The sequence below is a fragment of the Rhodobacteraceae bacterium LMO-JJ12 genome (assembly GCA_021555075.1).
Taxonomy (GTDB): Bacteria; Pseudomonadota; Alphaproteobacteria; order Rhodobacterales; family Rhodobacteraceae; genus JAKGBX01.
The window spans coordinates 283356-1206101 of the sequence record JAKGBX010000001.1; the positions used below are offsets into that span (position 1 = coordinate 283356).

The 922746-nt window shown below is 58.7% G+C and carries 853 protein-coding genes, 8 tRNA genes, 1 other RNA gene, 15 pseudogenes and 1 riboswitch (1 of these 878 cut by a window edge); of the genes and pseudogenes, 494 read left to right on the plus strand and 383 right to left on the minus strand.

Features of this window, described 5'->3' with window-relative positions:
* Nucleotides 1–156 precede the first annotated feature (156 nt).
* The 4 genes from dnaA to mutM all read right to left on the minus strand — a co-directional run bounded on the left by dnaA (nt 157) and on the right by mutM (nt 4694).
* Nucleotides 157–1536: a chromosomal replication initiator protein DnaA gene (gene dnaA / locus LZG00_01410; protein MCF3592653.1), complete on the minus strand. Its 1380-nt coding sequence runs from the start codon at nt 1534–1536 to the stop codon at nt 157–159.
* 526 nt (nt 1537–2062) lie between these two features.
* Nucleotides 2063–2326: a 30S ribosomal protein S20 gene (gene rpsT, locus LZG00_01415; protein ID MCF3592654.1), complete on the minus strand. Its 264-nt coding sequence runs from the start codon at nt 2324–2326 to the stop codon at nt 2063–2065.
* A gap of 676 nt (nt 2327–3002) precedes the next feature.
* On the minus strand, nt 3003–3779 hold the full coding sequence (locus LZG00_01420; protein ID MCF3592655.1) for an enoyl-CoA hydratase: 777 nt from the start codon (nt 3777–3779) through the stop codon (nt 3003–3005).
* A 63-nt stretch (nt 3780–3842) separates the two neighbouring features.
* Nucleotides 3843–4694, minus strand: a complete 852-nt coding sequence (gene mutM / locus LZG00_01425; GenBank protein MCF3592656.1) for a bifunctional DNA-formamidopyrimidine glycosylase/DNA-(apurinic or apyrimidinic site) lyase — start codon at nt 4692–4694, stop codon at nt 3843–3845.
* 82 nt (nt 4695–4776) lie between these two features.
* Here mutM and ubiE point away from each other — a divergent pair, with 82 nt between their 5' ends.
* The 4 genes from ubiE to LZG00_01445 all read left to right on the plus strand — a co-directional run bounded on the left by ubiE (nt 4777) and on the right by LZG00_01445 (nt 10061).
* Nucleotides 4777–5520: a bifunctional demethylmenaquinone methyltransferase/2-methoxy-6-polyprenyl-1,4-benzoquinol methylase UbiE gene (ubiE, locus tag LZG00_01430; protein MCF3592657.1), complete on the plus strand. Its 744-nt coding sequence runs from the start codon at nt 4777–4779 to the stop codon at nt 5518–5520.
* Nucleotides 5517–7052, plus strand: coding sequence for a 2-polyprenylphenol 6-hydroxylase (gene ubiB / locus LZG00_01435; GenBank protein MCF3592658.1), 1536 nt, complete (start codon nt 5517–5519; stop codon nt 7050–7052). The genes ubiE and ubiB overlap by 4 nt, the downstream gene beginning before the upstream one ends.
* Nucleotides 7053–7242: 190 nt before the next feature.
* Complete coding sequence (locus LZG00_01440; GenBank protein ID MCF3592659.1) at nt 7243–9393, plus strand: YjbH domain-containing protein; 2151 nt, start codon at nt 7243–7245, stop codon at nt 9391–9393.
* Between the two features lie 2 nt (nt 9394–9395).
* Nucleotides 9396–10061: a YjbF family lipoprotein gene (locus LZG00_01445; GenBank protein MCF3592660.1), complete on the plus strand. Its 666-nt coding sequence runs from the start codon at nt 9396–9398 to the stop codon at nt 10059–10061.
* A gap of 86 nt (nt 10062–10147) precedes the next feature.
* On the opposite strand, the gene LZG00_01450 is transcribed toward LZG00_01445, so the two are convergent.
* From LZG00_01450 to LZG00_01465, 4 genes are all read right to left on the minus strand, one after another.
* On the minus strand, nt 10148–10345 hold the full coding sequence (locus LZG00_01450) for a hypothetical protein (GenBank protein MCF3592661.1): 198 nt from the start codon (nt 10343–10345) through the stop codon (nt 10148–10150).
* A gap of 343 nt (nt 10346–10688) precedes the next feature.
* Nucleotides 10689–11573: a phosphotransferase gene (locus LZG00_01455; GenBank protein MCF3592662.1), complete on the minus strand. Its 885-nt coding sequence runs from the start codon at nt 11571–11573 to the stop codon at nt 10689–10691.
* Between the two features lie 121 nt (nt 11574–11694).
* Nucleotides 11695–12288 carry a flagellar hook assembly protein FlgD gene (flgD, locus tag LZG00_01460; GenBank protein MCF3592663.1) on the minus strand — a complete coding sequence of 198 codons (594 nt, stop codon included), beginning with the start codon at nt 12286–12288 and terminating at the stop codon, nt 11695–11697.
* A gap of 90 nt (nt 12289–12378) precedes the next feature.
* On the minus strand, nt 12379–13761 hold the full coding sequence (locus LZG00_01465; protein ID MCF3592664.1) for a flagellar hook-length control protein FliK: 1383 nt from the start codon (nt 13759–13761) through the stop codon (nt 12379–12381).
* Nucleotides 13762–13942: 181 nt separating this feature from the next.
* On the opposite strand from LZG00_01465, the gene LZG00_01470 reads away from it, so the two are divergent.
* The 3 genes and pseudogenes from LZG00_01470 to LZG00_01480 all read left to right on the plus strand — a co-directional run bounded on the left by LZG00_01470 (nt 13943) and on the right by LZG00_01480 (nt 14959).
* A complete protein-coding gene (locus LZG00_01470; GenBank protein MCF3592665.1) occupies nt 13943–14215 on the plus strand; it encodes a rod-binding protein in 273 nt (90 codons plus the stop codon).
* Complete coding sequence (locus LZG00_01475) at nt 14184–14543, plus strand: hypothetical protein (GenBank protein MCF3592666.1); 360 nt, start codon at nt 14184–14186, stop codon at nt 14541–14543. Before LZG00_01470 ends, LZG00_01475 begins: the two co-directional genes overlap by 32 nt.
* Nucleotides 14544–14788: 245 nt before the next feature.
* A pseudogene (locus LZG00_01480) lies at nt 14789–14959 on the plus strand (flagellar biosynthetic protein FliP).
* Nucleotides 14960–14981: 22 nt separating this feature from the next.
* On the opposite strand, the gene LZG00_01485 reads toward LZG00_01480, so the two are convergent.
* The 4 genes from LZG00_01485 to LZG00_01500 are packed head-to-tail and all read right to left on the minus strand — an operon-like array spanning nt 14982 to nt 21656.
* Entirely contained in the window at nt 14982–17033 is a 2052-nt protein-coding gene (locus LZG00_01485) for a hypothetical protein (protein ID MCF3592667.1), read from the minus strand.
* Nucleotides 17030–19774 (minus strand): DUF4159 domain-containing protein, encoded by a 2745-nt coding sequence (locus tag LZG00_01490; protein ID MCF3592668.1) that lies wholly within the window; start codon nt 19772–19774, stop codon nt 17030–17032. The genes LZG00_01485 and LZG00_01490 overlap by 4 nt, the downstream gene beginning before the upstream one ends.
* A complete protein-coding gene (locus tag LZG00_01495) occupies nt 19774–20652 on the minus strand; it encodes a DUF58 domain-containing protein (protein MCF3592669.1) in 879 nt (292 codons plus the stop codon). Before LZG00_01495 ends, LZG00_01490 begins: the two co-directional genes overlap by 1 nt.
* On the minus strand, nt 20649–21656 hold the full coding sequence (locus tag LZG00_01500; GenBank protein ID MCF3592670.1) for a MoxR family ATPase: 1008 nt from the start codon (nt 21654–21656) through the stop codon (nt 20649–20651). The genes LZG00_01495 and LZG00_01500 overlap by 4 nt, the downstream gene beginning before the upstream one ends.
* A gap of 68 nt (nt 21657–21724) precedes the next feature.
* Here LZG00_01500 and LZG00_01505 point away from each other — a divergent pair, with 68 nt between their 5' ends.
* Nucleotides 21725–22315 (plus strand): DUF1285 domain-containing protein, encoded by a 591-nt coding sequence (locus LZG00_01505; protein ID MCF3592671.1) that lies wholly within the window; start codon nt 21725–21727, stop codon nt 22313–22315.
* 14 nt (nt 22316–22329) lie between these two features.
* Here the strand turns inward: LZG00_01505 and LZG00_01510 are convergent, their stop codons facing one another.
* From LZG00_01510 to LZG00_01535, 6 genes are all read right to left on the minus strand, one after another.
* On the minus strand, nt 22330–23436 hold the full coding sequence (locus tag LZG00_01510; protein MCF3592672.1) for a flagellar basal body P-ring protein FlgI: 1107 nt from the start codon (nt 23434–23436) through the stop codon (nt 22330–22332).
* Nucleotides 23436–24443, minus strand: a complete 1008-nt coding sequence (locus tag LZG00_01515; GenBank protein ID MCF3592673.1) for a hypothetical protein — start codon at nt 24441–24443, stop codon at nt 23436–23438. The genes LZG00_01510 and LZG00_01515 overlap by 1 nt, the downstream gene beginning before the upstream one ends.
* Nucleotides 24444–24446: 3 nt before the next feature.
* A complete protein-coding gene (flgK, locus tag LZG00_01520; GenBank protein MCF3592674.1) occupies nt 24447–25901 on the minus strand; it encodes a flagellar hook-associated protein FlgK in 1455 nt (484 codons plus the stop codon).
* Nucleotides 25902–25943: 42 nt separating this feature from the next.
* Nucleotides 25944–27245 (minus strand): flagellar hook protein FlgE, encoded by a 1302-nt coding sequence (locus LZG00_01525; protein MCF3592675.1) that lies wholly within the window; start codon nt 27243–27245, stop codon nt 25944–25946.
* A 95-nt stretch (nt 27246–27340) separates the two neighbouring features.
* Nucleotides 27341–28201, minus strand: coding sequence for an OmpA family protein (locus tag LZG00_01530; GenBank protein MCF3592676.1), 861 nt, complete (start codon nt 28199–28201; stop codon nt 27341–27343).
* A 100-nt stretch (nt 28202–28301) separates the two neighbouring features.
* Nucleotides 28302–29330 (minus strand): LacI family DNA-binding transcriptional regulator, encoded by a 1029-nt coding sequence (locus LZG00_01535; protein ID MCF3592677.1) that lies wholly within the window; start codon nt 29328–29330, stop codon nt 28302–28304.
* 249 nt (nt 29331–29579) lie between these two features.
* Between LZG00_01535 and LZG00_01540 the strand changes: the two genes are divergently transcribed.
* Nucleotides 29580–29656, plus strand: a tRNA-Arg gene (locus tag LZG00_01540).
* 224 nt (nt 29657–29880) lie between these two features.
* Here LZG00_01540 and LZG00_01545 read toward each other — a convergent pair.
* From LZG00_01545 to LZG00_01560, 4 genes are all read right to left on the minus strand, one after another.
* Complete coding sequence (locus LZG00_01545) at nt 29881–31047, minus strand: surface lipoprotein assembly modifier (GenBank protein MCF3592678.1); 1167 nt, start codon at nt 31045–31047, stop codon at nt 29881–29883.
* Nucleotides 31048–31135: 88 nt separating this feature from the next.
* Entirely contained in the window at nt 31136–31789 is a 654-nt protein-coding gene (locus tag LZG00_01550; GenBank protein ID MCF3592679.1) for a hypothetical protein, read from the minus strand.
* A 148-nt stretch (nt 31790–31937) separates the two neighbouring features.
* Nucleotides 31938–32612 carry a response regulator transcription factor gene (locus LZG00_01555; protein MCF3592680.1) on the minus strand — a complete coding sequence of 225 codons (675 nt, stop codon included), beginning with the start codon at nt 32610–32612 and terminating at the stop codon, nt 31938–31940.
* Nucleotides 32609–34759: a hypothetical protein gene (locus LZG00_01560; GenBank protein MCF3592681.1), complete on the minus strand. Its 2151-nt coding sequence runs from the start codon at nt 34757–34759 to the stop codon at nt 32609–32611. Before LZG00_01560 ends, LZG00_01555 begins: the two co-directional genes overlap by 4 nt.
* Before the next feature lie 16 nt (nt 34760–34775).
* Here LZG00_01560 and LZG00_01565 point away from each other — a divergent pair, with 16 nt between their 5' ends.
* From LZG00_01565 to LZG00_01575, 3 genes and pseudogenes are all read left to right on the plus strand, one after another.
* On the plus strand, nt 34776–35093 hold the full coding sequence (locus tag LZG00_01565) for a hypothetical protein (protein MCF3592682.1): 318 nt from the start codon (nt 34776–34778) through the stop codon (nt 35091–35093).
* 572 nt (nt 35094–35665) lie between these two features.
* A pseudogene (locus tag LZG00_01570) lies at nt 35666–37209 on the plus strand (calcium-binding protein).
* A gap of 22 nt (nt 37210–37231) precedes the next feature.
* Nucleotides 37232–37369 (plus strand): annotated as a pseudogene (locus tag LZG00_01575) (hypothetical protein).
* A 523-nt stretch (nt 37370–37892) separates the two neighbouring features.
* Here the strand turns inward: LZG00_01575 and LZG00_01580 are convergent.
* Nucleotides 37893–38585, minus strand: coding sequence for a Crp/Fnr family transcriptional regulator (locus LZG00_01580; GenBank protein MCF3592683.1), 693 nt, complete (start codon nt 38583–38585; stop codon nt 37893–37895).
* 237 nt (nt 38586–38822) lie between these two features.
* Between LZG00_01580 and LZG00_01585 the strand changes: the two genes are divergently transcribed.
* Both LZG00_01585 and LZG00_01590 read left to right on the plus strand, forming a co-directional pair.
* Nucleotides 38823–40244 (plus strand): cytochrome P450, encoded by a 1422-nt coding sequence (locus tag LZG00_01585; GenBank protein ID MCF3592684.1) that lies wholly within the window; start codon nt 38823–38825, stop codon nt 40242–40244.
* Nucleotides 40244–41380 carry an alkane 1-monooxygenase gene (locus LZG00_01590; protein MCF3592685.1) on the plus strand — a complete coding sequence of 379 codons (1137 nt, stop codon included), beginning with the start codon at nt 40244–40246 and terminating at the stop codon, nt 41378–41380. The genes LZG00_01585 and LZG00_01590 overlap by 1 nt, the downstream gene beginning before the upstream one ends.
* Before the next feature lie 66 nt (nt 41381–41446).
* Here the strand turns inward: LZG00_01590 and LZG00_01595 are convergent, their stop codons facing one another.
* The 4 genes from LZG00_01595 to LZG00_01610 are packed head-to-tail and all read right to left on the minus strand — an operon-like array spanning nt 41447 to nt 44416.
* Nucleotides 41447–41962, minus strand: coding sequence for a DUF2478 domain-containing protein (locus tag LZG00_01595; GenBank protein MCF3592686.1), 516 nt, complete (start codon nt 41960–41962; stop codon nt 41447–41449).
* 24 nt (nt 41963–41986) lie between these two features.
* Nucleotides 41987–42892 carry a U32 family peptidase gene (locus tag LZG00_01600; GenBank protein MCF3592687.1) on the minus strand — a complete coding sequence of 302 codons (906 nt, stop codon included), beginning with the start codon at nt 42890–42892 and terminating at the stop codon, nt 41987–41989.
* 4 nt (nt 42893–42896) lie between these two features.
* Complete coding sequence (locus LZG00_01605) at nt 42897–43874, minus strand: U32 family peptidase (GenBank protein MCF3592688.1); 978 nt, start codon at nt 43872–43874, stop codon at nt 42897–42899.
* Nucleotides 43874–44416, minus strand: coding sequence for an SCP2 sterol-binding domain-containing protein (locus tag LZG00_01610; protein ID MCF3592689.1), 543 nt, complete (start codon nt 44414–44416; stop codon nt 43874–43876). The genes LZG00_01605 and LZG00_01610 overlap by 1 nt, the downstream gene beginning before the upstream one ends.
* Nucleotides 44417–44581: 165 nt before the next feature.
* Here LZG00_01610 and LZG00_01615 point away from each other — a divergent pair, with 165 nt between their 5' ends.
* Together LZG00_01615 and LZG00_01620 are read left to right on the plus strand one after the other, a co-directional pair.
* Nucleotides 44582–46078 carry a UbiD family decarboxylase gene (locus LZG00_01615; protein ID MCF3592690.1) on the plus strand — a complete coding sequence of 499 codons (1497 nt, stop codon included), beginning with the start codon at nt 44582–44584 and terminating at the stop codon, nt 46076–46078.
* On the plus strand, nt 46075–46635 hold the full coding sequence (locus LZG00_01620) for a UbiX family flavin prenyltransferase (protein MCF3592691.1): 561 nt from the start codon (nt 46075–46077) through the stop codon (nt 46633–46635). Before LZG00_01615 ends, LZG00_01620 begins: the two co-directional genes overlap by 4 nt.
* Before the next feature lie 15 nt (nt 46636–46650).
* On the opposite strand, the gene LZG00_01625 is transcribed toward LZG00_01620, so the two are convergent.
* Complete coding sequence (locus LZG00_01625; protein ID MCF3592692.1) at nt 46651–47067, minus strand: Rrf2 family transcriptional regulator; 417 nt, start codon at nt 47065–47067, stop codon at nt 46651–46653.
* Between the two features lie 89 nt (nt 47068–47156).
* Between LZG00_01625 and LZG00_01630 the strand changes: the two genes are divergently transcribed.
* The 5 genes from LZG00_01630 to LZG00_01650 are packed head-to-tail and all read left to right on the plus strand — an operon-like array spanning nt 47157 to nt 51093.
* A complete protein-coding gene (locus LZG00_01630; GenBank protein MCF3592693.1) occupies nt 47157–47585 on the plus strand; it encodes a group III truncated hemoglobin in 429 nt (142 codons plus the stop codon).
* Between the two features lie 36 nt (nt 47586–47621).
* Complete coding sequence (locus tag LZG00_01635) at nt 47622–48128, plus strand: hemerythrin domain-containing protein (GenBank protein ID MCF3592694.1); 507 nt, start codon at nt 47622–47624, stop codon at nt 48126–48128.
* Nucleotides 48129–48158: 30 nt separating this feature from the next.
* On the plus strand, nt 48159–49196 hold the full coding sequence (locus LZG00_01640) for a nitronate monooxygenase (GenBank protein MCF3592695.1): 1038 nt from the start codon (nt 48159–48161) through the stop codon (nt 49194–49196).
* 2 nt (nt 49197–49198) lie between these two features.
* Nucleotides 49199–49897 carry a 5-formyltetrahydrofolate cyclo-ligase gene (locus tag LZG00_01645; GenBank protein ID MCF3592696.1) on the plus strand — a complete coding sequence of 233 codons (699 nt, stop codon included), beginning with the start codon at nt 49199–49201 and terminating at the stop codon, nt 49895–49897.
* Nucleotides 49894–51093, plus strand: a complete 1200-nt coding sequence (locus tag LZG00_01650; GenBank protein ID MCF3592697.1) for an NnrS family protein — start codon at nt 49894–49896, stop codon at nt 51091–51093. The genes LZG00_01645 and LZG00_01650 overlap by 4 nt, the downstream gene beginning before the upstream one ends.
* Before the next feature lie 50 nt (nt 51094–51143).
* On the opposite strand, the gene LZG00_01655 is transcribed toward LZG00_01650, so the two are convergent.
* On the minus strand, nt 51144–53471 hold the full coding sequence (locus LZG00_01655) for a penicillin acylase family protein (protein ID MCF3592698.1): 2328 nt from the start codon (nt 53469–53471) through the stop codon (nt 51144–51146).
* Between the two features lie 316 nt (nt 53472–53787).
* Here LZG00_01655 and LZG00_01660 point away from each other — a divergent pair, with 316 nt between their 5' ends.
* Entirely contained in the window at nt 53788–54951 is a 1164-nt protein-coding gene (locus LZG00_01660) for a M20 family metallopeptidase (GenBank protein MCF3592699.1), read from the plus strand.
* An 88-nt stretch (nt 54952–55039) separates the two neighbouring features.
* Here LZG00_01660 and LZG00_01665 read toward each other — a convergent pair whose 3' ends face one another.
* The 3 genes from LZG00_01665 to LZG00_01675 all read right to left on the minus strand — a co-directional run bounded on the left by LZG00_01665 (nt 55040) and on the right by LZG00_01675 (nt 57245).
* A complete protein-coding gene (locus tag LZG00_01665; GenBank protein ID MCF3592700.1) occupies nt 55040–55654 on the minus strand; it encodes a hypothetical protein in 615 nt (204 codons plus the stop codon).
* Nucleotides 55655–55758: 104 nt separating this feature from the next.
* A complete protein-coding gene (locus LZG00_01670; GenBank protein MCF3592701.1) occupies nt 55759–56379 on the minus strand; it encodes a sugar transferase in 621 nt (206 codons plus the stop codon).
* Nucleotides 56376–57245 (minus strand): NAD-dependent epimerase/dehydratase family protein, encoded by an 870-nt coding sequence (locus LZG00_01675; protein MCF3592702.1) that lies wholly within the window; start codon nt 57243–57245, stop codon nt 56376–56378. The genes LZG00_01670 and LZG00_01675 overlap by 4 nt, the downstream gene beginning before the upstream one ends.
* A 113-nt stretch (nt 57246–57358) precedes the next feature.
* On the opposite strand from LZG00_01675, the gene LZG00_01680 reads away from it, so the two are divergent.
* The 3 genes from LZG00_01680 (at nt 57359) to LZG00_01690 (ending at nt 61074) form a co-directional block, all read left to right on the plus strand.
* Nucleotides 57359–58462: a polysaccharide export protein gene (locus LZG00_01680; GenBank protein ID MCF3592703.1), complete on the plus strand. Its 1104-nt coding sequence runs from the start codon at nt 57359–57361 to the stop codon at nt 58460–58462.
* Nucleotides 58463–58585: 123 nt separating this feature from the next.
* Complete coding sequence (locus LZG00_01685; protein ID MCF3592704.1) at nt 58586–59461, plus strand: serine/threonine protein phosphatase; 876 nt, start codon at nt 58586–58588, stop codon at nt 59459–59461.
* Nucleotides 59462–59898: 437 nt separating this feature from the next.
* The gene (locus LZG00_01690) at nt 59899–61074 is read left to right on the plus strand and encodes an acetyl-CoA C-acyltransferase family protein (GenBank protein ID MCF3592705.1); all 1176 of its coding nucleotides are present in this window, start codon (nt 59899–59901) and stop codon (nt 61072–61074) included.
* On the opposite strand, the gene pbpC is transcribed toward LZG00_01690, so the two are convergent.
* Nucleotides 61071–63116, minus strand: coding sequence for a penicillin-binding protein 1C (gene pbpC, locus LZG00_01695; GenBank protein ID MCF3592706.1), 2046 nt, complete (start codon nt 63114–63116; stop codon nt 61071–61073). The genes LZG00_01690 and pbpC overlap by 4 nt on opposite strands.
* Entirely contained in the window at nt 63113–68545 is a 5433-nt protein-coding gene (locus tag LZG00_01700) for an alpha-2-macroglobulin family protein (GenBank protein MCF3592707.1), read from the minus strand. The genes pbpC and LZG00_01700 overlap by 4 nt, the downstream gene beginning before the upstream one ends.
* A gap of 164 nt (nt 68546–68709) precedes the next feature.
* On the opposite strand from LZG00_01700, the gene LZG00_01705 reads away from it, so the two are divergent.
* Nucleotides 68710–70938 carry a response regulator gene (locus LZG00_01705; protein MCF3592708.1) on the plus strand — a complete coding sequence of 743 codons (2229 nt, stop codon included), beginning with the start codon at nt 68710–68712 and terminating at the stop codon, nt 70936–70938.
* A 12-nt stretch (nt 70939–70950) separates the two neighbouring features.
* Here the strand turns inward: LZG00_01705 and yaaA are convergent, their stop codons facing one another.
* The 3 genes from yaaA to LZG00_01720 all read right to left on the minus strand — a co-directional run bounded on the left by yaaA (nt 70951) and on the right by LZG00_01720 (nt 74160).
* The gene (yaaA, locus tag LZG00_01710; GenBank protein ID MCF3592709.1) at nt 70951–71718 is read right to left on the minus strand and encodes a peroxide stress protein YaaA; all 768 of its coding nucleotides are present in this window, start codon (nt 71716–71718) and stop codon (nt 70951–70953) included.
* Between the two features lie 45 nt (nt 71719–71763).
* Nucleotides 71764–73803, minus strand: coding sequence for a DNA helicase RecQ (gene recQ, locus LZG00_01715; GenBank protein ID MCF3592710.1), 2040 nt, complete (start codon nt 73801–73803; stop codon nt 71764–71766).
* 72 nt (nt 73804–73875) lie between these two features.
* Nucleotides 73876–74160 (minus strand): YggT family protein, encoded by a 285-nt coding sequence (locus tag LZG00_01720; protein MCF3592711.1) that lies wholly within the window; start codon nt 74158–74160, stop codon nt 73876–73878.
* A gap of 153 nt (nt 74161–74313) precedes the next feature.
* On the opposite strand from LZG00_01720, the gene LZG00_01725 reads away from it, so the two are divergent.
* The 5 genes from LZG00_01725 (at nt 74314) to arfB (ending at nt 78897) form a co-directional block, all read left to right on the plus strand.
* A complete protein-coding gene (locus tag LZG00_01725) occupies nt 74314–75696 on the plus strand; it encodes an MFS transporter (GenBank protein ID MCF3592712.1) in 1383 nt (460 codons plus the stop codon).
* Complete coding sequence (gene mepA / locus LZG00_01730) at nt 75681–76541, plus strand: penicillin-insensitive murein endopeptidase (protein MCF3592713.1); 861 nt, start codon at nt 75681–75683, stop codon at nt 76539–76541. The genes LZG00_01725 and mepA overlap by 16 nt, the downstream gene beginning before the upstream one ends.
* Nucleotides 76514–77425 (plus strand): esterase-like activity of phytase family protein, encoded by a 912-nt coding sequence (locus LZG00_01735; protein ID MCF3592714.1) that lies wholly within the window; start codon nt 76514–76516, stop codon nt 77423–77425. The genes mepA and LZG00_01735 overlap by 28 nt, the downstream gene beginning before the upstream one ends.
* Before the next feature lie 71 nt (nt 77426–77496).
* Nucleotides 77497–78141 (plus strand): queuosine precursor transporter, encoded by a 645-nt coding sequence (locus LZG00_01740; GenBank protein ID MCF3592715.1) that lies wholly within the window; start codon nt 77497–77499, stop codon nt 78139–78141.
* Nucleotides 78142–78483: 342 nt separating this feature from the next.
* Nucleotides 78484–78897, plus strand: coding sequence for an aminoacyl-tRNA hydrolase (arfB, locus tag LZG00_01745; GenBank protein MCF3592716.1), 414 nt, complete (start codon nt 78484–78486; stop codon nt 78895–78897).
* Nucleotides 78898–79099: 202 nt separating this feature from the next.
* On the opposite strand, the gene LZG00_01750 is transcribed toward arfB, so the two are convergent.
* The 4 genes from LZG00_01750 to pncA all read right to left on the minus strand — a co-directional run bounded on the left by LZG00_01750 (nt 79100) and on the right by pncA (nt 84091).
* Nucleotides 79100–79660: a hypothetical protein gene (locus LZG00_01750; protein MCF3592717.1), complete on the minus strand. Its 561-nt coding sequence runs from the start codon at nt 79658–79660 to the stop codon at nt 79100–79102.
* Nucleotides 79661–79739: 79 nt separating this feature from the next.
* Nucleotides 79740–81029 (minus strand): nicotinate phosphoribosyltransferase, encoded by a 1290-nt coding sequence (pncB, locus tag LZG00_01755; GenBank protein MCF3592718.1) that lies wholly within the window; start codon nt 81027–81029, stop codon nt 79740–79742.
* A 69-nt stretch (nt 81030–81098) separates the two neighbouring features.
* Nucleotides 81099–83369: an ATP-binding protein gene (locus LZG00_01760; protein MCF3592719.1), complete on the minus strand. Its 2271-nt coding sequence runs from the start codon at nt 83367–83369 to the stop codon at nt 81099–81101.
* A gap of 125 nt (nt 83370–83494) precedes the next feature.
* Nucleotides 83495–84091, minus strand: a complete 597-nt coding sequence (gene pncA / locus LZG00_01765; GenBank protein MCF3592720.1) for a bifunctional nicotinamidase/pyrazinamidase — start codon at nt 84089–84091, stop codon at nt 83495–83497.
* 111 nt (nt 84092–84202) lie between these two features.
* Here pncA and LZG00_01770 point away from each other — a divergent pair, with 111 nt between their 5' ends.
* The 4 genes from LZG00_01770 to LZG00_01785 all read left to right on the plus strand — a co-directional run bounded on the left by LZG00_01770 (nt 84203) and on the right by LZG00_01785 (nt 87866).
* Nucleotides 84203–85108 (plus strand): rhodanese-related sulfurtransferase, encoded by a 906-nt coding sequence (locus LZG00_01770; protein ID MCF3592721.1) that lies wholly within the window; start codon nt 84203–84205, stop codon nt 85106–85108.
* A 115-nt stretch (nt 85109–85223) separates the two neighbouring features.
* Nucleotides 85224–86240 (plus strand): ABC transporter substrate-binding protein, encoded by a 1017-nt coding sequence (locus LZG00_01775; protein ID MCF3592722.1) that lies wholly within the window; start codon nt 85224–85226, stop codon nt 86238–86240.
* Between the two features lie 59 nt (nt 86241–86299).
* Nucleotides 86300–87067: an ABC transporter ATP-binding protein gene (locus LZG00_01780; GenBank protein MCF3592723.1), complete on the plus strand. Its 768-nt coding sequence runs from the start codon at nt 86300–86302 to the stop codon at nt 87065–87067.
* Complete coding sequence (locus LZG00_01785) at nt 87060–87866, plus strand: ABC transporter permease (protein MCF3592724.1); 807 nt, start codon at nt 87060–87062, stop codon at nt 87864–87866. The genes LZG00_01780 and LZG00_01785 overlap by 8 nt, the downstream gene beginning before the upstream one ends.
* A gap of 46 nt (nt 87867–87912) precedes the next feature.
* Here the strand turns inward: LZG00_01785 and serA are convergent, their stop codons facing one another.
* On the minus strand, nt 87913–89508 hold the full coding sequence (gene serA / locus LZG00_01790; protein MCF3592725.1) for a phosphoglycerate dehydrogenase: 1596 nt from the start codon (nt 89506–89508) through the stop codon (nt 87913–87915).
* Between the two features lie 76 nt (nt 89509–89584).
* Nucleotides 89585–90730, minus strand: coding sequence for a phosphoserine transaminase (locus LZG00_01795; protein MCF3592726.1), 1146 nt, complete (start codon nt 90728–90730; stop codon nt 89585–89587).
* 265 nt (nt 90731–90995) lie between these two features.
* Here LZG00_01795 and LZG00_01800 point away from each other — a divergent pair, with 265 nt between their 5' ends.
* The 5 genes from LZG00_01800 to LZG00_01820 are packed head-to-tail and all read left to right on the plus strand — an operon-like array spanning nt 90996 to nt 94612.
* Nucleotides 90996–91877, plus strand: coding sequence for a helix-turn-helix domain-containing protein (locus LZG00_01800; GenBank protein MCF3592727.1), 882 nt, complete (start codon nt 90996–90998; stop codon nt 91875–91877).
* Nucleotides 91874–92344 carry a MobC family plasmid mobilization relaxosome protein gene (locus LZG00_01805; GenBank protein ID MCF3592728.1) on the plus strand — a complete coding sequence of 157 codons (471 nt, stop codon included), beginning with the start codon at nt 91874–91876 and terminating at the stop codon, nt 92342–92344. Before LZG00_01800 ends, LZG00_01805 begins: the two co-directional genes overlap by 4 nt.
* Complete coding sequence (locus tag LZG00_01810) at nt 92341–93900, plus strand: relaxase/mobilization nuclease domain-containing protein (GenBank protein ID MCF3592729.1); 1560 nt, start codon at nt 92341–92343, stop codon at nt 93898–93900. Before LZG00_01805 ends, LZG00_01810 begins: the two co-directional genes overlap by 4 nt.
* Before the next feature lie 42 nt (nt 93901–93942).
* Nucleotides 93943–94281 carry a type II toxin-antitoxin system RelE/ParE family toxin gene (locus LZG00_01815; protein MCF3592730.1) on the plus strand — a complete coding sequence of 113 codons (339 nt, stop codon included), beginning with the start codon at nt 93943–93945 and terminating at the stop codon, nt 94279–94281.
* Between the two features lies 1 nt (nt 94282).
* Nucleotides 94283–94612, plus strand: a complete 330-nt coding sequence (locus LZG00_01820) for a transcriptional regulator (GenBank protein ID MCF3592731.1) — start codon at nt 94283–94285, stop codon at nt 94610–94612.
* A 173-nt stretch (nt 94613–94785) separates the two neighbouring features.
* Here LZG00_01820 and LZG00_01825 read toward each other — a convergent pair whose 3' ends face one another.
* Nucleotides 94786–95352: an isoprenylcysteine carboxylmethyltransferase family protein gene (locus LZG00_01825; GenBank protein ID MCF3592732.1), complete on the minus strand. Its 567-nt coding sequence runs from the start codon at nt 95350–95352 to the stop codon at nt 94786–94788.
* Entirely contained in the window at nt 95336–96040 is a 705-nt protein-coding gene (locus tag LZG00_01830) for a cation transporter (GenBank protein ID MCF3592733.1), read from the minus strand. The genes LZG00_01825 and LZG00_01830 overlap by 17 nt, the downstream gene beginning before the upstream one ends.
* A 72-nt stretch (nt 96041–96112) precedes the next feature.
* Here LZG00_01830 and LZG00_01835 point away from each other — a divergent pair, with 72 nt between their 5' ends.
* A complete protein-coding gene (locus tag LZG00_01835; protein ID MCF3592734.1) occupies nt 96113–96523 on the plus strand; it encodes a helix-turn-helix domain-containing protein in 411 nt (136 codons plus the stop codon).
* A gap of 81 nt (nt 96524–96604) precedes the next feature.
* Here LZG00_01835 and LZG00_01840 read toward each other — a convergent pair whose 3' ends face one another.
* Genes LZG00_01840 through LZG00_01850 form a run of 3 tightly spaced genes read right to left on the minus strand, consistent with a single transcriptional unit; the run spans nt 96605 to nt 97897 of the window.
* Nucleotides 96605–97219: a class I SAM-dependent methyltransferase gene (locus LZG00_01840; protein ID MCF3592735.1), complete on the minus strand. Its 615-nt coding sequence runs from the start codon at nt 97217–97219 to the stop codon at nt 96605–96607.
* Nucleotides 97219–97443 carry a hypothetical protein gene (locus tag LZG00_01845; protein ID MCF3592736.1) on the minus strand — a complete coding sequence of 75 codons (225 nt, stop codon included), beginning with the start codon at nt 97441–97443 and terminating at the stop codon, nt 97219–97221. Before LZG00_01845 ends, LZG00_01840 begins: the two co-directional genes overlap by 1 nt.
* Nucleotide 97444: 1 nt before the next feature.
* A complete protein-coding gene (locus tag LZG00_01850) occupies nt 97445–97897 on the minus strand; it encodes a MarR family winged helix-turn-helix transcriptional regulator (protein ID MCF3592737.1) in 453 nt (150 codons plus the stop codon).
* Between the two features lie 84 nt (nt 97898–97981).
* Here LZG00_01850 and LZG00_01855 point away from each other — a divergent pair, with 84 nt between their 5' ends.
* Nucleotides 97982–98632, plus strand: a complete 651-nt coding sequence (locus tag LZG00_01855; protein ID MCF3592738.1) for a hypothetical protein — start codon at nt 97982–97984, stop codon at nt 98630–98632.
* A gap of 45 nt (nt 98633–98677) precedes the next feature.
* Nucleotides 98678–99358 carry a DUF2306 domain-containing protein gene (locus LZG00_01860; protein ID MCF3592739.1) on the plus strand — a complete coding sequence of 227 codons (681 nt, stop codon included), beginning with the start codon at nt 98678–98680 and terminating at the stop codon, nt 99356–99358.
* A gap of 215 nt (nt 99359–99573) precedes the next feature.
* Here LZG00_01860 and LZG00_01865 read toward each other — a convergent pair whose 3' ends face one another.
* Entirely contained in the window at nt 99574–99993 is a 420-nt protein-coding gene (locus LZG00_01865) for a helix-turn-helix domain-containing protein (GenBank protein ID MCF3592740.1), read from the minus strand.
* Nucleotides 99994–100067: 74 nt separating this feature from the next.
* Between LZG00_01865 and LZG00_01870 the strand changes: the two genes are divergently transcribed.
* From LZG00_01870 to merA, 4 genes are all read left to right on the plus strand, one after another.
* Nucleotides 100068–100472, plus strand: a complete 405-nt coding sequence (locus LZG00_01870; GenBank protein MCF3592741.1) for a mercury transporter MerT — start codon at nt 100068–100070, stop codon at nt 100470–100472.
* Nucleotides 100473–100483: 11 nt separating this feature from the next.
* On the plus strand, nt 100484–100780 hold the full coding sequence (locus tag LZG00_01875) for a cation transporter (protein MCF3592742.1): 297 nt from the start codon (nt 100484–100486) through the stop codon (nt 100778–100780).
* A 251-nt stretch (nt 100781–101031) separates the two neighbouring features.
* Nucleotides 101032–101235 carry a mercury resistance system transport protein MerF gene (merF, locus tag LZG00_01880; GenBank protein ID MCF3592743.1) on the plus strand — a complete coding sequence of 68 codons (204 nt, stop codon included), beginning with the start codon at nt 101032–101034 and terminating at the stop codon, nt 101233–101235.
* 18 nt (nt 101236–101253) lie between these two features.
* The gene (gene merA / locus LZG00_01885) at nt 101254–102687 is read left to right on the plus strand and encodes a mercury(II) reductase (GenBank protein MCF3592744.1); all 1434 of its coding nucleotides are present in this window, start codon (nt 101254–101256) and stop codon (nt 102685–102687) included.
* Nucleotides 102688–102699: 12 nt separating this feature from the next.
* Here the strand turns inward: merA and LZG00_01890 are convergent, their stop codons facing one another.
* From LZG00_01890 to LZG00_01900, 3 genes are all read right to left on the minus strand, one after another.
* Nucleotides 102700–103101, minus strand: a complete 402-nt coding sequence (locus LZG00_01890) for a hypothetical protein (protein ID MCF3592745.1) — start codon at nt 103099–103101, stop codon at nt 102700–102702.
* 177 nt (nt 103102–103278) lie between these two features.
* Complete coding sequence (locus LZG00_01895) at nt 103279–103548, minus strand: hypothetical protein (protein MCF3592746.1); 270 nt, start codon at nt 103546–103548, stop codon at nt 103279–103281.
* Nucleotides 103549–103561: 13 nt separating this feature from the next.
* On the minus strand, nt 103562–103927 hold the full coding sequence (locus LZG00_01900; GenBank protein MCF3592747.1) for a helix-turn-helix transcriptional regulator: 366 nt from the start codon (nt 103925–103927) through the stop codon (nt 103562–103564).
* 426 nt (nt 103928–104353) lie between these two features.
* Between LZG00_01900 and LZG00_01905 the strand changes: the two genes are divergently transcribed.
* From LZG00_01905 to LZG00_01915, 3 genes are all read left to right on the plus strand, one after another.
* A complete protein-coding gene (locus LZG00_01905) occupies nt 104354–105391 on the plus strand; it encodes a site-specific integrase (GenBank protein ID MCF3592748.1) in 1038 nt (345 codons plus the stop codon).
* 200 nt (nt 105392–105591) lie between these two features.
* Nucleotides 105592–106467 (plus strand): phosphoserine phosphatase SerB, encoded by an 876-nt coding sequence (gene serB / locus LZG00_01910; GenBank protein MCF3592749.1) that lies wholly within the window; start codon nt 105592–105594, stop codon nt 106465–106467.
* A gap of 188 nt (nt 106468–106655) precedes the next feature.
* On the plus strand, nt 106656–107489 hold the full coding sequence (locus tag LZG00_01915) for a 3-keto-5-aminohexanoate cleavage protein (GenBank protein ID MCF3592750.1): 834 nt from the start codon (nt 106656–106658) through the stop codon (nt 107487–107489).
* A gap of 24 nt (nt 107490–107513) precedes the next feature.
* Here LZG00_01915 and LZG00_01920 read toward each other — a convergent pair whose 3' ends face one another.
* On the minus strand, nt 107514–107747 hold the full coding sequence (locus LZG00_01920; GenBank protein MCF3592751.1) for a hypothetical protein: 234 nt from the start codon (nt 107745–107747) through the stop codon (nt 107514–107516).
* Nucleotides 107748–108087: 340 nt separating this feature from the next.
* Nucleotides 108088–109275, minus strand: a complete 1188-nt coding sequence (gene rlmN, locus LZG00_01925) for a 23S rRNA (adenine(2503)-C(2))-methyltransferase RlmN (GenBank protein MCF3592752.1) — start codon at nt 109273–109275, stop codon at nt 108088–108090.
* A 203-nt stretch (nt 109276–109478) separates the two neighbouring features.
* Here rlmN and LZG00_01930 point away from each other — a divergent pair, with 203 nt between their 5' ends.
* Genes LZG00_01930 through LZG00_01940 form a run of 3 tightly spaced genes read left to right on the plus strand, consistent with a single transcriptional unit; the run spans nt 109479 to nt 111145 of the window.
* Nucleotides 109479–109904 carry a hypothetical protein gene (locus LZG00_01930; protein ID MCF3592753.1) on the plus strand — a complete coding sequence of 142 codons (426 nt, stop codon included), beginning with the start codon at nt 109479–109481 and terminating at the stop codon, nt 109902–109904.
* A 1-nt stretch (nt 109905) separates the two neighbouring features.
* Nucleotides 109906–110436, plus strand: a complete 531-nt coding sequence (locus LZG00_01935) for a plastocyanin/azurin family copper-binding protein (protein MCF3592754.1) — start codon at nt 109906–109908, stop codon at nt 110434–110436.
* A gap of 1 nt (nt 110437) precedes the next feature.
* Entirely contained in the window at nt 110438–111145 is a 708-nt protein-coding gene (locus LZG00_01940; GenBank protein ID MCF3592755.1) for an RNA polymerase sigma factor, read from the plus strand.
* Nucleotides 111146–111175: 30 nt separating this feature from the next.
* On the opposite strand, the gene LZG00_01945 is transcribed toward LZG00_01940, so the two are convergent.
* Nucleotides 111176–111703, minus strand: a complete 528-nt coding sequence (locus tag LZG00_01945; GenBank protein MCF3592756.1) for an invasion associated locus B family protein — start codon at nt 111701–111703, stop codon at nt 111176–111178.
* 179 nt (nt 111704–111882) lie between these two features.
* Here LZG00_01945 and LZG00_01950 point away from each other — a divergent pair, with 179 nt between their 5' ends.
* Nucleotides 111883–112875, plus strand: a complete 993-nt coding sequence (locus LZG00_01950) for an asparaginase (GenBank protein ID MCF3592757.1) — start codon at nt 111883–111885, stop codon at nt 112873–112875.
* Between the two features lie 19 nt (nt 112876–112894).
* Here the strand turns inward: LZG00_01950 and LZG00_01955 are convergent, their stop codons facing one another.
* Together LZG00_01955 and LZG00_01960 are read right to left on the minus strand one after the other, a co-directional pair.
* Nucleotides 112895–113209: a hypothetical protein gene (locus tag LZG00_01955; protein ID MCF3592758.1), complete on the minus strand. Its 315-nt coding sequence runs from the start codon at nt 113207–113209 to the stop codon at nt 112895–112897.
* A 266-nt stretch (nt 113210–113475) separates the two neighbouring features.
* A complete protein-coding gene (locus tag LZG00_01960; GenBank protein MCF3592759.1) occupies nt 113476–114318 on the minus strand; it encodes a TIGR00730 family Rossman fold protein in 843 nt (280 codons plus the stop codon).
* A 76-nt stretch (nt 114319–114394) separates the two neighbouring features.
* Between LZG00_01960 and LZG00_01965 the strand changes: the two genes are divergently transcribed.
* Complete coding sequence (locus tag LZG00_01965; GenBank protein MCF3592760.1) at nt 114395–115315, plus strand: threonine/serine dehydratase; 921 nt, start codon at nt 114395–114397, stop codon at nt 115313–115315.
* 56 nt (nt 115316–115371) lie between these two features.
* On the opposite strand, the gene LZG00_01970 is transcribed toward LZG00_01965, so the two are convergent.
* The gene (locus LZG00_01970; protein MCF3592761.1) at nt 115372–116040 is read right to left on the minus strand and encodes a DUF1045 domain-containing protein; all 669 of its coding nucleotides are present in this window, start codon (nt 116038–116040) and stop codon (nt 115372–115374) included.
* 318 nt (nt 116041–116358) lie between these two features.
* Here LZG00_01970 and dapD point away from each other — a divergent pair, with 318 nt between their 5' ends.
* Nucleotides 116359–117186 (plus strand): 2,3,4,5-tetrahydropyridine-2,6-dicarboxylate N-succinyltransferase, encoded by an 828-nt coding sequence (dapD, locus tag LZG00_01975; protein MCF3592762.1) that lies wholly within the window; start codon nt 116359–116361, stop codon nt 117184–117186.
* A 116-nt stretch (nt 117187–117302) separates the two neighbouring features.
* Entirely contained in the window at nt 117303–117458 is a 156-nt protein-coding gene (locus LZG00_01980; GenBank protein MCF3592763.1) for a hypothetical protein, read from the plus strand.
* Here LZG00_01980 and LZG00_01985 read toward each other — a convergent pair.
* Together LZG00_01985 and LZG00_01990 are read right to left on the minus strand one after the other, a co-directional pair.
* On the minus strand, nt 117416–118135 hold the full coding sequence (locus LZG00_01985; GenBank protein ID MCF3592764.1) for a transporter substrate-binding domain-containing protein: 720 nt from the start codon (nt 118133–118135) through the stop codon (nt 117416–117418). The two genes, LZG00_01980 and LZG00_01985, sit on opposite strands and share 43 nt — an antisense overlap.
* Entirely contained in the window at nt 118069–118485 is a 417-nt protein-coding gene (locus LZG00_01990; protein ID MCF3592765.1) for a transporter substrate-binding domain-containing protein, read from the minus strand. The genes LZG00_01985 and LZG00_01990 overlap by 67 nt, the downstream gene beginning before the upstream one ends.
* A gap of 127 nt (nt 118486–118612) precedes the next feature.
* Here LZG00_01990 and LZG00_01995 point away from each other — a divergent pair, with 127 nt between their 5' ends.
* The 13 genes and pseudogenes from LZG00_01995 to purU all read left to right on the plus strand — a co-directional run bounded on the left by LZG00_01995 (nt 118613) and on the right by purU (nt 137164).
* Nucleotides 118613–118999 (plus strand): hypothetical protein, encoded by a 387-nt coding sequence (locus LZG00_01995; protein MCF3592766.1) that lies wholly within the window; start codon nt 118613–118615, stop codon nt 118997–118999.
* A 163-nt stretch (nt 119000–119162) separates the two neighbouring features.
* Nucleotides 119163–120164: an aldehyde dehydrogenase gene (locus LZG00_02000; protein MCF3592767.1), complete on the plus strand. Its 1002-nt coding sequence runs from the start codon at nt 119163–119165 to the stop codon at nt 120162–120164.
* 67 nt (nt 120165–120231) lie between these two features.
* Nucleotides 120232–120648, plus strand: coding sequence for a hypothetical protein (locus LZG00_02005; GenBank protein ID MCF3592768.1), 417 nt, complete (start codon nt 120232–120234; stop codon nt 120646–120648).
* Between the two features lie 302 nt (nt 120649–120950).
* Nucleotides 120951–123224: a M10 family metallopeptidase C-terminal domain-containing protein gene (locus LZG00_02010; GenBank protein ID MCF3592769.1), complete on the plus strand. Its 2274-nt coding sequence runs from the start codon at nt 120951–120953 to the stop codon at nt 123222–123224.
* A 290-nt stretch (nt 123225–123514) separates the two neighbouring features.
* Nucleotides 123515–123970 (plus strand): hypothetical protein, encoded by a 456-nt coding sequence (locus LZG00_02015; GenBank protein MCF3592770.1) that lies wholly within the window; start codon nt 123515–123517, stop codon nt 123968–123970.
* Nucleotides 123971–124035: 65 nt separating this feature from the next.
* A complete protein-coding gene (locus LZG00_02020) occupies nt 124036–126705 on the plus strand; it encodes a choice-of-anchor L domain-containing protein (GenBank protein ID MCF3592771.1) in 2670 nt (889 codons plus the stop codon).
* A gap of 717 nt (nt 126706–127422) precedes the next feature.
* Nucleotides 127423–129038: pseudogene (locus LZG00_02025) on the plus strand (calcium-binding protein).
* Between the two features lie 22 nt (nt 129039–129060).
* Nucleotides 129061–129198, plus strand: a pseudogene (locus LZG00_02030) (hypothetical protein).
* Between the two features lie 674 nt (nt 129199–129872).
* Nucleotides 129873–130280 carry a hypothetical protein gene (locus LZG00_02035; GenBank protein MCF3592772.1) on the plus strand — a complete coding sequence of 136 codons (408 nt, stop codon included), beginning with the start codon at nt 129873–129875 and terminating at the stop codon, nt 130278–130280.
* A gap of 12 nt (nt 130281–130292) precedes the next feature.
* Complete coding sequence (locus tag LZG00_02040) at nt 130293–133034, plus strand: molybdopterin-dependent oxidoreductase (protein MCF3592773.1); 2742 nt, start codon at nt 130293–130295, stop codon at nt 133032–133034.
* A complete protein-coding gene (locus tag LZG00_02045; protein ID MCF3592774.1) occupies nt 133031–134644 on the plus strand; it encodes a dimethyl sulfoxide reductase anchor subunit in 1614 nt (537 codons plus the stop codon). The genes LZG00_02040 and LZG00_02045 overlap by 4 nt, the downstream gene beginning before the upstream one ends.
* Nucleotides 134645–134688: 44 nt before the next feature.
* Entirely contained in the window at nt 134689–136017 is a 1329-nt protein-coding gene (locus LZG00_02050; GenBank protein ID MCF3592775.1) for a phenylacetate--CoA ligase, read from the plus strand.
* A gap of 262 nt (nt 136018–136279) precedes the next feature.
* Nucleotides 136280–137164: a formyltetrahydrofolate deformylase gene (purU, locus tag LZG00_02055; GenBank protein MCF3592776.1), complete on the plus strand. Its 885-nt coding sequence runs from the start codon at nt 136280–136282 to the stop codon at nt 137162–137164.
* A gap of 105 nt (nt 137165–137269) precedes the next feature.
* On the opposite strand, the pseudogene LZG00_02060 reads toward purU, so the two are convergent.
* The 3 genes and pseudogenes from LZG00_02060 to LZG00_02070 form a co-directional block, all read right to left on the minus strand.
* Nucleotides 137270–138781 (minus strand): annotated as a pseudogene (locus tag LZG00_02060) (nitrite reductase).
* Between the two features lie 521 nt (nt 138782–139302).
* Nucleotides 139303–140130: a 2-oxoacid:ferredoxin oxidoreductase subunit beta gene (locus tag LZG00_02065; GenBank protein ID MCF3592777.1), complete on the minus strand. Its 828-nt coding sequence runs from the start codon at nt 140128–140130 to the stop codon at nt 139303–139305.
* Nucleotides 140127–141869, minus strand: a complete 1743-nt coding sequence (locus tag LZG00_02070) for a 2-oxoacid:acceptor oxidoreductase subunit alpha (GenBank protein MCF3592778.1) — start codon at nt 141867–141869, stop codon at nt 140127–140129. The genes LZG00_02065 and LZG00_02070 overlap by 4 nt, the downstream gene beginning before the upstream one ends.
* Before the next feature lie 158 nt (nt 141870–142027).
* On the opposite strand from LZG00_02070, the gene had reads away from it, so the two are divergent.
* From had to LZG00_02110, 8 genes are read left to right on the plus strand one after another with little or no spacing between them, the layout of a single operon-like run.
* The gene (gene had, locus LZG00_02075; GenBank protein ID MCF3592779.1) at nt 142028–143092 is read left to right on the plus strand and encodes a 6-hydroxycyclohex-1-ene-1-carbonyl-CoA dehydrogenase; all 1065 of its coding nucleotides are present in this window, start codon (nt 142028–142030) and stop codon (nt 143090–143092) included.
* Nucleotides 143093–143103: 11 nt separating this feature from the next.
* Nucleotides 143104–144225: a 6-oxocyclohex-1-ene-1-carbonyl-CoA hydratase gene (gene oah, locus LZG00_02080; protein MCF3592780.1), complete on the plus strand. Its 1122-nt coding sequence runs from the start codon at nt 143104–143106 to the stop codon at nt 144223–144225.
* On the plus strand, nt 144222–144989 hold the full coding sequence (locus tag LZG00_02085; protein ID MCF3592781.1) for a cyclohexa-1,5-dienecarbonyl-CoA hydratase: 768 nt from the start codon (nt 144222–144224) through the stop codon (nt 144987–144989). Before oah ends, LZG00_02085 begins: the two co-directional genes overlap by 4 nt.
* Nucleotides 144986–146164, plus strand: a complete 1179-nt coding sequence (bcrC, locus tag LZG00_02090; GenBank protein MCF3592782.1) for a benzoyl-CoA reductase subunit C — start codon at nt 144986–144988, stop codon at nt 146162–146164. Before LZG00_02085 ends, bcrC begins: the two co-directional genes overlap by 4 nt.
* Nucleotides 146161–147468, plus strand: a complete 1308-nt coding sequence (bcrB, locus tag LZG00_02095) for a benzoyl-CoA reductase subunit B (protein ID MCF3592783.1) — start codon at nt 146161–146163, stop codon at nt 147466–147468. The genes bcrC and bcrB overlap by 4 nt, the downstream gene beginning before the upstream one ends.
* Complete coding sequence (bcrA, locus tag LZG00_02100) at nt 147465–148790, plus strand: benzoyl-CoA reductase subunit A (protein MCF3592784.1); 1326 nt, start codon at nt 147465–147467, stop codon at nt 148788–148790. Before bcrB ends, bcrA begins: the two co-directional genes overlap by 4 nt.
* Nucleotides 148787–149635 carry a benzoyl-CoA reductase subunit D gene (gene bcrD, locus LZG00_02105; GenBank protein ID MCF3592785.1) on the plus strand — a complete coding sequence of 283 codons (849 nt, stop codon included), beginning with the start codon at nt 148787–148789 and terminating at the stop codon, nt 149633–149635. The genes bcrA and bcrD overlap by 4 nt, the downstream gene beginning before the upstream one ends.
* A gap of 22 nt (nt 149636–149657) precedes the next feature.
* Nucleotides 149658–149900 carry a YfhL family 4Fe-4S dicluster ferredoxin gene (locus LZG00_02110; protein MCF3592786.1) on the plus strand — a complete coding sequence of 81 codons (243 nt, stop codon included), beginning with the start codon at nt 149658–149660 and terminating at the stop codon, nt 149898–149900.
* A 405-nt stretch (nt 149901–150305) separates the two neighbouring features.
* Here LZG00_02110 and LZG00_02115 read toward each other — a convergent pair whose 3' ends face one another.
* The 7 genes from LZG00_02115 to LZG00_02145 all read right to left on the minus strand — a co-directional run bounded on the left by LZG00_02115 (nt 150306) and on the right by LZG00_02145 (nt 157226).
* Nucleotides 150306–151292, minus strand: coding sequence for a GNAT family N-acetyltransferase (locus tag LZG00_02115; GenBank protein ID MCF3592787.1), 987 nt, complete (start codon nt 151290–151292; stop codon nt 150306–150308).
* Nucleotides 151293–151309: 17 nt separating this feature from the next.
* Nucleotides 151310–151810: a hemerythrin domain-containing protein gene (locus LZG00_02120; protein ID MCF3592788.1), complete on the minus strand. Its 501-nt coding sequence runs from the start codon at nt 151808–151810 to the stop codon at nt 151310–151312.
* Between the two features lie 122 nt (nt 151811–151932).
* Nucleotides 151933–153210 (minus strand): hypothetical protein, encoded by a 1278-nt coding sequence (locus tag LZG00_02125; protein MCF3592789.1) that lies wholly within the window; start codon nt 153208–153210, stop codon nt 151933–151935.
* The gene (locus tag LZG00_02130; protein MCF3592790.1) at nt 153207–153467 is read right to left on the minus strand and encodes a DUF2249 domain-containing protein; all 261 of its coding nucleotides are present in this window, start codon (nt 153465–153467) and stop codon (nt 153207–153209) included. Before LZG00_02130 ends, LZG00_02125 begins: the two co-directional genes overlap by 4 nt.
* Nucleotides 153464–154432: an FAD binding domain-containing protein gene (locus LZG00_02135; protein ID MCF3592791.1), complete on the minus strand. Its 969-nt coding sequence runs from the start codon at nt 154430–154432 to the stop codon at nt 153464–153466. The genes LZG00_02130 and LZG00_02135 overlap by 4 nt, the downstream gene beginning before the upstream one ends.
* Nucleotides 154429–156759 (minus strand): 4-hydroxybenzoyl-CoA reductase subunit alpha, encoded by a 2331-nt coding sequence (gene hcrA / locus LZG00_02140; protein MCF3592792.1) that lies wholly within the window; start codon nt 156757–156759, stop codon nt 154429–154431. Before hcrA ends, LZG00_02135 begins: the two co-directional genes overlap by 4 nt.
* Nucleotides 156756–157226, minus strand: a complete 471-nt coding sequence (locus LZG00_02145; GenBank protein ID MCF3592793.1) for a 2Fe-2S iron-sulfur cluster-binding protein — start codon at nt 157224–157226, stop codon at nt 156756–156758. The genes hcrA and LZG00_02145 overlap by 4 nt, the downstream gene beginning before the upstream one ends.
* Nucleotides 157227–157443: 217 nt before the next feature.
* Between LZG00_02145 and LZG00_02150 the strand changes: the two genes are divergently transcribed.
* Nucleotides 157444–157935 carry a GNAT family N-acetyltransferase gene (locus LZG00_02150; GenBank protein ID MCF3592794.1) on the plus strand — a complete coding sequence of 164 codons (492 nt, stop codon included), beginning with the start codon at nt 157444–157446 and terminating at the stop codon, nt 157933–157935.
* A gap of 39 nt (nt 157936–157974) precedes the next feature.
* Nucleotides 157975–158433, plus strand: coding sequence for an Rrf2 family transcriptional regulator (locus LZG00_02155; protein ID MCF3592795.1), 459 nt, complete (start codon nt 157975–157977; stop codon nt 158431–158433).
* Between the two features lie 47 nt (nt 158434–158480).
* On the opposite strand, the gene LZG00_02160 is transcribed toward LZG00_02155, so the two are convergent.
* The 4 genes from LZG00_02160 to LZG00_02175 are packed head-to-tail and all read right to left on the minus strand — an operon-like array spanning nt 158481 to nt 164309.
* A complete protein-coding gene (locus LZG00_02160) occupies nt 158481–159359 on the minus strand; it encodes a thiamine pyrophosphate-dependent enzyme (protein MCF3592796.1) in 879 nt (292 codons plus the stop codon).
* Nucleotides 159360–159363: 4 nt separating this feature from the next.
* Nucleotides 159364–160530 carry a hypothetical protein gene (locus LZG00_02165; GenBank protein MCF3592797.1) on the minus strand — a complete coding sequence of 389 codons (1167 nt, stop codon included), beginning with the start codon at nt 160528–160530 and terminating at the stop codon, nt 159364–159366.
* Nucleotides 160527–162176: an FAD-dependent oxidoreductase gene (locus LZG00_02170; protein ID MCF3592798.1), complete on the minus strand. Its 1650-nt coding sequence runs from the start codon at nt 162174–162176 to the stop codon at nt 160527–160529. Before LZG00_02170 ends, LZG00_02165 begins: the two co-directional genes overlap by 4 nt.
* A 3-nt stretch (nt 162177–162179) precedes the next feature.
* Entirely contained in the window at nt 162180–164309 is a 2130-nt protein-coding gene (locus tag LZG00_02175; protein ID MCF3592799.1) for a benzoate-CoA ligase family protein, read from the minus strand.
* A gap of 237 nt (nt 164310–164546) precedes the next feature.
* On the opposite strand from LZG00_02175, the gene LZG00_02180 reads away from it, so the two are divergent.
* The 3 genes from LZG00_02180 (at nt 164547) to LZG00_02190 (ending at nt 167542) form a co-directional block, all read left to right on the plus strand.
* Nucleotides 164547–165578 (plus strand): TRAP transporter substrate-binding protein, encoded by a 1032-nt coding sequence (locus tag LZG00_02180; protein ID MCF3592800.1) that lies wholly within the window; start codon nt 164547–164549, stop codon nt 165576–165578.
* 69 nt (nt 165579–165647) lie between these two features.
* Nucleotides 165648–166229 carry a TRAP transporter small permease gene (locus LZG00_02185; protein MCF3592801.1) on the plus strand — a complete coding sequence of 194 codons (582 nt, stop codon included), beginning with the start codon at nt 165648–165650 and terminating at the stop codon, nt 166227–166229.
* The gene (locus LZG00_02190; GenBank protein MCF3592802.1) at nt 166226–167542 is read left to right on the plus strand and encodes a TRAP transporter large permease; all 1317 of its coding nucleotides are present in this window, start codon (nt 166226–166228) and stop codon (nt 167540–167542) included. The genes LZG00_02185 and LZG00_02190 overlap by 4 nt, the downstream gene beginning before the upstream one ends.
* Before the next feature lie 233 nt (nt 167543–167775).
* On the opposite strand, the gene modC is transcribed toward LZG00_02190, so the two are convergent.
* From modC to modA, 3 genes are read right to left on the minus strand one after another with little or no spacing between them, the layout of a single operon-like run.
* Nucleotides 167776–168879 carry a molybdenum ABC transporter ATP-binding protein gene (gene modC, locus LZG00_02195; GenBank protein ID MCF3592803.1) on the minus strand — a complete coding sequence of 368 codons (1104 nt, stop codon included), beginning with the start codon at nt 168877–168879 and terminating at the stop codon, nt 167776–167778.
* On the minus strand, nt 168876–169568 hold the full coding sequence (gene modB / locus LZG00_02200) for a molybdate ABC transporter permease subunit (protein MCF3592804.1): 693 nt from the start codon (nt 169566–169568) through the stop codon (nt 168876–168878). Before modB ends, modC begins: the two co-directional genes overlap by 4 nt.
* 4 nt (nt 169569–169572) lie before the next feature.
* Nucleotides 169573–170331, minus strand: coding sequence for a molybdate ABC transporter substrate-binding protein (gene modA, locus LZG00_02205; protein MCF3592805.1), 759 nt, complete (start codon nt 170329–170331; stop codon nt 169573–169575).
* 219 nt (nt 170332–170550) lie between these two features.
* Between modA and LZG00_02210 the strand changes: the two genes are divergently transcribed.
* The 7 genes from LZG00_02210 to LZG00_02240 all read left to right on the plus strand — a co-directional run bounded on the left by LZG00_02210 (nt 170551) and on the right by LZG00_02240 (nt 177779).
* A complete protein-coding gene (locus LZG00_02210; GenBank protein ID MCF3592806.1) occupies nt 170551–172176 on the plus strand; it encodes an acyl-CoA carboxylase subunit beta in 1626 nt (541 codons plus the stop codon).
* Between the two features lie 120 nt (nt 172177–172296).
* Nucleotides 172297–174282, plus strand: a complete 1986-nt coding sequence (locus tag LZG00_02215) for an ATP-grasp domain-containing protein (protein ID MCF3592807.1) — start codon at nt 172297–172299, stop codon at nt 174280–174282.
* The gene (locus LZG00_02220; GenBank protein ID MCF3592808.1) at nt 174279–175073 is read left to right on the plus strand and encodes a TIGR03084 family metal-binding protein; all 795 of its coding nucleotides are present in this window, start codon (nt 174279–174281) and stop codon (nt 175071–175073) included. The genes LZG00_02215 and LZG00_02220 overlap by 4 nt, the downstream gene beginning before the upstream one ends.
* Complete coding sequence (locus tag LZG00_02225; protein ID MCF3592809.1) at nt 175070–175942, plus strand: 3-keto-5-aminohexanoate cleavage protein; 873 nt, start codon at nt 175070–175072, stop codon at nt 175940–175942. Before LZG00_02220 ends, LZG00_02225 begins: the two co-directional genes overlap by 4 nt.
* Before the next feature lies 1 nt (nt 175943).
* Nucleotides 175944–176627 (plus strand): NnrU family protein, encoded by a 684-nt coding sequence (locus LZG00_02230; GenBank protein ID MCF3592810.1) that lies wholly within the window; start codon nt 175944–175946, stop codon nt 176625–176627.
* Nucleotides 176628–176701: 74 nt separating this feature from the next.
* Nucleotides 176702–177076 carry a VOC family protein gene (locus LZG00_02235; protein ID MCF3592811.1) on the plus strand — a complete coding sequence of 125 codons (375 nt, stop codon included), beginning with the start codon at nt 176702–176704 and terminating at the stop codon, nt 177074–177076.
* Nucleotides 177077–177080: 4 nt separating this feature from the next.
* The gene (locus LZG00_02240; GenBank protein MCF3592812.1) at nt 177081–177779 is read left to right on the plus strand and encodes a YafY family transcriptional regulator; all 699 of its coding nucleotides are present in this window, start codon (nt 177081–177083) and stop codon (nt 177777–177779) included.
* A gap of 250 nt (nt 177780–178029) precedes the next feature.
* On the opposite strand, the gene LZG00_02245 is transcribed toward LZG00_02240, so the two are convergent.
* The 6 genes from LZG00_02245 to LZG00_02270 form a co-directional block, all read right to left on the minus strand.
* Nucleotides 178030–178917, minus strand: coding sequence for an acyl-CoA thioesterase II (locus LZG00_02245; protein MCF3592813.1), 888 nt, complete (start codon nt 178915–178917; stop codon nt 178030–178032).
* Nucleotides 178918–178987: 70 nt separating this feature from the next.
* Nucleotides 178988–179899, minus strand: a complete 912-nt coding sequence (locus tag LZG00_02250; GenBank protein MCF3592814.1) for a cation diffusion facilitator family transporter — start codon at nt 179897–179899, stop codon at nt 178988–178990.
* 42 nt (nt 179900–179941) lie between these two features.
* Nucleotides 179942–180634 (minus strand): SGNH/GDSL hydrolase family protein, encoded by a 693-nt coding sequence (locus LZG00_02255; GenBank protein ID MCF3592815.1) that lies wholly within the window; start codon nt 180632–180634, stop codon nt 179942–179944.
* 47 nt (nt 180635–180681) lie between these two features.
* The gene (polA, locus tag LZG00_02260; protein ID MCF3592816.1) at nt 180682–183483 is read right to left on the minus strand and encodes a DNA polymerase I; all 2802 of its coding nucleotides are present in this window, start codon (nt 183481–183483) and stop codon (nt 180682–180684) included.
* A gap of 160 nt (nt 183484–183643) precedes the next feature.
* Complete coding sequence (locus tag LZG00_02265; protein MCF3592817.1) at nt 183644–183826, minus strand: zinc-finger domain-containing protein; 183 nt, start codon at nt 183824–183826, stop codon at nt 183644–183646.
* An 83-nt stretch (nt 183827–183909) separates the two neighbouring features.
* Complete coding sequence (locus LZG00_02270; protein ID MCF3592818.1) at nt 183910–185487, minus strand: beta-1,6-N-acetylglucosaminyltransferase; 1578 nt, start codon at nt 185485–185487, stop codon at nt 183910–183912.
* Nucleotides 185488–185730: 243 nt separating this feature from the next.
* Here LZG00_02270 and LZG00_02275 point away from each other — a divergent pair, with 243 nt between their 5' ends.
* Nucleotides 185731–186549: a sulfotransferase family protein gene (locus LZG00_02275; protein MCF3592819.1), complete on the plus strand. Its 819-nt coding sequence runs from the start codon at nt 185731–185733 to the stop codon at nt 186547–186549.
* Nucleotides 186550–186592: 43 nt separating this feature from the next.
* Here LZG00_02275 and LZG00_02280 read toward each other — a convergent pair whose 3' ends face one another.
* Both LZG00_02280 and LZG00_02285 read right to left on the minus strand, forming a co-directional pair.
* A complete protein-coding gene (locus LZG00_02280) occupies nt 186593–187315 on the minus strand; it encodes a DUF4339 domain-containing protein (protein ID MCF3592820.1) in 723 nt (240 codons plus the stop codon).
* A 254-nt stretch (nt 187316–187569) separates the two neighbouring features.
* Entirely contained in the window at nt 187570–188415 is an 846-nt protein-coding gene (locus tag LZG00_02285) for a DUF4339 domain-containing protein (GenBank protein ID MCF3592821.1), read from the minus strand.
* Between the two features lie 493 nt (nt 188416–188908).
* Here LZG00_02285 and smc point away from each other — a divergent pair, with 493 nt between their 5' ends.
* Entirely contained in the window at nt 188909–192364 is a 3456-nt protein-coding gene (gene smc, locus LZG00_02290) for a chromosome segregation protein SMC (GenBank protein MCF3592822.1), read from the plus strand.
* Between the two features lie 183 nt (nt 192365–192547).
* Nucleotides 192548–193453, plus strand: coding sequence for a LysR family transcriptional regulator (locus LZG00_02295; GenBank protein MCF3592823.1), 906 nt, complete (start codon nt 192548–192550; stop codon nt 193451–193453).
* Between the two features lie 126 nt (nt 193454–193579).
* On the opposite strand, the gene LZG00_02300 is transcribed toward LZG00_02295, so the two are convergent.
* The 4 genes from LZG00_02300 to LZG00_02315 are packed head-to-tail and all read right to left on the minus strand — an operon-like array spanning nt 193580 to nt 196619.
* Nucleotides 193580–194629 (minus strand): OmpA family protein, encoded by a 1050-nt coding sequence (locus LZG00_02300; protein ID MCF3592824.1) that lies wholly within the window; start codon nt 194627–194629, stop codon nt 193580–193582.
* The gene (locus tag LZG00_02305) at nt 194601–195170 is read right to left on the minus strand and encodes a peroxidase-related enzyme (GenBank protein MCF3592825.1); all 570 of its coding nucleotides are present in this window, start codon (nt 195168–195170) and stop codon (nt 194601–194603) included. Before LZG00_02305 ends, LZG00_02300 begins: the two co-directional genes overlap by 29 nt.
* Entirely contained in the window at nt 195167–195901 is a 735-nt protein-coding gene (locus LZG00_02310) for a GNAT family N-acetyltransferase (protein MCF3592826.1), read from the minus strand. The genes LZG00_02305 and LZG00_02310 overlap by 4 nt, the downstream gene beginning before the upstream one ends.
* Nucleotides 195888–196619, minus strand: a complete 732-nt coding sequence (locus tag LZG00_02315) for a molybdopterin-binding protein (protein MCF3592827.1) — start codon at nt 196617–196619, stop codon at nt 195888–195890. Before LZG00_02315 ends, LZG00_02310 begins: the two co-directional genes overlap by 14 nt.
* A gap of 50 nt (nt 196620–196669) precedes the next feature.
* On the opposite strand from LZG00_02315, the gene sfsA reads away from it, so the two are divergent.
* On the plus strand, nt 196670–197371 hold the full coding sequence (gene sfsA / locus LZG00_02320) for a DNA/RNA nuclease SfsA (GenBank protein ID MCF3592828.1): 702 nt from the start codon (nt 196670–196672) through the stop codon (nt 197369–197371).
* A 116-nt stretch (nt 197372–197487) separates the two neighbouring features.
* Here sfsA and LZG00_02325 read toward each other — a convergent pair whose 3' ends face one another.
* The 3 genes from LZG00_02325 to LZG00_02335 form a co-directional block, all read right to left on the minus strand.
* Nucleotides 197488–199005, minus strand: a complete 1518-nt coding sequence (locus LZG00_02325; GenBank protein MCF3592829.1) for a malonyl-CoA synthase — start codon at nt 199003–199005, stop codon at nt 197488–197490.
* Complete coding sequence (locus LZG00_02330; protein MCF3592830.1) at nt 199002–200288, minus strand: malonyl-CoA decarboxylase; 1287 nt, start codon at nt 200286–200288, stop codon at nt 199002–199004. Before LZG00_02330 ends, LZG00_02325 begins: the two co-directional genes overlap by 4 nt.
* Before the next feature lie 282 nt (nt 200289–200570).
* A complete protein-coding gene (locus tag LZG00_02335; GenBank protein ID MCF3592831.1) occupies nt 200571–201224 on the minus strand; it encodes a GntR family transcriptional regulator in 654 nt (217 codons plus the stop codon).
* A 652-nt stretch (nt 201225–201876) separates the two neighbouring features.
* Between LZG00_02335 and LZG00_02340 the strand changes: the two genes are divergently transcribed.
* From LZG00_02340 to LZG00_02350, 3 genes are all read left to right on the plus strand, one after another.
* Nucleotides 201877–203007, plus strand: a complete 1131-nt coding sequence (locus LZG00_02340; GenBank protein MCF3592832.1) for a TAXI family TRAP transporter solute-binding subunit — start codon at nt 201877–201879, stop codon at nt 203005–203007.
* Nucleotides 203008–203179: 172 nt separating this feature from the next.
* Nucleotides 203180–205012, plus strand: a complete 1833-nt coding sequence (locus LZG00_02345) for a TRAP transporter fused permease subunit (protein MCF3592833.1) — start codon at nt 203180–203182, stop codon at nt 205010–205012.
* A 155-nt stretch (nt 205013–205167) separates the two neighbouring features.
* Nucleotides 205168–205575: a RidA family protein gene (locus LZG00_02350; GenBank protein MCF3592834.1), complete on the plus strand. Its 408-nt coding sequence runs from the start codon at nt 205168–205170 to the stop codon at nt 205573–205575.
* Nucleotides 205576–205921: 346 nt separating this feature from the next.
* On the opposite strand, the gene LZG00_02355 is transcribed toward LZG00_02350, so the two are convergent.
* On the minus strand, nt 205922–206308 hold the full coding sequence (locus LZG00_02355; GenBank protein MCF3592835.1) for a YciI family protein: 387 nt from the start codon (nt 206306–206308) through the stop codon (nt 205922–205924).
* A 91-nt stretch (nt 206309–206399) separates the two neighbouring features.
* On the opposite strand from LZG00_02355, the gene LZG00_02360 reads away from it, so the two are divergent.
* From LZG00_02360 to LZG00_02385, 6 genes are all read left to right on the plus strand, one after another.
* On the plus strand, nt 206400–207284 hold the full coding sequence (locus LZG00_02360; protein ID MCF3592836.1) for a fumarylacetoacetate hydrolase family protein: 885 nt from the start codon (nt 206400–206402) through the stop codon (nt 207282–207284).
* Nucleotides 207281–207958, plus strand: coding sequence for a malonic semialdehyde reductase (locus LZG00_02365; GenBank protein MCF3592837.1), 678 nt, complete (start codon nt 207281–207283; stop codon nt 207956–207958). Before LZG00_02360 ends, LZG00_02365 begins: the two co-directional genes overlap by 4 nt.
* A 142-nt stretch (nt 207959–208100) precedes the next feature.
* Nucleotides 208101–209174, plus strand: coding sequence for a C4-dicarboxylate TRAP transporter substrate-binding protein (locus LZG00_02370; protein MCF3592838.1), 1074 nt, complete (start codon nt 208101–208103; stop codon nt 209172–209174).
* A gap of 30 nt (nt 209175–209204) precedes the next feature.
* Nucleotides 209205–209786 carry a TRAP transporter small permease gene (locus LZG00_02375; GenBank protein MCF3592839.1) on the plus strand — a complete coding sequence of 194 codons (582 nt, stop codon included), beginning with the start codon at nt 209205–209207 and terminating at the stop codon, nt 209784–209786.
* A complete protein-coding gene (locus LZG00_02380; GenBank protein MCF3592840.1) occupies nt 209783–211087 on the plus strand; it encodes a TRAP transporter large permease in 1305 nt (434 codons plus the stop codon). Before LZG00_02375 ends, LZG00_02380 begins: the two co-directional genes overlap by 4 nt.
* An 11-nt stretch (nt 211088–211098) precedes the next feature.
* A complete protein-coding gene (locus tag LZG00_02385; GenBank protein ID MCF3592841.1) occupies nt 211099–211965 on the plus strand; it encodes a hydroxyquinol 1,2-dioxygenase in 867 nt (288 codons plus the stop codon).
* 165 nt (nt 211966–212130) lie between these two features.
* Here LZG00_02385 and LZG00_02390 read toward each other — a convergent pair whose 3' ends face one another.
* The 3 genes from LZG00_02390 to LZG00_02400 all read right to left on the minus strand — a co-directional run bounded on the left by LZG00_02390 (nt 212131) and on the right by LZG00_02400 (nt 216487).
* Complete coding sequence (locus LZG00_02390) at nt 212131–214380, minus strand: caspase family protein (GenBank protein ID MCF3592842.1); 2250 nt, start codon at nt 214378–214380, stop codon at nt 212131–212133.
* A gap of 13 nt (nt 214381–214393) precedes the next feature.
* Nucleotides 214394–214657 carry a hypothetical protein gene (locus LZG00_02395; GenBank protein ID MCF3592843.1) on the minus strand — a complete coding sequence of 88 codons (264 nt, stop codon included), beginning with the start codon at nt 214655–214657 and terminating at the stop codon, nt 214394–214396.
* A gap of 336 nt (nt 214658–214993) precedes the next feature.
* Entirely contained in the window at nt 214994–216487 is a 1494-nt protein-coding gene (locus LZG00_02400) for a caspase family protein (GenBank protein MCF3592844.1), read from the minus strand.
* A 190-nt stretch (nt 216488–216677) separates the two neighbouring features.
* Between LZG00_02400 and LZG00_02405 the strand changes: the two genes are divergently transcribed.
* Nucleotides 216678–217439 (plus strand): hypothetical protein, encoded by a 762-nt coding sequence (locus tag LZG00_02405; protein MCF3592845.1) that lies wholly within the window; start codon nt 216678–216680, stop codon nt 217437–217439.
* 1 nt (nt 217440) lies between these two features.
* Nucleotides 217441–218139 (plus strand): hypothetical protein, encoded by a 699-nt coding sequence (locus tag LZG00_02410; GenBank protein MCF3592846.1) that lies wholly within the window; start codon nt 217441–217443, stop codon nt 218137–218139.
* Between the two features lie 7 nt (nt 218140–218146).
* Here the strand turns inward: LZG00_02410 and LZG00_02415 are convergent, their stop codons facing one another.
* Nucleotides 218147–220246: a serine/threonine protein kinase gene (locus tag LZG00_02415; GenBank protein MCF3592847.1), complete on the minus strand. Its 2100-nt coding sequence runs from the start codon at nt 220244–220246 to the stop codon at nt 218147–218149.
* A gap of 139 nt (nt 220247–220385) precedes the next feature.
* Here LZG00_02415 and tssH point away from each other — a divergent pair, with 139 nt between their 5' ends.
* The 5 genes from tssH to LZG00_02440 are packed head-to-tail and all read left to right on the plus strand — an operon-like array spanning nt 220386 to nt 227294.
* Complete coding sequence (gene tssH, locus LZG00_02420; protein MCF3592848.1) at nt 220386–223139, plus strand: type VI secretion system ATPase TssH; 2754 nt, start codon at nt 220386–220388, stop codon at nt 223137–223139.
* 18 nt (nt 223140–223157) lie between these two features.
* Nucleotides 223158–224258 carry a DUF2169 domain-containing protein gene (locus LZG00_02425; protein ID MCF3592849.1) on the plus strand — a complete coding sequence of 367 codons (1101 nt, stop codon included), beginning with the start codon at nt 223158–223160 and terminating at the stop codon, nt 224256–224258.
* Nucleotides 224255–225301, plus strand: coding sequence for a 3-oxoacyl-ACP synthase (locus LZG00_02430; GenBank protein MCF3592850.1), 1047 nt, complete (start codon nt 224255–224257; stop codon nt 225299–225301). The genes LZG00_02425 and LZG00_02430 overlap by 4 nt, the downstream gene beginning before the upstream one ends.
* Complete coding sequence (locus LZG00_02435) at nt 225301–226356, plus strand: DUF4150 domain-containing protein (protein ID MCF3592851.1); 1056 nt, start codon at nt 225301–225303, stop codon at nt 226354–226356. The genes LZG00_02430 and LZG00_02435 overlap by 1 nt, the downstream gene beginning before the upstream one ends.
* Nucleotides 226357–226367: 11 nt before the next feature.
* Nucleotides 226368–227294, plus strand: a complete 927-nt coding sequence (locus LZG00_02440; GenBank protein MCF3592852.1) for a hypothetical protein — start codon at nt 226368–226370, stop codon at nt 227292–227294.
* Here the strand turns inward: LZG00_02440 and LZG00_02445 are convergent.
* Nucleotides 227291–227665 (minus strand): hypothetical protein, encoded by a 375-nt coding sequence (locus tag LZG00_02445; GenBank protein MCF3592853.1) that lies wholly within the window; start codon nt 227663–227665, stop codon nt 227291–227293. The genes LZG00_02440 and LZG00_02445 overlap by 4 nt on opposite strands.
* Nucleotides 227665–228096, minus strand: coding sequence for a DUF6484 domain-containing protein (locus LZG00_02450; protein ID MCF3592854.1), 432 nt, complete (start codon nt 228094–228096; stop codon nt 227665–227667). The genes LZG00_02445 and LZG00_02450 overlap by 1 nt, the downstream gene beginning before the upstream one ends.
* A gap of 260 nt (nt 228097–228356) precedes the next feature.
* Here LZG00_02450 and tssA point away from each other — a divergent pair, with 260 nt between their 5' ends.
* Genes tssA through LZG00_02515 form a run of 13 tightly spaced genes read left to right on the plus strand, consistent with a single transcriptional unit; the run spans nt 228357 to nt 244349 of the window.
* Nucleotides 228357–229490 (plus strand): type VI secretion system protein TssA, encoded by a 1134-nt coding sequence (gene tssA / locus LZG00_02455; protein ID MCF3592855.1) that lies wholly within the window; start codon nt 228357–228359, stop codon nt 229488–229490.
* A 24-nt stretch (nt 229491–229514) separates the two neighbouring features.
* Nucleotides 229515–230051 carry a type VI secretion system contractile sheath small subunit gene (gene tssB, locus LZG00_02460; protein ID MCF3592856.1) on the plus strand — a complete coding sequence of 179 codons (537 nt, stop codon included), beginning with the start codon at nt 229515–229517 and terminating at the stop codon, nt 230049–230051.
* 2 nt (nt 230052–230053) lie between these two features.
* Nucleotides 230054–231562 (plus strand): type VI secretion system contractile sheath large subunit, encoded by a 1509-nt coding sequence (gene tssC, locus LZG00_02465; protein MCF3592857.1) that lies wholly within the window; start codon nt 230054–230056, stop codon nt 231560–231562.
* A gap of 32 nt (nt 231563–231594) precedes the next feature.
* Entirely contained in the window at nt 231595–232080 is a 486-nt protein-coding gene (locus tag LZG00_02470) for a type VI secretion system tube protein Hcp (protein MCF3592858.1), read from the plus strand.
* 21 nt (nt 232081–232101) lie between these two features.
* The gene (tssE, locus tag LZG00_02475) at nt 232102–232821 is read left to right on the plus strand and encodes a type VI secretion system baseplate subunit TssE (protein MCF3592859.1); all 720 of its coding nucleotides are present in this window, start codon (nt 232102–232104) and stop codon (nt 232819–232821) included.
* Nucleotides 232821–234707, plus strand: coding sequence for a type VI secretion system baseplate subunit TssF (tssF, locus tag LZG00_02480; GenBank protein ID MCF3592860.1), 1887 nt, complete (start codon nt 232821–232823; stop codon nt 234705–234707). The genes tssE and tssF overlap by 1 nt, the downstream gene beginning before the upstream one ends.
* Nucleotides 234671–235732 (plus strand): type VI secretion system baseplate subunit TssG, encoded by a 1062-nt coding sequence (gene tssG, locus LZG00_02485; protein ID MCF3592861.1) that lies wholly within the window; start codon nt 234671–234673, stop codon nt 235730–235732. Before tssF ends, tssG begins: the two co-directional genes overlap by 37 nt.
* A complete protein-coding gene (gene tagH, locus LZG00_02490) occupies nt 235729–237120 on the plus strand; it encodes a type VI secretion system-associated FHA domain protein TagH (GenBank protein ID MCF3592862.1) in 1392 nt (463 codons plus the stop codon). The genes tssG and tagH overlap by 4 nt, the downstream gene beginning before the upstream one ends.
* A gap of 1 nt (nt 237121) precedes the next feature.
* On the plus strand, nt 237122–237574 hold the full coding sequence (gene tssJ, locus LZG00_02495) for a type VI secretion system lipoprotein TssJ (protein MCF3592863.1): 453 nt from the start codon (nt 237122–237124) through the stop codon (nt 237572–237574).
* Nucleotides 237575–237593: 19 nt separating this feature from the next.
* Complete coding sequence (tssK, locus tag LZG00_02500) at nt 237594–238928, plus strand: type VI secretion system baseplate subunit TssK (protein MCF3592864.1); 1335 nt, start codon at nt 237594–237596, stop codon at nt 238926–238928.
* 2 nt (nt 238929–238930) lie between these two features.
* Nucleotides 238931–240316 carry a type IVB secretion system protein IcmH/DotU gene (gene icmH / locus LZG00_02505; GenBank protein ID MCF3592865.1) on the plus strand — a complete coding sequence of 462 codons (1386 nt, stop codon included), beginning with the start codon at nt 238931–238933 and terminating at the stop codon, nt 240314–240316.
* Nucleotides 240317–240319: 3 nt separating this feature from the next.
* Nucleotides 240320–243856, plus strand: a complete 3537-nt coding sequence (tssM, locus tag LZG00_02510; GenBank protein ID MCF3592866.1) for a type VI secretion system membrane subunit TssM — start codon at nt 240320–240322, stop codon at nt 243854–243856.
* A 1-nt stretch (nt 243857) separates the two neighbouring features.
* Entirely contained in the window at nt 243858–244349 is a 492-nt protein-coding gene (locus LZG00_02515) for a type VI secretion system-associated protein TagF (protein ID MCF3592867.1), read from the plus strand.
* On the opposite strand, the gene vgrG is transcribed toward LZG00_02515, so the two are convergent.
* From vgrG to LZG00_02535, 4 genes are all read right to left on the minus strand, one after another.
* Entirely contained in the window at nt 244336–246654 is a 2319-nt protein-coding gene (gene vgrG / locus LZG00_02520) for a type VI secretion system tip protein VgrG (GenBank protein ID MCF3592868.1), read from the minus strand. The two genes, LZG00_02515 and vgrG, sit on opposite strands and share 14 nt — an antisense overlap.
* 93 nt (nt 246655–246747) lie before the next feature.
* The gene (locus tag LZG00_02525; GenBank protein MCF3592869.1) at nt 246748–249195 is read right to left on the minus strand and encodes a DotU family type IV/VI secretion system protein; all 2448 of its coding nucleotides are present in this window, start codon (nt 249193–249195) and stop codon (nt 246748–246750) included.
* 3 nt (nt 249196–249198) lie between these two features.
* Nucleotides 249199–250065 (minus strand): M15 family metallopeptidase, encoded by an 867-nt coding sequence (locus LZG00_02530; GenBank protein MCF3592870.1) that lies wholly within the window; start codon nt 250063–250065, stop codon nt 249199–249201.
* Entirely contained in the window at nt 250065–250754 is a 690-nt protein-coding gene (locus tag LZG00_02535; GenBank protein MCF3592871.1) for a protein phosphatase 2C domain-containing protein, read from the minus strand. Before LZG00_02535 ends, LZG00_02530 begins: the two co-directional genes overlap by 1 nt.
* 217 nt (nt 250755–250971) lie before the next feature.
* Here LZG00_02535 and LZG00_02540 point away from each other — a divergent pair, with 217 nt between their 5' ends.
* From LZG00_02540 to LZG00_02550, 3 genes are all read left to right on the plus strand, one after another.
* On the plus strand, nt 250972–251853 hold the full coding sequence (locus LZG00_02540; GenBank protein ID MCF3592872.1) for an OmpA family protein: 882 nt from the start codon (nt 250972–250974) through the stop codon (nt 251851–251853).
* A 151-nt stretch (nt 251854–252004) separates the two neighbouring features.
* Nucleotides 252005–252078 (plus strand) — tRNA-Gly (locus tag LZG00_02545).
* Nucleotides 252079–252277: 199 nt separating this feature from the next.
* Nucleotides 252278–254074, plus strand: a complete 1797-nt coding sequence (locus tag LZG00_02550; GenBank protein MCF3592873.1) for an ATP-binding cassette domain-containing protein — start codon at nt 252278–252280, stop codon at nt 254072–254074.
* A 324-nt stretch (nt 254075–254398) separates the two neighbouring features.
* Here LZG00_02550 and LZG00_02555 read toward each other — a convergent pair whose 3' ends face one another.
* The 6 genes from LZG00_02555 to LZG00_02580 form a co-directional block, all read right to left on the minus strand.
* The gene (locus LZG00_02555) at nt 254399–254857 is read right to left on the minus strand and encodes a low molecular weight phosphatase family protein (GenBank protein MCF3592874.1); all 459 of its coding nucleotides are present in this window, start codon (nt 254855–254857) and stop codon (nt 254399–254401) included.
* 7 nt (nt 254858–254864) lie between these two features.
* Complete coding sequence (locus LZG00_02560) at nt 254865–255344, minus strand: UPF0262 family protein (GenBank protein ID MCF3592875.1); 480 nt, start codon at nt 255342–255344, stop codon at nt 254865–254867.
* A gap of 109 nt (nt 255345–255453) precedes the next feature.
* Nucleotides 255454–256758, minus strand: a complete 1305-nt coding sequence (gene hisD, locus LZG00_02565) for a histidinol dehydrogenase (GenBank protein MCF3592876.1) — start codon at nt 256756–256758, stop codon at nt 255454–255456.
* Between the two features lie 281 nt (nt 256759–257039).
* Nucleotides 257040–257513, minus strand: a complete 474-nt coding sequence (locus LZG00_02570; GenBank protein MCF3592877.1) for a DUF2948 family protein — start codon at nt 257511–257513, stop codon at nt 257040–257042.
* Nucleotides 257510–258778, minus strand: a complete 1269-nt coding sequence (gene murA / locus LZG00_02575; protein MCF3592878.1) for a UDP-N-acetylglucosamine 1-carboxyvinyltransferase — start codon at nt 258776–258778, stop codon at nt 257510–257512. The genes LZG00_02570 and murA overlap by 4 nt, the downstream gene beginning before the upstream one ends.
* A gap of 3 nt (nt 258779–258781) precedes the next feature.
* On the minus strand, nt 258782–258928 hold the full coding sequence (locus LZG00_02580; GenBank protein MCF3592879.1) for a hypothetical protein: 147 nt from the start codon (nt 258926–258928) through the stop codon (nt 258782–258784).
* A 380-nt stretch (nt 258929–259308) separates the two neighbouring features.
* Between LZG00_02580 and LZG00_02585 the strand changes: the two genes are divergently transcribed.
* Nucleotides 259309–259383 (plus strand) — tRNA-Thr (locus tag LZG00_02585).
* A gap of 78 nt (nt 259384–259461) precedes the next feature.
* On the opposite strand, the gene LZG00_02590 is transcribed toward LZG00_02585, so the two are convergent.
* The 4 genes from LZG00_02590 to LZG00_02605 all read right to left on the minus strand — a co-directional run bounded on the left by LZG00_02590 (nt 259462) and on the right by LZG00_02605 (nt 261338).
* On the minus strand, nt 259462–259866 hold the full coding sequence (locus tag LZG00_02590) for a hypothetical protein (GenBank protein ID MCF3592880.1): 405 nt from the start codon (nt 259864–259866) through the stop codon (nt 259462–259464).
* Nucleotides 259867–259926: 60 nt separating this feature from the next.
* Complete coding sequence (locus LZG00_02595; protein MCF3592881.1) at nt 259927–260088, minus strand: hypothetical protein; 162 nt, start codon at nt 260086–260088, stop codon at nt 259927–259929.
* Between the two features lie 336 nt (nt 260089–260424).
* Complete coding sequence (locus LZG00_02600; protein ID MCF3592882.1) at nt 260425–260970, minus strand: ImmA/IrrE family metallo-endopeptidase; 546 nt, start codon at nt 260968–260970, stop codon at nt 260425–260427.
* Entirely contained in the window at nt 260970–261338 is a 369-nt protein-coding gene (locus tag LZG00_02605) for a helix-turn-helix domain-containing protein (protein MCF3592883.1), read from the minus strand. Before LZG00_02605 ends, LZG00_02600 begins: the two co-directional genes overlap by 1 nt.
* 214 nt (nt 261339–261552) lie before the next feature.
* Here LZG00_02605 and LZG00_02610 point away from each other — a divergent pair, with 214 nt between their 5' ends.
* Together LZG00_02610 and LZG00_02615 are read left to right on the plus strand one after the other, a co-directional pair.
* Entirely contained in the window at nt 261553–261831 is a 279-nt protein-coding gene (locus LZG00_02610; GenBank protein ID MCF3592884.1) for a hypothetical protein, read from the plus strand.
* A 61-nt stretch (nt 261832–261892) separates the two neighbouring features.
* Complete coding sequence (locus LZG00_02615) at nt 261893–262306, plus strand: hypothetical protein (GenBank protein ID MCF3592885.1); 414 nt, start codon at nt 261893–261895, stop codon at nt 262304–262306.
* Nucleotides 262307–262410: 104 nt separating this feature from the next.
* Here LZG00_02615 and LZG00_02620 read toward each other — a convergent pair whose 3' ends face one another.
* Together LZG00_02620 and LZG00_02625 are read right to left on the minus strand one after the other, a co-directional pair.
* Nucleotides 262411–262791 (minus strand): hypothetical protein, encoded by a 381-nt coding sequence (locus LZG00_02620; GenBank protein ID MCF3592886.1) that lies wholly within the window; start codon nt 262789–262791, stop codon nt 262411–262413.
* On the minus strand, nt 262791–263543 hold the full coding sequence (locus tag LZG00_02625) for a hypothetical protein (protein ID MCF3592887.1): 753 nt from the start codon (nt 263541–263543) through the stop codon (nt 262791–262793). The genes LZG00_02620 and LZG00_02625 overlap by 1 nt, the downstream gene beginning before the upstream one ends.
* Nucleotides 263544–263725: 182 nt before the next feature.
* On the opposite strand from LZG00_02625, the gene LZG00_02630 reads away from it, so the two are divergent.
* Entirely contained in the window at nt 263726–264523 is a 798-nt protein-coding gene (locus tag LZG00_02630) for a hypothetical protein (protein MCF3592888.1), read from the plus strand.
* 51 nt (nt 264524–264574) lie between these two features.
* Here LZG00_02630 and LZG00_02635 read toward each other — a convergent pair whose 3' ends face one another.
* From LZG00_02635 to LZG00_02700, 14 genes are all read right to left on the minus strand, one after another.
* A complete protein-coding gene (locus tag LZG00_02635; GenBank protein ID MCF3592889.1) occupies nt 264575–265114 on the minus strand; it encodes a hypothetical protein in 540 nt (179 codons plus the stop codon).
* Nucleotides 265107–265724, minus strand: a complete 618-nt coding sequence (locus LZG00_02640) for a recombinase family protein (GenBank protein ID MCF3592890.1) — start codon at nt 265722–265724, stop codon at nt 265107–265109. Before LZG00_02640 ends, LZG00_02635 begins: the two co-directional genes overlap by 8 nt.
* A 604-nt stretch (nt 265725–266328) precedes the next feature.
* Nucleotides 266329–268833, minus strand: a complete 2505-nt coding sequence (locus LZG00_02645) for a DUF5906 domain-containing protein (protein ID MCF3592891.1) — start codon at nt 268831–268833, stop codon at nt 266329–266331.
* Nucleotides 268830–269027: an AlpA family phage regulatory protein gene (locus LZG00_02650; GenBank protein MCF3592892.1), complete on the minus strand. Its 198-nt coding sequence runs from the start codon at nt 269025–269027 to the stop codon at nt 268830–268832. The genes LZG00_02645 and LZG00_02650 overlap by 4 nt, the downstream gene beginning before the upstream one ends.
* A gap of 95 nt (nt 269028–269122) precedes the next feature.
* Nucleotides 269123–269740 (minus strand): hypothetical protein, encoded by a 618-nt coding sequence (locus LZG00_02655; protein MCF3592893.1) that lies wholly within the window; start codon nt 269738–269740, stop codon nt 269123–269125.
* Nucleotides 269731–270906 carry an integrase arm-type DNA-binding domain-containing protein gene (locus tag LZG00_02660; protein MCF3592894.1) on the minus strand — a complete coding sequence of 392 codons (1176 nt, stop codon included), beginning with the start codon at nt 270904–270906 and terminating at the stop codon, nt 269731–269733. Before LZG00_02660 ends, LZG00_02655 begins: the two co-directional genes overlap by 10 nt.
* Nucleotides 270907–272487: 1581 nt before the next feature.
* The gene (locus tag LZG00_02665) at nt 272488–272772 is read right to left on the minus strand and encodes a hypothetical protein (GenBank protein ID MCF3592895.1); all 285 of its coding nucleotides are present in this window, start codon (nt 272770–272772) and stop codon (nt 272488–272490) included.
* A gap of 113 nt (nt 272773–272885) precedes the next feature.
* On the minus strand, nt 272886–273053 hold the full coding sequence (locus LZG00_02670; GenBank protein MCF3592896.1) for an AlpA family phage regulatory protein: 168 nt from the start codon (nt 273051–273053) through the stop codon (nt 272886–272888).
* A 767-nt stretch (nt 273054–273820) separates the two neighbouring features.
* Nucleotides 273821–275014, minus strand: coding sequence for an integrase arm-type DNA-binding domain-containing protein (locus tag LZG00_02675; GenBank protein ID MCF3592897.1), 1194 nt, complete (start codon nt 275012–275014; stop codon nt 273821–273823).
* A 146-nt stretch (nt 275015–275160) separates the two neighbouring features.
* Nucleotides 275161–276714, minus strand: a complete 1554-nt coding sequence (locus LZG00_02680) for a recombinase family protein (protein MCF3592898.1) — start codon at nt 276712–276714, stop codon at nt 275161–275163.
* A 17-nt stretch (nt 276715–276731) separates the two neighbouring features.
* The gene (locus LZG00_02685; protein ID MCF3592899.1) at nt 276732–277058 is read right to left on the minus strand and encodes a hypothetical protein; all 327 of its coding nucleotides are present in this window, start codon (nt 277056–277058) and stop codon (nt 276732–276734) included.
* A 92-nt stretch (nt 277059–277150) separates the two neighbouring features.
* The gene (locus tag LZG00_02690; protein ID MCF3592900.1) at nt 277151–277429 is read right to left on the minus strand and encodes a hypothetical protein; all 279 of its coding nucleotides are present in this window, start codon (nt 277427–277429) and stop codon (nt 277151–277153) included.
* Nucleotides 277426–277785: a hypothetical protein gene (locus LZG00_02695; protein MCF3592901.1), complete on the minus strand. Its 360-nt coding sequence runs from the start codon at nt 277783–277785 to the stop codon at nt 277426–277428. The genes LZG00_02690 and LZG00_02695 overlap by 4 nt, the downstream gene beginning before the upstream one ends.
* Nucleotides 277782–279464 carry a type IV secretory system conjugative DNA transfer family protein gene (locus LZG00_02700; GenBank protein MCF3592902.1) on the minus strand — a complete coding sequence of 561 codons (1683 nt, stop codon included), beginning with the start codon at nt 279462–279464 and terminating at the stop codon, nt 277782–277784. The genes LZG00_02695 and LZG00_02700 overlap by 4 nt, the downstream gene beginning before the upstream one ends.
* 276 nt (nt 279465–279740) lie before the next feature.
* Here LZG00_02700 and LZG00_02705 point away from each other — a divergent pair, with 276 nt between their 5' ends.
* The gene (locus LZG00_02705; protein ID MCF3592903.1) at nt 279741–280574 is read left to right on the plus strand and encodes a hypothetical protein; all 834 of its coding nucleotides are present in this window, start codon (nt 279741–279743) and stop codon (nt 280572–280574) included.
* A gap of 45 nt (nt 280575–280619) precedes the next feature.
* Complete coding sequence (locus LZG00_02710) at nt 280620–280958, plus strand: hypothetical protein (GenBank protein MCF3592904.1); 339 nt, start codon at nt 280620–280622, stop codon at nt 280956–280958.
* A gap of 460 nt (nt 280959–281418) precedes the next feature.
* Here the strand turns inward: LZG00_02710 and LZG00_02715 are convergent, their stop codons facing one another.
* Nucleotides 281419–287850, minus strand: a complete 6432-nt coding sequence (locus LZG00_02715) for a hypothetical protein (GenBank protein MCF3592905.1) — start codon at nt 287848–287850, stop codon at nt 281419–281421.
* Between the two features lie 423 nt (nt 287851–288273).
* Between LZG00_02715 and LZG00_02720 the strand changes: the two genes are divergently transcribed.
* Nucleotides 288274–289428: a hypothetical protein gene (locus LZG00_02720; GenBank protein MCF3592906.1), complete on the plus strand. Its 1155-nt coding sequence runs from the start codon at nt 288274–288276 to the stop codon at nt 289426–289428.
* On the opposite strand, the gene LZG00_02725 is transcribed toward LZG00_02720, so the two are convergent.
* A complete protein-coding gene (locus LZG00_02725; protein MCF3592907.1) occupies nt 289425–290036 on the minus strand; it encodes a gamma-glutamylcyclotransferase in 612 nt (203 codons plus the stop codon). The two genes, LZG00_02720 and LZG00_02725, sit on opposite strands and share 4 nt — an antisense overlap.
* 397 nt (nt 290037–290433) lie before the next feature.
* Between LZG00_02725 and LZG00_02730 the strand changes: the two genes are divergently transcribed.
* Nucleotides 290434–291336, plus strand: a complete 903-nt coding sequence (locus LZG00_02730; protein ID MCF3592908.1) for an ssDNA-binding domain-containing protein — start codon at nt 290434–290436, stop codon at nt 291334–291336.
* A gap of 102 nt (nt 291337–291438) precedes the next feature.
* Nucleotides 291439–292638 (plus strand): ATP-binding protein, encoded by a 1200-nt coding sequence (locus LZG00_02735; protein MCF3592909.1) that lies wholly within the window; start codon nt 291439–291441, stop codon nt 292636–292638.
* A gap of 46 nt (nt 292639–292684) precedes the next feature.
* Here the strand turns inward: LZG00_02735 and LZG00_02740 are convergent, their stop codons facing one another.
* Nucleotides 292685–292864, minus strand: a complete 180-nt coding sequence (locus LZG00_02740) for a hypothetical protein (GenBank protein MCF3592910.1) — start codon at nt 292862–292864, stop codon at nt 292685–292687.
* A gap of 313 nt (nt 292865–293177) precedes the next feature.
* Between LZG00_02740 and LZG00_02745 the strand changes: the two genes are divergently transcribed.
* The 3 genes from LZG00_02745 to LZG00_02755 all read left to right on the plus strand — a co-directional run bounded on the left by LZG00_02745 (nt 293178) and on the right by LZG00_02755 (nt 294457).
* Nucleotides 293178–293342 (plus strand): hypothetical protein, encoded by a 165-nt coding sequence (locus LZG00_02745; GenBank protein ID MCF3592911.1) that lies wholly within the window; start codon nt 293178–293180, stop codon nt 293340–293342.
* 68 nt (nt 293343–293410) lie between these two features.
* A complete protein-coding gene (locus tag LZG00_02750) occupies nt 293411–293641 on the plus strand; it encodes a hypothetical protein (GenBank protein MCF3592912.1) in 231 nt (76 codons plus the stop codon).
* 186 nt (nt 293642–293827) lie between these two features.
* Entirely contained in the window at nt 293828–294457 is a 630-nt protein-coding gene (locus LZG00_02755; GenBank protein ID MCF3592913.1) for a hypothetical protein, read from the plus strand.
* 18 nt (nt 294458–294475) lie between these two features.
* On the opposite strand, the gene LZG00_02760 is transcribed toward LZG00_02755, so the two are convergent.
* Complete coding sequence (locus tag LZG00_02760) at nt 294476–295798, minus strand: relaxase/mobilization nuclease domain-containing protein (GenBank protein MCF3592914.1); 1323 nt, start codon at nt 295796–295798, stop codon at nt 294476–294478.
* The gene (locus LZG00_02765) at nt 295795–296217 is read right to left on the minus strand and encodes a hypothetical protein (GenBank protein ID MCF3592915.1); all 423 of its coding nucleotides are present in this window, start codon (nt 296215–296217) and stop codon (nt 295795–295797) included. The genes LZG00_02760 and LZG00_02765 overlap by 4 nt, the downstream gene beginning before the upstream one ends.
* 483 nt (nt 296218–296700) lie before the next feature.
* Between LZG00_02765 and LZG00_02770 the strand changes: the two genes are divergently transcribed.
* The 3 genes from LZG00_02770 to LZG00_02780 are packed head-to-tail and all read left to right on the plus strand — an operon-like array spanning nt 296701 to nt 301045.
* Nucleotides 296701–299475, plus strand: a complete 2775-nt coding sequence (locus LZG00_02770) for a molybdopterin-dependent oxidoreductase (GenBank protein ID MCF3592916.1) — start codon at nt 296701–296703, stop codon at nt 299473–299475.
* Nucleotides 299472–300131 carry a 4Fe-4S dicluster domain-containing protein gene (locus LZG00_02775; protein MCF3592917.1) on the plus strand — a complete coding sequence of 220 codons (660 nt, stop codon included), beginning with the start codon at nt 299472–299474 and terminating at the stop codon, nt 300129–300131. The genes LZG00_02770 and LZG00_02775 overlap by 4 nt, the downstream gene beginning before the upstream one ends.
* Nucleotides 300128–301045 (plus strand): dimethyl sulfoxide reductase anchor subunit, encoded by a 918-nt coding sequence (locus LZG00_02780; GenBank protein MCF3592918.1) that lies wholly within the window; start codon nt 300128–300130, stop codon nt 301043–301045. Before LZG00_02775 ends, LZG00_02780 begins: the two co-directional genes overlap by 4 nt.
* A 217-nt stretch (nt 301046–301262) precedes the next feature.
* On the opposite strand, the gene arsB is transcribed toward LZG00_02780, so the two are convergent.
* From arsB to LZG00_02805, 5 genes are all read right to left on the minus strand, one after another.
* Nucleotides 301263–302282, minus strand: a complete 1020-nt coding sequence (gene arsB, locus LZG00_02785) for an ACR3 family arsenite efflux transporter (GenBank protein ID MCF3592919.1) — start codon at nt 302280–302282, stop codon at nt 301263–301265.
* Nucleotides 302279–302602 (minus strand): metalloregulator ArsR/SmtB family transcription factor, encoded by a 324-nt coding sequence (locus tag LZG00_02790; protein ID MCF3592920.1) that lies wholly within the window; start codon nt 302600–302602, stop codon nt 302279–302281. Before LZG00_02790 ends, arsB begins: the two co-directional genes overlap by 4 nt.
* Before the next feature lie 348 nt (nt 302603–302950).
* Nucleotides 302951–305362 (minus strand): FAD-dependent oxidoreductase, encoded by a 2412-nt coding sequence (locus LZG00_02795; GenBank protein ID MCF3592921.1) that lies wholly within the window; start codon nt 305360–305362, stop codon nt 302951–302953.
* Nucleotides 305363–305382: 20 nt separating this feature from the next.
* Nucleotides 305383–306870: a trimethylamine methyltransferase family protein gene (locus tag LZG00_02800; GenBank protein ID MCF3592922.1), complete on the minus strand. Its 1488-nt coding sequence runs from the start codon at nt 306868–306870 to the stop codon at nt 305383–305385.
* Nucleotides 306871–307038: 168 nt separating this feature from the next.
* Entirely contained in the window at nt 307039–307947 is a 909-nt protein-coding gene (locus LZG00_02805) for a LysR substrate-binding domain-containing protein (GenBank protein MCF3592923.1), read from the minus strand.
* A 390-nt stretch (nt 307948–308337) separates the two neighbouring features.
* Here LZG00_02805 and pnp point away from each other — a divergent pair, with 390 nt between their 5' ends.
* Nucleotides 308338–310473, plus strand: a complete 2136-nt coding sequence (gene pnp / locus LZG00_02810; protein MCF3592924.1) for a polyribonucleotide nucleotidyltransferase — start codon at nt 308338–308340, stop codon at nt 310471–310473.
* A 315-nt stretch (nt 310474–310788) separates the two neighbouring features.
* Here pnp and LZG00_02815 read toward each other — a convergent pair whose 3' ends face one another.
* The gene (locus tag LZG00_02815) at nt 310789–311442 is read right to left on the minus strand and encodes a peroxiredoxin (GenBank protein MCF3592925.1); all 654 of its coding nucleotides are present in this window, start codon (nt 311440–311442) and stop codon (nt 310789–310791) included.
* Between the two features lie 167 nt (nt 311443–311609).
* Between LZG00_02815 and LZG00_02820 the strand changes: the two genes are divergently transcribed.
* The 3 genes from LZG00_02820 to trxC all read left to right on the plus strand — a co-directional run bounded on the left by LZG00_02820 (nt 311610) and on the right by trxC (nt 314665).
* Nucleotides 311610–313055: an aldehyde dehydrogenase family protein gene (locus tag LZG00_02820; protein ID MCF3592926.1), complete on the plus strand. Its 1446-nt coding sequence runs from the start codon at nt 311610–311612 to the stop codon at nt 313053–313055.
* Nucleotides 313056–313122: 67 nt separating this feature from the next.
* Entirely contained in the window at nt 313123–314160 is a 1038-nt protein-coding gene (locus tag LZG00_02825) for a serine/threonine protein kinase (GenBank protein MCF3592927.1), read from the plus strand.
* 70 nt (nt 314161–314230) lie between these two features.
* Nucleotides 314231–314665: a thioredoxin TrxC gene (gene trxC, locus LZG00_02830; GenBank protein MCF3592928.1), complete on the plus strand. Its 435-nt coding sequence runs from the start codon at nt 314231–314233 to the stop codon at nt 314663–314665.
* A gap of 124 nt (nt 314666–314789) precedes the next feature.
* Here trxC and LZG00_02835 read toward each other — a convergent pair whose 3' ends face one another.
* Nucleotides 314790–315011, minus strand: coding sequence for a hypothetical protein (locus LZG00_02835; protein ID MCF3592929.1), 222 nt, complete (start codon nt 315009–315011; stop codon nt 314790–314792).
* A gap of 278 nt (nt 315012–315289) precedes the next feature.
* On the opposite strand from LZG00_02835, the gene LZG00_02840 reads away from it, so the two are divergent.
* The gene (locus LZG00_02840; GenBank protein ID MCF3592930.1) at nt 315290–315676 is read left to right on the plus strand and encodes an acyl-CoA thioesterase; all 387 of its coding nucleotides are present in this window, start codon (nt 315290–315292) and stop codon (nt 315674–315676) included.
* 27 nt (nt 315677–315703) lie between these two features.
* Here the strand turns inward: LZG00_02840 and LZG00_02845 are convergent, their stop codons facing one another.
* The 4 genes from LZG00_02845 to ettA form a co-directional block, all read right to left on the minus strand.
* Entirely contained in the window at nt 315704–316090 is a 387-nt protein-coding gene (locus tag LZG00_02845) for a DUF302 domain-containing protein (protein MCF3592931.1), read from the minus strand.
* Nucleotides 316091–316110: 20 nt separating this feature from the next.
* Nucleotides 316111–316665 carry a L,D-transpeptidase gene (locus tag LZG00_02850; protein MCF3592932.1) on the minus strand — a complete coding sequence of 185 codons (555 nt, stop codon included), beginning with the start codon at nt 316663–316665 and terminating at the stop codon, nt 316111–316113.
* Between the two features lie 292 nt (nt 316666–316957).
* Nucleotides 316958–317164 (minus strand): cold-shock protein, encoded by a 207-nt coding sequence (locus LZG00_02855; GenBank protein ID MCF3592933.1) that lies wholly within the window; start codon nt 317162–317164, stop codon nt 316958–316960.
* Nucleotides 317165–317779: 615 nt separating this feature from the next.
* On the minus strand, nt 317780–319435 hold the full coding sequence (gene ettA / locus LZG00_02860) for an energy-dependent translational throttle protein EttA (protein MCF3592934.1): 1656 nt from the start codon (nt 319433–319435) through the stop codon (nt 317780–317782).
* A 201-nt stretch (nt 319436–319636) separates the two neighbouring features.
* Here ettA and LZG00_02865 point away from each other — a divergent pair, with 201 nt between their 5' ends.
* The 3 genes from LZG00_02865 (at nt 319637) to LZG00_02875 (ending at nt 322623) form a co-directional block, all read left to right on the plus strand.
* Nucleotides 319637–320245, plus strand: coding sequence for a nicotinate-nucleotide adenylyltransferase (locus LZG00_02865; protein ID MCF3592935.1), 609 nt, complete (start codon nt 319637–319639; stop codon nt 320243–320245).
* Between the two features lie 63 nt (nt 320246–320308).
* Complete coding sequence (gene dacB, locus LZG00_02870) at nt 320309–321823, plus strand: D-alanyl-D-alanine carboxypeptidase/D-alanyl-D-alanine-endopeptidase (protein ID MCF3592936.1); 1515 nt, start codon at nt 320309–320311, stop codon at nt 321821–321823.
* Nucleotides 321824–321978: 155 nt separating this feature from the next.
* Nucleotides 321979–322623 carry a hypothetical protein gene (locus tag LZG00_02875; protein MCF3592937.1) on the plus strand — a complete coding sequence of 215 codons (645 nt, stop codon included), beginning with the start codon at nt 321979–321981 and terminating at the stop codon, nt 322621–322623.
* Nucleotides 322624–322686: 63 nt separating this feature from the next.
* Here the strand turns inward: LZG00_02875 and LZG00_02880 are convergent, their stop codons facing one another.
* Both LZG00_02880 and LZG00_02885 read right to left on the minus strand, forming a co-directional pair.
* Nucleotides 322687–323100: a L,D-transpeptidase gene (locus LZG00_02880; GenBank protein ID MCF3592938.1), complete on the minus strand. Its 414-nt coding sequence runs from the start codon at nt 323098–323100 to the stop codon at nt 322687–322689.
* Nucleotides 323101–323526 carry a tellurite resistance TerB family protein gene (locus LZG00_02885; protein ID MCF3592939.1) on the minus strand — a complete coding sequence of 142 codons (426 nt, stop codon included), beginning with the start codon at nt 323524–323526 and terminating at the stop codon, nt 323101–323103. It abuts the gene before it with no gap.
* A gap of 232 nt (nt 323527–323758) precedes the next feature.
* Between LZG00_02885 and LZG00_02890 the strand changes: the two genes are divergently transcribed.
* The 3 genes from LZG00_02890 (at nt 323759) to LZG00_02900 (ending at nt 326661) form a co-directional block, all read left to right on the plus strand.
* Nucleotides 323759–325402, plus strand: coding sequence for a lysine--tRNA ligase (locus LZG00_02890; protein MCF3592940.1), 1644 nt, complete (start codon nt 323759–323761; stop codon nt 325400–325402).
* A gap of 44 nt (nt 325403–325446) precedes the next feature.
* A complete protein-coding gene (locus LZG00_02895) occupies nt 325447–326175 on the plus strand; it encodes a DUF4336 domain-containing protein (protein ID MCF3592941.1) in 729 nt (242 codons plus the stop codon).
* A 90-nt stretch (nt 326176–326265) separates the two neighbouring features.
* Complete coding sequence (locus tag LZG00_02900) at nt 326266–326661, plus strand: DUF4864 domain-containing protein (GenBank protein ID MCF3592942.1); 396 nt, start codon at nt 326266–326268, stop codon at nt 326659–326661.
* A 13-nt stretch (nt 326662–326674) separates the two neighbouring features.
* Here the strand turns inward: LZG00_02900 and LZG00_02905 are convergent, their stop codons facing one another.
* The 5 genes from LZG00_02905 to lipB all read right to left on the minus strand — a co-directional run bounded on the left by LZG00_02905 (nt 326675) and on the right by lipB (nt 331289).
* Entirely contained in the window at nt 326675–327169 is a 495-nt protein-coding gene (locus tag LZG00_02905; protein MCF3592943.1) for a DUF2244 domain-containing protein, read from the minus strand.
* Nucleotides 327170–327172: 3 nt separating this feature from the next.
* Entirely contained in the window at nt 327173–327916 is a 744-nt protein-coding gene (locus LZG00_02910) for a Stf0 sulfotransferase family protein (protein MCF3592944.1), read from the minus strand.
* 102 nt (nt 327917–328018) lie between these two features.
* Complete coding sequence (locus LZG00_02915) at nt 328019–329689, minus strand: cytochrome c oxidase subunit 1 (GenBank protein MCF3592945.1); 1671 nt, start codon at nt 329687–329689, stop codon at nt 328019–328021.
* Nucleotides 329690–329976: 287 nt separating this feature from the next.
* Nucleotides 329977–330408, minus strand: coding sequence for a cytochrome C (locus LZG00_02920; GenBank protein MCF3592946.1), 432 nt, complete (start codon nt 330406–330408; stop codon nt 329977–329979).
* A gap of 230 nt (nt 330409–330638) precedes the next feature.
* Nucleotides 330639–331289, minus strand: coding sequence for a lipoyl(octanoyl) transferase LipB (gene lipB / locus LZG00_02925; protein ID MCF3592947.1), 651 nt, complete (start codon nt 331287–331289; stop codon nt 330639–330641).
* Nucleotides 331290–331606: 317 nt separating this feature from the next.
* On the opposite strand from lipB, the gene LZG00_02930 reads away from it, so the two are divergent.
* The 3 genes from LZG00_02930 (at nt 331607) to LZG00_02940 (ending at nt 335168) form a co-directional block, all read left to right on the plus strand.
* Nucleotides 331607–333343, plus strand: a complete 1737-nt coding sequence (locus tag LZG00_02930; GenBank protein MCF3592948.1) for a peptidoglycan-binding protein — start codon at nt 331607–331609, stop codon at nt 333341–333343.
* Nucleotides 333344–333509: 166 nt separating this feature from the next.
* Nucleotides 333510–333596 (plus strand) — tRNA-Leu (locus tag LZG00_02935).
* A 336-nt stretch (nt 333597–333932) separates the two neighbouring features.
* Complete coding sequence (locus tag LZG00_02940; GenBank protein MCF3592949.1) at nt 333933–335168, plus strand: acyl-CoA dehydrogenase family protein; 1236 nt, start codon at nt 333933–333935, stop codon at nt 335166–335168.
* Nucleotides 335169–335275: 107 nt separating this feature from the next.
* On the opposite strand, the gene LZG00_02945 is transcribed toward LZG00_02940, so the two are convergent.
* The gene (locus LZG00_02945) at nt 335276–337540 is read right to left on the minus strand and encodes a hypothetical protein (GenBank protein MCF3592950.1); all 2265 of its coding nucleotides are present in this window, start codon (nt 337538–337540) and stop codon (nt 335276–335278) included.
* A gap of 142 nt (nt 337541–337682) precedes the next feature.
* Between LZG00_02945 and LZG00_02950 the strand changes: the two genes are divergently transcribed.
* Nucleotides 337683–338378, plus strand: coding sequence for a thiamine diphosphokinase (locus tag LZG00_02950; GenBank protein ID MCF3592951.1), 696 nt, complete (start codon nt 337683–337685; stop codon nt 338376–338378).
* On the opposite strand, the gene LZG00_02955 is transcribed toward LZG00_02950, so the two are convergent.
* The 3 genes from LZG00_02955 to LZG00_02965 all read right to left on the minus strand — a co-directional run bounded on the left by LZG00_02955 (nt 338290) and on the right by LZG00_02965 (nt 341471).
* Nucleotides 338290–339234, minus strand: a complete 945-nt coding sequence (locus LZG00_02955) for a DMT family transporter (protein MCF3592952.1) — start codon at nt 339232–339234, stop codon at nt 338290–338292. The two genes, LZG00_02950 and LZG00_02955, sit on opposite strands and share 89 nt — an antisense overlap.
* A 158-nt stretch (nt 339235–339392) precedes the next feature.
* A complete protein-coding gene (locus tag LZG00_02960) occupies nt 339393–340766 on the minus strand; it encodes an L-serine ammonia-lyase (GenBank protein ID MCF3592953.1) in 1374 nt (457 codons plus the stop codon).
* Nucleotides 340767–341471: a glutathione S-transferase family protein gene (locus LZG00_02965; protein MCF3592954.1), complete on the minus strand. Its 705-nt coding sequence runs from the start codon at nt 341469–341471 to the stop codon at nt 340767–340769.
* Nucleotides 341472–341796: 325 nt separating this feature from the next.
* On the opposite strand from LZG00_02965, the gene rpiA reads away from it, so the two are divergent.
* The 6 genes from rpiA (at nt 341797) to LZG00_02995 (ending at nt 348060) form a co-directional block, all read left to right on the plus strand.
* A complete protein-coding gene (gene rpiA / locus LZG00_02970) occupies nt 341797–342585 on the plus strand; it encodes a ribose-5-phosphate isomerase RpiA (protein ID MCF3592955.1) in 789 nt (262 codons plus the stop codon).
* A 121-nt stretch (nt 342586–342706) separates the two neighbouring features.
* Complete coding sequence (gene gor / locus LZG00_02975; protein MCF3592956.1) at nt 342707–344068, plus strand: glutathione-disulfide reductase; 1362 nt, start codon at nt 342707–342709, stop codon at nt 344066–344068.
* A gap of 71 nt (nt 344069–344139) precedes the next feature.
* Complete coding sequence (gene hflK, locus LZG00_02980) at nt 344140–345306, plus strand: FtsH protease activity modulator HflK (GenBank protein MCF3592957.1); 1167 nt, start codon at nt 344140–344142, stop codon at nt 345304–345306.
* A complete protein-coding gene (locus LZG00_02985) occupies nt 345306–346184 on the plus strand; it encodes a protease modulator HflC (protein MCF3592958.1) in 879 nt (292 codons plus the stop codon). The genes hflK and LZG00_02985 overlap by 1 nt, the downstream gene beginning before the upstream one ends.
* On the plus strand, nt 346184–346381 hold the full coding sequence (locus tag LZG00_02990) for a DUF2065 family protein (GenBank protein MCF3592959.1): 198 nt from the start codon (nt 346184–346186) through the stop codon (nt 346379–346381). The genes LZG00_02985 and LZG00_02990 overlap by 1 nt, the downstream gene beginning before the upstream one ends.
* A gap of 272 nt (nt 346382–346653) precedes the next feature.
* On the plus strand, nt 346654–348060 hold the full coding sequence (locus tag LZG00_02995; GenBank protein ID MCF3592960.1) for a Do family serine endopeptidase: 1407 nt from the start codon (nt 346654–346656) through the stop codon (nt 348058–348060).
* 121 nt (nt 348061–348181) lie between these two features.
* On the opposite strand, the gene LZG00_03000 is transcribed toward LZG00_02995, so the two are convergent.
* On the minus strand, nt 348182–348715 hold the full coding sequence (locus tag LZG00_03000; protein ID MCF3592961.1) for a peptidoglycan-binding protein: 534 nt from the start codon (nt 348713–348715) through the stop codon (nt 348182–348184).
* 263 nt (nt 348716–348978) lie between these two features.
* On the opposite strand from LZG00_03000, the gene LZG00_03005 reads away from it, so the two are divergent.
* The 4 genes from LZG00_03005 (at nt 348979) to LZG00_03020 (ending at nt 351529) form a co-directional block, all read left to right on the plus strand.
* Nucleotides 348979–349302: a 2Fe-2S iron-sulfur cluster-binding protein gene (locus LZG00_03005; protein MCF3592962.1), complete on the plus strand. Its 324-nt coding sequence runs from the start codon at nt 348979–348981 to the stop codon at nt 349300–349302.
* Nucleotides 349302–350081 (plus strand): VCBS repeat-containing protein, encoded by a 780-nt coding sequence (locus tag LZG00_03010; protein MCF3592963.1) that lies wholly within the window; start codon nt 349302–349304, stop codon nt 350079–350081. Before LZG00_03005 ends, LZG00_03010 begins: the two co-directional genes overlap by 1 nt.
* A gap of 38 nt (nt 350082–350119) precedes the next feature.
* Nucleotides 350120–351187 carry an alpha/beta fold hydrolase gene (locus LZG00_03015; protein ID MCF3592964.1) on the plus strand — a complete coding sequence of 356 codons (1068 nt, stop codon included), beginning with the start codon at nt 350120–350122 and terminating at the stop codon, nt 351185–351187.
* A gap of 72 nt (nt 351188–351259) precedes the next feature.
* Entirely contained in the window at nt 351260–351529 is a 270-nt protein-coding gene (locus LZG00_03020) for a DksA/TraR family C4-type zinc finger protein (protein MCF3592965.1), read from the plus strand.
* Between the two features lie 55 nt (nt 351530–351584).
* On the opposite strand, the gene LZG00_03025 is transcribed toward LZG00_03020, so the two are convergent.
* The 4 genes from LZG00_03025 to LZG00_03040 form a co-directional block, all read right to left on the minus strand.
* Nucleotides 351585–352376: a class I SAM-dependent methyltransferase gene (locus LZG00_03025; protein ID MCF3592966.1), complete on the minus strand. Its 792-nt coding sequence runs from the start codon at nt 352374–352376 to the stop codon at nt 351585–351587.
* A gap of 174 nt (nt 352377–352550) precedes the next feature.
* A complete protein-coding gene (locus tag LZG00_03030) occupies nt 352551–354371 on the minus strand; it encodes a M3 family oligoendopeptidase (GenBank protein ID MCF3592967.1) in 1821 nt (606 codons plus the stop codon).
* Between the two features lie 76 nt (nt 354372–354447).
* The gene (locus LZG00_03035; protein ID MCF3592968.1) at nt 354448–355416 is read right to left on the minus strand and encodes an alpha/beta hydrolase; all 969 of its coding nucleotides are present in this window, start codon (nt 355414–355416) and stop codon (nt 354448–354450) included.
* Complete coding sequence (locus LZG00_03040) at nt 355417–355707, minus strand: SCP2 sterol-binding domain-containing protein (GenBank protein ID MCF3592969.1); 291 nt, start codon at nt 355705–355707, stop codon at nt 355417–355419.
* A gap of 70 nt (nt 355708–355777) precedes the next feature.
* Here LZG00_03040 and LZG00_03045 point away from each other — a divergent pair, with 70 nt between their 5' ends.
* The 5 genes from LZG00_03045 to LZG00_03065 all read left to right on the plus strand — a co-directional run bounded on the left by LZG00_03045 (nt 355778) and on the right by LZG00_03065 (nt 360870).
* Nucleotides 355778–356347 carry a tetratricopeptide repeat protein gene (locus tag LZG00_03045; protein ID MCF3592970.1) on the plus strand — a complete coding sequence of 190 codons (570 nt, stop codon included), beginning with the start codon at nt 355778–355780 and terminating at the stop codon, nt 356345–356347.
* A 30-nt stretch (nt 356348–356377) separates the two neighbouring features.
* On the plus strand, nt 356378–359242 hold the full coding sequence (locus tag LZG00_03050) for a disulfide oxidoreductase (GenBank protein MCF3592971.1): 2865 nt from the start codon (nt 356378–356380) through the stop codon (nt 359240–359242).
* Between the two features lie 2 nt (nt 359243–359244).
* Nucleotides 359245–359619 carry an RNA-binding S4 domain-containing protein gene (locus tag LZG00_03055; GenBank protein ID MCF3592972.1) on the plus strand — a complete coding sequence of 125 codons (375 nt, stop codon included), beginning with the start codon at nt 359245–359247 and terminating at the stop codon, nt 359617–359619.
* A gap of 104 nt (nt 359620–359723) precedes the next feature.
* Nucleotides 359724–360062 (plus strand): ferredoxin family protein, encoded by a 339-nt coding sequence (locus LZG00_03060; protein MCF3592973.1) that lies wholly within the window; start codon nt 359724–359726, stop codon nt 360060–360062.
* A 298-nt stretch (nt 360063–360360) separates the two neighbouring features.
* Entirely contained in the window at nt 360361–360870 is a 510-nt protein-coding gene (locus LZG00_03065; GenBank protein ID MCF3592974.1) for a CarD family transcriptional regulator, read from the plus strand.
* Nucleotides 360871–361030: 160 nt separating this feature from the next.
* Here the strand turns inward: LZG00_03065 and cobS are convergent, their stop codons facing one another.
* Nucleotides 361031–361786 (minus strand): adenosylcobinamide-GDP ribazoletransferase, encoded by a 756-nt coding sequence (gene cobS / locus LZG00_03070; GenBank protein MCF3592975.1) that lies wholly within the window; start codon nt 361784–361786, stop codon nt 361031–361033.
* A 78-nt stretch (nt 361787–361864) separates the two neighbouring features.
* On the opposite strand from cobS, the gene cobT reads away from it, so the two are divergent.
* The 9 genes from cobT to LZG00_03115 all read left to right on the plus strand — a co-directional run bounded on the left by cobT (nt 361865) and on the right by LZG00_03115 (nt 373264).
* Nucleotides 361865–362878 carry a nicotinate-nucleotide--dimethylbenzimidazole phosphoribosyltransferase gene (gene cobT / locus LZG00_03075; GenBank protein MCF3592976.1) on the plus strand — a complete coding sequence of 338 codons (1014 nt, stop codon included), beginning with the start codon at nt 361865–361867 and terminating at the stop codon, nt 362876–362878.
* 332 nt (nt 362879–363210) lie between these two features.
* On the plus strand, nt 363211–363675 hold the full coding sequence (gene hpaR / locus LZG00_03080) for a homoprotocatechuate degradation operon regulator HpaR (GenBank protein ID MCF3592977.1): 465 nt from the start codon (nt 363211–363213) through the stop codon (nt 363673–363675).
* Nucleotides 363676–363921: 246 nt separating this feature from the next.
* Complete coding sequence (locus LZG00_03085) at nt 363922–364143, plus strand: hypothetical protein (GenBank protein ID MCF3592978.1); 222 nt, start codon at nt 363922–363924, stop codon at nt 364141–364143.
* Nucleotides 364144–364285: 142 nt separating this feature from the next.
* Nucleotides 364286–365869, plus strand: a complete 1584-nt coding sequence (locus LZG00_03090; protein MCF3592979.1) for an ABC transporter substrate-binding protein — start codon at nt 364286–364288, stop codon at nt 365867–365869.
* 1 nt (nt 365870) lies between these two features.
* Complete coding sequence (locus LZG00_03095) at nt 365871–366827, plus strand: ABC transporter permease (GenBank protein MCF3592980.1); 957 nt, start codon at nt 365871–365873, stop codon at nt 366825–366827.
* Nucleotides 366827–367642, plus strand: a complete 816-nt coding sequence (locus tag LZG00_03100; GenBank protein MCF3592981.1) for an ABC transporter permease — start codon at nt 366827–366829, stop codon at nt 367640–367642. Before LZG00_03095 ends, LZG00_03100 begins: the two co-directional genes overlap by 1 nt.
* Nucleotides 367639–369276, plus strand: a complete 1638-nt coding sequence (locus LZG00_03105) for an ABC transporter ATP-binding protein (GenBank protein ID MCF3592982.1) — start codon at nt 367639–367641, stop codon at nt 369274–369276. Before LZG00_03100 ends, LZG00_03105 begins: the two co-directional genes overlap by 4 nt.
* 331 nt (nt 369277–369607) lie before the next feature.
* Entirely contained in the window at nt 369608–372292 is a 2685-nt protein-coding gene (locus LZG00_03110) for a bifunctional acetate--CoA ligase family protein/GNAT family N-acetyltransferase (protein MCF3592983.1), read from the plus strand.
* Nucleotides 372293–372346: 54 nt separating this feature from the next.
* Nucleotides 372347–373264, plus strand: a complete 918-nt coding sequence (locus LZG00_03115; protein MCF3592984.1) for a histone deacetylase family protein — start codon at nt 372347–372349, stop codon at nt 373262–373264.
* 262 nt (nt 373265–373526) lie between these two features.
* Here LZG00_03115 and LZG00_03120 read toward each other — a convergent pair whose 3' ends face one another.
* Nucleotides 373527–374222: a DUF1236 domain-containing protein gene (locus LZG00_03120; GenBank protein ID MCF3592985.1), complete on the minus strand. Its 696-nt coding sequence runs from the start codon at nt 374220–374222 to the stop codon at nt 373527–373529.
* 337 nt (nt 374223–374559) lie between these two features.
* Nucleotides 374560–375969 carry a 2-isopropylmalate synthase gene (locus LZG00_03125; GenBank protein MCF3592986.1) on the minus strand — a complete coding sequence of 470 codons (1410 nt, stop codon included), beginning with the start codon at nt 375967–375969 and terminating at the stop codon, nt 374560–374562.
* 156 nt (nt 375970–376125) lie between these two features.
* On the opposite strand from LZG00_03125, the gene LZG00_03130 reads away from it, so the two are divergent.
* Both LZG00_03130 and LZG00_03135 read left to right on the plus strand, forming a co-directional pair.
* Nucleotides 376126–377787 carry an NAD+ synthase gene (locus LZG00_03130; protein MCF3592987.1) on the plus strand — a complete coding sequence of 554 codons (1662 nt, stop codon included), beginning with the start codon at nt 376126–376128 and terminating at the stop codon, nt 377785–377787.
* Between the two features lie 23 nt (nt 377788–377810).
* Complete coding sequence (locus tag LZG00_03135) at nt 377811–378647, plus strand: alkaline phosphatase family protein (protein ID MCF3592988.1); 837 nt, start codon at nt 377811–377813, stop codon at nt 378645–378647.
* Nucleotides 378648–378655: 8 nt separating this feature from the next.
* Here LZG00_03135 and LZG00_03140 read toward each other — a convergent pair.
* A pseudogene (locus tag LZG00_03140) lies at nt 378656–379696 on the minus strand (proline racemase family protein).
* Nucleotides 379697–379972: 276 nt separating this feature from the next.
* Here LZG00_03140 and LZG00_03145 point away from each other — a divergent pair.
* The 5 genes from LZG00_03145 (at nt 379973) to LZG00_03165 (ending at nt 389145) form a co-directional block, all read left to right on the plus strand.
* A complete protein-coding gene (locus tag LZG00_03145) occupies nt 379973–383731 on the plus strand; it encodes an Ig-like domain-containing protein (protein MCF3592989.1) in 3759 nt (1252 codons plus the stop codon).
* A 92-nt stretch (nt 383732–383823) separates the two neighbouring features.
* Entirely contained in the window at nt 383824–385146 is a 1323-nt protein-coding gene (locus LZG00_03150) for a TolC family protein (GenBank protein MCF3592990.1), read from the plus strand.
* Nucleotides 385143–387362, plus strand: coding sequence for an ATP-binding cassette domain-containing protein (locus LZG00_03155; GenBank protein MCF3592991.1), 2220 nt, complete (start codon nt 385143–385145; stop codon nt 387360–387362). The genes LZG00_03150 and LZG00_03155 overlap by 4 nt, the downstream gene beginning before the upstream one ends.
* Nucleotides 387359–388549 carry an HlyD family efflux transporter periplasmic adaptor subunit gene (locus LZG00_03160; protein ID MCF3592992.1) on the plus strand — a complete coding sequence of 397 codons (1191 nt, stop codon included), beginning with the start codon at nt 387359–387361 and terminating at the stop codon, nt 388547–388549. The genes LZG00_03155 and LZG00_03160 overlap by 4 nt, the downstream gene beginning before the upstream one ends.
* A 95-nt stretch (nt 388550–388644) precedes the next feature.
* Nucleotides 388645–389145, plus strand: coding sequence for an alkylphosphonate utilization protein (locus tag LZG00_03165; GenBank protein ID MCF3592993.1), 501 nt, complete (start codon nt 388645–388647; stop codon nt 389143–389145).
* Between the two features lie 183 nt (nt 389146–389328).
* Here the strand turns inward: LZG00_03165 and dtd are convergent, their stop codons facing one another.
* Nucleotides 389329–389766, minus strand: a complete 438-nt coding sequence (gene dtd, locus LZG00_03170; protein ID MCF3592994.1) for a D-aminoacyl-tRNA deacylase — start codon at nt 389764–389766, stop codon at nt 389329–389331.
* 117 nt (nt 389767–389883) lie between these two features.
* Between dtd and LZG00_03175 the strand changes: the two genes are divergently transcribed.
* Nucleotides 389884–390300 carry an Hsp20/alpha crystallin family protein gene (locus LZG00_03175; GenBank protein ID MCF3592995.1) on the plus strand — a complete coding sequence of 139 codons (417 nt, stop codon included), beginning with the start codon at nt 389884–389886 and terminating at the stop codon, nt 390298–390300.
* A 114-nt stretch (nt 390301–390414) separates the two neighbouring features.
* Nucleotides 390415–391167: a GNAT family N-acetyltransferase gene (locus tag LZG00_03180; protein MCF3592996.1), complete on the plus strand. Its 753-nt coding sequence runs from the start codon at nt 390415–390417 to the stop codon at nt 391165–391167.
* A gap of 90 nt (nt 391168–391257) precedes the next feature.
* Here LZG00_03180 and LZG00_03185 read toward each other — a convergent pair whose 3' ends face one another.
* The 7 genes from LZG00_03185 to LZG00_03215 all read right to left on the minus strand — a co-directional run bounded on the left by LZG00_03185 (nt 391258) and on the right by LZG00_03215 (nt 398657).
* Entirely contained in the window at nt 391258–391929 is a 672-nt protein-coding gene (locus LZG00_03185) for a nitroreductase (protein ID MCF3592997.1), read from the minus strand.
* Entirely contained in the window at nt 391926–393056 is a 1131-nt protein-coding gene (locus LZG00_03190) for a TFIIB-type zinc finger domain-containing protein (protein ID MCF3592998.1), read from the minus strand. Before LZG00_03190 ends, LZG00_03185 begins: the two co-directional genes overlap by 4 nt.
* A gap of 84 nt (nt 393057–393140) precedes the next feature.
* Nucleotides 393141–394283, minus strand: coding sequence for an SPFH domain-containing protein (locus LZG00_03195; protein MCF3592999.1), 1143 nt, complete (start codon nt 394281–394283; stop codon nt 393141–393143).
* Nucleotides 394284–394417: 134 nt separating this feature from the next.
* Nucleotides 394418–395383, minus strand: a complete 966-nt coding sequence (locus tag LZG00_03200; protein ID MCF3593000.1) for a DUF2927 domain-containing protein — start codon at nt 395381–395383, stop codon at nt 394418–394420.
* An 8-nt stretch (nt 395384–395391) separates the two neighbouring features.
* A complete protein-coding gene (locus tag LZG00_03205; protein MCF3593001.1) occupies nt 395392–396594 on the minus strand; it encodes a toxic anion resistance protein in 1203 nt (400 codons plus the stop codon).
* A gap of 19 nt (nt 396595–396613) precedes the next feature.
* The gene (locus LZG00_03210; protein ID MCF3593002.1) at nt 396614–397492 is read right to left on the minus strand and encodes a 5-bromo-4-chloroindolyl phosphate hydrolysis family protein; all 879 of its coding nucleotides are present in this window, start codon (nt 397490–397492) and stop codon (nt 396614–396616) included.
* Nucleotides 397493–397844: 352 nt separating this feature from the next.
* Nucleotides 397845–398657: an rRNA pseudouridine synthase gene (locus LZG00_03215; GenBank protein MCF3593003.1), complete on the minus strand. Its 813-nt coding sequence runs from the start codon at nt 398655–398657 to the stop codon at nt 397845–397847.
* A 53-nt stretch (nt 398658–398710) separates the two neighbouring features.
* Between LZG00_03215 and LZG00_03220 the strand changes: the two genes are divergently transcribed.
* Entirely contained in the window at nt 398711–399160 is a 450-nt protein-coding gene (locus tag LZG00_03220) for a nucleoside deaminase (protein MCF3593004.1), read from the plus strand.
* A gap of 69 nt (nt 399161–399229) precedes the next feature.
* Here LZG00_03220 and LZG00_03225 read toward each other — a convergent pair whose 3' ends face one another.
* The gene (locus LZG00_03225) at nt 399230–399922 is read right to left on the minus strand and encodes a metal-dependent hydrolase (GenBank protein ID MCF3593005.1); all 693 of its coding nucleotides are present in this window, start codon (nt 399920–399922) and stop codon (nt 399230–399232) included.
* Nucleotides 399923–400164: 242 nt separating this feature from the next.
* Here LZG00_03225 and gatC point away from each other — a divergent pair, with 242 nt between their 5' ends.
* The 6 genes from gatC (at nt 400165) to rpmG (ending at nt 404222) form a co-directional block, all read left to right on the plus strand.
* Entirely contained in the window at nt 400165–400452 is a 288-nt protein-coding gene (gene gatC, locus LZG00_03230; protein MCF3593006.1) for an Asp-tRNA(Asn)/Glu-tRNA(Gln) amidotransferase subunit GatC, read from the plus strand.
* Complete coding sequence (gatA, locus tag LZG00_03235) at nt 400452–401939, plus strand: Asp-tRNA(Asn)/Glu-tRNA(Gln) amidotransferase subunit GatA (GenBank protein MCF3593007.1); 1488 nt, start codon at nt 400452–400454, stop codon at nt 401937–401939. Before gatC ends, gatA begins: the two co-directional genes overlap by 1 nt.
* Before the next feature lie 37 nt (nt 401940–401976).
* Nucleotides 401977–402717: a hypothetical protein gene (locus tag LZG00_03240; GenBank protein MCF3593008.1), complete on the plus strand. Its 741-nt coding sequence runs from the start codon at nt 401977–401979 to the stop codon at nt 402715–402717.
* 82 nt (nt 402718–402799) lie between these two features.
* Nucleotides 402800–403468, plus strand: coding sequence for an N-acetylmuramoyl-L-alanine amidase (locus tag LZG00_03245; GenBank protein MCF3593009.1), 669 nt, complete (start codon nt 402800–402802; stop codon nt 403466–403468).
* 8 nt (nt 403469–403476) lie between these two features.
* Nucleotides 403477–403889, plus strand: an RNA gene (gene rnpB, locus LZG00_03250) — RNase P RNA component class A.
* A gap of 165 nt (nt 403890–404054) precedes the next feature.
* The gene (gene rpmG, locus LZG00_03255) at nt 404055–404222 is read left to right on the plus strand and encodes a 50S ribosomal protein L33 (protein ID MCF3593010.1); all 168 of its coding nucleotides are present in this window, start codon (nt 404055–404057) and stop codon (nt 404220–404222) included.
* Between the two features lie 166 nt (nt 404223–404388).
* On the opposite strand, the gene LZG00_03260 is transcribed toward rpmG, so the two are convergent.
* From LZG00_03260 to LZG00_03270, 3 genes are all read right to left on the minus strand, one after another.
* On the minus strand, nt 404389–405162 hold the full coding sequence (locus LZG00_03260; GenBank protein MCF3593011.1) for a 1-acyl-sn-glycerol-3-phosphate acyltransferase: 774 nt from the start codon (nt 405160–405162) through the stop codon (nt 404389–404391).
* A 363-nt stretch (nt 405163–405525) separates the two neighbouring features.
* The gene (locus tag LZG00_03265; GenBank protein ID MCF3593012.1) at nt 405526–406299 is read right to left on the minus strand and encodes a Bax inhibitor-1/YccA family protein; all 774 of its coding nucleotides are present in this window, start codon (nt 406297–406299) and stop codon (nt 405526–405528) included.
* A 141-nt stretch (nt 406300–406440) separates the two neighbouring features.
* Nucleotides 406441–406659: a DUF1127 domain-containing protein gene (locus tag LZG00_03270; protein MCF3593013.1), complete on the minus strand. Its 219-nt coding sequence runs from the start codon at nt 406657–406659 to the stop codon at nt 406441–406443.
* A 141-nt stretch (nt 406660–406800) separates the two neighbouring features.
* On the opposite strand from LZG00_03270, the gene LZG00_03275 reads away from it, so the two are divergent.
* Nucleotides 406801–407676 carry a LysR family transcriptional regulator gene (locus LZG00_03275; GenBank protein ID MCF3593014.1) on the plus strand — a complete coding sequence of 292 codons (876 nt, stop codon included), beginning with the start codon at nt 406801–406803 and terminating at the stop codon, nt 407674–407676.
* Here LZG00_03275 and LZG00_03280 read toward each other — a convergent pair.
* On the minus strand, nt 407663–408625 hold the full coding sequence (locus LZG00_03280; GenBank protein MCF3593015.1) for an NADPH:quinone oxidoreductase family protein: 963 nt from the start codon (nt 408623–408625) through the stop codon (nt 407663–407665). The two genes, LZG00_03275 and LZG00_03280, sit on opposite strands and share 14 nt — an antisense overlap.
* Before the next feature lie 311 nt (nt 408626–408936).
* Between LZG00_03280 and LZG00_03285 the strand changes: the two genes are divergently transcribed.
* The 17 genes from LZG00_03285 to msrA all read left to right on the plus strand — a co-directional run bounded on the left by LZG00_03285 (nt 408937) and on the right by msrA (nt 427665).
* Nucleotides 408937–409305: a helix-turn-helix domain-containing protein gene (locus LZG00_03285; protein ID MCF3593016.1), complete on the plus strand. Its 369-nt coding sequence runs from the start codon at nt 408937–408939 to the stop codon at nt 409303–409305.
* A 58-nt stretch (nt 409306–409363) separates the two neighbouring features.
* Nucleotides 409364–410191 (plus strand): histidinol-phosphatase, encoded by an 828-nt coding sequence (gene hisN, locus LZG00_03290; GenBank protein ID MCF3593017.1) that lies wholly within the window; start codon nt 409364–409366, stop codon nt 410189–410191.
* A gap of 163 nt (nt 410192–410354) precedes the next feature.
* Entirely contained in the window at nt 410355–411695 is a 1341-nt protein-coding gene (locus LZG00_03295) for an 8-oxoguanine deaminase (protein ID MCF3593018.1), read from the plus strand.
* Nucleotides 411696–411872: 177 nt separating this feature from the next.
* Entirely contained in the window at nt 411873–413264 is a 1392-nt protein-coding gene (gene mgtE, locus LZG00_03300) for a magnesium transporter (protein MCF3593019.1), read from the plus strand.
* A complete protein-coding gene (locus LZG00_03305; GenBank protein MCF3593020.1) occupies nt 413261–413818 on the plus strand; it encodes a 5-formyltetrahydrofolate cyclo-ligase in 558 nt (185 codons plus the stop codon). The genes mgtE and LZG00_03305 overlap by 4 nt, the downstream gene beginning before the upstream one ends.
* A 115-nt stretch (nt 413819–413933) precedes the next feature.
* Entirely contained in the window at nt 413934–414404 is a 471-nt protein-coding gene (locus LZG00_03310) for an OsmC family protein (protein MCF3593021.1), read from the plus strand.
* A 39-nt stretch (nt 414405–414443) separates the two neighbouring features.
* A complete protein-coding gene (locus LZG00_03315) occupies nt 414444–415262 on the plus strand; it encodes a TIGR00282 family metallophosphoesterase (protein MCF3593022.1) in 819 nt (272 codons plus the stop codon).
* A gap of 397 nt (nt 415263–415659) precedes the next feature.
* Nucleotides 415660–417474 carry an SLC13 family permease gene (locus tag LZG00_03320; GenBank protein MCF3593023.1) on the plus strand — a complete coding sequence of 605 codons (1815 nt, stop codon included), beginning with the start codon at nt 415660–415662 and terminating at the stop codon, nt 417472–417474.
* Nucleotides 417475–417647: 173 nt separating this feature from the next.
* Nucleotides 417648–418637: a BMP family protein gene (locus LZG00_03325; GenBank protein ID MCF3593024.1), complete on the plus strand. Its 990-nt coding sequence runs from the start codon at nt 417648–417650 to the stop codon at nt 418635–418637.
* A 45-nt stretch (nt 418638–418682) separates the two neighbouring features.
* Complete coding sequence (locus LZG00_03330; GenBank protein MCF3593025.1) at nt 418683–420212, plus strand: ABC transporter ATP-binding protein; 1530 nt, start codon at nt 418683–418685, stop codon at nt 420210–420212.
* Nucleotides 420209–421276 (plus strand): ABC transporter permease, encoded by a 1068-nt coding sequence (locus LZG00_03335; protein MCF3593026.1) that lies wholly within the window; start codon nt 420209–420211, stop codon nt 421274–421276. Before LZG00_03330 ends, LZG00_03335 begins: the two co-directional genes overlap by 4 nt.
* The gene (locus LZG00_03340; protein MCF3593027.1) at nt 421276–422217 is read left to right on the plus strand and encodes an ABC transporter permease; all 942 of its coding nucleotides are present in this window, start codon (nt 421276–421278) and stop codon (nt 422215–422217) included. The genes LZG00_03335 and LZG00_03340 overlap by 1 nt, the downstream gene beginning before the upstream one ends.
* A complete protein-coding gene (locus LZG00_03345) occupies nt 422217–423488 on the plus strand; it encodes an amidohydrolase family protein (GenBank protein MCF3593028.1) in 1272 nt (423 codons plus the stop codon). The genes LZG00_03340 and LZG00_03345 overlap by 1 nt, the downstream gene beginning before the upstream one ends.
* 144 nt (nt 423489–423632) lie before the next feature.
* On the plus strand, nt 423633–424673 hold the full coding sequence (locus LZG00_03350) for a fatty acid desaturase (GenBank protein MCF3593029.1): 1041 nt from the start codon (nt 423633–423635) through the stop codon (nt 424671–424673).
* A gap of 108 nt (nt 424674–424781) precedes the next feature.
* Nucleotides 424782–426614, plus strand: coding sequence for a dihydroxy-acid dehydratase (gene ilvD, locus LZG00_03355; GenBank protein ID MCF3593030.1), 1833 nt, complete (start codon nt 424782–424784; stop codon nt 426612–426614).
* 89 nt (nt 426615–426703) lie between these two features.
* A complete protein-coding gene (gene msrB / locus LZG00_03360) occupies nt 426704–427150 on the plus strand; it encodes a peptide-methionine (R)-S-oxide reductase MsrB (GenBank protein MCF3593031.1) in 447 nt (148 codons plus the stop codon).
* A complete protein-coding gene (gene msrA, locus LZG00_03365; protein MCF3593032.1) occupies nt 427147–427665 on the plus strand; it encodes a peptide-methionine (S)-S-oxide reductase MsrA in 519 nt (172 codons plus the stop codon). Before msrB ends, msrA begins: the two co-directional genes overlap by 4 nt.
* A 50-nt stretch (nt 427666–427715) precedes the next feature.
* Here the strand turns inward: msrA and kdsA are convergent, their stop codons facing one another.
* Nucleotides 427716–428543: a 3-deoxy-8-phosphooctulonate synthase gene (gene kdsA, locus LZG00_03370; GenBank protein ID MCF3593033.1), complete on the minus strand. Its 828-nt coding sequence runs from the start codon at nt 428541–428543 to the stop codon at nt 427716–427718.
* Nucleotides 428544–428822: 279 nt separating this feature from the next.
* Here kdsA and LZG00_03375 point away from each other — a divergent pair, with 279 nt between their 5' ends.
* From LZG00_03375 to LZG00_03385, 3 genes are read left to right on the plus strand one after another with little or no spacing between them, the layout of a single operon-like run.
* The gene (locus tag LZG00_03375) at nt 428823–429431 is read left to right on the plus strand and encodes a TetR/AcrR family transcriptional regulator (protein ID MCF3593034.1); all 609 of its coding nucleotides are present in this window, start codon (nt 428823–428825) and stop codon (nt 429429–429431) included.
* Entirely contained in the window at nt 429428–430810 is a 1383-nt protein-coding gene (locus tag LZG00_03380) for a hypothetical protein (GenBank protein ID MCF3593035.1), read from the plus strand. Before LZG00_03375 ends, LZG00_03380 begins: the two co-directional genes overlap by 4 nt.
* Nucleotides 430807–433896, plus strand: coding sequence for an efflux RND transporter permease subunit (locus tag LZG00_03385; GenBank protein MCF3593036.1), 3090 nt, complete (start codon nt 430807–430809; stop codon nt 433894–433896). Before LZG00_03380 ends, LZG00_03385 begins: the two co-directional genes overlap by 4 nt.
* 217 nt (nt 433897–434113) lie before the next feature.
* Here the strand turns inward: LZG00_03385 and LZG00_03390 are convergent, their stop codons facing one another.
* The 3 genes from LZG00_03390 to LZG00_03400 form a co-directional block, all read right to left on the minus strand.
* The gene (locus tag LZG00_03390; GenBank protein MCF3593037.1) at nt 434114–436105 is read right to left on the minus strand and encodes a choice-of-anchor L domain-containing protein; all 1992 of its coding nucleotides are present in this window, start codon (nt 436103–436105) and stop codon (nt 434114–434116) included.
* A gap of 191 nt (nt 436106–436296) precedes the next feature.
* Nucleotides 436297–438876, minus strand: coding sequence for a VWD domain-containing protein (locus LZG00_03395; GenBank protein ID MCF3593038.1), 2580 nt, complete (start codon nt 438874–438876; stop codon nt 436297–436299).
* 885 nt (nt 438877–439761) lie between these two features.
* On the minus strand, nt 439762–441069 hold the full coding sequence (locus LZG00_03400; protein MCF3593039.1) for a hypothetical protein: 1308 nt from the start codon (nt 441067–441069) through the stop codon (nt 439762–439764).
* Nucleotides 441070–441281: 212 nt separating this feature from the next.
* Between LZG00_03400 and LZG00_03405 the strand changes: the two genes are divergently transcribed.
* Both LZG00_03405 and LZG00_03410 read left to right on the plus strand, forming a co-directional pair.
* Nucleotides 441282–444497, plus strand: coding sequence for a hypothetical protein (locus LZG00_03405; GenBank protein MCF3593040.1), 3216 nt, complete (start codon nt 441282–441284; stop codon nt 444495–444497).
* Entirely contained in the window at nt 444494–446125 is a 1632-nt protein-coding gene (locus LZG00_03410; GenBank protein ID MCF3593041.1) for a hypothetical protein, read from the plus strand. Before LZG00_03405 ends, LZG00_03410 begins: the two co-directional genes overlap by 4 nt.
* A gap of 240 nt (nt 446126–446365) precedes the next feature.
* On the opposite strand, the gene LZG00_03415 is transcribed toward LZG00_03410, so the two are convergent.
* From LZG00_03415 to LZG00_03425, 3 genes are read right to left on the minus strand one after another with little or no spacing between them, the layout of a single operon-like run.
* Complete coding sequence (locus LZG00_03415) at nt 446366–447400, minus strand: ACP S-malonyltransferase (GenBank protein MCF3593042.1); 1035 nt, start codon at nt 447398–447400, stop codon at nt 446366–446368.
* On the minus strand, nt 447397–449577 hold the full coding sequence (locus LZG00_03420) for a thiamine pyrophosphate-dependent enzyme (protein MCF3593043.1): 2181 nt from the start codon (nt 449575–449577) through the stop codon (nt 447397–447399). Before LZG00_03420 ends, LZG00_03415 begins: the two co-directional genes overlap by 4 nt.
* A 17-nt stretch (nt 449578–449594) precedes the next feature.
* The gene (locus tag LZG00_03425; protein MCF3593044.1) at nt 449595–450797 is read right to left on the minus strand and encodes a pyridoxal phosphate-dependent aminotransferase; all 1203 of its coding nucleotides are present in this window, start codon (nt 450795–450797) and stop codon (nt 449595–449597) included.
* 143 nt (nt 450798–450940) lie between these two features.
* Here LZG00_03425 and LZG00_03430 point away from each other — a divergent pair, with 143 nt between their 5' ends.
* From LZG00_03430 to LZG00_03440, 3 genes are all read left to right on the plus strand, one after another.
* The gene (locus tag LZG00_03430; protein ID MCF3593045.1) at nt 450941–451858 is read left to right on the plus strand and encodes a LysR substrate-binding domain-containing protein; all 918 of its coding nucleotides are present in this window, start codon (nt 450941–450943) and stop codon (nt 451856–451858) included.
* A 127-nt stretch (nt 451859–451985) separates the two neighbouring features.
* Nucleotides 451986–453497, plus strand: coding sequence for an aldehyde dehydrogenase family protein (locus tag LZG00_03435; GenBank protein MCF3593046.1), 1512 nt, complete (start codon nt 451986–451988; stop codon nt 453495–453497).
* The gene (locus tag LZG00_03440; protein MCF3593047.1) at nt 453487–454761 is read left to right on the plus strand and encodes an FAD-binding oxidoreductase; all 1275 of its coding nucleotides are present in this window, start codon (nt 453487–453489) and stop codon (nt 454759–454761) included. Before LZG00_03435 ends, LZG00_03440 begins: the two co-directional genes overlap by 11 nt.
* A gap of 143 nt (nt 454762–454904) precedes the next feature.
* Here the strand turns inward: LZG00_03440 and LZG00_03445 are convergent, their stop codons facing one another.
* Nucleotides 454905–456068 carry a hypothetical protein gene (locus LZG00_03445; protein ID MCF3593048.1) on the minus strand — a complete coding sequence of 388 codons (1164 nt, stop codon included), beginning with the start codon at nt 456066–456068 and terminating at the stop codon, nt 454905–454907.
* Between the two features lie 625 nt (nt 456069–456693).
* On the opposite strand from LZG00_03445, the gene LZG00_03450 reads away from it, so the two are divergent.
* From LZG00_03450 to LZG00_03480, 7 genes are all read left to right on the plus strand, one after another.
* Nucleotides 456694–457491: an enoyl-CoA hydratase/isomerase family protein gene (locus tag LZG00_03450; GenBank protein ID MCF3593049.1), complete on the plus strand. Its 798-nt coding sequence runs from the start codon at nt 456694–456696 to the stop codon at nt 457489–457491.
* Nucleotides 457488–459101, plus strand: coding sequence for an AMP-binding protein (locus tag LZG00_03455; protein ID MCF3593050.1), 1614 nt, complete (start codon nt 457488–457490; stop codon nt 459099–459101). The genes LZG00_03450 and LZG00_03455 overlap by 4 nt, the downstream gene beginning before the upstream one ends.
* A gap of 48 nt (nt 459102–459149) precedes the next feature.
* On the plus strand, nt 459150–460217 hold the full coding sequence (locus LZG00_03460; protein MCF3593051.1) for an ABC transporter ATP-binding protein: 1068 nt from the start codon (nt 459150–459152) through the stop codon (nt 460215–460217).
* A 16-nt stretch (nt 460218–460233) separates the two neighbouring features.
* Nucleotides 460234–461292, plus strand: a complete 1059-nt coding sequence (locus LZG00_03465) for an ABC transporter substrate-binding protein (GenBank protein MCF3593052.1) — start codon at nt 460234–460236, stop codon at nt 461290–461292.
* A gap of 28 nt (nt 461293–461320) precedes the next feature.
* Complete coding sequence (locus LZG00_03470; protein MCF3593053.1) at nt 461321–462172, plus strand: ABC transporter permease; 852 nt, start codon at nt 461321–461323, stop codon at nt 462170–462172.
* The gene (locus LZG00_03475) at nt 462169–462987 is read left to right on the plus strand and encodes an ABC transporter permease (protein MCF3593054.1); all 819 of its coding nucleotides are present in this window, start codon (nt 462169–462171) and stop codon (nt 462985–462987) included. Before LZG00_03470 ends, LZG00_03475 begins: the two co-directional genes overlap by 4 nt.
* 112 nt (nt 462988–463099) lie before the next feature.
* On the plus strand, nt 463100–463894 hold the full coding sequence (locus LZG00_03480) for an enoyl-CoA hydratase/isomerase family protein (protein ID MCF3593055.1): 795 nt from the start codon (nt 463100–463102) through the stop codon (nt 463892–463894).
* 134 nt (nt 463895–464028) lie between these two features.
* On the opposite strand, the gene LZG00_03485 is transcribed toward LZG00_03480, so the two are convergent.
* Nucleotides 464029–464757 carry an XRE family transcriptional regulator gene (locus LZG00_03485; GenBank protein MCF3593056.1) on the minus strand — a complete coding sequence of 243 codons (729 nt, stop codon included), beginning with the start codon at nt 464755–464757 and terminating at the stop codon, nt 464029–464031.
* Between the two features lie 166 nt (nt 464758–464923).
* Between LZG00_03485 and LZG00_03490 the strand changes: the two genes are divergently transcribed.
* From LZG00_03490 to LZG00_03530, 9 genes and pseudogenes are all read left to right on the plus strand, one after another.
* On the plus strand, nt 464924–466012 hold the full coding sequence (locus LZG00_03490) for an ABC transporter substrate-binding protein (protein ID MCF3593057.1): 1089 nt from the start codon (nt 464924–464926) through the stop codon (nt 466010–466012).
* A 108-nt stretch (nt 466013–466120) separates the two neighbouring features.
* Nucleotides 466121–466927 (plus strand): ABC transporter permease, encoded by an 807-nt coding sequence (locus LZG00_03495; GenBank protein MCF3593058.1) that lies wholly within the window; start codon nt 466121–466123, stop codon nt 466925–466927.
* A gap of 125 nt (nt 466928–467052) precedes the next feature.
* On the plus strand, nt 467053–467718 hold the full coding sequence (locus LZG00_03500) for an ABC transporter permease (GenBank protein ID MCF3593059.1): 666 nt from the start codon (nt 467053–467055) through the stop codon (nt 467716–467718).
* A 51-nt stretch (nt 467719–467769) separates the two neighbouring features.
* Entirely contained in the window at nt 467770–468834 is a 1065-nt protein-coding gene (locus LZG00_03505) for an ABC transporter ATP-binding protein (protein MCF3593060.1), read from the plus strand.
* 44 nt (nt 468835–468878) lie between these two features.
* Complete coding sequence (locus LZG00_03510) at nt 468879–469307, plus strand: nuclear transport factor 2 family protein (protein MCF3593061.1); 429 nt, start codon at nt 468879–468881, stop codon at nt 469305–469307.
* A gap of 86 nt (nt 469308–469393) precedes the next feature.
* A complete protein-coding gene (locus tag LZG00_03515) occupies nt 469394–470572 on the plus strand; it encodes a CoA transferase (protein MCF3593062.1) in 1179 nt (392 codons plus the stop codon).
* Between the two features lie 449 nt (nt 470573–471021).
* A complete protein-coding gene (locus LZG00_03520; GenBank protein MCF3593063.1) occupies nt 471022–471969 on the plus strand; it encodes an ornithine cyclodeaminase family protein in 948 nt (315 codons plus the stop codon).
* 151 nt (nt 471970–472120) lie between these two features.
* Nucleotides 472121–472258: pseudogene (locus tag LZG00_03525) on the plus strand (transposase).
* 276 nt (nt 472259–472534) lie between these two features.
* A complete protein-coding gene (locus tag LZG00_03530) occupies nt 472535–474118 on the plus strand; it encodes an MFS transporter (protein MCF3593064.1) in 1584 nt (527 codons plus the stop codon).
* Nucleotides 474119–474305: 187 nt separating this feature from the next.
* Here the strand turns inward: LZG00_03530 and LZG00_03535 are convergent, their stop codons facing one another.
* The 7 genes from LZG00_03535 to LZG00_03565 form a co-directional block, all read right to left on the minus strand.
* Nucleotides 474306–475418 carry a branched-chain amino acid ABC transporter permease gene (locus tag LZG00_03535; protein ID MCF3593065.1) on the minus strand — a complete coding sequence of 371 codons (1113 nt, stop codon included), beginning with the start codon at nt 475416–475418 and terminating at the stop codon, nt 474306–474308.
* Nucleotides 475322–476173 carry a branched-chain amino acid ABC transporter permease gene (locus LZG00_03540; GenBank protein ID MCF3593066.1) on the minus strand — a complete coding sequence of 284 codons (852 nt, stop codon included), beginning with the start codon at nt 476171–476173 and terminating at the stop codon, nt 475322–475324. Before LZG00_03540 ends, LZG00_03535 begins: the two co-directional genes overlap by 97 nt.
* Before the next feature lie 10 nt (nt 476174–476183).
* The gene (locus tag LZG00_03545) at nt 476184–476870 is read right to left on the minus strand and encodes an ABC transporter ATP-binding protein (protein MCF3593067.1); all 687 of its coding nucleotides are present in this window, start codon (nt 476868–476870) and stop codon (nt 476184–476186) included.
* Between the two features lie 11 nt (nt 476871–476881).
* A complete protein-coding gene (locus LZG00_03550) occupies nt 476882–477646 on the minus strand; it encodes an ABC transporter ATP-binding protein (protein MCF3593068.1) in 765 nt (254 codons plus the stop codon).
* Between the two features lie 14 nt (nt 477647–477660).
* The gene (locus LZG00_03555) at nt 477661–478767 is read right to left on the minus strand and encodes a substrate-binding protein (GenBank protein ID MCF3593069.1); all 1107 of its coding nucleotides are present in this window, start codon (nt 478765–478767) and stop codon (nt 477661–477663) included.
* A 110-nt stretch (nt 478768–478877) separates the two neighbouring features.
* Nucleotides 478878–479645 carry an SDR family oxidoreductase gene (locus tag LZG00_03560; protein ID MCF3593070.1) on the minus strand — a complete coding sequence of 256 codons (768 nt, stop codon included), beginning with the start codon at nt 479643–479645 and terminating at the stop codon, nt 478878–478880.
* Nucleotides 479642–480238, minus strand: a complete 597-nt coding sequence (locus tag LZG00_03565; protein MCF3593071.1) for a cysteine hydrolase — start codon at nt 480236–480238, stop codon at nt 479642–479644. The genes LZG00_03560 and LZG00_03565 overlap by 4 nt, the downstream gene beginning before the upstream one ends.
* A gap of 217 nt (nt 480239–480455) precedes the next feature.
* On the opposite strand from LZG00_03565, the gene LZG00_03570 reads away from it, so the two are divergent.
* Nucleotides 480456–480950 carry a MarR family transcriptional regulator gene (locus LZG00_03570; protein ID MCF3593072.1) on the plus strand — a complete coding sequence of 165 codons (495 nt, stop codon included), beginning with the start codon at nt 480456–480458 and terminating at the stop codon, nt 480948–480950.
* A gap of 107 nt (nt 480951–481057) precedes the next feature.
* Nucleotides 481058–481462: pseudogene (locus tag LZG00_03575) on the plus strand (IS3 family transposase).
* A gap of 260 nt (nt 481463–481722) precedes the next feature.
* On the opposite strand, the pseudogene LZG00_03580 reads toward LZG00_03575, so the two are convergent.
* Together LZG00_03580 and LZG00_03585 are read right to left on the minus strand one after the other, a co-directional pair.
* Nucleotides 481723–481938, minus strand: a pseudogene (locus tag LZG00_03580) (IS256 family transposase).
* Nucleotides 481939–481987: 49 nt separating this feature from the next.
* Nucleotides 481988–482575, minus strand: a complete 588-nt coding sequence (locus LZG00_03585; protein ID MCF3593073.1) for a TetR/AcrR family transcriptional regulator — start codon at nt 482573–482575, stop codon at nt 481988–481990.
* 112 nt (nt 482576–482687) lie between these two features.
* Between LZG00_03585 and LZG00_03590 the strand changes: the two genes are divergently transcribed.
* The 7 genes from LZG00_03590 to LZG00_03620 all read left to right on the plus strand — a co-directional run bounded on the left by LZG00_03590 (nt 482688) and on the right by LZG00_03620 (nt 490039).
* A complete protein-coding gene (locus tag LZG00_03590) occupies nt 482688–483248 on the plus strand; it encodes a hypothetical protein (protein MCF3593074.1) in 561 nt (186 codons plus the stop codon).
* 13 nt (nt 483249–483261) lie between these two features.
* Complete coding sequence (locus tag LZG00_03595; protein ID MCF3593075.1) at nt 483262–483756, plus strand: hypothetical protein; 495 nt, start codon at nt 483262–483264, stop codon at nt 483754–483756.
* Nucleotides 483757–483900: 144 nt separating this feature from the next.
* Nucleotides 483901–485442, plus strand: a complete 1542-nt coding sequence (locus tag LZG00_03600) for an AMP-binding protein (GenBank protein ID MCF3593076.1) — start codon at nt 483901–483903, stop codon at nt 485440–485442.
* A gap of 36 nt (nt 485443–485478) precedes the next feature.
* The gene (locus LZG00_03605; GenBank protein MCF3593077.1) at nt 485479–486660 is read left to right on the plus strand and encodes an ABC transporter substrate-binding protein; all 1182 of its coding nucleotides are present in this window, start codon (nt 485479–485481) and stop codon (nt 486658–486660) included.
* A 20-nt stretch (nt 486661–486680) separates the two neighbouring features.
* Nucleotides 486681–487568 (plus strand): branched-chain amino acid ABC transporter permease, encoded by an 888-nt coding sequence (locus LZG00_03610; GenBank protein ID MCF3593078.1) that lies wholly within the window; start codon nt 486681–486683, stop codon nt 487566–487568.
* 38 nt (nt 487569–487606) lie between these two features.
* A complete protein-coding gene (locus LZG00_03615) occupies nt 487607–489313 on the plus strand; it encodes a branched-chain amino acid ABC transporter ATP-binding protein/permease (GenBank protein MCF3593079.1) in 1707 nt (568 codons plus the stop codon).
* A gap of 3 nt (nt 489314–489316) precedes the next feature.
* Nucleotides 489317–490039 (plus strand): ABC transporter ATP-binding protein, encoded by a 723-nt coding sequence (locus LZG00_03620; protein MCF3593080.1) that lies wholly within the window; start codon nt 489317–489319, stop codon nt 490037–490039.
* Between the two features lie 86 nt (nt 490040–490125).
* On the opposite strand, the pseudogene LZG00_03625 reads toward LZG00_03620, so the two are convergent.
* Nucleotides 490126–490265: pseudogene (locus LZG00_03625) on the minus strand (IS3 family transposase).
* Between the two features lie 289 nt (nt 490266–490554).
* Between LZG00_03625 and LZG00_03630 the strand changes: the two are divergent.
* Nucleotides 490555–490677, plus strand: a pseudogene (locus LZG00_03630) (IS3 family transposase).
* A gap of 880 nt (nt 490678–491557) precedes the next feature.
* Here the strand turns inward: LZG00_03630 and LZG00_03635 are convergent.
* A tRNA-Ser gene (locus tag LZG00_03635) sits at nt 491558–491647 on the minus strand.
* 158 nt (nt 491648–491805) lie between these two features.
* Here LZG00_03635 and LZG00_03640 point away from each other — a divergent pair.
* The 10 genes from LZG00_03640 (at nt 491806) to LZG00_03685 (ending at nt 500474) form a co-directional block, all read left to right on the plus strand.
* Nucleotides 491806–492861 carry a TRAP transporter substrate-binding protein gene (locus LZG00_03640; GenBank protein ID MCF3593081.1) on the plus strand — a complete coding sequence of 352 codons (1056 nt, stop codon included), beginning with the start codon at nt 491806–491808 and terminating at the stop codon, nt 492859–492861.
* An 80-nt stretch (nt 492862–492941) separates the two neighbouring features.
* Nucleotides 492942–493397 carry a DUF309 domain-containing protein gene (locus LZG00_03645; protein ID MCF3593082.1) on the plus strand — a complete coding sequence of 152 codons (456 nt, stop codon included), beginning with the start codon at nt 492942–492944 and terminating at the stop codon, nt 493395–493397.
* Nucleotides 493398–493434: 37 nt separating this feature from the next.
* A complete protein-coding gene (locus tag LZG00_03650) occupies nt 493435–493875 on the plus strand; it encodes an acyl-CoA thioesterase (GenBank protein ID MCF3593083.1) in 441 nt (146 codons plus the stop codon).
* Between the two features lie 172 nt (nt 493876–494047).
* Complete coding sequence (locus tag LZG00_03655; GenBank protein ID MCF3593084.1) at nt 494048–494938, plus strand: SPOR domain-containing protein; 891 nt, start codon at nt 494048–494050, stop codon at nt 494936–494938.
* A gap of 14 nt (nt 494939–494952) precedes the next feature.
* Complete coding sequence (locus LZG00_03660; protein ID MCF3593085.1) at nt 494953–496122, plus strand: D-alanyl-D-alanine carboxypeptidase; 1170 nt, start codon at nt 494953–494955, stop codon at nt 496120–496122.
* On the plus strand, nt 496119–496745 hold the full coding sequence (gene tmk / locus LZG00_03665) for a dTMP kinase (GenBank protein MCF3593086.1): 627 nt from the start codon (nt 496119–496121) through the stop codon (nt 496743–496745). The genes LZG00_03660 and tmk overlap by 4 nt, the downstream gene beginning before the upstream one ends.
* On the plus strand, nt 496742–497914 hold the full coding sequence (locus LZG00_03670; GenBank protein ID MCF3593087.1) for a DNA polymerase III subunit delta': 1173 nt from the start codon (nt 496742–496744) through the stop codon (nt 497912–497914). Before tmk ends, LZG00_03670 begins: the two co-directional genes overlap by 4 nt.
* 11 nt (nt 497915–497925) lie before the next feature.
* Nucleotides 497926–498732: a TatD family hydrolase gene (locus LZG00_03675; protein ID MCF3593088.1), complete on the plus strand. Its 807-nt coding sequence runs from the start codon at nt 497926–497928 to the stop codon at nt 498730–498732.
* Entirely contained in the window at nt 498729–499529 is an 801-nt protein-coding gene (locus LZG00_03680) for an MBL fold metallo-hydrolase (GenBank protein MCF3593089.1), read from the plus strand. The genes LZG00_03675 and LZG00_03680 overlap by 4 nt, the downstream gene beginning before the upstream one ends.
* A 15-nt stretch (nt 499530–499544) precedes the next feature.
* Nucleotides 499545–500474: an AEC family transporter gene (locus tag LZG00_03685; protein ID MCF3593090.1), complete on the plus strand. Its 930-nt coding sequence runs from the start codon at nt 499545–499547 to the stop codon at nt 500472–500474.
* On the opposite strand, the gene LZG00_03690 is transcribed toward LZG00_03685, so the two are convergent.
* From LZG00_03690 to lgt, 5 genes are all read right to left on the minus strand, one after another.
* A complete protein-coding gene (locus LZG00_03690) occupies nt 500475–501251 on the minus strand; it encodes a Hint domain-containing protein (GenBank protein MCF3593091.1) in 777 nt (258 codons plus the stop codon).
* Nucleotides 501252–501568: 317 nt separating this feature from the next.
* A complete protein-coding gene (locus LZG00_03695) occupies nt 501569–501718 on the minus strand; it encodes a hypothetical protein (protein ID MCF3593092.1) in 150 nt (49 codons plus the stop codon).
* A gap of 273 nt (nt 501719–501991) precedes the next feature.
* Nucleotides 501992–502747: a peptidoglycan editing factor PgeF gene (gene pgeF / locus LZG00_03700; protein ID MCF3593093.1), complete on the minus strand. Its 756-nt coding sequence runs from the start codon at nt 502745–502747 to the stop codon at nt 501992–501994.
* Nucleotides 502744–503808 carry an SAM-dependent methyltransferase gene (locus LZG00_03705; GenBank protein MCF3593094.1) on the minus strand — a complete coding sequence of 355 codons (1065 nt, stop codon included), beginning with the start codon at nt 503806–503808 and terminating at the stop codon, nt 502744–502746. Before LZG00_03705 ends, pgeF begins: the two co-directional genes overlap by 4 nt.
* Nucleotides 503805–504695, minus strand: coding sequence for a prolipoprotein diacylglyceryl transferase (gene lgt / locus LZG00_03710; GenBank protein MCF3593095.1), 891 nt, complete (start codon nt 504693–504695; stop codon nt 503805–503807). The genes LZG00_03705 and lgt overlap by 4 nt, the downstream gene beginning before the upstream one ends.
* Nucleotides 504696–504802: 107 nt before the next feature.
* Here lgt and LZG00_03715 point away from each other — a divergent pair, with 107 nt between their 5' ends.
* A complete protein-coding gene (locus LZG00_03715; GenBank protein MCF3593096.1) occupies nt 504803–505051 on the plus strand; it encodes an accessory factor UbiK family protein in 249 nt (82 codons plus the stop codon).
* A 241-nt stretch (nt 505052–505292) separates the two neighbouring features.
* Nucleotides 505293–507164 (plus strand): hypothetical protein, encoded by a 1872-nt coding sequence (locus LZG00_03720; protein ID MCF3593097.1) that lies wholly within the window; start codon nt 505293–505295, stop codon nt 507162–507164.
* A gap of 177 nt (nt 507165–507341) precedes the next feature.
* Here the strand turns inward: LZG00_03720 and LZG00_03725 are convergent, their stop codons facing one another.
* Nucleotides 507342–507629, minus strand: a complete 288-nt coding sequence (locus tag LZG00_03725) for a DUF1467 family protein (GenBank protein ID MCF3593098.1) — start codon at nt 507627–507629, stop codon at nt 507342–507344.
* Nucleotides 507629–508033, minus strand: coding sequence for a methylmalonyl-CoA epimerase (gene mce, locus LZG00_03730; GenBank protein ID MCF3593099.1), 405 nt, complete (start codon nt 508031–508033; stop codon nt 507629–507631). Before mce ends, LZG00_03725 begins: the two co-directional genes overlap by 1 nt.
* Before the next feature lie 175 nt (nt 508034–508208).
* Between mce and LZG00_03735 the strand changes: the two genes are divergently transcribed.
* Nucleotides 508209–508925: a response regulator gene (locus tag LZG00_03735; GenBank protein ID MCF3593100.1), complete on the plus strand. Its 717-nt coding sequence runs from the start codon at nt 508209–508211 to the stop codon at nt 508923–508925.
* Between the two features lie 69 nt (nt 508926–508994).
* On the plus strand, nt 508995–509471 hold the full coding sequence (locus LZG00_03740; GenBank protein MCF3593101.1) for a hemerythrin domain-containing protein: 477 nt from the start codon (nt 508995–508997) through the stop codon (nt 509469–509471).
* Between the two features lie 94 nt (nt 509472–509565).
* On the opposite strand, the gene aspS is transcribed toward LZG00_03740, so the two are convergent.
* Nucleotides 509566–511416 (minus strand): aspartate--tRNA ligase, encoded by a 1851-nt coding sequence (gene aspS / locus LZG00_03745; protein ID MCF3593102.1) that lies wholly within the window; start codon nt 511414–511416, stop codon nt 509566–509568.
* Nucleotides 511417–511640: 224 nt separating this feature from the next.
* On the opposite strand from aspS, the gene carB reads away from it, so the two are divergent.
* Complete coding sequence (gene carB / locus LZG00_03750; GenBank protein MCF3593103.1) at nt 511641–514985, plus strand: carbamoyl-phosphate synthase large subunit; 3345 nt, start codon at nt 511641–511643, stop codon at nt 514983–514985.
* Nucleotides 514986–515050: 65 nt separating this feature from the next.
* Here carB and LZG00_03755 read toward each other — a convergent pair whose 3' ends face one another.
* From LZG00_03755 to LZG00_03765, 3 genes are all read right to left on the minus strand, one after another.
* Nucleotides 515051–515752, minus strand: a complete 702-nt coding sequence (locus LZG00_03755) for an EI24 domain-containing protein (GenBank protein ID MCF3593104.1) — start codon at nt 515750–515752, stop codon at nt 515051–515053.
* The gene (locus tag LZG00_03760) at nt 515737–516315 is read right to left on the minus strand and encodes a nitroreductase family protein (protein MCF3593105.1); all 579 of its coding nucleotides are present in this window, start codon (nt 516313–516315) and stop codon (nt 515737–515739) included. Before LZG00_03760 ends, LZG00_03755 begins: the two co-directional genes overlap by 16 nt.
* Nucleotides 516316–516442: 127 nt before the next feature.
* Entirely contained in the window at nt 516443–517549 is a 1107-nt protein-coding gene (locus tag LZG00_03765) for a class II histone deacetylase (protein MCF3593106.1), read from the minus strand.
* An 85-nt stretch (nt 517550–517634) separates the two neighbouring features.
* On the opposite strand from LZG00_03765, the gene LZG00_03770 reads away from it, so the two are divergent.
* A complete protein-coding gene (locus LZG00_03770; protein MCF3593107.1) occupies nt 517635–517892 on the plus strand; it encodes a DUF167 domain-containing protein in 258 nt (85 codons plus the stop codon).
* 6 nt (nt 517893–517898) lie between these two features.
* On the opposite strand, the gene LZG00_03775 is transcribed toward LZG00_03770, so the two are convergent.
* Nucleotides 517899–518165 carry a hypothetical protein gene (locus LZG00_03775; protein MCF3593108.1) on the minus strand — a complete coding sequence of 89 codons (267 nt, stop codon included), beginning with the start codon at nt 518163–518165 and terminating at the stop codon, nt 517899–517901.
* A 125-nt stretch (nt 518166–518290) separates the two neighbouring features.
* On the opposite strand from LZG00_03775, the gene LZG00_03780 reads away from it, so the two are divergent.
* Nucleotides 518291–518995, plus strand: a complete 705-nt coding sequence (locus LZG00_03780) for a M48 family metallopeptidase (GenBank protein MCF3593109.1) — start codon at nt 518291–518293, stop codon at nt 518993–518995.
* Here LZG00_03780 and LZG00_03785 read toward each other — a convergent pair.
* Nucleotides 518946–519284, minus strand: a complete 339-nt coding sequence (locus LZG00_03785) for a hypothetical protein (protein ID MCF3593110.1) — start codon at nt 519282–519284, stop codon at nt 518946–518948. The two genes, LZG00_03780 and LZG00_03785, sit on opposite strands and share 50 nt — an antisense overlap.
* 97 nt (nt 519285–519381) lie before the next feature.
* On the opposite strand from LZG00_03785, the gene LZG00_03790 reads away from it, so the two are divergent.
* The 4 genes from LZG00_03790 to LZG00_03805 all read left to right on the plus strand — a co-directional run bounded on the left by LZG00_03790 (nt 519382) and on the right by LZG00_03805 (nt 521150).
* A complete protein-coding gene (locus LZG00_03790; protein ID MCF3593111.1) occupies nt 519382–519747 on the plus strand; it encodes a YigZ family protein in 366 nt (121 codons plus the stop codon).
* A 173-nt stretch (nt 519748–519920) separates the two neighbouring features.
* A complete protein-coding gene (locus LZG00_03795; protein MCF3593112.1) occupies nt 519921–520181 on the plus strand; it encodes a DUF6455 family protein in 261 nt (86 codons plus the stop codon).
* A gap of 157 nt (nt 520182–520338) precedes the next feature.
* The gene (locus LZG00_03800; GenBank protein MCF3593113.1) at nt 520339–520701 is read left to right on the plus strand and encodes a diacylglycerol kinase; all 363 of its coding nucleotides are present in this window, start codon (nt 520339–520341) and stop codon (nt 520699–520701) included.
* Between the two features lie 101 nt (nt 520702–520802).
* A complete protein-coding gene (locus tag LZG00_03805; GenBank protein ID MCF3593114.1) occupies nt 520803–521150 on the plus strand; it encodes a hypothetical protein in 348 nt (115 codons plus the stop codon).
* A gap of 134 nt (nt 521151–521284) precedes the next feature.
* Here the strand turns inward: LZG00_03805 and rimO are convergent, their stop codons facing one another.
* Entirely contained in the window at nt 521285–522667 is a 1383-nt protein-coding gene (rimO, locus tag LZG00_03810; GenBank protein MCF3593115.1) for a 30S ribosomal protein S12 methylthiotransferase RimO, read from the minus strand.
* Between the two features lie 131 nt (nt 522668–522798).
* Here rimO and LZG00_03815 point away from each other — a divergent pair, with 131 nt between their 5' ends.
* On the plus strand, nt 522799–524700 hold the full coding sequence (locus LZG00_03815; GenBank protein MCF3593116.1) for an AsmA family protein: 1902 nt from the start codon (nt 522799–522801) through the stop codon (nt 524698–524700).
* A 244-nt stretch (nt 524701–524944) separates the two neighbouring features.
* Here LZG00_03815 and LZG00_03820 read toward each other — a convergent pair whose 3' ends face one another.
* From LZG00_03820 to LZG00_03830, 3 genes are all read right to left on the minus strand, one after another.
* Nucleotides 524945–525526: a GcrA cell cycle regulator gene (locus tag LZG00_03820; GenBank protein MCF3593117.1), complete on the minus strand. Its 582-nt coding sequence runs from the start codon at nt 525524–525526 to the stop codon at nt 524945–524947.
* 112 nt (nt 525527–525638) lie between these two features.
* Complete coding sequence (locus tag LZG00_03825) at nt 525639–526535, minus strand: DMT family transporter (GenBank protein MCF3593118.1); 897 nt, start codon at nt 526533–526535, stop codon at nt 525639–525641.
* A gap of 87 nt (nt 526536–526622) precedes the next feature.
* Nucleotides 526623–527036, minus strand: a complete 414-nt coding sequence (locus tag LZG00_03830; protein ID MCF3593119.1) for a hypothetical protein — start codon at nt 527034–527036, stop codon at nt 526623–526625.
* Nucleotides 527037–527394: 358 nt separating this feature from the next.
* Between LZG00_03830 and LZG00_03835 the strand changes: the two genes are divergently transcribed.
* The 3 genes from LZG00_03835 (at nt 527395) to LZG00_03845 (ending at nt 530762) form a co-directional block, all read left to right on the plus strand.
* Nucleotides 527395–528582: an aspartate aminotransferase family protein gene (locus tag LZG00_03835; protein ID MCF3593120.1), complete on the plus strand. Its 1188-nt coding sequence runs from the start codon at nt 527395–527397 to the stop codon at nt 528580–528582.
* Between the two features lie 64 nt (nt 528583–528646).
* A complete protein-coding gene (gene argF / locus LZG00_03840; protein ID MCF3593121.1) occupies nt 528647–529573 on the plus strand; it encodes an ornithine carbamoyltransferase in 927 nt (308 codons plus the stop codon).
* 193 nt (nt 529574–529766) lie between these two features.
* Entirely contained in the window at nt 529767–530762 is a 996-nt protein-coding gene (locus LZG00_03845; protein MCF3593122.1) for a 2-dehydropantoate 2-reductase, read from the plus strand.
* Between the two features lie 32 nt (nt 530763–530794).
* On the opposite strand, the gene LZG00_03850 is transcribed toward LZG00_03845, so the two are convergent.
* The 3 genes from LZG00_03850 to hrpB all read right to left on the minus strand — a co-directional run bounded on the left by LZG00_03850 (nt 530795) and on the right by hrpB (nt 535433).
* Nucleotides 530795–532279: an inorganic phosphate transporter gene (locus LZG00_03850; protein MCF3593123.1), complete on the minus strand. Its 1485-nt coding sequence runs from the start codon at nt 532277–532279 to the stop codon at nt 530795–530797.
* Between the two features lie 103 nt (nt 532280–532382).
* Complete coding sequence (locus LZG00_03855; protein ID MCF3593124.1) at nt 532383–532841, minus strand: NUDIX hydrolase; 459 nt, start codon at nt 532839–532841, stop codon at nt 532383–532385.
* Between the two features lie 135 nt (nt 532842–532976).
* The gene (gene hrpB / locus LZG00_03860; GenBank protein ID MCF3593125.1) at nt 532977–535433 is read right to left on the minus strand and encodes an ATP-dependent helicase HrpB; all 2457 of its coding nucleotides are present in this window, start codon (nt 535431–535433) and stop codon (nt 532977–532979) included.
* Nucleotides 535434–535554: 121 nt separating this feature from the next.
* On the opposite strand from hrpB, the gene meaB reads away from it, so the two are divergent.
* On the plus strand, nt 535555–536529 hold the full coding sequence (gene meaB, locus LZG00_03865; GenBank protein ID MCF3593126.1) for a methylmalonyl Co-A mutase-associated GTPase MeaB: 975 nt from the start codon (nt 535555–535557) through the stop codon (nt 536527–536529).
* Between the two features lie 201 nt (nt 536530–536730).
* Here the strand turns inward: meaB and rpmB are convergent, their stop codons facing one another.
* The 3 genes from rpmB to LZG00_03880 all read right to left on the minus strand — a co-directional run bounded on the left by rpmB (nt 536731) and on the right by LZG00_03880 (nt 540893).
* Nucleotides 536731–537018, minus strand: coding sequence for a 50S ribosomal protein L28 (gene rpmB, locus LZG00_03870; GenBank protein ID MCF3593127.1), 288 nt, complete (start codon nt 537016–537018; stop codon nt 536731–536733).
* 147 nt (nt 537019–537165) lie between these two features.
* Nucleotides 537166–539016 carry an ABC transporter ATP-binding protein/permease gene (locus LZG00_03875; GenBank protein MCF3593128.1) on the minus strand — a complete coding sequence of 617 codons (1851 nt, stop codon included), beginning with the start codon at nt 539014–539016 and terminating at the stop codon, nt 537166–537168.
* Nucleotides 539013–540893, minus strand: a complete 1881-nt coding sequence (locus LZG00_03880) for an ABC transporter ATP-binding protein/permease (protein ID MCF3593129.1) — start codon at nt 540891–540893, stop codon at nt 539013–539015. Before LZG00_03880 ends, LZG00_03875 begins: the two co-directional genes overlap by 4 nt.
* 368 nt (nt 540894–541261) lie before the next feature.
* Between LZG00_03880 and LZG00_03885 the strand changes: the two genes are divergently transcribed.
* The 3 genes from LZG00_03885 to LZG00_03895 all read left to right on the plus strand — a co-directional run bounded on the left by LZG00_03885 (nt 541262) and on the right by LZG00_03895 (nt 543306).
* Nucleotides 541262–542035 carry a hypothetical protein gene (locus LZG00_03885; protein MCF3593130.1) on the plus strand — a complete coding sequence of 258 codons (774 nt, stop codon included), beginning with the start codon at nt 541262–541264 and terminating at the stop codon, nt 542033–542035.
* A gap of 366 nt (nt 542036–542401) precedes the next feature.
* Nucleotides 542402–542752, plus strand: a complete 351-nt coding sequence (locus tag LZG00_03890; protein MCF3593131.1) for a hypothetical protein — start codon at nt 542402–542404, stop codon at nt 542750–542752.
* A gap of 74 nt (nt 542753–542826) precedes the next feature.
* On the plus strand, nt 542827–543306 hold the full coding sequence (locus LZG00_03895) for a copper chaperone PCu(A)C (GenBank protein ID MCF3593132.1): 480 nt from the start codon (nt 542827–542829) through the stop codon (nt 543304–543306).
* Between the two features lie 100 nt (nt 543307–543406).
* Here LZG00_03895 and LZG00_03900 read toward each other — a convergent pair whose 3' ends face one another.
* Together LZG00_03900 and LZG00_03905 are read right to left on the minus strand one after the other, a co-directional pair.
* Nucleotides 543407–544102, minus strand: a complete 696-nt coding sequence (locus LZG00_03900; GenBank protein MCF3593133.1) for an NAD-dependent deacylase — start codon at nt 544100–544102, stop codon at nt 543407–543409.
* The gene (locus LZG00_03905; GenBank protein ID MCF3593134.1) at nt 544099–544590 is read right to left on the minus strand and encodes a hypothetical protein; all 492 of its coding nucleotides are present in this window, start codon (nt 544588–544590) and stop codon (nt 544099–544101) included. Before LZG00_03905 ends, LZG00_03900 begins: the two co-directional genes overlap by 4 nt.
* A gap of 166 nt (nt 544591–544756) precedes the next feature.
* Here LZG00_03905 and LZG00_03910 point away from each other — a divergent pair, with 166 nt between their 5' ends.
* On the plus strand, nt 544757–545437 hold the full coding sequence (locus LZG00_03910) for a site-2 protease family protein (GenBank protein MCF3593135.1): 681 nt from the start codon (nt 544757–544759) through the stop codon (nt 545435–545437).
* A 108-nt stretch (nt 545438–545545) separates the two neighbouring features.
* Here the strand turns inward: LZG00_03910 and LZG00_03915 are convergent, their stop codons facing one another.
* The gene (locus LZG00_03915; protein MCF3593136.1) at nt 545546–545941 is read right to left on the minus strand and encodes an arginine transporter; all 396 of its coding nucleotides are present in this window, start codon (nt 545939–545941) and stop codon (nt 545546–545548) included.
* A 272-nt stretch (nt 545942–546213) separates the two neighbouring features.
* Between LZG00_03915 and LZG00_03920 the strand changes: the two genes are divergently transcribed.
* The 6 genes from LZG00_03920 (at nt 546214) to LZG00_03945 (ending at nt 551755) form a co-directional block, all read left to right on the plus strand.
* Entirely contained in the window at nt 546214–546900 is a 687-nt protein-coding gene (locus LZG00_03920) for a TetR family transcriptional regulator (GenBank protein ID MCF3593137.1), read from the plus strand.
* Between the two features lie 22 nt (nt 546901–546922).
* On the plus strand, nt 546923–547996 hold the full coding sequence (locus LZG00_03925; GenBank protein ID MCF3593138.1) for a C4-dicarboxylate TRAP transporter substrate-binding protein: 1074 nt from the start codon (nt 546923–546925) through the stop codon (nt 547994–547996).
* A 59-nt stretch (nt 547997–548055) separates the two neighbouring features.
* Nucleotides 548056–548610, plus strand: a complete 555-nt coding sequence (locus tag LZG00_03930) for a TRAP transporter small permease subunit (protein ID MCF3593139.1) — start codon at nt 548056–548058, stop codon at nt 548608–548610.
* Nucleotides 548607–549914: a TRAP transporter large permease gene (locus LZG00_03935; GenBank protein ID MCF3593140.1), complete on the plus strand. Its 1308-nt coding sequence runs from the start codon at nt 548607–548609 to the stop codon at nt 549912–549914. Before LZG00_03930 ends, LZG00_03935 begins: the two co-directional genes overlap by 4 nt.
* A 135-nt stretch (nt 549915–550049) precedes the next feature.
* Entirely contained in the window at nt 550050–550826 is a 777-nt protein-coding gene (locus tag LZG00_03940) for a cyclase family protein (GenBank protein MCF3593141.1), read from the plus strand.
* A 5-nt stretch (nt 550827–550831) separates the two neighbouring features.
* Entirely contained in the window at nt 550832–551755 is a 924-nt protein-coding gene (locus tag LZG00_03945; GenBank protein MCF3593142.1) for a fumarylacetoacetate hydrolase family protein, read from the plus strand.
* A gap of 147 nt (nt 551756–551902) precedes the next feature.
* On the opposite strand, the gene truA is transcribed toward LZG00_03945, so the two are convergent.
* The gene (gene truA / locus LZG00_03950; GenBank protein ID MCF3593143.1) at nt 551903–552676 is read right to left on the minus strand and encodes a tRNA pseudouridine(38-40) synthase TruA; all 774 of its coding nucleotides are present in this window, start codon (nt 552674–552676) and stop codon (nt 551903–551905) included.
* Between the two features lie 214 nt (nt 552677–552890).
* Here truA and LZG00_03955 point away from each other — a divergent pair, with 214 nt between their 5' ends.
* The 7 genes from LZG00_03955 to LZG00_03985 all read left to right on the plus strand — a co-directional run bounded on the left by LZG00_03955 (nt 552891) and on the right by LZG00_03985 (nt 561821).
* Nucleotides 552891–554306: a YcjX family protein gene (locus tag LZG00_03955; GenBank protein MCF3593144.1), complete on the plus strand. Its 1416-nt coding sequence runs from the start codon at nt 552891–552893 to the stop codon at nt 554304–554306.
* Nucleotides 554303–554743, plus strand: a complete 441-nt coding sequence (locus tag LZG00_03960) for a GNAT family N-acetyltransferase (GenBank protein ID MCF3593145.1) — start codon at nt 554303–554305, stop codon at nt 554741–554743. Before LZG00_03955 ends, LZG00_03960 begins: the two co-directional genes overlap by 4 nt.
* Complete coding sequence (locus tag LZG00_03965; protein MCF3593146.1) at nt 554740–555732, plus strand: YcjF family protein; 993 nt, start codon at nt 554740–554742, stop codon at nt 555730–555732. Before LZG00_03960 ends, LZG00_03965 begins: the two co-directional genes overlap by 4 nt.
* Entirely contained in the window at nt 555729–557027 is a 1299-nt protein-coding gene (locus tag LZG00_03970) for an SDR family oxidoreductase (protein MCF3593147.1), read from the plus strand. The genes LZG00_03965 and LZG00_03970 overlap by 4 nt, the downstream gene beginning before the upstream one ends.
* Nucleotides 557027–557509, plus strand: coding sequence for a DUF2269 domain-containing protein (locus tag LZG00_03975; protein ID MCF3593148.1), 483 nt, complete (start codon nt 557027–557029; stop codon nt 557507–557509). The genes LZG00_03970 and LZG00_03975 overlap by 1 nt, the downstream gene beginning before the upstream one ends.
* A 73-nt stretch (nt 557510–557582) precedes the next feature.
* Entirely contained in the window at nt 557583–560492 is a 2910-nt protein-coding gene (locus tag LZG00_03980) for a DUF2339 domain-containing protein (GenBank protein MCF3593149.1), read from the plus strand.
* Between the two features lie 195 nt (nt 560493–560687).
* The gene (locus LZG00_03985; protein MCF3593150.1) at nt 560688–561821 is read left to right on the plus strand and encodes a Hint domain-containing protein; all 1134 of its coding nucleotides are present in this window, start codon (nt 560688–560690) and stop codon (nt 561819–561821) included.
* Nucleotides 561822–561931: 110 nt separating this feature from the next.
* Here LZG00_03985 and LZG00_03990 read toward each other — a convergent pair whose 3' ends face one another.
* Nucleotides 561932–562339 carry a group III truncated hemoglobin gene (locus LZG00_03990; GenBank protein ID MCF3593151.1) on the minus strand — a complete coding sequence of 136 codons (408 nt, stop codon included), beginning with the start codon at nt 562337–562339 and terminating at the stop codon, nt 561932–561934.
* A 257-nt stretch (nt 562340–562596) separates the two neighbouring features.
* On the opposite strand from LZG00_03990, the gene ileS reads away from it, so the two are divergent.
* The 4 genes from ileS (at nt 562597) to LZG00_04010 (ending at nt 566848) form a co-directional block, all read left to right on the plus strand.
* Nucleotides 562597–565497, plus strand: coding sequence for an isoleucine--tRNA ligase (ileS, locus tag LZG00_03995; GenBank protein MCF3593152.1), 2901 nt, complete (start codon nt 562597–562599; stop codon nt 565495–565497).
* Between the two features lie 79 nt (nt 565498–565576).
* Entirely contained in the window at nt 565577–565963 is a 387-nt protein-coding gene (locus LZG00_04000) for an ankyrin repeat domain-containing protein (GenBank protein MCF3593153.1), read from the plus strand.
* 57 nt (nt 565964–566020) lie between these two features.
* Nucleotides 566021–566386: a bleomycin resistance protein gene (locus LZG00_04005; GenBank protein MCF3593154.1), complete on the plus strand. Its 366-nt coding sequence runs from the start codon at nt 566021–566023 to the stop codon at nt 566384–566386.
* 6 nt (nt 566387–566392) lie between these two features.
* The gene (locus tag LZG00_04010) at nt 566393–566848 is read left to right on the plus strand and encodes a methylated-DNA--[protein]-cysteine S-methyltransferase (GenBank protein MCF3593155.1); all 456 of its coding nucleotides are present in this window, start codon (nt 566393–566395) and stop codon (nt 566846–566848) included.
* Nucleotides 566849–566971: 123 nt separating this feature from the next.
* Here the strand turns inward: LZG00_04010 and LZG00_04015 are convergent, their stop codons facing one another.
* Genes LZG00_04015 through fsa form a run of 4 tightly spaced genes read right to left on the minus strand, consistent with a single transcriptional unit; the run spans nt 566972 to nt 570016 of the window.
* Nucleotides 566972–567676 (minus strand): CDP-alcohol phosphatidyltransferase family protein, encoded by a 705-nt coding sequence (locus LZG00_04015; protein ID MCF3593156.1) that lies wholly within the window; start codon nt 567674–567676, stop codon nt 566972–566974.
* Nucleotides 567677–567695: 19 nt separating this feature from the next.
* On the minus strand, nt 567696–568619 hold the full coding sequence (locus LZG00_04020; GenBank protein ID MCF3593157.1) for a tyrosine recombinase XerC: 924 nt from the start codon (nt 568617–568619) through the stop codon (nt 567696–567698).
* Nucleotides 568616–569323, minus strand: coding sequence for a DUF484 family protein (locus LZG00_04025; GenBank protein ID MCF3593158.1), 708 nt, complete (start codon nt 569321–569323; stop codon nt 568616–568618). Before LZG00_04025 ends, LZG00_04020 begins: the two co-directional genes overlap by 4 nt.
* Nucleotides 569324–569362: 39 nt before the next feature.
* A complete protein-coding gene (gene fsa / locus LZG00_04030) occupies nt 569363–570016 on the minus strand; it encodes a fructose-6-phosphate aldolase (protein MCF3593159.1) in 654 nt (217 codons plus the stop codon).
* Nucleotides 570017–570105: 89 nt separating this feature from the next.
* On the opposite strand from fsa, the gene LZG00_04035 reads away from it, so the two are divergent.
* On the plus strand, nt 570106–572295 hold the full coding sequence (locus tag LZG00_04035) for a primosomal protein N' (protein MCF3593160.1): 2190 nt from the start codon (nt 570106–570108) through the stop codon (nt 572293–572295).
* Between the two features lie 4 nt (nt 572296–572299).
* Here LZG00_04035 and LZG00_04040 read toward each other — a convergent pair whose 3' ends face one another.
* Entirely contained in the window at nt 572300–573361 is a 1062-nt protein-coding gene (locus LZG00_04040) for a YeeE/YedE family protein (protein ID MCF3593161.1), read from the minus strand.
* A 110-nt stretch (nt 573362–573471) separates the two neighbouring features.
* Here LZG00_04040 and LZG00_04045 point away from each other — a divergent pair, with 110 nt between their 5' ends.
* From LZG00_04045 to LZG00_04055, 3 genes are all read left to right on the plus strand, one after another.
* A complete protein-coding gene (locus LZG00_04045) occupies nt 573472–574707 on the plus strand; it encodes an MFS transporter (GenBank protein MCF3593162.1) in 1236 nt (411 codons plus the stop codon).
* Between the two features lie 69 nt (nt 574708–574776).
* Complete coding sequence (locus tag LZG00_04050; protein ID MCF3593163.1) at nt 574777–575646, plus strand: 50S ribosomal protein L11 methyltransferase; 870 nt, start codon at nt 574777–574779, stop codon at nt 575644–575646.
* Between the two features lie 105 nt (nt 575647–575751).
* Nucleotides 575752–576096, plus strand: a complete 345-nt coding sequence (locus tag LZG00_04055; protein MCF3593164.1) for a hypothetical protein — start codon at nt 575752–575754, stop codon at nt 576094–576096.
* Nucleotides 576097–576196: 100 nt separating this feature from the next.
* Here LZG00_04055 and LZG00_04060 read toward each other — a convergent pair whose 3' ends face one another.
* A complete protein-coding gene (locus LZG00_04060; protein ID MCF3593165.1) occupies nt 576197–576403 on the minus strand; it encodes a DUF1127 domain-containing protein in 207 nt (68 codons plus the stop codon).
* Nucleotides 576404–576722: 319 nt separating this feature from the next.
* Here LZG00_04060 and ruvC point away from each other — a divergent pair, with 319 nt between their 5' ends.
* From ruvC to LZG00_04095, 7 genes are all read left to right on the plus strand, one after another.
* Nucleotides 576723–577229: a crossover junction endodeoxyribonuclease RuvC gene (gene ruvC / locus LZG00_04065; protein ID MCF3593166.1), complete on the plus strand. Its 507-nt coding sequence runs from the start codon at nt 576723–576725 to the stop codon at nt 577227–577229.
* Nucleotides 577226–577900: a Holliday junction branch migration protein RuvA gene (ruvA, locus tag LZG00_04070; GenBank protein MCF3593167.1), complete on the plus strand. Its 675-nt coding sequence runs from the start codon at nt 577226–577228 to the stop codon at nt 577898–577900. Before ruvC ends, ruvA begins: the two co-directional genes overlap by 4 nt.
* 3 nt (nt 577901–577903) lie before the next feature.
* Nucleotides 577904–578935 carry a Holliday junction branch migration DNA helicase RuvB gene (ruvB, locus tag LZG00_04075; protein ID MCF3593168.1) on the plus strand — a complete coding sequence of 344 codons (1032 nt, stop codon included), beginning with the start codon at nt 577904–577906 and terminating at the stop codon, nt 578933–578935.
* Between the two features lie 214 nt (nt 578936–579149).
* Nucleotides 579150–579968 (plus strand): hypothetical protein, encoded by an 819-nt coding sequence (locus LZG00_04080; GenBank protein ID MCF3593169.1) that lies wholly within the window; start codon nt 579150–579152, stop codon nt 579966–579968.
* A gap of 13 nt (nt 579969–579981) precedes the next feature.
* On the plus strand, nt 579982–580608 hold the full coding sequence (locus LZG00_04085) for a hypothetical protein (GenBank protein MCF3593170.1): 627 nt from the start codon (nt 579982–579984) through the stop codon (nt 580606–580608).
* A gap of 83 nt (nt 580609–580691) precedes the next feature.
* Nucleotides 580692–581249, plus strand: coding sequence for an RNA 2',3'-cyclic phosphodiesterase (gene thpR / locus LZG00_04090; GenBank protein ID MCF3593171.1), 558 nt, complete (start codon nt 580692–580694; stop codon nt 581247–581249).
* A gap of 202 nt (nt 581250–581451) precedes the next feature.
* Nucleotides 581452–582642 carry a LysR substrate-binding domain-containing protein gene (locus LZG00_04095; protein ID MCF3593172.1) on the plus strand — a complete coding sequence of 397 codons (1191 nt, stop codon included), beginning with the start codon at nt 581452–581454 and terminating at the stop codon, nt 582640–582642.
* A gap of 125 nt (nt 582643–582767) precedes the next feature.
* Here LZG00_04095 and LZG00_04100 read toward each other — a convergent pair whose 3' ends face one another.
* Nucleotides 582768–583226, minus strand: coding sequence for a hypothetical protein (locus tag LZG00_04100; GenBank protein MCF3593173.1), 459 nt, complete (start codon nt 583224–583226; stop codon nt 582768–582770).
* Nucleotides 583227–583516: 290 nt separating this feature from the next.
* On the opposite strand from LZG00_04100, the gene LZG00_04105 reads away from it, so the two are divergent.
* Both LZG00_04105 and LZG00_04110 read left to right on the plus strand, forming a co-directional pair.
* Nucleotides 583517–584110 carry a thymidine kinase gene (locus tag LZG00_04105; protein ID MCF3593174.1) on the plus strand — a complete coding sequence of 198 codons (594 nt, stop codon included), beginning with the start codon at nt 583517–583519 and terminating at the stop codon, nt 584108–584110.
* Complete coding sequence (locus tag LZG00_04110; GenBank protein ID MCF3593175.1) at nt 584107–584883, plus strand: hypothetical protein; 777 nt, start codon at nt 584107–584109, stop codon at nt 584881–584883. Before LZG00_04105 ends, LZG00_04110 begins: the two co-directional genes overlap by 4 nt.
* Before the next feature lie 107 nt (nt 584884–584990).
* Here LZG00_04110 and LZG00_04115 read toward each other — a convergent pair whose 3' ends face one another.
* The 6 genes from LZG00_04115 to LZG00_04140 form a co-directional block, all read right to left on the minus strand.
* Entirely contained in the window at nt 584991–586112 is a 1122-nt protein-coding gene (locus tag LZG00_04115) for a beta-ketoacyl-ACP synthase III (protein MCF3593176.1), read from the minus strand.
* Nucleotides 586113–586193: 81 nt separating this feature from the next.
* Nucleotides 586194–587144, minus strand: coding sequence for a D-glycerate dehydrogenase (locus LZG00_04120; protein MCF3593177.1), 951 nt, complete (start codon nt 587142–587144; stop codon nt 586194–586196).
* Nucleotides 587141–587482 (minus strand): tRNA-binding protein, encoded by a 342-nt coding sequence (locus LZG00_04125; GenBank protein ID MCF3593178.1) that lies wholly within the window; start codon nt 587480–587482, stop codon nt 587141–587143. Before LZG00_04125 ends, LZG00_04120 begins: the two co-directional genes overlap by 4 nt.
* Complete coding sequence (gene proC, locus LZG00_04130) at nt 587475–588290, minus strand: pyrroline-5-carboxylate reductase (protein ID MCF3593179.1); 816 nt, start codon at nt 588288–588290, stop codon at nt 587475–587477. Before proC ends, LZG00_04125 begins: the two co-directional genes overlap by 8 nt.
* A gap of 148 nt (nt 588291–588438) precedes the next feature.
* On the minus strand, nt 588439–588651 hold the full coding sequence (locus tag LZG00_04135; protein MCF3593180.1) for a hypothetical protein: 213 nt from the start codon (nt 588649–588651) through the stop codon (nt 588439–588441).
* A 15-nt stretch (nt 588652–588666) separates the two neighbouring features.
* The gene (locus LZG00_04140; GenBank protein ID MCF3593181.1) at nt 588667–589167 is read right to left on the minus strand and encodes a YbjN domain-containing protein; all 501 of its coding nucleotides are present in this window, start codon (nt 589165–589167) and stop codon (nt 588667–588669) included.
* A gap of 613 nt (nt 589168–589780) precedes the next feature.
* On the opposite strand from LZG00_04140, the gene LZG00_04145 reads away from it, so the two are divergent.
* From LZG00_04145 to LZG00_04170, 6 genes are all read left to right on the plus strand, one after another.
* Nucleotides 589781–591022 carry a branched-chain amino acid ABC transporter substrate-binding protein gene (locus LZG00_04145; GenBank protein MCF3593182.1) on the plus strand — a complete coding sequence of 414 codons (1242 nt, stop codon included), beginning with the start codon at nt 589781–589783 and terminating at the stop codon, nt 591020–591022.
* A gap of 104 nt (nt 591023–591126) precedes the next feature.
* On the plus strand, nt 591127–592083 hold the full coding sequence (locus LZG00_04150) for a branched-chain amino acid ABC transporter permease (GenBank protein MCF3593183.1): 957 nt from the start codon (nt 591127–591129) through the stop codon (nt 592081–592083).
* Nucleotides 592080–593369: a branched-chain amino acid ABC transporter permease gene (locus tag LZG00_04155; GenBank protein ID MCF3593184.1), complete on the plus strand. Its 1290-nt coding sequence runs from the start codon at nt 592080–592082 to the stop codon at nt 593367–593369. Before LZG00_04150 ends, LZG00_04155 begins: the two co-directional genes overlap by 4 nt.
* Nucleotides 593366–594127, plus strand: coding sequence for an ABC transporter ATP-binding protein (locus LZG00_04160; protein MCF3593185.1), 762 nt, complete (start codon nt 593366–593368; stop codon nt 594125–594127). The genes LZG00_04155 and LZG00_04160 overlap by 4 nt, the downstream gene beginning before the upstream one ends.
* Entirely contained in the window at nt 594124–594834 is a 711-nt protein-coding gene (locus tag LZG00_04165; protein ID MCF3593186.1) for an ABC transporter ATP-binding protein, read from the plus strand. Before LZG00_04160 ends, LZG00_04165 begins: the two co-directional genes overlap by 4 nt.
* Complete coding sequence (locus tag LZG00_04170; GenBank protein MCF3593187.1) at nt 594831–596030, plus strand: beta-lactamase family protein; 1200 nt, start codon at nt 594831–594833, stop codon at nt 596028–596030. Before LZG00_04165 ends, LZG00_04170 begins: the two co-directional genes overlap by 4 nt.
* Before the next feature lie 142 nt (nt 596031–596172).
* Here LZG00_04170 and LZG00_04175 read toward each other — a convergent pair whose 3' ends face one another.
* Both LZG00_04175 and metF read right to left on the minus strand, forming a co-directional pair.
* Nucleotides 596173–596664, minus strand: a complete 492-nt coding sequence (locus LZG00_04175; GenBank protein MCF3593188.1) for a PaaI family thioesterase — start codon at nt 596662–596664, stop codon at nt 596173–596175.
* 71 nt (nt 596665–596735) lie between these two features.
* Complete coding sequence (gene metF / locus LZG00_04180) at nt 596736–597599, minus strand: methylenetetrahydrofolate reductase [NAD(P)H] (GenBank protein MCF3593189.1); 864 nt, start codon at nt 597597–597599, stop codon at nt 596736–596738.
* Between the two features lie 118 nt (nt 597600–597717).
* On the opposite strand from metF, the gene LZG00_04185 reads away from it, so the two are divergent.
* The 3 genes from LZG00_04185 (at nt 597718) to LZG00_04195 (ending at nt 600113) form a co-directional block, all read left to right on the plus strand.
* On the plus strand, nt 597718–598623 hold the full coding sequence (locus LZG00_04185) for a LysR family transcriptional regulator (GenBank protein MCF3593190.1): 906 nt from the start codon (nt 597718–597720) through the stop codon (nt 598621–598623).
* Between the two features lie 122 nt (nt 598624–598745).
* The gene (locus LZG00_04190; protein ID MCF3593191.1) at nt 598746–599537 is read left to right on the plus strand and encodes an inositol monophosphatase; all 792 of its coding nucleotides are present in this window, start codon (nt 598746–598748) and stop codon (nt 599535–599537) included.
* 189 nt (nt 599538–599726) lie between these two features.
* On the plus strand, nt 599727–600113 hold the full coding sequence (locus tag LZG00_04195; protein ID MCF3593192.1) for a cytochrome c: 387 nt from the start codon (nt 599727–599729) through the stop codon (nt 600111–600113).
* An 87-nt stretch (nt 600114–600200) separates the two neighbouring features.
* Here LZG00_04195 and hpaH read toward each other — a convergent pair whose 3' ends face one another.
* The 9 genes from hpaH to LZG00_04240 all read right to left on the minus strand — a co-directional run bounded on the left by hpaH (nt 600201) and on the right by LZG00_04240 (nt 609406).
* Entirely contained in the window at nt 600201–600998 is a 798-nt protein-coding gene (hpaH, locus tag LZG00_04200; GenBank protein MCF3593193.1) for a 2-oxo-hepta-3-ene-1,7-dioic acid hydratase, read from the minus strand.
* Nucleotides 600995–601852 (minus strand): fumarylacetoacetate hydrolase family protein, encoded by an 858-nt coding sequence (locus tag LZG00_04205; protein MCF3593194.1) that lies wholly within the window; start codon nt 601850–601852, stop codon nt 600995–600997. The genes hpaH and LZG00_04205 overlap by 4 nt, the downstream gene beginning before the upstream one ends.
* Nucleotides 601853–601855: 3 nt before the next feature.
* On the minus strand, nt 601856–602170 hold the full coding sequence (locus LZG00_04210; GenBank protein MCF3593195.1) for a cupin domain-containing protein: 315 nt from the start codon (nt 602168–602170) through the stop codon (nt 601856–601858).
* Between the two features lie 58 nt (nt 602171–602228).
* Nucleotides 602229–603209, minus strand: coding sequence for a 3,4-dihydroxyphenylacetate 2,3-dioxygenase (hpaD, locus tag LZG00_04215; GenBank protein ID MCF3593196.1), 981 nt, complete (start codon nt 603207–603209; stop codon nt 602229–602231).
* A gap of 87 nt (nt 603210–603296) precedes the next feature.
* Nucleotides 603297–604151 (minus strand): 3,4-dihydroxyphenylacetate 2,3-dioxygenase, encoded by an 855-nt coding sequence (hpaD, locus tag LZG00_04220; GenBank protein MCF3593197.1) that lies wholly within the window; start codon nt 604149–604151, stop codon nt 603297–603299.
* 27 nt (nt 604152–604178) lie between these two features.
* Nucleotides 604179–605687, minus strand: coding sequence for a 5-carboxymethyl-2-hydroxymuconate semialdehyde dehydrogenase (hpaE, locus tag LZG00_04225; protein MCF3593198.1), 1509 nt, complete (start codon nt 605685–605687; stop codon nt 604179–604181).
* A gap of 14 nt (nt 605688–605701) precedes the next feature.
* On the minus strand, nt 605702–606088 hold the full coding sequence (locus tag LZG00_04230) for a 5-carboxymethyl-2-hydroxymuconate Delta-isomerase (protein MCF3593199.1): 387 nt from the start codon (nt 606086–606088) through the stop codon (nt 605702–605704).
* A 197-nt stretch (nt 606089–606285) separates the two neighbouring features.
* Entirely contained in the window at nt 606286–607998 is a 1713-nt protein-coding gene (gene metG, locus LZG00_04235) for a methionine--tRNA ligase (GenBank protein MCF3593200.1), read from the minus strand.
* A gap of 187 nt (nt 607999–608185) precedes the next feature.
* Complete coding sequence (locus tag LZG00_04240; GenBank protein ID MCF3593201.1) at nt 608186–609406, minus strand: MFS transporter; 1221 nt, start codon at nt 609404–609406, stop codon at nt 608186–608188.
* Nucleotides 609407–609698: 292 nt separating this feature from the next.
* Here LZG00_04240 and LZG00_04245 point away from each other — a divergent pair, with 292 nt between their 5' ends.
* On the plus strand, nt 609699–610742 hold the full coding sequence (locus LZG00_04245; GenBank protein MCF3593202.1) for an aldo/keto reductase: 1044 nt from the start codon (nt 609699–609701) through the stop codon (nt 610740–610742).
* Between the two features lie 179 nt (nt 610743–610921).
* Here LZG00_04245 and LZG00_04250 read toward each other — a convergent pair whose 3' ends face one another.
* Nucleotides 610922–612520, minus strand: coding sequence for a phosphoenolpyruvate carboxykinase (locus LZG00_04250; GenBank protein ID MCF3593203.1), 1599 nt, complete (start codon nt 612518–612520; stop codon nt 610922–610924).
* Between the two features lie 369 nt (nt 612521–612889).
* Here LZG00_04250 and LZG00_04255 point away from each other — a divergent pair, with 369 nt between their 5' ends.
* The 11 genes from LZG00_04255 (at nt 612890) to LZG00_04305 (ending at nt 622003) form a co-directional block, all read left to right on the plus strand.
* Nucleotides 612890–613591: a response regulator transcription factor gene (locus LZG00_04255; GenBank protein ID MCF3593204.1), complete on the plus strand. Its 702-nt coding sequence runs from the start codon at nt 612890–612892 to the stop codon at nt 613589–613591.
* A gap of 45 nt (nt 613592–613636) precedes the next feature.
* The gene (locus tag LZG00_04260) at nt 613637–615322 is read left to right on the plus strand and encodes a sensor histidine kinase (protein ID MCF3593205.1); all 1686 of its coding nucleotides are present in this window, start codon (nt 613637–613639) and stop codon (nt 615320–615322) included.
* Between the two features lie 41 nt (nt 615323–615363).
* Nucleotides 615364–615786, plus strand: a complete 423-nt coding sequence (locus LZG00_04265) for an HPr kinase/phosphatase C-terminal domain-containing protein (GenBank protein MCF3593206.1) — start codon at nt 615364–615366, stop codon at nt 615784–615786.
* A 58-nt stretch (nt 615787–615844) separates the two neighbouring features.
* The gene (rapZ, locus tag LZG00_04270; GenBank protein ID MCF3593207.1) at nt 615845–616783 is read left to right on the plus strand and encodes an RNase adapter RapZ; all 939 of its coding nucleotides are present in this window, start codon (nt 615845–615847) and stop codon (nt 616781–616783) included.
* A gap of 10 nt (nt 616784–616793) precedes the next feature.
* The gene (locus LZG00_04275; GenBank protein MCF3593208.1) at nt 616794–617189 is read left to right on the plus strand and encodes a PTS fructose transporter subunit IIA; all 396 of its coding nucleotides are present in this window, start codon (nt 616794–616796) and stop codon (nt 617187–617189) included.
* 6 nt (nt 617190–617195) lie between these two features.
* Nucleotides 617196–617474 (plus strand): HPr family phosphocarrier protein, encoded by a 279-nt coding sequence (locus tag LZG00_04280; protein ID MCF3593209.1) that lies wholly within the window; start codon nt 617196–617198, stop codon nt 617472–617474.
* Between the two features lie 101 nt (nt 617475–617575).
* Nucleotides 617576–618412 (plus strand): lysophospholipid acyltransferase family protein, encoded by an 837-nt coding sequence (locus LZG00_04285; GenBank protein MCF3593210.1) that lies wholly within the window; start codon nt 617576–617578, stop codon nt 618410–618412.
* 166 nt (nt 618413–618578) lie between these two features.
* Nucleotides 618579–619496 carry a 3-keto-5-aminohexanoate cleavage protein gene (locus LZG00_04290; GenBank protein MCF3593211.1) on the plus strand — a complete coding sequence of 306 codons (918 nt, stop codon included), beginning with the start codon at nt 618579–618581 and terminating at the stop codon, nt 619494–619496.
* Between the two features lie 34 nt (nt 619497–619530).
* Nucleotides 619531–619950, plus strand: a complete 420-nt coding sequence (locus LZG00_04295) for a hypothetical protein (protein ID MCF3593212.1) — start codon at nt 619531–619533, stop codon at nt 619948–619950.
* On the plus strand, nt 619947–620531 hold the full coding sequence (locus LZG00_04300; GenBank protein ID MCF3593213.1) for a lipocalin family protein: 585 nt from the start codon (nt 619947–619949) through the stop codon (nt 620529–620531). The genes LZG00_04295 and LZG00_04300 overlap by 4 nt, the downstream gene beginning before the upstream one ends.
* Nucleotides 620528–622003, plus strand: coding sequence for a carnitine 3-dehydrogenase (locus tag LZG00_04305; protein MCF3593214.1), 1476 nt, complete (start codon nt 620528–620530; stop codon nt 622001–622003). Before LZG00_04300 ends, LZG00_04305 begins: the two co-directional genes overlap by 4 nt.
* Before the next feature lie 15 nt (nt 622004–622018).
* On the opposite strand, the gene LZG00_04310 is transcribed toward LZG00_04305, so the two are convergent.
* Nucleotides 622019–622882, minus strand: coding sequence for a helix-turn-helix domain-containing protein (locus LZG00_04310; protein MCF3593215.1), 864 nt, complete (start codon nt 622880–622882; stop codon nt 622019–622021).
* Between the two features lie 106 nt (nt 622883–622988).
* On the opposite strand from LZG00_04310, the gene LZG00_04315 reads away from it, so the two are divergent.
* The 3 genes from LZG00_04315 to LZG00_04325 are packed head-to-tail and all read left to right on the plus strand — an operon-like array spanning nt 622989 to nt 625000.
* A complete protein-coding gene (locus LZG00_04315; GenBank protein ID MCF3593216.1) occupies nt 622989–623192 on the plus strand; it encodes a DUF2061 domain-containing protein in 204 nt (67 codons plus the stop codon).
* Nucleotides 623185–624081 (plus strand): fatty acid desaturase, encoded by an 897-nt coding sequence (locus LZG00_04320; protein MCF3593217.1) that lies wholly within the window; start codon nt 623185–623187, stop codon nt 624079–624081. Before LZG00_04315 ends, LZG00_04320 begins: the two co-directional genes overlap by 8 nt.
* Before the next feature lie 19 nt (nt 624082–624100).
* Nucleotides 624101–625000 (plus strand): DMT family transporter, encoded by a 900-nt coding sequence (locus LZG00_04325; protein MCF3593218.1) that lies wholly within the window; start codon nt 624101–624103, stop codon nt 624998–625000.
* Between the two features lie 34 nt (nt 625001–625034).
* Here LZG00_04325 and LZG00_04330 read toward each other — a convergent pair whose 3' ends face one another.
* Both LZG00_04330 and LZG00_04335 read right to left on the minus strand, forming a co-directional pair.
* Nucleotides 625035–625769: an NUDIX hydrolase gene (locus LZG00_04330; GenBank protein MCF3593219.1), complete on the minus strand. Its 735-nt coding sequence runs from the start codon at nt 625767–625769 to the stop codon at nt 625035–625037.
* 33 nt (nt 625770–625802) lie between these two features.
* Nucleotides 625803–626240 (minus strand): DUF983 domain-containing protein, encoded by a 438-nt coding sequence (locus tag LZG00_04335; protein ID MCF3593220.1) that lies wholly within the window; start codon nt 626238–626240, stop codon nt 625803–625805.
* A 229-nt stretch (nt 626241–626469) separates the two neighbouring features.
* On the opposite strand from LZG00_04335, the gene LZG00_04340 reads away from it, so the two are divergent.
* The 4 genes from LZG00_04340 to LZG00_04355 all read left to right on the plus strand — a co-directional run bounded on the left by LZG00_04340 (nt 626470) and on the right by LZG00_04355 (nt 628572).
* Entirely contained in the window at nt 626470–626979 is a 510-nt protein-coding gene (locus tag LZG00_04340; GenBank protein ID MCF3593221.1) for an EF-hand domain-containing protein, read from the plus strand.
* Nucleotides 626980–627084: 105 nt separating this feature from the next.
* Entirely contained in the window at nt 627085–627675 is a 591-nt protein-coding gene (locus LZG00_04345; GenBank protein ID MCF3593222.1) for an RNA polymerase sigma factor, read from the plus strand.
* Nucleotides 627668–628042 (plus strand): hypothetical protein, encoded by a 375-nt coding sequence (locus LZG00_04350; GenBank protein ID MCF3593223.1) that lies wholly within the window; start codon nt 627668–627670, stop codon nt 628040–628042. The genes LZG00_04345 and LZG00_04350 overlap by 8 nt, the downstream gene beginning before the upstream one ends.
* Nucleotides 628039–628572: a periplasmic heavy metal sensor gene (locus LZG00_04355; GenBank protein ID MCF3593224.1), complete on the plus strand. Its 534-nt coding sequence runs from the start codon at nt 628039–628041 to the stop codon at nt 628570–628572. Before LZG00_04350 ends, LZG00_04355 begins: the two co-directional genes overlap by 4 nt.
* 51 nt (nt 628573–628623) lie before the next feature.
* Here LZG00_04355 and LZG00_04360 read toward each other — a convergent pair whose 3' ends face one another.
* Nucleotides 628624–630036, minus strand: coding sequence for a diguanylate cyclase (locus LZG00_04360; GenBank protein ID MCF3593225.1), 1413 nt, complete (start codon nt 630034–630036; stop codon nt 628624–628626).
* Nucleotides 630037–630124: 88 nt separating this feature from the next.
* Here LZG00_04360 and LZG00_04365 point away from each other — a divergent pair, with 88 nt between their 5' ends.
* A complete protein-coding gene (locus LZG00_04365; protein ID MCF3593226.1) occupies nt 630125–630409 on the plus strand; it encodes a DUF3572 domain-containing protein in 285 nt (94 codons plus the stop codon).
* A gap of 53 nt (nt 630410–630462) precedes the next feature.
* Nucleotides 630463–631158 carry an HAD family hydrolase gene (locus LZG00_04370; GenBank protein MCF3593227.1) on the plus strand — a complete coding sequence of 232 codons (696 nt, stop codon included), beginning with the start codon at nt 630463–630465 and terminating at the stop codon, nt 631156–631158.
* 298 nt (nt 631159–631456) lie between these two features.
* Here LZG00_04370 and LZG00_04375 read toward each other — a convergent pair whose 3' ends face one another.
* Nucleotides 631457–632035, minus strand: coding sequence for a hypothetical protein (locus LZG00_04375; protein ID MCF3593228.1), 579 nt, complete (start codon nt 632033–632035; stop codon nt 631457–631459).
* Nucleotides 632036–632741: 706 nt separating this feature from the next.
* On the opposite strand from LZG00_04375, the gene LZG00_04380 reads away from it, so the two are divergent.
* The 4 genes from LZG00_04380 (at nt 632742) to phoB (ending at nt 637046) form a co-directional block, all read left to right on the plus strand.
* Complete coding sequence (locus LZG00_04380; protein MCF3593229.1) at nt 632742–634301, plus strand: trimethylamine methyltransferase family protein; 1560 nt, start codon at nt 632742–632744, stop codon at nt 634299–634301.
* Between the two features lie 142 nt (nt 634302–634443).
* Nucleotides 634444–635508 (plus strand): ATP-binding protein, encoded by a 1065-nt coding sequence (locus LZG00_04385; GenBank protein ID MCF3593230.1) that lies wholly within the window; start codon nt 634444–634446, stop codon nt 635506–635508.
* A gap of 137 nt (nt 635509–635645) precedes the next feature.
* The gene (gene phoU, locus LZG00_04390) at nt 635646–636353 is read left to right on the plus strand and encodes a phosphate signaling complex protein PhoU (protein MCF3593231.1); all 708 of its coding nucleotides are present in this window, start codon (nt 635646–635648) and stop codon (nt 636351–636353) included.
* Nucleotides 636354–636356: 3 nt separating this feature from the next.
* Nucleotides 636357–637046, plus strand: a complete 690-nt coding sequence (phoB, locus tag LZG00_04395; protein ID MCF3593232.1) for a phosphate regulon transcriptional regulator PhoB — start codon at nt 636357–636359, stop codon at nt 637044–637046.
* 21 nt (nt 637047–637067) lie between these two features.
* On the opposite strand, the gene LZG00_04400 is transcribed toward phoB, so the two are convergent.
* From LZG00_04400 to LZG00_04410, 3 genes are read right to left on the minus strand one after another with little or no spacing between them, the layout of a single operon-like run.
* Nucleotides 637068–638279, minus strand: a complete 1212-nt coding sequence (locus LZG00_04400) for an ABC transporter permease (protein MCF3593233.1) — start codon at nt 638277–638279, stop codon at nt 637068–637070.
* Entirely contained in the window at nt 638269–638970 is a 702-nt protein-coding gene (locus tag LZG00_04405) for an ABC transporter ATP-binding protein (protein ID MCF3593234.1), read from the minus strand. The genes LZG00_04400 and LZG00_04405 overlap by 11 nt, the downstream gene beginning before the upstream one ends.
* A 17-nt stretch (nt 638971–638987) precedes the next feature.
* A complete protein-coding gene (locus tag LZG00_04410) occupies nt 638988–640241 on the minus strand; it encodes an efflux RND transporter periplasmic adaptor subunit (GenBank protein ID MCF3593235.1) in 1254 nt (417 codons plus the stop codon).
* Nucleotides 640242–640597: 356 nt separating this feature from the next.
* Between LZG00_04410 and LZG00_04415 the strand changes: the two genes are divergently transcribed.
* Both LZG00_04415 and LZG00_04420 read left to right on the plus strand, forming a co-directional pair.
* Nucleotides 640598–641632, plus strand: a complete 1035-nt coding sequence (locus LZG00_04415; protein MCF3593236.1) for a GSCFA domain-containing protein — start codon at nt 640598–640600, stop codon at nt 641630–641632.
* Nucleotides 641632–642396, plus strand: a complete 765-nt coding sequence (locus LZG00_04420) for a hypothetical protein (GenBank protein MCF3593237.1) — start codon at nt 641632–641634, stop codon at nt 642394–642396. Before LZG00_04415 ends, LZG00_04420 begins: the two co-directional genes overlap by 1 nt.
* Before the next feature lie 19 nt (nt 642397–642415).
* Here LZG00_04420 and LZG00_04425 read toward each other — a convergent pair whose 3' ends face one another.
* The 8 genes from LZG00_04425 to kynA form a co-directional block, all read right to left on the minus strand.
* Entirely contained in the window at nt 642416–643162 is a 747-nt protein-coding gene (locus LZG00_04425) for a tyrosine-protein phosphatase (protein ID MCF3593238.1), read from the minus strand.
* Entirely contained in the window at nt 643162–643968 is an 807-nt protein-coding gene (locus LZG00_04430; GenBank protein MCF3593239.1) for a metallophosphoesterase, read from the minus strand. The genes LZG00_04425 and LZG00_04430 overlap by 1 nt, the downstream gene beginning before the upstream one ends.
* A complete protein-coding gene (locus tag LZG00_04435; GenBank protein ID MCF3593240.1) occupies nt 643965–644750 on the minus strand; it encodes an ATP-binding cassette domain-containing protein in 786 nt (261 codons plus the stop codon). The genes LZG00_04430 and LZG00_04435 overlap by 4 nt, the downstream gene beginning before the upstream one ends.
* The gene (locus tag LZG00_04440; protein MCF3593241.1) at nt 644747–645724 is read right to left on the minus strand and encodes an ABC transporter ATP-binding protein; all 978 of its coding nucleotides are present in this window, start codon (nt 645722–645724) and stop codon (nt 644747–644749) included. The genes LZG00_04435 and LZG00_04440 overlap by 4 nt, the downstream gene beginning before the upstream one ends.
* A 2-nt stretch (nt 645725–645726) precedes the next feature.
* The gene (locus tag LZG00_04445; protein MCF3593242.1) at nt 645727–646545 is read right to left on the minus strand and encodes an ABC transporter permease; all 819 of its coding nucleotides are present in this window, start codon (nt 646543–646545) and stop codon (nt 645727–645729) included.
* Nucleotides 646542–647486, minus strand: coding sequence for an ABC transporter permease (locus LZG00_04450; protein ID MCF3593243.1), 945 nt, complete (start codon nt 647484–647486; stop codon nt 646542–646544). Before LZG00_04450 ends, LZG00_04445 begins: the two co-directional genes overlap by 4 nt.
* A 50-nt stretch (nt 647487–647536) precedes the next feature.
* On the minus strand, nt 647537–649021 hold the full coding sequence (locus tag LZG00_04455) for an ABC transporter substrate-binding protein (protein ID MCF3593244.1): 1485 nt from the start codon (nt 649019–649021) through the stop codon (nt 647537–647539).
* Between the two features lie 167 nt (nt 649022–649188).
* Nucleotides 649189–650022: a tryptophan 2,3-dioxygenase gene (gene kynA, locus LZG00_04460; protein ID MCF3593245.1), complete on the minus strand. Its 834-nt coding sequence runs from the start codon at nt 650020–650022 to the stop codon at nt 649189–649191.
* 162 nt (nt 650023–650184) lie between these two features.
* Here kynA and LZG00_04465 point away from each other — a divergent pair, with 162 nt between their 5' ends.
* The 8 genes from LZG00_04465 (at nt 650185) to LZG00_04500 (ending at nt 659031) form a co-directional block, all read left to right on the plus strand.
* On the plus strand, nt 650185–652479 hold the full coding sequence (locus LZG00_04465) for a bifunctional salicylyl-CoA 5-hydroxylase/oxidoreductase (GenBank protein MCF3593246.1): 2295 nt from the start codon (nt 650185–650187) through the stop codon (nt 652477–652479).
* Nucleotides 652476–652958, plus strand: coding sequence for a MarR family transcriptional regulator (locus LZG00_04470; protein MCF3593247.1), 483 nt, complete (start codon nt 652476–652478; stop codon nt 652956–652958). Before LZG00_04465 ends, LZG00_04470 begins: the two co-directional genes overlap by 4 nt.
* A complete protein-coding gene (locus tag LZG00_04475; protein ID MCF3593248.1) occupies nt 652958–653758 on the plus strand; it encodes an enoyl-CoA hydratase family protein in 801 nt (266 codons plus the stop codon). The genes LZG00_04470 and LZG00_04475 overlap by 1 nt, the downstream gene beginning before the upstream one ends.
* A 66-nt stretch (nt 653759–653824) precedes the next feature.
* Entirely contained in the window at nt 653825–654985 is a 1161-nt protein-coding gene (locus tag LZG00_04480; protein MCF3593249.1) for an acyl-CoA dehydrogenase family protein, read from the plus strand.
* Entirely contained in the window at nt 654985–656601 is a 1617-nt protein-coding gene (locus LZG00_04485; protein ID MCF3593250.1) for an AMP-binding protein, read from the plus strand. Before LZG00_04480 ends, LZG00_04485 begins: the two co-directional genes overlap by 1 nt.
* Nucleotides 656602–656611: 10 nt before the next feature.
* On the plus strand, nt 656612–657025 hold the full coding sequence (locus LZG00_04490; GenBank protein MCF3593251.1) for an acyl-CoA thioesterase: 414 nt from the start codon (nt 656612–656614) through the stop codon (nt 657023–657025).
* Nucleotides 657026–657097: 72 nt separating this feature from the next.
* Nucleotides 657098–657496 carry a RidA family protein gene (locus LZG00_04495; GenBank protein MCF3593252.1) on the plus strand — a complete coding sequence of 133 codons (399 nt, stop codon included), beginning with the start codon at nt 657098–657100 and terminating at the stop codon, nt 657494–657496.
* Between the two features lie 164 nt (nt 657497–657660).
* Nucleotides 657661–659031: a tryptophanase gene (locus LZG00_04500; GenBank protein ID MCF3593253.1), complete on the plus strand. Its 1371-nt coding sequence runs from the start codon at nt 657661–657663 to the stop codon at nt 659029–659031.
* Between the two features lie 54 nt (nt 659032–659085).
* Here the strand turns inward: LZG00_04500 and LZG00_04505 are convergent, their stop codons facing one another.
* Both LZG00_04505 and LZG00_04510 read right to left on the minus strand, forming a co-directional pair.
* Entirely contained in the window at nt 659086–659403 is a 318-nt protein-coding gene (locus LZG00_04505) for a metalloregulator ArsR/SmtB family transcription factor (GenBank protein ID MCF3593254.1), read from the minus strand.
* Nucleotides 659404–659542: 139 nt separating this feature from the next.
* Nucleotides 659543–660775: a mandelate racemase/muconate lactonizing enzyme family protein gene (locus LZG00_04510; GenBank protein MCF3593255.1), complete on the minus strand. Its 1233-nt coding sequence runs from the start codon at nt 660773–660775 to the stop codon at nt 659543–659545.
* Nucleotides 660776–660802: 27 nt separating this feature from the next.
* Between LZG00_04510 and LZG00_04515 the strand changes: the two genes are divergently transcribed.
* A complete protein-coding gene (locus tag LZG00_04515; protein ID MCF3593256.1) occupies nt 660803–661231 on the plus strand; it encodes a GNAT family N-acetyltransferase in 429 nt (142 codons plus the stop codon).
* Nucleotides 661232–661238: 7 nt separating this feature from the next.
* On the opposite strand, the gene LZG00_04520 is transcribed toward LZG00_04515, so the two are convergent.
* The 7 genes from LZG00_04520 to LZG00_04550 all read right to left on the minus strand — a co-directional run bounded on the left by LZG00_04520 (nt 661239) and on the right by LZG00_04550 (nt 668053).
* Nucleotides 661239–662321 (minus strand): alcohol dehydrogenase catalytic domain-containing protein, encoded by a 1083-nt coding sequence (locus LZG00_04520; GenBank protein ID MCF3593257.1) that lies wholly within the window; start codon nt 662319–662321, stop codon nt 661239–661241.
* An 81-nt stretch (nt 662322–662402) separates the two neighbouring features.
* On the minus strand, nt 662403–663611 hold the full coding sequence (locus LZG00_04525; protein ID MCF3593258.1) for a TCR/Tet family MFS transporter: 1209 nt from the start codon (nt 663609–663611) through the stop codon (nt 662403–662405).
* A gap of 110 nt (nt 663612–663721) precedes the next feature.
* On the minus strand, nt 663722–664429 hold the full coding sequence (locus tag LZG00_04530; protein ID MCF3593259.1) for an alpha/beta fold hydrolase: 708 nt from the start codon (nt 664427–664429) through the stop codon (nt 663722–663724).
* A gap of 112 nt (nt 664430–664541) precedes the next feature.
* A complete protein-coding gene (pcaD, locus tag LZG00_04535; GenBank protein ID MCF3593260.1) occupies nt 664542–665330 on the minus strand; it encodes a 3-oxoadipate enol-lactonase in 789 nt (262 codons plus the stop codon).
* A 242-nt stretch (nt 665331–665572) separates the two neighbouring features.
* A complete protein-coding gene (locus LZG00_04540; protein ID MCF3593261.1) occupies nt 665573–666565 on the minus strand; it encodes a threonine/serine dehydratase in 993 nt (330 codons plus the stop codon).
* A complete protein-coding gene (locus LZG00_04545; protein ID MCF3593262.1) occupies nt 666547–667365 on the minus strand; it encodes an alpha/beta hydrolase in 819 nt (272 codons plus the stop codon). The genes LZG00_04540 and LZG00_04545 overlap by 19 nt, the downstream gene beginning before the upstream one ends.
* A 1-nt stretch (nt 667366) precedes the next feature.
* Nucleotides 667367–668053 (minus strand): haloacid dehalogenase type II, encoded by a 687-nt coding sequence (locus tag LZG00_04550; GenBank protein ID MCF3593263.1) that lies wholly within the window; start codon nt 668051–668053, stop codon nt 667367–667369.
* A gap of 188 nt (nt 668054–668241) precedes the next feature.
* On the opposite strand from LZG00_04550, the gene LZG00_04555 reads away from it, so the two are divergent.
* Entirely contained in the window at nt 668242–668670 is a 429-nt protein-coding gene (locus tag LZG00_04555) for a peptidylprolyl isomerase (protein MCF3593264.1), read from the plus strand.
* Nucleotides 668671–668741: 71 nt separating this feature from the next.
* Nucleotides 668742–669326 (plus strand): hypothetical protein, encoded by a 585-nt coding sequence (locus tag LZG00_04560; GenBank protein ID MCF3593265.1) that lies wholly within the window; start codon nt 668742–668744, stop codon nt 669324–669326.
* 181 nt (nt 669327–669507) lie between these two features.
* On the opposite strand, the gene LZG00_04565 is transcribed toward LZG00_04560, so the two are convergent.
* Both LZG00_04565 and LZG00_04570 read right to left on the minus strand, forming a co-directional pair.
* Nucleotides 669508–670500, minus strand: coding sequence for an NADPH:quinone reductase (locus tag LZG00_04565; protein ID MCF3593266.1), 993 nt, complete (start codon nt 670498–670500; stop codon nt 669508–669510).
* A 149-nt stretch (nt 670501–670649) separates the two neighbouring features.
* On the minus strand, nt 670650–671093 hold the full coding sequence (locus LZG00_04570; protein ID MCF3593267.1) for a transcriptional repressor: 444 nt from the start codon (nt 671091–671093) through the stop codon (nt 670650–670652).
* Between the two features lie 196 nt (nt 671094–671289).
* Between LZG00_04570 and fabA the strand changes: the two genes are divergently transcribed.
* The gene (fabA, locus tag LZG00_04575; GenBank protein ID MCF3593268.1) at nt 671290–671799 is read left to right on the plus strand and encodes a bifunctional 3-hydroxydecanoyl-ACP dehydratase/trans-2-decenoyl-ACP isomerase; all 510 of its coding nucleotides are present in this window, start codon (nt 671290–671292) and stop codon (nt 671797–671799) included.
* A gap of 211 nt (nt 671800–672010) precedes the next feature.
* On the opposite strand, the gene LZG00_04580 is transcribed toward fabA, so the two are convergent.
* Nucleotides 672011–674383 (minus strand): cbb3-type cytochrome c oxidase subunit I, encoded by a 2373-nt coding sequence (locus LZG00_04580; GenBank protein MCF3593269.1) that lies wholly within the window; start codon nt 674381–674383, stop codon nt 672011–672013.
* A 388-nt stretch (nt 674384–674771) separates the two neighbouring features.
* Between LZG00_04580 and LZG00_04585 the strand changes: the two genes are divergently transcribed.
* Both LZG00_04585 and LZG00_04590 read left to right on the plus strand, forming a co-directional pair.
* A complete protein-coding gene (locus LZG00_04585; GenBank protein MCF3593270.1) occupies nt 674772–676001 on the plus strand; it encodes a beta-ketoacyl-ACP synthase II in 1230 nt (409 codons plus the stop codon).
* Nucleotides 676002–676008: 7 nt separating this feature from the next.
* On the plus strand, nt 676009–676797 hold the full coding sequence (locus tag LZG00_04590; protein MCF3593271.1) for an enoyl-ACP reductase: 789 nt from the start codon (nt 676009–676011) through the stop codon (nt 676795–676797).
* A 408-nt stretch (nt 676798–677205) separates the two neighbouring features.
* Here LZG00_04590 and LZG00_04595 read toward each other — a convergent pair whose 3' ends face one another.
* The 8 genes from LZG00_04595 to ybeY all read right to left on the minus strand — a co-directional run bounded on the left by LZG00_04595 (nt 677206) and on the right by ybeY (nt 684574).
* Complete coding sequence (locus tag LZG00_04595; protein MCF3593272.1) at nt 677206–677919, minus strand: tRNA (guanine(46)-N(7))-methyltransferase TrmB; 714 nt, start codon at nt 677917–677919, stop codon at nt 677206–677208.
* A gap of 43 nt (nt 677920–677962) precedes the next feature.
* A complete protein-coding gene (locus LZG00_04600; GenBank protein MCF3593273.1) occupies nt 677963–678592 on the minus strand; it encodes a glutathione S-transferase in 630 nt (209 codons plus the stop codon).
* 14 nt (nt 678593–678606) lie between these two features.
* Nucleotides 678607–679467: a bile acid:sodium symporter family protein gene (locus LZG00_04605; GenBank protein ID MCF3593274.1), complete on the minus strand. Its 861-nt coding sequence runs from the start codon at nt 679465–679467 to the stop codon at nt 678607–678609.
* A 90-nt stretch (nt 679468–679557) separates the two neighbouring features.
* Nucleotides 679558–680172 carry a glutathione S-transferase gene (locus tag LZG00_04610; protein ID MCF3593275.1) on the minus strand — a complete coding sequence of 205 codons (615 nt, stop codon included), beginning with the start codon at nt 680170–680172 and terminating at the stop codon, nt 679558–679560.
* Nucleotides 680173–680301: 129 nt separating this feature from the next.
* Nucleotides 680302–681468, minus strand: a complete 1167-nt coding sequence (metK, locus tag LZG00_04615) for a methionine adenosyltransferase (protein ID MCF3593276.1) — start codon at nt 681466–681468, stop codon at nt 680302–680304.
* 5 nt (nt 681469–681473) lie between these two features.
* Nucleotides 681474–681524, minus strand: a riboswitch (SAM riboswitch).
* Nucleotides 681525–681591: 67 nt separating this feature from the next.
* Complete coding sequence (gene lnt / locus LZG00_04620) at nt 681592–683139, minus strand: apolipoprotein N-acyltransferase (GenBank protein MCF3593277.1); 1548 nt, start codon at nt 683137–683139, stop codon at nt 681592–681594.
* Entirely contained in the window at nt 683132–684058 is a 927-nt protein-coding gene (locus LZG00_04625; GenBank protein ID MCF3593278.1) for a hemolysin family protein, read from the minus strand. The genes lnt and LZG00_04625 overlap by 8 nt, the downstream gene beginning before the upstream one ends.
* Before the next feature lie 18 nt (nt 684059–684076).
* Entirely contained in the window at nt 684077–684574 is a 498-nt protein-coding gene (gene ybeY, locus LZG00_04630) for an rRNA maturation RNase YbeY (protein MCF3593279.1), read from the minus strand.
* A gap of 261 nt (nt 684575–684835) precedes the next feature.
* On the opposite strand from ybeY, the gene LZG00_04635 reads away from it, so the two are divergent.
* Both LZG00_04635 and LZG00_04640 read left to right on the plus strand, forming a co-directional pair.
* On the plus strand, nt 684836–685639 hold the full coding sequence (locus tag LZG00_04635) for a hypothetical protein (GenBank protein ID MCF3593280.1): 804 nt from the start codon (nt 684836–684838) through the stop codon (nt 685637–685639).
* Between the two features lie 17 nt (nt 685640–685656).
* Nucleotides 685657–686310: a Fe2+-dependent dioxygenase gene (locus LZG00_04640; protein MCF3593281.1), complete on the plus strand. Its 654-nt coding sequence runs from the start codon at nt 685657–685659 to the stop codon at nt 686308–686310.
* 49 nt (nt 686311–686359) lie between these two features.
* On the opposite strand, the gene LZG00_04645 is transcribed toward LZG00_04640, so the two are convergent.
* The 4 genes from LZG00_04645 to miaB form a co-directional block, all read right to left on the minus strand.
* Entirely contained in the window at nt 686360–687328 is a 969-nt protein-coding gene (locus tag LZG00_04645) for a PhoH family protein (GenBank protein MCF3593282.1), read from the minus strand.
* A gap of 200 nt (nt 687329–687528) precedes the next feature.
* Nucleotides 687529–687855 (minus strand): hypothetical protein, encoded by a 327-nt coding sequence (locus tag LZG00_04650; GenBank protein ID MCF3593283.1) that lies wholly within the window; start codon nt 687853–687855, stop codon nt 687529–687531.
* A gap of 18 nt (nt 687856–687873) precedes the next feature.
* Entirely contained in the window at nt 687874–688413 is a 540-nt protein-coding gene (locus tag LZG00_04655; GenBank protein ID MCF3593284.1) for an OmpA family protein, read from the minus strand.
* Between the two features lie 276 nt (nt 688414–688689).
* Nucleotides 688690–690009 carry a tRNA (N6-isopentenyl adenosine(37)-C2)-methylthiotransferase MiaB gene (miaB, locus tag LZG00_04660; GenBank protein MCF3593285.1) on the minus strand — a complete coding sequence of 440 codons (1320 nt, stop codon included), beginning with the start codon at nt 690007–690009 and terminating at the stop codon, nt 688690–688692.
* Between the two features lie 158 nt (nt 690010–690167).
* Here miaB and LZG00_04665 point away from each other — a divergent pair, with 158 nt between their 5' ends.
* From LZG00_04665 to cmk, 4 genes are all read left to right on the plus strand, one after another.
* Nucleotides 690168–691037 (plus strand): hypothetical protein, encoded by an 870-nt coding sequence (locus LZG00_04665; GenBank protein MCF3593286.1) that lies wholly within the window; start codon nt 690168–690170, stop codon nt 691035–691037.
* A gap of 176 nt (nt 691038–691213) precedes the next feature.
* Nucleotides 691214–692560, plus strand: coding sequence for a 3-phosphoshikimate 1-carboxyvinyltransferase (aroA, locus tag LZG00_04670; protein ID MCF3593287.1), 1347 nt, complete (start codon nt 691214–691216; stop codon nt 692558–692560).
* A gap of 94 nt (nt 692561–692654) precedes the next feature.
* Nucleotides 692655–693149, plus strand: a complete 495-nt coding sequence (locus LZG00_04675; GenBank protein MCF3593288.1) for a hypothetical protein — start codon at nt 692655–692657, stop codon at nt 693147–693149.
* 119 nt (nt 693150–693268) lie between these two features.
* Entirely contained in the window at nt 693269–693886 is a 618-nt protein-coding gene (cmk, locus tag LZG00_04680) for a (d)CMP kinase (GenBank protein MCF3593289.1), read from the plus strand.
* 28 nt (nt 693887–693914) lie between these two features.
* On the opposite strand, the gene LZG00_04685 is transcribed toward cmk, so the two are convergent.
* Entirely contained in the window at nt 693915–695477 is a 1563-nt protein-coding gene (locus tag LZG00_04685) for an AMP-binding protein (GenBank protein MCF3593290.1), read from the minus strand.
* A 172-nt stretch (nt 695478–695649) separates the two neighbouring features.
* The gene (locus tag LZG00_04690; GenBank protein ID MCF3593291.1) at nt 695650–697206 is read right to left on the minus strand and encodes an AMP-binding protein; all 1557 of its coding nucleotides are present in this window, start codon (nt 697204–697206) and stop codon (nt 695650–695652) included.
* A 535-nt stretch (nt 697207–697741) separates the two neighbouring features.
* Here LZG00_04690 and rpsA point away from each other — a divergent pair.
* The 6 genes from rpsA to trpB all read left to right on the plus strand — a co-directional run bounded on the left by rpsA (nt 697742) and on the right by trpB (nt 702977).
* Complete coding sequence (gene rpsA / locus LZG00_04695; protein ID MCF3593292.1) at nt 697742–699418, plus strand: 30S ribosomal protein S1; 1677 nt, start codon at nt 697742–697744, stop codon at nt 699416–699418.
* A gap of 451 nt (nt 699419–699869) precedes the next feature.
* A complete protein-coding gene (gene ihfB, locus LZG00_04700; protein MCF3593293.1) occupies nt 699870–700154 on the plus strand; it encodes an integration host factor subunit beta in 285 nt (94 codons plus the stop codon).
* A gap of 1 nt (nt 700155) precedes the next feature.
* Nucleotides 700156–700509: a LapA family protein gene (locus LZG00_04705; GenBank protein ID MCF3593294.1), complete on the plus strand. Its 354-nt coding sequence runs from the start codon at nt 700156–700158 to the stop codon at nt 700507–700509.
* A 109-nt stretch (nt 700510–700618) separates the two neighbouring features.
* Nucleotides 700619–701260 (plus strand): phosphoribosylanthranilate isomerase, encoded by a 642-nt coding sequence (locus LZG00_04710; GenBank protein MCF3593295.1) that lies wholly within the window; start codon nt 700619–700621, stop codon nt 701258–701260.
* A complete protein-coding gene (locus LZG00_04715) occupies nt 701251–701706 on the plus strand; it encodes a GNAT family N-acetyltransferase (GenBank protein MCF3593296.1) in 456 nt (151 codons plus the stop codon). Before LZG00_04710 ends, LZG00_04715 begins: the two co-directional genes overlap by 10 nt.
* 17 nt (nt 701707–701723) lie before the next feature.
* A complete protein-coding gene (trpB, locus tag LZG00_04720; protein ID MCF3593297.1) occupies nt 701724–702977 on the plus strand; it encodes a tryptophan synthase subunit beta in 1254 nt (417 codons plus the stop codon).
* Between the two features lie 25 nt (nt 702978–703002).
* Here the strand turns inward: trpB and LZG00_04725 are convergent, their stop codons facing one another.
* The 7 genes from LZG00_04725 to LZG00_04755 all read right to left on the minus strand — a co-directional run bounded on the left by LZG00_04725 (nt 703003) and on the right by LZG00_04755 (nt 708783).
* Nucleotides 703003–703569 (minus strand): helix-turn-helix transcriptional regulator, encoded by a 567-nt coding sequence (locus LZG00_04725; protein MCF3593298.1) that lies wholly within the window; start codon nt 703567–703569, stop codon nt 703003–703005.
* Between the two features lie 217 nt (nt 703570–703786).
* Nucleotides 703787–704233 carry a hypothetical protein gene (locus LZG00_04730; protein MCF3593299.1) on the minus strand — a complete coding sequence of 149 codons (447 nt, stop codon included), beginning with the start codon at nt 704231–704233 and terminating at the stop codon, nt 703787–703789.
* 85 nt (nt 704234–704318) lie between these two features.
* Nucleotides 704319–704702 carry a DUF2237 domain-containing protein gene (locus LZG00_04735; GenBank protein ID MCF3593300.1) on the minus strand — a complete coding sequence of 128 codons (384 nt, stop codon included), beginning with the start codon at nt 704700–704702 and terminating at the stop codon, nt 704319–704321.
* Entirely contained in the window at nt 704699–705865 is a 1167-nt protein-coding gene (locus LZG00_04740) for a beta-lactamase family protein (GenBank protein MCF3593301.1), read from the minus strand. The genes LZG00_04735 and LZG00_04740 overlap by 4 nt, the downstream gene beginning before the upstream one ends.
* Before the next feature lie 93 nt (nt 705866–705958).
* A complete protein-coding gene (gene pth, locus LZG00_04745; protein MCF3593302.1) occupies nt 705959–706687 on the minus strand; it encodes an aminoacyl-tRNA hydrolase in 729 nt (242 codons plus the stop codon).
* Nucleotides 706688–706824: 137 nt separating this feature from the next.
* Nucleotides 706825–707481 carry a 50S ribosomal protein L25/general stress protein Ctc gene (locus LZG00_04750; GenBank protein ID MCF3593303.1) on the minus strand — a complete coding sequence of 219 codons (657 nt, stop codon included), beginning with the start codon at nt 707479–707481 and terminating at the stop codon, nt 706825–706827.
* Between the two features lie 135 nt (nt 707482–707616).
* On the minus strand, nt 707617–708783 hold the full coding sequence (locus tag LZG00_04755) for an alpha-hydroxy-acid oxidizing protein (protein ID MCF3593304.1): 1167 nt from the start codon (nt 708781–708783) through the stop codon (nt 707617–707619).
* A 146-nt stretch (nt 708784–708929) separates the two neighbouring features.
* Between LZG00_04755 and LZG00_04760 the strand changes: the two genes are divergently transcribed.
* Complete coding sequence (locus LZG00_04760; GenBank protein ID MCF3593305.1) at nt 708930–709367, plus strand: MaoC family dehydratase; 438 nt, start codon at nt 708930–708932, stop codon at nt 709365–709367.
* Nucleotides 709368–709371: 4 nt separating this feature from the next.
* Here LZG00_04760 and LZG00_04765 read toward each other — a convergent pair whose 3' ends face one another.
* The 4 genes from LZG00_04765 to hutI all read right to left on the minus strand — a co-directional run bounded on the left by LZG00_04765 (nt 709372) and on the right by hutI (nt 714201).
* On the minus strand, nt 709372–710166 hold the full coding sequence (locus LZG00_04765) for a phytanoyl-CoA dioxygenase family protein (protein ID MCF3593306.1): 795 nt from the start codon (nt 710164–710166) through the stop codon (nt 709372–709374).
* A 521-nt stretch (nt 710167–710687) separates the two neighbouring features.
* Nucleotides 710688–711479: an N-formylglutamate deformylase gene (gene hutG, locus LZG00_04770; protein MCF3593307.1), complete on the minus strand. Its 792-nt coding sequence runs from the start codon at nt 711477–711479 to the stop codon at nt 710688–710690.
* Nucleotides 711476–713005 carry a histidine ammonia-lyase gene (gene hutH, locus LZG00_04775; GenBank protein MCF3593308.1) on the minus strand — a complete coding sequence of 510 codons (1530 nt, stop codon included), beginning with the start codon at nt 713003–713005 and terminating at the stop codon, nt 711476–711478. Before hutH ends, hutG begins: the two co-directional genes overlap by 4 nt.
* Nucleotides 713002–714201: an imidazolonepropionase gene (gene hutI / locus LZG00_04780; protein MCF3593309.1), complete on the minus strand. Its 1200-nt coding sequence runs from the start codon at nt 714199–714201 to the stop codon at nt 713002–713004. Before hutI ends, hutH begins: the two co-directional genes overlap by 4 nt.
* Before the next feature lie 186 nt (nt 714202–714387).
* Here hutI and LZG00_04785 point away from each other — a divergent pair, with 186 nt between their 5' ends.
* A complete protein-coding gene (locus LZG00_04785; GenBank protein MCF3593310.1) occupies nt 714388–715119 on the plus strand; it encodes a GntR family transcriptional regulator in 732 nt (243 codons plus the stop codon).
* Nucleotides 715120–715211: 92 nt separating this feature from the next.
* Here the strand turns inward: LZG00_04785 and LZG00_04790 are convergent.
* The 5 genes from LZG00_04790 to LZG00_04810 form a co-directional block, all read right to left on the minus strand.
* A tRNA-Glu gene (locus tag LZG00_04790) sits at nt 715212–715286 on the minus strand.
* A 98-nt stretch (nt 715287–715384) separates the two neighbouring features.
* Nucleotides 715385–717133 carry a single-stranded-DNA-specific exonuclease RecJ gene (gene recJ, locus LZG00_04795; protein ID MCF3593311.1) on the minus strand — a complete coding sequence of 583 codons (1749 nt, stop codon included), beginning with the start codon at nt 717131–717133 and terminating at the stop codon, nt 715385–715387.
* Between the two features lie 277 nt (nt 717134–717410).
* Nucleotides 717411–718697, minus strand: coding sequence for a homoserine dehydrogenase (locus LZG00_04800; GenBank protein ID MCF3593312.1), 1287 nt, complete (start codon nt 718695–718697; stop codon nt 717411–717413).
* A gap of 159 nt (nt 718698–718856) precedes the next feature.
* Entirely contained in the window at nt 718857–719303 is a 447-nt protein-coding gene (locus LZG00_04805; GenBank protein MCF3593313.1) for a DMT family transporter, read from the minus strand.
* Between the two features lie 88 nt (nt 719304–719391).
* Nucleotides 719392–719694, minus strand: a complete 303-nt coding sequence (locus LZG00_04810; protein ID MCF3593314.1) for a hypothetical protein — start codon at nt 719692–719694, stop codon at nt 719392–719394.
* 136 nt (nt 719695–719830) lie between these two features.
* Here LZG00_04810 and LZG00_04815 point away from each other — a divergent pair, with 136 nt between their 5' ends.
* Together LZG00_04815 and LZG00_04820 are read left to right on the plus strand one after the other, a co-directional pair.
* The gene (locus LZG00_04815; GenBank protein ID MCF3593315.1) at nt 719831–720421 is read left to right on the plus strand and encodes a TetR/AcrR family transcriptional regulator; all 591 of its coding nucleotides are present in this window, start codon (nt 719831–719833) and stop codon (nt 720419–720421) included.
* A gap of 234 nt (nt 720422–720655) precedes the next feature.
* Nucleotides 720656–721807 (plus strand): FAD-binding oxidoreductase, encoded by a 1152-nt coding sequence (locus tag LZG00_04820; protein ID MCF3593316.1) that lies wholly within the window; start codon nt 720656–720658, stop codon nt 721805–721807.
* A gap of 102 nt (nt 721808–721909) precedes the next feature.
* On the opposite strand, the gene LZG00_04825 is transcribed toward LZG00_04820, so the two are convergent.
* From LZG00_04825 to LZG00_04835, 3 genes are all read right to left on the minus strand, one after another.
* Nucleotides 721910–722629: an NAD(P)H-dependent oxidoreductase gene (locus LZG00_04825; GenBank protein MCF3593317.1), complete on the minus strand. Its 720-nt coding sequence runs from the start codon at nt 722627–722629 to the stop codon at nt 721910–721912.
* 215 nt (nt 722630–722844) lie between these two features.
* The gene (locus LZG00_04830; GenBank protein MCF3593318.1) at nt 722845–723756 is read right to left on the minus strand and encodes a pirin family protein; all 912 of its coding nucleotides are present in this window, start codon (nt 723754–723756) and stop codon (nt 722845–722847) included.
* A gap of 100 nt (nt 723757–723856) precedes the next feature.
* Nucleotides 723857–724312: a hypothetical protein gene (locus LZG00_04835; protein MCF3593319.1), complete on the minus strand. Its 456-nt coding sequence runs from the start codon at nt 724310–724312 to the stop codon at nt 723857–723859.
* 296 nt (nt 724313–724608) lie between these two features.
* On the opposite strand from LZG00_04835, the gene LZG00_04840 reads away from it, so the two are divergent.
* A complete protein-coding gene (locus LZG00_04840; protein ID MCF3593320.1) occupies nt 724609–725553 on the plus strand; it encodes an NAD(P)-dependent oxidoreductase in 945 nt (314 codons plus the stop codon).
* An 88-nt stretch (nt 725554–725641) separates the two neighbouring features.
* Nucleotides 725642–726907 carry a SulP family inorganic anion transporter gene (locus tag LZG00_04845; protein MCF3593321.1) on the plus strand — a complete coding sequence of 422 codons (1266 nt, stop codon included), beginning with the start codon at nt 725642–725644 and terminating at the stop codon, nt 726905–726907.
* 189 nt (nt 726908–727096) lie between these two features.
* Here the strand turns inward: LZG00_04845 and LZG00_04850 are convergent, their stop codons facing one another.
* The 6 genes from LZG00_04850 to LZG00_04875 form a co-directional block, all read right to left on the minus strand.
* Entirely contained in the window at nt 727097–727645 is a 549-nt protein-coding gene (locus tag LZG00_04850) for a pilus assembly protein (protein ID MCF3593322.1), read from the minus strand.
* A gap of 1 nt (nt 727646) precedes the next feature.
* Complete coding sequence (locus LZG00_04855; GenBank protein ID MCF3593323.1) at nt 727647–728213, minus strand: pilus assembly protein; 567 nt, start codon at nt 728211–728213, stop codon at nt 727647–727649.
* Entirely contained in the window at nt 728210–729910 is a 1701-nt protein-coding gene (locus LZG00_04860) for a pilus assembly protein (protein ID MCF3593324.1), read from the minus strand. The genes LZG00_04855 and LZG00_04860 overlap by 4 nt, the downstream gene beginning before the upstream one ends.
* A 304-nt stretch (nt 729911–730214) precedes the next feature.
* Nucleotides 730215–730808, minus strand: a complete 594-nt coding sequence (locus LZG00_04865; protein ID MCF3593325.1) for a hypothetical protein — start codon at nt 730806–730808, stop codon at nt 730215–730217.
* Nucleotides 730805–731359, minus strand: a complete 555-nt coding sequence (locus tag LZG00_04870) for a pilus assembly protein (GenBank protein MCF3593326.1) — start codon at nt 731357–731359, stop codon at nt 730805–730807. The genes LZG00_04865 and LZG00_04870 overlap by 4 nt, the downstream gene beginning before the upstream one ends.
* A complete protein-coding gene (locus LZG00_04875; GenBank protein ID MCF3593327.1) occupies nt 731356–733074 on the minus strand; it encodes a pilus assembly protein in 1719 nt (572 codons plus the stop codon). The genes LZG00_04870 and LZG00_04875 overlap by 4 nt, the downstream gene beginning before the upstream one ends.
* Before the next feature lie 388 nt (nt 733075–733462).
* Here LZG00_04875 and LZG00_04880 point away from each other — a divergent pair, with 388 nt between their 5' ends.
* The 15 genes from LZG00_04880 (at nt 733463) to ribD (ending at nt 750715) form a co-directional block, all read left to right on the plus strand.
* Nucleotides 733463–734893 (plus strand): Glu/Leu/Phe/Val dehydrogenase, encoded by a 1431-nt coding sequence (locus LZG00_04880; protein MCF3593328.1) that lies wholly within the window; start codon nt 733463–733465, stop codon nt 734891–734893.
* Nucleotides 734894–735254: 361 nt separating this feature from the next.
* The gene (locus LZG00_04885; GenBank protein MCF3593329.1) at nt 735255–736760 is read left to right on the plus strand and encodes an RNA-directed DNA polymerase; all 1506 of its coding nucleotides are present in this window, start codon (nt 735255–735257) and stop codon (nt 736758–736760) included.
* Nucleotides 736761–737091: 331 nt separating this feature from the next.
* On the plus strand, nt 737092–738345 hold the full coding sequence (locus LZG00_04890; GenBank protein MCF3593330.1) for a sarcosine oxidase subunit beta family protein: 1254 nt from the start codon (nt 737092–737094) through the stop codon (nt 738343–738345).
* Nucleotides 738346–738423: 78 nt separating this feature from the next.
* Nucleotides 738424–738696 carry a sarcosine oxidase subunit delta gene (locus LZG00_04895; protein MCF3593331.1) on the plus strand — a complete coding sequence of 91 codons (273 nt, stop codon included), beginning with the start codon at nt 738424–738426 and terminating at the stop codon, nt 738694–738696.
* Nucleotides 738693–741620, plus strand: a complete 2928-nt coding sequence (locus tag LZG00_04900) for a sarcosine oxidase subunit alpha family protein (GenBank protein MCF3593332.1) — start codon at nt 738693–738695, stop codon at nt 741618–741620. The genes LZG00_04895 and LZG00_04900 overlap by 4 nt, the downstream gene beginning before the upstream one ends.
* Nucleotides 741613–742158 carry a sarcosine oxidase subunit gamma gene (locus LZG00_04905; GenBank protein ID MCF3593333.1) on the plus strand — a complete coding sequence of 182 codons (546 nt, stop codon included), beginning with the start codon at nt 741613–741615 and terminating at the stop codon, nt 742156–742158. Before LZG00_04900 ends, LZG00_04905 begins: the two co-directional genes overlap by 8 nt.
* A gap of 255 nt (nt 742159–742413) precedes the next feature.
* Nucleotides 742414–742716 (plus strand): hypothetical protein, encoded by a 303-nt coding sequence (locus LZG00_04910; protein MCF3593334.1) that lies wholly within the window; start codon nt 742414–742416, stop codon nt 742714–742716.
* Nucleotides 742717–742785: 69 nt separating this feature from the next.
* Nucleotides 742786–744786 (plus strand): DNA primase, encoded by a 2001-nt coding sequence (gene dnaG / locus LZG00_04915; GenBank protein ID MCF3593335.1) that lies wholly within the window; start codon nt 742786–742788, stop codon nt 744784–744786.
* A gap of 149 nt (nt 744787–744935) precedes the next feature.
* Nucleotides 744936–746918, plus strand: coding sequence for an RNA polymerase sigma factor RpoD (gene rpoD, locus LZG00_04920; GenBank protein MCF3593336.1), 1983 nt, complete (start codon nt 744936–744938; stop codon nt 746916–746918).
* Nucleotides 746919–746951: 33 nt separating this feature from the next.
* Entirely contained in the window at nt 746952–747419 is a 468-nt protein-coding gene (locus LZG00_04925) for a DCC1-like thiol-disulfide oxidoreductase family protein (protein MCF3593337.1), read from the plus strand.
* A 7-nt stretch (nt 747420–747426) separates the two neighbouring features.
* Nucleotides 747427–747963, plus strand: coding sequence for a DUF4166 domain-containing protein (locus LZG00_04930; GenBank protein MCF3593338.1), 537 nt, complete (start codon nt 747427–747429; stop codon nt 747961–747963).
* Nucleotides 747964–748058: 95 nt separating this feature from the next.
* Nucleotides 748059–748493: a hypothetical protein gene (locus LZG00_04935; protein MCF3593339.1), complete on the plus strand. Its 435-nt coding sequence runs from the start codon at nt 748059–748061 to the stop codon at nt 748491–748493.
* Nucleotides 748494–748532: 39 nt separating this feature from the next.
* Nucleotides 748533–748946 (plus strand): secondary thiamine-phosphate synthase enzyme YjbQ, encoded by a 414-nt coding sequence (locus LZG00_04940; protein ID MCF3593340.1) that lies wholly within the window; start codon nt 748533–748535, stop codon nt 748944–748946.
* A gap of 210 nt (nt 748947–749156) precedes the next feature.
* Complete coding sequence (gene nrdR, locus LZG00_04945) at nt 749157–749624, plus strand: transcriptional regulator NrdR (GenBank protein ID MCF3593341.1); 468 nt, start codon at nt 749157–749159, stop codon at nt 749622–749624.
* A gap of 20 nt (nt 749625–749644) precedes the next feature.
* Nucleotides 749645–750715 carry a bifunctional diaminohydroxyphosphoribosylaminopyrimidine deaminase/5-amino-6-(5-phosphoribosylamino)uracil reductase RibD gene (ribD, locus tag LZG00_04950; GenBank protein MCF3593342.1) on the plus strand — a complete coding sequence of 357 codons (1071 nt, stop codon included), beginning with the start codon at nt 749645–749647 and terminating at the stop codon, nt 750713–750715.
* A gap of 23 nt (nt 750716–750738) precedes the next feature.
* Here ribD and LZG00_04955 read toward each other — a convergent pair whose 3' ends face one another.
* The 3 genes from LZG00_04955 to LZG00_04965 form a co-directional block, all read right to left on the minus strand.
* Nucleotides 750739–752763, minus strand: coding sequence for a capsular polysaccharide biosynthesis protein (locus LZG00_04955; protein MCF3593343.1), 2025 nt, complete (start codon nt 752761–752763; stop codon nt 750739–750741).
* Nucleotides 752764–752772: 9 nt separating this feature from the next.
* On the minus strand, nt 752773–753918 hold the full coding sequence (locus tag LZG00_04960) for a polysaccharide biosynthesis/export family protein (protein ID MCF3593344.1): 1146 nt from the start codon (nt 753916–753918) through the stop codon (nt 752773–752775).
* A 125-nt stretch (nt 753919–754043) separates the two neighbouring features.
* Nucleotides 754044–755336, minus strand: a complete 1293-nt coding sequence (locus LZG00_04965; protein MCF3593345.1) for a capsular biosynthesis protein — start codon at nt 755334–755336, stop codon at nt 754044–754046.
* A gap of 145 nt (nt 755337–755481) precedes the next feature.
* Between LZG00_04965 and LZG00_04970 the strand changes: the two genes are divergently transcribed.
* On the plus strand, nt 755482–756069 hold the full coding sequence (locus LZG00_04970; protein ID MCF3593346.1) for a riboflavin synthase: 588 nt from the start codon (nt 755482–755484) through the stop codon (nt 756067–756069).
* Between the two features lie 219 nt (nt 756070–756288).
* Nucleotides 756289–756810: a MarR family winged helix-turn-helix transcriptional regulator gene (locus tag LZG00_04975; GenBank protein MCF3593347.1), complete on the plus strand. Its 522-nt coding sequence runs from the start codon at nt 756289–756291 to the stop codon at nt 756808–756810.
* Between the two features lie 31 nt (nt 756811–756841).
* Here the strand turns inward: LZG00_04975 and LZG00_04980 are convergent, their stop codons facing one another.
* From LZG00_04980 to LZG00_05000, 5 genes are all read right to left on the minus strand, one after another.
* Nucleotides 756842–758161, minus strand: coding sequence for a TRAP transporter large permease subunit (locus tag LZG00_04980; protein ID MCF3593348.1), 1320 nt, complete (start codon nt 758159–758161; stop codon nt 756842–756844).
* A 2-nt stretch (nt 758162–758163) separates the two neighbouring features.
* The gene (locus tag LZG00_04985) at nt 758164–758685 is read right to left on the minus strand and encodes a TRAP transporter small permease (GenBank protein MCF3593349.1); all 522 of its coding nucleotides are present in this window, start codon (nt 758683–758685) and stop codon (nt 758164–758166) included.
* Nucleotides 758686–758753: 68 nt separating this feature from the next.
* Nucleotides 758754–759731 (minus strand): TRAP transporter substrate-binding protein DctP, encoded by a 978-nt coding sequence (dctP, locus tag LZG00_04990; GenBank protein MCF3593350.1) that lies wholly within the window; start codon nt 759729–759731, stop codon nt 758754–758756.
* Between the two features lie 150 nt (nt 759732–759881).
* Nucleotides 759882–761471, minus strand: coding sequence for an indolepyruvate oxidoreductase subunit beta family protein (locus tag LZG00_04995; protein MCF3593351.1), 1590 nt, complete (start codon nt 761469–761471; stop codon nt 759882–759884).
* Nucleotides 761468–763615, minus strand: a complete 2148-nt coding sequence (locus LZG00_05000) for an indolepyruvate ferredoxin oxidoreductase subunit alpha (GenBank protein ID MCF3593352.1) — start codon at nt 763613–763615, stop codon at nt 761468–761470. Before LZG00_05000 ends, LZG00_04995 begins: the two co-directional genes overlap by 4 nt.
* A 557-nt stretch (nt 763616–764172) precedes the next feature.
* Here LZG00_05000 and LZG00_05005 point away from each other — a divergent pair.
* From LZG00_05005 to nusB, 4 genes are all read left to right on the plus strand, one after another.
* Nucleotides 764173–765144: an MBL fold metallo-hydrolase gene (locus LZG00_05005; GenBank protein ID MCF3593353.1), complete on the plus strand. Its 972-nt coding sequence runs from the start codon at nt 764173–764175 to the stop codon at nt 765142–765144.
* 78 nt (nt 765145–765222) lie between these two features.
* Entirely contained in the window at nt 765223–766353 is a 1131-nt protein-coding gene (gene ribB, locus LZG00_05010) for a 3,4-dihydroxy-2-butanone-4-phosphate synthase (protein MCF3593354.1), read from the plus strand.
* Nucleotides 766354–766356: 3 nt separating this feature from the next.
* A complete protein-coding gene (locus LZG00_05015) occupies nt 766357–766902 on the plus strand; it encodes a 6,7-dimethyl-8-ribityllumazine synthase (GenBank protein ID MCF3593355.1) in 546 nt (181 codons plus the stop codon).
* Nucleotides 766899–767366: a transcription antitermination factor NusB gene (gene nusB, locus LZG00_05020; protein ID MCF3593356.1), complete on the plus strand. Its 468-nt coding sequence runs from the start codon at nt 766899–766901 to the stop codon at nt 767364–767366. Before LZG00_05015 ends, nusB begins: the two co-directional genes overlap by 4 nt.
* A gap of 57 nt (nt 767367–767423) precedes the next feature.
* On the opposite strand, the gene LZG00_05025 is transcribed toward nusB, so the two are convergent.
* Nucleotides 767424–768425 (minus strand): polyprenyl synthetase family protein, encoded by a 1002-nt coding sequence (locus tag LZG00_05025; protein ID MCF3593357.1) that lies wholly within the window; start codon nt 768423–768425, stop codon nt 767424–767426.
* 56 nt (nt 768426–768481) lie between these two features.
* Here LZG00_05025 and LZG00_05030 point away from each other — a divergent pair, with 56 nt between their 5' ends.
* From LZG00_05030 to LZG00_05040, 3 genes are all read left to right on the plus strand, one after another.
* Nucleotides 768482–768697: a DUF2007 domain-containing protein gene (locus tag LZG00_05030; GenBank protein ID MCF3593358.1), complete on the plus strand. Its 216-nt coding sequence runs from the start codon at nt 768482–768484 to the stop codon at nt 768695–768697.
* Nucleotides 768675–769448, plus strand: coding sequence for a methyltransferase (locus LZG00_05035; GenBank protein ID MCF3593359.1), 774 nt, complete (start codon nt 768675–768677; stop codon nt 769446–769448). The genes LZG00_05030 and LZG00_05035 overlap by 23 nt, the downstream gene beginning before the upstream one ends.
* A 181-nt stretch (nt 769449–769629) precedes the next feature.
* The gene (locus LZG00_05040) at nt 769630–769803 is read left to right on the plus strand and encodes a YdcH family protein (GenBank protein MCF3593360.1); all 174 of its coding nucleotides are present in this window, start codon (nt 769630–769632) and stop codon (nt 769801–769803) included.
* A gap of 225 nt (nt 769804–770028) precedes the next feature.
* Here LZG00_05040 and phbB read toward each other — a convergent pair whose 3' ends face one another.
* From phbB to LZG00_05060, 4 genes are all read right to left on the minus strand, one after another.
* Entirely contained in the window at nt 770029–770754 is a 726-nt protein-coding gene (phbB, locus tag LZG00_05045; protein MCF3593361.1) for an acetoacetyl-CoA reductase, read from the minus strand.
* Nucleotides 770755–770952: 198 nt separating this feature from the next.
* On the minus strand, nt 770953–772128 hold the full coding sequence (locus tag LZG00_05050; GenBank protein ID MCF3593362.1) for an acetyl-CoA C-acetyltransferase: 1176 nt from the start codon (nt 772126–772128) through the stop codon (nt 770953–770955).
* Nucleotides 772129–772296: 168 nt separating this feature from the next.
* Nucleotides 772297–773133 (minus strand): EAL domain-containing protein, encoded by an 837-nt coding sequence (locus LZG00_05055; GenBank protein MCF3593363.1) that lies wholly within the window; start codon nt 773131–773133, stop codon nt 772297–772299.
* 156 nt (nt 773134–773289) lie between these two features.
* Nucleotides 773290–773895 (minus strand): flavin reductase family protein, encoded by a 606-nt coding sequence (locus tag LZG00_05060; GenBank protein MCF3593364.1) that lies wholly within the window; start codon nt 773893–773895, stop codon nt 773290–773292.
* An 85-nt stretch (nt 773896–773980) separates the two neighbouring features.
* Here LZG00_05060 and LZG00_05065 point away from each other — a divergent pair, with 85 nt between their 5' ends.
* Entirely contained in the window at nt 773981–774481 is a 501-nt protein-coding gene (locus tag LZG00_05065; protein MCF3593365.1) for an N-acetyltransferase, read from the plus strand.
* A gap of 143 nt (nt 774482–774624) precedes the next feature.
* The gene (locus LZG00_05070) at nt 774625–775398 is read left to right on the plus strand and encodes an EcsC family protein (protein MCF3593366.1); all 774 of its coding nucleotides are present in this window, start codon (nt 774625–774627) and stop codon (nt 775396–775398) included.
* Nucleotides 775399–775533: 135 nt separating this feature from the next.
* Here the strand turns inward: LZG00_05070 and ptsP are convergent, their stop codons facing one another.
* From ptsP to trpA, 6 genes are all read right to left on the minus strand, one after another.
* On the minus strand, nt 775534–777795 hold the full coding sequence (gene ptsP / locus LZG00_05075) for a phosphoenolpyruvate--protein phosphotransferase (protein ID MCF3593367.1): 2262 nt from the start codon (nt 777793–777795) through the stop codon (nt 775534–775536).
* Nucleotides 777796–778048: 253 nt separating this feature from the next.
* Complete coding sequence (locus LZG00_05080; GenBank protein ID MCF3593368.1) at nt 778049–779287, minus strand: aspartate kinase; 1239 nt, start codon at nt 779285–779287, stop codon at nt 778049–778051.
* Between the two features lie 102 nt (nt 779288–779389).
* A complete protein-coding gene (locus tag LZG00_05085; protein ID MCF3593369.1) occupies nt 779390–780043 on the minus strand; it encodes an SDR family NAD(P)-dependent oxidoreductase in 654 nt (217 codons plus the stop codon).
* 69 nt (nt 780044–780112) lie between these two features.
* Complete coding sequence (locus tag LZG00_05090) at nt 780113–780544, minus strand: DUF1178 family protein (GenBank protein MCF3593370.1); 432 nt, start codon at nt 780542–780544, stop codon at nt 780113–780115.
* Between the two features lie 88 nt (nt 780545–780632).
* A complete protein-coding gene (locus LZG00_05095) occupies nt 780633–781109 on the minus strand; it encodes an NUDIX hydrolase (protein MCF3593371.1) in 477 nt (158 codons plus the stop codon).
* 189 nt (nt 781110–781298) lie between these two features.
* Complete coding sequence (gene trpA, locus LZG00_05100) at nt 781299–782090, minus strand: tryptophan synthase subunit alpha (protein MCF3593372.1); 792 nt, start codon at nt 782088–782090, stop codon at nt 781299–781301.
* Nucleotides 782091–782368: 278 nt separating this feature from the next.
* On the opposite strand from trpA, the gene ychF reads away from it, so the two are divergent.
* Both ychF and LZG00_05110 read left to right on the plus strand, forming a co-directional pair.
* Nucleotides 782369–783466 carry a redox-regulated ATPase YchF gene (ychF, locus tag LZG00_05105; protein ID MCF3593373.1) on the plus strand — a complete coding sequence of 366 codons (1098 nt, stop codon included), beginning with the start codon at nt 782369–782371 and terminating at the stop codon, nt 783464–783466.
* A gap of 248 nt (nt 783467–783714) precedes the next feature.
* On the plus strand, nt 783715–783984 hold the full coding sequence (locus tag LZG00_05110) for a hypothetical protein (protein MCF3593374.1): 270 nt from the start codon (nt 783715–783717) through the stop codon (nt 783982–783984).
* Nucleotides 783985–784130: 146 nt separating this feature from the next.
* On the opposite strand, the gene LZG00_05115 is transcribed toward LZG00_05110, so the two are convergent.
* The 3 genes from LZG00_05115 to LZG00_05125 all read right to left on the minus strand — a co-directional run bounded on the left by LZG00_05115 (nt 784131) and on the right by LZG00_05125 (nt 786994).
* Nucleotides 784131–785432: a TRAP transporter large permease subunit gene (locus tag LZG00_05115; GenBank protein MCF3593375.1), complete on the minus strand. Its 1302-nt coding sequence runs from the start codon at nt 785430–785432 to the stop codon at nt 784131–784133.
* A 2-nt stretch (nt 785433–785434) separates the two neighbouring features.
* On the minus strand, nt 785435–785959 hold the full coding sequence (locus tag LZG00_05120) for a TRAP transporter small permease (protein MCF3593376.1): 525 nt from the start codon (nt 785957–785959) through the stop codon (nt 785435–785437).
* 72 nt (nt 785960–786031) lie between these two features.
* Nucleotides 786032–786994, minus strand: a complete 963-nt coding sequence (locus tag LZG00_05125; GenBank protein ID MCF3593377.1) for a TRAP transporter substrate-binding protein — start codon at nt 786992–786994, stop codon at nt 786032–786034.
* A gap of 322 nt (nt 786995–787316) precedes the next feature.
* Here LZG00_05125 and LZG00_05130 point away from each other — a divergent pair, with 322 nt between their 5' ends.
* The 9 genes from LZG00_05130 to LZG00_05170 all read left to right on the plus strand — a co-directional run bounded on the left by LZG00_05130 (nt 787317) and on the right by LZG00_05170 (nt 796951).
* A complete protein-coding gene (locus tag LZG00_05130; protein ID MCF3593378.1) occupies nt 787317–788903 on the plus strand; it encodes an ABC transporter substrate-binding protein in 1587 nt (528 codons plus the stop codon).
* Between the two features lie 71 nt (nt 788904–788974).
* Nucleotides 788975–790084, plus strand: coding sequence for a Xaa-Pro peptidase family protein (locus tag LZG00_05135; GenBank protein MCF3593379.1), 1110 nt, complete (start codon nt 788975–788977; stop codon nt 790082–790084).
* Nucleotides 790078–791085, plus strand: a complete 1008-nt coding sequence (locus LZG00_05140; GenBank protein MCF3593380.1) for an ABC transporter permease subunit — start codon at nt 790078–790080, stop codon at nt 791083–791085. Before LZG00_05135 ends, LZG00_05140 begins: the two co-directional genes overlap by 7 nt.
* 1 nt (nt 791086) lies before the next feature.
* Nucleotides 791087–791992 (plus strand): ABC transporter permease subunit, encoded by a 906-nt coding sequence (locus LZG00_05145; protein ID MCF3593381.1) that lies wholly within the window; start codon nt 791087–791089, stop codon nt 791990–791992.
* Nucleotides 791993–791996: 4 nt separating this feature from the next.
* A complete protein-coding gene (locus tag LZG00_05150; protein MCF3593382.1) occupies nt 791997–792974 on the plus strand; it encodes an ABC transporter ATP-binding protein in 978 nt (325 codons plus the stop codon).
* On the plus strand, nt 792971–793936 hold the full coding sequence (locus tag LZG00_05155) for a dipeptide ABC transporter ATP-binding protein (protein ID MCF3593383.1): 966 nt from the start codon (nt 792971–792973) through the stop codon (nt 793934–793936). Before LZG00_05150 ends, LZG00_05155 begins: the two co-directional genes overlap by 4 nt.
* Before the next feature lie 161 nt (nt 793937–794097).
* Nucleotides 794098–795084, plus strand: coding sequence for a TRAP transporter substrate-binding protein (locus LZG00_05160; GenBank protein MCF3593384.1), 987 nt, complete (start codon nt 794098–794100; stop codon nt 795082–795084).
* Nucleotides 795085–795156: 72 nt separating this feature from the next.
* Nucleotides 795157–795675 (plus strand): TRAP transporter small permease, encoded by a 519-nt coding sequence (locus tag LZG00_05165; GenBank protein ID MCF3593385.1) that lies wholly within the window; start codon nt 795157–795159, stop codon nt 795673–795675.
* A complete protein-coding gene (locus tag LZG00_05170) occupies nt 795668–796951 on the plus strand; it encodes a TRAP transporter large permease (protein ID MCF3593386.1) in 1284 nt (427 codons plus the stop codon). The genes LZG00_05165 and LZG00_05170 overlap by 8 nt, the downstream gene beginning before the upstream one ends.
* 100 nt (nt 796952–797051) lie before the next feature.
* On the opposite strand, the gene LZG00_05175 is transcribed toward LZG00_05170, so the two are convergent.
* The gene (locus tag LZG00_05175) at nt 797052–799073 is read right to left on the minus strand and encodes a DEAD/DEAH box helicase (protein MCF3593387.1); all 2022 of its coding nucleotides are present in this window, start codon (nt 799071–799073) and stop codon (nt 797052–797054) included.
* A 376-nt stretch (nt 799074–799449) separates the two neighbouring features.
* On the opposite strand from LZG00_05175, the gene LZG00_05180 reads away from it, so the two are divergent.
* From LZG00_05180 to LZG00_05255, 16 genes are all read left to right on the plus strand, one after another.
* Nucleotides 799450–800520 carry an extracellular solute-binding protein gene (locus LZG00_05180; GenBank protein MCF3593388.1) on the plus strand — a complete coding sequence of 357 codons (1071 nt, stop codon included), beginning with the start codon at nt 799450–799452 and terminating at the stop codon, nt 800518–800520.
* A 68-nt stretch (nt 800521–800588) separates the two neighbouring features.
* Complete coding sequence (locus tag LZG00_05185; GenBank protein MCF3593389.1) at nt 800589–801689, plus strand: ABC transporter ATP-binding protein; 1101 nt, start codon at nt 800589–800591, stop codon at nt 801687–801689.
* Entirely contained in the window at nt 801689–802546 is an 858-nt protein-coding gene (locus LZG00_05190) for an ABC transporter permease (GenBank protein ID MCF3593390.1), read from the plus strand. Before LZG00_05185 ends, LZG00_05190 begins: the two co-directional genes overlap by 1 nt.
* Before the next feature lie 13 nt (nt 802547–802559).
* Entirely contained in the window at nt 802560–803411 is an 852-nt protein-coding gene (locus LZG00_05195; protein MCF3593391.1) for an ABC transporter permease, read from the plus strand.
* A gap of 690 nt (nt 803412–804101) precedes the next feature.
* Nucleotides 804102–804281: a hypothetical protein gene (locus LZG00_05200; GenBank protein MCF3593392.1), complete on the plus strand. Its 180-nt coding sequence runs from the start codon at nt 804102–804104 to the stop codon at nt 804279–804281.
* A 27-nt stretch (nt 804282–804308) separates the two neighbouring features.
* Nucleotides 804309–804863 (plus strand): hypothetical protein, encoded by a 555-nt coding sequence (locus LZG00_05205; protein ID MCF3593393.1) that lies wholly within the window; start codon nt 804309–804311, stop codon nt 804861–804863.
* A gap of 16 nt (nt 804864–804879) precedes the next feature.
* Nucleotides 804880–806610 (plus strand): cbb3-type cytochrome c oxidase subunit I, encoded by a 1731-nt coding sequence (locus LZG00_05210; protein MCF3593394.1) that lies wholly within the window; start codon nt 804880–804882, stop codon nt 806608–806610.
* Nucleotides 806611–806628: 18 nt separating this feature from the next.
* Nucleotides 806629–807510, plus strand: coding sequence for a heme o synthase (gene cyoE, locus LZG00_05215; GenBank protein MCF3593395.1), 882 nt, complete (start codon nt 806629–806631; stop codon nt 807508–807510).
* Nucleotides 807498–808397, plus strand: a complete 900-nt coding sequence (locus LZG00_05220; protein ID MCF3593396.1) for an SCO family protein — start codon at nt 807498–807500, stop codon at nt 808395–808397. The genes cyoE and LZG00_05220 overlap by 13 nt, the downstream gene beginning before the upstream one ends.
* On the plus strand, nt 808394–809980 hold the full coding sequence (locus tag LZG00_05225) for a cytochrome b N-terminal domain-containing protein (GenBank protein ID MCF3593397.1): 1587 nt from the start codon (nt 808394–808396) through the stop codon (nt 809978–809980). Before LZG00_05220 ends, LZG00_05225 begins: the two co-directional genes overlap by 4 nt.
* Nucleotides 809977–810480 (plus strand): hypothetical protein, encoded by a 504-nt coding sequence (locus LZG00_05230; GenBank protein ID MCF3593398.1) that lies wholly within the window; start codon nt 809977–809979, stop codon nt 810478–810480. The genes LZG00_05225 and LZG00_05230 overlap by 4 nt, the downstream gene beginning before the upstream one ends.
* Before the next feature lie 17 nt (nt 810481–810497).
* Nucleotides 810498–810905, plus strand: coding sequence for a hemerythrin family protein (locus tag LZG00_05235; protein MCF3593399.1), 408 nt, complete (start codon nt 810498–810500; stop codon nt 810903–810905).
* Between the two features lie 136 nt (nt 810906–811041).
* The gene (gene kynU / locus LZG00_05240; protein MCF3593400.1) at nt 811042–812292 is read left to right on the plus strand and encodes a kynureninase; all 1251 of its coding nucleotides are present in this window, start codon (nt 811042–811044) and stop codon (nt 812290–812292) included.
* A 54-nt stretch (nt 812293–812346) separates the two neighbouring features.
* Complete coding sequence (locus LZG00_05245; GenBank protein ID MCF3593401.1) at nt 812347–812940, plus strand: hypothetical protein; 594 nt, start codon at nt 812347–812349, stop codon at nt 812938–812940.
* On the plus strand, nt 812867–814348 hold the full coding sequence (locus tag LZG00_05250; protein ID MCF3593402.1) for a DNA polymerase Y family protein: 1482 nt from the start codon (nt 812867–812869) through the stop codon (nt 814346–814348). The genes LZG00_05245 and LZG00_05250 overlap by 74 nt, the downstream gene beginning before the upstream one ends.
* Nucleotides 814345–817737: an error-prone DNA polymerase gene (locus LZG00_05255; GenBank protein MCF3593403.1), complete on the plus strand. Its 3393-nt coding sequence runs from the start codon at nt 814345–814347 to the stop codon at nt 817735–817737. The genes LZG00_05250 and LZG00_05255 overlap by 4 nt, the downstream gene beginning before the upstream one ends.
* A gap of 157 nt (nt 817738–817894) precedes the next feature.
* Here the strand turns inward: LZG00_05255 and LZG00_05260 are convergent.
* Nucleotides 817895–818191, minus strand: a pseudogene (locus LZG00_05260) (integrase core domain-containing protein).
* Nucleotides 818192–818318: 127 nt separating this feature from the next.
* On the opposite strand from LZG00_05260, the gene LZG00_05265 reads away from it, so the two are divergent.
* Complete coding sequence (locus LZG00_05265; protein MCF3593404.1) at nt 818319–819677, plus strand: MATE family efflux transporter; 1359 nt, start codon at nt 818319–818321, stop codon at nt 819675–819677.
* Between the two features lie 159 nt (nt 819678–819836).
* Here LZG00_05265 and LZG00_05270 read toward each other — a convergent pair whose 3' ends face one another.
* From LZG00_05270 to LZG00_05280, 3 genes are read right to left on the minus strand one after another with little or no spacing between them, the layout of a single operon-like run.
* Nucleotides 819837–820238 carry a hypothetical protein gene (locus LZG00_05270; protein ID MCF3593405.1) on the minus strand — a complete coding sequence of 134 codons (402 nt, stop codon included), beginning with the start codon at nt 820236–820238 and terminating at the stop codon, nt 819837–819839.
* On the minus strand, nt 820235–820423 hold the full coding sequence (locus LZG00_05275) for a hypothetical protein (protein ID MCF3593406.1): 189 nt from the start codon (nt 820421–820423) through the stop codon (nt 820235–820237). Before LZG00_05275 ends, LZG00_05270 begins: the two co-directional genes overlap by 4 nt.
* Nucleotides 820420–821622 (minus strand): pyridoxal phosphate-dependent aminotransferase, encoded by a 1203-nt coding sequence (locus tag LZG00_05280; protein ID MCF3593407.1) that lies wholly within the window; start codon nt 821620–821622, stop codon nt 820420–820422. Before LZG00_05280 ends, LZG00_05275 begins: the two co-directional genes overlap by 4 nt.
* A gap of 100 nt (nt 821623–821722) precedes the next feature.
* On the opposite strand from LZG00_05280, the gene LZG00_05285 reads away from it, so the two are divergent.
* The 4 genes and pseudogenes from LZG00_05285 to LZG00_05300 all read left to right on the plus strand — a co-directional run bounded on the left by LZG00_05285 (nt 821723) and on the right by LZG00_05300 (nt 823505).
* Complete coding sequence (locus LZG00_05285) at nt 821723–822127, plus strand: helix-turn-helix domain-containing protein (GenBank protein ID MCF3593408.1); 405 nt, start codon at nt 821723–821725, stop codon at nt 822125–822127.
* Nucleotide 822128: 1 nt separating this feature from the next.
* Nucleotides 822129–822398 carry a succinate dehydrogenase assembly factor 2 gene (locus tag LZG00_05290; GenBank protein MCF3593409.1) on the plus strand — a complete coding sequence of 90 codons (270 nt, stop codon included), beginning with the start codon at nt 822129–822131 and terminating at the stop codon, nt 822396–822398.
* A 220-nt stretch (nt 822399–822618) separates the two neighbouring features.
* Entirely contained in the window at nt 822619–823134 is a 516-nt protein-coding gene (locus LZG00_05295; protein MCF3593410.1) for a winged helix DNA-binding protein, read from the plus strand.
* Between the two features lie 37 nt (nt 823135–823171).
* Nucleotides 823172–823505, plus strand: a pseudogene (locus LZG00_05300) (transposase).
* A gap of 151 nt (nt 823506–823656) precedes the next feature.
* Here LZG00_05300 and LZG00_05305 read toward each other — a convergent pair.
* From LZG00_05305 to LZG00_05315, 3 genes are all read right to left on the minus strand, one after another.
* Nucleotides 823657–824085, minus strand: a complete 429-nt coding sequence (locus LZG00_05305; GenBank protein ID MCF3593411.1) for a VOC family protein — start codon at nt 824083–824085, stop codon at nt 823657–823659.
* 86 nt (nt 824086–824171) lie between these two features.
* Nucleotides 824172–825533 (minus strand): surface lipoprotein assembly modifier, encoded by a 1362-nt coding sequence (locus LZG00_05310; GenBank protein MCF3593412.1) that lies wholly within the window; start codon nt 825531–825533, stop codon nt 824172–824174.
* Between the two features lie 18 nt (nt 825534–825551).
* Nucleotides 825552–826622, minus strand: coding sequence for a hypothetical protein (locus LZG00_05315; GenBank protein MCF3593413.1), 1071 nt, complete (start codon nt 826620–826622; stop codon nt 825552–825554).
* 239 nt (nt 826623–826861) lie between these two features.
* Here LZG00_05315 and thyX point away from each other — a divergent pair, with 239 nt between their 5' ends.
* Together thyX and LZG00_05325 are read left to right on the plus strand one after the other, a co-directional pair.
* A complete protein-coding gene (gene thyX, locus LZG00_05320; GenBank protein ID MCF3593414.1) occupies nt 826862–827770 on the plus strand; it encodes an FAD-dependent thymidylate synthase in 909 nt (302 codons plus the stop codon).
* 162 nt (nt 827771–827932) lie between these two features.
* Nucleotides 827933–828214: a hypothetical protein gene (locus tag LZG00_05325; protein ID MCF3593415.1), complete on the plus strand. Its 282-nt coding sequence runs from the start codon at nt 827933–827935 to the stop codon at nt 828212–828214.
* Nucleotides 828215–828318: 104 nt separating this feature from the next.
* Here the strand turns inward: LZG00_05325 and LZG00_05330 are convergent.
* A pseudogene (locus LZG00_05330) lies at nt 828319–828457 on the minus strand (cold shock domain-containing protein).
* A 267-nt stretch (nt 828458–828724) separates the two neighbouring features.
* Here LZG00_05330 and LZG00_05335 point away from each other — a divergent pair.
* From LZG00_05335 to LZG00_05385, 11 genes are all read left to right on the plus strand, one after another.
* Nucleotides 828725–829057, plus strand: coding sequence for an arsenate reductase (locus LZG00_05335; GenBank protein MCF3593416.1), 333 nt, complete (start codon nt 828725–828727; stop codon nt 829055–829057).
* Nucleotides 829058–829091: 34 nt separating this feature from the next.
* Complete coding sequence (locus LZG00_05340; protein ID MCF3593417.1) at nt 829092–829460, plus strand: hypothetical protein; 369 nt, start codon at nt 829092–829094, stop codon at nt 829458–829460.
* Between the two features lie 140 nt (nt 829461–829600).
* Nucleotides 829601–830764, plus strand: a complete 1164-nt coding sequence (locus tag LZG00_05345) for an isovaleryl-CoA dehydrogenase (GenBank protein ID MCF3593418.1) — start codon at nt 829601–829603, stop codon at nt 830762–830764.
* 159 nt (nt 830765–830923) lie between these two features.
* Nucleotides 830924–832528 (plus strand): methylcrotonoyl-CoA carboxylase, encoded by a 1605-nt coding sequence (locus LZG00_05350; protein ID MCF3593419.1) that lies wholly within the window; start codon nt 830924–830926, stop codon nt 832526–832528.
* A 4-nt stretch (nt 832529–832532) separates the two neighbouring features.
* Nucleotides 832533–832991 carry a hypothetical protein gene (locus tag LZG00_05355; GenBank protein MCF3593420.1) on the plus strand — a complete coding sequence of 153 codons (459 nt, stop codon included), beginning with the start codon at nt 832533–832535 and terminating at the stop codon, nt 832989–832991.
* Between the two features lie 83 nt (nt 832992–833074).
* A complete protein-coding gene (locus LZG00_05360) occupies nt 833075–835021 on the plus strand; it encodes an ATP-grasp domain-containing protein (GenBank protein ID MCF3593421.1) in 1947 nt (648 codons plus the stop codon).
* A 99-nt stretch (nt 835022–835120) separates the two neighbouring features.
* On the plus strand, nt 835121–835792 hold the full coding sequence (locus LZG00_05365) for a glutathione S-transferase family protein (protein ID MCF3593422.1): 672 nt from the start codon (nt 835121–835123) through the stop codon (nt 835790–835792).
* A gap of 69 nt (nt 835793–835861) precedes the next feature.
* Nucleotides 835862–836728: a hydroxymethylglutaryl-CoA lyase gene (locus LZG00_05370; protein MCF3593423.1), complete on the plus strand. Its 867-nt coding sequence runs from the start codon at nt 835862–835864 to the stop codon at nt 836726–836728.
* Entirely contained in the window at nt 836721–837503 is a 783-nt protein-coding gene (locus LZG00_05375) for a crotonase/enoyl-CoA hydratase family protein (protein ID MCF3593424.1), read from the plus strand. The genes LZG00_05370 and LZG00_05375 overlap by 8 nt, the downstream gene beginning before the upstream one ends.
* Before the next feature lie 603 nt (nt 837504–838106).
* Nucleotides 838107–838706: a heme NO-binding domain-containing protein gene (locus LZG00_05380; protein MCF3593425.1), complete on the plus strand. Its 600-nt coding sequence runs from the start codon at nt 838107–838109 to the stop codon at nt 838704–838706.
* 141 nt (nt 838707–838847) lie between these two features.
* Nucleotides 838848–839882 (plus strand): GGDEF domain-containing protein, encoded by a 1035-nt coding sequence (locus LZG00_05385; protein ID MCF3593426.1) that lies wholly within the window; start codon nt 838848–838850, stop codon nt 839880–839882.
* A gap of 114 nt (nt 839883–839996) precedes the next feature.
* Here LZG00_05385 and LZG00_05390 read toward each other — a convergent pair whose 3' ends face one another.
* The gene (locus LZG00_05390) at nt 839997–840461 is read right to left on the minus strand and encodes an Lrp/AsnC ligand binding domain-containing protein (GenBank protein ID MCF3593427.1); all 465 of its coding nucleotides are present in this window, start codon (nt 840459–840461) and stop codon (nt 839997–839999) included.
* A 110-nt stretch (nt 840462–840571) separates the two neighbouring features.
* On the opposite strand from LZG00_05390, the gene putA reads away from it, so the two are divergent.
* From putA to LZG00_05450, 12 genes are all read left to right on the plus strand, one after another.
* The gene (gene putA / locus LZG00_05395; protein MCF3593428.1) at nt 840572–843979 is read left to right on the plus strand and encodes a bifunctional proline dehydrogenase/L-glutamate gamma-semialdehyde dehydrogenase PutA; all 3408 of its coding nucleotides are present in this window, start codon (nt 840572–840574) and stop codon (nt 843977–843979) included.
* A gap of 137 nt (nt 843980–844116) precedes the next feature.
* Nucleotides 844117–845046, plus strand: a complete 930-nt coding sequence (gene rocF / locus LZG00_05400) for an arginase (protein ID MCF3593429.1) — start codon at nt 844117–844119, stop codon at nt 845044–845046.
* Nucleotides 845047–845060: 14 nt separating this feature from the next.
* On the plus strand, nt 845061–846107 hold the full coding sequence (locus LZG00_05405; protein MCF3593430.1) for an ornithine cyclodeaminase: 1047 nt from the start codon (nt 845061–845063) through the stop codon (nt 846105–846107).
* 292 nt (nt 846108–846399) lie between these two features.
* On the plus strand, nt 846400–847464 hold the full coding sequence (locus LZG00_05410; GenBank protein MCF3593431.1) for a Hint domain-containing protein: 1065 nt from the start codon (nt 846400–846402) through the stop codon (nt 847462–847464).
* Between the two features lie 384 nt (nt 847465–847848).
* Nucleotides 847849–848469 carry a 30S ribosomal protein S4 gene (rpsD, locus tag LZG00_05415; protein MCF3593432.1) on the plus strand — a complete coding sequence of 207 codons (621 nt, stop codon included), beginning with the start codon at nt 847849–847851 and terminating at the stop codon, nt 848467–848469.
* 101 nt (nt 848470–848570) lie between these two features.
* On the plus strand, nt 848571–849656 hold the full coding sequence (hisC, locus tag LZG00_05420) for a histidinol-phosphate transaminase (GenBank protein MCF3593433.1): 1086 nt from the start codon (nt 848571–848573) through the stop codon (nt 849654–849656).
* A complete protein-coding gene (locus LZG00_05425; GenBank protein ID MCF3593434.1) occupies nt 849653–850570 on the plus strand; it encodes a prephenate/arogenate dehydrogenase family protein in 918 nt (305 codons plus the stop codon). The genes hisC and LZG00_05425 overlap by 4 nt, the downstream gene beginning before the upstream one ends.
* Entirely contained in the window at nt 850570–851382 is an 813-nt protein-coding gene (locus LZG00_05430; GenBank protein ID MCF3593435.1) for an extensin family protein, read from the plus strand. The genes LZG00_05425 and LZG00_05430 overlap by 1 nt, the downstream gene beginning before the upstream one ends.
* A 120-nt stretch (nt 851383–851502) precedes the next feature.
* Nucleotides 851503–852435: a dihydroneopterin aldolase gene (locus tag LZG00_05435; protein MCF3593436.1), complete on the plus strand. Its 933-nt coding sequence runs from the start codon at nt 851503–851505 to the stop codon at nt 852433–852435.
* Between the two features lie 38 nt (nt 852436–852473).
* Complete coding sequence (gene folP, locus LZG00_05440) at nt 852474–853487, plus strand: dihydropteroate synthase (GenBank protein ID MCF3593437.1); 1014 nt, start codon at nt 852474–852476, stop codon at nt 853485–853487.
* Entirely contained in the window at nt 853487–854827 is a 1341-nt protein-coding gene (glmM, locus tag LZG00_05445; protein ID MCF3593438.1) for a phosphoglucosamine mutase, read from the plus strand. Before folP ends, glmM begins: the two co-directional genes overlap by 1 nt.
* Before the next feature lie 291 nt (nt 854828–855118).
* Complete coding sequence (locus tag LZG00_05450; GenBank protein MCF3593439.1) at nt 855119–855613, plus strand: hypothetical protein; 495 nt, start codon at nt 855119–855121, stop codon at nt 855611–855613.
* Nucleotides 855614–855814: 201 nt separating this feature from the next.
* Here LZG00_05450 and ilvC read toward each other — a convergent pair whose 3' ends face one another.
* Nucleotides 855815–856837: a ketol-acid reductoisomerase gene (gene ilvC, locus LZG00_05455; protein ID MCF3593440.1), complete on the minus strand. Its 1023-nt coding sequence runs from the start codon at nt 856835–856837 to the stop codon at nt 855815–855817.
* Between the two features lie 139 nt (nt 856838–856976).
* On the opposite strand from ilvC, the gene LZG00_05460 reads away from it, so the two are divergent.
* From LZG00_05460 to LZG00_05470, 3 genes are all read left to right on the plus strand, one after another.
* Complete coding sequence (locus LZG00_05460; GenBank protein MCF3593441.1) at nt 856977–857432, plus strand: Lrp/AsnC family transcriptional regulator; 456 nt, start codon at nt 856977–856979, stop codon at nt 857430–857432.
* An 8-nt stretch (nt 857433–857440) separates the two neighbouring features.
* Nucleotides 857441–857902 carry an Lrp/AsnC family transcriptional regulator gene (locus LZG00_05465; protein MCF3593442.1) on the plus strand — a complete coding sequence of 154 codons (462 nt, stop codon included), beginning with the start codon at nt 857441–857443 and terminating at the stop codon, nt 857900–857902.
* 66 nt (nt 857903–857968) lie between these two features.
* Nucleotides 857969–859096 (plus strand): aminotransferase class V-fold PLP-dependent enzyme, encoded by a 1128-nt coding sequence (locus LZG00_05470; protein MCF3593443.1) that lies wholly within the window; start codon nt 857969–857971, stop codon nt 859094–859096.
* A 6-nt stretch (nt 859097–859102) separates the two neighbouring features.
* Here the strand turns inward: LZG00_05470 and LZG00_05475 are convergent, their stop codons facing one another.
* The 3 genes from LZG00_05475 to LZG00_05485 form a co-directional block, all read right to left on the minus strand.
* Nucleotides 859103–860305: a UbiH/UbiF family hydroxylase gene (locus LZG00_05475; protein ID MCF3593444.1), complete on the minus strand. Its 1203-nt coding sequence runs from the start codon at nt 860303–860305 to the stop codon at nt 859103–859105.
* 84 nt (nt 860306–860389) lie between these two features.
* The gene (locus tag LZG00_05480; GenBank protein ID MCF3593445.1) at nt 860390–860605 is read right to left on the minus strand and encodes a hypothetical protein; all 216 of its coding nucleotides are present in this window, start codon (nt 860603–860605) and stop codon (nt 860390–860392) included.
* 120 nt (nt 860606–860725) lie between these two features.
* The gene (locus LZG00_05485; protein MCF3593446.1) at nt 860726–861373 is read right to left on the minus strand and encodes a pyrimidine 5'-nucleotidase; all 648 of its coding nucleotides are present in this window, start codon (nt 861371–861373) and stop codon (nt 860726–860728) included.
* A 114-nt stretch (nt 861374–861487) separates the two neighbouring features.
* Here LZG00_05485 and LZG00_05490 point away from each other — a divergent pair, with 114 nt between their 5' ends.
* Nucleotides 861488–862135, plus strand: a complete 648-nt coding sequence (locus LZG00_05490) for a GntR family transcriptional regulator (GenBank protein ID MCF3593447.1) — start codon at nt 861488–861490, stop codon at nt 862133–862135.
* Here the strand turns inward: LZG00_05490 and LZG00_05495 are convergent.
* Together LZG00_05495 and carA are read right to left on the minus strand one after the other, a co-directional pair.
* Entirely contained in the window at nt 862082–863995 is a 1914-nt protein-coding gene (locus LZG00_05495) for a glycosyltransferase (protein MCF3593448.1), read from the minus strand. The genes LZG00_05490 and LZG00_05495 overlap by 54 nt on opposite strands.
* 168 nt (nt 863996–864163) lie before the next feature.
* Nucleotides 864164–865324, minus strand: a complete 1161-nt coding sequence (gene carA, locus LZG00_05500; GenBank protein ID MCF3593449.1) for a glutamine-hydrolyzing carbamoyl-phosphate synthase small subunit — start codon at nt 865322–865324, stop codon at nt 864164–864166.
* A gap of 257 nt (nt 865325–865581) precedes the next feature.
* Between carA and LZG00_05505 the strand changes: the two genes are divergently transcribed.
* Nucleotides 865582–866043 carry a GatB/YqeY domain-containing protein gene (locus LZG00_05505; GenBank protein MCF3593450.1) on the plus strand — a complete coding sequence of 154 codons (462 nt, stop codon included), beginning with the start codon at nt 865582–865584 and terminating at the stop codon, nt 866041–866043.
* Between the two features lie 388 nt (nt 866044–866431).
* Nucleotides 866432–868714, plus strand: a complete 2283-nt coding sequence (locus tag LZG00_05510; protein MCF3593451.1) for a right-handed parallel beta-helix repeat-containing protein — start codon at nt 866432–866434, stop codon at nt 868712–868714.
* Nucleotides 868715–868815: 101 nt separating this feature from the next.
* Here LZG00_05510 and LZG00_05515 read toward each other — a convergent pair whose 3' ends face one another.
* Complete coding sequence (locus LZG00_05515; protein ID MCF3593452.1) at nt 868816–869214, minus strand: helix-turn-helix transcriptional regulator; 399 nt, start codon at nt 869212–869214, stop codon at nt 868816–868818.
* A gap of 121 nt (nt 869215–869335) precedes the next feature.
* Here LZG00_05515 and LZG00_05520 point away from each other — a divergent pair, with 121 nt between their 5' ends.
* Nucleotides 869336–869728, plus strand: coding sequence for a nuclear transport factor 2 family protein (locus tag LZG00_05520; GenBank protein MCF3593453.1), 393 nt, complete (start codon nt 869336–869338; stop codon nt 869726–869728).
* 23 nt (nt 869729–869751) lie between these two features.
* Nucleotides 869752–870615, plus strand: coding sequence for an oxidoreductase (locus tag LZG00_05525; protein MCF3593454.1), 864 nt, complete (start codon nt 869752–869754; stop codon nt 870613–870615).
* 19 nt (nt 870616–870634) lie between these two features.
* On the opposite strand, the gene LZG00_05530 is transcribed toward LZG00_05525, so the two are convergent.
* Entirely contained in the window at nt 870635–871333 is a 699-nt protein-coding gene (locus LZG00_05530; GenBank protein ID MCF3593455.1) for a hypothetical protein, read from the minus strand.
* Nucleotides 871334–871636: 303 nt separating this feature from the next.
* Here LZG00_05530 and LZG00_05535 point away from each other — a divergent pair, with 303 nt between their 5' ends.
* Nucleotides 871637–871957, plus strand: coding sequence for an antibiotic biosynthesis monooxygenase (locus tag LZG00_05535; GenBank protein ID MCF3593456.1), 321 nt, complete (start codon nt 871637–871639; stop codon nt 871955–871957).
* Between the two features lie 10 nt (nt 871958–871967).
* Here the strand turns inward: LZG00_05535 and LZG00_05540 are convergent, their stop codons facing one another.
* A complete protein-coding gene (locus tag LZG00_05540; protein MCF3593457.1) occupies nt 871968–873518 on the minus strand; it encodes a phospholipase D family protein in 1551 nt (516 codons plus the stop codon).
* A gap of 194 nt (nt 873519–873712) precedes the next feature.
* On the opposite strand from LZG00_05540, the gene LZG00_05545 reads away from it, so the two are divergent.
* The 4 genes from LZG00_05545 (at nt 873713) to LZG00_05560 (ending at nt 876081) form a co-directional block, all read left to right on the plus strand.
* Nucleotides 873713–874120: a universal stress protein gene (locus LZG00_05545; protein MCF3593458.1), complete on the plus strand. Its 408-nt coding sequence runs from the start codon at nt 873713–873715 to the stop codon at nt 874118–874120.
* A 175-nt stretch (nt 874121–874295) separates the two neighbouring features.
* A complete protein-coding gene (locus tag LZG00_05550; protein MCF3593459.1) occupies nt 874296–874703 on the plus strand; it encodes a universal stress protein in 408 nt (135 codons plus the stop codon).
* A 107-nt stretch (nt 874704–874810) separates the two neighbouring features.
* A complete protein-coding gene (locus LZG00_05555) occupies nt 874811–875161 on the plus strand; it encodes a zf-TFIIB domain-containing protein (protein ID MCF3593460.1) in 351 nt (116 codons plus the stop codon).
* A 104-nt stretch (nt 875162–875265) separates the two neighbouring features.
* Nucleotides 875266–876081, plus strand: coding sequence for a sugar phosphate isomerase/epimerase (locus LZG00_05560; protein MCF3593461.1), 816 nt, complete (start codon nt 875266–875268; stop codon nt 876079–876081).
* A 141-nt stretch (nt 876082–876222) separates the two neighbouring features.
* On the opposite strand, the gene LZG00_05565 is transcribed toward LZG00_05560, so the two are convergent.
* A complete protein-coding gene (locus LZG00_05565) occupies nt 876223–876900 on the minus strand; it encodes a hypothetical protein (GenBank protein ID MCF3593462.1) in 678 nt (225 codons plus the stop codon).
* Between the two features lies 1 nt (nt 876901).
* Nucleotides 876902–879064: an excinuclease ABC subunit UvrB gene (uvrB, locus tag LZG00_05570; GenBank protein ID MCF3593463.1), complete on the minus strand. Its 2163-nt coding sequence runs from the start codon at nt 879062–879064 to the stop codon at nt 876902–876904.
* Nucleotides 879065–879623: 559 nt separating this feature from the next.
* Between uvrB and LZG00_05575 the strand changes: the two genes are divergently transcribed.
* Both LZG00_05575 and LZG00_05580 read left to right on the plus strand, forming a co-directional pair.
* On the plus strand, nt 879624–879935 hold the full coding sequence (locus LZG00_05575) for an ETC complex I subunit (protein ID MCF3593464.1): 312 nt from the start codon (nt 879624–879626) through the stop codon (nt 879933–879935).
* Between the two features lie 108 nt (nt 879936–880043).
* A tRNA-Arg gene (locus tag LZG00_05580) sits at nt 880044–880120 on the plus strand.
* Between the two features lie 283 nt (nt 880121–880403).
* Here the strand turns inward: LZG00_05580 and LZG00_05585 are convergent.
* From LZG00_05585 to LZG00_05600, 4 genes are all read right to left on the minus strand, one after another.
* Nucleotides 880404–880480: transfer RNA gene (locus LZG00_05585), tRNA-Arg, on the minus strand.
* A 47-nt stretch (nt 880481–880527) separates the two neighbouring features.
* The gene (locus LZG00_05590; protein MCF3593465.1) at nt 880528–881952 is read right to left on the minus strand and encodes a HAMP domain-containing histidine kinase; all 1425 of its coding nucleotides are present in this window, start codon (nt 881950–881952) and stop codon (nt 880528–880530) included.
* 100 nt (nt 881953–882052) lie between these two features.
* Nucleotides 882053–883471 carry an FAD-dependent oxidoreductase gene (locus LZG00_05595; GenBank protein MCF3593466.1) on the minus strand — a complete coding sequence of 473 codons (1419 nt, stop codon included), beginning with the start codon at nt 883469–883471 and terminating at the stop codon, nt 882053–882055.
* A gap of 56 nt (nt 883472–883527) precedes the next feature.
* Nucleotides 883528–884262: a TVP38/TMEM64 family protein gene (locus tag LZG00_05600; GenBank protein MCF3593467.1), complete on the minus strand. Its 735-nt coding sequence runs from the start codon at nt 884260–884262 to the stop codon at nt 883528–883530.
* A 293-nt stretch (nt 884263–884555) separates the two neighbouring features.
* Between LZG00_05600 and rpmH the strand changes: the two genes are divergently transcribed.
* From rpmH to yidD, 3 genes are all read left to right on the plus strand, one after another.
* Nucleotides 884556–884690 (plus strand): 50S ribosomal protein L34, encoded by a 135-nt coding sequence (gene rpmH, locus LZG00_05605; GenBank protein ID MCF3593468.1) that lies wholly within the window; start codon nt 884556–884558, stop codon nt 884688–884690.
* 151 nt (nt 884691–884841) lie between these two features.
* A complete protein-coding gene (gene rnpA, locus LZG00_05610; GenBank protein MCF3593469.1) occupies nt 884842–885192 on the plus strand; it encodes a ribonuclease P protein component in 351 nt (116 codons plus the stop codon).
* Nucleotides 885189–885443: a membrane protein insertion efficiency factor YidD gene (yidD, locus tag LZG00_05615; GenBank protein ID MCF3593470.1), complete on the plus strand. Its 255-nt coding sequence runs from the start codon at nt 885189–885191 to the stop codon at nt 885441–885443. Before rnpA ends, yidD begins: the two co-directional genes overlap by 4 nt.
* Nucleotides 885444–885513: 70 nt before the next feature.
* Here the strand turns inward: yidD and LZG00_05620 are convergent, their stop codons facing one another.
* Nucleotides 885514–886512 (minus strand): zinc-ribbon domain-containing protein, encoded by a 999-nt coding sequence (locus LZG00_05620; protein ID MCF3593471.1) that lies wholly within the window; start codon nt 886510–886512, stop codon nt 885514–885516.
* A 169-nt stretch (nt 886513–886681) separates the two neighbouring features.
* Here LZG00_05620 and LZG00_05625 point away from each other — a divergent pair, with 169 nt between their 5' ends.
* The 4 genes from LZG00_05625 to LZG00_05640 are packed head-to-tail and all read left to right on the plus strand — an operon-like array spanning nt 886682 to nt 889587.
* Nucleotides 886682–887359 carry an ATP-binding cassette domain-containing protein gene (locus LZG00_05625; protein MCF3593472.1) on the plus strand — a complete coding sequence of 226 codons (678 nt, stop codon included), beginning with the start codon at nt 886682–886684 and terminating at the stop codon, nt 887357–887359.
* Nucleotides 887356–888261, plus strand: a complete 906-nt coding sequence (locus tag LZG00_05630; protein ID MCF3593473.1) for a cell division protein FtsX — start codon at nt 887356–887358, stop codon at nt 888259–888261. The genes LZG00_05625 and LZG00_05630 overlap by 4 nt, the downstream gene beginning before the upstream one ends.
* Entirely contained in the window at nt 888261–889004 is a 744-nt protein-coding gene (locus LZG00_05635) for a 1-acyl-sn-glycerol-3-phosphate acyltransferase (protein MCF3593474.1), read from the plus strand. The genes LZG00_05630 and LZG00_05635 overlap by 1 nt, the downstream gene beginning before the upstream one ends.
* Nucleotides 888982–889587 carry a pyridoxamine 5'-phosphate oxidase family protein gene (locus LZG00_05640; protein MCF3593475.1) on the plus strand — a complete coding sequence of 202 codons (606 nt, stop codon included), beginning with the start codon at nt 888982–888984 and terminating at the stop codon, nt 889585–889587. Before LZG00_05635 ends, LZG00_05640 begins: the two co-directional genes overlap by 23 nt.
* A 77-nt stretch (nt 889588–889664) precedes the next feature.
* On the opposite strand, the gene lpdA is transcribed toward LZG00_05640, so the two are convergent.
* The 12 genes from lpdA to LZG00_05700 all read right to left on the minus strand — a co-directional run bounded on the left by lpdA (nt 889665) and on the right by LZG00_05700 (nt 904274).
* Nucleotides 889665–891053, minus strand: a complete 1389-nt coding sequence (lpdA, locus tag LZG00_05645) for a dihydrolipoyl dehydrogenase (GenBank protein MCF3593476.1) — start codon at nt 891051–891053, stop codon at nt 889665–889667.
* Nucleotides 891054–891057: 4 nt separating this feature from the next.
* Nucleotides 891058–891324 (minus strand): hypothetical protein, encoded by a 267-nt coding sequence (locus LZG00_05650; GenBank protein MCF3593477.1) that lies wholly within the window; start codon nt 891322–891324, stop codon nt 891058–891060.
* Nucleotides 891325–891343: 19 nt separating this feature from the next.
* A complete protein-coding gene (locus tag LZG00_05655) occupies nt 891344–891754 on the minus strand; it encodes an MAPEG family protein (protein ID MCF3593478.1) in 411 nt (136 codons plus the stop codon).
* 39 nt (nt 891755–891793) lie between these two features.
* A complete protein-coding gene (locus tag LZG00_05660; GenBank protein MCF3593479.1) occupies nt 891794–892501 on the minus strand; it encodes a hypothetical protein in 708 nt (235 codons plus the stop codon).
* 1 nt (nt 892502) lies between these two features.
* Entirely contained in the window at nt 892503–894020 is a 1518-nt protein-coding gene (gene odhB / locus LZG00_05665) for a 2-oxoglutarate dehydrogenase complex dihydrolipoyllysine-residue succinyltransferase (protein ID MCF3593480.1), read from the minus strand.
* Between the two features lie 12 nt (nt 894021–894032).
* Entirely contained in the window at nt 894033–896996 is a 2964-nt protein-coding gene (locus LZG00_05670) for a 2-oxoglutarate dehydrogenase E1 component (GenBank protein MCF3593481.1), read from the minus strand.
* 76 nt (nt 896997–897072) lie between these two features.
* On the minus strand, nt 897073–897954 hold the full coding sequence (gene sucD / locus LZG00_05675) for a succinate--CoA ligase subunit alpha (protein ID MCF3593482.1): 882 nt from the start codon (nt 897952–897954) through the stop codon (nt 897073–897075).
* A gap of 70 nt (nt 897955–898024) precedes the next feature.
* Complete coding sequence (locus LZG00_05680) at nt 898025–898555, minus strand: hypothetical protein (GenBank protein MCF3593483.1); 531 nt, start codon at nt 898553–898555, stop codon at nt 898025–898027.
* 494 nt (nt 898556–899049) lie between these two features.
* Nucleotides 899050–900243 carry an ADP-forming succinate--CoA ligase subunit beta gene (gene sucC / locus LZG00_05685; GenBank protein ID MCF3593484.1) on the minus strand — a complete coding sequence of 398 codons (1194 nt, stop codon included), beginning with the start codon at nt 900241–900243 and terminating at the stop codon, nt 899050–899052.
* Between the two features lie 233 nt (nt 900244–900476).
* A complete protein-coding gene (locus LZG00_05690) occupies nt 900477–902003 on the minus strand; it encodes a hypothetical protein (protein ID MCF3593485.1) in 1527 nt (508 codons plus the stop codon).
* Nucleotides 902004–902180: 177 nt separating this feature from the next.
* Entirely contained in the window at nt 902181–903143 is a 963-nt protein-coding gene (gene mdh, locus LZG00_05695) for a malate dehydrogenase (GenBank protein ID MCF3593486.1), read from the minus strand.
* 234 nt (nt 903144–903377) lie between these two features.
* Nucleotides 903378–904274 carry a PRC-barrel domain-containing protein gene (locus LZG00_05700; GenBank protein MCF3593487.1) on the minus strand — a complete coding sequence of 299 codons (897 nt, stop codon included), beginning with the start codon at nt 904272–904274 and terminating at the stop codon, nt 903378–903380.
* Nucleotides 904275–904771: 497 nt separating this feature from the next.
* Here LZG00_05700 and LZG00_05705 point away from each other — a divergent pair, with 497 nt between their 5' ends.
* The 12 genes from LZG00_05705 (at nt 904772) to LZG00_05760 (ending at nt 915372) form a co-directional block, all read left to right on the plus strand.
* Nucleotides 904772–905611 (plus strand): CoA ester lyase, encoded by an 840-nt coding sequence (locus LZG00_05705; protein ID MCF3593488.1) that lies wholly within the window; start codon nt 904772–904774, stop codon nt 905609–905611.
* Nucleotides 905612–905704: 93 nt separating this feature from the next.
* The gene (locus tag LZG00_05710) at nt 905705–906574 is read left to right on the plus strand and encodes a branched-chain amino acid aminotransferase (GenBank protein ID MCF3593489.1); all 870 of its coding nucleotides are present in this window, start codon (nt 905705–905707) and stop codon (nt 906572–906574) included.
* Nucleotides 906575–906655: 81 nt separating this feature from the next.
* A complete protein-coding gene (locus LZG00_05715; protein ID MCF3593490.1) occupies nt 906656–907111 on the plus strand; it encodes a universal stress protein in 456 nt (151 codons plus the stop codon).
* Between the two features lie 103 nt (nt 907112–907214).
* Complete coding sequence (locus tag LZG00_05720) at nt 907215–907778, plus strand: NifU family protein (protein ID MCF3593491.1); 564 nt, start codon at nt 907215–907217, stop codon at nt 907776–907778.
* A 5-nt stretch (nt 907779–907783) separates the two neighbouring features.
* The gene (tsaB, locus tag LZG00_05725) at nt 907784–908362 is read left to right on the plus strand and encodes a tRNA (adenosine(37)-N6)-threonylcarbamoyltransferase complex dimerization subunit type 1 TsaB (GenBank protein MCF3593492.1); all 579 of its coding nucleotides are present in this window, start codon (nt 907784–907786) and stop codon (nt 908360–908362) included.
* Nucleotides 908352–908768 carry a GNAT family N-acetyltransferase gene (locus tag LZG00_05730; GenBank protein ID MCF3593493.1) on the plus strand — a complete coding sequence of 139 codons (417 nt, stop codon included), beginning with the start codon at nt 908352–908354 and terminating at the stop codon, nt 908766–908768. Before tsaB ends, LZG00_05730 begins: the two co-directional genes overlap by 11 nt.
* A gap of 127 nt (nt 908769–908895) precedes the next feature.
* On the plus strand, nt 908896–909900 hold the full coding sequence (locus tag LZG00_05735) for a BMP family ABC transporter substrate-binding protein (protein ID MCF3593494.1): 1005 nt from the start codon (nt 908896–908898) through the stop codon (nt 909898–909900).
* A 74-nt stretch (nt 909901–909974) separates the two neighbouring features.
* Nucleotides 909975–911510: an ABC transporter ATP-binding protein gene (locus tag LZG00_05740; GenBank protein MCF3593495.1), complete on the plus strand. Its 1536-nt coding sequence runs from the start codon at nt 909975–909977 to the stop codon at nt 911508–911510.
* Nucleotides 911510–912607: an ABC transporter permease gene (locus LZG00_05745; protein MCF3593496.1), complete on the plus strand. Its 1098-nt coding sequence runs from the start codon at nt 911510–911512 to the stop codon at nt 912605–912607. The genes LZG00_05740 and LZG00_05745 overlap by 1 nt, the downstream gene beginning before the upstream one ends.
* Entirely contained in the window at nt 912607–913572 is a 966-nt protein-coding gene (locus LZG00_05750; protein ID MCF3593497.1) for an ABC transporter permease, read from the plus strand. Before LZG00_05745 ends, LZG00_05750 begins: the two co-directional genes overlap by 1 nt.
* 106 nt (nt 913573–913678) lie before the next feature.
* Entirely contained in the window at nt 913679–914602 is a 924-nt protein-coding gene (locus LZG00_05755) for a sulfite exporter TauE/SafE family protein (GenBank protein MCF3593498.1), read from the plus strand.
* On the plus strand, nt 914602–915372 hold the full coding sequence (locus LZG00_05760) for a TIGR02186 family protein (GenBank protein MCF3593499.1): 771 nt from the start codon (nt 914602–914604) through the stop codon (nt 915370–915372). Before LZG00_05755 ends, LZG00_05760 begins: the two co-directional genes overlap by 1 nt.
* A gap of 5 nt (nt 915373–915377) precedes the next feature.
* On the opposite strand, the gene LZG00_05765 is transcribed toward LZG00_05760, so the two are convergent.
* The 5 genes from LZG00_05765 to LZG00_05785 form a co-directional block, all read right to left on the minus strand.
* Complete coding sequence (locus LZG00_05765) at nt 915378–916904, minus strand: AAA family ATPase (GenBank protein ID MCF3593500.1); 1527 nt, start codon at nt 916902–916904, stop codon at nt 915378–915380.
* A 65-nt stretch (nt 916905–916969) separates the two neighbouring features.
* Nucleotides 916970–917662: a LuxR family transcriptional regulator gene (locus LZG00_05770; protein ID MCF3593501.1), complete on the minus strand. Its 693-nt coding sequence runs from the start codon at nt 917660–917662 to the stop codon at nt 916970–916972.
* The gene (locus tag LZG00_05775; protein MCF3593502.1) at nt 917634–917843 is read right to left on the minus strand and encodes a hypothetical protein; all 210 of its coding nucleotides are present in this window, start codon (nt 917841–917843) and stop codon (nt 917634–917636) included. Before LZG00_05775 ends, LZG00_05770 begins: the two co-directional genes overlap by 29 nt.
* A 211-nt stretch (nt 917844–918054) precedes the next feature.
* A complete protein-coding gene (ccrA, locus tag LZG00_05780) occupies nt 918055–919347 on the minus strand; it encodes a crotonyl-CoA carboxylase/reductase (protein MCF3593503.1) in 1293 nt (430 codons plus the stop codon).
* Nucleotides 919348–919480: 133 nt separating this feature from the next.
* Complete coding sequence (locus LZG00_05785) at nt 919481–920866, minus strand: 1-acyl-sn-glycerol-3-phosphate acyltransferase (protein MCF3593504.1); 1386 nt, start codon at nt 920864–920866, stop codon at nt 919481–919483.
* A 149-nt stretch (nt 920867–921015) separates the two neighbouring features.
* On the opposite strand from LZG00_05785, the gene LZG00_05790 reads away from it, so the two are divergent.
* Nucleotides 921016–922746, plus strand: partial view of a protein meaA gene (locus tag LZG00_05790; GenBank protein MCF3593505.1) — the 5' portion only. It continues 249 nt past the right edge of the window; only the first 1731 of its 1980 coding nucleotides appear in the window; it begins with the start codon at nt 921016–921018; its stop codon lies off the right edge, out of view.

Genomic DNA, 922746 nt, shown 5'->3' on the forward strand with positions numbered 1-922746 from the left:
GGATGGGCACCCTAGCGGGTTCCACCTTTGGCACAAGTGCTTTTTGAGTGTTTTCGGGCGGAACGTGCGGGACGTCAAGGGGGCTCGTCTGCCTTTACGGGCGCGTTCGGGCCGTCTTGCGACCGGGATGCCGGGCGCGTCCCGCCGCGATTGGTGTCAGGCTTCGAGTTGGCGGCGCAGAAGTTCGAGATCTTCTTCGATCTGGGCATCCTGAGCGCGCAGTTCTTCGATGCGGCGCACACCGTGCATTACGGTGGTGTGATCACGCCCGCCAAAGTGACGCCCGATTTCGGGGAGTGAGCGCGACGTAAGCTGTTTACACAGATACATTGCAACCTGTCGGGGGCGGGCGAAATTGCGCACCCGTTTGGGGCCGACCATTTCGGCCAACCGGATATTATAGTGCCGGGCAACCTGTTTCTGGATCTCTTCGATGCTGATCTTGCGTTCGGAGGCGCGCAGGATGTCGGCGAGGCAATCCTGGGCAAGTTCCAACGTGATCTCGCGACCGACAAGCGACGCGAAGGCGAAGAGCCGGGTCAGCGCGCCTTCGAGCACGCGGACGTTGGTACTGATCCGATGGGCAAGAAATTCGAGCACGCCATCGGCCAGGGCGAGTGTGGGATATTGCTCGCGCTGGGTGACGACCTTGGATTGCAGGATGCCGAGGCGCAATTCGTAGTCAGTGGGATGCAGATCTACCACGAGACCACATTGCAGGCGGCTCTTGATGCGGTTTTCGAGATCCTTGATTTCGCCCGGCGCGCGATCGCCGGAAATGACGATCTGGCGGTTCTGATCTACCAACGCGTTGAATGTATGGAAGAATTCTTCCTGGGTGCTGTCTTTGCCCGCGATGAATTGCACATCATCAACCATCAGGACATCGACCGAGCGGAAGAGTTCCTTGAAATCCATCATCCGGCGTTCGCGCAGGGCCTGCACGAAGCGGTACATGAATTGTTCGGCGGATAGATAAAGCACGTTGAGATCAGGGCGGCGGGTTGTCAGCTCATGTGCGATGGCGTGCATCAGGTGGGTCTTGCCCAGGCCGACGCCGCCGTAAAGGAAGAGCGGATTGAACGTGGTCGGGCCGCCTTCGGCGACGCGTTTGGCTGCGGCGTGTGCCAGCTCGTTGGGTTTGCCGACCACGAAGCTTTCGAAAGTAAAGCGCGGATCGAGCGGAGCGGCGGGCAGAAGATCATCGCGGGCTGTTGTGGTGGCCTGAACAGGCGCCGCAGCGGATGCGGTGCGCGTGGCGGGTTTGGCGGCAGGTTTGGGTGAGGCGGCGGAGGAGGCGGGCACATCGAACCGGACGCGACGCACATCGACGCCGGCATTGGACAGTTGGTAGAGGATCACCTCGCCGAAGTTCTGGCGGACATAGTTGCCAACAAAGCTGGTCGGGACATGGAACGTGGCGACGCCATCGCTGAGGGTGTCAAATTCGAGAGGTTCAATCCAGGTCTTGAAGTTGTTCGTGCCGATGGTTTCCAAAAGAGCTTGTTGAACCTGCCCCCATTGATCCTGCGTCATTTTATCCCCGATCCGCATTCATTGCTTCAAACACTACGTCACTCACACTCAACCGGCTGCAATCCCGGCTGGAACCCTCGTTTCCGGATCAAGAACAACACTTCATGGCACTGCCAAGGCGGCAATGCGCAGAATTGTCCGATCAGGACCGGCTTACACGACCTCTGCAATCTCGTTTGTCGCGACCGATTTCCACCCCTGGGATCGGCTGCGCGGTCTTGCAGAACCGCAAACATTCTATTTGGACAAGGCAGCGCCGGAGTTCCGGCATGCGACTACTAATTCATCCCGAATGGATCGAGATTGGCAGTGGTCAGTTCAGGTCTTGTCCCCCCAAGTCAAAGCGACTCGCAGGGACGAAATTAGCAACAGCCAGCGGCCCTGGGCAACGAAACTTCGCGCTTGACTCGGATATTTCATACAAAGAATCTCGGAACCCCTTATGGGTCAACGAAATAAGGGGTAAGCGCAAAAAGGGGCGCTCTTGCAGGAGCGCCCCTTTTTAGGAATTTATCCGAGAATCGGTTTAGGCGAGGGCTTTGACGCGGGCCGAGAGGCGCGACATTTTGCGCGCTGCCGTGTTCTTGTGGAAGATGCCTTTGCTGACGCCGCGCATCAATTCGGGCTGAGCGTCGCGCAGGGCGCTTTGGGCTGCGCTCTTGTCGCCCGAGGCGATGGCTTCTTCAACCTTGCGGATAAAGGTACGAATGCGCGAACGGCGCGCTTTGTTGATGGCGAAACGTTGCTCGTTCTGGCGAGCGCGTTTTTTGGCTTGGGGCGAATTTGCCATGGGTGGCCCTTTCTAGTTCGGTTCAAACGGTTTCGCACGTAGATACCCGAACGGGCCAACCCCGATAGATCGGGGGCTGATTCTTGCCAAAGCGGGCATCACGCGCATGTCTGGACGCTTGATACCGATCTGGCCGGGAATTGCAATTGAGAATGTGAAGCGGTGGGCGGAATGGTGTCGCAGGGTGACGCCCCGGAAATGAAAGGCAGGAACCCTCGCACTTTCCACGTGTGTGTATTCTCTCATCAGTTGAATTGACTCGTGCCTCCATCCCGGCAAACGTGATCTCGTGCCACATTCAAATACCTGCGCTTGAGATTGGCATGTGTGCCTTTTCTTCTTTGTAAACAGATTGTGACGGGTGAGTGATGGGTGGAAATGGTGATAATCACGGTGAGATAGCGCGCCGGGTGCAGGGCATTCTTGAAGAGCTGGATCCCGAGCGGCGGCTGGCATTGTCACGCCAACTCCGCTCTGAAATGTGGGATTTGGTGAGCGCAGAAGACCGCGCGCGCCTTCTCGAGGGGAAGATTGAGATTTCCCCGGACGGGCTCAGGCTGAGACAAGTGAAGTAACGCAGGATTTCGGCGGCCAGGGGCATTATAGGAAAAGCGCCCGGTCTCGGGAGAGACGTCGGGCGCTTTTGTATCGTTCAAAGCTGCGCGGGTGGCAGGTTTTAGCGATCGCGGAATTGGGCTTCGCGTTTTTCCATGAAGGCGGACATGCCTTCCTTCTGGTCCTCGGTAGCGAAGAGCGAATGGAACACACGACGCTCAAAGAGCAGTCCTTCGCGCAGCGTGGTTTCGTAGGATCGGTTTACCGATTCTTTGACAGCCATGACCGTGATCATGCTTTTCTCGGCAATCTTGGCCGCGGCGCCCATAGCTTCTTCCATCAGCTTCTTGGCAGGCACCACGCGCGATACCAGCCCGGCGCGTTCGGCCTCTTCCGCATCCATGAAGCGCCCGGTGAGGTTCATGTCCATTGCCTTGGACTTGCCGATGAGACGAGTCAGGCGCTGGGTGCCGCCAAGGCCCGCCATGACGCCGAGATTGATCTCGGGCTGGCCGAATTTGGCGGTGTCTGCGGCGATCAGGAAATCGCAAAGCATTGCCAATTCGCATCCGCCGCCAAGGGCATAGCCCGCTACGGCGCCGATGATCGGCTTGCGCACGCGTTGGATTGCGTCGGTTTCGGGTGTGAAGAGATCATCCAGGAAGACGTCGGTGAAGCTTTTCTCGCTCATCATCTTGATGTCGGCGCCGGCGGCGAAGGCCTTGTCCGAACCGGTGAGAACGATGCAGCGCACCTTGTCGTTTTTCTGGGCCTCGGTCATCGCCTGTGCCAGCTCGGTGAGGAGTTGGTCATTGAGCGCGTTGAGCGCATCAGGGCGATTGAGTTTGATGAGGCAGATGTGGTCTTCTATGTCGACGATGATCGTCTCAAAGGCCATTGTGCTAGCTTTCGGCTGTTTCGCTGAAGCCGATTTCTTACCATTGTGGGCGTGTGGATCAAGCTATCTTTGGCATTGCGGACAGTGAAAACTTGATCTTCCAGATTGTACCGTGCGCCGAATCGTTTCGTTGCAGCCGGGAGAACGGCAGGGTGCGCCCTCGCGTCCGTAGACATCGAAACTGTGCTGGAAATAGCCCAATTCGCCGCTGGCCTGGCGGAAATCCTTGAGGCTGGAGCCTCCGGCGGCGATGGCCTCGTTCAGCACCGTGCGGATGATGGGAACAAGGCTGGCCACGCGCGCAGTGCTGATACGGGCGGCCTTGCGGGTTGGCGCAATATGGGCGCGAAAGAGGGCTTCGCAGACATAGATATTGCCCAAGCCTGCAACGGTCCTCTGATCCAGAAGCGCGGATTTTACGGGCGTATTCTTGCCGCTGAGCGCCGCGACCAGATAGGGCTCGTCAAAGCTGTTTCCCAACGGCTCGGGGCCGAGTTTGGCAAGCAACGGGTGGGCATCGGCGCTGGCGGTTGGCAAGAGATCCATTGCGCCGAAGCGGCGGGGATCGTTGAAGGTAATCCGCGCACCGTTGTCCATATCAAGCACGACGTGATCGTGCTTTTCGGCGGTGGGGTGATTGTCGACAAATTGCCCTAGAGGATCGCCCGAAACCGTCATGCGGCCCGACATGCCAAGATGAATGAGCAGGGATTCGCCGCCATCAAGATCGGCAAGGATGTATTTTGAACGCCGGCGCAGGCGTTCAACGCTGCGCCCGGTGAGTCGATTGGCGAAATCAACAGGGAAGGGCCAGCGCAGATCGGGGCGGTTGACCTGTGCGCGCATGATACGCGCGCCTTCCATTGACGGGGCAAGGCCACGGCGGACGGTTTCAACCTCGGGCAGTTCTGGCATCGTGGCTTCCGGTCATTGCAGCGCATTGTGTGCATGTAGCACCCGATATAGAGAGGACGTTGGAACCGGTAAGGCAAGACACATGAGCGAAAAAACCACGCATTTCGGATTTCAGGACATCCCCGAGGCTGAAAAGGCCGGGCGGGTGCAGGGCGTTTTCGGCTCGGTCGCGTCGAAATATGATGTAATGAACGACGCGATGAGCCTTGGAATTCATCGGATCTGGAAAGATGCGATGATGGATTGGCTGGCACCGCGTCCGGGGCAAAAGCTTTTGGATGTGGCGGGGGGGACCGGCGATATCTCGTTTCGGTTTCTTGATCGCGCGGGCCATGGGCATGCCACGGTGCTGGATCTGACCGAACCGATGCTGATCGAAGGGCGCAAACGGGCCGAGGCGGATCAGAAGGCCGAAAGCCTTGATTGGGTGGTGGGCGACGCCATGGCGTTGCCGTTTGCCGATAACAGCTTTGATGTTTACACGATCAGTTTTGGCATTCGCAATGTGACGCGGCCACAGGATGCGCTGAACGAGGCGTTTCGCGTGTTGCGCCCCGGTGGGCGGCTGATGGTGCTGGAGTTCAGCCAGATCCCTAACGATCTGATGCAGAAGGTCTATGATCTCTATAGTTTCAACGTCATTCCCAAGCTTGGGAAGATGATTGCGAATGACCATGACAGCTATCAATATCTTGTTGAATCCATTCGCAAGTTTCCCGATCAGGAGACGTTTTTGGGCATGGTGAAAGAGGCGGGTTTTGAGCAGGCGAAATACCGCAACCTGAGCATGGGCATTGCCTGTCTGCATTCGGGCTGGAAGCTGTGAGAGGACCGCATAATATCATCCGTTTGATCCGCACCGGTGCGACGTTGGAGCGGACCGGGGCAATGAAGGTTGTGCTTGATGCGTTTGACGCGCCCAAGCTGATGCGGGTGGTGCTGCGCGGGCTGGTCTGGCCGTTTCAATGGTTGGGTGAAAAGGGCGACCCTGCGATGGCGCCCGCGACGCGCGCGCTTAACGCGTTGGGGCCAGCCTATATCAAATTCGGCCAGATCCTGAGCACGCGCCCCGACGTGGTGGGCCATGATCTGGCGGTCCAGCTTCGCGTGTTGCAAGACAAGCTGCCGCCGTTCTCGACCGCGTTGGCCAAGGCCGAAGTGCGCGGCGCAAGTGGTCAGGAAGTTGACGAGATTTTCGATGAATTTTCAGACGCGGTTGCGGCGGCGTCGATTGCGCAGGTGCATCGCGCCCGGTTGCGCGAAACGGGTGAGGAAGTTGCCGTCAAGGTGCTGCGCCCCGGTATCGAGCGGGCGTTTCAGCGCGATATTGATGCATTTTATTTTGCCGCCGATGTGATCGAATTTCTTAGCCCGGCCTCGCGGCGGTTGAGGCCGCGCGATGTGATCACCCATTTTGAGGGCGTGGTGAAGGGCGAGCTTGATCTGCGGCTGGAGGCGTCATCAGCCAGCGAATTTGCCGCCAATACGGCGGGTGACGCAGGTTTTCGCCTGCCGGAAATCAAATGGGCCCATTCCAACCGTCGGGTCATGACGATGAGTTGGGCCGAGGGGCTGCCGTTGGGCGACAATGAGGCGCTTGAGGCGGCTGGCCATGATTTGCATGCTTTGGGCGAGCGCGTCTTGCAGCTGTTTTTGAACCATGCGCTGCGGGATGGGTTTTTCCATGCCGATATGCATCAGGGAAACCTGAAAGTGGCGGCCAATGGGGATATCCTTGCTTATGATTTCGGGATCATGGGCTATATTGATGAATACACCCGTCGGGTTTACGCCGAGATCCTTTTTGGATTTATCCAGCGTGACTATAAGCGCGTGGCAGAGGTACACTTCGAGGCCGGTTATGTGCCCGCCGATCGCGATGTCGAGGAGTTTGCCCGTGCGCTGCGCGCCGTGGGAGAGCCGATTTTCGGGATGAATGCCAGCCAGCTTTCGATGGGGAAGCTTTTGAGCTATCTATTTGAAGTTACCGAACGTTTCGGAATGGAAACCCGCACCGAGCTGATCCTGTTGCAGCGCACGATGGTGGTGGTCGAGGGGGTGGCGCGATCGCTCTCACCACAGCTCAATATCTGGGATGTGGCCAAGCCGATTGTCGCGGATTACATCAAGGGTTCGCTGGGGCCGCGGGCGGTGTTGCGCGACCTGACCAAAGCCGCGCAGGTATTGGCGCGGTTTGGTCCGCGGTTGCCGGGCCTTATCGAGGCGATGCTGATCCGGCAAAGCGGGCTTGAGGCGCCAAAGAAACGCAGCGCGCGGCGCTGGCGGGGCGTGGCGCTCTGGGTGGTCTCGGGGGGTGCCGTGGGGGCCGCCATAACGGCCATTTTAATGACGATCTGACGGAGTTACAGCACAGTTGCCGGATGATATCTTGACCGATCCGTCGCGCCCAAAGATAGCGGGCGCAGCGCGGGCAGGCAATATTGAGACAGTGAGGCTAACAATTTGATCGCGCCAAACGAGACAACTGTTCATTTGTGTGCGATTTCCGTAAACTCAAGAAAACCTATAACGCGGCAGGACATTTGATATGCGGGTGCGGATTTCTATTGGGGTAATCACGGCGGTTTGTCTGGTGCCGGGTCTGGCATTTGGCGAGACCCTCCTGACATACTCGAAGAACATGTATGGTGCACCGGGCGGCCTTATCGATATGCCATCGGCGGAAATGGCGCGGGACGGCGAGTTGGCGGGCACTATTTCGCATTTTGGTGGCACGACAAAAACCACGCTGACTTTTCAGATCCTGCCACGTCTGACGGGGACTTTCCGCTATGCTGCTCTGGCTGATTACCGGCCTGGTCGGGGCGGGGCCAACGCCTATCCCAACGCAACGTATTATGACCGGTCGTTTGATTTGCGCTATCAACTGTTGACCGAGGGTACTTATCGCCCTGCCGTAGCCGTCGGGATGCGTGATTTCATCGGCACGGGGCTTTATTCGTCGGAATACCTGGTGGCGACCAAATCGATCGGGTCGCGGTTACGGCTGACCGGCGGTCTGGGGTGGGGCCGCTTGGGGAGCTATGACAGCTTCACCACCACCGGCACGCGCCCGCCAGAGGGTGCCATCGGGTCGGGCGGCAACCTGCGCACCGACCGATGGTTTCGCGGACCGGTTTCGGCCTTTGGCGGCGTCAGCTTTCAGGCTACGGACCAGCTGAAATTCACGGCTGAATATTCGACCGATGCCTACCCGCAGGAACGCGGCGCGGGGCAAGACCCCGGTGCCAACCTGTTCCAGCGCAAGAGCCCGTGGAATTTTGGTGTCGATTACAATGTTAGCCGGGCGCTGAGCGTCGGGGCCTATTACATGTATGGCTCGGAGATAGGCGTAAAAGTGTCGGTGGCGCTTGATGCCAAGGGATCCCCCGTTCCGGGCGGCGGTGAGACGGCGCCTCTGCCGGTGGCCGTGCGTCCGAAGTTTTCGGTCGGCGATTTGGGCTGGACCGTCGAGCCGGGCCGGGCCGAAGGCGTGCAGGCCAATGTGGCCAAGGGTCTGGCGACCGAAGGCATGGTGCTGGAAGGCATCAAGCTGAATGGCAACAGCGTGCGCGTGTTGGTCCGCAACCCGCGCTTTGACGTCGAGGCGCAGGCCATTGGCCGCACCGCCCGGGTTCTGAGCCGGACCCTACCGAATTCCGTGGAAGAATTCACCATTGTACAGACCCATAACGGTATGCCTACGGGTGCCGTGACAATGAAACGTTCGGACGTTGAGCGGCTTGAGAATGCGCCGGCGGCCAACATTCTGCGAGAGGTTACCTTTGGCGGCGCGGCGGATGCGTGGGACGGGGTCAGCCCTTTGCCGGGCACCTATCCGCGGCTGAACTGGAGCTTTGGGCCATACACCAAGATGAGCGTGTTTGATCCGGACAATCCCGTGCGTGTGGATGTCGGCGTAAAGCTGGATGCCGATTATTATGTCGCGCCGGGCTGGCTTGTGTCCGGGGCGGTGACGGTGAAAGCGGGAGGCAATGTCGGTGATCAGGTGCCGGGGCGCAACAACACCGGGGCGGGGCCGGGCACATTGCCGCCGGTGCGCTCGGATGCTGCCCTATATTCACGCGGCAACGATCCGAGAATTCAGCATCTGACCATCGCGAAATATGGCCGCTTGGGCAACGATCTCTATGGCCGGGCTACTGTGGGTTATCTTGAGTCGATGTACGCCGGGGTTTCAGGAGAGGTTCTCTGGAAGCCTGCGACCAGCCGTTTGGCGTTTGGGATCGAGCTGAACTATGTCGCCAAGCGGGATTTCGACCAGCTTTTTGGCGTGCAGAGTTACAACGTCGCGACCGGGCATGTCTCGGCTTATTACGATTTCGGCAACGGTTTCCATGGTCAACTGGATATGGGGCGTTATCTCGCTGAGGATTGGGGGGCGACTGTTTCGATTGACCGCGAATTCGACAACGGCTGGAAAGTGGGCGCGTATGTTACCAAAACCAACGTGTCCGCAGCCGCCTTTGGTGAAGGGTCGTTTGACAAGGGTATCCGTATCACGGCGCCGATGAGCTGGGCTATCGGTAGCCCGACGAAACGCAAGAACGACATCGTTATCCAATCGCTTTCACGTAATGGTGGTGCGCGGTTGAATGTAGGCGGGCGGCTCTATGATAGTGTGCGCGGCACGCATGGACCGGATATGGCCAAGACTTGGGGAAGGTTCTGGAGATGAGAATGTTTCGTGCCGCTACTCTGATCGCTGTCATGCTTGGGCTTGCAGGATGCGGAAATCAGACCGATCAGGGCGTGTTCCTGAAAGCTGCGCGCTCGGGCGCATTGAAGAAATCGGGCCAAGGCTCGGTTGTTGGACCGGCCGAAGTTGCGGCGGCGGTCCAGGCATCGCTTGCCAATACCGATGCGCCGATCGCTCTGGTCGTGCTGGAGGGGCGCAATGCGACGGCCATTCTCACGCAGATCGAACAGAATGGTGCCTATGTTACCTGGGCGACGCCGGATCGGCGCTCGATCACGACGCGAGGCGGCGTTGTCACCGCCACGCGGGGTTTGGGCAACGATTTGATGTCGTCGAGTCTGGGAGAAAGTCTTGCGCTGATTTCGGGGCGTAAATCAGGCTCGGCCCAGCGTGTGATGCGCAATCTTGATGGTGAAAATCACACCGTCGAATTGGTTCTGAGTTGTGACTATGCCAAGGGCGGCGGTAAGCGGCTGTCGGCGGGCGAGTTGAAGAATGTGGCGACAACACAAATGACGGAAACCTGTTCGTCGGGAGAGACGCAGTTCACCAACAGTTATCTTGTTGATGGGCGCGGTCGGATTGTTCAATCGCGGCAATGGCTGAACCCGACCAATGGGCATATGACGATTCAGCTACTGCGCTGACTTCTGGATGTGAGACAAAAGAAAATGGCGGCCCGTTAAGGCCGCCATTTTACGTTTTTCATCGCGTCCGGATATCCGGTGCGAAATTAGCTGTCGTCCGACGCGACAACGGCGATAGCAACGGCCACAGCTGCGACAGCAGCCATACCTGCGCCACCGGCACCAAGGCCAAGGCCGCCTTGAGTCGATACGAACGGATCTTGAGTTTTGGTCTCAGCAGCAACCGGTGCGGCGGTTGCTACGGCCAGAGCAGCAGCAGCTGCAATGATCGAAAGCTTTTTCATAATGTTCTCCAAACCATAGTTAAGCCGACCGAAATCGGCACGACCGTCGTCAATATTACATAGATTCAGCGCTGTTGAAATAGGAATTGGGAAATTAGCGGTGAATCGCCTTCGTCTGCTGTAACATCAAGCAACTCGTCTATAAGCTATTGTTTTTTAACAATTTAACTTTGGGTATCGCCTTGATTCACCAATATTGATTCCATTGTTGGCGGAGATTGTTGCCTTGCTGCAACATGCTGTGTTCCCGATGTGTCGGCAGCGGCAGCAAGAGGACGCCGAGGCAAAAATACGCCTGCACGAATCGCGTGATGGAAATCGCATGAAGCGGATTAATACGAAATCAGCCCGTGAGCCGCTCAAGCTCCATAGCCATGGGGAGCTGATAATCTGCGTCCCCGCGGATTGTGCGCCAAAGGCAATAGGCCGCCATGCGCCAATGAAACCAGGGGGCAAGCGCGTGGTATCGCGCGGCCGCGAGTTTGTCGCCATAGGCGAACAGAAAGCTGTCTTCTTCGTCTGGGGATAGCGGTGCACCGCGATAGATATGTTGCATTGCAGGCGAAAGGAAAATCGCGAGATCATGAACCGGATCGCCCGAACAGGGACATTGCCAATCAATGAATGTAATGCCGGTGCCGGTATCGATCAGGTTTCCGGGGACGGCATCACCATGCAGAAGTGCGATGATGCCAGAGGGCGGAGCCAATCCGGCGGGCCGATATGCAGTGATTGGTCTTGCCGCGTCTTCCGGGCATAGCGACAGGATGGCAAGGGTCTGGTCGACGAGCGCCTGGCTTCCGTCCGGGGCGGCAGGAAGGCCGTGGGGGATGGTTGAATTGTGCAGACGTGCAAGTTCACGCGCGACCGGCGCCACATTTTGCTGCCATGGTCGGCCATGAACCAGCGCATAGACCACGACCGGCCCGAGAGATGTGTCGAGTGCGCCATGCAGTTTGGGTGCCAAACCGGTGTCTTTGAGGTGGTGCAGGATCAGGGCTTCGGCGGTGGGATCGTTGGAAAAGAGCGGATTGTCATCGCATGGGGTATAGGCTTTGATAACGATCTCGCCCCCATGACCGGACGCACGCCAGAGGCGGTTGGTGCGTCCGCCTGTCATGGGGTGGGACACGCAATCGGCGGGCAGATGGCCAGTCCTGACAAGCGTTTGGTGCAAGGCGGCGGGCATATCACCCGGCACTGGGCCTGTGGCGGAATGAAAACGCATTTCAGAGGCTCCGGTCGCGTATTGGCCGGGCCATGGACGGTTCGGCTTTGATCGCTACAACCCGGTGTTACGTTGGGGGTCTACGCGAGGCGCCCGGGGCGATCAAGGCTGTGGATCGGCCTCACGTTGGGCGGCGCAGCGCCAGAACATCGGAAGAGAGAACCTGAACCCCACCCTCTAGAACCAGCACCAAGGTGCCGTCAAAATTCTGTGCTTCGACCACGTTGGCATAGTTTTCCACCGGTGTCGTGCCGAGCAGCGATCCTTCTGCATGGTTTTCGATTTCGAAGGAATAGAGCCCATCGACGAAGGGCGCGCCCGTGTCGTCGACACCGGCCCAAGTGACGTCACCTGCCGTGAGGCTGATTTGCTCGCGCGCCACCTCATCTCCGGTTTCATTGCGCACCACCAGCCAAGCCTGATCCGCACGGGTGGCAATTAGCGGTGACAGGGTGATGGGGCTGCCTTGGAAATATGCGGGCGCGGAGGTGCGCGCCTCCATCCCGATCCACCCGGCCAGTTGGCCAATGCCGGTGCCTGTTGTCTGGGCGATCAGGTTGTTCAGCAGATCATTGGTCAAGACCTGTTGCTCAACAGAGGAAAAAGTCGCGAGTTGTACTGCGTAATCAGAACTGTCGACTGGGTTCAGAGGATCCTGATTGTTCATTTGCGCAGTTAGCATCTGCAAAAAAGTCTGAAAATCGGAGCTTATCATTCGATTATCAGTCGCAGTGGAGGACTGAGCGGGGGTTGCGGCGGAGGCCGAGGACACGGAGTTAATCATGAGGCTATCTTTCTTGGCTGTTCAAAAACGCAGATCGAGCCCACCAGAATCGTGCGGCGCCGATGGCGCCTGCGCAATTGAAGTGGGAGAGTCATCCGGGTGAATGAGGGGCGGGGAATTGTCATCTGGCGAGGTGGGGGATGACCCGTTGCCACCGCGTTGAGGGTTTTTGAAGTCGAACTGAGGGTCGTCGTAGCCGAGGGCCTGGAACTCCTCGGCCAGCAGGTTGATGTGCCGACGCATCAGGTCGAGGGTTTCGCCGCGTTCTGCGACGATAGAGACCAGCATTGTGCCTTCCCCCGGGGTCATGGTCAGGCGGACGTGCCCTAGTTCTTCCGGGTTGAGGCGGAGCACGACCTGACCGCCGGATTGCGCCGATGCGGCAGAGGAAATCTGTAGGGCAACATGACGGGCCAAGTCCGTGCGGCCAAAGGTTTGTGACGCAGAAAGCGTGCCGGTATGCCCCCCTGGCTCGCGAATTGAATGCGACGTCGAAAGCGTAAATTCCTCAGTCACTTCAATGGCGGAATCGAGTGCTGCGCGCGGGCTGGGCTGGGAAAGTGGCGGGGGTATTGCAGCGCCGGAAGAGGACTGTGGCGCAACCGGCGCGGGCGGCTGTCTTTCGGTGCCGCTGGCAAGTTTGGGAGCGGGCGCGTCGGCCTGACTCTGCCGCGCACGTGCCTTGTCCGTATTTGACGCACCGAACCGCGAGAACTGCGATGGCACCATTGGTTCGGCCCGGAGTTGGGATGTCTGCGCCGTGGTTTGTGACTCGGGCGGTGTGACGATCTGCGGGGTTTGGCGAATCGCGGATGGCTCATTCGATTGAATGGGTGTCGATGGGGTAAGTGCGGAACGATTTTCGGACGCTGGATTGTGACCTGTGGTTCGTATCTGCGCGGTCTGTGAAGCAGCGAACGCAGAGGTTTGCACGGCCTGTTCCCGGTTGCCCGGGGTGGTGGGCGCAGCAGCAGGTTGTGGCGTGCCGGAAATGTTGCCGGATTCGAGCACGATGCGCTGGGCCGGAACGGCGACGGGTTTGGCGTTCAGCGCTGCTTCTGTGCCTTTTGGGGAGGCCACGGGGACGAGTGGCGGCGCCGCGATTTCGCCAAGGTGTTGCGTGGTGTCTGTTGCGTCAGTGTACTGCTCTGACTCGGAACCCGACTCTTTTGCAATGCAGGAGGCCGAGGGTTCATCCTCGGCGGTCTCTTGCGTGATTGGCAATGCTTCGTCGTTTCTGATGTCCAGATCGGGTTGTTGCGCAAGGTTGCTCTGGCGCAGGCCGAGAAAAACATCCGCAAATGGCTGCGCGCGCTGACTATCGCCAGCGGCGTTTGTTGCTGGTTTGCCCGGCGTGCCATCCGCGCCGGGGTGGCGAAAGGCGTAGGTTGAAATGTCTGACATGGTTGCCTCGGGATTTCTTCCACAATGCGCTCACTATCCACGAGTTTGGTTACTGGTTCTTTACCGGTATCTGCGCAAATAGCGAAAAGTCCCCCAAATTGGAGGTATTCCTGTGACTGATCTTTCTCCATTGGCTGCGCCGCCAACGGCATCGCCCGTATCGCGCCCGGTCGCCCGATCGATGGATCAAAACAATGGTCGGGATCAGGCGCTGATGGACGCGGCCCAAAAACTGGAAGCCACCTTTTTATCGGAGATGTTGAAAGTTGCGGGCATGGGCAAGACGCGCGACGCCTTTGGCGGTGGGGCAGGGGAAGACCAGTTCGCCTCGTTTCTGCGCCAGGCACAGGCAGAGGAAATGGTGAAAGCCGGGGGCATCGGTCTGGCCGAGTCGCTCTATCAGGCATTGAAGGAGAAAGCCGATGAATTCCACGACAACACAACACACGATTGAAGCCCTCGATGCGCTGTTAGAGCGCGAACGCACGGCCCTGATGGAAGGGGATCTGAATTTTCTGGCTGGGCAATATGACGAGAAGAAAACCCTGATTGACAGATTGAACGATAACGGCGCGGCGGGTGCGGCAAAGCTGGAGCAATTGCAGGCCAAGGCGCTGCGCAATCAGGCACTTCTCAACAGGGCGCTGCAAGGGATTCGCAGCGTTGCCAACCGGATGAGCACGCTACAACGGATTCGCCAAACGCTTGATACTTATGATGAAACTGGCAAGCGCCGAGCAATCGAAGGCCAGACAGACCTTAAAATGGAAAAGCGCGCCTAGGCGGGCTCCGTGCGGGACTGTGCAATTCGAATCAAATGCAGGCAATTTCGCATCACCGGTTTTAGGGTTTCATTAGGAGGAAATGGGCCAGGATGAGCCTGCATTCGGATGATCTTTCGAATGGCGCTGCAAGGGCGTTGACCTTGCTGCACTTGTCAGAACGACTTTGGACCCGTCCGGCAAGTGGATGGGATGTGTAACGGGCGCAAAGCGCACAATGACCAAAGGATTAAACCAAGATCTTGATCTTCTTGCCTTTTCTGATCATCGACTTGGTTGTTGCAGCGATCTTGATGTCGATGGGTATGATGATGGTGCCGCCTGCGATTGTCTCGTTGCCGTTCAAGCTGTCATTCTTCGTCATTGCGGATGGCTGGAGCCTGATTGCCGAAAGCCTGGTGCGCAGCTATTTCTGAGATGGTGCCGACGTGGTCGGGTCTAGCGCCGCCCCTCACGAAGCCACGCCAAAAGGATGAAGCCCGCCACCAGCGCAAGGACGAGCCATTCCGGCAACAATCGGACCTGCGCAACGCCGACAGTGCGATAAGCGTTGCGCGGGGTCAGCCCAAGCCAACCGTTGCCAGCGGCCGGGCGGCCCGGGCGGACATGGCGCAGGTTTGGAATGCCATCGCTCAACACCTGCACACCGCCGCGCTTGGTTGCGATAAGCGGTGTGAGGATTGCCGCGTCGGCCACCGTTTCGATAAACTCGCGTGGCGCACTTGGGCCGAGCCCCACGACTGCCGACAAATCGCCGTTGGTGAGCCGGTAAAGGCCGACTTCCTCGCCGTCGAACCCAACTTCGAAACGGCCGGGTTCTGTCTCGGCAAGGGGAAGATCGGTTTGTTCGCCGGATGGCGGGGTGACGGTGACGGTGCCCGCGTTTTCTGACAGAGTGCGGCGGATGATGCGCATCGACTGGCCATTGGGTTCGGCCCACAATGCTTCTTCCTCCAGATCGGGCTCCTTCATCATCCAGTGCGCCAGGCGGCGGAGCAATTCGAGTTGAGGCCCGCCGCCCTCGAATCCGCGGCTCCAGAGCCAGGCGTGATCTGATGCCAGAAGCGCCACGCGCCCTTCGCCGACACGGTCGAGTATCAGCAACGGATTGCCTTCGATCCCGGACATGACCACATCGCCGGCTTCGGCCACAACTTCGATCTGGCGCATCCAACGGCCCCAATTTTCCAGGCCGTCCGCGGGTGTCAGGTCGGCGGTGACGGGATGGCGTTGACCAAGCTCGGTGACTTCGGGACGGTAACCCTGATCGATCACCCGAGCCGTTGGACTGGCGGGTACGATCTGGGCAAGAGGTGAGCGATAGATGCTGTCGGCACTGGCAAAATCGGGCCCGGCGGCGATTAGAACCGCACCACCTTTTTCTGCATAGGAGCGCACGTTTTCCAGATAGACCGACGGAAGGATGCCGCGCCGCTTGTAACGGTCAAAAATGATCAGATCGAAATCCTCGATCTTTTCCAGAAACAACTCGCGTGTGGGAAAAGCGATGAGCGACAGCTCTCCTACGGGTACGCCATCCTGCTTTTCGGGCGGGCGCAGGATTGTAAAATGCACCAGATCAACCGAACTGTCGGATTTCAGAAGATTGCGCCAAGTGCGCCCGCCCGGGTGTGGTTCGCCCGAGACCAGAAGCACCCGCAACCGGTCACGCACGCCATTGATCTGCACGAGCGACGTATTGTTGCGCCCGGTCAGTTCCCCGTCCTCCGTCGGGACGGTGAATTGCAGAACGTTGCGCCCGCCATGAGGCAGCGAAACAGGCAACTCGATTGATTGACCAACAGGCACCTGAAACACCATCGGTTCACCACCATCGACCGCGATTTCAAGTGCAGTAAAGCCCATGTCATTTGGCACCTGGCCCTGATCTTCGATACGCAGAGTCAGCGTGATTTCCTCGCCCAGAATCGCGTAAGCAGGGGCATTTTCGACTACAATGCGACGATCCCAGTCATCGGGATCGCCTGTAAGAAGAAGGTGTAGCGGCGCGGGCAGTTCGGGTGCGTTGTCGATGTCGTGGATCCGGCCATCACTGATCAGAAACAGGCCGGAAATGCGTGCATGGGGTTGTTCCGCCAGCACATTTGAGAGCGCGGCCATCGCCAATGTGCCTGTGTCCTCGGGCCCGTCGGTGATGTTGATGCGATGCAGTCTGGTATTGGGCATGGCGTTGATCCGCGCGGCAATTTGTGCGGCGGCTTCTTCGGTGCGAACTGTGCGATCCGACAGCTTTTGGCTGATGGATTGATCGACCACCATGATGGCGATGTCGGGTAGAGCGTCGCGTTCTTCCTGCTGCCATACCGGGCCGGTCAGCGCACACAGCACGAGCAACGCTGCGAGAGCGCGCAGCGCCCAGCCCGAAAGCCCGCGCCAAAGTGCAAATCCGGTTGCCGCCAGCGCAAGCACCAAAAGCGCACCAATCACCGGCCAGGGCAAAAGTGGATCAAAAAGGAGGGTGGCCGTCATTGCCCCAATCTCTCCAGAAGCGCCGGTACATGCACCTGATCGGATTTGTAATTTCCGGTCAGCACATGCATGACGAGGTTGACGCCGAAGCGATAGGCCATTTCGCGCTGGCGTTCCCCGGCAAGCCCCCGCCCGACCGGAAAGAGGTTGTTGCCGCGTTCATCCATCGCCCAGGCCGCGGCCCAGTCGTTGCCGCCAATAATGATCGGGGTAACATTATCATTGAGGTTTCGGAACGGCATGCCATCAACCTGTTCGGCATCCGCCGGAGCAGCTTCGACCCAGACATCGCGGCCGTTGTAGCGCCCCGGAAACTCCTGAAGGAGGTAGAAGGCGCGGGTCAGAACATGATCAGACGGCACGGGTTCAATCGCCGGAATGTCCAACGGGGCGGCCAGTTGTTGCAGTTTGCGACCGTTCGGGCTTGCCGTGCCGAACCCGGCGATGTCGGCGTCGCGCGTATCAAAGAGGATCATACCACCCGAGCGCATAAAGCGGTTGAGTTTGTCATAGGCCGCCGCCGAAGGGCGTGGCTGATCCGGGGTGACAGGCCAGTAAAGCAAAGGAAAGAACGACAGTTCATCCGTCTCGAGATTGACCCCCATCGGCGTTGCGGGTTCAATTGAACTGCGAAAAAACAAGGTTTCCGAAAGCCCCAGAAGGCCGGCATAGGCAGTTTCATCGATTTGTCGATTTCCGGTGATCACATGCGCCAGAACCACTTCCGAGGTGGCTTCAATGGCTCTGATGTCATCTGCGTGGGCGTCCCAGGGCAAGGTGAACAACGCGCAGGTGATCACGGCAACGCGCGCGGCAATGAGGCGCCCGGACAAGGCCAGCGAGGCAAAAACATCCAGAGACAGAAGCCCAAGTGCCAGGGCAAGCAACCAACCGCCTAGCGGGATTTCCTTGGCGGTTGTGAAGCCGTTGATGGTTGTCCCTGCGGGCCATAGCGCGGGTTTCAGGGTTTCGCCCTGTTGCAATACATTGCGGGCTATCTGTCGATTGATCCCCGCATAAACGCCGGGTTGCAACGTGGGCCCGATCGGTGCATCGGCCAATGCCTCACCGGGAACGCCCGGCAAAGCGGCGCCGTCCTTGAGCGCGCCAAAGCCGTCCAGCACTTTGAGCGGGTTCCAGATCGTGCCAGCCAGTTCGTCAGCCGTCGGGGCGGCGGAAGTTGTTGAAACCGAAAGCCGTTCGAGCATTTCCACGAAGAGGCCGGATAGCGGAAGAGAGGACCATTCAGCGTTGGCGGTTACATGAAACAGCACCACCTGCCCTGCGCCGAGTTTCTTGCGCGTGACCAGTGGCGTGCCATCGCTGAGTGTTGCGATTACGCGATCGGCGAGTGCGGGGTCGGGTTGCGCAAGAACTTGTGCCGTGATGCGCACGTCCTCGGGCACGTTCAAGCCGAAAAATGGTGAATCCTTGTCGAATGGCGCCAGAGTTTTCGGCGCGCCCCAGCTCATCGCGCCACCTACGGTGCGCCCGCCAGCGCGCAAACGCACCGGCATCAAGGGGTGTTCGTCACTGCGGCTGATTTCGCTTGCAGCCATCCGCGGACCGGCAAACCGCAAAAGCAGGCCGCCCTGTTCCACCCATTCGAGCAGCGCAGTTTGCTCTGCATCGGAAATCCTGGCGATATCGGCCAGAACAACTACGTCGGGGTTGGCCGGCAGGGTGTCGGGAATTGCACCCTCGATCAGATCAGCGGAGGGCGAAAGCGCCTGCCGCAGATAGTGCAGCGGTGACAGCAATTCGAGACCTTCGCGGTTTTCGCGCCCCGCAATCAGAGCAATCTCGCGGCGTCGCAGGCTGTCATCGGTAAGCACAATCGTTCCAGCGCCTTGCGCGCCCTTGATCTGAAACCGCGAGATCCGGCTACGCAATTCGGCAGGCAGAGCCATCTCGCCTTCAACAGTGGCCGCTCCGGCGGGTAGGGTGAGGGGCAATTCAGACAGCACCCGTTCGGCGCCTGCGGGGTCTTTTCCGACAGCCTGCACCACAAGCGACTGTTCGCTTGCCGTCAGTTCGCGCCGGGCCGTGATCTGCACGGCGCCTTCTGAAAACCGTGCGGGTTCAAGCGCAAGCGTAGGGTTGCCGGATTGAAAGATGGAAACCGGGCCGAGTGCGTTCAGCCGGGTCAGCAACTCTGTTCGCCCCTCGCGTTCAAGCCCGTCGGAGAACCAGATCGTTTCGATCGGGCCGCTATCGGCCAGCGCAACGGTCAGGTCTTGCATGGCGTCTTTCGTCGGTGCCCAGGCGTTTGGGGCGATCCCTGCCAGCCGGGCTTCCCACGTCGCGGCGGCCTGGAATATTGGTGCTTCCGGTTGGCCCAGAACCGTTATGGCGACGGTTCGTCCATCGCGCCCTGCATTGGCCAGCGTGCGCTCGATCATGGTGATCCTCTCGGGCCAGTTGCGTGCGCTGGCCCAACTGGCATCCATAACGATCAACACCGGATCGTTCGAGCGCGCGCCGGTGTCAGTTGGGTTCAGCACAGGTCCGGCTAAACCGAGAATGACAGCGGCCACGGCCAGCATCCGCAATAGCAGCAACCACCAAGGTGTGCGATCCGACACGCTGTCGTCGTCTTGCAGTCCAAGCAGCAGCACGACGCCGGGAAAGCGGCGGCGGATCGGCGCGGGCGGGATGGCGCGCAGAAGGATCCACAAGATCGGGAGCGCCACAAGTGCCAGCAGTAGCCATGGGCTGGTAAATGCAATGGGGCCGAGCATTATGCAGTGCCCCCTTCGAGCGCGCGAAACAGCCAGAGCAGCGTGGCAGAGGCGCTGGTGTTGGTGTGGTGACATTGATAGCGCCAGCCGGCGGCGGCGCAAAGAGCAGTCAATTCGGCTTTGCGCTTGGCTAACCGTTCAAGATACCGCTCTCTAAGGTCATCCGCTTTGAGCGTTTCATGTGCAATTGATCCGCCAACGCTCTGAAAGATCGTGCGGCCCCGATAGGGAAAAGATTCTTCACTGGGGTCGAGTATCTGAAGAAGCACGCCACGCACGCCCGCGTCCGAGGCCGTGGTCAGAGCCGCAGTGATGTCAGTGGTGTTTGTCAAGAAGTCCGAGATGAAGACTGCGCGGGCATGGGGCGGCATACCGCGTGCCTTTGGGGTGGCATATTCGGCTGTTTCGTCTTGGGAGAGGAGATCAGCCAGCCGCAGTATTTGTGGCTCCCCACTGCGCGGCACAAGAGCACCGTCAACCATCCCGACGCGTTCGCCCGCGCGGATCAAAAGTATCGAAACGGCCAGCGCCAGAACCCGGGCGCGATCGGCTTTTTGTGGAAGGTCGGATGCGCTGGCAAACCGCATCGAACTGGTCTGATCGACCCAAAGGAGGACGCTTTGGGCGATCAACCATTCCTTTTCACGCACAAATTGGACATCGGATTTGGCAGACCGACGCCAATCAATCATGCGGCGGGAATCGCCCGGTTGCATCGGACGGTACTGCCAGAAATCGTCACCCATTCCGGCCCGCCGACGGCTGTGTTCTCCCAACAGAACTGTCGAAGCCAGATGTTGCGCCCGCGCCAACAAGGGCGGAAAGCGTGCGGCCTCCTCCTCGGCGCGTTCGCGCAAATGACGCGGTGTTTGGCTCACGCTGCCGCCTCTCGCATCAGGATTGCGCGGGTCGTAGCGTCAATTAGCTCGGCCAAGCTTTCGCCGCGGGCGCGGGCGGCAAAGTTGAGCGCCATCCGGTGGATCAGAACCGGGCGCGCCATGGCGATGATGTCATCTGTGTCCGGTGCCAGTCGGCCTTGGATCAATGCCCGCGCCCGGACGGTCAGCATCAGGGCTTGTGCCGCGCGCGGACCGGGGCCCCAAGCGACCGATTGGCGCACAGTCTCGCTCGAAGTCGGGTCTTGCGGGCGGAAGGCGCGCACCAGATCGAGGATCTGTTCGGCCACCGCGTCTCCCACGGGCATCCGGCGAAGAAGGGATTGCGAAGCCACCAGCTCTTCTGCGGTGAATACGCTGTGTGCCTCATCCTCTTCCAGGCCGGTGGTCGCGATGAGAATTTCTTTCTCGGTAGCACGATCCGGGTAGGTCACGTCGATCTGGACAAGAAACCGGTCAAGCTGGGCCTCGGGCAAGGGATATGTGCCCTCCTGTTCGATCGGGTTCTGCGTGGCAAGAACATGAAACGGGGCGTCTAGCGCACGGTCTTTGCCTGCTACAGTGACTTGGCGCTCCTGCATGGCCTGAAGCAGTGCCGATTGCGTGCGGGGGCTGGCGCGGTTGATTTCATCTGCCATCAGGATCTGACAGAAGATCGGACCGGGGATAAATTTGAACGCCCGGCTGCCATCGGCGCCAGTTTCAAGCACTTCGGACCCAAGAATGTCGGCAGGCATCAGATCGGGCGTAAACTGGATTCGGTTGCCATCAAGCCCCATGACCGTGCCGAGAGTTTCGACAAGACGGGTTTTTCCCAGCCCCGGCAGGCCGACAAGCAGAGCGTGACCACCGCAAAGCAGGGCCGAAACCGCCAGGTCAACGACCTGTTCCTGTCCGATGAAACGACGGGTGATCGAGGCTTTGGCCTGCGCCAGCTTGCCTTCCAACGCTTTGATCCCGGTCACCAGATCCGAATCTTCGGTCATGGCAAAACTCCTTTTTTTGCGATAGGCTTGTGGCGAGTGTAGCGCGGCTGATGGGAATGGCAAAAGCTATGAGCGGACAAATGAACGTGAAGCCATCGGCTGAAGGCATCGCTGCTTCGGTCAAAGCCGCGACCAAAGGCAAGGGTCTGCCGCCGGTTCATCTGTGGAATCCACCCTTTTGTGGTGATTTGGACATGCGAATCGCGCGGGATGGCACCTGGTTCTATCTTGGAACGCCGATTGGACGGGCTCCACTCGTGCGATTGTTTTCCACTATCTTGCGCCGGGATGGGGATGACTATTTTTTGGTCACACCGGTGGAAAAGGTGGGCATCACCGTTGATGATGCGCCTTTCGTGGCCGTGGACTTTGAGCGCCATGGCGAAGATGAAGCACAGGTTTTGGTCTTTGAGACCAATGTTGGCGACAAGGTTGCGGCGGGGCCGCAAGCGCCAATTCGCGTGGAACGCGACCCAGAAACCGGCGAACCATCGCCCTATGTTCTGGTCCGGGCCAATCTTGAGGCGTTGATTGACCGCAAGAGTTTCTACCGGCTGGTCGAAATTGGCGGCCATGAAGAGGTAGATGGCGAGCGCTGGTTTGGAATCCGCTCCGGCGGCGCATTCTTCCCCGTTATCCCTTCAAGTGAGTTGTCCTAGACGCGGCTTCGCATTCAATACACCACGAACTCGGCGTGAAGCGCACCTGCGGCCTTGATGCTTTTGAGAATGTCGATCATGTCGCGCGGCGATACACCGAGCGAATTCAACCCCGCGATCACTTCCGAGAGCGACGTGCCGGGAGGCACTTCGGCAAGTTTGATCCCGGGATCTTCGTCAAGCTCGGCCTGGGTGCGCGGCACCACCACGGTTTCACCTTCGGAGAACGGATTGGGCTGAACCACCAGAGGGGTTTCCTGTATGCGAAGCGTCAAATTTCCCTGCGATACGGCCACGCGCGAAATCCTGACGTCTTCCCCCATTACGATGGTTCCAGAGCGCTGATCGACAACGACCCGTGCCTTGCGTTCAGGCTCAACCAGAATGTTTTCGATCCTGCCCAAGGCATGCGCAGGTGATTTTGCCCGCGCCTTCAGCAGGTCGAGATGAACAGTTCCCGAATCCAGCATAAGCGCCACTTCTCGATCAAAATCGCGGTTGATTTGCCGCTCGATTCGCGCCGCTGTTGTGAAGTCTGGCTGCCGCAGGGCGAGGCGCAATGTTTCCAGCGACGACAGTTCAAACGCGATCTCGCGTTCAACCCGTGCGCCTGAAGGGATGGCCCCTGCCGTTGGAACGCCTTGAACGACGCCCCCGGCGTTGCCCTCGGCAGAGGCCCCGCCAGCAATCACCGAGCCTTGCGCAACAGCATAGATTTGACCATCGGCTGCATTGAGCGGCGTCATGATCAGGGTTCCACCCAACAGGCTTTTGGCATCGCCGATTGCCGAAACCGTCACATCGATCTGTGAACCAACGCGCGAAAAGGCCGGCAAACTGGCGGTAACAAAGACAGCGGCCACATTCTTGGGGCGAAATTGCTCGCCGGTCACATTCACCCCGAGCCGCTCAAGGATATTGGACATGATTTCTTCGGTAAACGGCGCGTTGCGTATTCCATCACCTGTGCCATTGAGCCCGACGACAAGGCCATAGCCGATCAGATCGTTGCTGCGCACACCATCGAATTCAACCAGATCCTTGATACGAACGGCATCTGCCAGTCCGAGCGCCGGGAAGAACGTGAGCCAGGCGAAACAGAACAACAACAGGCGATGCATCAGAGATACCTCACGAGCGAGAGCTGTGACAGGCGCGCCGTCACGGTGTAGAGGCTTTCGAGCTGAAACTGCACGGCTTCGAGCCGGGTCGCGGTTTCATATGGATCAACGCCCAAGAGTTCGTTGCGCGACATCTCGAAACTGGCCCGTTCGGCGGACACCCGGACTTTGCTTTCGTCAAGTCGGCTTTCAGCATAGCCCAGATCGGCACGCACAGCAGTAAGTGCGCCCTGTGACGTCAACAGATCTTCGCCCGAGGCCATTAGCATTGCACGTTGCAGCATTGACGAAAGGCCCAGATCGGGATCGCTGGCCAATGCGGCGATTGCAGTATTCTTCAGGACATCGCGGATTGCGGTATTGTCACCGCGCAGCGACAATTCGACGGTCTCTCCTTCACCCACCAGAAAAGGTGACAAGTCTGTCGATGCGCCGCGATAGCCGACTGTCTCAAACCCACCACCAGGAGTATCGAACCAGATGTCTACGGCATCAAGAATGCCATCAAGGGTGACTTCTCCTGCCACCGCAAGCTTGAGTTGGGCAAGTATTTCTTCGGAAGTGGCGAAAGGGGCCGTATCGGTGGCCATGCCGGAAAAAAGAGAGCGACCAGCAACATTGATATTGAGCGCCGAAAGCTGGGCACTCAACGCACCCTTGGCATTCCCCGAAGCCGTCTGCACGGCTTGGGGCAGGTTGGCGCTTCCGGCTATGATCAGATCAGCGGAAAGCGCAGTGGAGGTCTGCTGTACCTTTTCGAGTGCCGCCTGCATCGCACCAGTAAAGACCGAGGCTTCCTTCGCCGCAGAGTCATAGCCTTCGAGCACCCGAAGGTTGCGTTCGATATCGCCGAGATAGGAATAGTTGCCTTTCAAGTGCCGCGCGATATCCGCGGTTTGACCGCTGACGATTTCCTGAGACAACTGTGTCAGAGCGGTGTTCATTCGGACGTTTTGCCTGCGCAACGCGAAATGCGAAGCCATGTCACCAAGAGAGTAGAATGTCATGAATCAGATCCTCATCAGGGCTTCCATCATTTCGTCGATCACTTCCATCATTCGTGCATTCGCGGCGTAGGTTTGTTCAATCAGAATGAGGCGTTGCATCTCCTGATCGGAATCAACTCCGTTTTCCAGAAGCTGTGAATTGGCCGAGTCATAGCGGGCCGCCGAAAAGCTGACTTCCTGATCGTTATTTTCACGCGCAGCACCGATTTCAGCGAGAAAGCTGGCTTGCAGGTTTGCGGCAGTTTGCGCGGCGGGGCCAAAGCTGCCCGAAACGGGCGCGCGCAATGTGGTCAATACACCCTGCATGTTCTGCAGGAGTATGGAATTGCCAACCGCACCGGGAGCGATGGCGCCCAGCCCGTCACGCAGGCGCCACGTCGCGCCGCCGGCGTTTGGATCGACGGCCGCATTGATCGCAAGCCGACTTGACAAGCCGACCTCGTCTGCGACGGCGAAGGCGGCGCCGCCATCGGTGAAGAGACCCGCGGCGCCAGGTGCCCGCGTGGCGTCGAGCCCTGCATCCTGGAACCGCTCGACAAGGTCACGCGCAATGGTATCAAGCTGGCTTTGCGCCTCAACTGCATAGTTGTCTCGAATTTCAAACAAGGCCGAGAGCCTGCCCCCTCGCAGAGGTCCGGAATCCGGGTTGGTTGAAATTTCAACGCCATTGATATCGATCCCGGACAAGAGGCCACCGGAGTTGGACATGCCTGGCACGATCATGTTGGTCGCCGTGAAGGTCAATTCGACAGCGTTGCCATCGAGGAGAATCGCGCCGCCGGACGTATAAAGGGCCACCGCGCCGAGATCGCGAGGAACCTCATTCACCGGGACTATCTCGGCGATGGTGTCGATCAACAGTTGGCGCTGATCTTGCAAGGCAGAGGTATCGTTGCCCAGAATGGTTGCTTCGGAGATCCTGGTGTTGAGGGTACGGACCTGGGAGAGGGCGGTGTTGAGTTGCTCAACCGTTGTTGCAATTTCGCGATCTGCTTCGCTCCGCATCGTCTGGATGCCGTCAGAAATATTTTCAAAGGTTTTGGTCAACGCCTGCGCGTCTGAAAAAACATGGTTCAACCGACCGGCGAGATCGGGGCGACTCGCGGCAGAGACCAGGCTTGTTTCGAAATTCGCAAGACGGGCAGAGAGCGAGCTTCCGTCTGCCGGGGTGCCAACCAGCGTCTCGAGCCGGTTGAAATAGGCGGCCAGGCTAGAGTTTCCGGCCTGCTGCGAAGCGGCCGTGCGTCGTTCGGCGATCAGGCCCGGATTGGCATGCCGGGTGATGCCTGCGACACGGACCCCGCCGTAGCTGCCCAATGCGCGGGCACCAAGTTCGAGTTCGCGCCGCGCATAGCCTTCGGTCATGATGTTGGCGAGGTTCGATGCGGTGACTTGAGCATTTTGTGATGCCGCAGTTAGCCCCGAGAGGGCATTTGATAGAGCGCCGGAAAGACTCATTTCTGGTCCTTTCTCTGGGATTTAACTGGTTATCTGGTTGCCTTACCGCTTGATGTTGGTGGTTTCCTGCAACATCTCGTCGACAGTCTGGATGACCTTTGCGTTAGAAGAATACGCCCGCTGGGTTTTGATCATATCTGTCAATTCGCCCGCAACATCGGTTGTGGATTCTTCGCGAGCGAAAGAAACGATATCGCCGGTTGGGCCATCGCCGGCATCCCACAAGAAGAACGACCCGCTGTCCGGGGACGGCAGGTAGGTCTGCGAATCAAGTGTGACCAACCCGTTGGGGTTCGGCAGGTCAACCAACGGGATCTGGTAGATCGTGCGCGTAATGCCGGTGTCAAAGAAGGCGTGCACGAAGCCGTTTGGGTCGACCTCGACCGACGTCATGTTTCCGACCGGATACCCATCCTTCGAAATCGAAACCGGTGCAAAGCTGTCTGAAAGCTGCGTCATACCGTTGGAGGCGCCCAAGAGTCCGATATCAATTTCCATAGGTCCGCCCGCGACATTGACGATGAGCGCGCCGGTGGCCGGGTCATAAGCGCCACCGCTGGTTGTTGCGACCGAAAGCAAGGTGCCGCCAGCAGCCTGGCTGTCATCAAATGTAAGAATATACTCACCAATCACCGTGCCGGGCGTGGCCGTATCGGTGATGGTCATTGTCCATTCGTTTGATGATCCGGTCCCGGGAACCGTTGGGGCAAACTCGATCGCTATGTTTTCCGAAGTGCCCAGATTGTCGAAATATTCGATAGACAATTCTGAGTTAATGCCGTCTGCACCGGCTTCGGTTTCGGTCGCCGGCAGGTTTACGCCGAGATTGATGTGCGTTGTCGGTTCACCCGAGAATTGGTTAACGTTGATTTTCACCGGTTCCAGACCGTCAGAGGTGTCTCTTGGAAATGTCGGCACACTGCCGTCAGGAAGCGCTGGCCAGCCCATCAGGACAAGACCTGATTCGGTTACGAGATATCCTTCGTCGTCCGTGCGGAATGATCCGGTTGTCGAGAGATACATCTGAGGCGAACCGTTGTTCGCGTGGATCTCGGACGCCCGGGCAACGGGCAGCATACCCCGTCCACGCACCGCCAGGTCAGTGGGGTTCGATGTCGCAACCAGCGCGCCGCGCTGATCAATCAGACGTTGGGTTGTCGTGCGCACCCCGCCTGCCGAATAGGTGCCGCGTGTCGAGGAAATGACCATCGAATGAAAATCTGTCTCTGACCGCTTGTAGCCAAAGGTGGCAGAGTTCGCGATATTGTCCGAAATTGTCGCCAACCGGGTAGCGTTGGCGGAGAGACCCGCAACCCCGGCATTCAGCGAAGATGAAATTGTCATGGGATACGCCTTTCTGCTGCATCGACTATCAATTGGACCACATGCATAGCGTGCCCCGCTTAACAGCGTGCTAACGTCTAAAATGTATCAGACTTTCAATGATGGCTTCGGAGCAATGTTATTTCCAGACGGTTGTTCCTTACTGCCATCGGATTGCGCACGGCCGGACTTTTGTCGGCGTGGCCGGTGACCCGTTGAACACGCCTGCCATCCAGACCCGTCGTTTGCAGCAAACGACGCATGGCGTGGGCGCGTGCCGTCGAAAGATCCCAAACCGGATTATTGGCCAAAACAATCGGTTTTGCGCGCGTATGGCCACCAATCGCCAGATTGTTTTCCACCAATGGCAGGATACGGACCAGCATGTCGGCAAGATCCTTGAGCGCCCGTGTCGGCGTGTCCGTTTCGGGGTCGAACATTGCGACCTCGTCGAGATCGAAAATCTCGATGATCATCCCTTCATCGGTCACGCGCGTGATGATGTGCCTCAGGCGGGATTTCGCCGCATTGCTTTCGCCGCTGAAGCTTCGCAGCGCTACTTCGAGAGCCTCGAACGCCGCGGTCTCCGCCTGGCGGTTGTGGCTCTGCCCATCAGCATCGTCTTTTGATACTCCGTTTTCGCCGCGCGCCTGCTGTGCTTCGGTCGGACGCAGGTTGCTGGCGCCCATACCGTTTTGCGGTAGGGTCAATTCGGAAAAAACACTTTCGCCACCAAACGCTCCGTCGCCGCCACCCGAGACCCGGTTGATCGGTATGGTCGGGCTGAAATAATCGGCCACGCCTTTTCGTTGTTTTTCTGTCGTCGCGCTCAGCAGCCACATCAGCAGAAAGAAGGCCATCATGGCCGTCACAAAATCAGCATATGCGACTTTCCACGCACCCCCATGGTGCCCGCCGCCAGCGATGACTTTCTTTCGTTTGATGATGACTGGTGCCGCATTGCTATGCGCACTCATCTCCACCACCTTTTACTCACCCAACATGAGAATTAGCAGGGAAGAATTACCCGGATATTAACAGCCTGATTATCAGAGTTTGGAATGGCCGAATCGCGCATCAATTGCGCAGAAGAGTATTCCCCGGCTCAATTTTTGGCGATAATTCGATCTTGTTATCGGGAATATCTGTTGAGGTACTTCGGCTGCGCTCAAGGATGATTTCGGCCGCTTTCTGGCCAATTTCAAACCGGCATGCATCCATGGTGGCCAATTGTTTGGGCAGCCCTTGAAGCAATTCGACTCCGTTAAAGCCAGCCAGCCCGATCTGCCCCGGAACATCAATTCCCTTTTCCAGCAGATACAACAGACCACCCGCACCAATCATATCATTCGAATAGTAGATAAAATCGAGATCCGGGGTGCGCGACAGCACCGTTTCGGTCATTTCGCGCCCCTTGGCCAACGCGGAACCGCCGGAGTAGAACTCCTGATCGGCAATTTCGACCCCGGCCTTGGCAAGCGCCTGGGTGAAGCCCTCAAACCGTTTTCGCGCCCTATGATCGAGCGGCATCTTGGTCCCGAGAAACGCAATCTTGCGATAACCTTGGGCCACGATAGCCTCGCCCATCTTGCGCCCGGCGACACGATGGGAAATACCAACCATGGTATCGATCGGCATGCCATCCACATCCATGATTTCAACAACCGGAATGCCGCTTGTGCGCAGCATTGCCCGCGACGCCTCGGAATGTTCCAACCCTGCGATGATTACACCAGAGGGGCGCCACGACAGCATTTCGTAAAGCACCCGTTCTTCCTTTTCGGGAAGGTAGTCGGTGATGCCCACAACCGGCTGAAGGTCAGTGTCTTCCAGAGTGCGGCTGATCCCTGTCATGACCTCGGGGAAAACCATGTTCGACATCGAGGGAATAATCACCCCGACGAGGTTTACCCTCTGGCTGGCCAGGGCGCCGGCAATTTTATTGGGCACATACCCCAATCGTTTGGCGGTCCGTAGAACCTTTTCACGCGTGGCGTCGGAAACGTCTCCCCGGTTGCGCAAGACGCGGCTGACGGTCATTTCCGATACCCCGCAAGCTTCGGAAACATCTCGCAGGGTCAGGGGGCGTTTGTCGTCAATTGTCACGGGGACTCAACCGATTGGAAGCAATGGGCGAATGCTACATCAAAGCCCCGCAAATACGCAAGGCGCAGCGGCTTTGCTTGATACACAAGGCGTCGGTCTGGGCACCCGACCCAGTGCGGGTAATATTTGGCAAGACATTGATGGTGCGGATATGGTTTTGGTTGATCAGGGTAGTGCTTTGAAGGTTCCAGCAATTTTGCGCCCTGTTTCGGGCTGACAGCCGCAATTTGTCGCGGTAAGGAGAGGCAAGGCCCCGTGGCTCAACTGGATAGAGCAGCCCCCTCCTAAGGGGCAGGTTGCAGGTTCGAATCCTGCCGGGGTCACCAAGAGTATCCGAGAAATACCGCCCATTCACAGGGCTGTGTGAGGAGTTTGCGCCTGTGTGCCTGTCTATGTTGGCAGCTATGGCGGCAATCTCGTATATTGCCTCAAGCAAGTCCGCACGTCTTTGCGCAGCTTGAGGCGCCGCAATAGGCTAGCGCGTTGCAGTTGCACATGAATGCGTCGAGCAGCGGTTCGCAAACCCGACACGCCCAACTAATCAGGTCACCTAATAGGTCGTCCTGATGCCAAGCGTTATTGCGGTGTTGCTGTAAGAATTCAGCGCGATGTTCGACCGGTTGCGTTCGTGCTTTACCTTGATCACCGGCAGGAAACGCCCGACCTTCAGGGTCGAATTGTAGAACTCCGCCTCGATCGACAGCGAGCGGTCCTCGCGTCGGGCGCCTGCGATTATGCTGAAACCGTCGCGCCGGTCGATTCCGGCCGTTATATCCAGTCCGGCGACCAGCCCGCCCTTGAACGCATAGGACGCACCCAGTGACAGAGCGCCCTTGACCCCTGCCTGCAAGGGGGCGGCTGCATCGGTGTGCAGCACGAAGGCCTTCGCGCGCAAGACCGTCTGCGGGTTCAGCGCAAAAGACAGGTTTCCGCTCAACAAGGTGCGAGGCCCGTCAGCCAGCGTGAAGCTGTCGTGCGCAACGCGATAATGTTCGAAACCGACGCGGGCAAAAGCACGCCGCCCCAAAGGTGTATGCGCCGCGGCATAAACGCCGTAGCGATGGCTGTAGGGTGACCCGGCGGCGTATTCCTTGCCCGCAACAAGTCCTCCCTCGACCCAGGTGTTCGCCCTGATATCGCGGCGCAGCCCGGCACGACCTAGCACAAGCGTCTCACGCAAGCGTTGGTTTTCGTAGTATCGCACGACACCATCCAGCGACAGGTTGGCGCTCAGGGTTTCGTTAAATCGGGGCCGGACGCTAAACCCGGCGGACAGAATTGCGCCAGTCGCTTGTTGCGTGCGCAGCGTGTCGGGTATGGTCAGAACCAGACCGTCAATTGCAATTGTGCTGGCCACCGTGCCTTTTCCGGCGTTGGTGGCGGGCTCGATGCTGAAACCCAGCCTGACCGACCAGACCTTGCGCCGCGCGATCTGGTTCAGGATACCATCGGCCGCATTGCGTTCCGGCCCGGTCAACTTTCCGCCGCGTGCGCGTTCGATGTGATAGCGCGCACGCCCGTCGTTCTTCAGTTGATACAGCGCATAGCCCAGTTCAAGCCGGAAAACGGCATTTTCGGGATATTGCCGCACCAGCTTTTCCAGATACGGCAGAGCCGCCTGCGCGCGCTTGGCACGCATTAATTCTACCGCACGGGCCCAATCGGGCGGCACGTTGTCCTGCGCGCGCGCCATGGGCGCCGCCACAAGCAAAACCATCAGCAACAGTGCCAAAAGAAATTGGCCCCCCGCGAGGGGGGCCAGAGTTGTCGCTCTGAATAAGACTCGCTTCAATTTGGTGCCCGTCTTAATTCTTTTCGAGATAGAATTGGCCTCCACCCGCGATGGCGAAACCTACGCTGTCGCTGTCACCGACCAACATTGTGGCGGCACCTTGCGCACCTTCGGCATTGGCGCCGGTAAAGCTGCCGATCATGCCCAGCTCAACATCCGAGGATTCGTTGTTGATGCTTTCCGTCAATGTGCCGCGCAGGTTCGCGATCAGATTACCGGTGGTGATGGTGCCGCCGACCGGCAGGGCGATCGTCTGTTGCACAACAGTATTGGGGCTGCTCGAAGCTGCAGTGGTCAGCGTACCATCCAGAGTCACAGGATTACCGTCGTATTCGCCCTGGAAATTCGTGGCACTGCCACTGACGGTTTCGGCGTCCCAATTGGCGGTCAAATCGACATCGCCGATAATGTATCCGTTCTTGACACCACTCGCGTTGTCGACGGTTTCAACCTTGGCTTGGCCTGAATAATCCGATGTGCCTATCTGCTTTTCGGTCTGCGGACCAAGGTGCTGCACATTGCTCAGCGCGGCGTCGAAGGCGGCTGTTCCTCCACCACCGCCGCCACCGCCGCCACCGGCAACGGGGGTGCTGCCGTTTGAGCAGCCGACCAGCGCGGCACAAGCCATGATTGCGAAACCACCGCGAAGAAGAATATTTCTGTTCATGTTTTTCCCTTATTGGCCACAGGTTACGCGCCCTCGCTTTCGGGGTGCGATTTCAATTCCTTGACGAGTCTAAGACTCCTCGCGGATACCTGAGCCAATAATGGCGTTGTTGTGCGCTTAAGCACTCCCCCGTTCGGGGGAAATCGGGTTATTCGGTTTCGAAATCGTCGGTTAGCAGGCCCAGACGGCTTGCATGGATCGCAGCCTCGGCGCGATTTGAGATTTCGAGCTTGCGGTAAACCGATTTGATGTGGGTGATCACCGTGCTTTCGGCCAAGCCGAAATCCTGTGCCACCTCGGACACCCGCAGACCCCGCGCAATCTGACGCAGAACTTCGGTTTCGCGTTTGGTCAGCTTGACACCCGGCTCGAAATTGGGGCCGGTCAATTGGAAATGATGCATGATCCGCCGCGCAATCTGGGGGGACAGGGGGGGAATACCTGTCAGCAGCAGGCGCAGATGATGCTCCAGCATTTCCTGCGGATCGCTTTTCAGCAGATAGCCTTGCGCCCCCGCCGCCAACGCCGACACGATGGCGGAATCTGCAGCCATGACTGTGGTCACCACACACATGCAATCGGGTTGCTCGGCCTGCAACCTGCGCAACAGGGTCGTGCCTTCGCCGTCCGGCAGGCTGAGATCGACCAGCGCCAGATCAAACCGGTCACGCTGGCAGGCGTGCTCGGCGCCGCGCACGGTGGCTTCCTTGACGATATGGGGTGCCTCGAAGATGCGTGCGACGATTCCAGCCAGCCATTCGCGCGATTGCCGCACGTCCTCCAGGATCAGGATGTTCTTGATTTTACCGCTACCTGTCGTCATTGCGCCACGTGTCGCATGCGCGCCTTGTCCGGGGATAGCGGCAGCATGACGGTGATCAGCGTGCCTTTGCCCGCTGCTGCGTGCCCGACGACGCTGTGTCCCGCCAGAGCCACAGCGCGTTCGAGGATATTGGGAATGCCGTTACCGCCTCTGCCCAGCGTGGTCGCGTCTACTCCTTTGCCATCGTCCGCGACCGTCAGGGTGATCGTGGAATCGTCCACATCGATACTCACTTCGGCTGTAATGGCCTGTGAATGGCGCAGGATGTTTGACACCGCTTCGCGCAGGATCGAGCGCAGGCCGTTGACCAGAACAAACGGGATGACCGGACCCTCCGGCCCGATCATCGGCAGCGCCCCGTTGCAACCACCCGCCGCGAAATCCGGGCTATGCCATTTCAACGTCACGCCATGCGCCTCCAGCCGTCCAGCGGTTTCAGTGCGCAGATCGGCCAACAGTGGTGCCAGGGTGAATTCGGCCTGAAAGCCATCGTTGATGATAGCACGCAGGTCGCTCAGGCTGTCACGCAGCAGATCATCCTTGCGGCTTACCTCCGGGCTGTGCAGCGCGCTGAGAAGTTGCGCGCCGATGTTATCATGCACATCGCGGCTGATCCGGTCGCGTTCCAGAGTGGCACCGCGTTCATAGGCGCGACGGCTTTCGGCGGCCAGATCGTGGGTTTGGACGGCATTGGCTGCTATCTCAATATCTTCGGGTGAAAACAGCCGCCTGCCTTTTTGCGCATAGCGAAGTCGGCGCGCGCTGATCCCGTCAACCGACGGGATCAGCAACGCCAATCCGTTTTCATCAATGCGCGGTGCGCTTATCTTCATGTCCAGCTTCTCGACCGGAGATAGGGGCTGAAACACCTTCTCCAACAGTTTATCCCACCGCTCCGCTTGTTCGCGTGGCGTCGGCGACAAAGCCGTGCCGATAATGTCGGCCATCCGCCCCGACAGGCTGGCCTTGTGGCGTAGTAGCAAAAACTTCAGAAGTATCTGGCGCAACGGGAAATAGAGGAACCCGGCAAGCAAAAGTGCAAGGCCCATCGACACCCACGGTTGCGTCTGTAAAAGCCGGATCACCGCAAGGTCCAGCACCACGATCAAGATCATCCCGCTGAGCCACAGCCATATGTAATAGGACCACCGGTCAAGGTTGAACACCTTGTAGCGCATGACACCCAAGGCAAGCCCGATATGCATTATATTGAAAAACCCAAAGGCATAGCCCTGGCTGATCAGCCCCTCGTCGGCAAGTCCCAGAGTTACTGGCGCGGAACTGAGCATGACAAACAACGCACAGCCGATCAGAGACACCAATATAAACCAACGCAACCCGGCCCGGTTCAGCGGTTCGCGGCGGCTTTTCACCCATTGAAGCACGCCCAGAATGGTCGCAATCAGCATTTCGGTCAGGATCACCAAACCGATCATGTTGTCAGGGCCGACCTGTGCGATGTTACAGGCAATTCCAGCCCCGAACACCACCGTCGGAATCACAAGCCAGACAGGGCGGAACAGCGGCTTGGGATATTGCGCAAACAGCCCGACCAGCGCGATGCCAAACGCCATGGAGCCAAAGGCATTGATACTTGAAAGTGTGCGAAACAGATCCCCGTCCAGCGCGATCTGCCGGGTTGAATAGATTGCTGCGGAATTGGTGGAGAACGGCAGGAACAAGGTCGTGAGCGCAAACATCCTCGCGCCCCAGTCCTCTCGCCGCAGGCCCAGAACCCATCCGCCAATCAGGATCGAGATCAGCCCCACAGCGATTTGAAACCAAAACACAACCGGCAGATCGCTCAACGTGCGGGTGCGTATCGGAAAGGTGCCTGACGCACGGCTAGCGTCGGGCAGGGCATAGCTCGCCTCGACCGTATCGGCGTCCAATTGCGCCCGCAGCAGCGACTGGCGCGCGTTAAAACCCTGAATCGCTTTATAACTGCCAAGATGGTCAGGTTCTTCCATCAGGTCGGTCGGGAGCAACTCTACGTTTCCCAGTCGCAGAACAACTGCGTGTTTCGGCAGGTCGATTTGCGGCTGTGCCAGTGCCACAAGAATGGCGGCCAGCGCCATCGCCAGCCCCAGAGCTGCGGCCGCCAGGCCCACGAATGCGGGTGAAATTCGGTAGTAAGAGGCGTTCATTTTACCGAAATATCCGATGTTGCGTTCCGAACAATCCCCCGAACAGAGGGGGTCCGCGACGAATTTGCGCTGTGCAACCCCGACCCAGCAAGAGCTTTTTATTGCGCTTGTGATTCAACTGCGACAGGTGACGTTGTGGGTGAAAAACGGCAGTTCTGCGGTCAATATGGTTTGCGCCAAAAAAAGGCGACAGATCCCTAGGCAAACAAGGCGTGAAACTTTAGCGGTTATTTTGACCGCAGAGCCATTTGCGCAAGCAATTCGTGTTTTGGCGCATTTGAAATATAAGTTATTTTCTCCCTCCCTATTGAAACCGCTGCATGTTTTTGCATGATGCCGTGAGGGCCCATTTATTTTGCCGGCCATTTTTTGAAAAATCCGAGGATATCGACAATGACGACATATACCCTGAACGGCTTTGTGATGCAGGAAAACGGCGACTCAATCCAGAGCTTCACCGATAGCGAACTTCAGATCGTGGTCTCTGAAAGCACCAGCACCTTCCAAGCTGTCAGGGTAGGAACCTTCGACGATGGTACCGGGGAATACGAACTGGAGTTTGACGATTACTACATCGCACTCGACGGAGCAAATGCGCAAGACTCAAGCACGAATCCGCTGGAGGTCGGCGTCAGCAATTTCACCAACGGCAGCATCAGTTTTCAGGCCTTGGTGCTTTTTGATGATATTGCTGACCAGACCTATGTCTTCCAGTTGAGCGGTGACGACCTGCCGTCTTCCATTTTCAACAATACCGCCTCACTTCAGACATTCGTCGAGAGCCTTAACGAGACGAACGTGCCAAGCGGGACGGTCTACAGCTTTGCGGATATCCCCGACGTCACGGTCAGCGAAGACGATTTTGTTGGCCCTGATGATGAGCATGCTGATGTGATCATGGGCGGTATGGGCAACGATACATTGTACGGCGGTGACGAAAACGATACCCTGAATGGCGGCGCGGGCGATGATGTCATTGATGGTGGCAACGGAAATGACCTGATCACGCCGGGCCACAACGACTACGCCGACTACATCGCCGGTAGCCATGGCAATGACACCATTGTTTTTACCGGCGCAGTGGGTGCCGACTATTACACAGTTGATTACTACAGCTTCGGACCAGTTACGGTTGAAATCGACGGGGGCGCGAACACCGGCAGCGTTGTCAAGCAGTCCGGCGTCGACACTCTGATCGATGTCACAGATCCGATGAATACCTCGGACGGTGGATTGTCTATTCAGACGGGGTCGGGTGACGATACCTTCAATGTGTCCCTTGATGGTGGATACGTGCAGCTGTTGGGCAGTGCAGGCGATGACCAGTTCAACCTGACGCTCGGGGGCTCCATTCGGCTGGGCTACCATAGTTCTACCAGTGGCATCGTCGCCGATCTGAGCCAAGGCACCATAGCTGACGGTCTGGGCGGGACCGACACCATCAACATATTGGGCGGCAGCTACGCGATGCAACTGCGCGGCAGCGACTACGCCGACTCCATCATCGGCAGCGATCGCGACGAGACATTCATCCTGCGCCGCGGCAACGACACGCTGGATGGTGGCGCGGGCGAAGACACGCTGCGCTATGATCGCAGCGGGGTTGAAGCGGTAACAGTCAATCTGATGACGGGTATAGCCACCGGTACATGGAGCGGCGAAAGCTTCACCGATACGTTCAGCAATATTGAACATCTGCGCGGGTCGCGCGATGGGAATGATGTGCTGATCGGCAATGCTGACGCAAATTATCTGCGCGGCATGGGCGGAGATGACACCCTGACGGGCGGAGCTGGCAACGACACGCTGCGAGGCGAAGCGGGCTTTGACACGGCTGTGTTGAACGTGGCGCGGGCCGATGCCACAGTCACCACCACAAGCTCAGGTTATCAGATCGTCTCGGCCGAAGGCACCGATCAACTGGTTGGAATGGAAGCAGTTCAGTTCTCGGATGGCAGCTACGCAGTGGGCGATCTGCTCGCAAGCAACCCCACGGTACCTGGCGACACGGTCGTTGGAACCGAAGGTGACGATACGCTGGTCGGAACGGGGGGTGACGATGTCATCGCCGGTGGCGGCGGCAGCGACAGCCTTTCGGGTGGCGATGGCAATGACAACATCTCTGGCTCTGACGGCGACGACAGCATCGACGGCGGCACAGGCAACGACAACGTCGGCGGCGGACTGGGTAACGATATCCTGACCGGCAGCAGCGGCAATGACACGATCGGCGGCGGTATGGGCGACGATCTCGTGCTGGGCAATGAAGGCGACGACGTTCTGGCCGGGGGCGCCGGGAACGACACATTGTTCGGCGGCGATGGCGATGACACCATCGGTGCCAGCTATGGCAATGATGCTGTTGATGGCGACGATGGCAATGACAGTCTTGGCGGCGGCACCGGACGCGACACGCTTGACGGAGGCGCCGGCAATGACAGCATCGGCGGTGGCGAAGGCGACGACGTCGTAATCGGCGGTGAAGGCGATGATTTCCTCGCAGGTGGTGGTCGCCACGACGAGATCGACGGCGGCGCCGGTGACGATGTGATCAATGGCGGCAACGGGGACGACACGATGACCGGCGGCTCGGGTGCTGATCAATTCGTCTTCAACGGCTTCAACGACGGTGATGCCGATGTGATCACCGACTGGACCAATGGCGAAGACACCTTCCGCATGTCGGGTATCGACAATGCGCCAGGGTCAGGGCTTCAGGGCTACGTGGACGCGCTGAACATCGTGAACACCGCCCAGGGCGCGCAGATGTCCTATGAGGGGCATACGATCCTGCTGGAAGGCGTCAATGCCGCTGAACTTGGGCTGGAAGATTTCACCTTCATTTAAATCGCCTTTGCAAGTCTTCCCTGCCCGGCAGCGGGCAGGGATACCTACACCTCTACGCGGGAAGCTGAAACTGCGCTCAGGTAATTTGTCAGATCATTTCTTGCGCGCGTGTCAGCGCAAGCACCAGCCAGTAATACATCGCGACAATGCATGGTTTAGAACTTCTTGCGAGTTATTGATTGGATCATGCGCAAAAGGTCTGAGCTTTTTTGATTTTCTCAGGTGTTTTTCAATTACTCGGTGGCTCACGCCGAATACAAAACCTGTTTGAACTTTCAGAGGCGTGTCAACTCGCTTCGCGGTGTTTCAGACTTGGCATTTCGACCCAACGGCCCGATGACTGGAGCAGCCCTTCGTCTTGCAACCGGCGCAAGAGACGCGACAGAGTTTCTGGCTGAACCCCCAGAATATCAGCAAGATCCTGGCGCGAGATCGGCAGACGCATACGCCAAACATCGCCTTCCTCCTTGCCATGAGCGGCCATGAGGTCTTCCAGAAGCTGCGCCAAACGTTGCTTGTTGGGAATGCGGGCGGCGTCCTGTATGCGTTCATGGCATTGATCCAGCTCATTCGCACAGCGTTCCGCCAGACGGACAAGAACCGCCGGGCAGGCCTGTATGACTTGCTTGGCATCGCGATGCGCAACTACACAGACCCTTGAAGGCAACAGGGCCTGGGCTTCGGAGCGATGCTCGCGTCCGGTCAGAAATGCGCGATACCCGATCAACTCTCCGGGGTAGGCAAGCCGCAGCAGGCTCGATGACCCGTCAGGGCAGAAACTGCGCAGGGCGATCAGACCGCGTGATACGCAATAAACCCCCTCGCTGGCCGCGCCCTGATGATAAAGAACACTGTCGCTATCCAGTTCGCGCCGCGTAAAACTTCGGGTGAGAGTGGAGATATCGCTGCCCGCAACTGGCTGCCATAGGCTTTGCTCGTAGAAACGGCAGTTGCCACAGGGGTGTTCCTTTTTCGTCATTGCGTTCTCCAAACACACCGGGCGCCGCATTTGGAACTGGCCAAGCGACATATCCGAGAAATAAGAAATCAATTACCACAATCGCGTCTTGACCGAGATCAAACACGCAACGGAAACAATCTATTTCAAAGCAAAGCGGCAGAATTTTGACGCCCGTCAAAGACGCTCGGCGTCGCAATGCCCAGTGTTGCCGAAATGTTCGGCCCCGTTGGGGCGACATGCAGAAAGGGCATCCGCTTGTTTGATACCAATGAACCCCTGCCTGGTCCCTTGCCGCCCAAACCGGCATCGCGGGCTGGAAAAGTCTCGCTCTGGACCTATTTCAAGCTGTTCAAGAAGGACATTCTCTCGGCGCAGCCCGCGCGTCTCTATCGCGCCTGGATGGCCGAACTGCGCACGCCGTTCTTTCGCTCATACATGTGCAACGATCCCGATCTCGTCAATCTCGTGCTGCGTGAACGGCCGATGGATTTCCCCAAGTCCGAACGTATTCGTGTCGGGTTGAAGCCGCTTCTGGGCGAGTCGATCTTCATTTCCAACGGTCCGCTCTGGGAACATCAGCGCCGCATCATCGATCCGGCCTTTGAGGGCGGTCGCTTGCGCACCGTGTTCCCGTCGATGTGGGACAGTGGCGTTGCGGTGGTTGAACGCTTGCGCCCGCTGGCCGATGGCAAGCCGGTCGAAATCGAAAGCCATACCAGCCATGTCGCGATGGACGTCATCTTTCGTACCCTGTTTTCCGTCCCGGTCGAGAATGAAATTGCCAGCGCAGCCTTCGCCACTTTTCGCGAACATCAAGAGGAGCAACCGGTCGCAAACCTGTTTTCTCTGCTGCCCTTGCCAAAATGGTTCCCGCGTTATCATTCGCGCCGCACGCGTCGCACTGCGGCCACGATCCGCGGCCTGATCGCCCAATTGACCGAGGCGCGGGCGCGTGAAATCGCTGCCGGTAAAGCGCCTGACGATCTTGCCACCAAGATCATGACGACACCCGACCCCGAAACCGGCAAATGTTTCGAAACCGAGGAAATGATTGATCAGGTCGCCATTTTCTTCCTCGCCGGGCACGAAACCTCCGCCGCCGCTCTGGCTTGGTCGCTCTATCTGCTGGCCACCAATCCCGACTGGCAAGAGCGCGTGGCCGAGGAGGCTCAGACCTCGTTTGACCCTGAAAAGATCTATTTTTCGACCGTCAACAAACTGCGTAATTCGCGCGCCGTGTTTCGCGAGGCAATGCGCCTTTATCCCCCCGTGCCGATGTATGTGCGCGAGGCAAAATGTCCTGAGCGGTTCCGCGAACGTGATATCAAACCTGGCTCGCAGGTGATCCTCAGCCCGTGGCACCTGCACCGCCATGAACGCCTGTGGGAGCGGCCAGATGAATTTGATCCCGGCCGCTTTGAAACGCCCAACGGCAAGGAATGCCTGCGCAAGGCCTATATCCCGTTTTCCGCCGGTGCGCGGGTCTGCCCCGGTTCGGCCTTTGCCATGGCCGAAGGCACACTTTTGCTGTCGATGCTGGTGCGCGCCTATCGCTTTGAAGCCATCGAGGGCCGCGCGCCCGTCCCCGAGGCCCACCTGACCGTGCGCGCACGCGACGGTATCTATCTGCGCCTGATTCCGCGCGACACAGACGCCCTCAAAAACAAGGCCGAGTAATGACAAAAAGACCCGCTGCCGCCCTTCGGGCATGGCCCTACTGGTTGACCCTGACGTTCGTTCCTCTGGTAATTCTGGCCGTCACCCAAGGCGGCTGGACCATCCTGTTGATCCCCGCCTATGGCTGGGTGCTGATGCCGTTGCTCGACACCCTTTTGGGCAAGAACCTGACCAACCCCGACCCCGACACCCCCGACAGCGAACTGTTCTGGTTCCGTCTGCTGACCTGGATCTGGTTCCCGATTGAATTCTGTCTGGTGTTCGGCGCGATCTGGGCGCTCACACATCTTGATGGCTATTCCACGCTTGAAACCTTCGGGATCATGTTCGGCATTGGCGTAACCACCGGCACCGTCGGCATCGTCTATGCGCATGAATTGTTTCACAAACCCGCAAGGTTTGAACGCACCTTTGGTGATCTTCTTATGGCGATGGTCCTCTATGGTCATTTCCGCACCGAACATCTTCTGGTGCATCACCCCCATGTCGGCACCCCGCGCGACACGGTGACCGCACGCTATAACGAAAGCTTCCTGCGGTTCTTTCCCCGCGTGCTGCGCCAGGGTCTCGGGTCTGCCTGGCGCGCTGAAAAGGCCATGCTGGCCCGACGTGACCGTGGCCCCTGGCATCCTTCCAATCCGATGTTCAAATACGCCGCTTTGCAACTTGCGTTCCTTGCGCTTGCCTTTGTCATCGGTGGCTGGATGGGTGTCGGCCTCTTCGTTTTGCAAGCCTTCCTTGCCGTTTGGCAGCTTGAGTTGACCAACTATGTCGAACACTACGGTCTGACGCGCGAGTACAAGGGCGACGGAAAATATGAACCCGTGCGCGCGCATCACTCGTGGGATTCGGCGCACCGCGTTTCGGGGTTGCTCTTGATCAACCTACAGCGCCACGCCGATCATCACCTGCACCCGATGCGCCGCTTTCCGTTGTTGCAGATTTTCGATGAAAACGAAGCACCGCACCTGCCCACGGGCTATCCGCCGATGACCTCAATGGCGATGTTTCCACCGCTCTGGCGTCGCCGCTTCAATCCGCGCGTGCGTGCGTGGCGCAAGAAATTCTATCCCGAGATCGAGGATTGGACGCCCTACAAGGAAATGTCATTCCCGCCCCCGCGCGGCGCGGGCTGAGGGCTACCCATCAATAGTGTGGGCGTTTTGCATCAAATCCGTGACCCGGATTAAATGCAAAGCGCTTTAACCCGCCGACGCAATCGCGGTCAGGCACCACGAGCTGATCGCTTCGGTATCGGCGGGCAGAGGTTCGGCCAAGCCATCGGTAAAGTCGTCAAATTCTTCGCGACTACCGCTGCCCACGCCAACCAGAACGGGAATGCCAAGCTCCAGCGCGCGCCCGATCACATTGCGAAAGCCACGCCCCTCGGCCTCTTCCGGCCCGAATTTGTTCAGGATAAACACCTGCGCCAGCGACAGATCGCCGTTTTCGACCTGCGCCACCGCGTCGGCAATCGCCGCCGGATCAAGCCGACACGCGTCCGAGCCGTCGCCCAGATCCTGCGTGATCTTGATCACCGGGCCGTTCGGCAAAACCCGCACCTTCATGTCACAGCCGTTTTCAAACGCGCTCTCATAGGACAACTCCTTGACGATCCCGGCAACGCTGATCTGCTGGCCTGCAAGCAACGCGGCCGCCTCGGCCAAAAGCCGATCGGTTTCGCCACGTTCCGGAGTGCTGACAAAAGCTATCTCCATGACATTCTCCCTTTTGGTTCTGTTTCAGGCTTTGACCATCGCGCCCGACCATTCGGCGCCGCTGGCACCCGTCAAAAATCCGTCGCTCAACCGGATACCCGGTTGCATGACCTCCAGAGCCTCGGCCACCGCGCCGCGCGCAATCTTGCCGTCGATGCGGTCGCGGTAAAGCCCACAGACCGCCGCGAAATCTCCGGTATGGGGCGACAAACGCAAGCGGGCGATGCCAAGTTCCTTGAGCAATTCGATCTGATGATCGGCGCAGGCGAAACTGTCCGACAGTGTCTGCACGCCATTCATGGCGAGGAAATCCTGTCCCTCAAGTGTCGAAACATCCAGCCCATCCGGGTCATCCTCACAGGCGAACTGGCAATTGTCCTTGGTGCGGCCATGCAGGCGCGCATGATAACAACGACCCGAAATCGCCAGCGGCAACCGTCCATGCCCCCAAACCTCTATCGCAACGCCCAGTTCGCGACCCAGTTGGGCCAACATGCGCACCGGATCAAGCGGCAACTCCGGCGGCAGGCAAATGCTGGTCGCGCCACGCTCGGCCAACCATTTCAGAGTGCCCTCGTTATAGACATTGACCAGCGGCCCAACCGAAAAAGGCACCCCCACGGGCAGATAAGCCAACATCGACAGATCATTGACTTCAACCTCGACCCCGGCCTCGATCAATTCGGCGCTCAGTTTGCGTTCGCGTTTCAGAGTGATCAGCGCCAGCGAGGTCACGGCCACATCTTTCCCCGCGTTCAGCAGCGTCTCGATCGCCGCCGGGATGCGGTCTTGATAGAAGGGCAGGCGTTTGGAGCAGACCAATTCGCCCAAAACGACCCGGTCGACCGGCGCGGCCGCCAAGGCGTTATAAGACACGCTCCACTCCTCGGGTTTCCAGAAAAACTGGTTCGCACCAACACTCAGTTCCATGGCGTTACCTCCAGGTTTTCTTATACGCCCCGGCGGTGGCGGCCTGCCCCTCGGTGAGGCTGGCCAGCATCCCTTCGGGCATCGGCAAGCCGGCGGCCTGCGCATCAACAGCGGCGCGGAAATTACGCACCACCTGCGCCACATACGAGCGCGACCGCTGCCGCCCCTCAATCTTGAGCGCGCTGACACCGGCCTTGGCCAGTTGCGGGATCAGCTTCTCGGCATTCAGGCTCACCGGGTCTTCAAACAGATGGCCGGTTTTTTCTTCCGCCTGAAAACAACCCTTGCAGAGTGTCGGATAGGGCGCGGGCTCATCTTTGCCAACCTGGTGGATCGTATAGCCACCCAGCTTGGCCGAAAGCGCGCCCGCATCGTCGTGATATTCCACATGGCTTGCGGGCGAACAGACCCCGTGCATGTTGGGCGACTTCCCGGTGGCATAAGACGACAGCGAACACCGCCCCTCGGCCATCACGCACAGACCGCCAAACACGAACACTTCGGTTTCGACCTCGGTCTCGGCATTGATCGCGGTGATCTCCTGCACCGACAAAACGCGCGGTAGAACCACGCGCTTGACGCCAAAGGTGCTTGCATAGAAATTGATCATGTCGGCATTGGCCGCAGCTGCCTGCACCGACAGATGGCGGCGCAATCCGGGGTGATGCTTGGCGGCATGTGCCAACAGCCCCAGATCGGCAAGGATCACCGCATCGGCGCCCGCGCTCTCGGCGTCGGCGATGGCACGGTGCCATAATGGCTCTGATCCGGCGCGCGGAAAGGTGTTGATCGCCACGAGCACCTTGGCGCCGTGGCTATGCGCAAACGCGACGCCTTCGCGCATTTCCGTGCGATCAAAGTTCAGTCCGGGAAAATTGCGCGCATTGGTCTCATCGGCAAAACCACAATAGACCGTATGCGCCCCGGCCTTCACAGCGGCGCGCAGCGAGGCGGGCGTGCCAGCGGGGCAGACGATTTCCATTACCATCCGTCTTCCTCCTCATAGCGCGACAAGGCCACGCCAGTGCGCGCTTCGGCCATCGCGATCAGCCGTTTGACCTGGCTCGCAAATGGCCCCGACATTGCCTGCGCCTCGGCAGACAAATCCAGTTCGGCATCATCAATCGCATTGCGCAGCGCCAGAACGGCGGCGGTATCGCCCTCGATCACAAGATCACGTGAAAAGAACAGCGCGTCACCGTCATATGCGCCGTGCACCATCCCCAAAAGCCCGGCCAGCGGACCTGCAATTCGCGCATCGCCATGTAGCTTGCGGCGCGACAGATGCACGCGGGGTCGTCCACCGCGCGGTTCCAGCAACATCGACACCGGCAAATCGGTCGGGTCAAGCACGAATCGCGCGCGACCATATTCGCCGAGGCGGCGAAACATCGACGGGTGCCGCGTCGCCAACCGTCTTGCAAACCCCGAAAGCGCCAATGACGCAGGCGTCAGCGGCGCCAGGCGCAGTGCCGCTGCGGGCAGGCGCGGGAACAGCGGCAGGTGAACCGAATGGTCGGACATAAGGATTGCAGAGCTCCATTTTCGAGCATTCATTTGATGCAAACGTGCTGCACCAAATCCAGTACTAGCCGCTTTGCGCGCGCCATTACTTGATCAATGTCAAACTTTGCCCGCCCTCCGGGTGCTAAGGCAGCCAATAGCCGCTAGCCAAAAAGGATTTTTCCCATTCGCACGCTGCCCCCGTTCCCGACCCTGCGCGCATTTCTCGATTGGAACGCTGCCCATGGCCAGTTGACCACCGTGAGCGACCCTGTCTCGGTGCGCCATCAGATGACGGCAGTGCATCGCGCAGTGCTCGAACGCGCCGGACCGGTCTTGCGGTTCGACCATCCCGTGCTGGAAAACGGCACGCGCGCACATGCGCCGGTCGTGGTGAATATCTTTGGCACCACTGAACGCGTCGCGGCCGGGCTTGGCATTGCCCCCGAGGGGCTGGATGATCTCGGCGCCTTCCTCGCCGCCCTGCGCGCGCCAACCCCGCCTGAAGGAATGCGCGATGCGTTGTCGCGCTGGCCGATGCTGAAGGCGGCCTTGGCGACCCGCCCTAAACTGACGAAGAATGCGCCGGTGCAGCAGAACGTCATCGAAGATGTCGATCTCGCCACCTTGCCGATTCAGACACATTGGCCGGGCGATGGCGGGCCGCTGATTACATGGCCAGTGGTTCTGACCCGCCCGCATGGGTCCAAGCCTGACGACGTCAGTCACTATAACGCCGGGGTTTACCGCGCACAGGTCATCGGGCGTGACCGCATCATCATGCGTTGGCTGGCCCATCGCGGTGGGGCCGCGCATCATCGTAGCTGGCAAAAGGCGGGCGCACCGATGCCGGTCGCCATCGTCCTTGGAGCCAACCCGGCGACGCTGCTCTCTGCCGCTCTGCCGTTGCCTGAAACCGTATCCGAGCTCAGCTTTGCAGGCGTCCTTTCGGGCGCGCGTCCACGCCTCGTGCCGGCCAAGACGGTGCCTCTCATGGTGCCTGCCGATGCGGAAATGGTGATCGAAGGCTGGGTCCACCCGAGTGAGACCGCGCCAGAAGGCCCGTTTGGCGACCATACAGGATACTATAACGCGCCCGAGCCTTTTCCCGTGATGAATGTCAGCGCGCTGACCACGCGCAACGACCCGCTCTATCTCTCCACCTATACGGGCCGCCCACCCGATGAACCCGCCATCATTGGCGAGGTGTTCAACCGTCTCGCGTTGCCCGTCATCCGCGGACAGATCCCCGAAATTCGCGATCTCTGGCTGCCGCCTGCGGCTTGTTCCTATCGCATGGCGGTGATTTCGATCGACAAACGCTATCCCGGTCAGGCGCGCCGCGTGATGATGGCATTATGGGGGATGCTACCTCAATTCAGCTATACCAAGATTATCGTTGTGGTTGATGAGGACATTGACCCACGCAACTGGGATGATATCTCTTGGGCTTTAGCGACCCGGATGGATCCGGGGCGCGATGTCATGATTTTGGAAAAAACACCTATGGACTATCTCGATTTTGCCTCGCCCGAAGCCGGACTTGCTGGAAAGATCGGCATTGACGCCACCAACAAGATCGGCACCGAAACCACCCGCGATTGGGGCGAGGTCATGCAGACCGCCCCCGAAGATGCCGCCTTTGCGGCCGACCTACTGTCACGCATGGAGGGCATGGCGTGACCCGCGTCGTTCTGGGTGTATCGGGCGCGTCTGGCGCCGCAATTGCGTTGGCCACGGCGCACCATCTCGTCAAACTCGGCGCGGCTGTTGATTTGGTGGTGTCGCCCGCCGCCAAGCGGACCCTGCTTGCGGAATGTGGTGAAAACGCGCTTGCTGATCTCAGCGATCTTGCGGATCAGATGCACAAGTCCGACAATGTCGGTGCACCGATTGCATCGGGCTCGGCGCCAGTTGCCGGAATGATCGTGGCACCCTGTTCGATGCGCAGCCTTGCAGCAATTGCGAACGGGCTGGACGACAACTTGCTGACCCGCGCTGCTGGTGTGCAACTCAAAGAGCGTCGCCCGCTGATCCTGCTGACCCGCGAAGCCCCGCTGACCCTCGCGCATTTGCGTAACATGGTGGCCGTGACGGAAATGGGCGCGGTTGTCCTGCCGCCGGTGCCAGCATTTTATCTCAAACCCGCCAGTCTCGAAGAGGTGGTCGATCAGATTGCCGCGCGCGCCGTCGATCTGTTGCGTATCGCGCCGCCAATCGCGCTGGGCTGGGCCGGATAGAGCAGGGGGCGTGGCTTAAAGCACGCCATCAGGCTTGAGTGCAATATCCGCCAGCGTCGAGCGATTGAGATCAGCCAGAAACGCCGCCTCGGCCGAATGCAGGCGCGCTTTGAGCCCGCAACGTCCATGAATACTGCACGCGCCGCCGTCGACACCAAAACATTCGACCAGCGACTGACCATCCTCAAGCAGGGCGATCACTGTGCCAAGCTGAATCTCCTCGGCAGGCCGGGCAAGAACTGCCCCGCCGCCGCTTCCGCGCCGCGTTTCGATCAATCCGACGTGCCCGAGGCGCTGCATGATCTTGGCAAGATGGTTGCGTGACAGGCCGAATTCTTCTGCCATTTCTGCCGTGGAAAACGCACGATCCGGCGCACTTGCCATACGCATGAGCATTCGCAAGCCATAATCTGTGAAGGAAGTAAGACGCATTTGATTGACCTGTTTATCGAATGGGTATTTACAATACCTATTAACAAGGGTTAGATCAGTTTGCAAACACCAATCCAGCGGAGGCTCAGATGGTACAGTTACAACCCGTACCGCCGCAAATCAATTCCGCCCGCCCGGAAATGACACGTGCGGTCATGCGCGCAACCGGGCTGGATGAGGCGCAGTTAACCGCCTTGGTGCACAATTTTTATGCCAAAGTGCGCCGCGATCCGCTTCTGGGGCCGATCTTTGAGACACGTATCACCGATTGGACGGCTCATCTGGAAAGGATGGTTGCCTTCTGGTCCTCTGTCGCCCTGATGACCGGGCGTTATAGCGGCGCACCGGTTCCCGCCCACATCGGCCTGCCGGTCGCTTGGGATCATTTCGAACGCTGGCTCGCGCTGTTTGAAGAAACTGCAAGAGAGGTCTGCACACCCGAAGGTGCCGACCGTGTCATCACCCATGCAAATCACATCGCACTCTCCCTGGATAACGCCATTCAGAATGCCTCGTAGCCGTCACCCAACTCGCGTTGAAGAAAGGACTCACGCATGACCCAAGCCGCCCTGACCCCTGATGTCGCCCCGATTGATGATGCCGCAGCGCTGACGCTCTATATCGAAAAACGCTATCACCAGCGCCACCGCGAACAGCTGCCCCAATTGGCCGAACAGGCCGAGCGGATCGAGATGGTCCATGCTGGCGCAGAGAACCTTCCTGCCGGGCTTTCCGCGATCCTGCGCCGCCTGATCGGCGAGATGGAAGTGCACATGAAAAAAGAAGAGCTGATCCTGTTTCCCGCGATACGCAAGGGTGGCATACCCGGCCTCGAAAACCCGATTGCCGTCATGCGCGCCGATCACGAAGGCCATGACCGCGATATCACCGAGATACGTCGTCTGACAGGTGGCCCCACCCTGCCGGAACACGCCTGCGGCACATGGACTTCGCTTTATGCCGGGCTTGATGAATTCCTCGCCGATCTGACGGAACACATGCATCTGGAAAATGATATCCTGTTCCCGCAATTCGAACCCGGTGCGACGGTTCAGGGTTAATCAACTTACGCCTATTGTGATGATTGCCAAATGACACGGGAAGGGGCCAAAGCCCTGCACACGCCGCTTTGCGACACATTGGGATGTGATGTTCCGATCCTTCTGGCGGGCATGGGCGGCGTGTCGCATTGGGAATTGGCCGCCGCCGTGGCCAATTCGGGCGGATACCCCACGCTCGGCATGGTGCGCGAAGCGCCCGACCTGATCGAACGCGAGGTTACAGCGTTGCGCGCCGCAACCAATCGCCCGTTTGCCGTCAACCTGATACCGGCAGCCACCGATCCGGCATTGCTTGATGCCCAGATCACCCGCTGCCTCGATCTCGGTGTCGGGGCGTTCTCGTTTTTCTGGGACGTGCTTCCAAGGGCAATCGAACGCGTCAAAGCCGCAGGCTGCCTTGTTCTGCATCAGGTCGGCACGCTGGAGGCCGCGCGCGCCGCTCAAACCGCCGGTTCCGATGTCATAATCGCGCAAGGGATTGAGGCGGGCGGCCATGTTCACGGGCGCAGCGGCGCTTTCGCGCTGGCTGCCGATATCCTGAGCAGCACAGATTTGCTGGTGGTCGTCTCGGGCGGTATTGCTGATGGCGCAGGCCTTGCTGCGGCGCTCGCCATGGGCGCACAAGGCGTGCATGTCGGCACGGCCTTTCTTGCCACCGATGAATCCTTTGCCCACCCCTATCACAAGGCCCGCATCGCTAAAGCCGATGGCGCCGAGACACTGCTGACAGACGCTTTCGTGCTTAACTGGCCCAAAGGTGCGGCGGTGCGCGTGCTCGCCAACAGCGTGACAGATGCGCTGGGCACAGACCTGATGAACCACGACCCGGAAAACCTGCCGCGCGACGTCATCGCATGGGACGATGACGCGCCGCGCCTGCGTTTCAGTACCGATTCACCGCTGCGCACGACCACCGGAGATCTCGAAGCGATGGCGCTTTATGCCGGGCAGGGCGTAGGGCTGATCCATGATATACTCCCGGCGGGCGACGTTTTGCGACGGATGGTATCTGACGGCGCACAGCTGCTTGCGCGCGTCCAAACGCACACGCAGCCAAAAGGAGGCTGACCATGACCACAGATGACGAACCCCAAGGCCGCTATGCCTCCTCTCCCTGCATGGCGAGCGAAATCGCACCCGACTATTTCGACCCGCTTGGCGTCGATCCAGAGCAGGCCCGCGATGTCGCCCGCTGGCGTCGTGGCGAACGCACCCGCCTGCGTGCCGCCCGTCAGGCCCTTAGCGTCGATGCGCGCGCCGCCGTCGGTCAGGCCATCATCGACCATTTGCGTGACCTGCTCCAAACCCGATTCAACGGTGCCAAGGGGCAAATCTTCTCCGCTTATTGGCCGATCAAGGGGGAACCTGATTTGCGCCCCTTGATGCACGAGTTGCACGCTGCAGGTGTGACCATCGCCTTACCGATCGTCGAAACCAAGGCCGCGCCGCTGGTCTTTCGCCGCTGGACGCCGGACACCAAGATGGTGCGCGGCGATTGGAACATCCCCGTTCCCCCGCCCGAGGCCGACGCGCTTGTCCCCGACATCACGCTTGCGCCGCTGATGGGCTGGGATGATCTGGGCTATCGGCTTGGCTATGGCGGTGGCTATTTTGATCGCACCCTCGCCGCCCTGTCCCCGCGCCCCGCAACCATCGGCATCGGCCTTCAGACGGCGCAACTGGCCACGATCTATCCCCAGCCGCACGATATCGCGCTCGATATCATTCTCACTGACGCGGGTGTTCAGACAGAAAGGACCTCTCCATGAGTACCACCGCCGAACAAATGCGCGCCTGGAACGGGCCGACATTGCTGACCTACGGCTTCCGCCCGTTCTTCTTTGGCGCAGGTGTCTGGGCCGCTCTGGCAATGGTGCTGTGGATTCCCATGCTCTCGGGCCATATCGAATTGCCGACGCGGTTTGATCCGGTCACATGGCACTCGCATGAATTCCTCTATGGCTATCTTTCGGCCGTGGTTGCGGGGTTTCTGCTCACCTCGGTGCCAAACTGGACCGGGCGATTGCCGATTGTCGGCTGGCCCTTGGGCGGACTCTTCGCGCTCTGGATCATTGGGCGGCTGGCGGTGTCATTCTCATCAGGCTTGCCGGTCTGGCTGGTGGCGGTGGCGGACCTCTCCATGCTTGTCACGCTTGCCGCCGTTCTGACGCGCGAAATCGTGGCGGGCAAGAATTGGCGCAACCTCCTGGTGCTTTTCATGCTTGGCGCCCTGATCCTCGGCAATGGCGTGTTCCACCTTGAGGCAGCGCGCGGCGATTTCGCCGCCCAAGGCTACGGGCTGCGCATCGGTCTCGGTGCGGCGCTGATGCTGATCGGGGTGATCGGCGGGCGTATCGTGCCCTCGTTCACCCGCAACTGGCTGGTGCGGCGCGGCGCAGGTAAGCTTCCGGTGCCGCCGATGAAGACCTTTGACAAATATAGCCTCGTGACCCTGCTGATCGCGCTTCTCCTCTGGGTCGTCATGCCTGACCATATGGCAACCGGTGTCGCGCTCCTGCTTGCAGGCGTGCTGCATCTGATCCGCCTGTCGCGCTGGGCGGGCGAGCGTTCGTTCAGCGAACCGCTCCTTTGGGTGCTGCACCTCGGCTATGCACTGCTGCCGATTGGCGCACTTCTCGTCGCGCTTGAGATCTTGCGCCCCGGCGTGCTCGGTTTTGCCGCCGCGCAACATATCTGGATGGCGGGAACAATCGGGCTGATGACAGTGGCCGTAATGACCCGCGCAACACTGGGCCATACCGGGCAGGCGCTCACGGCGGGCCGTGGCACCACCGCGCTTTATGTTTGTGTGCTTGCGGCCATGCTCCTGCGACTTTTGGCGGGCGTCTGGCCAATGCAGGCAAACATCCTCTATGCGCTTGCAGGGCTTGCCTGGATAGGCGCCTACGGCGGCTTTGCAGTGCTTTATGGCCCGCTCTTGCTGCGCCCCCTGAAAACCGGCTGACATAAAGGCGAGAGGGGGGGTGACAGGATCACCACAGCACTTGCGCGCGCCTAAAGCGGGCGCAGTTCCAGCCGTTCTTGTGTCGCGCCGTCCACCGCCGCCGCGCTATAGAGCATTGGCACATATTCGCCTCTGGCCCATATCGGGGCCAGATCGGCGTAATGCGGATCACCGGGAATGCCCGACTGTCCGGGCGCATTGATCCAGACACTGTTGTCCCATGCGCCCACATCGACCACCATGCGCACCGACGCCCCGACCCGCACGCGGTAATCGCTGGCCTCGTAATGCGCCAGCATCACGGTCGTGCTGCTGCCACCCTTGTCAAACGGCCCCACGTCATAGCCCGGCCGTACCGGGCTCAGCGCGTGATCGAACCAACCCTTGTGAAGATCGCCCCACCGCCAGCGCGCAGGGTCAGTTCCAAACCGCTTACAGGTATCGTCCCACGCGCGGCCAAGCGTTTCACTTAGAAACGCCGCGCGCTCGGCGCTGTCGCCAAGCCCCGCCCGCGCGGCAAGCTCTGGGTGCGCGCCCTCCAACAGACGGACTACCGTTGCGATATTGCCGGGAACAAGAAGACTGCGCAGCGCACCGTCACCCGCGACCCGGCTCAACAAAGCGGGGCGCAGATGGCTCGATAACCAGACCTCATACAAAAGCGCGCCCGCCGATCCTGCTTCTGCCCGCCCATCCCATTCACGCAGCAAATCGCGCGCCGGTGTCGGCGCGTCATCCGGCACCAAAGCCACCAGCCGCGCGCCAAGCGCCGAATAGCTGTCAGTCTGCAACGCGCAACTGCCCGCGACATCCGTTGTCTCCCCGGCAGAAATTACCTCGGCGATGCGATCCGCCCGCCCGTCCTGATACCATTCAAAACCGATCGGCATCCCGTCATGGTCCCATCCGTCCGGCACGTTCATTTCGTTCGCGGAATGCACGAAACCGCTCTCCGGATTAACAATCGCGGGCAAGTCAGCGGCACAGAGATGCCCTTGCCATTCAAACCGACCATCCCCGCTCACCGGCGTCAAACCACGCCAGCCGGTCCTGCGCGGCACATAGGCGGCGGGCTGCCAGCAGATATCTCCGGTCACATCGCCGTAGACCAGACTGGCAGATGGCGCGCCCCAGGTTTCCAACGCTTTGCGAAACGCAGGCATCGTCTGGGCGCGCATGGATTTGAGCGAACACATATATGGCGCCGTTCCCGGATCGGTAAACACCGTGCGCACCGCCAGCGCCACCTGCGCGGCCGCATCGCGATAGACAACCGGCCCGTGCCGCGTGAACAACAACTCCAATCGTTGATCGTCATGGTCCTTGACCGAAAACACCTCTTCGATCCGCTCCATTGCCTCGAAACCGCTTCCATAGCGATACAAGTTCGGATCGTCCGGCGCGATTGCGTAAACCATGACATCTTCCTGATCGGCGCAGAAAATCGTCATGCCAAAGGCGGCCTGCCCATTGTGCCCCGCCATGATCCCCGGCGACGATGGTTCGCCCGCGCCAATAAGATCCATGCCCGGCGCGCTCAGATGCACCATATAGCGCAGCGACGGCGCACCATGGGCGCGGTGCGGATCGCTCGCCATGATCGCACGCCCCGTCGTGGTCATCGTCGGCGCGATGCACCAGTTGTTCGATCCCTCCATCGTCGGCGGCGCAACGCGTTGCACGGTCTTGCGCGCATCCACGCCCGACCACAGCTCGGCGTCTTCCAGTGTCGCAGCCAACCGTTCGGCCTCAAAGGTGACGGGCGCGGTGGCCAATTCATAAACCGCCAGCGCATCATCCGGCAGGTCAACCGCGCTGGACAATTCCCACTCATCCTCGGGCACTGAAGGCGACAGCGGCACCCGCAACAGATCAACCTCAGGATCAGCCAGCCGATGCACCTTGGCACGCGCCATTTCCGACGTCGCATTGCGCGACAGGCAATGCGTGCGGATACGCACCACATCCTCGGGTTGCCAATGCGCCGGGCGGGTGCCCAACTCGGTAAATTCCGGGGGCAACGGCAAGACCCCAGCCATCACCTGATCAATCCCGGCATTGATTCCGGCGACGAAGGCGGTGCAGATCATCTCGGAATCCGGGCCATAGGCGGCCCATTCCGCCGCCATATCGCCACGATAGAGAAACAGCCGCGCCGCGCGATCCTGCATCAGGTATCCCGGGCCAAAGTCAGCCGCCAAAAGGCCCAGGCCCCGCTTGCGCCAGAGATCAATCTGCCAAAGCCGGTCGCGCACCGCATTGAACCCCTGCACAAAGAACGCATCTTGTTGGTTTTCGGCCCGGATATGGGCCATCCCCCAAGTGTCGATCGAGATGCTGGCAGGGGCCTTCAGACCGGGCAGGGCAAGCGGATCCATTTTGTGTTGTCCTCAGTTTGGGCAGATTGCGCGGGCCAGTTTCGACCCGGCGACATCCTGCGCCGCACGGTTGCACAATTCCTTGCAGGCACTACACAATGCAAATGCCCCTTGGTGCAATACACCCGCCCTGACTTTCGCGGTTTCCCGAATACGATATTTGCGAACCACGGCGCATGGGCTTGCCGGTTTGCGACTGGGCAATCGTCATGCAATATGAACGCAGGTCTTGGGCGCGCATCCACCGGACGATTGCCAAGACGCACATTTTTCGCCGCCCGCCCTGACAATAGGGGCAATTCAAGGACACAACACCATGGCCATTCTCCCCATCATCGCCGCAAGCACGGACGAGTTGACAGCGATCTTCAAAGATCTGCACGCCCATCCTGAAATTGGCTTTCAGGAAAAGCGCACTGCCGCCATCGTGGCGGATAAACTCAAGGAATATGGCGTTGACGAGGTCCACACCGGCATCGCGGAAACCGGCGTTGTCGCGCTGATCAAGGGCAAGCACGACGGCACCCGCCGCATTGGCCTGCGCGCCGACATGGATGCGCTGCCGATTCACGAGGAAACCAATCTGCCCTATGCCTCGACCAATCCGGGCGTGATGCACGCCTGCGGCCATGACAGCCACACAACCATGCTGCTGGGGGCTGCCAAACATCTCGCCGAAACCCGCGATTTTGCGGGCACCGCCGTGCTGATCTTTCAGCCCGCCGAAGAGGGGCTGGGCGGCGCGCGCGGCATGATCGCCGACGGTTTGTTTGAGCGTTTCCCTTGTGACGAAGTCTATGGCATGCACAATTCACCCAACGGTGAACCCGGTAAGGTGGGCATCTGCAAAGGCACGGCCATGGCCGGTGCGTCATTCTTTGACATTACCATCCAGGGCAAGGGCAGCCACGCCGCCATGCCCCAGCAATCGCGCGATCCGCTGGTCATCGCCTCGGCCCTGGTCAGCAGCCTGCAAACCATCTTGTCACGCAATATTGCCCCGCTCGATTCCTGCGTTCTGTCGGTGACACAACTGCATTCCGGCTCTGCCTATAACATCGTGCCCGATACCGCGACGCTGGCCGGAACAATCCGCTATTTCAAGGATGAGGTCTGCGAAATTGCTGAAACCCGCTTGCGCGAACTCTGTGATGGCTTCGCCAAGGCCTATGGCGTCGAGATCCGCATCGACCTGCGCAATATTTTCGACGTGCTGATCAACGATGCCGAGCTGTCAGACGCTTATCTTGAGGCCGCCGCCGACATCGTCGGCAAGGAAAACACCTCCGACACCGACCAACCCGCCACAGGCTCCGAAGACTTCGCCGATATGCTCAAGGCGATCCCCGGTGCCTACTGCCGCGTCGGCCATTCCGGCACCACCGGGTTGCACAATCCCAGCTTTTTTCTCGACCCCGAATTGCTGCCGGTCGGCGCCTCAATCATGGCCCGCATCGCCGAACGCCGCATGTCGCGTTAGAAAATGCCCCGCTCAACCGCGGCGCTAAACAACAAAACCGCCCCCATCGGGAGCGGTTTTGTCATCACTCACGTATCGCGTTGCCGTCTTAGAAAACCGTGAACCCGGTAAAGCCAAACATTCCCTGCCCGATCGCCATGACCCCAAGTTTTGGGGAAAACCCATCGGGACCGTCGATGGTGTACATCGTCTCTCCATTCAGTTCAAAGCGCACCTTGTTGTTGTCGCTGACATGCGCACGGATTATGTCAGAGCCATCGTTGCGGGCCGTTGCCTTCTCGGCGCGATGGGTCTTGAAACCATCGGGCGTGCGAATAAAAAGATAACCGCCACCATCGGTGCCAATCGTCACGCCCATATAGCGATCGTTGGCCCGATAGTTAAAAATCAACCCCGCAAAAGACGGCTTCTCATTGCCATCGCTCTGCGCCACCACGTTAAGCGACACACCATAGTCAGGCCCTTGCGAGTCAGGCACCCCCATCCAGTAATATTTGATCGCGCCGGGATCACTGGCATTGGTCATCGTGAACCAGCCGCCTTTGTCCTCCAGCGTCCACGCGCCATCCTGACCAAGCTCGACAAGCTCATTGAGCGGACCAATATGGGCTTGCATGTCGGCGTGTAGGGGCAGGGGGCTCAGCGTCAGAAAAACGCTGGCCGTCACGGCTGTCATGACTGATTTGAAACCGGTATTCATCATAAATTTCTCCATGGAATGAATGCAAATAGCATAGAGTCATGCTGCACGAGCCTTGCCATTCTGGCAAGTAGACGCTTGTCACAGCCCGGGCACCCGCCCGCGTCTCAGCGGCGGCGATGCAGCGACACCCGGCGAAACACTGTCGCCACCATCAGCTTGAGATCAAAGCAAAGGTTGCGATTATGCGCATAGATCAGATCAAGCCGCGCCTTGGCTGGCACACAGCGGCGCGTATAAACGGCTTCGGTCTCCTCGGCTGTAGAGCACGCCGCCAAAAGCCGCTCTTCAGTGCGGTGAAACGCCAGCGTCGCCAGCCCGGTCACCCCCGGTCGCGTTTTCAATACTTCGGCGTATAGTTCGGGGAATTGCTCGACATACCGGCGCAGCGGCGGGCGCGGGCCGACAAAACTGATATCGCCGCGCAGGATATTCCAAAGCTGCGGTACCTCGTCCAGCCGCGTGCGGCGCATGAAACGGCCGGTGTCGGTGATCCGGTCGGCTTTGTCGCCACCCGAAACGCCACTGTTTTGTGCCGCGCTACGCATGGTGCGGAATTTCCAAAGGTTGAACGGCTGCCCCGGTGCTTTCATCCGCTCGGCCACATAAAAAATCGGCCGCCCCTCGCGTATCAGGATCAACAGCGCCGCACAGACAATCAAGGGCGACAGCAGAACGCTCAGCACAAGCGCCAGCACGATATCCATCAGACGTTTATCAAAGCTCACGGCGTCGCCTCTCTCAGCCTGTGCCACCCTGCGATCATGTCCTCGGCAGTTTCGCTCGGCAGCCTCACCAGCCGCGACAGACGCGCCGTATTCAGCGCCACCATCGGTGCCGCCCCCTCTGGCGCCTCACGCCAGTCGACGTCACGGCCCGCCGCCCGCGCCAGCGCCTCCATCGCCACAGGCGTGGGCGCGGCGACATTTACGATCTGCGGAAATTCCGCCGCGCCACACCCCAGCAGGGCCTCGATCGACCGCGCCAGTGCTGCCACCGAAACATAGCTGCGCCACGGCCCTTCGCCATTGGCAAACCGGTCCAGCGTAATTGCCCCGTCGCCCCGCGCCATGGCGCCAAACAGGCTGTCCGCCCCCACCACGTTGGCGATCCGCATGGCGCAGCTTGCCGGCCCATCCGGATGCGCGCGCGTCCATCGCGCCAGCGCCGCTTCCATCTCCAACTTGGCCGCACCATAGGCGTTGATGGCGCCCCCCGCCTGGGTTTCGTCCAAAGAATCAGGTCCGGGTGAATAGACTGCCGCCGATGAGCAGTGCAGAACCCGACCAGCGCCAAGCGTCTCTGCCAACGCCATCGCTTCCAGCGCGAGTGAGCGGTTTTTGGCCAGATCCGCCCCCTGCCCGGGTGTCACCCCCCAAAGCGCCACAATCGCATCGACTTGCGGCAACACCCCTTGCGTCGGCTCGCCCGGAGACCAGCGCCAACCGCCTTCAGTCGGGTTTTCCCTGTATTGCCAATTCACTGTCACGCCTTTGGGAGCTGCGATCCGCCAATGACGCCTCAGCATTTTCCCCAGCTTCCCGCTGGCGCCGAGAATGAGAACCGTGCCGGTCTTGCACATTGGCAACGTCAATAGAAAATCCTTCACTGTTGTTGACGTTTGAGGCTATGTATCACCGCATATAGCCTGTAATACAATTCGCAATACCTGATATTGGTGACCGGGGGGGTCCAGTGCGATATTCGATGAAACACCTTTGTGTGTTCGCAGCTCTGCTTTTCCTCGCTGCCTGCTCGCTGCCGCGCGGTGCAGGAATGGTCAATGAGATCCTCAAGGAAAAAGACTCCGAAACGCCCTCCTTTCAGGTCGTGCAAGTAACCCGCGACAATGTCGCAGCCTTGCACAAATGGCCGGCCACCGGTTGGCGCGGCAGCTACCAATGGCCCGGCGGCGGCCGTGGTCCCGCGGGCAATATCATTCGCACCGGTGATCATATCGACCTGATAATCTGGGACAGTCAGGAAAACTCGCTGCTGACAAGCCCGCAACAGAGAACGGTGCGGATGGATGGGCTTGTGGTTTCGCCCACTGGCAAGATTTTTGTGCCCTATGCCGAGAACATCGAAGTGCGCGGTATGTCTCCCGATGCCGCTCGCGCCAAGATCGAAGAGACGCTGGAACCGATCTCCCCGGATGTGCAGGTGCAAGTGATTCACCGCTCGGGTCAGAGTAATTCGGCCGATCTGGTTAGCGGCGTGGCCAAACCCGGCACCTATCCGCTGGAAGGGCGCGATGTCACCATTCTAAGCCTGATTGCCCAAGGGGGCGGAATCTCGTCTTCTTTGCGCAATCCGCTGGTGCGCCTGATCCGCGATGGCAAGACCTACGAGGTGCGCGCCGACGATCTGTTTGCCAACGCCTCGAAAAACGTTGTGGTGCGCGGCAATGACAAGGTGCTCGTGCAGGAGGACGACCGTTATTTCACAGCCTTCGGTGCCACCGGCAAGGAAGAGCTGATCTATTTTGAAAAAGAACAAATCAGCGCGCTTGAAGCGATGTCGATCATCGGCGGGCTTTCCGATAGCCGGGCCAACCCCAAGGGTGTTCTGGTGCTTCGCGACTATACGACGCGACAACTGCGCTCCGATGGCAAGGGACCAGAGATGCAACAGGTGGTCTTTACCTTCGATCTCACCGGCGCCGATGGCCTCTTTGCCGCCCGCAAGTTCGAGATCAATCCACGCGATACGGTGCTGGCAACCGAAAGCCCGATCACCGCTGCGCGCACGATCATGGGGCTCGTGGGAACCGTGATAGGACTGGGGACGACGATCAACAACCTGGATTGATGCCAGGCTCCAGGCTCGCACTCGCGGCGGGTAGATCGCCCACCGTTCGTTTGCATCCTGTCGCCGTCGCCCATCTGGCAGGCTGATCTCGGCCGATGTCCTTCGTTGGTGAAAATCAAGGCATTGCGCACGCTCATAGTCGGGCGCATTCATGCCGAAGTGCTTTCATCCGCTCTGCGAAATGGCACTTGTCGACCCGACCAGGATCGTCTGGTATGGCTTGGCCTTCCGGGGCGGTTTTCACTGCCCGTCAATCTGGACCGAACTGAAACAATGTCTGACACGATCTACGCCATTGGCGATATCCACGGGCAGCACGAAATGCTGCTTGATGCCCTCACCCGAATCGAAGCGGATGGCGGTGCTTCGGCCCGCGTCGTGGTGCTGGGCGATCTGGTCGATCGCGGACCAGACAGCGCCGCGGTGATCGACACGTTGATGAACGGCATTGAACAGGGGCGCGACTGGATCGTGCTGCGCGGCAATCATGATCAAATGATGCTCGACTTCCTCGAAAATGGTCAGCTGATGAACCCGCTCGTGCGCTCCGGGCGCAGTTGGTTGCACGAGGCGATGGGCGGCCCGGCCACACTGCTGTCCTACGGGGTTGACCCGATGCGCCTGCACGGCCACGCCTTGCTGAAAGCCGCCCGTTCCGCCATCCCCCAAGCCCATGTCGATTTCCTGTCCGCGCGTCCGCTCTATCACGTCGAGGGGAACATGCTCTTCGTCCACGCGGGCATTCTTCCCGACAAACCACTCGACCAACAGACCGAGGAAGAACTGATCTGGATCCGCGAACCCTTCCTGTCGCATTCCGAGCCGTTCGATTGGCTGGTGGTTCATGGCCACACCGCCGTCGAACTGCCGCGACACTATGGCAATCGCATCAATCTCGACAGCGGCGCGGGCTGGGGACGCCCGCTCACCGCCGCCGCCATAACCTGCCCGCGCGCCTGGGTGCTGAGCGACAATGGCCGCCTGCCGCTTGACCCCTGATAACGCCCTGCGCCCCCGCTTCCTCTGACCGGAAATATCCCGGGGTCCGGGGCAGCGCCCCGGTCCTGCCCTCCCGGCGCGCCCCCAAACCCATCAGAATGAACATATCCTTTGCGCGGCGCGCCTTGTGTCAACGCCCCGGACCCGCACAAATCCGCCTTTTCACACGGCAGCCGGAAAACAGCCAAGTCGGCAGCTAAGAGTCACCCCCCGAGCAAACCAGCCGAACCGCAAAAGTTAACCGATCCGCACGTCTTTGGCAGAAGCCGCCACCAGCGTCGTCTCCGCCTCGTTGAGCGGGTGACACGCCTTCAATCGCATGCCACATTGCCAGGGCGTTCAATGCCGCAGAACAATGCCCGCTATGCCTCTTTTCTCCGCAGCGCACGCAGCATAAGATCGGTTAAGTAAAAATTCATCAAGATGGGGCAAGCTGCATGACAGATATTGTAATTCTCGACGGTGCGCGCACCGCAATTGGCACATTCGGCGGCGCGCTTGCTGGCACACCGCCTTCACAACTGGGCGCGATCGCTGCGAAAGAGGCGATGGCGCGTTCCGGCGTCGAAGGTGGACAGATTGGCCATGTGGTTTTCGGCCATGTGATCAATACGGAGCCGCGCGACATGTATATTTCTCGCGTCGCGGCGATGGACGCAGGTATTCCCGATACGACGCCCGCGATGAACGTGAACCGGCTTTGTGGCTCCGGCGCGCAGGCTATCGTTTCGGTGGTGCAGTCGCTGATGCTGGGTGACGCCGACTTCGGCCTGGCTGGCGGCGCCGAAAACATGAGCCGTTCACCCTACATCGTTCCGGCTCAGCGCTGGGGTCAGAAGATGGGCGATATCAAGACGTTGGACATGATGCTCGGCGCGTTAAACTGTCCTTTCGGCACCGGGCATATGGGCGTCACTGCCGAGAATGTTGCGGCCGAACATGGCGTCACCCGCGCCGCGCAGGATGCCTTCGCGCTGGAAAGCCAGACCCGTGCCGCGCGGGCAATTTCGGAAGGCCGTTTCAAGGATCAGATCGTGCCTGTCGAGGTCAAGGTCAAGCGCGATATGGTGGCCTTTGACACCGATGAACACCCCAAGGCAACCACTGCCGAGGCGCTGGCCGGTCTGCGCGCGGTGTTCCAGAAGGATGGCACTGTCACAGCGGGCAATGCCTCCGGTATCAACGATGGCGCCGCAGCGCTGGTTCTTGCGCGGGCGGATGCGGCTGAAAAAGCCGGGTTGAAGCCACGCGCCCGCGTCCTGGGCTACGCTCATGCCGGTGTGCGCCCCGAAGTGATGGGTATCGGTCCAGTGCCTGCGGTCCAGAAACTGCTTGAGCGTACGGGCTTGAAAGCAGAAGATTTTGACGTGATCGAGTCCAATGAGGCTTTCGCCGCGCAAGCGCTTGCCGTCAACATGGGGCTTGGCCTCGACCCGGCCGTGGTGAACCCCAATGGCGGAGCCATCGCGCTGGGCCATCCGGTGGGCGCGACCGGCGCACTCATCACGATCAAGGCGCTTTACGAGCTTGAGCGTATCGGCGGGAAGAAAGCCCTGATCACCATGTGTATCGGCGGCGGTCAGGGCATCGCTTTGGCGATTGAGGCGCTCTAATCCACCTGGATTTCGGCGCGCGCGGCCCGTCCGCGCGCGTCGATCACCGCAAGCTTGACAAAGCCCTTGCCGCTCCACGGCAGGACGATCTCGCGTCCATGTGCGCCCGTGATCAAAGGTGCGCCATCGGCCAGAATCGAAAACGGCGGCACCCCGTCGCGGATTTTCACAACCAGCGGCATATCCGCCTCCAAAGGCAGGCGCGCACCATCGGGTGGAAAGGCCAGAACGGGTGCGTCCGTTGCAGCTTTGAAGACTGCACTTCGCCCACGAAACCGCTGCAAGGGTTGTGGCAACTGGGCGTTTGCGACCAAAAGGGTCTCTGGCGGCGGCGTCGCCAAAGGTTCGAGCTCGGGTCTTACCCGTTGGAAAACTTCGGTCAAAATCGGTGCAGCCAGATCGCCGCCAAACGCGCCAGGCACCGGCGTTCCATCGGCCCGCCCGATCCAGACGGCGGCCACATGACCACCATCAAACCCCACCGCCCAAGCATCGCGATGGCCATAAGACGTGCCGGTCTTGAAGGCCAGCTTGCCTTCGCTCTTGCCCCCCGGCGGGGTCAGCCCGGCGAGGATATGCCCCACCTGCCACGCCGCAGCCCGGCTTACGATGTGCTGGCCTTCGGTTTGCTCGCTGTCAGATTTCCACCTCAGATCAATCGCTTGCCCACCGCGTGCCAGCCCTGCATAGAGCTGAACCAGATCCTGCATTGTGAGTCCCACGCCGCCCAATGCCACCGCCAACCCCGGCTTGCCCCCGGGAAGGGCGGGGCGCGCGCCTGCGCGACGTAGACTTGCCATGAACCGGGCCGGGCCGATCTCGTCCATCAGCATCACCACGGGAATATTCAGCGACAATTGCAGTGCCTCGCGCACCCTGAGTTCACCGCGAAAGCCGCCATCGAAATTTTGTGGTGCATAGCTGCCAAAGGCCACTGGCCTGTCGTCTATTACGGTTTCCGGATGCGCTAACCCCTGATCGAACGCCATGGCATAGATAAGCGGTTTCAGCGTTGACCCTGGTGAGCGCAAGGCCCGCGTCATGTCGATAAATCCGCGTCGCGCGTCGCGGCTGCCATAGCTGGCCGATCCGACCGAGGCCAAGACCTCCCCGCTTCGGTGATCCACAACCATCATCGCGATCGAAACCTGTCCGGGCAGGTCGCGCAGGCTTTCGCGCGCCAATTCTTCGAGCGAATCTTGCAAGCCGGTATCGAGCGTGAGGTCGTGGCGTGTGGCCAAAGGCGCTTCGGCGCGGGCGCGGTCGGTCAAATGCGGCGCCAATGATGGAAAGGGCAGGCGCGCCATCGGCACCGGCTCGTGCGTTGCCGTTTCATAGGCTTCCGCACCGATCACCCCGGCCTTGGCCATTCGTTCAAGAACGCGATTGCGCGCGTTCTGCGCTGCTTTCCAGTCTCGGTCGGGGCGTCGTGCCTCGGGCGATTGCGGCAATGCCACCAACAAGGCGGCCTGCGCCGGGGTCAATCGCGTGGGTTCCTTGCCAAACCACGATAACGTTGCTGCGCGCACCCCTTCAAGGTTTCCGCCAAAGGGCGCATGCGTCAGATATAAAGCGAGGATTTCATCCTTGGAAAGTTTGCGTTCCAGCGCCATGGCCAGCCGCATTTGCCGCAGCTTGCCTCTCATCCGCCCGGTGCCGCTATCCTCCAAGAGTCGTGCCACTTGCATGGTGAGGGTCGAGCCACCCGAGACAACCTTGCCGTTCCACAGCGCCTGCGCCACCGCGCGGCTCATCGCCCAGCCATCGACTCCACCATGTTGGCGAAACCGCTTGTCTTCATACGCAATCAGCATATCGAGATAGCGCCGGTCGACCTGTGCCACGTTTGCTCCCAGGCGCCAGCGTCCGTCGCGCAGCGTGTAGACACGCAGCAGATCGCCATTCCGCCCGCGCATCTCGACCGAGGTTTCAGAAAGGAGCGGCGGCAATTCGGCCGCCGCGACCCAATGGTCCAAACCATCCCGCGCGGCTGCCCCGGCAAACAGCAGGACAGCCACAGCTATGAACGGCCAGGCCTTCATTCAGCGACGCTCAGCCGCCCCGTGCCTGTCTGTGCGCGGTATTGTGGGCGATACATGTCTTCAACCTGTGCCGCCGGATGATGGTATTCGCCCGGCGAAACTGCCCTCACGATATAGGCAAGCTGAAACGGCTTGTCCTGACGCCAGTCGAGAGCCGCAATAAACCGATCCGAGCGGAATTCGGCATGGTTTGCTTCTACCGGCTTTAGCCAGTCGAGCGCGCGAATATCACCTGAACGCAACAGGTTCGGATTGTCGATCTCAAACCCGGCGGGTAGCGGATCATCCACGATCAGCCGGGCTTCCCCCTTCTCAAACGGTGTCACCCGCAAAACGGCGACATACCGCTCACCAACCTTGGGTGCCAGCACGTCAACCTGCTCGCCGTTCATCGTGTAGTAGAAGCGATCAATCCGATAGCCATAGCCATCTGCGGGTGGTGCCACTTCGGGAACGCCGAAGGTCGTCAGCGTCACATCGGTCTGGTGTCCGCTCTCGTTACGAATGGCCATGCCCGCGCCCATAGTATCTTCCTCCAGTAGCTTGACCAGAGGCCCAGTCACAGGCGCGCCGTTCAGGGTCAGCCCGGCAATTGACGGATCTTGCACCAGCGCGCGTGCCGCCAAAAGTGTCCAGACGCTTTCCTGGGTTGATCGCCGACCCTGCGCAGCACCGACACGAGAGGCCAGTGCTTCGCGGTCGACCGCATTGCTGCCCGCTTCCACCGCAAGGGTCAGAACTCCCGCCGCATCGCGCAGATGGGTGCCGTAATCGGCGCGCCAGACCTGATCTTCCTTCGGAGATTGCGCCGCGATCATCCGTCCCGCCCGGGCAAACATCCGGTCGGCGCGGGTCTGATCGCCATACATCGCCAATGCTGCGGCCACTTGCGCGACTCCAAGAGGGGTGCTGAACGCTTCGGCTTTTTCATCGGCGTAATAGCGCAGATCCGCCATTGCCGCCGCGCCTTCACGTGCGAGAACCAACAAGGCATAGGCCAATTCGCCGCCTCCCTCATCGAAATCGGGCGCGTAATTCACCTTGTTGCGCAGGTTGTCCATCGCCAGCCGGAATGCCAGTTGCGGTACGTCATAGCCCTCAGCCCGCGCCCGGCTCAGGAAGTCCGAGACATAGGCATCGAGCCACAGATCGCCGCTTTCGGGATACCACAGGCCAAAAGAGCCGTTGCTGGACTGCCGGGCAAGCACGCGCTCGATGGCTTGATCGATACGTTCCTGCACCTTGTCATGTGCGCCGAGCCCCAGCGCCTTGGCAACAGGCCCGAAATACAACAGAGGCATCGCCACCGAGGTCACCTGTTCTGTGCAGCCATAGGGGTAGCGATCCAGCGCGCTCAGAAGACCGGGCGCGTCAAGTTTGGCCAACGGTCCGGCAGAAACAACGGCTGAACCGGTGCCTTGCCGCATACCGGCAAAGACGTTTTGATCGAGCGTGAAGGTGTCACCCGCAGCCAGTTCAAACCGCCGGGTGATTGCGACTTCCGGGTCGTTCAGCCGCACAGGCATGATGAGCGTCTTGGTCAGTTGCTTCCCATCCGGCGTGGTCAATGCAATGCGGATCGTGTGATCTCCCACATCGCCTGCCACTAGAGGAATTCTGAAGTTGGCTTTTTCCTTGTCTCCAAGGGTCACGCCCGAGGGCACATTGCCCGCCAGCATCACGCCAATGGCGCTCACATCCAGCCCCATCCGGCCCGAGGGGCCATCGGCATGCACGATTTCAAGCAACAAGCGCGAGGTATCGCCAGGCGCGAGGTAACGCGGCAGGCTTGCGGTGACCACCACGGGATCGCGCACCAGAACATCCGCCTCGGCCTGTCCGACCGCGCCTTTGCTCCAGGCCACGGCCATAAGCCGCACGGTGCCGTTGAACTCGGGAATATCAAACGCCACTTCGGCGCGCCCATCCGGGCCGACCATGACCGGCCCGCTAAAGAACGCCACCAATTCCTCGGTGGGCGGTGGTGACTGGGTGCCTGCGTCAGCGGCGGAATCCCCGCCCGAACGCACGGCACCCATGGCGCCGTTCATTCCGTCGATCAACCGACCATAGACATCGCGGATATCCATACCCAGCCGCCGTTGGCCAAAGTAATGTGCGGACGGGTCGGGGCTTTCAAACCCTGTGAGATTGAGAATACCCACATCCACGGCCGCAACGGTGACATAGGCTGTCTGGCCTTCGCCAATGCCATCAACCTTCACCGCCGCCTGCAAAAGACCACGCGGCGCTGATTTCTCGGGTGCCTCCATTGTCACCTTGAGCTGTTTTGCGCCCGGATCGATCTTGGCATAGCTGAGGCCCATCGAACGCGCCGGGTTTTGCCCCGCTGCCACGTCCATTGGCCGGATGACCGACGCAGTGACATAGGCACCCGCCCCCCATTCATCAGTAACATCGAGCGGGATCAGGTTTTCGCCCTTGGTGACTTCCACGGCTTTCATCGTGATCAGCCGGTTTGACATCACAGTAACAAGCGCAGTGCCCGCATAGCGTGGCACGAGCCGTAACTTCGCGGTATCGCCGCTGATATAGCCCGGCTTGTCGAGTGACAGTTCAAGCATGTCCGGTGTGCTAGCCGTATCGGCAGGCACATACCATCCGGCATAGAAGTCGGTCGAGCTTGAGACGTATTCGCCATCCTGCCGCTCGACCACCAACTCGTAAGAGCCCCAGTCCACCGCGCCAGATACCTCGATAGGGTCGTCGCCAAGCATGGCCGTGCCGTCAGAAACCTTCTTGCGGGTGGTGATGACTTCCCAATTCCAGTCGCCGTATTCCTGATACCATTGATAGCGGCGATAGACCCGATTAAGCGTCCATTTCACCTGCATCTTCGCAGGCTTCAGGTCGGCCCCGAGCGCGATCAGTTGAAAGCGCGCATCGCCGCCTTCCTCGACCACGTCCTCGAACAATGGCTTGATCCCGATCACGGCACCCGCGGGGGATATATCACGGGTGAGCCGCCGCTCGACCGGGCGGCCCGATCCTTCGGAAACACGGGTTATTACGTCGAGTTCAAGCGGGCGATCCGAAACAGGTGCCACCGGCAGGGTGACGGCGATGGTGGCTTGGCCATCAGTGCCGGTGCGTTCACCCTGGAAGTAGCCGCGGCGCGGCGTTGCACTGCTGTCGTGACGCCCAAAGAGATAGCCAGGCCATGCGTCAAGGCTGCGCTTTGCGCGCAGGATGGAATCACCCTCGACCGGTAGATCACCCCCCGGCGCGCCAAAAAGGTAGTTCGCCTGAACGGTCAATGAGGTGTCTTGGCCCGGATAGATCGGGCCTTCGGGCAAGGCGAGTTCGAAATCAATTCGCTCGGGCAGGAAATCCTCGACTAAAACGGTCATGCTGGCCAGCGCGGGCGCGTCGACATCGGCTTTGATATCCAGTCGCCATGCTCCGCGCGGCACTGTCGATCCCACCGGCATCGAGAACACGTGGCCCCCGGCCGCGCCCTTGTCAGAGAAATGGCGCGCGTACTCCACGCCATCGGGCCGTGTCAGGATCGCAGTAAGAGGTAAATCATCAATCGCCTCAGCGACGCCATCACGTGCCAGAACGGTTGCGTTGATCACCTCGCCTGCCCGATAGGCTCCGCGATCAGTGGTCAGAAATACGTCAATCGGCCCGGCTGGTGCGCGCCCTTCCACGCCTCTGTCCGACAGGTCAAACGCCGGATCGGTGAGCGACAGAAACGCCATGTCAGACGCGCCCTGTTCGACCATGATAAGCGCGGGTTCAGCACCGTTTGAGCCGCGCATTAGCCCGCCTTCGAACCGCGCATACCCCTGTGCATCGGTCATCGCCGTTCCGAGCACACGGTTGGAGCGCGACAGCAGCGTTGCCTTGACGCCGTCGCGCGCTTCGGCCGAGGCAAGTGAACGGACAAACACATGCAGCCCGTCGGCGCCGCTCATCGTGGTCAGGCCCAGATCGGTCAGGATGAACCATTGCGTTGCACCCGCATCGTCATATTCGTCTTCGCCCGGGATAGAGGCGGACAGCGCATAGACCCCCGGTGCGAGATCCTTGATCAGATCGCCCATTGGCAGGCGTGTGGTCATATCACGGTTGAGCGTGCTCTTGAGCTCACCCTTGCCCCGCCAGACCTCTTCACCTACGTCGCCGTTGAACTCGCGTTCAGCGTAATAGGACATCCGCTTTCCGAAATACTGCTCCTGGATCGAACGCACGATATTGCGGTCAGACACCCGGCGCAGCTTGAGATCCACTTCGGTCAGGTTGACCGATTGCACCGGGATAGCGGCGTCGGCGGCCTTGGGCAGCACATAGGCGCGGCCCGCGAAATTCACACTGGGCGACCGGTCGCGGACGTAAAAGCGAAGCTCGGTGTCCTTGGTCAGCTTCTCACCGTTCTGCGCCGGGAGCCCTTCGCGGAAAGTGATGACATAGCGTTGCCCGTGTTCGGCCCCGCCGATGCAGATGCGATTGCCTTCCACCTCGACAGACATGCGTTGATCCGGCAATTGGGTATACGGCGCGTAATCCACGCCGGTTTTGACCAGTTGCTCGGAAAATTCTGCGCAAACCCGCGGGTCGGCCTTGTCGCTTTCCACTTCATGTTCAGTGATCCGAAAGCCATATTTCGCAATCGCCTTGTCGAGTCTTGCGGTCAGTTCTTCGCGCGGCTGGATACGTTCGGCCAGACGCAGAGCCGGAATCATGTTGCGCCCGCGTTTCTGACGTTCCAATGCATCCGCCATCACCGAAAGCGCATTTACCCGCTGTGGATCACTCAGCGCGCGTAAATACCCGTTTACCGCAGCCTCCATTGCGCGGCTGGCATACTTGCGTTTTTCGCTTGATTTGTTGGTTTCAATTGCCAGTGACAGGCGGGCATATTCAACCCATAGATCGCTGCGATCACTGGCCGCCACAGCCGCCCCTGTCCAACGCATCGCGTTGAGGAAATCGTTGACGTTACGGCGATCCTGGGCCGCATTGAGGAGGGTGTCGAGCGTATATTGACCACCCGGATGCAACGGCCCGATTTGCTGCGCCTGTCTGAGAGCGTTTGTCAGGTCGCGATTGGGCAGAAAGGCATCAAGCTCGGCCGCGCGTGCGCTGGCGATCTGGGCAATCGCCGGATCAAGCAAAAGAACCTCAGCAGAACTTGCGCCTTCATAGGGCTGCTTCTCGGTTACGCCGGATTTCGGGAAACAGGCTTTTGAGCGTTCGTTGAACGTATATGCCCGGCAATTGGAATCGCTGAGGCAGGCGTTTTGACACGAACGCAGATCGGTATCGAACAGCGCTTGCAGATCTGAACCGTAAAAATCGACGTCCTTGGACACTACCAAGCGACGATCAGGCAAATAGTCTTGAGAAAATGCAGGCAAAGCCAATCCGAAAACGAGGGTGAGAGCGGCAAAAATACGGCGCATGGAATCCTCCTTGATCAATGTGAAGATGGTGGCATGGCCGTGCCGACATGGCAACACACACGCGCGTCTGAAAAACCTGACTGACACCTATGAGTTTTTAAGCGAATGTTCACCACAATCCCTCAAGGTTGCGGGCGTTGCCAGCGGGTCGTTGGAGGGCGTGCATGAACCTTGCCACCAAACTTTCGGAAGAGCGTAGGATGCGGCTGGCCGCGGAACGTCTGCTTGAACAGAAGCAGGCCGAACTTTTTGCCGCCAACCGCAAACTTGGACATCACGCGCGCAAGCTGTCGGACGAAATTGTCGAAACCCGCGCACAGGTTCAGACAGTGCGTGATGAGAACGAGAAGGTTAAATCCGATCTTACCGTTGCGCATCAAAAGATTGAAGTGGCGCACCAGAAGATCGAGGTGGCCGAGCGTCGTTTGTGGCTTTCGATTCAGGCGATTCAGGACGGTTTTGCTTTTTTTGACCCTGACAGCCGCCTGATCGCGGCAAATATGGCGTATCTCGCGGTTTTTGAGGGTCTGGAAGAGGTGAGGCCCGGCGTCACCTATACGCGCATTCTTCAATTGATCACCGAAGAGGGTATATTCGATATCGGCGAGATGTCACCGGTGCAGTGGCGCGAAATGATGCTTGAACGCTGGCATAATCCGGCCCCTGACACCACGGTTCAGCGGCTTTGGAACGGCGAATACATCAAGCTGATCGATCAGCGCGGCCATGGTGGAGATGTTGTCTCATTGGCGCATAATATCTCGGATACGATGCGCTATGAGGCCGAACTGAGAAAGGCCCGCGAAAAGGCCGAAGCGGCGAGCCGCGCCAAATCCTCGTTCCTTGCCAATATGAGCCACGAGATCCGCACGCCGATGAACGGTGTGGTCGGGATGGCCGAGTTGATGCAGGACACCGCCCTTGACGACGAACAGAAGCTCTATGTCGAAACGATCAAGAATTCGGGCGAGGCGCTTCTCGTCATCATTAACGATATTCTGGATTACTCCAAGATCGAGGCCGAAAAGTTGGAGTTGCGTGCCGAACCTTTCGATCTGGAACGCACGATACATGAGATCATCATGCTGCTTCAAACAACTGCACGCGAAAAGGGAATTGATCTGCTGATTGATTTCGATCTGTTCTTGCCCACCGTTTTTGTCGGCGATCGGGGGCGCATCCGTCAAATTCTGACCAATCTGATCGGCAACGCTGTGAAGTTTACGCTGAAAGGGCATATTCTGGTGCGAATTGTCGGTTTTCAGAAGGAAAATTCGGCGCAAACCCAGCTGCATATCGCGGTCGAGGATACAGGCATCGGCATCTCTGAGGAAAAGGTCGGTCTTATTTTCGGGGAGTTCAATCAAGTTGAAGATGAACGCAACCGGCAGTTCGAAGGTACCGGGCTTGGGCTTGCTATCAGCGAAAAGCTGATCAAGTTGATGGGAGGGGAAATCTGGGTCGATAGCGAAGCTGGGGTTGGATCGAGCTTTGGTTTCAAGATTGCGCTGGACGCCGCCGAGGTCGACACACCAAAGGCGCCAATGCTTCCCGCGACGATGCGCCGGGTTCTGGTGGTCGATGACCTTGAAACAAACCGCACGATCCTGGGCAGGCAGCTTGAAGCGCTTGGTCTGATACCCCTGTGCGTGACCAGCGGCGCTGAAGCTTTGCGGCATCTTGGGGATGGGTTTGACCTGATCGTGACGGATCACAACATGCCAAGGATGGATGGGTTGGAACTGGCCACGAAACTGCGCGCGCTAGGATGCGAAGCCCCGATCCTGATGCTTTCTTCCAACCCGGCGGCAGCGGAAAAGAATGCGGCTATCAAACATGTTCAGGCGGTGCTGCAAAAACCCACGCCTCGGCGTGAGCTTTTCGCCCGGCTAGAGGAGCTGGCTGCGCGGCCTTCCATCGACAGAGGCGAACAAGATCAAAGCGAAACCCAACAGGGTGCCTCGCTTATGCGTGCGATGCGCGTGCTTGCCGCCGAAGACAATAAAACCAATCGGTTGGTTTTCCAAAAAATGGTCAAGACGCTCGATATCGACCTGCAATTCGCAGCAAATGGATTGGAAGCTGTCGCGCTTTTCCAATCCTATCAACCCGACCTGATTTTCATGGATATCTCGATGCCCAAGATGGACGGCAAGGAAGCTACGGGTGAAATCCGCGCGCTGGAAGCGCAGCTTGGGACACATGTGCCTATTGTGGCGTTGACTGCACATGCGATGGACAGTGACAAAGACGGCATTCTTGCCGCCGGGCTGGATCAGTACCTGACAAAGCCACTGCGCAAGGCCGAGATTTTCGCGGCGATCGGCGAGCATTGCCCCAAAGAGGCGCGCCCAATTGCCAAGGATGATGGGCCGACCACGGCTGTGCGATGAGTGCGGCGCGTTTTAACCCGCTGCCTCCTCATCTCTGAGAAATACCCAGCGGTCGCCCTCGCTCAAGTCTGGGCGGAAACCGTATCCGCCAGTGTCGAAAGTTTTGATCTGCTGCGGGTCCATCAATCGGTTCTGGATGATGAACCGTGCCATCGCGCCGCGCGCTTTCTTGGCAAAGAAGCTTACGATTTTGGGCGTTCCACCGCGCATTTCCTGAAAAACCGGGGTGATCACCCTCAGCTTCAGGGCGTCGCGATCCACAGCATTGAAATACTCTTCGCTGGCGCAATTGATCAACGTATCTGCACCTGTCTCGACACCCTGATCGTTTAACGCCTGCGCAATCCGGTCGCCCCAGAACGCGTAGAGGTTCTTGCCCCTTCGGTTCTTCAGCCTGCTGCCCATTTCCATCCGGTGGGGCTCAATCGCATCGGTCGGACGCAGCAGGCCATACATCCCCGACAGGATGCGCAGGTGTTCTGCCGCCCATGCCATTTCGGCTTCGTCCAGCGACTTGGCCTCAAGACCCGCATAGGTGTCGCCGTCAAACATCAGCGCCGCTGCGCCGCGTTCCATGGTGCCAAAATCGCGATACCTATGATAATTCAGCTTGGAAAGTGCGGTGCTGATCCCCATCAACTTGCCGATCTCGGCCTGCGAAAGCCCGCGCGCCGTGGCGGCAAGTTTTTGTGCTTCGTGTTGAAACATTGGCTCGGTCAGAGCGAATTTCGCCTCTGGGTTTTCGTTCAGCCGTTTGGCCGGTGACACAACAATCAGCATTTTAATCCACCTCGCAGAGCGCGCATTCGGCGCATCGTTCTGTCGCTATCCTACGTCTCGCAAGACTTCCAGAAATGCCTCGCCAAATCGTTCTGCGCGGCGTTCGCCCAGAAGTCGCGTTATCGCACCGCTGTCCTTGGGGCGCATTTCGGCGACCTTGGCCAGCAGGGACGCGGAACAACTCATCGGCTTTTGTGTGCCCGCTTCGCCGCGTGCAAGATCAGCCTGCACCTTCAACAATCGGTCAAACACATCGCCCGCGTCACGCCCGGCCAGCTTGCGGCGGCTGGGATGAACCGGCAAGACCTCGCCCGCGATCACCTCGAGAAAGGCAGCGCCATAGCGTTCGAGCTTCTTCGCGCCCACGCCCGAGATATGGGCCATTTCGTCGAGCGTCGTGGGCCGCCGCTCGGCCATTTCGATCAGCGTGCGGTCATTGAAAATGATATAGGCGGGAACAGATTGTGTCTCGGCCAGCGCGCGGCGTTTGGCTTTGAGCGCCGACAGAAGCGGCGCATCTTCGTCTGACACCAAGGCCTTGACCGCAACGCGCCCGGGTGGGGATTTCACTGCGTCCTTGCGCAGTATAATGCTTTCGTCACCCCTCAGGATCGGGTGTGCGGCCTCGGTCATCTTCAAGGCGCCGTGGCGCTCGGGATCAGGACGGCAAAGGTCGTGGCCCATGATCTGGAGGAAGATTGCCTGCCATTGTGCGCGCGAATACTCCTTGCCGACACCGAAAGTCGGTAGGTCATCATGGCCGCGGGCGCGCACCTTGTCGGTTGTATTGCCGGTCAGAATATCAATCAAATGCCCGGCACCAAACCATTCGCCGGTGCGCAGGATCGCCGAGAGCGCCTTGCGCACAGCTTGGGTGCCGTCAAACACTTCCACCGGATTGTCGCAAACATCGCAGTTACCGCAATTTTCGGTGGGTTCCCCGAAATAGCCAAGCAGCGCCTTGCGTCGACAATCCTGAGCTTCGGCCAGCCCCAAAAGCGCGTTCAGCCGCCCATGGTCCGCCACCCGCCGCTCGGGCGGGGCAAGGCCTTCGTCGATCTGGCTGCGGCGCAGGCGAATATCGTCGGGGCCATAGAGCGTGAGGGTTTCGGCGGGCGCCCCGTCGCGGCCTGAACGGCCGATCTCTTGGTAATAGGCTTCGATGCTTTTGGGCAGATCGGCATGGGCGACCCAGCGGATGTCGGGTTTGTCGACGCCCATGCCAAAAGCCACTGTGGCAACGACGATCAACTCGTCTTCGGTATTGAAGCGATGCTCAACCTGGCGCCGGTCATCGGCCTCCATCCCGCCATGATAGTGGCAAGCATTGTGCCCCGCCTCGCGCAACGCTTGGGCCAGACCTTCGGTCTTGGCACGGGTGCCGCAATAAACGATGCCGGATTGGCCCTTGCGCGCGGCGGCGAACTCGAGAATTTGCTTGCGTGGACTGTTCTTGGCGGCAAATGCAAGATGGATGTTGGGCCGGTCGAAGCCGTGCAAAAACACCTCGGGCGGATGGCCACCAAACAGCCGCGCGACAATCTCGTCTCGGGTTTCGGCATCGGCGGTTGCAGTGAAGGCGGCCAACGGCACATCCAAAGCACGACGCAATTCGCCGATACGCAGATAATCGGGACGAAAATCGTGGCCCCACTGGCTGACGCAATGGGCTTCGTCGACCGCGATCAGCCCAACGCCGATGCGCCGCAACATGCCCATGGCTGACCCCGCCGCCAGCCGCTCGGGCGCGATGTAGAGCAGTTTGAGCCGCCCTTCCTCCAGCGCCTGCCAGACGGCATCCGTCTCTTCAGGAGTGTTGCCCGAGGTAAGCGCGCCGGCCTCGACCCCGGCTTCGCGAAGGAAGCGCACCTGATCGCGCATCAGTGCAATCAGTGGTGAAATCACCACGGTAACGCCATCGCGCAGCAAGGCCGGCAATTGGAAACACAGGGATTTTCCGCCGCCCGTAGGCATGATCGCGAGCACGTTGCGGCCCGTGGCCACGGCCTCGACAATATCTTCCTGGCCGGGACGAAAGGCATCGAATCCGAATATGTCGCTCAGCAGCGTGGCAGCGCTTTGCATGGTTGTCCTGTGATTGGCTTTTCTGCTCTTGGAGGCACAATCACATTTTAACAAAACGCGAACAAGGTCCGATCAGCCGAATAGGATGGCAGGCAGGATGAAATCTCTCAGGGAGATGATGATGATGAACACCACAAGAGGTGCCAGATCGAGCGGGCGCGTATCCGGCAGGATATTGCGGATCGGCTGGTAGATCGGTTCAAGAAGCTTGTTCAGCCCATACCAGAGCTGTGCCACGAAGGGCTGATTCAGGTTCAAGACCTGAAAATTGATCAGCCAGCTCATGATGATATGGGCCAGAAGGATATAGAAGGCGACCGTGAGAATGAGCGCCAAGGGCCCGTAGAGTGCCATCATGTTTCGCTTCCCTTGCTTGGTATTGTTGTGCGCCCAACACGTAAGCGCGGGGCCGCGAAAGGGCAAGGGTGCCGCCTTGAACCCGGTGAATCTAATCCTTGCCAGCAAATCCTTAAGTCTGTCTAACTGAGCCTTGCAAATGGGGAGTGGGAAATGCGGATGGTTTCCGCGCGAAAGCGCATTTGGGGCTGGTGGTTTTTTGATTGGGCGAGCCAGCCCTACAACACTTTGGTACTCACCTTTATTTTCGGCCCCTATTTCGCCGAGACGGTTCGCGAAACCCTGGTCGCTCAGGGCATGGAGCTTTCCTTGGCCAAGGCGCAGGCTCAAGCGTATTGGGGATATGGGCTGACTGTTTCGGGCATACTGATTGCCGTCATGGCGCCGATCCTGGGGGCCTTTGCCGACAGCACGGGACGCAAGATGCCATGGGTGTGGCTGTTCTCGGCACTCTATGTGCTGGGCTCGGGCGCGCTTTGGTATACCGCGCCCGAGCAATTCAGCGTGGTTCGCACGCTGATTCTGTTTGGTGTCGGTCTGATCGGGATGGAGTTTGCCACCATTTTCACCAATGCGATGCTGCCGACGCTGGGCAACAAGCAGGAGATCGGCAAGATTTCAGGCTCTGGCTGGGCCTTTGGCTATATTGGCGGTGTGGTGGCATTGGCCATTATGCTGTTGCTGTTTCAGGCGGGCGGAGACGGGCGCACCATGCTGGGGATCGAACCCGTTCTTGGTCTTGATCCGGCCACGGGTGCCGATACCCGCGCTGTGGGGCCGCTGACGGCGGTCTGGTACGTTGTGTTTATGATCCCGTTCTTCCTCTGGGTGCGGGACGTAAAAGATCCGCTGCATGAGCGTTACAAGTTCGGCAAGGCGATGAAAGACCTTGGCGGAACACTCAGGGCGTTGCCGCGTCATCCCAGCCTGCTGACCTATCTTGGATCATCAATGCTCTATCGCGATGCGCTCAACGGGGTTTACACGTTCGGCGGCATTTACGCTTCGGGTGTGCTCAACTGGCCGATCATGAAAATCGGTATTTTCGGCATCATTGGCGCGCTTGCCGGGGCGCTTTTTGCCTGGATCGGTGGCAAGGCTGATCGTGCCTTTGGCCCCAAGCCGGTGATTATCACCTGTATTCTTGTGTTGGTCGCCACGTCGATCGCTATCATCCTCATCTCGCGCGAGAGTGTCTTTGGCATGGCGGTTGGGCCCGAATCACAATTGCCCGATATTGCCTTTTTCGTCTGTGGCGGGTTGATCGGGGCGGCGGGAGGCGCGCTGCAATCGGCCAGCCGCACCATGGTCGTGTGGCAATCGAACCCCAAACGTATGACCGAGGCATTCGGCCTATATGCGTTGTCGGGCAAGGCCACCACCTTCCTCGCGCCTGCTCTGATCGCCGTGGTTTCGGACATAAGCGGAAGCCAGCGAATCGGGATTATGCCGATTGCAGGGCTGTTTCTTGTCGGGCTGATCCTGCTAATATGGGTCAAACCCGAGGGAGAGCACGCCAAATGGTCCGTTACCTAACCGCCATACTTCTGAGCCTTACCATCGCGTTTCCGGCCATCGCGGCGGAAAAGCAGGCCAAACAGCTTTTCGGAGCCAAACGCTTGGGCTCTGCGCAAAAATCTGCGCCGCATGGCAGCTATGCCAAAGGCTGTATCGCCGGGGCCGTTCGTTTGCCCGAAACCGGCCCGACCTGGCAGGCAATGCGGCTTTCGCGCAACCGCAACTGGGGCCACCCGGAAACCATTGACTACATTCGCACCCTGTCCGCTTTTGCTGCGCGGCAACCGGGCTGGAAGGGGCTCTATATTGGTGATATCTCGCAACCTCGGGGCGGGCCGATGTTGACCGGGCATCGTAGCCATCAGATCGGGCTGGACGTCGACATCTGGATGCTGCCGCCCAAACGGCTTGATCTGTCGAGTGGCGAGCGTGAGAAGCTTTCATCGATCTCGATGCGCCGGTCCAAAGGCGCCTATACCAACGGGGATTGGAGCAACCAGCACCGCGAGATTCTCAAGGCGGCCGCTTCGGACCCCCGGGTGGCGCGGATTTTTGTCTTTCCGGGGGCCAAGGTTGATATGTGCAAATGGGCCAAGGGCAATCGCAAATGGCTGAGCAAGATCCGGCCATGGTGGGGGCATCATTACCATTTCCATGTTCGTCTGAAATGCCCCAGGGGGATGCGCGGCTGTGTCAATCAGGCCGATCCGCCGGCAGGGGATGGCTGTAATGAGGCACAGGAATGGGTGAACAACATTCTCAACCCGCCGCCGCCCGACCCAAATTACAAGCCCAAGAAGCGCCGTGAACTGGTGCTTTCTGATCTGCCCAGCCAATGCGTCGACGTCTTGCGCTCGCGCTAGGCGCGGTGCTCGCTCTGGGGGTTGGCCTTGCTGGGCAGGCCCGGCAGGAACGTGCAGACGCGGCCTATCTGGGGTCTTTCACATGGCGGCTGAACGACCCGGCATTCGGCGGGTTCTCGGGGCTTGAGCTTTCACGGGATGGCACCCGGTTCACGGCGATTTCCGACCGCGGTTTTCGTGTCGACGGGCGATTGCAACGCCGTGCAGGGGTGATCACAGCGGTCCGCGCCGGAGCGATTCACCCGCTGCTCGACCCGGATGGGAAACGCCTGACCGGGGCGCGGAATGATCCCGAAGGGCTGGCCATTCGCGACGACGGGCGCAGCTTCGTCTCGTTTGAGGGGGTGCATCGGGTCTGGGCATATCCCAACCCGGACGGACGCGCCAGACGGCTGCCCCGCCATCCGGATTTCAAGCACATGCAAGGCAACTCCTCTCTTGAAGCCCTCGCCATCGACAGGCGCGGCTGGCTCTATACGCTGCCCGAACGCTCGGGCAAGATGACGCGACCATTCCCGCTATACCGTTTTCGCAACGGCACCTGGGACAAGAAACTTGTCATCCCGCGGCGGGGGCATTTTCTTCCCGTAGGTGCCGATTTCGGGCCTGACGGGCGGTTGTATTTGCTCGAACGTGATTTTGCCGGTGTTGGTTTCCGTAGTCGCGTGCGCAGTTTTGCGATCTCGGAGGCGAGTGTATACGATGAACGTGAACATCTGGTTACCGGCACGGCACGGCACGATAACCTCGAAGGTATCGCGGCCTGGCGTGACGGGCAGGGGCGCATTCGTCTCACGATGATTTCGGATGACAATTATCGCTTCTTCCAACGCACCGAGTTTGTGGAATACGCGCTTCCCGCGCCTCTTGCCAAGACGGACTGAGCAGGGTAGATGCGGCGCGTTCCCAAGAGGGAGCCATGTCGCCGCAACCATGTTAAAAACGGGCTATATTCATGACTATGAAACACCTTCCCGGCATTCTTGCCATGGCCGCCATCGTGGTGGTTTCGAATATTCTTGTTCAATTTCTGCTGCTTGATGGGCTGCTGACCTGGGGGGCGTTTACCTATCCGTTGGCCTTCCTGGTGACGGATGTGATGAACCGCGTCTATGGCCCCGGACCGGCGCGGCGGGTGGTGGTGGCGGGGTTTGTCACCGGTGTGATCTGTTCGCTGATCGGATCGCAGATCATGTTGCAGGGCGACGGGTATGAATATGCCGCTGTGCCGCTGCGGGTAGCCGTCGCTTCGGGCATCGCGTTTCTGGCGGCGCAACTGACTGATATTGCGGTGTTTCATCGGTTCCGTGGGGGCGCATGGTGGCGCGCGCCGCTGGTGTCGACGTTCATCGGCTCGGCGCTGGATACGGCGTTGTTTTTCAGCATTGCATTTTCCGCTTCGGTGACGCTTTTCGGCGCGAACGCAGATGCGGCGATCAATTGGGCTTGGGGGCCTGCCCCGTTCCTATTGGTGGGACCAGAGGCGCCGCTTTGGGTCAGTCTTGCGGTGGCCGACTGGATGGTCAAACTTGCCATTTCTTTAATCGCACTTGTGCCGTTCCGCATCATCGTGGGGACTCTTGGGGCACGGACCACATGATTTTGTTTGACATCTGCTCTCCTCATGCCAAGCTGAGGGTAGGCGAAACAAATGAAAGGAGGTGCTCTTGTGTCTAAAGAGATCATGGAGAAACGCGTCGGAACAGTTTGGGAGACGCAGACCTGAGGCAGACCTCGGGTCTTGAGAGACCCCAAATTGGTGAGACCTAACCGTAGCACCTCCTTAATTCTCGAAGGGCCGTTTCCTCGCCGAAACGGCCCTTTTCGTTGTTTGGTGGAGATGGGGCGCACGGTGGGGTAATGTTTGGCCCTGGGGCGCAAAATGTGGGGGTGACTCCCGGCTGACATGCGTCTGACTCGCGGCTGCCGTTGGAAATGAGAAATGTCGTTAAGAATTACTGATGAAATCCTAATCGAAGACTGGGAGTTAACGGAAAGTTTCACCCGCTCATCCGGTCCGGGCGGTCAGAACGTTAACAAAGTGTCAACGGCGGTCGAGCTGCGGTTTGAGGCCGACCGCTCGCCCAATCTGCCCGGCCCGGTGAAGGCGCGGCTGCGTCGGCTGGCGGGGCGACGCTGGACCAAAGAGGGTGCGATTGTGATTTTCGCCGAGGAGACCCGGAGTCAGGCGCGCAATAGAGAGATCGCGCGGGAGCGTCTGGTCGAGTTGATCCGCGCGGCGCTGGTCAAGCCCAAACGGCGGGTGCCGACGAAACCAACGCGGGGGTCGAAGGAGCGGCGTTTGAAGGCGAAGAAGGTGCGGGGAGAGGTGAAGAAGTTGCGGGGGAGGTTGTAGGATGGGCCGTTCGCCCATCAATCTACAGTTTTAGGTGCGCAGAATGCCCGCCTAACGCTCGTTTATTTATTTTGAATTGCAGCGAAGTTTCTGTCAAAGTTGGTTTAGTGGGCTGCTGGGTATCTGGGTTTGGACCCCAGTCCCAGCAGCGCCGCGGTTCCCGAGCCATGCTCGGAGGCAAACTCCTTGTGGAGGGGAGCGCCTATTCCTCAATCATTGTCATCGCATTGATGACGTTTGCTATTTTTTGGGCCTCGCCAGCCTTCAGGTCGTGGGGCAAACCAACTATACGAACAATCACGTCTGGGCGTATTGGGATCGGTAGTTCTAAGACGTCAATCCCGTTTGAATTATTGATTTGACCAGCGTCAACAGTGTTATTTTTCCCAAAAATGGGCTTGGGTTGAACAGGCACTGCGGTATCACTTGCAGCAGTCTTTTTAGTGGTTCGCTGACTAGTTATCTTAAAACCTGTTGGGTCTTCTTTATAGCGAAGAAAATCTGCGACTGCAGTCGACACTCTGGATTTGTAGGTGCGAAGGCTATCAGGGGTAAATTTTGCGCCTTCCAAGTTAGCAAACCGCTGCATGATGTTGTCGAGGTCAATTTTCCGAACATCTGAAAAATCTTCCTCGCCTATGGCTTCCATGACTCGGCCCACGGCAATTCTGCGGGCACGCATTGTTCCAACCTTTCCCAATCCCTTGTCGGCCAAGTAGTCGAGAAATGCTTGTACGTCATTGCCTGAATAACCCGCGCTCATGATGATTCTCCTTTCAAGAACCATCTATAGACGCGTCCAACGTCAACGTCAACATCCGCAGCGCGTCAATGGACGCATCTTAAACCACAACCTCCATCCGCTCCTGTTCCCCCACCCCGAACACCCGCTTGTAGCGCTCGATTTCATCCGCCGGGCCCATCGCCTTGTTGGGGTTGTCGGAGAGTTTGACCGTGGGGTTGCCGTTGGCCGAGACGGCTTTGCAGACCAGCGAGAAGGGGGCCAGTGCGTCATCCGGCGTCAATCCGCGGAAGTCGTTGGTGAGCAGCGTGCCCCAGCCGAAGGAGATTTTGACGCGGCCCAAGAATTGCTGATGCAGGGTGGCGATTTTTTCGACATCCAGCCCATCGGAAAAGATGATCAGCTTTTCGCGGGGGTCTTCGCCGCGTGATTTCCACCAGTTGATTGCAACTTCGGCGGCGGTGGCGGGATCGCCGGAGTCGATGCGGATCCCGGTCCATTGGGTGAGCCAGTCGGGGGCGCGGTCAAGGAAGCCTTGGGTGCCGTAGGTGTCGGGCAGGATGATGCGCAGGTTGCCCTCGTGTTCCTTGTGCCAATCGGCCAGCACGTCATAGGGGGCCTTGGCCAGCGCGGCGTCATCCTCGGCCAGCGCGGAATAGACCATGGGGAGTTCGTGGGCGTTGGTGCCGATCGCCTCGATATCGCGCTTCATGGCGATGTGGCAGTTGGAGGTGCCGACGAATTTTTCGCCCAAGCCTTCGATCATCGCTTGCACGCAGCGGTCCTGCCAGAGGTAGGAATGACGCCGACGGGTGCCGAAATCGGCGATGCGGAGTTTTTCGAGCGGGCGCAGGCGTTCGACTTTTTCCCAGAGTTTGGTCATGGCGCGGGCGTAGAGCACTTGCAGCTCGAACCGGCGCATACCGTCGAGGACGGTGCGGCCGCGCAGCTCCATCAGGACGGCGAGGGCGGGGATTTCCCAGAGCATGACCTCGTGCCATTTGCCCTCAAAGGTGAGTTCATATTGGCCATCGCGCTTTTCAAGGTGGTAGTCGGGAAGGCGGAGTTGTTCGAACCACTCCATGAAATCCGGGCGGAACATCTGGCGTTTGCCATAGAAGGTGTTGCCGCGCAGGAAGGTGGATTCGCCGCGTGAGAGCGAGAGCGAGCGGATGTGGTCAAGCTGCTCGCGCAACTCGCCTTCGTCGATGATTTCGGCAAGTCGGATGGATTTGGTGCGGTTGATCAGCGAGAAGGTGACCTGGGTGTCGGGCTTGTTGTGAAACACCGATTGGCACATCAGGAGTTTGTAGAAATCATTGTCGATGAGCGACCGCACGATGGGGTCGATCTTCCATTTGTGGTTCCAGACGCGGGTCGCAATATCCAATGGTCAAAGCCCTTCTTGGCGGTTGTTGGGCCTGTTTTACGACAGATCGCAAGGACGCTCCATTGCTAATCACAAAGGTGGTGTCGTCGCAGTCGAAGGTGGAGGCGGATTGCGCTGCGAAAATGCGCCTGCGGCGCGGGCGCGCGCGGCCAGCACATGCAGGAGCACGGGCTTGCGCAGGGGCTTGGAGAGGAAACCGTCCATGCCGGCGTCGAGGCAGGCGGCCTTGTCGCTGGCAAAGGCATTGGCGGTGAGCGCAACGATCTGCGGCTGTGGGCCGGGGGTGGCGCGGATCTGGCGGGTGGCGGTAAGGCCGTCCATCTCGGGCATGGACATATCCATCAGCACGATATCAGGGGTGTGGGTGCGCACCATCTCGACCGCTTCGACGCCATTGCGGGCAAAAAGCAAGGTGATCTGCTGATCCTTGAGGTATTTGCGCAGGAGCAGGCGGTTGGTCTGATTGTCCTCGGCCACCAGCACCACCTTGCCAGCAAGTGCGTGGCTGTCGTTGGGCGTGTCGGCGCAATCGGGGGCGATTGTGGCAAGGGTGACCTTGATGGTGAAGGTCGAGCCTTTGCCCGGGGTGGACTGAGCCGTGATATCGCCCCCCATCTCGCGCGCCAGCAGGCGCGAGATCGGCAGGCCAAGCCCGGTGCCGCCAAACTGTCGGGTGGTGGCGCTGTCGGACTGGGCGAATTCATCGAACACCTGGTCGAGCCTGTCTGCGGGGATGCCAATGCCGCTGTCGCGCACGGTGATGGTCAGACCGAGGGCGTGGGCGTCACTTCCCGTCTCGCATGACAGGGTGACCGAGATGCCGCCGGTCTCGGTAAACTTGATGGCATTGCCAATGATATTGACGAGGATCTGACGCAGGCGGCCATCATCCCCCAGCACCTTTTTGGGCAGATCGCCCTGGGTTGTCACATCAACGGTGAGCTGTTTCTTGCGGGCCTCTTGCGACAGAAGCGTGATTGCATCGTCAAGAAGCCCCTTTGCGTCGAAGGCCACCGAATGCAGCGTGGGCGTGCCCGATTGCAATTTCGAGAAATCGAGAACGTCGTTGATGATCGTCAGCAAGGCTTCGCCCGAGCGCCGGATAGTGTTCACATATTGCCGATTCTCGGGGCTTAGCCCGGCATCAGCCAGAAGATCGGCCATGCCGATGATGCCATTCATCGGGGTGCGGATTTCATGGCTCATCGTGGCTAGAAAACGCGCCTTGGCTTCTGCTGCGGCTTCGCTGGCGGCCATGGCGCGGGCCAGTTCGGCCTCGTGTTTCTTGATGTCGGTGATGTCGCGTTCGATCGCGATTACCACATCGACATTGCCCGCGTCGTCCAGAAGCGGCACGATATTGGTGCCAACCCAGAAGTGTCGCCCGTCCTTGGCTTGATTGAGGATCTGGGTGCGGAGCGGGCGGCCTTCACTGATTGCGCTGGCGATTTCCTGCGACGCTTTTGCAGAAGTTTCCGGAGTGTTGGTGAAATCAGAGGGATCGTGCCCCCGGATCTCGTCCAGCGTGTATCCTGAGAGGCGGGTAAAAGCATCGTTGACCCAGAGAATGCGTCTCTGGGCATCCGTAATGATGACGCTGTCATTGGCATGTTTGGCCACCAGAGAGAGGCGCCGCGCCTCTTTCTGGCGGGCTTCGAGGTCGCGATTGGCCTGTGCCAAATCCCGGCTATAGACGAGAAGTTCGTGGTTTTTGCGTTGGCGGGTGTGAAGCGTTTGCACGATGTGATGGATGAAAAGGTAACTTGGATACGCCATGACTGTCATCGCGGCCAAATCAGCGGCGGCCTTGGGGTGAAGGCCGGGTTGCAACAAGATCGCGTCAAGGATCAGGGCAATCCCCGTCAGGCCGTAGACGCCAAACCGCGCGATGGTGGCGGGCCGGTTGTAGGGCAGCACCATACCAGCGTTGATCACCGCTGCCATCAAAAAGGCCATTGCAAATCCTGATGCGACTTGGTCGGGCGACATATGCCAGGCCAAAACGACTCCGAACGCAATTGAGGCGGCTTGGAGCGTGGCGGTTACGGTCGAGAAAAGGACGAGGCGGCGCAGCGGCGTGCCTCTTGCGAGCAAGGCCTCTATGCTCAAGAGGAAGAGGCAATCAATCGCTTCGCCAGTGAGCACCAGAAGGGCGGCGGCGAAGCCAGCCAAGGGCGAAACCAGGTTGATCAGCAGTGCCGTGACCACCACCATGAGGACTTGGCGGACCAGGAAATGCTTCAGCCGCCCGCGCGCATAGCTTCGCAGCAGCCCAGGTGGGCTGTTGCGGCGTTCAAACTCCGCAAGACGGCGATCTGATTCCAGTATTCCGACAAGCATCTAGGCGTGCTCTCCTCCGGTGGGGGAAATCACACTGTTCTAGCGATGCAGAAGTTAAAATATTGGCAATTTATTTGCGGAAAAATGCGAGAAACAATCGCTTTGCCAAAAGCTTTGGGAGGCCCTCAGCGTAAGGTTATGCCCGCGTTTCGCATGGCCGTTTCGGCGGCGTTGAGCGAGCCGTCAAGATCGATGGCGCGGCACAGGCTGGTTTCGACCACAACTTCAAAGCCCAGTTTTCGGGCGTCGAGGGCCGAATATTGCACGCAGAAATCGGTGGCGAGACCGGCGAGTGTGAGGTGGGTAATACCACGGGTTCTGAGCCAGCCTTCAAGCCCTGTTGGGGTTTGGTGGTCATTTTCAAAAAATGCCGAGTAGCTGTCAATTTCGGGGGTCATGCCCTTGCGCAGGATCAGCGCCGCCGGATCGGTTTTCAGGTTTGGGTGAAACTGGGCACCCTTTGAACCTTGGACGCAATGATCGGGCCAGAGCACCTGCGGCCCATAGGGCATTTCGACAAGATCATAGGGAGATTTTCCGGCGTGTGTGGATGCGAATGAGGCGTGCCCGGCCGGGTGCCAATCCTGCGTCAGCACGACGGTTCCGGCGTCGGCCATGCGTTGATTGATGCCGGAAATGATCTGATCGCCATCGCGCACGGCCAGCGCGCCGCCGGGGCAGAAATCATTTTGCACGTCGATCACAATCAGGGCGTCGCTCATGGTGTTCTCCTCTCACGCATTCAACTGAGACTGGCCGTAAGGTTGGGCGAGGTCAACCGGTCGCGAGTGTGGCTCTTGTCAGGTTGGGGGTTTGGGCGTAAATCGCGCCGTATGTTTACTTGTCGCGCTCTTTATCATTTCGCTCGTATTGATGATCCCGCTGCTGTGCAAGGGCCGCTTCAAGAGCTGTGTAACGCCAATGGCATTACCGGATCTCTGCTTTTGGCGCGCGAGGGGATCAATGGCACGATTGCGGGGACCAAGCCGGGGCTTGATGCGGTTCTGACGCATATTCAGACCTTGCCGGGTTTTGGCGATATCGTCTGGAAGGACAGCCCGGCGGCAGAGCAGCCGTTTCGGCGCATGAAGGTGCGGCTCAAGAAAGAGATCGTGACGATGGGGCAGCCCGACGTCGATCCAAAGGCTGCGGTCGGGCATTATGTTGAGCCTGAGGATTGGAACGATCTGATCCTCAGCCCGGATGTTGCGGTGATTGACACGCGCAACGATTATGAGGTGGCGATTGGCACGTTTCAGGGGGCCGTGGACCCTGAGACCGACACATTTCGCGACTTTCCTGCTTGGTGGGAGAAGAACAAGGACCGTTTTCACAACAAGCGGATCGCGATGTTCTGCACTGGCGGAATCCGCTGTGAGAAATCGACCAACTGGCTTTTGCAGCAGGGCGTGGAGGATGTGTATCACCTTAAAGGCGGTATTCTGAAATACCTTGAGGAGGTGCCGGCGCAGAAGAGCACCTGGGAGGGGGAATGCTTTGTCTTTGATGGGCGCGTGTCGGTGGGGCATGGGCTGGTGGAAGGGCCACATCTGCTGTGTCATGCTTGCCGTCGGCCAATTCTGCCGGATGACCGCCAACGCGCGGAGTATGAAGATGGCGTGAGCTGTCATCATTGTATTGATGAGACCTCGGAGGATGACAAGGGGCGGTTTCGCGAACGTCAAAAGCAAATTCGGCTGGCCGAGGAGCGTGGCACAACGCATATACGACGCGCCTGATCGCAGCGTCCGGGCCGTTTTCAAAATCACATTGAAGAGGCCTTAGTCCTTCCGCAATCGCCGCATTAATGATTAACTCCGCAACGGAGAACATTTGATCAAAGGGGAGAATTTCATGACATATCTTAACCGCCGCCACGCGCTGGGCTTGATGGGGGCTGCTGCGGCTTCGGCGCTGGCTACGCCTTCGCTTGCCAGTAACCGCAAGATCACCGTCGGCGCGCTTCGTTTCACCAGCCATTCAGCCAGTTTCGTCGCTGTTGTGCGGGGCTATTTCAAAGAGGCCGGGCTGGACGTTGAGCTGAAGTTCTTTCAGGCGGCGCAGCCGATGGCCGTGGCGATTGCCAGTGGCGATGTGGACTATGCGATTACGGCGATTTCGGGCGGGCTGATCTCGCTTGCCGATAAGGGTGCGATCAAGGTGATCGGGGGCAGTTTGAGCGAAGAACCGGGAATTGACGGGCAGTTGATCTTGGCGAGCGACGCGGCGTTTCAGGCCGGGTTGACCACGCCGAAGATGCTGGACGGCAAGTCTTTCGGCATGACGCAGGCGGGTTCGTCGTTCCATTATATGGGCAGCAAGGTGGCTGCGGCGGAGGGGGCCAATATGACCTTCAAGCCGCTGCAAAAGGTTGGTGCCGTGATTGGTGCGCTGAAATCCGGGCAGATTGATGCGTGGTCGATCGTGCCGCATATTGCCAAGCCGCTGGCCGGATCGGGCGCGGTGCATATTATCGGCAATATATCGGATTACCTGCCGAATTATCAGGTCACGACCGTCTTCACCTCGGCCAAGAATGCCAGCGATGAGGCGGAGATGACCAAAAGCTTCTTGGCCGGATATTCCAAAGGTGTTGATGATTACAACGCCGCCATGATCGAAAAGACCGGTGGTGAAGAGGGCGTGAATGAGATGGTCGCGCTGATTCACAACTATGTCTACAACGACCGACCGATTGAAAAGGCAGCACCGTCGATCATCAACGGCACGATGCGGCTTAATCCCGGTGCGGCGCTGAACATGGCATCTGTGTCGGATCAGCTGGAATGGTTCAAGGCCGAAGGGCTGGTGGATGGCGGCGTGACGATGGAGACGCTGGTCGATGCATCATATGTCGAGACGATTGGCTAAATAGGCTAAAGGGTGAGGCCGGCCTGTAATGGTCGGGCCTGTCCGAAGCGGGGCTGTTCATGGAACTCCAACTTAGCAATGTCAGCCACGCTTATGGCGGCACCGAGGTGCTGCGCGACATCACACTTGCCGTTCCCGAAGGCAAGATCGTGTGCATTGTCGGGCCGTCGGGCTGTGGCAAATCCACCTTGTTGCGCATGATGGGCGGGTTGGAGCGGCCAGACCGGGGCGAGGTTGCGCAATTGGGCGAGGTGCCCGAGGGGTGTCTCAACCCGCTGACTTATGTTTTTCAGGATTTTGCGCTGCTGCCTTGGCGCACCGTCGAGGGCAATGTTGCGCTGGCGCTGGAAGATCATCGGCTGGGCGCTGGGCGGGTGAGCGAGATTGTCGGCGATGTTCTGGCGCGCACCAATCTGACGGATTTCGCCCGTGCGCTGCCGCGGCAATTGTCGGGGGGTATGAAACAAAGGGTCGCCATTGCGCGGGCGCTGGCGGTGAATCCGGCGGTGATGCTGCTTGATGAACCTTTGTCGGCGCTGGATGCGCAGACGCGTGAATTGCTGATGGATGATCTGGTTGGGTTGTGGTCGCGCACGCCATTTACAGCCGTGTACGTCACGCACAATTTGGCCGAGGCGGTACGGCTGGGGCATTTGATTGTTGTCTTGTCGCGTCGCCCCGGCGCGATCCACGAGATTGTTGAAATTGATACACCGCTTGATGAGAGAGACTCGGCTGATCCTGCGCTTGAGGCCAAACGCCAGCATCTTTGGCAGTTGATGCGCGATGAGGCGCGGGCGGCGGATGCGGAGCTGGCGCATGTCTGATTTGGAAATGGCGGATGCAAAGCCGGTTCCGTTTCGCGGCGGTGGCTTTGCGCCGCGCCCGAAACGCTGGGTCGGATTCGTGGTGTTCGTGTTGTTGATCGCCGTTGCCGAGATTGGCACACGGCAAGGATGGATTTCCGCGTTGACCTTGCCGAAACCTTCCGATGTGCTGATTACGTTCAAGGAGCTTTGGCAGTCTGGATTGCTGTTCAAACATCTTGTGCCGTCGCTGACGCGGCTATTGGTGGGTGCGACGCTGGGCGTGATGGTGGGCGTTTCGGTGGGGGTTCTGATCGGGCTTTTCTCTTACGTCCGCTCGGGGTTGGTGCCGGTTGTCGCGGCCTTGTTTCCAATTCCGAAAATCGCGCTTTTGCCGCTGTTCGTGATCTGGTTTGGCATTGATGAGGCTTCAAAATACGCGCTGATCGCGTTTGGCACGTTCACGCCGACGGTGGTGGCGACCTATGGCGCGGTCGACAATGTGGACCGGGGATTGATCCGCATGGGGCAGAGCTTTGGCCTGTCGTGGTGGTCAATCGTGCGCAAGATCGTGCTTCCGGGGGCGATGCCGGGGATACTTTCAGGGCTACGGATTTCGCTGGCGATTGCCATTATTCTGCTGGTCGCGGCCGAGATGCTGGGAGCGGAATATGGCATTGGTGCCTATATTCTGGAGGCCGGATCGCTTTATGACCTTGAGCGGCTGTTTGCCGGAGTTGTCATACTGTCGCTTTTGGGGGTGGTTGTTTCGACCGTGATTTCACAGATCGAGAAACGGCTGCTGCGCTGGCGCAGTTAGGGGCGCTGCCCCGGTGCCAAGGACCGGGGCAGGCTTTTGCTCAAGTTCAGACGACGTCGAATTCTAGCGGTTTGATCTGCTGGAAAAGTCCTGTGGCGCGGAGTTTTTCGAGCACGTCGTCGGGCACTCGCGCATCGACATAGAGAAGCGCAATGGCGTCGCCGCCGGCATGGTTACGGCCCAAGGTGAAGTTGGCGATGTTGACACCGTTTTCGCCCATCGTCGTGCCCAGTGTGCCGATGATGTTGGGCTCGTCCTTGTTGGTGGTGTAGAGCATGTGTTGGCCGACTTCGGCGTCGATATTGATGCCTTTGATCTGGATGAAGCGCGGTTTGCCATCCGAGAACACGGTGCCACCGATGGAGCGTTCGCGCTTGTCGGTCACGACCGTCACCTTGATGTAACCCTCAAACGCGCCGGATTTGTCTTGGCTGGTGGTCGAGATCTTGATGCCGCGTTCCTTGGCGATGACCGGGGCCGAAACCATGTTCACATCCGGGTTGACGGCTTTCATGATGCCCGCCACCCCGGCGCAGTTGAGCGCATCAAGGTTCATAGTAGCGGCCACACCGTCATAAAGGATGTTGATTGCCTTGATCGGTTCATCCGTCAGCTGGCCGATGAAGCTGCCCAAATGGCCGGCCAGCTTGATCCAGGGGCCCATGTGCTTGGCCTCTTCCGCCGTGACGGAAGGCATGTTGAGCGCGTTTTCCACGGCACCGGTGAGCAGGTAGTTTGACATCTGTTCGGCCACCTGCAGGGCGACGTTTTCCTGAGCTTCAGAGGTGGCGGCGCCGAGGTGGGGCGTGCAGACCACGTTCGGGAGACCGAAAAGCGGGTTTTCGGTAGCGGGTTCGACGGAAAACACGTCAAAAGCGGCCCCGGCGACATGGCCGGATTTCAGCAGTTCAGCGAGGGCTTCTTCATCAACCAGACCGCCACGGGCACAGTTGATGATGCGCACGCCCTTCTTGGTCTTGGCGAGGTTTTCACGGCTGAGGATGTTCTTGGTCTGCTCGGTGAAGGGCACATGCAGCGTGATGAAATCGGCGCGTGCGAGAAGCTCGTCCAGCTCGACCTTTTCGACGCCCATTTTCGCGGCTTTTGCTTCCGACAAGAACGGATCATAGGCGACGACCTTCATGTGCAGACCGAGAGCGCGGTCACAGACGATGCCACCGATGTTGCCCGCACCGATCACACCGAGGGTCTTGTTGGTCAGCTCAACCCCCATGAATTTCGATTTTTCCCATTTTCCGGCTTGGGTCGAAACGCTGGCTTCGGGGATTTGGCGTGCAACGGCGAACATCATTGCGATGGCGTGTTCGGCGGTGGTGATCATGTTGCCGAACGGCGTGTTCATTACGATCACGCCTTTTTTGGAAGCCGCGTCCTTGTCGATGTTATCGGTTCCGATCCCGGCGCGCGCGATAACCTTGAGGTTGGTGGCCGCGGCGAGGATTTTCTCGGTTACTTTGGTGGCCGAGCGAATAGCGAGGCCATCGTATTTGCCGATGACTTCGGCCAGCTTGTCTTTGTCTTTGCCAAGGGTGGGTTCGAAATCAACTTCGATGCCACGGTCGCGAAAAATCTGAACGGCGGTTTCGCTGAGTTTGTCGGAGACGAGTACTTTGGGAGCCATTGGTGTGGTCCTTTTGAAAATGGGGAAAGGTTCGGGGGCGCGCTGTGGCGACCCCGGAAACTTGGTGAGATAGCGATCAGGACTGGGCCGAGATTTCCGACTCAAACGCCCATTCGAGCCAAGGCATCAACGCCGCTACGTCAGCGGTTTCAACCGTGCCGCCGCACCAGATGCGCAGGCCCGCAGGGGCATCGCGATAGGCCCCGATGTCGAGCGCGACACCTTCGTTTTCAAGGCGTTTTGCAACGGCTTTGGCGAAAGCGGCGCCGTCTTTGATACGCGCGTCGGTGAATTTGAGGCACACAGAGGTGTTCGACATGGTCGCCGGATCAAGCGCTAGAAAGTCGATCCAATCATGCATTTCAACGAAATCGGCAATCGCTTTGGTGTTGGCGTTGGCGCGACCAATCAGGCCTTTGAGGCCACCGACCGAGCGGGCCCAATCGAGCGCGACGAGGTAATCTTCGACCGCGAGCATCGAGGGGGTGTTGATGGTGGCGCCGGTGAAGATGCCATCAATCAGCTTGCCACCTTTGGTAAGGCGGAAAATCTTGGGCAGGGGCCAAGGCGGGGTGTAGCTTTCCAGCCGTTCAACCGCGCGCGGGCTGAGGATCAGCATGCCGTGGGCCGCTTCGCCGCCCAGCACTTTTTGCCAAGAGAAGGTGGTCACATCGAGCTTGTCCCAAGGCAGATCCTGCGCGAAGGCCGCCGAGGTGGCGTCGCAGATGGTCAGCCCTTCGCGATCCGCCGCGATCCAGTCGCCATTCGGGACGCGCACGCCAGAGGTGGTGCCGTTCCACGTAAAGACGACATCATTGGCAAAATCGACCGAAGCGAGATCAGGCAGTTCGCCGTAGTCGGCGGTTTTGATTACGGCGTCGAGTTTGAGTTGTTTGGCAACATCGGTGACCCAGCCAGAACCGAAGCTTTCCCACGCCAGCATTTCAACGCCACGCGCGCCAAGCATCGACCACATGGCCATTTCTACGGCGCCGGTATCAGAGGCGGGCACGATGCCGATTTTGTAGTCGGCGGGGATGCCGAGCACCTCACGCGTGCCTTCGATCGCGTCCTTGAGCTTGGCCTTGCCGATGGCGGCACGGTGCGAACGGCCAAGGGCGGCGTCCGAAAGCTTATCAAGCGTGAATGTGGGGATTTTGGCGCAGGGGCCAGAGGAAAAACGCGGGTTTGCCGGCCGCGTTGCCGGTTGATGTATAGCCATTTGTGCTATCCTTCCAGATAAGCGCCCTTCGTTGGGGAAGGGTGTCCCACCGCCGGACATACGGAACCCCAGTAAAAACAGCAATAGGCAAAGGTGTTTGCCTTGAAGTTAAATGTAGCCTTTTGCAGAACGATGCAGGAACGCATGTTTCCTATTGGCACAAATTTGACACAAGGAAATCCGGTTTTGTTCCACAACACCCAGCCGCAGAATCGTGTGGAATGCTTAATGCAATCAGCCCTTTTCTGGCGGGTCAGGTGGCGTCATGAGTGGCATGGCGTTGATCTGGGCCGCGAATGTCAAAGGCCTGAAGCCCGCCGCCAAGATCGTGCTGATTCAGCTGGCGGACTTCCACAACAAGGAAACCGGCCAGTGCAACCCAAGCGCACAGCGGTTGGCGGACGAATGCGAGATGGGCCGCGCAACGCTGTTCCGTCACATGACCACTTTGGAAGATTGCGGTCTTATCACCCGCCATGCTCGCGGTGACGGCGATGGCGGGCGTGGGTCTAATCAGTATGAGCTACACCTGGACATTACCCTCGGTCCAAGCGCACGCCTGAAGGGTGGGGGCAGCGGCCCCACTGGGGTTGTGTCTCAAAATGAGACGGGGGGAAACGTCTCAAAAACTCGGGGGAAAAGTCTCAACGGTGAGACGGGGGTAGTCTCAAATCGGGACACGAACCTTACCATTGAACCTGTGAAAGAACCACCTACGCGCAAGCGCGAGGCGGCGGAGGGTGATGAAGCTCAGAAGATTTTGGCAGCATATCCGCCTGACCGATTGCGCGGCAGAGCGACCTGCCTTGCCCAGATCGAAGAGGCCATGAAGGAAGGGATCACACCGAAGGACCTTTTGCAGGCCGTCCAAGCCTACGCCACTGACAGCGCAGGTTTCACCCGCTCCAAGGTCTGCTTTTCCGACAACTGGTTTCAGTCGCGGCGCTGGCTGGCCTATGTTGAGAAGCAGGCGGAAGACCGAGAAAAGTCGGTAGCGTTGCAGGCCGATCACCATGCGCGGTTAGCTTGTTGGGTCAGTGAACGCAGCCCGATGTGCAAACACATCACGGCCCCGCAAGTGACAGCTTTGCTTGCCTCAAAGCTGGTGACACAGGCGCAAATCCAAGCCGCTGGCCTCAGAATATGACCACAACCGATCCGACCACAGAGCAAACAGCAAGGTTACCCACCGATTACATCGGCGGGACTTGTGAGGGGCGGCCTGCCTCCCCTTCAAACCCCAACCAGACGCGCGATGAGCGCGTCAAAGAGGGCCTTTCCGAGGCTGTGATCTTTCGATGCACTGTTGCGGAGAAGGCCGCGCTTGTCGCCAAGGCAGACGCGGCTGGACTGCCCAACGCCACGCTGATGCGCGAGGCCTTGGGGCTGGTCCAAGCGCGGCGGCGCAAGCCCGTGCCGCGTGTTGACCCTTCGCTGACGGTTGCCGTTGCCCGCGTCGGCGGCAACCTCAACCAATTGGCGCGCTGGATCAACGGGGCCGTCAAATCTGGCCGCGCAAGCCAGATCGACGCCCTGAAGGTCAGCGCGCGGCTTGTCGCGATTGAGCGCCAGTTGGCCCAGATCATCGACCAGCACAGCGAGCGCCTGCGATGATCATCTCGTTCTTTTCGTCTGGCACAGGCGGCGGTGCAGCCCCTGTTGACTACCTGACCGCACGCGAAGTTTTGGCCTACGACCAAAACCGCAACCTGATCTGCGATGAATACGGCCAGCCGCAAACCAAAATCCGTCACCCGCTGCCCGAAGTGCTGCACGGCAACTCTGACTGGACGCGGGATTTGATCGACGCCAGCGCGAACAAGTGGAGCTACACCGCAGGCGTGATCAGCTTTGCGGACAGCGATCAGCCCAGCGAGGACGCTCAGCAAGAGGTCATTGAGCAATTTGAGGCTCTGGCCTTTGCAGGGCTTGAGGCGGATCAATACGACTGCCTGTGGGTGCGCCATGTCCACGAAGACAATGTCGAGCTGCACTTTTGCACGCCCCGTTTAGAGTTGGCGACGGGCAGGGCTTTGAACATCGCACCACCCGGCCATGAGGCGGCGTTCAGCACATTGCGCGACGTGTTGAACAAGACCCACGGTTGGGTTGACCCGATGGAACCTGACCTCGCCCGTGACTTCAAACTTGTCCGTGAGAGCGCCGAGCGTGCAGAGGCGCGGCAGGTCATCATCGGGGCGCTCTACGATCAGATTGACGCGGGCCTGATCACCGACCGCGCAACTATGGTCGCCTTCTTTGAAGACACGGGCTTCGAGGTCACGCGCCAAGCCGCAAAATCAATCAGTGTCCGCGATCCTGAATTTACGAAACCGTTCAAACTGGAAGGCATCCTCACTCATGAAAACTGGTCCACAACCCGACATGCAGAAATCGCGGCTGAGTATGAAGCTGACGCAGATGCAAACCGAACAAGAAGACTTGATGGCATCACACATGACGGCCTTCGTGCAGACCTCGCAGACCATGTTGAACGACGCGCAGAATACAATGAAGAACGATACAGCGCACTTTCTGTTTCACAACAGGAACTTGTTCGAGGAACGGATCGAACTGATCAAGAATTGGATGACGTTCTCACCTTGGATCATCACGGGGATCATCGTGACGGGGATCGCCTTGATGATGGTCGCGAGTTGGCTTTGGACGGTCCAACTGACGCGCTCAGAACTGACGGAACTGGGCCTGACGCGGATCGGCAGGGAGGACGGGACGTGGCTGGTGCTGGACCCGACCAAGACACGCCTGAGGACCTGCACACTGGGCGGCAGGTCAGTGACCTGCATCAAGATCGAGGAGAATTAGATGACGACACCCCTGACAGCTTTGGAACGCGACTTGCTCGCCTGCGTCGAGCGGTTGGTGACGGCCTGCGAGGTCTCAGCAAAGGAATTGAGCGGGTTAGAGGAACGCTCGACGAGCAGGATACAGAACCAGATGGATGGATTGGCCGCCTGCGTGTCAGTGCTCATTCAATCGCAAACAGCGTCCGTGGCTGCGTTGCACGGCTTGTTGAGCGAGGGCTCGAACTACGGGAGGCTGCGCACGCAACTAGAGACGAGCTTGAATTTAGTGAAAGCCGCCGAAGAGAGGCTGAGACAGAGCTAGAAGAGCGCGAGGTCGAGATGGACCGGGGGCTGACGCATTGAGGGGGCAAAACTAATTGACAAATGGTAACGTATGTGTCACCAATGGATCCAATGATTAAGCTTGTTGTCTATGTCACAGAGGCAGGGAAAACGCCGTTTGAAGATTGGTTCAATGGTCTTGATACGACGGCGGCGTTGAAGGTGCGAACGGCGCTTGCACGGATCGAGACGGGTAATCTGGGCGATGTGAAGCCAGTTGGGCAAGGCGTGTCCGAGCGGCGCATCACCTTCGGCCCCGGCTACCGCGTCTATTTCGGCCAAGACGGGGATACCCTCGTGATCCTGCTGTGTGGCGGCACCAAGAAGCGCCAGTCGAAGGACATCGAGCAGGCCAAAGAATATTGGGACGACTACAAGGCCCGCAAAGAGAAAGGCGAATAACATGCCCCTGACGAAAGACTTCAAAGATACGATCAAAGCGCGCGCTGAGCGCGATCCTGAGTTTCGGGCGGGGTTGTTCCGCGAAGCTATCGAGGCGATGCTCAGCGATGATCTGGAGACCGGAAAGGTGCTGCTGCGTGACTACGTCAACGCCACTGTGGGGTTCGAAGCCTTGGCCCAAGATATGGACAAGGATCCCAAGAGCCTGATGCGGATGCTTAGCGCCAAAGGCAACCCGCGAGCTGATAATCTGCTGGCGATGGTGTCACGGTTGAAGCAGCGCGAAGGCGTATCTTTGTCTTTGACCCAAGGCAATCAGCTACACGCGTAATTTTTCATTCTGCCTATCTGTGCAATATCTAGCCCCAAAATCTGCTTCGAAAGTTGAAGCCTTCTTGTGAACGGGCAAGACCGGATATTCGCTGCGCTCTTCCTGAACTGACACAACGCGGGACTTTGCTGCCATTTGAGTTCCAAAAAGGAACGGCAGCTCTCAGTCGTAGTTCACAGGTATCGGCGCACCCGTTCCTTATAGTACCGATACTGATTACCGTAGTTTGCTTCCAACCATGGTTCTTCGGCAATCGGCGCGACGGCCAAAACAATGTCACCGATGCCCGCAATGACAGAGGTCCACCCGGATGCCGAAAGCACCGCCCAACCCAGCAAGATCGCCATGTCTGCAACATACTGTGGGTTGCGGGAATACCCATAAAGCCCATCCGTCTTCAGTTCTGCGACTTCGCCACTTGTCGCACCAAAGCCGATTTCTCTAACACCTATCCAGACAATCGCATTTCCAGCAAGGATAAGCGGAACGCCCACACCCCATCTGATCGAAACAGGCCAGCCGAAGCTGTTCCAGTTCACAATCCCCAGCAGGAAGGTCGCACCAAAGATCGCGATGGTTGCCACCCACACCCGCATCTTGATGCCTGTGGTCGCCTCTTTTGGCGGCCATACACGACGATCCGGAAAGGCGATGGACCACGCAAATGCGCCCAAGAGGTAAAGGCCCGCAATTCCACCAGTCACGACCGCACCAGTTTCGATGTCAGTGAGCATGGTCATGCCCGTGGCTTTCCAGTGCGCCCAAGTCTTCGCCAGAACGAAACTCTTGCCATGCCTGCATGAGAATGAGTTGCGCAGAGCGGAGAAACAGACCAGCCATGATCATTGCTACAATCAGGTCAGGCCACGCTGAGCCGGTCAGGAACACGGCGAAACTGGCGACCATGACGGCAACATTGCCAATGGCATCATTGCGCGAACACAGCCAGACTGACCGCACGTTCGCATCTCCGTCCTTGTAGCGCATCAACAGCAGAACACTTGCGAGGTTCGCTGCGAGGGCAAGCAGGCCGATCAGACCCATAATTTCAGCCCTTGGGACCCCCAAGACAAGAATCTGGTAAAGGGTCGAGCCAAAAACCCACAACCCCATCAAAAGCAGGCTCAAACCTTTGAGTAGAGCAGCGGTCGAACGAACTTTTGGGCTCATTCCGATGACAGCAAGGCTCAGACCATAGGTCAGCGCATCGCCCAGAAAATCGAGCGCATCCGCCTGCAACGCCTGCGATCCAGCGAGCTTACCTGCCGACATTTCCACGATGAACATGGCAGCGTTGATGAAGATGACGATCCACAACACGCGCTTGTAACCGGGATCAAGGCCATCAAAACGAGGATTGCCCGAGCATCCGCAGGCGGCACCTTCGGGTTCTGGTGTAACGGGGTGTGGGGCTGTTTCGGTGGTCATATCGCTATCCTTGATCTCTACAAGGAAAATATATAATCCCTCTAGTAGCTATAGCTTCAAGAGGTAACTTTCATGTTCTCAATCGGACAGCTTTCAAAGCGTACCGGGGTAAAAATCCCCACGATCCGCTACTATGAACAGATGGGTTTGATTGATTCGCCGGAACGCTCGGAAGGGAATCAGCGCCGATACACCAAAGAAGGCTTGAGCCGCCTGTCGTTCATCCGCCATTCCCGCGACTTAGGCTTCTCGGTTGAAAACATTCGAGGACTCTTAGAGTTGAGCCAGCATCCTGACAAACCGTGCGATGACGCACACGGCATTGCTGTTCAGCATCTGAAAGACGTTCAGGACAGGATTGCAAAACTGCAGCGGCTGGAACGCGAACTAAAGCGGATCAGCAAATGTGACGCTGGCAACATAGCTGATTGCGCCGTCATCGAAACGCTTGCAGATCACGGGCTTTGCGAGACGGAACACTAGCGGTCACTTGCCAGTTGTCGCGTCGGGAAGGGCTTTTTGTGCGCGGTTCCAGGCAAGGATTATCAAATTTTTGCCCTCACGTTATCCCTTGTTGCCCCTGACACAGATTGCCGGAGTGGGTCCGCTGATGATTTTAGTGGTGCCCATCCCCGCGAAACCGGACGCGCCCAATGCCTCAATGATCGCATCAATCATATCGCGAGACGATGAGGTGCCATCTGCATCCAGTCTGGGCTGATAGGTGGTCAGACAAGATCCACCCGGAGCCAGCGCCCTGGCCACGGCACGAAAAAAGCCGGTCTTGTCTTGTTGAAACTGGATGACGTTCAGCGAGAATACAAAGTCAAATGTTTCTGGCCAGTCCGAAAGCCGGTCCATCCCCCCAGCGACCAATTCAACCTTTTCGCCCGATCCCAGCTTGCGCAGCCGATTGCGGGCCTGCCGGATCATCACGTCAGAATGATCCAGTCCAACCATCCGCCCTGTTGTGATGATCCCGGCGCACTTTGACAAGGCCAGCCCCGGACCACACCCGATTTCCAGCACGCGGCTGTCTGGCTGAAGCTGCATGAGATCGACGGTCTTTTCATTGCGCAGTTTGTTCGATGGTCGGGCTGCCATAATCCGGCCCGCCAATGCGCCAAGACCACCCGAAGGCTGTCGAAATTGGGCGACAATGCCGGATTTGAGGGACATCAGGCCTGTCCCTTGCGGGCAATCCACCAAGGCAAGGTGAGTAGACCGCCAACCGATAGAACAAGCAGGCAGAGGGCCAATGCATGCCGGAAGGCCATCTCTGGAAAACCCAAAAGGTCCACCGCAAATGTGTTCCACGACCAAAGGGCAGCCACGCCCCAGAGAAGCAGGGCCAAGAAAGTGAGACCAATAGATTTGCCGTGCCGGTTTGTTTGTAGCGTCATGTCATTCTCCAGTGATTGTTATGCTTTCGATCATTTCGTTCATCTGCGCCAAAAGTTGCGTGGCGGCGATGATTTCGCGCTCAGGCAGGGCATCTGCTAGCTTGGACATTGGTTCCAATTCCCGTGCCTGGATTTCAGAAAACAGGCCCGCACCCCTTGGGGTCGGGTGATAGAAATCCGATCTCTTATGATCCGGGTTATCCTCGGTGCGCACCAGTCCGTTCTCCAGCAAGACATTCATGACCTTCTGAACGTGCTGGCGGGAAACTCCCCTTTCCTTTGCAATCTCTGGAACCGTTTGCGGAGCCTTCGATACCAGTGCCTGAAGGACCGCCCGCATCGACGGGTTGACCTCCAGATCAGCGTGCAGCGCTTCTGCAATAGTCTTGAGTCTGTTGAACGCCGTTCTGATCTCACGGATCAACGCGGTCATTTCTTGCTGCTTTTGCGTCATAGGCATTCCTTGGGATTACAAGATTGACAACTTGGTTGCCAATATGTCATTACGACAACCAAGTTGTCAATAAGGATTCTTGAAATGTTCACGCAAACCCACCTTCTGCTTGGGGCCGCCGTCTATGCCAGACCGGGAAACTGTGCAGTCGCCATTGCGGGTTTGGTGGGGGCATTGGTGCCAGACACCGACGTCTGGTTGATGTTCATCATCGAGCGGCTGAATGGGTCCAGTGGCTGCGAGGTTTTCCACTATCGCTATTGGGAGCCGCCTTGGACCACGCTTCAGATGGCGCTGAATTCAATCCCGGCCTATCTGGCGCTCATCGCTACGGGCTTGGCCTGCATTGTCTTTCCCGGCAGCAAGCTGCGTGCCTTTGCAATTGTGCTGCTTGCCTTCGCAAGCTCTGCGCTCCTGCACGTCTGCATCGACTTTCTGTTGCACCATGACGATGCCCGCGCCCAATGGATGCCATTCTCCGGGTGGGTATTTCGTTCGCCGGTGTCTTACTGGGATCCGGCCTATTATGGCTCGGTTTTTGTGCCCTTTGAGATTGGGCTCGGGCTTGCACTTGTCGCGCTTGTCGGTCGGCGATTTGGGGACAAGCGGATGTGGGTCATTCTTGCGATCCTTCCCCTTGGCTACGTCGGTTCAATCGCGGCTGGCCAGATGTCTGGTGCTGATCACCTGCGCGGTCCCGGCTCGTGCGAGATACTTGCTGACCGCGAAGTTTGACCGGAAATCGCATGAGCAAGCAGATAATTTAATAGGGAGATAGCTATGTCTTGTTTTCGTTTCGGTCGCTGGCGCATCGGAATGTGGAGCGTATGGAGCCTGTTGGCAATCATATGCCTAGCCTATGGAGCTTTCGCGATCTCTGCCGGTTTCTCACTTACCGAGACTGAAAAGATCCGTGCGCTTCCGATTGCCTTCCAATTTCACGCCCTGGCGGGCGGCGTTGTCCTGATCTTCGGTATTTTTCAATTCAACCCATCCATCAAGACCCGCTGGGTGTGGCTGCATCGCTGGGGTGGTCAAATATACGTAGTCAGCGCCCTCGTGGCGAGCATCGCAGCATTGATCAACGCAGCGTTCTTCGACGTAAACTGGACGGCGCGCCTGTCGTTTACTCTCCTTGGGATCACGTGGTTTTTGGCAACAGCCAACGCCTACCGATTGATCCGAAAACGAAAATTTGCGCTTCACCGGGAATGGATGCTGCGAAGCTTCTCACTGTCGCTGTTCTTTGTAACGTTTAGCATTTGGGTTCCTGCGTTGGCAGTAAGTGGGCTTGAACAAAATGCGGCATATGTGATCGCAGTGACGCTAAGTTGGGTCTTCAACCTCTTGGGCGCAGAGACCTGGATAAGACTGACGCGGAAAAGGTTTCGCTTGAAGCCGCTACAAAATCTCGTGCCACAGACCCTGGGCAAAACCCCCAATGAATTGGAGCGCTTTTGACCAGACCACGAGAAGCCGACATTCGTTCAGGTTGCAGCATCAGGTAGTATGGGGCTCTCCTGACACCTTCGACGGTTGATCCGTCAACGACCAGTCTAGGACGGTCTGCCTTTCGCTGCACCACGCATCAACTGGCAAGACGCGGACAAACCGACCATTGCCCTGATTTTTCCAATGCCTGCTAAGCTTCGCTAAGCTGTAATGTAACACCAAATTTAACGCGCCTCGAACAATGTCTCTAGGATTGGACAGTCTGGCACATCGCCCTGGCTGCACTCTGCCGCCATGCCGACAAGGGCCTTTTCCAACTTTCGTAGTCCTTTGATCTTGTCACGCACAGAAGCCAAGTGCCCGATGGTCAATCCATGTACCTCGCCACAGGTAAAGTCTTGCCGGTCAACCATTTCCAGCAATTCGCGAATTTCATCAATGCTGAACCCAAGCTCTCGCGATGTCTTGATGAAGGAAAGCCGTTTGAGTTGATCATGATTGTACTGTCGGTTGCCGCCCGACGTGCGATCCGGTTGTGGCATCAGTTTGATACGCTCATAGTAGCGGATCGTTTCAATGTTCACACCTGTGCGTCTTGACATCTCGCCGATAGCATAGCCTCGCGTTTTTGTGATCTCAGGCATAAAAGAACCTCCTTGCATCTGTAGCCCCTACAGATCGCATGTTACACTCAGAAACCGAAATTGCGAGCACTTGAATGACTGACACAACAAACACTGACCTGAACAAACACGACCCTGAAAGCCGCAAGGCTCGCATGATTGCGGCGGGTGGCATTCTTGGAGCCCTTGCGGCTTCAACCTGCTGCATTGTTCCGTTGATCTTGTTCAGCCTTGGCGTATCGGGCGCATGGATTGGCAATTTGACGGCGCTTGAACCCTATAAACCGATCTTCATCGCAATCACGCTTGGGTTTCTCGGCTACGGCTACTGGATGGTCTACCGCAAACCCAAAGCCTGTGCGGATGGAGAGACTTGTGCAAGACCACTTCCCAATCGGCTGGTCAAATCCGCACTTTGGGCATCAACCATTCTCATCCTGATCGCGTTATTCTGGAATTGGATTGCGCCGGTTGTTGCCCCCATTCTTCTCGGTCTGTGAAAGGAACCACAATGAAACTCTACACACCCCTATTGGCCGTAATTGGCTTCATGGCCGTCACTCCTGTCTTCGCGGCTGAGCAGACAGTAACATTCTCGGTCCCAGGTATGACCTGTGCCAGCTGCCCATTCATTGTTGAATCGGCGATGAGTGGCGTCGAAGGTGTTATACAAGTGAGTGCCGATTCAGACTCTCGAACGGCCATTGTGGTCTTTGACGATGCTATCGCGACCGCAGAAACTATCGCGTCTGCGTCAAAGGCAGCCGGCTACGAAGCCGAGCTTGTGTCCAACGACAGCAATTCCTGAGCTTTAAATGAGAGATAGCTCAACAGGAGGTTTGCTGGCCTTCATCGTGACTGCCCCGGTTGTCGTCATCTGCTGTGGCGGAAAGGCAGCTCTGGTTGGAACTGCGCTTTTCGGAACCGCTGGTTTTCTATCTGGCGCCAATGTGCTGACCGCATCCCTCCTGGCAACACTTGGCGGAATCGCGTTTCTAGCAACACGATCCTTCATGCGGTTGCGCAGGCAAGATCGAGATTTCAGAGAGGGCGACCGAGGTGAACGACAGACTTCTTAAACTCGGCATCTTTGGCACGGTGATAGCCGCGCTGTGTTGCTTCACGCCAATTCTCGCTGTGCTTTTCGGGATTGTGGGGCTGTCGGCCGTAGTTGGCTATCTCGATTATGTCCTATTGCCCGCTCTCGCTGTGTTCGCGCTGATCACGATTTATGCTTTCATCCGCCGTGCGCGGAAAACCTGATACCGAAAGACCAAAAATATGTCCGACTGTTGTTCTTCGAATTCGGCAGATGCCGATACATTTGACCTCGCTGTTATTGGCGCTGGATCTGCTGGATTTTCAGCCGCGATCACGGCAGCCGAAGACGGTGCCCGCGTTGCGCTAGTTGGATATGGAACCATCGGCGGCACTTGTGTCAACGTCGGTTGCGTCCCGTCCAAGGCGATGATCCGCGCAGTGGAAACACTGCATTCAGCCAAAACCGCTGACCGGTTTGATGGTGTGGAAGCCACCGCAAAAGTGACCGATTGGGTGGCCCTGGTCGCCCAAAAGCAAGCCTTGGTGGATGATCTGCGGGCAGCAAAATACGTTGATGTTTTGCCAAACTATGAAAGTGTCAACTACATCGAAGGCCAGGCGCGTTTCGCAAGCGATGGCTCTCTAGAGGTCGGAGATCGCACCATTCGTGCACCAAAAATTATCATCGCAACGGGGTCTTCGCCACATGTGCCAGATATCCCCGGAGTGGATAAGGTCGATTGGCTGGACAGCACCTCAGCACTTGAACAGTCAGAGCTTCCCAAGTCACTCATGGTGATGGGTGGCGGCTACATCGGCGTTGAGATTGCTCAGATATTTGCCCGCGCAGGTGTTGACGTAACCATCGTGACACGTCGTGGTTTGTTGCCGGAGGCTGAACCCGAAGTCAGCGAAGCACTGACCCAAGCCTTTTCCGATGAAGGCATCAAAGTGCTGGATGGCCTTTCCTATGACCGGTTCGAGGCGTCATGTGGAAGCGTCACCCTTCACGCGGCACATAACGGCGTTGCCGTCACGATCGAGGCTGAAAAGCTCTTGCTGGCGACGGGTCGTGTGCCGAACACTAGCTCTTTGGCGCTCGATATTGCAGGAATAGACACGAATACACGTGGCGGTATCGTGGTCGATCCGCAAATGCGCAGCACACGCGACGGGGTGTATGCCACTGGCGATGTGACCGGTACCGACCAGTTCGTCTACATGGCGGCCTATGGCGCGAAACTGGCGGCGAAAAATGCTATGAACGGAAACACCCTGACCTATGATAATAGCGTAATGCCCGCTGTGGTTTTCTCTGATCCGCAAGTGGCCAGCGTTGGACTTACTGAGGCGCAAGCTACGTCTGCCGGACATGACGTGGTCACGTCCGTTTTGGGTTTGGAGCATGTACCGCGTGCCTTGGCAGCGCGAGATACGCGCGGCCTAATTAAGCTGGTCGCGGATAAGCACAGCAAGAAGCTATTGGGCGCGCACATCATCGCCCCGGAAGGCGCGGACAGCATTCAGACAGCAGCAATGGCGCTCAAGATGGGAATGACCTATGACGATCTAGGCGCGATGATCTTTCCCTACCTGACGACTGTCGAGGGGCTGAAACTGGCCGCGCAGACGTTCGAGAAGGATGTTGCCAAACTATCCTGCTGTGCGGGATAGGCAGCACTGGTCCTATTCTGTTAGGTTTTCCGTCCTCTCACCAAAGACAATTTCTCGACCGTCGGGAGCGACGGCTACGATTTCTCGACATCCGTAATCCTTGTTGGCAATTTGACCTTTGAGTATCGTACCGCGACTTTTGAAGTCGCTCAACAAACTTCCAATATCAACAACCCAAAAATATGCGGCCCATCCGCGTTTGCGAAATCCAAGTGATCGGCTGCAAGCAAGCATGATTGTTTGACCATCTCTATCCAACGTCACAAAGCTGGGGCCATTGCCAACTTCAGTACCGATTTCAAAACCAAGCTGATCAATAAAAAAATCCCGCATTGATCTTATCGTCCGGCTGTTCACCTGAAGCACGGCAGCCGTTCGCTGGATGCGCGCGGAGAATGTTTTTTTGCTCTTCATGTGTTGATCATAATGACACCAATCTCCCAAAACCAGTCTTTCGCTGCGACACAGAAAACAGGCAAGGTGGGCTCCTTTGAGACCTTCGCCGCACATTGCACGAAGGTCAGCTATGAAGGCGAAGGCCTAGCTGCAGGGCGGCGAGTTTGGGGTTGCGTCACCAGCTAGGTCCGCAAGTCATTCTTCATCATAAAAATAGAATTTACGGCGTGAAACATCGCTATTCGTGATGAGGATTTTCCAGAGTGTTTCGCCAACAAATGCAAGGATGGCTCCTGCGACAGCAAGGTGCAGCAAGAAGAGCGTATAGATGTCCCAGAAATTGCCTGTCTCTGAGCGATACGAGATGAAGCCTATGCTGCTAGCAACCAGAAGCAGGATGCCCATCAAGCGCAAGGAGTTGGCGAATTTATTGATCGGCGTGTTTGGGTCTTTCAGGTGCTTCATCGAGTTGTTCGCCTTATCCAATGGCTGAAAAGAACAGCTTTGCCTCGCTTCGCGGCGATGTGCCCTTTGAGAGGGATTGCTCAAAAATGTATCGGGTGAACTTTTGGATTTCTGCGCTGGAAAAGGACTTGTTGTTCGCATCAGCGTGTTCAAAAACTGCTTGTGCGGTTTCCCCGGCCAAGCGAGCTGATTGCTCGCTGTCGTGGACAGAATTTCCATAGACCAACCATATGAGGTTCTTGTCGAACTCTGCGCAGAATTTTACTGCGATCGAGAGCGGTAACTCCCGTTTTTCAAGTTCATAATTTTTGTAGGACTTGTCGGCGATCCCGAGTATCGCCGCGACCTTGCTTTGAGGATAGCCCAATTGGCTGCGCACGCTGAGCATCCTTTGGCCTATCCCGATCAACACAGTTGACATGCGGACAAATGTTCCCATATTTGGACTAACGTTACCCAATGCGACGTATTTTACCTATTCATACCACTATCTGGTAAAGAGGAAAGAACTATGGACGATTGTTCCCTGCTTACCCCAAGAGAACTGGCCGCTCAGACTGGTTGGCCTGAGAAGCGGATCAGGAAATTGATCTCGACGAGAAGTATTAGGTTCTTAAGAAATGGGGCTAATTTTCTCCTGCCTCAGAACGCCATTCATGACTACATCGCTCGAAATATGGTCGAACCATGCCAAGCGGAGGCAGAAGATGAGTGACATTTTGCCATCATACACGACGCCGCGTGCTCTCGCGAAGCGTCTTACTGCTTCTCCAAGATTCGTATCGGACACTGTTCGTGAACTCGGATGCTTTTGCAAAATTGGTCAGAAAGTCATTATGCTGGATCATCACGTGGTCACGTTTATGGAGGCGATGGAATGCCGCTCAAAGTCTTCAAACGGAACAAGCTCTATAGCTACAGGGGCACAGTTGCCGGTAGGCGACTACGAGGCCCTACGGGAACAGCGGACAAAAGGGTCGCCGAGAGGATCGCAGCCGAAGTCGAAGCAAAGGCGTGGCAAAGTCATCTTGATGGACCGGGCGCAACGCTGACATTTGCCCAAGCCGCAATCGCCTATAGGCAGGCAGCGCGTGATGACCGGTTTCTTGATCGCGTTGAGGACTATTGGAAGGACACGCTTGTCCCAAAGATCACAGGCGAGGCTATCCGCCAAATGGCCCGTAAATTGTATCCTGGCGCGGCCAATGCCACTTTGAACCGTCAAGGCATAGTACCGGCGCAAGCGATCATCAACTATGCAGCGGATTTGGAATGGTGCGCACGGATCAGGGTCAAACGGTTCAAGGTCAATGCCAAGAGAAAGATCCCTGCAACACGAGGATGGGTAGATGCTTTCGCACAGCAAGCAGTACAAGATGAGCTACACCACTTGGCTGCGTTGTGCCTGTTTATGTTTGGCACGGGAGCGCGACGTGGCGAGGCCTGTGCAATGACTTGGGGCGACGTCGAGCTGTTTCAGAAGAAGGCCGTGATAAATCAAACCAAAATTGATGACCAACGCGTCGCGCACCTGTCTCCGCCAGTCATCGCGGCATTGGCGAACATTCCTTCGAACCGCAAACCTGACAGTCTGGTGTTTCAGTATGCCTCTGGCGAAAGCGTGGGGCAGGTCTGGAACAACGTCATTGAGAGAGCGGGCATCGAAAAGCTTTCGCCCCACTGTTGCCGCCACGGATTTGCAACTTCGATGCTGCAGGCAGGGATAGACCCAAAGACTGTTGCGGTACGCGGCGGCTGGAAAGACGTTGGAACAGTTATGAAATTCTATGCCCACGCGATGGACGATCCGACCGTGACGGATGTGCTTTTTGGCACAAAATAGACACAAGCCGAAAGCGCAAAGCGATCAACTAACTGAAAATAAAAGGAAATATAACAATGACTTGGACCCTTCGTTGGGGAAGGGTGTCCCACTGCGGCACTTACGGACGCGCGAGGACTTTCGCAAGTGCAGAAATGTCGGTAGAGAGCGCTGATCGGCCGGTATCTGGCGGAAAATGTCTACAATCGGAAACTTTGCATATGTTTATCGTGACGCTTTTATCCTCTCCTGCCGCGCCATCATTGGACCCGGCGCTTGTTGCCAATCTGCGCAATGCCTGGGGTGGGGGGGATGCCAACTGGCTTTCGGTGGATGAGGCGGCGGAGTTTGGCTTGGCTGAGCGGCCTGGAAACTTCTGGGATGTGTGGGACGACGTGCAGGCCTTGGGGGTGGATATGGTGATTCAGCCCGCAGCGGGACGGAAAAAGAAAATGCTGCTGGCCGATATGGACAGCACAATGATCGAGCAGGAATGTATCGACGAGTTGGCCGATGCTGCGGGAGTGGGCGAGCGCGTGAAAGAGATCACGGCGCGGGCGATGAATGGCGAGCTGGATTTTGAGGGCGCGCTGATTGAGCGGGTGGGGCTGCTTAAAGGGTTGGACGCCGGGATCATCGGTGAAGTTCTGGCAAGCCGGATTACGTTGATGCCGGGGGCGCGCGAGTTGGTGGCAACGATGCGCGGCAACGGGGCTTATGCGGCGCTGGTGTCGGGCGGGTTTACCGCGTTTACCGCGAAGATTGCAGGTGAGTTGGGGTTTGATGAGAACCGGGCCAATACGCTGTTGATCGAGGGGGGCAAGCTTGTTGGCGATGTGGCGCGCCCGATCCTTGGGCGGGAGGCGAAAGTGCGCGCGCTGGAAGAGATCACGGCGAGGCTGGGAATTGGCGAGGCGGATGTCATGGCTGTGGGGGATGGCGCCAATGATCTCGGTATGCTCGGGCGGGCCGGTGCGGGGGTGGCGCTGCATGCCAAGCCGAGCGTGGCGGCCGAGTGCGATATCCGGGTGAATTTCGGCGATCTGAGTGCGCTATTGTTCTTGCAGGGATATGCGCGGGCGGATTTCCTGAGCTGAGCCGGGGAGATGGGCAAGGAGGCCCGCCGTATGGGTTCGTGTGGCGGGCGGTGGTTTTATCTTTTCAGCGTTGGGTTTAGTCTTGAAGGCAGGAGCGGGGACCAGCCCCCACACCCAGCACCAAGTGGGGGCCAGCCCCCACACCCCCGGGATATTTCGGGCAAGATGAAGAATTGGGAGAATTCGTGATGGGCAAGCCTTGTATCATCTGTGTGGCGATCACCGGCAGCGTGCCGACCAAGGCGGACAATCCGGCGGTGCCGATTACCGTGGACGAGCAGGTTGAGAGCACGCAGGCTTCGTTTGAGGCGGGTGCGAGCATTGCGCATTGCCACGTGCGCAATGATGACGGCACGGTGACGTCTGACCCCGAGCGGTTTGCGCGGCTCAAGGAGGGGTTGGAGAAGCATTGCCCCGGTATGATCATTCAGTTCTCGACCGGGGGCCGGTCGGGCGCGGGGGCGGCACGGGGGGCGATGTTGCCGCTTGGGCCGGATATGGCGAGCCTGTCTGTCGGGTCGAATAATTTTCCGACGCGGGTTTATGAGAATCCGCCCGATCTGGTCGCGTGGCTGGCCGAGGAAATGCGCACATACAATGTGAAACCGGAGATCGAGGCGTTCGATCTGAGCCATATTCATCAGGCTGTGCGGCTCAACCGTGAAGGGGTGATCGCGGGCAAGCTCTATGTGCAGTTCGTGATGGGGGTGAAGAATGCGATGCCCGCGGACCGCGATGTGTTTGATTATTACGTGCGCACGATGGAACGGCTGGCCCCCGAGGCGCAATGGTGTGCGGCCGGGATCGGGCGGCATCAGGTCGAGGTGAACGAGTGGGCGATTGCCGCCGGGGGGCATACGCGCACCGGTCTTGAGGATAACATCCGGCTGGATCGCAACCATCTGGCGCCGTCGAACGCGGCGCTGGTGGCGCGGGCGGTCGAGATTTGCGCGCGGTATGATCGCCCTGTGGCGACGGCAGCTCAGGCGCGTGAAATCCTGGAGCTGCGGCCGATCGGCTAGGCGGGCGTCAAAGGCTGCGTGATTTTACGCAGTGTAGAGACGGTCGACGTCCTGTTGTTGCTTTTCGGGCAAGGAGCAGATGTCATTGCCTTTGAGAAGCGACGTAATCATGCGGCCCGCATTGGTGTCTCGGATGGCAAAACCATAGCCGCGCAGGCGGAATTTCCATTCGCGTTCGCTCAGCGACATGGTGCGCTCGCGCAGGACAATATCGCAGACCTTGGCGGTCATTTCGGGGTTGATCGCTTCATGTTTCATCTTTGCTGCCTCACTGGAAACCTACTGTTGATGAATTGAGGATGATGTGGGCGGAAGGCGAGGGTTTGTCGCGATTTGGGAATAATTGCGAAGCTCGGCAGGGGGGCGGCCCGGATTATGCCGTATTTTGTCAGGCGGATGATCGCAGCAAAGTAGCCCGGCCTCTTGAGGCGGATGCCGGGCCGTTTGGCGGTGCGCATGAGAGTGAGGCACGGCACCTGGGCGACACCGTCGGCGTGTATTTTGCGAAGGCAAGCCGGAGCGCCGGACGCCAAACAACCTTGCGCGCGAGGGGTGCTGAACTGGCACCCGCCGGGGCCGGATTGCGCGTTGTGAGGTGTTAGAGCCCGGTTTCGGCGGCGATCTGGGCGCGGGATTTGCGCTCACGCTCGGTGGCTGATTTCAACTGGCCACAAGCGGCCATGATGTCTTCGCCGCGCGGCTTGCGGACCGGCGAGGCATAGCCGGCGTTGTAGATGATATCGGAGAAGGCGCGGATCCGGTTGTTGGACGAGCGTTTATAGGGCGCGCCGGGCCATTCATTGAACGGGATCAGATTGATCTTGGCCGGGATGCCTTCGATCAGTTTGACGAGGCGGCGGGCGTCTTCATCGGAATCGTTCACGCCATCGAGCATGACATATTCAAAGGTGATGCGCTCGGAATTGCTGACCTTGGGATAGTTGCGCAGCGCGTCGAGCAGAACGACCAGCGGCCAGCGTTTGTTGATCGGAACCAGCTTGTCGCGCACATCGTCGGTGGTGGCGTGGAAGGAAATGGCAAGCTGGCAGCCGATTTCTTCGGCCGTGCGCGCGATTTCGGGGACGACGCCCGAGGTTGACAGGGTAATGCGGCGGCGCGAGAGCGAAATGCCCTCCGGGTCCATCGCGATCTTCATGGCGTCACGGACGTTCTCGAAGTTGTAGAGTGGCTCGCCCATGCCCATCAAAACGATGTTGGAGAGCAGGCGCGGGCGGGAATCAGAGCCTTCGCCGGGTTCGGGCCACTCATCGAGATCGTCGCGCGCGACCATGACCTGGCCGATGATTTCACCCGCCGTCAGGTTGCGCACCAGCTTTTGCGTGCCAGTGTGGCAGAAGGTGCAGGTGAGCGTGCAGCCGACCTGTGAGGAAATGCAAAGCGTGCCGCGATCCTCTTCGGGGATATAGACCACCTCGACCTCGTGACCGCCCGCGATACGGACGAGGTATTTGCGCGTGCCATCTTCGGAGACCTGTTTGGTGACCACTTCGGGGCGCTCGACCACGAAATGTTCGGCCAGATCGGTGCGATAGGGTTTGGCAAGGTTGGTCATCACGCTGAAGTCAGCTTCGCCCTTTTGATAGATCCACTGCCAAAGCTGACTTGCGCGCATCCTGGCCTGTTTTTCGGGTGTGCCTTTTTCGATCAGAACATCGCGCAATTGATCGCGCGTCAGGCCGACAAGGTTGATCCGGCCATCGGCACGGACAGGCCGCAGGCGCGGCAGGGTTTTCACATCGGGTGTGACGGGGGTTTGATCAGACATTGCGCGGTTCCTGAGGTCTAATGCGCCTATATAGGAGATTCGCGAGGTTTTGCAAAAAGTCCCTTTGCAGAATTGGCGTGGCCGTGCCGAGCGGGAAACACAAAAACTTTGATGATTTCGGGAACCTTTCCGCGCGCGCAGCATCCAATGGGTCAGACATGCAGAGAAAAGCGTGTCGTGAACCTGTTGAAAAGGAACATCTGATGACTCGATTTTTTGCCACCATCGCTGCGCTGGGCTGCTTTGGCGCGACGGAAGTTTATGCCCACGGGCCTGTCGATGCCGTTGCGGTCAATCCGCCCGAGGCGCCATATCAGAGGGTGGGCGATCTGGTTCCGTTGCCCGCGTTTATCCCGGGATTGGGCGAGCTTTTTGTTGATCCTGCCACTCTGCCCGCCGGGCCGTTCGTGGCCTATGATCACGATGGCAAGGTGGTCAGCACGATTTACATGATCCCGATTGCCGATATGAACCCGGACAAGAGCTTTGACAATCTCGCGGTGCCGGGTGGCACGGTGGATCATGTCGATATCTATTACAACGCAGGTCATCCCGGTGTGGATGTGCCGCATGCGCATATCGTGCTTTGGCATGTTTCGCCCGGCGATGAAGCACGCGTGGCCGAGTGACATGCGACGCCGGAAATTTCTGATGGGGAGCGGTGGCTTGGCCACCGCCTTCTCGCTCGCACCCGGGCTGGCCTTTGGCGGTGCGGATGTCGAGATCACGATGTCGGGGCGCAAGGACGGCTCTAAGGTCTGGTTCGATCCCGTTGGCATTTTGGTTGAACCGGGGCAGACGATCCGCTGGACCAATAAGGACAAGGGCAATGCACATACCGCGACGGCCTATCACCCCGATAATTTTGACCGGCCACGTCGAATTCCCGCGGGCGGCGCAGCGTTTGACAGCGACTTCCTGATGCCGGGTGAAAGCTATGAAGTGACGCTGACCCAAGCGGGGGTCTATGACTATTATTGTTTGCCGCACGAGATGGCGGGCATGGTCGGGCGCATCGTTGTCGCTGCGCCGGGTCAGACCGGGTTTCTGGCCGGATTTCAGGGATATGACGCCGGAGATCTGCCGCGGGCCGCGCGAGACGCATTTCCGAACATTGCGGGGATTCTTGCGCATGGTAAGCTGCGATATGAGGAGGGCTGAGATGAAAGCGAAGCTGTCTGTGGTTCCGGTTTCCTATGAGGAGATGGCGGAAAAGGAGTTGATCGCGCATGCGCGTGCCAGGGAGGAAGGGGCCGTTCGCGAGTTGATCGCGCGCTGTAACCAGCAGCTGTTTCGCGTGGCGCGCGGTATTCTCGGCAATGACACCGATGCGGAAGATGCCGTGCAAGCGGCTTATGTCGCCGGGTTTACGCGGATCGATAGTTTTCGCGGCGAGTCCGGATTTGTCACATGGATGACCCGCATCACGATGAACGAAGCTTTTGCCAGCCTGCGTCAAAAGCGACGTGTCGTGAGCCTTGCCGAGTATCGTGATGGCAATGAGCACGTCGCAGAAGGAGAGCCGACAGTTATGATGACGCCACCTCCGAGCAGCCCCGAGGCCGAATTGGGACGAAGCGAAGTGCGTGACTTTCTCGAACGCGCCGTGGATTCATTACCCGAGCCATTCCGGCTCGCTTATGTGTTGCGCGACGTGCAGGAGATGAGCACGGGCGAGGTTGCGGATATTCTTGGCATCAATCCGATTACCGTCAAGACGCGGCTGTTTCGCGCGCGGCGCCTGCTGCGGGCAGAATTCGCGCGAAGTTTTTCACAGGAGTTCTCGGGGATCTTTCCGTTTGACGGTGCGCGATGTGTCGGGATGGCAGATCGCGTGGTCAGTGTCTTGCGCGAACGGCGCCCGCGCTGAGCGGGCTACCGTGGGGTTCAGGCTGCGAGGTTACTTGCAGCGTTTCTCGGCGTCTTCCACCGCGGCGGTGAAGCCCGACAGTGAGAAGGTGTCCTTGGTGGTGGTGCCACGCCCCGAACGCCCGGTCAGAACTGCTTCTGCGCCGCGTTTCATCGCGGTGAGGATCTTGGTGTCGTCAGAGGGCGAGGCGGGCCAGGCCCATTCGCCTTCGGTGAACAGCTCAAAACTGTTACCATCAACCGTGATGTTCACTGTTGATCCGGATGCAAAGGGATAGCCACCAGTAAAGGTGATCTGACCCGCAACACCGGCATCAGGGCGAAAGAACGCCATCAGCAGAATATCCGAACGTTTCACGGCAACGACGCGACCGCCCTTGGTGTTGACCGTTTCCTTGGGTGAGGACACAGCCCAGCATTCGCGGGGGCTTTTGTCTTCGAATACTGACCAGTCGGTCTTGGCGGCGACCTGATTGGTGCTTGTTTCTTGTGCAGATATAGGAAACGCAGCCAGCGCCGCGAGGGCCCCAGCCAATACGAGCGCGTGACGTGATACCATTCTACAGCCTCCAGCTGTCATCTTGCCTCAATCCTTGACCCGACTCCGCGGGCTTTCGCCACCCTTATGTATAGGTGGGGTCGAAATTACCATCTAACATTGCAACAATAGCCCGAACAGCGCCATTGGCGAAAGAGCAATTGGCGGATTTTCGCGGAAACTTGAAGAGGACGGATGGGATGGCAGGACCGGTAGAGATGGCGCAGGTGTGGCGCGGTGATTTTCTGGAGTGTGTTCATATGGGACATGCGGTGGTGTGCGACGCGTCCGGGGCGGTGGTGAAGGCCTGGGGCGATCCCGATCTGGTGGTGCTGCCGCGCTCGTCCTCAAAGATGATTCAGGCGTTGCCGCTGGTGGAAAGCGGGGCGGCGGATGCGGCGGATCTGGGCTCTGAACACCTGGCGCTGGCCTGTGCATCGCACAACGGGGCGACGATTCATGTCGAGCGGGTCAAGGCGTGGCTGGCTGCGCGCGGGCTGGGTGATGATGACTTGCGCTGTGGCGGGCATATTCCGAATGACCCCGAACAGGCCAAATGCATCATCTGCGGCACAGGCAAGCCGGATCAGGTGCACAACAACTGTTCGGGCAAACATGCGGGTTTCCTGACGCTGGGGCAGCATCTTGGCGCCGGTCCTGACTATGTGGCGCCGGATCATCCGGTGCAAAAGGCGGTGCTGGACGCGTTCGAATCTGTCACCGGCGAAACCAGCCCCGGCTTTGGCATCGACGGGTGCTCGGCGCCGAATTTCGCCTGCTCGCTGGCCGGTATGGCGCGGGCGATGGCGTGGTTTGCGCGCGCAGGCGAAGGCAACCTGCGCGAGCGCGCAGCACAGCGCTTGCGTCAGGCCATGATGGCCCACCCGGCGCTGGTCGCGGGTGAGGGGCGGGCCTGCACCGAATTGATGCGCGCCACCGAAGGGCGCGTGGCGCTCAAGACCGGGGCCGAGGGCTACTTCATCGCGATCCTGCCGGAACAGGGATTGGGTGTTGCGCTTAAAATGATGGATGGCCAGACGCGCGGCGCCGAAAGCGCGATTGCCTCGATCCTGATCGAACTTGGCGCGCTCGACCCGGTGCATCCCATGGCGCAGAGGTTCCGCAATGCGGTGATATCCAACTGTCGTGGCATCGCGGCGGCCGAGGTGCGTCCGGGGGGTGCCTTTGCCTGAGACGGCGCAACCGCAACCGCTACATCTCTATCGCTTCGGCCACTTCCACAGTTCCGCCGCCGCCTTCAAGTATCGGACAACCCTTGGCGATCTTGCAGGCTGCGTCGATATCGGCGGCCCTGACTAGGGTGTAACCTGAGACCGGGTTTGCCCCTCCGTTGTCTTCTACACCGTTGGCGGTCACGGTTTTGGACATGCCTGCCGGGGCGCCGCCATCGATCAGGTCATCGCCGATTCCCTGCATCCAGGCGGTCCAGGCCGCCATGGCCTTTTCGCCTTCTTCCGGTGTCTCGGGGCGCCCGCCGCCGTGAAATATGAACATGAAATTAGGCATTCAATTACTCCCTTTGTGAAATCTATCGATCGAGTAGGCCGTGCCGGAGCTTGGCGCGAATTCGTTGACCCTGCCGACAGGCGATCTGCCCTGCCGCATCAGTATTGGCACCAGAAGTCAGGCGCGAAGCCGTAGCCCAGGAGGCAAACGGCTTGTGCCGCACGGGCACAGGCCATCGTCGCGCATTTCAACGTCTAATGCACATGAAAAATATACGTTAAGGCGAAACGCCGCCCACAAGATCAATGTCGCCAGCCAGAACGCCCCTACCGGCCCGGGATATCGTCGCGCGGTGGGGCGGGATCGAAATGTTCGATGATATCCATCGCCTCTTCAGCGGTCTCTACAAAGCGGAAGAGGTCGAGATCTTCGGCCGAGATCGTGCCGGCATCGGCCAGCGCTTCCCAATTGATGATCTTTTCCCAGAATTCCCGTCCGAACAGCAAGAACGGCACGCGTTTCATCCGACCGGTCTGAATCAGCGTCAGTGATTCAAATGTCTCATCAAGCGTGCCAAAGCCGCCGGGAAACACACAGATCGCCCGCGCCCGCATCAGGAAATGCATCTTGCGGATGGCGAAATAGTGGAAGTTGAAGCACAGATCCGGCGTGACATATTCGTTGGGTGCCTGTTCGTGGGGCAACACGATGTTGAGCCCGATCGAGGCACCGCCCGCCTCCATGGCGCCGCGGTTCCCGGCCTCCATCACGCCCGGTCCGCCGCCGGTGCAGATCACGAATTCGCGGCCATAGGTCTCAAGCGACTTTTGCGTCATCGCCTTGGCGAATTCGCGTGCGACATCATAAAACGCCGATAGCTCGGCCAAGGTCTTGGTGCGCGCGGTGTCTTTTCTGGCCGGTTCCGGTATGCGGGCGCCACCAAACAGCACGATGGTCGATTCAATCCCGCGCTCGTCAAGAATCATCTGCGGTTTCAGCAATTCGAGCTGCAACCGCACCGGGCGCAACTCGTCGCGCAACAGGAACTCGTCATCGGCAAAGGCAAGCCGATAGGCTGGCGCGCGGGTCTGCGGCGTGTCGGGCACTTCTTTGGCGGTGCTGCGATCGGTGCCGGCATCACGGAAAGGGCTGAGGCGGTCGTCGTTCATATGGGTTTCCCTGCTTGCGCGTTTTTTTCACGCCTATAGGGTTCGGGATCACATTTCCAGAGACGGGGGCATCACGATGGAATGGAAAACGGCGATAGCGGCAGCGCGGGCACGGATTGCGCCGCATGTGGTCAAAACGCCGGTGCTTCGGGTGGCGGGCTTCTCGCTGAGCTATCCGCTGGAAATGAAGCTTGAACAGATGCAGCATACCGGCAGCTTCAAAGCGCGCGGCGCGTTCAACACATTGCTCAGCGGGCCGGTGCCGCAGGCGGGTCTCGTGGCGGCGTCGGGCGGCAACCACGGCGCGGCGGTGGCCTATGCGGCGCGCGCACTGGGGCATACGGCGCATATCTTCGTGCCGGAAATGGCAGGGCCTGCGAAAATCGCGCTGATCGAAGATTGCGGTGCGCAGTTGACGGTTGTGAAGGGGGAATATGCCAATGCGCTGGCCGAGGCGCAGGACTATGAAGAGGCCAGCGGTGCGATGCAGATCCATGCCTATGACGCCCCCGCCACGGTGGCGGGGCAGGGCAGTTGCATGGCGGAATGGGAGGCGCAGGGGCTGGAGGCCGACACGGTGTTGATCGCGGTGGGTGGTGGCGGGCTGATTGCGGGCGCGCTGGGCTGGCTTCAGGGGGCGCGCAAGGTTGTGGCGGTTGAGCCCGAGACCTCCTGCGCGCTCAACGCGGCGCTAAAGGCGGGCGCGCCCGTGGATGTAGAGGTGTCGGGCGTTGCCGCCAATGCGCTGGGCGCGCGGCGGATCGGTGATATCTGCTTTGGTTTGGCGCAGGCGCATCTGGGGCAATCGGTTCTGGTCACGGATGACGCCATACTGGCCGCGCGAACCGCGCTTTGGCGCGAGCGGCGCCAGTTGGTGGAACCCGCCGGAGCCACCGCTCTCGCCGCGTTGATGAGCGGCGCATACCAGCCTGAACCGGGCGAGCGGGTGGCGGTTCTGATCTGCGGCGCGAATGTTGCGCCGGATCCGCTGGCGTGAAGTGACGGTCGCGGGCGCATCTATGCCCGGACGATTGCCAAGGCTCTCGCCACGCTTCAGCCGGTAAGGCGATAGCGGCGGATCAATTCAAACCGCCCATCCTGACGCTCTCCCGCCAGGGCGATTTCGTCTATCACGAAGGGCGTCGGCAAGGGCGGCAAATATGCCTTCAGCGTTTCGCACCAACGTTCGCGCGCCTTGGGGGCAAGCCTGCCTGTCAGCGTCAGATGGAAATCGAATTCGTCCAACACATAAGGATACCCCCAACGGGTCAGCAGAGCATCTTGACGCTCGGATAGCCTGACGCGGCGGCGGGCAAGGTCAGCCGCGCTCGCTTCGGCGCGAAACGGGTCGATATCGACCACGCACTGGGCCGCGATGCGGGCGATCCCTGCGACCTCACCCACCGGCGTCAGCGCAAGGAAGCTGCCCAAACGACCGATCTGCAACCCCTCACAACGCGCGGGCGCACAGCTCGTGGCCATCTGCGCCACAGCCTCGGCCAGATCGCCCGCGCTGTGTGGGTCTTTCAGCCGGAAGGGCGGTTTCAGAGTGGCATGGAAGCCATATTTGCGCGCTGTGGCCGTGACGTCATCAAGTTCCGGCACGCTGAACTGATCTGTCGGCTGGCCCAATGCCACGTTCCAGCCAAGCCAGGCCGCTCCGAACGCCGCCAAATCGCCCTCGGGCGGCAGATAGTAAAGCGCGAAACGCGTGTAGGACATGAACTTCCCCTTCCTGCCGACCACTTTACCAGACCCACAGGCACGTTCCATGTCAGATGACGCCCGCCGCGCCAATGCCCGGCCGGCTTTGGTGGTCCGCTTTCTGATCGGTTGCGCGCGTCGAAAGCGAAACCAGCGGCGCGATACCCCAGCCTTTCATCTTGCCGAAAATATCCCGGGGTTTGGGGCAGCGCCCCAATCCTGCATGACCTGTGCACCGTGAGGTGCGCATTCGCATCACGGGCTGCATTGATCGGAGCGGGGCTTGTCGGTATAGGCGGCTGCAACGCATCTGAATTCAGGACAGGGACAGCCATCATGTCGAACGCAAGCTTGGAAACCGCCATCGAAGCCGCCTGGGAGGCGCGCGATACGATCACGCCCGCCACCACCGGCGAGACCCGCGAGGCGATCGACGACACGCTGGCAGCACTCGACAGCGGCAAGCTGCGCGTGGCCGAGCCGCAGAGCGATGGCAAATGGCATGTCAACCAGTGGGCCAAGAAGGCTGTCCTGCTGGGTTTCCGGTTGAAAGACATGGAACAGCAGGACGGCGGGCCGCAAGGCAGTGGCTGGTGGGACAAGGTTGACAGCAAGTTCAAGGGATGGGGCGCAAACCAGTGGAAGGCCGCGGGCTTTCGCGCCGTTCCCAACTGCGTGGTGCGCAAAAGTGCCTATATTGCGCCGGGCGTAGTGTTGATGCCCAGTTTCGTCAATCTTGGCGCCTATGTCGACGAGGGCACCATGGTCGACACCTGGGCCACCGTGGGCAGCTGTGCGCAGATCGGCAAGAATGTGCATTTGTCAGGAGGTGTGGGCATCGGTGGCGTGCTTGAGCCGATGCAGGCCGGGCCGACCATCATCGAGGACAATTGCTTTATCGGGGCGCGCTCGGAAGTGGTGGAAGGCTGTATCATACGCGAGGGTTCGGTACTGGGCATGGGCGTGTTCATCGGGCAATCGACCAAGATCGTCGATCGTGAAACCGGCGAAGTTATGTATGGCGAAGTGCCGAGCGGGTCGGTTGTCGTTTCCGGGTCGATGCCATCGAAGAACGGGGTCAACCTCTATTGCGCCGTCATCGTGAAGCGCGTCGATGCGCAGACGCGTTCGAAAACCTCGATCAACGACCTGTTGCGAGACTGATCGTTTCAGGGCGCTGCGCAGGTCTGTGCGGCGCCCCGTTGTTTACGCAACAGTTTACGCGACGGAAGTGAAGCCGAGGCGCGTATAATCGAAACCAAACCGGGATGGAGGTTTCGATGATGCGTATACTGGTCCTTACGGTCTTGATCGCGCTTGGGCTTGTGGTTCAGCAGGCCAAGGCCGACGAATTTGTCGCTGGCCTGCACTGCCAAACGATCAGCCAGCAGGTTCAGGGCCCGGCGCCGAACCACTTGCTGCGCAACACGTCATAACGACCGGATTCACGCAACGAGAGCAGGGCGAGGTTGATATCTTCGGTCAGCTCGCTTCCGGATGGCAGGGCAATGCCATAGTTTTCTGGCTGAAAGACGCGCGGCAACAGGCGTCCGCGCTTGGGTGCGCCGCGCAGGTAATAGGCAAGGATCGGGCCATCAAAGACAATGGCGTCAACGTCACCGCTCTCGAATTTTGCAAGCAAGTTGGTCAGGTCGGCTTCGCGGCTGTGGGCGATGTCACGCGCATCAAGAAAGACCGAAGCGGTGGAGCCTGCCATGGAGGCAACGTGGCGATTGTCGAGATCGGACAGGGTTTCGATGTTTGAGGTGATCGCCTCGACCGTCATGGCGGCGGTGATGCGCCCGACAAAGACCGATACGATGAACAGCGAGGATATCACCAGCAGCACCGAGAACACCCGGCCCGGTCGCGATTGCGGAACGCGTTCTTCAAAGCCGCCATTGACCACGAGGTTGAGCGCCCACCAGAAAGACGGGAACAGCGCCTCGCGTGCGGAGCGGTCGAAATAGGGTTGGCGCCGACGTTCGAACAGCCACATCACCATGCCGCCGACACCGAGCAGCGCTCCGGCTGCGATGAGTGCGATCAGGATGTCGAGTGAGAAAAGCGCCCCAAGGATGCTGCCGCCGCTGCCGGTGTCGGGCGGAACCATGATCTGAAGCCTGACGCGAATATCGGTTGAGAGAAATCCAGAATCCTTTCCCGTTCGGCGGTGATCGAGATATTGGCGATAGCGCCATCGACTTCGCCTGCCGCGATGGCTGCGAACATGTCAGCAAAACGATCATATCGCACAAAGGTGACGGGGCGGCCGATTTCGGCGCCGATGGCTTGCATGAGATCAATCGAAAAGCCGCGAAAGCGTTCGGGGGTCTGTTCGGCAAATGGCGGGCGGTCGACTGTGGCGAATGTCAGGGTTTGGGCCGTGGTGCGCGCCGATGTAAGCAACAGACAAAACGCAAGCACCAGAAAGCTCGCGATCAGGCGCGGTATGAACGGCATGTAATTGACCTTCCCCATTATCGTGGCCGGGAAATAGCATGCGCATGGTGCAACTGACCAGAGGTGTGCGACGCTGGACCTTTGGTACGGATTTGGGCATTGCTGTGCGCAGCTAGGGGAGATCGCAATGGCGCAGAACGATAAGGGCACGGACAAAGACCAGGCCAAGGCCAAGGCGAAAGCCAAGGCCAAGGCCAAGCCCAGCCGCCAGCAGGTTTACACACTTGTCGTCCAGATCGGGCGCAAGGCGGGTGATGGGCTGCCCAAGGGGGCCAAGGGGGCGGCGCTGATGGTGTTTGCCAGCGGCGTTGACGAAGCCGAAGCGGTACGCGAGACGGTGGCCATTCTGAAACAGGCCGATACCGCGCCGCTGGATGTCACCGGCTATGGCACGCTGGCCGAGCGCGAGGCAGAGGGCCACGAGATTTCCGACGAAGAACGCGGGTTGATGCAACGCGCGCTCGACGAGAACGCGGTGATCGTGGCGCAGATGACGCCGTTTTTCGATGATTGAGGCAGATGATTGAGGCCGACGCGCGGATGGTTTGCGACCATCGGCGGGCCACCGTCTGGCCCGCGCATTACGGGCGGCGCCGACGGTTGGGAAATACCCGCTGGAAATGGGCAGAATTCGGGTTTAGCGTCAGAGGCTCTGACCTTTATGAGGAGTGTGGGGCATGTCGCAAGCGCCGGTGAGGATCGCGATCAACGGGTTCGGGCGGATTGGGCGTTCGATCCTGAGAATGCTGATGACCACGCGGGCGGACGAGCCGTTTGAGCTGGTGGCGATCAACGATATCGCGCCGCTGGAAAGCTGTGCCTATCTCTTTGCTTATGACAGCGTGTTTGGCCCCTTTCCGGGGGATGTGCACCACGAGGCGGGCGCGCTGGTGGTGAATGGTGCGCGCATTCCGTTTCATGGCGTGTCCGACATCCGCGAGGTGGATCTGACGGGGGTAGATGTGCTGCTTGAATGCACCGGCGCCGCAGGTAATCGCGCGGATGTTGAGCGTGAGCTGGAAGCCGGGGCGCGCTCGGTTCTGATCTCGGGGCCGTCGGACGTCGCGGATGTGACCATTGTGCTTGGCGCGAATGAGGACGATCTGGGCGATCACCGGATCGTTTCGAATGCCAGTTGCACCACCAACGCGCTGGCGCCGCTGCTCAAGCTTCTGGACACCCATTGGGGCGTCGAGAGTGGCCATATGACCACGGTGCATTGCTATACCGGAAGCCAGCCGACGATTGACAAGCCGCGTGGTGATCTGGTGCGCAGCCGCGCCGCCGCGCTCTCGATGGTGCCGACAACGACCAGTGCGGCGCGGTTGATCGGTGAGGTTCTGCCCGGGCTTGAGGGCCGGATCGAGGCGCGCGCGGTGCGGGTGCCGACGGCAAGCGTTTCGGCCATCGACCTGACGGTGCAGACGGCCAGACCGGTGACGGTGGAAGCCGTGAATGCGGCTCTGGAGAAGGCAGCGCAGGACAGCGATGTTTTTGGCTGGATCACACTGCCGCTTGTGTCAACCGACCTGCGAAAGCGGCCGGAATCGATCGTGATGAGCGGACGTGAAACCAGCGTTTCGGTGGGGGGGTTGCTGCGTGTGTTCGGCTGGTATGACAACGAATGGGGCTTTTCCAGCCGGATGCTGGACATGGCGGCGCGGATGGCCGCGCGATAGCAGTTTTTTTGCTCCGAGCCGGGTCAGCGTTAACCGCTTCTTAACCTTGATGCAGTGTTCTGGGGCGATGATACGATGGATTGCCTTGCTTCTTTTCACCTTTGTGATGGGCTGTGACACGCCCAGCCCGGCGTTTCGCGGGGTCGCGCCGACGCGGATCACCGTCGGCAAGAGTACGTTTGATGTTCGGGTGAACGGCAATCAGGCCGAGGCGATCCGGCTCAACAGCGAATGGGCGCCGCGTATGGCTGCGGTGGCGCCAAGGGCCGTGGCGGCGATTGAGAAAGTGTCGGGCTGTGAGGTGCGCAAGCTGGGCGGGGATCAGGCGCTTATTCTGGCAAAGCTAAAGTGCGGCAAGGGGGCAGAACCGAGCCCGCCGTTGCCTGAGAAGGTCGAATATGACTGCGAAATCGACGATACCTACGTCAATCGCGGGCTGGGCCAGCAGGTCACCGAGATGACCTGTCAGGCGCGTCTCTATTGATTGCCAAGAAGGTTTGGATGGTGACCTGACGATTCATCGCGCCACCCGGCGCGTGTCGATGAGTGAGGCTGTCTGGCCGACGTCATGGTCATCCGGCGGCCAGCGGAAGATTTTCTGTTCTCCAAGCGAACCTTGCAGGAAACCGGATAGTCTATTACCCATTTGTAAGCGCAGGTCGTACCCAATGCCGGAACATTTTTAGAAGGATTTTTGACATAGCTGTTCAAACTGAATTCGAAGATGCCGCGAACGATACCGGCACATCTTACACGCTGCTGATCGGGGATCAGCTGAATGGGGTATTGGACGGAGCAGCGGATGAAGACTGGTTTCGTGTCTCGCTGCAAGCCGGGCAGAGCTATGTTTTCTCTGTCTGGGGCAGGGATGGAAACCTTGGGGTTTCCGATACGATCCTGACATTGCGCGATTCATCGGGGCTGAGCATCGAGGACAATGATGACATCTCTTTCAGTCAGGGAAATTACTTTTCCGCCATAAAATTCACCGCCACGACCGCCGGAACCTATTATCTGGTGGTGGACGGTTACGAGACTGATGCGGGCAGCTATACCGTGCAGGCGGCGACGAGCACTTACACGCTGGACCAGATCGCCGATTACATGACCAGGATGGACTGGGGCGTTAGCACACCTCTGGCCTTTTCCGACACCTCCCTCACCGTCAATCTGAGCGGGTTGACGGACGACGGGCGCCGATTGGCGCAGTGGGCTCTGGAATCCTGGTCGATCACCACCGGGCTCAGCTTTACTATGAGCGACGACCCCTTGGCGCAGATCGTAATTGATGACGAAGAGAGCGGTGCGTTCGCCGGACCCGAAGAGTATTTCCCGAATACCGGCGAAATTACCCGCTCCGCTGTCAATATCAGCAGCGAGTGGTTGGAGAACTACGGCACCACGATCGACAGCTATTCTTTCCTGACCTATCTGCATGAAATCGGCCACGCGCTGGGCCTGGGTCATTCCGGACCCTATAACGGGTCGGTCTCGGATTTTGATGAATCTGCGCTCTACAATAATGACAGCTCGCAACTGACGGTGATGTCTTACTTCACGGCGTTCGATAATCCGTATGTCGAGGGCGATGACGTCGCCACAATCAGCCCGATGGCCGCCGATATCGTGGCGATGCAGAACCTGTACGGGGGTGCCCAAGTCTATCATGGCGATACCGTCTGGGGCGAGAATTCCAATATCGGGGGATGGATGGGGGATCTGTCTGCCATTCTGTTTGATGGCATGACCGGCAATGCAAACCTTTATGGCGGAACGGCCAATGTCGGCTTTACGATCCACGACACCGGCGGCACGGATCTGATCGATCTGTCTTCCTCTATCGCGGCACAGAATATCGACCTGCGGGGCGAAGCTGTCTCTGACGTCAATGGTGTGCGGGGCAATATCGTGATCTCGCGCGGAACGGTGATCGAAAACCTGAAAACCGGTGGCGGCAATGACTCGATCACCGGCAATGCCGCCGACAATCGCATCGCGGCGGGGGCAGGCAACGACACGGTGAACGGGGGCGCAGGCACCGATACGGCGGTTTTCTCGGTCGCGCGGACAACCGCAACCGTGACCCAGGAGGGGGAGACCCTGCAGGTCGTATCATCGGAAGGCAGCGATCTTTTCACCGACATGGAAAATTTCGAGTTCACTGACGGCACCTTCACCGTTGATGAACTTCTGAGTGGCGAAGACACTCCGGGTGGCCCGATTGTCGGCACCGATGGCAACGACATCCTGATCGGCACCGATGTTGACGACGGTATTTACGGTGGCTTGGGCGACGACGATCTGACGGGCGGTGCAGGCAATGATACGCTGGCCGGATCGGGCGGAGCAGACACGATTGATGGTGGTGACGGCGATGACAATATCGGCGGCGGCACCGAGGATGATGTCATCAGCGGCGGTCTTGGCAACGATACAATCGGCGCGGGGCAGGGCAATGATGTGGCCCATGGCAATGCGGGAAATGACGGCGTTTACGGTGGCGCGGGCAATGATGCGCTCTTTGGTGATGCGGGCGATGACGACATCGGAGGCTCGTTTGGCAACGACACGATTGATGGTGGCGATGGTAATGACAACATCGGCGGTGGCACCGGTCGCGACGAGATCAGCGGCGGGGCGGGCAATGACTCGGTCGGGGGTGGCGAAGGGAACGACACCATCTTCGGCGGCGACGGCGATGATTTTCTGGCCGGTGGCGGGCGCGATGATCTGATCTATGGCGACGCCGGAAATGACACCATCAATGGCGGTGCCGGTGACGATGTCATGTATGGTGGAGCGGATGCCGACCTGTTTGTGTTCAACAACCTGAATGCCGGGGAAAATGACACGATTTCCGACTTCGAGGATGGCCAGGACAGGCTGCGCCTGAGCGGGGTTGAAGGCGTTGGTCTGGCGGGCCGACTGAGCGCGCTGAACATAACGGACAGCACCCAGGGAGACGAAGAAGCGGCGTTGATCAACTACAACGGCCACTCGATTTTGGTGCTCAACGTCGCCGTTGCTGATCTGGGGCTTGAGGATTTCATCTTCGTCTAAGGCCCGGTGTCATCGGGTTTCAAGGCGCCCCGGCAGGGCATGGTTTTCCATATATGACGCAGATCAGTCAGCCGTTTTTCTCGTCTGAAAACACGCGGTTGGGCTTGTTTTCATTCCATGCATTGCGCCCCGACACAGGGCACCCGTTATCGATGAGTCATGGTGCAAAGCCTGCCGATGCACGCCACCCCTTGCCGCAAATGTGTCACAAATAAGGCGGAAAACTTGTGATTTAGGCGATTTTGCGCTAGTATCGCGCAATATTCTAAAATGATTTTTTGCGAGAAGTGATGTTCTCATGGGGGAAGATACTAGGCCTCACGGTGATTGTTGCGGTGGGCCTGACGCTGAAAGGTTGCGGGGTAGAAAGCCGTCAACCGGTGGTCGGTACCATGTCCATAGCAGCGCCTGAGGTTGTCGAATTCACCGTGCTGAAGGCCCCGTTGCGGGCTCGCTTTTCATTGCGCAACCCGGCAGCGCGCGCTGCATTTACGGGCGCATTTTACACTCTTGATTGCACTGATACCGCCGGGAAACCCGCTTCGCCGGGGGTTCTGATCGTGACCGGCGCAGACCGCGAGGCAGCGCTTGGGCGGCTGTCGGGTTATGACATCATGCATGTGATCGAGCTGAGCACGACCTCCTGGGCGCCGCGCCAGATGGTACAAGGAGAAATCCCCCTGAACCAAGGCAAGGACGCCGATATTGCGCGATGTGTCGGCATGGTCCTGAAGGGTGCTTGGTAAGTTATTTCTAACGCGCTGAATAGTAAGACTTGTTTAATTTTCAACATGTTTTGGAAGGAAAGACGATGTCACTAACTTCTGTAAATTTAACAACACTCGCAGACGAACTTCTCCTGCCGGACGGCACCAGTTTTTCTCTGACGGGCGATCCCACCATGGCGGCGTTATCAAACAGTTCGCTTGCGGGTTTTTCATCCACGGCGGCGAATTCCTTTTTGATCCTGTCCAGCGGTATTGCGGGGAATACCACCGACGCCAATAGCGCCGGCAATCAGGGCACTGATATGGGCGACAGTGGCGTGGATGGGGATTCCATTACCCTGGCCTTTACCGTCACGGCGCCGGAAAACGCAGACAGCTTTTCGTTTTCGTTTTCTTTTCTGTCCGAGGAATATCCCGAATATGTCGGTTCGTCTTATAACGATTTCTTCTCGGCCACGGTAAACGGCACCGAAGTCGCGCTGGATTTGAACGCCAACCCGATTTCGGTAAACAACGATTTCTTCTCTGATACACTGTCGCCGGTGGGCACGTTCTATGACGGGCAGACGCCGCCGCTGGTGGTGGCCACTGATGTGAATGGCGGGGACACCATCACTGTCCAGTTTCAGGTCGCGGATGCCGGTGATGGCATCTATGACAGCGCGGCCTTTATCGGCGATTTCTCGTTCAATCAGGACCAGGTCGTGTTTGTTGATTTCAACTACGGCGCGGTGAAATGGCCGGCGATGTATGATATTCTGCTCGGCCTGTTTACGGTGGAAACCGAGGTTGAATTCAACCTGCCGGGCTCGGGTGTGACGGCTACGGATCAGGCCGGAATCATAGCCTCGCTGAACACGATCTACGATGATTACAACGTCGAATTTACCTCGACCATGCCGACCTCGGGCGATTATTCGACGGTACACGTGGGTGGCGAGGTTGCCGATGTACCCGCCTGGCTTAATGTGCCTGCGAACCTTTACGGATTGGCAACCAGCATTGATTACGGCAACCAGGACCAGAACGATGATGCATTCGTGCTCTCGGATGAGATCCGCGAAGGTCTGACCTGGGACGCCGACGAGCTGGCCCTGTTGACCCAGGTGATCGCGCATGAATCCGGGCATATTTTCGGCCTGCGTCATGTCAACGAGAATACGGCGCTGATGTATCCTTTTGCCGGGGCAGGAACCGCGATCAGCGATGGTGCGCCGTTTGGTGAGATCAATCAGGATACGCATATTGTCGAAAACATTGGCGGCGACCAGAACTCGCAGCAAGAGTTGGCGCGCAACCTTGGGCTGGATGGGGCACAGATCCTGGTCAGCCAGGAAAGCGTATTCGATCAGTTCCTGAACTTCTTCAATTTCTCCATGGCGTCTACCAGCGGTGGCGGCGGTGCTGCGACCGTGTACAACGCGCTGGCGGTGATCTTTACCGATAGCGGCGAAGAAGAGGGGCTGACGATCCTGTCCTTGGTCGATCTGGGCACGATCTCGGATGGCGGGGATGCCAGCTTTGTGCTGCCCGCGCTGAGCGACGATCAGGTGGTGATCCTGGGCAGTTCGACCGAAGACGGCGCTCTGGATGTGGTGTTGTCTGATGGTGGTCTCACCAATATCGATTTCGACAGCCTGGGCCTGATGGGGACATTGGCGGCGCTTGGTGTCGCGGTGGAAGCTCTTGACAGCACAAGCCTTTCCTTCAGCGAAGTGGACGATGACGGCGGCTTGACCCAGTTCGCATCGGTCGCGGCAGCCGTGCTGGATGTATCCGACACGCCCGCCACGGAAGGCGCGGATTCGATCACCGGAGATGCTAGCGACGACACGATTGTCGGGCTGGGCGGCGATGACACCCTTTCCGGCGAAGAAGGCAATGACAACCTGCTGGGCGGCACGGGCGATGACGTGCTGCAAGGCGCGGACGGTGACGATGCGCTGAACGGCGGTGATGGCGATGATTTCCTGGGGGGTGGTGCCGGCAACGATGTGCTCCTGGGCGGCACCGGTGCCGACAATATCGCGGCCTCGACCGGTAATGACAGCGTAGATGGCGGCAGCGGTAACGACAGCATCGGTGGCGGCGAAGGCAATGATACCCTTTCTGGCGGCAGCGGCAACGATGTGATTGGTTCGGGCGTTGGCAATGACATTGCCAATGGTGGCGTTGGCAATGATGGCGTCTTTGGCGGCGCCGGGGACGATACCCTGTCTGGCGGGGCCGGCGACGACAACATGGGCGGCTCTTTCGGGGCCGATAATCTGGACGGTGGCACCGGCAATGACGACATGGGCGGCGGCACCGGTACCGACACCATTTTGGGCGGTGATGGCAACGATACGGTCGGCGGCGGTGAAGGCGACGATGTGATCGACGGCGGCACCGGCGATGACTTCCTGGCCGGTGGGGGCCGCCATGATATGATTGACGGCGGCAGTGGTGATGACAGGATCAACGCGGGCAACGGCGATGACACCATCACCGGCGGCGACGGTGCGGATGTATTCATCTTCAACGGCTTCAATGCAGGCGATGCCGATGTGATCACTGACTGGACCAATGGCGAAGATACCTTCCGTATGAGCGGGATCACGGGCGCGCCGGGCAGTGGTCTTGCAGGCAAGCTTGCCGCGCTCAATGCCACGAACGTGGCGGACGGTGTGCAATTGTCCTACGAGGGCCATACGATCTTGCTGGAAGGCGCCAGCGCGGCCGATCTGGGGCTGGAAGATTTCACCTTCGTCTAGCAGTCATACCTCTCGGATATGCTGGACAGTCCGGCCTGAACCAAAATTGCAAGACGCGGTTTGTACATAAGCAAATCGCGTTTTGCATGACTCCCGAAGGTGGCTTGGGGAGACGCGCCAGATCACAAGGTTAAATGGGTGGTTTCTCGAAGCTCGCATCCCGCGATGCGTCGCCCCATACGTTATTGGCAAAAAAGCTTTCCCATACGTCAATTGTCTGCTTCAATCGATAGTATCGAAATTGAAAATACGATTTTTTGAATATCGCCCCCCAATTTGGCGGATTTGGTTAATCGGCAAATATTATGGGGAAATTTAATGCAAATCATCTTCACTGGCACCAACTCCAATTTTCTTGAGGACGCTTTCTTTGGCTATGACGGGCTGGACGTTACCGGTTCGAACATGGCGGCGACCCAATATGTGCTCACTCAGCCTGAGACCGGGGCGATCACCACGGTTCATGGCACGGGGTTCACTTATAGCGGTACCGAGTTGATCGCAGGCACGATCACCAGCATGGATTTCAGCAATTCCAGCAATGTGCTTCAGGCACAGACATCTGGTTTTAGCTGGACCGTGGCCGAGTTGATCGCTGCCTTGCAGGCCGCAGATGCCGACAATCTTAACCCGCTGGGCGATCTGTTCGGGGCCAGCTATACTCTTGATGCGTCCGGCGCGGCTTCGTTCGACATGTCCGACTGGTCTGAGCTGATGATGGCCGTTAGCGGCAATGGCAACATTGTCGGCACCAGCGGTAGCGACAACCTCTACAGTGGTCCCGGCAATGATGTGATCAATCCCGGAGCAAGCCAGGGTGACGATCAGCTGCATGGCAGCACGGGCAACGATAGCTATAATTTTGGCGGCGCGACCGGCAGTGTGACAATCGAATACAGCGCAGTGGCCGGGCCGATCACGGTTAACGCAGATTCTGCCAACGACACCCTGTCGGTCGTGGGCAGTGGCTGGACCGACAGCTTTGCGAATGTCGCCACCGCCTATGAATATGCGATTACCATTTACGGCACGACTGGCAATGACACGTTCAACGTGAACATGAACAACTGGACTTCCTTTGCGTTGGTTGGTGGCGGGGAAGGTGCCGACACCTACAATGTCAACACTTCCCTCGACGGCGGTTTTACGCGGATCTATCTGGGCTCGTCTGGCACGCAAGCGGCCACCCAAGGGGCTGTCATCGATATGTCCACCGGTACCATCCAGAATGATGGTTTTGGCTACACCGATCAGATCAATGTCACCGGCGATGGCCAGAGTGTTCAGATCGAAGTATCGGGAACCCATTTTGGCGATAGTTTCACTGGGGGCGATGATAATGATCGTTTTCGTGCGGCTGGCGGGAATGACACCATCGACGGTGGCGAGGGTATTGACCGGGTACGTTTTGACGAATCCGGCTTTAGCACGGTAACGGTGGATCTGGCGGCTGGCACAGCCACCGGGATCCATAATGGCACCACATTCAACAGTTCGTTGACCAGCGTGGAATATCTGCGCGGATCAGAAGGCGACGACACATTCTTGGGCTCAGGCGAAAGCGAGCGCTTTGAGGGTAAAGATGGCGACGACTCGATCCGCGCGCACGGTGGCGATGATTCGCTCATGGGTGAAAATGGCAACGACACGCTGAATGCGGGCGCGGGCGATGACACTGTTGATGGCGGCGCTGGCAATGACACGGCGGTGCTGGGCGTAACGCGCGGCAGTGCCACGGTGACAGAGCAGTTCGATGGCTCTATTCTGATCGAGAGCGCAGAGGGCACCGACATTTACATTGATGTCGAGCAGTTCCAGTTTGACGATGGCACGGTCAGCCTTGACGTGCTGCTGGGCGGTGGCGGCGGCGGCGGAGGCACTCAGGGTGACACGGTCGTGGGGACCGAAGGTGACGATACGCTGATCGGAACGGGGGGTGACGATGTCATCGCCGGTGGCGGCGGCAGCGACAGCCTTTCGGGTGGCGATGGCAATGACAACATCTCTGGCTCTGACGGCGACGACAGCATCGACGGCGGCACAGGCAACGACAACGTCGGCGGCGGACTGGGTAACGATATCCTGACCGGCAGCAGCGGCAATGACACGATCGGCGGCGGTATGGGCGACGATCTCGTGCTGGGCAATGAAGGCGACGACGTTCTGGCCGGGGGCGCCGGGAACGACACATTGTTCGGCGGCGCTGGCGATGACACCATCGGTGCCAGCTATGGCAATGATGCTGTTGATGGCGACGATGGCAATGACAGTCTTGGCGGCGGCACCGGACGCGACACGCTTGACGGCGGCGCCGGCAACGACAGCATCGGCGGTGGCGAAGGCGACGACGTCGTAATCGGCGGTGAAGGCGATGATTTCCTCGCAGGTGGTGGTCGCCACGACGAGATCGACGGCGGCGCCGGTGACGATGTGATCAATGGCGGCAACGGCGACGACACGATGACCGGCGGCTCGGGTGCTGATCAATTCGTCTTCAACGGCTTCAACGACGGTGATGCCGATGTGATCACCGACTGGACCAATGGCGAAGATACCTTCCGCATGTCGGGTATCGACAATGCGCCAGGGTCAGGGCTTCAGGGCTACGTGGACGCGCTGAACATTGTGAACACCGCCCAGGGCGCGCAGATGTCTTATGAGGGGCATACGATCCTGCTGGAAGGCGTCAATGCCGCTGAACTTGGGCTGGAAGACTTCACCTTCCTCTAAGGCCGCTCGACCAATCGACCAGAGACAATGCCCCCGCCAATGGCGGGGGTTTTTGTGTCAACGACTGGCCTGATGCCGCCATCAGTATGACGGGCGGTGGTTTGCGCCTGGTCGGGGCATGTTCTCGCGTGTCTCTCCCTGTGAATCGGGATGAGCGGGAACCCCACGCATGTTCAAATCCTCAAACCCGTGCTGCGGGGGTTGGCGGCGAGCAAGGTCGGTCTTGGATAGCCAATCGAACGCACGTCGCGGATTCGGGGTTCAGAAGTTAATATGTTACATAATTCTAGAAAAAATTCCTTAATGTAACATGTTAGATCGGAGATATTTCAATAAAAACAGTATGTTGAAGATTTGAAATTTTCTTTCTAGTCAGAATCAGATTAAAAGTGCATAGTAGTACCGAATTACCCCTATTACATGGATGAGCGCTTCAAATGAATGATAACCTGACGGTCGGAACATCGGAAACCCGCACAATCACAGTCGATGAAGAACGAACCATTGACTTCATGGGCGAGGATTGCCGCGTCTATGCCACGCCGTCGCTGGTGCGTGATATTGAACATACCTGCCGCGATCTTATTGTCGCGCGCGTGCCCGAGGGTCAGGATTCAGTCGGCACGATCGTATCAATCGCCCATACCGCCCCCACGCTCTTGGGTATGGAGGTCACAGTGACCGCCACAGTGACCGAAATCGAAGGCCGCAAGGTGGTCTTTGAAGTGGTTGCCAAGGACGCACTCGATAAGATCTGCAAGGGCCGCCACGAGCGTTTCATTGTTGATGTCGACAAAACCCAGGAAAGACTGCGTGCCAAGGCTGCCAAGCTGGCGGAGTCGTGAAAGGCTAATGCCATGAAGTCGTCAAATCAGCCCGTCAACAAGACGAGCGTTGCGTCCTATTGCTATCAATGTGTGTCCGGTCCTGACCTGATGAAGGTCGATGTCATGGACGGGGTGCCTTACCAGATCCGGCCAAACGGGTCGGCGGCCGAAATCCATCCGGCGCATGGCAAGGTATGCGTCAAGGCGTTCGGTCTGATTCAGAAGACCAACAACCCGCACCGCATTCAAACGCCGATGATCCGCACCAACCCCAAGAAGGGGCGGGGCGAAGACCCCGGATTCCGCGAGGCCACGTGGGAAGAGGCGCTGGAGCTGATCTGTAGCAAGATGAACGATGTTCGCGCCAAGGGTTTGAACGACGAAAGTGGCTTTCCCCGCGTCGCAGCCAGCTTTGGCGGGGGCGGCACCTCGACCGTCTATATGGGTACGTTCCCGGCTTTCCTGAAGGCCTGGGGCTCGGTCGATATGAGCTTTGGCAGCGGGCAAGGGGTGAAATGCTATCACTCCGAGCACCTTTACGGTGAATTCTGGCATCGCGCCTTTACCGTGTCGCCCGACACGCCGCTGGCCGAGATGATCATCTCGTTTGGTGCCAACGTCGAAGCCTCGGGCGGGGTTTGTGGTGTGCGTCGCCACGCCGATGCCCGCGACCGCGGCGTGAAGAAGGTGCAGGTCGAGCCGCATCTTTCCGTCACGGGTGCGTGTTCTGCCGAATGGGTGCCGATCAAGCCGAAAACTGACCCGGCCTTCATGTTCGCCATGCTGCACGTGCTTTTGCATGAGGCCGAGCGCGAGCGGCTGGATGTGCCGTTCCTCAAAGTGCGCAGCTCCTCGCCTTACCTGATTGCACCGAACGGTTTCTATCTGCGCGACCCCGAGACCAAGAAGCCGCTGATCTGGGATCTGAAGACCGGGAAGGCCGTGCCGCATGACACGCCAGACACCGATGAAGCGATCGAGGGTGATTTCACCGTCTCAGGCGTTGAAATCGGCCCGGACGACAAGGAATGGCACCACGCCGGTATCACCTGCCAGCCAGCATTTGCGCATCTGGTTGAGCATGTTCGTCCCTATAGCCCGGAATGGGCGTCAGAGATTTGCGACGTGCCCGCCGAGGTGATCCGCAAGACAGCACTGGACTATCTGCATCATGCCCATGTCGGTGAGACGATTGAAATCGAAGGCGTGACCTTGCCATTCCGGCCGGTCGCGATTTCGTTGGGCAAGACGGTCAGCAACGGCTGGGGCGGGTACGAATGTGCCTGGGCCCGGACGTTGATGGCTGTTCTAATTGGTGGGCTGGAAGTGCCCGGTGGCACGCTTGGCACCACCGTGCGGCTGAACCGCCCTGCCGACAACCGCTGGTCCAGCGTCGTGCCGGGGGCGGATGGTTTCATGAACTATCCGATGAACCCGACCCGCAAAGGCGAATTCGAGGAATTTTCCAGCGCGCGTCACGCGCACCAGACTCTGGTGCCTTTGGCGGCAAACTCGCCCTGGTCTCAGGCGTTGGGGCCGACCCATCTGGCATGGATGGCGCAGAAGGACGGGTTTGACCACCTGCCCAAGCCGACAGCGCCGGATGTCTGGTTCGTCTATCGCACCAACCCGGCGATTTCGTTCTGGGATACCAAAGCGGTGAGCGAGGCGATGGACAAGTTCCCCTTCACCGTCTGCTTTGCCTATACCCACGACGAAACCAATCACACGGCCGATGTTCTGCTGCCCGAATGCACCGATCTGGAAGGCTTGCAGCTTATCCGCATTGGCGGGTCGAAATATGTCGAACAGTTCTGGGAGCATCAAGGCTTTGCCCTGCGTGATCCGGCGTCCAAGCCAATGGGCGAAGCGCGCGATTTCACCTGGATCGCGACTCAGATCGCCAAGGGCACAGGTTTGCTCGAAGAATATAACGTCGCGATCAACAAGGGCGCGGCGGGGGTTCGCCTGTTCGGGGAAAAATACGACCATTCACTGCAACCCGACAAGGAACATTCGGTCGAGGAGATCTGGGACCATTCGTGCCGCGCGGCCAGTGCCGAACTGACCGAAGGCGCCGAAAATCAGGGCCTGGACTATTTCCGCGAACATGGTTTCCGCACCGTGCCGTTCCCCAAGCTGCGCTGGTATCTCTATCCCGCGATGGTCGAGAAGGGCCTGCGGTTCGAGCTACCCTATCAGGAACGCTTGCTCAGGATCGGACAGGAGTTGGGCGACCGTTTGCACGAGATGGGCATCACCTGGTGGGATCGTCAGCTTCGCGAATACGAGGCGATGCCGCATTACCAAGACCTTCAGGGTCTCTGGGCCAAGGCGCAGGAAGACATGTATGACGTCAAGATCGGCGACTATCCGTTCTGGCTGCTGACTGCGCGCTCGATGCAATATTCATGGGGCGGCAATGTCGGCATTCAGATGATTCAAGAGGTGGCTTCCAATATCGCGGGCCATGGCGGCGTTATGATGAACCCGGCGGCAGCGGCCAAGCTGGGCCTGAAAGAAGGCGAGCGGGTCGAGGTCTATTCGCCCACCGGCACCACCGAGGGCGCGGTGATCCTGCGCAATGGCATCCGCCCGGATACCTTGCTGATGATCGGCCAGTTTGACCATTGGAAAACGCCCTTCGCCAAGGATCTGAAAACCCCCAGCATGAACGGTCTGACACCGATGTCGCTTGAGTTGACCGATGCGACAGGGTCCGGGGCCGATCTGGTCCGGGTGGCCATTCGGAAAGTGGAGGGCAAGCGATGACCACTTATGGGATTGTCGCGGATCTGAACCGCTGCGTTGGCTGTCAGACCTGCACATCGGCGTGCAAACATGCCAACAACACCGCGCCTAACATCCAGTGGCGCAAGGTGCTCGACTTTGAAACCGGCGAATTTCCGACCGTAAATCGGGCTTTCGTGCCAGTCGGGTGCATGCATTGCGACACGCCGTCCTGCCTTGATATCTGCCCCTCGACCGCAACGCGCAAGCGCGAAGATGGCATCGTCACGATTGATCAGGACATCTGCATCGGCTGCGCCTATTGCGCTGTATCGTGCCCTTACGAGGCGCGCTACAAGGTCGACAAACCGTCTTCGGCCTATGACGGCAAGGTGATGCGCCACGAGACGCTGCGTGAAGATCCCGGTCGGTTGGGCGTGTCCCAAAAATGCACGATGTGCGTTGATCGGATCGACGAAGGGCGCGCCATGGGGCTTACTCCGGGTGTGGATATGGCCGCGACGCCTGCTTGCGTCGCATCGTGCATTTCGGGCGCGCTGCAAATGGGCGATCTCGATGATCCCAACAGCAATGTGTCGATGCTACTCAAGGAAAAGCGCCACTTCCGCATGCATGAAGAATTGGGCAATGGCCCGAATATCTTCTACCTCTACGATGGCGAGATTGACGATGTGGCCCCCTCCGAGTCAGTGCCGATGGTGGCCGAGCCTGTAGGGCTGGCGGCGGTATCGCCCAAGCTTCAAAGAAACTGGGACTGGCGGGCAGCGGCAAACTTTGTATTCGGTGGGACCGGCACGGGATTGCTTGCCATGACCATGCTGGCCGGGTTTGCCGGAGCCATGCTTTGGTCAGCGGCCTTCATCGCGCTGGCCTTTGTTTCGCTGGGCCTGTTTTGCGTCTGGCTTGAAATCGGACGCCCTTGGCGGTTCTTCAACGTTTTTCGCAATGCGCGCACCAGTTGGATGTCGCGCGAAGCCTTCGCGGCACTGCCCTTCTTCGGGTTTGGTGGATTGGCCTGGCTGACCGGTGTTTTCGGCGGGCCGGATTGGCAGACGGGATCACTGACGCTTGGCGCGCTGGCCGCGCTCAGCGGTTTATTCTTTCTCTATTGCCAGTCGCGGATTTTGCGGGCGGCCAAGGGGATTCCTGCCTGGCGTCAACCGGGCATCGTGCCGTTGATCTTTACCACCGGCCTGACCGAGGGCGCGGGTGTTCTGGCGCTGCTTTCGGTGCTGACCGGGGCAAGCGGCGCAATCGGGCGTAGCCTTGCCGTTGTGTTGCTGGTCCTGTTGGCCGCGCGTTGGGTCTTCTGGAGAAACTACCGTGTCAGCTTCAGGCAGACCGGCGGGCCAACCGGGCTTGCGCCCGTGTTGGATGCGCCGAAAACGGGAATGATCGCTCCGGTTCACGGCGCCTTGATCGTCTTGGCCGGGCTGGCAGCGATATTGCCCTTTGGTCAGGAAGCAGTGCTTGGGCTGGCTGGTCTGGGCGCTGCGGCGGCGGGCTGGATGTTCAAATTCACACTGATCACCAAGGCTTCATTCACCCAAGGCTATGCGCTGAACAAGATGCCCGCACGCGGGGCCAGCTTGTCCAAACCGGGGATTCAGCCGGGATGGAGCAAAGCCTGAGCCATTCAACCTAAGAGAATGATATTCAGGGAGGAATATCAACGATGCTCGACACCAAATCACGAGAACCAGATTTCAAGTATGACCGGCAGGCCGAGACAATGTCTCGGCCTGAGATTGCCGAGTTGCAGGCCGAGCGCCTGCGATGGTCGCTGCGCCACGCCTATGAGAATGTCGCGCACTTCCGCGCGGCGTTTGACAAGGCCGGGGTGACACCGGACGATCTGAAAACTGCGGCAGACATCCGGCATTTTCCCTTCACCGTGAAAACCGATCTGCGCGACAATTATCCGTTCAATATGTTCTCCATGCCGCTTGAGAAAATGTCGCGTGTTCACGCGTCTTCTGGCACCACCGGCAAGCCGACAGTTGTCGGTTACTCAAAAAAAGATCTGGAGCTTTGGAGTTCGCTGATGGCGCGCTCGATGGGTGCGGCCGGGTTCAGGCCCGGCGATCTGGTTCACAATGCCTATGGCTATGGCCTCTTTACCGGCGGCCTCGGGGCACATTACGGCGCCGAAAAACTGGGCTGTATTGTCGTGCCGATCTCTGGCGGCGGAACCGAGCGTCAGGTGACGCTGCTCAAGGATTTCGGCCCGGTCAATCTGTGCGCGACACCATCTTATGCGCTTAACATTGCCGAAGTCGCTGAAGGTATGGGCGTGGACATTGCCACATTGCCGGTGCGCCGTGGGCTGTTCGGGGCTGAACCCTGGTCGAACGAACTGCGTAAGGAACTGGACAAGCGTCTCGGGATCAAGTCGGTCGACGTTTATGGTCTGTCCGAGATCATGGGGCCGGGCGTGGCCTGCGAATGCGACGCCGAGCGCGATGGCTTGCATGGTTGGGAGGATCATTTCCTGTTTGAAATCATCGACCCCGAAACGCTTGAGCCGCTTCCGATGGGTGAAACCGGTGAGCTGGTCATCACCACCCTGACCAAGGAAGCGATGCCGATGATCCGCTATCGCACGCGTGATATCACCCGGTTGAGCGATGAACCCTGTAGCTGTGGACGCACCCATGTGCGCATTTGCCGGGTTGATGGGCGTGACGATGACATGATGATCATCCGCGGCGTAAACGTCTATCCGTCACAGGTGGAAAGCGTTCTGGTTGGGCTTGAAGGCCTCGCACCGCATTATCAGATCCGACTATACAAGGAAGGGGCACTTGATGCGATGGCGGTGGATGTCGAAGTGTTGCCATCAGTTGGCGATTCGATCCAAGCTCTGACCGCCAAGGCTGGCGAAGTGCGCCACCATATCAAGTCGATCATCGGCGTGACCTGCATGGTAACGGCCAAGACGCCAGGACAGATTCCGCGCTCGGAAGGCAAGGCCGTCAGGGTCATCGACCAACGCAAGGATTGATTGGCGCCTAAACGGAAAAGTCCCCGGTTTTGCGATGCAGGCCGGGGTCTTTCTGATTCTTAGGCGCGTCACCAACAGGCCGTCTGATCCCGCCCAAAAGCTCGCCTGAATATTAGGCATGTAGCAGCCTGCGCTTGCCGGGTGGTGCCAAGCGATACACGAACAGATCAAAATTCCCGTGTCATAGCCGCAAAGCATTGACGCGCCGCATTCCATCGTGCACCGCAGAAAAACAATCTGATCGCCTCGAAGGACACCCAAAGTGACTAAAATCTGTCTGACCGTTACCTGCAAATCCACGCGCGGGGTCGTTGCCGCGATCACCAACTATCTTGCTCAAAATGGCTGTAACCTGATCGACAGCTCGCAATTTGACGATCAGGAAACCGGCCAGTTTTTTATGCGGGTCGGTTTCATTTCCGAGACAGGGGCCGATGCGGCGTCACTGACGGCTGGCATGGGCGAAGTTGCGGCACCGTTCGACATGGAGTTTGCCTTTTACGAGGAAGAGCCCAAACTCAAGACGGTGATCATGGTGTCGCGTTTTGGTCATTGCCTTAACGATCTGCTCTATCGCTGGCGTATTGGCGCGTTGCCGATTGATATCGTTGCGGTGATTTCAAATCATACGGATTATCAAAAAGTTGTCGTCAATCACGACATTCCCTTTCACCACATCAAGGTGACAAAAGACAACAAACCGCAGGCCGAAGCCCGGATCATGGAAGTGGTAGGGGATTCAGGTGCCGAGTTGATCGTTCTGGCCCGCTATATGCAGATCCTGTCGGATGAAATGTGCCAAAAAATGTCGGGCCGGATCATTAATATTCATCACTCGTTCCTCCCCTCTTTCAAGGGTGCAAACCCTTATAAACAGGCTCATGAACGGGGTGTGAAACTGATCGGGGCAACGTCACACTACGTGACGGCCGACCTCGATGAAGGCCCCATCATCGAACAGGATATTGTTCGCGTGACGCACGCACAATCCGCCTCTGACTATGTGTCTCTGGGCCGTGATGTCGAAGCACAGGTTCTGTCACGCGCGATTCTGGCCCATGCGCAGCGCCGGACGTTCCTGAACGGAAACAAGACCGTCGTGTTCCCCGCATCCCCCGGTGACTACACAAGTGAGCGTATGGGCTGATTGGTTCGCTGATGTAGAAGGGGTAAGCTGTTCCTCGGACTGAGCTTACCAAAGAAAAACCGGGCGCCACCTCGCGGCAGCGCCCGGCGTGTTGTTTTCCAGCCTTCAGTAAACGTCGTGCTGGGTGTTGTTGATGTTGAACTTGCCGGTCGGTGTGATCAGACGTGGATCCTTGATCACTTTTTTCAGTTTCCGAGTCTTGTCATCAACTACGACAATCGCCGAATCCTTGTCCTTGGTGTTCCACACCGAAATCCAGACCTCGTCACCGGCCTGATTGTATTCTGCCTGCACGACCCGGCGTGGCCCGTCTTTGATGCCCGACCACTCCACGATCGGCAAAACTTCATAGGGCGCGTCGAGGTTGTTGATGTCGAACACCGCGACCGACTGGTGAGTTTCCTCGTCCGGGTTGAGCGGCGTGTCGACCCAGAGGTTGGTCGACTTCGGGTGCGTCTTGATGAAGAGCGATCCACCCCCCTGACCTTCCAGCGTGGCCACGACCTTCCACGCCTGATCGGGGTGCCCTTCGGGGTCGGTGCCGATCAAAGCCACGGATTCGTCGCCCAGATGGCTTGTTGCCCAGACTGGCCCGAATTCGGGATGCACGAAATTGGCACCACGACCCGGATGCGGGGTCGGCCCGGTTTCGACCAGCCCGGCAAGCTTGCCCTCCTTGGTGTCGATAGCCGCGACCATGTTCGAGGCGTTTGCTGCAACCATGAAATACCGGCCAGTGGAATCGAACCCGCCATCATGCAGGTACTGCGCGGCGTCGATCGTGGTGATCTTGAGGTTTTCGAGGTCGGAATAGTCGACCATCATCACCTTGCCGGTCTCTTTCACATTGACCACGAATTCGGGTTTGTAGTGCGACGACACGATGGCGGCGACGCGCGGTTCAGGGTGATATTCCTGCGTTCCGACGACCATACCGCGGGTGCCGACAATCTTGAGCGGTTCAAGCGAATGACCGTCCATGATGACAAATTGCGGCGGCCAATAGGTGCCCGAGATGGCATATTTGTCTTCCCAGCCCTTGAATTTTGAGCCTTCGACCGAGCGTGCCTCGATCCCCGTGTCGATCTCGGCCACGGTGGTGGGCGGGTTCATCCACAGGTCGATCAGGTTGATCTTGGCGTCGCGTCCGGTGGTGTAAAGATACCGCCCAGAGGCCGATACCCGGCTGATATGCACCGCATAGCCGGACTTGATGAACAGCTTGATCTCATAGGTCTTGCCGTCGATCAGGGCAATTTCACCCGAATCGCGTAGCGTGACCGAAAAGAGGTTGGCCAGATCCCAGTCGTTCTGCGGGCTGGTCGGGCGATCCTCGACGGGAACATGCACCTTCCAGGTGGCCAGCATTTCCTTCATGCCGAATTCCGGCGGGGTGGGTGGGTCCTGCATGACATAGCGCGCCATCAGGTTGACGTCCGCTTCGCTCAGTTCACCAGAAGTGCCCCAGTTGGGCATACCGCCGGGCGAGCCATAGGTGATGAAACTCTCCAGGTATTCAACACCCAGATCGCGCGTGATGTCGGGTGTCAGCGGCTTGCCAGTGGCGCCCTTGCGCAGCACCCCGTGACAGCCGGCGCAACGCTGGAAATAGATCTCGGTGCCGCGCTTGAATTCGACATCCGATATCACCGGCACGCCGGGTTTAACTCCTGGCGGTTCGATTTCGATCTGTTCGCCGGGACCGAAAGGCAAGCTCGGTTTGCCCTCGGTATGCTTGCCTTCGCTCCATCCGGCACCGGCCGTCAGACCCAGGCCAAGCACGGCCGCGATGGCTGCGGTGGTGGCTCTCATTTTCACTATGGTTATCCTCCAGTTTTACCAGGAGTTCACAATCGCGCCCGTGCCCCAGATGTTTTCGCGCTTCGAAAACGCTGCAATTCCTTGATAAGGCTTGAAAATGGCATTGCGGTACTGGTTTGCGAAAAATGTCTCCTCGGGGCGGAATTTACCATTTTACGTCAGCGTGTTGTCAAATCGTAAGTCTGCGTCCTATCGTCTCTCATCCTTAATAAGACAACGAAAAATTTCGATCCCCAGGAATAAATCAGCCGGGCGCGATGCGGCCCGGCTGACGTCTTGGAGGCAACGAAAGGTGGCCCGTTTGAGGCTTGCGCGCCCTAGATTTCGAACGCTTTTTCGAGCGGGCGAAGATCTCTTTCCACGCCGTCCTTGACCGAGGCGAAATAGGGTTTGCGATGGCCGCGATAGAGGATGCCGGTGTTCATCCCGTCATCGGTCATGATGCGGCGCGCGGCACGTGCCGGATCATCGGTTTCCGGCACGCTGGCCTCATGCACCTGATTCTTCCACTCTTTCTCATCGGGGCGGAAGGTGACGCAGGGGCTGAGGATCTGCACAAAGGAAAAGCCCGGATGCTCGATCGCCTGCTTGATGGTTTCCGTGCAGGCCTTGATGTTGCCGGAAAACTCGCGGGCGACGAAATTCGCCCCCGAAGCCAGCGCGATTACCAGCGGATGGAACGGCGAAAGTCCGGTGCCGCCCGGCGACAGGGCCGTGTCCCAATCTGGCTCGGTTGTGGGCGAAGGCTGGCCCTTGGTCATGCCGTAAATCCGGTTGTCCATCACCACATAGGTCATGTCGACATTGCGCCGACAGGCATGCAGGAAATGGTTGCCGCCGATGGAAAACCCGTCGCCGTCACCACTCATCGCCATCACGGTCAGATCAGGACGCGCCACCTTGAGACCCGCAGCCACCGCCAACGAGCGCCCATGAACGCCATGAAACCCATAACAGTTGGTATAGGCGGGAATGCGCGAGGAGCAGCCAATGCCGGAAATGACGGCAATCTCCTCGGGCGGTCTGCCCAAGTTTGCAAGCGCCTTGGTGATCGACATCAGAACATGGAAATCGCCACACCCCGGGCACCAGATCGGTGTGATATCGGACGTGAACTGGCTGGCTTTCATTTTGGTAACTGTCATTGGACTTTCCAATCAGTGATCTGGGAGGCAATTTCATCGGGTCCGATTTCATACGGTCCCTCGCGGTTGAGTTGCTTGAGGTCGTAAGGCAAATCGATGTTCGAGCGCACATGGCGATAGAACTGACCCGAGAAGCTCTGTTCCACGACCAACACCCGCTTTGCGCCCTTCAACGCCGCCTGCAACGCATCGGTGGGGAAGGGGGATATCTGACGCAAAGAAACCAGACGCGCCGAGATGCCCTGATCCGACAGAAGGTCCAACGCTTCGCGTGCCGCCCCGGTCATCGACCCCCAGGTCAGGATCACGGTATCGCTGGCCGCATCGCCTTCACTCACACCCCAATAATCGCCAAATTCGAACTTTTCGATCTTGTTGGCGCGCTTGATCATCTGTTCGTGCTGATCAACCCTGGCGCTTGAGGGAGAGCCGCGCTCTGTATGGGTCAACCCATCGGCGGTATATTGGCCGCCCGGCTGCCCCGGAAGCGCCATGGGCGAGACGCCATCGGCAGTCAAACCATAACGCAGATAGCTTTCGTCAGAGGCGACATAGGGTTTGCGCTTGGTCAGGAAGGTGACGTCGGCGGGGATGTCGATCAGCACGTTGGCCTGGCCAATCGATTGATCCGACAACACGACAACCGGCGTTTGCAGCGTTTCGGCGATATGCACCGCCCATTGCGCGGTAAACACACAGTCAGACACGCTCAGCGGGGCGACGACCACATGATCGGCATCACCGTGAAGCCCGTAAACCGCGATGTTCAGGTCGGATTGTTCGGATTTGGTGGCGATACCTGTGGATGGACCGACACGCATCACATCGACAATGACAATCGGCGTCTCCGAGGCGGCGGCAAGCCCGAGGCTCTCCATCATCAGCGCGAGGCCGGGGCCGGATGTGGCCGTGATCGAGGCGCGACCACCAAAAGACGCCCCGATAATCATGTTGATCGAGGCCAGCTCGTCTTCGGCCTGTACCAATGCGCCACCAATCGAGGCAAGCGCGGGCGCGAGGTATTCAAGCACTTCGGTGGCTGGCGTGATCGGATAGGCGGCGGCGAAGGTGATGCCACCACGCAGCGCGCCAAGGCCAACGGCTTCGTTACCGGTAATCAGCCAGCGCTTGGCGTCCTGATCCTTGGCCGGGGCCAGGGTCTTGGTCTGCGGAAAGGCCTGCGCCGCCTGCATGCCCGATTCGATGCAAAGGCGCCCGGTTTCGATGGCCTTCTCGCCCTTGCTTTGCAGTTTGGAGGAAACAGTGTTCATCACGGTTTCAAGCGGCAGCCCGATCAGTTCGATGATAAGACCGACCGAGATCATGTTTTCGCGCCCACCCGGAACGGCCTTGGCCAGCTCGCCAATCGGGCATTGCACGATGGTGCAATCCGCGTCGAGCACAGCTTTGGGCGGATCGCCCGCGGCAGGATCGCAAATCACCAGACCGCCAGCCGCGACCGGCATGTTGCCGATGAACCGGTTGGCGTTCTTCCAGTCGATTGCGACGAGGATATCAAACTCTTTTGACATGCAGGCTGCCGGTTCGGTGGACAAACGAACCAGCGCCGCGGCCTCACCGCCGCGAATCTGTGGCCCGACCGAGCGAGTCAGCAGACCATACCAACCGGACTTTCCTGCGGATTCGAGCAGAATGGATCCTGCTGTGATCGCACCAGCACCGCCGGTGCCGACGATGGCAAACGATACGGTTTTGGCTTGATGACTTAGGGCGTTCATGGCGGCTCCCATCTTTGTTTTTTGGGGATTTCAGGCCATTCCTGGCCCCTGGTGGTTTTCTTTGTTGACCTTAAATAGGTATTAGCGTACCAATTTACGGTAATAGGGATTGGGAACGCTGTCAATAAGGCTTCCCGCCCAGACTCAGGAGGAAGAAGATGCCAACACGCTGGATGATGGTCTCAGGTGAAAAGCCACTCGAAAGGGTGCAGTTCGACATCGACAAGCCGGGTGCCGGCGAGGTTGTCGTGGAGGTTGCCGGTTGCGGCGTCTGCCACACGGACCTTGGTTATTACTATGACGGCGTGCGCACGAATCATGCGCTGCCGCTGGCCTTGGGCCACGAAATCAGCGGTACTGTCACCCAGGCGGGTGAGGGCGCAGAAGACTGGATCGGCAAGACCGTTATCGTGCCTGCGGTGATGCCATGTGGCGAATGCGACGCCTGCCAACGCGGCAAGGGCACGATCTGCAAGGCGCAGAAGATGCCGGGCAATGACATTCAAGGCGGATTTGCCAGCCATATCACCGTCCCCTCCCGCGGGCTGTGCCCGGTCGATACCGATAAACTTGCCGCTGTCGGGCTGACTCTGGCGGATGTCTCGGTCGTTGCCGACGCGTTGACCACGCCTTATCAGGCTGCGGTGCAGGCCGGTGTGGGCGAGGGCGATCTGGTGATCGTCAATGGCACCGGCGGCGTCGGTGGCTACGCGGTGCAGGTTGCTGCCGCAATGGGCGCGACCGTGGTGGCGATTGATGTTGTCCCCGAAAAGCTTGAGGCGGTTCGCAAGAACGGTGCGGCTCTGACCCTGAACGCCCGCGACTTTGATGTTCGCGGTCTGAAGAAAGAGATCGGCGCCTTTGCCAAGGCCAACGGCCTTCGGCCTTCGGAATGGATCATCATGGAGTGCTCGGGCACAGCTGCGGGGCAAACCACGGCGTTTGGCCTGCTCAACCACGGCGCCACCATGTGCGTGGTCGGCTTCACCATGGACAAACTCGAAGTACGCTTGTCGAACCTGATGGCCTTCCATGCGCGCCTTCTGGGCAACTGGGGCTGCCCGCCCGAGCTTTACCCCGGTGCGCTCGAACTCGTGACAAGCGGCAAGGTCAAGCTTGCGCCGTTTGTCGAACAAAAGCCGCTCGATGACATCAACGAAATCTTCCAGGCCGTGCATGACGGTGAATTGGTCCGCCGGCAAATCCTCGTGCCCGGTGAGTAAAGGAACACACTATGAATAATACCAGCTTTAACTTTGTTTCCCATGATCTGGTGGAAGACGACACGCGCGAAGGTATCTCCGACAAGGTGATCTTTGAGAAGCGTCCCGCCAAACTGCCCGACGGCACGGTTGCCGAAGGTCTCTACAATGTGTGGATCATCCTGAACAATCCGTCGCAATTCAACTCTTACACCACCGACATGGTGAAATCGGTGATCCTGGCTTTCCGCGCCGCATCCAACATGCGCGACGTGAACGCCGTGGTGTTCACCGCTGCTGGCGACAAGGCGTTCTGCACCGGCGGCAACACCAAGGAATATGCCGAATATTACGCCGGGCGGCCGCATGAATACCGCCAGTATATGCGCCTGTTCAACGATATGGTTTCCGCCATCCTTGGCTGTGACAAACCGGTGATCTGCCGCGTCAACGGCATGCGGATCGGCGGCGGTCAGGAAATCGGCATGGCCTGCGACTTCTCGGTCGCTCAGGACATGGCCCGCTTTGGTCAGGCCGGCCCGAAACACGGCTCTGCCGCGGTTGGCGGATCGACAGATTTCCTGCCGGTGATGATCGGCTGCGAACTGGCAATGAACTCGGGCGTGCTCTGCGAGAGCTTTACCGCCCAGAAGGCGCTGCGCGTCGGCATTCTGACCGACATCGTGCCGGGCCTCAAAGTTGATGGTGAATATGTCGCCAACCCGCTGGTCGAAACCAATTACGTCACCGACGCATGGGGTCGCCTGATGCATGGCGAGATGAAAACCGGCGATGCGTTGGCCGAGGGCAAGGCGCTGATGAAGTCAGGTGAAATGGACCTCACTGCATTGGATGAAAAGGTCGAGGAACTCTGTGGCAAACTGCTGCTGACCTTCCCTGATTGCACCACCAAATCGGTTGAAGAGTTGCGTAAACCCAAGCTGGAAGCTTGGAACCGCAACAAGGAAAACTCGCGCGCCTGGCTCGGTGGCAACATGATGACCGAAGCCAACATGGGCTTCCGCGCCTTCAACGAGGGCAACCGCGAAGTTGGTCGCGAGGTCGATTTCGCCCTGCTGCGCAAAGAACTGGCCGAGGGTGCCAAATGGACCCCCGAGTTTATCGACAGCATGATGCCGGGCGTGCGTAAATGAGCGAAGTGCTTGGCATAACCCTGGCGCTTGACGGTGCTTTGCTGCGGCTTCGGTTGAACCGGCCCAAGGCGAACATCGTCGACGCCGAGATGATTGCAGCACTGCAAGACGCTTTTGCTGCGCATCTCGACAACCGCGATCTCAAGGCGGTTCTGGTCGAAGCAGAAGGCAAACATTTCAGCTTTGGTGCTTCGGTCGAGGAGCATTTGCCCAACAGCTGTGCCGAGATGCTGAAATCTCTGCACGCTCTGGTCAAGCAGATGCTGGAGTTTCCTGTTCCGGTACTGGTCGCGGTGCGCGGTCAGTGCCTCGGGGGCGGGCTTGAAGTGGCTATGGCGGGGCATACGATTTTTGCCGCGCCGGATGCCAATCTTGGCCAACCCGAAATGATGCTGGGCGTGTTCGCGCCAGCGGCATCCTGTCTGTTGCCGGGCCGCGTCGGCCAGGCCCAGGCCGAAGACCTGCTTTATTCGGGCCGCTCGATCAGCGGTGAAGCGGCACATCAGATCGGACTGGTCGATGTGCTCAGCGATGATCCCGAAGCTGCAGCGATCACCTATGTCGAAACCCATCTGAAAGCCAAAAGCGCGAGTTCCTTGCGTATGGCGGTTCGGGCTGCGCGGGCGGGCTATTGCCGCGATGTGTCGGCTCGGCTCGATGAGGTTGAGGCACTCTATTTGAACGACCTTATGTCAACCCGTGACGCGGTGGAGGGGCTTGAGGCCTTTCTTGCGAAACGTCCAGCAAAGTGGGAAAACAGATGACGGAAAAGACCGTATCCGAAATCGTCGAGCGCTGTCAGGCGCTGTATGACGACCTCAATTTTACCTCCGCTCGTGAGTGGAAAGCAGCCGTGCCGGGCCGCAAGGTCATCAGTTATATGCCGGTCTATGTGCCGCGCGAGCTGATCCATGCCGCAGGTATGCTGCCGCTGGGCATCATGGGTGGTGGCGACAACCTCGAAGTCATCCACGGGGACGCTTACTATCAAAGTTATATCTGCCGCATCCCAAGGTCGACCATCGAACTTGGCGTGTCAGGCCGCGTCGACTTTGTCGATGGTATGTTGTTCCCGTCGATCTGCGACGTGATCCGCAATCTTTCCGGCATGTGGAAGATGCTCTTCCCGGATGTCTATTCGAAGTATTTCGATGTGCCGCAGACCTACAAAGACGAAGTCGGTGGCGTGTTCTACACCGGTGAGATGCGCGAGTTCCTCGAAGATCTCGAACGCATCGGCGGGCGCAAGATCACTGACGATGACATCAACGCGTCGATCGCGGTCTATAACGAAAACCGCAAGGTGATGAACGAGCTTTATGCCCTGCGCGCTGCAGAGCCTTGGAAAGCTCCGGCATCAGAGGCCTATCTGGTTATGCGTGCCGGACTTGTGCTGCCGGTCGAAGAGCACACCCAGCTTGTGCGCGACTATATCGCCGCAGCCTCCGCTGCAACGGATCGTCCGATGAAAGACAACAGCCGCGTTGTTCTGACTGGCATGTTCTGCGAGCAACCGCCGCTGAACCTGATCAAGTCGCTGGAACTCTCGGGTTGCTACATCGTCGAGGATGACTTTGTCTTGGTCAGCCGTTGGTTGATTGGCGACGTGCCGACAACGGGCGACCCGGTGCATAACCTGAGCCAGGCATTCCTGCACAGCTCAATGTCGACTGCGGCCAAATATGAGCCCAATCAAGAAGAAAAAGGTCAGTTCCTGGTGCGCGCGGTGCGTGACACAGGGGCCGAGGGCGTCATCTTTGCCTCGACCAGTTTCTGCGACCCTGCGCTGCTTGACCGGCCCATTCTGCAGAACGTGCTGAAACGCGCAGACATTCCCTTCATCGCGTTCAAATACGCCGAGAACTCCGGCCAGATGCAGCCCATCCGCGAACAGGCCGGAACGTTCGTTGATTCAATCAAACTGTGGAGTGCAGCATGAGACCTTCAGTTGTAACCGCCAAAGCCGAGGATGTTCTCAAGGACGCCTCGATGATCAAGCAAAAAGAGATGATGGCCAAGCACTATGAGCGGCTGTCCAGCGCACCAGAGACCGGTGCCAAGGTGGCATCGACCTTTGTGCCCGGAAATCTCAACGAACTGATCATGTGTTTCGATCTCGTCAACAACCTGCCCGAGGTCAACGCGATCCAGTCAGGCCTGCGCAAGCAATCGGGCTCCTATATCATGGAAGCCGAACGTGCCGGGCATTCCGAAGACGTGTGCACCTATGTGAAGTCCGACATCGGAATGATGATGAAGGGCAATATCGGGCCCAACGGCAAGAAGCTGCCTGACCCTGATGTGCTGCTCTTGTCCTACACCGGCTGTTTCACCTTCCTCAAATGGTTCGAGCTGCTGCGCGAGCAGTATAAATGCCCGACCATCTTCCTCCAGACGCCTTACATGGCCGACGGCAAGGTCACGCCGAACATGGTCCAATACATGGTCAAACAGTTCAAAGAGACCGTGATTCCGACGCTTGAAGAAGTCTCCGGGGTCAAGTTCGACATCGACCGGCTGCGGGAATATCTCAAGAAATCGGCTCAGGCCGAGGACGATTTGGTCTACATCCTGGAAACCGGCAAGAACAAACCGTCGCCGATTGATGCCTATTTCGGCGGTATCTACTACATCGGCCCGATCTTCGGCGCCTTCCGGGGCACCGATGACGCGATCGACTATTACAAGTTCCTGCGCGAAGAGGTCGACCAGCGCCTGCTCAAGGGTCTTGGTCCGGTAACACCCGATGGCCCGATGGCCGAGGAAAAATACCGCCTCGTGGTCGAAGGTCCGCCAAACTACACCTCGTTCCGCCAATTCTGGAAAATGTTCTACGAAGAAGGCGCAACCGTGGTGGCCTCGTCCTACACCAAGGTGGGTGGCACCTATGATTATGGCTTCCGCCATGATCCTGACCGCCCGCTCGAGTCGCTGGCTGAGTATTGCCTTGGTGTCTACACCAACCGCAGCCTGCCGATGCGCATCGACATGCTTAGCGATTACATCAACGAATACGAAGCCGACGGTCTGCTGATCAACTCGATCAAGAGCTGCAACAGCTTCTCTGCTGGCCAGCTTCTGATCATGCGCGAAGTCGAAAAACGCACCGGCAAACCGGCGGCGTTCATCGAAACCGATCTGGTCGATCCGCGCTACTTCTCGGCGGCCAACGTCAAGAACCGCCTGGAGAGCTATTTCCAGATGGTCGAGCAGAAACGCAGCGGGAAAGGAGCGGCAGCATGAAAACCTTCGTAGGAATCGATCTCGGCTCCACCACCACCAAGGCGGTGATGATGGACGAGGACGAGCGTATCCTGGGACGTGGTATCACGAACTCGCGCTCGAATTATGAAACCGCCTGTTCGGTTGCCACCGAAGAGGCCAAGATCGACGCACGGTTTACACTGTTTCGTCGCGAATTCGGCGCAGCCGGAGCCCTTGACGATCAGGTCGAGGAGTTTCTGGGCGCGCTTGAGCGCTCCTTCCGGCTTGAGCAGTTCCTTGAGCAGTTGGGCGATCTGGAAGAAACCTGCGTCAAACTGGTGCGCGGCGAGCGGTTCGAAAAGATCGGTGATGGCGTCAAGGCGGCGCTGGCCGAAGTGTTCAGCCGCTTGCGCAGCGAAGCACCCGCGATGTATGCGCCTGACGCTGATCGCAAATCTGACTTCTTCCGCGATATCGCCGGTTCGCGTTATCTGGCCGTGGCCGAAGAGGTTGGCCGGGAAGCCGGGGTTTCATACGATGTTCTGCTGAACGTCTATGACAAGTCGATCATCGCGGTCGAAAACCGCCCCCCCTCGGGCAAGCTGAACGAGAAGTTCAAGGCCGCGATGCAACGGGTCTCGCAAGAGAACACCGGCGCCGCAACCATTCTGGGCGAGAAAGCCGAGCATGCTCTGGGGATCGAACTGGAAGAGACCTATCTGGTCGGGACCGGTTATGGCCGCGTGACGCTGCCGTTTTCCAAAGAGCACATCCGTTCGGAAATCCTGTGCCACGGGTTGGGGGCGCATATGATGTATCCCAAGACCCGCACCGTGCTGGACATCGGCGGACAAGATACCAAGGGTATTCAGGTCAATCCCGATGGCATCGTCGAAAACTTCCAGATGAACGACCGCTGTGCCGCCGGCACGGGCCGCTATCTGGGCTATATCGCCGATGAGATGAACATGGGTCTGCACGAACTCGGACCGATGGCGCTCAAATCGAAAAAGCCGGCGCGCATCAACTCGACTTGCACTGTGTTCGCGGGTGCTGAGTTGCGCGACCGTCTGGCTCTGGGCGAAGCACGCGAGGATATCCTGGCCGGTTTGCACCGGGCGATCATCCTGCGCTCGATGTCGATCCTGTCGCGTTCGGGCGGGGTGGCAGATGAGTTCACCTTTACCGGCGGCGTTGCCAAGAACGAGGCGGCGGTGCGCGAGCTGAAGAAGCTGGTGTTCGAAAACTACGGCGAAGTGAAAATCAACATTGGTGCGGAATCGATCTACACCGGCGCATTGGGTGCCTCCGAGTTTGCCCGTCGCGCCGCTCATGGACGCATTGAAGGAGTGGAAGCATGACACTGACAGCAGGAATTGATGTCGGCACGGGGGTCGTCAAGGCGGTGATCTTCCGGGTCGAGGGCGACAAAGAGGAATGGTTGTCAAAATGCAGCCTCCGCATCCGTTCGCGTGACCCGATGCAGCTCGCTCGCGAGGCGTTCGATCAGGCGTTGGAAGATGCCGGGATCAAGGAAGAGGATCTCGATTATGTCGCCACAACCGGCGAAGGTGAATCGATCCCGTTCCACACCGGTCACTTCTATTCGATGACCAGCCACGCGCGCGGCGCGCGGTTCCTCAACCCCGCCACCGGCGCGATCCTCGACAGTGGTGCGCTGCACGGCCGGGCCATGATCACCGACGACAAGGGCAAGGTCACCAACTACAAAATGACCAGCCAATGCGCCTCGGGTTCGGGCCAGTTTCTTGAAAACATCGCCCGCTATCTTGGCATTGCCCAAGACGAGATCGGCGGTTTGTCGATCAAGGGTGACGACCCGGAAGAAGTTTCGTCGATCTGTGCCGTTCTGGCCGAGACCGATGTGATCAACATGGTGTCGCGCGGAATCTCCGCGCCCAACATCCTCAAGGGTATTCACCTGTCGATGGCCAGCCGTCTGGCACGTCTGCTGAAATCAATCGGCGTCAAGGACGACGTGATCATGATGACGGGTGGCATGGGGCTTGATGAAGGTCTCTGCGAGGCGCTGCGTGAAAGCCTGGCCAAGATGAAGGGCATGGATGGCGCCACAGTCGTCAACCACCCCGACTCGATCTTTGCCGGGGCGATCGGTGCCGCACTTTGGGGCTCGTTCCGTTTCGACAAGCTCGCAACCAGCGGGCAAATGCTCAAAGCATCGTAACTTTCTATTAGGAGGACTGAAAATGGCATTGATGATTGTTGACCCCTGCACCGCATGCGACGCTTGCGAGCCGGTCTGTCCAAATGAGGCGATATCGGTGGGCGATCCGCATTACACGATCGACCCGATGAAATGCACCGAATGCGTTGGGGAAGAAGACGAACCCCAATGCAAGCTGGTCTGCCCGGAAGCTTGCATCATCCCGAATCCTGATTGGGAAGAATCCGAAGAAGAGTTGCAGGCGAAATACGAAGCGTTGCAATAAGCGGTTCAATCTCCCCGCCGCCTGGCCGCAACGCCAGACTGGGCCGGAACTCGTGATCGGGTTCCGGTCTTTTCTTTTGCTCGACCGGGATGTTTCGCACGAGGTAAGACACGCGCGTCTGCCGGGCATGCGCCAAGTTGGTCGACGATGCAAAGGCACACTACCGACGCTTCCTAGGCGCGCGTGGTTCAGGCTCCGAGTGGCTGCGTGATCGCGTTTCTGGAAGACGTGAAGCGCGGCTAGCAGCTGCGTCCATCGGGCGGTGCGTTAAGCTTTGGCGTTAATGATTTGGAAAGTTTTGCCCGGCAGCCATAGGGCAGCCGGGCAGCAGACGGGAGTCACCCCCCTTATTTGGCAGCGTGCGGTGGCGTTAACCAAACCTGCCCGCTGGTTGATCCCGAGGGATCAGATAGGTTTTGTCAGCGTGATCCGCTGCGCGGGTTTAAAGCCGACGGCGCTGAAATAGTCGATCAGCGCGGTATCGTCCCAGTCAACTTCGGTGCGCACGGTTTCGGTCTGAAGAACGTTGAGATTGACCATGAGCTTGGCCATCAAGGCATGACCAATGCCTTGTTTTTGAAAGCCAGGATCGACACCAATGGTATCCATGACCGCCTCCGAACTGGCACGGCCGAACTCGCCGAAATCGACGCGGGCCATGATGAAACCCACCGGGAAACCGTCTTGTTCGGCGACCAGAGAAACCCGGACACCGCTCTGGTGAAGGTTTTCGTCCTGCATGCGGGTGAAATACCCGGTGCGGTCGGATCCTGAATTGTCCGCGTCGATCGAGATGATCTTGGCCAAATCCCCTTCTTTCATTGACCTGACCGGCACCCGATCATGAGACAACGCGTTCCCTGCATCACCATCGGGCGAGCTGTAATCGATCTCAGGGTTGCTATCGGCCGGATCGTCTTCAAGCTCATGGGGCATGACGCTGGTCGGGCGCGTCAGAACAATGCTCGGAGCCATTTCGAATCCGGAATGAGCAAGAAAGCTCAGTATTGGCCATTGATCCCAATTGATCTGACTGGTCAGAGTGGTCACGCCCTTGTGGCGCAGCACGTTTTCGATCTCACCGAGCAATTTCTGCCCGAGCCCTTTAAGCCCGCGGCTTGGGTCTACCCCAAGCGCGTCGAGCGAGGCGCTGGCCCCGGACTTGCCGAATGCGCCTTTGACCAGCTTGGCAAATGCAAAGCCCACAAGGACCTCTTTGTCAAACACACCCACAAAAACATAGTCGCGCGGGTTTTCAGTGGCCGCAGTCAGCCGTTTTTCAAAATAGCCCCGCCGAGATGATCCGGATGCGGCTTCGTCAATCGCGATGACGGCATCAAGATCTGCGGAAGAGAGAGGTTTTACTGTTGTTTCCATCAATGTATCGGACATTTTGAGCCTCGTTTTCGTCAGTGGTTTTCGGCATAGGCAGTCGAGAGTTCCATATCTGTTTCCGCATCAAGCAGATCGTCCAACGTCGGCAAAAGCGCCATCTCTTCCTTCTGAATATGAGCGAACATCCGTTCGATCAGTTCGGCCGCGACGGTGCGAAACTTTGTCCAGGTCTCGTCGGTGAAGCCGTTTTCCAATGCCGCGCGGGCCATTTCGGCAACCGACTTGCCCAAGGGCAGCAGAGCGCGGTGTTCTTCGCGCAGGTGAACGCCGATCGCCACATCACCCATCTCCTCCAGGCGTGGGAACAGCTCGTTTTCTTCAAACGCAAAGTGTACGCTGACCTCTTCCTCGATGGCGCTACCGGCGGCTTGCAGGGTTTTCAATACGCTCGGATCGCTGGTGTCAGGAACCTTCTTGCGGGCTTTTGCAAGCAGCTGGTCAAGCGATTCGATGACGACGACAGTCGCTTGATGATCTTCATGTAAAAGCTGGGCGGTACGGCGGCTGAAGCTCATTTCGGTCCATTCCTTTCACTGGCGAGGTATAATTATCTATTTAAGTACTACAATACTTATTTAAGGCTGGCAAGTGCCTTCCTTGGGCCACATGTCCCGCTTTAGAGCCATCTCTGCAAAGGTCAGGCGGTCTTGTCCGTTCGCTTGAGTTTACGTGTAACCATTGCCGCAAAGACGAGAAAGGCCGTTGCCCCGACCAAACCCAGCGCCGCCCCCCCCTGGATCAAGAGCGTTTCATCCCAGACAATTCCGGCACCGCAAACTGCGATTGCGGAAAAATGACATACCGCGTGGACCTTTAGCGGGCCCTCGGGCGTCAGATCTGACAAGAGCGGTGGCAAGCCGGATTTGCCAGCGGCATGCATTGAGGCAAGGAAGGGCATGATCCGTTGCAGGATGCCGAACAGAAACGTGAGCAGCCAGCCGAAAAGAAGGATAAACCCGGTCAAAGCCGGTGTGTTCGGGATGCCTGCATCAGCGATCCAGGCAGCGCCGAGCGCCAGAGTGAGGATCAGAAACGCCCAGGACGTGCGGACCAGAACGAACGAAAGCCCCAGCCGTTTGCGCATCCGCGATTCGAGGGCCGTGCGCATCAACCACAGATAACACCCCGCGGCGCTGAGCCCAGCCACCAGTGAACACCAGAGCAAGATTACGTTGTCATACAAGAGTGCACCGGCAACTTCCGCAAGCGCCAACGTGGTCAAGCCTGCTTGTACCCATCCCAAGGGCTGAGGTAGGCTGCGAGACAAAGCAAACATCGGGATCAGCACCAAACTTAGGCCGAGAACCAGTAACCCCATGAATCCGAAGCTCCCAAGGAGCATGTGAATCATGGCGAGGGCGGTGTGATTGTCGAGAAACCCGAGCTCAAAATCCAGGATCAAAAGAAAGCCCAACATTGCCACCCCGATCATTGCGGCGAGTGCCAGCCAGCCATGGGCCGAGACGACGGGGATACTGCTGGCGCGGCGGAGGTTGTCTGCGGTGAGAACCAGAAAGATCAAGAGCCCTAAGCAAACGAGTCCTGCACCCGCCTGCATAAGCAACGGTCCGGCCAGAGCCATGCCCAACGTCAGCGTAAAGACGCCGGGCGCCATCAACCAAAAGCACAGACGCGTTGGCCAGTCACGTGCCAAAGGGCGGCGCGTGACAACGGGTAGAAGCTGAAAGCTTGCTCCAATAGCTGTCATGGCGAGAACACCCAGTGTAACGAGATGGATTGCCGCCAAAGTTAGCCCGGTCCCGCCGCGAAACAGTGCGACGTCTTCGGCACCGAGCAGAAGAACAGCCCAAGCCAGTACATGGAATACCGCAGCCGTCAGGAAGAACCGGAACGGGATTGACGCAGGAAGAAGCCTATCCTGTGCGCCGCCAAGAAAGCTGTTGGCCATGCTCATGTCTGGATCCTCAATGTCAGTCGTACCGTATCGGTATCGCGCTGAAGATAGCTGTAGGTCCAGCCGCGCTCGGCCAATTCAGCGAAGAGATGAACCGGGTCGCGATCAAAATAAGCGGTGATCGGGCCGCGCTGATTCGGCTGTTCGATATGCCAAAGGATTGCCACCATCGGATCGGGCGGTGCCAATCCGCGGGTGTCGATATGCAGGCCGTCGCTTGCCTGCCACGATTTGCCAGGTGCGCCGCGGACCTTCATAGCAGCGATTTGGCGAGCCGGACGGTGAGGGCGGCGACCGAAAGTCGCCGGTAATGCGGTGCGATGGTTGTCGTGCGCTGGGGCGAGACTGATTTCTGGACCTGCTTTTCGAGGGCGGCAAAGAAGCTTTCGGTGTCGTCGTTTGGCGCCAGGGTCTGGTCGAAGTCTACCATCAGTGGCATGGAATTCGTGCCGGTAATGGCGATGGTGAATCGAGCGGTTCCGTCGGACTGTTTTGCGCAGGACACTGCGACGCCGGCGAGCGGAAAATCGACCGAACCGCGCACTGCGATCTTTTCATAGTCCGAGTTCAGGGCGGCCCTCGGGAGATGCGCAGCAACGACGATCTCGCCGGGATCGAGTTTGAGATGGGCCGCGCCGTCCTCTTCAAAGAAATCCGACAGCGCGATGCGGCGGGAGCCGTTTGGCGCGGCGATTTCGAGAGTTGCGCCGTGAACCATCAGCGCGGGGGCCATGTCGCCGCTATAGGCGGCCCGGCAGCGATTGCCTTGGGGCGCAACATGGCAGGTATCGCCCCGGTATTTGAGGCAGAAGTCATTGGATTTTCGCCACCAGTGACTTTGATTGAAATAGACGCAGCGAGTGTCGAGGCAGAGATTGCCGCCAAGGGTTGCGACTTCGCGGTGGCTCGGCCCGGCGACGCGTTGGGCGGCTTTGGCAATGGCGGGGTAATCTGCGCCGATGCTGCTGTTTCTTGCCACTTCGGCAAGCGTCACGCCAGCGCCGATCCGCATTCCAGACTCGGAAACCTCAATGGTGTTAAGGATGTCGATCTTGCCCAAATGGACTACAGTACCGGCCTCGGACAAACCCTTGCGCAGCCGCACGACAAGATCGGTGCCCCCTGCGCAGAGAACGGCGGTGGGATCGGATTGCAGTGCTTTGACGGCATCAGCCACTGTGCTGGGTTCGAGGTATTGAAATTGGGGCAGGGCCTCGGTCATGTGACGGCCTCCTGTTTCTTTGCGCGGTTCTTTGCGCGGCGGAATTTAATCAGGGCTTCGAGCACCCGGTCGGGCGTGACGGGGAGGAAATTCACGTCCATGCCGATAGCATCAGCCACGGCATTGACCAGCGCGGGCGGAAAGCCAGAGAGCGCGCCTTCGCCGGCTTCCTTGGCCCCAAACGGCCCCAGAGGATCGATGCTTTCGACGATTTGCACATCAATTGGCGGGGATTCGACGATTGTCGGAAACCGGTAATCGGTGAGATTGCCATGCGCGGGCAGACCTTCGATATAGTGCGTTTCCTCGCAAAGTCCCTGGCCCATGCCCATCCAGACCGATCCCTCGATCTGTCCCTCTACCGCCAGCGGGTTTATCGCATATCCGCAGTCGAGCGCTGCCCAGACCTGTTCGACCGTGATCTGGCCTGTGGCGTCATCGACGCTGACCTCGACCACCTGCGCGGCATAGGAGAACCCCATGGTCGAGCCGACAGCACCGCCACGGTGCTTACCGCCCTGGGCTTCGATCGGCGTTGAAAATGTGCCCTTCACCGTGATCGTGCCCTCTTTGGCGAGAGCGGCGATGGCGACATCTTGAAATGGCAATTCGGATTGCGAACTGCCTTTGACGAAGAATGTCTCGCCTTCGCATTCCACATCTTCGGGCGACGCATCCAGAAGCTCGGCAGCCGCCGCGACCAGCTTTTCGCGCAGCGCCTTGGCGGCCTCGATCGCGGCATTGCCGACCATGAAGGTAACCCGGCTGGAATATGAGCCATTGTCCTTGGGCGTGATCGCGCTGTCATTGGTGACGACGCGGATCCGACCAAGATCGATGCTCATCACTTCGGCTGCAGCGAGGGCAACGATAGTGGTTGAGCCTTGGCCGATGTCCGAAGCACCGGTCAGAACCGTAACGCTGCCATCGAAGTCGAGTTTCATCGAGACGACCGCGTGCGGCTCACCTGTCCAATGGACCGGTTTCGCGGCACCGGAAACATAGTGTGAGCAAGCCATGCCGAGGCCTCGGCCCTTGGCCAGCTTGCCTTTTCGCTCGGCCCAGTTGCTGGCCTTTTCTACCTTGTCGAGACATTCGTCCAAACCATAGGAATTCACCATCAAGCCGTTGCTGGTGAACAGTGGAGCTTTGAGTAGATTGGCGCGACGCACCGCGAAAGGATCAAGTCCCAGATCGCGGGACATGCGATCGAGCAGGCATTCGAAGGCGTGGCGCACATCAACCGTTCCATGCCCGCGCATCGCGCCGCAGGGCGGTTGATTGGTATAGACGCGATAGCCGTCATACTTGATGTTGGAGATGTCATAGATGCCCTGGAGCAGAGCTCCGGCATAGAGGATCGTGACAATACCGTAGCCGGCGTAAGCGCCACCACTCATCACCACTTCGCAATCGACCGCCGTGATCTTGCCCGCTTTGGTCAGGCCCATCTTGAGCTTCACTTGGGTGTTGGGGCGACCGCGGTGAGTCAAGAAGGTCTCTTCGCGGGTGAGCTGCATCATCACCTTGCCGCCGACCTTGCGCGCTAGCAATGAGACGATGATCTCGAAGTTCAGAGTCTCTGTGCGGGCGCCAAATCCGCCACCGACGAATGGTTTGACGACCCGGATGCGCGAGCTGTCCATATCAAGGCAGTGTGCCAGCATCAGGTGTACATAAAATGGCACCTGTGTCACGGAATGCAGGGTCAGCCGTTCACGGGTGCTGTCGTATTCGGCAAGCGCCGCGTGGGGTTCCATCTGGGCATGATTGATTTCGGCGCAGTTGAAGGTTTCTTCGCGCACGAGATCGGCGCTGGCAAAGCCTTCGGCCATGTCGCCAAAGCTGTGATGCACCTCGCGTTCGAGATTGCCCGGCTTGTTATCATGCAACAGTGGCGCGTTTGGCGCGCGCGATTGTGCTGGTGAATAGCAGGCGGGCAGTTCTTCAATTTCGAGTTCGATCAGATCGAGTGCGCGCGCGGCCGTTGCAGCGTCTACTGCGGCGACCGCAGCGATCGGCTCGCCGCGGTAGCGGATCTTGTCGCGCGCCATGGGGTATTCGTTCATTGCGATCGGGATCACGCCATAAGTCTTGTCGCAATCTTGTCCGGTTATCACGGATATGACACCGTCTAGCGCCTCGGCTTTGGACGTGTCTATCCGTATGATGCGCCCATGACTTACCGGTGCGCGCAGTATGCGCCCGACCAGCGCGTCGCGCGTGTCGAGATCTGCGGTGTAGAGCGCTTTACCGATGACCTTTTCGATTCCGTCCACAAGGGGGACAGGTGTGCCGACAATGGAGTTCTTGGACTTGACGTTCATTGTCTGCTCTCCGCTGCGGCGATTTGTACGGATTTGATGATCTTTACATAGCCGGTACAGCGGCACAGGTTTCCACCCAGTGCTGTCTTGATCTCGGTCTCGTCGGGGTTCGGATTATCGCGCAACAGCCCCTCGGCGGCCATGATCATGCCAGGGGTGCAGAACCCGCATTGTGTGCCGAGGTTTTCATGAAACGCACGCTGCAGCGGGGAGAGAACTCCATTTTTCGCCTGGGCATCGACGGTTTCGATTTCGGAATTTTCACAGCTCGCAGCTAGAGTGATACATGCCAATCGGGGGCGACCATCTATCAGAACGGTACAGGCGCCGCATTCTCCGCTGTCGCAGCCTTTCTTCACGCTGGTCAGTGCCTGTCTCTCGCGAAGGTAGTCCAGCAATAGGAGGTTGTCTGGTATGATATCCTCAACTGGTCTGCCGTTGAGTTTCAGACTGACTATTCGCTTCATGTTTACGGCCTTCCTGTCGCTTGGAGTTTGCAAATCAATAAATAAGTACTATAATACCATAAATGACTATGGGATACAGCAAACTTGGGGTGTGGGCGAAATTTGGAAGGATGCAGTGATCGTTTGAGGGCGACAGTGAGCGCAGGTGGTTGCATGTCTGTTCCAGTTCATCCTAGTGTCTTTGCCTTGAGTATACTCAGACCGTTGAGGAGCCTGCATGTCTAAGAATAGTGAAGAGAAGTCACCGGAGAACGTGCTGCGTATCCGCAGGGCGACCTCGGATCATTTGGAACAGGTTGTCGAACTTGATGCCCGCATCACGGGCAAGTCGAAGCTCGACTACTGGCAGGATATATTCGAGCGTTATGCTGCACGGCGCATTGATCAGCGGTTCTTTTTGATCGCAGAAGGACCAGAGGGAGGTGATGCCGGAATCTTTGGTCTGATCGTCGGAGAAGTTCGGGGTTGGGAGTTCGGGTCCGAACCCTGTGGCTGGATCTTTGCGATTTCGGTCGATCCGGATCGGCGCCAGCAGGGTATCGGAGAAGCCTTGTTCAAGGCGATGTGCGATGAGTTTCGACAGGTCGGTATCAAAAAGGTTCGCACAATGGTGCGGCGCCAGAACACGCTACATATGTCCTTTTTTCGAGGGGAAGGTATGATGGCTGGCCCATTCATACAGCTTGAAAAGAAGTTAATTGACGGGTAATGGCGTCCCGGTTTTCGCCACGGATGTGAGGTAGTTAACGTGCAGCAATCTAGTCGTCTTGCCATCTACGCCCTGATCGAATTGGCGTCTAATCCTGATTCACAGATTTCTGCGGCGGAAATCGGAGCGAAGTACCGCGTATCTGCGCATCATCTGGCGAAGGTGCTGATGACACTAGGCCGTGCCGGTTTGGTTCAATCTGTGCGTGGTGTCGGAGGCGGTTATACCTTTACCGGAAACGCCAAACGCTTGAACCTCGATGAGATCATCAGCCTGTTTCAGGATACAACAACCAGTTGCAAACTGGCCGATCCTTCCGAGGCGACTGATGAAGAATGGGTTTTGTTTGATGTCTCCAACGAGATCAACGATATCGCGCGCTCGACCTATAGTTCGATTACGATCCAAACTTTGCTGAAACAGGTGGAGCGTCGTCAATCAGCAAAGAGCCGGGCCAAGGAAAATGCCCCGGAAGCTGGTGACTTGCCGGTTACGTGAGTGTGACAAGTAAGACCTACGGCACCAAGCAGCTCGTCTGATCGGTGCTACCCGGTCTGCCCGGCCCGTTCTGTCAGCCGCGACCAGGTGTCATCGACCTCGGCCTGAAGCTCTGCCCGGCCCGCATCATCAAGGGAGCGGTAGCGTTTTTGTTGGGCGAGATAGCCATCGATCGGCTTGGTCCTTTGCGCCACGGTCATTGTGTAATCCACACCATTCTCAACTTCAAACAGGGGGAATACACCAGACTCAACGCCCAGGCGCGCCGTCTTGACCGCGGCATTGTCTGCCACACCCCAGCCGGGCAAGCAGGGGATCAGCACAAAGATGACCTTGGTGCCGCGAATGGTTTTGGCCTTTTTGATCTTGGCTGCCATATCGCTCAGATGAGAGGGGCTGGTGGTTGCGATGTAGGGGATACGATGCGCCGCCAGAATCTCGATCATGTTCTTTTTGCGGGTGGTCTTGCCCAAGGGGGTGCTGCCAGTGACCGCCTTGCTGGGTGTTGACGAACTCTTCTGGCCGCCGGTATTCATGTAGCCTTCGTTGTCAAAGCAGATATAGAGGATGTCCTCGTTACGCTCGGCGGCAGAAGACAAGGCTTGCAAGCCAATGTCATAGGTGCCGCCATCGCCTGCGAGACAAAGAACAGTGGTGTCATCGCGTCCTTGCGCCTTCAATGCCCGTTTGATTCCACTGGCCGATGCTGCAGCGGACTCCAGGGTGCCATGCAATACCGGAATTTTGGCCGCGCTCATCGGGTGACCACCAAGAATCACTGCGGAGCAAGAGGGTGCTACGACGCCCACGGCATCGTCACCCACCTCATTGAGAATTACCCGCATGGACAGTGCTTCGGCGCACCCGGCGCAGGCCACATGGCCCGAACAGAACTTGCCTTCGTCTTTGTATTCGATCTTTTCCATGCGCCTAGTCCACCCAGATTGGTTGCATTGATTGCGCCGCATTCCGATAGTCGTGCGCCAGCTTTTCGATATCCTCGACGGATACGTTGACACCGCCGACGCCTGCCAGAAGCCCGTGCAGCCGAGGCGGGTTTTGCACGCCAAAGAGCGCGGCTTGAAGTTCCTGATGCAATACGCCGCCCATGCCGGGAGAATAGTTGCGATCCAGAACGATGGCGCAAGGCACACCGGCAAGCGCGTCGCGCAATGTCTCGATGGGAAGGGGACGAAACAGCCGTACCTTTAGCAATCCGGCGGCAACGCCGTTTTCACGCAAGCGGTCCACCGCCTGGCGCGCCGTGCCGCACATGCTACCCATGGTGACAAACAGAATCTCTGCGTCTTCGGCGCGATAGTACTCAAGTGGCGCAGTAAGACGGCCGGTCATATCAGACCAATCGCGCCCGGCCTGTTCGGTAGCCGTTTCGACTTGTGCCATGGCCTTGGCCATCTCCCGACGGGTGAGGTTCCAGGAGGCTTGATCAATAGGCGCGCCGAGTGAGCGGTTTGAACCATCGCCCAACTGGATATCGCGCTTGGTGCGGGGCAGGTAATTTGCCACGGATTCCTTGGAAGGCAGACTGACCGGCTCGACCGAATGGGAGACGTAAAAGGCGTCGTGATTCACCATGACGGGTAGATTAACCGCCTCGGCGATGCGAAACGCCTGGATCACCGTGTCGAGAGAATCCTGCGGGCATTCGCTATAGAGCTGAATCCAGCCTGTGTCGCGCTGAGACAGGCTATCGATCTGATCGGGCCAGAAGCCCCATGGGGATGCCGGAGTGCGATTGACGTTGAACATCACGATCGGCGTGCGCGCGCCAGCTGCAAAATGCAGCAGTTCGTGCATCAACAGCAACCCTTGCGAGGATGTTGCCGTGAACACCCGCGCACCGGTAGCCGAGGCGGCGATTGCGGCGGCCATGGCAGAGTGTTCCGATTCTGGCGTCAGAAGTTCGGCATCAAAGAGATTGCTACTTTGAAAGTCGATCAGCTTTTCCAGGATCGGCGTCTGCGGCGTAATCGGATAGAGCGGCGCGACATCGGGGGTGGCCAGGCGTACGCCCCAGGCCACTGCATGGTTGCCGTTCAAGAGCTGCATGGTGTCGTTGAAAGCCGGGGCGTTCATGATGTCGTGTCCTCTTGCATGTGGATGGATCCTGTCGGACATTCCGCGACGCACAGACCGCAGCCTTTGCAGAAATCGGGGTCCACGAGATATCCGCCATCGACCTTGGTGATCGCCATGTCGGGGCAATAGAAATAGCAGTTGTCACAATAGATGCAGGTGCCGCAGCTGAAGCATCTTCCTGCCTCGGATACGGCGTCATCTGCCGAGAGCGGCTGTTGCACCTCGTCAAAACTCTTGAGCCGTGTTTCAACGTCTGTTGTGTCTTGGATCAGGCGGGCGTGGTCGTCCTGATAGGCGATGTTGATCCGGTCATAACCGACCTCTTCGGCATTCCCGGCAGGCGACTGGGCCGCCTCTGGCAACAGGCGGGCGGCGACAGCGTGTGCAGCTTCCTTTCCCATGCCTACGGCCTGGGTCACAAATCGGCTCATGCTGGCGACATCACCACCGGCAAACACACCGGGGGCGCCTGTTTGCCATGTGTCGTCAACACCGACGACGGGGCCTTTTGCGGGCAGCAAACCAGCCCATCGTTCCAGATCAGCATCTTGTCCGATGGCGGGAATGATGGTGTTTGTGGAGAGCTCGAATTCGCTATCACTGACAGGGTCGATGCTGAATTTTCCGGGTGCCTGACCCGGTGTGAATTTCACGCGGATGCAGCGCATTGTCACCTGCTCTCCATCAGCTTGGGCAGATTGCATCATTGTGCCGGAAACAAAGACAACACCTTCCTCGGTGGCCTCGTTGATTTCGACCTGTTGTGCGGGCAACTTGCCTTCTGGTTCCAGGGACAGGACGGTTACGTCGCGCCCAAGACGCCGGGCGGAACGGGCAACATCCAACGCTGCACTGCCACCGCCGATGACGACGACATGCTCTCCGGTTTTATTGCGTTGCTCGGTTGTCGGTGCGGCCAAAAACTCGGCGCTGTCGATGACCCAAGGTTGCGCATAGTCAATGCCGGGCAGCGGTTTGGGCAGGCTTGCTCCGGTTGCCAGAAAGACAGCGTCATGGATATCGCGCAGTTTGGCCAGGGCCGCTTCGTCCATCACTTCCGTCCCAAGGTGCAGATCAATGCCCATGGCGGTAATACGGTTGATCTCGCCATCGAGAATATCGCGGCTCAGTCGGTAGGAGGGGATGCCGTAGCGCATCAGTCCACCAAGCTGCTCCTTGGTCTCATAGAGTGAGACCTGAATGCCATAGCGCCGTAGCTGATAGGCAGCCGACAATCCGGCGGGCCCACCGCCAATCACCGCGACTGATTGATCAGTTTGCGACTTGGCAGCCGGGAATTTCCAGCCTTCAGCAAGGGCCTTATCACCGACAAAGCGCTCAAGGCTGCAAATGCCGACGGTTTCATCCAGATCTCGGCGATTACAGGCTGTTTCGCAAGGGTGATGACAGATGCGCCCGGCAATGGCCGGGAATGGATTGTTGTCTGCCAGAGTGACGAACGCGTCATAGTGATTGCCGTCCTTGACCTGCTTGATCCATTCGGCAATTCGCCCGTTGACCGGGCAGGCACCAAGGCAGGGCGAGGGTTGGTTTTGATAGTTGGGTAGGGCGCTGCGCCAAGTGCCAGTCTTGCGGTTTTCGCTGGTCAGATGAGTCCATAGCGGGGAAAGCTGTGTGTTCATGGATCAGGCCTCCTCGGCGATTTTGGCGCTCTGGGCGAGCAGGCTGTAAGCCTCGCGGCAGGCAGCCACGTTTTCTGCTTTTTTGGCGGGTGCGGTGGCTTCGATTGTGTTGCACAGCGTTTCAAGGTCAGGTGTCTCGAGCACAGCGGCGAGCGCGCCCAGAAGGGCCGAGTTTACCACTTTGCCCATGTTGTTGCGTCGCGCGATTGCTTTGCCGTCGACTGCGAAGATTCGGCGGTTCCCTAACTTGGGTAGCGATTCAGAAGATCGGGCAGAGTTGACCACAACCAAAGCGTTATCCGCCGATTGGGAGAGAAACGCCTCGTCCAGCAAGCTGTCGTCAAAGCACAACAGCGCGTCGGCTTGGGTGATGTTGCAGCGTTTCAGGATCGGTTGTGAATCTATCCTGAGGGAGGATGTGACCGGGGTGCCGCGCCGCGCACCGCCATATGTTGCGAAGGTTTGAACATGTAGGCCTCTTGCAAACATCGCCTCCGCCAGCTGATTACCGGCGGTCTGAGCCCCTTGTCCGCCGCGCCCCAGGATCAGTAGTTCGAGCATATCGTACTCCGGTTTCTTTGAGAGCGCGCCTTGGTTTAAGTCTCTCAGCTTGAAGCGCTGAATTTTTCCGGTCGCGGTTTTGGGCAACTCATCGACAACTTCGATCCATCTGGGGTACTTCCACACACCGATGGCGTTTTTGACATGGGTTTTGAGGTCTTCACGCAACTCATCTGCGAGGCCTGACGTCTTGAGGGTGATAAAGGCCATGGGCTTGATGTGCCCCTCGTCGTCCTCGCGAGCGACCACCGCGGCTTCGATCACCTCGGGGTGTGAGGCCAGCGCCTGCTCCACTTCAAAGGGAGAGACCCAACGCCCGCCGACCTTGAACATGTCGTCAGTACGTCCGCAGTAGGTGTAGTAGCCTTCGTCATCGCGGAAGTATTTGTCGCCAGTGCGGGTCCATTCGCCAGCGAATGTGGCGCGAGATTTGGCGCGTTGATTCCAATAGCCGTCTCCGGCTGACCCGCCAGAGACCAGCAACTCGCCCAATTCGCCATTGGCGACATCATTGTCCTCGTCATCAACGAGGCGCAACTTGTAGCCCGGAATGGCACGACCGGAGGTGCCATAGCGGATGTCATCGGGCCAGTTGGACAAGAATACATGCAACATCTCGGTGGACCCGATGCCGTCGAGTGTGCTCACACCCATCCGCTTGTCCCAGCTGCGCCCGACATCTTCAGGCAGGCCTTCGCCCGCCGAGATGCAAAGGCGCAGGCGGTTGGAGCTGTTTTCAGGTGTGCAGGCGGGATCGGCCAGCATCGCGGAATAGAGCGTTGGCACCCCAAAGAACAGAGTCGGGTTGAACCTGTGCAGCATGTTGAGAACGGATTGCGGCGTGGGGCGGTCGGGCAGCAAGACCGTGGTGGCGCCAACTGACATGGGAATTGCCATTCCTGCGCCAAAACCGTAGGCAAAAAACAGTTTGGCCGCGCTGAAACAAACGTCGTCATGACGGATGCCAAGCACGTGTTTGCCATAATTATCGGCGACATAGGCGGGGCTGGTATGAACGTGGCGCACACCCTTTGGAGCGCCGGTAGAACCAGAAGAGTAGAGCCAAAAAGCCGTTTCATCCGGGCAGGTTTTCGCGGTTTCAAACGTATCGGCAGCCTTGTCCATCATTGCGTGCAGGTCGGAGTGGCCGGTATTCGCAGCACCTTCAACAATTACATGTTGCAGGAACGGAAGCTGATCTAGCAGTGGCTCGATGACCTCAAGCAAAGGTGCGGAAATGAGCAGCACTTCGGCGCGGCAATCGTTGAGGATGTATAGATACTGGGAGGCAGGCAGCAAAGTGTTGAGGCAGACAGGAACGATTCCAGCCCTCACCGCCCCCCAGAAAACACAAGGATAGTCGACTGTGTCGTGCAACAGCAGCGCGATGCGTGTTTCGCGCCTGATTCGTAAGTCGGTCAGCATATTGGCCACTTTGTTGGTGGCCGTTTGAAGCTCGTGGTATGTCAGAGATCTGCTGGGGTCGATAAAAGCGACCTTTTTCCCAAACCCGCTTGAGATATTCCTGTCCACCATCACGGTTGCGGCGTTGTAGACGGTTGCCGTTATCATTGAGTGGTCTTTCAAAACTTCTTCCTTTTTCATAAAAGGTATTGTAGTACTGCTATGCGTATTTAGTCGAATTTGCAATCGGAGATTTGTCTTGGAGGAGGAAAGATGCCGAAACGCGGTTCAACTGGACGCACAACGAGGGGCTGGATTCACGCGAAGAAGACTGTGCGTGGATGCGGTGTCATCAAGACGCGCGAATAGACGCGATACTCCAACACGGAGGTCAAAGGAGGAATCATGACCATTCACAAGACGCTACTAGGCCTTGTCGGGGGGGCAGCCCTTGCGGTTTGCACGCCGACCCTAACGATGGCTGCGGATTTTACATTTACCTTGCAGAGCTTTCTGCCAGCGCAAGCAACGATCCCCAGCAAGATCATTGATGTCTGGGCTGATGAGGTCGAAGCGGCCTCGAATGGGCGCATCAAGATTGATCGCTTTGCGTCGATGCAGCTTGGGGGCAAGCCGCCTGAGTTGATTGACCAGGTGATTGATGGGTCGCTTGATATCACATGGAACGTGTTGGGCTATACGCCAGGCCGATTCCCCATGACCGAGGTGTTTGAGCTTCCCTATATCGTGACAGATGCTCGCGCAGCGTCTTCAGCCTTTTGGCAGATGATGGGCGAACAGTTCTATGAGGCTGAATTCCAGGACGTCAAGATGCTGGGCGGATGGGTGCACGGCCCCGGCGTTATCCATTCGGCGGAACCAGTTACCTCTCCGTCGGATTTCAACGGCATGAAAATTCGAGGCGCGTCGCGCCAGGTCAACGCACTCTTGAAGGAACTGGGCGCGACGCCGGTAGGTATGCCGATTCCTTCGGTTCCTGAGGCGCTATCCAAACACGTGATTGATGGTGCGACGATGCCCTGGGAAGTCACAAAGGCGCTGAAAGTGCCCGAACTCGTGACCAACCACACCGAGTTTACGGGTCCGATGCTTTATACGGTGGCATTTGTTTTGGTGATGAACCACGACAAGTATAACAGCCTTCCGGATGATCTGAAGGCGGTGATGGATGAAGCTTCTGGGATGAAGTTTTCAGTCTTCGCGGGTGGTACCCAACAGGATTACGATGACCCCGGAAGGCAATTGGCAGTAGATCGCGGGAATAACATCATCTCGCTGGACGCTGCGCAATCTGCTGAGTGGGCCGCTGCTGCGGAACCTGTTTATGCAGCTTGGGTTGCCGAAATGGCAGACAAAGGCATTGACGGGCAAGCTTTGATAGACCGCGCGCGAGAGCTGATGGCCGCCTACAAGTAACCTGATCGCTGCGTCGAAGTTCGGCGCAGCGTTTCTTCCCTCTCTACATGAACAAGGAGGTCTGGTGCCGTGCACGCACTAATGGAAAGGCTTGCCCGCGCAATGGCGATACTCGGTGGTTTGGTTTTGATAGTTCTTATCATTATCACCTGCTTATCGGTTTTTGGTCGCGCACTGAATACTGTCTTTCATGGGTGGGTCGGAACAGTCCTACCGGGAATGTCGCAATGGTTCCTTGAGATTGGCGTCGGGCCGATCCTTGGGGATTTCGAGATTGTTGAAGCCGGGGTTGCTTTTGCCATCTTCGCCTCGCTGCCGCTTTGCCAGATATCGTCCAGCCACGCTTCGGTTGACATTTTTACCAGCACGCTACCGGTCAAAACCAGAAGGTTCCTCCAGATGATCACTGAGATCCTGTTCGCCGCTGTCCTAATATTAATCGCATGGCGATTGTTCGAGGGCATGCTGTCCAAGAAGAGCTATGGAGAAACCACGTTTCTTTTGCAGTTTCCGATCTGGTGGGGGTATGCCGCCAGCCTGTTTGGGGCCGTCTTCGCTGCGATTGCGGGAATCTATATGGCAGGCGTGCGGGTATTCGAGTTCTTGTACCACCGTGATCTCATCCGCGATGACTGGGAGGCTGTGGAATGAGCCCGCTTGAAATCGGAATTCTGTCATTCCCTGCCCTGATGATTCTGATCTTTGTGCGGGTGCCGATTGGGCTTGCCATGTTTCTTGTCGGGTTTGCTGCGATGTGGATCATCACCGGAAGCCCAGGCATGGCCATGGCGCGCCTCAAGAGTGAAACTTATACGACCTTTTCCTCCTATTCGCTGACCATCGTTCCGATGTTTCTGCTGATGGGGCAGTTTGCGACACTTGGCGGGATGAGTACATCGCTGTTCAAGGCCGCCGAAGGGTTCCTTGGTCATCGCAAGGGCGGGGTTGCTATGGCTTCGATCGGGGCGTGCGCGGGATTTGGCGCGATCTGTGGCAGTTCGCTGGCGACGGCTTCGACTATGGGGCGCGTCGCGTTGCCGGAAATGAAGAGATACGGCTATGCTGGTGGTTTCTCGACTGCGACACTGGCGGCTGGCGGCACTTTGGGCATTCTCATACCGCCCTCTGTCGTGTTGGTGATCTATGCGATTCTGACGGAACAGAATATTGCCAAACTATTCTTGGCAGCGGTGGTGCCGGGTCTATTGGCTGCGTTTGGCTACGTTATCGCGATTTCGGTTTATGTGCGGATTCACCCGGACAAGGCCGGGACACGCCCACCGGTGCCTATGGCTCAAAGGTTTGCAGCTTTGCTCGATGTTTGGCCGGTCTTGCTGGTTTTCGGCTTGGTTGTCGGCGGCATTTATCGCGGTTGGTTCACACCGACAGAAGGCGCAGCCGTTGGCGCCTTCGGGACAGGTGCGATCGCGTTTTTCAATGGTGGACTGAACTGGTCTACGTTGCTGGATAGTATCGTCGTGACTGCGCGCTCAACCGGTATGGTGTTCTTCATCATTCTGGGTGCAGCGTTCTACAACGGATTTCTCGCGCGTTCGCAAGTGCCACAGGAATTGTCGCTCTATGTCGTCGGTCAGAATTTCAGCCCCTGGACTATCCTGACGCTCATTCTCGTGTTCTATCTGATTTTTGGCTGTCTGATGGACAGCTTGTCGATGATCCTGCTCACGATTCCGATCTTCTTTCCGGTGATCTCGGTCCTCGACTTCGGGATGAGCCAGGAACATCTTGCGATCTGGTTCGGTATTCTGGTGCTGATCGTGGTCGAGGTGGGGTTGATAACACCGCCGGTAGGGATGAATCTGTTCATTATCAATTCAATGGACAACTCAACGCCGATTGTCGAAACTTACAAGGCCGTTGGATATTTCGTAGCCTCCGATCTGATACGGGTATTCATCCTTGTTATGTTTCCGGCGATAACGTTGTTTCTACTGCCTGCTTGACGTTGATTAGATGTCGGCGTGATGAACGGGCACACCTGTAACCGGGTGATTGAGTAGCCGCCTGCCCTTAAGAAACTGGCAGGCGGATCTGCTCGGAGGTACTGACCAATGTTTCCCAAGTAAACCCAGTTCGCCGGAATTTGTAGATAGTTCGCGTTATGGTCCAGGCAACTCGGCCAGCTATCCTGATTCAGGAGACCAATGATGCACGCTATCAGTGCCACCAATCTGTTCTAGCCGTTGGAAACCACGCGTGCGCCGCTGACATCCTGTCGGGCGATGGCAACTGTCTTGACGATTGCGCAGCAGGACATGCCGGGAGCCAGTTCCAACGCTTTCGCGGAACGCTGCGTGATCCGCGAGAGAATTCGCCCCGCGGGGGTGTCGACTGTGACAATAGCACCGGGCCCGTCGCCTTCGCGGATGCTGTGGACCGTGCCGCAGAACAGGTTGAGCGCCGAGAGCCCCTTCGGTTTGTCGCGTGCAAGGATCACATCCTGTGCGGCAATACGGATACGGATGATCGCACCTGACGGTTGCTCGATATGAGGCAGGAAAACAGGCGTGCCGCCTGCTTCAAGTTCAGTCAGGCCATCGGCGTGATGGGTTTTGACGCGGGCATCAAGAACCGCGCCAACATCGCGCACACCAGTGGGTGCAACGGAAGGGTCGCTCAGTACTTCGGCGGCGGTTCCCTGGCGGACGACTTTGCCATCTTTGAGCGCAACAACAGTGGTTGCCAAGCGCGCAACTTCGGCGGCGGAATGGCTTACATAGAGGATTGGTATCGCAACTTCATCGCGCAGACGTTCAAAGTAAGGCAAGATTTCCGCCTTGCGCTGCTCATCGAGAGCTGCAAGCGGTTCATCCGCCAGGATCAGGTGCGGTGCAGCCAAAAGCGCGCGTCCAATAGCGATGCGCTGTTTCTCACCGCCTGACAGGGCTCCGGGGCGGCGCTCCATCAAGTGCCCGATCCCCAAGATTTCTACCACGTTGTCGAGACTCTCGCGCGGTTCCCCTTTGGGGGCAAACCAGCGCCCATAGCCGAGATTCTGGCGAACCGTCAGATGCGGAAAAAGCCGCCCTTCCTGAAAGATATAGCCCAAACGGCGGCGATGAGGCGGCAGGCAAATGCCTGCGTCGCTGTCAAACAGAACGCGGCCATTGACGCATATTCGCCCTGATTGCGGACGTAATAACCCGGCCACGGCGTTGGCGATCGTGGTTTTGCCCGACCCGGATCGGCCAAAAAGCACGGTTAGTCCGGGCGGCGCGGTGAAGGCGATGCCAAGCGGGAACCCCGGCATACGATGGACGAGCGAGACCGAAAGCGTCATGTGCCGCCCACCCGTCTTGCTATCCGGCGTGCCAGCAGTTCTGAGGCGAACAGCGCGGCCATGGCGATGATAATCGAGACGATCACCAGCCGCATGGCAGGCTCCTGTCCGCCCGGAACTTGCAGGAAGGTGTAGATCGCCGAAGGCAACGTCTGGGTTTTACCGGGGATGTTGGAAACGAAAGTGATTGTAGCGCCAAATTCCCCCATCGCCTTGGCAAATGCGAGTATTGCACCTGTCAAGATACCGGGCAGGATCATCGGCAGCGTAACGGTGGCAAAGACCCATGCGCGTGAAGCCCCCAGCGTGGCGGCGGCATCTTCCAGCTTGGGATCAACTGCCTCGATCGAGAGCCTCATGGCGCGCACCATCAGCGGAAAGGCCATCACCGCCGCCGCCAGCGCCGCTCCGCTCCAGCGGAAGGCGAAAGTAATTCCGATCTCGTGCAGTAGGCCGCCTATGGGGCCCTTGGTGCCGAAGGTCAGCAACAGAAGATAGCCTGTGACCACCGGCGGCAGGATCAGCGGAAGGTGAACGAGACCATTGAATAACTGCTTGCCCGGAAATGTCCAACGCGCCAGCGCGTGCGCCGCAAGCAAGCCAAGGGGCAACGAGACGACAGTTGCCCAAAATGATACTTTGAGCGACAGCGCGACTGCCTGCCATTCCTCGGGGCCGAGCCAGCTCATGCCATTAATCTTTCCCGATCATCGTAAACCCGTGGCGTGTGAAAATCTCGGTGACGTCGCTGTTGCGCAGAAAATCCAGCATTTGCAGGGTCTCGGCATTGGCCCGCCCAGCAATCGCGGCGATGGGATAAAGGATCGGCGGATGGCTCCCGTTAGGGAAGTTTGCCACGACGGACACGTTGGGATCGGCCATCGCATCAGTGGCATAAACAACGCCAAACTCCGCTTCTCCCAGCGAAACCAGCGCCAATGCTGCGCGGGTATTGTCGGTCTGGGCCACCTTTGTTTTGATCTGTTCCCAAAGGCCAAGATGCTCGAGCGCGGCTTTGCCATAGATCCCGACCGGAACGGCATTGACCAGTCCCATGGAGAGATGGCTGTCGCCCAAAAGACCCGAAAGATCGAGAGCAGGGCCAAGTTCGACCGGGGCGGCTCCGGGGCCATGGGCGACAAGCACCAGGCGGTTGGACAACAGATTCCTGCGCGTTTCAGGGGCGATCAGGTTCTGTTCGGCAAGATAGTCCATCCAGTCCGGATTGGCCGAGATGAAGATATCGGCCGGAGCACCCTGTTCGATTTGCCGCGCCAGCGCCGAAGAACCGGCAAGTGACATGGTAACTGTATGGCCAGTTTCGGATTCAAAAAGCGGGGCGATCTCATCCAGCGCGGTTTTCAGGCTGGCTGCGGCAAACACAGTGACTTCTTCTGCGCGCAAGGGAAATGCGAGCATAGTGAAGACGAGAAACAAGATGCGCATGATCATGAAACTCAAGGTCCATCTTTACGGTCGCGCGAATATCGTACGCGCGCTGTGAAGTTGCAAGCGAAGGCTTCTTTCCGGGCAGTGCGAGATCTGCGGGCGTGAAAGGCAGATTGGCCATCCGGGTTCGTGTCGGGTTTGCACCTTCCCTCCCGTCATGTTTCGAATATCGTGTGGCATGCGGGGTGCCGCGCGATAGACTGATCCCGAGCAAGACGGGAGATGAGCATGTGGAGCGGCGCAAAAGTTAGACCGGAAAACCCGGACTTTATAACGAACCGTGCTGCAATGCTGGCCGCAATCGACGCGCTGCGTGCGCTAGAAGCGCGGGCCGAGAACAGATCGGAAGAACGCAGGGCACGGTTTCTTGAACGCGGCCAGATCACGCCGCGCGAACGTCTCGCGCGCCTGCTTGATCCGGGGCTGCCGTTTCTCAGATTACATTCACTGGCTGGGTATCTGGCGGATAGCGACGACCCGGAAAAATCGATTCCCGGCTCGACCTTCGTGGCAGGGATCGGCTTTGTCTCAGGGGTGCGCGTGATGGTGGTTGTCGACGACAGCGGAATCAACGCGGGCGCACTTAGCCCGATGGCCATTCAGGCCATGCTTTCATTGCAGAATATCGCACTGCGTCAGAAGCTTCCCTTTATTCATCTGGTGGAAAGTGCAGGTGCGAACCTGATGAATTACAAGGTGGATGATTGGGCCCATGGCGGCACGATTTTTGCCAATCTGGCCCGGCTTTCGGCGGCAGGTCTGCCGGTAATCTCTGTGCTGCATGGCCCGTCAACCGCCGGGGGTGCCTATATGCCCGGCCTGTCCGATTATGTCATAGGTGTAAAGGGCAATGGCATGGCCGCGCTGGCAGGGTCGGCGCTGGTTTTTGCGGCGACCGGGGAACAAGCACGGGACGCCGATCTTGGTGGGGCGGAGATGCACGCGTCGGTTTCGGGTCTTGTGGAGTACCTCGCTGAGGATGACGTCCACGCGATGGAGTCGACGAGGCGGGTGGTTGCGCGGCTTGGTTGGAACAAGGGTATTGTGCAAGGCACGACGTCAGAATTCGAGGCGCCACTCTATTCGACCGAGGAGTTGGCAGGCGTGGTCCCGAAGGATCTGAAAACCCCTTACGACGCGCGGGAATTGGTGGTTCGGCTGGTTGACGGTTCGGATTTTGATGAGTTCAAGCCGGATTTCGGGGCGGCAACGCTTTGTTTGCAGGCTTCGGTGCATGGTCATGTCATTGGGATACTGGCCAATAACGGGCCGATTGATCTGGCAGGTGCCAACAAGGCCACGCATTTCATCCAGGCCTGCGAACAGGCGGGCACGCCGCTTGTGTTCTTGCAAAACACCACCGGTTACATGGTGGGCACCGACTATGAGCAGGCCGGTATGATCAAACACGGATCGAAGATGATTCAGGCGGTGGCGAATGCGACGGTGCCCAAGATCACGCTGTATTGCGGTGCCAGTTTCGGGGCCGGAAACTATGGCATGTGCGGCATGGGCTATGCACCCGATTTCCTGTTTGCCTGGCCCAATTCGCGTTCGGGTGTGATGGGCGGAGAGCAGGCGGCGCGCACGATGAGCACGGTGGCGCAGGTCGGCGCGGCGCGTAAAGGTGTCGTGCTGGATGAGGCGCGGATGGCTGATCAGGAGGCCGCGATCATGGCGATTTTCGACAAGCAGGCATCACCGTTCTTTACCTCGGGGCGAGTGTTGGATCATGGTGTGATCGACCCACGAGATAGCCGCAAGATCATCGCCTTTTGCTTGCAAACCTGTGCCGAAGCGCGGGCGCGCGAGTTGCGAGCCAACTCGTTTGGCGTGGCGAGAATGTGATGTTGGGCGTTTTGTGATTGAAGCTTGAACAAGAGGTGAAGGCGGGAGCCTCCGGCGGGGATATTTTTGGCAAGATGAAGCGCGGGCGGTATCGGTTTGGGCACTTGCGGGGGATGCAGGATGGTATTTGACGCGGTACTTGTTGCTAATCGGGGCGAGATCGCCCGTCGGGTGATCCGGAGTGTGAAGGCGGCCGGGATGCGTGCGGTGGCGGTCTATTCCGATGCTGATGCGGGGGCGCCGCATGTGAGTGCTGCGGATCAGGCTATTCGAATTGGGCCGGGGCCGGTGGGAGAAAGCTATCTCGATGTGGCGCGGATCTTGAAGGCCGCGACCGAAAGCGGAGCGGGGGCGGTTCATCCGGGGTATGGTTTCCTGAGCGAGAATGCCGGGTTTGCCCGTGCGGTGGAAGCAGCAGGGCTGGTATTTATCGGGCCGACGCCCGAAGCCATAGAGACAATGGGTGACAAGGCAGCGGCCAAGCGGGCGATGCAGGCTGCGGGGGTGCCTTGTGTGCCCGGCTATCACGGTGTGGACCAATCGGATGCGGTATTGGTGGCGCAGGCTGCGAAGATCGGTTTTCCGCTGATGGTCAAGGCGGCGGCGGGCGGCGGCGGTAAAGGTATGCGGCGGGTCACGCGGCCGCAGGATCTGGTTGAGGCGCTGGAGCGGGCGCGTTCGGAGGCACGCGGTGCGTTCGGGTCGGATTTATTGATCCTGGAACGTGCGGTGTTGCGGCCAAGGCACGTGGAAATACAGGTGTTTGCAGATGGTCAGGGGCGCTGTATCCATCTGGGCGAACGGGATTGTTCGGTGCAGCGGCGGCATCAGAAGATTATCGAGGAGGCGCCCGGTCCGGCGATGACGCAGGCGCTGCGTGATGCGATGGGGCAGGCAGGAGTGCAGGCGGCGCAGGCTGTCGGATATCGCGGTGCGGGGACGGTGGAATTCCTGGTGGATGAAGCGGGAGCGTTCTATTTTCTGGAAATGAACACGCGATTACAGGTTGAGCATCCGGTGACTGAAATGATTACGGGGTTCGATTTGGTGGCGATGCAGATTGCAGTCGCGCAGGGTGCGCCGTTGGGGCTGAAGCAAGCGGATGTAACACTGTGTGGGCACGCGATTGAGGCGCGGCTTTATGCCGAAGATCCGGCACGCGATTTCCTGCCTGTTACCGGACGGATCGCGCATTGGAAGGCGCCCGATGCAGAGGGCGTGCGGGTGGATTCCGGAGTTGAGAGCGGAATGGATATCTCGCCCTATTATGATCCGATGCTGGCCAAGATTATTGCTTGGGGGCCAGACCGCGAGAGTGCTCGCAAGCGGTTGATCGGGGCATTGAAAGACACCGCCTGTCTGGGGTTGGTGACAAATGCCGGGTTCCTTGCAAGTATTGCTGAACATGCGGAATTTGCGGCTGGAGAGGCGACGACGGCGTTTCTGGAGGAGGCGTTCGCCGACGGCTATCGTGCGCCTGATACAGGGTCGGAAACGCAGGCTGTCGGGGCAGCGTTGATCCTGCGCCATGAGATGCGGGCGGGGCTTGCCGCGTCGCTGTTACCAGATGATCAACTTTTGGGGTTTGCGTCTGATGGCGGGCGCGCCGTACCAATTGATTTGATGCTGGATAGCGGGGTCATAACGTTGTCGGCAAGGGCGTTGGGGGCGGACCGTTGGGATGTCTCCGGCGAGGGTTGGCGCCATATTGTCGAGATTGAATCGTCTGATGGCGTGCGCGTTCAACTCGTTGTGGATGGACGGCGCGAGCAGGTGTTTCAGGCACCTGACGGGGCGGGGGGCCTCTATCTACAACGCGGGGCCGGAGCCGTTCATCTGGCGCGCTACAGGGCCGGGCGCAAGATGGCGGAGGAGCGGCAGGTCGGTGTGGTTGTAGCACCGATGCCGGGGCAGGTCATTGCCATCGATGTGGCGGTCGGCGACTTGGTTACAAGAGGTCAGCGGTTGGCGGTGCTTGAAGCGATGAAGATGCAGCATCTACTGGTGGCCGAGTGCGATGGCGTGGTGCAGGAAGTCACGGTTGTAAAGGATGCGCAGGTTGCGGCAGGGCAGGTCATTATTGTGATCGGAAAGGAAGAACCATGAGTTTTGAGCAAGTGCAGGATTTTCTTGATGAAAGTGAGGTGCTGTTTGCTGCTGTGCGTGATTTGGAGGAAGAGGATTTTGACCGCGAGACACAGTTCAAGGGCTGGACGGTAGAGGACGTGTTGCGGCATCTGCATTATTGGAACCGAGCAGTAGATTTTGCGGCGGAGGGCGAGCAGGCGTTCAGTGGCTTGAAAGAGCGGGTGATGGCGGCGATAGCTGCGGGAAAATCGCTTCGGGAGGTCGAACGCAAGGCCGTGCCCGAAACTGGTCGCGTGCTGCGCGCCAGCTGGATCGGATTTGCACGGGCGCTGGCGAAACGCTGGCAGGATATTGACCCCAAAGCGCGGTTGCCCTGGATCGGGCCAGAGATGTCGGCGCGTTCGGCGATTACTGCGCGGCAGATGGAAACCTGGGCGCATGGCTTTGAAATCTTTGACCTTCTGGGGATGGAGAGGCAAGAGCATGATCGTCTGAGGAATATTGTTGTGTTGGGGGTGAATACCTTTGGTTGGTCGCATAAGGTGCAGGGGCTCGACGTGCCAGAGGTCATGCCGAAACTGGTGCTTGAGGCGCCTTCGGGTGCGATCTGGGAGTTTGGCGAAGAGAGCGCGGGGCGGATCGAAGGAAAAGCGGCGGATTTCGCGGCTGTGGTGACGCAGACGCGCGCGCTCGGTGATACCGCGCTAAAGCTGTCGGGGGAGGTGGCGAAGACCTGGATGACCCATGCCCAGTGTTTCGCCGGGCCGCCGGAAACCCCACCTATCAAGGGGGAACGCACAAAGGCATGATGACGATGGAAAAGGCGATCATCACCTGCGCGCTGAACGGCGTTTTGACCGATCCGGCGCGCCACCCGGTTCCGGTGACACCCGCAGAATGCGCCGCCTCGGCCAAAGAGGCAATGGAAGCAGGCGCAGCGATCATCCACATTCACTATCGCCAGCAAGGCAACGGCAAAGGCCATCTGCCGAGTTGGGATCCGGGTGTTGCCAGTGAGATCGTGAGCGCCATCAGGGAGGCCTGTTCAGGGATCATCATCAACTCGACCACCGGCGTTCCCGGGCCGGATTATGCGGGGCCTCTGAGCGTGCTGCGGGCGCTGAAGCCCGAGATTGCCGCCTGCAATGCTGGGTCTCTCAACTATTTGAAACTAAAAGAAAATGGCGATTGGGCCTGGCCGCCGATGCTGTTTGATAACATGCCTGAGAAGGTGCAGGATTTTCTCGATGTCATGGCCGAGAGTGATACCTTGCCCGAGTTTGAGTGTTTCGATACCGGCATTGTTCGCTCGGTCGAGATGTATGTGAGAAACGGTATGGCGACGCAGGCGCAATATAATCTGGTGATGGGTGTTGCGTCGGGTATGCCGGTGGATCCGGTCTTGTTGGAACTTCTGAATGGTTACCTTTTGCCCGGATCACGTTGGCAGGCGACGTTGATCGGGCGAAGCGAGATTTGGGACGTGCACAGGCGTGCGGCTGAACTGGGTGGTATGTTACGCACCGGGGTTGAGGATACCTTCTACCTACCGAACGGTGCCAAGACCGGGTCGAACGGAGAGCTGATTCGCGCCTTGGCGGATTGTGCAAAGACTGCCGGGCGTGAGGTCGCCAGCGTGACGCAAGCGCGGCAAATGTTGGGATTGAGGGCTGCTTGAAATGGGATGGATCGAATACATACTCGCATTGGTGCTTTTCATGGCGTCACACAGGATACCGGCGACACCGGGGCTGAAAGCGCGGATCGAGGCGGTGCTGGGGCGCAAGGGATACATCATCGCGTTCAGCCTCATATCAACCGGTTTGCTTTTCTGGGTGATATTCGCGGCGGGGCGCGCGCCCTATGTCGGCCTGTGGGATCAGGCAATCTGGCAACGTTGGTTGCTCAATCTGGTCATGCCCATTGTTGTGTTGCTGAGTGTGTTCGGAGTGGGTGCGGCCAACCCGTTTGCCTTTGAAGGACGTGCGGCGGGGTTTGACCCGGAACGTCCGGGAATTGCGGGGCTGACACGCCAGCCGCTGCTTTGCGCAATGGCGCTCTGGGCCGGGGCGCATCTGATTGCCAACGGCGATCTGGCGCATGTGATATTGTTCGGGCTTTTCCTTGTCTTCGCCCTTGTGGGTATGGGGATTGTTGAGCGGCGGCGGCGTGCGGCGATGGGCGCGCAAGACTGGGCGCGGCTGACGGCGCATACCGGCTTGGTGCCATTTTCCGCGCTGCTTTTGGGGCGTTGGCGGCCACGCTCGCTGCCTTCGCTTGTGCGGGTGGTGATCTGGTTGCTGAGTTGGGCGGTGCTCTGGCATTTGCACACGCCCGTGATCGGAGTTTGGCCAGGGGTGTGACAGGATGCTGACAGGATGCTGTCAGCAGGGGTGTGCGAAAAGGGGTCATCACTTGACAAAAATGGAGACATGAGATGACCCAACAACCCGTTCTCGTATGGTGTGAAATTCCGGTGACAGACCTGGAGAAAGCCTGTGATTTTTACGCAAAAACATTCGGTTACAAGATGCAGATCGAAGATGGCGGCCCCAACCCGATGGCCATTCTAAACGGTGGTTCAGCGGGTGCCGCAGGCCACCTTTATCCCGGCAAGCCCGCTGACATTGGCTGTGGCAACACCGTGCATCTGGCGCTGGCACCGGGTGACACGGTCGAGGCGGCTAATACCCGCGCGGCGCAAGCGGGTGGCAAGATTGGTGGCCCGGTGGTCGAAATCCCGGCAGGACGCTTTGCCTATATTACCGACCCGGACGGCAATTCTATCGGTCTGTTTGAGCCGAAGGTGTAACGCCATGCGCCGGGCCGACCGCCTCTTTCAGATCGTTCAATATCTTCGAGGCGGTCGGCTCATCACAGCGGCAAGGTTGGCCGAACGTCTCGAAGTCAGCCAACGCACCATCTATCGCGATATTGCTGACCTGATCGGGTCGGGGGTGCCGATTGAGGGGGAGGCGGGCGTTGGGTATGTCATGCGGGCGGGATATGATCTTCCGCCGATGATGTTTACCAATGATGAAGTGAGTGCGCTGGTGGCGGGGGCGCGGCTTATCCGGGCCTGGGGCGGCGCTGCAATGGCCGAAGCGGCCGAGGAAGCGCTGATCAAGATCGAAGCGGTGCTGCCTGATGCAGTGCGCGAGCGGGTAGCGAAAGTGCAGGTCTATGCGCTTCAAGGCCCTGAAATGACAGATGATTTACGCGCGCTTCTTGACGGAATTGACCACTTTATCGAGGCAGGCGAAACCATCGACATCAGCTATGAGGATAAGGTTGGCACGGCCAGTTCGCGCCGTATCCGCCCGCTTGGCCTGTTTTTCTGGGGCAAGGTCTGGACGTTGGTGGCGTGGTGCGAATTGCGTAATGATTTCAGGATGTTCCGTCTTGATCGCATTGGCAGTGTCACCCCTCGTGGACGGTTCCGGGCCGAACACGACAAGACCCTGCGGGCCTTTTATGCCAAGATGCGGGCGCAGGGCATCAAACCCAACAGTTAACCAATTCCCAACGGAGCGTTCATCGTGGTTAACGCCGCCGAGCCGCGACGAATCAAGGGGGTGACTCGCGTCTGCTATCTGGCTGTTTTCCGGCTGCCCCCTGCAACCAAACCTGTGAACGCCGCATTAACCTAATGCAACGCGCGGTTCTTCTGTTTCCTCTGACCGAAAGTATCCCGGGGCTTGGGGCAGCGCCCCAATCCAACAAACCTGTGCGCGCCTTGCGCGCTCATTTCGGTAACGGGCAGGATCAGTCGTGGGGTGTGATCTGGCGGATCAGACCTTCCTGCGCGGCATTCGCGATCAATCGACCATCGCGGGTGAATATCCGGCCTCGGTTGAAGCCGCGGGCGCCACCGGCCCAAGGGGTGTCCATGGTGTAAAGTAGCCAGTCGTCGGCGCGAAAATCGCCATGAATCCAGAGTGCGTGATCAAGCGAGGCATATTGCATGTCGGGATCGGCAAAGGCTTTGCCATGCGGATAGGACGAGGTGCCCAGCAGCCCGAAATCCGAGGCAAAGGCGAGCGCGGCGCGGTGAATTTGCGGGTCGTCTCCGAGGTTCCCGGGCACGCGGAACCAATAGGTCTGTTCGCGCCGTGGTTCGCGCGAAAAGGGCGGGCGCGGCGTCACCGGGCGCATTTCCATCGGGCGCGGAAGCGCAACCCATTCCCGAAACATATCGGGCAACTCACCGGTGAATTCGGCTACCAATTGTTGTTCGTTGGGCAGAGTTTCGGGGTCTGGCACGTCGGGCATATCGTCTTGATGGGTCAGGCCCGGTTCGGCGACATGAAACGAGGCGGCGAGGTTCAGGATCGGCTTGCCATGTTGGATCGCCACCACCCGGCGGGTGGCAAAGCTGCGCCCGTCGCGGTCGCGTTCGACCTGATAGAGCACCGGTTTGGTGGCGTCACCGGGGCGCATGAAGTAAGCGTGCAGCGAATGCGCCGGGCGCTCGGCGTCAACCGTGCGGGTGGCGGCCATCAGGGCCTGGGCGATGACTTGACCGCCAAAGCTGCGCCCGCGCCCGCCGGGGGCGGCGATGCCGCGAAAGAAGTTCTCTTCGACCGGCTCGACATCAAGCACGGAGACCAATGCATCGGCAAGCTGTTGCGGGGTGGGGGCTTTGTCGTTCATCGTTTTCCTTACCAGTCACGAGGGCGGCGGGGACGGGCGCGGGTTGGCCCGGGCCGCGAGTTCCATGGCGTCAGTGGCCGATTTGTTGTGCTGCCTGGCAGGCAGTTTCGGCTTGTTCCAATTCCAACATAGAATGCGCGAGGTGGAAGCGCGACTGCAACAGCGACTTGAGGTCATTTCGCACCGTTTCGGGATTTGCGCCCGGTGATATGACGACATGCGCCTCAAGTGCTGCTTCGTGTTCCTGCATTTTCCAGAAGTGGACGTGGTGCAGGGATGTGACGCCGGGTGTTGCTTCCATTGCGGTGATCAGGTCTGAAAGATCGGTGTCCTCTGGCGCGCCCAGCATCAGCACGCGGATCACCGGGCGGATTCCGAGAAAGCTGTGCCACAGGATATATCCGGCGATGAACAATGTGACGATGGGGTCGATCAGGCGCCAATCATAGAGCAGGATCAGCGTGCCCGCGACGATTACCGCGATTGAGCCCAGCGCGTCGGCGACGTTGTGCAGGAATGCGGCCTTCATGTTCATCGACTCTTTGGAAAGGCGAAAGATCAGCAGCGCAGTGGCCGTGTCGATGATCAGCGCCAATCCGGCGACGGCGACGACGATCCAGCCTTCGACCGCCGTGGGATTGAACAATCGCTCAACACCTTGGGCGGCGAGGTAGAGCGCGATGACGAACAGGGTGGTGTAATTGACCATCGCCGCCACCACTTCGGCGCGGCCATAACCGAAGGTCATACTGGCATCGGCGGGGCGGCGGGCGATCTTGCGCGCCCAAAAGGCGATGACCAGAGACAGGGCATCCGAAAGGTTGTGAATCGCGTCGGCAATGAGCGCGAGCGAGCCGGAGATCACCCCGGCGATGATCTGGGCCACGGTGAGCGCGAGGTTGACGGCGATGGCAAATCCGACGCGTTTGTCACCCGCCAGATCGTCGGGCAGGGCGTGGGAGTGGCTATGATCGTGGGGCATGGGATGCCTTCCAGAGGGTTGGCCGCGTTCAGCTTAGCCGTCTTACGGGTTGGCGCGGATCACGTCGGCGAGGCGGCGCGCGATTTCGGCGCTGCCTTTTAGAGAGGGGTGGATGCGGTCGACGGCGTGAAAGCTGAGATCACCGTGCGGTACCAGATCGGTGATCGGGTGAAAGAAGATACCTTTGTCGAGTGCGGCGAGGCGGGCGAGGCGGGCTTCCAGTTCATCGCCTTCGTCCTTGCAGTTCTCGATCGGTGTGTCGAATCCGGGGCTGCGCAGGTAGCCCAGATAAAGCACGCGCGCGCCGGATTTTCGAATTTTGGAGACGAGGCCGGGGATCACGCCTTTGCGCCCGTTCTTGGCGATCATGCGGTTGATCTTGCGCTCGCAATTGTTGCAGCCACAGCCGAGCCAGACATCGTTGCCGCCGCCATTGACGATCACCCAGTCCCAATCGCCTTCGCGGAACTGGCGTGGGATCGACAGGCCCATCGCGCCGGTGATTGGCAGATTATAGATCATCCGTGCGCCAGCGACCGAGTTGTCTTTGACCGGGGTTTTCAGGAATTGTTCGAGCCGATTAGCGATGCCACGCCCCGAAATGGAATGCGACGCGATCAGAGAATCGCCGATCACGAGGATACGCGGGGCAGTGGATTGCTCCTGAGCATGGCTTGTCACGGGTGACAGAACGAACGCGGCGAGAAGGGCGACGAGGAGCTTCAGAGGGGTCATCGCGTCGTCTCGTATGGCCGTAGTTTCTGCGAAGAATCGGGTTTGTGTCAATGCGCTTGGGCCCAATTCAACCCTTGGCCTGCATCGACCGTCAGCGGCACATTGAGATGTACAGCGGGGTGGGCGGCGCTTTCCATAACATCGCGGGCGGTGTCGATGAGGCGCTGGGCGGCGTCTTGGGGCACTTCGAACAGGAGTTCATCGTGCACTTGCAAGAGCATGCGCGCGGGTTGGCCCGCTATTGCGTCGGGCATGCGGATCATGGCGCGGCGGATCACGTCGGCGGCGGTGCCTTGGATCGGGGCGTTGATCGCGGCGCGTTTGGCGAAGCCGGCGCGCGGGCCTTTGGCGGCAATCTCGGGCGTGTGGATCTTGCGGCCAAAGAGGGTTTGGACATAGCCATGTTCTTTGGCGAATTCGACGGTAGCGTCCATATAGGTGCGGATGCCGGGGAAGCGTTCGAAATAGCGGTCGATGAAGCCTTGGGCTTCGGCGCGGGGGATGCGCAGGTTACGGGCGAGGCCAAAGCCGGAAATGCCATAGATTACGCCGAAATTGATCGCCTTGGCGCGGCGGCGGATGTCGGGGGTCATTTCGTCCATCGGCACGTCGAACATTTCCGAAGCGGTCATGGCGTGGATGTCGTCACCGCGTTTGAAGGCGGCTTTGAGCGCGTCGATATCGGCGACATGGGCGAGGATGCGCAATTCGATTTGGGAGTAATCGAGCGAAACCAGAACATTACCCGGCTCGGCGATGAAGGCTTCGCGGATACGCCGACCCTCTTCGGTTCGCACGGGGATGTTTTGCAGGTTGGGATCGGTCGAGGCAAGGCGGCCGGTGGACGCGCCGGTTTGCAGATAGGACGTGTGAACGCGGCCCGTTTCAGGGTTGATGTGTTCTTGCAGGGCATCGGTGTAGGTGGATTTCAGTTTGCTGAGCTGACGCCAATCGAGCACGCGAGCCGGGAGCTCGTGTTCGGTGGCCAGATCTTCGAGCACGTCAGCACCCGTGGCATAGGCCCCGGTCTTGCCCTTTTTGCCACCTTCCAGCGACATTTCGTCAAACAGGATTTCGCCCAGTTGCTTGGGCGAGCCGACATTGAAGCTGTGGCCGGCCAATTCGTGAATTTCGGCCTCAAGCCCTGCCATTTTCTGGGCGAAGGCGTTGGACATGCGGCTGAGCACATCGCGATCAACAAGAATGCCGTTCATCTCCATCTCGGCCAAGACAGGCACGAGGGGACGTTCAAGGGTTTCATAGACGGTGGTAACGCGTTTGCGGTGGAGTTGCGGTTTGAAAATTTGCCAGAGGCGCAGGGTGATGTCGGCGTCTTCGGCGGCGTATTTTACTGCGTCTTCCAAGGGCACGCGATCAAAGGTGATGGCAGATTTGCCGGTGCCAAGCAGCGTTTTGATCGGGATCGGCTTGTGATCGAGATAGCGTTCGGAGAGCGCGTCCATACCGTGATTGTGGATGCCGGAAAACATCGCGTAGGACATCAGCATGGTGTCATCAATCGGCGCGATATTGACGCCGTGGCGGGCGAAAATCTTGGCGTCGTATTTCATGTTCTGGCCGATTTTGAGGATCGCATCATCCTCAAGGATCGGTTTCAGGATTTTGAGCGCTTCTTCGGGAGTCATCTGACCTTCGGCCAGTTTGTCGGAACCAAAGAGGTCATCGGAAGCGCCGTCTTTGTGGATCAGAGGGATATAGCAGGCATCGCCCGGTTCGACGCAAAGCGAAATGCCGACCAGTTCAGCGCGCATTTCATCAAGCGAGGTGGTTTCGGTATCGACAGCAACATAGCCGCGTTTGTGGATCAGGGCGATCCAGCGGTCGAGCCCGGCAGCGTCGCGGATATGTTCATATTTCTCGGGGTCGATGGGGGGCATTTCGGGCGTCGCCGCGTTTGCGCCGTCGGCACCGGGTTCAGGTTCGGGGATGACGGGGGTTTCGACGCCCATGCGGTCGGCGATGCGCTTGGAAAGCGTGCGAAATTCCATTGAGGCGAGGAAAGGCAAAAGCGCGTCGGGGTCGGGGTCTTGGACCTCAAGCTCATCAAGGGTGAAATCGAGGGTCATGTCCTCTTTCAGTTGCACCAATTCGCGCGACATGCGGATCTGATCGGCCTTGTCGATCAGGGTTTCGCGGCGTTTGGGTTGCTTGATTTCGCCCGCGCGTTCGAGAAGCGTGTCGAGATCGCCGTATTCATTGATCAGAAGGGCAGCGGTTTTGATGCCAATTCCGGGCGCGCCGGGAATGTTATCGACCGAATCCCCGGCCAAAGCCTGAACATCGACGACGCGTTCCGGGGGGACGCCGAATTTGGCGATCACGCCGTCGCGGTCGATGCGGGCAGCTTTCATCGGGTCGAGCATTTCAACGCCGCCGCCGACAAGTTGCATCAGGTCTTTGTCAGATGAGATGATGGTGACGCGGCCACCGGCCTCGCGGGCCTGACACGCCAGCGTGGCGATGATGTCGTCGGCCTCGAATCCCTCGACCTCTTTGCAGGCGATGTTGAAGGCGCGGGTGGCGTCGCGGGTGAGGGGGAATTGCGGCACGAGGTCTTCGGGGGCCGGGGGGCGGTTGGCCTTGTATTTATCATAGAGCGCGTTGCGAAAGGTGGTGCCGGAATAGTCGAAGATCACGGCGGCATGGGTGGGGGCATCATCGCCCTTGGCATCCTCGACGAATTTGAACAGCATGTTGCAAAAGCCCGCGACCGCGCCGATGGGCAGACCATCGGATTTGCGGGTCAGCGGCGGCAGCGCATGATAAGCGCGAAAGATGAAGGCCGAGCCGTCGATCAGGTGCAGGTGGCAGCCTTTGCCGAATGACATGATGTAGTTCCCCCGGTTGGTTGGGGTCATATGTCGCACAAGGCGGCGAAGGGGGCCAGAGGGTTTGGCGGGCAGGGAGAATGCCGGGCGGCGAATTCCAACACGCAATCAGGTCAGAAACCCTTGAACGCTTCTGACCGTTTCTTGCGTTACAAGGTGTTCAGGACAGTTTGCCTTCAAAATCCTTGTGGATCAGCTTGGCATCGCAATAGGGGCATTCGACAAAGCCTGTATCGTGCGGGATACGCAGCCAGACGCGGGGGTGGCCAAGCGCGCCTTCGCCGCCATCACAAGCCACACGATAGCTGTCTACGATTTTGATTTCAGGGGCTTTGGTGACCATGCGAGCCGTTCCTTCTTGGGTGGGGCGTATCGCGGGCGAATATGGGCGATCACGCGCGCGGGGGCAAGACCGCCTGTGTGTCGTCAATCGGCATAGAGAAATTCGGTCGTTGCGATCTCGACCGCCTTGTCATGGCCGACCGAGAGGAATTTCTGCAAGGCGTCGGCGTTCACTTCGGGCGGTTCGGCTTCGCGTATCCGGTAATGGTTGTTGAAATCGGCATCGCGGATCTGATCGCTTTCGAAGGTCATGTCGCCGCGTATGGTGGGCAGCAGGCGGTCGAGCGTTTCCTGTGGCGTCTTTTCGCCCGCGAGCCCGACGCGCATGGCGTGGCCGATCAGGTATTCATCGGTGAAGTTGCAGTCGACCTCCAGCAGGCGCGTCACCGAGCGGTCGGCGCAGAAATCATGCAGAAGATCGAGATTGGACGGGTCGAGGCAGATGATCAGCCGGTCGGTATCGTAATAGTCAAACAACATGCGCATCAGGGCGCGGCGGTGGCGGTGACGCTTGCCCATGGTGGATTGGATGCCGCCGAGGTCGGGCAGCACCGTTGCCTCTTCGTTGAAGAGGTATTCGATACAGGGGATGTTTGTCATATGGCGGATACGATCAACCAGCCGCTTGGCGACGTGCCATTTCTTGCACACGATGATCAGGAGTTCGCGTTCGCGCCCCAGCGTGCTTTCGGTCTCCCAGAAGCGGGTTGCGAAACGCCGCCCGATCCGGCCACGCCCGGTGAGGAATTTGAACAGCGAGCGGCCTTCGTTGGAGATTTTGAAATCCCAGCCACGGGTGGCATAGAGCAGGCCGAGGCGGCGTTTGAGTTCGTGCGCTTCGGGGCTGATCTTGCGGGCAAAGAGGAAATCCTGACTGAGTAACAGATCGTAGTGATCGTTATAGAAGGTCACCGGCATGCCATAATCGGTGAACATCAGGAAAGTCAGCGCGCGCGAGCGAATTTCGTTTTCGGGCACGAGATGGCGCACGAGAGTTTGAAAGAAGGTCTCGTCGGGAATCCAGGTGGTGCGGAAGAAGCGCATCACGTCGCGGCGGCGCTTGGAGAAGTCGAGAATCCATTCGATCGTGCGGCGACGCAGGCACCACCACTGAGAGCCGATCATCACCTGGATGTCATCGGGGATCTTGCGGGTCAGACCGAGACGCTTTTGCACTTCGAACATCGCGTAGAACAAGCGCTTCTGGGTGCGTTCGTTGAACCAATGGCGATAGATCAGCCGCTCTTCCTTCCAGCCGGTCTTGATCCAGTCGCTTTCGAAGTAATCGAAGCTTTCGATATAATCGACATCGGCCCGGTCGAGGAATTCATGGGCGTATTCGGCGGATTTGATCGCCATGCAATCGCCGGAGAGCATATAGAAATGGGTGGCGCGCGGGAAAGCTTCGACGGCGGCTTCGACGGCGTTGAGCGTGGCCTGTACCAGCGACCATTCCCCCCAGCCGCATTTGATACGCTTCTTGGCGAAGGTCACATTCGGGTTGCTGTCGAGCGCGTCGTGGATCTGTTGAAACATTTCTGGCTTGGCGCTGGCATCGAAATGAATCGACATATAGTCGCCCACCGCCGTCAGGCGCTCGGCCTGCTTGATGATCGCTTCCGGGTCTTTGTGGCATAGCAATATGAAGGCGATTTTTGCCATTTAAGAAACGTTTCGCTCCGTCAGCCCCGTATTGTTTACCTTGATAGGGGTGAATAGCGCCTGAATAAACCAACTTTGTAAGGATTGGGCCAAAACGGCGCAGGCAGGGTGGCGCGACGGGCACGCCCCATGAGGTGCCAAGGGTACGGGACAGAAGAACATGAAAACAGTATTTGTTTAGGATTTTTTCAATTGCTATAAGCCTAGTAAGAACAAGAACAAAGGCAGTAGGAGGCGGTTTTCATGGGGTTTCCCGGAACCTGGATGACGAAGAGCGAGAGCGTTGTCTATCGCGTGGTGCCCAAATGCGCCTGTTCGACCATTGGTCAGATCATGTATTTTTCCGATCACGGCGAATTTTTCGATGGTGATATTCACGATGCCAAGGGGGGCATGCACAAATGGGCGCTGGAAGAGAGCCAGCCGCTTATCAATGCCAATGTGAAGACCCACAGTTCGTATGCCTTCACCTGTGTGCGCAATCCCTATACCCGCGTCCTGTCGAGCTTTTTTGACAAGATCTGTGGCATTCAGCGCAACGGCAAACGCTATCGTGGCAATCTGGTGCCGCTGTTGATTCAGAAATACGGGATCGAAGTGGGTGGCGCGGATGGCAAGGAAGAGTTTGACCAGATCAAGAGCTTCCGCCGCTTTTTGTTATTCGTGCGCGACACCATTCGTTGGCGCAAGCCAATGGACCCTGACATTCACTGGAGCGCGATGTCGGGGCATGTGAGCACGTTTATCGTCAATGGCGGCACGTATGATCGCATCTTCTGGACCGAACAGTTCAACGAGGGGATGCAACAGGTGCTGGACGCGATCGAGACGCCGCATGAGGTCAAGCTTGAGGAAATACCGCGGTTCAACGAAAGCGAAGGCCACGGGCCGAAGCGCTTGCACCCGGTTGAGGATTATTTCGACGATCTCTCGATGCATCTGATCTATGAAATCTACAAACGCGATTTCGATCTGTTCAAATACGATTTTGCCGACCCGTCGAACAAGTTGCCGATTGGTGAGATTGATCTGGACGAAATTCACGCCAAGCTGGGCGATTGAGCGTCGCGCGCACCCAGCGCGAATGGCAGGGTGCGCTGATTGGTTAGTTGATCCGGTAGCTGACGTAGCCTTCGTCGGAACGCACCGTGTTTCTATCAAGGATGTCAATCGTCTGTGAACCAGTGGCCTTTTCAGTTGTTGGTGGAATGCCGTTGCCGACGCTCATCGTGACGGTGGAATCAGTCTGAATGACAAAGCGAGTCTCTGACATGGGCGTGACGGTGTATGTTCCAACGGATTGGATTCGCAATTGCATCAGGTTTGTTGCGCCCGGGCGCATTGGATCGGGCATGTTGACGCGGATCATGCCGAAGGATTGGAAGCTTCCATCCGGGCTGTAGGCGGTTGTGCCGCTCATCAAGCCACCTTCGGGAACGCCGGGCATCGGCACCTTCAGATCGCGCGCTTCCCAAGTGCCGACAAGGAATCCTTTGGCATCAAAGGCAGGCTTGGCGGCGACCAGCAGGGGTTGCATTTCTGCGACGGTGTTGGCGGCGGACCAGTTGGCCATGCCTTCTTTCCAAATCAGGGTGTCGGGTTTGAGATTGCCAGCTTGAATCATGGTCTTGAGCTGGGCTTCATCGAACGGGCCGGTTGTCTGGCCGTTGACTGCGACGAATACTTTCATGCCGGTTGGTGGTGGAGGAGGCGGTGGAACCGCGCCGCCGCCTGCAATTGCAGGGGGAGGAGCCGGGGGAGGAAGCGCGCCGCCAGCCCCAGCGCCAGCGACGCCGGGTTGGTTGGGATTGGCGGCCGGGTCGAGCAAAGTGCCCTGTGCCTGAGCCTGGGCCGTTGAGGTGCCGATTGCGCCAAATGCGAGCATGGCGAGAACCAGTAATCCCGCGAACCAGCGGTCAGGACGGCGATTTGAACGGGTTGAGAATAAGACCATGAAATCTACTCCTAAGAGAAATTGCGCCGTAAGGTTGTAGCGGTCACATATTTAGCGGTCACATATTGTGTGCCGGGGCCGGAAGAACCCGGCCCGGGCGTGAGCGCAACGCGTGGTGGTTGCACGCATCAGCGTGAGCGTTTCATCAGGTTTCCGTATTCGTCGCGCAGCGTGTTTTGATCGACGATCTGAAAGGTGGAGGAGTCTGAGGACTGCGCTTGTTGAGACTGACCCGTGTTTCGTGAGGTCATGGTGATGTCGTCTACGCTACTTACTGAAATCCGGTCGCTGCCCAGAAGTGCCGCTGTCCAGGTGCCTTTGCCAGTGACATCGTATGTTTCTTCCATCTGACCCGAGCCACCCGGCATGGTCATCGTGGCCTTTGCCGTATAGGAGCCATCGGCCATGTAGTTCATGATGCCGGTAATCCGGGCCTGTTGCGCCCCGGCGGGAATGGTGCCGTTTTGCACGGTCCAGCGCCCGGTAAAAAAGCGGGTGGCATCCATCGGTGTGTTGGGGTCGGGTTGTGGGCCCGCTCGCGGGGTTTGAACCATCGCCTGAAGCTCGGGCACGCGGGCGATCGGAGCCCAATCGGCCATGCCCTCTTTCCAGACCAGCGTTTGGGCGGCGATCTGTCCTGATGCCATCATTTGCTGAATTTGCATCTGATTGAACGGGCCGGCAGCCTGACCATTGAGCGCAACGAAAAAGTTGAGTTGCGGCAGGGGTGGCGGGCCGCTGAGTTGCGGCGGGACCGGGGGCGGCATGGCGCCGGTGGAGGTGGGCGCGCCGGGTGCGGCGGGTGTGTCGGTGACGGTACCGGTCAGAAGATCGCTGCCCGAGGGGGCGGGCAATGTACCGCTTTGGGCGAAAGCCATGTTGGCGAAGAGCGCCAGAGCGAGAATTTGTAGTGCCAGAATCAAAGGCCGAAATGCGAGTGGGTGACGCGCCGCACGGGGCGTTGCAATCGTCATGTCGAAATCTCCCAAGTTGAAAAACATTTGTTTAACTGAGTCGATGCTATGTCAAACTCGGGTTTGGACAAAGAAAATAGTAGCAACGCGTGGCGGGGGTAGATGCCGGGTAAAGCCTGCATCCGCAGGGGTTGCAGAGCTTGCGGCAAGACCAAAAGCGCTGCGCCCGTGCTAATTGCAACCGATATGCGGGTGCGGATGACGAAGCGGCAGGGCGGGCTATTGCCGAACTGCCCGTAGTGGCGATAACCGCCCCGTTCAGTTTCGTTTGCGCGCGAATTGCCAATCTGAAAGATCCGCAGGCGTCGCTCTGCCAAGGGCGGGCGAGAGGCCGATGTAGGGGGTTGCCCTGCTGAGTTTCGGGGGAAATGGCAATATCTTGTGGATAAAACCGCCGAAATCCCCATATCGTGGGTCGCAGCGTTGACTCGTGGGGTGTGCTGACGCCAGATTTGCCCTACTTCAGGGAATCAACAATCGGGTCACCGCCGCCTTGCGCTTTTCCAAACTCAGACTGACCGGCTTCAAGAGCTTTGTCGACCCGACCGAGTTGCTCATCACGGATGGGTTGACCGGGGTTGTCGGGCCGAATGGCTGTGGCAAGTCGAACCTTCTGGAAGCGTTGCGCTGGGTGATGGGGGAAAACCGGCCCACGGCGATGCGCGGCGGCGGCATGGAAGATGTGATCTTTGCCGGGGCGGCGACGCGACCGGCGCGCAACTTTGCCGAAGTGTCCCTTCTTATCGACAACTCTGAGCGGTTGGCGCCTGCCGGATTCAATGATGATGACGTGCTGGAGATCGTGCGCCGCATCACGCGCGATGTGGGCAGTGCGTATAAGACCAATTCGCGTGAAGTTCGGGCGCGCGATGTGCAGATGCTGTTTGCGGATGCATCGACCGGTGCGCATTCGCCCGCGTTGGTGCGCCAGGGGCAGATTTCGGAGCTGATCAACGCCAAGCCGAAGAACCGGCGGCGGATTCTTGAAGAAGCGGCGGGGATTTCGGGGCTGTATCAGCGTCGTCATGAGGCCGAGCTGAAACTAAAAGGGGCCGAAGCCAACCTGCTCAGGGTCGATGATGTGGTTGAGCAATTGGCGGCGCAATTGCAGCAATTGGCGCGTCAGGCACGACAGGCAGCGCGGTATCGCTCTATTGGGGATGAGTTACGCCGCTCCGAAGGGTTGCTTTTGTATCGCCGCTGGAAAGAGGCCGATGAAGCCCGTGGAGCGGCCGAAGAAGAGCTGCGCACAAGGTTGACTGCGGCGGCGCAGGCCGAGAGCGCGGCGCGCGCTGCGGCAAAGGAGCGTCAGGTGCGCGAGGATGCGTTGCCTGCGCTACGCGAGGAGGAAGCGATTGCGTCGGCGGTGTTGCAGCGCTTGCAGGTGCAGCGCGATACATTGAAGGATCAGGAAGCGCGCGCGCTTGAGGCGATCGAAACGCTTGAGCGGCGGATTGGCCAGCTAGGTGCGGATATGGAGCGCGAGGCCGGGTTGAACCGTGATGCGGTCGACACCATCGAGCGGCTGGAATGGGAAGCGCGCGAGTTGGCCAAAGCTGGCGAAGGGCATGATGCGTTGCTGGAGGCGGCGGCAGAATCGGCGCGCGAGGCGGCGCAGGTTCTGGGCGAACGCGAGGGCGATCTTTCGCAATTGACCGAGGATGTCGCGCGGCTGGCGGCGCGCCACCAATCGGCGCATCGTCTGCTTGATGATTGTCGCAAGACCTTGGAGCGTGGCGAGAGCGAGGCGGCCAAGGCCAAGGTATCGATGAGCGAGGCCGAGGCGGCGCTGGGCCGTGCGCAAGCGGATTACGAGGCGGCGCGCGAAGCCGAAGCAGAGGCCGAGGCGCAAGCGGAAGCGGCGGAAGAGGCGCTGCTTGAGATCGAAGAAGCGCGCGCCGAGACGCAAAGCCGTGAGGCCGATGCACGGGGCGAACGCAGCGCAGCCGAAGGCGAAGTGAACGCGCTTTCGGCAGAGGCGACCGCGCTGGCCAAGCTGGTGGAGCGTGATACGGCCGAGGGCGGGCAGATCCTTGATCGCTTGCAGGTCGAGCAGGGGTATGAAAAGGCGCTGGGCGCGGCGCTGGCGGATGATCTGCGCGCGCCCGAGGTTGAAGAAGACGGGCCGTCGGGCTGGGCGCAATTGCCGGGGTATCAACATCCTCAAGCGTTGCCGGCTGGGGCTGATGCGTTGACCAATCACGTTTCGGTGCCCGAGGTTCTGGAACGGCGGATGAGCCAAATCGGGCTGGTTGATGCGGAAGACGGGCCGCGCCTTCAAGCGGAATTGCAGCCGGGGCAACGGCTTGTGACGCTGGAAGGGGATCTGTGGCGCTGGGATGGCTATCGCGCCTGGGCCGAGGATGCGCCGAGTGCGGCGGCGCTCAGGTTGCAGCAATTGAACCGGCTTGAGGCGCTGAAACAGCAGATGGAGGGCGCGAACGCGCGCGCCATGGGGGCGAAACAGGCGCATGAGGCGCTGACCCAGCGGCTGGCAGAGCAGTCGGAGGCCGACCGGGCCGCGCGCGATGCAAGACGCGCCGCGGATGCAAGAATGAACGAGGCCGCGCGGGCATTGAGCCGGGCCGAGGCGGATCGTAACTTGTCTGAATCGCGGCGCGAATCCTCGGCGCTGGCCGTGGCGCGCCATGAAGAAGAGGCGATGGGCGCGCGCAAGCAGATGGCCGAGGCCGAGAAGGGTGTGGCCGATCTGGGCGATCTCGATTTGGCGCGCGATCAGGTTGAAGATGTGAAAATGACCGTCGAGGCGGCGCGCATTACCATGATGGCGCGGCGTTCAAGCCATGATGAATTGCGCCGCGAGGGCGAGGCGCGCACACGGCGCCGCCAAGAGGTGACCAAGGAGATTTCCGGTTGGAAGCACCGCTTGGAAACGGCGGACAAGCGGATTGCAGAACTGGCCGAGCGCAAGGAAGCCTCGGAAGCCGAGTTGAAAGAGGCCACGGCGGCACCCGCCGAGATCGCCGCCAAGCGTGATGAGTTGGCCGATGCGATTGGTGAGGCGGAGGAGCGTCGCGCGACGGCTGCGGATGCTCTGGCCGAAGCCGAAACGGCGCTACGCGATGCGGTGAGTGCCGAGCGCGACGCAGAGCGTACGGCCAGCGAAGCGCGCGAGGCAAGGGCGCGCTCGGAAGCGCGGGCGGATGCGGCGCGCGAAACGGTGGGGTATGCCGAGGAGCGGATTGCCGACGATCAGGAATGCTCGCCGGGCGAGTTGCTTGAATCCCTCGGGGCGGACCCCGAAAAGATGCCGGCGTCTGATGCTATTGAGGCGGATGTGAACCGGCTGAAACGGCAACGCGATGCCTTGGGGGCGGTGAACCTGCGTGCCGAGGAAGACGCGCGGGAAGTTCAGGAAGAACACGACAATCTGGTCAAGGAAAAGACCGACCTGGAAGAAGCGATCCGGATGTTGAGGAATGGCATTGCCAGCCTCAACCGCGAAGGTCGTGAGCGTCTTTTGACCGCGTTCGAGCAGGTGAATGCGAATTTCACCATGCTGTTCCGGCATCTCTTTGGCGGTGGCGAGGCCGAGCTTGTTCTGGTGGAGAGCGATGATCCGCTGGAAGCCGGGCTTGAGATCATGTGCCAGCCACCGGGCAAGAAGCTGAGCACGCTGTCACTTTTGTCGGGGGGTGAGCAGACGCTGACTGCGTTGGCGCTGATCTTTGCGGTGTTCCTGGCCAATCCAGCGCCGATCTGTGTGCTTGATGAGGTCGACGCGCCGCTCGATGATGCCAATGTGACGCGGTTCTGTGACATGCTGGACGAAATGTGTCGCCGCACGGATACGCGCTTTTTGATTATCACCCACCATGCGGTGACGATGGCGCGGATGGATCGCCTGTTCGGCGTCACCATGCAGGAACAGGGCGTGAGCCAGCTGGTTTCGGTCGATCTGAAGAAGGCGACGGCGATGGTGGCGTAAGGCGGCGATTGGCCGAACGCCCAAATTCCGAGATTTCCTCAGGAAACACCCGTTTCATCGTTTCCCGAGACCAAACGATCAGACGTAAAACCCCGATATTATCCCACCCCTGCCCGTATTCTGCCCAATTTCATCGCAATAACGATCCTCGAGAAAACAAAGAAATGATTTGAGGTATCGGGAATGGATCGTCTGACCGAAATGGAGGCTTTTGCCACGGTCGTTGACCAGGGCGGTTTTACGGACGCGGCCAGGAAGATGGGGATTTCGAAATCCGCCGTTTCCAAGCACGTCTCGTCGCTCGAAGCACGGCTGGGCGCGCGGCTGCTCAATCGCACCACGCGCCGGGTGAGCCCCACCGAGATCGGGCTGGCCTATTACGATCGGGCGCGGCGGGTGCTTAATGATGCAGGCGAGGCCGACGCGCTGGTCAGCTCGATGCAGAGCGATCCCTCGGGACTGCTGCGGATTTCTGTGGCCACCGATTTCGGCGTCAATCATCTTAGCCCGGTACTGGGTGATTTCCTTGCCGAATTCCCGGATATCACTGTGAACATGGTCCTCAACAACCGGTATGTTGAGTTGATCAGCGAAGGCTTCGACATGGCGATCCGCATTGGTGAGCTGGAAGATAGCACCCTCAGAGCGCGCAAGCTGACCGAGACGACCAAGCGGATGATCGCCAGTCCGAATTATTTCAAACGTCACGGTCGGCCCCAGAAGATCGATGATCTCAATGATCACAAACTGTTGCATTATTCCAGCCAGTCGGCCGGCAACATGTGGAAGCTGACGGCGCCCTCGGGTGAAAAGCGCCAGGTGCGCACCGCCGGGTGGCTAAGCGTGAATGACGGGCAGTCGCTGCTCAATGCTGCGATTTCCGGGCTTGGCATCGCCTATCTGCCGAGCTTCCTTTATGCTGATGCGATGCGCAAAGGGCTGATCGAGGATGTCATCCCTGATCTGCCGGTGGAAACGCAAGGCATCTATGCGGTTTACCCGCCGGGTCGTTTCACCCAGCCCAAAGTGCGCGCCTTCATCGATTTCCTGGTGCATGCCTTTGGCGAAAAGGGTGCCAACGACTGGTAAAATACGAATTTCCCCCAGAGCGCTCGCAAGGGCGCTCTCCGCAACCAACTGGGTCCCGGGCATTGCTCCGGGTCCTTTTTTGTTTGCGCTCTGGCGGGAAGGGCACGCGATAAACGAAGTGATAGATCAATCGGTGTTCAGAAGTACCGCTTCGACCCGCCGGTTTTGTTCGCGCCCCTCGGCGCTGCGGTTGGTGGTGGTTGGAGACAGATAACCCACGCCCTGGGCTTCGAGTTGGCTGCGCGCAATGCCGTAGGCCTCGACCAGACGCTCCAGCACCGATGCGGCGCGGCGTTTGGACAGCGCGACGTTGGTGTCGAGCGCGCCTGTCGCGTCCGTATGACCAACAAGCGCGACGCGCAGCGATGGATCGGTGCGCAGGAAACCGGCCAGCGCTTCGAGTGACGCAAAGGTGCCTTCGCCGAGCGATGATGACCCTGTCTCAAAGGTCAGATCGAGGAGAACGGCATGTCCGTTCTCTTGCAGCCTCGCGATCAGGGGCTGATTGGTTTGAGGTTGTGCGCCACCGCTGGTGGTGGGTTTGCCCGAGGTAGAGGATTGCGGGACGGTTCCGTCTGGTGGGGTGATTTGAACGATCTGGAGAAAGCCCGCATTGGCGCTTCTGCTGATCAGAAGTGCCACATATTCGCCTGCCTTGAGATCGTCATTGGTTTCGGTCAGTCGTACAGCAGCGAGATAGCGGTAGTCGAACAGGTCGACATGCATGACCGGTTCGGGAAACACCTTGAGCCGATAGCGGAAGTCAAACCCGCCGCAGGCGAAATCCTTGCATTCAAACATGATTTCGAACCCGGCATCCAAGAGCTGTTGGCGTAACGGAGCCAGCAATTGAAGCGTGGTAATGCCCTGCGCCGCCACCCGCCAGGCGGTCCGGTTGATGCGGCCTTCCAGGTCGAGCGTTTCGAGTGCGCCCTCGCGGACAGGGCCGATGGCGAGCGCGTGGCTTTCGGGGCTGGCCGCAACACGGGCGGTTTCGCGGGCGTTGCTGGGCAGTTTCAGGTCGATGGCGCCGCCGGGTGAGGCAAGGCAGGTCAGCCAGAAAGCCGCAGCGAGGGTGGCGGGCTTGCGCCACAGGGGCCATCCGCCCCAGAAACCTGTCTGCGGCGGAGGCGTTTGCGCCCCGTGATCAGCGCGATTGCGCGTGATATTCGTCATTCGGGCGCATATCAGTGGCCGAGGCCACCCGGTTTGTCATGTTGTAGAACCCGGCGACATTGGCGATGTCCCAGATGTCACGATCACTAAAGCCCACGGCGCGAAGCCCCTCACGATCGGCCTCGACAATCTTGTGGCTTTCCACCGTCATCTTCTCGGCAAAGGCGAGCATGGCCGTCTGGCGCGCATCAAGATCGGCCGCGCGCCAGTTCATCACCATCATCTCGCCCAGCTTCGGGTCGCCTGACAGGGCGCGCACGGCCTGGCCGTGGGCGGTGAGGCAATAGAAACACTTGTTGATCGAGCTTACGGCCACGGCGATCATCTCGCGTTCCAGCTTGGAAAGCCCGCTATCGCTGAGCATCAGGTCGTTATAAAGCGCGGTGAATGCATTGAGCTTATCGATATCAAAAGCATAGGCTTGCAACACGTTGGGGATCAGCCCCAGCTTGTCTGCGCAGATGTCGAAATACTTCTGAATTGGCGCGGGCAGCGGATCGACCATCGGCAGATCAAGAGCTGTGGGTTGTTTGGCGGTCATGTTGGGGCCTCGGAAAGTTTGCGATAGTGATATTGTCCCACAAGCGCCATGGAGAGGGAAGTGTAGAGCGCGTTGGCGCCGGTGTTGGCTTGGGTGCAGACCACTGACATATGTGTCGCGCCATTTTCCTGCGCCCAGAAGGCGGCGCGGCGCATCATCCACTTGCCGAGGCCCTGATTGCGTTGATGCGGCAGGATTTCCAGCGCGTGTAGCATGGCTATGTCGTCATGAATGGCAACAAATGCACAGCCGCCGGGGTGGTCCTGCCAACGCCCGATGATACCGGTTTTGGCGCCTTTTACCCGCTCCATCACCGCCACGCGATCAGGCCCGATGCCACCCCCAGACCATATGTCGCACATGATGGCGAGCGGTTCCCAGACAGGAATGGCCGTGACCGGGCGCATTGGTTCGCTCGTCAGGGTTTCGATCGGGCAGGCATAGAGATTGACCGGATCGACGATGTCATAGCCGCGCGCGGCAAGTTGTTCATCGAGTTCGGATTGGCCCGCGCGGATCATGAAGAGGCAGGGCTGGCCCATGGCGCGCATCGCGGTTTCGGCGCTGGCAATCTCTTGGGTCGTGACTGGCCGCTCTGTGGTGGCTGCGCTGACCCGTTGGCCACCGCCTTTGCCCAGGCGCAGGGTGAAGGGCCCGAGCGTGTCGTAGCGCGCAGCGGGCCAGGTCCCGTCGATAACGTCGTAAAGAGTTTTGATGTCAGGAAGCGTCATCAGGAAACAGCCGGATCAAGGATTGCATGGCAGCGTCGATGCGCGCGCCATCATGGCCGCGGATGACGATATTGGCGCCGAACGCGCCGGAATGGGAAAACGGGTAGGAGCCAATCGAGAGATCGGGATATTCGGCGGCGAGTTTGGCCAGAGGACCGGCGATGATGCCTTCGCCCTGGTTGATCCGCAGCGTCTGGCTCAGCAGTGGTGCGCCGCCGGTAAGCGTTGGCAGGACAGAGGCGACCATGGCTTGAAAGATCTGCGGCACGCCGGCCATGACATAGACGTTTTCGACGATAAATCCCGGCGCGGCCGAGACCGGGTTGTCGATCAGCGTGGCACCTTGGGGGATGCGGGCCATACGCAGGCGGGCCTCGTTCAACTCGGTTCCCGAGTGTTTGTAGTGTGCCTCAAGGATAGCACGGGCATCGTCGCGGATACCAATCGGGCGCTGGAAAGCGGCGGCGATGCAATCGGCGGTGATATCGTCATGGGTGGGACCGATGCCGCCGGAGGTAAAGACATGGATATAGTCATGCGAGAGCGCCTGAACGGCGGCTGTGATTGCCTCGGGTTCGTCGGACACCACACGCACTTCTTTCAGGTCGATCCCGGCTTTTGTCAGTTCCTGGGCGAGGTGGTGCGTGTTGGCATCGCGGGTGCGGCCAGAGAGGATTTCGTCACCGATGACCAGCATGGCGGCGGTTGGGTTAGGCATGTCTTTGAGGCTCCTTGCGGGATGCGCATGGTCTCTATAAGCCTTTGATCATGCGCTTTCAAACCCCACTTGAACCCGCCCGCCTGATCCGCCGCTATAAACGGTTCTTGGCCGATATCCGATTGGAGGCCGATGGCCGCGAGGTGACGGCGCATTGCGCCAATCCGGGCAGCATGATGGGGCTGGCCGAGGAGGGTATGCGGATTTGGGTCGAGCCCAATGACGATGCCAAAAAGAAGCTGAAATATGGCTGGCGGCTGGTCGATCACGAAAACGGCCATTTTACAGGTGTGGACACGAGTGTGCCGAACCGGGCGCTGAAAGAGGCCCTGATGGCGGGTGAGGTGCCTGGTCTGGTGGCGCCGATGGTGCGCGCCGAGGTGAAATACGGCACAGGCAGCCGTATTGATTTTCTACTCTCGGGGGCGGGGAGGGAGACCTTTGTCGAGGTGAAATCCGTAACCCTCTCACGCAGGAGCGGGCTGGCGGAGTTTCCTGATTCGGTGACGGCACGGGGTCTGAAACATCTTCAGGAATTGTCCCTTGTCGCGCAAAACGGTGCGCGGGCGGTGATGTTCTATCTTGTGCAACGCACCGATTGCGAGCGGGTGACGATTGCTGGTGATATCGATCCAGCCTATGGCGCGGGTCTCAGACGGGCACGGGCTTTGGGGGTCGAGGTGATGGCGATGGATTGCACGATAACGCCGGAAGAAATCACTCTGGGTCGTGCGCTGCCGTTTCAGGATTAAGTGGAACGCCTTTGCGGCGTTGCACTGGTGTCGGGTTCGGGAATCTCCGGCGGGTTATTGGATGGGTTGGGCAGGCCGGGATGTGTTCGCAATCGTCTGCAAGCACCACGGTTGGCTCAATCGTGGCTGGTGAAACTGTCGCGCAGAACATTCTTTTGAACCTTTCCCATCGTGTTGCGCGGAAGACCTTCTAGCATCCGGTAGCTACGGGGGTGCTTGAAACGGGCGAGTTTGCTTTCGACCTTGGCTTTGATGTCCGCCTCGGTGACGTGGTGGTGCGTGTCCAGCACAACAGCGGCGATGATCATTTCGCCGAAGTCGGCGTGAGGCACGCCAACGACGGCAGATTCCACCACGCCCTCAATATCGTTGATCACGTCTTCGATCTCTTTGGGGTAGACGTTGTAGCCGCCAGTGATGATCAGGTCTTTCTGACGACCGACAATTGACAGGTATCCATCCGCATCGAACTGTCCCAGATCGCCAGTGATAAAGAAACCATTGTCGCGTATTTCTTCGGCGGTTTTTTCCGGCATGTTCCAATACCCTTTGAATACATTCGGGCCGCGTATTTCGATCATGCCAACTTCGCCTTGGGACAGGGTGGCGCCTGTTGCATCGCTCAACCGCACTTCGACCCCGGGCAGGGGCGTTCCGACGGTGCCGGGCTTTCGTGCGCCGTCGTAAGGGTTGCTGGTACTCATGTTGGTTTCGGTCATCCCGTAGCGTTCAAGGATGTAGTGGCCCGTGCGGGCGGTAAATGCCTCGTGTGTTTCCGCCAACAGCGGCGCGCTACCCGAGATAAAAAGACGCATGTGGGCGGCTTGTGTTTTGGTCAGCCTGTCGCTTGCCAAGAGGCGTGTGTAGAATGTTGGCACACCCATCATCAGGGTTGAGGATGGCATGGCGTCGAGTATTGCGTCGAGATCGAACGTATCCATAAAATTGACGCGCACGCCCGCGAGCAGAGCGGTGTTCATGGCAACGAACAGCCCATGTGTATGAAATATCGGCAAGGCGTGAATCAGAGTGTCGTGGTCGGTGATTTCCCAGGCTTTGGTCAGGGCACGGGCGTTTGACAGCAGGTTGTCGTGGGTCAGCATCGCGCCCTTGGACCGGCCCGTCGTGCCCGAGGTATATAGCAGTGCTGCAAGATCATCGGGGCCGCGCGGGGTTACTTTTTCAAGAACCGCAGCGGCGTTCATGGCGTCACATAATGTGCCGGTGCCGTCCTTGTTCAAGGTGAGAAGCGAAGCACCTGCGGCTTTGGAAACCGGTCGCAATGCATCTTGCTTTTCGCCCTCACAGACAAGCAGACGCGGCGTTGAGTCGGTGATGAAATAGGTTAACTCGTCCTTGGTATAGCCGGTGTTCAGCGGCAAGAATACGGCTCCTACCTGTAGGGTCGCCGCATAGAGAGCCAGCATTTCGGCGCTTTTGGGGGCTTGCACGACGACTCTGTCGCCGGGGCAGACGCCGTTGTCGATGAGTACTGTTGCCAGTTGACCTGCGCGCGAAACGAAGGCGTCAAAGCTTATGTCTTGCGGGTCGGTTCCTGCGGCGTTCAGCATCAGGAAACAGCGGCTATTGCCAACATGGTGCGCAAAAAGTGCGTCATAGAGATGATTTGTCATTTCGCGGGCTCTGCCTTTTGCAATGCGCCGAAAGCAGTTGCTTTGGACGCCACGGATTTTGAAGCGGGAACGGATTTTCCGAGAACAAACTGTTCGTGGTTTTTTTCGATCTTCTTGAGATCGTACAGATAGTTCACCATTGCACCGCTCGATTGTTCGCGCCCTTTCGCAGTCAGATCTGCATTGGCGTGAATCTCGTGGAGGACAGCACCGTTGCCCAGATGAAACCGTGCCACCGGGTCGCGAGGTCTGCCGCCGGTGCCTTTTTCATTGAGCAGATAATGGGCGACCGCTGCCTCGACCTCGGTTTCGGTACCCTCACCAGCAAGTATTTGGCTGGCAACAGTGCTGTCGGTTTTGGTCGCGAGCCATTTGTTGAAGCCCGGAACGGGCGAAAGCGTTATGAAGGTATCGAGCTGTGGCAGTTGCTGTCTGAGTTCCTCAACGACCTGCTTGATCAGCAGGTTGCCAAAAGACACGCCCTGCAACCCATCCTGACAGTTTGAGATGGAATAGAATACGGCGACATTGGTGTCGGATGCCGGATGGGGGGTGCGATTTTCAGCAAGCACATGATGGATTGAGTCGGGGACGGATTTGGTTAACGCGACCTCGACAAAAATAAGGGGTTCATCCGGCATCGTGGGATGAAAGTAGGCAAAGCAACGCCGGTCTGAAGGATAGAGCCTGCGGCGCAGGTCTTCCCAATCGTTGATGGCATGCACGGCTTCGTATTCAACAATTTTCTCAAGGATGCTGGCGGGCGTATCCCAGGATATTTGTTTCAGCATCAGGAAGCCGCGGTTGAACCAGCTTCGCAGCAGGTGGACAAAATCGAAATCGGTGCGTTTGAGTTCCGGGTGATCCTTGAGAAAACCCAGCAAATCAACCCGCATGGCCACGAGCTTGGCGGTGGCGCCCGCAGGTTGGTTCAATCGGCGGAACAGCTCTTGTCGGCGCGGTTCGGCCGCCACCGTGATCGCGTGATAGTCGGCGACGAGGCCCGTATCGAGATAGGTTTGCGCAAGATTGCGTAGCTCGCCTGCGTCCATTTCCAGAGCGTCGTTCAGAAACCGAAAAAACGCGAGTTTCGCGTCTTGGTCCAACTCGGCGTAACGCGTGAGGATAGCCTTGGCCAGGTGAATGCCGAACACCTCTCCTTCGGAGGTGAGAAGCGTCTGGCACATCTTTTCGATTGGGCGCGGGTCATTGGTGGTGCCGCTGGCGCGGCGACGCTCGAATAGCGACGCCAACATGTCTCCCAGCATAGTATTCTGAACCATTGCGTATTTCCTTGTTCGCCTGCTCTGTCTGGGGGGCGAGCGGTTATCCCTACGATGCGGGGCAGGTGGCCATTGTTGTGTTCTGCCAGCGGCACTAATTTCGAGTTTACTACGTATTGGTGAATAATATCGATAAAACATGAAAAGCTCAAGCCAGAGATGTATGTTCCTCTCAAATTTGAGAAGGGGGATAGGCATCTATGCCCTGTTTCGAGCAAGCCGAGAATGTCGATGGGTTTTGTCGAAGCGCTTTGAAGCGGACTACATGTTGCAGATCAGAATCTAGGCGTTCTCTGCAGCGCTCAGAGCATCAACAAGAAACGCGCCGGTCTGGCGGTAATGCGCCAGTAGGAGCTCTGACGCCTTGTCAGCATCACCAAATATTGACGATTGCATGATCGCTTCATGTTCTGATGCTACATCGCGCAGGGTATAGTCCAACGCATTGCCTGCGAGATATCTGTAGCGGATGTTCAGATCATAAAGTTGCGAGCAAAACTTTAGCAGGATTGGCGCATCGCAGCGGCTTAGAAGGGCCATATGAAACGCCTTGTGCAGAGCCTCGAAGTCGGGATCGGCGCTCTGCTTGGCTCGTGTCATCCGATGTTGGCACAAAACGACGTGTTCTTCCCATTGCTCGGTGCGGTTTGCGATGCTTTTGCGCAATGCTCTGTCCTCAAGGTCGCAGCGCAACTCAAGGATTTCTTCAAAGTTACTCAGGCTGGTCGGTGCAACCCGGAACCCGCGCTGATCAATGCGCTCGACCAGATTATCCGAGGTCAGCAGGCTCAGCGCCTCGCGAATGGGGGAGGCCCCTGTGTCGAGCCGAGTTCGCAGGCCTTCGATCTTGAGCTTCTCGCCTGGCTTTAGAGCACCCGTTACAATGAGGTGTTGAATGGCGAGATAGGTCTTGTGCGTCGCGGACGCTTCAGACACCGGTCGATCGACGGGGTTAATTGGTGGGTATGACTGCATATTGCCATAATATCGATATTCTGATGCCGAATGGAAGCGAATTCTACGGGATCGTGTCAATGTGTCACTGACAACACCACATTTGCGCGCATTTGCGGCAGTCTCTGAACAGCCAGGTCGTTCTTTTTGTAACGATCGCGCTCGATGCGCTCTGTTTTCGCGTCGATCGAATCGATGCCGTATTGTTAGGGCAAGCAACGGTCGTGTCTCTGGTATTTTTGCGGCCTTACTCAATACCCACGTATCAAGGGACAGACATGGCGCTGGAGTTGACGACGACGCCTGTGTGTTACCCTGACAGCGTCTATCGCGGGGCGTTCATCCCCCACAAATTGTCACAACAAAATTATCTCGATATTTTTGTTGTTTTTTATAAAATATAGATTTAACAAGGGCGAGACCAAAGGTGTCGTAATTGAGTGGGTATTGCTATTAATGCTACAAATTATCGATCTCTTTGGTGGTTTTGTCGACAATACGTTGTCGCGGCAGGGCGCTTCTTGTAGTGTTCAAGGAGACAGGGTTACCCGGCTTTTGTCACTAGACAACGTTTTGCTCGGATCGGTGGCGGACTTGGGTCGTCAGTGAACTTCGAAAATTTTGGGAGGATACAATGAAGAAGAAATTGTACACAGGAGCGGTTGTTGCTGCATTTGCGGCGATGAGCGCATTGCCTGCTGCATCGCAAGAGTTGCCGGGTACCATGGTTTGGACAGCTTACGGCGTCGGTTCGACGGGCTATTCTGAGGCGTCGGCAATTGCGGATGCTTTGGGCAAGGAGTTTGGAACGCGCGTGCGCATCCAGCCTTCGGGCAGTGGAATTGGGCGTTTGCAGCCCTTGCTGCAAGGCCGGGCCGATTATGCATTCCTTGGAACCGAGGCCTTCTTTGTCTCCGAAGGCACCTTTGACTTCGCGGCGACGGACTGGGGGCCGCTGGATCTGCGTGCTGTGGCGGGTAGGCCTGCGAGCACGACGCTGGTTGCTGCGGGTGATGCGGGGATTGCGACCGTCGCGGATGCGAAGGGAAAGCGCATTGCATTTATTGCGGGCAACCCTTCAATCAACGCGAAATGTGAAGCCATTCTCGCGTTTGGCGGCCTGACTCTGGATGATGTCGAAGCGATCACCTTTCCGACGTATTCTGCGGCAATGTCATCAATGGCGCGCAACGAGTCTGATGCGACCTGTACACAGCCAACCACCAGCCAGCTTTACGAACTTGCCGAGAGCCCGCGCGGGATCTTTTATGTTCCGCTTGAGCCAGACAATACTGCGGGCTGGGAGCGGCTCTTGAAGGTTCTGCCGATCATGGCGCCGTCGCAGGAGACTATTGCAGCGGGGCTTGCGGAAGGTGAAGTCGCGAAGATGGCTGCGTATCGCTATCCTGTAATCACCACGACAGCGGATAAATCTGCTGATGATGTGTATACGTTCGTCAAGGCAATGGATGAAACCTTTGACCTCTATAAGGACAGCACAGCGGTGATGCCGCGCTGGTCCTTGGATATATCGGCCAAGCCTCCGATCGACCTTCCCATTCATGAGGGTGTCATTCGCTATCTGACGGAAAAGGGCATCTGGACTGATGAAAATGAAGCCTGGAACCAGAAGCGTATCGAAAGACTGAACGCGTTGAGGGACGCTTGGAAAGATTTCAATCCCAAGCACGCCGATATGCCTGAAGAGGATTTCGCAAAAGCCTGGATGAGCCGGCGCGCCGAAGTCCTAGATGGGCTGAACTGAACGCAGTTACCAACCTAAGGCCTTCCTCGGTATCGTTTGTGCCGAGGAAGGTATTTCATCCCAGCTTCAGGACCAAATGATGTTTTCCGAAAATAACACGGATAGTCGCTCTGCGCGCAGGCAAAACGGTCTGCGCGTTCTCGTGATGCTCTTGGGAGCTTTTGGAGTGGCGATGGCCATCAACCAACAGTTCTTGCTAAACATGTTTGGATTTCAGCCGCTTGGGAATGCTTATCTCTATTACCTGATCGGGATTTTTCTTGCCGTTACATTCGTGACGCTGCCGGCCCGAAGAAACCAGGGCGAGAAACTCTTTTGGGTGAACCTTGTTCTTGCCGTGGCGGCCATTGTGAGTGGGGGATGGCTGGGGCTGCACGGGCTGGATATCATTCAGAGGGGTTGGGAGCACGACGCGCCGCTGGTTGTTGACGTTATGGCGACGATGTTGATTTTACTCGTCCTTGAGGGGGTCCGTCGAGCGGGCGGTCCTATCTTGCTTTTCACAGCGCTGCTGTTTGGCACTTTCCCTCTTTATGCCGACCACATGCCGGGCTTTCTTTGGGGGAATCAATTTACCCTGGTTGGCACGATCCGAGCACATGTTCTGGGGGTCGAAGCGATCATCGGTATCCCGATGCAGGTTGTCGCCGAGCTGGTGATCGGTTTCGTCATTTTCGGGTCGGTTCTCGTTATTACCAAAGGCAGTGATTTCTTCATGAACCTGGCGTCAGCGCTTCTGGGTCATAGCCGTGGTGGGCCTGCAAAGGTGGCCGTTATGGGGTCGGGCATACTCGGCTCATTGTCGGGGAGTGTGATTTCCAACATCCTGACCTCGGCTCCGTTCAGCGTTCCGACCATGCGAAAAGTCGGCTACCCGGCCAGCTATGCCGCCGCCATCGAGGCCTGTGCTTCAACCGGGGCCACGCTTATGCCGCCGGTGATGGGGACCGTGGCCTTTGTCATGGCGTCTTTCTTGGGGGTCCAGTATTCAGCGATCGTTATCGCGGCTGTCATTCCGGCGCTTTTGTTTTATGCGGCGCTGTTGTTTCAGGTTGATATGTATGCCGCCCGGACGGGCCTAAAGGGATTGCCGCGCAGCGATATCCCGCCTCTCTGGCCTGTGCTTAAATCGGGTTGGCCGTATCTTCTCAGTCTTGCCGTGCTGATCTTCGTGTTGATGGGGCTGCGACTGGAAGCGCGCTCGCCGTATTATGCTTCTGCGGTCATGCTTATTGCGACGGCTTTCAATAAAGAAACACGTTTGACCCTATCGCGTGCAAAGCGGTTGTTGTTGGACATTTCGGTCAACGTGGCAAATCTGGTCGCGGTTCTGGCAGGGATCGGGTTGGTTATCGGGGGGCTGGCTTATACCGGTGTGGCCGGGTCATTTTCGCGCGAACTTCTGCTTTATGCAGGGGGCAATACCGCGCTGATGCTGCTCGCCGGGGCGGTGACGAGCTTTATCCTTGGTATGGGGATGACGGTTACGGCCTGCTATATCTTTCTTTCAATTCTGTTGGCACCGGCGCTGGTGCAGGCAGGGTTCAACCCTATCGCCAGCCACCTGTTCATCCTTTACTGGGGGATGCTCTCCTTCATTACGCCGCCTGTCGCGCTTGCTGCGATTACAGCGGCCAATATTGCGGGGGCGAAGCCGATGGAGACGGGATTTCGGGCCATGAGGCTGGGGATGCCGCTTTTCGTCCTGCCGTTTATTTTCGTCTATGATCCGGCGTTGATCATGGAGGGCAGCGCCATCGAGATTTTGGAGCGGGTCGGCCTGACGTTGGTAGCAATCTGGGCGATTACATCGGCCTTTGAGAGCTGGATATACAAAGTCGGCAAGATAGGTGTCTTTAGTCGCATTGTTTTCGCTGTCGGCGGCATTCTGGTTATCCTGCCGGAGCTACTCACCAGTTTGATTGGGGTTATCGCCCTGATCACGGTGATCGCCGCAAATCTGGTTTTGAGACGTCGCAGACAAGACGCCTCAGCAATCGTCTGAGCAGCACTCAGATGGAAAAGGCGTTTAGGGACAGGAAAGAACAAATGCCGGGCTTCAGGGGCCTGGAGCTTGGCGTTGATTGCTGCCCGAACTCCTCCACACGCGCATCGTTCTGAAACCTCAGATCTCCAAGTAAACCAACCGAGAAAAGGATCATGAAAATGAAAAATAGAAAGTACATTCAACCTGCGGGAATGGCAGAAGCTGTAGGCCCTTTTGCAAGAGCTGTTCTCATCGACAAATATTTGCATATCGCGGGAACGACAGCATTGAGCCATGTGAGCGGCGATTACTATGAACGCTTTGTCCCGGAAGGGATTGAAGAGCAGACAAGACTCACATTGGAAAATATCAAGATGTGTGTCGAGGAAGCTGGTGGGACTATGGATGATATCTTCAAGGTCGTCATCATGGTCAAAAACCCGGAGGACTATAAGGCAATGAACCGTGTTCGTGCCGAATACTTCAAAAACTCGCCCCCGATCAGCACCTGTTTCCGGGCCGAGGTCATGAGATCGGACATCTTGGTGGAGATGGATGCGGTGGCCTATATCGACACCTGAAGACTGCTTTGAAATGGGTGCGTTGGCTGATGTATCCCCCGCCGACGCGCCCATTTCGGTGATCAATAAAGGTGAGTGGGATTTGCCCGGCTAGGGTTCGAGACGACCAAAAGGGGGGCCGTCCCTCGTCGTTACCCGGTAGGAATGATTTGTCGGGTAACGACGTCGTTTTTGGTGAAGAGATACGTGTTCCCCCTAGGCCGCGTCGTGTTTGCTTGAGACAGGAAGGTGGCGCGGTGTCACGCAACATATGAAGGTTGTGCGCGCCTTGCCCAAAACCCGTGAACCAGATTTTGGGCGTGACGCGTTAGGTGCCATCTATGGGGGGCTGGCTATCTGACCTTCGTCAGCGCAGCGTTACATGGTTGGTGGAGAGCCCCACAGACAGGGTGAACGAGCCTTCGTTGACGAGCCAGCGCCGCAAGACATAAGTGCGCTCGCCCGATTTGTGCATCGGATCAGCATCGGCGAGAGCGCGGGCCGCTGCCAGGCTTTCCGCGCGGTAGATGATGAGGCCAATTCCCTGCATGAATGTGCCCGTTTCATCAGACATCGGCCCTGCGAAAGCCAAAGCCTTCCTGCGTTCCAGTTCCGTTTGATACGCGAGGTGTTCAGCGAGCGAGGCCTCGGGATCTTGCGGTTCTTTGGCGGGGGTTGATATCGCCGCATAGAGTTCAAGCGCCAAACATCCGCGTGCCTTTGCCACCTCTTTATAGTCTTCCCAAGCTATCACTATTTTGTCCTCCAAATTAAAAATATCGATATCTATTGACATGTAGACAGATAATAGACAAAAACTCAAGAAGCTAACGAGGGAATTAAATATGAAATATCTGGTGGGTGAGACGACAGGCGGCACTGCTGTATTTGCAGTAATAGGTGCGGAAGCCGTTAGCCTTACGGCTTTGGACGCTGCTGTTGGTCAGGATCTTACGGCGTTGATAGCCGACCCTGCGTTGGCAGCCTCAGTCGCGGCCAAGATTGACGGCGCCCCGAGAATCTCGGTTGCCTCCATCACGCCAGCCTTGCCGGTGGCAAGGCCCGGCACGATCATTTGCCTCGGATTGAACTACACCGATCACATCAAGGAAGGGGGTTACGACATCCCCGATTACCCGGCGCTGTTCATGCGTGGCAAGAACTCGATCATGGCTGCTGGCGCACCTATGGTGAGGCCGACTTGCTCTGAAAAGCTCGACTATGAAGCCGAATTGATGCTGATCATGGGGAAGGGTGGGCGCCACATTTCCGAGGCAGATGCTCTGGATCACGTGTTTGGTTATACCGTTTTTAACGACGGGTCGGTGCGTGACTATCAACGCAAGACGCACCAGTGGACGCCGGGCAAGAATTTTGACGACACGGGCGCCATTGGTCCCTTTGTTGTGACGCCTGACGAGATTCCGGCGGGTGCCTCTGGTCTCAAAATCGAAAGCCGCGTTGGCAGCGAGATTTTGCAGTCGTCAAATACAGCCAACATGATCTGGTCGGTGGCGCAGACGATTGCCACGATTTCGGAATATACCACGCTTGAGCCGGGCGATCTGATTGCCATGGGAACACCGCCGGGTGTCGGGCACGCCAAAAAGCCAAATCCGCGTTGGTTGGTTCCGGGAGAAGTTGTGGAAATCGAGATCGAAGGCATTGGCATTTGCTCAAGCCCGATTGTCGATGAAAAGGACATGCCGGGCGCGGCGGCGGCGAAATGAACGCGCCGGGTACTTCTCTCTCCGGTGTAGAGCTGGAGGCATTGCGTGCCGAGGCGCAGGCGGATCACCGCGAGCTGCGCAGTCGCATGAGCCGTTTGTCGGGCGTTGCGATTGATCTGATCCTTCGCAAGGCGCGGTCGCATTATGCCTGGACGGACAAGACCGTTCCTGACGCGCTACTGGAAGAGATTTTCCAGATTGCCATCAATGGGCCGACGTCGATGAACACACTGCCTGCGCGGTTTGTCTTCGTTAAGTCGCCCGAGGGAAAGGCGCGGCTGGCAAAATCGCTCAAGCCGCAGAACGTCGCAAAAATGATGAGCGCACCTGTCACCGCGATTATCGCGCAGGATAGGGACTTTTGGCAGGAATTGCCGTTTCTGTTTCCGCATGAGAATCGCCGGCATTTGTTCGACGGCAAGGAAGCCTATTGCGAAGAGACGGCCTTTCGTAACGCCACCTTGCAGGGCGCCTATTTCATGATCGCGGCGCGTTCTGTCGGTTTGGATGTGGGCGCAATGTCGGGCTTTTCAAACGCGATCGTTGATGAGGAGTTCTTTGCGGGCACGAGCCTGAGATCAAATTTCTTGTGCAACATCGGTTACGCCGATGAGACGGCTTTGTTTCAGAAACTGCCGCGTTTTGCATTTGATCAGGTGTGCAGCATGGCCTGAGAGGAGGAGCTCAGCATGTGTGAACGGGCACGAAAAGATGCCGATCCTGCGCGACGCAGGCACACCCGGCCACGTGTCAAGGGGCTGGCAAAAACCTAACACCAACAGGGCAACATGCCTGAATTTCTAGGAGGAGATCTACATGTTTAATTGGACACGACGCAGCCTTATTGGCGCAGCAATTGCGACCATGACGGCCTTGCCTGCTGTGGCGCAGGAAAAGATATCAGCGGTGGTGATTGATGGTTACCCAGACCGCTCGATGTGGGTCAAAGAATTCAGCAACTTCTTTATCCCCGAGGTTGACCGCCGTTTGGCCGAAACCGGCAACTATGTCATGAACTGGCAGGAAAACTATGGCGGTTCGATCGTAAAGCCAAAAGGCGTTCTTGAAGGCATTCAGCTCGGGCTCGGCGACATTGGTATCGTGACCACGATTTTCCATTCGTCCAAATTGCCTAGCCAGGGGCTTGCATCAGTAACACCTTTTGTGTCCAGCGATGCGCGCGCTGTAGCCAAAGCAGTTGACGAAATTGCACGTGAATTTCCGGCGATGCAAAACGAATTCTCCGCCCAGAACCAGATCTATCTGGCAACGGGAGTCGTGTTGAACAGCTATCAGGTCTTCTCCAGCCGTGAAGTTTCCAGTTTGGCTGATCTTGAAGGTATGAAAGTTGCTGGCGCGGGTATGGATTTGCGGTATCTGGAAGGTATCAACAATGCGGCTGGCGTGAGCGGCGGCCTAACCGACTTTTACAATATGGTGCAAACCGGCCTCGTAGAGGCCGCGTTGCTGTGGCCTGAAGCGGCTGCGACCTTCAAGATTTCAGAGGTCGCCCCTTACATGCTGCGCGCCGATATTGGGGCTGCGAACTCAAAGACTGTAACCGTTAATAAAGACTATTGGGACAAGTTGCCCGAAGAGGTCAAAGGCGTGTTGAAAGCCGTGGCAATTGACTATCGTGATCACCTTGCAGGCATGGCAATGGATCGCGCGGATGCAGCGGAAAAGGCGTATGTTGCAGCAGGTGGTACGATTATCAATGTCTCTGATGCCGACCGCAAGGCATGGGCTAACGCGATGCCAAACATCGCGCAAGAATGGGCTGAGACACTGAACGCCAATGGCGAACAGGGAACAGAGATTCTTGCGGCTTATATCGGCAAACTCAAAGCTGCCGGCTTTGTAGGCGCTCGTGACTGGACGCAGCCGTAAGACCTGATGACCCGAGAAGGGGCCATAAACATGCTCAACTCTGCAATTACTGGCCTGTCTCGGGTCGCCAATACGCTTGCGATTGCCGCCAACGCCGCCGGAACTTTGGCCGTGCTGGTGTTGGTGGTTGTCCTCAATGTTGATGTGGTTTCGCGTAGCGTGTTTAACGCGCCGTTAAAGGGAACTTACGAGATCGTCCAACTCTCGGTCGTGTTCATCGTGTTCTTGCAGTTGGCGGATGTGGTGCGCGTGGACAGGTTAACGCGCTCGGACGGGTTGCTGAATCTGCTGCACGGTCGTCGCCCCCGCCTTACAGCTACCTTACGGCGCATTATCAATGCGGTATCTGCGATTTTCATGGGGCTTATCGCTTACATCATGTTTCCCGAATTTCTCAAGATGTGGAACACTCAGGATTTTTTCGGCGTGCCTGGAATTTTTACCGCCCCGTGGTGGCCCATCAAACTGGTGATCGCGAGCGGGAGCGCTCTGGCCTGTGTGATCTTTGCGCTGAAGGTTATCACCGCGCAGGACCGGCCCCGGCTTATCCGTGCGCCTGAACATGCTGACCCTAAAAATGCGAATACCAAAAAAGGTGAATCCAGCAAATGACCCCTATTGAGATTGGCCTTGTTTCGGTTATCGCCATTATTTTTCTGATCTACGCGGGCCTTTATATTCCGATCGCTTTGGGCACGGTTTCGCTAATTTCGGTCTGGTTGATGCGTGACAATTTCACGCTGTCACTGAACCTGATGAAAATTGCCGTTGGCGATAGTGCGATGGTCTATAGCTTTGCGACAATCCCGTTGTTTACCTTCATGGGGCTGGTTGTGTCCAAGGCGGGCCTGGGGCGTGACATTTATGAAGTCATGACGATGCGATTTCGCAAGGTAAAAGGCGGAATTGGTATGGCAACCGTGGGGGCGAACGCGGTGTTTGCTGCCGTCACTGGATCTTCGATCGCTTCGGCGTCGGTGTTTACCAAAGTATCCGTGCCCCAGATGATCAATCAGGATTACAACCCTCGGTTTGCTGTGGGGGTGGTGGCGGGGTCTTCCGTTCTTGGGATGATCATCCCACCCTCTGCCATGTTGATCATCTATAGCTTTGTTGCGGAACAGTCAGTCGGAGACATGTTTCTTGCCGGAGTTATTCCGGGTGTCATCCTGGCCGTGGCCTATGTCGGGGCGATCTGGTTTATGGGGCGCTTTACGCCCGGCTTCATGGGGGGGCGCACGGTTGACGACAGCGAGTGGATGTCAGCGCGTGAAATTGCCTCAAAAACCCTGCCGACCTTGGGGCTTATTACCATCATTCTCGGGGGCATCTACACGGGGTGGATGACGGCTGTTGAATCGGGGGCGGCGGGTTCGCTTGTGGCGTTGATAATTGCGCTGTGGCGACGGTCCATGTCTCTCAGGGGGTTTTGGGAGGCTTTGCTTGAGACGGGACATATCACAGCCGCCATTCTGTTCCTGATCACGGCGGCGTCGATCTATTCGCGGATGCTTGGGATTGCCGGGCTTCCCAACCAGTTACAAGATCTTCTGTCGGGCAATTCCGCGTCGTTCTGGACCATAATGTCGCTCTATGTGCTCTTGATGCTTTTTCTGGGCACACTGCTGGACACGACGTCGATCATTCTGATTGTCGTGCCGTTGTTCCTGCCGCTCATCGAAGCGATGGATTTGTCGATCATCTGGTTCGGAATCGTTACGGTTGTTGGGGCGGAAATCGGGCTGTTGACGCCGCCTTTGGGCATATCGTGTTTTGTCATCAAATCGACGCTCAATGACGACCGTATCTCTCTCAAGGATGTCTTCATGGGCGCGCTTCCGTTCGCCTTTGTGATGTTGATCATCCTGGTCATCCTTATCGAATTCCCGGTTCTCAGCTTAGCTCTAATATAAGGAAGTTCGCTATGCGCAACGTAACCAAAGACAACATCACCGAGGTTTTCAAAAGCTATCTTTCGAAGGATATGGAACCCCGGACGCGCGAAGTGATGAGTGCGCTCGTGCAGCATCTGCATGACTTTGCGCGTGAAACCAATCTGACCCATGATGAATGGCGCAGGGGAATCGACTTTTTGGAGGGTTGCGCGGCCATTGAGACGGAGGAGCGCCATGAATTTGTTCTGGCTGCCGACGTGCTGGGCCTCTCTTCGCTCGTGGATATGCTTCACTCGCGTGAAAATGCGACATCTTCCTCGGTCCTTGGGCCGTTTCACGTTTCGGGCGCGCCTCCGCTTGAAGTGGGCGGGGATATGAAGCGCGATTTTGACGGCATCATTTTGCTCGCTGAAGGTGTCATCCGGGACACAGATGGAAACCCGATTGCGGGTGCGGAACTCGACATCTGGCAGACGGCGCCTAACGGACTTTATGCCAGTCAGGACGATGCGCAGGATACCTATTCGTTCCATGGGTTGATGACAGTTGGTGAGGACGGACGGTATGCGTTCACCACTGCCAAACCTGTCGAATATACGATACCTTCTGATGGTCCTGTGGGCGACATCTTGCGCGCCTGTGGACGCCACCCTTGGCGCCCGTCGCACCTGCACTTTATCGTCAAAGCGCCTGGTTATCGCACTTTGGTAACCGAGATTTTCCCTGACGATGACCCCTATCTCGACGAAGATACCGTCTTTGGGGTGCGTGAGGATCTGGTCATGACCTATCACGAGAAGGCGCCCGAGGATTTCCCTGAAGGAATGGCTCTCTCGGGCAAGGTTGATGTGCCGTTTCTGGCAGTTGAGTTTGATGTGATCCTTGCGAAAGCCTAGGATCTGGATCGGCTTGGAAACGGGGTCTTAAGGGACTCAGTTTCCGCGTCAATCTCTTCGATGACACGGATACGGTTGGTGTCAGGATCAAGTTTGACGCGCTGAGGCGCTTCGCCCATTTTGGCAGGTTCGCTTGGGTATCTTGTTGCCCCTTTTCCTGCTGTATTAGAACAGGTCGGGACGTGTTGGGCGCTCGGCCCAGTAGATTTTGGCGGCTGTCAGAAGTTGGGCGCGGGGGACATTTGCGGGTTGGGGTAACCCGTGTTCGGCGGCGCGGGTGTTTAACACCTTGCGCGTTGCGGGGCCGATGGCGCCGTCTATGGTCAGACCTTCGCCAATTTCGTTCAACAAAGCCTGTGTTGCACGCGCCAAGTCTGAGTTTGAAGCTTGATCCAGCAGGTTTTGCGCTGCGCTAGCGGCGTCTTTATCGGGGAGCTGCATTGCTTTGGCGGCGCGGATCAAGGCGGCGTGGACGGGAAAACCGCTCACCTCGCCATTGAGGATCATGTTGGCGCCATTGGCACCGCCCCAGCCATCGCCGCGTTCAAGCCCCATGTCATACCATTTCAACGCTTCAGCGGGCGTTTTGCCAGGGAGCTTGCCTTGCACGATCAGACGACCAATTGCGGCGGGTGATTTCGGATGGCCGCCCGTCGCCGCCCTCTCGAACCATTCATAGGCTTTGGGATAGTCTATGTCGGCCCCGTCCAGCCCGAAAAGGGCAACAAAGCCAAGGTTGTGATAGCCATAGATGTCGTCACGAGCGGCAGAGGCTTGCAGATACCGCAGGCCGCGATCGGGCAGATAGTATTCGTTCTTCTTGCTCAGAAAAAACACTCCAAGCTCGTTCATCGAGTAGGTATGGCCAAGCTCGGCTGAGCGGTCGAGCAATTCAAAGCCGCGTTCGCGCTCGGCCTGGCTTTTGCCGTTGCGCAAGAGAACAAGCCCTCGGGAGTGGATCGCGAAGGGGTCACCGGCGGCAATTGCCTCGTCATAGAGCGCGTTAGCCCGATCTTGATCAAACGGGATTTCGACCACGTCACGGTTTATCTGCTCGCTGGAGAGGAGCCGGGCCAGCCCGTGTTTGGCGCGCACATAGCCCGCATCAGCGGCGGCCTGAAAGCTGGAATAAGCAGCTTCGAGGCGGGCGGCGGCCTGTTCGGCGCGGCCAAGTTGATAGCGAAAGCGCGGCGTGTCGGGATTTCGCGAGACGGCATCGCGGCAGAGCTCAAGCGCGGGTAAGACCTCGATCTCGTTGGGCAGGCGGTAGTATCCGACACCACCCGCATCAAGCGCATCGCCGGCGGCGAGATCGCAGCCGTTTACCTTCATGTTCAGATTGACGGAAACCTGGGTTGTTTCGCTGTTGATTGTGACATCGAGCGCAAAATTGGTTGCTTGGGTTTCTTCAAAGGTGGTTGAGCGACGCTCGGATATGACCGGAACAAAGGCCAATCCGCCATTGTCACCGCTGGAAATGGTTCCATTCTGTGGCGCGCGGGCGACGGAGACTTGAAACGCGTCCTTGACCCCGAATGCATGGGCGAGCAATGGCGCGAAATTGACCCGCCGGTCATATTGGACATCAAGGGTAACTGAGCCAGGCAGTTTGACTGGTGTTGGCTCTATTGGCTTGTCTGGTTCCGGGAGAACCTCGGATGTGCGAGGTTCACTTTCGCTGTCATCAGGGATGGTTGCCTGGGCCAGCATCAAGCCCCGCGGTGTTCCGCCTTGGGTTCCGAATTGAAATTGTCTGACCAGTGTCGAGCTTTCCCAGGGAACTTGCTTGCCGTTGGTGGATTGGAAAACCGTTTCGCGCACCTTTGAGAAGACAGTTTGCGCCTGTTCCTCGGGCGTCTCGCCCAGAACCTTCAAAATGGCGGTGGTGTAGGGGCTGTTTTCGCCTTCGCCATCAAATGCCACCATGCCGGGTGAGGTGCTGAAGGCGACCAGAGAATTCAGCGGCGTGCGAAAAACCTCGAAGCCTGATTTTGTTTCAAACAGGCTGGCATCGAGATTTCCGGCGAGTTTGACATTTGGGAACGGGTTGTCACGGCAGGCGTCGATGATGGCGATATGCACTTGGCCGCGTGCCGACAGGAGTTCGATCACCCGGTCGAGTGTGATGCTTTCAATCGGAAGATCGTAGATGCTGTCAAACGATACATCGGTCGGCAGCAGATAGTTGCGCCGTCCGATCTGAATGCCATGTCCGGCATAGAAGAAAACAATCTCGGCATTGTCGCCAGCATTCAGGATTGATTGCCGTAACAGGGTCTCAAAGCCGCGACGGTCAACATCGTAGGCGTCAAAAACGGTAAAGCCGAGCCCCCGGAGGAGGTCGGCCATTTTTTCTGCATCGTGGCGCGCATTGTCGAGGTCGACAACGCTGGCGTAGTCCTGATTACCGATCACGACTGCGAGCCTTTCAGGCGTGGCCGCCGGAGAGGGGCCTGCCAGAAGACTCAGCGCCGCAATTGCCAATATTGTGGAAAGGGCGCGCTGAAGGATCGTCAGGCTGGGCATTGTTAGCCCCAACCAGAACCACCGGTGCCACCACCGCTGGATCCGCCACCAGTGCCACCACCAGTTCCGCCACCAGTTCCGCCACCGGTGCCACCGCCAGTTCCACCACCAGTTCCGCCACCGGTGCCGCCACCAGTTCCGCCACCGGTGCCGCCACCAGTTCCACCGCCGCCTCCCTGGGCCGGGCGGGCGGGTGCCGTTTTTTTCGGTTTTGGTTGGGGTTTGGACTTGGAAGCAGCTGCCGCTTTAGACTGCGCTTTCACGGATTGATTTCCCGAGAGGTCGGCCTGAGGCTCTTTCACGCAGGCGGCCAGCGCCAGACAACTGATGAAACCCAAAGTTATTCTGAACATCACAAAATCCCCTTTCAAAAATGGCAAGCGCCGCCTGGCGCGAGTTGGTTTGTCGTAAAACGAAATCTGACAAATATGCTTTGAGGCAAAAAACCGCCCCTTGATTCCCAGAGTACACGAATTGTCGACAAATACCCTAGAGGTATTCCTTACCCGCCTTCGAGGCCGTAAGCGGCGCGCAGGCTACGTTGAGTGCCAGGCCCGAAATCACCATCAATCGCACCAACATAGAATGCGTTCTCTTTTAGCTTGGCCTGAAGAGCTCGCCGTGTTCGAGGTTCCAAAGTGTTGTGATGCAGGGTCAGCGCGGTCAGAACCTCGGGGTTGCCTGCGCGAAGAGCCTGATAGAAAAATGTAGCCGCGTCTTCCTGGCTTTTGCCGGGAACGAAGCCATCATCAATCAGCGAGGCATAGTTGAACATCGCAGGCGCGTTGCGTTGTTCTGCGCCACGGCGAAAATATTGAATGCCCTTGTCCACGTCCGGCGTCAGTCCGAGCATACCTTCGATCTGGAAAAAACCCATGTCGCTGAGGGCTGGCCCATAATTTTGCCGCGCCGACGATTGATAATAGTCGAGCGCTTTGGTGTCATCCTGAGCCACGCCAATGCCGGTCTCGTAAAGGCGGCCCAGTTCATACATGGCTTCGGGCTCACCCAGATCGGCGGCACGCTGTAGGTAGGTGCGCGCGGTTTGGGGATCGTAGCGCGGGCTTTGCGGGTGCAGCCGCATCATCGCCAGCGCAATCATTGAACGGGTGTCATTTTGCTCCTCAGCGAGAAGTTCATATTGTTTCATCAGATCCGGGCGCACTTTTGACCAAGCGTCGATCCGGCCTTGCATGCCAAGCGCCAGTGCCTCGTCCCGCTGACCTGCCGAGGCGAGGTAAAATGGCGTGCCGGTGAGCGAGCCGTAGGTATGCGGTTCCTGGCGGTTGCCGGTGCGGTTGAGAACGTCGTCACGGATTGCCCGAAACATCAGCGAAATTTCGAGATCAGGGCGCGCCATCTTGTCGATGAGCGCCTGGGCAAAGGGGCTATTGTCGCCCTCGCCATCGAGCGCGACATTCCCGTCGCGTGCGGCGAATGCCACAAGTGTGCCCCGGTCAGGAGACGGCGGTGCAAGCCCTCGAGTCCCACGTGTGCTGCGTGATGTATCGCTAGCTTCTGAAGTCTGGGTCAGGTCAATCGCATCGCCAAACGGGTTGTCCCGACAAGAATCAAGGATCACGATCCGCATGGTTCTTGCCCGGTCAACAGTGTGAAGAAGATCTTTTAGCGAGACGGCTTGTTGCTGAACGTCGCGATTGGAGGCCACGTCGGCATCGACAGGAATGAGGAAATTCTCGCCCTGCACCTCAACCCCGTGCCCGGCGAAATAGATCAGCGCAAGTTCGGCAGTTTCGGCTTTGAAAGAAAACTTGTCGAGCGAGGCGCGCAGCTCCTGACCGGTGACATTGATCAGCGTGGTGACATCGAAACCGACCTTTTTCAGCGTTTCAGAAAGGTCAGTTGCATCATTTACAGTGTTTTTGAGCGGTGGGATCGAGCGATAGTCCGATATCCCGATCAGCAACGCGACCCTGTCAGCGGCAAAGGAAGGCCCGGACAGCACCAGAAGAAAAACCAGCAGAAGCATACGCATGGTAAATCCCAAACCCCGGAAATGAAAAGATCAAACACTCGGCGTGAGCCGCGAGCGGAGTATAGCGCCAAGGGCGTTCTGAACCAAGTATGCGAAACCGGGCTTGACGGATGGGGCATGCAAGCAGTGTGATGGAGGGACGAGATGGAATCAATTTTATTTGAAACATTGCGACATGGATAGGTGAGCTGTGGCCCGTTTGCTGATCGGCCAATTCACGCGAATTTCTGGCGCCTTGGTCATTGCTGTTGTGGGAACTATTGGCGCTGGTGTCGGCAAGGCGGAGGCGCAGAGCGAGGTGGGTCATCTGACTCTGCTCGGGATACCCTCTGCCACGGTGGCGCCACATGGTTTGGCCTTTGCGTCGCTATTGTACACCAATCAGCGACAGGGGCCGGCGACAGGCAGCGATGCATCACTGTCATTTGGTGTCGGCTTTGGCGATGCCGCGCGAACGGTCGGTGTTCAGTTGACGGCTGAGGTTACGTCTACGACGAATAACGTGGGCGACTCGGGATACTTTGATCTGAAGTTTTCGCGCCGCATTTCGGATGGGCCAGTTCCAACCTATCTGGCGGTTGGTGCGCAGCGCCTTGGCGGTTGGGGGGATGCCGGAGGTTTGAAGCCGGCGGGTGATCTCACGCTTACGTTCTTCCCGTTTATTGATACCCCGCGCGGCAGGAAACCTCTGATGATTTCGGTTGGCGCAGGGACGCATGTGCGCGCCAATCAGACTGAGCTTGGTGCCTATGGCGGAATTGGCTATGGGTTCACGCCAAGCCTTGCCGCCAGCGCGGCCTGGTATGGCGATCATGGAATTATTGGCGTCTCTTACGCGCCGCGAAACCTGAAGAATATTCAGTTCTCTGCGGCGGTTGTCGATGTTTTCAATGATACGAATGACCGCCGCGCGGTGTTTGGCGTCAGTCTCCTCTTTCCAAAGGTGTTTTAGCATGAGCATTCGAGCCCAAGGTCGTATCTATCGCTACCAACTCTTCGCCGCGCTCGTGGTCGGCTTTGCCGCCGCGCCTTCGGTTAAGGCCGGAGATCAGACGGTCATGCTCGGCTTTCCGGTTTTCATTCCGCATGACATTGTTATCCCGGTTCAGGATGGGACCGGCGAAGGGAGTGAGGGCAATGACGGCGGAATTTCTGATGCAGGCGGGGGAGTAAATTATTCGTCGGCAAACGGCACTTTGGGCAAGGGGGCGAATTTACCCCAAGCTATTGGTCAGGCGCTACAAGACGCGTCGAAATTTTGCAAAAACCTTGCCGGCGCTGAATATGCGATTGATTGCCTTGCCTATGAGTATTGGGAAATCCAAAAGCAGTTGCCTGATTATGGCAAAATGTCCGAGGTGAAGCAGGTTTTGGCCGAGACTTCGAAGAAGCTGCGCAAGCTGGCAAGCGATAATCAAAGCCGGACCAAGCGGCCCGTGCGTGTGACCAAAGGCAGCCGCAAGTTCAACCGCGCGCTTGTGCCTGTGGAGCGCGCGAAACTGCCCAAGCTCACACGCGATGCGGCGACAATCATCAACAATGGTGCCACTCTTCTGATCCGAGCAAGCGGAGATTCAAATCGAAAACGCGCGCAATATCAGCAGATCGCGCAGTCGATGCAAACGGGCGCGATTATGCTGCGCTCGCTATGACGGGGCGTCAGCGTCGCGCCTCTAGAATGCGGCTCGCCATGCCGATGAGCACGGTTTCGTCCAGTTTTACCGCTTCGCTTAGCGCTTCTGCGACTGAGCGTACGCTTTCGTCGCGTGGCCGTCGCATATCGAAGAGGGGTTTATGGCTGAGAATGGCGATCACTTCGCTTTTGCCATAATCGCCATCAGTTACTTGCATGGCGAGACGGGTTTGATCTTGCAGAAACTCGTCAATCGACCAGAGCACGCGAACGCGTCTGACGCCATTTTCAACCACGCCAAGCCGCACGATATCATGTTCGGTGTTGTTTATGTTGGGCAGGACGTGGAATACCTTGCCCGTGTTATCCACCACCATCACCCAGAGCGATCCCTGATCAAGGGTTTCGGGCAGCAACACGTCAACCACTGGGTTGTCGCCTGTTTGAAACACGCCCGTGAGCGTCGTCTGCCCACTCTTGCCGTCGGTCAGCGAGATTGACACGTTTCCGGTAGGGGCTTTGGGCAGGACCGCGCGAATGGCACAAAGATCATCGTTCAACACAGTTGTCTCGAAGCGCAAAGTGCGGTCCCCGATTTGCGGCTCTAGCGTCGACTTCAGATCACGGATAGTGTCAGAGTTCGCCAGATCGCCGGCGATAATTATGGTGTCGTTCAGCATGTAATCTGCGGCGGGCGCATCGCGTTGGATCAACCGCCCGCAGGTTGCCAGCTCATCAAGAGAGTCCTGTACCTTGTCGACGGCCAAGCGTGTTGGTCCGGCAGATATGTTGAGCGAGGCCACGACACCGACGTTGGTGCCCCAGCTATTGATCTCTTCAGTGAGGCGCTGTTTCTCGGCGCGGGTTGATGCCACGCCAGAGATCTCGGCCGTCATATTCGCAACATCGACGTCCCAGTAATCGAGGCTGGCAGCCAGACCGACAAGGTCCATCGCTACGCTGGGCCAGCTTTCAGAGGGCATCCCCTGGGCCAGGGTAATCGCCTCGTCGCTTGGCATCTGTCCGGTGATTTCTGCAAAACCTGCCCTTATGGCGATGGCGGTTTCTTTGTCCGGTGCATGGGCGGAAAAGCGCGACACGCCCGCTTCGTTCAAACTGGCGTGCAACTCATATGGATCGGCAAGGGGAAGGGGCGGGGCAAATAGTTCATCGAGCGCACCCGAAAGCCATGCGCCCAATCCGCCTGCGATCAGCAGGGTGACCAAGAGCAGTGGCACCATAGGAGAGCGCTTTTTGCGCTTGCGTTTGGTGCTTTTAGAGCCGCTTTCCTCAAGCGGTTTGAGCATGGTGCCGAGCCGAACCAGCGCCAATTCAGCACTTTGCGGGCGCTTGTTTGGGTCGGGCGCGGCAAGCCAGTCGACAAGTTCGCGAAGAGGCTCGCTTAGGCCCGATGTGTCGAGAGGCTCGGCTTTTTTGCGCACGATCTCGCCCGGCGTTGTGCCGAGGTGGGGAACATCGCGGCGATGTGCCGCCAGAATTGAGGCGCCAAGCGCGTAAAGGTCGGCCCGCCGGTCGGCATGACCATCAAGCTGTTCGGGCGCGGCATATTCGTATTTACCGGCAAATTCATTGCCGACAATGGTCATCGCTCCGGCAGCCGTGTCCTTGGCGATGCCGAAATCAATGATCGTTGCCTGTTCGGGGTCACCGCCGCGCAGGATGATGTTGTCGGGCGACAAATCGCGGTGCACGATTCCGGCTTTGTGGGTAGCTACCAATCCCTCTAGCACCCGATGCGCAATAACCAGAAGGTCGCGATCATCGACCTTTCGTTCAAGCATGACATCGTTCAGCGAGGGGCCATCAATATAGTCCATAACCAGGAAGACGTGACCCTGATCGGTGCGCGAACATTCGATGTAGCGCACCACGGCGTCGTGCAGAATCGCGCGCATCTGATCTTCGCGTTTCATCAGTTCGACGTAATCGGCCTTGCCTGAAAACCGGGTGTTCAATGCCTTGATTGCGATTTCACGCTCATTGATCTGATTGCGGGCGAGATAGACCTCGCCGGTGCCGCCGCGCCCCAAAACCCCAATGATTTCATAGGTGTTGTTAAGAACCTGCCCGAGCTTGAAAATGTCGGTCGGCATTGGGTCTTTCATTAGACGCTCCCTGCTGCCGGGCCCGGATCTGGCAGAAAAAATGTCGCTCGGTAAGGAATTCCGGTCTATGCTTAACTTAATACATATTCGATTATTTCACCGCATTTAGGTGACAACAACATTTTTTCGGAGATTTTCCATGACCGCACGTGGCTCGCAGGAGACCGTCAAGCGCAAGGAGTTGGTGGGAAAACTCAATCCGACCTGTTTGAAGGCATTCTCTGCCGCAGCCCAGGCCGCCAAGGCGCGTGGCAACCCCTATGTGGAGCTTGTGCATTTCATCACCGCGCTGGCCGATGCGGAACGTTCGGATTTTGCAATACTGCTGGAATCGGCGGGGGTTGAACGGGCGCAGTTTGATGGCGAACTGGTCAGAGCCATCGACGCATTGCCGCATGGTGCGGGGTCGGTCGAAGAGTTTTCAGATCATATATTTCGCGCCATTCGGGAAGCCTGGAGCTATGGGTCGCTTGAGTTTGGAGAGGATCAGGTGCGATCGGCCTATATCCTTTTGGGTTGCCTTCAGGTGCCGGTGCTTGAGGGGCTGCTATATAAAATGAGCCTTGAGTTCGACAAGATTGATCCCAAGTCGATGGCGGCGCAGCTTGATGACTTGCTGGTGCAATCTCTTGAGCGAACGTTTGATGAGACGGATAGCCCGCAGGCGAAGAAAGCGCCCGGTGGGCAATCGGCCCTGGCGCAATATGCCACCAATTTGACGCAGCGTGCGCGGGATGGGAAAATTGACCCGATTGTCGGGCGCGATGCAGAGATCCGCCAGATTGTGGATATCCTGCTGCGGCGCAAGCAGAACAACCCGATTTTGACCGGCGAGGCGGGGGTCGGGAAGACCGCCGTAGTGGAAGGTTTTGCCCAGAGGCTTGCGCGGGGTGATGTGCCGCCGCAACTGCGTAATGTTGAGCTACAACTGCTCGATATTGGGTTGATGCAGGCCGGGGCCTCGGTGAAAGGTGAATTCGAAAAGCGATTGAAGGCGGTGATTGAGGAGGTTCAAAGTTCGGACATTCCGATCATCTTGTTCATCGACGAGGCGCATACGTTGATTGGAGCGGGCGGGGCTGCGGGTACTGGTGACGCTGCCAACCTGCTTAAACCGCCGCTGGCACGCGGAGAGTTGCGCACCATCGCGGCCACCACTTGGGCCGAATTCAAGCAGCATATCGAGCCTGATCCGGCCCTGACCCGCCGCTTTCAGGTGGTGAAGGTTGAGGAGCCATCCGAGGACAAGGCAATTTTGATGTGTCGCGGCATCGCCGGGGTTCTGGAAAAACACCATAAAGTCGAACTTCTTGATGAGTCCATCGAGGCGGCTGTGAAGCTATCGCATCGTTATATCCCGTCACGGCAATTGCCGGATAAGGCGATCAGCCTTTTGGATACTGCCTGTGCGCGCGTCGCCGTTTCGCAGCATTCCACGCCAGCGGAAGTGGAAGACATTGAACGGCGGCTTTCCGCGCTTGAGATCGAGCAAGGTATCATTGAGCGCGAAGAGGCCATTGGAATCGATGTGACGGAGCGCAAGAGCGACGTCGAAGCCGCTATCCAAACGGCGCAGATTGCGCTTGAAGCAGCGAATTTGCGGTGGGAGGCGGAGAAAGAGTTGGTTGGCGAAATTCTTGACCTGCGCGCGAAATTGCGTGGTATCGGACATGCCATCGACGAAACGACGGCTGTGGGCGATGCACCTCTGGAAACTGTTGAGGAAGAGGTCTCCGAAGACGCCGCGAGCAATGATGTGGCCGATTCCGAGACCGAGCCAGAGATTGAAGAAGAGCCATTTGATCGCGATGCGGCGCTGGGCACTTTGCGTGAACGGATGGCGCAATTGCTTGAGCATCAGGGCGAGACGCCGTTGATCCTGCCTGCGGTCGACAAGCAAGCGGTGGCGTCGGTTGTTCAGGATTGGACGGGTATTCCGATGGGTCGGATGCTGGCCAGCCAGACAGAGCGCGCGCTTTCACTGGCGGGCACATTGGCGGAACGCGTCGTTGGTCAGGACCATGCGATGGAGATGATTGCCAACCGCATCCAGACCGCTGCGGCCGGGCTCAAACCGCCGGAAAAGCCGGTAGGGGTGTTTCTGCTTTGTGGCCCCTCGGGCGTGGGAAAGACCGAGACGGCGCTGGCGTTGGCTGAACAGATGTTTGGCGGCGAAGACAACATCATCTCGATCAATATGAGCGAATTTCAGGAAGCGCATACCGTCTCGACGCTTAAAGGCGCGCCTCCGGGATATGTTGGCTATGGCAAGGGCGGTATTCTGACCGAAGCGGTGCGTCGACGCCCCTATTCGGTAGTGCTTCTGGATGAAGTGGAAAAGGCGCATCCCGATGTGCATGAGATCTTCTTTCAAGTGTTCGACAAGGGCATGATGGACGATAGTGAAGGCCGCAGGATTGATTTCAAGAACACGCTTATTCTGATGACGTCAAATGTGGGGTCGGATGAGATCATGGCGATGACCGATGACGGCGCCAAACATGCCGATCAGGAGGAATTGAATGCAGCCCTTCGCGCGCCGCTTCTCAAGGAATTTCCCGCAGCCTTGTTGGGACGGGTGGTGACGATCCCTTATTATCCGCTGTCGGATATTATGATCCAGACGATTGCCACTCACAAGTTGCGCTCGATCGCGAAACGGCTGGTTGAGGGGCATGGCGCGGAATTGGAGATCGGCGAGGGGGCTATCGAATTGATCAAAGCGCGCTGCACCGAGATCGAATCTGGCGGCAGAATGATTGATGCAATCCTGACCAACACGCTGCTTCCTGAGATGAGCCGTCGCATCCTGAATTATCAGCTGGGTGGTGGTGAACTCACCAAGGTTACGATCAAAGGCGGCGACGAAGGGTTTGAATACGAATTCGCTTGATCACGAGGGCGCAAGCCAATGCAGGTTTTCAATCGCACACCTTACATTTGGTTTCCGACGATGGGAATGGATGTGGCTGGCCGCGAATTTCTAGTCTTGGTTATCAAGGGAAGCTTTGCTTTTCCCGATCATTCCGACGGCGTGCCCAAACCGCTATCGACGCAGACACCTTTTGTGACGGCGGATACCTTTACCGGTGAGCCGGGCTATTCCGCGACCCGGTGGGAGACCGATTTTGCCTTTCGAAAGCAGGCTTGTGATGTGGTGGTGCAAGGGGCGGCCTATGCGCCGGGCAGCAAGCCGGTTGAGATGGCGCAGGTTGGTTTGCGTGTTGGACAATGGTCGAAACGCTTTCATGTGGTGGGGCATCGTGAATGGGTTGTGGTGGGTCCAAGCATTTCGGCCAGTCGCCCACAACCGTTCACGCGCCAGCCCTTTAGTTATGACACTGCGTTTGGGGGTGTTGATCGGTTAAACCCGGACGTTCCCAATCCCCCCGCATATGCAGAAAACCCGGCCGGGCGCGGGTATGCTTCGCCCAAGAACCAATCGCGGCTGCCCGGCGCGCCCCTGCCCAATACCGAGGAAATTGGCGACCCTGTGACGTCGCCCTATGGAAGCTATCGGCCGATGGCGTTGGGACCGGTCACGCGCGGCGTGCCACGACGGCTGAAATATGGCGGAACGTATGACAAGAATTGGGAGGACAATATCTTTCCGTTCCTGCCGCCAGATTTTGACGAGCGGTATTATCAGCAAGTCGGTGAAGACCAGCAGATCGCCGCACCTCAGCCCGGCACGGAGGTGGTGTTATTGAACCTGACACCGAATGGCCGTGAGGGGTTTCGCTTGCCAGACACGCGCTTGCCGATACGCATTTTTCGCAGTCGCGATACCGCTCTGGAAAAGACGCTTGTGCCGGATAGTTTGTTGATTGACGCTGAGAAGCGCCGTTTCTCGCTGACCTGGCGTGCGGAGGTTCCGATTTTGCGCCACTTGACCGAATTCCGTCAGGCTTGGATCGGGGCACCTTCGCGTGGTCTTATGTTGGCACGGCGGTCGGGGAAAACCTATGTCGGACGGGAAAGTGTGCGCGCTGATCTGGACCCGGTTGAATGAGCAACGGGGTAAATATCCTTTCTGCTGGGATGGTTACGGCTGTCGGGCTTGATCGTGCTGCTTCGTGTGCTGCCATGCGGGGCAATATTGATGGCTTTCAGGAAACCCGCTTTTTGGGCCATGGCGGAGATTGGCTTATCGGTGCATCGGTGCCTTTGCCGCGCAATTGGATTGGTGAAAAACGCTTGGCGCATCTTGCTGCCGGTTCGATTGTGGATGCGCTTGAAGGGCATTGGGCAACGTTGGGCCGTCTGCTTTTGGTGCTTTGTTTGTCGGAGCCCGAACGCCCGGGGCGCCCGATACGTAATGTTGAAAAATTCGCGGCGAATGTGCGGTCTTATTCCGGGCTTGCGGAGGCGACGCGCACCCTTGTTGCCGAGCATGGCCGCCCGTCCGGGTTTGTCGCACTTGACCGCGCACGCGCGGCGATGGCTGATGACCGTGCCGATCATGTTTTGATTGTGGGCGTTGATACCATGCTTACCGGTCCCTCGATTTCGCATTACAATCGCATTGGGCGCCTGCTTACCTCTGACAATTCCAACGGTTTTTTGCCTGGTGAAGCCTCTGCCGCTATTCTTTGCGCCGCAGGTAAACCGACGCATTTCTCGCTTTCCGGTCTGGGGCTGGCTGCGGAAGATGCATTCATGCTGAACGGCAAGGATGAAGAGGGGGCTGATCTGCCGCTGCGCGGGGATGGGATGACTTCGGCTTATAAGCGCGCGATGGATCAGGCCGGAGTGACCTTGGCCGGGATCGAATACCGTCTTTCCGATCTGATCGGTGAAGCCTACTTTTTCAAGCAGACCGCACTTGCCGCGTTGCGACTTGAACGAGGGCGCTCTGCTTTTCAGGATATTTGGAGCCCGGCAGAGACGCTGGGAAATGTTGGTGCCGCCGTTGTGCCTTTGATGATTGGCTGGGCGCTTGAAGCTTTCGAAAAAGGCTATGACCCCGGAAGCCCGTTATTGATCGAAGCGTCGGGCGACAACGGCGCCTGTGGTGCGGCGGTTTTCCACACGGCACGAAAGAGGGCTGCATAATGGGCGGTGTGTTTGCGAACGGATTGGAAATTTCCGGGAAATCGGTGCAGGCCCAGACGATTGCGGCGTTTCCCGATGTCTGCATGACGCCCCCGGAAAACCCGGCGACGCCACCAGGCGTGCCCGTGCCATATCCGAATTTTGCCATGGCAAGCGATACCGAAAAAGGCACCGGTAAGGTCAAGATCAAGAATAAAGAGGTCAATCTCAAGAACAAGTCCGACATGAAGCGCACCTCGGGCGATGAGGCGGGATGTGCCGCCAAGAAGGGCGTGATCACTTCAAAAAACATGGGCAAAAGCTATTTCAACGCCTGGTCGCCGGATGTGAAGTTTGAGGGTAAGCCGGTCGTGCGGATGTCGGATATCACCACGAACAACCACGCTTCGCCGGTTGGGAATACGCCGCCTTGGCCGCATATCGCTTCGATGAATGTGGCAGGTGGTGATTGCGAGGCGATTTATGCCGAGCTTGGCGGTCATGCGCACAAGGACAATCCCTGTAATGCCTCGGAAACGGGGCGATGGTCTGAACACACGATCCGAGCAGCCACATTGCAACGCAAGCGCAGCACGACTACTTGCCCGAGTTGGCCAAAATACGACGATCAGCAAGCCCCCTGCATCTGCATGAATTCACGCCGGATCAACAAGCGGTCTGACGAGCCGTCGCTCAAAGGGATGCCGCATGACAAAAAGACAAAATCAGTCAAAAGTTTCCTGAACAAATGCAGGGTAGGCTGTATGTCGCCCTCGGGAAGCATTTCGTCATGTAAGAAAAAATGTGTCGTGCCAACAGCCGGAGAAATGTTGAAAGTCTCGGTCGATGCGACCTCTGAAAACCACTCTCGCATAAAGAAAAAGAGCGAAAAAGAGCAAGAGCAGATGGGCGAATGTCTAACCTTGATCAACATGGCTTACATGGCTGGTGTCGATGAGAAGGATACCGAAGCGGAGGCCAAGAAGAAGATGGACGATGCAAAGAAAAAACCGGTCTGCACAAAGGGCGTCTGTAAAGCAACGAAAGCTGCGACGTGCCACGGTTGCGGAACCTGAGGAGGCGTTGAATGGACTATTTCGACGAAATTTTTGCGCGCGGTGCGGGCTATGTGGAAGTCATAAATGCGTTCTGCTTCTCGCCTGATTTTGTCTTTGTGCTGCTTGAAGCAAGGGACGAAGATGAAGAGCTTGAAGCATCGGCATTGCTCAAAGTTCCGATGTCTGATCCCATGGGTTTTTCCACGTTAGATTTGTTCGACTACGGATCACTGGACTATCACGCCGAAGACGGCGAGACGCATTTTGTGTTGGCGCAGGGTGAGTTTTTGCGCCTTACCAAGAACGGTGAGTTTAGTTTTCACCACTTTGTCTCGACGGAGTTCGAGATGCTGAACCTTGCAGGAATAGACCGCAATCGCGTCATGGTCTTTGGTCAGGACGGGCGCGCATATCAGTTTCAGGATGGTGCCTATACCCAAGTGCCGACGCACACGGATGGCTATCTCAATGCGATGCATATTCCTAAACAGGGCAAGGCCTATGCAGGTGGAAACTTTGGAGTATTCCTTGAAGGCAGCGCAGAGGCGCTTACGCCAGTAGAAATAGGATCACAGGATTTTATTCAGGCCGTTCATGTCACATCATCAGGGTTGGTTTTGCTCGGCTGCGATGATGGTATGGCAATGACATACGACGGTGACGAACTCGTCCGAATGGAAGGGTATCCATCTGGCTTCAGATCGGTCGGAGAATTTCGTGGGGTTGAATACTGGGGCGACGATGAATTCGGCATCTACGCCAGACGAGGACAAGAGCTTGAACCGGTTTTTGAGACGACCTATGCGTTTCAGATCAATGCCACACAAGACTTGATGACAGTGAACGCGGGCTATAGATTTTATGTGTTTAACGGCAAAGATTGGGCTGCTTTCCGCGTCAATCCCGACCCGGTTAAGTTGATCGAGCGTATCCCACTGGATTTCACGCCAAGCTAGTTCTTGGCGGAGGTGTTTGGTGGTTTGGCGGTCAGGTGTGAACTGATGTAATCTCGCACGCGCTTCAAATCCAACGCGGCGACTTTCAAATCGCGTGCGCCCGGCTGTAGCATCCGCAACACGAACAACTCTCCGGCTTCGGGAAATTCGTCATAACGCTCTTGTGCAATTCTAAGCCCTTCGGCGCCTGCGACACGCAACCCATCAACGTGGGCTTCCAGCTGTTCGAGAACTCGGGAAATTCGTTCTTCGTCCATGTTTTCATTGCCGGGATCGTCTGGGTTGAGCAGCGCGTCGTCATAAATGGTCCAGAGGAACGCAGCCTGCTCAGCGTGCTGGCGCACGATGTCTTTGAGAACCGGGATGGTCATTAATTTAGGTTCACGGAACCGCCACGAATGCGGTTCGAAGACGACGCATGCGACACCAAATGCTTACCGCGAATAGTAATGTGCCCATCCTTTTCCATGATGATGGCTGATTTCCCCACCCGCAGTTCGATCCGCTCTTCGGCTGTTATTCTTACAGTTTCGCCATCACGCACGACGCTGAGCGGTTTTTCGGGAGCATCTGTTCGCACGGGTTCGACAATTCGCCCGATTATTAGCGGACGAGTGCGATCTCCATCTTCGAACAAGAGTGCCATTTCGCAGCCTGTATCCTCAGCCGAGAGAGCGCAGAGTGCACGCGCCAGGCGAGCCTCCTCGCTGGGGTTCCCTGGATAAACCACCAGGGGGTTAGAACCCTCGAAGCCCATCAGCATGCCGATTACAACACCTTCGGTTCTGTCTTTCACATCCATGACAACACCTTCGCGTAGCTTGTCGGACAAGTATTCCACAGCTTGGGCAATTCACCAAGGCCGGTGGCATCCTGACCGGGGTGAAATGAACTCGTCGCTAGTGCGCGAGGGCGGGGCAAGTCAGGAAAACCCGCCAGTAGGGGGCATTAGGGTAGGGAATACCTGTCCCTTCCAAACTGAGCCCGAAGTTGCAAGAATCGGAAACATCTGAAAGAGTTAACGTAAGATTATTTTTTAAATCTAATTCAGGGTCGGGGGGTATGGATTTTTCAAGCCTCCTCGTGACGGTCGGTGACGACGCGCCCTCCGGTATCGAGCTAAGGAACGATTCAAGGTTTCATGCAATTGAGAGATTGCTCGAACCCGCCGCACGTGAGAACCGGCTGAACCCGGACGGGTCGCTTAATGAAAGCGCTCCGCTAGTGGATTGGCAGGACGTTCTGGATAAGTCGATGGCGTTGGCCCGCGACGGTCGCGACCTGCGTCTTTTGGTAATCGTTGTTCGCGCGGTTGCGGCGGTTGAGGATTTCGAGGGCCTGGCGCAAGGGCTGGCTTTGTTGACCGAGACAGTGGCGGAGTATTGGGACAGCCTGCACCCTGAATTGCGCGCGCGTGATGATCCCAAGGCGGCTGCGCTGGCGCGCATCAATGCGCTCAAGCAGCTTGAAAATGACGGCAATGGTTTGTTGGGGGATCTGAAGTATTCGACCCTGCTGAACATGCGGGGCTTGGGCGCGATTGCCGGTCTGGATTTGGCAGAAGCGGCGCTTAGCAATTTTGAGTTCCTCAACCGTGCTCCTTCCGGGTTGAACGAAACCGAGAAGGCTGCATTGCTCGAAAAGCACAAGCGCAAGGTCAATCGCGTTAACGCGGCTTGTCGTGCACTTGCCGCCGAGGAGGCAGAACGAGCGGCTGCGGTTATTGTTGCGATTTCGAAGTGCGAAACCGAGATTGATAAGCTGTGTGCACAGATTTCGAAGAGCGGCGGGTTTGGCAGTGATCTCGCGCTTTCCTTGCCGGAGTTGAGCGAGTTTCTCGCCCAGGTCAGGGCGTCGTTCGAAGCAGGAGTTACTGCAATGTCTGATGAAGACACCGACAGCGCAACCCCGGCTGGTGAAAGCCCCGCGCCCGCAGCAGCGCCTGCGGCCAGCGCAGCCAACGGATCCGCAGCGGTCGCACCTGGGGCGATCAATTCGCGTCGGGATGTTGAAAAAAGTCTTGATGCGATTGTCGCTTTTTATGAACGCACCGAACCTTCGAGCCCAATCCCGCATCTGGCGCGAAGAATACGCCGGATGGTCTCGATGGATTTTCTTGAATTGATGGAAGAGATCGCCCCATCCGGGCTGAAGGAATTCAGCTCGGTGGCGGGGGTCGACACAAAAAAGAAATAGAACAGAAGTGAAAGGCTTAAAGACATGAGTGAAAGCAAGCAGAAGGTCATCGAGAGAAACCGCGCACCGCGCGTTCAGATCGCCTATGATGTCGAACATTACGGAAGCCCGACAACCATCGAACTGCCATTTGTGATGGGCGTGATGGCTGATCTGGCGGGGGCGTCAGAAACCCCTGAGGCGAAAAAATCGGTCAACGACCGCACTTTTGTCGAAACAGATGCGGGCCGTTTCAACAAGTTCATGGAGGCGCTTGGCCCACGGGTGAAGGCGCGAGTTAAGAACACGCTACCGGTCAAGGAAGGCGAAGAGGGTGACGAAGAAATGTTTGTCGACCTGTCCTTCAAGAACATGTCGGATTTCGCACCTGACAAGGTGGCGCAGCAGGTTCCGGCACTGGCCGAGCTTTTGGAGATGCGCCGCCGGTTGGAAGAATTGCTGGGGTATATGGATGGCAAGGTCGATGCCGAAAAGCGCATCGCCCAGCTTCTGAACAATGAACCGCTTTTGGCCCAGGCGGCCGAAGAAGCGATGAAGGTCAACGAAGGTAAGGAGAGCTGATCATGGCTGAGAAAAAACAAGAAGCCAGTGCAGGCGCCGCCGAAGCCGAAGCGCTTGATCTGGGCGAATTCAGCGAACTTCTGGAAAAGGATTTCCGCGTCAAAGACAAAGACAGCGACAAGCTGAAAGATCTGGTCTCGAACCTTGCGCTGGCCGCTCAGGAGCGGGCCGGAACCGCGACTATCTCGGGCAATGCGGTCAAGTCGATTAAATCGCTGATCTCGGGGATCGATTCGATCTTGTCTCAGCAAATGAACGAAATCCTGCATTCCGATGAAGTGCGTGAAATGGAAGGCACCTGGCGCGGGCTGCATTATTTGGTGAACAATACCGAAACGGATCAGAAGCTGAAAATCCGGGTGTTGAACATCAAGAAGAACGAGTTGGCAGACACTCTGGAAGACTATGAAGGCCAGATGTGGGACCAATCGCCGGTCTTCAAGAAGCTCTATACTGATGAGTATTCGATGTTTGGTGGTGAGCCGTTTGGCGCACTTGTCGGGGCTTATGAGTTTTCGCAGCACCCGCGTGATGTGGGCATGTTGCGCAACCTGTCGGGCATTTGTGCCTCGGCGCACGCGCCGTTTATCGCTGCCGCCGCGCCTCAGCTTTTCCGTATGGAAAGCTGGCAGGAACTGCCCAATCCGCAGGATCTGGAACAGATTGTCAGCTCGCCGGATTATGCCAGTTGGCAGAGTCTGCGCGAGAGCGAGGACGCCCGCTATATCGGTTTGACCATGCCACGGGTTCTTGCGCGTCTGCCTTATGGTGCGGAAACCGTACCGGTGAAGGGGTTTGATTTCGAAGAGGTGATCGACGGCAAGCACGATCACTATACCTGGATGAACGCTGCGTTCACGATGGGTGTGAACATCAACCGCAGTCACAAGCTTTATGGTTGGGGCACGCAAATCCGGGGTGTGGAATCGGGGGGCACGGTGACGAACCTGCCGGTACACTCGTTCCCAACTGATGATGGGTCAGTGGCGATGAAATGCCCCACCGAAATCGCCATTGATGACCGGCGAGAGGCCGAACTGGCCAAGCTGGGATTGATGCCGATCTTGCACCGCAAGAATACCGATGTGGCCGCGTTTATCGGCGCACATTCCTTGCAGGATGACGAAGCCCGTGCCGGGCGTCTGGTTGATCCGGATGCGCAGGCCAACGAGCGGCTTTCGGCAAATCTGCCTTATCTTTTCCCGGTGTCGCGTTTTGCTCATTACCTCAAAGCAATTGCGCGCGACAAAGTCGGCACGTTCAAAGAGCGCGGCGACATGCAGGTTTGGCTCAGCGAGTGGATTAACCGCTATGTGCTGGCCAACCCGGCCATGGCTGATGACAAGGCCAAGGCCAAAAGGCCGCTTGCAGCGGCAGAGGTTCAGGTGGATTCGGTGGAAGGCCGTCCGGGATATTACAACGCCCGGTTCTATCTGCGTCCGCATTACCAACTCGAAGGCATCAACGCGAGCTTGCGGCTCGTGTCTGAGCTGCCTTCGGTGAAAACTTGAAGCAAGACCATTTTTGAAAAAGGAGACTTCTAATGCCCATTACCGGCTATATGAAAATGCCCGACATTGACGGCGAATCTCAACGTGCCGATCATGAAGACGAAATCGACATTCACGATGTTATGTGGATTATCGAACAGGCCTCTGTTGCTCAGGTTGGTCGTGGCCGCTCGCAAGCGCGCGCCAAGGTCGAAGCGTTGAAGTGCAAGAAATATTATGACTGCGCCTCACCCTATATCGCGCTGGCATGTATGCAGGCCAAATCCCTTGACGAGGTTGTTCTGAGTGTTCGCAAGGATTCAGGCGAAGCCCATCTTGATTATCTTATCATCACCATGACCAACGTGATCATTTCCAGCTATCATGTGCTGGGCGTTGGTGACGGCGAAGGTCAGATGATCGAGGAAGAATTTGGGTTGGCCTTTGAAGAGGTCAATATCAAATACACTGTCCAGGCCGACGACCATTCGGCAGGCGATGAGCATGAGGTCGAATTCGATATCGCTGCGGGCAAGTAGTCGGCAACACCGGAGTAGCGTATGTCTGACACGTCTCAAGTTCCCAGTTCTCGCCAGGAGGCGGTTCAGCCTTCGCTCTGGGATCGTCTGACAGATGACCTTCCAGGGATCGTTGCTGAATCAAAAGGGCTTAGGCGGGAGCTTGAAAAGCAATTGCCCAAGTCCGAAGACCTTGATGCGCTTTTGGAAGGCGGTGCGCGTGCAATTGAGGCGCGCACTGACCTTGACGATGAGATCCGACAGCGGCTGCACCGTTTGTTGCAGCAAACCACTGAGCAGCGGCGCCTAGAGGATCGCGGTATCGTGGTTACGCCGCAGATCCTGCGCGAAGCAGTTCGCCGGGACATCGAAATGCTGTTCAACATTGAGCGGCTTGAGGCCGATTTCCTGCTGAGTGAACGCGAGAGGCTGACCTATCAAAGCCCGGAGGCGCGGCTTGCAGATTTTCCTGAAGTGCGCAGTTCGGTTTTGAACTTTGGGGTGCCCGCATTTTCGGGCCGCAAGGGAAATGACTTTAACAAGGAGCTATTGGCGCGTGAATTGCGCAAGGTGCTGATTGCTTTCGAACCGCGCCTAAAAAAGGAGAGCATCAAGATCGAGGTCAGGATTGAGGAAAAAAAAGGCATGCGGATCGAAATTGATGGCGTGTTGATGCTGTCGCCCGTTCCAGAGCGGCTTAGACTTTCGACGGTGATCAACCTGGAAAATGGCAAGGCCTCGACAACGCTCGAGGGTCTTTGATGGATCGTGTATTCCTTGAATATTATGAGGAAGAGCTGACCCATATTCGCTCGCTCGCCGGGGAGTTTGCGGCGATTCACCCGAATGTGGCACGCAACCTCTCGATCGAAGCCACACCTTGCCCCGATCCTTATGTTGAGAGGCTGCTTGAAGGGGTGGCGTTTCTGGCTGCGCGCACGCGGCTTAAGGTTGATGGTGAGGCGAGCCGATATGTGCGCAATCTGATTGATGCGCTTTATCCCGATCTAGCGGGGCCGGGCCCGGCAATGTCGATGGCGCGGCTTGAACCCGGACCACAGGTCGAACGCATGGTTGACGGTCATGTGGTGAAGCGCGGCACGCGGGTCATTGCGGGTTTACGCGAAGGCCTGCAAACGCGCGCTACGTTTTCCACGGCCCAAGATGTTCGACTTTGGCCTGTTGAGATTGTCGAAGCGGATTATCTTCAAGACCAAGGCACGCTTAATCAGGCCGGTGTGCCCGAGCGGCAATTACGAGAGGCACAGGCCGGTCTGCGGCTGGTAGTGAAGCGCACCGGGGCCGGAACGTTGGGCGAGCTTTCGCTTGATAGCCTTGATGTCTATCTTGGCGGCAATGGTCGCGGAGGACCTCTGTTTGATGCGATTTTCGGTTTCGGTGCCGCCGTTCTAGCCCGCCCTAGCAGCCGCAAAGAACGCTTTGAGACGGCAGCTATGCCTAGAATGATTGGCGTTTCGGGGAGCGAGGCGTTGTTGCCCCGCGTGCGCGCTTCGTTTGAAGGCTACAGGCTTTTGCGCGAATATTTCCTGATGCCTGAGCGGTTCCATTTTGCCCGGCTTGGTGGGCTGGCGCGGGCTGTCAAACGCTGCACCAGTGAAGACGATACGCTGGAAATCACGCTGTTGTTGCGCGAACCAATTGACGGGCTGACCGGCTTGAGTGCGCGCGACTTCAAGCTCTCGACGGTGCCGGTGATTAATCTTTTTGAGCGAGAATGCGATCTGGTCGAGGTCAAGTCGTCGCGTGCATCCCATATCGTGCATGCGGATCGCACGCGCCCGCGTGACTATGAAATCTATCGGTTGCTCAAGGTGGAGGACGCCGAAAATGATGGGTCTCAGGCCCGTATAACCCCGATGTTTTCGATAGAACATCTTGGGGATAGTGGCGTGGTCTATACGACGGAACGCCGGTCGCGTCGGCCGGGCGAGGACGAGATCCGCCATGGGCAGACGCGCACCAGCTATACGGGTGATGATTTCTACATATCTATTGCGCGGCCCGGCACTGCGCCGCGTGGTGGTGCCATGCCTCGGCGGCTTGATATTCGGGCGCTCTGTACCAACCGGGATTTGCCAATCCTTGATGATACGCCCACGCTGACGCTGGAAACCGGCGACCCGGTTAAGAAAGTTTCGCTGCTTGCACCGATGCGTCGGCCCCGGTCTTCGCTTCGCTCGTCCCTGCCTTTCGGGGCGGGTAATGAAGCGAAGATAGACGATCTGACGTGGCGCTGGATTTCGCAGTTGTCGCTCAATCACCTGTCGCTTGCGGCTGAAGACAAAGAGGATGAGCCACTGCTCGCGCTTCTTAGGCTTTATGCAGATCGCGGCGACCCGACGCTTGAGCGCCATGGGCGTGCCATTCTCGGGGTCAGTTCGAAAGCGGTGATCGAGCGGCTGGGCCTGCCGGGGCCTTTGTGCTTTGGCCACGGAACCGAGCTGACGTTGGAAATCGACGAACAATTGCTCACAGGCGGCAGCGAGCTTTTGCTATCTGCCTTATTGGCACAGCTATTTGCGCGCCATGCTGCGATCAATTCATTTGTGCGGACCAAAACCCGTCTGAGCCACAGCCAGAAGGAGGTAGCATGGCCGATGACCCACGGCACACGCGCCCTGATCTGAGCCGAGGCCCGGACCCAGAGGACGCGCCGACGATGGATTTCTTTGAGCTGTTGCGACAGCTTGAAGGAGATGGGCTTCGCTTTGGCCGCTCCGGTGGGCCTGAGCGGGAGCCGGCGCGTTTGGGTCAAGTTGCGCGGCTTGATTTTGCCGCGTCGGATGTGGCCATGTTCAAGCCGGGGACCGAAAGCGAGCCACCCTTTGTCGGGGTTAATGTTCTGGGCCTTATCGGCCCTGAAGGTCCGATGCCGCTGCATCTTACCCGATGGATTATGCAGCGCTTATCGAACCGCTGGTTTGCCGGGGATGCCACAGGGGCCACGTCGGACACATCGTTCATCGACTTTCTCAATATGCTGCAACATCGGATGATGTCGCTTTATTGGCGCTCGTGGGCTGAGGGGCGACCGGATATCCATATCGCGCATGATGATGGTGGACGTGTCATCGGACTGATGCGGGCGCTGGCTGGGATTGGTTTGCCGGGAACGCGGGGGATTAACGAAAGTCTTGACGCGGCCAAGCTGCACCACGCGACATCGCTTGCGCATCATGTCAAGAACCCGGAGCGACTGACCAGCTTTCTTGAAACTGTAGTTGGCGTGCCGGTGGAGCTTGAAGAATTCGTAGGTGTCTGGGTCAACCTGCCAGATCATTTGCAAAGTCGGTTGGGTGGTGCGCATTGCGGGCTTGGGACGGGTGCGGTGGCGGGTGGCCGGGTGTTTGATCGCCAGTCGCACGCCGAGCTACGCCTTGGCCCGCTAACGTTTGAAGAGTTCACTACCTTTCTCGATGACCCGGCGGCTTGGGAGCGGCTTCGCCATGCAGTGATTTTTGCTTCCGGGAAAGAGCTTGTCTTCCGTCTACGGTTGGTGCTGGCTGCGGGAGAAGCTCCTGCGGCCAGGCTTGGCGAGGCGCGGCTTGGCAAAACCGCCTGGTTATCGCCTGATCCTGCGACCGAGGCGGACGACTACTATGTGCGCAACATCGTGGCTGAAACAACCCGCAAGGAAAGGAGAGCGGCATGAACTTGAGGCTCGTTCTCGAATCTGCCCCCCACCACACGCAGAGCCAACAAGAGCGCGTGTTCCAAGGTGGCACCCTGGTGATTGGCAGGGGTGATGAAGCTGATTGGCAGCTGAACGACCCGGACATGTATGTCTCGCGCCGTCATTGCATCATCAGTGATGAAAGCGGCGCGCCGATGGTGATAGATGCATCGTCTGGCGGGCTTTTCATCGACAATGCAGCCAATCCGGTTGGGGCCGGAAATTCTGTGCCGATTGATGCAGGGATGCGCCTGCGGGTGGGTGATTTTGTCATCAGGGTTGAAGCGCACGCTGAAACTGAGGCTGCGGCCAAACCTGAACCTATGCCCAAGGCAGATGCGTTTGGCTTTGAGTTCGGCGCGCCAACACAGCCGGAAGAAAAACGTGACCGTCCTGAAAGCTTGCCTGATCCGTTTGACCCGCGCGCCAAGTCGCGGGGGCGCGATCCTTTCGGGTTGGATGAGGAACCCGAGGAGCACTCGCTTAAACCGGTTGATTGGGAAAACCCTATGGGGCTGGATTTGCGCAAGGGTGGGCCGGTAACCGAGCCGGGTCGCACATTGGGGCCGAGTTCGCTGTCGGGTGATACGGGGTCGCGGCCGAGTCTGTCCGCGGCATCGAAGTATTTTGATGGGGTAAGCCAGCCGGACTACGGCGCCCGTTTTGATCGACCACGTGAGATCCCCGATGAGCCACCGGTTGTGGCAGAAGCGCGGGTTGCCCCGTCTCCAGCGCCAGCGATGACCGAACAGGTGCAAGTGACTTCGGCTCCTGCGCGGGCGGTAGATGATAGCGCTCTTCGAGCGGCGCTACTGCGCGGCATGGGGCTTGATCCGGCTCGTATTCCGGCGGACGATCCAGAAGCCGAAATGGAAGAGGTGGGCGCGCGGTTTCGTGAGCTTGTAGAGGGGCTGATGATGTTGTTGCGCAGCCGCGCACAGGAGAAGAGCCGCGCGCGTGTGGCCCAGACAATCATCGCCAACGAAGATGTAAATCCGCTCAAATTCCTCGTAACGCCAGAGGATGCGATGGCGGCGCTGTTGCAACCGCGCGGCAAAGGCTATTTGCCCCCAGATCAGGCGGTGACATGGGCCTACCGCGATCTTGCAGATCATCAACTGCGCACATGGACCGCGCTTCAGGCGGCGTTGCGCCGGATGATCGATCGGTTTGATCCCGCACAAATTGAAAAGGACGCCGAAGACCTCGGCATTTTGGAAAAACTCATCGCTGGCGGAAAAAGCGCCAAGATGTGGGATATGTATGAAGAGCATTACCGAGACCTCGCGCAGTCTGCTGAGGAACAGTTTCTTGGCGAAGTCGGTGCCGATTTCCGCGAGGCATATGAAACCAAAAGGAGTAAATGACATGCATTTCGATAGACGCACATTTCTCGTCGCCGGCGCGGCTGGCTTTGGCCTTGCAGGATGTATGGGGCCGACTACAGCCAATATGTCGGTTTCGGTTCAGGGCCGCGCGGGCATGAACCCCGGTCCCGATGGAAAAGATCGCCCAGTGACGGTCTCGATCCTTCAGATGAACGGTTCATCGGCGTTTGATGCCGCCGACTACGTGTCATTGCAAAGCCCGTCGTCGGCGCTTGGTTCCGAGCTGGTCAAGGCCGATCAGATCGTAATTTCCGGTACATCACCGGTGTCGCGGGTCATCCCGGTTCAGGCTGGCGCGTCGGTGATCGGGGTGGTTGGCGGTTTTCGCACGCCATCTGGTAAGGTGGTGCGACGCAAGATCGCCGCGCCTGCCAAAGATGCGGGTTTGATCATCAGCGTCGGTCCGAACGGTATCTCGGTCTCGTTGGCCTGATGCACATGAAAGGCAGGATATGACGGATAGGAACAAGGTTGTCTGGTCGGAGGGGCTTTTCCTCAGAACCCAGCATTTCCAGCAACAGGACCGGCGCAGCGAGTGGTTGGTGCGGCAAGCCTTGCGCGCCACACCTTTGCAGAGTTTCGGGTTTTCCGAACTCAAGCTTGATGCCAATGCGCTTGGTGCTGGGCTGGTTGGGATTGCGCGCGCTGAGGGGGTGTTTCCTGATGGCACTTTCTTTTCTATTCCTGATGGTACCACCGAAGTTGCGCCCGTTCCTGTAACGGCTTCGAGCGAAGCCGGGGCTGTTTGTCTTGCTATTCCTGCCGAACGTAGCGGTGCGGCTTTGGTCGATCCGGCACATGCCGCGCCGTCGGGAACCCGTTATCGCGGTGAATTGGTGACGGTGCGCGATGAAATTCGCAACGGTGCCGAAGAGACCGGAATCGAAGTGGCAAGGCTGGCCCCGCGGCTCATCTTGCCGGGTGAGGAAGCCACGGGCTATACTCTCTTGCCGGTGGCGCAAATCTCGGGTTTGAACGCCGAGGGTGGTGTCGTCATTTCCGAGAGTTTTCTGCCGCCTGCATTGATGATTTCGGCTGTGCCCTGGTATGTTCAGTTTCTCAAGGAAATACTCACGGGTGCAGATCATGTCTGCGACGCCCATGCCGGAATTGTGGTGGGTGGAACCGGGGCTTCGATGGAAAATTTGCTGATCCTCGAAGCGGCCAATGCGGCGCGCCCGCGTCTTGCGCATCTGGCGCGGCAAAACGATGTCCACCCTTCCGAGCTATTCCTGCATCTGGCCGGGCTTGCGGGGCAGTTGGCCACCTATGGCGCGTCGGCCAGAAGGTCCGCCGATCTACCGGTCTATGATCATGGCAATCCGGGACCGGCGTTTCAGACGTTAGCGGATGAGCTGCGATCGCTCATTTTGTCGCTGTCGCATGTTGAGCCGAAATCGCGGGCTTTGCCGGTGAATCGTCATTCGGAGAACATCTGGACTGTGCGCATCGACAACCCTGATATCCTCAACAAGAATCGTATTGTTTTGCGGGTCGGCGGGCGGATGTCTGAGGCCATGCTGCGCAAACTCTTTTCCCAGCAGGTCACGGTTGGCGCGCCGGATGAATTTGATGCGCTGTGGAAATCGAAGTTGCCGGGAATTCAGCTTAAGCCGTTGCATTCCCAGCCCCGCGAAATTCCTTATGACGGTGACAGACTCTGCCTTGAGCTTGAACGCACGTCTGAGCATTGGGTGGCGTTATCGAGCGCCAAGGGTTTTGTCATTGGTGTTGCCGGCAAGCTCGACCCTGAACCTGAAATCGATTGCTATGCAGTGAGCCGCTAATTATGAGCAGGGATGATCCGTTCGGACTGGAAAACGATGCAGGGCGCACCCGTATTCGCCCTGTGAAGAAGAGCCGATCGTCCCAGCAAACGGCCACTTCCGGCGGGCCACAAGGCGGGTTCCCAGGCAACTTTGCGGGTCAGCCCACGCCCGGCGGTTCAGCGCGTTTGCGCGAAACGCGATCCAACAAAAACCCCCTGATCAACGCCTTCTCGATCCTTCTTGGAATGGCGCCCGAGTTGGAACGCGCCACGGCGCCGGAAAACCCGGATGTTCTGCGTGAGCGGCTTCTTGATAACCTCACCTATGCCCGAGATGGTGCGGTGACGGCTGGTGTGCCATTGACGCGCGCCGATCAAGCGGCTTGGTTTGTGGCTGCCTTGCTTGACGATATTGCGATCAATACGCCTTGGGGTGGGTCTTCGGGCTGGCCCGGTATGCCGTTGGTGGTGTCACTCTATGGCAATGTCGATGCCGGTGAGCGGTTTTTCGATCTGGCCGACGATCTGATGCGTTATCCCGAGCGCGATCCGGATCTTCTCGAACTGGCGTTTTTGTGCCTCTCGCTTGGATTTCGCGGGAAACATCGCGTTGCTGGTGGTGCAGGGGAAGCCGCACTGACCCAGCTTCGCAATCAGATGGCGCGCCTGTTGCGCGATCGCGATGCCGAGGACAAGGCGCTCTCGCCGCATTGGGAAGGTGTTCGGGCAGATGATGAAGATCGGGGCTTTATCGTGCCGATCTGGTCTATCGGATTGGTTGCTTTGGCGCTGATCACGGCGGTTTATGTCGGCCTGTCGATCCGGCTGTCAAACAAGGGGGAACAGCTTTTCACGCTGGCCACAGTCTTGCCGCCGCCCGCCCGCGCCGAGATTTTTCGTCCCGTAATCGAGAACCAAGAAACGCCCGTGATTACCATTCAGCCTGTGCTTTTGGAGTTGCTGCCACTTTTTGCCGAGGCAGCGCCCAAGGATAAGGCATCGGCGCTTTCGGGACGCGAGGATGTCTCGATTGCTGTGGTGGTTGTTCAGGGTACCGATCCTGAGTTGTTTCGGTCCGCCAAGGCGGATGTGAACAAACCCTATCTCGATCTCATCGCTTCGATTGCAAAGGTGATCAACGAGAACCAGGAATTCATCGGTCAGGTTCGTGTGGTGGGCCACACCGATTCCGTGCCGGTGCAACGTTCAAACCCGTTTCAGTCGAACCAGAGATTGTCAGAGGCACGCGCAAAATCAATCTTGGATCTATTGGTGGAAAACGGCGTGCCCGCCACATTGGCTGCCTCTGAAGGCAAAGCGGCGACCGAGGCGATAGGCGACAACAAGACCCGCGAAGGGCGCGCCCGAAACCGCCGTGTCGAAATCATCTTGCAAAAGAAGGTCTGAGGCATGGCTGTCTTGAAAAAAATCTTTGGGTTCTTTCTATCGCGCTTTTTCTGGACCGCGGTAGGGATCGCCATTCTCTGCGCATTGATCTGGTTTTTTGGCGGGTTGGTCAGCTTTGGTGACGTTGCGCCGTTGGCTTCGGACATGGCCAAGCTGATTGCCATCGGCTTGATCCTGATCCTGTGGCTTTTCCTCATGTTGTTGCGGCAGTTGCGTGCTGCGCGGGCCAATCAGGCGTTTGTGGCCGAGCTTGCTGCGCCAGCGATGGCGCCCGAGCTTGCTCCGGGTGAAGAGAATGTTCTGGAGATCAACACCAAGTTTCAGGATGTGCTGGCGCAGATGAAACGCTCGAAACTTGGCGGACGTCGCTTTTTGCGCGACATGCCGTGGTATGTGATCATTGGCCCGCCGGGCACAGGCAAGACCACTGCGTTACGCCAATCCGGGCTGCATTTTCCTGTTGATCTGACGGATGATTTGAAAGGTGTCGGGGGCACCCGGAATTGCGATTGGTTCTTTACCGAAGATGCGGTTCTGATCGACACTGCGGGCCGATATACCGAACAGGAAAGCGACCCTGAGATTGACGCCGCTGAATGGCGCGGGTTTCTCAGTCTGTTGATCAAGCACCGTGGACGCCGGGCGCTCAACGGTGTGGTTTTGACCATTTCGATTCAGGAATTGGCGGGAGATGAGGTGTCGATCCGCGAACATGGTCGCGAAATTCGCAAACGGCTGAATGAGCTTTCCACCGCACTTGAGTTGAAATTGCCAGTCTATCTGATGATTACCAAGGCAGATCTGGTGCCGGGGTTTGAAAGCTTTTTTGGTGACATGTCTTCGCGCGAGCGCGAACAGGTCTGGGGCGCGACACTTGGCACGGCTGATCGCGTCGACGGCATCACGGTTGAGCGCGAATTGAAGGCGCTGCAGTCTTCCCTTGAGGAACGGCTTGTTTCGCGGCTGTCGGGCGATGCGTCACTGGATCAGCGCGCCGAAATCTTTCGCTTCCCATCGCAGGTCGAACAGCTGACTGGCCCTCTTAAAGTGCTGATAGAGGCGGTCTTTGGCGAAAGCCGATATGAGGAAACACCTTGGCTTCGCGGCCTCTATTTTACCTCTGCGACGCAGGAAGGCTCTCCAATTGACCGGATGATGGCGGGAATGGCGCATTCGCTCGGTCTGTCTGCGCCGACGCCCGAGCGGCGAACCTATGGCGAGAAGCGCAGCTTCTTCTTGCGCGGTCTGCTGACTGATCTGATCTTTCCCGAGGCCGGTTTGGGCCGGTTTGATCCGCGTGCCGAGGAGCGTCGACGCTGGCTTTGGCGCGGCACGCTTGCTGGGGCGGCCTTGATCACCATCGTTGCCAGCACGCTTTTCCTGTTTTCCTTCCTGCGCTATTCGGGCGGCCTGACGGATCAGGAACGCCAGCTTACAAAACTCGGCTCACGGCTCTCTAATGTTGCCGCGCGCCAGGCTCCGACCGATCCGCTTGATCTCAATCTTGCGTTGGAAGCCGCCAACGAGACCTTGAATGCAGAGACCAATATCGACACGTCAGCAATGACGTTTGCAGGGCCCAGGGCTTCGAGGGAGCTGGATCAAGTCCACAAGCTTGCCTATGATCATACCCTGCGCAACATTGTTGAACCGCGCATGGTGGCCTTGTTGGAAGCGACTATGTGGCGGCATTCTCGCGATCCGGAATTCCTTCTGGGGGCGCTTAAGTCGTATCAGATGCTCACCGGCCAAGCGCCTTATGACACCGCGTTTCTTGGCGTTTGGTGGCAGACGACTCTGCCAGAGTTCGCCCCGATTGATCCCTTTCCGACAGATCAGTCGGTCGATCACCAGCTTGCCGCGTTGGTGCGCATTGCAGGCGAGACCGACAAGATTGCACCTGACCCCCAACTGGTTTCGGTCGCGCTTGAATCAATCTGCACCATTCCCCTTTCGGTGCGGGCCTATCGAACCTTGCGCGCGCATCCGGATGTGGCAGGGCTGCCTGATTGGATTCCGGCGGAATTTGCCGGACCCAACGCGGCGCAGGTGTTGACGCGCGTGTCCGAAAAAACCTTGCGCGTCGGCTTGCCTGGGGCTTTCACCTACAAGGGCTTTCATGAAAATATCCTGCCTCTGGTGCCTGAAATATCGGCTCAGGCCACGTTGGATCGCGCAGTATTCGCGGGTGGTTGCGCCGAAAGTTCGCAGACCTCGGCCGAGTTGCTCGAGAAGGATATACTCAAGCTTTACTATGACGATTCCATTGCCCAGTGGGACGGGTTTTTGCGAGATGTGCGTCTGGCACCGATCAAAGATTTGGCGCAGGCGCGTCAAAACTTGAAAGACCTTGCCTCAGCCGATAGCGCGCTAAAGCGGCTACTTTCCGCAGTGGTGGACGAGACATTTCTTACCCGTCCGCCTGCCGAAGGCGAAGGCGGTGGTGCGCCCAAGGGTGCGTTGAAAGCCGCATCGAAACTTGGAAAACTGGGCAAGCTGGTCAAGCAAGGCACCAGGATTGCAAAGGTCACAGGCGGATCGAGCGAACCCACGGAGTTGCCCGGCAAACCGGTTTCCGATCATTTCGCCGCCATCCGCGGCACTGTGCAGGAGGTGGATGGCCAACCGCCCTTGCTGACCGATGCTGTGGCGGCGCTTACCGCGCTTTCGAATGAATTGCAGACCGTTGCAGCAAGCCCGGACCCACAATCGGCGCTGCTGGCGCGTGGTGGCCTGCCGCAACTCACCGGGGCGATTGCGATTGTGGCGCAAACTCTGCCTGATCCGATTGACGACTGGCTTGCCGGGATCGCGGGCGATACGATCTCGGTGACGCGTGACGCGGTGATAGCGCAACTGAATGCACGCTGGCGCGCCGATGTGATGCCGTTTTGTCTTTCGGCAACGCAAGGGCGCTATCCGTTTGATCAACGCTCCAAAATCGATGTGAACACTCAGGATTTTGCGCGACTTTTTGGGGCGGGAGGGCTGATTGATGCCTATATCAATGATCATCTTCTGAAGTATATCGACACCACCACGCGGCCTTGGACATGGCGGTCTGATTTCGGGCTGGATGCAAAGCTGCTTGCACCGTTTGAAGATGCCCGCTCAATGCGTGATGCGCTTTTCCCTGGTGGTGCGGGACCGATCATGGCGTTTTCGCTGGAACCCAAAGACCTCTCGGCCAATGCCTCACGTGTGACACTTAATGTTGATGGTCAGGTGCTGACCTATTTCAACTCGGTCACGCGCCCGATGCCGATGACATGGCCAGGTCCGGATGGCACAGGTGTGATAACGCTCTCGTTTGCGCCGGTTGATGGCACCGCCGAACGCTTTACCCGCGAAACCGGCAGTTGGGCCTTTCTGCGAATGATCCGTGGGGGCAGGTTGGCCACAACGGCTCTGCCAGAGGTGTTCAACTTGTCGCTCGGGGTGAGTGGCTTTAACGCCCGGTTTGAGTTGCGCGCTAATTCGGTTGAGAACCCGTTTGATCTGAAAATGTTCTCGGGATTTACCTGCCCGCGCGGATTTTGAAGTGGCCGGTCTTTTCGGCAAGCTCCCGGTGAGTGGTGATTTTGTTGCGCGTGGCCTTGCTCCGGGTCAGCGCGCCTGGCTTGATTCTTGGATCTCGCGATGGGTTGCCGGGTTTGCACGCGATCCTGATCTGTGGCCGCCTAGGGGGCTACGTGGGGTGCTTGATGCGCCTGATGGTCCGCTTCTTGTGGTTATCGGGCCAAGCGTTGATTTGCCCGGGCGCAGTTTTCCGATTCTGGCCTGTACGCCTGCGGCGGGTGTCTCACGGGTGAGTGGCGAACGTTGGGCAGATCTTGCAGCGGTTGCGGTGTCGCGGGCCGTAGAGGGAACGTATGATGCGGATACGCTGCTGGCCGCGTTGAATTCAATCGCGCAGCCACCGCCCGGAGAGCCGCCGCTGGAGCCGCCCGTTATGTGGGGCGGTGAGGCGATTGGGCCGCCAGATGAGATTATTCCGGCGCTCTTTGCTGCGTTTCGGCCTAGTTCTGATTGATGTTCTTACCCTTCATCGTGATGTCCTTTGAGGCTTTCACGTCGACCTTACCACTGCCTTTCAAAGTTATATCCTTGCCCTCGATATTGATCGTGCCGTCCTTTTTCATCGAGATGGCGGCTTTGCCAACCTTGATGGTGATTGTGTCGCCGGCCTCGATTATCAGGTCTTTGCCGACTTTGATCGCGAAATCTTCGCCAATCTCCATCACGCTGCTTTTGGCGACTTTCTCAAGACGCGCGCCACCAGTCTCAATGCTCTGATCCTTGCCGATCTGAACGGTTTGGCTGCTTCCGATGGTCAGGGATTGATCCGTCGAAATGGTCCAACTGTCGCTGGCGCCGATGGTGTGGCTCTGGCTCATTCCGACGGACACGGCGCGAGGGCCTCCGATCGTATTGTTTTGGGGGCCGCCGACCTGGCGGGTTTCTGCCGCGCCGACGGAATCGACGCGCGCCGCGCCTACAGTGATTGTCTGTGCAACACCGACTGTTTGGGAGTGGTTCAGCCCGATGGATTCGGTCGAGTTCAAGCCAACCTGGATGGTTTCGTCTGACCCAACCGTGAGGCTGCGGTTGGAACCGACGGTTTCTGTATCGTTCGATCCGATGCTGACCGTGCGGTCGACGCCGACGGTGGTGGATTTGTTGTTGTCCACCGTCTCGGTGCGGTCGTGGTGAACATTCTGCGTCGCGTCGTTGCCGATATCTTCAAGGAAGTCGTTGCCGATGGTGCGGCTTTCGTTGTTCTTGACCAGTTCGTTGTGGTCTTTCTCGGCTTGGAAATAGACTTCCTCTTCGCCTTTCTTGTCCTCGAACCGCATCTCGTTCCAACCGCCACCGCCCAGCGATGAATTGGATTTCCAACCCGATTGAGTGGCATTGGCGGGCAATTCATAGGGTGGCATCTGTTCGGCGTTATAGACTCGGCCAGTGATAATCGGCTGGTCCGGATCACCCTCAAGAAAATCGACAATCACTTCCTGCCCGATGCGCGGAATCTGTATGAAACCCCAGCCGGACCCGGCCCAGACCGAGCTGACACGGATGAAACAGGTGGAGTTTTGATTCCTTTCGCCTTTCCGATCCCAATGAAATTGAACCTTTACGCGGGCATATTCATCAGTGTGAATCTCTTCACCAGAAGGCCCGACGACCACAGCGGTCTGAGGCCCACGCATCACCGGTTTCGGAGTTAGCCGTGCCGGGCGGTAGAATGTGTCGGCAGGGATCAACTCATACTGTGCCTTGAAGCCTTGTTCTTGCTCCTCATTGGCCAGCCCGGCGGCGTATTGCCCTTCCCAGATCTCGTAGGACGATTTGAGGATCACGAACTTGATATTGTCGGCCTCGCGCAGGCTTCCTACCAAGCTAAAGCTCTGGCCGGAGCAGGGCGGGATCGCGGTGCTGTTGGCGTGAATAACTTGTGAAAGCGCGCGCCCTTCTTCGACACGTAAATCGGATAGATCGGCGCCACGTCCATGTTCAATGTATTTACCAGGATAGGAATAGCGTTCTTTGTCGTCGTTCGTATGCCAGCCAGACATATCCGAGGTCGTCATCAGATCCGCCGAGGGTTTTTCGAAATCGTAATCGGTATGAACCCATTTCGCGGGTGAGGCAGTGTCTATCCGCTCAATCCGCGAGATTATGTCTTGTTCTCCGGTGCGTTGCTGGCTGCTTTGTTCAAACTTCAGTTCTTCACAGGCGGGCGCGTCTTTGAGGCTGTCGAGCTTGTCGCAGATCACCATCGTGTGGGCGCCATCATCGAACTCAAAATAGTAAAAGATGCCCTCGTGTTCCAATAGCCGTTGCACGAAATCTAGGTTGGATTCGCCATATTGCACGCAGTATTCACGCTCGGGATAGCTGCCTGACAGCTCAAGGCGATAGTCGCTCATCCCGGCGTCATCCAACACCTGCGAGACAATGTCGGGCACGCTCATGCGCTGGAAGATCCGGTTGTCCATGGTTTTGGACAAAAACCAGAAGGATGGGCGCAAGATCAGGCGGTATTGAAATCGTCCGCCCGATTCATTGCCGCGATAGCTGAACTGATCGACAATCCCATGAAAGAAGCGTGGCGCCTCATCGACGCTTTGGCTGCGTTTGATCGTGATGGACATCGCTTCTCCCAGAAGTTTGTCGGAGGCGATTTCAGGGTCTTCGCTTTGCAAGGTCAGCTCGTAGCGAAAAGGCGCGCTTAGGCGGTCCGATCCAATCAGATGCTCAAATTGCAGCGCCGGGGCACCATCGGGGCCGTCGCCCAGTGGCGTGGTGACGTCAATATATCGCTCTAAAACCATTCTGACGAATCCTCTTGCCGGGCGTGAAATACACTTAAGAAATGATCCAATGAGTAGAACTATACTCGGATTCGCAACATTTTACCGCAAAAGCTATAGCGCCGCAGGACAGGAAAACCCCCGTATTTGCGCTCTGGTCGAAACTGGGTTCACGGGGCGATCAAACCCCATCTCCAGGAATATCCGCCCCGAATCTGTCCGCAGATCGAGCAGAACGCGTTGACCCTTGTCGCGCACCCTTAGGCGCAATCCATCAATCAGCCGGATCAGACTCCAATTGCCTTCATGCAAAATTCGGGCGTTTTTCGTGCCATCTGTGAAGGCCACTTCCAACCCCTTGGCAGGTTCTGGTCCCGGCCATTTTAACATCGCTGGTGCGCCGCGCGCTCGCACCGGGACACCCACGCCACCAATGGCGAAAACGGTCTCGCCGCGTTCGGCCAAAGCGGTCAACGACAGATCAAGTTCGATTTGCCCGGTCGCGCCGAAAAGCGCGTCGGAGACAGCAAACGCGCGCTCGAAGAAGGCGGCGCTTTCGGGTTTCAAACCGGCAAACCGGGCTTCGGGCTTCCATCGCCAGGGGCTGACATCCGTTTCTATCAAGGGCAATGCAGCGGTTCTCGCAAAAAGGGTCAATTGCCCATTCGACCCCAGAAGGCCGGTGACACTATTGAAATCGGCATCAGAGCCGTCGCCAAAGGGATAACGCCCCTCCAGCGCTTGGCGGCACGCCGGATAGACCAGTTGTTGCCACTTGCGGGTCAAGGGGTTCGAGCCGTCCTCTGACTGAGTTGCGGCCGATTGCGCCAGAACATCCTCGGTAATCTGCACCACGATCGAAGGGGCGGCCTTTAACGCCTGAATTGAGCGGGCGGTGTCCTGCCACGTCATCAGACGTTGGCTGCCACGTTCCGCGTTCAGATCAATTGAGCCCAAGGCGACGTTGAGCATAGAAAACAGGCGCGAGATTTCGGCCATGCGGCCTTGTTCGATGTATTGAATTGTTGAGCCGAACTCGCGCGCGAGGCGGAGCTGTTGTGCGTGGCTGCGGCTTCGGTCGGCACCACCGGCTTCGAGCCAAGTTTTTCCCAAAAGCTGAGAAATTGGATTGTCGGGCAGCGAAAGCTTCCCCGACACTTCAATGGCGGTTGAGCGTTTGGCAAAGGGGCGGACGCGTAAATCGGTCAGGAAGGTTTTCCAAGCCGCGATTGTGTTGGCGTTAAGGCGATCAAGCACCAGATCGGGAGAAGCGTTGACCGGCGTCAATGCCTGACCGGTGATTCCCTGTGCCACGCTGCGGGCGCGTTGCACGGAAAGCCCGACACCGAATTCTCGCGCGTGGGTCCATCCTGCTTGGGTGAACAGCCCCGGCATTCCGGCGTTCACGGGCTTGCCTGAACGGCGCAGCACCACTTCCTCGAGTCCGGGCACCTCTGCTTCGGGACGCCAGCGTGCAAGGGCGCGGGTTTCTTCGGCTCTGCGCAACTCAAGCCATGCCAGATCGGGCTCTTCGGCTTCGGCTGCGAAGCGCCGGGCCTGTTCCATCAGTAGAGGGTCTTTTGCCAGAAGTTCGGTATCTGGACCCGAGAGCGTCGCTGCATGCTCTGAAAGGCCATCAAGGCCCAACGCCGCCTGGTTATCTTCCAGCCAGCCGACGACATAGGCGGGTTGCCAATCATTGTCACCGTTCAGCACGGCCCATGTTCTGAGGGCGTCATAGAGCGCGAGACCTTCGCCCTCGGTTGCAATTGCGTGTTCGATTGCGTCACCCACAACGCGCGGGACACGCGCGGTGATCTCGGAGGCATAGATCTGATCAGCCTGGGTTTCGCTATCGACCCAAGGCAAGCGAAAGGCGCGTCTGAACGGGGCTTTTTGGGCTGCGCGATTCAATCGTCCTTTGGCCTCGGCCAATTGGTTGAGTCGTGCAACCAAGTCTGCGCCTTCGGGGTCGCGGTCGAGCCCGATTTCGACGATTTCCGTCTTAAATTCGGCCATCAAGCGGGACTGAAATCGGTATTCGATGAAGCAGGCATAGATCACGATAGAGGCGACAAAGAGTATCAATGTTGCTGCGATCCAACCGCCCCAATTGCTTGAGCGGTACATCTGAGGGCCTTTGCGCAAACCCTCGATGCGCTCAAGCACCTGATCGAGAAAATACCCGAGGTCGTCAAACTCGCGTCCTTGTCGACGGGCGGTATCGCGAAAGGTATGCAATCTTTCACGCGTTATTTCACGCCCTTCAAACAGTTTCTGTCCGGCCAGAACCGTCCAGGTGGAGAGCCGTAGCCCGGGCAATTGTCGTGCGCGTTTGTCGATCAACAGCGCCAAGGCATAGCGCGCAGGTTTGAGCGTGGCATCGGGCGCACCGCCACGTTTGGCTTGGATTTCGAACCTGTCGAGAAGCGCGGTTGCGCGTTCGATCAACCGCTGTTCGCCTGCTTGTGCATCGTGCTCGATGGTGTCCATAAAGGACCAAACCGGTTGGGCAGCTTGGCCATAGGCCGTATTCCTTTGGCTGGTCTGACGCCCTGACATGGCCTAAAGCTTTCCTTCGCTCTGCCATTTCTTCAACGTTTCGACCCCCACTTCGAAATGCATCGAGTCCTCGCGCCGATATGTTGCCCCCCAAAACCAGCCTTCTTCATTGAATAACTCGGCCAGCAGCAAGAGACCAAACTGGGTGCTGCCATCGGCAAAGGGGTCAAGTTTGCCTTCGATTTTGAGATCTATCGCTGTGCCCCAGGAATGATTTGAAACCGAGCGGGTGGAGCCGCGAATAAGGCGCGCACAAAGCGCTCCTGCGGTGCCAAGCTTGGCAGCGAGATCGGGTTCATCCTCTTTTAGTTGATTGTAGATCCGCTCCAGCGACTCCAGCGCCGGTTTGACCATCGTGACCCGGATCGGTCCGATTTGGCGTGTTTCAAGAAGGGCTTTGATTCTGGGGTTGGTGACCGCTTGGCAATTGGTGGAATAGCTGTCGCGCGGATGGCCCATCACCTCAAGCATTATCCGGTTGCCCGGTTGTGTAACGCCCCTGTTGAAGCGTGCTTTGGCCAGTAGCATTTGTTCTGTTGGGGCTTCGATACCGGGGCCTTCTTCGCCGCTATCATCGCCGGTCAAATCAGGGGAGGTTATGATTATGTCGGGCACGGCAGCGGGTTGCGATGCCCGCAGCGCCATGTCTTCGCTTAACCTTTCGATCTCGACACGGGCATCTTGCAACTCGCTGCGCAATTCGTCCTGTTCGGCGCGCAAACGGCTCATAGCAGTCTCAAAACGTTCAAGGCGTAGCTCGGTGCTGCCCCCGGCTGTCTCAAGAAGTGCGCCGACGAGCGCAAAGGAAATGGCGGCCACGATTAATCCGATGGCGATGATAATCGGCCCAATCAACGTTCCTTGCCGCATTACGCGTGCCTCGCAAAGACGCCGATAACCGATAGGTTGTCTGGCGCCCCAGACTCGAGCGCTGAGGTGGTGAGTTGACGACAGATCGCTTCTGGACCAGCGCCTGTTGCAAGAGTATCGGCAATTTCCTGATCGCCGATGCAAGCGGTCAACCCGTCACTGCACATCAAAATGCGATCACCCGCAACCAGCGGCACGGCCCGCGTGTCGATCTCGATCGTTTCGCCAAAGCCGACTGCGCGGGTCACCACATGCGCTTCTGGGTGAACCTCGCGCCCGGAAGCCGGAATCAACCCTTGATCAACCAGGTCCTGCACAACCGTGTGGTCGTGGGTAAGCAACCGCAACTGGCCACTGCGCATCAGATAGACGCGACAATCCCCGGCCCAGGCGAGATGGGCCACTGAATTCTGGATCATCATGGCCACCACCGTGGCGCCAATATTGCCGGTGCAGGCTTTCAGACTGTGCTCTCGAATACGTCGGTTGGCCTCTTCCAGACGCGACTGCAATGCCGGACCGGCCAGCACGTTGTCGGGTACTGTTGAGAGGCATTCGATCACGATCTCTGAGGCCACGTCGCCGTTGCCATACCCCCCCATACCGTCCGCGACAGCCCAGAGAATGCCGGAAGGATCGGTTAGAATGGCGTCTTCGTTCTTCTCGCGCACCATTCCGCTGTGGGTCATTCCCGCCCCGAAAAAAACCGGTGCGGTTTGCCTCAGGGGCGGTATTCGTGTGGTTGGTGTGGTCAATTTATGACCCCCTGTGGCACAGCACGACCGTAAATTTACGGGGCTAAACGTGTATTAGTCGCAATCTCTTAGAATAAGGCTGAATTGAATCTCGTTTGATGATACCCTAGGCGATACCTCATACAAGACTCTATTTTCATAGGTGCATAAGATGCGAAGTTCCTTATTCCTCGCGCTGGCGGGTGCGCTATTTTATTCCGCAGCCCCCGCTTACGCACAAGACGACATGAGCGTTGATGATATCCGTAGCGCCTTTGAGCGCCAGGTTCAGGCGTTTGGCAGCGCCAAGACACGCGGTCTTGGCAATGGGCAGGATCGCGGGCTCAAGCTTATCACAGTAGAAGACATCGCGACCGACGATAAAGGCGAGCAGGTGGTTGTAACGCTAACACCCTCGCAAGATGTCGCGGCCACAAAAGACACTTCAGAAACCTCTACGGTGGAACCATCTGTAGAGACGGCGAGGGCAAGCGAGACGACCGCGACAGGCCTCGCCACATCGACCGAAACATCGACTGAAACCGCCAGTTCAACTGTTGAGACAACGACAAGCACGGCATCCTCGGACAGTGTGACCGGCGCCACCGTCACCACCACTGTGGCGGGCAGCACTGCTACGACTGGCTCGGACACAAAGGTCACATTGGCGGGCGCGACCGACCCAAACAAACCGCTTGTCTATGGCCAGTTTAAGCCGGAGCTGCAGGTAAATTTGCATATTGAGTTTGGGTTTGATTCCGCCGCGCTTGACGCTTCGCAAAAGCCTAAGCTGGAAAAAATGTGCATTGTTTTGCAGACATCACCGATCAATAAAATTCGCATCGTCGGCCATACCGACACCAAGGGAACCGACGCATATAATGAGCGTTTGTCGATCCTGCGGGCGCGCGAAGTGGCGCGACATCTGACGGAGGAATGCGGCATTGCCGCTTCGAGGTTGGAGACTGTCGGGCTGGGTGAACGCTTTCCGATCAACCCCAACAACCCTTCGGCCGATGAAAACCGGCGGGTTGAGTTTCAGGCTTTGAGCTGAAGTGAAGTAAAGCGAAGTGAAGTAAAGCAATGTAGAGCTCCGAGCAGCGCGGCCGGTGCTTTGGTGAACTAGTCTACGTCTTGGCGAGTGTGAACGGCCATATATTGCTTGACCCTAAAAGTGCTATGAAATAGTGACACGCAAGTGTTGAGCGGGCGTTGTGTAGTGGTAAGACCTTAGCCTTCCAAGCTAATGACGCGGGTTCGATTCCCGCCGCCCGCTCCAAACCACATTGGTAACAGACGTTCCCCCCAAAGATCAGCAGACCGATCCGTTGCAGCGGGCTGCAAAGGCGTGGGAAAGCCGGTCGTTGAGCGCGCATAGGCGGCCTTGTTTCGCCAAGACTCGGGTTGACCATGGCGGCGCGCGCAGCCATGAAGCCCCATAGCTGAAAAGACGCTGTGAAACAGGTAAGGAGCCGCGCATGGCCAGGCAGGCGGTGCCCAGCACGGGCGAGAACGAGCGGGAAAAATCCAAACGCGTGGGTGCGCTCAGAGGGCTGGTGCCATTCCTGTTGCCTTATCGAATGCTGTTGGTGCTGGCGGGGCTGGCGCTGATACTCACTGCGGGTCTGTCGCTGGCGCTGCCGATGGCGGTGCGACGTGTGGTCGACAATTTCAACACCCACAACGATGCGCTGCTTGACAAATACTTCGGAGCCGCCGTTGCGATTGCCGCTTTGTTGGCGGTGGGCACGGGTCTGCGCTATGCGTTGGTGACGCGGCTTGGCGAGCGTGTGGTGGCCGATATTCGCAAGGCGGTGTTTGATCGCGTGATTGGCATGAGCCCGGGCTTTTTCGAGACCATCATGACTGGCGAAGTGTTGAGCCGGATCACCACCGATACCACCCTGATCCTTTCGGTAATCGGCTCGTCTATCAGCGTGGCCTTGCGTAACGTGTTGATTTTTCTGGGTGGTATGGTGCTCATGCTGCTCACCTCGGCCAAGCTGACAGGGCTTGTGTTGTTGATCGTGCCACTTGTGATCGTGCCGATCCTGGTGATGGGGCGCCGCCTGCGCGTGTTGTCGCGCGAGAACCAGGATTGGATCGCGGCCAGTTCGGGCATGGCGAGCGAGGCCTTGAGCGCGGTGCAGACCGTGCAGGCCTTTACCCACGAAGGGGCCAGCCGCGCGGGCTTTGCCGATGTGACCGAGAAAAGCTATGACGTGGCGCGGCGCCGGATCACGGTGCGGGCGGTGATGACGGTGCTGGTGATGTTCCTGGTCTTTACCGGGGTCGTGGGCGTCTTGTGGATCGGCGCGCATGATGTGCGTCAGGGATTGATGAGTTCCGGCGAGTTGGTTCAGTTTGTCATCTACGCGGTCCTTGTGGCGGGCGCCGTGGCGGCGCTGAGCGAAATATGGGGCGAGTTGCAACGCGCGGCCGGTGCCACCGAACGGCTGGTCGATCTGCTTGAAGTCGAAGATGCGGTGACAGATCCGGCGCAACCGTTTGCGTTGCAACGTCCGGTCAAGGGCGAGATTACCTTTGAAAAGGTTACTTTTTCCTATCCGTCGCGCCCGGACATGCCTGCACTTCACGATATTGAGTTGACTGTGCAACCGGGAGAAACCGTCGCGTTGGTCGGTCCTTCGGGGGCAGGTAAGACGACGATCATTCAACTGATCCAGCGCTTTTACGACCCGCTTGCAGGGCGCGTTCTGCTCGATGGTCAGGATCTCGCGACGCTGACGCAGGGCGATTTCCGGCAGGCCATGGCGCTGGTGCCGCAAGACCCGGTGATCTTTGCCGCCACCGCGCGCGAGAACATCCGTTTTGGCCGCGAAGAAGCCACCGACGCCGAGGTAGAAGCGGCTGCGCGCGCCGCCGCCGCACATGAGTTTATCGAAGCTTTGCCAAAGGGTTACGACAGCCCGCTGGGCGAGCGCGGCGTGCTCTTGTCAGGCGGACAGAAACAGCGGATCGCCATCGCCCGCGCGATCCTGCGGGATGCGCCAGTGTTGCTTCTGGACGAGGCGACAAGCGCGCTGGACGCCGAAAGCGAACGCGCCGTGCAGGCGGCGGTTGACCGGTTGTCGGAAAACTGCACCACCATTGTTGTGGCGCACCGCCTTGCGACCGTGAAGAAAGCCGACCGGATTGTGGTGCTTGAGGGGGGGCGTATTGCGGCCATCGGAAAGCACGAGGAATTGGTGGCAGAGGGTGGTCTTTATGCCCGTCTGGCGCGTTTGCAGTTCACCGATGGCGGCGCGGATTAATCGGACCTGACCCCTCCGCACCACAGGGTTAACGCGGAAATGAGCCTCAGGAACGGGGGGTGACTTCCGGCTGCCGTCCGGCTGTCCCCCGGCTGCCATGCGATCCGGGCGACTCTGCGGCAATAAGCCTTAACGGACCGTGCGCTGTCATTGCCTTTTCATCTTTCCAAAAATACTCAAATTCCGAAATCAACTCGCACGCCGCCGTCTGGGCGTAGTACAGCCTTGCCGATTGTCGGCGCCGAGCGTAGCGAGGCCCCCCGCGACGCCGCAGGCGGCGCAATACCTGAAGATCCGGAGACGCCGCAGGCGGCGCAAACCGTCTTAACTTGCGAGCGTTCCGCCCCAGTGACGTGTCAGATGGCCGATGATCTCGTCGCGCGTGCGGCGGTAGGCCTCAAGCTTGGCATCACGGGTTTCGCCCTGTCCCGTGGGGTCGGTGATCGGCCAGAATTCCACATCGGTGTGGAACGGGCGTGTCAGATCCCTGGCGCGGGCATGTGACGCGGGCGACAATGCGATGATCAGATCATAGGACGACAGGTGATCGCCGTAGTCATCCATATCCTCGAAACTGCGCGAGCGGTGCGTTTCCAGTTTGACACCGACCTCTCCACAGACCGTGATGGCAAAACCATCAACGTCAAGATCGCTCTTCAATCCGGCGGATTGCAGATAGGTGGACGAGCCGTAGAGCTTCTTGGCGATGGCTTCCGCCATGGGCGAGCGCACGGCGTTGTGGTCGCAGCAAAACAGCACCGATTGGGGCAGGGGGCTGGTCATTGCTGTGTCAGGCTCCGAAATGCAGCACGCAGACCAGCGTAAACAGCCGCCGTGCGGTGTCGGTGTCAACGTCGGCCTTGCCGTCAAGCCGCTCTTGCAGCACCCGCGCACCTTCGTTGTGAATGCCGCGCCGGGCCATGTCGATGGTCTCGATCTGGCTTGGCGGCATGTTCTTGACCGCATTGAAATAGCTTTCGCAGATCGCCCAGTAATCTTTGACCACCTGGCGGAACGGCGACAGCGACAGATGAAACTCTGACGCCTTCTCGCCGCTTTCGGTTGAGATGTCGAACACCAGCCGCTTTTCACGGATCGACAGGTCGACATGATACGGCCCGTCCGGCGCGATGCGGTCATCGCGTTTGGGGAGGGTGAAGCTGTTTTCTTCCAAGAGGTCGAACATCGCGACTTTGCGCTCCTGCTCGATCTCAGGTGTTGGCGGCGGCAGATTGCTGTCGTCGAGCTCTATCTGGCTGATCCGGGACATGACTGATTGCACTTTCGCTATAACGTTTCCTGAGCCTGCGCGCGCAACTGCTAGCGTGGATCAGGCGGGTTGCCAATGGGGCGGCATCTGATTGCAGACAGGTGTTGCCTCAGGGTTTATTCAAATGATTAAGCCGGGCGCGCACCGACAGGCCGTGCGCTTCAAGGCTTTCCGAATTGGCCAGAGTTTCCGCCGCCGGGCCAATGGCGCGCAGCGCCTCGGGCGTCATTTGCGCCAGCGTTGTCCGCTTGAGGAAATCCAGCACCGATAGCCCCGAAGAAAACCGTGCCGAGCGCGCGGTGGGCAACACATGGTTCGGCCCGCCGACGTAATCGCCAATGGCTTCGGGTGTCCACGCACCAAGGAAAATTGCCCCCGCATGGGTGATGTCGTCGGCCAGCGCCATCGGGTCGGCAACGCAAAGTTCCAGATGCTCGGGAGCGACGCGGTTTGACAATCGCGCGGCGGTGGCCAGATCCGGCACATGGATTACCGCGCCATTGTCGCGCCAGCTTGCAGCGGCAATCTCGCGCCGTTCCAGTGTTTGCAAATGGCGTTCAATCGCCACCTGAACCGCCTTGGCCATCACCGGGCTGTCGGTGATCAGGATCGCCTGCGCACTCTCGTCATGTTCGGCCTGGCTCAACATGTCGAGCGCGAGCCAATCAGGATCATTGTCGGCGTCGGCAATCACCAGAATTTCGGACGGCCCGGCGATCATGTCGATGCCAACCTTGCCGAACACCCGCCGTTTGGCGGCGGCGACAAAGGCGTTGCCCGGCCCGGTGATCTTGTCGACCGGCGGAATGCTTTCGGTGCCATAGGCCAGTGCCGCAATCGCCTGCGCACCACCGATGCGGTAAATCTCGTCTACCCCGGCAAGCTTGGCCGCGAGGATCACCAGCGGATTGACCACGCCATCGGGGGTCGGGCAAGTGATGGCCAGCCGCTCAACCCCGGCGACTTTGGCGGGGATCGCGTTCATCAGAACCGATGAGGGATAAGAGGCCAAGCCGCCCGGCACATAAAGCCCCGCCGCCGATACTGCGCTCCAGCGCCAGCCGAGCTTTGCGCCGGTTTCTTCTTCCCAGAGCGCGTCTTCCGGCATCTGGCGCGCGTGATAAGCCTCGATCCGTTCAGCGGCCTGTTCCAGTGCCGCGCGCTCATCGGCGGGCACGGCCGCGCAATGCATCTCGATCTCCTGCGCAGAAAACCGCAATGTGTCCGGGGTCAGCACCAGTCGATCAAACTTTGCCGTCAGCGCAATCACCGCCTCATCGCCGCGCGCGCGCACATCTGCAATGATCCCGGCCACGGCTTCATCGACATCGGGGCTGTCCTCGCGCTTGGCGCCAAGAAGGGCGGAAAACTGCGCCTCGAAATCGGCGGTTGTGGCGTCGAGGATCACGGGCATCGGTGGCACTCCTTGGTCTGACCGTCATAAGGTCAAGGCAATATGCTCCGCGTGATAGGCGCTCAGACCTCGCGGCTCAAGACGCAAAGCCATGAAAGGCTGCGCCATTCATCTTGCCAAAAATATCCAAATCCCGAAATCAACGCTCGCGCTGCCGTCTGGGCGTTGCACAGCCTTGCCAATCGTCGGCGCCGAGCGAAGCGAGGCGCCCCCCGCGACGCCGCAGGCGGCGCAATTCCTGGAGAACCGGAGACGCCGCAGGCGGCGCAATTCCTTCAGTGTCAGTCGTCGGGATGGTCCGGAACGTGTCTGGACGGCGCGCGATAGGGGCGGGTCACATCTTTCAGCCGGGCTTCCAATGCTTCAACCTCAAGCCGGATCGCGCCGTCGCCCGCCAAAGTCAGAAGGACGTGGCCGGTGCCATCTTCGCCCGGTTCCCAGCTTATTGCCAGCAGCGACAGGATGACCTCGGGGTCGGAGCGGTCAAGCCCCTGGCTCGCCACATGCAGCACGTTGTCGAACACCAGCAGCGATTGTACCCGTTCCGGGCCGTGGCGCTCGCGTCCCTTGTCTTCCCAACGAAAGCGGTTGAGCAAAAGCGCGAAGCGGCGTTTGCGCGCCTGAAAGCGCATTTCAGAGATCGGGAATACGGCATCCTGAGCGAGTGCCGAGATGACCTTGAGATCTTCGGCGTCAAGCGCGCCAAGATTGAGCGGTGCCTCGTGACCCTCTTCGAAAGTTGCGTCCTGGCTCATTGTTCTTTGACCCGTTCAATCTTGGCGCCAACCCCCTGGAGCTTGCCCACCACGTGTTCATAGCCGCGATCAAGATGGTAGACCCGACTCACCACCGTTTCGCCTGTCGCCGCCAGCCCGGCGAGGATCAGCGAAACAGAGGCGCGCAGATCGGTCGCCATGACGCGCGCGCCTTTGAGGCGTTCAACCCCTCGCACTGTTGCATTGCCACCATGCACGTCGATATCGGCGCCCATGCGCATCAATTCGGGGGCGTGCATGAAGCGATTCTCGAAAATCTTTTCCTCCAGAACCGACGTGCCATTGGCGGTGCAGAGCAGCGCCATCATCTGGGCCTGCAAATCGGTTGGGAAGCCGGGGAAGGGTTCGGTCGTCACATCGACCGCGTTCACCCGGCCATTGCGCGGACGCACCAGCAGGCCACGGTCGGTTTCGGTCACATCGACACCGGCCTGGTCGAGCTTTTCGACGAACGCCCCGACCAGAGAAAGCTTGCCACCAAGGCACAGCACTTCGCCGCCTGCAATCGCAGGCGCCAGCATATAGGTGCCAAGCTCGATCCGGTCGGTCACCACCGGATGGGTGGCGCCGTGCAGGCGGTCAACGCCTTGGATGGTGATCGTTGAGGTGCCGTCGCCGTCAATCTGCGCCCCCATGGCGCGCAGGCAGGTGGCGAGATCAACAATCTCGGGTTCGCGTGCGGCGTTTTTCAGCACCGTCGTGCCCTTGGCCAGCGTCGCGGCCATCATTACGTTTTCGGTGGCACCAACGGAGGCAAATGAAAATTCGATCACGGCGCCCTTGAGCCCGCCGGGCGCCTTGGCATGCAGATAGCCGTCTTTCAGTTCAATCTCGGCGCCGAGGGCTTCGAGGCCGTGAATGTGCAGATCCATCGGGCGCGCACCGATGGCGCAGCCGCCGGGCAGCGAGACGACGGCATGGCCGAGCCGCGCCAGCATCGGCCCCAGCACCAGGTTGGAGGCGCGCATCTTGCGCACGATATCGTAGTCGGCGATGTGGTTGTTGATGTCGTGGCTCGACATTGCCAACACCTGGCCGTTTTGCAGCGAGGTGACTTCGGCGCCCAGCGAGCCGAGCAGTTCCGTCATCGTCTTGATGTCGCTGAGGCGGGGCGCATTGGTCAGCGTCAGCGGCTCTTCGCTGAGAAGTGTGGCCGGCATCAGCGTGAGGCAGGCGTTCTTGGCGCCGGCGATGGGGATCTCGCCCCGGAGTTCACCATTTCCGGTGACGATGATCTGATCCATGGCTTAGCCGTCCTTTTTCTCGTTACTGCCCTTGGGTGGCGTGCTGCGCGCCTTGGCTTGGGCCTTGCGGCGGGCCATGTTGGCTTTCAGCGCTGATTTGAGCCGGTCGTCACGGCGCGGTGTCGGTTTGGCGGGAGTTTTACTGCTCATAATCACCTCATAGAGGAGGCATCAAAAACAGTCCAGATTGCGCTTGCACGCGAAGGCGTTTGCGTCTAATCACCCGCCACGCGTTTCCCGCGCGTCAAAACGACTGCGGGATGGCGTGGCCCGGTCGTGTGGCGCCCCGTTTGGTTGGGGAAACTTGGCCGGGAGATAGTGTTGAATTAGAAGGGTTAATCCAGAACCTTCTTGCCACGGGGTAACACCTGGGGTTACGAACTGGAAACGAGATGCTGTGGTAGCTCAGTGGTAGAGCACACCCTTGGTAAGGGGCGGCTCCGCTGGCCAAGGCGGCTGAAACTAAAGGGCTTTTCCAGAGCCCGCTTGCATCGGGGTAACGCCCGGGGTAGCTAACTGGAAAACAGCGGGCTGCTGTAGCTCAGAGGTAGAGCACTCCCTTGGTAAGGGAGAGGTCGAGAGTTCGATTCTCTCCAGCAGCACCACCCAACCCAAAAAAACAAGCACTTACGGGTCAGACGGCGGGGAAGCCCTGCGTTACCCCAGCGTTACCCCAAGCCGATTCACCCCTCCTCACCCCAGTCGGGGTCGATGTGGCAGCCGTTGCCGCCGTCCGCCTCGACCATGATGCCGTTGTGGCCGCCCCCGGCCTCCATAACTGCGCCAGCGATTGCCCAGCGGAGGTCGGACACCCATAGGCCGGGCCGCACGGTCACGGTGTAGCAGGCCCCGGCGTTTGAATCGCACCAGATCGTTTCCAGACGGCGCGCCAGCAGCTCGGGCATGGCGTCGATGATCCGGCGCATAGTGTCCAGCTCTGAAAGGATCGCCCACCGGCTCTCAATCTGGACGCCCCGGTAGCGAAAGCCCGAGACCGGGGCCTTGGGTCCGGCGTCGGCGCGGTCAATGTCATACTGGCGCTGGATCAGCTCAGCCGCCTCGGGCGGCAGGTCGGTGTATTCTACCATGTTGATCTCCTCTAAGGTGTCGTGCCCCGCGAGCGCTGCTGCGGGGCACGACGATAGGGGTTACTTCTTCTTGATGGTCTCCACCACGTGGGTGGATTTGCGCTGCGTCGCCTTCTTGACTGTGGTGAAACGGCCAGTCTTTGCGCTGCGGCCAACTTTGAACGATTTCGATTTCATCTGTTCTGCTTTCATAGTTGCATTGAGGGTGGGAGGCGCACTCATCGCGCCCCCCGTTGATCTGGGTGGGGTGTCTATTCCGGGATCAGAATAGGCCACGCCCGCAGCCCAAACGCTTTCGCGTAGAGCCGGGTGCCGGTCTTCGGGCATGTCCGCCAAGGGCGGAAGACATACCGGTATCCCGGCGGAGGGGGTGTGTGACGCTTGGTCATTACACTCTCCACTTCGGGGCGTATCTTGCCTTTGAACCCAGATTGCGCTATGTGCAGTCCTGCTTAGGAGACTGATTTGCGCTTCCGGGAGGCTCTGCATCGTCAAGCCCCTGATGCACGATGAAGAAATCTGTGAGGAGGCTCGGGCGCCAACCTGAGCCTTCTTTCGTTAGAACCACCCCCTCTTTACAAGATCATCAAGGCGGTAGCTGGCGGCGGGCCGGGAGACGCCGAAACGCTCCATCAAGTCCTCAGCGCTGTCGAGGATCGAAATGTGGCGACCCGGCATCAACAGCGTGCTGGCAAAGCGGTTTGCCTGCTTCTCGGCAGACCGATACGGCTTGAGCCGCTCGTTCGACATAGCGCGCGCCAGCGGCTTGTCGGCATCGGTGTGAAGGAGGAGGTGGCCCAGTTCATGGGCGAACGTGAATCGGGCGCGAACGCCGCCGGTGCAAGCCTCCTCATACACATCCTCGCGGATGCGGATGAACCGCCCCCTGGGGCACGTCAGCCCCTCAGCACCGTCCATCTCTGCATGTGTGCAGATTTCAAAGCTGATTTCCTCGAACCGGTTGGCCAGCAGCTTCTCGACAACGTCGACAACCGGAAAGTAGGGCACCTCCTCAAGCCGGAAGCTGTTGCGGACACTGTCAGCGGCAGCGTCCACCTGCGCCCAGCTCATAGCCGGAGCCCTGAAATCGGACATGTCACCCATCAGTCACTGTCTCCTTTGCGGAGGATGGCGAGTATCTTCTCCAGCTCGTCAGGGGACAGGGCGTCCATCTTGGAACTCATCCGCCGAGCCATCAGACCGGCGGCATCGCGCTCCAGCGGCGTCTGCGCCTCAATTGTGAATGCCTTCCGCGACCGGTCTGCGGCCCGGCGCAGGGCATCGGCTGCATCGCCTGCGAGCTGGTATGCGGCGATGACAAGCTCTTCAAAGCCCGAGGGCGGGCTTTTTGAGCCGCGCTCGACTGCGGAGATGAAGGCCGACGACTTCTCAAGCTGATGAGACATGTCGTAGAGGCGCTCATCTCGATCAATTCTCAGCTTCCGCAGCTCCTTTCCGATTTCTGTGGTCATGGTGTGCCTCCTTGGGATCTCCGCGCAATATGTGGTGTGCCGCCCGGGCTGTCAACCGGATTGGTTAATTTTTTGGCCCGATCAGGTTAACAACGCGACCGTCGCACCAATCCCCGCCCAGAACGCCCCCGATTGGCGCGACCGACACAGGGCGCGCGACATGCGACTTCTCCAACCACTGGCCGATGGGGCCGGATGGAAAAGGAGAAGATCAATGACCCACCTTCACGCAATCACCGACCGGGGAGCCGACCTGACGGTCCTGCTCCGCGAACAACAGGGCGGGCCCAGCTTTCGCAACCCCGCCCGCCGCGCAGCCTTCATGATTGCCCAGCGGGTAGCAGAAGATGACCAGTGGCACCACAGCAGCGCGAATGCTGCCGACTTCCTACGCGCCTTCGCCTGCATCGCAAACAAGATGGCAAACAGCTCGGGCGTCCACCCGGCGCTGCGTCGGCACCTTCGCTGGACCGCCGAACAGGCCGTGCGCTGATGCAACCCGCGCCGCCCGGCGCGGTGCTGGGCGGCGCTCCACCTCTTGATTGGAGACACAGATGAACATTGAACAAATGGAGCATGAGCCGCACCAGCGGGAGACCACCGACGAGGAGTATGAGGCCGGACCGGACTTCGCCGGCATCGCGGAGCGCCTCGACTTGCTCCAGCGCCTCGAAAGCGACGGCTGGTGGGGCGAGATGGACAGTTGGAACCCGGAGGATGAAACCATCCTGCGCACGGTTGGGCCGGTCATCGCCCGGGCGGCATATGCGGAGGCAAACGGCCCTGGGAAGCACGGCTACAGCCCCACGGCGGACCTGCTTGAGGCCGTGGCGTGGCACCTCGATTACTACCACGGCTCGGTCGCGGGCGAAGCCGATGACCTGTCAGAATGGGCCTGCCGGACGATGGAGGACCTGTTCGCACTGTCTGAGGCCATCGAACGGCACCGGGGCGGAAAGCTCAACTGACCACCACCCGGAAAGGGTCGCGCCGGGGATAACCGGCGCGGCCCTGTTTCTGTGGATCGAAGGGCGGCCAGCACGGCCACCGCCGGAAACGGTCCATTTTCGGGTCAATGCAGGACCGGCGCGCGCAGGTTCAGCCAGCCTAGATCGGTCGTGGCGCAGAACCACCCGAAAGCCCGGACCACCGCGTTGTCGTGCTGGCGGATCAGGTGCGGCGTGGCGGCGTCGGGATCGCGCACGGCATCGACCCAGACGACCACCCGCCGGTCATTCACCGGTTGGCGCGACAGCATCCCCACCAAGGCCCCGAGGGGGCCGCGCGGCACACCGTAGAGCCGCGCGAAGCGTTCCACATCCGAGGGTGTGGGCCAGCCGTCAGGGTTGGCTTCCTCGGCCCAGGAGACCAGCGCCATGTGGGCCTGCCGAAGGCGGCGCGGGAACAGGGCCGGGTATGCCTCTGCGATCCGCTGCGACCAGACCAGATCCATCACCCCGCCTCCACCGCCGTGTCTGCGTTCTTCGCCGCGTCCCGGTCGGCCAGCGCCGATGCGATCCGGGCCGTCGCGTTGCGGCGGCCAGAAGCGAACTCGCGGTCAGCGTTCAGGGCGCGCTGGTGCGCCTGTTTCACCGCCGCGATGGCCGCGCGGGCCTGCCGCACCTCGTCACCGATCAGCCGGTCGGCCAGTTCCTGCGGCGACACGATCCGCTGCTTTGCGGGCATCCGGTCCAGCAGGGCCGCGACACTGGCGCCCAGAACCCGATCCAGCGTGGCGGCGGCCAGCGCTGCCGCCGTGCGCAACTCCGCCGGGCCAGCGCCCGAAAGCTGCGCCATATGGTTCGTGCGCTTGTCGCTGCCCATCCCGGCGCGGGCCAGCGCGACCACCGGCGAAGCCCAGAGCACATCCGAGGCGGACAGGCCCGAGGCCAGCGCGTCGAGCTGGCGCAAGATCGCCCAGCGATCATCGTCAGAAATCTTGCGAACATCATTACGGGCCTTCACGCCCATCTTGGTTCCGGCGTTTTGTGCGTCGAGCTTTCCGAACCCAGCGCGGCGGGCACTATCAGCAGCGTCCTGCGACTGCTTAAGGATCGCGGCCTCAAGCCTTTCGATCATAGCCCGGTGCTTTTCTTCAAGCCGGGTCGCGGTCGCAAGTGCCTCGGCCAGTTCGGCTAGGCCATACAAGGTCCCAGCGGCGGGCAAGGTCGGGGGATTGTCGTCGGGGGAAAGCGTTGCGGTCATTGGTCGGTCCTCTCAAGTTTGGGGGCCGACGCGCTGCCATTGCGCTGTCAGGGTCGCCATCGCCCCGGATGCTCAACTATAGCGCGAGCGCATGGGGCGGCAGAGCGGTATTCGTTGTTGCCACCAATTTGATTGTGGGTTCCAAATGGATGGGCATCGCAGCGGCGTAAGGGAAGCGATCTTTGCAAGGCGAGTTCAACTTACTCAAGCACCTTGGGATTACCGGCTACTCGTTGGAAACGGCGATCCAAGTTGGGGGACTTTTCGTTCGCCACAAGGAACTTCAAAAACACCTTGGCCGCTACGCCCAGCGCTTTGTAAACTGCACTGATGACAAGGTTTACCAATTTCAGCATTTTGGAAGCGCAACAGGAGTAAAGTATCGAGGACGCTATTTTGTAGTTTCGACCGATCATCAACGCAAACTCGGAACCGTGGGTCAACTCGGTATTGTTTGCGACCCTGGCCAATCTGTCATCACTCCAAGCCTAATGTGGACGCTCGAAACACCAGAAGAGATCGAACGGGAAGATAACCTCGATTTTGCCATCTACGAGTTCGAACCTTCTAAGTACCCAAACCGGATGCTTACATCGCAATTTTTCGAGATTAGCGGACAAAGTGGAATTGCGGCAACTGTCGGAAAAATTGCCCTTAACTTAGGCTATCCCACAAGGCTTCAGAACGTCGATTACTACGCAGGCGAAGTAGATTTAGTGGTTGTGTCGAGCTTCGTGGAATTAATCGACAAAACATCGTCCGAAGATGTCTACACCTTTCGCACTGTCGCGGAGGATCGTTTTTTCGAGGACGGAATGAGTGGCTCTCCAGTCTTCGAGGTTGTTCGGGACAACGGAACTTTTCGAGTAAAGTGGCTTGGTATCGTAATACGCGGGGGAGAAAAGTCGCGCTACGGGCGTGTCATCAGTGCTGACTTCATCGTTCGCCAGATAGATAGAACTATTTTCGATTCACAGTAATCGAACAATCTTCGTGTCGGCTTAGAAGCTCAAGTCTTTGTCCACAGCCACCTAGTCCCCCCGCTTGGTCTCCGGGTCCACCACCGCCTCGACGGTGCGCTGGCAGGGGATGCGCTCCACGGTGTCGGGCCGGGTCGGGCTGTCATACAGGCCCTCCTGCCGCTGGGCCTCAAGGAACTCCTCCATCGTCATCTTGTTAGGGACCACCAGCACCCCGCCAGTGTCGATATTCACGTTCACATTCGCCCCAGCCTGCTCGCCCTCGCGGTATCCGTGGCGCGCCTTCAAGAGGAACATCGCCGGGACATACTGGCCCGCCATCGCCAGATCGTGCAGGACGCCCACGAGTTTGTCGTGTTCGGTCGCACGGCCCCGGTCGATGGCCTCCTGCACCGCAGGATCGCGCCGCTTCGCAGCGCGAAAGGCATCCTTCCCCATCCGCAGGGCCTTGGCCATCGTCGCCTCCGCAACGCCGCGCGCGGCAAGCTCCTCCACGATCTTCAATCCGCGCTTGCCGACGCGATAGGCCGGACCGCCGGGGGTGCCGTCCGACACGCGGCGCGCCACCGCATCAAACCTGTCTTCATCCATCTGCCATCTCCTTGTCGAACTCTTGGCAAACCCTCTGGCTCAGGCCCTTGCCGCATTTCAGGTTGCGCGCGATCCGGTCCATTCCTATCCCGTCTGCGCGCAGGGCGCGGATCGCGTCGATTAGCGCGTCAGAAGCCGGGGCGCGACCGATCTGCTTGCCGCGCGCCCGGGCACGGGCCATCCCGGCTTTCGTGCGCTCCACGATCATCGCCCGCTCGAACTCGGCAAACACGCCCGACATCTGCAACAGGGCGCGGCCCGCCGGTGTCGAGGTGTCGAGCGCCTGCTGTTCCAGAAAGAGGTCGCAGCCGACGCTGCGCAGCGTCTCGAACAGGTCCACCAGATCGCGCAGGGATCGCCCGAGGCGCGACACATCCCACGCCATCACAACGTCGAAACGGCGGCGCGCGGCGTCCTTCACCATCGCGTCCAGCCCGGGCCGCGCGCGGCTGGCGCCGGATGCCGTCTCGACATATTCGCACACAACCGCCCAGCCCGCGCGCGCCGCCACCTCTCGCAGGCGGATAAGCTGGTTTTCAGGCGTCTGTTCGCCGGTCGATACCCGGGCATAAATCGCGGCACGGCGCGGGGGTGCTTTCGGACAGTCCATTGTTGTTGCTCCATTTCTTCGCTCAACCATAGGTAGAACATATCGCGAACACAGTTGGGCCGTCTATCCGAAAGCACCCTGTGCCGGTCGTTCCGGGGGTGCCCTTCGCGGCGGGGATAAACGCCTGCGAATATGGGCTTTCAGGCGGCCAGATCGCGCGACCCTTGCGGGGTGGCCATTGCCCAACAGGAGGAACGCCAAGGTGTTTTGCGGCGACGAACTGGAATGTGCGGATCAAGCGATCAGGTCACACGTGCAAGGCGACCTTTTAGAAGGGACGCAGAACACGGGTTTCGATGTTTCCGACGCAACGAACTGCGCGCCCGTCCAACTGCCCAGAGAGACCCGGGATGCCCGAACCCGGTTCAGTCGGTTCAACCCGGTAGCCACTTTTCCTATATCTCTCTTACACTTAACCGACTTAACCGGGATAACCGGGTAGAAAGCTCGGAGACAGGACCGCCGAGACTGTTCGCCCCTTTGGGCATAGTGCCCCGCGAGCCGGGGGAACGGAAAACCCCCGGCAATCCCGGCTAACCCGGTTAATGGATTGTTTTTAAAAAGAAAAACACTACCGGGTTCAGTCGGGACACGTGCAACCCGGTTATCGACCCGGTTCATCTCGGTTCACCTCCCACGGTTCAATCGCCCCGGCCCAATCCGCCGCCTCATCCCAATTCTGGGCTGGCAGGTCCGGCTGCGCATTCCATGATGCGCGCGCCTCGCCTAGGATCGGCAGCACATACCCAGAGGGACGGCTCTTGCGGTTCTTCTTCGCGCCGATCTTCTTGAGGACCTTCGACACGGCAACGGAAGTCACTGCCACCCGCGTCCGGCGCAGGACATGCTCCTTGAAGTCGTTGGTGGCGACAAACGGGCAGGCATCGCTCCCGCGCGTGTCGGCGGCCATGTCGAAGGGCAGCGCCCCCTCGTGGAGCATGTCCAGCACCTCGGAATGGATGGGGTCAAGGCCGCGCGATTTCTGGTCGTTCAGGGCGTCGGTCTTGGGCACGTCCTCTCGTGGGTGCCAGCGCCCTAGGTCCATCGCCAGCAGGTCGTGCAGCATAGCCGCCAGCCCGCCGGATTCAAGCTCGGCAAAGAGCGGCGCGAAGTAGCCGCGCCGCTGGCGCTGGGTCGCCGCCACGTCGAACACGGCATAGCGGCGCTCAAAGGGACCGGCGGGGACAACCCACTCACTGTTGCTCGAAATGATGACGTGCAGCATGTTCGGCCACGTCACCGCGTCCACGCCCTTGCCCTCAATCATCAGCGTCGGTTCGGTCAGGAAGGTCTTGACCTTGGCCTCCGCCTTCCTGTCCCCGTCCCATACCACCTCGTCAGCGAACAGCAGGCAGCAGTCCCGGAAGTGCTTGTTAAACCGGCCCGTGATCATCTCACTGCCGCCTGTGTGCAGTCCGTGCTGCCCAAAGAGCTGCGCCATCGTCCTGCCGAACACGCCCTTGCCGGTCCCGGGCTCGCCCCGGAAGGTCAGCGCGACCTCCGCCGGTTCGTCCGGGTTCTGTAGGGTCCACGCCATCCACCGGATGATGTAGCTGTCGGACGCCTCGTCACCGCTGGCCAGCACGTCGCGGATGTGGGCGCGCATCAGGGACCAGTCACCCGGCACGGGCGGCACCGTGAAGCCCTGCCAGAGGTTCAACTGGCGGGTTGCACCGGTGCCGACCTCCTCGCCATCGCGGGGCCGGAACGTCAGAGAGTGGAACTGCCGCCGGGCCGCATTCTGGAGCCACCACTTGCCGAGGGCCATCTTCACATCGTTGCCGTCCTTGTCCCGCCCGACAACCACGCTGCGGTTCAGGAAGCGGTTGCGGAAGTCCTCGAAGCTCTGGAGCGTCACCACGGAGCGGGTCTTGCCCTTCAAGCCGGTTGGTATCTCGACAAACTCAAGGATGCGGCACTTGCCGCCCTCGTTTTCAAGAACCGTGAACTGGTCGTTCAGCTCGCGCAGCGCGGGGTCAATCGCCTGGTCGTGCGCGCGCTGGATCTGCCTCTGGGCGTATCGGCGCGGGTTCGGCTGTTCGAGCACGTGGGCGCTTATGCCGTGGTCAGGGTCAAGGATCACCGCCGCAATCACATCGTCGGCCACCTCCGCCCGGACCAGCTCACACAGCACAGCGAAAAGGACCTCAGACCGGCTGGGATATTTGGTCGGGTTGTCTGGATCGTCGCCATTCGTGATCAGCATCTTGGTCCGGTCGCTGACGGCGGCGGGCAGGCTTTCGAGCCCCTCCACCCTCGGCAGGTCCTTGGACAGGCTCACCCGTGCTGCGCCATATGCCGCGCCCGCGGCCGCCATCCGGCTCCGCTCAAAGTCGGCCAGCGTGTAGCACCGGGACCAATCTGCCGACACAACCCGGGCCAGCGCGGGCTTGCGCCCCTTCTTGCGCTTCTTCCCCCCGGGCCAGTTGATGGTCCCGGGCAGCCGCATGATGCGGTCGATGTTGTGGCAACTGTCACCCTGCAAGGTCGTCTCAATCTTGAGGTTCCGCTCCTCCACGGGCAGGTGGCGGGCCTCGTCACCGGGCTCGCCCGGTAGGTCCAACTCCTCGCCCAACCGCCAGAAGCCTTGGAACCCGCCCCCGCTGTCGATGATGACCGTGGCCGCAGGGCTGTATTCCTGCAGCACCCGCTCCGCCCGCTCGCGCTCGCTGTCGAAGTCCTCGCCCGGCCTCGGGTCCACGTCCACATGGAGGCCCGTTGCAGCCGCCATGTCCGCCTTTTTGGGCTTTTTTCCAATCGAGCCGCGCGTCACGTTTACCGTGAAGTAGAGGTTCCACCCGCCGCCACTGTGATCCATGACCCACTGCCGCACCTTCGCGGGATCGGAAAGCGTGACCGTAGGCGTTCTGGGTTCGCGCCCCTTGGGCGGGTCCACCTCGATTGCGGTCAGGACCCAAGGCCCACCGGGACGCCACGCCTCAAGGAAGTCCACCGCCGCATCCGGGTCAGGCAACAAGTCTTTCTGGTCGGCTCCGTTGCCATCCGGGGCTATACTATCCCCGATGATGTCAGGGTTGTCTTCGACATGCTCCCCTTCGCCCCCGGTCTGCTGTCCCGCGCCGGGGGCGTTTTCTTCATCACCCCTCATACCGCCGTCCTCGCCTCAGCTCGGGCGGCAACCCAGTCGCTCACCTCGCGTTCAAGCCACGCGACCTTGTTGGCGCAGAGGCGGAGCTGGCGGGGAAAGTCCCCCTGCCGGATCAGCTTGTAGATGGTGGGCTTGGAGAGGCGGGTACGCACGGCAACCTCCTCAATCGTAAGCAAAGTGTCTGCGTCTGGCATGGTCTTTATCCCCGGATATGGCGTCATCTGGGGAGAGACTACGGGGGCCTAGACCATAGGTCGGTCGCGCTAATAGGGGGCGAAACCGACCGAAATCAGCGCGACGGTGGATTGCGGGACTTCCGCAACTTGTCGTCATGTCCGCGAAGGCTAGTGTCGACCATCCTCAGCAAATCCTTGTGTGTCGCAGAGGCATTAGGTGTCGCGTTCCGAATGGCGAGCGCTTGGGGTGGCAGCGCTCGTTTCAACAATTCCGCAATGAACGTCTGCATCGGATATGGTTGCAGGTGCTTGCTGTCGTTCATGCTTCTCCGATAGGTATTTCCCTTCTCATACTTGTGTCCACGCTCCAGCACCCAAATCCGGGCAGCAGTCGTCACGGCATGGTCAAATCCCGCATCCCTGACCAACTTGCGCCTGTCTGGTTTGACCACATGCGCGGCCTCGCGCGCCGCCTTCCCGATGTCGATGTCTTCGGGCTCGACATCGCCACCAAGAAACCGTGCGACCTCATAGGCAACGGCAGATCGGTCGGCAGGTCGCATCCCCTCCCAGAGTTTTGCCAGCTTCAAGAGCGGCTTCGGGTCAGGCATCATGTCCGCCGCAATGACGAGGTCCTCAAGGCCAGAATTTGGCAAGGTCTCATGCTGCTCATAGGCAGATCGCACTCGTGCTACTTCGGCTTCTGTCACCGGCTCCCAAGTCACACCCATTCCTGCCCCCATGCGTCCAGCGCCGCCCGCTTCTCCGGCAGGTAGCTGTATCGGTTGTAGGTCCCCGCCACGCCCTCAATCGCATGGCCCAGGACGCGCTCAATGTGTTCCTGCGCCACCCCGAGGCGCGCCATGTGCGTTGCGGCGGAGCGGCGCAGGTCGTGCAGCGTCCAGCCCTCCACCTCGGACAGCTTGTCCAGCCGGGCCTTGGCCTTGGAAAAGCCGGAGACGGGCCGCTTGCCCGCCGTGGTGGACAACATGAAGTCCCCGCTGTTCCATTTGGGCAGGCCCTCGACAACGGCCAGCGCCGGGGCCGACAGCGGCACCACCTGCGGGCGGTCGGTCTTGTAGTGGCTGGCCGGGACCTCGAATGCCTGTTGGTCGGGCAGCAGCCATCCGCGTTCAAGGTTGGCGACCTCCGCCCGGCGCTGCGCGGTCAGGATCAGCAGGCGCACCATCGGCCCGAACGGGTATCCCATCTTGCCCGCCGCCGCCCAGACGGCGCGCAGCTCGTCCATCGACAGCACCCGCTCGCGCGGTGTGTAGCCCAGCTCGGGGCGGCGCATCCCAGCCACCGGGCTCGCGGCCAGAAGGCCCCGGTCCACCGCCCAGTTGAACAGCTTGGTGATGTGCTTGCGCACCTCGCGCGCCGCGCCGGTCCCGTGTTCCATCGCAATGTCGTCCAGCAGCTCGTGCGCCGCCGCCCGGTCGATCTGGTCGATGGGCCTGCCGCGCCACGCCGGGACCGCGTAGGTGTCCAGCAGCCGCTCGGTGTCGCGCCACTTGACGGTATGGGCCTTGGCGTGAAGCTCGATGAAGCGGGCGCAGATGACCTCGAACACCCGCTCACCCTTCTGGCGCATCTCGTCCTTGCGCTTGTCCGCCGGGTCGTCACCACGGTCGGCAAGGTCGATTGCGGCCCGCGCCCTCTCGCGCGCCGCCTTGAGGTCGATCAGGGGATAGGCCCCGAGGGTCATCCGGCGCAGCGCCCCCCGGTTGCCCTCGCGGCCCCGGCCCGCGACCCGATACATCACGGACCAGCTCTTTTTGCCGCGCTCAGTCACGCGCAGGGCGAGGCCCGGCGTCAGCGTGTCGAACACCTCAAGCCGCCGCCCCGCCTCTGGTGCGATCTTGGACACGGCCATCTCAGTCAGCTTCTTCTTCATCTGCGGCTCCGGGGTAACGCTCGGGTAACGGATTAGGGGACTATTCGGCTTTACGGGCCGATACTACCGGAGCCGACTATAGCGCCCAAGTGCCTGCAAAGAAAGGGGTTTAGACTACGCGCGGAGCCTGCCGGATACCATGGGAAACTGCAGGCCCGCCCCTTGGTAAGGGTGAGGTCGAGAGTTCAATCCTCTCTCACAGCACCATAAACCCCCATTAAGGCACTGATTTTATGGGGATAAGTAATTCTAAAAATTATCAATCCCCCTTTTAATCCCCCTATCACTTTGCGGTTGGCGCGCTTTAGCCCAGCGCTTTTTTTGTGCCTGTGAAATACGTAAGCGGCCTTCCTCTGTCTTGGGGCCGGTCGATAATCCGCCATGAAAGCGGCAACGCTTGCTGTTCGGTTCGGCCCTGACAGCGCACTTCGTTCCCCGTCTTGTCTTTGCTCCGCAGCTTTTGCTTTCCACGAATAGCTTGGAGGCTATTCGTGGCGCAAAGCTGGGCATTGGTGTTTTTTCATTCCGGTTTCGGACTTCTGGACTTAAACCCCATGACGGGCGCGCGCGTATTGGTCTAAAAATTCGCCGCCCCAACGCCACGGCCAGCCTCTGAGGGGCATAGCCGTAGGGGTCTAGGGCGACTTGCGCTTCCCAATATTGAACTGCCTTGTGTGATAGCTTGCAGCGTCGTGCTAATTCACGCTGAGAAAGGCGCTGGGCGAGTCTAGCTTCTTTGAGGTCTTGGCCGGTTCTAAACTGGGTGCCCATGGCTATATCTATATATGTCCTAATTATTGTGACGCGTGATTTGCCCCATGATGTTCCAAGCGTCACAAATATTGTGAATGACCACCGTTAATCACCGTTAAAAAGCGGTTATCTGTCACAATGATTGTGACACCCTGTCATTCGATTTGTGCGGGGGTCTTGTTTCTGGCTTCCAGCGGTCGAAAGATCGGCCAGCCACTTTGCCGTCTGAGGTAGTGACTTCTTCAAGCGCCCAGACTGATGCACGGCCAACGCCAGAGGGGCCGAGATATGGGGGGCATGTTTGCCGGATGAACCCGCGTTCAACCAAGCAATCAAACCAACCGCCAATCGTATTCCTGTGGACGTTCAACGCACGGGCTGCGTCACGGTGGCTTAGGAAAATCTCTCCATTGTTGTGTCCGTTGTAGCGCCGTTTCAATTCGATATAGAGAGCACGCGGGCCGACCGGCATGGATGACCAAGCCGGGGTGCATTGCATCTGTTCGGAAAGCTGGACGTGACGCCCAGCTCCCCTTTTGCCGCTCTTGTATCCTTTGCGTTTACTCATGGCGCGTTCCCCGTGCCGTCACGGCCAGCCAAACGCGCATGGCGACCATTTGGTTAGGGCAACCACCAAGGCAAACCCACGTGGCCTCTGTGGCGTGCCCAGCGCCTTTCAGCGCTAGGACTTTCCACGTGCCCGAGTCTTTTATGAGCTTGAATTGTTCAGTCATTCTTTGCCCCATGAGTAAGCGTGTTCGGCAATCAACCTGGCCTGTTGTTCTGTGAGACCGTAGCGGCGGCGTAGATACGCGATTTGAAGCCGGTTCATGCCTCACCCCCTTGGCGCAAGACCTTTGCCGATTTGGGCAGTTTCAGCGCCGCAAGGTCGGCGTCTGGGGAGAGTGAGTAGTAAGCCACCTGTAGCGGGCCGCGATATTCGGTTTCTATCGGCCATTGAAAATCATGGATTAGGCGGTGGATGATTGCCCCAAGTCTCCAGCCCCGCATTTCGCGGATTTCTGTCTTGTGAGAGATGGTGCGCCCGTCCATGAGCGCTTTGCATGTCCATGCGATTTGGCTTTTGCCTGAGTAGAAACAATCCTGTTTCATTGCTGTATGCCTTCTGTTGTTACAGGAAGGCGCTGGGTGTATGGTTGGCTGGTTCTGTGGAGGAACATATACCACCCCCAGCGCCTCGGTTTCCCGATGGTCGGGGGTGGTTCTTATTGTGCGGCCTTGAGAAAGGCGTCGAGTTCAGCCTCATTCCAATACAAGCGACCACCCAGCTTCATTGGCTGTGGCAATCGGCCTTGTTCAAGGTCGCGGTAGATCGAACTGCGACCACGGCCACCAAGTTTGAGTTGAAGGTCGCGAAATGTAAGGTAGCGCATTTTGATGCTCCATGTGGTTACATGGGGCAAGGTGGCGTAACTCATCGTCTGGCAAAATTGCGAAAGAAAAGGCGGCTTAAATCACAATGAATCTCGATGCCGCTTTGCTTGCTTGTGCACGTCCCGCGCAGTCTGGGCGGTGTTGGCTGTCATTGGAGAAAGGACACTGACGCATTCGGCCCAAGAAGCTCCCTGTTCTCGTGCGTCGAGTATTCTAAGATATGTAAGCTGCTTATCGGTATGAAACCGTTCGAGTCGGTTGATCGAATGGTGCCGAAGCGAAAGTAGATATTCTTTTAGGCCCTCGATTTGGGGTTCGATTGGCTGGCTTGGTTCAAACGTGATTGCTATGGTCGTGACACTTGAAAAATCCATTGACTGCAATCCGCTCCGATTTGTTAACCCCTCGTGCAACTGTCTAATTGTTCGAGCATCAAGGTCAGGCTTCGGTACTTTTTCATCTAACCATATTTTGGCGTGACTAAATGCGGGATTTGGAAGTGGGGTTATGCCAGTTGAGGCAACCAATGGAGCGGTTAAGTGGAACCTCCATTCGCGAATCTCGGAGTTCAATTGAGGTTGATCTGGAATTGGTGTCCCAGGGTATCGCTTACGCCAATAGTCTAGGGCCAGACAAAAAAACGTCGTTCTAACTTCTTGTTTTCGACGTAGAAATTCCCATCGCCAGCGATTTTCGTTCCAATGGCCGCAATCAGAAAATGCAATTGGGTCTGTCCACGGCGGGCAACCCCAAGCGAGTCCAGCATTCATAGATTTGCAATCCTTGAAACCTGATTGATACCTTGCGAAGTCATCTGCCCCCAGCGTTCCATCAGAGCGCGGCGTTGGTCCAGATAATCCGTCCTGCGATAGGCGCGTTCAACGGTTGAGCCGGTGACATGCCCAAGACAGGTTTCGGCAACCTCATGGGGCGCGTTTGTGGCTTCTGCCAGCCAATCGCGAAGGGATGAGCGAAAGCCATGGGGGCGCTCGGGATAGCCTTGGCGCGTCATGAATTTGCTTAGGGTTGCGTCGGATATGACGCCCTTGCGCACGCCCGAAAAAATGAAGCCATCCCGTGCCATGGGTCTTGCCTGTTCAATCACGCGCTGGGCTTCATATGACAGGGGCACGCGAAAATCGGTGGTTTTGTTGACACGGCCTTTCAACAGATCGGCTGGCACGGTCCAAATATCGCCTTCAATCTGGTCGATATGGGCGAAGCGAATAGGCTTTGAGCGCATCCCGGTTAGAATGAGAAACTGCAAAGCAAGCTCGGTTATCGAGCCGCCATTGAGCGTCTGATAGAACGCTGGCACGTCCTGCCATTTCATAGCGCAATAGTTTTTCCGCTCCTGCCGTTGCGCCCCTAGCAGTTCTTTGGCCTTCATTGTCGCTTGTAGATCGACGTTGAGGCCCAGCGCGGCGGCGTGGCGCATACAAATGCCAAGACGGTTCAGCCCCTTGCGCGCCGTATCGGGTTTCGTGTGCCAAATAGGTGCAAGCGTATCGCGAATGTCGCGTTGGTCAATTTCCGAAACCGGCATTTTCCCCAGCTTGGGCAGTATGTAGAGTTCTAGGGGGCTGAACCAACGGCCAGCTTTGCCTTCGCCTTTCAGGTCGGCCTTACGGCTTTCAAAGGCGTCTCGGGCAATGTCGCTGAGAATATGCAAGTTACGTTCAGCTTCCCGGCGATGTCGCTCGCGTTCTTTAATGGCGTCTATGTCCTGCCTCACGACCGCTCGCCATTTGTCGGCTTCTTCGCGCGCTTCTTTCAGAGATACGCTTGGGAAGCGGCCAAGGCCCATTTCGTGACGGCGGGAAAACAAGGTGTAACGTAGCACCCATTGCGCCCCACCATCGCGGCGCTTGTATAGCCAAAGCCCGTCACCATCCGAGTGTTTGCCCGTTGGAGCGGTTTTCACAAACGCTGTGGTGAGCTTCTTTGAGACGTGCGGCATCCAATCCCCTTTTCTATCCCCCTCAACATATAGTGTATGCTGGGGCATATTGGAACGCCGTGAAACAGATTATTGTTTAGAAAGCTATGTTTTTAAGGTGTTTCGGTGCAAGGTGGGCTATCAAGATATAGATTTCCAAAGCCCTCTCACAGCACCATCTCACTTTTTGCCCCCGAAATTCCCGCTAAGTACTTGAAAGGGAACGATAATTCGGGAGTTCCATACACCCCATTTTGACCGTATTTCAGTGGCTCTGAAAAGACCAATCTAAGCACTGTCTGGCGCATAGCGAAGTCACCATTGTTGTAAATATTCCAAGGGCTTGCCAAGAAATTGAGAGCGAGTTCAATACAGTCCTCCAGCCGTCCCTTCGGCGGCACTGTTGTTTCAACTCTCTCGGCGAGCACGATCTTTTGCCGCTCCAGCTTCTCGATACGTGCTTCATAGGCACTGACGACCGAAGCACATGTAGCGTCAACGATCCGATCCAGGAGGCTCCCGATCTGCCGATCCACCTCCTTCAGCTGCTTCTGGAGCTCGTCCCTCTCACCGTGTGAAATCGCGAGCCGCATATCCCACGCATCGCGCAGCATGGCCTTTGCCAGATCGAATAGCCCGCGAGCAGGTTGCAGGCCTTCCATGATCTCCTCAAAAGCGCTTTCCATTTTCGCCCGAGGAACGGACTTGCTCTTGGCTTCGCAGCCGCGCGTCTCACAGCGATAGTAGGCATAGTGCTTGCGGCAGCCCTTAGACCAAGCAGCAGTCATTGCGTTGCCGCAGCATCCGCACTGCACGAAGCCACGAAGCGGGAAGTCTTCGTTGAAGTCTTTCCGAGCGGCAGGGAGCCGCTTGCGGCCTTCTAGATTGTCTTGAATGCGTTCGAAGGTCTCGAAACTGATCAGACCTTCGTGCTGACCTTTGCGCAAGCTTACGCCCCACTTAGGGGCTTCAACATATCCTGCGTATACCACCTTCTTTAGAAGGCGCGTCACGGTCATCGGGCGGAGTGTCCCGTCCTTACGATCTTTCGGGAAGTGTGGATTGCGCTCCAAGAAACGCTGCACTTCCGCCTGCGAGGCGAAATGCCCCGTGGCAAACCCTTCAAGCGCTTCGCGCACAACTGGGGCAAGTACATCGTCAGGAACAAGTATTTTGCCGCCACCTGACGGCGCGTTGACATAGCGATAGCCGACAGGGGCTCGAAAGACCCAGAAACCGCCCTCAACACGAGCTTGCATCTTCTGCACCACTTGGCGGCGATTTTGTTCGCGCTCAAGCTCGCCTTGCGCAGCAATAACGGTTTCAATGAACTTACCTTCGGGGGTGTCTTCGAAGCGGAAATTTAGACATTCGATTTTTGCACCGCGCCTGGAGAACTCACGGCGAAGCTTCAAATGAAATTCAGTGTCTCGGGCAAATCGCTTCAGGTCGTCAAAAATAACGACATAGGGCTTACCTTTCTGCGCATCGAGATAGGAGAGCAGAGCGACCATGCCAGGGCGACGCATGAAATCGCCGCCCCCGCTTACGTCATCGGGGAACACAGCCTCAACGTCATAGCCTTTGTCTTCGGCATAGGCGCGACAACGCTGCTCCTGGCTCTCTAGCCCGCTGCCCTCAATCCGTTGCTTCGTTGAAGACACACGGCAGTAGATCAGCGCTTGGGTGGCCTGTCCTATGATGTTGTTATCTTTATTCATGTGACCTCCACGCCTAGCTAAGGACTGAATTTGTTGGTGTTATCTTCATTGTCTGGATCATCAGAGGATACCGCACCGAAGGCTTCTTTGGCACCCTGACCACTGTTCAGAGGAGTTTTTCCACAGACTTCTTGGAGCGGATGAACCTCGAAGCCGAGGGCGACGAAGGTGAACATGATCGACCACAGCGCTTGCAGAAACTCTTCCTTCTGCGCCTGAGTCATATCGACACCATCGAGGTACGACTGGTACCTCTCCGCGTCTACGGTCAGGATGCTCTTCGGGGACGAGCGAGCCTTGCCGAAAAGGTCGTGTTGACCTTCCGTATTAAATTCATCGCGCATATACTACATCTCCCACTTTGGGGATGGGTATCTCTAAATACCCATCTTAATTTTATCAGAATTTATCTAAAAACCGCAAATTTCTGCGGTTTTTAGAAGGGTAGTTCATCCTCGCAGAACCCTTTAGAATTCTGGAATTCATCGATGTATTGATCCCAATCTCGACGCGCTTCCTCTTCGAAATTGGTGATCATCTGTTCATGTTTTGAATAGTGATCGGCATTCATCCACATTTCGGCTTTCAGGATCGCGTGGATGAATAGGTGGAGGGCGTATTCATCTTTGTTCGTGTGGCCGAAATATTCGGCAACCCGTTCGAACTTGTTCCAGTAGTAGTCATCTATATCGCGGGCGAATGTGTAGTTGCTCATTTCTGAACTCCTTCGATCAGTTTGTTGAAATCCAGCGGCAGGAACGTCACCAGCTTGCAGCGCTCGCCGTGTGCAGGTCGTTCTTCGCGGCGGCCTTGGATGCCGTAGTAGGCGCACCAGGAAACCGAGTTGCAGGAGCCGAACCCGCGCATCGGATGCCTGCACTGGTAGTCCCAGCCGACATGAGGCGTGCCGACGAAGGCAAAAAAGCCAGCGATGCCCGTCAGAACGATCATGCGCGGGCGCAGCAGCACGGCTTTGATCATCCCGCCGATACGGCGGCGCAGCCGCTTGATTGCTCCTTCAGGGCGTTTGATCGGCGTGCCGCCCACGACTTTGACTTCAAACTTGCTCATTGCTTCCCCTCATTTTTGCCTTCGAACTGGTAGCTCAGCCGCACCAGCGGCTTCACATTCGGGTAGTCACCCTCGACAGGGTTCACCGCCGCCCATTCCCGCCACGGCGAGAAGAACCAGAACGGCATCCGTTCCCCGAGGATCGGGTTCACGTTCTTGATCAGCAGCAATTGCTGATCAGGACGGAGCTGCATGATCTCTTCAGGCCGCATAAGCGGCTGACCTGTCTCGGACAGGCTTTCGCCGATTTCATCGGTCTCGAAGCGCCCGAGATTGAAATTCTTCGTTTTGACGGTCTTCTGGCCAAGCTCGCGCGACAGGGATTGCGCAAGCTCAGGGCTATTGACCGCAAAATACTGGCGCACTTCGGCCTGTGACTGGATCGTCTTGGCCGTGTGCGGCCCGTAAAGGCGCACAAGTTCGGCCATTTCCTGCACGATCATCCAGACCCGCACACCCAGCCCAGGCAGGGCGGTCAGGCTCTCGGCAAGCCCTGCGAGCTTGCCGATATTGGCAAACTCATCGAGCATGAATAGAACTTCGCCCTTGTCTTTCGAGCGCGCGACCGCCGTGATCGCCTGATTGATGATCAGGCCGAGCGCCGCGCCGTGCGAGGCGATGCGATCAGGCGGAAACGCCAGATACAGCGTGACATTGCCCGTCTTCAGATCGGCCAGCGATATGTCGGAGGCGCTGACGGCATCGGCAAGATAGCCGCCAGGCTCGTAGATGAAGAGGTGCTGAAGCGCACCCGCGCGGAAGTCACCGAACAGATCGGGGTTGTCTTCCATCTGATGGGCAAGATCATCGCCGAGATCGGCAAGGATGCCGCCCAGAACCTCTTCACGGCGCATCGCATCAACCGTGCGCTGAAGGCGCAGCGGGTTCGCGATGATCCGCCACATCTCGGGCAGCGTGCAGCGCTTTGGCGCGCAGACGGCGAGATACAGCAGGACGGCACGCATGATGCCGCGCGAGCCTTCGCGGAAATACTGGTTCCGCGTATCTTCGGGCTCGGGATAGAGCTGCATCACGATGACCTTCACTTCATCGGTAAGGCCACGCTGCAAAGCTGGATCGCCCGCAATTGCGATCAGGTTCTCAAGCGGGTTGATGCGGTCTTGTTGCAGCCCGTGCAGACCCCACGGGTTGAAGACCGCCACATCCTGGCCGAGCCGTTCGCGGCGATGCTCCGCCGTCATGCCCGCAAGTTCCCCCTTGGGATCGGTGACGACCATCGAGCCAGGATAATGTTCTGCGTTCGGCGTCACGATGCCGACGCCCTTGCCCTGTCGAGCAGGCGCGACCAGCAGCAGGTGCGCCTTACCGCGATAGAAAAGAGGGCGACCATTCACGAGGCCAAGATACAGCCCCCTAGGATCGAACAGGCCTTTATCCTCGCACTCTTCGAGCGTGGCGAAGGCCGCATCGCCAAAAGTACCGGAAGTCACTTGGCTGGCTTTGCGCTTCTCGCGCTGTTGCCAGCCCTTGTAGTACCCGCCAAGGCCGCCAAGCATGGCGATCCCGCCGATAACCTTGAACATCCCTGTATAGAGATCGTCGGCAGCGTCACCCGCGACCATGTACTGTCCCCAGAGATGGGCGAGGCCGTAGAACGACGCGCCGAGCAGCAGGGCTGCGGTCGGTGATCCACCGTTGGTATTTGTGCCGTTATTCATCTTGGCTCTCGCGGGTTCAGGAATTCGGGAAGGGACGAGGCAGCTACCGCCGCCCCGTCCAAGAGCGTCACTTGCCTTGCTTGCCGTTGTTCACGGCAGCGGCGATGCGCTCGGCTTGCTGGTGGGGCATATTGTTGGTCGGAACGGTTCCGCCGTTCTTGCCAACTTCGTAGGCTTTCTGTTCATAAGGTTTCATGGTGTCAGCTCCTCTTGGTTGCTGACCCTGATTACGAAACTCGAACCCGAAAAATCACGGACACAGACTGGACAAACTGCATGGCGAGAGAGTTGCCACGGTACTCGGATGAAGAACGCGAGCGTTTGCGCCGCGCTCTTCTGGAGCACGTGGAGAACAAGAAAATTCGCTATCATCGGCTTGCCCAGGACATTGCCGACAAGGCCAATTACGGCCTCGAAGGCGATAGCGGTCGCAGACGAGTCGAGCGTTTCTTGAAAGGAACGCACCGCCAGAACGATGATTTCATAGACGCGATAGCCAGATATCTCGGGAGCGTGCCGCCCCCTCTGATCGAGGAAAGCGCAGCAACGCTAGCGGATTTCTTTTCAAGGAGCGTCAGGCAGCCGCATCGGGTCGATACCCTGATCGGGCGCTATCGCGTTTATGCCAGCACTGATAGGCGGGCACACGGCCACGAGGGTTTTAGGGAAACCATGACCATGAACGAGTGGGGCGAATTCAACGCGCCGCCTGTAAAGCCAATGCTATCGAGAATCCCCTATGCGGTGATCGATATGAAATCGATGCAAAAACACGATGCCTTGCTCGTGTCAGAAACTATCTTCAATTTCTCCGTCGATCCCGAAACTGACGATTTTCCTGCCGAACCGCCCCGCAATAACGACGCAGGCGTCATTGTCGCGTTCGGATATGCCGATAGGGAAGCCCCACGCTTCTTAATGGCGACCCGCACCGTGTTGGAAGCACGCCTCTACCGTCTTTACAAAATCTCCGATGATCCGCTGACGTTGCGCGGGGAGCTCAGCTTCAACGGCGGAATCCAACGGCCAGAGAACATGACGCACTCCGATCCGCTGCACCCAGAATACGAAGTGGAACTGGTGCGGATCGATGACCCGACCGAAGGCTGAGAAAGCAGGATTCCGCAGCGCAACATCTTGCGCTATGATCCTCGCGTGAAAGTCCTGTTCGTTTGCACCGTCAACAAGCTCAGAAGCCCGACCGCCGAGGACGTGTTCAGGGATTTCCCTAGCACCGAGGCCGTGTCGGCGGGAACGGACGCTGAAGCGCCGCGCCCATTGACCAAGGAGCTTGTCGCCAGTGCCGACCTGATCTTCGCGATGGAGAACCACCACCGCGAGCGGATTAGGAAGAAGTACAAGCAGCGCCCAGCAGACAGCAGGATCGTTACGCTGCATATCCCCGATGAGTACGAGCGGGGCGATCCTGAGCTAATTGCACTTCTCAGAGAGAAGGTCGAACCGCGCCTTTCAAGCATCCTCAGCGATAGTTGAGGGTGCTGTAGTACAAAGTTGGCGCATATTGGTGCGCCGCAATAATCCTTGTAGTACAAAGCCCTAAGACCGCCGTAAGGCGAAACCGCAAGATGTGTTTTGTAGTACAAAACTATCTTGGCAAGGGAACCCGCTGCGCGTTCCCGTTGCATCCCTCCGGCCATGGCTCTGGTGGGGAATTGACCCCCTACAGAGCCAGTAGAACGTATCGCCGTTCAATCACTCGCGGGAGACTTCGCTCTCCCTGCACCCATCGCTCCAAGACCTTTCATGGCCTTAGAAAACCTGACCAACCGTACGCCGATTGGATGCCGCCATCTTGCCGAAGATGAACACTCCCGGGGGTCTATCACCACCCCACGAACCCAGCTCGTCAGACTTGGAGAATTCCCTCTCCACCGACACCAAACCATGCACAACCGGAGCGCTCGGTTGATCCGCAATTATCATAGCATCCACACTAGTAGATATTTGCTGACGCGTTGCTTGCAAACCAGAAGCGCGGATGTTCTTCCGCCCGCTTTAGGCCTACATAGACGCCTCTCACGCCGGATGAGTCATCGTAGCTTCTACTTGATTTATGCTTCGAAAAATCGAGCGTGATTATCAGGCTACGCTTGCAAGACTTCAGCGTTCTATCCAGCCATCCACGTTCCGCCCATAAGATAGCACCCTCATCCTGATACCTGGTACCACGAGCATCCGCATCAGGACGCCATTCGCCCCAAACGTCGCTCTTCAATACCAGATTTCCTGCGCTATCTCGCCAATTGCGCTCATCGTCATCGGAAGTCAGCTGAAGTACTTTGTTGATTACCAGACCCAGTTTTGGGCGAGCTTTCGCGTCCTTTGTGGCCCACTCGTCGCGCTCATCGATTCCCACTGGATACTTCTCCGGCTTCCATATCAAAGGATCGAACGGCCTCTTTTTCGCATACCGAACAATATGACCATTGGACTCAAAGCTCGGAAGCCACAAATCGTGATCGGGAGACTTGGCGAACACCCCACATTGCTTGACCGCGCCTCTCGTTACGACGAGTGCAGAACTTATGCTGACATGCACGCCATCTGGCGCGGTCCAGTATCCGTACAAAGGCAGGAACTGGTCTTCCACGCTCTCGGTAAATCCCACCTTCCGAAACAACTCCTCTTTGCTGAGTAGCGTTTCCTGGTTCCCTTTGCGCTCACCGAGCAGGTATTCTCGCGCTTGTGCAGGAACTTGGTCTTTGTGATCCGACAACCACGTACCATCCTTGAACGAAACATCCTCACGTTCAATGAATTCCTGCCAAGGATTCAGGTCATCCCAATCATAGCTTCGTCGCGCCACCGGCATCGATCTTACGAGCGCGGTTGCTGCATGAAGGCCCGCATGCCTTTGAATATGCTCAGCGTAGGTCTCATATCTCTCGTCACCTCGGTACCGAATTCCTCCAGGGAAATCGGATATGTTGTTTACCGACGGCCAACGTTTTGTAATTTCATCGGCGATGTAGTCGCTAGCTTCATTGTCGGATATCCAGAAAAGCTGCGCTAGGTTTGAAATCTTGTACTTTTTGTAGTCGTAATCGAAGCCAAAATCGGTCCGACGATCCTTGTTGTCCGGCCAACCATCACGCGCAACGATGCCATGCTTGGGAGACTGTACTTCGTCCCACAATCGCGCCAGATCAGGACTCAATGACTTACCAGCATCAATGTGTTTCAGACACCGAGCCAAATGAAGCTTGTTGATGACATGCAAGTCATCGCGCTTCGATATTTCCAAAATTCTATTTCTTATTGGTTTCAGTTTTGCACCATTATGGAGCGCAGCCCGCGCCAATCCCATCAGAAACCATTGCTGCGCGTTGAGAAAGGCAAAATGACGCTCTTCGGAAACCAGAGAGGGGTTCTCATGTGTGTCAAAACGATCAAGCAAACGTTCAATGTCTTCGACAAGTCCGACATCGAGTATGCCCTTCAAGCTTCGCGCGGTATTCCATCTGATGAAAGCATCACTATCACCGAGCAGATGCCAAATGATGTCAGCAACAACATCGCATTCATCGTCCTTGCCAGCAAACGCGGGGTTGTAGGCACCCTCACCAATCTCATCACCAACCTGCGCAGCAGAACTGGTCAGCAAGTGCTCGAATGCTTCTAGAGCAGTCTGAGGATCTGTGTGGCTCGACAGGCTAGTCGCTAGTTGAAGCCACTCGTCTCCCCCAAGCTCAAGACGTTCCTTAACTACGGTTTCCAGAACGATCTGGAGCACAAATTTTTGATCTCCACACAGCTCGGACAACCGGTATATCTGTCGGGATATGCCTGAATACCGTAGCTCGAACAGTTCGGAGCCCTTGAATGCAAAAAGTCTCGTGATGAGTCCTTCTGTGCTATTTCGTACTTGTGCAGAACTTTCTCCCCAATCCTTCATGCACTCAAATACTAGATCAAGCGCGTAATCAAATTGGAGTTCGGCAGACTCACAGACCGCCTCAAGAAATTTCACCCTTTTTTGATAGGGGCAAACTTTCCGGAGTTCATCCAAAAGCCTTTTTGTATTGTCGAAAGGGAGCCCATCGTTTCCTCTCGCATCGCTGATCGCCTTGTCCAATGAGGCCGCTGATGTCGGATCGCATACGGCAACAATTGCCTTGAGTGCGCTTGCGCCATCCAGTTCGTTTTTTTTCTTCCTACCTGATTGAATGCTGTACGCCGCGTCAGAACGGCTGGAGCTGTTCTTTGAGTTCTCAGCATCACGACGATGCCGCGCGGCTTTGAGTTTTCGCTGTAGATGATCACGCAATTCTCCCCCGTTGATCTCCTCAAACGCATCTACACAGCCCAACAGACCTTCCCACAGCCCTTCCCATCCACCCGAACTATGCTCTTGATCCAGCTTCCCTGTCACAAGAGAGAATATCGCTGACCTAATACTTGGATCGGCAACCAATAGGATATCATCCAGACCTTTGCCAACCTGCCACTCATGCCAGCCATGATCTTCGCAGATTGTGAGAAGCACCGCCGCACGACGCGCATCAAGATGGCCTGCATGTGCTAGGTAACAAGCTAATTGTGGAAGCCCGTAGGAATAGTCAGCAACATCTTGATCCGCCCATCGAACCAGCTTGTAGATTGCCGGAAAACCGATGGAGGCAGCGGCCGCGCGTCCAAACAACGTCCACCCGAATTTTGAGGGTTCATGTTGAAAGATCGTTTGGCACAACCCCATAAAACGGTGCGAGAGTGCCGGTTTCAAGAACCCACCTGGCTGCTCTGCAGCGTAGTGCAAAGCTGAATAGATCAGATCAAAGTCATCACCGCCCATCTGGTCAAGTTGAGCCAAACCCTGAATGTAGTATTCTTGTGCTTCGCCAATGCTCATCGACATCAGTGATCCTGCCAAGTCCCTATAGGCATCGGCACGCTGTTCGATGTAGTCATCCTTGACTATATCGGCTGATATACTGGCTGCGTACTGTCCTGCGACATCGGCCAAATTGAACCGCCTCGCGATCAGAGCGAGAACGCTTAGCTTATGACCGAGCGAAAATCTGTTTGACGCAATGATATTGATAAGCTCTTTTGCTTCATTCTCCTCTAAGGTGTCGCAGTGCTGAACCAAGATTGCGGCAACCCCAATGCCGACATGTCGCGCAACGTTGTCTCGCCCGTTCTCTGCTCTCCAATGAACACCCGGCCTCAACTCAGATTTCCACACAGCCAAGAACGCGGCCAAAACATTGTTTGAAATTGGTGCCTTGGAAAGGAGGGCAGTCTCAAGAGGTTTGACCAACCGGATGACACAGGCAGAACCCTTCACGATGTCATCTTGTTCATGGCTGGAGAACTGCTTGCGTTTCTCCGGTTTTCCCCGATTTTCCCCCGTATTCCGTTCGCTCGTCACGATCAGGCCATCAAGGAATGAGCGGAGTTCGGCTTCCGAGGCTATGGCTCTTGTCCTTGGTCCTAACTTCACGTCCTCTGGAAGGAGATGCTGAAAAGATAATTCTTTGCCCGATGACCATGCTGCTATGCAAGCCGATTGGACAGGCATCCAAATCCTGCTCATTCCGTGACGCTCGCCAAAGTCGTAGCTCGACGGCCTGCGGTGGCTGTATAGATTTAGAAGGCGTTTTGATGACTGCTTTGAGTTTACGGTTAGGGAGCTCATCGCTGCACTGGCAATAGCCCCCTGCAGCTCCCTCTCGTAGTCCCAGTTATCCTCCGGAACCCTATTCTTGTATCGTTGTGACAGCGTGCTCGCCGCTTTCGAAACCGCCTTGAGTTGGCCTTTTGAAAGGCCGTGATCTTTGGATAGCAGGCAAACTTGAAGTGCAAGAGACAGGCACCTCTTTGACGCGGCGAAACTAACCAGCGTCTGCAGCGCTCCGCTACCTGTTGAGTGTTCGTGCTGCGCGCAAAGAGTAATGAGCTCTTCGATAACCGACAGCGCATACTTAAAGCGCCATAGCTGGATATTTCGATTGAACGAGGAAAACTCGTTCTTCAAGACGCTCAAGAACATTACAGCCGCTATATCGGGTGCATCTGGCCCAGAGCGCTCAAAGCGCTTATTCTCGTCATCGTTGTGCAGATACCAGTTTATCCAGCCAATCGCTCTGTTTTGATGGATGCGCGCTTCGTCCAATTCGTCAGAGAAGCAATAGGCTACGGTAAGGCGTGCATCACGCGCGCCGCGCCAACCGGAGCGATCATTGAACAGGCGACGGGAAGCATCCGAGTCTCCAAGAATCGTCGCGAGCGCAGGAGATCGACGAATGAACTTATCACCTCTCGCATTGGCCGAGGCGAGCTGGGACAGTTGCATCGTGAGACGCAGAACATGGTCTAGGTCTTTCTCACGTGTGGCAAGCGAGAATGCCGCGTAGAGCCGAGCAAGTTTTAGGCTGCGCCGTCCGTACTCGGTCTCAATCGAGGCGGGAAAATCGTCCGAATCCGCAAGCTGAAACGCCCTCTTGCTATCTCCAATGACAACTAGAAAATGGGGCAAGGCTTCGGCAGCGTAGACTGAGGCCTTCTGCTGTGCCTGCAGTCTATCCGCAATGGACTGCTGCGCTGGAACCTCACTTGCATAATGGTCTTTGATATACGTTTCGGTTGGTTCGTCGCGAAATATCGCTCCGTGCTTTACCAACTCAAGCATCGGCGCGAGATCGGAGGCCGCACTATTGACCTGTGAGTCAGACCAGCCCAACGCTTTGGCCAGCTCACTCAGTGGGATGGGCGGTGGAAGTAGCGACAGGGCGGCGAAGAATTCTCGAACCTCATTATCACTCCAACCCGCAGTATGTAGATCGCGGAAGATTTTCCTGCATTTATCGGCGATCAATTCTTCAACAGAAATTTCGGTCTGGGGTGCATTTCCGGACACATTTGTGTCCCAGCTTTCGACTAGGTATTCGAGAACCCTGGCATTTCCTTGCGAGCGAGCGAAGGCCGTCGAGAATTCGACATCAGTGATATCATTGCGCCGCGTCTCCAGAAAACGCCGAGTTTCGGTCGCAGTAAATGGATCAAGCGCAAGACGTTTCACCTCGCTCTTCGCAATAACGCTTTCCATTCTGTGAGGACGCGCAGTTAGCATCAGTTTCACACCGTCGATAGGCTCCGCACTGAGCGAAGCCAGTAAGAGCCTTGGAAAGGCATCTTCGTTGCGCGCATCAGCTTCCAGCTGAGCGTTATCTGCAGCATCTATGACAACCAGTACGCCTTTCATGGCAGACTGACGCCGAACGGTATTGCTCGCCTGCTTAAGACGCTTGCGGGCGACTTCTATCAAGCCATACTGATCACTATCTGTTGGAAGGAGTGGGTCGCAGAGACCACGTGACGCCAACTCGTTGATAATCTGCAGCAGCCCCACTTTCGGCATGTGGCGTGCTTTGGCCTCAGAGCGGTACGCCCCGCCGCCGAAGCAGTCGAACACTACGACTTCAAGCTCATCTGCCAGATGCGCGGCGAGACTTTGAATGAAGACCGTCTTACCGACGCCGCCGTCGGCGTTGAGGAACACTGGTAGACTACTGGCTTTGATCTCATCTCGTATGTCTTTCAGAGCCGTGCGTTCGACGACCTCACCGACATCGACAAACCGTGTATCTGCTGGAAATAATTGGTCTTCATCGCATTCTAGGGCGTCGAGAACGTCTTCACGCCTGATGGAGTTCTTGCCCTGACCCTCGATTTGCGCCTTTTCTCGTACGAGTTCCACCAGAGCGAAAAGCCTCTTGCCAGCCTGTCCGGTGGAGTCGGCAGACCAATCACTAATTGTTTTGCGCAATGATCTGTTCTGTGCTGGTAGATCATTTGTTGCAGCACGAAACTCGATAAGCGGGAAAATGTCCTCCGCGTCGATCTTCTCTTCCTTGCACCAGGTTTTGAGATACTGAAGCTGAGTCTTGGCGCTGCTAGTCTTTGGCGTGCTTTTTGATTTCAAGCAGGCAATGGCTTCCCAAAGTTCATTTGAAAATTCCGCATTTGTGACGAAGCCGAAAGAAAGTTTATCTGCAATTTCCTGCTCGGATACGTTCGCCCGGTATTCGCGCAATGTTACCGCGAATTTCTTGATTGTTTTCTTGAGGTAGGACGAAGTAACCGGCTCTTCAGCTTCCTTGTATTTAAATTGCAATATCTGCTGCGAAGCGCATGTCTGGAAGGTGTCTCCGTTCCCGTAGAAGAGGATTAGGTCGGCAATCTCCTCTGCCTTCTTCCCGAGGTTAAGGTTTTCTTGTGGCGGCAAGCCTTCGACGACAATCGCAAACAGATTGTCCTTTGGGAAGACGAGCTGCAATGCGCGCCGCGCCGCCCATCGTTCGTGAAAGGTGTGCCCAGCACGTGATACGCGAACTGTATCAATTTTTCTTCCCGCTTTGCTCACGGCTACCCCAAGTCGTTGAAAACGAATTATCACAATATATCGGCTGGCGCGTGGATGTCAGCACAGAATGTTGCGATGATCCACAGCTGCGATCACCTCGCCGAGCGGCCTCCAAACCATGTGTTGATCTGATGCTACTCGGGGGGGCTGGAGGCTTCACCGTCCTTGGTCTCTGCGACGACCGCTAGCCATCGAGGTTTGCCGCGTGTTCGCCGAAAATGTATGGCCCTGGTGGCACAAAGCTCGCTAACAACTTGACGAGGTTCTTAGAATCCTGCACCTTGATCTCGGCCTTAAGTGCATGCCGGTGTGTCCGCCACGCAAAGCTATGCAGCACTCTTCATTCATACATGATGAACCCAGCCCAATTGTGGGATCTGGTTAGTAGCGGACACCTAGTCGGATCCCATCTGGATATGGATCATGACGAAGAAAAACCAAATCGACACTCTCAAGACGCTCGCAAAACGGTATGCGCGGGCAAATCGGATTGCTCAACACGAAGCCCTCAACGCAATTGCCGCTGAGTTAGACTGTGCGCATTGGGCGCAGCTGGCAACCAAGGCAAAGCAGGGGTGGCTCCCGAGCGCCGAACAAATGGCGCAGGCCGAGGCCTTTGTGCGCCAAAACCACTCTGACGCGGGTGAGGCAGGAAGCGTTCTTTCCAAGAGCCTCGCACGTCCCGTCAACGAACCAATCAGGCAAGGAAAGATCGGGGATCACGACTACTGTGTCTATGAGTCTTTCGGGGACATTCGCGTGGAAGGTGACGGATGGCGCATCCTTGTAGGCGAGGCACAGTTTTCCCAGCCGATAGTTGAAATTGAAGGGCCTCATGCTGACACGAGCCCTGTGCGCAAACGCGACTTCCTGGACGTTGCACTGGTTATTGCAGACGAAGAGGCGGCCAAGGTTCGCGCTGGCATTTCTTCTGACTGGCCGAGGCGTTCCACCAAGCCTGATGCTGACGGAGCAGTGCGACACCCGCTCTATGACAAGAAGTCTGCCGAATGGTATTGCCTGCACTGCGACGGCAAGATCACGGGCGCACAGCTTGCGGAAAATCTTTGGCACTGTCCTGGCTGCGGCGCATCGCCCATCGACATTTTCTCCGAGCCTGGATGGCTAGACGGCTCAGATGTGGAGCCGAAATCTGTGGAGCTTGTAGCGGGGCGGCAGCGGGCTGAGCCCAAGATTAACGTAGTGGATTCGAGGCCGACGCTGACGCTTGACGAAGAGAACATTACTTTGCTCTTGCGGACAGCACTGCTTGAAGATGCTGCGACGCCCGCAGAGCGGATTGGTGCGTTGCTTGCAGAGATTTATGTCGATGATGAGGGCGACGCCTGCATTGTGCTGGACGAAGACCTTTGGCCTGAAATGAAGGAGCCCGAGGCCGCGATGGCAGTTGCCGAAATGCTGGGAGCAGAGCTGGAACTGAATATGACCTGCATGACCTTTCCCTTTGCCTGGCCTGGCTTGGGGCATGCGACCACCAACACGCGTGAGTATGTTCAAATGCTCTTAGACGCTCATGACGAGCACGGAGTCATTCGTCGCGAGCACAAAGACGACTAGCGTTTGAGTTTGGCAAGGGCGTCTTCTAGCGTCTTGCAGGCTGTCTGTTTCAGGATTTCCGCTTCATAGGTCGGAGACAGCGCGGTAGTGATGCCGTGCTGTTTCGCGGCTATTAGGTAGCTGACGCCATCGAGACCAGGATTGGCCTTGGAAACGCTCGCGATGGCGAGTTTGGCAAGGTGTTCTGCGGTCAAAGGAGTAATGGTAGCGGCGATCTGAGTATATAGGACAACGTCGAGCCCTGCGAAATTGGTCAAGCGCTCGACCACTACAGATTTGTCAGTCACTGGACTAGGTTGCGTATAGGAGCGCTTCATTTCGCCAACCTTGCCGATTTCACGGCGATAGAGGATGTCGGCTGCGTCGGCTTCTGAGGTATCCATGACGAAGACCTGACCTTTTACGCGAGCACCGCCAGTTGTAACTGGAACAAGGGTCGGCGCTCCCCCACGGCCACTGCTGCTGCGCGCGAATTCTATGCTGAAAGGCGTCAAGACATCTTTAATGATGTCGGTGCGAGTCTTTTCAATTTCGAGCCTCGGGTCTGAAATCAAGGAGCCGTAGGCCAGAATTCCGATTTTTGGTTTGTCTTTTGTTTTTGCAGTCATTTTTATCTCTGATCGTAGCCTCTATTTCAAACTATTAGATCAGATTTCCCTCCACGAATTCAACTTTGAATGCGCACCCTGCGGGTCGGGCTGTCGTGAACCGAGCCCGCCTGTGGCGGTCTCGGCCATGCGGCTTCCATCCCTTGCACTGATGTGATGCCAGCCCTGGAGGGCTGACTTTCTTCCTTTTGTTTGGGGTCTGCGACCCCCTTCGCCGTCAAGACCAAGCCCTTCGCATGAGCTTCGGGCGCAGTCAGCGGTCTCCCCATCCTTCCGCGCTTTGCTTGTGCAGGATGGGCGATCCCCCACCGCTGCCTACGGTCTGTGACGGTCTCCCCCCTCTCTTCGCCAGAGGGGCAGTTCGGTTGCATGCGCAACCAAACAAAGGAAAAAAGAAGTGAAACAAGACGTTTATCAGAAAGTCACAGACAAGATCATCACTGATCTGGAGCAGGGCGAACTCACATGGCTAAAGCCGTGGAGTGCTGGCAACATGGATGGGCGGGTTATGAAACCCCTGCGCCATAACGGCCTAGCCTATAGCGGCATCAATGTTCTGATGTTGTGGGGCGCGGCGATGGAGGCGGGCTATTGCTCCCCGTACTGGATGACCTACCGCCAAGCCCAAGAGTTGGGCGCACACGTCAGGAAGGGCGAGCGCGGCAATTCCGTTGTCTATGCCAACACCATCACCAAGACCGAAGTGCAGGATAACGGCACGGAGGAAGAGCGTACCATCCCGTTTATGAAGGCTTACACCGTCTTCAATGTGGAGCAGATCGAAGGCTTGCCCGAGCACTACTACGTCAAGCACGAGCTTGTCATTGACCCCGCGCAGCGCATCACCCATGCGGAAGACTTCTTCGCGGCGACAGGTGCGGACGTTCGGCACGGCGGCAATCAGGCTTTCTATAGCGGCGGCAGCGATCATGTGCAGATGCCCGTCTTCGAGTGCTTCCGCAGCCCCGAGGCCTACTATGCGACCTTGGCGCATGAGCTGACGCATTGGACAAAGCACCCCAAGCGCCTTGATCGAGAATTCGGGCGCAAGAAATGGGGCGATGAAGGCTACGCCCGCGAAGAGCTGGTTGCCGAACTCGGCGCGGCATTCCTTTGTGCCGATCTTGGCCTCACCCCCGAGCCTGGCACAGATCATGCCGCCTATATCCAGAGCTGGCTGAAGGTTCTGAAGAACGACAAGCGGGCGATCTTCTCGGCAGCCGCCCACGCCCAGAAGGCTGCGGATTTTCTGCATGGCTTCCAAGCCCAGAGCGAAACAGCAGAAGGAGTCGCCGCGTAAGCGGCGGCTTTCCTACGTCGCTTATGACAGCAAAAAAATGTAGAAAAACAGCGTATTGAGCCTATACTGAATCGATCAAGATCATAAAAACGGGCAGAACAGATGGCGTATCTAATACCGCGCACAATTCACGACATTCAGGAAATGAAAGAGCGCGGCGATTCTGAGGGCGCAACACTGGAATTTAAGTCATCGCGCCTCTTCGAGCAAAAGAATGACAAGGTATTCGAAACTCTTTCACGAGAAGTGACCGCGCTAGCGAACGCAATAGGTGGAGCTCTCATCATTGGGGTTGAAGAGGATGGGGAAAAGCGGATTTCAGAAATCGTACCGATTCAAGACACAGCTAAGGATGAAGAGTGGCTTGAGAACGGCCTATTGTCTCGGATTTCGCCAAGCCTTCAGCTTTCAATTGAGCGTATCGAGGCAGAAGGTGGGCATCTTCTAATACTTGATGTACCCGCGTCGCGTAACGCTCCACATCAGGCTGCTGACAAACGATACTACTCGCGACGCCTTTTCCGGGTCGACCCTCTTCTCTCCTACGAGGTTGATGACATCCGCCGAAGGGTTTCCAGTTCGTCGACAGGTCCCAGCCTATCGCTTATGTTCGAGGGTGGAGGAGTGTCATTCTCAATCAAAAATGATGCACTGGGCGATGTCTTTGATGTTTCAATTCAGATTGACAAGATCGAGAATTCAGTCATCGCGCAGCAATGGACGCCAGGATTGGATCGCCCCTACACGGAGCCCTTTAAAATAATCCACTCAGGTGAAACGAGAAATTTTTTGGGGGTAGGCTTCGAATTTCTGAAAAAGCATCTCGATGATCGAATGGATGTAAGTCTCATATACTTTGACGGAGAGGGCAAGCAACACGAGAAAACCTACACTTACTATTTGAAGGATTTTCATAGCACCTTCAGGCTAAAGTCTCCCAATGAAGATGTTCTGGACCAGGGCGTCGAGCGTCTGGAAAACATCGAGAGAAGTCTGAAGGAATTGTCGCGTAGCCTTAAGACGATTCAGGATAGTGCGTTTCATCCCACTGGCCTGAACTTCTCCAAAACCACATTGGAAACTCTGTCAACCAAAGCAAACGTCAAGTGGCCAGGACAATTTCTGACTTTTCAGGCTCTGGCTGAAATCTTGGAGGTTGACTTTGAAGTGGCACTAAAAGTTCAACACGAGATATTTGGCGCTTCTCACCTCGCTGGTGGAACAAACCAGCCGTTAGAGGAAATTGACCTTCCAGAAGAAGTTAAAGAGCGCATTCGACAACGCCTTATCTTGCCCGGATAAGCCTACGAAAATTCGCGGCTGACCTCACGGCCAGCCGCATCAGGATTTAGAGACCTGGCGCACGGGTCGCCAGCTCATCTTCGATAGTTCGCATCGTCACAAGCGCTTCGCGCTGTTCCTGCGAGCCGCGCGGGGCGGCAGTGAAGGCGATGAACGCTTCTTTTCGCAGACCGTTCAATTCAGGCGTGCTTAGCGTTGCTGCTTCAAATCGAGTGACAAGTTTCATGTGATCCTCCTTTGGCTTCAGGGAGGCTCCGAACCATTCCGAGCCTTTCGGCTCGGACACACATCATCATCGGCCAGTGAAGGCGCTGATGGTTCGGCACTGACGCTAGACGCCACAGGTGACAGTGAAACGGAACGTCTCGGTTTGCGTTTGCCATCGCACAAAGCACTACAGGATGAATTGCGGCTTGATCGGAAAGAAGCGGGCATCGTCTTTGCCCGCCACCACAATGTACTCGCCAATGGAAGCGCCAGCGTTTCCAGATGCGGATGTTCGCCAGAAGATGCGCAAGACACGAAGCAGGGCATGACGGATGCGGCTGGCTGAAGGGCAGTTGCCATTTTCTGACCGCGTAGCTCAACCTCCTTTGATCGGGCGGACTTGCCTTGAAGACACCCATGAATCCCTGACCGAACGCGGCACGGCCTTCAATGGCCTGCCCGCACCACCTGGCTTTGCCAGCCGTGTTGACCATTAACTCCGAACCTTTGCCTTCGGCCTGACGGGAGGGCGTTAGCAAGCCAGCCAAACAAAGGAGATAAAATCATGGCACGCGAAAAGGCGAAGACTACCCCAGCACTAAACGCACCCGACTTTCTGGCCTGGCACGTCACGCAGAGGGGCGAGAGATCCTTCTGGAACAAAGTCGGCGCAGCATGGGCGCACAAGGACGGACAGGGTTACACGCTTCAGCTTGAGACCTGCCCGATCAACGGACGGATCGTCCTGCGGACTCCGCTCGAAGACACCCCACCGCAAAACGAAGGGCGCTCTTAGAGCGCCCACTCACACAATTTTCGAAAGATGGATGCACGTCTTAAACACTCAATTCGACGATGACATAAGTTATATCTTTTTGAAGTATTTAAGGCGTGATGGTAAGATCAGTGAACCTTCAGCGCTCACAGTAAGTGCCCGCCAACTATCACTCTTACGGGTAACCAAAGTTCGAAAGGTATCAACTTGGAGAAACGTCTAGTACAAAGCCTGATAATTCGAAACGATCTTGAGGAAGCAAAATCTGAGATATTGCAGAAAGGACTTTTGCTTTCGATTGCTCACGTTAAAATAGCTTTCTTGGCATTCCATAATCTTTGCGACTTCGAGAGGTCCATTCGATACAAATACGCTGATCATCGCGAGTTGAGCGAACTATTTGACAAGTGTCGCTCAAACGCGGAATTCTTTTCCTATTTGCGTAACAAGTTCACCGGTCAGCTAACGGATGACCTTATCGAAAAGAGTTTAGAATGGAAGCCTGAGATTTCCCTCACGTTGGGTCGAGAACATGATTCCGATATCATATTGATCTATAACTTCTGGCTGCTGGAAACCGCAATCAACACCTATGTCGACGCTGAAGGCAACCACAAGGTATTCGATTCTGAAACTGACCTAATGTACCCTCCAGATTTTAAGCGTTTTGAGAGCGCACTGACTACAACCGTCGACCAAGCGGTCGAATTTCTTTCTGCTGTGGAGGCCATTTTTAAGCCATTTGTTTCATCTCCGACTACAGAAGAAGAAAAAATGGAGCTATTTCAGAAGGCAGGCCTCACAAACTTCTATTACCTCAAGAAAGGGGGGCGCTGATAGCGCCTCTCCAATCATTTACGGCTCGAAGCCGCGTCCGCGCCGTGGACGCGGGGCGCGTTCACGCTTGCTGCCTTCTTCCTCTCGATGCTTCTCCCGCTTGCGCGTGCGGCTGAACTCAGGATCAGGCCGATCACCACGCATGTAGTGGGCAACATCCTCACGTAGCCGCAGCAGCTCTTCTTGAGCCGCTTCTCTTTGGATTCGGATGTCGCGCTGGACGGCTTGCCGCTCCTCAATTTGCTTGAAGATCAGCGCGTCCTTTTCGGCGCGGTCGCGGTGCAGGGCTTCCAGCGCTTCATGTTCATTCTGCTTTCTGACTTTGGCATATTTGCCTGTCAGCCGATGCCAGATGCCCGAGACACCTTTCGGCAGACGCTCAGCCCGCTTGCGGGTTTCGGCCTGCCAGCGTTTCTCATGGGCTTCGGAGAGCTGGCGGCGCTCTTCCTGATGCCGCCCGACAATATCCGCCTTGCGGAAGTCTATCTGCAAAGACCGTCGCGCCGCGTCCCGTTCGGCCTGCTTGATGAATTCTTGCAGCTTGGCCGTCATCCCGCCCGCAATGTCGCCCTTTACCTGATCGACCGAGCGAAGAGTTTGCGGATCGCCGAGTTTGGCTTCCACGTCCTTTGCCTTCACGCCGCTGCAACGGGCAACGGCATAGACCTCGCCGCGATAATCGACCGCGACGAAGCCGCGCCGATCACCCTTGGCAAGCCAGAGCCCGCGCTCCTTGAGCGCCTGTTCAAACGCTGCGCGGTTGTCTGACGTTTCCCAGACAGTCTTGAAGACCGCCTTCAGCTCCTTCGCGTCAAGGCCAGTCCTCTGCGCTTGCTGCCATTCTTCCCGCGAGAAGGTGAAGGGATCACGCAAGCGCCGATTCTCCAGGCCGCGCGGCATCGCCCAGCCGTGGTCTATGTAGAGCTGGCGCGACACATCGCGCAGCTTGATTTTGTAGTGGTTCAGGTTGATCGCTCGCATCCGCTCGCTGTCGATCCGCGACCAAACAGCATGAGCGTGTCGCCGTCCGTCCTTCTCATGGAAGACAATGGCGCGGGGCTGGCCTTCAAGCCCGAGCGTGGCTTCTACTTGCTCTATCGCCCTTTCGAAGTCCTCGATGGATGCATTCGCGCCTTCGGGCGGATTGAAGCTCATCGAGAACAGGTGCTTTTCGCAGCGCGTTCCCCGCGCAATGGCATCGGCTTCGCCGAATGCCTCGACCAGATCATCACTGATGAAGCCGCGCACATCGTGAAGTTCGACATGATCGTTGTCCCGCATCGCCAGCAGGTAGCGGGCGAGCTGCGGGGCATTGCCGCGCTCTTTGGCTTTCAAGATCATGGCTCGCTCCCTGGCACTTTACCGAGAGCAGCCAAGAGTTCCGCGCGCATTTCCGAGATTTCGCGGCAGGCTTCTTTGATTTCAGCTTCCGTTTCGGGTGTGACAGGCAAAGAGCCCGAGTTCACCGCTTTGGCGAGCTGGTTCATGTTTTGGGACAGGCGAGACTGACCAAGAGCCCCAGCCATGCGGCCAAGGGCTTCCTTGTCCTGAACAGGGCTGTTGCCGCGCTTCTTGCGCGGTGCAGCATCAGCGCCGAAAAGCCGCTCGCGGATATATGCGGCAAGGGTCATGCCACCCCGTTCCGCATCCAGCCGCGCCCGTTCTTCATAGGTCAGGCGCAGGGAAAAGGGCGGCGGATAGTCCGTCTTCTTCGCCTCTGCCTTGGCTATGTTATTGAATTCATGTCGCGAATGTGTCATCTTCGCACCTCAGACTTTTAAAGTCCGAACGGGCGAGATGGTATTCCCACTCTTGGAGAGCCTCAATCAGGGAGTTCAAGTCCTCTCCCTCTAGGCGCACCATCCTCCCGCAAAATTCCGTAATGTGCCAGTAATGACTGCTGCAGATCCGGGCCTGTTCGAACAGATAATGGCGTCTGGCCGAGGTCTTCGTGAAGGGGGCAGGCCGGGCAGTGCCTCTGGTGTGCTGTTGATCACGAGAGCGGAGAATTCGCATCAGCCGGTCCGACGACGGGCACTGACGATGCTTGGGATTCGCAGCACGCGAAGTTTGCAGAGGTGAGCAGCATCGAAAGTTTCTTGCACGAGGCGTAGTGGTCTCGCAGGTAAAGATACGAATAACATGTTACATAAATTTACAGTTGAATAATATTTGGTAACATATAAGGCTATGCGAAAGGGCCGTGAAACGCTCGTCCATGTAAGTTTCGAGGAGGAAACTTAATGTCGCAACAGCCAGATCAGGCCGTTCTCGAAGACGCTGCGCCCTCTGGGGAGGAGGCGAAGTGGGTTCCAACCTATTGCTACAACTGTGTTGCCGGACCAGACCTTCTTACCGTCAAGGTGGAGAACGGTGTGGCCACCAATATCCGTCCTGACTTCAGCGCCGAGGGCATTCATCCGGCATCGGGGCGCGTTTGCGTCAAGGCGTTTGGGCTGCTTCAGAAGACCTATAACTCCAACCGTATCCTTACCCCGATGCGACGCACCAACCCCAAGAAGGGGCGCGATCAGGATCCCGGCTGGGAGCCGATCTCGTGGGATGAGGCGCTGGGAGAGATTGCGGCCAAGATGAACGGCATCCGCGAAAAGGGGCTGATTGACGAAGGCGGTTATCCGCGTGTCGCGGCGACCTTTGGGCATGGCGGAACGCCTGCGCATTACATGGGCACGCTGCCCGCGTTCCTGGCATCATGGGGGCCAATCGACTTTTCCTTCGGTTCGGGGCAGGGCGTCAAATGCGTCCATTCCGAGCATCTTTACGGGGAATTCTGGCACCGCGGCTTTACCGTCTGCGCCGATACCGTGAATACTAAATACATCGTTTCCTTTGGCACCAATGTCGAAGTCACGGGCGGCACATGTGCTGTCTGGCGTCATGCCGATGCACGCGAACGCGGCGTCAAGCGGGTGCAGGTCGAACCGCACCTGTCCGTTACCGGTGCTGCCTCGGCTGAATGGGTGCCGATCAAGCCCAAGACGGACCCGGCCTTTATGCTGGCGATGATCCATGTCTTGCTGCACGAGCATCCCCGCGACGAGCTTGACGTGCCATTCCTGCGTGACCGCACGGCATCGCCTTATCTGATCGGCCCGGATGGGTATTATCTGCGCGATCCCGAGAGCCGCAAGCCGTTGATGATGGATACCGTCCGCAATGCGCCGTGTTCGATTGACGACAAGGCGGCGGTGCCCGCGCTTGACGGGCATTTCCAGATTGCACATGCGGTATCACTCGGCCCGGATGGAGAGGTGATTGAATACGCAGACGTTACCGGGACCACGGCACTGACTGTGACAGCCGAGGCGATGGCCGAGTATTCACCGGAATGGGCGGCTGAGGTCTGTGGCCTTCAGGCGGAAACCATACGCCGGGTTGCCAACGAGTATCTCGAAAACGCCAGTGTCGGCGAAACCATCGAGATCGAGGGGCGCACGATGCCTTATCGTCCGGTGGCGGTGACGCTGGGCAAAACGGTCAACAACGGTTGGGGTGCTTATCATGCCTGCTGGAGCCGGACCATGCTGGCCACGCTGGTTGGTGCGCTTGAGGTTCCGGGCGGCACGCTGGGCACGACGGTGCGGCTGAACCGGCCCCACGAAAACCGGCTGGACAGCGTCAAGCCGGGCGAAGACGGCTTTATGCAGGTCAAGTTCAACTCAACCGAGCGTGAAAGCTGGGAAAGCGAGCCAACCGGGCGCAATGCCCACAAGACACTGGTGCCGATGGTCGGCAATTCTGGTTGGAGCCAGGCGCTGGGGCCGACCCATCTGGCCTGGATGTTCCTGCGCGAGACGCCCGAAAACTGGCCGCGCCCGAGCTATCCTGATGTCTGGTTCTTCTATCGCACCAATCCCGCGATTTCATTCTGGGACTCGGGCCAGATGGTCGAAACAATCGCGAAAATGCCCTATGTCGTGGCATTCGCCTATACCCAGGATGAGACCAATTATATGGCCGACATCCTGCTGCCCGATGCGACCGATCTGGAAAGTACCCAGTTGATCCGTATGGGCGGGACCAAGTTTGTTGAGCAGCATTGGTATCATCAGGGTGTCACGCTGCGACAGCCGGTGGTTAAACCCGAGGGCGACGCGCGCGATTTCACTTGGATCGCGGGCGAGTTAGCCAAACGCTGTGGCCTTTTGGCCAAATACAACAAGGCGATTAATCGTGGCGCCGGTGCCGTGCCGCTGAAGGGGGAGGGATTCGACTATAGCCTCGATGAGGACAAGGAATACGAGGTCGACGAGATCTGGGATCGGGCCTGCAAGGCGGCCACCCATGAGTTTTCGCGCGGCGAGGAAGTGCATGATCTCGAATGGTTCAAGGAACACGGGTATTTCGTTGTCCCCTTCGATCGCCTCGATTGGTATCTGACGCCCACCATGGAAGACTTGGGGTTGCGCTATGAGTTGCCCTATCAGGAGCGTCTGCTGCGTATCGGCAAGGAGCTTAAATCGCGGATGCATGAGGAGGGTCACCATTGGTGGGACGCCCAGCTTGAGGAATACGAGGCGATTCCGAAATGGCATGATTTCCCCGGCATCTGGACCAAGACGCTTGAAAAGATGGGCGGCGATCCGGCCGATTATCCGCTGTGGGGCATCACCACGAAGGTCATGCAATACACCACGGGCAACAATGTCGGCATCCAGTTGATGCACGAGGTTTCCGGCAACGTGCGCGGTGTCGGTGCCGTGATCATGCACAAGAGTGTCGCCAAGGCCAAAGGCATCAAGCGCGGCGAGATGGTTGAAGTCCGCTCGATCATCGGGCGCACCCATGGGCGGGCCGAACCGATGGAGGGCATCCGCCCTGACACCATCGTCATTCCCGGTCAGTTCGAGCATTGGGCGACGCCCTATGCCAAGGATCTCGAATTCGCCAGCCTTAACACGCTGATACCGCTGTCGATGGATCTGACGGATTCTACCGGTTCGGGCGCCGATGTGGTGCTGGTTTCGGTTCACAAGATCAAGGAGGGTCGGAAATGACCAAATATGCAATGGTTGTCGATCTTCGCCGCTGTGTCGGCTGTCAGACCTGCACCGCCGCTTGTAAACTGGCCAATGCCACGCCGCCCGGTGTGATGTGGCGCCGGGTTGTCGATGTGGAAACCGGCACCTTTCCAAATGTTCAGCGGGTGTTTGTTCCAACCAGTTGCCAGCATTGCGACAATCCGCCTTGTGTCGCGGCATGCCCGTCGGAGGCCACCAAGAAGCGCGCCGACGGCATCGTAACCCAGGACTATGAGATGTGCATCGGCTGCGGTTATTGCATCACGGCTTGCCCCTATGAGGCGCGCTTCAAGGTCGAGGATGTGGACTTTGCCTATGGCGATGAACCGATGCGTCATGAGGCCGAGAAATATAACGACGACATGAACGGAGTGGTCCAGAAATGCACCTTCTGCGTTGATACCATTGATGAGGGGATCGCCAAAGGGCTGACACCGGGCGTTGACCCGGACGCAACGCCGGCTTGCGTCAACTCGTGTATCGCAAACGCGCTCACCTTCGGCGACCTTGATGATCCTGATAGCAACGTCTCGAAAAAGCTGCGCGATAACCAGCATTTTCGCATGCATGAAGACGAAGGAACGGGTTCGAACATGTATTACCTTTGGGACAAGGGAGAGATCCGGCTATGAAACATTCCCGCAAAGTCGCCAGCGGCCCGTGGCCGCGCCTTCAGCGTGCCTGGGACATCCGCGCCGCCTTCAACTTCATCGGCGGCGGCACCGGCACCGGGCTTCTGGTGATGGCTTTTCTCGGTGCGCTTGATGGCAGGGCTTGGTTCATTCCGGCCTTTGCCGGGATGGCGTTTATCTCCTTTGGCCTGCTGATGGTGTTGCTTGAGATCGGCAAGCCCTGGCGCGCCCTTAACGTGTTCCACCATCCTCAGACCTCGTGGATGACGCGCGAGGGGGTGGTTGCCCTGCCGCTCTTTGCCTGCGGTGGTGCGGCCCTTGGCCTGAACCTGCTTGGCATGAGCGGCATCGCGATGTTTTTCCTTGCCGTGACCACGCTTTGCGCGTTGGGATTCCTATATTGTCAGGCCCGCATTCTGCGCGCCGCCCGTGGCATACCGACATGGCGCGAGATCACGCTGACACCCTACATTCTGCTGTCAGGCCCCACGGAAGGGACAAGCCTTTTTGCGGCGTTTGCCGTCTGGGCCTATGGCGGACTTGTCTGGGTTTTGCCGCTGGCGATCGTGCTTATTGCCGCGCGGGCGGCAGCCTGGGCGTATTACCGGAACGGTTTGGAAAAGCGCGGTGCGCCGGAAGAGAGCCTCGAAGTCCTCGATCAGATGGCGCCGGGGTTCTATCTGGTGGGGCATGCGCTTCCTGTTCTGTTGTTCATCGCGGCCCTTGCCGATGCGCCCGGAGTTCCCTGGCTTGTTTCTCTTGGTGGGCTCATTGCTGCGCTCGCAGGTTGGCAAGCCAAGCGTGTGCTCATCACCCGCGCTGCCAGAACGCAAGGCATCGCCATCCCGCGCACGCCGGTGCGTGGGCGCGGGCAGAGCCATCCAGGCGCCCGGCCTGGTTGGATCAACCGTTGAACCGCGCGATAGATCCTGCGCACAAAGTCGGTTTGCGCCTGACGACATTGCTCTGACGGGGGCGTCTTGCCCTTGATGTAATGCGTTGGGGCAAACCGGCCTCTTAACCGCCCTGCAGTTCTTTTCGGTATTCGCGCATTGGCCTTGAACGCACCCGTTTGCCGATGATGGCGCGGGAAGACCTAAACTGTCTCGGGCAAGACCGGTGTGGTTCAAATCATCCGGGGAACCCCGCGCGCGTCCGGTTCGCGATGGCAACGAGGCTCAGCATCACCGGCACCTCGACCAGCACGCCGACCACTGTTGCCAATGCGGCACCGGAGTTCAGCCCGAACAGCCCGATTGCCACGGCGACCGCGAGTTCGAAGAAGTTCGACGTGCCGATCAGCGCGCAGGGGGCGGCGACCCTGTGCGGCACGTGCCACAGCCAGGCCCATCCATACCCGAGCGCGAAAATACCGTAGGACTGAATGATGATCGGGACTGCGATCAGCGCAATCAGCAGCGGTTGCGCAAGGATCACCGGCCCCTGAAAGCCGAAGAGCAGAACCACGGTTATCAAAAGGCCCACGACAGAGGCCGGTTTGATCCGGGCGGTGAACGCTGTCACCGCGGCCTCGCCGCCTTTCGCGATCAGCGTCCGGCGCGTCAGCATCCCTGCGATCAGGGGAATGACGATGTAGAGGATGACCGACAGGATCAGTGTTTCCCACGGCACGCTGATGTCGGTCACGCCCAGAAGAAAGGCCACGATCGGTGCGAAGGCCACCACCATGATCAGGTCGTTTACCGAGACCTGCACCAGCGTATAGTTGGGGTCGCCATTCGTCAGTTGTGACCAGACAAAGACCATCGCGGTGCAGGGCGCGGCGCCAAGCAGAATAAGGCCTGCGATGTATTCGGGCGCGCGCTCGGGATCAATCAAGCCGGCAAAGACGTAGTTGAAGAACAGGACTGCCAGCGCCGCCATCGTGAAAGGCTTGATCAGCCAGTTGATTACCAGCGTGATGACAAGACCCTTTGGGCGCTGACCAACCGCCTTGAGCGAACCGAGATCCACTGCGATCATCATCGGATAGACCATCGCCCAGATCAAGACGGCGACGACGAGGTTGACCGAGGCGATCTCGAACGCGGCCAATGCGGCGAACAGTGCCGGGACGAGGCTGCCGAGGACGAGCCCGGACAGGATGCAGAGTGCGACCCAGAGGGTCAGCCAACGTTCGAACAGGCTCATGATAATTCCTTCTCGTTCGGCACGCAGCAATCCGCAGCAGAGGGCGGGGTCAGCGTGGTTATGAATTCGGACAGTGGCCCAAGGGCATCCGGGTTTAACGCGTAGCAAGTGCGCGGGCCGGATATCTCGCCCGTGATGACGCCAGCGGCCTTCAGGATGCGCAGATGCTCGGAAACGGTGGATTGAGCCAAGCCGACTGCGTCCACGATGTCGCCGCCGATACAGCCGGGGGTCGTGAGCAACAGGCGCAGGATGCGCAGCCGTGCGGGATGCGCAAGCGCCTTGGCCAGTGCAGCGATGTTGATGTCCGTATCGTGCATGTGCAATCCGTTTATTCGTTTATCGTCGATAAGCGATAAGTGTGATGCATGCAATAGTTTTTGCGCGCGCTCGATAATTGTGGAGCAACGCGCTAAGAATTCTCAAGAATTCGTTATTAATCAATGGGCTGTCGTCGTCTCAGGAAGGAGAATTAAGGCGGGCAAGTCCCCGCAGGCCATGAAGATGCGCGACCCGTTCAAGTGGTTTCAAAGCAACCCGGAGAGCATGCGCCCGGCGGCGATGGCTTTTTGCCCGTGCGCGGGATCAACGCCGGTCGCGAAACGGTTCGATATTGGTGGAACCGTTTCGGCCTGATTTGCCCCGCACGCTCAAATTCTGGCGCTTTGCTAAGCTTTTTGTCGGGCGTTTGCGGCATCCCAGACCGGAGCGTCATGAAGTGTCAGCGCGCGGCGTTTGCCGAGAATGACAACTTCCAACCCATCGGTGACGCCCGGATCGACATAGGCAAAGGCCAAGCTCTTGCCCGTGGCATGTCCGTAGCCGCCCGAGGTGCAGACTCCGACCACCTTGTCACCCTGCATTACCGCCTCTCCGCCATAGATGTCGCAATCGGTCGCCGCCACTTCGCCATAGACAAGTTTGGTGGTTATCCCCTGCTGACGCAGATTCTCGGTCGCGGCGCGGCCTTTGAAGTCGCCCTTGCCCGGGGCGTAGAAGCGCTCGCAATCGGCCTCGATCAGGGTGATTTCATTGGTCAGTTCTGTACCAAAACCGCGATAACCTTTTTCCATCCGCAATGAGTTCACGGCGTGGACGCCGAAATCGGCGATGCCGTGATCCTGTCCTGAGGCCCAGATTGCATCGTAGAGTTTTGCCAGATCGCCCATCGGCGCGTGCAATTCCCAGCCCAGTTCGCCGACATAGTTCACCCGCAGCGCACGGACAGGAATGTTGGCAATGCTGATTTCCTGCCCCGAGAGCCAGCGGAACCCCGCATTGGTCAGATCGGCATCAGTCAGGGGGGCCAGCACTTCACGTGCCTTCGGGCCAGCCACCACCAGCATTCCAAAGTCATCGGTGACATTTGTGATGGTCACATTACCGCCCGCGGCAAAGGTCAGTTGATCCTGTGTCATCCGTTCGGTGCCCGCGCCCGACAAAACATAGAACCGGTCATCGGCCAGGCGGGTGATGGTCCATTCCCCTTCGATCCGGCCACCCTCGGACAGAACATGGGTCAGGTTGATGCCACCCGCCCTCTTGGGTAGTTTGTTGGCGGTCAGATGGTCCAGCAATGCTTCGGCGCCGGGGCCGGTGACGTCGAACTTGGCAAAGCTTGACAGGTCCATGATACCAACGCGTTCGCGCACGGCGCGGCATTCATTGGCGACAATATCAAAGACGTTGTTGCGCCGGTATTGCAGCTTCTCCTCGAACCCTTCGGGGGCGAAATACTTGGGCCGCTCCCAGCCATAAACCTCGGTATAGACAGCGCCCTTGGCTTTCAGAGGTGCATAGAGCGGCGTGACCCGGCTGGGACGGCCCGCGTGAATTTCACGGCCCGGCAGCGGGGTTTCGAACATGTTCTCGTAATCGTCGAAACTCTTGGCGCGGGTATAGTCCTGATCGGCATAGGCGCCGAAGCGACGCGGATCGACGCAGTGCATGTTGATATCGGCGTCGCCATGCACCATCCATTGCGCAAGGTATTTACCGGTGCCTGCGCCTTGCGCGATGCCGATGGCCGCACCGCAGCATTGCCAGAAATTGCGAAGGCCCGGGGCGGGACCAACCAGCGGGTTGCCGTCGGGCGTATGCGGAATAGCGCCGTTGATGATGCGCTTGATCCCGGCATTGGCAAAGATCGGCATCCGTTCCAGCGCCTTTTCCAGCCAGGGCGCGATGCGGTCGATATCGCCCTCGAACAGTTCGTTCTCGCTGTCCCATTCGGGAAAGCCGCCGCGCCCCGCCCAGGCCTGACGGCTGCCGTAGTGTTCGTAGATGCCCACCAGTCCGGCCTTTTGTTCCTGCCGGTAATAACCTGCGGTGGCCGGGTCGCGCATCACCGGCAGTTCGGTGTCGAGATCCTTGAACTCTTCCAGCGGTTCGGTGACCAGATATTGGTGCTCCATATTGGTGATGGGGGTTTCCACGCCGACCCATTTGCCGACCTCGCGGGCATAACACCCGGCGGCGTTGACGACGTGTTCGCAGGTGATGTTGCCCTGATCTGTCACGACCTCGAATTCGCCTGAGGGCAGCACGTTGATATCCGTCACGCGGGTGTGGCGGATGATCGTGGCCCCCATCTGTCGTGCGCCTGCCGCCATGGCGTTGCAGGCGCTGGAGGGGTCTACGTGACCATCCATGTTTGTGTAGGCACCGGCAAGAACGCCATCGGTCTGAAGCCAGGGGTTGAGTTCCTTGATGCGCTCAGGGCCGATGACCTCCATGTGAAAACCGACATTGGCCGAAAACCCGGCGACATGCGTAAACCAATCCACCTCTTCCTGCGTTGTGGCCAGACGGATGCCGCCACAGCCGTGCCAGCCCGCGGGTTGGCCGGTGATCTCTTCCAGCCGTGGGTAAAGCGTGTTGGAATAATGATGGATCTTGGCCATGTTGTAATTGCTGATGAAGCTGGGGCACTGGCCCGCCGCATGCCAGGTTGAGCCGCTGGTCAGCTCGCCCTTTTCGATCAGCACCACGTCTTTCCAGCCCTCTTCGGCCAGGTGATAGGCAAGGCCCACGCCCATCATGCCACCACCGACGATTACCACCTTTGCATGAGACTGCATCGTTATTCCTTTCTGTTAGGCTACCAGGTGCCGTTTCCGGCAAACATCCGGTCTCTGGGGAGAATGATATTGAAGTTATCGCGCAACCGTCGATCCACCTGCTCGGGGATATGGCTGGGGTAGTTTTCTGCGAGGATCTTGCGCACCTTGTCGCGTGCGACATCGCGCGCATCACGGGCGCCGGCATCTTCCCATTCGCTGATGCTGCGCCGGTCGGCGATATCTGGATAAAGGTAATCGGTCTTCATCCGATTGTAGGTCTGGGCATGGCCAAGAAAATGCCCTTCGCCAAGCACGACATCGCGGATCACGTCAAAACTCAGCGTATCTTCGGAGACCTCGACGCCGCGCACCGTGCGCAGGATCGCCCCGATCAGATCGTTGTCGAGCACATAGCTTTCGAAGGTTGTTCCCATCAGCGAGCCTTGCATGCCCGCGCATTCATGGATCATCGAGGCCCCGGCATGTGCCGCCAGGGAGATGGTGTAGCCCTTTTCGCCGCCCGCCTGCATGTCGGGCAACTTGCTGTCGGTCATGCCGGCGGGTACCGAATTCGGCAAATCGTAGAAGCCCGCCATCTGGGCGCAGGCGGCCGACAGCAGCGCCTGTTCGCCGGACCCGCCCGACATCGAACCGGTGCGAAGGTCGCTGACAAAGGGCCAGGTCGCAAAAATGCCGCGGCAGTTCGGGTCGATGATGTTGCACAGGACGAGCCCGGCCAGAACTTCGGCGCAGGCTTGGGCCACGGCGCCGGCCAGCGTTGCGGGGGCCGTCGCGCCGGCCTGTCCGGCCGCGACCAGCAGGATCGGCATGCCCGCTTCGACCGCCGCTTCGAGCGCGTCACAGCTTTCCGTTGCAAAGCGCATTGGGGGCACTACGTGACAGCAGACTGCGGTGCAGAAGGGGCGGGTGCGAAACTTGCCCTCGCCACCTGCAACGGCATCAAGCATTGGCATCACGGCCTTGACGCTGGCGCTGTCGGTATAGCTGATGGCGATGGATTTTGACGTGCCTGACAGGCAAGCATAGGTTGAATTGATATCCAGATCGAGAATGGATTTCGTATCGCGCGCCACGACCGAGCGATGATACCAATGGATATTGTCCAGCCGGTCGACCAGACGGGCGATGTCATAGAGATCGGCGACCGAGCTTTCACGGTATTTGCCGCTGTGAAAATCCATGATTGTGGGGGCCGCGCCGCCCGTACCTGTGTGGACGCGCCGCCCACCGATTTCGATGTCATGCGCCGGGTCGATCCCGTGCAGCGTGAACTTGCGCCGGGTGCGGGCAATCACGTCTTCGACCAATGTGCGCGGAAAGAGCAAACGACCGTTGCTATCCACGGTACACCCTGCCGCGACGGCGCGGGCCTCCAGGCTTGGAGTGATCTGTGACAAGCCGAGCTCGGCGAGCAGTCGCAGCACCAGCTGATGGACGCGCTCCATCTCTGGGAAGGTGAACGGGCAATACCGCCCGCCGACCATGCCGGGGCTGATCGGAGGCATGACCGGGGCAACATCGGATCTGTTGCGGCTCCGGCGGTTGGGTTTTCGAACAGCAATCGTTGGCATGAAAGACCTCGCAGAATTCCTGCAATCAAGCAGGGGCAAGCATGCCCAATCTTTCAAGAGATTATTTCGAATGCGTCCCATTCCCCCAGAACATGCGAAATGCTATTGGCCTTCACATTCCTCCATAATCCACTGGATAAACCCTGCAACGGCCGGATCTGACATTCTTTTTTCGGATGCGCCAATGTAATAGCTGCTGGTCGTTTCGATCGGCCTGTCAACAGGGCATACCAATTGCCCGTTCGCCAGCATCTCGTCGGTGATGTAGCTCCACCCCAACGCGATGCCCCGCCCGGCCTCGGCTCCCCGAAGAACCATCGGATAGCTGTTGAGGCGAATCCCTCGGCGCACGGGCTGCCCCGTGACGCCTTGTTGAGCCAACCAGACGCGCCAGTCGACCGCGCCCCAGATCGTTCCGCCGCCATCCAGATGCAGCAGCGTCTGGTCCAGAATGTCATTGGGGCGTTGCAGTTCTGGATGGTCGCGCAGGTAACCGGGGCTGCAAACCGGATAAACCTTCTCGCCAAACATCCGTCGGGCTTGGATATCTTCCCAACCGCCATCGCCGTAGAGAATTGCGACATCGGCATCCCGGTTCTTCAGGTCAACCGCCTGATCCGTTGCCAGAACTCTCAGGTCGACCTCGGGATAACGCGCGCCGAAGCGTTCAATACGGGGCATCAGCCAGAAATAGGAAAGCGCAACGGAGGCCGCGACAGTGATCTGCGGCGGGTCGGTCGAAGCGCGCAATTCACCAACGCAACCCGCGATTTCATCCAGCCCCCGTGTTATGGCTTCAAACAGGCGGTATCCGTCGGGTGTCAGTTCGATGGCACGATGCTTGCGAAGGAAAAGCGACCGCCCGAGATTACCTTCCAGCGATCTGATCTGACGGCTCACGGCGCTTTGAGTCAGGCAAAGCTCATCTGCTGCCGCGGTGAAACTCATCCGCCGCGCAACAGCCTCGAAGGTATGAAGCTGTGACAGCGCTGGCAGAGGGTATTTTCTCAATTGAAGCTTCCTCACAGCAGCAATAGCGGCATCAATCCGAAGACCCGCAATGAATGCACGACCAAACTAGCCTGTGTCCAGCTTTGACGGTCAATTGAAGCCAGAAATGCACGGTGCTGAATGAGCAGGTTACCGCTGTTCCAGAAAAGAGTGCGGCCAGACCAATTTTTTGCAGAAAAATTGAATGACCGGGGTATGTGGCGCCGATGTGCCAATCACCTCGCCCCTTTCCAAACATCCCAAACTCATCTATAGCGCCCACATCTGAGACGTGACGCCTATTGAGCCCCCGGGCGCGTGCAACAGGATTGGGGGCGGCGGCAATGGGGCCGCCATTGAAACGGGAGACCCGGGATACGCCTGGGAGTGCTCCCTTACAGGAAACGATACATGTTCAACGTAACGAAGAAATCGATTGAGTGGGGCGAAGAAACCCTCACTCTGGAAACGGGCAAGGTTGCTCGTCAGGCAGATGGCTCGGTCATCGCCACATTGGGTGAAACATCGGTCATGGCCAACGTGACCTATGCCCGCAAGCAAAAACCGGGGCAGGACTTTTTCCCGCTGACGGTTCACTATCAAGAGAAATACTATGCTGCCGGTAAAGTGCCGGGCGGCTTTTTCAAACGTGAGGCACGCCCCACCGAGAAAGAAACCCTGACTGCGCGTCTGATCGACCGTCCGATCCGCCCGCTGTTTGTCCCCGGCTTCAAGAACGAAGTTCTGGTGATGTGCACTGTGCTGTCACACGATCTGGTCAATGACCCGGATATGGTGGCGATGATTGCCGCAAGCGCCGCGCTGACCCTGTCGGGTGCGCCGTTCATGGGGCCGATTGCTGGCTGCCGCGTGGGCTATGAGGATGGTGAATACATCCTGAACCCTGAAGTCGACGACATGCACAATCTGCGCAACAACCCCGATCAACGTCTTGATCTGGTTGTGGCCGGCACCAAAGACGCCGTGATGATGGTGGAATCGGAAGCTTATGAGCTGACCGAAGCTGAAATGCTGGGTGCGGTGAAATTTGCCCATGACGCCATTCAGCCGGTGATCGACCTGATCATTGATCTGGCCGAAGATGCAGCGAAAGAGCCGTTTGACTTCACCCCGCCGGATTATAGCGAACTCTTTGAAGCGGTGAAGAAAGCCGGTGAAAAGGACATGCGCGCAGCGTTTGCCCATACCGACAAGCAAGAACGCACGGCGGCTGTGGCTGCGGCCCGCGAAGTGATCAAAGCGGCACTGACCGAGGAACAGCTGGAAGACGGCAACCTTGGCGCGGCGATGAAGAAGCTGGAAGCGGGCATTCTGCGCGGTGATGTTGTGAAAACCGGCAAGCGGATTGATGGGCGTGACACCACGACCGTACGTCCGATTGTTTGTGAAAACGGCCTTCTGCCGCGCACACACGGTTCGGCACTGTTCACCCGTGGCGAAACGCAGGCTTTGGTTGTGACCACGTTGGGCACAGGCGATGATGAGCAATTCATCGACGCGCTGCATGGCAACTTCAAATCCAACTTCCTGCTGCACTATAACTTCCCGCCCTATTCGGTTGGTGAAGTTGGCCGTGTGATGGGCCCGGGACGTCGTGAAATCGGTCACGGCAAACTGGCATGGCGCGCGCTTCAGGCGGTTCTGCCTGCGGCTACCGACTTCCCTTATACCCTGCGTCTGGTGTCTGAGATTACCGAGTCGAATGGCTCGTCCTCGATGGCATCGGTTTGTGGTGGATCGCTGTCGATGATGGACGCGGGCGTTCCGCTGAAATCGGCTGTTGCTGGTATCGCCATGGGTCTGATTCTGGAAGAAGATGGCTCGTATGCGATCTTGACCGACATCCTTGGTGATGAAGATCACCTTGGTGATATGGACTTCAAGGTGGCCGGGACCGAAAGCGGTATCACGTCGCTGCAGATGGACATCAAGGTTGCAGGCATCACGCCCGAGATCATGGAAAAGGCGCTGGCTCAGGCCAAAGATGCGCGTATCCATATCCTTGGTGAGATGAATAAGGCGCTTTCGGGTGCTGGCGACTTCTCGGTTCACGCACCGCGCATCGAGACCATGAACATCCCCACCGACAAGATCCGTGAAGTGATCGGGTCGGGTGGTAAGGTGATCCGTGAGATCGTCGAAGTGTCGGGTGCCAAGGTTGATATCAACGACGATGGTGTGATCAAGATTGCGTCGCCAAATGGCGAAGCCATTCAGAAAGCCTATGACATGATCCACGCGATCGTGGCCGAGCCGGAAGAAGGTGCGATCTATAAAGGCACAGTCGTGAAGATCGTCGATTTCGGCGCCTTCGTGAACTTCTTTGGCAAGCGCGATGGTCTTGTGCATGTCAGCCAGATCGAAAACCGCCGCCTGAACCATCCGTCGGATGTGCTCAAGGAAGGTCAGGAAGTCTGGGTCAAGCTGCTGGGCTTTGACGATCGTGGCAAGGTGCGCCTGTCGATGAAAGTGGTCGATCAGGAAACCGGCAAAGAAGCTGCGCCTGAAGAGAAAAACGACGACTGAACCTTCTAGGGTTTTTGCAAGATAGAGAGGCCCCGGTGGAAACGCCGGGGCTTTTCTTGTTGTGTTGGGTTGCCTGCGTTGCGCACGGCAGCCGTTGTTGATGTTTGTAGTAAAGCGTTTCCACTTAAACCTGAGGCAGGATTAAGTGGAAACGCCGCGCAATACATCAATGTTGCGGGCGCTTCGAGACAAACTCGTGATTCAAGTTTTTCTCGAACCGCTTTAGAACAGCAAGCCGAATGGTGTTTGAGACGAAAACGGCCCCGTCCGGTGAAGTGGACGGGGCCGTGTTTAATTGTGCTTCTGCGCTTTCGATCAGCTCGGATCGGCGGTGGTGCGCAGGTAGGGCAGTTTGATGTCGATATTGCCGAATTTGGCTTTTGCCTCTTCGTCATTGAGCGACATAGCGACGATCACGTCCTGGCCCTTGACCCAGTTGGCGGGGGTCGCGATGGGCGCGCCATAGGTGGCTTGCAGCCCGTCGAGCGCGCGCAACACCTCGGCAAAGTTGCGGCCCACCGACATCGGGTAAGTCATGCTCAGTTGCAGCTTCTTGTCGGGCGAAATGATGAAGACCGAGCGCACAGTTGCACTGTCGGCGGGGGTGCGGCCATCGGGAAGATAGGCATCGGCGGGCAGCATGTCGAAGGCTTTGGAGACCTCAAGCGACGTGTCGGCGATGATCGGGAAACCCGCCTTGGCACCGGCAAAACCTTCGATATCGCCTTTCCATTTCTTGTGTTCCTCGACACCATCGACCGAAATGCCGATCACCTTGGTGCCCCGCTTGGCCCATTCATCGGCCAGTTGTGCCACGGCACCGAATTCGGTGGTGCAGACAGGTGTGAAATCCTTGGGGTGAGAGAAGAGAATCGCCCAAGAATCGCCGATCCAGTCGTGGAAGGTGATCTTGCCCTGATCTGTGTCGGCGGTGAAATTGGGAACGATGTCATTGATACGAAGGCCCATGGTTCGGCTCCTTTTTCTGGGTTTGGTTAACTCGTTACCGTATAGCTATGCTGTGTCGCAGTGTTTTTACACCCCCTGTCTTGCGGGTTTCTGGTCACAATGACAGAGTGTCGCGAATCCAGATCAAGCGGCCTGTGCGGCCTGAGGCAAATCGAGAGGGAAATGCAATGATCGAGAAGCGGCAGTTCTACGTCAATGGCAAATGGGTCGACCCGATCGAGGGCAAGGACCATGAGGTAATCGACCCCTCGACAGAAGAGGCGGTGGCGGTGATCTCGCTGGGCGGGCAGGCCGATACGGACGCAGCAGTTGCAGCGGCCAAGGCGGCACTTCCCGGCTGGATGGCGACGCCCAAGGAAGAGCGCATCGCACTGGTTGAGAAGCTGGTCGAGATTTACAAGACGCGCGCAGGCGAGATGGCCGAGCTGATCTCGATGGAGATGGGCGCCCCGATTGATATGGCGAAATCGGCGCAATGGGGTTCTGGCTATAGCCATCTGAAGAACTTTGTGCGTGCCGCAAAAGGGTTTGATTTTATTCGCCCGCTGGGAGATCACGCGCCAGACGACCGGATCATTTATGAGGCCGTGGGTGTGGCCGCTCTGATCACGCCCTGGAACTGGCCGATGAACCAAGTGACGTTGAAGGTTGGGGCCGCAGCCGTGGCGGGGTGTACCATGATCCTGAAACCGTCGGAGGAGACGCCGCTTGACGCGATGCTGTTCGCCGAGATGATGGACGAGGCGGGTTTCCCGCCGGGTGTGTTCAACTTGGTCAATGGTGATGGTGTGGGCGTTGGTAGCCAGCTTTCGGCGCACGAAGGTGTCGATATGGTGAGCTTTACCGGATCGACACGGGCGGGCACGCTGATTTCGAAAGCGGCTGCTGATACGTTGAAGAAAGTGCATCTGGAGCTGGGCGGCAAAGGGGCCAATGTGGTCTTTGCCGATGCCGACGAAAAGGCGGTAAAGCGCGGTGTGCTGCACATGATGAACAACACCGGTCAAAGCTGTAACGCGCCGAGCCGGATGTTGGTGCAGCGCGAAAAATACGACGCGGCGGTGGAAGAAGCGGCCGCAGTGGCCAGTTCTGTCAGCGTCGGCAATGCCCATGAGGAAGGGCGCCATATCGGCCCGGTGGTGAACGCGGTGCAATGGGGCAAAATTCAGGACCTCATTCAGGCCGGGATTGACGAGGGTGCGCGGCTTGTTGCCGGGGGCACGGGTCGTCCCGATGGGCTGAACAAAGGGTATTACGTGCGCCCGACCGTTTTTGCCGATGTGACCCCGGACATGCGGATTTACCGCGAGGAAATCTTTGGGCCGGTTCTGTCGATCTCGCCGTTTGACACCGAGGAAGAGGCCATCGAGATGGCCAATGATACGCCCTATGGTTTGACCAACTATGTTCAGACCCAAGACGGTGCGCGGCTCAACAAGATGGCGCGCGCATTACGCTCGGGCATGGTCGAGATGAACGGCCAGCCGCGCGGTGCGGGTTCACCCTTTGGCGGGATGAAGCAATCGGGCAACGGGCGCGAAGGCGGGGTTTACGGCATCGAAGACTTCCTTGAGGTCAAAGCGGTTTCTGGTTGGTCGAGCGCCAACGACTAAGCCATCATGGACATGTGATGCGATCCGGGGCTATTGCTGGCCCCGGATTTTCTATTTGGAGCGCCTGATGGCCAACCTGCCCGACAGCATGACATTCGTGCCGGAAACGGTGCTGAAACGGGATGTGTTTTCCGAGACGATTTCCGGGCATCTGGCCGAAGATCCGGTGCGCAAGGTGGTTCTGCGCAAACTTGATGGCGTGCCGTGGTGGGCCAAACCTTTGGCATGGTTTCTGGCCCGCAAGGAGGTGCGTGGATTGCGCGCCGTGAGCGGGATCGAGGGCGTTCCCGAGCTGTTGCGTGTCGATAAGGTGGGGTTGTTGCGTAGTTGGTCGCATGGCACGCCGTTGCAGTTGGCCCGGCCCGGTGAGGCTAAATGGTTCAAGGATGCCAAGCGGTTGCTGCGCGAAATGCGCAGACGTGGTGTGACCCATAACGATATTGCCAAGCCGCAGAATTGGCTCATGGCGCCGGACGGGCGCGCGGCGGTGATTGATTTTCAACTGGCCAGTGTGCATCGCCGCCGGGGCAAGATTTTCCGGGTGATGGCACGCGAGGATTTGCGTCATTTGTTGAAGCAGAAACGCAATTTTGCGCCGCACTTACTGACCGCGACAGAGCGACGGATGCTGGCGCAAAAGGCGTTGCCAACGCGGCTCTGGATGGCAACGGGCAAGCGGATCTATAATTTCGTGACGCGTCGGCTGATGAATTGGTCGGACGGTGAGGGGACCGAGGACCGGATCGCGCGTGATGGCGCGGCGGTGCGCAAGGCGTTGGCGCAACCCGGGATTGGGGAAGTCGCACTGTTCACCTATGCGCTTCCGGCGCGGGGCGTTGGGGTTTACGCCTTTGCCGAGACCGCCTTGGGAGCGGCGGAGCTGCGCGCGTTGGTGCCTGAAGCGCAGGCCGAGTTGGTGCAACCTGTGGCAGCGATGCCGCGCAATGCGCACGGTGGTGTGCGCGAGGATGCGCTGCAATTGGTGGCGACGAATCGTCTGGATGAGTTGGAGCTGCTGATTGCGGCTGAGCCTGATTTGGCGGTGGCGATGAAGCCGATTGTTGCCGGGCGATTGAACCTGACTGATCGAGTGCTGAAAAGCTGAGATCCGGGGCTTTCAATTCAGGTTTGCTAACATATATTAGTTATCGAATGTGATTTGAGTGGAGGCTGAAATGGCCAATTCCTTGAAAGTAACGTGCCTTGACTGCGCGCAGGTCAACCGGGTGCCCCAAGACAAGTTGGGCAGTGGAGCGAAGTGCGGCACCTGCGGGGCGCCGTTGATCCGCAACAAGGCAGTGGAGGTGGATTTCGCCACGCTGCAAAAGGCGGCGCGCAACGATGATCTGCCGCTCGTGGTGGATTTCTGGGCACCGTGGTGCGGACCTTGCCGGCAGATGGCGCCGGAGTTTTCCAAGGCTGCACAAGAGCTTGGCAGCAAGGCGCGTCTGGTGAAAGTGAATACCGAAGAGCATCCCAAGGCGGGTCAGGCCTATGGAATTCGCGGTATTCCGACCATGGCGGGCTTCCGTGGCGGGCGCGAAAAGGCGCGGCAATCGGGCGCCATGCCAGCGGCCTCAATCGTGTCTTGGGTAAAGGGCGCCGTCTAAGAGCGGGTGCTTGAAAGCGTTTCTGGCTGGACTTGTGACAGGGCTAAGTGGAAACGCCACGCAAGACATCCATGTCGTGGGTGTTGCAAAACAAGCGCGTGAGCGAGGGTCATTTTGAGACGCTTTAGCGGATACGCTGAACCTCGACAGCCGATTCCGGGGCGCCAAATGCGCCTTTGATCAGCATGTGCAGATAGGTCGTTGCCATGATCAATGCGGCGGGCAGGCTTGCCGCGACGAGATAGATCACCAGCATCTGTGACCAACTGACATCGAATCCGATCAGTGCCACGAGAGCGCTGATCATTGCTGCGATGCCTGACAAGAACACGATCATGATTACCATGTGTTCGCCTTTGTAATTTCTGCCCCGTCCTTCGAATTATCAATGAAAATACGCCAGAAGTAAGGCGCGCTTCTGGTTCAAGGATGGAGAAGCGGGAAATTGCTGGTATCTACGGGATCTTCGGGGCATATCCCTGAAGCGTCGTGCCCAAAGCTGAATCATCGGTTTTTTGGCAAGTTGCTGTGAAGTATTCATAGGTTGCGTTGCGCTCCGTCTCATCCCGGCCTCGAGTGTAAGGCGGAACGCGTTGACAAATGATTAACTGGGAGAAGCCAGCAATGAACGAAGCCGAAAAACCGCAGGGTGATCTGATGTTGCGCACGCAGGCGATGCCTGCCGATGTGAATGTGAACGGCGACATTTTCGGCGGATGGGTGCTGAGCCAGATGGACACGGCCAGCGGGATTGTTGCGTCAGAACGGGCGCAGGGACGGGTGGCGACGGTGGCGCTGGACGCGATGAAGTTCATCCGTCCGGTGCAGGTGGGCGATGTTTTGTGCGTCTATGCGCGGGTGCAACGGGTCGGGCGCAGCTCGATCGGTATCGCCACCGAGGCTTGGGCGCTGCGCCATCTGAAAGGACACCGCGAGAAGGTGACCGAAGCGGTGTTCACCTTTGTCGCGATTGACGAGAACGGGCAGCCGAGGCAGGTTCCCGAAGTGTAAAAGCCCCCCTGAGAACCGGGGGGCAGGTCAGATCGCGTCGACCACCTGTTGCAACATCTTGCCGACCTCGCCAGCCACGCCTTGCAGACCGGCATTGTCGATCGAGGCCATTGAGGCCGATGGATCGATCGCCGAGACTTCTACACCACCGTCAACCGACCGCAGGATAACGTTGCATGGCAGCATCGCGCCGACGCGCGGTTCAAGCCCGATGGCCTCCCAGGCCATGGTCGGGTTGCAGGCGCCGAGGATGCGGTAATCCTCCATGTCCTTGTCGATCTTCTTTTTCATCGTGGCCTTGACGTCAATTTCTGTCAGCACCCCAAAACCCTTGTCAGACAGGGCCTTGCGAGTGCGGGCATCGACGTCTTCAAAGCTTGCGCCGGTGATGATGCGGTTGAAGGTATAGGACATGGAGTTCGCCTTTCGAAGGATCAGACCACCGTGACGACCGTGCCAACCGGCACGCGTTTGTAGAGGTCAATCACATGTTCGTTGATCATGCGGATGCAGCCATTGGAGACCGAGCGACCGATGGATTTCGGCGCGGTGGTGCCGTGGATGCGGAAATAGGTGTCGCGCCCGTTCTTGAAGAGATAAAGCGCGCGCGCACCAAGCGGATTGCCGGGGCCGCCGGGCTGAACATAATCGTTGTCCTTGAACTTGCCGTAGGCTTTGGGATCGCGCTCGATCATCTCGTTGGTGGGGCGCCAGGTGGGCCATTCTTTCTTGACGGAGATCGTGGCGGTGCCGGTGAAATCGAGACCAGCTTTGCCGACGCCAACGCCATAGCGCAGTGCGGTGCGCGGCGCGGTGATGAAATAGAGGAAATGCGCCTTGGGCAGGACCAAAAGCTGACCCGGAGCGTAGCTCGGACCGACCCTGACCTCTTGTGGCAGAAGGATCGGATCAAGCTCGAATGCGCGCACGATGGAGGGCGTGGCAAGGGTGGCAGCGGTACTGGCAAGAAAATTACGACGAGAAATCATGAGCGGGCCTCTGGTGTTTCACTGAAATATATATGGGGAATCGATAGCGCAATTTGAAGAGTTTCTCAACGCACCCCACGAAAACGTTAATGGCTTGTGGCAATGCGGATGCGGGGGGTGATTTGCGTGCACCGTCCGGCTGCTGTCCGGCTGCCGGGTTGATTGCAAAGGTTAACGTCGAATTAGGTTAATCCGGCGTGCGGTGCGGTGGGTAAAAGCGGCGGAGGCAACGAAAAAGGGTGCATGAAATCATGCACCCTTCGCAATCCTGACGAATCAGAATTTATGTGGCTTATGCCAGCGCGATGTTGATCGCGGCTTCACGACCGTCACGGCCGGGTTCGATGTCGAACGTAACTTTCTGGTCATCGGCCAGGCCGGTGAGGCCCGAACGCTCTACGGCGCTGATGTGGACGAAAACGTCCTTGCCACCGGTTTCCGGTGCGATGAAGCCGAAGCCTTTAGTTGTGTTGAACCATTTTACGGTGCCATTGGCCATATCCGTAGTCTCCTATAAATGCTGCCCGCGTAGGTGCGACAGCCTGGCGTAGTCGGTCTGGATCGAGGGACTGAACGCCGTTTGAAGGGAGACAGTGGGTCGAAATAGAATAACGTCTGCAAGGGGGCATATGGGGGTATGCGGGATAAAAAGCAAGAGATTCTTTAGGGGAGGTGGATTCAGGCAAGTTGACGCCGGGGCGGGTTGTGGCGGTTAATGGAGACCCGAAGTTTGCGTCGTTGAAGTAAAGCACTCTGCGGAAACGCCCCGCGTTTGCGCCGCGCCTTAGCGTCCACGAAGTGGGCGCGTAAGCCGGCAGTGTATTGCGCAGCAATGCACGAGAGGCCGACCGATACTGCGTCGTTGAAGTAAGGCACTCAGCGGAAACGCCCCGCGTTTTCGCCGCGCCTGAGCGCCCCCATGGGCGGGCGCGACTTCGTCACCCCCGGGGCCTGACGGCCCTCTGCGGCCTCAAACGCTCCACTGGAGCGTTTGCAAGACGGCCTTCGACCCGCGGTCGGGTGCTACCCGGGTATGTGGTGAAAATGAAAGGGCGGTCCGAAGACCGCCCGAGTTCTTTCGTTAAATTGAGCTGGGCAACCTAGTGAGCTGGCCTTACCTCGAAAACTTCTTATGCTTCAACCGCTTAGGTTCCAGCGCGTCCGCCCCCAGACGGCGCTTCTTGTCTTCCTCGTAGTCTTCAAAGTTGCCTTCGAACCATTCGACGTGGGCTTCGCCTTCGAACGCCAGGATATGCGTGCAGATCCGGTCAAGGAAGAAGCGGTCGTGTGAGATGACCACGGCGCAGCCGGCGAAATCGACGAGGGCGTCTTCGAGGGCGCGCAGGGTTTCGACGTCGAGGTCGTTGGTCGGTTCATCGAGCAGCAGCACGTTGCCGCCTTCTTTCAAGAGGCGGGCCATGTGGACGCGGTTGCGCTCCCCGCCGGACAAGAGCGAGACTTTCTTCTGTTGATCGCCGCCCTTGAAGTTGAACGCCGAGCAATAGGCGCGGGAATTGACTTGGGCATCGCCCAACTCGATGATTTCGGCACCGCCCGAGATGGCCTCCCAGACGTTATCATTATCCGCCAGATCGTCGCGTGATTGATCGACATAGGAGAGTTTGACCGTATCGCCGTATTCAACCGTGCCTGCATCGGGCGTTTCCTGACCCGTCAGCATCTTGAACAGGGTCGATTTGCCGGCCCCGTTCGGGCCGATCACGCCGACGATGCCGCCGGGGGGCAGCGAGAAATCAAGGCCTTCGATCAAGAGCTTGTCGCCCATCGCCTTTTTGAGGCCGTTGACCTCGATCACCTTGGAGCCGAGGCGCGGGCCGTTGGGGATGACGATCTGGGCGCGGCCCACTTTTTCGCGCTCGGACTGATTGGCGAGATCGTTGTAGGCGTTGATCCGGGCTTTTTGCTTGGCTTGGCGCGCTTTTTGACCCTGACGCATCCATTCGAGTTCGCGTTCCAGTGTTTTCTGCTTGGATTTATCCTCGCGCGCTTCCTGGGCCAGACGTTTGGCCTTTTGTTCGAGCCATGCAGAATAATTGCCCTCGTAAGGGATGCCGCGACCGCGGTCGAGTTCGAGAATCCATGAGGTGATATCGTCAAGGAAATACCGGTCGTGGGTGACGATCAGGATGGTGCCTTTGTAATCCATCAGGTGCTGTTGCAGCCAGGCGATGGTTTCAGCGTCAAGGTGGTTGGTCGGCTCATCGAGCAAGAGCATGTCGGGCGCTTCGAGCAAGAGTTTGCACAGCGCGACACGGCGGCTTTCCCCGCCAGAAAGCGAAGCCACGTCGGCATCGTCGGGGGGGCAGCGCAATGCCTCCATCGCGACGTCGATCTGGCTGTCGAGATCCCAGAGGTTCTGGGCGTCGATGTCGTCTTGCAGGGCGGCCATTTCGTCGGCGGTTTCATCGGAATAGTTCATCGCCAATTCGTTATAGCGATCGAGGATGGCTTTTTTGGCGGCGACGCCGAGCATGACGTTTTCACGCACGTTCAGGTTTGGGTCGAGTTGGGGTTCCTGCGGCAGATAGCCGACGCGCGCGCCTTCGGCGGACCAGGCTTCGCCCGAGAAATCCTTGTCGATCCCGGCCATGATCTTCATCAGGGTCGATTTACCCGAGCCGTTGACGCCGACCACACCGATTTTTACGCCGGGCAGGAAGTTGAGATGGATGTCTTCAAAACATTTCTTGCCGCCGGGGTAGGTCTTGGAGACGCCCTGCATGTGGTAGACATATTGATAGGAAGCCATGGTGCCCTCGTCTCTTGTCGGAATCTGCGCGAATGGTGCGATGTCAGCGGTGGTGATAGCGCGTGTGGCGGGCGGGGGCAATCGGAGTGATCGCTGTGCGCGTGGATGGGGCGGGAGCGCTCCGCGCGGGGATATTTAAGGCAAGATGAAGCATGGGTTTCGCGTTGACTTGTCAGGCCGTGCAGGGTGACAAGCGATTGGATGAAGTCTGGGCTTCCATATGTGCGCGCGGGGCAGACCGTGGGGTTGCTGGGCGGATCGTTTGATCCGGCGCATGAGGGGCATGCGCATATCAGCCGCGAGGCGTTGAAGCGGTTTGCGCTGGACGAGGTTTGGTGGCTTGTGTCACCGGGCAATCCGCTCAAGGTGCGCGGCCCGGCGCCCTTGGCGCAGAGGATGGCGAGGGCGCGCCAGGTGATGGACCACCCAAAGGTGAAGATTACCGATTTCGAGGCACGTGTGGGCACGAGGTATACGGCGCAGACGCTGAAGGCGCTGATGGCGGCGTGTCCGGGGGTGCGATTCGTCTGGTTGATGGGGGCGGATAACCTGCGCGAGTTTGATCAGTGGCAGGATTGGCGCTGGATCATGGAAAACGTGCTGATCGGTGTTTTGGCGCGCCCCGGTCAGCGGATTGCCGCGCGCCATGCCAAGGCGGCCGATATCTATCGCTTTGCGAGGTTGAGGGGGCGAGAGGCGCCCGCGCTGGCGCAGGGGAAGGCGCCGCGGTGGTGTTTTGTGAATGTGCCGATGCTGGATATCTCGTCGAGCGAGATACGGGCGCGGGGCGATTGGGGCGGGTCGAGGTAAATCCACTGTGAGAGACGTTCTGATGGCTTGCTCAAAGCCATGCCTTGGGATTAAGTCACCCGTATGAGACAGCGTATTTCGAGACGGTTTTTTCTGGGGGCCGGGCTGGCAGGGGTCAGCCTTCCTGCATGGGCCGACGCGCCCAAGACGTCGCTGCGTCCTGTATTGCGCCCGCTGGTGCGCAACGGCGCAGGGGCGAAGGTGGCCACCAAGGCACAGGCGACGAGTGCGGCAGCCCTGGTGCGGGAGGCCAAGCTGGGTGGGCATGTGGCTTTTGCGGTGGTTGACACCAAGAGCGGGCTGGTTCTGGAGGCGCGCGAGGGGGATTTGGCGCAACCACCTGCCAGCGTAACCAAGGCGGTGACGGCGCTATATGCGCTTGATACGCTGGGCGCGGGGCATCGCTTCCACACCCGGTTGATCGCCACCGGACCGGTGCAGGGCGGCGTTCTGAAGGGTGATCTGGTGTTGGCGGGCGGGGGTGATCCGACGCTTGATACCAATGCGTTGGCCGCCTTGGCGAGCAAGCTGAAGGCGGCGGGTGTGCGCGAGGTGACCGGGCAATTCAAGGTCTGGGGTGGGGCGCTGCCGAGGTTTCGCGAGATCGACAGGGCGCAGCCCGACCACGTTGGATACAACCCCGCGATCAGTGGCATCGCGTTGAATTACAACCGGGTGCATTTTGAATGGAAGCGCGGCGGCAATGGCTGGACCACCACCATGGATGCGCGTTCAAACAAGTATCGCCCAGAAGTGACGGTTGCCAGGATGCAGGTCGTGAACCGTGCCGTGCCGGTTTACACCTATAGTGAGAAGGGCGGTGTGGAACACTGGACCGTTGCCAGCAAAGCGTTGGGCAATGGCGGGGCGCGTTGGCTGCCGGTGCGCCAGCCCGAGATCTATGCCGGGCAGGTGTTTCGCACCTTTGCGCGCGCGCAGGGAATCGTGTTGGGGCAACCCAGGCTGGAACAATCGAAACCCGGCGGTTCGGTTGTGGCATCGTATGCCAGCCCCGAGTTGAGCACCATATTGCGCGGCATGCTGAAATATTCCAACAACCTGACGGCAGAGATGGTCGGGCTGGCGGCGACGGTCAAACGCAAGGGCGGGGCGGCGAACCTGAAAAGCAGCGCGACGGAAATGAGCCGCTGGGCGGTGGGTGCGCTGGGCATGAGCCGGGCGCGGTTGGTGGATCATTCCGGGCTTGGCGATGCTTCGCGGCTGACGGCGGCGGATATGGCGCGCGCATTGGTCAAGGTTCATGCCGTGGGCGCCTTGAAGCCCATGCTGAAGCCGATTGCGTTGCGCAATTCCAAGGGCGGCGTGGACAAGAGCCATCCTATCAAGGTTTTCGCCAAGACCGGCACGTTGAATTTCGTGAGCGCGCTGGCGGGGTATATGCGCGCGCCGGACGGCACCGAGTTGGCCTTTGCCATCTTCGCCGCAGACGAGGACATCCGCGCGCGTCTGAGACCCGAGGAGCGCGAAAGACCGCAAGGCGCACGGGGATGGAACGGGCGAGCCAAGAAGCTGCAACAAAAGCTGATTGAACGCTGGGGCACGCTTTACGGGACGTGAAGCGGCAGGTGGGCAGACGTGCCCGTCAGGCCCGGCAAAGCGTGTGGTGAGGATGAGCGCATTGGCGCGCCAGATCACGCGCACGCGAAGTTTTGTTGACGCCCCCCCTGATGCTTGGGAAGCTGATGTTTCAAAGTATATTCAGGGAGATCATTATGAAGATTGCAAGACTAACCACGTTTACTGCGGCGGCGCTTGTGGCATGTGCCGGGGTTGTGGCAGCGCAGGATCAGCCGATGGGCTTCTTCGTGAGCAGCAAGGGGCTGGGCAATGGCGGCGATCTTGGCGGGCTTGACGGGGCCGACGCCCATTGCACCAGTTTGGCCGAAGCGGCAGGCAGCAGCGGGCGGACATGGCGCGCCTATCTCAGCACACAGGAAGAGGGCAAGCGCGGGGTTTCGGCACGTTATCGGATCGGCACGGGGCCTTGGTATAATGCCAAGGGAGTGTTGATTGCCAAGGATCTGGACGAGTTGCACCTTAACCCGAACATCATCAAGAGCACTGCGCTTGATGAGAGCGGTAATCCTGTCAAAGGGGTTGGCGATCAGCCGAACGAGCATGACATCTTGACGGGTTCAATGGCGGACGGCATGGCGTATTTCCCCAGCGACACGGACGATCACACCTGTTCCAACTGGACCAGTTCGGGCGAGGGCAGCGCGCAGGTCGGCCATCACGACCGTCATGGCGGTGGCAATACGTCGTGGAATTCGGCGCATGGATCGCGCGGGTGCAGCCAGGAGGCGTTGGTCAGCACCGGTGGCGGAGGGTTGCTCTATTGTTTCGCCGCTGACTGATCCCGGCAATGGTGCGTGCTAATGCGTTTCGAGTGAGACGCTTTGGCACGCGGTCCTGCGGAATCAGGGCATGATGTGGATCAGCGTGTTGGCGCGGCCGTGTTCGAGCACCATACGATAGAGCGTTTCGGCATTATCAGGGTGCATGCGAACGCAGCCGGCGGAAGCCGGGGTACCGAGGCGTGCGATTTGATCGGTGCCGTGAATGGCGAAATTGCCGGAGAAGAAAATCGACCAGGGCATCGGCGCATTGTTGTAGAGCGAAGAATAATGCATCCGCTTCATTGATTGCACCGAATAGAGGCCCACGGGCGTGAATTTACCCGCGCGGGCGGTGGAAACGGGCCAGACATGGAGCGGATCACCATCGAGCAGGACCGTCATCTGCTGATCCGAGATGTCGATGCGCGCCTCGACCTCGCCCGCCCGGAGAGGCGCGGCAAGACAGAGCAGCAAAAGGATCGCCAGACGCAACATTCAGAGCGTCATGTGACGTGCGCGCGCTCCGCGTTCAATGGCGGCGGCGTGCAGGCGGTCGATGTTCAGCTCGTAGCGGATTTCTTCCAGCAGGCGCAGTTCTTGCGCGCCGATCGAGCCGTCGGCAGCCGCGACATCGCAGGCCAGCGCATAGGCTGTCTCGTTGAGCTGTTCGGGCAGGTTGTCGCGCACGAGACCGAAGAGGGCGTCGAGTCCGTCTTCCTGATCGAAGAGATCGAACACGATTTGCGACATGGTCTTCATCCGGTCGATATCATAACCGCCGAACACCGGCAGGTTGTTCACCGTTGTCTGGATCTTGACCAACTCGGACGTGCGGATTTTTTCATCCGAGGCCGAGACGGCAATCATCACCGCGACTAGACAGTCCTGGGGTGACAGCGGATGGGAGGTTTGATCGTTCATCTTTGATGTCCTTTGCGGTCGGGGCTACGCCAGTGAATATTGACCTCTGACCGGGGGAACAATAATGCGTTTCGAGATTTTTGCTAATTCACGAAAAAAGTATCGAAACGGCCCGGACGAATGAGTGTTAAGGGCATTTCGGGCTCAAGCTGTGCTTCAACTCGAGTTCGAAACGTTTTAGGAAACGAAGGCCCGCGCGGAGAGGCCGCGCGGCAGGATTCGGAGAACTTCCATGTCGGAACTGCGCGATGCTGCTCTCAAAAGCAAGGCCTGGCCCTTTGAAGAAGCGCGCCGCGTGCTCAAGCGGTATGAAAAGAAGCCGCCGGCGAGCGGGCATGTTTTGTTCGAAACCGGCTATGGGCCGAGCGGGCTGCCCCATATCGGGACATTTGGCGAAGTACTGCGCACCACGATGATTCGCCGGGCGTTTGAGTTGATCAGTGATATTCCGACGCGTTTGATTTGTTTTTCCGACGATCTGGACGGGATGCGCAAGATTCCGGGCAATGTGCCCAATCCCGAGATGCTGAAAGAGCATCTGCAAAAGCCGCTGACCAGCGTGCCCGACCCGTTTGGCGAGTTTGACAGCTTTGGCGATCACAACAATGCCATGCTGCGCCGGTTTCTGGATACCTTCGGATTTGAATATGAATTCATCTCGGCGACGGAATTCTATCGCTCGGGGCAGTTTGACGAAATCCTGCTGCGATGCGTCGAGCGGTATGACGATGTGATGAAGGTGATGTTGAAGAGTTTGCGTGAGGAACGTCAGCAGACTTATTCGATCTTCCTGCCGATTCATCCCGAAACCGGGCGGGTGCTTTATGTGCCGATGAAGAATGTGGACGCCGAAAAGGGCGAGATCACGTTTGACGACGAAGACGGGCGGGAATGGACGCTGCCAGTGACGGGCGGCAATGTGAAGCTGCAATGGAAGCCGGATTTTGGCGCGCGTTGGGCGGCGCTGGGCGTGGATTTCGAGATGTATGGCAAGGATCACTCGACCAATACGCCGATCTATGACGGGATCTGCCGGATATTGGGCGTGCGCCCGCCAGAGCATTTCACCTATGAGCTGTTCTTGGACGATCAGGGCCAGAAGATTTCGAAATCGAGCGGCAACGGCATCTCGATTGATGAATGGTTGAGCTATGCCAGCACCGAAAGCCTGAGCTATTTCATGTATCAAAAGCCGAAAACGGCCAAGCGGATGTATTTCGATGTGATCCCGCGCGCGATGGATGAGTATCACCAGCAATTGCGGGCGTATCCGGGGCAGGATGCGGCGCAGAAGGTGAACAACCCGGTCTATCATATCCACAACGGCGATGTGCCCGAGAGCGATATGATGGTGTCGTTCGGCATGCTGCTGAACCTTGCCAGCGCGTCGAGCGCCGAGGACAAGGATGTGCTTTGGGGCTTTATTGGCAAATATGCGCCCGATGCGACGCCCCAAACCCATCCGGGGATGGATGCGGCGGCGGGCTATGCGGTGCGCTATTTCAATGATTTTGTGAAACCTGCTAAGACCTATCGCGCGCCGAGCGATCAGGAGCGCGCCGCGCTGGAAGACCTGGCGGCGGCGCTGGGCGATGGCGAGAAGGCCCGCGATCTGATCGCGCGCAAGAATGCGGCGGCGGATAATGACGAGCCGGTGCCAGAGGCGGATTTCACCGATGAGGAATTCCTGCAATCGCTGGTTTTTGCGGTGGGTAAACTGCACGGGTTTGAGCCGCTGCGCGATTGGTTCACGGCGATTTACGAAGTGTTGCTCGGGGCGTCTCAGGGGCCGCGGTTTGGCGGGTTCATCGCATTCTACGGTGCCGAGGAAACACGCACGCTGATTGGCAAGGCTTTGGCGGGCGATCTGAGCTGAGCGGCTGTTGACGCAGGGTGCGCTGAACGCGCACCCTGGGCGCCATGACAACCGGGTATGAACCTCTGAACACGCTCAAGCCGGTGGGGCCGGAGATCTGGATCGTGGATGGGCCTGCGATCCGGTTTTACGGCATGCCGTTTTCGACGCGGGCCACGGTGGTGCGTTTGGCGAATGGCGATCTCTGGGTGCATTCCCCGACCCATCTGACAGAAGATTTGCGCGCGGAGGTGGCGGCGTTGGGGCCGGTGCGGCACCTGATTGCGCCCAATTGGATCCACTACGCCTATGTGACGGCGTGGCAGGCGGCATTTCCCGAGGCGGTGGCCTGGGCTGCGCCGGGGGTGAAGAAACGGGCAGACAAGAAGGGGATGGCGATCACGTTTGATCGTGATCTGGGGGACGAGGCGGAAAGCCCCTGGGCGCGCGAGATCGAGCAGATGATCGTGCGCGGCAGTCGGGTGCATCATGAGGCCGTATTTTTTCATGGCGCGTCAAGAACGTTGGTTCTGACCGATCTGATCGAGAATTTCGAGGCGGGGAACCTGCCATGGTGGATGCGGATTTTTGCGCGCATGGCGGGGATTGTCGACCCGGACGGGCAGATGCCGCGCGATATGCGGGCCACCTTTTCGGGGCATCGCCAGACGTTGCGCGCGGCGGTGGAGCGGATGATCGGCTGGCAGCCGGAAGCCGTGATCGTTGCGCACGGGCGCTGGTATCGAGAGAACGGCGTGGCCGAATTGCGCCGGGCGTTTCGCTTTTTGTGGTAAGATGGGCGGGTGATGCGGGGCTGAGCGGCCCGCCCCGGCCCCTGCTGGTGTCGCTGTGGGGTGTGGGCGCTTGAGAGGGAGTATCGTGGGATGAAGCGGATTTTTCTTGCCTTGGCGCTGGCTTTTGCGGCCGTATCGGTGCGGGCCGAAGACGGCATAGAGGCCACGATCAAAAGCCAGATCGAAGCCTTTCGCGGCGGCGAATTCGCAGCGGCGTTTGAATATGCCAGCCCGAACATTCAACGCATTTTCCGCGATCCGCAGAATTTTGAAGCGATGGTGCGGCAGGGCTTTGGCGTGATGCTCAACCCGGTCGACATGCAATTTCTGGGTTTGCGGGAAGAGGGCGGCGCGCTGTGGCAGCGGGTGCTTTATCGCGACCTGCACGGCGAGGTTTACCTGTTTGACTATGCCATGATCGAAGGGCCCGAAGGCTGGAAGATCGACGCGGTGGTGCGGGTGAGGATGCCGTCACCTTCGGCGTAACGGGCGCGCTTCATCACGCGCCGGTTTTAATCTCGGCCAGTGCGGATTCGAGCTCCGAGATCAAGCGTCTGCGCTCTTCCTCGGACAGGAAGCTTCCCAGTTCGACCTCGCGGCCATTTCCGGTAAGCGTGATGTAGTGCGGCACCGGGCCGTCGACGGGGTAGATTTGCGCGCGCACCCAGAAGGTATTGCAGCGCCATTCCAGGATGTCCCCCTTGCGCGGCTGGTGGGTGAGATATGTCTCGTGCGGTGAGATGGTCAGCACTTCGAGCACTTCGGCGGTGCGATAGGTGTGTTGCAACGCCCACCACAGGCCCGCCAGCGCCAGCATCAGGAACGGCAGCAGGCTCCAGAAGAACACGGTTCCGAGAAGGCCATAGAGTGGCACGGTGATGAAGGTAAAGGCGAACATGATGATCGCTGCAAAGCCGCGCCGGGGCAGAGAGCGCCAAGGCCAGAGGGTGAGCTGGCGGGTTTGGTTGACGGTTGTGGACCATTCATAGGGCATGGGTCAGCGCGCCTTGGGGCGGTCGGCGTGAAAACGCGCGGCCCATTCGGCGTTGCGCGCGTCGGCCAGTTTTGCGGTTGCGGCCCGCAGGGGCGCGCGCGGCGTCAGCCCGAGGCGGGACAGAAGCCGGGCGGCGGCGGGCGGATCGGCGGCGAGGGCTTCATAGGTCATTTCGAGCGGCTTGATACCCTGCCCGGCGAACCAGGCGCGCCAGCCTGCGGCGGCGGATACGGCTTCGGCACGGTAGGCGTCGATTGCGGCGTAGTCATACGCGGGCTCGGTGTTGCTGGAACCGGGGTTTGCTTCGCGCACCGAGCCATCGGAGTTGCGGTGCCAGAGACCGCCGGTTTCGGCCAGATAGCGCGATATCGCCTGGGCGACGCTGTCGCGGCGGGTGAGGAAGATGTAATGCATCGGGCCGAAAGCACGGGTGAGAAGCGCGGCGTCGGGACGCTCGGGGAAGGTGGTGCGCAACTCGGTCAGCAGTTCTTCGCGGGTGTCGGCCATCAGGCGGCAGGCGAAGGTGCCATCACGGCTCTGACCTGCGGCGATAGCGGCTTGCAGGAACGCGGGGAAATCATCGGCGGCAACATCCCAGTCGGCGGCGTATTCGGCGCGGTCCTGGCGGCGGAACCATGACTCGGGCCGTCCGGCCACGCCAGACGCGGCCAGTAGTGAGCACAACAGCGTGCTGCCCGAGCGGGGCGTGGAACAGAGCAGGATCGAGCGAGTGGGCTGTGAAGTCATGTCAGCGCGCGCCATGGAGGGGAGGGTAGAGAAGGCGGGGATTGAAAAGGGCCCCGGAATGATCCGGAGCCCTGTTCGTGTTTTCGGTAAGTGCCTGGGCTCTTAGTGGCTGTGGCCCTTGTCCCAATCTTCCCGCTTGGGGAGGATTTCGAACGTATGTTCGGGGGGAGGTGAGGACACGGTCCATTCCAGCGTATCGGCGTATTCGTTCCAGTAGTTGTCCTCGGTCACTTTCGCGCCACGGAAGAGCGAATAGAATACGATGCCAAAGAACAGGATGAACGATGCGAAGCTGAGCAATGCGCCCCAGCTGGAGACATAGTTCCAGTAGGCGAAGGCTTCTGGATAGTCGATGTAGCGACGCGGCATACCTTGGCGGCCCAGGAAGTGCTGGGGGAAGAAGGTCAGGTTGACGCCGATGAAGAACATCCAGAAATGCAGCTTGCCCCAGAACTCTGGGTATTGCCGCCCGGTCATCTTGCCGAACCAGAAATAGACCCCGGCGAAGATGGTAAAGGCCGCACCCATCGACATGGTGTAGTGGAAATGCGCCACGATATAGTAGGTATCGTGATAGGCGCGGTCGATGCCTGCCTGGGACAGCACAACGCCAGTAACGCCACCAATGGTGAAGAGAAGCAGGAAGCCGAGTGCGAAAAGCATCGGCGTCTTGAACTCAAGCGAGCCGCCCCACATGGTCGCGATCCACGAGAAAATCTTGATGCCTGTCGGCACCGCGATCACCATCGTGGCCAGCATGAAGTAGGACTGCTGGGAGAGCGACATGCCCACGGTATACATGTGGTGCGCCCAGACGACAAAGCCGATGGCACCAATCGCAATCAACGCCCAGACCATCGGCAGATAGCCGAAGACGGGTTTGCGCGAGAAGGTGGCGAACACATGGCTGGCGATGCCGAAGCCGGGCAGAACCACGATATACACTTCCGGGTGGCCAAAGAACCACAGGATGTGCTGATAGAGGATCGGATCACCGCCGCCGGCAGGATCAAAGAAGGTGGTTCCGAAGTTCCGGTCGGTCAACAGCATGGTGATGGCACCGGCCAGAACGGGCAGGGCCAGAAGGATCATCCAGGCGGTGATAAAGATCGACCAGGCAAACAGCGGCACCTTGAAGAGCGTCATGCCAGGCGCGCGCATATTGAGGAAGGTGGTGATCATGTTGATCGCACCAAGGATCGAGGACGCGCCAGAAACGTGCACGGCAAAGATCGCGAGATCCATCGACATGCCTGATTCGGTCGTGGAAAGCGGTGGATAGAGCACCCAGCCCACACCTGAGCCAAGCTGACCATTGCCGCCGGGCGAAAACAGCGAGGCGAGGCCAAGCGCAACACCTGCCACATACATCCAGAAGGAAAGGTTGTTCATCCGCGGGAAGGCCATATCGGGCGCGCCGATCTGGAGCGGCATGAAGAAGTTGCCAAAACCGCCGAATAGCGCCGGAATCACCACGAAGAACATCATCAGAACACCGTGATAGGTGATCAGCACGTTCCAGAGGTGGCCGTTGGGTGTGCAGGTCTCAGGGGTCGAGAACAGGTAGAACCCTTCCTGGCACATATACTGCACGCCGGGGTACATCAGTTCGAGCCGCATGAAGACGGTGAAAATAACGGCGATGAGGCCGACGACGGCGGAGACGATCAGGTAGAGTAGCCCGATGTCCTTGTGATTGGTCGACATGAACCAGCGGGTGAAGAAGCCGCGATTATCTTCATGTTCGTGGCCGTGAATGGCTGCGTCTGCCATGCGGTGCCTCCTGTTGCATATGCATTTGCGCGAAAACCGACGGAATCCGCGCATCTATCCAATGCTGTTTTTAGGATGTGGGGCAGGGCGGAGCAACGGCAGAATTTGATCTGGATCAAATTAATTTTTTGCGACGGGTTGTTTCAACGCAGTGAAAACCCAAAGACGGCGGGTGAATCGGAGATTTTCGTTGGGAATGGGAAGTATTTGTAGTGGGCAGAAATAGAAAACGGAGGGCGCTTGGCCCTCCGTTTGCATCATTCAGGTAAGTTTCCGGTCTTGTCGGATCAGTCGGCTTTTTCGCCTTCCGCAGCAGGCGAATGTGCTGCGAGGAAGGCCGCCACATCTTCTTGGTTCTTTCTCATTTTGAAGGTCATCTTGGTTTTCTTGGCAAAACCTTGGCCGTCAAGCCAGACCTTGGGGTCTTCCATGTAAGCGGCCAGTTCTTCTTCGGTCCAAACGTGCTCGGCGGCGGCGGCGTCAACCAGCCCGTCGCCGTATTTGAAACCTTCCTGAGTGCCAGCAACGCGACCGACGATACCATAGAGGTTCGGGCCGGTCTTGCCGCCTTTCATAATTGCCTCGCCATCTGGCGAGACGATCATGTGGCAGGCTTTGCACTTCTTGAATTCTTTTTCGCCTTTTTCAACGTCGCCTTCGGCGAAGGCCGGAGCGGCGAGAGCGAGAAGGGCGGCGGCGGTTGTCAGAATGGTCTTCATGATTACCTCGTTGTGCTTTTCTAGCGTGGTGCGTCCGGGTCTTGATATAGTCCGGAGGGTATCAGTGACAAGCAAAAGACTCGGGCCGATTTGTCACAGGGGTGTTAAGGGCGCTGAACCCGGCGATAAGCAAGCTGTTTGGTTCGACGTGATTGCGCATCGCCAGATTGTCTGTGCCATGGGGAAACGAGTGTGACCTGGGTTTGTTCCAGCATAGCACAATACTCGCTTTAAGTTGGGAAAATGGTTGAAAAGGTTTTTTGTAGCGCGCTGTCGAGATCGGGCATGGTAACGGGCAGGCCGAGATCGACCAGGCTGGTCACGCCATATTCGGAAATGCCGCACGGAACGATGCCGGAGAAATGGTCCAGGTCGGGTTCGACGTTGATTGAGATGCCGTGAAAGCTGATCCATTTGCGCAGGCGGATGCCGATTGCGGCGATCTTGTCTTCGCGGGGGTGGCCATCGGCCAGGGGCGGTTTTTCGGGACGGGTGACCCAGACGCCGACGCGGCCCTCGCGGATTTCGCCGGTGACGTTGAATTCGCCCAATGTGGCGATCACCCAGTCTTCCAGCTGTTTGACGAAGAGGCGCACGTCATGGCCGCGCTTGCCGACATCAAGCATGACGTAAATCACCCGCTGGCCGGGGCCATGATAGGTATATTGCCCGCCGCGCCGTGCCTCGTGCACCTCGAAGCGGTTTGGATCAATCAGGTCTTGGGGTTTGGCCGAGGTGCCAGCCGTATATAGCGGCGGATGTTCGAGCAGCCAGATGCATTCGTCTGCCTCGCCCGCGGCGATGGCCGCGACACGGGTTTCCATGAACGCAAGCGCGTCGAGATAGCCGGTGAGGCCGTCAGAGATTTTCCATTCCACCATGGTTCAGGGAGATAGCATGTCGGGAGTGGATCGCAAGGGAAGGCAAGCGGTGTTGCAATCATGTTTTGTCGCCTTTCGGACCCAGAAATCGGCGCCGATGCAATGGAAATCATGGTTTTAGCCTGTTGTGGGCAGCGAACTTGCGCGCACAGAAGTGCAAAATGCAACCGAGATTGAGCTTGCCATAAGCGCGCGGCAGGTCGCATAATCAGGGAAATTGCCCATCGGTGAGCAATCGCCGGATGCATTTTGACTTGTCACAGCAGGCCGGATTGCGGCCATCGAACTGGTACTAAGACGATTTTGAAAGGGACATTATGAAACTCAGACATCTCATAGCAGCCGTGATTTCGGTGAGCTTTCTGTCGGGCGCGCCTGCGCCGGTGAGAGCGGATAACAATCTTGCCGCCGGGATCGTCGGTGCCATCATTGGCGGCGCTATCGTCAATGAAGCAAACAAGAACAAGCGTCGCACGACGACGAAACGCTATTACAAGGCGCCTAAGAAAGGCATGTCGAGTGCGCAGCGCGAAGCCAATCGCGAAGTGCAGACCTCGCTCAACCATTTTCAGTGGAACGTCGGCTCAGCCGACGGCGTGATGGGGCGAAACTCGCGCGCCGGGATCTCGCAATATCAGGCCTTCATGCAGTTCCCCGTCACGGGCAAGCTGACCGATCTGGAGCGCAGTATTCTGGTGACCTCCTATCAGAAGGCGCTGATGGGTGGCGCGGCTGTGGCACAGACGATTTCGACCCATCCGCAGGGCATGCGCGGGCTGCTTCTGGAAACGCGCAAGCAGATGCTGGGCGGAACCATGGCCGGAGGCACGTATCAAAACGAGTCGATCGGCGGGCTGCCGCCGCAGATTTCCGAAGCGGTCTATGAGATCGCGCGCAACTCCAACGTGGAGCCGCAGCAGCTTATTTCACGGGCGGGCTTTATCCAGCTGGCTGATATGAATGCAGATGGGCGCACCGACTATCTGATTGACACTTCGGTGACGGGTTCGGGTTTCTGGTGCAGCGGTACGTCCTGTGCTGTGCGGGTCTTTGCGTCAACGCCACAAGGCTTTCAGCGCAATGATTTCCAGGCGACGAATGCGACGCCTGCGATGTTTACCTGTCAACATGGGCTGTGCCAGATCGCCGACAGTGGCCAAACGGTCATGGCCAGCGCACCCGCGCCCGCTCCGGCGGCACCGTCGGCAGTGACATTGCCGCCGGCAACCGTGGCTGTTGCGCCGCAGACCACTGCGCCGGCGTTCTCGTCGCAACTGGCCTCCGCGCCGGAACCGGCGAAGCCCGCATTGCCGACATTCGCCGCGCCACCTGCGCCGCAAATGGTCTCGCTGGCCTCGCATTGCGCCAAGGTCAGCCTGGTCACCTCGTCGAATGGCGGCTTCGTGACCGAGGCGCGGCTGGTCGATCCTGATCAGGCGTTGGGTGAGCAATTCTGTCTGGCGCGCGGTTATGCAATGGATCAGGGCCAGGCAATGGCCGCCAGGATCCAGGGCTTTTCTGATGCCCAGATCGCACAGCAATGCAGCGATTTTGGCGCGCTTCTGAAAGATCAGACCGCAGCGCTTGGGACCACGGCGCGCGACGCGATGGTGCAGCAGGTTGCAGGCTATGTCGCCAGCACCGGGATGAACCCCGAACAACTGGCCGGGACGGCGAAGATCTGTTTGTCTGTGGGCTATCGCACGGACAACATGGGCGTTGCGATCGGATCGGCTCTGGTGTTGGCCGGGCTTGGGCATGACGCCTACGGCGAGCTTCTGGGGCACCATCTGGTTTCGGGTATCGGCACTGCGGAACGTCCCGATCTGGCAATGGGGTGGTATCAGTCGGCGCTGGCCGCGGCACCGGTTTTTGCCCCGGGACAGCCCGAGCGCAATGGGCTGATTCGCAAGGCTTCGATGATGATGAATGGTCAGAGTGCGGCCCCTGTGATGCAGCCCGAGCCGGTTTCGGCGCCGGGTGGCATGGGGCTCAAGGGTTTTGCCTCAAAGGCGGCAGGCTTGCTGAGCGGCACGTCGGCCACCTCGGACTAGGCAGACAGGCAACCCCTGTGGTGAAATCAAGGGAAGGGCGCATCCTGTTGGCTGCGCCCTTTTGCTTGCGTTTTCACGGTGTGGAATTTCCCGAAGCGAAGCGCGCATTCCCTCTTCACAACGCGCAAACCCTTCGCTATACGGCCCATCACCAAGCTTTGACTGTGCGGTCGTGGCGGAATTGGTAGACGCGCAGCGTTGAGGTCGCTGTGGGGTAACACCCGTGGAAGTTCGAGTCTTCTCGACCGCACCATATATCCCGAACAATACAATTGTATCCTGCCCCGCAGCTTTTGCTGCGGTTGTGGCTTGTCTGCTGGTTTGCTGGCAATATCGCAAAAAATAGCGATGACCCTTGAAGGGGAATTGCGGCGGCCGGGGACGGGCCGCCGCAGAAGTTTTGAAATACCTGATGCAAAAGGGAATCAGCTATGCCCACAGTATGCAGGTGTTTTGTTACGGCCATGTGTCACCGCGCGACGCTGCGCTCGGGGCGTCAGGACGCAACGGCATTTGAATGCTGGGGTTTACTCTTGGTCAAGCGCGCCCTCTTATTCGCACCGAGATGCGACGAGAGGAGTTTGCCGATATGGATATGAATTTTGGGATCCGCGAAGAGATCATGCCGCTTTTGGAGCGGGTGCGCGCGATGATCCGTGACGAGGTCGTGCCGCTGGAGGAAGAATATCACCGTGAAATCAACACAGGTGATCGCTGGACATTCACCGAGCGTCAGGCGGAGATTCTTGAGGGGCTGAAGGCGAAGGCCAAGGCCGACAACCTGTGGAACTTCTGGCTTACCGACAGCAAGCGTGGCTATGGGTTGAGCACGGTGGAATATGCCTATTTCGCAGAAGAAATGGGCAAGACGCCGATGGGCGCGGAGGTGTTCAACTGTTCAGCACCCGACACCGGCAACATGGAAGTTCTGGAACGCTTTGGCGCGGAATGGATGAAGGAAAAGTGGCTTTCGCGGCTGCTTGAGGGCGAAATTCGCTCGGCTTATCTGATGACCGAGCCGGATGTGGCCAGTTCGGATGCGACCAATATCGCGATGTCGTGCGTTCGCGAGGGCGACGAATATGTGATGAACGGCGAAAAGTGGTGGTCATCAGGGGCGGGCGATCCGCGTTGTGAGGTCTATATCGTAATGACCAAGACCGGTGATGATGATGCGCCGCGCCACAAGCAGCATTCGATGCTTCTGGTGCCCGCTGACACGCCGGGTATCGAGGTTGTGCGTTCGATGCAGGTTTATGGCCACGACGATGCGCCGCATGGCCATATGCATATGAAGTTCACCAATGTGCGGGTGCCGGCGGATCACATGATCCTGGGTGAAGGGCGCGGCTTTGAAATCGCGCAAGGACGGCTTGGACCGGGACGGATTCACCACTGCATGCGGGCCATCGGTCAGGCCGAAGCCGCGCTTGAGCGGATGTGCAAACGGGCGCTGGATCGGGAAGCCTTTGGCAAGCAGATTGCCCATCTGGGGGCGAATTACGATATCATCGCCAATGCGCGCATGGAGATCGAACAGGCGCGGCTGTTGTGCCTCAAGGCGGCCTGGATGATTGACAAGGGCGACGCGCGCGAAGCCGCGCCGTGGATTTCGATGATCAAGGTGGTGGCACCGCTGACATCGCTGCAGATTCTTGATGATGCAGTTCAGATGCATGGTGGCGCAGGCGTGAGTCAGGATACGCCGTTGGCGATTGCCTGGACCCAGGTGCGCACGCTCCGGCTGGCCGATGGGCCCGACGCGGTGCACCGTCGTCAGGTGGCACGTAAAGAGTTGAAGAAATACACTCAGCAAAAAGTCTGATGTGATCGCTTGATCTATGGGGGTGGGCAGGCTGCCCACCCAGGACTGCAAATGCAAAACGGCGCCCCGTGATGGGGCGCCGTTTTTTCTATGCGCAGTCGCGCGGTTTATTCGCCGGCGTAGCGCGCATCGGGGCGGTATGAGATGTTTTCGGAAGCTTTGAAGCGGCCGCCCGAGATTTTCTCGATCTTGCCTTCGCGCAGGAGTTGGCCAAACGAGCGCAATCCGTCTTCGCGGGAAAACTCGTCTTTCTCGACCTGACGCACGTGGGTCATCAACTGCGGGCGCGAGAATTGTTCGCGGCCTTCGACAAAGGAAAGATAGGCGGCTGCTGCTTCCAGGAGTTCTGGCAGGCTATTGGCACCAACGGTTTCGGCGTATTCGGCAAAATCTCCGCCAACTGCCGTGCTTTCGGACAGCCCGGCAACCGGCATGGCGACACGGCGCGGGCGCACGGGTTGGACCGGTTTGGTTTCGCTGATATCGACGCGCTGTTCGGCCACCAGCTTGAGCGGTGCAGGGCGCGCGGTTTCAGGGCGGCGGGTCTGAGCTCTGACGGTTTCCGGGCGTCGCGGCCGCACCACATTGGCCAGATCATCGCGATAGACCTTGGTGTCGGGGCCGTCGGCCTTTAGTTTGCCACCGGCACCTTCTTCGGCTTTGGCGGCAGCGACTGCGGCACGCAGATGGGCGATGGCGTTGCGGCGGCCCTTGCCTGTTTCCTCGTCCATCTGGGTGTCGGCTTCGGCAAAGATGCGGCCCATTTCACTTTCGGCATCGTCACCGAAGGATGGGTGGCGCTCGTCCGAGTGCTCGGCGTGGTCGTCTTCGCTTTCGCTGCTGCCGAAGATGTTGTCATCCTCGTCTTCATCCTCGTCGATTTCGAAGCCAGCAAAATCGTCGTCGCCATCTTCTTCGTCTGCGACGTCATCTTCTTCGGTGTATTGTGCGAAAGCACTGTCGTCTTCGTCGTCTTCTTCGAGGTCTTCCAGAAATTCAGCCGCTATGGCGTCGTCGTCTTCTGGCTGGTCGTTGTTGTCTTCAACGGCGTCCTCGGCCGTGGTGCTATCGTCGCCATGCAGTTCGGCTTCGACCGCGGCGAGTTCGCGCAGCAGTTCTTCTTCTTCCTCGTCCGACAGGCTTGTGTCGTCATCCGGCAGGTCTTCTTCGATCCCGCCGGCAGCAACAGCGGCCTCAAAATCGACGCGCTTCATCTTGATGATGCGGGCGCGGATCGGTGCCCGGCCATCGGGTTCGGTTTCGGTTTCGGGTTGGGATTCGAGACTGTCTTCGGCCACATCTTCGGCCATTTCAGGCGTCGCAGCGGTCTCGGGTGCGTCGTCTTCGATGGCTTCTTCGATGGCGTCGGGGAAGAAAATCTCGTCGTCTTCAGAGTCGCCTTCTTCGGAGCCGAAACGATCAAGCAGGGCCGAGATGTCGTCTTCGCTGGTTTCGACAGGCGCGTTTTCGGCCAATTCGGCTTCGTCGTCGATGGCGAGCGCGGCCTCAAGCTCCTGATGCGTGTCGGCGAGGAAATCGTCGGCGTGTTCGTCTTCGGTATAGGACGGGTCGACGCCGGTATTTCTGTCGTGCGAGACCACGGCGCGAATGCGGCGCAATTTGTCAGCAACGCTGTTGGTGTCGTCATGGGTTTGGACGGAAGGGGTGATCTGCTCGAACGCTTCGGCTTCGGCTACGTCTTCTTTGATCACCGGTTGCTCGGCTTCCTGCTCGGCTTCCGGCGTGTCCAATTCGAGATCGGTGTCGTCGGTTTCGGCGGGCAGGGTGAGGTCTTTGCTGATATTTTCGAGCGTATCGTCGTCTTGCTCATTTGTGACGACAGGGGCGTCTTCGTCTTCTTGAGCGATGTATTCGGCTGTGGGCGCGGCGGCCTCTTGTGCGACCGACTGGGCGAGTGGAGCCATCTGATCGGCGATGCCGGTTGTCTCGGATTGAATACCTTGGGCAACCTCCGGCGCGGCGGCTTCGATGTCACGGACTTCGAAAGCGGGGGCTTCGGGTTTGGCGGGTGCGGGGGCTTCGGCCTCTTGAGCGTCTTGTACGCCGGTCTCTTGATCCTGCTCCGGTTCGCGCATGGCGAGCGGCAGTATCGAGCCCTGGTCGGCACGCAGCACGATATTGTTCTTGTCGAGATGTGCCTCGACCCGGCGGGATATTTCCTTCTCGGCAATGCGTGCCAGCATCTCGGCATCGGGTGTCGCAGGCTCGGCCCCGAAGTATCGATCATCGGCTGCGAGATCCCGGAAGTATTCGGCAATCGCCTTCATGGTTCCGAAGGAATCATCGAAGCCTTCAAGAGTGCACGAAAACGTGCCATAGGAAACTGTAAGGATCTTGTTGGTATCAACCATAATGAATGCTCGCCCAATGTTTGCTGAGTTACTTAAACTTGTAATCTCCTATCCCAGACGAAAGCGGCCCGAATCTTGGATGTTTACAGTATCATTTTGTGACAAGAATGTGATCCGTTTCCATTTTGGACATCAATAGGGGATGATCCGTTCGATTGTTCACGATACGCGCCCAGTCACCCTGGTGGGAGGGGGCAAAGCGAAAAAATCGTTGCTTGAGGCGGCAATAAGCCGCGCGCCGCAGTTGGTCGCGGCGGATGGCGGGGCGGATAGGGCGTTGTGCCTTGGGTGGATGCCCGATGTGGTGATTGGTGACTTCGATTCGATAAGTGCGGCGGCAAAGGCGGCGATTCCGTCTGAGCGGCTGCATATGATTGGTGAGCAGGACAGCACGGATTTCGAGAAATGCCTGAGCCGGATCGACGCGCCGCTGGTGATTGGTGTGGGCTTTTCTGGTGGGCAGCTTGATCATCAACTGGCGGCGCTGCACGGTTTGATGCGCTTTCCTGAGCGGGCCTGTGTGTTGCTGGGCAAGCGCGATCTGGTGTTTCTTGCGCCACCCGAGTTGCGGCTTGATCTGCCGGAAGGGGCGCGGTTTTCTCTGTTTCCGTTGGGGGAGGTGCGGGCACACTCGAACGGGCTGCGTTGGCCGGTGGAGGGGATCGGTTTTGCGCCGGGGGCGCGGATCGGGACATCGAATGTCGCGCAAGGGCCGGTGCATTTGACCTGTGACCGTCCGGCGATGCTGATTATTCTGCCGGTTGGCTTGCTTGATCTTGTGGCTGAGGCGTTGGCGGATAAGGACGCGCCGCGCTGGCCCGCTCGGTCAGAACGATAAAGAGCCCGGCAGCGACGGTGATCGCGATACCCCAGAGCGCGAGCCCGTTAGGCCAATCGCCAAATATCGCCCAACCAAGTGCGGCGGCGACGGGAATTTCGAGATATTGCATCGGTGCCAGCGTGGCGGACGGGGCATAGCGCAGCGACCATGTCATCAACAGATGGGCCAGCGTGCCAATGACGCCGATTCCTACCAACAGCATCATCTCCGTTCTGTTGGGGGCCACATAGGACAGCGGTGGAAACCCTTTCAGAGTGCCAAGGACCAGTGCGGGCGCGAGGAACAGGGTGGCCATCACGCCGCTGACGGCCTGAAGTCCGATTGGATCGGTCTGTTTCGCGATCTGCCGGGTGATCAACATGAAGAGAGCGAAGTTGAGCGCCACGCCCAGCGGCAGAAGTGCGGCCCAGCCAACGGCGGCAAAGCTGGGCTGAACGACCAGAAGAGTGCCCAAGAAACCGACGGTTGCCGCGCTCAGACGACGCCGCCCGACTTGTTCATTAAGCACGAAGCGCCCCAGCAGCAGCATGATGAAGGGCATGACGAAGACGATGGCGATGGCATCAGCCAAGGGCAGGTATTGCAGCGCTGCCACCATCATGCCGATACCAAGAATATGCAGCAGCGTGCGCAACGCAGTCAGATGCAGCACCCGGCCGCGCATCTGCCAGGTTCGTTTTGTCAGCACCACGAGAGGGATCAGCAACAGCGCCTGAATGGAAAAGCGAAAGAGCAACAAGAACCCGATGGCTACCGATTGCCCGAGTAACTTGGCCACGGCGTCCCCGAGCGGGGCGAGCACGCAAAACCCAAGCATCAGGGCGATGCCGAGTAAGGGGCGATCCAGCGACATTGCGCCACGCTAGTGCGGAACATGCGTTTTGGCAATTATATGTTGCTTTGAGTTGTGCGGGCTTTGCCGGGCGCATGTGCGCACAGCTTACCGGCGTTTACCGAGATTTGGTGCAGGGCGGAGGTTTGCGGATTCCCGCTGTGCGGGCGCAGGCGGTTTTAGCAGTTGGGCACGTTTACGGCGAGACCGCCGAGCGAGGTTTCCTTGTATTTCTCGCTCATATCCAAGCCGGTCTGGCGCATGGTTTCGATGCAGGCGTCGAGCGGCACCAAGTGGGTGCCATCGCCGCGCAGCGCCAATGAGGCCGCCGAGACCGCCTTGATCGCGCCGAGGCCGTTGCGCTCGATACACGGCACTTGCACCAGGCCTTTTACCGGATCGCAGGTCATCCCGAGGTGATGTTCGAGCGCGATCTCGGCGGCGTTTTCGACTTGTTCGGGCGTGCCACCCATCACCGCGCAAAGCCCGGCGGCAGCCATGGCGGCGGCAGAACCGACTTCGGCTTGGCAGCCCGCTTCGGCACCAGAGATCGAGGCGTTGAATTTCACCAGCCCGCCGATGGCGGCGGCGGTGAGCAGGAAATCCTCAATCTTGGAGGGCGCAGCACCGGGCACGTGATCGAGCCAGTAGCGGATCACCGCGGGCATCACCCCGGCGGCACCGTTGGTCGGTGCGGTGACGACCTGACCACCGGCGGCGTTTTCTTCGTTTACCGCCATGGCATAGGCCGACATCCAGTCGTTTATGGTGTGCGGTGCGTTGAGGTTCAGACCGCGCTCGGCTTCGAGCTGTTCGCGGATCGAGCGGGCGCGGCGTTTGACGCGCAGGCCACCGGGCAGTTCTCCCTCAGCGGTGAGCCCGCGCTCGATACAATCGTTCATCACCTGCCAGAGCCGGGCGGTACCGGCGGAGAGCGATTGAGCGCAGCCGCGTGCGATCTCGTTGGTGCGCTTCATCTCGGCGATTGTCTTGCCTGAATGCTCGGCCATTTCGAGCATTTCGGCGGCGGATTTGAACGGGTAGGGCACGGGGTCGCCTTCGTCCGTCGCCTTGCCTGCGGCCAGTTCGGCTTCGGTCAGAACAAAGCCGCCGCCAACGGAATAGTAGGTCTCGCGCAGGGTCACATCGCCCTGGGCATCGGTGGCCATCAGGATCATGCCATTGGCGTGGCCGGGCAGGGGCGGACCATAGTCGAACAACAAATCTTCTTTTGGGGCAAAGCGCAGCTCGGGCAGGCCGGGGGGCGTGATACGACCGGTTATGCGGATCGTTTCAAGCGTGGCTTCGGCGGCGTCGCGGTCATAGCTTTCCGGGCTGAACCCGGCGAGGCCGAGGATCGTGGCGCGGTCGGTGGCGTGGCCGACCCCGGTGAAGGCGAGCGAGCCGTGCAGCGAACCGCGCAGCCCGGCAAAGACGAAGGGCGACGCGCGCATGAGGTCGAGGAACCGCGCGGCGGCAACCATCGGCCCCATGGTGTGTGAAGATGATGGGCCAATGCCCACCTTGAACATCTCGAATACGGAGAGGAACATTTAGGTCGCGCTTCCTTCTGGCGGGATGGCGGGCGAGGGATCAGTGAAGGGGGTTTCGCCCAGCCCTTCAGCGAGAATGGCGGCTTTGACGCTGCCGCGCTGTTCGATCCGCGCCGCATGGGTGGCCAGATGCGGCGTGGCCGCGAGATCGAACCAATCGGAGCCGTCTTGGGGATAGAGCGCCAGCCAGCGCAGCAGCACCGGAATGTAGAGATCAAGCACCGAGATCGGGATGGCGTTGAAACAGGGCGAATGGGCGGCGGCGAGGGCATCAAGCGCCTTGAGATGGGTTTTGAGCGCGGATTGCATGGTGGTGCGCAGGGCCGATTGCGCCGCCGGGTCGGTGCCGACATATTTTTCGGGGTAGAACAACATGCGCATTCCGGCGTGCAGGGTGTTGGAGGTGAAAAACAGCCATTTCAGGAAACCGCCGCGTTCGGGGGTGTCACAGGCGGGGGCAAGCGCGCCATGGCTGTCGGCCAGCCATAGCAGGATCGCGGCGGTCTCGAAGATCGGACCTTGCGGGGTTTCGAGCGTCGGGATCAGGCCATGAGGGTTGAGCGCGAGATAGGTGGGGGATTGCTGCCCCCGGGCGGCGCGATTGACCAGCACGGTTTCGTAGGGCGCGCCCAGTTCTTCGAGCGCCAGGCGCACGATCAGCGAGGCGTTGTCGGGAGCATAATGCAGGCGATAGGGCACAGTCATGAGTGCAATTTTACATGCGCGCCCTTGCTTGTCTGCCCTCAATTTTCGATACGAATCAACCGGCGCGCGCCAGCCGCTCGCGGCGCAACTGTAGCTCGTCGCGACAAAGGCCGCCGCCGAGGTCGGTCAGGCCGCGCTGGCCCGGTTTTCAGATCAAGAGCGTGCGCAGCTGATCGTCTTGATGGGCAAGGTGATTGACGGGCTGCGCCGCGCTTAGGGCTGGGTCGGGGTTGTAGATGGTGCAAACTGTGTGATTTACCCCTCGCGCGGTCCCGGCATCTCTCCTATAACCACCCCCGGGGACAGACATACGGAGATGCTGCCAATGACCGGAGAGCTTTCACCAATCGACAAGGCCAAGTTCGTGGCCGCGAAACGCGCCGCCGAAATGGTGGAAGACGGCATGCGTGTCGGGCTTGGCACCGGCAGCACGGCGGCCTGGCTGGTGCGTTGCCTTGGCGAGATGGTGCGCGATGACGGGCTGAAAATACGCGGCGTGCCGACATCGACCCGCACTGCCGAGCTGGCGCGCGATGTGGGCATCGAGGTGATCTCGCTTGACGAGGCGAAATGGCTCGATCTGACGATCGACGGGGCCGACGAGTTTGATGCTAATCTCAACCTGATCAAGGGTGGCGGTGGGGCTCTTTTGCAGGAAAAGATCGTGGCCACGGCCAGCGATCAGATGGTGGTGATTACCGATGCCAGCAAGGAGGTCGAAACCCTGGGGGCATTTCCGCTGCCGGTTGAGGTTATTCCGTTTGGCTGGCAAACCACCAAGGCGCTGATCGAGGAGACGCTGATCAGCATGGATGTGCTGGGGCGTCAGACCTCACTGCGCATGAACGGCGGCGTGCCGTATTTCACCGACGAGGGCAATCACATCATTGATCTGCATCTCAATCGGATCGGCCACCCGCGCCAGTTGGCAATGGTTTTGAACCAGATGCCCGGTGTGGTGGAGAATGGCCTGTTCATTGATATCTGCGATACTGTGGTGATTGGTTATGGCGACGGGCGCGTTGAAGTCCGCGACATCAACGCAGGTACAGTCGAGGAAGATCGGCTTGATTTTGTCGAGGACGACAATCTGTTTACCGATCTGGCGGAATGACGCAATCAGGTTGGGGTGCGGCCCTAATTACTGGTGAAAACCGGCTTAATGGTGCTTGTGACTGGCGTTCGCGGCATGGCTGTGAAATACCGCCGGGCAGATCAAAAAGAGGACAGGCAGAATGACGGCGTTTGACTATGATCTTTTTGTCATTGGTGGAGGTTCCGGCGGCGTGCGTGCGGCACGGGTCGCGGCGGGTGAAACCGGTGCCAAGGTCGCCTTGGCCGAGGAAGATCGTTATGGTGGCACCTGTGTGATCCGGGGCTGTGTGCCCAAGAAGCTGATGGTTTTTGCCAGTGAATTTGCGCCGATGATGGTGGATGCGGCCAGCTATGGTTGGACCGTTCATGCCGGTGGGTTTGATTGGGACAAGTTCCACGATCAGCTCAGCGCCGAGCTGGACCGGTTGGAAGGAATTTACCGTAATATCCTGAAATCTAACGGGGTCGAGACCTTTGATGCGCGCGCGCGGCTGGTTGATCCGCATACGGTTGAATTGTCGACCGGCGAGCGCAAGACCGCCAAGCATATCCTGCTGGCGATGGGCGGGCATCCGGTGAAGGCGGGTATTCCGGGTGAAGAGCATGCGATCACCTCGAACGAGATTTTCCACCTTGAGAAGCTGCCGAAATCTATCCTGATCGTGGGTGGAGGGTATATCGCCTGTGAATTCGCCGGGATCATGAACGGGCTTGGGGTGAAGACGACGCAGTATTATCGCGGTGCGCAGATCTTGCGCGGATTTGACGACGAGGCGCGCGGATTGGTCAGCGAAGAGATGATCAACAATGGGGTTGAGCTGCATCTTGGTACCAATGTGATCGAGATGGAAAAGACCGATACCGGCGTGCATGTTAAGGCGACCAACGGCGACAAGCGCGAGTTTGACGTGGTGTTGTTTGCCACCGGGCGCGCGCCCAATACGGGCGATATGGGGCTTGAAGAGGCGGGTGTGACGCTGGGCCGCAAGGGTGAGGTCGTGGTTGATGATTACAGCCAGACAAACGTGCCGTCGATCTATGCGGTGGGCGATGTGACCGACCGCGTGAACCTGACCCCGGTGGCGATCCGCGAGGGGATGGCGTTTGTTGAGACCGTGTTCAAAGGCAACCCGACCAAGCCTGATCATGAGTTGATTCCGACCGCGATATTTACCCAGCCAGAAATTGGCACCGTGGGCATGAGCGAGGAAGAGGCGCGTGAACAGGGCAAGATCGAGGTCTATTGTTCAAGCTTCCGCCCGATGCAGACGCTGTTTGCGGGCCGCGAGGACCGGGTTCTGATGAAGCTGATCATTTGCGCGGAAACGCGTAAGGTTCTGGGCTGTCATATCGTAGCGCCGGGGGCGGGCGAGATGATCCAGCTGGCCGGGATTGCCATCAAGATGGGCGCGACGAAAGAAGACTTTGATCGCACCGTGGCAGTGCACCCGACGATGAGCGAAGAAATTGTAACTATGAAGGTTCCGACACGAACTGCGTGATGGATGACTTGAATTTTCCGGCAAATGGCACAGGTAGTGCATAACCGGATTTAAAGAGAGGATGGCTATATATGGCTGGCAACTCGGGCGGCCCTTGGGGCGGCGGAGGAAATAGCGGCGGCGGCAAAGGCGGCGGCGGTGATGATGAAGGTGGCAACAAGCGGGGTGGCGGACGCCGTCCGGGTGAAGATGGTCCACAAATTCCCGAAATCGAAGAGCTGATGAAAAAAGGCCAGGAACAGCTGCGCGTCCTTATGGGCGGGCGCGGTGGCGGCGGCGCGCGCAATGGCGGCAGCGGCGGCGGTTCTGGTGGCGAAGGCCCCAAGCTGACCCGTGGCACCATTGGGCTTGGCGCCTTGGCGGCTGTGGCGCTTTGGGCTTATGCCAGCTTTTACACGGTCAAGCCGGAAGAACAGTCGATTGAGTTGTTTCTGGGCGAATATTCCTCGACCGGCGGTCCGGGTCTGAACTTTGCGCCTTGGCCAGTGGTGACTTATGAAGTTCTGCCGGTCACACGCGAGCAGACCGAGAATATCGGGACCGGTGAAACCTTTGGTGACAACGGTCTGATGCTGACCGGTGATGAGAATATCGTCGATATTGATTATCAGGTGGTTTGGAACATCTCGAATGCGAAAGACTTCCTTTTCGAGTTGCGTGAACCCAAGGCGACGATTCGTGCGGTGAGTGAATCGGCGATGCGCGAGATTATCGCCCAAAGCGAGCTGGCCCCAATCCTGAACCGGGATCGTGGTGTGATTGCCGACCGGTTGAAAGACCTGATCCAATCGACGCTCAACAGTTATAACTCGGGCGTGAACATTGTGCGGGTGAACTTTGACAAGGCCGATCCGCCTGACGAGGTGATTGATGCGTTTTTTGCTGTGCAATCGGCAGAGCAAAAGCGTGACCAGTTGGAAAAGCAGGCTGATGCCTATGCCAACACTGTTCTGGCCGCCGCGCGCGGTGAAGCAGCGCAGGTATTGGAAGAAGCAGAAGGCTATCGCGCCCAAGTGGTCAACGAGGCCGAGGGTGAGGCCAGCCGGTTCAAGGCGGTTCTGACCGAATATACGAAAGCGCCCGAAGTGACCCGCAAACGTCTTTACCTCGAAACTATGGAAGAGGTTTTGGGACGAGTCGACAAGGTGATCATCGATGAGAAATCAGGTGGTCAGGGCGTGGTGCCTTATCTGCCGCTCAACGAATTGCGCAAGCCGGTAGCCGGAGGAAATAACTGATGCGGAAATCAACGTTTATTCTGCCGATTATCGTTCTGGTTTTGGCGGGCATTCTGTCGTCGGTTTTTATCGTGGACGAACGCGAGAAGGTTCTCGTTCTGCAATTTGGTAAGGTTGTCGCGGTCAAGGACTCACCCGGGCTTGCCTTTAAAATTCCGCTCATTCAGGAAGTGGCGCGCTATGATGACCGCATTCTGAGCCGGGATGTGCCACAGATGCAGATCACCCCATCGGACGACCGCCGCCTCGAAGTTGATGCTTTTGCGCGTTACCGCATCGCAGATGTGAAAATGTTCCGTCTGGCGACTGCGGCTGAGGGCGAAAATGCGCTCAACATAGCCGGGACGCGACTCGATTCGATCCTGCGTTCTGAAACGCGCGAAGCACTTGGTAGTGTCGCATCAAACGACATCCTGAGTGCGGACCGGGCGGCGCTGATGCTGCGCATCCGCAACGGGGCAATTTCTCAGGCGCGCTCCTTGGGGCTTGAAATCATCGATGTGCGGCTGAAGCGCACCGATTTGCCCAAAGCCAACCAACAGGCTACGTTTGACCGGATGCGCGCCGAACGTGAACGCGAAGCTGCAGACGAGATCGCCCGAGGCAACGAGGCCGCACAGCGGGTTCGCGCACAGGCAGATCGGACACAAGTGGAGATCGTATCGGATGCCAAACGGCAATCGGAGATCACCCGAGGTGAAGCGGATGCCAAGCGGAACGCAATCTTCGCTGAAGCCTTTGGCGCAGACCCAGAGTTCTTTGCCTTTTATCGATCACTGAACGCCTATCGTGGTTCGCTGAGTGAGAACAACACCACTATGGTGATGTCGCCTGACAGCGAGTTCTTCGATTATCTGAAGAACAACCGCTCTGAATGATGCTGGGTGTTGCATTGCTGGCCCTCGGGCTGGTGCTGATTGTGGAGGGGCTGGTCTATGCGCTGGCCCCTTCGCTTGTGGAAGACCTGCTGGAGGCTTTGAAGGCGATGCCGCCAGAGGCGCGGCGTCTGGTTGGAATGCTGGCGCTTGTCGTTGGATTGTTGCTGGTCTGGATTGCTAAGGCCATGGGAGCGTAAGATGACACCATGGTTATTCGCGCCAAAAAAGCGGTCTTGGTGCAGGCCTGTCCGACCGTCTCAACCCTTCGCATGACTTCACAATCGGTTGAGCGGCGCTGCGCGGGTTTGAGTTGCGCCTGTTTCCTCCTACATTACACTCTACACACAAATGGCCCGGACATCCGGGCCAGACGAATCCGGATATCAAGGGAGATACGCGTGTGACTGATCAGGTAGTTGTAAGAACCCTGAACGATAATCGACAGCGGCATGTTCTGAAAGCGTTCGGGATGAGCGCGTTGGTGATGCTGTTTATGCTGGTTCAGGCGTTACAGGCGGCGGCACAGCAAAGCTTTGCCGATCTGGCCGACAAGATTAGCCCGGCGGTGGTAAATATCACCACCTCGACCGTGGTGGCGCGCGGGACAGGGCCCGGGCCGATCGTGCCCGAGGGTAGCCCGTTCGAAGATTTCTTTCGCGAATTTCAGGACCGCAACCGGCAGGACGGCGAGAGGCCGCGCCGCTCGTCTGCTCTGGGATCGGGTTTTGTCATCTCTGAAGACGGCTATATCGTGACCAATAATCATGTGATCGAGAGCGCCGACGAAATCGTGATTGAATTCTTTTCGGGCAGTGAATTGCCCGCCACGGTTATCGGGACAGACCCGAACACCGATATTGCGCTGCTGAAAGTCGAAGCAGAAACACCGTTGCCATTTGTGAGCTTTGGCGACAGTGACACCGCCCGCGTGGGCGATTGGGTGATGGCCATGGGCAACCCGCTGGGTCAGGGCTTCTCGGTTTCCGCCGGGATCGTCTCGCAACGCGGCCGCGCCCTTTCGGGTGCCTATGACGATTACATTCAGACTGATGCCGCGATCAACCGGGGCAACTCGGGCGGGCCGCTGTTCAACATGGATGGCAATGTGATCGGGGTGAACACCGCGATTCTCAGCCCTAATGGCGGCTCGATCGGGATTGGCTTTTCGATGTCGTCGAATGTTGTGAGCAAGGTTATCACCCAGCTCAAGGAGTTTGGCGAAACCCGCCGGGGTTGGCTGGGTGTGCGCATTCAGGATGTGACCGAGGATGTGTCCGAAGCGATCGGTCTGGAGAAGGTGGCGGGCGCGCTTGTCACTGATGTGCCGGACGGACCGGCCAAGGAAGGCGGCATGCAATCGGGCGATGTGATCCTGTCTTTTGATGGTGTGGATGTGGCCGATACCCGTGGGCTGGTGCGCCAGGTTGGCAACGCCGAAGTCGGCAAGGCGGTGCGCGTTGTGGTGTTTCGTGACGGCAAGACACAGACCTTGAAAATCACACTGGGTCGGCGAGAGGACGCCGAGGGCGCAGTGCCCGCCGCGCAGCCGGGCGGCGACGACAAGAGCGAGGCGCCTAAGGAAAAGGTTGTTCTGGGGATGACCTTGGTGCCGCTGACCGAAGAGTTGCGTGGGCAGCTTGACCTTGCCGATAATGCCGAGGGGCTGGTGGTGCGCGACATCGACGAAATGTCGGAAGCTTATGAGAAGGGCCTTCGCGCCGGGGATCTGATCACCGAAGCGGGCCAACAGAAGGTCAAGGCCATCTCGGATCTCGACTCACGGATTGAAGAGGCCAAGGAGGCGGGGCGCAAATCGCTTCTGCTTCTAGTGCGCCGGGCGGGGGATCCGCGCTTTGTGGCGATCTCGATCGAGTAAGCCAACCGAGTAAGCCAAACCGGTGATGAAAACGATGCGGCCGCCCTTGTTGGGTGGCCGCACTCAATTTGCGAGGCGGATATGTGATAGGCATATCCTGCGGGGCAGGTGGGGCGCTTGGTTAGTCTGCTTCCGGGCGGTCCATGGCGACCAGCCCGAGTTTGCGCGCCGCCGAAAGCGACAGGATTGCGCTATTGAGCCCCTGAGGCTCCTGGTAGCGGCGGATGGCGCGCAGGGTTCGTGTGTCCATTTCACCGGTGATGGTACCGCGATAGTGGCCGCGCGCGGCGAGCGCGCGTTGAAGCGAGGCCAGGAAATCGGGCGTCAATTGCTCCTCGCAGGGGGTCTGAAACCACAGCTCGCGGCGTTCCTTGACGATGGCACGTCGAGTTTCGAGCTTGTAGATCGGTTCGGCCAGGACGGTGCCATCGTCAAGCACTTCGGCGGGTTGAAGGAGAACACGTTCTGTCACGGTTTCAATCACCGCCGGAGTGACATCCTTGCCCCAGCAACTGCCTTCGGGCGCGCCGGGGGGCGCACGTTCGTGGGTTTCCATGAGTACAGGCTCACTGAGCCCTGCAAGAGGATCTGCGCCGTCGCAGGCGACAAGTGCGCCAAGCGCGCTGATACTGGCTACTATGCCCCTGAGGTTCATGGCTGTGGCTGCTCTGCCCTGAATTGATTGATTGATTGAAGTCTAGCTGGTTTGGCAAGGATGGGAAAGCTGGCTTGGCGCGCGCGCCCCCGAGCGTGCCGATTTGGCGGGGAGTGGTGTGCAAACCGCGTCGAAACAAAGCCGCGCCATGGTGTGAATACGCCTGTTTTGGTGGGCGGATCGCCGCAAATGGGGCTGGCGGGCCGCGAGAGGCTTGTCTAGAACGATGCTGACACAAGCGGCGAGAAGAGGACGAACGCAATATGGCGAAGATCACCTATATTGAGCACAACGGAACCGAGCATACCGTTGAAGTGGCAAATGGGCTGACTGTTATGGAAGGCGCGCGCGACAACAACATTCCCGGCATCGAGGCCGATTGCGGTGGTGCCTGCGCTTGCTCGACCTGTCATGTTTATGTCCATCCCGACTGGGTCAAGAAGGTACCGGCAAAGGATGACATGGAGGAAGATATGCTGGATTTCGCCTATGAGCCGGACCCTGCCCGCTCGCGGCTGACCTGTCAGATCAAAGTCACCGATGCGTTGAACGGTCTGATCGTTCAAATGCCTGAAAAGCAGATTTGATGCGGCGCGGCGCGGGGGTTCTCTTCGCTTGCCTCGCGGTGCTCTTGGCGGGGGCCGACGTGGGTCGTGCCGATGACGGGGCGGTGATTTCCCAAGCGGAGTTTTCCGAGCCGACAGGCCGTTATGATCACGGCATTCTGGGCGATGCGATAGAATGGGGCAATCTGCGCATCACCGTCGGGCGCGCCCAAGGCGGCAAGGCGGGAGTATTTCAGGGCAAGACCTCGCTGAGCTATGAAATAAGGCTGCCCGAGACGCTGGTTTACGAGGATATTGCGCCGCGCCTTTGGGACGTTACCGGGGACGGCAGGCCCGAGGTGGTCGTGATTCAAAGCCATCTGGCCAAGGGGGCGCGGCTGTTGGTGATCGGCCTGGAGGCGGGCAAGCCTGTTGCGCTGGCGGCGACGCCATTTATCGGGCAAAGCCATCGCTGGCTTGCGCCGGTGGGCGCGGCGGATCTGGATGGCGATGGGCATATCGAGATCGCCTATATCGACCGGCCGCATCTGGCCAAGGTGCTGCGGATCTGGCGGCTGGAGGGGGGCACACTGGGTCATGTGGCGGATATTCCGGGGCTGACCAATCACAAGATCGGCTGGGATGTGATCCCCGGCGGTATCCGCGATTGCGGCGGCGGGCCTGAGGTGATCACCGCCGATGCCGGCTGGCGACGGGTCGTGGCGACGACCTTCCGGGGTGGCAAACCGGTGACGCGCCCGCTGGCCGCGTTCAATTCAGTCGGGGATTTTGCGCCGGTGATGGCTTGTCGCCCGGAATAAGGCTGGGCCAGAGCGTCAAACTGTGATGAATTGGGCAGATGATGCGCGCTTACACCCTTACGGTTCTTTCCCTTCTGGCTCTGCTGGCGGCTTGTGCGCGTCCGGCTGTTACCGGCCTGAGCGCGCTTCCCGAGGGGCTGGACGTGCAGAACATCTTTGTGGCGACACAGCGCGGCATCGGGCAGATGGGTTCGATGTTTGGCGCGCGGCGCAATACCAAGGTGAATTACGGCCAGATCAGCATCTCGATCCCGCCGGAGCATCAGCCGGGCCAGCTTGAACGCGGCAAAGGGGTTGTCGATCCGGCCAAGTTTTTCGCCCCGGTCGCGGCCGAGAATTACGCCGATGTGGCGGCGTTTACCCGTGCGGTGCGGCGCGAGCAGGTGCCACAGGGCGACGTGTTGGTCTATGTGCATGGCTACAACAACACGCTGGAGGATGCGGCGTTTCGCCTGGCCCAGATCCGCCATGATTTTGGCCTGACCGATCCGGCGATCCTGTTTGCCTGGCCTTCGGCGGGGGATGCGCGCGGCTATATCTATGATCGTGACTCGGTGCTGTTTGCACGCGATGGCTTTGAAGAGTTGATCCGCGGATTGCGCGCGAATGGGCAACGGCGGATTTTCATTCTGGCGCATTCGATGGGCGGGTATCTGACCATGGAAGCGCTGCGCCAGATGGCGCTGAAGGGGGACCGCCACATGATGGATGCGATCAGCGCGGTGGTGTTGATGTCGCCCGACATCGATCCGGACGTGTTTCGCCATCAGGCTGAAGCCATTGGCAAACTGCCGCAACCCTTTCTGATCATGACGTCGCGCAAGGACAGGGTTCTGACATTTGCCGAGCTATTGACCGGGCGCAAGCCGCGGCTTGGGCGGATCGAGGACCAGAAGGCCGTGGACGGGCTTGATGTGACGGTGGTGGATCTTACGGATCTGGACGATGGCAGCGCGGGCGGCCACATGGTCGCGGCGAGTTCCAGCACGGCGATCCAGCTTCTGAAGGGGCTGGATGAGCAGATCCGTCAGGGGCGAACCGGTCAACTGAGAGATTTCGTCTTGCTGGGCAAGGATCAGCGCGAAGGGTTGTTGTTGGCGCAATAGCCTGAGGATTGCGCGGATTTGAGGCGCAGACTAGGCTGGGCCTCTGGATTTTATGCAACGGAGGGCGTGAGCATGGCCGGTGGATGGGCCAAGGACGGCGCGGTAAGCGAACAGATCGAAGCCTCGATTTCGGATGAATTGGCGCGGATGAAGGCGCGGCGCGGGCCGGTGGGCGAGAGTCTGACGCACTGCGCGGAATGTGACGAGCCGATCCCCGAGAAGCGACGCGAGGCCATTCCCGGCGTGAAGCTATGCATTGATTGTGCGTCGGAGCGGGATGGAGCGGCAAAGGCACGCGGGGGGATTAACCGGCGGGGGAGCAAGGACAGTCAGTTGAAGTGAGTGAGGAGCGCGGCCGTGATAGCCTAAGCGAAATTGCGCGGCCGCAATGGCCCGTTCACTTGTAAGCGAGCGCTACATTCACCGCATCAGGATAGACAAGCCGGTCGCCTTGGACATAATCGCTGAGTGCATCCGCGACATCATCGATAAGGGACGTCTTTGCAGTATCACTAAGCGCCAGAAACGCGCCCGCAATCGGCATAGAGCCGAGGTGCAGAGGGACGAATTCCTCAGCACGCGGCACGTTGATCGACAATTCCTGTCTGTGAATGTTGATATCGGAAAACCCTGCTTTGCTGACCTGATTGGTCAAGATGTCTGCAGAAGGGGTTTCGCGCTGCGAGCGCTGTTTGTTGGCAATCTCGGGCGATATGTGGCGTTCGACCGCAGCGCATATCGCTTTGGTATAGGCGCTATGACCGTCCCAGATCGAAAAGGCCATGCGCCCACCCGGAGCCAGCAGGCGTCTGAATTCTTTGAGTGCGGCGGGCTTGTCGGGGAAATAATGATACCCGTGTTGGGACATGACGACATCGTAGGCCCCTGACGACAACCCGTTTTCGCAGACATCGCTTTGAACCCACGTGATGTTGAGATCTTCGGCAAGTTCCTTTGCTTTGGAAATCATAGAGGTGTTGTTGTCGAGGCCGACGACTGCGCCGTCTGGACCGACCCTTTCAATGGCCAGTCTTGTCGTAACACCAGTGCCACAAGCGACGTCCAGCACCCTTTCAGAAGGCTGAAGCGACAGGACATCGACCAAGGCTTTTGCCCATCGACCAAACCACAGCGGGACCATAACCTGTTCATAGATTTCGGGACCGCTTCCGGCCAATTGGAACGTCATGTCAAACCCCCAGCCGTTTTGTGCAATTCGTGGTGGTCAAAAAAATGCTGATTATTAAGAACCTCTGGGAGCGAGGTTAGTCGGCAGTTGTTGTACAGGTCAACGGAGTCCGAATTCTTCAGGTCGGGGTTTCCTGCCGAATTCGTTCAACAGTTGCGGCCGTTCAGCTAAAAGTCACCCCTCCATCGCTTCCAGTTCATCAATGAAGCCCGAGATCATGCTGAGGCCCTTGTCCCAGAATTTCGGGTCGGAGGCATCCAAGCCAAACGGTGCCAGAAGCTCGGAATGGTGTTTGGAGCCGCCGGCTTTCAGCATGTCGAAATACTTGTCCTGGAAGCCGTCGGGGTTTTCCTCGTAGACCGCATACAAAGCGTTCACCAATCCGTCGCCGAAGGCATAGGCGTAGACGTAGAACGGTGAGTGGATGAAATGCGGGATGTAGGCCCAGAAGGTTTCATACCCGTCCATGTATTCGAAGGACGGGCCGAGGCTCTCGGCCTGCACCGACATCCAGATGGCGTTGATATCGTCTGGGGTCAACTCGCCCTTGCGGCGGGCGGCGTGGAGTTTGCACTCAAAGTCATAAAACGCAATCTGGCGCACCACCGTGTTGATCATGTCTTCGACCTTGCCGGCCAGAAGCACTTTGCGCTGTTCCTGGGTCTTGGCACCGTCAAGCATCTTGCGGAAGGTGAGCATTTCGCCAAACACAGAGGCGGTTTCGGCAAGCGTGAGCGGTGTTGAGGAGAGCATTTCGCCCTGATCAGCGGCCAGCACCTGATGCACACCGTGGCCGAGTTCGTGCGCGAGGGTCATCACGTCGCGCGGTTTGCCGAGGTAGTTCAGCATCACATAGGGGTGCACGTTGGTGACGGTCGGATGGGCGAAGGCACCGGGGGCCTTGCCGGGTTTCACGGCGGCGTCGATCCAGCCTTTGGAGAAGAACGGCGCGGCGATCTCGGCCATGCGGGGATCAAAGCCTGCATAGGCAGACATCACCATCTCCTGCGCCTCGTCCCAGCCGACGCTGCGGGGGTCTTCGATCGGCAGGGGAGCGTTGCGGTCCCAGACCTGCATCACATCAAGGCCGAGCCATTTGCGTTTCAGCTCGTAATAACGGTGGCTGAGCTTGGGGTAGGCGGCGACAACCGCGTCGCGCAGGGCTTCAACCACTTCGGGTTCGACATCGTTGGAGAGATGGCGGGCGGCCTGAGCGCTGGGCATGTGGCGCCAGCGGTCAATGATCTCTTTCTCCTTGGCCAATGTGTTGTGGACGCGGGCGAAAGTCTTGATATTCGCACCGAACACGCTGGCCAGCTCATGCGCGGCCTCTTCACGCTTGGCGCGGTCCGGGTCGGTCATGAAGTTGGTGGTGCCTTCGATATTGTAAGTCTCTCCGTCGACTTCAAATTCGAGGCCCGCGACGGTTTCATCGAAGAGTTTTTCCCACGCATCGCCGACAGCGCCGAGATCGTGCAGGAATTTTTCGAGTTCGTCCGAAAGCTGATAGGGGCGCATGGCGCGGCGGCGGTCGAGCACCGGCTTGTAGCGGGCAAGATCGGCGTTTTCGGCCAGTGCGGCGGAATAGGTCTCATCGGAAATCTGGTTGAACTCAAGCCAGTAAAACACCAGTGCGGCGGAGCCGTTGATGATCCGTTCCTGATTGTCGGACATGAACTTGGCGCGGGCGGCATCAGTGGTTTTCTGGTAATAGCGCAGGCCGACGTAGGACATGATGCGCCCGGCGATGTTGTCCATCTTTTCCGAACGTTGGATGGATTTCAGCAGATCGGCGGCAGACAGATCGGCGAGCTTGCCTTCGTAATCGGCGGCAAAGCTCTGCGCCTCGGTCTCGAACCATTCGAGGTCTTGGGCGAGCTTGGGGTCGTCTTCGCCTGCGTAAAGATCAGTGAGGTTCCATTCCGGCAGATTGCCCAACTCCCCGCTTCCCGAACTGGCATTGGCGTCGCGGACGGGGAAGGGGAGATTGAGCATGGAAAGACCTTTCATTGCTGATTGCCCGGCAGAGATAAGCCGGGCACGCGCAGGTCTCAAGGGGGAAGGGCGTGGTTTAGGCCTGCGCGGTGGTGGGAAGGCTGTTGGTGCGGGCGCTGTCAAAGTAGGCCTGCATCATGTCGAGGAGACGCTTTTGCGTCTCGGGGCCTTCCATCAGTACTTCGTGTTCGCCGGGATCAATCATTTCCAGCCGACCACCCGGCCACCTGTCCATGCGCGAATGGATGCGCGAGGTGTCGACGATGCGTTCGTTAACGCCAAGGAAAACGATGGCTGGTTGAGGCGGTGAGGGCATACGATCAAGCGCGCGGCATTCGCGCAGGGCTTCGTGCAGCCAGCGCAGTGAGGGGCCGCCAAGCAGAAGCTCGGGATGGGCGTCGATCTGGGCTTTCATATAGTCCCACATTGCGCGGTCGGTGGTCAGCATGTTGTCTTCAAAGGGTGCGGTGCTGACATAGCTGGAAGAGCCGGTGCCGGGGGCATAGGCATGGCCCATTCCCATCAGCGTTCCGCCCCAAGCCAGTGCCCAAGCGGCGGGGCGGGTGGCTGCGGCCATCTTGATGCCCCACATCGGGCCGGTAAAGCAGGCGGCCGCGACAGGCAGGCCTTCGTGGAGTGCGCGAAGCCCGATGCAGCCACCCATGGAATGGGCAATCAGGTAAAAGGGCTGGGGCAGGTTCAGCTCATGCGCTGCCGAGACCATGGCCTTCACGTCTTTTTGATAATCGGAGAACCAGTGCACGTGGCCCGTGGCGGGGTCATCTGCGAGCCGGTCAGCGATGCCTTGGCCGCGCCAGTCTATGCTAAGCGTGGCCAGCCCGCGTGCGGCCAGTTCGCAGGCTGTGCGGCCGTATTTCTCGATATATTCGGTGCGACCGGGGAACAGCAGGACGGTGCCGGCGGGCGCGTCGCGGTTCCACAGCCCAATGCGGATACGCACCCCGTCTTCGCAGGTCAGCCAGCAGGTCTCTGCATCGCCGGGGCCTTCGGCTATCTGTGCGAAATAGGGTGCGTTTTCCAAGATTTAGCCCAGAACAGAACCCAGCTGCATCGCCAGACCCATGTCGCCATCGACGCTGAGTTTGCCTGACATGAAGGCCGCCGTTGGGTTGAGATCGCCCGACATGATTGCCTGGAAGGTCTCGGTGTCGGCAGTCATGGTGACTTCGGCGGGATCGTCGCTCGCGCGCGCACCGTCGCCATCAATGATGACCGAACCTTCGCCTTCGATCACGAATTTTGCTGTGGACGAAAAACCTTCGCCGCCCATCTTCTCATTGAGAGCCTTTACGGCGCCGTCGATCACTTCGCTCATGAAATCTACCTTTCTTCTGGCCGCCGGGGGCTGACATTGCCATGGGCAGCGCGTTACACTCATTGTTACTATGAGCATTCACCCATTCAATCTCAAACCTATCGTTGCGGCAACCCTCGCGATAGTATGGTTTTCCCTTCCTGCCGGGCCTATGGGCGCGCAGGAGGGCGGAATTGAAACGCTTTTTGAGCGGCTGAAATCTGCCGATGTGGTGGACGCTTCGCGTATTGAACGCGAAATCGGGATGGTCTGGAGGCAATCGGGGTCACCGGCCATGGATCTGCTGCTCAAACGTGGGCGCGAAGCGTTGGAGAAGGAAGACTTTCCCGCCGCCATCGAGCATTTCACGGCGCTCACTGATCATGCGCAGGATTTCGCGGAAGGCTGGTATGGGCGTGCACAGGCCTATGCCCAGATCGGGCAGATCGGCCCGGCGGTTGATGATCTGAATCGGGTGCTGATGCTTAACCCGCGCCAATACGACGCCATTTTCGGGCTCGGCACAATTTTCGAGCAACTGGACCAACCCGAGCAAGCCTATGATGCCTACCGGCTTGTGCTTGACCTGCATCCGCATCATGAAGGGGCGAAGTCACGTTTGCAGCAGCTTGAACGTGGCGTGAACGGCACCGAACTCTGACCAGCGGATCCGGGGGGGCGAGAGAGCATCATGACCGGAGACCGGCGGATCGTTGCCGTGCTTGGCCCCACCAACACGGGCAAGACCCATTATGCCATCGAGCGAATGCTGGGCTATCGCAGCGGGATCATCGGCCTGCCGCTGCGCCTGTTGGCGCGCGAGGTCTATGACCGGATCGTTCGGGCGCGCGGGCCTTCTGTGGTGGCATTGATCACCGGGGAAGAGCGGATCGTTCCCGATCGGGTGCAATATTGGGTCTGCACAGTCGAGGCGATGCCCGAAGGGATGGGGGCCGATTTCGTCGCGATAGACGAGATCCAGCTTTGCGCCGATCCCGAGCGCGGGCATGTCTTTACTGACCGGTTGCTGAACACGCGCGGATTGCACGAGACGGTGTTGCTGGGGTCGGACACGATGCGCGGGCCAATCCGGGCGTTGATTCCGCAGGTCGAGTTTGTGAACCGTGAGCGGATGAGCCAACTGAGCTATACTGGCCCAAAAAAGATCAGCCGGATGAAGCCGCGCTCGGCTATTGTCGGGTTTTCGGTCGATAACGTCTATGCGATTGCCGAGCTCTTGCGTCGCCAAAGGGGGGGTGCGGCGGTGGTGATGGGCGCGCTCAGCCCGCGCACGCGCAATGCGCAGGTTGAGATGTATCAGAATGGCGAGGTCGATTTTCTGGTGGCGACGGATGCCATCGGGATGGGGCTGAACCTTGATATCGACCATGTGGCGTTTTCGTCTCTGACCAAGTTCGACGGGCGGCGGATGCGCAATCTGGCGCCCAATGAGTTGGCCCAGATTGCGGGGCGAGCGGGGCGCGGGATGAGCGATGGTTCGTTCGGAGTGACCGGTGAGGCACCTGATCTTGCGCCGGATGTGGCCGAAGCGATTGTGGAGCACCAATTCACGCCGCTTCGCAAGCTGCAATGGCGCAATTCGCGACTGCAATTTGGCACACTGGACGCGCTTATCCGGTCGCTTGACGAAAAGCCGCAGGTCGAAATGTTCGTCAAGGCGCGCGATGCAGACGACCTGACGGCGCTGAAAACGTTGAGCCAGGAGGCGGAAGTCTTCGCGCGGGCAAGCGATGCGCGCTCGGTTCGGTTGTTATGGGATGTGTGCCGGATTCCCGACTTTCGGGGTATCAGCCAGGCCGAACATGCCGCCTTGTTGGAGCGAATATTTGGCTATCTGCATGAAAATGGTATGGTCGCGGAAGATTGGTTTGCCGGGCAGGTGACACGGATCGACCGGACGGATGGCGACATTGACACATTGTCGAAACGTCTGGCCTTTATCCGTACTTGGACATATGTCGCTCAGCGAAAAGGCTGGCTAAACGACGAAGAGCATTGGCGCGGAGAGACCCGCGCTGTAGAAGATCGCCTGTCGGATGCGCTGCATGGTGCGCTGACGCAAAGATTCGTGGACCGGCGCACATCTGTGTTGCTGCGGCGGCTCAAACAGAAGGAAGCCATGGTGGCCGAGGTAAACGACAAGGGTGAAGTGACGGTTGAAGGCCATGTGGTGGGCCGTCTTGAAGGGTTCCGTTTTGCGATCGACAAGAGCGCAAGTGGGCAAGAAGCCAAAACGCTGCAACAGGCTGGGATGCAGGCGTTGGTGCCGCATTTCCATCTGCGCGCGGATCGGTTCTATAACGCGCCCGATACCGAGATCGACTTTACCGAACAAGGTGGGTTGATGTGGGGCGAGCATGCGGTTGGCAAGCTTGTTGCCGGATCCGAGCCGATGAAGCCCGTTGTCAGCGCCTTTGTCGATGAAGAAGCCGGCGAGGAGGTGATGCAGAAGGTCACACGTCGCTTGCAGCATTTCATCGATCGCAAGATCGCGACCTTGTTCGAGCCGCTCTTGAACCTGAGCCGTGACGAAGAGATGCAGGGGCTGGCCCGCGGGTTTGCATTCCGGATGGCCGAAGGGTTTGGCATCTTGCCGCGCGATTTGGTGGCCGAAGACGTGAAGGCGCTTGATCAGGAGGCGCGTGGCGCCTTGCGTAAGCACGGTGTCCGCTTTGGTCAATTCACCGTCTTCATGCCGCTTCTCTTGAAACCAGCGCCGACCCGCCTGCGGCTGGTCTTGTGGTCGCTTTTCAAAGGGTTGGACGAATTCCCCGAGGCGCCGCCGCCGGGTCTGGTAACGGTACCCGCGCCGCGAGATGCGACGCCGGGTGTGGATACGATGTGCGGTTATCGCACTGCTGGGGACCGCGCGATTCGGATCGACATGCTGGAACGGCTGGCGGATATGCTGCGGGGCGAGAACAGCCGCGCGGGGTTTGAAGCAAATCCCGACATGCTTTCGATCACCGGGCTGTCGCTGGAGCAGTTTTCCGCGCTGATGCAGGGGCTTGGATACAAAGCCGAAAAAGGCGAGCGCGAGAAGGTCAAGAAAGCGCCGGAAGCGGCTGCCGGGACGGATGCAGCAGTGAATGTGGCGCAAGATGCGGCTGCCGGGGCGGATGTGGCAAAGACTGAAGAGGGAGTCGCAGAAGCCGCGCCGGAGGCCGAAGACAAACCGGTTGAGACGGTGCCTGCCGATGCCGAACCCGCCGAAGCTGTCACCGCAACGCCCGAGGCGACCGGCGCAGTGACCGGACCAGATGCCGAAGACGCGCCCGAGGTCGAAGTCTTCTATACCTTCACTTGGGGCGGACAACGTGGCGGGCGACGCAATGCTCCGCGCGGCGAGGGCGACAAGCCGCGCGGCAAGCCACAGGGCAAAGGTAAACCGCAGGGCCAGAAGGGCAAACCGCGGCGTGAACAGGCCAAACCGCAAGGCGCGCAGCGCTACGAATCAAAGCCGCGCAAGAAAGACGTGATCGACCCCGATAACCCGTTCGCCGCCGCGCTGATGGGGCTGAAGGACAAGGGCTGAGATTGGTCGGGTCAGCGGAAAAGATCCGTCTGGACAAGTGGTTGTGGTACGCGCGGTTTTTCAAGACGCGCGGGATTGCATCAAAGCAAGTCTCGGGCGGACATGTGCGGGTGAACGGCGACAAGGCCGCAAAACCGGCGCAGCCCGTGGGACCGGGCGATGTTTTGACCTTTGCGCAGGCGCGCCGTATCAGGGTGATCCGGATCGCGGCGTTGGGTGTGCGGCGCGGTCCGGCCGCAGAGGCGCAGGGGCTATATGATGATCTGACCCCGCCCGAGGAGACGAAAGCGCCACCGGAGCCGCGAAGCGGAGCGCGGCCCACCAAGCGCGACAGACGCGTGATGGATGCCTTCAGATCGGGCAATGAAGACAGCTGAGACGGCCCACCGAATGCGCCTCTGCCTGTGACAAGAGATGTCCTTGAATGATGGACGGGACTGAATTAGCTAGTGATCGACACCGATAAAGATGGACGCCCGATATGACTTATGTCGTGACCGACAACTGCATTGCCTGCAAATACACAGATTGCGTTGAAGTCTGCCCTGTAGATTGCTTCTATGAGGGTGAGAACATGCTGGTTATCCATCCCGATGAATGTATCGACTGTGGCGTGTGCGAGCCGGAATGCCCGGCAGACGCGATTCGCCCCGATACTGAACCGGACATGGACAAATGGGTCACGTTCAATCGGGAATATTCAGAACTGTGGCCGGTGATCATCTCGAAGAAGGATCCGCTTCCTGAGGCCGAGGAGCGCGATGGTGAGACCGACAAGGTGAACAAGTATTTCTCGGAAAAGCCCGGCGAGGGCGGCTGAGAATAACCCGATTCGCTCGGATAGGTGGCGCGGCACATACTTCCGAAATCCCTTTTTTTACTGGGAAATGTGGAGGAGTGTTGCGGCGGCACTTTGAATCGGGTGCGATTCGTGTTATATTATCGTCACAAATGAAGAAATCTGCCTGATACCACCCAACCGAGCAGCGATACCTCGCGGTTTCTTGGGTGGTTTTGTTTGTGTCACTTGTCATCTGTCGGCGGGCTTGGTGCCTGCGCGATGGAGACTGTGCGAGGGTGGGCAGATCTCTGGGATGCGATGCTGAAGGATAAACTGCATGAGCAAGTCGAGAAGATCGGATTTTCGTCCGAATGAATACGTAGTCTATCCGGCGCATGGCGTGGGTCAGATTGTGTCTATTGAGAAACAGGAAGTGGCTGGCTTTGAGCTTGAGCTGTTCGTGGTTTCGTTCGAGAAAGACAAGATGATGCTGCGGGTGCCCACCAACAAGGCAACCGAAATCGGAATGCGCAGCCTTTCGAGCCCGGATGTTGTGAGCCAGGCCATGAAGACGTTGAAAGGCAAGGCAAAAGTCAAGCGTGCCATGTGGTCGCGTCGGGCGCAGGAATACGAACAGAAGATCAACTCGGGTGATCTGATCGCGATTGCCGAAGTGGTGCGCGACCTGCACCGCAACGACGACCAACGTGAGCAGAGCTATTCCGAACGCCAGCTTTACGAAGCGGCGCTGGAGCGGCTGACGCGCGAAGTGGCGGCTGTGGCCGGGGGCGATGAGATCGCTGCTGCCAAACAGGTTGATGATGTGCTTTTGGCGCGTGCTGCCTGAAGCGGTTCAAGTTTGAGAGTTTTGAAAGCCGCGCCTGAATGGGGCGCGGTTTTATTATTTTTTTATAATGGCTTAGGGTGCTTTCGGGGGCTGGGCCCGGAAGCGAGGAGTGCAGAGCCAACGCCCGGATTTGAATAGTTTCATCTAAAAAACAGCCAGTTCAGAGCAGGGCGGACAGCGCGAGAAGGGTGCTGATTTCGGTGATCTGCTGGGTCGCGCCGAGAACATCACCGGTCTGGCCCGCGATCTTGGCCTGGGCGATCCGGGCGCAGGCATAAGTTGCGGCAATGGCGGCGAGCAAAATCCAGACCGCGTCCCAACCGGTGAGCAGAACGACGACGCCGACGGCAATCAGCAAGGCGATGCGAACCGCTTGACGCGGCGGGCGGCCGGTTTGAGCGGACAGGCCTGTGGTGCGGGCGTTGGGCAACTTGTGCATCACATGGGCCATCGCAGCGCGTGACAGCGCGGCAGAGGCCAGCAGGGCGATGGCGAGATGATCGGCCAGCGCGATCAAGGCGGCCCCGCGCAGACCCAGCGAAAGGATCAGCGCCAACACGCCGTAACTGCCGATATGGCTGTCTTTCATGATGTCGAGCCTTCGGGCGCGATCAAAGCCGCCCCAGAAGCCATCGGCAACATCGGCGAGGCCGTCTTCGTGCAGCGCGCCCGTCATCACGATAAGCAGGGCGAGGGCCAGGAGCGCAGATATTTCCTGTTTTATTCCAATAGCTTGCAAGAACACTGCCAGTAGGGTGGCGAAGCTGGCCAGGATCAGGCCGACTGCGGGCCAGCACCAGGCAGATCTGGCGCCGCGGGCCATGGCATGTGGCGAGACGCGCAGGGGGACGCGGCTGAGAAGGGCCAGCGCGGCGCGGATGTCATCGGGGCAAAAAGGGCGGTCGCTTTCGCGCATCATGCGGTCCTTTTGGGCCTTGAGGGCGGGGGTGATTGGGTTAAACACGCGGGAACGGGGCAACGCAACGGGGATTTCATGGCTGATTTTCAGACTCTAGAACAGTTTCGTAACCTTCTGGAAACGGCACCGGGCGCTGATGCGCGCGCCCTTGCGGAGGCCGAATCACGCAACGCTCAGTTGACCAAACCGCCCGGCGCGCTGGGACGGTTGGAGGAGTTGGCGCTCTGGTATGGCGGGTGGCGGGGCGATGCGCGGCCCCGGCTGGAACGTCCGCAGGTGATTGTTTTCGCGGGAAATCATGGCGTTACGGCGCGCGGGGTTTCGGCATTTCCGGCCGAGGTGACGGCGCAGATGGTGGCGAATTTTCAAGCCGGGGGCGCGGCGATCAACCAGTTGGCCAAGGTATTTGGCGCCAAGATGGATGTTCATGCCCTGTCGCTGGAGCGCGCGACGGCGGATTTCACTCAGGGGCCGGCAATGAGTGAGGCCGAATTTATTGAGTGTTTACAGATAGGTTGGAAGACGGTGGACCCAACGGGCGACCTGTTGGTGGTGGGTGAGATGGGAATCGGCAACACCACCAGCGCGGCGGCGATTGCCTTGGCTCTGTTCGGCGGCGAGGCCGAGGATTGGGTGGGGCGTGGCACCGGGGTGGATGAGGCTGGTATGACCTTGAAGGCGCGGGTGGTGCGTGAAGGAAATACATGCAATTCCAATGCGTTGGATGGTGGTCTGGGCGTTCTGCGCTGTCTTGGGGGGCGTGAGTTGGCGGCGATGGCGGGGGCGATGGCGCGGGCGCGTTGCCTGCGTATTCCAGTGATCCTGGACGGGTTCATCGCAACGGCGGCGGCGGCCTGTCTTGAGCGCGCGGTGTCCGGGGCGTTGGATCATGCGGTGGCAGGCCATGTGAGCGCCGAGCCGGGACACCCCAAGATGTTGAAAGAACTGGGAAAAGAGCCAATTCTGGCGTTGGGAATGCGGCTTGGAGAGGGGTCGGGCGCGGCGTTGGCGATGGGCATTTTGATGGGCGCGATTGCCTGTCATTCAGGGATGGCGACATTTGCCGAAGCCGGGGTTTCGGACGGATAAGTTAAAGCATCGTCCGCGAGGGTTAACGGGGTTTGGGGCCGCAAAAACCGGGGGCGACAGGCGGCTGATTTCCGGCTGACTCATGGCTGACAACCGTATGCCGTTGCCTGGCCGAAAATTCGGGCAAAAATTGATTAAAGCGTTTCATTTTTTGCCTGAGACAGGGTTAAGTGGAAACACTTTGCAGCACATCACTGTTGTAGGTGTTTCGAAACGAACGCGTAAGCGAGGTCTGTCTCGAAACATCTTTGATGTGGTGCGCTGTGGGGGAGCGGCTATTGGGCGCGGTTCCCGACTCTTGTCGGGCGCGCGAAAATCAGCGAGATAGAGATATGACGAAACTGACAAATGCGCCCGTTCATGGGCCCAACCTTCCTGAAACCACAAGGTCGCTTCCTATTGCGATGCTGCGCGCGCGCGAGACCATGATGGCGCCGATCCGCCAGATGCTGCAGAAAGCGGGCGTGACCGAGCAGCAGTGGCGCGTGCTGCGTGTGCTGGCTGAGCGCGGCACGATGGACCCCAAGGATCTGGCCCATGCCGCCTGTCTTTTGAACCCGTCGCTGACCCGGATCATGCAATTGCTGGAGCGCAAAGGGCTGATCACGCGGCGCGACCATCCGAGCGACCGGCGCAAGGTGCTGTTGGATATCACGCCTGAAGGGGTTGCCCTGCTGACCAAGGCGGCGCCGGAGAGCATTGCGATTTTTGCACGGCTGGAAAAGCAATATGGCCGCGACAAGATGGAGCAACTTCTGGACTTGTTGAACACGTTGAGCGCGCTGGAGCTGGAATAGGCAACAGCGGGGGATGCGCGATTGGCGCATCCTGCGGTTGGCGTTCTGGATCTGGCATGTTGATAAAGGGGGCGCTGCCCCCTCGGCCTTTGGCCTCACCCCCGGAATATTTATGGCAAGATGAAGCGGCTGACGGTCGCTTGACTTGGTGTGGCTCGGGCATCAGAGGCGCACGGGGTATTGGAAGCACGGTTCGGTCACAGAAGATTTCAGCGCGATCAAGGCGAAGGTACTGGGGTTGGGGGCTTGGGCGATGCCTATGAGATTGCGGTTCCGGGGCTGATCGCGAATATTGAGGGGACCAAGGAAGTGGAGCGCGACGGCATAAGGCTGAGGACCGAGACATTTGCCGAGATGTGGTCGGACAAGACCCATTTCCATCTCAATGCGCGGATGGAGGCCTATGAAAACGACGTTCTGATCTTTGAACGAGACATGCAGGAGAGTATTGAACGGGACGGGTTGTGAGCGAGTCAAGCCGGGGGCGTTCCGAGAAACTCCTTGCGGGCGCGGGTGCTATGGGTTTTTATTGAGCCAAGAATTAATAACCGGGGCGCGCAAGAATGCGGCTCGCCGGGAGACAAAAAAACAGAACAATAGGGAGAACGACATGTCCGATCAACTCGACTATCTCAAGGTGCGTGCTGCTATGGGGCGGATTTCGCGACGCGAATTCCTTGGCCGGGCGGCGGTGCTGGGTGTGGGGGCTGCGATGGCCAACACGATTCTGGCCCAAGCCGTGCGGGCTGCAGGGCCGCAAAAAGGCGGCACGATCTCGGCTGGCGTAGAAGGGGGCAGTTCATCGGACAGCCTTGATCCGGCGCTGTCGACCAACAATGCGACGACGATGGTGCTGCGGCTCTGGGGTGAGCCTCTGGTTGAGCTTAGCGCGAACGGCGGACTGGAAGGGCGTATCGCCGAGAGCTGGTCTGGTTCGGCTGATGCCAGCGTTTGGACCTTCAAGATTCGCAAGGATGTGACCTTCTCGAACGGTAAGACGGTCACCGCCGAAGATGTTATGGCGACGATGGAGCGCCATTCGGGCGAAGATACCAAATCGGGTGCATTGGGGATCATGCGCGGCATCAAGGCGATGCGGGCCGAGGGCGATGATTTTATCGTTGAGCTGTCTGAACCGAATGCTGACTTGCCTTATCTCATGACCGACTATCATCTGATGATTCAGCCCAATGGCGGAAAGGACGACCCGTCGGCGATGATCGGGACCGGGCCATATAAAGTCACCAGCATGGATATGGGCGTGCGCTTTGTCGGCGAGAAATACGCCGATCATTGGGATGGCAGCCATGGCCATGCCGACATGATCGAATTGCTGCTGATCAACGATGACACTGCGCGCGTCGCGGCGTTGCAGTCGGGTCAGGTGCATATGATCAGCCGGGTGCCGCCGCGCACCGCGGGTCTGATTTCGCGCTCGCCCAATATCGACGTGCATTCCAAGAGCGGGCCGGGGCATTACGTGTTCATCGCCCATTGCAACACCGCACCGTTTGACAACAACGACGTGCGCATGGCGTTGAAATACGGGATCAACCGGCAGGAGATGGTCGACAAAATTCTGTTCGGCTATGGTTCGGTTGGCAATGACACACCGATCAACGCGTCTTATCCGCTGTTCACCGAAGCGGAGCAGCGCACGTATGATCCAGACAAAGCTGCGCATCACATGAAAAAATCGGGTTATGACGGTCCGATTTTGCTACGCACTTCGGACAATTCGTTTCCCGGTGCGCCGGATGCGTCGGCGTTGTTCCAGCAATCGTGCAAGGCGGCGGGGATCAACCTGGAAATCAAGCGTGAGCCCAATGATGGGTATTGGTCGGAAGTCTGGAACAAACAGCCGTTCTGCACCAGCTATTGGAGCGGACGCCCGGTGCAGGACCAGATGTTTTCGACTGCATATCTGAGCACGGCGGACTGGAACGACACGCGATTCAGCAATGAGAAGTTCGACCAGCTATTGATTGCGGCGCGTGCCGAGTTGGACGAGACAAAGCGCAAGCAGATGTATGCCGACATGAGTACTATCGTGCGTGATGAAGGCGGGTTGATCTGTCCGATGTTCAACGACTTTGTTGATGGCGTTGCCACCAATATTGGCGGATGGGAGGAGACCGCGGGCTTCGGCGTGATGAACCTTTATGGTCCGGTCAAGACTTGGATCACCGCATAAGATGGGCGTTGCCCTGAAATTGGTGGCCCAGCGTCTTGCGCTGGGCCTTTTGCTCATGCTTCTCGTCTCAATCCTTATTTTTGCAGGGACGATTATTCTGCCCGGCGACGTGGCGCAGAGTATTTTGGGGCAATCGGCCACGCCCGAGGCGTTGGCCAATCTGCGCGAGGAACTGGGGCTGAACGAGCCTGCGGTGAGCCGGTATTTCAGTTGGCTGGGCGGTGTGTTGCAAGGCGATCTTGGAACGGCGCTGACCAGTGGGCAGGATATCGCGTCAAGCATCGGTTCGCGCCTTTCCAATACGCTTTTCCTTGCGATGTGGGCGGCGGTGATTTCGGTGCCGCTGGCGATTTTTCTCGGGCTTTTGGCGGTGCGGTATCGTGACCGGTGGCCTGACAAGCTTATTTCCGGGGTGACGTTGGCGTCGATCTCTATTCCCGAGTTCCTGATCGGCTATCTGTTGATGTATTATATCGGCGTCAAGCTGCGCTGGGCGCCGACGGTGTCGATGATTTATGACAGCATGAGCCTTGGTCAAAAGCTTCAGGCGATTGCGCTGCCGGTGGCGGTTCTGACGCTGGTGGTGTTGGCGCATATGATGCGGATGACACGCGCCGCGATCCTGAATGTGATGCAATCGGCCTATATTGAGACGGCGGAGCTTAAAGGGCTGACGATGTTCAAGGTCATCTGGCGCCATGCGTTTCCCAATTCGATCTCGCCGATTGTGAACGTTGTGATGCTGAACCTTGCCTATCTGGTGGTCGGGGTCGTGGTGGTCGAGGTGGTGTTTACCTATCCGGGGATGGGTCAATATCTGGTCGATCATGTGAGCAAGCGCGATTTGCCGGTGGTGCAGGCCTGTGGGCTGATCTTTGCCGCCGTGTATATCGGGCTGAATATGGTGGCTGATATCGTGGCCATTCTGGCGAACCCACGTTTGAGGCATCCGAAATGATGAAGAACATTCCCCTTGCCGCGATGATCGGGCTGTTTTTCACGGCTCTCTATTTTCTGATCGCCATTTTCGCCGATTTGATCGCGCCTTATGGCATGGCCGAAGTGGTTGGCGATGTCTGGGAAGCGCCAAGCGCCGAGCATTGGCTGGGCACGGATAACATCGGCCGCGATCTGCTGACGCGGATGATTTATGGCGGGCAGACGACGATCTTCATCGCCACGGTGGCGACGATCATATCCTTTACCACGGGGTCGGTTCTGGGCCTGTTGGCGGCGGTGATCGGGGGGTGGGTCGATCAGTTGATTTCGCGGTTTGTCGATCTGATGATGTCGATCCCGACGCTGATTCTGGCACTGGTGATTCTGTCGGTGACGCCGGTCACGATCACGGTTCTTGTGCTGGTGATGGGGTTGCTTGATTCTACACGGGTTTACCGGCTGGCGCGGGCTGTGGCGGTGGATATCAACGTGATGGATTATGTCGAGGCTGCCAAGCTGCGCGGGGAAGGGCGGGTCTGGATCGTCTTTCGTGAAATCCTGCCGAATGCGCTGTCTCCGCTGGTGGCGGAAATGGGGCTGCGTTTCATCTTTGCGGTGCTGTTCATTTCGACGTTGTCGTTTCTTGGGCTGGGTGTGCAACCGCCAATGGCCGATTGGGGCGGGATCGTGAAAGAGAACAAGGACGGCATCATTTACGGTTATGGATCGGCGCTTTGGCCCGCTGTGGCGATTGCGACGCTGGCGATCAGCGTGAATCTGGTCGCGGATTGGGTGTTGAACCGGACCACCAGTTTGAAAGGGGGCCGGGGATGAGCGAACCTTTAGTCAAAGTGCGTGGCCTCAAGATCGGGGCGACGGTTTATCCGCCCGGAGAGAAGCCGCATCCGATCGAGATTGTGCATGGTGTGGATTTCGACCTGGAAGCGGGCAAGGTTCTGGGCCTGATCGGTGAGAGCGGCGCGGGAAAGTCGACGATTGGCTTGGCTACGATGGCCTATGGGCGCGGCGGTGTTGAGATCACCGGCGGCGAGGTTTGGGTCAATGGGCGCGATATCCTGAAATCAGGTTTGCGCGATGTGCGTCGGCTGCGCGGTGGTGAGGTGACCTATGTCAGCCAGTCGGCTGCGGCCAGTTTCAACCCGGCCAAGAAGATCATGGAACAGGTGATCGAGGCGACGCTGGAACACGGCAAGTTCAGCCGCAAGGAGGCCGAGGCGCGGGCGGTGGAGCTGTTTGACAAGCTGGGCTTGCCGAACCCCGAGACCATCGGAAACCGCTATCCGCATCAGGTGTCGGGTGGGCAGTTGCAACGCTGTATGACCGCGCTGGCGTTGTGCCCTGAACCTGATCTGGTGGTGTTTGACGAGCCGACGACGGCGCTGGATGTGACGACGCAAATTGATGTGTTGAAGGCGATCAAGGCAGCCATTCGCGACACCGGAGTGGCGGCGCTCTATATCACCCACGATCTGGCGGTGGTGGCGCAGGTCAGCGACGACATCATGGTGCTGAAGATGGGCGACATGGTGGAATACGGGCCGGTTGATCAGATCATCAACCACCCGCAGGAGGAATACACCCAGGCGCTGGTTTCGGTGCGTTCGATCCGGCATGAAGAAAAGCTTCCGACAGCCGAGCCGGTGTTGAAGGTTGAAAATATCACGGCGCGGTATCGCGGCACCAAGTTTGACGTGCTGCATGATGTGAATGTCGAGCTGCATCCGGGGCAGACGCTGGCCGTGGTGGGCGAAAGCGGATCGGGTAAATCGACGCTGGCACGGGTGATCACCGGGTTGTTGCCGCCAAGCGACGGGCGGATCGAATTTGCCGGGCGCGAGCTTTCCGGGGATCTGGAAAACCGCAGCCGCGAAGATCTGCGCGAAATGCAGATGATCTATCAGATGGCCGATACGGCGATGAACCCGCGCCAGACGGTGGGAACCATCATCGGGCGACCATTGGAGTTTTATTTCGGCCTGAAGGGGCGCGAAAAGCGCAAGCGGATTGCGGAACTTCTGGAAGATATTGAGATGGGGGACGGGTTTATTGACCGTTACCCGGCCGAGCTTTCTGGTGGGCAAAAACAGCGGGTTTGCATAGCGCGTTCGCTTGCGGCCAAACCCAAGCTCATCATTTGTGACGAGGTGACGAGCGCGCTTGATCCGCTGGTGGCGGATGGCATTCTGAAGCTGCTGCTCAATCTGCAAAAGCGCGAGGATGTGGCATATCTGTTCATCACCCATGATCTAGCGACGGTGAAGGCCATCGCCGACAGTATCGCGGTGATGTATCAGGGCAAGGTGGTGCGCTATGGCACGAAATCCGAAGTACTGTCCCCGCCGTTTGACGATTATACCGATCTGCTGTTGTCTTCGGTGCCTGAATTGAAACTTGGGTGGCTGGAAGAGGTGATTGCGCATCGCAAGATGGAAAGCGCAGGAAACTGATTTCGGGTGCAGCGGGGCGGCTTTCGTAGGGGAGATCGCGGTGCCGATGCTGCTTGCGTACGTGATTCCACTATCGTGTGATATGGCGTTTCGAAATCGCCGGGTGGCGGTATTTGAAATGTCATTTGGAGGATCGATTTTGAGCCTTTTGAGCATCAGAAGCCGCCGGAACGTGCGAAACCCGCCGATTATGCTGCAAGTGCACAATAATTAAATACTTGTTAAATAACGACTAAATGTTGACGCTGCGGAAACACCCCATTTTTCGCCAGTTCACTTTGCAGGTGCAGCATGATAGTGTTTCTCCGATTAGCGAAGAAAAGGTCTGACCATGTTCAAGAGCCCTCTGGACACATTATTCAACCCAACTGGTGTTGCGATTTATGGCGCCAGTGAAAGCGCCACGAGCGTTGGCTCGAAAGTGCATTCCAACCTGTTGGCGGGCGCATTCGCCGGGCCGATTGTGCCGATCAACCCGAAGTATGAATCGGTGCGCGGGCAAAAGTGCTATGGCAAGATTGCTGATGTGGCCGAGAAGATTGATCTCGCGGTGATCGCGACCCCTGCCAAGACGATTCCGGGAATTATTCGCGAGTTGGGTGCGGCGGGCGTGGGCGCGGCCATCGTGCTTTCCGCCGGTTTTCGGGAGGCGGGCGAAGATGGGCAGCGGCTTGAAGCCGAACTGGCCGAGGTGGCGCGCAAGGCGGGGGTAAGGTTTCTTGGGCCGAACTGTGTCGGGTTGGTGCGGCCTTGGCTGGGTATGAACGCGACGTTCCTCAATTCTGATGCGCCGCAAGGGCGGTTGGCTGTGGTGTCGCAATCGGGTGCGCTGTGTTCGGCGATTGTTGATTGGGCGGGACCGCATCATGCGGGGTTTTCGGCCATCGTGTCGTTGGGCAATTCGAAAAATGTGGATTTCGGCGATGTGCTGCAATTCCTGTCAACCGACCCCAAGACCGACGCCATTTTGCTTTATGTTGAAGGCATCAACCATGCGCCGGGGTTTATCAGCGGGCTGCGCATCGCGGCGCGCTCAAAACCGGTGATCGTTCTGAAATCGGGGCGGCATGTGGCCAGCTCAAAAGCGGCGAACACCCATACCGGGGCTCTGATCGGGTCGGATGCGGTGTTTGAGGCGGCGCTGAAACGGTCGGGCGCTGTGCGTGCGAATACTTTTGGTCAGCTGTTCGCGGCGGCCGAGATCCTGAGTGCGCACAAGCGGATGGGCGGGAACCGGTTGGGAATCGTGACCAATGGTGGGGGTGCGGGGGTTCTGGCCGCTGACCGGGCAGGCGATCTGGATGTGGATGTGGCAGAACTGTCAGAGTCGACGGTTGAAACGCTCGACAGTATCCTGCCGCCGTATTGGAGCAAGAGCAATCCGGTGGATATTCTGGGCGATGCGAGCGCGGACAAATACGCCGCTGCTATCAAAGCCTGTCTGGACGACAAGAACCTTGATGGCGTGTTGGCGATGCTGACACCGCAAGCGATGACAGATGCGACCGCAGCGGCGCTGGCGGTGGTGGATGCGGTGCCGAAGCGCACCAAGAAGCCGGTTCTGGCCTGTTGGATGGGTGAAAGCTCGGTCGCGGAGGCGCGCCAAATTCTGAGCGGGGCGGGTATTCCCGATTTTATCACGCCGGAACGTGCGGTTGAGGCGTTTTCGTATCTGGCGCAGCATTACAAGCATCAGAAGCTGGCACTGGAAGTGCCGGGGCCGATGAACGGTGTGGATGAGTTGCCCGATGTGACCGGGGCGCGGATGATCATCCAAACTGCGCTGAGCGAAGGGCGCGACATGCTCAACGATATCGAGAGCAAGGCGATTTTGCGCACCTTCCAGATCCCGACCAATATGACGATCGAGGCGACAACTGCCAACGAGGCGCTGGTGGCGGCGGAGACAGTGGGTTTTCCCGTGGCGATGAAGATTTTGAGCCCGGATATCTCGCATAAGTCCGATGTTGGCGGTGTGAAGCTGGGCCTTTCAAGTGCGACGGAAGTGATGGCGGCGTATCGCCAGATCGTTGAGACCACAGCCGAGCTGCGCCCGGATGCCCGTATTACCGGCGTGACGGTCGAGCGGATGGCGCAGGTCGAAGATGCACGCGAATTGGTGGTCGGGGCGAGCCGTGATCCGGTGTTTGGCCCGGTCATCATGTTTGGCGCGGGCGGCACGATGGTTGAAATTCTGGGCGATCATGCTGTGGCGCTTCCCCCTCTGAGTGAGGTGCTGGCCAACCGATTGATTGACCGCACACGGGTTGCGCGCCTTCTGGAGGCGTTCCGGGATCGTCGCGCGGTCAAGCGTGAGGCAGTGGTTGATGTCTTGTTGCGGGTGTCGGACATGATCTGTGAATTGCCCGAAATTACCGAGCTTGATCTCAACCCGCTGTTTGCGGGGCCAGAAGGTGTAATGGCGGTGGATGCGCGGATCGTGATCAAGCGCCCGCCGAGCAAAGACGGCCCCTATGATCACATGGCGATCCATCCCTATCCACGGCAGTTGGTGCAGACGTCGCATCTGGGGGACGGGCAGATTTTGACGATCCGCCCGATTCGACCCGAGGATGCCGAAAGCGAACAGAAATTCGTGCGCGATCTGTCACCACAGGCCAAACGCTTTCGCTTCATGGGGACGGTGAATGAGCTGTCGCCCGAGATGCTGGCGCGGTTTACCCAGATTGATTATCGCACCGAAATGGCGCTTGTCGCCTTCGTGGGTGAGCCGGGGGCGCAGGTGCAGATGGGTGTGGCGCGCTATATCATCAATCCGGATCGGCGCAGCTGTGAGTTTGCCATCGTGATCAGCGACAAGTTGCAACAGCAGGGCATTGGCACGCGTTTGATGAAGGCGCTGATGGATGCGGCGCGGGATCGAGGGCTGACGGTGATCGAGGGAACGGTGCTGCGCGAGAATGAGCCGATGCTGAAATTAATGGAAGAATTGGGTTTTTCCATTGCACAAGCGCCGGAGGAGCGCGACATCATGGAGGTGGAACGCGAGTTGTAGGCGGTACCGGGAAGTTAGCTCCTCCCGACAGCGTCTGTTGAGGAGGAGAAGTGCATGCTGGCCTATATCACCCACCCTGATTGTATGGAGCATGATGCGGGGTATTTGCACCCCGATCAGCCCGAGCGGCTTTCGGCGATTGATAATCAGTTGATCATGTCGGGCCTCGATTTCGTGGTGCGCACCTATGATGCGCCGCTGGTCACGCGCGCCGAGTTGGAGCGAGTGCATGACGCGGCCTATCTTGACCGGGTGTATGCGTTGGCGCCGTTGGATGGGTCGGTGGCGGTTGACGGCGATACGATGATGTCGCCCGGCACGTTGCGTGCCGCCGAGCGGGCGGCGGGGGCCGGGGTTCTGGGTGTTGATCTGATCATGAAGGGCGAGGCGCATGCCGGGTTTTGCGCGATCCGCCCGCCGGGGCATCACGCCGAGCACGACAAGGCGATGGGGTTTTGCCTGTTCGACAATATCGCGGTGGCAGCGGCGCATGCGCTGGAGGCTTATGGGCTGTCGCGTGTCGCCATCGTGGATTTCGATGTGCATCACGGCAATGGCACCGAGGATATCTTTCGCAATGAGCCGAGGGTGCTGTTCTGCTCTTCGTTCCAGCATCCGTTTTATCCGTTTACCGGGCATGAGAAAGAGACCGGCAATCTGGTTGATGTGCCGTTGTCGGCGGGGGCCGGGGGCGAGGAGTTTCGCGCGGCGGTGAGCGAGCATTGGCTGCCCGCTCTGGAGGCGTTCAAGCCGGAGTTTGTGTTTATCTCAGCCGGGTTTGATGCCCATGTGGCCGATGACATGTCGCATCTGGCATTGAACGATAATGACTATCGCTGGGTGACAGAGAAGCTGTTGGAGGTGGCGCGCAAGCATTCTGGTGGGCGTGTCTTGTCGATGCTGGAGGGCGGGTATGAGCCGTCTGTATTAGCGCGCAGCGTGGTGGCGCATATTAATGTGTTGATCGGGTAAATTGCGCGATTGTGACGATAGAGCCGGTTGGTGGTCCGAAAACGCTCTCTGAGTATTGGGGCAAGGTGTAAGGATTGCAGAGTGTGTGCATTTCTTGGTCAAACCGCAATACGGTAGCTCGCGTCTGTTTGCGTGGGGCACGGCGAGCAGCTTGATGGCGTTGCTGTATGTTGCGGTAAGCGGCCAAGCTGGACCAGTGTTTGGTAAATGCAGACCCGAAGGAAATCTCCTTCGGGTCTGCAAAGTTCAGTTTGGATAATGGTTAGCGAATAATGCGAACGATGGTGTTGGTTTTGGCGTCCACGATCACCGTTTGACCATTCACGTTCAGATAGCGGTATTCCGACTGTGGTAGTTCATACGTCGGAACAGTTGTCGGAACACCTGCACCCACCACCACTTCGCCATCCAAATAGATGGTTTCTACCGGGTTGGAGGTGACATAGGTGATTGTCTCCTGCGCAGGTTCAGCAACCGCCGAGCCAGCGGCCCCACCCAAGATGCCGCCTGCGATGATGCCACCAATCGGTCCACCAACGGCAACACCTGCCAACACACCCAGACTTGCGCCGACTGCGGCACCTTCACGCTGGTTTTCCAACGTGCCTTCAGCGTCCTCATAGGTGACCGAATTGACCTCGACATTTGCGGGTCGTGTTGTCAGAGCAATTGCTTGCTCGTCCACATTTACGGCCAGATAGTCGGAGCTTGACCAGCCCACAATCTCACCAAATTTTACTTGGCACCAAGGCTTGGTCTCCAAACAGCCTTCAACCATGGTTGTTTCGCCGCCGGGGATGACACCGACGACGGCATGATGCGGCCCTGGGCCGGAGCGGATGTTCAAATCTGTCGCTGCAACCGCGTCAGTAGATTGCGCGTATGCGGGGATTGCGGTTGAAAACAGAAGGGCTGTGATCAGACTTGTTTGAACGCGTTTCGTAGTTGCGAGTTTCATAATAGACTTCCTTCATAGTGCTTTGCTCTTTCCGGTGACCGTGAGCCATGTGGTCATCACTTTCCTCCACCGGGGAGCGGCGAAAGTGTAACGCAGGCATCCTCGACTTGGTTCCTGTTATCAAATAGCAAGGAGTTAAGTGATTGATATATATGATTTGTTATGATTTTATTTTGAAGGGACGGTGACGATTTATGATCCGCCAATCAGCAGCGCCGCTTAGAGGGTTATGGATTGCAGTGCCGGAAACTACGGACGTTGGTTCGCGAAAGCATCGTCATGCGACGCAGCCGGGCACGCATTTGGTGGTGGGTCAAAGTTTTGAGAAAACCCGCTGTCAGTTATCGGTAAGCGCGCCATTTTCCCAGGTGCCGCTTTCCGTGCCGCCATCGGCATAGATCATCTTGCCTGCCCCTTGGCGTTTGCCATTGAGGAAGGTGCCCTCGTAGACATCGCCGTTGGCGTAGGTGGCGACACCTTGGCCCGAGATCTCGCCGTTTTTCCATTCGCCGACATAGCGGAAGCCGTCGGGCATGGTGATTTCGCCAGTGCCGTGGCGCTGACCGGCGGCGAAATCGCCAGTGTAAATCGTGCCATCGGGATAGGTGGCCACGCCCTTGCCGTCACGCTGACCATCTTTCCATTCGCCTTCATAGCGGTAGCCATCGGCATAGGTCATGACACCCTGGCCGTGGTTCTTGGCGTTCTTGAAGCCGCCCTCGTAGGTGACCCCATTGGCGTAGGTGGCTTTGCCGATGCCTTCAATCACGCCCTTGACCCATTGGCCTTCGTAGGTTGAGCCGTCTGGATAGGTGATGATGCCGGTGCCATCGGCCTGATCGGCGCGGAACTGGCCCTTGTAGATCGACCCGTCGGGATAGGTGACTTCGCCCGAACCTTCGATTGAGCCTTGTATCCATGAGCCGACATAGCGGTAGCCATCGGCCCCGGTAAAGGTGCCCATGCCTTCGCGTTTATCGTCCTTGAAGTCGCCCTCGTAGGTGTCGCCATTGGCGTAGGTTACGTGGCCTTTGCCTTCGCGCCGTCCGGCGACAAGCTGGCCTTTGTAAACATCGCCATTGGGTTGGGTGAGCGTGCCGGTGCCGTTGATCTGCCCGTCTTTCCAGAGGCCGGTATAGACGAGGCCATCGGGCATGATGAGCTTGCCGGTGCCTTCGCGCGCGCCTTTGACGATCTGGCCGTCATAGATCGCGCCATCGGGGTAGGTGATGGTGCCAATGCCGTCTTTGACGCCGTTGACCCAATCACCTTCGTAGGAATAGCCGCCGGGAGATCGCATGGTGCCTTTGCCGTGGTGCATGGCGTTGCGAAAGCCGCCTTCGTAGCTGACGCCATTGGCATAGGTCGCGACGCCGTTGCCCAGGATTTTGCCCTCAACCCAGTCGCCCTCGTAGGTGCCGCCATCGGAAAACACGATCTTGCCGAATCCGTGCGGCTTGCCCTTGGCGAATTCGCCCTCGTAGATTGAGCCGTTGGGGAAGCGTGCAGTGCCTTTGCCCTTGATCTCGCCTTCGACCCATTCGCCGGAATATTCATAACCGTTGGGCAGTTTGTAAGTGCCCTGGCCGTGTTGCAGCCCGTTTTTGAACGTGCCCTCATAGACACCGCCATCATCATATTGCTTGGTCTGCGGCTGGCCGTCTTGTGCGAGAGCGGGCAAGGCGGGCAGGGTTGCGAGCAGTGCGATGGCCGTGCTGGCCAGCAGAGTTCTGAGCGGTGTCGACATGAATAATTTGGCTCCCTGTTCGCCCCGCGCGTCGGCGGGAGTCGGGGAAATCTAGGGCAGGGGGCGCGGGCAGGCAACGGGATTATGGCCAAATCGGCTTTCCCTTGCCTGCCTATCTGCTAAATCTGAGCGTGGCTGCGAAGAGGAACGCGATTAATGGGTGACAGATTTCGGCTGACATTGGCGCAGCTTAACCCCACGGTGGGCGATATTGAGGGCAATGCCGCATTGGCGCGCAAGGCCTGGGAAGAGGCGCGCGCGGCGGGGGCCGATATGGTGGCGCTGCCCGAGATGTTCATCACCGGTTACAATACCCAGGATCTGGTGATGAAACCGGTGTTTCATCAGGCGGCGATTGCGGCGGCAGAGGCATTGGCCAAGGATTGCGCCGATGGTCCGGCGTTGGGGATTGGCGGGCCGGCGCTGAACGGGGCGTTGCTGCACAATGCCTATTATATCTGCAAAGGTGGTGAGATTTCCGCCAGCGTTTTGAAGCACCATCTGCCCAATGAGACGGTGTTTGACGAGGAGCGGATATTTGCCAGCGGGATGCTGGGCGGGCCTTATTCGGTGGGCGATGTGCGCATCGGAACGCCAATCTGCGAGGATGCCTGGCACGAAGATGTGGCCGAGACGCTGGCCGAGACGGGGGCAGAGATTCTGTTGGTTCCCAATGGCTCGCCCTATTATCGCAACAAGTTTGATACGCGCGCCAACATGATGGTGGCGCGGGTGATCGAGACGGGATTGCCGCTGATCTATCTCAATATGGTCGGCGGTCAGGATGATCAGGTGTTTGACGGTGGCACCTTTGTTTTGAACCCGCATGGCGAGTTGGTGGTGCAACTGCCGGTGTTTGATGAGTGCATCGCGCATGTGGATTTTCTGCGTGACGAGGCTGGTTGGCATGCCGAGCCGGGGCAAATGGCGCATATGCCGGATGAATGGGAGCAGGATTACCGCGCTATGGTCGAATCCTTGCGTGATTACATGCGCAAGACCGGGTTCAAGAAGGTTCTGCTGGGTCTGTCGGGGGGAATCGATTCGGCGATTGTGGCTGTAATTGCGGCGGATGCGCTGGGCCCGGAAAATGTGCGCTGTGTGATGTTGCCATCGGAATATACTTCGGAAGGGTCGCTGGATGATGCCAAGGCGATCGCCGAGGCGTTGGGGTGTCGTTATGATTTTGTGCCGATTGCGCAGGGGCGCGCGGCGATTACCGAAACATTGGCACCGCTCTTTGAGGGGACAGAGCCGGATGTGACCGAGGAAAATATCCAGTCGCGGTTGCGTGGGCTGCTGTTGATGGCGATGAGCAACAAGTTTGGTGAGATGCTGTTGACCACGGGCAACAAGAGCGAGGTCGCGGTGGGCTATGCCACGATCTATGGCGATATGGCGGGGGGCTATAACCCGATCAAGGATCTCTACAAGACCCGCGTGTTCGAGACTTGCCGGTGGCGCAATGCCAATCATCGCCCGGATTGGATGATGGGGCCGGAAGGTGAGGTTATTCCGCCGCGGGTGATCGACAAGCCGCCCAGTGCGGAGTTGCGCGAAGATCAGAAGGATGAGGATTCTCTGCCACCTTATGAGGTGTTGGATGGGATTCTGGAACTGTTGGTGGACCGCGATGCCAGCGTCGCGGATTGTGTGGCGGCGGGGTATGAGCGCGAGGTCGTCAAGCGGGTCGAGCATCTGCTGTTTATCAGTGAATACAAACGCTTTCAGTCAGCACCGGGAACGCGGCTGACCAAGGGCGCGTTTTGGCTTGATCGGCGCTATCCGATTGTGAACCGTTGGCGCGATAACGGCTAGGGTGTGAGGGAGTGGTGATCGGAATGGATGGTAAGCTGCTTTTGATTATTCTGGACGGGGTGCCTTTGCGCAATTTCACCCGGCTGTTTGGCAATCTTGAAGGCTGGGTGGAAAGCGGCGAGGCGCAGCGATTTGTGCATCGCGCGGTGCTGCCGTCGATTTCGGCGTCGTGTTATGCGTCGATTCACACCGGGGTCAACCCGCAGGTGCATGGCTGTACCGGCAATGGCAATGTGTTTCGCCTGTCGCAGCCCGATATCTTCAGCGAGGTGCGCCGCGCGGGCGGTATCACCGGGGCGGTGGCGCATTCGTTCTGGAGCCAGTTCTTCAATCGCCATCCGTTCGATTACGTGCGCGACGTGGAATATGACGAACCGGAGAGCGACACCATCAACCATGGGCGGTTTCACACGATGACGGGGTATGGCCATGCCAACCAGATGACGCCGTCGGATGTTGATCTGTTCGCCACGCTGACCAATCTGTGCCTGAACAAGGGGCTGAATTACGGGATGCTGCACACCTGTACGCTGGACAGCATGGGGCATCGGTTTTTCCATGAGAGCCAGGAGATGGATCACGCCTGTTTCGTGATGGACGAGATGCTGGCGCCATTTATTCCGCAATGGCGGGCGGCGGGTTATGAGGTGATTGTGACTGCCGATCATGGTCAGGATGAGCGCGGCCATCATGGCGGGAAGAGCGATCTGCAACAGCTCACTGCGCTGTATTATTTTGGCGAGGGGCGCGGGCCGGAGCACGACAGCGAGATCAACCAGTTGCAACTGGCACCGACGATCTTGAGCCGGTTGGGTGTGCCTGTGCCCGAGACGATGCGGGGCGAGGTGTTTCTGGCGTAACGGCGGGATCAGGCCCAGATATCGGACATGGTAAAGCCGCCGCCCATCGGATCGGAGGGGTCGATCACGTAGTTGGCGAAACCGGTGATCCAGGCCTGCCCCGAGAGCGTGGGGATGATGGCGTCATAAGGGCCGATGCGCGTGGTCTCGACGATGCGGCCGGTGAAGGTCGTGCCGAGCGGGCCTTCGTTGATGTAATCCACGCCGATGCCAAGCTGTCCGCGGGCGTGCAACACGGCCATCTTGGCGCAGGTTCCGGTGCCGCAGGGAGAGCGGTCGAGCACGCCGGTGAGAGCATGGGGTTTGGCGGGGTTGAACGCGCCGGACGATACGGTGACAGCGGATTTGCCGTGAGCATGAGGCAGGCCGGCGGGGCCAGTGAGCTGTGAGATGGTAGGTCCGGTGAGGCCGGGATTGTCGGGGTGTGAGACGTGCAGTTGCTCGGAGGCGGCGTGGCGCAAGGCTTCGCTGATTCGCACCATGTCGGCGCCGGTGTCAGGGGCGATTTCAAGGCCGAACTGGGCCGCCTCGGCGATGACATAGAACATCCCGCCCCAGGCGATATCGACGCGCGCCGTGCCCAAGCCCGGCACTTAGAGGGGCGCCGCGAGATGCAGTGCAAAGCCGGGCACGTTGCGAAAGGTCACACGGGTGACCTTGCCATCGGCGCAATCGGCGCGGATTGAGACCAGACCGGCAGGGCTTTCCAGCACGAATTCGGTGACCGGTTCGACCATCGGCAGCAGGCCGGTTTCCAGAAGCACGGTGGCGGTGCAGATCGTGTTGGAGCCCGACATCGGGGGGTATTCGGTCTGCTCCATGATGATGAACCCGGCGTCGGCCGCCGGATCGCAGGGCGGCACCAGAGCATTGCAGCAAAGTGCGGGGTATCCACGCGGCTCGCGCAGCATCGAGAGGCGGATATCGTCGCGATTGGCTTGCAGCCAGCGCATCTTTTCGTAGACCGAGGCGCCGGGAATATGCGGCAGACCGGCGGTGATGACCCGGCCCGGTTCACCTTCGGCATGGGCATCCACTGCTGTAGTCATGGTTGAAAACCGCATTTTTCACTCTCCCATAAAAGTGGTTTTATAATGGCCTTTTTGCCGAAAGTTGATCCATCAAACGCATTACGTAAACTGCGAAAAACCCCTGCAAATCTGCGGCAACGTTGCATAACCACCACTAAATATTGGAAAAAATACATCATTTTGAAGGCATTGCGAAAAAAGGCACTAGTCGGGCGAATCGGTTTTCTGTATCTAGTTAACATCAGAAAAGCGGTGCGATTAAACGACACCGCGCATTGAGGCATAGGTGGTGTAATGAAACCGATCGGGTATGTCGTTCGCGATGGTGCGGGCGTGGTCAATCGTAGTGAAATTTTGGCAGATGGGTCGGTGACCCCCATTGCGGCTGGCGCCGGTCAGGAAGTTTCTCTCAATCTCAGGCAAAGCGATGTTCAGGGCTATCAGCGGTTGGGGAGCAATCTTCAGATCACGCTGAGCGATGGTCGCGTGGTCATGCTGGAGGATTTCTTCGGCGGTGCGGGCGAAAACGCACGGTTGTTTATTTCGGCAGATGGCTACATCAACGAGGTTGATCTGGTCGAGGGCGCGGATGGTGCGGTTTATGCGACCTATGGCGTGACCGAACAGTGGGGCAAATGGAGCCCGTCGGATCAGCTGATTTTCCTTGAAGGCACCGATGTGGCGCATGTGGCGGCTGCGGGTGACGACGAGGTGTCGATGCTGGGTGCCGGGCTGCTTGGCGGTTTGGGCGGCGGCGCAGGTTTGTTGGGCGCTGGGGCGGCAGTGGTTGGTGCCGGCGTGATTGGCGGCGTTGGCGGCGGCGGTGGTGCTGGTGCTGGTGGCGCTGGAACGCGCATTCCGCCGACCGTGGATCAAGAAAACACGTTGACCATTGGCGGCGATGATGTGTCCGAAGAAGATCAGACGATCTTGATTTCTGGCACTGCGGAACCTGGCTCGGAGGTGGTTGTCACTATCGGAGATGAGGAAATCGCAACCGCGTCAAATGAGGATGGCGTCTGGGAAGTGATCTTTGAAGGTGAAGATTTCCCCGAAGACGGCACCTATGATGTGGTCGTGGTCGTGACCGAAGATGATGACACCATTACTTCGCTGGAGGGTCCGAGTGTTGTGATCGACCTGACCGGGCCGGAGGTCACCTTTGTGGACGGCACCAAGTCGGTTGATGACATGACCAATGCGGTCGACCACGAGGACGGTGTTGAAATCGCCGGGACGGGCGAGGCCGGTGCGTCGATCGAGGTGACGGTTGATGGGACGATCCACGTTACCACGGTGGATGAAGACGGCAATTGGGGCGTTGTGTTTTCGCCCAGCGAACTGCCGGGCGGTGAGTATGAAACCGAAGTGACTGTGGTGTCGACCGACAGTTTCGGCAATTCGACCACGGTCACCGATATGGTGTTGATTGATACGCTTGCGAGCGTGAGCATCGACAGCGGTCAGGCGGGTGGTGATGATCTGATCAACGCAGCCGAGCAAGCTGCGGGTGTGACCCTGACGGGGACTGCCGAGGCAGGCTCGTCCGTAGTGGTGACGATGAATGGCGCGTCGCATACGGCGACGGCAGGGGCGGACGGCACCTGGAGTGTGGATTTTGCCAGTTCGGAAATTCCGACCGGTGAGCAGGACGTGACCGTGACAGCCGTGGCGACCGACATTTACGGCAACAGCGAGACCACGACGAGCACGCTGGCGATTGATACGATCAACGAGGTGACCTTTGACGCTTCGGCAGTTGGAGGCGACGGAATGGTCAATGCCGCTGAGCGCGCCGATGGTGTGACGCTGACTGGCACGACCCAACCGGGTTCGTCCGTAACGGTTGAGATGAACGGTGTCAGCCACACGGCGACGGTGGATGCGTCGGGCAATTGGAGCGTCGATCTTGCCGCCGGGGAAATCCCCGAGGGTGAGACCAACGCGACGGTCAATGTCAGCTCTGTCGATGCGGCGGGCAATGTGGCGACCACCAGCGGCAATGTTGTGATCGACACAATCACGGATGTGACCATCGACAGCGGTCAGGCGGGTGGTGATGATCTGATCAATGGTGCCGAGCAGGCTGCGGGCGTAACCCTGACAGGGACTGCCCAGGTCGGCTCGTCTGTTGTGGTGACGATGAATGGCGCGTCGCATACGACGACCGCAGGGGCAGACGGCACCTGGAGCGTGGACTTTGCCAGTTCGGAAATTCCGACCGGTGAGCAGAATGCGACCGTAACAGCCGTTGCAACGGATGCCATGGGCAACAGCGAGACTACGACGAGCACGCTGGAGATTGATACGATCAACCAGGTGACGTTCAATCAGACCGGGATCGAAACGGACGGCATCGTCAACGCGGTTGAGCGCGCCGATGGTGTGACGCTGACTGGTACGACCCAGCCGGGTTCGTCAGTGACGGTCGAGATGAACGGTGTCAGCCACGCGGCGACGGTGGATGCGTCAGGCAACTGGAGCGTCGATTTTGCCGCTGGGGAAATCCCCGAGGGTGAGTCCAACGCGGCAGTCAATGTCAGCTCTGTCGATGCGGCGGGCAACGTGGCGACCACTAGCGGCAATGTCGAGATTGATACGCTTGTGCGCAATTTCAACCTGACCGGTACACCCGGTGGGGCTGATGGCGTGATCAATGCGGCCGAGTCGGTTGGGGGCGCGACGCTGAGTGGCACAGTCGAGCCGGGATCGTCGGTGATGGTGCAAATGGGCAATGTCAGCCACGCGGCAGTCGTCGACAGCGCCGGGAATTGGACTGCGAATTTTGCCGCGGCAGATATACCGCAGGGCAATCATGCGCTGCCGATCACCGCGACGGCGACCGATGCGGCGGGCAATACCAGCGTTGTGAGCGGCAATGTGAATGTCGATACGGTGGTGGAAAATCTTGGCTTCAGCACCGCACCGATCGAGGGTGATGATGTCATCAACGCTGTCGAACGCGCCGATGGTGTGCCAGTCAATGGCACGGTCGAGCCGGGTTCAACCGTTCAGGTGACCATGGGCGGGGTGACCCAGACGGCGAGCGTGGATGCGAACGGCAACTGGAGCGCCAATTTCGCGGCATCAAGCATACCGCTGGGTGAATACGACACCGAGGTTCGCGTCGATGTCATCGATGCGGCGGGCAACCCTGACAGCATCAGCCAGACGGTGCGCGTTGATACGCTGGTTAATGCGCTGAGCAACAGCGCATCGGCAGTCGAGGGCGACAACGTCGTCAACGCAAGCGAAGCGCAGGACGGTTTTGTCCTGACCGGACAAGTCGAGCCGGGATCGGCCGTGATGGTTGATTTCGGTGGGTCAAGCGTTGCCGCGGTGGTTGATGGGGCTGGAAACTGGAGCGCCAACATTCCGGCCAGCGCCATCGCGAGCGGTGAATATACCGCCACGGCGACAATCCATGCGACTGATGCGGCGGGCAACACCGACAGCATCACGCGTGACATTGCGGTGGACACGGTTGTGCCGGATGGACCGGATGTGGCATCGTACACCCGTGATCATACCGGCATTCGCGCCATTTCCATCGACACTACGGACGATAGCGTAAGCATCAGCCAGGTGAATGGAGACGGGTCGATCACCGACTTGCAAGCCACGGGAGTGGATATACCGGTGTTGGGCGAGACCACCTTTGGGTTTGCTCCGACGATACCGGATGGATCGCATCTTGTGGTGTCGTCAAACGATGCGGCGGGCAATCTAAGCTCGACTTATCTGGTGCTTGATGAGTTCTCGACCAGCATGGTGAACATGGCGAACCCGAACCTCGGCGCGCTACAGATCGAAGCGATAGATCTGCAATTTGCCGAAGACAGTCAATTGACCATTACGGAAGCGCAACTTGTTGCATTGTCGGATAACTCGGACACGGTGACAGTGACGGGCGGATCGGATGATACGGTAACGATTGCCGGGGCAATCAAAACCGATGAAACGGTTGATGTGAACGGTCAAATGCATGACGTCTATACGCTGGGCGACACCGGCACATTGATCATTGATGACGACATCAACGTCGTAATCTAAGAACAATCTTCCGGGCGGGGGCATGTCCACGCACCTGCCCGAAGGCAATAAAAAATAACAATAAGATAAGCACCAGTAAGTGGGGCAGTGGTATGGGGCAGAGTAAAATGGTCAGGACATTTACGTCCTTGGGGTTGGTGTTCGGTCTGGGCGGCTGTATGGGGTTGGGGGCTCCGGGTGCTGACGGTGACATTGTCAGCCGGATGCGTGGCGGCTTTCTGGACAGCAAACCGGCGGCGCAACAAAGCAAGGAAGCGGCTGAAAGCGCTATTCTCTCGGACCTTCAAAACCGACACAGTGTGCTGCCTGATGATGGTGCATTTGATCGGGTGTCCGGGCCGGTTCTGGCGGCGAATTCGCGGTCTGCGGAAAGTGAGCTTCGCGTCGCACGGCTGCGCGCCGAGGCGCAGAGCAAGAATTGGCTGCCGACGCTGGGCCCGAGCATTTCGCTTTCGAGTCTGGGCGAGGTTCTGGCCAGTCTGGTGATTGATGCGGTGATTTTCGACAACGGCAAGAAAAAGGCCGAACGTGAGTTCGCCCGTGCAGATGTAGAAGTCGCCGCCGTGAATCTTGCGATTGATACGAATGACCGGGTGCGCACCGCGCTTGGGCTCTATCTGCGTGGTCAGCAGGCACAGGAGAAGGCCGCGCTGGCGCAGGCTGCGTTGAAGGATATGGGCCGATTTGAATATATCATGAACGAGCGGGTCAAAGGCGGGGTTTCTGACCTCAGCGACCTGAGCGTGATCCGACACAAGCTGGCCAAGATGCAGGCCGAATATAGCGGGCAGACGGAAGCGGCCAAGGGGGCCGTGGCCGAGTTGAACGCGATGTCGGTGAAGAAGCTGGGCGGGGTTCAGGGCCTATCGGATGTGCGGGTGAGCCGCCATGATGCGCGCGCCTTGAGTGTTTTGCTGGCCGAGGCCGAGAAAGGCCGCGCCGTGGCCGGGGCCAAGATCGACCGGGCAGGGTTCTTGCCAGGTTTGACAGCCAGCGCGACGGTGACGAAAACCGGCACAAGCGGTGCCGTCGATCTGGCACCCGAGAACGGGTTGGGGCTTGGCACCAAGGCGAATCTTCAGGCGATCAAGGCCGCGACAGAGGCCGCAGGCCGACGTGTGGCGCAGGCCGATGAGGACGCCAATCGCAAACTGGCCAAGCAGGAAGCGCGGCTGGCCGCGTTGTCGCGCCAGGTTGGTGAGGCAGGCGGTTTGGCCGCGCAGGCGAAGAGAAATCTCGACATATTCCAGCAACAGTATGATGCCGGGCAACGCCAAGTCATGGATGTTGTCGGGGTCTATGAGACTTGGGTCAGTCAGGAACAGGCGCGTATAGATCTGAAATACGAGATGGCCGAAACCCGGCTTGAGATGGCCCGCGAATTGGGGCTTCTGGCGGACGGGAGCGACATTTGAGTGAGAAGCCCGCTGCACTGACGATTGCGAGTGTCGGCAAGGCGCGGTTGACGGCGGTGTCAAACACCGATCGTGCGCCCGGAGCGCCCGAGCCAAGCCCTGCACAGGACGCGCGCGCCAGGCATCGCGCCGAATTGGCCGCGACCTATGCCGGGCTTTTGGGCGTGCAGGCGGTTTCGCGCGATATTCTCGACGTGATCTTGAAGCGGCTTGATGCGGGCGATGGTGTGCAGCCAGAGGCGCTGGCCGAGGGGCTGCAATCGGCCGGGCTGATTTCGGAAGTGGAAATGATTAGCCATGCGGGCACGGGAACGTGGCCCGCGCTGGCGCAAATGACCAGCGGGCAGTTCATTCTGGTGCTGGGGGTCGATGGTGGTGACCTGGTGCTCTATGACACCACCTGCACCGACAATCGTGCGCATGTGCCGCTTGGCGATTTCGAACCTTATTTCACCGGTATGGTCGTGCGGGCCGAGGCACCGTTGAAAAAGCTCAGCAAGACCCATGCGCCCAAAAAGGTTGAGCCGCATTGGTTCTGGGGTGAGTTTGGCCGGTTTCGCCGGGCTTTTGGCGAGGTCGCGTTGGGGTCGTTTGTGGCGAACCTTCTGGCGGTGGCCGTGGCGCTGTTTTCCTTGCAGGTTTATGACCGGGTGATCCCGCATCAGAGCGAAGCGACCCTGTGGGTTCTGGCCGCGGGCGCGGGATTGGCCCTGTTGATGGAAGCGTTTTTGAAGATCGCGCGGGCGCGACTGATGGATGGGGCCGGGCGCCAGATCGAAATGGGCGTGCAGGGCTTGTTGATGAACCGCCTTTTGGGCATGCGCAGCGAACATGCGGGCCGCCAGCCTTCGCAACTTTTCTCGGCGATGCGCGAGTTTGGTTCGGTGCGCGAGTTTTTCACGGCATCGACCATCGGGACGCTGGCCGACTTGCCGTTTATCATTGTCTTCCTGCTGTTGGTGTCGAGCATTGCGGGCAATGTTGTCTGGGTTTTGGTGCTGGGTGGAATCCTGATGGTTATACCGGGGTTCTTCTTGCAAAAGCGGATGATCGCGTTGACGCAGGAGACGCAAGGGGCGGGGGCCAAGGCGAGCCGTCTGTTGCATGAGACGATTTTCGAGTTGGATACGGTGAAATCGCAACGCTCAGAGGACCGCGTGCGTCGGCTCTGGGCCGAGTTGAATGCGATTTCGGCGGAGAAGACCAGCGAGCAGAGAATGCTGGCTTCGGTGCTGACATTCTGGAGCCAGGGTGTGCAGCAGGCGACCTATGTGTCGGCGGTGATCATGGGGGCGTATCTGGTCTTTGCCGGGGAGTTTACCGTGGGGTCGATCATCGCGGTGGGGATTTTGACCGGGCGCACGCTGGGGCCGCTGACGCAATTGGCGGGGACGATGGCGCGTTGGGGCAATGTGAAAACTGCGCTGGACGGTTTGGAAGGGATCGCCGGATCAGAGCAGGACCGCGCGGAGGGGCGCACTTATTTGCGCCGCGAAGCCTTGCAAGGGCAGTATGAGATCCGTGATTTTCGTTTCCGATATGAGGAAGACGGCGCGCCGACGCTGGAGATTGGCGCATTGGCGATTCAACCGGGACAGAAGCTGGCCATCTTGGGATCAAACGGGTCTGGCAAATCGACCTTGCTCAAGATCTTGAGCGGGCTTTATGCGCCGAGTGAGGGGCGTATTCTGCTGGATGGCACCGATATGGGCCAGATCGAGCCGCGCGATTTGCGGCGCGGGATTGGCTATCTCGGGCAGGATGTGCGGCTGTTCACCGGGACATTGCGCGAGAATTTGAACCTGACACTTTTGGAGCGAGATGATGATCGGCTGATGCAGGCGCTGGATTTTGCCGGGTTGGGGCCGTTTGTGAAGGGGCATCACAAGGGGCTGGATCTGGAAATTCGCGATGGTGGGCAGGGGCTTAGCATCGGGCAGAGACAGAGCATCGGTTGGGCGCGGTTGTGGCTGCAAGACCCGAGCGTTTGTCTTTTGGACGAACCGACGGCGGCGCTGGACCAGACGCTTGAAAATACGCTGGTTGATCGCTTGAAGGGCTGGCTTGAGGGGCGCACGGCGGTGATTGCCACCCATCGCGTGCCGATTTTGCAGCTGACGGATCGCACGTTGATCCTGCAACAAGGGCGGTTGGCGGTTGATGGGCCGCGTGACCAGGTGATGGCGCATTTGCGCGGTGCGGCGGTGGCGTCATGAGCGCGGGCAGCAGCACGAATCTTGCCGGGCAGTTGAATGCGCGGCTGCGCGGGCCGAGTCTGACGATCTGGCTTTGTGCGGCGACGGTTTGGGTGTTTATCCTATGGGCGGCGTTTGCCTCGGTCGATGAGATCGTGCGTGCGAAGGGCGAGATGATTTCTTCGTCACGTCCGCAGATTATCCAGAACCTTGAAGGCGGAATCCTTGCGGAATTGCCTGTGAAAGAGGGGCAGGTTGTCGAGAAGGGCGATGTGCTGGCCCGGCTGCGCGCAACCCAGTTTCAAAGCTCGGTTGATGATTTGATCGATCAGATCGTGGCGCTGGATATTCGTCGCTCGCGGATTGAGGCGGAATTGGCCGGGGCGTCGGAGTTTTCCGTGTTGCCGCAACTGGCTGCGCGCAGCCCCGAGATTGTCGCCTCGGAACGCGCCCTTTTGGCGGCGCGCCAGAGTGACTACAATTCGCGCAAGGCGGGGGCCGCTCGGGTGCTGGACGAAGCGGCCAAGGAAAAGGCGATGCTGGAGGGACTTCTGAAGCGCAAGATCGTGGCGCAGATCGAGGTGACACGGGCGCGCAAGGCACATGCCGATGCACGCATCCGGTTTGATGAGATCGTGACCCAGACCGAGCTTGATCGTGCACAGGACTATTCCGATACGCTCAAGGAACTGGCGACGTTGAAGCAGAATTTGAAGGCGTCGCAGGATCAGCTTAACCGCACGGTTCTCAAAAGTCCGATGCGCGGAATCGTCAACGGGTTGTCGGTGACGACCATTGGCGGTGTGGTGCGCCCCGGCGAGGAAATATTGCAGATCATTCCGCTGGATGAAGAACTGTTCGTCGAGGCGCAGGTGAAGCCCGAAAACATTGCAGGTGTGCGGCGCGGGCAAGAGGCGACGATCAAACTGTCGGCGTATGATTACACGATCTATGGCTCTCTGAAGGGGGTGGTGGATGTGATTTCTGCCGACACGTTCAAGGATGATCGCGCGCGCGACCCCGAGGCATCGGCGCATTACAAGGTGACGCTGAGGGTTGATCGGGAACGGTTGACGGAGCGCCAGGAGCGGATTGCCATTCGTCCCGGAATGCAGGCCGAGGTCGAGCTGCACACCGGGTCAAAAACGGTGCTGCAATACCTTCTGAAGCCGCTCTATAAATCGCGCGAAGCGTTTCGCGAACCATAAAGGGTTTGAAATGGTTGTAAGCCGGTTTCGTTTCCTGCGTTTGGGGTTTAAGCCGTGATCCATCACACATTCAAAACGTTTTAAGGATAGATTCCATGACTTGTGTATTCTGTGGTGCCGATGGCGCTGAACTGGTGGCTGTGGCTCCAAAGGACGACACTGTGCTGCTTTGTGCAATTTGCCGAGAGGGTGTCGATGGCACCTTGGAAGACGGCCCGCATTGGCAGTGCCTGAACGAGGCAATCTGGAGCGAGGATTCTGCCACCAAGGTGTTGGCGTATCGGATGCTGAAAGGCTTGCGCGCACCCTGGGCCAACGAGGTGTTGGAGATCGCATACCTGACCGACGAGGAGCGAGATTGGGCCGAGGCGCTGTCAGACGCGCTGGAACATCGTGATTCCAACGGCGCGTTATTGGCCCAAGGTGATAACGTGGTGTTGATCAAGGATTTGCCGGTCAAGGGTGCGGGCTTTACCGCCAAGCGGGGAACGGCGGTGCGAGGCATCTCTCTGGTGGCTGACAATAGCGAACATATCGAGGGACGGGTCGAGGGCCAGCGTATCGTGATCCTGACGAAATTCGTGAAAAAGAGCTGAGCGTTACGCCTTTAGGCCCGCCCTGAGGTCGCGCACACCCGCCCGCCCCGCGCCCTCAGGGGCGGTGTGCATAGTCTACCAACGTGGGTGCTCGGCACTTGGGTAGTTAAATCAAGAAGAACGCAGAGATGAGCGCGCCCCCTCTGGTGACGCGATTGTGCGGTTTATCACCCGAAGAAATGATCAGACATCGAGCCATATGGTCACCGGTCCATCATTTACGAGACTTACCTTCATGTCGGCCCCGAAACGTCCGGTTTGGACGGGAATGCAGAGTTTCGACAGGTTTTGCGCAAAATATTCGTAGAGTCGTTCACCATCGGTCGGGTCGGCGGCGCTGGAAAAGCCGGGGCGATTGCCGCGCGAGGTGTCTGCGGCGAGTGTGAATTGCGAGACCACCAGTGCCGCACCGCCGGTATCGAGCAGTGACCGGTTCATCCGACCCGTCGCGTCGGGAAATATCCGTAGCTTGGCAATCTTTGCCGAAAGCTTGTCGGCGGCTTCCTGGGTATCGCCCTGCATGGCGCAAACAAGGATCAGAAGCCCCGGGCCGCATTCGCCGATCACCTGGCCTTCGACGCGGACGGCGGCTTCGCTGATACGTTGTACAAGCGCACGCATTGAAAAAACTCCCTTTTTACCACGCGATGAAGCCCCGTGAATTGTTCTGGGTCAAGGTGATCCGGGGCCCAAAATGCTAGAATTAATCATCGAAATTCATCGAAAGGAGTGCTTGTTATGGTTGAAAAATCACATACTGCAGGCCTTTGGCCCTCGCTCTACGAGCCGTTTCGTCAGTTTGGTAGCCGGGTAGCCGATTGGTTGGCGCCAGCGTCGGATGCCAGCGCGAACGAAAACGTTTATCGCATCACCATGGAATTGCCCGGGGTCGAGGAGAAGGATATCGACATCACCGTCAACTCCGGCGTGATCAGCGTTAAAGGAGAGAAAACCGACAGTCGCGAGGAAAAAGGCGAGTCTTGGTTCTTTTCCGAACGCCAATACGGTGCTTTTTCGCGCTCGTTCCGTCTGCCCGAGGACGCCGATGGTGCCAAGATCGAGGCGGATCTGAAAGATGGGGTGTTGCAAATCACCGTGCCGAAACGCGCGCCGGAAGCGTCCGAGGCGAAACGGGTGACGATCAAGCGCGGCTGATACTCGCAAAACGAGACGCCGCGTTGGCCCGGGGGCGGAGGAGGGGCCGCCCCCGGTGTTTGGTCAGGGTGTCGACGCGTTCGAAGACAGAGCGAAACGAGAAGGAGAAACGGCTTGTCCGAATTGATCCGAGTCACGGCGGATACGCTCGAACACCACGGCTTTTTCTGCAAGATGAGCGCGCGCAAGACCAAGGCTTGGGCCGACAAGCGCGATTGGCTGTTGGCGCGGTTTGATGAGGGCTTGCAGCTTCGGCTTTTGGGAGGCGGACAGCGCGGCTTTATAGAGTTCATCCCAGGCGCCTATGCCTGGCGCGCCATTGAGGGTGCCGAGGATCTGGTGGTGATCCACTGCCTCTGGGTGGTCGGCAAAAGCAAGGGACAAGGCCATGCCCGCGCCCTGCTGGACAGTGCCGAGGATTGGGCGCGCGACAATGGCTACCGGGGCGTTGCGGCGCTGACCAGTTCTGGTAATTGGCTGATCAGAAAGGGTATTCTGGAACTAAGGGGTTATGAGAGCGTGGAAGCGGCGGCGCCGGGCTTTGATCTGATGTTGAAGCGGTTCGCGCCCGGAAAAGCGCCGCGTTTGAGCGGTGGTTGGGAGAAGAAGGCGGCGGAGATGGGGCCGGGGCTGGCGGTGTTGCGCTCGGCCCAGTGCCCTTACCTAGAGGATGCGGCGGCGCATGCGCGCGACGCCGCGGAGGAGCTTGGGCTAAAGTTCAGCGACCGGGTGATCACCAGTGCCGAGGAGTTGCGACGACTGTCGCCGACGCCCTATGGGGTCTTTGCGCTGACCCATGAGGGCAGGCTGCTGGCGAGCCATTACCTTCTGAAGAAAGACATTCTGAAGGCGGTTGCAAAAAGTTGAACCAAACAGACGCGGGCCGCCGCGTTCGAAGACCGTTCCTGTCGGGCGTTGCGGCCAAAGCTGGTCGTATTGCGCGGGCCAGGCGCGGTGTCAGGCGCGCCAGTCGAATATTTCGCCCAAGGGAGCGCGGGCCGTTCGGAACGTGTTGGCCGGGTGGTCGGCATCGGCGAACCCGAAGGAAATCGCGGCCAACACCAACCGGTTTTCAGGAATGTCGAAGAAGTCGTGCACGAAACGGCCATATCCGGCTACGGCCGCTTGCGGAATAGTGGCGATGCCGAGGGCCTGTGCAGCGAGGCAGAAGCCGGTGATGAAGCTGCCGCAATCGAGGACACCATAGGAACCGAGATCTGCCTCGGAAGTGATGATGGCCACGTGCGGTGCGCCAAACAGGCGAAAATTCTCTTTCATTTGCTCGGCAGAGCCGGCGCGGTCGCCCTTTTCCACGCCTACGGCTTCGTAGAGTTGCCAGCCACAGGCGCGGCGTCTGTCCTTGTAGACGCCGACATATTGTTTGGGCGCATCGAGATCGTGCTTCATGGAGTTCTCGGAGGCATGGGCGAAAAGGGCATCGCGAAAGCGGTCGGTCTCAGCTTTGTCGGCGACGATAGCCTGCCAGGGTTGGGCGTTACACCACGAGGGCACGCGGCCTGCGGCTGTGACGATCTGCTCGACTGTCTTGCGCGCCACCGGGTCGGGGCGAAAGGCGCGGCAGGAATAGCGCTCGGTCAGGAGAGTTGTGAGCGTGTTGTAAGCGTTCATAATGCGCCCTCGTTCAATGCGATAAGATAACCGATGGCACCCGCGATGATCAGGCCAGCGATTACGGCAAAGGTGATTTTCCAGGCCGACCACGGGCGTTCGCCCTGCACGCGACCGGTGCGACCATTGACCACGAAGCGGTAGGTTTTGCCACGGTATTTGTAGGCCGCGAGCCAGACCGGCAGCAGGATATGTTTGAAGGTGACATCGGAGACGGCGGTATCGACATCGTGAATCCGCTGACGATCGCCGCCGATGTCGAATTTCACGTCGCGTTCGATCTGGCGTGCCATGTGGGCACGGGCCTCGGAGTAGCCTTCTTCGAGTTCGACCGTGTAGCCTTCGGCGCGAAATCCGGCGAGGTATTCGGGGCGATAGGGCTCAAGCGCAGTGAGATCCCAAGGCTCCAACCCGTCGGTATAGCGCTTGGGCAGGCTCTGCGACGCCAGAACAAGGATATCGTCGAACCAGCGTGCCACCCGGCCCGAGGCCGGGCGCCAGCGGATTTTCTGCACCCGTTGTTGCACCTGTTTGCCATTACGCGTCACCGTGCGGGTTTCATAATAGATGGTGCCGTGTTCGCCGCGGTAGCTGGATTTGGTATCGGCGTCGAAGGTCCAGTAGGGCACGTAGATGCCCTGCATCTTGCGGCCCTTTCGGGCATATTCCTTGAGCCCGTTCGGAGCGAACCAGAGGCGGCCAAGCCAATCGGTCATCGCGTCGCGCGCGCTGCGTTCTTGCAGCGCGAAGGGCAGCACGCCGCGCGGTTTGATATGGCGATGAAGACCGGTGTCAATGACCACCGGGGTGGCGCAAAACGGGCACTCGGTGGCGTGGGTATCGGCGTTGAACTCAACCAGTGCGGCGCAGTTGGGGCAGCGCGAGACGCGGGTTTCCTCGATCTCCTGTTCGGGCAGTTCGGCGGCGAGCGCGGCGCGGAAATCAAGCTCCTTGATCGGGTGGAAGTTGAACCCATCGCCTTCGATCAGTTCTTCAGAGCCGCAGAAATCGCAGATCAGCTTGCCCTCACCGGCGGCAAAACGATAGTCAGCGCCGCATTGTGGGCAGGGGAACCGGTGTTCGGCTTGCGCAGGGGCTGGTGGCGGGGTCTGGACCAAGAGATTCAATGCCTCCGGCGGGGATATTTAGGGCAAGATGAAGAGGTGGGGGGAGGGGGTATTTCGACCCTCCCCTGTTGGAAAATGGAAAGGTTATGCGCCGGGAGGGGGGGGCGGCAGGATCGTGAAAAGCTGGGCCAGTTCAGCCACCTCGGCGGCAGTTTTCCAGCCGTCCTGACCGGGGGTCCACACGTGGGTGGTGCGGGTGAGCGTACCATCGGCAGCCATGCGGCCCATCGACGCCTTGGAGAACGGCCCTTTGGTTTCGCCACCTTCGGCGATGTGCCAGACATGTTCGACCGGCGGGGGAGGCGGCGGGGCCATGGCAGCCGGAGCGGCGGATTGCGCGGGCTGTGAAGACGTTTGCGCGGGCCGGGTGCCCCAGGGGCCAGCTTGTTGGCCGATATTCTGCGCCATTTGCAGGCCGAGGCCAGCGCCCATGCCGGTTTGCATAGCGGCGGCACCAGCACCATCACGGCCAAGCGATTCAGCGGCCTGGAACTGCATGTAATTGGAAAGGTCGCCGATCACGCCCATCGAGGTGCGCTTGTCCATCACCGCTTCGACCGCTTCGGGCAGCGAGATATTCTCGATATAAAGTTCGGGCATCTCGATGCCGTATTCGGCCAGTGTGGGTGCGATATCCTTGGCCACCAGCTTGCCCAGCTCGCGGGTGTTGGCGGCCATGTCGAGCACGGGGATGCCAGAGCGTGCGATGGTGCGCGAGAATTCCTGAACGAGGATGTTGCGGATCTGGAAGCTGATTTCGTCCATGGTGAATTCGCCGTCGGTGCCGACGATTTCCAGCATGAAGCGGGCCGGGTCGGAGACCTTGATCGAATAGGTACCATAGGCGCGCAGACGCACCGGGCCGAATTCGGGATCGCGCGCGATGATCGGGTTCTTGGTGCCCCATTTGAGATCATTGAAGCGGGTGGTGTTGACGAAATAGATCTCGGATTTGAAAGGTGACTGGAAGCCGTGGTCCCAGTGTTGAAGCGTGGTCATGATCGGCATGTTGTTGGTCTCGAGCATGTAGAGACCGGGGGTGAAGACATCTGCCAGTTGGCCCTCGTGCACGAACACGGCCGCTTGCCCTTCGCGCACCGTCAGTTTGGCACCGTATTTGATCTCATGCGCTTCGCGCTCAAACCGCCAGACCATGGTGTCGCGGGTGTCGTCGGTCCAATGAATGACGTCGATGAATTCGCCGGTGAGAAAATCGAGAATGCCCATTATCAGTTCCTTTCGAATATTTGCCTGACCTTAGCTTGTGCAAAGGGCGGGGAGAAGTCTTTCGCTGCTATGAATATAGCCAGTAGCATGGCTTGGAGGCGAGTGGTGGGTTGAGGGCAGCAGAAGCATTCCGGTTAGCTGCCTGCGCCGACCATCTCGCGCGCGATGCGGGCGGCGATGGGGCGGGCCTCTTCCTGCGACATGCCGGGTTTCAGGCGGCGATCATAGAGCAAGCGCAGCAGCATTTCGTCATGCACGGTGAGATAGGCAAATTCTTCGTCGTCGTTGAAGATGCTGGGGCGCGCGCGGGGGCTGTCATTGGTCAGACCGAGGCCCTGGGCCAGTTCTTCGTGAATGCACGAGCGGCGCAGTAGCGGGGGATGTTCGGCGCGGATAATTGCGATGGCGGTTTGGTATTCATTGCCGGTTGGGCCGCCGGGTTGCGCCACAACAAGGCAATAGGTGGGGCGGCTGAGATTGCGAAAAACGGCCATTGTGCCGGATGAGGCGTTTGGCATGATCTGGCGTACGCGGGCCAGCATTTCGTCACGATCATCCGCGCTCATCACCAGCACATGGAAGTTTGCAGAAGACGATTTGGTGATACCGATCGGGTGGCCCGTGATGTTGTGAAGACGCGCGGCGTATCCCGTGATGAAGTTGGTATCTTGGGTGCGCTGATCAGGTGGCACAGAGGCGCCGAATTCGATTTTCATACGCACCGGTTTCTGCCAGCGATGCAGATCGCTGACCGAGCCATCTGATGGGCCGACGCTGTCGAGGGGGTGTTCGTTGACAAAGGCGATTTGCTGAAAATTGCGCAAGAGGTCGTCGGCGTCAAACTGGGTATCGGGACCACCACCATCGGTGCGCATCAGGCCCTGCGCGAGAAGATCATTTTGAACCCGGGCGTAGTAGCGGCGCAAACCGTTGCTTTCGGTCGAAGGCGTGTAGTCGGGCGTCGGTTTAGTGGCGGGTTTTGCCAACCCGGCGGGGCGCGCCTGGGGTTTGAGCGTGGGCGCAGGAGCCAGGCAGGCGGCAAGCAGAAGCAGGCCCGAAAGGGCGATGGCCTGCCGCGCTGCATTTTTCCAAACCTTCATAGGGGGGCTCAGGCTCCTTTGGGGACTGCCGTGCCGGCGGTGTCGCCGAGCCCGGTTTTGCGCGCCTTTGCCGAGGCCAGAGTGTCACGCAATTCGCCTTCCATCTTCTTGAGTTCGACTTCGGCAGCGGCGCGGCGTACCTTGCCTTCATCAGCGATCTGGAGGCTTTCTTCAATAGTTGCGACCAGATCGGCATTGGCCTGTTTCACAGCTTCGATGTCAAACACGCCGCGTTCCATCTCCTCGCGTATCATCTTGTTGCTTTCGCGCAGGTTCTTGGCGTTGGCGGTCAGAAGTTCGTTGGTCAGATCATTGGCTTCGCGCACCGCGGCGGCGGCTTCGGCCGAGCGCTGGATCGTTACAGCCTGCGCCAACTGTGTCTCCCAGAGTGGGACGGTGTTGACCAGCGTCGAGTTGATTTTCGTGACCAGCGACTTGTCGTTTTCCTGCACCAGACGGATCGAGGGCAGGGACTGCATGGTGACCTGACGCGTCAGCTTGAGATCATGTACGCGTCGTTCGAGATCGTCACGCGCGGCGCGTATGTCGCGAAGCTCCTGCGCCTGCATCACCTGTTCTTCTTCAGGCGCGGCCTGCACCTGGGCTTCCTTGGCGGGGATGTCGACCTCGTCAAGCAGGCGCAGTTTTTCGGTGCCAGCGGCGATGTAGAGGGCGAGTTCGTCATAGAATGTCAGGGTTTTTTCATAGAGCAGATCAAGCGACTTGATGTCTTTCAAAAGTTTATGTTCGTGGCTGAGCAGATTGTCGGTGACCTTGTCGATCTGTCCTTGCACGGTTTCAAACTTTGCGGTGAATTTGGCGAAGGGCGCGGCGCGGCCCAAGAGGCGCTCCCACCAAGTGCGCTTGCGGCGCACATCGAGCTCGGAGACCGAAAAGCCGCGAATGGTGGTGACGATATCGCGCAGGGAATCACCGGCCGGGCCGACATCCTTGTTGCGCACGTCGTTGAGCATGGCTTGGGAGATTTCCTGCAACTCGGCCTGAGCGGCGGAGCCGAAGTTGACGATTGAGCCGGTGTCGGACATATCGAGTTCGCCCATGCGGGCGGTGATTTCCTTGCTCACGGTCTTGTTGGCCTTGGCGAGCGGCACCACGTCATCGGCGGCAGCGGGTTCAGGCAGGATTACGGCGTTGACCTCTTCGACCAGCGCGAGCGCGTCTTGAGCCTGTTTTTGGATGGTTGTCGACATGAGACTTCCTTTTTACTGGTTAGGGCTTGAGGCGCACGCCTTCGCGGGCGAGCCTGTCGCGCAACACTTCAATTTCGACGTTGAGATCGCTGCGGTTGTCGAGCAGCAGAGTTTTTGTCTTGGCGTTGAAGCTCTCTTCCAGATCGGTGAGCAGCATCATGTAGTCCGAGCGCGCACCGCGATCCCTGTTGCGTGCGTAAACATCGGCGAACTTCACCGTCGCGTCGCGCGCGCCTTGCAGGTAGACGCCCATGAATTTGCGCGCTGCGGTCAGATCGCGCGGGTCTTCCTCGACCGTGCGCAGAAGGTCGCGCACCTTGAGTTGGAAGCGTTCGACGCGGGCCTCGGCCTCGCGGTCTCCGGCACGTTTGATCGCGGCTGACATCGCGGCGAGATGCTCTTCGGCCTTGTCGACCATGCGGGCGACGCGGTCGGTCTGAAACTCGTCGATGCCTTCCATGCCCTTGTTTTTCATCGGGTCCGGACCGAATGCTAAAAAATGCAGCACGGTGCCGGTGACGGCATAGATAAGTGGGGCGAACAAGCCCGGGTCAGCGGCGAAGCCGGCAATGAAAAGCCCCGCGCCGGTAAGGGCTGAACCCAGCAGTTTGCGCGGAATGGCGGGGCGGCGGGCAACCTTGCGCGCCTCGTAAGCCTCTTGCGCCAGCAGGCCGTCGCGGGTGAGCCATGCCGCCAGCAACAGTGAACCGAGAGCGATGAGATTGAGCGCCATCGACGTGGGGCCATTGCCGAAGGCCGACCAGACAAGCGGCAGGGGTGCGAGGAAAAGCAGGTTTATCCGCCCGCCCACGCGCGACCGTCGGGCACCGCGAAAGCTCCCTTCCTCGGCGTCGTCTTTCCCCTCGGGGCTGAATTTTCCGCCATAGCGTCTAGTCATCATACGCCCCCGGCGATGGAGACATAGAGGATGAGTATGACCAGCAGTACAAAGGCCAGTTTCTGCAATCCGGTTTGTGACATTTGCCCCATAGCCCAGTGAACACCGTCAATAACTTAGGTGATGGGGGGCGGGCGCGCTAGGGGGAAGATTGGGGTGGGCGGCTCATGGCTTGAACGTGATTGCCAGAGCGAAGGGACGAAATGAGGGGCCAGCCCCTCATACTCCCCGGGATATTTCGGGCAAGATGAAGGGGTAAGGGCGCAATTCTTCGAGGGAGGCGGCAACCTGATGGGTGAATTGTGGCACTGTGCCGGGCGTTTGAGAGACTGGCCCGGTGGATGCGGTGGTGTCAGCGTTTGCGGGTGCGTTGCGGCGTGCGGTTGGTTTTGGGTTTGAGTTTGCCTTTGGATTCGCTTTCGTTTTCCAGCCCGAGCTGATCGCGAAGCACCCGGCCGCGGATTTCCTCGACGGCGCCTTGCTTGAGTTGACCCAGTTGGAATGGCCCGTAGGACACCCGGATCAGACGGTTGACGGTGAGGCCGACAGCTTCCATCGCACGGCGGACTTCGCGGTTCTTGCCTTCGCGTAGCGCCACTGTAATCCAGGCATTGGCGCCTTGCTGCCGGTCGAGGCTGACAATCATCGGCTGGAACTTTTCGCCGTCGATGGTGATGCCTTTGCGCAGCGGGTCGAACGTGGCTTCGGTGGGCCGTCCGTTGACCCGCGCCCGATAGCGCCGCAGCCAACCTGTAGAAGGTAGCTCGAGGCGGCGTTTGACGGCGCCATCGTTGGTCAGCAGGAGCAGGCCTTCGGAGCTGATATCAAGGCGGCCGACGCTCATTACGCGTGGCATGTCCTCGGGCAGGTCGTCATAGATTGTCGGGCGGCCCTGTTCGTCGCGCGTGGTGGTCACGAGGCCTGTGGGCTTGTGATAGAGCCAAAGGCGGATCGGTTCGGGCGCGTCGAGCGGCTTGCCGTTGACGGTGATCTTGTCGGCGGGGGTAACGTTGAGCGCGGCGCGGTCGATCACCGTGCCGTTCACGGAGACGCGGCCCTCGGTGATCATGCGTTCGGCTTCGCGGCGCGAGGCGAGGCCGGCGCGGGCGATGACCTTGGCGATGCGATCACCGGGCGGGGATTTATGCGGTGTCTTGGCGTTCATGATGCGGCAATAGCGGATTGGCGGGCGGGCGGGAAGGGGATATGGGGGATGCCATGGAATTCAATGCTCATATGCACGCCGCACTTGAAGAGGCGCGGGCGGCTGCCGCGCGCGGCGAGGTGCCGGTTGGGGCGGTGCTGATCTCGCCTGAGGGTCAGATCGTGGCGCGGGCAGGGAACCGCACGCGTGAGCTCAGCGACCCGACGGCGCATGCTGAAATCATGGTGATCCGGGCGCGCTGCGCCGAACTGGGCAGTGAGCGGCTTCCCGGTCATGACCTTTACGTCACGCTGGAGCCTTGCGCGATGTGCGCTACGGCGATCTCGGCGGCGCGTATCCGGCGGCTGTATTATGGGGCCGCGGACCCGAAAAGCGGCGGGGTGGAGCATGGTGCGCGGGTGTTTTGCCATCCGCAGGCGCATCATAGCCCTGAGGTTTATGACGGGATTGGCGCACGCGAGGCCGGTGCGTTGCTCAGAGACTTTTTCGCGGCGCGGCGCTGAGCCGGGACACGCGGGGTGAGCGCGCTGTGCCTCGCCCCGCGACGCCGTCATGTGGCGGAAGACCTGACGTCAGAGCGAAATCGGTTGCAGGACCTCGGGCTCGATCACATTCACCCCCGGCAGTCCGGTCTGCAATCCCTCTGCCGATTGGGCGAGGATCGGGAAGGTGCGGTAATGCCCGGGGATCACTGTCTTGAAGTTGAAGTAACGCCTGGCTGCGTAGGCTGCGGCTTTCATGTCCATGGTGAAATGCCCGCCCGCCGAAAGGATGGCGATATCGGGATTGTGATACGCGCCCATCCAGTCCATGTCGGCCATGATATCGGTGTCGCCGGAAGCGTAGATCACATGGCCTTCGGCGGCGATCATGTAGCCGACTTCGGAGCCGGCGGCTTTCGGGCCTTCGGGGCTGCCAAAGCTTGAAGAATGCGAGGCCGGCACCATTGTCACTTTCGCGCCGCCCAGATCGACGGTGCCGCCCTTGTTGAAGCCGATGGTGGTGATGCCTTCATGTTCTTCGTAGTGGCTCATGATGTCATATTGCCCGACCGCGGGCACGTCATGCTTGCGGCACAGATCGAGCAGGTCGGCGACGTGATCGAAATGGCAATGTGTTAGCAGGATATGGGTGACACCGTCGGTGGCGGTCGCATGTTGGTCTTCGTTCAGCATCGGATTGCCGGTGAGCCAGGGGTCGATCAGAAGGACCAGATTGTCGGTCTCGATGCGCCAGGACCCATGCCCGAGCCAGATGATGTTCATGAAAAGCCTCCTTTGGGATTCGCGGTGTTGGGGTGAGGATAGCATCTGCGCAGCTCGGCGCCAGTGGTTGGACAGGGACGGGGGCGCTGCCCCCAAGGTGCAAAATGCAGGGCATTTTTCACCTTTCCCCCGGGATATTTGGAGCAAGATGAAGGCGGGGTGTCGCGCCAACTATGGTGCATTGCCTTGAAGGCGGAAGGCAGGGGCGCTAAGAGCATTTTACAGATTTTCAGGAGTCGCGCATGTCGATCGACAAGGACACGGCCGCCAAGGTGGCCAAGCTGGCACGGATCAAGGTGGAGGACGCCGCACTTCCCGCCCTGGCCGAGGAATTCAATGCCGTTCTCGGCTTTATTGAGCAATTGAGCGAAGTTGATGTCGAGGGGGTCGAGCCGATGGTTTCGGTCACGCCGATGCGGCTGAAACGGCGCGAGGATGTTGTCACCGATGGCAATATGCAAGACAAGATATTGAGCAATGCGCCGGATGCGCGCGAGGGCTTTTTTGCGGTTCCGAAGGTGGTTGAGTGATGGCTGATCTGAACAAACTGACCATTGCGGATGCGCGCGACAAGCTGCGTTCGCGGGATGTGACCAGTGTTGAGTTGACCGAGGCGTGTCTTGGCGCGATTGAAGGGGCGGGTGCGCTCAATGCTTTTGTGCATCACACGCCAGAGATTGCGCTGAGCCAAGCCAAGGCCGCCGACGCGCGGATTGCCAAGGATGATGCGCCTGCGATGTGTGGCATTCCACTGGGCATCAAGGATCTTTTCTGCACCAAGGGCGTGCCGAGTCAGGCCGGATCACGTATTCTTGAAGGCTTTAAGCCCGAATACGAGAGCACGATCAGCCAGAACCTGTGGGATGCGGGTTCTGTCATGTTGGGCAAGCTCAACATGGACGAATTTGCCATGGGATCGAGCAACGAAACCTCGGTTTATGGCAATGCGGTTAACCCGTGGCGGCGTGGCAATGACGAAACTGCTTTGACGCCAGGAGGGTCATCCGGTGGATCGGCAAGTGCGGTGGCGGCGGATCTGTGTCTGGCAGCGACGGGCACGGATACCGGTGGATCGATCCGTCAGCCTGCGGCGTTCACTGGCATCACCGGGATCAAGCCGACCTATGGGCGGTGTTCGCGCTGGGGTGTTGTGGCCTTTGCGTCGAGCCTCGATCAGGCCGGGCCGATGACCAAATCGGTGCGCGATGCGGCGATCATGCTGGAAGCGATGTGTGGGCATGACGCCAAGGATTCCACCAGCGTTGATTTGCCGGTGCCGAATTTTGAGGCGATGCTTACTGGTGATATCAAGGGCAAGAAGATCGGAATTCCCAAGGAATACCGTATGGACGGGATGCCCGATGAGATCGAAAAGCTCTGGGCCGATGGGGCCGATATGCTGCGCGATGCAGGGGCCGAGATGGTTGATATTTCGCTGCCGCATACAAAATACGCGCTGCCGACCTATTACGTGATTGCGCCTGCTGAGGCCTCATCCAACCTCGCGCGGTATGACGGGGTGCGCTATGGCCACCGTGCCAAGCTTGCCCATGGTGATGGGATCACCGAGATGTACGAAAAGACCCGTGCCGAAGGTTTCGGCCACGAGGTTCAGCGCCGGGTGATGGTGGGGACTTATGTGCTCTCTGCCGGGTTCTATGACGCGTATTACAACCGGGCACGCAAGGTGCGCACGTTGATCAAGAAAGACTTCGAGGATGTGTTCGCGCAGGGAATCGACGCGATCCTGACGCCTGCCACGCCCAGCGCGGCGTTTGGCCTTGGAGAGATGAGCGACGCCGATCCGGTGGCGATGTATCTTAACGATGTGTTTACCGTGACGGTGAACCTTGCCGGCTTGCCGGGTATCGCGGTGCCTGCGGGGATGGACAAACAGGGGTTGCCGCTTGGTTTGCAACTGATTGGGCGGCCATGGGAAGAGGGTGATCTGCTAAATTCAGCCTATGCGTTGGAACGTGCGGCGGGATTTGTGGAAAAACCCGGCAAATGGTGGTAGAAACCCGTAAAAGACCAAAAAGGCAGGACGTTCAGTGATGCGCTATTTTATTATTTCAGCTGCGCTTTTCGCGCTTGCTGCTTGTGACGCGACCGTGCCCGACAGTGGTGCGGGAGTGGGTTTTGGCGACTATGAAACCTATCAGAAGCAAAAGGCGGCCCGCGAAGCACAGCTGAGCGGAGAAGTCATTCCGGGCGCACCCGCAGTGTCGAGTGTTGCGCTGGACGGCAGCGGTGCGCCGCAATCTGGGATTAACCCGCAGAATGCGGGGTCGGATGTGGCTCTGGAAACTCAAGCCGTTTTGGCCGCGACGCGCGCTAATTCGGGGGAGGCGCCGCTGGATGCCAGCCCGTCTAACCCGGCGCCGGTCCGGCTTAACAATCCCGCCGGAATTTCGGAGGAGAACGATTTTTCGGCGGTAGATGCGCGCCGCACGATCCAGGATGATGCGGCTCTGCGCGCCCTGCAGCAGGCGCAGTACGAGGAAATTCAGCCGACCGCCTTGCCCAAGCGAAACGGATCGAGCGAACCGAGCATTGTCGAATATGCGCTTTCGACCACGCATCCGCGTGGTGCCCGCCAATATAGCCGCTCGAGCTTTAACGCCCAGGCGCGCTATCAGAAGAACTGTGCAAAATACCCGTCACCGGATTTGGCACAGACTGAATTCCTCGCCAAGGGTGGCCCGCAGAATGACAGGCTGGGCCTTGATCCGGACGGCGATGGTTTTGCCTGCACTTGGGATCCGACGCCGTTCCGCAAGGCCAGATCCGGGTAAGGCACGTGTGAAGCTGCCGCCGGAGATCACATCACATCCTTCGCCGTCGTTCGGGCCGCGCCGTGAGGGCGTGACGCCCGACATGATCGTGCTGCACTATACGGCGATGAAACGCGCCGAGGCGGCGTTGGAACGGCTGTGCGATTCGTCGGCCGAGGTTTCGGCGCATTATCTGATCTGTGAGCAGGGGCGCATCTGGCAGATGGTGGATGAGGAGATGCGCGCCTGGCATGCCGGGGCGGGGCGTTGGGGCGATGTGAGCGATGTAAACTCACGATCAATCGGGATCGAGTTGGCCAATCGTGGTGATCACCCTTTCCCCGAGCCGCAGATGGCGGCGCTGGAAGCGTTGTTGCCGGGGATCATGGCACGCTGGCAGATACCGCCCGAGCGGGTGATTGGCCATTCCGACATGGCGCCGGGGCGCAAACACGATCCGGGCGCGCGGTTTGATTGGCGCAGGCTGGCGGTTCAGGGGCTCGGCATCTGGCCTGAGGTCCGAGCGGACGGGAAAGGTGACTTCCTGCGCGATGCGGCGGCGTTTGGTTATCCCGTGGGGGATGTTACGCCAGAAGTCTTGCTGCGGGCTTTCAGGTTGAGGTTCCGTCCCAGAGCGACAGGGCCGGAAGATGAGACGGATCGTGCAATCATGGCCGGATTGGCGACCGGCTGGCCAGTTGATTGTCAGACCGGTGATGGTGCGCAAAACGCGCCCGTCACGTTGACGCGGCGCGAACGGCAGACTAACTGAGCAAATGCGCGGAGGGCTGGATGGCCGCTTGCGGGCGGGGCAACCCGTTTCGTGGGAGGAAAGTCCGGACTCCACAAGGTAACGGTGCCGGGTAACGCCCGGGCGGGTTCGGTGGGGAAACCCACCGTGCACGACGGAAAGCGCCACAGAGAAGAGACCGCCCGTGTGTATCGCTTGCGATAGACCGGGTAAGGGTGAAACGGTGGGGTAAGAGCCCACCGCGGGACGGGCAACCGGACCGGCATGGCAAGCCCCACCGGGAGCAATGCCGAATAGGGATCGCGCATGGGCCACCTTGGCCCCGACGATCCGGGTAGGCAGCTAGAGGCGCGTTGGCAACAGCGCGTTAAGAGGAATGGTCATCCAGGGTCAGATCACGGTCTGGCCTGGACAGAATCCGGCTTATAGGCCCTCCGCGCATATTCTTTCCCGAGGGGTAACAGGCGGCAGCCATGGATGTTGCGAGAATCCGCCCTTAGACTTTGAGAAACCCGGCGATTGCGGTTGACTCGGGCTTCCACGCGGGTAAAAGGCAAACTTCAAGAGATTTCACGGGCCGAGATGTGCCCGACGCAGGAGCACTATCATGGCGAAGCCGACCACCATCAAAATCCGCCTGAACTCGTCCGCGGGCACGGGCCACTTTTATGTGACCAAGAAAAACGCACGCACGATGACTGAGAAGATGACGGTTCGCAAGTACGACCCCGTTGCGCGCAAGCATGTCGAATACAAGGAAGGCAAGATCAAGTAAGATCTGTCTGATTGCGAGAGACAAGGCTGCACCCGTATAGGGCGCGGCCTTTTTCGTTTGTGGGCTGGGGCGGGAATGTTGGCTTGGAGCGGTGGCCACGACAGGTGGACGCATCACAGAAATCTTTAGGTGTTTGCTTCCAATGTTCGCGAGGTGCGATTATGCGTCACCCGTGATCAAAGACACTCATCATGGCCTCGCGAAGGCGGGCGACATCGTCGTCTGGCGAAGCGTTCGGATCACAGATGAACGGCGCAAGCACCTCGATCCGGATGGTGCCGCTTTGGGGAAAGAGCCTGCCCCGCGGTAGCAAGCGGTCGGAATCAAGAATGACGATCGGTCGGATTGTCCGACCGGTCTCGCGAGCGACGAGAACCGCACCGGGTTTGAAAGCGCCCAATGACTCGGTTGCCGCCCGCGTTCCCTCAGCAAACAGGACCACAGAGCGGCGCGCTGGCATCTCCCTGACGGCGGTCCTGAGTGTTTCCAATGCCGCCTTGCCAGACTTGCGGTCAATCTCTACAAGGCCGGCGCCGTTGAACCCGGTGCGCAACAACGCAGCGTCGCACAGTTCTTTCTTGGCGGCAAAGGTGAACCATTTTTCATCGGGAACAACACCCATTAGTGCGAAACCATCCAGATGGCTGCGATGGTTAACCACGATGACGCTGTCCGTGTCGGCGCTGAGTTCCCGCTTGTCTTCGTCTGACATCTCCGCCCGGATGCTGAGCAGCCACAAGAGCCGCGAACAGGCCCGTTTGACCCGTTTCCAATACCAGCCGCGAAACCCGCGCCGTTTTGCACATAGTAACGGCACAAATCCAATGTAGAGAAAATAGAAGGGCCCCAACACCATCAGCGCAGTGCGCTTGATCAACCTTACGGGCAAGCTATTGATTACCAGAGCTTTCTGGCCGTGTGAGCCGGGATCGATTGTCATGGGAACCTAACGCCTGTTGGTGCCCCTATGGAGCCGTTGGGCCATGAATACGGAGGCATTTGCAACCGCAAGTCAGCGTCACGGCGAGCGCTGGAAGCTTCGTCTGTAACCAGCGCGAATGCCTTTCTATCGGTCAATTACTCTGAGATTTCAACGCGAAATCTTTACGCTAGGGCATGCAATTGACTGTTGAGCGAAGATGCCGCACCACAAATCACTGCTGTGGGCGATACGAGATAAGCTCAACTTTTAGGTTTGTTTTGAAACGCTTTTGTGCGGCAGCAAGCTTTCTGTTGCGGCCCCAGAAAACGAAAAAGGCCGCCCCGATGGAGCGGCCTTTCATATCCGTATCAGCCTAGGCTGCTATTCTTGCGACCCCATGAACATGAGAAGGAATTGGAACATGTTCAGGAAGTCGAGATAGAGGTTCAGCGCACCGTGGATGGCCGATTTGTCGAGCCATTCCTGATCGCCATGATGGGCGTGCGCGATGTAAGTGCTCTTGATCTGCTGTGTGTCGTAGGCGGTGAGGCCTGCGAAGATCAGAACGCCAATCATCGAGATGGCATACATCATCGCTGGCGATTGCAGGAACCAGTTGATGATCATCGCAACCAGCAAGCCGATCACGCCCATGATCAGGAAGCTGCCCCAACCAGAAATGTCTTTCTTGGTTGTATAGCCCCAGAGCGACAGGCCAGCGAAAGCAATTGCCGTGACCAGGAAGGTCTGCACAATCGAGAATGATGTGTAGATCATGAAGATCGAGCTAAGCGATACACCGATCAGGGCTGCGAAGGTCCAGAAGAAGAGCTGTGCGCCCGAGGCGGAGAGCCGGTTGGTGACGGCACCAAAGGCAAAGATCATGCCCAGCGGTGCCAGCATGACAACCCAACGCAGCGGCGAGGTGTAAAGTAGTGCGCCGAGATCAGACAGATACTGCCCGTTGCGCAGCATTACACCGCTGGCCGGGTCTGTGGTCACGGCCAACCCGGCAATTGCCCACGCGGCGAGCGCAGTGATCAGCATGCCTACGGACATGGTGCCGTAGACCTTGTTCATGTGGGCGCGAAGCCCGGCATCAATCGCGGAAGCGCGTGTGCCTGCGCCTGTCCGGATTGTGTTGAGTTCTGCCATCGAATCCTCCGAGTTTTAAATACTAGTGCCCCCGCCGCGCGATTGCGGTGGGGGTTCTAGGAAAATATCGGGTATGAGTGCATCTTTTTCAAGGACTACCGGTGGGAATCTCACGAAATCGGGCCGATTGTCTGAATTGGGTTATCTTCGCCATGTGGCCGGCACGTCCCAGAACGGGCGGCTGGCCTCGGAATCGGCTTCAAAGCGGCTCAACCCGAGATCTTCAAGTGCCGATGCGTCGAGACGGGCGAGTTGCGCCCGCTGGCGGCGGACCGCGATCCAGCTGGAGAGCCGGGCCGAAATCAGAATGGGGCGATTGAGCCGCAAGGCATCGTGGGAAATGGCGTGTGTTCTCGACATGGCGCTTCTTCTTTCGTGATATGTTGCTGCGTTTATATTTGTTGTTGTGATATATATCGGGCCACGTTATATTTAGAAAATGAATATTTGATATGGCATGCATCACGGATGGTTATGATGCGGGCCGAGAGCGAGGCATAGATGCGCAACCTTGATATGACGACACTGAGATCCTTTGTCGCTGTAGCGGATCATGGTGGCGTTACCCGCGCGGCGGGGATGCTGAACCTCACCCAATCGGCGGTGTCGATGCAGCTCAAACGACTTGAGGAATTGCTGGGCGCCGACCTGCTCGACAGGACCGGACGCAAGATTGCGCTGACGTCGAACGGGGATCAGCTCTTGACCTACGCGCGGCGCATGGTGGCGCTGAATGACGAGGCGGTAGGGCGGCTGACCGAAGACCTTTTTGAGGGCGAAATCGTGTTGGGGGTACCGCACGACGTGGTGTATCCGGTCATTCCAAGGGTGTTGAAGGCCTTCAATGCCGCTTTTCCAAGGGTCAAGGTGCAGTTGGTTTCATCAAGCACGGTTAACCTGCTCGATATGGTGGCGCGGGGCGCGGCCGATCTGGTTCTGACGACCGAAGAAAACGTCGGGCATAACGGTGAGTCACTGACCGAGATGCCGCTGCGTTGGATCGGGGCGCCGGGCGGGGCGGAATGGCGCAAGCGGCCCCTGCGGCTGGCTTTCTGCAAGTTGTGCATCTTTCGCCCCATTGTCGTGCGCAGTCTGGACAAAGCGGGAATCCCCTGGGAGATGGCTGTGGAAGCTGACGATGATCGCACTGTTGAGGCACTGATCAGTGCCGATTTGGCGGTCGGGGCGCTGATGGAAGACAGTATCCCTCCGCACCTGGAGGCGATCAGCGCCGGAGGGGCGTTGCCCGAACTGGGGGTGCAAAAGATCAACATGTATGGCGCTACTGATCGCGATGAGGTGATGCGCGAGCTGTCGGGCATGCTGCGGCAGGGCTATGGTGCGACACCGACACAGGCACTCCTCAAGTCGGCGTAATCACCACCTTGCCAGTGGATTTGCGACCGCGCAGGAGCTCCAGACCCTCCTCAGCGCGTTCAAGCGGGAGCGTATGGCTGATATGCGGTTTGATCCGCCCCTCGGCGAGCCAGCCAAAGAGCTTGGTCAGGCTATCGGTGATGACTTTTGGACGGAACTTCATGTAGCCGCCCCAGTAGAACCCCAGCACATCGACGTTTTTCACAAGCAGATGGTTGGCAGGGATCTGTGGCACAGTGCCAGAGGCAAAGCCGATGGTGAGAATGCGCCCCTCGGGGTTGCAGGCACGCAAGGCGGCTGTGAATTGATCGCCGCCGACCGGATCATAGACCACATCAGCGCCGCCAAGCGCCTTGACGGCCTCGCGAATATCTTCGGTTCTGGCATCTATCATGTGATCCGCTCCGGCGCGCGCTGCGATTTCGAGTTTGTCAGCGCCACGGGCGCAGGCGATCACTCGTGCCCCCATTAATTTTCCGATTTCCACAGCAGTGAGGCCCACGCCTCCCGCGGCGCCAAGCACAAGAAGGGTTTCCCCCGGTTGCAGCCGTGCCTTGTGTTCGAGCGCCACATGGCTGGTGCCATAGGCGATTTGCAACGCGGCGGCCTGGGTGAGAGATGTGTCGGGCGCGAGTTCGATCACCCGGTCGGCGGCAAAGCAGCCCATATCGGCCAGACCACCATGTCCACCGACGACCGCCACCGGCGTGCCCGGCGCTGGTCCGCGCACACCATCTCCGAGTGCGTCGACGATGCCGGCCACCTCCATTCCAAGGGTGAATGGCGGCACGGGCATGTCCTGGTATTTGCCCTCAAGCATCAAAAGATCGGCAAAGTTGAGGCCGCATGCGACGATTCGCACACGAATTTCGCCCGGTTTTGGCTTTGGCGCCTCAATTTCGACGAATCGCGCGGGCTGTTTGGCGGTGATGATCTGGTATGCTCGCATATTAAAATCCATATATGTGGAAGTGTTTTCATAGGCTCGTGGCATTTTTCGAGTCAATTTCATTTCCATGGAGGAGAGGTGTTTTATAAGGTTTTACCTAGGATTGAGCCCGTAGAAATTGTTAGAAACTTAAACTTGTTCGCGTTATGGGTGTGCATAGTTCTTGAAAAAGTGATCCGCCATGGTAGGTTCGCGTATGTTGTTGTTGCATTAAGGGTATTGGCAGCGATCGCTGGTGTGTGCAGTTTGGCCGGGGAATTGTCCGGTTTGAGGCATCAAGGCAATTTGGCACGAGTAACAAGGAGTTGTGAATGGCACATCCTGTAGACGTTAATGTAGGGAAGCGTATCCGCCACCGGCGCTGGCTTGTCGGCATGACACAGCAACAACTGGCCGAACAGGTCGGAATCAAGTTCCAACAGATCCAGAAGTACGAAACCGGTGCAAACCGGGTCAGTGCATCGCGGCTCTGGGATATCTCGGAGGCGCTGGACGTGCCGGTGAGTTTCTTTTTTGAGGGTCTGGATGTCGGTGCTGAGAAGTCCGATGGCGGTGCGGTGCCATCTGATCTGATGGGCGACAAGGAAGCGCTGGACCTGGTGCGGTCCTACTATGCAATTCCCGAAAATCAGCGCCGTCGTTTGTTCGATCTCGCGAAAGTTCTCTCCGACGTGGCTTGAGCCGGACCCGCGCCCGGGCTACCTCGTGCTGTGAAAGCGGTAGCAGGGAAGTGGGCGCGTGACGAAACAAGTGAGCAGCGAAGATTACGAAGACATTCGCCAAACCGCCCATGCGTTGGCTGACGCCGCGCGTCGGGTGGTTTTGCCATTTTTCCGGTCCGAGGGACTGGAAGCCAGCAACAAGGGCGACAAGTTGTTTGATGGCGGGTTCGACCCGGTCACACAAGCCGATCGTGAAGCCGAAGCGGTGATGCGCATCATTCTGGCCGAGCGGCGCCCCCATGATGCGATCATTGGCGAGGAAGACAGCGACAAGCCCGGCAACAGCGGCCTGACCTGGGTGCTTGACCCGATTGACGGCACGCGTGGGTTCATCTCGGGCACACCGACTTGGGGGGTATTGATTGCCCTCTCGGACGCGAATGGTCCGATGTTCGGAATGATCGACCAGCCTTATATTGGCGAGCGGTTCTGGGGCGGTTTTGGTGAGGCCCGGATGATCGGCCCACAAGGTACGCGCGATTTGCGTGTACGGGGTAGTCGGGCGCTGAATCAAGCGGTGTTATTTACCACATTCCCGGAAGTCGGCAGCGCAGCGGAGCGGCGCGGGTTCGAGGCGGTATCGAGCCAAGTGCGATTGACCCGTTATGGCATGGATTGTTATGCCTATGCGCTGCTTGCCGCCGGGCAGATCGATCTGGTGATCGAGGCGGGACTGTCAAACTATGACATTCAGGCGCCGATTGCTGTGATCGAAGCGGCGGGCGGAATTGTGACCGATTGGCAAGGTGGCCCGGCACATGATGGCGGGCGGGTGATTGCCGCAGCAGGGCCGGAGCAGCATGCGGCGGCGTTGGAGATTTTGCGCGATGTGCCAGTGGGATAAGCCCTTCGCAAACCGCACAGAAGGCGCGGTCTTCGAATTGGGGCTTGATCGCACGGGGCGGGTTGGCCAATAATCGAGCGGCTGGCCGGGTCTTCATGCTCCTTTTCCCCCGGACAGGCCAAGGGTGGCTGAGGGGAGCGCAAACGACCCTTGGGAGGCTTTGATGGCCGAGACACTGATCCGCAATGCCGATTTTCTGTTGACGATGAATGATGCGCGCGACGAATTACGCGGCGCAGATATTTTGATCCGCGATGGTGTGATCATTGACGTGGGGCAGCGGTTGCAAACCAGCGGTGACGTCATTGATGCGACGGCCTGTGTGGTGACGCCGGGGTTGGTCAACACCCACCATCATCTCTATCAAAGCATGACCCGCGCGGTGCCGGGCGGGCAGGATGCGTTGTTATTTGGCTGGCTAAAAACGCTCTATCCGATTTGGGCGCGGATGGGGCCGGAGGAAATATTCGTCTCGGCGCAGGTGGGTTTGGCCGAGCTTGCGCTTTCGGGCTGCACTTTGACATCAGATCACCTTTACCTGTTTCCCAACGGGGCGCGGTTGGATGACACTATTGCCGCGGCGCGCGAGGTGGGGCTTCGGTTTCAGCCGACACGCGGCGCGATGAGTATCGGTGAAAGCGATGGCGGTTTGCCTCCCGATTTGCTGGTCGAGCAGGAAAACGCGATTCTTGAGGATTGCATTCGGGTGATTGATGCACATCACGATGCGCGCGAGGGGGCGATGGTGCGGGTGGGTGTGGCGCCTTGTTCGCCGTTCTCGGTCAGCCGCGAGTTGATGCGGGATGCGGCGCTTCTGGCGCGCGACAAGGGGGTGATGCTGCACACGCATCTGGCAGAAAATGAAGAGGATATCGCCTATTCAAAAGAGATGTTCGGCTGTCGCCCCGGACAATACGCTGAAGATTTGGGGTGGACTGGCCCGGATGTCTGGCACGCCCATTGCGTGAAGCTGGATGGGCGCGAGATTGACCTTTTTGCGCGCTCGGGGACCGGGGTGGCGCATTGCCCTTGTTCGAATTGCCGACTTGGCAGTGGCATTGCGCCGGTGCGTGCAATGCGCGATGCGCGGGTCAACGTGGGGCTGGGTGTGGATGGATCGGCCAGCAATGACGCGGGCAATCTCGTGGCCGAAGCGCGTCAGGCGATGCTGCTTCAGAGGGTGATAAACGGTGCCGATGCAATGAGCGCGCGCGAGACACTGGAGATTGCCACGCGCGGCGGTGCCGAGGTTCTGAACCGGACGGATTGCGGCCAGATTGCACCGGGGAAACGTGCTGATATCGCGATCTGGGATGTGTCGGGAATTGAAAGCGCGGGAAGCTGGGATCCGGCGGCTTTGCTATTGGCAGGACCGACGCGGGTGCGGGATCTGCTGGTTGAGGGGCGGCGGGTTGTTGAGGGTGGGCAAATGGCGACGCTGGACCTGCCGCAGGTGATCGAGCGGCAAAACCGGCTGGCTCTGGGCCTGGCGGAAAGCGTGTGACCTCTTTGCTTTTGAGGTGAGCGAGGCCGTCAGGATTGGAGACGGAGATTTCGCTGTTTCCCGAGTGTGGGAAATTTCATCAGACCATGCGAATTGCTGTCGGGAATTGCATGAGGGCCATTGTTTTTTTGCCCGTTCCTCTCGTAAGGTCGGGCCAAAGAAAAAGGGGGCAAGGCCATGAGCGATCAGGACCAGCTGGCAAGCGAAATCGATGCCCCGGAAGATGACTTCTATGAGTTGAACCGACGGTCTGTCGGGGCCATTCTGGATGCTGTGGAGCAGGGCGACCGAGACCGGTTGGTCGCGCTCATGGAACCGCTGCACGCGGCCGACATCGCCGACCTTCTCGAACAGATCAGCAGCAATGAGCGGCGGCGCCTGATCGCGCTCTATGGGGTCGAATTCGACGGTGAGATCCTGTCGGAACTTGACGAGTCGATCCGTGAAGAGGTGATCTCGGTCCTCAACCCCGAGGTCTTGGCCGATGCGGTTCGCGAGTTGGAAAGCGACGATGTTGTTGACCTTCTGGAAGACCTTGAAGAGCCGCAGCAGGAAGCCATTCTGGGCGCGCTTGACGATGCCGACCGGGTCGTTGTCGAACAGGCGATGGCCTATCCGGAGGAATCCGCCGGGCGGTTGATGCAACGCGAAGTGGTGATGGCGCCCGAGCATTGGAATGTCGGGGAAACCATTGATTTTCTGAGAAATTCCTCAGAGCTACCTGACCAATTTTATCACGTGATCCTGATTGATCCGAAGATGCGGCCGACGGGATATGTGACGCTTGGCAAGCTCATGGGCAGTTCGCGCGCCACCAAGCTTGTCGATATTACCGAAGAGAGTTTTCGCAGCATCCCAGTCTATCAGGATGAGGGCGACGTGGCCTATGCCTTTAACCAGTATCACCTGATTTCCGCCCCGGTGGTGGATGAGGATGACCGGTTGGTCGGGGTGATTACGATTGATGATGCCATGGCCGTGCTTGACGAAGAGCATGAGGAAGACATCTTGCGGCTGGCCGGTGTTGGTGAGGGGTCGCTCACCGATCGGGTGTTGGAAACGACGCGTCAACGGCTGCCTTGGCTGGCGGTGAATCTGGTCACAGCGGTATTGGCGAGCCTGGTGATCGCGCTGTTTGAAGATGTGATCGTGGGGTTCGTGGCGCTGGCTGTGTTGATGCCAATCGTGGCCTCTATGGGGGGGAATGCCGGCACGCAGAGTCTGACCGTGGCGGTGCGCGCGATTGCCACGAAAGACCTCACCGGCTCGAACGTCTGGCGGGTGATCCGGCGTGAGGCTCTTGTAGGGCTGATCAATGGGTTGATCTTTGCCGTGGTTATGGGCGCTGTCGGCGTGATCTGGTTCGGCTCGCCTTTGCTGGGGGCGGTGATCGGTGCGGCGATGGTGATCAATATGGTGGTCGCCGGATTGGCGGGAACGGTTGTCCCTGTCATGTTGGAGAAACTGGGGGTCGATCCGGCATTGGCCTCGGGCGCGTTTGTGACCACTGTGACGGATGTCGTCGGGTTTTTTGCCTTTCTCGGGCTGGCGGCGATGGTGTTGATTTGAGCGATCTGGCCGAGCGGAAAGCGGCTGCGCGCAAGGCAGCATTTGCACGACGCAAAGCGGCGCATGAAAGCCATGGCCCTGGGCGGGCAGGATGCCTGAGCGAGGTTTTGGCCGGGTATCGTGGGGTGCCCCTGTCGGGCTTCCTGCCGATCAGAACCGAAATCAGTCCGCTGGCAGCGATGGAGGAAGCGGCGGCGCATGGCCCGGTTGGTGTGCCGGTCATTATTGGTGCGGGGCAACCTTTGAAGTTTTCGATCTGGACGCCGGGCTGTGCCCTGAAGGACGGCCCATTTGGCGCGCAAGTACCTGTTGTGGATGATTTTTTTGAACCAGAAATCTTGATTGTGCCGTTGGTTGCCTTTGATCGTGCGGGGGGGCGTCTGGGCTATGGCGGCGGTTTTTATGATCGCACGTTGGAGGGGCTTCGCAAGGTGAGACCGACCTTGGCGATTGGTTTCGCCTATGGTGCGCAGGAGGCCGAGGCACTGCCGCTGGAACCCACTGATCAGCCGCTTGATATGGTTGTGACGGAACGCGAGATCATCACGTTCTAAGGGTGTTTTGGTTTCACAGTGGGAGGGGGCGATGCGGTTGGAAAATGAGTATTAAGGGAAAGATGAAGCGCAAGCACAGTGAGACGCAGGAGCAGCATAGGCGAAGGGGAGAGCCATGGCGCAGGCGCATGATTTCGAAGCAAAAGTAGTCTGGACCGGTAATCGTGGCGACGGCACGCGCAACTATCGCGCCTATGATCGCACGTGGGAGGTGCAGACACCGGGCAAAGCCGTGATCGAATGCTCCAACGACCCGAGCCTTGGTGGTGATCCGGCGTTGCATAATCCGGAAGACATGCTGATTGCGGCGCTCTCCTCGTGTCACATGCTGTGGTATCTGCATTTGGCCAGCGAGGCCGGGGTTACTGTTCTGGCCTATGAAGATGTGCCCCTTGGTCATGGCGAAAGCGATCCTTCCGGTGCCGGACGTTTTGTTGGCGCGACTTTGCAGCCTAGGGTGACTGTGGCGGCGGGAACTGACCTTGATCGCGCTGAATCACTTCATCACGAAATCCACAAGGTTTGCTTTATCGCCCGTTCGGTGGCCTTTCCGGTTCGGATCAAGGCGCGATTCGAAATCGGCTGACCCCTTGCCTCTGCTCGTTCCAGAGCCTAGGGAAGGGCGATGAAAATACTCTTTCTTGGCGATGTGATGGGCCGTGCCGGGCGCCGGGCGGTGAGCGAAAATCTGGCGCGATTGCGCGCCGATTGGCGGCTCGATTTCGTGGTGATCAATGGCGAGAATGCCTCCAATGGCATGGGGCTTACGGGCGAGCATGCCAAGGGGCTGCTTGAGGCCGGGGCCGATTGCGTCACGCTGGGCGATCACGCCTTTGATCAGCGCGACATGCTGCAATTCATCGAGAGCGAGCCGCGTGTTTTGCGCCCGCTGAACTTTGCCAAGGATGCGCCGGGCAGGGGGGCGCGGGTGTTTTCAGACGCGCGTGGCCGCAAGATCCTGGTGACGCAAATTCTCGGCCAGGTGTTTATGAAGCGCTGTTTTCACGACCCGTTTTCCGAGATAGAACAGGCACTTAAAGCGCATCCCCTGGGCGGCGCGGTGCAGGCGGCATTGGTGGATGTGCATTGCGAGGCGACATCGGAGAAGATGGCGATGGGGCATTGGTGCGATGGCCGTGCCAGCCTTGTTGTAGGCACGCATACCCATGTGCCCACAGGTGATGCGCAAATCCTGCCGGGCGGCACCGCCTATCTGACCGATGCTGGGATGTGCGGCGATTATCTAAGCGTGATCGGCATGGAAAAAGGCGAACCAATGCGCCGCTTCATAACCGGCATGGCCAAGTCCCGGTTCACCCCGGCGAATGAGGAAGCGACGCTTTCGGGGGTTTATGTCGAGACTGATGATCGCACTGGCAAAGCCACGCGTATCGAGATGGTGCGCCAGGGCGGGCGGTTGCCCCAATCCGGGCCGCAAAGCTGACTTTGAAGCCCAGCCAGAGCAAACGCAGTTAACCAATCGTTATGCTATCGCTGCAATGGGTTAACGCCACGCATGGGCTGCGAATCAGGGGGGTGATTCACGTCTGACTTCTGGCTGTCGGGCGTCTGCCCTGCGCAAAGCCAGAGGTTAACCGGGCATTTATTTAATGCAGCGCTCGCGGCTGCGCGCGTTTTGCGTTTCATCTTTCCAAGAATACTCAACATCCCGATGCCGTCTTGCGCATCTTCCTTTCAGGAATAAGCGCGACCGAGCGAAGCGAGGCGCCCCCCGCGACGCCGAAGGCGGCGCAATGCCTCTCATCAGCACGCAACTGCACTTTCGCACGGTCTGCGGATAGGTCACTATGCAAAGGAGCAAAAAGCGAGCGAGCGGCGCGATGGAGTTATTCGAGTTTTCCCAGACCGGACAGGCGTTGATCACGTTGGCGGTTGTTGCAGCGATGTTCGTGCTGTTCCTGCGCGAGGTCTATCCCACGGAAGTAGTTGCGATGTCCGGTGTCGCGGTGCTTTTGATGCTGGGAGTGCTGCCCTATGAGCGGGCACTCGATGTATTGTCGAACCCTGCGCCCTGGACCATCGCGGCGATGTTCATCGTGATGGGTGCATTGGTGCGCACCGGCGCGCTGGATGCGTTCACACGCTACGCCGATGCCCAGGCGCGCACCAATCCCAAGCTGGCGATTGGGTTGTTGTTGGGGTTTGTCATTCTTGCCAGCGCGGTGGTATCGAACACGCCGGTGGTTGTCGTGATGATACCGGTCTTTGTGCAATTGGCGCGCACGTTGGGAACAAAAGCTTCGAAACTGCTGATCCCGCTCAGCTATGCGGCGATTCTCGGGGGAACGCTGACCCTGATCGGGACATCGACGAACCTGTTGGTTGACGGGGTTGCGCGGGCCAGGGGTATGGAGGCGTTTTCGATTTTCGAGGTCACGCCGCTGGGCATCATTCTGGTGATCTGGGGCATGATCTATCTGCGCTATATCGGGCCCTGGTTGCTGCCCGAGCGCGATAGCATGGCGATGCTTTTGTCGGACCGCTCAAAAATGAAGTTCTTTACCGAACTGATGATCCCCACCGATAGCGAGTTGATCGGGCGGGAGGTCACCGATGTGCAGCTTTTCAAACGGTCAGGCGTGCGGTTGATCGACGTGATCCGCGGCGATGCTTCGCTTCGCCGGGCACTCAAGGGGGTGACGATCGAGCCGGGGGACCGCGTGGTATTGCGCACGCAGATGGCCGAGCTTTTGAGCTTGCAACAGGACAAGAACGTCACTGCGGTGGATCAACCGAGCAGGGCCGAGCAGGCAAGCCTTGTGGATCAGGTGAGTTCGGTCGAGACCACCACCGTTGAGGTGCTGATCACTCCGGGATGCAAGATGGTCGGGCGGTCGCTTGGCAATCTGCGCCTTCGGCGGCGCTATGGGGTTTATCCGCTGGCGGTGCATCGCAAGAACCAGAACATCGGGCGCCAGCTTGATGATCTGGTGGTGCGGGTGGGAGATACGCTTTTGCTGGAAGGGGCGTTGGCCGATATTCAGCGACTGTCGGTTGATATGGACATGGTGGATGTCTCGCAGCCCTCGGTGCGGGCGTTCCGGCGCAGTTATGCGCCGGTGGCGATTGCGGCGCTGGTCGGGCTGGTGGCGCTGGCGGGGTTTGGCGTGGCGCCGATCTTTTTGTTGGCGATATTGGCGGTCACCCTGGTGTTGGTGACGCGCTGTATTGATGCGGACGAGGCGTTTTCATTTATCGACGGGCGTCTGTTGGCGTTGATCTTTTCGATGCTGGCGATTGGCGCGGCGTTGGAAGCGTCGGGTGCAGTCACGCTGATCGTTGAGGCGGTGGCGCCTTATCTCATGTTGCTGCCGGCGGCGTTGATCGTCTGGGCGGTCTATTTGCTGACCAGTGTTCTGACTGAGTTGGTGAGCAACAATGCCGTGGCCGTGGTGGTGACGCCGATTGCCATCGGGTTGGCCGAAGCAATGGGGGTGGATCCGCGCCCTTTGGTGGTGGCCGTGATGGTCGCGGCGAGTGCGAGTTTTGCCACGCCGATCGGCTATCAGACCAACATGCTGGTTTACGGGCCAGGTGGGTATAAGTTCACTGATTTCCTGCGGGTTGGTGTGCCGCTGAACCTGTCGGTCGGGATATTGGCGAGTGCGATTATTCCGTTTCTGTGGCCGTTGTGAGAAAGAAAATTGGGTGCCTTATTTCTGCGCAGTTTCGTGCGGGCATAGAAAAAACAGGTGTCCGAGGCCGGTAAAGTTTGACTGGACGGTCAAATTCGGGAAGTCTGAGATGCACGAAGAAACCGAGCCTGCACCTTGTTATCGGGAGTGTAGGCCAATCAGGGGGATATAATATGTCACGCACAATGATGACGCGGCGGCTGGTTCTGGCCGCGACGAGTGCGCTGGGCCTCGCTTTGGCGACCGGGGTATCGGCGGCCGAAAAAGTTAAGGTGGCGGCGATCTATACGCTGCCGGTCGAGCAACAATGGATCAGCCGGGTTCATCTGGCGCTGAACACAGCTGCTGAGCGCGGCGATATTGATTATGTTTTCTCGGAGAATGTGGCGAATACCGACTATGAGCGTGTGATGCGCGAATATGCCGAAGCGGGTCATCAGTTGATCGTCGGCGAGGTGTTTGGACTTGAGCGTGCGGCGCGCAAGGTGGCCAAGGATTATCCCGATACCGGGTTTTTGATGGGGTCAAGCTTTGGCCCGGTTGCGCCGAATTTCAGCGTGTTTGACAACTGGATTCACGAGCCGTCCTATCTGACCGGGATGATCGCGGGCGAAATGACCGAGAGCAATACCATCGGCATGATCGGCGGTTATGCGATCCCCGAGGTCAACCGGCTGATGAATGCGTTCATGGATGGCGCGCGGGCGGTGAACCCTGAAGTGAAGTTTTTCGTGAACTTCATCGATAGTTGGTATGATCCGCCCAAAGCCAAGGAGAGCGCGTTTGCGATGATGGATGCGGGCGCGGACATTATGTATGCCGAGCGCTTTGGCGTGTCGGATGCCGCCGTTGAGCGCGGTGTGAAGGCGATTGGCAACGTGATCGACACCTCGGGCGATTATCCCGAGACAATCCTCACCTCGGCGCTGTGGCATATGGAGCCGACGATTGATCGCGCCATTGCGGCGGTTGCGGGCGGTAGCTTTGAGGCGGCGGATTACGGCCAGTTCAGCTTTATGGGCTATGGCGGTGGATCGCTTGTGGCTGACGAGGCGCTGGTGCCTGCGGATGTGATGAAAGCCGTGAAGGAAAAGGAGGCAGAGATTCTCGACGGGCTGTTCAGGGTCAACGTGAACGACGCCGCGCCGGTTTCTGACGGCTAAGGAAATGAGGCCCCGGATCGTTTGGTTCGGGGCTTCGCTTATCAGATGACAAATCCCCCTGTTCTCTCATTGCGCGGCATGACCAAGCGGTTCGGTTCGGTTGTGGCGGCGGATGCGATTGATCTTGATCTTGCACGCGGCGAGGTTTTGGCCCTGTTGGGTGAAAACGGCGCGGGCAAGACCACGTTGATGAATATGCTGTTCGGGCAGTATTTGCCTGATGAGGGCGGTGTGCATGTCTGGGATGACAGTGGCGTTGAGCGGATTTTGCCGCCCGGTCAGCCACAGGCCGCGATTGATGCGCGCATTGGCATGGTGCATCAGCATTTCACGCTGGCCGAGAACCTGAGCGTTCTAGATAGCGTGCTGCTCGGCACCGAAAGCCTGTTCAGCCCGTTTCGCAAGCGGGGCGCGGCGCGTGATAAGCTGCAAGCCCTGATGGATAGTTCGGGGTTGAATGTGCCACTGGATGCGCGAATTGGCGATCTTTCGGTGGGTGAGCGGCAGCGGGTCGAGATTTTGAAGGCTCTTTACCGGGATGTAAGGATTTTGGTGTTGGATGAGCCGACCGCCGTGTTGACGCCGCAGGAGGCAGACACGTTGTTCGCGGCGGTGCGCGGAATGGTCGATAACGGGCTGTCGGTGATTTTCATCTCGCACAAGCTGCGCGAGGTGTTGGCGTTCTCAGACCGGATTGCGGTGTTGCGCCATGGCAAGAAGACCGGCGAAATGGTGACGGCCGAGGCGGATGCGGCCATGATTATTCGCATGATGGTGGGCGAGGATCACGCCAGCCCTACGCGAGAGGCGGGCAGCCCCGGAGATGTTGTGCTGACCATGAAGAACGTGAGCGTGGCACCGGGCAAGGAGATGCGTGCGCTTCGCGATGTGTCACTGGCGCTTCGTGGTGGCGAGATTATCGGGATTGCGGGCGTGTCGGGTAATGGGCAGAGCGCGTTTGCGCAATTGCTTTCCGGGCTAATCGTGCCACAAGCGGGCGAGATCGAGATCGGCGGCGTGGTGCGGCGCAAACTGACCCCCAAGGACGCGTTGAAGGCCGGAATTGGGCGGATACCCGAGGACCGCCATCACGATGGTGTGGTGGGGGCCTTGAGCGTGGCGGAAAATCTGGTGATGGAGCGGCTGGACGCGCCGGACGTGTCGCGTGCCGGGTTCCTGCGCAAGGGTGAGATTGCGCGTCATGCCGAGGCGTTGTGCAAGCAATATGATGTGCGCGGGCCGGGGATTGAAGCGGAAGCCAAGCTGTTGTCAGGTGGCAATATTCAGAAGCTGATTTTGGCGCGGGTGCTGGAGAACAGTCCGGGCATTATTCTGGCGAACCAGCCGACGAGGGGGCTGGATTTTCGCGCAGCGGCAGAGGTGTCGCGACGATTGCTTGAAGCGCGCGCGCGCGGCGCGGGTGTTATCCTGATTTCTGAGGATTTGGACGAGGTTTTGTCATTGGCTGATCGGATTTGCGTGATGCATGACGGGCATTTGGTGGAAACGGCAAGCCGGGACCGTGCAGAGATCGGGTATTTGATGGCCGGACAGAAGCCGGGGGATGCGGCATGATCGAGATTGTGCCGAGAGAGAATGTGTCGCGCGGGATGCAGGCCCTGGTGCCGGTGATTGCGGCGGTGGTGGCGCTTTTGCTGGCGGCGATCCCGCTCTGGGCGGCGGGGGCGCCGGTGATTCCGTCCTATGCAGAGATGTTCAAGGGCGTGTTCGGGTCGATGTTCACCTTTACCGAGATGCTGACGCGGGCGACGCCGCTTATCTTTACCGGGTTGGCGGCGGCGGTGGCGTTTCGCGCGCGGCTCTGGAATATCGGGGCGGAGGGGCAGTTGTATCTGGGCGCGTTGGCCGCCGTTTGGGTCGGGACAGGGATGTTTGACGGTCCGCCAATGTTGATGATCCCGCTGGTGGTTTTGGCGGGGGCGGTTGCAGGTGGGTTGGGCATGCTTTTTCCTGCCGTTTTGAAGGTGCGGTTTGGAGCGGATGAGGTTGTGACCTCGTTGCTGCTCAATTTCATCGTGCTGATCTTTGTGCAGATGATGCTGGAAGGGGCGTTCAAGGATCCTATGGGATTGGGCTGGCCGCAATCGGCGCCGATTGTGGATAACGCTGTGCTGCCGCAACTTCTTCCCAGAATGCGGATTCATGGCGGTTTCTTGATTGCCATCGTGCTGGCGTTGATCGCGTGGGTGGTGATGAGCAAGACCGTTTGGGGTTTGCGCCTGCGGGCGGTGGGCGAAAACCGGGCGGCGGCGAGGCATGCGGGGCTTGGGGTGAACAAGGTTTATCTCACCGTTGCGCTGGCGTCTGGTGGGCTGGCAGGCCTCGCGGGCGTGAGCGAGGTGGCCGGGTTGAAAGGGTATCTGACCGCGGATTTGTCGCCGGGGTTTGGCTATACCGGGATTATCGTGGCGATGCTGGCGCGGCTTAATCCGGCGGGTGTGGTTCTGGCGGCGCTCTATGTGGCGAGCGTATTTGTCGGGGCTGATAGCATGAGCCGGGCGATGGGTGTGTCGAGTTTCTTGGCCGATCTGACAGTTTCGATGTCGTTGATTTGTGTGCTCTTGGGCAGCTTTTTCGTGAGCTTCCGGTTGCAATTTGCGCGGGGGCCAGCGGCATGATGGATATTCTCAATATTTTCCTGAGCGAGAGTTTTTGGGCGGCGAGTTTGCGGATTGCGTCGCCGTTGATTTTTGGCGTTTTGGGCGCGCTTTTGTGCGAGCGGGCCGGGGTGTTGAACCTCGGGATTGAGGGGATTTTCGTGGTCGGTGCGATGACCGGCTGGATGGCCGTGTGGCTGGGCGCGGGGCTTTGGGGCGGTGTGTTGATTGCGGCGTTGTCTGGGGCGCTGTTCGGGCTGTTTCATGCCATTTTGACGGTGCCTTTGGGGTTGTCGCAGCATGTTTCAGGGCTTGGAATAACGCTGTTTGCCACCTCGGTGGCGAGTTTTACCTATCGCACGGCGCTGCCGCAGGTGAGTTCGCCGCCACGGATTGAGCCGTTTCGCGCGCTGGATATTCCGGTGCTGAGCGATCTGCCGTTTGTCGGGCCGGTGTTGTTTCAACAAACGGCGCTGACGTGGCTGGCGTTGCTCATGGTCGTGGTGGTTTGGTGGGTCTTGAACCGAACCGCGCTGGGTGTGGCGATCAAGGCGGTGGGCGACAGCCCGGATGCGGTGAACGCGCAGGGGCTATCGGTAATGAAGTTGCGCATGGGGGCGGTTGTGGCCGGATCGGCCTTGATGGCGCTGGGCGGGGCGTTTTTGACGATGAGCGCGTTTGATGCGTTTTTCTTCGGGATGGTGAACGGGCGCGGCTGGATCTGTATTGCATTGGTGATTTTCGCCAGTTGGCAGCCGGGCAAGGCGCTCTTTGGGGCGCTATTGTTCGGGATGTTTGATGCGTTGCAGGTGCGGTTGCAGACCGAGACGGGGGCGTTCATTCCGGGGCAGGTGTTCTTGATGATGCCCTATATCCTGTCGATCATCGCGCTGGTGATCGTGGCGAGGAAGGCGGATTATCCACGCGCGTTGTTGGTGCCGTGGCGGAAGGGGCAGAGATAATGGTCGATCTGTTGGTGAAAAATGCCGTTTTGAAGGACGGCAGCGCGGTGGATATTGCCTGTGATGCGGGTGTGATTGTCGGGGTTGAGCCGGGGATTGAGGCCGAAGCTGGCGAGGTGATTGATGCGGGCGGTTGTTTGGTGGCGCCGCCGTTTGTTGACCCGCATTTTCACATGGATGCGACGCTGAGCCTTGGGCGGCCACGGATGAATGTGTCGGGCACGCTTTTGGAGGGTATTGCGCTCTGGGGGGAATTGAAGCCGTTGCAAACGGTGGATGAAATTGTCGAGCGGGCGCTGAACTATTGCGATCTGGCGGTGGCGCAGGGGATCGGCGCGATCCGTAGCCATGTCGATACCTGTGACGATGAATTGAAGGGGGTTGAGGCGCTTCTGGAGGTGCGTGAGCAGGTGAAGGATTACCTTGATCTGCAATTGGTGGCGTTCCCGCAGGATGGGGTTTTGCGCGACCCTACGGCGATGGAAAACACGATCCGCGCGCTTGATATGGGTGTTGATGTGGTGGGGGGTATCCCGCATTTTGAGCGGACCATGGCGGATGGAGCGCAATCGGTTACGGTGCTCTGCGAGATTGCGGCGGAGCGCGGGTTGATGGTGGATATGCATTGCGATGAGAGCGATGACCCGATGAGCCGCCATGTTGAAACGCTGGCTTATGAGACGCAAAGGCTGGGCTTGCAGGGGCGGGTGACAGGGAGCCATCTGACGTCGATGCATTCGATGGACAATTATTATGTCTCGAAACTGATCCCGCTGATGGTGGAGGCGGGGCTGCATGCGGTTCCCAATCCGGTGATCAACATCATGTTGCAGGGGCGCCATGACACATACCCCAAGCGGCGTGGGCTGACGCGGGTGCGCGAGCTGCGTGATGCGGGGATTTGTGTGGGTTTTGGGCAGGATTGCATGCGTGATCCTTGGTATTCGCTGAGCCGGGCTGACATGTTGGATGTGGCCTGGACCGGGCTGCATGTCGGGCAATTGTCGAGCATGGAGGACATGCGGTGGTGTTTTGAGGCTGTGACGGAGAATTCGGCACGGATCATGGGGCTGGAGGGATATGGCGTCGCCAAGGGCTGTGCGGCGAATTTCAACATTCTGCACGCGGGTGATGCGATTGAGGCGATCCGGCTGCGTGCGACGCGTTTGAAGGTTGTCCGGGCGGGCAAGGTGATAGCCGAGACGCCTGCGCCAGTGGCGCAGTTGGACCTGCCGGGGCGTGCGGGCTTGGCCGATCCGAAGCTGGCATAGGTCGGAATCATGAATTGCAATAGGTCGGCAATTTTTTCTTTTATTCGGGAAAACCTCCCGTTTTAGGCTTTTCTACATATATTGCTTGCTATGCTGGGCAGGTCGTTTATCGGTTTGCCCCAACGAACGATAAAAAGCAGGCATATGACAGAGACATCCTTTTCCGATCCGTCCCAAAGTGCGCCGGGGCATAGCTCTGGGCGCGAATGGGTGAAGACTTTGGCGCAATATCGCGAACCGCGCACGCTACGCTCGGCCTTTGAGCTGGGGGTGAGTGTGGTTCCCTTCCTGCTGCTTTGGGTTCTGGCCTGGATGTCGCTTTCGGTGAGCTATTGGCTGACCTTCGGGCTGTCGGTTGTGAATGCGTTGTTTCTGCTCAGGCTGTTTACCATTCAGCATGATTGCGGGCACGGATCGTTTTTCAAGCATCGCTTGCTGAGTGACTGGATCGGTCGGGTGATCGGGGTTCTGACGTTGACGCCTTATGATGTTTGGCGCCGGACGCATTCGATCCATCACTCATCGGCGGGAAACCTGGGCAAGCGTGGGGTCGGCGATATTCATACAATGACAGTGGCGGAATATAGCGCGCTGCCACGATGGAAACGGCTGCATTATCGGCTTTATCGCAATCCGATTACGCTGTTTGTGTTGGGGCCAGTCTATATCTTCTTTGTGCAAAACCGGGTGCCTGTGGGCCTGATGAACGGCGCCAAATATTGGGTTAGCGCGATGGCCACGAATATCGTGTTGGTCGCCGGCCTCTGGGTGATCTGGTATTTTGGCGGATGGGGCGCATTGTTGTTGATCTTTCTGCCGTCGACCCTATTGGCGGCGGCGGCGGGGATGTGGCTTTTCTATGTGCAGCATCAGTTTGAAGATACCCATTGGAACGCCGAAGAGGATTGGCAATTGCACGATGCGGCGCTCAATGGCAGCTCGCATTATGTTCTGCCCCAGCCGTTGCAATGGTTCAGCGCGAATATCGGCATTCACCATGTGCACCACCTTTATAGTCGCATTCCGTTTTACCGGTTGACCGAGGTCTTGCGCGATCAGCCGCTGTTGGCGGCGGCAAATCGGATGACCATCCGCGAGAGCATCGCCTGTGCACGGCTGCATTTGTGGGATGAGCAGAGCCGCAAGCTGTTGTCGTTTTCGCAGGCGCGCGCGCTTTACGGTTGATGCCGGCGGGGGAACTCCACGCTGAGTGCCACGCGCGAACTTCGTGTCTTTCTTGTCAAACCCATGATCAGGTGATCTGCTGAGCCTTGCAAATGCGAGGAGGGCGGAATGGCGGAATTGAGATCATCACGGGTTACCCAAGGCAAGACCGCTGCGGCGGCGCGTTCGCTCTGGTTGGCTGGCGGGGTGAAACAGGAAGATTTCGGCAAGCCGGTAATCGCGGTGGCCAATTCCTTTACCGAGTTTGTGCCGGGGCATGTGCATCTGGCCAAGGTGGGTCGGTTGATCTGTGATGAGATCTGGGCGGCGGGGGGCATCGCGCGCGAGTTCAACACCATCGCGGTGGATGACGGTATCGCGATGGGCCATGACGGGATGCTCTATAGCCTGCCCTCGCGCGAGTTGATTGCCGACAGTATCGAATATATGGCCGAGGCGCATTGCGTTGATGCGATCATCTGTCTGAGCAATTGCGACAAGATCACGCCGGGGATGATGATCGCGGGTTTGCGCCTCAACATTCCGGTGATCTATGTGTCGGGCGGGCCGATGGAGGCGGGGCGCTTGCCGGGGCAGAAGGAGATCACGCGGGTTGATCCGATTCAGGCTTATATCGCGGCGTTTGATCCCGAGCAGGACGGGGCGGCGCAGGCGATTGAGGACAATGCCTGTCCGACCTGTGGGTCATGTTCGGGGATGTTCACCGCAAATTCGATGAATTGTCTGGCCGAGGCGATTGGGCTGGCGCTGCCCGGGAATGGCTCACTGTTGGCGACGCATGCGGATCGCAAGGTGCTGTTTCAAAGCGCGGCGCGGCGGATCGTGGACCTGGCGAAGGCCTACTATGAGGGGGGTGACGAGAGCGTTTTGCCGCGCAATATCGCCACCAAAGCCGCGTTTGAGAATGCGATGACTGTCGATGTGGCGATGGGCGGGTCAACCAATACGATCCTTCATATGCTGGCCATGGCCGCGGAAGCCGAGGTGGATTTCACCATGGCCGACATCGACCGGATTAGCCGCAAGGTGCCACATCTTTGCAAGCTCTCGCCCGCGACGCAGGCCTATTACATGGAGGATCTGCATCGTGCGGGCGGCATCATGGCGATCATGGGTGAGTTGCAGCGAGGTGGTCTGCTGGATGTCGGCACGGGGACGGTTTCGGGGGTGACTCTGGAAAAGCAGCTGGCCGAGTGGGACGTATTGCAAAACGACGCGCCCGAGATCAGCCATTTCTTTCGTGCGGCGCCGGGGGGCAAGCACACGATTGAGGCCTATGGGCAGCAGATGCGCTGGCAGGAGATGGATCTGGACCGCGAGGCGGGCTGTATCCGATCCATCGCGCATGCCTATTCGCCCGAGGGTGGGCTGGCCGTGTTGCGCGGCAATATCGCCGAAGATGGCTGTGTGGTGAAAACCGGGGCGGTGCCGGGGCAGATGCTGCGTTGGGAAGGGCGCGCGCGGGTGTTTGACGATCAGGAGGCCGCGCTTGTTGCGATTGATGGCGGAGAGATCGGGCCGGGCACGGCGGTGGTGATCCGCTATGAGGGCCCGAGAGGCGGGCCGGGGATGCAGGAGATGTTGAAGCCGACGATGAGTCTGAAGGCGCAGAAGGTAGATGACACATGCGCGTTGATCACCGATGGGCGGTTTTCCGGTGCAACCTCGGGGCTTTCGATTGGTCATGTGTCGCCAGAGGCGGCGGCGGGCGGCGCGATTGCCTTGGTGCGCGATGGGGATGTGATTGCCATCGACATTCCGGCGCGCAGGATTGAGCTGATGGTTGATTTCGGGGAGTTGACGGCGCGACAGCTGGACATGGAAAGCCGTGCGGCACCGTGGCAACCGGGCGCGCGGCCACGCAAGATCACGGCTGCTCTGAGGGTTTATGCCAGCTTTGCCGAAAGCGCGGACAAGGGCGGGTTTCGGCGGGTGCCATGAATGCAAGGCGATCACGAAATCGCTTAAACCCCTTGAAACCCGGCCTGTGAGACCTCCTATTGTAAGAGACACGCGCCAGGAGAAATGACATGAAATACGCAAAAACCGATGAAGCGATTGCCCGGCTGACGCCAGAGCAATACCGGGTGACGCAGGAGAGCGGCACCGAGCGGCCATGGTCGGGTGAGTTGAACGAAAACAAGGCGGCTGGCATCTATGTCGATGTCGTCTCGGGCGAGCCGTTGTTTGCTTCGGCTGACAAGTTTGAAAGCGGTTGCGGCTGGCCCAGCTTTACCAAGCCGATCGAGCCCGCGCATGTGGTTGAGCATCGCGATATGACCCACGGGATGATCCGCACTGAAGTACGCTCGACCCATGGTGACAGTCATCTGGGGCATGTTTTTCCCGATGGGCCGGTCGACCGGGGGGGATTGCGCTATTGTATCAACTCGGCCAGCCTGCGGTTCATTGCGCGCGAGGAGATGGAGGCAGAAGGCTATGGCGACTATCTTGATCAGGTGGAGGACGTGACATGAGCGAAGGAAAACACGAGCGTGCGGTTCTGGCGGGCGGCTGTTTCTGGGGTATGCAGGATCTGATCCGCAAAATGCCGGGGGTTGTCAGCACGCGGGTCGGGTATACTGGCGGCGATGTGCCAAATGCCACTTATGGCAATCATGGCACCCATGCCGAAGCGATTGAAATCACCTTTGAACCTGAAACCATCAGCTATCGACAACTGCTGGAGTTTTTCTTTCAGATACATGACCCGAGCACGCCGAACCGGCAGGGCAATGATCGCGGTATGTCGTATCGCTCGGCCATTTATTACACCTCGGACGAGCAGAAGGCGGTGGCGCAAGACACGATTGGCGATGTTGATGCCTCGGGTCTGTGGCCCGGCAGGGTGGTGACCGAGGTGGAACCGGTGAGCGATTTTTGGGAGGCGGAGCCGGAGCATCAGGATTATCTTGAGCGTGTTCCCAATGGCTATACCTGCCATTATGTGCGCCCGGGGTGGGTTTTGCCAAAGCGCGACGCTGCGGAATAGGCGGATGGCCGGGCGTGAATGCCCGGCCATTTTTTTCAAGAATGGAGCGTTCAGGCGCCTTTGGTCAGCGTATCCAATGCGGCGAGGCGACCGATAAGGGGTGCCATCTCTTCAATCGGGATCATGTTGGGGCCATCGGACGGGGCATTGTCGGGGTCTTCGTGGGTTTCGATGAACAGCCCCGAGACGCCAACGGCAACGGCGGCGCGCGCCAGAACCGGGGCAAATTCGCGCTGGCCGCCCGAGGTGGTGCCTTGGCCGCCGGGCTGTTGCACCGAATGGGTGGCGTCAAACACCACCGGATAGCCGGTGCGCGCCATGATCGGCAGGCCGCGAAAATCGCTGACCAATGTGTTGTAGCCAAACGAGGTGCCGCGATCGCAAAGCATGATCTTTTCGTTGCCGGTTGAGGCGACCTTGGCGGCGACGTTTTCCATGTCCCATGGGGCGAGAAACTGTCCCTTCTTGACGTTGAGGGCAGCACCGGTTTCACCCGCCGCCAGCAATAGATCGGTCTGACGACAGAGAAAGGCCGGGATTTGCAACACATCGACCACCTCGGCCACGGGTGCACAGTCTTGCGGCAAGTGCACATCCGTCAGCACAGGACAGCCGAATTCCTCGCGGATCGCCGCAAGAATTCGCAAGCCTTCCTCCATCCCCAGCCCACGTTTTGAGCCGAGCGAGGAGCGGTTGGCCTTGTCATAGCTGGCCTTGAAGATGAATTGCGTTCTTGTCGGAGCGCAGGCTTCGGCGATCCGCCCGGCGAGCATGCGGGCATGATCAAGGCTTTCCAACTGGCACGGTCCGGCGATCAGAAAGAAGGGTGTGTTGCCGCCTGCGTGAACGGGGCCGATATCAAAGCTTTTGGAGGTCATGGTGCGCGTCCTTGGATGGCGGCAGGAATTGGCGGCAAACTAGAGTGCTGAGCGGGGCGCTGCAACACTTCCGGTTCATTGCATGTCGGTGGCGACGACAGGCGGGGTGCAATCCCGTTGGTCTATTGCCGCAACAGCGGGCAGGCCAAGGCAGGTGCATTTCGGTGTTGTCAGTTGCGAGTTTCGCAGTTAGTTATAGGGCTATAACTAACCGTGTGAGTCTCTCATGAACCGCCCGAGAGCAATGCAAAATTGGGACGTGTCAGGGGCATGACAGGTATGAGTGCGCGAAAACCCTCGCAGGATCGCAAGGAAGAGATCTTGACCACGACGCTTGATCTGGCTTTTGAGGTTGGTCCCGACAACGTGACGACCGGGTTGATTGCGCGCCGCCTTGGGCTGACCCAGCCGGCGATTTACAAGCATTATCCCAAGAAGGACGATATCTGGCAGGCCGCGACCGATTTGCTCTGTGCGCGAATTCGTGAGAACGCCCGGCAGGATGTGGCAGAGAGCCAACCGCCATTGATGCTTCTGCGGCGGCTCGTTCTGGGCCACCTGCATCTGGTCAAACAGATCCCGGCGCTGCCTGAAATCATGGTGACGCGCGACCCGGGCGGGAAGCTGAGCGATACCCACCGCCGTATCCATGCAGCGATGAGTGAGCTGCGAGGTTCTCTGGAGCGGAGTTTTGAACGCGCGCAGCTTGCCGGGCAGTTGCGCGCCGGTTTACCGATCAACGACGGTGTGACGCTGGTGTTCGGAATTATCCAGAGCCTGGTGCTGCGGCTGATCGTGACGCGCGATCCTTCATTTTTGCTACCAGTCGGTGAACGCCTGTTAAACCTGCAATTGACGCTGTTTCAAAGCGAAGGAAACGCCCCATGAAAACCGGTTTCAAGCTGGCTCTGATCACTCTGCCGATAGCCGCCATTGGCGCGGGTGTCTTGGCCTATGTGGTGTCCAATAGCCCACCCCCGGCGCGTGTTGAGCTTGCCGAGCGTGCCATTTCTGTGCGCGTGATCAGTGCCGAAACGAAGGCGGTAACTCCGACCATCATCGGTTTTGGTGTTGTCGCGCCCGAGCGCACCTTTGAGGCTGTTGCCGAAGTGGGTGGGCGGATTGACTATGTTAATCCGGGCCTGCGAGACGGGCAGATCCTGCCTGCGGGGGCCGTGCTCATGCGGCTGTCGCCAACCGATTTCAACCTTGCCATCGCGCAGGCCAAAGCCAATATCCGCTCGGCCGAGGCGCGGCTGGCTGAACTGGCTGTTTCCGAGGAAAGCCAGCGGGCCGCTCTGGAGATCGAGCAAGAGGCGCTGGCTGTGAAGGCATCGGATCTTGAGCGGGCCGAGGCGTTGTTCAAGGCCGGAACAATGTCGCAGGGGGCGCGTGACGCAATCCGCGCGGCGCATCTGGCGCAACGCCAGAAGGTGCAGGGGATCGAAAGCACGCTGGCGCTGTTTCCGACTCAGCGTACGGTGCAGACCGAGCAGATTGCGGTTTATCAGACCAATTTGGCTACCGCCAAGTTGAACCTTGAGCGCAGCGAATTGACGTTGCCTTTTGCGGCGCGGGTGGCGTCGCATTATGCCGAGGTCGGGCAGTTCTTGAAGGCGGGTCAGGTCGGGGCCACATTCGATGGCATCGAGCGGGCCGAAGTCGAGGTGCAGCTTTCTCTGGACAGCTTTCGCGGGTTGATGAGATTGCGACAGGCCGCGACACCGGCCTTGATCCTTGACCCGACGCGGATGAGCGAGACGCTTCGCGGTCTGGGGCTTGGCGCAAAAGTGCGGTTGCGGATCGGCGATGAGGTTGTGAGTTGGCCCGCCAGTGTGGACAGGATCAGCGAAGAAATCGATCAACGCTCGGGCACGGTGGGGGTCGTGGTGGTGGTCGAGAATGCCTATCGTCCGTCTGTAAGCGGCAGCCAGCCGCCGCTTACCAAGGGTATGTTTGTCGATGTTTTGTTGAGCGGCGCGCCGATTGAAGGCGTCGTGCTGCCGCGCAGTGCCTTGAGGGACGGGCAGGTTTTTGTTGCCGATACCGACAACCGGCTGCGCATGATTGCGGCAACGCCGATCCTTGAACAGGGCGAGATTGCGGTGTTTGGCGATGCGATTGCCGAGGGCACATCTGTGTTGCTTGCCCCGCCAAACCCGGTGCTTGCGGGGCAGTTGCTTGATCCGCATCCTGATACAGGGGTGATGATGCGACTTCTGAGCGAGGATGCGTCCGGAGTAGCCTCCGGAGATGACGCGAAATGATACGTTTCTTTGCGGCGCATCCGACGATCGCCAATCTGTTGATGATCCTGTTTCTGGCTGCCGGTCTGGTCGTGAGCCCGACGCTGTTGCGCGAAACGTTTCCGCGCAAGGATCTGAGCGAGATCGAGATCAGCGTTCCTTATCCCGGCGCGTGGCCAGAAGAAGTGGAAACCGCGATCTGCGAGCGGATCGAGAATGCGCTGGATGGGGTGACGGGGTTAGAGCGACATTCGTGTGAAGCGCGCGAAAACCTGGGGCGCGCCGAAGTGAAAATGCGCGAAGGCGATGATTTCCAGACTTTCATCAACGATGTGAAAACCGAAATCGATGCAATCACCGATTTTCCGGAGCGGGCCGAAGCCGCCACCGTGCGCGCGCTGGGGCGCACCGATTTTGTGGCTTCTGTCGCCATTACGGGGCCAGAGGCGCGTACCGATCTGAACGATCTCGCCGAACAGGTCCGCACCCGGATGCTGCGCTGGGGCGGTATTCCCAAGGTCGAAATCCGCGGCTTTTCGACCCGCGAATTTCAGATCGACCTGCGCCCCGGTGAGTTGCAGAAATTCGGCGTGTCGGTTGCCGATATTGCGCGGGCCGTGCAGGGCGGGAGCCTTGATCTGCCGGCCGGCAACATTGAGACGGCGACGGAAACGCTTTTGGTGCGGGTGGCCGAGGAAAGGCGCGATGCGCGCGGGATTGGTGATCTGATCGTGCGGTCGTCGGCGCTGGGTGGGCAGGTGCGGTTGGGTGATATCGCCGATATCACCGAGGGATTTGAACTTGATGACGATGTGATCTTGTTTGATGGCCGACCTGCGGCGGTTCTTGATGTCACCAAAACGCGCGTCGAAGACAGCCTGCGCACGATGGACGCATTGCAGGCCTTTCTTGAGGCCGAGCGCGCGCAACTGCCCGCCGGTGTGAAGCTGGAGATTACCGCCGATGGTGTTTCGGTGGTGCGCGAACGTCTGTCGTTGGTGGTGATCAACGGGTTGCAGGGGCTGGCGCTGGTGTTTGGGGTGCTGTGGCTGTTCTTTGGCTTTCGGTTTTCCTTCTGGGTGGCGATGGGGCTTCCGGTGTCGTTCATGGGTGGTGTCGCGCTGATGGCGCTGGTTGGTTATTCGCTGAACCTGATGACGTCTCTGGGACTGCTGATCGTGATCGGCCTGTTGATGGACGACGCCATTGTGATTGCTGAAAACATCGCCCGGCTGCGCGAGAAAGGGCGTAGCGCGCTTGAGGCGGCGGTTGAGGGCGCAAGTCAGGTGTTTCCCAACGTGCTTGCCTCGTTCGGGACCACGGCGATGATTTTTGGGTCGCTGGCGTTTTTGGCGGGTGATCTGGGCGCGGTCTTGCGGGTGGTGCCGGTGGTAATGCTGTTCGTGCTGATGGTGTCGCTGGTCGAGGCGTTCCTGATCCTGCCGCATCATCTGATCCATTCTCTTGAGGTGGCGAACCGCGATGCCGGACTGAGCACGCGGGTGGAGCGCGCGATGGACTGGGCGCGCGAGCGGCTGGTTGGGCGGTTGGTCGATCTGACGATCCGCTTTCGCTATGCCGTGGCCGGTCTAAGCCTTGCGGTGCTGTTGATTTCGGTGAGCATGCTGGCGGGTGGATACCTGAAGTTTACTGCTTTTCCCGAGCTTGATGGTGATACGATCGTGGCGCGGGTTCTGATGCCGCAGGGCACGCCGCTGGCGCGTACTGACGAGATCGTGGAGAAGTTGGAGGCCGGGCTGGAGGAGGTGAATGCCACGCTTAGTCCGAAACAACCGGGGGGCGCGGCGTTGGTGCGCCATGTGAGCGTCTTTCACGGGCAGAATACGGACGCGTTTGAGACCGGTGCGCATGTGGTCACGATCAGCGTCGATTTGCTGCCTTCGGCCGAGCGGGTCAATGGCCCCGATGAGATCATGGAGTTGTGGCGCGACGTGGTTGGGCCGGTGCCGGATGTGATCAGCCTCAAATACGCTGAAAGCACCATCGGGCCGGCGGGGATTGCGATTGATTTGCGGCTGAAGGGTGATGACCTGGAGGCGCTCAAGGCGGCTTCGGTGGAGTTGCAGGATTGGGTCTGGCAATATCAGGGGGTGACCTCGGTTCTGGACGATCTGCGTCCTGGCAAGCGCGAATTGCGTGTAACGCTGAGCGATGCCGCCGGGCCGATGGGGATCACGGCCGCGATGGTCGCGGACCAGCTGCGTGCGGCCTATATCGGCACAACCATCAGCGAAATGCAGATTGATGGGAACCTTGTCGAGTTGACCGCGCAGTTCGGGCCTGGGGATCGCGCCAGTCGGGATGTGTTTGACGATTTTACCATCACCCGCAGCGATGGCACCTATGTGCCGCTCAACGTGGTGGCGAATGTCGAAACCGGGCAGGGCTATAGCCGGATCAACCATGAAAATGGGGTGCGCACGGTGACGGTGCAGGGCTCGATCGACACCCGCACCGCGAATGCGAATGCCATTGTCAGCGATACTATGGCGCGGTTCGTGCCGGGCCTGCTGGAGCGTCATCCGGGTGTCACGCTGGATGTTGAAGGGCAGAACGCCGAAGCGGGCAAGACCCAGCAATCCATGCTCAAGGGTTTTGTGATTGGGCTTCTGGGGGTGTTTTTGTTGCTTAGTTTCCTGTTTCGCTCATATGTGGAGCCGATTGTCGTCATGCTGGTGATCCCGCTGGCCTTGCCGGGGTCGATCTTTGGTCACATGGCGATGGGGTTGGATTTTTCGATGCCGAGCATGCTGGGATTTGTCGCACTGGCCGGGGTTGTGGTGAACAATTCGATCCTGTTGGTCGATTTCGTCAAACATGAACATGCCGATGCGGAAAACGTGTCGGTGGCGGCGGCGCGGGCGGCGCGGGCGCGGTTCAGGGCGATTTTCCTGACCACCACGACGACCATGGCGGGGCTGTTGCCGATCCTGACCGAGACAAGTCTGCAGGCGCAAATCCTGATTCCGCTGGTGGCCAGTCTGGTGTTCGGGTTGTTGATGGCCAGCATCGTGGTGCTGTTTGTGCTGCCAGCGATCTATGCGATCCTCGATGATCTCGGGCTGAGCACATTGTCCGAAGGGTGAGGGCAGTCGGGCTGGGTATGGGTGCGCTGTGTGCGTCGGCTGTCCCAAGATCCCGCCGGTTGAGAGATGAGGACGCTTTTGTGGGCGACGGCCACGCGTTTCTGATCTGGATGGGGGAAGTTTGCCGATCTTTCCATAAACGTTGTGTTTTGGGGAAAGAGCGAACCCGGAATTTGCACACCCGCTGCGATAGTGCAGCGGGTGTGCAGTTTGCTTCTTAGATAAACACGAAGTCGTCGACGCTCAGTTCAGCGGCATTTACGCCTTCGAGCAGGATGGTGTTCCCGTCGTAGCTGAGCATGGCGCCATCGGCGGTGTTCGTGGCGTTGAGTGCTGCGAACTTGCCTTCGAGCCCGGCACCGACGGCACCCTGGACGCCAGTCATGCGGAACTGATCGACGCCGACCTCGAAGTCGGTGATCACATCGGCGTCGCCGGAGTTGAAGGAATTGAAGATGAACAGATCAGCGCCTTCGCCGCCGGTCATCGTGTCGTCTCCGGTTCCGCCATTGACCCGGTCATCGCCAGCGCCGCCATCGAGCATGTCGTTGCGACCGCCGCCATTGACGACATCGTCGCCGTCGCCGCCATTGACCACATCGTCGCCTTCACCGGCGCCGATGGTATCGTTGCCGGTTCCGCCGTCGATCGTGTCGCGGCCAACGCCACCACCGATGTTGTCGTTTCCGGCGTCGCCATTGATGATGTCGTGGCCGAAAGACCCGCCCATATCATCGTTGCCTTCACCGCCCGACATCGTGTCGTTCCCGGCACCGCCATAGACGAAATCATCGCCGTCGCCGCCGTTGACCACATCGTTGCCTTCGCCGGCGCCCATGGTATCGCTGCCAGCGCCGCCATCTATCGAGTCGTCGCCGAGGCCACCACCCATGTTGTCGTCGCCGTTGCCGCCGAGCACCGTGTCGTTGCCGTCAGAACCGGCAAGTTGGTCGTTGCCGTCGCCGCCATTCAGGAGATCATCGCCGGCACCACCGAACACACCGTCGTTGCCGTCGAGCCCGTTTATTGTGTCGTTTCCGGCGGTACCCGTAAGGGTCTCGTTTCCGGCCGTTCCGTTGATCAGTTCTCCATCGACCATGACGCCTGTGGCGCTGACGGAGGTGTTGCCGCCCTCGTTGACGAACTCAAAGCTGGCCTCGCTGAAGTTGCCTTGAAGCGTGAGGTTGGTGTCTGCCGTGCCGTCGCCATCGCTGTCGATTGCGAGAATGGCCGACCCCATGGTGATCGTGACATCGTCGGCGCCAAATTCGCTGCCCTCGAACTGCAGTTCGTCGTCATCTCCGAACCCTTCGATCAAATCGCCGTTGAATTCCTGCGCTGTGCCGGCGACCGTGTCGGCCCCGCCACCGAGGTTGATCAGCTGCGGTGCGGCGTTGGCATCGATCATGTCGTCGCCGCTGCTGCCGTTGGTCTGAACAAAACTGCCGCCGGCATTGAGGTTGGAGGCCTGTACATTTCCGATGAAGAGGCCGGAATCATAGGCGGAATCGCCGGTATCGGCGATGCCGATGGTCACGGTGTTTTCACCTTGTTGAATTGGTGCGACCACGTTCAGGAGTACCGAGAACCCGTCGTATTCGGTGCTGTAGCTCGCTTCTCCTGTGGTGTTATTAAAGAAGTTGCCGTCTGTATTGATGCTCTCGCCGACGATCGACAGCGGCTGTGTTGAATCGTTGTTGAACAGCGCATAGTTTACTCCGTTCACAATGACTCCGGCGATGTCCACGAAACTGCTGTTGACGAATTCAGGATATTCATCCGAGCCGAAGAATAGTTCGAACTGGATTGAAGGGGCGTTGCCCAGGTCGGCGGAATCAAACGTGAAGGTCACGACCGATGCGTCCCGGGTGCTGCCTGCGCCTGTGAAGGCGGCCTGCACGACTTCTTCCAGAACAGCATCGCCCGGCTCACCCAGGTTTACTGTGAAACTGTTGGAGGTATTCTCGGTGCCGGGGCCACCACCCGAGGACAGGAAGATGCCGCGGTCGATGCCCACGACTTCGGCTCCGCCGATCTCGGAAATGCTGTGGCCGTTTTCAAGCAATGCGAGGCTGTCGAGAGAGCCGGTATAGGAGATGCTGGTCGGGGTAAATCCCGAGTCAGAAAACAGGAAATCGTTGATAAGGGTTGGGCTGTCGGTTTCGCTTAGTCCGATGCCGATACCTGTGGCTGACGGTGAAACTGGCATGATAAACCTCCTAATTGGAATTGAAAAAATCGTGCTATGAAAGGCTGAGTCCTAATGAAATGTAAGCTGCCCCAGCCCTTCTCCGAGAAGCATGCTAGACAAAGGGTTTCGCGAGGTCAACGCGGCAAAACCTTACCATACCCCGCGACTGCCATCACCTGACAGGCGGGGTATGATGTTGGTATGGACCCTCAGAGGAAGGTAAAATCCTCAAGTCCCAGCTCAGCGGCGTTTACCCCTTCGAGCAGGATGGTGTTCCCGTCGTAGCTGAGCATGGCGCCATCGGCGGTGTTCGTGGCGTTGAGTGCAGCGAACTTGCCTTCGAGCCCGGCACCGACGGCACCCTGAACACCGGTCATGCGGAACTGATCGACGCCGACCTCGAAGTCGGTGATCACATCGGCGTCGCCGGAGTTGAAGGAATTGAAGATGAACAGATCAGTGCCTTCGCCGCCGGTCATCGTGTCGTCTCCGGTTCCGCCATTGACCCGGTCATCGCCAGCGCCGCCATCGAGCATGTCGTTGCGACCGCCGCCATTGACGACATCATCGCCGTCGCCGCCATTGACCACATCGTCGCCTTCACCGGCGCCGATGGTATCATTGCCGGTTCCGCCGTCGATCGTGTCGCGGCCAACGCCACCACCGATGTTGTCGTTTCCGGCGTCGCCATTGATGATGTCGTGGCCGAAAGAGCCGCCCATATCATCGTTGCCTTCACCGCCCGACATCGTGTCGTTCCCGGCACCGCCATAGACGAAATCATCGCCGTCGCCGCCGTTGACCACATCGTTGCCTTCACCGGCGCCGATGGTATCGCTGCCAGCGCCGCCATCTATCGAGTCGTCGCCGAGGCCACCACCCATGTTGTCGTCGCCGTTGCCGCCGAGCACCGTGTCGTTGCCGTCAGAACCGGCAAGTTGGTCGTTGCCGTCGCCGCCATCCAGGAGATCATCACCGGCACCACCGAACACACCGTCGTTGCCGGTGCCCCCGAACAACTCATCGTTGCCGTCCAGACCGGTCATCAGATCGTCGCCGCCGAGCCCGTGCATTGTGTCATCCCCTGCGGTGCCCGTAAGGGTATCGTCACCCTCTGTTCCGCGGTTCAGTTCTGCCAAGGTGAACACACGCGTGTCATTGGTTTCAGCGATTTCGGGCGCGTCAGCAGCCGAGTCGATATAGGACGCATCGCCAGTCACCAGATAGTCGAGCAGCGCGTTGTTGAAGTTTGCCGTGCCTTCGTTCAGCCCTGCGTCAAGGAGGACTGTTGTTGCGGCGGCGATTTCTACATCGGTGAAGTCGCTGATGGACGCGATTTGCGCCGGGCTACCCGGCAGATAGAAGCCTTCGAGCGTTTCGCCAGTGTCATAGGTAAAGAGGCTGTCGTCTGTTGTGCTGACGCGCCAATCGTCGCGATATGCGCCGTAAACGTCTTCGAATGCAAACGGGCGTAGCAAGGGCGTGCCATCTGCGAAGGCAACATCATTGGCGGCGTCGCCGTCGGCATCGCCAAGCAACCCTTCCAGATTGCCGGCCAGCTCGGAGTTGAGCGACATGACCATGTCGACACGTCCATCAAGCACGGTGATCCTGATCTGGCTGTCACCATCGTTGACGGTATCGTCGGCGCCCGCAAGCACGATTGTGTAAACGTTGTTGGCGCGGAAAACCTCATCATTGCCGATCATGATGCTGTCGAAATTCGGAATTTCCGTGGCAACACCATCGACGCTGAATGGGTTGACGTCAGCGGAGTCGATCATGATGTTGCTGTTGCCGACACGCGCGGCAATGGCAGAGTTCACGGTCAGCGAATCCGACCCGGTTACGGGTGTCATGCGGGCCTGAACTTCGAAGTCTGCGCCATTGGTTGCGCGCAGCAGAACAAATTCGCCTGCCGCATGGAAATCATAGGCCACACCGTCAAGCGTTACCAAGTGCGGGTCACCCGTTGTCGTGCCTGTCAGGGAAAGGTCAGGCAATGCGGGCAGGTCGGCGCTGTTGATATCGCCGGAGCGGACAGCAAATTCCCAGATGCCGATTTCGCCGGTGTTGCCCGCGACGTCGTCCAGGGCAAGAATGCCGGCCTCGTTACCGGAGGCTGGAAGCTCGAAATAGGCATTCGGATCACCGGTGCTTGCCGTGAAGCCGGCCCGTGCCGGGGTGCCGCCCAAGCCACCGGAGCCGCCGCTTGCGTTTCCGGTTGTCCAATTGATGTCTTCGTAGCGGAATTGAATGTCAAAATCGCCGTTGCCCTGATCGGTGAGGACCAGTTGGAAGGCATTGAGCAGGCTTGTGTTGCTCGAATAGAATCCGACGTCGTCCCATGTCACGATCAAGCGGTCGTTGACGGTGTCGAAATCATAATAGACGAGGTTCGAGCCGGTGGATGTGCCTCCCGGCGTGGGCGTCGTCGCGCCGCCCCTGGTGTCTACATCGGCAAAAAACGGGGTGATCTCGGGGTTGTTGTTGTTGTCGGTAATGACCGAGGGGGTAAATTGACCACGCGGCCCGTTGAACGTGACGCCGCCGTTATTGTTTACCCACAGGGTTGTAAATTCGCGGCCAAAGAAGTTCAGGCCATCCTCAAAAATCGACGTGATGTCAATTTCTGTGGAGGACCCGTCATCGTTGGCAGGTAGCACGTTTTCGCCAAAACCGGCAGTACCGCCGAGCCCGTCAATCAATGCAGCATCGCCGGGCAAATTCTTGATCAGGCTCGTTGTCGTGTACGAGACTTTCAGCCCATTGGTTTGATTATCAGTCATCTTGATTACCTCTTCTTGTCAGTTAGGAGAGCAAAGGTTGTTTGTAAGGTCGTACTAATTTCAGGTTCAGAACGTTCATCGGTTTATCTTGTCTTCTAAAGAAGGTGCCGCGCACGTGGCTCTGCAGCAGTCCTTGTTGATATGGTTTCCCTCATCCATATTTTTTGATTTTTCCATCTGGCCATTATATTTCTTCTATCCCCCATCGTATTCATGATATTATCGTTCAAGATATGACTTGTTCACATCTAGATTCGCATGAAGCTATATCGAAATTTATTCGACAGCATCATTGATATTTCCGCCTGAATAGTGTGATTCATGTCACCTATTTCTTTTTAATTGTTCTAAATCTGTAGTGCAGAGAAACTTTGAAAACTGGCGTAGGCCAGCCGTGATTTTGCAACTTTGGTGATTTCAGTTATATGCCTGTGAAGTTTCAGGGATTCATATATTCCCCTTTGAGAATATTATAAGTTACTCAAGTTTTTTCAAGCAAAGTTAACATCTTGCACAGAAGCTTTCAATTTGGAGAGCTTGAAGCCACATGAAACGATTGCAATGGCTACCATGCACGTGAATGCAGGACGGTTGGCAATTCCATGTAGACCGTTACGGCCTTGCGTAAAGAAAATTTCGGTAGATCATATCATTTTCCTCCAAAAACGGTGCGATCACACCTCGTCTTGATCAGTTTCAATTATATACATTCCCTAAATCGAATGCAAAGTGGCAATTCGTCGCCCCCGTTTCATCCTAAGTGTCTTAATATCCCCGTAAAAGTTGACGCTACGTAAGCATCCATTTTTCCCGGATACTCTTTAAAAACAGGTAACGAAGCCAAACGAGGGGGCGGGTGCCTTTGCGTTTACACCTTGCAATGGTTCAACGGTTCACAAACAGGTCTTTGGTCAGGTTGTAAGGTTCAAGCCAATTGAACCAGTGCACATCGGTTGGCCCCATAACGTGGTCAATCACCCGCCATTCGCTACCATCGTGCAGCATCAGAACCATGGCGACATCGCTCATGACACCTTGCTGGATTTCCCCGGCGAACGGGGTGTTCGCCCAATTGATCTCGCGCCCGCTGGGTTGCACGGGTTTGGCCTGAAGGTAGGCCCATTGGTCATCCGTGTTGAACACGGAGACGACGAAAATGACCTGCTCGCCCAGCTCTGCCGCGATCGGGACGCGCGCGACATCCATAAGGGTCGAACGCAGGGCGGAACCGCGCTGAGGGGTATAAAGCGCGTCGGGCCTGAGCGTGGGATAACGCACCTGATTTGCCCCAGGCATGGCGGCTTGGGTCGTGTCGGGTTGAGTTGTTGACATCTCGCCAACACTCGAACTTCCCGGCCCGAATGAATTCGCCATATAGGTCAGGATGGCATCGAATTCAGTCTTTCTGGCGGCGGGATAGGTGATCTCGAACACCCGTATCAGACCGTCGGGGCCATCGGAAATGACCCGGCGATAGAAGATGTCGGCCCCCCTGAACCCCGAGAGCACATACCAGCCCGGACCGGCGCGCTCATACGTTATGCGTGATTGTGTATCGGCCTGCTTGTCCTGTGCGATCATCTCGGCTTGGGTGAGGCCCAATGCGTTGAATTGCGCAAAGACATAGAATGCGGCCGTGCCATCCACCGACACGAACCGGCGCCCATCGGCATTGCCGGGTGGGGCCTCTGGTCGGAAATACTCGGATGGATAGGAAATGAACGTGCCGTAGCGATCATTTTCATAGATGGAATAGCCACCTTCAATGGCCGTGAACCGGTCATGATCCTCGGCTGATACGGGGGCTGTGGGCGTTACCGGCGGCGGAGGCGGGGCTATGGTGCTTCGTGGTGCGGGTTGGGCGTTTTGGGTCGCCATGATGCCACCGCTTGCCGATGGGTGCCCAAAAAGGGTTCCACCCTGCCATCGGCCTGTCAGTGACTCGGTCGCTGGAGAGGGTAGGGTGGAAAGTGGCGCCTGACCGAACCAATCATCCTGATCCGCCGATTTGACCGCGGTGGTGTTTGCCTCTGTGGCGGGCGATTGGGTTGGTGGAACAAGAACCATCGGTGCGCCCGGCTCGGCGCTGGTTTGGGACGCCACGGGCGCAGCAAGTTCAGCAAACCATGCGCAGGTCATCAGCAAGGTTACGCCACAAATCCGGCGCGTATGGGGTGTCTCAGACAGGATCATGGATCATCCTCGCGGTGTTGGTGACGGGTCGGGCAAAAGTGGGCCCGAATGCGCAAAGGTCTATGCCCCGTGCTGCGAGAGCAGAGAGCAGGTCGAGTTTTCGCTTAAACCCTATGCATTTTGAGGCTGCGTGCTATGACACACATCAAAGAATTCAAAATCTTGCACATGTATCATCCTGATGCCTTGAGGGCGGATTTCATGGGGGTGTCATGCAGCGTCAAATTTCGACCAATGCTGTTGGTGATAATTGCGAAACGGAAGTTGTGACCAAGCGCGGCCAACGCTCTGAACGAACCGGCCTTTTGCCCATGGTGTTCTGGCTCAGGCGGCGTGCGATGCAATTCGTGCTGGGGGTTTTTCTGTTGGTGATCGCTTCGGTTTCCGTGGGCTCTGCCGAGGGGGTGACGGCCTATGATTTGCGCAGTGCCGAATTCAAGGTGCCCGCCGATTGGAAAATCACCTATAGCAGGCGGGATCAGGAATATGATTTCGCCAGCCCGGATGGGCGGTTTCAGCTTTGGGCGCGCTGGTGGTTTCCGGATGAGCCGCTGTTGGGGTTCGATGACATCATCCGCCATGACAAGCGCATTCTGGCGGGGCAGGAAGCGCTGTTCAGGCATCTTGAATCCGGGGGCGAGCGCAGCCTTGAACTGGCGTTTCTGAAAGAGGATGACGAAGGCGAGATTTTTCTATGGCAGCTTCATTCTTCCGATGCGCCGCTGGCCGAGCATGAGGCCATGTTCGACAGCTTGCTGGCAGGTCTGACCTTGGATGGCCAGCCGACCGTTGCGGCGGCCGCACCTGTACCGGCACCCGCCGAGGCTGGCAACTTGGCCCCGGTCCAGGGGGGTATGTATCGCGACGCGGACGGAGCTTTTGCGCTGCCTTTGCCCTCGGGGTGGACGGTGCAGACGACTGCCTCGCAGGGGTTGCGGCAGGTGGTTCTGGTTTCGCCTGCCCGTGATGCCATGCTGTTGGCGGCGGTTGCGAACGGTGATCGCGCGATGAGTGCCGCGCAGGTTCTGGATGAATATATGGGCGTGCTTTACCGCGATTCATTGGTGGTCAAATCAATCGAAGGAGAGGGCTATCCAGATGTTGCAGGCACCACGGTTCATGCGATTGAAACCATCGCCAAGGTCTATGCGATCAACGGAATAGCAATGCCCTATCCGCGTGGCCGGGTGCGGATTTATAGATCCAGCGAAGAGACGCAGGGAGCAGCGCCGTTCCTGATGATTTCCATCCGTTCAGAAACGGCGCCTCCGGCCATGACTGAGCTGCTGGAGCATATTGCGTTGGGCTTCACTTTTGACACCAGCGCGCCGCCCGCTCAAGCTGCGCCGCTGGCGACGGGCGGGCTTGCTTCGATCCCGGCCACTCCTGCTGGGGGTCAGGGTGTGATCGCAGGGATGCCCGGGCTTATCTTTGACGGGGAGACAATCGCAGGGCTTTTGCCGTTTGCGTTTAACCAGGTCACCTTTGAAGACCACGCCAAACTGATCGACAACGCCATCAGCTTTGGATTTCCCGATGGCCACGGATGGGGCAAACTCGGCTTTGCCACACCCTCTGCGGTGGTGGTGATGCCGCAACGCGACAGCGCTTTGGCGCAACGCATCACCGCAATACTTGATGCCGACAAGAGCACCGGGATTTCCTTTGCGCTCGTGCCGGTGGCGGAGGCGCAGAAAGACCCTTGGGAAGCGCATGATCTGCGAGTCCAGTTCAGCACCACGGGAGATGGCAACGGCAAGCTGGAGGTGACGACTAAAGATCGTTCACGAACTCTCAGGGCCTATTTCCGCTGGCCCAAAGGCGAGACCGTTCTGCATTTGCTGCTACGACCTGATCAGGTTCTTGATGTCCGTGACGGAAGCGACACCCAGCTTGCAGAATTGGCGCTTAACGGTGATTTCAGCGCGCGGCAGTGGGCGCTTCAAACCTACCTTCAGGTCCACAGGAAGAACGGCGCGGCGTCGCTTGTCCTCAAGCGGCTGTCGGTTGACAGCATTGCGTTCCAACCTTCGCCCGCTGTCGATGCGATTGTTCAGGGAGCGCGATCAGCGGTGGTGTTCGATGGGTTTGCGCTCGGTCGGATCTGGGCACCGGTAGGGCGCTACGAGGGTGAATTCGCCCGGTTTGCCGGCCTATCAGACGGTGCTTTGCGCATTGGATGGTCGGGCGAAGACGAGGGCAATTGGTCCGGAATCGATTCATCCGAGGCCGTTTTGTGGCTGGACCGGTTCACCGGGGCAGCCGAGGCTCGGATCGAGCTGGCACTGGATGGGGCGGCCTCAAAGGATTTCGAGATTGCGTTGCAAAGCAGATATACGCTGCCCGGCAACCTGACTGGAAACGATTCTTATGTGTTGCGCTTCACAGAGCGCGAAGATGGGACATATGGCGTCCTCAGTGCGATACGGTCCAAGGCGAAAGAGGGGATTGAAGCCAACGGGCTGCGCGTCATTCCTGATCGCGTTACATTGGTCCTGAGGCCTGAGGGCATCCGGGTCGAGGGCGAGGGTATGCCCGAGGGCGTTCTGCCCTTTGCACAGCTCAAGGACGGGGCCGGATTTCGAATTGCCATTCACGCGATGCGCACGCTGACTGGCGACGGGGCATTGGTGTTGCGTGGCGTTCGCGTATCGCAGCGACCGGGCAACTATCCCCCGGCAGCCGCACCTGCCGCAGGCGTGGCAGCGTTGCCGCAAACCGTGTATTTTGATGCACGCCCGGATGAAACCTGGGAGGTGCGCTCGTCGGGGAAGGCAGATGTTGCCACGTTGGCCATTCAGCAGCCTGATGGTTTGACCCTTACCCGGCGCGATCCGGTTCCGGATTGGCAGCGGATCGCACTTGTCGGCGGCGCGCGTGCGGTGGATCTCGACTATCGTGTAGACACGACACCCTATGAATTGACGCTGAAGCTTGCGCCGGAGCAGGGTCTGGGCACCCGGATTTTCCTGCACACCAACCCCGCCAAATTTGACGACGCGGCAAAATCGGTTCTCACCCTGCGCGAACTCACCGAAGGGCCGGAGGCTGGCGGGTTGGAAGTGCGGCTTCATACCGGCCATTTTTACTATGATCATTGGCGGCGTGTCTTGCCTGCCGCACAATGGCGCAATGGGTGGGACGGCACCGTGCGCCTGCGGTTCGGCCCAGATTGGATCGCCGTGGCGCTGGGCGATGACTGGTTGATGCGCGGCGCCCGTCAGGGCCGCGCGTTCATGCTGGCCATCACCCCGGGCGGTGCGGGCAATACGGACAGCGGCAATGTCACGCTGCGCGGTATTTCCGGCGGCTGGATCACGCCCGAGGGCATGTCCGAAGCCGAACGATGGCGTCTTGTCGACGCCGACGTATTTGATCCGGACGCTTTTGCCGATCTGCTGGCCACTGACCTCGTGGAGAAAAGATGATGCACAATTCAATACGCTTGCTTGGCTTCGCCCACGGTCTGAGCCGTGGGGCAGCCCTTGTTGCGGCTTTTTGTCTGCTCGTGAGCGCGTCTTTGCCTGACCGTCTTGTCGCGCAGGACTTGCCCGAGCGCGATGCGCATGACACCCACGCCCTTACCCGATGGATTGGCCTGCCGCATGATCGCCAGTTGTTGGTTCTGCAAAGTCTGGGCGTCAGCGTTCCGCAGGATTTCTTTAACTGCGTGTGTCGTGCAGCAGGCTATGGCAGCCCGGGAACCAATCAGTTCTATCATCCCGACACGCTCGGAACCTATGACGAACGCTATTCCTGTCAGCACCCCGGCCCGCCCTGCATTGTTGCAGGGTTTGGCTGCACGCGCCACGAGTTGCCGAGCGACCCAAAGATCTTTGAGGGCTGTGCGGCCATGGCCGAGCTTGAAGGGGGCAATCCGTTCGACAACATATTGTCGGCATTGCGTGACCGCGGTAACCGCGTGGCGCTGAGTGGCAATCCGGTGACGATGAACGCGACTCCGGCTGCGGACCCACCGCCCGATTGCGCGAAAGCACGCGCCGACGCAGGTTTCACCCCGCCGCCACCGGCATTGGCCGACATTCCCAAGCAGAACATGCTTTTCAATCTATCGCCCGAGGCATTGGCGCGCCTCAACACTGTCGGTCTGCAACCAGACGTCGAAAAGCGCCTGCTTGGGGCGCTACAAGAGATTGCGGCCAGAATACACGATGTGGCCGTTTCTGGTGCGGACGAGGCAGATCTTCGGATTGATTTTGATGTCTCTACCGAAATCGGCATCGAAGTCGGCTTTTCCGTCAATGACGACAGGCAGATCCATGTTTCTGAAATTGTCTTAAAGCCGAGAGCTGCGGCCTATAAATCATCCGTTGCCGAAGTGGGGCCAGAATTTGCTTTCACCATGGCCAAGGCCGATCCTGACGATAGCACCGCAGCACTGGGGCACACTTGGGAAGGGTTCAAATTTGGCTTTTCGGCAGAGGGAAAGGCGGGCCCCTTGAAGGGTAAGGAGGTTAAGTATGGCATCGACCTCAAATTCGCTAACAAAGCCACCGATTACTATGATGGCGAATGGCAAACTGAATCAGAATACGCTCTTGTCCGGGGGGTCGAGGATCTGGTTTCGAAACTTGATTTCTATGCCGGTGGCGCGTTCGGTACAGATGCCCCGCTGCCCCCAATGCTGGATGGAAAAATGAATGTCGGCCCGGAATTTACCTGGAAATTGAAGGATCGTTATTCCAACTGGCTTTTTTCAGACATGAACGCAGCGCTGGATAACCTGCTCGACAATCAGGCGACCTGGGAAGCGCAGCGACGCGATTATATTGCGCGCGAGGCCAAACGGTTCGGAATCGATGCGCGTTGCTTTACCACGGGCCAGACGATCAGCCTGACACATGATGCCTATGCCCGCCAGAAGGCTGCTGATCCAACGGTTGCTGCGCCATTTCAGACAATCACGGAGCGCATCGCGGCGCGCAAGGCCAGACCCGCGGTGCCGGACCAACCCTCCAAGCAACCTGCGCCAACTCTGCCAGTTGCGCCTGCACCCACAACAGAAGGCATTTATGAACAGCCAATGCTACGCTGATACGCGACAACAGGAACACACATGAGTCGCTGCTCGGTTCCAATGGTATCTGTTGTCGCCTACGGTTTTCCCGCAATGGCAGAACTTATTGCCATAGGGCAGCTTTTTGTTGGCGGCACTCATGGTTGTATGGGGGGAACATCCGCCGAGAACGCGGACACAAGGCAATCTCTGCGTAGTCTGACGGATTGAGATTACTCAAGAACCCGAGACTGGTTCACATTGGTCTGACAACACCGTTCAGAGCGAAGCTTTCGTGACGACATCGCGCTGATCTTCGCGTCCCATGGAGATCAGGAAGGGCGCTTTGGCCTGGAGGTGTTGGAAAGCGTCCTTGCTGTCCATTCCATGCCAATTGCAGGAGATGAGGGATTGCGCCACGGCACCGCCAAGTGTTGTACCCGGGCCGAGGACGATAAACATATCCGGCGCGAATTCGCGCGCAGCGATGCTGAGGGCGTGGCGAAAATCGTAAGTTTCGACCACCTGATGCCCAAGTGTATAGGTAAATAGCGCGCTTGTATCCGTGGCATGGGGCCACCAGATTGCGCCGCGCCCGTCGATCATCGGGATGCAGGGTTGTGCAAACATAGAGGCGTCAAAACGCTTCTGTGCCGCCTCTGACACCGGTTTCTGCAGTGCGGTGTGAAAGGCGGCGTGGTTCGCGAGACGCAGTGGAAAGCGATCGAGCGGTTCGGCTTTTGCGGTAAATGCGTCAAGCCCGGCATCGTTTCCGGCGAGAACCAGCATGCCGCCGAGGTCGATCGAGAGAGCCAGATCGTGATCGGTTAACGCGTCTATCTGGCTGACCAATTTCAGAACTGTGGCGCGTCTTGTCGGGTCGGGACGCCAATCATCGCCGGTTATGGGATAGACCAGTTGGCCGCCAATAAGGCTGTCTTGCATCATCTGGCCCATCGTATTGACGAGGTTAAAGCCTTGATCTGCATCCAATGCACCGGCGCAAGCCAGTGTGGTGTACCAACCCATCGAGTTGCCTGTGACAGCCACCACATCGACGTCTTTGAGAGACAGAAAGTCTGCGTAGCTTGCGGCATAGATGAGTGCTGAGGCGTTATCGCCGCGCGTGTGTTTGGCGACCGAATAGCGTGCAGCACCGTCGAGATCCGTTAGGGTTTCCTGACCGCCTGCGAGGCGTGCATTATCAAACGCGTCAAAGAGCGCGGTCTTGTCAGGATGCAGGCGGGAAAGGCTGCCAAGCTCGGGTTTGTTGTAGGTGCCACGACCGGGGCAAACGATGACTGCGCGTTTCATTGGGTGAGTTCCTCGGCAGCGGCGATGATCTGGGCCTCGTCGGGCAGGGTTGCGCCATAGGCTGGGCCGGTGGCGATAAAGCTGTCCTCGGCGGTGACGCGCGCCAGTCGTTTGTGACCCGCTTCGGCAAAAAGTGTCATCAGGGCTTCGGCCTGACCGCCTGTGCGGCGGCATTCATCGACAATGAGGATGTTCTTGCAGCCCTTGGTCGCCTCCAGAAGCGCGTCTTTTGGCAGCGGTGCGAGCCAGCGCAGATCGATTATGCGCAGGTTGATGCCTTTTGCACGTATCGCGGCCTCGGCCTTGCGCGAGAGGTAGTGACCGTTGCCATAGGTGACGATGGCGAGATCCTTGCCCGCGCCGTGGACGGCGACATCGCCAAGGGCGATGCGTTGATCGGGCGAGGGGTAGGTCGTCATCCAGGCGTTGTCACCCCCGGTCTCAAGGTCGCGCATCGGGTAGAGCGCGATGGGTTCAAGGAACACCACCACGCGTTGTTCTTCGCGCGCGAGCCGGACACATTCGCGCAGCATCATGGCGGCCTCATCGCCCCGTGACGGGCAGGCGATGATCACGCCGGGGATGTCGCGCAGCACGGCAATCGAGTTGTCATTATGAAAGTGTCCGCCAAAACCTTTCTGATAGCCCAAGCCTGCAATGCGTAGCACCATCGGGTTGGTGAATTGACCGTTGGAAAAGAAGGGCAGGGTTGCAGCTTCGCCGCGGATCTGGTCTTCGGCATTGTGCAGATATGCGAGAAACTGGATTTCAGGCATTGGCAAGAAGCCGTTCTGTGCCATGCCGATGGCGAGACCGAGGATGGATTGTTCGTCAAGAAGCGTGTCGATCACGCGGTCCTCGCCGAAACGCTGCTGGAGGCGTTGAGTGACACCATAGACGCCGCCCTTGCGCCCGATATCTTCACCGCAGCAGATGATTTCGCCGTGTTCCAGCATCAGGTCGGTCATGGCCCAGTTGATCAGTCGCGACATGGGCTGTGGCTTGTCCATCGCGTTGATGTCACTGCCGAAAGTGGCGATGCGAGCCTCGGCGTCTGGGCCGTTGCTGGGTGCGCAGGTGCGTTTGGGCGGGATGATCGGGGCCATCACATCGCGCGCGCTGCGCAAGTGAGGGCGCTTGACCGCCTCGGCGGCGGCGCGGTCAACCCTGTCTTTGGTCTCGGTGTAGATTTTGAGCGCTTCGGAAGGGGTGAGCGCGCCCGCTTCTGCCAGAAGCCGAACAGTGTGGAGCAGTGGGTCGTTCGCCTCTTCGGCCTCGACCGCGCTGCGTGACATGTAGGTTGTCGGCATATCAGCGCCTGCGTGGCCATAGAGACGCACGGTGCGCAGATGCAGGAAGGCCGGCTTACGGCGGGTGCGGACATATTCAGCCGCGCGCTGGGTTGCGGTGTGTGCATCATAGATGTCGAGCGCATCCCCGTGGAAATATTTGAGGCCCGGACGGTTCTGAAAGTTGGCGGCGATCCAGCCGCTTGGGGTGGGTGTCGAGATGCCGATGCCGTTATCCTCGCAGATGAATAGCAACGGCAGGGGACTGGACTGATAAGAGGTCCAACCTGCGGTGTTGAACGCGCCTTGGGCAGTTGAATGGTTGGCCGAGGCATCGCCAAAAGAACAGGCGATGATTGCATCCTGGGGCAGGAGTTGATGCTCGGGTGGATGGCGGCGCGACAGCCCGACGCTATAGGCGGTGCCAACTGCTTTGGGCAGGTGGCTGGCGATTGTCGAGGTTTGCGGTGGGATCATCAATGCTCTGGAGCCGAGGACTTTGTGGCGGCCCCCCGAAATCGGATCTTCGGAAGAGCAGGCGAATGACAAGAGCATGTCCCAGAGTGCGGATTGGCCGGGAACCTGTTCGGCACGGGCCAGTTGAAAGGCCGCGTCGCGGTAGTGCAGGAAGGCCATATCGGTGGGACGCAGGGCGGCGGCTACGGCGGCCATGCCCTCATGCCCCGAGGAGCCGATTGTGTAGAAGCCCTGACCGGCCTTTTGCATCGCGCGACTGGTCAGGTCGAGTGCGCGGCTAAGGCACTGGGTGCGAAACAGGGTCACGGCGGCCGTGGGTGAAAGCGCGGTAGTCGGCAGCTTGCCTGCTGGCAGATCATTGGCGGCAACCCGCGACAGGAAGTTTTCGTGAACGATTTGGGCGCGATCCATGATTTTGTCTTTCGATGCTAGATCAGTTTAGCGGTTGCGCGGTGCAGGCGGGCCACGCCATCTGCCAATTGCGCATCGGAATAGGCGTAGGAGAGCCGAAAGTGGCCGGGCATCGAAAACGCACTGCCGGGGACCAGCGCCAAACCTTCCGAAGCCAGCACGTAGCGGCAGAAATCGCCATCGGTGGTAATGATACTGCCATCCGGGGCCGTCTGTCCGAGCGCTTTTTCGCAGGAGGCGAAGATGTAAAAGGCCCCATCAGGGAGCGCACAGTTCAAGAGCGGGTCGTCGTTGATAGCCTGGGCAACGTTGTCGCGGCGTTCTTGAAAAATTGCTGTGCGCTCGATCAGCAAGCCCTGATCGCCCGTCAGCGCAGCAACAGCAGCGGCTTGCGATATCGAGCACGCGCCCGAGGTGCTTTGACCCTGCACGTCCTGCATCGCCTCAATCACTGCCTCAGGCCCAATCGCCCAGCCGATACGCCAACCCGTCATGGAATAGGCCTTGGAGACGCCGTTGATGACCACAGTGCGTTCACGCAGGTCGGGCAGGGCGGTGAACACGGATGTGAAAGGCGCGTAGGCGATATGCTGATATATCTCGTCAGAGGCAATCCAGACATGCGGATAGCGGCGCAACACATCACCGAACGCTTCCAGTTCTTTGCGGGAATACATCGCGCCCGAAGGGTTGGAGGGAGAGTTGAGCAAAAGCCAGCGCGTGCGCGGCGTGATGGCAGCCTCAAGTTGCCCGGGGGTGAGTTTGAATCCCTGATCGCTCCCACAGGCGACTTCGACGACATTGCCACCCGCGAAGCGCACGATGTCGCGATAACTGGTCCAGTAGGGTGTCGGGCAAATCACTTCGTCATCTTCATCGAGGCTGGCGAGAAACAGATTGGACAACACCTGTTTTGCGCCAGTCGAGATGATGACGTTGGCGCGCTTGACTTGGGCTTGTTCGGCGACGGCATCCCGTAGGGCGGCGGTTCCTGCTGTGGGTGGGTAGCGCGTTTGGCCTGCGGCCATTGCGGCAGTTGCTGCCTCGCAAACATGTGCAGGTGTCGGAAAGTCAGGCTCGCCCGTGGCGAGGCTGAGGATGTCATCTCCCTTCGCACGCATCCGGGCCGCTGCTTCAGATATCTGCACGATCTCTGAAATGGCGATCGATGCGATGCGCTCGGCGCGTTTGAAAACTTGTTTCAGGGTAGCGTCATGCATGTTCGGATTCCCTCGCGCCGCAGCTGATTTTTCTCTGGTTTACATCGGAATTTCAGTTACAAATATCATTGTTAATGCACTTTTTGATGAGCTTTATGAATGTATTGGGCGGGCAAGCGGTGACACAAGCGGACACGAAATCGATGAAACAGCTAGGTTCGACACAGAGCGCGCAAAGGCGCTACCTTCCCTCCAACGCAGTGTTGCGCAGCTTTGAATGTGCGGCGCGACATGAAAGCTTCACGCTCGCGGCAGAGGAGTTGCACCTGACTCAAAGTGCCGTCAGCCGACAGGTGAAAGAGTTGGAAGACATCATCGGAACTGCGCTGTTTCGCAGGGTCGGGCGACGCGTTGTGTTGACACCTGCGGGGCGGAACCTTGCTGTTGAGTTGTCTGTCGATCTGGAAAATATTCGGCAAACTGTATTGAAGGCAATTTCTGCGGGGGCGGCCGGGGCGGCCATACGTGTCGCCACATTGCCCGCGTTCGCCAGCCGATGGCTGATTCCACGGCTGAGCGAATTTACGGCGCTACACGGGGGCATCGAGATCAGCTTTGCCACGCGCCTTGAGCCATTTGACATGAGCCGTGAGCACTTTGATCTGGCGGTGCATTTCGGGGGCAAAGACTGGCCCGGAACGGACATGCAGCTTTTGTGTTCGGAAACCATGATCGTCGTGGCTTCGCCTGAATTCAAAGCGCGCCATGAGGTGACATCGGTTACAGATCTTGCGCGTGTGCCATTGCTGCACCTGGAGACTCGCCCCACGATTTGGGAGGACTTCTTTGCCGATGCGGGTGTGACTGACAGGCGCGCGGGTGCGGGGCAGTATTTTGATCAGTTCACTCTGATTATTGCAGGGGCTGTTGCATCGCTTGGGGCAGCGCTCTTGCCGACTTATCTGATTGAACAAGAGCTTGCTGATGGCAGTCTTGTTCCGCTCGATGAAAGGACCATCACGACAGGGAACAATTATTACCTGGTCACGCCTGCTAAAACCGACAACGCCCATGTTGCAGCGTTCATGGCATGGATGAAGCAATGTGTGAGCGAAAGCTAATTGATGCATTCTAGGAATGCTTTCATTCATTTTGAATGATTTTTCATTGACTGAACTTCGGGCAGTCTAGGTGCAACGGGGCTCTTTCATGGGCGCCAAAACGCCGGACAGCGAAATGAGGTTTGCAATGAACGTGAAAGCATTGACCGAAAGCACTTTGGAAAAGCTGGGAGTGGACAAGGAAGCCTGGACGATGGGCGAGCTGGCGGTGGACAGCCCGGTATCGGGCGAACAGATTGCAAATGTGAAAATGACGAACGCCGCCGATGTTGGTGGCGTAGTGGCCAAGGCGCAAGAGGCGTTTACGCAGTGGCGCAAGGTTCCGGCACCGCGCCGGGGCGAGCTTATCCGCCTGCTTGGAGAGGAGCTGCGCTGTTCCAAAGAAGATCTGGGGATGATGGTCTCGATCGAAGCGGGCAAGTCGGTCTCGGAAGGGCTTGGCGAAGTTCAGGAGATGATCGACATCTGCGATTTCGCCGTGGGCTTGTCGCGCCAGCTTTACGGTCTGACCATCGCAACGGAGCGCCCTGGCCACCGTATGATGGAGCAGTGGCATCCACTTGGAGTGGTCGGTGTGATCTCGGCGTTCAACTTCCCCGTAGCAGTATGGTCGTGGAATACGGCGTTGGCGCTTGTTTGCGGAAATCCTGTCATTTGGAAGCCTTCGGAAAAGTCCCCGCTCACCGCGTTGGGCTCGATGGCGATTTTGGAACGCGCTTTGAAGCGGTTCGGTGATGCCCCTGAAGGGCTTGTCTCGCTGATCAACGGGCGCGGAGACGTGGGCGCGGCATTGGTTGAAAACCGCAATGTCGCGCTGATTTCCGCAACCGGTTCGACCCGGATGGGGCGCATTGTCGGACCCAAGGTCGCCGAGCGTTTCGGGCGCTCCATTTTGGAATTGGGTGGCAATAACGCCGGTATTGTTGCGCCGAGCGCGGATCTGGATATGACGCTGCGTGGAGTTGCCTTTGGCGCGATGGGGACAGCCGGGCAGCGCTGCACAACGTTGCGCCGCCTGTTTGTGCATAGCTCGATCTACGATCAATTGGTGCCTGGGCTGAAGAAGGCCTACGAGAGTGTCTCCGTCGGCAACCCGCTGGACAGCGATGCGCTTGTCGGACCGCTCATTGACGAGCAGGCGTTTGAGCAGATGCAAACGGCACTTGCGGAAGCGCGCAAGCTTGGCGGTTTGGTGACGGGCGGCGAGCGTGTGACGGTTAGCGGCGCCGAGGGCGGATTTTATGCACGCCCAGCGCTTGTAGAAATGCCGAAGCAGGAGGGGATAGTTTGCGAGGAGACCTTCGCGCCGATCCTCTATGTGATGAAATATGAAGACCTAGATGAAGCGGTGGCGCAGCACAACGCAGTGGGTGCGGGGCTTTCATCGTGCATCTTCACGCTCGACATGCGCGAAGCTGAAGCCTTTATCAGCGCGGCGGGTTCTGATTGCGGGATTGCCAACGTGAATATTGCGACATCGGGCGCTGAGATTGGCGGGGCATTTGGCGGCGAGAAAGAGACCGGCGGAGGCCGTGAGAGTGGCTCGGACGCGTGGAAAGGCTATATGCGCCGCGCGACGAATACCATCAATTACTCCGCAGAACTACCGCTTGCTCAAGGGGTAAAATTTGACATCTGATGCGACCCGCAACCTCTGGCGGGCAACGCGCCAGAACTGCGACGGATATCCCCGCGTCAGTCAGGATATTTGCACCGATCTTCTGGTGATTGGTGGTGGCTTCACGGGCAGTTCGGCCGCGCTTGAAGCCGCGCGCAGCAGCGCAGATGTGGTGGTGCTGGAGGCCAACACCATTGGCCACGGTGGATCGGGGCGCAATGTCGGTCTGGTGAATGCTGGTCTTTGGGTGCCTCCCGAAGGGATCATCAAACAGCTAGGTCAGACCGAGGGTATGCGGTTGACCACTGCGCTTGCGTCGGCCCCCGATACGGTCTTCGATTTGATCGAACGCGAAGGTATTGAGTGCGAAGCCACCCGAAACGGCACGCTGCATCTTGCGCATGCACCCTCAGGGCTACGAGACCTGAAGGACCGGCTACGTCAGGGCAAGCAGATAGATGCGCCGATTCAACTTTTGGATGCCAAGGAAACAGCACGGCGGACAGGGTCAGATGCGTTTTTAGGGGCGTTATTTGACCCCCGCGCCGGGACCATCCAGCCCTTAGAATACTGTCGCGGGTTGGCCAAGGCCGCCAAGAACAAAGGCGCTAAAGTATTCGAGCAAAGCCCAGCACAACACGTGACCCATGATGGCTCGGAATGGATCGTTCGGAGCAATGAGAACACGCTTCGGGCAAAGCATTTGCTATTAGCAACGAACGGGTATCACGCGGGCACGGAGGGTCAAAGTGGGCCGCAATTCGTGACCATCCGGTACAGTCAATTCGCGACGGCTCCTATGACGTGCGAACAGCGGGCGCGCATCTTGCCGGGAGGGGAGGGTTGCTGGGATACGGCGATGGTGATGTCGTCGTTCCGGGTAAACCAAGAGGGCCGTCTTATCGTCGGTGGGATCGGCGACTGCGATGGTCGGGGTGCAACAATCCACGCACGCTGGGCCGCTCGCAAGATGGCCGAAGTCTTTCCGGAGCTATCTGGCAAAGCCTTTGACTATACTTGGCAAGGCACAATCGCGATGACCGGAGATCACTTGCCCAAAGCGGTAAGGATCGGCCCAAATGGCTTAACGGTTTTCGGCTATTCGGGTCGTGGCATTGGCCCAGGCACGGTCTTTGGAAAACAAGCCGCCCGAGCCTTGTTGTTCGACGAGGTTGATGGAATGCCATCGACGATCACTGAGACACCGCACCTCGAACCCTTCAAGTTTCTTCGTTCGCTATACTTTGAGACCGGGGCCACCTTGGTGCATGCATTAAGCAGATAAAAAGTGGTGTTTAGATGGGCCCAGCGATTTCGTTATCGTGGCGGTGCATGTGACCTGTCCTCTGCCGCTCCCGCGTTCATAACGAGAGTCTGATGCACGATTTCGACTGCGTTTGCCTTTCGGCCCCCAAAAATCTATACGTGTCAGGCATCACGAGACATTTTTTCTATCAACCAAGTCTCGTTTCCAACCTCGGAGCGATCCAAATACGACAGGGTGACGCGTAGGTTTGGCCAATACATCTTTGCTGTTGTCTGGATTAGCTCGAACAAGGCCCGTGAAATTTCCTCTGAAGCATCAAGTCTTGAAATGATGTGATTGGTGCGAGCTATTTTCAAAAAGTCTGATGTTTCTTCAACTATATCGAAGTTTTCGCCCGCCAGTCCGGCAAGCGTACTGCAATAGTTCAGAAAATCCGATGTCTCGCGCCCTGAGATCTCCATCGTATCGCACATTTCGGCGCTAAACTGAACCGCTACAAGACGCGCTGCCTCTGCAAGTATGTAAGCGCTATATGGTTGGCCATATATATCCAGCAATGTGCGAATGGCATCGATGATGTAACCCCGCGCGAAAGACCTGTTCGCTTTTGCCAGGCGTTCTTGCGGCCAAGCGTCTTCGGCTAGGCGGGGAGCCTTGGTATGATCGAATTTTGGCGAAGCGTTAACATGTTCAAATTGCAGAAATTCATCTTGCTCCAAGTCGTGCTCGCGCTCAACGAAATAGCCTTCTACGCAGGTATCTCCTCGGTGATAGGTTTTAGTTACGACAAAGGCGAGTTTCTTTGACCCGAGTGATCTTCCGTTATGTTGGTGCCATCCTTCGAACATCGCGATCTCAGCCGAAGCGGGCACCGCCGCAAGGCTGACGCCCGGGAAACTCCAGGACGGGGGGAAATAACGAATCCACACCTTCTGTGGCGATTCTTCGACATACTCCATGTACTGCCCGCCGATCATGTTTGACAGATAGTGATATCTTGCCGCGATGACCGCAGGTGGTAGCCCCCTGTCGATGCCGAGTTTGTCGACGCCCGCTAGGAAACTGTTGCGCTGATGTTTCCGCATGATCGACCGTTTGAAATTGAAGAGGTCTGATTCGCCTTTTTCCCGGAGGATCGTAAGCTGGATGGAACTCCACACGTGCCACCAGTAGTCTGCGATTATCGTACTCCTTTGCGCAACTGGCAGGTCAGCAAGCAGGTCATGCGCTGCATTGGACGGGGCTACGTTCATCAGGCTATCGCTTTCATCACTTCTGAAGCCGGAGAGAGTTCTTATTGGGCTAATAATTGTCTTACCGGTCATGTTGCTGCCGTTTTAACCAGCATTTCCTCAGATGATGTCAGCATGCAATACAATTGCCAATATGGAACATGTGAATATTGACTTTTAGGGTCAGGACCCATGGACTCCATTGAGCTTGAAGCGTGGTCGTGTTTCACGCCCCCCAGTTATGGGGGGATGTCATGAGCAATCTTTGTTGGCTGACTGAGGTCAAATTGAGCGGATTCGGCCTTGTTTTCCGAAGATCTGAGGCCGCGCTCGCGTAGATGACCGGCGGATTCTGATCTGCGATTCCGGAGGGCACTTTGCTAACTATGGGTTCGGATGAGATCAGATGGCATTTTGGGCCATAAATTTCTTGCAATAAAATTGCATATATGGAACTCTCGATTGTAGTCAGAACTTGCCGGTCATACGAGCCAGACTATGGGGCGCGCGTTGATGGTAAATCAAGTGAAGGATCAACCCGCTCTGCAGAGTTGGAGGGGCGGCGGCGATTTGCAGCAAGATTCCGCACTGCTTCGAGTGGATGGGTCAGCTCAAATTGCGTTCGTGAGAAGCCAGGGCATGAGGTCGGAAGTGAGGCCGCAATATCGTCGTCCGACAGGTGTCCCTCGGTCAGAATAACAAATGGAGATAAACGTTTATGGGTTTGCGTTACGAGAAGCACGGAGAGATTGCTCACTTCATCATCGACAGTGGGCCGATGAATGTTCTCTATCCGGAATTTCACAAAGAATTCTATCACCGGCTAAAAGAATTTGAAATCGACCCGGACGTTAAAGTGGGCCTGTTCTATGGGGCTGAAGGGAAATGCTTCTCGGTTGGTGACGATCTCAAGAGCATGCACAAGCCGCCACGGACTCGGCAGGAGGAACTTGCCGCATATCTGTTCCTGCATCAAGGCGAAGGTGAAAAGCCGATGCGCCCCGGTTGGGAGCACGATGTGGCTGCACATCGTCGCTACAAACCCATCGTTTCGGCGATTGAAGGTTACTGTTTAGGGATCGGTTTTTCTTTTTGCCTTTACCATAGCGATATCCGCGTCGCGAGCGAGAACGTTAAGTTTGGTCTGACGGGTATCAAGTTTGGCGCGGGCGGCGGCGCGGGGCCGAAGCGTTTGGCGCGACACCTACCGTTTACGGCGGCATATTGGATGGCGCTTTCGGGTGATTTCATGGAAGCCGACGAGGCGTATCGCCTGAACCTGGTGAACAAAGTGGTTCCGAGTGACCAACTAATCGCCACGGCAGAGGAAATGGCCAAGAAAATTGCGCGTCATTCTGCTTTGGCAATTCGCCTTGAAATGGAGGGGCTCGAGTTGGGCGCGGACATGAACAAGGCAGATGCATACCACTATGGGATGAACTTGTACCGCATGGGATGGATGGCAAACGAAGCCGAAGGCGTCACGTCCAGCTATCTCAAGGACAAGTCGAAATGACTTTCGATCCGTCTCGACGCTTGGCGTTTCATCGGAAACTGGAAGCAGAGGCTATGCCGACCAGCATTGGTCATCAGCTTGACGCCGTAGCGTTCGACAAGGGAGAATATCCGGTTTGGATTTCGATCGATTGCGAAGGACCGATCCGCAGCTACCGAGAACTTGCAACTGAGACGGCTAAGGCTGCAAATGCATTTCGGTCTTTGGGGGTAGTGAAGGGCGAGCACGTGGGTGTCATGATGCCTAACGGCTTGGGCTTCTTGACTGCTTGGCTGGGACTGGCAAAGCTTGGCGCCGTTCTTGTTCCCCTGAATCCCAATGTGACAGCGCACGAACTTCAGCATGTTCTGGCCGATGGGGATGTTGAAAGAGCGCTGGTCACAATCGACTATTTGGAGCTATTTCAGCAGACCGATGCGGGTGCGAAATTGCGCGATCGCGATCGGGTTATCCTCGCAAATGGCGATAGTGGCACGGGCGCATGGGAGGAAATGATCAGCAATGCGGCTGATGAATTCGACTATCGTGAAGCGGTCAGTCTCGATGACCCGGTCAGCATCATTTATACTTCCGGCTCAACCGGCCAACCAAAAGGCTGTGTGCAATCGCACCGCTTCTGGCTGACGCTTGGCAAGGTCAAGGCTTCTCTCTTGCCTCCTTGTGAGCGTATTCTGTGCGAATTGCCGTTCTATTACATGTCGCCTTACTACCGGTTTTCGGTCGCGATGTTTCAAGCCGCGGCAATCTGCGTGCCGCCCGGTCCCAGCATTGCCAAATTTTATCCGCGATTGATTGAAAATCGTATTGATGTTGCTTGGATCGGCGATCCGATTGCCACCCTTCCTTATCCGAGTGAATTGGGACCGCATAGCTTGAAGCATATCTCGCTCTATGGGCTCAAGCCCGCGCTACACCGGCAACTTGAAGAGAAGCTAGGTGTGCCCGTGCGTGAATCGTTCGGAATGACCGAGGTTGGGCCGGGCCTTTACGTGCCCGCCGAGGATTTCGAGGCGACGGGAACCGGGACGATCGGAATGCCAACGCCAATGAGAGAATGCAAAATTGGTGACAGCGAAGGCAATGAGGTGCCTGTTGGAGAGGTGGGGGAGCTGTTGATTACCGGCCCGGGGATGTTTCAGGGGTACTACGGCAATCCCGAGATGACCGAACAAGCCTTCTGGGGAAAATGGTTTCGGACTGGTGATCTCGCGCGGCGAGACGAGCGCGGCTATTACTATATCGTTGGCCGCATCAAGGAAATGATCAAGCGCAGTTCGGAGAATATTGCCGCGCAAGAGGTTGAGTCCGCGATCTATTCTCTGCCGCAAGTTCTTGAAGTCGCTGTCTTTGGTGTGCCGGACGAAAAGCGCGGTGAGGAAGTCAAAGCCTGCGTCGTGCTGCAGGACGGGGTGACGCCCGAAGACATTACTCCTGAAATCTTGATCAAGCATTGTCAGTCGCTTTTAGCAAAATTCAAGATCCCGAGATACGTGCAGTACTACAGCGAGTTTCCCAAAACGAGTTCTCAGAAAATCGCGAAAAAGTCTTTGGTTGAAGGTGGGGGTGTCGCGCTGACGACGACCTTTGACATGCTGGGAGTCGCAGTGTGAGACACACAGTATTTATCATGGAGTGCTTTGAATTGTGGGACAGTTTGTATGACGAATGAAGGCGGCGCACCAATTGAATTTAGCGGTGTCACGAAGAAATTCGGAGCGTACACTGCGCTCGACGGCTTTGACATCAAGATCGAAAGGGGTGAGTTCCTTACGATCCTGGGCGAGTCTGGGTCTGGGAAATCAACTATTCTCAATGCGCTTGCAGGGTTCATAGAAATTGATTCCGGAACCATCCAGATCGACGGGAACCCAGTTGAGAACCTGCCGCCTGAACGCCGCGGCGTTGGGATGGTCTTTCAGAATTATTCGCTATTTCCTCATCTGAATGTGCTGGATAATGTCGCGTTCCCGTTGCGCATGAGGGGAACCTCGAAAAGTGAAGCGCGTAAACGGGCCGCTGAATCGCTCGAAATCGTCCGGTTGGGCGAATTGGGACACCGTTTTCCGCGTGAGCTGTCTGGCGGCCAGCAACAGCGCGTTGCCGTCGCGCGAGCCATCTCATTCCGTCCCCCAGTTCTTCTCATGGATGAACCACTTGGAGCCCTTGATTTGAAATTGAGGGAGGCAATGCAATTCGAAATCAAGCAGATTCAACGTCAGCTCGAATGCACTGTTGTCTATGTCACGCATGATCAGCGCGAAGCGATGGCGATGTCTGATCGAATTGTAGTTCTCAGAGGTGGCCAAATCGAACAGATGGGGTCAAGCGAAGAGCTTTATGATCGCCCGGTTTCCAAATTTGTCGCTGATTTCATCGGCCAGACCAATGTTGTTCCAGCGGCCTTGGCAGATGGCCAGATTAGTATCGACCAATTGGGCGTGGTTTTCGCGCCACCCGATATCCCTGACTTTGCGGGGGATTTGTTCGTAAGCATTCGCCCGGAGAAAATATTTATCAACGCCAACGTGCCCGATCAGGTTCAATTCGAGGCCACGATTGATGAGACGATTTTCCTAGGTGAGGCAATCTCGGTTAGCGCGACGACGAAAACAGGCACAAGCCTGTATATTCGTCAGCCGCGGCAGGCAGGCAAGACTCTTGAGGTTGGTGACAGCGTTATCCTGTCTTTCGATCCGCTCGACGCAGTTATTATCAATGAAAACTAGAGAGAAGGAACAGAAAATGACGATTAGGCTAAGCCAGCTGGCGGTCATGGCCGGCATGATGATGTTTTCAGGTGTTGGAGCAGCTCTTTCTGAAGAAAAGGTGGTCGTTGCCAACTACGGCGGGATGGTTGCCGATTTCAACGACAAATATTGCGCGCCGAAGCTGAAAGAAAAATACGGAATTACGCTTGAACAGGTTGCCATCAGCGATCCGCTTGGACAGCTGAAAGTGCAGCAGGCAACAGGCACCAATTTGTGGGATGTTTTTCCTGCAGAAGGCGAGATCTTGATTACGGCCACGGACAATGGCTGGCTCGAACCTGTCGACTGGTCAATTGTTGATCCTGACAATGAAATGCCGGCGATTGGCCTGCATGATTACGGTGTCGCCGGGCGTGTCTATTCCATGGTTCTTGCCTATCGGACAGACAAAGTTCCTGAAGGCAAAACGGTGGATGGGTGGAAGTCCTATTGGGATGTGGAAAACTTCCCCGGGCCTCGATCAATGAGGGACACACCGCTGGAGAATTTGGAGTTTGCGCTTCTGGCCGATGGTGTGGAAAAGGAAGAAATCTACAATGTGTTGTCCACGCCAGAAGGTGTTGACCGCGCGTTCAGCAAGCTGGACGAAATCAAATCCGATATCGTTGTTTTCTGGACAAGCGGGCAGCAACCGGCACAGCTTCTCGCCAGTGGTGAGGTATACTACACCAACACCTGGAACGGCCGTGTTGTGCAGTTGAAGAACGAAAACGTGCCGGTCGAGCTCTCTTGGCAGGGTGGTTCGCTCAATATTCCCTTCAGATCAGTTCCGAAAGGCGCGAAGAATCCGACGGGTGCAATGAAATACTTCAATGCTTGCCTCATGGACCTCGAAATTCAGAAGATAGGCGCTGAAGTTACAGGATATCCGGGCCTTTCGCCCAAACTGCCTGCGCTTCTACCTGAATCAGTGCGGGCGGATCTCCCCACCTCCGAGCAAAATCTTAGTAAACAATTTGCCTTCAATATTGAGTTCTGGGCGAGAAATCGTCCGGCCTTGCAGGATCGCTGGAATGCCTGGCGCCTGCAATAATTGAAATACACTGCCAGAGGTTGCACCTATGTTGAGACAAAACAAAGCTACGCTGCTTCTTCTGGCAGTACCTGTCCTGTTCGCTACATTCGCGTTCATAATGCCAATGGTTCAAGTGGGGCTGTGGAGCTTCTTTGATGTCGAGGGGTTCACGCTTGGGCATATTCACACAGCGTTGACAAACAAAGTGTTTGTGACCGTATTGGCGCAAACGCTCATCCTGTCTGCAGAAGTGGCGTTTATTTGTGTGCTGATCGGCTATCCGGTGGCCTACTACTTGGCCACGACCAGCCGCTCGACCCAACGCATTTTCATTTTGCTGATCACTTTTCCGCTGTGGGTCAGTGTTCTGGTAAGAACATATTCCTGGATTGTGGTTCTCGGCAGAGAGGGTCTTATCAATCTGCTACTTGCGGAAATCGGAGCGATAGACGAACCGCTGAAGCTGATCTTCACGCGCGGCGCAGTTCTGGTTTCATCTGTGCAGGTTCTCGTGCCGCTCGCCATTCTCATTATGTTCGGTACGATGAACCAAATAAACCGCACGTTGCTTCATGCTGCGAGGGTTCTGGGCGCACCGCCACACCGGGCATTTCTGTCCGTTTTTCTGCCGCTGAGCTTAAACGGGGTTATTTCGGCGACGATTCTCGTGTTTGTACTTTCGCTGGGATTCTACATCACGCCTGCATTGGTTGGCGGGCCGGGTGACATGATGGTTTCCAACGTTATCGCGCAACAGATCAACCAAACGCTGGACTGGGCCCTTGGCGCCGCTCTCGGTATTGTTCTTCTCAGCGCAGGTCTGATTGTTGCGGGGATCGTCTATCTCGTTCTCGGCCGCTATGCCGCATCAGCTGTGGAAGGGGGGGTGCGCTCGTGAAAACCACATTCTGGGATCGATGCGGCCGAACTGTTTTGCCTGCATATTTCTTCCTGATGATCGCTTACCTGGTTGTTCCACTGCTGATCGTTTTCCCGCTGGCCTTCAGCGATACGACCTATCTTGTGTTTCCACCCAAGGGATTTACCTGGCGCTGGTTCGCTGAGATTTTCCAGAGTTCAGCCTGGTTGGAGGCATTCTACAGGAGCCTGTTACTTGGTTTCTTTACGGCGATACTCGCAACGTCACTGGGAACGCTGGCGGCCATGGCAATTGTCCGGCTGCCAACAAAAACCGGTCATGTTGTGGGGATGGCATTTCTCGTGCCGCAGATTGTTCCGGCTGTGATTATCGCATTGGGTGCCTTTCTTTTCTTGAATTCGATCAGCCTGCTTGGCACTTTTCCTGGGCTACTGATCATGCATGTAATGATGGCACTACCACTTGTCGTTGTGACGATGACAGCGGCGTTACGACAACTTGGACAAGGTCATGTACTTGCCGCCCGAGTGTTGGGGGCAACGCCGCTGAAGGCCTTCATCTACGTGACACTTCCGACTATCGCACCTTCTCTGGCTATCAGCATTGTCTTTGCGTTCCTGATTTCCTTCGACGAGTTGGTGGTTACGCTATTCATTAGCGGGAGCAATCCGACGGTGCCTGTGCGGATTTGGGCGGATGTGCGCCAAGAGCTAACACCTATTGTACCCGCGGCAGTCACCCTGTTGACTGCAATGGTCGCCGCGATCGCGGTGCCGATGGAGATCTATCGGCATCGTGCGGCCAAACAAGTGGCCATAGAGCCGCCTTCCTGAGCAAAGCATGATGCAAATGCGAAAGGCGCGATCTTGAACAACTGTGCCACGCTGCTCGAATAAACAATGGCGCGCTACCCTGCATGCAGCAACCAGAAATCCGGAGACGACCATGACGCTACGCTATGAGAAACACGATGGAATTGCGCATTTCATAATCGACGGTGACAAGAATAACGTTCTCATGCCGGAATTTCACAAGGCTTTGTTTGATCGGCTCAAGGAGTTTGAGATAGATCCAGAGGTCAAGGTCGGGCTGTTCTATGGCGCGCCTGGAAAGTGCTTTTCTGTGGGCGATGACCTGAAATCGACCCACAAACCGAATAGAACCTCGCAGGAGGAACTCGCAGCCTACTTGTTCTTGCACCAAAATGAAGACACGCCGATGCGCCCAGGTTGGGAGCATGATATTCTTGCGCATACACGCAGAAAGCCGATCATTTCTGCTGTTGAAGGCTACTGTCTTGGGGCGGCTTTCCTTTTCGTGTTGGCGCAGAGTGACATACGTATTGCCAGCGAGACGGCGCAATTCGGGCTCACGGGCGTGGCGTTTGGGGCTGGTGGTGCCAGTGGCTATTCACGCCTGGCAAGACATCTGCCTTTTACAGCAGCGGCCTGGATGGCTCTGTCGGCGGAATTCATGGACGCAAAAGAGGCTTATCGCCTGAAACTCGTGAACAAGGTTGTTCCCTCTGAGCAACTTCTCTCAACTGCTCAGGCAATGGCCGTCAAGATTGGCGAACATTCCGCCACCGCGCTTCGTCTTGAGATGGAGAGTCTGCAACTGGGTGCGGATCTGGGAAAAGCAGACGCCTATCATCACGGCATGAATCTCTATCGCATGGGCTGGATGGCGAATGAAGCGCCAGGCGTCACGGCGAGTTATCTTGACAAGGGCAAGAAATGAAACGCACCGCGAATGGAATAAGCAGAACGGCCTTATTCTATCAGCGCGGCCACAATTTCGATCCTGAACCAGGTTGAAATACACGAGAAAAATTCCGAGAAATACGAAAAATTTCAGTTGTTTAGAGGTATTTCCTAATTGGTATTCCCGTCAGACCCGTTCTCACTGGGTGGGCTTTCTCCATCTGAGGGCAAAACGACGTTGCTGCAAGTCCAGACAATTTGTGCATTTTCTTCGCTTACAGAGATAATTGCATGTCCCATTGTGCTATCAAAGAAGATGCTCTCTCCCTCGCTTATAATACACGGTTCATAGAGCTCTGTATGAAGTTCAATTTTTCCACTGACGACATAAATTTGCTCTTCCCCTAAGTGACTGACAAGGGATGAGAATTCTGTCACTGAGCGCGCTTTCACCTCTGCAAGAAACATCATGAAGCTTTTTGAGATTATGTCCGAGCACAGCAATGATAAACGATATTGAGGCGTTTCAATAATTTTCTCGTGCCCAGCGCGTGTAATCGACCTCCAGCCGCGCAACTTGGTCTTTGCTTTTGTCTTAAAGAGATCCTGTGTTTCGATCTCAAGCCCATGCGCTATTTGACTAATTGCATCGTAGGTTGGAGAGATTTTGTTGTTCTCGATGCGTGAGAGGTTCGACTTGGAAATATTGGACTGTCGGCTAAGTTCATCTAGCGTCAGTCCTCGGTCAAGGCGCAAACGTTTTAGCCTGTCACCAAACCAATCTGATTTTGGCTTCGAGCGTTGTACCGCATGCTTGTTGTCATTTCTGTGAACCATCTGTTCCTCGAGCTTACTGTCCAATTCCACCCATATTTCAAACTTTTTGGTTTGTGAAGGCATGTTATTTTTCTTGCAACTTTGTTGCGGATAAGGAATATTGTTACATGAGCGAGTCGAAAGCTCCTGAAGAAACCAGCGGTCGGCCGGCTCAATGCTACGTATGAACGCTCAGCCCTTCAGCGTTGCAGCTCTGAAAGCAGGGTTGAGCACCAACGGGAGTATGGCAGTGAAATTTAGCAAAAAACTTACATCAGACGTTCAGCGTTCGAGTTCTTCGCGCCGAACATTTTTGAAGACGAGTGCTTTCGGTTTGGCTTCTTTAGCTGCACCGGCAGTTCTTGGGGTCCGCAAAGCGAGCGCGGCAGAGCCTCTTGTTGTTGCAAGTTTTGGCGGCAGTTGGGCGGCGGCGATGACTGAGGCTTTTCACAAGCCTTTCACCGAAGAGACCGGGATTGAAGTAATCGTCACCGATGGCGCAGACTTGGCTAAGGCCAAAGCACAGGTGCAAACAGGTAAGATCGAGTGGGACATCGTCGAACTGGCGACGGGCTGGCTCTCATCTGGTGATCGAGAGGGCCTTTGGGAAGAGGTCGACACTTCGGTGGTTGATGTCACTGGGACTGCGGAGGGAAGCCAGTACAAAAATGCGATCGGGCATTGCACTTATTCTGGTTGCTTCGCGTGGAACTCAGAGAAATTTGGTGAAGGCAAGCATCCAGCCAACTGGATCGATTTTTGGAACACAGACAAATTCCCTGGGCGTCGCGGGATGATGACCCGCATTACCGGTAATCTTGAATACGCCCTAATGGCCGATGGCGTGAGCCCCAAAGATCTTTACCCCTTGGATGTGGAGAGAGGATTTGCGGCGCTCGATAGGATCAAGGAGCATGTGAATATTTGGGTCAACGCCATGCCTCAGACCGTCAGCATGCTTCAAAACGACGAAGTCGATTTCTGCTCGTCGGCGATCGGTCGGGTCTATGCGGCTCAAAAGGCAGGTATACCCCTCGATTATTCAAAAGAAATGGCGCTAATCGAGACCGGCAAGATCGCGATCCTGAAGGGGTCCAGCAAGAAGGATGCCGCAATGCAGCATCTTGCCTTCGCGATGCGCCCGGATCGGCAGCTCGCATTCGCTGAGATCATTGGCTACGCACCGACCAAACTCGAAGGCATTGCAGCAATGCCGGACCATTTAAAGGCGCTGAATCCGGACCCGGAATCACCCATGAACGCGTTCAATAACGAGTTTTGGTGGGAGCCTCGCCTGCTCGAACTGACCAAGCGTTTTAAGGAATGGCAGTTGAGCTAGACAGCCAGAAAACACCGGAAGCAGGACTTTGAGCAATAACAATTTTTCGATCTGTGGGGTGGCGCGCCAATGACTATTCGATTCCGGGGCCAACCCGTTTCACCGTTCATGCTGTTCCTGCTTCCGGCGACGATCTTTACTGTTGCTATTTTTCTGGCACCGCTCGGGGCCGTTGTCATGAGGAGCTTTTTCGATCAGGGCTTTTCGTTTGACAAGTATCACGAAGTGTTGGGCAGTAAGCTATTCTACAAGGTTCTTTGGAACACCATTGTCATCAGCGTGACGGCCACTTGCGTGACGTTGGTTTTGGCGTATCCGATGGCGTATCATCTCGCGCGTCAACCTGCGCGTCGCCGTACGCTCTACATGATCATGATCATGCTGCCATTCTGGACAAGTATCCTGGTCAAGAGCTACGCTTTCATGATCATTTTGGGACAGAATGGCATCATCAATTCTGTCCTTGGAATGGCTGATATTCCCAAGGTCACGCTTATTTACAATCGCGTCGGAGTCATCATTGGGATGGTGCATTTCCTGATCCCGTTCGTGCTGTTTCCCATTTTTACAAGTCTGCTTCAGCAAAACCCAAACTTACGTAACGCCGCCGACACGATGGGCGCAGGACGGTGGCGGATCTTTTTTCGGATAACGCTGCCGCTGAGCATGCCTGGAGTGCTTGCCGGATCTTTGCTGGCAATGATTCAATCTCTTGGGTTCTTCATCACTGCAGCTTTGCTGGGTGGCCGTGGCGATCTCATGATTGCCAACCTCATCGACTTCTATACGCGCGAAGTTTTGGATTGGGGGACTGCCTCTGCTGTCGCGGTGCTTTTGTTGTTGCTTACCGGTTCGGTTTTGCTGGTGCTTGGCCGGTTTGCTGGGGGGATGGGCCGGATGGGGAAAACGCTATGAGATCTAATCGCATTCCAACGCCGCTAGCATCAAGAATACCATCGGTTCTAGCGTGGGTGGGTTACATTTTTCTGATCCTGCCAACATTGATCATCATACCGGTGTCGTTTGGATCGGGAACTGAAATGACCTTCCCTCCATCCAGCCTGTCGTTGGAGCAGTATCGTGCGTATTTTACGGAATCCAACTGGTGGTCTTCGACGGTTCTCAGTTTCTGGATCGCAATAGCGTCTACGACGCTTGCAATCCTGATCGGTGTTCCCGCGGCATATTCATTGGTCAGGTCTGAATTTCGCGGCAAGCGACTGCTTACGCTCTTTCTGCTGAGCCCTATCATGGCTCCGATCGTTGTCGTCGCGTTGGGATTGTATCTCTATTTTGCGACGATTGGCGTTCACGGGCCAGCCATTCCGATTGTTTTGGGGCATGTTTTGATTGCGTTTCCGTTCGTGATTGTAACTTGCATGGCGGGAATGCAGAACGTTGATCGCAATCTGGAGATCGCATCTCAGATCATGGGGGCCGGGCCGTTTACCGTGTTCCGCAAGGTCACGTTGCCGCTCTTGCGGCCCACTATCATCGCAAGTGCGCTGTTTGCTTTCGTCATTTCGTTTGATGAACTGGTCATCTCTTATTTTGTCGGCAAGGCAGGTTTTTCGACCCTCCCGGTCAAGATGTTCGGAAGTATCCAATGGGATATCTCGCCCGTCATCGCGGCGATATCCACACTGCTCACGGTCTTCTCTCTGATTGTCTGTCTAATCGCGGCCTCTTCGGGTCATGACAAATAGGCTCCATGCCGCAATGCGGCCAACACCAGCAACCCAAGGAGAGAGGGCTCGATGATTGTTCTCGAGAATGTGTCCAAGCATTATGGCAATGTTGCCGCGCTTAATACGACAAATATTGAAGTTGAACGGGGCGAGTTTGTTACTCTTTTGGGTTCGAGTGGCTCTGGGAAGACAACCCTTCTGAATGTCGTTGCGGGGATGGTTTCGCCGTCGAGTGGCCGGGTGTTGATTGACGGTAAGGATATGACCTTTGTCCCGCCGAACCAGCGCAATATTGGAATGGTGTTTCAAAACTACGCCCTGATGCCGCATATGACGATTTTTGAGAACATCGCGTTTCCGTTGGAGATTCGCGGTATGTCCAAGGAGAAAATCCGAAAAAGGGTCGGGGAGGTGCTGGATATTATCCAGTTGCCAGAAGTTGCTTCGCGAAAGCCAAATGAACTGTCGGGGGGGCAGCAGCAGCGAATTTCATTGGCGCGCTGTATTGCCTATAACCCATCGGTGGTCCTGATGGACGAACCTCTGGGCGCTTTGGACCGGCGATTACGCGAACAGATGCAGCTCGAGATCAAGAAGATCCAAACTGAGCTGAAGATCACGATGCTGTATGTCACCCATGATCAGGAAGAGGCGCTCAGCATGTCTGACCGTATCGTTCTGATGGAGAAAGGCGATATCGTTCAGGTGGGATCTCCACGCGACCTTTATTTCCAGCCCCAATCAGAGTTTGCCGCGACTTTCCTGGGAACGTCCAACATTCTCCGAGGTAGAATGGAAGCGGGTGATAACGCAGCAGTTCTGGAAACCGGTGAGCGTATCGAGTTCCCCCAGCCCATGGCAGATGGTTCAGGCGCAGTGACCTTGTTGGTCAGGCCGGAAAACATCTGCCTCGATACGTCACTTGGCGCCGAGCCCAGCAACGTTCTCAAGGGGGTACTCAAGCTTTCGGTCATGCTGGGCGCAACGACAATGCATTACGTCGATCGCCCGGACGGCAGCACTGTCGTCGCGGAAGAATTGACGCTTCATCACCGATCTCCGTTGCCGCCAGGTTCTGAAGTCACGCTCAGCTGGAATCCGGCTGCAACTATCGCAATTGCGGGTCACGGGTGACCGGCACGTCTGAATAACACGCTAGAAAAATTGGGAAGCCCATTATGAAGAATGAAGCCGCATTTGTATCTGCCCATGAAACTATCTCTCGAATGTTCTCGCTGCATGATCGCCGTGAGATAGATGATCAGTTGGCCTGTTTCACAGAAGATGGTGTCTGGCGCATGTCGGGCAGCGTTGTGCTGAATGGCCGGGGTGAGATAGCAGAGCGATTGACCAAACGCTCCAAAACAATCGTAACAGCGCATATCGCGACCAACTTCATTGCAACCGATGTGAAGCCAGATTCTGTCAGCTTAACGTTCTATCTGCAGATTTATGCCCATGAAGACGGAAGTGAACACACAGAAGCTGTTCCGCTAACGACTACTCCTTACGTGAATCGTTTAAGCGCGGTCGTCGTTCGCTCGGACGTTGGTTGGCAGATACGAGAAATTGCTACGCAAGCCGCTGTTTTTGTGACCAGCGGGTGAAGTTGTTGCTTGTGAAAATTCCATATACGGGATATATTTGCAGATAAGCAACATTGTCTTGAAATTCATTTTGAAGGATTGCCATTGTGACCGCTCTTGCTGATCTGAAGCTTCTGGATATTTCCAGAGTTCTTGCCGGACCAAACTGTACCAACATCTTTGCTGATTTTGGTGCGGAGGTCTGGAAAATTGAGGCACTTCAAGGCGATGAAGCGCGCACCTGGGGGGAGGCAGGATTTGCTACGCTGAACCGTGGAAAGAACAGTGTCGCGATCAATTTTGCCGACACACGCGGCCAGGATCTGGTGAAAGAGCTGGCCAAGAAGGCCGATGTGGCGGTGGAGAACTTCAAGGTTGGTAATCTCGCCCGGTTTGGTATCGACCTCCCTTCGCTGATGAAAATCAACAATCGACTTGTCGCGCTATCGGCAACTGGGTTTGGCCAGACGGGGCCGTACAAAGATGGTCTGGGCTATGATATGGTGCTTCAAGCTATGACAGGCTTGATGAGCGTAACTGGTTTTGAGGATCGCCCGCCTGTGCGGGCGGGGTCACCGGTCATGGACATCATGTTGGGCCTGTATGCTGCAATTGCGATCATGGTCGCGCTGCATGAGCGCGAAACGAGCGGTAAAGGTCAGTATATTGACGTATCGCTTTTTGACGTTGGTATGGGGTCTCTTTTTGGCATTGGAACCACCTATTTGAACAAGGGAATTGTGCCAAAACGCCAGGGAGCTATTCACCCAAGCCATGCACCGGTTGAACCATTCATGGCGTCGGACGGCGAGTTTCTGATAGCAGTCGGCACGGATGGCCAATTCCAACGCCTCGCAGAGTCCGTAGGGATGCCGGAGCTTGGAACCGACGCACGGTTTGCAAAAAATGAGGATCGCTTCAAGAACCGCCAACAACTTGCGGATATTCTCCAAGGCGTTCTGTCCACGCGTACGAGGGCTGAGTGGCAATCGACATTTCTGGAGCACAAGGTGCCAGCGGGCCCGCTATATGACGTTCCCAGCGCTTTTGCTGATCCACAGGCCAAAGCCAGGGAATCCGTCTGGACGATTGAAGGCGAAACCGGTCTTTTGCAGGTTTTGGCCAGCCCTATCCAACATATGAGCCGGACGCCGCCGACCGCAACACGCGCGCCGCGGCTTGGGGAACACACGGCGATGATACTAAAAAAACACGCTGGCTTGACGGATGATGATATTGCAGTTCTGGAAAAAGACAAAGTAATCGGATTGTACCACGGAGACTAAACCTCAACTTAGTGAATTCAGCGTTTGCCGGGAGCTTGGCGGTTTTGAGATTTGTGTGTCCACGGGCATTCACAATGCTCTGAAGCTCCCCTGGTTGAAGAGAATCCGCGGGTCGACGCCATCGACCAGGCGTGGTGATCGCACGCAACACTTATCGGGGGGCGGTCTGTTTCAATTGCAACGTGGGTTGGTAAGTAAACCACGATACAGCTGAGCGCGTTTTGCCTTCTTCAGCGCGATGTATTTTAGGAATGCAGGTTCTTCGGCAATTCAGATCGGTTCGTATTTCCGAAAAGGTGGAGCCACATTTATCCCCCCTGTGGCAGCGAGATTAAAGCGCTCAACGTGGCAGTCATACTGCCCCTAATAAGTAGAGCGCGACACTTGGAGAATATCGAACATACCGTCCGCAATTGGAAATCCAGATAACAAAGCCAAGAGACAACAGAATGACCCGTGATAACGCCATACAATATTTGTCTGATAAGGATCTTGAAGGCTTGGGTATAAAGCCTTCTGAAGTTGCTGACGCCATTGAGGCTGCCCTGAAAGCCAAAGCTGAAGGAAAGCTTCTCACTTCGCCCAAAACAGCCATTTTGCCTGGCGGCGGACGCTATGCAATGTCTACCCTGGCTGTGGGAGAGGATGGCTACATCGTAACCAAACAAGTTACTGTATGCCCTGAAAATCCGGAAAGAGGCCTCCCCTCGATTAACGGTGCGATCATGGTTATGGATGCGCAAACCGGTCTTTTGCAAGCCGTCTTGGGGGCTAACTGGATAACGGCAATTAGAACAGCGGCACTGTCAGTAGTGGCGGCGCGCAGGCTTGCTGATCCGAATGCTGAAACGGTAGCTTTTGTGGGCGCGGGTGTTCAGGCTCGCTCTCATCTTGACGCATTCTCGGAGCTGTTTCCCCTTAAACGCATTCGCGTTTTTGGGCGTGGAAAGGCGAATGCTGATCAGCTTTGTCGCCATGCTCGGGACCTGGGCCTGGAAGCCGAAATATACACGGATGCCAAGGAAGCCTTGCGCGATGCTCAACTGGTGGTGACATCGATAACGATGGACTTCGATATCGAACCGTTCCTCGATGCCCGATGGCTGATGCCGCCCGCATTTGCCGCCATAACTGATGCCTGCATCCCATGGGTCAAGGAGGGTATGAAAGTTTTCAAAACTGTGATTGTCGATGATCGAACACAGGAATTTGAAAGTGACAAGCCTATGCTGCCGTACGAACAAATATCCGGTGATTTGACCGAGTTGGTCATGGGCGAACTCGACACCCGTACCTACGAGAAACCGGCGGCCTTCACTTTCAGAGGAATCTCACTTGGGGATTACGCTGCAGCGGTCCTTGCTGTTCGCCGGGCAGCTGAATTACGAACGGATTGAGGGTTGGAATGTTAACAGGACACACTCGACATCCGTATCATGAAGAGCGCATAATTTTGAATACGACTGTGCTTCCCCCTTTGAAGTGGTTCGCCCCTATGTTTCGGAAAGCAGAGGATCATGGATGGCCATTAGGCGACCCTAGCCCGAAGTGATTGTCGTGAAGTTGCGGCAGGTTGAAGTATTGATGGGGCAAGGCATGTCTCGGATCGATGCGATCCGTCAAATCAGTGTAACTGATCAAACTTATTGCCGCTGGAAGAAGAAATACGGTGGAATGGGCGCCGAGCATCGCCCACTTGCGCCTGAGGGCATCGTCGCGATAGGCCAAAGACCGATCATGCACTAACCTTCGGATTGGACCACTCAAACGGGGCTGCTCGGATGGTTGAAGTATGGTCAAAGCAAGAAAACTTCCAAGTGCGCTACGGATGGAGTTTTGCAGTCAGGTTGTCCTGAACAATCTACGGCTATATCGATTACAGTAAGGCTTGGTCAGGGAAGGGAGCGCCTTGTGCCGCAAAGTACATCGACACTGACGCTTTTCAAGAACCAGACTTTCCGGATGCTCTGGATTGCTGCCCTTGCCTCGAATTTTGGGGGACTTGTTCAGGCCGTTGGAGCGGCGTGGATGATGACATCCCTGACAGAGTCGCAAAGCATGGTCGCGCTTGTGCAATCCTCAGTGACGCTGCCCATCATGATCTTCTCATTGTTGGCAGGGGTGTTCGCCGATAATTTCGATCGCCGCAAAGTTATGCTCATTGCACAATCCTTCATGCTCATCGTGTCGATCTTGCTTACGATCATGGCCTATAGGGGGCTGCTCTCACCATGGACGTTACTGGGATTCACATTTTTGATCGGATGTGGCACGGCGCTGCACAATCCGTCTTGGCAAGCATCGATGGGCGATATCGTCTCGCGCGATGAATTGTCGGCGGCGGTGTCACTTAACAGTATGGGTTTCAATCTGATGCGCAGCATCGGGCCTGCTGCGGGTGGCGCGATCGTGGCCATCGCGGGAGCTGCAGCGGCTTTTACGGTCAATGCCTTCAGCTATGTTGGCATCATCGCTGCCCTGTGGTTCTGGCGGCCGTCGACGCCGCAGAGACGCTTGCCGCGCGAACGAATGGGTAGCGCGTTTTCGGCAGGGCTACGCTATGTGGCAATGTCGCCCAATCTTATGAAAGTGATCTTCCGGGGCTTTATGTTTGGCCTGTCCGCCATTGCAGTTCTGGCGCTGCTGCCACTGATCGTCAGAGACCTGTTGCAAGGCGGTGCTTTTGTCTACGGTGTACTGCTGGGGTGTTTTGGTCTGGGTGCAGTCGGCGGCGCATTTCTGAATGCCCGCTTGCGGTCACGGTTTCGGAATGAGCGTATTACCCAAGCGGCATTTCTAGCCTTTGCTGTAAGCTGCGTGACGCTGGCCCTTAGCCGTCATTACGGTTTCAGTGGCGCTGCACTGCTGCTTGCCGGCGGTAGCTGGGTCTTGGCCCTATCCCTGTTCAATGTCACGGTACAGTTGTCTACGCCGCGTTGGGTCGTCGGCAGAGCTCTTGCACTTTATCAGACCGGCGTGTTTGGCGGTATGGCAGGGGGAAGTTGGGCATGGGGCGTTATAGCAGAAAACTTCGGTGCGGATCGTGCGATATTCGTGGCAGCCGCCTTGCTGGTGTTTGGCGCTTTGGCGGGCCTTCGCCTGCCATTGCCTGATTCCACCGATCTCGACCTCAATCCGCTCAATACATTCACAGAGCCATCGCTGCGACTGGACCTGAAACAGCGTAGCGGGCCGATAATGATTATGGTTGACTATGAGATTGCCCAGCAGGATGTGACCGAATTTCTGGCTGTAATGAACACGAGGCGGCGCATCAGAATCCGCGACGGGGCGCAGCAATGGGCCCTGCTGCGGGATCTTGAAAACCCGGATGTCTGGACCGAGACATATCATGTTCCTACTTGGCTCGAATATGTCCGCCACCACGAGCGTCGCACTCAGGCCGATGCCGAGTCATATGAACGCGTTCTGAAGCTTCATCGCGGCAAGGATCGCCCCAAGGTTCATCGCATGATCGAGCGACAGGCAATCTCGCTTCAGGATGATACACCGTTAAAAGACGCACCGGACGAGATTTCTGAATAGCAGGTGCCAGGCCGGACAAGAGCATCTTTTGACCCGTGGTGCATTCAAGAGGCAGGCAGTCTGCGGCCAACTATTCAGACTTTGAAGTGATGAGAAATTTAGGCCCAAGGCTAACGGTTCTTGTGCGCCCACATCCGTACTATCTGCTAGGTTCGTCGCCACTATTTATGGCGCCTTTCTGGCGCCCCTATTTGCTCTTACGCCCGACCGACGACTTTTTCGACGTTTCAGACTTACGCAAAGCGCGCGGCAACGGAAGGTTTAGAAACGGTGCCAATAGCCCTCGAGGGAGCAAGACCACGGCGGCAACGAATAACAGGCCCAGAACCAGCAACCAATACTGGCCCAATGAGTCTGACAATACGTTTTCCACCGATTTTACCGCCAATGCACCAATAAATGCTGCAAGGAGAACTTCTTTGCCGCCGATAGCGACCCAGATCAGAACCTCAGTTGCGAGCGCAAATCCCAATATTGCCGGTGAGACGAATGCAAACTGTGCCGCAAAGAGAGCGCCAGCCAACCCTGCCACCGCGCCAGAAACTGCAAAGGCGGCGGCCTTGTATTCGGCAGTTTCAAAGCCCAGGAAAATCGCCCGTGTTTCGTTATCGCGAATGCCTCTCAAAACTGTGCCGAATGCTGAACGCTCCAGTTTGAGCAACACAAGGAAAATTGCCAGAGCCGCCACCAGCACCACCAGAAAGAAAGGTAGTGGGTCGTATAATTCCATTTGCCAATCGCCCCAACCCAATAGCATCGGGGGAACATCAAGCAGGCCGTTAAATCCGCCTATATAGGACCAATTGGTAGCCAGCCGTTCGGCGATCACGGCGGCAGACAGTGTGACGATACCAAAATAGGCCCCGAAGAGACCGCGCCCTTTGAACAGGGCAAGCCCAAGCAGCCCGGCAGTCAAAGCCGGTAAGACCATCGCTAGAACTAAGCCGATTAACGTTGTTGCAGGTACGCCCGGGATCATACCCTTCGTGGTGAGCGCCATCGCATAGGCACCTATCCCGAAAAAGAGTGACTGACCAAAGCACAAGAGCCCACCTTGCCCCCATATGAAGGCGAGGCTCATGGCGAAAATGCCGTAGATCATCAACTGCGATAACAGGCCCAAGTTCCAACCTTCAAGAACCAGAGGCGAAGCCGCAAGCGCGGCCCAGAACAGAACCGTCAGCAGACGCGAATACCTTGCCATCAACGTTTTCCTCGTCCGGTAATTCCGTTTGGCATCAGCCTGATAATCACAATAGCAAGGGTGAACACGACAATCTGGGCAATAACTGGCGTCCATAGGGCGGCCACCACGCTGTTTGAGCCACCGATAATCGCTGCCCCCCAAAGCGCGCCAAACGGGCTGGCGGCGCCGCCAACGAGAACCGACAGGAAGGCCGGAACAAGAAAGCCCACGCCCATTTGCGGATCAACGCTCATCAGCGGAGCCATAATCGCACCGGCAAGCCCTGCAAGCCCGGAGCCGAATGCAAAGGTCACCCGGTCTACGCGGCGGGTGTTTACCCCCAGACAAGAGGCCATCTGGCGATTGGCGATCACGCCGCGTGCCGTCAGGCCCAGCCGGGTGCGAAATAGAATGACAAAAGTTATGGCCGTAATCGCAATCGCCATAGCCATTACGAACAACCGATAAGAAGAATAGGTGACCCCAAACATCGCAACGGGTTCGACAAAGGGCGCAACGGCTTGCTGCGATCCAGGGCCAAACAAAATAACAATCAATTGCTTAAGGGCTAGGGATATCCCCCATGTTGCAAGAATTGTATCCAGAAACCGATGATAAATGCGCTGGATGATAACCTCTTCGATCAGCAGACCGACCAAAGCGACAAACGCGAAGGCTGCCACCAGAACCACTGCGAACGGCAGCGCGTACTGTTGTAACAGCACAACCGTATAGGCCCCCAGCAGAAAGAATTCGCCATGTGCGAGATTGATGACGTTCATCATCCCAAAGATGATAACCAGCCCAATACAGACCAAAAGCAGGGTCAAGATGTAGCTTGACGCATCCAGGCCTATAAGCAGAATCATTTCCATTGCATCACACTGATAAATAGCGACCGATCAAGGCCGGATTCTTGTTTATTTCGTTCACTGCGACACCCGATTTGATAACGCCATTTTCGATAAAGCGGACATGATGGGCCAAGCGCCGTACCAAATCGAGGTTTTGCTCCACCACGATTACGGTCAATTGTTCGCGCTCGACGATGCGGCGCAGGATGGCGGCAATTTCTTGCACGATAGAGGGTTGTATGCCTTCGGATGGTTCATCCAACAATAATAGGTTAGGGCGACCAACCAAAGCCCTCGCGATGGCCAACTGCTGTTGCTGTCCGCCGGACATGGTGCCGCCCAGTTGCTTGCGGCGTTCGGCCAGGATGGGAAAATACTCGTAGACAAAATCAAACGGCTCATTGCGCTGTTTGGGTTTGCCGATTTGGCCCATCTTCAAATTCTGCTCAACCGTGAAATCAGGAAATATTTCGCGCCCTTGCGGGACATAGGCGATGCCTGCATTGCTGATCTGGTAGGGTGGTAATCCAACCATTTCCTGATCAAGAAAGCTGATTTTGCCAGAAATCTGCGGCAAAATTCCCATCAGCGCCTTTACGAAGGTCGTCTTGCCCATGCCGTTACGCCCCATCAACGCAATGCAGTCACCGCGCGCGACATCCAGATCCAAGCCCTTCAAAACCGGAGCGCCGCGGATGTAACCGGCTTCCAAGCCCTTTACATTCAGCATGGTTCGACATCCCCCAGATAGGCCTGTCGGATTTCTGCATCTTCACTGATTGAGGCGTAATCCCCTTCGCGCAGCACCGCGCCCTTCATCATGACGATGACTGGGCTTGCGAGTTTTCGCACAAAACTCATGTCGTGCTCGATCACCAGCACAGCTACACCCAAACGGTCACGAACGTCCTTGATCATATTCACGATGGCATCGGTCTCTTCTTCGGTCATCCCTGCCGTCGGTTCGTCAAGGAGCAATAGCTGAGCGTCGGTCACCACCAGCAGGGCAATTTCCAACTGTTGTCGGATACCATGCGGTAACTCACGGGCGAGTTGGTCGCCATAGGTCGACAAATTGCTTTCTGCCAGAACCGCCCCATAGCTCGAACGGTTGGGACCACCACGGAGCAGGTTGAAAGGGGTATAGTTTTTAGAGGCCGCAGTGATTGCGATCTCGATGTTCTCAAAAACAGTCAGGTCGTCAAAAACTGACGGAACCTGAAACTTTCGCGCGATCCCTTTACGGCAGATTATTTGCGGAGAAAGGCCAGTAATAGCTTTCCCGGCAAAAGAAACTTGACCTGATGTCGGGCTCAAATCCCCGGAGATCACTTTGAAAAGAGTGCTTTTTCCACAGCCATTCGGTCCGATGATGCACTTCACTTCGCCGTGGGCGATATCAAGACTTATCTTGTCGAGTGCGCGGATACCGCCAAAATCCATGACGATTTCGCTTACCGTTAGGAAAGGGGCGGTATCCATGTTCATTCAGCCCTTCGTTATCACGCGCATTGGCTAGGGGCAGTAATCTTGCCGATGTATTTCAACATCTGCAATTTTTGGTCGCGGGCTTCAAACAAGAGCATGTTCAGGTCAACATGCTTGTCATCGGCGCGTAGTGTCACCTCGCCATTGGCGACAGTCATGGTTCCGGGCAGAGCCGCCATGATTTTGTCCGTCTCGTCCGAATCCGCCCGTTGCATTGCCTCAAGGAAGAATTTGGTAATGCCGTAATGGGAATCCACATAGTAGCTGACGACCACGTCGTCGCCGTAACGTGCTTTTTGGCGGGCTACAAAATCCTGAGACTCGGGGCGATCAAGCGTTTGGATGAAATGCGAGCAGCCGATGATTCCATCAGACTCGGCTGTGCTGAGGCCGGGCAGATAATTTTCGTTGAAGCCCATAAACGCAAGGCGCGCTTTTTCCTTCATGCCTGCCGCTGTGAACTGCTTGATGAAGGTCACGCCATCCGCGCCCGGAAGAGTCAGGATGACCGCCTCTGCACCCGAGTCCTCAATCTTGCGGATCGTGGTTGCAAAATCCTTGACGCCGAATGGGGTGTATTCCTCGCCGACGACTTCGCCGCCGGTGCTTTCTACGCCTGCGCGGATGGCCGCATTCATCTTCTGCGGCCAGACATAGTCCGCACCGAAAAGATAGACTTTCTTACCGACGCTCTCCATCAGGTATGGGATCAGCGGATCGACATAGTGCGCAGGAAGTGCGCTGTAGCATGAGATGTAATCGCTACACACGCCACCTTCGTAGTCGGTCGCATAAAGCAGGGGTTTGCGGCCCCGTTCGACCGAAGACTTGATTGCGTCACGCGCCGAACTTGTAACCGGGCCGATTACCGCATCAACTGCATCTCGACGGATCAACTGTTGCGCACGTTCAACCGATGTTTTGGGGTCGGTGCGGTTGTCAGCTTTGACGATCTCGATCTGGCGTCCCAGCACGCCACCGGCACCGTTGACTTCGTCGACTAGCATCTCAATGCCTTGCATCGCCTGCGCGCCGAACAGTTCCAATCCCCCGGAAAAGGGCATCAGAACCCCTAATTTTACTGTTTTTGCCTGCGCGAGCGCCGGAGCGCCAAGCGCCACTGTGCCAGCCATCGCAGCCGCGCCGCGCAGAACGCCCCTGCGGGTAAGGGTTTCTGTCACAAATCGGGTCGTTTTCATGCCAATCTCCTTAAATGTGAAAGTTCACTCAACTAGACTACTGTGTAGCCCCCATCCGCGACGAGGTTTTCACCTGTCACAAAACTTGCTTCATCACTGGCCAAGAATAGCACCGTGTTGGCGATTTCTTCGGGTCTGCCAAACCGCTTCATCGGTTGCAAAGCGAGATAACTTTGCATCGCGGCTTCGGGGTCTGCGGCAGTTGTCGCGGCTCCGCGCCGCAATCCGGGTGTGTCAACCGTGCCGGGGCAAACCGCATTAACGCGAATGCCATGCTCCATCAGGTTGATTGCAGCTGCACGCGTGAGAGAGGATATCCCCCCCTTTGTCGCGTGATAGGCCGCATAGCCGGTCGAGCCGACGATTGCGAATGATGACGACGTATTGACGATTGAGCCGCCCTTGCCGCACTCAATCATCCGGCGTGCCGCCTCGCGTATTCCAATGAATACGGGGCGCAAGTTGACACGAATAGCCGTATCAAAATCTTCGTCCGTTGCATCGAGAATACTGCGGGTGTCCTGCACGGCGGCGTTGTTGAAAAGAATATCAAACCGACCATAGAGGGTGAGGCATAGGTCAAATGCCGCCTCAAGATCTGCACGCTCAGACACATCACATTTGGCAAAAGCGGCCTTGCCGCCAGTTGCGACGATTTCCGATGCGAGTGCGGTACCTGCAGTTTCATCCAGATCGGCGATTATGACGCTGGCGCCTTCTTGTGCGAAGCGGCGGGCGGTGGCGGCACCAATCCCATTTGATGCCCCTGTCAGGACGGCGGCTCGGTTTGCGAGTCTCATTCTTCGGGTTCCCAGATCTTCAAGGGGTTCTTACCCTCAAGATGTTCCTCCAGGTCCTGCGACTGGGTCACGACGCCGAAATGCGTTGCAATGTCGTAGAGTGTAGAATCCTGCTCGCGCGGCCCGGTTGCAGCACAGGCATCACTGGGCACGACCACCTGATAGCCGTTGAAAAAGGCATCATGAACGGTAGAGCGTACGCAGATATTGGTCACAACGCCAAAGACGATCACCGTATCGATGAGGTTGTCGCGCAGGGTCAGGTCAAGATCGGTGCCGAAAAATGCGCTATACCGCCGCTTGAAGAACACGAAATCGTCGTCCTGCTTGTCAAGCTCGGGCACGACGTTCACTCCAATAGTGTCTTCGAGACAATGTGGCCCACGTTTCAAAAACTCGCGATCACGTCTGCTGCCCGAACGGTGAGCATCCACGACCCAGCCAATCATCAGGCCCGCAGCGCGGGCGCTTTTGATGAGTCCATTTTGGATAGGATAAAGCCGTTCAGCTCCCGGCAAACACATGGCCCCTGACGGGTCGCAAAAGTCATGCAACATATCCACGATCAGCACTGCTGTGGTGTCGGCATTCAAGGAAATGCTTTGCTGCTCGATTCGGGTGGCAGAGAAGACGTCCATTGCAAACCTCGGAAATTTACATCGTATACGATATAAAAACTCATAAACTTTTCCGTGTCAACAAGCAGATACGGTCTTCCAAACTTGTCATTATTTGGCACACCAAGTAGCATTGACTTGGGCGTCAGCTGGACGGGTTTGAACGCTACTCAAGTTTCGAGAGATGAGCACTATGAACAAAATTGCCATTGCCGATGATGAGAAACAGCCGACGAACTCAACCCAGGATCTGGCCTCCTACGACCTCCAAAACAACATTGGTTTTTTGCTTCGAACAACAAACCAATATGCTGTGAGCCGCTTCAATTCGTATATGAAGGACGTCATGTTGATCAACAACGTGACGACAACTCAGTTCGCCGTAATCACGACGATATTCAGGTTTCCCAAAATTTCCTTCAGCGAGTTGTCGACCTACACCTCTGTCGACCAGCCAACCTTGAATGGTCTTGTCAAACGCTTGGTTGATCGCGGCATTCTTACTTCGGTTGTCAACGAGGACGACAAACGCTTTCGCCAGATCAGCCTTACTGAAAAAGGAAACCAGCTCGCGCAAGATCTGGTCAGACACGGGAATACGATCGGCGATTACATTGCGTCGCATCTGACTACAAAAGAAGAAAGAAGCCTTTGCAGGCTTCTCAACAAACTACGTGGCCATGAGTGAAGCAGTTTTCTCGCGTGATTGAGAAGAGGGGCGTTGTCAGGTAGCGTCGATGACATTGCTGAAATGCGATTGTGCTGTCTGACCAATTCGAACTCATCTTTGCAAGGGCAGACTGGTTGGAACGTTTGACAGCGAACAAGTGCAACTGGGGCTTTGGCCTGCGCTTTCTATACCCGCGCTAGGTGCAGGGCTATGGCTGGAACCACAAAAGGGTCTGCCGGATCTACTGCGAGTTGGAACTGAACTTGCGGATCACGCCCAGGAAGCGTTTGAAGCGCGACAAACCCGTACCACTGCCCGTGCCCGAGGGGCCGAATAAGACCTGGTCGATGGACTTCATAGCGGACCAACTCTCGGTTGGCAGGTCGATCCGAACGTTGAACGTGCTGGATGACTTCAATCGCGAAGGTTTGGCTATCGAGGTCGACTTCTCGCTACCTGCTGAACGCGTCGTTCGAACCCTGAACCAGAGCTTTGAATGGCGCGGGGAACCGCAAACGATACGTGTCGAACCGGTCCTTGTCTTGGAACACATAGAGCCCACCATCATGGCGCGTTTCTGTTGGCAGGCCCATGGCATCCTCTGCCAGCGTTAACATGTTGCGACTATGCAGGCTTAGTCTCCGTAGGCGCACCGTGTTGCGAGCATGAGAAACTCTTGTGCATTGGCGCAGAAATGCGAGACCCCAATCCATTGACCCAACCCGATCGAAGCGTTGAAACATACCCATCGATACGGAAAATTCCGGGGCTATTCCTGCTACCCGTGCTTCATCCGCGAGACCACACTCGGCGACAGGTTCGGCGCATCCTTCCGCAGGATCGCGGCCAGCGCCTCCTGGAAGTCCCCTGTCGAGATGCCGTGCAGATAAAGCACGGGCAAAAGGGCATCGATGCTGCGCGGGCGCCGGGCCCATTGAGGCGGGATGCCTGAGGTGAAGCGGGTCTTCTTCTCGGCGGGCACATTGGTGGTGCGGTCGCGCACCTTTGGGGAGATTACGTCCGGCGATTACAGTCTCTTAAGAACATATCTGCAGCTATGTTGTGGAGGTTATGTCTTCTCGAAGTAGGGCGACGATGTTCAAGGCAACAGCATCCAGACCATTGCGGTCACCTTTGTACCAGAAAAGGGTCCACGACAACGCACCTATCAAAGTAAGACGGAGAGTCTTGAGGTCAATGTCCGGTTTGAGCGGCAGTGTCGCGATTATGTCGGCAAACCCGGCTTCATACTGATCCCGCAATTTGATGACTTTATCTCGGATGCCTTCAGGGTACTGCCAGGGCGGAATGACGAACAGCACCTGATTGGCCCGTTCCCAATCATGCAGCCCTTTGACATGGGCAATACAGGCCGCATTCAACCGATCCCAAGGAGATTCGTACTGCGCAACGGCGTCCTGAAATGCAGAGAGCATTTCCAACCCGCCCTTCTCCCATACGACCCACAGCAACTCTTCTTTGGAGACAAAGTGGTGATACATTGAAGCAGGTTGAATTCCTGCAGCCTTGGCAATGTCGCGCACTGAGACGCCATTAAAGCCCTTTTGCGTAAATAGTTCTTCGGCGGCGGCAATAACTCTATCTCGAGACACTCCACCATTCTTCGTATTTTTCTTTGTCATTTTTCTCTTCGCAAACTTTTCGTTGCAACCGAACGACTGTTCGGCTAATGATTCCGTCAAGACTAACGTACGTTCGATAGGTTGTCGTTAGTATAAAAGGAGAGATAGAACAATGTCAGTCCCTGAACGTCTAAATCAGTATATCAAAACCGATAAGCAACGGGAATTTTCTCGCGAATTTACCGTTGGATGGGAAAATTATGAGATCTGGGAGGAGGCGACCGTCGGTGAGACTGGGCCGGCCTCCCACACATTCACCATCAAGGATGAAGACATCATTCAGTACAATCTGTCCTGCGGTGAAACGGATCCACTCTATGTTGATCCAGAGTATGCGCGCGAACACTCTCCAACGGGAAGCGTTCTCCAACACCCGATTTTTGCAACCACGATAGGCTTTTATACGGTTGGCGCCTCAGGCATAGGGTCTTGGATGCGTACCCCTGGAGCCCGCAATCCGGGGCAGAAGATTGAGACTATTGAGCCTTATGTGAATGGGGAGGTGATCACGAATACGATCACTACGAAGGAGAAGTTCATCCAACGTGGCAAGCATTATTTGACCATGTTCATGGAGTTCCGGAACCAAGATGGACGTTTGAAGGGTACATGGGATTGTTCGCTTATTCTGCCTTCAACCCGTCCTGAAATCGAAAAATTTATCAACGCTTGAAAAGGAGGCCCTCATGGCAACTTCAACCCAGAGCCTTTCGCTCCAGGCGGGCAGCGGCGCTCCGTTTGTTCCAACATTCGGTGAAATTGACTTCGACTACGCTTTTCCGCCCGTCACCCTTAAGTATGATCAGGCGACCATTGATCATTACGCACTTGCTTCGCTTGATATGAATCCTGTTCATACCAACGAGGAATGGGCGGCTCGCGCTCAGGTTTTTGGCATGCCCGCAACCGTTGGACATGGCATGATGACCATGTCCAGCCTTGCATCTGTCGTAACGCGGCATTGGGGGCCAGTCAGCGCAAATGGCGGCCGTGTACGTTTTGTAGAGGCCATCTTCACTAAGCCCGTCAGGGTCGGTGAGACCGTTGTTTCAACTGCTTTCATCAAGAAAAAACACTATCACGGGACAGGTAAAAACTGGGTCAGCATTAAGGTGGAGTCCCGTGATACGGCTGGCGACATTATTGGCGTAGCTGAGGTGGGGTATCACCTTCCTGACTGACTGATGCTTTGTGAGGCAGCGGGGGCGGGGGGGCGTCCCCCCCGTCTAGAGTATTAGCTTAATGGCGTGAATTAGAACGCTATCAAGAATTCCTAGACTGCGTCTGGGGAGGCGCGTCGGAATAATAAACTGGGAGGATTTTAAGTGACTGTTGGTATCGGAGATGCTCTGAAATGGTACGCTACCTATACGCCGGATAAGGCTGCTATTGTTGATGGCGATCGCCAATTTGATTATGCCAGCCTTTGGGCGCGGTCACGCCGTCTATGTCAGGCCCTCAGCAGACTTGGTTTGAAGTCGGGCGACAAAATTGCCGTCTTAATGACGAACAGTCACCGCTATCTTGAGTTGTACCAGGTGGCTGCGATGCTGGGAGTTGCGATCGTGCCTTTGAATTTTAGGCTCGTTGCTCGCGAAATCGAATATATCGTCAAGCATGCAGAAGCCAAGGTGCTTATCTTTGATGATCAGTTTAGGGCCTTGGCTGAGGAGGCGCGCGATACGCTTCGCGACGTGACCAGCCTGTTTGTTGTCAGTGATGTCGATGGATACGACGATTGTTTGGGATATGAAGGTCTAATTGATACCGCCGAAGAGTCGTTTGAATTACCACCTGTCAATTGGGATGCTAGCTATTTTCAAGGCTACACCTCGGGAACGACAGGAGCCCCCAAGGGATGTGACAATCCCTACGGCTCTTTCGTAGATCAACTCAAACGGATGGGAGCGCTATATGAAGTAAGGACTGAAGATCGGATGCTTTGTCCGGCCCCTTTGTTTCACGAAGCGCCAACTTTGTTCGCATTGATGCAATTGATGTGCGGAGGCACGATAGTCGTTACGAAAGATACCTCGCCCGACAATATATTGGCACTGATTGCTGCGCATCGCACAACGTGGACTATGATGGTGCCAACGATGTGGGCGACGCTGGGAGATTCCGAGGCGTTAGGGACGACAGATGTTTCGTCGATGAGAATGCTTGTTAGCGGCGGATCGCCTCTGCATTCCAGTACCAAAAATATGCTGATCAAAAGTTTTCCGACTGCCGGCCTTAATGAATTTTATGGAGGCACCGAAGTCGGATTAGTTTCGAATCTTGGTCCCGAAGATCAGGAGCGCAAGTCTCGTTCTGTCGGAAAACCGGTCTTTGGCATGCACGTCGTTCTGTTGGATGAAGAGGGCGTACCTGTGGCTCCGGGAGAGGCTGGGGAGATTTATATTGGTGGAGGTACGTTGCTCCGAGAGTATGTGAAAAACCCCGGGGCAACGGCATCCGCTCGTCACGGCGATTACATAACTCTGGGGGATATGGGGCGGTTTGATGAAGAAGGGTTCCTTTATATCGTCGATCGCAAAAAGGATATGATCATCAGTGGGGGCGAGAACATCTTTCCCAATGATATTGAAGATGTCTTGAATTCTCACCCAGGGGTTCGAATGTGCGCAGTTGTTGGTGCCCCCAATCCCCGTTGGGGTGAAATCGTGGTTGCAGCCGTCGTCAAACAACCAGGCGCTGAGGTGAGTGAAGAAGATCTCATCGAACTTTGTAAGAACCAACTAGCAAATTTTAAGGTTCCAAAGCGGATCGATTTCAAAAGCGAACTGCCAATGTCCGCATTCGGCAAAATTCTGCGTCGCGATGTGCGCGAATGGAATTGGGCCGATCAGGAAATCAAAGTTTGAACGACAACAAAAAAATTATCAACTTAGGAGGACAAAATGACTGCAAAATTTGGAATCACGCGCCGACAGGCTCTGCTATCGTCGATTTTAGCTGTGGGGATGTCGTCACTAGCCGCAATGAGTATGGCCAGCGATAGCCTGAAGATCGGTGCAATCCTTGATATTACAGGTGGTGCTTCGTTTCTCGGTGTGCCCGAGGCCAATGCCGCAAAACTAGCCATCAAACTGGCTAACGAGGCAGGGGGTATTGATGGCAAACAGGTCGAACTTCTGCTCGAAGATGGTACTAGCACCGAAACCGGCGCTGTACTAGGGACACGAAAGTTAATCAGCCAGTCGAATGTCTCCGCAATTGTCGGGCCGAGCCGGACAGGTGGCGCACTTGCGCTGCTTTCCTTAGTAACTGAGTCTGAGGTTCCAATGTTAGCGCCCGTTTCCGGGGTCACCGTTGTTCAACCTGTTGCCGAGCGGAAGTGGGTGTTTCGTCCCGGACAAGGAGGCGATCTCTCGGTTGCTAAAGTCGTGGACTATATGGAACGTGCCGATTGGGATAAAGTTGGTATCCTCTATGTTTCAGATGCATATGGTGAAGACGGCCGCGACAATCTTCGCGCTCTGGTGGCGAAACGTGATGTTGTCTTGGCACAGGAAGAGTCATTTCCGCCAGATGCGACTGACTTGAAATCACAGTTGACCAAATTGAAGAATAGCGGCGTGGATGCGATTTTCATGCATGGTTATGGTGCACCTTCAGTTGTTGTTTACCGGAACGCGCGTGAACTCGGTTTGGAAATCCCGATCATTTCAGGACATGGACAAGCGAACAGCGCTTTTCGTGATGCGGTCGGAGAAGATGTTGTTGGCCAGCCCATCGTTGGCGCGCCAGTTCTTGTGTGGCAGGATCTGCCGGATAATCATCCGCAAAAAGCAATCTCTGAAGCATTCGTTACAAGCTATTCGGCTGAGTATGGCGTTGCACCGGATATGTTCGCCGGTGTCAGCTTTGACGCCACTAACATGGTAATTGATGCGATGCGTGCGGTCGGAGGTGAACGGCAGGCCATTCGGGATTGGCTCGAGACCAATGTCAAGAACTACGTCGGTGTGACCGGTGTGTTCAACTTCAGCCCTGAGGATCACGCTGGGCTTACGAGCGACGCTTTGGTCATGATGATCGCGACACCTGATGGTTGGCAGTTGGCCGACTACGAGAAATAAGCAAAAAGGAAGCCTTCCGCATGGATCTCAGTATATTGAGCAGTGTCCCTCAATTTATGGCGGGGGGATTGGCAATCGGCGCAATCTACGGGCTTGTTGCTGCAGGCTTCAGTCTTATTTATAATTCCAGCAAGGTCATCAACTTCTCCCAAGGAGAATTTGTAGTGATTGGTGGGCTGTCGGCGGTGACGTTTCTGTCCCTCCCGATCCCGACCTGGCTGGCGTTGTCGTTGTCTCTAATAGTCAGCGTAATTCTCGGTCTTCTTTTGCGGTTCATTTTGGGAATGGCACGAAAAGACAGCACCGAGATGACCTTCATCATGATCACGCTCGGGCTGGCGATGGTAATAACGGGTCTTGCTTACCAGATCTGGGGAGCAGACTTTCTCTCATTTCAACTATTTCCACGAGAATCCTATAATGTTCTCGGAGCGACGTTGAATTTTGACACAATAACAATTCTGGCAATAACCTGTATAGTTTGCGTGATAATGTGGTTTTTTCTGTATCGGACAATATTTGGAAAGGCGATGCGCGCCGTATCTGAAAACGCTCGTGTCGCTCAGACTGTGGGGGTCAATCCAGGTACGATGATTATGGTGGCATTTGCCTTTAGTGCCTTTTTGGGTGGTCTCGCCGGCATTCTTATAACTCCGTCTCAGATGATGTCTTATGACAATGGCGTAATCTTGGTGGTCAAAGGCTTCGCGGCTGCCATTGTTGGAGGATTGGTTAATCCATTTGGCGCAGTGGTCGGCGGTATTCTTGTTGGCGTTATCGAAGGGCTTTGCGTCGGTTTGATCTCGTCTGAACTTCAGAATGTCTATGCGTTCGTTGTCCTATTTGTTGTGCTTCTGGTACGGCCTCAGGGCCTTTTGGGCAAGGTTACACAGGGGTTGTCGCGGTGACGCATTTAAAGAAACTAGTAGGGCCGGTAGGGCCGGTGATGAAAAAATACCTTCCGATACTGCTTTTGTTGGCGGGAATGGCGGTCATTCCTCTTTTCACTCAAAATCCATATTTTCTTGGGGTTTGGACCTTTATTCTAATTAACCTATTTGTGGTAGTCGGGCTTGACCTTTTGTTCGGATACACCGGGCAGCTGTCACTTGGTCATGGTTTGTTCGTTAGTCTTGGAGCATATTCCTCGGCGTTGCTGACAACGAAAGCCGGTTGGTCTGGGTGGCTTGCTATGCCCATTGGCATTTTGGTTGCTGCCGTCATAGGAGCGATGATAGCCATTCCCACTCTAAGGTTGCGTGGGTACTACCTTGCAATGGCCACACTGGGCTTGCCGATTGTCTTTGAAGCGTTGGTGCGCATTACTTCTTCTGTTAGCGGGGGGTCTTCTGGGGTTATTTCCATCCCGCGCCTGAAATTTGGAAGTTTTGCTCTACGCGATCCGGTTCACTACTATTACTTTGTTTTGATTCTTCTCGTTCCGGTCATTGTTATCGCTTGGCGGCTTGCAAACTCCCGTTTCGGACTTCAGCTGCATGCCATTCACGCAGACGAAACTGCAGCTACGTCGCGAGGCGTTGATGTCGTGCGCCGCAAAGTTACTGTTTTTGTCATCAGTGCTATGATGGCCGCGCTTAGTGGTAGTCTTTACGTGCACTACATTCAGTTTGTGGCGCCGAATACATTTGGTCTGCACTTTTCGCTCAATATCGTGGTTCTACTGGTCATCGGAGGAATGGGGCGAATTTGGGGAGGAGCCCTTGGCGTTATTGTCCTGACGTGGGTGCCTGAACTGCTACGTTTCACTTCAAGTTGGCAGCCGGTTATCTTTGGTCTGCTACTGGTGGCCATAATGCTCTTTTCGCCCTCGGGCATCTCAGGACTGTTGCGGAGGCGGCCAACTGTCGAGCCGGTGAAGTCGGGATCGCTGAAACTCCCTGAGCATGTTTCGGCCGCTGGTCAGAGGGAACCGTTACTTTCCGTTCGCAACATAAGGCGCAGTTTTGGAGGCGTACGTGCGGTTAATGATGTCAGCTTTGATATTGCTCACGGCCAGATCAAGGGGTTGATTGGTCCGAATGGAGCCGGCAAATCGACTGCTCTCGCGTTGGTTTCGGGCACCCTTGAAGCTGACGAAGGAAAGATTGCTTTCAACGGCAAACAAATCGAGAGACTCCGGGCGGATTTGCGGGCACATGTTGGCATCGGCCGGACATTTCAGCATGCGCGTTTAATCCCGACTTTGACTGTGTTCGAGAATATTGCACTTGGTAGTTCTGCCACAAATGGGAAGTTGCACGAAGAGAATTCCTCGATGGAAATCGCTACTGCGCAGCTCAAACGGCTGGGGCTTGAAGATGTTGCTTCTTGCTATCCGAATGAAATAAATCAGTTCCAGCGGCGGCTAACCGAACTGGGCACCGCGCTTGCGGGAGATCCTGAGTTGCTGTTGCTGGATGAACCCGCTGCCGGTCTCTCAAATGCCGAAATCGAGCAGTTAAGCAGCTTTTTGAAAGGCGAGAGAGACCTCGGTCGTGCGATTTTGCTTGTGGATCATGTCATGCAGCTTGTCCTGCCACTGGCAGATGAAATCGTTGTCATGGAGAACGGTCAGGTAATCGCAGAAGGTAGCACGGATGAAGTGTTTAAGAACGAACACGTTCAGGCCGCCTACTTGGGGCGGAGAAAGTAGCCAATGCTCAAAATAGAGAAATTGACAGTTGCTTATGGTGGCACGACTGCAGTCAAAGATATCAACCTCAAAGTTGATGAGGGGTGCATTACTGTCTTGATTGGTGCGAATGGGGCTGGAAAATCCAGTGTCGCCAATTGTCTCACTGGTCTGGTACCGGCCCGAAGCGGGCGTATCCTGTTGCGTGGACAGGACATTGCGCGCCTGGCAGCTCCTAAACGCGTCGCGAAGGGGATGGTTCTTGTTCCGGAAGGGCGTGGTGTCTTTGCTGAGCTTAGCGTTCTAGAGAATCTTGAGTTGGGAGCATATCTGAGATCCCGCTGGGGAGTTTCGGCCGAAGTCGAAGCTGATCTGGATCGGGTAGTCAGGCTATTCCCGAGGCTGAAAGAAAGATTTCATCAGGCCGCGGGGTCTCTCAGCGGGGGTGAGCAACAAATGCTTGTCATTGGTCGTGCGTTGATGGCGCAGCCCAAACTTCTTGTTCTGGATGAACCATCGCTTGGACTTGCTCCGCTGATTATTGAAGAAATTGCGGATGTACTACGTCAGCTATGTGATGAGATGGGATTGACGATATTGGTATCAGAACAGAACGCAGTGCTTGGTCTTGATATTTCGGATTTCGGCTATGTGTTGCATAGCGGGTCTATTGTTATGTCCGGCCCCACCTCAGTGCTAAGGGATAGTTCGGACTTGATGGGCGCGTATTTGGGACAGGCAGTCTGAACCTTCCCGGTTTTCCCGGAGTGGACCTGTCACGTATTTGTGCCGCCCCAAGTGTTGCCTCGCGCCGCTTGGTCAGTGGTCCAGCTCTTTCCCAGAAGATCGTTCAGGACCACATTGTCGAGCATCGTATCGGCCAGCAGGCGCTTGAGCTTGGCGTTTTCGTCCTCCAAGAGTTCAGCCGGGCGGCTTCGGACACCTCCAACCCACCGTATTTGGCTCTTAGCTGTGAACGGCGGAGCAATACTCGTCCACGGTAGCCGCGACATGGTGTTGTCGCGGGCGGCGTAAGAGTCGGCCACTTTTGCCCTTTCATTTGATGGGAGAGTTTGGGGATATTCACAGTGGATTTGTATTTGAAGGTTCGGCGTGCTCACTTTGAAGAAGGGTTAAGCAGACGTCAGATTGCTCAGGATTTTGGGGCCAGCCGGGACAGCGTCGCGAAGATGCTGACGTACTCAAAACTGAACCGCGCCGGGTTTGCCGGAGGCTCCAACACCTGAGCAAGATGGAGCATCATGAATAAAACAGCGAACAAATATTCCCCAGAAGTCCGCGAACGTGCCGTGCGGGTGGTTTTGAGCAATGATGGTCAGCATAAAAGTCGTTGGTCGGCGATCCAGTCAATTTCTGCGAAGATTCCGTCGATGTCTGCTCTTGGGAAGCTGCACCGCAGCGGCGAGGGCCTTGACGAATGACATGGTGTGATCGCGGCGGTCGCTCTCCGATGGCGAACGAGGTCTGATAGTATCAGCCTCACCAATCAAAGACCGTAAGGAGAACGAGCATGAGCCATCATGTTGGTTTAGATGTTTCATTGAAAGAAGTTTCGATTTGTGTGGAGGATGCAGAGAGCACGGTCTTTAATCGTGCGTCTGTTCCTACTGAACCTGATACCATTGCGGAATATCTTGCGCAGTATGCCCCAAGTGCAGAACGTGTTGTGCACGAAAGTGGGATACTTGCCACTTGGCTGACGCGTGAGCTTGAACGGCGTGGGGTGCCAATCACGTGTATCGACCTCTCATGGCCCACAAGGCTCTATCTGCGCGCCTCAACAAGTCGGACAACTCACCGCTCGACAACACAGGCACACTCAAGCGTCGGGTCTGCTGAGATTTGCCATTGGAATTCATACGCATCTTCCCGCGGCCATTTGCCAGCATGTAGACTATCTCACCCGCCACGCGCGGTTCCACCTGGTGCAGGGTCAACTCATGCGCACGTTGATGATGGTAGGTTTATTGCAGAGTTTTTCCGAATTACCTGAGAATTCGAGAGAATTCGGCATTTTCCATACTTGGTGATGGCGAACATCCTCGTCGATTGCAAATCACGTCCACCAGGTTCCGTTTGCTACGTAGAGGTGACGAAGCTTGAGACACCTCAAACCGACAAGTTCAGAGCTGAAACCCGATGCAGTCAACTGCATTCAATAGAATGATCTTTGGTGGCAACAATTGTGGCAACAAAATCTCAAGAAAACTAATTCAAATAAAATCAGTATCTTAGTCAAATTGGTGGCGGAGGAGGTGGGATTCGAACCCACGGTGGGCGTTAACCCACGTCGGTTTTCAAGACCGGTGCATTCGACCACTCTGCCACTCCTCCGACCCGACTGCTGTTAATGAGTTGCGAGCGATTCTGAAAGACGAAGAATCGAAGTAATTTCATGCGCAACCTGAACCGCAATCGAGATTCAAATCTGTTGCACTATAAAGCGGGGTGCGCAATATATTGCAAGAACACTTACCATCTGGGAGGATGATATGACACTGCGAAGAGGATTTCTAAGTCTCGTCGGTGGCGCCGCGATGGCTGCGACCGCCGCGCTGGGCGTGGGTTTTGGCGCGGGGGCTGCCAGTGCGCAGGAGGTGACGCTGACGTTGCACCAATTCCTGCCACCGCAGGCCAGTGTGCCTAGACTGGTGCTGGATGTCTGGGCTGACAAGGTTGAAGAGGACAGCGGCGGGCGCATCAAGATCGATCGCTATCCGTCGATGCAGCTGGGAGGCAAACCGCCCGAGTTGATGGATCAGGCGATTGATGGCGTGGCCGATATCGTCTGGACCGTGGTCGGCTATACACCGGGGCGCTATCCGACCATGGAAGTCATGGAACTGCCCTTTATGGTGGCCGATGCGCGCGCCGCTTCCTATGCCTATTGGAAGCTCTATGAATCGCGTCTGAAAGATACCGAATTCGCCAATCTGCATATTCTTGCCACCTGGGTGCATGGGCCGGGGCTGTTTCATACCAAAGAACCGGTTAACAAGCCTGCTGACCTTCAGGGCATGAAAATTCGCGGTGGTTCGCGTCTGGTGAACCAACTTCTGGAGCTTGTCGGGGCGACCCCGGTGGGGATGCCTGTTCCGGCTGTGTCAGAGGGCCTGTCGAAAGGTGTCATCGACGGCACCACGATTCCCTGGGAAGTCACAACCGCTTTGAAAGTGGCAGAGCTTGTAGGTAACCACACCGAGTTTGAAGGTGCAGGAGTTTACACTTTGTCCTTCGTTCTGGCCATGAACAAAGAAAAATACGAAAGCCTGCCGGATGATCTGAAGAAGATTATCGACGACAATTCGGGGCTTGAGCTTTCGGTTTTTGCCGGGGGCACACAGGCTGACGCCGATGCGCCCGCGCGCAAGCTTGCTGTGGAGCGCGGCAACAATATCACAACGATCAGTGGCGCAGATGTGCAGGAATGGCGTGATCTTGTGCAGCCGATCTATGACAGCTGGATCGCTGATGTGGCCAGCAAGGGCATCGACGGTCAGGCGTTGATCGACGAAGCCAAGGCGTTGATGGCTGAATACGAGGGTTGATTTTCAACCTGTGAAGTGAATGAAACCCGGCGGCTTTGGTCGCCGGGTTCCTTTTTTGCAGGCAAGCGGGACGGTGTGTGATGAAGGAGGAAGCCGGTAAAGAAGCGGAATTTCCAGCGCCGACGCATGCCTATGTTCCGGGCGAAACACCGCGCCACCCGGAAGATGCCTTTGCGGTGCTTTGCGAGACCGCCCAGCCAGGAAGCGATATTGCAACATTGACCCGGTCGCACGCCTGGCGTTGCGGGTTGGAGTGGTTGCGGGCGGGCTATTACTGGGAGGCGCACGAGCTTTTCGAGCCTGTCTGGATGGCCTTGCCACAGAACGCGCCCGAGCGACGGCTGGTTCAGTCTTTGATCCAGTTAGCCAATGCGGGGCTGAAAACGCGCATGGGGCGACCAAAGGCGGCAGCGCGTCTTCTGGATATGGTCGAAGCGCTCTTGAGGGAGTGCAAGGCCGGGCAAGGCGAGGCAAGAATGGGCCTTCGGCTTGACATGGTCGACCGCTGGATTGAAGAGATGCGCGCACAACAGTGACGAGCGATCAAGCGTAACGCCGATGGAAGGAAACGCAATGAAGGCCGAGCCATCAAACACCGAACAGACCGGTTTTGAACATGAAATCCGCGTCGGCTGGGGCGATTGCGACCCGGCCAAGATCGCCTATACCGCACGCATCCCGTGGTGGGCGCTGGAAGCGATCGATGCCTGGTGGGAGCATCATCTGGGTGGCTCTGGCTGGTTCCAGATGAATCTGGATCGCGATCTCGGCACGCCGTTCGTGCACATGTCGCTCGACTTCCGTTCGACCATCACGCCGCGTCACCGGCTGATTTGCAAGGTGGCGCCTACAAAGCTGGGCAACTCGTCGATCACCTTCCGGGTAGATGGCTATCAGGACGGAGTTTTGTGTTTCGAGGGTAAGTTCGTCAGCGTGTTGGTCGTGGCCAGCGAATTTCGACCGCAGCCCGCACCGGCCGATATTCGCGCCATTGTCGAGCCGATGATCGTCTGACTTCTGGGAAATCGTGCCGAAAAGCCGCCGATGGTGAGGCGCAGACTTTCCTTGAAAGAGGCAACTCGCTACACTGCGTCTGAAACCGGCCCGCTTTGATGCGGGATCGGGTCAGCGGACAGGCGAGAATGCCACCGGAAAACCGGGGCACGTGTGGAGCAGAGGACGGGGTATGAGTTTCGTGGGGATCAAAAGAGGGGCCGTTGTTGCAGGTGCGCGCGCGGCGGTTTTCCTGGGGTTTGCAGCGATGCTTGCAGGCTGTGAGGACGGACAGAAATTCAATCTTTTCCAGAAGAAGGACAAGACGGAGACCGAGGCCACAAGCGCGGCGCCCAAGCGCAGCGGCAAAGTGGTCGAGCGCGATGTCGAGGCGCCCGAAGTGTTTCAGGTCACGGAAGCGGGCCTCTGGGATGGCCGCCCATCGCTGGGCGGTGTCTGGGTGGCGCATTCTGACGTGAAAGAGCCAGAGCGGGTCATCATCCGCAATACCGCCAATAGCAAATTCGTGGTCGGTGCGCTGTTCAGGCGGGAACGCGATAATCCGGGGCCGAGGCTTCAGGTGTCGTCAGACGCCGCCGAAGCGCTGGGAATGCTGGCCGGTCAGCCGATGCAGCTGAACGTGACCGCATTGCGCCGCGAAGAGATGGAAGAAGAAGTTCCGCGGGAGGCCGAAGTCACTACGGAGCTGAGCGAACCTGCCGATATCGAAGCCAAGCCGCTTGATCCGGTGGCGGGAGGAGCGGCCAGCGCAATTGCGGCGGCCGAGGCGAAATCGGAAACGAAACGGACCGCTGCCGCGGCCCCCAAACCCAAGCCGAAAGCGTCAGGTTTGAGCAAGCCCTTCATCCAGATCGGAATTTTCAGCGTCGAGAAGAACGCCAACAATACTGCAACCGCGATGCGCCAGGCCGGGATGATACCGACCGTCAAGCAGCAGACGCTGAAGGGGAAAACCTTCTGGCGGGTGTTGGTTGGACCGGCGAATACCAGCGCGGAACGGGCGGCCCTGTTGAAAAAGATCAAGGCATCGGGCTTTACTGACGCATATTTCGTAACGAACTGAGCCTGAGTCGACTGATGAGAAAATTTGCTGCCCGAATGATGCTCGGCCTTGTGGCTGTGATGATGACCGCTTTGACGGCAAGTGCCTTTGAGACCCGTGCGCGGGCGGCCTATATCCTTGATCAGACGACCGGCACGGTGCTTTTGGCCAAGAATGCCGATATGCCGCTGCCGCCCGCGTCGATGAGCAAGCTGATGACGCTCTACGTCACCTTCGAGGCGATCCGCGACGGGCGGCTATCGCTGGCCGAAAAGCTGCCGGTTTCAAAGCATGCGATGAGCTATGGTGGCTCGACCATGTTTCTCGACACCACCGACCGGGTGGTCGTGGAAGACCTGTTACGCGGGATCATCGTGCTGAGTGGCAACGATGCCTGTGCCGTGCTGGCCGAGGCGCTGAGCCCGGATGGTACCGAGGCCGGCTTTGGCCGTTATATGACTCAACGCGCAGCACAGATGGGCATGACCAATTCCACCTTTGTAAATTCCAATGGTTGGCCGGCCGCCGGGCACCGCATGAGCATGCGCGATCTCGCGTTGCTGGCAAATCGCATCATAACCGACTTTCCCGAATATTATCCGATGTTTGCCGAAACGGAGTTCAAGTTCGATGGCCGCGCGCCGCAGAACGTGCATAACCGCAATCCGCTCTTGGGTCTTGGCATCGGTGCGGATGGTCTCAAGACCGGACACACGCAAGAGGCGGGTTACGGGCTTGTGGGGTCGGCGGTGCAGGGCAACCGGCGCGTGATCTTTGTGATTTCCGGGCTCGACAGTGTGGCGGCGCGGGCACGCGAGGCCGAAGCGATCGTCAACTGGTCCTTTCGTCAGTTTGCGGAAAAGACGGTGATCGAGAAGGACAAGGTTTTGATCGAGGCACCCGTGTGGATGGGCGAAACCGCAACTGTGGGGCTGGTGACGCAGGAGGATGTGCGCGCGCTCTTGCCGGTGATGTCCAACGGCAAGGTGGCGGGTGAAATCGTCTATAAGAGTCCGGTGGCTGCGCCAGTGCAGAAGGGCGATCCGCTGGCCGAACTGATCATGCGCCCTGAGGGGCTTGAAGAGTTGCGGGTGGCGTTGACGGCGGCCTCGGATGTGCGGCGTGGCGGGTTTGTGGTCAGGGTGCGCACCGTGGCGGGTATTCTGCTGGATCGGCTGAACAAGGGCCCCGAGGCGGCGTTTTGAGCGCGCAAGGTCGTTTTATCACTCTGGAAGGCATCGACGGGTCGGGCAAATCCACCCAAGGCAGGATGCTGGCTGAACGGTTGATGGCGGACGGGTTTGACGTTCTTTTGACGCGCGAACCCGGTGGCTCGCCGGGGGCCGAGGAAATTCGTGCGCTGGTTCTGGAGGGTGATCCCGATCGCTGGTCGGCGGAAACCGAGCTTTTGCTTTTCACGGCCGCGCGTCGCGACCATTTGGAACGCACGATCCGGCCCGCTCTGAGTGCCGGGAAAGTTGTGATCTGTGACCGGTTCGTTGACAGCACGCGGATGTATCAGGGGCTGAGCCGGGGTGATCTGCGCGGAAAGGTCGATGCATTGCACGATCTGATGATCGGGATCGAGGCGGACCTGACGCTTTTGTTCGATATGGACCCCGATATCGGCCATTCCCGTGCCAAGGCGCGCGAAACGGCGGAAGAGCGGTTTGAAGATTTCGGCGCCGGGTTGCAGGCGCAGATGCGGCAGGGATTTCTTGATCTCGCCACAGAGTTCCCCGTGCGGTTTCGTATCATCGACGCAAGCCGGGCGATTGATGTCGTGGCCGTTGATGTCGTGCACGTCGTGCGGGAGCATCTGGGATGAGTGACGCGGGTCAACCCGAACCGGACAAGGCCGAGGGTGCGCCGCATCCGCGTGAAACGCACGAATTAATCGGACAGGGCGCGGCAGAGGCGGCCTTTCTGGAGGCGTACAACGCGGGTCGATTGCACCATGGCTGGTTGCTGACCGGTCCGCGCGGTGTGGGCAAGGCAACGCTGGCCTGGGCGATTGCACGGTTCTTGCTGGCGACGCCTGAGGGCGACGGCGGGTCGGGGCTTTTTGGCGATGCGCCGCCAGAGCCAGAGCGGTTGTTCATAGATCCTGAGCATCCGGTGGCGCGGCGCATCATGGCCGGGTCGGAACCGGGGTTGAAGCTGATCCGGCGTGGCGGGACTGGCAAAACCGATCAGGAACGACAAAAAGCATTTCTTGACGGGAAGTTTTCAAAAGACATCCGGGTTCATGAAGTTAGAGAACTGACACCGTTTCTGGCGCTGTCGGCTTTGGAAGGCGGGCGGCGGATCGTCATCGTGGATTCGGCTGATGAGATGAACCCGCAGGCGGCAAATGCCTTGTTGAAAATGCTGGAGGAGCCGCCGGCGAAAACCGTTCTGCTGTTGATCTCGCACCAGCCCTCGAGCCTGTTGGCGACGATCCGGTCGCGTTGTCGTGAGTTGCGGCTGTTGCCGCTGGGAGCGCAGGATATGGCGCGCGCGCTGGCTCAGGCGGGGGTGACGCCAGAGCCGGGGACAGAGGCGGCGTTGGCGGCGCTTTCGGGTGGATCGGTGGGCGAGGCCGTCCGGCTTATCAACTTGGGCGGGTTAAAAACCTACGCCGAATTGGTTGGGCTGTTGGAGAGATTGCCCGAGATGGATCGCGCACGCGCCATGCGGTTGGCCGAGGCGGCGGCCGCACGCGGGGGCGAGACAAAACTGGACCTGCTGATCGGGTTGATCGGGCTGTTGCTGGCGCGGATGGCGCGCAGCGGCGCGCTTGGGCAGGCACCTGACCCCGAGGCCGCACCGGGAGAGGCGGCGCTTTTTGCGCGCCTGTCGCCGAATGCCCATAGTGCGCGCAAGTGGGCCGAATTGTCCGAAGAACTGGGCCAGCGAATGCGCCATGGACGGGCCGTCAATCTTGACCCTGCCGCGCTGATCCTTGATACGATTTTGAGGATACGAGACAAGAGCGACGCCAAAAGCGCCGCGTGACGGAGCCGCAGATGACCCAGACGCCGCAAATCACCGACAGCCATTGCCATCTCGACTTTCCCGACTTCGACGGGGAACGCGACGAGATCGTGGCGCGCGCCGTGCGCGCCGGCGTGGGGCGGATGGTGACGATTTGCACCCGATTGAAGAGTGAGCCCGCCGTACGGGCGATTGCCGAGACCTATCCGCAGGTGTTTTATGCTGCGGCCACCCATCCGATGAGCGTGGCAAAGGAGCCGATGGCCAGTGTTGACGAGTTGGTCTTGATGGCCAAGCATCCGAAATTTGTCGGTATCGGTGAGACCGGTCTGGATTATCATTATACCGTTGAGAGCGCGGAGGTACAGCGCGAAAGCCTGCGCATTCATATCGAGGCGGCGCGCCAGACGGAGTTGCCGTTGATCATCCACGCGCGCGCGGCGGATGAGGATATGGCGCGGATTTTGGGCGAGGAACATGCGCAGGGTGCGTTTAGCTGCGTGATGCACTGCTTTTCATCGGGGCCGGAGCTGGCGCGCGTCGCGCTTGAGTTGGGGTTCTATCTGTCGATGTCGGGGATTGCGACTTTCCCCAAGAGCCAGGAAGTGCGCGACATCTTTGCCGCCGCGCCGGTGGAGCGTATTCTGGTGGAGACCGATGCGCCTTATCTGGCGCCACCACCGCATCGAGGCAAGCGCAACGAGCCGGCCTTTAGCGTCCATACCGCCAAGGTGGGGGCCGAGGTCTTCGGCATGGCGTATGACGAGTTCGCCGCCCAGACCGAGGCCAATTTCGAGCGCTTGTTCTGGAAAGCCGCGCAATACGAGGCGGCGGCATGACGGGAGAGCTACGCTTTACCATCCTGGGCTGTGGTTCGTCTGGGGGGGTGCCGCGTTTGGGCGGACATTGGGGGGATTGCGACCCGAGCAACCCGAAGAACCAACGCCGCCGCTGTTCCATGCTGGTTGAGAAGGTCACGAACGGAGGAACGACGCGGGTTCTGATTGACACTTCGCCCGATCTGCGCAGCCAGCTTCTGGATGCCGGGGTGGGTGAGCTTGACGGGGTCGTCTGGACCCATAGTCATGCTGATCATGTCCATGGGCTGGATGATCTGCGGATGATCGTGTTCAACATGCGCAAGCGGCTTGATGTCTGGGCCGATGGCGACACGCAAAACGATCTGTTCTCGCGCTTTGGCTATGCCTTTGTGCAGCCACCGCACAGTCCTTATCCGCCGATCCTGAACATGCACACGATCAAGGGCGATGTGATCGTCGAGGGAGCGGGCGGGCCGCTCGCACTTCAGTCCTTCGAGGTAGGTCATGGATCAATCGATGCGCTGGGTTTTCGCATTGGTGGGCTGGCTTATCTGCCAGATGTGGCCGAGATGACCGAAGAGGCCTGGGCGGCGGTGAGGGATCTGGACTGCTGGGTGCTTGATGCATTGCGCCGCACCCCGCATCCGACGCATTCGCATCTAGAGCAATCTCTGGAATGGATCGCAAGGATGGCACCCAAACGCGCCGTGCTGACCAACATGCATATTGATCTCGACTACGACACGCTTGAGGCGGAAACGCCTGACCATATCACCCCGGCTTATGACGGCATGGTTCTGAGCTTTCCGTTATGAACCGGATCTAGCCCGATGCAGGCGCTGCTGGATGTCATCCTGCCGGTTTTTCTGGTGATCGGCTTTGGTTATGCTGCGGTCTGGCGGGGATTTCTGAGCGACGACATCATCGACGGGTTGATGCGGTTTTCGCAGAATTTCCTGTTTCCGGCGCTGTTATTTCAGGCGATTGCACGGCTTGATCTGAGCCAGACGTTTGAGTTTGATCTGTTGGTGAGCTTTTATACCGGCTCTACCGTCAGCTTCACATTTGGCCTTTTGGGAGCGCGATACTTCTTTGGTCGTGAATGGGAAGATGCGGTGGTCATCGGTTTCGGCTGTCTCTTTGCCAACTCGCTGATGCTGGGTCTCGCGATCACAGAACGGGCATATGGCGCCGATGCGTTGGGGCCAAACTATGCCATTGTCGCGGTGCATTCGCCATTTTGTTACGGGCTGGGTATCACCGCGATGGAAATCGTGCGGGCGCGTGGTCAATCCGTGGCGAAACTGCCCGGTACGGTGTTGAAGGCGATGTTTCGCAACGCGCTGATCCTCGGGATCGCACTTGGCTTTGCGGTCAACCTTCTGGCGGTGCCGGTGCCCGGAGCGGTGATGGACGCGGTCGAGCTTCTGACCCGCGCGGCGTTGCCTGTGGCGCTTTTCGGTGTGGGCGGGGTGTTGGTGCGCTATCGCCCCCGCGGTGATATGAAAGTGATCGCCTTTGTTTGTTTTGCCTCGTTGGTGCTGCATCCAAGCATTGTCTGGGGGATGGGGACATGGCTCGACTTGAGCCAGGGTGAGTTCCGCTCGGCCGTGCTGAACGCGTCGATGGCACCGGGGATCAATATGTATGTCTTTGCCTCGCTTTATGGGCGGGCGCAAAAGGTGGCAGCTTCCTCTGTGCTTTTGGGCACATCGCTGTCGATCTTGACGGTATGGCTGTGGTTGGGGGCCTTGCCCTGATCAGGACAAATGAAGCTGTTCCAGCATGTGTTGTCCGGTGCGTGGCTGGCACAGAGGGCCGAAACCGTCTTCGTCCGCGATATGCGGGAAGAGCGACAGAAAAAGCACGCGCGCGTTATGCCCCAAGTCGCGCAGAAGCGACGCACCGGGATGAAAGCTCTCCAGATCGAGGCCCGCCGCACGGATGATGGCGTGTCGTTCCAGCCCGATATGAAACAGGGAAACCGGCGAGGGTGGGGTAATTTCGATCACATTGACACCGTCGACAAACGATTTGGCAGGGGTCAGAACGGTCGTTTTCAATGCGTATTCCCTGAATTCGACCGGGTTGCGCGACAACCGTGCCGCATGGCCCAGCAACAGATCGGGCATCGGACGCGCCAGACCGAAACTGTCGGCCATGATCCTGGTCAGTCGCAATTGTGCGGGCGAAGCGACGGGCGCGCTTGGCACCAAGGTCATTGAACCGATCCACAGCACGCGTTGCGGTGGCCCATCGACACAGGGCAGCATCATGCCCGGTTGCAGATCTTCAATGGCGCAGAGGCCTTGCTGAGTGGTGATCAGGGTTCCGCGGGCAAAGGCGGCAAAGGCGCTCTCGAAGGTAAGCGATGCAGGCGCGATGTGTTCGCTGTAACGCACTATGGCGTCAGAGCCGAGCGACGCAACCTCGTATTTTCGCATGAGAGATTTGCGCCGAGGTTGCGCCACGGATGCGGCGGAGGGGAGAGAGCGTGCGTGATCCGGGGCGGGCCGGACCGAAAAAGGGGTCGTCATGTGCGCAGCCTTTCAGCTTTGTCACATCCGCGTCGGCCCCCACCGACAACGACAGAAGGACTTGTAACCGTTCGTAGGGACGGAAAATCGGCCAGCTTGGGCAGAATTGTCAAGAAATTGCCTACATTGGCATCCAGGACGGCGCCAATTACCGCAAGAAGCGGAGGATTGTTTCGCAAAGACCGTGGATCCGGTCACAATTTGATTCGGGGATGACAACAAAAAACCGGGCTGCCCTATGGCAAGCCCGGTTTGTTCACGCTCGTGTGGTTACTGGAGGAACCGTTGCTGCGCCGGGGAGGAGACGCCGAGGTGAGTCAGGCCGATTTGGCCTTGAGGGTCGAGGTTTGACGTTTTGCCACAAAGGCGGCGCGTAGGGTGCCGCGCTGCCAGGGCATGGGCGGAGTGTCTTGCTGGGCGGTTTCGATAACGGATTTGATCCAGCGTTTCCGGGTTTGGACTTTCATTCTTGCTCTCCTGCCGCAGCCGTCTGATGGCCAGTTGCTTCGCGTTAAGGATGAGAATGCCGGAGCTATGGGGCGATGTTTTGGCCTTTGTGAAAATATTTCTGGTCTATTGCCGGACAGCGCATCGCAAATGAGGCGTCGGTGCCGTATTTATAAGCCATTGAAGGATATGTGTAAATTTTTTGATTCGGGATCAATCAGGCTAAAAACGGGCGATTGTTTCCTGGGAAATGCGGCGTCTGGCGGTCGGATATTGCCGTAATCTTGTCACGGTCAGGCGCGGATCACCGAGATCAGGCGGCCATAATCGGCCTCGCCCGCGTGCGTGGTGCGGCGGTAGCTGAAGAAGCGCTCGGCGTCTGAATAAGTGCAGTGACGGGTCCATTCGGCTTGGCCGACCCCGGCCTGACGCAGCCGGTGCAGCCCGAAACCCGGCAGGTCGAATTGCACCCGATCACCGGTGCCTCCGGCGAAGAAGCGGCTGTTGTCGAGATCGTCTGCCAGGAAGGTATCAAGGAATTCCGGGCCGACCTCGTAAGCGCGCTGGCTGATGCAGGGGCCGATCACGGCGGCGATGTTGGCGCGCCGCGCCCCCAAAGCCTCCATAGCGTCGAGCGTCGCTTCGAGCACGCCTGCCAAGGCCCCCTTCCAGCCCGCATGCGCGGCGCCGACGACCCCGGCTGTGGCGTCAGCGAAGAGCACCGGCTGACAATCGGCGGTGAGAATGCCGAGGGCGAGGCCGGGCACCGCCGTCACCATGGCATCGGCCTTGGGGCGGGGCGTGTCACGGGAGGTGAGCGTGACCACATCCGGCGAATGCACCTGATGGATCGAAAGCAGGTCTTCGGGTGCGACGTTGAGTTCTTGTGCGACGCGGGCGCGGTTCATCGCCACGGCCTGGGATTGATCAGAGGAGCCGGGGCCGCAATTGAGCCCCTGGAATATCCCCGAGGAGCTTCCACCTTTGCGGGTAAAGAACCCGTGCTGCATCGGGGCAAGCAGATCCGAGGTGAGATATTCGAGTGTCATGGTTCCAATCCCGGCGGAGGCGTTGCGCGATTTGGGTAGAGCCCCAGCACTTTGAAGAGCGTCCCCATTTCTGCCGGGTGGGTCAAGCGTCGATGTGCGGCAATATGTCCTTCAAGCGCGTCACCCTCGAGGTGCGTGGCCAGCGCCTGAGCGCGGGCGGTGATGCCCAGCCGTTCGAGAAAGACACCCTGAGGTGTCAGGCGCGTATGGGCGCAGGGAGCTGCATTTGCCAGTGCTTCAAAATCCACATGGGCAGTGAGATCGCAGTTGCCGGGTGTCGTCAGAGGATCAGCGGGCGTATGGGCGCGCAGAGCCTGCAAGGTATCGCCCAGCGAGCGCCAGTCACCATAATCGACGATCAGCGCGACACCGCCATTGGTCTCAATTCTAGTGCCGATCTCGTCGACAATCGCGGTGGCGGGGCCGCAGATTTCGACCACGTCGCCCTCTTTGGTATCGTCAAGCCGGTGGGCGAGAGTTGGGAGTGTGACGGGGGGCGTCAGACCAAAGGCGAGGGCATCATTTTCGACACCTACGACGCGTTCGTTCCAACCTTGATCAGCGCGTTGATATTGCCGGATTGGCAGGGCGTCGAAGAATTCGTTGGCAACGAGGAAGAGCGGCGCATCATCGGGCAGGGCGGAGACGGTGCCGCCCCATCGAACGTCGTGGTCTTTGAGCGTTTTGCGTTGAATCTCGGTCAGGGTGGGCGAGGCCTCAACCAGCCAGATTTCACCGGCTGCGAGAAAGCCGGGAACGCCGCGCGTGGCGCGTAGGATATCGGCCATGAGGGTGGCGCGACCGGGGCCAAGCTCGGCCAGGATAAAGCGTTCTGGCGCGCCTTGGTCAAGCCATGCCTGAGCCAGCGAAAGGCCGATAAGTTCCCCAAACATCTGACTAATTTCCGGCGCGGTGATGAAATCGCCGGTGGCGCCAAAGGGGTCGCGAGTGGCGTAATAGCCATGTTCGGGATGAAACAGGCATTCAGCCATATAGTCGGACAGAGGCAGCGGGCCGCGCGTGGCGATCAGCCGCTTCAAGTGGAGTTCAAGATCGCTCATGCCAGACGGTTTTGACGTGCGCGAAGGATCAGGTACAGCCCGAATAGCAGCATCGGCAGCGACAGGATTTGCCCCATAGTCAGCCCATATCCGCCGAGATGGAACGCAAGGCCGAGCGGGTTGTCGGGGGTGATGAACTGGGCGTCAGGCTGGCGGAAGAACTCGACGATGAAACGGGCCAGACCATAGCCTGCAAAGAAGGTGCCGGAAACCAGACCGGGCGCCTTGAGACCTTGCCTGCGCCAGACCAGAACGAGGATGATCACACCAAGGATCAGGCCTTCGAGGGCGGCTTCGTAAAGTTGTGAGGGGTGGCGGGCGCAGAGGCCCACGATATCGGGGCAATCCTGGGCCGCATGCCCCGGAAAGGCGACGCCCCAAGGCAGATCGGTTGGGCGACCCCAAAGCTCGCCATTGACGAAGTTGGCGATGCGCCCCAGCAACAATCCCCATGGCACGCCGATGGCGATCGCATCGGAAGCGCGCAACCGGGGGATGGCATGTTTCGATGTATAGAGCCACGCCGCCGCGATGACGCCGAGAAATCCGCCATGAAAGGACATGCCGCCTTGCCAGACCATCAGAATTTCTGATGGGTTTTCAAGGAAGTATAGGGGGCGATAGAACAAGACATACCCCAGGCGCCCGCCCAGAATAATGCCCAGGATGACCCAGGTCAGCAGGTCTTCAAGCTGTTCTGAGCGCATCGGTGGTTTGTCATCCGGCCAGAGCGCGGGGCGGCGCAGTGCGGCCAGTGTCAAACGCCAGGCAATCAGGATGCCAGCGATATAGGCCAGCGCATACCAGCGCAGCGCGATGGTGATCCCGAACAGTTCAAACGAAAAGATATCGGGGGAGATTTCGGGGAAGGGGATCAGCATGCTCATGATGAGGTTTTGGTAGGCATTTGCAGGGGAAGTCAAGGTGCGGGAAGTCACGCTTGCGATTGTGGCGTCTGGCCCCCATATATGGCGCAGGCAAACCGGAGTGTCCCATGCAGACGCGCAACAAGATCCTCGATGATATTTCCCACCTGATGACCAACGCCATGGGCGTGGCGCAGGGCGCCAAGGACGAGGCCGAAACGGCGATGAAATCGTTCATCGACCGTTGGATGGCCGACCGTGATTTCGTGACCCGCGAAGAGTTTGACGCGGTGCGTGCCATGGCCCAGAAGGCCCGCGAAGAGAACGCGGCGCTGAAGGCGCGGCTTGATGCGCTTGAGGCGAAACCGAGCAAGTAATCTTGGCGGATTAACCTTTTTCAAATCGACGAGAATCGGGGGGGTGACTCGCGGCTGCTGTCCGGCTGCCTGATGGCTGCCGGGCAAATTGCGCCAATTGAGTGGGGTCAATTGTTGAGCTCGCGTTCGCTGCGTTTGGATGATTTTTGCCCATAGTGGCTTGAACACGCGGCGCAAATCCTCAAGATGAAACCTTATCTTAATTGATTGATCGTATTTCAGATATGAAGGAGAATTGGTCGTGGTTTTCAACTCGCTCAGGGTTTCATTGCTGTCCCTCGTCGTGGGCGTCTGTTTTGCGCTGCCCGTTTCCGCGCAATCGGTGGACAAGGTCAAATCCGATGTTCTGTCGGCGCTGTCGACTCCTCTTCCCATTACCATCATCGGCCCGCTGTTGACGCGCGATGTCGCGGTGACAGAGGTGGATGGCGGCTTTCGCGCGGTGCTTGACGATACCACGCTGATGGGGCTTTTCCCCTTTGGCGAGGTTTCGTTTCATCTCGCCCCCATTGATGACGAGACGTATCGCATCACCGATCTCAGCTTTGAGAACACGCTGGATTTTCCCGGGATTGGCAAGCTCAGCTTTACCGGCATGGAGCTTGACGGCGTCTGGTCGGCCAGAACGCGGACGTATTCTGCGTTGAATTGGGTCACGAACGGGTTGAATTTCCTGCCCGGTGAGGGCGGACAGGGCGAGTTGTCGATCGGGAGCCTGTCTTTTGATGTCTTGAAGGAGCCGGACGACAGCAATACCGAAAGCCGGTTTGAAATTTCAGCCAACAAGCTCGCCGTTTTGGGCATGGGGCCGCAAAATGTGGCGGTTGGTGAGGTCAGGGCGCTTTTGGCGGCGAACGGGGAAAGACCGGTCGATCTCTATTCGGTGATCCGCGAAGTTCTCATGCTCGGCGCGGTGCGCGACAAGGGCGCGCATCTGGAGACGCTGGGGCGCAGCCTGTTGGGGAACAACTACGAAACGGTGACGCTGGATCTATCCGCCGCCGACCTGAACGCGGCCAACGCGCGCAACCCCGATGAGAGCTACTTCAAGGCAGATGCGCTGAACATTCAGGCGGCGCTGAGCGAGGTTGCGCCGCGCCATTGGGGCGGTGCCGAGGTGTCGCTGACGTTTGAAAATCTGGATCAGAAAGATTTCGTTCCCGACAGCACAGTGACGGTCGAAACCGCGCTACTCCGGCTGAGCGGTGGCGATCTTCCGGTGGCGGATATGATGGCAACGTTCATGCTTCTGGAAGAACTGCCGCGCGAGAGATCGGTTTTGGCGTCGGATCTTCTGAACGGGTTGGCCGGATTCGGCAAATTGGAATTCTCGACCGAAGGCAAATCCGTTTGGGTCGAGGCGTTTGAGGGGCGCATGCGCGGCGACGAATACGTGAAGGAGACGGCGTTTGAGACCGGCTTCAAGTCGTGGGGGCTAGAGGCCGGGTTGAGCGGGCTTGACCGCAATGAAGGCAAGCTGACTTTTGGCACCAGTTTTCAGGGCGGGCAGTTTGTTGCGGGCACGGCAATTCCTGACGATGCGTTGCCCCATATCAACGCGTGGTTTCCGATTGGGCTGACGCTGCAAGCCGGAGTGACGAACCTGAATGAGGAACTCCTGAAGACGCTGTTGACGGATGTGGAAATTCGGAGTTTGCGTGAACCGGTGGAAGTGCTGCTGCCGCTGGCCATCTTTGCCGCGGCGACGGTTCCTGACGTGGCCATAGGCGAAAATTCCTATGAAACCAATCTGTTCCGCGTTACCCAGAGCGGCAACTATCGGCTGTATCCAACCGAGGTGTTCAATCTGTTGCCATATGAGGGGGAGTTGACTGCGCACATGACTGGGCTGCCTAACCTGCTGAATTACTTTGATGATACCATGAAGCTGCTGCGCCCGCGCTCGGAAGAGGCCATGGCGTTGAGTGCGCTCAAAGCCGGGTTGATCGTGCTGCGCAATCTTGGTGAGAAGGGCGAGGCGGAAACCCTTGAGTGGACCATGAAACGCCCGGATGTGACACGCAATGAGATTGTGCTGAACGGCGTTACGCTGCGTTATCCTGACGTGATGACTTACGTGCCAATGTTTTTCGCGATGGCCGGGGCGTTCTGAGCGCCGCCCGGCGTGTAGGGTTACTGATCTTGTCACGCCCGCAAAAGCCGACACGGGCTTGCGGGCGTGTTGCACAAGGCGGGTGAATGCACTGCGGGTCTGTGGCGTGATGGCGAGCGATTGATCGCTAACAACGTCACGCTCAAACCTTGAAGCACGAGTTTTGGGCGGGGCATGTTAGCCTTGTGCACCTGCCTGCGGTTTCATCCGATCAAACCAATCCATATCGCGTATCGTGATGGCTCCCGAATAGATGATGCCCGCAATGATGCACCAGAGCAGAGCGGCCAGAACCGTGGAGAGCATCGCCTTTTTCTTCAGGTGATGCACCTCGGGCGATCCGGCCATTGTGCCGGGCACGATCTTGCCGACGTCCCCTTGGGTTTTCAACCGGAACGGGATGACCACCAGAAAGGTCAGGAACCACAGCACGATATAGAGCACGAAGGCCGAGGTGATGCTCATCAGACTTGCTCCAGCTCCACCAGGCAACCGTTGAAATCCTTGGGGTGCAGGAACAACACAGGCTTGCCATGGGCGCCGATTTTCGGCTCGCCCGTGCCCAGCACCCGCGCGCCACTCGCTTTCAGATGGTCGCGCGCGGCGAGGATATCATCGACCTCGTAACAGACATGGTGGATGCCGCCCGAGGGGTTCTTGTCGAGAAAACCCTTGATCGGGCTGTTCTCGCCCAGCGGGTAAAGCAGCTCGATCTTGGTGTTGGGCAGTTCGATGAACACCACCGTTACGCCGTGATCCGGTTCGTCCTGGGGGGCACCGACATTGGCGCCGAGGGCCGTGCGATATTGCGCGCAGGCCGCTTCGAGATCAGGAACGGCGATGGCAACGTGATTGAGGCGACCGATCATGGCTGGGCTCTCCTTGTAATGGCTTTTCTGGCTCTGTCTTGGCGTCCTTATGGGCGCGCGGCGCTGGCTCTGCAAGATATGCCGTATTTGCTGCGTTTCGTTAACCCCGCATTAGGCATGGCTGCGTCATTCTGAGTCGCGACTGTAGATGCGAGACCAGAAAAGGATGATCGCCATGGATGAATTCGACACGCTTTCCACCTATCGCTCGCCGACGGCGGCGCGCCCGCTTCTGGGGCTTACCGTGCTGGTGGTTGAAGACAGCCGCTATGCCTGCGAGGCGATTCGCTTGATGTGCCAGCGGTCGGGCGCGCGGATCCGGCGGGCCGATTGCCTGATGTCGGCGCGCCGCCATCTTCAGGTTTATCGCCCGTCGGTGCTGATCGTTGATCTGGGGCTGCCGGATGGGTCGGGGGACGAGCTGATTTCCGAGATGGACCGTGCGTCTCCCAGGGTTGGCGTGATTCTCGGGATGAGCGGCGATGATGGCGCCGAAGATCTGGCGATCGGAGCGGGGGCTGACGGGTTTCTCGCCAAGCCGCTGGCCAATCTGGCGGTGTTTCAGGAAACCATCCTTGCCCAGCTTCCTGCCGATCGCCAACCGATCGGGCCGCGTGTTGTGCCAAGTGGCATACTCTGCCCCGATCCTGTGGCCTATCGCGATGATCTGACGCATGTCGCGGATATTCTCGCCGAAGAGTATGACGGCGCGAAGCTGGATTATCTGGCGCAATTTGTGGGTGGGGTGGCCCGCAGCGCCGCGGATGAGCAGCTTGAACATGCCGCCCAGTCGTTGGCCGCGACCCGTTCGGAAAGCCGCCCCTCGCGTTCAGCGCTGGCGCGTCTGGCGGGCCTCGTTCAAGAGCGGCTGGCCGAGCGGGTGGCGATCTGAGCGGCTGTCGGCTCTCGGGAACCCAAAGGCGGGTTGGGCGTTGTTTCATCGCCAAGATGGAGAAAACGCATGACTGACATCTATGAAATGATCAAATCCGACCATGACCGGCACCGCGAATTGCTGGAGCTTATCTCGGATACTTCGGGGGCATCGGACGCGCGCAAGGCGGCATGGGACGAGTTCTACCATGATGTGAAGGCCCACGCGGCGGCTGAAGAAGAGACGTTTTATTCCAAGCTGATCAGCAAGACTTGGGGGCAGGATACGGCGCGCCATTCGGTGCATGAACATCAGCAGCTTGATGATCTGATGGAAGATCTGAATCAGAGCGATATGGCGACGGGGGGATGGCTGACCAAGTTCAAAACGCTGCGCCATGACTATGAGCATCATATTGACGAGGAAGAGGACGAGGTCTTCGCCCGTGCGCGCGAGGTGATCCCTGATGGTGAAATCGAAGGCTATGGAAAAGCCTTCAAAACCCGCAAGGAGAATGAGGCGCTGTTGATCGAGAAAAAGCGCGAAGACAGTCTGGAAGACTAGCGGCGACAGTTTCGTTTTCGTTGAGCAGAGTAATCTTTGGCGGCACCCCGACATCTACGGGGTGCCGCCAAATGGCCACTGAAGGTTTGCCGCCTCAGTCTTCTTGGACGGTGCGCAAATGCAGCTCCATCAGCTGTTCCGGGCTGACCTCGGAGGGGGCATTCATCATCAGATCCTGCGCCTGTTGGTTCATCGGGAACATGATGACTTCGCGGATCGAGGTTTCATCCGCCAGAAGCATCACCATCCGGTCGATGCCCGCCGCACAGCCGCCGTGTGGCGGGGCGCCGTATTGGAAGGCGTTAACCATGCCGCCAAAGCGTTTTTCGACTTCTTCCTTGCCGTATCCAGCAATTTCAAAGGCCTTGAACATGATCTCGGGCTTGTGGTTGCGGATTGCGCCAGACACCAGCTCGTAACCATTGCAAGCAAGGTCATATTGATAGCCCAAAACGTCGAGCGGGTCGCCGTTGAGCGCGTCCATGCCGCCTTGGGGCATTGAGAAGGGGTTGTGCTCAAAGTCGATCTTGCCGGTTTCTTCGTCGCGCTCGTAAATCGGGAAATCGACGATCCATGCAAAGGCAAAGCGGTCTTTGTCGGTCAGGCCGAGTTCGTCGCCGATGACGGTGCGTGCTTTGCCCGCAACCGTCTCGAATGCCTTGGGTTTGCCGCCAAGGAAGAAGGCTGCATCGCCGACGCCAAGGCCGAGTTGTTGGCGGATCGCTTCTGTGCGTTCGGGGCCGATGTTCTTGGCCAGCGGTCCGGCGGCTTCCATGCCGCCTTCGACTTCACCAGCCTTGAGCTTGGCTTGGGCTTCCTTGACGGGAATGCCCAGTTCTTGAGCCACGGAATCGGCGGTTTTCTCGCGCCAGAAGATATAGCCCATGCCGGGCAGACCCTCTTTTTGCGCAAACGCGTTCATCCGGTCGCAGAATTTACGCGACCCACCGGTGGGCGCGGGAATGGCGCGGATTTCGGTGCCTTCCTGCTCAAGCAATTTGGCGAAGATGGCAAAGCCAGAGCCACGGAAATGCTCGGAGCAATCTTGCATCTTGATCGGGTTGCGCAGGTCGGGCTTGTCGGTGCCATACCATTTGGCGGCGTCACGATAGGAGATCTGCGGCCATTCGGTATCGACTTTGCGCCCGCCGCCGAACTCTTCAAAGACACCCTGCATCACCGGCTGGATGGTGTCGAACACGTCTTGTTGGGTGACAAAGCTCATCTCGAGGTCGAGTTGGTAAAAGTCGGTCGGTGAGCGGTCGGCGCGGGGGTCTTCGTCGCGAAAACACGGTGCGATCTGGAAATATTTGTCAAAGCCCGAGACCATGATCAGCTGTTTGAACTGCTGGGGCGCTTGCGGCAGTGCATAGAATTTGCCCGGATGCAGGCGTGAGGGCACAAGGAAATCGCGCGCCCCTTCGGGGGAGGAGGCGGTGATGATTGGGGTTTGATATTCGCGGAAATCCTGATCCCACATGCGTTTGCGGATTGAGGCAACCATATCAGAGCGCAGCTTCATGTGGCTTTGCATCTTTTCGCGGCGCAGATCGAGATAGCGATAGCGCAGGCGGGTTTCTTCCGGGTATTCCTGTTCGCCAAATACCATCAGGGGCAGTTCACCCGCAGCGCCCAGAACCTCAATATCGCGGATGTAAACTTCGATTTCGCCGGTGGGAATCTTGGGGTTGATCAGATCGGCGCCACGCGCTTTGACTTCGCCATCAATCCTGACGCACCATTCCGAGCGGAGTTTTTCAACCTCGCCAAACACCGGGCTATCGGGATCGCAAAGCACCTGTGTCATGCCGTAGTGATCGCGCAGGTCGATGAACAGTACGCCGCCATGATCGCGCACCCGATGGACCCAGCCCGAGAGGCGGACGGTTTCACCGACGTTGGATTTGTTCAGCTCGGCGCATGAGTGGCTGCGATAGGCGTGCATTTGAGGCCCTTTCAGGGGTGATTGGGTTGGTCGCGCTGATACACCTTGCCAAGCGTCGGAAGTCAAGGAAAAGGCGTGATTGCGGGCGCGGTGTTGTGTTTAGCGTGCTACTGTGCGGCTTGCCGGGGTGGGATTGAACCGGGCGGCCAACTCGGCCCTTGTGCTTGGGGGTGCGGCGATTATAACCCACGACGATTTGCGAGACTTGGCCCGAGGGATGCATCATGCCTAAAAGAACCGATATTAAATCCATCATGATTATCGGCGCGGGGCCAATCGTCATCGGGCAAGCCTGTGAGTTTGACTATTCCGGCGCACAGGCCTGCAAGGCGCTACGCGAGGAAGGGTATCGCGTTATTTTGGTCAACTCGAACCCGGCGACGATCATGACCGATCCGGGGCTGGCCGATGCCACTTATATTGAGCCGATCACGCCCGAAGTTGTCGCCATGATCATCGAGAAAGAGCGCCCTGATGCGCTTCTGCCGACGATGGGCGGGCAGACAGGATTGAACACTTCGCTGGCGCTGGCCGATATGGGGGTGTTGGAAAAATTCGGCGTTGAGCTGATCGGGGCGAACCGGCAAGCTATTGAAATGGCCGAAGATCGCAAGCTTTTCCGCGAGGCGATGGATCGGCTTGGCATTGAGAACCCCAAGGCCACGATCGTGACCGCGCCCAAGGGCGAGAACGGCAAGAAAGACCTTTCTGCCGGTGTTGCCATCGCCATGGAGGCGCTTGAGGAAATCGGCCTTCCGGCGATTATTCGCCCGGCCTTTACGCTGGGCGGGACCGGTGGCGGCGTGGCCTATAACCGCGACGATTACATTCATTTCTGCCGCTCGGGCATGGATGCCTCGCCGATGGGGCAGATCCTGATTGATGAGTCTCTGCTGGGCTGGAAAGAGTTCGAGATGGAGGTTGTGCGCGACAAGGCGGACAATGCGATCATCGTTTGTGCCATCGAAAACGTTGACCCGATGGGGGTGCATACCGGCGATTCGATCACCGTTGCGCCCGCGCTAACGCTGACGGACAAGGAATATCAGATCATGCGCAACGGCTCGATTGCTGTTCTGCGCGAGATCGGAGTGGAAACCGGCGGGTCGAACGTGCAGTGGGCGATCAGCCCCGAAACCGGCCGCATGGTGGTGATCGAGATGAACCCGCGGGTGAGCCGGTCGTCGGCTCTGGCGTCAAAAGCCACCGGGTTTCCGATTGCCAAGATCGCGGCCAAGCTGGCTGTAGGCTATACGCTGGACGAGTTGGACAACGATATCACCAAGGTGACGCCGGCCAGTTTCGAGCCGACGATAGACTATGTTGTTACCAAGATCCCCAAATTCGCGTTTGAGAAATTCCCCGGCTCTGAGCCGTATCTGACCACCGCGATGAAATCGGTGGGCGAGGCGATGGCGATTGGGCGCACGATCCATGAATCGCTGCAAAAGGCGCTGGCGAGCATGGAATCGGGGCTGACCGGGTTTGATGAAGTGGTGATCGAGGGCGCGCCGGACAAGGCGGCTGTGATCAAGGCGCTTTCGCAGCAGACACCCGACCGGATGCGCACCATCGCCCAGGCAATGCGCCACGGTTTGTCGGACGATGAAATCCATGGCGTGACGATGTACGACCCGTGGTTTCTGGCCCGGATCCGCGAGATCGTCGAGGCCGAGGAAGTGGTGCGCGTGAATGGCTTGCCCAGCGACGCCGATGGGCTGCGCCAGCTCAAGATGCTGGGTTTCAGCGATGCGCGGCTGGCCAAGCTGACCGGTTTCAAGGAACAGGACGTGCGCAAGAAGCGCGTCGTTCTCGGGGTTACGGCGGTGTTCAAGCGGATTGACACCTGTGCGGCGGAATTCGAGGCGCAAACGCCTTATATGTATTCCACCTATGAAGCGCCCGCGATGGGGGATGTGGAATGCGAGGCGCGGCCGAGCGAGCGCAAAAAGGTGGTCATTCTGGGCGGTGGACCAAACCGGATCGGGCAAGGGATCGAGTTTGACTATTGCTGCTGTCATGCGTGCTATGCGCTGACCGACGCGGGTTACGAGACGATCATGATCAACTGTAACCCTGAGACGGTTTCAACCGATTATGACACTTCCGACCGGCTCTATTTCGAGCCGTTGACGTTTGAGCATGTGATGGAGATCCTGCGGGTCGAGCAGGAGAATGGCACGCTGCATGGTGTCATCGTGCAATTTGGCGGGCAAACGCCGCTGAAGCTTGCCGATGCGCTTGAGGCCGAAGGTATCCCGATTTTGGGCACCTCGCCGGATGCGATTGATCTGGCGGAAGATCGTGAGCGTTTTCAGGCGCTTGTCAACCAATTGGGTCTCAAGCAGCCGAAGAACGGCATTGCTTCGACCGATGCGCAGGCGCTGGCGATTGCCGAAGAGATCGGTTTCCCGCTGGTCATCCGGCCTTCGTATGTTCTGGGCGGGCGGGCGATGGAGATCGTGCGCGATATGGACCATTTGCGGCGTTACATTTCCGAAGCCGTGGTGGTGTCGGGTGATAGCCCCGTGTTGCTCGATAGCTATCTTTCTGGCGCGGTCGAGCTTGATGTCGATGCGCTTTGCGATGGCAAGAGCGTGCATGTTGCGGGGATCATGCAGCATATCGAAGAGGCCGGTGTGCATTCGGGCGACAGTGCGTGTTCGCTGCCGCCTTACAACCTGTCGCAAGACATTATCGAGCAGATCAAGGTGCAGACCAACGCGCTTGCGCTTGCGCTCAATGTCGTCGGGCTGATGAATGTGCAATTCGCAATCAAGGCCAACGAGCAGGGCGAGAGCGAGATTTTCCTCATCGAGGTCAACCCGCGTGCGTCGCGCACCGTGCCGTTTGTGGCCAAGGCGACCGATAGCGCGATTGCGTCGATCGCGGCGCGGCTGATGGCGGGCGAACCGATGGAGAATTTCCCGCTGCGCCCCGGCTATCCGGCAGATTCAACGCCGGGCACGTTGCCCACGGCCGACCCGATGACGCTGGCCGATCCGCAGATGCCCTGGTTTTCGGTCAAGGAGGCGGTGTTGCCGTTTGCGCGCTTCCCCGGTGTGGATACGATTCTGGGGCCTGAAATGCGCTCAACCGGTGAGGTCATGGGCTGGGACCGCTCGTTTGCTCTGGCGTTTTTGAAGGCGCAGATGGGGGCGGGAATTGAGCTTCCGACCGGCGGCAAGGTGTTCTTTTCGATCAAGGATGATGACAAGACCGGCTTGATTGTCGAGACGGCTGAAATGCTTGTGGAACAGGGCTTTACCATTCTTGCCACCGGCGGCACTGCGGCGTTTCTCAAGGAACATGGGATTGCTTGCGAGTTGGTCAAGAAGGTCTATGAAGGGCGCCCGAATATTGTCGATCAGCTGAAGGATGGCGAGATTGCATTGGTGATGAACACCACCGAGGGCGCGGCGGCGGTTGCCGATAGCCGTGAGATCCGCTCGGTCGCGCTTTATGACAAGATCCCCTATTACACCACCGCAGCGGGCAGCCATGCCGCCGCGCAAGCGATCAAGGCGCGCGCCGAAGGGGCGTTTGGGGTGATTTCGCTTCAGGGCTGAGGTGGTCGGATTTCAGGGCCGGGCGGGAAGGGTTTGCGCCCTGCCGCCCGGCCTTTTTTGTGGCGTTAACGTTCTTTCAACCCATGGAAGATATGGGTGAAGGTGGCGGCGCCGAGGATCGGGATCACCAGGTTGAGCACGGGCACCACCAACGGCAGCGCCATCAGGATACCTGCGGCCCAGATCGTCAGGGCGTGGCGCTTGCGCAGCGCCTTGGCACCTTCGCGCCCGATCCGGCGCGTGGCGGCAAGTTGGAAGTATTCGCGCCCCAGCAGATAGCCGTTGAGACCGAAGAAGATGAAGGGTGCCGATGGGGGGAAGAACACATAGATCACGAAGGCCAATGTGTTGGCTCCGATGATTACGCCGAGAAAATTGAGCGTGTCGCGAAAGGCGTCAAAGAACGGCACGCCGGGCGTGGGTGGCAGTGCCGGGTAATGGCGCGCTTCGACCGCGTCGGCGACTTCATCGAGAAACATCGAGGTGATGGCCGAGGCGACCGGGATCATCAGGAAGAAGCTGAGCACCAGCATGAAGATCAGCGACGACCATGACAGAAGGTCGCCGATGCTGACCACGCGGCCCAGCACTTCGAAATAGGCGTCGGGGCCGATGAACGTGTCGAGAACCCAGAGCAGAACGGCATAGGCGGCGACCAGAAGCGCGATAGTGAGCAGAAGGCCAAGCCAGATCACGCGCCGGAAACGCGGATCGCCGATTTGCCCGAGCGCCTTGAAAAACGACGTGAGGATCAGGCTGAAAGCCATGTGGTGATCTCCTCAAGCGCGGGGCGGGGGCGCTCGGGCGCGGCGGTTGTTTCGGTAGCGATATGGATAAACCCGGCGACGCGCTCGTGATCGGCAAGGCCGAGCACGTCGCGCGTGAAGGCGCGGTCATGGGCGGCAAAGCCCGAAAGCCAGTTGGCACCCCAGCCCGTCGCCAGGGCAGCGTTGAGCAGCGCCAGACAGACGCCGCCTACGGCGTAGCTCTGCTCGATGGGGGGCACTTTGGGGGAGGGCTTTTGCACTTCGATCACGGCCACGGCGAGGTGGCCCTGATCGAACTGGCTGCGGGCCTTGGCGATAGAGTCTTCATCCAGCCCGGCGGCGCGGGCGTGCGCTTCGGCGGCCTCGGCCAGCCGGGGCATGGCGCCCGCTTCGATCACGAGGAAACGCCAGGGTTCGAGCTTGCCATGATCGGGGCTGCGTGAGGCGGCGGTGAGTAGGGGGGTGAGCTCATCGCGGGTCGGCGCCGGTGCCGTAAGGGTTTTGGCGGGGCGTGAGCGGCGGGTTTGCAGGAAGTCGAGGGCGACCGGATTGGGTTTCGGCATGGCAGCAAGTCCTTTGGTAGCTTGTGTTCTATGTCTGCTGGCATTGCGCTGGCGTCAAGGGCAGGAGCGAGGGGCGCTGCCCCTCGCGCTCCCCGGGATACTTTTGGCAAGATGAAAGAGGCGCGTGTCAGTCGAGGAGGGTGTCGGCCATTTCGGTCACAAGATCGGCGAAAACGGCCTGCATCCGGGGGTTGGGTTGGCGGCGCGCCACGGTGTCGGCCATCGGGTCGGGGGCAGTGGCGACGGAATCGGCGAGCTCTTCCAGAACGGCATGGCCGCAGAATGGCACGTAGGCTTCGGAATAGCCGCCTTCATGCACCAGGAGCAGCTTGCCTTCGCAGAGATGTTTGGCCGATTGCATCATCTGGGCGGTCATGGCGCGGAAAGTATCGGCGGTGGCCAGCATCTGGGCCAGGGGATCGAAGATGGAGGCGTCAAAGCCGCAGGCGACGATGATCGCGTCGGGGCGGAATTCGGCCAGCGCGGGTTGCACGATCCGCTCCATCACGTCGAGATAGGTGGCGTGGCCCGCGCCGGGGGGCAGTGGCACGTTCATGTTGTAGCCAAGGCCCGCGCCGGTGCCGCGATCGGTGATGTCGCCTGTATCGAGCGGGTAGTTGTGTTCCTGATGGATCGAAATGGTCAGCACGTCATCACGGTCATAAAAGATTGCTTCGGTTCCGTTGCCGTGATGCACGTCCCAATCGACCACGGCAAAGCGGCTTCCCTGACCCGAGGCGATGGCCGCTTCGATGGCGATGGCGATATTGGCCAGCAGGCAGAAGCCGTTGGGCCAGTCGGGCAGGCAATGATGGCCGGGCGGGCGTGACAGGGCATAGGCGTTATCAAGCGTGCCGTCGAGCACCTGCGAGAGCGCCTCTTTGGCGAGGCCCGCCGACAGGGCGGCAATCTCGAAGCCGCCCTTGAGGAAGGGGGTGCGCAGGCCCAACTCGCCGCCGGCCGCATCCGACGTGTCCTTGAATTTTTGCAGGAAGGTTTCGGGGTGCACGCGGGCCAGGTCGCCCCAGGTGGCGGGGGCGGCAGATTGCATGGCAAGCTCGCGTGCAAGCCCGCTGACCTCGATCAGGTTTTTCAGGCGGCGTTTGGTCTCGGGGTTTTCCGGCAGGCCGCCCGCCGCGAGGGGCTGCACAAAGCCACCCAGAGGCAATGTCAGCGCATAGTTGCCGCCGCCATGCCAGAAACATTTCTCGTCCCAGAAAAACCCGGTTGCCATATTTTTTCTCCGATTCCGTCGCGGGGGATTAGCGCGCGCTACGGCGTGGATTGCAACCCGTGTCTGGCCAGTTGTAGGTTGGCCTATGGCAGATCCGGATTTGACAGCACTTGCCCGGCCTGGGGCCGAAATCGCCGTGAGGGTGACGCCGAAAGCGTCACGCAACAGGGTTGTGCAGCAGGATGGCGCCTTGCGCGTCTATGTGACCGTGGTGCCGGAAGCGGGCAAGGCCAATGCCGCGGTTATCAAGCTTTTGGCCAAGGCGCTCGGCGTGCCGAAATCGCAGCTTGTGCTGATCCGGGGTCAGAGTGCGCGCGACAAGGTGTTTCGGATTGCGCAATAGCGCCGGTCAGCTCTTGTCTTCGGGTACCAGCGAATAGACCCCTTCGGGCAGGTTGAGCGCCGCCGCCATGTCGCGCACCTGAGATATTGAGAGGGTGATTTTCTGGACGCTGTTGGTGCGCGGGTCGAATTGTTCGACCGTGACGCATTCGGCGAAGGCATTGACGATGACATCTTCCTGAAGCGGGGTGGCGACCGCTTTGGAAGTGGGGGCCGGGCCCTCGTCCACCAGTGTGATCACTGTGGCATCAAATTCATGCTCGATTGAAAACATGCGTTCAGCATAACGGGCGGAAATCGGCGCGCAAGCCTTCAACCCTGCGTGAATCGGCGCAAACAGGCTGGTGCATGCGCGCGCAGGTGCTATTCTGGCGCGAAAATCAAGGAAATGAGGCGACGATGCGGGTTCTGGCCCTGTTTGCACTGCTGGCCCTTGCGGGCTGTATGACGAGCGTGCCGCCACAGGCTCCGCCTGAGGCATCGGCGTCGCCAACGGTTGTCGGCAGGTTGAGTGCGCAGAAAGCGGCGCGGCAATTCGTGACGGTGATGGAGACGGTCGAGCCCGTGGCCGAGCGCGAATGCCGCAATCGCACCGAGGGCATGAACTGTGATTTTCAGATCGTCGTGGATGATCGCGCGGGTCTGCCGGCAAATGCCTATCAGACGCTTGATCAGTCGGGCCGGCCGGTGATTGCCTTTACGCTGGCGTTGATCGGTGACGTGCGCAATGCTGATGAATTGGCGTTTGTGATGGGGCATGAGACCGCACATCACATTGCAGGTCACATTCGCCGCCAGCGCGAAGCCGCCGCTGCGGGTGCGGTGATCTTTGCCGGGTTGGCGGTTTTGACCGGGGCGGATGCAACATCTGTGCAATCAGCACAGGAATTGGGCGCGGCCGTGGGCGCGCGCAGCTATTCCAAGGAATTCGAGTTGGAGGCCGATGCGCTGGGCACGGTGATCACCAAAAAGGCCGGGTATGACCCACTGAGGGGGGCCGAGTTTTTCACCCGCATTCCCGATCCGGGCAACCGGTTTCTGGGCACGCATCCGCCTAATGCGCAGCGGATTGAAACGGTGCGGCGGGTGGCCTCGCAGATGTAAAGCTCGTGTGGGATTTGGGGCGGCTGCGCCGATGGCGCATCAGGCGCAATGAAATCGCGATGGTTGACATGATGATCCAGAATCCCTGAAGCAGGGCAGCGGCAAGATTGAAGCTGGCTGTGAGGCCGATCAGAACGAGGCTTGCCGCGCAGAAATTGATTGCGAAATAGGTGATGCAATCGCTGGTCAGGTGACGGAAAGTGAGCATGATGTAATTCATCACGTAAAGCGCAAAGCCGAAAACTCCTGCGATTTCAAAGAGAGATAGATCAGAAAAACTGATGTTCATGGCAAACCTGCAAATATTTGTTTCTAAATTGAAAACCTGTCTATGCGAGAGTGATAGCAGCCCGTGTGGATCTGTGCAGGTGGGGAATTCCTGACCTATGTTACAGATTGAAAATGTGGTGCGTGATCGTGGCTCGAAATACGCGGTATCTGCCGGGGCGGCAGCCAGCCGGGCCGATGTCGACGGGTTCTTGAAGGGGCTGAAAGGCGTGAAGAAATACGCCAAGGCGACACATAACACCTGGGCCGTTTTGCTGAGTGACGGCACGCCCTTGAAAGGGGATGACGGCGAAGCAGGGGCCGGGATGGTGATCTTACGGATGCTGGAGCGTGAGGGGCTGCACGATCATCTGATCGTGGTAACCCGTTGGTATGGCGGAACAAAGCTTGGTGGCGACAGGTTTCGCCGGGTTGCCGACTGTGTGCGTGCCTATCTTGATGCGCGCGCGGACCCCGAGGTTTGATCAGGGTCAAAGACGCAAATCCGCATGTCACGATAGAGTGGGGGACATTGCGCAGACGACGGTGAGCGGGCGCAATCTTGCGCCTGTCGGAAGGCGCAAGACGCCGCATGAGGTGTGTTGCAACCGGGGGTGTCCGACGCCCCTCAGATACTGAGATGGATGGAATTTCGCAGATGAATATCAATGTATTGCCTCTCGGAGATCCGGTCATGCACTTCTGGCTTACCCGCTCGGCGGCGCGGGCCATGGGGATCAATCTGAGCGAAGCGATGGCGGAGGGGAAACTGACTGCTGAGGATTATACGGCCATGGTCACGAATTGCCGTCAATGCGCCTTTGTCGAAGAGTGTCAGAGTTGGCTGGCGACCTCTGCGGTGCAGCGCTGCGAAGCCTACAAAGACTGTCGCAACAAGGCGGTGTTGGAGCGGCTTTGACCGCGCCGGGATGCGCCGAGAGGGGCGTATGAGACGAAACCGGAAGGTCGCTCTTTCCGTGATGGACTGAACGCGCGGTGATGGCGAACTTGCGCTGTGCCATGAAACCGCTCATCGTTTCTTGCAGGGGATACCTGCGAGGGGGGAACGGTTCGGGATGCTCTATTTCTTCAAACGGCTTCGCCTGCGCCTGATCTGGAGTTGGCGCGGCGTTGTGCAGACCTGGGGGTCCGAACATTCTTTTCGCACTTGGGTCTGGGCCAATCTGGTTTCGGCGTCACTTGCTCTGCTCTTGCCGATTTCCCTATCGGAACGGGCGCTTATCTTGGCGCTTGGTCTGTTGGTTCTGGCGTTTGAGCTGATCAATACGGCGATCGAGCATGCGATCGATTACATCTCAAACGCGCAGCATCCGCTTGCGGCGAAGGCCAAGGACGCCGGAAGCGCCGGTGTGTTTGTCGCCTCGCTTGCGGCGGGGGTGGCGTGGGTCATCGTGCTGGCACAATTCTTGCCCGGTTAGGGCGCAGGAATGACCCCGCCGTGACTGCCGTCGCTTTGCGCAATTGCCAGATCGCCGGGTGCGCCCTAATCTGGAGCAGAATTTGCACCGGAGGTTTCGCAATGATCACACGTCGGCTTTTTCTTGGCGCGGCATTGGTTGCGCTGGCGCTGCCTGTTTTTGCGCAATCGCTGCCCGACAACATTTCAGGTGTCTACCGCGCCGAGGGGCGCAACCCTGACGGGTCGACCTATCGCGGCACGGTGACGGTGCAGGAGAGCGTCGGCGGGGCGGTGGGCTTTGCCTGGATTGTGGGCAATCAGAGCTACGCCGGTGTCGGCCAGCGCGACGGTCGGGTGGTGAGCGTGAACTGGGGCGACGCGCATCCAGTGGTCTATGTGATCATGCCCAACGGGACACTGCACGGCACATGGGGCGATGGTCGGGCGTTGGAGCGGTTGGAGAAGTAGGGCGAACCCGTTGAACCAAAGGGTGGCGTGCGGACCTCGGGGTGGGTGCGAAGCGCCCTCCCCATGGGGGAGGTCCGGGCGCTGCCCGGCGGTGCCGGGCGTGGGGATAAGTTAGGCGCGGTTTTCTTCGCTGCTTAAACGGTCTTGCCCCACAAATCATACTCCCCGGCCTCGTCCACCTCGACAGAAACGATCTCACCGACAGCCAATCCCTCGGTTCCCTCATCAATAAACAAATTTCCGTCGATCTCGGGCGCATCGGCCTTGGTGCGGCAGGTTGCGATGCCGTCTTCGTCGATGTCGTCGATGATGACATCCATGATCTGACCCACTTTGGCGGCCAATTTGGCTTCGGAAATGCTCTGGGCCTTTTGCATGAAGCGGTCCCAGCGATCCTGTTTGACGTCATCCGCGACATGATCGGGCAAGGCGTTGCTTCGCGCGCCATCGACGTTTTCATATTGAAAGCAACCGACTCGGTCGAGTTGGGCCTCGTCCATCCAGTCGAGCAAGGTCTGGAATTCGGCTTCGGTCTCGCCGGGGTAACCGACGATAAAGGTTGAGCGCAGGGTGATGTCGGGACAGACGCCGCGCCATTCGGCGATGCGGTCAAGCGTGCGTTCGGCGTGTGCCGGGCGGGCCATGCGTTTCAGGGTCTCGGGATGGGCGTGCTGAAACGGGATATCGAGATAGGGCAGCACGACGCCTTCGGCCATGAGCGGGATCAGCTCGCGCACATGCGGGTAGGGGTAGACATAATGCAGGCGCACCCATGCCCCGAGCGCCCCGAGATCGCGGGCCAGCGCGGTGATGGCCTGCTCGCCTGAGGGGCGATCTTCGCGGGGCCAGTCGACGCCATAGGCCGAGGTGTCTTGCGAAATGACGAGAAGTTCGCGCACGCCGTTTTCCACCAGCTTTTCGGCTTCACGCAGCACGGCGCGGTGCGGGCGCGATTGCAGGCGGCCACGCATCGAAGGGATGATGCAGAACTTGCAGTGGTGATTGCAGCCTTCGGAAATCTTGAGATAGCTGTAGTGGCGCGGGGTGAGCCGGACGCCGGAGGCGGGCAGCAGGTCGACAAACGGATCGGGGCTGGGCGGAACGGCGGCGTGGACTGCATCAAGCACCTGTTCGTATTGGTGCGGGCCGGTCACGGCGAGGATGCGGGGGTGATGTTCGCGGATGTAGTCCGGTTCGGCCCCGAGACAGCCGGTCACGATGACGCGGCCATTCTCGCTCAGGGCTTCGCCTATGGCTTCGAGCGATTCCGCCTTGGCAGAGTCGAGAAAGCCGCAGGTGTTGACGATCACCGCGTCGGCCCCGGCATAGTCGGGCGACAGGCCATAGCCCTCGGCGCGTAGGCGGGTGAGGATGCGCTCGCTGTCGACCAGAGCTTTGGGGCAGCCGAGAGAGACCATGCCGATGGAGGGCTGGCCCTCGCGACGGGTTTGCGCAAGGGCGGTGCGGGCATTGGCAAGGTCGGGGCGAAGGTTGGGCGGATTCTGCATGGGTGGCATATAAGCGAGCGCGCGCGCCGGGAAAAGCGGCAATGCGAGATAGGCTGCGCGGGGTTCTTGCCGTAAAGCGGGGCAGGGGTTACCTCTTGGAGCTGAGATATTTGCTCTGGCTGAGCCGAAAGGAGACCGCAATGCGCTGGATTTTCAGGATATTGGGTGCGTTGCTGGTGGCGGCGCTGGTGCTTGTGGGTGGTCTGTTCCTGATGCCCGGCGAAAAGATTGCCGAAGTGGTGCTGAACCAGATCGAGGCCGCAACCGGGCGTGAGGTGACGCTTGAGGGGGATGTCAGCGTCAGTTTCTATCCGGTCTTGGGCGTGCGCACCGGCGCGATGACGATTGCCAATGCTGATTGGTCCGACAAGGGTGCGATGCTGAAAGCCGAAGCGCTGCATATCGGGGTCGAGACTGTGCCGCTTTTTTCAGGGCAAATCCGCATCCGAACGCTGGAGCTGACGCAGCCCGATCTGTTGCTTGAGCGCGACAAGAGCGGGCGCGGCAACTGGGAAATCGCGACAGGCACGGCCAGCAGCGGCGGGCGGCAATTCGCGCTTGCACTGGACCATATTGAGATGAGCGGTGGACGGGTGCGCTATCTCGATCAGACAGATGGCTCAAACCAGGAGTTTACCGGGCTTGATGCTGTGCTTGAGGCACCCGATCTTGCAGGGCCAGCCACGCTGGAACTGGCGCTTGAGCCTGCGGGCGAGCGGGTGACGCTAAGCGCCAGCGTGCAGGGTCTTTTGCCCTTCCTGTCAGGTCAGCCGGTGGCCGTAAGCGCCGATGTCGTGGCGGGCGGCGCAACCATGGGCTTTGTCGGGCGTGCCACGGCTACGGGCGACGCCGAAGGGCAGCTTGAAGCGAACCTGCCCTCGACGAATGCCGCGTTGCGCGCGCTGGGCATGGCCGGGGTGAACCCGCCCAAGGGGCTTGGGCAGGCAGTTACGGCCAAAGGGCTTGTCGTGCTCAAGGCGGGCAAATCGCTTGCCCTGCGCAAGACGGCGCTCCGGCTTGACGACAACGCGTTCACCGGTGATCTCGATATTCAGTTCGGCGGCGATCGCCCCTATGTGACCGCGCGGCTTGATGCGGGGGATCTGGATTTTTCCGGCCTTTCGCAAGGCGGTAGCAGCGCGGGCGGCGAGGGCTGGCCAACCGCGGCTATCGACATGGGTGCGCTGGGCGCGTTGAACGGGCAGGCGCGGATCACGGCAAATTCGGTTGATCTTGGAACGCTCAAGTTCGGCGCGACCGACATCACCGCTACGCTTGATCGCAGCCGCGTGGTGTTCGCACTGGGACGGCTGGCGGGATATGGCGGCGCGTTTGGTGGCGAATTCGTGGTGAACAATCGCAGCGGTCTGTCTGTGGGTGGCAAATTGAGCGCAACAGCGGTCGAGGTGCGCGATCTTCTGAGCGATATGGCAGGCATTACGCGGCTTTCAGGCAAGGGCACGGCTTCGCTCAACTTCCTGGGCGTTGGCGGCTCTCTTGATGCGATTATGAAAAGCCTCAAGGGGGATGGCAGCATTGCGATGGACAAGGGCATGATCTCGGGGTTTGACCTCGACAAGCTGATGAGTTCGGGTGACGGGACGGGGGGGACCACGATCTTTGATCGCCTCGAGGCCGGATTCACCATGAGCAACGGCGATATGCTGAATGACGACCTGAAGATGACCCTGCCGGGGTTTGAGGCCACGGGGAAAGGGCGGATCGGTCTTGGGCGGCGCGATATCGACTATCTCTTCACACCGGTGGCCTTGAAGGCGCGCGAGGGCAAGGGGCTGGCCTTTCCGGTGCGCATTCGTGGCCCATGGGCGGCGCCCAAGATCACGCCGGACGTGAAAGCGGCGATTGATCTCAATCTGGCAGAGGAAAAGAAGGCGCTGGAAAACAAGATTGAGAACAAGGTGAAAGAGAAGTTGAGCGAAGAACTCGATTTTGAAGTGGAAGAAGGCGAAAACCTTGAAGACGCGCTTGAACGCAAAGTCGAAGATGAACTCAAGAAGGGTTTGCTCAAGCTGTTCGAGTGAGGGCGCGTGCCACGCGCGGCTGGTTCCAAGAGCAAAGGTTGCAATATTGCGCATTGGGACCAGCAAAAGGGCGATTTTGACAATCCCCGAGGCCTGTGTCAGAGGCCCGTCTTCATCTTGCCAAAAATATCCAATCCCACGGGATCACAGACGCAGGGCTTGCGCAAAAAACGCAACCCTTGGGTCACTGGCGACGCCAAAAGGCGACGCAAAGCCAGTTTGGAAGGTTACGAAAACCCGCGCATTAGCGCTTGCGGTCGCGCCTGCTCGACATTGGCTGGAACGCCACGCCGACATGCGCTTCGCAATAAGGCTTGCCTGCTTGCACCGGCAAACCGCAGAACCAGAAATCATCGGTCGCAGGATCGCCAACCGGCCATTTGCAGGTCCGCTCAGTCAGCTCCATCAAGCCCAGACGTTTGGCTTTTTTCTCGACTTCGCTGACTTTGGCCAGCGCTTCGGGGCTGATCTCGTTGGCCGAAGGCTGCGGCGGCAGCGGCTGACCGGCGGGTATGATCGCGCGGCGGGCGCGCGATATCACGGGCTCGGCCGGAGTTTCCGCCGCAGGGGCCGCCTCTTCCTTGGCCGGTTTGGCCGCGGGCTTGGTGCGTGACGGTGCGCGCGGCTTGGCCTCGGCTTTGGGGCTGGGTTTTGCCTTGGCTTCGGTTTTGGCGCCGGTCGCGCGGTTTGACAGGCCCAGGCGGTGCACCTTGCCGATGACCGCGTTGCGGGTCACCCCGCCCAGTTCCTTGGCGATCTGGCTGGCTGATTGGCCTTCGCCCCACATTTTCTTCAACAGTTCGACGCGTTCATCGGTCCAGGACATCGTTCGTTCCCATTTGAAAAGGCGGCCACATGGCAAGGGCCGCCCTGAAAATTCTCTTGGCCCCTATTTTAAACAAGCGGGCGTCAGGTGCAAGGCGCAACTGGATGTGGCGTCACGGCATCCTGTCACGCCGCGCCAGCCATGCCTCGCGCCAAGCCAAAAGGGCGGCGCCCGTGATGATGATAGCGGCCCCGAAGATCGAGATGGCATCGGGCCAGACCCCGAAGATTGCCGCATCAAACAGCGTGGCAAATACCAGCGTGGCATAGGCGAAGGGCACGATGAAACTGGCCTCGGCCCGCCCCATGGCGTTGACATAGCACGCCTGCGCCAATGCCATGAAAACGCCCACTGCTGCCAACACAGCCCATTGCGCTGTATTGGGTGTTTCCCAGATGAACACGGCGGCGACTGACGCGATAATCAACCCGAAGCTATTGTTTATAAAGAGAATTTGTAACGGCCCTTCGCGCCCTGACAAAAGCTTGATCAGCACGATTTCAAAGCCCATCACCACAGCCGCCCCCAAAGCAAGAAGCGCGGCGGGCTGAAAGCTTTCGGGCGTGGGGCGCAGCAACACCAACGCGCCGATCAGCGCGACACCTGCCGCCGCAAAACGCACGGGGCCGACCCGTTCGCCCAGAATCGGGATTGCCAGAACCATCGCAAAGACCGGATTGAGAAAGCTGATCGCAGTGGCATCGGCCAGCGGAATGAAGCTGACGGCGGCAAACATCAGGCTGATCCCGCTCCACCCGCCAAGCGTGCGCAAGGCGTGTAGCGGCAGGTTGGGCCGGGAAATTTTTAACCGCATCACGGCTGCTGTCGAAGCAATCAGCATCCAGGCAAAGAGAAACCGCCCGTGGCTGACCTGCAATGGGTGCAGCGGTTCACCCAGTCGTGGCGAAGTGGCCAGCTTGGCCATCAGCGTCGACGCCGCGATAAATACGGAAGCCGTGAGCATAAAGCCCACGGCAAGGCGTGGATTGGAGGTGGCGGGTTTGAACATCGCCGCAGTCCTGCGCCAGCCCCTGTCAGGGTGCAAGCGCAAATCTGCTCTGGGGGTTCAGGCGCGCGCCACGCGCCCGCCTCCGCCTCAGCTTTTGTTCAAGAGCGCAAGGCTCTCGACCAACCCGTCGAAATACTCTGGCACCTCGCCATTGTCCTCGTCGAGTTCGCGCGCGATCCATGCGACAAGCCCGCCATCGGGGCCCGCCAGAGGATCGGCGCCGTGCGCCAGCAGCAACGCCAGTTTGGCAGGTTCTGGCGCGGCCAGCATCAGTGCGGTTTCCCCGGCATCAAAGCAAAGCGTGACATCGCCTGCCAGGGCTGCATTGGCATCTGCACCGGCATCAAGAAGGGTGCGAACATCGTTCAATGTGCCATCGACAATGGCACGCAAGAGCGGCGTGCGCCCCCAACGGTCGCGCGCTTCCAGCGCTCCTGTCGGGAGAGGGAAGGGCATGGATTTGGCGCGGGTGGCGTCGAGGGAATGGATCTGTGCACTCATGGGAGAAGCCTTTCTGGCCAGGTTTTATTGCTGCTCGATTGGAAACAGTTGTTGCGCCTAACCGTGGCGGAAAAACGGCGCGCGCGGGGAAAGTTGCGGGCAAGTCGGCGCGCGCAGACCTCTTTACAGCGCCTTCGCCAACCGCTATCTGACAGCTATGACCAAGAGCATGCGCCCTCATCTGATCCGACGCCGACGCTGATGCGTCCCAAACGGCTGCGCGCCTTGCGCCGGGCCGTTTTCTCTTGATCATCGCCGCCTGTTCTTGCGGCTCCCCATCACCAGAATCACCAAAAATATTGACGAAGCGCCCCGGCTGAGGCACTCACGGGGCTTGTCGATGCGAAAGGAAACGCACATGATCCCGTCTGTTCTGCCCACATACAACCGCGCGGCGCTGCAATTCGTCAAAGGCGAAGGCAGCTGGTTGATCGAAGCCGACGGGCGACGCTTCCTTGATTTTGGGTCGGGTATTGCCGTCAACGCGCTGGGCCATGCCAACCCGGAGCTGACCGAAGTGCTGAACGATCAGGCGAGCAAGCTCTGGCACGTCTCCAACCTCTATCAGATTCCCCAGCAGCAGCGGCTTGCCGACCTGCTGGTCGAACATACCTTCGCCGACACGGTGTTTTTTACCAATTCAGGCACCGAGGCCTGCGAGCTGGCGGTGAAGATGGCGCGCAAATACTGGTATGATCAGGGCGCGCCCGAGCGGGTTGAGATCATCGCCTTCGAAGGTGCCTTTCATGGTCGCTCCGCTGCCGGGATCGCCGCCGCCGGGTCCGAGAAGATGACCAAGGGTTTCGGCCCGCTGCTGCCCGGGTTCAAACATTTGCCCTGGGGCGATATCGACGCCGTGCGCGCGGCGTTGAGTGAGACAACGGCGGCGATCATCGTCGAGCCGGTGCAGGGCGAAGGCGGCATCCGCCCGCTCGAAGATGATACGCTGCGCGCCCTGCGTGCGCTCTGTGACGAGACTGGCACGCTGTTGATCCTCGACGAGGTGCAATGCGGCATGGGGCGCACCGGGCGTCTCTTTGCCCATGAATGGGCCGGGATCACACCCGATATCATGATGGTGGCCAAGGGTATCGGTGGCGGCTTCCCCCTGGGCGCCGTGCTGGCCAACGAGCGCGCCGCCAGTGGCATGACGGCAGGCACCCACGGCTCGACCTATGGCGGCAACCCGTTGGGCTGTGCCATCGGCGCGAAAGTGGTCGAGATCATCGCCGATCCGGCCTTTCTCGCCCAGGTCAACGCACGCGCCGGCTTCCTTCGTCAAAAGCTGGAAGGGCTTGTGGCGGCACACCCCGAGGTGTTCGAAGAGGTGCGCGGCACCGGCTTGATGCTGGGCCTCAAATGCAAGGCGGCCAATATGGATGTGGTCAATGCCGGCTACGCCCACGAGGTGATCACCGTGCCCGCAGCGGAAAACGTGATCCGCCTGCTGCCTCCGCTCAATATCACCGAAGACGACATGGCCGAGGCTGTAAAGCGGCTTGAGGCCGCTGCCACGCAGATCGAGACCACATCTTCCTCTGACTGAAAATATCCCGGAGGGTCCAGGGGGCTGGCCCCCCGGCTCTGCCCTTGAGACCAGGACATTACACATGAACCATTTTCTCGACATTCACAAAACCGACCCCAGCGACCTCAAAGGCATGATTGCCCAGGCGCGCAGCATGAAAGATGCGCGGGCGGGCCGCTCCAAGGGCGCGCCCGACGACGAGCAGCCGCTCAAGGACAAGATGGTGGCGCTGATCTTTGAAAAACCCTCGACCCGCACGCGTGTGTCTTTTGATGTCGGCGTGCGCCAGATGGGAGGGCAGACCATGGTGCTGTCGGGACAGGACATGCAACTCGGCCATGGCGAGACAATCGCCGACACCGCCCGCGTTCTGAGCCGTTATGTCGATATGATCATGATCCGCACCTTCGATGAAACCGTGCTGCTGGAACTGGCCGAATACGCCGATGTGCCGGTGATCAACGGGCTGACCGATCGCACCCACCCCTGTCAGATCATGGCCGATGTGATGACCTATGAGGAACATCGCGGGTCGATCAGGGGCAAGAAGGTGGTGTGGTGTGGTGACGGCAACAATGTCTGCGCCTCGTTCCTGCATGCCGCCGGACAATTCGGCTTCGATCTGACCTTTGCCGGGCCGATGCAGTTGGAGCCGGAACCCGAATTCATCGGCTTTGCCCGCGAAAAGGGATCGAAAGTGATCATCGAGCGCGATGCCGTCAAAGCGGTCGAGGGGGCCGATCTGGTGGCGGCAGATACCTGGGTCAGTATGCACGACAGCCAATCCAACAAGGAGCGCCGCCACAATATGCTGCGCCCCTATCAGGTGAATGATGCGCTGATGGCGCATGCCAAGCCGGACGCGCTGTTCATGCATTGCCTGCCCGCGCATCGCGACGAGGAAGTGACCAGCGCCGTGATGGACGGGCCGCATTCGGTGGTGTTTGATGAGGCGGAAAACCGGCTGCATGCGCAAAAGGCGGTGATGCGCTGGTGCCTCGGTGTGTGACCTCGCGCAGCTGACCCCGTCATGTGCCTTGCGGCGCATGGCGCTGAGGCACCGCAGGCCACTTGCGTTATCAAACCCAGGGAAACGGCGGGATCGTGTCTTGTGACCACGAACAGCGATCCTTTCAAGTTACCTGTTATATGCATGGCAGGGGCGGGAGCCTCCGGCGGGGATATTTGTGGTCAGAGGAAGCATGGGGTGTGCGATGGATGAGCCGGTGATCGTTGTGGCGGGGGCCGGGGCCGTGGGCTGTTTTGTTGGCGGATTGCTTGCAGCGGCGGGGCGGGATGTGCGTCTGCTGGCACGGGCGCGGATGGTTGAGGAGATCGGGGCGCACGGGCTGCGGCTGACGGATTTTGCCGGGATGGAGGCCGTGGCCGCGCCCGAAGCGAGCGCGCAGCCGGAAATCCTTGCGAATGCCGATATCGTGCTTGTCTGCGTAAAGGGGGGTGCGACGCAGGAGATGGGGCGGCTGGTGGCGCGTCATGCGCCCGAGCGGTCGGTGATTGTGAGCCTGCAAAACGGCGTCGGGAATGCAGACGTCTTGCGCCAGACCCTGCCGGGGCGCGATGTACGTGCCGGGGTGGTCGGTTTCAACGTGGTGGCGCAGGGAGAGGGAAGATTTCACCGCTCAACCAGCGGCGAGATAATGATCGAGGCCGGGCCGGGTGATCTGGCCGGGCTGCTGGAGGTACCGGGGCTGGAGGTGGATGAGCATTCCGGAATCGAGGCGCTGCAATGGGGCAAGTTGGTGCTGAACCTGACAAACGCGGTGAACGCGCTGGCGGGGCTGAGTCTGCGCGACATGCTGCTTGATCGCGGATGGCGTCGGGTGATGGCGGCGCAGATGCGCGAAGCGCTGGCGGTGCTGAAGACCGCCGGGATCGAGGTGCGTGTGCCTGCGGCGGCGCCTGGCTGGGTTATTCCGTGGATATTGCGCCTTCCGACACCAGTATTTGCAAGGGTGGCGGCGCCGATGCTGACGGTGGACGCATTGGCGCGCACGTCGATGGTTGCGGATCTCGAATCCGGGCGCAAAACCGAGATCGACCATTTCCAGGGCAAGATCCTGGAGTTGGGGCGTGCGCATGATGTGCAGGTGCCGGTGAATGCGCGGGTGCTGGAATTGGTCAAGCAGGCCGAGACGCGGGGCGCGCGGGCGCATTCGGTGGCCGAGGTGTTGGCCTAGAACGGGCCTTTTGCCCAGCCAGCCTTTTCAGGTCACACGAAGAGCGCGTGCAGCAAGAAGAAGATAAGACCTGACATAACAGCGGCGGCGGGCACGGTGATCACCCATGCCGCGATGATGGTCATGAAATGTGAGCGGCGCACCAGCTTGCGGCGGCGGCGCTCTTCTGAGGCGACGCGCATCTCGGCGGGGATGGTTTCGGAGTTCTTGCGCATTCGGCGGCTGGTATCCCATTCGCGATAAAAACCGACGCCGAAGACGCCGCCGACCGCGATATGGGTCGAGCTGACGGGCAGGCCGAGCCAGGACGCCACGATTACCGTGATGGCGGCGGACAAGGCCACGCAATAGGCGCGCATGGGGTTCAGCTTGGTGATCTGTGAGCCGACCATGCGGATAAGTTTCGGCCCGAACAGGAACAGCCCGAACGAGATGCCGAACGCGCCGATCACCATCACCCACATCGGGATCGCCACAGAGGACGCGACATCGCCGAATTGCGTGGCATGCACGATGGCGGCGAGCGGGCCGACCGCGTTGGCCACGTCATTGGCGCCATGGGCGAAGCTGAGAAGCGCGGCCGACAGCACCAGCGGCATTCCGAACAGCACCTTGAGAGATTTGTTGCGGTTTTCCAGACCTTGGGATTGCTTGGCCACCAACGGAATGGTGATCAGCCAACTGACAATCCCGACGCCAAGACCGACGAGAAGCGCGGTTTGAAGGTTGATGTCGATCAGGCGTTTGAGCCCTTTGAGCGCGAGATAGGCGGCGAAAGAGCCGGCCATGATGCCGATCAGGATTGGCACCCAACGGCGGGCGGCTGCGATTTTGTCATCGCGGTAAATCACCCGCGATTTGATCAGCGCCAGAAAGGCGGCAGCGATCAGCCCTCCGAGCGCCGGTGAGATCACCCAGGAGGCGGCGATTGCGCCCATGGTGGGCCATTTCACGGCGGCGAATCCGGCGGCGGCAATACCGGCCCCCATCACCCCGCCGACCACCGAATGGGTGGTCGAGACCGGCGCGCCGATCCACGTGGCCAGATTGACCCAGAGCGCCGCCGAAATCAGCGCCGCCATCATGGCCCAGATAAATACGTCCGTGGTGGCCATGGACTCGGGTGTGATGATGCCCTTGGAGATGGTCGAAACCACATCGCCCCCGGCCAGCAGTGCACCTGCGCTCTCGAAAACCGCCGCAATTACAATCGCTCCGCCCATGGTAAGCGCGTTGGCGCCCACGGCGGGGCCCATGTTGTTGGCGACATCATTCGCCCCGATATTGAGCGCCATATATGCGCCAAACACCGCTGCTGCGACCACCACCATGTTGATTGGCATCTGACCAAAGAACAAGGCTGCGGCCAAGCCTGTAATCACGATGAAAGCCAGCGCTACACCGGGTGCGACCATCGGGCGGGCGACATATTGTGCGGCTGTTTCAAGCGTGGAAAAACGGTCGAGATCGCGATCCAGCGTTTCCAGGTGGTCGGCGTCGTTTGGCTGGTGGGTCATCTGGCGCGTCTCTCCCCCAATACGTGTTTCGCGGGGTAGACAAGCAAGCGCGCCAGATCAACCGGTTTTGTCACGAAACCTTCATAATTCTTCTGGAATGTGCTTACAGGCGGCGCAGGATTTCCTGCAATTCGGGTTCGCGCACCATGTCAGAGGCCCTTTCGGAGCTGACCCATTTGCGCCGACGCTGATCGGCTTCGGGAAACTCATCCTGAAGATCGGTCACTTCAACCGAATAGACCAGGGTTTCAACCGGCACCGGGAGGCCGCTGCGAAGCTCTTTGTCATAGTCATATGTGCCGACGGGATCGGTTGTAATGTTGCCCTCACGCACGCCGGCCTCTTCCCAGGCCTCCTGAAGTGCTGCGCCGCGGGCATCCTTGCCATCAATCGGCCAGCCCTTGGGAATGATCCAACGCCCAGAGTCGCGCGACGTGATCAACAGCACTTTCTTGTCGGTCCCGTGGTTCGCATAGCACAGCGCAGCCACCTGCAACCGCTTGGGGCGGCGCAGTAACGGCTGGACCAACTCGGTCCAGGCTTTCTTGAAGCCATCGGTCATCTAAATTCTGCCTATCTGCCCGGTCTTGCGTGACAGGGTCCTTTTTTCATTGAATGGTTAATATATACCTTTTTTCTGCGATTGCAAAAACGCCGTGGTTTCGGGGGCGCCGAGCAGGCGGATCAGACGCACTTTTCAGCTTTTTTTGCGTGGTTTGGCGCGTAGGGTCGGGTCGGCTTGGGTCGGATCTTCGGGCCAGGGGTGTCTGGGATAGCGCCCGCGCATATCCTTGCGCACGTCGGCGTAGGATGACGCCCAAAACCCGGGGATGTCGAGCGTGGTCTGCACCGGGCGCTGCGCCGGAGAGAGCAGCGTGACCTTGAGAGGCGTTCTGCCAACCATGGGGTGGGTTTTCTGGCCGAACATTTCTTGCAGACGCAGGCTGATTTCCGGCGTATCCCCCGCGTAATCTATAGGAATCTTGCGCCCCAGTGGCGTGATGAAATGCGGCGGAGCGAGCGTGTTCAGGCGCTGGGTCTGGTCCCAGTCGAGCATGGACTGCAAGGCCGGCAATATGTCAAAACCCTTCCAATCCGACGCGGTTCTGATGCGGCCAAGATGGGGCATGAGCCAATCCTCAAGACTGGCAAGCAAGGCCTCGTCCGACATGTCCGGCAAAGCTTCTCCCGCGTCGCGGGCCAGCGCCACGCGGGCACGCAAGCGTTGCGCCGCAGGGCTGGGGGACAGTCCCAGATCGCGAATACCGGCACACATGGCGCGTGCAATCACCTCGTCTGGGGCGTCTTTCCATATCCGGTCGTCAAGCGTGATGGCGCCGAGACGTTCCTGACGGCGGGCCACCACGCGGCGTTCGCGTTTGCTCCATTCACAGGTATCGACCCAGGCGATCTGATCTTCAAAAAGGGCGCGGATTTCGCCCATGCTGATGGTGACTGCCTGACGGATGCGGGCTTCGCGCGGATTGCCATCGGTGTCCGTGATGACAAGAAAGGGGGTGGCGGCCAGCGGATCGGCTTCATCGAGGATTGCGCCCTTGCCACCCGACAGGACATAACGCGGCTGATCGCCCTTGCGCCGCTGGGCGATGCGGTCGGGGTAGGCCAGAGCGGCCATTTCGGCGGCAGAATGCGCAGCGCCTTGCGCGTCTGGGCGCGCGCGCCCGGCAAGGCGTTTGGCCTCAAGGCGAATGCGTGCGAGACTGGCGCGGTTGATCTGAAAGGGGCGGGTTTTGCTGAACTGCTGCGGATCGGCCAGCGCCTCAAGCCGCAAGGAAAGGTCGGCAGGTGCGCTGCGCGCCAGCGGGTCGCGCTCGGCCAGAAGCGCGGCCAGAGGGGCGGCGTCGGGTCCGGCCATGGCCAGCATATGGGCAAGGCGCGGATGCAGCGGCAGGGCCGCCAGTGCGCGGCCATGGGTGGTAATGCGATTGCCCCGATCCAGCGCGCCGAGCTGGCGCAGCAACGCCTGCGCCTCGCCATAGGCCCCGGCGTTGGGCTGGGTCAGGAACGGCAGATCAGCGGGCGCCGCCCCCCAGAGCGCCAATTCAAGCGCCAGCGCGGCGAGATCGGCGGCTTCTATCTCCGCCGGGGGGAAGGGGGCCAGCGCGCCATCTTCGCCGCGTGTCCACAGGCGATAAGCCCGCCCCGGTGCCACTCGGCCCGCGCGGCCCGCGCGCTGGGTCGCTTCGGCGCGGGTGACGCGCTCGGTCACCAGCCGCGACATGCCTGACGAAGGATCGAAACGCGCGCGGCGCGCGCGGCCTGCGTCGATCACCACGCGGATATCCTCGATGGTTAGCGATGTTTCGGCAATCGAAGTGGCCAGCACGATCTTGCGCCCCGACGCCGCCGGGACGATAGCGGCCCGTTGCTCCTTGAAGGGCATCGCACCAAACAGCGGGCGCAGGTGGCAATCGGACGGGATGCGGGACTTCAAAAGCGCCTCGGTGCGGCGAATTTCGCCCTCACCGGGCAGGAAGACCAGCACGCCGCCGGTGGTTTCCTCAATGGCGTGCAATACGAGGTCGGCGGTGGCGTCTTCCAGCCTGTGCCTTTTGGGCAAGGGCGCATCGAGCCAGATCGTTTCAACCGGAAAGGCCCGCCCCTCGGAGGTGATCAACTCTGCGTCAAGCAACGCGGCCAGCGGCGCGCCATCGAGCGTGGCCGACATCGGCAGCAGGATCAGATCGTCGCGCAGGGCCTCGGCAATCTCAAGACATAGCGCAAGGCCCAGATCGGCATTGAGCGAGCGTTCGTGAAATTCGTCAAACAGCACCGCGCCGATACCTGAAAGCTCGGGGTCGGACTGGATCATGCGGGTGAGAATGCCTTCGGTGACCACCTCGATGCGGGTGGATTTCGAGGTCTTGCTTTCGCCCCGAATGCGATAGCCCACCGTCTGGCCCGTGATCTCGCCCAGCGTATCGGCCATGCGCTCGGCCGCGGCGCGCGCCGCCAGACGGCGCGGCTCAAGCATAAGGATACGGCCACGAACGACCCCGGCCTCCAGCAGCGCCAGCGGCACTACCGTGGTCTTGCCCGCACCGGGCGGTGCCTGCAACACCGCGCGCCCCCGCGCTCGAACAGCGTCAAGGAGCGGGGGCAGGGCATCATCTATGGGCAGACCGGATCGCATGAGCGGTTTATGCGGCAGGCGCGCGCGCGCGTCCATGGGGCAGTCGGCTTGGGGGCTCTGGACTTGGGCGCGCTCCTTGGGCATGAAGGCGCGGTATTGAGACTGGGGCGGGATGAGCAGCATGGATATCGCAGCCACGGCTGAAAAAATCGCGGGCGGCAACCGGCGGGCGCTGGCGCGGGCCATAACATTGGTCGAAAGCGGGCGCGACGATCATCGCGCCCAGGCGACCGATCTTCTGGAAGCTCTGAAGCCCCTCGGGCGCGAAGCGGTGCGCATCGGCATGTCGGGCACGCCGGGGGTAGGCAAATCCACCTTCATCGAGGCATTTGGCTGCATGCTCACCGCCAAGGGGCTCAAGGTTGCGGTTCTGGCGGTCGATCCAAGCTCGACACGCTCTGGTGGCTCGATCCTTGGCGACAAGACACGCATGGAACGCCTGTCGCGCGACCCAAACGCCTTCATTCGCCCCTCGCCCAGCCAGAGCCAGCTTGGCGGCGTGGCGCGACGCACCCGCGAAGCGATCGAACTCTGCGAAGCCGCCGGTTTCGACGTGATCCTGATCGAAACGGTGGGTGTGGGACAATCCGAAACCATGGTGGCCGAAATGTCTGACCTCTTCGTTCTGTTGCTGGCCCCGGCGGGCGGAGACGAGCTGCAAGGCGTCAAGCGTGGTATCATGGAAATGGCCGATCTCATCCTTGTCAACAAGGCTGATGGCGATCTGAAACCGGCGGCAACCCGGACCTGCGCGGACTATTCCGGCGCGCTGAGACTCTTGCGCAAACGCCCGCAGGATCCCACCGGATTTCCCAAGGCCATGATGGTCTCGGCGGTCGAGGAAATGGGGCTGGAGCAGGCCTGGAGCGAAATGACGGCGCTGATCGACTGGCGGCGCGAGAACGGGCATTTTGATGCCACACGCGCAAGACAGGCACAGTTCTGGTTTGGAGAGGAAGTGCGCCAGCGGCTGTTGCGCAGTCTGCAAAGCGGTGCCGCCAAGGACGTGATGGAGACGCTGGCCGCGCAGGTGGCAGCGGGAAAGATCACGGCAACACGCGCCGCCGAAGAGGCACTTTCCAGAATCAGCCGCTAGTCCCGGACCACTTGGCGCGCGCCAGAATGGACACGCCGACAGGGCGGTTCAAATCGTGATGGTCCCGATCTTCCTCTGACTGAAAATATCCCCGCGCGGAGCGCACCCGCACCCGCCATCCGCGCTGTCCTCACTAGACAAGACAAACGAAAACGACCCCGCCGCAAAGGCAGGGCCGTCAAATAGCACGTCAAAGAGAACTCAGACCTCGGCCTGGGCCTTCTTGATCTGTTTCTTCACTTTCATCGCATTGTCCGAAAGCTCGGTATCTTTGGCTTTGGCAAGATAGGCATCAAGCCCACCGCGATGATCGACCGAGCGCAGAGCGGCGGCTGAAATCCGCAGTTTCACACCACGACCCAGCGTTTCCGATTGCAGCGTCACATCGTTCAGGTTCGGCAGGAAACGGCGGCGGGTTCTGTTTTTGGCGTGGCTGACATTGTTGCCAGTCATCGGGCCTTTACCGGTCAGTTCGCAGACGCGAGACATGGGTTCATCCTCATTCTAGATCGCATGAGGCTCGAAAGCCCCGTCAACACAAATGGGCGCCGCTAATGCACGCCCCGAAATCCGTTTTCGGTCTTTAGGTGGAATCACATCAGGCGTCAAGCCGAATGGCGCAAGATTCACCGCGCCCTATTGCGCCGCCGACTCCAACCCAAGGAAGCCGCCCGACTGGTGCGACCAGAGCATCGCATAGATTCCACCTTTGGCCATCAACGCCTCATGGGTGCCGGTCTCGACGATGCGCCCCTGATCCATCACCATGATCCGATCCATCTGGGCGATCGTGCTTAGCCTGTGGGCGATGGCCAGCACCGTCTTGCCTTCCATCACCCGCGCCAAGGCCGCTTGAATCGCTGCCTCCACCTCGGAATCGAGCGCCGATGTCGCCTCGTCCAGCACAAGGATCGGCGCGTCCTTCAGGATCGCGCGGGCCAGGGCGATGCGCTGACGCTGGCCGCCCGAAAGCTTCACGCCGCGTTCGCCCAGATGCGCGTCATAGCCCGAGCGCCCCTCGCCATCTTGCAAATCACCGATGAAGTCATGCGCTTCGGCCTTTTCGGCGGCAGCGATCAACTCGCTTTCGCTGGCGGTCTGGCGGCCATAGAGGATGTTGTCGCGCGCCGGTCGGTTGAACATCGCTGTATCCTGCGTGACCATGCCGACCTGTCGGCGCAGGCTGGCCTGGGTCACGTCGGCAATGTCCTGCCCGTCGATCCTGATCTGCCCGCGCTCGGGGTCGTAGAGCCGCAGCAAAAGCGACACCAGCGTCGATTTCCCCGCCCCCGAGGCGCCGACGATGCCGATCTTTTCGCCCGGCGCGACATTCAGGGAAAGCCCATGCACCCCGCCGACATCGCGGCCATAGGCGAAATCCACCTGATCGAACACGATCCCCCCTTCGCGCACTTCAAGCTCACGCGCGCCGGGCCGGTCCACCAGGTCATGCGCCGGGCTAAGCGTGCGCATCCCGTCCTCGACCTCGCCCAGATCGGCATAGATCGTCATCAGCGTCCAACTGACCCAGCCGGTCATCTGCGCCAGCCGGATCGCCATTGCCCCGGTCGCCGCCAGATCGCCGCTGGTCACCGCGCCCGCGCTCCAGCGGGTAAGGCCATAGCCCAGCATCGCCACCGGCAGGCACCCGGCCAGAACGATCAGCAGAAAGCGGAACCACACTGCCATCACCGCCCAATGCACCGCGCTGGTGCGGAACGCGCCCACGCTGTCGAGAGCGGCCCGATCTTCGTGTTCGTCATGGGCGAACAGCTTGACGGTGCGGATATTGGTCACGGTATCGACAATCTGCCCGGTCACCCCGGCGCGCGCCGCCGCCCGCGCGGCCGAGCGCAGCCGGATGCGCGGCAGGAAAAACCACAGCAGCACGATGTAAACCGCCAGCCACACGACCACCACCAGCGCCATGCCGGGATCGACACTGGCACTCAGCGCCAACATGCCCAGAACGGCGGCCAGCGCGAAAGTGATCGCGTTCACCGTTTCCTGCACCACCGAAACGATGCCGGTCGCCGTCTGCATTTGCTTTTGCGCAATTCGCCCGGCGAAATCCTCGTCGAAAAAGCTGACCGACTGGCCCAGCGTGTGGCGGTTGAGCCGCGCCATGACCTGACTGAACAGGTTGGGCGCCAGCGCGATTGTCTGAAACGCGGTGGCAAGCCCAAACGACACCGGGCGCAGCACCAAAAGCACCGCCGCCGCGGCGATCAGAAGGCTCGCATTGGCGCTCCAGAAGAATTCCGCCCCCACAACTGTGGCATCAACGATCCGGCCCAGAAGCAGCATTACCACCGCTTCAAGAATGCCGCCCAGCCCGAACAACAGCGCGGCGACGACGATCACCGGCCAGCAACCCTCTAGTGCCCAACCGACAAAGGCGACGAGGCGACGGGGGGGCGGCCCCTTGGCCTCGCGTTCGGGGTCGATGCGCGTGGCAAACCAATCTGTCAGGCGATTGCCGGTCATTCCGCCGCCTTTCTGTCTTCGCTGTTTTCGTTGGGATCGTCGGTATCGTTGGCATCGCCCAGAAAGCCGCCCGACTGGCGCGCCCAGAACCGGGCATAAAGCCCGCCCAGCTCAAGCAACTCGCCATGCGTGCCGGTCTCGACGATGCGCCCCTCGTCCAACACCACGATCCGATCCATATGCGCAATCGTGCTGAGACGGTGCGCAATCGCGATCACGCTCTTGCCTTCCATCATGCCATAGAGCGTGTCCTGAATCGCCGCCTCGACCTCGGAATCGAGCGCCGAGGTGGCCTCGTCAAGCAGCAGTATCGGTGCATCCTTCAGGATCACCCTTGCCAGGGTGATCCGCTGGCGTTGCCCGCCCGAAAGCTTGACGCCACGCTCGCCGACTTGCGCGCTATAGCCCGAATTGCCGCCGGGATCGTGCAATGCCTCGATAAATTCATGCGCTTCGGCCTTGCGCGCCGCCGCGATGATCTCCTCATCTGATGCATCCGGGCGCCCATAAGCGATATTGTCACGCACCGAACGGTGCAGAAGCGCACTGTCCTGCTGCACCATGCCGATTTGCGCGCGCAGGCTGTTTTGGGTGACGCCTGCGATATCCTGCCCATCGATGCGGATTGCGCCGCTTTCAACGTCGTAGAACCGCAAGAGCAGCTTCACCAGTGTCGATTTCCCGGCGCCCGAGCGCCCGACAAGACCGACCTTCTCGCCCGGTGCAATTGTCAGCGTCACACCGTCGAGCCCGCCTTGGCCGCGCCCATAGTGGTGGCTCACGTTGTCGATCTCGATCTGCGCATCGCCCAACAAGAGCGGCCCGGCATCGCGCGCATCGATCAGATCAATCGGCTGGGCAATGGTCTCCATGCCCTCCTTCACAACGCCCAACTGGCGAAAGAACGAGGTGATCGCCCACATGATCCAGCCAGTCATCGCGTTCAGTCGCAACACCAGTGCCGAGGCGGCAGCCACAGCACCCACCGTTGCCTGCCCCTGCATCCACAGCGCCAACGCCCAGCCGACAACCCCAAGGATCAGCACGCCATTCAGCATCACCAGCCCCAGATCCATCAGCGTATAAAGCCGCATCTCGGCTTGAAACGTGTCGCGGGAATAGTCAATCGCCTCCTTGGCATAGGCCATTTCGCCCGTCGTATGGGCGAACATCTTGACCGAATGGATGTTGGTATAGGCATCCACTACCCGCCCCGTCACGGCGCTGCGTGCGTCCGAGGCGCGTTGCGACGCTGGCCCGACCCGCACCACGGTCCAGCGCATCAGCCCGGCATAGGCGATCAGCCAGATCACCAGCGGCACGGCAAGGCGCGGATCGGCCTGACCCAGCAAGATCACTGCACCCAACACATAGGCCACCGAATACGTCAGAGCATCAAACACCTGAAACACCGCCTCGCCGGCGGCGGGCGGGGTCTGCATGATGCGGTTGGCGATTCGCCCGGCGAAATCATTCTCGAACCATCCAACCGACTGGCGCAGCACATGCGCATGTGCACGCCAGCGGATCAGGGTGCCGAAATTGGGCAGAATCGCATTGTTGATCAGCATCACGTCAAGCAGTTGAAACGCCGGGCGGATCAACAGAATGAACAGCGCCAACACAATCAGCGTGGTGCCGTGTTCGGCCCACACCTGCGCCGGGTCGCCCTGCAAGATATCGACGATCCAGCCCATATAATAGATCAGCACGATCTCGACCGCCGCAACGACAACGGACATGATACCGGCCATCCAGAACACCCGTTTGAAGGGCCTGGAATAACCCATCATGAAGCCCCACAGCGTCTGTGGCGGGCGATCCTCGGGCGGATAGTCGCAATAAGGGTCAACAAGATTTTCAAAGTAACGAAACATGAGGGGGCTCCCTAAATCAGAGCAAATAGCAATATGCAGTCAGGCGACGACGCTCAGGCGGGCCAGGCAGCCCGCGAATTTGAACGGCGCCCACACGGGGTCATCCGTTCAGATGTGGTTCCAGATCCCGCGATACATACTGCACCCTCCTTGTCGGTTGCCTATACAGGCTAGCCCAGGGAAAAGGGGATGTCACCCCCTGCGCGCAATACCCGTTGTGACGCAGATTGGCCGCCCCGATGAGACAGTGCGCGCTAGTAAGTTCGTCAACAAAAGGTAACAAGTCTGCGCCCCCAAATGACCGCATTTAGCCAGTATTCATGCGCCCTGAATGGGCTTTTTGGCCCTAAGTCTTGAAACGAGGTCTCATGCAATTGCCCGATCCGGTCAAAACCATCTATCTGGCCACGTTTGCCATCATCGCCCTTGTCACATTCGCCGTATTTGGCGAGCTTCTGCCCGGCGGGCGCAAGCACGACACGCCGCGCTCTTTTGGGCAAGTCGTGCAGACTTTCATCGACAATGTCAGCGGCCATTTCTCTGGCTCTGAAATCCTGATGGGTCATCGCAAATGGAACGGCACTATTGAAGACGACAAGCTGAGCTTTCACGGCATGGCGTTTACATTTACCGATCGGAATGACCCGGACACCTACGTGCCTTATGCCTTTGAATTCGACGGCACGGCATTCACCCCGGCACCCGACGCGCACGCCATTGAAATCGCCGATTTCTTTGCTCGATACAAAGCCCCCTTTGCCAATGCGCCCGCGCAGACTCCTGACGACTGCATCACCCCAAATCCCCAAGGCGTCGATGCAACAGAGTTAGAGCCCTCAATCATCTGTCGTCTGCCTTCTCTCCTGCCCGACCGGCGCGCGGCGGTGATCGGCGTGCTACGCCCAGACCCTTCCACACTCCAACGCGGCGATGGCGACAGGCTCTGTCGCGACGAAGTTCAGAGGTGGCTGAAGCGTGCCGAGTTCAAGGGACTTGAGGTTGCGCTGTGTGTCATCACGGATCAGACGTTTCAAGCCGACAGCTATGGCCCTGGGAACTGGATGGATATTATCTTCTATCAAAAGCGGGGAACGCGGCTATTGAATATGCGTGGCGAGACCCGGAATTTTCAGCGGATTTGAGCGCCTGCCCCTGCTCGTGCTCCGGTTGAGCGCGACGCCCAACAGCGTGCCTCGCGTTTCGGCCCCGTGCAGACAAGGCCACTGGGCACGATCCCGCTCAGACGTTGAGCCGCGCCAGACCCTGCCGCTCAGGAAAGGAGACAAGCCTGCGCGTCTTTCATCTTGCTCCAAATATTCCGGGGGTTTGGGGGCAGCGCCCCCAAGACCTGCGCGCTTTCGCGAACATGCGTGGCGCAAGACCCTGTAAGCGATGGAGCTCGGTGCAATGAAGCCGATTGGGCCAACAGGCGCGCAACCGGGATGGCTGCGCGACGCGGGGCGATTTGTCTCTTTCTTGTGACCGGGCGGCGGCGTATATCAGGGCGGATGACACGCAAAACCCGGTCATATCTCGGTGTCTTTCTGGCGCTATTTCTGGCCCTGACGGGTCAGAGCATGGCCGTGGCGCGGGGCATGCCCAATGCCGCTGGCGAAATCGTGCTCTGCACCGGATCGGGGCCGACGGTGCGCTTGGTCGATGCGACCGGTCAACCGGTCGGCCCGCCCCATATCTGCCCCGATTTTGCGGCCTCGCTTTTTGCTGTTGCGCAGGTGCCGCCACCGACCGTGGCGCGCCCGCTGACGCGGGCCTTGGCGCTGCGTCCGCCTGCCCGTATCGCTGCGGTTTCGCTTGACGTGCCGCATGCCTCGGCGCGGGGGCCACCCGGCCGGGCCTGACGAACCTTTCACAAGACCGGGCGCCGCCCTGGCGCGCCCACCTCACTTCCATGTTCAAAACAAGGAGAGACGCGATGTCTTTCAAACTTCGTATTGCTGCGGCTGCTGCCGCTATCGTTCTTGCCACCCCACTTTTCGCTGATGGCATCAAGGTGGATGACCCCTATGCACGCGCCAGCGCGAGCATGTCGTCGTCGGGTGCGGCATTCATGATGATCCACAACGAGACCGGTCAGGCCGACCGGCTGATCGACGTCAAATCGGATGTCGCCAAGATGGTCGAACTGCACACCCATACCGAAGACGCCAATGGCGTGATGAAGATGGTGCACGTCGAGGAGGGTTTCGAGCTTCCCGCTGATGGCATGATCGCGCTGCAGCGCGGCGGCAAGCACGTCATGTTCATGGGCCTCAAACAACCGCTGAACCAGGGCGACATGGTCAATGTGACGCTGGTGTTTGAAAAGGCCGGTGATGTCGCGGTGGAAATCCCTGTCGATCTTGAGCGCAAGCCGATGGAAGGCGCAATGAAGCACAAGAAGCACAAGATGTGAGACGCCCACGCATCGGGCGGGTCGGACTGACCCGTCTTCTGCTATGGCGGCGAAAATCCGGCGCGCGGGGCAACCTGCGCGCCGTTTTCTTTTCGCCACGTCACGCGCCGAGCAGGGACTCGACCCACTCCGGCACGGCGCGCGTTGCCGGGCCGGACCGGGTTTCATCAAACACCGGAATGACGGAGGAGGGCGCAAGATTGATCTCGACCGTATGCGCGCCCGCCTGCGCGGCAATCTCGACAAACCCGGCGGCAGGGTAAACCTCGCCGCTGGTGCCGATGGCGGCGAAAAGCGTGCAGCTTTCCAGCGCCGCCATGATCTCATCCATGCAATAGGGAATTTCGCCGAACCAGACGATATCGGGCCGCGTGGCGGGGGCGGCGCAGCTGGGGCAGGGGTCTTGTGCGCGCATTGTCTCGGGCGCGGGCCAGCGATGGCCGCAAGCCGCGCAGAGCGCCGAATTCAGCGCGCCATGCATGTGAATGACCGATGTTGCCCCGCCGCGTTCATGCAGATCGTCGACATTTTGGGTCACGATCACCACCTCGCCGGGATACTGCGCCTGCAACCGTGCCAGTGCGGCATGCGCTGCGTTAGGCTCGGCGCCCCGGCAATTTTCGCGCCGCGCATTGTAGAACGCGTGCACCATTGCGGGGTTGCGCGCGAAACCTTCGGGGGTGGCGACCTCGCGCAGATCATATTTTGTCCACAGCCCGTCGACATCGCGAAACGTGCCCAGCCCGCTTTCGGCGGAAACCCCCGCGCCGGTGAGGATGACGATCCTTTCGCTCATTTCAGAGCCTCAAGAAGCATGTCTCTGACATCGTCGTAGTCTGGCGCGTCGCCTTCGCGCAGGCCCAGTGTCGAATGGCGGTCCCCGTCATAGAGATCGGCGTGATAGAGCCGGGTGACGGGCTTGCCTTCGGCGCGTGCCTTTTCGGCGTGAAACGCTTGCGTGCGGGCATACGAGCCGATCAGCGCCGCCTTGGTAAAACAATTGCTGTCATCCAGCATCAACACGAAAAGCTTGGCAAAATCCCCGGTGAATGGCGCAAGGCGGAAGGCCAGAACCTCGCCCTCGGGCAGTTGGATTCGCTCGATCAATTCGACCTCCTGCGCGCCCGGTGTCAGAAAGCGGCCCCAATGGTCCATCACACAACTTGAGGCTGGTGGCGTTTGCGGGGAGTCCGATTGCGCGCGGGTCGGTGTGCTGGCGATCGTGGCGAGCAGGCCGAGCACGATCAGCACGAGTCTGGCAGGTGTTTGATGAAAGACGCGCATCGGGCAATCCCTCAGGCTGTGAGCAGAGGTATCAACCCTATAGCCTGCCGCGCGCTTTCTGAATTGAAAAATGCGGCAATGGCCAGCTGCCCCGCCTCGTTGTCGCGCAATGTCTTGCACGCTTTGCGGCTTGCTTTGGCTTGGGGTTTTGTCTGAATGTGGCGCCATGTTGCAGACTGGCCCTATCATCTTGCGTTTCCAAGGCATCTTTGGCGTTCCTGTCGAGATCGGCCAGACGCTGGCCTTTCTGGTGTTGATCCTGGGGGGCGTGTCGCTGAGCGCTGGCGCCGATCCGATTTGGCTGGCGATCATGCTGGCGATGATCTTTGCCATCATCTATCTGCACGAATTGGGCCATGCCTGGGCCTGTCGGGTGCAAGGCATAGACGTGCGCCGCATCGTGTTGCATGGCGGCGGCGGGTTTTGTGAACAGGAACTCCCTGCCACCCCCCATCAGCAGGAATTCATCGTGGCGATGGGGCCGCTGGTGAACCTCGCACTCTGGGCGGTTACCACGTTGGTGACGGATTGGGTCTGGGACAATGGCCTGGGCGGCGGCTATCTCAGCCATTACCTGTCGTTGTTTTCCTGGCTCAACCTGATGTTCTTTGCCTTCAACATTCTGCCGGTGCTTCCGCTGGATGGCGGGCGGCTGTTGCAGTTGATCTTGCAGCGCTTCTTGCCACGCGCCACGGCGATGCGCGTGTCGGGCGGTGTCGGGTTGGTAGTGGCGATCCTGTGGTGGCCTGGGCTGGTCTGGCTCTGGCTGTCGACCGGGTGGCTTTTGCTCTTCATACCGTCGATCTGGCTACATTACCGGCTGATGCGCGGCGAGTTGGAAATCTGAGAGCGTGGAGCGACGCCGTGGGCTGTCTTGGGGGCGCAATTGTCCGCTTTGCGCGCGGGCGGCTGTACTGCAAGCACGCGCTACTGGATCGGTTGCGATATGGCAGTGTCAGCCGCAGGTTGCTTCGGCAGCTTCGGCGTAGGCCTTGTAGCTCTGCCAGAACCGTTCGTGGCCGGAGTTGTCGGATTGGCGGATCACCTGGGCGCGATGCGGATCGGAATAGAAGCTGGCGGCGAGGCGTTGATCGCTTGAGTTCAGAGAATCATTGGCCACGGCTTGAATGCAGCCGCATTTTTCGCGCGATCGCGCCTTGCGATCCGAGGCGAGGCAGGCTTTCGAGATCGGCCCCGAAGCCAGCCGCAACGGCTGGGCGGCGACCTTGGTACCGTTGGTGACCTTGACGGGCACGCGCACGGTTGTCTGGCCGACATCGCGACCGGCCTTGCGATAGCCGCCACACGCGGCAAGCGCGAGACAAACTGTTAGTGCGATGAGGATACGCATCTGCCCGAACCTCTTTGTTATATTTTTCGCAATCATGGCGCAAAATGGAGGGGAATTCAATCGCTCCCGCAGTCACTGGGAAGATGAATGCCGATGAAGAGATGGCCCGTCCTCACCACAGTAACAAGCGGGGGGCAGCCCCCCGCACCACGGCAAAAGGCGGGGGGCCAGCCCCCCGCACCCCCCGGGATATTTCGGGCAAGATGAAGATGCGGGTTGACACGAATCGCTGCCGGGATAAGCCTGACTGAGCGATCAGTCAGGATTTGAGGTTGGACGACGATTTGGCAAACGGTTTGGCAGACAGAGCGGTCGAGACGGGCGAAGCCGAGGCCGGAGGGGCGCGGTTCGATGCCATACTGGATGCGGCCGAGCAGGTCTTTGCCGGGTCGGGCTATGACGGGGCGGCGCTGCGCGAGATTGCCCGGCGGGCCGGGGTGGCGCAGGGGTTGATCCATTATCATTTCGACAACAAGGCGCGGCTGTTTGAGCGCGTGGTGGCGCGCCGCTCAAGCCAGATCAACAAGGCACGCGCCGCGCTGTTGGCGGCGTTGCGCGCGCGCGGTGTTGTGCGTCTTGAAGAGGTGGTTGAAGCTCTGTTTCGCCCAACCATCGAGGCCGGTATCGAGCTGGCTGAGGATGGCGGCGGCTTTGCCCGCATCCTGGTGTCGATGGCCAACTCCAACGACCCTTTGGCGCGTGACCTGACCGAGACGTATTACGACCCGATTGCGCATGATTATATCAGCGCGCTGCGCGAGGCAGAGCCGGAGTTGGGGCAGGGCGATGCGGTCTGGGCCTATATGTTCGCCATTGGTGTGGGCATGACGATGATGGCGCGCACCGGGCGCCCGCTGCGGCTGTCGGGCGGCTTGTGTGATGATGGTGATGCCGATGCGATGTTGGCGCGGATTGTGCCGTTTATCTGCGGAGGGATCCGCGCGTTGATTTCAGAATAAAGCAACTTTGGGAGGAGTTAAGATGAAGAATTTCGTAGCAAAAGGCGTGGCGGTTGCCGCGCTATCCATGGGCGGGCTGCTCGGTGCGCCGATGGCCATGGCCGAAGATATCTCGGTCACAGTTGTGGCCGGGCATCCACCGGTTTTCCGCTGGGTGAAACATGCCAATCAGACCTTTATTCCCGCGGTCGATGCCGCGCTGGAAGGGACGGATTACAAGATCAACTGGTCCGAACAATATGGCGGATCATTGGCCAAGGTCGGCGATGAGTTGGAAGCGGTCGAAGAAGGGTTGGCCGAGATCGGGCTGGTGTCGTCGCTGTTTGATCCGGCCAAGCTCTCTGTGCAGAACGTGACCTATTTCACGCCTTTCGTATCAAGCGATTCCACTGCCGTTTCGGGCTGGATGGACAAGCTTCAGGAGAGCAATACCGACATGAAGGCGGCTTGGGCGGAAAATGGTTTGGAGTATCTTGGCGGCGGCATCGGGATTGATGACTATCTGTTGATGACCACATTCCCGGTCAATTCCATTGCCGATCTCAACGGCCACAAGATCGCGGCCCCCGGTCCGGCGGTGAACTGGCTCAAAGGCACTGGCGCGGTGGGCGTTTCAGGCAACCTGACCACCTATTACAACGAGATCAAGACTGGCGTTTATGACGGTGTGATCGTTTTTGCCAGCGCCGCGCTTCCGGGCAAGCTGCACGAGGTGGCGCCCTATATCACCAAGGTCGGCTTTGGCGCGCAATATGCCGGCGGGATCGCCGCCAACAAGGATTGGTATGACAGCCTTGCACCCGAAGTTCAGGCCGCGCTGAAAGCAGCGGCGCAGGCCGATGCCGTGGCCTATCAGCAGGACCTTGATGCTTCGGTCACCAAGTTTCTTGGGCTGATGCAGGAACAGGGCGCGACCGTGAGCGAAGTGGATCAGGCGTTTCGCGAGGAGTGGGCCGCGGGCATGGACAATGTTGCCATGCTCTGGGCCAAGCAGCTTGATAGCGAAGGCAAGGCCGGGACCGCCGTTCTCAAGGCCTATATGGACACGATGCGCGCCGCCGGTGCGACACCTGTGCGCAACTGGGATCAGGAATGATCGCTTGAGCAAAGCTTTGCCCCGGACGTGATCCGGGGCAAGCCACGAGGGGGAGGCAGATGGCAGAGCAGACAGCAACAGCCGGGTTGCCCGGATGGTTCATCACGCTCAGACGCGGGGTCGATGCGATCACGCAGGGGCTGAACGTGGCGGGCACGCTCTTGATCGTGGCGGTGATGCTTCTGGTCAATGCCGATGTGATCGGGCGCGGTGCGTTTGATCTACCGATCTCCGGCGTGCCAGAAATGGTTTCGATGTCGATTGTCGCCATTGTCTTCCTGCAAATCGCCCAGACCTTTCGCATGGGCCGGATGACGCGCACCGAACTGCTTCTGGGCGGGTTGGAACGGCGCAGCCCACGGACGCGGCAGGCTTTGGAAGTGGTCTTTTCCCTCGCCGCCATCGCGCTTGTCTGGCAGATCATCACGGCGTCTTGGCCGCTCTTTCGCAAAGCATGGGAGCGCGGCACCTATGAAGGCACCATCGGTGATTTTATCGCGCCGATCTGGCCCGTGAAACTGATCATCATCATCGGTTGCGCCGCCCTTCTGGTGCAGCTTGTGTTGCATGGAATGGGGGCCCTTCTGCGGTTGACCAGAAAGGGCGCATCATGAGTCCGTTTGAGATTGGCATGATGAGTTTCGGTGCCATGGTGGTGATGATCTATGCCGGGTTCTGGGTGCCTTTTGCCTTGATGCTCAGCTCTTACGTGGGCGTCTGGGCCATAAAAGGCTCGCCGCTCTTGGCCGGTAAATTGCTGGCGCTGGCGGCGGGAGAGACGATCTCATCTTATTTCTTTGGCGTCGTGCCGCTGTTCGTGCTGATGGGCTATGTGGTCAGCGTCACGGGCATGGGGCGCGATGCGTTTGATGTGGCCAACCACCTTTTCCGCCGCCTCAAAGGCGGGCTGGGAATCGGCACAGTCGGGGCGAACGCGATCTTCGCCGCGATCACCGGCATCTCGATCGCCTCTGCTGCCGTTTTTACCCGTATCGCGGTGCCGGAAATGATCCGCCACGGATATAACAAGCGCTTCGCGGTGGGGGTGGTCGCGGGCTCGTCCGTTCTCGGCATGCTGATTCCGCCTTCGCTTCTCCTGATCCTTTATGGCCTGCTGACCGAGCAATCGGTGGGCGATCTTTTCATCGCCGGGATCGTGCCTGGCATGCTTCTGGCGCTGGCCTTTGGCTTTGGCATCTGGCTGACGGCGGTCTTGCGTCCCCACTGGCTGGGCGAGGGGATCTCGGACCCGAGCGAAGACCCGCTTAGCCTCGGCGAGGTGGCGGCCAAGGGCTTGCCGATCTTCGCGCTGATCACTCTGGTTCTGGGCGGTATCTATGGCGGTTTCTTCACCCCGATCGAGGCCGGGGCAGTGGGCTGTCTCGGTGCGATTGTCATCGGGATCATCCGACGCTCGCTCTCGTGGGCCGACTTCTGGCAGGTGTTGCAGGATACCGGATTGGTCACGGCGGCGATTTCATTTCTGATCATCGCCGCACAGATGTATTCACGGATGCTGGCGCTCTCTGGCGTGCCTGCCGAGTTTGGCAATTTCGTTGCCCATGCCGAGATCGGCTATTGGGGCGTCATTCTGGCCTATGTGCTGCTGGTCGTGCTGATGGGCGCGATTCTGGACAGTTCATCAATCATGCTGATCCTCGTGCCGCTGATGCTGCCGGTGATATCGGGCATGGGCGTCGATCTGATCTGGTTTGGCATAATCACGGTAATCGCGGTCGAAATCGGGTTGTTGACGCCGCCCTTTGGCATATCGGTGTTCGTCATCAAATCGGCGCTGGACGACCCCGGCATTTCGCTGGGCGACATCTTTCTCGGTGCCGCGCCCTTTGCCTTGCTGATGTTGTTCGTGCTCGCACTTGTGCTGGCGTTTCCGGTGCTTGCGACGGGGTTGATATGACGCGATGCCAGTATGATCCGCCACGCCCGGCGGCACCGCCGGGCAGCGCCCGACCCGCCCCATGGGCGGGCGCTTCACGCCCACCCCGGATCGGGCGCTGCCCTGTTTGCAATCACTCACCAGAAGGAGCCCCCCATGGCCAGACGTTTTGTTGATATCTCGGTGCCGCTGGAAACCGGCATCATCTCGGACCCGCCGATCATGCTGCCCGAGATTGAATATATGACCCACGCGCAGACCGCCGAACAGGTGATGAGCTTTTTTCCGGGTCTGAAACAGGAAGACCTTCCCGGTGGCGAAGGCTGGGCGGTCGAACGGATGACAATCGCTACCCACAACGGCACCCATCTTGACGCGCCCTATCACCACCACTCGACCATGAGTAACGGCGAGCGCGCCATTACCATCGACGAGGTGCCGCTGGAATGGTGCATGAACCCCGGCGTGAAGCTTGATTTTCGCCATTTCGCCGATGGCTATATCGTGCAGCCCGAGGATGTCGAGGCTGAACTCAAACGCATCGGACATGAGATCAAACCGCTCGATATCGTGGTGATCAACACCTCCGCTGGGGATCATTACGGCAAGCCAGATTACCTGATCAAAGGCTGCGGCATGGGGCGCGCGGCGACGATGTATCTCTTGGAGCGCGGCGTGCGCGTCACCGGCACGGATGCGTGGAGCTGGGACGCGCCGTTCCCGCTGACAGCACAGGCCTATGCCAAGAGCCATGACGCCAGCATCATCTGGGAAGGTCACCGCGCCAGCATGGAGATCGGCTATTGCCACATGGAAAAGCTGTCGAACCTCGAAAGCTTGCCGGGCGACGGCTTTGAAATCTCGTGCTTTCCCTACAAGATCAAGGGCGCCAGCGCCGGGTTTACCCGCGCCGTCGCCATATTCGAGGAGTAAGCGAGATGCGTCTGGGGACTGTTCTGTTTGAAGGCCACAAGCGGGTGGTCACGCCGCTTGATGACGACACGTTGCTTGATCTTGACCGCGCGGCGGAAATGGCCCGCTACGAGACCGATACGTTCAAGGATATGCAGGCGGTGATCGACGAGGGCGACTACGGGCTTGAGCAGGCCGAACACCTGCTGCGCCGCGTCAGTAAACGCACCACGCTGCGCATGGAGGATGTAACATTCCTGCCGCCGCTCATGCCGGTGCAATACCGCGATTGTCTGGTGTTTGAGGATCATCTCTTCAACTGCCTCAAGGCGTTCGGCCAGCCCGAGCCGCAATTGCCCCCGGTCTGGTACGATCAGCCGATCTATTACAAGGGCAACCGGATGAGCTTTATCGGCCATGGGCAGGATGTGATCTGGCCCGGATACGCCGAACATCTCGATCTCGAACTGGAACTGGCCATCGTGATCGGCAAGCAGGGCAAAGACATCACCCGCGAGGCCGCAGCTGACCATATCTTCGGCTATACCATCCTCAACGACGTCTCTGCCCGCGACGCCCAGATGCGCGAAATGCCCGGTCAACTCGGCCCGGCCAAAGGCAAGGATTTCGACACCGGCAATATCCTCGGCCCCTGGATACTGACCGCCGACGAAGTCGACCATCCGGTCGCGCTCGACATGGAAGTACGTGTTAACGGCGCGCGTTGGGGCGGTGGCAATTCCTCCAGCATGCAGCATGATTTCGCCGCTATCCTTGCCCATATCTCGGCCTCCGAAACGCTCTATCCCGGCGAGGTGATCGGCTCGGGAACGGTCGGCACCGGCTGCGGGTTGGAGACCGGCAAGCGGTTGGCGCCCGGCGACGTGTTCGAGCTTGAAATCGAAAAGATCGGCACCCTGCGCAACAGGATCGTGAAACCACAAGCTTGATTGGCGGCAGCGCTCAACCTGAAACGGCAGCAGGGATCGAAAGCATTGGATTTGAGTATTTTGGGAAAGCTGAAGCGCAACGGCGCGCCCCTTTCATCTTGCTTGAAATATCCCGGGGGTGCGGGGGCTGGCCCCCGCTCTTGCCTCTCAACCGGCGCCGAACGGATCGTCGGGATACCCAACTCCGGCCAGGTACAACCCCTGCGGCGGGCTGACCGGCCCACAGGCGGCGCGATCTCTGGCTTCAAGCGCGGTTTTCACATCGTCAGGTGCCCAGTTGCCCGCGCCAACCCGCTCCAATGTGCCAACGATTGAGCGCACTTGATTGTGCAAGAATGAACGCGCGCGCAAGCGGAACTGGAACTCGGTGCCAAAGTCATGCGCCACTTGCGTGATTGCGATCTCGTCCATTGTTTTCACCGGGCTTTCGGCCTGACAGACGGTTGAGCGGAAGGTGGTGAAATCATGCTTGCCGATCAGATGCGCGGCCCCGGCCTGCATGGCCAAAAGATCAAGCGGCGCCTTCACCTGCCAGACCAGCCCCTTGTCGTGGGTCGCGGGCGGCCGACGCACCAGCAGGCGAAAGAAATACCGCCGCTCAAGCGCCGAGAACCGCGCGTGCCAGTCGTCGCTCACTTCTGCGGCATCCAGAATCGCCACCGGCGCGGGCTTGAGATGATAGTTCAACGCTTCCACCAGACGAAACGGACTCCAGCTCTTTTGCAGGTCACAATGCGCCACCTGGGCCAGCGCATGCACCCCGGCATCGGTGCGTCCGGCGGCAACCACATTGTGCGGGCCGGGTTCTAGCCGGGCCAGCGCCGCTTCGATTGCCCCCTGAACCGAGTGCAGGTCGGTTTGCCGTTGCCATCCGACAAACGGGGCGCCGTGATATTCGATTTTAAGTGCGTATCTGGGCATGTCTGCCCCTTCAGGAGTTTCGGGTTTTCGCTGAGACAAAATCTGGATTCGAAACGCGCGCATCACTCAAGAGTCATGGGTGTTTCGACAGATCATCCTCAAACTTCAATTTGCCGAAACGCTTTAGCGCGCCCCTGTGTCGTGGGGCAAGGGGTGGCGCGCAGGCTCTTGCGGGATTATCTAGGGACAACGGCAGGCAAAAAGGGTGCTGCGGGTGGTAATTTCAAGGCTGGCAGACAGCATTTCACGCGGTGTCGGGGCGGTGGGCGACACCGTGTCGGGCGCGTTGTTTGAACCCGTGATCCGGCTCGGTGTCACCGGGCTTGCGCGGTCTGGCAAAACCGTGTTCATCACATCCCTCATCGCCAACCTGATGGATCGTGGCCGCATGCCGGGGCTTCTGGCGGCTCAGGAAGGCCGCATCGAGGCCGCCTTCCTGCAACCTCAACCCGACGATACCGTGCCGCGGTTTGACTTTGAGGCACACCTCGGCGCGCTCACCGCTTCTGCGCCGCACTGGCCCGACAGCACGCGTGCAATTTCCGAGTTGCGCCTTTCGCTGCGGGTGCGCCCTTCGGGCCTGCTGGCGGGGTTCACGGGTGCGCGCACGGTGCATCTTGATATCGTCGATTATCCCGGTGAATGGCTGCTTGATCTCGGCCTGATGGAGAAAAGCTTTGCCGAGTGGAGCGATGAAACCCTTTCCCGTATTGCCCCGCGCGCCGAGGCAGAAGCCTATCTCGCGCTTGCCAGCGCGACCGATGGCGCCGCGCCGCTTGATGAGCCCAGTGCCCAGACGCTGGCCCGTAGTTTCACGACCTATCTCACCAGCGCCCGCGACGCCGGATATTACGACTGCACGCCGGGGCGGTTTCTTCTGCCCGGCGATCTGGCCGGTAGCCCTGTGCTGACCTTTGCGCCACTTCCAAAGCCCCACAGCCCGCCGCGTCGTTCGCTCTGGCGCGAGATGGAGCGCCGCTTTGAGGCTTATAAAGCCCGCGTTGTGAAACCTTTCTTTCGCGATCATTTCGCCCGCATTGATCGTCAGGTCGTTCTGGTCGACGTGCTGGGCGCGATCCACAATGGCCCCAAGGCCGTGGAAGACATGCGCGCCGGGCTGACCGACATTCTCGGGGCTTTCCGACCGGGGCGTAACGCCTTCCTCACCCGGCTGTTGATGGGCAAGCGGGTTGAAAAGATCCTCTTTGCCGCGACCAAGGCCGACCATCTGCATCATTCCCAACATGACCGGCTGACCGCGATCATGAAAGCATTGGTGCGCGATGCCACCGACCGCGCCGATTTTGCCGGGGCCGAAACAAGCGCAATGGCGCTGGCCTCGTTGCGCGCCACGGTTGAAGAAACGCATCAACATGACGGCAAAGCGCTCGACTGCGTGCGTGGCACACTTCTGGACACTGGCAAGCAGGCCGCGTTTTATGCCGGCGATCTGCCGGTTGATCCCGCCAAATTGCTCGGGCCCGCCCGCGATGGTGCCGACAAATGGCTTACCGGTGACTATGGCGTCATGCGTTTTGCTCCGGCGCCGATGACGCTCAAACCCGGCGTCGGCCCGCCCCATATCCGGCTCGACAGGGCGGCGCAGTTTCTTCTGGGGGATAAGCTGTGACGCTTTCACGCCCGCCGCGCCGCGCCCGGCTTTGGCATCTGCCGCGTCTGGCGCGCATCCTTTGGGCGGCCAATCCGCGTCAAGACCGGCGTGCGCGGCTTGATGATCTGCGCGTGTTGGCGCGTCTGCTGTTGCGCGGGCAGATCACTCATGTGCCGGGGCGCTTTGGCCCGTGCGGTTTTCTTGCCCGTGACGGCGTGCGCATTCACGCGCTCTACACGCATCCACATGCACGACGCCAAGGGATCGGCCGCCATCTTCTGCGTCATGCCCAGCATCAAAGCCCGAGGCTTGAGCTCTGGACCGCGCAAGACAACCATCCTGCCCGCAGCCTCTATGCTGCGCACGGGTTTTACCCTGCCGCGCTCACCTATGGTCAAGGCAATGACGAGGGCCAACCCGACATGCGCCTGATCTGGCAAAGGAACGCCCCATGACCAACGGCCCCGTTCTGATCGACCTCGAAGGCAAACCGAACCCAAGCCCCGCCGAAGCACCACCCGTGCCCGACACTGCCGAACTGCCCGAAGGGCGCGCGATGCAGACCATGGCGGCGCTGGCCACGGCGCGCCCCTCACGGCTGGCGAAATGGTTCTGGGGTCTTCTGGGCGCATTGCTGATGGCGATGATCTCGGTCGCTGCGTGGGATTTCACCACGGCGCTGATCGCGCGCTCGCCAATTCTGGGCTATGGCATCACTGCGCTGGTGGTGGCGTTCGTTCTGGTCCTTGCTGTGATTGCCCTGCGCGAATTGGCGGCATTTTCCCGCCTCAAACGCATGGATAGCTTGCATCACTCTGCCGCCGAAGCCCTTCTGACGGATGATCTCGACGCGGCGCGCGATGTGGTGGCCCGGCTCGACAGCCTCTATTCCGGGCGCGAGTCGCTGAAATGGGGGCGTGAGCGTCTGAAAGAGCGTGCGCCCGAACAATTTGACGCCCAAACCCTGCTTTCGCTGGCCGAAGCCGAACTGATGACGCCGCTCGATGCTGCCGCCACCAAACAGGTCGAAGCCGCCGCGCGTCAGGTTGCCACCGTGACGGCACTGGTGCCGCTGGCGCTGGCTGATGTTGTGGTCGCGCTCACCTCCAATCTGCGCATGATCCGACGCGTGGCCGAGATTTATGGCGGGCGTTCAGGCACCTTGGGAAGCTGGCGGCTCACCCGCGCGGTGCTGACCCATCTGGTTGCCACAGGCGCTGTCGCCATGGGTGATGACATGATTGGCTCGCTTGCCGGGGGTGGCCTTCTTTCCAAACTGTCGCGCCGCTTTGGCGAAGGCGTGGTCAATGGCGCACTCACGGCCCGCGTCGGTGTTGCCGCGATCGAAGTCTGTCGCCCATTGCCGTTTTCGCGCGGCAAGCGCCCGTCGGTCTCGGGTCTGGTCAGCCGCGCTCTGGCCGGGCTGTTTGGGGGCGGCAAATGAGCCGGGTTCTGGTCATCGGTGCCTATGGCATGATCGGTGCGGCCCTGACGCGCCATCTGCTCGGGGAAGGTCATCACGTTACCGGGCTGGGCCGTTCGGTGCGCACGGCGCGGCGTGAATTTCCGATGCTCGACTGGGTGTTTCACGACCTTGCGCATATGACGATCCCCGGCGACTGGCTGCCCTATCTCAGAAATGTTGACTTTGTGGTAAACGCCGCAGGCGCCTTGCAGGATGGTCCCTCGGACAACCTCACGGCGGTGCATGGCGTGGCCATCGCCGCACTGGCCGAGGCCTGCGCCGCCCATGACATCGGCCTCGTTCAAATTTCCGCCGCCGGAGTTGCGCGCGATGCCAGCACCCATTTCATGCGCTCCAAGGCGGCGGGCGACGCGGCGATAGTGGGCATCGGCGGCGCGCATTGGATCCTGCGCCCCGGTCTCGTGCTGTCGCAAACCGCCTATGGCGGCACGGGGCTGCTCAGGATGCTGGCCGCAGTGCCGCTGATCCAACCGCTGGCAATGGCCCAAACGCCGATCCAGACCATCGGGATTGACGATCTCGCACGCGGCGTCTCGGCCTGTATTCGTGGTGATATCGCGCCCGGAACGGTGGCCGATCTGGTCGAAGAAACACCTCACAGCCTGCGCGATCTCACCGCCGCAATGCGCGATTGGCTCGGTTTTGCCCCGGCCCGTACCACGCTCGCCGCGCCGCGCTGGGCCATGCAACTCACCGCCCGCGGGGCCGACCTGCTGGGCCATCTCGGTTGGCGCTCGCCCCTGCGCAGCACTGCGGTTGAGACGTTGGCGACCGGCGTATTGGGCGACCCCGCACATTGGCAGGGCGCTGGCGGCGCGCCCATTGCATCGCTTGATCAAACGCTTGCCGCCATGCCCGCGCGCGCCGAGGATCGCCTGGCGGCGCGCATGCGTCTCGCCATGCCCTTCGTGATTGCCACATTGGCGCTGTTCTGGGCGCTTTCCGCGCTGATTGGCCTCGTCTCCCTCGACGCTGCTGCTGCGCTGATGACAACGCGCGGCTGGCCGCTCTGGCTGGCGCAGCTTTCCGTCGCGGGTTGGGCCTTGGTTGATTTCGCGCTTGCCGCCGCGCTGCTTTGGCGGCCCACCGCACAGCGCGCGGCCCTCGGCATGGTGGCGGTCAGCCTCGCCTACCTGATCCTTGGTAGCATTTTCACGCCTGCACTCTGGCTTGACCCACTCGGCCCGCTCCTGAAAATCCTGCCCGGCATGATGTTGGCGGCACTGGCCGTGCCAATGCTGGACGCGCGCTGATGGAACTGCTCGACCTTCTGCGCTGGCTGCATGTCATCGGTGCCACTGTGCTCTTGGGAACCGGCGCGGGCATCGCGTTTTTCATGCTCATGGCGCATCGCACCGATGATGCGCGCCTCATTGCCCACACGGCGGGCATCGTCGTGCTGGCCGATTATATCTTCACCGCCTCCGCCGTCATCGCCCAGCCGATCACCGGTTTCTGGCTGGCCTATGAACTCGGCTGGAGCCTGACTGAGCCTTGGCTGCTGCTCTCCCTCGCGCTTTACGTCCTTATTGGTGCGTTCTGGTTGCCAGTGGTCTGGATTCAGACCCGCCTGCGCGATCTTGCCCGCGCCGCCGTGGCCAAAGATACCGCCCTTCCGCCGCGCTACTATCGACTTTTCCACATCTGGTTCGCCAGCGGTATCCCGGCATTCTTCGCGGTTCTGGGCCTCTTTTGGCTTATGCTGATGCGTCCTGATTTGCCATTCTGGGGATGAGTCCGAGGCACCTTGCCGCGCATTGCCGCAACCCCTAGTCTGCAAACAAATATGGTTTCAGGGTGAGTGGTTTATGGATGGTCTTCTGACGCTTGGCGGATTGCTTGTTCTGGCATTTTTTATCGGCGTTCCCTACCTGCTGGTTTCTCACACCAGGTTGAAATCCAGAGTTACCGATCTGGAGCTGGAAATATCCGATCTGCGTCGGCGTTTTGCGTCCCGGGCCGAGCGCCCAAGCGAAACCGAGGAAGAGGCCCGCCCCGGCCCATGGCGCGCGGCGCGCACGAAGGGTGACGAAACGCCAGTCAGGGCAGGGGCCAGCACGCCACCCGACACAGCAATACCGCCCAAAGCCCCAGACTTTAAGCCGCGCGCCCCTGTTATGGCTGCCGACACCAGCAACACGGATGAAATCCAGAGGCAATCACCGCCCCGTGCCTTCGTCTTCAATGCCGAAAAGCTGGACCGGCTCACCGATTGGTTGCGCGTCAACTGGGTGCTGGCTGTGGCCGCTGCGTCACTCGCCTTTGCGGGCCTCTTCATGGTGCAATATGGCGTTGAACATGGGCTTCTCACGCCGTTCTGGCGGGTGATGTCGGCGCTCGGCTTTGGCGCTGCGTTGATCGTGGCGGGCGAATGGATCCGCCGCCGACATGGCGATGACGAAGCGGATGGTGATCCCGCCACCGCCTTCCTGCCCTCAACGCTCTCAGGTGCGGGCTTGATCGTGCTCTTTGCCGGTGTGCTTTCGGCGCGCGTACTTTACGACCTGATATCGCCCGGCACCGCGCTGGCCGGGCTTTGCGGCGTGGCGCTGCTGGCGATCGTGCTGGGCTGGTTCTATGGCCCGGTGCTGGCCGCCGTCGGCATTGTCGGCGCCACCGCCGCGCCGTTCCTTGTGGGCGGGGAATCCGACGCGCCGTGGATCTTCTATTACTACTTCCTTCTGATCGCAGTCGCCGGGCTCGCGGTCGATACCATCCGGCGCTGGGCCTGGGTATCGGCGTTGTCGCTGATCCTCACCCTTGGTGGCATGGCGCTGCTCTATCTCGGCGACGCCGGGGTGCTGCATTTCCTGATCGCCGTGCTGGCGACGACATTCGCCGCCCTCACCATCCCGGTTCGCTCGCTGGTGCCGAACCATTCCGGCGCCTCCTTTTTCGGTGATATGCTTGGGAAAAAGCCGGGCGCACGCGCCTTCCCCGAGTTTCCGACGCGTATCGCTCTCGGTGTGATCGTCGCCGCCAGTCTTGCTGCCGCATGGGTGGCTTCTCAAGCCGCCACGCCCGAACAGGTCTGGCTGTCGCTGGCCGCGCTGATGCTGCTGCTGGTGGCGACGCTGATCTGGATGGCGCGCGCGCCTGCGCTCTTTGATCTGGCGCTTATCCCCGGTGCCGCCTTCCTGTTGACGCTGATGAGCGAAGTGACGCGCTATGGCCCGCTCTATCGCCAATTCCGCTCGCCGCTCGGCCACAACGATCCAGAAAGCCTGCCACCTGACACCGCCTTCATCGTCTATACGCTTGTTGCGCTAGGCGTGATCGTCACGGCGCTTGCCTTCTGGCGGATGCGCGCGGCGCTGCGTGATGAGGGCGCCGATAGCGCCCCCGTAATCTGGGCGCTGGCCGCGTCGGTCTTTGCGCCCGGCGTGGTGCTGATTCTCGAATTCCTCTGGTTGCCCGCGCCGGTGATCGGCGACATGCCTTGGGCGCTCACCACGATCGCTGTCGCCGCCGTGATGACACTTCTGGCCGAGCGCTGCGCCCATGGAACCGACACGGCCCGTCTCAAGCTGCGCATCGGCCTTTTCGCCATCGCCGCGCTGACCATGATCGCGCTGGCCGTTTTCCTGCTTCTTACCAAGTCGGCGCTCACCCTGGCGCTCGGCGTGATGGTGCTGCTCACGGCGCTGCTGGATCGCAAGTTTGACCTGCCGGTTTTGGGCTGGTTTCTGCAACTGGGCGTCGCGGTGATCTCTTATCGCCTGATCGTCGATCCCGGTCTTTTCTGGGCAATTGAGCGCGCCAGCTTCTTGCAGGTGTTGCTGGCTTATCTTGGCGCCATCGCGCTGCTGGGCGCCGCATGGGCGGTTCTGCGCGGCTCGGTGCCAAACCCGTCACGCGGCAATTCACAGGTCATTGTCGAAAGCGCGCTCTGGACCCTCGGCGCGGTGTTCATCTGTATCTTGCTGGCCCGTTTGTTCGACGAGGCCGATTTTGAATCCCATTGGGGCGCGGGCCTTCTGGCGACTGTCTGGCTCGCCTCGGCGGTAAATCAAGCCTATCGGCTGGGCGTGCCCGGCTTGTCGCTGCGCGGGTTGCGTGTGTTGCTTTGCGTCGTGTTCTCGCTGGTCGGCATCGGCTTCCTGGCGCTTCAAGGCGTGCTCTTCAACCCGCTTCTGATGCGTTCAGAAACGGTGCTTGGCCCGCTGATCTTTGACAGCCTCATGGTGGCCTATCTGCCCGTCGCGCTGGTCTTCGCCGTGGCCGCGTGGAAGCTGACAGGCCTGCACCGCCAGACCCAAAGCCTCCTGATCATCCTCTCAAGCCTATATGGCGCCACCTATATCGGCTTTGAAATCCGCCGCTTCTGGCGTGGCCGTGATCTCAGCGTGCATGGCTTCACCGATGCCGAGCTTTATTCCTACACGCTCGCGATGCTGCTCGGCGCGGTGCTGCTCTTGATGCTGGCGTTCTCGCGCCGCTCGGATGTGTTGCGCAAACTGGCAATGGCGGGGGTCGCGCTGACCATTGCCAAGGTGTTCCTGATCGACATGTCGGGGCTTTCGGGCCTCACGCGGGTATTTTCCTTCATGGGGCTGGGCCTCGCGCTGGTGGCGCTGGCATGGCTCAATCGCAAGATGAGCGAACAATGGGACCGCTCAGGGCCGGGTGATCCGCCCGACGCACCACCAGAGCCGGATGACACAACAAGCGCCGCGCCCGGTGATGTAACCCTGCCAGAGACAAACACCGACAAGTGAGCAAAATGCTCGGTCGAGAGCAAAGCGGGGAGCCGCTCCACCGGTATCGAACTTGTTGATTGGTGGTTAAGACCATATTAAGATAACAGAAAATATCTACTGGGTGAGTATCGGTTCAATAGCTTCCGAGCCTTGCCAGAGTAAAAAATAGCGCCGCCAATAAACGAGCGGGCAAACATTGGCAGGTAGCCGGAAATGGCTGAGCGGACGATATATATATTCGCCAAGAGCGATGTGACGATTACGCGTGACCTTGACGGTGATCCACCGCGCCATGGTGATGTCATAGGCCATGCGTTGAATGGCAATGCTTTCGGCTGGGAGAACCCCAGCGATCTCAGTCTCACGTTCTCGGGGTCAATGACGGCGATCACGTTTGAGGATTCCGACGGGATTTTACAGGATGATCCGTTCTCAGGCTCGACGGTTGTCGATCAATTTCTCACCGAACCCGTCACGATCAATGGCACGACTTACACCCCGAGCACCGAAACGACCCGCTGGCAAGACCCGCCACCCGTCAATGTGGAAAACGAATACGAGGTCACTCTGTTCGATGATGAAGGCACCGCGTATCGCATGGTGGGTGTGTCGATCACGCAAGGTTATTCAACCGAAGTGGTCGGGGTCATGTTTGATGGGCCTGCACCACCACCCGGCACCACGTTGCACTACATTCAAGGTGTCTCAAGCTATGGTGGAACGGGTCAGACTGTGCCCATCCCCGATGAGGTAGTGTGTTTCCTGGAAGGCACGTTGATCGAGACACCCTCTGGCCCTTGTCCGATTGAGCATCTTACAGCAGGCGATCGCGTCTTGACGCTGAATCATGGTGAACAGCCCATTCGTTGGCTCGGTCAAAGTGCGGTATGCGGTTTGGGAAAACTGGCTCCGATTTGCATTGAGGCCGGTGTTCTTGATAATCGGCGCGACCTCTACCTGTCTCCCAATCACCGCGTTCTTCTGAGGTCCAGCCTGGCTGAATTGAGCTTTGGGCAGCGTGAAGTGCTGGTACCGGCCAAAGCGCTTGTGGATGGCGTGACAGTCAAGCGCGTGCCGATGCCTCGGGCCACCTATTTGCACCTCTTGCTTGATGAGCACGAAATGGTGTTTTCTGAAGGGATCGCCACGGAAAGCCTGTTCACCGGTGCTGTCACCAAGGACATTCTGGCAGATCAGGCATTGGCCGAACTGAACGAGATTTTCCCACAGTTTCAACAGTCCCGACAAATCACCAGCCATATGGGTCTTACGCTAACAGAATCGCGGTATTTGATGCAAAGACAGACGTCTGGCGACCTGCGACCGGTCCGGCTTTGGGCGGCCTGAGCGGTTCGGGGAATAACAGCAATCATCTGACGTGCTCGATTGATGGTCAGCCAAACTTCGCGAAGCTGTGCGCGAATGCCCGTTGAAGCATTGACGCAACAACCTCCGCACTACTTCAAAATCGGCACGCCGCCCGGTCCCTGGGCACGTTGCACCACGCCAGCGCGTAAACTGCGCCCGATGCGATGCGCCAAAGCCGACCATGCGCGCGCCTGATCCGCGCTCAATTCCTCACACAACACCCCGTCAAACAGCGCCAGCCACGGCTCGAACATTCCGGGGCGCACATTGCCCGCCGCCCGATGCACCGCCAAAGGATTGCCGCCATAGCTGCGCTCATGCAGGATCGCATTGGCCCAGAACCCGGCGATTTTCGCCTCGTGGGCGGGCCAATCGGTGACATGCGCGGCAAACACCGGCCCCAACACGGGATGCGCGCGCACCTTGGCATAAAACGTCGTCACCACCCGCTCGATCTCGGGGCGTGACACGTCAAATTTCGCTGGAAGCGTCGCCATTTTGCTCTCCTCTGCCGCCGCCGCTTTCTACGCCTGCGCACGCGCATGAGAAAGGGCGAATGCGCCGCCCTTGCCCCACTGGACCTTGCCTGCAACCCGCCCTATAACCCGCATCCAAGATGACTGGTTTCATGGCGATCATTATACGAATTACGTCCCCGGCGCTCTGATTGATTGAGCCGCCGGGCAAAGGCGTATGGGTGACCCGCGCTGACCGCTGAACCATCCAGAATAAATTCCCGAAAAGGATTGTGGTCATGACCGACCAGACCCCCGATTACAAATCGACCCTGAACCTGCCGCAAACCGATTTTCCGATGCGCGCGGGCCTGCCCAAGCGCGAGCCGGAATGGCTGGAGCGTTGGGAGCGGTTGCGGATCTATGACCGCCTGCGCGAGAAACAGGGCCGCACCTCCTTCACGCTGCATGACGGTCCACCCTACGCCAATGGTCATCTGCACATCGGCCATGCGCTGAACAAGACGATCAAGGACATGATCGTGCGCAGCCATCAGATGATGGGCTTTGACGCGCGCTATGTGCCGGGGTGGGATTGTCACGGCCTTCCCATTGAGTGGAAGATCGAAGAGCAATACCGCCAGAAGGGCAAGGACAAGGACGATGTTCCAATCATCGACTTCCGCCAGGAATGTCGCCGCTTCGCCGACGGTTGGGTCGATATCCAGCGTGACGAATTCAAACGCCTTGGCGTGACCGGCAACTGGGACGATCCCTATCTCACCATGGCCTTCCACGCCGAAGCCGTGATCGCTGAGGAATTTCAGAAGTTCCTGATGAACGGCACACTCTATCAAGGTTCCAAGCCGGTGATGTGGTCGCCCATCGAAGAAACCGCGCTGGCCGAAGCCGAGGTCGAATACCACGACAAGGAGAGCTTTACGGTTTGGGTGAAGTTCGCCGTTGCCACGGCGGGTGACCTTGAAGGCGCCAAGGTTGTCATCTGGACCACAACGCCCTGGACCCTCCCGTCCAACAAAGCCGTCGTTTATGGCGACAGCTTTGCTTATGGTCTCTATGAAGTCACCGACACGCCCGACGAATGCTGGGCCGAAAAGGGCGAGCGTTTCATCCTTGCTGACAAGCTGGCCGGCGATGTGATGACCCGCGCCCGCCTCGAAGATGGCATGTATAAGCGTGTCCGTGAAGTCTCTGCCGATGAACTCTCGGGCCTCTCGCTTCAACACCCGCTCTTTGGTGCCGAAGGCTCCAACGGCGAATGGGACGACCTGCGCGACTTCCGCGCTGCTGATTTCGTCACCGACGAAGAAGGCACCGGCTTCGTGCATTGCGCCCCCTCCCACGGGATGGAGGAATACGAGCTTTACCGTGGTCTCGGCATGCTTGAGCAGGTCATCACCTACAACGTGATGGACGACGGTAGCTTCCGCGCCGATCTGCCGTTCTTTGGCGGCAAACGCATCCTCAAGCCCAACGGCAAGGAAGGCGACGCCAACAGCGCCGTCATCAACAAGCTGATCGAAGTTGGCGGCCTTCTGGCGCGCGGCAAGATCAAGCACTCCTACCCGCATTCATGGCGCTCCAAAGCGCCGGTGATCTATCGCAACACGCCGCAATGGTTTGCCGCCATCGACAAACCCGCGGGCGGCAATGACGCGCATGGCAAGACGATCCGCGAACGCGCGCTCAACTCCATCGACAACCTGGTGAAATTCACCCCGCAAACCGGGCGCAACCGCCTGCACGCGATGATCGAAACCCGCCCCGACTGGGTACTTTCGCGCCAACGCGCATGGGGCGTCCCGCTGACTTGCTTTATCCGCAAGGGCGCGCTGCCCACAGATGAGGGCTTCCTGCTGCGTGACCCGGCGGTCAACCAGCGCATCGTCGATGCGTTTGAGGCCGAAGGCGCAGACGCATGGTATAAAGACGGCGCCAAGGAACGCTTCCTCGGTTCTGACTATAACCCCGATGAATGGACCCAAGTGTTCGACGTGCTCGATGTCTGGTTTGACTCGGGCTCGACCCACGCCTTCGTTCTGCGCGACCGCCCGGACGGTACAAAAGACGGCATCGCCGATGTCTATATGGAAGGCACCGACCAACACCGCGGCTGGTTCCATTCCTCGCTCTTGCAGGCTTGCGGCACGCTGGGCCGTGCGCCTTATCGCAACGTGGTCACGCATGGCTTCACGCTGGATGAGAAGGGCAACAAGATGTCCAAATCCTTGGGCAATACCATCGTGCCCGAGAAGATCGTTCAGCAATACGGCGCCGATATCCTGCGCCTTTGGGTCGCCCAGACGGATTACACCGCCGACCAACGCATCGGTCCGGAGATCCTGAAAGGTGTTGCCGACAGCTATCGCCGCCTGCGCAACACCATGCGCTACATGCTCGGCAGCCTGAATGACTTCACCGAGGATCAGCGCGTTGATCCCGCCGATATGCCCGAACTGGAACGTTTGATCCTGCACCGTCTGGCAGAACTCGACCAAAAGGTGCGCACTGGCTATCAATCCTTCGATTTCCAGGGTGTCTTCTCGGCGATCTTCAATTTCTGCACGGTCGACCTATCGGCCTTCTATTTCGACATTCGCAAGGACGTGCTCTATTGCGATGGCGACAGCGCGCGCGCTAATGCGGCGCGCACCGTGCTCGACCTGCTGTTCCACCGCCTCACCACCTGGCTCGCCCCGATCCTCGTCTTCACCATGGAAGACGTCTGGCTCTCGCGCTATCCGGGTGACGAGAATTCGGTGCATCTTCAGGATATTCCTGAAACGCCCGCCGATTGGCTTGATGAACCGCTGGCCGCGAAATGGGCCGAAGTTCGTAAAGCCCGCCGTGTTGTTACCGCCGCGTTGGAGTTACAGCGCGCTGACAAGGTCATCGGTGCCTCGCTCGAAGCGGCGCCAATTGTGCATGTGCGCGATGAGAACATGATGGCCGCGCTGAAAACCGTCACTTTCGATGACATCTGCATCACCTCGGGGATCACGCTCACCGCCGATCCGCTCCCGGCCGAAGCCTTCCGCCTGCCCGAGATTGAAGGCGTCGGCGTGGTGTTCGAGTTGGCCGAGGGCGAGAAGTGCATGCGCTGCTGGAAGATCCTGCCAGACGTGGGCACGCACGCCCACGAAGGGGTATGCAAGCGATGTGACGAGGCGCTTGCCTAAAGCGATATGCACGCGCCCTGCACCCCGTTGACCAGACGGGTCGTAGGGCGCGCGCACCATTTGTCACCTTGGGGGAACCATGTCCAAGAAACCAAAGACCAGAGAGACGCTGGAGCAAATTCTGGCCTCATGTTCCGATTCCCTCTTTCCCGCCGAAATGGGCGAGGCCGTCGTCACGATTGATAGCCGAGATGTTGATGGTGACACCCCTCTCCACGTGATGCTATGGCGCGACAATACTTACGGCGCTTTGCTTCTGATCGAGGCGGGGGCAGACATAAACGCGATCGGTGATATGTCGGAAACTCCGCTTCATGTCGCGGTGGGCAAGGGCAATCTGGCTGTTGTCGAGGCGTTGATAAAAGCCGGTGCGCGTACCACCGATAAATCCGAATTCGGCAAGACGCCCAGGGAAAAGGCCGCCGAACTCGGGGGCGACATGCAAAGGCTCTTTTCCGGCCTTTGACGACACGCTCAGCACGTCGCGCTTCCCAAACATAGGGGAATCGGGCATCCTTACCCCATGTCTTACAAACCCGATGGCTACACCGATCTCGCGCCCTATCTCGTCGTGCCCGATCCGCGCGCGGTGCTTGATTTCTGCGCCGCCGTATTTGACGCCGAAGAATTGCGCGTTATCCATGATGGCGACCGCATCATGCACGGCGAATGTCGCATCGGCGACACCGTGTTGATGATCGGCGGGGCCGAAGGCCCGGCTGCGATGCTCCACATCTATTGTGAAGACCCCGACGCCGCCTTCGCCCGCGCCCTTAATCACGGTGCCGAAGAAATCCAACCGATGATGGAAAAAGGCGATGGCGACCGCCGCGGCGGCTTTCGCACGCCCTGTGGCACGCAATGGTACGTCGCGCGACAGGTTGAGTAAGCCGCTATGCCGCGCCTGACCGTCGACACCCCAACCGGACCATTCACCCTGACTGAAGAGTCCGGCGCAATCTCCGCTGCCGAATGGGGCGAGGGTGGAGCCGACGAAACTCCGCTGCTCTGCGCCGCGCGTGACCAGCTTACCGAATACTTCGACGGCACCCGCACCCGATTTGATCTCCCGCTCAAGGTCAACGGAACCGATTTTCAACGCGCGGTCTGTGACGCCATGTCGGCAATCCCGTTGGGCGACACGCTGACCTATGGCGACATCGCCAAAGCGCTTGGCGTCCCGGCGCAATCCGTCGGGCAGGCCTGTGGCGGCAACCCGATCCCGGTGATCATTCCCTGCCATCGGGTGATGGGCGCAGGTGGCAAGCTCACCGGCTTTTCCGGGCGCGGCGGGGTAGAAACCAAGGTCTGGCTGTTGCGCCATGAAAAGGCGGCTGGCCTGCTGATTTGAAGCGACGCACCGCGCGCTCTGTTAGGTTAATCGGGCTTAACCATCGGCGCATTTACCCGGCAGCCGGAAAGCAGCCGAACGGTGCACACGAGTCACCCCCAGATTTTTCTGCGAAAAATTGTGTTAACCCTGCGGGACGCTGCGTTCAGGAATGATCTGCTGGGCGATGCCGGCAAAGAGCAGATAAATCGAGGTCACAATCAACCCCCAACTGGCCCAACTCTCGGGATGAAAATCAACCCAAGCGGCCCACCCGGCAAAGAAGGTCCAGGCCAAAGCCATTGGTAACGTTAGGCTTCTCCAACGCTCCGTGCGCACGGGATGGACGAATTTGAGCGGCAAGAACATGCCAATAGCCAGCGCCACAACCAACGCCAGAATTACCCAGAAATTGGGATGCAGCGCAAACATCACGATCGCCACCATATTCCAGCATCCGGGAAATCCGGAAAAGGAATTATCCTTAGTTTTCATTCGGGTATCGGCAAAATAGAGCGCGCTTGCGAAAGTGATCACGATAATGACAAACCAGCCTGTCCAGCCCTCAAAAAGCCCCGACCTGAACAGCGCAAATGCCGGGATGAAAACATATGTCAGATAGTCGATAATCAGGTCGAGTAGGACCCCGTCAAACTCCCCAGCATATTGTTTTACATCATATTTTCGCGCCAAGGGCCCGTCGATACCATCAACCGCAAAAGCCACCACCAGCCACAAGAACATCAGGTCCCATTTGGCATCTACTGCCGCCAGCATCGCCAGCATCGCGAACACCGCGCCGGTGGCTGTTAACAAATGGACGCTAAGCGCTTTGAATTGATGTGTCATAATCACTACTCTCAACCGTTCAGCCCGCCTTGGGGTGGGCCTTGTCATAAACCTCCATCAACCGCGCCTGATCAACCGCTGTATAGGCCTGTGTGGTCGAAAGCGAGGCGTGTCCCAGAAGCTCCTGAATGGTGCGCAAGTCCCCGCCTGCGCTCAATAAATGTGTGGCGAATGAATGCCGCATCGCATGTGGCGTGGCGCTGGCCGGAAGGCCCAGTTGCGCGCGCGCGCGCGCCATCACCATTTGCACTGACCGGGGCGAAAGCCTGCCCCCGCGCAGCCCGCGAAACAGCGGCTGATCCGGCTCTGTTGGCCAAGGGCAAAGTGCCAGATATGCTTCAACCGCTTCACGCACGACGGCGATCACCGGGATAACCCTTTCTTTACCGCCTTTGCCGATAATGCGAAGAACCGACGGCAAGGGTGTATCTTCTCCGTTAAGGCTCAACGCTTCGGAAATTCGCAGGCCACAGCCGTACAAAAGCGTTACCACCGCTGTATCACGGGCGGCAATCCAAGGGTTTTCATGTTGAAATTCAACGGTTTCAATCATTTCCTGCGCCGCGTCTTCGCTTAAGGGGCGGGGCAATTTGCGCTGAAACTTCGGGCTACGCGCTGCCAGAACCGCGCTGATTTCGGCGCCTTCACGTTCGCTGAGCCAACGAAAGAAACTTTTCACCGCCGAGAGCTTTCGCGCCAAGCTGCGTGGGCCGACACCGGTGCCGCGCGTATGGGCCATCCAGGCGCGCATGTCAGAAACCGTCAGCCGCATCAGCGGCGCAATTCCCTGCGCTTCACCCTTGTGGGCGGTGATGAACGAAAGGAAATCCCCGACATCGCGGCTGTAGGCATCAATCGTGTTGGCGCTCGCCCCATTGAGCGCTTTCTGCCCCTCCAGCCAGCTTTGCATTGCATCGCGTGCGGCGGGAGAAATCAGGCTCATGACAGCCAGCGGCGCATCGCCCTTTCAAACACGCCTGCAAAGAACGCAAGGAGATCGGTGCCCTGCTGCGGGGTGAACATATGCGGGTCTTCCGACCCCATGAGCAACATGCCGGGCAACCGGCCTTCGCCGAAATTGAGGTTCAGGCAGGCTTCCGAGCGGATCCAGCCTGCTTTGTCGCCGAACATGCGTGCATCGCCTGCTTCGATCTGGCGAAGCGTCACCTGTCGCATCGGCGCGCCGCGCTCGCCGGTAACATAGTTGTCGATAAAGCCCGGTTCCGCCACGGTCAAAACCGAGCCGAGCCGCTTGACCGCCGGGTCTTCGTCGTTTTGCACCGATTCCAGAACCAGTTTCACACAATCGACCCTAAGAATTTCTGCAACTTCGCCGCCGAGATCTTTCAAGAAGCCCTCGAATTCCACCGGATCAAGCATCCGCAAAATCGCGCGATGCACCTGATTTGTTCCCGCGAGGTTCTCATATGCGGCCGCAATAACGCTGCGATGGGTGTCTTCCAACCGATCAAGCCGCGCTTCAAGCCGCTCCATGGCAATGCCACGTAGATCGACGATATTGCCGCCCATAGAACGTTCGTTCGCGGCAATTAGGGCGCGCATAACATCTTGATCTTCCAGAATAACTTCTGGATCAGCGATGATTTTCTCGCGCACATCGTCCTGCATACGGGGCGTGCTGCTCATGGGTGCCTCGTCGGTCATTTTTTCGGGTTATATCATGGGCTACAGAATTTTCTGCCCTGTTTTTTCCCAATCGGCCAAAAATGCCGCCAACCCCTTGTCGGTCAACGGATGCGACACCATCGCCTTGATCACGTTCGGCGGTGCCGTCACCACGTCCGCACCTATGCGCGCGCAGTCGGCCATGTGGTTCACGCTGCGGATCGACGCCGCCAGAATTTCGGTTTCAAACCCATAGTTGTCATAGACATCGCGCATATCCGCGATCAACTCCATGCCGTCGAGATTGATATCATCCAATCGGCCAATGAAAGGCGATATGAACGACGCCCCCGCCTTGGCCGCCAGGATCGCTTGGTTGACGCTGAAACACAGCGTTACGTTCACCATGTTTCCTTCTGATGTCAGCACCTTGCAGGCTTTCAGTCCGTCCCAGGTCAGCGGCACCTTGACCGCGATGTTTGGCGCAATCTCGGCCAGTTTTCGCCCCTCTGCGATCATCGCATCGGCTTGGGTCGCCACGACTTCGGCGCTGACCGGGCCGTCAACCATCTCGGCGATTTCTTTTGTGACTTCGAGAATGTCGCGACCCGACTTCATGATCAGCGACGGGTTGGTCGTTACCCCGTCGACCATGCCCAGCTCGTTCAGTTCGGCAATCGCGTCGACTTCGGCCGTATCAACAAAGAATTTCATCTTGGAATACCTTGCATGGGATTGATTTTGTCAGCGGCGGGTTTACCCGATAGAAAGCACTCTCGAAACCCCCAATCCCGGTGAAGCCCGTGAAAGACTATTTTGATGAAGGCGAGCTTGTTGCGGTGCTGACCACGCAGCCGCTTGACCGCTTGCTCGATTACAAGGCGCCGGAAGGGGGCTGCCACATGGGTGCGTTTGTCGAGGTGCCGCTTGGCCCGCGCAAGGTGCTCGGCGTGGTCTGGGGCGCGGGGCAAGGGGATTTCGACCTGTCGCGCATTCGTTCGGTCAGCAAAGTTCTCGACATGGCACCGATGCGGGCCGAGATGAAAGCGTTCTTGGAACGGGCGGCAGATTACACGTTGACGCCGCTATCGGCGATGCTGCGACTTGCCACACGGGCGCCGGGGCTGACCGATCCCCCCTCTATGCGCAAGGTCTATCGTCCGGGAAAGGGCGAACCCGACCGGCATACCGATGCGCGCAGCCGGGTTATGCAGGCACTGAATGACTATGGCGGTTTATCGTTCACACTCAAAGAGTTGACAGATGTGGCAGGGGTATCGTCATCGGTGGTAAAGGGGTTGGTCAAGCAAGGGGTGGTGTGGGAAGAGGATTCCCCGCGCGACGTGCCCTTTGCCCTTCTCGATCCCGATCTTCCGAGCAAGGAGTTGGCCGCAGATCAAGCCTCTGCGACCGCGATTTTGCGCGATGAAGTGCGCTCCGAGCGGTATGGCACGACACTGCTGCGGGGCGTCACAGGCTCGGGCAAGACCGAGGTCTATCTCGAAGCCGTTGCCGAATGCCTGCGGATGCGCAAACAGGCGTTGGTTCTGTTGCCAGAGATCGCCCTGAGCGCCGAATTCATGGCACGGGTCGAGGCGCGGTTTGGGGCGCGGGCTGCCGAATGGCACTCGGGCGTCACCATGACCGAACGACGCCGCACCTGGAAAATGGTTGGGCAAGGCGGGGCGCAGATTGTCGTTGGCGCGCGTTCAGCGTTGTTTTTACCGTTCCTCGATCTTGGGCTTATCGTGGTCGATGAAGAGCATGACACGTCCTATAAACAAGAAGATGGTGTGCTTTACAATGCGCGCGATATGGCTGTTTTGCGCGCTTCTTTGTGTGATGCGCGCGTCGTGTTGGCATCGGCCACGCCCAGCCTTGAAAGCTGGGCCAATGCCGAAGCAGGAAAATACGATAAGCTGGTTCTGACATCGCGTTTTGGCGCTGCTGTGTTGCCCGATATGCGTGCAATTGACATGCGCGATGTGAAATTGCCCTCAAACCGCTGGATATCGCCAGAATTGGCGCAGGCGGTGAATGCGCGGTTGGAGAAGGGCGAGCAGTCATTGCTGTTTCTCAATCGGCGTGGCTTTGCGCCGGTGACAATCTGCCGGGCCTGCGGACATCAGATCGCATGTGATCACTGCGATGCGCGCATGGTGGAACACCGGTTTACCAAACGTCTCGTTTGCCACCAATGCGGTGAGAGCAAACCTCTGCCTGAAATCTGTCCTTCCTGCGAAGTCGAGGGGCGCATGGCGGCCGTCGGACCGGGGGTTGAGCGGATGACAGAGGAAGCGACCGAACTTTTCCCAGATGCACGAGTGGCGACCTTGTCATCTGATTTGTTTGGGTCGGCGCGTGCTTTGAAAGAGCGGATCGCCAGCATTGCCGAGGGCGAGGCCGATGTCATCGTCGGTACGCAATTGGTAGCAAAAGGCCATAACTTCCCGTTGCTTACGCTTGTTGGCGTAATTGATGCCGATCTCGGCCTACAAGGGTCTGATCTGCGCGCAGCCGAGCGGACATTCCAGCTGATGCGCCAGGTCTCGGGCCGGGCAGGGCGCGCCGAAAGGGCGGGCGAAGCGTTGTTGCAGACCTATCAGCCCGAGCATCCGGTCATCCGCGCGATTCTGGGTGGGGAAGAAGAGCAATTCTGGAAGGCCGAGGCCGAAGAGCGCCGCCATGCCGGCGTGCCGCCATTCGGGCGGATGGCCGGGATCATCCTGTCCTCGCCCGAACTACAGGCCGTTTTCGAATTCGGCAGCGCACTGGCGCGCAGCGATGCCCCCTTGCGCGCGGTCGGGGCACAGGTTTTTGGGCCCGCACCAGCGCCGATTGCACGCATACGTGGACGTCATCGGGTGCGGTTGTTGGTAAAAGCGGCTAAGGGCGCAGCGTTGCAGCCCGCAATCGCGACGTGGCTGGGCAAGATGCGTCCCGGCACGAACATTCGCGTGACGGTCGATATCGACCCTCAGAGCTTCTATTGAAGCATCATACGGTGGCAGTGACGCGGTTCTGATCGACAAGAATATCTGTCGCAATTGCACCGATCCACATGCAAAACAGTGCAAGCCAGGCTGTGCCGACAAAGATTGACCCGCCAGTTACGCCTGCGCCGATGGCACAGCCTCCGGCCAGCATCGCACCAAATCCCATCAGCACAGCACCGGTCATTGAACGGCGCATGTTTGATTCATCGGAAAAGCCCTGAAAATGGAACTCGCCGGCGAGCACCGCAGAGAAGAAGGCGCCGATCACAACGCCGGGCACAAGCCCGATGTCAAACTCTAGAACCGCATTCTGATCGAGGAAAAACATCAGTGTATTGGCCGAAGGACCAGAGAATGTAGCGCTCTCAACCGGCACCGGATCAAACGCAACCTGGCTGAGTGAAAAGGTCAGAACCCAGCCCAAAGCAACCGCAAAGCCAACACCCGAGGCAAACACCAATCGCCGCCAGCCGATCCTGTTCTGGGCGGAAATGAGTAGTGCCAGCGCAGCGGTTAAGAAACCAAAGGCCAATCCGGCGTAGTCAGGGAGGCCAAAATGGATCAGCAGGTCAAGATTGCGGCCGCCTTTGGTGATCCACAGGGCGGCAAGGCTGTCGCGCAAGGGGGCGAGCATGCCGGAGAGTGACATCTGGGCCACCACGGCAAAGATCAACCCCGAAACAACTGCGCGCAAATTGCCGGTCGCAGCAAGAACCAACAGGCGCCCGGAACAGCCGCGCGCCAACACCATGCCAACACCGAACATAAGCCCGCCTATGATCGCGCCAGACCAACTTCCTGTCACGGCCATCATTCGGGCATCTTCGCTGCGTAGCAGGCCGGATAGCTGCGCGCCCTGAACCCAGACCACTGCAGTTGAAAATGTCAGCAACCACACGGCCACTTTGCCTTGCATCAAACCGCGCGCGAACTCGACAGCCGCCGCGCGCAGACAAAAGCGCGAACGATGCGCCGCAACGCCGAAAACCAGTCCGGTGAAGACGCCAAACAAGGCCGCAGTCGGGCCTTCGCCAATCCGCTCCACAAGTGCAATCAGGTCCATGGTTTCGCTTTCGTCGCGCGTTCAAGTCATACATGCTGATATATAAATATGTCGCATTGATCCAGATCAGGAAGTCTGGGCAAGACAGCGAAAACGGCGTATGCGATAGCATGAGCCATACGATTCCCCTTGCAGAAGCCCGGTTTCTGCCTTTTTGGCGTCGGCCGGTAACGCTTCTTTTCTTGATGGCGGCGGCGATGCCAATTGCCTTTGCCACATGGTCGGCACTGCTGAACAATTTCGTCATCGAGGTAGGCGGGTTCAACGGATCGGACATTGGTTGGCTACATACAGTGCGCGAGATCCCGGGGTTTCTGGCAGTCGGCGTCATCGCCATTATCATCTTCGTGCGCGAGCAGGTGCTAGGGATCGTTTCTCTTATCCTGCTGGGCGCCGCAACGGCTGTAACGGCGTGGTTTCCCTCGATGGGTGGCATTCTGACCATAACAATGCTCAGCAGCATCGGATTCCACTATTACGAAACCGTAAATCAATCATTGCAGCTTCAGTGGTTGCCCAAGGACAGAGCGCCACAGGTTCTGGGGCTCTTGCTCGCGGCTGGCTCGGCGGCAACCCTGGTTGCCTATGGTCTGATCGTGTTGACGTGGCAGAGCTTCGATCTGAGCTATAATTTTGTCTATCTCGTTGCTGGCGGTACTACTGTGGCGCTGGCGCTCTTTTGCCTGCTGGCCTATCCACAGTTCGAGGCACCTAATCCGCAGGTCAAGAAGATGGTCCTGCGGCGGCGCTATTGGCTTTACTACGCCCTGCAATTCATGACCGGCGCGCGGCGTCAGATTTTCGTCGTCTTCGCGGGCTTTATGATGGTCGAGAAATTCGGCTTTCAAGTGCATGAGGTGACGGCGCTGTTTCTCGTCAACCTAGTGATAAATATCTTCTTGGCACCACTATTCGGGCAGGCTGTGGCGCGGTTTGGCGAGCGCAATGCGCTGGTGTTCGAATATGCCGGGCTGGTGGGCGTTTTCCTGGCTTATGGCGGGATTTATTACTTCGGTTGGGGCGTTGTTCTCGCGGCAGTACTCTATGTGGTTGACCATATGTTCTTTGCTTTGGCCTTGGCGCTTAAGACCTACTTTCAGAAAATTGCCGATCCGGGGGATATTGCGCCGACGGCGGCTGTGGCGTTTACCATCAATCATATCGCGGCGGTGTTCCTGCCGGCGCTGCTTGGTTATCTCTGGCTGATCTATCCAGGGGCGGTATTTCTTCTGGCAGCGATGATGGCGGCAGTATCTCTTGGCTTGGCTCTGCTGATCCCGCGGCATCCTGAACCGGGCAACGAGACCGTATTTTCGCGCTTTGCCCTTCGTGCTGCGGCGGAGTGACTGCCAAAGACTTGACCATCAGGTGACTTGGGCCTAGGCGGTTTGGCATTGCCTGCGGAGATCGGACGAATGCCAACTTTTACTGCACTGACCACATTGACAGGCAAAGATCAGGCCGAAGCCTTGGGCGAGGCCATGGAGCGGCTTGAGCCGGCTCCATCGGGGGTCGGGGTTTTTGAGCTTGAAGACGGATCCGGCCTTTGGGAAGTGGGCGGTTACTTTACCGAGCCACCGAACGGGGCAGGGTTGGCCCTTCTGGAAGCGGCATTCGGGGCGAAGCCCTTTGCGGTGTCGGAATTGCCTGAGACCGATTGGGTCGCCAAGGTAAGGCGCGAACTGGCGCCTGTACGGGCGGGGCGGTTTTTCGTCTATGGCAGCCACGACGCCGATAAGGTTCCAGAAGATTCGATACCGCTACTGATCGAAGCGGCCATGGCGTTTGGGACTGGCCATCATGGCACGACGTTGGGTTGCCTGTTGGCGCTGGAAGAGCTTGCCGAGGCGGGGTTCAAAGCAAGCAACACGGTTGATATCGGCTGTGGCACAGCGGTGTTGGCCATGGCGGCGGCGCGACTTTGGCCAGAGCTGGTTTTGGCGAGTGATATTGATCAGGTGGCGGTCGATGTCGCCGAGGCCAATATTTTGGCCAACGGTCTGGAGGGGCGGGTGCAGTGCTTCGAGGCTGCCGGATTTGATCACGCCGAACTGGGCGCAAAGACGCCATTTGACCTGATCTTTGCCAATATCCTGAAGGGTCCTCTGATCGCTCTGGCACCTGACATGGCAGCGAATCTGGCATCGGGTGGTAAGGCGATTCTGTCGGGTATCCTCAACGAGCAGGCGGATGATGTGATTGCGCATTATGCACGATCTGGCATCAATCTGGTCCGACGCCGTGAGATTGGTGAATGGACGACGCTGATTTTGGAGCAGCAATAGGCCGTCTGAACGAATTTTCGCCGTATTTGAGCTATTTGCCTCAATCTTGCCTTATTTCGGATGGATATTTGGGCTTTCCAGTGGGGGCTTACACTGGAGTCTGCCATGCTTGGTGCGAAAAACAGTTTTGACGAGCGCCTGCACCGGATCGGTAGATCTGGTCGTCGGCCCAAAAAGGCTTACACGCCAGTGGTCGGCCCGGACGGGTTGATCGTTGTAAGGCGCCGCTCGAGCGGGCCGAAAGTGCCGGTTCGTGGCCTGATCTATCTTGCTTGTGGGTTTATTCTGTTCAAATCCATCGCTCTGGCCCAATTCGGGGCGCAGGGGTATGAGGATCGCTTGGCGATGTTGAGCGAGGGAACAGCGGTGGAGAAGGTAAGTGCCTGGGTCATGCAGGCCGATCGCGCGACGCTATGGGTGGCCGACAAAATCCGCCCGTTCCTGCGCTAAGCTTTGAATTCCAAAGGACTGGGTCAGATGGCCCGGTTGCAAAAATAGCCGCGTTTCCTTCTGGAAAACGCGGCTATTTCATGACTGGATTATCAGAGGTTCAGAACTTTGCGGAAATCGTATCGATATCGCCGCGGCAGAGCCCGATATCGTCGAGCTCGCGATCTGAAAGTTGTGCCAAGGCATTGCGGGTAACGCGGGCGTCATTCCATGCGATGAACGTTGCCAGCGCGCCTGCGAAAAACCGGCCGATACGGCCGTTGGTGTCAGTGGTGAACTGAACGCGGGGTGTGTCGATTGCAGCCATATCCTTATCCCTTCTCTGTATTGATGGTCAGCGACTCTCTGAGCGGCAGATAGGCCTGTAGTTTCAAACGTTCAAGCAGACAAAATTGCATAGGCCTCATGCAATTTCTGCATGGATCCGACGGCGAAAAAATCCTTTTAAAACATGGTGGAAATGCAGCTGTAAGGGTGTCGCTTTCAGGCAGGAAGGATGTCGGTTTTGAACGACCAGGTCGCTTGTGGAGAACTTCGGTCGTTTTTGACATCTCATGCATTGGCGTTGGCAAATGTTCTCGTTTCGTGCTAGTGCTTCAAAAAAGCAACAGGGCAGTGGGAAAGTTATGCGGGTTTTAGGGATTGATCCCGGGCTTCGAAACCTCGGTTGGGGCGTTATCGACGTGGACGGCAGCCGATTGAAGCATGTGGCCAATGGCACCTGTCGCTCTGAAGGCGCGACGCTGGCCCAACGGCTGTTGTCGCTGCATCAGCAGCTAAGTGCGATTGTGATCCAGTTTGCGCCAGATATGGCGGCTGTGGAGCAGACGTTTGTAAACAAGGATGGTGCTGCGACGTTGAAGCTGGGGCAGGCGCGGGGCATTGCGATGCTGGTGCCGGCACAGGCGGGGCTGGAGATCGGGGAATATGCGCCAAACACGGTAAAGAAAACGGTTGTAGGTGTAGGCCATGCCGACAAGACGCAGGTAGCCCATATGGTAAAGGTGCAATTGCCCGGTGCAGTGCTTCATAGCCCGGACGCGGCGGATGCGCTTGCGATTGCCATTTGTCACGCACATCATGCAGGATCACGAGCAAGCATAGCAGCGGCACTTGGCAAGGTGGGATCATGATCGGCAAGATTTCCGGGCGAATTGACTATCGCGGCGACGATCATGTGCTGATCGACGTGCGCGGCGTCGGCTATCTGGTCTATTGCTCGGAGCGGACGCTGGCGGCGCTGCCCGGTCCGGGGGAGGCGGTGGCGCTTTATACAGATCTGTTGATGCGACAAGACTTGTTGCAGTTGTTTGGTTTTACCTCGCTCGTCGAAAAAGAATGGCACCGGTTGCTGATGAGCGTTCAGGGTGTCGGGGCCAAAGCGTCGATGGCCATTCTGGGGACACTTGGTTCAGATGGGGTTAACAGGGCGATCGCGTTGGGCGATTGGAACGCCGTGAAGGCAGCCAAGGGGATCGGGCCGAAGACGGCGCAACGGGTGGTTAATGAACTGAAAGACAAGGCGCCTGCAGTGATGGCGATGGGTGGCACGATGTCAGCGCCTGTGATGGCCGCACCGGGCGACACGGGCGAAGTGATCGAGCCGGCGGAAGCCGTTCGGACCTCGGTGCGCGCTACGGGGAGTGCGGCCGTGCAATCAGAGGCTCTTTCAGCCTTGTCCAACCTCGGTTATGGCCCTGGGGAAGCAGCGGGCGCGGTGGCGCAGGCCGCTGGAGAGCATGACGGTGCCGACACGCCGGCGCTCATCCGTGCGGCGCTCAAGCTGTTGGCACCAAAGGGATAAATCATGGATCAGCCGGACCCGACATTGCGCCCTGATCCGTTGCCAGAGGATACCGACCGGGCGCTCAGGCCGCAATTGCTCGAAGAATTTGTCGGCCAGCAGGAAGCACGGGCGAATTTGCGGGTGTTCATCCAGAGCGCGAGGATGCGCGGCGCGGCGATGGATCATACGTTGTTTCACGGGCCTCCGGGGTTGGGCAAGACAACGTTGGCGCAGATTATTGCGCGCGAGTTGGGTGTCGGCTTTCGTATGACCAGCGGGCCGGTGCTGGCCAAGGCCGGCGACCTGGCAGCCATCCTGACCAATCTCGAAGCTAATGACGTTCTTTTTATTGATGAAATTCATCGGCTTAACCCGGCAGTTGAAGAGGTGCTTTACCCGGCGCTGGAAGATTTCGAGCTTGACCTAGTGATCGGAGAAGGGCCGGCGGCGCGCACGGTCAGGATCGAACTGCAGCCCTTTACGTTGGTCGGCGCGACGACGCGGTTGGGGTTGCTGACGACGCCGTTGAGGGATCGGTTCGGGATTCCGACGCGGTTGCAGTTTTATGAAATTCACGAGTTGAATCAGATTGTTAAGGCCAATGCGCGCAAGCTGGGCGTGGAAACTGACCCCGATGGCGCGCTGGAGATTGCACGCCGGTCGCGCGGAACGCCGAGGATTGCCGGGCGATTGCTGCGCCGGGTGGTGGATTTTGCCTTGGTCGAGGGTGGGGGAAAGATCAGCCGGGAACTGGCCGATGCGGCGCTGATCCGGCTGGGGGTGGACCATCTTGGGCTTGATGGTGCCGACCGGCGCTATCTATCTATGATTGCAGAGAATTACCAGGGTGGGCCCGTCGGAATCGAGACCATGGCGGCGGCGCTGAGCGAGGCGCGGGACGCGATCGAAGAGGTGATTGAACCCTTCCTTTTACAGCAGGGTCTGATCCAGCGCACGCCACGCGGAAGGATGCTGGCGCAAAAGGGGTGGAGCCATCTGGGGATGGCCGCGCCGGAGCCGAAAGCGGGTCAGAATGACCTGTTCGAGAAGTAGGCGGCGCACGCTGCGTTAACCATGGGAATTCCAGGGAAAAGAGGGGGGTGACTCCCGGCTGCCGTATGGCTGCCATCCGGCTGCCGGGGAAATGCGACAGAGAATCGGGTGAACGTATTAACACTTGCACTGTGGCTGCCTGAACTAAGTCTCCGGGTTGCCCCGGATTGCAGGCTGGGGCAAGTTGCGCGAAATCCCGTTTTGGAGGCCTGATATGTGCCGTGTCTTTCGTGCTGTTTTGCTACCTCTCATCGCGGTGATCGTGTCGGTTGGCGGGCAGGGTGCGGCGCAGGAGATCGACCTCAACTCGCGACTCGGGCCAATTGCGATTGTCGAGGCAGGCGAGTTGAAGAAGGCCGTGTCGCTGGGCGGGCGGGTGTTGGCGTTGCCGAGCGATCCCTACATTGCCTTTGTCGAGGCGCGGCTGGGAGATCTTTTTCTGATCGCGCTGTCGCAGGGCGGTAACGCATGTCCGGCACAGTATGTCTGGCTGCACGCGATTCCCAGTGATCTGCGGTTTTCCGATGTGTTCGGGACATGCTCGGACCTGATCGAGGTGAGTTATGACAGCGAGAACGTGATGGTGACGATGCCGTCAATGGTGGCGGGCGAAGGCAAGGTGACCTTCCTTTATGATGGCAAGGGACAGGTGCGCGAGCGGCGTGACGATGTGGTGCTTTCGGGGATGGCGCGTTGGGACGACTGGAACTATTGGGCGGCACGTCACCCTTACGAGATGATGGCTGCGGCGGATATGCGGCCGCGGTTTGTCGCGCTGATGGGGGTTGATGCCTATCTTGCGGCGCTGGCGCGTGTTGCGGTGGCCAGTGAAATGAGGCGCGAGGGTGACTGGATCGTCGGTCAAGGCGGCGAGCCGCACAATGCAGGTGAGGCGCGCACCGCTGTGGCGCTGAACACGCGCGACGGGCGGCTGATCGTGGCGAGCAAGGGCGAAGGCGTGGCGCCGGTTCTGTGGGGACATCCCGGCGCGGTGTTGCCGGGGCCGATTGCGGCAATCATGGCAATGCGATGAAGCGGAGAAGCGCATGACACCAGACGAAATTGAGGCACTGTTCACGCGGGCGGATGGCTCGTATCTTTTTGCGCGCTGGGGGCGGCCGATCGTGCCGGTGGTGTTTGGCGTGGATGATGCGACGCTTTCGGTGATCAAGGGGGCGATCGAGGCGGTGGTCACGTTGGCCGGGCACAAGATGGCCGAGACCGACCCGGAACTGGGCAGCAACCTGATGTTCTTTTTCTGTCGCGAGTGGGACGAGTTGCAGGGCGTGGGCGGGCTGGACCGGTTGGTGCCGGAACTTGATACCACGGTGGCGCGGCTGAAGGCGCAAGGCGCCAACCAGTATCGGTTTTTCCGCTTTGAGGAGAGCGGCGAGATCAAGGCGGGGTTCGTCTTCTTGCGCATGGATGAAAGCCTGTCGCAGATGGCGGCGGAAGATCTGGCGTTGGCGCAGGCGGTGCAGGTGATCTTGCTCTGGGGGGAGGGAGCTTTTGGCAAGACCTCGCCTCTGGCGCGCGCGCCGGGCGGGCAGGTGATCTTGCGCCCGGAAATAGCGGCGGTGATCGCGGCGGGGTATGACAGGGCATTGTCGGGTGTGGCGCAGGACGGCACGGCGCATGGGCTGCGGATGTTTGCGCGCATGCAGGCGGGGTAGAAATGCTGCCCGTGGGCAGCATGTGGGGCGCTGCCCCACGCCCCGGGATATTTTCGGCAAGATGAAAGGATGGCCGAGGCAGAATGCGGGCGTTTGTGGCACTTGATCTGGATGAGGCGATGCTGGATGCGCTGGAGGAGGTGCAGGCGGGATTGCCGGGGCGGATTGTGCCGCGCGAGAACCTGCATCTGACATTGGCGTTTCTGGGGGAGGTGAGTGAGGCGGTCTTGCTCGAGGTGCATGCCGGGTTGGCCGCATTGCAGCCAGAGGCGCCGGAGTTGCGGGTGACGGGGCTGGATGTGTTTGGCGGCAAGAAGCCCAAGCTGGCTTTTGCGGCGGTGGCGGCGAACCCCGAGCTTGAGACGCTGCAGCGGGCGGTGGTGCGGCTGTGTCGAGAGGCGGAGGTGGATCTGCGCCGCGAGCGGTTTCGCCCGCATGTGACGCTCACCCGGTTTGGACGCGAGATTGGCCGTCGGGATGCCGAGGTTCTGGCCCGACGGCTTGGGGTTTTGGCGATGCCGGGAGCGCGCGCGGCGGGGCTGTCGCTTTGCCGTTCGGAGTTGCGAGCGCAGGGGCCGCGCTATTTGGCATTGACGTCATACCCATTTGAAGGACCGTCAAGCGAGGAGGCAGGCGCATGATGATTTCGTCACGGTGTCTGGAATCCGGGGGTGTGTTGTGGCAGTCAGGTCGTTAAGTGGGCGATGACCTTCGAAGTTCTGGCCGCTGGTCACAAAACCTGTGGTCGGGTGGGTTCGAAGCTTGCAAGGTTGGGCCAGCCGAGCCAGTTTGAAGGCTCGAGTTATTACTATGCGCGAAATTCGCAGGACAGGGATGAAGCCGATGAGAGTGCCCACCGACGCCGCCGCTTTGCGCGACAGCTTTATCGGGGGCATGAGCCATGCGGCCAATACGGTGAATGTGGTGACCACCGATGGTGCGGCGGGGCGCGGTGGTGTGACGGTATCGGCAATGACCGCTGTTTCGGCCGATACGCCGCGCCCGACGCTTTTGGTCTGTGTGCATGAGCAGAGTCCGGTGGCGCAGCAGATCATTGATAACGGTATCTTTGCCGTGAATGTTCTGAAGGATGATCAGGCCTATATTTCGGACGCTTTTGCGGGTCGGTTCAAGGATCAGCTTGTTGATAAGTTCGATTGTGTCGACTGGGCGGCGATGCGCTCGGGGGCGCCGCGGATTGTTGACCCGCTGGTGGCGTTTGATTGCCATGTGATTTCCGGTGAGCGGGTCGGCACGCATCATGTATTTTTCGGCGAGGTCGATGATGTGTTCATCGCCGATCAGGGCTCGCCGTTGATCTATGCCCGGCGGGGCTATGGCGCGGCGACGCGGATCGAGACGCCTGCCAGCGTGGCGGCGGGCAAGGAGGCTGTGGGAAAGCGGCTTGGGGTGGGGTGTTGTCACACCTTTGGGCCGATCCTGTTGCCCGATATGATCCGCCGGATGACGGCGGCCGAGGCGAGCGTCGAGATCGAGTTGATCGAAGGCGATCAGCGCCGGGTTCAGGAGGCGGTGATGGCGGGCGAGGCGGATGTTGCGCTGCTCTATGACCTGGGGCTGCCAGAGGAGCTTGAGGCGACGCTGTTGAGCGAGCTGGCGCCTTATGTGCTGTTGGCGCAGGATCATCCGTTGGCGCAAAAACCAGAGCTTGAGGCGCAGGACCTGGAGGGGCATCCGATGATCCAGATGGGAACGATGCAGACGGGGGACCATTTCAGCGCGGTGCTGGAGCGTGCCGGGGTGCGCCCGCGTGTGGCCTATCGCTCGACCAGTTTCGAGATGGTGCGCGGGTTGGTGGGGCAAGGGTTGGGCTTTGCCATTCTGGCGACACGGCCTGCCGCCACGGTGAGCTATGACGGGCATTTATTGGTGACGCGACCGCTAAAGGCGCAGGCCGCGCCGAGCCGGGTGATGCTGGCCACGCGCAAGGGGGCGCAGTTGAGCGCGCAGGCGGAGAAATTTGTCTGGTATTGTCGCGACTATTTTGACCTGCATGGCAGGGTCGACGGGTGAGCCTTGTCAATCTTGTGCGGCGTGCGGCCATGCGGGGCAGGTAAGAGGCGAAGGTCGATTGGGGCGGACCGGCAGGGCCGGGATTGCGGGCAACTGATCTGAGTGGCGCAGGATGGTGCGGCCGCTCAGATGGTTTCCTCTTCGAGATGTAGCTTCATGTCGAGCAACACCTGTTGCAACGCGACCGCCTCTTTCAACAGGCGCTTGGCTTCGTTGACCGTGATGATGCCGTCTTCGATGGATTGCTGATATTCGGCGATCAGCATGGCAAATCGTTGGCTGAGCGCGATGACATCGGAATTGATTCCGCCCTTTTCAGACGTGTTCTCGCGTCGGTCATCATAGCTGAGCGTGATGCCTTTCAACTCGGCCAAAGCCGAGGTGACATGCGGGTAGCTTGAAGCCTCTTCAAGTGCAGCGACCGCATCAATCGGCATGAACCGATCATTGTGCTCGTCGCTTTCAGAATAGTAACGACCCAGCGTAGCCTTGGACTTGCCGGTGAGCTTGCAGGCCGGTTCAATGCCGACATCCTTCACAAGCGCCTCGGTATGCTTTTTCAAATAGCTGCTAACACCAGCCATACAATCCTTACCCCCTATTCGCATGCCCGGTTCCCCGCGAGTCAGCGGAAATCCGAAAGTATTTTCCCCTTAGTAGGTTTGGCTGCAAATGTCATCTTTGAAAACGCGATGGGTCAGTTACGGTGGGCCTGGATGCGCTGTTGCGACGCAGCGCGCAGGGTTTTGGGCCACAAAGCGGTGCTTGTGGTGCGGCGATGCGTAGCGTCACCATCATTGGTGGAACGGCTTGTCCGTCGGCGATGCGCCCGCCTCTTGCATCCCGGGGTGCAAGCGGCGAAAACCGACGGATCATGGCCAAACTCTATTTCCATTATTCGACGATGAACGCCGGTAAATCGACCGTGCTGCTGCAAGCGTCTCACAACTATCGCGAACGCGGCATGCAAACTTATTTGCTGACGGCGAAACTTGATGATCGGGCGGGCGAAGGGCGGATTGCCAGCCGCATTGGAATCGGCTCTGCCGCCGATACGTTCCTGCCCGAGGATGACCTTTGTGCGCGGATCGCGGTGCGGCTTCGCGAAGGGGCGGTGGCGTGCATCTTTATCGATGAGGCGCAATTTCTGACGCGCGAGCAGGTCTGGCAATTGGCCCGGGTGGTGGATGATCTGAACGTGCCGGTGATGTGCTATGGTCTGCGGGTCGATTTTCGGGGGGAGTTGTTTCCCGGCTCGGCCGCACTCTTGGCGCTGGCCGATGAAATGCGTGAGGTGCGCACGATCTGTCATTGCGGCAAGAAGGCGACGATGGTGGTGCGGATGGACGCCGAAGGCTGCGCGATGAGCGAGGGCGATCAGGTGCAGATCGGCGGGAATGAAACCTATCTCAGCCTTTGCCGACGGCATTGGCGTGAGGCGATGGGGGATCGAAAGGCGGGCGCATGATGGATCATACAACATTGGGCCGGACGCTGGCCGAGGCGCGATTGACGGGCAGGAAGCTGCGCGATTATCCCGGGGAGAAGCCCGAGGGCTTGGAGGCGGCATTTGCAGTGCAGGACGCTCTGGCGGTGGCGATGGGTGCGCCGGTGGTGGGCTGGAAAGTGGGTCTTACGTCGCCACGCGCTCAGGCGCTTTGCGGGGTGGATCAGCCGTTGGCCGGGCCTTTGTTTGAAGGGACGGTATTTGACAGTGGCGTTGAATTGGCGCTGTGCGAGGGCGATCTGGGCGTGTTGGAGGCCGAGATCGGATTTCGCATGAACGCGCCGTTGCCGACGCGCGAGGCGCCTTACGGGCGCGACGAAGTGCTGGCGGCAATCGGGGCGGTTCTGCCGGTGTTTGAATGGGTGAACAAGCGGCTGCCCGGCGGTTTGATGGATGAGATTGAGTGGATCGTCGCGGATGGGGTAATTAATCGGGCGCTGGTCTGCGGAGCGCCGCTGGCGTTTTCGCGCGACATGGATTTGACGGCCGAAACCGTGCGTGTCTTGCGGGATGGCGTCCAGGTGAGTGAGGGGGTCGGGGCGAATGCGCTGGGCGATCCCTTGGCGGTTATGGTCTGGCTGGCCAATGATCTGAACCAGCGCGGCAAGGGGCTTGGCGTCGGTGATGTGGTTGCAACCGGGTTGATAGCGGACGTGGTGCAGGCCAGCCCCGGTGCGCGGTTTGAGGCGGTGTTTGGCACGCTTGGGCGGGTGTCGCTTGGGGTTGCGGGTTAAAGTGTCTTGCTGTTCATCCGGGTCACGGATTTGATGCAAAGTGCCGATAGTATTGAAGGTCGTGGACCTTTTCCATTTTCCCTGTTTCAGGAAAAATGCAAACGACTTTAGACCCGCTCAACGATCACAGAACCGACAGAATAGCCCGCCCCGAAGGAGCAGATCAGGCCGAGATCGCCGGGGGCCATATCGTCGGAATGCTTGGCAAAGGCGATGATCGAACCGGCGGATGAAGTGTTGGCGTAATCTTGCAGGATATTGGGCTGCTCGCCCGTTTCCGGTGTGCGGCCAAGCACCTTGCGGCCAATGAAATCGTTCATCGATTTGTTGGCCTGGTGCAGCCAGAGCCGCTTGAGATCGCTTGCCTCGACCCCGGTTTCGGCCAGGTGTTCGGCGATGTGGGCTGAGACCATCGGTACTACCTCTTTGAACACTTTGCGGCCATTTTGCATGAACTGCATGTCGCGCCGATCGGCCACGCCGTCGGGGCGGTTGCGGCGCAGGAAACCGTTGTTGTTGCGGATATTGTTGGAGAACTCGGTGGCACAGCGCACGGAGCGCACCAGCCAGTGCGCGCCCTTTGCGTCTTGGGCGCGTTCCATCACCGTGGCGGTGCAGACGTCGCCGAAGATGAAATGGCAATCGCGGTCGCGCCATTCGAGATGGCCGGAAGTGATCTCGGGGTTGACGATCAGCGCCTTTTTCACCGAGCCGGAGCGGATCATGTCGGCGGCAGCTTGAATGCCGAAGGTGGCCGAGGAGCAAGCGACGTTCATGTCAAACGCAAAGCCGCCCGCGCCGATGGCGTTCTGAATCTCGACGCCGATCGCCGGATAGGCGCGCTCCATGTTGGAGGCGGCGCAGATCACGAGGTCGATTTCTGAGGCGTCAATTCCGGCCTGATCGAGCGCCTTGGTGCAGGCGTCGATTGCGATTTCGGTCATGATACCGTGTTCATCGTCGGAGCGCTGACGGAAGCGGGGATACATCCTGGAGGGATCTAGAACACCTTCTTTATCAAGCACATAGCGCTGTTCAATGCCTGATGCCTTGAAGATGAATTCGGTCGAGGAGGGTTCGAGCGCGTCGAGTTCACCGGCGGCGATGGCCGCGGCGTTGTCGGCGTTGAACTTGTCGACGTAGGTGTTAAAGGCGTGCACCAATTCTTCATTGGTGATGGATTGGGCGGGGGTGAAGACGCCGGTGCCTGTGATCGCTGCTTGGTGCATTTTATTCCTTCCCGAAGGCTTTCCCGAGATCACCCCGGAACGGCGGGGAAATCAAGGGGCTGTCGTCTGATTTTGCGTTGCTCAGACCACATTGGGCGGGGTCTGACCATCGAAATATGCGCGCAGGTTGGCAACCGCCATCAGTCCCATATCGCTGCGCACATCCAGAGCGGCGGTGCCGAGGTGGGGCAGCAGAACGACATTTTCCAGCGCGATCAGCGCGTCGGGCACGTGTGGTTCGTGTTCATAGACATCAAGGCCCGCGCCCGCGATGGTGTTGTTTTGAAGGGCGTTGATCAGAGCGGCCTCGTCAACCACGTCGCCGCGCGAGATATTGATGAGGTGGGCAGTGGGGCGCATTGAGGAAAGAAAGCCGGGGCCGATCAAGTGACGGGTTTCGCGCCCGCCGGGGACGGCGATGACGACGATATCGGCACGGCGTGCGAGCTCGTGTTGGGGGACTTGCTCGGAGGGGAAGTCCATATGTTTTTCCGAGCGGTTGGCATAGAGCACTTCCATGCCAAACCCATGATGACAGCGTCGCGCGATTGCCTGACCGATGCGGCCCATGCCGATGATGCCGACGGTCTTGCCTGTGACATGAAGCCCCAGCATCTGCATCGGATTCCAGCCGACCCATTTGCCAGCGCGCAACATGCGTTCGCCTTCGCCAAGGCGGCGTGCGCTCATCAGGATCAGGGCCATGGCGATGTCGGCGGTGGCATCGGTCACCGCGCCGGGCGTGTTGGTGACAGTGACGCCGCGCGCGGCGGCAGCGGTGGCGTCGATATGATTGTAGCCGACGCCGAAATTGGCGAGGATTCTCGTGCGCGGCTTGGGCGCATCGGCGAACACCTGTTCGGAGAAGGCATCGCCGAGGGTTGGAAGGATGGCGTCATAATCGTGCAGCGCGACGCGCAATTCGTCATCGCTTAGCGGGTCGATGCTGTCGCGCACAGTCACGTCGAGGAATGCACGCGCGGCGTCGAGCACGGCGGCGGGATGGGGGCGGGTTATGAGCAGCTTCTTCAATGCATTCTTGCCCCGTTGGGCACCTCTTGATCCGGTTTGATGAGCACGATGCCGCCATCGCTATCAGAGGCACCGAGCACCAGACATTCCGACATGAACTTGCCGATCTGGCGGGGTGGGAAATTGACCACGGCCATGACCTGGCGACCGACCAGGGCTTCGGGGGTGTAATGCGCGGTAATCTGCGCCGAGCTTTTACGTTCCCCGATTTCGGGGCCGAAATCGATCCAGAGCTTGATAGCAGGTTTACGTGCTTCGGGGTAGGGTTCGGCGCGGATCACGGTGCCTGCGCGGATTTCCACCTTGAGGAAATCGTCGAATGTGAGTTCGTCAGCCATTGGCAAGCTCGCGCGAGCGGTCGGCGGCAGCGGCGACGGTTTGTTTGATGAGCGGTGGCAGGCCTGTTTGGGCATTCATAAGCACTTCTAATCCGGCTTGGGTGGTGCCATTGGGCGAGGTGACATTGATTCGCAACTGTTCGGGGCTTTCGTCGCTTTGCATTGCCAGTGCACCGGCGCCTGCGACGGTGGCCTTGGCCAATTGCATGGCGAGATCGGGGGCGAGGCCTTGGGCCTCACCAGCGGCGGCCATACATTCGATCATGTGAAACACATAAGCCGGGCCGGAGCCCGAGAGGCCGGTGACGGCGTCCATCTGGGACTCCGAGTCGAGCCGGACCACTTCGCCGACGGCCATGAGTAAGGCTTCGGCCATGTCGAGCGCGGCGGCGGAAGCGTGGGCATTGCCGATCATCGCGGTGATTCCCTTGGCGATGGCGGCGGGGGTGTTAGGCATGGCGCGAATGACGGGGGTATTGGCACCCAGTGTCGCCTCGTAATGCGCAATCGGCGTGCCAGCGGCGACGGAGAGGAAGACGGTTTGGCCATTGCCAAGCGGCGCCAGCACCGGCAGGGCTTCGGCCATCATCTGAGGCTTGACGGCAACCAGCACGATGGCGGGATCATCAGGCAGGGGGGCATTGAGATGGACGCCGGTGGCGCGCAGCCAGTCGGAGGGCGCGGGATCGAGCACATAGACCGAAGTTGGCGGCAATCCGCCATCAAGCCAGCCTTCGAGCATGGCCGAGCCCATCTTGCCACAGCCCAGCAGTACCAGCCCGGATTCAGCGATTTTATTGAAAGACATGATGCTCCCTTCTGTGTGGATCCGCTTTGATCCGCAAATCATAAAGGAGGATGTTAAAACGTTTCGAGACGAACTTGAAACATGAGTTTGACTCGAAACGCCTTAAGACGGCTTGGGCGCGGCGGCGTTGCCAAGAGCGGCCCGGCGTTCAGCGTCGGGTCATCACCGCGAGTACCCCAAGGAACAGATTGACCATGATCGCGATGAGCGCGGTCATTTCATACATGAAAAACCGGCCGAAAATGCCAAATGTGGCGTCGTAGCCGGGAAGCACCCTGGCATCGACCAGAGCGATCCAGATTAGCCACACCAGGACGGCGAGGTTGAAGAGAATAAAGCACCATCTGATCCAGGGTTGCATGGCGGGCCGGGTTATTCAGGCGCGACCGTAGGCTTCGGCCATGGCAATTTGCAGCGCGTCGCGCGGGCTACGATCACCATAAACGACAAGCTGAAGTGCGGGATAGTAGCGTTCGGCGCTGATCACGGCTGCCGAGATCAGGGTGTTGATCTGATCGGGGCCGGCCAGTTGTCCACCCGCCAGCACAAGGCCATAGCGATAGACCATCAGCTTTTGCTCTGCCCAATAGGTGAAGGCGCCTGCCCAGCATTCATCGTTGATCGCATTGAGGGTTTCATAGAGTATCGGTAGCTTGTCGGCGGGCGGCTCCATTTCGAAGGTGCAGACCATGCGCAGGGTTTCATCATAGCCCGACCAGGCGAGCGTGATGGAATAGGTGCGCCATTGGCCCTCGACGGCCATGGCGATTTGATCTTCGGCAATGCGGTCAAAATCCCATTCGTGGTGCGCCGCTAGGCTTTCAACGATGTCTATGGGGTGAAGATCGTCGTCAAGATAATGCTCAGACAAGGCCATGTCGCCACCTCTTTCATTGTTTTGCGCTGGGGTTTGGCAGCGCCCCCAAGCGCTTGGTGCCTGCTCTAGGGAATGGGGCAATGCCTACATTCTCTACGATATATGGTGCGGCGCGGGGAATGCCCTGTAAAGCGATTTGTTGGGGATAACCCCAAGAAGTTGTGGATTACCTGAGATGTGGCACAAATTCTGCGGGGGAGTGCGAGGTAATTATACGAGTCGCCGATCGGCTAAACTGTTTGAAACGCCCGCGTTTTGGTTGCCAGTTGGCAAAGGCACGCTAAGGTGTAGATAGAAAGTACTTTTCTGCTGCACGAGCGGTCAAGGATCCTGACGCCACGTTATGCGCGACAAGGCAAAGAAATCCTTGAGTTCGTGCCGTAGCGCTTTCTTTAATAGGGTCGCAGACTTGGACCATTTCCGGCAACTGTGTCGGGGAGGAGTGGCACGGGTCTTTAATGAGGGGTGAATACCTAAGGGGAACGAGCGGTGTGAATCAAGCCGGGGAGTGTGCAGCGAAGCGTTGCGCCAATGCCCCCGGGCGCAGTGCGCAAAAACGGATGGATACAATCCGGGTGCGCTGAACCAAATCAATCTAGGGAGGAAAGACCATATGAAATCGTTTAAGAAACTGGTTCTGAGTGCGGTTGTTGCAGGTATTGCGGCGACGGCGGCTCATGCCGAAAGTGTCAAGATCGCGTATATTGATCCGCTGTCGGGGCCGTTTGCCGCGACTGGCGTCAACGGTCTGCATCAATTTGAATTCGCCGCCGACTATCTGGTGAATGACAAGGGCGGTGTTCTGGATGGCACGACGTTCGAAGTTATCGGTTTTGACAACAAGACCAGCCCTAAGGAATCGCTGATCCAGCTTCAGGTCGCGATTGACCAAGGCGCGCGCTATATCGTGCAGGGCAACGGCTCGGGTCCGGCGCATGCGCTGACCGATGCGATTGAAAAGCATAACAAACGCAACCCTGACGCCCGAGTTCTGTTCCTGAACTATTCGGCTGTCGATCCAGCGCTGACCAACGAGGCCTGCAACTTCTGGCATTTCCGCTTTGACGCCAATGCCGACATGAAGATGGATGCAATGACCGACGTGATCGCGGCAGATGAATCGATCAAGAAGGTCTATGTCATTGGTCAGGATTATAGCTTTGGTAAGGCTGTGTCCGCCGCTGCGGCCAGCATGCTGGGCGCAAAGCGCCCCGATATTGAGATCGTCGGGAACGAGTTGCACCCGATTGGCAAGGTGAAGGACTTCACCCCCTATGCGCGCAAGATCGTGTCATCGGGTGCTGATGCGGTGATCACGGGCAACTGGGGTTCGGACATGCTGGGCCTGGGCAAATCGGCCATCGAGAACGGCTTTGATGGGCCGATCTTTACCTACTATGGTGCTGGTTCGGGTATGACGGCTGCGTTTGGCGAGTCCGGCAAGAACAGCATCCGTTTGGTCGCGGAAAGCCAGATCAACCCTCCGGCGAGCGATGAGGCGACTGCCCTCTACAATGCCTTCAAGGCCAAGTATCCTGATGGCAATATCGACCAAGGCCGTATCTTCAACGTGATCAACATGCTGGCCATGGCCGCCGAGAAAGCCGGAACTGCAACTGACGTTGTTGCTGTGGCGAGTGCTTTGGAAGGTATGGAAGCTGATGGTGTGTTCGGCGGCAAGCTGATGATGCGCGCGCAAGATCACCAGATCATTCAGGATATCCACATCCAGGTTCACACCAATGAGGGTATCACGTTTACCTATGACAATTCGGATTATGGTGTGTTGCAGGAATCCACTGTCACCATGGCGTCCAAGGATGCTCCGACGACTTGCGAAATGAAGCGCCCGTAAGCCGGGTCTTTTAATGGTCCGGGCCGCAACACGCGCGGCCCGGACCTATCTCGCCGCTCATCAAACATATCAATGAACCGATCGAAGAAAGGGGACCGCATCTGATGTCGCTCTTCATCGTCAACATCCTGGACGGGCTCGTCACGGGGCTGCTACTGTTTATGCTCTGCAGCGGGCTTACGCTGATCTTTTCCATGATGGGTGTGCTGAACTTTGCCCATGCCAGTTTCTATATGCTGGGCGCCTATTTCGCCTATCAGATAAGCACCTATACGGGGTTCTGGGTCGGTTTGATCGTGGCGCCTATCATTGTCGGCGTGTTTGGCGCGCTGATCGAGCGATACGGGCTTAGGCGGGTGCATAAATACGGCCATGTTCCCGAGTTGATCTTTACCTTTGGTCTGGCACTTTTGATCGAAGAAGTGGTGCAGTTCTTCTGGGGTCGCAGTCAGATGCCATATCGGGCGCCCGAGGCGTTGGATTTCGCCGCCTTCTCTATCGCGGGCAATGCTTTCCCAGCTTACAAGGTTTTCATGATCTTCGTCGCGATCGGTCTTTTCCTCGCGCTGCTATACATTCTTACCAAGACCCGCATCGGAATGACCATTCAGGCAGCTCTGAGCTATCCCGAAACGGTGCAGAACCTTGGCCATAACGTGCCTTTGGTCTTCATGGGCGTGTTTGGCGTTGGCACGGCGATGGCCGGGCTTGCGGGGGTGATTGCCGGACCTGTGATGGGCACATTTCCGGGGATGGCGGTGTTTTTGGGGTCAATTGTCTTTGTGACCATCGTGATCGGTGGTTTGGGATCGCTCTGGGGTGCGTTGATCGCGTCATTGCTTATTGGCTGGATCCAGACGTTTGCAGCGACGTACAATGTGCGTATGGAAGATATTCTGACCGGTCTTGGCTTTGATAAACCCGAGCCGATCTGGGATAGTGCCTGGCAGGATCTTTGGACGCTGACGCTGCCGCAGATCGGGCCGATCTTGCCCTATCTCTTGATGGTAATCGTTCTTGTGGTGCGCCCACAGGGCCTGTTCGGGAAGCGTGAATCATGAGTATTTCGCCCAACACCCCGCTGACCGCTGGCACCCGACGCCTGCTTCCGCTCAATCTGTTGTGGCCATGGCTTGTGGCGGCGGTCATTCTAATCATTCTGCCGCTGGTTTTTGACTCGCGTTCGGCGTTGACCATCATGAACCAGATGGGGATCACCATCGTTTTTGCGCTGAGCTATAACATGCTTTTGGGGCAGGGCGGGATGCTGTCGTTCGGCCATGCCGTCTATATGGGGCTTGGCGGTTTCTGTGCGATGCATGTGATGAACATGGTCGAGGGTGGGCTTTGGCTGCCGCTGCCGCTGCTGCCTATCGTCGGCGGGATTTTCGGTTTGTTCTTTGCCTTTTTGATCGGCTCCTTCTCGACGCGACGCGCCGGGACTGTCTTTGCCATGATCTCGCTCGGTGTGGGAGAGCTTGTGGCTGCCAGCTCAATCATCATCGTGATCTTTTTTGGCGGTGAAGAGGGGATCAGCGGTGATCGGACCATGGGGCCGGAATTCTTCGGGCTGGATTTCGGAGCGCAATCGCAGGTCTATTACCTGACTGCGTTATGGCTCTTTATCGCGGCGCTGGGCATGTATCTCTATACCCGTACGCCGATTGGGCGGATTTCCAATGCGGTGCGTGATAATGAGGAACGAGCAGAATTCCTGGGCTATAGCCAACGCCATGTGCGCTGGATCAGCTTTTGTGCGTCGGGTTTCTTTGCTGGTATCGCAGGGGCGCTTTTCGCCATCAACTTTGAAATCCTGACCGAGGAAAACCTGAACCTTGTGACCTCTGGTTCGATCCTTTTGGCGACGTTCCTTGGCGGGGTTGGATTCTTCATCGGTCCGATCATTGGGGCGATTGTGTTTACCTTGCTGCAAACGGTTCTGGCGCTCTATACAGAGATTTGGTCGCTCTATCTGGGCATTCTGTTTCTGGCGACGGTGATGTTCTTTCCGTTCGGGTTAACCGGGCTTCTGGCGATCCATATTCTGCCTTGGAAGCTTGGCAAGTTCAGGCTGCTGGTCAAGCCATATGCCTTGATGGCGATCCCGGCGCTGATGGTGGTTCTGGGTGGTGCCGCGTTTCTTGAGATTCTGTTTCACATCCGAAGCGCTGCGGTGGGTGACAGCGAAATGACGCTGTATGGTATCACCTTCGACAGCCATGGAGTTTTGCCAATGCTGAGCGCTATCGTGGTGTTCGTGATTGGAGTTTATCTCCTCAACAAACTCGCCCCGATGCTGAAGGAAGCCTTTGCGCAAGCCACATCAATGAAGGGAGCCGGATCATGAGCACCCCAGCGATCGAGTTGCGAAACCTTTCCAAAAGCTTTGGGCTTGCGAAGATCATTCAAGATGTGAACCTCAAGATTGCCAAGGGTGAGCGGCATGCCATTATCGGCCCGAACGGCGCGGGCAAATCGACGTTGTTCAACCTGATCACCGGGAAATACACTCCGACATCCGGCGGTGTGTATCTGCATGGCAAGAATGTTAGCGGCAAGAAGCCGTTTGAGATCAACCGTATGGGTCTGTCGCGCAGTTTCCAGATCACCAACATCTTCCACAATATGACGGTGTTTGAAAACGTGCGCTGTGGGCTGATGTGGTCGGAGGGGTATAAATACAGCTTCTGGCATATGGTGAACGGGCAGAAGCGGCTGACTGAGCGGGCTGATGCCATTCTCGACCAGATCAACCTCTTGGGGCGGCGCAATATGATCGCCGGGTCGCTGGCCTATGCCGAACAGCGCGCGCTGGAAATCGGGATCACCATTGCGGGCGGGGCCGATATCATCATGCTGGATGAGCCCTGCGCGGGGATGAGCCATTCGGAAACCAGCCTGATTGTCGATCTGATCCGCAAGGTGACTGAGGACAAGACCCTGATTGTGGTGGAACATGACATGGGGGTGATCTTTGATCTGGCCGACCGGATCAGCGTTCTGGTTTATGGCGAGATCATCGAAAGCAACACGCCGGAACAGGTGCGCGCCTCCAAGGCGGTGCAGGAAGCCTATCTTGGCACGCCACTGGAGGACGCATCATGAGCGCGATGCTGGAAGTCACTGATTTACATGCCTATTACGGCAAGAGCCACATCCTTCAGGGGGTGGATCTTAATGTCGGCGAAGGTGAAATCGTTGCCCTTCTGGGGCGCAATGGTGTGGGACGGTCAACCACCTGCAAGGCGGTGATGGGTGAGGTCACGCCGAAAGGTTCGGTCAAGTTTCGTGGTCAGGAATTGGCGGGCAAGCCAAGCTATGAAATTGCCAAGGCGGGCTTGGGTTACGTGCCGGAAAACCGCGACATCTTTCCAGGGCTGACGACGCGGCAGAACCTGATCCTGGGGTTGAAGCCGGGGCAGAAAGACGGCGACGGTCGCTGGTCGATAGAAGATATGTTCGACCAGTTCGAGAATCTACGCACGCGCGCTGATATCGAAGCCTCGGTTCTGTCGGGCGGGGAAAAGCAGATGTTGACCGTGTGCCGTGCCTTGATGGGGGATCCGGATTTCATCATGATCGACGAGCCGACCGAGGGGCTGGCGCCCAAGATCGTCGAACAGGTCGGCGACATGCTTGAAATGATTGCTAAACGTGGCGTGTCGATCCTTCTGGTTGAGCAGAAACTGACCATCGCGCTCCGGGTGGCGTCGCGGGTTTACGTGATGGGTCATGGACGGATGGTGTTCGAGGGCACGCCCGATGAACTGATGGCCAATGAGGATGTGCGCAAGGAGTGGCTGGAAGTATGAGCCTGGACCTGGGCTTTGACGCTGAGCGTTTGAAGCGGATCGATACCTGGATGGCGGCGAACCGCGAAGCCGGGCGCTATTCGGGGTCGTCCTTCCTGCTGGCGCGGCGTGGCGAGATTGCCTATCTCGCGTGTGACGGGCTGCGGTCGATTGACAAGGGTTTGCCCTACGAACGTGACACGATCGTGCGGATCTATTCGATGACCAAAGTGGTGACATCGGTGGTTTTCGCCATGCTGCTGGAGCGCGGCGAGGTTTATCTTGACACTCCGGTGAGCGAATACATCCCGGCATTTGGCAAGTTGCGGGCGTTGATCCCCGGCGCCGGGCAGGGCGATCAGACGGAACCGGCCGCCTCGCCGACCCTGCACCAGCTTCTGACCCATACATCGGGCATGACCTATGGCTTCAACCCCGGGTTGGCAGCGCAAATCTATGCCGAGGAAAAGATCGATTTCGGCCCGCGTGTCGGCGCGCTGAGTGCGATGTGCGACCGGGCGGCGGCGCAGCCATTGTCGTTTCAGCCGGGCGCGCGCTGGGAGTATTCGGTGGGGATCGATATCATCGGCCGGGTGATCGAGGTGATCACCGGAAAAACGCTCGATCAGGTGTTTCGCGAATGGGTGTTCGAGCCGCTGGGCATGAAAGATACCTTCTTTGCTGTGCCGCGCGACAGGCTCGGGCGCTTCGCCGATTGCTATGTCAAAACCGAGGATGACCCCCTGGCGCTGCTTGATTCGGCGCAAGACAGCGCCTTTAGCCAAGGTCAGGTGAGCTGTCTGTCAGGCGGTGGGGGCCTGTGTTCAACGCTCGACGACTATTTCCGCTTTGGCGAGATGATCCGGCGTGGTGGTGCGTTGGATGGCGCGCGGCTTCTTGGGCCGCGCACGCTGAACTTCATGCGTCGCAATCACCTCAACGGCGATATTGCCTCGATGGGCGCCAAGACATTCTCTGAAATGCCGATGAGCGGCATGGGCTTTGGAATCGGCGGCGGTGTCGTGCTCGATCCGGCGTTGGCACGCGCGCCCGGTTCGGTGGGCGACTTTGGATGGGGTGGCATGGCCAGCACCAATTTCTGGACCGACCCGGTGGAAGAGCTGACGGCGGTGTTTTTCACCCAGCTCGTGCCGTCTTCGTCCTATACGTCGCGCGCCGAGTTGAAGGCGCTGGTGCATGGCGCATTGATCAACTGAGCCTGCTGCCCAAGATCGGGAAATCGCCACATCTTGCCAACGCGCACACCGGCGGATGGATTATCGGGGCCGAGCGAAGCGAGGCCCCCGGCGACGCCGCCAAGCGGGGCCACCGCTCAATCGTCAAAGCGGTTGTGCCGTGTCAGGCCATTTTCATGATGATACAGGTGGTCGAACCCGTGGCGTAAAGCTTACCATCTTCAACGCCGCGGATTTCACCATCGGCGATTCCGGTCGAGCGCCCGGCATGATGCACGGTGCCAATCGCATTCACCTGCATGTCGACGGGGATCGGACGGATGATGTTCACCTTGTATTCCAGGGTGGTATAGGTCGATCCACGGGGTACTTTGGTTTGAATCGCGCAGGCCATACAGCTGTCGAGCACGGTGCCATACCAACCGCCATGCACCGTGCCGATGGGATTCATCACGTCAAAACTTGGGGCGCCGGTAAAGATCACCTTGCCATCTTCGACATGCGACGGCCAGAACCCAAGGGTGCGTCCGATTGGCGGGCCGGGCAGGCGGCCTTCCTTTACCGCAAGCATGAACTCCAGCCCCGACATCGACAGGATTTCGTCGATCTTGGGCAGATCGTCGAAGCTTTCGGCATATTTTCGGGTATCGCCCATGGTTGTTCTCCCTCTTTGCGCAGGGATGCTAGGGCGGCGGCGCTGGAGCGTCCAGACGGGGTGGTGCCCCGTTACGCGACGTTTTGAAGTTGCACCTGCGGCGCGATGCCAAGCGCGTGGCAGACATTGCGGGTCAGTTCGGGACGGTTGAGGGTGTAGAAATGCAGGTTGTCCACGCCTTCGCTGATCAGATCCGAGCAGAGCTCGGTGCAGATTGCGGTCGCCAGCAGGTCTTCGCGCCCATCGCGCGCCGCCTTGGCAAAACCATCGTCAAGCCACGCCGGGATGGTGGTGCCGCAGCGCAGGGCGAAATTGCGCGCGCCTTTCCAGTTCTCGATCGGCAGGATGCCGGGGGTGATCGGCTTGGTGATGCCGGCCTTGGCGCAGGCGTCGCGGAAGCGCAGGAAGGTTTCGGCCTCAAAAAAGAATTGGGTGATGGCTTCGTCGGCCCCGGCGTCGAGTTTGGCTTTCAGCCAGTCGATATCGGCCTGGGAATCGCGCGCTTCGGGATGGCGGTCGGGGTAGGCGCCGACGCGCAGGGTGAATTTGCCGGTTGCGGCGAGCGCTTCGATCAACTCAACTGAGTTGGCAAAACCATCGGCGTGGGGCGTAAAACCGTTTGAGCCTTTGGGCGGGTCGCCGCGCAGGGCGACGATTTCGCTCACGCCCGAGGCGGCGTAATCTGCAGCGATTTCAAGCGTTTCAGCGCGCGTTGCATCGACACAAGTGAGGTGGGCAGCGACGGGCAGGCCGGTGGCCTTGTTGATCGTGCGCACGGCGTCGCGGGTCAGGTCGCGGGTGGTGCCGCCCGCGCCGTAAGTGACCGAGACGAAACGCGGCGCCAACGGAGCGAGTGCATGGATCGTGTCCCACAGCCGGAACGAACCTTCGAGGTTTTGCGGCGGGAAGAATTCGAGGGAGATCTTCGGGGGCATTTGACGACTCGCTTGATTGGTTTCGCCTCTTGTGCCGCATTTATGTTCATGAAACAAACTCATATAATTCACGTTCAATATGAGGGCGGCTCAGAAACGGGCCGCAATCGGGTTAGCGATGCATATCGAATTTCGTCATCTGCGCACTATTCGGGCGATCCATGAAACCGGTGGTTTGGCGCGGGCCGCCGAGCAGCTTAACATCACGCAATCGGCGCTGAGCCATCAGATCAAGGGTATCGAGGACCAAGCCGGGGTCGAGCTTTTTGTCAGACGTTCCAAGCCTTTGCGTCTCTCGGCGGCGGGGCAAAGATTGCTCAGGACCGCCGAGACGGTGCTGCCCGAGATCGAGGCGCTTGAGGCTGAATTTGAGGGGCTGCGCGAGGGCAGTGCCGGGCGGATGCACATCGCCATTGAATGCCATGCCTGTTTCGAGTGGCTGTTTCCGGTGCTTGAGCAGTTTCGCAAGGCCTGGGGGGATGTTGATGTGGATATTCGCCCCGGTCTGGCATTTGATGCGTTGCCCGCATTGGGGCGCGAGGCTGTGGACGTTGTAATTTCTTCTGACCCTGAAGATTTGCCCGGCGTCGTGTTTCGACCGCTGTTTGATTACGAACCGGTTTTCGTGGCGGCGGCCAGCCATCCACTGGCGCAGAAAGAGTTTGTCGAGGCTGAGGATTTTCGCGACGAGTTGCTGATCACTTATCCAGTGGAGCGCAGTCGGTTGGATGTGTTTACCGAGCTTCTGACGCCTGCGAAGGTCGAACCGCGCGCGGTGAGGCAGGTTGAGTTGACGGCGGTGATCCTGATGCTGGTGGCGTCGAACCGGGGGGTTGCCGTTCTGCCCGATTGGGTGGTGCGGGAGGTGCGCTATTCAAGCGATTATGTAACGCGGCCAATCACCAAGGAGGGGCTGACCAAGCGGCTCTATGCGGCGATCCGCGAAGATGACGGCGACAAGCCGTTCATGGCGCATTTTCTCAAGCTGGCACGCGAGATTCCGGTGCGGTTGCAACGCGGGTAGGGCAGGGCGCAGGGGCGCAAGCGCGGCGAACCCGGTTTCGGGGCAGATCAAAGCCGCCTAACCCTTGGCAACGGGGCGATCCGGGGCTATACGCGCGCTCTGACCAACCAAGGAGCCGGGCCATGCAAGGCAGTGCGAATCTCAACATCATGATGAAGGCGGCGCGCAAGGCGGGTCGGAGCCTTGTGAAGGATTTCCGCGAGGTCGAGAACCTTCAGGTCAGCATGAAGGGGGCGGGTGATTTTGTCAGCCGTGCGGATATCCGGGCGGAAGGCATTCTGAAGGAAGAGCTGCGCGAGGCGCGTCCGACCTATGGCTGGCTGGCCGAAGAAGGTGGCGCCGAGGATGGTGATGATCCGACACGGCGCTGGATTGTCGATCCGCTGGACGGCACCACCAACTTCTTGCATGGGCTGCCGCATTGGTCGGTGTCGATTGCTTTGGAGCATAAGGGGCAGGTTGTTTCGGGTGTGGTTTATGACCCGGCCAAGGATGAGATGTTTTATGCCGAAAAAGGCGAGGGTGCCTGGCTGAACAATGCGCAGCGTCTGCGGGTTTCGGGACGTCGCCGCATGATCGAGTGCATATTCGCCACGGGTTTGCCGTTTGGCGGGCGGGCCGATCTGCCCGAGACGCTGAGGGATCTGGGGCGGATCTTGCCGGGATGTGCCGGGGTGCGGCGGTTCGGATCGGCGGCTCTGGATTTGGCCTATGTCGCGGCGGGGCGTTACGATGGCTTCTGGGAGCGGCGTCTCAAACCCTGGGACATGGCGGCGGGAGTGGTGATCGTGCGCGAAGCGGGCGGAATGATTGAGCCGTTGAGACCGGGGGAAAACCTTCTGGAGGATGGCGGGGTGATCTGTGCCAATGAGGCGATGTTTGATCCGTTTGCGAAAATCATTCGTGACGCGTAGGGCGTCCCCGCTCTGACGGTTTGTGACTTGACCCTCCCATAGGGGAAGGGTGCTTGGTGCCTTTCCTTGGAAATGGGGAGGCACGGTTTGAACAACAGAAATTTGCTGACAATCATCGCGGTAGTGACGCTGGGCACGTTGGGGTGGTGGTATTTGCGCCCTGATGGCGCGATGGCGCCGACGGGTCACATGGGCGGTGGCGTTGGATTGTCGAATGCAATGAGCAGCACCACCATGGATGGAATTTCCGAGGGTGCCATGATCGTTGATCCGGTCTTGCCAAGTCAGTTGAGCGATCAGGCGCAGATGGGCAAACGCGGCTTCGAGGCGAAATGCGCCGCGTGTCATGGCGAGAATGCGGGCGGTATCAAGGGCACGGCGCCGCCGTTGGTTCACAAGATCTATGAGCCTTCGCACCATGCCGATTTCGCCTTCCTGCGGGCAGTGCAAAATGGCGTGCGCGCGCATCACTGGCCGTTTGGCGATATGGCGCCCGTGGAGGGGCTGACCGAGGCCGATGTTGGCGCGATCGTGGCTTATGTGCGCGCCCTTCAACAGGCGAACGGGATCAACTGAAGCGGGGGCGCCAGTGCGGCGCGTCGGGGGGGGCGCTGCCCCCACACCCCCGGGATATTTCAGGCAAGATGAAGGGACGGGTTCGGGTCAGCCAAACTGGCAAGTGACGTGGCCCCATGGGCCGAAATCGGCGTCGATCCGGGTGCCGGTGGGGCATTCGATGGGGCGTATGAAAGAGCCTGAGAGGACTACCTGCCCGGCGTCGATGCTGGCTCCGTATTGCTCCATGCGCTCGGCCAGCCAGATGATGCCGGCGACCGGATCATTGAGCACGCCGGCGCCGAGGCCGGTTTCCTCTACCTGGCCATTGGCCGAGACGATGGCGCCGGTCCAGCGCAGGTTTTCGTGTGATGGATCAAAGCGGCCTTTGCCAAGGATGATGCCGGCATTCGCGGCGTTGTCGGCGATGGTATCGAAGATGCGGCGCGGTTGGCCGGTGGCGGGATCGGAGCGAAGGATGCGGGTGTCGAGAATTTCGATGGCGGGGGCGACGTAATCGGTGGCGGCGAGCACGTCGTTGTGGCTGATACGGCCTTTGAGAGGGGCTTTCATCACGAAGGCGATTTCTGCCTCGATGCGGGGCTGGATGAAGCGCCCGGCGGGGATGGTGGCGTCGTTCTCGAACGACATGTCATCGAGCAGCACGCCGCTATCGGGGATATCGATGCCGAGGGCTTGTTGCATGGCGCGCGAGGTGAGGCCGATCTTCCAGCCGATCACGCGGCGGCCTGCGGCCTGTTTTCGCGCGACCAGGGCGGTCTGGATGGCATAGGCGTCGTTCATGGTGATGTAGGGATGGGCGACCGAGAGGAGGCCGATCTGCTGACCGGATTCGTCGGCGTGAAAGAGCGCATCGGCGGCGGCGGCGATTTCGGCGGGGGTCATGCCTCGTCCTCGACGCCATTGACCAGAGTGCCGATGCCTGTCGCGCTGACGGTGATTTCGTCGCCCGGTTTGAGAAAGCGGGGCGGATCAAAGCGCGCGCCTGCACCGGTGGGGGTTCCGGTGACGATGATGTCGCCGGGGACGAGCGTGGTGAAGGTCGAGATATAGGCGATCTGGCGGCGGATCGGGAACAGCATCCGGCTGGTGCGGTCGTCTTGGCGAAGTTCGCCGTTCACATGCGTGGTGAGGCGGATATCGTCGAGCTGGGCCGCATGGGTGAAGGGGATGAGGCCGGGGCCCATGGCGCCGGAGCGGTCCCAGTTCTTGCCTTGGGTCACGTTGAATTTAGCATGGCGCACCCAATCGCGCAGGGTGCCTTCGTTGCACAACGTCAGCGCGGCGATATGGTCATAGGCCTGGGCCTCGGGAATGCGGCGCCCGCCTTTGCCGATGATGATGGCGATTTCGCCCTCATAGTCGAGTTGGGGCGTTTCGGGCGGGCGGATCAACGGTTGTGCATGGCCGGTGAACGAGCGCGGGAAGCGGATGAACAGCGACATGTTGGGCGGGGCGTCTTGCCCGTCCTTGTATTCAGCGTTGCGGTCGGGAAAGTTGACGCCGACGCAGATGATCTTTTCCGGGTCGGGCACGGGGATTTCAAGGGTGAACCTGCCGGGGGCATGGGTAATGGCGCGATCCAGCGCGGCATGGGCAAGCTCCTTCAAGGCGTCGGCTTCGATCACATTGCGCAGGGTTTTCCATTGTGGGAAATCGGCGGAGAGGGCGATGAAGCCATCCTCGCGCAGGATACCGTAAAGCTGCTCACTGTCGGCGCGGATGGTTGCGAATTGCATGGGTTATCCCTTTTTGTCGAGAAGTTCGATTTCGATGAAAGCGCAGGGGAAATCATTGCCGCTGATCACGTCATGCTCAACACCGAGTTCGCGGAAATAGGGAACACCGGTTTTCAGCTCGGCTGTCATGTGTTTGCTGTCGGGCAGGTCGATTTCGAGCGCGCCATCGAATTGCGGAACCACCACGTAATCATGTTCGTGCCGGTGCCAGCCGGTGTTGTCGCCCTTGTTGGCGAAGGACCAACGGGTGACGCGCACGCGGGTATTGTCAATCAGGATGTCGCTGGTGGCGGTGCCGCCGAGAGTTGCATCACACATGGGGTTTTCTTTCCGGTCCGCTGTTTCATCTTTCTACAAATACTCAAAATTCCGCCGCTCACGGTGCGATGATCGGTTGGGCTTTCATGTCGCTATCTACCGGGGTGGTGCCTTCGAAAACGCTGCCTTCCTCGAACCAGGAGCGCGGCGCGGGGGCGCCCCAAAGGGTCTGGCGCTGGGGGTCTTTGAGATCCCATTTGATCGCTTCGAGATCGGGATCGACGGTTTGATAGTCCGAGCAATAGATCTCGATGCGGTGGCCATCGGGGTCGCGGATGTAGAGGAAGAAGGCGTTGGAGATGCCATGCCGCCCAGGGCCGCGCTCGATGTTGGAGACCCAGCCTGTGGTGGCCATCAGATCGAGCAGGTCGATGATGTTGAGCGGGGTCGGCACCCAGAAGGCGGTGTGATGCAAGCGCGGGCCGGTGCCGTTGGTGAAGGCCACATCATGCACGCCGCCCTTGCGGTGCATCCAGGCGGCCCAGACGCGGCCAGACTCGTCATCTTCGGTGTATTCGGTCGTGCGGAAGCCGATCTCGTTGTAGAAGGCGACGCTGTCATCGACATTCGACGAGAACATGTTGAAATGGTCGATCCTGAGTGGTTTTACCCCCTGGTAGAGCTTGTATTCTTGGTGGATCGGCGCGAGGCGGTCCATCTTGACGTAGAACTCGAGCGGGATGCCGAAGGGATCGCGGGTGCGCAGGGTGCGGCCCATATAGGGGCGCTCGACCCATTCGGTGGGCAAGCCTTTGGATCGGAAGAACGCTTCGGCCTTGTCGAGGTCGGGTTCGTCATAGAGCTTGAAGCCGAGCACGCCGACATTTGCCTCTCCGGCTTGTTTCAGAACGATGCAGTGATGGCCGCGTTCCTCCATCGCGCGCAGGTAAATCTCGCGCGCGTCTTCATGGGTGACTTGCAGACCCAAGGTGTCAACGTAAAAGGCGCGCGATTTTTGCAGGTCGGTTATGTGGTATTCAACGTGAGACAGCCGCACGATGTTGAACGGCGGGTAAAGGACAGGGGCGGGAACGGGCATATCAAGTCTCCTTCAGCGAGCAGCCGCTTGGTCTGACGTCGTTTTCCTCGAAGGAAAACAGGTCGGCATTTTTTGTAAAATTCTGCATCAGGTCACCGGAAAGATCACGTTGGTCTGGCCGGTGCCGGAAGACGGGAAATAGGGCGTGACCACCTCGCATTTGGCGTCATATTTGTCCCAGCCAAGCGCGCCGTAGAGCATTGCCGTGTCGTGCATGAACCCTTCACCGCAGCATAGGCTGGCATAATCACCGAGCATTTTGAGGAAGGTGGCATGATCGCCGTTCTTCCACATCTCGAGCACGTGCAGATCCATTTGACGGTTGAATTCCGAGCTGATGGTGAAGGTGCCGTTATTGGCGGCGTAATCCTTGTTGGGCCAGATCTTGTGTGACAGTGAGCCGGAGGCGACCAGCAGAACCTTGCTGTCGGAAGCCTCAACCGCTTCGCGGATTGCTTGGCCTACAATGCGGCTTTCGTCGTGGCCATGCACGGTGCACCAGGCCGCGACGGAGACGACCTTCATCTCGTGTTCACGCGACATGAACCGTAGCGGCACCAGCGAGCCATATTCCAATTCGAGACTGTCGAGGTGATGGGCCAGCGTGTGGGCGCCCTTGTCGGTGGCGACCGTGGCGATAGCATCCCCCAGCGCGGGGTTGCCCTCATAGGCGTAGGGCATGTTCTGGATGAAATGGGGGAATTCGTTGGAGGTGAACAGCCCCTTGAAACGGCTGTTGGCGTTGATGTGAAAGCCCGCGTTAACCACCCAATGGGTGTCACATATCACCACGGTGTCAGCGCCCAGAGCCTTGGCACGGCTGGCGATTTCGGTGTGACCGTCAATGGCGGGCTGGCGTTTGCCTTTCACGGGTCCATCCTGTTCGGACATCAGCATGGTCGGCACGTGGGTCATCTTGGCGGCGAGAACGATCTCTCCCATGTCTGGTCTCCCTGCGGGGCTTTCGGGTCAGGCACCTAGCCGCATGATCGTGTGTTGGCCGGTGGCGAATCCGATGTGCTTTTGCTCCATGTAGAACTCAAAACTCCAGTCGCCGCCATCACGCCCAATGCCGCTGGCCTTGACGCCTCCAAACGGGGTCGGCAGGTGGCGGACGTTTTCGGAGTTTACCCAGATCATGCCCGCTTCCAGCCTGTCGGTAAAGCGCAGCGCGCGGGTGAGATCGTTGGTCCAGACGTAACCCGTCAGGCCGTATTGTGTGTCATTGGCCATTTCCAGCGCTTCTTCTTCCGTGCTGAACGGGATCGAGGTCAGCACCGGGCCGAAGATCTCCTCCTGCGCGATGCGCATCTTGTTGGTCGCATTGGTGAACAGGGTGGGGCGGATGAAATAGCCCTCATCGCCAATCTTTTCGCCGCCAGCGGCAATGGTGGCGCCGTCTTCGTGCGCGACTTGGAAATAGGAGGTGACCTTGTTGTAGTGTTCTTCGCTCACAAGAGGGCCGATTTCGGTCGCGGGATCAAGCGGGTGACCGACCTTGATGTTGTTGACGCGCTCGACAAGGCGCGCCTCAAATTCCTCGCGGATCGTGTCCTGCACCAGCAGGCGGGAAGACGAGGTGCAGCGCTCGCCGTTGATGGAATAGATCATGAAGATCACCGCATCGAGCGCGCGTTCTAGATCAGCATCATCAAACACAATGACGGGGTTCTTGCCGCCAAGTTCGAGATGCATGCGCTTGAGCGTGTCGGCGCCTTGTTTGGTGATGATCGAGCCTGTGCGGCTTTCACCGACAAAGGCGATGGCCTTGATCGCGGGGTGCTCGGTGAGGCGTTTGCCGGCGTCATGTCCATAGCCATTAACGGTGTTCAGGACGCCCGGCGGCAGGCCGGCTTCTTCGGCGATCTCAACCAGCAGGCGTGCGCTTAGCGGGCTGTCTTCGGCGGGTTTGTGCACCACGGTGCAGCCAGCCGCCAGCGCCGGGGCAATTTTCCAGGTCGAGAGCATGAACGGCGTGTTCCACGGGGTGATCACGCCCACGGGGCCGATTGGTTTGCGGGTGGTGATGTTCATCAACGTGGGCGATTGAAGGTGCTGGCCGTCGCGCGCCTGAACCACCTGATCGGCGAAATAGCGGAAATTTTCAGCTCCGCGCAGAGCGGCTTTGGACATGAAGCGTAAGGTCTGGCCTGTGTCCCAGCACTCACAGAGCGCGATTTCCTCGGCGCGTGCTTCGATGGCGTCGGCGACATTGATCAGGATCTTCTTGCGCTCAAGCGCGGGCATGTCGCGCCATGCAGGGAAGGCATCGGCAGCGGCCTTGGCAGCGGCATCAATATCGGCTTCGTTGCCGCGTGCCACATCACAGATCACTGATTTGTTCACGGGCGAGATTGTCTGAAACACGCCGCCCGATCCCGCGCAATCTTTGCCGGCAATGCGATTCATGATCCCGGTTTCCTTGAAGCGGGCAAGGTAGCCGGAAAGCTTTTCGATGTTCTGCGCAAGTGCTGTCATGGCGTAATCTTTCATCAGGTCTTGGGCAGGTGGTCGCGGATGGTGCCGGTCTTGGGGCTGAGATCGGGATCGATATCGCGCATCTCGACCGATAGCGCGATGGAATGGCGGGCAAGTGCGGGGGCCATGAAGGTTTGCAGCGCGTCAAATACAGCTTGCGTGGCGCGGGATTTATCCTCGGGCGCGCGCCCGGCGCGCAGGCGGATCGACAGATCAAGGAAGGCGTGTTTGGGATCGCCATTGGCTATTGAGACATGGGTCGCGCGAAAGGCCCGAACGCGCACGCCGGGCATCGGGAAAACACCGGTTTCAATGGCGGCGCGGCGCAGGTGATCGCAAAGGGCTGCGATATCCACCATGTCTTCCAGATTGGCCGAATACTCGATGCTGAAATGCGGCAAGTCAGGTCTCCTCCCAGATCACCCTCCCAGTATTAATTAACATGTTAAGAAAAATAGCAAAGCTGAGTCAAGCCAAAATGCGCGCATTATTACAGGCCCCTCGGACAGGGCGCGCGAGTGTGCTTCATCTTTCCTGAAATACTCGCTGCGCCACGTCGGCCACAGGCACAAGGCCTGCGGCGCGCACGCGGGTCAGCTTAGCTGCGTGTGCCGGAAAAGCGGCTTGCCCAGTCTTCACGCTGTTCGTCGTCGATTTTCGAGAACAGGTTCTCGGGCACTGAAAACTCATGACCTGCGGGCAGCGCCGACAGAGCCTCGGCCACGTCGTCGGGCCATTCGGTATCAAGCGTGTTCATCGCCGACAGGAGCGTTGCCGTAGCATCGGGGATGAAGGGTGAGGACAGCACCGCATAGAGCCGGATGAGGTTGAGCGCGAGGCGGATTTGCGCGGCCGCCTTGTCGGGGTCGGTCTTGAAGGTGGACCAAGGCGCGGCCTCTTGCAGGTATTCGTTGCCTGCCGACCAGATCGCGCGCAACTCTTGCGCGGATTTGCGTACCTCCATCGCTTCCATGTTGGACTCGTAAGCGCGAATGCGGGTGGTGAGTTCAACGATCAGGCGTTCTTCATCTGGCCCATAGGTGCCTGCCTCGGGAACCGTTTCACCGAATTTCGAGCGGCAGAATTTGGTGACGCGGGAGACGAAATTGCCCAAGACATCCGCCAGATCCTTGTTGACCGACGCCTGGAAGTTTTCCCAGGTGAATTCGCTGTCCGAGCTTTCGGGTGCGTGGCTGAGCAGCCACCAGCGCCAGTAATCCGGTGGGAGGATTTCCAAAGCCTGATCCATGAACACGCCGCGGCCTTGGCTGGTGGAGAACTGGCCACCATCGTAATTCAGATAATTGAAGGATTTGATGTAGTCGACCAGCTTCCAAGGCTCGCCTGACCCGATGATCGTCGCCGGGAAGCTGAGCGTATGGAACGGCACGTTGTCCTTGCCCATGAACTGGGTATAGCGCACGTCGTCCGCGCCTTTATCGGTGCGCCACCAGCGTTGCCAATCGTCGCCTTTGCCCGCCTCGACCCATTCCTGTGCGGCGGCAATATATTCGATGGGGGCGTCAAACCAGACGTAAAAAACCTTGCCCTCCATACCGGGCCAGGGTTCTTCGCCTTTCATGACCGGGATGCCCCAATCAAGATCGCGGGTGATGCCACGATCGCGCAGGCCGTCACCATCGTTGAGCCATTTCTTGGCAATCGAAGTGGTTAGTACCGGCCAGTCGGTCTTGGTGTCGATCCACGCGTTGAGCTGATCGCGCATTTTCGACTGGGTAAGATAGAGGTGCTTTGTTTCACGCACTTCCAGATCGGTGGAGCCGGAAACGGCGGAACGCGGGTTGATCAGATCGGTTGGATCAAGTTGTTTGGTGCAGTTTTCGCATTGATCACCACGGGCATTTTCATAGCCACAATTGGGGCAGGTGCCTTCGATATAGCGATCCGGCAGGAAACGGCCATCGGCCTTGGAATAGACTTGCTTTTCCGAGACTTCCTCGATCAGTCCGGCCTCGGCCAGTTTGCCTGCGAAATGCTGGGTCAGCTTGTGGTTTTGCGGGCTGGAGGAGCGGCCGAAGTGATCAAATGACAGGCGGAAGCCATCGGCAATTTTGGCCTGTACGGCGTGCATTTCGGCGCAGAATTCGGCGACCGGTTTGCCAGCTTTGGCGGCTGCAAGTTCGGCCGGGGTGCCGTGTTCGTCGGTGGCACAGAGGAACAATACTTCGTTGCCGCGGGCGCGTTGGTAGCGCGCGAAGAGATCGGCGGGCAGTTGAGAGCCGACAAGATTGCCTAGGTGCTTGATGCCGTTGATATAGGGAATGGCAGAGGTGATGAGATGGCGGGCCATGGGGTATCCCTGATCTAAGGCGTTTCACCTTGTTCCTGAGACAGGGATGAGGCGAAACGCGGCGCGACGAATGTTTGTTGCGGGCGTTTCACACAAGCACCCGAGAGGCAGGTTTTGTGCGAGACGCCTTGGCGTTTGCGCATCCAATAAACCATCGTGCGGCGGAGTGCCAGCGCCGGAAACCGCATTACTTCTCGCGGGTTTTTCCAAACAGGCGACCGATCAGGAAGGTTGTGCGCGGCGACCAGACATAAGGCGTGCGCATCTCTGGCGCGGCGCGTGAGCGCATCCGTGTGAGGCCGAACACGATCAGCACGGCGTGACCGGCCCCGATCATGAAGAAGAGCGCCGATGGGCCGTATCCTTCCATCAGCCACGACGCCACGAGCGGCGCCGCGATAGCGCCGGTCGCATACCAGAACATCAATGCGGCAGAAAGCTCGACCCGTTCGTCATTGCTGGCGAAATCATGGGCGTGGGCGGCCGAAATGGAATAAATCGGAAAGGTGGTGAGGCCAAATATGCCAGCCAGCAGCATGATGCCTGTTGTTGTCAGCCCGGTGAGGAGCGCCGTGGCTGCGCAGCTAAGCGTTGCGGCGAGAGACATGGCGATCAGCACCCAGCGGCGGTCAAATTTGTCCGCCAGCCAGCCAACCGGATATTGCGCCAGTGCCCCGCCGAGCACGAAGGCGGCAAGGAACCAGGCGATCTGGGTCGTCGCGAGGCCGACTTCTTGGCCATAGACCGGCCCGACCATGCGAAATGATGCCGAGCTGAGCGCCGCCACGACAACCCCGGCGGCGGCCAGCGGCGAACGGGTCACGGCCAGCATCGGGCGCAGCCGGGGGGCGGCGGGGGTGTCCGGCTGGGGCGTTTTTGACAGGGTGAGCGGCAGGAGGGCAGCGCAACACAAGAGCGCCAGCAAGTTGTAGGAAACATAGGAGGCCGGAGCGAGAACCGAGATCACCAATTGCGCAGCGAGCGAACCCGTCATGTCGACAATCCGGTAAACGCCCATCGCGCGACCACGGGTTTCGTTGGTGACCTTGGCTTGCAGCCACGCTTCGACCACCGTGTAGCAGCCCGCAACACAAAGCCCCGAGGCGACCCGCATTATGGCCCAGGCGTAGGGGTCGATCACGAGATAATGGCCCAGAAGCCCGATGGCGCCAGTGGCTGTGAAGGCGGCGAAGGCACGCGAATGGCCGACATTGCCCATCAGGCGCGGCGCCCACCAGCAGCCGATGAAGAAACCGAAGAAATGCGCTGACCCGAGCAGGCCAATCTGTTCGCGGCTGAAACCGAGCGCGAGGCCCGATAGTGCATCCAGCGGTCCGACGCCGCCCGAGGAAAGCTGCAACAGGATGACCGACAGGAACAGGGCGGCAAAGGAAATCAACAAACGCATGGGGCCAGCATGTCATGCGAGCCGGGCTTGGCAAGTGGCGGAGCGACAGGGACGTGTCGTTTTTCTTGGTTGGGTGCAGCTTGCGCCAGTTGTGTGTTTCGGGTTTGGATGTTTGTTGCAGAGATGGCCCGCTTTTAGCGGGATGGTTAAGACAAACACCTTGCCACCGTGTGTGTTGGAAGAAGACCAAGGCGGGGGCTGGATAACGACCTCACCCCGAAGTTGGGTTGATGCCCTGACATAGCGGTGTAAGGGTGCCGCTGAAAATTTGGTAACCGCAAGGGGCAGGTGGATGAAACGGGTGGCATTGGGGCGGTCGGGGATTGAGGTGAGCGAAATGTGCCTCGGCTCGATGACATGGGGAACGCAGACATCGCAAGGCGAAGCACATGCCCAGATCGAACGCGCATTGGCGTGCGGGGTGGATTTCATCGATACAGCCGAAATGTACCCGGTCAATCCGGTGAGTGCCGAAACCACGGGCCGCACAGAAGAGGTGATCGGCAACTGGTTTGCCCGCACAGGGCGGCGGGCAGAGGTGGTTCTGGCCACCAAACATTCCGGTGAAGGAATGAAGCACGCGCGCGATGGTGCGCCGATTTCCAGCGAGACCATTCCGGGTGCGATCGAGGACAGTTTGCGGCGGCTCAAGACGGACTATATCGACCTGTATCAGCTGCATTGGCCCAATCGCGGGTCTTACATGTTTCGCCAGAACTGGCGTTATGATCCGTCATCGCAAGACCGCGACCAAACCATCGCCCATATGGAAGATGTGTTGGGCGCGCTTGGTGATGAGGTGGCCAAGGGGCGTATTCGCGCCTTTGGCCTGTCTAACGAGAGCGCCTGGGGCACAGCGCAATGGCTTGGTGTGGCCGAGCGGGTCGGAGGCCCGCGCGTTGCGTCGATCCAGAACGAATATTCTCTGCTTTGCCGGTTGTTCGATACCGATCTGGCCGAGTTGAGCCACAATGAGGATGTGCCGCTTCTGGCGTTTTCGCCGCTGGCGGCAGGGCTATTGAGCGGAAAATACCAAGGCGGCGCGGTGCCTGAAGGATCGCGGATGAGCCTGGTTCCCGAGCTTGGCGGGCGGCGGACCGAGCGGGTGTTTCCGGCGATCGACGCCTATATTGAGATTGCGCGACGCCATGGGCTCGACCCGTCGCAGATGGCACTGGCTTGGACCCTGGCACGGCCCTTCCCCTGCATACCGATTTTCGGCGCAACGACGCTGGAACAATTGGAACTGGCGTTGGGCGCTGCGGATGTGGTGCTCTCTGATGAGGTTCTGGACGAGATCGACACGGCACACCGCGCACATCCAATGCCATATTGATCGGGCAGAAGCCGCTGCAGGCTTGCACAGACGTTTTCTTGGCCCTGAATACCTAAATGCTGCGCGTCCCCTTGCGGGGCGTCAGTTGGGAGCGCTGCCCCTCAAAGCAAAACGCCCTGATCATTTCTGACCAGGGCGTTTGAGGTTTTTGCAGGGTGGCGGATCACACCGCCGACCGCTCAGCCAATTGCGGCGGCTTTGACGTCATCATCGATGAACGGCACATACTGCTCGAAATTGTCGGCGAACATCTGCACCAGTTTGGCGGCCTGCGCATCATAGCCTTCCTTGTCGGCCCATGTTGCGCGCGGATCGAGCAGCGTGGAGTCCACGCCCGGCACCGTAACGGGCACGTCGAAACCAAAGTTGGGATCCTTGCGGAAAGTGGCTTCGTTGAGCGAACCGTCGAGCGCGGCCGTAAGAAGTGCGCGGGTGGCTTTGATCGGCATCCGCGAGCCAGTGCCATAGGCGCCGCCGGTCCAGCCGGTGTTGACCAGCCAGCAGGTGGCGCCGTGCTTGGCGATCTTGTCGCGCAGCAGGTTGCCATAAGCCTCGGGGCGGCGCGGCATAAAGGGCGCGCCAAAGCAGGTCGAGAAGGTCGGTTCGGGTTCGGTCACGCCGCGTTCGGTGCCAGCCACCTTGGAGGTGAAGCCCGACAGGAAGTGATACATCGCCTGCGCCGGGGTCAGCCGGGCAATCGGAGGCAGCACGCCAAACGCATCGCAAGTCAACATAATGACATTTTTGGGGTGCCCACCAAGGGCCGTCTCGGATGCGTTGGAGATATAATTCAGCGGGTAGGCGCAACGCATGTTGGCGGTGAGGCTGTCATCGTCAAAATCAAGCGCCCGGGTTTCTTCGTCGAAAACCATATTTTCGATTACGGTGCCGAATTTCTGGGTCGTGGCATAGATTTCGGGTTCGGCCTCGGCGCTGAGGTTGATCGTCTTGGCATAGCAGCCGCCTTCAAAATTGAAGGTACCGCGATCCGACCAGCCATGTTCGTCATCACCTATCAAAGTGCGCGAGGGGTCGGCCGAGAGCGTGGTTTTGCCAGTGCCCGACAGGCCGAAGAATACGGCTGTGTCGACCGGGTTGCCTGTGGCGTGGTTGGCCGAGCAATGCATCGGCATGATGCCTTTTTCGGGTAAAAGGTAATTCAGCAGGGTGAACACTGATTTCTTGTTTTCACCAGCATATTCGGTGTTGGCGACCAGGATCAGCTTTTTGTCGAAGTTCAATGCAATCACTGTGTCAGAACGACAATCGTGGCGCGCCGGGTCGGATTTGAAATTGGGGCAGTTGATAATGGTGAAATCGGCGACGTAACTATTCAGTGCTTCGCTGGAGGGGCGGCGCAGCAGATGGCGGTTGAACAGCCCGTGCCAGGCCAGTTCAGTGACCATGCGCACGTTGATGGCATGTTCGGGATCGGCTCCGCCGACCAAATCTTGTACGAAATAGTCGCCGCCCTTCATGTGCTCGAGCATGTCATTATAGAGCGCGTCAAAACCTTCAGGCGACATTTCAGCGTTGTTTTCCCACCAGATTTTGTCAACGACCGATGGAGTTTTGACCACATGTTTGTCTTTTGGGGACCGACCAGTGAACTTGCCGGTCGAAACCAGAAAAGTGCCGCCTTGGCCCAAATTGCCTTCGCTACGTTTCACTGCTTCTTCGATAAGCGCGGGCTCCAAGAAGTTGTAATAGACATTACCCAGCCCGTTAATACCTTGATCTTCAAGCCGAAAGTTCGGGTTTACCCGTCCAGTAGTCATGTCGCTTATGCTCCTCATTCGCCCGCGTTTGTCGCGGAAAAGTCTTGTTCGCGGGGCGCAAAATGCTGCCTCCCGGCGGCCCGGAGGGGCCGTGTCGGGGTCTTAGCATGCGGGTTGTGGCAGGGAACAGGCAGGTTTGCCCCAGTTAGCGCAACCAATGCCGGGTTAGCGCAATCAACGGCGAAATCGCGCCATCAGATTTCCAATATGAAACAGAATGTGAGGCAAATTAGTCATTCCTAAGCGTTTTTCTCGTCACTATTGGGAGGAAAGCCCCGCTGATTCGCGGTTGGGGATTGATTGTATAGGCGAATGCGGCAATTGTGCCTGAAAAAATAAGCATAATGAGCAGTATGAAGGACTTCTAATATGTCGAAAATCGCCCTTGTGGACGATGACAGGAACATCCTGACATCCGTGGCCATGACTCTCGAGGCAGAGGGTTTTGAGGTTGAAACCTATCATGACGGTCAGCAGGCGCTGGATGCGTTCAACCGACAATTGCCGGATATGGCCGTGTTGGACATCAAGATGCCGCGCATGGACGGCATGGACCTGCTTCAGCGGCTTCGCCAGAAAACCAGCATGCCGGTGATCTTCCTGACCTCGAAAGATGACGAAATTGACGAGGTTCTGGGACTGCGTATGGGGGCAGATGACTACGTCAAGAAACCCTTCAGTCAGAGGCTCTTGGTGGAGCGCATTCGCGCACTTCTGCGCCGCCAGGAGGCGGTGGCCGGTGATATCGTCGGCGACACTGAAGAAACCAAGGTGATGGACCGCGGTGAGCTTCGGATGGACCCGTTGCGCCATGCGGTGACATGGAAGGGCAAGGATGTTTCGCTGACCGTGACCGAGTTCTTGTTGTTGCAGGCCCTGGCCCAGCGGCCCGGTTTCGTAAAATCGCGCGACCAGTTGATGGATGTGGCCTATGACGATCAGGTCTATGTCGACGATCGCACCATCGACAGCCACATCAAGCGCCTGCGCAAGAAGATGCGTAGCGTTGATGAAGAGTTCTCGGCGATTGAGACGCTCTACGGTATCGGCTACAGATATAACGAGGAGTAAGGCGTAAAGCCCTCCGCCAAGGCCGAAAGGATCGACGTGCGCGACATGGCGCCTGAACGCGACGGAGATATTGTGCTGGGCGACGATTTCGTTGCACCGGGCAGTACCGTCGATGATGAGCTCCGCGTTTCGAGAGAGAAGCGCGGATTGTTTTCGTTGCGTTCCTCGCCGCTGGCACGCAGGATCATCACCTTTAATCTGATCGCGCTGAATGTTCTGGTCGCGGGCATTCTTTATCTCAATTCGTCGCGTGACGGGCTGGCCCTGCAACGCGCCCGCGGGATGGTCAGCGAGGTCGAGCTGATCGCCGACGTATTCGAAGCCCAGATGCGGGGAACGGCCCCGATCAACCTGGCGGCGGGCGACGGGATCGACGTTGACGAGACGCTGGACGGGCTGGACATGCGCAAGGGGGTGCAGGTTTTCCTGTTCGATACCGACGGTGCGCTGATCGGGACTGCCGGCGGGCGTGGCATCGATTCTGCACTTGATGACGGCAAGACCGATAACCGGACGGTTCTGACGGACGGGCTGACCTGGCTGTGGGACAGTATTTCGACTGTGTTCACGGGCGAGAAGCCTGCCAAGCCCCTGATCGACGTGGAAGATCAGGCGCGTCAACTGGTGGCCAGCACGCTGACCGATGGCGCACAGGTTGCATCGGGCAGCGAAGGGGAGGGACGGGTCTATACCGTCACGACGCTTGTAATGCGCGGTGAAACGCCTGTCGGCGTTGTGGCGCTGGCTTCGACGTCGGGCGAAATTGACCAGCTGGTGCGATTGGATCGTGAGCGCGTGTTGCAAATGTTCATCGTCGGCATGCTCGTGTCGATCGGGTTGAGTCTTGTGCTTGCTTCGACCATCGCCAATCCGCTGAGCGATCTGGCGGCGGCGGCCGAGATTGGCAGAGATCGAGACAACCGCAAGAAATCACCAGGGCGCATTCGCATCCCTGACCTGACCGCGCGCCCTGACGAGATCGGGCGTTTGTCGGGGGCGTTACGCGGAATGGTGAGCGCGCTTTATGACCGTATCGACGGTAACGAACAATTCGCCGCCGACGTCGCCCATGAAATCAAGAACCCGCTGGCGTCGTTGCGTAGCGCCGTGGGCAGTTTGCGGATGGTCAAGAAGGATGAACAGCGCGCCAAGCTTCTGGATGTGATCGAACATGACGTGCGTCGCCTCGACAGGTTGGTGAGTGACATTTCGAACGCGTCGCGGCTCGATAGCGAGTTGGTCAAGGAGGAACAGGAAAGCTTCGACCTCATGAAAATGCTGGGCAATCTCTGTCAATTCCTAGGCGAGGATGCAAAGTCAAAAGGCATCGACTTCATCACCGATCTGCCGGTCAATCCGATTATCATCAACGGGCTGGAGGCGCGGTTGGCGCAGGTGTTTGTCAATCTGATCACCAACGCGACATCCTTTTGCGAGGACGGTGATGCGATCCGGGTCTGGGCGCGCCGACGGCAGAACCGGGTTCTCGTCGTGGTCGAAGATACCGGACCGGGTATTCCGGAAGAGGCGCTGCAAAAGGTGTTCAAGAGGTTCTATTCCGAGCGCCCCGAAGGCCAGTTCGGGAATAATTCCGGGCTGGGGCTGGCGATCTCGAAACAGATTGTCGATGCACATGACGGCGTGATCTGGGCCGAGAACATCCGCCCCACGGATGCCGACATATCCTCTGATCCTCTGGGGGCCCGATTTGTTGTGGGCCTGCCTGTCTGAACGGCAATACCGGCGCGATGGAGAAAAACGACAGCTTCGGGATGGCAAATGACATCACCCTGCATGCCAGCTGTGTGGCGGTCGAGGGGCGTGCGGCGCTGATCCTGGGTAAATCGGGTGCCGGAAAATCGGGCCTCGCGCTGGAATTGATGGCTCTTGGCGCGATGCTGGTGGCGGATGACCGGGTGCGGCTCTGGCGTGAGGGAGACGGCATTCTGGTCGCTGCTCCCGAGGCGATAGCCGGGCGGATCGAAGCGCGTTTCGTGGGTATTTTGAACGCCAAGATCATGGCGCAGGCACCGCTGGCGTTGGTCGTCGATCTGGATCATCACGAGGGCGACCGGCTTCCGCCGCGGCGCAGCAAAAAAGTGCTGGGGATTTCATTGCCGCTGCTTCACAATGTCGAGACAAGACATTTTCCGGCGGCGATTCTGCAATATCTCAAAGTCGGCAGATGTGACTGATCCTTACCAAGTTTCGCATTTATGCCCGCGAAATCCGCAACGAAAGGCATGAGACGCAATGAAATCTCCCGCCGACCTGCAATCGCCGCCGCGCTGCGTCATGGTGACCGGCCCTTCGGGCGCCGGGCGCTCGACTGCGATCCGTGCGCTTGAAGATCTGGGATTCGAGGCCATTGACAACCTGCCGCTGAGCCTGTTGCCGCGGCTTCTGGATGGGCCGCATCATGATCGGCCGCTGGCGCTGGGTGTTGATACCCGCAACCGTGAGTTTTCCGCGAATGCGCTAATTCAGGCGATTGACGGATTTGGGGAGCGTTTCGGGCGGTCGCTGGAGCTGTTCTATGTAGATTGCAGCGAGGATATCTTGTTGCGACGTTTTTCCGAAACCCGGCGACGCCATCCGATGGCAACGGCGGAGAGCCCCGGTGTGGGCATTGCACGCGAGTTTGATTTGTTGGTGCCGATAAGGACGCGGGCCGATATTCTTGTCGATACATCCGATATGACCCCGCATGAGCTGCGCGCCGAGGTCGAACGCTGGTTTGCGCCCGACGCGGGGCGCGGGTTGGCGGTTTCGGTCAATTCGTTTTCTTATAAGCGCGGGCTGCCTCGCGGTATCGACATGGTTTTCGATTGTCGGTTCCTGCGCAATCCCTATTGGGAGGAATCCATGCGCCCGTTGAACGGAACTGATGCGCGCGTGGCCGACTATGTGGCGCAAGACGCGCGCTATGATGCGTTCTTCGAACGGGTAAGCGAGTTGGTCGATATGCTGCTGCCGGCCTATTCGGAAGAGGGTAAAGCACATCTCGCAATCGGCTTTGGCTGTACTGGTGGGCAGCACCGTTCGGTGGCTTTGGCGGAAAACCTTGCCAAGGCTCTTGCGAAGGGCGGCTGGCCAGTGTCAATTAGGCACCGCGAACTCGAGCGACGGCCGGGCGGCGCGTCGGAGCACCGGGGACCGGACCTCGGGCGGGAACTTGGGGCAGGACATTGAGGGGAGCGGCTTGATCGGGATCGTGATTGTGGCACATGGCGGGCTGGCGAAGGAGTATCTGGCCGCGTTGGAACATGTGGTGGGCGCCCAGAAGGGCGTGCGTCAGGTGTCGATTCAGGCCGATTCCGACCGGAGCGAGAAGCAAGCCGAGATTTGCGCCATGGCCGAAGAGGTTGACCAGGGCGACGGCGTGGTTGTGGTTGTGGACATGTTCGGCGGCTCGCCGTCCAATCTGTCGCTTTTGGCCTGTGCGTCCGAGAACCGTCGCCTTCTTCATGGCGCCAACCTTCCCATGTTGATCAAGCTTGCGAAATCCCGCCACCTCAACGTTGCGGATGCTGTGCGTTTGGCGAAAGAGGCCGGCCGTAGGTATATTGACAGTCAGAACATCAATGCCGAGACATGAGGGCCCATGACCGAGACCACAATGCGTAAATTGACCATCGTCAATGAAAAGGGGCTGCATGCCCGCGCTTCGGCCAAGCTGGTCGAGGTGGTAGAGGGGTTCGACGCCTCGGCTGAAATCAGTCGCGATGGTGTTAGCGCCAGTGGCGACAGCATCATGGGGCTTTTGATGTTGGCAGCGCCGAAAGGAAGCACTATTGACGTGCAGACATTCGGAGCGGACGCCGAAGCGCTGGCCTTTGCCATTGAGGCGCTTGTGGCGGATCGGTTCGGCGAGGACTACTAACCACGCCCGAGCGGGGCGCCAGTGCGACAAGTGAGGTTCAACCCAACGTGGTGGACAGTTTCCGCGACAGCAGCGAGACCGATGCCAAGGACGTGCAGGATATGAGCACGCCTCCGATACGGCATGCCCGCGGCACGTTGACCTATGCAAGCTCGTTTGACAGCCGACTGCGCAGCACGGTGATCCGCGCCATCGAGTGGATGACCGGCAAGATTTCGATCATCCGCATGGTTCGCGAGTTTGAGCGTATGGGTGCGCCGCGCGGGCAAGCCTTTTGGCCCGCGACGCTGAAGGTGATGGGGATCGACCTGAACACCCCGGAAGAGCAACTGGCGCGAATCCCCAAGGAAGGCCCGGTTGTGGTGGTGGCCAATCATCCACACGGGCTGGTTGATGGTATGATCCTGGCCGATTTGATCGGGCGGGTGCGCAACGATTACCGAATCCTGACGCGTGCGTTGCTGACCGGTATTGACGAAGTCGCCTCTTCTTACATGATCCCTGTGCCGTTTCCCTATGAACAGGACGCGCAGCAGAAATTCGTCGAGATGCGGCGCCAGGCGATGAACCACCTGAAGGCGGGGGGATTGGTCACGCTCTTCCCCTCGGGTGTGGTGGCTTCATCGGACAGCATGTTTGGCCCGGCGATTGAGCGGGAATGGAATGTTTTTACCGCCCAGATGATTCGACGGTCCGGCGCGCAGGTTGTGCCGGTGCGTTTTACCGGCTCGAATTCGCGCCTGTATCAGATCGCCAATCAGCTTTCGGCGACGCTGCGACAGGGGCTTTTGTTGCACGAGATCGTCTATAGCTGCAATAAACCGCAGGCGCCTGTGATCGGCCATCCGATTGCGCAAGACAAGCACGAGTTGCTCAAGACGGATCCGCGCGGGTTTATGGCCTGGCTGCGCGAACATACCTTGTCTTTGAAAGACTAGGTTTCAACAAATCTCGTTTGAGCCTTGTCGGACATCGCAGTGTCGCACCAAAGGATGCCTTCGGCGGGAGTATTTCTGGAAAGATCAAGGAATATATGTCGCACTTGGGCGCGTTTGCGGGAAAGATGCTGACATAGATTCTGGATAACGAGCAGAGGAGGGCGCCATGCCACTTGCCATGAACCGAGAGGTTTTCATCACTTGCGCCGTGACCGGGTCGGGGGCCACGCAGGACCGATCGCCGCATGTGCCGCGCAGTCCGAGCGAGATTGCCGAGAGTGCTATTGACGCGGCGCGCGCCGGGGCGGCGGTGGTGCATTGCCACGTGCGCGACCCAGAGACCGGCGCGCCGAGCCGGAGGCTTGACCTTTATCGTGAGGTAACAGAGCGAATTCGCGAGGCGGAAGTCGATGTGGTGCTGAACCTGACCGCGGGGATGGGGGGCGACATGGTGTTTGGCCCGAGTGAGCAGCCGCTGCCATTGCGCGACGCGGGCACCGATATGGTGGGGGCGGCCGAGCGGGTCGAGCATGTCAAGCAATGTCGGCCAGAGATTTGCACGCTTGATTGCGGCACGATGAATTTTGCCGAGGCCGATTACGTGATGACCAACACACCCGGCATGTTGCAGGCGATGGGCCGGATGATGACGCATCTGGGTGTGAAACCCGAGATCGAGGCATTTGATACGGGTCATCTTTGGTATGCCAAGCAGTTGGTCAAAGATGGCGTGTTGGACGGCCCGGCGCTGGTTCAACTCTGCATGGGGGTGCCTTGGGGCGCACCGGATGATCTCAATACTTTAATGGCGATGGTTAATAATGTGCCCGAAGACTGGACCTTTTCGGCCTTCGGACTGGGGCGCAATCAGATGGGCTATGTCGCGGCGAGCGTTCTGGCCGGGGGCAATGTGCGCGTCGGGCTGGAAGACAACCTTTGGCTCGACAAGGGGGTGTTGGCGAGCAATGCGCAGCTTGTGGAACGCGCCGTCGGCATCATCGAGGGTATGGGTGCGCGGGTGATTGGGCCACAAGAGGTGCGCGACAAGTTGGGATTGCTCAAGCGTGCGCCCGAAGCGGCTTAGATCGCGTCGGGTGGGCAGAAAAATGGGGGGTATTGTGAAAGTCTTATCGAGGTTGAAATGGGCGCTTGTTCTGGCCTGTCTTCCGGTTGCTGCGGGGGCAGATGAGTGGTGGCAAGGAAAATGGGCTTGGGACAAGGCATGGTGTGATCGTGTGAACCAGATCGGCAGAGTTACGCCCGCACCGATTGCCATCACGCCGACCGAGGTTTTGGGCTATGAAAACAGCTGTGCTATCCGGCGCGCCCAACCGCTGCGCGGCATGGCGGCGGTGCGCCTGGAGTTGAAGTGTCGGTCAGAGGGAAACACCTATGAAGAGTCGCGTCTGATCATGCGCGGCGGCGACGGCAGGGACCTTGGCAAGGAAATCTGGATCTGGTTTGGCGAGGGCGAACCGACGAGGTTTTTTCGATGCCCTGAAATCAACGCCTCGGACGGCTGGTGGTACAAGAAATGATGAAGCGCGGGGCGGGTCTGCTGCGGCAGTTGATGTGTCTTTCGCTTGGTGGCTTGCTGTTGGCTTGTGCGCCGACGACGGATACTTCGGGGCTGCGTGACATGCAGGCGCCAATATCCAGCCAAGTGGATGTAACGGCAGAGCGCCTCGGCGGTGCCTGGGTGATCCGGCGCTCCTGGCCTGGCATGCCCTATCTTGCAGAACCCGGGGCGGACCGTCGGATACCCGACGGGGGCGATCTGCGGCTTGTGACGAGTAAGAACGGCTTGCAGGTTTCCGGCCAGAGATTCGACATTGATGATGCGGGCGTTGCGGGTTTTGAGAGCTTTTCAACGGTGTTGTCAGCGAGTGGAAACGGGCGCTTTCGCGAAACCGGCGGCAAGGTGTTTGCCGGCAAGGCGGTGTGGGTCTTGTGGATGGATGCGGACAATCGGACTGCGGCCATCGGTACGCCCGGAGGTGAGTTTGGCTGGATCATGGACCGGCGCGCAACAGGCGGGCAGGACCGGTTGAAGGCGGCAAGCGAGATCATGCAGTGGATGGGCTATGACATGGAAGTGATGCGGAAGGGTTCGAAATGAAGAAGGTCGCGGCGATCATTGGGGGCGGTGTGATTGGCGGTGGCTGGGCTGCACGGTTTGCGCTGAATGGTTGGGAGGTGCGGGTGTTTGATCCGGACCCACAAGCCGCGCGAAAGATCGGTGAAGTGATGGAGAACGCCCGTCTTGCGCTTCCGGGGTTGGGCAATGTGGCGCTTCCTCAGGAGGGCGAGGTGCGGTTTTGTGACACGATTGAAGAAGCCGTTGTTGGTGCGGATTGGGTGCAGGAAAGTGTGCCCGAGCGAATTGAATTGAAGCAGAAGGTTTACGGCGCGTTGATGGCGCATGTTCCGGAGGGGGCGGTGATTGGCTCCTCGACGTCGGGCTATAAACCATCCGAATTGCAGGCGGGGTTGGGGCGGCCCGGTCAGGTGGTCGTGGCGCATCCTTTCAACCCGGTCTATTTGTTGCCGCTGGTCGAGTTGGTAACGACCAAAGCCAATGATGCCGGGGTGATCGCACGGGCGCAGGAGGTGTTGCGCGGTGTGGGCATGTATCCATTGCATGTGAAAAAGGAGATCGACGCGCATATCGCAGATCGCTTCCTTGAGGCGGTCTGGCGCGAGGCGCTGTGGCTGATCAAGGATGGCATCGCCACGACGAAAGAGATTGATGAGGCGATCCGACTGGGATTTGGTCTCAGGTGGGCGCAGATGGGGCTTTTTGAAACCTATCGTGTGGCCGGTGGCGAGGCGGGAATGCGTCACTTCATTGAGCAGTTCGGACCCTGCCTTAAATGGCCATGGACCAAGTTGATGGATGTGCCCGAGCTGACCGATGATCTGATTGATGCGATTGCCGATCAATCCGACGCGCAATCAGGGGCGCATTCGATCCGCGAGTTGGAACGCATTCGAGATGCCAATCTGGTGGGTATAATGCGCGCGCTTTTGCGAGAAGACTGGGGCGCGGGCGCGGTGCAAAAGGCGCATGATGCCAGCATTGAGGCCGCTGCAGGGCTGGTGCGTCATGTTGACGAGTTGAGCGATCTTGGTACGCCGGTGCTGACCGCGCGCCGCGCGGTGCCGCTGGAATGGCTCGACTATAACGGCCACATGACCGAGAGTCGGTATCTTGAAGCTTTTGCGGACGCAACCGACCGTTTCATGATGATGATCGGTTGTGATGCCGAGTATATCGCCAACGGCGGCAGCTATTTCACGGCCGAGACCCATATTCGCCATATCGACGAGGCGCATGCCGGGATGATTATCGAGATCCGAACGCAGGTAATTGCCGGGGCGGGCAAGAAGATGCATCTTTTCCATGAAATGCGTGAAGGCGAACGGTTGGTGGCGACCGGAGAGCATATGCTATTGCATGTTGATCTGAAAAGCCGACGCTCAACACCGCCTGCCGAACAGGTTGAGGCGGCGTTGGTGAAGGTGGCCGAGGCTCATGCCAATCTGCCGGACCCCGAAGGCTTGGGCCGTGCGATAGGTGAGCGGCGTTAAGTGTACTGGCTGAACTCAATCGGGCAGAAGTTGCTTCAGATCTTTGATTCGGTTGGGAAATTCCCGAGCGGTGATGGTGGCTTCACGCACCAGTTGGTCGAAATGCGCGGTGAAGGCCGAAACGCGTTCCGTGTCACGGAAGGCGAGATAGTTGCGTCCCATGTAGAGCACGGCCAGCATCGGACCAAAGATGGTGAGCGGCGCGGAGAACAATCGGCGGGCATCGAAGAGATAAATCCGCAGACGTGGGTAAAGCTGATCGTGCAGGAGCGCCAGGCGGTCAAGCTGTTCGCGACGCAGGGCAGCATCAAGCCCGGTGTAGTAGCCCTCGGCATATGCGAAGCTGGTCAATTCGTGCAGCGGGAAGGCAATTTCATAGTCTGATTGTGCGCCGCGCATCCAGGTTAACCGATCCTCTGAGGCACCAATGGCCTGGGTTGCGCTGCGCCCGAGATGCGGTGAGTATTCCCATTCGAGAATTGCGCGCGTTTTCAGCATATCAGGGAGCGATGCCGGCACATGGCGGATTTTCATGCCGGCTGCTTCGGTGTGCCATGCAAAGATTTGCTCATCGACCAGCGCGCGAGGCGCCTTGGTGACGGTGAGAGCCGTTGCCAGAAGATCGGCCGCCGTTTCGGAGCGGTCAGACAGCGACAACAGCCAATCTGCCGACACACCCAGAGCCGCGGCGCATTCACCCACCACCTGCGCATTGGGCAGGCGCGCGCCGGTGCCTTTCAAAAGTTGCGACACGGTTGAGCGATCCACCCCGATCCGCCGCGCCAGCGCGCTTTGATTGGTTTGCGTGCGCCGCATCGCCTGATCTAGGCGATTGCGAAACTGGGCGGCGCGAATGCGTTTGTCGAGTTTATGCGGCATGTGTTGAGTTATATCACCAATTGTGAGGTTTGTTAATCATATTCAGAATGGCCGCGATGCGAGGCACGGAATAACGATTTCGTGACATCTCATAAACGGAGCATTTATGGAAAGCCGAACCCGAAGCCTTGTGAAAGCGGTTTGCTGGAACCTGCTTGGCCTTTTGACCATGGCGCTGGTCGGGCTGGCGATGACCGGGTCCTGGGCGTTGGGCGGGACCATGGCGGCGCTGAACACGGGTATCGGGTTTGTCACCTATCTCGGATACGAGCGGTTCTGGGCCGGGGTGCGTTGGGGGCGGCATGGATAAGCGGCGGCGGATAGAGTGGCCGACGTGGGGCATGCTGGCGCTGACCTATGTGGTTTGGAGTGTGGCGACGACATGGGCGGCGGAGCTGTTTTTACCGCTTGGCATGGTGATGGTTACGCTTTCGACGGCGCAGCACTCGTCGCTTTGCCATGAGGTGCTGCACGGTCATCCCACGCGGCTGAGGTGGCTGAACGAAGCGTTGGTTTTTCCGGCGCTGAGCCTTGCCATTCCCTACAAACGCTTTCGCGATACCCACATTGCCCATCATCATGATGAGACATTGACCGACCCCTATGACGACCCCGAGACAAATTTTCTTGATCCGCGCGCGTGGGAGAGGCTGCCGGTCTTGGTCAGGGCGATTCTGCGGTTTAACAACACGCTGCTTGGTCGGGTTTTGATCGGGCCGTTGATCGGGCAGATTGCTTTCATGAGGTGCGATTGGCGCAAGATACGCGCGGGAGATGTCGCCGTTCTGGCGGGATGGCTTTGGCATATTCCGGCGCTGGGAGTGGTGATATGGTGGATGGTGGTGGTTGGGAAAATGCCGGTCTGGGCGTTCGTGCTGAGCAGCTATGGGGCGCTGTCTATCCTGAAAATCCGCACATTTCTTGAGCATCGCGCACATGAGAACGCGCCTGGACGCAGCGTGTTGATCGAAGATCGCGGGCTGCTGGCGCTGATATTTCTCAACAACAACCTACATATCGTGCATCATTCGCATCCCGGCGTGGCATGGTATGATCTGCCTGCGCGGCTTGCCGCCGAGCGCGATGCGTTTCTGGTGCGCAATGACGGGTATCACTACCGTTCCTATGGAGAGATTTTTCGGCGCTATTTCTGGCGCGCGAAAGACCCGGTGCCGCATCCTCTCTTTCGCGAGCGCTAAGGGCGTGCGATAGGGCCTTATGGCCTGGATCATACTTTCCATAGCGGCGGCGGCGTTTCAAACACTACGCTTCATGCTGCAAAAATCACTCAGCGGCGGCGCGCTAAGCGCCGGTGGCGCGACACTGGCGCGGTTTTTCTATTCGATGCCTTTCGTGCTGAGCCTTGCGCTGGGTTATATCTTGTGGAGTGGCGCAGGTTGGCCCGCGCTTTCGGGCGCCTTCTGGGTCTATGCGATGATTGGCGGGCTGACGCAGATATTGGCGACCTGGTGTGTCGTGGCCATATTCGCGCATCGCAATTTCGCCGTCGGGATCACGTTCAAGAAAACGGAAGTGGTGCAGACCGCTCTAATAGGGTTTGTTCTGCTGGGTGATACGGTTTCGCCCTGGGGGCTGGCGGCCATTGTTCTAGGGCTCGTGGGGGTTCTGATCCTGTCGGACAATCCCGGCGGGGCGGGTGGCTTTGCGCGACGCATCATGAACAGAACGTCGGGTTTGGGGCTGCTCTCGGGGGCGTTTTTTGCCGTCTCTGCGGTTTGCTATCGCGGGGCGACGCTAGAGGTGCCGTCAGATGACGCCTTTTTGCGCGCGGTGGTGTCGCTGGCGATTGTCACGACGATGCAGACGCTGGCGCTTTCGGTCTGGCTGGGGTGGCGCGAGAAGGGTCAACTGGCCCGGGTGATTGGCGCGCGCAAGACGGCGGTCTGGATGGGGCTGTCCGGGCTTGGCGGTTCGATCTGCTGGTTCACCGCCTTCACCTTGCAGAACGCGGCCTATGTTTTTGCCGTGGGGCAGGTAGAAGTGATTTTTTCCATCGCCGCATCGGTGTTGTTTTTCGGCGAGAAATTGGCGCGCAAGGAATTGGCCGGTATCGGTTTTCTGACTGTGAGCATTCTGGCGTTGGTGTTGTTGGGCTAGAGAGGCGACGGGCAACGCCCGCACGGCACACGGATCAATCGTGTGTGATCAGCTTGCCCGATAGCGGGCCGCGGCCCTTGAGCCTCTCAAACAGGCTGGCCTCTTCGGTATTCTTGAAAAATGGCACATTGTCGGGCGGAGTAAGAATAGACGCGCGTGTTGCCACTTCGGCTAGCACGACTTCGGTTATGAACGGGAGATCAAAGCCGCGCACCTCACGGACCGGAATCCATTGCAGATGCGACAACTCATCTTGAGCGGCGGAGAAATCATCAAGATCGTTGGCGACCTCGTCGGCATCAACCAGAAAGAAGCGGGCATCAAACCGCCGCGGGCGGCCCGGGGGGGTGACGGCACGAAAGACGAATTGCAAAGGGTGGGCATCGGGCAGATATCCCAGATCGGCAAATCCGGCCCAATCTTTGGGTGGTTCGGCCGCCCATGCGCCGGGTTGCCCGAGGATCAGCCCGGTTTCCTCCCATAATTCGCGAATCGCGGCAGTGGCGAGCGCATGGCTGAAATCTTCCATGGAGTCTTCGAGCAGACGCTTCCGACAGACCTGTGGCATGCGGCGGACCAGCGGCACACCGGCATCGTCGGGATCGACTGCGCCACCTGGAAAGACGAATTTGTTGGGCATGAACGCAGCCTTTGCACCGCGTTGCCCCATGAGCACTTTCGGGTCTTCCAGACGGTCGCGCAAAACGATTACGGTTGCTGCATTCCGCAGGGCAGTCTTGTCGATAGGTGCCAGATTATCTTTGGTCATTGCCGCGCCTCTGCTTTTCGTGCGGGGCTGGTTTCAGCTTGGTTCGTGGCTTCTTGCCTTGTTGAACCCATGCATTTGCCGGGCCCATTGGAACCCCACAACCGCCCCCTTCAATCTTGGCAGAAGGTATAACGACAAAGCGACGCAGCCAATAGCGAAGATAGTGAACAAAACCAGCGGTTCAGGTCGCCACCGTACAAATACCATATACAAGAGCGGTGCCATCAGATGTCCGACGATCAAGATGGTCAAATAGGCGGGTCCATCATCGGCGCGGTGGTGAAAAAGCTCTTCACGGCAGACCGAGCATTCGTCGTGTACCTTGAGATAACCCTTTAGAAGCGGGCCTGAGCCGCAATTGGGGCAACGTCTGCGCCAGCCATTGCGCAGCGCGGGCCCCAACTGGCGTTCTTCCGTCTCGGTGTCTGTGCTGGTCGTTGTGTCGCGCGCGGCAACGATCGTGTTGGTCATGTCCATCCTCACGTGTTCGCTCTGAAAGTGCGACATAAGCAGTCGGTTTTAAAGGCCGAGAAGCCGCCTTGCGGCGCCATGTCGCAAAGATTCGGCTCAAATGCACCAAAAAAGTTTTGCATCGTGCGACGGAAAGCTGGTCCTGGTGCGTTTGAGCTTGTGGAAACGGGAGGAAATACCCGGCCTCGGCAAGAGGTGAAACCCGAAAGCTCTCGAAGGAGAAACCAAGATGAAACGCAATTATTTTATCACTGGCGTTGTGGCAATCAGCCTTTTGACCGGGGCCGGTGCGGCGCTGGCCCAAGATAAGCAAGGCGGAAAACGCGGCATGGGGCCGATGATGTTTGAGTTTAGCGAAGTTGACACAAACGGTGACGGCAAGCTTTCGAAAGACGAGATGGCAGCCCACGCCAAGGCACGTTTTGACGCGGCTGACACTGATGGCAACGGCAAGCTGTCTGCTGCCGAGATGGCAGCGGCCGCCAAGAAGAAGCAAGAGGATCGTCGCGCCAAGATGATGACGAAGATGATTGAGCGGATGGATGCCGACAAGGATGGCGAGTTGAGTTTTGACGAGATGCCGGGGCAACAATCGCGTGCCGATAAGATGTTCTCGCGGCTCGACAAGGATGGCGATGGAGCGATTAGCGAAGAAGAACTGAAGGCTGCCAAGAAAAAGGGTGGTAAACACCGTGGGCATGACCGCCACGACAAGCAGGGCAAACGCGGTTCGAACTAAGACCTTGATCAGAACTGTTCGGGCGGCGCATACCCGCCCGAACGCGGCCTAAACACAAGGGGCCGATTTGCCAGATGTCAGGGAAACGGATACGCCAAGTTCAGGATGACTATGCCGCGCGACATGTTTGCCGATGTGCCCAACGAGACGCTTTTGAAGTTGTTTGCCAACGGCGACAGGGCGGCGGCGCATTCTCTGACAACCCGGTTGACCCCGATTGTCATGGCGCATGCCTATCGGTTGCTGGGGGATTGGACCGAGGCCGAAGATGTGACCCAGGAGGCGATGATGCGGCTCTGGAGGATTGCCGAAGAGTGGCGACAGGGCGAGGCCAAGGTTACGACCTGGCTTTACCGGGTCGTGGCCAACTTGGCGACAGACCGACTGCGGCGTCGTAAACGCAACGGACCTGCGCTCGATGATATACCCGAGCCGGCGGATGACAAGCTTGGGCCGTCGGAACACATGGTTGAGCAGGAGCGGCAGGCGGCTTTGCAACAAGCGCTGAACACGCTGCCCGAGCGACAGCGACAGGCAGTGGTGTTGCGCCACATTGAAGAGATGGGGAACCCGGAAATTGCCGCCATCATGGAAATCAGTACTGAAGCGGTTGAAAGCCTGACCGCGCGGGGCAAGCGGGCGTTGGCGGCAGCTTTGGCCGGGCAGCGTGAGGAATTGGGATATGGCGATGGATAAGACGGATCAAGACGACAATCTGCAGGCATTTTTCGACGCTGCACGAGAACAGCCGGCGCCGACTTCTGAAGCGCTATTGGCGCGGGTTCTGAAGGATGCGCTGTCCGTTCAGGACGCGACAGAAACGGTGAGGTCAGAGGTGCCAAAGGTTGGGCTTTTGGCGGGGCTTTGGGCCGCCCTGGGCGGTTGGCCTGCGATGATCGGGCTTGCCACTGCCACTGTGGCCGGTCTGTGGATCGGGGTCAGCCCCTCGTTGGGTCTGAGTGATGCCGTGACCACCGCGTTGGGGGCGAATGGCGTTGAAAGCTACATTGACGAGTTTGCGACCGGTTTTGATTATGCCTTCGAAGAAGGAGAGACAGGATGAATGACAAGGAAATGAGAACGCCGGGCATGAAACGGACTTTGCGCGTGTTGCTGGTTGCCTCTCTTGCACTCAACCTTCTGGTGGTGGGAGCCGTTCTGGGTATGGTGGTATCGAACCGCGGCAAGGATGAACGTCACCCGCCACGTGTGTCGCAACCCGGTGGGCCGTTGACAGCGGCTTTGGAACGGCAGGACCGCAAAGCGGTTGGTCGCGATCTGCGCAACGCGATGCGCGCCGAACAGGCCGAACGAGGGGACGGCGCGGCAAACTTTTCGGTCGTCATTTCCGCGTTGACCACTGATCCTTACGATTCTGCTGCCGTGCGAGCGGCGGTGGAGGCTCAGATGCAGCAGGTCACGCGCCGGGTGGATCTGGGTGTGGATATCCTACTCAAACGGTTCGATGAGATGAGCGCGGCAGATCGTACAGCCTATGCTGAACGACTGCAAAAAGTTATTGAGCGCGGGCCACGTCGTAAGCCCAAGGGCCAGCGCGGCGAGGGCAAGCGCTGGTTCGGGTCACATGACTGAGTTGCTGGCGAAAATGGTGATGATACGCAGGGAATTGCGGGGCGGTCGAAGTCAGGCTGCTGAACGCACTTGGCTGAGCGCGACCTGATTGCGACCATGCGCCTTGGCCTCATAGAGGGCTTTGTCTGCGCCATCGAGAACCGCTTCATGCTGTGACAGGGTCGGGTCTGTGGGTGTGCCGATGTCCGAACCCATGGCGACACCGATACTGACGGTGACTTGCAGCGGGCACAACCGACCAGGCATTTCGAATACGGTGTCGCGGATCTGCCTGCATAGTCTCTGAGCCATGATCCGGGCGGTGCGCCGCCCGGTCTGTGGCATGACGACGAGAAACTCTTCGCCACCTACGCGCGCCAACAGGTTTGGCTCTGTCACGGACTGCTTTAGAATCTCGGCAAGTCGGATCAACACGGTATCGCCCGGGGAATGGCCGAAACGATCATTGATCAACTTGAAATGGTCGACGTCGATAATCATGACGGCATAGTCGCCGGTACACCCTCCGCTGCGCGCGGCGTCAGCAATCGCAGCGAGGTTTGGCATCGCATACCGTCGGTTGAAGAGGCCTGTAAGTGGATCGGTCAGCGCCGCACGCAACCCATCGCGCATGTCTTTACGCAGCCGTTCAAGTGTGCGTTTACGGGCGGTCAGCCGATCAAGTCTGAGGGCGATTTCATGGACAGTCGCTCCTTTGGTCAACGCGTCATTTGCGCCTCGGTCGAGCGCATCTGCGGCGTAGCGTTCGGCGTGTTCGCCATCTGCGAGAACCAGAACGCCACAATCGCGGGTTTCCGGCTTAGCCTTCAGGTCGGCAAGGAGTTGTAATCCTGATTCGGCGCACTCTGGCGTCAGGATCACGGCGACGACATCGGGCGCGGCCCCTTCGCTCATCTGCAAGATCGCATCGCGATACCCATAAGAATGGTGTTTGCCCGGAATATGACTGGACAGCTTGCGACTCCATTTCACGGCTGTGTCGCTCCGCGGAGCGACAATTGCCGTTGGTCCCGGCGTGACATAGCACTCTGTCGCTTCGGCGAGGCCAAGGGCGCGACTGGCACCTTCGCGCAGAGTGAGTTCTGCGGCAGTTTCGCGCAATCGGAGCAAACTGCGCAAGCGCGCCAGCAGCAGGCGTTCGCCGTGCGGTTTGACCAGTATGTCATCGGCGCCGGATAGAAGCAATTGCAGACGACGTTCAGAGTTATGGCTCATCGCTTCGACGATGAGCGGTGTTGATCTGCTTGACGGAGCGGTTCGCAGCGTGCGAGCAAATGTCTCGGTCGTCATGTCGGGTAGATGGTCTGCGCACAAGATAAGATCGGGACGCAGTTGGCGCGCAGTTTCCAATCCTTCGTTCCCACTGTCTGCTTGCGCTACCTGGTAACAAGCCCTAGCCAGCTTCACCTTCATGACGATCCGGTTGGTTGCGACGGGGTCGATGATCAGGATTGTTGCGGGCACGGAAGAGACCCCTTTCAAGACATGTGACTTGTATCACCCACATCATTCCATCAGAGTAGTTAACAAATCCTTTCCGGAATTCTTTTAAATGTCGATGTCGCAAGAAACCGCTGAAACCATTGCGCTCCAGGCTTTGGGCTGGTTGGCGGCAGATGAGGAATTGCTCGCGGTTTTTCTCGGCTCGTCCGGGTCGGCGGGGAATGAATTGCGCGAACGTGTCAAGGATGCCGAATTCCTCGGCTCGATTCTCGACTTCCTGCTGATGGACGATGCCTGGGTGGTGCGATTTTGCGACACGGCCGGCCTCAGCTATGACAAACCGATGCTGGCGCGCGCTGCGTTACCCGGCGGCAAGGAGGTTTTTTGGACCTGAACGAAGAGACCCGCACCGCCAAGACCGACGCGCCAAACCCGACCCGTGAACCAATGCTGCTGGACGGGTTGATCTTTGACAAGGATGGCACGCTTTTCGACTTTTCCGCGTCCTGGGTAAGCTGGGCGCTGGCGCTTGTTGGCGAGCTGGCTGACGGTGATGCCGAGCGCTTTGAGTTAATCAATAGTGCAATCGGATTTGACAATGAAAACAGACGCTTCAGCCCAGATTCAATCGTCATTGCCCACACGGCTGACGAGATTGCCGCCGCTGTGGAGCCTTTGCAGGACAGATATGATTACACCGGGCTGGTGGAACGAATGAATGCGGGGGCCGAGGCCGCGCCGATGGCCCCGGCGGTGCCGCTTTTGCCGCTTCTTTCGGGGTTGCGCGGGCGCGGTTTGCTGCTGGGACTGGCGACCAATGACGGCGAAGGCCCGGCCAAGGCGCATCTGCGTCAGGCGGGGATTTCAGAGATGTTCGATTTCGTCGCCGGGTTTGACAGCGGGCATGGCGGAAAACCGGCGCCGGGGCAGCTTTTGGCCTTTGCGCGCGCCACCGGGTTGGCGCCCGAACGCATTGCCATGGTGGGCGACAGCACACACGATCTGGAGGCCGGACGGCGCGCTGGAATGCGCACGATTGGCGTTCTCACAGGGCTGGCCGGGGCCGAAGAACTGGCCGGGTTGGCGGATGTGATCCTTCCCGATATCGGCCATATTCCGCCGCTGGTATTAGCAAGCCGTTAATCTTTGGCGCAACGCCCCGGCGGGTTAACCATGCGGTTTGCGCATGGGAGGCTTGGGGGTGACTCCCGGCTGACATCCGGCTGACTCCCGGCTGCCGGGGAAATCGGGATTGGGTTAAGGGATTGTTAGGTTAATGGGGGGTACGGTGGGCGACTGCATGCGTGAAAGGCAGGTGTGCGGACGAAGGTTGAATTCGCTGCGCTGACCAGGAAGGTCGGGTTCGGGAAATACTGCCATTCGCCGGGCCGCGCACGAACTGGTAAGATGCGCAACGAAGTGGGCATCCAATACTCAGCTTTCAAAGTCTTCTTTCTACGAAGCTGTCAAGTAGCAACGGCAGCTTTTCCATTGCCTCATCTAGAGGAACTTCGATTTTTTTATTCTTGGAGCCGTTGGATGGGTATCGGTAATCGTACCAGAAACCGTCGCGGTAAAACCGGCATTGGTCCCAATTTCCCATTGCCACACACTCAGGCACATCCACTCTACGTGGTTGCTTGAATGATCCGCTGGAACGTTCCCGACTTCCCTCGGGCGATTTCTGAAACCACACCTTTACCTGACGTTGTGACTTCCCGTCTTGGAGCGGCGTAAATCCAGGATAAACGACCCAAATCCCAATCGTATTGTAGACACTGTTCCCTGACGGATGATAGCGCCAAGGAATTTCATACTGATCGCCAGCAAGCTCCTTTCGATAGACGTACCCAGTGTCCATGCTGTAAGTCACGATTTGCACCCCCAACAGCATGAAACATCCAAGGATGCCTGCAATCATCGCGCGCATACGGTGCTGCTCTGGACCCAAATGAACACTGAAACCAACAGCAATCAGTAAGAGTATTTCGGCCGAGATAATTTGCTCTGTGTAGCGCATCCCCCAATATCCTAGGGAGTAAGCTTCAGCGTGTGTACTCAGACCTTTTGCCATAAACTGACAAAATGCGACACCTCCCCAAAGAACTGAGAATATCCAAAAGAAAACTCGCATGGTTGTGATCTTTATCTGGAAACGTGTTTTCTAAATAGAGGCACACAATGCGCGGGAAAACAAGAATAGTGCGAAGCGGTCCTTCATGAAACTCGCAGCATTTGTTACTAAGGGCTCAATCCTGCCGTTTGCCACCCCGCCCGGAATCAAGGCCGCAGGCCGCCGGGCGAGCGCATGCCCGTTCCGGCGGGCTGGCGCTTTGGTGAGGGCGTGCAACGTTCTTATGTCAGAAGGGTTTGGCGGGATAAATTGCGCTCCATTGGCGTTGCAGCGCCACCCCACGGGCAGGCGCGCGCCCGGCTTCGTGGGGGCGGTGGATTTGGTTCGGGGCGTTCCGGCGGATTGGCGCTTTGGTGAGGGCGTGCAACGTACTTATGTCAGAAGGGTTTGGCGAGATAAATTGCGCTCCATTGGCGTTGCAGCGCCACCCCACGGGCATGCGCGCGCCCGGCTTTGTGGAAGAAATCTGGAGCCTGCGCGGCATCAGCGTCTGATCCGACTTGCCCAAATGCGACAGCTTTCGTCGCGGGTGGACAGGCGGCCTGGCGCGCAGCGGCGAATGATCGAAGGGAGGCGATCAGGGAGAACGGCCATGGCAGAAGCGGCACAAGGCGGGCGGCGCAGCGGCGGGCGGGCTGGAAAATCGGCGCGGCGCGGCTCGGCTGTAATCGAGCAGAGCGCATGGCGTTTGCCAATCAATCAGGACCGCCCGATCGAGCCGATGGGCGAGGAGGGTGTGCAGGCGATCCACGAAGGGGCGATGCGTATTCTCGAAGACATCGGGATTGAAATTCTCAACACCGAAGCTCTGGAAATTTTTCGTGAGGCGGGGGCGATCATCAACGGCACGAATGTGCGGTTGGGGCGCGATTTCATCATGGAAATGGTGGGCAAGGCGCCCGCGCAATGGTGGATGACGCCGCGCAACCCCGAGCGCGCAATCCCCATCGGGGGCAAGCATATCCTGTTTGGCAATGTCAGCTCTCCGCCCGCCTACTGGACATTGGAAACCGGGCGCAAGATGGTCGGGACGCGCGCCATGTGTGCCGATTTTATCAAGCTGAGCCAGTATTTTAACTGTATCCATTTCATCGGCGGTTATCCGGTTGAGCCGCAGGATATTCACGCCTCGGTGCGCCATCTGGATGTGCTTTATGACAAGCTGACGCTGTCCGATAAGGTGGTGCATACCTATTCGCTTGGCAAAGAGCGGGTCGAGGATGTGATGGAGATGGTGCGGATCGCGGGCGGGCATAGCCATGAGGAATTTGATGCCGGGCCAAAGCTCTATACCAACATCAATTCGACATCGCCGCTGAAGCATGACGAGTTGATGCTGGATGGCTGGATGCGGCTGGCGCGGCGGGGTCAGGGATTGGTGGTGACGCCGTTCACGCTGGCCGGGGCCATGGCGCCGGTGACGATGGCGGGGGCGGTGGCGCAATCGCTGGCTGAGGGGCTGATTGCGATTGCCTTGGCGCAGTATATCAAGCCGGGGGTGGCCTGTGCGATCGGGACGTTTACCAGCAATGTTGACATGAAGTCGGGCGCGCCGGCGTTCGGCACGCCGGAATATATGCGCGCGACCCAGATGACGGGGCAGATGGCGCGGTTTTATGGGTTGCCGCTGCGTTCAAGCGGGGTGTGCGCGGCGAATGTGCCGGATGCGCAGGCAATGTGGGAGACCAGCAATTCGCTCTGGGCGGCGGTGCAGTCGGGCACGCATATGGTTTATCACGCGGCTGGATGGCTGGAAGGGGGGCTGATTGCGTCGCCTGAGAAATTTGTGATGGATTGTGAGGTTTTGCAGCAGATCCAGCGCTATATGGAGCCGCAGATCTGGGCGACGACGCCGGAGGATATTGCGCTAGAGGCGATTGCCTCAGTGGGGGCGCAGGGGCATTTCTTTGGGCTGGAGCATACGCAGGAGCGTTATACGACGGCGTTTTATCAGCCGTTTCTGAGTGATTGGCGCAACTTTGAAGCCTGGGATCTGGCCGGTGGGGTGTGGACGGCGGAGCGGGCGCATGGGATTTACAAGCGCATCGTAGAGGAATTCGTGCCGCCGACGATGGATGAGGCGATCCGTGAGGAGCTTGGGGAGTTTGTGGCGCGGCGCAAGGCGGAAGGCGGGGCGCCGACGGACTTTTGAGATACGGTCCGAAGGGCGTGCGCGCGGGGGTCTGATCAGGGGTGATCGAACCCGCGTGGGGGGTGGGTGACGGGTGAACCTGTTGTTTGTCCCCAAGATCGGCTAAATCCATCGAAGCAAGCGAATTTGAGAAACGGCCATGATGGATCAACCCCTGAGCGAACTTCCTGTGGTGCAGGATGTGATTGCGGCATTTGCGCTGCCCACGCTGGCCATCGGGCAGGCGGGGAAGGTCGAGGCCGTGAACAGCGCCGCCGAAGCCCTGTTGGGCAAGAACATGGTGGGGCGGCATTTCACGACCTACCTGCGCCATCCCGGGCTGGTTGAGGCGGTCGAGCATGGCTTGCGTGATCCGTCCGGGCAGGAAGTATCCTATCAAGTTGTCGAGAACGGCAAGGATGTCCACTATGATGTGCATCTAAAGACAATTGCGGCCACTGGTCTGTTGTTGGTCAGTTTTCAGAATGCCACGGAACTGGCGCAGGCCGAGCAGATGCGCCGCGATTTTGTTGCCAATGTCAGCCACGAGTTGCGCACGCCTCTTACGGCGGTCATGGGCTTTGTCGAAACCCTGCGCACGACCGCGCGTAATGATGCCGTCGCGCGGGAGCGGTTTCTTGGTATCATGGCGGGTGAGGCCGAGCGGATGAACCGGCTTGTCGGTGCGTTGTTGTCGTTGAGCCGGGTTGAAGCGGGCGAACGGGTGCGCCCCACCGCACGGCTTGATCTTGGCAAAGTGGTGCAAACCACCTTGAGCAATCTTGAAACGCTTGCGCGGGACAATAATGTGACGCTGCAATTTGATCCGGCGCAGCAGGCACCGCAGCATGTCATTGGTGATGCCGATCAGTTGATGCAGGTCTTTACCAATCTGGTGGAGAACGCGATCAAATATGGTGGCGCGGATCAATCGGTTGATATCGAGATCAGGCCCGTCGCGCATGATCCCATTCTGCGCGGCCCGGCGATTGAGGTTGTGATTTGCGATCATGGACCGGGTATTGAGCCGATACATTTGCCACGTCTGACCGAGCGGTTCTATCGCGCCGACAGTCATCGCAGCCGTGAACTTGGGGGTACCGGTTTGGGGCTGGCGATTGTGAAGCATATTCTGAACCGTCACAGGGGCCGCTTGAAGATCGCAAGCCAGCCGGGGGAGGGATCGCAATTCAGCGTGGTACTGCCCCCGGAAACAACCGAGGCCTGAATTTCGGCGAATGAAACGGGCGCTTGGGCGGGTTGTCATAAAACTGTAATGAAACTGTCACACAACCGCAGTGCTTGGTGCGGATAAGCGCGCCAGGATCACCGGGAAACAGGATGACCGGCAGGATTGGATGAACCATGACGCATGACCATATTTCTTCAGCTTTCGATGCAGATCTGGAAGCGGTTCAAGCACAGATCATGAAAATGGGCGGGCTGGTTGAAGATGCCATTCGCTTTGGCATGAAATCGCTTGAGACCCGTGACGAAGAGCTTGCCCGGAAGGTTCGCGCCGCCGATGCGGCCATTGATGCATTGGAAGAGACGATCAACGAGGGGGCCGCCCGCATCATTGCGCTGCGCGCGCCGACGGCGATTGATCTGCGTCTGATCCTGAGTGTGATCAAGATCAGCGGCAATCTTGAACGGATCGGTGATTATGCAAAGAACATGGCCAAACGCACCGAGGTTCTGTCAAAGGCGGAGTCGTTCAGCGACAGCACGGGTACGCTCCGACGCATGACACGCGCGGTTGAATTGATGCTGAAGGATGCTCTGGATGCCTATATCCATCGCGATGTTGCGCTGGCGGCTGATGTGATCGCGCGCGATGTTGATGTCGACCAGATGTATAATGCGCTGTTTCGTGAATTGCTGACCTTCATGATGGAAAATCCGCGCAATATTACTGCCTGCCTGCACCTGCATTTCATTTCGAAGAACACCGAACGCATGGGGGATCATGTTACCTCTATCGCGGAACAGGTGATCTATCTGGCAACCGGAAAGCAGCCGGACGAGACGCGCCCGAAAGCCGATACAACAGCCGCAATTTCAGAGGTCTGAGCGATGCCGCCACTACAACCGCAGGTACTTTTGGTTGAGGATGACCCAGCCCAGCGTGAGGTCTTGAGTTATAATCTGGTGGCCGAGGGGTTTGCCGTGCGCTGCGCCGAAAACGGCGAAGAGGCCATGTTGATGGTTGCCGAAGCTCTGCCCGATCTGGTGATTTTGGATTGGATGATGCCCTTGATGAGCGGGATCGAGGTTTGTCGTCAGCTTAAATCGCGCAACGAGACGCGCCATATCCCGGTGATCATGTTGTCGGCCAGATCTGAGGAGGTGGACACCGTGCGCGGTCTGGAGACCGGCGCGGATGACTATATGATCAAGCCGTATTCGGTAAATGAGCTTATGGCGCGCGCGCGCACGCAAATTAGGCGCACCCGCCCGGCGGTGGTGGGAAAGGGGCTGACGTTTGAAGATATCAGCCTTGATCCTGAAAGCCATCGCGTCACCCGTGACAACCATGATCTCAAGCTGGGCCCGATCGAGTTTCGGCTTCTGACCACTCTGATGGAGCGGCCGGGGCGGGTGTTCAGCCGCGAGCAACTGCTTGATCTGGTTTGGGGGCGCGAGATTTTCGTGGATGCGCGCACGGTTGATGTTCATGTCGCGCGGCTGCGCAAGACGTTGATGCGATATGACGGGAGCGACCCGATCCGCACGGTGCGCGGTGCCGGATATGCGCTTGGATAAAGCGCGACGGGGCGCGAGGGGTCATTGGTGTCGCAATGCGTCAATCGGATCCATGCGCGCGGCGCGGCGCGCGGGAAAATAGCCAAACAAGACGCCAACGAGCGCCGAAAACCCGAAGGCGCCCAGGATGACCGTGATGTCGGGCGCAAACGGCACGGCAAGGGCATTTGCGCCCACCAGCGCCAGAGCAAGACCCAGCAGAATGCCGATGAGTCCGCCGATCAGCGAGAGCACGATTGCTTCGACCAGAAACTGCATCAACACCTGACGTTCGGTCGCGCCGACCGCCAGACGAATGCCGATTTCGCGGGTTCTTTCGGTGACGGACACGAGCATGATGTTCATGATGCCGATTCCCCCCACAAGCAGGCTGACGGCGGCGACGGCGGACAAGAGGCCGGTCAGAACCGTTGTAATGCCCGTCAACATCGAGGTGATCTGTTCGGTGTCAAAAACATTGAAGTCGTCATCCTCGCCCGGACTTATCCGGCGTCTTTCGCGCATCAGGCGTTCGATATCGGCCTTGGCCTTGTCTGTTGAAACGTTGTTTCGGATCGAGGCATAGATCATCGACACGTCTTGGTTGCCTGCCACACGGCGATGGAAGGCTCGGATCGGGATCAGCACCAGGTCATCTTGATCGCTGCCGAAGCTCGATGCGCCCTTGGCTTCGAGCACGCCGATGACGCGGCAGGAAATCTGCTTGATGCGGATCACCTCGCCCAAGGGGCTTGAGCTGCCGAACAGCTCCTGTCGGACCGTCTCGCCCAGGATGCAGGCCGCGGTGCCGCTGCGCAATTCGCTGTCGTAGAATTCGCGCCCCTCGGCGATGGGCCAATCGGTTGCCACGAGATAGCGGTTGTCGGTGCCGGTTATGTTGGTCGAATAGTTGGTATTGCCGAAAATCACGGTCATCATCCGCGAATTGCTGGGCGTGGCGACGGCGACGCCCGAAATCTGGCTGTCGATTGCGTCGACATCCTTGAGGGTCAGGGGGGCGGCGGTGCTGCCGGTGCCGCCGGGGCCGTTTTGCGCCTGTCCCGGTCGAATCATCAAGAGGTTGGTGCCAAGTTTGGAGACGTCGGCTTCGACCTGTGCGGTCGATCCCTGGCCAACGGTGACCATGGCGATGACCGCGGCCACGCCGATCACGATGCCGAGGACGGTCAGGAAGGAGCGCATGGTGTTGCGAAAGATCGCCTGCACGGCGAGATGAACCGTTTCAAGAAACATCGGCGACCTCACGGGTGACAAGGCTGTCGGATTCGATCTTGCCATCGACAAAATGGATCAGGCGCCCGGCATATTCGGCCATGTCGGGTTCGTGGGTGACCATCATGATGGTAATGCCCTCGTCGCGGTTCAGCTGGGTCAGCAATTCCATGATTTCGCGGCTGCGCGCCGTATCAAGGTTGCCCGTGGGTTCATCGGCCAACAACACATCCGGGCGGGTGACGATGGCGCGCGCGATTGCGACGCGCTGTTGCTGGCCTCCGGACAGTTGCGAGGGGTCGTGATGTTCGCGCCCCGCCAGACCGACGCGCTCCAAGGCTTGCAGCGCCAAGGCCCTGCGCTCGGATTTTGCCATGCCCTGATAGATCAGGGGCAGCTCGACATTGTCGATGGCCGAGGTCCGGGCGAGCAGGTTATAGCCCTGAAAAACGAACCCGAGATAGTTTCGCCGCAACAGCGCGCGCTGATCGCGCCCTAGCGCGCCCACTTCGGCGCCCATGAAGCGATAACTGCCGCTGGTGGGGGTGTCGAGGCATCCGATCACGTTCATCGCGGTCGATTTTCCCGACCCGGAAGGGCCCATCACGGCCACGAATTCGCCCTTGGAGATGGTCAGGTCGACGTCTTGCAAGGCGCGCACTTCGGCTTCGCCCTCGCCATAAACCTTGCATATACCGCTGAGTTCGATCAGCGGCGCGACCGCGTGGCTCATTGTGTCACCATGTCCACGACAACCCGGTCACCCTGGGCAAGTGCGCCGGCAACGATTTCGGTGCGTATACCATCTGTTTCGCCGGTTTCGATCTCGACGGACTTCAAGTCGTCGCCGTTCGCGACCCAGACCGTGCGCAAACCGCTCTGGGCCTGTTGTGTGGTCGAGGCCGCGTGCGAGGGGGGCTTGAAAAGCAAGCCGAGAAAACCGCTGCCGCCGGCTTCTTCCTCGGCCTGAACGGGGGGTGAAAATCGCAGGGCGGCATTCGAGATTGTCAGGGCGTTGTCGAGATTGGCCACGGTGACATCTGCCGTTGCCGTCATGCCCGGACGCAAGAGCAGGTCTGAATTGTCGATTGAAAGGATGCCTTCGTAGGTGACGACGCCGTCGATTGTCTGGGGCGCAAATCGCAATTCGGAAATGACGGCGGGAAAGGTGCGGTCTTGATAGGCTTCCACCGTGAATTGGGCGGTATCGCCAACATCGACCTTGCCGATATCGGCTTCGTCGATATCGACGCGCAGTTCCATACGCTTCAGATCCTCGGCAATGGAAAACAGGATCGGTGCCTGAAACGACGACGCCACGATCTGGCCGACATCGACGTTGCGTTCGAGCACAACGCCATCAATCGGGGAACAGATGCAGGCCTTGTTGAGATTGGCCTCGTCGACCTTCAGATCTGCGGCGGCGACGCGCACGTCGGCCCGCGCGCTGGCGACGGCTGCTTTTGCGCGGGCAAGCGCGGCATGGGCGGCCAGAAAACTCTGCGTTGTGGTCACGCCGCGACGGTCAAGCTCAAGCGCGCGTTCATAATTGCTTTGTGCTTCGTCCAGAGTTGCCTGAGCTTCGGCCACGCGGGCTTCGCGCGCGGCAAGAGTCGCGCGGCTATGCTCCAATTGCGCCTCCAGCTTCTCGGTATCCAGCTCTGCCAGAACCTGGCCCTTGGAAACGGTGCTGTTGTGATCAACCATGACTGATTTGATCGTGCCGCTGAGTTCGCTTGAAATTTCGACCAGGTTTGTCGGTTCAACCGAGCCTGTCGCCGTCACCTTTACAACAATCGCCGCCCGTTCAATCGAATCGGTTTCATAGGTGACGCCGCTGTTGGTGGAGCTCCACGCGAACCACATCCAACCGCCGCCAAGGATAAGGATGACAAGGATGGTCCAGATGATCCAACGGCGCGCCTTATGACTTGTGCTGCCGCTTGCGACGATCTGATCAATGTTGGTTTTTGTCGCGGGCATTGAGAATGGTCCTTGTTTTGCCGTGAACCGACTTGCAGAGGGATTGGCCGTGCAATGAGACAGATTTTTTACCATGGGGTTCTCGCTGTCGTCATTGACGTAGATCATTGGTTCGGGCCGTGAATGCATATCGCACAGTAAAGTGGCGGAAATGGCGAGGCGGCGCCGGGTTTGCCCCAATGCGGGTTGTGATGAGACCGCAGTAGGGGTAAGTTTTTCCGGTCATGAGTTTGCCGTGTACTACTTGGCGGTGAACGAATGCGGTCTGGGTGTGACGCCTGTCGAATTTGGGCCGTGTGATTGACGATTCGTTGATGAAGATTCTGTTCAATCCACTGTCAATTAGGTGAAATACATTGGTAGACCATCCGTACAAGGGGCTTCCCGATAATCGATTCTGGAAAAGGGCAATTGCGGAAAAAGGTATTTTTGACCTTTCCGATGTCTACGAGAAAAAATTCGATATCGATCCAAATGAACCCATTGCGACCGCAGGCAGCTGTTTCGCTCAGCACATTGCGAAACGCCTGCAATCAAGCGGCTATCGCTATCTTGATGCGGAAGCCGCCCCGTTCAATTTCCCGCCTGACGATATGGAGGCGTTTGGATACGGGCTATATTCGGCGCGTTTCGGAAACGTGTACACCTCGCGGCAGCTTCTTCAACTGGCACAAAGAGCGTTTGGAAAATTTGAACCAGTTGAACATATCGTGGAACACAAAGGTCGGATTTACGATCTGTTGCGCCCCACGGTTGAGCGCGACGGTTTCGCCAGTCGCGACGAGTATGCGGAAATTCTGCAATATCATCATCGTGCTGTCCGGCACATGCTTACACGTTGCGGTGTCTTTATCTTCACCTTCGGTTTGACCGAGGCTTGGGTGGATAAGCGGGACGGAACAGTCTATCCGATTTGTCCGGGCACTGCGGCGGGTGAATTTGATCCTGCCAAATACAGTTTCAAAAATTTCACAGTGTCGGAAAACCTGGCTGACATGCGGGAATTCATTGAGTTGGTTCGAAGCGTCAATCCCGGTGTGAAGTTCATGTTTACGGTTTCACCCGTGCCACTTGTTGCAACCGCGGAAGAACGTCACGTAATGGTTTCGACGGTCTATTCCAAATCGGTCTTGCGCGCGGTGGCGGGCGAGCTGGAGCAGCAGGACCCCTTGATTGACTATTTCCCGTCATATGAAATCATTAGCGGTATCCCGTCGCGGAGCATGTTTTTCCTACCGGACATGAGGTCGGTGCATCCCAAGGGTGTGGATCTGGTTATGGAGCATTTCTTTAAGCAGCATCCGCCCGCAAGAGCGACGGTTTCGCATATTCAGCGTCAAGAAGAAGAACGTGATCCCGCCTGTGACGAGATCCTATTGGAGGCGGAATAATGGGGTATGACTTTCAAGCACCGAAATACCATATTTTTGGCGATAGCAACGTGAACAGGCTTCTGGTTGCCTCGCAAGGAATGAGGGCGCAAATAGCGGCTTCCGGATTTCCCTTAGGTCTTGTTCGCGCGCTGGGTGCTGCGAACGAGTTCTATGCTCCTTTCTATGAACTGAGCGACTCGAAATTGCGGATTACTGATCCCAAGTTGAAATCTCGACTGGAAGGCGAGCTTTGTGACGAAAACGGCTTCATGCATGAGCCGGATGGATCGCTGTGGCTGATATCCGGAGGGTTTCACACGCTCGGTTTCCTGAACAGTGCGCGCTGGGACACTCATCGGCTTTGGCGTGTCGGCTCGGACCGGCAGCTCGCACCTATCAGCGATGGGGCGTTCAAGGCTATGGTTCTCGATCTCAACCGGTTCTTTTTGGGTTTCCTGAGAGACGCGATGGCGCTGGGATACCGCGTGGCGGTATTGTCTTCCGCGCCGCCGACCGAGAGATTCGTCGAGAGATTGGCCAGCAAAAAGTGGACGCGCGATGAGATACTGTTGATGGATGGCGCTGTTCGAGAGGTGATGACAACGCAGTTGGCCGAGATGGGCATAGCCCTTATTACTCCGCCGGAAGATGTGGCCAAGGATGGCTTTCTGAAATCAGAGTATCTGATGGCGAACCTCGCGGATTCGCACCATGGGGACGTCGAGTATTCCAAGAAATACCTGGGAAAGATTGCCGAAACTTGCGGGTATTCGGTAGCTTAAGTCGGTATAAATCGCTTTTTCAGCGCGCGAGCAGTTTTCTGCGCAGTTGGTTGATTTCGTCCGAGGGCATGCCGATGGATCTGAGATAACCGGTGGTCGAGCCGTGGCGGGTGTCGATCTTCTCAAGCGTGCGGGCCATGGTGGTGGCCGGGCTTTGCAGGAGTTTGGCATAGCTTTCGGTATCGCCGCCGCGCGCGCGCGACAGGGCGAGGAATTCTGTCACCAGATCGGGAATGAGTTCGGCGGTCAGAGTGTAATCGGCCACGATCTGATCATGTGAAACGTCGGCCACTCCGAGCAGCAGCGCGGCGATGATGCCAGTGCGGTCCTTGCCAGCGGTACAGTTGAACAGAACGGCGCCGCGTTCGACCGTGGCAATTTCGGACAGGATCGTGCGGATCGCGGGGCCACGGGTGTCGAGCGCGGCGGTGTAAAAGGACAGCAGAGGATCATCGCCCGGACGCCGTGTTTTGGAAAGGGCGGAGGGCGAGAGATCGTCAAACAGCGGCAGGTTGAGGAATTGCACCTCGGCGTAGTTTGCGAAGGGGCTTGGCTTCTCTCTGATTTCATCGGGCGTGCGCAGGTCGATCACCTTGTTCAGGCCTTCGCCGTGCAGACGTTTGGTTTCACTTTTTTCAAGTCGGTGAAGGCTGTCGGCACGCAGGAAGCGACGCCAGGGGATAGTGTCGCCAGACGCGGATTTGTAACCGCCGAGATCACGGATGTTATAGGCGCCCTGGGCCGGGAAATGCCGTGAGGGGGCCATCAGGCGAAGGTTTCCAGCCGGGCGCGATCGACGACGCCGATTTCGCGAGGCTCAGGCGTGAGCGGCACGAAAGAGACGCTTAGGCCCGAGGGGCGCCAATCGCAGATACCAAAGCTGGTGCCTTCGACAAGGCGCAGATCGGTGGTTTCAAGAAGGTCGACCGAGCTGTCGAGGCCGCCGGAGACGAAAATGGGAATGCCGTGCCAATGCATCACCCGGTTGATGTGGATATGGCCCGACAGGATGCCCGCGACGTTGTGCCCGGCAAGGGCGGCGGCCAGCCGTTCGGTGCTGGCCATATCGAGCGTGGCCCAGGGCAGGCCGTTGGGGTCGATCCGGGGGGGATGGTGGATAACCAGCAGCTTTGGCAGGTCGGGATGGCGGGTGAGCGCGTGGGTGAGAAAGGTGAACTGGGCTTCGCAGATCGCACCGGCGACATGGCCGGGAACCGAACTGTCGAGGGTGATGATATGGAGGTCGCCATGCACCACATCATGGAAATAGGGCGCGTCGGAACCGGCATTGCCGCGCATTTCGTGAAATGCGGCGCGTTTGTCGTGATTGCCAAGCGCCATGAGGAGGGGCGCCTTTAACGGGGCAGTGAGATCGCGAAAGAGGTTGTAGCTTGCGACATCGCCCATATCGGTGAGATCGCCGCTGGCGACGACAAAGGCGGGCTGCTGCGGCATGGCGTTGATGATTTCCACCATACGGCTAAGTATGGCGGGGTTATCGGCCTTGTGACCGGGTGCGCCCGCGCCGGGAGCCGAGATGTGGATGTCGGTGAGGTGGATGAAACGGGTCATGGGCGCGCTCCTGCGGCTTGCAACAGGGTTTGGGTATAGCTGTGGGTGGGTGCATGCAATATGTCCGTTGCGGCACCGGATTCAACCACTTTGCCGCGCTGCATGACCAGAACATGATCGCAGACCGAGGCGACAACTGCGAGATTGTGGCTGATGAAGAGTATGCCAAGGTCGAGTTCGTCCTGCAGATCGAGCAGCAGGTTGAGCACTTGTGCCTGCACCGAAACATCAAGGGCCGACACCGCCTCATCCGCCACGAGAAGTGCCGGGCGGGTGACGATGGCGCGCGCGATTGCAATGCGCTGACGCTGACCGCCGGAGAATTCATGGGGGTATTTGGTGGCGTCCTTGGAGTGCAGGCCGACTTGTTCGAGCGCCTCGTCCACCCGTTTGCCGTTGTCTGTGGTGGCGCCGGTGGCGCGCAGCGGTTCTGCGATGGACCAGCCGACCTTGCGACGCGGATCGAGCGAGCCGTAGGGGTCTTGAAAGACCATCTGGAACTTCTGACGCAACTGGCGCAGGGCGCGATGTGAGAGGCTGTGTGGGCATTGACCCTGGAAGCGAATCTCGCCCGCGTCGGGGCGTTCAAACGCCATGACCATGCGGGCCAGCGTGGATTTACCAGACCCCGACTCGCCAACGATTCCGAGGGTTTCACCGGCTTCAAGTGTGAAGCTGGCGTTTTGTACGGCGGTGAGGACCGGCGCGGGTTGAAAGAGCGATTGGCGCGGCAGCCGGTAGTGGCGGGTGAGGCCGGTGGCTTGCAGAAGCGGAGCGGTCATGGCGCGCCCCCTGTTTCGTCAAGCAGGTGGCAGGCGGCGATGCGGGTTGTGCTCAGGGCGTGCGGGGTGGGACGCTGCGCCGCGCATTGGGGCAGTTCGACCACGCAACGCCCCGAGAAGCGGCACCCGTGGGGCAGCGCGCTCAGCGGCGGGACGCTTCCGGGGATGGTGGGCAGGCGGGCGCGTTTGCCGTCACGGTCGCGTCGCTGGGCCAGGGATTCGGGGCGCGCATCGAGCAAGCCCTTGGTATAGGGGTGCGCCGGGGCAGAGAGCACCTCGTCGGTCAGGCCACGCTCGACGATATCGCCGCCATACATCACCGCGATGTCGCGGGTGGCGCGCGCGACGGCGGCGAGATCGTGTGAGATCAGCACAAGCGCCATTTGGCGTTCTTTGGCAAGCCGGACCAGCAGATCGGTGATGCGCAGGGCGACGCTGGCGTCGAGCGCGGTGGTCGGCTCGTCTGCGATCAGAAGGTCCGGGTTACAAGCCAGCGCCAGCGCGATCAGCACGCGTTGACGTTGCCCCCCCGAAAGCTGGTGGGGGAACTGACGCAGGCGGGCTTCCGGGTCGTTGATGCCGACCTCGTTGAAGAGCGCGAGTGCGCGTGTGCGGGCGGCGTCGCCGGTGAGACCTTCGTGCACGATCATGGGTTCGGCCACGGTATCGCCGACGCGGCGCAGCGGGTTGAGCGCGGCCATGGGTTCCTGAAAGATCATCGCGACGCGGCGGGCGCGCAGGGCGGCCCATGTGCGCTCAGAGGCGTTGCTCATGTCGGTGGTGTCGATGGTGATCTGGCCGCTCAGGGTGGCGGCATCGGGGGCCATGCCCATCAGGCAGAGCGCCAGAAGGCTCTTGCCCGACCCGCTTTCGCCGACCACACCAAGCCGGTCGCCGGGCGCGATGGAGAGCGTGATGTCGCGCAGGGCGGCGTGGCCGTCAAATCGCGCGGTGAGGTTTTCGAGTTCGATCATGTCTAACGCTCCCGCACCAGTCGGGGATCGGTCACGTCGCGCAACCCGTCCCCCAGGAGGCCAAAGCCGAGCACGGCGGTGACGATGCAAAGACCGGGATAGATCGCGAGATGCGGCGCGAGATACATCAGGGTTTGCGCCTCAGACAGCATTCTCCCCCAGCTTGACGCGGGGGGTTGCGCGCCGAGGCCGAGATAGGAGAGCGCAGCTTCGGCGAGAATGGCGACGGCGAATTCGATGGTGGCCTGCACGATTACCGGGGCGGCGATGTTGGGCAGGATATGATCGCGGCTGATGGCAAAGCGGCTCATCCCGGCGGCGCGGGCAGCCGAGACAAAATCGCGGGTCCAGACCTGATTGGCCGAGGCGCGCGCGACGCGGGCAAAGACCGGGATGTTGATGAAGGCGATGGCCATCACCGCGTTGGTGAGCGAGGGGCCGAAGACAGCGGCCAGCATGATGGCAAAGAGCAGCGCGGGGAAAGCGAAGCCGAGATCGGCAAGGCGCATCACGCCGTCTTCGACCCAGCCGCCCAGGGCCGAAGCGAAGAGGCCAAGGGCGACGCCGATCGAGCCGCCGACCAGCACGGCGATCAGCGCCACCGCCATTGAATTTCGCGCGCCCGCCATGAGTTGCGAGACGATATCGCGGCCCAACTGATCGGTACCGAGCCAGTAGGTCGGTGAGGGGTCGGCGAATTTGCCACGAATGTTCATCAGGGTTGGGTCATGCGGGGTCCAGACCAGCGAAAGCGCGGCGACACCGACAACCAGCGTGACGAGCACCGCGCCGAGGATGAGGTTTGTCGGAAGACGGCTCATGCGCGGGCCTTGAGGCGCGGGTCAATCACCACATAGAGCAGATCTACGATGAAGTTGGCGGTGACCACGATGGCGGCGAAAAGCATGACCAGCGCCTGCACCGTGGGCAGGTCGCGGTTGGAGATGGATTGAAAGATCAGCCGTCCGAGGCCGGGCAGGTAGAACACGTTTTCGATCACGATGGTGCCGGTGACGAGGGCGGCGAACTGCATGCCGACGATGGTGATGATCGGCACCAGCGCGTTGGGCAGCACATGACGCCAGAGGATGCGGCGGTGTGACAGACCCGAGGCGCGCGCGGTGCGCACGAAATCCTGACGCATGACTTCGAGGGCGGAGGAACGCGTGACGCGGGTGAGCACCGCCGATTGCACCAGCGCCAGCGCCACGGTGGGCAGAATGAGCGAGCGCATCGCAAGCACCGGATCGGACCAGCCGGGAAAGCCGCCGGGGGGCAGCCAGCGCAGTTTGACCGCGAAGAGCATCACCAGAAGGATCGAGAGCCAGAAGGCGGGGATGGCGATGCCAAGTTGACTGAGAAACATGACGCCCCAGTCGCCAAAGGTGCGGTGACGAGCGGCGGCGCCGATACCAAGCGTGAGGGCGACGATCAGGGTCAGCACCATGCCGGAAACGGCGAGAGAAATGGTCATGGGAAGGCGTTCGCCGATTAGCGTCGCCACCGGCACGCGGAACGAATGGCTTATCCCGAAATCGCCGTGCAGCGCGTTCCAGACCCAATGGACATAGCGCGTCAGCAGCGGCTCATTCAGGCCGAGTTGTTCGCGCAGGGCCGCAAGGGCGTCATCGGTGGCATCAAGCCCGAGGATGGTGAGTGCCGGATCGCCCGGCAGCACGTTCATCACGGCAAAGACCACGACCGACACGGCCAGCAGGGTCAGTGCGAAGCCGAGCGTGCGGCGAAAGAGGAAATAACCCATGGGAATCTAACAGGCTGCGGGCAGAGATCCGCCCGCAGCACGCCTTTGCTTCAGCCTTTGCTCACGCCTTTGAGGGGCATGTAGAGCACCGGGGCGGAGGACCAATAGCCTTTCACGTCGTTGCGAAAGACCCCCAGAAGCGGCAGTTGAAAGAGGAAGCCATGCACAGATTGGTCGGAGAGGTATTGCTGCCCTTCCTTGAGCAATTCATCGCGTTTGGCGGGATCAGACTCGGTCTGGATGGCGTCCCAGAGGGCGGTGAATTCGGCGTCATCATAGCCATAGAAATAATCCGGGCCGCGGGCGAAATTTCCCATGTCGTTGGGGCCGGTGTGGGCGATGATGGTCATGTCATAGTTTTTCTTCTTGTAGACCTCATCAATCCAGAAACCCCATTCGACGTTCTCGACCTTGGCATCAAGCCCGGCCTCGGCCAGTTGTGCCTGAATAATTTCGCCCGAGCGCATGGCATAGGGGAAGGGCGGCACACGCAGGGTCACGGTGGTGCCTGCGATACCGGCGGCGTCAAATGCCGCCTTGGCCTTGGCGGTGTCATGCGGATAGGCGCCAGTGAGATCGACGTAAGCGGTGCCATGTGGCGGATAAAAGCTGCCGATGGGGGTGGCTTGGCCATACATTGCGCCGTCGATGATTTCGTCGCGGTCAATCGCCGTGGCGATGGCGCGGCGGACTTCGATATTGTCGAAAGGTGGCTTGGAGTTGTTCATCGCCAGGATGACTTCGCCTTCGGTCGAGCCGATGTTCACGCGAAAGCGCGGGTCGGCTTCGAACTGGGGCAGAAGCTCAGGCGCGGGGAAGCCGGGGAAGGCGTCAAGCTCTTCGGCCATCATCGCGGCGGTGGCGGCTGCCGGATCAGAGATGAAGCGATATGTCACCTTGTCGAGCGCAACATTGGCCGCATCGCGGTAGTCGGCGTTCTTGACCAGCGTCAGGCGGTCGCCCCGCGTCCAGCTGTCATATTTGAACGGGCCGGTGCCGATGGGGGTGACATTGTTGGTGGCGGCGGATTCCTCGGCGACGATGGCGCTGTCGCCCTGACCCATGTTGAAGAGGAAGAAGGCGTCTTTTTTGTTGAGCGTAAATACAACCGTGCTTGCATCAGGTGCACTTATGCTTTCGATCGGTTTGAAGATGCTCTTGGAGGGGTTCACGCTGTCTTCGGCCATGGCGCGGTTGAACGAGAACAGCACGTCATCGGCGTTGAAATCGGTGCCGTCGTGGAATTTGACACCTTCGTTGAGATGGAAAGTGTAGGTCAGCCCGTCTTCGGAGATGTCCCAGCTTTTGGCGAGATTGGGCAGTACCTCGCCGTTTTCCGCAACGATCGTGAGCGCCTCGAAGACGTTCATTGTCATCATGCCGTCGATCGAGGCAGTGGCATCCGCCGTGGGATCGAGCGATGTCGGTTCCTGTTGCAGGCCAAGCACCAGATCGGCGGCGGTGGCGGGCAGCGCGGTCAGCCCGAGCACAAGCGCGAGCGCGGTGGTGGAGAGAGGTTTGAGGAAATGGTTCATGGCAGCCTTCCTGATTTCGTGAAGAGATTCATGCGAAGGCTTGTCGCCTGCATGCCCCTTAACGTGAGATTGCGTCAGAGGAAGCGGAGCGTCAATGGCGGGCAGGGGCGCAGGCGAAGTATGACAAAAATTTCACAATTCCACGAAAGGCCGGGGGTGCGGCCGGATCAAAGCCCGCCGCGCAGGTTCCACAATTCGGGGAAAAGCTCAACTTCCAGCATTTTGCGCAGGTATTTCACGCCGCTGGTGCCGCCGGTGCCGCGTTTGAAGCCGATAATGCGTTCTACCGTGGTGACATGGTTAAAGCGCCAGCGGCGGAAGTAATCCTCAAGATCGACCAGTTTTTCGGCCAATTCGTAGAGATTCCAGTAGGTTTCGGGCTGTTGATAGACCTTGGTCCAGGCCGCTTCGACATCTGCATTGGCCTCATGCGGGGCGTCTTTGCGAAAGACGGAAGGATCAAAGGTTACGCCGGTCTCGGATGCCAGCGCATTGAGCGCGACATGATAGAGCGAGGGTTGAGCCAGCTCATCGACCAGCTTTTGGTGCAGGTCGGGGCGGTGTTCATGCACCTTCATCAGGTTGGTGTTGCGGTTGCCCAGGGCATATTCGATCAGACGGTATTGATGCGATTGAAAGCCCGAGGAACTGCCCAGTGTTTCGCGAAATGTGGTGTAGTCGCTGGGTGTCATGGTGCGCAGCACGTCCCAGGCGGAATTGAGCTGATCGAAGATTCGCGCAACGCGGGCGCACATCTTGAAGGCGGGTTGATATCTGCCCTGTTGCAGAAGGTGGCGGGCGGCGCTGATCTCGTGCAGGGCAAGGCGCATCCAGAGTTCGCTGGTCTGGTGCTGGATGATGAACAGAAGCTCGTCATGGGCGTCAGACAAGGGGTTTTGCGCCGTCAGGATCTGATCGATCTTGAGATAGTCGCCATAGCTCATGTCCTCTTTGAAGGACATTTTCGCACCGTCCTGACCGGGGTCATACGTCTTGGGCATCAGATTGGCCTTTGCTTGGATGGGTCGCGCGTCTGGGGGGATGATAGGCGAATGGCGGTAAATTTCAAGCTTAAAGCTTTAGGCTTGAAATAAAATTGATTCTGCGCAATCCTTGGGGCGTGACCCGGGCAATGACCTGAGGCCGTGAACAGGGAGAAGATCATGCGCGTTGCTTGTTTGGGAGGCGGTCCTGCGGGGCTCTATTTTGCCATATCCATGAAGCTGCGCGATCCCTCGCATGAGGTGGTCGTGTTCGAGCGCAACAAGGCGGATGACACGTTCGGCTGGGGCGTGGTTCTGTCGGATGATGCGCTGGGGAACATGACCGAGAATGACCCCGTTTCAGCGAAAGAGATTCGTGAAAATTTCGCCTATTGGGACGATATTGCGGTGATTCATGGGGGGCAACGCACGGTTTCGGGCGGGCATGGCTTTGCCGGGATCGGACGCAAGAAGATGCTGCTTTTGTTGCAGGAGCGCGCGCGTGATCTGGGGGTTGATCTGCGCTTTGAAACCGTGGTCGGGCCGGTCGAGGACTACACCGGTGACTATGATCTGGTGGTGGCTTGTGACGGGATCAATTCGGCGGTGCGCACCGCATGGGCCGAACATTTCAAGCCGGACGTGGACGTGCGCGAATGCAAGTTCATCTGGCTAGGCACACATCAGAAATTCGACGATGCCTTTACCTTTATTTTCGAGCGCACCGAGCATGGCTGGGTCTGGGTGCATGCCTATCAGTTTGATGACGACACCGCGACGGTGATCGTGGAATGCCAGCAGGACACCTGGGACAAGTTCGGGTTTCAGGACATGACCAAAGAAGAGATCATCGCCAAATGCGAGGAGATTTTTGCCGATCATCTGGACGGTCACAAGCTGATCTCGAACGCCAATCATTTGCGCGGTGCGGCGGTGTTCATGAATTTCCCGCGGGTGCTCTGCGAGAAATGGCACCATGAGAATGTCGTGCTTTTGGGTGATGCCTCGGCGACGGCGCATTTTTCGATTGGGTCCGGCTCTAGGTTGGCGTTTGATTCCGCGATTGCGCTGGCCGAGTTGGTCAATACCGAAGCCAGTATGGAGCGCGCGTTTGAGCGGTATCAGGATGAGCGGCGGCTGGAAGTGTTGCGTCTGCAATCCGCGGCGCGCAACAGTTTGGAATGGTTCGAGCAGGTGGAACGCTATCTCGATATGGACCCGGTGCAGTTCAACTATTCGCTGCTGACGCGCTCGCAGAGGATTTCCCACGAAAACCTGCGGCTTCGTGACCCGGAATGGCTTGAAAGTGCCGAGCGGTGGTTCATGGATCAGGCCGGGGTGGCGGGGGATGCGCCGGTGCGCGCGCCCATGTTCACGCCTTACAAACTGCGCGATATGGCGTTGAAAAACCGCGTCGTTGTCTCGCCCATGGCGCAATACAAGGCGGTTGATGGCTGTCCGACCGATTGGCATTTGATCCACTATGGCGAGCGCGCCAAGGGCGGCGCGGGGCTGGTCTATACCGAGATGACCTGTGTATCGCCGGAAGGGCGGATCACGCCGGGCTGTCCGGGGCTTTATGCGCCCGAACATGAGGCGGCGTGGGCGCGGCTGGTTGATTTTGTGCATGGCGAGACAGAAGCGAAGATCTGTTGTCAGATCGGCCATTCCGGGCGCAAGGGGTCGACCCAGTTGGGTTGGGAGGTGATGGATGCGCCGCTCAAGGAGGGCAATTGGGAGTGCGTGTCGGCCTCGGCAATTGCGTGGTCAAAGGGCAATGCCACCCCGCGAGAGATTACACGGGCCGAGATGGACGCGGTGAAGGGTCAATTTGTCGCCGCAGCCGAAATGGCGGGGCGCGCGGGCTTTGACATGATCGAGCTGCACGCTGCGCATGGTTATCTGATCTCGTCGTTCATCTCGCCGCTGTCGAACCGCCGTACGGATGCGTATGGAGGGAGCCTGGAAAACCGCATGCGCTATCCTCTGGAGGTGTTCGCGGCGATGCGCGCGGTCTGGCCTGAAGGCAAGCCGATGTCGGTGCGCATTTCAGCCAATGACTGGGTTGGTGAGGCCGGGGTAACGCCGGATGAGGCGGTGGAAATTGCGGCCATGTTCCGCGTTGCGGGGGCCGATATTATCGACGTGTCTGCCGGGCAGACTTCGGTTGAGGCGCGGCCCGTTTATGGCCGGATGTTCCAGACGCCATTTTCTGACCGCATCCGCAACGAGGCAGGAATTTCGACCATGGCGGTGGGCAATATCTATGAGGCCGATCATGCCAACTCGATCTTGATGGCGGGGCGGGCCGATCTGGTGGCGGTGGGGCGGCCGCATCTGGCCGACCCGTATTGGACGCTGCATGAGGCTGCGCGCATCGGAGACCGGCAGGGTGTATGGCCGCGCCCTTATGAGGCCGGGCGCGATCAGGCCTGGCGGCTGGCAGATCGGGAAGCGGAGATGGAACGGGCATGAGCCATGCTGTGAAAAACATATCCGAGTCCGAGGGTGTTGAGAGTAAGTCACGGCTGCGTTTGTGGTTGCGGATATTGAAAGCGTCGCGCCTGATCGAGACGGAATTGCGCGAGAATTTGCGCGTCGAGTTTGCCTCGACCTTGCCGCGGTTTGACGTGATGGCGGCGCTGTCGCGTGATCCGGACGGCCTGAAGATGAGTGCGTTGTCTGGGGTTTTGAGGGTTTCCAACGGCAATGTGACCGGGATTATCGACCGGTTGGAGAGTGACGGTCTGGTGGTGCGTGAGAAGGTGGCGGGCGACCGTCGGGCCCTGCGCGCGCGGCTGACGGATAAGGGGCGCTGCGAGTTTGCGCGTCAGGCCGAGGCGCATGAAGCCTGGATTGATGCCATGTTGCGGGATGTGGAAGGTGAGCGGGCAGAACGGCTTTCGGGTTTGCTCAACGAAGTGATCAAGTCAATTGAAGAGAAGGAAAGCTGATGCGCAGCGACGTAAAACATTTCTTGTGTCGGATCGAGGATGGCATTGCGACCATCGCATTGAACCGGCCGGATCGAAAGAATCCGCTAACGTTTGAAAGCTATGCCGAACTGCGCGACTGGTTTCGTGATCTGGTCTATGATGATGAGGTCAAGGCCGTGGTCTTTGCGTCGAACGGTGGCAATTTTTCGTCCGGTGGCGATGTGCATGACATCATCGGGCCGCTGACAAAGATGAACATGAAAGAGCTGCTGAATTTCACCCGCATGACCGGCGATCTGGTCAAGGCGATGGTGAATTGCGGGGTGCCTGTGATCGCCGCGATTGATGGGATTTGCGCGGGTGCGGGGGCGATCATCGCCATGGCGTCGGATCTCAGGATCGCCACGCCAGAGGCCAAGGTGGGCTTCTTGTTCACCCGCGTTGGTTTGGCCGGTTGTGACATGGGCGCCTGTGCGATCCTGCCGCGGATCATCGGGCAGGGGCGCGCGGCAGAGCTGCTCTATACCGGGCGCTTCATGAGTGCCGACGAGGGCGCGAATTGGGGCTTTCATAACAAGTTGGTGGCCGGAGATGCCCTTGAAGGGGAGGCGCAGGATTGGGCCAGGCGGCTCGTGGCGGGGCCGAATTTCGGGCATATGATGACCAAGACCATGCTGGCGCAGGAATGGTCGATGTCGATCGAACAGGCGATCGAAGCGGAAGCGCAGGCGCAGGCGATCTGTATGCAGACCGGTGATTTCGAGCGGGCCTATGAGGCGTTTGTCGCCAAGGAGCGTCCGGTTTTCGAGGGGGATTGAGCGTGATGTCCGAGGGAGCCTCCGGCGGGGATATTTTTGGCAAAATGAAGCAGGGGGAGCGCGCTTATGGCTGATCGGAGTTTTCTGGACTGGCCGTTTTTTGAGGATCGGCACAAGGCGTTGGCCGAGCGGTTGGAGGATTGGGCGGCGGGCGCGCTGGACGCGATTGACCATTCCGACACCGATGCGGCCTGTCGCGCGCTGGTCACGACGCTGGGGCGCGATGGTTGGTTGCAGCCGACCGGGGCAGAGGGCGATGAGGTGCTGGATGTGCGCACGCTCTGCCTGATCCGCGAGACCTTGGCGCGCCATGATGGGTTGGCGGATTTCGCCTTTGCCATGCAGGGGTTGGGGACCGGGGCGATTTCGCTTTTTGGCAACGCGGAGCAGAAAGCGGAGTGGTTGCCCCAGACGCGTTCGGGGCGCGCGATTTCGGCCTTTGCGTTGACCGAGCCGCAATCGGGGTCGGATGTGGCCAATTCGACCATGACGGCGACGCCCGATGGTGATGATTATGTGCTGAGCGGCGAAAAGACATGGATTTCCAACGGTGGAATTGCGGATGTCTATACCCTGTTTGCGCGCACGGGTGAGGGGCCGGGGGCCAAGGGGCTTAGCGCCTTTGTCGTGTCGGCCGGTTTGCCGGGGTTTGAGGTGGTTGAGCGGCTGGAGACCATTGCGCCGCATCCGCTGGCGACGTTGCGCTTTAGCAATTGCCGTATTCCTAAAACGGCAATGTTGGGCGCGCCGGGGCAGGGGTTTCGCATCGCGATGTCGGTGCTTGATGTGTTCCGATCGACCGTGGCGGCGGCGGCGTTGGGGTTTGCGCGCCGCGCGCTGGACGAGGCATTGGGGCGGGTCGCCACACGCGAAGTTCAGGGTGCGCCGCTCTTTGAGTTGCAGATGGTGCAGGGGCATATAGCCGATATGGCGCTGGATGTGGATGCCGCCGCACTGTTGGTTTATCGCGCGGCCTGGGCCAAGGATTCGGGGGCGGCGCGGGTGACGCGCGAGGCGGCGATGGCCAAACTTTTCTCGACCGATCAGGCGCAGTTGGTGATTGATCGCGCGGTGCAGTTGCATGGCGGTGACGGGGTGAAATCCGGTCAGAAGGTTGAGGAACTTTACCGCGATATCAGGGCGTTGCGGATTTATGAAGGCGCGTCGGACGTGCAGCGTGTGGTCATTGCACGCCAGACGATGGGCGCATTTCAGGGAGCAAGATGATGTTGGGACCGAGCGCACATATCGACACGTTTGCACGTGATAACCTGCCACCCCGCGACCAGTGGCCCGATTTTCTGCTGGATGGGTTTCAATATCCTGACCTGCTGAACGCGGGGTATGAGTTGACCGATGCGATGGTGGCCAAGGGGTTTGGCGATCACACGGCCTTGATCGGCAACGGGCGGCAGCGGACCTATAAGGAGTTGACCGACTGGACCAACCGGTTGGCGCATGTGTTGGTTGAGGATCTGGGGGTGCGCCCCGGCAACCGGGTGCTGATCCGTTCGGCCAACAATCCGGCGATGGTGGCGTGTTGGCTGGCGGCGACCAAGGCGGGGGCGGTGGTGGTCAACACCATGCCGATGCTGCGTGCGGGCGAGTTGGCGGCGATTGTCGACAAGGCCGAGATCAGCCATGCGCTGTGCGATACGCGGCTGATGGAGGACATGGACGCCTGCGCCAAGAAGAGCCGGTTTCTGAACCATGTGGTCGGGTTTGACGGCACGTCGAACCATGACGCCGAGTTGGACCGGATGGCGCTGGAAAAATCCGTGCGGTTCGAGGCGGTGCAGACCGGGCGCGATGATGTGGCGCTTTTGGGCTTTACCTCGGGGACCACGGGCGAGCCGAAGGCGGCGATGCATTTTCACCGCGACCTTCTGATCATCGCGGATGGCTATGCGCGCGAGGTGCTGAATGTGCAGCCCGAAGATGTGTTCATTGGCTCGCCGCCGCTGGCGTTTACTTTTGGCCTTGGCGGGCTGGCGATCTTTCCGTTGCGGTTTGGTGCGACGGCGACCCTTTTGGAACAGGCGACGCCGGCGAACCTGATCGAGATTATCGAAAAATACAAAGCGACGGTGTGTTTTACCGCGCCGACCGCCTATCGCGCGATGATGCGGGCGATGGAGGAGGGGGCAGACCTGAGCAGTCTGCGCGCGGCCGTTTCGGCGGGCGAGACGCTGCCCGCGCCAGTTTATGACGAATGGATGAAGAAGACCGGCAAGCCGATGCTTGACGGGATCGGTGCAACCGAGATGCTGCATATCTTCATTACCAATCGGTTTGATGATCACCGCCCGGCCTGCACCGGCAAGCCAGTGACGGGCTATGAGGTGAAGATCATCGACGAGAGCGGCGAAGAGTTGCCGCGCGGCGAGGTTGGGCGGCTGGCGGTGCGGGGGCCGACGGGGTGTCGCTATCTCGCGGATGCGCGTCAGACGGCCTATGTGCAGGACGGCTGGAACATCACGGGCGACAGTTTCGCGCAGGATGAAGACGGCTATCTGCATTTTGCCGCCCGCAATGACGATATGATCGTCTCGTCAGGCTACAACATCGCCGGGCCAGAGGTGGAGGCGGCCCTGTTGTCGCATCCGGCGGTTGTGGAATGCGGCGTGATCGGCGCGCCGGACAGTGCGCGGGGCCGTATCGTGGAAGCCTATGTGGTGTTGGCCGAGGGGTGGGCGGCGGACGCGCGCACGGTGAAAAAGCTTCAGGACCATGTGAAGGATACCATCGCGCCCTATAAATATCCGCGCAGCGTGAGGTTTATCGACGCATTGCCAAAAACCCAGACCGGCAAGATACAACGGTTCAGGTTGCGACAGGAATGAGGAGTGGCGCATGAGTTTCGTTTTCACGCAGAAGGTGAAGTTTCGCCATTGCGACGCGGCGGGGATCGTTTTTTATCCGCGCTTCTTCGAGATGATCAACGACACCATCGAAGAGTTCTTCGAGGTTGACTTGGCCTATCCGTTTGCAGCGATGCATCCGGCGCATGGCATACCGACTGCGCAGATTGAGACGAAGTTCAAGGCGCCCTGTCGGTTGGGGGATGTCTTGCAGATCCATCTTGAGTGCACCCGGCTTGGCACGACCAGCATGGGGTTGGCGCTTCGCGCAGAATGCGACGGAGAGTTGCGGTTTTCGGCGCAATCGACGCTGGTTCATATCAATGCAAAGACTGGCCCGGAGCCGTGGCCGAACAACGTGCGCGACAACATTCGCGTGGTCGTGACAGAGGCCGCAGCATCGTAACAACGGTCGCCTGACAGCGCCAAAATAACCGTAAGTGCCAATACTTACGCAGAACAGTCCAAGGAGAGAGACATGCCAAACGAGATCATTCACCCCGAGGGCTGGGCCCCGGCCAAAGGGTATTCCAACGGTGTTCTGGCCGAGAACGGAACCTTGTATATCGGCGGGCAAGTCGGCTGGAACGCCGAGGAAGTGTTTGAGCATGACGATTTCATCGGCCAGATGGAACAGGTGCTCAGGAACATCATGGCCATCGTCGAGGCGGCGGGCGGCACGGCGGCGGATATCGTGCGCATGACGTGGTTTGTGACCGACAAGCAGGAATATCTGGCCAAGCAGCGCGAGATTGGCGAGACCTATCGCAAGGTGATCGGGCGCAATTTCCCGGCCATGAGCCTTGTTGTGGTGGCGGCATTGGTCGAAGAGGGCGCACTTCTTGAGATCGAGGCAACGGCGGTTTTGTCGCAATAAGTCGCCTCTGACGGGGCTTGACGAGGGCCGTTGCGGGTGTAACAAAAAAGGGGCAACTTCAAGGGCGCTGAGCGCGGTCCGGGCATCGGACAACCGCGGCGCTGGCCCCTGTCGTGTAAAAGAGTTGCCACGACGTCAGAGGGGCTGTCCCACAGGAGCCCCTGATGACGACCATTTTCGAACCCTTCCGTATCAAATCTGTTGAGCCCATTCGCATGACCACGCTGGATGAGCGCAAAGCATTGATGCGCAAGGCAAATTACAACCTGTTCACCCTGCATTCCGATGATGTGATGATCGACCTGTTGACCGATAGCGGCACAGGCGCGATGAGTTCTGAGCAATGGGCGGCGATCATGCGTGGCGATGAAAGCTATGCCGGGTCGCCCTCGTTCTATCGCTTTGAGGCGGCGGTAAAAAACCTGATGCCGTTCAAGCATGTGATCCCGGTGCATCAGGGCCGTGCGGCGGAAGCGATACTTTTCTCAATTCTGGGCGGCGCGGGGCGAAATGTGCCGAGCAACACCCATTTTGACACCACGCGCGGCAATATCGAAGCTTCGGGGGCCATGGCCACCGATCTGGTGATTGACGAGGGCAGAGATCCGCAATCGCTGCACCCGTTCAAGGGCAACATGGATCTCGACAAGCTGCGCAGCTTTTTGCAGACCCAAGGGGATGCGGTGCCTTGTGTGATGCTGACCATCACCAATAATGCGGGCGGCGGGCAACCCGTGAGCCTTGAAAACATCCGCGAAGTGGCGGCGATGGCGCGTGAGTTTGGCAAGCCCTTCATCATCGACGGTTGTCGGTTTGCCGAAAACGCATGGTTCATCAAGCAGCGCGAGGCGGGGCAGCAAGACCGCTCGATCACCGAGATCGTGCGCGATTGCTTTGCCGATGCCGATGCAATGACGATGAGCGCCAAGAAGGATGCCTTTGGCAATATCGGCGGTTGGCTTGCGCTGAACGATGATGAGATGGCCGAAGCGGCGCGCGCGCATCTGATCCGCACCGAAGGTTTCCCGACCTATGGCGGGATGGCGGGGCGCGATCTTGAGGCGGTGGCGCAGGGGTTGGCCGAAATCGTTGACGAGGATTACCTGCGGTATCGCATCCGCACCAATGCTTATATTATCGAGCGGTTGGATGCGCTGGGCGTGCCGGTGGTCAAACCCGCGGGGGGGCATGCGGTGTTCATTGATGCGCGCGCGTGGCTTTCGCATATTGATCCGCTCTCGTATCCCGGTCAGGCGGTCGCGGTGGCGCTCTATGAACTGGGTGGCATTCGGGGCTGTGAAATTGGCACGGTGATGTTTGGCCGTCATCCAGATGGCAGCGAAACACCTGCGGCGATGGACCTTGTGCGGCTGGCCTTTCCGCGTCGGACATATACCCAGAGCCATGCAGATTATCTGGTCGAGGTATTTGCTGAATTGGCCGCGATGAAAGACAGCCTGAGGGGGTATCGCATCACTTGGGAGCAAAAGCTGATGCGGCATTTCACCTGTAAGTTTGAGCCTCTGGAGGCATAAAACGCAGCTGCGTGTCCCGCCTGCGCCCGATTTCAGGTGCGGCGGGGCGCGTGTTCAGGAACACTCGACAGGATCATCGGGGCGGGCGCCGTCGGGGCTGCAAAACAGCCGATAGAGCAGTGAGATCACCTCGTAGGTGCTCTCGTCCGCGAGGCTGTAAAAGACCGTCTTGCCGTCGCGGCGGGTCGACACCAGCCCTTCTTCGCGCAGGCGCGCCAGCATCTGGCTGACGGCGGCCTGACGGATTTCCAGCAGGGTTTCCAACTCGCCCACCGATTTTTCGCCCGAGCCAAGATGGCACAGGATCATCAGCCGACCCTCATGGGCCAGCGTCTTGAGATAGGCGGCGGCGCTGGCCGCACTACGGGCCATTTCCGTCGGTGGGGCAGGAGGGGTTTTGAGGTCCAACGCAGGTGTCCTTCGTCTTGATGTATTCATCGTTTAGCATGTGGGGCGTCGTTTGGCGAGTTCAAGCGCAGAATGGCGTGCGAAGGCGGATTGTAGAGGCAGGTCAGTCGGATTTGGCCGGTGCGCCGCCCTGGAAATTATTGCCATTTTGATAGTCGCAGGGCGCTTCCTGCATTTGCAGATGCAGATGGTTGCCACTGTAGGGATGGGCGCGGGCCAGTGCTTCGTCGACTTCGATGCCGAGGCCGGGGGCGTCGGGCGGGGTGACAAAGCCGTTTTCCACCGTGATCGTGCCCTTGATCAGATCGTGATGGAACGGGGTTTCGATGCTTTCAACCATCAGGATGTTGGGGATTGAAGCGGCAAGTTGCACGTTGGCGGCCCATTCGATCGGTCCGGCATAGAGATGCGGGGCGATCTGCGCGTTGAAGACTTCGGCAATGGCGGCGACCTTCTTCATCTCCCAGATGCCACCGGCACGGCCAAGGGCGGGTTGCAGGATTTCGGCGGCCCCGGCACGCAACACGGCGGCGAACTCGGCCTTGGTGGTCATCCGTTCGCCGGTCGCTACGGGGATACGCACATTGCGCGCCACGCGGGCCATGTCCTCGATATTGTCGGGCGGTGTGGGTTCTTCGAACCAAAGCGGGGAATAAGGCTCAAGCGCTTGTCCAAGACGGATGGCGCCTGCGGTGTTGAATTGTCCGTGGGTGCCAAAAAGCAGATCGGCGCGGTTTCCGACAGCCTCGCGGATCAACTTGCAGAATTCTACCGAGGTGGTGATGTCAGACATTGCGGGCATATGGCCGCCGCGCATTGTGTAGGGGCCGGCAGGGTCGAATTTGACTGCGGTGTAGCCTTTCTCGACCATGGCGAGGGCTGAAACGGCGGCGGCTTGCGGGTCGGTCCAGAAGGTCGCCATATCCTGATCGGGCTGAGGATAGAGATAGGTATAGGCGCGGATGCGCTCATTCATCCGCCCACCGAGTAAGGCATGCACCGGACGCTCGCGAGCCTTGCCGATGATGTCCCAGCAGGCGATTTCCAGACCGGAAAAGGCACCCATCACCGTTAGATCGGGGCGCTGGGTAAAGCCGCTGGAATAGGCACGGCGAAACATCAGCTCGATATTCTCGGGGTTTTCACCGGCCATATGACGGACAAAAACATCTTCGATCACGGCTTTCATGGCGGTGGGGCCGACAGACGAGGCATAGCATTCGCCCCAACCGACGATGCCTGTGTCGGTGGTCAGCTTGACCAGAATCCAATAGCGCCCACCCCAGCCGGGTGCGGGCGGCGCGGTGACAATCACATCGAGATCGGCGAGTTTCATGGGGTATACCTTTCAAGCGAGGCGGATATGGAAACGAAATTGCTTGGGCCGCAGGATATCGGGCTTTTGCTGACTGTCGAGGAGGGAGTATTCGATTTCCCCATTGACCCAGAGCAGGCGCGGGATTTCCTGGAGAACCCACTGAACGAAATAGTTGTTGTGATCGTGGACGACAGGATCGTGGCCTTTGCCTCGGGCACGATCCTATTGCACCCCGATAAACCTCCCAGCCTGTTTGTAAATGAAGTCAGCACACATGATGAGTATAGGCGGCGTGGCTATGGCTCGGCCGTCAGTAGGGGGTTGTTTGCACGGGCGCGGGCGCGCGGTTGCGAGGGTATCTGGCTGGGAACTGAGCCGGAAAATACGCCCGCCCTTGCGCTCTATCGCCGGTTGGGTGGCGAAGAGCGTGCATTTGTCGGGTTCGCCTGGGACGGTGCGTTCGACCTTGACTGACAAGTTGTCAAAAAAGGATCACGTTGCGCCGCGCTGCGCCTGACTTCGTGTCGGTGATCGCTTCGTTGATCTGATCGAGCCGCCAGCGGTTCGAGATCAATTCGTCAAGCTTCAGCCGCCCCTGTTGGTAGAGGTCGATCATCCAGGGAATGTCGCGGCGGATCACCGTGTCACCCATCTTGGTGCCAACCATGCCTTGGCCGACCGCAGCCATCATCACCGGTGAGTAGGTTGAGACCGCGTCGGAATGCGGCATACCGACCATCAGAACCTTGCCACCCCGCGCAAGATAGCGCGGCGCCGTGTCATAGGCCTGAACCGCGCCGACGGTGACGAATACCGCGTCGGCGCCGCGCCCCATTGCCTTAATCGCGTGGCGCCAGGGGCTTTTCTGCGTTGCCAAGATGCCATCCGTTGCACCAAATTCCATCGCGACATCGAGTTTGTCTTCGCTCATATCTACCGCAACGATCCGGCGTGCACCGGCAATCCGTGCGCCTTGAATGGCGTTGAGGCCGACGCCGCCTGCGCCGATCACAACCACGTCCTGACCGGCGCGCAAGCCTGCGGAATTGACCACGGCGCCAACGCCGGTAATGACCCCGCAAGACAAGAGCGACGCGACATCCTTGTCCATCGTGGCGGGCAGATGGACCAGTTGCGACTGATCCACCACCACGGCTTCGGCGAAGGCACCGCAGGCCATGGCCTGATGCAGCTTGCTGCCATCGGGCATCGCAAGCGGCCCGGTGTCGCCATCATAGGGCGTTTCGCAGATCGTCGGTTTGCCGCTGGCGCAGGACGGGCAGGTGCCGCAGGCGCGGATCAGCGTGACCAGCACATCATCGCCGACCGCGAAGTCGCGCACGCCTTCGCCCACCGACGCGACTTTACCTGCCGCCTCGTGGCCATAGACCGCCGGAAGCGAGCCGCCCCAGGCGCCTTCGGCATAAGAAATGTCGGAATGGCAGATTGCGACCGCTTCGAGCGTGACCTCGACTTCGCCCAGCCCGGGCGCGCGCAGATTAACGGTTTCGATACGAAGCGGTTCGCCGAAGGTATGGCAGACGGCGGCTTTGATGGCTCTCATGGCGGGCTCTCCCTTTCCCGGTCGTGACGCGCCCAATCTGCGCAGCGACGCGCGGTCGGCGCAAGGGGGAAACACGTTGAATCAGGCGGGTGACGGGGCGGAATTTCGAGCAAAGACCCACAGACAGGCCAACATGAGCACCGCCGATAACAGGAACGGCGCACCGGGCAGGTAGATCGGTGCATCGGCCTTGGTGAAGACGGCGAAAGTCTGGGTCATCGCCAGCGGTGCGAGGATCATCGCCAGCGAGGTGACAGAAGAAAGCACGCCTTGCAATTCGCCTTGGGAATCATCGCTGACAGCACGCGACATCGCCGCCTGCAAGGCGGGCAAAGACAGCGAGCCAAGTGCCGCGACCGGAATGAAGCTGATCAACAGGATTGGGTTGCCGACAAAGGCAAGAAACACCAGCGAGCCGATTTCAAGCCAAAATCCGGCAATTACTGTGCCGCGTTCGCCCAGTCGCGCAATGGCCGGGCGCAGGCCAAAGGCCATGAACAGCGCGTAAAAAGCGCCGTATACCCCGAGAGAATAGCCGATCATCGCTTCGCTCCAGGCGAATTTCTCGGTCAGGAAATAGGCCCAGATTGCGGGGTAAACCATGGTGGCGACCTGAAACAGGAAGAACACCAGGATCAGCCCGCGCAGCCCGGCCAGTCTTGTGACCGCGCGCAGGGCTCCGAAAGGGTTGGAGCGGCGCCATTCGAATTTGCGCCGGATTCTGTCTGTCACGGTTTCGCGCAGCACGAAAAAGCCAAAGATCGCATTGGTCAGCGCCAGGGCGCCTGCCGCCCAGAATGGCGCGCGGGTGCCATATTCGGCAAGAATGCCGCCCAGAACGGGGCCGAGGACAAAGCCGACGCCGAAACCCGCCGCCACCAGCCCGAAACGCGCCGCTTTTTCATGCGGGGCAGAGATATCGGCCATATAGGCGTTGGCGGTGGAATGGGTCGCGGCCGTTATGCCACCGATCATGCGCACAACCAGCAAGAGCCACATCGTATGCGCCACCGCCATGACAGCATAATCGACCGCCATAGCCAGCAGAGAAATCAGCAGTATCGGGCGACGCCCGAAGCGATCGGAAAGCGCGCCGAGGAAGGGGCTGAAGAGAAACTGCATGACGGCAAAGGCGGTCGAGAGTATCCCACCCCAGATTGCCGCATGTGCCACGCTGCCGCCTTCGATATCGGAAATCAGTGCGGGCATGACCGGCATGATCAGCCCGATGCCCATGGCATCAATCATCACCGTGATAATGATGAACAGGACAGGCAAACGAGCGGTCATGCGGATTCCGTGAGCGGTTGCGAAGATGCTTAGAGATAGCCATGTGAGACAGCCGCCAGAAGTGCAAGTCACATGTGACCTTGGGGAAGTCAGGTTTTCCCTACCTTGGGCTATCCGGTGATACGGCTCAACAACGCAGCAAGGCGCGGGGGATCGGCAAAGAACGGCGAATGGCTGGTGGGGAGCGCAAATACGTCCTCTTGGGGCCAACCCGCGGTCATTGTTACCTGATATTCGGGTGGGATCGTTCGATCATCGGTGCAGCGGATATAGCTGCGCCGGACCGAGGCGTAACGTTCGCTCAGCACACAGGCGGTTTCCTGGGGGGCAATTGCCTGGGCGCACAGCCTGGTGTTGGCATAGGCCGCGGTGCCTTCTGGGCAGTCATGATAAAACACCTCCCGGACCTGCGCCGGGTCAAAGCGAAAGCTCTTAGCGTCATCCGAGCGCAACAGGGCCTTCATCAACGGCTGACGCGGTGCCTTTCGGCGCATATCGGCCAGCGACAGGCCGGGTTCGGGCACATAGGCACAGAGATAGATCAGGCGGGAGATTTTTTCTGGCGCAATCTCGGCGGCAAGCGAGATGGGATAACCGGCCATGGAATGACCGACAAGAACGACCGGCGTGTCGATCGCGGCGAGAATCGCATCTGCATAGGATTGCAGGGTAATTTCGTTGATGGGCGTGAGATCGCCGCCATGGCCGGGCAGATCGATGGCCCGCGCCGTGTGGCCGAGTGCGCTCAGTTCCGGTATCAGGTCGCGCCAGCACCAGGCGCCGTGGCATGCACCATGAATCAGAAGAAAATCGGCCATGGAAAAACGCTCGTCGACAGGAGTGAGCGCAGATCATGACGTATGGGAAATCAATTGGCAATATGACCTGATGTACCACCTGGCGAAATTGTGCAGTCCGGTCGGTTTGACCTCAGACATGGCCGATTGCGTCAAGGAAACCGGTGAGGGCGGCGGCGTATTCGCCCGGTTTTTCAACACAAGGCAGGTGGCCGGCGCGGCGGATCAGATGAAATTTCGAACCGGGGATCAGATCGACGGTTTCACGCACCAGATCGGGCGGAGTTGATCCGTCTTCGCTGCCGGCGATGCCCAGGGTGGGCAGGCGCAGGCCCGAGGTGGGCGTATAGAAATCGGTGCCCGAAATTGCGGCCATACAGCCAATATAGCCCTCGGACGGTTGGCGGGTGAGCATGTTGCGCCACGCGGCGCATTCTGGCGTGGCGCGAAAGTCGCGCGAGAACCAGCGCTGCATCGTGGCATCGGCCAGCGCCTCGATGCCATCGGCGCGGGCTGTTCTGATGCGATCCTGCCACATTGCGGGCTGACCGATTTTCGCGCCGGTATTGGACAGCACCAGGGCGCGCACGAGATCGAGCCGCTTGATGGCCAGCCCCTGTGCGATCATGCCACCGATCGAGAGGCCGACAAAGACGCATTCGCGGATCTGGAGAAGATCGAGCAGACCTTCGGCGTCGCGCACCAGCGTGCCCATGGAATAGGGACCGGGCGGGCAGGAGGAAAGACCGTGACCGCGCAGGTCATAGCGCAGCAGGCGCAGGCCTTGGGGAAGATGCGGGATCAGCGCGTCCCAGAGCCGCAAGTCGGTGCCGAGCGAATTGGCAAAGACCACCACGGGGCCGTCTTGGGGCCCATCGAGCCTGTAGTGAAGCGAAACATCGCCGAGTTCGGCCATTTGCATGCGGGCGGTTCCTTTGCGCGAGGGAAGGTGCGTGCAGAGATAGCGCGCTGCAAGCCGATGTCAAACCCGATGGGGGGGTGGTTCGGCTCAAGGCTTCAATGCGAAATGACCGCCAACCCTGTCAGCACAATCAGCCCGCCCTCCGCATCACGCGGCCCCAAACCCTCGCCGATGAGTCAAGCATTCCTTACGCAGGGCAGCGTTCTTTGCAGATATCCCCAGCGGAGGCATTGAATCTTTTCTTATGTGCCCTCGAATGTCGTCAGCGCACGCATGAAGACTTCAGGATCGACATTTCCGCCGGTCGCAACTGCGATCACGGCGTCGCCTTTGATCTCCTTGGGGTGGAACAAAGCCGCCGCCAGAGAGACCGCGCCGCCGGGTTCGAGCACGATCTTGAGGCGCAGGAAGGCAAGCGCCATGGCACGCAGGACTTCGTCTTCGCTGACCACGATGCCGGGGCCGCAGAGCCGGGCCATGATCGGAAAGGTGAGTTGCCCGGGTTCCGGCGTTATGATCGCATCGCAGAGCGAACCGGAGAGCCGGGTGTTGCGCTCGATTTGCCCGGATACGAGCGAGCGGGTGGTGTCGTCGAACTCTTCCGGCTCGCAGGGGCGCGCGCGCAGGCCGGGGGCGTCGGCCTCAAGTGCGAGTGCGATCCCCGAGGTCAGCCCGCCGCCGCCGCAATTGACCAGCACATCGGCGCACTCAATGCCTTCCTTGGCGGCTTGCGCGGCAATTTCCAGGCCGCAGGTGCCTTGCCCGGCGATGACCTGAGGCTCATCGAAGGGTTTGACCAGGGTGAGGCCGCGTTCACGTGCCAACCGTGCGCCGATGGCATCGCGATCTTCGGTTGCACGCTCGTAAAGCACCACCTGGGCACCGAGCGCGCGGGTGTTGTCGATTTTCAGTTTCGGCGCGTCGGAAGGCATGATGATGACAGAGGGCACGCCATGAAGGCTGGCGGCGCGGGCTACGCCCTGGGCGTGGTTGCCCGAGGAAAACGCGATGACGCCGCGTGCGCGGGTTTCGCTGTCGAGCGCGGAGAGCGCCGACCAGCCGCCGCGAAACTTGAAGCTGCCGGTATGTTGCAGGCATTCGGATTTCACGAAAAGCCGCCGTCCTGCGATCTCGTCAAGAAACGGCGATGAAAGGAGCGGCGTGCAGCGGCTGTGGCCTTCAAGCCGCTGGGCGGCGGCGCGGATCATTTCGATATTCACAACAGCTCCAACCATTTGTGCAGGGCGGCGAGGCTTGCGGGCTCGTCGAGATAGGGGATATGGCCGCGATCCGGGATGATTGCGGCGATCATGTCGGGGCGGCGGCGCTGCATCTCGTCAAAGCTGCTTTGCATAAGGATGTTCGAGCCTGCACCGCGCAACGCGCAGAGCGGCAGGCCCTGCAAGGTATCAAACAGCGGCCAGAGATCGGGCAGCGGCGTGTCCTTGCCCGCCAGCACCGCCTCGCGCAGGGCGGGGTCGTAGGTGATTTTCAGCCCTTCCGGGGTTTCATCGTAAAGGCGTGTGATCTCTTCGTGAAACCGGCTGGTTGGTACCTTGTCAAAGCCGTGGATCGCTTCGGGCCAGACCGCCAGCAGCGCGGCGTGGGTCTTGTACGACGGATTACGGCCGATATAGGTATAGATGTTTTCCAGCCCGCGGGGGTCAAGTTCGGGGCCGACATCGTTAAGGGCTACGCCAAGCAGCCGGTCGTGGGACGTTGCGGCCAGTGTCATGGCAATCATGCCGCCGCGCGAGGTGCCGAGGATGGCGGCTTTTTCCAGGCCGAGATGATCGAGCAATTCGAGCGCATCGCGTGCCTCGACGGGAATCGTATAGCTGGCGGGGTCGGCCCATTGCGATTGCCCGCGACCGCGATAATCGAGCCGGATCAGGCGGGTATCGCGCAGATGCGGCGCGACAAAATCAAAATCGCGCCCGTCGCGGGTGAGGCCGGCAAGGCAGAGAAGCGGCGTGCCGGAGCCTTCATCGGTATAATGCAATCTGATGCCGTCGGAGCTTTGAAAATCGGGCATGTCAGCCACCTGTCAGGTCGGGGATGGTTGTGAGATCGGACAGGATGTGATGCGGTTTGCCGGGCAGACGGTCGACCGGTTCACCCGCACGGTTGACCCAGGCGGTGATGAAGCCGAACGCCGAGGCAGAGGCAACATCCCAGCCGTTGGATGATACGAACAACACTTCGTCGCGGCGGCAGTCAAAGCGGTTTTCCACAAGCTCGTAGACCGCGGCGGCGGGTTTGAAGACACCGACCGACTGCACCGAGAGCACATCGTCGAGAAGCCCGTCGAGGCCGGCGGATTGCACCGCGCCATCCAGCATCTCGGGCGAGCCATTGGACAGGATTGCGGTGTTGAACCCCTTGTCTTTGAGTGTGGCCAGCATGGCGGGCACCTCGGGAAATGCCGAAAGCTCCCAGTAGAGCTGCAACAGCCGGGCGCGCAGGGTGGCGTCGCCGCCCAGACCGCAGGCTTCCATCGCCCAGTCGAGCCCGTCTTGGGTGACGGTCCAGAAATCGGTGTGATGGCCTGTGACGGCGCGCAGCCAGGAATATTGCAGCTGTTTGGCGCGCCAATGCGCGGCCAGTTCGGGCCAGCGCTCTGCGAGCGCCTCGGCTCCGGGTTCGCCCGCGGCCTCGCGCGCGGCGGCGGCAACATCGAACAGTGTTCCGTAGGCGTCGAAGACGGCGGTGGTGATGGCCATTGGTTTTTCCTTCCTTGCCAGAGTGCAAGGTGCCACGCGGCCGCGCAGGAGGGAAGGGCAAGCGCGCGGAAATGTCGCGTGCGCCAGAGAGTTGTTTGCAAGGCGTGGGCGAGGCCGTTAGGTTGCGGGCTTTATTTCATGTGCGGAAGACCCGCACGCAACACAAGATGAGAAGGAGGGTCGCGAGAATGACCGAGATCAAACAAGGCGATACCGTGCGTATTCACTACACCGGCACCTTGACCGACGGCAGCGTATTTGATTCGAGCGAAGGGCGCGATCCGCTGGAATTCACCTTTGGCGAAGGTCAGATTATTCCGGGCCTCGAGACGGGTCTTGAGGGCATGAGTGTCGGCGACAAGCGGGTGGTGGAAGTTCCCACCGAGCAGGCTTATGGCCCTGTCGTGCCGGAAGCGCGCCAACCGGTGCCACGTGGGGATATCCCCGCCGAGATTCCGATGGAGTTGGGCACGCAGGTGCAGGCCCAGAACGAAGAAGGCCAGGTGATGACCCTGACCATTTTCGAAGTGACCGAGACGCATGTTGTGCTTGATGCCAACCATCCGCTGGCAGGCCAGGATCTGACATTTGATGTCGAGTTGGTTGAAATCGCCTGAGGCTGTCATCTGCGATCTGACGTGGTAGACTTGCGGGCGTAAGCCCTGTCAATGCTTCAGAGGATCGCGTCATGTCAGTTATCGAGACCATCATCGCCCGGATCCGCGAGTTGCAAAACGAGTTGGAGGCGGAGCTGGCCAAGCGCGGCGAGGCCCTCCGCTATCGGTTGGAAAACGGCCGGGTGGTGTTTGAACGCGATACGCTGCAGCGTCATCGACGATTGCGTGTGGGGCTTGCGGATTTCCTCAAGCGTACGCGGCCACTTGTGGTTTTGACGGCACCGGTGATCTATGCCTTGATCGTGCCTTTCGTGTTGCTTGATCTCAGCGTCTGGATTTACCAGACGATTTGTTTTCCGGTTTATGGAATTCCGAAAGTGCCGCGGCGCGAGCATATCCGCATAGATCGCCACAAGCTGGCTTATCTGAACGGGTTGCAGAAGCTGAATTGCGTTTATTGCGGCTATGGCAACGGGGTGATTGCCTATGCGCGCGAGGTGGCCGGGCGCACCGAGGCGTATTGGTGTCCGATCAAACATGCCGGTGGGGTGAGCGATCCGCACCCGCATTATGCGGAATTCATCGATTTTGGCGATGCCGAGGGGTTTGTCGAAAACAGCGAGCACCTTCGTGAGAAGATGAAACGCGACGCGTAATACCGCCAGATCGAGACGCCTGCGGCGTCGCAGGTTGCGCTTGCCCCTGCCTTTGGCCGGGACACGCGGTTGGGCGCGGGCGGTTGCGGCGCGTGATCGTCTGTTGAAGGTGCGACAGGAGGGGGCGGAGTGGGAAGCTGCCCCACGTCCCGGGATGTTTCAGGTCAGAGGAGGCCGGGACTCAGGCGCAGTCGAGCAGGATCGCGCCGTGGCGGCCGGCACGTTCGACGGCCTGATGGGCCTTGGTGCATTGTGCCAGCGGGTAGGTGGCATGGATGCGTGACGTGAGGGCGCCGCCGGTGAGGGCGTCATGGAGTTGCGCAATGCGCTGGGCGCGCTCCTCGGGTGGCAGGATGTAGATCAGCGTTATGTCGATCTTGAGCGCCTTGAAGAGCAGCGGGCCGAAATCGAGCTTTGGGGCCATTTGCGCGGCGGAGCCGTAGGCTGCGATGGTGGAGAGCGGCGCCATGACCTGGGCCAGCGTGTCGATGTTGCGCCCGAATTCGCACTCGACGGCGCGCTCCAGAGGGCGGCCATCGTTGGCGTCGAGGATGTCTTCGGCCAGTGTCGGCGAGCGGTAGTCGATCACCGCCGCGGCTCCGGCCTCGTGGCTGTGCTTGGTCGAGGTGCCGGGCGATGCGGTGGCGATGACCTTGGCGCCGCCCCATTTTGCGAGCTGGATGGCGAGGTGGCCGACCGAGCCGCCACCACCAGAGACCAGCACGGTCTGGCCCTGGACCGAGCCGCCGCCGAATACGGTCTGCGCCGCTGTTAGCCCCGGAATGCCGAGCGTGGCGCCGGTATCAAAGCTGACGTCTTCGGGCAGCGCCACGGTCTGATCGGCGGGCAGGGCGATATGGCTGGCGGCGGTGCCATGGGCGCGTTGCCACTGTCCGTTCCAGATCCAGACACGTTCTCCCAGGCGCGATTGGGACACGCCTTCGCCCACGGCCTCGATCACGCCGGCGCCATCGGAATGGGGAATGATGAGCGGGAAGGCCGGCTCGGTCACGCCGGGGCGCGACCCGGCGCGGGCCTTGACGTCGGAGGGGTTCACGCCGGAACGGTGTAGCCGCACCAGTACTTCGCCGTTTGCCGGGTGGGGTGTGGGCACGTCGCGCAGGGTGAGCACATCTGCGGCGGGGCCGAATTTGGTATAGGCAATGGCGTGCATGGGGATCTCCGGCTGTGGTTGTGCGCAACCAGACCTAGAACCGGCGCAAGACGCAAGGGGGGTGTTGAGAGTATGCCTTGGGTACAGCCGCCGTCAGACGCGCGACGTTGCGTTTTCAAGTTGAAGCAGAGCCGGGGATCGCGGCGCCTTTACGTGCGGCGCAGGCGGATCACAACATCGACAGAAGCGATTTCGGCGCCTTCGGGCGCGGCTGGCATATTGGTGATATGCATGCGCTCGGTTGCGGCATCGGTCAGCGTGCCGGTGTCTTCCCAGAAGAAGTGCGGATGTTCGGTGGTATTGGTGTCGAAATAGCTTTTGGTGCCATCGACCGTGATTTCGCTCATCAGGCCGGCCGCGCAGAAGGCGCGTAATGTATTGTAGACCGTTGCGAGCGAGACCTTGTCACCGCCATTGCACGCCGCCTCGAACAGGCTTTCGGCGGTGACATGGCGATGCTGGCCATCGCCGACCAGAAGTGTTGCCAATGTCATGCGTTGACGGGTCGGACGCAGGCCCGCGCCGCGAAGCCAGTCACCGCCCCGCTTTTCGGCAAGCTGCGTTTCAACATTCACCGGCGTTTCCAAATTCATTCCTCATTCTCCCCTGGCCCCTTGGTCGCTGGGGCCGCTTGGAAGGTAATATAGGGGTTGAAGCGGGGTGTATTCAATTAGTTTCAGCCCGAAGATGTCGCAGAGGGCTGTACGAAGGCGGTCTTGCAGAGCCACTCGGGCGAATGCTAGAGGGGGTAGACCGATAAAATGGCGAAGGCAAAGGACCGCAAAACTGATGGCCCAATATCCGAGCAGCTTCACCCGTGACGACCTGTTGAAATGCGCCCGTGGAGAGCTTTTTGGCCCTGGCAATGCGCAGCTTCCTGAGCCGCCGATGCTTATGATGGACCGGATCACGGATATTTCCGGCGATGGCGGAGCGCATGGCAAGGGTCATGTCGTGGCCGAGTTCGATATCAAGCCTGACCTGTGGTTCTTTGAGTGTCACTTCCCGGGCAATCCGATCATGCCCGGCTGTCTGGGGCTTGATGGGCTGTGGCAGTTGACCGGGTTCAACCTTGGCTGGCGTGGCTGGCCCGGGCGCGGCTATGCGCTGGGTGTTGGCGAAGTGAAGCTGAAGGGGATGGTGCGCCCTGACCGCAAGATGCTGACCTACAAGATTGATTTCACCAAGGCGATTCAGACGCGTCGCCTGACCATGGGCGTGGCCGACGGGATCGTCGAAGCCGATGGCGAGGTGATCTATGAGGTCAAGGATATGAAGGTCGCCCTGAGCGAAAGCTAAAGGCGCAGGAAGGGTCGAGTATTCCCCTGACTTCGCGGCCGAATTGCGCCCGTTAATACCTGCTCTCCTGGTAATCCCGCGAAAACGCGCCCGGATAATGAAGGGCTGACTCCACAAACATTTCAGGCAAGTAATGGCGGCGCTTTCGCCCGACCTGGGGGGCGCTTGTCTGCGCGAGTCCCTTTGGCCGGGCGAAAGTTTTGTTTCTGGTCTATTCGGCGGAAACCGTGGGGGCGTCGGATGTGTTGGCCCAGCCATCGTTATTCGGCGACCATTCCCCGTCACCTTCTTTGGTGGTTTTGCGAATACGTGTGGCGCGGCTGAGGATGAACCATACCAATGGGATCACGCCTCCGAGGGTGAAGACGAGGCCACCCCAGCTGCGCATCATTGTCAACGTGCGGAACACTTCGCCCTGAATGACTTCCTGGCTTCTGGCATACCAGAACCCTTCTTCAAGTACGACCCAGAATTGATAGAGCCCGGCAGGCAGCAGATCGAGGAACATCATCATCGCGAGACCAATGTTCATTGACCAGAACGAGATACGGATCAGCTTGCGGTTCCATGCCTTGTCTTTGAACAGGTGCTGACAGCAAAACAGCATGCCACCGAGCGCGATATTGCCTTTGACGCCAAACATCGCGGCATGGGCGTGATTGCCGGTGAGATAGGTGGAATGTTCGAAATAGTTGATGATCGGTAGGTTGATCATCGACCCGAACACCCCGGCGCCAAACACGTTCCAGAAGTTCACCGCCAGCACGAACAGCCAGACTTCGTTCATTACAAAGCTCTGTTGGCCGTCCTTGTGGAACTGGGCGGCGCGCCCCTTCTCCTGGCGCATCCGCCAGGCATCGAGCGTGAGCAGCAAGAGCGGCAACACCTGTAGCGTGGAAAAGACGCTGCCAAAGGCGATGACGCCGGTTGGCTTGGCGATCCAGTAGAAGTTATGCGCGATGCCAACGGTGGCGGTGAGCAAAAACAGCATGACCGCGAGGAAGATCACGCGTTCGGCCATGATCCGGGTGATCAGACCCATCTGCACCAGCATGTAGGCGACGATCACAGTGGTGAAGACCTCAAAGGTTACTTCGACCCACATATGCACCACCATCCAGCGCCAGAAATCAGAGATGGCAAAGTTGGATTCGGGCGTGACCATCAGGCCGAAGAACAGGAAGAAAACCATCACGCTGCTGCCATAGAGAAGCCAGGCGGGCACCGACCAAAGGTTTTCAAGCGTGAGCCATGGCTTGATGCCGCGATAGATGATCACGATCCACAACGAGAAGGCTGCCAGCAGCAGTATTTGGAAGGCCCGGCCCATTTCCAGGAATTCCCAGCCTTGGCTGCCGAACCAATAGGCGGCTTTGCCTGTCAGAATTCCGGTCTGCCCGGCATAGATGCCGATGACGGACCCGGCGCCGACGATGAAGCAGCAGGCAAACAGCAGCTCGATCAGGACGCCCTGACCGCGCGGCACGGGGCCAAGACGCGGCAAAAAGAAGATCGTATAACCGACCCAGCACATGAAGAACCAATAGATCTGCAACAGCGTATGATAGCTGCGCAAGACGGTGAACGGGATGATATCCCCCAGAAATATCCCGCCGGGGCGCACGAAATCCGATGCCGCCAAAATGCCAACCGTAACCTGCAGCCCAAATGCCAGCATTGCGAGGGCAAAGAATTTATAGGTGGCGCGCTGGGTCTTGCGGACATTGCCATTTTCGAGATCGTAGGTGGTCAGCGACCTATCCTGACTGCCGGTAAACGGGTCGTATTGCAGTGATTTCATCTGGCCATAAATATAGAGCACGAGACCGATGCCGAGGAACAGTGCCAAGACTGACAGGATGCTCCAGAAGACAACGGCAGGTGTCGGCGAGTTGCCAACTTCGGGGTCGTAGGGCCAGTTGTGGGTATAGCTATAGGTTTCGCCTGGCCGATGGGCCGCGGCAACCCAGCCGCCCCAGAAGAAATAGGCCGACAGATCGCGCAGCTGTGTCGGGTCGGTCAGGTATCCGGTCTGAAACAGTTCAGGATAGTCAGGATCGGTGAACATCCGGCTGAAATGCGTGGCGACGGTCTCAAACCCGGCGACTTGGCCCTCGGTCAGTGTTACGGTGCCTGCCGCTTCGTCCCAGGTGTTGGTCTTGAGTTCGCGCCGTGTGCGGGCGGCGGCGGCGTCATGCGCTATCGGATCAGGGGCAGTTCCGTCCTCTGTCGCGCCGACGTAATGTGCCACCATGCCGGTGTACGTATAGTGCAGGGCATCGGCGGTGAAATCGGGTCCGCGCTCGGCCCCGTCACCCCAGAAGGAACCATAGCTCATCAGGCCGCGCAGGTGGAAAACTTCCTGACCCGCCATGATCTGTTCGCGTGAGAATACGGTGGTTCCATCCTCAGTCACAAAATCACCAAGCGGTGGGGCGCTGTCATAGGTCGCGTCGCCCATGTAAACCAAACCACTAAGGCAGATAATAACGACGGCTGCGAAATGGACGCCCCAGTATTTCTTGTTCAGCAGAATGGTCGCAAGATTGCCGAACCGCTTTTTGTCGCGCGCAACGTCAGTCATCAGATACCCTCAATTAATGCGTGCCGCACAGCATCCGATTGCGGTGACCAGATATGATCACCGCGCAAGGGGGCACCTGCGACAAATTTCTTGGGGACCCTAAGGATGGTGCCTCTGGTGGGAAATGACGGCCGTCAATATTCGCCATTCTGATTGCGTGCTAAGCCTCAGAATTGGGGTGACTCGCCGGTATCGGGGACTGATTTCGTTGCAAAATGTTCAGTCCATGACGCGCGTGCCGTGTCAAAGGCGACGGATGAGCGGCGTCGTGAATTGCGCTTGTCCGGGCATGGACGACTTCGGGCGGCAGGATCGCTGATTGCAATCTGGTTGCGCCAAACTGCGTGGCTCTCTATCACGGGAATTGAAATAAGAAGGGAGTATGCCCATGCGCCGCGTTGTCGTTACCGGTTTGGGAATCGTGTCGTCCATCGGGACAAATGCCGAAGAAGTCGCGGCGTCGCTGAAGGCGGGTCGTTCCGGGGTCTCGGCCAACGAGGCGATGGTCGAGCATGGCTTTCGTTCGCAGATTGCAGGGACCATCGACATTGACATTGCGGCTCATGTGGACAAACGCAGCCTGCGCTTCATGGGGCCTGGGGCGGCCTATGCCCATATTGCCATGGGTCAGGCGATTGCCGATGCTGGTCTGGAAGAAAGCGATATCTCTGATCCGCGCACCGGGCTTGTGGCAGGTTCGGGCGGTCCCTCGACCAGCGCGCTGCTGGTCGCACATCAAACGGTTCTGAAAACCGGCGCGACCAAGCGGATTGGGCCTTTTGCAGTGCCCAAGTGCATGTCGTCTACGATCTCGGCCAATCTGGCGACGGCCTATAAGATCAAGGGCATCAACTATTCGATCACCTCGGCCTGTTCGACATCTCTGCATTGCATCGGCAATGCGGCTGAGCAGATCATGATGGGCAAGCAAGACGTGATGTTTGCCGGGGGCGGAGAAGAGCTTGACTGGACGCTGTCGTGCCTGTTTGACGCGATGGGTGCGATGTCTTCGAAATTCAACGACACGCCCGAGAAGGCCTCGCGCGCCTTTGATGCCGATCGCGACGGGTTCGTGATTTCGGGGGGCGGCGGTATTGTCGTGCTGGAAGAGCTGGAACATGCGCGCGCACGCGGTGCGAAAATCTATGCCGAGGTGACAGGTTTTGCCGCCACGTCGGATGGTCACGATATGGTCGCCCCGTCGGGCGAAGGCGGTGAGCGGGCCATGCGGCTGGCGCTTCAGACCCTGCCGGAAGGGCGCGCCGTGAGCTATATCAACGCGCACGGCACTTCGACCCCGGTCGGCGATGTTGGCGAGGTCGAGGCGGTGCGCCGGGTGTTCGGGGAAGGCCATGTGCCGCCGATCAGTTCGACCAAGTCGATGACCGGCCACGCGCAGGGCGCGGCGGGCGCGCTTGAGACGATCTTCTGCTTGCTGGCACTGGAGGGCGATTTCATCATTCCGTCGATTAATGTCGAAACGCTCGATCCCGCGATCAAGCCGGGAGAGGTGGCAACCAAGCTTGTCGAAGGTGCTGGGCTCGATTCAGTAATGACCAATTCCTTTGGCTTTGGCGGCACAAACGGGTCTATGATCCTTTCCAAGTATAACGAGTAGGGCTGATATGGGCGACCAAATGAAGGGCAAACGCGGGCTGATCATGGGGGTCGCCAATGAACGCTCAATCGCTTGGGGGATCGCCAAGGCGATGGCCGAGGCGGGGGCCGTGTTGGCATTCACCTATCAGGGAGAAGCCTTTGGCAAACGGTTGTTGCCGCTGGCGCAATCGGTTGGTTCGGATTTCATGGTCGATGTGGATGTGACCGATGACGCCTCGCTTGATCGCGCGTTCAGTGAATTGGGCGCGCGTTGGGACCGGCTCGATTTTCTGGTCCATGCTATTGCGTTTTCCAACAAGGATGAACTCACCGGGCGCTTTCTCAACACCAGCCGTGAGAATTTCAAGAATTCGCTCGATATCTCGTGCTATTCGCTGATCGAAGTGGCGCGCCGCGCCGAACCGATGATGCATGAGGGCGGTACGGTTCTGACTTTGACCTATCAGGGATCGAACCGGGTTGTGCCGAATTACAACGTGATGGGCGTCGCCAAGGCGGCGCTTGAGTCCACAGTGCGCTATCTCGCCAACGATCTGGGGCCACAGGGCATCCGGGTGAACGCGATTTCGCCCGGCCCGATGAAAACGCTGGCAGGGGCCGCGATTGGCGGCGCGCGCAAGACGTTCAAGCACACCGACCAGAACGCGCCGTTGCGCGCCAATGCGACGCTGGAAGCGGTGGGTGGCACAGCGGTTTACCTCGCCTCGGAGGCCGGTGCCTGCACCACGGGCGAGATCGTGCGGGTCGATGGCGGTTATCACGTTCTGGGCATGCCGCAGCCGGAGTGTATGTGAGGCAAGCGGTGTGATTTGCGAAAACACTGAATAATCGTTATCAATGGGTCGGCAGCGCAATATTTTTTGCTGTTATTGGCTTTTTTTGATCCAGAAAACGAGGTTTCATTATGAATTTTCGTACGTTCAAGAGCATTGCAATTGTCGCCGGTTTGGCTCTCTCATTGTCCGTTAGCGCGGCCGTTGCTGAGTCCAAGTCGACCAAAAAGTCGACCAAGACAACAAGTTCGCCAACCAAGCCTGTCAAGGATGGTTTCGCTTCTGCCGGGGGCTTGGGCAGCACGCGGGTGACGGACAAGAAGAAGGGCGACTAGGCAGGCAACGCGCGCTCAGGGCAGCTTTGCTGTTTTGGAGTTTGAGTATTCTTAGAAAGATGAAAGCGCGGGGTCACGACCAGCGCTTGATGTCTCAGGTCTTGCGGAAGGTCAGGTAGTGCGGTGTGCGATCTTCGCGCAGAGCCTTTTGTTCGTAGCGCGTCGAGAGCCAATCATCCCAAGGCGCGCGCCAATCCGCGGGGCGTTCAGCCAGCCATTCAAAGCCGTGGCGCGGCACCTGCTCAAGCGTCTGGCGCACGTAATCAGGTATGTCTGTGGCGACGCGAAAGATAGCGCCGGGCTTGAGCACACGCGCCAGAGGGGCGAGATGGTTGGGGGTGACAAAACGGCGGCGGTGGTGACGTTTCTTGGGCCAGGGATCAGGATAGAGCAGGAAGGCACGCGCGATCGACGCCTCGGGCAGCACGTCGAACATATCGCGCGCATCACCGGGGTGGATGCGGATATTGTCACACTTTGAGTTGCGGATCTTGCCCAGCAGCATGGCGACGCCGTTGATATAGGGTTCGCAACCGATGAAGCCGATATCCGGGTTGTGCGCCGCCTGATGCACCATATGCTCGCCGCCGCCAAAGCCGATTTCGAGCCAGACATCACGGTCGCCAAACAGCGTGGCAAGATCAAGCGGTTGGCGCGCCGGGTTGTCCTCCCAGCTTACCGGGCCGGGAGACAGCGTGTCGAGATCTTCATCAAGCCAGGTTTTCTGCGTGTCGCGCAGGGTCTTGCCCTTGAAACGGCCATAAAAGTTGCGCCACGGGGCGCCCGAGGGGTGTTTTCGATCTGTCATGGCGCCGAGGTTTAGCGCGGTGGCGTGACGCGCGCAACTCGCCTCATAGGGCCGCGCTGGGGCGTGCGCGGATGCTGTCATACCAGGCTTTTGTGGCGGTGTTGCCTTCGGGGATGCGGGCTTTGATCACGCGGGCGAAATCGACGAAAACAAATGCCGTGATATCGGCCAGCGAGAAGGTTTCGCCAGCCAGCCAGGGGCTTTGTGACAGGCGGTCTTCCAGCAGCGCAAAGAAGGCATCGACGCGTTGTTGTCCGCGCGCGACCAATTTCGGGATCTGGTCGAGGTTGAGCGGCCCGGGCAGGGCGCGGCCCTTCATTGCCGGGTGCGAATTGCGCAAGACTTCGGCCACGGGCATGCCGCCCTGTGCCTCGGCAATCGCGTTCCACATCATCACTTCGGCCTTCTCGACGGGGGTCTGCCCCATCAGCGCGGGCTCGGGGTGTGTCGCTTCGAGGTAGGTGGCGATGGCGATATTCTCGGTCAGGGTGGCGCCTTCATCAGTGATCAATACCGGCACGGTGGCGCGCGGATTAACTTTGAGGAAGTCGGCCGAGAGCTGTTCGCTCTTGGCGATACTGACTTCGCGGGTTTCGACCTCAAGCCCCTTTTCGGCGATGAACATGCGCGCGCGGCGTGGGCTTGGGGCGGTGGAACAGTCGTAAAACAGCATGTGAAACCTTCGGGTTAGGCAGTGGCGAAAATCCGGCGCATCAGCCAGATTGCGGGCAGGGTGACGATATACATGGTGATACCATAGAGCGCCGCGGGTACGGCAAATTCCGAGATGCCGGTGCTATGCGCAATCAGTCCGGCCACCGTGATGCCGAGCGCCGCGTTCTGCACCCCCATTTCGACCGAAATGCAGAGCGCATCGCCGCCCGACAGGTTCAACAGCCGCGCCACCAGAACCCCCAGCGCCAGCAGCAGTGCATTGAGCGCCATCAAGAGCGGCCCCAATGTCGTGACGTTTTCAAGGAAAAGACCCCAGTTGCTCAGCAACGCGCTGAGAACGACCAGAATGAACAACACCGTGGCCAGGCCGAACACCTTGTCTTCGATACGGTCCGAAATATCGGGCATGACAAAGCGAAACAGGAGGCCGATCATCACCGGGACTGCCGTGATTGCAAACATCACCATGGCAATGCCTGTGACATTGATCGCGGGCGCCTCTGTGCCTAAAAATCGCGCCGCCGCAAGCGCCGTGAGTAGCGGCACAGTGAGCGCCGAAAGCAGGCTCACCACACCTGTGAGCGTGACCGAAAGCGCCACGTTACCGCCCCCCAGCCTGGTCAGGATGCTTGACGAAATACCCCCCGGGCAGAATGAAAGCAGCATGACGCCAAAGGCTATGGCCGGGGGTCGTTCGAAGAGTGTCAGCAAAATAAAGGCAACCAGTGGCACCGCGGCCATTTGCATCACCATTCCGGTCAGCACCGCGCGCGGCATGGCCAGCACACGGGCGAAATCCGCGAAGGTCAGACCGAGGCCAAGAGAAAACATGATGATGGCAAGCGAAAGTGGTAATCCGACGTCGATCAGCATGAGTTTTTCCCTTTCTTTTCCTCATGCCAAGAGTGCAGGGATTGGCGCGGCGGGCAAGGGGTATTGTTACGTCGGCTCCGGGACTGCGGCTCAGATGTCAGCCCCGGCCTTGTGTTTTGCGGCAAGGAAGGCGGGACGGGATGCCATCTTGGCAACAAAACCCGCAAGAGCGGGAAATTCGTCGCCCCGCCCAAGGCGCAGGGCGATCTGGGCCGGGAAGCTGAGCATGATGTCTGCGGCGCTGAGCGTGTCGAGCACGAAATGGCCCGAGGGGCGCAGTTGGCTTTCCATATAGGCGAAATGTCTGGTCAACTCGGATTGAATGCGCGGGTGTAGAGGGGCGCCCGCCGCCCCCAGTTGCGCGACGTAGAGATTGAGCAGGATCGGTGTCATGGCCGAGCCTTCGGCAAAATGCATCGCCTCAACATGGGCGGTATGCGCGTTGGTTCCGGTCTCGGGGATCATCTCGGGCGCGAAGCGGGTGCAGAGCAGTTCGACAATCGCGCCGGATTCAGTAATCAGCCGCCCGTCGAGTTCGAGCATCGGTGACTTGCCCAGCGGATGCAGTGCGCGCAGTTCGGGCGGGGCGAGGTTGGTCTTTTCGTCGCGCCGATAGCGGCAGAGGTCATAGTCGAGCCCGAGTTCCTCCAAGAGCCAAAGGATGCGGAATGAACGTGAGCGGTTGAGGTGGTGTAAAACGATCATTCGCAGAGGCTTTCGTGATAGAGGATCGGCGCGTCAGACGAAAAAGCCCGCCGGGCACCGCCTCTGCGAGGTTGCAGGGTGGTGCCTGGCGGGCAAGTCTTTTTCTCTCTCGAAGGCGATAACGGCGCATCAAACCGCCTTTTTCAATGCCTCGACCAGATCGGTTTTCTCCCAGCTGAAGCCGCCTTGCTCGTCGGGCTGGCGGCCGAAATGGCCATAGGCGGCGGTGCGCTGATAAATCGGTTTGTTCAGGCCGAGATGCGTGCGGATGCCGCGCGGAGTAAGATCCATCACGTCGCGCAGGGCGGTTTCGATCTCGGCATCGCTCGCCTGACCGGTGCCGTGGGTGTCAACAAAGACAGACTGCGGCTCGGCAACGCCGATGGCATAGGAAAGTTGAAGCGTGCAGCGCGTCGCCATGCCTGCGGCGACGATATTCTTGGCCAGATAGCGCGCGGCATAGGCGGCGGAACGGTCGACCTTGGTCGGATCCTTGCCGGAAAAAGCGCCGCCGCCATGTGGGGCCGCGCCGCCATAGGTGTCGACGATGATCTTGCGACCGGTCAGGCCGGCATCACCATCGGGGCCACCGATGACGAATTTGCCGGTGGGGTTCACGTGCCATTCGGTGGCCTTGGTGATCCATTCCTCGGGCAGGATTTCGCGAATGTAGGGTTCGACGATGGCACGCACGTCGGCCGAACTCAGGTCAGGATCAGTGTGCTGGGTCGAGAGCACGATCGAGCTTACGGCGACCGGCTTGCCGTCAACATAGCGCAATGAAAGCTGGCTTTTGGCGTCCGGTCCCAACTTGGGTTCGGCGCCGGATTTGCGCACTTCGGCCAGACGACGCAGGATTGCGTGGGCGTGTTGAATCGGTGCAGGCATAAGCGCGTCGGTTTCGGAACAGGCATAGCCGAACATTATGCCCTGATCGCCCGCGCCTTCATCCTTGTCGCCCGCGGCGTCGACACCCTGGGCGATATCGGCGGATTGGGCGTGCAGGTAGTTATCGACTTTCATGTTGGCCCAATGAAAGCCCTGCTGTTCGTATCCGATATCTTTCACGCATTCGCGCGCGATGTCTTCGACACGGGCAATCACATCGGCGGGGCCGCGCACTTCGCCGGCGATTACCACCCGGTCAGTGGTGGCCATGGTTTCACAGGCGACGCGGGCGTGGGGGTCTTCGGCGAGGAAGGCATCGAGAACGGCGTCCGAAATCCGGTCGCAGACCTTATCCGGGTGACCTTCGGAAACGGATTCCGAGGTGAAAACATAGTTATTGCGGGTCATGAAAGTGCTCCATTGGGTATGTCCCTCGCCACGTCAGGAAGCCGTTGTGGTGGGAATTCGGACTTGGTTACGCAACGCATCGCTTGGGGTCAATGGCAAAGCGGTGCGGCATTTGCGATTGGGTTACAGGCGCAACAGGCGGCGCAGGCAGCCGGGGATCAGTATGATCAGCAAGAGCGCCAGCATCGGCCAGTCGCCAGTGCGTGCATAGGGTGTTGCTGCGCGCGCGGCGGGCAGCGGGGCATCGGCGAACCCTGCCTCGCCCAGAGGAATGCGGCGCAGGATTTCGCCTTTCGGGCCGATCATCGCCGACACGCCGGTGTTGGCGACGCGCAGCATCGGCAGGCCCTGTTCGATGGCGCGCATTCTGGCCTGTTGCAGATGCTGGAACGGTCCCGAGAATCTGCCAAACCAGGCGTCATTGGTGATTTGCAACAACAGGCGCGGGCGCGCGGGGGCGGCGCGCACATCCTGCGGGAAGATCGCCTCGTAACAGATCAGGGGGAGGGCGGGGCCGATGCCGGGCAGATCAATCAGTCGCGCACCGGGGCCTGCGGAATAACCATCGCCTTCGCCCGCCGCCAGCCCGTGAATGCCAAAGCGCGCCGCCAGATCGCCCAGCGGGATGTATTCGCCAAACGGCACCAGGTGATGCTTGTCATAGCGTGCGCTCACTGTGCCGGTCTGGTCGAGGAGCACCAGAGAGTTGTAAAGCCGCCCGTCATCGACGCTTCTGAGGCCGAGCGCCACCGGCGTGCCGCCCGCCGCCGCTGTGATCATGCTGAGCGGCTCGTCGGCATTGCCCAACAGCCAGGGGATTGCCGTCTCGGGCCAGACCACCAGATCGGGCGCGCGGGTGCTTTCGGGCGGTTCGGCGGTAAAGGCCAGCTGACGCTCGAAGAAGGCCAGCACATGATCGGGATCCCATTTCTCGTGCTGCGGTGCGTTGGGTTGAATCATGCGGATCACCGGCGCATCCGGCGGTGGCGCCACCGGCTTGCCGAGCATGATGCCAAGGCCGATCAATACCACGCCCCCGAGGATCGTGGGCAGCGCAACGAACCAATGGGCGGCGATCTGCCAAAGCGACACAGCCGCAATCAGCGCCATCATCGTCAATCCGTGCGGGCCGATGAAAGCGGCATGTTGTGCGGCCGGGCTGGGCGCCCAGACATAGCCGATCAATGCCCAGGGAAAGCCGGTCAGCAGATAGCTGCGCAGCATCTCGGTGCCAGTAAAGGCCGCGATCCAGATCAGCGGGCGACGCCCGCCCGACCAGTGCGCCAGCGTTGAGGCCCCGCCCCAGAACAGCGCAAGGCCCGCCGACAGAAAGATCAGCGCAAAGGGCGCCATCCAGCCATGACGCGCGATGTCGACCATGAACGGTTCGACAATCCAGAACAGAGCCATCGCGAAATAGCCCGCCCCCCCGGCCCAGCCGAGCAAGAAGGCGCGTCTTCCCGAGCCACTGATCTGGAAGAGGGCGAACAGCCCGGCCAGCCCCAGCGGCCCCAACGGCCAGAGATAGAAGGGGGCGTGGGCCAATGCCGCGATGGCGCCACAGAGCGCGGCCATCAGCATGAGGGTGCGCAGAAAGCTGCGTCTTGCCCGTCTCTCAAAGCGCGAAACCAGAGTGTCGCGCTCGGTGCCAGGGCGACCGAGGTCAGCCATCAGTATGTTCGGGCAGACGCACGCGAAGCCGCTTGATCCGGCGCGGGTCGGCATCGATGACTTCGAATTCGGTGCCGTCGGGATGCTTGATCACCTCGCCGCGCACCGGCACACGACCGGACAACATGAAGACCAATCCGCCCAACGTGTCGATTTCCTCTTCGTCGACATCGTCGTGATGGGTGAGCGAGCGGCCGATTTCGGCTTCGAATTCGTCGAGCGGCGTTTTCGCCTGCGCCAGCCATGCCCCGTCTTTGGTGCGCGAATAGAGGCTGTCTTCTTCCTGGTCGTGCTCGTCCTCGATTTCGCCGATCACCTGTTCGATCAGATCCTCGATCGAGACCAGGCCATCGGTGCCACCATATTCATCAACCACTAGCGCAAGGTGGCGCCGTTCGCTCTGCATCTTGGCCAAGAGCACGCCGATCGGCATCGATGGCGGCACGAACAACAGCGGGCGCAGCATTACCTTGAGATCAAACCGGTTTTTGGTGGCGCCGTTGAAGCCATGTTTGAGCGCCAGATCCTTGAGGTGCACCATGCCAATAGGAGTGTCGAGCGTGTCTTGATAGACAGGCAAGCGCGACAGGCCGCTGTCACGAAACACCTGCACCAACTCGTCCTTGGTGATGGTTGCGGGAACCGAGACGATATCGGCCTTGGGCACCATCACATCTTCGACCGCGAGACGGCGTAGATTGAGCATTCCCGGTTTGAACATGTTCTGGCTGCTAGAGTTTCGGGTTTCGGAGTCCGTAAACTCGGAATCTCCTTCTGCGTCAGAAGGACTCAACGCTCCGATGATGCGGCGAAAGAAGCCGCCACGCGGCGAGTTGTCCTCAATACTGTCGTCTTGGCTCTGGAGGGTGTCCTGCGCGCTTTGCGCTGCGTCAGATGACCCGTCGATAGTGTCGCCCATTAGTCCTTTCCTGCGGAATCATCCCGCTTCGTCATCCCTATATGGGTCAGCAATACCCAGTTTGCCAAGTATAGCTGTCTCCAGCCCTTCCATCAGAGTGGCATCAAGGTCACTAATGTGATCATAGCCCAGAAGGTGCAGAATGCCGTGAATGGTCAGATGGGTGATGTGATCGCTGAAGACAAGTCCCATTTCATGCGCCTCGCGCGCACAGGTGTCATAGCTGATGGCGATATCGCCCAATTCCATGTCGCGCGGCGGCGTGGGGTGCGCGCCGGGCTTTGCGGCGCTGCGCTCCTCGGAGGGCCAGCTGAGCACGTTGGTCGGTTGCGGCTTGGCGCGAAAATCGGTGTTGAGCACGGCGATGCGGGCGTCGTCACAGGCCAGCAGGCTGATCTCGGCCGCTTCGATGTCGATCCCGAGGTGGTCTAGCGTGGCCTTTGCCGCCCTCTCTGCCAGCGGCTCCAGACCAGCCGCGCGCCAGCGGGGATCTTCGATGAGAATATCTATGCCCATGCGTCCTTTTATCTCGTTCGCGCCCGTGAGCAAGGCTTGCCGCGGCCGTCCAAAGGGTTTCTACTTGAACCTGAGAAGGGGTTAAGCGGAAACGCGGCGCAATACCTCCATGGCGTGGGCGTCTCAAAATAAACCCGTGTTTCAGGCCCGTGAGGCAGGTTTGTCTCGAAACGCATTAGCGACCCGTTGACACAAAGAGGGGTTCAGATTATCGACAGGCAAGCTAACCTGATAGAAATAGTAAGAAACAGGAATCCGCCGATGTCCGACACTCCCAAAGCCCCGATCCGCCGCGTCAGCCCGCGCAAATGGGCCGTGCTTGCCGCCACCGGTTTGGCGACTGTTGCGGCGCCTGCCGTTTTGCCGGTTCTGAGTGCCGCGCCAGCCTTTGCCTCGTCAAGCGAGGCCGGAGAAGCCGGAGAAGCCGGTGTGGTTCTGAGCGAAGGACCGTCGGCGTTTCTAACCAAGCTGGGCTATTTCGAGGGTACCTATCGCATCGTTGCCACTCTCTATCTGTCGGGCGCGCGCGATCTGGCGCGCGAACATCAGGAAGAATCGCACCATGCCTTTTATGAGGATATCGAACCGTTCCTCGCGGAATACGGCGCGGCGGGATTTGAGGCCGAAGCCGAGGCTTTCGCCAAAGCTGTTGCTGCCAATGCCTCCGACGAAGACGTGCAAGCCGCACTCAACACCCTGCTTGCGGCGGTGAGCCGCGCCGCCTCTGCCGCCAAGGCCCCCACCTATGAGCAAATCAAGTCGGTGCAGGATCTCGTGACTTTGGCGGCGGCCGAATATGACGGCGGAGTTGACGAGGGCGCTGTTGAGCTGGCGATTGAATATCGCGACAGCTGGGGATTTTTCGAAGTCGCACGCCAGCGCGTCGAAGCCATGGCCACAAGCGATGATGCCGTGCTGGCCAAAGCCGGGAAAGATGTGCTGGAACAGATCGATGGCGCCGAAGCGCTCTATCCTTCGCTCACCGCTGAAACGGCCTCGTCCGATCCGTCGCAGTTGAGTGTGGCAGCAGGCTGGATCGAGATCATCGCGCTGCGCAACAAGTAAATGGATGGGCACAGGTAATGCCGATTGTTCTGAGCGATGTTCTCACCGGGGTCGAGGCAAAGGTTCTTCATGAGGCCGCCTGCGCCTTGCGCTTTGAGGATGGCCGCAAGACCGCCGGGCATACGGCGCGACAGGTAAAGGAAAATTTGCAGGCCGCTGCGGGGGGCGAGACTGATGCAATTCTGGAAAAGCTACGCCAAAGCCTGTTGGCGCACCCGGTTTTTGCTGCCGTTGCCTATCCCAAGGCCTTTGCCCGCATGATCGTCTCGCGCACCGAAGGCGGCGGGCATTACGGCGATCATGTTGATAATGCGCTCATGGGCGGCGCGCGCACCGATCTCTCCTTCACCATGTTTCTAAGCCCGCCCGAGGGATATGACGGCGGCGAGTTGACCATCTCTGACCGGTTGGAAGAACGGCAGGTCAAGCTGGAGCAGGGCGAAGTGGTGGTTTATCCTTCAACGACGCTGCACCGGGTCGAACCTGTGACGCGAGGTGCGCGTGTGGTTGTTGTGGGCTGGATCACCAGCCTGGTGCGCGACGCCGGTCAGCGTGAGATCCTGTTCGATCTGTGGCAGGCCATCGCACGCGCCGACGCTGCGGGTGACGCCGCGCAGGTACAGCTCTTGTCAAAATCGCGCAGCAATCTTCTCAGGATGTGGGCGGGGTGAATGCGCGAAAGGCGGATGGGGTGAAACCCCACCCTGCCTTGTCATTCGCCTATTTCGCCGGATCGGCGGCTTCATAGGCCTCGATGATGGCGGCCACCAGTGGGTGACGCACGACATCTTTCGAGGTAAAATAGTTGAAGCTGATGTTCGGGATTGTCTTGAGCAACCGCTCGGCATCGGCCAGCCCCGACGGCACGCCGCGCGGCAGGTCGATCTGGGTGCGGTCGCCGGTGATCACCATGCGCGAGCCTTCGCCAAGCCGTGTTAGAAACATTTTCATCTGCATGGTGGTGGCGTTCTGCGCTTCATCCAGCACGACAAACGCATTGCTCAACGTGCGACCGCGCATGAAGGCCAGCGGCGCGATCTCGATGCGCTTGTCCTCGATCAGCTTGGCAAGCTGCTTGCCCGGAAGGAAATCATTCAGCGCGTCGTAAAGCGGCTGCATGTAAGGGTCTACCTTGTCCTTCATGTCACCCGGCAGATAGCCCAGCTTTTCGCCCGCCTCGACGGCGGGGCGCGACAGGATGATCTTGTCGACATGGCCTTCGATGAACATATTCACGCCCACCGCGACGGCAAGATAGGTCTTGCCGGTGCCCGCCGGGCCAATGCCGAAGCCCAATTCGTTGGTAAACAGCGACCGAACATAGGTTTTCTGTGCTTCGGTGCGTGGCTCGACCGTCTTCTTGCGGGTGCGAATCTCGACACGCCCACCGCGAAACATTTCCATTTGGTCGGCGTCATCAGCCTCGATAGCGGTGTCCATGCGCAACTCGCGATCAACATCCGCCGGGACGACATGGCGCCCGGATTCCAATCGTTCATAAAGAGCGTGCAACACCGCGACAGCCTCGCCCGCCGTGTCCGCGTCGCCAATCACGACAAGCTGATTGCCACGTCGCAAGATTTGCACCGCCAGTTTCTGTTCGATATCGGCCAGATTGCGATCATATTCGCCGCACAGCTCGATCAACAGCCGGTTGTCGGGAAATTCGACCAGATGTTCGCTCAACATATCAGAGCTGGACGGCGGCGGGGGCATCACGTTGGTGTCCAATCATTTCTCCTTCTGGCTGGATAACCCAAGATGTTCTCTGGATGCTGACAAGATGCAGACCGCAGCGCAAGGCGAGTGCTGCGACCGTCGTGAATTTCGGCACAAAAAAGCCGCGGGGCGTAAACCCCGCGGCGATATTTCAGGCATGTTTCCAAGGATCAGAGTGGATCCTGGATGTTCGAGCCGCTCTTGAACGGGCCAGTCGCAATGGTCGGCGGGGCGACGCCCGAACAGACCGGTTTGCCATATTTGTCGAGCCGGGCCGAAAGATAGCCCTCGACGCCGTCGTCGATGATCCAGTGGTCACAACCGTTGGGATCGACCCAGATTCCGGCCTTCAACTGGCTGAGGTGCTTGGCGTCCGTGCCCCGGTCGCGGGTTTTATCGGGCCCGACAGGCCCATGGAACGCCGCGATGGCGGCTTCGCCACAGCCCGACACCGTAAAGACAAACGCTGCGGCCGTGAGTGCGCTAAGAATTTTCATGTTGCTTGCTCCTTCGGCTCAGCGAATGCAGATGATTTCGACACGGCGGTTCTTTGCCATGCCTGCGCCGGTATTGTTGGGCGCCGCTGGCACACGCTCGCCGTAACCGCGCACATCTACAATCCGGGCACCGGTACTTTGCGCGACACGGGCCACAGAATTGGCGCGTCGCAGCGAAAGCCGCATGTTGTATTCATCAGACGCCCGACTGTCGGTGTGACCTGCGATCACATACGCTTGCGCACCGGTCTGCGCAAAGAATTCACGAAGCCGGGCTTGGCCCGGGCCGGAAATCCGCGCGCTGTCGGTTGCAAAATACTGATCCGAGTTCAACACGCCGCAGACGTTACCCCGTCGGCAGACCGGAATGCCCTGCCGGTTGGTATGGGGCGACATATAGCCTTCGGCCCCGTCATCCATGACCCAGTGTTCGCATCCATCGGGGTCGACCCAGATGGTGGGAATGTACTCTTCACCAGTAATCACACGTTGCTGCTGGGCCTGAACGGCGCCCGCAGACACAACGACACCCAGAGCGACGGCAGCAATGCCACTCATAAGCGCGTTCACTGTTTTCGAAATTGATTTCGCCACAGCTTCTGTCCCTTGATAATGTTTCCCCCACAAGGCTATGCGCGGGATTTTCCCCCATCACATGCCCCAGACGTTAGATAACAACAGTTTAACAAGTTTGCTTCAGTTGTGAAGGCGTTTTGACCAGATATTGTGGCGCGCAGTGAATCAATGTCATTTTCTGGCATTTTCTGACCGGGGTTGCGCGGCTGAGGGGTTGGAATGCCTGCAAGATTCGCGAAAATTTCCGGTTTAGGAAGTCTAGACCAGCCTGCCTGACAGTGAATTCGCGCCGCTGGCAATGATTCTCACCTGTCGCAGATCCCCCGCAACGGCCGGGCAATCATCAACATGAACGGCGTGCAGGTGGTCGGATTTGCCCATCATCTGCCCTGGAAGGCGCCCCGGCTTCTCAAACAATACGCCAACCGTTTGTCCCACCATGGCATCCTGACGGGCGCGTTGTTGTTCTGCGATCAGGGCTTGCAACGCGCGAAGGCGTTCATCCGCCACTTCGGTGGGAACCAGCGCGCGTTCGGCCGCCGGCGTGCCGGGCCGGGGGGAATATTTGAACGAAAACGCCTGCCCATAGCCGACCTCGCGGATCAGCTCCATGGTGTCGTTGAAATCGGCGTCGCTCTCTTCGGGGAAGCCGACGATGAAGTCGCCCGAAATCAGGATATCTGGCCGCGCCGCGCGGATGCGCTCGATCAGCCGCAGATAGCTGTCGCGATCATGGCTGCGGTTCATCCGCTTCAAGATCCGGTCACTGCCCGATTGCACCGGCAGATGCAGATAGGGCATCAGCTTGGCACAGGTGCCGTGGGCCTCGATCAGATCATCGCTCATGTCATTGGGGTGCGAGGTGGTGAAGCGGATACGCTCCAGCCCGTCGATATCGTTCAACTCCCAGATCAAACCGGCCAGCGTTTTCTCACCGTCGCTGCCCTGTCCATGATAGGCGTTCACATTCTGCCCCAGAAGGGTGATCTCGCGCACGCCGCGTGTCACCAGATCGCGCGCCTCGGTCAGGATGCGATCAACCGGGCGGCTTGCCTCGGCGCCACGCGTATAGGGCACGACGCAGAAGGCGCAGAACTTGTCGCACCCCTCCTGAACGGTCAAGAAAGCGGTTGGGCCGCGTTTGGCCTTGGGGCGTGATTTCAACAGCTCGAACTTGTCTTCTTGCGGGAAATCGGTGTCGAGCACCTTCTCGCCACTCTGCGTTCTGGCCGCCATTTCAGGCAGGCGATGATAGGCCTGCGGCCCCACCACCAGATCGACAAGCGGTTGGCGGCGCATGATCTCTTCGCCCTCGGCCTGCGCGACACAGCCCGCCACGCCGATCTTGAGATCGGGTTTTTCGTCTTTCAGCCCTCTGAACCGACCCAGTTCGGAATAGACCTTTTCGGCGGCCTTTTCGCGGATGTGGCAGGTGTTGAGCAGGATCATGTCGGCTTCTTCGGGGCTGCTCACCTCGGTATAGCCCGCGCCGCCCATGGCCTCGGCCATGCGTTCGCTGTCATAGACATTCATCTGACAGCCATAGGTCTTGATAAAGAGCTTCTTGGGGTCGGTCATGGTTCTTTTACCTGTCGCGGAGTAGGGCGGCTGAATACTCGGTCGCGGGGTGGCTTGCAATGCGCTCCAAATTAACCGATTCTGCGGCAAAATCGTTTTACCAGAATTTCCGTTTCGCGAATGAGGCAAAACGCTTTGATGACCAGAACGAGGCATTGATGCAGTATTCCGGGCTCCACGATTTTCTGGCCAAGGGCAAAGCGGTCCTTGGCAAAGGGCCGGTGGCGCTGATCTTTGCCGAGGATGACGTCGAACTGGACACGACGCTGCGCCATCATCAGCAGTTGGGCTTTCGCGCGGTGGTGGCGTTCATGCCTGACACGATGGGATTGGCGGGCGATCTGAACAAGAGCGTGCATCGGGTGCACTATGACACGCTGCGCGAAGGCGCGGTGCAGCATGCGGTCGATGCGGTGAACGATGCGGCCGTGGGGCAGTGGCTCTATTACTGTTATAACGCCGAATACCTGTTCTATCCGTTTTGCGAGACCCGGCTGGTGGGCGAAATGCTGGCTTTTCACACCGAAGAGCGGCGTGATGCGATGCTGACCTATGTCGTTGATCTCTATGCCGACGATCTTGACCAGTATCCCGATGCGGTCTCGCTTGATCGCGCATTCATGGACAAATCGGGCTATTACGCGCTCGCCCGCGCTGATGAGACAAGAGACGGTCACCCGAGGGAGCGGCAACTCGATTTCTTTGGCGGATTGCGCTGGCGCTATGAGGAGCATGTGCCCGCACCACGGCGCAAGATCGACCGGATTGCGCTGTTTCGGGCAGCGCCGGGGCTGAAGCTGCGCGACGATCACAGGTTCTCGGACGAGGAATACAACACCTACGCCTGCCCGTGGCACAATAACCTCACGGCGGCGATTGTCTCATTCCGCACCGCCAAGGCGCTCAAGCGCAACCCCGGCTCAACCTTCGACATCGACACGTTTCACTGGCACAACTCCGTGCCGTTTGAATGGCATTCGCGTCAGTTGCTCGATCTCGGCCTGATGGAACCCGGGCAATGGTTCTGATTCGCGCCTGATCAGATTGTCCGCGTGCTGGCTTCATCTTGCCGGAAGTATCCCGGGGGTTTGGGGGCTGGCCCCCAATTTGGGCGCTGGCCGCCGAAAGATCAGCACTTTGCCTGATGGACGGTTGCCGGGGCCTGCGGTATCAGGCGGGAAGCAAAACCAGGAAAGACGCCGATATGTCCGCACATGAAATCCCGATCCCGATGGCCTCCCATCCCTGCGCCGCGCTGAGCGGTGTGGCCGAGGTGCCGGGCGACAAATCGATCTCGCATCGGGCCCTTATTCTGGGCGCGCTTTGTGTTGGTGAGACGGTAATCACCGGGTTGCTTGAGGGCGAGGATGTGCTGGCCACGGCCCAAGCGATGCGCGCCTTCGGGGCCGAGGTGGTGCGCGACGCCGACGGCACGTGGCGTGTGCAGGGTGTCGGTGTGGGCGGATTTGCCGAGCCGGACAACGTGGTGGATTGCGGCAATTCCGGCACCGGCGTGCGGCTCATAATCGGTGCGATGGCGACCTCGCCCATCACGGCGACTTTTACCGGCGATGCCAGCCTGAATTCCCGGCCCATGGCGCGGGTGACCGATCCGCTGGCGCTCTTTGGGGCGCGGGCTGTCGGACGCAGCAACGGTCGCTTGCCGATGACCATCGTTGGCGCACGCGCGCCCGTGCCAACACGCTACATTGTGCCGATGCCGTCGGCGCAGGTGAAATCGGCGGTGCTTCTGGCGGGTCTCAATGCGCCCGGCCAGACCGTGGTGATCGAGAAAGAAGCAACCCGCGATCATACCGAGCGGATGCTGATCGGGTTTGGCGCCGAGATATCGCTCGACAAGACCGATGAGGGCCATGTCATCACCCTGACAGGGCAGCCGGAACTCAAACCGCAGGTCATCGCCGTGCCGCGCGATCCCTCTTCGGCGGCTTTTCCTGTCTGCGCCGCTCTGATCGTGCCCGGCTCTGATGTATTGGTGCCCGGAATCGGGCTGAACCCGACACGCGCTGGCCTGTTTGATACGCTGCGCGAGATGGGCGCGGATCTGAGCTATGAGAACCCGCGCGAGGAGGGGGGCGAGCCGGTGGCCGACCTGCATGCACGGTTCTCGCCCGACATGAAAGGTATCGAAGTGCCACCCGAACGCGCCGCGTCGATGATTGATGAATACCCTATTCTCTCGGTGGTTGCGGCCAATGCGTCGGGTGAAACGGTGATGCGCGGCGTCAAGGAACTGCGCGTGAAAGAGAGTGACCGGATCGATGCGATGGCCAAGGGCCTGCGCGCCAATGGGGTAGAGGTAGATGAGGGCGAAGATTGGTGGGTCGTCAAGGGTTGCGGTGCCGGGCAGGTGTCAGGTGGTGCCACGGTCGAGACCTTCCTCGATCATCGTATCGCGATGTCTTTCCTGTGTCTCGGCATGGCGGCGCAAGCGCCGGTTGCGCTTGACGATGGGGGGCCAGTGGCCACCTCTTTCCCGATTTTCGAGCCGTTGATGGCCGGGTTGGGCGCCGATATCAGGCGTGGCTGAGCACCGCTTGCCGACCAAAGCGGCATTCGACCGCATAACGGGGTTTGACAGATCGCACTCGTTCGCTGAATGCTGACAGCAGAGGAGACGAGGTATGCGTTTGATTTTTATCGCCCTTCTGGTCGTAACCGCCGCGCTCTATCTGACGATAGTGCTGTGGTCGCTGCCACATATCACGCTTGAGGCGGATGGATTGAAACCGTTTGATATGCGCCCCTTCGGCTATTCCGTCGAAGCCGCAGAAGAGTTCAACAACGCGCTCTCCGAGGAAGGTCGGGTGTTCTATCTCGACACCCAGCATTGGCTCGATACGTTCTTTCCCGCACTTCTGGCCGCGTCGCTGATCTGGTCCGCGCTGATCTTGTGGGAGGGGGTGTTGCGTTGGGCGATGGTGGCGCTGGCGCTTGTCTCAGCAGTGGCGGATTATCTGGAAAACGCCACTGTCGCGCGCTTTCTGGTGGGGTTCGATCCCGCGCTTGCAGTCGAGGCCAATCGCTGGACATTGATTAAATCGGCCTCGGTTAGCGTGGTGTCGGTGGCGATTTTGCTGGCGCTCGCTCAAAGGCTCTGGCGGCGATACCGCCGCTAGCCCAAAGCTTTTCTTCCTGTGCGCGGCTTGTTAAAGCGTTTCGACGTATTGTTGAGCCACGAGAACAGGTTGAGCACGCTTAGGGGCTGAGGTCCGCAATCAAGGCAGGAAGCGCAGGGATGGGTTTTACAGTTGCAATCGATGGGCCGGCGGCATCGGGCAAAGGCACCCTGTCCAAGGCGGTGGCGGCGCATTTTGGGTTCGGCCATCTTGATACCGGGCTCTTGTATCGTGCCGTTGCAGCCAAGGTTCTGACAGGGGTTGAGCCGGTAACGGCGGCCGAAGGCTTGCGCGCCGAAGATATTGCGGGCGATGACCTGCGCACTGCGGCTGTGGCGCAAGAGGCCAGCCGGGTGGCTGTGATCCCCGAGGTGCGCGCGGCGCTGGTTGATTTTCAACGCGCCTTCGCGACGCGGGCCGGGGGGGCGGTGCTTGACGGGCGCGATATCGGCACGGTGATCTGCCCCGAGGCGCAGGTGAAGCTTTTTGTCACCGCCAACGCCGAGGTGCGCGCCCGGCGACGCTTTCTCGAAATGCAGGCCAAGGGCGCAGACCTGACGCTGGCGCAGGTTCTGGCCGATGTGAAGGAGCGCGATGCGCGCGACAGCGAGCGCAGCACAGCGCCCCTGAAGCCTGCCGAGGATGCGGTTGTGATCGACACCTCCGAGATGAGCGTGGAGCAAGCAGTGGCAAGCGCCATTGCGTTGATCAAAGCCAGACTGCAAGACGCCGGATGAAAAACTGCCGGTTGGACGGGTGCAGAGGTTAACTTGCCGCCACCATTTCGCGCAGCACCCGACGCAGGATCTTGCCCGAGGCCGCCTTGGGGATTTCATCGACCACCCGGATCGCGCGCACCTGTTTATAGTGTGACAACTCGCCCTCGATATGGGCTTGCAGCATTTCGAGTGTTGGCATGTCCGCCCCCGGCGCGGGGACAACAAATGCCAGAGGGATTTCGCCCGCCTCGTCGTCGGGCACGCCGATCACACCGATATCGGTGATCCCAGGATGGGTGATCAACGCGGCTTCCAATTCGGCCGGTGCCACCTGGAAGCCCTTGTATTTGATCAGCTCTTTCAAGCGGTCCGTGACATACATGTGGCCATCCGCATCAAACCGCACGATATCGCCGGTGTGCAGCCAGCCCTCAGCGTCGAGCGTCTCGGCGGTCGCCTCTGGGTTCTTCCAATAGCCTTTCATCACCTGGGGGCCGCGCACCCAAAGCTCACCCTCGCCACCCGGCGCCGCGTCTTGTCCGCTCACCGGGTCGACCACGCGGCATTGCGTATTGGCCACCGTCTTGCCCGAGGATCCGGCGCGCGCCTCGCTCTTGGGCGAGGAATGGCTGACCGGGGAAAGCTCGGTCATGCCATAACCCTGCGTGGTGACGCAGTTCAGCCGCGCCGCCACCTGATCGGTCACATCGCCACCCAAAGGAGCCGCCCCGGAATTGATCTGCTCCAGCGCGCTCAGATCGTATTGATCGACCAACGGATGCTTGGCCAGCGCGATCATCACCGGCGGCACAACATACATCCGCCGCGCCTTGTGGCGTGATGACAAATCGAGAAACATTTCCAGATCAAAGCGCGGCATGGTGACAAGCGCGCCCCCCGCCGCGAGTGCAATATTCATCAGGCATTCCAGCCCATAGATGTGAAAGAACGGCAGAAAGGCGACGGTGGTTTCGCCCGGATGAAACTCGGCCGAGGCCAGCGTTTGGTCGACGTTGGAGCTGAGATTCCAATGGGTCAGCATCACACCTTTGGGCAGTCCGGTGGTGCCCGAGGAATAGGGCAGCGCGACAACGTGGTTGCGGATATCCACCGGCGTTTGTTCTTCCTGCGGTGTTCCCATCAGATCGGCCAGCGGGGTTGCGCTCTCGGCCTCGCCGATAACCACGATCTCGCTCACATCGGTGCCTTCGGCGGCGGCGCGCGCCGTGTCGAGGAACTGTGGGATAGTGACCAGCATTGTTGCGCCCGAATCCTCCAACTGGTGCTGTACTTCATGGGCGGTATAGGTCGGATTGATCAGGGTCATGCTACCACCGGCCCAGGCCACACCATGAAACACCACGCAATATTCCGGCAGGTTCGGTGCCATCAAGGCGACCATGGCGCCCTTGCCCGTGCCGCGCGCATTAAGCCCCCCGGCCAGCGACTTGATCGCCAGCTTGAAGCTTTCAGCCGTCATTTCGCGCCCGGTTGGGCCATCCGTCAGGATCACCCGCGCCGGATCGTCGCCCAGCCCTTCGAAAATGCGGTTGGTGATTGATATCTCGCGGAGCGCCACGTCCGGATAGGCGCTTGTGATCAGGTTCATTACAGAAGTCCTCCCTCGCTCTTGACGCTAGGGGAGGCGGGCGCGTCTTGCCAAGAAGAACGCACCGTCATTTCGCCCGTTCGCGCACTGCTGAACGCACCTGCGTGCTACGCGAATTGGGGAAGGCGTCTTCAAACGCCTTCCCCCCGGCCGTTTTCTGCGCGATCTTCGCTCAGGTGTTGGCGCGATCCCGCAGGAACCGGCGCAGAATTTTGCCGCTGGCCGATTTCGGGATCTCGTCGATCACCTCCAGCACGCGCACCTGTTTGTAATGCGCCAGCCGCGTTTCAAGATAGGCTTGCACGCTTTCCAGCGTCGGTGTTTCTGCACCCGGCGCGGCAACCACGAAAGCCTTGGGCAATTCGCCCGCCGTGCTGTCGGGAATTCCGATCACGGCGGCATCTGCAATCGCTGGATGGGTCAAAAGCTCTGCCTCAAGCTCGGCGGGTGCCACCTGGAAGCCCTTGTATTTGATCAATTCTTTCAGCCGGTCGGTAATGTAGAGATAGCCATCAGCATCGAAATGTCCGATATCGCCGGTGCGCAGCCAGCCGCCCTCGGCTATGGTCTCGGCGGTGGCCTTGTCATTGTTGAGATAGCCTTTCATCACCTGCGGCCCGCGCACCCAAAGCTCGCCATCCTCGCCCAGCGGCAAATCTTTCAGCGTCTCGGCGTCAACGATCCGGCTTTCGGTGTTGGATATGTTGACACCCGAGGCGCCGGGTTTGCCCTTGCCAAACGGCGAGACATGGCTAACCGGCGAAAGCTCGGTCATGCCATACCCTTGGGTCGCCAGACAATTCAGCCGTTTGCCCATCGCCTCGGCCACATCCGCGCCCAGCGGTGCGGCGGCGGAATTGATCAACTCGACGCAGGAGAGGTCATACTGATCGACCAACGGATGCTTGGCCAGCGCCAGTGCAACAGGTGGCACGATCCAGAGTCGCGGTGTTTTGTATTCGCTGATCAGCTTGAGATACATCTCGAGATCAAAGCGCGGCATGGTGACAAGCCCACCCCCCGCTGCCAGGTAGATGTTCATCAAGACTTCCAGCCCGTAGATATGGAAGAACGGCAGGAAGGCGACGGTCAGTTCCTTGTCGCCCACATCTGCCGGCACCAGAGACTGATCGACATTCACCACCAGGTTCTGATGGGTCAGCATCACCCCTTTGGGCAAGCCGGTTGTGCCCGAGGAATAGGGCAGAACGACTACGTGCTCTTTGATATCCACCGGCACCTGGTTTTCGATCGGTGCCCCCATGCAGGCCGAAAGCGGCACCATCCCTTCGGGGGCATCGCCAATGATGATGATTTCCTTGACGCCGGTGCCCTTGATCGCCTCGCGTGCGACGTCGGCAAACATCGCGATGGTGACCAGAACATCGGCCCCAGCGTCTTTGAGCTGATGGTTGACCTCATGCGCGGTATAGGTCGGATTGATCGTTGTAACCGTGCCCCCGGCCCAGGCAGAGGCATGAAACACGATGCAATACTCCGGTATGTTGGGCGCCATCAGGCCTAGAACCTTGCCTGCACCATAGCCCCGCGCGGTTAGCCCTCCGGCCAAGGCTTTGACCCCGCCGATGAACTGCGCCCCGGTCACTTCGCGCCCGGTTGGCCCGTCAATCAGGATAACCATCTCGGGGTCGACGCCTTCGAACACCCGTTCGGTGATTGATTTATCGCTTAGCGCCACATCCGGAAAAGTGGATTTGTATATCGTCATATGAAGTCCTCCCGGACCCGACAATATCCTGCACTTGTCGGATTCCAAGCCATTTGCGCATCAACATTGGATATCCATTGCGGATCGCCGCAATTGTTGCAGTTGATCGCAACGCATAAGGTCGCTAACCGGCTGTGCCGGGCGCCTGTTTTTCCGGGGAAAATGGGCATTTTCGACGCAAGGTTTCGGGCGAGGAAAGACGTTCTTTCGCATTCTGCCTGATGGTGCGTGCAGACGACTTTGAAAACCTGTCAAATACGATCTTCCGACACATCAGGCAATCCTTGACGCGGTTCATCGCTTAGAGGCCTGAGATTCTCATGTCAGCCCTTGCGTGCAAAGTGCTAACCGCCTATAGAACGCGCGTCGACAAAGGCGAAAACGCCAGATGAGCAGCATTACGGGGCAGGGTCGGGACCATCCGGCCCTCTTTGTTTTGCGGCGCATTTTGTGTTCGTTTGACCAATGAAACCCCAAGACCGGCGGAGACAACCGCACGGCCCGATAAAATGTTTGAAAAGGAACTGAACGCCACATGGCAAATACGATGGAAGAGTTTGAAGCACTCCTTAATGAAAGCTTCGAGATGGACACGCCCGAAGAGGGCTCTGTTGTCAAAGGCAAGGTGATCGCGATTGAAGCGGGCCAAGCCATTATCGACGTCGGCTACAAGATGGAAGGCCGCGTCGAGCTTAAAGAATTCGCAAATCCCGGAGAACCTGCTGAAATCGCCGTTGGCGATGAAGTTGAAGTGTTCCTGCGTTCGGCAGAAAACTCGCGTGGCGAAGCTGTTATCTCGCGTGAGATGGCACGCCGCGAAGAAGCCTGGGACCGTCTGGAAAAAGCATACGCTGGCGATGCTCGCGTCGAAGGCGCGATCTTTGGCCGCGTCAAAGGTGGCTTCACTGTCGATCTCGGCGGTGCGGTAGCGTTCCTGCCCGGCTCGCAAGTTGACGTGCGCCCCGTGCGTGACGCTGGCCCGCTGATGGGTCTGAAACAGCCGTTCCAGATTTTGAAAATGGACCGTCGCCGGGGCAACATCGTTGTGTCGCGTCGCGCAATCCTCGAAGAAAGCCGCGCCGAACAGCGCGCCGAAGTCATTGGCAACCTGCACGAAGGTCAGGCTGTGGATGGTGTGGTCAAGAACATCACCGAATACGGTGCGTTTGTTGATCTGGGCGGTGTTGATGGTCTTCTGCACGTCACCGATATGGCATGGCGCCGGGTCAACCACCCGTCCGAGATCCTGTCGATTGGCGAAACCGTCAAGGTGCAGGTCATCAAGATCAACAAGGAAACCCACCGCATCAGCCTGGGCATGAAACAGCTTCAGGAAGATCCGTGGGATCTGGTTGGTGCCAAGTATCAGCTTAGCTCGGTCCACACTGGTCGTGTCACCAACATCACCGATTACGGCGCATTTGTTGAGCTGGAGCCCGGTGTCGAAGGTCTTGTTCACGTCTCTGAAATGTCGTGGACCAAGAAAAACGTGCATCCCGGCAAGATCGTATCGACCAGTCAGGAAGTCGAAGTCATGGTGCTGGAAATCGACAGCGCCAAGCGTCGCGTTTCCCTTGGTCTGAAACAGACCATGCGCAACCCGTGGGAAGTCTTTGCCGAGACCCATCCCGAGGGAACCGAGGTCGAAGGCGAAGTCAAGAACATCACCGAATTCGGTCTGTTCATTGGCCTCGAAGGCGATATCGACGGCATGGTGCACCTCTCCGACCTCAGCTGGGACGAGCGTGGCGAAGATGCAATTCAGAACTACCACAAGAACGATGTGGTTCAGGCGGTCGTGTCGGAAGTCGACGTTGAGAAAGAGCGTATCTCGCTCTCGATCAAGGCGCTGGGCGGCGACAAGTTTGCCGAAGCCGTGGGCGGCGTGAAACGTGGCTCGATCATCACCGTGACTGTGACCGCGATCGAAGATGGTGGCATCGAGTGCGAATATGAAGGCATGAAATCCTTCATCCGTCGCTCGGATCTCAGCCGTGACCGTGCCGAACAGCGCCCCGAGCGCTTCTCGGTCGGTGACAAGGTTGATGTGCGCGTCACCAACGTGGACAGCAAAACGCGCCGTCTTGGTCTGTCGATCAAGGCCCGCGAAATTGCCGAAGAAAAAGAAGCCGTGCAGCAGTATGGCAGCTCGGATTCGGGTGCATCGCTGGGCGACATCCTTGGCGCCGCTCTGAAGTCCGACGACGACTGAGCACGCCTCTGGTGAATCAGCTCAGGCCCCGCCGCAGGAATGCGGCGGGGCCTTTGCGTTTTCGGGTGCTATGTCGGCAAAGCCCCGCCCCGCAGATGGTGCGGTCCCGCTCATGCCTCGGCCAAGAGATGCGCGCACAAGCTGCATGAACCACGGGTATCAGGAGCGGCAAGCGTGATGCTCAAACGGGCCTGCCAATGGGCTGCGCGCGGGTGCGGGTGCGATTCCTTTTGACGAATCAATGTTTTCGCTGCGATGCAGTAAAATTTCCGAAAGCGACATTTCTACTGCCGATTGTAACGTCACCCGATGAAAAACCTATCAAATCGGAGGGCGGCGACGCAATTCGGCGTCTCTCACGTCGTCTTTGATGTTTCTCGCTCGGTGAATTTTTCCTATAGTCGAAACAGAAAAATAATGCGGAAACCGAAACATGGGGGAGAATGATTCGATGATCCGATCGGAATTGATCCAGAAGATTGCAGATGAAAACCCGCATCTTTACCAGCGTGACGTCGAGAGGATCGTGAATACTATCTTCGAAGAGATTACCGGCGCCATGGCTCAGGGGGACCGGGTTGAACTGCGCGGTTTCGGGGCGTTCTCTGTCAAGAAGCGCGACGCGCGCGTGGGGCGTAATCCGCGCACCGGGCAATCGGTGCAGGTCGAAGAAAAGCATGTTCCGTTCTTCAAGACCGGAAAACTGCTTCGCGATCGGCTGAACGGGAAAGACTGAAATGCACTATATTCGCTATGGCTTCCTCGGCGCGCTCGCCGTGGTTCTGATTTCCGTTGCGACGGCCAATCGGCAGCCGGTGGAATTGCGGCTTCTGCCCGATGATCTGGCTGCCCCTCTGGGGTTGGCCTGGTCGATCGAATTGCCGCTCTTCCTGGTGATTTTTGCGGCAATCATTGCCGGGTTGTTCATCGGATTTGTCTGGGAATGGCTGCGCGAGCACAAGCACCGCGCCGAAGTTTCGCGCAAGCAGGGCGAAGTGCAACAGTTGAAGCGTGAAGTCAGCCGCCTGAAAGGGTCGGGCAAATCCGCGGCCGAAGATGAGGTTCTCGCACTTCTCGACAAAGCCAGCTGAACCAGTCTGACGGGCGCGCCTGTGACACGCGCAGCGTTAATCGCGTATTTGAGCCTTGAATTAACAGGCGGCGGTTTCAAATCCGCCGCCGTTCACGTATCTGGACACCATGAACAACCGGGTAAAAATCTGCGGGCTGAGCGAACCTGCGCATGTCGAGGCCGCAGCCAGGGCAGGCGCGGCCTATTGCGGATTTGTGTTCTTTGCCAAATCGCCCCGCAACGTCAGCCTGGAACAGGCGTATGAACTGGCGTTGGTGGTGCCGGATGGCGTGGCCAAGGTGGCGCTGACGGTTAATGCCGACAACGCCGCGCTGGACGAGATTGTCGCCCATGTGCCGCTCGACATGCTGCAACTCCACGGAAGCGAAAGTGCGGCGCGCGTGGTCGAGGTCCGATCACGTTATGGACTGCCGGTGATGAAGGCGGTGGGCGTTGCGGACACAGATGATCTGGCCGCGCTCGACACCTATGGCCAGGTGGCGGATCAACTGTTGGTCGATGCCAAGCCGCCGAAAGGCGCGGCGTTGCCCGGTGGCAACGGGCTTAGCTTTGATTGGCGCCTGATCGCCGGGCGGCGCTGGTCGTGCCCGTGGATGTTGGCCGGGGGGCTGACGCCTGCGAATGTCGCCGAGGCGATACGCCTTACCGGGGCGCGGCAGGTGGATGTGTCCTCTGGTGTCGAAAGCGCGCCAGGGCGCAAGGATTCGGCACTTATCGAAGCCTTTATTGCCGCGGCCACATGCGCCTGACATTCCGCGAAGCCCGGCGCGAGGAAGTGCCCGCCGTTGTCGAATTGTTGGCCGATGACATGCTGGGCGCCGCGCGCGAACGCGAAACCCTTGCCACCTATTACGCCGCTTTTGACGCCATGCAGGCCGAGGCAGGCAACCGGGTGATCGTGGGCCTTGATGAGACGACCGGCGAAATCGTCGCGACCTATCAGCTGACCTTTATCTCGGGTCTCAGCCTGGCTGCCGCGCGCCGCGCCCAGGTGGAATCGGTGCGTGTGGCGTCGGGTTTGCGTGGGCAGGGCGCCGGGCGGCAGATGTTTGACGATGTCGAGACGCGTGCGCGCGCCGCCGGGTGCCGGTTGATCCAACTGACCATGAACGCTACGCGCAAGGACAGCAAACGCTTCTATGAAAGCCTCGGCTTTACCGCCTCGCATATAGGCTTTAAACGCAATCTGGACTGACAGGCGGAGAACACCCAATGGCCGACGATCTATTCAATTCCTTCATGAATGGCCCCGATGAAAAGGGCCGGTTCGGCAAGTTCGGCGGGCGGTTCGTATCCGAGACGCTGATGCCGCTGATCCTTGATCTGCAAGCGGAATACGACAAGGCCAAGGATGACCCAACATTCTGGGCTGAGATGGATTATCTGTGGAAACACTATGTCGGTCGCCCCAGCCCGCTTTATCATGCCGAACGCCTCAGCGAACATCTCGGCGGTGCCAAGATCTATCTCAAGCGGGATGAGCTGAACCACACCGGCGCGCACAAGATCAACAATGTGTTGGGCCAGATCATTCTCGCGCGCCGCATGGGCAAGACCCGCATCATCGCCGAAACCGGCGCCGGACAGCATGGGGTCGCCACCGCGACGGTCTGTGCCAAGTTCGGACTGAAATGCGTGGTCTATATGGGCAAGCACGATGTCGAGCGTCAGGCGCCCAACGTGTTTCGCATGCGCCTTCTGGGCGCCGAGGTGATCCCGGTCACCTCGGGGCGTGGCACGCTGAAAGACGCGATGAACGACGCGCTGCGTGATTGGGTTACCAACGTGCGCGACACGTTCTATTGCATCGGCACAGTCGCAGGCCCGCATCCATACCCTGCCATGGTGCGCGATTTTCAGAGCATCATCGGCAAGGAAGTGCGCTGGCAACTGCCTGAGCAGGAGGGCGAGGGGCGTCTGCCCGACACGGTGATTGCGGCCATCGGCGGCGGATCAAACGCAATGGGGCTGTTCTTTCCCTTCCTCGATGATCCGTCTGTGCGCATCATCGGGGTTGAGGCCGGCGGCAAGGGCGTGGACGATAACATGCAGCATTGCGCCTCGCTTACCGGCGGGCGCCCCGGCGTTCTGCATGGCAACCGCACCTATCTCTTGCAGGACGATGACGGTCAGATTCTCGAAGGATTCTCGATCTCTGCCGGGCTCGATTATCCCGGAATCGGCCCCGAGCATTCCTGGCTGCACGAGACCGGGCGCGCCGAATATGTCAGCATTACTGATAAGGAGGCGCTGGAGGCGTTTCAGCTTTCCTGCTCAACCGAGGGCATCATCCCGGCGCTTGAGCCGAGCCATGCATTGGCCCATGTGATGAAAATCGCGCCCGATCTTCCGCGCGACCATATCATCGTGATGAACATGTGCGGGCGCGGCGACAAGGATGTTCAGACCGTCGCCAAGCATCTCGGCTTTGACATGTCCGACACCGAGGGCCGCGCGGTCGACTGACCCGATCAGACGGGCCGTTCGACGCTCAGCAAAAGCCCGCGCGCGCGGATGGCGCGCTCGCCAGTTTTGCAGGCTGGACTTCGCGCAGCGTGTGCTTGGGCAGTTCGTCTTGAATGAGATCGTCGATGAACACGCTCAGAAGCTGTGGCCGTCCGCTCACCCCGGCCTTGCGATAGATCGCATTGGTTTGCGCCTTGATCGTGCCCGACGAGGTGCCGCGCAGCTCGGCGATTTCGTTGACGGTCAGCCCTTTGAGCGAGAAAAGCGCGACATCACGTTCCGCCGGGGTCAAACGCCACTGATCAAAATGTTCGGCCATCACTTCCATGAATGCATTCGAGGCGGCCTTGAGCTTGCGTTCAGTCTCGTGTGCCCTGATCATGCTGCTGCGCAACGCGCTCCACCCCAAGGTCGTACCCAGCACCAGCCCGATTGCGACGCCGACGCGGATCAGTATGCCGATACCATCGTTTCGCCAATCGGGAACCCCACCGAAAATCTCGTAGATGCTCCCGACCACAAAAAGCGCAACACATGCGGCTTGGATGATGAAAACGATACGAAGATGGGTTGCGTTCAACTTGTTGATCACACCGCTGCTCCAGAATTGCAAAACTGGGGCAACAGGCCAACAAGCATGCGCCCTCAAGGGAGGCATACTTATGTCGTTGAGGGGCGTTTGGCTAGATCGGAAGTCTTTGACGGGGAGTCACAGTTTGGTTATCGTATTGAATTATTTGGCCCGCCCGGCAAAACGCAGGGCGGGCAAGGCGCCGGAGAAACTGACCCGGCGCAAGGGCGTGCAAAGCTTAGCGGCCTTGGTTTACGCTTCTTGCTTGTGCTTGGTCGGCCACGAAGAGCGTTACTGCAACGTCTTTTACCTGGCCACGCTCGGAGTATTGGATCGAGTCTTTTTGCGCGTTGACGTTTTCATGGTTCAAATCCGCGATGGCGGCTGAAACATCGGTTTGGGCATTGATGAAGCCAAGCTCATCGACATAGCCGCCTTCGGCGAATGCTGCGGAACCAGCGAAGAGAGCTGCGATAGTGGCGGTAGCTGTGAGAACGTTTTTCATTGTGTGTGCCTTTCTTGGCGTATCCAGTTTCGTGTGCCGCAATCTCTTTCGACCGCGGCTTGTGGAGTGGAAGAAAGGCATTTTTTCGAGGATCTCTATAAGCAGATCGTTTAAATCCACCCGGACAAACGAATGGCGAAAACCGATAAACCAAAGGTCTATTCCGCGCGTTTCGCGCATAAACCAAAAGCCTATGGCATTGTCTGTCGGGAAAACTACAGCGGCGTTTATACCTGACCCCGTCTCAGGTTTAAGTAGAACCGCTTTAGCGGCGCTGAAACCGATGCGCTTCCAGCACCGCCATCGGCACCACCTCAAGAGCGCGCCCGTGAGTCGCTTCGAGGTAGACCTTGGGCCCACAGCCCTCATCCGCCGCCTGCATGAAGCGCGCGGCACACAAGCACCAGCGGTCGCCCGGTTTCAGCCCGGCAAAGTCGAATTCGGGGCGCGGTGTGCTTAGATCATTGCCAACGTATTTTGAAAACGCAAGAAATTCCGCCGTCATCACCGCGCAAACCGTGTGGCTGCCCATATCCGCATCACAAGTGTTGCAATGACCATCGCGGAAATATCCGGTCAACGGGTTGAGCGAGCAGGGCACCAGCGCCCCGCCCAACACGTTTATTGCCTTGTCCGGTTCCGCCTTCATTCCAACCCCTCCGCCAGAGCGCGAAACATCGCGATGTTGCTGTCATTGGCGCCGGGCTCGCGAAATCCCTTGTCGGCGCCATTCGCCGCGATCACCACGCCGCGCGTGCGATCAAAATAGATGTATTGCCCATAAATTCCACGCGCAAAAAACTCCCCGTCCGGCGCATCCGGCGCCATCCACCATTGATAGCCATATTGCTGTGCATCTGGTTCCGTCTTGGCCGAGGGCACGGTGGAATCGCGCAGCCATTGGGTGGGCACCACCTGCTGCCCTTGCCATTCCCCGTCTTGCATCACCATCTGGCCAAACCGTGCATAATCGCGCGTCCGCAGGTTCAGCCCGCCCAGCACGAACGCGGTCTCGTAGCCATCCGAGATATATTTGGAATCGGCTTCAAACCCCATCTTGTCGAAAATCTTTTCCTGCATCAGATCAGGGATCGAGCGCCCGGTTGCGCCCCGTATCACCATGCCGATTACATGCGTGTCGATCGAGACATATTGCCATTTTTCGCCCGGTGCGGCGTAGGTCTCGCTCAGCCCCTCGGTAAACCCGTCCATGGATTGTCCAAGCGCAATCACCCGGCCCATCTTGTTGATGTCGCTCCAGAAATCGAGATAGTCCTCGTTGAAGGTCACGCCGCTCGACATTTGCAGCACATTCTTGATGCTGGCCCCGTCATAGGCACTGCCCTCCAGGCTGGGGGCATATTTTGTCACCGGATCGTCAACCGAGGCAATCGCGCCTTCCTCCAGAACGATCCCGAAAAGCGCCGAAAGAAATGATTTCGCCACCGACCAGGAAATTCTCAGATCTTCGGGCGAGGTACCGAGATAATAGCTTTCGTGGCGGATCTCGCCATCCTTCAACACGACCAGAGCAGTGACCGAACGCTCTTGCACCCAATCGTCAAACCCGACAGGCAGCGTCATGTCTTCACCCTTGGGCAGCGGGCTTTCGGGCCCCGGCCCCTTGCTCATCGGCAGGGTCAGAAACATTTCGTCCATATGGCTGAAATTGCGGGTGATCTTGTCTTTCGCAAAGAGCGAGTTCACCGCCATGACCCGCGTGATCTCTTCACGCTTCCAAACCCCAAGGGCAACGCCCACAACAATAAGAAGCAGCAAGAGCCGCCCCAGAAACTTGCCGAATTTACGCATGGTTTTCCCCGTTTTGACCCAAGGACCAGTCAATCACGGGCAAGGCAGGGTTGGCAACTGCGGCTTTACGCCCGTCTGCGCGCGTCGGGTCGCCTAGCGGAACCGGTCGGCGAGCTTTTGCAGGGCCGAGCGATTGTCGGGCGCGGTCTGCTCGCCTGCGCCTTTCGCCTGATCGCCTTGCGATGACTTGTCGGGCAATGCTGCTTCCGGTGTTTTCGCCTCGGGTTTCGCTTTGGTCCCAGCGGACGGGCGCGGCGGGTTCACCTGCAAGGCCACGGCATTCATGAACCGCCCGGAGTCACCCTTTGCCAGATCGGGCGCGCCCTTTGAGACGCCGCGCAACACATCGTCAAGCCAGCCTTGCTCGGCCTTGGCGAAATCATGCAACACATAGGCCGAAACCCGATCCTTGTGGCCGGGATGGCCAATGCCCATCCGCACACGTGCATATTCCGGGCCGATATGGCCATGCAATGAGCGCAACCCGTTATGCCCGGCATGGCCGCCGCCCTGTTTCATGCGAACCTTGCCGGGGGCAAGGTCAAGCTCGTCATGAAACACCACGACATCGGCGGGGGTCAGTTTGTAAAACCGCAACGCTTCGCCGACCGATTGGCCAGACAGGTTCATGAAAGTTTCGGGCTTGAGCAGTATCACCTTTTCATGACCCAGCCGCCCCTCGGCGATCTGGCCCTGAAACTTCGACCGCCACGGGCCAAAGTCGTGATCCGCGGCAATCCGATCGACCGCCATGAAACCGATATTGTGACGGTTTGCAGCGTATTTCGCACCGGGATTACCAAGGCCGACAAAGAGTTGCATGAGAGCGCCCGCATTTGCAATTGTTGCGTCTGATCTAGCCCTTTGCACCGCTGAGTTCAATCAAACGGCACATCAGCAACGAAAAACGCAGCGCCGTTCCCGGAGCTGCGTTTGTTCTTCCAGCGTATAGCGTGGATTTAGCTTTCGGCTTCGGCTTCTTCGTCGCCTACGGTTGCCACTTCGTCTGCGGCGACCTCTTCTTCGTCGTCATCAGACGCTTTCAGCGCCGACGGAGCCGAGATATTGGCGATCACGATGTCGCGGTCGACAGTGGGGCGTGCGCCCTCTGGCAATTTGACATCCGAAAGGTGAACGATATCGCCGACATCCAGACCGTCCAGATCGACAACGATCTTTTCGGGGATATCGCCCGCGATAACACTCAGTTCGACTTCCGGACGCACGATCGTCAGAACGCCGCCCTTCTTGATGCCGGGCGCTTCTTCTTCGTTGATGAATTCAACGTGGATGAAGATGTCCAGACGCGTGGTGCGTTTCAGACGCAGAAGGTCGATATGGGTTGGCAGATCCTTCACCACATCGCGCTGCACACTCCGGCAGATGACCCGCACATCGTCCTGACCGTCAACCTTCAGGTTGAACAGCGTCGACAGGAAGCGGCCTGCCTTCAGCTTTTTGATAAGAACGTTGAAGGGGATATTGATAGGAAGCGGGTCCGCCTCACCACCGTAAACCACACCGGGAACCATGCCATTGCGACGTGCTTGACGAGCGGCGCCCTTGCCTGTCCCCGTCCGGGCCTCGGCATTCAGATCTGGGATCTGTCCAGCCATTTGAAATACTCCTAGATTGGTGCGGGGCTCCTCCAAGGCTGTAGCCCCACGTGAAGCGTGGCGCATAGCGGGAATCAAGCGGTTTGGCAAGAGGGTGGAGGGCGGTTTTACCCGCCTCTGGAGGTGCCTGCGCCGCTACGCCTGCCAGCGCCCCTCAAACCCTTCGGGAACCAGCAGGATATCGCGGTCCACCTCGTCGATGCTGCGCCGCCCGCAGAGCGCCATCGAGATGTCCATCTCACGATGAATCACCTCCAATGCCTTCATCACACCTTCTTCGCCCATCGCGCCCAATCCATAGATATAGGCGCGCCCGATATAGGTGCCCTTGGCGCCCATGGCGATGGCTTTCAAAACGTCCTGCCCCGAGCGGATACCGCTGTCGAGATGCACCTCGACCTGATCGCCCACGGCCTCCAGAATAGCAGGCAATGCGCGGATCGAGCTTAGCGCGCCATCCAACTGCCGCCCGCCGTGGTTTGAGACGATGATCGCATCCGCCCCCACCGCCAGCGCCATTTTGGCATCTTCCGCGTCAATGATCCCTTTCAGGATCACTTTGCCGCCCCACATTTCCTTGATCTTCGCGATCTTGCCCCAATCAAGCGTCAGATCGAATTGCTCGGCCGTCCAGGCCCCCAGATCGGCGGCATCCGAAATCCCCTGAACATGGCCAACGATATTGCCGAATTCGCGCCGCTGCGCGCCCAGCATTCCGATACCCCAGCTCCACTTGGTCGCAAGGTTGATGATATTGGCCAAGGTCGGCTTGGGTGGGGCGGACAGCCCGTTTTTCAGATCCTTGTGGCGTTGGCCCAGAATTTGCAGATCGAGGGTAATCACCAGCGCCGAACATTTCGCCGCTTTGGCGCGCTCGATCAGACGGCGCACGAAATCCTCGTCCTTCATGGTGTAAAGCTGAAACCAGAACGGCTTGGTCGTGGCGCCCGCCACATCCTCGATCGAATTGATCGACATGGTCGAAAGCGTATAGGGCACACCGAACCGCTCTGCCGCGCGCGCCGCCTTGATCTCGCCATCGGCGCATTGCATGCCGGTAAGACCCACCGGCGCCAGCGCCACCGGCATGGCCACATCCTGCCCGATCATCTGGCTTGCGGTTGATCGCCCTGACATGTCCACCGCGATACGCTGGCGGAAATAAAGCTTGTCGAAATCCGACGAATTCTCGCGAAACGTCTGCTCGGTCCAGCTGCCGCTTTCGCAATAGTCGTAAAACATCTTCGGCGTGTGGCGGCGGTAGAGGCGCTTGAGGTCTTCGATTTCGGTGATGACGGGCATTATGCGGCCTCTCGTGCGATGGAGCGGTGGATCTGGTTAGGATTTCTAATCCGTCACGCAAAGGTGACGCAACGGCGAAATGGCTTTTGGGGTTGAGCATGATGACGCGCGGGCCATAGTGGGCACACCAAAAAGGGAGAGGCTGGATGTATTTTGACGATTTGCCCGTGGGTTTCACCTTCGAGACCGACAGCCGCACGCTCACCGAGCAGGAGGTCGTTGAATTTGCCCGCGCTTATGATCCGCAACCGTTTCACATTGATCCCGAGGCTGCCAAGGCATCGATCTATGGCGGCATCATCGCCAGCGGGTTCCAGACCCTGATCGTCGCCTTCGATTTGATCCTCAGCGCCAATATCTGGACCGATGCTTCGATGGGTTCGCCGGGTCTGGATGAATTGCGCTGGAAACTGCCCGTGCGCCCCGGCGACACGCTGCGCGTGCGTGGCCGGGTGACCGCCTCCGAGCCGTCGAAATCGCGTGCCGACCGTGGCCGCACCACGATCAGCTATGAAATCCTCAACCAGAAAGACGAGGTGGTGTCGTCCTACTCGGCCATTCAATTGCTCAAACGGCAGCCCTGAACCGTCAGCGCTGCAAGATCACCGGGAACCAATCCTCGCGCAGCCGCTCTCCGCTTTGCATGCCATGGTCGGGGAAGGGTGGCGATGTCGGGCCGGGGCGCTCGACATAGCGCGCATCGTCCCCCACCAGCCTGAGCGAAAACGCCCGTCGCCGTGTGGTGCTGGTATTGCCGCGTGCACCGTGCAGGATGTCATAGTTGAACGCCACCGCATCGCCCGGTTCCATCTCCCATTCCAAAACTTCCATGCCTTCGGCGTCCGGGTCGGGCACCGGCATGTAATCGTCGATGTTGGGGACATAGGCATCGTTGCTGACCCAGCGCATCGGCAGCACGGGCTTCTCCCATTTATGCGATCCCGCAACACAGCGCAGCGCGGCCTCTCTCACCGGATCAAGCGGCGACCAGAAGCTGACGGTCTGCTTGCCCTCGACAAAGTAATAGGGACCATCGGTATGCCATGGCGTGGCCATCGAGGTGCCCGGCTCCTTGACCAGCACATGATCATGAAACAGCTGCACTGATTGTGATTGCATCAGATCGGCCGCCACTTCCGCCGCCGGGCTTGTCCGAATGGCTTCGTCAAATTCCGCGATCCGCTGCCAGTTGCAATAGTCATCGAAAAAGCGGCCCGTTTCGCCCGCCTTCTTGTTTTCCGACGCATAAGGCCCCGGTGCTTGCATGTTGCGCGCCACACCATCGCGCAGCAATTCCACCTGGCCGGCAAAGAGCCCGCGCACAATGGTGACACCGTCGCGTTGGAACTGATCGATCTGATCCTGAGAGAGTAATGGATGCATGGACTTTCCCTTCTTCGCACCAAACCCGAGATTTCAGACTGCCAATTCGGGCCGCGAATGTCTATCGCGCTCAGCTTGGTAGATACAGATATTGGGAGTTTCAGGAAAAGGTAGATATCTCAAGTGGTTGTGCGCAAGAGTTGATGTTTTCTCTCAAGAGGCGTAGGCAATCGGCACCTTGCCGAGTTGATGTCTTTGCGCTTCTTGCTGCCATCGCATGGGGTGTATTTCGATGATGCGTGACATTTCGGAAGATACGACCGCGCGGGGTGCAGCCTGATTGCGGAAAAAGCGTTCTCCCGCTTTCCTCCACAGATTTACCCACAGATGCATTGCGGCTTCCCGCGCTTCCACCCCCTACAAGTTCGTTCCTTTTTCGAATGCTCTGCCCCATGTTTTGCGCAAAACATTGGCTCTAGATGACAATATACAATCTGCTACCAAAGTTATCCCACCCTTGCGGCGCATTCAAAACTGCGCCTTGTGGATAATATTTGAAACGCGCCCAGATAACTTGGCTCCTACGCCTTCAAACTGCCCGCAATATCCGCCAGATTTTCAAGGATCTTCTGCAAATGCGGGCGAAGCCGCGCTGCCTTTTCGGGCGCATAGTCCCAGCCAGCATTCTCGTCCTGCAAATGGGTGGATTGCGCCAATTCCATCTGGATCGCATGAACGCCGGTCTCGGGGCGACCATAGTGGCGCGTTGTCCAGCCGCCTTTGAAACGGCCATTCAGAACCGAGGAAAATCCGGGCGCAGCGGCGCAAATCTCTTGCACTTCGCGTTCGATTTCCGGCGCACAGCTGGCCCCGGAATTGGTGCCGATATTGAAGTCGGGCAAGACGCCGTCGAACAGGTGCGGAATGCGCGACCGGATTGAGTGGCAATCATAGAGGATCGCCACGCCATGCAGCTTGCGCACTCGTTCAATCTCTGCCGCCAGTGCTGCATGATACGCCGCGTGATACTGTTTGCGTCGCTCGACTTCGCCGGCATCGGGCGGCGTGATCCAGATCGGCGCGCCGTCAAAGTCGCTCATCGGCACAAGATCGGTGGTGTTCTGCCCCGGATAGAGCGAGGCCCCCGAAGGGTCGCGGTTGGCATCAATCACATAGCGGTGGAAATTGGCCCGCACCGTGGTCACGCCAGGCAGCAGCCCGTCATAGAGCCGATCCACATGCCAATCCGTATCGGGCAGGGCGCGCCCGCGCTCGTTCATCGTCTCGCCCACACCCTCGGGCAACCACGTCCCGCAATGTGGCAGCCCCAGAATGATCGCCCCTTCGCCCTGCGTTACATCAACCGGAGTCATGCGCGCGCTCCCAATTCGGGCAACGCCAACCCCTCGGTCAGCCCGCCTTCTGCCACCATCTCGGCCGCCGCTTCGATATCGGGGGCGAGGTAACGATCCTGCTCAAGGGTCGGCACCTGCGCGCGCAGCCGTGCAATCACGCCGCGCAAATCCGGGCTGGTGGTTAGCGGTGCGCGAAACTCAACGCCCTGCGCCGCGCAGAGCGCTTCGCCCCCGATGATCCTTGCCAGATTGGTGTTCATCCGCCCAAGCCGACGCGCGGCATTTGCCGCCATGCTCACATGGTCCTCCTGATTGGCCGATGTCGGCGTCGAATCCGTGGTGCAGGGATTGGCCAGATGCTTGTTTTCGCTCATCAACGCGGCGGTCGTGACTTCGGCAATCATCAACCCTGAATTCAGCCCCGGCTCCGGCGTCAGAAATGGCGGCAGATCAAAACTCAGCGTCGGGTCCACCATCAACGCCACACGCCTCTGCGAAATCGCGCCGATCTCGGCCAGCGCCAGCGCGATCAGATCGGCGGCAAAGCCCACCGGCTCGGCGTGGAAATTCCCGCCTGAAACGATCCGCCCTTCGCGGGCCAGAACCAGCGGGTTATCCGTCACCGCGTTGGCCTCGATTTCAAGCGTGCGCCCGGCAAAGCGCAAAAGATCCAGCGCCGCGCCCGTCACCTGTGGCTGACAGCGGATGCAATAGGGGTCTTGCACCCGGGTATCTCCCTCGCGGTGGCTCTCGCGAATGTCCGACCCCTCCATTAATGCCCGCATCGCTGCCGCCACTTCGATCTGCCCGGGTTGTCCGCGCAATTCATGGATTTCCGCCACCAGGGGCGCGGTCGATCCCATGATCGCATCGGTCGAGAGCGCCGAGACCGCAATCGCGGCGCGCAAATTAGCCCAGGCCCGAAACAGCCCGGCCAACGCGCATGCCGTGGAAAACTGTGTCCCGTTGATCAGCGCCAAGCCCTCTTTCGCGCCCAAGGTGATCGGCGCCAGCCCGGCCTTGGCCAAGGCCTCGGCGCCCGACATTTCGGTGCCGTCAAACACTGCACGGCCTTCGCCGATCATCGCCGCTGCCATATGCGCCAGCGGGGCGAGATCACCCGACGCCCCAACCGAGCCCTGATCCGGAATGACCGGCGTCACGCCCGCGTCCAGCATCGCCTCGATCAGCCGCACCGTCCCCGGCGCCACCCCCGACGCCCCCCGGCCCAGCGACAAGAGCTTCAACACCATCATCAGCCGCACGGTCGCACGGTCCAACGCGGCCCCCACGCCACAGCAATGCGACAACACCAGATTGCGTTGCAACGCCTCGGTGTCCTTCGCCGCGATCTTCATCGACGCCAGTTTGCCAAAGCCGGTATTGACGCCATAAACCGGCGTCTCGCCGCGCGCCGCCTCGGCCACCATGGCGTGTGAGGCGGCAATTTCCTCGGCCGACGACGGGTCCAGCGTCACCGCGCATTCGCTGCGCCAGATGGTTTCCAATTCGGCCAATGTGGCCATTTGTGGCGTCAAGATCATGCTGTTACCTCGCCGTTGAAAATCCGCATATGAAGCGGGTTGAAACCAATTCGATAGGCCAACTCGGCTGGGTGTTTCACATCCCAAACCGCCAGATCGGCGCGCTTGCCGGGGGCAATAACGCCCGTGTCGTTCAATCCCAACGCGCGCGCCGCATGCTGCGTAATTCCGCGTAGCGCCTCTTCTGGCGTAAGCCGAAACAGCGTGCAGCCCATGTTCAGCGTCAAAAGCAGTGAAAACATCGGCGAAGTACCCGGATTGCCATCGGTGGCCAAAGCCATCGCCACGCCATGCGCGCGAAATGCCGCCACCGGCGGTGCCTGTGTCTCATGCAGCGTATAGAACGCGCCGGGCAACAGAACCGCCACAGTGCCCGCACGCGCCATCGCCACGGCATCCGCCTCTGTGGCATACTCCACATGATCCGCCGACAACGCGCCATATTCGGCCGCCAGGGTTGTGCCGCCCAGATTTGACAATTGCTCGGCATGAAGTTTCACGGGCAGGCCCAAGGCCTTGGCCGCATCAAACACCCGGGCAATCTGCTCTGGCGAAAACGCGATGCCTTCGCAAAAGCCATCGACCGCATCGACCAATCCTTGCGCGTGCGCCGCCTTCAGCGTCGGAATGCAAACCTCGTCAACATAGGCATCCCCCCGCCCGGAATATTCCGGCGGCACCGCATGTGCCCCGAGATAGGTGGTCACGATGCGCACCGGGCGCATTTCTCCCAACCGTCGCGCCGCGCGCAGCATCTTCAATTCGCTCTCAGGGTCTAGCCCATAGCCCGATTTGACCTCGACCGTTGTCACCCCCTCGGCCAGCATCGCATCCAGCCGGGGCAGGGCGCTCGCCACCAACGCGTCTTCGCTGGCCTCCCGCGTCGCCTTGACGGTCGAAATGATCCCGCCTCCGGCCCGCGCCACTTCTTCATAGCTGGCCCCGTTCAGGCGCATCTCGAATTCGCGCGCCCGGTCACCGCCAAAAACCAGATGAGTGTGACAATCGATCAGCGCGGGCGTGATCAACCGCCCGTCCAGGTCGCGCCTTGTCATATCGCTGTATTCGGCGGGCAAATCCGCTTCCGACCCGACCCACATAATCTCGCCTGCGCGCACCACGATCGCGCCCTCGGGGATCAGCCCATAGGCCTTGTCATCTTGCATGGTTGCAATGCTGCAATTGGTTAAAAGCATTCGAATCGGCCTTGTTTAGGAGCGATGATTGATTATTATGTATGCACTTAATGCGGAGTCAACAAAAAGCCACATGCCCAACTTGCAAGAAGATCTGGCGCTGACCCCCACGGGCTGGTCGCGTGATATCATCGTCAAGACAACAGCGCCCCGTCTCGGCACCGCCAAAACCGCCGGGTATGCGCCGTGAATGCGCCCGATCCCTCGTCGCCTCGGCGCACCAGTTGGCAATCGGTGCAGGACGAAGTTCTGCGCCGCATTCGTGCGCGGGTCTGGAAACCCGGCGAATCGATCCCGAACGAGGCCGATCTCGCAACCGAATTTGGCTGCGCGCGCACCACGGTTAACCGCGCCCTGCGCGCTTTGGCCGAAACCGGTATTCTTGAACGCAAACGCAAATCCGGCACGCGTGTCGCGCTCTATCCGGTGGGGCGCGCGGTGTTTGAGATCCCCTTGATCCGCACCGAGATTGAGGATCAGGGCCACCGCTATGGCTATCGGCTCATCTCCGTCACTCAATCCGCCCCGCCTCGCCCCATCGGTGATGCACTAAAGCCCTTGGGCGATGGTGCAGATACGCCTGCGCTGCATGTGCTTGCCGTTCACCTCTCTGATGGGCGGCCCTATGTGCTCGAAGACCGCTGGATCAACCTTGCCGCCGCCCCTACGGCAATCGAAGCCGATTTCTCCAAGCAAAGCGCCAATGAATGGCTTTTGGAAAACGCGCCCTATACCGGTGGCGAACTGGCCATTTCCGCCGCCGCCTGCGGCGAGGCAGAAGCATCCCTGCTTGATCTTGCGAAAGGCACGCCGGTTCTGGTTCTCGAACGCACCACCTGGGGCGAATCCCGTCCTGTGACTGCCGTGCACCTGTGGTATTGCCCGGGGCACCGGCTGGTTTCGCCGCTGGTGAGTTGAACGCCCACGGCTCCGCACGGCGGATCGACCGCATGGCTTTTGGCGGCTCACGCGTGGCGCCGCGCCAACTTCAAGCAATGTTTGGGAACAGCTGGTACCCCGTAGGGGAATCGAACCCCTCTTTCCAGGTTGAAAACCTGGCGTCCTAACCGATAGACGAACGGGGCATGCCCAGCCGTGTGGCGCTTCTAAGAAAAGCGCGCGCCCGGCGCAAGCAGAATTTTCGCCCGATGCAAAGAAATCCGAGGCGGTCGTCCTAGCCCGATCACGCGCCCGCGCGCGCGCCATCCTCCAGCCGCAACTGCACGCTCACCCGCCCGCGCCAATGGTTCAGCTCAAGCCGACCGGCAAGGTGAAACCGCGCGCCACCATGGGCTTCAAGCGCCGGACCCAATGCGCCATCATAAGCCCCAAAGCAGATCGCATCGAGCTTGGAACCCATCCCGTCGCCAAAGGTCACCTTGAGGTGACTTTCGCCGACCCGCTTGGTGAAATTGATCTGCATGTCGGGAAAACCAAAACGCGGGGCAGGGGCGCCCGCCCCGTAAGGACCGGCCGCCTCCAGCCGCTCGACCATCTCGACACTGGCCGCGCCGGGCATCAACGCCCCATCCAACCTTAGTGCCCTCGGCCCCAGCGCGCCGGCCCCCTGTTTGTCAAGCAACTCCGACAGCCGCGCCATCGCGTCGTCGAGCCGCTCACGCGCCACGCTTAGCCCGGCGGCCATCTTGTGACCGCCGCCCTTAAGCAACAATCCCTCACTGGCCAGCCTCTGAACCGCCGCGCCCAAATCAATGCCCGAAACCGATCGCCCCGAGCCCTTGCCCTCGTCACCCTCCAGCCCTATCACCACCGCAGGCCGCCCTGCCGCCTCTTTCAGCCTTGAGGCCACGATACCGACAACGCCGGGGTGCCATCCCTCGCCCGCTGCCCAGACCAACGGCGCATCAAAGCCGCGCTCTTCGGCCTGCGCCATGGCGGCGGCGCGCACTGATTCTTCGATTTCACGCCGCTCGGTGTTGAGCTGGTCCAGCCGTTCGGCCATGGCGCGCGCCTCGGCTTCATCGCGCGTCGCCAAAAGCCGCGCACCAAGATCGGCCTTGCCGATCCGCCCCCCGGCATTCACCCGCGGTCCCAGCAAGAACCCCAGATGATAGGCCGAAGGCGCGCTGTCCATCCGCGCCACATCGCCCAGCGCCACCAGCCCGGGCCGCAAGCGCCGCCCCATCACCTTCAATCCCTGCACCACAAACGCCCGGTTCACCCCGACAAGCGGCGCCACGTCCGCCACCGTGCCCAGCGCCACCAGGTCAAGCATCGCCATCAGGTCGGGGCCGTTGCCGCCCCCGGCCTCGCGTCGCTGCCGGTTGACCTCGACCAACATCAGAAAAACCACACCCGCCGCACAAAGATGCGCCAGATCACCGCTCTCGTCCTGTCGGTTGGGGTTCACTACGGCCAGGGCATCGGGCAAGGTCTCACCGCCCAGGTGGTGATCGAGCACGATCACATCCGCGCCCTTCGCGGCGGCAATCGGCTCAAAACTCAAAGTGCCGCAATCGACACAGACAATCAGATCGTGATCACGTGCCAGTGCCTGCATGGCCGGCACATTCGGGCCATACCCCTCCTCGATCCGATCCGGCACATAGAGCGTTGCAGCCTGTCCCGATTGCGCCAACCAATCCAGCAACAGCGCGGCCGATGTCCCGCCGTCCACATCATAATCGGCAAAAATCGCAATCCGCTCGCGCCGCGCCACGGCCTGCAAGAACCGCTCCGCCGCGCGTTCCATATCCTTCAAGTCGCGCGGATCGGGCAACAACTCGCGAATGCTGGGTGCCAGAAACCCCGCTGCGTCATTTGCCCCGACCCCGCGGCGCGCCAATACCTGCGCCACTGCACGTTCCAGCCCGCTCTCCTGCGCCAAAGCCTCTGCCGCACGATCCAGCTCAACCCCGGGCCCCAGCCATTGCCGCCCGCTCAGCGATGTCTCGACCCCAAGAAAACTCACATCCAACCCTTCCTCTGACCGGAAATATCCCGGGGGGTGCGGGGGGCTGGCCCCCTGCTTGTTACTGTGGTGCGGGGGGCTGGCCCCCCGATTGTTACTGTGGTGCGGGGGGCTGGCCCCCGTTTGTTACCGTAGTGCGCAGGGCTTGCCCCCGTCACGCAACATGTCCAGCCGCCCTTCCGACCCCGCCAGTCGCGCGCTCCGGCCCCCAGTGGCTCTCATGGTCCCTTACGGGCTTCACGCACCCGCCCGGTCGCGCCCTGTCTTTGCCAAGCCCTCAGACGCTTTCGATCCGCAAGGCCACGGGACGTCCCAACAACACGTTGGTGTTCTGCATCGCCGCCAGCGCCTCGTCGAGCGTGCTGCGCTGGATCTTGTGGGTGACGATCAGCACCGGCGCCGAAGTGTCGTCATGGCCATATTGCCGCATCCGGTCGATCGACACACCGGCCTCCCCCAGCACAGTGGCGATCTTGGCCAGCGCGCCGGGCTTGTCCTGCAACACCATGCGCAGATAATACGGGGCCGGGGTGGCGCCCTTGGCCGGGGTGGCCTCTTCCAACTCGACGGCTTTTTTGCCGAAGGTGCTCACCCTCGTGCCGCGCGCAATATCCATCACATCACCCAACACGGCGCTGGCTGTCGGGCCTTCGCCCGCGCCCGCGCCCCGCAGCACGATCTGGCCCACATGGTCGCCTTCAAGCACCACCATGTTGGTACCCCCCTCAAGCTGCCCCAGCGGCGAATCGGCAGGCACGAGACAAGGGCTCATGCGCTGTTCCAGCCCGCGCCCGGTGCGCTGGGCCACCCCCAACAGCTTGATGGCGTATCCCATGTCGGCGGCCTGATGGATGTCCTCGATGGTGATCTCGCCGATCCCTTCCAACTCGACCCCGTCGAAATTCACCTTTGTGCCAAAGGCAATTGCACTGAGCAACGCCAGCTTGTGCCCGGCATCAATCCCACCCACGTCTAGGGTCGGGTCGGCTTCGAGATAGCCCAGCCCGTCGGCCTCGGCAAAGGCCTCGCCATAGGTCAGGTTCGCCCCCTGCATCCGGGTCAGGATATAATTGCAGGTGCCGTTCATCACGCCCATCACGCGGGTGACCTCATTGCCCGCCAACCCTTCGGTCAGCGCCTTGACCACCGGAATACCGCCCGCCACGGCCGCCTCAAAGCGGATCACATGCCCGGCGGCCTCTGCCGCCTCGGCCAGTTCCTGACCGAATAGGGCCAACATCGCCTTGTTGGCGGTGACAACATCCTTGCCCGAGGCAATCGCCGCCTCGGTGGCGTCTTTGGCGGGCCCATCACTGCCCCCCATCAGCTCAACAAAGACATCGACATCATCGCGCATGGCCAATGCGACGGGGTCATCCTCCCAGGCATAATCCGAAAGGTTCACGCCGCGATCCTTGTCGCGACTGCGCGCCGATACGGCGGTAATGACCACGGGGCGCCCCGCCCGCGCCGCCAGAAGGTTGGCTTTCTGGCGGATGATCCGCACCACACCGACGCCCACGGTGCCCAATCCGGCAATGCCCAGTCGCAAGGGTTCAGTCATCTCGGATCTCCGTTCTTGGCCTATCGGTTCGGAATTGCGATGTAGCTTGCACGCGCTTCACTTGCAACGCGGCAATGCGGGCCAAATTCGACCGATCACACGATTTTTCTGCGAAAAGCCCACACCACAGCCTCTATTCTTGCCCACAATAGGCGCTGCTCAGAAGCGCGACAGGATCAGCCCCGCCGCGACAAGAACGACGGCCACAATGCGTTGCACGGACAACTCGCGCACCTGCAATCCGAATGGCCCGAAGCTATCAATCAGCAACGCCACAAGCATTTGCCCCAGAACCATCGCCGAAACCAGCGTGACCACACCCAGTATCGGCACCCCCCAAAGCGCCGACCAGACATAGAAGGCCCCGAACGCCCCGCCTGAAAGCTGCCACGCGCTCAGGTTTGCCACTCGGGGCAGAAAGCCGGGACCGCTTGTCACCAGTGTCAGGGAGATCAGGACCAGAAAGCCCACCCCAAAGGAAAACGCGGCCGCTGCCAGCGTGTTGTCCAGAGCCCGCCCCAACACCGAATTGATCGGGGCTTGAATGGTGGCGGCGGCACCTCCCGCCATGACAACGGGCAGTGCAAGCCAAATGGCTGTGTTCATCTGCGTCTTCCTTTTCTCAGGGTGCAATGGTGGAGTGTACTTAACCAGACGCAGGGCAGGCTCGGCCAGCGCAAACTTCACACCCGCCTCAGCCTGCGATCGGCGCGACCCCGTCGCGCATCCGTGCCCGTGTGCCGCGATCGACAACGCTGTGCTTGAGCCGCGCCGCGCGATTGCGCAACCGTGACACCCGTGCGGCGATCCCTGCGCTGGTCTGATCCGTGATCTGCACGTCTTCGGCCCCGGCCAAAATCGGCTCCAGCGGAATGAGGTCTGGAAAATCGGCGGATTCGAGGTGTGCAGGCACCGTGCCGTTCAACTCGGGCATATCGCTACAGGCCGCAAGCGCCGCCGCCAGAACCAGACCCGCCATGATCGCAACCGTCTTCATGTCTCTCTCATGCCGCAGGGCGGGCAGGGGCGCAAGTACGCGCTTGGAGCGCGGCCTTGTCAGCAGAGCGACACCCATAGCAACATCGCCTCGACATGGGCTTTGATTTGAACGTTTGTTCAGTTAATGTCGCCCCATGGCACGCACCCAAGGCTCCCATTCCGATATCACCGGCCCGCGCATCCGCCGCGCGGCACTGGCGCTGTTTGCACGCCACGGCTTTGCCGCCGTCTCGATGCGCCAGATCGCGGGTGAAGTCGGGCTACAGGCCGGGGCGCTCTACAATTACACCCCCGACAAACAAACTCTGTTGTTCGAGCTGATGCGCAGCCACTTGGACGAATTGTTGGCGGCGCGGGCAAACGCACCCGGCGATTTGCCGCCCATGGCGCGGCTTGAAGATTTTACCCGCCATCACATCCGCTTTCACATTGAACGCCCCGACGAGGTGTTCATCGCCTATATGGAGCTGCGCAATCTGACGCCTGACAACTTCGCCGACATCGAAGCGCTGCGCCGCACATATGAGACCGAACTTGAAACCATCCTGCGCGACGGCGTGGCCAGAGGCGATTTTGCCGTATCCGATCCGCGCGTCGCCACCTATGCGGTGATTGCCATGCTGACCGGGGTGAACACCTGGTATCGCGCTGGTGGTCGCCTGTCGCTCGACGAGGTCGAAATGCTTTATTGGGACATGGTGCGCAAATCGGTTTCTGCCGCTTAACAAGGCACCCCAAAGCAAGTGGACCCAAACAGAGGGGCAGGGGCTTTCCGCCCACTTGACAGCGCCGCATTTCCAGCTTGAAAAGGGCGGGTCCGGCTTCGGATCGACGCGCCGCACGGGGGCGCGCGATCAGCGTGGCGGACCCCACCAGTCGGAGACCAGAACTTGACCCAACCTGCCAGCCAGCCGCCGCGCCATGCGACTTATGACATCATCATCGTTGGCGGCGCGATCATGGGCGCGGCAACCGCCTGGTTCCTGACCGAGATGACAGATTTCGACGGTCGCGTGCTCGTGGTCGAACGCGACCCGACCTATGAATTCGCCGCCTCCTCCATGTCGAGCAGCTGCATACGTCAGCAGTTCTCGACCGAACTCAACGTGCATGTCTCGCAATTCGCCGCCGATTTCATCAAGAACCTGCGCAGCTATATGGGCGGCGATCCGCGCGTGCCCGAGCTCAAGATCCAGAATTTCGGCTATCTCTATCTGGCCGACAACGACGCCTTCGCCACCTACCTGCGCGATTGCCAGGCAATTCAGGCCGCCGCTGGGGCTGGCACTCGCCTGCTGACCCCCGAGCAAATCGCCGCCGAATTCCCGTTCTATAATCTTGAAGACATCCAACTCGGCTCGCTCAATCAGATCGACGAAGGGTTTTGGGACGCCACGGCGGTCTTTGACTGGCTGCGCCGCTCCTCGCGCGAACGCGGCGTGGAATATATCCAGAACGAAGTCACCGACATGACCCTGAATGCCGCAGGCACCGCGGTGCAAAGCATCACGCTCGCCTCGGGCGAACAGGTGGCTTGCGGCCAAGTGGTCAACGCATCGGGCACGCGGGGCGCGCGCACCGCCGCAATGGCCTCAATCACCCTTCCGGTTGAGCCGCGCAAACGCTTCACGTGGATTTTCGCCGCCGCCCAGCCGCTCGATCGTGAATTGCCGCTCACCATCGACCCCTCGGGCGTGTTCATGCGCGAATATGGTGGCGGCACGTATCAGGCTGGCGGGTATGTCGCCGATGATCCGGCGGTGGACGCTGATGATTTCACCATGGATCATTCGATCTGGGAGGAGCATATCTGGCCGGTCATCGCCACCCGCATCCCGCAATTCGAGGCGATCAAGGTGCAAAGCGAATGGGCCGCGCATTACGATTTCAACACGCTCGATCACAACGCCATTCTCGGGCACCACGACCGCGTGGAAAACTTTTTCTTCCTCAACGGCTTTTCCGGCCATGGATTACAACAAGCCCCCGCCATGGGCCGCGCCACCGCCGAATTGCTGGTGTATGGAGAATATCGCAGGCTGGATCTGAGCAAATTTGATTATGCCCGCATCGCCGAAAACCGACCCCTGATGGAGAAGGCAGTGATCTGACGGCAGGTGGTCTGATCAGGCGAGCACTGACGCTGTGCTGCGGGTCCAAATTGCGACACGACGATGAACCGAAACGCTTTGGCTCAACAAAATAGCCGCCTATCAACTGCGGTATTCTGGATTCTCAAAGCCAAACCTTGCGCCCGCGTCCCAGGCATTTCGGTCATTGCCTTGATTGGGGTATCCACCCGCCTCCTTAAGCATCCGCGCCAAGTGGAGCAGGTTCCACGTCATGATAGTGGTGTTGCGCTGGGTAAATTCGTTGTCGAACCCGACGCGGCTGCCATCGTCCTTTTCATCGCCATATGACGGCCCGGGGCCTGCCTCGCCAATCCAACCGCAATCGGCCTGGGGCGGGATGGTATAGCCCAGATGGCTCATCGCAAACCCGAGGGACATTGCGACATGCTTGATCCCGTCCTCATTTCCTGTAATCACGCAACCGGCTGTTTTACCGTAATAAATCGACTGTCCCTTGTCGTTCAGTTCACCCGACATACCGTAAAGCCGCTCGATCAACACCCGACAAACAGACGATTCCTCGCCCAACCACAAAGGCGTGCCGACGACAAGAATATCCGCCGCCAGAACCTTTTCCCAAACCTTGGGCCAATCATCCTTGTCCCAACCATGCTCTGTCATATCCGGATAAATTCCCGGCGGTATTTGGTGATCGAGCATATGCAAATGCTCAACCGTCACGCCTTCGTCCGCCATGATTTTTGCCGACGCGTTCAGCAAAAGCTTGGTATGGCTCTCGCTTGGCTCACGCTTGAGCGATGTATTGATGAACAACGCTTTAAGGTCAGAGAACTTCGTCATTTGAGATGATCCTTCCTGTGGCTTTAATGCTACCAAATCGCCCGCTTGATGCCCCTTCGGTTCCGGTCAGAGAAAAAGCGTTATCGGCCCGTCATACCATAGATGACGAGCCAAATTCGCGCGATCCAACAGCCGATGCCGCGCAGTTGTCAGGTTGCCCTCACAGGCGTCACACTAGCAATCTAAGCAAGCAACGTGTTGCTGCCTCCCCCACCTCAATGCGCGGGCTTGATAAATGTTCCGTTCTGCAAGTCAGCAAACGCCTGGCGCAGTTCCTCGCGCGTGTTCATCACAATCGGGCCGTGCCACGCCACCGGCTCGGCAATCGGCGCGCCCGAGATAAGCAGAAACCGCACACCTTCCTCACCCGCCTGCACCGTCACCTTGTCACCACTGCCAAAACGGATCAGGGTGCGATCACCGCTCATATCGCGGATGTTCAACTCCTGCCCCATCACCTCTTTTTCCAGCAAAATGCCTGTTGGCGCGCTGGCATCCACAAACGCCCCCGCGCCCTCGAAAACATAGGCGAACGCGCGGCGATAGGTATCAACAGGGAAGGTCTTCTTGACCCCCGCAGGCACGGTAATGTCCAGATACTGCGGATCAGCAGCAATGCCATCCACCGGCCCGCGTTTGCCCCAGAACTCACCTATGATCACCCGCACGCGGGTGCCATCATCGTCGATGATCTCGGCAATCTCGCCCGACGGAATGTCCTGATAGCGCGGCGTCGTCATCTTCAGATCGCTGGGCAAGTTGCCCCAGAGCTGAAAGCCGTGCATCTTGCCAGAGCTGGTGCCCTTGGGCATTTCCTGATGCATGATGCCCGAACCGGCGGTCATCCATTGCACATCACCCGCCCCAAGACTGCCGGTATTGCCCAGGCTGTCCTGATGCTCGACCTCGCCGGCCAACACATAGGTGATTGTCTCGATCCCGCGATGGGGATGCCATGGAAAACCCGCCGCATAATCCGCCGGATTGTCGTTGCGAAAATCGTCAAAGAGCAGGAACGGGTCAAGTTCGCTCGGATCTTGAAATCCGAACGCGCGGTGTAGCTGTACGCCCGCGCCTTCCATTGTGGCGATGGCCTTGCGGGTCTCAAGTGTGGGTCGGATCGACATGGCGGCCTCCTTGGCTTGACTATGACGAGTATATAGCGTGCCACCGCCCGCGTCCAAACCCACCGGCGCGAACGGCGACTGTGCAAAAATGCACGCCTGCTCAGTCGGCGCAGTCAAAAGGCACAAATGTGCTCGTCATGCCTTCGTTCATCGTCATGACAGTCAGCAGGTTGACCAGGTCAACTTCCCGTGTCGTTTCCGGGCAGATGGTGTCATTCGCCACGCATCCGTGCTCAATGAACTCGGCGTTGCGGGCAAGGAATTCATCGCGAATACCGCTGCGCCCCAGCATTTGCAGGGCATCAATCACGGCGCTTTCATAAAGCACACATTTCTGCGCACCCCAACTCAGCCCTTCAAGGCTCTGCGTCTGCGCGGCCGCCGGAAAATACGCCGCGCCACAGATCAGAGCGAGGGCAGGGGTGCAGATGCCCGCCAACCGCACAAGGCTCAAGGGGCGGCTCATTTGCCTTTGCTCGGGGGATACGGACAAAGACGGCCCGCCCGACTCATCCGCCGCGCCAGTCAGAAACCGGCGTTGTGAAACCTTTGTCATTCTTCTGCCCATCCGGTTTTCGCGCCGGTTAGCAAATCCTCTGACACGTCACAAGATCGCACGCGCCACCAATCGGCGGGCTTGCCGCGCTTGTGATCAAGCGACGGCGGCGAAACCGCAACCGGGTCTGACCCGCCGTCACTTCAAGCCCGCCATCGCGCTGGGGCGGAGAATTGGAAGGCCAAGTCATGTTTCCCACGCTAACCTGCGCAAAGACGGCAAACAATAGGTCGCATTCGGGCGGTTTGGCGCGATGAAAACTGCCACTTTGGAGACTGAATCAAAGGAGAATATCTATGAAAATCGGCTTTATCGGTCTGGGCAATGTTGGCGGTAAACTTTCGGGCAGTCTGCTGCGCAACGGGATCGACCTTTCGGTGCATGATCTCAACCCTGACCTCGTGTCTGCCTTCGTGGCCCGCGGTGCGCAGGCTGGAGGCAGTCCGGCTGACTTGATGCAGAATTGCGACGCAGTCATCACCTGTTTGCCATCGCCCGCCGCCTCGGCTGCGGTGATGGACGAAATGTTGCCCCACGTTGGTCCCGGCAAGATCTGGATGGAAATGTCCACCACCGACGAAGCCGAAGTCAAACGCCTTGGCGCACTTGTGATCGCAAGCGGCGGCGCGGCGGTCGATTGCCCGGTCTCCGGCGGCTGTCACCGCGCCGACACCGGCAATATCTCGATCTTTGCAGGCTGTGATCGCGCCACGTTCGAGCGCATGCTGCCGCTGCTCACCATCATGGGGCGGCGCGTGTTGCACACCGGGCCGCTCGGCTCGGCCTCTGTCCTCAAGGTGATGACCAACTATCTCGCCACCGGGCACCTTCTGATGCTCTGCGAGGCGCTTACCACCATGGCGGCGGCGGGCATGGATCTTGGCGTGACCTACGAGGCGATCAAGGCGTCCTCGGGCAACAGTTTCGTTCATGAAACCGAAAGTCAGCTTATCTTGTCGGGCTCGCGCTGTGTCGATTTCACCATGGATCTTGTTCTCAAGGATATTGGCCTGTTTCAGGACATTGCCGACAGGAATGGCGTGCCGCTCGAACTTTCCCCGATGATCATCGATCTCATGCGCGACGGCCAGACGCGCTATGGCACCCGCGCCCAATCGGATCGCATGATAGAACGGCTCGAAGAAGCCACCGGTCTTTCGATTACCTCTCCGGGCTTTCCTGCCGAACTGATCGACGACGAACCCGAAGAGCGGGGCAATGAGGTGAGCGTGGTGCGTTGAACCGCGCTGCGCTTTTTCAGGCCTCGATCTTGCCGGGTACCGTCAAATCTTGCTTGAACTCCCCGCCCCATAGGGCGTAGCTCATCCCATGAAGCCTAAAATTCTGACGACTCTGGCGACTTATGATCGCCAACAATTCACCAGTGACCTGATCGCAGGCGTGAGTGTCGCGATGGTCGCCCTGCCGTTGAGCCTTGCCATCGCCATCGCCTCTGGCGCCGACCCCGCCAAGGGGCTTGTGACGGCCATCGTTGCGGGCTTCCTGATCTCGTTTCTTGGCGGTAGCCGGGTGCAGATCGGCGGGCCGACGGGTGCGTTCATTGTTGTCGTCTTTGGGGTCATTGCCCAATATGGGTATGACGGGCTGGTGCTTGCGACCTTCATGGCGGGGCTGATCATGCTGGTCGCGGGGTTTCTCAGGGCGGGCAATCTTGTCGCCTATGTGCCCGAGCCGGTGATCAACGGGTTTACCATCGGCATTGGCATCATCATCGCCACAAGCCAGCTCAAGGATCTCTTTGGCCTGTCGATAGACGAGGTTCCCGCCGAATTCATTGCCAAGATCGAAGCGCTCTGGGCGGCGCGCGACAGCCTCAGCCTGGCCTCGCTCGGGATCGGACTTGTGACCATGGTCCTGATCGTAGGGCTGCGTCGGCTTGCGCCGAAAATGCCGGGTCTTATCGTTGCCGTCGGTCTGACCTCGGCGCTTGTCGCCCTCACTGCGCTGCCGGTCGATACGATCTTCTCGCGCTTTGGTGCCTTGCCCAGCACGCTGCCCATGCCTGCCTTTCCTGAAATCACTCTGGCGCGGCTCGCCGAATTGCTGCCCTCGGCGATTGTCATCGCGTTCCTGGCCAGCATCGAATCGCTGCTCTCGGCGATGGTGGCGGACAAGATGATTGGCGGCCATCACCGGCCAAACGCCGAGGTTCTGGCGCAGGGTTTTGCCAATATCGGCTCGTCGCTGTTCGGCGGTCTGCCTGCCACCGGGGCGATTGCGCGCACGGCCACCAATGTGCGCGCGGGCGGCAAGACCCCCGTCGCCGGGATCGTTCATGCGCTCACCATTTTGCTGATCATGCTGCTGGCGGCACCGCTGGCGGGCTATCTGGCCATGCCGGCGCTGGCCGGGCTGCTGATCCTGACCGCGTGGAACATGAGCGAGCCGCACAAGTGGCGCGGCTATATGCAGACGCGCATGTCTGATCGGATTCTGCTTGTCCTGACACTGGTTCTGACGGTGCTTGCGGATCTGACCGTCGCCATCGGCGTTGGCGTCTCGGTCGGCCTCGCGCTGCGGTTGCGCCGCCATGATGTTGGCATCGAAAAGGATTGGACCCCGCGCGACCACTAAAGCGTTTCGCGATAAGCCCCGCTCACGCACTGGCCTCAAAACGCAATGGTCGCCACATTCTGGCAGCGCCCTTTTTCCGCGCGTGCACGCCCGACGGCCACCATGACAAAAAGCCCGCCTGCATATCTGCGACCGGACTTCTTGATTAAACCTGAACGCTTCAGGCTTGCGTCGCTACCTCAGCTTTGATCAGGGGAATTTCAGCTGTGGGGCAAAGCGCAGGCGGGTAAAGACGAATGTCTTGATCTCTTGATCGTCCAGCCCAACCTTCAAGGACGGTTCAAAGGTACTCCAGGTTTCGACCAGCACCATGCGCTCCTGATTTGGCACCGTGGGCAGCTTGGATTCCATTTCGACCATGTCGTCATTTGAAAGATTGGTAATCCCCGAGCCTCTCGTCTTGGACCATTCCACCCGGAAGGAATCATGCCGATCGGCCCATTTCACCACCGACACCCGGATCTTTGTATCGTTGGTGGCCTGTGCCAGCAGATCGAACAGATCCTTGGTGTTGTCGATGTAGGTTTCCGTGATGTCCGCCGTCTCGCGTGACAGCATGTCGGCGATGGTATTGGCCGCCTTGTGGCTGATCGAGGTCTGCCGATAGCCCTCAAAGAAGACGAACATCGCCATGAAAGCCCACATGACCATGGGAAAGATCATGACCGCCTCGACCGCCACGACCCCTTCACAATCGTCGCGAAACGCCGCCAGCCGCATTTTGAATGTCTTCAACATCTTATTCGGGCTCCTGAACAAAGGCCGCCATTGCAACAAGCGCGCTTTGGCCGGCGCCATCGGTGGTGAGCTTTTTGCCCAAGCCGGTGGTCGGGAAGAACGGGTCGAATTTCACACAGGCACGCAGGATCATCATTTCGTTCTCACGCCCGTTGACGAAGGAACGCACAGGTTCCACCGGTTTTGAGTTGTCGACACAGTCCACGTCCTCGTCCAATGACACTGCGTTGCGCAGATCGACCTGAACCATCTCCAGGCGCAGGCTTGAGGAACAGTTGGGAATCAACCCGGCAGTTTCACAGATGGCATCCTTGATGGCGTCATGCTGCGGCGCTGCACCGGTGGTCAGACGAATATCGCGCACTGCCAGATCCAAACCGCGTTCCAGCATGGTGTGGCGCAGGGTGATCATGCCCAACTCGACCGAGCTGAGGAAAAGCCCGATGAAGAACGGGAAGACAATCACGAACTCTACCGTCACCGAGCCTTCCTCTTTGCGCCACAGCCGTGTCAGATTGCCGGGCCACAGACGCTTGATGCGCGCGCCCAATCCATCATGCGGTCTCATTGTACCAACCTCAGTTTCGAGATCGACGCGGCGATCGAGATAAAGGCATCCTCAATTTCGATCCCGTCCACATCAAAGAAGTGAGCTTGCGAGCTTGCACAGTTTTCCAGAACCGCCTCACCATGGTACGGTGCCTCCAGCCCGATCGAGAAGATAATGATCCCGGCGTCCTTGGCGGCGTCGCAGATGTCGTCCATCCGGTTGTCCTTGGTGCTGCCGCTGACATAATTGTAGGCGTAGCTGCGCCAATAGCTGTTAGCGTAATTGCTGCTCCAGATGCCTGAATACAGCTCGTAGGCGATCCATTCATTCGAGGCCTGATGGAACAGCTCGGGGAAGGTCAGCCGGTTCGAGTCGTTGCCCATGAAAGGTTGCGAGCCGTAATAGACCTGCCCGCCCCAGTAGTTTCCTGATGACACATAGAACCAGGCTGAATTGGTATAGGCTTGGCTGCTGTAACTCCAGTCGGTCGGGCGCTTGTAGTAATAGGTCGAGCCCGACTTGACCGAATAGACGCGTTCAATATCGCCATCGCCGTCATGATCGCCCTCATAGTACCACACATCGGTGTTGCCATCGCGATAGTCGTCGTCGAGATAGTATTGCGCGGTGTTCTCACCGTCCGACATCACCACCAGCACCTTCAGCGCGCCTTCGTCATAAGCCACGGGGCGTTCGGAGAAGAGGTTGTCCACATCACCATCGGCAATCATCTCGGTGACAACGGCATTCATGCTCGGATCGAGCAGCGCCGCACCCCATTTGACGCCGATATCGGTCGAGGTGTTACCGGCGGGCTCAAAGCCTTCGATATAGGTGTGCAGGTCACTTTCACTCAGCGAATAAGCCATGATCTTCGAGCTGGAACGCTCAGGACAGATCGGCAGTCGCAGGTTGCTTTCCACCCGATACCAGGGGTCGAACGGGCCGGTGCGCTCGAGTTCATCCTCCGTGGAAATCGGGATGCTGTCGAAATCATTCGAGTAGAAGTTCACGCAATCAGAATAGGAGTGTTCGCTGGTCAGGTTGAAATGCTGGGACAGTTTTTCGCCTGCGTTCACCTGGGTGGCGTAGGGCACGATTGAAACCGAGACATCGCCCACCGGGCCGGAATTCAGCATGGTTGTGACAAATTCCTTGGCCGCAGACTTGAGGTGGGACATCCGGTTGTTTGACCCCATCGAGCCGGACATATCGAGCACCAGCGAGATTTCCACACCGTCGACGCTTTCGGCTGCGGTGCCGGCTGCCGGGGCTGCCAGCGAGTCGATGCCCATCATGTGAATGAACTGCGTCGTCATATCGATCTCTGCAGTGGCAGACACTTCCTTATAGTTCAGCCCCTGATCGACCGTCACCGACGACAGGTATTGCGACATTTCGGATTTGGCGAAATAGTCTTCCACCACCCCCTGCGCATCGAGCGTCTGGTCAAGGTCAGCCGCTGCCAGAACGGCGCGGTCAAGTGTGTTTTGAAGCGATGTCCGGGTGTATTCGAACCGCATCAAATCGACGCCGATACCGCCGATCAACAGGATCATAAGCATAAGGCCGACACCGAAGAAAACCAGAACTCCGCTCTCTTCATCGCGAAACGCACGAACGCGATCTTCCATCTGGCGCAAGCGTGCGCCGCGGGCCTGAACGGGCTTGTTTTTGATCTTCTCGTCGGTTTTTGTCTGAACGTGTTTCAACATCGTCCCACTCTCTTGCTATCTCGCGTAAGAATTCAGTGCGAGGTGTCCCCAATGGTGTTTATGCGGGGCGGGCGTGTCGATATTTGGGCGAAACAGTGATGTTTGCGGTCAATTTGTGGTGCATTTGTTGGATGCTCGGGGCCGCTTTAAGACGCGGGCGTGGCGCAATTGCGGCGGCTTCCTCTGCGGCAATCGCAAAAACCCGGCCTTGGCGGCCGGGTTCTTCATGTGTTTGCCGTGGGTTGTCGACGTTCTTCGCCTTTGCGACCGGCCTTGTTTCGTTCGCGGGGCCTGGCGCGACGGGTCAGGCCGCAGGATCAAACAGCAGTTGCGGTGCAAATCGCGGGCGCGTGAACACGAACGTGCTGATCGTCTTGTTGTTCAGCCCGATATTGAACGGCGCGTCATAGTCGGTCCAGGTTTCCACCAGCACCAGTTGCTCTTCATCCACCATCGTCGGCAGACGGCTCGCCAGGGTGCTGACATCCCCATCGCTCAGCGCGCCGATGGTGCCACGCACTTGCGACCATTCGATATAATGCTGGTTGTTGTCCTGATCATAGCGCACCACCGTGACCCGCAGGCGGCGTTCGTTGCTTGAGCGGGTCAGAAAGTCCAGCATCGAGTAGACGTTGTCGAGATACTCAGCGTTAATCGGCGGGTCCGTTTCGCGCGACAGCATGTCCGAGATCGTATAGGCTGCCTTGTGGTTGATCGAAGTCTGCCGGTAGGCATCAAAAAAGGTGTAAAGCCCGCAATAGGCCCACAGCAGTATCGGCAGCATGATCACGGCCTCAACCGTGATGCTGCCGCGCGAGTCGTGTGAAAATCCGGCGATCCGCGCCCGCGAACGGGCTGCAAACGCCCGCAATCCGTTGAGGGTTTTGTGCAAGGTCATCCGCGCGGCTCCTGAACAAAGGCCGAAGCGGCCGTCATGGCAACATTGCCGGCACCGTCACTGTTCTCTGCCATCTGATAGCCCAGCCCGGCGGTTGGAAAGATCGGCGAGAACACATAGCAGGCCCTCAGCATCATCAACTCGTTTGAGCCGCCATGCTCAAAGCTGCGCATCGGGTTGGACTCTTCGGAATGGTCGATGCAATCGGCGGATGCGGGGGGCGCAACATAGTCACGCGGATCCACCAGGATCATTTCAAGCCGCAGGTTAGCATCGCATTGCGGCAACACGCCGGCATACTCACAGATTGCGTCCTTGATGTCGTCATGGCTGGGGTTCGTGCCGGTGCCGAGACGAATGTCGCGCACCGCCATATCCAGCCCGCGTTCCAGCATCGAGTGGCGGAAATGGACCATGCCCAACTCGACCGACGACAGGAGCAGCGTAATATAGAAGGGGAACATGATGGCGAATTCCACCGTGGCAGAGCCGCTCTCACCCTTCCACCATTGGCGCAGCGCGGCGCCGCTTCTTGCAAATAGAGTGCTCATTGGGTCAACCTCAGTTGGGCGATCGACGCTGCGATGGCCTGGAACGCGCTCGAGATTTCCACACCGTTCACGTCAAAGAAGTGGCTCGGGGTGCTGGCGCAGGCGCGCATCTGGTTCTCGCCGTTCGTCGTGGCCTCAAAGCCGATCGAATAGATCATCACTTCGTTGTCCTTGGCCTGCGAGCAAATCGCCTGAAGGCGGTTATCCTTGGCCCCTGCCGGAACGTATTGGCGCAGATTGTTATACCAGTCATTCGCCGCCATGCCCGCTCCGGCACCGCCATAAAGACTGACATAGGCCGGTTGAAAGTTGTGGCTGCGGTTGTATTTCAACGTGTTGAAGGCGAAAAGCTCAGGGTAAGTCAGACGCTGCGCGCTGCCGTTTTCATTCGTGCCCTCACCATAGGCATGATCGCGCCATGTGCTGTTGTGCACCCAGAAATATTCGTTGGGCGTGCTCCCGATGCGGATCGAATAGCGGTCGGCATCGGCGTTGTAATAGACATCCGAAAAGCCGCTGCGGCGATCTTCGCGCAATTGGTATTGCGACGTGTTCTCGCCATCGGTCATCACCACGATCACCTTCAGCACCTGAGGTTCGTCAAACGACACCGGACGCCCGGCGTTGAAATTCGACACATCGCCATCTTCGATCATTGCGCTGATCACGGGCTGGGTGCCGGGATCTACCAGGGCCGTGGCCCACTTCATTGCCACATCAATCGAGGTATTGCCGCCGGCCTGAAACGAATTGATCTTGTTGTGCAACTGCGTCGCGTTGTTGCTCATCACCATGATTTCCGAAAACCCGGTGGTCGGACAGACGGGTTGCTGCAACCCGCCCTGCGCCGCTGTCGCCACCGGCGGGAAGGCGCGCTCGGAACTGCCCCACGGATCGAAATGCGCGGTCCGGTTCAGCGCCTGCTCTGGGCTCAGCGCGGTGGTGTCGAAATCGGCAGCGTCGAAATCCACGCAATGCGAATAGCTGTGCTCGGTCGAGGCGTTGTAATGCGACAAAAGCGCCTCACCGGCATTCACCTGGGTGTTGTATGGCACGATTGAAATCGTCACATCGCCGACCTGGGCCAGGCCCAGAATGGTATCGACAAACTCGCGCGCCGCCGGCTTGAGGTTCACCAGTTTGTTGTTCCATCCCATCGAGCCGGACACGTCCAGAACCATCACCACTTCGATGCCGTCGATAGCTTCTTCCGCGGCGGCGGCGGCAGGGGCAACCAGATTGTCGACTCCCACCATATGAATGAATTGCGTCGGCACGGTCAGCGACGCATTCGCCTGAACGCTCTTGAAATTGATTTCCGACGTGACCTGCGGCGCGCCAGTCAGCGTCGCGTCGATCCCGGCCTTGTCGATATAATCCTGCACCACGGCGGCCGCGTCGAGCGGCTGTTGCAGGTCGGCGGCGGCCAGAACGGCGCGGTCAAGCGTGTTTTGCAACTGGGTGCGTTTCATCTCGAAATGCATCAGATCGACACCGATCCCGGCCACCAACAGGATGATCACGAAAAGGAAGATCGAAAAGAACACCATCACGCCGCTCTCGTCGCGGATGAATCCAAAGGTATACCGGCGGGCAAGCTGTTGGGCATATTCAAACGAAGACCCAGACAACAACCCATGCGCGGGGCGCATTTCACGGCTCTCGCCCACGGGTAATTCTTCGCGGAAAAGCTCCGACGATGCGTGGCTTGTCATTGGTTTCACCTTCCCACTTGGTCGCTTTGACCGGGCCCCACACCCACACATTCCACCGACTCTCTTCTCCCTCTCAAAAATGGCTAAAATTGGGCGAAAATTTGGGAAAAACCGTGCCTTTGTTGCTGATTTTCCAGTAATAAGTCGGTCCCGGCCTGGATGTTTCCAATTCGGCTACAATTTGAAACGAATCCGCTCCAAGCAAAAGAGGCTCCGGCCCCTGACGCGCCCCGATTCTGCCTCAAAGCGACTCTTGTGAATGCAATGTTGTGTGAACCCAATCGAAAGGGTTGTTTGCCATTTTCTGCGAACCTGCGAGACTTTGCCCGGAGGACGCGAGCGAGTCGACGCTCGCAAGGTTACACGCGCGAGGAGGCGCACCGCATCAATGAGCACCAACAAAGAACCGAGTTTCCGCGAAAGCGTCGATCTGATGTTCAACCGAGCCGTGGCGATCATGGACCTGCCGCCGGGACTTGAGGAGAAGATCCGCGTCTGCAACGCCACCTATACGGTGCGCTTCGGGGTGCGCCTTCGCGGCCAGATTCAGACCTTTGTCGGCTATCGCTCGGTGCATTCCGAACATATGGAACCGGTCAAGGGCGGCATCCGCTATGCCCTGTCGGTCAATCAGGACGAGGTCGAGGCGCTGGCGGCGCTGATGACCTACAAATGCGCTCTGGTGGAAACCCCGTTTGGCGGCTCCAAGGGTGGTCTGTGCATCGACCCGCGCGAATATGACGAATACGAGCTTGAGCTCATCACCCGCCGCTTCGCCTATGAGTTGGCCAAGCGCGATCTGATCCACCCGTCGCAGAACGTGCCCGCCCCCGACATGGGCACGGGCGAGCGTGAGATGGCCTGGATCGCCGATCAATACGCCCGCATGAACACCACCGACATCAACGCCCGCGCCTGTGTCACCGGCAAGCCGCTGAACGCCGGCGGCATTGCCGGGCGGGTCGAAGCAACCGGGCGCGGCGTGCAATACGCCCTGCGCGAATTCTTCCGCCACCCCGAGGATGTCAAGATCGCCAACCTCGACGGCAAGCTTGAGGGCAAGCGGGTAATCGTGCAGGGTCTCGGCAATGTCGGCTATCACGCTTCCAAGTTCCTTCAGGAGGAAGATGGCTGTCACATCACCGGCATAATTGAGCGTGATGGCGCATTGTTCAGACCCGAAGGGCTTGATGTCGGTGCTGTGCATGCCTGGCTGGTCAAACATGGCGGCATTTCGGGCTTCCCCGATGCGAAATACGTCACCGATGGCGCGACCATTCTGGAAGAAGACTGCGACATCCTGATCCCCGCCGCGCTGGAAGGGGTCATCACGATGCAAAACGCCGCGCGGATCAAGGCCCCGCTGATCATCGAGGCCGCCAATGGCCCGATCACCGCGGGCGGCGACGAGATCTTGCGCAAGAAGGGCACTGTCATCATCCCCGACATGTATGCCAACGCCGGCGGCGTGACCGTTTCCTACTTTGAGTGGGTCAAGAACCTCTCCCATATTCGCTTTGGCCGGATGCAGCGCCGCCAGGAGGAGGCCCGTCACCAGTTGGTGGTCGACGAGTTGGAGCGGCTCGATCGTTATCTGGGCGGTGCCTGGAGCATGACGCCGGACTTCAAGTCCAAGTATCTGCGCGGCGCAGACGAGCTTGAACTGGTGCGCTCGGGCCTCGATGACACGATGCGCACCGCCTATCAGTCAATGCGCGAGGTCTGGCACACCCGCGACGATGTCGAGGACCTGCGCATGGCGGCCTATCTCGTCTCGATTGATCGCGTCGCCGCCAGCTATCGTGCCAAGGGGCTCTGAGGGCGCTGCTATACTGGAAGTCACCAAGAGCCACGACGCCCCCGGATGCAGCTTGTTTGTTTCCCGGGGGGCCATCATGGTGAAAGTCGGCTTCGAGGCCAATGTAACCGATGCTTCGTATCGCATGAATGGCTGCAGTGCGCAGATAGCTACTTTGCAAAGTTCGGGAGAACGGCCCTGAGATTACGTTCCTGTCAGGCACAGCAGATGACCACTCTTAAAACCAAAGTCGACCTCCAAAAACGGTGCTAGATTCAGAAAAGCAAAACAAATGATTGGATTTTACCCGCTTGGATTGCAAGATTAGATCGCACTGGGGATTCGGATTTAGAGCCTTAAGTTAAGAAGGCAGAAAAAATTTATGACACGGATTATTGATTTAGACGCCGCAGCGGCAAAAGCGTATCTTGAGAAGCCAGAATGTTACTTTCGGTCTGATTTCCCGCCTTACATTAGCTTTGAGACGATCCTGAAAGACACGGCTGCCGCTATGGGAGGCCAAGCGTACACCGCTTTTCAAAAGGCCAAACCGGAACGAGCCGTGGATATGGCAGGCGTCAACTACGAGTTGCTTAGCACAAAGGACGGTCGCTTTGCGTGGCGGCCGTTTGAGCTCATTCATCCAGCGATCTACATGACGCTGGTGCAGATAATCTGCGAGCCCGCGAACTGGAAGCTACTTCAGGACCGTTTGAAAGAACTACACGCAGGTGCGGTGGAATGTACCAGCTTTCCCATGGCGTCTGAAGGCGCGGATAAACATGATGCGGTTCAGGTTCGGAATTGGTGGCTGCGCTACGAACAGCGCTCGCTAGAGCTTTCGTTGGAATATACGCACCTTCTGAAAACCGACGTGTCGAACTGCTACGGTTCACTTTATACGCACAGCATTCCTTGGGCTCTGTATGGGTACGAAACCGGCAAGGAAAAACAAAGCGACAAAAGTTTATTTGGTAACCAAGTCGATTTCCACATCAGGAACAGCCGGTATGGGCAAACGAACGGAATTACACAGGGTTCCGTTCTGATGGACATTATCGCCGAACTGGTATTGGCGTACGTTGATTATCTGATCACCGAGCGGCTCTCTGGCGATGAAGACTTTCACATCTTGCGGTACCGCGACGACTATAGCATTTTCACGCGGAACGATCAACGCGCAGCTGAGATCGTAAGGGTGATTAGTGACTGTCTCAGAAAAGTTGGGATGCAGCTTGGGGCTGCAAAGACTTCGGTGAGTACGAATATCGTTGAGGGCTCAATAAAGCCTGAAAAGTTAGCGGGTATTCAGCTCGAAGACATGGACATTGCACAAGCGAAGACCATCCAAAAGCAGCTTCTGCGCCTCCATGCTTTTGCGCGTCTGTACCCGAACACTGGAGCTATAAAGCGGCTAGCTGATAGCGTGTTTCAAAAGATATCGACCATTACTGATGTGCCCGATGATCTCGGTGTACAAGTGGCGATAGTTTGCGATATCGCAGCGGTCTCGCCTAGCGCATTTCCTGCATTGTCTGGTGTCCTTGCCAAACTTATTTCATTGGCCCCTGAACAAGATCGCCCTGAGATGTGGCAAAAGGTAGCTAAAAAGATGGAGCGGATACCGCACAATGGTCATCTTGAAGTTTGGCTCCAGCGCGTGACCAAAGCTAAAGGTGTTGGTGTGGAATTCGATAGTCTTGAGCCAATTTGTCAGATTGTTAATGGTCAGATGGCGCAACTCTGGAACAACGATTGGATCAGCAATCAAGCGTTAGTGCAGGCGCTTGATGTGACAAAGATAGTCATTAGCAAGCCAGAAGAACTCGAACCCGTTCCAAAAACAGAAGAGCTCTCACTTTTTCGAGAATATGCCGAATTCTCGTAATGTAGAAGCTATCGTATAGCAGTCTTTTGCTTAAACCGCAGCCAACGACCGCTTCCCGTCCGACCTGTGGAACGCCAAGTCCGCTTCGGGCTGGGAGCGGTCATTGCGGCGAGAAAGGCGAACGGCAGTTGTGTCCCGCCAAGCGGACGCCGCGACAAGGCGTATCGAAGCGGTGGATCTTGCACCCAGCGCAACGGCCTTGTGCAAAAATACCGCGCGGCTCGTCGCCAACAGGACAGTTCCTGTCGGGATCGCAGAATTCTATGCCTCCCCCATTGATACTCTGACCACAACTTGCTTCACTGGCAGAGCATAAATCTTGGGGGCCGACATGCGCTTTTCCGCGCTGAAAATTCTGACCGAGGGCCTGAGCGGCAACAAGGGCTGGACGCCGCATTGGCGCAACCCCGCGCCCAAAGCCGAATATGACGCGGTGATTATCGGCGGCGGCGGTCATGGCCTCTCGACCGCCTATTACCTGGCCAAGAACCACGGATTCACCAATATCGCCGTGCTGGAGAAGGGGTATCTGGGCGGCGGCAATGTCGGGCGCAATACCACCATCGTGCGCGCCAACTATTTCCTTCCGGGCAATTCCGAATTCTATTCGCATTCGCTCAAGCTCTGGGAAGGGCTGGAAGAAGAGCTGAATTTCAACGTCATGCACTCGCAGCGCGGCATGATAAACCTGTTTCATTCCGACGCTCAGCGCGACGCCGCCGTGCGGCGCGGCAATGCCATGATCAACCAGGGCGATGATGCCATCCTTCTGAGCCGCGCCGAGGTGCAAAAGATCCTGCCCTATCTCAACTATGAGCAGGAGCGTTTCCCGATCTATGGCGCCCTGTGTCAAAAGCGCGGCGGCACGGCGCGCCATGATGCCGTGGCCTGGGGCTATGCGCGGGGTGCCGACCGGCTCGGCGTTGATCTGATCCAGAATTGTGAAGTCACCGGCATCGACGTTGAAAACGGCAAGGTGACCGGCGTGCAGACCACCCGCGGCGCGATCAAGGCGGGGCGCGTCGGCATGATCACCGCCGGACGCTCAAGCCAGGTGGCCGCGATGGCGGGGATGCGCCTGCCGATCGAATCCCACGTGTTGCAGGCTTTTGTTACCGAAGGGTTAAAGCCCTGTATCGACCATGTGGTCACGTTTGGCATGGGCCACTTTTACATCTCGCAGAGCGACAAGGGCGGCTTGGTGTTTGGCGGAGATCTTGATTTCTATGCGTCTTATGCGCAGCGCGGCAACCTGCCCACCGCCGAACATGTGATCGAGGCGGGCGTGACCCTGATGCCGATGATCGGCAAGGCCAAGCTGCTGCGTTCGTGGGGCGGTATCATGGACATGTCGCCAGATGGTTCGCCGATCATTGATCACACGCATATCGACGGCCTCTTTCTCAATTGCGGCTGGTGTTACGGCGGGTTCAAGGCGGTGCCGGCCTCGGGCTGGTGCATGGCGCATCTGATGGCGACGAACACGCCACACGACTATGCTGCGCGCTTCCGGCTTGACCGGTTTGAAACCGGCCGCGGGCTGATTGACGAAGAAGGCACGGGAAGTCAGCACAATTTGCACTGATGCGCTTGGGGGAAGGACGGGATTTGGATATTTTTGGCAAGATGAAGATCAAAGTGGTGCCCCAACTTAGAGGTCGCTATGCGCATTGATTGCCCCCTTTGCGGGTCTCGTGATCGGCGCGAATTTACCTATAAGGGGGACGCTCTGGCGCTCAACCGCCCCGCGCCGGATGCGCCTGCCGCTGACTGGAACGATTATCTGCACAATCGCGACAACCCCGCCGGGTTTACCCGCGAACTCTGGTATCATGAAAGCGGCTGCGCCGCCTGGCTGGTTGTCATCCGCAACGTCAGCAGCCATGAAATCAAGCATGTATCGCTGGCGCGCGATGCAGGGGGGGGCGGGACATGAGGCTTGCGCGCGGCGGTCTGATCGATCGCTCCAAACCCGTCCGCTTTTCCTATGACGGCCATTCCTATCAGGGCTTTGAGGGCGATACGCTGGCATCTGCCCTGATCGCCAACGATATCCGCGTCATGGCGCGCAGTTTCAAATATCACCGCCCGCGCGGCGTCATGACCGCCGGGAGCGAAGAGCCAAACGCGCTGGTCACACTGGGGCAGGGTGCGGGGCAGGAGCCCAACCTGCGCGCCACCATGATCGAGCTTTACGACGGGCTTGCCGCGCGCTCGCAAAACTGCTGGCCGTCGGTGAATTTCGATCTGCTTGCGCTCAACGATCTCGCGGCACCGTTTTTTGGCGCCGGGTTCTATTATAAAACCTTCATGTGGCCGCGCACCTTCTGGGAAAAGCTCTACGAACCTATGATCCGGCGCGCCGCCGGTCTGGGCGCGCTGTCGCGTGACCCCGGCAATGATAGGTATGAGCGCGCTTTTGCCCATTGCGATCTGCTCATCATCGGCGCAGGCCCCACTGGTCTGATGGCTGCGCTTGAGGCTGGACGTGCCGGCGCTGATGTAATTCTTGCCGATGAAGATGCGCTTATGGGTGGCCGCCTCAACGCCGAGCGCGACGAGATCGAGGGGCAGCCTGGCGCCGAATGGGCCGCCGAGACCGTCGCCGCGTTGGCCGAGATGCCCAATGTCCGCCTGATGCCGCGCACCGCCGTGACCGGCGCCTATGATCACGGCACCTACAGTGCGATCGAGCGTGTCTCGATGCATCGCGCCAATCCGGGCAAAGCCCCGCGCGAGGCCTTCTGGCGCATCGCGGCGCGGCGCACCATCCTTGCCGCCGGTGCGCTTGAACGCCCTATCGCGTTTCAAAACAATGACCGTCCCGGCATCATGATGGCGGGAGCCTTGCGCGCCTATCTCAATCGTTATGGCGTCAGCCCGGGCCGCGCCGTCGCCGTCTTTGGCAATAACGACAGCGCCCATCAGACCGCCCGTGACCTACAGGCCGCAGGTGTCCACATTTCGGCCCTGATCGACAGCCGGCCCGGCGCCAAAACCGACCTTGACCTGCCGTTCTATCGTGGTCAGGTCTGTGGCACGGAGGGGCGCAAGGGGCTGGAATCCATCTCGATCGCCACCGCAAGCGGCATCGAGAAGGTGCAGGCCGATTGCCTTGCCATATCCGGCGGTTGGAACCCGACCTTGCATCTCACCTGCCACATGAACGGGCGCCCAGATTGGAGCGAGCATATCGCTGCCTTCATCCCCAAACCGGGCATGGTTCCGGGGCTTGATGCTGCCGGGGCGGCAAACGGCGCGTTTTCCACTTTGGCCGCGCTGCAAGAGGGGCAATCTGCCGCTCAGGCCGCGCTTGACCATCTCGGGCTGAAAGCCGCCAACACGCCCTTGCCCAAGGCAGAAGACGCCCAATACAACATCTTCCCGCTCTGGTCCGTTCCCGGCAAGGGGCGCGCCTGGCTTGATTTCCAGAATGACGTGACCGTCAAAGACGTGAAACAGGCAGCCGTCGAAAACTATGGCTCGGTCGAGCACATGAAGCGCTATACCACTCAGGGCATGGCGCCCGATCAGGGCAAGAATTCGAACGTCAACGCACTTGCCATCCTTGCCGATGCTACCGGGCGCAGCATCGTTGAGACCGGCACCACCACGTATCGCGCGCCCTATGCGCCCACCACAATGGCCGCCATCGCCGCAGGGACTTCGGGCAAGGGCTTTGCTCCGGAACGCCTGACCACCTCGCACGCGGCCACCCTTGCAGCCGGCGCGCCGATGATCGAAGCGGGCCTGTGGTATCGCCCCTCTTATTTCCCTGCATCGGGGGAAACCACGTGGCGCCAATCGTGCGATCGCGAAATTGGCTATGTGCGCAATTCGGTTGGCATCTGCGATGTCTCCACCTTGGGCAAGATCGACATTCAGGGGCCGGATGCCGACGCACTCCTCGATCTCGCCTATACCGGCACATTCTCGACGCTCAAAGTGGGCCGCACCCGCTATGGCTTGATGCTGCGCGAGGATGGTCATGTGATGGACGACGGCACCACCGCACGCCTTGGCGAAACCCACTACCTGATGACCACCACGACCGCCGCCGCAGGCGAGGTCATGCGTCACCTCGAATTTATCCGCCAGGGCCTGCGCCCCGATCTCGACGTTCAGATCATGTCAGTTACGGAACAATGGGCGCAATTCGCCGTTGCCGGTCCGAAATCGCGCGACCTGCTCAACCGCCTGCTGGATAAGCCCATCGACAACGAGAGCTTCCCCTTCATGGCCTGCGGAGAGGTCGCGCTTGGCGGGCTTGCCGCGCGGCTCTTTCGCATCTCGTTTTCGGGCGAACAGGCTTACGAGATCGCGGTTCCCGCGCGCTATGGCGACAGCCTGTTCCGCCTGTTGAAGTCGCGGGCCGAAGGCATGGGCGGCGGAGCCTACGGGATGGAGGCGCTCAATGTGTTGCGGATTGAGAAAGGTTTCATCACCCACGCCGAAATCCATGGCCGCACCACCGCATATGACGTCGGCCTGCAAGCCATGGTCAGCCAAAAGAAAGACTGCATCGGCAAGGCCGCCTCCGAACGTCCCGGCCTGATGGAGCCCGAGCGTGAACGCCTGATCGGCCTCAAACCCACCGGCGTGGTGAAACAGCTCACCGCCGGCGCGCATCTCTTCAATGCCGGAGAGGACGCGACACGCGAGAATGATCAGGGCTATGTCACTTCGGTCGCCTTCTCGCCGACGCTGGGCCATTTCATTGGTCTGGCTTTCCTGAAACAGGGCCCCGACCGGTTGGGAGAGGAGATCCGCATGGTCGATCATGTCCGTGGCGTTGAGACCACCTGTGAAGTTTGCGATCCTGTCTTCTTTGATCCGGACGGAGGGCGCGCCCGTGGCTGATCTCATCGCCAGAACCCCGCTGAATGCAATGGCGCCGCGCACCATCGGCAACGTGACACTCAGCGAACTGACATTCGACGCGATCACCTCGCTCGCGCCCTTCAAGGGACAGCAGAAATCGGTTTCCGACGCGTTGAAAAGCCAGATTAACGCCGCTTTGCCCAAACCCAACCGTGCCACCGGCAAGGCCGCCGCGCGCGTGGTCTGGTTCGGGCTGGATCAGGCGCTGGTTCTCGGCCCGCCGCTCGCGGCCATCCCCGGCGCCGCGATGACCGATCAGGGCGACGCGTGGACCTGCGTCCAACTTGACGGGCAAGACGCGCGTGACGTGCTGGCCCGGCTCACTCCGCTCGACCTGCGCGCCGCGATCTTCAAGACCGGACATGCCGCACGAACCGAGATCGCCCATATGAGCGGTCTGATCCTGCGCACCGGTGCCACGCGGTATCAACTGATGGTGTTCCGTTCGATGGCACAAACTTTGAGTCATGAAGTTGAAAGCGCGATGCAAATGGTTGCCGCGCGGCAAGACCCCTGAGCACCCAGCCTGTTAAGAAATAACGCCACCACCGCGCGCCGGATTAACCTGTGTTGTCGCCCCTGACGCTGCATTGCGGCGGTGCACGCAAGTCAGCCGGGCAGCAGCCGCAGATCACCCCCGCTCCCCTGCCGCGCAGCAGTGACGTTAACCTCTCCGTCCTCTCTCCGCGCGCCGTTCACGAAAATTCAAGGTGAACAACCCGCGCCAGCAGGTTAAAAGAACGTTCAAACCTGTTGCCTCCGGAGAGACCGAATGCGCCTTTTATTCGCCACCGCCCTGATCACCGTCACCGCACTTCCGGCTCTCGCCGAAACCGATAAACAACGCGAGGCGCGTTGTGCCGCACAATCCGAAATTGTCGCGCAAGCTGTTGAAATGCGTCAGAAAAGAAAGTCCGAGGCAAAGGTGAAAGAGGCTATCCTCGAAGGCGTTGATGAAAAGCTCGCCCCCTCTGTGCCGATCCTTGTGGGCTACGTCTACACACTCCACCGCAAGGATTTGAAAGAGGACATTTCCGGCGCCTTTAAGCAGCAGTGCTCTGATTTCAAACAGTAAAATTCTTATCGTGGCTTTACGCTTTGGCGGCTTGCGGTGACGCCTCGTTCGCCGATATGATACCCTATCATGTCACTACCCCCCGGTTTCCTTGATGAATTGCGCACCCGAACCTCGCTTAGCCAGGTGGTCGGGCGCAAGGTCATGTGGGATACGCGCAAGTCCAATCAGGGCAAGGGCGACATGTGGGCGCCTTGCCCCTTTCATCAGGAGAAAAGCGCGTCTTTTCATGTAGATGACCGCAAGGGATTCTATTATTGCTTTGGCTGTCACGCCAAGGGCGATGCGATTTCCTTTGTCCGCGAAACCGAAAATGTCAGCTTCATGGAAGCGGTTGAAATTCTCGCGCGCGAATCTGGCTTGACGATGCCCGCCCGCGACCCCCAGGCGCAACAAAAGGCCGACAAACGCACCGAGCTGGCCGAAGTGATGGACGCTGCGGTGCAGTTCTTCCGCCTGCAAATGCACACGTCCGCTGCGGCTAACGCTCGGGAATACCTTGATAAAAGAGGTTTGAAAGAGGAAACCCAAGAAAAGTTCTCGATCGGTTTTGCGCCCGATGGCTGGCAAAACCTCTGGGATCATCTGCGCGCCAAATCGGTCTCGGAAGAGCTGATCTTCGCCTGCGGTCTGGCCAAACCCTCGACCCGTGAAAATGGCCGCCCCTATGACACGTTCCGCAATCGCATCATCTTTCCGATCCGCGATGCACGGGGACGCTGCATTGCCTTTGGCGGTCGCGCGATGGACCCGGCGGACAACGCCAAGTATCTGAATTCGCCGGAAACTCTTCTGTTCGACAAATCCCGCACGCTTTATAATCAAGGCCCGGCACGGGAAGCCGCAGGCAAGGGTGCGCCCTTGATCGTCGCCGAAGGTTACATGGATGTGATCGCGCTCTGCGAGGCCGGGTTCGGTGCAACGGTCGCGCCGCTTGGCACCGCTGTGACCGAACATCAACTCGCGCTCCTCTGGCGCATCGCTGACGAGCCGATCATCGCGCTTGATGGTGATACCGCTGGCCTGCGCGCCGCCATGCGCGTGATCGACATCGCCCTGCCATTGCTTGAGGCTGGCAAGTCGCTGCGCTTTGCCCTCATGCCTGAGGGGCAAGATCCAGATGATGTGATCCGCGCCAAAGGGGCAGGCGCCATGCGCGCCCTTCTTGACGCTGCCATTCCAATGGTTTCGCTGTTGTGGCAACGCGAAACAGAAGGTCGGGTTTTCGACAGCCCCGAGCGCAAGGCGGCTCTGGATAAGACCTTGCGCGAAAAGATAAATCTGGTTCGCGATCCTTCGGTGCGCCAACACTATGGCCAGGCGATCAAGGACTTGCGTTGGCAGCTTTTCAATCCACGTCGCAGCACTGCGCGACCTTGGACGCCCGGCCAGAAGGCTGGCCAGAAATACGGGCAGAAATTCAACCAGTCACCGCCGGTAGAAACCTCCACCCGACATTCTGCGCTGGTCGGACAAAGCGTGCACTCGATGCTTTCCGCCGCCGACGAAGATCAACTTGATCAGCTGCGTATCTCTGTGGTCCTTGCCGTGCTGCTGGCCCATCCCCGCCTGCTGCCCGAGTTCGAATTCGATCTTTATGGCCTCGACACCCCCAATCGCTCCCTTTCCCAGATCCGCGATACGCTGTTGCGCGCCGTCGCCGAGCACAGTGAAAGCGAATTCGACAGCTTTTCGCCGGAAATTGACCCGTCAGACATTGAAAAACTCCTCGCCCAGCCGCATCTGAGGATCGTGCCCGCGCTGATCAAACCGCACGACACCGAACTTGCCGCGCAAACCGTGCGCGAGGAACTGGGAAAGCTGAAAGCCCGCCGCGCCCGCCGCGCCGAGGTGCTTGAGGCCGAAACCGATATCGCGCAAGTGGCGGACGAGGCGTTGACCTGGCGCTTGGGCCAAGCCGCCGAAGCGCGCAACCGGGCCGAGCATGGTAGTCAGGATGACAAGACAGAATACGAAACAGGGGACAATGGCGCCCGAATCAATCGCGAGGAACGCGACGCCTTCAAAGAGCTTCTCAGCAAGATCGGACATGCCAAACCGCAACGGTAACCGCATTTTGGTGAGGAAGAGGTAAAGAAATCAGGGTAAACGGGTGGCCGAATCACTATGAAGCCCCCATGATTCGCCAAACTGCGAATCACCCACTGCGGCCAGCCGATGATTCGGCGCTGCGGAGTTGGACCGACCAGGAGCACTGCATGGCCGCCAAGGATACCGAAGATCGCAAGCCCGACGACCAAGAAGCGGAAACGTCACTTGATATGAGCCAGACAGCGGTCAAGAAGATGATCGCCGAGGCACGTGAGAAGGGCTACATCACTTACGACCAGCTTAATCAGGTGCTGCCGCCTGATCAGGTTTCGTCCGAACAGATCGAAGACGTCATGTCGATGCTTTCGGAAATGGGCATCAACATCATCGAGGATGAAGAGGCCGAGGAAGAAGAGCAGAAGAACACCGAACTTGTGGCCGCAGGTCAGAAGGGCGAACTGACGCTTGGCTCGGGAACTGCCGAGAAGCTTGACCGCACCGATGATCCGGTGCGCATGTATCTGCGCGAAATGGGCTCGGTCGAGTTGCTCTCGCGCGAGGGCGAAATCGCCATCGCCAAGCGTATTGAGGCCGGCCGCAACACGATGATCCTCGGGCTTTGTGAAAGCCCGCTGACCTTTCAGGCGATCACCATCTGGCGCGACGAACTTCTCAGCGAAGACATCCTGCTGCGCGACGTGATCGACCTTGAGACAACCTTTTCGGGCCAGCTCGAAGATGAGGACGAGGCGTCAGTGGTCGAGGCAGCCAATGTCTCGACCGCGCCCAAGAAAGACGGCGAGAACCAACCCGAGCTCGACGCCGACGGCAACCCGATTGCCAGTGAAGACGACGATGACGATGAAGACGAGCAGGCCAACATGTCGCTCGCCGCGATGGAAGCCGCTCTGAAGCCACGGGTTCTGGAAACGCTTGATCGGATCGCCGACGATTACCTCATGCTGAGCGAGATGCAGGACAGCCGCATCTCGGCCACGATCAACGAAGATGACAGCTTTTCCGACAAGCAAGAGAATACCTATCAGACATTGCGCTCCGAGATCGTCGAACTGGTCAATGAATTGCACCTGCACAACAACCGGATCGAAGCTCTGATTGATCAGCTTTACGGCATCAACCGCCGGATCATGCAGATTGACAGCGCGTTTGTAAAACTGGCCGACCAGGCCCGCATCAACCGCCGCGAATTTGTCGACGCGTACCGCGACCGCGAACTTGATCCCAACTGGCTCGAAGAGATGGGCCAGAAATCCGGGCGCGGCTGGCAGATGTTCATCGAACGCAGCGCCGACAAGGTGGAAGAACTGCGCGCCGAAATGGCGCAGGTGGGTCAATATGTCGGCCTCGATATCCCCGAGTTCCGCCGCATCGTGCATCAGGTGCAAAAGGGCGAGAAAGAAGCGCGTCAGGCCAAGAAGGAAATGGTCGAGGCCAATCTGCGACTGGTGATTTCGATTGCCAAGAAATACACCAACCGCGGCCTGCAATTCCTTGATCTCATTCAGGAAGGTAACATCGGCCTGATGAAGGCCGTTGATAAGTTCGAATACCGCCGCGGCTATAAATTCTCCACCTACGCAACCTGGTGGATCCGGCAGGCGATCACCCGTTCCATTGCCGATCAGGCCCGCACCATCCGTATTCCGGTGCATATGATCGAGACGATCAACAAGCTGGTGCGCACCGGACGGCAAATGCTGCACGAAATCGGTCGCGAGCCGACGCCCGAGGAACTGGCCGAGAAGCTGCAAATGCCGCTCGAAAAGGTTCGCAAGGTGATGAAAATCGCCAAGGAGCCGATCTCGCTCGAAACCCCGATTGGTGACGAAGAAGACAGCCAACTGGGCGATTTCATCGAAGACAAGAACGCCGTCCTGCCGCTGGATTCCGCCATTCAGGAAAACCTGAAGGAAACCACGACTCGCGTTCTCGCCTCACTCACCCCGCGCGAAGAACGCGTGCTGCGCATGCGGTTTGGCATCGGCATGAACACCGACCACACCCTAGAAGAGGTCGGCCAGCAGTTCAGCGTCACCCGCGAACGTATCCGCCAGATCGAAGCGAAAGCACTGCGGAAGTTGAAGCATCCCAGCCGCTCGCGCAAGTTGCGCAGCTTCCTGGATCAGTGAGCCTAGGATGGGCGGTCTGCCCACCATACCAAAATGACGCCGATCACCGCGCTTCCCCAAGACCTGCAAATTTCCCTTGGGGGGCGCGACCTTATCGTTTTTGATGGCGTCTGCGTGCTCTGCTCGGGGTTCTTTCGCTTTGTTTTACGCCACGACAAACAGCACCGATTTTCCTTTGCGTTGGCGCAATCCCCTTTGGGATCAAAGCTTTACGATGTTCTCGGCTTGCCGACGCAAGAGTTCGATTCCAATCTCGTCATCATCAATGGCCAGATCCACCAACGCGGTGATGCCTTCGCCCATGCGATGCGCGCATTGGGCTGGCCATGGAAAATCTTTTATCCGCTGCGCTTCATTCCGGCATTCATCAAAGACCCGACCTATTACCTGATCGCACGTAATCGCTATCGGCTGTTTGGGCGCCATGACACCTGTCTTATGCCCGATACAGCGGTGAAATCCCGCTTCCTATCCGAGGGCTGGGTCGGGGTCATCGGATGACCGGGGGATGAGTGGCGATCCATTCTGGCAGGCCATCACTTGCGATGGCCTCAACGTTGCGCCCGCCCTTGCGGCGTTTCACAACGGCACCGGGCGCAATGTCTGGGAGGGGCAATGCGACGTCGAAATACGGCGTGGTTGGCTGGCTCGCATCGCGTTGGGTCTGGGAGGGTTTCCCCCTGCAGGGCGCGCGATCACTCTGCGGATGGTTACTGAAACGCTCGATGGCCAAAGTCTTTGGACCCGAACATTTGGCGCTCGAAGAATGGTCTCATCTCAACGCCTTACGCGCCAAGGGGTCGAAGAGAAATTCGGCCCTGTTTGTCTGACAATGGCTTTATCTGAATGTGACAGGGGCCTTGCAATCCGTGTGGTGCGCATGTCTCTTTTTGGCTTGCCGATGCCTCGCGCGCTGTTGCCTAAATCCGTGTCGCGCGAATATCAGGATGCCGAGGGGCGGTTTTGTTTTGATATCTCGGGCGATCTGCCCTTGCTTGGGCGTCTGATCCGCTATCACGGCTGGCTGCGCCCCGCTTCCGGCTGATCCCATACCCATATAACCCCCCGCTTGCTGTAATGTGATTTGCCTCTCGAGGCGCGCACCCTACATACTGCACAGCACACAAACGGAGGCACTCCATGCGCATTATTCTGACCGCCGCACTTGCCACCTCGCTATTGGCCACCACGGCTCAGGCCTTCACCGCCATCAACGGTCTTACGGTCAATCCTGTACCCGGCGCCGGGCGCTTTGAAGTCGTCGCAAGCGGGAGCGATGGGCCGCGCCAGATCTGGTGTGCTGCGGCGCAATTCGCCGTCTCCGTTCAAGGTCTGCGTGGCAATCACCGGGTCTATATCGCTCAAGGCTATGGCCCCAGCCAGACCGCACCGGGCTATCGCGGGGTCATCTTCACCACCCAGCCCACTGGCGATCTCTCGCAAGGGCCGCGCCCCGGAACCGGCGGCGACTATTCCGTTTCGATCCGCAAAACCGGGTTCAATCTGGGCACCGGCCACGCAATCGGGTTTTGTGACGATGTCTATGACGAAATCTCCGATCGCTGGCCCTGGTAGAGCTTGTCGTCTTCACGATCACGGCGCATCCTGGCCGCCATGCAAACCCAGTTTGAAATCCCAACCCGTGGTCAGGGTCTCTATGAATTCACCGATGATGTGATCCGCTGGACCTCGGGGGAGGGCGACGGGCTGCTCACGCTTTTTGTGCGCCATACCTCCTGTTCGCTGCTGATCCAGGAAAATGCCGACGCCGAGGTGCAAACCGACCTGCGACAATTCTTCGCGCGCCTCGTTCCACCCACGACCGATCCGCGCATGTCTTACCTGACTCACACTTATGAAGGCCCCGACGATATGCCCGCCCATATCAAGGCGGCGATGATGCCGGTTTCGCTGTCCCTTCCGGTGACCCAGGGGCGACCCATGTTGGGCACATGGCAGGGTATCTATCTGTTTGAACATAGAAATGCGCCGCACACGCGGGTGGTGGCGGCGCATTTCCTCGCATGACAAAACCGGTAAGGGGCCGGTTTGAAAATCACTCTGACCCAAAGCGCAGATCCGCAACAGGGGGAGCATTTGCGCAACATTCCCGCTTTCCTTCATCTTGCGCCTCAAATTGCCTACTACCCAAATCCTAGCGGCGATCCTATAGTGCCTGTGGATAAGTGGGGCACGGACTCTACAACCGAGGCAGAGAACAATAATAGGGGACCGGCCATGCGCTGCCCGTTTTGCGGAAATATCGACACTCAAGTTAAGGATTCACGCCCCGCCGAAGATCATGTTGCGATCAGGCGGCGGCGGTTTTGCCCCGCCTGCGGCGGGCGTTTCACCACATATGAGCGCGTGCAACTGCGCGATCTCGTGGTGATCAAGACCAATGGCAAACGCGAAGATTTCGATCGCGACAAACTCGAACGCTCTATCCGCATCTCGATGCAAAAACGCCCGATTGATCCCGAGCGGATTGATCAGATGATTTCCGGCATCGTGCGGCGACTTGAAAGCATGGGCGAGACGGATATTCCCTCCAAGGCGATCGGCGCGATCGTGATGGAAACGCTCGCCCGGATCGATACCGTGGCATATGTGCGTTTTGCCAGCGTTTACAAAAACTTCCAGGCGGCAGACGACTTCGATAAATTCGTGAGCGAACTGCGCCCGGACGACAAGCCCGAAGGGTGAGCGCGACCGACCAACGCTTCATGGCGCTCGCGCTTTCGCTCGGGCGTCGCGGGATGGGCCGCACGTGGCCCAACCCGGCGGTGGGCTGCGTGATCGTGCGCGATGGCCGCATCGTCGGGCGCGGCGTGACCGCTCCGGGCGGGCGCCCCCATGCTGAGCCACTCGCACTGGCCCAGGCCGGTGCGGCTGCACGCGGTGCCACGGCCTATGTCTCGCTTGAACCCTGCGCCCATCACGGCCAAACCCCACCCTGCGCACAGGCGCTTGTGGATGCAGGCGTCGCGCGGGTGGTTGCGCCACTGGAAGACAATGATCCGCGCGTTTCCGGACAGGGCTTTGCCATGTTGCGCGCGGCTGGCATTGCCGTGACCACCGGCGTGCTTTCAAACGAGGCGGCGCGCGATCATGCCGGGTTTTTTCTGCGCAATCAGATGAACCGCCCCTTTGTCACGCTCAAGCTGGCGACAAGTTTCGATGGTCGCATCGCCACCGCCACTGGCGAAAGCCAATGGATCACCGGGCAATTGGCCCGCCGCGCAGTGCATGCCATGCGCGCGCGCCATGACGGCGTCATGGTGGGTGGCGGCACGGCGCGCGCCGACGATCCTTCGCTTACCGTGCGCGAAATGGGCGTTGATCGTCAGCCGGTGCGCATCGTGGTGTCGCGCCACCTCGACTTGCCGCTGATGAGCCGTCTTGCGCGTTCAGCAAAGGACATTCCGCTCTGGCTGGCCCATGGTCCGGCCGCTGACCCGGCGCTGCATTCAGCTTGGGAGGGGATCGGTGCGCGTCTTTTCCCTTGCGCTCTGTCAGGTGGGCAACTCGATCTGACTTCGGTTTTGGGCGCGTTGGCCGAGGCTGGTCTCACGCGCGTATTCTGCGAAGGTGGGGGGGGGCTGGCGGCCTCACTTCTGGCTGCGGACCTGGTGGATGAACTGGTCGGCTTTACCGCCGGTCTGGCCATCGGCGCCGAAGGTCTGCCTGCCATTGGCGCACTTGGCCTTTCCAACCTGCAAACAGCCCCGCGCTTTACCTTGGCAGAAACCCGCGATCTTGGCGGTGACGTGCTGCACATCTGGCGTCGGGCCTGAGACCGGGGCTAACCGGGCCGCGCTTACCGCCACATCGGTGCAAAGCTGGAAAACAAACCCTGAAGTTTTGATGCCGCGCGGTTCATCATTCCGGGGTGCGGAATTTCTCCCTTCGACAGCCGCTCAACCGCCACCTCAACGGGGCAGGGCAGGCCGGTCACGGGGTCATGATAGCGCGGATAATCGATCAGCGCGGCATGCACCAAGCCTTCCAGCGTCACACTCGCCTTGCGCCGCGCCGGCACCTTGCCCAGATCGCGCGTCAACCCCCAGCCAACATAGAATGGCGCACCCGTACAGGTTACTTTCACGCCACGCAGCAACGCCTCGAACCCCAAGAGCGACGTCATCGTCCACACTTCATCGACCTGATCGAGAAGCGTCGCCGGATCAGTCCGCTCTAGAACCATATCGGCCAGATCACCCGCTTTAATCTCACCCTCGCGTAGCCCGCTTTCCACATCCGGGTGCGGCTTATAAAGGATCACCGCATCAGGATTGGCCGCCCGTGCCGCCTCAAGCAGCGCCAGATTGCCCGCCACATCACCCGCACCGCGCAGGATCGAGGCGTCATCCTCCACCTGTCCGGGCACCAGAATGCGCCGCCCCTCCGGCAAATCGCTCATCTCGGGCATCGCGCCACCGAGATTGTATTTCGTCACTCCAAGATCGCGCAGGCTTCGCATCAACGCCTCGGCGCGCAATGCCTGATCCGGGCGCAACTTGGCGCGTCTTGCAATCAACCGCTCCAATCGGCTTTCCCGGTTCGGGTCATAGTAGATCCCCAGGTCGTCACAAACCAACGACAGCGGCGGCACCAGTTCAGCCCCAAGCCCGCGCGAGCGCAGAAACCCATCTTCGACGCGCACAACACCCTCGCGCTCCGGCGCGGCTTTGCTGGCCCAAACCATGCGCCGCCGTTCCGCGACCTTATGTGCATTCGTGCCGAAAACCATCCGTTTGTGACGCCCAAAGAACCGCTGAAACGGGGCGCGCTTCCAAAGCCGTATATCTTCACCGATCCAGCCATCATGATCCTCGCGCCATTCCCGCGCCATCGCCTCGGCTGCGTCGATCGCCTCCTCCAGCGTCGCGAGCCGGTCGCGATAAGGATCATACCATGTAGAATGCAAGATCATCGTCGCCGCAAACAGTTGCGCCCGGGTCAGATTGCGCCCGCGCCGGGGCAGGGGGTGCGGATTGCGATCATCGCTCAGCCCCCATCCGGCATAAAACGGCTGCCCAAATACCACCGGCTTGTGCCCCGCCAGTATCGCCTCGAACCCCAGCTGCGACGACACGGTATAGACCCCAACCGCCCCTTCCAGCAGCGGCCACGGAGAAATCGGTGCATCATAAAGCTCGATCCGCCCCTTGGCGTCTTTTTCGCTGAAATACCCAGATCGAAACCCCTGCGTCGTTTCCGGGTGGGTCTTGATCAGAATCCGCGCACCGGGATTATCTTCCTGCGCCCAATAGAGCGCCTCGAGAAATGAATTTCGATCCGCACGGCCATGCATCACGCTGGCATCGCCCTCGGTCTGGTCGATCACCAGAACATAGCCCGGTTCGGGTGGTGCCAGCGTCGGATCAAACCCGAAATATTTGCTCAGATGCGCCTCTTTCAGCCGCTCAATCCCGCCGCGTGCCCGGTTCAGCAATGCCGTATCATCCAACGGATGCGTCGCCAGCAAAGTCTCAAGATCAGACGGTGCGGTGGCGTCGAAATGCACGCCTTGCGTGTCAATCTGTAGGCCCAGCGGCGGCTCCCCCGCGCGGCCCGGTTTGAGCGAACGCAAGAACGCATCCTCAACCCGCACCAACCCGGCCCCGGTTGCCTCGGCCACCGTTTCGCCCCGCGCCGCATAGGGCGAGCGGCCCCAGACGGCGATCAGATCATCGGCCCCCGGCTTGCCAAGGCGCAGATCATACCCCGCCAGCGTCAGAATCCGCCGCACTTGGCGCTGACGTAAAAAACCGGCGTTGAAATAGTAAAGCCGCCGGAGATCATTGTCTCCGGCGGCGTCAGGTTTGTTCAATAACGGCACGGCGCGGTCTTAGCCGCCCGAGAGAGTCGACGCGCCCGAACTGACCGAGCCAACAGCGCCCAGCGTGCCGGTAACGGCGGAAATCGTCTTGTTCCATTGGGTGAACGGTGCTTCGGTCACATAGAGCGTGTCGCCATCGCGGATCGAGAAATCGCGCGCCAGAAACATCCCGTTTGGCTGGGTCAGATCAAGCACATAGACCATCCTCTGTGCGCCTTGCAGGTCGTTGCGGCCCAAGACATGGTTGGCGATCTCGGCGGGTTCATTGCGAAACACGAACACGCCGGTCGGATCGGCTGCCGATGACATCAACCCGCCCACCTGCGCCAACGCCTCAACAGCGCTCAGCGTCTGGCTTTCAAACTGGACCCGCGATTGCGAGCCGGTCGCGCCCAGCGCGGTAAACCTGCGGGTGTCCTGCTCAACCAGAATCTTGTCACCGCCGCGCAGGGCAATATCCAGACTTGGATTGTCATAGAGATCCTGCAGCCAGACCTTCGAGCGTTTGTCGCCACGGATCACGGTCACTTGGGTGATATCAGGTTCGATCGAAAGACCGCCCGCGCGTGCCAGCATCGTGGTCAGGGTGCGTGTGGGACGTTCAATGGCATAAACCCCCTGACCCCCGACCGAGCCGATCAGGCTGACCGTGGCGCCATCACCGGCCATGCGGCGCACTTCGACCTGCGGGTCGGGTGTTTGTTGCTCAAGCTTGTTGGTAATGATCCGCCGGATCGCTTCGGGCGTGTTGCCCGAGGCGCGGATGCGGCCGGCGTAGGGGATAAAGATGAAGCCCGCACCATCGACCTGGATCTCTTCCAATCGTGCGGCGGACGACCCGGTCGGCCCGGACGAGCCCAGCAGCGGATCATCGACGTTTTCCCAAACGGTGATCCCCAGCGTATCGCCTGGACGGATCGTGTCCGAGCCGAGAACGCCGGCATTCTTGAAATCTTCGCTGAACCCCAATGCGGGCACCACAGCGGTTGCGCGCGTCACCCGATCATTGACCGCAACGACAAAGGCATCGCCCTTGCGCTGCACCGAGCCTTCGAAGATTTCTTTCTTGGTGGGACCAACCCGAGGCAAGCCGCACGACGAAACGACCGCTAAAGCGGCGACAAGCGCGACGGTACGCGCCCAACGAGAGTTCATGGGTTTCACTGCTCGGTCTCCTCGACCTGTTCTTATTCTGCCTCAATCTCAACGCTTTGCGCGCCTTGTTTGAAGCGAAACTAAACGATTTTGAAAATTAAATCCAGCGCTAGGGCTTGTGCCACCTAGTTCACGAGCCGCAACTGTTGCCTCGGGGCCGCGGTTCCATGTGCCAGCGCATCATACGGATCTTCGGGGGCGAGCATCATATCGACAACCATACGCATCAGCTGGCGTCGCCCGCGCGCCGAATAGAAACCACCCGCAACCTGGCTGGTTTCCAAAAGATAGCGGCGATAGTCCTGATAGGCGCGCCGATCCGGGCGTCCGGCACCGGCAAAAAACTCCGCGAGCGGCTGGGTCGAGACGAATTCGGGCTTGTCATAGACCGCATTGCCAAACACCCTGAGCGGAATTCCGCGCCAAAGCACCTGCTGCGCCGCCGTGGAATTCACCGTAACGGCGGTGCGGGCATCGTTCAGCAACTGCGCCAGCTTGCCGCCGCGCACATAATGCACCCGGTTCTCTACGCCATGTTGCCGTGCCAGAGCGCGGATCACCCCGCGTTGCGGCACGCGCCCGTCTTCCAGCGGATGTGCCTTGAAGACAAGATGGTGATGCCCCGGCGCGCCCTCGGCAAAACCACGGATCACGACCTCGAGAAATTCTGGCATGGTGGAAAACGGTGAATGTTGCTGAAAGCTGGAGTCATGCTCCAGCTGCAACAGCGCCAGATGATAGGGAAACCCGCCCCACCGAATGCGCAGCGTGGCCAGCCGTCGCTCCACCGCCTGCACCGGCATCAACAGCAAGCGCTTGAGATAAAGCTGAAATTCCTTGGTAACAGGCAGATCGCGATGGGGGCGAAAGTTGCGATACTCACCGTTCCGGAACATGACGAAAAAATGATAGAGCGCGCCGTAAAACACATGATGGCGCATGTCGCCCCAACGCGCCGGGGGCAGCGGTGCATCCATATCCGAAAGGGCCAGAACCGCACGCATATCCTCGACACTCATTGTCATCAGCCGCGAGTGCCCATTGGCGCCGCCACGCTCATACGTCACCCAATAGGGGCGCATATAGCCTTCCTCAAAAACGTGAACTTCCAACCCCAAGGCGCGTGCCCGCTCCACCGCTTGCGAATGGATTCCGCGGGTGTCGCCGTAAAGCACGATATCGGTGATGCCCTTCTCGGCCACCAACGTTTCGAAATGATCGGGCCAATCTTCCTGCGCGCCGCGATATGGGATGTAGGAGGCAGGATCAAACCAGAACGCCCGGTCGCCCGCGTTGAACCCCACCCGCCACACATCAGCGCCCGCCAGGCCCAGCATCTTGCCAAGTCGGTTGAAAAACGGCCCGTGCGGTCCCTGAAGGAACAAAAACGCCCGGTTTTTTCCGGTGATGGCGGCCATGGTTCTCACATAATTTGAAATGGTTGCGAACCTTTCTAGGGGAAGCGTCCGGCGAAAATATGGCCCCTTTGCGGCGTGATGAACAGCGGTTTCTTGCGCATTCCCGCACGCCGCGCTAGGGGTCTTGCGGCAAGGAGGGGCGTATATGTTCACAGGAATCATCACAGATATCGGCACCATTCGCGTGCTCGAACAACGCGGCGACCTGCGCGCACGCATCGCCACGGCTTACGACACATCGCGCGTCGACATCGGCGCATCCATCGCCTGTAATGGCGTATGCCTTACCGTGGTCGCGCTCGGTGATGACAGCTTTGATGTCGAGATCAGCGCCGAGACGGTTTCCAAGACCAATCTTGGCGGCTGGGCCGAGGGGCATCGCATCAATCTCGAACGCGCGCTCAAGGTGGGTGACGAGTTGGGCGGGCATATCGTCTCGGGTCACGTCGATGGCGTGGCCGAAATCGTGGCGATGAAAGACGAAGGCGACAGCACCCGCCTGACCTTCCGCGCCCCCGAGGCTCTGGCCCGCTACATCGCCCCCAAGGGCTCGGTGGCGTTGAACGGCACCTCTCTCACCGTCAACGAGGTCTCGGGTTGTGATTTCGGCATCAACCTGATCCCGCATACCCAGGAGGTGACAACCTGGGGCGCGGCCAAGCCGGGCGATCTTGTGAACCTCGAGATTGATACGCTCGCACGCTATGTTGCGCGCCTGCGCGAGTTTGACTGACAGACGTTCGATCAATCAGGGGTCCGGCGCACAGGTCTGAAAGACCGAAAAACACGCGCTCTGGCCCTTACTTGGCCATGCGACCATTGGTCTTGGAAAACCCAAGCGGCAACCACCTCTGGTCATGATATATGTATTTGCATATACTTGGGCAGTGGGCGGTTAGCCAAGTCATGTAGGACATGAACCGAGGCTCCTCCGACCTTAGAAGGATGGCAAATGTCGGACAAACCTAGTGCATCAGAAACCGATACGGCGAGCAAGCGGCGCATAGACGGTGCCGAGGCGCGATTGTTGCTTGATTCGATTCTACCCTATCAAATCAATCGCCTGAGCTATCAAATGAACCGGCTTCTGGATCAGGAATTACGCCTGCACGGGCTTTCCATATCCGATTGGCGTATCATGGCGGTGCTTGATTACAACGCCTCGATTACTGTGAATGATCTGGCATTTTATGCCATGATCGAGCAATCAACCCTGAGCCGTATCCTCAAACGAATGGAGGCCGAGGGGCTTCTGGTCAAGCGCCAATCGTCCCAGGACAAGCGGGTACGCGCGATTGAACTCACAGCGGCCGGGCGGGCGCGCTATGACACGGTGCGCACTGTCGCAATGACACATGTTGGCCATATCGTAAGCGACCTGTCACACGACGAACGTGCGCAGCTTTCAAATTTCGTGGCGAGAATGCAAAAAAGCCTCAAATCGGTAAAAATAGAAAAGCCCGACGCAGTCTGAATGCGCCGGGCTTTGCCAATCGCAAACGATCCTATTTCAGCAAGCCGGGCAACCAAAGCGCCACAATCGGGAAGGCGATCAGCAATCCCATCACGAACAGCTCCAATAGGATGAACGGCACAGCCGCCCGGTAAATCTGGGTGATCCTGATATGGCTTGGCGCAACGCCTTTCATGACGAAAAGCAACATCCCGAAAGGCGGTGTCAAAAGGCTGATTTCCATCGCGATGAGCATCATCACCATCAACCAGGTTGAATTCATATCCAACGAATCCGCAATCGGCAGAAAGAACGGCAGGGTCAGTAGAATCATGCTGATCTGATCCAGAAAACAGCCCAGAAACAGCAGCACCAGCATCATCACGGCCATGGCCGTGAACTGATTGAAGGATATCGACGAGATCAGTTCAAGCACACCGCTGGTTGCCCCGGAAATCTGAAGCACCTGCGCAAAGGTCATCGACCCGGCAATGATGAACAGCAACATGACATTGATCTTTGCCGTTTCGCGCAGCGCCTCGCGCAGGGCGGTCCAATTCAAACGCCGATAGGCCGCGCTGACCGCCACCGCCGCGATGCAGCCCAGGGCGGCGGCCTCTTCCGGTGCGGCGATGCGGAAAAAGATCGACCCGACCACAACGGCAAAGATCGTGAAGAGCGGTAAAACATCCACAAACAGGGGCCGCCAGCGTTCCCAACCCCTCAGGCGCTCCTCTTCGAATTTCGGTGCCAGCGACGGGTTGAGCCGACAACGCACCACCACATAAAGCACGAACAGCACCAGCATGAGCACACCGGGAATGACCCCGGCCAACAGCAGGTCAGTGATCGACCGTTCCGCCAGACTGGCGAGCAATACGGCAAGCGAAGACGGCGGAATCAGCATGGCGATACCGCCCACCGCCATGATTGGTCCCAAAGCCAGCGTCGGGTGATACCCCCGTTTCAGCATGTCCGGCAGCAGCAGGTTGCCCAACACGGCCGTATTGGCGATGGTCGACCCCGATAGCGACGAGAACACCGACCCGCCCGCAATCGACACGATCGACAACCGCCCCGGAACGCCCGAAATCAGCTTGTCGATGGCATTGATCGAGCGGAACGCGACCCCGGTCTGAAACAATATCTCGCCCATCAGGATGAACAGAGCGACCGGTACGAGGCTGAATTGCGCGATGGAGAGCGCATATTCGATCGGCATCAGGCTCAGCCCGATTTCGCCGCGCATGAAATACCAAGCCCCGGCGATGTTGGCGGCGAAAAAGGCGAATGCCACCGGCAGCCCGAGAATGAGGAGCCCGACAGCCCCCCCAAGAAGCAGGGCAAGCGCCCAATACCATTCCATGATCATGCTCAGATCCCCCCGGTGCTGTGCTGGCCCGGCTCAAACGCGTTGCCGCCCCTGAGCATGCGCGAGATAAATTCCAGCGACAGCAGTGCAAAACTGACGACAAAAACCGTCAGGAGCCACCATTCCGGCATGGTGTAGTATTTCATCAGCATCGACTGGAATGCATAGGCGAATTTCAAGTTTATACCGCCAAACCACAGCAGGATCAGACAGATCGAAAGCCCCGCCAGATTGAGCAGTTGATCAAGCCTTTTGCCCCAGGCAGTAGGTAGCGCGCCAATCAACAGATCGACTCTGACATGCGCGCCAATCCGCAACGCCCAAGGCGCCGACAGAAAGACCCCGGCGAACATGACATATTCAATGATTTCCTGCACACCGGGAAGGTTCCCGATGCTGAACAACCGCAAAAACAGGTCCAGCGAAATGGTGACGGCGAACAGCCCGATACTGATCCCGACTGCGGTTCCCAGATGGTAATAGAAATGCCCCATAAGCGCATCGAAACGTCTAAATCCGTTCATTCGACTTCCTAATTTCTGCAAGTGACGCAAACGGGCGGCCCAAACACGGGGCCGCCCGCAAAGCTGTCTTATTCTGTGACGAAATATTCGCGCAGTTTCGGCCCATGTTCCGGGCTAACCGCGTTGACACCGGCCCAACCCGCTTCGCGTGCGGCACTAAGCCATGCGTCACGCTCGGCTCCGGTGAATTCGATCACTTCAAAGCCGTCTTCAACCTGCTTGGCCGCGACCTTTTTATTGAGCGCCGGATCATTGGCAATCGCGTCCAGTTCAAGGTTCAATGCAACTTCTGAAATCAAGGCCCGCGCCTCATCAGACAGACCATCCCAGGCGCGCTTGTTGGACATGATCACCAGATCGACATCATAGAATCCCGGCTCAACCCGGTATTTGGTCACGCTTTCCCAGCCCGGTTGATGCCCCAGAACCGGCCAGCCATAGCCCTTGACCGTGCCGTTTTCCATCAGCGTGAAAATATCGGTAATGCTGGTGTCCTGTGTCGTTGCGCCGAGCGATTTGAAAAAGTTTGTATAGGTCGGCGCCGTGCGCAGATGCAGCCCGCTCAGGTCCGGCTTGTCAATCGCATGGCCGGGGGCGAGGAACAGATAGAAGTTGGTGCCAAAGTGGTGGCGCGACAAAACTTCAAGGTTCTTGGCGTTGTGCAGCTTGTTCATATAGTCCCAACCGCCATTCTCGCGGATTTCGGTGGGCGTGTTTTCCAAGAGCTTCCAGGCATCAGCTTCGGGCAGGGTGTTCTGATAGTAAGATCCGGTGCAGGAATTCAGATCGTATACGCCCTGCGCCACCTTCTGAACCACGGTCAACTGGCTGCCGATTGCGGGCGCACCCCCGACATAGTTGATATGCACAATACCGGCGCCACGTTCGTTGACTTCTTCGACCAGGCTTTCAAAGCGTTTTGAGAAAAATGATCCTTGTGGAAAACAGCTGGCTGCTTGCAATTGAGCTTCCTGCGCGCTGGTGACTTGCGCGCCAATTCCGGTAAAGGTCGCGAATGCAGCAAACGCGGTTACGAGTCTTTTCATTGTGGTCTCCTCCTGTGTTTGAACGCACTTCTTTGGCGCGCTCTCTAAACCGCCCGACGGGCGGAATGACTATTTAGCCGCAGGTCTGATTTCAGGCCTGATACCTCTCTGACGCCGGGCATTTTGGTCTCCCTACCAACGCCCATTGTTTCATGCTGAAGCCGGTTCAGCTATAAATGAATCGATTGTTTTCAGCGCCCCTCCAAGCGCGGTCCCTTCGGGGTCTTGAAGCGCGGCATCAATCAGACGCCGCGTCCAATCGGCGGCGTCGCCGCGCCCTTCAAGTCGGGCTGCACCCGCCATCACCCGATCAAATTTCGACAACCCGCGCTCATGCGTGTCGCTGTATCCCTTGATCAAACGACGCACACGCAGGGTCTCAACCGCCAGCGCATAATCCCCGCCAAGCCACGCCTGCGCCGTATCAAGCCACGCATCAACATGCGCCATTTCGCGGGTATGGCGCAGCAATGCACGACGCCAGCGGCGTAGCCCGGCCACCATGTAAAGCGACAAGAATCCGCCAATCCGGTCGGTACGGATGTGACGCCCCCGGTTGAATAGCCGGTCAATCAGCCTCACAGCCCAATCGCGCCGCTCAACCCAGCGCCCAATACGCGCGGGCATCAGGCTGATGATCTCGGCCGCTCCGGGATGGGTATATTCCGTAACCCGGACAAGATGCGCCTCCCCTGCGCCCACTTCACCAGCAATCCGCCCCATACGGCCACGGCTGGTCTTGGCGTCCGCCACTCGGATTATATCATCATAAGCCATCGCATTAGCGAGATATTTTGCAGTGGTGAGCGTGAACGCAAATTCCTGTGCGTCGCCCCCCGCCTGCCTGTCCGCGCGCGCCGCACTTTCAAGCCGTTCCAGATATTCGGCCCCATATCGCAGGTCCTGAAACTTCACGACCTTGATCAGACCCACCATCGCAGTTTCATGCACAGGCGAGGGCAGGGCAGACACACGCCCTTCCAGATCCGCCCAATCCCGCAGCAACCGCTCTGGCCCCACCGGCCCGCGCGCTTCGGGTTCTACAGCCTCCGGCCCATCGGAGGGGGTGGTCGCAACCTGCGCACCGCTTGCAATCACATAAGCCCGCTCAAACGCTGCAAGGCTCGGCCCGACCCCACGCCCCGATGCACGCACCGTCTCACGGTAGGTTTCAACCGCAAAGGGCAGGGCACCTGACCCCGCCAGCGCCCCGAAAAGCGCCGCCGAAATCACCGTGCCTTCTTCGTCCGCGATCGTCATCATATCAAACGCGACAAGATCCTCACACAGCCCGCCCAGCGCCTCAAGAACGGTGCCCGCATCGGCCGTTCCGTCACCCGGCACCATCTTTTCTTGCGTCGAAAGCAGACGATGTGTCGATGCAATGACCCGCGTCTGTCCGGGGGTGATGAACTGGCGCATAACGCCACGCCCGGCCTCCATCAACTCCGCCGCAAGCAGAATATCCACATCGTCCTCGGATGGCGCCAGCGAGAAAACCGGCTGGTGACCGGAATGCGCCAGCATCTCAACGTAATTGATCGTCGAGCCGGTGCGCTGTGCCACACCGGCAACCGATGTCGCCTGCACGTCAAAGCCGTTGCGCTCGGCCAGATCTATGATCCAGCTGTTCAGAACACCACCACCCTGACCACCCACGGCCAGAACTGCCAGTTTGATAATCTGGCTCAACCCAGCGTCCGGCGCGCCTGCCGCGTTATCGCTCAAAAGATCCTTCATGCCTTGCCCCATGTCAGCCGCCGCGCGTCGCGCCGTCGTTGCAGCCAACCAATGACCGCGCGTCGCCGCCGATCTAGCCAGCGTTCGCTGCGGCTTGGATTGTGAACCAGATCGGCACGATAGAACGACGGGCACAACACCGCCTTATCGGCCACTTCGCCACAGTTGCCACAGCCCACACAGCTTTGATCAATATAGGCGACCGGATCATCCCGAAGCGGATCATCCGGCATTTTCAGCGTGAGCGACGGACACCCCGACAGGCGCATGCAGGCGTGATCACCGGTGCAGATTTCCTCATCGACACCGAATTTCGGCTTTTCGACACGCCGCCCCTCCTTGATCGCCTGTGCCATCTGCGGGCGTTCCCGGCGTTGCCGGTTCAACATGCATTCCGACGAGGCAACGATCACCTTCGGCCCCTTGTGCTCGGTGGTCAGCGCCTCGGTGATCGTGTCATACATCTTGCCAACATCGTAAGTTCGATCAATCTGACGAACCCATTCGACCCCGACCCCTTCCAGCGCCTTCTTGATCGGATGCTGTGTGGATTTTGTCGCGTTATTCGCCCGGCTCGACGGGTTGTCCTGCCCACCGGTGGCGGCAGAATAGAAGTTATCGACAATCACCGTGACGCCGTCAGATTTGTTGAAAACCGCGTTGGTGATCGACGAATTCAACCCGTTATGCCAGAACCCACCATCCCCGATGAACGAAATCGCACGCTTGTCGCCGCCGCCGTCGAACGCCGCGTTTGACGCACCGCCCAACCCGAACCCCATGGTAGTGCCGCCAATCTCGAACGGCGGCATGGTCGAGAACAGATGGCACCCGATGTCGCTGGCAATCTGATGCTTGCCACGCTCTTGTTCAACCAGCTTCATCGCGGCAAAGATTGGCCGTTCCGGACAGCCTGTGCAGAAACTCGGCGGGCGTGGCGGCACCACCTTGGACAGATCCGGCAACGTCGGCGCACTCTCCTTGTTGGGCGCGCGCACCGCATCAGGGAGCAACTCGGGCGCATGATCCATCAGATAGGTTTCAAGACTGTCCAACATGACCTGCCCGGTCAATTCGCCCACTTCCGGTATAATTCCCTTGCCCTCCAACCGGGTTGGATTGGCGGACTTGTGCAGCAACGAACGCAACGTCTGCTCCATGAAGGCCGGTGTGCCTTCCTCGATCAGAAGCACGCTCTCCTTGCCCTCACAAAACGCGAAAAATTCGTCTTCGACCACCGGCCAACAGACGTTCATGACATAAAGCGGCACGTCGGTGTCGCCAAAAACATTGGCCAGTCCCAGCCGTTGCAACGCCCGGATGACACCGTTGTACATGCCCCCCGGAAGCACGATGCCGACCTTGCCATCCCTAGGCCCGAACACCTCATTGATCTTATTTTCACGGATATAATTCAGCGCAGCTGGCAGCCGCTTTTCCACCTTTTCCTCTTCGTGGCGAAACGCAAACGGCGGCAAGACGATACGCGACGTATCGCGCCGCGGGTCAGCCAGCGCATCGCGCACCGTCAACGGCGGCGGCACGTTGTCGCGCGCCTCAAACGCCCCATGAACATGACAGGCGCGGATCCGCACCAGCATCATCACCGGCGTGTTCGAAGCTTCGCTAAGCTCAAACCCATGGCGGATGGCTTGCGTGATCGATGGCAGATTGGGACGCGGATCAAGCAGCCAGACCGACGATTTCATTGCAAAAGCGTGGCTGCGCTCCTGCATGATTGACGAGCCTTCGCCATAGTCTTCACCGACAATGATCAACGCCCCGCCCGTCACACCCGCCGACGCCAGATTCGCCAGCGCATCCGAGGCGACATTGACACCAACCGGCCCCTTATAGGTCACCGCGCCCCGGATCGGGTAATGCACCGACGCCGCCAGCATGGCCGTCGCAGCGGCTTCCGATGCGTTGGCTTCAAAGCGCACGCCAAGTTCCTGCAGAATTTCCTCGCCGTCCGACAGAACATCCATCAGATGGCTGATCGGTGCTCCTTGATAACCGCCAACATATCCGACGCCGTTTTCAAGCAGGGCTTTGGTGATCGCAAGAATGCCTTCGCCGCGAAACACGTCGCCTGTCCCGATCCGAAGCTGCTGCACCTCGCGTTTGAATGATCGTTCTGCCACGCCCCGCGTCCAGTCCTGTCAGTGTCTACAGGGTCGGCCCAACGGCCACCACATCGCCAAAGCGGCGGCACCCGCCCTGATGTTGCGGCTCGACCTGATCTGCAAACCGGTTGTCATTTGTATTCGTCTCACGTTTCGCGCCGACCTCCCCCACCACGGCCGATGATTCGGAACTGCAATGCTTGCCTCATGCCGCTTCACCGGCCTCGCGCGGCCCCGCATCCACGGCAGATTCTGACGACAGATTAGACATAGCCGAATTATATTCATTTGCATATGTTTTTTCGCACGCCCCGGAAACAACCCACCGGTTCACCGCGCAGCATGGTATGCATACGCGATCCGACCGCCCGGTTTTGCCCGCCAAAGGCGGCGATATGTCTTTCGCGTGTTGAATTGCGCGCCGCCTCAGTCTTCCTCTGACCGGAAATATCCCGCCGGAGGCATCGAATCTCATTTGCCGCGCGCTCGCGCTGACTCCACCCTTAACATATTCATAAAACATGTTGCGTCTTTCAAACCAGTGCCCATAATTGCCCCATTGAGGGAGGCCTGCCATGACATTGATCCGACCAACCCGCCGTGAGATCCTGAAACTTGCCGCCATCGCGCCGGGCTTTGCGCTCCCGGCCATGGCGCGTGCCGATCTCGGCGCGCCAGGCCGTGAAAACCCCGGTCATTTCCACTTCTCGCTCGGCGAAGCGAAGATGACCGTGATTTCGGATGGCTTCTTCAACCAGCCGATCAGCGACATCGCAGTGAATGCCGACCGCGCCGAGGTTGAGGCCGCCATTGCCCGCCATTTCCTGTCAAAAGAAGCCAATTACGCCCATACAAACCACCTTTTGGTTGAACTCGGCGATGCCAGGGTGCTGGTTGATGTTGGCTCCGGCTCGCGGTTCTTTGACACCGCCGGGCGGCTTCTGACCAATATGGAGGCCGCCGGGATCGACCCCGACTCGATCACTCATGTCTTCATCACCCATGCCCACCCCGATCACATCTGGGGCATCCGCGATGATTTCGACGAACCGATCTTTCCGGGTGCCGAATACATCATCGGCGAGGTCGAGCATGGCTACTGGATGCAGGACGGGCTGGCCAATGCCGTCGCGCCCGAGGATCAACAATTCGTCGTCGGCGCGGTCAACTCGATCAATGTCGAAGGTGTCGACTGGACCATGGCGCAGGACGGCGCCGAAATCGCCCCCGGTATTTCGGTGATGAACAGCTTCGGCCACACCGCGGGGCACATGAGCCTGCGGGTTGAATCGAACGGCAAGCAACTTCTCGCCATTGGTGATGCCTTTGCCCAGACATGGATGAATTTCGCCCATCCCGACTGGTACAACGATATCGACGCCGACCCGGTTCAGACCGTGGCCAGCCGTAACGCCATCCTCGATATGGCTTCCGCCGATGGCATCGCCCTTTTGGGCTATCACTTTCCGTTCCCCGGCGTGGGCCATGTGCTGCGCGAAGGCGGCAGCTTCCGCTTTGTGCCGGCACTCTGGCAGTTTGGTGGCTGAACACCCGCCATGACGCCGCGAAGCTCTGGTCTTCGCGCGCGCCCTACGATATGTGGCGCGCACGATAAGGGGAACGCGATGTCCACAGCCTATGACACGCCCGGCAGCATTGAGTCCGCTCTGCGCGACGCAATCACGCCGATTGAAGAAATCATTGCCGATGCGGCAAAAGGCAAGATGTATATTCTTGTCGATCATGAAGATCGCGAGAATGAAGGCGATCTTATCATCCCGGCTGAATTCGCCACTGCGGATGCGGTCAACTTCATGGCCACCCATGGTCGCGGGCTGATCTGCCTGCCGATGACGGCCGAGCGGGTCGACAGGCTTGGCTTGCCGATGATGGCGGTCAACAATTCCTCGCGCATGGAAACGCCCTTCACCGTTTCGATCGAGGCGCGCGAAGGCGTGACCACCGGCATTTCCGCCCCCGATCGTGCGCTCACCATCGCCACCGCGATTAATGAGCAGAACACGATGGCGGCACTCTCCACTCCGGGCCACGTCTTTCCCTTGCGCGCCCGCGCTGGCGGCGTTTTGGCGCGCGCGGGGCATACCGAGGCATCGGTTGATATTTCCCGGCTGGCAGGGCTGAAACCCGCGGCCGTGATCTGCGAGATCATGAAGGAAGATGGCGAAATGGCGCGGCTCCCCGATCTGGTGGACTTCGCCAAGACGCACAACCTCAAGATCGGCACGATTTCCGATCTCATCGCCTATCGCCACAAACACGACAACCTGGTGACCGAAACCCGCTCACGAACCGTGCACTCGGAACATGGCGGCGAATGGCTGATGCGGGTCTTTGCCGATCAGATCACCGGAACCGAGCATATCGCGCTGATCAAGGGCGATATTTCCGGCCCCGCGCCAGTGCTTGTGCGCGCCCATGCGCTCAATGAACTGGAAGATGTACTCGGCCTCGGGGACGAGTCGTCGCAAACCGTGCCTCATGCCATGAAGATCATTGCCGAGGAAGGCCGCGGCGCCGTGCTGCTGTTTCGTGAACCGCACCCAAAGCTTGATTTCGGCGATGAGGATGACGCCCCCAAGATCGTCAAGCGCACCGGTCTCGGATCTCAGATCATGGCCACACTGGGCATGTCGGAAATGATCCTTTTGACCGACTCGCCCCGCACGCGCTATCTCGGAATCGAAGCCTATGGGCTCTCCATCATCGGCACCCGTCCGATTCATCAGAAAGACTGATCCATGGCCGAATCCCACTACACCCTGCCCAGAGCGAAACTGGACAAACCGACGAAACTGCTGATCGTCACCGCGCCATTCTATCGTGATATCGCCGACAACCTGATCAAGGGTGCCGTGGCCGAGATCGGAGCCAGCGGCGCGACTTACGAAGCCATCGAAGTCCCCGGAGCGCTGGAAATTCCCACCGCCATCGGCATCGCCGAGCGGATGTCGAATTTCGACGGTTACGTCGCGCTGGGCTGTGTCATTCGCGGTGAAACCACGCATTATGAGACGGTCTGCAACGACTCCTCACGCGCGCTCACCATGCTGGGCCTTCAGGGGCTTTGCATCGGCAATGGCATCCTCACCGTCGAAAACACCAAACAGGCAGAAGTGCGCGCCGATCCCGCCGAAATGAACAAGGGCGCAGGTGCCGCCGCTGCCGCCTTGCATCTCATCGCGCTTGCCCGTAAGTGGGGCGGCGCGCGAAAAGGGGTAGGTTTCCTCCCCGACAGCGAAAACTACCAGATCGCTGGCGAACTCAAGGACAACCCCTCGGCATGACCCTCTCGGGCAATCAGAAACGCAAGATGAAGTCTGCCGCCCGGCTCTATGCCGTGCAGGCACTGTTTCAGATGGAGCATTCCAGCCAAACACTGGAAGCCGTGGCGAGCGAGTTCGAAGACCACCGTTTCGGCGCCACCTATGATGGCGAAGAAATGGCCGAAGGCGATTCTGCGCATTTCCGCCGCGTGTTGGAAGATGCCGTGAACCATCAGGCCTTGATCGACCAGATGACCGACCGCGCCCTCGTGGCGAAATGGCCAATTGCGCGGATCGACCCCACCTTGCGCGCGCTGTTTCGCGCCGCCGGGGCCGAGATGACCCAATCCAGCACGCCGCCCAAGGTGGTGATCAACGAATATGTCGATGTCGCCCGCGCGTTTTTTCCTGAAAGCAAAGAGCCGCAATTCGTTAACGCCGTGCTCGACCACATGGCGCGCGAAGCCAAACCCGACGCATTCTGACAGGCCAAACCGGAAGTTCGCTACAAAAGCGTCTGCTCCGGGATTTGCGCTCGTAGTTCAGCTGATCCGCGCCACCACATAATCGGCGATGTCGCGCAGCATGTCGCGCACATCGTGCTCGGGCATCAACTCCAACGCCGCCTTGGCCTTCGCGGCCCAGTCCAACGCATCCTCGCGCGTAGCGACAAGCGCACCATGCTTGTGCAAAAGCGCCATCGCGTGTTCCAGATCCCCCTCGCGCTGATCGCCCTTCTCAAAGGTCCGACTCCAGAAGGCCCGCTCCTCTGTGTCTGCCTTGGCCACCGCCTTGATCACCGGCAGGGTCAGCTTGCGCTCGCGAAAATCATCGCCCAAATTCTTGCCCGTCGCTTTTGTATCCCCGGCATAATCCAGAAGGTCATCGACAATCTGAAACGCGATCCCCAACGCATCGCCATAATCAAACAGCGCCTGCACCTGCGCCTCGGGCGCGTCGGCAATCACGCCACCCACCTGTGTTGCAGCCGAAAATAGCGCCGCCGTCTTGCCCCGCACCACCTGCAAATAAATCGCCTCGTCAGTACGCAAATCCTGCGCCGCGGTCAGTTGCAAAACCTCGCCTTCCGCAATGGTGGCCGACGCATTGGCCAGAATATCCAGAACCCTGAGGTTGCCGGTCTCCACCATCAGCTGGAAACTGCGCGAGAACAGGTAATCGCCCACCAACACGCTTGATTTATTATCCCATAGCAGGTTCGCCGTAGGCCGCCCGCGCCGCTGTGCGCTTTCGTCTACCACGTCATCATGCAGTAACGTCGCGGTGTGGATGAACTCCACCGTCGCGGCCAGATGCACCGCGTAAGGCCCGCCATAGCCACATAGATCGGCCGTCGCCAGCGTCAGCATCGGGCGCAACCGTTTGCCGCCCGCCTCAACCAGATGCGCCGTCACTTCCGGAATGCGCGGTGCGTGTTCGGACGCCATGCGCCGGGCGATCAACGCGTTGACCGCCTGCATGCCGTCTTCCAGATGCGCGGCAAGCCGCTCGTGTGGTTTAGCGGCCAATTGATCCAAGCTCATCACACTCCCGTTCCCAAGCCTCGACAATTGCCCCGGCTTGGCCTTATCACATCCCCATGAAACAGCTCTTGCGCACCAATGACCCGACCGAAATCGCCTTTGTCAAAATACTGCTTCAGGGCGAGGGTATAACTGCCTTTGAAATGGACGTAAATATGAGCGTGCTGGAAGGCAGCATCGGCATATTGCCGCGCCGGATCATGGTGGCCGACGCTGAATACGATGATGCCTGCAAGGCGTTGCGCGACAATGGCATATCGCCCGATGGCTGACGCGCTGACCCGCGATCAGTTTCTGGGTGGCAAACTCATCCTTCATCAGCCCGCAAAAGGCTATCGTGCCGGGGTCGATCCCGTGTTGCTGGCGGCCGCAGTATCGGCGCGCGCCGGGCAATCTGTGCTCGATATGGGCTGTGGCGCCGGGGCCGCCGCGCTCTGCCTTGGCACGCGCATTGCGGGGCTGCGTCTCACCGGTCTCGAACTTCAACCGCTTTACGCCGCACTGGCCCGGCGCAACGCCGCCGACAATGGCATTGCGTTTGAGGTGATCCAGGGCGATCTGACCGAAATGCCCGCAGCGCTCAAGTCCCGGCAATTCGATCATGTCATCATGAACCCACCCTATTTCGATCGCACCACCGGCAGCAGCGCCCCCGATCCGGCCCGCGAAACCGCATTGGGCGGGGGCGATGTGCAGATGGCACAATGGATCGACGCCGCCGCTAAACGCCTGTCACCCAAAGGCTATCTCACACTTATCCAGCGCGCCGAGCGCATGCCCGAAATTCTTGCAGCAACGGCCGCCTGCCTTGGGTCATTGCAACTTCTGCCGCTTTCGCCCCGCCCCGGACGCGATAGCCGGCTGGTGATTCTACGCGCCCGCAAGGACGGTCACGCCGCGTTCCGTTTGCATGACAGATTGCAGATGCACAAAGGCGAAGTGCATGAAAACGATGAAGAAAACTACACCGATGTGATCCGCTCCGTGCTGCGCGCTGGCGCCGCGCTGCCCTTTCCCAAATAGCAGAAACCAAGGTTCGGCGAAATTTCTCGAAGGCCATAGTAAGGCCGCAGAATTCGTTTGAACCGAATGTTGACAGCGGAAATTTACTGATTATTCACCCCTCTCCCTTGATCATGGATGACAGACGACAAAGATTATGGTCCACTTGTCACACGACCGTAACATTCAGAGGAGGACTGCCATGAGCATGAGTTCACATGTCGAGGAACTGAAAAAGAAACATCAAACACTCTCTGAGCAGGTCGAAATATTGCAACGCGCGCCTGGCTCCAATGATGTCGAGGTCGCAGCGTTGAAGAAGCAGAAACTTCGGCTCAAGGAAGAGATTTCCCGTCTCGAAGAAACTGCAGGCTAATCCAAACTGAAGGTAGTCGACAAACGGAAGGCAACTGACGCGGGCGCCGGCCATCCTGCGAATGCTATTTGCATGATCTGGTTGGCGAATGGGCCATTTCCAAGCGGAATGACGCCCTTCTGGCGCGGATCTGCGTTCCGCATTGTCAGCGATTTTATCAAAGAAAAGGGGCCGCGCCTGATGGCGCGGCCCCATTCGTGTTGAAACCGTATTGAAACGCCTCAATCAGACGACGAATTGCGCACCGTTGGCCGAGATCGTGCTGCCATTGATGAAGCCCGCATCATCCGACACCAGGAACGAAACACAGCGCGCAATCTCTTCCGGTTGGCCCAGACGGCCCGCCGGAATCTGCGGGATGATGACCTCGTTCAGCACCTTCTCAGGGACGGCCATCACCATTTCGGTGCCAATATAGCCGGGACAAACCGCATTTGCGGTGATGCCTGCGCGCGCGCCTTCTTGGGCCAGTGATTTGATAATGCCTAGATCGCCAGCCTTGGTCGCGGCATAGTTCACTTGCGCAAACTGGCCCTTTTGTCCGTTAATCGACGAGATCACGACGACGCGGCCAAATTTACGTTCGCGCATACCGGGCCAGATCGGATGAACGGTGTTGAACACGCCGGTGAGGTTGGTGTCGATCACCTCTTTCCACTGCTGCGGCGTCATCTTGTGAAACGGTGCGTCGCGGGTAATGCCCGCGTTGGCGACAACCACCTCGACGGGGCCAAGATCGGCCTCAACCTTCGCGATGCCCGCCGCACTCTCCTCATAGCTTGCCACGTTCCATTTGTAGGTCTTGATGCCTGTCTCTTCAGTGAACTTGGCAGCCGCCTCGTCATTGCCGGCATAGGTGGCTGCAACGTCGTAGCCATCTGCTTTCAATCGTTTCGAAATCGCTTCGCCAATGCCGCGCGTCCCGCCCGTAACCAGTGCAACTCTAGCCATGATATCCTCCTGAAGTTATGTGTTTCGTTGGTAACTCTGTTACGCAGTTCGCCCGAGATGCGCAACATTATTGCGCAAGAAATTTCCATGATTTGGCTACTTTGCCGGATATTCGCTCACTCTAGCGTGGTCGGCCCGTTGCGTCAAAAAAGAGGCGCCATCGCGGCGCCCCTTGTTTTACTCGTATTTTGCTGAGGCTCAGTCGCGCTCAAGGCACATGGCCACGCCCATGCCGCCGCCGATGCAAAGCGTGGCGAGACCTTTCTTGGCGTCGCGCCGCTTCATTTCGAACAATAGCGTGTTAAGAATACGCGCGCCCGAGGCACCGATCGGGTGACCGATGGCAATCGCGCCGCCGTTGACGTTCACAATCGCCGGGTCCCAACCCATGTCTTTGTTCACCGCACAGGCTTGCGCGGCAAAGGCTTCATTAGCCTCTACAAGGTCCAGATCCTCAGGTTTCCAACCGGCCTTTTCCAGCGCCTTGCGGCTGGCATAGATCGGGCCCGCGCCCATGATCGACGGGTCAAGGCCCACGGTGGCATAAGACGCGATCCGCGCCAGCGGCTCGATACCGCGTTTGGCGGCATTCTCGGCGCTCATCAACAAGGTACCAGCCGCCCCGTCGTTCAGCCCCGAAGCGTTTGCTGCCGTGACCGAACCATCCTTGGTGAAGGCCGGGCGCAGCTTCTGCATCGCTTCCATCGTGGCGCCGTGGCGGATATATTCGTCGGCGTCCACGACGATGTCGCCCTTGCGGGTTTTGATCGTGAAGGCCACGATCTCATCGACGAATTTACCGGCTTTCTGCGCCGCTTCCGCCTTGTTCTGGCTGGCGACGGCGAATTCATCCTGTTGGTCACGGCTGATTTGCCATTTTTCGGCGACGTTCTCTGCGGTCTGGCCCATGTGATAGCCGTTGAACGCGTCCCAGAGGCCGTCACGGATCATCGAATCGATATAGTTCACATCGCCCATCTTGGTGCCCGCGCGCAGATGCGCGACATGGGGGCTGAGGCTCATGTTTTCCTGGCCACCGGCCGCCACGATATCGGCTTCGCCCGTCAGGATCTGCTGTGCTCCAAGTGCGACGGCGCGCAGGCCCGAGCCACAAACCTGATTGATGCCCCAAGCCGAGCTTTCGATGGGCAGGCCGGCGTTGACATGGGCTTGGCGCGCCGGGTTCTGGCCTTGGCCGGCACTCAACACCTGACCGAGGATGGTCTCGGAGACTTCACCCTTTTCGATCCCTGCGCGGGCCACCAGCTCTTGCAGAACGGCGGCACCCAGATCATGCGCGGGCGTATTGGCAAACGCGCCCGTAAACGAGCCCACGGCAGTGCGTGCAGCGGAGGCGATAACGACATTGGTCATGAATGAGATCCTCTTCCCTCTTGGGTAGGGGCGAATCTCTGCCACAAATGTGTCGGGGGCGAACCCCGCACAGGCCGCCCCCGGCCCGGTTCCCGATTTTCATAGCGGATTTGCCGCGCTGCGGCAACTGCTGGATCACCCAAGGGAAGGTTGCGCAATGTCGCAGTCTCAGGCCGACGCACGGATATGCTCTTGCCAGGTCGGGTAAATCGTCGGTGCGCCATAGTAATAACCCTGAAGACAGTCGACCCCGATGTCGACCAGATAGGCGGCATCATTCGCATTTTCGACAAATTCCGCGACGGTAAACATATCGAATTGTTGGGCAATACTGACCAGCGCGCGGGTCAAGACCTGATTGTCGGGGTTGGCATGTATGCCGCGAATGAACTGACCGTCGATCTTCAGTAGATCGAACATGAAATCCCTGAGATAGCGGAACGAAGTGAACCCGGCCCCGAAATCATCAAGCCCAAAGCTGATTCCCTTGGCTTGCAGCGCCGACATGAAATTGGTCACCAGTTCGGGCACCAACATGGCCGAACTTTCGGTGACTTCGAGAATCAGCCGCTCTGCGGCCGTGGCATCGCGTTGCAGCCCGCGTTTAAGCGTACGCGTCCAGCGTTCATAACCGATCGAGCGGGCCGACATGTTGATCGAAAGCCGAAGCCCCGGCTCCTGAGCCAGCGCCTTAAGTCCCATTTCCAGCGCAAGGCAATCCATGATTCGCCCGGTCTCGGTTTCTTCGATCTGCACGATGAAATCGCGGGCCGGAATGATCCTTCCGGTTTCGTCCCGCACCCTCAAGAGGCCCTCATAAAACGCCACCTTCTCTGGCCGCTGCGCTTGTACGATGGGTTGATAGGCCAAAAGCACCTGCTTGTGGTGCACCGCCTCTTCCACCATCTGCAAAACCGAACGGTTGCGCGATTGCACGGCATAGTTCAGCGGATCTTCGTGACCGGCCGGAACGTCCGCCCATTTCCCCTTGCGCCTGCGTGACATTCCGCCCTCCGTTGCCCGATTGCTCCCTGCAATTGCGGTGATATTGGCGGGCAATTCCCTAAGAATACGTGAAGCCTCGAATTTTATCGAAAGCCGTGCGTCAGAAGGGCGGGCTGAGGGGGAGCGGCGGCACATGCAAACCGACCGCGGGCGGGCTCAATCGTCGGGGCGCGAGAGAGCGAAACGTTCCGAAATCACCGTGTAATCACGATACCCCAACCGCGCCAGAGGGCGGAAACGAGTGATGTCAAAAATACCGTCCACCAGACAATCATCGCGCAGATGAATGCCAGTGACCGTGCCGAAACAGACGAAATTCGCCTCTCCCTCAAGCTGGATAATCTGGCTCATCCGACATTCCAGCGCCGCTGGCGCACCGGCCACACGGGCGCAATCAATCGTTTCACAGGCTGCGCGGCTCAGACCGGCATGATCGAACTCCGACACGTCGGCGGGCAGGGTGGCCGAGCTCAGATTCATCGCATCGGTCATTTCCTCAGCCACCATGTTCACACAAAACACGCCGGTCTCGCGGATATTGCCGAGACTATCCTTGCTTCCATCGCGATCTGCCTTGGTTCCGGTCGTGGCAAACATCACCTGTGGCGGCACATAGGCGCTGCCATTGAAAAACGAATAGGGCGCCAGATTGTCCACCCCGTTCTTGCCCCGAGATGAAATCCAACCAATCGGACGCGGCACGATCAGCGCATTGAACGGGTTGTGGGGCAGGCCGTGGCCATCCTCGGGGCAATAGAACATGCTGGCGCGTCCTTTTCTCGGTTTGCCCCGGTTTTAGGCGCGTGTTAGGGGCGATGCCAGCCACAAAAGACAAGGGGCAGGGCCGGTGTATAAATTCACCCCCGAAAGTGATTCGGATTGGTGGGAGGTCGAAGCGCTGTTCGATCTCTGCTTTGCGCCGGGCCGCAATGCGCTTTCGTCCTATCGGTTGCGCGACGGTGTGGCGCCCCTGAAAGACCTTTCGCTGGTCGCACGCGACCCACAGGGCATCGCGGGGGGTGCAATCCGCTACTGGCCGGTCAGAATCGCACCCGACCATGGCCAAAGCCTGCGCGCCTTGTTGCTTGGCCCCGTCGCCGTGCATCCCACACATCAGGGCGAAGGGCTGGGCCGCATGCTGATTCGTGAAAGCCTCGCATTGGCGCAGGCCAAAGGCTGGGACCGGGTGATGCTGGTGGGCGATGCGCCCTATTATGGCCGCTTCGGATTCACCCGTCTCGACACCATCGAAATGCCCCCTCCGACCAACCCAGAGCGGGTTCTCGGCCTCTCTCTCACCCCCGGCGCCTGGGACGGGATTAGCGGCAAAGTCATCCGCGACGCTTGAAATCCGCACCCGGACGGCCAATCTCTCTAGGGTGCGCCGCGTTTGATCCAAATGGTGGATATGACGCAAAGCGCGCGCAACATTGACGGGGCGTGGGCCTTTCGCACTATCCTCTGTCAGGAAAACTGCAAAAGGCTGTTGTCATGGAGATCCTTGAGTCCCCCCCCGCCACGCTCGATGTCGAGGCCGAGCTTGCGGCCATCGCCAAACGCTATCGCTCCGCTTCGGGCGCGGGTATTCAGCTTTTGAACCTGATCGGTGGCCAAACCGAAAACCTGCTCGAAAAACTGCCCGAAGGCGTGCGCGCGCGCCTGTCCGGCCAAACCGAATCCGCGCTGCGTTTCGCGCTCAAGGCGGCGCATGGCTCGCGCAAGACGGTGCCGGATCAGCCGGGCTGGCTCAACACCGCGGTCACCACGGCCATGGGCGCGGCGGGCGGCTTTGGCGGCTTGCCTTCGGCGCTGGCCGAACTTCCGATCACCACAACGGTCCTGCTGCGTGCCATAACGGGCATCGCCGTCGAACATGGCTTCAACCCCGAAGAAGAGGGCGTGCAATTTGACGCCATTCAGGTCTTTGCCGCCGCCGGTCCGCTCGATCACGACGATGGGGCCGATCTCGCCTTTATCACCACGCGCGTGCTGGTCACCGGCTCCGCCCTTCAGGGCTTGATCGCGCGGGTGGCGCCCCGGCTGGCCACGGTGCTGGGCCAGAAACTGGCGGCGCAAACGGTGCCGATCCTCGGTGCTGTGGCGGGCGCGGCGACCAATTACACCTATACCAGCTATTATCAGCAGATGGCGCATGTGCATTTCGGGCTGCGCCGCCTCGCCATCACCTCTGATCGCGATCACGCCGAACTGGTCGAAGACCTGCGCCAATTGGTGCGCAAACCGCTGGTCAAACACGCCTCCTGAGGGGGCGACCGCCCTTCATCTTTCCCCAAATACTCCCGCGCGGAGCACTCCTGCCGTCGCCCCATGCGCAACGCCGCCACACTCAACCACAGTGCAGACAAACGCGGGTGTGAAGCTTCCTCCCGGCTGGCGCGCTCAGTCTATCGCCCAGCCCTGATCGCGCAGGTTTTCCATCACCGCCGGGCGCACCGATTGCTCGCCACGATCGCGCGCATCACAAATCACCTTGTAGAGCACATCAAGATCAAGCTGGCGGATCATGTTCTTCACCGGCCCGATCGACGCCGGGCGCATGCTCAGCGTGTCCAGCCCGATTGCGGCGAAACATGCCGCCTCCACAGGCCGCCCCGCATCCTCACCGCAAAACGACAGCGGCGTGCCAGCGCGCTTGCACCGCTCAACGATCTGCTCAAGCAGGCTCATGAAGCTGACGTTCAGCGTGTCATAGCGCTTGCGCACCCGCTCGTTTTCGCGATCCGCCGCATAGAAGAACTGTTTGAGATCATTGCCGCCGATCGACAGAAACCCGACCTCTTCAAAGAACTTGTCGGGCGCAAAGGCAAGCGAGGGCGTCTCAAGCATGGCCCCCACCTCCAGCGTCTCAGGCAGCGGATGGCCGAGAATTTTCTCGCGCGCGATGGCTTTGTCCAACTCGGCCACGGCACCGCGATATTCCGAAAACTGGGCGATAAACGGAAACATCACGCTCAGGGGCCGCCCATTGGCGGCGCGCAAGAGCGCCTGAAGCTGCATCCTAAGAACGCCCGGCTTGTCCAGCCCCACCCGGATCGCACGCCAGCCCATCGCCGGGTTGGGTTCGTCCTGCGGCGCCATATAAGGCAACACCTTGTCCGACCCGATGTCGAGCGTGCGAAAGATCACCCGCTTGCCATGCGCGGCGTCCAGCACTTTGGCATAAAGCGCGGAAAGCTCGCTGCGTTTGGGCAGCGAACTGCGGGTCAGAAACTGCAACTCGGTGCGAAACAGCCCCACACCCTCGGCGCCCGATCCCTCCAGCGATGGCAGATCGGCCATCAACCCGGCGTTCATATGCAGCGCAACCTGCCGTCCGTCCCGGCTGATGGCCGGTTTCTCGCGGATTGAGGCGTAACGCTCTAGCGCCTGCGTGTGCATCGCCATCTTGTCGCGAAAGGCGACAACCACGCTGTCATCGGGGCGCAAATGCACGGCACCATGATCGCCATCAATCAAGATATGATCGCCGTTCAACGCCTCGGTGGTGACCTTGCCCGCATGGATGACCAGAGGAATCGCCAACGCGCGCGCCACAATCGCCGCATGCGAGCCGACCGAGCCTTCCTCAAGCACGATACCCCTGAGCGAGCGACCATAATCGAGCAGCTCCGCCGGGCCGATATTGCGCGCCACCAGTACGGGATCACCGGGCATTTCCGCCCCGGTCTGCGCCCCTTGTCCGGTCAGAATGCGCAGCAATCGGTTGCTGAGGTCATCGAGATCATGCAGCCGCTCACGCAGATACTGATCCGTCACCCGCTCCATACGCGCCCTTGCGGTGGATTGCTCCTTGTCCACGGCCGCCTCGGCACTCAACCCCCGCCCGATGTCTTCCTCCATGCGCCGCATCCAGCCCTTGGAATTGGCGAACATGCGATAGGCTTCCAGAACCTGCATCTGCTCGGCGTCGCCGCCCCGCGCACCGTCCAGCATCTGGTCGACACTGACACGCAACTGCTCAACCGCCTCATGCAGCCGTTCTAGCTCGCGGTGCGGATCATCCGCGATCAGATTGGTGACAACAACCCGCGGCTCGTGCAGCCAGACATGCCCCTCGGCGGTGCCTTCCTGGCCAATCAGACCGCGAAACAGCGCAGGTTGCGTGTGGCGCGGCGCAAAGGCCGCCCCTTCACCGACAAATGCGCCCAGTTCGGCCATTTCGGCCAGAACCATGGCGACCACTTCCATGGTCTCGACTTCAACTTCCGAAAACTTGCGCGCGATTTTCGATTGCATCACCAATACGCCAAGATTCTCCCCCAGCCTCTGGATCGGCAGACCCAGAAAGCTCGAAAAATTCTCTTCGCCGGTCTCGGGCATATAACGAAAACCCCGTTCCGATGGCGCATCTGCGGTGTTGATCGCCTTGGAATACTTTGCCACCCGCCCGACCAGACCTTCGCCCAGTTTCAGCCTTGTCTGATGAACCGAATCCGGTTTCAGCCCTTCGGTGGCACAGAGTTCCAGCGTTTCCTGATCGCGGAAAAGATAGACCGAGCAGACCTCGCAATGGGTCTCATCGGCAATCAGTTGGGTGATCTGGTCCAGCCGGGCCTGACCCGCACTGTCCTCGGCCATAACCCCGCGCAGCCGACCCAAAAGCCTGCGGCTGTTGGTCCTGTGTTCTTCGCCGTCTGTCATTGCGTTCGGCATCCCTTGGTTGGCGCACCTTCCCTTTTATGTACACACCTGTGGCGTGACATTTTTGTGAAAGTTCACCGTTTCACGGGTATAATGACGGGCGCGCCCGGCAAGTGCCACGAAAAACCGGGCAGGTGGGCGAATTTCTCGCACCCTACGCACCGTCGCCCACAAGCTGGGCACCGCCGCTCGATTGCGCGCATTTCGTGAACCGATGCCTGAATCGTCTCTGTTATGCGAGCGCAAAACCGCCTCAGACGGCTTTTTCCAACTCGAACGCATCATGTAGCGCCTGCACGGCCAATTCCATGTATTTGCGATCGATCAGCACGGAAATCTTGATTTCCGACGTGGCGATGACCTTGATGTTGATGCCTTCGTCGCTCAGTGTCTTGAACATCTTTGCGGCCACGCCCGACTGGCTGCGCATGCCGATGCCAACGGCGGAAACCTTGGCGACTTCTTTATCGGCGACCAGATCGTGAAAATTGATGTCCCCGTCGGCTTTGGCATCATCCATCGCCTTTTGCGCGCGCTTCACCTGATCAATCGGACAGGAAAAGGTCATATCGGTGCGCCCCTCTTCCGAAATGTTCTGAATGATCATATCCACATTCACACCGGCCTCGCTCAGCGGGCCGAAAATGGCGGCGGCGATACCGGGGCGGTCGGCCACACTCATAAGCGTCATCTTGGCTTCGTCGCGGCTATAGGCGATGCCTGAAACGGGTCGGTTTTCCATAACTTCCTCCTCGGCGCACACCAGAGTCCCGGCGTCGTCGGATTGTTCCTCAAAACTGCTCAGCACCCTGAGTTTCACATTATAACGCATGGCCAACTCGACCGAGCGGGTCTGCAAGACCTTCGCCCCCAAACTGGCCAGCTCCAGCATTTCCTCAAACGCGATCTTGTCGAGCTTGCGTGCCTTGTCGGTAATGCGCGGGTCGGTGGTATATACGCCGTCCACATCCGTATAGATATCACAACGCTCCGCCCCAAAGGCCGCAGCAAAAGCCACCGCCGTGGTGTCGCTGCCGCCCCGGCCCAGCGTGGTGATCCGCCCCTCGGGGCTGACCCCCTGAAAGCCAGCAACCACCGCAACCCGCATACCCTCACCGAACTTGGCGTTGATATTATCGGTCGGAATTTCCTCGATCCGCGCGGCGGAATGCGCGTTGCTGGTCTTCACCGGCACCTGCCAGCCCTGCCAGCTGCGCGCCGGCACGTCCATCTCCTGAAGCGTCAGCGCCATCAGACCGGCGGTCACGTTCTCGCCCGAACTCACCACCGCATCATACTCGCGCGCGTCATAAAGCGGGCTGACCTCATCAACCCAGCCGACCAACTCGTTGGTGCGTCCCGACATGGCCGACACGATAACGATCACGTCATAGCCCTTGGCCACCTCAACGCCCACGCGTTTGGCCACGCGGCGGATGCGGTCGATATTGGCGACAGATGTGCCGCCGAATTTCATCACGAGAACAGGCATGTGATTTTCCTGCAAGAACTGGTTGCGCGCGGTTTAGAGCCTCCCGCGCACAAGGGCAAGATGGCAAGATAAACACCTGCGCCGCCCGTTGCGCCAATTAAATCAGAACGGATGCGCCCGCCCGTCCCAGGTTTCAAAACAGCCCGTCGTGTCCAAAGACAATGCCTCAAACCTCTGCATCAATCCGCCAGCGGCTTGCTCTACACTGATCTCGGCGGTGCCGCCCCCCATGTCGGTGCGCACCCAACCGGGATGATAAATCCCCACGGCGATGCCGATCCCCTTCAGATCCACCGCCAGATTGCGCCCCAGATTGAGCGCCGCCGCTTTTGATGAACGATAGATATACGACCCACCCGGCGCACGCTCGTCGCTGGCCATCTGGCTGGAAATAATGGCGATTTTTGCGCCTTCGCGGGTCTGTAGCTGCGCCAGAAGGCTCTGCACGCTCAAAAACACGCCGGTCACATTGGTGGCAAAGCTTGTCGCCCACATCTCGGGCGGATAGCCATCCGCCAGGTTCTGCCCCTTGTCGAGGTAAACCCCCGCGTTGCACACCAGAAGATCAACCGCTTTCCCGTCCATCGCCGCCGCCATGGCACGGTGCGACTGCGGATCACAGACATCAAGCTTCACGCCCGCCGACCCATCCCGCGACGTCCCGGTCACGTCCCACCCTTGCGCGCGATAGGCCTCGGCCATCGCAGCACCAATGCCGCGATTGGCTCCGGTAATCACTACATGTTTCGCTGTCATTTTGCCGATCTCCTGCCGAAAGCCAATGCGTTTGGCGCATCTTCGCACCCCACGGCAAGGCTCACAACCTCAGTTCGACTTGCGGCCCGGTCGGAAGGGCAGGGGGGAGACCGGCACACCATCCTCGATCAGCTTTTTGGCCTCTTCGAGCTTGGCCTCGCCATGGATTGGCCGTTCCGGCGCATCTCCATCATGAATCGCGCGCGCCTCGCGGGCAAATTCCATGCCGACATAATCGGAATTCGTCTCGACATGCCGCTTGAGCGCTGCCAGCGCCTGTTCTGCCGGGCTTGCCGGGGTGCTCAGCGCCCCTTCGTGTTGCGATGCGGTCTTGCGCGCCGTGCTCACCTGCGGCGCCATGATCGCCTTTTCCACTTGCCCGGATCCACAGACCGCACAGTCCACATGACCAGCGGCTTTAAGCGCCTCAAAAGCCGCAGCCGATTGAAACCAGCTATCAAACTGATGTCCGTCACTACATTTGAGCGTGAATCGGATCATTCTCCGCATCCATCCTTGCAATAGTCACTCAATAGATAACCCACCAGCGCCGCCATGCAAGAGCGCCGCCCACGCCTGCCCGACACGATCACTTCCTCAGATACTTCGGATCGAAGGTCTTGAGGATCTGCGCCAGTTCGGGCTCCTTGACCAGCGTTGCGGCCTTCTTCGGCGACACCCACTTGCGTTTGCGCTGTCCCGCCTCGGGAAATTCCTTGGCAAGCTTGGCCACTTTCACAGGATAGATCATCGCCACACAGGGCAGCAGCGTGTCGTCGTCAACCCGCTTGGTATAGGAATAGAGCCCCAGACATTGCTCATAGGCCTTGCCAATCACCCCGGCTTCTTCCCACGCTTCGGTCAGCGCGCCTTGCCCCGGTGTCTCGCCGCTCATTGGCCAGCCCTTGGGGATGATCCACCGGTTGGTCCCGCGTGAGGTAATCAGCAATATTTCGGGCTTGCCCTTGGTCAACCGCCAGCACAGCGCCGCAAACTGCGTGCGCATATCGCCTTTGCGCTCTGCCAAAACCGAAATCGGCAATTGCTTTGTGCGGTGCAGGGTCATCCTTCGCCCGATTTTGCTTGGTGTCAGCGGTTTCTTCACGTGTTTCCAGACAAAGCTAATTGGCGCTGGCGGATTTTTCCAGCATTTGCCGCCCCAAAAATCCGCAATCCCTTCAACATGTGCCCATCACGCCGCAAAACGCTGCGACATCTGGTGGCCTGCGCCGCGTAATCACGCCCCAAGACGCGATCAGGCCCTATGCGCGCCATCGGCCAGAGATTTAACAAATCCCAGAACATCGCTCACCGTGTCACCATTGGCGATCTTGCTTACAATCGCGCTGCCCACCACCGCGCCATCTGCGACGCTTGCAATCGCTTGCGCCTTTTCAGGCGTGTTAATGCCAAACCCCACGATCACCGGCAGATTGCCCGCCGCCTTGATCCGCGCCACATCGGGCGCCACATCCACGGCCTCGGCTTCCGCCGATCCGGTGATCCCGGTGATCGAGACATAATAAACAAAGCCGGATGTGTTGGTCATCACCTTTGGCAGGCGCTTGTCATCTGTCGTCGGTGTCGCCAGCCGGATAAAGTTTAACCCCGCCGCCTGTGCGGGCAGGCAAAGTTCCTCATCCTCCTCCGGGGGCAGGTCGACGACGATCAAGCCATCAATTCCCGCCGCCTTGGCATCGACCAAAAACCGATCCACTCCGCGATTGTAGATCGGGTTGTAATACCCCATCAGCACAATCGGCGTCGTGTCGTCGCCCTTGCGAAACTCGGTGGCAAGCTCCAGCGTCTTTTGCAGTGTCATGCCGCTTGCCAATGCGCGCTGCCCGGCCATCTGAATCGTCGGCCCATCGGCCATCGGGTCGGTAAACGGCAAGCCCAGCTCGATCACATCGACACCCGCTCCCGGCAACCCCTTGACGATCTCAAGCGAGCGCTCAAAATCCGGATCGCCCGCCATCACATAGGCAACAAAGGCTTTCTTGCCCTCACCCTTCAATTGGGCGAACTTGGCGTCGATACGTGTCATTGGGTAACTCCCGCGAAAATACCTCCGCGGGGTTTGCAGAATATCACCGCAGAAATCAACGGCGGAAATCAACCTGTCCTCCCGCGACGACCGGGCGTTGCGTTAAGATTTGGCATTAAGATTTTGGCAAGCATTGCCCGGCAGCCGGGCAGCAGCCGGAAGTCAGACGCGAGTCACCCCCCTGATTTCGCACCGTGCGGTGGCGTTAACCGGGCTTGACCGCGACCCAATGGGTCTCATACATGCCCCCCGCACCCCTGCGAAAAAAGGACAGTTCTATGGGTTTCAGAATGGGTATCGTTGGTCTGCCGAACGTCGGCAAGTCCACGCTTTTCAACGCGCTCACACGCACCGCCGCCGCCCAGGCCGCGAACTTCCCGTTCTGCACGATTGAGCCCAACGTGGGCGAGGTCGGCGTTCCCGACGAACGCCTTGATAAACTTGCCAAAATTGCCGGTTCCAAACAAACGATTCCGACCCGTATGACCTTTGTCGACATCGCCGGATTGGTCAAAGGTGCGTCCAAAGGCGAGGGGCTTGGCAACCAGTTTCTGGCCAATATTCGCGAGGTTGACGCCATCGCCCATGTGCTGCGTTGCTTTGAAGATGGCGACGTCACCCACGTCGAAGGCCGCGTCGATCCGGTTGCCGACGCCGAAACGATTGAAACCGAATTGATGCTTTCTGACATCGAATCGATTGAAAAACGCATGGTCAACATCACCCGCAAGGTCCGCGGCGGCGACAAAGAAGCAGTGCAGCAAGAACGCCTTTTGAAACAGGCACTTGCCGTGTTGGAAGAGGGGAAGCCCGCGCGCGTCGTTTCGGTTGATGAAGATGATCTGCGCGCTTGGAGAGGCCTCCAGCTTCTCACCACCAAGCCGGTTCTTTATGTTTGCAACGTGTCCGAGGAAGACGCCGCCGAAGGCAACGCGCTTTCCGCCGCCGTCGCCGAGATGGCCACGGCGCAGGGCAATTCTCATGTCGTGATCTCCGCGCGCATCGAAGAAGAGATCAGCCAGCTTGAAGACGAAGAAGCCACAATGTTTCTCGAAGAAATGGGGCTGCACGAAGCCGGGCTCGCCCGCCTCATTCGCGCCGGTTACGAATTATTAAACCTCTCCACATATTTTACAGTTGGCCCTAAGGAGGCCCGCGCCTGGACGATCAAGCGCGGCACAAAGGCACCGCAAGCTGCCGGCGTGATCCACGGCGACTTTGAGCGCGGATTTATCCGCGCCGAAACCATCGCCTATGACGATTTTGTTAACCTTGGCGGCGAAAACCCGGCCAAGGAAGCGGGTAAAATGCGCGCAGAAGGCAAGGCCTATGTGGTGCAGGATGGTGACGTTCTGCACTTCCTGTTCAATACCTGAGCGGGGCAAGTTTGCCTTTTTGTGACACCTGCGCTATGGTCGTCACATGAAAATCGCGATGTAAGTCTATGATTTCCAATACCTGTTTGCGCAAACGCGAGCAGGGGTATGGCGGCGTGCCAGCCCGGCCCAGTCCAGATCGGTATCGCAGGCAATCGGTTTTGGCCCCGAAACGGCCCGCTCTTCCATATCTGAAAACCTTGAAAACGGCGCTCAAGCGCCGGTCAAAAACGATAAGGAGCAGACCAATGGCAACAGCCCTCAAGAAATCTGTAACGGCTGATTTTAACCCCGATGAAACCTTTGATAAAACCTCTGACACGCAAGATCTCGACCCGACCGAAGTGCGCAAGAAAGCCGGGTTGAGCGTTGAGGAAATGGCCGCACTCATGGCGATGAGCGAGTTTGGCTACAACGCCTGGGAACGCGGCCAGCGCCGCCCCGGCGGCCCAGCATATCAGCTTTTGCGTTTGCTTGACGATGACCCGACGACGGTCGCCAAAGCGCTTGCCCCGTAAGGTTTTCGCCACAGCTAGTGAAGAACTTTCATTCGGTCACGTCGCCGCCGTCTCGTCAAAAGATGAGTGTGGCGCTGTCGTGACCGTATGACCATGGCTTCCCCGAAGTATCCGAGAATACTCTGTAAAATAAGGGAAAATACAGCCTAGCCATTCATCAGCTCGGGCAGGATCGTAACGATCTGCGGGAAGACAGTGATCAAGACGACGCCTGCAAGAAGCAGCAAAAAGAACGGAAACGCCGCCTTTGCCACGCGCAAAATGTCGATGCCTGTCAGCCCTTGAATTACAAACAGGTTGAAACCGACCGGCGGCGTAATCTGGCTCATCTCAACAACAATAACCAGGTAGATACCAAACCAGAGCGGGTCGATACCGACGGCTGTCACCATCGGCATGATGATCGACGTGGTCAGCACGATGACCGAGATACCATCTAGAAAACATCCCAGGACGATGAAGAAAATGGTCAGCGCCACCAGCAAGGTCGAGACCGAAAGATCCATGCCCGCAATCCACGTTGCCAGATTGCGTGGCAACCCGGTAAACCCCATCGCCACCGACAGAAATGCCGCCCCCAGAAGGATCAGCGCAATCATGCAGGAGGTGCGGGTTGCCGACATCACCGCTTGGCCAAACAGCTTCCAGCTGAACGCGCCTGAGAGCCAGGCCAGCAAACTGGCCAACACGACACCAAGCGCCGCCGCATCGGTGGGTGAAGCGAGGCCTGCATAGATCGAGCCGATGACACCGCCAATCAACAAAGCAACTGGGATAAGTCGCCGGGAAGCTTTGAATTTTTCCCGCCAGGTAAAGCTCTCTTCGATCGGCGGTATAAGACCGGGATTCATCCAGGCACGCACCGCGACATAGCCCGCAAACATCGCGATCAGCATCAGGCCCGGCAGAACCCCGGCGATGAAAAGCCGTGCGATAGATTGCTCGGTCGCCACGCCATAGACGATCAGAATGATCGACGGCGGAATAAGCAGCCCCAAGGTGGCCGACCCGGCAAGCGTGCCAAGGATCAGGCTTTCGGGATAGCCCCGTTTCGTCAATTCGGGCACGGACATACGCCCGATGGTGGCGGCTGTCGCGGCTGATGAGCCAGAAACGGCGGCGAAAATCGCGCAGCCAAATACGTTGACATGTAAGAGCCGCCCCGGAGCACGGCTTAGCCATGGGACAAGCCCGCTGAACATATCGTCGCTCATGCGAGATCGCAGCAGGATTTCCCCCATGAGGATAAAGAGGGGCAGGGCGGTCAGCGCCCAAGAGTGTGAGTGACCCCAGAACGTCGTGGCAAGGATCAGCCCCGAGGGTGCGTTGGAAAAGAAGACCAGCGCTGCGAGGCCAACAAGCGTGAGCGCAACCGCGACCCAGACCCCCGCCGCAAGCAGCCCTATCATGAGCGCCAGCAACGTCAGTGCAATCATCGGATCGGTCATGACTATACCTCATCCGGGGTTGAAAGGATGGGCTTGCCGGCCAAGAGCAGATCGACAAATGTATGCAGTATCGCAACAAGCAGCAGGCCTAGCCCGAAGGTGGCGATACTCTGCGGGATCCAGAGCGCCACGGGAATGATACCTGGCGAGACATCGCCATAATGCAAGCTTTCACCGACAAGACCGCCCATGAACCACACGGCATAGCCAACCAGCGCCGCGGCAAGGACCAAAACGAAACCTTCGAGAATGAACTGCACTTGTTGAGGGAATCTGTCAGCCACAAGGTTGACGCGGATGTGGCCGCCCGCGCGCAGCGTATGCGCGAGTGCCAGGAATGTCGCTCCGGCGAGCATAAAGCCGGAAAAATCAGCGTAAGATGGAATGGTAGAGGGGAATGTGCCGGGGCTGATACGCCCGACGGCGTTCAGAATGATCTGCACGCTGATCAGCAGGCAAATACATATGATCAGCCCGCCTGCAAGCGCGCCACAAATATCATAAAGTTTTTGAAGTGCCTTGCTCATGGTGTCCCTGCCTTGTTGGAAGCAATAGGGCCGACAACCAGGTTCGGCTGTCGGCCAGACGGGAGCTAAGCCCTAGTTATTGTTGTAGGCGTCAAGAATAGCCTTCGCGCTATCGGAGGCTTTGGTCTGCCAGCTTTCAAGCATCTGTTTCCCGATGCCTTGCAAACCTTCAACCAGCTCGGGGCTGGGGTCGTATACGACGATGCCGTTTGTCGCCAGCTCAGCAGTCTTGCTTTCGGCTTCTGCCATCGACATTTCCCAGCCGCGTTTTTCTGCAACAGCAGCGGCATCCAGAACGGCTTTTTGTGTGGCTTCGTCAAGGCCATCAAAGACGCGCTGGTTGACCACCACGATGTTCTTGGGAACCCATGCGTTGATCGGGCTGTAGTGGGTGACAAAGTCCCAAGCGGTCGAGTTTACACCGGTTGAGGGGGATGTGATCATCGCTTCCACCTGTCCTGTCGAAAAGGCTTGCGGAATGTCGGGCGCTTCGATCTGAACCGGTGCTGCACCGGTAAGCGCCGCAAATTCTTCGAGGGCTGCGTTGTAGGCGCGGAAGCGAAGCCCGTTCAGATCGTCGACCGTATTGATTTCGCCGTTGGTATAAAGCCCTTGGGCTGGCCAGGCGACCGAAAAAAGCGGCTTGAGCCCCTGTTCAGCCAATAGCTTGGTGATGACGGGCTTTTGCGCATCCCAGAGCTTTTGGGCTTCTTCATAGCTGGTTGCCACAAAAGGCTGGCTGTCCAGCCCATAGGCGAGATCCTCGTTGGACAGTCGTGACAAGAAGAACTCCCCGATCGGAACCTGCCGGTTGCGCACCGCATTCTTGATTTCAGCATGAGGAAAGAGCGACCCAGCCGAATGGATGGTTATGTCGAGGCCATTATCTGTGGCGGCGCGCACATCATCGGCAAATTGCATTATGTTCTGGGTGTGGAATGTTGCATCGCCATAGGGTGTCGGCATATCCCAGCTTTCGGCTGTGGCGGATGTCGCAAATGCAAAAGCGGCTGCGCAGAGAAGTACATGTTTCATAATTAGTCTCCCTTGTTGAACCGGCGATCTGTTGTCACCGAGTGTTCTAGGTTGATTGTTAATACATGCATGGCCTTTGGTCTATCAGGACGATTCTGTCCTGCGCCCCAGGGGGTGCGCACGATGTGATAGCGCAGCAAGTCGGTGGCGGACACTTTAACCTGCAAGATGTAGGCTTCCAACGGCTTGACTGATGCTGGCGTAAGTCCCACTCTGTTGTTTGGGGGTTTTCCGCGCGCACCGATGTAGTCTTGACGATTGAAGCAAGATGGGGTCGGACTGGCCGCCGAAACAAATAAACTACAACAACGGAGAGAAACGAATGTCGCTGAAACACACAATAGCCACCGGTTTGCTGATGACCGTGATGGGCGTCTCGGCATCGGCCCAGTCGCTTGTCTACTGTTCGGAAGGATCGCCAGAAGGCTTTGACCCGGCACTCTACACCGCCGGGACAACTTTTGACGCCTCCAGCCACCCGATTTACAACCAACTGACCGAATTCAAGGTCGGCACCACAGAGGTTCTGCCCGGTCTCGCCGAAAGCTGGGAAGTCAGTGAAGACGGCAAGACCGTGACGTTCAAGCTGCGCCAAGGGGTCAAGTTCCACTCCAACAGCCAGTTCACGCCGACGCGCGATTTCAACGCTGATGACGTTATTTTCAGCTTTGATCGCCAAGGCAACCCGGACAACCCTTACAATTCGGTTTCCGGTGGCACGTTTGAGTATTTCTCGAGCATGTCGATGCCCGAGCTTGTCGAAAGCATCGAAAAGGTTGACGATTACACCGTTGTGTTCCATCTGACCCGGCCCGAAGCACCTTTCATTGCCAACATGGCGATGGATTTTGCATCGATCCAGTCCAAGGAATATGCCGACGCGATGATGGCGGCTGGAACGCCCGAGATGCTGAACCAGGCACCTATCGGCACCGGACCGTTCACTTTCCAAGCCTATCAAAAAGACGCCGTCATCCGCTATCTGCGCAATGACGACTATTGGGGCGACAAGGCCAAGGTTGAAAGCCTGATCTTCGCAATCACGCCGGATGCGTCCGTGCGTTATCAGAAGCTTCAGGCAGGCGAATGCCATGTCATGGCCTATCCCAACCCTGCCGACGTGCAGGCGATGAAGGATGCCGAAGACATCGTGGTAATGGAACAGGAAGGTCTGAACGTCGGCTATCTTGCTTACAACACCATGGTCGCACCGTTCGACAATGCCAAGGTTCGCAAGGCTCTGAACATGGCCATCGACAAGCAGTCGATCATCGACGTGGTATTCCAAGGTTCGGGCCAGATTGCCAAGAACCCGATTCCGCCGACAATGTGGTCCTACAACGATGCAATCGTGGATGACGCCTATGATCCCGAAGCGGCCAAGGCGATGCTGGCGGCAGAAGGTGTCGAGAACCTGAGCATGAAGATCTGGGCGATGCCGGTGCAGCGTCCCTATAACCCCAACGCGCGGCGTATGGCCGAGTTGATGCAGGCCGACATGGCCAAGATCGGTGTCGACGTCGAGATCGTGTCCTATGAATGGGGCGAGTATCTTGAGCGTTCGAAAGCCAAGGACCGCGATGGTGCCGTTCTGCTGGGTTGGACCGGCGACAATGGTGATCCTGACAACTTCCTCGCAGTTCTGCTGGGCTGTGACGGTGTTGGAGCCGCCAACCGCGCGCAGTGGTGCAACGAGGAGTTCGACGCCAAGCTGAAGGAAGCCAAGGTTCTGTCCAATCAGGCAGATCGCGCCAAACTCTATGAAGAGGCACAGGTCATCTTCAAAGAGCAGGCTCCTTGGGCCACCATCGCGCATTCGGTCGTCTATATGCCGATGCGCCCCGAAGTTGATGGTTATGTCGTGCACCCGCTGGGTGGCCACATCTTCAACCAGGTTGGCCTGAAGTAACACTGCATGTTAATCCGGGGGGCGGCATTTTTGTGTCGCCCCCTATTTTTTCGTTTCATTGGAATATTTCCGTGAGCAGATCACTTGCCGACCGCCTTGCTGATTATGCTGCCGTCGCGTCCGACCTGGGTGCCGACGCTGTGGCGTTGGTGCCGGGGCCGAATTTTACCCGTTTGGTCGAACACGGCTTCATGAGCCACGAGCGCCCTTTTCTGCTGGTAGTTCCTGCAACTGGATCTGCAGCAGCCTTGGTGCCCAACCTTGAATTGGGCAGCTGGGATCTGGTTGGTTTTGAAGGTGCGGTTTTTGACTGGCGCGATCAGGATGGATACGACGATGCCTTCGCCGATCTGTTGCAACATCTGGCAATCAAATCGCTGGCTGTCGAAGGTCAGGTCATGCGCGTTTTTGTGCACCACGCATTGAAAAGGGCGCAACCCGATCTCAGGATCATCGACGCCGAGCGCGAAATTTCCGCGCTGCGGATGATCAAAACACCCCAAGATGTTGCCGCGATGCAGACGGCCATTGATATTTCCGAACGTGCTTTGTCGCGCACTTTGGCCAGTGTAAAGCTGGGCCAGAGCGAAAAAGAGATCGAACAGATGCTGGTGCAGATGCTCTTTGCCGAAGGCGCCGACGATCAGGCCTTTGCCCCCATAGTGGCGGCAGGCGACGGATCGGCGCGCCCGCATGCAAAGGCGCGACACGATTACGCGGTCAAGGCAGGGGATGCGCTGTTGATCGACTTTGGCGCACGCAAGAACGGGTTTTGCGCCGATATTACCCGCACCGTGTTTCTGGATCATGTCAGCGATGAAGGGCGCGCAGTCTATGACACCGTTTTGCGCGCCAATTTGGCCGGCCTTGCCGTGACCCGCGCGGGCGTGACGGCGCATGAGATCGACGACGCAGCGACGTCGGTGCTCGAAGCTTCGCCTTTCGCCGACCGTATCCGCACCAAGACCGGCCACGGGCTTGGCCGCGAGGTGCACGAGGCACCTTACATCATGCGTGGCAACCATATGGTCTTGCCGGCGGGCACGGTTTACACAAACGAACCGGGCCTTTATCAGATCGGAAATTTCGGTGTGCGTATCGAGGATGACGTTCTGGTCACCGAAGAGGGATTTGAGACGCTGACACATTTTCCCAAGGAGCTGACGGTGTTGTCATGTTGAATTATGTCCTCAGCCGTTTGCTGACCTTCATACCCACCTTCATCGGCGTGACGCTGATTTCCTTCAGCTTTATCCGCGCACTTCCCGGTGATCCGATCGTGGTCATGGCGGGTGAGCGTGGCTTAAGCGATGAACGCTATGCAGAACTGTCCAAGCAATTCGGCTTTGATCAACCGATCTACATTCAGTTTTGGGACTACCTCACCGGGGTTCTTCAGGGCGATCTTGGCACATCCTTCGTCACCAAACGTCCGGTGTGGGACGAATTCTTTGCCCTCTTTCCCGCCACCCTGGAACTGTCGATCTGCGCTATGATCTTTGCTGTCGTTCTGGGCCTTCCTGCGGGGGTAATCGCGGCCGTAAATCGGGGCAAGTTTTTCGACCGTGCACTGATGTCGACTGCTCTCATCGGGTACTCAATGCCGATCTTCTGGTGGGCTTTGCTGTTGATCATCATCTTTTCCGGCAATCTCGGCTGGACGCCGGTCTCGGGGCGCATCAGCCTGATGTATTACTTCCCAGACGCAACAGGCTTCATGCTGATAGACAGCCTGGCCTCGGGACAGAATGGGGCGTTTGCCTCGGCGGTGCTGCACTTGTTGTTGCCGACTATCGTGCTGGGTACGATTCCGCTGGCGGTGATCGCGCGCCAGACCCGCTCGGCTATGCTTGAAGTATTGGGCGAGGATTACATCCGAACGGCGCGCGCCAAGGGGCTGAACCCGGGGCGGATCAACGGCATTCATGCCCTGCGCAACGCGCTTATCCCGGTGATCACCGTGATCGGACTCAGCGTTGGCACTCTTCTCGCCGGTGCGATCCTTACCGAGACGATCTTTAGCTGGCCGGGCATTGGCAAGTGGATGGTTGATAGTATTTTCCGGCGCGATTATCCGGTCGTGCAGGGCGGTTTGCTGCTTATCGCTGTAATGGTGATGGTGGTGAACCTGACCGTTGACATGCTCTACGGTGTCATCAACCCCAAGATCAGGAAGCGCTGATATGGATGATGCCCTTTCCACCGAAGCCAAGGTAGGTCACGAACGACCCGGACGTTTGCGCGAATTCTGGTTCTATTTCCGCGAAAACCGTGGCGCCGTTATCGGGTTATGGATCTTCGCGGTATTTGCATTTTTGGCCCTGTTCGGCCCATGGGTCGCGCCGCATAGTGCGACCGAGCAATTCCGCGCCGATGCTCTGCTACCGCCAGTCTGGCAGGAAGGCGGCAGTTGGAAATACATCCTGGGAACCGATCCTCTTGGCCGGGACATGCTGTCGCGCTTGATCGTGGGGGCACGGTTCTCGTTTTTTGTGGGGGTTGTCGTGGTTACAATTGCGGCCTCTGGTGGTATTTTGGTCGGCCTGATCGCAGGATTCGCGCCGAAATGGCTCGACAGCATCATCATGCGGATCATGGATATCATTCTGGCGTTTCCATCGCTGTTGTTAGCGTTGGTGCTGGTGGCTGTTCTGGGGCCATCACTGACCAATGCGATGATCGCCATCGCTATCGTTTTGCAACCGCATTACGTCCGCCTCACGCGCGCCAGTGTATTGTCAGAAAAGCAAAAAGATTACGTCACTTCCGCGCGTGTAGCGGGGGCCGGATATCTGCGGCTGATGTTCATAACCGTGCTACCCAATTGCCTCGCCCCGATTATCGTGCAGGCGGCGTTGTCCTTCTCGACCGCAATTCTGGATGCTGCGGCGCTGGGCTTCCTTGGCATGGGTGCGCAGCCCCCAACGCCAGAATGGGGCACCATGCTGGCCGAAGCGCGTGAATTCATCCTGCGTGCATGGTGGGTCGTAACCTTCCCGGGCCTCGCTATTCTTGTAACCGTACTGGCCATCAACCTGATGGGTGATGGGCTACGCGACGCGCTTGACCCGAAGCTGAAACGGAGCTGAGCCGATGACCCTTCTGCGTATCCGCAATCTCAGCGTTGATTTCGCCACCGCCTCGGGCGCGTTTCGCGCCGTAGATGGTGTCGATCAGGACGTGGACACAGGCGAAATCCTTGCCATCGTCGGCGAAAGCGGGTCAGGCAAATCTGTCTCCATGCTAGCGATGATGGGCCTCTTGCCCTGGACCGCGACAATCACTGCCGATGAAGTCAACTTTGACGGTCACGATTTGCTCAAGATCGAGCCACGCGCGCGCCGCCGAATTGTAGGCAACGAACTGGCGATGATCTTTCAGGAGCCAATGTCGTCGCTCAATCCGTGTTTCACCGTAGGTTGGCAGATCAAGGAAGCACTTCGCTATCACCTCAGCATGGGCCGCCGCGAACGCCACGCCCGCGCAATAGAGTTATTCGAGCAAGTCGGCATTCCCGATCCCGAAAAGCGTCTGTCGGCGTTTCCGCACCAATTGTCAGGCGGGATGAATCAGCGCGTGATGATCGCCATGGCGATTGCCTGCAAACCCAAGCTCTTGATTGCTGATGAGCCGACAACTGCGCTCGACGTGACTATTCAGGCGCAGATCCTCGATTTGCTGGCCAGCTTGCGTGACGAGACCGGAATGGGTCTTGTGCTGATTACTCATGACATGGGCGTTGTCGCCGAAACGGCTGAGCGGGTGAGTGTGCAATACGCAGGTCAAAAGGTTGAGGAACAGCCAGTTAGCGGGCTGTTCTCCACGCCGCATCACCCTTACACAGCCGCGCTTTTGGACGCTCTGCCGGAACGGGCGACCGAACGTATGCTGCCCACCATTCCCGGCGTTGTGCCGGGGCAATTCGACAAACCGCAGGGCTGCCTGTTTTCTCCACGATGCAAGTTTGCTGACGCCAAGTGCAAATCAACACCTCCACCGTCTCTTGGTGCTGATATCGGCTTCGCGCGCTGCTTCTACCCGCTCAATACCGATGAGAGGATTGCATCATGACCGATGCTCCCGTCATGCAAGCTGCAGCGTTGCAGCGACACTACGAGGTGAGCGGAGGTTTCCTTCGCAAATCTCGCCTGTTGAAAGCCGTGGCAGGTCTCGATTTCGAGGTAACGCCGGGTAAGACGCTCGCAGTTGTGGGCGAAAGCGGCTGTGGCAAATCCACCCTCGCGCGCATGGTCGCCATGATCGAGGAACCGACGACGGGCACGCTGATGCTGGATGGCAAGCCGGTGGTGCGCGAGGCTTGGGCTGACCTGCGGCAATCCGTGCAGATCGTGTTTCAGGACCCCTACGGATCTCTCAACCCGCGCCAACGCATCGGCACCATCCTGATGGAGCCGCTGGTGATCAACCGCAAGTCGATGGGCAAGAGTGAGCGTGAGGTCAAGGCCCGCGAAATGTTGCGTCTTGTCGGTCTGCGCCCGGAACATTTTGACCGCTATCCGCATATGTTTTCGGGTGGTCAGCGCCAACGTATAGCCGTCGCACGCGCATTGATGCTCGACCCCAAAGTGTTGGTGCTGGACGAACCCGTTTCGGCGCTCGATTTGTCAATTCAGAGCGCGATCCTGAATCTGATGCTGGAACTACAGGACCGCTTGCAACTCGCTTATCTCTTCATCAGCCATGATCTGAGCGTCGTGCGTCACGTTGCCGATGAGGTGATTGTGATGTATCTCGGTCGCGCGGTTGAGAAGGCCTCCAAGGAGGCGCTATTTTCGGCGCCGCGCCACCCCTACACCGTGGCGCTGTTGTCAGCTACGCCGCAAGCAGACCCGGCAAGCGTCAAGCATCGCATCAAGCTCAAAGGTGAGTTGCCTTCGCCGTTGGCGGTACCCGATGGGTGCCCCTTCGCACCACGTTGCTGGAAAGCACAAGATAAGTGCCGTGCGGAACTACCCACGCTGGGGGAGGGACCACATGCCGCAGCCTGCTTCTTCCCCGAGAATCAGGACTGAGCCTGCGCAGTCGCTATTGCGCCAATGACTGATCCCGAGCGAACCCGCGGATCCCTAATGACATGCGTCAGGCGTAGCCCTGCACCTTCTGCCATTGCCAATGTCCGGACTGCACGATAGCAATTTGACTGGATCAATGTGAGATTTAAGGAGGGCTCCAAATGTTTCTAAAGAAAATTCATCAGACAGCTTTGATTGCGGCCTTGGCCACGATCACCGCAAACGCGGCAGTCGCTGAAACCGAAGTCAAGATCGGCTATGCGCTTGCACCCGAGTCCCACTATGGCGTTGCTGCCCAGAAGTGGCAGGAAGTGGTCGAAGCTGAAACCGATGGCAAATTCAAATTCCGACATTTCCCCTCTTCCGGTCTCGGCGGTGAGCGTGAAGTCGTCGAAGGGCTGCAACTCGGTACTGTCGAAGCAACCATCGTGTCGACGGGTACTCTCAGCAACTTTGTACCCGAAACTGGCGTAACCGACATCCCGTTCCTGTTTCGCAGCCTAGATCACGCGCGTCGTGTTCTTGACGGCCCTGTCGGACAGGAAATTCTGGCCAAGTTTGATGACGCCGGATTGGTTGCAATTGCATGGGGCGAGCAGGGCTTCCGCCACATCACCAATAACCGCAACCCCATCAACACACCCGAAGATCTGGCCGGCATGAAGCTGCGCACGATGGAAAACCCCGTGCACCTGCAAGCGTTTAACGCGCTTGGAGCCGCGCCCACGCCGATGGCGTGGCCTGAGGTGATCGGTGCGCTGCAACAGGGCACGATCGACGGGCAGGAAAACCCGCTTTCGGTGATTGTCTCGGTTAAACTCAACGAGGTGCAGAAATATCTCACGCTGTCGGGCCACGTCTATTCGCCCGCCATGCTGCTGATTTCCAAACCTTTCTGGGATGGCCTTACGGACGAGGACAAAGCCGCCTTTGAAAAGGGCGCAACCGAGGCTGTGGTCGCAATGCGCGGGTTCGTGGACAACGTCGAAAAAAGCGGTGTCGAAACCCTCAAGGAGCGCGGCATGATGGTCAATGAACTATCGACAGACCAGAAGGCTGCACTGCGCTCATCGGTCGAAAGTGCTTATGAAGGTTACTACGAAACCTATGGCAAGGATCTGATCGACCGTATTTCGGCGACAGAATAATCCGTGACGTGAAGCCAAAAGCGGCTGGCGGCCCAAGCTGTCAGCCGCTTCTTTCTATTGTTGGGGGGAACGGTGCGCAGGGTTGAACGCATTTTCGTGGCGCTGAACGGCGCGGTTGTTATCGCGCTTTTGTCGTCGATGGCGTTGATCGTCGGTGCAAACGTCACTCTGCGCTATACCACCAACCATTCCCTGCCATGGTCAGACGAGGCTGCGCGTTACCTGATGATCTGGATGACATTTCTTGGCGCCGGACTTGCGCTTCGACAGGGGGGGCATGTGGCGATCACAAACCTGCATGACCTGCTGAGCACGCGCACCCAAAGAGTGCTGCGCGCAGCTATCGTGGTCGCATTGCTGCTCTTTTTTGCATTCATGGTCTATGTCGGCTGGCAATACATGGACCGCACCAAGTTTCAGAAAACCCCTGCGTTGCGGCTTTCATTTCGGTATATCTATGCTGCAATGCCTGTAGGTTTCAGCCTGTTGATCGTGCACCTGTTGCTGATCGCAAAGCCATTCATCCTCGCGGGTCACTATAAGAAGTCTGACGGCGAGATTGACGCGATGCCCGGTGGCGCCAATGGCTGAAATCTTGTTCGCTTCTCTCTTCGTGTTGATGGTCTTGGGGCTGCCTGTGGCCTTTGCCATGGCAATATCTGTGTTCATCGCGATTGGTCTGGGCAGCTCCTATCCCCAGATCGTTGTCGTCAAAGAAATGTTTGGCGGTCTCGATAGCTTCCCCTTGCTGGCCGTGCCGTTCTTCATCCTAGCGGCAGAAATCATGACAGGTGGTGCGATCACCCACACGCTATTGCGCTTTGCCTCGCAATTCGTCGGGCATCTGCGCGGCGGATTGGGCTATGCCAATGTGATTTCCTCAACAATGTTTGCAGGGATATCCGGGTCGGCTCTGGCCGATGCGGCTGGACCCGGCGCGATGATGATCCGTATGATGGAAAAGGGTGGTTATGACCGATCCTATGCGGGCGCTCTGACCATTTCCAGCGCCGTGATCGGCCCGATTATTCCACCCTCGATCGTGATGATCATCTATGCCCTACAAGACGAGGCGGTTTCCGTCGGCTCGCTCTTCATGGCCGGGGTCGTGCCGGGCTTGTTGCTGGGGTGCGGCAGTCTGGCTGCGAACTGGTATGTCAGCCGTAAACGCAACTATCGCAGCGATGCAGCTCGCCCAGGCCGGAACGAGATGTTGCGCAACACCGCTTTGGCGCTGCCTGCTTTGGGACTGATTGTTTTGATTGTCGGCGGCATTCGCGGTGGCATCTTTACCCCCACAGAAGCTTCGGTAATCGCCGTCTTTTATGCGCTGTTCTGCGGCATGGTCATTTATCGTGCGTTGGGTTGGCGCGACCTTCCGGGTATCATTTTGCGCGCAGCTTTGATCAGCGCGGCCGTGCTGCTGATCCTTGGTGCTGCGCGTGCGTTTGCTTGGGTGCTGATCATCGAGGGGGTGCCGCAGTTCCTTGCTGAAACAATCATCTCTTGGGATCTGTCACCAATCCTCTTTCTGCTGGCGGTCAACCTGCTGATGCTGATTTTCGGCCTATTCATGGACCCGCTTCCCGGAGTCATGATCCTGGTGCCAATTCTGGCACCAATCAGCCACGCGCTGGGCATCGCGCCGGATCATTTTGCGATTGTTGTCATCGTCAACCTGACGCTCGGCCTGACAACGCCACCGGTCGGCAGTCTGATCTTTGTCGTGTCATCGGCCGCAAATCTATCGCCTGCAGCACTGGTGCGCGAAATGCCGCCCTTCTTCCTCGCCAATCTGATTGTGCTAATGCTGCTTACCTTCGTGCCCATTCTCAGCACGTGGTTGCCATCAGTGAGCGGCTACTAAGCCTCACAATTCCATTGCAACACAAGTCCGATTAATCAGCTACGGGCTGTATCGGAAATACCAGAGGCCAATTTCCCCAGCCACCTTCAAAATAGCGAACTTAGGGTTTGCCACCTTTTGGATGGCTGCGCGGCTTCTTGGGCTTTCGTGTTGGCGGGCCTGATCCATCCGGCTTGCCTGCCACCGACAGACGTGCCCGGTTCTTCTTGCTCGACGGCTTGCCGACCGGTGGTTTGGGTCCCTTAGGGCCGCCGTCCGGGTTGCCGGGACGTTTTGATTTTGCAGGGCCGGACTTGCGGGGTTTCCATGCTTCGCCATCCGCTGTCGCGGCTGGTTTGGCTTTGGCGGCAAATTTCGGCTTGCCTTTATGGGCCGGTTTCGCGCCACCCTTAGGCTTTTTGACCCGAGGTTTCGGATCATCATTCCAATCCACAGGAGCTGTCGATCCTTGCTTTTCTTCTTTGGCCTCTGGCGGGGTGCTCTTTTGCTTCGAAGGGTGCGATGCGCGGTCTTTCGGGTGTCCTGGCTTGTCGGGGCGCACTGCGCGTTCAAACTTCGGCGCCGTGGCCAGCCGGGTCAGTACTGCGCCGTCTTCCAGGGTCATTGCGGGGCCGATTGCTGCAAGAAAGCCTTGAACCGCGCCTTCGCGCAATTCGATCAGAGAGGATTCATGCTGGACCCGGATAGCGCCAATGTCTTCGCGCGACACATTTCCCAACTTGCAAAGCATCGGCAAAAGACGCCGGGGTTCGGCGCCAACAGCAGCACCACCCGACAGAGAAAACCAAACGCTCGGGCCAAAGGCGACCCGCGGCTTAGCTGGTTCATTTGCATCGGCCAGTTCCTCGGGCGCGGAATGGCGCTCACGATAGAGCCTGAGATAAGCTGCAGCAATCTGCTGTGCACTGAAGGTTTCGGTCAGCTTGCTCACAGTGCCCTGATCTGACTCTTCGACAGGCTCAAGCCAATCGGAACTGGCAAGCATGCGCTCTTCATCTTTGGCCGAAACCGCTTCGGCAGAGGGGGCAGAAGCCCATTGCGCCGTCAGCTTGGCCCAACCAAGAAGTCGTTCGGCCTTTTTGCGTGAGGCAGGCGGCACGATCATCGCGCTGACACCTTTGCGCCCGGCTCGTCCGGTACGTCCCGAGCGGTGCAGAAGGGTATCCTGATTGGTTGGCAATTCCGCGTGGATCACCAAATCGAGGTTTGGCAGGTCGATCCCACGCGCCGCAACATCCGTAGCAACACACACACGTGCGCGTCCATCGCGCATTGCTTGCAAGGCGTGCGTGCGTTCGCTCTGTGACAACTCACCAGACAAAGCAACGACCGAGAAACCGCGATTGGACAGGCGTGTGGTCAGCCGGTTGACCATGGCACGCGTGTTGCAAAAGACGATGGCGTTGGGGGCTTCATAAAACCGCAAAACGTTAATGATTGCATTCTCGCCGTCACGCGCCGACACGCGCAGTGCGCGATAGTCGATATCCGCGTGCTGGGACGCGCCACTGGTCGTGGCGATGCGCACTGCATTCTTCTGGTAGCTCTTGGCAAGCCGCGCGATGGCGGCGGGGACCGTGGCAGAGAACATCAATGTCTGGCGTTCAACCGGCGCATTTTCGAGAATGAATTCGAGATCTTCACGAAAGCCGAGGTCGAGCATTTCGTCGGCTTCATCGAGAACAACCGCCTTAAGAGCGGTGAGATCGATTGAGCCGCGCATGATGTGGTCGCGCAGCCGTCCGGGCGTTGCGACGACAATATGGGTGCCGCGTGCCAAGGCGCGACGTTCATCGCGCATGTCCATGCCACCAACGGTCGAGGCAACTACACATCCAGCATTCGCGAATAGCCATGCCAGCTCTCGTTTGACCTGCAAGGCCAATTCACGTGTCGGAGCGATCACCAAGGCCAATGGGGCGCCCGCCGGAGCAAAGGTATCGTCTTCACCCAGTAGCCCCGGCGCAATTGCCAGTCCGAAGCCAACGGTCTTGCCCGAGCCGGTCTGTGCGGAAACCAGCAGATCTTGCCCAGTAGTCTCAGGGTTTGTCACAGCTTCCTGCACAGCCGTCAGTGACGTATATCCGCGCGCTTCGAGTGCATCTGCCAGTGTTTTCTTCAAAATCGTTCCAGTTTTCTTAGTTGTAGGGCAATTTAGAGGCTCGCAATTGTCCTGCCAGCCGACAAGAGAGCGCGTGTACGCTCTTGGGAAAGGGAAGTATAGGTCTCTTGCACAGTTTGGCCAAGACTGAGGCGGGAGGCGATTCCCTTCCTGCCTGCGGATTACGCCAATTAGGCGCGTAAGGATTGACGATGTCCACTTCAGGCGTTTGAAATATATCTGTAATATTGGCGTGTTATCCGGCGGCGCGCGCCATATCAGGTCAAAGCGCGTCTTGCGGGCCTTTGGTATCAAGTCAGGGCCTTAAATAATTTGACCAAAGGATAAAATCGAACCAGACTGACCACTTATTCAGTCTTCAACAGGGACCAGATCAATGAAAAATCAACTGTTCGCAGTTTCGACCGCAGCTGCCGTTGCCGTGGCAGGGAGCTTTTCCATGGCTTCTGCCGATACACTCAGGCTCCTGACTTGGGGTGGCTATGCCCCTGAGGATGTAGTTGCCAAATTCGAAGCGGAAACCGGTCACACCGTCGAAGTGACCAAATCTAACAACGAGGAAATGATCGCCAAGCTGCGCGCCACGGGCGGCGGCGGGTTCGACCTCGCACAGCCAAGCCAAGACCGCATCGCAGGCCCACAGGCAGAATTCGGCATCTATAAGCCAATGGACATGACGCAGGTCAACACCGCGCTTTTCATTCCTTCGATGCTGGAAGCGACCAAAGGCAACACCACGGTGGGTGGCGACGTGTACGGTTTGCCTCATATCTGGGGAACCAGCGGGCTTGTCGTTGACACAAAAGCTGCCGGAATGATCAAGGATTACACCGATCTTTGCAGCGACGATGTTGCTGGCAAGGTATCGTATCGACTCAAGCGTCCAACGCTGATCGGCTTCGCCTTTTCCATGGGGCTCGACCCGTTTGCCGCCTATGGTGACGAGGCCGCCTATACCGACATCATGTCCAAGGTTGAAGCCAAGCTGATCGAATGCAAACCCGGCGTGAAAACCTATTGGGGGGGCGGTGATGAGCTGATGGGGCTGCTGCGCTCGGGCGAGGTTGTAGCGTCGATGGCGTGGGATACTGGTGGCTGGAAGCTCAATGCCGATAATCCCGACATCACTTTCGTGGCACCCGCCTCGGGTGCTCTAGGTTGGGTCGACACCTTTGCGCTTCCCGCAAAGGGCAAGGCCGATGAGGCCGCCTATGCCTGGATCAACTTCGTGATGCAGCCCGAGATAGCGGCGATGATCACCGCCGCCGCGGGTAATTTCACGGCATCCAAAGGGGCCGATGAGTTTGCCGCCGACGATCTCAAGGCACGCTATCAGGCCAGCTTCCCTCCGGAAGCCATCGACAACATCAAGTGGTATCCGCCGGTTCCTGCCGGGTTGGAAGCCATTGAAGGTGGTGTTCTGGATCGCGTCAAAGCGGCTCAATAATCGCCTACCATTCAAAGGCGCCTGGCTACTGATTGGCTGGGCGTCTTTTTTATATTTGCGGATACCCGATGACACCTGATCTTGAATGCAATGCGCTGACCAAACAGTTTTCCGGAGTGACGGCAGTTGACGATGTGTCATTTTCCGTGCCGCCGGGATCGTTTTTTTCAATTCTAGGCCCCTCGGGATGTGGCAAGACGACGGTCATGCGGATGATTGCTGGCTTTCTTGAGCCAACTGGTGGGGATATCTTGATCAGGGGAAAATCGGTGCTGAACGTGCCGCCCAACAAGCGCCCGGTAAACATGGTGTTTCAGCATCTGGCGCTGTTCCCCATGATGAACATTGCCGACAATATCGGCTATGGGCTACGCCGCGCCGGGATGCCGAAAGCGCAGATCGTGCGGAAGGTTGATGAAGCGCTCGAGCGCATCGGCCTTCCGGGCATTGGCGCGCGCAAGGTTGACGAACTGTCAGGTGGGCAAAAGCAGCGCGTGGCCATCGCCCGCTGTATGGTGCTGGAACCCGATGTGTTGTTGCTGGACGAACCGCTTGGTGCGCTTGATCTCAAGCTGCGCGAACGCATGAAGATTGAACTAAAAGCACTGCAATCGGCTTTTGACACCACCTTTGTCTATATCACGCATGACCAATCCGAAGCGCTGGTGATGTCCGACAATATCGCGGTGATGAATGAGGGCCGCTTTGAACAGATAGGTACGGCGCGCGATCTCTATTACCGCCCCAATACCGCGTTCGTTGCGGGGTTTGTCGGCGAAACAAATCGCTGGCGTGGGCGCGTCACACGGCTTGAAGGACAAGAAACGACGCTTGAAACCAACAACGGTGTTAAGCTTATCGGCACAACCAATGGCCATGCTCTCTTCGCGGGGGAAAACGCCGATGTGTTCGTGCGTCCTGAGGCGATCCGCATCGGCCATTCCGAGAACGAGCTTTCACGGTTCGACAACCGCTTTTCCGGAACGGTAACATCGCTGCTCTTTAACGGTGCTGCCAGCCGAGTTCTGGTAGCGGTTGAGGGCGGGACCGAGGAAATTGAGGTGAACCTGCCGCAATCGGGGGAGTTCGCCTCGCTGGCGCGCGGCTCGCAGGTGCATATCGGATGGGCCAGCGATCAGGCCAATTGTTTTGCGGCAGGAGGGGCCTGATGCGGACCGAGGCCAAGCTCGGACTGGCGCTTTTGCTGACGCCACTTCTGCTGTGGCTCACGTTCTTGATTTTCATCCCGCATATCGACATGTTCCTCGTGTCGCTGCGCGAACGGATCGGGGTTGGCGAGTATCAGACCAGCCTCGCCAACTATCTGACGTTCTTCAATGAACCGCTTTATCTCTGGACCTTTCTGCGCACCGCTATGATGTCATCTCTGGCGACGCTGATGACATTGATCATTGCTTTCCCCGTGTCCTACTACATCGCCAAAATGGTCAAAGGTCGGGTTCAATCGGCTCTGTTTCTGCTCTGCCTGGTGCCGTTTTGGGTGTCGGAACTGGTGCGCACCTTCGGCTGGATGATCCTGTTGCGCGAGACCGGAGTGTTTTCCAATCTTCTGCAATATGTCGGCCTCGTCGATGGGCCGGTCGAGATGCTTTACAATGACGCCGCGATCATGGTCGGGTTGGTCTATACCTCGATGCTGTTCATGGTCGTCCCACTTGTCACCACGCTTGAAGGCCTGCCTGATGAGGTGGTTGAAGCAGGCTATGATCTGGGTGGCAACGGGCTGAGCGTTTTGCGCGAAATCATCATTCCCTATGCTATGCCGGGGATCGTTTCGGGCTGTATCGTGGTCTTCATGCTCAGCCTCGGGAATTACCTGACCCCAACGATGCTGGGTGGCAAAGAAAGCCTATGGTTTACCGAACTGATATATTCGCAATTCATTGTGCGCTTCAATTGGGAACTCGGGGCGGCGTTTGGCTTCATGTTGCTGATGCTGTCGTCCGCGATTGTCTGGGGCATGCTTAAGCTGACCGGTCAATCGCTTGAAAAGACGATGGGATGAGCGAGGCAATGATATGATCCCTTCAATCCCACAGCCCAAGATCGTGACCGTGGCCTATACCGCCTATGTGGCGCTATTCTTCGTGTTTCTGGCACTTCCCCTCGTGGTTGTCGCGGTCTTTGCCTTCAACAATGGTCAATTCCCGTCGCTGCCATGGGAAGGATTTACCTGGAACTGGTTCTTTGGTTCCGAGCGCCCAATGATCGGGGTGTTTCACGAGCGCTCAATCCTACGGGCCATCGGCACATCGGTTTTCGTAGCGGGGGCGGTGTCGGCGCTTTCCGTATTCGTCGGGCTGACGAATGCGTTCTTATTCAACCGCTACCGATTCCGCGGGCAGAGCGTACTTTACGTGCTGATGCTGCTGCCGCTGGTCATCCCCGGTATCGTTCTGGGTATCTCGATTCTGGTGTTCTCAAGCCGCGTTGCCAACGGGTTATGGGATGGGTTTGAGCTGGATGTTGAAGTGCTCCGACCTGGCATATGGTTAGTCATCCTGGGTCAGTTCTCCTTTATAACTACCATCGCGACTCTGGTGATCGGGGCGCGCCTGCAGAAATTCGACCGCACGTTGGAAGAAGCCGCGCTGAACCTCGGGGCGGGCCAACTCACCGCTATCCGCACAGTGACCTTACCCTATCTGGCTCCGGCCATGATCGGTGCCTTCGTGGTCGCTTTCCTGATGAGCTTTGAAAATTTCAACACCACGTTGATGCTTGTCGGGTCGGACGCACCGCTCACAATCGCCATGTTCGACCGTCTGAAGGAAGGCTCGACTCCCTTGTTGAACGCAGTCTCGTTACTGTTGATGCTCGGCTCATCGTGTCTCGCGCTGGTCATGATTGTGTTTCAGCGACGTAGCTGAAAGCAGCCAATGTTTCCTGGACAACGCTTGAGAAAGGCTTCGTTCACTAAGATTCTCTGGTGGGGCGCGGCGTGGTGTCGCGGCTATCTGCGGGCTTCAGCACTGCAAATATGGTTAACGCTAACGAGAATCGCGCTCACCCAACTAGAAAAACCAGCTTTCAAGAATTAAGTCGACCATGAGCGATGACTAATTTCGCCACTGAAAAGCGGCATTTTTCGGCGCATCGAGTGTTAGATCGAAAACTGTGCAGTGAGAGCGGTTTAGCGGCTAGAAATGCGGAGGTCGTACACGAAACGGCCAATAGTCACTGCGGTTTAGCCACTGCAGCGTCGCTGCGCAGAGGGTGTCAGATATGGTCGCATCTGTAACAAACGGTGGCGAAGAGAATCCGTCTGATCTGTGATGATCATTCGCTGCGAAGGTGCTTCGCTAATCAAGGTTGGCAAAATGCGTCCTTGATTTAAATCATGTCGGGGCAAAATTTTTCACATAACCCTTCGTCAAGTAGCCCCGTGTTCTGGTTGATCCGGCAGCGGTCTTGGCAATCGACGCTTTGACCGAGTTTGATTCAAACGCTGGACGACCCTATCGCCGGGCCAACGATGGGAGGTTTGTTCGCACCCTATATGTGCATGTTCTGCACGAGGGGCAAGGCGATACAGCCTTGTCGCTCAGGGAGGATAACGAATGGTAAAGACAGAAGAAACCACAAAAGGTGCACCACCGCAGCCGCAGGAGCCTGTTCCGGCCATGCAGCGCATTCTGGATAATCCGTTTTTGCTTTTGTTCATCGGCGTCACGATGCCGACGGTGCTCTACGTCATTTGGGGGGTGATGGAAGTCGCCTCCGTTCCGATCGCAAACTGATCGCAAACCAGCCTGAAAGGTCGCATCATGGCCATCTCTCCTCCCGAAAACCGCCTTTGGTGGAAGGAACCGATCCACGGTATCGAACTGGCTTGGATTATCATTGCCTTCCTCTGGGGGCTGTTCATGTTCTTCTTTATGATTGCTTGGCACTTCATCGGCAATCAGAACCTGTCTACCGAAACCTATCGCGTCAATCCCGACAAGTTCGTCGAACAGGTCGAGGAATTTGCGAGCGAATACCAAAAGCTGGACGCCTCCGGCGAGGCGGTCGAAGTCGGAGGTCTGCCATTGGTCGCCCCGCCTGCGGGTGGCGACGTCTACATGCTGGGGCGGCTATGGGAGTGGTGGCCTGCGCTCGAATTGAAAAAAGACCAGAGCTACCGCTTTCACATGTCATCGGCCGACTGGCAGCACGGCTTTTCGCTTCAGCCCGTCAACATCAATATCTCGGTGCATCCGGGCTATGAGCACATCCTGACGCTGACTCCGACCCAAACGGGCGAATTTGGCATCGTATGCAATGAGTATTGCGGCATCGGCCATCACACGATGTCCGGCATTATCCGCGTCGTCGAATGAGCGGGAGACCATAAACATGACCACCATTGATCACGAAGCCGTCGGATACACCGTGCCGAACATCAGGTATCGCACCTGTCCGTTCACCGGCCGACGCATCGAACGCAGCGCAGAACTTCTGATCCGCGCCAATGCCGTAGCGGCGGTAGTCTTTCTCGCGGTTGGCGGGTTTTTCGGCCTGATGGTCGCGCTGACACGCTGGCCGGCTGTGCAACTCCTTCCGGCAGATTGGTTTTACCTAGTGCTAACTGGCCACGGTGCTAATGTTTTGCTGTTCTGGATTATATTCTTTGAAATTGCGGTGCTTTACTTCGCGTCGGCGGTAATCCTTGGGTCGCGAATTGCGACGCCGAGATGGGCTTGGCTGGGCTTTGTGTTGATGATTGTTGGCGCGATAATGGCCAACTACGCGGTCCTCAATGGCGACTCGACCGTGATGTTTACTTCTTATCCGCCGATGATGGCCGAGCATTGGTTCTATCTATCGCTCATTGTCTTTGCGGTGGGGGCGCTGATCGGGGTCTTCGTGTTCTTCGGCACGCTTGTAGTGGCGAAGGACGAAAAAACCTATGATGGCTCGGTGCCATTGGTGACATTCGGCGCCATTACGGCGGCAATCATCGCGGTGTTTACGCTGGCCTGCGGCGCAATTATCCTGATCCCGACATGGCTTTGGTCGCTTGGGTTGATCTCGGAAATCGACACGCTGATGTATAAATTGGTGTGGTGGGGCATGGGCCATTCCAGCCAGCAGATCAACGTCGCCGCTCATATCTCGATCTGGTATGCAATTGCCGCGATGGTCGTCGGTGCCAAGCCTCTGTCGGAAAAGGTCAGTCGCTTCGCATTCTTCATGTATATCCTGTTTTTGCAACTCGCATCGGCGCACCATATGCTGGCCGAACCGGGGATGAGTTCTTCCTGGAAAATCATCAACACCAGCTACATGATGTATCTCGCTGTGATGGCGTCGATGATCCACGGACTCACGGTTCCCGGAGCCATCGAGGCAGCACAACGCCGCAATGGATATACCCGCGGCATGTTTGAATGGCTGACCAAGGCACCTTGGGGCAACCCGGCGTTCTCAGGGATGTTCATGTCTCTCGTGATGTTTGGGTTCATCGGCGGTATCACCGGTGTAATCCTCGGAACCGAGCAGCTTAACGTGCTGATGCACAACACCATTTATGTGCCGGGGCATTTTCACGGCACCGTGGTGGCTGGCACGACGCTGGCCTTCATGGCGATGACCTACATCGTTGTGCCGCTGATCTTTCAGCGCGATATCATCTGGCCGAAGCTGGCAAAACTGCAACCATATCTCTTCGGGCTTGGTGCGGGTGGTATCTCGCTTTTCATGATGGGGGCGGGCACGCTTGGGGTTCCGCGCCGACACTGGGACATTTCGCTGGTCGATGCGTCGAACCCATATGAGTTCGCGCCCGGCGCCTATCTGATGATGGGGCTCAACGGCATGTCTGCGATCCTTGCGGCGGCTGGCGGATTGCTCTTCGTGGTGCTTATCGTCGCCTCGGTGCTTGCCGGGCCAAAGCTCGACAAACCCGGTGCCAAGCTTGCCTTCCCGCTGCATGACGCTGGTGCTCAGGCGGTGTCGGAATATGGCAGCGAAGGTTCCCTCAAGATCCCTGGCACGGTTATGTTGGTCACCATCTTCTTCTTCACATTCATCCTCTACTACTTTGTGAACTGGAAGTATCTCTCCGACCTCTGGCTGTTCAACTAAGACAATAAGGATTGAGCGATGCTCACTGCGCTGAACATGACTGTTTCGATCCTCAAACTACGGATCGGCGCCTTTATCGCCCTGGCGGCACTTGTCGGGGTGATGACGGGAGGGGGCGAGCTTGGCAAGCTCGAGGCGCTGGTCTTTGCCCTCGCCGTCCTCGGTGCATCGGGGGCGGCGGGTGGCTTTAATCAGTATTACGAACGCGAAAGCGATCGTAATATGGCGCGCACTCGCAACCGGCCCTTTGCCAGCGGCCTTCTGAAGGCCGGGCCGATCTGGCCGGTGACGCTTCTGGCGTTGTTGCTTGGCGCGCTTTTGATGGCCTGGTCAGTCGGCGGCACGCTGGCGACGATCTTGGTCTTTCTCGGTGCGCTTACTTACGGCGTGATTTATACCGTTTGGCTCAAGACCCGCACGGTCTGGAATGTTGTGATCGGCGGCGCAGCGGGCAGCTTCGCCGTGCTGGCGGGTGCGGCCGCTGCAGCCCCGCAATTCGGCCCATTCATCGGCCCGGTCCCTGCGATATTGGCCGCCGTGTTGTTTCTCTGGACTCCACCACATTTCTGGAGCCTCGCCGCCGCGCGCGGCGAAGACTATCGGCGGGCAAACATCCCGATGCTGCCCGTGGTCTCGGAACCCGAGATTTGGGGTCCGGTGATCTTTAGCCATGTCGCAACACTGGTCGTTCTGTCGATGCTGCCGCTGTGGTTTGGCATGGATTGGATCTATGGCCTGTTCGCTCTGGCGGGGGGCGTTCCGTTCCTTCTCGCTTCCTGGCGCCTGCTGCATGACCCTTCCCGGGGGGCTGCCATGCGCACCTTCCGCGCATCACTCGCCCAGTTCGCCCTGCTGTCGGTCGGGGTTGTTCTGGACGAGGCTTTGAGATGGGCGTTCTAAGCCGGTTTAAAACCCTGTCGTTACTGGCCTTGTTCTCGCTGGTCCTGACTTCGATTCTGGCCTTGGTTTCCCCAATGCCCGCGCAATCGCAAAGCCAACCACCCGAACCGCTGGATGCCAAGCAGGTCTATGAGATCAGCCAGAACGCAATCGGACGCGAAGTCGGGCCGCATATCCTGCGCGATCAGACCGGCGCGCCACTGGCACTGTCTGATCTGCGCGGTCGCCCGTTGGTGATCTCGCTGGTTTACACCAGTTGCAGTTCGATCTGCCCTGTGACCACCGATCATCTGCACGATGCCGTATCCGATGCGCGCCGCATATTGGGAGACGACAGCTTTGCAGTCCTGACCTTTGGTTTTGACGCCAGCGGTGACAAACCGGCGCGACTGCGCGCTTTTGCGATCTCGCATCGGCTCAACCGGCTGGATGACTGGTATGTTGCCAGCGCCGAACCCGAAACCACGGAAGCCTTGCTGCATGATCTCGGCTTTAGCTGGCGCGACGCCGCAGGCGGCTTTGACCATGCAAGTCAGACCACCATTCTCGATGCCGACGGGCGCGTCTATCGCCAGATTTATGGCGAAGAATTTCCGCTGCCGGTGTTCATGGCGCCGCTCAAAGAGCTTGTGCTTGGCCGCACGACAGTTTCGATCGCACCCAAAGATTTATGGAACCGGCTGACCTTTTTGTGCACCGTTTACAACCCGCTGACTCGCGCCTATCGCTTTGACTATGGGATCTTCTTCGGCATCTTCTTCGGCGCCGTTTCGCTGCTTGTGACTGGTTTAATCATCCTGCGACTTTGGCTGGAACGGCAGCGTAGCATGCCACGAAATGGCGTATCGCGTGCAACAACCAAGACAGTGGATAAGCTAGTACAATGACGGGAATGCGAGCGGCGCTAAAGCGTGGTTTTGACAGGGTTGAGCGCCCATTGGATAGGCTGTTTGGACCTGATTGGAACCCGCTGGCCAATCTCGGGCCGCTGGGCTGGTTCATGTTCTGGGTCGTCGCCGGCACCGGCATCTACCTGTTCATCTTCTTTGATACCGGTGTGGTCAATGCCTACCAATCGGTCAAATGGCTGTCCGAAGATCACTGGTTCCATGCCGGGGTGGCGCGCAGCCTGCACCGCTATGCCTCCGATCTGATGGTTATCCTCATGCTGGTGCATCTGGTGCGCGAATGGGCTTTTGATCGCTACCGCGGGCGGCGCTGGTTCTCTTGGATTACCGGTGTGCCGGTGATCTGGTTTGTCTACATGTCCGGAATTACCGGCTATTGGTTGATCTGGGATGAACTGGCTCAATATGTCGCGCTGACCACCACCGAACTGCTTGATGCATTGCCGTTCTTCGCTGAACCCATCGCGCGCAATTTTCTAACACCGGAAAGTCTTTCGTCGCGGTTCTTCACGCTTATGGTCTTTTTGCACATCGCCATTCCGCTCCTGCTTTTGCTCATGATGTGGATTCATATCCAGCGCATCACGTCGGCGCGCACCAATCCGCCGCGTGGCCTCGCTATCCTGACTTTGATGGCGCTGGTGGTCACCTCGTTCGCTATGCCTGCGGTCTTGCAAGGGCCTGCGGATCTCTCGACTTTTCCGGCCAAGATTGGGCTCGACTGGTTCATTCTCGGGCTTTATCCGGTGATTGACATGGTGCCGCCAGGGGTAATCTGGACTAGTGCACTGCTGATTACGATCCTGCTGTTCGGAATGCCGTGGCTGCCACGGCGCAAAGAGGCAGAAGCAGCACAGGTGTTCCTTGACTACTGCAATGGCTGCACCCGTTGCGAAGCCGATTGCCCCTATACGGCCATCACCATGGTGCCGCGCAGCGATGACGCGCCTTTTCCGCAAGAGGCCTTGGTTGATCCGGATAAGTGCGTTGCCTGTGGTATCTGCATGGGGTCCTGCCCGTCCTCGACTCCGTTCCGCCGCTCCGGTCCGTTGATCACTGGCATTGATCTGCCCGGTCGCCCGCTTGAGCAACTGCGCGCTGAGGTCATTGCCACCGCTGACGATCTGTCGGGGCCAGGCCGGGTAATGACCATTGCTTGTGAACACGGCGCGGCGGGTGTGCCTGAAAAAGGCCGTGTGATTCTGCCCTGCGTAGCGATGGCTCCGCCCTCATTGTTTGATTTCATCCTCAGCCGCGATCTGGCCGATGGCGTCTGCATCGCCGGATGTGCCGAGCGTGAGTGCTACAATCGCCTCGGTGCCAAGTGGACGAAGGAGCGTATCGCGCGCACTCGTGATCCCTTGCTGCGCAAACGCGTCCCGCGTGAACGGTTGCTGACGCTCTGGTTCGGTCCCACCGAACGTGCGCTTTTTGCACGAGAAACGATTGCCTTTTCTGAGCGTGTGGCAAAATTGGAGCCAATGCCAAACAAGCGGGCGGTCGATCCGGGTGAATCTGGCATGGCCGATCCTGATGAGACGACCGGGGAGGTTCCGAAATGAGGGGTCGATTGCATCACTTGGCGATGGGTGGCTTTGTAACGCTTGTTCTAAGTCTTGGTGTTGCCTGGTTGTCGGCCTCGCCCGCTTGGCAAACGGTTCCCGAAAACATGGCCTTGTTGCGACTCAGTTTCACCCATAGTGGTGACCGCAGCGCCAGCTGCCGCGACAGGACGCCTGAAGAGCTTGCCAAGCTGCCGCCGAACATGCGTCAGACCCAGGTTTGTGCACGTCGTCGCCCGCCGATCTATGTCGAATTGGAGGTTGACGGTGCGTTGATTTACAGCGCGGAAAGCGCGCCATCGGGCATCGCCGGAAGTGGCCCGTCACGACTTTATGAGCGTTTGTTACTGCCCGCAGGCACGCACAATCTTACGGTGCGAATGCGTGATAACCCGGCGTCTGAGGCATACGGATATGAGGCGAAACGCAAGATTGATCTGAAACCCGGGCAAAGCTTCGTGATCGATTTCCGCAAAGAAAGCGGCTTTGTATTTGAATGAAGGGGAAGGGGGTCACTATGGCACCAATTGAATGGAAACCGGAATACAGTGTCGGCAACCCAGCGGTCGATCATGAACATCAGGAGTTAATCGGCCTAGTCAATCAAACCGCCTCAGCGATTCTTGATCACCATCCTCAAGTCGATATCGAGGGTAGCTTTGGTGATCTTTTGCGCGCCATTTCGGCGCATTTCGCTCTCGAAGAGCAGCAGATGAAAGCCTATGGCTACGATCAACGCATCCAGCACAAGGAAGATCACGAGCGTCTTCTGGATGATCTTCGCGATATCATGGATGGCGATAACGCGTCACCAGATCAAACCGCCGCGCGATTGGCGACAACGCTTGAAGCCTGGTTCGCCAACCACTTCAAAACCCACGATTCCCGTCTGCATGATCGTCTGGGGCCGCATCCGCACTCCTGATTGAAAATTAGCTCATTGACGTTTCCCCCGGTTTGACGGGCTGTTATCGCTTGGGAAGGGCGCGTATGTTCCTGCCGAGAATGAGAAACTGCATGGCCCGACTGCGCAAAGCGCCCACCACTAACCGGAGAATGTCATGAACACCCAAGCTATTACACGCGACACTTGCATCCTGCGCGATGAGGCCGACCCACTTGCCCCGATCCGGGCGCAGTTCGATCTGCCGGCCGGGGTCATCTATCTCGACGGCAATTCGCTTGGTGCATTGCCGTGCAGCGTCAAGGCCCGTCTGCAAAGTGCTGTGGCCGATGAATGGGGCACAGAGCTGATCCGCGCTTGGAACACAACCGATTGGTATCACGCGCCGCAACGCGCAGGTGCGGCGATTGCCCGTCTGATCGGTGCCGAAAGTGATGAGGTGGTGGTATGCGATTCCACTTCAGTCAATCTCTTCAAGGTGCTGATCTCGGCGTTACGCATGCGCCCGGGTCGTAAGGTAATTGTCTCGGAACGCGGCAATTTCCCCACCGATGTCTATATCAATGCCGAGGCCGCCGAGTTGATGGGGTTTGAGTTGCGTTGCGTTGAACCCGAGCAGGTCGAAGCCGCAATTGCAGAAGCGGGAGAAACGCTCGCCCTCGTTCAGCTCACCCATGTGCATTACAAGACAGGCCGGGTTTATGACATGGCAGGCATTACAGCACAGGCGCAGGCACTTGGTGCGCTGACAATCTGGGATCTGGCCCATAGTGCGGGCGCGCTGCCAGTCGAGCTCAACGACTGTAACGCCGATTTTGCGGTGGGCTGTGGCTATAAATACCTCAACGGAGGTCCCGGAGCACCTGCCTTCGTTTTCGTCGCCAAGCGTCATATTAGCGCCGTTTGTCAGCCACTTCCCGGCTGGCATGGCCACGCCCGCCCCTTTGAATTCACCCAGGATTATGAGCCTCACCCCGGCATTGAACGGATGCTCACAGGCACGGCGCCGCAACTTTCGCTGATCGCTCTGGAAGAGGCTTTGAAGGTTTATCAATCCATCGATATGATGGTCCTGCGCGAAAAAAATCAGGCGCTGGGTGATCTCTTTGTTGCACTGGTTGATCAGGAGCTTTGCGATATGGGCTTCGAGATCGTCAGCCCGCGCAATGCCGACCAGCGCGGCAGTCAGGTTTCGCTCACCCATGCTGAGGGCTATGCCATCGTTCAGGCCCTGATTGTGCAGGGTGTAATAGGCGATTTTCGCGCGCCAGATATCCTGCGCTTCGGGTTTGCTGCGCCTTATGTGCGTTATTGCGACATCTGGGATGCAGTTGCGCATCTCAAGGAGGTCATGCGCACGGATGAATGGGACAAGCCGGAATTCAAGATTCGGGCTGCGGTGACCTAGCAACCACTCACGGTGGATGTTCAATCCCGCGCGAATCCCTGTATGTTTGGTGCCATGACCTCTATGTTTGCTGATCAGTTTCCGCCGCGAAGGGGCCGCACGCACGAGGTTTTCGGACCCGGTGCGGTGGGCTTTGCCTTTGCGCTGGGCGGGCATCTGGGCGGGCCGGTGTTGTGGATCGTCGAGGACGGGCAGGGCGATGGGATTAACCCAGCGGGGTTCAGCCGCTATCTTGATCCGGCCCGGCTGTTGCTGGCGCGGGCGGGCGATCCGCTGGAGGTGCTTGCGGTGACCGAGGAGGCGTTGCGTTCGGGCGCTGTAAAGCTGGTGGTGCTGGAGGTGAGCAAGCCACTGGGACTCACTGCCGGGCGGCGGCTGCAACTGGCGGCAGAGGCGGGCCGATCGACCGGACTGTGCCTTGTTCCCGAGGGCATGGGCAGCAATGCGGCACAGACCCGCTGGCACTGTGCGCCGGTTTTCGATGAGCAAGGCGCGGCGGGGGACTCGACTCTGCAACGCTGGGAGATTAAAAAGAACAAATCGGGAACATTGGGCGTCTGGGATCTGCGCTGGGATGAGCAAGCGCGTCGTATCATTGTGGTTTCCAAGGCTGGCGAGCGACCGGGCTTTGCGGGCAAGGCCGGTTGACGGGCCGTTTGCATTAACCCACATGCAGGCCAATGCTAGCCGGATTTACGGGTTGAACCGGGCGGCCGAGGCGCAGGGGCTGCACCGGGGCATGGCTTTCTCGGATGCGCGCGCATTTTGCCTCGATCTGCAAAGTCGCCCGGCCGATCCCTTGGGCGATGCGTTTTTTTTGCGGATGCTGGCGCGCTGGGCCGGGCGCTATTGCCCCTGGGTGGGTCTGGAGGGCGAGGACGGGCTGGTGCTTAACGTCACCGGCTCGACCCATCTGTGGGGCTCGGAGGCGGCGATGTTGGGCGATATCGAGGCGCGGCTGGCGCGCGCCGGGCTGGAAGTGCGGATCGGACTGGCCGACACGCGCGGTGCGGCTTGGGCGCTGGCGCATTACGGTGGCGCGGGCGAGGGCGCGCGAGTGGCGACGCCGGGGGGGATGCGCGAGGGGATCGGGGCGTTGCCGGTGGCGGCGCTGCGTCTTAACGAGAAGGTCGGCGTGGCGTTGCAGCGGTTGGGGGTGCGTACGGTTTCGGACCTTTGCGCGCTGCCGCGTGCAGCGGTGAGCCGCAGGTTCGGACGCGATGTGCTGATGCGGCTCGACCAGGCGTTGGGCGATCAGCCCGAGCAGATTTCGCCGCTGGCCGAGTTGCCGCATTACGGCGTGCGCATGACCTTGCCCGAGCCGATCGGGCTGAGCCGCGATGTGATGGCTGGGGCTGAACGGCTGCTGGAGCGGTTGTGTGAGAAGCTGAAGGATCAGGAAATGGGTGCGCGGGTGTTGTGCCTGACCTTGCAGCGGGTGGATCAGGATAGCCAGCAGGTTGAACTGCGGCTGGCGCGGCCCTTGCGCGATGTAGCGCGGATCCTGCCGCTGTTCGAGCGCGGGATAGATCAGGTCGAGGCCGGGTTCGGGATTGACCTGATCCGGCTTGAGGCCACCCGGGTCGAGCCGCTGGCGGTCAGGCAGTTGAGTCATGTGACGCGCGGCGATAAGGATGCGCTCGATGATCTGATAAGTCGCTTGGGCACACGCATCGGGCTGGACAATATCCAGCGCTTCCTGCCCGCCGATAGCCATATCCCCGAGCGTAGTTTTACAATCGCGCCCGCTGCATGGTCGGAGCCGGAAGGATCGTGGGTGGCGCTGCGCCCGCGCCCGGTGCGGATGTTTCAACCTGAGCCGATTGCCGGGGCGGGGCCGCGCCCGCCTGCGCGGTTTTTCTGGCGGCGGGTGTGGCTGAGCACGGCGCGCGCCACCGGGCCAGAGCGGATCGCGCCGGAATGGTGGCTGGTGGATGAAAGATGGCGCTCGGGGTTGCGCGATTACTGGCAGGTGGAAACCCGCGAGGGGTGGCGGCTGTGGATGTATTACACGCCGCAAAACCCGGGCTGGTTCGTACAGGGGGAGTTTGCATGAGCGAAATCAATCGCGACCACTGCCCGGCTGAGGCTTTGCGCTATGAACGGTTGGTCGCAGGTCATTTGGAACTAGGTTATGCAGAGCTGTGTCTGACGACCAATTTCACGTTCCTGACGGGGGCTTCACATCCAGAGGAAATGGTCACCCGCGCGGCGGAATTGGGGTTGGCCGCCATCGCCATCACCGACCGCAACTCGCTGGCCGGGGTGGTCCGGGCCTATGCGGCGTTAAAGGAGCTGAGGCGCACCTTGGATGAAACGAGCAGGATCCACTCCCAACAACACCAGGTAGATAGTAGCTCAGGGCAGGAAATCGGCCATCCCACCCCGATCCAGCGGCCCGACACACCCGCACTGCCGAAGCTGATCACAGGTTGCCGCTTGGTTCTGCGCGACAGCACGGTAGATTGGATCGCTTTGCCGAGGGACCGCGCAGCCTATCAAAGGCTGACCCGGCTTCTGACTATCGGTAAGCGACGGGCCGATAAGGGCGATTGTCACCTTGATCTGCGGGATCTGGTCGCGGGCTGTGCGGGTATGATCCTGATTGCGCTGCCGCAGGACAGCGTGGGGGCAAGACAGGTATCCCAGCATATCGAAACCGTTCGGCGGCGCTTTCCTGGCAACGTCTTTCTCGGGGCTGCACCCCGCTATAATGGCAGCGATCAAGCCTATCTGGCGGCCTGTGCCCGCCTGGCACAGAAAACCTCTGCGCCGATGGTGGCCGTTGGCGACGTGCTGATGCACCGTTCCAGCCGACGCCAGTTGGCCGATGTTCTGACCTGCATGCGCGAACATATTACCATTGATACGATCGGTACCCGGGCGCTGCCAAATACCGAAAGGCGGTTGAAAGGCGCGGCGGACATGGCGCGGCTGTTTCGCAGTCATCCCGCCGCCATCCGCCGCACGCTGGAGATCGCCGCAAATTGCAGCTTCTGCCTCAGCGAACTCAGCTATGAATATCCTGACGAAATCGCCGAGGGCGAGGCGCCGCAGGCCCGGCTGGAACGGTTAACGGAAGAAGGGTTGAAGCGACGCTGCCCTGATGGCGTATCCGACCGCTATCGGGCGATGGCAAAAAAGGAGCTGAAACTGGTCGAGGAGCTGGGTTTTTCCGCCTATTTCCTGACTGTGCATAACATCGTGCAATATGCCCGCAGCCAGCAGATCCTTTGCCAGGGACGCGGCTCGGCCGCCAATTCGATTCTATGCTACGCGCTTGGCATTACCGACGTCTCGCCCGATCAGATCACCATGGTGTTTGAGCGGTTCGTGTCGAAATATCGGGGCGAGCCGCCGGATATCGACGTCGATTTCGAACATGAACGCCGCGAGGAAGTGATCCAGCATATTTATAGAAAATACGGTCGCCACCGTGCTGGCCTATGTGCGACGGTGATCCATTTCCGCTCGCGCGCGGCGATCCGCGAGGTCGGCAAAGTGATGGGGCTGTCTCAGGACGTGACTGCCAGCCTCTCGGGACAGATCTGGGGTATGTCAAATGACGGGGCTGATCCGGATCGTATCCGCGAACTGGGACTTGACCCGACCGACCGCCGCCTTGCCCAGACCATCCGTCTGATCGGAGAAATCATCGGCTTTCCGCGCCATCTTTCCCAGCATGTCGGCGGCTTTGTTATCACTAAGGGGCGGCTCGACGAGTTGTGCCCGATTGAAAACGCGGCGATGGAAGACCGCACGATGATCGAATGGGACAAGGACGACATCGACACTCTGGGTATTCTGAAGGTCGATGTGCTGGGGCTTGGAATGTTGACATGCATTCGGAAATGTTTCGATCTGCTGGAGGTGCATGGCGGCGAAACCCTGAGCATTGCCACCGTGCCGCAGGCTGATAGAGCGACCTATGACATGCTCTGCATCGCCGATGCGGTGGGGGTGTTCCAAGTAGAAAGCCGCGCACAGATGAATTTCTTGCCACGCATGAAACCGCGCGAATTCTATGACCTGGTGATCGAAGTGGCAATCGTGCGCCCCGGGCCGATCCAGGGCGGCATGGTGCAGCCCTATATCAAGCGGCGACAGGGGCTGGAGGCGGTCGGCTTTCCCTCAAGAGAACTGGAAAGCGTGCTGGGCAAGACGCTTGGCGTGCCGCTGTTTCAGGAGCAGGCGATGCAGATCGCCGTGGTAGCCGCCGGGTTCACCCCGGAAGAAGCCGATCGTCTGCGCCGCTCACTCGCTTCATTCCGGCGGATGGGCACAATCGCCGTGTTCCGCGATCGGTTCGTCGAAGGCATGCTCAAGAACGGCTATGAACCCGACTTCGCCGACCGATGCTTTTCCCAGATCGAGGGATTTGCCGATTACGGTTTTCCCGAAAGCCATGCCGCCGCTTTTGCGATGCTCGTCTATGTCTCGGCTTGGCTGAAATGTCACCACCCGGCAATTTTCGCCTGCGCACTGCTGAATTCCCAGCCGATGGGGTTCTACGCGCCGGCCCAGATCGTGCGTGATGCGCGCGAGCATCAAGTGGAGCTGCGCCCGATCTGCGTCAATCACAGCATCTGGGATAACACGCTGGAACGCCGCGCTGATGGCGCGCTGGCGCTGCGCCTCGGCTTCCGCCAGATCAAGGGTTTCAAGGAGGACGACGCGGATTGGATCGCGGCGGCGCGCGGCAATGGCTATCCGGATCCGGAGGCGCTGTGGCTGCGCGCGGGGCTGGCGCCGTCGGTGTTGGAGCGGCTGGCTGAGGCGGATGCGTTTGTTGATATGGGGCTCACGCGGCGCGATGCGCTCTGGCAGGTGAAGGCGATCCAGGGGCAGATGCCGCTACCGCTGTTTAATGATCCAATCGGGGGCGAGGGTATTGTTGAGCCTGCCGTGACCCTGTCGGCGATGCATTTGGGCGAGGAGGTGGTCGAGGATTACGTCTCGATGCGGCTGACGCTGAGGGCGCATCCGATGGAACTGTTGCGGCCGAGCCTGCCGGGGCTGACGCCACATACCAAGCTGCACAGTGCGCCGCTGGGACGGGTGACGGTTTGTGGCCTGGTGATCACCCGCCAACGCCCTGGCACTGCATCTGGGGTGATCTTTTTGACGCTGGAGGACGAAACCGGGGTGTCCAACATCGTGGTATGGCCCAAGATTTATGAACGCTACCGGCGTGCGGTGATGGGCGGTCGGTTGCTCAGAGTGATGGGGTATATTCAGAAGGAAGGCATTGTTGTGCACCTGATCGCGCAGGAGGTAGAAGACATATCGCATCGCCTCAGCGAACTGGGCCATCCGATGGATGAAGCTGTGGGCGTGACCCTGCCGCAGGCCGATGATGCGCCGCGACCGACGAAACACACCCGCAGCGCTCGCCACCCGCGCGAACAGGCCAAGAGGCTATTTCCTAGCCGCGATTTTCATTGAGGCGCAGAGCCTGCCAACTGATGGGGTTTATGCAAGACCGTTTCGCTCAAATACTTCGTGAAACCTATCTGTTGAGCTACTCCCCAATAGTTGGACAGGATCTGGCGTAATTTAGGCTACTCTTTGGAGTTGCGGATCGGGTTTTGTTGTTTCAATTCTACTGCCAGTAGACCACGGCAAGTGGTCTGCCGCCAAATGAGGAATGCGGGCGCTTGTGGTTGTAGAACTCGATCCATTTTCTGACGCCCGCCTTGGCCTCTGATCCGGTCTCCCAGGCGTGTAAGTAAACGCATTCGTATTTCAATGATCGCCACAAGCGTTCGACAAAGATGTTGTCAAGGCACCGGCCCTTGCCATCCATCCACCGCCCCGGCAGTGCATGTTTACATGCATGAAAGGGGGAGATACGGATGGCTGATCGCCGCAACCGGTCGGTCCAAACAAATGATGTGAACATTTTTGATGCTAGAACCTGTTCGCAAGGTCATTTCGAGAGTTGGGAAAATCGCGACGAGATTGGCGTCAATCCCTCTTCGTCCACCATCTTGTCCCGAGCCGAACCCCGACGTAAGGCATTGCCCATGAGCGCTGAGAACACATACGGCAGTCATGCAAAAGCGGCAATGATGCTGGGATTGCCGTTAATTGGCGGCAATCTCGCTCAGTTCTCTATCACCATAACCGATACTGTAATGCTGGGTTGGTATGATGTCAGCGCGCTGGCCGCGCAGGTTCTTGGCGGAATGGTTGTTTTCGTGCTTTTCATCTTTGGTTCGGGTTTTGCACTGGCGGTCATGCCGGCTGTGGCCGAAGCAGAGGCCGCAAAAGACGACACAAGGGTGCGCCGCGTGACGCGAATGGGGCTTTGGGCTTCCTTGGCTTTCGGTATCGCTTGCCTGCCAGTATTTCTCTTCGCACGCCCATTGCTGCTCGCTCTGGGGCAAGACGTCTCTATGGTCGAGCTAGCGGCACAATATATGGAAATAGCCGGCTTTGGGGTTATCTTTGCCCTAATCGGAATGGTGCTCAAATCCTACCTTTCCGCACTTGAACATACAGGCATAGTCTTATGGTCTTCGATGGCGGGGGCGCTGCTCAATGGCCTTGTGAACTATGCGCTTATCTTTGGTAACTGGGGTGCGCCCGAGTTGGGAATCCGTGGCGCCGCAGCGGCTTCACTCCTAGTGCAATTGGTGATGTTGGTGTTCTTGTTACTCTATGTAATCCTGGTGGTGCCGCATCATCATCTGTTTCAGCGAATGTGGCGGGTCGACGTTGGCGCGCTTTGGTTTGTCTTGAGGCTCGGTACACCGATCGGCTTTACCAGTCTCGCAGAAGTCAGCTTGTTTGCCGCAAGTTCGGTAATGATGGGCTGGCTTGGCGAGGTTGCTCTGGCGGCGCATGGCATAGTTCTGCAAATAGCCTCAGCAGCCTTCATGGTTCATCTGGGTCTGGCCAGTGCTGCCACGGTTCGTGCTGGGCGTGCCGTTGGACGACGAGATAGCATCGGATTGAGACGTGGCGCCCAAGTGGTGTTGGTAGCCTCTATGTTGTTGGCGCTATTGTCGATGGCATTGTTCTTGTTGGTGCCTGACTGGCTTGTCGGTATTTTTCTCGATCCGTCTGATCTGCGACGTGATGCAGTGCTGGCCACCGGAGTAATGTTGATGGCGGCGGCGGCCCTGTTTCAGTTAGTGGATGCGGCTCAGGTCATGGCACTCGGGCTTTTGCGTGGGGTGCAGGACACACGCGTTCCAATGCTGATTGCTGTTTTGGCCTATTGGGTGATTGGTGTTCCAACCAGCTATATTCTGGGTTTTGTGGTTGGGTTTGACGGTGTCGGCGTGTGGCTTGGCCTTGCTGTGGGGTTGGCGTTTGCTGCGGTACTGTTGGTTTGGCGTTTCTGGACTGTGGGAATCGGTCGCGCCATGCAGGCTTGACCGCCGCCAGCCGCTCCTGTTTTTCGCAGAACAAAGACTTACTGTCCGTTCTCAGGCTCGAGACTGGCCGTAATCGTATCGGCGATCAGGATAACTATGCCATCGGTCATGCGAAGCGGCGCGCACTTCTTTGTTTAAGTTCCGTTTCTGGTTCAAAGATTAGTCCTTGAGTAACCGATCGGCTTTCTTGCGCACCAGTACCGAGCGCAAATCATGCATAGCCAAGAGTAGAGCGTCTGTTACATGCTCTAGTTGTTCGTCGGTGGCGCGGCTTTGCGCCCAGTGGGTAGTCAAGTTAAGGTAGTCGACAGCACGGAGAATATCGTCGATATCACGAGCCGCCAATATCTCCGCGCGCTCTGCCATCCAATCTTCGATCGCTTCCACATCTTCCGAAGACAGTTCACGCTGACCATGCGGTTTGATTTCGCCATTGCGCATGTTTACAATGGCAATCTGGTCCATTTCTATCCGCCGCTGGCGGTTTTCCGTGTCTAGGCGGAATACAAAGGCGCCGTTTTCCCGCACCCTAAAGTAATAGTCTGGTAAATCGGCGCTCATGCGGCTTCTCTCATTTCCAGAGCTTTACTCAGATGTTCGTCGGCGGCGTGCTGCTCGATAGTTCGTGGGGCAAGTCCAAATGCGACAGGTGTCGTCTTTCTAGGAAAGCATTGATGGGGATAGCGCAATTCGCTCGTATCGAAGCCGAGGTTGTTCAGGTTCATCTTGATTTGGCGTTCGGTCATGAGAGTCCTTTGCAAAACGCCTGTATACGAGAACACGCCTCTTTCAACGAGGCGTCCGAGGTGGCGTAACTTATCCGGAAGTTTGGCGAAACGCCAAAGGCCGCTCCGAAGACGACGGCGACTCCAACTTCCTCCAGCAGAGCTTTGGAAAACGCTTCATCCGTGTCGATCAATGTGCCGTTTGGTGTGGTCTTGCCAATTAGCCCTGCGATCGAGGGATAAACATAGAAGGCACCTTCAGGCTTAAGACAGGTGACGCCGGGAATCTCCGAAAGCATTGCGACGACGAGATCACGGCGGCGAATGAATACCGCGTTGTTCTTCGCGATGAAATCATGATTTCCGTCCAAAGCCTCGACTGCTGCCCATTGCGAGACCGAACAAGGGTTAGAGGTGCTCTGCGACTGGATCTTGCGCATTGCCGCAATTAATTCCTTGGGACCGGCCGCATAGCCGATACGCCAACCGGTCATCGCATAGGCCTTGGATACACCATTGCAGGTGAGCGTCCGCTCATAGAGTCCTGGCTCAACCTCGGCGGGGGTGCAGAATTTAAAATCATCATACGCCAGATGTTCATACATGTCGTCCGTCATCACCCAGACATGGGGATGACGCATCAGCACATCGGTAAGCCCTTTAAGTTCGTCCCGCGTATAGCCTGCGCCCGTGGGATTTGAGGGTGAGTTGAAGATCAGCCATTTGGTTTTCGGCGTTATGGCGGCCTCGAGTTGTTCCGCCGTTAGTTTGAAATTATTCTCAAGCGTGGCTTGCACGGCAATGGGCATACCGCCCGCCAAAAGCACCATGTCGGGATAGCTCACCCAATATGGTGCGGGGATTATCACTTCGTCGCCCGCGTTCAGCGTCGCCATCAGGGCGTTATAGAGGATCTGCTTGCCGCCCGTTCCGACGCTGACTTGCGCAGGTTCATAAGTGAGCCCGTTGTCACGTTTGAACTTGGCACAGATGGCAGCTTTCAGTTCTGGAATGCCATCGACGGCTGTATATTTTGTCTTTCCCTCGTTGATGGCACGAATGCCTGCCGCTTTGATGTGATCGGGAGTATCAAAATCAGGTTCGCCAGCACCAAGACCGATGACATCATGGCCTGCGGCCTTGAGTTCTGCAGCCAGATTTGAAACCGCAATGGTCGGGGACGGTTTAACGCGTGCCAGCGTGTCAGAGAGAAAGGCCATTTGGTCGGCACCTTGTTTGAGTTTTGCTGCTTACTGTCATAGGTTGCGCGCAAAGACCGATCAAGCGCGTTCGGCCGCTATGGACAAAGAGGATGAGATGATGAGCGAAGACACGACAGAAGGTTGGTTCGATGCGGAGAGTGCCACTTTGGGTGACAGGATCACCGGCGCGCGCGATGCGGCAGGGATGAACCAGAAGGAACTTTCCAAGCGAATCGGTATCAAGTTGACGACTTTGCAGGACTGGGAAAATGATTTGTCCGAACCGCGCGCCAACAAGTTGCAAATGCTGGCTGGGCTGCTTAACGTTTCAATCACTTGGCTCCTTGAAGGCGTGGGGGATGGTGTCGACGGACCTGATGAAGGCCCACCAATCGATGAAGATATGCGCAGTATCCTGTCGGAACTGCGCGAGTTGAAAGCACGAGCAAATAAGACGGCCAATCGTCTGGGTGCTTTGGAAAAACGCCTGGCCGGATTTCTGAAGGAACACGGAATTGGATGAGATGAGGCCTGAAGGGGAGAGCCGCGAAGCCCGGTTGAAGCGGATGAAAATGCGTTCCATGCGGCGTGGAACTAAGGAGATGGACCTGATCCTGATGCGGTTTGCAGAGGAGCGTCTTGACGCGATGAACGAGGAGCGCCTTGATGCCTATGACCGGCTCCTGAGTGAAAATGACCAAGATCTCTATCAATGGGTTAGTGGCCAAGCGAAGCCACCTGCGAATGTTTTAGAAATGGTTTTTGAAATCCGTTCGGCGCTTGATACCGACTAGGTTTTGCAGGTGCGGCGACATCAGGGTATGTAAATCCTGAATGTGTTGGCTCTGTCTATAAGTCTATAGAGAGAGGCGTGACTTAGCCGCAATACTTCGAGCAATAATCACATTAGCGCGAATTTTAGCAAAGCAAAATTCGCGTTTAACGGATTTTTTGGCTTTTTCCTGCATTTCTCATAGCTGAGTTGTTTCGACGGAGATGAGAATGAGTGTTCATATGCCGATAAGCCAAGAACCCGTAGCCAAGCGACGATTGGGCGACGGGTCTGAGGTAGGGTTTATGGCAGGGTACCTTGATGCGCTTTCGCTAGTCGAGCGGTTGCACAGGTTATTGCTAGACGTGATCAAGGACGAGTTTGAGCGCGTCGGTGTTCTTGATATCAACGCGGTCCAAGCATTGCTCTTGTTCAACATCGGCGACAACGAAGTAACAGCGGGCGAGCTGAAATCGCGTGGCTACTATCAGGGATCAAACGTCAGTTACAATCTCAAAAAGCTGGTCGAGATGGGATACATGCATCACCAGCGTTGCGAGATCGACCGCCGCTCAGTGCGGGTGAGGCTGACTGAGAGGGGGCGCGAGATTCGAGATGTAGTTGGGTCACTATTTGGCCGTCATGCTGAAGGATTGGTTAAGAAGAACGCGCTTAGCTTCGAGGGGTTAGATGATATCACCACGGCTCTACGGCGCGTGGAACGATATTGGTCTGAACAGATACGATACATCTACTGATGGCATTGATGAGCTATCCCCCCCCCCGAAATTCGGGGGGAGCTTAGTTATCTCTCGAGATATGGACCTTTGGGTATATCAACGGGGGGCCTCACCCTCGCCTCATCACGGCCCGGAAAACCCACCGACAACGCCCACATCGTGGCATTCAACGGCAAGGTCCGTGCCGGGTTCTTGAACGCGCACTGATTCATGGGGCTGAAAGATACCGCCGAAAAGTTGGAGGCTTGGCCCCTCTCGGCAAATTGCTCTGCAATCGCCTGCCGGGTCAGTTCTCGGTGACATCAACAGACCGACCGCACAGCGCGATTGGGAACAAAGCCCCGGCAGCGCTGATGAAATTACCAGACTCATCCAGCCCGTCTGTGTGATCATACTGCGGGAAATCTAGCCCCAAGCGGGGACACTTCGGGTAACACATCAGACGCCTCAATATGATACGTTAAACTAAATGCCCGAAAACGTCGGCAAGGTGATTGAGAGAATATCGCTACAGCGCCACGATAAGGGCCAGAGTTGGCATCACCAATGACCGATATTTTCCATACTGGCCCACGGCTCCAATGGTGGGAGCGGGTTACCTTTTTGAAGGAGTTCAATGGATATGTTATCGGGCGAACGGATGAATGCCATGCGCCCATCGCGCGGCGGACGGTTGATCACTATGCCGCTGTCCATTAGGTGCTGACACATCTCATAAATGTTGCCGACTTCGTAGGCAAGATGACCGAAATGGCGGCTGTCGGATGGCAGTCCGTCGTCCCCGTCCCAGTTGTAGGTGAGCTCGACGGGGCAATCAGGCTGCTCTGGTGGTGCCATGAATATTAGAGAAAACCGCCCCTCTTCGCTGTCATAGTGGCGGGTCTTTACCAGGCCCAGAATTTCAAAAAATGAAATGGCTTTCTCCAGATCTTTGACCCGGACCATTGTGTGGAGATATTTCAGGTGCATCTGTAAGCGCCTCAAGCTCAATTGAATGTCAGATAAGGATAGCGGACCGAATGGCGCTGTCTAGCGTCGGGATAGAATGGGTGTGTTCAGAACGATGAACGGATGCCCATCGCCATGCCTACATTCTCGACATCAAATAGTCCAACGTTGGAATTAGCGCTACTTGCGTTGAAGGTGAGGGTGGGCGTGAAACCATAGTATTCGAGATTCTCGAAAGAAAGGGTCAGGTCCGCCGATACTTCGCGGTCTTGTCGCCCGCCGCTTGGCAGATAAGGCGTGACGGGATAATCACGTGCCCGCAAACCCAGACCGAACATGGCGCGAACGCCCTTAAACAACGGTTTAGCAGGAGCATAGCTGATACGGGCGGCAATCTCTTGGTATTCGGCAGAACTACTTGGTGATTGGCTGTTGGTGAGATGTAAGGACAGTCCGACCAAGGCGCCAGATTTTAGCCCCTTCGACCAACTTGTGCTGAGCCTTAGGAGATCAGCATGGGGTGCCCTTGGCCCTCTTGTTCGCTCACCGGCCAGCCCGAAAGTGAGCCTGGAGCGATTTGACAATGGCATTGAGTGACCCAGTGATAAACGTGTGAAATCAGAGTAGGGCGAGCCACTATACCAGGTTTTTCCCAGTCCAAGCGAAACTGTAGTTTCGGCACGCGTTTCTGGCTGCATGAAGCGCTGAGTGATTCCAGCCGAGACGGTACCCAAGGCGAAATCGCTACCCTGTGCAGTCGGGGCAAGCGACTTGGCTTCGGCGGATAGGGTATAATCGCGGCGGCTGGCCTTGAGCGTCAGATCCGTGGCACGGGCCGCTGTCTGCGCCAAGCGATAGCGCAGCGAAAGGCCGGTTGAATACTCTATTCCGGATAGAGCTTGGGCAGCGCCGATGAGATTGACATCAGGCAAGCCAAAAATATCAACCGAAGAATGGGCGCTTCCGTTGTTTATGTTGGAGTTTGGCGCGACGCCGAAGCTGAGATGAATAGCAACAGGATTGCGTGCACGAACGTATTGAAAATCACGCACTGCGGCTTTCCGAAGCCGCTCGTTAGGAGCGTGCTCAGCCGCGCGTCGTAACCAGAGTTGCGCACTTGTTCGCTTCCCGTCAGAAGAAAGTGACTGCGCCATCAGCAAGGCAGAAGCGTAGCGCTGATGTTTTGTTGTTGAGGCTTTCCATGCACGGCGAGCGTGCAGCGTAGCTTTTTGCAGATCGCCATTGTTGCGATAGGCGCGAGAGGCCAGAATACGCGCTTCATGGTCGCTTGGGTTGCGTTTAAGCAGGGCTTCGGCAAGAGCAATGGCTGTGGGCAGGTCGCCCGTCTCAAGCGCAATAATAGTCGCGACACGCATTTCAGAGGGGGACAGCACCACGCCCTCGTCGGCATGGGCTCCACTTGCGTACAGTGCCCCAAGCATCAAAAACAAACGCAGAAAGCGCGGCATCAGAAAGCCTCTCTCGCTTTAGCGTGTAACGATAAACCCACCGGTTTCGCGTACAGTTACGTCTTCGAACCGGGGGTCTTCCCCTTCAACCACGACTATGCCGACAATTTCGCCGCCGGGAGTGGCCGTATGATCGCCGGAAAGAAGCAGGTAATAGTTGCCTTCGTCCAATACCTGACCTTCAGGGTCTGAGGTGAAGGTAACCCCAGTTGCTTCGCCATTGCTATCCATCGAATTCGGTCCGATACGGAACTGTATCACAGGCATGCCCGTCGCCGGTGCGACGCCCGCTGGCAAGTCGGAGTTGAGTGCAGCAAGATAGCCAGCCGTAACATCGGTGCCGTTGCTATTGTAAATGGTCCGGTTGAAAACATAGCCGCGGATTGCATCGGCGCAGGTCGCGCCTGTGCAGTTGTTGTTGAAGCCGGCGAAATCAATATCCACCTGCATGTCACCTATGACGTATTCAAGCCCGCCTCGCCCGGCAAAGTCCCGCATGCCGCCATAGTCTCCGCTATAGGTTGCCTGACCTTGAGTTGGCAGAACCACGCTGCCGTCCCGCTCATATACGAACCCGCCAAAGCCGTAATTGACATAGTTGCCGGTTCGCACGATGGCAAATCGGGTGTTGGCGGACTGGCCATAGAGTGCGCGATGGTCAAACTGGGTTATGGGATTGTTCGTCACGGGATCCAGATAGGTGGCAGGTGCTTCATAAAGCGCATAGGATCCGAGATTTGAAGGTGTCGAACGGGAATATGGAACGCCGCCTGGCTGGCTTCCATCAAATGCCAGACCATCTACGAAGAAAGTATCGCTGGTAGAATCGTAAGCAATGTTATTGGCGAACCCGTTGCCATAGGCGAGGTCTTCGCTGCTTTCTACCTTGGCCTCACTGCGAAAAATTCCGGTGGTTGGCGTCGGGTTTGTGGTTCCGGGGAGAAGATCGCCATTGGTCGTGATCCCGCCGGTTCCAGTCCCGGTTCCAGTCCCAGTTCCAGTCTCGTCCTCTTCTTCCATGAAGGGGTTCGAACTGCTGCAGGCTGCCAACAGACACAGGGCTGCGATTGGAAAAAGTCGTTTCGACATGCCGATTGTTGCCCCTGTCCATTCACGTTATGAGGGTAAGACCCGGTGAAATCGCCGGATGTTTTCCTCTTGTCCGCGCAATTTCACCTGATGATGGTTAAAAGTCAATTGAAGTGGGGTTGAGCGGCGTGGGTTTTTTCCACTGCGATGTAACGCCGCCCCACACTTTACTGTGGTTCCGCTAGACGGGAACTCTAGATATAGTGGTGTTATGCGATTCTGATCCAAAGGACCCCGCGATGAGTGTCACCCCCGAGCAACAGGCCGAAATCGACGTGCAGCGCACGAGCCCGCAAAATACGTTGCGCGCAGTGAGTGAAGGCATGGAGCGCCATCTCTATTCAGCGATTCCTATATTGGATCATGGTTTCGTCAGAGTGGTCGACTATATGGGCAACGATGCAGCGATCTGTCAGGCGGCACGGGTTAGCTATGGCAAGGGGACCAAGAGCGTGCAGAATGATGAAGGGCTGATCCGTTATCTGATGCGGCACTGGCATTCGACACCGTTCGAGATGTGCGAAATCAAGCTTCATGTGAAGCTACCGGTATTTGTGGCGCGGCAATGGATCAGACATCGGACAGCGAATGTTAATGAATATTCGGCGCGCTATTCGATTCTGGACCGCGAATTTTACATTCCGGCGCGAGAAGCGCTGGCGGCGCAATCGGAGGTCAACAACCAGGGGCGCGGTGAGCTTTTGTCAGATGAGGCCGCCATGCAGGTGTTGGAGATATTGAAGGGTGATGCCGCGCGGTGCTACGACAACTATGAGCAAATGATTTCGGCTGACGGCAAGGAAGGGTTGGCGCGCGAGCTGGCCCGGATGAACCTGCCCGCGAATATATATACCCAATGGTATTGGAAGGTGGATCTGCACAATCTGTTGCATTTCTTGCGGCTCCGCGCCGACGCACATGCGCAATACGAAATCCGGGTTTATGCCGATGCGATCTGCAAGGTCGTAGCGGACTGGGTGCCATTCGCGTACAAGGCGTTCGAGGATTACCGGATGGGTGCTGTTACTATGAGCGCCCAAATGATGAGTTGTTTGCGGCGAATGCTGGCTGGCGAAAAGGTCACTAAAGAAAACTCAGGCATGTCGCTTCGCGAGTGGCGGGAGTTTGAGGAGGTTCTGGCAGGGTGAGAACCGTGGCGTGAATTCGAGAAGTAGGCACGCATTCCCGCGTTTACCTGAGCTTGCGATTGTTTCGCTTTCAGAAAAATCCCAGGGCCAAAACATTTGACCCTCCGGACAAAGCACCTTAGCCTGTTGTCTAACAACGGTAAACCAGCCATGGGGGTTAGTATGAAGACCAGTTTGATGATCGGGGCCGCGATGGCGGCGGTTTGGGCGATGCCGGTGGCGGCGCAACCCAAGATCTATCCCTATGCTTCTGCCGAGAACTATTGCCCGGCCGGGCTTCAGCCGATCAGCATCAATGGCGTGATCTGCTGTGGCACACCAAACCAGAACATGACCTATCAGGCCGTCAAGGTGCATCCGGTGAGCCGGGCCAAGAAGCGCCATGTGCGCCGGGTTTCGAGCACCTATTGCCCGGAGGGCATGAAAGGCTGCGTCAGCCGTTGACCCCCGACTGAACGGCGCAAATTAGCGGCCAAGCTGTCTTGGACGGTATTCGAATAGTGGCTGACGCAATGGTGGACCGACGATCTGCATTCAAAGCAGCTTGAGTTCCCTGCCATCTTACGACCGTCGCGGCCTTCAATCAGCCCATAGTTTTGTTGGCCGTCACTCAGCCGCTTGAGCCCCGAAACGCTCTATGGAAGATGTATGTACGAACGCGTCCTTTCCACCCACTTCGGGTTCGATAAAGCCAGAACCGTTTGTCTGGTTGAATCAGTATACTGTGCTATTTGGTATGCTGTTTCCCCTCTGTTTGTAGCGCGTAGGTTAACGCCGGTTTTCAAGTCATGATTACTACGGAATGCGCAGCACTTGATGCTAAGCTTTGCGATGCGACCGAAACAAGGATCACAAGTGCGAATGATTTCATTGAAGATGCGAAAATCAAGGGAAACGGGATAAAGCCAGGAGTTCAACGCGATAGAGAAGTGTTTCTCCAGGGAGAAAGAAAATATGGTCATCTATGGATTGAAGAACTGTGATACCTGCCGCAAGGCTCTGAAACAGCTGGGTGATGCGAGCTTTCGAGATGTTCGGACTGACGGTGTTCCCGCTGATTTGAAGGCACGCGCGCTAGGGAAATTTGGCGATAAGTTGCTCAACCGGCGGTCGACAACCTGGCGAGAGTTGGGCGAGAAAGAGCGGACCCTGGCACCCGAAGTATTGCTCGCGATGCATCCGACCCTGATGAAACGGCCATTGATCGAGGCTGATGGCTGTCTTTATTTAGGTTGGGACAGCCGAGTTCAGGCCGCAGTGCTTTTAAAAGCAGGGCAGCAACCATAAGTATTGTGCCAACGCGAGCCTGGAAGGAAAGACCATGCGCAACGCAGCACTGATCCTTGGGGTCATAGGCGGATTGATCGCGATGATCATCGGATTTTTCAGCTTCGGCTATACTCAGCTCATTCAAAATCACGGCGAAATCGAAGGTCTGGCAACGCAGGTCGACAATGTTCAACTTGTCCGCGTGACGAGCTTTCTCGCCCCGCTTTTGGCGATTGTCGGTGGGGCAATGGCAAAGATGAGGGCGTTGTGGGGCGGTGTGCTGATGCTGATCGCCGGCGGCTTGATGTATCATGCGTTCGGCTTCAGCGCCTTTACCATGTTTCCCATCGGATTTTGTCTGATGGGCGGCCTGCTGGCCTTGGCCGCTGGAAAGCCGGACGAACCCAAAGCGCATTTTTAGAACGACTTTGGTTCAAAAACCGCTACCTTTGAGATAGCGCGAAAGTTTCGGCGTCCCGGAGGCCAGATGCGAAGCGCTTGATCCGAATCATGTGTTCGTCTAGGAAATGAACAACTGTTCAATAAGTTGGAGGGGCGGCTATGTTCTTGGGTTCCATGAAGTTCGATCTTGGCGAAGATGTGATGGCGATGCAGGAGATGGTGCATCGTTGGGCGCAAGAGCGGATTAAGCCGATGGCCGCGGAAATCGACAAAACAAACGAATTCCCCAATGAACTCTGGAAGGAGTTTGGCGATCTTGGCCTTCTTGGCGTGACCACACCGGAAGAATACGGCGGTGCCGGGATGACCTATCTCGCGCATGTTATCGCGGTGGAAGAAATTGCCCGTGCCTCGGCCAGTGTCAGCCTGTCATATGGTGCGCACTCAAACCTATGCGTGAACCAGATTCGACGCAACGCCACCCATGAGCAGAAATCCAAATACCTGCCCAAACTGATTAGCGGAGAGCATGTTGGCGCCCTTGCCATGAGCGAGCCGAATGCCGGGTCGGATGTTGTGTCGATGCAGCTGCGCGCCGACAAGAAGAACGACCGCTTTGTTCTGAATGGCAACAAATACTGGATCACCAACGGCCCGGATGCCGATGTTCTGGTGGTCTATGCCAAGACCGATATGGACGCCGGACCGAAAGGCATTACCGCCTTCATCATCGAAAAAGACATGGTGGGTTTCTCGACCTCACCGCATTTTGACAAGCTGGGTATGCGCGGTAGTAACACCGCCGAATTGATTTTCGAAGATGTAGAAGTGCCTTTCGAGAACATCCTTGGCGAAGAGGGCAAAGGCGTTGCCGTTCTGATGTCTGGCCTTGATTACGAGCGCGTCGTGCTGTCCGGTATTGGCACGGGTATCATGGCGGCCTGCCTTGACGAAGTGATGCCCTATATGGTCGAGCGCAAACAGTTTGGCCGCCCGATTGGGGAATTCCAGCTGATGCAGGCCAAGATCGCGGATATGTATACCGCTATGAATTCGTCGCGTGCCTATGTCTATGAGGTTGCCCGCGCCTGTGACCGGGGCGAAGTTACCCGTCAAGATGCGGCGGCCTGCGTGCTTTATGCTTCTGAGGAAGCAATGAAGGTCTCACATCAGGCCGTGCAGGCGTTTGGCGGTGCAGGGTATCTGAGCGATAACCCCGTAGGCCGGATTTTCCGCGATGCAAAACTGATGGAAATCGGTGCCGGAACGAGCGAAATCCGTCGCATGCTGGTTGGACGAGAGATGATGGGGCTGATGGGGTGAAGCATGGGCAGACCCGTAGCAACATGATCCGTGGCCCGCACGCCTGGTCGTTTCAGACGAACAGACACCGCCGCGCCAAAATGCCAATGGCCGCAATGACGTGGCAACATGCGCAGAGCTTGCCCGGACCCTCCCGTCTTTTTCGAATAGGACAGTGACATGAAACTCACCTCACAGGCGATCCCGTCTTCGGAAACATTCAAGGCCAATCGCGACAGCCATCTTGAAGCATTGGGCGTGGTGCGCAATGTCGCTGAACTGGCCGCGTTGGGCGGCGGCGAAAAACCACGCGCGCGACATGTGTCACGTGGTAAGATGTTGCCGCGAGAGCGGGTTGCAAACCTGCTCGACCCGGGTTCGCCCTTTCTCGAAATCGGGGCGACTGCAGGGCATCTTCTCTATGGCGGTGCTGCGCCGGGCGGTGGCATCGTTGCCGGGATCGGGCGGGTTCATGGACATGAGGTAATGGTGATCTGCAATGATGCCACGGTGAAGGGCGGCACATATTTTCCGATTACGGTGAAAAAACATCTGCGCGCGCAAGAGATCGCCGAAGCAAACAATCTGCCCTGTATCTATCTGGTGGACAGTGGCGGCGCGAACCTGCCGCAACAGGACGAGGTGTTTCCCGACCGCGACCATTTCGGGCGGATTTTCTATAACCAAGCCAATATGAGCGCCAAGGATATCCCGCAAATTGCTGTCGTTATGGGCTCGTGCACCGCTGGTGGTGCCTATGTGCCAGCGATGTCGGATGTGACAATTATCGTCAAGGAACAAGGCACGATCTTCCTGGCGGGCCCGCCATTGGTTAAGGCCGCAACAGGCGAAGTGGTGTCGAGTGAAGACCTAGGCGGCGGTGAGGTGCATACGCGTCTTTCCGGTGTGGCGGACTATTTGGCCGAGGATGATGCACACGCGCTGGCGCTGGCACGGCGCGCAGTCGAGAGCTTGAATAGGCGCAAGCCCCAGACCGTTGAATGGCAAAGCTCAGAAGAGCCTGCCTATGACCCCGAAGAAATCCTTGGCGTCGTGCCCGGCGATTTACGCACGCCCTATGACATTCGCGAAGTGATTGCGCGGGTGGTGGATGGCAGCCGGTTTGACGAATTTAAGCCGCGCTTTGGCGAGACGTTGGTGACTGGGTTCGCCCATGTCAAAGGCTGTCCAGTAGGGATTGTCGCCAATAACGGCGTCATTTTTAGCGAAAGTGCCGTGAAGGGCGCGCATTTTGTAGAGCTTTGCTCGCAACGGCGCATCCCATTGGTATTTTTGCAGAATGTCACCGGGTTTATGGTGGGCCGAAAGTACGAGAACGAAGGCATCGCGCGCCATGGAGCGAAGATGGTAACGGCGGTGGCCTGCACCAAAGTACCCAAAATCACGATGGTTTTGGGCGGCTCATTTGGTGCGGGTAACTACGGTATGTCCGGGCGCGCCTATAGCCCTCGCTTCATGTGGACCTGGCCCAATGCAAGGGTTTCCGTGATGGGCGGTGAGCAGGCGGCGGGCGTGCTTGCCACCGTCAAACGCGACGCGATCGAGCGCGCGGGCGAGCAGTGGAGCGCCGAGGCCGAGGCCGAGTTCAAGCGCCCCACCATCGAAATGTTCGAAGAACAAAGCCACCCGCTCTATGGCAGTGCACGGCTTTGGGACGATGGCGTTGTCGATCCGCGCAAGACCCGCGACGTGTTGGCTTTGTCGCTCTCTGCGACATTGAACGCACCAATTGCCGAGACGCGGTTCGGCGTGTTCCGGATGTAAGCGGATGGCTGAACAACCAGAGAACAGAACGTTTGGCAAGCGTGACCCGTTTACCGGCGAGCGCTGGGTTCACGTTGGTCGCGCTGCGGCCCACGACCACCCAAAAGGGCGGCTGCATTGGTCATTCATTCTGGTGGCGCTGTGCTTGTTTGTGATCGCCGCGCTGAAGGCGCGAACCGGGTTGCAAACCGGCGGGCCTGGCTGGGCCGCAACGGTGGCATTGCTCCCGTCCGTGACCGGTGTCCTGATCTTTTTGCGCGCGCCTATTGCGCGGCTTTTGTTGATCGTGATGGGCGCGGTTTCAATCTTCAACGCGGTTCAATCAGGCTTGGGGCAGGGCGATCTTATTGAACTGGCACAGATTTTGGCTGTCGTCAGCCTCACCATCTGGATGTGGGAGGGCGAGCGGCCCAATCTCGCCTATGGTTATCGCTACCGAAGTCGAAAGCGCGATAATGGTTGAAATTGTGCCCCTGTCCGCTTTGGAACGGGCCCCGACCTGCGACACGCGTGAAAAACCGGATTCGGTGAGAAAAGGATAATGCAATGTTTGACACAATTCTGATTGCCAACCGAGGCGAGATAGCCGTGCGCGTTGCCAAAACTGCGCAGGCGTTGGGCGTGAAGGTCGTGGCGGTCTATTCCGATGCCGACGCCAATGCGGCCCATGTGGCAGCGGCAGACGAGGCGGTCCATATCGGTGGTGCCGCGCCTTCTGAAAGCTATCTGAAAGGCGATGTGATCATCAAAGCTGCGCTGAACACTGGCGCTCAGGCAATTCACCCCGGCTATGGCTTTCTCAGCGAGAACCCCGATTTTGTGGCCGCGGTCGAGGCCGCGGGCCTGACCTTCATCGGCCCGTCGCCAGACGCGATCAACGCCATGGGCCTGAAGGATGCGGCCAAGGTGCTCATGGAGAAGGCCGGAGTGCCCGTGGTGCCGGGCTATCACGGCAGCAATCAGGACCCGGAGCACTTGAATGGGGCTGCCGATGCAATTGGTTATCCCGTGCTGATCAAGGCCGTCGCAGGGGGCGGTGGCAAAGGTATGCGGCTGGTTGAAAAGAGCGGCGATTTCATGGATGCGCTGGAGTCGGCTAAAAGCGAATCCAAGACCGCGTTTGGCAACCAAGATGTATTGATCGAAAAGTTCGTCAATCAGCCACGCCACATCGAAGTGCAGGTGTTCGGCGATGGGGAAAAGGCAGTTCATCTGTTTGAACGCGATTGCTCGCTGCAACGGCGCCATCAAAAGGTGATCGAAGAAGCCCCGGCGCCGGGCATGACGGCTGAGATGCGCGAAGCGATGGGGCGGGCGGCCGTGCGCGCGGCCGAAGCGATCGGATACAAAGGGGCGGGAACGATTGAGTTCATTGTCGATGGCTCGAACGGGCTGCGCCCGGATGGATTCTGGTTCATGGAAATGAACACCCGTTTGCAAGTCGAACATCCTGTTACCGAGGCGATTACCGGCGTTGATTTGGTGGAATGGCAGTTACGGGTGGCAAGCGGCGAAAGCCTGCCCAAACAACAACAAGAGCTGAGCATTTCGGGCCACGCCTTTGAGAGCCGTCTCTATGCCGAGGATGTTCCGAAAGGATTTCTGCCAGCAACCGGAACACTGACACATCTGAGTTTCGCAAGCGTGGCGCGGGCTGACAGCGGTGTGCGCGCCGGGGATACGATTTCACCCTATTATGACCCGATGATTGCCAAGCTCATCACCCATGGCGCAACCCGTGAGATCGCCTTGAAAAAAATGGCGCGCGCGCTGCGCGAGACGCAGGTGGGTGGCACGGTGACCAATCTGGCATTCCTCGGCGCGCTTTGTGATCATGAAGGGTTTGCCAAGGGCGATGTGGATACCGGTCTGATTGGCCGGGAACTCGAAAGCCTCGTGGTTGAACCGGTGGCAACACCTCGACTGATTGCACAAGCCGCAATGGCAGCGATGGGTTTACTGGGTGCGCCCGCGTGGGACCGCGGATTTTCGCTTTGGCAACCTGAGAAGCGAAACGTGGTGCTCGATATCGCAGGTGAGCAGCAAACAGTTTCAGTCACCCTGCGCGGTGCTAAATCCGCGGTGGTTCACCTCGCAGAGACTGAAGTTGAGGCACAATGGCAAGAAGGGTGGCGGTTTGATGGTGATATGGCCGCGCCCTGGATCTTGGTCGGCGACACTGTCACGATTTTTGAGGCTTATGGCTTGAGCTTCCAAATTGTCGACCCACTCGAACGTGGCACGGGCGCGCGCGGCGATGGCAATCTGATCGAGGCGCCCATGCCCGGTCTTGTGAAGTCGATTTTTGCTAAAGCCGGGCAGGAAGTAAAGCAAGGCGATCGGATGGCCATTCTGGAAGCGATGAAAATGGAGCATTCACTCTTGGCTGCACGCGATGGCGTGGTGGCCGAGGTTCTGGCCGTGACCGGATCACAGGTTGAGGCCGGAGAAGCGCTGATCCGGCTAGAGGAAGATGTCGAAGACGCCGCTTGAGAAGCATTGATCAAAGCGAGTTTCACGCCTGTATCGTGAGGGGGGGTGAGCCGCTTTGATGCGCTGTATCGGGTTTCAGGACTATCGGGAGGTATCGGGATGGGCGATAAAAAGATACGTTTGCATTCGGTCGCTGGTAGCCGGTCCTTTCGGGTGCTGTGGCTGCTTTATGAGATGGGTATCGAGCCAGAAGTGATCTCGTACGATCTGGGTCGGGGTGACCTGCGTTCGCCGGATTTTCAGACGCTTTCTCCCGCCGGGCGCGTGCCGGTGCTTGAGATCGACGGGCAGGTTCTGTTCGAAAGTGGCGCAATCACTGAATACCTTGGCGAAACGCGCCCCGAGCATGGTTTGGCACCCGGTGTGGGCATGCCCGAGCGGGCGCAATTCCTGACTTGGTTGCATTATGCTGAAACAATTGGGGTGCTGATACAAAACCTGAATTTACAACAGGTCTTCTTGCCAAAGCCAGAGATGCGATCGCCTACCGTTATTGGAATCGAGGTCAAGCGGTTGGCAATTTCACTCAAACCGTTGGAGCGCATTCTGGGTGAGCAGGAGTATTTGTTGAAGGTTGGTTTTTCGGCAGCCGATACGATGATGGGCTTCACTATGGAAAGTGCGCGTCACTATGTGCGATTTGACCGGTTTCCAAATATTCAAGAGTATAAGACGCGGATCGAAGCGCGTCCGGCCTATCAACGCGCGCTGGAAGCGGAAGGACTGCAGCAGTTTTATGATCGAGAGTTTTACGAAATTCCAGAAGGATAGCGCGGCAGGTGGGTAGGGAATCTTCGAGCATAATTGCATTTGAACAGATAAAGAGGGTGGATCGTAGCAATGGGCGAACGGGTTGAGATTTTTGAGGTCGGGCCTCGGGATGGATTGCAGAACGAAAAACGTCAAATCGCGACCGCCGACAAGATTACGCTAGTCGATCTCTTGAGCAAGGCTGGATTTGCGCGGATTGAAGTGGCATCTTTTGTGAGCCCGAAATGGGTGCCGCAGATGGCTGATTCAGCGGATGTCTTGGCAGGAATAAAGAGAGTCGAGGGTGTCAGATATGCTGCGTTGACGCCTAATATGCGCGGTTTTCATGGGGCCGTGGCAGCGGGGGCTGACGAAATTGCCATTTTCGGCTCGGCATCGGAAGGATTTTCCAAGGCCAATATCAATGCTTCAATTGAGGAGAGCATCATAAGGTTTGCTCCGGTTGTTAAGGCGGCACACAACATCGGGTTGCCGGTACGTGGCTACATTTCTTGCGTTACAGATTGTCCCTATGATGGCCCAACTGATCCGGGCGAGGTTGCGAGGGTTGCCGAAATTCTATGGGCGCAAGGCGTATATGAGATTTCTCTGGGTGATACCGTTGGCAAAGGCACGCCGGAGCGAATAGATGCAATGTTAGCGGCTGTCTCTGGTGTAGTGCCGATCAAGAACCTGGCTGGGCACTATCATGACACTGCTGGCCGAGCTCTCGCAAATGTTGAAGCGTCCTTGGCCCGAGGTATCCGGGTGTTTGATGCCGCTGTGGGCGGTTTGGGTGGCTGTCCTTATGCGCCCGGCGCGGCGGGAAACGTGGCGACCGAACTGGTGCATGACCGTTTGGTGGCATTAGGATATGAAACTGGACTACAGCGACGTGTGCTAGAAAAAGCTGCGTCATTGGCGCGTGGGCTACGGACGGAGACTGGTGATGTATGAAACGCTAAGCATTGAGCGCGATGAGCGGGGCGTGGCAACGCTGTGGCTTGATCGTGAAGACAAGCACAATGCCATGTCTGGAGAGATGATCGAAGAGTTGGCGGATGCAGCTGCCGAATTGGCAGCAGATGAAACCGTGCGTGTCGTGGTACTGGCGGCGAAGGGCAAGAGTTTTTGCGCAGGCGGCGATTTACGATGGATGCAAGATCAGATGGCCGCCAACCCCGAAGAACGTCGTGCCGGGGCACGAAAGTTGGCAATGGCACTCTTTGCGCTCAACACCCTGCCAAAGCCATTGATCGCACGCGTCCAAGGTAATGCCTTTGGTGGCGGTATTGGCATGATTTCGGTAGCCGATGTAGCCGTCGGCGTGTCAGGGGCCAAATTTGGCCTGACAGAAGTCAAACTTGGTCTAATCCCGGCGACGATCTCGCCTTACGTATTGGCAAGGATGGGCGAGGACAAAGCGCGACGCGTGTTCATGTCAGCTAGGCTTTTCGAAGCGGAAGAAGCACGTGATTTGAACCTCTTGGCGAGAGTCGTAACGCCAGATGAACTGGATAGTGCAGTTGAGGCAGAAGTGTTGCCCTATTTGAGCGCAGCGCCTGGGGCTGTTGCGGAAAGTAAAAAGTTAGCTCGAATGCTAGGGCCTGCAATCACACCCGAGATTGTGGATGCGACGATCTCCCGGCTGGTTACCACTTGGGAGGGGGATGAGGCACGTGATGGAATTGCAGCCTTTTTTGCCAAACGCAAAGCGCCTTGGGTTTCGTGAACATACCGTGTTAACTGTTTGATCCTATGCCTCTAGACGCGGCCGGTTTCGTAGCTGGCAAATGAGTTTCATCGGTCATACCTTATCCTGTCAATGACTCGGATATCCGATGGTCGAATTGCCACATGTCGGAGTGTAGAAGCATTCGATGTTGCCTAAAGCTTCAAAGCGGGCCAGATCGGGACGTTGACAGACTTCGCGCCGCACCCGTTAGACTTGAAGAATGAGCAGAAGGTTTGCATTCCAACGCTATCCCGGGCGTAGCTGGATCGTCTCTTACAACATGCTGCCCCAGTAATCGCCTTGATCCGTTACCTTCTTCCGAAAATATCTGATTTTGTATTGGCAGGCGCAAATCGTATGTGGTTTCGTTTGGTTCAAGAGTGTTTCACACAAATCTGCCCTTTCACTTTTCGCCCGGTGCGTTTGATATGCCAGCCTGGATATTGCCATTCATAGGAAGCGGGGGATTGCGTAAATAGGAAGGGTGCAGGGGAAGACCCGTTTCTGCGGGAAATTTCCTGAGAATTGATAATATAGAGCCTTTGTTAAGCACTGCTGGGCCATTCTTGGTCGACGAATGAATTGTAGCGGAAATGGCAAATGCATGGCCTGATCAACCGAACGATACAGCGCTTTGTAAGCGATACCTATGGCGAGGCTGTCTGGGTGGGTGCCTGCGTGGCTGCGGAGTTGGGCCTTGTCGAATTCGAGGCGATGCTGATTTATGATGACGACCTGACCCTGCGGGTTCTGGAAGCTGTTTCGGTTGAGTTGGACAAGAGTCGCTGGGAGATTCTGGAAGATATCGGAACCTATCTTGTCAGTCATTCAGAGGCCGAAGCAGTGCGTCGGTTGCTGCGTTTTGCTGGTGATGATTTTGTCGAATTCCTGCACTCGCTAGATGATCTTCCCGATCGGGCACGGCTGGCCGTTGCCGATCTGGAATTGCCGCTGCTGGAATTGTGCGAACATGCTCCTGACAAGTTCACTTTGACAGTGCGCTCGCAAGGTGAAGGGTTTGGCTACGTGATGATCGGGATGCTACGGTCGCTGGCCGATGACTACGGCGCGCTGGTGTTGCTGGACTACCAAGGCGGGCAAAGTGGTTTCGAAGTGGTGAATGTAACCCTGATCGAAACCGGTTTCGCGATTGGGCGTGAATTTGAACTTGGTGCTGGGGCGGGAGCGGGTAGCGCTTAGCTGCTTGAAGTGGAATGGCTTTGCCAGATGGCCGCCTGACGGCTGACGATCTGCTCGGGACGAGGCTTGGGCGCGGACTTAGTCAAGGGGCGGCTGAGGAGGTGATACCATGCGGGTGTCACACATGAAGGAGATCGAAAGATGAAATGTGTGGTGAACCAGATGATTCCGATACTGAATACGCTTTGTCCGATGCACGCTATTGTTGATGTCTCGGGCCAAATCCGTCATGTCGGGCCGACCTTGCAAAAGCTGCGCCCCGGTTCGCCACTGACAGCGCAGCGTTTTCTCGAGCTTTTCGAATTGCGCCGTCCTTGCAATGTAAGCACGATGGCCGATCTCTTTGCATCGAGCGGGATGAAACTGCAACTGAAATTCCGTGATCTGCCTGCAACGGCGTTTAAAGGTGTGCTAATGCCGCTGCCGGAAAAGGATGGCGCGCTTGTAAACCTCTCGTTCGGAATATCGGTATTGGACGCGGTGCGTGATTACGAGCTTTCTAGCGGTGATTTCGCCGCTACCGATATGGCTATAGAAATGCTCTATCTGCTTGAGGCGAAGTCAGCGGCGATGGCTGCGTCACGCAAGCTCAATTCGCAGCTGCAAAGCGCGATGATTGCGGCCGAGGAGCAGGCGTATACTGATACGCTGACCGGTTTGAAAAACCGCCGCGCGATGAATCATATGCTAGACCGCCTGATCGCGGCGGGGCAGCCGTTTGCGTTGATGCATATCGATCTGGATTACTTCAAGGCGGTCAATGACACGATGGGCCATGCGGCGGGTGATCATGTTTTGCAACAGGTGGCGCGGATCATGGTGGAGGAAACCCGCGCCGACGACGTGGTTGCGCGAGTGGGCGGTGACGAATTCGTGCTGATTATTGCCGGGCTGCTCGGCCCGGAGCGGCTGCAGGCGGTGGCAATGCGGATCATCGACAAGCTAGAAATGCCCATACTGTTCGGCGACCAGATATGTCAGATATCTGCCAGCTGTGGCACCGTTCTGTCGAGCGACTATGGGCCACCGGATGCGGCGCGGATGCTAGCTGATGCCGATCTTGCGCTCTATGCCTCCAAGCACAAAGGCCGGGCTTGCCATACGTTTTTTTCCCCTGACATGCGCAGCGTCACTGCCTCGAACGATTGCCGCGTAGAGATGCAAACGCAGCATTGAGCGTAACTGCATTGATGAGTTCTTGAAGGTTGGTGCTAGGCGGAACAATACGTGTAGAACGGAATTGTATTGCGTGGCGATAGCAAAGATCGCCCCGTAAACCTGCGGCGGCACTCACAGACTGATCACGGCCTGTTCGACCACCGCTTCCATGGCGACATAGCTTGACGTGGCGCTGACATAGGGCAGTGCGGAAATTTTCTCGCCCATGATCCGACGGTACTCCTCGATGTTGCGCGAGCGGACCTTGAGCAAATAGTCAAAGCCTCCGGCGATCATGTAGCATTCCTCGACCTCCGAGATGTCGCGCACCATGGTGTTGAATTTCGCCAGCGCCGCCTCCCGGGTGTCGGTGAGGCGGACCTCGACATAGGTGACATGGCTGAGGCCGAGCTTGATCGGCGAAAGCATGGCTCGGTAGCCGGTGATAAGCCCACTGTCTTCGAGATGCTTTAGGCGCTGGGCCACCGGGGTTTTCGACAGGCCTACGCGACGGGCGAGTTCGGCGACCGGAAGGCGGGCGTCGTGCAGGAGTTGGTCGAGGATCTTGCGATCAATCGAATCAAGGTTTGAGCGCATAGCCTAAGATTCTCCAGAAAAAAGGTGATCAGTCTTTATCTTAGGTGATAATTGGGCGATCCGTCCATATTTTTTACGCTATTAGAGGCGTGACCCGTATGGAGATTGTCATGACCGCTAATGGATTATCCCGCTTTACCCGTTCGCTGAAATTTTCACCGGAGGTCGGAACCTTGGTAGGGCTGGTCGCGGAGGCGGATTTGAGCGCGGCGCAGCGGGCGCAGATTTCGACCCGCGCGGAGGACCTAGTTCGGCGCATCCGCAGCGGCGACAAGCCCTCGCTAATGGAGCATTTCCTGGCCGAATATGGCCTGTCGACCCGCGAGGGCGTGGCACTGATGTGTCTTGCCGAGGCGATGCTCCGGGTGCCGGACGCAGAGACCATGGACGCATTGATTGAGGACAAGGTGGCACCGTCGGACTGGGGCAAGCACCTGGGCGAGGCTTCTTCGCCACTGGTCAATGCATCGACTTGGGCGTTGATGCTGACCGGGCGCGTTCTAGACGACGAAAAGCCGGGTCTGGCCGGGGTGTTGCGCGGCGCAATGAAGCGATTGGGCGAACCAGTGATCCGTATTGCGGTGAGCCAGGCGATGAAGCAGATGGGCCAGCAATTCGTTCTTGGCCAGAGCATCGGCGCGGCGATGGAACGGGCGAACAAGCGAGAAGCTGAAGGCTATACCTACAGCTATGACATGCTGGGCGAGGCGGCGATGACACGGGCCGACGCCAAGCGTTATGCATTTGCTTATGCTCGGGCGATTGAGCGGATCGCGAAGGCCTGCACCAAGGGCTCGGTCGAGACCAATCCGGGGATCTCGATCAAGCTGTCGGCGCTGCATCCGCGCTATGAGGTGTCGCAGGAAGTGAGGGTTATGTCCGAACTGGTGCCGGTGGTGCGCGATCTGGCGCGCGCAGCGAAGGCGGCGAACATGGGATTCAACGTGGATGCTGAGGAGCAGGACCGACTGGTGCTGTCTCTGAAGGTGATCGAGGCAGTGCTAAGCGATCCGGAATTGGCCGGTTGGGACGGGTTCGGCGTGGTCGTGCAGGCCTATGGCAAACGTGCGGGGGCAGTGATTGACTGGCTCTATGAGATGGCGGATCGTCTGGATCGCAAGATCATGGTGCGGCTGGTGAAGGGGGCCTATTGGGACACCGAGATGAAGTTGGCACAGGTCGAGGGGCTCGCCGATTTTCCGCTGTTCACCAGCAAACAGGCGACAGATGTGAGCTATATCGCCAATGCGCGGAAATTGTTGAACTATTCGAGCCGGATTTACCCGCAGTTCGCCACCCACAATGCCCATACGGTGGCGGCAGTTTTGGAAATGGCTGGAGGTCGGCCATTTGAGTTCCAGCGGCTCCACGGGATGGGCGAGCGGCTGCATGATATTGTGTTGAAGGACACGAAGGGGCGCTGTCGGATCTATGCGCCAGTTGGGGCACATCGCGATCTTCTGGCCTATCTGGTTCGGCGATTGCTGGAGAACGGGGCGAATTCCTCATTCGTACATCAGATCGTCGATGAGGAGGTTGATCCGGTCGAGATCGCCGCCGATCCCTTCGATGGCGTGGAGAGGGCCAAGGCGCCGGAGGGGCTGCGCTGTCCGGCAGAGATTTTTGGCGGGGGCCGACTGAATTCGCGTGGATTTGACTTGAGCGATGAGGAAACGTTGATCGAAATAGGAGCGGCGCGGCAAGTGGCGCTGCCCGAGGCGGGGCCGCTGACGGTGTGCAATGCGTCAGGGCCCGATCGCGCGGTTTTCAATCCGGCGACGGGTGAAGAGATCGGGCGAGTACGCGAAGCAGATTCGGCAACCGTGTCGCGGGCGCTGAAGGATGCGGAATTGTGGGATTTGCCCGCCGGGAAGCGAGCTGAGGTGCTGCGCCGGGCTGCAGATCTTTATGAGGAAAATTATGGTGTGATTTTTGCAGCGCTGGCGAAGGAGGCGGGGAAATTCTTGCCCGACGCGGTGGGTGAATTGCGTGAGGCTGTGGATTTCTTGCGCTATTACGCGGGCGAGGCGGAATGCGTGAAACATGAGGCGCGGGGCGTGATCGTGGCGATCAGCCCATGGAACTTTCCATTGGCGATCTTCACCGGACAGATCAGCGCGGCGCTGGCTGCGGGTAATGCGGTGCTCTCGAAACCGGCGGAACAGACGCCGATCATTTCGGCCATAGCGGTGCGTTTGCTGCACGAGGCCGGTGTGCCGAAAGCGGCGCTGCAATTGCTGCCAGGTGACGGCGCAACGGTGGGTGCGGCGCTGACTTCGGCGCCCGAGGTGGCCGGTGTGGTGTTTACCGGATCGACCGAAACCGCACAGATCGTGCGCCGGTCGATGGCTGAACATATGGCGCCGGGCACGCCGTTGATCGCGGAAACCGGGGGCTTGAACGCGATGATTGTAGACAGCACGGCGCTGCCCGAGCAGGCGGTGCGCGATATCGTGGCTTCGGCATTTCAATCGGCAGGGCAGCGATGTTCGGCGCTGCGTTGTCTTTACGTGCAAAAGGACATCGCGCCGCACTTGATCGAGATGATCAAAGGCGCGATGGACGTGCTTGTCGTTGGCGATCCATGGCAATTGGATACCGATATCGGCCCGGTGATCGACGCCGAAGCGCAGGAAAGCATTGCAAACCATGTGGCCGTGGCTGCGCGCGAAGGCCGGGTGCTGCACCAATTGACGGCACCGGATAGTGGCCATTTCATTGCCCCGGTGATGATCAAGGTGGCAAGTATTGATGCGATGGCGCGCGAGATATTTGGCCCGGTGCTACATGTGGCGACGTTCGAGGCCGAGGACCTGGAACAGGTGATCGCGGAGGTGAATGCCAAAGGCTATGGGCTGACTTTCGGGCTGCACACACGCATTGACGGGCGCGTGCAGGAAGTGGCCGACGCGCTGAAGGTGGGCAACCTTTATGTCAACCGCAATCAGATCGGCGCGGTGGTGGGTAGCCAGCCTTTTGGCGGCGATGGGCTGTCGGGGACTGGTCCGAAGGCTGGCGGACCGCTCTATCTGCCGCGCTTTGCCATAGGGGCCAAGGGCGGCAATGCGGGCACATGGGCGCGCGAGGCCGATCTGCCGGGGCTGATCGCGCGTATTGCGCGGGCTGAAGAGGACCGGTTGATTTCGCGCGTGGAGTTGCCGGGGCCGACCGGCGAAGCCAACACGCTGAGTCTGATGGCGCGCGGTGCGATCCTGTGTATGGGGCCTGGGGCAGGCGCGATGGCCGAGCAGATCGCGCAGGTCGAAAGCTTAGGAGGTGTTGCTGTCGGCAGCGAGGGCGCGGTTGCGCCCGAGGTTCTGGAAACGCTGGCGGGGATTCACGGCGTTGTCTGGTGGGGGAATGATGCGCGCGCCTACGAGCAGGCGCTGGCGGCACGCTCGGGGCCGATCGTGCAGCAGATTACCGGGGCGGTGACGCTCAACGACGTGGCGCATGAGCGGCATCTATGTGTCGATACCACCGCGGCGGGAGGCAATGCTGCGCTGCTGGCGGGTTGAGGGCAACGCCAAGCTTAGGCACAGTTAGGTGCAATCGCAGGGGGCGCTTTTTCTGCGAAGAAATGCGTGAATTCGTGCGAAAAGGGTATGATGTTGACGCCGGGACCGGGAGGTGGCGGATGTGAAGAGGAGATCTCATGACGGATATCACCCTTTTGGGCGTACCGATGGAAGAGGGCACTGGGCGGCGAGGCTGTGCCATGGGACCAGCGGCCTATCGCGCCGCCGGGATTGTGGAGGAGTTGCGCGCGCTGGGCCATGATGTGCGCGACCTCGGTGATGCGATGCGCGAAGATGTGGACCCACTCGAGACGCCGCATGAGCGGCTAGTCAAGCTCGAAGAGGTGGCGGGATGGGCGCGCAGCCTGCATGACCATGCCTTCGGGCTGGCCAAGAGCAAGACGCTACCGATCTATCTCGGCGGCGATCATGCGCTGTCGCTGGGTACGGTGAGCGGGCACGTGGCAGCCGCTGCCGAGCTCGGGCGCAAGCAATTCGTGCTGTGGCTTGACGCGCATGCAGATTTCAACACGCTGGAAAGCTCGCCCAGCGGCAACCTGCACGGAACGCCGCTGGCTTTTGCCTGTGGACTCGACGGGTTCGAGCCGATTTTGGGACGGGCCGTACCGGCCGTGTTGTCGCCAGAGAACCTGTGCATTCTCGGGCTGCGTTCAGTCGATGGGGTGGAGCGCGACCTGTTGCTCGCCTCGGGTGCCACGGCGCATGATATGCGCGCGATTGATGAGCAGGGGATTGCGCCGTTGTTGCAGGGTTTTTTGGAGCGCGTGGCGGCAGAGAATGGGCTTTTGCATGTCAGCCTCGATGTGGACTTTATCGAGCCCGATATCGCGCCCGCCGTGGGCACAACGGTGCCGGGCGGCGCGACGTTTCGCGAGGCGCATTATGTGATGGAGCTTTTGCATGATAGCGGGCTGGTCAGTTCACTGGATCTTGTGGAATTGAACCCGTTTCTGGATGAACGCGGACGCACGGCGCGGTTGATGGTCGAGTTGACCGCCAGCCTGTTTGGGCGTCGCGTGCTGGATCGTAAGACCCGTAGCTATTAAAAAGGGGGCTGATCATGCCTTTGAAACCTTCTGAGCTTGCCTATGTCCCGTTTGTTTCGGTCGAAAATATGATGGGGTTGGTACATCATATCGGTATCGAAAAAGTGCTGTGCGAATTGGCTCAAGAGATTGAGGTGGATTTCAAGCGGTGGGAGTTGTTTGACAAGACGCCGCGCGTGGCGAGTCATTCTGATGTCGGCGTGATTGAGTTGATGCCGACCTCGGATGGCGAGATGTATGGGTTCAAATACGTCAATGGCCACCCCAAGAATATGCGTGAAGGGTTGCAGACCGTGACTGCCTTTGGCCTGCTGGCGGATGTGGATACGGGGTATCCAAAGTTGCTGAGCGAGATGACGTTGCTGACCGCGCTGCGCACCGCAGCGACTTCGGCCATGGCGGCGAAACATCTGGCACCGAAGGGGGCCAAGACCATGGCGATGATCGGCAATGGCGCGCAGGCTGAGTTTCAGTGCCTTGCCTTCAAGGCGATCTGCGGGATCGAAAATGTGCGGCTTTTCGATGTGGAACCGGCGGCGACGGCGAAATGTGCGGCGAACCTGAAGGGGCGCTGCTTGAAAGTTGTGCCATGTCAGAGCGGGGAAGCAGCGATGGAGGGGGCGGAGATCATCACGACCTGCACCGCCGACAAGCAATATGCCACGATCCTTACCGACAACATGGTGGGCAGCGGGGTGCATATCAACGCGATTGGCGGGGATTGTCCGGGCAAGACCGAGTTGCACCGCGATATCTTGCTACGCTCGGACATTTTCGTGGAGTATCCGCCACAGACACGGATCGAGGGCGAGATTCAGCAACTCGATGCGGATCACGCCGTGACAGAACTTTGGCAGGTGATCACGGGTAAGGCGGAGGGGCGCCGCAATGCGCGTCAGATTACGCTGTTTGACTCGGTCGGCTTCGCGATCGAAGATTTTTCGGCACTACGCTATGTGCTGAAGGCGATTCAGGGGACGGATTTCTATACCGACCTAGATATGATTGCCGATCCGGACGATCCGCGCGATCTATTCGGAATGTTGCAACGCGCGGGTTAGCACAGGCAAGTCGGCATGGAGCGTTGTGATTTGGTTTGAGCGAACGAGGTCGCAAGCAATTGCGGATGAACGACGTGCCGCCAAGTGAAGTCAAGAAGAACGCTCCGGCACTAGTTAGTAGATAGCTCGAAAATCATTTTTGGATCAATCTCTTGTAAAGTGAAGCTGATGCGTCACAGGGGCAAGATTTTTGCAACACTTTTGGACCTCGCAAACAGAACTGCTTGGCCCAGCGAATCACCCTTGCTAACTTGACGGTAATAAGAAAAGACCAAAGGCAGGCATACAGGCTATGGGAACGGGCTTTCGAGGCACGTTTGTCATCTCCTGGTCGCAAACGGAAGTGGATGGTTTGAAGGCCGCCCCGGTGTTTGCACTGCGCGTCGGAGCTACATGGCTTTGGCGGGGGAACGCAGTGCGCGTGGACGGACCGGGTGAGTTGTTGCGACTGGAACGGGCAGACGGAGATGTGGAAATTCGCAAGCGGGCGGCACGTATGGTGCGCCGGTTGGTGGGTGCGGCGGTGCGCAACACGACTCGCTTGGACGAGGTCGAGAACGAGGCGGGGTTCAAAGACAACAGTTTCGTTGTGACCGACGGATCGCAAAGCTACACTGTCACGCTGATCGAAGTGGGGCTTGGGCAACCGCCGCTCCTGATGTTCGTCGACGCGATTCCTCCTGAAGGGCGGGCGTTGTGGGTGGTGCATCAGCGTTATGAGGCGCCTGTGATCGACCCAAAGGGGCCGGATGCCGGCGGGGTGATCTGTTTTACTCCAGGCACGCGAATTGCTACGCCCGATGGTACGTGCCGGGTCGAGGAGTTGCACGAGGGCGATTTCGTGCAGACCAAAGACAACGGCGCGCAGGAAATCCGCTGGATTGGCACGCGCCGTATGACAGGCGCGCGGCTATTCGCGATGCCGCGGCTGCGGCCAGTTCGGTTTCGCCCGGGTGCGCTCGGGGTCAAGCGCCCCGATCAGGAGCTGTTGGTGAGTCCCGAGCATCGCATGGTTGTAAAAGGACACGTGGCGCAAGCACTGTTCAATACCGATGAAGTGCTGGTGCGTGCCAAGGATCTGATCAATGGGCGCAACGTAGTGGTTGATAGCCAGTTGCGAGAGGTCACATACGTGCATCTTCTGTTGTCTACGCATCAGGTCGTTTGGGCAAACGGGGTAGAGACTGAGAGTTTTCATCCGTCAAATACAGCATTGGTTTCGCTGAATAAGGACGACCGAGCGCGTCTATTGCAGTCGTATCCGGAGTTTGAGACAAATCCGCAGACCTATGGTGCATATGCACGGCGCAACCTTTCGAATAGCGAGGCAGCGATCTTGATGCACGACGCGGCATGAGAAAGATCGAGTTCGTGCCTAAAGTCTGAACGGTCAAAAGCTACCCGGGGGCCACGCAGCAATGCTGTTCGGCGACTGATCCTTGTCCCAACACGTTTCTCATCCAATGGACAAACTCCGCTCCGCTTTGGTTTTCATTCCATGAACTGCATCTGCAAGCAGATATGGCAACGTGGGGAGGGTTCGGAGAAGGGGGGGGTGGTCAGAGCAAACTGAGGTTGGTTTGCGGTTGACTTGCGCGCGCGCTGGATTATAAGCGCGGCTTCATTGGTGTTGGTGGCCCTCGCAAGAGGATGCCTGTCGGGCTTCGGCCAAAGGACAACGCCCTTCACATGCCGAAATCCTCCGTCAGGGCGGTGAGGCGCATAAGGAAGGAGATCAGCCGTGACCAAACGCACGTCTGCCAAGTATAAAATTGACCGCCGGATGGGTGAAAACATCTGGGGTCGCCCGAAATCCCCCGTCAACCGCCGTGAATATGGCCCTGGTCAGCATGGTCAGCGCCGCAAAGGTAAGATCAGCGATTTTGGCCTGCAGTTGCGCGCAAAGCAAAAGCTTAAAGGCTATTATGGCGATCTGACTGAAAAACAATTCCGCCGCATCTATGGCGATGCCGAGCGTGTCAAAGGCGATACCGGTGAGAACTTGATTGGTCTGCTGGAGCGTCGGCTGGATGCTGTTGTCTACCGCGCCAAGTTCGTACCGACCGTGTTTGCTGCGCGTCAGTTCGTCAACCACGGCCACGTGACGGTTAATGGCAAGCGCGTGAACATCCCCTCGTATCGTGTGAAAGAGGGTGACGTGATCGAAGTTCGCGAGAAATCCAAGCAAATGGCCGCGATTCTGGAAGCTACTCAACTGCCCGAGCGTGATGTGCCTGATTACATCGAAGTTGATAACTCCAAATTGACCGCAAAATTCGTGCGCATGCCGCTGCTTGGCGATGTACCGTATCCGGTGATGATGGAACCCAACCTCGTCGTGGAATTCTACGCGAAGAACTAAGCTTCGCGATATGAAATCAAAAAAATGGCCGCGACGGGACACCGCCGCGGCTTTTTTATATGTTTTGCACTATGGGATAGACCTCTGGCAGGGAGACGCCAATGGACCAGATCACGCCGCAACCAGGCATTATGGAAATTGACCTTTATGTTGGCGGCAAGGCGAGCATAGCCGGGAAGACCAACGTGCTGAAACTAAGTTCGAATGAGAATCCGCTGGGCGCTCCAGGTTCAGCGTTGGCGGCGCTGACTGAGGCGGCGAGCGGTGTGCATCTCTACCCTTCGACCGACCACGCCGAGTTGCGCCGCGCAATTGGCGACGTTCATGGGCTTGATCCGGATCGGATTATCTGTGGGGTCGGGTCGGATGAGGTCTTGCAATTCGTTGTGCAGGTGTTCAGCGGGCCGGGCGACGAAGTCATCTATACTCAGCACGGCTTTTCGATGTATCCGATTCTCGCACATATGGCCGGGGCAACACCCGTGATGGTGCCCGAGCGCGAGCGGGTTGTAGATGTGGATGTGATCCTCAAAGCAGTGAACGAGCGCACTAGGGTGGTGTTTATTGCCAATCCAGGGAATCCAACCGGCACGATGGTGCCGGCGGGAGAATTGGAGCGGCTGGCCACCGCGTTGCCGAGGAATGTGATATTGGTGCTGGACGGCGCATACACCGAGTTTGCGGCAGGTTATGATGGCGGTGCGACGTTGGCCCAAAGCTGCCCCAACGTATTGATGACGAGGACATTTTCCAAGATTTACGGACTGGGTGGTCTACGCGTTGGTTGGGGCTTTGGTGCCAAATCAATGATTGACGTGATGACGCGGATTCGCCAGCCATTCAATCTATCGGTGTTGCAGCTGGCCGCCGCTGAAGCGGCGGTGAGAGACCAGAATTGGGTGCGCCATTGTGCGGCTTTGAACGCCGAGCAACGGGTGCGGTTGACCGCAGCACTACGTCAGATGGGTATCGCCTGTGACGAAAGCTTCGGCAATTTCGTGCTGGCACGGTTTGGTAGTGAGGCGGCAGCGCTTGCAGCGGATGCCGTCTTGCAGGATTATGGCATAATCGTACGGCGGGTGGTTGGCTACGGCTTTGCCGATGGGTTGCGGATCACCGTGGGGGATGGTGCGCAAACTGGGCGTGTGATTGCGGCGCTCACCCGCTGGCGAGAGGATGGAAAATGACGGTGCTCTACGAACGTGTGGCGCTGATTGGGCTGGGACTCATCGCGGGGTCGATGGCACTTGCTGCGAAGCGGGCGGGAGTGACGAGCGAGATCACCGGCTACGCACCCACAGAAAAAACACGCGATACGGCGCGGCGGATTGGGCTAGTTGACCGGGTCTGTGACAGTGTGGCAGAGGCGGTGAACGAAGCTGATCTGGTGGTTTTGTGCGTGCCGGTAGGAGTGATGGGGGCCGTGGCCGAAGAGATCGTGCCGCATCTGAAGGAGGGTGCAACGGTTTCGGATGTCGGGTCAGTTAAACAGGCAGTGTTTGAGGCGGTGGGACCGCTTTTGCCCGAAGGCGTGCATTTTGTCCCGGCCCACCCGATGGCAGGAACCGAGCATTCCGGGCCAGAGGCGGGATTTGCAGAATTGTTTGATAACCGTTGGTGTTTGATCGTTCCACAGGACGGTACAGAGGAAGCGGCGGTCACGCGGCTCACCGATTTTTGGCAGGCTTTGGGTGCCAACACCGAACGGATGGAGGTAGAGCATCATGATCTGGTCTGTGCCGTGGTGAGCCATATTCCGCACGCAATCGCATATACAATGGTCGGCGTGGCTGATGATTTCCGTAGGGTGAGTGAGCAGGAAGTGATCAAATTCTCTGCTGCAGGCTTTCGTGATTTCACACGAATTGCGGCGTCTGACCCAACCATGTGGCGCGATGTTTTCTTGAACAACAAGCAGGCGACGCTGGAGATTCTGGGGCGGTTTACAGAAGAGCTATTTGCGTTGCAGCGAGCCATTCGGATAGGCGATGGCGATCACCTTTTTGACTATTTCACCCGCACCCGCAACATTCGTCGCGGTATCATCGAAGCAGGTCAAGATACCGATGCGCCCGATTTTGGTCGTGGGAAGCCGAAATGATGCGCGCAGGCACAACACTTCTCGTCGTCTGCGCGACGCTTTGGGTGCAAGCGGTGCAGGCAGAGGCGCCGGACGTATCACTGCGACCGGTGGCGCGGGCACAGTCGACGATTGTTCAACCGGCTGCTGCGAAAGTTATTCAAATACAAGGCGTGGAATCTATAAGCGAACCCTCTGTGCAAGAGGGGGATGAACGAACGCGCAAGGGGCTGTTTCGCGCGCTGAGACCAAAGCAGCGAACCGAGCGGGTGACGATTTTTGCGTCCAAGAAGCGACGCGCGCTGGAAAAAGGCAAGGTGTGTGGCGATCTGGATTTGCAGGGCAGCGTGGTAGGTCGTGTGCCCGCGCGGATTAACGGCTGTGGCGTCAAGGATGCGATCAAATTGCGCTCGGTCAGTGGTATTACGCTGAGCCAGCAGTCGGTGATGGATTGTGGAACAGCCAAGGCGTTGAAGCACTGGGTCGAACGGGGCATGAAGCCCGCCGTCGGGCGGCGGGGTGGCGGGGTGAGCAAGATCAAGGTGGCCGCGCATTATGCTTGTCGCACTCGCAACAATCAGAAAGGCACGCGGATTTCGGAGCATGGTAAGGGGCGAGCGATTGATATTTCCGCGTTTTACCTCAAAGATGGTTCGGAAATTTCGGTGCTGAAGCACTGGCAAGGTGGTTGGCGCGGCAAGGCGCTGCGCAAAATGCACAAAACGGCCTGCGGGCCGTTCGGCACTGTCTTAGGCCCCAATGCCAACCGGTTTCATCGGGATCACTTCCATTTCGATACTGCTCGCTATCGCTCGGGTTCGTTCTGCAAGTAGGCACACGGCTGGACGGCGCGGTTTTGTACGCGCCGCAAACGAGCACTACTTCGCCGCAACGAACTGTTCAGGCCAGCCGCATTGGAATATGTTGGCCTCCTAGAAAACGCGGAGACGCAGATGAGCAATGAAATCGCCCAAGCCTTTGAGCATCCCGATGCGCGGTCGCGTGCGACCGGAGGGCTTCATCCGTTGGATCGGATCTCTCTGCGTGATCATATTGCCGAGGTAGAAATCGGCGCGTTTCAAAAGGAGCGCGGCAAGACCCAGCGCATTTGTTTTAACATAGTGGTCGAAGTGCGCCCTCTGGATCAGCGGATCGACGATGATGTGGATCGAATTCTGAGCTATGACAAGGTGAGCGAGGCGATTGCCGCAGAACTGGCGGCTGAGCGGCTGAACCTACTGGAAACGCTGGCCGAGCGGATTGCCGAGCGTATCTTGCTGGAGCCACAGGCCGAGCGGGTGTTTGTGCGGATCGAGAAACTGGATCGCGGCCCCGGTGCGCTGGGAGTCGAGATTGTTCGCGCGCGCAGCGATAGGTCGATCTATGCTTCCGCACCGCTTCCAGAGGAAAGGCCGCATCCGCAGGTGGTCTATCTCTCAAACAAGGCAATTGTGGCAGAGCATTTGTCTGGATGGCTGGATCAATTGGAAGCAGGCGATGCGCCTGTGCTGCTTTGTGTTGGGCCATCTGAATTGGCAGTGCCGGAAACCGGTCATGCGTTGACCCAGCGAAGGATCGACCTGCTGGCGGTCGAGCAGAATGCCTGGGTTTTGGGCGCGCGCGATGAGCGCTGTGTGGTGGTGGAAACTCGTACTGAACTGGAATGGGCAATGAAGCATGGCCAGATCAGCGTTTGGGCACCATCCAAGATGGTGCTTGACGCGGTTGACGGACCATCGGTCAAAGGCGGAGATGCCGTGGCGCTGGCCCTATGGTTGGCGGGCGAGATGCAGGCCGCTGGGTTTCTCTCAATCGGCGGGGAGTTGCCTGAGGGCGTCTGCGATTTGCCCTGTAGACAGGTAGCCGAGCAGAGTGCGACCCTCTGAGCCTTGCTAAACACGCACGCTTTGCGTACGGGAAACTCATGAGCCTCTATTATCGTCCGCTCGTTCAATCCGGCCTAGCACGGCCCGCAGCATCCTTGCCGCTTGCCGGTGGGGCCTGTTGGTTTACCGAGGTGGAAGAAATCACACGGGGAGGCGGGTCGCGGTTCTTGCATGTGTCTGAACTGCCGGACGAGACACGTGTGCGGCTAACCACGCGGCGCGCGCCGATTGCGGGGATGACATTTGAGCGGCCGAGGATCATGGGTATTCTGAATGTCACGCCCGACAGTTTCTCCGACGGTGGAACGCACTGTGCATCAGGCGCGGCTTTGGCCCACGCCAAAACCATGGCCGAGCATGGCGCAGATATCATCGACGTGGGTGGCGAGAGCACGCGACCGGGGGCCAAATCCGTGGCGCCTGAGACGGAGGTTGCCCGCACTTCACCCGTGATAGGGGCGATCCGCCAAGAGCTGAACATCCCGATTTCGATCGATACCCGCAAGGTCGAAGTAGCACGCGCAGCGCACGACGCGGGGGCCGGGCTGATCAATGATGTGTCGGGTTTCACTTTTGACAAAGCGTTGGCACCATATTGTGCCGAGCAAAACCTGCCAATCTGTGTAATGCATGCGCAGGGTGATCCCGAGACCATGCACCTTGATCCACGCTATGACGACGTCTTGCTGGATGTCTTCGACTTCCTTTCCGCGCAAGTGACCCTACTGACGGGCTATGGTATTGCGCGTGAGCGTATCATTGTTGATCCCGGCATCGGTTTTGGCAAGACAATGGCGCATAACCTGCGGCTGCTGAGTGGGATTAGCCTGTTTCACGGTTTGGGTTGTCCGATTCTTGTGGGGGCATCGCGCAAAGGATTTATTGGCACGTTAAGTGCGGCAGAGAATCCCAAGGAGCGAATGCCCGGTTCGATCGGAGTGGCATTGGCTGCGGTGGCGCAAGGTGTGCAGATTTACCGCGTTCATGATGTAAAAGAAACTGCGCAGGCATTTGCGCTTTGGAGCGCAGTTGCAAGAAAAGGGGCGCCATGATGCGCAAACTGTTTGGAACGGACGGGGTACGCGGCACCGCCAACACCCACCCGATGACCGCCGAGATGGCCTTGAGAATTGGTGCTGCAGTGGGGCGATACTTCCGCAAGGATGTCTCGGCCGCGCATCGCGTTGTTATCGGCAAGGACACGCGCCTGTCAGGTTATATGTTCGAGAATGCTCTGACGGCAGGGCTGACTTCTACGGGAATGAATGTGCTGCTGCTCGGGCCGGTGCCGACGCCTGCGGTGGGGCTTTTGACGCCGTCTATGCGGGCTGATCTGGGGGTGATGATTTCCGCCTCGCATAATCCGGCGGAGGATAACGGGATCAAATTTTTCGGGCCTGATGGTTTCAAGCTGTCGGATGAGGCGGAATTGGAGATTGAGGCGCTGATTGAGGACGGGGTCGAGCCGTCGCTTGCTAAGAATATTGGTCGGGCGAAGCGGATTGATGATGGCCGTTTTCGCTATCTTGAACGGGTGAAATCGACCTTTCCGACGGGTAAAAGCCTGGAAGGAATCAAGGTGGTGGTGGATTGTGCCAATGGTGCTGCCTATCGCGCTGCGCCAGAGGTTCTCTGGGAATTAGGGGCTGAGGTGATCCCGGTGGGGGTGTCGCCTAACGGGTTCAATATCAATCAGGAATGTGGATCGACCATGCCGCGGGTGGCGGCAGAAACCGTGGTTAGCCATGGTGCCGATCTAGGAATTTGTCTGGATGGGGACGCCGATCGTGTGATCGTGATCGACGAAACCGGACATGTGGCGGATGGCGACCAACTTATGGCGCTCTTGGCGGCGCGCTGGGCTGAGGAGGATCGCCTTGCGGGCAACGCGTTGGTCGCGACGGTGATGAGCAATCTGGGGTTGGAGCGGTTTTTGGGGGGGCGAGATATCAGGCTTGAGCGCACGGATGTGGGCGACCGTTATGTTGTCGAACGGATGCGCGCAGGCGGATTTAACCTAGGTGGTGAGCAATCGGGGCATATCGTGATGACGGATTATGCTACCACCGGCGACGGGTTGATGGCGGGACTGCAATTTATGGCCGAGATGGTGCGCACCGGTAAGCGTGCGTCAGAGTTGGTGCATTCTTTTGAGAAGGTGCCGCAACTCTTGAAAAATGTGCGTTACGAGGTGGGACAGACACCGCTTGAAGTGGCGGCTGTGCAGGCGGCGATCAGAGACGCTCAGGCACAGTTGGACGGCAAGGGGCGACTCTTGATCCGCAAATCGGGAACCGAACCGTTGATCCGGGTGATGGCGGAATGCGAGGATGAGGTGCTTTTGAACGATACGGTCGATCAGGTGGTCGTGGCGGTTGAAACTACAGTCTGAGCTGCCTTTAGGTGCTTGGGAAGACTGGTGGAAAGCTCTGCTCCGCGCAATAGGCGAGGCGCGGCTCCAGATGAAGCTCGGAACGAGCACCATCAATCAACTTTTCGCCGTGATTTAGCGATTGTTCATGCAACGCCTTTTTGGCACTGCAATCGACCGAAATCATTGAGACGCCAATTCCTATCGATTTGGTTGTGAGCAAGGATTTGACCTTGCTATGCGGTTAGCAATCTGTGTTGTTTGGCGAGATAGGCAAGCGTAAGGCTTGCTGTTAAGTGACGGAGATATCAGATGAAACACCTAATTTTGACTTGCGCGATCATTCTGGGGGGTGCCGGTGCAGCTGCGGCGGATATGTCAATCAGCTTGCTTGCGCCGTGGGATGGCAAGAGTGTTCCCAAAGGTCAGCAATGTACACTCCATGGCGGCAATGGGGCGACACCGCCGATGAAGGTGACCGGTTTGCCCGCCGGTACCGTGGCGATCCTTGTGGAATATGATGACAAATCCTATCGTCCGCTTTCCAAGAATGGTGGACATGGTTCGTTGATCTATCCGGCGAAGGGAAACGCCGCGAATCTACCGGCGGTGCCGGGATTGTCGGGTAAGCTCCCGCATGGTGTGAAGGTTCACAAACCTGCGCGTGGAACGGGTAAATACGCTTCGAAGGGGTATTTGCCGCCATGTTCCGGCGGCAAGGGTAACAAATACACCGCGACGCTGAAAGCGATCAGCGCCAACGGCAAGACGCTTGAAAAAAAGACAGTGTCAATCGGCCGTTACTAAAGCCACGGGTCTTAGCCTAACGCAAGGGTTTGGCGAGGTGTTGCGCAGCATTTGAAGGTTGTGCGCGTCATGCCCAAAAAGCGTGATTGACGCTTTGAACGTGATGCTTTTGGCTTTCCGGTAAGATCTGGTTTGGAACGAAAAGGCCCTGACGCTTTGTCAGGGCCTTCTGTTTATTATCGCGTGATGCGCTGGATTGGCTCAGTTTTTGGCTTTATCGACCATCTTGCCTGCCGAAATCCAAGGCATCATGGCGCGCAGTTTTTCACCGACCTGTTCGATCTGATGCTCGTCGTTCAGACGGCGCGTGCCTTTGAAGAAGGGCTGACCGGCTTGGTTTTCCTGCATGAAATCGCGCACGAATTTGCCGGTCTGGATGTCGCGCAGAACCGCCTTCATCTTCGCTTTGGTCTCGTCATAAGGCAGGATACGCGGGCCGGAGACATATTCGCCGTATTCGGCAGTATTGGAGATCGAATAGTTCATGTTGGCGATGCCGCCTTCATAAATCAGATCAACGATCAGCTTCACTTCGTGCAGGCATTCGAAATAGGCCATTTCCGGCGCGTATCCGGCCTCGACCAAGGTTTCGAATCCCATACGGATTAGTTCGACCAGCCCGCCGCAGAGCACAGCCTGCTCGCCGAAGAGATCGGTTTCACATTCTTCACGGAAGTTGGTTTCAATGATGCCTGAGCGCCCGCCACCAATGGCTGAGCAATAGGACAGACCGATTTCCAGCGCCTTGCCGGTGGCGTCTTTGTCGACCGCGACGAGGCAGGGTACGCCGCCGCCTTTGACATATTCGCCGCGCACCGTGTGGCCGGGGCCTTTGGGAGCCATCATGATGACGTCGACGCCTTCTTTCGGCTCGATCAGGCCGAAATGCACGTTGAGGCCGTGGGCGAATGCAATCGCGGCGCCTTCACGAAGGTTGTCATGCACGTATTTCTTGTATGTTTCGGCCTGAAGTTCGTCGGGCATGGTGAACATGATCAGATCGCACCAGGCGGCGGCCTCTGCGATGCCCATCGTCTTGAGTCCTTCGCCTTCGGCCTTGGCGGCGCTGGCCGAACCTTCACGCAGCGCGACGACGACGTTCTTGGCGCCGCTGTCGCGCAGGTTGAGCGCGTGGGCGTGGCCTTGCGAGCCGTAGCCGAGAATGGCGACTTTCTTGTCCTTGATCAGGTTAATGTCGCAATCACGATCATAATAAACGCGCATGTCAGCGGTCCTTCATTTTGGGTTGGTTGATCTTTGAGCGCACCATAGAGGAATTGTTGCGAGAGAAATTTCTGAAATTGTTGTGAATGTCACTAAGATGAAATATCAATGCTGAATTATTAGAATATGAGAGTAATTCATGCTTGATGATACAGACCGTCGAATCCTGCGCCATATGCAGGCCGATCCAGCGCTGAGCAATGCCGATCTGGCCGAGCTGTGCGGGCTGTCGGCGGCGAGTTGTTGGCGTCGGGTGGAAAAGATGCAGGCGCGCGGGATCATCGAGGGGCAGGAGGCGATCATTGACTGGCATGTGCTGGGATATTCGGTGGAGGTTTCCTTGCGCGTCACGCTCGACAAGACCGAAGGTCGGGCGTTTGATGAATTCACCGCTGCCGCGTGCGAGGTCGCGGAAGTGATTGAAATTCAGACTTTTCTTGGTCGGGTTGATTTGCGCCTGTCGGTTATTGCGCGCGATATGGGGCATTATCAACAGATTTATCGCAGCCGCATCCTAACCCTGCCGCATATCGCAGATATCGAGGCGTTGATGCATGTGGCGCGGATCAAGGATGTAGAGGCGCTTCCGGTATGAGCGAGAGCGTGGTTGATCTGGATGCGCAGGATCGTGCTATCCTGCGCGAATTGCGCCGGGATGCGACGCAGAGCGCGGGCGCGATGGGGCGCAAGCTGAACCTGTCGCAACCGGCGGTGTGGCGGCGGATCAAGCGGCTAACCGATGTCGGCGTGATCAAGGGGCGGCGGTTGGTGCTGAACAGAGAAAAGTTGGGCTTTGGGGTGACTGTTTTCCTTGGTGTGAAATTGGCCACCAAGGGCCGTGTGAGCCTTGAGGATTTTGAGCGAGCGGTTACAGCTATTCCCGAAGTGCAGACGGTGGAGCATGTTCTGGGGCTGTATGATTACCGTTTGCGAATAGTGGCACGCGATATTCCTGATTTTGAGCGCGTGTTGCGACGGCGGATCATGACCTTGCCGGGGGCGGGAGATGTGGAGTCCAATGTCTTGTTGAGCGAGGAGCGCTTGCTAGGGCCGATTAGCGGTTAGCAGGGCTTTGCATTTGGCGCCCAACCAGAGTAGCCCTATGGCCACGCTTGGATGAGGAGAACCGCCATGACTGCACTGCTTGATACTGTTGATCCCGATGGACTTTTGGAATTTTCGGTGGTGTTCACCGACCGTTCGCTGAACCATATGTCGGCGGCGTTTCAGGGTGTCATGCGCGACATCTCGGGGATGTTGAAAGAGGTTTACAACGCAGATGGTGTGGCGCTTGTGCCCGGCGGTGGCACCTATGGCATGGAGGCGGTGGCGCGCCAGTTTGGCCATGATGCCCATGCAATGATCGTGCGCAACGGTTGGTTTTCCTATCGTTGGAGCCAGATTTTTGAGGCGGGTGATTTCACCTCGCAGACCACGGTTTTCAAGGCGCGCCAAACTGGAAACGATGCGCGCGCGCCGTTTGCACCGGCCCCCATTGAAGAGGTGACAGCAGCCATTCGCGAGGCACGGCCAGATGTGGTGTTTGCACCGCACGTCGAGACCTCGGCGGGGCTGATCCTGCCGGATGATTATCTTACGGCACTGGCAACGGCAGCGCATGAGGTGGGAGCGTTGATGGTGCTTGATTGCATTGCAAGCGGCACTGTCTGGGTTGATATGAAGGGCGCCGGGGTCGATGTGCTGATCTCGGCACCGCAAAAGGGTTGGTCGGCGTCGCCTTCGGCGGGGTTGGTAATGATGTCGGACAAGGCGTTGGAACGGTTGGAGAATACCAATTCGGATAGTTTTGTGATCGATCTGAAGAAATGGTATTCGATTATGCAGGCCTATGAGAATGGCGGCCATGCGTATCATGCGACCATGCCGACCGATGCGTTGCGCGCGTTCCGCGATACCATGCTTGAAACGCGTGAATATGGGTTTGAAAAATTGCGCGAGGCGCAATGGGCCTTGGGCAATGGTGTGCGCGCGATGCTGGCGGAAAAGGGTGTCAAATCGGTGGCGGCCGACGGGTTTGGGGCGCCGGGTGTTGTGGTGAGCTATACGTCTGATCCCGAGATCCAGAATGGTAAGAAATTCACCGCGGAAGGGATGCAGATCGCTGCCGGGGTGCCACTGGCCTGTGATGAACCGGAGGGATTCAGCACGTTTCGGTTGGGGCTGTTCGGGTTGGACAAGCTTTATGATGTGCCTGCGACGCTGGGGCGGCTTGAGGCGGTGTTGAACAAGGTGCTTTGAGCGCTCTTATCCACGGGTGCCAAGGCCGAGTTGCATCATCGTCTTGCGCACTTGTGGTAGCGAATAAATCGCGTTGAGGCCGAGCGCGCGCAGGTCGCGTAGCGGGTGGGCCTCAACCATCGAAGCGCGGTTGAGCAGATCAATTCCTGTGACGCGGGCGCGCACCTCGAAATGGCGGCGGCGGTGATAGGTTTCCAGCATGGCGTGATTGCCCAGGTCTGGTGGATTGGCCAGTGCCAGATCGAGCAATACGCGCATATCTCCCAAGGACATGTTGAGCCCTTGTGCGCCAATGGGGGGCACCACATGAGCAGCTTCGGCCACAAGCGCCAATCGCTCGGATGACATTCGTTCGGCCAATTGGCTGATAATGGGCCAGCTGGTGCGTCGTGACTCCAGAGTGAGCGGGCCAAATAGGGCGCAGGACCGTGCGGTCATCTCGGCCTCGAATTCGGCTTCATCGAGCGCGGCGAGACGCTGGGCCTCGGCGGCGCGCTCCATCCAGATGACAGCCGAGGAGGGCAAGCCGTTGTAATCGGGCAGGGGCACAAGCGTGAATGGGCCACCGGAGCGGTGAATCTCGGTCGAGACATTGTTGTGCGGAATTGGATGGGTCACCGCGAAGGCCAGTGCAATCTGTCCGTAGCGAGTTGTTTTTACAGGGATGTGTGCGGCTTCGCGCATTGGGGAATTGCGGCCATCGGCGGCGATTATCAGCCGCGCTCGCAGGGTTTCGCCATCAGAGAGATGTACTCTCGCCTCTCCTGTGCGGGTAAAAAGACGGGTAGTAGCGACGCCGGGGCGGAAATCGACATTTGGGAGTTGGTCAAGCCGCGCCACCATCTCGCGCCGCAAGAGCCAGTTGGGCAGGTTCCATCCAAACGGTTTATCGGATATGTCAGAGGCGTTGAATTCGCGGCTGAGGCGAGGCTCTGGGGTATCGCCGCCGGCATCGACGATGCGCATGACTTGCAGGTCGGCGGCATAGGGCGCAAGACGCGCCCACAACCCGGCATGATCGAGCAGCGCTTGTGCCGGTTGCAGGAACGCTGTGGTGCGCAGATCAGAACCTTGCGCATCGCGCTCGGTGATCGGCGGGGCGGGGTCGACGCATATCACAGAAAACCCGGCCGTGCCGAAGATTGCCGCCGCCGCAAGCCCGGCCACACCCCCGCCAGATACCAGAATGTCGATTTCACCAGTGCTCATTTCTGTGCCCCTTTTCTTGCGAGCAGCCTATGCCGTAGGCTTGGGGAAAGCCAAGTGGCATCGGGTTTTGAAGGATGGCTAATTCTATCCTCGGGCCATGGCGATGAGCGCAATGTAGATTACGGGCACCAACGCTACGGCGGGTAAATAGAGCGCGGGAACACCCCATGCGAAGATCGCCATCCCCCAAGCGACGAGCACCATCAGAACTGCGAAAATGATCTTTGCCGCGAGAGCGTTTTCGGCTTTGTCGTCGGCGCTGTGCGGGGTATCGGAATCGGGTGTGTTGGCTGGGGTCATGAGCACGTTCTCCGTTGGGTTGGGTCTTGGGCAGGCTTATAAACCAACACGTATTGCTTCTGAACGTGAATCCCAGATGCATTTTGCCGCATCTGGGTGGGTTTTCTGGCTCCGGCCGGGTTAGTCTGTCAGCCGGGTAATAAAATCAGTGAGATCAACCGTATGGTGATGGATATGTGCCGCCGCTTTGGCCGCGGGGGCGACATGAACGGTGCACATGCCCAATTGGTGCGGGACGGCGAGGTTGCGCGGATCATCTTCGAACATCGCACCTTGCGAAGGTGTCAGACCATCGCGGGTAAAGACGCGTTCAAATGCACGGGCATCGGGCTTGGGATGAAAATCGGCATGTTCAACGCCATAGATCGCATCGAAAATGCCCGAGAGACCACGCGCCGCGATCACCCGTTCGGCGTAGGGGGCTGAGCCGTTGGTGTAAACGATCTTGCGCCCCGGTAGGGCCGCGATCCCTTGGCGGAGCTTGGTGTCGGCTTCGAGATGGTCGAGCGAGATTTCATGAACATGCGTCAGATAGGGCGTGGGATCGACATCATGTTCCTGCATCAGCCCGGCCAGCGTGGTGCCGTATTTGTGCCAGTAATGCTTGCGCAAATGATCGGCGCGGGGACGGTCTATGCCCAAGGCATCCATCACGTATTGCGTCATCCTGACTTCGATCTGATCGAAAAGCCGCGCTTGTGGCGGGTAAAGCGTATTGTCGAGGTCAAAGACCCAATATGTGACATGAGAGAAGTGCGATTTTGGCATGGACCAAGCCTAGGACGGGTTGGGCTGTGGTGCAATGGCGCAGTCTGCGGGCATAGGGCTTGAAGCATGGACCGTTTAGGGGTCTAGTCGGGCCGGGGAATACAAGGGATTGAGATGAAAGAGGCCAGATCAGCGCAGAAAGACGCCTATTCGCTCTTGTTGGAGGCGATCGACGTAGGAGAGTTTGAGCCGGGAGATCGGTTGGTGGAGAGTGATCTGGCGGAGAAATTCGGCGTGTCGCGCACGCCGATCCGCGAGGCGTTGCAACGGCTGGAAACTCAGCAACTTCTGACCCGTGACGGGCGCAGTCTGATCGTGGCGTCGCTGGATCACAACCAGATGGCCGAGCTTTATGTGGTGCGCGCCGAGCTGGAGGGATTGGCTGCAAGGCTGGCGGCGAAACATGCCACCGATGAAGAGGTGCGCGTGCTGCGCGAGATGGTGGCAGAGGACAAGAAGTTGACGGCAGATGCTGCGGCGCTGGCGCGGGCCAATCGGCGGTTTCATCGGCAATTGCATCTTGCGTCGCATAACCGATTTCTGGTGCAACAGCTTAACCTTGTGCATCAGTCCATGGCCTTGATGGAGACCACATCTCTGGCTGTCGAAGGGCGCGGCGAAACGGCGATGGATGAGCACGCCGCAATTGTCGCCGCGATTGAGGCGCGTGACGAAGACCGCGCGCAACGCGCCCTCAAAGATCACATTTCACAGGCTTTCGTGACCCGGCTCAAGCTCGATGCGCGGGCTGTCGAAGGCTAGGGCGTTGGCGCTGTCGAGGGAATGACCGTGTTGGGTCTTGTCCCAGAAGAACGGCTGAAACACCAATTCGAAAAGCGCCTTGTAAGCTGCGATGGCGCCGATCGGATAATAGAAATGCAGTGTCGGCACCCAAGCCAGAAGATGCCGGTGTTTCGGGCCAGACACGGCAGTGGCGTTGACCAGGATGGTGATGACCTCGACCAACAGGAAGAACAGCCCGAAACCCAGCAGAAACGACCGTGGCATGAGCGGGTCGAGCGGGTGTGGCAAGCCCAACAGAACCAGCCAGAAAGACCATAGAAACGGCGCAAGAACGAATTGCGACAGGGCGGTAATGAAATGCGCCTGAAAGCCCCAGAACTTCAGGTGCCCCATCTGTTGATAGAACTTGAGCGGGTTTCGCATGTGCACGAGGTAAGTGACCATATAGCCTTTGAGCCAGCGTGAACGTTGGCGCACCCAAGGCCAGAATCGGCAATTTGCCTCTTCGCCGGTCGTGGTGGTGATCATTTCGGTTCGGTAGCCATGGCGCGCCAGTCGGAAGCCGAGATCGGCGTCTTCGGTGACGTTATGCGCATCCCAACCGCCCAAGATTTCAAGCACGTCGCGGCGAAAAAAGAGCGTGGTGCCGCCCAGCGGAATAGCCAGCCCGAGCCGCGCCATACCAGGCAGCATCAGACGGAACCATGCGGCGTATTCCACCGTGAAACATCGCGCCAACCAGTTCTGTCGGCTGTTATAGTAATCCAGCACGCCTTGCAGACAGACGACGTCTTTGGGCACCTGCGCGAAACGTTCGACCACGCGGTCGATCTGATCGGGGTCGGGGGCGTCCTCGGCATCCCAGATCCCGACGATATCGCCATCGCAGAAATCGAGCGCATAGTTCATTGCACGTGGTTTCGTCTTGGGCACGCCTTCGGGCACTTCGACCACACGGATCCAGGGTGGCAGCGAGCAGCCGTCGATGGTTTGCCGTGTGAGCGCGTCGTTTTCCTCGAGTACCAACACCACATCGAGCAGTGGTTTGGGGTAGGTCAGTCGGCTCAGGCGGGCGACAAGATGCTGAGCGATTTCGGTTTCCTTGAAAAGCGGCACCAGTACCGAAACGCGCGGTTGTGCGCTTTGGCTGGCTGGCGGCGCGAGGCCGGGTTGGGCACTGGGAGCGGACATATGCGCGACATAGGACGCAAGCCGCAAGCCGGCCGCGACAAGCAGTGTGAAACTGGCCCAGAGTGCGAGGGCGGCAAAGACATAGGTGGGCTGCCAGAGAGTGAGGGCGAGGAGCAGTGCGACGCCCAGCAATGTGAGGCCGAGACGGCGACGTCCGGCGGGTTGCCAATTGCGGCAACTTTCAGAGATTGGCACACGCGCCGAGGCGTTTGCGGTAAGCGTTTCGCGGTGGATTCGCGCCAGTTCAGACTGAATATCACAGGCCGGGGCGAGGACGAGCTCGGCCTGCGGCGCACGCTCACCCATGAGGCTGAGAACGTGGGTGAAATCCTCGAGTCGAGAGGCCACAATACGCAGGCTGGTGCCATCGGCAGAACGGCGCCAGGCCAGGACACTGTGGTTGAGGCAGAGCCGCAGCGGGATCAGCTTGGCAAGCTCGGGGGTTGCTGGGGCGCGGGCAAGATCGACACGGGGCAGGCCGTGGAACCGCGACAGGGCAGTTATCATCTCATCGGCGCTGAACTGACCTTCGGAAATCAGGATGCGATCAAGTGAGGTCCGGCAGTTGGCTTGAATGTTGCGCGCCTCAAGAAGCGCGCTGGCAGTGATCAGGCCGGAACCGAGGAGATAGCGGCCGAAATCATCGCCGGTTTGCCGCCCGTCGGGAAGATGACGCGCTTGCTGCATTGGTTTTCCTAACCCTTGATCCACCCGGAGGTGGGATTGTCCCAAGGGTTAGAAAGCCTTCAAGTTTGTTAAAATTTGGTTAAATTCTGACTGGGTTACGTCGGGCTTACCTTACGTAAAGGTTAATGCAACTTAACCTACTCACCCTGAGATAAGGAAAAAACGCGCTCAGGCGGCGCGTTTTTCCATTTCTGCGGCAAAACGCTCAAACAAATAGAAGCTGTCTTGCGGGCCGGGAGACGCTTCGGGGTGGTATTGCACCGACCAGACGGGGCGGTCTTCAATCCGAATACCGCAATTGCTACCGTCAAAAAGTGAAACATGTGTTTCCAGCACGCCCGCGGGCAGGCTTTGACTATCGACCGTGAAGCCGTGGTTCATCGAGGTGATCTCGACCTTGCCAGTTTCCAGATCCTTTACCGGATGGTTGGCGCCATGGTGGCCGTGATTCATCTTGACCGTCTTGGCACCCAGCGCGAGCGCCAGCATCTGATGGCCGAGGCAGATACCAAAGACCGGCACATCGGTGCGATCCAGAATGTCGCGGATCATCGGCACGGCATAAACGCCGGTGGCCGCCGGATCACCGGGGCCGTTGGAGAGGAACACGCCATCGGGGGAATGCGCCAGGACTTCGTCGGCTGTGGCGCTGGCGGGCAAGACGGTGACATCGCAGCCCACGGATGCAAGGCAGCGCAGGATATTGCGCTTGGCACCGTAATCGATAGCCACGACCTTGTATTTCGGCGCGTCCTGGCGCGGATAGCCATCGGGCCAGGCCCAACGCATTTCATCCCAGCGATAGCTTTGCGCACAGCTTACTTCGGCTGCGAGATCCATGCCTTCGAGCCCGGCAAAGCCGCGCGCGGCAGCGACCAGTGCTTCGATGTCGAACTTGCCTTCCGGGTCGTATGACAATGCGACATGCGGCGCGCCCTGTTGGCGGATCGCGCGGGTCAGACGGCGGGTATCGACGCCGCCGATGGCGATGCGCCCGCGTGCAGCCAGCCAACCCGAAAGCGGCTCGGCGGCGCGCCAATTGCTGGGCTCGGTCGGATCCCATTTCACCACCATGCCCGAGGCCACGGGATCGCCGGTTTCGTCATCGTCGGGGTTGACCCCGACATTGCCGATATGGGGGAAAGTGAAGGTCACGACCTGTCCGGCATAGGAGGGATCGGTCATGATTTCCTGATAGCCGGTCATGGCGGTATTGAAACAAAGCTCGGCGGTGGTCATTCCGGTGGCTCCAAAGCCATGGCCGAAAAACAAGGTGCCGTCAGCCAGCGCCAGGCAGGCGGTGGGGCGATTATGGTTGTCGAGCGCCATGCGAGTCTCTCCGGGGGAATTTGGCGGAACCTAGGCCCGGACCCCGTAAGCGTCAAGGGGGCAGGGGGTTTGGATTGAGCATGTCGGGCTTTTGGAAAGGCATAGGGGGCATGATCGGCAAAACGCCTTTTTTTGCTCTGGATTTGACGCGAATTGGCGTCGGGTGTCGTAGCGTTATGGGCGCGCGCGCAAAACTTGCATGACGCGGCCCCATTGGGTAAGGATCGTAATTCTTGCAAACCATAAGGCTGGTAGAGATGGATCTTAGAGAGCGCATCTTTGGCGCATTGAAACAGGCGATGAAGGATAGGGCAGTTGATCGGCTGTCGACCCTTCGTTTGATCAATGCCGCGATCAAGGATCGCGAAATCGCGGCGCGCAGCGAAGGCAAAGACGGCGGGGTCGACGATACCGAGATTTTGGCAATCCTTGGCAAGATGGTGAAGCAACGCCAGGAAAGCGCGCGTGCCTATGAAGAGGGCGGGCGGCTGGATCTGGCCGAGCGCGAACGCAATGAGATCGTGATCATCGAGGAATACTTGCCGCGCAAGCTGTCGGATGAGGAAGTTCAGGCGGCAGTGAGTGCAGCGATTTCCAAGGTCGAAGCCAGTTCGATCCGCGACATGGGCAAGGTGATGGGCGAGTTGAAATCGCAGTTCACCGGCCAGATGGATTTCGGCGCTGTCGGCCCGATGATCAAGGAACGCCTGAGCGCGTGATCGCGGCGTGACGTGTGACGTGTGGCGGGGTGAAACTCTGCCCTGCGCCAGTATCGAGCGCGCGCCGGGTGTTGCCGGGTGGTGCACCGTCCCGACAGGTTAACCGCTTTTGTCCGGTCAAAACCACTGTATGACTCCCGGCTGACATCCGGCTGACTCCCGGCTGTCGTCTGACATTCACAAATCATTAACGAAAAGCCTGAAACCAGCGCGCGGTGGTGTTGCGCGTGCGGTGCCATTTGCATGGGCACCGTCACGGTGGTCTCAGGCGTCGTTAATGCAAGATTGATAGCTCCCTTTCCTGTCCGGGCGGTTGTGCTGCGGGACGTGATGGAATTTGCAACAAGCAACCCTCTGCGCCCGCCGCAGGGTGTGGAAAGGGAACCTTATGAACAAGGCGATTACCGATGGTGTGGTCTTTATGCCGCCCGCATTCGCGAACGGACTTGATGTATGGTCGCGCCAGGATGGCACGCCAGGCTCGGACACTTACGAAAATGCGATGAACGCGGCCTTTGTGGTTGCGGATCAGGACTTCGCCGGTTGCATGGAATTGCAGAAGGTCGATGCCACGCAAAAGCTGCGCTATATGGGCGAAACGCCGCTGTTGCCGGGCTGTTACCTGCGCATCACCGCGCGGGTTAAGGCGATGAGTGGCAACCTGCCCGCCGTGCGCATCGCGGCCTGGGCCGGGGGCGCGGGCGGCGCGCATGTGCCCGGTTTGATCGAAACCGGGCCTGCCACGGTATTGTCCAGCTATGGCGAGGTTGTCGAGGTGAGCGCGATTGTCGGTGCGGGCCGACGTGGCGGGGTCGATATGGTGTGGGGCGCGGCGGCGCTCTATGGCCATTTCGGGCTTGATCTGAGCGGACCGTCGGGCGGGATCGTGCGGATCGACGACATTGTCATCGAGGATATCACCAGCGCCTTTTTGCGCGACATGATGGGAACGGTGGATGTGCGTGATTATGGCGCGCTGGGCGATGGGGTCAGCGACGATCTGGCCGCGTTCGAGGCGGCGGATGCGGATGCGGCAGGGCGCACTGTGGTGGTCCCTGCGGGGGTTTATCACCTGGGGGAGTCCATGACATTCGAGAGCCGGGTGCAGTTTGAGGGCACGGTCACGATGCCTGATACGGCGGTGTTTTCGCTGACCCGGAATTTTGATCTTCCTGCCTATATCGACGCATTCGGCGATGATGTGTTGGCCTTCAAGAAGGCGTTTCAATCGCTCTTGGGCGGGTCGGGGCATGAATCGCTTGATATGGGCGGGCGCGTCGTCGTGGTATCCGAGCCGATTGATTTGAGTGCTGCGGCGCCCAATCGCACCACCTATGCCACCCGCCGGGTGATCCGTAACGGGCAGTTTGATGCGCGTGACACTGCCGCCTGGGATGAGGATGTGGTGACCAGCGTGGCGAGCTATTCCCCCACTGACGGGCGCAAGCTTTCCGGGGTGGTGAATGTTGCCAATATCGCGGTGGGATCTTTGGTTGAAGGCACGGGCGTGGGCCGCGAGGTCTATGTGCGCGCGAAGAATGTGGCGACGCAGGAGATCACGCTCAACTGTGAGCTTTATGACGCCGATGGCACGCAGAATTTCACCTTTCGACGGTTCAAATACCTGCTTGATTTCAGCGGGTTTGCGCGGATCGACAAGCTGGGTCTGACCGATATCGAGTTTCAGTGCGGCGGGCGCTCAAGCGGTATCATGCTGGCGCCCACGGGGGTGGCCTTTCGGATCAGCGATTGTTTCATCACCCGGCCCAGGGATCGCGGGATCACCAGCCCCGGCGAGGGGTGTCAGGGGCTGACGGTAGATCGCTGTCAGTTTTTGTCGGAGGAGACCGGGGTGTTGGCGCAGAACCGCCGCTCGATTGTGATGAATACGGCGGGCAGTGATGTGAAGCTGCGCGACAACCGCTCGACGCGGTTTCGCCATTTTGCGGTGATGGCGGGCACCGGGTCGATCATCACGGGCAACCATTTCTTTCAAGGGGATGATGCGTCAAACGGGCTGCGCATGGCGGGGATCGTGTTTACCGCGCCCAACACGCGCGCGATTGTGAATGGCAATTATGTCGACAATTGCTTCCTTGAATGGACCAACGAGCACGACAACGCGCCGGAATATTCCTCGGAATTGTCGTTCAGCCAATTGAATGTCAGCGACAACGTGTTTTTGACCAGCCATGTCGCGCCGTGGTTCTCGTTCATCGTGGTCAAGCCCTATGGTGCGGGGCATTACCTTAATCATGTGGTGGTGCAGGGCAATCTGTTCCGCACCATCGGCGGCAATATCGAGCGGGTCGAGCGCGTGGATACCAGCTTTGCCGATCTCAATTATGATCGCACCGTGAACGTGACCTTTAGCGACAACATGTTCAAACTAATCGACAATCCGGCGTCCAATCCGCTGTTGGTGAACCACAGCCAAGCCAGCGCGGCGCAGGTCTGGACGGTGAATTGCGCGCCCAACCTGCCGTTTGGCGGCTACGCACGCAATGTGGAATCGGTGCAGCCGATTGGCGCGATCTTGGACGCTGCGGGTGCGGTGCGCCATGTGCAGCCCTACGTGAACCTCAAAAAGGGGGAGAATGACGACCAGATCGAGGTTGTCTGGGATCAGGCGTTGCGCGGCGAGGTGGCCGTGAAGGTGCGCATGGACTGAGGGCAGGTTTGGTTTGGGTTTGAATGAAGGGAAGGGGCGCCTCGTAATGGGCGCCCTTTTGGGTGGTGTGGCGGAGGGCGTGGGCGCGGCAGCCTGTGGGTTTAGCCGGTTTTGGCGTGTGCCGGCGCAGATGCGGGAATTGGCGCGCTGGGCTGTTGCTTCCGGGCTTTCACCGAGTCGATGTAGTGTTCGCCCCATTGGCTGATCGCTTCAATGACCGGCGCGGTGCTTTTGCCGATGTCGGTCAGGGAATATTCGACCTTGGGCGGGACGGTGGCATAGGGGACGCGATTGACTATGCCATGCTCTTGAAGATGTTTGAGTTCTTTTGTCAGCATACGGGTGGAAATTCCGGGGATGGCGCGTTCAAGTTCTTTGAAGCGCAGGGTTCCGCGGGATGACAACACATAGAGGATGGCGAACTTCCAGCGGCCTTCCAGCATGCTCATCGCGAGGTGGAAGGGGCATTGAATGAAGTCTTCAAACGTCTTTTCTGCCATGTCTTTCCCCTTGTTTCATGCATTACTTACATTTCGGTTCCTAGGAACCAATAGTGTGCCTTCTTGCGAAGGTAAAGCTTGGGCGTCATGTTGTTGGGTGTCAACCAATAGGGAGAGGCAAATGCCCAGCAAAGATTTAGTGGCAAAGTTTATTGAGGCCATGCGCGTGTCGGATGTTGAGACGCTGGACGCGATGACAACTGATGATTTTAGCTGGTGGATTGCCGGGAAGCCGGACTATCTGCAAACGGCGGGGGAGCACGACAAAGCGTTCTTTATCGGCTTTTTCGGCAGCGGCGGTGACATGTTCCCGAATGGGGCGGATTTTGCGGTTACGGGTATGATTGCCGAAGCCGACAAGGTTGCGGCGGAAGCGCATATGAAGGCCACGACGGCGATGGGAAGCGTTTATGACAACCTTTATCATTTCGTGTTTGAGATTGCGGATGGGCGTATCAAGCGCATGAAGGAATACATGGATACCCACCATGCCAAGGTGACTTTCGGACTATGAGGCGGGGCAGCGAAGAGAGCGTGATGGATATGAAGCAGAAAACGGCATTGATAACGGGGGCCAACACCGGGTTGGGGTTTGAGATGGCGCGCGCGCTTGCCAAAGAGGGCTTGCATGTCGTTGTGGCCGGGCGCAGCCGCGACAAGGTGAGCGGTGCGATTGAAAAGATTGCCAGCGAGGTTGCGGGTGCGTCATTGGAGGCGGGGATTGTTGATCTCAACAGTCTGGCGTCGGTCAAGGCGTTTGCGGAAGGGTTTTGCGAGGGGCACGAGCGGCTTGATATCCTGATCAACAATGCCGGGGTCATGGTGCCGCCTGCGGGGCAGACGGAAGATGGGTTTGAGACGCAATTCGGGGTGAATTTCGTCGCGCATTTCGCGCTGACGGGGCATCTGTTTGATCTGTTGAATGCCACGCCGGGGGCGCGGGTTGTTTCGATGTCGAGCATTGGGCATAGGGGCGCGGCGATTGATTTTGACAATCTGCGGCTGGAAAAACCTTATGACCAGTGGCGCGAATATGGTCAGAGCAAGCTGGCCGATCTGATGTTTGCGCTGGAGCTGGATCGCAGGTTGCGCGCGAGCGGAAGCGGTGTTTTGTCGCTTGCGGCGCATCCGGGGGTGAGCCAGACGGAGTTGACGCGCAATCTGGGCCATATCCCGGCGGATATTACGATGATGACCCCGGCCGAGGGGGTGGCCCCGGCGCTGGTTGCGGCGACGTCGCCCGATGTGGCCGGTGGGCAGTATTGGGGACCGGATGGTCCGGGGGAGCGGGCGGGCAAGCCCGGTCTTGCCGTGGTCGATCAGGCGGCACTTGGAGAGGGTGAGGCGGCACGGCTTTGGGCGTGGGCTGAAGACGCCACGGGGCTAAAGTACCCCGGCTAGGGTTCGTCAGCGCAAGATGTCAGAAATCGCGCCAGAAGCTTGCCAGCACACCGAACTGATCGCCGCCCGTGAGGTCGGCGCTCAGGCCCAGCTCAATATGGCCGAATTTGCCCAACCGCATCACCAGCGAGGGGGCGAAGCGCGCGAAAGGCGGGTCGCCGTAGCTAACCCCGGTTTGGAGTTGGAAGATGGATTTGAAGCGATCACCGTGATTGAAGCCGAGCGTGAAGTCGGCCTTGTAATCAGTGCGCCGTGAGGTGAGGCGAATTTCAGCAACGCTTTCGATGGAGATCCAGCCGCTTTGGCCATTCCGAAAGCTGAACCCGTGACCATAGCTCAGGCCTGGTCGCAGCGCAGCTTCGCCGGCGATGCGCCCGATGCCGAGTTCGGCGGCGACGATATGACCGGGGGCCAATTCGCCCAACGGGCGGCGCAGGAACAAGACGGCCTTGGATGCGCCCGATACGCCATGGCCGATATCCAGCCCCAGCGTCAGATCCTGGCCGAGCCCGTATTCGAGATAGGTGGTGGAATAGATCGAATAGGGCCCCGCGGCGCGGTTGGCAGATACCCGGGAGGTGGACGAGATGAAACCGTGCCCCTTCTCGCGTGGCCATGCCCCGGCAGCGAGCGGCGCGGGTGCCCAGATGATCAACACCAGGCAGAGCGTCGTCAGGGCCGCCCGCCAGAGGCGAAATGGGGTCGCGGGGCGACTCATGCACCGGCCTTTCCTTGTTCGGGCGCGTTGAGCATTCGAACCCAGCCAACCGGGGAAAGGCCACACGCCCGAAGTATTTGAGCGCTGAACGCGTTTGGTCACACGCCCTGAACCAGACGTCGGTCGGGTGGTTCGGACATGTCTGGCGTTGATGGTATCTTAGACTTGGTAAACGAGAGGTTAACGAAACCGGGCAATCTGGGGCGAGGGGGGATGCGTCACCGGCGCAACAAAGAGGTGTTTCACAGGCGACAGCAATCTATTAGTCTTGTTCCTGAGACGCGCAGATTGAGGAAGTCAGAGATGCCGAAGATTGCCAAGAACAACACGTTCCAGACCGTGATCACCACCTTTGAGATGACCCCCGGCACGGCGCAAGACCTGATGGAAGCGTTAAACACTGCCTATGACGAATTCATCTCGAAACAGCCCGGATTCATCGGCGCGGGGCTGCATATCAACGACGCGCAAACCCGGATTGCCAACTATTCGCAATGGGAGCGACGCGAGGATTTTCAGGCGATGCTGCGCACGTCGGAGATGCGCGAGCGCAACCGCAAGATCGCCGAGATGTGCAAGAGCTTTGAGCCAGTCATGTATGACGTGGTCGCGTCTTACGACTGAGAGTGCGGCTTTAGAGAAGCCACTCGATCGGCAGAACGCCGATGAGTGCGACTGAGACTTGTTGCAGCCGAGTTGCCTCGGGCTCTTCCTGATAGGTGATTTGTTTGCCGTCTGCGTCGGTCTCGTGCCAAACCATCTTGCCCTCGGGGGTAAGGTTGGGGCGGTAGCTGACATTGTCGATCTCGGTATCGAAACTCTGACTGAGGCGGCGGGCCAAGTGGGGGCTGTCGATCAGGAAGCCCATTTCGCAATTCAACATGGCCGAGCGCGGATCAAAATTGAATGAGCCGATGAAAATCCTGGTGTCATCGACCGCGAAGGTTTTAGCATGCAGGCTGGCGCCGGAAATGCCGAAGGGAAGGATCTTTTGGTCCGCCACAGTTGCGCCGTTGGCGTGCCGTTTGAGTTCATAGAGCGCGACACCGGCTCGCAGCAGCTTGCGGCGATATTTGGAATATCCGGCGTGGACCAGCAACACATCGGTGGTACTCATCGCGTTGGTCAGAATCCGCAGCTCTACCCCGTTCTGCGCAAGATCGGTGAGCAGTCGTGTCCCCTGGACTCCGGGAACCAGATAGGCCGTCACCAGATCGAGCCGCGCCGAGACTCCGCCGAGAATCTTGCCCAGCCGGGTGATCATCAACTGGTCGCGACGGGCGGTGCCCTGGCCCTTGACCGGATCGTCGGCGACAAGCTCTACATCGGTCCATTCCAGATGATCGAGGTCGGGCAGGTAGCGCGCGATGTCGCTCTGCGCGTCCTGCAGTACATCGGCGGCTTCGGGGCTGTTCTTGACGGTTTCAACACGGGTGAGAAACCCGGCCATGTCGCCGGGGGCCTTGATGATGCGCTCGACCTCAAATGCCGAGGCGCTGTTCCAGTATTGATCGAACACCTCAGCGGTTTCGGGAACGATAGCGCCGGTGGCTAGAACATCCATGTCGAAAAAGAAGATCTCGTTGCCGAGCTGAAAATACTCGTCGCCGATGTTGCGCCCGCCGACGATTGCCACGGCGCCATCGACGATCAGCGACTTGTTGTGCATCCGGCGGTTCATCCGCATGAAATCGAACGAATAGCCGAGAAGTTTGAACCTGCGCACGGTGGAGGGGTTGAACAGGCGGATCTGAAAGCGATCCTGATCGTTCAGCGCGGCCATGAAGGATTCGAGCCCGTGCACGCCATTGTCATCAAGCAGCAGGCGGATGTGAACGCCACGCTGCGCCGCACGCCACAGCGCTGCAAGCAACAGGATGCCGGAGGTGTCATCGTGCCAGATGTAATATTGCGCATCTATGGATTGCTCGGCGGCGTTGATCAGGGCAAGGCGGCTGGACAAGGCATCGCGCCCCGAGAACAGAGGTGCGACGCCGGACTTGCCGGGATGAGCATTGGCACTTCTCTGCATGAGGCGGCCCAGCCGGGTATTGTCGCGAGCGGGCGCGGCTTGGCTCGGGCTGCGCCCGGAAACGTCGGGCAGCGGAAACAGCAGCCGGGCAAGGGCGATCGCCGCCACAACGGCGACGATGAAAACCCCGAGAAATTTGGCGACGACAAGCATGGCTAAGGCTAGCGCGCCCGCATATGCGTGGCAAGGAAACGAAGCACTGATGGCGGGCGGTATCGGTGACGAGGTGCGTGCCGGACGGGCAGGGCGCGGGCAGTGGCCAGATGCGCGCGAAACGCATGACTTGCATCAATGTGGTTTGGTCACACATGATGCAATATGTGGCCAACAGCAGAAGGAGTGGCGCGATGTATTCCAACATCATGGTTCCGGTTTCATTCGATGGGGATCGCAATGCGAGTGAAGCGGTTCGCGCAGCGCGCACGTTGGCGGCGGACGGCGCGACGATTACCCTGTTTCACGTTATTGAGCAGATACCGGCCTATGCGCTGACCCAGGCCTCGACGGGGTATCTCGAACAGGCGCGCGAAGCGGTGCAGGCCGGGCTCGACAAGCTGGCCAAAGATCTGCCGGATGCGCGCACTGTCGTGATCGAAGGTCATGCCGCGCGCGCGCTTTTGGACTATGCAAACGAAAGGGCGGTGGATTGCATCGTGATCGCCTCGCATCGGCCGGGATTGCAGGACTATTTTCTCGGCTCGACCGCGGCCCATGTAGTGCGCCATGCCCGCTGTTCTGTGCATGTGTTGCGTTGAGGGCGGGCGGGTGCCAAAACGTTTCGAGGGAAACATGAGTTGCGGGTGTGTTGCCAAGCGCCAACCACATCATCCGGTTTAGCGCGTTTTGTGGCAGGTCGAATTTCAACCTGGTCGCGAAACGCATTTGAGAACGGCAAGAGTCAAACAGACAAGATGTCAAAGGAGAAACGACATGTATAAGAACATACTGGTACCGATTGCGGCGGATCACGACCCGAGCACCGAAGGCGTGCTTGAAGTGGCGCGGGCGCTGGCGGCGGACGGGGCCAAGATCACCACGTTGACCGTGATCGAGGCGATGCCGGGCTATGTCTCGGCGCATTTACCGGAAGGGCAGTTGGAAAAGACCTTGCGCGATGTCGAGGCCGCGATGAAGGCCGAGATCGGCGCAGCATCGGACATATCGGTCAAGGTGGTTGAGGGCCACTCAGCGCGCTCGATCCTGGATTATGCCGACAGCGCGAAGGTGGATTGCATCGTGATGGCCTCGCATCGTCCCGATATCACCGATTATTTCCTCGGTTCGACGGCGGCGCGCGTGGTGCGTCGTGCCAAATGTGCGGTGCATGTGCTGCGATAAGAAATGCGCGGGGTGGGCAGATTGCCCACCCTTTGCCCCGTGATCGGGGTGTTGCGGCAGGCCGGGGCGCTTCCCATATCAGAAGGCCATAGTAAAGGAGCCTGCCGATGAAGTGCCCGATTGACGATGAAACCCTGGTGATGACGGAACGCCATGGCGTCGAGATAGATTATTGTCCGCGCTGTCGGGGTGTCTGGCTGGATCGCGGCGAGTTGGACAAGATCATCGACAAGGCGGCGGGCGCGATGGCGCTGCCTGATCCGGCACCTGCGCCACCTCCTGCACCTGAAGCACCAGGCGCGGCACCTGATCCGCAGGTCTGGCGCGAGCCATATCGCGAAGCGGAGCGCGGGAAGGACAAGCGCTATCGCGGGCGCTATTCGGATGATGACGATCATCGCTATTCGCGCAAGAAGCGGCGCAAGTCGATCCTGGCCGAGATTTTCGATTTCGACTGACTGTGGGCGCATTGGGCCGGGCCGTGGTATCATCATGGCAGGGTTTGTGGATTTTAACGGGGCGTGCAAGGGTTGCTGATATGCCCTGACAGAAGGACGGCCCGATGAGCGAGAAACCTGTGATCGGCGCGCAATTGAGCGTGCTGGATCTGGACCGGCACCGCGATTGGTTATTCGAGAAGAACCGCGATCTGGAACTGCCGGAATTCTGCATGGCGGATATTTTGCGCAACCCGCAGCCGTTTATCGACATGGCCTTGGCGAAGCTGAAGGGGTGGAACGGGCGGCTGGGCATACATGGGCCGTTTTCGGGGTTTGAGCTGAACGTGAAGGACCGCGAGGTGCGCGGCGTTGTGCGGGCGCGGCTGGATCAGGCGTTGGAGGTCTGTGAGCGGTTAAATGCGCGCCAGATGGTCATTCATTCGCCTTATGATGCCTGGGATGCGAACAATCTTGATAATGGGCCGAAGGATCGCGCGAAGTCTGTTGCGGCGATCTTGGAGACGTTGGGGCCGGCGTTGAAGCGGGCCGAGGCGGCGGGCGTCGAGATGGTGGTGGAGAACATCAAGGATACAGAGCCTGCGTTGCGGCGCGCGGTGGTTGAGGCGGCGGATAGCGCGGCTTTGCGGCTGTCGGTTGATACGGGTCATGCGGAGTGGGCGCATGTTTCGGCGGGAGCGCCGAGCGTGGCGGAGTTTGTGACGGACGCCGGGGAAATGCTGGGCCATGTGCATTTGCAGGATGCGGATGGGTTTGCCGACCGGCATTGGGTTTTGGGGGAGGGCTCGATTGATTTTCCGGCTGTGTTTGCGGCTTTGGGTGCGTTGGACGTGGCGCCGCATTTGATTGTGGAGATCAACGATTTTTCACGCGTGCCGGAGTCTGTGGCGTTTCTGGAGCGGTTGGGGTTGGGGGAGTAGGGTTGTGCATCGGGGGAAACCCACCCTATGAGTGGCACACTACTCCGAAAAGAGCCTTTTCAACGCAACTCTCGGCAATAGGAATTGTTGAATCGTCAAGCGAATGAGTGCCGTGAGTTTTGGATTTGTCGATCACCCGTGCTATTTGACAATGCGTATGTAGGACGGAAGACGTTTTCCTTTGAGCCTCTGAGAGGCGTCTTCTTTTAGGAATCTGCTTCTTGCGGAGTCGAGTATTTCAGCAAGCTTTTCGACATAGTGTCTTGACAATTCATCTACAGTTTTTTCGCTCAACCCATCTTTTAAATACCCTTCGAAGTCCATAAACCTCTGTTCGACCTTTCCGATTTCTGTTGGTAAGTCGACATAATATGTTAGTTCATCACCGTTTGGCAGCTTCTTAGTCCAGCCTGTGCCTCCTAACCTATCGCCAATCACGAACCCATCAGCCCAAGGCGGTTGTTTTTCGACATTTTTCATCGTTTCTGGGGTCAATGCCCGTATCTGACAGCTACTTGAAACGCCTAGCTTTCCTTGTTTTTCAAGTTTGTTTCGTGCTTCCAAAAAGAACTTAAAGGCAGGGTCTTCTTTCATTTCACTTTGCTTAACTGCGTACCATTCGTCAAACTCAGGCTCTTTTCCCCTTAGGTTCTGAATTACGAATGTGACCGACCGCCCAAAGACAATCAAATTCCGCAACCCAAGATTTCTTGTTCGGGCATTAGTGCTTTCCAAATCGCTCAACCCGGCTTCCGCTGCGAAAAGCACCTCTTCAGCTCGGCGCAATACTTCTTCGGTTTCAGAACGATTTTTCGACACTTCACCTCCCCCTCCGCTTCACATTCCCACCATGCTGCCCGGCCCGGCCTGCCGTTGAACGCCCGCGCGATCCAACCGCCGCCTCTGACGCCTTCTCGACCGCATATTGCCGCGCGAGCGGATCATCGGCCACGGCCAGATCCACAGCCTCAAGCCGTCTGACCTCGTCACGTAACCGGGCGGCTTCTTCGAACTCGAGGTTCTCGGCGGCTTTGCGCATGTCGGTGCGCAGGCCTTCCAGAACCGCCTGCAAGTTCGCGCCGTGCAAGGGTTTGTCGACCTTGGCGGTGACGCGGGACATGTCGGTGTCGCCCTTGTAGAGGCCCGAGAGCACATCCTCGACGTTTTTCTTGATCGTTGCGGGGGTGATGTTGTGCTCGATGTTATAGGCCTCTTGCTTGGCGCGGCGACGGTCGGTCTCAGAAATGGCGCGCTCCATGGAGCCGGTGATACGGTCGGCATACATGATGACGCGGCCTTCGGCGTTGCGCGCAGCGCGCCCGATGGTTTGGATGAGCGAGGTTTCAGAACGCAGGAAGCCTTCCTTGTCCGCGTCAAGAATGGCGACGAGGCCGCATTCGGGGATATCGAGGCCTTCGCGCAGAAGGTTGATGCCGATGAGGACGTCAAAGGCACCGAGGCGCAGGTCGCGCAGGATTTCGATGCGTTCGAGCGTGTCGATATCGCTGTGCATATAGCGCACGCGGATGCCCTGTTCGTGCAGGTATTCGGTGAGGTCTTCGGCCATGCGCTTGGTCAGGGTGGTGCAGAGGACGCGGAAACCTTTTTCGGTGACGTGGCGGATTTCGTCGAGCAGATCGTCAACCTGAGTTTCAACCGGGCGGATTTCGATTTGCGGATCGATAAGGCCGGTGGGGCGGATGACCTGCTCGGTGAAGACACCGCCCGCTTGCTCCAACTCCCACGCTGAGGGGGTGGCGGAGACGAAGACGGATTGCGGGCGCATGGCGTCCCATTCCTCGAACTTCAGCGGGCGGTTGTCCATGCAGGAGGGCAGGCGGAAGCCATGTTCGGCGAGGGTGAATTTGCGCCGATAGTCGCCTTTATACATGCCGCCGATCTGGGGGACGGAGACGTGGGATTCATCGGCGAAAACGATTGCCGAGTCGGGGATGAATTCAAAGAGGGTAGGGGGCGGTTCGCCGGGGGCGCGCCCGGTCAGGTAACGCGAATAATTCTCGATTCCGTTGCACACGCCTGTGGCTTCCAGCATTTCGAGGTCGAAATTGGTGCGTTGCTCAAGCCGTTGGGCTTCGAGCAGTTTGCCGTCACCGACCAGTTGATCGAGGCGGGTTTTCAGCTCTTTCTTGATGCTTTGGATCGCCTGCTGCATCGTTGGTTTGGGCGTGACGTAGTGAGAATTGGCATAGACGCGGATTTGATCGAATGTGTCGGTTTTTTCGCCCGTCAGTGGGTCAAATTCGACAATGGATTCAAGCTCTTCGCCAAAGAAGGAAAGCCGCCATGCGCGGTCTTCGAGGTGGGCGGGGAAGATCTCAAGACTGTCGCCGCGCACGCGGAAGGAGCCGCGCTGAAACGCCTGGTCATTGCGTTTGTATTGTTGCGCCACAAGATCGGTGATCACACCGCGTTGGTCATATTGTCCGCCGACTTTCAAATCCTGGGTCATGGCGCCGTAGGTTTCGACCGAGCCAATGCCGTAGATGCAGGACACCGAGGCGACGATGATCACGTCGTCACGTTCAAGAAGTGCGCGCGTGGCCGAGTGGCGCATGCGGTCGATCTGTTCGTTGATCTGGGATTCTTTCTCGATGTAGGTGTCAGAGCGCGCGACATAGGCTTCGGGTTGGTAATAGTCATAAAAGCTGACGAAATATTCGACGGAATTCTCGGGAAAGAAGCTTTTCATTTCGCCGTAAAGCTGGGCGGCGAGGGTCTTGTTGGGGGCGAGGATGATTGCAGGGCGCTGGGTTTCTTCGATCACCTTGGCCATGGTGAAGGTCTTGCCGGTGCCGGTGGCACCGAGAAGGACTTGGTTGCGCTCGCCTGCCTTGATTGCTTCGCTCAGTTCGGCAATCGCGGTGGGCTGATCGCCGGCGGCTTCAAATTCGGTATGCAGAACGAAGCGTTTGCCGCCTTCAAGTTTCTGACGTTGTTTCACGTCGGGCGCCGGGGCGTGCATCATCGGCGCGGATTTGTCGGAATGGACGTGGGGCATTGGGCTCTCCGGGGCTGAGCCTTTAGATTTGATCACATTTTGTTCTTGTTCAAGGGGGGTGCAGCTATTGTGCTGACAAACTTGGCAGGAAGGGTTGGATTTGGTGAGTTGGCTGTTTCTGTTCCAGCGGTGCGTCGCGCTGTAACAGGGAGGACGCAAAGAGCGGATTGCGCCAGAAGCGTGCGAAGAAGAGGCTGGCGTCATGCCGTTCCGATTTCGTGTTACTGATCGCAACAGTTTGTTTTTATTCATGCAACACCCGATGTGGTGACGTAAACGGGACGAAAATCAGGTTGCAGCTTACCCTACGTAAACAGTAAGATGGAAACAACAAGCAGTGAGCTTGGTTGTCTCAGGGCCGTCACCCCACCCCCTCGTTCCCCGCGGTTCAATGTCAATCAATGCTTGCTGCTTGGGCTTTTAGCGAAACTTGCGCAAAACACCTGTGTGCGGCGTAATTGCGCCTTGCCGTGCGGGCGGCGTCGGGGTTAAACCGGGGCTGAGCGAGATTTGGAGACCTGCCATGCCTGCACGTATTTTTCGGCCCGCGAGAACCGCGATGTCCTCGGGGACGGCAAAAACCAAGTTCTGGGTTCTGGAGTTCGCCCCATCGGAGCGGCGCAGTATCGACCCGTTGATGGGCTGGACCTCGTCCGGGGACACGCAGGCGCAGGTGCGGATGAAATTCCCGACGAAAGAGGCGGCTCTGGAATATGCCGCCGAACACGGCATCGACGCAGTTGTTTCCGAGCCGCACAAGCGCAAGGCCAATATCCGGCCCGGTGGCTATGGCGAGAACTTTGCCACCAGTCGGCGTGAGCCTTGGTCGCACTGAGTTCTGATCGCTCTATTGCCCTGATGACATGGATTGTGACGGTCGGCGCAGGCCCGGCGCTTGAAGTGCTTGCCAATGCGAAAGCGAGTTGGCAAAAGGGCGCACAGCGGTCCCGTAGCTCAACTGGATAGAGCACCTGACTTCTAATCAGGATGTTGGGGGTTCGAGTCCTCCCGGGATCGCCAATTTTTGGATCAAAGTTTTTGTGACCGTTGTGGCCCCATGGAATCGCCTCATTTTGAGGCGGCTTTTATTTTCATGGGTGGTGCGACTCATCTTCGAATCTCGCGGTCTGCAAGGTAACTCGGCGCGGCGAAAACATCACTTGAATAGAAGAAAACCCTTCCGTGAAGGCTCCACTGTCAGATGTATGTCAAGAAGCGAGGTTCACAAAATTGTCTAACACCCATATCCAATTGGACAAAACCATCCCAATGACTTGATTTCTAGGGGACAATTTGAGGGTGGTGGCGGACCGAGGAGGATTCGAACCCCCGACCCCCTGATTCGTAGTCAGGTACTCTATCCAGCTGAGCTATCGGTCCGTGAGGGCTTGAGATAGCCGCAAGGGAAACGCTTGGCAAGAGGCAAATCAGCTTTTTTCCACTCCCGTTGGGGCGGTTCTGGTGACAGCGAAGTTGATGCCGTCCTTGGGTAAACGAATGACAAATTTGGTTCCTTTGTCGTCGCTGCGTTCAAGCACCAGCTTGCCCCCGTGACCCCGCATAAGCTCGGACGAGATTGCAAGACCCAGCCCCGTGCCTTCCTTGCGCGTCCCCCCTTGGAATGGGCGAAACAGGTTTTCGCGCGCTTTTGGCGGCAACCCCGGCCCGTCATCGGAAACGCAGATCACCCAATGCTTGTCGTCCTCCCAGGCAGAGATCGCGATTTCTCCGGATTGACGGGCGGCCAGGATTGCTTGTCGGGCATTGCGCACCAGATTGGAAACGACTCGGAAGAGCTGTTCCGGGTCAGCATGCAGATGAAAGTTCTCGGGAACGTCCGACGTCAGATGCAGCTCTGCCTCGCCGATGGCCAATCTTTCCGATGTCAAAACCTCGTCGATGATTTCGCCCAGGTCGACCTTGCTCAGACGTGGCGCGGTTTCTTCGGCCTTGCCGAAAGCGAGCGTGTTTTCACAAAGGTTCACTGCACGGGCGATTGAATTTACCAATTTCGGCGCCATCCGTTCGACGATGGGATCCTCGCTCATTTCAATGCGGTCGGTGAAAAGCTGCGCCGAGGTCAGGATATTGCGCAGATCGTGGCTGATCTTGGCCACCGCTTCGCCAAGCTGCGCCAACCGCTCACGTTGCTTCAATGCGCCGGTCAATTGAGTTTCCAGCGACTGCAACGCTTCTTCGGCTTCGCGCAGCTCAGTTATGCCGGCCTGCGGTTTGATGATACGGCGGGCGTCTTCGGGGTCGGCGGCATAGGCCTGCATGTCGCGCACCACCCGCTTGATCGGGATGACCAGAAACCTACGTACTGCGAGAAACAGCAAGATTGCTGTGAAGACCGAGATCACGGCAGAAAGCAACAGGATGCGGACTCCGTATTCTATCATTGCGCTGCGCAAGGGGGCGGTTTCCATTGTCACTTCGATCAACAGCCCAGCTTCGCGCACCGGGTTCCCAATTACGCGGATGACCTTGGGTTCGGGATCAAGAAGACGCGCAATCGCATCGCGCAGCAGGGTGATCGGTTTGCCATCGCGCAAATCGAACGTGGCGTCGATCGGATGTGGCATTGGTGCAGACAGGATCAATTGGCGTGCTTCGTCACGGCGCAGAACCACGTTGAACACCTCTGCATTGCGCAGCAGTTCTTCTTCGAGGCTCGGATCAATCATTTCGTCGGCCAAAAGCGCGAGGCTGGCGATCTGCGCGCGTTCCAGACGGCTGAAAAGATAGTCTTCGCGAAACCGCGCGACCGAAGGAACGAAGATCAGGATTTCGGCCAGCATCACGAAGATGGTGGTCAGGATCAGGAAGCGCCCGGAGAGCGAATTCAGCATGGGTTGCTTACTGCCACAGGCCAGCCCTCCCAGAAAAGGGGCGCCGGGACGGACAATCCAGATCGCTTTTTGAAAACCATCACCTTCTTACTGTCTGTCCTCAGGGTAACCAGCGCTGAACCAGGCCAACCATTCGTTTCACGCCCTTGCTATCAAAAAGCCTTGGCGAGAAATAGGCACCTGCTGCACGTTTCGAAATCTCGCCGATTGTCGGGTAGGGCGAAACCATTGCTGCAACTTGGCTCATCTTCATCTTGTTGGCCAGCACGAGCGCCCACAAGTTAATATGTTCGCCCGCCTGATGACCGACAATGGTGACGCCCACGGGGCGGCCTTTGACCAGCATCACCTTGATGAAGCCGGTGGTCTTGTTGTCCGCAATGGCGCGGTCATTGCCGCTATAGTCAAAACGTGCGATTTCCAGCTTATCACGATGAATTTCACGCGCTTCGGCTTCTTTCAGCCCGATCTGCGCCAGTTCCGGTGTTGTGTAGGTCGCATAGGGGATGTGATCTTCGCGGGCTTTGGCGGGCAGGCCGAAGAGCGCCGAGCGAATGACGATTCCAGCATGATAGCCCGCTACATGGGTGAATTGCGCGCCACCTGCGATATCGCCGATGGCATAGACCTTGCGGTTGGTTGTCTTGAGCGACGCATCGACCTTGATTCCGGCCTTTGTCGTTTCGATTCCTGCAAGTTTGAGGTTCAGGCGGTCGGTATTCGGTTTGCGCCCGACGGCGACCAACAGATGCGAGCCGGAAAAGACGCGCCCGTCCTTGCAGGCCACTTCCAGGGCGCCTGCGGTGCCTCTTACTTCCGCTGCCAGGGCGTCTTCTGCGATCTCGATACCTTCACTGCGCAGGGCATCGAGCACGATTGCGGCCGCCTCTGGGTCATCGCGACCCAGCGCTTTCATACCTTCGATCACGGTCACTTCACAGCCCAGACGCCGATGGGCCTGTGCCATCTCCATACCGATTGGCCCGCCGCCGATCACCAACAGGTGGCGGGGTTTTTCGCGCAAGGCAAAGATCGTCTCGTTGGTCTCATATGGAACGGTGTCCAGCCCCGGTATGGGCGGCACGAAAGGCGACGAGCCGGTGGCGATCACGATGCGTCGGGCGCTGATCTTGGTGTTTCCGGCCACGACTTCGCTGGGGGAGGTGAAGGCTCCGTATTCCTCGATGACCTTTACGCCGAGCCCCTCAAAACGTTCGACCGAGTCATGCGGTGCAATGGTGGCGATGACTTTTTCAACATGCGTTCTGGCAGCGGCAAAATCGATTTCGGGAGTTGCCGGGGCGATCCCCATTTCGGCCCCCATTTCGCGTGAATGGGCGGCCTTCCCGGCAGCGAGCAGCGCCTTTGATGGCACGCAGCCATAGTTCAGGCAGTCGCCGCCCATCTTGTGACCTTCGAGCAGAACAACATCCGCGCCCATCTGTGCGGCACCCGCAGCGAGCGACAGGCCGCCAGACCCGCCGCCGATTATCAGGATATCTGTTTTGATGTTGTCCAACTTATCGTCTCCATTGAATGTAAGAGGGGGAAGGGAGGGGCATGACGCCGCAAGGATCAGAACGACTTGCCACCGCGCAGCGCCTTCAGCACGATCGGAAGTGCCGCGAGCGCGCAGAGCCCGAGGATTGGCAAGAGGATGTGCGGCTCAAAGATGATACCGAGGTTTGGAACCTCTCCGCGCGCAAACACTTCGCCCAGGCCTGCGCCGACCGAAGTGTAGACGATTGCCCCCGGAATGATGCCCAGAAAGGTGGAGACCACAAAGCGGCGCAGGGGCACCTCCAAGAATGCGGGCACCAGATTGGCAACGAAAAAGGGCACTGCCGGAACAAGCCGGATCAGGAACAGCATCGACCATTGGTTTTCGTCGATCCCATCCTTGATCTTGCGCACAACGCCCTGGCTTTCTTCAAGCTTTCGGCCCAGCCGCTCACCCATCCCCCAGCGCGCCGCCAGAAAGATCAGAGTCGCGCCCGCGGTGGCAGCGGTTACGTTGAACAATGCGCCGGGGAACGTGGCAAACAGGAAGCCGCCCGTCAGGGTCGCTACCGTCGCGCCCGGCAGCGAGAACGCCACGATCATCGTGTAAACAGCGATAAATGCAGCCACAGTCGGCCAGTAATGCAAATCGCGAAATGCGATCAACGCTTCGCGATTGTTGCGCAATGCTTCGAAACTCAGGTAATCGCGCAGTGTGAATGCGCCCAAAGCCGCGACGACCGCGATCACAAGCAGTGGCACCACGCGCATCAGCTGGGCGTATTGGGGTTGCTCTTTGGGGTCGGTCATGTTGCTCATCTCGGCTTGGTCCTTTGATGCTGTGTGTCATGAAAATGCGCGCCATGCCGCCGTGATCCTACCCACATCACGCTGGCTTGATGGGTTTATGGGGGTTTCGTGAGAATTTTCGCCCACTATGACGGAGTTGGTAACATTTCGGCGGTTTTGGTAGGGGAAATGTTGCAATACCGCGCTGATCGGGTTTGACAGGGAGGCGACAGCTGCCTATAGACCGGGCTTCAGACAATTCCCGGAGCATCCGCGATTCCGCGCCTGCCCCGAAATAACACGGAGACGGAGCGATGAAACGCACCTTTCAGCCTTCAAACTTGGTTCGCAAACACCGCCACGGGTTTCGTGCGCGCATGGCAACCAAAGCTGGCCGCAAAATTCTCAACGCGCGTCGCGCGCGTGGTCGCAAGTCGCTGAGCGCATAAGCACTTGGCCCGCCCGTTTTTACGGCGCGTCTGACTTTGCAGAAGAGTTGCTGAAACCGCCGAGGCTGTGCCTTGGGCGGTTTTTCAGTATTAAGCAAGCTGCAATGGTGCACAGTCCGTCCCGTCGGGTTCTGAACATGCCGGAGCCAGAATGACCATGACTCACGTATTGGACACTCTCAGGAACCGCGCCGATTTTCTGGCCTGTGCGCGCGCGCGCAAGCAAGGCACCGCAGGCATGATGGTTCAGGCGCGCGAACGTGGCGACGGCAAGCCGCAAACCCGCGTCGGGTTCACCTGTTCGAAGAAGGTTGGCAATGCCGTTGCGCGTAACCGCGCCAAACGCCGTCTTCGCGAAGTTGCCCGCCTGATACTGCCCGATCATGGCCGCTCGGGTTGGGACTACGTCTTGATCGGCCGCGCGGGGGTGACGTCAGAGCGCCCGTTTGACGAGCTGCAAGGCGATCTCGTTCACGCTCTGGAAAAGCTTCACGCACAATGACCTTGCTGGCCAAAATCCTCGCCTTGCCAATACGCGCCTATCGGTTGATTTTCAGCCCTTGGGTCGGCCACAGCTGCCGATATGCGCCGACCTGTTCGGCTTATGCGTTGGAGGCTTTGCAGGTGCATGGCGGGGTGAAAGGCGGCTGGCTGACGCTGCGCCGGATTCTGCGGTGTAACCCGTGGGGCGGCAGCGGGTATGATCCGGTTCCGGGTTGCAAACATCATTCGTGCGATCATGATCCACATTGATACGGGTGTGTGGGCGTGCTGTAATATGCGCCGTCAAGCCGCGGCCTGGGCTTGAACCCGTGATAGGCGGTCAGCTATCGGAAGCAGCCTCTGAGGACATTCCGTCAAGCCAGCCCATAAGAGCCAGGACCTGCTGATCGAGCCAGCTGCGCAGACTATCCACGACGCTGACATAGCTGTCTAATACGCCGCCCAGAGCGGGCACCAATGCGGCGATCCGATCCGCATAGACATAGAGCAGGATCAGCGCCACAGCGAGTAGGATCATCGTCAGAAAGCCGCGCGAAAACCCACCGCGGCGGGGTTCGGCGGGGGCGGCGTCCCCTTTATTCTCGCTGGCAACCGCGCGGTCGGTATCCTTGCGCAGCGATGAATTGATTTCTTCGATATCCGGCAGAAGATCGCGACGCGAGGCATTGGCAGCCAATCCGGCGGCCGCGCCCAACGCTTCCTCGTCGCTGAGGCCGCGCATCCTGGCCATGCGCAGCCGTGCTTCGCGGTCTCGTTGGCTTTCAGTGTCGGTCGACTGTTCCAACCCGAGGTCGGGCTGGGTTTCTAGCCCACTTGCGCTTTCGGCCTGACGCGCCTGTTGTTCATGTTCGGCTTCTTCGCGCAGGATCTCGCTTACACTGGGATCGAGTTCGCGCGGCTGGCGCAAGGGCGGGTCGTCCGGGGTTTCTTCCTCGTCGTCGCCATGGGGATCGAACGCCTCTTCTTGCGCATGATGATCCTCTGGCTCAGGCTCGGCGCCGTCTTGCTCCTGGTCCTGATCTTCGTAATCGTCCCATTGCGCGCCGTCTTCGGTGGTCTCTTCGTCTACTGCATGCTGCTCGACATAGTCTGGCGCGGCTTCGGGCGCGGGGGCTTGTGTGCTATCGGTTGCTTGGTCTTCCCAATGGGCGTCGTCGAGCGATTGTTCCAGTTCTTCGGACAGTTCCCTGTCCTGGCTGGGGTCTTTTTGGAACCATGTATCGCCGCAATTCGAGCACTGAACATCGCGCCCTCCGTCCGGAATGACATCTTCCGGTACTTCGTATTGCGCCCCACAATTCGGACAGATTAACCGCATTTTTCTACTCACAACCTGCTCGGCAGAATGTATTTCCGCTCTTTATACTATATGTTGTAACCGAATTAGCGAAAAGCGCAAAGAAATTGCGCCCTTCATCGGTGCGGCGGATTGCAACTTTTTCCGCTCTGAGGCAAGAAAGACATGCATTGCCGCAGGAGGCCAATCCTTGATCGAGCTGGAAAACGTGTCCTACAGCTATGGCGGGGGCGAGTTGCTGAGCGGCATTTCGCTAGATTTGCAACGCGGATCTTTTCATTTTTTGACCGGCCCGTCGGGCGCGGGCAAGACGACGTTTCTCAAGCTATGCTATGGCGCGCTGATCCCGACCTCGGGGCAGGTGCGCCTGTTTGACGGTGATGTGCGCGCGATGAGCCGCGATGATGTGGCGCTGGCGCGTCGCCGGATCGGCGTGGTGCATCAGAACGTGCAGTTTCTCGATCATCTGCCGGTGGCCGACAATGTCGCGCTGCCCCTGACGGTGTCGGGGCGCGCCAATCTGGATGAAACGGCCAATCTCAAGGAACTCATGAACTGGGTCGGACTTCAGTCGCGCACCGATGCCTTGCCGCCCGAACTTTCGGGGGGCGAGCGGCAACGCGCCGCGCTGGCGCGCGCCGTGATCATGTCGCCCGATGTCATTCTGGCGGATGAGCCGACCGGGAACGTCGATTGGGAGATGTCGCAACGGCTTCTCAAGCTGCTGGTCGAGCTTAACCGCATGGGCAAGACGATCATGATCGCGACGCATGATCTGGGGCTGATCCGGGCGGCGAAAAGCCAGGTTCAGGCGCGGGTCTTGCGGATTTCAAACCGGCAATTGCATCTGGCGGGGGCGGACCTGTGAAATTCGACCCCGCGCAATTGATCAACCTTGTCGTTGGCGACCCCCAGGCAGACCGCGTGGTGCCGCCTACAGGCTTTACCGCGCGCCTGACGCTGTTTTCCGCTGCCGTGATGGCGTTTCTGGCGGTGTTCGCGATGGCCTTGTCGCTGGCTTCGGGGCGGCTTGCAGAGCGTTGGGGGGATGAACTGGCGCGCTCGGCCACGTTGCGCATCTCGGCACCCGCCGATCAGATTCAGGCCCAGACCGAGGCCGCACTGAGGGTGCTTGAAACCACCGCCGGTATTGAGTCGGCCCGCGCGCTGAGCGATGAGGAGCAACGGCAATTGCTTGAACCGTGGTTTGGCCCGGATGTGCCGGTGGAAACGCTGCCGATTCCGCAACTGATTGAGGTAATCGAGGGTGAGCCGGGATATGACGCCACGGGTCTGCGATTGCGGCTGGCCGCCGAGGTGCCCGGCGCGGTGCTGGATGATCATACCCGTTGGCGCAAACCGTTGGTCAGTGCCGCCTCGCGATTGCGCGGGCTTGGGTGGCTTTCGATCGGGCTGATCTTTGCGGTGATGGCAGCTATGATCACACTGGCCGCGAACGCGGCGCTGGCGGCCAATTCGCAGGTGATTGAGGTGTTGCGGCTGGTGGGCGCGCGTGATGGCTATATTGCGCAGGCTTTTGTGCGTCGCTTTACCCTGCGCGCGATGGCGGGTGCCGCGGCGGGCACCGCCGTGGGGCTTGTCGCGATGCTGTTCTTGCCCGCAGCGGGTGACGATGGCGGTTTTCTCACCGGGTTGGGGTTGTCGGGCGCAAGTTGGCTCTGGCCGTTGATCATTCCGCCGCTGGCCGGGGGCGTGGCGTTTATTGCCACGCGGACGGCGGCGCGCAATACGTTGAAAGGGCTGAGCTGATGGTTTTGGCGTGGCGCTGGTTTGTCTCGATCCTCTTCGTGGTGCAGAATGCCATCGTGATGCTGGTTCTGGGGATTGTGTTTTTTCCCTGGGCGGTCGTTTCGAGCAAGGGCGCGCTGAAGGCGTGTAAGCTCTATGCCCGCTGGGCGATCTGGACGGCGCGGATTTTGATCGGGCTAAAAAGTGAAGTGCGTGGGCACGTGCCATCGGATGAGGTGATGGTCGCGGCCAAGCATCAATCGTTCTTTGATATTCTGCTGATCTTTAACGCGCTACCGGCACCCAAGTTCATCATGAAGCGTGAGTTGCTGTGGACGCCGATTATCGGACTTTACGCCTATCGGCTGGGCTGTATTCCGGTGGACCGGGGGCGGCGCGGGCAGGCGATCAAGAAGATGATTGCCGATGTTGCCTCGGGGGCGGCCAATCCCGGCCAGTTGGTGATTTATTCCCAAGGCACACGGGTGCGCCCGGGCGAGATGAAGCCCTATAAGATAGGCACCTTTGCCCTTGCCAGCCAGCTTGGGCAGGCCTGTGTACCTGCGGCAACGAATGCCGGGCTGTTCTGGCCCAAGGGCACGATGCTGCGAAAGCCAGGGCTTGCTGTGGTCGAATTTCTTGAACCGATGTCACCGACGCTGGATCAAAACACCTTTATGGCGCAACTTGAAGCAAGCGTTGAGGCGCGCTCAGATGCGCTGATGCAGGAGGCAGGGTTTGATGCAGGTGATCGAAACGCTTGAGGCGCTTGAGGCGCTTTATGGGGCGCCGAGCGCAGCCAGCCTACGCAAGGTGGCGACACGGCTGACACCACTTTACCGTCAATGGATCATGGCTTCGCGCTTTTGCGTGGTCACAACGGTGGGGCCGGAAGGCACCGATGGCAGCCCGCGCGGCGACGATGGCCCGGTGGTTCAGGAATTGGACGAGAGAACGCTGCTGTTGCCCGATTGGCGTGGCAACAACCGGATCGACAGCTTGCGCAATATTCTGCGCGACGGGCGTATATCGCTGATGTTCATGGTGGCAGGGTCGGATACCAATGTGCGGGTGAACGGGCGCGCCGTGCTGAGCGATGATCCAGACATTCTGGCGCGGTTTTCTGACAGGGGGCGGGCGCCGCGCTCGGTTATCGTGATTTCGATTGAAGAGATTTACGCGCAATGTTCGCGTGCGCCGATGCGCGCGGGCCTGTGGAGTAGCGGCGATCAGAGCGAGGGTTTGCCCACAATAGGACAGATATTGGCCGAGCAGACAAGCGGCGAGGTGGGCGGGGTCAGCTATGACGCCGAATGGCCAGAGCGCGCCAAAAAGTCGATGTGGTAGCGCAGCGCGAGGTTTGAGTTAAGCGAAAAAGGCGACCCTGAGGGGTCGCCTTTGGTTTGTCTGACGTGCAGCCTTGATCAGCTGTGGATCGCGCCGTCGCCACAGGCGAGCGCGGCTTCGCGCACCGCTTCTGAATAGGTCGGGTGCGCGTGACATGTCAGCGCCACGTCCTGCGCCGATGCGCCGAATTCCATTGCAACGCAGAGTTCGTGGATCAATTCACCCGCCGAAGGGCCGATGATCGCCGCACCGAGGATACGGTCGGTTTCGGGGTCGGTGATGATTTTCACGAAACCCTCTCCCTGATGCACCGCCTTGGCGCGGGCGTTGCCCATGAAGTTGAACTTGCCGACCTTGGGCTTCATGCCTTCGGCCTTGAGCGCCGCCTCTGTCTGACCCACGGTGGCCACTTCGGGTGTGGTATAGACCACGCCGGGGATTACGCCATAGTTCACATGGCCATGCTTGCCAGCCAGAACTTCGGCCACGGCCATGCCTTCGTCCTCGGCCTTGTGGGCCAGCATCGGGCCTTCGATCACATCGCCGATGGCATAGAGGCCTTTGACATTGGTGGCCCACGTCTTGTCGGTGGCAATCTGGCCGCGTTCGGTCATCTTCACGCCAAGCGCGTCAAGGCCAAGCCCGTCGGCATAGGGTTTGCGCCCGGTCGCGACCAACACGATGTCAGCTTCAAGCGTCACATCATCGCCGCCCTTTTTGGGCGCATAGGTCACCTTAGCCTTGGATTTCAGCGCCTCGGCGGATTTCACAGCGGCACCGGTGATGATGTTGAGCCCCTGTTTTTCAAGGATACGTTTCAGGGTGCGCTGTACATCGGCGTCCATGCCGGGGCAGACCGCGTCCATATATTCGACCACCGTGACCTCGGTGCCGAGGCGCTGATAGACCGAGCCAAGCTCAAGCCCGATCACGCCCGCGCCGATCACCACCATTTTCTTGGGCACCTTGCCCAGTTCCAATGCGCCGGTTGAGCTGACAATACGATCCTCGTCGATTGTGACGCCGGGAATGGTCGCCGCCTCGGACCCCGTGGCGATCACGATGTTCTTGGCCTCGTGCGTGTCATCACCAACCTTGACCTTGCCGGGGGCAGGGATGCTGGCCCAGCCCTTGATCCAGTCGATCTTGTTCTTCTTCATCAGGAATTCGATGCCGCCGGTGTTCTGGCCCACTACGTCATCCTTGTAGGCCAGCATCTGCTTCCAATCGACCGACGGCGATTTGCCTTTGAGGCCCATGTCGGCAAAGTTATGTTCGGCCTCGTGCAACATATGGGTGGCGTGCAGCATGGCCTTTGACGGGATGCAGCCAACGTTGAGACAGGTGCCGCCCAGCGTCTCGCGCCCCTCAACAATGGCGGTTTTCAGCCCCAGTTGCGCGCAACGAATGGCGCTGACATAGCCGCCGGGGCCTGCACCGATGATGATCACGTCGTAATTGGCCATTGTCTTACTCCTGACTGTCTCCGCTGGCGCGGTCGGCGGTGCGCATGGGCACCTGTTTTACGTTTTCCCCGCAATCGGGGCAGATGAGTCGTCCAGCCCAGAAGGGGCGTTCTTGCAAAGCCTCCTCAAGCCATGGGCCGGGTTTCATGAGTGTCTTATAGGATGGGCCATCGCCTTTTTTCGTGTGCGGTCCGATACCAACGACCCAAGTGATCTCGCCGGTTTTGGCGCAAACGGGGCAGGTAAGGGTCTGGGGCGCGAGATAGGCCATGGAATCACCTTTGCGCAGATCATAGGAGGGCCGCAAGCAACATCAGGAAAGTGGCGAGATAGCCAACCGCCCAGATCAGACTGCGCCAAGGCACCCAGCCAAAGGCATAGGCCGGGACATAGAGGATGCGCGCGGCGAGATAGGTATAGGCGCAGGCGGCGGTGAAGCCGGTGGATTGGCCCGAGATCGCGATCACGCCGCAAGCGATGGTGAAGAGGATCAGGCCTTCGAAATGGTTGTTCATGGCGCGGTGCAGGCGCGCGGTGCGGGTTGAGACCTGCTCCATCAGCGGCTTGCCCAGCCGTTCGGGATCGCGGGGCGAGAAGGTCTTGCCCCGGCCAAGCTCGCGATTGGCGGGAATGGCCATGAGGAGGAATTGCACGACTTGGAGAAGCGCGGCGAGGGTGAGGGCGGTGAGTTCGGGGGTCACCGGGATTCTGCCAAGGAAACAGTCAAGGGTATTGGGTATCTAAAAAGGCAGATCATCGTCGGACTCCTCATGCCCAGTCTCAGGTATTGGCGCAGGCAACTGTTTTGGCTTGTCTAATCCAAGACGTTTAACCTCCTCATCTTCCCGACTTTTCTCTTCTCCAATCAACGCTGTAATCGTAACGATTGCATCTGGGGCGGTTGCCAAGAAGCCGGTTGTACCGCCCACTCCGGCTGCTACGATGGCAAGGATGTGCATAATATGTGCCATCCTTGCTCTCGGTTTTACGATTTCTTCAGCTAAATCGTTCAGCTTTATCAAAAGCTGCTTCTTAAGATTTTCCGGCAGATCGCTTGACATAATCGTGTGCTTTAGAACCCGTATTTGCTCTTTGACTAAACCAACTACTTCGAATCGAATAGCTACGGAGTTTGGGTCTCCAATTCTTGTTCCACTTAGCCTTAGTTTCGTAGTGATGCCCGCAATATTAATTAGAAAATCGTCGAATTTTGAGGCTGGATCAGCTTCCACTGGAAATCTAACACCTTCAACTTTCAGCTCCTCGGCGGCAGAGGCAACCATACGCATGTATTGCAAACGGATTAGTCTATCTGACTCAAGAGTGCTGTCTTGATTGATCAGCTGATTCAAGTTTCGACGGCAGATTGCCTCGAGTGCTAGGAACCTGTCACGTGGCTCCAATGGCAGGGCAGAAAAATCTGCATCTGTTGCAAGCTCATACTGCACGTTACAAATCCATCAGCAACCGGCGCGGATCTTCCAGGGCTTCCTTGACCCGCACGAGGAAGGTCACAGCACCCTTACCGTCAACGATCCGGTGGTCATAGGAGAGCGCCAGATACATCATCGGACGGATCACGATCTCGCCGTTCACGACCATGGGGCGGTCCTGGATCTTGTGCATCCCCAAGATGCCCGATTGCGGCGGATTGAGGATCGGTGAGGACATCAGCGAGCCATAAACACCGCCATTGGAGATGGTGAAGGTGCCGCCCTGCATTTCGGCCATCGAGAGTTTGCCATCACGGGCGCGTGCGCCTTTTTCGGCGATAGCCTTTTCGATGTCGGCAAAGCTCATCGCGTCGGCGTCACGGATCACAGGCACCACAAGCCCCTGCGGCGTGCCAGCGGCGATGCCCATGTGCACGAAGTTCTTATAGACGATGTCGGTGCCGTCGATCTCGGCATTCACTTCGGGCACCTCGCGCAGCGCATGCACGCAGGCCTTGGTGAAAAACGACATAAAGCCGAGCTTTACGCCGTGCTTCTTGAGGAACAGGTCTTTGTATTCGTTGCGAAGGCCCATCACCTCACTCATGTCCACCTCGTTATAGGTGGTCAGGATCGCGGCGGCGTTCTGAGCATCCTTGAGGCGGCGCGCGATGGTCTGGCGCAGGCGGGTCATCTTCACCCGTTCCTCGCGGGCAGCATCATCGGCAGACACCGGTGCGCGCGGCGCAGCAGAGGCCGTAGGCGCAGGAGCGGCAGCAGCAGCGGCAGGGGCCGGAGCGGCGGCGGCTTTCATCACGTCTTCCTTCATGATCCGCCCGTCGCGGCCCGTGCCTTTGACAGAAGCGGGGTCGATACCCTTTTCGGCCATCATCTTTTCGGCAGAAGGCGCATTGGCCACATCCTTGTCAGCGCTGTCTTCGGCGTCGCTGTGGCTGTCGGGACGCGCGGCGGGTTCGACCGCGCCGTCTGCGGCACCGCTGATCACGGCCAGCTTGGCACTGGCATCTACTGTGGTGCCTTCCGGCGCGACGATCTCGGCCAGAATACCGCCTGCGGGGGCGGGCACTTCGACGGAAACCTTGTCAGTTTCCAACTCGCAGAGCATTTCATCCTGGCTCACCGTGTCGCCCACGGCCTTGAACCACGTCGCCACGGTTGCCTCGGTGACGCTTTCGCCCAAGGTAGGAACCATGACGTCAATACTGGGTGTGCTCTCTGGGGCGGTTTCGGCTGCGGGTTTGGCAGCTTTGGCCGGGGCCTTCTCAGTGGCTTCGCCACCCTCAGAGATCATCGCAAGCAAAGCATCAACGCCGACGGTTTCGCCCTCGGCGGTGACGATTTCGCTCAGAGTTCCGGCCACGGGCGAAGGCACTTCGACCGTAACCTTGTCGGTTTCCAGCTCACACAGCATTTCATCGATCGCTACGGTGTCACCCGGTTTTTTGAACCAGGTGGCGACGGTGGCTTCGGTGACGCTTTCGCCCAATGTGGGTACGCGGACTTCGGTTGCCATTGGTTCGTTTCCTTACTTGATGGTGAGCGCGTCATCGATGAGCGCTTCTTGTTGTGCTTTGTGCTGCTTGGCGAGGCCGGTGGCGGGCGATGCGCTTGCAGGTCGGCCAGCATAGGTGGGACGCGTGGTCTTGGCGTTAATGCGTTGCAGCACCCATTCGATATTGGGTTCGATGAAGTTCCAGCCACCCTGGTTCTTGGGCTCTTCCTGACACCAGACCATATCGGCCCCCTTGAAGCGTTCGAGTTCCTTGACAAGGCTCAACGCCGGGAAGGGGTAGAACTGTTCGATCCTGAGCAGATAGACATCGTCGATCCCGCGCGCATCGCGTTCTTCCAGAAGGTCATAATAGACCTTGCCCGAACACATCACCACGCGTTTGATATCCTTGTCTTTTGCCAGTTTGGTGTCGGAATTGCCCTTCTGAGCATCATCCCAAAGCACCCGGTGGAAGCTCGACCCGGTGGTGAAATCCTCGGTCTTGCTGACCGCCATCTTGTGACGCAAAAGCGATTTCGGCGTCATCAGGATCAGCGGTTTGCGGAAACTGCGGTGCAGCTGGCGGCGCAGGATGTGGAAATAATTGGCCGGGGTGGTGCAATTGGCCACGATCCAGTTGTCGCCGCCACACATTTGCAGGAACCGTTCCAGACGTGCCGAGGAATGTTCCGGCCCTTGCCCTTCATAACCATGCGGCAGCAGCACAACGAGGCCGGACATGCGCAGCCACTTGGCCTCGCCCGAGCTGATGAATTGATCGAACATGATTTGAGCGCCATTGGCGAAATCTCCAAATTGCGCCTCCCAGAGGGTCAGCGCGTTTGGCTCGGCAAGGCTGAAACCATATTCAAAGCCCAACACCGCGTATTCGCTGAGCATCGAGTCGATGACATCGTAGTGCGCCTGCCCTTCGCGGATGTTGTTGAGCGGGTAGTAGCGCTCTTCCGTTTCCTGATCGATAAAGCCCGAATGGCGCTGGGAAAATGTGCCGCGGGTAGAATCCTGGCCCGATAGGCGCACCGGATAACCCTCAAGCAGCAGCGAGCCGAAGGCCAGAGCCTCGCCCGTGGCCCAGTCGAAATTCTTGCCGCTGTCGAACATCTCTTGCTTGGCATCGAGCAGGCGGCCAACCGTGCGGTGAAGAGGGAAATCATCGGGCGCACGGGTCAGCGCGGTACCGATATCGGCCATGGTCTCGGGTTTGATCGCGGTTTCACCACGATCATATTCATCCTGGTTGCGCCGGTCGAGATGGCTCCAGCGGCCATCCAGCCAATCGGCCTTGTTGGGCTTGTATTCCTTGCCGGATTCAAACTCATCATTGAGATAGGCTTGAAACGCGGCCTTCATGTCCTCAATCTCGCCCTCGGGGATCAGACCGTCCTGCACCAGACGCTCGGTATAGAGGCTGAGCGTGGTCTTGTGGCGCTTGATGTTCTTATACATCAAGGGGTTGGTGAACATCGGCTCATCGCCTTCGTTATGGCCAAAGCGGCGATAGCAGAAGATGTCGATGACCACGTCCTTGTGGAACTTCTGGCGGAACTCGGTTGCCACCTTGGCGGCATGCACCACCGCTTCGGGGTCGTCACCATTGACATGAAAAATCGGCGCTTCGACCATCAGTGCAATGTCGGTTGGATAGGGCGACGAGCGGCTGAAATGCGGCGCGGTGGTAAAGCCGATCTGGTTGTTGACGACGATATGGATGGTGCCACCGGTGCGGTGCCCCTTGAGGCCCGAAAGCCCGAAACATTCGGCCACAACGCCCTGGCCTGCAAAGGCTGCATCGCCGTGCAGCAATACGGGAATGACTTTGGTGCGGTCCTTGTCGTTGAGCTGTTCCTGTTTGGCGCGCACCTTGCCGATCACTACCGGATTGACCGCTTCGAGGTGGCTTGGGTTGGCGGTCAGGCTGAGGTGGACGGTATTGCCGTCAAATTCGCGATCCGAGCTGGCGCCGAGGTGGTATTTCACATCGCCCGAGCCATCGACGTCTTCGGGTTTGAAGCTGCCGCCCTGGAACTCGTTAAAAATCGCGCGATAAGGTTTGGCCAGAACATTGGCCAGCACCGAAAGGCGGCCACGGTGCGGCATGCCGATCACCACTTCCTTTGCCCCTAGGCTGCCGCCGCGCTTGATGATCTGCTCCATCGCCGGGATCAGCGCCTCGCCGCCATCAAGGCCAAAGCGTTTGGTGCCCATGTATTTCACATGCAGGAATTTCTCAAAGCCCTCGGCCTCGACAAGTTTGTTGAGGATCGCCTTGCGCCCCTCGCGGGTGAAGTTGATTTCCTTGCCGTAACCCTCAATCCGCTCTTTCAGCCAACCGGCTTCTTCGGGATTGGAAATATGCATGTATTGCAACGCAAACGTGCCGCAATAGGTGCGCTTCACGATATCGGTGATCTGGCGCATTGTTGCGAAATCGAGCCCCAGAACCTGATCAATGAAAATCGGGCGGTCCATGTCGGCTTCAGTGAAGCCGTATGAGGCCGGGTCAAGTTCGGGATGCGGCGCATTGGCATGCATGCCAAGCGGGTCGAGATCGGCCACCAGATGACCACGGATGCGGTAGGCCCGGATGATCATCAAAGCGCGGATGCTGTCGAGAACGGCGCGTTTGACGGCCTCTTCGCTGACCTCGACGCCTTTCTCGGCGGCCTTGTCGGTGATCTTTTTGGCCGCGCCCTTGGCCTCTTCGGGCGGTGCAGCGGGCCAATCGCCAGTTAACGCATTGGTCAGATCATCATGCGGCATGGGCGGCCAATCGGTGCGCGCCCAAGATGGGCCGGTGGCTTCGGCCTTCACATCGGTTTCGGCATCCCCCATCTGCGCGAAAAACAACCGCCACGCTTCATCGACCGCGCTCGGGTCATTGGCATATCGCGCATAAAGTTGCTCGAGATATTCCGCATTATGCCCCTGCATGAACGAGGAGGCATGGAATTGATCGTTTTGGGGATGGTCGGTCATTTAGGCACCTCTAAAGCGACGTGAACCGTTTCTGATACGAGGATGGGCCGGGAACCGTCCCGGCCCATCATTTGATTTACCCAATCGCTTCCATTACCGCCTTGCCCAGATCGGCGGGGCTATCGGCCACCACGATCCCGGCGCTGCGCATGGCTTCGATCTTGTCCTCGGCACCACCTTTGCCACCCGCAACAATCGCGCCGGCGTGGCCCATGCGGCGGCCCGCAGGAGCGGTGCGTCCAGCAATAAAGCCTGCGGTCGGTTTCCAACGGCCCTTTTTCTTCTCGTCGGCGAGGAACTGCGCGGCTTCTTCTTCTGCCGAGCCACCAATTTCGCCGATCATGATGATGCTTTGGGTCTCATCATCGGCCAGGAACCATTCCAGCACGTCGATATGCTCGGTTCCTTTGATCGGGTCGCCGCCAATGCCCACGGCTGTGGACTGACCCAGACCCAGATCGGTGGTCTGCTTGACCGCCTCATAAGTCAGCGTGCCTGAGCGGCTGAGAACACCACACGAGCCGCGCTTGTGGATGTGGCCGGGCATGATGCCGATCTTGCAGGCGTCAGGCGTGATTACACCGGGACAGTTCGGGCCGATCAGGCGGCTTGTTGAGCCTTCGAGCGCACGCTTTACCTTCATCATGTCAAGCACCGGGATGCCTTCGGTGATGCACACGATCACTTCCATCTGGGCGTCAATCGCCTCAAGGATACTGTCGGCGGCGAAGGGCGGGGGAACATAGATGACGGTAGCGTTGGCTTCGGTCACGGCCTTGGCTTCGTGTACCGAGTTAAAGACCGGCAGGTCGAGATGGGTCTGACCACCTTTGCCGGGCGTCACGCCGCCAACCATCTTGGTGCCATATGCGATGGCTTGTTCGGTGTGGAATGTACCCTGAGAACCGGTAAGGCCCTGACAGATCACTTTGGTGTTTTCGTCGATGAGGACTGCCATTTGTGGCGTGCTCCCTTTTCGTTTGGTTGTCTGTTTGCGTGCAAAGTTTGATATGGAGTTTCCGCGCCTGTTATTCGTAAAGTTGTCTGAAACCGATGGCGAGGACGATGCCGCTGTCTGTGTTCCATCTGAGCGAGACCGCTTGGTGCATTTGGCCAGGATAGCTGGCGACCCAATCATGCCCATCAACATGCGGGGAAGGATCGTCAGATACCTGATCGATGTGATTTGGATGGGTGGCTTTGAAAGTTGGACCGACCTGACCTTCCAAGACCTTGTAATACTCATGCGTTCCAATGGCTGCAGGAAGCATCAGGGCGCAGGCGATTTCATCAACCTTGCGGTTCAGCACCAGCGAAGCGCCGCCGGGTGTGCCGTATACCACGCTGCCCTCCTGAGCTACGGTGACAGGCAATTTCGCACCCTCGAACACGGCAATCGCCTCGGCATATTCAGCGTCAAAATCGAGCGTGTTGAACATGCAGGCCTGAGACATGGCCGCACCCGTGAGAAAGGGATTTGCAAAACCGTCTTGCGCAAGGGCGGCAGTTGTCGAGATGCCGAAACCCATCGCAGTTGCGAGCAAGTGTCTAAGAGTCATCCAATTCATCCTTTTCCTTGCGTCGCGGTAGCCGTGGTGCATGGTGGTGAAAATGCCCATTCTAGGCCTCATTCCGTGACTGTCTCACGCTGTTCAACGCAGCAACTTTGAGGTCATCTGCCGCGATCACCTTGTTGTTTTTCTCGATAACTACGGCCATTTAAGCTTTCCCATGTTTCTTGTTCTACCCGAAGGCGGAGTGAGATTTGCGTTTCCATAACCACCGGCTGCTCAGACTGGACAGAATGTGCCCGAATGCAGCGATTATAAAGAACGCAATTGAGTAAAGGGCGAGGCCGGCATAGTCGGGCGCATTTGGCACGAATAAAACGGCGCGTAGCGTGAGCGCTGCGATGATTCCCAGTTGTCCCATCAAAACATATTTCGTCCATTGCGGGCGGCCGAGCACGATTGTCACAATGTGGCCTCCGAAATAGAGAACGAAAATGGCCCAACTCATCCAAGCTGGTGATGGGAGAACCGGAAACAATGCGTTACCCCTTAACCGCCTTGACGATCTTCTGGGCGCCATCCTTGAGGTCATCCGCCGCAATCACGTTCAAGCCGGAGTTCTGGATGATGGCTTTGCCCTCGGCCACGTTGGTGCCTTCCAGACGCACCACCAGCGGCACTTTGAGGCCGACCTCTTTCACAGCCGCCACAACGCCCTCGGCAATCACATCACAGCGCATGATGCCGCCGAAGATGTTGACCAGAATGCCTTTGACCTGCGGGTCAGAGGTGATGATCTTGAAAGCCTCGGTCACCTTCTCTTTGGTGGCGCCACCACCAACATCGAGGAAGTTGGCAGGTTCGGCACCATAAAGCTTGATGATGTCCATCGTCGCCATGGCAAGGCCGGCACCGTTGACCATACAGCCGATTTCGCCATCTAGAGCGATATAGTTGAGGTCATATTTGGAGGCTTCAAGCTCCTTGGGGTCTTCCTCGGAGGTGTCGCGCAGCTCGGCAATGTCGGCATGGCGATAAATCGCGTTGCCGTCAAAGCTGACCTTGGCGTCCAGTACCTTGAGACTGCCCTTGTCGGTGACGATCAGCGGGTTGATCTCAAGCATCTCCATGTCTTTTTCAAGGAACGCTTTATAGAGTGTGCCCATCAGCGAAACGCATTGCTTGACCTGCTGACCGGTGAGGCCAAGGGCAAAGGCGATGCGGCGACCATGGAACGCCTGATAACCGGTGGCGGGATCAACGCTGAACGAAAGGATCTTTTCCGGTGTCGAAGCGGCGACTTCTTCGATGTCCATGCCGCCCTCGGTCGAGCAGACAAATGACACGCGGCTGCTCTGGCGATCAACCAGAAGGGCGAGGTAGAGTTCGCTCTCGATGCCCGAACCATCTTCGATATAGATCCGGTTGACCTGCTTGCCTACCGGGCCGGTCTGATGCGTCACAAGCGTGCGTCCCAGCATCCGCTTGGCTTCTTCGGCGGCTTCTTCGACCGATTTGGCCAGACGCACGCCGCCTTTTTCGCCAGCATCGGCTTCCTTGAAGTGGCCCTTGCCACGGCCGCCCGCATGAATTTGCGCCTTGACCACCCAGAGCGGGCCGTCCATCTCGCCGGCTGCAGTCTTGGCGTCTTCCGCTCGGGTCACAACGCGTCCGTCGGACACCGGGGCGCCATAGGAGCGAAGAAGAGCCTTCGCCTGGTATTCATGGATATTCATCGGGCTTACCTGTTGGTTGCTTCTCGTCTAGGTGCTAGTGGCATATGGTTTGCGCAAAGCTAAGCATTATCCCAAAGAAAACGGCAATTTGTTGCTTTTTAGTGTATTTGTGATCACAGCGGGAAATCGTGTGATCACATGCGCATCGCCAAAGCGGCCATTCTATTCGCGACAAGAATCATTGGCGATGCATCACAATATGGCGTGCGCGCGTTGCAGGGTGCTTTTCGGGATCAATTGAAAAACACTGAGAATACGCCACCACGTCCGCGCGCCAGACGGTCGAACGCCTGCCAGCGTTGCGGCGTGATCATCGGGCCTCTGGCGCTGTGTGCAAAAAATCCGATACCATGGATCGCTTCGATCAGGTCGATCGGTGTCGGATAGCGTTCGTAATGCGCCAAGCTGATGCCATACCCGGCGGGCAGCATCGGATGCGGAATCAACAGGCGTCCGGTCAACACCGCCTCGGCATCGTCCAGCACGCCTTGCCATGCATCGACCATGCCGGGGTCCATCTCGATCGGTAGGGCAGGGGTCTGGCGGGCGTTGGGAATCCATTCACGGTCATCATCCGTCTCGGCTTCGATCATGGTCCAGAGCTTGCGGTTCTCGGCGAGCATGGAGCGCCAATGGGTCATCGCGGCCTGTATGTGCGCCGCGTCGGGTTGCTGTTTCAATGCCGCCACCAGCACATAGATCGCGTCTAATGTCGGGCGAAAGTTTCCGATCTGGCGCCTCATATCACCGCCGCCACCGGGCAACTTGGCCTCGGCAGAGCGCAATTCGCCCCGCACCAGGCGTTGGGCGCGGGCGAGTTGGCTTTGTTCATGACGCATCGGGCCGAGGTTTGTCTGCAGGGCTTTGATCTGTGAATTGATCTCGTCACGCTTGCCCCGGTTTTCGGGCTTGTTCTTGTCTTTGCGCAGGTCACGGATTTCATCGTCGATCGGCTTGCGTGCTTCACGCAGGGCCTTGATTTCGGTATCAAAACGCGCCTCTTCGGCCTTCAGCGCGGCGATTTCTGCCGTCACTTCGGCAAGATTGTAATACTCCGGCAGGCGCGGTGCCTGTTTCAACGCCTCGCGCCCCTCGGCCAGACGGGCGAAAATTGGCGTCGGATCAAACGCCATGTAGAGATTGCCAAAACCCGAAAGCATATGGCTATAGGCGGTCAGCCAGGCGTGGTCGGCCGCATCAAAGCGCACCTCAAAGCGCGGCATGCCCTCTTTGGCCATGTCACGCATTGCCCCGCGACCCAGCAATATCGGCCCCAGCATTTCAGTTGCGCTTTCGCCCTTATCCCGGCGCGCGTTGAGATTGACATCAAACCAGATATCGCCCAGTGCCAGCACAAAGGGTTCAACCCCCGCCGCTTCCGCCTCTTGCAGCGTCGCGCGCACGTCGTCCATATCGGTGAGGAAGGTCTTGATAACGTTGCTCAGCGTTTCCGGCCCCGCCGGTTTCGCCGCAGGATTGCCGCGCCCGTTCACCCGCAAACGCAGCAACGGCATGTTGAGCGTATTATCGCCGAGGCCATATTCGTAACGTGTCTGAAGGCTTTTCTCGACCGCGCGCAGCGTCTTGAGCGCGCCCATTTCAAACAGGTTGGCATCGCCGCGCGCTTCAAGCGTTGCAATCTGCCCGTCGAGCCCGCGCAGCGCCAGTTCGCTTTGCGCTTCGGTCTGCGCCGCGATGGGTGTCGACAATATTGCGCTGATGGCCGCGATGGCGCTTGTTCGTTTCAATTTTCCAAACATGATAAACCACCTGTTGCATTCACGAATCCGTCGAGTCCGCCGCCCAATCAACGCAACAATGGCCCGAGGTGCAGGGATTGTTCAACCCGACGCCGCCTTTCTCCAATCATTGAGCCAAAGAAAAAGGCACCGGGTTGGCGGCCGGTGCCTTTCAAAAATTTCTTTGCTGTGGCTTGTTCAGACCAGCGAGTTGTCAATTTCCTTGCAGGCTTTCACAAGGCCCTTCACGGCGCTCACCGATTTGTCGAACTGGGCTTGTTCGTCTTTGTTGAGCTTGATCTCAACGACCTTCTCGATGCCGCCCGCGCCGATCACGGTGGGCACGCCAACATAGAGGTTCTTCAGGCCATAGACGCCATCGACATAGGCCGCACAGGGCAGCACGCGCTTCTGATCCTTGAGATAAGCCTCGGCCATTTCAATCGCCGATGTGGCCGGCGCATAGTAGGCCGAACCGGTTTTCAGCAAGCCAACGATCTCGGCGCCGCCATCGCGGGTGCGCTGTTCGATCGCGTCCATCTTCTCTTGCGTGGTCCAGCCCATGTCCACCAGATCGGGCAGCGGGATACCGCCCACGGTGGAATAACGTGCCAGCGGCACCATCGTGTCGCCATGACCGCCCAGGACAAAGGCGGTGACATCGCGCATGCTGACGCCAAATTCTTCAGACAGGAAGTGACGATAGCGCGCCGAGTCGAGCACACCAGCCATACCGCAGACTTTCTCATGCGGCAGACCCGAGAATTCGCGCAATGCCCAGACCATCGCATCAAGCGGGTTGGTGATGCAGATGACAAAAGCATTCGGCGCATGCGCAGCAATGCCTTCGCCGACCGATTTCATAACCTTGAGGTTGATGCCGAGGAGATCATCACGGCTCATGCCGGGCTTGCGCGGCACGCCTGCGGTAACGATGCAGACATCGGCACCTGCGATATCGGCATAATCCTGTGTGCCCTTGAGGGACGCATCAAAGCCTTCCGACGGGCCGCTTTCGGCGATGTCCAGCGCCTTACCTTCTGGGATGCCTTCGGCAATGTCGAACAGGACGATATCGCCGAGCTCTTTCATTGCCGCCATATGGGCGAGCGTGCCGCCGATCATGCCGGCGCCGATCAGCGCGATTTTGGATCTGGCCATGGGAATTCTCTCCGGATATGTGAATTTCGCCCCGTAGCTACCCAATCGCCTTGCCACGCGCAAGCGGTGTGGTGTGACTGAGACGCTTCACCACGGACGTCAAAGCGCCCGGACAGGCGCAAGACCACACAAAAAGGCCGCCCCGGGGAAAGGGGCGGCCGATATCGGGCAGGCTGTGGGACAATCGGCCGCGCGGGGAGGCGCACGCAGGACGGACCCGCCCGAATGCTGCTATCACTGCGACGTATACTCAGGCTGTGCCTTCAGGCTCTCTTCTGTGGCATCCATGTAGACGCGTAGTTCGTCACTATCTTGGCCCTTGAGGATCTGAAGCTTCTCAAAGTCCACGGCCACAGGCTTTTCGCCCATCCCGAGGAACCCGCCAACATCGACAATCGCGTGGGTCAACTTACCTTCGTCGATCACCAGGTTTGAGATCTCGCCGAGATCTTCATCGTTGGCGCCGTAGACTCGTGAACCTTGCAACTGTTCGGCGTTGATTTGCTGCGCATCGCTCATCTGCACCTCATCATAGCCGTCGCGGTTGACCTGGGGCCGCTGTAGCGCCGGCACCATCGGGGTATCGCTGCTATCGCTATTCATGCTGGCGGTATCGCTGCTTTCGTTATTCAAGGTACCGGTGGCGTTATTATCGGTATTCATGCTGGCGGTATTGTCATGCTCTGCAGTCATGCCTGTTTGACGCTCGTATTGTGGGATCGATTCGAGCTGTTCCTTCGAGGCATTAACCACCAGGAAACGGTCGTCGGGATTGTCCTCTTCATGTAGAACGCGGATGGAGTCCATCTTGATGGCAACATTATGTTCGCCCATCCCGAGGAAGCCGCCGATACCCAGTATTACGGCCTCGACCTGTCCCTCCTTGGAGATGATCAGATCGTTGACTTCGCCAATATCATCCCATTCGCGCTCGGCGTCGGCATTTACTGTCGACCAGTTGTCATAGTCGGTTTCAGCGCGATAGATCCGCATCCCAATCAGGTCGGAGCCATAGAATTGACCCGCTTGGGGTTCCATTGCCGCGCTCCAATCCATGGCCATGTGGGATTCGGCGATTGCCGCGGTCCCGAGAGTCAGGGCGAGAGCGGTCGTTGTCAGAAAACGTTTCATGTTTCTCTCCTTCTTGATCATCTTGACACTCATTTCGAGCGCCGTTCGTTTGATGTCCTGACAACGAGAACTGCGGTGCAAAGGTTCCGATACCGCGAAAAGTTTTTTGCTAAATGCCGCTCCGCCCTAGCATGATCCGATGAGTCTGGTCCGGACAGCGGGGGCGGCCACAGTCGCGCGCTGCCCGAGCACGGGATCGGCTCGGGCGCGGCATTCGCCACGAGGGCGATACTGGAACTGGCTATCAAGTCGGTGATGGCGGGCGTGGACAATTCGTTTGCCGTGCGGTCGAAGCGCGTTGGCGAGTCGGCCCTGATGTGGCTTCAGCGTTTGCGGCAAACCTGTGCCATGATTGTGATAACGTCTGTGACGCAGCGCGCAATTTCTCGAACATGCGATTGTTTCTGCGCTGCAGCAGGTTAGGGCTTGAATAAAAGCGACAAAATATGCTTGATCCGCGCAATAAAATTTCCCACCAGAATCTCCCGGAGAATGCCATGACCCGCCCCTATCGTTCCGTTCTTTATATCCCCGGCTCCAAAGAGCGCGCCCTCGACAAGGCCCGCACGCTGCCGGTTGATGCGATCATCTTTGATCTTGAAGACGCGGTAACTCCGGAAGCCAAGGTCGAAGCTCGCGCCACTCTGGCTGCCGCGCTGAAACAAGGCGGCTATGGCAACCGCGCCCGCATAGTGCGGATCAACGCGCTCGACACACCTTGGGGGCGCGAGGATGCGCTGGCCGTGGCCAAGATGGAGGCCGATGCGGTCCTCCTGCCCAAGGTTAACAATGCACTTGACGTTCAGGCGTTGGCCGAGCTGGTGGGTGATGTGCCGATCTGGGCGATGATGGAGACCTGCCGCGGAATCTGGAACGCGATGGAAGTCGCCGCTCATCCGGCGGTGCAGGGGTTTGTTGCTGGGACGAACGATCTGGCCAAGGAGCTGAATTGTCGCAGCCGCGCTGACCGCCTGCCTATGATGACCTCGCTGCAAATGATGTTGCTGTCGGCGCGCGCCAACGGGGTGATCGCCGTCGATGGTGTCTATAATCAGTTCAAGGACGACGACGGTCTGCGGGTCGAGTGTGAACAGGGCCGCGATATGGGCTTTGATGGCAAGACACTGATCCACCCCGCGCAGGTCGATGTGACCAATACCGCTTTTTCACCGTCGGAAGCCGAGATTGACCTTGCGCGCCGACAGATCGACGCCTTTGAAGAAATCGAACGCAGCGGGCAGGGGGTCGCGGTGGTTGATGGCAAGATCGTCGAGAACCTGCATGTCGAAACCGCCCGCAAGGTGATCGCCATGGCCAGTGCCATAGCATCTCTGTAAGGGGGCATTAAGGCTAGGGTTTGTGCCACCGTCGGCTCTTTACGTTGCTGCGCACCGGGCTTAACCTTCTGACTGAGCAAGTGGAGAAAGAACATGGCAGTCGGCAGTAACATCCGCACCTATTTCAACGGCACCTGGCATGAAGGTAACCCGGCGGTGATGCGCGCTGCGGATCATGGTGCCTGGTTGGGCACGACCGTGTTTGACGGCGCGCGGTATTTCGATGGCTATTCCCCGGATCTCGAGGCGCATTGCGCGCGGATAAACCGCTCGGCGAACGCGCTCATGCTCACCCCTACTATCGAGACCGCTGAGATGGTCGAGATCGTGCGAGAAGGCCTTGGGATGTATGACAAATCCGAGTCCGTCTATATTCGCCCGATGTATTGGGGCATTGACGGAGACATGACCACAAGCGCAATCGCGCCCGCAGCCGATGAAACCGGCTTTGCGATTTGCCTCGAAGTCATCCCGATGGCACCGGCCACTGCCTCGACCACCCTCACGCGCACCCGTTTTCGACGCCCGGTTCTGGAAGACGCGGTGGTCGACGCCAAGGCTGGCTGCCTTTACCCAAATAATGCGCGCATGCTCAAGGAAGCCAAGGCCAAGGGCTTTGGCAATGCGCTGGTGGCCGACGCCATGGGTAATGTCGCGGAAACCGCCACAGCCAATGTCTTCATGGTCAAGGATGGCGAGGTTTTCACCCCGATTGCCAACGGAACTTTTTTGTCGGGCATCACCCGCGGGCGTCATATCTCAAACCTGTCCGCCGATGGCGTGAAAGTGCATGAAACCGTTCTTACGTTTGAGGATTTTCACGATGCGGATGAGGTTTTCCTGAGCGGCAACATGTCCAAGGTCACGCCGGTCACGGCCTTTGATGAGACCCAGTATCAGGTTGGTCCCATGACCCGTCGGATACGTGAGATGTATTGGGATTGGGCTGCATCTCGGGGCTGAGTCTGCGCGGCCAAGTGCCCAGTTGCCTTGCACCAGCCGCTGCCCCATGATTACCCGAAGAACTCGGAGGAGAGACCGATCATGCGCAAGTTTCTTGTGGTGTTGGACGACAGTCGCGAATGCCTCAACGCGATGCGTTTCGCTGCGATGCGGGCGTCGAATACCGGCGGCGGGGTCGAGATTCTGGCGGTGATCCCACCGGATGAATTCAATCATTGGCTGGGGGTTGGCGACATCATGCGCGAAGAAGCCCGTGAGCGGATCGAAGCCCATTTCGAAGTGTTTGCCAAATGGATGCGCGACAAGCAGAATATCGACCCGGAATTGGTGATCCGAGAAGGCGAGCCGCTGACCGAGATCCTTGCCCAAGTGAACGAAGACTCCGAGATCGGCGTACTCGTTTTGGGCGCAGGAACAGACAAAAAAGGCCCTGGCCCGCTTGTCACACAGCTGACCCGCAGTGCGGGTGAGTTGACAATTCCAATCACGATCGTGCCGGGCGACATGTCCAAAGAGCGGATCCAAGCAATCACCTGATCATAAAAGGTATGCGTGCCATGCGTGGATTAGAATAATTCTAAACATTGACATCTGTCCGGCCCGGTCGCATATCTGATCAAAGAAATAAGGAATGCGAACCATGTTCATTCAAACTGAATCGACCCCGAACCCGGCGACGTTAAAGTTCCTTCCTGGCCAATCGGTCATGGAGAGCGGCACTGCTGATTTCCCTTCGACCGTGGGCGCGGAAACCTCACCGCTGGCGGCGCGCGTCTTTGCTGTAAGTGGTGTGAAGGCAGTGTTTCTTGGCAATGATTTCGTCACTGTAACCAAGGACGAAGCCATTGAGTGGGATCATGTGAAACCTGCGATTTTGGGCGCGATCATGGAGCATTTCCAATCCGGTGAGCCAGTAATGGCCGAGGGTATGGAAACCGCCGCGCCAGCCGAAGAGAGCAACGGGCCCAATAGCGCAATCATTAACCAAATCAAAGAGTTGCTTGATACGCGCGTGCGCCCTGCAGTGGCGCAAGATGGTGGCGATATCACCTTCCATGGCTTTGATCACGGAGTGGTCTATCTGCACATGAAAGGCGCCTGCGCCGGGTGCCCCTCCTCGACGCTTACTCTGAAGATGGGAATCGAAAATCTTCTGCGTCACTACATCCCGGAAGTGACCGAAGTTCGCCCTGTTGTGGCCTGAGCCTCGTGATCCTTGCATTTGACACATCGGCCGCGCATTGTGCGGCCGCTTTGCTCTCCAACGGACAGGTTCTTGCCGTAATAACGGAAGAGATGACGCGCGGACAAGCCGAGCGCCTGGTTCCAATACTTGAAGAACTGCTGGTAGAGGCTGGGACAACTTGGGGTGACATTACTGCAATCGGTGTTGGTGTCGGCCCGGGGAATTTCACCGGCATTCGCCTGTCGGTTTCCGCCGCGCGTGGCTTGGCGCTGAGTCTGAACATTCCAACTCTCGGCATTGAAACATTTTCGGCCATTGCGCTTGATCACGCCGTTCCGGTGCTTGCCGCCGTCTCTGCTCCACGCGATCAGCTTTATGTCAAATCGCCGCACCAAACAGCGCAGCTTATCCCGGCAGATCAGGTCGAATCCTTCGGTCTGCCTGTTGCCATGCTGGAAGATCCCGCTCGCCTAGCGACAAATATCGCCCGTATCGCCGCGCGCGGTGGGGGGATCAGCCCACCGGTTCCGCTCTATGTCCGGCCAGCCGATGCGGCACCCTCGCGGCTTCAACCTCCGCAAATCCTTGACCATGACGCCTGAATCCCTGGCCGATTTGCACGCGCGGGCATTTACCCGTTTACGGCCCTGGTCGGCACAAGAATTCAGCAACCTGCTGCAAAGCCCGCTCGTTTTTCTATGTCCCGGAGAGCATGCTTTTGCCCTGGGTCGCGCTGTGGATGACGAGGCCGAGTTGCTGACGCTCGCCACTGATCCCGACCGTCAACGCAACGGTTATGGCACCACCTGCCTCAAAACGTTTGAAGCGCAGGCAATCATTCGGGGCGCTAACAGGGCATTTCTGGAAGTTGACAGCGAAAACGAGGGCGCGCTCAGGCTCTACCAAACGGCTGGATTTGAAACCGTTGCGTTAAGAAAAGGCTATTACGCTTTGTCTGGTGGCCGCCACTCCGATGCAATCGTCATGGCCAAAGCGTTGACGGACTAGACAAGTTTGGTGTTGACCCTGCCTGCCAACTCCGTCCTAAATCGTAAGTGATCAACACTGATCTGCTCGCTTCAAGGGCGATGCGAGAGCCAACCCGCCGCCCAGAATAACCAATAGGGAGACTCCAATGAGCCTGATGCAGAAACTACTGGGCGCCGCCGCCGCGCTGGCCGTGACCGCCGGTGCAGCACTGTCCGAACCGGCCCTGATCTTTGATCTCGGCGGAAAGTTTGACAAATCCTTCAACGAAGCTGCCTTTGCCGGCGCCAGCCGTTGGGCGGAAGAAAGCGGAGGAAAGTTCTTCGAGATCGAACTCCAATCCGAAGCGCAGCGTGAACAGGCGCTGCGCCGTTTTGCCGAAGCGGGTGCAAACCCGGTCATCACCACCGGCTTTGCCTTTGCCTCGCCGCTGGAAACAGTCGCCCCGGACTATCCTGATACAAAGTTCGTCAATATTGACGGTTTCCTGCCAGAAATCCCCGACAATGTGCTGATGATCGCCTTTCAGGAACATCAGGGCTCATACCTTGTCGGATTGCTCGCTGCGATGGCCTCAAAAACCGGCACAATCGGTTTCATCGGTGGCATGGATATCCCGCTGATCCGTCATTTCGGTTGTGGCTATGCCCAAGGTGCCAAAGCGCAAAACCCGGATATCAAGATTGTCTCGAACATGACCGGCACTACGCCCGCCGCCTGGAATGACCCGGTTAAAGGATCGGAACTGACCAAGGCCCAAATAAGCGAAGGTGCCGATGTGATCTATGCCGCAGCCGGTGGAACCGGTGTTGGCGTGCTGCAAACCGCCGCAGATGAAGGCATTCTGTCGATTGGTGTCGATAGCAACCAAAACCACCTGCACCCCGGAAAGGTGCTGACCTCGATGCTCAAACGCGTCGATGTGGCCGTCTATGAGGCCATGAAGGCCGGAGCCGACCTTGAAACCGGCACATCCATGGTCCTTGGCCTGGCAGAGGACGGTGTCGGGTATGCGATGGATGACAATAACGCGGCGCTGATCACCGACGACATGCGCGCCGCCGCCGAAGACGCACGTCAGAAAATCATAGACGGTGAGATTGATGTTGTAAGCTATTATGCAAACGACAGCTGCCCCGCCCATAAATTCTGAGATACGGGCCGCTCTAACGAAGGCCGCGAGGTGAAACGCCGCGCGGCCTTCGCTTGGTAGATGAAGGGAATATTGTGAGCGACGCACCCGCAATCGAATTGAAGGGCATTTCCAAAGCCTTTGGGCAGGTTCAGGCCAACAAGAACATTTCCATTCGCGTAATGCCCGGCACGATCCACGGCATCGTGGGCGAAAACGGCGCGGGAAAATCCACGCTGATGTCGATCCTTTATGGTTTCTACAAGGCCGATGCGGGCGACATATTCATCAACGGCCACAAGACCGAAATTCCTGACAGCCAAGCCGCAATCACCGCCGGTATCGGCATGGTTTTTCAGCACTTCAAGCTGGTGCAAAATTTCACCGTTCTGGAAAACGTCATCCTCGGTGCTGAAGATGGCAGGCTACTGAAGCCGTCTCTTGCCAAGGCGCGCAGTGCTCTACAGGATCTGGCCGAGGAATATGGGCTCAATGTAGACCCTGACGCCATCATCGAAGAGATCGGCGTCGGGATGCAGCAGCGTGTCGAAATCCTCAAGGCGCTCTATCGCCATGCCGAAATTCTGATCCTTGATGAGCCGACAGGCGTGCTGACGCCGCCCGAAGCGGATCAGCTTTTCCGCATTCTTGCGCGGCTAAAGGAAGAGGGCAAAACCATTATTTTCATCACCCACAAGCTTCGTGAAATCATGGACATTACCGATACGGTGAGCGTGATGCGCAGGGGCGAAATGGTGGCCACGGTCAAGACTTCTGAAACCAGCCCCGAGAATCTGGCCGAGTTGATGGTGGGGCGCAAGGTTCTGTTGCGTGTTGACAAAGCTCCGGCCAAACCCGGCGCTCCGGTGCTCGAGGTGGAAAACCTACGCGTGAGGGATGAGGATGGGGTCGAACGTCTCAAGGGCGTATCACTCAATGTGCGCGCAGGTGAAATTCTGGGTATCGCAGGTGTGGCCGGCAATGGGCAATCCGAACTTCTGAAAGTATTGGGCGGCATGCGCACAGCGACGGGCGTGATCCGGATGAACGGCCAGGAGATTGACCTCAGCGGCAAGGAATCTGATGGCCAATCGCGCCGCAATCGCAGCATCGCCCATGTGCCCGAAGATCGCCAACGCGAAGGGTTGATCATGGAATTCGCTGCGTGGGAGAACCTTGCCTTTGGCTATCATCATGACCCTGACTATCAGGCCAATGCCCTGCTTATGGACAATTCCGGCTTGCTTGCGCTGGCAGAGGACAAGATGAACCGCTTTGATGTGCGCCCGCCAAACCCGCGCCTTGCGGCCAAGAATTTTTCGGGCGGCAACCAACAAAAGATCGTGCTGGCGCGTGAAATCGAACGTAACCCTGATCTTCTGTTGGTCGGGCAACCAACGCGAGGGGTCGATATCGGCGCAATCGAATTCATCCACCAGCAGATTATCGCGCTGCGCGATGCCGGAAAGGCCATCTTGCTCGTCTCTGTCGAACTTGATGAGATCATGTCGCTTGCCGATAGGATCGCGGTCATCTTTGACGGGCAGATCATGGGCGAACGCCTGCCTGCTGCAACGGATGAAAAAGAACTCGGGCTCATGATGGCCGGGATCAATGGGGAGGCCGCCTGATGGACAAGATGCCACGTTGGGCCGATGCTGTTTTGGTTCCACTGATCAGCCTGCTCTTGGCAGCGATCCTGTCGGCAATCGTCATCGTTGCAATCGGAGAAGACCCGTGGGCCGCTTTCAAGCTGATGGTCCAAGGGGCGCTCATGCGCAGCGCTGGTTGGGGTTATACTCTCTACTACACCACCAACTTCATCTTCACGGGGCTCGCTGTCTCGGTGGCTTTCCATGCTCGCTTGTTCAACATAGGCGGCGAAGGCCAGGCCATGCTCGGAGGGCTGGGTGTGGCGCTCGTTTGCCTTTATGTTCCTTGGCCGCACTGGACACTTGCGCTACTGGGATCGGTTGCTGGCGCGGCGCTTTTCGGTGCGCTCTGGGCTTTTGTTCCAGCCTACCTTCAGGCCAAACGGGGCAGCCATATTGTGATTACCACGATCATGTTCAATTACATTGCCTTTTCGGTGTTGGGTTACATGCTTGTCAACGTGCTACGCCCTCCGAGATCGATGGACCCGGCGACACCGAAGTTTCCCGAAGCCACCAATCTGCCCACCTTCCGCGACATGTTTTCAACCGCAGATACCATCTTGTTTCGCGGTGCCCCGGCGAATGTGACCTTTTTCCTCGCACTTCTGGCCTGTGTTCTGGTCTGGCTCTTGATCTGGCGCACACGTCTCGGATTTGAAATCCGTGCCTTCGGCCATTCCGAAACCGGCGCCAATTATGCCGGTATATCGAGCGTGCGCATTACAGTCATTGTGATGCTGATCTCGGGCGGGCTGGCCGGGCTGATGGCCGTGAATACCACCCAGGGAGAGGCAGAACGGCTGGTGCTCAACTCGACCGAAGGCGCCGGGTTTATCGGCATTGCCGTGGCTCTGATGGGGCGTAACCATCCATTTGGTGTATTCATCGCCGCGCTGCTCTTCGGCTTTCTCTATCAAGGCGGCGCCGAGCTGGCGCTCTGGACCAGTATTCCGCGCGAATTGATCGTGGTCATTCAGGCGCTGGTCATCCTGTTTACCGGCGCACTCGACAATATGGTGCGCATGCCGCTGGAGCGTCTGTTCCTGTTACTGCGCCGAAAAGAGGCGACGTGATGGATTTCATGGTTCTTCTTCAAGTGCTCGATAGCACGGTTCGCCTGGCCACGCCTTTGCTTCTGGCTTGCCTTGCCGGGCTCTATTCTGAGCGCGCGGGCATTTTCGACATCGGGCTTGAGGGCAAGATGCTCATGGCGGCGTTCTTTTCCGCCGCGGTCGCTTACACTTCTGGCTCGGTCTGGCTGGGCCTTCTTGCGGGAATTGTCTCGTCGATGGCGCTATCTGCGATCCACGGCCTTGCCTCGATCACCTTTCGCGGCAATCAACTTATCTCGGGCGTGGCGATCAATTTTCTCGCCGCCGGAATCACCGTTTTGGTGGCACAAGACTGGTTCGAGCAGGGTGGACGCACACCTTCCTTGCAAGGCGCAGCGCGGTTCCAGCCCATCGACCTGCCATTCGTGATGGCGATCAGAGAACTGCCAATCGTCGGCCCGATTTATGGCGAGCTGATCTCGGGCCATACCATCCTCGTCTATGCCGCATTCGCTGCGGTGCCGCTGACCTGGTGGATCCTGTTTCGCACCCGCTTCGGGCTGCGGCTGCGCGCGGTGGGTGAGAACCCTGAATCGGTCGATACGGCAGGCGTTTCGGTTGTCGGACTGCGCTTTGCCGCCGTTGCCATTGCGGGCGTCCTCTGTGGCATTGCGGGCGCATATCTGGGAACCTCGCTGCAAGCAGGTTTCGTCAAGGACATGACTGCCGGTCGGGGCTTCATTGCACTTGCCGCACTCATCTTTGCCAAGTGGCGGCCATGGTATGCGCTTTCTGCAACGCTGCTTTTCGGCCTCCTTCAAGCCATAGGCGTGCGCTTTCAGAACATTGATCTGGGCGGCGTGGTGATTCCCGTTCAGTTCATGGAAGCCTTACCCTACATCCTGACGGTTGTGATCCTCGCAGGATTCGTCGGCAAAGCCATTCCGCCACGGGCCGGAGGCGAGCCATATGTGAAAGAACGGTAGCCCAAAACCGCGAAAATATTCACGTTTTGCAATGCTCTTAACATCCCGCGCCGAAATACCCGCTCTGTGACTTGAATTACCCAAGCGAGCAGCGCTATTTATCGCCATGCAAATCTATCTCCCCATTGCCGAAGTCTCCGTAAACGCCTTTCTCTTGCTGGGGCTCGGCGGATTGGTTGGTGTATTGTCCGGCATGTTTGGTGTCGGCGGCGGCTTTCTGATGACACCGCTCCTGTTTTTTATCGGCATTCCGCCTGCTGTCGCGGTGGCCACCGAAGCCAATCAGATCGTTGCTTCATCCTTTTCCGGGGTGCTGGCCCATCTCAGGCGCAAGACGGTTGACCTCAAGATGGGGACCGTGTTGCTGGTCGGCGGTCTTGTTGGCGCAGCGTTTGGCGTCATGCTGTTCAACTATCTGAAATCGGCGGGTCAGGTCGATCTGCTGGTCAAGCTCTGCTATGTCGTCTTCCTCGGCATCATCGGCGGGCTGATGTTCATTGAAAGCCTGAATGCGATCCGCCGGTCGCGCAAGACGGGCGGACATGCGGCCCCCAAACGCAGGCAGCGCACCTGGGTTCATACCTTGCCTTTCAAGATGCGGTTTCGCACCTCGGGGCTCTATATATCGGTCATTCCGCCGTTGATTGTCGGGTTATGTGTCGGGGTTCTTGCCGCAATCATGGGCGTTGGTGGCGGATTTATCATGGTGCCGGCGATGATCTATCTGTTGGGAATGCCAACCAAGGTGGTTATTGGAACCTCGCTGTTTCAGATTATCTTCGTCACCGGCTTTACAACTCTTCTGCATGCGACGACCAACTATACGGTCGACATGGCGCTGGCTGTTTTGCTGTTGGTTGGCGGTGTGATCGGCGCTCAGGTCGGTACCAGGATCGGCTTGAAGCTCAAGGCAGAGCAATTGCGAATCCTGCTGGCGATGATGGTGTTGCTGGTCTGTGGCAAACTGGCGCTTGATCTCTTGTTGCAACCGGCCGAGCTTTTCTCGCTTGGCACAGGCGGGGGGCATTGATGCTGCGCCTTGCCGCACTTTTGTTCGGGCTTTTACTGACGCTCGCGTCTGCGTTGGCCGCCGAAGAGGTCGTGCTTGGCCTCAGCCAGAGCCGCGTCGCGATCACTGCCAATTTCGATGGCTCCGAGATCCTGATTTTTGGTGCAATCAAACGCGATATTCCGGCACCTGAGGATAGCTCTTTGGGTGTCGTAGTAGCCATCGAAGGGCCGTCTCTGCCGCTTACCGTGCGGCGCAAGGAGAAAAAATTTGGCATCTGGGTCAACACAGATGCGCTTGAGATTGACGCGGCGCCTGCATTTTATGCGGTAGCCACAAGCGCGCCGTTCGAAGAGGTGATCAGCCGGACCGAGGATCTGCGTTTCCATATTTCAATTCCCCAAGCCATCCGTTCGGTTGGGGCGCCTTCCCATATTCTAGATGCTGAGGCCTTCAAAGAGGCGGTGATCCGTATACGCCGAAATAACAATCTCTATCAGGTGCTTGAAAACAAGGTCGAGGTTCAGCAGGAGACTCTGTTCAGGACCTCTATCGCTTTGCCGTCGAACCTGACCGAAGGCACATACAAGACCCGAGTCTTTCTCACTCGCAAGGGCGAAGTCGTCACGCATTTTGAAACCTCGATCGAGGTTCATAAGGTCGGATTGGAACGTTTTCTGTTCAATCTCTCGCGTGAACAGCCATTAATCTATGGCCTTCTGTCGCTGGCCATCGCGATCATCGCCGGATGGGGAGCCTCGGCCTTCTTCCAGGTGTTTCGCCGCGGCTAAACCGCTCAAATGATCTCTTCGCTGAGCTGCAAAGGTATGGGCGAGACTGAAAGATCGTCGGTGGAGAGTGCTTGGGTTGGCTTTGAAAGCCGGTTGCGTACCACCCAGAAAAGCCGCTCTTGCGCCCGTGTGATGGCAACATAAGCCAAACGTTTCCATAGCGGCTGCCCGGCTTCAACCCGGCCCATGCGCGCGGCCGCGTAGAGATCAGGGGCAAAGACCTGAACGTTCTCCCATTGTGACCCCTGGGCCTTGTGAATCGTGACTGCGGCACCGTGCAGGAACGTCGCTCCCATCCGGGCGGCAAAGGGGATGAAAGGTTCTTCTTCGTCCGGCTTTTCGATCTTTACGATTGAGGCTGCCGAAACCTGCGGATCGGGTGCGCCGACGACATGCAGTCTCGAAAATCCGGGCTTTCTCCCAGGCCCGAGATAGACCACCTGCGCCCCCTTGATCAGCCCTCTCGCCTCGAGATCAAGCCGTCGCTTGCGGTGTTTCAACGGCAACTCAATACCGTCGCAAATCAGTGGCTCACCAGCCAGCAACGCGTCTTCTGGTGCGCCATGAACCTGTCGAAATGCATTGATCAGACGGATCCGCGTTACGTTGCGCCACACCAGAACTGGACTGCGCGCCATCAGGTCAACCTCGACACGCTGACCCCAGATGACCCTGTCGTCTTTTTCGGCAGCGCTTTCGACAAGGTTTTCAAACTCCTGAAACCCGATCTCGGGGTCAGACAGCGCATGGGCAAGATCGAGGATTGGATTGCTTGCGTCCTGCCGGTGAACGCGACTCAACTCCAGCTTCGCGTCATCTTCCAAACGATCAAACACCATCGCGCCAGATTGATTGACGGGGGCGAGCTGTGCAGGATCTCCGAACAGGAAAAGCGTGGAAAAGATCTCTTTCAGATCGTCGAACTGCTTGTCATCAAGCATTGAGGACTCATCAACGAAGCCGATGTCGAGCGGCTCGTCTCGGCGCTTCCAGCCTGTGATGAAATCAGACCCACGCAAACCCGCAGTGGCCAGCGCACCGGGGATGGATCGATTCAGCTTGTAAAATGCCGCCGCGCGCGCAAGAGCGACCTCGCTCAGGCCTTCGATTTCGGGCTGTTCCCCTTCGCCCGCCAGCCATTGCGCTATCCGTTCATACTCCGGGTCGTAAACCGGAGTGTAAAGAATTCGGTGAATCGTGGTCGCAGGCACACCCTGCATTCGCAACACACTGGCGGCCTTGTTGGTTGGCGCCAGAATTGCAACCGAGCGGCGTTCTTTCCTGCGGCGGCCCTCATAGTCGCCCGAGATGATCTCGACGCCGCATTCCTCCAATGCTTCAAACACCTTCGAAAGCAGCATGGTCTTGCCCGATCCCGCCTTGCCCATCACCCCAAGAACAAGATCGGCATGTTCTGTTACCGGGGAAAGAATGCCGTTTTCGATGTCGACGCCCCGCAACCGCAGTTGCTCGGAAATGCGATCAAAAGCCTCGGCCTGATCGTGAGAAAATGTAATGGGGTCAGCGTTCATGAAACGACATTATCGGCCCGGCAAACCAATCACAACAAAGCGTTTTCCATCCGGATCGTTCACGTTCAGATCACAATCAATCCGCGCGACAAGGCCCGTGCAACCGCGTGGGTCGTATTCAATGCGCCAAGTTTGAATCGCGCGGATTCAATGTAGACACGCAGCGTATGCTCAGAAATCGAGAGCGTATCGGCCACCTGGGCTCGGCTGTATCCCATGGCAAGAAACGTCATGGCATCAACCTCTCTGGGTGAGAGCGTCTGTGCCGGTTCCGGGGGCCGCTCTGGTTCGAATTGCAAGGCCTTGTGATTGAATAAATGAGCGATCAGGATCAGACGACGCCGGTTACTGTCAGTAAAGGCAGCCCAAGTGTGATCGTCGCAGTGATGCGATAAAGTGAACAGGGCGAATTGCCCATTTGGCCCGCGTATGGGAACAGAAAATCCCTGATTGCCGACACCATGTTCTACTGCGTCGGCCTGAAAGGCACGCGCCGCTCTACCGGTCCAGTCCAAACGCTTCCAATCGACGGGGTGAAACCGTTGAAAACATCCCTGAACCACCGGATCAACGCGCAAATAATCCTTCTCGAGATAGCGATTTAGCCATTCATCGGAATAGGTGCCATAGCAATATTGCCTGGCCGAACGGCTAATCCAGCGATAGATCAGATGATCAATTTCGAAGTTGTCGCGGAGGTTTTCTGCGATCCGGCGAAGTTTGACAGGATCAGCAGCCTGTTCCAAGTCCTCTAGTATTGCGTCTAGATTTCTCTTTCTCAGGCTTTGCGTCACTGGGCAGTCCTTCGCCTTCGGACGCAAGCTCGGCGGCGGCCACGATCGCTGTATCCTCAAGCTGTTCGGCCAGAACCGGCAAACCGTTGGAAAGAGCGAATGTCTTTAAATCCGCGAGAACATCCAAAATCCAGTCATTTTTCATGATGAGTCTCGCTTCCAAATGCTTAATGAAGGGTTAACACAACCCTACCATGTGTCGATTTTAATCGAAACTCCCTCATATTTCCTCCCCCAAAATGGCGAGTGATGAATTCGTAAAGCTTTGATTTCCCGTATTTTGCGCCCGAAAGATGAAAACACCCGCGAACCACCTCGGTGATTCGCGGGCAATGTTGCGCTACAACCTTAACTTGTTAGCGCGATTTTCCTGCTTCCAGCACATCCTCTACCGTGCGAAGCCCGGTTTTCGGCGCCTGCACCAGCACGGCCATGTTGCCGGGCTTGTGTTGGTTTTTGAACATCTTGACATGAGCCAGCGGGATTTCGGCCCACGGGAATACCTCTGACATACAGGGATCAAGCCGACGATCAACCATGAGACGGTTGGCCGACGCTGCCTGCTTGAGATGCGCGAAATGTGAACCCTGCAAACGCTTCTGGTGCATCCACATATAACGCACATCGAAAGTTGTGTTGAAGCCAGAGGTGCCGGCACAGATCACAACCATACCGCCTTTCTTCACCACCAGGGTCGAAACCGGGAATGTCGCCTCGCCGGGGTGTTCGAACACCATGTCGACGCTCACACCCTTGCCAGTGATGTCCCAGATGGCTTTGCCGAACTTGCGCGCCTCTTTCAGCCATTCGTTATATTCCGGTGTATTCACCGTCGGCAGTTGGCCCCAGCACTTGAAATCCTTGCGGTTGATCACGCCCTTGGCGCCCATCGCCATGACGAAATCACGCTTGCTCTCGTCCGAGATCACCCCGATCGCATTGGCCCCTGCGGTATTTGCCAACTGGATCGCATACGACCCCAGCCCGCCCGACGCGCCCCAGACCAGCACGTTCTGACCCGGTTTCAATTCATGCGGATGGTGGCCAAACAACATCCGATAGGCGGTTGCCAGGGTCAGAGTGTAACACGCGCTTTCTTCCCAGGTCAGGTGTTTGGGGCGCGGCATCAATTGCTGCGCTTGCACGCGAGTGAACTGCGCAAACGATCCGTCATGCGTCTCATAACCCCAGATCCGCTGGGTCGGCGAGAACATGGGGTCGCCGCCGTTACACTCTTCGTCTTCGCCATCGTCCTGGTTACAGTGCACGACCACCTCGTCGCCGACTTTCCAGGTCTTTACCTTGTCACCCACCTGCCAGACGATCCCGGCGGCATCGGACCCGGCGATGTGATAAGGCTGTTTGTGAACGTCGAAGGGCGAGATCGGCACGCCGAGACCGGCCCAGACACCATTGTAGTTCACGCCTGCCGCCATCACCAGAACCAGCACCTCGTGGCTGTCGATTTCCCAGGTGTCGACTACTTCCTGTTGGAATGATTGATCCGGTTCGCCGTGGCGTTCGCGCCGGATCGCCCAAGCGTACATCTTCTTGGGGACATAGCCGAGCGGCGGCATTTCACCGATTTCATACAAGTCTTTCTCAGGTGCGTCGTAAGCCGCGATCCCGGTTTCGGTATCCAAAGCCATGTCTTACTCCCTCGTGGCCGTGCCGCAGCGCAGAATCGCGGCGTCTTGTCATGGAAATATCGACGAAGGCGCAATAATGCAATTGCCTGAGCGGTAATTTTTGAAACTTTATAACCGCGCAGTCGCAGAAAAATCAGCCGCCCTCGCTGCGATTGCGAAAAAGATGCGCGATAGAAGCAGCATAATAGGCCATGATCGGTGCGTCCTCAGATGCAACCGCAAATAGCCCATCCTGCTCGATGGCGATACGGCGGTGGCGTAAGTTGCGCAAGCCCACTTCAACACAGTAGCTCTGATCATCGCGCGGGATATGAACATGAGCGTTGGGTAAGTCTGCCATGAGATCCTTAACAGCCTCCTCAAGCTGCGCGCGCGTCAACGCTACCTCGGCTCGGAGCAGAGCAGTGGCCACCAAAGGGACCGGCAATACAGGCACCTCATTACCGATACGGCGCATCAACTCCTGTGCCAGCGGGGCCACGGTCTCACCTGACTGCATAGCGTGTTCGCTGAGAAAACCACGCAGCGAGACGGGCGCCCCGAAACTCACGGCCGCATAGCCAAAACGGTGGTATTTCCCTCGCAGTCGTAGCCAGAGCTGTTTCAACAGAAATTTTGCGATCAGCGAGATTTTCGCCTGAAACCGTCGCGCGCCTTCTTGCCCGGCGGCGATGAGTATTCGATCCTCGAACACTCGGTCATAGTTTAGTGCAACCGGCACGAAGACCACGTCACGGGCGTCGACATCATGGCCTTCGACAATGTATTTCAGGATACCCATACGCGGCTCGGCCAGAGCGCCGTCGAGCGACAGCCCGCCTTCGGGAAAAACAGCCTGCATCACACCGCCATCAGTGGCCAGCCGAACATAGCGTGCAAGCACCTTGCGGTAGAGATCATTGCGAGATTTTCGTCGAATGAAGTAAGCCCCCATCGACTTGATCAAGCGGCTCAGAGGCCAAACCCGCGCCCATTCTCCCACAGCATAGCTCAGCGCGCTGCGCTCGGCCGCGAGATAGGTGACGAGCACATAATCCATGTTGGATCGGTGATTCATCACGAAGACAATCGTGGCATCCTCGTCGATCTCGGCCAGCCTGCGTTCGGCGTAGTGCCCCAATCGCACTCGGTAGAGAGACGTGCTTATCAGCTTGGCAAGCTTGATTGCGAAACCGAAATAGAGCGTGGCGCTGAAGGAAGGGACGATCTCACGGGCATATCTTTGCGCCGTTTCAAACGCGACGTTCTCTGGCACACCTTCCTCGGCGGCATGCGCCGCGATTGCGCGCGACACCTCGGGATCATAGATCAGCCGCTGAATCATATCGTAGCGACGCGCCAGCTTGAATGGCTGGATCGGACGTTCGAGCCTCTCGTTGAGGCGCGCCACCGCACGCTCCATCCGCCGCCGGAAGAACCAACGGACCGACGGCAGCATTATCTTTTCCAAAGCCGCATAGGCCGCAAAGGCGAGGATCAACAGAAGGAACCAAAGCGGCATTTGAACCATGTTCGTCATTGCGTCAGCGTGGCAGGGATGATCGCACAGGTAAATAGCATGCATGAGACCCTCATGCCGCAACGCAGCGAATTGACAGCGCCACAATATTCCAAGTATCAACATCCGGACGCAAGAAAATTGCCCACACCGATTCACGAGGCCTACCCATGTCGCATTCGCAAAAAGACCCGAAACGAGATCGCCCCTGGATCATTCGTACCTATTCCGGGCATTCGACCGCTTCTGCCTCAAACGCGCTTTACCGCGCTAACCTGTCCAAAGGGCAGACCGGTCTCTCGGTGGCCTTCGATCTGCCTACGCAGACAGGTTATGACAGCGATCATGTGCTGGCTCGCGGCGAAGTGGGCAAGGTCGGAGTGCCAGTCTGCCATCTGGGCGACATGCGCAGCTTGTTCGATCAGATCCCGCTTGAACAAATGAACACCTCGATGACGATCAACGCGACGGCGCCCTGGCTTCTGGCGCTCTATATTGCGGTGGCCGAGGAACAAGGCGCCGATGTCACGAAACTTCAGGGCACCGTGCAAAACGATATCATCAAGGAATATCTGAGCCGTGGCACCTATGTCTGCCCGCCCAAACCGTCGCTCAAACTGATCGGGGATGTGGCCGAATATTGCTATACACACGTGCCCAAGTGGAATCCGATGAACGTGTGTTCGTATCACCTGCAAGAGGCGGGCGCGACGCCGCAGCAAGAGCTTGCCTTTGCGCTGGCTACGGCGATAGCGGTGCTTGACGAGCTGAAGGGCAAGGTTCCGGCCGAAGATTTCCCCGGTGTTGTGGCGCGGATTTCCTTCTTCGTGAATGCTGGCATCCGTTTTGTGACCGAGATGTGCAAGATGCGGGCCTTTGTCGATCTTTGGGATGAAATCTGCCTTGAGCGTTATGGTGTCGAAGACCCGAAATTCCGCCGCTTCCGCTATGGTGTGCAGGTCAACTCGCTGGGCCTGACCGAGCAACAACCGGAAAACAACGTCTATCGTATCCTGATCGAGATGCTGGCCGTGACCCTTTCGAAGAAAGCCCGCGCCCGCGCCGTGCAATTGCCCGCCTGGAACGAGGCGCTTGGCCTGCCACGCCCATGGGATCAGCAATGGTCGATGCGGATGCAGCAGATTATGGCCTATGAGACCGATCTGCTTGAATATGAAGACCTTTTTGACGGTAACCCCGCGGTTGATGCCAAGGTCGAAGCGTTGAAAGAAGGCGCGCGCCACGAGTTGGCCAACCTTGACGCGATGGGCGGGGCGGTGGCCTCGATCGAATACATGAAATCGCGGCTGGTGGAGTCAAATGCCGAGCGGTTGAACCGGATCGAGGCGGGCGAAACCGTTGTTGTCGGAGTGAATCGCTGGACTGACGGCGAGCCATCGCCGTTGATGACCGGAGATGGCGGGATCATGACCGTCGATCCGGCAGTGGAGCAGGAACAGATCGACCGGCTGAACGCATGGCGCGCCGAGCGCGACGAGGCGGCGGTGCAAGCCGCGCTGAGCGAATTGCGCGAGGCGGCGGCGGGCGGTGAGAATGTCATGGGGCCGTCGATCAAGGCCGCCAAGGCCGGGGCCACCACCGGAGAATGGGCGGCGCAAATGCGCGCGGTTTTCGGAGAATATCGAGGCCCTACAGGGGTTTCGCGCGGTGTGTCGAACAAGACCGAAGGGCTTGAAGAGATTCGCGCGGCGGTCGATGCGGTGTCGGATCGGTTGGGCCGACGGCTCAAGTTCGTGATCGGCAAACCCGGGCTTGATGGCCATTCCAACGGCGCCGAACAGATCGCCTTTCGTGCCCGTGATTGCGGCATGGACATTGAATATGAGGGGATTCGCCTGACCCCGGATGAGATCGTAAGTGCCGCGAAAGAGCGCGATGCG

What these genes read in the sequence shown, in the direction of transcription:
- LZG00_01485 (MCF3592667.1), bottom strand. Translation starts at nt 17,033, where the DNA reads ATGACGGCCACCCTCCTTTTTGATCCACTTTTGCCCTGGCCGGTGATT.
- LZG00_04315 (MCF3593216.1), top strand. Translation starts at nt 622,989, where the DNA reads ATGGAAAGCCGAACCCGAAGCCTTGTGAAAGCGGTTTGCTGGAACCTG.
- LZG00_03105 (MCF3592982.1), top strand. Translation starts at nt 367,639, where the DNA reads ATGAGCGAACCTTTAGTCAAAGTGCGTGGCCTCAAGATCGGGGCGACG.
- fsa (MCF3593159.1), bottom strand. Translation starts at nt 570,016, where the DNA reads ATGAAATTCTTTGTTGATACGGCCGAAGTCGACGCGATTGCCGAACTG.
- LZG00_04245 (MCF3593202.1), top strand. Translation starts at nt 609,699, where the DNA reads ATGAAACGGGTGGCATTGGGGCGGTCGGGGATTGAGGTGAGCGAAATG.
- phbB (MCF3593361.1), bottom strand. Translation starts at nt 770,754, where the DNA reads ATGGCTAGAGTTGCACTGGTTACGGGCGGGACGCGCGGCATTGGCGAA.
- LZG00_05590 (MCF3593465.1), bottom strand. Translation starts at nt 881,952, where the DNA reads ATGCTGAATTCGCTCTCCGGGCGCTTCCTGATCCTGACCACCATCTTC.
- LZG00_04170 (MCF3593187.1), top strand. Translation starts at nt 594,831, where the DNA reads ATGAGCCTGGACCTGGGCTTTGACGCTGAGCGTTTGAAGCGGATCGAT.
- LZG00_05385 (MCF3593426.1), top strand. Translation starts at nt 838,848, where the DNA reads ATGAAATGTGTGGTGAACCAGATGATTCCGATACTGAATACGCTTTGT.
- LZG00_05700 (MCF3593487.1), bottom strand. Translation starts at nt 904,274, where the DNA reads ATGAAACGTTTTCTGACAACGACCGCTCTCGCCCTGACTCTCGGGACC.
- LZG00_05350 (MCF3593419.1), top strand. Translation starts at nt 830,924, where the DNA reads ATGAAACTCACCTCACAGGCGATCCCGTCTTCGGAAACATTCAAGGCC.
- LZG00_05265 (MCF3593404.1), top strand. Translation starts at nt 818,319, where the DNA reads ATGAGCGCTGAGAACACATACGGCAGTCATGCAAAAGCGGCAATGATG.
- LZG00_05185 (MCF3593389.1), top strand. Translation starts at nt 800,589, where the DNA reads ATGACACCTGATCTTGAATGCAATGCGCTGACCAAACAGTTTTCCGGA.
- LZG00_04855 (MCF3593323.1), bottom strand. Translation starts at nt 728,213, where the DNA reads ATGAGACCGCATGATGGATTGGGCGCGCGCATCAAGCGTCTGTGGCCC.
- LZG00_02000 (MCF3592767.1), top strand. Translation starts at nt 119,163, where the DNA reads ATGTCGCAAGCGCCGGTGAGGATCGCGATCAACGGGTTCGGGCGGATT.
- LZG00_05070 (MCF3593366.1), top strand. Translation starts at nt 774,625, where the DNA reads ATGGAGATCCTTGAGTCCCCCCCCGCCACGCTCGATGTCGAGGCCGAG.
- cobT (MCF3592976.1), top strand. Translation starts at nt 361,865, where the DNA reads ATGGCTGATTTTCAGACTCTAGAACAGTTTCGTAACCTTCTGGAAACG.
- LZG00_04305 (MCF3593214.1), top strand. Translation starts at nt 620,528, where the DNA reads ATGAAGAAGGTCGCGGCGATCATTGGGGGCGGTGTGATTGGCGGTGGC.
- LZG00_03670 (MCF3593087.1), top strand. Translation starts at nt 496,742, where the DNA reads ATGAGTGACGCGGGTCAACCCGAACCGGACAAGGCCGAGGGTGCGCCG.
- LZG00_02165 (MCF3592797.1), bottom strand. Translation starts at nt 160,530, where the DNA reads ATGAACGCCCCGGCTTTCAACGACACCATGCAGCTCTTGAACGGCAAC.
- LZG00_05110 (MCF3593374.1), top strand. Translation starts at nt 783,715, where the DNA reads ATGGCAACAGCCCTCAAGAAATCTGTAACGGCTGATTTTAACCCCGAT.
- ruvA (MCF3593167.1), top strand. Translation starts at nt 577,226, where the DNA reads ATGATCGGCAAGATTTCCGGGCGAATTGACTATCGCGGCGACGATCAT.
- LZG00_02175 (MCF3592799.1), bottom strand. Translation starts at nt 164,309, where the DNA reads ATGATAACGGCAACCGTCTACAACGCCGCAACCGTGATGGTGGACAGG.
- LZG00_03965 (MCF3593146.1), top strand. Translation starts at nt 554,740, where the DNA reads ATGACCAACGGCCCCGTTCTGATCGACCTCGAAGGCAAACCGAACCCA.
- LZG00_03640 (MCF3593081.1), top strand. Translation starts at nt 491,806, where the DNA reads ATGACACTGCGAAGAGGATTTCTAAGTCTCGTCGGTGGCGCCGCGATG.
- kynU (MCF3593400.1), top strand. Translation starts at nt 811,042, where the DNA reads ATGAACACCCAAGCTATTACACGCGACACTTGCATCCTGCGCGATGAG.
- LZG00_04450 (MCF3593243.1), bottom strand. Translation starts at nt 647,486, where the DNA reads ATGGGTTATTTCCTCTTTCGCCGCACGCTCGGCTTCGCACTGACCCTG.
- LZG00_02685 (MCF3592899.1), bottom strand. Translation starts at nt 277,058, where the DNA reads ATGCGCGATGAATTTAATACGGAAGGTCAACACGACCTTTTCGGCAAG.
- polA (MCF3592816.1), bottom strand. Translation starts at nt 183,483, where the DNA reads ATGTCATTCGGCAAAGGCTGCCACCTGCACCTGATCGACGGCTCGGCC.
- LZG00_01980 (MCF3592763.1), top strand. Translation starts at nt 117,303, where the DNA reads ATGATGCGTATACTGGTCCTTACGGTCTTGATCGCGCTTGGGCTTGTG.
- LZG00_05530 (MCF3593455.1), bottom strand. Translation starts at nt 871,333, where the DNA reads ATGAGTCGCCCCGCGACCCCATTTCGCCTCTGGCGGGCGGCCCTGACG.
- LZG00_03315 (MCF3593022.1), top strand. Translation starts at nt 414,444, where the DNA reads ATGAAAATACTCTTTCTTGGCGATGTGATGGGCCGTGCCGGGCGCCGG.
- LZG00_03770 (MCF3593107.1), top strand. Translation starts at nt 517,635, where the DNA reads ATGGCAGATCCGGATTTGACAGCACTTGCCCGGCCTGGGGCCGAAATC.
- LZG00_01905 (MCF3592748.1), top strand. Translation starts at nt 104,354, where the DNA reads ATGCTTTTGCAAAATTGGTCAGAAAGTCATTATGCTGGATCATCACGT.
- LZG00_01855 (MCF3592738.1), top strand. Translation starts at nt 97,982, where the DNA reads ATGTTCACGCAAACCCACCTTCTGCTTGGGGCCGCCGTCTATGCCAGA.
- hutG (MCF3593307.1), bottom strand. Translation starts at nt 711,479, where the DNA reads ATGACTCCGGTTGATGTAACGCAGGGCGAAGGGGCGATCATTCTGGGG.
- LZG00_01795 (MCF3592726.1), bottom strand. Translation starts at nt 90,730, where the DNA reads ATGGCTATACATCAACCGGCAACGCGGCCGGCAAACCCGCGTTTTTCC.
- rapZ (MCF3593207.1), top strand. Translation starts at nt 615,845, where the DNA reads ATGAAATCTCCCGCCGACCTGCAATCGCCGCCGCGCTGCGTCATGGTG.
- LZG00_03925 (MCF3593138.1), top strand. Translation starts at nt 546,923, where the DNA reads ATGAAGAATTTCGTAGCAAAAGGCGTGGCGGTTGCCGCGCTATCCATG.
- LZG00_02985 (MCF3592958.1), top strand. Translation starts at nt 345,306, where the DNA reads ATGCGGAAATCAACGTTTATTCTGCCGATTATCGTTCTGGTTTTGGCG.
- LZG00_03645 (MCF3593082.1), top strand. Translation starts at nt 492,942, where the DNA reads ATGAAGGAGGAAGCCGGTAAAGAAGCGGAATTTCCAGCGCCGACGCAT.
- cmk (MCF3593289.1), top strand. Translation starts at nt 693,269, where the DNA reads ATGGGTTTTACAGTTGCAATCGATGGGCCGGCGGCATCGGGCAAAGGC.
- lgt (MCF3593095.1), bottom strand. Translation starts at nt 504,695, where the DNA reads ATGAGCATGCTGATCCCCTTCCCCGAAATCTCCCCCGATATCTTTTCG.
- vgrG (MCF3592868.1), bottom strand. Translation starts at nt 246,654, where the DNA reads ATGGTTTTAGAGCGATATATTGACGTCACCACGCCACTGGGCGACGGC.
- LZG00_03210 (MCF3593002.1), bottom strand. Translation starts at nt 397,492, where the DNA reads ATGACTAGACGCTATGGCGGAAAATTCAGCCCCGAGGGGAAAGACGAC.
- LZG00_04210 (MCF3593195.1), bottom strand. Translation starts at nt 602,170, where the DNA reads ATGTGTGATGCAACTCTCGGCGGCACCGCCACCAGCGACATCCTGATT.
- LZG00_04010 (MCF3593155.1), top strand. Translation starts at nt 566,393, where the DNA reads ATGCCGCGCCTGACCGTCGACACCCCAACCGGACCATTCACCCTGACT.
- LZG00_02850 (MCF3592932.1), bottom strand. Translation starts at nt 316,665, where the DNA reads ATGATTTCTCGTCGTAATTTTCTTGCCAGTACCGCTGCCACCCTTGCC.
- LZG00_05490 (MCF3593447.1), top strand. Translation starts at nt 861,488, where the DNA reads ATGAAAGAGGCCAGATCAGCGCAGAAAGACGCCTATTCGCTCTTGTTG.
- LZG00_04110 (MCF3593175.1), top strand. Translation starts at nt 584,107, where the DNA reads ATGATGGATCATACAACATTGGGCCGGACGCTGGCCGAGGCGCGATTG.
- LZG00_03705 (MCF3593094.1), bottom strand. Translation starts at nt 503,808, where the DNA reads ATGAGCGATCTTGAACTCCACTTGAAGCGGCTGATCGCCACGCGCGGC.
- mutM (MCF3592656.1), bottom strand. Translation starts at nt 4,694, where the DNA reads ATGCCAGAACTGCCCGAGGTTGAAACCGTCCGCCGTGGCCTTGCCCCG.
- LZG00_04925 (MCF3593337.1), top strand. Translation starts at nt 746,952, where the DNA reads ATGACGCCGATCACCGCGCTTCCCCAAGACCTGCAAATTTCCCTTGGG.
- LZG00_03065 (MCF3592974.1), top strand. Translation starts at nt 360,361, where the DNA reads ATGAGCAAGTCGAGAAGATCGGATTTTCGTCCGAATGAATACGTAGTC.
- hpaD (MCF3593197.1), bottom strand. Translation starts at nt 604,151, where the DNA reads ATGGGAGAGATCGTTCTCGCCGCCAAGATGACCCACGTGCCGACCATG.
- LZG00_03350 (MCF3593029.1), top strand. Translation starts at nt 423,633, where the DNA reads ATGACAGAGACATCCTTTTCCGATCCGTCCCAAAGTGCGCCGGGGCAT.
- LZG00_03760 (MCF3593105.1), bottom strand. Translation starts at nt 516,315, where the DNA reads ATGCCGAAACCCAATCCGGTCGCCCTCGACTTCCTGCAAACCCGCCGC.
- LZG00_05620 (MCF3593471.1), bottom strand. Translation starts at nt 886,512, where the DNA reads ATGCGGTTAATCTGTCCGAATTGTGGGGCGCAATACGAAGTACCGGAA.
- LZG00_04505 (MCF3593254.1), bottom strand. Translation starts at nt 659,403, where the DNA reads ATGGCCCGTAGTGCGGCCAGCGCCGCCGCCTATCTCAAGACGCTGGCC.
- LZG00_03270 (MCF3593013.1), bottom strand. Translation starts at nt 406,659, where the DNA reads ATGTCGAGAACACACGCCATTTCCCACGATGCCTTGCGGCTCAATCGC.
- LZG00_03930 (MCF3593139.1), top strand. Translation starts at nt 548,056, where the DNA reads ATGGCAGAGCAGACAGCAACAGCCGGGTTGCCCGGATGGTTCATCACG.
- LZG00_03465 (MCF3593052.1), top strand. Translation starts at nt 460,234, where the DNA reads ATGACGATTAGGCTAAGCCAGCTGGCGGTCATGGCCGGCATGATGATG.
- LZG00_04300 (MCF3593213.1), top strand. Translation starts at nt 619,947, where the DNA reads ATGATGAAGCGCGGGGCGGGTCTGCTGCGGCAGTTGATGTGTCTTTCG.
- LZG00_03405 (MCF3593040.1), top strand. Translation starts at nt 441,282, where the DNA reads ATGCAGCGTCAAATTTCGACCAATGCTGTTGGTGATAATTGCGAAACG.
- LZG00_02650 (MCF3592892.1), bottom strand. Translation starts at nt 269,027, where the DNA reads ATGCCAGACGCAGACACTTTGCTTACGATTGAGGAGGTTGCCGTGCGT.
- LZG00_04805 (MCF3593313.1), bottom strand. Translation starts at nt 719,303, where the DNA reads ATGAACACAGCCATTTGGCTTGCACTGCCCGTTGTCATGGCGGGAGGT.
- LZG00_02425 (MCF3592849.1), top strand. Translation starts at nt 223,158, where the DNA reads ATGCAGGTTTTCAATCGCACACCTTACATTTGGTTTCCGACGATGGGA.
- LZG00_02700 (MCF3592902.1), bottom strand. Translation starts at nt 279,464, where the DNA reads ATGAATAACGGCACAAATACCAACGGTGGATCACCGACCGCAGCCCTG.
- LZG00_01600 (MCF3592687.1), bottom strand. Translation starts at nt 42,892, where the DNA reads ATGGAACTGAGTGTTGGTGCGAACCAGTTTTTCTGGAAACCCGAGGAG.
- LZG00_04710 (MCF3593295.1), top strand. Translation starts at nt 700,619, where the DNA reads ATGAACAACCGGGTAAAAATCTGCGGGCTGAGCGAACCTGCGCATGTC.
- LZG00_04470 (MCF3593247.1), top strand. Translation starts at nt 652,476, where the DNA reads ATGAGCCATGCTGTGAAAAACATATCCGAGTCCGAGGGTGTTGAGAGT.
- hisD (MCF3592876.1), bottom strand. Translation starts at nt 256,758, where the DNA reads ATGCCCGTGATCCTCGACGCCACAACCGCCGATTTCGAGGCGCAGTTT.
- LZG00_05755 (MCF3593498.1), top strand. Translation starts at nt 913,679, where the DNA reads ATGCAAATCTATCTCCCCATTGCCGAAGTCTCCGTAAACGCCTTTCTC.
- LZG00_01605 (MCF3592688.1), bottom strand. Translation starts at nt 43,874, where the DNA reads ATGGAAATCGTCTGCCCCGCTGGCACGCCCGCCTCGCTGCGCGCCGCT.
- LZG00_02295 (MCF3592823.1), top strand. Translation starts at nt 192,548, where the DNA reads ATGGATCGTCTGACCGAAATGGAGGCTTTTGCCACGGTCGTTGACCAG.
- LZG00_02610 (MCF3592884.1), top strand. Translation starts at nt 261,553, where the DNA reads ATGACCCACCTTCACGCAATCACCGACCGGGGAGCCGACCTGACGGTC.
- ybeY (MCF3593279.1), bottom strand. Translation starts at nt 684,574, where the DNA reads ATGGGCATAGATATTCTCATCGAAGATCCCCGCTGGCGCGCGGCTGGT.
- LZG00_03345 (MCF3593028.1), top strand. Translation starts at nt 422,217, where the DNA reads ATGGTCGATCTGTTGGTGAAAAATGCCGTTTTGAAGGACGGCAGCGCG.
- LZG00_05290 (MCF3593409.1), top strand. Translation starts at nt 822,129, where the DNA reads ATGAGGCCTGAAGGGGAGAGCCGCGAAGCCCGGTTGAAGCGGATGAAA.
- LZG00_04420 (MCF3593237.1), top strand. Translation starts at nt 641,632, where the DNA reads ATGGGGTATGACTTTCAAGCACCGAAATACCATATTTTTGGCGATAGC.
- thyX (MCF3593414.1), top strand. Translation starts at nt 826,862, where the DNA reads ATGAGTGTCACCCCCGAGCAACAGGCCGAAATCGACGTGCAGCGCACG.
- LZG00_01945 (MCF3592756.1), bottom strand. Translation starts at nt 111,703, where the DNA reads ATGGTATCACGTCACGCGCTCGTATTGGCTGGGGCCCTCGCGGCGCTG.
- phoB (MCF3593232.1), top strand. Translation starts at nt 636,357, where the DNA reads ATGCCGCCACTACAACCGCAGGTACTTTTGGTTGAGGATGACCCAGCC.
- LZG00_03025 (MCF3592966.1), bottom strand. Translation starts at nt 352,376, where the DNA reads ATGACGTTCCAATTGGCCGGAAGCGGTCCCGAAATCTATGAACAGGTT.
- LZG00_03225 (MCF3593005.1), bottom strand. Translation starts at nt 399,922, where the DNA reads ATGAACATCATCTGGCTCGGGCATGGGTCCTGGCGCATCGAGACCGAC.
- LZG00_04475 (MCF3593248.1), top strand. Translation starts at nt 652,958, where the DNA reads ATGCGCAGCGACGTAAAACATTTCTTGTGTCGGATCGAGGATGGCATT.
- LZG00_05405 (MCF3593430.1), top strand. Translation starts at nt 845,061, where the DNA reads ATGCCTTTGAAACCTTCTGAGCTTGCCTATGTCCCGTTTGTTTCGGTC.
- LZG00_03275 (MCF3593014.1), top strand. Translation starts at nt 406,801, where the DNA reads ATGCGCAACCTTGATATGACGACACTGAGATCCTTTGTCGCTGTAGCG.
- LZG00_04495 (MCF3593252.1), top strand. Translation starts at nt 657,098, where the DNA reads ATGCCAAACGAGATCATTCACCCCGAGGGCTGGGCCCCGGCCAAAGGG.
- LZG00_03570 (MCF3593072.1), top strand. Translation starts at nt 480,456, where the DNA reads ATGAACAAAATTGCCATTGCCGATGATGAGAAACAGCCGACGAACTCA.
- folP (MCF3593437.1), top strand. Translation starts at nt 852,474, where the DNA reads ATGAGCCTCTATTATCGTCCGCTCGTTCAATCCGGCCTAGCACGGCCC.
- bcrB (MCF3592783.1), top strand. Translation starts at nt 146,161, where the DNA reads ATGAGACCTTCAGTTGTAACCGCCAAAGCCGAGGATGTTCTCAAGGAC.
- dacB (MCF3592936.1), top strand. Translation starts at nt 320,309, where the DNA reads ATGAGACAGCGTATTTCGAGACGGTTTTTTCTGGGGGCCGGGCTGGCA.
- had (MCF3592779.1), top strand. Translation starts at nt 142,028, where the DNA reads ATGCCAACACGCTGGATGATGGTCTCAGGTGAAAAGCCACTCGAAAGG.
- dnaA (MCF3592653.1), bottom strand. Translation starts at nt 1,536, where the DNA reads ATGACGCAGGATCAATGGGGGCAGGTTCAACAAGCTCTTTTGGAAACC.
- LZG00_01775 (MCF3592722.1), top strand. Translation starts at nt 85,224, where the DNA reads ATGACATATCTTAACCGCCGCCACGCGCTGGGCTTGATGGGGGCTGCT.
- LZG00_03505 (MCF3593060.1), top strand. Translation starts at nt 467,770, where the DNA reads ATGATTGTTCTCGAGAATGTGTCCAAGCATTATGGCAATGTTGCCGCG.
- LZG00_03725 (MCF3593098.1), bottom strand. Translation starts at nt 507,629, where the DNA reads ATGAGCATCACCTCGGCCTTCGTGCTCTATATCGTGCTGTGGTTCCTG.
- LZG00_04715 (MCF3593296.1), top strand. Translation starts at nt 701,251, where the DNA reads ATGCGCCTGACATTCCGCGAAGCCCGGCGCGAGGAAGTGCCCGCCGTT.
- LZG00_02115 (MCF3592787.1), bottom strand. Translation starts at nt 151,292, where the DNA reads ATGTCCGATACATTGATGGAAACAACAGTAAAACCTCTCTCTTCCGCA.
- LZG00_03185 (MCF3592997.1), bottom strand. Translation starts at nt 391,929, where the DNA reads ATGAACGCTTACAACACGCTCACAACTCTCCTGACCGAGCGCTATTCC.
- LZG00_04480 (MCF3593249.1), top strand. Translation starts at nt 653,825, where the DNA reads ATGGCTGATCGGAGTTTTCTGGACTGGCCGTTTTTTGAGGATCGGCAC.
- LZG00_02920 (MCF3592946.1), bottom strand. Translation starts at nt 330,408, where the DNA reads ATGAAGACCATTCTGACAACCGCCGCCGCCCTTCTCGCTCTCGCCGCT.
- LZG00_03385 (MCF3593036.1), top strand. Translation starts at nt 430,807, where the DNA reads ATGATACGTTTCTTTGCGGCGCATCCGACGATCGCCAATCTGTTGATG.
- LZG00_05715 (MCF3593490.1), top strand. Translation starts at nt 906,656, where the DNA reads ATGCGCAAGTTTCTTGTGGTGTTGGACGACAGTCGCGAATGCCTCAAC.
- LZG00_01985 (MCF3592764.1), bottom strand. Translation starts at nt 118,135, where the DNA reads ATGGTTCCGCCCGACACCGGCAGCGGCGGCAGCATCCTTGGGGCGCTT.
- LZG00_03765 (MCF3593106.1), bottom strand. Translation starts at nt 517,549, where the DNA reads ATGGCAACCGGGTTTTTCTGGGACGAGAAATGTTTCTGGCATGGCGGC.
- LZG00_04290 (MCF3593211.1), top strand. Translation starts at nt 618,579, where the DNA reads ATGCCACTTGCCATGAACCGAGAGGTTTTCATCACTTGCGCCGTGACC.
- LZG00_05480 (MCF3593445.1), bottom strand. Translation starts at nt 860,605, where the DNA reads ATGACCCCAGCCAACACACCCGATTCCGATACCCCGCACAGCGCCGAC.
- LZG00_03820 (MCF3593117.1), bottom strand. Translation starts at nt 525,526, where the DNA reads ATGTCCTGGACCGATGAACGCGTCGAACTGTTGAAGAAAATGTGGGGC.
- LZG00_05720 (MCF3593491.1), top strand. Translation starts at nt 907,215, where the DNA reads ATGTTCATTCAAACTGAATCGACCCCGAACCCGGCGACGTTAAAGTTC.
- LZG00_03585 (MCF3593073.1), bottom strand. Translation starts at nt 482,575, where the DNA reads ATGACAAAGAAAAATACGAAGAATGGTGGAGTGTCTCGAGATAGAGTT.
- LZG00_03595 (MCF3593075.1), top strand. Translation starts at nt 483,262, where the DNA reads ATGGCAACTTCAACCCAGAGCCTTTCGCTCCAGGCGGGCAGCGGCGCT.
- LZG00_04935 (MCF3593339.1), top strand. Translation starts at nt 748,059, where the DNA reads ATGCGCATTATTCTGACCGCCGCACTTGCCACCTCGCTATTGGCCACC.
- LZG00_03220 (MCF3593004.1), top strand. Translation starts at nt 398,711, where the DNA reads ATGGAATTCAATGCTCATATGCACGCCGCACTTGAAGAGGCGCGGGCG.
- ettA (MCF3592934.1), bottom strand. Translation starts at nt 319,435, where the DNA reads ATGGCTTCCTATCAATATGTCTACCACATGCAGGGCGTCTCCAAGACC.
- LZG00_03135 (MCF3592988.1), top strand. Translation starts at nt 377,811, where the DNA reads ATGGATGGTAAGCTGCTTTTGATTATTCTGGACGGGGTGCCTTTGCGC.
- LZG00_04240 (MCF3593201.1), bottom strand. Translation starts at nt 609,406, where the DNA reads ATGCGTTTGTTGATTTCCTTTGCCGCCCTGTTCCTGTCGGTCATCCTG.
- LZG00_04080 (MCF3593169.1), top strand. Translation starts at nt 579,150, where the DNA reads ATGTGCCGTGTCTTTCGTGCTGTTTTGCTACCTCTCATCGCGGTGATC.
- argF (MCF3593121.1), top strand. Translation starts at nt 528,647, where the DNA reads ATGAACCATTTTCTCGACATTCACAAAACCGACCCCAGCGACCTCAAA.
- LZG00_05295 (MCF3593410.1), top strand. Translation starts at nt 822,619, where the DNA reads ATGCCGATAAGCCAAGAACCCGTAGCCAAGCGACGATTGGGCGACGGG.
- tssF (MCF3592860.1), top strand. Translation starts at nt 232,821, where the DNA reads ATGGATCGTGTATTCCTTGAATATTATGAGGAAGAGCTGACCCATATT.
- LZG00_01770 (MCF3592721.1), top strand. Translation starts at nt 84,203, where the DNA reads ATGTTTACTTGTCGCGCTCTTTATCATTTCGCTCGTATTGATGATCCC.
- LZG00_05195 (MCF3593391.1), top strand. Translation starts at nt 802,560, where the DNA reads ATGATCCCTTCAATCCCACAGCCCAAGATCGTGACCGTGGCCTATACC.
- LZG00_04115 (MCF3593176.1), bottom strand. Translation starts at nt 586,112, where the DNA reads ATGCACCAAGCAGCGATCACAGGCACCGGCGTCTTCACCCCCGCCCAA.
- LZG00_02765 (MCF3592915.1), bottom strand. Translation starts at nt 296,217, where the DNA reads ATGACACATTCGCGACATGAATTCAATAACATAGCCAAGGCAGAGGCG.
- LZG00_03460 (MCF3593051.1), top strand. Translation starts at nt 459,150, where the DNA reads ATGACGAATGAAGGCGGCGCACCAATTGAATTTAGCGGTGTCACGAAG.
- LZG00_03535 (MCF3593065.1), bottom strand. Translation starts at nt 475,418, where the DNA reads ATGGACGCCAGTTATTGCCCAGATTGTCGTGTTCACCCTTGCTATTGT.
- LZG00_03970 (MCF3593147.1), top strand. Translation starts at nt 555,729, where the DNA reads ATGAGCCGGGTTCTGGTCATCGGTGCCTATGGCATGATCGGTGCGGCC.
- bcrD (MCF3592785.1), top strand. Translation starts at nt 148,787, where the DNA reads ATGACACTGACAGCAGGAATTGATGTCGGCACGGGGGTCGTCAAGGCG.
- metF (MCF3593189.1), bottom strand. Translation starts at nt 597,599, where the DNA reads ATGCCCCCGAAGATCTCCCTCGAATTCTTCCCGCCGCAAAACCTCGAA.
- LZG00_01595 (MCF3592686.1), bottom strand. Translation starts at nt 41,962, where the DNA reads ATGGAGATAGCTTTTGTCAGCACTCCGGAACGTGGCGAAACCGATCGG.
- LZG00_02285 (MCF3592821.1), bottom strand. Translation starts at nt 188,415, where the DNA reads ATGACGATTGCAACGCCCCGTGCGGCGCGTCACCCACTCGCATTTCGG.
- LZG00_02625 (MCF3592887.1), bottom strand. Translation starts at nt 263,543, where the DNA reads ATGACCGCAACGCTTTCCCCCGACGACAATCCCCCGACCTTGCCCGCC.
- LZG00_03520 (MCF3593063.1), top strand. Translation starts at nt 471,022, where the DNA reads ATGACCCGTGATAACGCCATACAATATTTGTCTGATAAGGATCTTGAA.
- nusB (MCF3593356.1), top strand. Translation starts at nt 766,899, where the DNA reads ATGACCCTCTCGGGCAATCAGAAACGCAAGATGAAGTCTGCCGCCCGG.
- LZG00_04850 (MCF3593322.1), bottom strand. Translation starts at nt 727,645, where the DNA reads ATGTTGAAGACATTCAAAATGCGGCTGGCGGCGTTTCGCGACGATTGT.
- LZG00_02045 (MCF3592774.1), top strand. Translation starts at nt 133,031, where the DNA reads ATGACCACTTATGGGATTGTCGCGGATCTGAACCGCTGCGTTGGCTGT.
- ileS (MCF3593152.1), top strand. Translation starts at nt 562,597, where the DNA reads ATGACCGACCAGACCCCCGATTACAAATCGACCCTGAACCTGCCGCAA.
- LZG00_03610 (MCF3593078.1), top strand. Translation starts at nt 486,681, where the DNA reads ATGGATCTCAGTATATTGAGCAGTGTCCCTCAATTTATGGCGGGGGGA.
- tssJ (MCF3592863.1), top strand. Translation starts at nt 237,122, where the DNA reads ATGCATTTCGATAGACGCACATTTCTCGTCGCCGGCGCGGCTGGCTTT.
- LZG00_05180 (MCF3593388.1), top strand. Translation starts at nt 799,450, where the DNA reads ATGAAAAATCAACTGTTCGCAGTTTCGACCGCAGCTGCCGTTGCCGTG.
- LZG00_04370 (MCF3593227.1), top strand. Translation starts at nt 630,463, where the DNA reads ATGCTGCTGGACGGGTTGATCTTTGACAAGGATGGCACGCTTTTCGAC.
- LZG00_04205 (MCF3593194.1), bottom strand. Translation starts at nt 601,852, where the DNA reads ATGCAATTCGCAACCATCCGCGCCGACAGTGAGCAGCTTTACGGTATC.
- LZG00_04755 (MCF3593304.1), bottom strand. Translation starts at nt 708,783, where the DNA reads ATGCCCGTCATCACCGAAATCGAAGACCTCAAGCGCCTCTACCGCCGC.
- LZG00_01610 (MCF3592689.1), bottom strand. Translation starts at nt 44,416, where the DNA reads ATGTCCGACCATTCGGTTCACCTGCCGCTGTTCCCGCGCCTGCCCGCA.
- LZG00_03205 (MCF3593001.1), bottom strand. Translation starts at nt 396,594, where the DNA reads ATGTCGACAACCATCCAAAAACAGGCTCAAGACGCGCTCGCGCTGGTC.
- LZG00_04385 (MCF3593230.1), top strand. Translation starts at nt 634,444, where the DNA reads ATGGATCAACCCCTGAGCGAACTTCCTGTGGTGCAGGATGTGATTGCG.
- LZG00_04545 (MCF3593262.1), bottom strand. Translation starts at nt 667,365, where the DNA reads ATGCCCGATTTTCAAAGCTCCGACGGCATCAGATTGCATTATACCGAT.
- LZG00_03445 (MCF3593048.1), bottom strand. Translation starts at nt 456,068, where the DNA reads ATGACCGGTAAGACAATTATTAGCCCAATAAGAACTCTCTCCGGCTTC.
- murA (MCF3592878.1), bottom strand. Translation starts at nt 258,778, where the DNA reads ATGGATCAGATCATCGTCACCGGAAATGGTGAACTCCGGGGCGAGATC.
- rpsA (MCF3593292.1), top strand. Translation starts at nt 697,742, where the DNA reads ATGGCAAATACGATGGAAGAGTTTGAAGCACTCCTTAATGAAAGCTTC.
- LZG00_02410 (MCF3592846.1), top strand. Translation starts at nt 217,441, where the DNA reads ATGAGCATTCGAGCCCAAGGTCGTATCTATCGCTACCAACTCTTCGCC.
- LZG00_02305 (MCF3592825.1), bottom strand. Translation starts at nt 195,170, where the DNA reads ATGACCGCCAAACAACCCACAGCTCTTGATCTGCCGATGGTCGATCCG.
- LZG00_04140 (MCF3593181.1), bottom strand. Translation starts at nt 589,167, where the DNA reads ATGGCCTTGTCTGAGCATTATCTTGACGACGATCTTCACCCCATAGAC.
- LZG00_04055 (MCF3593164.1), top strand. Translation starts at nt 575,752, where the DNA reads ATGCTTGGTGCGAAAAACAGTTTTGACGAGCGCCTGCACCGGATCGGT.
- LZG00_05515 (MCF3593452.1), bottom strand. Translation starts at nt 869,214, where the DNA reads ATGGCAGAAAAGACGTTTGAAGACTTCATTCAATGCCCCTTCCACCTC.
- LZG00_02300 (MCF3592824.1), bottom strand. Translation starts at nt 194,629, where the DNA reads ATGACGAATATCACGCGCAATCGCGCTGATCACGGGGCGCAAACGCCT.
- LZG00_05080 (MCF3593368.1), bottom strand. Translation starts at nt 779,287, where the DNA reads ATGCCTGTTCTCGTGATGAAATTCGGCGGCACATCTGTCGCCAATATC.
- LZG00_04530 (MCF3593259.1), bottom strand. Translation starts at nt 664,429, where the DNA reads ATGGCCGATTTTCTTCTGATTCATGGTGCATGCCACGGCGCCTGGTGC.
- LZG00_05275 (MCF3593406.1), bottom strand. Translation starts at nt 820,423, where the DNA reads ATGACCGAACGCCAAATCAAGATGAACCTGAACAACCTCGGCTTCGAT.
- LZG00_05775 (MCF3593502.1), bottom strand. Translation starts at nt 917,843, where the DNA reads ATGAAAAATGACTGGATTTTGGATGTTCTCGCGGATTTAAAGACATTC.
- metK (MCF3593276.1), bottom strand. Translation starts at nt 681,468, where the DNA reads ATGACCCGCAATAACTATGTTTTCACCTCGGAATCCGTTTCCGAAGGT.
- LZG00_01705 (MCF3592708.1), top strand. Translation starts at nt 68,710, where the DNA reads ATGAACCTTGCCACCAAACTTTCGGAAGAGCGTAGGATGCGGCTGGCC.
- LZG00_03090 (MCF3592979.1), top strand. Translation starts at nt 364,286, where the DNA reads ATGTCCGATCAACTCGACTATCTCAAGGTGCGTGCTGCTATGGGGCGG.
- LZG00_03395 (MCF3593038.1), bottom strand. Translation starts at nt 438,876, where the DNA reads ATGACTGATAATCAAACCAATGGGCTGAAAGTCTCGTACACGACAACG.
- LZG00_05235 (MCF3593399.1), top strand. Translation starts at nt 810,498, where the DNA reads ATGGCACCAATTGAATGGAAACCGGAATACAGTGTCGGCAACCCAGCG.
- LZG00_04740 (MCF3593301.1), bottom strand. Translation starts at nt 705,865, where the DNA reads ATGCGTAAATTCGGCAAGTTTCTGGGGCGGCTCTTGCTGCTTCTTATT.
- LZG00_03195 (MCF3592999.1), bottom strand. Translation starts at nt 394,283, where the DNA reads ATGGGCATTCTCGATTTTCTCACCGGCGAATTCATCGACGTCATTCAT.
- LZG00_04040 (MCF3593161.1), bottom strand. Translation starts at nt 573,361, where the DNA reads ATGGACCTGATTGCACTTGTGGAGCGGATTGGCGAAGGCCCGACTGCG.
- LZG00_03495 (MCF3593058.1), top strand. Translation starts at nt 466,121, where the DNA reads ATGCTGTTCCTGCTTCCGGCGACGATCTTTACTGTTGCTATTTTTCTG.
- LZG00_02620 (MCF3592886.1), bottom strand. Translation starts at nt 262,791, where the DNA reads ATGGATCTGGTCTGGTCGCAGCGGATCGCAGAGGCATACCCGGCCCTG.
- LZG00_04015 (MCF3593156.1), bottom strand. Translation starts at nt 567,676, where the DNA reads ATGACACATCAATTCAAAGCGCTTAGCGTCCATTTGTTAACAGCCACC.
- LZG00_04485 (MCF3593250.1), top strand. Translation starts at nt 654,985, where the DNA reads ATGTTGGGACCGAGCGCACATATCGACACGTTTGCACGTGATAACCTG.
- LZG00_02605 (MCF3592883.1), bottom strand. Translation starts at nt 261,338, where the DNA reads ATGACCACAGAAATCGGAAAGGAGCTGCGGAAGCTGAGAATTGATCGA.
- mdh (MCF3593486.1), bottom strand. Translation starts at nt 903,143, where the DNA reads ATGGCCAGATCCAAAATCGCGCTGATCGGCGCCGGCATGATCGGCGGC.
- LZG00_05670 (MCF3593481.1), bottom strand. Translation starts at nt 896,996, where the DNA reads ATGACCGACCATCCCCAAAACGATCAATTCCATGCCTCCTCGTTCATG.
- LZG00_04885 (MCF3593329.1), top strand. Translation starts at nt 735,255, where the DNA reads ATGACACGGATTATTGATTTAGACGCCGCAGCGGCAAAAGCGTATCTT.
- LZG00_01800 (MCF3592727.1), top strand. Translation starts at nt 90,996, where the DNA reads ATGAGTGGCATGGCGTTGATCTGGGCCGCGAATGTCAAAGGCCTGAAG.
- LZG00_03005 (MCF3592962.1), top strand. Translation starts at nt 348,979, where the DNA reads ATGGCGAAGATCACCTATATTGAGCACAACGGAACCGAGCATACCGTT.
- hcrA (MCF3592792.1), bottom strand. Translation starts at nt 156,759, where the DNA reads ATGAACGTCAAGTCCAAGAACTCCATTGTCGGCACACCTGTCCCCCTT.
- LZG00_05735 (MCF3593494.1), top strand. Translation starts at nt 908,896, where the DNA reads ATGAGCCTGATGCAGAAACTACTGGGCGCCGCCGCCGCGCTGGCCGTG.
- LZG00_01760 (MCF3592719.1), bottom strand. Translation starts at nt 83,369, where the DNA reads ATGCTTGTCGGAATACTGGAATCAGATCGCCGTCTTGCGGAGTTTGAA.
- LZG00_05015 (MCF3593355.1), top strand. Translation starts at nt 766,357, where the DNA reads ATGGCCGAATCCCACTACACCCTGCCCAGAGCGAAACTGGACAAACCG.
- LZG00_04105 (MCF3593174.1), top strand. Translation starts at nt 583,517, where the DNA reads ATGGCCAAACTCTATTTCCATTATTCGACGATGAACGCCGGTAAATCG.
- pnp (MCF3592924.1), top strand. Translation starts at nt 308,338, where the DNA reads ATGTTCAACGTAACGAAGAAATCGATTGAGTGGGGCGAAGAAACCCTC.
- LZG00_02525 (MCF3592869.1), bottom strand. Translation starts at nt 249,195, where the DNA reads ATGTCAGGGCGTCAGACCAGCCAAAGGAATACGGCCTATGGCCAAGCT.
- LZG00_05090 (MCF3593370.1), bottom strand. Translation starts at nt 780,544, where the DNA reads ATGATCCGATTCACGCTCAAATGTAGTGACGGACATCAGTTTGATAGC.
- LZG00_05650 (MCF3593477.1), bottom strand. Translation starts at nt 891,324, where the DNA reads ATGGCCTATCTCGCGCCCCAGACCCTTACCTGCCCCGTTTGCGCCAAA.
- pncA (MCF3592720.1), bottom strand. Translation starts at nt 84,091, where the DNA reads ATGAGCGACGCCCTGATTGTGATCGACGTGCAAAATGATTTCTGCCCC.
- LZG00_02450 (MCF3592854.1), bottom strand. Translation starts at nt 228,096, where the DNA reads ATGGATGTGAAAGACAGAACCGAAGGTGTTGTAATCGGCATGCTGATG.
- ilvC (MCF3593440.1), bottom strand. Translation starts at nt 856,837, where the DNA reads ATGCGCGTTTATTATGATCGTGATTGCGACATTAACCTGATCAAGGAC.
- LZG00_01810 (MCF3592729.1), top strand. Translation starts at nt 92,341, where the DNA reads ATGATCATCTCGTTCTTTTCGTCTGGCACAGGCGGCGGTGCAGCCCCT.
- LZG00_02250 (MCF3592814.1), bottom strand. Translation starts at nt 179,899, where the DNA reads ATGCCCCACGATCATAGCCACTCCCACGCCCTGCCCGACGATCTGGCG.
- LZG00_03985 (MCF3593150.1), top strand. Translation starts at nt 560,688, where the DNA reads ATGGCTGAGCGGACGATATATATATTCGCCAAGAGCGATGTGACGATT.
- LZG00_01890 (MCF3592745.1), bottom strand. Translation starts at nt 103,101, where the DNA reads ATGAAGAGCAAAAAAACATTCTCCGCGCGCATCCAGCGAACGGCTGCC.
- meaB (MCF3593126.1), top strand. Translation starts at nt 535,555, where the DNA reads ATGGATATCGCAGCCACGGCTGAAAAAATCGCGGGCGGCAACCGGCGG.
- LZG00_02800 (MCF3592922.1), bottom strand. Translation starts at nt 306,870, where the DNA reads ATGCCTCCGATCAGCCCCGGCATGGTCGGCGGGCGGTATTGCCCGTTC.
- LZG00_04500 (MCF3593253.1), top strand. Translation starts at nt 657,661, where the DNA reads ATGACGACCATTTTCGAACCCTTCCGTATCAAATCTGTTGAGCCCATT.
- LZG00_02890 (MCF3592940.1), top strand. Translation starts at nt 323,759, where the DNA reads ATGTCGGAACTGCGCGATGCTGCTCTCAAAAGCAAGGCCTGGCCCTTT.
- LZG00_01525 (MCF3592675.1), bottom strand. Translation starts at nt 27,245, where the DNA reads ATGACAATTTCATCTTCGCTGAATGCCGGGGTTGCGGGTCTCTCCGCC.
- LZG00_04155 (MCF3593184.1), top strand. Translation starts at nt 592,080, where the DNA reads ATGAGTATTTCGCCCAACACCCCGCTGACCGCTGGCACCCGACGCCTG.
- LZG00_04365 (MCF3593226.1), top strand. Translation starts at nt 630,125, where the DNA reads ATGTCGATGTCGCAAGAAACCGCTGAAACCATTGCGCTCCAGGCTTTG.
- LZG00_02440 (MCF3592852.1), top strand. Translation starts at nt 226,368, where the DNA reads ATGGACTATTTCGACGAAATTTTTGCGCGCGGTGCGGGCTATGTGGAA.
- LZG00_04640 (MCF3593281.1), top strand. Translation starts at nt 685,657, where the DNA reads ATGCCGATTGTTCTGAGCGATGTTCTCACCGGGGTCGAGGCAAAGGTT.
- LZG00_01875 (MCF3592742.1), top strand. Translation starts at nt 100,484, where the DNA reads ATGAAACTCTACACACCCCTATTGGCCGTAATTGGCTTCATGGCCGTC.
- LZG00_02655 (MCF3592893.1), bottom strand. Translation starts at nt 269,740, where the DNA reads ATGGGTGTGACTTGGGAGCCGGTGACAGAAGCCGAAGTAGCACGAGTG.
- LZG00_02760 (MCF3592914.1), bottom strand. Translation starts at nt 295,798, where the DNA reads ATGATCTTGAAAGCCAAAGAGCGCGGCAATGCCCCGCAGCTCGCCCGC.
- LZG00_02385 (MCF3592841.1), top strand. Translation starts at nt 211,099, where the DNA reads ATGCGCAACGTAACCAAAGACAACATCACCGAGGTTTTCAAAAGCTAT.
- LZG00_04865 (MCF3593325.1), bottom strand. Translation starts at nt 730,808, where the DNA reads ATGACCTTGCACAAAACCCTCAACGGATTGCGGGCGTTTGCAGCCCGT.
- LZG00_04085 (MCF3593170.1), top strand. Translation starts at nt 579,982, where the DNA reads ATGACACCAGACGAAATTGAGGCACTGTTCACGCGGGCGGATGGCTCG.
- LZG00_02940 (MCF3592949.1), top strand. Translation starts at nt 333,933, where the DNA reads ATGGATATGAATTTTGGGATCCGCGAAGAGATCATGCCGCTTTTGGAG.
- LZG00_03285 (MCF3593016.1), top strand. Translation starts at nt 408,937, where the DNA reads ATGGCACATCCTGTAGACGTTAATGTAGGGAAGCGTATCCGCCACCGG.
- LZG00_02145 (MCF3592793.1), bottom strand. Translation starts at nt 157,226, where the DNA reads ATGAAGCGAATAGTCAGTCTGAAACTCAACGGCAGACCAGTTGAGGAT.
- LZG00_03500 (MCF3593059.1), top strand. Translation starts at nt 467,053, where the DNA reads ATGACCTTCCCTCCATCCAGCCTGTCGTTGGAGCAGTATCGTGCGTAT.
- LZG00_02160 (MCF3592796.1), bottom strand. Translation starts at nt 159,359, where the DNA reads ATGGAAAAGATCGAATACAAAGACGAAGGCAAGTTCTGTTCGGGCCAT.
- LZG00_01550 (MCF3592679.1), bottom strand. Translation starts at nt 31,789, where the DNA reads ATGAACAGAAATATTCTTCTTCGCGGTGGTTTCGCAATCATGGCTTGT.
- LZG00_03740 (MCF3593101.1), top strand. Translation starts at nt 508,995, where the DNA reads ATGACTGACATCTATGAAATGATCAAATCCGACCATGACCGGCACCGC.
- ptsP (MCF3593367.1), bottom strand. Translation starts at nt 777,795, where the DNA reads ATGACAGACGGCGAAGAACACAGGACCAACAGCCGCAGGCTTTTGGGT.
- LZG00_05145 (MCF3593381.1), top strand. Translation starts at nt 791,087, where the DNA reads ATGGATGATGCCCTTTCCACCGAAGCCAAGGTAGGTCACGAACGACCC.
- rpmH (MCF3593468.1), top strand. Translation starts at nt 884,556, where the DNA reads ATGAAACGCACCTTTCAGCCTTCAAACTTGGTTCGCAAACACCGCCAC.
- trpA (MCF3593372.1), bottom strand. Translation starts at nt 782,090, where the DNA reads ATGACACGTATCGACGCCAAGTTCGCCCAATTGAAGGGTGAGGGCAAG.
- lipB (MCF3592947.1), bottom strand. Translation starts at nt 331,289, where the DNA reads ATGGTGGAATGGAAAATCTCTGACGGCCTCACCGGCTATCTCGACGCG.
- LZG00_01440 (MCF3592659.1), top strand. Translation starts at nt 7,243, where the DNA reads ATGCGGGTGCGGATTTCTATTGGGGTAATCACGGCGGTTTGTCTGGTG.
- LZG00_04750 (MCF3593303.1), bottom strand. Translation starts at nt 707,481, where the DNA reads ATGGCTGGACAGATCCCAGATCTGAATGCCGAGGCCCGGACGGGGACA.
- LZG00_02065 (MCF3592777.1), bottom strand. Translation starts at nt 140,130, where the DNA reads ATGACAGTTACCAAAATGAAAGCCAGCCAGTTCACGTCCGATATCACA.
- LZG00_02950 (MCF3592951.1), top strand. Translation starts at nt 337,683, where the DNA reads ATGATCCGTTCGATTGTTCACGATACGCGCCCAGTCACCCTGGTGGGA.
- LZG00_03680 (MCF3593089.1), top strand. Translation starts at nt 498,729, where the DNA reads ATGACGGGAGAGCTACGCTTTACCATCCTGGGCTGTGGTTCGTCTGGG.
- hrpB (MCF3593125.1), bottom strand. Translation starts at nt 535,433, where the DNA reads ATGCGATCCGGTCTGCCCATAGATGATGCCCTGCCCCCGCTCCTTGAC.
- LZG00_05690 (MCF3593485.1), bottom strand. Translation starts at nt 902,003, where the DNA reads ATGTTTGGAAAATTGAAACGAACAAGCGCCATCGCGGCCATCAGCGCA.
- LZG00_04890 (MCF3593330.1), top strand. Translation starts at nt 737,092, where the DNA reads ATGCGCTTTTCCGCGCTGAAAATTCTGACCGAGGGCCTGAGCGGCAAC.
- oah (MCF3592780.1), top strand. Translation starts at nt 143,104, where the DNA reads ATGAATAATACCAGCTTTAACTTTGTTTCCCATGATCTGGTGGAAGAC.
- LZG00_01645 (MCF3592696.1), top strand. Translation starts at nt 49,199, where the DNA reads ATGACCACAGATGACGAACCCCAAGGCCGCTATGCCTCCTCTCCCTGC.
- LZG00_04605 (MCF3593274.1), bottom strand. Translation starts at nt 679,467, where the DNA reads ATGCTGATCGACGTCGGATTACCACTTTCGCTTGCCATCATCATGTTT.
- LZG00_04515 (MCF3593256.1), top strand. Translation starts at nt 660,803, where the DNA reads ATGGAAACGAAATTGCTTGGGCCGCAGGATATCGGGCTTTTGCTGACT.
- LZG00_02640 (MCF3592890.1), bottom strand. Translation starts at nt 265,724, where the DNA reads ATGGACTGTCCGAAAGCACCCCCGCGCCGTGCCGCGATTTATGCCCGG.
- tssH (MCF3592848.1), top strand. Translation starts at nt 220,386, where the DNA reads ATGACCGCACGTGGCTCGCAGGAGACCGTCAAGCGCAAGGAGTTGGTG.
- tssK (MCF3592864.1), top strand. Translation starts at nt 237,594, where the DNA reads ATGACGGATAGGAACAAGGTTGTCTGGTCGGAGGGGCTTTTCCTCAGA.
- LZG00_03095 (MCF3592980.1), top strand. Translation starts at nt 365,871, where the DNA reads ATGGGCGTTGCCCTGAAATTGGTGGCCCAGCGTCTTGCGCTGGGCCTT.
- LZG00_05340 (MCF3593417.1), top strand. Translation starts at nt 829,092, where the DNA reads ATGCGCAACGCAGCACTGATCCTTGGGGTCATAGGCGGATTGATCGCG.
- LZG00_05450 (MCF3593439.1), top strand. Translation starts at nt 855,119, where the DNA reads ATGAAACACCTAATTTTGACTTGCGCGATCATTCTGGGGGGTGCCGGT.
- LZG00_04910 (MCF3593334.1), top strand. Translation starts at nt 742,414, where the DNA reads ATGCGCCTTTTATTCGCCACCGCCCTGATCACCGTCACCGCACTTCCG.
- LZG00_04940 (MCF3593340.1), top strand. Translation starts at nt 748,533, where the DNA reads ATGCAAACCCAGTTTGAAATCCCAACCCGTGGTCAGGGTCTCTATGAA.
- LZG00_02020 (MCF3592771.1), top strand. Translation starts at nt 124,036, where the DNA reads ATGTCACTAACTTCTGTAAATTTAACAACACTCGCAGACGAACTTCTC.
- LZG00_05485 (MCF3593446.1), bottom strand. Translation starts at nt 861,373, where the DNA reads ATGCCAAAATCGCACTTCTCTCATGTCACATATTGGGTCTTTGACCTC.
- LZG00_02995 (MCF3592960.1), top strand. Translation starts at nt 346,654, where the DNA reads ATGAGCGCGTTGGTGATGCTGTTTATGCTGGTTCAGGCGTTACAGGCG.
- LZG00_01530 (MCF3592676.1), bottom strand. Translation starts at nt 28,201, where the DNA reads ATGAGTGCGCATAGCAATGCGGCACCAGTCATCATCAAACGAAAGAAA.
- LZG00_02265 (MCF3592817.1), bottom strand. Translation starts at nt 183,826, where the DNA reads ATGGTCACCAAAGCCCCTGAAATCAAAATCGTAGACAGCTATCGTGTG.
- LZG00_04860 (MCF3593324.1), bottom strand. Translation starts at nt 729,910, where the DNA reads ATGTTGAAACACGTTCAGACAAAAACCGACGAGAAGATCAAAAACAAG.
- tssA (MCF3592855.1), top strand. Translation starts at nt 228,357, where the DNA reads ATGGATTTTTCAAGCCTCCTCGTGACGGTCGGTGACGACGCGCCCTCC.
- LZG00_01680 (MCF3592703.1), top strand. Translation starts at nt 57,359, where the DNA reads ATGAAACACCTTTGTGTGTTCGCAGCTCTGCTTTTCCTCGCTGCCTGC.
- LZG00_03790 (MCF3593111.1), top strand. Translation starts at nt 519,382, where the DNA reads ATGTTACAGATTGAAAATGTGGTGCGTGATCGTGGCTCGAAATACGCG.
- LZG00_02070 (MCF3592778.1), bottom strand. Translation starts at nt 141,869, where the DNA reads ATGAACGCCCTAAGTCATCAAGCCAAAACCGTATCGTTTGCCATCGTC.
- LZG00_03280 (MCF3593015.1), bottom strand. Translation starts at nt 408,625, where the DNA reads ATGCGAGCATACCAGATCATCACCGCCAAACAGCCCGCGCGATTCGTC.
- LZG00_04195 (MCF3593192.1), top strand. Translation starts at nt 599,727, where the DNA reads ATGGGCGGTGGCGTTGGATTGTCGAATGCAATGAGCAGCACCACCATG.
- LZG00_02435 (MCF3592851.1), top strand. Translation starts at nt 225,301, where the DNA reads ATGGGCGGTGTGTTTGCGAACGGATTGGAAATTTCCGGGAAATCGGTG.
- LZG00_02740 (MCF3592910.1), bottom strand. Translation starts at nt 292,864, where the DNA reads ATGAAACTTGTCACTCGATTTGAAGCAGCAACGCTAAGCACGCCTGAA.
- LZG00_05055 (MCF3593363.1), bottom strand. Translation starts at nt 773,133, where the DNA reads ATGTCACGCAGGCGCAAGGGGAAATGGGCGGACGTTCCGGCCGGTCAC.
- LZG00_04985 (MCF3593349.1), bottom strand. Translation starts at nt 758,685, where the DNA reads ATGAACGGATTTAGACGTTTCGATGCGCTTATGGGGCATTTCTATTAC.
- LZG00_03410 (MCF3593041.1), top strand. Translation starts at nt 444,494, where the DNA reads ATGATGCACAATTCAATACGCTTGCTTGGCTTCGCCCACGGTCTGAGC.
- LZG00_03825 (MCF3593118.1), bottom strand. Translation starts at nt 526,535, where the DNA reads ATGTTCAAACCCGCCACCTCCAATCCACGCCTTGCCGTGGGCTTTATG.
- LZG00_01565 (MCF3592682.1), top strand. Translation starts at nt 34,776, where the DNA reads ATGTTGCGTTCCGAACAATCCCCCGAACAGAGGGGGTCCGCGACGAAT.
- LZG00_04845 (MCF3593321.1), top strand. Translation starts at nt 725,642, where the DNA reads ATGAAGCCTAAAATTCTGACGACTCTGGCGACTTATGATCGCCAACAA.
- LZG00_05765 (MCF3593500.1), bottom strand. Translation starts at nt 916,904, where the DNA reads ATGAACGCTGACCCCATTACATTTTCTCACGATCAGGCCGAGGCTTTT.
- LZG00_02005 (MCF3592768.1), top strand. Translation starts at nt 120,232, where the DNA reads ATGATACGATGGATTGCCTTGCTTCTTTTCACCTTTGTGATGGGCTGT.
- LZG00_05680 (MCF3593483.1), bottom strand. Translation starts at nt 898,555, where the DNA reads ATGACTCTTAGACACTTGCTCGCAACTGCGATGGGTTTCGGCATCTCG.
- ubiE (MCF3592657.1), top strand. Translation starts at nt 4,777, where the DNA reads ATGAGCGAAAAAACCACGCATTTCGGATTTCAGGACATCCCCGAGGCT.
- bcrC (MCF3592782.1), top strand. Translation starts at nt 144,986, where the DNA reads ATGACGGAAAAGACCGTATCCGAAATCGTCGAGCGCTGTCAGGCGCTG.
- LZG00_02635 (MCF3592889.1), bottom strand. Translation starts at nt 265,114, where the DNA reads ATGGATGAAGACAGGTTTGATGCGGTGGCGCGCCGCGTGTCGGACGGC.
- LZG00_03380 (MCF3593035.1), top strand. Translation starts at nt 429,428, where the DNA reads ATGAAAACCGGTTTCAAGCTGGCTCTGATCACTCTGCCGATAGCCGCC.
- LZG00_04050 (MCF3593163.1), top strand. Translation starts at nt 574,777, where the DNA reads ATGCCAACTTTTACTGCACTGACCACATTGACAGGCAAAGATCAGGCC.
- LZG00_04825 (MCF3593317.1), bottom strand. Translation starts at nt 722,629, where the DNA reads ATGACGAAGTTCTCTGACCTTAAAGCGTTGTTCATCAATACATCGCTC.
- LZG00_04100 (MCF3593173.1), bottom strand. Translation starts at nt 583,226, where the DNA reads ATGGCTGGTGTTAGCAGCTATTTGAAAAAGCATACCGAGGCGCTTGTG.
- LZG00_04830 (MCF3593318.1), bottom strand. Translation starts at nt 723,756, where the DNA reads ATGTCGATCCGACCCACACTTGAGACCCGCAAGGCCATCGCCACAATG.
- LZG00_05525 (MCF3593454.1), top strand. Translation starts at nt 869,752, where the DNA reads ATGGATATGAAGCAGAAAACGGCATTGATAACGGGGGCCAACACCGGG.
- LZG00_03910 (MCF3593135.1), top strand. Translation starts at nt 544,757, where the DNA reads ATGTTGCAGACTGGCCCTATCATCTTGCGTTTCCAAGGCATCTTTGGC.
- LZG00_05410 (MCF3593431.1), top strand. Translation starts at nt 846,400, where the DNA reads ATGGGAACGGGCTTTCGAGGCACGTTTGTCATCTCCTGGTCGCAAACG.
- tssM (MCF3592866.1), top strand. Translation starts at nt 240,320, where the DNA reads ATGGCTGTCTTGAAAAAAATCTTTGGGTTCTTTCTATCGCGCTTTTTC.
- LZG00_03415 (MCF3593042.1), bottom strand. Translation starts at nt 447,400, where the DNA reads ATGAAACGCGCAGTCATCGTTTGCCCCGGTCGTGGCACCTACAACAAA.
- LZG00_05575 (MCF3593464.1), top strand. Translation starts at nt 879,624, where the DNA reads ATGCCTGCACGTATTTTTCGGCCCGCGAGAACCGCGATGTCCTCGGGG.
- LZG00_02900 (MCF3592942.1), top strand. Translation starts at nt 326,266, where the DNA reads ATGAAGCGGATTTTTCTTGCCTTGGCGCTGGCTTTTGCGGCCGTATCG.
- LZG00_03880 (MCF3593129.1), bottom strand. Translation starts at nt 540,893, where the DNA reads ATGTTTCGTTACTTTGAAAATCTTGTTGACCCTTATTGCGACTATCCG.
- LZG00_02645 (MCF3592891.1), bottom strand. Translation starts at nt 268,833, where the DNA reads ATGAGGGGTGATGAAGAAAACGCCCCCGGCGCGGGACAGCAGACCGGG.
- LZG00_04380 (MCF3593229.1), top strand. Translation starts at nt 632,742, where the DNA reads ATGGCAGAAGCGGCACAAGGCGGGCGGCGCAGCGGCGGGCGGGCTGGA.
- LZG00_05495 (MCF3593448.1), bottom strand. Translation starts at nt 863,995, where the DNA reads ATGCAGCAAGCGCGTCATCTTCCCGACGGGCGGCAAACCGGCGATGAT.
- LZG00_04185 (MCF3593190.1), top strand. Translation starts at nt 597,718, where the DNA reads ATGCATATCGAATTTCGTCATCTGCGCACTATTCGGGCGATCCATGAA.
- LZG00_03330 (MCF3593025.1), top strand. Translation starts at nt 418,683, where the DNA reads ATGACAAATCCCCCTGTTCTCTCATTGCGCGGCATGACCAAGCGGTTC.
- dtd (MCF3592994.1), bottom strand. Translation starts at nt 389,766, where the DNA reads ATGCGTGCGCTTGTACAACGTATCAGCGAAGCCGCCGTCCGCGTCGAA.
- LZG00_03390 (MCF3593037.1), bottom strand. Translation starts at nt 436,105, where the DNA reads ATGCCAGTTTCACCGTCAGCCACAGGTATCGGCATCGGACTAAGCGAA.
- hpaR (MCF3592977.1), top strand. Translation starts at nt 363,211, where the DNA reads ATGACGAAACTGACAAATGCGCCCGTTCATGGGCCCAACCTTCCTGAA.
- LZG00_04255 (MCF3593204.1), top strand. Translation starts at nt 612,890, where the DNA reads ATGTCGAAAATCGCCCTTGTGGACGATGACAGGAACATCCTGACATCC.
- LZG00_03895 (MCF3593132.1), top strand. Translation starts at nt 542,827, where the DNA reads ATGTCTTTCAAACTTCGTATTGCTGCGGCTGCTGCCGCTATCGTTCTT.
- LZG00_02695 (MCF3592901.1), bottom strand. Translation starts at nt 277,785, where the DNA reads ATGAGCAAGTTTGAAGTCAAAGTCGTGGGCGGCACGCCGATCAAACGC.
- LZG00_01915 (MCF3592750.1), top strand. Translation starts at nt 106,656, where the DNA reads ATGGGCAAGCCTTGTATCATCTGTGTGGCGATCACCGGCAGCGTGCCG.
- LZG00_01665 (MCF3592700.1), bottom strand. Translation starts at nt 55,654, where the DNA reads ATGATGAATACCGGTTTCAAATCAGTCATGACAGCCGTGACGGCCAGC.
- LZG00_05200 (MCF3593392.1), top strand. Translation starts at nt 804,102, where the DNA reads ATGGTAAAGACAGAAGAAACCACAAAAGGTGCACCACCGCAGCCGCAG.
- LZG00_05475 (MCF3593444.1), bottom strand. Translation starts at nt 860,305, where the DNA reads ATGAGCACTGGTGAAATCGACATTCTGGTATCTGGCGGGGGTGTGGCC.
- LZG00_02815 (MCF3592925.1), bottom strand. Translation starts at nt 311,442, where the DNA reads ATGGGCCTTCGTATCAATGACATCGTTCCCAATTTCACCGCCGACACA.
- LZG00_03165 (MCF3592993.1), top strand. Translation starts at nt 388,645, where the DNA reads ATGACTTGTGTATTCTGTGGTGCCGATGGCGCTGAACTGGTGGCTGTG.
- LZG00_03615 (MCF3593079.1), top strand. Translation starts at nt 487,607, where the DNA reads ATGAAAAAATACCTTCCGATACTGCTTTTGTTGGCGGGAATGGCGGTC.
- LZG00_02225 (MCF3592809.1), top strand. Translation starts at nt 175,070, where the DNA reads ATGATGACGATGGAAAAGGCGATCATCACCTGCGCGCTGAACGGCGTT.
- LZG00_02190 (MCF3592802.1), top strand. Translation starts at nt 166,226, where the DNA reads ATGAGCCCGCTTGAAATCGGAATTCTGTCATTCCCTGCCCTGATGATT.
- LZG00_01720 (MCF3592711.1), bottom strand. Translation starts at nt 74,160, where the DNA reads ATGATGGCACTCTACGGGCCCTTGGCGCTCATTCTCACGGTCGCCTTC.
- LZG00_04875 (MCF3593327.1), bottom strand. Translation starts at nt 733,074, where the DNA reads ATGACAAGCCACGCATCGTCGGAGCTTTTCCGCGAAGAATTACCCGTG.
- LZG00_04730 (MCF3593299.1), bottom strand. Translation starts at nt 704,233, where the DNA reads ATGCGCGAAACGCGCGGAATAGACCTTTGGTTTATCGGTTTTCGCCAT.
- LZG00_05305 (MCF3593411.1), bottom strand. Translation starts at nt 824,085, where the DNA reads ATGCACCTGAAATATCTCCACACAATGGTCCGGGTCAAAGATCTGGAG.
- LZG00_02170 (MCF3592798.1), bottom strand. Translation starts at nt 162,176, where the DNA reads ATGAACACACAGCTTTCCCCGCTATGGACTCATCTGACCAGCGAAAAC.
- LZG00_04435 (MCF3593240.1), bottom strand. Translation starts at nt 644,750, where the DNA reads ATGACCGCTCCGCTTCTGCAAGCCACCGGCCTCACCCGCCACTACCGG.
- LZG00_04490 (MCF3593251.1), top strand. Translation starts at nt 656,612, where the DNA reads ATGAGTTTCGTTTTCACGCAGAAGGTGAAGTTTCGCCATTGCGACGCG.
- miaB (MCF3593285.1), bottom strand. Translation starts at nt 690,009, where the DNA reads ATGACCGACCCCAAGAAGCTCTTTATCAAGACCTATGGCTGTCAGATG.
- LZG00_04655 (MCF3593284.1), bottom strand. Translation starts at nt 688,413, where the DNA reads ATGAGTGGCATTGCTGCCGTCGCTCTGGGTGTCGTTGTGTCTGCGGGC.
- LZG00_05030 (MCF3593358.1), top strand. Translation starts at nt 768,482, where the DNA reads ATGAAACAGCTCTTGCGCACCAATGACCCGACCGAAATCGCCTTTGTC.
- LZG00_04765 (MCF3593306.1), bottom strand. Translation starts at nt 710,166, where the DNA reads ATGCATCCATTACTCTCTCAGGATCAGATCGATCAGTTCCAACGCGAC.
- LZG00_01655 (MCF3592698.1), bottom strand. Translation starts at nt 53,471, where the DNA reads ATGGATCCGCTTGCCCTGCCCGGTCTGAAGGCCCCTGCCAGCATCTCG.
- LZG00_05520 (MCF3593453.1), top strand. Translation starts at nt 869,336, where the DNA reads ATGCCCAGCAAAGATTTAGTGGCAAAGTTTATTGAGGCCATGCGCGTG.
- LZG00_02670 (MCF3592896.1), bottom strand. Translation starts at nt 273,053, where the DNA reads ATGCGCTACCTTACATTTCGCGACCTTCAACTCAAACTTGGTGGCCGT.
- carB (MCF3593103.1), top strand. Translation starts at nt 511,641, where the DNA reads ATGCCTAAAAGAACCGATATTAAATCCATCATGATTATCGGCGCGGGG.
- LZG00_03265 (MCF3593012.1), bottom strand. Translation starts at nt 406,299, where the DNA reads ATGGCAGAACTCAACACAATCCGGACAGGCGCAGGCACACGCGCTTCC.
- LZG00_03620 (MCF3593080.1), top strand. Translation starts at nt 489,317, where the DNA reads ATGCTCAAAATAGAGAAATTGACAGTTGCTTATGGTGGCACGACTGCA.
- LZG00_03020 (MCF3592965.1), top strand. Translation starts at nt 351,260, where the DNA reads ATGGCCGGTGGATGGGCCAAGGACGGCGCGGTAAGCGAACAGATCGAA.
- mce (MCF3593099.1), bottom strand. Translation starts at nt 508,033, where the DNA reads ATGATCGGTCGCCTCAATCACGTTGCCATCGCCGTTCCTGATCTCGAA.
- LZG00_04600 (MCF3593273.1), bottom strand. Translation starts at nt 678,592, where the DNA reads ATGCTGTTTTACGACTGTTCCACCGCCCCAAGCCCACGCCGCGCGCGC.
- rocF (MCF3593429.1), top strand. Translation starts at nt 844,117, where the DNA reads ATGACGGATATCACCCTTTTGGGCGTACCGATGGAAGAGGGCACTGGG.
- rlmN (MCF3592752.1), bottom strand. Translation starts at nt 109,275, where the DNA reads ATGTCTGATCAAACCCCCGTCACACCCGATGTGAAAACCCTGCCGCGC.
- LZG00_02775 (MCF3592917.1), top strand. Translation starts at nt 299,472, where the DNA reads ATGACCAAATATGCAATGGTTGTCGATCTTCGCCGCTGTGTCGGCTGT.
- modC (MCF3592803.1), bottom strand. Translation starts at nt 168,879, where the DNA reads ATGACGCTTTCGGTCTCGCTCGTCCATCGTATGCCGGGGTTCCCGCTT.
- LZG00_02680 (MCF3592898.1), bottom strand. Translation starts at nt 276,714, where the DNA reads ATGAATAAAGATAACAACATCATAGGACAGGCCACCCAAGCGCTGATC.
- LZG00_02530 (MCF3592870.1), bottom strand. Translation starts at nt 250,065, where the DNA reads ATGCGGCAAGGAACGTTGATTGGGCCGATTATCATCGCCATCGGATTA.
- aroA (MCF3593287.1), top strand. Translation starts at nt 691,214, where the DNA reads ATGTCCGCACATGAAATCCCGATCCCGATGGCCTCCCATCCCTGCGCC.
- kdsA (MCF3593033.1), bottom strand. Translation starts at nt 428,543, where the DNA reads ATGACCTCCAAAAGCTTTGATATCGGCCCCGTTCACGCAGGCGGCAAC.
- arsB (MCF3592919.1), bottom strand. Translation starts at nt 302,282, where the DNA reads ATGAGCCTGTTCGAACGTTGGCTGACCCTCTGGGTCGCACTCTGCATC.
- icmH (MCF3592865.1), top strand. Translation starts at nt 238,931, where the DNA reads ATGAGCAGGGATGATCCGTTCGGACTGGAAAACGATGCAGGGCGCACC.
- LZG00_01825 (MCF3592732.1), bottom strand. Translation starts at nt 95,352, where the DNA reads ATGACCATGCTCACTGACATCGAAACTGGTGCGGTCGTGACTGGTGGA.
- LZG00_05050 (MCF3593362.1), bottom strand. Translation starts at nt 772,128, where the DNA reads ATGACCAATGTCGTTATCGCCTCCGCTGCACGCACTGCCGTGGGCTCG.
- LZG00_01465 (MCF3592664.1), bottom strand. Translation starts at nt 13,761, where the DNA reads ATGTCAGACATTTCAACCTACGCCTTTCGCCACCCCGGCGCGGATGGC.
- LZG00_05060 (MCF3593364.1), bottom strand. Translation starts at nt 773,895, where the DNA reads ATGTTCTATTGCCCCGAGGATGGCCACGGCCTGCCCCACAACCCGTTC.
- LZG00_01990 (MCF3592765.1), bottom strand. Translation starts at nt 118,485, where the DNA reads ATGCCGTTCATACCGCGCCTGATCGCGAGCTTTCTGGTGCTTGCGTTT.
- LZG00_02235 (MCF3592811.1), top strand. Translation starts at nt 176,702, where the DNA reads ATGACCCAACAACCCGTTCTCGTATGGTGTGAAATTCCGGTGACAGAC.
- bcrA (MCF3592784.1), top strand. Translation starts at nt 147,465, where the DNA reads ATGAAAACCTTCGTAGGAATCGATCTCGGCTCCACCACCACCAAGGCG.
- LZG00_04685 (MCF3593290.1), bottom strand. Translation starts at nt 695,477, where the DNA reads ATGAACCTGATCACAAGCGCCTATCCGGACGTGGCGCTCCGCGAGATA.
- LZG00_04325 (MCF3593218.1), top strand. Translation starts at nt 624,101, where the DNA reads ATGGCCTGGATCATACTTTCCATAGCGGCGGCGGCGTTTCAAACACTA.
- LZG00_04455 (MCF3593244.1), bottom strand. Translation starts at nt 649,021, where the DNA reads ATGAACCATTTCCTCAAACCTCTCTCCACCACCGCGCTCGCGCTTGTG.
- LZG00_05125 (MCF3593377.1), bottom strand. Translation starts at nt 786,994, where the DNA reads ATGAAACATGTACTTCTCTGCGCAGCCGCTTTTGCATTTGCGACATCC.
- LZG00_05335 (MCF3593416.1), top strand. Translation starts at nt 828,725, where the DNA reads ATGGTCATCTATGGATTGAAGAACTGTGATACCTGCCGCAAGGCTCTG.
- LZG00_03115 (MCF3592984.1), top strand. Translation starts at nt 372,347, where the DNA reads ATGCTGGCCTATATCACCCACCCTGATTGTATGGAGCATGATGCGGGG.
- LZG00_04190 (MCF3593191.1), top strand. Translation starts at nt 598,746, where the DNA reads ATGCAAGGCAGTGCGAATCTCAACATCATGATGAAGGCGGCGCGCAAG.
- LZG00_01545 (MCF3592678.1), bottom strand. Translation starts at nt 31,047, where the DNA reads ATGGTTTTGCTTGTGGCGGCGCCCATGGCGCGCGCGCAGGACAACGTG.
- LZG00_02885 (MCF3592939.1), bottom strand. Translation starts at nt 323,526, where the DNA reads ATGAACGATCAAACCTCCCATCCGCTGTCACCCCAGGACTGTCTAGTC.
- LZG00_05150 (MCF3593382.1), top strand. Translation starts at nt 791,997, where the DNA reads ATGACCCTTCTGCGTATCCGCAATCTCAGCGTTGATTTCGCCACCGCC.
- LZG00_05540 (MCF3593457.1), bottom strand. Translation starts at nt 873,518, where the DNA reads ATGCTTGTCGTCGCCAAATTTCTCGGGGTTTTCATCGTCGCCGTTGTG.
- rpiA (MCF3592955.1), top strand. Translation starts at nt 341,797, where the DNA reads ATGACCGGAGAGCTTTCACCAATCGACAAGGCCAAGTTCGTGGCCGCG.
- LZG00_01970 (MCF3592761.1), bottom strand. Translation starts at nt 116,040, where the DNA reads ATGTCCTACACGCGTTTCGCGCTTTACTATCTGCCGCCCGAGGGCGAT.
- LZG00_03685 (MCF3593090.1), top strand. Translation starts at nt 499,545, where the DNA reads ATGCAGGCGCTGCTGGATGTCATCCTGCCGGTTTTTCTGGTGATCGGC.
- LZG00_04995 (MCF3593351.1), bottom strand. Translation starts at nt 761,471, where the DNA reads ATGAAGGATCTTTTGAGCGATAACGCGGCAGGCGCGCCGGACGCTGGG.
- LZG00_01420 (MCF3592655.1), bottom strand. Translation starts at nt 3,779, where the DNA reads ATGGCCTTTGAGACGATCATCGTCGACATAGAAGACCACATCTGCCTC.
- sucC (MCF3593484.1), bottom strand. Translation starts at nt 900,243, where the DNA reads ATGAATATCCATGAATACCAGGCGAAGGCTCTTCTTCGCTCCTATGGC.
- LZG00_03890 (MCF3593131.1), top strand. Translation starts at nt 542,402, where the DNA reads ATGACACGCAAAACCCGGTCATATCTCGGTGTCTTTCTGGCGCTATTT.
- LZG00_02615 (MCF3592885.1), top strand. Translation starts at nt 261,893, where the DNA reads ATGAACATTGAACAAATGGAGCATGAGCCGCACCAGCGGGAGACCACC.
- LZG00_01955 (MCF3592758.1), bottom strand. Translation starts at nt 113,209, where the DNA reads ATGCCTAATTTCATGTTCATATTTCACGGCGGCGGGCGCCCCGAGACA.
- LZG00_04440 (MCF3593241.1), bottom strand. Translation starts at nt 645,724, where the DNA reads ATGATCGAACTCGAAAACCTCACCGCGCGATTTGACGGCCACGCCGCC.
- LZG00_01940 (MCF3592755.1), top strand. Translation starts at nt 110,438, where the DNA reads ATGAAAGCGAAGCTGTCTGTGGTTCCGGTTTCCTATGAGGAGATGGCG.
- LZG00_04345 (MCF3593222.1), top strand. Translation starts at nt 627,085, where the DNA reads ATGACTATGCCGCGCGACATGTTTGCCGATGTGCCCAACGAGACGCTT.
- LZG00_05370 (MCF3593423.1), top strand. Translation starts at nt 835,862, where the DNA reads ATGGGCGAACGGGTTGAGATTTTTGAGGTCGGGCCTCGGGATGGATTG.
- LZG00_04880 (MCF3593328.1), top strand. Translation starts at nt 733,463, where the DNA reads ATGAGCACCAACAAAGAACCGAGTTTCCGCGAAAGCGTCGATCTGATG.
- LZG00_03160 (MCF3592992.1), top strand. Translation starts at nt 387,359, where the DNA reads ATGAGCGCGGGCAGCAGCACGAATCTTGCCGGGCAGTTGAATGCGCGG.
- hpaH (MCF3593193.1), bottom strand. Translation starts at nt 600,998, where the DNA reads ATGACCCCCGCCGAAATCGCCGCCGCCGCCGATGCGCTCTTTCACGCC.
- LZG00_02380 (MCF3592840.1), top strand. Translation starts at nt 209,783, where the DNA reads ATGACCCCTATTGAGATTGGCCTTGTTTCGGTTATCGCCATTATTTTT.
- pgeF (MCF3593093.1), bottom strand. Translation starts at nt 502,747, where the DNA reads ATGACACTCGAATATCTCACCTCGGATCTGCTTGCCCCGATGCAGCAC.
- LZG00_02015 (MCF3592770.1), top strand. Translation starts at nt 123,515, where the DNA reads ATGTTCTCATGGGGGAAGATACTAGGCCTCACGGTGATTGTTGCGGTG.
- LZG00_05505 (MCF3593450.1), top strand. Translation starts at nt 865,582, where the DNA reads ATGGATCTTAGAGAGCGCATCTTTGGCGCATTGAAACAGGCGATGAAG.
- LZG00_02945 (MCF3592950.1), bottom strand. Translation starts at nt 337,540, where the DNA reads ATGGTTGATACCAACAAGATCCTTACAGTTTCCTATGGCACGTTTTCG.
- LZG00_05040 (MCF3593360.1), top strand. Translation starts at nt 769,630, where the DNA reads ATGAGCATGAGTTCACATGTCGAGGAACTGAAAAAGAAACATCAAACA.
- LZG00_05140 (MCF3593380.1), top strand. Translation starts at nt 790,078, where the DNA reads ATGTTGAATTATGTCCTCAGCCGTTTGCTGACCTTCATACCCACCTTC.
- LZG00_04540 (MCF3593261.1), bottom strand. Translation starts at nt 666,565, where the DNA reads ATGGTTGGAGCTGTTGTGAATATCGAAATGATCCGCGCCGCCGCCCAG.
- LZG00_02930 (MCF3592948.1), top strand. Translation starts at nt 331,607, where the DNA reads ATGAAACTCAGACATCTCATAGCAGCCGTGATTTCGGTGAGCTTTCTG.
- LZG00_01930 (MCF3592753.1), top strand. Translation starts at nt 109,479, where the DNA reads ATGACTCGATTTTTTGCCACCATCGCTGCGCTGGGCTGCTTTGGCGCG.
- LZG00_02790 (MCF3592920.1), bottom strand. Translation starts at nt 302,602, where the DNA reads ATGCACGATACGGACATCAACATCGCTGCACTGGCCAAGGCGCTTGCG.
- truA (MCF3593143.1), bottom strand. Translation starts at nt 552,676, where the DNA reads ATGCCCAGATACGCACTTAAAATCGAATATCACGGCGCCCCGTTTGTC.
- LZG00_02310 (MCF3592826.1), bottom strand. Translation starts at nt 195,901, where the DNA reads ATGACGCTTCCTGACATCAAAACTCTTTACGACGTTATCGACGGGACC.
- ruvB (MCF3593168.1), top strand. Translation starts at nt 577,904, where the DNA reads ATGGATCAGCCGGACCCGACATTGCGCCCTGATCCGTTGCCAGAGGAT.
- LZG00_05730 (MCF3593493.1), top strand. Translation starts at nt 908,352, where the DNA reads ATGACGCCTGAATCCCTGGCCGATTTGCACGCGCGGGCATTTACCCGT.
- rpmG (MCF3593010.1), top strand. Translation starts at nt 404,055, where the DNA reads ATGGCGAAGCCGACCACCATCAAAATCCGCCTGAACTCGTCCGCGGGC.
- LZG00_04610 (MCF3593275.1), bottom strand. Translation starts at nt 680,172, where the DNA reads ATGATCGTTTTACACCACCTCAACCGCTCACGTTCATTCCGCATCCTT.
- LZG00_02255 (MCF3592815.1), bottom strand. Translation starts at nt 180,634, where the DNA reads ATGACCCCTCTGAAGCTCCTCGTCGCCCTTCTCGCCGCGTTCGTTCTG.
- LZG00_05785 (MCF3593504.1), bottom strand. Translation starts at nt 920,866, where the DNA reads ATGACGAACATGGTTCAAATGCCGCTTTGGTTCCTTCTGTTGATCCTC.
- LZG00_01920 (MCF3592751.1), bottom strand. Translation starts at nt 107,747, where the DNA reads ATGAAACATGAAGCGATCAACCCCGAAATGACCGCCAAGGTCTGCGAT.
- LZG00_01455 (MCF3592662.1), bottom strand. Translation starts at nt 11,573, where the DNA reads ATGCGTTTTCATTCCGCCACAGGCCCAGTGCCGGGTGATATGCCCGCC.
- LZG00_04760 (MCF3593305.1), top strand. Translation starts at nt 708,930, where the DNA reads ATGTATTTTGACGATTTGCCCGTGGGTTTCACCTTCGAGACCGACAGC.
- LZG00_05460 (MCF3593441.1), top strand. Translation starts at nt 856,977, where the DNA reads ATGCTTGATGATACAGACCGTCGAATCCTGCGCCATATGCAGGCCGAT.
- LZG00_03905 (MCF3593134.1), bottom strand. Translation starts at nt 544,590, where the DNA reads ATGCGCGTCTTTCATCAAACACCTGCCAGACTCGTGCTGATCGTGCTC.
- LZG00_04045 (MCF3593162.1), top strand. Translation starts at nt 573,472, where the DNA reads ATGAGCCATACGATTCCCCTTGCAGAAGCCCGGTTTCTGCCTTTTTGG.
- LZG00_03655 (MCF3593084.1), top strand. Translation starts at nt 494,048, where the DNA reads ATGAGTTTCGTGGGGATCAAAAGAGGGGCCGTTGTTGCAGGTGCGCGC.
- LZG00_04005 (MCF3593154.1), top strand. Translation starts at nt 566,021, where the DNA reads ATGTCTTACAAACCCGATGGCTACACCGATCTCGCGCCCTATCTCGTC.
- putA (MCF3593428.1), top strand. Translation starts at nt 840,572, where the DNA reads ATGACCGCTAATGGATTATCCCGCTTTACCCGTTCGCTGAAATTTTCA.
- LZG00_05120 (MCF3593376.1), bottom strand. Translation starts at nt 785,959, where the DNA reads ATGAGCAAGGCACTTCAAAAACTTTATGATATTTGTGGCGCGCTTGCA.
- flgK (MCF3592674.1), bottom strand. Translation starts at nt 25,901, where the DNA reads ATGAGTCTTTCCGGCGCTCTATCAAATGCCCTCTCGGGGCTAACTGCG.
- LZG00_03030 (MCF3592967.1), bottom strand. Translation starts at nt 354,371, where the DNA reads ATGCTCAATCTCCCCTTCCCCGTCCGCGACGCCAATGCCAGTTCGGGA.
- LZG00_01445 (MCF3592660.1), top strand. Translation starts at nt 9,396, where the DNA reads ATGTTTCGTGCCGCTACTCTGATCGCTGTCATGCTTGGGCTTGCAGGA.
- LZG00_04705 (MCF3593294.1), top strand. Translation starts at nt 700,156, where the DNA reads ATGCACTATATTCGCTATGGCTTCCTCGGCGCGCTCGCCGTGGTTCTG.
- LZG00_03990 (MCF3593151.1), bottom strand. Translation starts at nt 562,339, where the DNA reads ATGGCGACGCTTCCAGCGAAATTTGACGTGTCACGCCCCGAGATCGAG.
- LZG00_01965 (MCF3592760.1), top strand. Translation starts at nt 114,395, where the DNA reads ATGGAATGGAAAACGGCGATAGCGGCAGCGCGGGCACGGATTGCGCCG.
- LZG00_03510 (MCF3593061.1), top strand. Translation starts at nt 468,879, where the DNA reads ATGAAGAATGAAGCCGCATTTGTATCTGCCCATGAAACTATCTCTCGA.
- LZG00_01895 (MCF3592746.1), bottom strand. Translation starts at nt 103,548, where the DNA reads ATGAAGCACCTGAAAGACCCAAACACGCCGATCAATAAATTCGCCAAC.
- LZG00_01515 (MCF3592673.1), bottom strand. Translation starts at nt 24,443, where the DNA reads ATGACATTCTACTCTCTTGGTGACATGGCTTCGCATTTCGCGTTGCGC.
- LZG00_05130 (MCF3593378.1), top strand. Translation starts at nt 787,317, where the DNA reads ATGTCGCTGAAACACACAATAGCCACCGGTTTGCTGATGACCGTGATG.
- LZG00_04555 (MCF3593264.1), top strand. Translation starts at nt 668,242, where the DNA reads ATGACCGAGATCAAACAAGGCGATACCGTGCGTATTCACTACACCGGC.
- LZG00_05545 (MCF3593458.1), top strand. Translation starts at nt 873,713, where the DNA reads ATGTATTCCAACATCATGGTTCCGGTTTCATTCGATGGGGATCGCAAT.
- LZG00_01635 (MCF3592694.1), top strand. Translation starts at nt 47,622, where the DNA reads ATGACCCAAGCCGCCCTGACCCCTGATGTCGCCCCGATTGATGATGCC.
- LZG00_03050 (MCF3592971.1), top strand. Translation starts at nt 356,378, where the DNA reads ATGACCGGAGACCGGCGGATCGTTGCCGTGCTTGGCCCCACCAACACG.
- LZG00_02370 (MCF3592838.1), top strand. Translation starts at nt 208,101, where the DNA reads ATGTTTAATTGGACACGACGCAGCCTTATTGGCGCAGCAATTGCGACC.
- LZG00_03935 (MCF3593140.1), top strand. Translation starts at nt 548,607, where the DNA reads ATGAGTCCGTTTGAGATTGGCATGATGAGTTTCGGTGCCATGGTGGTG.
- LZG00_05270 (MCF3593405.1), bottom strand. Translation starts at nt 820,238, where the DNA reads ATGAGCGCCGATTTACCAGACTATTACTTTAGGGTGCGGGAAAACGGC.
- LZG00_02735 (MCF3592909.1), top strand. Translation starts at nt 291,439, where the DNA reads ATGGCGTATCTAATACCGCGCACAATTCACGACATTCAGGAAATGAAA.
- LZG00_04135 (MCF3593180.1), bottom strand. Translation starts at nt 588,651, where the DNA reads ATGCAACCCTGGATCAGATGGTGCTTTATTCTCTTCAACCTCGCCGTC.
- tssC (MCF3592857.1), top strand. Translation starts at nt 230,054, where the DNA reads ATGGCTGAGAAAAAACAAGAAGCCAGTGCAGGCGCCGCCGAAGCCGAA.
- cyoE (MCF3593395.1), top strand. Translation starts at nt 806,629, where the DNA reads ATGCTCACTGCGCTGAACATGACTGTTTCGATCCTCAAACTACGGATC.
- LZG00_03340 (MCF3593027.1), top strand. Translation starts at nt 421,276, where the DNA reads ATGGATATTCTCAATATTTTCCTGAGCGAGAGTTTTTGGGCGGCGAGT.
- LZG00_04840 (MCF3593320.1), top strand. Translation starts at nt 724,609, where the DNA reads ATGAAAATCGGCTTTATCGGTCTGGGCAATGTTGGCGGTAAACTTTCG.
- LZG00_02820 (MCF3592926.1), top strand. Translation starts at nt 311,610, where the DNA reads ATGATCGAGAAGCGGCAGTTCTACGTCAATGGCAAATGGGTCGACCCG.
- LZG00_03785 (MCF3593110.1), bottom strand. Translation starts at nt 519,284, where the DNA reads ATGAACATCAGTTTTTCTGATCTATCTCTCTTTGAAATCGCAGGAGTT.
- LZG00_03375 (MCF3593034.1), top strand. Translation starts at nt 428,823, where the DNA reads ATGAGTGCGCGAAAACCCTCGCAGGATCGCAAGGAAGAGATCTTGACC.
- LZG00_03040 (MCF3592969.1), bottom strand. Translation starts at nt 355,707, where the DNA reads ATGAGCGAAGTGATCGACGGCGCCGTAAAGGCTCTCAATGAGAAGATG.
- LZG00_03045 (MCF3592970.1), top strand. Translation starts at nt 355,778, where the DNA reads ATGAGCATTCACCCATTCAATCTCAAACCTATCGTTGCGGCAACCCTC.
- LZG00_05160 (MCF3593384.1), top strand. Translation starts at nt 794,098, where the DNA reads ATGTTTCTAAAGAAAATTCATCAGACAGCTTTGATTGCGGCCTTGGCC.
- LZG00_05245 (MCF3593401.1), top strand. Translation starts at nt 812,347, where the DNA reads ATGACCTCTATGTTTGCTGATCAGTTTCCGCCGCGAAGGGGCCGCACG.
- LZG00_05760 (MCF3593499.1), top strand. Translation starts at nt 914,602, where the DNA reads ATGCTGCGCCTTGCCGCACTTTTGTTCGGGCTTTTACTGACGCTCGCG.
- LZG00_02245 (MCF3592813.1), bottom strand. Translation starts at nt 178,917, where the DNA reads ATGAACGACAAAGCCCCCACCCCGCAACAGCTTGCCGATGCATTGGTC.
- LZG00_03240 (MCF3593008.1), top strand. Translation starts at nt 401,977, where the DNA reads ATGCGCTATTTTATTATTTCAGCTGCGCTTTTCGCGCTTGCTGCTTGT.
- LZG00_02180 (MCF3592800.1), top strand. Translation starts at nt 164,547, where the DNA reads ATGACCATTCACAAGACGCTACTAGGCCTTGTCGGGGGGGCAGCCCTT.
- LZG00_02905 (MCF3592943.1), bottom strand. Translation starts at nt 327,169, where the DNA reads ATGCCCTATGAATGGTCCACAACCGTCAACCAAACCCGCCAGCTCACC.
- LZG00_02855 (MCF3592933.1), bottom strand. Translation starts at nt 317,164, where the DNA reads ATGGCCAATGGCACCGTAAAATGGTTCAACACAACTAAAGGCTTCGGC.
- pcaD (MCF3593260.1), bottom strand. Translation starts at nt 665,330, where the DNA reads ATGCAAATGGCCGAACTCGGCGATGTTTCGCTTCACTACAGGCTCGAT.
- LZG00_04965 (MCF3593345.1), bottom strand. Translation starts at nt 755,336, where the DNA reads ATGGCCGCCATCACCGGAAAAAACCGGGCGTTTTTGTTCCTTCAGGGA.
- LZG00_03430 (MCF3593045.1), top strand. Translation starts at nt 450,941, where the DNA reads ATGAAACAGCTAGGTTCGACACAGAGCGCGCAAAGGCGCTACCTTCCC.
- LZG00_04520 (MCF3593257.1), bottom strand. Translation starts at nt 662,321, where the DNA reads ATGAGAGCCATCAAAGCCGCCGTCTGCCATACCTTCGGCGAACCGCTT.
- LZG00_04900 (MCF3593332.1), top strand. Translation starts at nt 738,693, where the DNA reads ATGAGGCTTGCGCGCGGCGGTCTGATCGATCGCTCCAAACCCGTCCGC.
- LZG00_01805 (MCF3592728.1), top strand. Translation starts at nt 91,874, where the DNA reads ATGACCACAACCGATCCGACCACAGAGCAAACAGCAAGGTTACCCACC.
- LZG00_04250 (MCF3593203.1), bottom strand. Translation starts at nt 612,520, where the DNA reads ATGACTACTGGACGGGTAAACCCGAACTTTCGGCTTGAAGATCAAGGT.
- LZG00_04340 (MCF3593221.1), top strand. Translation starts at nt 626,470, where the DNA reads ATGAAACGCAATTATTTTATCACTGGCGTTGTGGCAATCAGCCTTTTG.
- kynA (MCF3593245.1), bottom strand. Translation starts at nt 650,022, where the DNA reads ATGCCCAAGACGTATGACCCCGGTCAGGACGGTGCGAAAATGTCCTTC.
- LZG00_04125 (MCF3593178.1), bottom strand. Translation starts at nt 587,482, where the DNA reads ATGGCTGACGAACTCACATTCGACGATTTCCTCAAGGTGGAAATCCGC.
- LZG00_03675 (MCF3593088.1), top strand. Translation starts at nt 497,926, where the DNA reads ATGACCCAGACGCCGCAAATCACCGACAGCCATTGCCATCTCGACTTT.
- LZG00_05375 (MCF3593424.1), top strand. Translation starts at nt 836,721, where the DNA reads ATGTATGAAACGCTAAGCATTGAGCGCGATGAGCGGGGCGTGGCAACG.
- LZG00_02955 (MCF3592952.1), bottom strand. Translation starts at nt 339,234, where the DNA reads ATGTCGCTGGATCGCCCCTTACTCGGCATCGCCCTGATGCTTGGGTTT.
- LZG00_04625 (MCF3593278.1), bottom strand. Translation starts at nt 684,058, where the DNA reads ATGGGCGACACTATCGACGGGTCATCTGACGCAGCGCAAAGCGCGCAG.
- LZG00_05425 (MCF3593434.1), top strand. Translation starts at nt 849,653, where the DNA reads ATGACGGTGCTCTACGAACGTGTGGCGCTGATTGGGCTGGGACTCATC.
- LZG00_03000 (MCF3592961.1), bottom strand. Translation starts at nt 348,715, where the DNA reads ATGAACCTCAGGGGCATAGTAGCCAGTATCAGCGCGCTTGGCGCACTT.
- LZG00_02130 (MCF3592790.1), bottom strand. Translation starts at nt 153,467, where the DNA reads ATGAAGGTCCGCGGCGCACCTGGCAAATCGTGGCAGGCAAGCGACGGC.
- LZG00_02750 (MCF3592912.1), top strand. Translation starts at nt 293,411, where the DNA reads ATGGCACGCGAAAAGGCGAAGACTACCCCAGCACTAAACGCACCCGAC.
- LZG00_04350 (MCF3593223.1), top strand. Translation starts at nt 627,668, where the DNA reads ATGGATAAGACGGATCAAGACGACAATCTGCAGGCATTTTTCGACGCT.
- LZG00_04320 (MCF3593217.1), top strand. Translation starts at nt 623,185, where the DNA reads ATGGATAAGCGGCGGCGGATAGAGTGGCCGACGTGGGGCATGCTGGCG.
- LZG00_02315 (MCF3592827.1), bottom strand. Translation starts at nt 196,619, where the DNA reads ATGCCTAACCCAACCGCCGCCATGCTGGTCATCGGTGACGAAATCCTC.
- LZG00_01815 (MCF3592730.1), top strand. Translation starts at nt 93,943, where the DNA reads ATGGATCCAATGATTAAGCTTGTTGTCTATGTCACAGAGGCAGGGAAA.
- LZG00_03295 (MCF3593018.1), top strand. Translation starts at nt 410,355, where the DNA reads ATGGCCGAGACACTGATCCGCAATGCCGATTTTCTGTTGACGATGAAT.
- LZG00_01735 (MCF3592714.1), top strand. Translation starts at nt 76,514, where the DNA reads ATGCGTCGACGTCTTGCGCTCGCGCTAGGCGCGGTGCTCGCTCTGGGG.
- ribD (MCF3593342.1), top strand. Translation starts at nt 749,645, where the DNA reads ATGGCGCTCGCGCTTTCGCTCGGGCGTCGCGGGATGGGCCGCACGTGG.
- LZG00_02825 (MCF3592927.1), top strand. Translation starts at nt 313,123, where the DNA reads ATGGCCAACCTGCCCGACAGCATGACATTCGTGCCGGAAACGGTGCTG.
- LZG00_04175 (MCF3593188.1), bottom strand. Translation starts at nt 596,664, where the DNA reads ATGGGCGATACCCGAAAATATGCCGAAAGCTTCGACGATCTGCCCAAG.
- LZG00_03130 (MCF3592987.1), top strand. Translation starts at nt 376,126, where the DNA reads ATGGGTGACAGATTTCGGCTGACATTGGCGCAGCTTAACCCCACGGTG.
- LZG00_03550 (MCF3593068.1), bottom strand. Translation starts at nt 477,646, where the DNA reads ATGAACATGGATACCGCCCCTTTCCTAACGGTAAGCGAAATCGTCATG.
- LZG00_01560 (MCF3592681.1), bottom strand. Translation starts at nt 34,759, where the DNA reads ATGAACGCCTCTTACTACCGAATTTCACCCGCATTCGTGGGCCTGGCG.
- LZG00_01785 (MCF3592724.1), top strand. Translation starts at nt 87,060, where the DNA reads ATGTCTGATTTGGAAATGGCGGATGCAAAGCCGGTTCCGTTTCGCGGC.
- LZG00_03900 (MCF3593133.1), bottom strand. Translation starts at nt 544,102, where the DNA reads ATGAGCGAAAGGATCGTCATCCTCACCGGCGCGGGGGTTTCCGCCGAA.
- LZG00_03830 (MCF3593119.1), bottom strand. Translation starts at nt 527,036, where the DNA reads ATGAGTGCACAGATCCATTCCCTCGACGCCACCCGCGCCAAATCCATG.
- LZG00_01950 (MCF3592757.1), top strand. Translation starts at nt 111,883, where the DNA reads ATGGCAGGACCGGTAGAGATGGCGCAGGTGTGGCGCGGTGATTTTCTG.
- LZG00_03335 (MCF3593026.1), top strand. Translation starts at nt 420,209, where the DNA reads ATGATCGAGATTGTGCCGAGAGAGAATGTGTCGCGCGGGATGCAGGCC.
- LZG00_02375 (MCF3592839.1), top strand. Translation starts at nt 209,205, where the DNA reads ATGCTCAACTCTGCAATTACTGGCCTGTCTCGGGTCGCCAATACGCTT.
- LZG00_03060 (MCF3592973.1), top strand. Translation starts at nt 359,724, where the DNA reads ATGACTTATGTCGTGACCGACAACTGCATTGCCTGCAAATACACAGAT.
- rimO (MCF3593115.1), bottom strand. Translation starts at nt 522,667, where the DNA reads ATGCCACCCATGCAGAATCCGCCCAACCTTCGCCCCGACCTTGCCAAT.
- LZG00_04570 (MCF3593267.1), bottom strand. Translation starts at nt 671,093, where the DNA reads ATGAATTTGGAAACGCCGGTGAATGTTGAAACGCAGCTTGCCGAAAAG.
- rnpA (MCF3593469.1), top strand. Translation starts at nt 884,842, where the DNA reads ATGACCATGACTCACGTATTGGACACTCTCAGGAACCGCGCCGATTTT.
- LZG00_03420 (MCF3593043.1), bottom strand. Translation starts at nt 449,577, where the DNA reads ATGGATCGCGCCCAAATCGTTCACGAAAACTTCCTGTCGCGGGTTGCC.
- LZG00_05285 (MCF3593408.1), top strand. Translation starts at nt 821,723, where the DNA reads ATGAGCGAAGACACGACAGAAGGTTGGTTCGATGCGGAGAGTGCCACT.
- LZG00_03215 (MCF3593003.1), bottom strand. Translation starts at nt 398,657, where the DNA reads ATGAACGCCAAGACACCGCATAAATCCCCGCCCGGTGATCGCATCGCC.
- yidD (MCF3593470.1), top strand. Translation starts at nt 885,189, where the DNA reads ATGACCTTGCTGGCCAAAATCCTCGCCTTGCCAATACGCGCCTATCGG.
- LZG00_02865 (MCF3592935.1), top strand. Translation starts at nt 319,637, where the DNA reads ATGAAGTCTGGGCTTCCATATGTGCGCGCGGGGCAGACCGTGGGGTTG.
- LZG00_01870 (MCF3592741.1), top strand. Translation starts at nt 100,068, where the DNA reads ATGACTGACACAACAAACACTGACCTGAACAAACACGACCCTGAAAGC.
- LZG00_02910 (MCF3592944.1), bottom strand. Translation starts at nt 327,916, where the DNA reads ATGACTTCACAGCCCACTCGCTCGATCCTGCTCTGTTCCACGCCCCGC.
- LZG00_05535 (MCF3593456.1), top strand. Translation starts at nt 871,637, where the DNA reads ATGCCGAAGATTGCCAAGAACAACACGTTCCAGACCGTGATCACCACC.
- LZG00_03590 (MCF3593074.1), top strand. Translation starts at nt 482,688, where the DNA reads ATGTCAGTCCCTGAACGTCTAAATCAGTATATCAAAACCGATAAGCAA.
- LZG00_02590 (MCF3592880.1), bottom strand. Translation starts at nt 259,866, where the DNA reads ATGGTAGAATACACCGACCTGCCGCCCGAGGCGGCTGAGCTGATCCAG.
- tssE (MCF3592859.1), top strand. Translation starts at nt 232,102, where the DNA reads ATGTCTGACACGTCTCAAGTTCCCAGTTCTCGCCAGGAGGCGGTTCAG.
- ccrA (MCF3593503.1), bottom strand. Translation starts at nt 919,347, where the DNA reads ATGGCTTTGGATACCGAAACCGGGATCGCGGCTTACGACGCACCTGAG.
- LZG00_04335 (MCF3593220.1), bottom strand. Translation starts at nt 626,240, where the DNA reads ATGACCAACACGATCGTTGCCGCGCGCGACACAACGACCAGCACAGAC.
- LZG00_01700 (MCF3592707.1), bottom strand. Translation starts at nt 68,545, where the DNA reads ATGCGCCGTATTTTTGCCGCTCTCACCCTCGTTTTCGGATTGGCTTTG.
- LZG00_01500 (MCF3592670.1), bottom strand. Translation starts at nt 21,656, where the DNA reads ATGACCGAAGATTCGGATCTGGTGACCGGGATCAAAGCGTTGGAAGGC.
- LZG00_04285 (MCF3593210.1), top strand. Translation starts at nt 617,576, where the DNA reads ATGAGCACGCCTCCGATACGGCATGCCCGCGGCACGTTGACCTATGCA.
- LZG00_01960 (MCF3592759.1), bottom strand. Translation starts at nt 114,318, where the DNA reads ATGAACGACGACCGCCTCAGCCCTTTCCGTGATGCCGGCACCGATCGC.
- phoU (MCF3593231.1), top strand. Translation starts at nt 635,646, where the DNA reads ATGACGCATGACCATATTTCTTCAGCTTTCGATGCAGATCTGGAAGCG.
- LZG00_05205 (MCF3593393.1), top strand. Translation starts at nt 804,309, where the DNA reads ATGGCCATCTCTCCTCCCGAAAACCGCCTTTGGTGGAAGGAACCGATC.
- LZG00_04425 (MCF3593238.1), bottom strand. Translation starts at nt 643,162, where the DNA reads ATGGCCCCCTCACGGCATTTCCCGGCCCAGGGCGCCTATAACATCCGT.
- LZG00_05255 (MCF3593403.1), top strand. Translation starts at nt 814,345, where the DNA reads ATGAGCGAAATCAATCGCGACCACTGCCCGGCTGAGGCTTTGCGCTAT.
- ychF (MCF3593373.1), top strand. Translation starts at nt 782,369, where the DNA reads ATGGGTTTCAGAATGGGTATCGTTGGTCTGCCGAACGTCGGCAAGTCC.
- LZG00_01470 (MCF3592665.1), top strand. Translation starts at nt 13,943, where the DNA reads ATGGATCAAAACAATGGTCGGGATCAGGCGCTGATGGACGCGGCCCAA.
- LZG00_02085 (MCF3592781.1), top strand. Translation starts at nt 144,222, where the DNA reads ATGAGCGAAGTGCTTGGCATAACCCTGGCGCTTGACGGTGCTTTGCTG.
- LZG00_04960 (MCF3593344.1), bottom strand. Translation starts at nt 753,918, where the DNA reads ATGAACTCTCGTTGGGCGCGTACCGTCGCGCTTGTCGCCGCTTTAGCG.
- LZG00_05190 (MCF3593390.1), top strand. Translation starts at nt 801,689, where the DNA reads ATGCGGACCGAGGCCAAGCTCGGACTGGCGCTTTTGCTGACGCCACTT.
- LZG00_02125 (MCF3592789.1), bottom strand. Translation starts at nt 153,210, where the DNA reads ATGAGCATGGCCAACAGCTTTCTTGGCGGCGCACAGGATAGGCTTCTT.
- LZG00_03435 (MCF3593046.1), top strand. Translation starts at nt 451,986, where the DNA reads ATGAACGTGAAAGCATTGACCGAAAGCACTTTGGAAAAGCTGGGAGTG.
- lnt (MCF3593277.1), bottom strand. Translation starts at nt 683,139, where the DNA reads ATGGCTGACCTCGGTCGCCCTGGCACCGAGCGCGACACTCTGGTTTCG.
- LZG00_02150 (MCF3592794.1), top strand. Translation starts at nt 157,444, where the DNA reads ATGTCTAAGAATAGTGAAGAGAAGTCACCGGAGAACGTGCTGCGTATC.
- LZG00_04145 (MCF3593182.1), top strand. Translation starts at nt 589,781, where the DNA reads ATGAAATCGTTTAAGAAACTGGTTCTGAGTGCGGTTGTTGCAGGTATT.
- LZG00_04560 (MCF3593265.1), top strand. Translation starts at nt 668,742, where the DNA reads ATGTCAGTTATCGAGACCATCATCGCCCGGATCCGCGAGTTGCAAAAC.
- hutI (MCF3593309.1), bottom strand. Translation starts at nt 714,201, where the DNA reads ATGCTTTTAACCAATTGCAGCATTGCAACCATGCAAGATGACAAGGCC.
- LZG00_02840 (MCF3592930.1), top strand. Translation starts at nt 315,290, where the DNA reads ATGAACGAAGCCGAAAAACCGCAGGGTGATCTGATGTTGCGCACGCAG.
- LZG00_05640 (MCF3593475.1), top strand. Translation starts at nt 888,982, where the DNA reads ATGCAGGTGATCGAAACGCTTGAGGCGCTTGAGGCGCTTTATGGGGCG.
- LZG00_03915 (MCF3593136.1), bottom strand. Translation starts at nt 545,941, where the DNA reads ATGCGTATCCTCATCGCACTAACAGTTTGTCTCGCGCTTGCCGCGTGT.
- LZG00_05355 (MCF3593420.1), top strand. Translation starts at nt 832,533, where the DNA reads ATGGCTGAACAACCAGAGAACAGAACGTTTGGCAAGCGTGACCCGTTT.
- LZG00_01650 (MCF3592697.1), top strand. Translation starts at nt 49,894, where the DNA reads ATGAGTACCACCGCCGAACAAATGCGCGCCTGGAACGGGCCGACATTG.
- LZG00_01475 (MCF3592666.1), top strand. Translation starts at nt 14,184, where the DNA reads ATGAATTCCACGACAACACAACACACGATTGAAGCCCTCGATGCGCTG.
- LZG00_02445 (MCF3592853.1), bottom strand. Translation starts at nt 227,665, where the DNA reads ATGACCATCCCGGTTCTCAAAGACATCGTGCGCCAGCACGCTGAGCAG.
- LZG00_02560 (MCF3592875.1), bottom strand. Translation starts at nt 255,344, where the DNA reads ATGTCCCGGATCAGCCAGATAGAGCTCGACGACAGCAATCTGCCGCCG.
- LZG00_02705 (MCF3592903.1), top strand. Translation starts at nt 279,741, where the DNA reads ATGGCGAGAGAGTTGCCACGGTACTCGGATGAAGAACGCGAGCGTTTG.
- LZG00_04265 (MCF3593206.1), top strand. Translation starts at nt 615,364, where the DNA reads ATGGCAAATGACATCACCCTGCATGCCAGCTGTGTGGCGGTCGAGGGG.
- merA (MCF3592744.1), top strand. Translation starts at nt 101,254, where the DNA reads ATGTCCGACTGTTGTTCTTCGAATTCGGCAGATGCCGATACATTTGAC.
- hisC (MCF3593433.1), top strand. Translation starts at nt 848,571, where the DNA reads ATGGACCAGATCACGCCGCAACCAGGCATTATGGAAATTGACCTTTAT.
- LZG00_03200 (MCF3593000.1), bottom strand. Translation starts at nt 395,383, where the DNA reads ATGAAGGTTTGGAAAAATGCAGCGCGGCAGGCCATCGCCCTTTCGGGC.
- tssG (MCF3592861.1), top strand. Translation starts at nt 234,671, where the DNA reads ATGGCCGATGACCCACGGCACACGCGCCCTGATCTGAGCCGAGGCCCG.
- LZG00_05380 (MCF3593425.1), top strand. Translation starts at nt 838,107, where the DNA reads ATGCATGGCCTGATCAACCGAACGATACAGCGCTTTGTAAGCGATACC.
- LZG00_05750 (MCF3593497.1), top strand. Translation starts at nt 912,607, where the DNA reads ATGGATTTCATGGTTCTTCTTCAAGTGCTCGATAGCACGGTTCGCCTG.
- LZG00_02220 (MCF3592808.1), top strand. Translation starts at nt 174,279, where the DNA reads ATGAGTTTTGAGCAAGTGCAGGATTTTCTTGATGAAAGTGAGGTGCTG.
- LZG00_03660 (MCF3593085.1), top strand. Translation starts at nt 494,953, where the DNA reads ATGAGAAAATTTGCTGCCCGAATGATGCTCGGCCTTGTGGCTGTGATG.
- LZG00_03835 (MCF3593120.1), top strand. Translation starts at nt 527,395, where the DNA reads ATGATCCCGTCTGTTCTGCCCACATACAACCGCGCGGCGCTGCAATTC.
- fabA (MCF3593268.1), top strand. Translation starts at nt 671,290, where the DNA reads ATGGCCCAATATCCGAGCAGCTTCACCCGTGACGACCTGTTGAAATGC.
- LZG00_02745 (MCF3592911.1), top strand. Translation starts at nt 293,178, where the DNA reads ATGCGGCTGGCTGAAGGGCAGTTGCCATTTTCTGACCGCGTAGCTCAA.
- LZG00_03690 (MCF3593091.1), bottom strand. Translation starts at nt 501,251, where the DNA reads ATGACGACCCCTTTTTCGGTCCGGCCCGCCCCGGATCACGCACGCTCT.
- msrB (MCF3593031.1), top strand. Translation starts at nt 426,704, where the DNA reads ATGAAATACGCAAAAACCGATGAAGCGATTGCCCGGCTGACGCCAGAG.
- LZG00_01505 (MCF3592671.1), top strand. Translation starts at nt 21,725, where the DNA reads ATGAGCGGACAAATGAACGTGAAGCCATCGGCTGAAGGCATCGCTGCT.
- LZG00_04330 (MCF3593219.1), bottom strand. Translation starts at nt 625,769, where the DNA reads ATGACCAAAGATAATCTGGCACCTATCGACAAGACTGCCCTGCGGAAT.
- ruvC (MCF3593166.1), top strand. Translation starts at nt 576,723, where the DNA reads ATGCGGGTTTTAGGGATTGATCCCGGGCTTCGAAACCTCGGTTGGGGC.
- cobS (MCF3592975.1), bottom strand. Translation starts at nt 361,786, where the DNA reads ATGCGCGAAAGCGACCGCCCTTTTTGCCCCGATGACATCCGCGCCGCG.
- nrdR (MCF3593341.1), top strand. Translation starts at nt 749,157, where the DNA reads ATGCGCTGCCCGTTTTGCGGAAATATCGACACTCAAGTTAAGGATTCA.
- modA (MCF3592805.1), bottom strand. Translation starts at nt 170,331, where the DNA reads ATGATCATGCGCATCTTGTTTCTCGTCTTCACTATGCTCGCATTTCCC.
- LZG00_02360 (MCF3592836.1), top strand. Translation starts at nt 206,400, where the DNA reads ATGAAATATCTGGTGGGTGAGACGACAGGCGGCACTGCTGTATTTGCA.
- odhB (MCF3593480.1), bottom strand. Translation starts at nt 894,020, where the DNA reads ATGGCAACCGAAGTCCGCGTACCCACATTGGGCGAAAGCGTCACCGAA.
- LZG00_05005 (MCF3593353.1), top strand. Translation starts at nt 764,173, where the DNA reads ATGACATTGATCCGACCAACCCGCCGTGAGATCCTGAAACTTGCCGCC.
- LZG00_04355 (MCF3593224.1), top strand. Translation starts at nt 628,039, where the DNA reads ATGAATGACAAGGAAATGAGAACGCCGGGCATGAAACGGACTTTGCGC.
- LZG00_05550 (MCF3593459.1), top strand. Translation starts at nt 874,296, where the DNA reads ATGTATAAGAACATACTGGTACCGATTGCGGCGGATCACGACCCGAGC.
- mepA (MCF3592713.1), top strand. Translation starts at nt 75,681, where the DNA reads ATGGTCCGTTACCTAACCGCCATACTTCTGAGCCTTACCATCGCGTTT.
- LZG00_04025 (MCF3593158.1), bottom strand. Translation starts at nt 569,323, where the DNA reads ATGAGCAGCACGCCCCGTATGCAGGACGATGTGCGCGAGAAAATCATC.
- sfsA (MCF3592828.1), top strand. Translation starts at nt 196,670, where the DNA reads ATGCGCTTTCAAACCCCACTTGAACCCGCCCGCCTGATCCGCCGCTAT.
- LZG00_03120 (MCF3592985.1), bottom strand. Translation starts at nt 374,222, where the DNA reads ATGAAACTCGCAACTACGAAACGCGTTCAAACAAGTCTGATCACAGCC.
- LZG00_02555 (MCF3592874.1), bottom strand. Translation starts at nt 254,857, where the DNA reads ATGACCAGCCCCCTGCCCCAATCGGTGCTGTTTTGCTGCGACCACAAC.
- LZG00_02880 (MCF3592938.1), bottom strand. Translation starts at nt 323,100, where the DNA reads ATGTTGCGTCTGGCGATCCTTTTGCTGCTCTGTCTTGCCGCGCCTCTC.
- LZG00_04260 (MCF3593205.1), top strand. Translation starts at nt 613,637, where the DNA reads ATGGCGCCTGAACGCGACGGAGATATTGTGCTGGGCGACGATTTCGTT.
- LZG00_02780 (MCF3592918.1), top strand. Translation starts at nt 300,128, where the DNA reads ATGAAACATTCCCGCAAAGTCGCCAGCGGCCCGTGGCCGCGCCTTCAG.
- hpaE (MCF3593198.1), bottom strand. Translation starts at nt 605,687, where the DNA reads ATGACAGCACTTGCGCAGAACATCGAAAAGCTTTCCGGCTACCTTGCC.
- LZG00_01690 (MCF3592705.1), top strand. Translation starts at nt 59,899, where the DNA reads ATGACAGATATTGTAATTCTCGACGGTGCGCGCACCGCAATTGGCACA.
- LZG00_03795 (MCF3593112.1), top strand. Translation starts at nt 519,921, where the DNA reads ATGAATATCAATGTATTGCCTCTCGGAGATCCGGTCATGCACTTCTGG.
- LZG00_05280 (MCF3593407.1), bottom strand. Translation starts at nt 821,622, where the DNA reads ATGGCCTTTCTCTCTGACACGCTGGCACGCGTTAAACCGTCCCCGACC.
- LZG00_03855 (MCF3593124.1), bottom strand. Translation starts at nt 532,841, where the DNA reads ATGACCGATGGCTTCAAGAAAGCCTGGACCGAGTTGGTCCAGCCGTTA.
- LZG00_01640 (MCF3592695.1), top strand. Translation starts at nt 48,159, where the DNA reads ATGACACGGGAAGGGGCCAAAGCCCTGCACACGCCGCTTTGCGACACA.
- LZG00_03800 (MCF3593113.1), top strand. Translation starts at nt 520,339, where the DNA reads ATGCTCTATTTCTTCAAACGGCTTCGCCTGCGCCTGATCTGGAGTTGG.
- msrA (MCF3593032.1), top strand. Translation starts at nt 427,147, where the DNA reads ATGAGCGAAGGAAAACACGAGCGTGCGGTTCTGGCGGGCGGCTGTTTC.
- LZG00_02135 (MCF3592791.1), bottom strand. Translation starts at nt 154,432, where the DNA reads ATGACCGAGGCCCTGCCCCAATTTCAATACCTCGAACCCAGCACAGTG.
- LZG00_03980 (MCF3593149.1), top strand. Translation starts at nt 557,583, where the DNA reads ATGGATGGTCTTCTGACGCTTGGCGGATTGCTTGTTCTGGCATTTTTT.
- LZG00_04675 (MCF3593288.1), top strand. Translation starts at nt 692,655, where the DNA reads ATGCGTTTGATTTTTATCGCCCTTCTGGTCGTAACCGCCGCGCTCTAT.
- LZG00_03945 (MCF3593142.1), top strand. Translation starts at nt 550,832, where the DNA reads ATGCGTCTGGGGACTGTTCTGTTTGAAGGCCACAAGCGGGTGGTCACG.
- LZG00_04820 (MCF3593316.1), top strand. Translation starts at nt 720,656, where the DNA reads ATGGGCGCGGCAACCGCCTGGTTCCTGACCGAGATGACAGATTTCGAC.
- LZG00_03485 (MCF3593056.1), bottom strand. Translation starts at nt 464,757, where the DNA reads ATGCCTTCACAAACCAAAAAGTTTGAAATATGGGTGGAATTGGACAGT.
- LZG00_05155 (MCF3593383.1), top strand. Translation starts at nt 792,971, where the DNA reads ATGACCGATGCTCCCGTCATGCAAGCTGCAGCGTTGCAGCGACACTAC.
- LZG00_02110 (MCF3592786.1), top strand. Translation starts at nt 149,658, where the DNA reads ATGGCATTGATGATTGTTGACCCCTGCACCGCATGCGACGCTTGCGAG.
- LZG00_02470 (MCF3592858.1), top strand. Translation starts at nt 231,595, where the DNA reads ATGCCCATTACCGGCTATATGAAAATGCCCGACATTGACGGCGAATCT.
- LZG00_02270 (MCF3592818.1), bottom strand. Translation starts at nt 185,487, where the DNA reads ATGGCAAAAATCGCCTTCATATTGCTATGCCACAAAGACCCGGAAGCG.
- LZG00_01845 (MCF3592736.1), bottom strand. Translation starts at nt 97,443, where the DNA reads ATGACGCTACAAACAAACCGGCACGGCAAATCTATTGGTCTCACTTTC.
- mgtE (MCF3593019.1), top strand. Translation starts at nt 411,873, where the DNA reads ATGAGCGATCAGGACCAGCTGGCAAGCGAAATCGATGCCCCGGAAGAT.
- LZG00_04400 (MCF3593233.1), bottom strand. Translation starts at nt 638,279, where the DNA reads ATGTTTCTTGAAACGGTTCATCTCGCCGTGCAGGCGATCTTTCGCAAC.
- LZG00_04975 (MCF3593347.1), top strand. Translation starts at nt 756,289, where the DNA reads ATGTCGGACAAACCTAGTGCATCAGAAACCGATACGGCGAGCAAGCGG.
- LZG00_02325 (MCF3592829.1), bottom strand. Translation starts at nt 199,005, where the DNA reads ATGACAAATCATCTCTATGACGCACTTTTTGCGCACCATGTTGGCAAT.
- LZG00_04525 (MCF3593258.1), bottom strand. Translation starts at nt 663,611, where the DNA reads ATGACCGCTCGTTTGCCTGTCCTGTTCATCATTATCACGGTGATGATT.
- LZG00_02415 (MCF3592847.1), bottom strand. Translation starts at nt 220,246, where the DNA reads ATGAAAGACCCAATGCCGACCGACATTTTCAAGCTCGGGCAGGTTCTT.
- LZG00_04645 (MCF3593282.1), bottom strand. Translation starts at nt 687,328, where the DNA reads ATGTTGAGCGAACATCTGGTCGAATTTCCCGACAACCGGCTGTTGATC.
- LZG00_05115 (MCF3593375.1), bottom strand. Translation starts at nt 785,432, where the DNA reads ATGACCGATCCGATGATTGCACTGACGTTGCTGGCGCTCATGATAGGG.
- LZG00_01995 (MCF3592766.1), top strand. Translation starts at nt 118,613, where the DNA reads ATGGCGCAGAACGATAAGGGCACGGACAAAGACCAGGCCAAGGCCAAG.
- LZG00_02275 (MCF3592819.1), top strand. Translation starts at nt 185,731, where the DNA reads ATGGGGTTTCCCGGAACCTGGATGACGAAGAGCGAGAGCGTTGTCTAT.
- LZG00_02035 (MCF3592772.1), top strand. Translation starts at nt 129,873, where the DNA reads ATGAATGATAACCTGACGGTCGGAACATCGGAAACCCGCACAATCACA.
- LZG00_04020 (MCF3593157.1), bottom strand. Translation starts at nt 568,619, where the DNA reads ATGAGCCTGATTTCTCCCGCCGCACGCGATGCAATGCAAAGCTGGCTG.
- LZG00_02535 (MCF3592871.1), bottom strand. Translation starts at nt 250,754, where the DNA reads ATGACCCACAGCGGAATGGTGCGCGAGAAGAACGAAGACGCCATTCTA.
- LZG00_02595 (MCF3592881.1), bottom strand. Translation starts at nt 260,088, where the DNA reads ATGAGTGCGCCTCCCACCCTCAATGCAACTATGAAAGCAGAACAGATG.
- LZG00_02400 (MCF3592844.1), bottom strand. Translation starts at nt 216,487, where the DNA reads ATGCGTATGCTTCTGCTGGTTTTTCTTCTGGTGCTGTCCGGGCCTTCC.
- carA (MCF3593449.1), bottom strand. Translation starts at nt 865,324, where the DNA reads ATGGCGCTCGACAACCATAATCGCCCCACCGCCTGCCTGGCGCTGGCT.
- LZG00_02875 (MCF3592937.1), top strand. Translation starts at nt 321,979, where the DNA reads ATGAAGATTGCAAGACTAACCACGTTTACTGCGGCGGCGCTTGTGGCA.
- LZG00_05310 (MCF3593412.1), bottom strand. Translation starts at nt 825,533, where the DNA reads ATGCCGCGCTTTCTGCGTTTGTTTTTGATGCTTGGGGCACTGTACGCA.
- LZG00_04665 (MCF3593286.1), top strand. Translation starts at nt 690,168, where the DNA reads ATGCAGTATTCCGGGCTCCACGATTTTCTGGCCAAGGGCAAAGCGGTC.
- proC (MCF3593179.1), bottom strand. Translation starts at nt 588,290, where the DNA reads ATGTCTTTCAATAAAATCGCTGAATCCGGGCTGGTACTGCTGGGCTGT.
- LZG00_01860 (MCF3592739.1), top strand. Translation starts at nt 98,678, where the DNA reads ATGTCTTGTTTTCGTTTCGGTCGCTGGCGCATCGGAATGTGGAGCGTA.
- LZG00_02340 (MCF3592832.1), top strand. Translation starts at nt 201,877, where the DNA reads ATGAAGAAGAAATTGTACACAGGAGCGGTTGTTGCTGCATTTGCGGCG.
- LZG00_02580 (MCF3592879.1), bottom strand. Translation starts at nt 258,928, where the DNA reads ATGAGCAGTAAAACTCCCGCCAAACCGACACCGCGCCGTGACGACCGG.
- LZG00_01490 (MCF3592668.1), bottom strand. Translation starts at nt 19,774, where the DNA reads ATGCTCGGCCCCATTGCATTTACCAGCCCATGGCTACTGCTGGCACTT.
- LZG00_05560 (MCF3593461.1), top strand. Translation starts at nt 875,266, where the DNA reads ATGAGCGAGAAACCTGTGATCGGCGCGCAATTGAGCGTGCTGGATCTG.
- LZG00_05025 (MCF3593357.1), bottom strand. Translation starts at nt 768,425, where the DNA reads ATGAGCTTGGATCAATTGGCCGCTAAACCACACGAGCGGCTTGCCGCG.
- LZG00_02845 (MCF3592931.1), bottom strand. Translation starts at nt 316,090, where the DNA reads ATGTCCTATACCTTCAACCGCATCATCACCGGCGCAAGCTTTGAAGAC.
- LZG00_03695 (MCF3593092.1), bottom strand. Translation starts at nt 501,718, where the DNA reads ATGAAAGTCCAAACCCGGAAACGCTGGATCAAATCCGTTATCGAAACC.
- LZG00_03145 (MCF3592989.1), top strand. Translation starts at nt 379,973, where the DNA reads ATGAAACCGATCGGGTATGTCGTTCGCGATGGTGCGGGCGTGGTCAAT.
- LZG00_02660 (MCF3592894.1), bottom strand. Translation starts at nt 270,906, where the DNA reads ATGAAGAAGAAGCTGACTGAGATGGCCGTGTCCAAGATCGCACCAGAG.
- LZG00_03455 (MCF3593050.1), top strand. Translation starts at nt 457,488, where the DNA reads ATGACTTTCGATCCGTCTCGACGCTTGGCGTTTCATCGGAAACTGGAA.
- LZG00_03150 (MCF3592990.1), top strand. Translation starts at nt 383,824, where the DNA reads ATGGGGCAGAGTAAAATGGTCAGGACATTTACGTCCTTGGGGTTGGTG.
- LZG00_02895 (MCF3592941.1), top strand. Translation starts at nt 325,447, where the DNA reads ATGACAACCGGGTATGAACCTCTGAACACGCTCAAGCCGGTGGGGCCG.
- LZG00_05600 (MCF3593467.1), bottom strand. Translation starts at nt 884,262, where the DNA reads ATGACCGACCCCAAAGAGCAACCCCAATACGCCCAGCTGATGCGCGTG.
- LZG00_05430 (MCF3593435.1), top strand. Translation starts at nt 850,570, where the DNA reads ATGCGCGCAGGCACAACACTTCTCGTCGTCTGCGCGACGCTTTGGGTG.
- glmM (MCF3593438.1), top strand. Translation starts at nt 853,487, where the DNA reads ATGCGCAAACTGTTTGGAACGGACGGGGTACGCGGCACCGCCAACACC.
- LZG00_04280 (MCF3593209.1), top strand. Translation starts at nt 617,196, where the DNA reads ATGACCGAGACCACAATGCGTAAATTGACCATCGTCAATGAAAAGGGG.
- LZG00_03850 (MCF3593123.1), bottom strand. Translation starts at nt 532,279, where the DNA reads ATGACCCACCAGCCAAACGACGCCGACCACCTGGAAACGCTGGATCGC.
- LZG00_04445 (MCF3593242.1), bottom strand. Translation starts at nt 646,545, where the DNA reads ATGAGCCGTCTTCCGACAAACCTCATCCTCGGCGCGGTGCTCGTCACG.
- LZG00_05555 (MCF3593460.1), top strand. Translation starts at nt 874,811, where the DNA reads ATGAAGTGCCCGATTGACGATGAAACCCTGGTGATGACGGAACGCCAT.
- LZG00_02965 (MCF3592954.1), bottom strand. Translation starts at nt 341,471, where the DNA reads ATGACTGTGCCCTATCGCCTGCATTATGCTCCCGACAACGCCTCGCTG.
- LZG00_03480 (MCF3593055.1), top strand. Translation starts at nt 463,100, where the DNA reads ATGACGCTACGCTATGAGAAACACGATGGAATTGCGCATTTCATAATC.
- LZG00_04970 (MCF3593346.1), top strand. Translation starts at nt 755,482, where the DNA reads ATGTTCACAGGAATCATCACAGATATCGGCACCATTCGCGTGCTCGAA.
- LZG00_02430 (MCF3592850.1), top strand. Translation starts at nt 224,255, where the DNA reads ATGAGCAACGGGGTAAATATCCTTTCTGCTGGGATGGTTACGGCTGTC.
- LZG00_02550 (MCF3592873.1), top strand. Translation starts at nt 252,278, where the DNA reads ATGGCCAGGCAGGCGGTGCCCAGCACGGGCGAGAACGAGCGGGAAAAA.
- LZG00_04815 (MCF3593315.1), top strand. Translation starts at nt 719,831, where the DNA reads ATGGCACGCACCCAAGGCTCCCATTCCGATATCACCGGCCCGCGCATC.
- aspS (MCF3593102.1), bottom strand. Translation starts at nt 511,416, where the DNA reads ATGCACGCCTATCGCAGCCACTCATGCGCCGAGCTGAACAAATCCAAC.
- LZG00_01590 (MCF3592685.1), top strand. Translation starts at nt 40,244, where the DNA reads ATGACAAAAAGACCCGCTGCCGCCCTTCGGGCATGGCCCTACTGGTTG.
- LZG00_05435 (MCF3593436.1), top strand. Translation starts at nt 851,503, where the DNA reads ATGAGCAATGAAATCGCCCAAGCCTTTGAGCATCCCGATGCGCGGTCG.
- LZG00_04160 (MCF3593185.1), top strand. Translation starts at nt 593,366, where the DNA reads ATGAGCACCCCAGCGATCGAGTTGCGAAACCTTTCCAAAAGCTTTGGG.
- LZG00_05210 (MCF3593394.1), top strand. Translation starts at nt 804,880, where the DNA reads ATGACCACCATTGATCACGAAGCCGTCGGATACACCGTGCCGAACATC.
- LZG00_04835 (MCF3593319.1), bottom strand. Translation starts at nt 724,312, where the DNA reads ATGACAAAGGTTTCACAACGCCGGTTTCTGACTGGCGCGGCGGATGAG.
- LZG00_04580 (MCF3593269.1), bottom strand. Translation starts at nt 674,383, where the DNA reads ATGACTGACGTTGCGCGCGACAAAAAGCGGTTCGGCAATCTTGCGACC.
- LZG00_02540 (MCF3592872.1), top strand. Translation starts at nt 250,972, where the DNA reads ATGCGAAGTTCCTTATTCCTCGCGCTGGCGGGTGCGCTATTTTATTCC.
- LZG00_03310 (MCF3593021.1), top strand. Translation starts at nt 413,934, where the DNA reads ATGGCGCAGGCGCATGATTTCGAAGCAAAAGTAGTCTGGACCGGTAAT.
- LZG00_05325 (MCF3593415.1), top strand. Translation starts at nt 827,933, where the DNA reads ATGAAGACCAGTTTGATGATCGGGGCCGCGATGGCGGCGGTTTGGGCG.
- LZG00_04060 (MCF3593165.1), bottom strand. Translation starts at nt 576,403, where the DNA reads ATGGCTGCAATCGACACACCCCGCGTTCAGTTCACCACTGACACCAAC.
- LZG00_05510 (MCF3593451.1), top strand. Translation starts at nt 866,432, where the DNA reads ATGAACAAGGCGATTACCGATGGTGTGGTCTTTATGCCGCCCGCATTC.
- serB (MCF3592749.1), top strand. Translation starts at nt 105,592, where the DNA reads ATGTTTATCGTGACGCTTTTATCCTCTCCTGCCGCGCCATCATTGGAC.
- LZG00_01820 (MCF3592731.1), top strand. Translation starts at nt 94,283, where the DNA reads ATGCCCCTGACGAAAGACTTCAAAGATACGATCAAAGCGCGCGCTGAG.
- LZG00_04550 (MCF3593263.1), bottom strand. Translation starts at nt 668,053, where the DNA reads ATGGCCATCACCACCGCCGTCTTCGACGCCTACGGAACACTGTTCGAT.
- tssB (MCF3592856.1), top strand. Translation starts at nt 229,515, where the DNA reads ATGAGTGAAAGCAAGCAGAAGGTCATCGAGAGAAACCGCGCACCGCGC.
- LZG00_04895 (MCF3593331.1), top strand. Translation starts at nt 738,424, where the DNA reads ATGCGCATTGATTGCCCCCTTTGCGGGTCTCGTGATCGGCGCGAATTT.
- LZG00_03470 (MCF3593053.1), top strand. Translation starts at nt 461,321, where the DNA reads ATGTTGAGACAAAACAAAGCTACGCTGCTTCTTCTGGCAGTACCTGTC.
- LZG00_04310 (MCF3593215.1), bottom strand. Translation starts at nt 622,882, where the DNA reads ATGCCGCATAAACTCGACAAACGCATTCGCGCCGCCCAGTTTCGCAAT.
- LZG00_03425 (MCF3593044.1), bottom strand. Translation starts at nt 450,797, where the DNA reads ATGCATGACGCTACCCTGAAACAAGTTTTCAAACGCGCCGAGCGCATC.
- LZG00_05390 (MCF3593427.1), bottom strand. Translation starts at nt 840,461, where the DNA reads ATGCGCTCAAACCTTGATTCGATTGATCGCAAGATCCTCGACCAACTC.
- LZG00_05250 (MCF3593402.1), top strand. Translation starts at nt 812,867, where the DNA reads ATGAGCAAGCGCGTCGTATCATTGTGGTTTCCAAGGCTGGCGAGCGAC.
- LZG00_03815 (MCF3593116.1), top strand. Translation starts at nt 522,799, where the DNA reads ATGCGCTGGATTTTCAGGATATTGGGTGCGTTGCTGGTGGCGGCGCTG.
- LZG00_04095 (MCF3593172.1), top strand. Translation starts at nt 581,452, where the DNA reads ATGAGAGTGCCCACCGACGCCGCCGCTTTGCGCGACAGCTTTATCGGG.
- LZG00_05365 (MCF3593422.1), top strand. Translation starts at nt 835,121, where the DNA reads ATGGGCGATAAAAAGATACGTTTGCATTCGGTCGCTGGTAGCCGGTCC.
- gor (MCF3592956.1), top strand. Translation starts at nt 342,707, where the DNA reads ATGACGGCGTTTGACTATGATCTTTTTGTCATTGGTGGAGGTTCCGGC.
- recQ (MCF3592710.1), bottom strand. Translation starts at nt 73,803, where the DNA reads ATGCAAAGCGCTGCCACGCTGCTGAGCGACATATTCGGATTCGATGCC.
- LZG00_01450 (MCF3592661.1), bottom strand. Translation starts at nt 10,345, where the DNA reads ATGAAAAAGCTTTCGATCATTGCAGCTGCTGCTGCTCTGGCCGTAGCA.
- LZG00_02210 (MCF3592806.1), top strand. Translation starts at nt 170,551, where the DNA reads ATGAGCATGTGGAGCGGCGCAAAAGTTAGACCGGAAAACCCGGACTTT.
- LZG00_05035 (MCF3593359.1), top strand. Translation starts at nt 768,675, where the DNA reads ATGGCATATCGCCCGATGGCTGACGCGCTGACCCGCGATCAGTTTCTG.
- LZG00_04565 (MCF3593266.1), bottom strand. Translation starts at nt 670,500, where the DNA reads ATGCACGCCATTGCCTATACCAAATTCGGCCCCGCCGCAGATGTGCTC.
- LZG00_04000 (MCF3593153.1), top strand. Translation starts at nt 565,577, where the DNA reads ATGTCCAAGAAACCAAAGACCAGAGAGACGCTGGAGCAAATTCTGGCC.
- LZG00_03780 (MCF3593109.1), top strand. Translation starts at nt 518,291, where the DNA reads ATGCGGGTTCTGGCCCTGTTTGCACTGCTGGCCCTTGCGGGCTGTATG.
- LZG00_04870 (MCF3593326.1), bottom strand. Translation starts at nt 731,359, where the DNA reads ATGAGCACTCTATTTGCAAGAAGCGGCGCCGCGCTGCGCCAATGGTGG.
- arfB (MCF3592716.1), top strand. Translation starts at nt 78,484, where the DNA reads ATGTCGTTAAGAATTACTGATGAAATCCTAATCGAAGACTGGGAGTTA.
- LZG00_01935 (MCF3592754.1), top strand. Translation starts at nt 109,906, where the DNA reads ATGCGACGCCGGAAATTTCTGATGGGGAGCGGTGGCTTGGCCACCGCC.
- rpsT (MCF3592654.1), bottom strand. Translation starts at nt 2,326, where the DNA reads ATGGCAAATTCGCCCCAAGCCAAAAAACGCGCTCGCCAGAACGAGCAA.
- LZG00_05220 (MCF3593396.1), top strand. Translation starts at nt 807,498, where the DNA reads ATGGGCGTTCTAAGCCGGTTTAAAACCCTGTCGTTACTGGCCTTGTTC.
- LZG00_01750 (MCF3592717.1), bottom strand. Translation starts at nt 79,660, where the DNA reads ATGAGCGCGGGTTATTCAGGCAATGACGTACAAGCATTTCTCGACTAC.
- LZG00_04375 (MCF3593228.1), bottom strand. Translation starts at nt 632,035, where the DNA reads ATGCGCTACACAGAGCAAATTATCTCGGCCGAAATACTCTTACTGATT.
- sucD (MCF3593482.1), bottom strand. Translation starts at nt 897,954, where the DNA reads ATGGCAGTCCTCATCGACGAAAACACCAAAGTGATCTGTCAGGGCCTT.
- LZG00_04980 (MCF3593348.1), bottom strand. Translation starts at nt 758,161, where the DNA reads ATGATCATGGAATGGTATTGGGCGCTTGCCCTGCTTCTTGGGGGGGCT.
- LZG00_03650 (MCF3593083.1), top strand. Translation starts at nt 493,435, where the DNA reads ATGAAGGCCGAGCCATCAAACACCGAACAGACCGGTTTTGAACATGAA.
- LZG00_01660 (MCF3592699.1), top strand. Translation starts at nt 53,788, where the DNA reads ATGGCCATTCTCCCCATCATCGCCGCAAGCACGGACGAGTTGACAGCG.
- LZG00_04595 (MCF3593272.1), bottom strand. Translation starts at nt 677,919, where the DNA reads ATGACAGATCGAAAACACCCCTCGGGCGCCCCGTGGCGCAACTTTTAT.
- trpB (MCF3593297.1), top strand. Translation starts at nt 701,724, where the DNA reads ATGGCCGACGATCTATTCAATTCCTTCATGAATGGCCCCGATGAAAAG.
- LZG00_03325 (MCF3593024.1), top strand. Translation starts at nt 417,648, where the DNA reads ATGTCACGCACAATGATGACGCGGCGGCTGGTTCTGGCCGCGACGAGT.
- LZG00_02365 (MCF3592837.1), top strand. Translation starts at nt 207,281, where the DNA reads ATGAACGCGCCGGGTACTTCTCTCTCCGGTGTAGAGCTGGAGGCATTG.
- dapD (MCF3592762.1), top strand. Translation starts at nt 116,359, where the DNA reads ATGTCGAACGCAAGCTTGGAAACCGCCATCGAAGCCGCCTGGGAGGCG.
- LZG00_01850 (MCF3592737.1), bottom strand. Translation starts at nt 97,897, where the DNA reads ATGACGCAAAAGCAGCAAGAAATGACCGCGTTGATCCGTGAGATCAGA.
- LZG00_01725 (MCF3592712.1), top strand. Translation starts at nt 74,314, where the DNA reads ATGCGGATGGTTTCCGCGCGAAAGCGCATTTGGGGCTGGTGGTTTTTT.
- thpR (MCF3593171.1), top strand. Translation starts at nt 580,692, where the DNA reads ATGCGGGCGTTTGTGGCACTTGATCTGGATGAGGCGATGCTGGATGCG.
- LZG00_04585 (MCF3593270.1), top strand. Translation starts at nt 674,772, where the DNA reads ATGCGCCGCGTTGTCGTTACCGGTTTGGGAATCGTGTCGTCCATCGGG.
- uvrB (MCF3593463.1), bottom strand. Translation starts at nt 879,064, where the DNA reads ATGCACGCCCCGGCGCCCGACGTGAAACAACGTCAGAAACTTGAAGGC.
- LZG00_05170 (MCF3593386.1), top strand. Translation starts at nt 795,668, where the DNA reads ATGGCTGAAATCTTGTTCGCTTCTCTCTTCGTGTTGATGGTCTTGGGG.
- LZG00_03450 (MCF3593049.1), top strand. Translation starts at nt 456,694, where the DNA reads ATGGGTTTGCGTTACGAGAAGCACGGAGAGATTGCTCACTTCATCATC.
- hpaD (MCF3593196.1), bottom strand. Translation starts at nt 603,209, where the DNA reads ATGCCCGTTCCCGCCCCTGTCCTTTACCCGCCGTTCAACATCGTGCGG.
- LZG00_02990 (MCF3592959.1), top strand. Translation starts at nt 346,184, where the DNA reads ATGCTGGGTGTTGCATTGCTGGCCCTCGGGCTGGTGCTGATTGTGGAG.
- LZG00_05635 (MCF3593474.1), top strand. Translation starts at nt 888,261, where the DNA reads ATGGTTTTGGCGTGGCGCTGGTTTGTCTCGATCCTCTTCGTGGTGCAG.
- LZG00_03320 (MCF3593023.1), top strand. Translation starts at nt 415,660, where the DNA reads ATGGAGTTATTCGAGTTTTCCCAGACCGGACAGGCGTTGATCACGTTG.
- LZG00_05315 (MCF3593413.1), bottom strand. Translation starts at nt 826,622, where the DNA reads ATGTCGAAACGACTTTTTCCAATCGCAGCCCTGTGTCTGTTGGCAGCC.
- LZG00_05230 (MCF3593398.1), top strand. Translation starts at nt 809,977, where the DNA reads ATGAGGGGTCGATTGCATCACTTGGCGATGGGTGGCTTTGTAACGCTT.
- LZG00_03940 (MCF3593141.1), top strand. Translation starts at nt 550,050, where the DNA reads ATGGCCAGACGTTTTGTTGATATCTCGGTGCCGCTGGAAACCGGCATC.
- LZG00_01555 (MCF3592680.1), bottom strand. Translation starts at nt 32,612, where the DNA reads ATGACGACAGGTAGCGGTAAAATCAAGAACATCCTGATCCTGGAGGAC.
- LZG00_02330 (MCF3592830.1), bottom strand. Translation starts at nt 200,288, where the DNA reads ATGGTTCAGAATACTATGCTGGGAGACATGTTGGCGTCGCTATTCGAG.
- LZG00_04930 (MCF3593338.1), top strand. Translation starts at nt 747,427, where the DNA reads ATGAGTGGCGATCCATTCTGGCAGGCCATCACTTGCGATGGCCTCAAC.
- LZG00_03110 (MCF3592983.1), top strand. Translation starts at nt 369,608, where the DNA reads ATGTTCAAGAGCCCTCTGGACACATTATTCAACCCAACTGGTGTTGCG.
- LZG00_03125 (MCF3592986.1), bottom strand. Translation starts at nt 375,969, where the DNA reads ATGTCGACACCGCTCAGAACTCTGCTGGCCAGCACGGCCATCGCACTG.
- LZG00_05710 (MCF3593489.1), top strand. Translation starts at nt 905,705, where the DNA reads ATGGCAGTCGGCAGTAACATCCGCACCTATTTCAACGGCACCTGGCAT.
- LZG00_03015 (MCF3592964.1), top strand. Translation starts at nt 350,120, where the DNA reads ATGATGCGCGCTTACACCCTTACGGTTCTTTCCCTTCTGGCTCTGCTG.
- metG (MCF3593200.1), bottom strand. Translation starts at nt 607,998, where the DNA reads ATGGCCCGCCATCTCATCACCTCTGCCATTCCCTATATCAACGGCATC.
- LZG00_04800 (MCF3593312.1), bottom strand. Translation starts at nt 718,697, where the DNA reads ATGACTGAACCCTTGCGACTGGGCATTGCCGGATTGGGCACCGTGGGC.
- LZG00_05095 (MCF3593371.1), bottom strand. Translation starts at nt 781,109, where the DNA reads ATGACCCTGCACCGCACAAAGCAATTGCCGATTTCGGTTTTGGCAGAG.
- hflK (MCF3592957.1), top strand. Translation starts at nt 344,140, where the DNA reads ATGGCTGGCAACTCGGGCGGCCCTTGGGGCGGCGGAGGAAATAGCGGC.
- LZG00_03260 (MCF3593011.1), bottom strand. Translation starts at nt 405,162, where the DNA reads ATGACAATCGATCCCGGCTCACACGGCCAGAAAGCTCTGGTAATCAAT.
- flgD (MCF3592663.1), bottom strand. Translation starts at nt 12,288, where the DNA reads ATGATAAGCTCCGATTTTCAGACTTTTTTGCAGATGCTAACTGCGCAA.
- LZG00_02350 (MCF3592834.1), top strand. Translation starts at nt 205,168, where the DNA reads ATGAAAATGAAAAATAGAAAGTACATTCAACCTGCGGGAATGGCAGAA.
- LZG00_03875 (MCF3593128.1), bottom strand. Translation starts at nt 539,016, where the DNA reads ATGACCGGCAATCGCCTGACAGATTGGTTTGCCACGCGCATCGACCCC.
- LZG00_05225 (MCF3593397.1), top strand. Translation starts at nt 808,394, where the DNA reads ATGACGGGAATGCGAGCGGCGCTAAAGCGTGGTTTTGACAGGGTTGAG.
- LZG00_01865 (MCF3592740.1), bottom strand. Translation starts at nt 99,993, where the DNA reads ATGCCTGAGATCACAAAAACGCGAGGCTATGCTATCGGCGAGATGTCA.
- LZG00_02120 (MCF3592788.1), bottom strand. Translation starts at nt 151,810, where the DNA reads ATGAGCTTCAGCCGCCGTACCGCCCAGCTTTTACATGAAGATCATCAA.
- ilvD (MCF3593030.1), top strand. Translation starts at nt 424,782, where the DNA reads ATGGCGGAATTGAGATCATCACGGGTTACCCAAGGCAAGACCGCTGCG.
- LZG00_02040 (MCF3592773.1), top strand. Translation starts at nt 130,293, where the DNA reads ATGAAGTCGTCAAATCAGCCCGTCAACAAGACGAGCGTTGCGTCCTAT.
- modB (MCF3592804.1), bottom strand. Translation starts at nt 169,568, where the DNA reads ATGAGCTGGCTCGGCCCCGAGGAATGGCAGGCAGTCGCGCTGTCGCTC.
- LZG00_03975 (MCF3593148.1), top strand. Translation starts at nt 557,027, where the DNA reads ATGGAACTGCTCGACCTTCTGCGCTGGCTGCATGTCATCGGTGCCACT.
- LZG00_03245 (MCF3593009.1), top strand. Translation starts at nt 402,800, where the DNA reads ATGATCGTGCTGCACTATACGGCGATGAAACGCGCCGAGGCGGCGTTG.
- LZG00_01580 (MCF3592683.1), bottom strand. Translation starts at nt 38,585, where the DNA reads ATGACGAAAAAGGAACACCCCTGTGGCAACTGCCGTTTCTACGAGCAA.
- LZG00_03805 (MCF3593114.1), top strand. Translation starts at nt 520,803, where the DNA reads ATGATCACACGTCGGCTTTTTCTTGGCGCGGCATTGGTTGCGCTGGCG.
- gatC (MCF3593006.1), top strand. Translation starts at nt 400,165, where the DNA reads ATGTCGATCGACAAGGACACGGCCGCCAAGGTGGCCAAGCTGGCACGG.
- LZG00_01740 (MCF3592715.1), top strand. Translation starts at nt 77,497, where the DNA reads ATGACTATGAAACACCTTCCCGGCATTCTTGCCATGGCCGCCATCGTG.
- LZG00_01840 (MCF3592735.1), bottom strand. Translation starts at nt 97,219, where the DNA reads ATGTCCCTCAAATCCGGCATTGTCGCCCAATTTCGACAGCCTTCGGGT.
- LZG00_01835 (MCF3592734.1), top strand. Translation starts at nt 96,113, where the DNA reads ATGTTCTCAATCGGACAGCTTTCAAAGCGTACCGGGGTAAAAATCCCC.
- dnaG (MCF3593335.1), top strand. Translation starts at nt 742,786, where the DNA reads ATGTCACTACCCCCCGGTTTCCTTGATGAATTGCGCACCCGAACCTCG.
- LZG00_01510 (MCF3592672.1), bottom strand. Translation starts at nt 23,436, where the DNA reads ATGCATCGCCTGTTGTTGTTCTGTTTCGCCTGGCTCACGTTCTTCCCG.
- LZG00_03560 (MCF3593070.1), bottom strand. Translation starts at nt 479,645, where the DNA reads ATGAGACTCGCAAACCGAGCCGCCGTCCTGACAGGGGCATCAAATGGG.
- LZG00_03605 (MCF3593077.1), top strand. Translation starts at nt 485,479, where the DNA reads ATGACTGCAAAATTTGGAATCACGCGCCGACAGGCTCTGCTATCGTCG.
- LZG00_04690 (MCF3593291.1), bottom strand. Translation starts at nt 697,206, where the DNA reads ATGACGATATACAAATCCACTTTTCCGGATGTGGCGCTAAGCGATAAA.
- LZG00_02770 (MCF3592916.1), top strand. Translation starts at nt 296,701, where the DNA reads ATGTCGCAACAGCCAGATCAGGCCGTTCTCGAAGACGCTGCGCCCTCT.
- LZG00_04165 (MCF3593186.1), top strand. Translation starts at nt 594,124, where the DNA reads ATGAGCGCGATGCTGGAAGTCACTGATTTACATGCCTATTACGGCAAG.
- LZG00_01830 (MCF3592733.1), bottom strand. Translation starts at nt 96,040, where the DNA reads ATGACCACCGAAACAGCCCCACACCCCGTTACACCAGAACCCGAAGGT.
- rpmB (MCF3593127.1), bottom strand. Translation starts at nt 537,018, where the DNA reads ATGTCTCGCGTCTGCGAACTGACCGGTAAAGGCCCGATGACTGGCAAC.
- pbpC (MCF3592706.1), bottom strand. Translation starts at nt 63,116, where the DNA reads ATGAAGGCCTGGCCGTTCATAGCTGTGGCTGTCCTGCTGTTTGCCGGG.
- LZG00_03530 (MCF3593064.1), top strand. Translation starts at nt 472,535, where the DNA reads ATGCTCTGGATTGCTGCCCTTGCCTCGAATTTTGGGGGACTTGTTCAG.
- lpdA (MCF3593476.1), bottom strand. Translation starts at nt 891,053, where the DNA reads ATGGCCAATTACGACGTGATCATCATCGGTGCAGGCCCCGGCGGCTAT.
- LZG00_03755 (MCF3593104.1), bottom strand. Translation starts at nt 515,752, where the DNA reads ATGGCTTTCAGCCTGATCCTCACGTCGTTTTTCAAGGCGCTCGGGCAA.
- LZG00_02665 (MCF3592895.1), bottom strand. Translation starts at nt 272,772, where the DNA reads ATGAAACAGGATTGTTTCTACTCAGGCAAAAGCCAAATCGCATGGACA.
- LZG00_03010 (MCF3592963.1), top strand. Translation starts at nt 349,302, where the DNA reads ATGCGGCGCGGCGCGGGGGTTCTCTTCGCTTGCCTCGCGGTGCTCTTG.
- LZG00_02960 (MCF3592953.1), bottom strand. Translation starts at nt 340,766, where the DNA reads ATGTTCCTCTCCGTATTCGAGATGTTCAAGGTGGGCATTGGCCCATCA.
- hutH (MCF3593308.1), bottom strand. Translation starts at nt 713,005, where the DNA reads ATGATCTTGACGCCACAAATGGCCACATTGGCCGAATTGGAAACCATC.
- LZG00_01780 (MCF3592723.1), top strand. Translation starts at nt 86,300, where the DNA reads ATGGAACTCCAACTTAGCAATGTCAGCCACGCTTATGGCGGCACCGAG.
- LZG00_04590 (MCF3593271.1), top strand. Translation starts at nt 676,009, where the DNA reads ATGGGCGACCAAATGAAGGGCAAACGCGGGCTGATCATGGGGGTCGCC.
- LZG00_04150 (MCF3593183.1), top strand. Translation starts at nt 591,127, where the DNA reads ATGTCGCTCTTCATCGTCAACATCCTGGACGGGCTCGTCACGGGGCTG.
- LZG00_05360 (MCF3593421.1), top strand. Translation starts at nt 833,075, where the DNA reads ATGTTTGACACAATTCTGATTGCCAACCGAGGCGAGATAGCCGTGCGC.
- LZG00_05705 (MCF3593488.1), top strand. Translation starts at nt 904,772, where the DNA reads ATGACCCGCCCCTATCGTTCCGTTCTTTATATCCCCGGCTCCAAAGAG.
- LZG00_03735 (MCF3593100.1), top strand. Translation starts at nt 508,209, where the DNA reads ATGGATGAATTCGACACGCTTTCCACCTATCGCTCGCCGACGGCGGCG.
- LZG00_02835 (MCF3592929.1), bottom strand. Translation starts at nt 315,011, where the DNA reads ATGGTAATCATGATCGTGTTCTTGTCAGGCATCGCAGCAATGATCAGC.
- LZG00_02725 (MCF3592907.1), bottom strand. Translation starts at nt 290,036, where the DNA reads ATGACTGCAAAAACAAAAGACAAACCAAAAATCGGAATTCTGGCCTAC.
- ihfB (MCF3593293.1), top strand. Translation starts at nt 699,870, where the DNA reads ATGATCCGATCGGAATTGATCCAGAAGATTGCAGATGAAAACCCGCAT.
- LZG00_04410 (MCF3593235.1), bottom strand. Translation starts at nt 640,241, where the DNA reads ATGCCCGCGACAAAAACCAACATTGATCAGATCGTCGCAAGCGGCAGC.
- LZG00_02690 (MCF3592900.1), bottom strand. Translation starts at nt 277,429, where the DNA reads ATGAGCAACTACACATTCGCCCGCGATATAGATGACTACTACTGGAAC.
- tagH (MCF3592862.1), top strand. Translation starts at nt 235,729, where the DNA reads ATGAACTTGAGGCTCGTTCTCGAATCTGCCCCCCACCACACGCAGAGC.
- yaaA (MCF3592709.1), bottom strand. Translation starts at nt 71,718, where the DNA reads ATGCTGATTGTTGTGTCACCGGCCAAACGGCTGAACGAAAACCCAGAG.
- LZG00_04510 (MCF3593255.1), bottom strand. Translation starts at nt 660,775, where the DNA reads ATGAAACTCGCCGATCTCGATGTGATTGTCACCGCGCCGCCCGCACCC.
- LZG00_02675 (MCF3592897.1), bottom strand. Translation starts at nt 275,014, where the DNA reads ATGCCGCACGTCTCAAAGAAGCTCACCACAGCGTTTGTGAAAACCGCT.
- LZG00_03540 (MCF3593066.1), bottom strand. Translation starts at nt 476,173, where the DNA reads ATGATTCTGCTTATAGGCCTGGATGCGTCAAGCTACATCTTGACCCTG.
- LZG00_02570 (MCF3592877.1), bottom strand. Translation starts at nt 257,513, where the DNA reads ATGAGCCAGGACGCAACTTTCGAAGAGGGTCACGAGGCACCGCTCAAT.
- ribB (MCF3593354.1), top strand. Translation starts at nt 765,223, where the DNA reads ATGTCCACAGCCTATGACACGCCCGGCAGCATTGAGTCCGCTCTGCGC.
- LZG00_02050 (MCF3592775.1), top strand. Translation starts at nt 134,689, where the DNA reads ATGCTCGACACCAAATCACGAGAACCAGATTTCAAGTATGACCGGCAG.
- LZG00_02345 (MCF3592833.1), top strand. Translation starts at nt 203,180, where the DNA reads ATGGCCATCAACCAACAGTTCTTGCTAAACATGTTTGGATTTCAGCCG.
- LZG00_05345 (MCF3593418.1), top strand. Translation starts at nt 829,601, where the DNA reads ATGTTCTTGGGTTCCATGAAGTTCGATCTTGGCGAAGATGTGATGGCG.
- LZG00_04735 (MCF3593300.1), bottom strand. Translation starts at nt 704,702, where the DNA reads ATGAAGGCGGAACCGGACAAGGCAATAAACGTGTTGGGCGGGGCGCTG.
- dctP (MCF3593350.1), bottom strand. Translation starts at nt 759,731, where the DNA reads ATGAAAAGACTCGTAACCGCGTTTGCTGCATTCGCGACCTTTACCGGA.
- LZG00_04635 (MCF3593280.1), top strand. Translation starts at nt 684,836, where the DNA reads ATGTCCGACACTCCCAAAGCCCCGATCCGCCGCGTCAGCCCGCGCAAA.
- LZG00_01630 (MCF3592693.1), top strand. Translation starts at nt 47,157, where the DNA reads ATGGTACAGTTACAACCCGTACCGCCGCAAATCAATTCCGCCCGCCCG.
- LZG00_02215 (MCF3592807.1), top strand. Translation starts at nt 172,297, where the DNA reads ATGGTATTTGACGCGGTACTTGTTGCTAATCGGGGCGAGATCGCCCGT.
- serA (MCF3592725.1), bottom strand. Translation starts at nt 89,508, where the DNA reads ATGGCTCCCAAAGTACTCGTCTCCGACAAACTCAGCGAAACCGCCGTT.
- LZG00_04430 (MCF3593239.1), bottom strand. Translation starts at nt 643,968, where the DNA reads ATGACCCGTTTCATCCACCTCACCGACATCCACATCTCGGCTCCCGGC.
- LZG00_04810 (MCF3593314.1), bottom strand. Translation starts at nt 719,694, where the DNA reads ATGAAGACGGTTGCGATCATGGCGGGTCTGGTTCTGGCGGCGGCGCTT.
- LZG00_02720 (MCF3592906.1), top strand. Translation starts at nt 288,274, where the DNA reads ATGACGAAGAAAAACCAAATCGACACTCTCAAGACGCTCGCAAAACGG.
- LZG00_05470 (MCF3593443.1), top strand. Translation starts at nt 857,969, where the DNA reads ATGACTGCACTGCTTGATACTGTTGATCCCGATGGACTTTTGGAATTT.
- LZG00_05085 (MCF3593369.1), bottom strand. Translation starts at nt 780,043, where the DNA reads ATGACAGCGAAACATGTAGTGATTACCGGAGCCAATCGCGGCATTGGT.
- LZG00_04465 (MCF3593246.1), top strand. Translation starts at nt 650,185, where the DNA reads ATGCGCGTTGCTTGTTTGGGAGGCGGTCCTGCGGGGCTCTATTTTGCC.
- LZG00_05745 (MCF3593496.1), top strand. Translation starts at nt 911,510, where the DNA reads ATGGACAAGATGCCACGTTGGGCCGATGCTGTTTTGGTTCCACTGATC.
- pth (MCF3593302.1), bottom strand. Translation starts at nt 706,687, where the DNA reads ATGCAACTCTTTGTCGGCCTTGGTAATCCCGGTGCGAAATACGCTGCA.
- LZG00_02240 (MCF3592812.1), top strand. Translation starts at nt 177,081, where the DNA reads ATGCGCCGGGCCGACCGCCTCTTTCAGATCGTTCAATATCTTCGAGGC.
- gatA (MCF3593007.1), top strand. Translation starts at nt 400,452, where the DNA reads ATGGCTGATCTGAACAAACTGACCATTGCGGATGCGCGCGACAAGCTG.
- LZG00_02795 (MCF3592921.1), bottom strand. Translation starts at nt 305,362, where the DNA reads ATGCAGTCTCATGCAAAGGTGGTAATCGTCGGTGGTGGCATGATGGGC.
- LZG00_03885 (MCF3593130.1), top strand. Translation starts at nt 541,262, where the DNA reads ATGCAATTGCCCGATCCGGTCAAAACCATCTATCTGGCCACGTTTGCC.
- rpoD (MCF3593336.1), top strand. Translation starts at nt 744,936, where the DNA reads ATGGCCGCCAAGGATACCGAAGATCGCAAGCCCGACGACCAAGAAGCG.
- LZG00_03845 (MCF3593122.1), top strand. Translation starts at nt 529,767, where the DNA reads ATGGGGTGTGCGATGGATGAGCCGGTGATCGTTGTGGCGGGGGCCGGG.
- LZG00_02230 (MCF3592810.1), top strand. Translation starts at nt 175,944, where the DNA reads ATGGGATGGATCGAATACATACTCGCATTGGTGCTTTTCATGGCGTCA.
- LZG00_02600 (MCF3592882.1), bottom strand. Translation starts at nt 260,970, where the DNA reads ATGGGTGACATGTCCGATTTCAGGGCTCCGGCTATGAGCTGGGCGCAG.
- LZG00_03400 (MCF3593039.1), bottom strand. Translation starts at nt 441,069, where the DNA reads ATGATCCTGTCTGAGACACCCCATACGCGCCGGATTTGTGGCGTAACC.
- LZG00_03775 (MCF3593108.1), bottom strand. Translation starts at nt 518,165, where the DNA reads ATGTTTTCAATCGAGCATGAATTTGATGCCACAGTGATCACACTGGTG.
- LZG00_01625 (MCF3592692.1), bottom strand. Translation starts at nt 47,067, where the DNA reads ATGCGTCTTACTTCCTTCACAGATTATGGCTTGCGAATGCTCATGCGT.
- LZG00_02915 (MCF3592945.1), bottom strand. Translation starts at nt 329,689, where the DNA reads ATGGCAGACGCAGCCATTCACGGCCACGAACATGAAGATAATCGCGGC.
- trxC (MCF3592928.1), top strand. Translation starts at nt 314,231, where the DNA reads ATGGCCAATTCCTTGAAAGTAACGTGCCTTGACTGCGCGCAGGTCAAC.
- LZG00_03175 (MCF3592995.1), top strand. Translation starts at nt 389,884, where the DNA reads ATGGTTGAAAAATCACATACTGCAGGCCTTTGGCCCTCGCTCTACGAG.
- LZG00_03100 (MCF3592981.1), top strand. Translation starts at nt 366,827, where the DNA reads ATGAAGAACATTCCCCTTGCCGCGATGATCGGGCTGTTTTTCACGGCT.
- LZG00_03715 (MCF3593096.1), top strand. Translation starts at nt 504,803, where the DNA reads ATGCAGACGCGCAACAAGATCCTCGATGATATTTCCCACCTGATGACC.
- LZG00_04650 (MCF3593283.1), bottom strand. Translation starts at nt 687,855, where the DNA reads ATGAAAATTCTTAGCGCACTCACGGCCGCAGCGTTTGTCTTTACGGTG.